A 922,746-nucleotide genomic window follows, 5' to 3' on the forward strand; every position below is an offset into this window, starting at 1 on the left:
GCCGCTTGGAGAGCGCCTCCTGCTCCGCCTGGTCGGGGTCGTACGCCTCCGGGTCCGCCGGGCGTCGCCTGGAGCGCGCGGGCAGGGACTCGCGCCACTGGTCGTCGTAGCGCTCGTCGTCGTCCGCCGCACCGTCGGCGCCGAGAGGGTAGTCCTCGGGGTCCGGATGGACGACGCCGAGCTTCACGCCGAGCAGCCGCAGCCGCTGCGGGATCGCGTTCACGGGCGTCGCGGTGACCACGAGCAGTCCGAAGACGGTGAGCAGGACGAGGAGCGGTACCGCGAGCACCTGTCCCATGGTGAAGCTCAGCGGGGTGGAGGCGCCCCAGCCGATGAGCCCTCCGGCGTCCCTTATGGCCTGCATGCCGTCGGTGCGGGCGGGCGAGCCGCAGGCGATGTGGACCTGGCCGAGCACGCCGATGACGAGCGCGGACAGGCCGATCACGATGCGCCCGTTGGCCTCGGGCTTCTCGGGGTGCCGGATGAGGCGTACGGCGATGCCGCCGAGCAGCAGCGGTACGAGCAGGTCGAGGCGGCCGAACGCGCCCGTGACGAGCATTTCGACGAGGTCGCCGACGGGTCCGCGCAGATTGGACCAGGTGCCTGCCGCGACGATCAGCGCCAGGCCGAGGAGCAGGAGTGCGAGGCCGTCCTTGCGGTGTGCCGGGTCGAGCCCCTTGGCGCCACGTCCTATGCCGCGGAACATCGCGCCCACGCTGTGCGCGACGCCGAGCCAGAGCGCGCGTGCGAGCCGGTACACGCCCCCGGTGGGGCTGGGCGCCGGCTTGGGCGCGGGCTTCTTCGCCGCGGCTTTCCTCGGGGGCGCCTTCTTGGCCGCGGGCTTCTTCGCGGCCGCCTTCTTGGCAGGGGCCTTCTTCGCCGGGGCCTTGGTCGGCGCGGCCGCCCTCTTTGCGGGCGACTTCTTGGCTGCGGGACGTGAGGCCATGGGTGTGAGGTTACCGGTGGAGACCACCACGGACACGTGTGCCTACTGCTTCACCCGTCCGTGTCGCGGATCGGTGTGCCCGGAGGTGACGCTTCCTCAAAAGGTGGGCTGCTGCTCAGTTCTGCGAGGGAAGTGACGGTGCGCCGCTTCCCGTGCCGGGCTCCAGGGCGTCAAGAGCGCGGCGCAGTCCGGTGAGTTTGCGCTCGAGATGCGCTGCCGTGGCGACCGCGGCGGCGTCCGCCGACTCGTCGTCGAGCTGCTTCGAGAGCGCCTCGGCCTGCTCCTCAACGGCCGCGAGCCGCGCGGAGAGTTCGGCCAGCAGCCCGGCCGGCTCCTTGGGGTCGCCGACGTCGGACTTCCCCCCGCCCTCGAGCTGGAGCCGCAGCAGGGCTGCCTGCTCCCGCAGTTGGCAGTTCTTCATGTACAGCTCGACGAAGACCGAGACCTTCGCGCGCAGGACCCACGGGTCGAACGGCTTCGAGATGTAGTCCACCGCACCGGCCGCGTACCCACGGAACGTGTGGTGCGGGCCGTGGTTGATGGCCGTGAGGAAGATGATCGGGATGTCGCGTGTCCGCTCACGGCGCTTGATGTGCGCCGCGGTTTCGAAACCGTCCATTCCCGGCATCTGAACATCCAGCAGAATGACCGCGAAATCGTCCGTGAGTAGCGCTTTGAGTGCTTCCTCCCCGGACGATGCCCGCACCAGTGTCTGATCGAGCGCGGAGAGGATGGCCTCCAGCGCCAGCAGATTCTCCGGCCGGTCATCGACCAGGAGGATCTTGGCCTTCTGCACCATGGCCCGCCCTCCTCGCCCCGGCATGGGGCCGCCCCTGTCCGCAGGACTTGGGACGGCTCCGGAAGCCGCCCCAGAGGGCGACTCCCTTGCGTCGCCCGTCCTTGTGCCGGTCATGGTAGCCGCACCCCGCCTGTCGCCACACCCTGTCACCGCGATGTCACTGTGCACGTAGCACAAACGCAGTGGGAGACCAGAAGGTTCCCCGAATACCGCACTTCTACACGGCTTCGGCCACACTCAGTCAACAACTGCTCAGTAACGCACACTTACCCGGTCACTCCCCGCGCATCCACTGCTCCATCACCGTAAGCAGATGATCCGGATCGACCGGCTTCGTGACGTAGTCGGAGGCCCCGGACTCGATGGCCTTCTCCCTGTCGCCCTTCATCGCCTTCGCCGTGAGCGCGATGATCGGCAGCCCGGCGAACTGCGGCATCCTGCGGATCGCCGTCGTCGTCGCGTAGCCGTCCATCTCCGGCATCATGATGTCCATCAGGACGACCGTCACGTCGTCGTGCTGTTCGAGGACCTCGATCCCCTCCCGGCCGTTCTCGGCGTACAACACGGACAGACCGTGCTGCTCCAGGACGCTGGTGAGCGCGAAGACGTTACGGATGTCGTCGTCGACGATGAGCACTTTCTCGCCACCGAAGAGGAACGTGCGTCGCTCCTGCGGCGCCCCTTCCTGTCCGGTCCCCGCCCACTGCTCCTGGGCACGGTCCTGCGCGGGCGCCACCGGCGCCTGCTGCCCGGGCTGTCCCGGCAGTGCCGGCCGCTGTTCGGGCGCGGCCACCTGCTTGCGGCGCCGCCTGAAGAGCGCGGCGGGACCGTGCTGGGTGTCCTGGTACGACCTGACCTCCGGCGGCATCGACGCCTCGGTCGGCATGGCACCCTCCATCGGCACGGCGTACATGCCCGGCTCGATGGACGGAGCGAGCTGCGGGTAGCCCTGCGGCGGCAGTTCGCTCGCGTGCAGCGGCATGTACAGGGTGAACGTGGAACCACGGCCCGGCTCGCTCTGCGCGTGGATCTCACCGCCGAGGAGCCGCGCGATCTCACGGCTGATGGACAGGCCGAGGCCCGTACCGCCGTACTTGCGGCTCGTCGTCCCGTCGGCCTGCTTGAACGCCTCGAAGATCACCCGCATCTTGCTGGCCGCGATGCCGATGCCGGTGTCGGTCACGGAGAAGGCGATCAGGTCGCCGTCCGCCTCCCGCAGGGAGCCCGCCTCGAGGAGCTGCTCACGGATGGCGTTGGGCACGTCCGCGCCCGCCGGCCTGATGACCAGTTCGACGGCTCCGGAGTCGGTGAACTTGACCGCGTTGGACAGCAGGTTGCGCAGCACCTGGAGCAGGCGCTGTTCGTCCGTGTGAAGAGTCGCGGGCAGTTCGGGAGAGACCCGTACGGAGAAGTCGAGGCCCTTCTCGGCGGTCAGCGGGCGGAAAGTGGCCTCCACGTAGTCGACGAGTTGCACCAGAGCGATGCGGGTCGGCGACACGTCCATCTTGCCCGCCTCGACCTTCGACAGGTCGAGGATGTCGTTGATCAGCTGGAGCAGGTCGGAACCGGCGCCATGGATCGTCTCGGCGAACTCGACCTGCTTCGGGGTCAGGTTCGAGTCCGCGTTGTCGGCGAGCAACTTGGCCAGAATCAGCAGGGAGTTGAGCGGCGTACGCAGCTCGTGCGACATGTTCGCCAGGAACTCGGACTTGTACCGCATGGAGACCGCGAGCTGCTCGGCGCGCTCCTCCAGGACCTGCCTGGCCTCTTCGATCTCGGTGTTCTTGACCTCGATGTCGCGGTTCTGCTGGGCGAGCAGCTCGGCCTTCTCCTCCAGCTCCGCGTTGGACGCCTGGAGCGCCTTCTGCCGGTTCTCCAGCTCGGCGGAACGCTCGCGCAGTTGCTCGGTGAGCTCCTGCGACTGCTTGAGCAGCACCTCCGTCTTCGTGTTAACGGAAATGGTGTTCACGCTCGTCGCGATCATCTCGGCGATCTGGTTCAGGAAGTCCTTCTGGATCTGCGTGAACGGCTGGAACGTCGCCAGTTCGATCACACCGAGGACCGTCCCCTCGAAGAGCACCGGCAGCACGATGACATGTGCGGGCGGCGCCTCCCCGAGCCCGGAAGCGATCTTCAGATAGCCCTGCGGCACGTTCTCCACGAGGATCGCGCGCCTCTCCTGGGCCGCGGTCCCGATCAGCGTCTCGCCGGGCCGGAAGGACGTCGGCATGGACCCCATCGAGTAGCCGTAACTGCCGAGCATGCGCAGCTCGTACGCGTCCTCGGGCGCGCCACCGGCCTCGGCCTCGTCCGTCGGCAGCGCCAGGAAGAACGCGCCGTGCTGGGCGGAGACGACCGGCGTCAGCTCGCTCATGATCAGCGAGGCCACGTCCTCGAGGTCGCGGCGGCCCTGCATGAGGCCGGAGATGCGCGCCAGGTTGCCCTTCAGCCAGTCCTGCTCCTCGTTGGCGATCGTGGTGTCGCGCAGGTTGGAGATCATCTTGTTGATGTTGTCCTGGAGGACCTGGATCTCGCCCGCCGCGTCGACGTCGATCTTGAGGTTCAGGTCGCCGCGGGTCACCGCCGTGGCGACGGCCGCGATGGCGCGCACCTGACGGGTCAGGTTCCCGGCCATCTCGTTCACGGACTCGGTCAGGTCGCGCCAGGTGCCGTCGACGTCGCGCACGCGCGCCTGGCCGCCGAGCTGGCCCTCCGTACCCACCTCACGGGCGACCCTGGTCACCTGCTCGGCGAACGACGACAGCTGGTCGACCATCGTGTTGATGGTCGTCTTGAGTTCGAGGATCTCGCCGCGGGCGTCGATGTCGATCTTCTTGGTCAGGTCGCCCTTGGCGATGGCGGTCGTGACCATCGCGATGTTGCGCACCTGTCCGGTCAGGTTCGACGCCATGCCGTTCACGGACTCGGTGAGGTCCTTCCACGTACCGGAGACTCCGGGTACGCGGGCCTGTCCGCCGAGGATGCCGTCGGTGCCCACCTCGCGGGCCACCCGGGTCACCTGGTCGGCGAACGAACTCAGCGTCGTCACCATGGTGTTGACCGTGTCGGCGAGCTGCGCGACCTCACCGCGCGCCTCGACCGTGACCTTCTTGGTGAGGTCGCCGTTGGCGACGGCCGTCGCGACCTGCGAGATGTTGCGCACCTGGCTGGTCAGGTTGTTGGCCATCAGGTTGACGTTGTCGCTGAGGTCCTTCCAGATGCCCGTGACGCCCCGCACGCGCGCCTGGCCGCCCAGCTGGCCCTCCGTACCCACCTCGCGGGCCACGCGGGTCACCTGCTCGGCGAACGACGACAGCTGGTCCACCATCGTGTTGACGGTCGTGACGAGTTCGAGGATCTCGCCCTTCGCGTCGACGGTGATCTTCTTGGACAGGTCGCCCCGCGCGACGGCCGTGGTGACCTCGGCGATGTTGCGCACCTGAAGGGTCAGGTTGTTGGCCATGCCGTTCACGGACTGCGTGAGGTCCTTCCAGGTGCCGGAGACACCCTGGACCTCGGCCTGCCCGCCGAGGATGCCCTCCGTACCCACCTCGCGGGAGACCCGCGTGACCTGCTCGGCGAAGTTCGAGAGCTGATCCACCATCGTGTTGAGGGTGTTCTTCAGCTCCAGGATCTCGCCGCGCGCGTCCACGTCGATCTTCTGCGACAGGTCACCGCGCGCCACCGCCGTGGCGACCTGCGCGATGTTGCGCACCTGCGCGGTGAGGTTGCCGGCCATGCCGTTCACGGAGTCGGTCAGGTCGCGCCACACACCGGCGACGCCGGGCACCTGCGCCTGACCGCCGAGCCGGCCCTCCGTACCCACCTCACGGGCCACCCGGGTCACCTGGTCGGCGAACGCGGAGAGCTGGTCGACCATCGTGTTGATGGTGTTCTTGAGTTCGAGGATCTCGCCGCGCGCGTCCACGTCGATCTTCTGCGACAGGTCACCCCGCGCCACCGCCGTGGTCACCTGCGCGATCTGGCGCACCTGCGAAGTCAGGTTCCCTGCCATGAAGTTGACGGAGTCGGTGAGTTCCTTCCAGGTACCGGACACGCCGTCCACGCGCGCCTGACCGCCAAGCCGGCCCTCGGTGCCCACGTCGCGCGCCATGCGCGTCACCTGGTCGGCGAACGAGGACAGCTGGTCCACCATCGTGTTCACGGTGTTCTTCAGCTGGAGCATCTCGCCGGACACGTCGACGGTGACCTTCTGCGACAGGTCGCCGTTGGCCACCGCCGTCGTCACCTGCGCGATGTTGCGGACCTGGCCCGTCAGGTTGCGGAAGGCGGTGTTGACGGAGTCCGTCAGGTCCTTCCACGTACCGGCCGCGCCCTGGACGTGCGCCTGGCCGCCGAGCTCACCCTCGACACCGATCTCCCGCGCCACGCGCGTGACTTCCGAGCCGAACGCGGAGAGCTGATCGACCATCGTGTTGACGGTGTTCTTCAGTTCGAGCATCTCGCCGGCGACATCGACGGTCACCTTCTGCGAGAGATCACCGTTCGCCACCGCCGTCGTGACGGTCGCGATGTCGCGCACCTGAGTGGTCAGATTCCGGAAGACCGTGTTCACCGAATCGGTGAGGTCCTTCCACGTACCCGCCGCACCCGGCACGTTCGCCTGGCCGCCGAGCTGCCCTTCCGCACCGACCTCGTTGGCCACGCGCGTGACCTCGTCGGCGAACGTGCGCAGCGTCTCGGTCATCTGGTTGATCGTCTCGGCGAGTTGGGCGACCTCGCCGCGCGCCGACACCGTCACCTTCTGCGACAGATCACCGTTGGCGACCGCCGTCGTGACCTGCGCGATCCCACGCACCTGGGCCGTCAGGTTGCCGGCCATAAGATTTACGGAATCGGTGAGGTCCTTCCACACACCCGCCACACCCGGCACCTGCGCCTGGCCGCCGAGCTCGCCCTCCGTGCCCACCTCGCGGGCCACCCGGGTCACTTCGGACGAGAAGGACGACAGCTGGTCCACCATCGTGTTGACGGTGTTCTTCAGCTCGAGCATCTCGCCCGCGACGTGAACCGTGACCTTCCGGGACAGATCACCCTTCGCCACCGCGGTCGTCACGAGAGCAATGTCACGCACCTGAGCCGTCAGCCGGTACGCCATGGTGTTGACCGAATCCGTGAGGTCCTTCCACGAACCGGACATACCGCGCACCCGGGCCTGACCGCCCAGCTTGCCCTCCGTGCCCACCTCACTGGCCACCCGCGTGACCTCGTCGGTGAACGTCGACAACTGGTCCACCAGGTTGTTGACGGTGCGCCCGACCTTGAGGAACTCGCCCCGCAGCGGATGGCCATTGCCGTCCGGCACCTGCGACCGCAGCTCCATGCGCGGCGACAGATCGCCCTCCGCGACCGCCGTGAGCACCCGTCCGACCTCGGAGACCGGGCGTACGAGGTCGTCGACCAGGGCGTTCGAGGCGTTGATCGCCGCGGCCCACGAGCCCTCACAGGCGCCCGTCTCGAGCCGCTCGGTGAGCTTTCCCTCACGCCCGACCATCCGCCGCACCCGCGACAGCTCGCCGGTGAGGTGCAGATTCCGGTCCGCCACCTCATTGAAGACCGCCGCGATCTCGGTCATGAGGCCGTCGCCCGACACCGTGAGCCGCTTGCGGAAGTTGCCGTCCCGCATCGCCACAAGCCCGGCGAGCAGTCTGTTCAGGGCAGCGGTGTCCACCGCTGTGGTCCCATTGCGCGGTTTACGCTGTTTCGCCAGGGACTGTCCGCCCTTTGCGCGCGTATTCGTGCCTCGCGACGCTGCGCCAGACTCCACTGTGTCCCTCCCGCAAGGGTCGGCCGTACTGCTCGGATTGCTCGGGTTCTCTTCGGAAGCCTGCCCAGTGTTTCACCATGGCAGAACCAGGCCATAACAGTTCGGCAGCTTCGCACACCGTCCGCACACCCTCCGGGCGGAAACACACGCGACCGGCATCCGCATGGACGGCGAAGGTAAGTAACCTTGCATGCGGCTGTCCACCCACCCCGGTCCGCCCGGCCAGGGCGGTGGCACGAGGACGACGGGCATCGGAGGGGGCGGCCGCGCCATGAGTTCGGGAGACATGGGCGTCGAGACTCGTACGACTGATACAGGGAGTTCTGTGATCACCGCGCGCGCGGCTGCCACCTTCGACCCCGTCGGGCGGTCCGTCGCGACCGCCCGCGCCTTTGTGCGCGACACCCTCCAGGGGTGGGGCTTCCCCGACATCATCGACGACGCGGTCGTCCTGACCAGCGAGCTCGTGACGAACGCCGTGGTGCACGCCGGCACCTCCGCGGAGGTCCTGTGCCTGCGCACCGACGAGGGCGTACGCATCGAGGTCGCCGACCGCTACCCGGAGCGCGAGATCCCGCTCCAGCAGTCCGCGATCAACATGGGCAGCCCCGACCGCGAGGGCGGCCGCGGCCTCCAGCTCTGCGCCGCCCTCGCCACCCGCTGGGGCGTCGACTACACGCCGACGCACAAACTCGTCTGGTTCCAACTCGCCCTTCCCCAGCGTTCGGTAGGCACCCGCACCGCGGGCCCCGCGCTCCCCACCGACCTCCTCCCGCTGGCCGACGGCAGAGTCCGGGTCGCAGTCGTCCAGGTCGACCGCACGGGAGCCGTCGCCGCCTGGAGCGAGGACGCGGAGCACCTGTTCGGATATGTCGCCGAACAGGTCGTCGGCAAACCCCTCACCGACTTCGCGGCCTGGCCGCACACCCCCGGCACGAGCACGGGAATCGCCGACGCGCTGCAGTTCTCGCGCTGGGAGGGCAGTTACGGCATCCGCGGCGCCAACGGCCGCGTGACGCCCGTCTACGCGTCCCACCTCCGCGTCCGCGACGCCGAAGGCGATCCCTCCACGGTCTGCCTCCTCGTACGCGACCACGAGCGCGCCGTCCTCCAGACCCCGCTGCGCGGCCAGACCACCTCGGAGAGCGGCACTCTGTCCGAGGGCAACGCGTCCGACCCGTTCCAGGTCTTCATCGGCTCACCCGCCCCCGACGACCTGGACGGCCTGCTCCAGCGCACGGTCGAACGCGCCCGCGACATGCTCGACGGCGACTCCGCCTTCCTACTGCTCGCGACGGACGACGAGACCGAACTGGAGGTCCGCGCCTCCACAGGCCTGCCCTCGGCCCGCCAGCGCTTCGCCCGCGTCCCCGTGGAGGTGGGCCCCGGCCGCTACGGCTCGGCCCGCATGCCGGCCGTCCACGAGGACCTCACGGTCGTCCCCGGCGCCGTCCCGCTCCTCAACGGCACGGGCATGCGCTCGGTCGTCACGGTCCCGCTCAAGGTCGAGGGCCGCCTCACCGGCTCCCTCGGCGTCGCAGCCGAGGCACCCGACCGGTACTCGAACGAGGAGGCCCTGCGCCTCCAGTTCGCTGCCGACCGCATCGCACTGGCCGTCGAGTCGGCCCGCCTCGGCGAGCTCGAAAAGCTCCGCCGCGGCTCCCTCAGCTTCCTCGTCGAGGCCTCCGACCTCCTCGCCGGCACCCTCGACCGCGACCAGACCCTGGCCCTGATGGCCCAGATGACGGTCCCGACGCTCGCCACCTGGTGCGCCGTCTACACGATCGCCGACCAGTCCTCGGAGCCGTACCTCTCGTACGTCCTGCACGAGGACGAGGAGCGCATCGACGGCCTCAAGGCACTCCTCTCCAAGATCGCCCCGCCCGACCCGGTCCCCACCCCCGGAGCCCGCGTCTGGGCGGCGCCCGCCGAGGCGGCCCACCAGGCGGCTCTACGGACGTCCAAGCGCAGCCTCGGCCTCGGCGCACCGACGAGCGTCAGCTCGGGCATCGGCACGACCCTCGCGACGGCCTCCGCGGTCGGCGGCGAGACGGTCGTTCTCCCCCTGGTCGCCCGCAACCGCGTCATCGGCATGCTCACGCTCGGCAAGCCGTCCGACGAACACTTCCGCCAGGAAATCCTGGAACTGGCCGAGGACTTGAGCCGCCGTGCCGCGCTCGCCCTGGACAACGCGCGCCTCTACTCGGAGCGCATGGCCATCAGCCAGTCCCTCCAGCGAAGCCTGCTCCCACCGGAGCTCCCGCACATCCCGGGCGTCGAGGTAGAGGTCATCTACCGCGCAGCCGGCGAGGGCAACGAGGTGGGCGGCGACTTCTACGACCTGTTCCCGATCCGCGACGGCGCCTACGGCTTCGCCATCGGCGACGTCTGCGGTACGGGACCCGAGGCCGCGGCAGTGACCGGCCTGGCCCGTCACGCCCTGCGCCTCCTGGCCCGCGAGGGCTTCGGCGGCCCCGCCGTCCTGGAGCGTCTGAACGCCGCGATCCTCGACGAGGGCGCCCGCAGCCGCTTCCTCACGCTCCTCTACGGCGAGTTGTGGCCGCAGGAGGACGGCTCGGCGGTCCTGAAGATGGTTTGCGCCGGCCACCCGCTCCCCCTGCGCCTGCGCCAGGACGGCACGGTCGAGCCGTACGCGGAGCCGCAGCCGCTCCTCGGAGTCATGGAGGACCTGGAGCTCTACGAGCAGACGATGACGCTCGACCCGGGCGACGTCCTCCTCTGCGTCACGGACGGCATCACCGAGCGCCGCGAAGGCACCCGCATGCTCGGCGACGACGGCCTGGCGGACGTCCTGACGACCTGTACGGGCCTGACGGCCGGCGCGGTGGCGGCCCGCATCATGCGCGCCGTCGAGCGCTTCGCGTCTGACGCCCCTTCGGACGACATGGCCATCCTGACGATGCGCGTCCCGGAACTCCAGAAGGACTGAGAGCCCCAACGCAAAAGGCCCCCGCCCGAAAGGGCGGAGGCCTTTGTGTCTGAGCCCCCAAGCGGAATCGAACCGCTGACCTTCTCCTTACCATGGAGACGCTCTACCGACTGAGCTATAGGGGCCTGTTGCTTTCCCGGGCTTTCCCCCGCAGCAACGGAATTAAGCATACCCGAACTTCAGCTCGGTTCGAACCGCCCCGCCAGCGCGTCAGAAAGCAGGCTGCAGCAGCCCGCCGAGCGCATTGCACGCGGAGACGACCTTCTGCAGCTCGCGCCGCGACAGCGTGGCACTGACGGGCAGCGCCAGAGTCTCGTCGGCGGCCCGCTCGGTCTCCGGCAGCGCGACGTCACGCCGGAACCGCGGCAACCGGTGCACGGGTGTCTTCACCGGCACGCGACACTCAATTCCCCTGGCGCGCACGGCATGCGCGAACGCGTCACGGTCGGGCCGCCCGTTGCCGGGCACCCGGACGACGTACTGCTGATAGGTGTGCCGCTCGCTCCCGGCGGGTGTCTGTACGCCGCTGAGCCGCGCGTTCAGATAGCCGGCGTGCGCCCGCCGCTCGGCGAGCCCGTCGTGCGGCTGCTCCGACTCGCCCTGCTCCAGGACGAGCAGCCCGCGCCGCCCACCGATCTCGCGAAGCCGCGCCACATCGGCCGGCTGCCCGAAGCGGTGTACGGCGATGATCGCAGCGGTGTGTGCGCTGACGCCGGCCTCGACCGAAGCGGGGGCGAGGCAGTAAGTGTCCGGGTCTATGTCCGCGAACACGGGCCTGGCTCCGGCCAGTTCGACCGCCTCCGCGACCTCGACGTTTCCGTAGGCGGGCACGATGACCTCGTCACCGGTTCCGATACCGGCGGCCCTCAGCATTGCAACTGTCCCCATGACACGGGATGTTGGCTGCGCAACGTGAACGCCAAGTGACGCAAAACAAAAAAGAGCTGGTCCCTGAACCGAAGTTCAGGGACCAGCTCTATAAAAGGAGTTCGGCGGCGTCCTACTCTCCCACAGGGTCCCCCCTGCAGTACCATCGGCGCTGTGAGGCTTAGCTTCCGGGTTCGGAATGTAACCGGGCGTTTCCCTCACGCTATGACCACCGAAACACTATGAAACTGTCAACCGCACCACGCTCTGTGACAAACGTGGGGTTGTTCGTGGTTTCAGAACCAACACAGTGGACGCGAGCAACTGAGGACAAGCCCTCGGCCTATTAGTACCAGTCACCTCCACCCGTTACCGGGCTTCCAGATCTGGCCTATCAACCCAGTCGTCTACTGGGAGCCTTAACCCCTCAAGGGGGTGGGAATACTCATCTCGAAGCAGGCTTCCCGCTTAGATGCTTTCAGCGGTTATCCTTTCCGAACGTAGCCAACCAGCCATGCCCTTGGCAGGACAACTGGCACACCAGAGGTTCGTCCGTCCCGGTCCTCTCGTACTAGGGACAGCCCTTCTCAATATTCCTACGCGCACAGCGGATAGGGACCGAACTGTCTCACGACGTTCTAAACCCAGCTCGCGTACCGCTTTAATGGGCGAACAGCCCAACCCTTGGGACCGACTCCAGCCCCAGGATGCGACGAGCCGACATCGAGGTGCCAAACCATCCCGTCGATATGGACTCTTGGGGAAGATCAGCCTGTTATCCCCGGGGTACCTTTTATCCGTTGAGCGACGGCGCTTCCACAAGCCACCGCCGGATCACTAGTCCCGACTTTCGTCCCTGCTCGACCCGTCGGTCTCACAGTCAAGCTCCCTTGTGCACTTACACTCAACACCTGATTACCAACCAGGCTGAGGGAACCTTTGGGCGCCTCCGTTACTCTTTAGGAGGCAACCGCCCCAGTTAAACTACCCATCAGACACTGTCCCTGATCCGGATCACGGACCCAGGTTAGACATCCAGCACGACCAGAGTGGTATTTCAACGACGACTCCACAACCACTGGCGTGGCCGCTTCAAAGTCTCCCACCTATCCTACACAAGCCGAACCGAACACCAATATCAAACTGTAGTAAAGGTCCCGGGGTCTTTCCGTCCTGCTGCGCGAAACGAGCATCTTTACTCGTAGTGCAATTTCACCGGGCCTATGGTTGAGACAGTCGAGAAGTCGTTACGCCATTCGTGCAGGTCGGAACTTACCCGACAAGGAATTTCGCTACCTTAGGATGGTTATAGTTACCACCGCCGTTTACTGGCGCTTAAGTTCTCAGCTTCGCACACCCGAAAGTGCACTAACCGGTCCCCTTAACGTTCCAGCACCGGGCAGGCGTCAGTCCGTATACATCGCCTTACGGCTTCGCACGGACCTGTGTTTTTAGTAAACAGTCGCTTCTCGCTGGTCTCTGCGGCCACCCCCAGCTCGGAGAGCAAGTCTCCTCACCAGTGATGGCCCCCCTTCTCCCGAAGTTACGGGGGCATTTTGCCGAGTTCCTTAACCATAGTTCACCCGAACGCCTCGGTATTCTCTACCTGACCACCTGAGTCGGTTTAGGGTACGGGCCGCCATGAAACTCGCTAGAGGCTTTTCTCGACAGCATAGGATCATCCACTTCACCACAATCGGCTCGGCATCAGGTCTCAGCCTTAATGTGTGACGGATTTACCTATCACACGGCCTACACCCTTACCCCGGGACAACCACCGCCCGGGCTGGACTACCTTCCTGCGTCACCCCATCACTCACCTACTACAAGTCTGGTCCGTCGGCTCCACCACTTTCCTTTCCCCGAAGGGTCCGGAACGGCTTCACGGACTTAGCATCGCCTGATTCAATGTTTGACGCTTCACAGCGGGTACCGGAATATCAACCGGTTATCCATCGACTACGCCTGTCGGCCTCGCCTTAGGTCCCGACTTACCCTGGGCAGATCAGCTTGACCCAGGAACCCTTAGTCAATCGGCGCACACGTTTCTCACGTGTGTATCGCTACTCATGCCTGCATTCTCACTCGTGAACCGTCCACAACTCGCTTCCGCGGCTGCTTCACCCGGCACACGACGCTCCCCTACCCATCACGATCCCCGTTGGGGGTATATATCGCAATGACACGACTTCGGCGGTACGCTTGAGCCCCGCTACATTGTCGGCGCGGAATCACTAGACCAGTGAGCTATTACGCACTCTTTCAAGGGTGGCTGCTTCTAAGCCAACCTCCTGGTTGTCTGTGCGACTCCACATCCTTTCCCACTTAGCGTACGCTTAGGGGCCTTAGTCGATGCTCTGGGCTGTTTCCCTCTCGACCATGGAGCTTATCCCCCACAGTCTCACTGCCGTGCTCTCACTTACCGGCATTCGGAGTTTGGCTAAGGTCAGTAACCCGGTAGGGCCCATCGCCTATCCAGTGCTCTACCTCCGGCAAGAAACACACGACGCTGCACCTAAATGCATTTCGGGGAGAACCAGCTATCACGGAGTTTGATTGGCCTTTCACCCCTAACCACAGGTCATCCCCCAGGTTTTCAACCCTGGTGGGTTCGGTCCTCCACGAAGTCTTACCTCCGCTTCAACCTGCCCATGGCTAGATCACTCCGCTTCGGGTCTTGAGCGCGCTACTGAATCGCCCTATTCGGACTCGCTTTCGCTACGGCTTCCCCACACGGGTTAACCTCGCAACGCACCGCAAACTCGCAGGCTCATTCTTCAAAAGGCACGCAGTCACGACTGCATGTGCAAGCACATACAGCGACGCTCCCACGGCTTGTAGGCACACGGTTTCAGGTACTATTTCACTCCGCTCCCGCGGTACTTTTCACCATTCCCTCACGGTACTATCCGCTATCGGTCACCAGGGAATATTTAGGCTTAGCGGGTGGTCCCGCCAGATTCACACGGGATTTCTCGGGCCCCGTGCTACTTGGGTGTCTCTCAAACGAGCCGCTGATGTTTCGACTACGGGGGTCTTACCCTCTACGCCGGACCTTTCGCATGTCCTTCGCCTACATCAACGGTTTCTGACTCGTCTCACAGCCGGCAGACTGTGAAGAGAGATCCCACAACCCCACATGCGCAACCCCTGCCGGGTATCACACGCATATGGTTTGGCCTCATCCAGTTTCGCTCGCCACTACTCCCGGAATCACGGTTGTTTTCTCTTCCTGCGGGTACTGAGATGTTTCACTTCCCCGCGTTCCCTCCACACTGCCTATGTGTTCAGCAGCGGGTGACAGCCCATGACGACTGCCGGGTTTCCCCATTCGGAAACCCCCGGATCAAAGCCTGGTTGACGGCTCCCCGGGGACTATCGTGGCCTCCCACGTCCTTCATCGGTTCCTGGTGCCAAGGCATCCACCGTGCGCCCTTAAAAACTTGGCCACAGATGCTCGCGTCCACTGTGCAGTTCTCAAACAACGACCAACCACCCGTCACAACCCACCGAAGCAGATTTTTACCGGGGTCGGCATCGAAGGACAGGCTTCACAGCCCGTACCTTCAGACACCCAACAGCGTGCCCGACCCGGTCCCGCCCGGAGATCATGCTTTCCACGCTCCGAAGAGCAGTACTCACAGCCTCCGACCCGTGAACCCGGTCGAATAGTCAACGTTCCACCCTTGAGCAACCACCGCCGGACGTTTGCCGGCGAAATGGCTCTTGGACCACCAGGCAGAACCCGGCAGCCAAAGTGCTCCTTAGAAAGGAGGTGATCCAGCCGCACCTTCCGGTACGGCTACCTTGTTACGACTTCGTCCCAATCGCCAGTCCCACCTTCGACAGCTCCCTCCCCACAAGGGGGTTGGGCCACCGGCTTCGGGTGTTACCGACTTTCGTGACGTGACGGGCGGTGTGTACAAGGCCCGGGAACGTATTCACCGCAGCAATGCTGATCTGCGATTACTAGCAACTCCGACTTCATGGGGTCGAGTTGCAGACCCCAATCCGAACTGAGACAGGCTTTTTGAGATTCGCTCCGCCTCGCGGCATCGCAGCTCATTGTACCTGCCATTGTAGCACGTGTGCAGCCCAAGACATAAGGGGCATGATGACTTGACGTCGTCCCCACCTTCCTCCGAGTTGACCCCGGCAGTCTCCTGTGAGTCCCCATCACCCCGAAGGGCATGCTGGCAACACAGAACAAGGGTTGCGCTCGTTGCGGGACTTAACCCAACATCTCACGACACGAGCTGACGACAGCCATGCACCACCTGTATACCGACCACAAGGGGGGCACCATCTCTGATGCTTTCCGGTATATGTCAAGCCTTGGTAAGGTTCTTCGCGTTGCGTCGAATTAAGCCACATGCTCCGCTGCTTGTGCGGGCCCCCGTCAATTCCTTTGAGTTTTAGCCTTGCGGCCGTACTCCCCAGGCGGGGAACTTAATGCGTTAGCTGCGGCACCGACGACGTGGAATGTCGCCAACACCTAGTTCCCACCGTTTACGGCGTGGACTACCAGGGTATCTAATCCTGTTCGCTCCCCACGCTTTCGCTCCTCAGCGTCAGTAATGGCCCAGAGATCCGCCTTCGCCACCGGTGTTCCTCCTGATATCTGCGCATTTCACCGCTACACCAGGAATTCCGATCTCCCCTACCACACTCTAGCCTGCCCGTATCGACTGCAGACCCGGGGTTAAGCCCCGGGCTTTCACAACCGACGTGACAAGCCGCCTACGAGCTCTTTACGCCCAATAATTCCGGACAACGCTTGCGCCCTACGTATTACCGCGGCTGCTGGCACGTAGTTAGCCGGCGCTTCTTCTGCAGGTACCGTCACTTTCGCTTCTTCCCTGCTGAAAGAGGTTTACAACCCGAAGGCCGTCATCCCTCACGCGGCGTCGCTGCATCAGGCTTTCGCCCATTGTGCAATATTCCCCACTGCTGCCTCCCGTAGGAGTCTGGGCCGTGTCTCAGTCCCAGTGTGGCCGGTCGCCCTCTCAGGCCGGCTACCCGTCGTCGCCTTGGTGAGCTTCTACCTCACCAACAAGCTGATAGGCCGCGGGCTCATCCTGCACCGCCGGAGCTTTCAACCCCCTCCCATGCGAGAGGGGGTGTTATCCGGTATTAGACCCCGTTTCCAGGGCTTGTCCCAGAGTGCAGGGCAGATTGCCCACGTGTTACTCACCCGTTCGCCACTAATCCACCCCGAAGGGCTTCATCGTTCGACTTGCATGTGTTAAGCACGCCGCCAGCGTTCGTCCTGAGCCAGGATCAAACTCTCCGTGAATGTTTTCCCGTAATCGGGACTACACCACGAGAGCGGAACCGTCGGGAGGAATAATCCCCACGATTCACTGCGTCCTCGCTAGTGCGCCTCACCCCGGTGTGGGAGTGAGGACTTTTTCAAAGGAACCTCCAACCCACCAAAGGTGGGCCGGGGTTGTCAATCTGGCGTTGACTTTTGGCACGCTGTTGAGTTCTCAAGGAACGGACGCTTCCTTTGTACTCACCCGAGAGACTCTCTCAGGCTTTCCTCCGGGCAGTTTCCCTTCGGTCTTGCGTTTCCGACTCTATCAGACTCTTTCGTGTCCGATTTCCTCGGTGCCTTTCAGGTTTCTGCTCCGGCCTTTCGGCTTTCGCGTTTCCCTTTCCGGCGGTTCCGACTTTATCAGAGATTCTGAGTCGGAATTTCCGGCCCACTCGGGGAGGTTTGATCGGGCACGTAAGTGCGCCGGGTTCCCCTTGGGCGGAGCCGTAAACCTAGTGGAGCGGGGCGCCTCGATGCAAATCGAGGCGCCCCGCTCCTCAGGTGCTTCAGACCTCCACGACGACCGGGAGGATCATCGGGCGCCGGCGGTAGGTGTCGGAGACCCACTTTCCCAGCGTGCGGCGGATGAGTTGCTGCAGCTGGTGGGGTTCGACGACACCGTCCTGGGCCGACTTGTCCAGGACTTCCTGGATCCGCGGCATGACGGCGCTGAACGCCGAGTCGTCGATGCCGGAACCACGTGCCTGGATGGTCGGACCGCTGGTGATCTTGCCGGTGCTGGAGTCCACCACCACGAAGACCGAGATGATGCCCTCGTCGCCAAGGATCTTGCGGTCCTTGAGCGCGGGTTCGCCGACGTCACCGACCGAGAGGCCGTCCACGTAGACGTAACCGGCCTGGACCTTGCCGACGATCCTTGCCTTGCCCTCGACGAGGTCGACGACGACGCCGTCCTCGGCGATCACGATGCGGTCGTGCGGAACGCCGGTGAGGGCGCCGAGCTCAGCGTTGGCGCGCAGGTGGCGCCATTCGCCGTGGACCGGCATCAGGTTCTTCGGCTTGCAGATGTTGTAGAAGTACAGCAGCTCGCCGGCCGAGGCGTGGCCCGAGACGTGGACCTTGGCATTGCCCTTGTGGACGACGTTCGCGCCCCAGCGGGTCAGGCCGTTGATGACGCGGTACACCGCGTTCTCGTTGCCCGGGATCAGGGACGACGCCAGGATCACCGTGTCCCCGGAGACGATCCGGATCTGGTGGTCGCGGTTGGCCATGCGGGACAGCGCGGCCATCGGTTCGCCCTGCGAGCCGGTGCAGACGAGGACGATCTCGTTGTCCGGGAGGTCGTCGAGCGTCTTGACGTCCACGACCAGGCCCGGCGGGACCTTCAGGTAGCCGAGGTCACGGGCGATGCCCATGTTGCGCACCATCGAGCGGCCGACGAAGGCGACCCGGCGGCCGTACTCGTGAGCGGCGTCCAGGATCTGCTGGATGCGGTGCACGTGGCTGGCGAAGGACGCGACGATGATGCGCTTCTGAGCGCCGGCGAAGACGCCGCGGATCACGTTCGAGATGTCGCGCTCGGGCGGGACGAAGCCCGGGACCTCCGCGTTCGTCGAGTCGGTGAGGAGAAGGTCGATGCCTTCCTCGCCGAGCTTGGCGAACGTGGGGAGGTCGGTGAGGCGGCGGTCCAGCGGGAGCTGGTCCATCTTGAAGTCGCCAGTGTGGACGACCATGCCGGCAGGCGTGCGGATGGCGACCGCGAGCGCGTCCGGGATGGAGTGGTTGACCGCCACGAACTGGCAGTCGAAGGGGCCCAGGCGTTCGCGGTCGCCCTCGGCGACCTCGAGCGTGTACGGGCGGATGCGGTGCTCCTGGAGCTTCGCCTCGATGAGGGCGAGCGTCAGCTTGGAGCCGATCAGCGGGATGTCCGGCTTCTCGCGCAGGAGGTACGGGACGCCGCCGATGTGGTCCTCGTGGCCGTGCGTGAGCACGATGCCGTCGATGTCGTCGAGGCGGTCCCTGATGGACGTGAAGTCCGGCAGGATCAGGTCGATGCCGGGCTGCTCCTCCTCGGGGAAGAGCACGCCGCAGTCGACGATGAGCAGGCGGCCGTCGTACTCGAAGACCGTCATGTTGCGGCCGATCTCACCGAGGCCGCCGAGCGGGGTGACGCGCAGGCCGCCCTTCGGGAGCTTCGGCGGGGCGCCGAGTTCAGGATGCGGATGACTCAAAAGACTCTCCTCACCACGCGCGCCACGTACCTGTTAGGCACGTGGCGCGCGTGACGTTCGTGCAGTAGCAGTTGTCTTGTGTGGGTGCAGGAGCTGTGCCCTGCGGTCGTGCGTATTCAGTTGTGAAGTCTGTGTTTAGAGCTGTACCCCGCCCGCGGCGAGATCGATCTTGAGCTGGGCGGTCTCGTCGGGCGTCAGCTCCACGAGGGGCAGGCGCAGCGGACCGGCGGGCTGGCCCTGGAGGGCGAGTGCCGCCTTGGTCGTGATGACGCCCTGCGTGCGGAACATGCCCGTGAAGACCGGGAGCAGCTTCTGGTGGATCTCGGTGGCCTTCTGCACGTCGCCGCTGACGAACGCGTCGAGCATGGCGCGCAGGTCGGGGGTGACGACATGGCCGACGACGGAGACGAAGCCGACCGCGCCCACGGAGAGCAGCGGCAGATTGAGCATGTCGTCGCCGGAGTACCAGGCGAGGCCGGAGCGGGCGATGGCCCAGCTGGCGCGGCCGAGGTCGCCCTTGGCGTCCTTGTTGGCGACGATGCGCGGGTGCTCCGCGAGGCGGACGATCGTCTCGGTGTTGATGGGTACGCCGCTGCGGCCCGGGATGTCGTACAGCATCACCGGCAGCTCGGTGGCGTCGGCGATCGCGGTGAAGTGTCGCAGGAGGCCTTCCTGCGGGGGCTTGTTGTAGTACGGCGTCACCGTGAGCAGGCCGTGCGCTCCGGCCTTTTCGGCGGCGCGCGCGAGCTCGATGCTGTGGCGGGTGTCGTTCGTACCGACGCCGGCGATGACATGGGCACGGTCGCCGACCGCCTGTCGCACGGCTCGTACGAGATCCGATTTCTCCGCGTCGCTGGTGGTCGGGGACTCGCCGGTGGTGCCGTTGACGACGAGTCCGTCGTTGCCTGCGTCCACCAGGTGGGCGGCGAGTCGCTGCGCGCCGTCGAGGTCAAGTGCGCCGTCCGCCGCGAACGGCGTGACCATAGCGGTGAGGACCCGCCCGAAGGGGGTCTGCGGAGTGGAGGTCGGAGCCATGGGTAATACGCTACTCGCTGCTCAGCGCGCGGTCCCCCCTCGGGGGATGCCAGGGGGCGTGGCGGGGGTGGATCCCGGCACTGCCTGCTCGGGGGTTCAAGCAGTGCCGGGTCCGTTTGATCAGGCTAGATGAACTTTCCGAAATGCCGCAATACGGACACTTCGCACGGCTGAACCGTACATCTGTACCGAATCAACGTTTCCCTGGCTACGGTGCGACCCGGCCGTTCCCGTTGAATGCGGCGTAGGTGAGCGGCATGAGCTTGGCCCACTCCGCCTCCATCTTCTCGCCGACCATCTCGATCTCCCGCTGCGGGAAGGACGGGACCTTGGCCAGCTCGTGCTGGGTGCGCAGGCCGAGGAAGTGCATCAGGGAGCGTGCGTTGCACGTCGCGTACATCGAGGAGAAAAGGCCGACCGGGAGGACCGAACGGGCCACCTCGCGGGCGACGCCCGCGGCGAGCATCTCTTGGTACGCCTCGTACGCCTGGCGGTACGAGTCCTCCATCACGCGGCCGGTGAGCTCCTGCTGGCCCTGCGTGCCCTCGACGAACTGGTACTTGCCGGGGCGGCCCTGCTGCACCAGCTTGCGGGAGGCCTCCGGGACGTAGAAGACCGGCTGGAGCTCCCTGTAGCGGCCCGACTCCTCGTTGTACGACCAGCCCGCGCGGTGTCGCATGAACTCGCGGAACACGAAGATCGGGGCGTTGATGAAGAACGTCATCGAGTTGTGCTCGAAGGGGCTGCCGTGACGGTCCCGCATCAGGAAGTTGATCAGGCCCTTGGAGCGCTCCGGGTCCTTGGTCAGCTCGTCGAGGGACTGCTCTCCCGCGGTGGAGACGCGGGCGGCGAACAGCACGTCGGTGTCGCTCGCGGTGTGCTTGACCAGCTCGACCGTCACGTCGCCGCGGAAGGTCGGCTTGAGGTCGTCAGCAGGGGTTTCGGTCACGGTTCGAGGGGTCCTTCCATCACTTCGCTCGGGCGGCGCCCACTCTACGGGCAGGCTCTGACAACGGGGCATTCGGTCGCGCCTCGCGACATTCCGATCCGAACATCGCCGAACTTCTGTTAATTCGGCGAAACAGGGCACCTTTTGGGGCATCCGTACGTCTGTATGGGTAACGGGGCGGTTCGTTCGCCGCTCTCGGCGCTCTGACCTCATTCGATGGCCGGAGCCGTTCCATGATCCGAACGTTTCGATCTTGACGAGGAGAAGCAGCACCCATGTTCCGTCGGCGCGAGCCCGTTCCGTTCGCCTTCATCGCCGAAGCCGACAAGTTCCGCAGTAACGTCACTCCGCCCCCGCGCGAACGCGCGTCGGCCGGCCAGATCGCCGGTCGCTCGCTCGTCGGCCTCACCGTCGTCGCCGGGCTCGTGGGCGCCCTGCTCCTGGGGATGCCCGCCCTGTCGTCCGGTCAGGCACCGGCGCACACGCAGCAGTCCGAAGCGTCCGACGGTCGCTGACCGGCCTGCCCCCGTCCGGCCCCCCAGGGGTGGAAGGCAGGCGCACGCCTAGGTAGCCTCACCGGGCACAGCCCGAATACAGCGTGGATTGAGTGAGGACCAGTCGTGCCCCTGCCCTTCCTGACGGCCGACCGCGCTTTTGACGAGGTGGCCGACGACGTCGCGCTGCCTTTCGACGATCGCGACCAATGGCGGCGTCCCTACCGGCCGGGGCCGTGGCGCGTGGGATTCGCCGCACTGCTCCTGCTGCTCGCCTCGTACGTCATGTTCGCCGCGGTGATCATCGCCTTCACGGGTGGTCTCGGCGGGGGCGCGGTGTGCGGTCTCATCGCACTGCTCATCATCGGGGCGGCACTGCGGCTGCTGCGGATGGGAACGTGGGTGAGCGCACACGGCCTGCGCCGGGTGGCCTTCTTCCAGACCCAGACGGTCCCGTGGGCCCAGGTCGTGACGGTCCGTACGGTCCAGCAGCCGGTCCGCTGGCTCGGACTCCCCCGCACGGTGCAGGGGCAGGCGCTGCTCCTCGTACGGCGGGACAAGGCCGATGAGAGTTCGGCCCTGGTCACCAGTCACGGCGCGGACTTCCTCGCGCGGACCGAGGCCTTCGACCGGGCGTCGGACACGATCGAGGTGTGGGCCGAGGAGTACCGGCCGCAGCACGCCTGAACGAGGCATACGTGAAGGGCCGCGCCGGAACACCGGCGCGGCCCTTCACATGTACTCGGGACGCACACGTCCTCAGACGCTGACCGTCCTGCCCTCCTGGAGGGCGATGGCGCGCTGCATCGCCTTGCGGGCGCGCGGGGTGTCCCGTGCGTCGCGATAGGCCACGGCGAGGCGGAACCAGCAGCGCCAGTCCCCCGGGGTGTCCTCGGTCTCCGCCTTGCGCCGGGCGAAGACCTCGTCGGCGGAGTCGCGGTCGATGCGGCCGTACTGGTCGCGGCGCAGCTCGTCCACGGGCAGGCCGCCCTCGGCCTCCAGGAGATCGGCGAGGCGGTTCGCCTTGCGGACGAACTGGGTGTTGGCCCAGAGGAACCACAGGCCGATCACCGGCAGGATCAGCACGGCCACGCCGAACGTGACGGTGAGCAGGGTGCCCTGCTCGATGAGGAGCAGGCCACGGCTGCCGACCAGGACGAAGTAGAAGACCAGGACGAGGGCGGTGACCAGGTAGGTGAGCTTTGCGCGCATGAGGTCCGTCAGACGTTCAGGTCGAGGAAGTGTTCCAGGCCGAAGGTGAGGCCGGGAGTGGTCACGACGCGGCGGGCGCCGAGCAGGATGCCCGGCATGAAGCTGCTGTGGTGCAGCGAGTCGTGGCGGATGGTCAGCGTCTCGCCCTCGCCGCCCAGGAGTACCTCCTGGTGGGCGAGGAGGCCTCGCATGCGCACGGAGTGGACCGGGACGCCGTCGACGTCCGCGCCGCGGGCGCCGTCGAGAGCGGTGGCCGTGGCGTCCGGCTGCGGGGCGCTGCCGGCCTTCTCACGGGCCGCCGCGATGAGCTGCGCCGTACGGGCGGCCGTGCCGCTGGGCGCGTCCACCTTCTTCGGGTGGTGCAGCTCGATGACCTCGACGGACTCGAAGTACGGCGCCGCGGCCTCGGCGAACTTCATAGTGAGGACGGCCCCGATGGAGAAGTTCGGGGCGATGAGCACGCCTGTCCGCGGGGAGTCCGCGAGCCAGGTGGTGAGCTTGGCGAGGCGGTCGTCGGTCCAGCCGGTGGTGCCGACGACGGCGTGGATGCCGTGGCGTACGCAGAAGTCGAGGTTGTCCATCACCGAGTCGGGCGTGGTCAGTTCGACCGCGACCTGGGCGCCGGACTCCGTGAGGGTCTCCAGCTTGTCGCCCCGGCCGAGGGCCGCGACCAGTTCCATGTCGTCGGCGGCCTCGACGGCCCGTACGGCCTCGGAGCCGATGCGGCCCCCGGCGCCGAGGACCGCCACGCGCAGCTTGCTCATCTTCTTCGTTCCTTACGCGAGTTGCGAACGGGTGGGCTACGCCACCGCTTCGTGCAGGCGCGCCGCCTGCTTGTCCTTGAGCGGGCCGATGACCGACAGCGAGGGGCGCTGCCCCAAGATGTCGCGGGCCACCGCGCGCACCTCGTCGGGGGTGACCGAGGCGATCTCCTCCAGCATGTCGCTGACGGACATCTGCTCGCCCCAGCAGAGCTCGCTCTTGCCGATGCGGTTCATGAGGGCGCCGGTGTCCTCGAGGCCGAGGACCGTGGAGCCGGAGAGCTGGCCGATGGCGCGGCCGATCTCGTCGTCGGACAGGCCGTGCTCCGCGACGTGGGTGAGCTCGTCGCGGCAGATCTTGAGCACGTCGTGGACCTGGCTGGGCCGGCAGCCCGCGTAGACCCCGAAGAGGCCGCAGTCCGCGAAGCCCGACGTGTACGAGTACACGCTGTAGGCGAGGCCGCGCTTCTCCCTGACCTCCTGGAAGAGGCGGGACGACATGCCGCCGCCCAGGGCGGTGTTGAGGACGCCCATGGCCCAGCGGCGCTCGTCGGTGCGGGCGAGGCCCGGCATGCCGAGGATGACGTGGGCCTGCTCGGTCTTGCGGCCGAGGAGCTCCATGCGGCCGGCCGCGCGCACGGGCTTGCGGCCGTCGCGCGGGGCCATGGGGACGGCGTCGGTGCGGGTGAGGGCTCCGGCCTTCTCGAAGGCGGCGCGCACCTGGCGTACGACCTTGTTGTGGTCGACGTTGCCCGCGGCGGCGACGACGAGGTGCGTCGGGTCGTAGTGCTTCTTGTAGAAGCGGGCGATCTGGCCGCGGTTCAGTGCGTTGATCGTGTCGACCGTGCCGAGGACCGGGCGGCCCAGCGGGGTGTCGCCGAGCATCGTGTGCGCGAACAGGTCGTGCACACAGTCGCCCGGGTCGTCCTCCGTCATCGCGATCTCTTCGAGGATCACACCGCGCTCGGCGTCGACGTCGGCTTCCTCGATGAGGGAGCCGGTCAGCATGTCGCAGACGACGTCGATCGCGAGGGGGAGGTCGGTGTCGAGCACGCGCGCGTAGTAGCACGTGTACTCCTTCGCCGTGAAGGCGTTCATCTCGCCGCCGACCGCGTCGATCGTGGAGGAGATGTCGAGGGCGCTCCGGCGGGAGGTGCCCTTGAAGAGGAGGTGCTCGAGGTAATGCGTCGCGCCGTTCAGCGTGGGCGTCTCGTCGCGGGAGCCGACGTTCGCCCAGATACCGAAGGTCGCGGAGCGTACGGAGGGCAGCGTCTCGGTGACGATGCGCAGGCCGCCGGGGAGGGTGGTCCTGCGGACCGTACCGATGCCGTTCTCGCCCTTGATCAGGGTTTGGGTACGGGCGACGGCCCGCGCCTCCGAGGAGGTGCGGGCCGTCGCCTTGGAGCTACGGGACGTCACTTGTCGGTGTCGTCCTTCGTCTCGTCGCCCTCTTCGCCCTCGACGACGGGGATGAGGGAGAGCTTGCCGCGGGAGTCGATCTCGGCGATCTCGACCTGGACCTTGGCGCCCACGCCGAGAACGTCCTCGACGTTCTCCACGCGCTTGCCGCCGGCCAGCTTGCGGATCTGCGAGATGTGCAGCAGGCCGTCCTTGCCCGGGAGCAGGGACACGAACGCACCGAAGGTCGTCGTCTTCACGACGGTGCCCAGGTAACGCTCGCCGACCTCCGGCATGGTCGGGTTGGCGATCGAGTTGATCGTGGCGCGCGCGGCCTCGGCCTGCGAGCCCTGCTGGGCACCGATGTAGATGGTGCCGTCGTCCTCGATCGTGATGTCGGCGCCGGTGTCCTCCTGGATCTGGTTGATCATCTTGCCCTTCGGGCCGATGACCTCACCGATCTTGTCCACGGGGATCTTGACCGTGATGATCCGCGGGGCGTTCGGGGACATCTCGTCCGGCGTGTCGATCGCTTCCATCATCACGTCGAGGATGTGGAGGCGGGCGTCGCGGGCCTGCTTGAGGGCCGCGGCCAGGACGGAGGCCGGGATGCCGTCCAGCTTGGTGTCGAGCTGGAGAGCGGTGACGAAGTCCTTGGTGCCGGCGACCTTGAAGTCCATGTCACCGAAGGCGTCCTCCGCACCGAGGATGTCGGTGAGGGCGACGTAGTGCGTCTCGCCCTTGATCTCCTGGGAGATCAGGCCCATGGCGATACCGGCGACGGGGGCCTTCAGCGGCACACCGGCGTTCAGCAGCGACATGGTGGAGGCGCAGACCGAGCCCATGGACGTCGAGCCGTTGGAACCGAGGGCCTCGGAGACCTGACGGATCGCGTACGGGAACTCCTCGCGCGTCGGCAGGACCGGCACGATGGCGCGCTCGGCGAGCGCACCGTGGCCGATCTCGCGGCGCTTCGGGGCGCCTACGCGGCCCGTCTCGCCGACCGAGTAGGGCGGGAAGTTGTAGTTGTGCATGTAGCGCTTGCGGGTCACCGGGGAAAGGGTGTCCAGCTGCTGCTCCATACGGAGCATGTTGAGGGTGGTGACGCCCAGGATCTGGGTCTCGCCACGCTCGAACAGCGCCGAGCCGTGCACGCGCGGGATGGCCTCGACCTCGGCGGCGAGCGTACGGATGTCCGTGACGCCACGGCCGTCGATGCGGACCTTGTCCTTGATGACGCGCTCGCGGACCAGGGACTTCGTCAGCGCGCGGTACGCCGCCGAGATCTCCTTCTCGCGGCCCTCGAACTTCGGGAGCAGCTTCTCGGCGGCCAGACCCTTGACGCGGTCGAGCTCGGCCTCGCGGTCCTGCTTGCCGGCGATGGTGAGCGCCTGGGCGAGCTCGGTCTTGACGGCGGCCGTGAGGGCCTCGAGCACGTCGTCCTCGAAGTCGAGGAAGATCGGGAACTCGCCGGTCGGCTTGGCGGCCTTGGCGGCCAGCTCCGACTGGGCCTTGCAGAGGACCTTGATGAACGGCTTCGCGGCCTCGAGACCGGCGGCGACGACCTCTTCGGTCGGCGCCTGGGCGCCGCCCTTGACGAGCTCGATGGTCTTCTCGGTGGCCTCGGCCTCGACCATCATGATCGCGACGTCGCCGTCCTCGAGGACGCGACCGGCGACGACCATGTCGAAGACGGCGTCCTCGAGCTCGGTGTGCGTCGGGAACGCGACCCACTGGCCCTTGATCAGCGCGACACGGGTGCCGCCGACCGGGCCGGAGAAGGGCAGGCCGGCCAGCTGCGTGGAGCAGGAGGCGGCGTTGATGGCGACCACGTCGTACAGGTGGTCGGGGTTGAGCGCCATGACCGTCTCGACGACCTGGATCTCGTTGCGAAGGCCCTTCTTGAAGGACGGACGCAGCGGGCGGTCGATGAGGCGGCAGGTCAGGACCGCGTCCTCGGAGGGACGGCCCTCACGGCGGAAGAAGGAGCCGGGGATCTTGCCGGCCGAGTACATCCGCTCCTCGACATCCACCGTGAGGGGGAAGAAGTCGAGCTGGTCCTTGGGCTTCTTCGAAGCGCTCGTGGCCGACAGCACCATGGTGTCGTCGTCCAGGTACGCCACGGCGGAGCCGGCGGCCTGACGGGCCAGACGGCCCGTCTCGAAGCGGATGGTGCGGGTGCCGAAGGTGCCGTTGTCAATGACGGCCTCGGCGTAGTGGGTCTCGTTCTCCACTAGCGTTTTCTCCGTTACTTTTCGTCTTTTGTCCCGTTCCGCCCGTGTGGCGGAGGGACGGGGCCGGAGAAGCGCGCCTTGTGTGCGGGCCGGTCTTCGATCGAAGCACCCGGGGTGGACGGGATCCGTCTCCCGGGGGCCACTACCGAGGACCGGCGGCGGCGAGGGTGCGCTTCTCCTCGTGCGGTGATGCGTGCGCAGCGATGCGGTGCCACTGGGGGCGGTGCATCGATGCGGTGCATGCATGCGGTGATGCGTGCGGTGGTGCTTTTGTTCGTGTGTCCCAGACTACAAAGCGTCTGTGACACTTCGCACGTACAGCAAAGGGAGCGGCCCCCTGTCGGTGGGAACCGCTCCCTTCACGGCGTCTTAGCGGGCGCCGGCCGCACCGCGGCGGATGCCGAGGCGCTCGACCAGGGCGCGGAAGCGCTGAATGTCCTTCTTGGCCAGGTACTGCAGAAGGCGGCGACGCTGGCCGACCAGGATCAGCAGACCACGACGGGAGTGGTGGTCGTGCTTGTGCGTCTTGAGGTGCTCGGTCAGGTCCGAGATCCGGCGGGACAGCATGGCGACCTGGACCTCGGGGGAGCCGGTGTCGCCCTCCTTCTGGCCGAACTCGGTGATGATCTGCTTCTTCGTAGCGGCGTCGAGCGACACGCGTACTCCTCGTAGTCTTTTCGTGGCCACCGAGTGCCCCTGGTCCACATCTCAGGGGAGCTTCCGATACTCGGGAGGCGAGGTCCGCTGGGCGCAGTCTTCAGATTCCGGAGAACCGGAGACCTGAGGGCGCGTACACAAACGGCCGTCACACAGCGTACCAGCCACTCCGTGTGCACCCGACCGTGGGCCCGATGCGGCCCACGGCGCCTTGATGCGGTCCGGTCAGCCGGTCATAGAGCGGGCCTTCGTGTACACGTCGAAGACAGCGAGCGTCAGCGGGACCAGCGTGAGCAGGACGAACGTCTCCGCGATCTCCATGAAGCGTCCCCAGAAGGGGCTGACTCCGCGGCGGGGCGTGATCAGGCCGATCGATGTGATCAGCGCCGTGGCCGCCGCGATCACCGCGACGAGCCAGACCGTGCGGATGTTGAGGGCCGTGGGGTCGTTCTTCATGAAGAAGTCGGTCAGGTAGTCCACCGGCGGGTGGAGGGAGAGGCCGAGGCCCAGCAGGACGAGGGCGGCGAGGCCTGCGGCGAGGAGGGAGGCGACCTGTGCGGTGTAGCGGAAGAGCTGGGCGCGCATCAGCATCGCGACGCCGGTGGCGAAGGCCAGGAGCTGACCCCAGACGCCGTTCGAGAAGCCGAGGACGGCCGCGGCGCCTACTGACACCAGGGCGCAGCCGCCGACCAGGCCGACGAGCAGCTCGTGGCCGCGGCGGGCCTGGGCCGCGATGCGGTCGGCCTCGACGGGCTCCTGGTTCGCGGGGTCGCTGCCGTACTCGCCGCGGGCCATGCTCGGCGGTTCGAAGCCGATGGGGAGGCGGGCGAAGCGCATGGAGAGGCCCGGCAGGAAGGCGAGGGCCCCTACGGAGACGGGCGCGCACAGGCCGGCGGTCTCCACGGCTGTCAGGTCCGTGAGGATGGCGATGAAGGTCGCGAGCAGACCGATGGCCGACGCGAAGACGAAGGCCACGAAGGGACCGTCGCCGCCCGGCGAGACCAGGGTGAGGACCACGGAGGCGATCAGTACGGCTGTGCAGGCCAGCAGGAACTGGAGGCGGCCGATTCCCTGGTGGTCGGCGAGGGGCAGCAGGCCCGAGCCTGCCACCGCCACGTTCGGCAGGGCGCCGAGTCCGAGAGCGATGGCCGAGCCGCGGTCGTCGTAGACCCGGGCCCGCACGCCCGCGAGGACGACGAGGAGGAGGCCGGCCACCGCGGCGAGGATGCCCTGGAGGCTGTGCATGTTGTGGTGCGGCTCGGCCGTCCACGTGACGAAGGCCAGGAGGGCGGGCAGGACGCCGCCGCCGATGAGTCCGGCGCCGCGGGTCAGGTCGCCGTTCCACAGGGTGCGGTCGCGGGTGACGGCCGAGGCGACCGCTTCGGAGACGTCGTCGAAGACGGCCGGCGGCAGTGACTCGGAGAACGGGCGCAGGGTGAGCAGCTCGCCGTCGAGGATGCGCTGCGCGGCGAAGGACCGGGCGCTGTCGAGGACGGTGCCGTCGCGGCGTACGAGGTGATAGCCGACCGGTGCGCCCTCGGCGGGGCTCTGCTGGGAGAGCCGCAGGATCTCCGGATTGAGGTCGGCGACCGGGACGTCGTCGGGCAGTGCCACGTCGATCCGGCTGTCGGGCGCGACGATGGTGACGCGGCAGAAGCCGAGGCCCGTGCCGGCCCCCGAAGGGGCTCCGGTGCCCGCTCCGCCGGTCGCGCCGGCCGTCGCGGAAGCGGAAGCCGTCATGCTCACCTGCTGTTCCCCCTCGGTTGGTGTGTCCGGTGATGCAGCCGGATGTGGAGGTGTTGTGTACGCCGCTCGCGCGCGTCCCCGCTGCCCGTCAACGGGGCTGCCAGGACCGGCGTTGGCGGTCCCGCTCGCTCCCGACGGCGTGAAATGCCCTGATTCTCCGGGCGATCCACGGTGCTCGACTGCACCTCCGGCACCCTACCGCCCACCGTTGTCAGTGACCGTCAGTAGGATCGCAAATCACGATCGACGTCCGCCTGACACGGGGCGGCGGACGGAACACCTCGGTCCGGCAAGGGAATTGGTGCGAAGTGAGTCACATCGTCGTGAAGCGCCCGCCTCGGGCGCTGCCGTCCGAAGTGCCCACGGAAGAGGTGGTCCTGCAGCCTCCGCCCGAGCTGCCGCGCGGGCAGCAGGAGGGCGCGATGATGCAGCTCCTGCCGATGCTCGGCATGGGCGGATCCGTTGTCTTCTTCTTCAACGGCCAGGGTGGGCCGTTCATGAAGATCATGGGCATGGTGATGATCGCGTCGACCCTGGCCATGGGCATCGCGATGCTGGTGCGCTACCGCCGCGGCTCGCAGGGCCAGATGGCGGACATGCGCCGCGACTATCTGCGTTATCTGTCGCAAACCCGGCGCGACGCCACGAAGACCGCGAGGAAGCAGCGCGACGCGCAGTACTACCTGCACCCCTCGCCCGAGCAGCTGTGGGCGCTCGTCGCCGAGGGCAGCCGCGTCTGGGAACGGCGCACGGGCGACGAGGACTTCGGGCAGGTACGCGTCGGCCTCGGCCCGCAGGGGCTCGCCACTCCGCTGGTGCCCCCGCAGACCGCGCCCGTGGACGAGTTGGAGCCGCTGACGGCGGGCGCCATGCAGCGCTTCCTCGCCGCGCACGGCACGCTCGAGGACCTGCCGATGGCGGTCTCGCTGCGGGCCTTCTACCACGTGACGGTCAGCGGTGAGCGGCAGACGGTGCGCGGCACGGCCCGCGCCGTGGTCGCCTCGCTCGCGTCGCTGCACTCCCCCGAGGACCTGGTGATCGCCGTGGCGACGGGCCGGGAGTCCGCGCCGCAGTGGGAGTGGGCCAAGTGGCTGCCCCACAGCCAGGCCCCGGGCCAGACGGACGGCGCCGGCAGCCGCCGTCTGATCACCACCGACCCGATGGAGCTGGAGGCGATGCTGACCACGCGCCTCCAGGGCCGTCCGCGCTTCCACCCCGGTGGGGCGCCCGTCCCCGAGCAGCCGCACCTCGTCGTCGTGCTCGACGGCGTGTCCCTGCCGCCGATGTCGATGCTGGCCAGCCCCGAAGGACTGCAGGGTGTGTCCGTCGTCGAGGTCGTGCCGGGCGACCTGACGACCGGCCGCGGCGACCTCTCGATCGTCGTGCAGCCCCGCACCCTGACGCTGGAGTCGGCGCACGGCGTGGTCTACGAGGGCACGCCCGACCTGCTCTCCTACGAGGCGGCGGACGCGCTGGCGCGCCAGTTGGCGCCGCTGCGCATGGCCTCGGGCGGCGACGACGACGAACCGCTGCTGGCGAACCTGGACTTCACGGATCTGCTGAGCCTCGGCGACGCCGCGTCCGTGGACACCAAGCGCACTTGGCGCCCGCGCTCGCAGGCGGAGCGGCTGCGCGTGCCGATCGGCGTCGGCGAGGACGGCCGGCCCGTCATGCTCGACCTCAAGGAAGCGGCCCAGGAGGGCATGGGCCCGCACGGCCTGTGTGTCGGTGCGACGGGTTCCGGAAAATCGGAGCTCCTGCGCACCCTCGTCCTCGGCCTCGCGGTCACGCACTCCTCCGAGACGCTGAACTTCGTACTCGCCGACTTCAAGGGCGGTGCGACGTTCGCGGGCATGGCCCAGATGCCGCACGTCGCGGCGGTCATCACCAACCTCGCGGACGACCTGACGCTCGTCGACCGCATGGGCGACTCCATCCGCGGTGAGCTCAACCGCCGCCAGGAGATGCTCCGCGACGCGGGCAACTACGCGAACATCCACGACTACGAGAAGGCGCGCGCGGCCGGCGCCCCGCTCCAGCCGATCCCGTCCCTCGTCCTCGTGATCGACGAGTTCAGCGAGCTGTTGACGGCCAAGCCCGACTTCATCGAGATGTTCGTGCAGATCGGCCGCATCGGCCGTTCGCTGGGCGTGCATCTGCTCCTCGCCTCGCAGCGCCTCGAAGAGGGCCGGCTGCGCGGCCTGGAGACCTACCTCTCGTACCGGATCGGTCTGCGGACCTTCTCCGCCGCCGAGTCCCGCGCGGCGCTCGGCGTGCCCGACGCGTACGAGCTGCCGAACGTGCCGGGTTCCGGCTTCCTGAAGTTCGGCACGGACGAGATGGTCCGCTTCAAGGCGGCGTACGTGTCCGGGACCTACCGCTCCGGTTCCGCTCAGACGGCGGTGGCGGGCGGGCCCCTTCCGATGGACCGGCGGCCGGTGCTGTTCACGGCGGCCGAGGTGCCGGTGCAGTACGTGGCCGTGCCCCAGCAGCGCCCCGAGACCACGACCACGACCGACGACGCGCTCTCGGACACCGTGCTCGACGTGATCGTGCGCCGGCTCGAGGCGCAGGGTCCGGCGGCCCACCAGGTGTGGCTGCCGCCCCTGGACAGCCCGCCGTCGCTCGACAGTCTCCTTCCCGGCCTCGCCGCCGTGCAGGGCCGCGGCCTCACACAGCCCGGCTACGAGGGCGCGGGACGGCTCATCGTCCCGGCAGGCCTCGTCGACAAGCCGTACGAGCAGCGGCGCGACCCGCTGTGGTGCGACTTCTCGGGTGCGGCCGGCCATATGCAGATCCTGGGCGGCCCGCAGTCCGGCAAGTCGACGCTGCTGCGTTCACTCATCGCCTCGTTCGCCCTGACGCACACCCCGTACGAAGTGCAGTTCTACGGGCTCGACTTCGGTGGTGGCGGTCTGTCGGCCGTCGCCGGGCTGCCGCACGTCGGCGGCGTGGCCTCCCGCCTCGACCCCGAGAAGGTACGGCGGACGGTCTCCGAGGTCTACGGCGTGATGATGCGCCGCGAGGAGTACTTCCGCTCCTCCGGCATCGCCTCGATCGGCGACTTCCGCGCACGCAGGGCGCGCGGCGACATCTCGGTCACCGACCAGCCGTGGGGGGACGTCTTCCTCGTCATCGACGGCTGGGGCAACTTCCGTACGGACTACGAGGGTCTGGAGCCGGCGGTGCTCGACATCGCGGCCCGCGGCCTGGGCTACGGCATCCACCTGGTGCTGACGGCCTCGCGGTCCATGGAGGTCAGGGCGAACATGAAGGACCACCTCATGAACCGCCTAGAGCTGCGGCTCGGCGACACGATGGACTCCGAGTTCGACCGTAAGGTCGCGGCGAACGTGCCGACGGGCGTGCCCGGCCGCGGCCAGTCTCCGCAGAAGCAGCACTTCATGGCGGCGGTCCCGCGGATCGACGGCCTCTCGTCGGACACGGACCTGGCCGAGGCCACGACGGCGCTGACCGCCGAGGTGACCCGGCACTGGACGGCGCCCGGCGCCCCCGAAGTGCGGCTGCTTCCACGCGAGTTCGCGGCGGACCGGCTGCCCCCGGGGAACCTGTTCCCGGACCGCGGTGTGTCCTTCGCGCTCGACGAGGACAACCTGGAGCCGGTGTTCCTCGACTTCGAACAGGACCCGTTCTTCCTCATCTTCGGAGAGAGCGAGTCCGGCAAGTCGAACCTGCTGCGCCTGCTCATCAAGCGCCTCACCGAGCGCTACGACGGCGACTCGTGCAAGCTCTTCGTGGTCGACAACCGCCGCGGCCTGCTGGACGTGACCCCGCCCTCGCACCTGGCGGAGTACATCCCCATGTCGAACTCGATGGGGCACCACATGGACGCGCTCGCCGACCTGATGCAGCGGCGTACGCCGACGGCGGAGGTGACGGCGCAGCAGCTGCGGGACCGCAGCTGGTGGCGCGGTCCGAACGTCTTCGTGATCATCGACGACTACGACCTGGTGTCCACGTCGAGCGGCAACCCGCTCTCGGGCCTGACCGAACTGCTCCCGTTCGCGCGGGACGTCGGCGTCCGCTTCATCATCGCCCGCTCCTCGGCGGGCGGCGGCCGGGCCGCGTACGAGCCGTTCATCCAGCGCATGAAGGAGCTCGGCGCCCAGGGCCTCGTCCTGGCCGGCGACCCGGGCGAGGGCGAGCTTGTCGGCGGCGTGCGGCCGCGGCCGATGCCGGCGGGCCGTGGCGTCTTCGTCTCGCGCAAGCGGGGGAAGCCGTTGGTCCAGACGGGGTGGATGGGCGAGGAGCACGTGTGAGCCAAGCTCCGGCGACCGTAGGGCCGTACCGGGTCATCGCCCCCTTTCAGGCGACCCTCGGTCAACTGCCCGTGGCGGAAAGCCGGTTCCTCGCACGGTCGGGCGACGGCGAGCGCACCGTCCTCGTCTGCGTGCCCCTTCCCGATTCGGATCGCGGGAGGTGGGCGGTGGAGGCGGCGACCGCCGCAAGTCTTTCGGTGCCGGGGTTCCTCCCCGTCATCGAGGCCGACACGACCGCGGAACTCCCTTGGTACGCAACGCCATACGTCCCTCTGCTCACCCTGCCCGAGGCGCTGGCCGCTCACGGAGGTCCTCTCCCGGAGCGCACCGTCCTGGCCTTGGGTTCGTCGTTGGCGGCAGGCCTGGCGGCAGCACACGCGAAGGGTGTGGTGCACGCCGGGCTGTCCCCGTCAGCGGTGTTCCTCTCGACCGAAGGGCCACGTGTCGGCAGTTTCGGCGCGGTCCGCGCCGCCGGACCCGACGGCGAGGCGCGCGGCGGCATCCCGTGGCTGACGGCCGGTTGCGTCGCGCCCGAGCAGGCCGCGGGCGGACGCCCCCGGCCGCTCGGTGACGTCCATGCGCTCGGCGCGGTGCTCGCCTTTGCGGCAACGGGACACACCGCCCCGGAGCGCGACGAGCTGCCCGCTTCCCTGCGTGCCGCCATCGCCGCCTGCCTCTCGCGTGACCCGGCACGACGTCCGCAGGCCGCCGAGTTGATGCACCGGTTGACGCCCACGGCTGTGGCATCGCAGGCCACCGTCCTCGACACCACCGCGACTCTCCCCCTCCCTGCCCGCATCATCGCCGCGCTGGCCCGCCAGTCGGCCTCGGTGCTCGCCGCGGATCCCCCACTCGCTCCGAGGTGACCGGCCCCCGATGCTCTCCCCTCTCACGCACGACGACCCCGCCGCGATCGGCGCGTACCGCCTCGTCGCGCGCCTCGGCAGCGGCGGCATGGGCACCGTCTATCTCGCCCGTACGGCGTCGGGCCGTACCGCCGCGCTCAAGACCATGCACGCCCGGATCGCTGCCGATCCGGAGTCCCGAACGCGCTTCCGGCTCGAGATCGATGCGGCGCGGGTGATCGGGGGACGGTACGGCGCCCAGGTCTTCGACGCGGACGCCATGGCCGCCACCCCGTGGCTCGCCACGGAGTACGTGCTCGGACCGCCGCTGGGCGAGGCCGTCGCCACGAGCGGTCCGCTGCCACAGGCAGCGGTACGCGCGCTGGGTGCAGCCTTGTGCGAGGCACTGGCCCAGCTGCACAGTTCAGATGTCGTGCACCGCGATCTCAAGCCGTCCAACATCATGGTCACCGCCGACGGTCCACGACTCATCGACTTCGGTATCGCTCGCGCCATCGGCGACGACCGGCTCACCAGAACCGGCACGGCAGCGGGCACACCGGCCTTCATGTCTCCCGAGCAGGCCACCGGTGTCGAACACACGGCCTCGGGCGATGTCTTCGCCCTCGCGGGCGTGCTGGTGTTCGCGGCCACAGGCCGTGCGCCCTTCGGTTCGGGTCAGGCGGCGGACCTGCTGTACCGGGTGCGATACGCGCAGGCGGATCTGGCGGGAGTGCCGCCGGCCTTGGCGTCGGTACTCGCCATGTGCTTGAGCAAGGAGCCGGACCGGCGTCCGTCCACCGCCGAACTGCGGGAACAACTTGCCAGGCCCCAGGGCGAGTTCGCCTCCCATCTCCCGGACCCGCTGCTCCTCGAGATCGGCCGCCGGGCGACGGAGGTCTGGCGAACCACTACCCACCGGCTGCCCGCTCCTGCTTCCTCAGGGCACGCGTACGACACCACAGTCCACTCCGCGCGTTCCGTCCACCCCTCGCGCCGGAAGCTGCTCATCGGCGGAGGTTCGCTGCTGGCCCTGTCCGCCGCCGGCGCGGGCGCCTGGGCATGGGCCCGTTCCGGCCCTGACAGAGCAGCCCCCGCCGCCCTCTGGCGTACGGCCTTCCAGGCACCCACCGCACCGCGGCACACCCCGCCCATGGTGGTGGGTGACACCATCGTGGTGGACAGCGCGGTGGGAGTGCGCGGCTTCCGCGCCGACACAGGCGACGACGCCTGGAACACCACCGACAGATCGGGCCCTTGGCGCACCGCCACGGACGGCGAGCGGCTGTACACCCTCGCACCTGTCGATTCACACCCGTACGGATTCGCCGCCTCGGCGGTCAACCCGCGCGACGGCTCCACCCAGGGCTCCGCCATCCTCCTCAGCCGCTGGGCAGGAGGGCTGAGGAACGAGCAACTCCTCGCCGTGGGCGACGGTCGGGCCTTCGCCGTCGCCGGAGTCAAGACAGACCCGGACAAGGGCAGTCAGGCAACCTCGAACCCCAAGTCGTGGAGCCTGATCGCCATCGATCTCGCGACCGGCAAGGCCCTCTGGGACGAGACGCTCGCGCACCCCCCTGTGTCGGAACAGCGCTTCAGCGGCGCCCGCGCCGTGGGCGACCATCTCGTCGTGAGCAGCTTCGCGGGGTCTGGTCCCGCTGTCACGGTGTACGACACCGTGACAGGCGCGACCGCGTGGACGCGCCGGGCCGACAAGTCCGAATTCCACGGCGGAAGCAGTGAGTTGGCCACGGACGACAAGCGAGTCTTCTGGGGTGGGGAGGTACTTCGTGCACAGCTCCTCACCAACGGCCGAACCCTGTGGACGTACCGCGGCGGCGCGGCGTTCGGCACCCCGGTCGTACAGGACGGTGTGGTGTACGCCGTCGAAGCCGACGCAACACGTTCGCTCGTCGCCGTCGACGCGGCCACCGGAAAGCTGCTGTGGCGGGAGAAGGACTCGAACGCCTCTGCGGGCAGCCTCGATGTCGCCCCGGTCGTGGGCAAGAAGTACGTCTACAAGCATTCCGGTTCGGGAATCTGCGCAGTGGATGCCAGCAGCCGCACCCCGGCGTGGACCGTGCGCGCGGAGGCAACCTCCCTCACCGCCCAGCGCGCGAAGGCACGGCTCTTCGCTGTTGCGGACCGCTCCCTCGTCGCCCTGCCGCTGGAATAGCAAAAGCTCAGCCCGCGACGGCCCACGGCGAAGACCACAGAAGAAGGATGGCGCAGTTCATGACCCCGCTCGGCTTCGGCGACCCGCTCCGGCTCGGTCCCTACCGTCTCCTCGGAGTGCTCGGCGAAGGCGGGATGGGCAAGGTGTACGTCGGCCAGGATTCCGTCGGTGCCGTGACCGCCGTCAAGGTCCTGCATCCTGAACTCGCCCATGACCCGAATCTGGCGCAGCGTTTCCTGCGCGAGGCCCAGACCGCGCGGTCCGTGGAGAGCGGGGGCGTCGCCAGGGTCCTGGCCGCGGAACTTGACGGCGGACGCCCTTGGATCGCTTCGGAGTTCCTGTCGGGCCCCACCCTGGAGCAGGCCGTCACCCAGCACGGCCCGCTCGAAGAGCCGGCCCTGCGCGCACTGGCTCATTCACTTGCCGGCACGCTGCGGGACATCCACGCGGCCGGGCTGATCCACCGCGACCTCAAGCCCGCCAACATCGTCCTCACCTCGACCGGCCCGCGTGTCATCGACTTCGGGATCGCCCGCCCCGAGCACGGGCTGACCCTGACCACGACCGGCCAGGTGCCTGCGACGCCCGGATACGGCGCCCCCGAGCAGGTCACCGGACAGCGCGTCAGCCCCGCGGCCGACGTCTTCTCGCTGGGGGCTGTGCTCGCTTACGCGGCCTCGGGCCGCAGGGCGTACGACGGCCCTCATGTCGCCTCCCTGCAGTACGCGGTGGTGCACGGCGAGCCGGATCTCACAGCGGTACCCGGCCTCCTCCAGCCCCTCATCCGTCCCTGTCTGTCCAAGGACCCGGTCCTGCGGCCGTCGCCCGAGCAGATCGCCGCGGCCTTCGCCCCACCCCGGGGTGCGCAGCGCGTATGGAGGCACGGGGCTCTCGGTGAGGAGATCAAGGAACACGAGGCACAGACGAAGCAGTACACAACCGTCGTCGGAGTCCCCGCACAGCGCGGCCCTTCCCGCCGCCGTTTCCTCGCGTCCCTCGCCACAGGCGGAGCCGTTCTGCTCGCGGGCGGCGGCGCGACTGCGTGGTGGCTACGCGGCGAGGAGGATCTTCCCGAGGCCGGTGCCACACCGCCGCCCGCCGAGCTCCTCGCCTCCCCGATCGAGGGCGGATCCTCCAGCGACAAGGCGCCGAAGCCCCTGTGGGGACCGCTGGCGGTCGCCGCAGAGGACTCGCCGCCACCGATCGTCCTGCGCGATGTCGTCATCTTCGCGGCCAAGGGCGGGGGCCTGACCGCACGGAAGGTGACGGACGGCAAGGAGAAGTGGGTCCTCCCCGACATCGATGCGACGGCCCGGTACGTGGCGATGGCCAACGGCCGGTTCGCGGCCGCCGACAGCAAGGGCAACGTACACATCCACGATGCATCCACGAGCGAACGGCTGTGGAGCACATCGGCGGGAGCGACCTGCGTACTCGCCGCCGACGCGGCCACGGTGTACGTCGGCACCGCCGATGACACGATCCGGGCCGTGGCCACGGCGGACGGACACAAGGCGCGCTGGACCAAGGCGCTTGCGTACGCGGCGCCGGTCGGCACCACAGCCCAAGCGGTTTCTGCAGAGGGGCACTTGGTGGTCGCGAGCCAGGACGGCAGCGTGACGGCCCTGCGGTCCGGCACGGGCAAGGAGGCCTGGCACCGGACCGACCAGACCAGCGACGGACAAGCGCTACGCCCCTTCGTCGACTCAGGGATCGTGTACCTGGGCGGGGCCTCCCTGCGTGCATGCGGCCTTGTGGACGGGGCGGAGATATGGCGGACGATCGGCACGTTCGGACCTCCGGTCCTGGACGGCGCAGACCTCCTGGCGATGACAGCACAGGACTGGGGCACACCGCAGCCGCGCCTCATGCGCTATGACACCGCCACCGGTGACTACGACGACTCCTGGCTGGCAGTGCCGGAGGGCGATGCCGCGCCTCTCGCCGCGCCCGTCTTCCAGGGCAGTTCACTGTGGCTGGCGGACGGCGGCGACGCCAAGGGCGTCACCGTCTTCGACAGGAGCACGGGGCACGCCGCTTGGACATACCGGCCCACTCGCGGCGGCACATGGCGCATGACGGCCACCGGGAATCGGGTCTTCCTGCTGAATGCGGGGGACGCCGTGGCCATGCCGGTCTTCTGACGGCCGCGTGCCGCAGCGGACTTCCAAGTACGCTGAGTGGACAGCTTGTTCGTACGTCGAGAAGGGGCCGCCCCACATGGCCGAGGCACAGGACGCGCAGGTCTCCCTGGAACAGGACGAGGACGTCAAGGCGCGCAAGGAGCGGGAGAAGAACGAGCTCTACGCGCTCGACATCTCCGGCGCCGAATGGCACAGCGCCCCCGGCACCGAGGACCACGAGGAGCGCGTAGAGATCGCGTACCTGCCGGCCGGCGCGGTGGCGATGCGGTCTTCGGTGGATCCGGAAACGGTGCTGCGGTACACGGAGGCGGAGTGGACGGCGTTCGTGCTGGGGGCTCGGGATGGGGAGTTTGATTTGGAGGATGTGGCGGGGTCGGACGCGGGGTAGAAGAGGCCTACGACTAAGGCTGGGCCGAGGACTCCGGGCTACGGGGTCCGCTTTGCCCGGTCCTCTGCTCGCCCTGCGCGCTTGATCTCCCGCATCTCCCTACACCCCAGCGTAGGGAGATGACAGCTAAGTACCCCGCTCCTAGCCAGCGCTTTCGTAACCGACAACGCCTGGAATGAGACCGTCGGCCTTCCCAGGCGCGTGAATCTCCTTGAATGCGAAGAAAACCCGCCCGTGGCTGACGGTCATGTCTAGCGACTCCGGCTCTCCGAGCGCCACCATCGCGGAAGGCATCTCGAACAGGAGAAAGGGACGTTCCGTGCCCGTCTTCGGGTCGATACTCACGACCGCCGACGGCGCTCGATTGTCGTCACTTGCTCTGAATGCCAGGAGCCTGTCACCGCTCATCTGGACGGGATACGTGGCACGGCGGGCCTTAGACTTAAACTTACGAACAGGCTTCCCCGAGTGCAGATCAAAAGCTGTAATCGAGTTCGCGGGACTGTCGGTGAAGAGAGCGTCGATGGATGCCTTTCTTCCCACGAATACTTGACGGCTCCCCACGATCACCGCGTCGCAGGACTCTACAGTCCCGAAAAGCGAGCCGCCACAGTCCGTGACGTAGCGGTCAACTCCCAGCGCCATCGTCGATCTGTGCTTGCCGTGCGCGTCAAGAACGATGAGGTCCGTCACTGCGTCCGCGCCTGCAGCGACAGCGATTACCGGTGGATTCGACGACACCAAGTAGGTTGCCCCGACACCCCGCGCCACCTGGTACGTCCACTCGGGCTTTCCTGTACGCCGGTCAATCTTCTGGACTCGATATGAGGTGTCGTCGCCAGCGCTTCCACAGGTCTGCAGCGCCAGCAAGTCACGTCCTCCCGCGAAACCGCTGTCGTTGCAGGCTTCCCTGCCTGGAGTCTCCCAGAGCTTCTTGCCCTGACGCAGGTCGTACGCTGCCGAACCCGATCCCCATGCCGTCACGGCGACGCCTCGCGTCAGCGTCACATTCATATTGGTCGCGTACGCATCGTCGGAGTGGGGCAGCGTCACTTCCCACATCTTCTTGCCGGTGTTCACGTTGAATACCACGAGCGTGTTACATGCGGACTTGGCGTTTACCTTGCCCCCGCGACCAGACTGAGCAACGACGGCAGTTCGGCCATCGACTGTCACATGCCTGGTCGTCGAGCAGATGGCACCGCTCAACCTGGTGCTCCAGACAGGGTCCCATTGCCTGAATCGGTACCCCGTGAGTGTGCTTCCCTGTGCCATGGCATAAGTCTTGGCCGTAGCCCAACTGCCCGGCAGGTAGGAGCTCTCGCCCGGCTTCAACTTCTTGTCGTTGTACTCGACTGCCATGCGGGCTTCTGGGTTGACCGGGGTCTTCCCATCAGCCTCGCTCACCTCATCCGGGGCTTGCCGGGCAGAACTGGGCGCGTTGCTCGACTTGCCGTCATTTTTCGCTGGGATTCCACCCCATATGAACCATGAGCCAACGCCGGTCACGACGATGAGAACGCCGCAGATGGACAGCCAACGCTTCACGCGCTGCTTCTTGCGATCCTTTGCCGCACGCAGAGACTGCGTGAACGGAGAGGGCGCCGGCCCGAATGACATGAACTGCTTTCCCTTCAACGACGAGCGCGAACCGATGCCTTATGTAGCCGTGGACCCACGCACCCTGTTCCACCCGTCGGACCACGATGACGGGGTGGGCGCCTCCCGCGCGCGCCCACCCCGCATCCGTACTTTTCGCTCTACAGGAAGAAGCTGGCAGCCTTCTTGTCGCCACCCATGTAGTCACCGCCGGCCAGGTGCACCACGTGACCGATGCCCTGGAGGGCCTGGTGGATGTCGTGGGCTTCCTTGTCCCACTTCTGCTGCTCTTCGCCGTACTTGCTCTGGGCTTCGCCCTCCCAGTACGCGACCGTGCCCGCCACCAGGGTCTTGATCTCCTGCAGGTCGGCCTCGAGCTGCTTGGCCATGTTTCCGATTTCGGTGGCCGCGGTGTCGAGAGCGCCGTACTTGACGACCATCTCGTCGTGGTTCAGACCCATGATCTACTTCTCCATCTCCCGTGGTTTCGTTAACTACTGACGCGCGACAACCCTGGCGTTTAGTAGCCGCTGAGCGTGGACTTCGGGGCGCCGTCGTAAACGTTGATCTTGTTGACTTCCTGGCGCACCTTGTCCTCGGAGTCGTCCTTGATCTTCCGAGTACCCGTCATCGCGTCGATGAACTTCACGAGGATGTTGCCGATGTTCTTCATCGACGTGTTGATCTCGTGCTGCTTCGTGTTGAAGGCGTTCGCGCCGATGCCCTTCCAGTTGCCTTCCAGGCTGTCGATCGTCCCCTGAAGGCGGTGCACCGTGGACTTGATGTTTTCGAACTTTTCGGCGATCTTGCGCTCGAGCCGCACCATCTCATCGTCTGAGAGCCGCTGTCCGTCTGCCATGTTCGGCCTTCCTCTCCTGATTACTGCTGGAACTTTTCCGGATGTTGCCTCGCAGGGAATGGATCTGCCCCACTCGACAAATGTCACGAAACCGCGCTCAGCCAGAGCGCTTGGCCCGCACCACCGCGAACACCCCGCCCCCGATCACCACCACCGCAGCCGCGACTCCGAGGACGATCCACAACTGGTCGTTGCCGTCCGAAGAAGACTTCGCAGTCGATCCTGCCGCCGAGGTCTCGCCGCCTGAAGTGGATTTCGGGGGCTGTGACGAGGCTGGTACGGAAGCGGAGGGGGTAGCGCCGGTAGCGGAACCGGCAACTGACGTCTTTTCGTTGGTGATCGGATCGACATCAGGGGCGCCCGGGTTCCCCTTGCCGGCGATCAAGTTCTGGGCGGGCCTGATCAGTCCATAGCCGAGATACTTGCTCGGCTGGTTCTTGGGCCAGTCACGACCGGCAGTATCGATCATTACCCGGAGGACCTGGCTGGCCGTCCACTTGGGGTGCGCCGACCAGATGAGGGCGGCCGAGGCCGAGGCGATGGCGGTGGCCTGACTTGTTCCCTTGCCTTGGCAGTACTGCTTGAAGGTCGCGTCGCACCAGGTGGGGACGTTCACACCCGGCGACGCCAGATCGATGTAGTCACCGGACTGGGAGAACTTGCCTACCGTTCCAGTCGCATCGGAGGCACCGACCCCAACCACTTCGGGGAGTGCGGCCGGGAAACCGATGAAGTTGTCCTTGTCGCCGGAGTTCCCAGCCGCGGCAAACATGAGCTTGCCCCTTTTGGCCGCGTACTTGATCGCGCTTGTCTCTTCGGCATCTGAGTACTCGGCGCCGAAGGACATGCTGATGATCTGTGCGTCTGAGTCTGCAGCAGCCCTGATCGCCCGGGGAATTGAGGCGGTCTTCTTGCGCTCGGCCTTGTCCGTCAACGTGGTGAGCACCGTCCGCACCGGAATGATCCGGGCTCCCGGGGCGAGCCCCTGGAGCCCGCCTCCGGCCCCGGACCCGGCGATCAGCTCCGCCATGGATGTGCCGTGACCGCCGTAGTCACGTGTCGCTCCATACGATGCGGCTGCGGGAACATCGTCCGTCAGAACCTTACCCTTCAGGGAAGGCGTCGCAGGATTGACTCCTGAGTCGATAACCGCGACCTTGATGCCCTTGCCCGTGCTCACCTTCCACAACCGCTCAGCCAGCATGTCGTCCAAGTACCACTGCTTGGCGTGCACGTCGTCGGCGACAGCGCTCGGGGCCAGCCCGGTGGACATGACGGCAAGAGCGCCAACCGCTGCGCCCACCACTGACGCGCGTCTGCCGACCCGCCCCAGGAAGGGCACAGTCCAGCTGCGTCGGCTGATCCCTGACTTCATGCTTCGTCTGTCCTCGCTCGTGCTTAGTCGATCACCGGCGGCACATCGCGCTGCGGCTTCTTGGGGAGATGGGTCTACTCGTCCTCGGCCCGGCAGTCAGGCCGTTGTGCGCCTTCGCCCTCTTCCCGGTCGGCACTCCCACGGCCCTCGGGACCTCGTACGAGGCCGGAGCCGCCGGCGGTGAAGCCGTTCCTGCCCGCGCGGGCGGCGGAGTTGCGACCTGCGGGAGCACCCGTCACGCCATCGGAGTTACCCATGGAACCGCGCGGCGTCTGGTTCCTGGCAGCGCCGTTGGTCGTACTCGGCGCCCCCATGACGCCTCGCTGGCTGATCCCGCCGCTCGAAGTCCGTGAACCGGCGGCTCCCTCGCCCCCGATGACGGTGCCCCTCGGCACCTTGGGGCCAGACTTTGCGGACGCACCAGTCGAGGTGGGCCTGCCCCCTATGACGCCGCCACTACTCCGGCCCGCGCCCCGTGGTCCCAGACCTTGGCGGCCAGCCGACGTGCCTGCCTGTCTGGGCGTGCCTCCAGTGACGCCGGAGGTCGGACGGCCGCCCGGCGTACCACCCTTGACACCCGGCTGGCCAGTCGCGTTCGGGCGCCCCATCGGGTTCGTGCCGCCTTGTCCCAGGCCCCGAGCCGTAGCCGGTCCTGTGGTTCCAGGACGTCCCTGTGCGGTCGCCGGATTCCTCGGCATGCCGGTCGTACCGAGCGCCCGTCCCACAGGGCCCTTACCCAGGGGGTTTGGCACCCCCTGGGCGTACGAAGGAAGCGGAACTCCTTGCGGGCCCGTTGTCGGCGTCGTCGGGCTGGTGGTGCTGGTCACGGGGGTCGGCGTCTGCTGAGGAAGTGTGTCGACGCTGTTGATCTCCGTGCCGACAGGTCGGTCGGGGAGGGTGACATCGCCGTGGACTTCCTTGACGGGCGTCGTGGTGACATCCGTGCGCGGGGCGATCGTGCGCTCGTGCGCGACCACACCTTCGGTCACTGCCTCCTGCCGCTGCGTCGTGCCGGCCGTCTCGTTTCCGGACCAGTCGGTCGGCGCGGAGCCGCGCCCTGACGGCTTCGGCACCCCCACATTAGGCATCGCCTCGAACGTGGGAGGTTCCAGGCCCTTGAGCGACTCCTCGGAGACGACGTAGTACGACGACAGCCGGTTCATCTGGTTGATGGCCTCTTGGCGATGGCCCTCAACCTTAGTAGCCGCGGTGTACTCGTGGTTGGTCTCTACCCGCGCAACCACCGGGATGTCGCCGACCGACTTCCGCACGAGACGGCTGTCACGGGGCGGCATGGCGCTGCGAACGGATGCCAGGCCCGTGCCGGCGGACGTGATCTGAACGCCTGCGGCCTTCGCGTACTCGGCGAGAGCGTCCGCGTGTCCGGCGAGTCCCTTGCCCCAGATCTGGAAGGCCTTGCCCGCCTCGCCCTTCCAGTCGTCCTCGGCCGCGGTCAAGTGACCGCGGAGTTCGGTCGCCGCGTCCGAGATGGCCTTCTGTGCCTTCCACAGGGCCTCACCGGCACCCTCGAGGTCCGACGGGTTCGTGTTCTCAACGATGTCGATCATGTCGTTGAGGTCGTGGTCCTCGAAGTTCGACTTCTGACCGGGTGCACGAACCCTGCTGAAACCGAACGCGTCGTGCATGACCTCGGAGATCCGATTGGTCATGTCGGTGACGCCGACCTGGACGTTGCTCTGTTCCTGGCCGGACAGCTTGTCCCAGTCGTCCTTCCCAGTCACAGCCCGAATCCCTTCTTCGACTGCTTCTTGTCGTTCCGCGGCTGCTCAGGCGCGCCCGCCTTCTCGCGCTCCGCAGTCTGCTGGTCATGCTCGATCTTCGACTGGATGGCCCAGAACCGGCGTCGCTGTTCGTCCTCGAGGTTGCCGTAGCCGACCTCCGCGCCGTGCGCGGCGATGCCCATCGCCTCGATCTGGAGACTGAGCGTCTTCGACAGCGAGGTGAGTCGTTCGTGAACGATGTTGTACTGCTCGTAGAGACCGTCGGCTTCCGGGAACTTCGTACCCGCGCCACGCAGGGAGGTCGGCGCGATCCGCTGGCCACCGACCTTGGACGGCGCTCCGTCCGAGCCCTCGAACTCGCTCAACAGCGTGTCGACGCGCTGCTTGAACGTCTTGAGCACTCCCGCGCCGACCTTCAGGTCCGCAGCGGCCGCAGCCGAGACCCCGCCCATCGCCATGTCCGCAGGAAGCATGACGTGCCCCCTTCCCCGTTCCCCGTCGGTCCTTCAGTCCGCGCCCGGAGCGCGGTGGCGCGAGCGTCCCTCATCGCGCCTTTACCACTGTAGTCACCCTGTACAACCGAACCAACTGACCTATGTGTTAAGTCAGTTACGAAGCGCTGTTCCGTATCGCGCTTTCGGGTGCAATCTTCTCATCTCGCCGACGCACGCTCGACGCCCGGCCGGAGGTCTGACGCTCGCGCGCAGGCCCTGCCCGCACGGAGGCGCGACGCACCCTCCGTCAGGCGAACATTCCTCCATGAAATCTTCACCGTCGTGACAGCGGGGAAGGCGGGGGATGCGGCGTTCAACAATTCAGCCTGATTTCGCTTCGCAAGGCGAAGACTTCTTCAACGCCGCCGTGCATTCCGTGATCAAGTCCTTCAGCGCCGATTCGTCCTTGTGTCCCGGTTCGAAGACCCTGATGACCGTGGAGATGTCCTCCTCGGCCACATCCTGGGCAGCGCACCGGGTGATGGATACGGCGGCCGAGTCCGTGTACGCGATCGTGCGGGCCGCCGCGGACTTGGGGGCGTGGGCGGAGAGTTGGTCCACGGCGATGTCGCGTGCTGCCGCGCCCGGTTCGCGTCGCTCGCGTTCGACAGACAGCACGACCTTCTTGTCCACCGCGACCTCGCAGGTCGTGATGGCGTCGGGGACGGGGTCGTCCCGTTTGACCGACACCTGCATACCGGGCGGCAGCAACGGCGTAAGCGCTGCCGCCTTGATGTGAGTGCCGCACAGCGAGGACGGCACGGCGTACTCACGCTCGGCCGAGTCGCCGCATCCCGCTGCTGCCGCCACCATCGCGGCAGTGACGGCGGCCAGAGGCAGGAGCCGCACGCCGCGGGCCGGCCTCAGTGATGGCTTTCCGAGTTCCACTGTTCTCCGTCCGAATGGCTGATGCCGGCTGCGGTGCGTGCGGCGCGCTGCAGGTCGTCCGCCGTCTGCATGTCAATGTTCGGGTTGTGGCGTACGGCGTTGTCGACGGCGTCCTGGGCCGAGCGGATCGCCTCCGAGCGGCCGTGCGCGTACTCGCCGCCGGCCTTGTGCTCCGCGTCCGTCGTCGTGTCCTGCTCGATGCTCTTCATGACGCTCTCCTGGATGTCCTCCGACGCCCATCCGATGGGCGCGCCCAGGATCGGAACGTGCTCGGCCGCCTTGTCGACGCCCATGCCCAGGATGCGGCTCACCTACTTCGCCTTGTCGGCCGCGGCCTCGTTGAAATCCGCGTCGGACGCCGCGTGGTACTGGTAAATGGCGTCCGCGCGCGAGTCGCTCATGATGCCCGCGATGGCCGCTCCCGGCGCCACCGCGTCGCGCACGCGGCCGCCCATCGACGTCGTCGACGTGGTGGGGTCGTTGACGACACCGTTCACCACGTCCGCCGTGTACGCCTGCTGCGCGGCGGTGATGGCCGCGTACGCATGCGGGTCCTGGCCCACTTCGCTGAGGAACTTCTGGGTGTGCCCGGGGTCGAGGCCCGCGGCCGAGCCGAACGTCGGGAACATGTCGCTGCCGGCGTTCTCCTCGTACATGGCCTGCTGGAAGTCGCCCATGTACTCGGAGGTGATGTCGCCGAGGCTGTCCTTCATGGCGTACAGCGGGCCGCTCTCGCCCGAGTCGCCGTTGTGCTTGAGCAGTTCGGGGTCGCTGCCGAACTTGTCGACGATGTCGTGCACGAGTCCGGCGCGCTCCGGTGTGTGCCGCACCGCGTCGCCCATGTCGTCACTGTCGTACGGCCGTCCCGTCGTGGCGGATTCTAGGGCGTGGCCGAGTGCTTCGGGGCCGACGTTGCGCGCGGCCCGCAGCGCGTCCTCGTTGCCGTAGAGGTGCGCGTCGTTCGAGTCCGCGTTCCACAGGAAGTCCTTGTCGGAGAAGACGTCCAGGTAGGACTTGAAGCCCAGCTTTCCGTCCTGCTTCACCGTCCCGTCCTCGTTGTACGCGGTGGGAGGGTCGGTGAAGAACTTCTCCGAGGCCTCCGGGCTGTGGCCGAGGGCTTCGAGGACGCTGTTCAGCGGGTCCTCGCCGGAGCCGAGCTTTCCCGACGAATTGAATCCGTAGCCGTCACCCTGCCCGTGGCCGACGTGGGTGAGTTTGTCCGGGTCTTCCTTGTGGAGTTGCGTGAGGTGTTCGGCGATGGGGTTGATGAAGGACGGGTCGTAGTTTCAGTACCGCATCAGGCCGCCGAGCACCTGATAACCGTGAGGCTTCGTCATCTGATGCGGCATCCAGGAGATCTGGTGCGTGCCCAGCCTGCGGAATTAGTCGCCCCAGCTGGCGGGGAGATGGTTGATGCGGTTGAATTCGCGGATTGACCTGGGTCGTCCAGACACTGACGGTCGTCTCGAGGCCGAGCCCATCTCGAAGTTGCTGACGTTGAAGGCCGTCGCGGCCTGCATCGTGGATCCCGAACCGCGCTTGTCGGCGCCGGCTCCCACGATGTCGGCCTGCGCGTGGAGGTGGTCGTGGAGGATGAAGGCCTCATGCTCCACGGCGCCGAGTTCGTCCTGGTTGACCACCAGGTCGGCGCCGCCCGTCGAGCCACCGCCGCCGGGTTCCGGGGCCAGCTGATTGAGCTGCATCTTCTCGCTCTGGCGGGCGGCAGCGTCGGACTTCAGCTGCTCCCATTCGTCCCAAGGCGTGCTGTGACCTCTTCCCCCGTTCCCCGGCACCCGCCGGCTCGGATGGCAACAGCTCCGTTCCAACGGATCAATGTGCGGGTCGGACTTCCTACAGGGGCGTTGCACAGCCGGAGATGGCGACGAGTAAAAATCCCCACAACTCTCGGTGGCGTGTACGTCGTCGAAATCGCGATCACGGAATTGTCCAAGATCCGGAAGCGAGCGAACTGAAGCGGATGGGGGCCGAACCCACAAGGCCCTCCATTACGGACACACGGCTACAACTCGCTTCGTCCACAAGACCTTCACTTGCGCAGCATCTCGAGCATCGGTCCGAGTGGCCACTCTTCGCATCCGAGTTGCTAACTTGACCGGAAGTCTGCCGTCCAGCGGCAGTATCCGGCGCGCGCACGCGGGGGAAGGAGCTCACTCATGGCGTGGGACGAGTGGGAGCAGCTGAAGACCGAGGCGGCGGGGCGTCAGTCGACGCAGATGCAGCTGAACCGCGTGCCGGACGACGAGGGCGGCGGGCCGCCGCCGTCCCAGTACGGCGACCTCGCGGTCGGGCACGGCGACCTCGAGAAGGTCGGTTCGGATGCCCACAAGCTGTACGGCCAGATGTGGGACAAGGCCCGGGTGGCCGTTCCCTCCAGCGACTCGGCTGCGTCGGACCTGTCCGCGCAGGGGTTCGCGCTGGGCGGGGGCCTGCAGGAGGTGTCGAACCGGTGGGAGGAGCAGCTCCGCTCACTCATGGACGCCACCGCGCAGATCGCCAACCACATGCACCGCACGAAGAAGCTGCACGGCGCCGACGAGGACTTCATCCAGCGTCAGATGAGCAGCATCGACATGCTCGACGCCGGCTTCGACGAGCGCGTCGGTGACCCCGGCAAGAAGAACCCGGTGTACGGCGAGCCGAAGAAGAAGGACGACTGATGCATTTCGAGGCGCTCCTCCACGCCAACTTCAAGCTCCTCGACGATGCCGTCGAGGACTGGTCGACGATGGTCAAGAATCTCGACGCGCTCGCGAAGGAAGCCCGTACGGGCATGAAGGCGTCCGCGGGCAAGGCCGTCTGGGCCGGCGCGAATGCCACGGTCTCCAAGGAATTCATCGGCAAGACGGTCGGTGAATTCGACGACGCGCACACCCAGGCGAAGTCGATCTACGACATTCTCCGGGACACCGCGGGTGAACTCAGGACGTACCACGGCAATCTCGCGACGGCGATACAGAACGCGGGCACGAAGGACATCAGCGTCACGGCGTCGGGCAACGGCGGCTTCACCGTCCGCGCCAAGGACGACGCCAAGGACCCCAAGCCGACCGACGGCGACGTCACCGGGGTCCGCAACGAGATCCAGAAGATCGTCGACGGGGCGAGCGAGAGCGACAACACGGCCACCAAGGTCCTGAAGCTGCTGGTCAACCAGACGTCCATGGGCTTCTCCGACGCGAGCTACTCGGACCGCGACTCCGCGGCCGCCGCCGTCAAGGAAGCCGACGAGCTGGCGAAGCTGGCGCAGAAGGATCCGAAGGACCTGTCGGTCGAGGAGTTCGACCGGCTCAACGCCGGGTTCAAGAAGTACGCGAACGACGAGCTGTTCTCCGAGCGGTTCGCCACGAAGGTCGGTCCGCAGAAGATCCTCGAGTTCTGGACGGGAATCAACGACCCGGCCCGCGGCAACTACGAGCTGGGGCACGAGCGGCTCGACCAGTTCGACGACCTCCAGCGCAACCTCGGCATGTCGCTGGCCCACGCGACGCAGAGCGACTCGACCGCGATGTACGAGTGGAAGTCCAAGATGATCGACTTGGGCGACAAGCCGCTCTACGGCGATCGTGGCGGGCCGATGGGTTTCCAGGTCATGAGCAACCTCATGCGGACCGGCGACTACGACGACCGGTTCATGGAGGACTACGGCACCAAACTCATGGCCACCGAGCGCAAGCTCACCGGCGACGGCGAGCACCGCAACCTGGCGTGGCAGCACATGGGCATGGACCCCTGGCTCAACCGGATCGGCGAGGACAGCGGTTCCGACCCGCTCACGGGCTACCTGAAGGGCCTGTCCAACAGCCCTGACGCGGCCACCTCGTTCTTCAACGAGGAGTACACGCCGAAGGACGGCGACAAGGCGGCGGCCAGCAATTTCAAGTACCTCTTCGAGGACCGGGAGTGGCCGCAGGAGTCCGACATGCACGGCGACGACCTCAACACCGGGCGCAACAACCTCGCCCTGGCGCTGGAGGCCGGAACGACCGGGCATCCGGCGGGCGAGCTGCCGACGGCGGACACTCCGGCGCACACCGCCGATCAGGCCGGGCTGATGCGAGACCTCGTCAACTCCATCTCCGAGGACCCGAACCGCCTCAAGGACCACGACTACATGTCGGACAGCATCGGGCAGATCGGGTCCGAGTACCTGCCCGACATCCACCGGGCGATGGCCGACGGCCCCACGGTCGGCAACGGCGACAAGTCCGGATGGAACCTGCTGTACCCGAACGACGGCGCGGACGCGAAACTCGATCACAGCGCCGTGTCCCGCTTCCTGGTCACGGCAAGCCAGAACCCGGAGGGGTACAGCGCGCTGAGCGTCGGCGAGAAGGCTTACACCGCCAACCTGATGGACTACCACCTGAACCCCGACCTCCCCGAGGACCAGCGCTACCCGCACGACGCGAAGGACACGATCACCAGCCTGTCGCGCAAGTCCGGGGAGTTCAGCGGTCTGCTCGCCCAGGGCCGGCAGGAAGCGGTGCTCGGCCCGGCGAACGAGAAGGACGGCGACTTCGACTACGCCGTCAGCCAGAAGAAGAACGTCATCTCGGGCATCGTCGGTACGGGTGTCGGCATCGGTACGAGCTTCATCGCCTCCCCCGTGGTCGGCGCGGCCGCGGGCGGCGCCGCGGGCACCGTGACATCGGTGGTGATGGAGGCGTTCTTCAAGGACGACTCGGGCCAGTACCGCTCGGAAGCCGGTCATGACATCGCGACGCGGTGGGAGACGATCAAGGACACCACCACGAACGTCAACTACGCGGCGGCCACCGAGGCCGCCAAGGCGCACCACGCGGGCTACTCGGACCAGATCGACACCTGGGTCAGCGAAGGCACCGCGACGGGCTTCAACGACGCCAACACCGACATCCACGCAATGGCCAAGGACCTCGACACCGAGATTCCGGACTGATGCTGCGTGACCTGATTCTGCGCGACCTGATTCTGCGTGACCCACCGGCACGATCACCGAAGGCGATGGAAGACGTCATGCAAGGACTCCCGCGGGAGAGAGCACGTTCGGTCTTGGCGGCGGCACTCGGTGCGGCGTCGCTCGTCGCTTCGGTGGCCGGCTGTTCGTCGTCCGCACCCGAGCGGGAGTACGCGACGCCGAAGGAACTGTGCGGCATCAAGGTGTCAGCCGGTTCCCTGGAGCCGCTGCTGCCGCCGGGGAAGAAGATCGCGGTCGAGCCCACGGCGGCGGTCGGCGTGAAGCGCTGTCGCCTTGAGGTCGACGGGAAGGTCGTGTTCTCCACCAGTGTGGAGAAGCGGGGCGCCGACACCTCGGCCCGTGATGTCGCCACGTCCGCGATCGGCGTCAATCCGAACGACCCCAGCGCGGACAACGGCCGGTTCATCTACTCGAAGACCGGGGCCGTCGGTCGCGTGGAGTGCTCGAAGTCAGCCGGTGCGGACAGCTCGTTCTGGGTGACGGCACGCGTCTCGGACGACGCGGATCCGGCGGACATGCACCGGTTCGTCAAGGAGTACGCGACGGCGGCGGCCGGTTCGGGGTCCTGCGCCGAGGGGTGAGTGCTCTCAGCAGGTCCTCTTGTGGCTCGTCGCCGCGAGCTCGTACCGGGCTTGCGGGGGCAACTTCCCATCTCTCCGCCCGTGAAAGGACGCAGCAGACGGGGGGCTCAGGTGTGACCGGACCTCGACGATTCGGCACCTCGGTGCGGGAGGGCGTCCATCTAAGAACCCGGCCAGACGTGAGGACGATCGGCCGCGCCAGGCCCTCCCGAGCACCTGGCAGCGGCTCTCACTCTCCTATTCCGCCTCGCGAGAGACGCGGTGAAGTCGAAAGGTCAGCTCGCAGCCGGGGAAGGAGTCTCGTCGGCCTTGATGTCGAAGTTGACGTTGTCGCCGTCGACCGAGGAAACCTTGACCGTCACGCCCAGCGTGGTGCCGTCACTCGCCGTGAGCGTGCAGCGGCCGGTGTTGCCGACCTTCCCGACGAGGTCCTCGGGGCAGGTGACGTCCGGCTTCGGCTGGCCCGTGGTGGCGGCGAGCTTTTCGGCGACCGTGTCGGCGAGCTTGCTCTTGGAAATCTTCGGGTCGGACTTCCCCACGCTCACCGACCCCGAGCAGCCGACGAGCAGCGCACCGGCGGCTACGGCCGACAGGGCCCACGTTGCGGCGGAGAGACGGGACTTAATCATGGGGAGATCCGTTCCGGTGGTCGGAGAGGCAGGTCACAGAAGGCCGGAAGGGCAGACCGCCCCTTCGGCGCGCCCAGCAAATGGCGCACAGGAGATACCTACTTGGCGCACATTTCTGAAATTGGGGCAAATCGGAAAGCTCCGCAGACTCTTCGCGTCACCAGCAAAGAATCTCCACTCGCGCAATCTCAGGCTGCCGTCACGAGGCCAACCTCGGTCCACAGGAGCACATGGCGTCGACGATAATCTCGCCCCGTGGAACAGCTGCTTCAGATCCTGGCGAAGATCGTCTTCTTCGCATTCATTGCGGGAATGTTCACACTCGTCATCAGGGCGTTCGTCCGCAACAGCCGAGAGCACGACCGGATCCGGAAAGGCTGGGCCGACCTCGAAGGGGTCGCCGCCGCGCGTGGCTGGACCTATGAGCGGCGCTCGCCCGGACGGGCCACCGAGTACTGCGGCGTGGGCCCGATGCCGGGCAAGGGCTCGGGCCTGACCGCGTGGCACTACATCACAGGGGAGTTCCGCGGCCACTCCTTCAAATGCTTCGAGTACCGCTACACGGATCCCATGTCGCCCACCACCCAGTCCGGGAGCAGGAAGCTCACGTACGAGTCGGTGTTCCTCGTCTCGGCGCCCGGCCCAGGGCCGTTCATGCAAATGGGGCGACCGAGCAAGCTGGACAGGGTGATGGGCCGAAGGCCCAGGACACTGCTCGGTGAACCGGAATTCGATAAGAAGTTCCGAGTTGCCGCGGATGACGAAGCTTTTATCCGGAACATCCTGACTGATGACGTGAGGGCCTTCTTCCTTTCGGATCAGCGTGCCGAGAAGAACCCGCTTCGAGTGCGCGACGACGAACTGTTCACGTGGTACACCGGCACCATGACTCCGCAAGACATCGAGGACCGGTTGAACTATCTGTGCGACGTTGTGGAACGAATTCCCGCTCAGGCGTGGACAGCCGCCTGAGAGAAAGCAAAGCACCCCTTGCCCGGATCAGGTATGCACCGGCGAAGGGGTGCTTTGCGTGTGGGGCAAGCTTTGACGCTCAGCACTCGCCGTTGTTCGTCGTCACCGTCAGGCGGTACGCCCGCTCGGTGACCGTTCCCTCGTCGCCGTTGATACCCGGCGGCGTGTAGTCGTCCTTCGCGCGCCGGGTGCGTTCGATGTGTGTGCAGAAGGCCGCGTCCGCGCCGTCCGCCTGCACCGTGAAGTACGCGTCGGTGTCCGTGTTCGTGCCGGCCGGGCCGGCGTCCACGCCTGCCTGGGGTGCTCCCCCGCCGCCGTACTGGATCACCTTGTCCTCGAGCAGGGACGCGTAGTCGTCGAAGTAGGCGGAGTCGGTGGTGAGTCCGTCGTCTCGGTACATCCAGCCGTCCAGGTCGTCCGTGGCCTGACGTACCGCGCTGGTCAGTTCGTCGTCGCTCCAGCCCGAGTCGGCGGAGACCCTCAGCAGGCTGAACCCTTCGAACACCATGACGCCGGCCAGGACGAGGAAGATCACGCGGCCCGTGACGAACGCGGCGTCGGGGAGGTCGGGCGCGGACGGGTTGAGGCTGTGGCGCCAGCCGCGTACGCGGTCCGCCTTGACGCAGGCGGCCGCCACCAGCACGGCGGCGATGCCGAAGCTGAGCGCGATCATCGCGCTCACGCCCCGCTCGCCGTCCTCCGGCCCCGTCGCCGCCGCGCGTCCCGTACCGCGACCGCCGCCCCGCCCAGGCCCGCCACCAGCACCGCCGTGCCGACGACCGTGTACGTGGCCAGGCGGGTGTCGCGCTGTTCCGCTGTTTCGCCGAAGTGGAGTTTCGCCGCCGTAGGAGCCTCCGCCCGGGTGACCCCCTCGTCGGGGGACGGGGACTCGATCGGGTGATCCGGATCCTCCGTGACCGCGCGGACGGGGTCGACGACACCCCAGCCGACGAGGCGGTCGTGACCCACGGTCGAGCGTTCCGCGGTCTGTTCGATCTGGGCGACGACCTCGGCCGCCGTCCAGTCGGGGTGCTTCGCCTTGACGAGGGCCGCCACTCCGGCCACGTACGGGGCGGAGAAGCTGGTTCCGTTGTCCGAGCAGTGGCCACCGCCGGGAACCGTGGAGACCATGTCCACGCCCGGCGCTGCCACGCCCACGAAATCGCCCTGCTGGGAGAACGCGGCGCGTTCGTTGTTGCGGTCCGAGGACGCGACCGCCAGGACGCCGGGGAACGAGGCCGGGTAGGTCTCCTTCACCTTCCCGTCCAGGCCGTCGTTGCCGGCCGAAGCGACGACCACGATCTTCGCGTCGAGGGCCGTGTTGACCGCATCCTGCAGCTCCGGAGCGGGCTTGACCGCGTTCGCCGTGTCCTGGGAGATGTTGATGACCTGGGCGCCCGCGGCCTTCGCGTGCAGGATCGCCAGCGCGAGGCTCTCGGCCGTGCCGTGGCCCTCCGCGTCGTTCTGCTGGATCGGGATGATCGTGGCCTCGGGGGCCAGGCCCACGAAGCCGGTGCCCTTCGCCGGACGCGCCGCGATTATGCCGGCGACGCGCGTGCCGTGACCGACGGTGTCGGTGGTGCCGTTCTCCTTGCCGCGTTCGATCTTGCCGCCGTTGTCGTCCTTGAGGTTCTTGGGCAGCAGGTTCTCGCCCTTGGACGTGTCCACGGCATGGGTGAGTTGCGGGTTCTTGACGTCGACGCCCGTGTCGATGACGGCGACCTTGACGCCCTTGCCCTTGGTCTCGCTCCACAGGTCGTCGAGCAGGACGCGCTGGAGCGACCAGGGACGGCCCTCGTACTTCGGGTTCTTCGGGCCGAAGGTGCACTGCTCACCGTCGGCGGCCGCGGGCCCCGCGGGCAGGAGTGCGGTGGTCGTCACCGTCACGGTCAGCGCGGCGGCCATCGCCGCCCGTCGCGTCCACGTGGCTGCGGATTCCCCGGATGCGTACGCCATCGTGTCCCCCGGCCCTAGGAGCCCTGCGGCTGGCGGGCCGCTGTCGTCGACAGGCGCGGGCCGGTCGGCAGGAACTGCGACCAGGCGTACGGGATCGGCGCCGGGTCGACCTTGTCGTATCCGAGCCTGGTCACCGCCTGCTTGGCCTGCTGTTGCTGGTCCTTGCGCTCCTTCGCAGTGGTGCCGATGCCCGCGTCGTCCGCACCACTGTCGCTGTTCGACTGCATCGCGTACCGCAGGCCCGTGTCGGTGACCAGGAAGACGGGGCCCGCGGCGGTTTCGGTGCCCTGGAACTGGCGGTAGAGCTGGCCCGATCCGGCGGTGACGTAGGCGCTGGAGGAGCCGGTGGGAAGGGGCGCGGGGAAGGTGGTGCCCGCCCATGTGCTCAGGGTGGTGCGGCCGGTGTCGGTGTCGACCTTGTTCAGCACGTTGCAGACGGTGTTGCGGCTGCCGGCCGTGGTGGTGGCGTCGTTGACCGTCTTCGGCTCGTACTTCGGCCAGTTGGCGGGTCCGAAGGGCCGGCCGGCGGTGACGGCACCAGGGCTCACCTTGAGTGCCTCGCCACGCTGCCCCATGGACACCAGGGAGGGGCTGCCGAGGAGCAGGTGGGCCGTGAAGTCGGTGATCGGGGCGACCCTGCCGGGCAGAACGACGTAGAACTGGTCCGGCGTCTTGAGGACCATGCCGACCTTGTTCGCCGAGTCGTCCAGCAGCGTGCTGTTCAGGTTGGCGGGGTCACCGGCCTTGCCCGGCAGCGTCGGGAAGGAGATCGCCGTGCCCTGGTGGAGCGTGTCCAGCCAGTTCCTGGAGACGCGCTCCGGTTCCTGGTTCGCCTGGTTGATGCCGAGGGCGCGCAGGAGTTGTTCGCTGTCGTCCCCCTGGGCGGCGATGCGGTAGGCGGTTCCGCTCGCGTCGACGACGTACTCGGTCTTGGCCTTGTCCGGGCCGACGACGTACATCAGGTCGCCGCCGTGCAGCTTCGACTCGCGGCCCTCGGTCTTCGGCTCGTCCCGCTTCGCGAGGACGAACGCCGCCTTCTGGATGGCGCGGCCGCCGTCGCCCGGGCGCTCGCAGACGGCCCAGCGCTTGGCGGACTCGGCCTCCGAGTCCGGCGGCAGGCGGTCGGGGGCGTACGGGATGCCGATCGTGGCGCCGTGCGGGATCTTGCCGCTGTCGAGCACCTTCTCCGACACCGTCACGATCGGGTTGTCGCTCGGGGCCACGAGGAGCTTGGCCGACGCCATGTTGAGGACGGGGTGCAACTGGACCTTGCCGTGCGTCTTCAGGACCACGTATCGCGTCGTCGACTTGTCCGCGACGATCACGTTCTTCGCCGTTTCATCCCACTCGGGCGGCGCTGTCGGCTTGAACATCCCCCACGCCCCGAAGACCGCGAGGACGACGACGCCGACGATGACGCCCGGCAGCACCGCACGCAGCGGCTTCGGTGCCCCTTCCTCCGAACCGGAGGGTGAGGGCTGGAGGAAGGACGCGAGCGTACGACGCTTCGCGAAGGTGTAGGCGTTGAGTTCGTCCCGCCGTGATGCCATCTGTGTCCGCTTCTCCCCGTGCAGCACTCGGGGGTACCTGCGTCCCCCGCCCTCCGTTGTCAGACCCGGCCCCTACTATGCCTGTTGCGTGGTTGTGCGTGTGGGACGGGTAGGGTGCTGGGGCCTTCAAAGGCCCTGTGCAGCAGGGATTTTCGGGAGAGTTCGGGGGATTTGGAGTGATGGCTTCCGCAACGCGGACCCGGTCGCGGTCGCAATCCCGGTCGCGGTCGGGTGGTCGACCGGGACCTGGGGACGGTGCGCCGGCGGCTCGGTCCGGCGGTGGGGCCGGCTCTCCGGCGGCGCCCGCCGGTCCGGTCTCGCTTCATCTGAAGTCGCGTTCCGGACGAGCCGGTTCGTTCCGGCTCCAGCAGATGGTGATGATCGAGGTCGCCGCCGCGCTGGTCGTCGGCGCCGCGGTCGTCGACAAGCTGGCGCTGGTACCCGCGGGCGTCGTCGCCGTGATCCTCGTCCTGTTCGCTCTCGTACGCCGCCGGGGGCGGTCGCTGCCCGAATGGCTCGGTACCGTCCTTGCCCTGCGCGGGCGCAGGCGCCGTGCGGCGAGCACGCCGGTCCCGCCCGGCACGGAGCCGGGCCTCGCCCCCGCCGTCGAGTGCGACCCCTCGCTGCGGACGTACAGCTACAGCCGCGGTGACGACCGCGACCAGCGGCCCATCGGCATGGTCGGCGACGGCGGCTTCCTGACCGCCGTGCTCCAGGTCGAGTCGGACGCCACCGCCCTGCGGGCGGAGCGCTCCCGGCGGCCGCTGCCGATAGGGATCGTGCGGGACGCCCTCGATGTCGACGGGATCCTGCTCGAATCGGCGCAGATCGTGCTGCACACGCAGCCCGCGCCCGCGCTGCACCTGCCGCAGCAGTCCGTGGCAGTGAGCAACTACGCGCCGCTGCAGGCCCAGACCGGCTCCCCCGCCGTCCGCATCACGTGGATCGCCGTGAAGCTCGACCCGGAGCTGTGCCCGGAGGCCGTGGCCGCGCGCGGCGGCGGCACCGTGGGAGCGCAGAAGTGCGTGGCCCGCGCGGCCCAGCATCTGGCGAGCCGGCTGACCGGCGCGGGCTTCCGCGCCAGCGTGCTGACGGAGGAGGAGCTCACGGCCGCCGTCGCCACGTCGGCGTGCGCCAACCCGATGGTGACGGCGCAGGCCGGGCGGAGCGAGCTGCCGCAGCGCAGGACCGAGGAGTCCAGCCGCAGCTGGCGCTGCGACAACCGCAGGCACACCACGTACTGGGTGCGGCGCTGGCCCCAGCTCGGCGGATCCGGGCCCGCTCTGCACCAGTTGGTCGCACTCTTGACCACGGTGCCCGCGCTGGCCACGACGTTCAGCCTGACGCTGTCCCGCGGTGACCAGCGGGACATCCAGCTCTGCGGCCACATGCGGATCACGGGACGCAGCGAGAGCGAGCTGACCACGGCCCGGCGGTCCCTGGAGACCGCGGCCCGGCAGGCCAAGACGGGTCTCGTCCGGCTCGACCGCGAACAACTGCCCGGAGTTCTCGCCACGTTGCCCCTCGGAGGTGCGCGCTGATGGCCATGACGTCATCTCCCCCGGCCGGGGCAGGATCCTGGGACGGAAATTCCTGGAACGGCAATGGGAACGCGAACGGGAACGCGAACGGCAGTCCGGGCGGAGCTCCCGCGCCGGCCGCCGGTGACCGCTCCCGTACCGGGTTCGGGCTCTTCGGGCCGCGCCACCAGCGCCACACGCTCCCCGTCGAACAGTTGGACACCCTCGCGCTGCCCATCGGGGACGACGGTGTCGTCGTCGGCGTCGATGCCGACGGCCAGCCCGCCGTGCTCGGGGTGAACCGGCCGACGCCGTACGACATGGTGCTCATCGGTGGCCTCTGGACGGCCCAGGTGCTCGCGCTGCGGGCCGCGGCGACCGGCGCGCGGGTCGCGGTGGAGACCGGGCGGGCGCAGGCCTGGGCGCAGTTGGTGCAGGCGGTCGGTGGCGGCCAGTCCGGGATGACGGTGCACGACGTCGGGCGGGTGCCGCCGCAGGGCGCGTCCGCCGGTGGCCCGGTGCTCGTGGTGCGGGACTGCGGTATGCGTCCGCCGCGCGGGCGCGTGGCGTCCGCGCCGTGGCAGTCCGTGCTGACGCTGCTGCCCTATCTGAGCCCGGTGGCGCCCCGGTTGATGCGTCAGGCGCGGCTCGTCGGGGTCCAGCGCGTTTCGCCGGACGAGGCTGCGGAGATCGGCCGTGTCATCGGACTGCCCCGCGGCGAGTGGGAGTCCCTGCCGACGCTCGCGGACGGGGTCACTCTGTGGTGCACCGACCGCGACCGGCAGTACGTGATGACCCGGGCGACGGACGCCGAGACCGGATTGTTGGGTAACGCACGCCGAATGGACTGAGGCCGGTCCGAAGCCTGCCGCGGAGCGTTCCGGCGATCGAACTCGTTCCCCTTTGCGGCTTATTCGGGCAGTTTGCGCGTGACGGATGGGGGGGTGTTCGTCACTTCCGTATCGCTTGGGCATCACTTGTTGGCCGGGTGTGACCCATCGGACGGCGCCGGGGGGACGGACGGGCCTGCCGTGCACGTGGTTTTGGTGATTAGGCTGGGACAAGGACGCGCGCGTGAACCCACGAACGGCTCGTACGCGTCCCAGGGGAAGAGCGCGGCGGATCGGACGACAGGAACGGTCGCCCCCCACCACGGCACGAGGGTGCTCGACCACACCAGGAGGCATTGTGAACAGCGATCGGGACGAGATCCGCGGGGGCTGGGACACACCCGTCGATGATCACTCCGACGCGGAGTCCGCCACTGAGACGACGGGCGAGTTCACCATCGACTACGCCCCACCGGCCTGGTACACGCAGAACGCGTCGTCGGGCACGGGCGAGACCCCCTCGGCCACCCCCGCCACGCCTCCGCCGCCGGTGCCTCCGGCCCCGGTGCCCACGCCCACGCCCACGCCCACGCCCGCACCGGTGGCACCCCAGGCGCCGCCCGCGCCCTACACGCCGTACACGCCCGCCGCTTCGGCCGCCGAGCCGGACGCGGGTTCCGGGAACGGGGATCTGGAGAGCGGCGCGACGATGCGGTTCTCCGCGGCCGCGCTGAAGCGGGAGTTCGCCGAGCTGGCCGCACAGGGCGAGCAGAAGGCCGAGCCGACATCCGGGCCGACGACCGAGGAGCAGGGCGGGGACGCCGCGTCCGCCGACGCGCAGGCGGGTGCTGACGGCGAGAACGCCGACTCCGGTGAGTCCGGTGACTTCGCCGTGGTCGCCGCTGCCGGGCCCTCCGGGGACGACGGGGACACCGACGCCAACGCCCACACCGACGCCGCTCAGGCCTCGACCGATGACACCGACTCCGAGGCGGCTTCTGACGACGCGTCCGAGGCGGAGGGACCGACCGGTTCGAACGACTCGGGCGACACCGGCTCCGAAACCGCCGGAGCCGCTCCTACGGCAGCACCGGCCGACGCGAGTGCGGACACCGGCACCAGCGCCGGCTCCGACGCACCTGCCGATGCGCAGAACGCCCCCGCCGCCTGGGCCCCGCCGCCCGTGCCGCAGGAGGGTATTCCGCCGCTCCCCCCGGCGTTCCAGCCCGCCGCCCCCACGTCGGCCCCGCAGTGGCCCGCGCAGCAGCAGCCGCAGCCCGGCGCCCCGGTTCCGGCCCAGGGCGCGCCCGCCCCGCCGGCCTGGCCCGCGCAGAACACCCCGCCCGCGCCGCAGGGTGGTTACGGCTTCCCGCAGCAAGCGGCCCCCGGCGACCCGCAGCAGCCCGCACCTCCGGCACCGCAGCAGCAGGGCTACGGGTTCCCGCAGCAGACGCCGCCCGCAGCAGGCGCACCGAACCAGCCTGCCCCTCAGGGCGGTTACGGGTTCCCGCAGCAGCCCCAGCCCGGCACGCCCAACCAGCCCGCCCCGCAAGGCGGTTACGGGTTCCCGCAGCAGCCCCAGCCCGGCGCGGGCTACGGGTTCCCGCAGCCGCAGCCCGGAGCCCCGGCTCAGGGACACCCGGCCGCGCCCAACACCCCGGCCCCGCCCGCCCCGCACCTCCCGGCGCAGCAGCACCCCCAGCAGCCACCGGCACCGCACACGCAGCAGCCCGGCCCCCAGCCCCCCGTCGGACAGCAGCCGCATCCGCAGCCGCCCGCGCCGCAGGCCCCGGCCCCGCACCCCGAGGGCCAGCCCGGCCACCCCGGCCACCCCGGCCAGCCGCAGCCCGATCAGCAGTTCCAGGGCCAGCCCGGCCAGCCGTTCCCGGGGCAGGTGCCCCCCGCCGACCCGCGTGCCGGTGGCGCCTGGCCGCAGCCCATTCAGCACGACCAGCGCACGCCCACGAACGTCGGCGGTGCGCCGCTCGGCTACACGGCGGCCGTGGAGCTGTCGGCCGACCGGCTGCTCAGCAACAAGAGGCAGAAGGCGAAGAGCACCCGCCCCGGCGGCGCCAACTCGCGCTTCAAGCTCGGCGGCAAGAAGGAGGAGGCCGAGCGGCAGCGGAAGCTGGACCTGATCCGCACGCCGGTCCTGTCCTGCTACCGGATCGCCGTCATCAGCCTCAAGGGCGGCGTGGGCAAGACGACCACGACGACCGCGCTCGGTTCGACGCTCGCCACGGAACGCCAGGACAAGATCCTCGCCATCGACGCCAACCCGGACGCCGGCACGCTCGGCCGCCGTGTGCGCCGTGAGACCGGTGCCACCATCCGCGACCTGGTGCAGGCGATCCCGCACCTCAACTCGTACATGGACATCCGCCGGTTCACCTCGCAGGCGCCGTCCGGCCTGGAGATCATCGCGAACGACGTGGACCCGGCTGTCTCGACGACGTTCAACGACACGGACTACCGCAGCGCGATCGACGTGCTCGGCAAGCAGTACCCGATCATCCTGACCGACTCCGGCACCGGTCTGCTGTACTCCGCGATGCGCGGCGTCCTCGACCTCGCCGACCAGTTGATCATCATCTCGACGCCGTCCGTCGACGGCGCGAGCAGCGCCAGTACGACGCTCGACTGGCTGTCGGCGCACGGGTACGCGGATCTGGTGTCGCGTTCCATCACGGTCATCTCCGGGGTCCGCGAGACCGGAAAGATGATCAAGGTGGACGACATCGTGTCGCACTTCGAGACGCGGTGCCGCGGCGTCGTCGTGGTGCCGTTCGACGAGCACCTGGCGGCCGGCGCCGAGGTCGACCTCGACATGATGCGACCCAAGGTGCGCGAGGCGTACTTCAACCTCTCGGCGATGGTCGCGGAAGACTTCCCGCGGGCCCAGCAGCAGCAGGGCCTGTGGACGTCGGACGGCAACCCGCCGCCCACCATGGCTCCTCCGGTGCCGGGTCACCAGCAGCAGCCGTACCCCGCGCAGCAGCCTTACCCGGGCCAGCCGTACCCGGGGCAACCGGGCACGCCCCAGCCGCCCGCGCCGGGGCAACAGCCCGCTCCGGGGCAGCAGTTCCCGGGCCAGCCGTACCCCGGCCAGTCGTATCCGCAGCAGCCTGGCCAGGCCCAGGCCGGCGCCCCCGGCCAGCCCCAGCAGCCGGGTCAGCCGAGCCAGCCCGGCCCCCCTCAGATGTGGCAGCAGCAGCCCCCCGCGCCGGGCCAGCCCGCACCCGGCCAGCCGCCCGGCCCCGGCCAGGCCGCCCCCGGTCAGCCCGGCCAGCCCCTCCCCCCGTACACCGCACAGCCCCAGCCGCCTCAGCAGTAACAACGCTGATATTCCGGCCCCCTGGGCACACGAATGGCCCGCACCGACACCACGGTGCGGGCCATTCCCTTGCCTGCCGAAACTCCCTCAAATACCCACCAGGCACCTATTGTTGAGCGCAACGGGCATCACGCCCTGGCCTGCAAAGCGTCAGAGGTCTCGACCAATGTGCGTGAAATGCGGGTCAACTCGTTATTTCCGCAGGCCACATGGGGTTCATGTGTCGTTGACGTGCGCAGACTGCCGCTGATAGACACACACATCAACCAGCTGGCGTCCCATGATCAACCTGCCACTCCTGCGTGAGCAACGACGCGAGGTCACCGACCCATGGACACAAAAGATCAGCCCAAGAGAGCACACGCTCCGCTCTTCTCCCGTTCCCCACGGCGCGCGCCCCGCCGGACCCTGCGGGTCCTCCTGGCCGCCGGCGCCGCGGCGTTCACCCTGACGGCCGGCCTCGCCACGCCGCTCAACCCCGCACCCCAAGAGGCCAAGGCGGCCGACGGCGGCAAGAAGGTCCTCACCGTCGCCCTCGCCCAGAGCGTCGACTCGCTGAGCCCGTTCCTCGCCCAGCGACTGGTCAGTACGAGCATCCACCGGATGATGTACGAGTACCTGGTCAACTACGACCCCAAGGACAACCACGCCGTCCCGGGCTTCGCCACCGACTGGAAGCCGTCTGCGGACAAGCTCACCTGGACCTACACCATCAGGTCCGACTCGAAGTGGTCCGACGGCAAGCAGGCCACCGCCGCCGACGCCGCCTTCACCTTCAACAAGATGATGACGGACGAGGGCGCCGCGACGGCGAACGGCAGCTTCGTCTCCAACTTCGAGAAGGTCACCGCTCCCAGCGCCACCCAGCTGGTCATCGAGCTGAAGAAGCCGCAGGCCACGATGGCCGCGCTCGACGTCCCGATCGTGCCGGAGCACATCTGGAAGAACGTCAAGGACTTCTCGAAGTTCAACAACGACAAGACCTTCCCGGTCGTCGGCAACGGCCCGTTCGTGCTGACCGACTACAAGGTCGACCAGTACGTGAAACTGAAGGCCAACAAGGACTTCTGGCGCGGCGCGCCCAAGTTCGACGAGGTCGTCTTCAAGACGTACAAGGACCAGGACGCCGCGGTCGCAGCCCTGCGCAAGGGCGAGGTCTCCTTCGTGGCCGGCTCCCCCGCCCTGACGCCCGCTCAGGCGGCATCGCTCAAGGGCGAGCAGAACATCAAGGTCAACGAGGGCCCAGGTCGCCGCTTCTTCGCGCTCGCCACGAACCCGGGCGCGCAGACCAAGGACCGCAAGAAGTTCGGCAACGGCAACAAGGCCCTTCTCGACCAGAAGGTGCGCCAGGCGCTGTTCCTGTCGATCGACCGCAAGACGATCGTCGACAGGGTCTTCCAGGGCCACGCCGTCGAGGGCGAGGGCTACATCCCGCCGCGCTTCGGCGACTACTTCTGGAAGCCGCCGGCCAGCCAGGCCCTCGGGTACGACCCCGACAAGGCGGGCAAGCTGCTCGACGAGGCCGGTTACAAGATGAAGGGCAGCGAGCGCGTCGGCAAGGACGGCAAGCCGCTCAACTTCCGCATCCTGTGCCACGCCACGGACCCGAACGACAAGGCGATCGGCAAGTACCTCAAGGAGTGGTGGGGCAAGCTCGGCATCGGCCTGAAGGTCGACTGCCTCGACGACGTCTCGGTGCCCTGGTACGCAGGTGAGTACGACCTCGCGTTCGACGGCTGGTCGGTCAACCCCGACCCGGACTTCGTCCTCGGCATCCACACCTGCGCCGCGCTGCCCGTCAAGGCCAAGGAGAGCGCCCAGACGGACAACTTCATCTGCGACAAGACGTACGACGACCTGTACAAGAAGCAGCTCGCCGAGTACGACCCGGCCAAGCGCGCAGACATCGTCAAGCAGATGGAGTCCTGGCTGTACGACTCCGGGTACATGAACGTCATCGCGTACCCCAACGCCGTCGAGGCGTACCGCACCGACCAGATCAAGTCGATCCAGACCATGCCCACCGCGGCCGGCAACATCTACGGCCAGGACGGGTACTGGAGCTGGTGGTCGGCCGTTCCCGCCGGCGCCACGATCGACTCGGGCAGTAAGAGCAGTTCCAGCGGAACCGGCGTGATCATCGGTATCGTCGCGGCCGTCGTCATCCTCGGCGGCGGCGGACTGTTCTTCGCGAAGCGCCGCCGCACCTCGGCGGACGACCGCGAGTAGCAGCACCCGGTCAGGAGAGAACGCGTCACGTCCGTCCGCAGGCGTCGCAAGTACCGCACGAGTAACGAGAGTTCCACATGACAGCAGAGAGCACTCCGGCGCTCGTGCAGAGTGCGGACACCGACGGCCCGGCGCAAGCCGGGCCGTCGGCGGCCCGCGGTCCACGGGCGCGCAACACCAAGGCCTATCTCCAGTACGTGGCGGGCAAGATCGCGGGGGCGATCGTGTCGCTCTTCGCGGTCCTGGTCACCAGCTTCTTCCTGTTCCGCCTGATCCCCAGCGATCCGGTGAAGCAGATGACCGGCGGCCGCCGCGTCTCGGCGCAGCAGCTCGAATCGCTCCGCCACCAGTTCGGCCTCGACCTGCCGATGTGGCAGCAGTTCACCAACTACATCGGTGACGCGCTGACCGGCGACTTCGGCACGTCGTACCAGTTCCACACCCCGGTCATCGACAAGATCACCGAGGCGCTCCCGGCGACGCTGCTCCTGACCGGCACGGCGTACGTCCTCTACACCGCGCTCGGCATCTGGCTGGGCACGCGCACCGCCTGGCGCAACGGATCGCGCAGCGACCGCTTCAACACCGCGTTCGCGCTCACGCTCTACTCGATCCCGTCGTTCTGGCTCGGTCTGCTGCTCATCATCATCTTCTCTGTGGGGCTGGGCCCGATCCCGGGTCTGTTCCCGACGGGCGGTCTGGAGTCGGGCGGCGAGAGCGGGTTCGCGTACGTCCTGGACGTCGCGCACCATCTGGTCCTGCCGGTGGTCACGCTGGTGGCGGTCGGCTACGCGCAGACGCTCCTCGTGATGCGCTCCTCGCTGCTCGACGAGATGGGCAGCGACTATCTGACGACAGCGCGCGCGAAGGGCCTGCGCGACGACGTCGTACGCCGCAAGCACGCCGTCCCGAACGCGATGCTGCCCACGTTCACGCTGATGTTCGTGAACCTCGGGCACGTCGTGGCCGGGCAGATCCTCGTCGAGACGGTCTTCTCCTGGCCCGGCCTCGGCGGCCTCTTCTACTCGGCACTCAGCGTGCCCGACCTGCCGCTCGTCCAAGGGCTGTTCTTCGTCTTCGCCACCGCGGTGATCCTGGCGAACACCCTCGCCGACGTGCTGTATCCGCTGCTCGATCCCCGGGTGGGCCGATGACTGCCGACACGAACGACCTCGACACCGCGCAGCTCCCGCCGCCGGCCGAGAAGAGCGCGCGGGCCCTCGCGCGGGCCCGCAAGCGCCGCTCCGCCGCCCGCTTCTGGCGCGAGTACCGCACCCACCGGAGCGGGCTGTGGGGCCTCGCAGGTCTGATCCTGATCGCCCTCATCGCGATCTGCGCGCCCCTGCTCGTCGGCGCGGACTCGCAGAGCGTCACCGACGCTCCCGGCGGCGCGCTCGAAGCTCCCAGCGGCGAATTCCCGCTCGGCACCGACCAGTTCGGCCGCAGCGTGCTCGCCCTGCTGGTGTGGGGTGCACGCGTGTCCCTCACCGTGGGCCTGCTGGCCGCGTTCCTGTGCGTGGCGATCGGCACGGTCGTCGGCATCGTCGCGGGCCACTTCCGTGGCTGGTACTCGACGGTCCTGATGCGGGTCACCGACTGGTTCCTGGTGATGCCGACGCTGGTCCTCGCGATCGCGCTCGCCACCGTGATGTCCCGCTCCATCTGGACGGTCATCCTGGCGATCGGCGTGACGACGTGGCCGACGACGGCCCGCCTGGTCCGCGCCCAGACGCTCGCCGTGGAGTCGCGGCCGTACATCGAACGGGCCCGCGCGCTCGGCGGCGGGCACGGGCACATCATGCTCCGCCACGTCCTGCCGAACGTGATGCCGCTCGTCCTCGCGCAGACCACGCTCGTGATCTCCAGCGCCATCCTCACCGAGGCCACGCTCGCCTTCCTCGGCCTCGGCGACCCGACGATCACATCGTGGGGCGGCATGCTCCAGGACGCGCGCGAGGCGGGCGCGGTCAGCGCGGGCGACTGGTGGTATCTCGCGCCGCCCGGACTCGCCATCGCGCTGGTCGCGCTCGCGTTCACGCTGTGCGGCCGTGCCATCGAAGCCGTCCTCAATCCGAAGCTGGGGGTGGCCAGGTGAGCCTTCTCGACGTCAGAAACCTCGAAGTGACGTACGCGGGCGGGGCGCGGGCCGTCCGTGGTGTGAACCTCAGTGTCGACGCGGGCCAGAAGCTCGGCATCGCCGGCGAGTCCGGCTGCGGCAAGTCGACGCTCGCGCTCGCGCTGCTGCGTCTCCTGCCGGCCGGCACGAAGGTCTCCGGCGAGATCCTGCTGAACGGCGAGGACGTCCTCACGATGAAGTGGGGCCAGGTCAGGGCCGTGCGCTGGGCCGGTGCCTCGATCGTGTTCCAGGGCGCGATGCACTCGCTCAACGCCGTGCACCGCATCGGCGACCAGATCGCCGAGCCGATCCTGCTGCACAAGAAGGCGACGCCGGCGGGCGCGAAGAAGAAGGTCGCGGAGCTCCTGGAGCACGTCGGTCTGCCCGCCGCCCGCGCGGACGCGTATCCGCACGAGCTGTCCGGCGGCCAGCGCCAGCGCGTGATGATCGCGATGGCGCTCGCCTGCGACCCGGGCCTGATCATCGCGGACGAGCCGACGACGGCCCTCGACGTGATGATCCAGGCGCAGATCCTCCGTCTGATCGAGCAGCTCGTCTCCGACCAGGACCTCGGCCTCATCATGATCAGCCACGACCTCGCCGTCCTCTCGGACACCTGCGACCGCCTCGCGGTGATGTACGCGGGCCGCGTCGTCGAGGAGGGCCCCGCCTCCGAGGTCTACGAGAACGCGCAACACCCCTACGGGAAGGCCCTGTCGGCGGCGTTCCCGCGGATCGGCGACATCGCGTCCCGGTTCGCGCCGCGCGGTCTGCCAGGCGACCCGCCCGACCCGTCGGCGCTGCCCACGGGCTGCACGTTCCACCCGCGCTGCCCGGTGGCGCTCGACAGCTGCATCAGTGAGGACCAGGAACTGCGGGACGCGGGCACGGCCCGGCTGGCGGCCTGTGTGCACGTGGGCGGCGCCACCGATCCGGACGACGCCGCCGGCGCCGAGGCAAGGAGCACCACAGCATGACCAGTACGTCCCCCCTGCTCACGGCCGGCGCGCTGCACGTCACCTTCCCCGGCCGCCGTGGCGCGGACCCCGCGCGGGCCGTGGACGGCGTCGACCTCGACATCGCGCCCGGCGAGATCGTGGCGCTGGTGGGCGAGTCGGGCTGCGGCAAGACGACGCTCGCCCGCTCCCTGCTCGGCCTGGTACCGCCGACGTCCGGCCGGGTCACGTTCGACGGGAAGCCCCTCGACTACTCCTCACGCGCCCTCAAGGCGTACCGCAAGCGCGTGCAGCTGGTCCTCCAGGACCCCAGCGGTTCGCTGAACCCGCGGCACACGGTGTACGACGCGGTGGCCGAGGGCCTGCGCATCCACGGGTACGCGGGCGACGAGCGCGAGGCGGTGGCGAACGCCCTGTCGCGAGCCGGACTCCGCCCCCCGGAGCGCTTCTTCCTGCGCTACCCGCACGAGCTGTCGGGCGGCCAGCGGCAGCGTGTCGTGATCGCGGGCGCGCTCGTCCTCGACCCCGAACTGATCGTCGCGGACGAGCCCGTGGCGTCCCTCGACGCGTCGGTGCGCGGCGAGATCCTCGCGCTGCTGCTCAGGCTGCGCGACGAACTGGGCCTGTCCGCCCTCGTGGTGACGCACGACCTGGGTCTCGCCTGGAACATCGCGGACCGGGTGGCGGTGATGTATCTGGGCCGGATCGTGGAGACGGGAACGGTGGAGGAGGTCCTGACGGCGCCTCAACACCCTTACACACAGGCCCTGTTGTCGGTTCTGCCGGAAGCGCCGGGTGATCCGGTCGTCCTGACGGGCGAGCCGCCGGACCCGTCGCGCATCCCGTCCGGCTGCCGCTTCCACGCCCGCTGCCAGATCCTGGCGTCGGGCGAGGCGGAACGGTCGGGCGTGGCGAACCGCTGCCGCGGGGAGGACCTGCCGGTGCTGTCGGGCGCGAGCACGACCCAGGTGGCCTGCCACTGGGCGTCGGCAAAGGCCGGCCGGCCCAAATCCAGCCCGTCCGGCGCTTGAGGACCAGGGTTCCGGGGGCAGCGCCCCCGGGCCTCTTCCGATCCCGCCTACTCCCCCTCGTACGCCTCGACCAATTCCCGCGACCGCTTCACGTCGTCCGCGATGGCGACAAGGAGCGACTCGATCGAGTCGAACTTCGCCATGCCGCGCACATAGGCGAGGAAGTCGACGGCGACGTGCAGCCCGTACAGGTCGAGGTCCACGCGGTCGATGGCGTAGGCCTCGACGGTGCGCTCGGTGCCGTCGAACTGCGGGTTGGTGCCCACGGAGATCGCGGCGGGCATCGCCTCGTCCCCCACGTGCAGCCAGCCCGCGTAGACGCCGTCCGCCGGGATCGCGGTGTGCGGGAGCGTCTCGACGTTGGCGGTCGGGAAGCCCAGCTCGCGGCCGCGCTGGGCGCCGCGCACGACCACGCCCTCGACGCGGTGCGGGCGGCCGAGGATCTCGCGCGCGCCCTCCATGTCACCCTCGGCGACGAGCCGCCGGGTCAGCGTGGACGAGAAGGGCTCGCCGCCGCCCGCCGAGCCGCTCACGTAGAGATCGACGACCTCGACCTCGAAGTCGTACGTCGTCCCCTGCTCGGCGAGGAACGCGACATTGCCCGCGGCGCGGTGGCCGAAGCGGAAGTTCGGCCCCTCGACGACGAGGCGCGCGTGCAGCTTGTCGACCAGGACCTTCGCGACGAACTCGGCCGGCGACAGCTTCGAGAACTCGGTGGTGAACGGAAGGATCAGCAGGGCGTCGACGCCGAGCTCGGCCATCAGCTCCGCCCGGCGGTGGTGCGGGGCGAGCAGCGGAGGGTGGCTGCCGGGGCGCACGACCTCGCTGGGGTGCGGGTCGAAGGTGACCACGACGGCGGGCACACCGAGCTCACGGGCCCGTTCGACGGCCCGGCCGATGATCAACTGATGGCCGCGGTGCACTCCGTCGTAGGAGCCGATGGTGACGACGCTGCGCCCCCAGTCCTGGGGGATGTCCTCCAAGCCACGCCAGCGCTGCACGGTGATTGCTCCTCGCGAACCTGTGTACGACTGTTACGTCTCTTTGCCGAATACGCAGGTCTAAGAGTGCCATGCCGAGCGCCCACGCCCCGCATCGGGAGGCGCCGGACCGGCATGGGCAGGTCAGGCGGGCACGCGCACCCCGGCCAGGGGCCTCTCGCCTGGATCACGCCGGGGTCGCGGGGTCCGGTGCCGCACCTCGTGGCGCCGCCGGCGGTCGCCTGCTCCCCCAAGCTCCGGGCTGCGCTCGAGCAAGGGGGACCGTCATCGCGTCGGCTCCCTCCTCCGCCTTGCGATGCACGGCACCGGACCCCGCTCCCTGATCGGGCGTGACCGAAACGAAGGGCCCCAGGCCCTCGATCACGCGGCGGGCGCTCGGCCCGACGAGGGCGGCCCACTCGCGCGGCGCCCCCTCCAGCCACCGGACGAGAAGGGCGGCGAACCCAGGCACCGAGTCGGCGGCCTCGACGAGCCCGCGGTCGAAGCGTGCGGCTCCCTCCGGGGTGCGGACGAGCCGCTGTCCGGTGCGCCGCACCAGGTCGCGGGTGCGGGTCGCCCCCGCTCCCCCGGCGCTGCGGACGGCGGTCCGCAGGACGGCGTCGAGCACGTCCGGGTCGTCCTCGTGGGCGAGCAGTACGTCGAGGAGCTCGCCGCGCAGGGCGCGTGAGGCGCCGGTGCCGGGTGCGGCGAGGACGGGCGCGAGCGCGGCCCGCCCGGGGCCCGGACAGGTGCGGAGCAGCCTCGTGACGAGGGGGAAGAGGACAGCTCGCCCGGCCGGCCCGTGCTCCAGGCACCGGTCGACGTACGCGGCGATGTCCGCAGCGGCGTCGGGCCGGTCCGCCGAGAGGTCCTCGACGAGGGCGGCCGCCCGCCGCGCGAGTGCGGGCGCGGTCACGGCGGCGAGGGTCTCCAGCACGTCGGCCGCGCCGCCCGGCTCCCGCGCGCGGTCCCGGAAGGCGCGGAGGACGGGCTCGGGGTGCGTGGCGAGGGCGGCGGCGAGCGCGCTCACGGGCAGCTGCGGTTCGCCGTCCGCAAACCGCTCCAGGGCGCGTGCCAGATAGGTGCCGCGGGTCTGCGGGTCGCGTACGAGGAGGGCGAGGGCGGTGCCGTGCGGGGCGCCGTCGGCGGTGCGGGCGAGCAGGGCGAGCGCGGCATAGCGCAGCAGGCTGCGGTCGGCGTCGGTGGCGACGTGCGGGGCGACCCGCAGGGCGTGGGCGACGGCGGACGCGTGGCGGGCGGGGCGCTCGTCGTGGGCCCAGCGGTCGACGGCGCGGCACAGCGCGGACGGCTCCTCGTGGGCGAGCACGGCGAGGAGTTCGTCGCCGTGCGGGTGCGCACAGTCGGCGAGGGCCTCGGTGAGGTCGTCGACGGCTCGGTGCCGGTGCGTGTGCAGGAGTGCCTGAGCTGCGGTGGCGACGGTCGCGTCGGGCAGGGCGGGCAGCGGCCGCGCGTCGTCGAACCAGCGGGTGAGGTGGACCTGGACACCGGCCGGGTCGGCGGCGAGCAGGTCGGCGACGGTGTCCAGGTGGCGGGCGTGGCTCCCGGGCGGCGGATCGTGCACGACGAGACGGCGCAGGAGGCCGAGGCGGTCGGCGTCCGTGACAGGGATCCGGCGCCAGAACGAGGGGTCGAGGCGACCGCGGTCGGCGAGCGGTTCGAGCACCCCGAGATAGGGAGTGGCGTCGGGCACGCGCAGGAGCGCCTCCTCGACGAGGTGGGCCGCCCACCAGGAGGCGTCGGCGTCGCCGGGCGTGAGGGCCCTGAGCACCAACTCGGCCAGATACCCGCCGAGTTGGGCCGGCCCCTGCTGCCGCTCGACGAGGAGGAGGGCCTGGACGACGGAGCCCGCGCGGTGCCGGGGAACGGGCACCGTGGGCGCGGCCCGGCCGGCGTCCCGGTCGCGATACACGAGCGCCCGCAGCGCCTCGTCCAGGTCCAGGTGCATGCCCTGGATCCAGTCGGCGACCTCCTCGTGCGCGAACCGGTAGCCGCGCCCCGCGGGGACGAGTACGCCTTCGGTGAGGACGGCCGGGGCCCACGCCGTGACGCCGCCGCCGCGCCGCCCCGGCAGCGCGCCCCAGGGGAACACCTCCTCGAACGCCTCGCGGTCCAACTCCCCCTGGCCCGGCCCAAGGCAGCGCCGCGCCGCCTCGTGGACCTGCCCGGACACCCGGGCGGCGAGCCTGCGCACGGCCGTGCCGCGCAGCCCGTTCACCGCGGCGAGGCGCACCGCCACGCGCAGGCACATGAGGTCGAGATACGCGGCGAAGACGGCGTCCCGGTCGGCGCTGCCCGGCACGGGCCCGGGCAGCGCAGCCCGTACTTCGGCGAGGAGCCGCAGCGCGAGCGGATGCCGTGCGTCGCGGCCGGCGAGCGCGTCCTCGGGCAGCCCGTACCGCTCCCACGCCACGCGGGCCTGATCCCCGGTCAGCTCCCCCAGCGGGACACAGGCGGGCAGCCGCCCCGTCCGCCCGTACAGCACACGGGCCGGGAACAGCTCGCCCGCGCGCTCCCAGTACTCCCCCCGGCACGCCACGACGAGCCGCACGCCGGTCTCCCGCAGCCAGCGCGCCGTGCCCCCGGTCCACTCCGCCAGCCGGTGCGCCAGTACGGGCGGCATCTCCTCGGGCCCGTCGAGCAGCAGCACGAGGGGCCGGCCGGCGGCGCGTGCGGGCGCCGCGATCCGCTCCGGCGACACGTCACCGACGCCGGCGTCGCCGGGCTCCGGGCCCCCGGGCTCCCGGGTCTGTCCGGGGACGGCCCCGGGCAGTGACGCCGCGACGATGCGCCCGGCCCTGACCAGCGCCCGCCGCGCGGCGTCCGCCACGCTCCGGTCGTCGCCGTGCAGATCCGCGCCGCGCAGCCAGAGGGTGGGGGCGGGGTGGGCGCCACGTCCGCGTCGCGCGGCATACGCGGCGAGCTCCGTGGTACGGCCGCTGCCCGGCGCTCCCACGAGGGCGAGAACGGTCGCGTCGGACACCTCGAACTCGGCGAACTCCCTTGCCACTTCGGGGCGTTCGACCGGACCCGGATCGAGGACCGCGGCCGGCCCGTCGGACCCGACCGAGGTGGCCGTCAGCTGGAGTGAGCCCGCCAGGTTGAGTTCGTCCCCGTACACGGGCACGGTGGCCGCGTTCCGCGCGAGGAGTGCGGCGAGCGGCCCGTCCGGGGCGGCGGCAGCGGCCTCCGGCAGCGGCACGGCGTACCCGGCGGCGCGGTGTCCGGCCTCGAGCGCCGTGCCGAGAACGGCGAGGACGGAGCCTGAAGCGGCGTCGACGACGGGTCCCCCGGCGGCCCCTCCCCCGAGCCGCAGCGCGTCGCGGCCATCCGTGCCGATGGCCAGCTCCATGGCCCCGGGGACGATATGGAAGCCGTCGGTCGCGGTGTACGTGACGTCGACATGGCCGAGGACGCGCGCCTCGCGCCAGCCCCCGGCGGCGATCCGCACATACGCCCCGGCCCCGGCCGGGCCCCGGACGGCCACCGGCAGCGGGCGCATACCGAGGCCCTCCGTCGCGTCGGTACGGATGAGCGCGAGGGCCGACTCGGGCAGTGGGACGACATCGGCGGCGCCCACGACACAGGTGATCCCGCCGGGCGCGCGCAGCACGACGCGGCCGAGTCCGTCCACGACTTCATGGCTCGTGACGACGGTCCCGTGGTCGTCGGCGACGAAGCCGACGCCGCGCGGGCGTCCGGCCAGGTCGAAGACATGGACGAGGGGCGGACCGGTCCCGGGACCCGTCGCGTCCCCGTCTCCGGCCCGGGGGCCCAGTCCCGCCATCGTCGAACCTCCCGCCACGCCCCGTAGGACCGACGGTAGGCGCGCGGTGATCAGCGGAACAGGCGCCGGAGCGAACGCGCCCCCTTCCACTCCCTCGGTTCACTCCGAGCGCCCGCCCGAAGGGGTGAACAGATCGGGGGTGATGGATAGACCCTTGGAGAGGGGGATCGTGGAGCGGCACGCGGCTGACTGCGCGCGCCGCTCCACGGCGGGGGCCGGCGAAGAGATCAGCCGAAGACGGCGAGGCTCTTCGCCTTGCCCTTCGACTCCTCCACGAGCGCGAGGAACACGCCCTCGGGGTCGAACACGGCGACGGGCCCGGCGCCCGCGTACTCGCCCGGCACCTCCAAACGGACCCCGTTGAGCAACAGCTTGGCGCGCTTGGCGTCCACGTCCCAGCGGGGGAACGCGGCGGTCGCGGCGTCCGCGACGGGCATCACGGTCAGCTCCTCCTGGAGCTGGTCGAGGGTGCGCGCGGAGTCCAGCTTGTAGGGGCCGACCCGCGTGCGCCGCAGCGCCGTGAGGTGACCGCCGACGCCGAGGTCGGCACCCAGGTCCCTGGCGAGGGCCCGGATGTACGTCCCTGACGAGCAGACCACCGAGACGACCAGGTCGAGGACCGGGGTGCCGTCCTCGGCGACCGCGTCCCTGATGTCGTAGACGGTGAAGGACGAGACGGTGACCGGCCGCGCCGGGATCTCGAACTCCTCGCCCTCGCGGGCCCGCTTGTAGGAACGCACGCCGTTGATCTTGATGGCGCTGACCTTGGACGGGACCTGCATGATGGCGCCGGTCAGCTTGGCGACCCCGGCGTCGATCGCGTCGCGGGCCACGCCGGACGCGTCGGTGGACGACGTGAGGTCGCCCTCGGCGTCGTCGGTCAGCGTGTTCTGGCCGAGCCGGATCGTGCCCAGGTACTCCTTCTCGGTCAGCGCGAGATGGCCGAGCAGCTTGGTCGCCCGCTCCACGCCGAGGACCAGGACACCGGTCGCCATGGGGTCGAGCGTGCCCGCGTGGCCGACGCGGCGGGTCTTCGCGATCCCGCGCATCTTGGCCACCACGTCGTGCGAAGTGAAGCCCGACGGCTTGTCGACAATGACAAGACCGTCGGGCGTCGGGGTGTTCTTCTGCGTCATTCCGAGGCTTCGCCGTCCTCGTCCGCGCCGTCCTCGTCCTCGTCCTCGGGCTTGCGGTACGGGTCCGCACCCCCGGCGAACTCGGCACCGGCGGACGCCTCCCGGACCTTCGCGTCCGAGATCCTGGCCTTGTCGAGGAGGTCATCGATGGCCTTGGCGTTGTCCGGCAGGGCGTCCGCCACGAAGGCCAGGGTCGGCGTGAACTTCACACCGGCCGCCTGGCCCACCGCCGAACGGAGTACGCCCTTGGCGCTCTCGAGGCCGGCCGCGGCAGCGGCACGCTCCTCGTCGTCGCCGTAGACCGTGTAGAAGACGGTCGCCTCCCGCAGGTCACCCGTCACCCGGGTGTCGGTGATGGTCACGTGCGTACCGAGCCGCGGGTCCTTGATCCCGCGCTGGAGCTTCTTGGCCACCACCTCTCGGATGAGGTCCGCCAGCCTTTTCGCCCGCGCGTTGTCGGCCACTGCGCCGTCTCCTTCTTCGCCTTGCTCTTAAAGTCAGTCTTCGTCGCCGTGGAGCCTGCGTCGAACGGAGAGCAGCTCCACCTCGGGACGGGCGGCGATCAGACGCTCGCACCGGTCCAGTACGTCCGTGAGGTGCCCCGTGTCCCCGGAGACCATCGCCAGGCCGATCTCGGCCCTGCGGTGAAGTTCCTGGTTCCCGGTCTCCGCCGCACTCACCGCGTACTTGCGCTGGAGTTCGGCAACTATCGGGCGGATCACGGAGCGTTTCTCCTTCAGCGAGTGAACGTCGCCGAGGAGCAGATCAAAGGACAGAGTCCCCACATACATGTGTGTCCGGATGTCCCGCCGGTTCGGGTTCGTGGCCCCGCCAACCACTTGGCAGGGACACCAGAACCGTACACGCAACGGCCGGGGCCGATCGACGGGATTTCGTCCCGCCGACCGGCCCCGACCTTCACCGTGCGCGGATCAGGCGCGCGGCTTCTCGCGCATCTCGTACGTCGCGATGACGTCGTCGATCTTGATGTCGTTGAAGTTTCCGAGGTTGATACCGCCCTCGAAGCCTTCGCGGATCTCAGTGACGTCGTCCTTGAAGCGACGCAGACCGGAGATGTTGAGGTTCTCCGCGATGACCTTGCCATCGCGCAGCAGGCGCGCCTTGGTGTTGCGCTTGACCTCGCCGGACCGGACGAGCACACCGGCGATGTTGCCCAGCTTGGACGAGCGGAAGATCTCGCGGATCTCCGCCGTGCCGAGCTCGACCTCTTCGTACTCCGGCTTGAGCATGCCCTTGAGGGCCGCCTCGATCTCCTCGATGGCCTGGTAGATCACCGAGTAGTAGCGGACGTCGACGCCCTCGCGGTCCGCCATCTGGGCCGCGCGGCCCGCAGCGCGGACGTTGAAGCCGATGACGATCGCGTCGGAGCCGGTCGCCAGGTCGATGTCCGACTCGGTGACGGCACCCACGCCGCGGTGCAGGACGCGGATGTCGACCTCTTCGCCGACGTCGAGCTGGAGCAGCGAGGACTCGAGAGCCTCCACCGAACCGGACGCGTCGCCCTTGATGATGAGGTTGAGTTCCTGCACCAGACCGGCCTTGAGGGCCTCGTCCAGGTTCTCCAGGGAGAACCGGACGCCACGCCGCGCGAAGTTGGCGTTGCGCTCGCGAGCGGCACGCTTCTCGGCGATCTGACGGGCCGTACGGTCCTCGTCGACCACCAGGAAGTTGTCGCCGGCACCCGGGACGTTGGTGAGACCGAGAACGAGGACGGGGGTCGAGGGACCCGCTTCCTCGACGTTGTTGCCGTTGTCGTCGAGCATCGCGCGGACACGGCCGTACGCGTCGCCGACGACCATCGTGTCACCGATGCGCAGCGTGCCGCGCTGGACGAGGACGGTCGAGACGGCACCGCGACCACGGTCGAGGTGGGACTCGATCGCAATACCCTGCGCGTCCTGCTCCGGGTTGGCCCGCAGGTCGAGCGAGGCGTCCGCGGTCAGGACCACGGCCTCGAGCAGGGAGTCGATGTTCAGACCCTGCTTGGCGGAGATGTCGACGAACATCGTGTCGCCGCCGTACTCCTCGGCCACCAGACCGAACTCGGTGAGCTGACCGCGCACCTTGGTCGGGTCGGCACCCTCGACGTCGATCTTGTTGACCGCGACGACGATCGGCACGCCGGCCGCCTTCGCGTGGTTGAGCGCCTCGATCGTCTGAGGCATGACGCCGTCGTTGGCCGCGACCACGAGGATCGCGATGTCGGTCGACTTCGCACCACGGGCACGCATGGCGGTGAACGCCTCGTGACCCGGGGTGTCGATGAAGGTGATCCGACGCTCTTCCTCGTTGACCTCGGTGGAGACCTGGTACGCACCGATGTGCTGCGTGATACCGCCGGCCTCGCCCGCGACGACGTTCGTCTTGCGGATGGTGTCGAGCAGTCGGGTCTTACCGTGGTCGACGTGACCCATGACGGTCACGACCGGCGGACGCGCGACGAGGAACTCCTCGCCACCCTCGTCCTCGCCGAACTCGATGTCGAAGGACTCGAGCAGCTCGCGGTCCTCCTCCTCGGGGCTGACGATCTCGAGGATGTAGTTCATCTCATCCGCGAGGAGCTTCAGCGTCTCGTCGGAGACGGACTGCGTGGCAGTGACCATCTCGCCGAGGTTCATCATCACGGCGACGAGCGACGCCGGGTTGGCGTTGATCTTCTCCGCGAAGTCGGTGAGGGAGGCACCGCGCGACAGACGGACGGACTGTCCGTTGCCGCGAGGCAGCATGACGCCGCCGACCGACGGGGCCTGCATGGCCTCGTACTCCTGGCGCCTCTGCCGCTTCGACTTACGGCCACGACGGGCGGGCCCGCCGGGACGGCCGAACGCACCCTGCGTGCCACCACGGGCACCGGGACCACCGGGACGACCGCCACCGGGACGACCGGCGAAGCCGCCACCGCCACCGGGACGACCGGCGAAACCGCCACCGCCGCCACCGGGACGACCGGCGAAACCGCCACCGCCGCCACCGGGACCGGCCGGACGACCGGCGAAGCCGCCGCCGCCACCGGGACGACCGCCGCCGCCACCCGGGCGACCGCCGCCGCCGGGACCACGGCCACCGCCGGGGCCACCACCGGGACGCGGGCTGCCGGCAGCGGGACGCTGCGGCATCATGCCCGGGTTCGGACGGTTACCACCGGGGGCACCACCGGGACGCGGAGCGCCGGCCTGCGGACGGGGCATGCCGCCCGGAGTCGGACGGGCGCCGCCCTGACCACCCTGCGGACGCGGGGCGCCACCGGGGCCACCCTGCGGACGCGGGCCGCCGGGGCCACCCTGGCCGCCGCCGGGACGCGGGGCACCGCCGGGACGGGGCGCCTGGGGGCGCGCCATGCCGGTGGAGCCACCAGAGGTGAACGGGTTGTTACCGGGACGCGGGCCGGCGGGACGACCGCCGGGACGCTGGCCCTGACCCTGACCCTGACCGCCGGGGCGCGGAGCACCCTGACGGTCGCCACGGTCGCCGCGCTCGCCACGGCCCTGACCCTGAGCACCCTGGCCGGGACCGGCCGGACGGGCGCCACCGGGCTTGGGGGCACCGGGACGGGCACCCGGACGCGGGCCGGCTGCCGGGGAGGCCGCGGGGGCCTGGGCAGCGGGAGCGGCCGGAGCCGCGGGCGGCGCCGTGAACTCGGGCGCGGCCGGGGCCGGAGCCGCGGGACGCGGAGCCGGCTTCGGGCCGGGCGTCGGACGCTGACCGGCGGCCGGGGTCACCGGGGCGGCGGCAGCGGGCTTCTCCGCGGCGGACGGCCGAGGAGAAGGCGCAGCCGGCGGGCGCGGAGCAGCAGGCTTTGCGGCCTGTGCCGGAGACGGGGTCGGACGGGCCGGCGAGGGCTTCGCGGGCGCGGCCTTGCGGGCGGCGGGCTTGCCGCCGCCACTGCCCTGCTGGAGGGCGTCAGTCAGCTTGCGTACTACAGGCGCCTCGATCGTCGAGGACGCCGAACGGACAAATTCACCGAGTTCTTGGAGCTTGGCCATGACGACCTTGCTCTCCACCCCGAACTCCTTGGCGAGTTCGTATACCCGGACCTTAGCCACTTCGCTCCTTTTAGGTCCGGGTTACGCCGGACCGTCGCTACTTCATGGGCGTACTCATCGCGTGCTCATCGAGTGCTCATCGCAATCTCGACCTACTTCCAACTCGCGGGGGTACCAGGACCGCACGGGGTCCCGTACGGCACGTTCTACGGTGTTACCTGCTCGACGCGGTGGCGCAGGGCCTCCGTATCGAACGGTCCAGGGGCTTTGAACGCCCGCTGGAACGCCCGGCGGCGGACCGCCAGGTCGAGACAGACCAGGGCGGGATGCACATACGCACCCCGGCCGGGCAGCGTACCGCGATGATCGGGGACACATTCACCCTCGATCACCACGATGCGCAGCAGATCGCTCTTGGCCGTTCGCTCCCGGCACCCCACACACGTGCGCTCTGGGCATGCACGGGCATGCGTCCGGCCAGACACGCTTAAGTCTACCTCCCCGTACCGACCTCACCCCTTTGGGGCAAAAATCGAACGGTTGTTGTCGTGATCTTTGTGGTGGCTACTCCGCCGGCTGCTGCTCGGTGTCCGGACGGATGTCGATCCGCCAGCCGGTGAGCCGTGCGGCGAGGCGGGCGTTCTGGCCCTCCTTGCCGATGGCGAGCGACAGCTGGTAGTCCGGCACGATCACCCGCGCGGAGCGGGCGGCCATGTCCACGACCTCGACCTTGGACACGCGCGCCGGGGACAGGGCGTTGGCCACCATGTCCGCAGGGTCGTCGGACCAGTCGACGATGTCGATCTTCTCGCCGTTGAGCTCGGCCATGACATTGCGCACACGGCCGCCCATCGGGCCGATGCAGGCGCCCTTGGCGTTCAGGCCGGAGCGGGTCGAGCGGACCGCGATCTTCGTGCGGTGCCCGGCCTCGCGCGCGATGGCGCAGATCTCGACGGAGCCGTCCGCGATCTCGGGGACCTCGAGTGCGAACAGCTTCTTCACCAGGTTCGGGTGCGTGCGCGACAGGGTCACGGAAGGACCGCGCACACCCTTCGCGACGCGCACCACGTACGAGCGAAGGCGCAGGCCGTGCTGGTAGTCCTCGCCCGGGACCTGCTCCTGCACCGGCAGGATGGCCTCGAGCTTGCCGATGTCGACGAGCACGTTCTTCGGGTCGCGGCCCTGCTGGACCACGCCCGTCACGATGTCGCCCTCGCGGCCGGCGTACTCGCCGAGCGTCGCGTCGTCCTCGGCGTCGCGCAGCCGCTGCAGGATGACCTGCTTCGCGGTCGTCGCGGCGATGCGGCCGAAGTCGGACGGGGTGTCGTCGAACTCCCGGGCCTCCTGGCCCTCTTCGAGGTCCGCCGGGTCCTCCTTCGCCCACACCGTCACATGTCCGCTCTCACGGTCGAGGCGCACGCGCGCGTGGCGACGGCTTCCCTCGGTGCGGTGGTAGGCGATGAGGAGGGCCGACTCGATCGCTTCGACCAGCAGGGAGAAGGAGATCTCCTTCTCTCGCACCAGACCCCGCAGGGCACTCATGTCGATGTCCACGGCTACGCCTCCTCTGCATTCTCTTCGTTCTTGTTCTTACGGTTGAACTCGACCTGGACGCGCGCCTTGGCGATGTCGTCGAAGGTGAGCCTGCGGGCGGTGGGCTTGCGCCCCTTCACGCCGGGCACCTCGAGATCCAGGCCCTCGTCGTCGACCTTCAGGATCCGCGCGACGAGCTCGGTGTCGGCGCCGTCGGCCAGCTGGAACTTCACCAGGCGGTCGACCGCGCGCACGTAGTGCCGGTGTTCGGTCAGCGACCGCTCGGCGCCGGGGGTGCCCACCTCGAGGTCGTACTCGCCCTCGCCCATGGCGTCCGTCTCGTCGAGCTTCGCCGAGAGCGCGCGGCTCACATCGGCGACCTGGTCCAGATCGGCTCCGGAATCGGAGTCGACGACGACTCGCAGCACTCGCTTACGTCCGACCGATGCCACTTCGATCTCTTCGAGATCGAGGCCCTGAGAGCTCACGAGCGGTTCCAGTAGTGACCGCAGCCTCTCGCTCTGGGTGGTGCTCATCCGGGTGACTCCTCGGCCGCGTGTGCTGTTGTGGTCTCGTCGTGTGTCAGGTCAAAGGGTATCCGGTCCAGGGGGGTGTTGCCGTCCACCCGACGTGGGCCGAAGGTACGGTGATCACCGGGCCTGCCGCCCGCCGCTCCTGCTGAATCCTTCCTGCCATCCTTCCTGCCGAGGACGTCTGCCGTGCCGTTGACCAATGGGGCCCCCGCGGGGCCGCGTAGAAGGAGCCTGCTGGCCTCGGTGGGCGGGGCCGCGCTCCTGACGGGCTGTTCCGACGGCGAGGACCCCGCTTCGGACAGTGCCAGGGGCGCGCGCAGCGTGTCCGCCGCGCAGCGGATCAAGGCGCGCGCGGCCCGCGACAGCGGCGACCTGATCGACCGTTACGAGGCCGCGCTCGCGGCCCATCCGGCCCTGGCCGCACGGCTCGGCCCGTTGCGCGACGAGGTGGCCCGGCACGCGAAGAGCTTCGGTGCGGCGGCGCGCCCGGCCGCACCGGCCTCGGCCTCCCCGTCGCCGTCGCCGTCCGCCTCTGCGGCCTCCGAGAAGGACACCGTGCGGGCGCTGGCGACGGCCGAGCGGGAACTCGCCGACCGCCGTGCGGCCGCCCTGGTCGACGCCCCCGCCGAACTGGCGCGCCTGCTCGCCTCGGTGGCCGCCGCGGGCGCCGGACACGCGTATCTGCTGACGAAGGACTGACATGGCCGACAAGGGCGACAAGCAGCTTCTCTCCGCGGTCCAGGCGGCACTGGCCGCCGAGCACGCGGCTGTTTACGGGTACGGCGTCGTCGGCGGCCGGATCAGCGAGAGCCGCAGGCCCGAGGCGCGCACCGCGTACGACTCCCACCGGGCGCGCCGTGACGACCTGCGGCGCACGGTCCGCGACCTGGGCGGCGAGCCCGAGCCCTCGGCAGGCGCCTACGCGCTGCCCTTCCCCGTGCCGGACTCGGCGGCGGCGGCGCGGCTCGCGGCGGACATCGAGGACCGCGTCGCCGGCGTCTACTCGGACCTGGTGCGGGCCTCCGAGGGCACGCGGCGCAGGGGCGCGGCGGACGCGCTGCGGGAGGCGGCGGTGCGCGCGGTGCGGTGGCGGGGCGGCAGCGTAGCCTTCCCTGGTCTCGCCGAGCGGGCCGCGGCGCCCCAGGCGTCCGCGACACCGCAGGCGTAGCCGCCACGGTCACACGTACCGTCCGCCGTCACGGGGACGGTCACGGGGAAGGGAGTTACTCGCACATGTCTTTCGAACCGCCGAAGCGGCTGGTCAACGCGCTCGGCGAGGTGCGGGACGACGGGGCGTCCGCGTGGCTGGCGAGGGTGCCGGAGATTCTTCAGGAGGCCGTGGAACGGCTCGAGCTGACGGTCGAGCGGGTGCATGTGCCGGGTGGGCGCAGCAGTCTCGTCGTCCTGGTGCGGCGGGCCGACGGAACGCCCGCCGTCCTCAAACTGGCGCCGGAGCGCTTCCGCCCGGAGGCCGAGCACGCGGCTCTCACGCACTGGAACGGGCTCGGGGCGGTGCAACTCCTCGGCGACGGCGGTGACCTGCTCCTGGAAAGGCTGCACCCCGAGGTGTCGGTGCGCTCGCTGCCCGAGGCGAAGGCGCTCCTCGAGGCGGCCGGCACGCTGCGCAGGCTGTGGGTGGAACCGCCGTCGTGGCGTTCCTGCGAGACGGTCGCCGACCGGACGGGCCGTCAGGCCGAGGCGATGCGCGCCACCGCCGCCGCGGAGCCGGATGTCGTGCCCCTGGTGGACGCGGCACTCACGGCGCGGGACGAACTGCTCGAGGCGCCGCCTGAACTACGGCTGCTGCACGGGACGTTCCGGCAGAGCAAGGTGCTGGCCGGGGAGCGGACGCCGTGGCTCGCGGTCGGTCCCGACCCGGTGGTCGGCGAGTGCGCCTTCGACCTCGCGCGGCTCGTCAGGGACCGGGTGGAGGACCTCATCGCGTCGCCGTCCGGTGCGGCGACGACGCGGCGGCGCGTGAAGCGGCTCGCGGAGTCCCTCGATGTGGACCAGGAGCGGCTGCGCGGGTGGACGCTGTTCCGGGCGGTGGAGTCCGGTGTACGGGCACTGCGCGTGGGGCGCGGGCGGGATGCGGAGTTGTTGCTGGAGTTCGCGGGCTGGCTCTGACGGTGGTCGCGTGCGGGCCGTCGGTAGCTGGTCGCACAGTTCCCCGCGCCCCTTCGGGGGACGACTGAGGGCCGGGACAGAACGTCCCGGCCCTCAGTGCTTGCGGATCAGGCCGTGAGGCGGGCGATGGCCTCCTCGACCGTTACTTCCTCGCGCTCGCCCGTCTTGCGGTCCTTCAGTTCCACGATGCCCTCGGCCGAGCGGCGGCCGGCGACGAGGATCTGCGGGACGCCGATGAGCTCGGCGTCGGTGAACTTCACGCCCGGCGAGACACCGGCGCGGTCGTCGACCAGGACGCGGACGCCGGCGGCGCCCAGCTTCTGGGAGACGTCGAGCGCCAGCTCCGTCTGGAGGGCCTTGCCGGCGGCGACCACGTGGACGTCGGCCGGCGCGATCTCCTTGGGCCAGCACAGGCCCTTGTCGTCCGCGGTCTGCTCGGCGAGGGCGGCCACGGCGCGGGAGACGCCGATGCCGTACGAGCCCATGGTCACGCGGACCGGCTTGCCCTGGTTGCCGAGGACGTCGAGCTGGAAGGCGTCGGCGTACTTGCGGCCGAGCTGGAAGATGTGGCCGATCTCGATGGCGCGGTCGAGGCGCAGGCCGGTGCCGCACTTGGGGCAGGGGTCGCCCGCCTCCACCACGACGACGTCGAGGTAGTCGTCGACCTCGAAGTCGCGGCCCGCGACGACGTTCTTCGCGTGCTTGCCCGGCTTGTTGGCGCCGGTGATCCAGGCCGTGCCGGCGGCGATGCGCGGGTCGGCGATGTAGCGGACCTTCTCCAGGCCCTGCGGGCCGACGTAACCGCGTACGAGGTCGTCGCGGCCCTCGAAGTCCTCGGCCGTGACGAGCTCGACGACGGCCGGGGAGAGGTGCTCTCCGAGCTTGCCGAGGTCCACCTCGCGGTCGCCGGGCACGCCCACGGCGACGATCTCGCCGTCGACCTTGACCAGGAGGTTCTTCAGGGTGGCCGAGGCCTGGACGCCGAGGTGGGCGGCGAGGGTCTCGATGGTCGGGGTGTCGGGGGTGTCGAGCTCCTCGACGGCCGGGTGCTCGGCGCTCGCGGGGGCCGGGGCGGCGAAGGTGACGGCCTCGGTGTTGGCGGCGTAGTCGCAGGCCGGGCAGTCGACGAAGGTGTCCTCGCCGGCCGGGGCCGGGGCGAGGAACTCCTCGGAGGCCGAACCGCCCATCGCGCCGGACACGGCGGAGACGATGCGGTGGTCCAGGCCGAGGCGCTCGAAGATCTTGATGTACGCCTCGCGGTGCAGGGCGTACGACTCGGCCAGGCCCTCGTCGGTGGTGTCGAAGGAGTACGAGTCCTTCATGAGGAACTCGCGGCCGCGCAGGATGCCGGCGCGCGGGCGGGCCTCGTCGCGGTACTTCGCCTGGATCTGGTAGAGGATCACGGGCAGGTCCTTGTAGGACGAGCACTGGTCCTTGACCAGCTGCGTGAAGATCTCCTCGTGGGTCGGGCCGAGGAGGTACTCCGCGCCCTTGCGGTCCTTGAGGCGGAACAGCTCGGGGCCGTACTCCTCCCAGCGGCCCGTCGCCTCGTAGGGCTCCTTGGGCAGCAGGGCCGGGAGCAGGACCTCCTGGCCGCCCATGTCGTCCATCTCCTCACGGACCACGCGGGCGACGTTCTCGAGGACCTTCTTGCCCAGCGGCAGCCAGGACCAGATGCCGGCGGCCGTGCGGCGCACGTACCCGGCCCGGACGAGCAGTTTGTGGTTGAGCGTCTCGGCGTCGGCCGGGTCGTCACGCAGTGTCTTGACCATCAACCGGGACATGCGCTGGACCTGGGCCATGATTTTGACTCCTGCTGCGAAAGATAGGGATGTGCAGGAGGTTAGCCGGGTCCGTCCCGCGCCCGGAAATCGGCTGCCTTCAGCGACGCAGCGGAAGCGGTGCACCCATGACCGCGTAGGGCCGGGGAGCGCTGGGGAAGAGCACCTGCCGGGCGAGGTCCTCGTAGCCGAGGGAGTGGTACAGGCCGCGGGCCGGGCTGTCGAAGTCGATGGCCGAGAGGATCGACTTGGGCTCGTCGGCGCTGTCCGTGATGGTCGTGATGAGGGACCGGCCGATCCCGCGGTTCTGGTAGCGGGGGTGGACGTGCAGCTCGGTGATCACGAAGGAGTCGTCGAGCCACCGGTCCAGCGCGCGCGTGCGCAGATAGGGCTCCACCACGGTGGACCACCAGTGGGCGCGGTCGTTCGGCATGCCGTAGACGAAGCCGACGAGTCGGCCGCCCTCGGTGTGGGCGCCGAGGGCGCGCGCTCCGGGGTAGACGAGGTGCCGCAGCACGATCTGGCGGCGCACGGCGATCTCGTCGTCGCTCAGGCCGAAGGCGTACGCCTGCACGGCCAGTGCCTCGTCCACGTGTTCCGCGAGGTCGAGAGGCCCGATGGTGACGACGTCGTCCTGGGTCATGACGGGGAGACTACAGGGCCGTCCGGCGGCGCTCAGCTGATCAAACAGGCAACCGGGGAACGCTGTCGAGCAGCCGCCGCGTGTAGGGGTGTTCGGGCGATCCGAGCACGTCACGGGTCTGGCCCTGCTCGACGACGCGTCCGCGTTCGAGTACGGCGGTCCGCTCGCACAGGGCGGCCACCACGGACAGGTCGTGGGAGACCATGACGATGGTCAGGCCCCGCTCCTGCTTCAGCTCGCCGAGCAGGTCGACGACCTTGACGCGGGTGGTGACGTCGAGCGCGCTGACGGGTTCGTCGGCGAGCAGGACGCGCGGGTCGCACACGGTGGCCCTGGCGATGGCGATGCGCTGGCGCTGCCCGCCGGAGAACTCGTGCGGGTAGCGCGACGCCGCGTCCGCCGGGAGCCCGACCTGTTCGAGGGCCTCGGCGACCTTCGCGTGCGCGGCGGCGCCGGTGGCCACGCCGAGCGAGCGCAGCGGCTCCGCGACGATGCGGCTGACGCGCTGGCGCGGGTCGAGGGAGGCGTACGGGTCCTGGAAGACGCACTGCACGGAGCGGCGGAAGCGCCGCATCTGCGCGCGGTCGCCGAGCCGCAGCGGGTCCCCGTCGAAGCGGACGGTTCCGGTGCTGGGGCGGGCGAGGCCGAGGAGCAGCCGGAGCAGGGTCGTCTTGCCGGCCCCGGACTCGCCGACGAGCGCGAGGCTGTGGCCCGCGTCGACGGTGAGGGAGACGTCCTCGACGACGGGCGCCGCGGCCCCCCGGTAGGTGTGTCCGACCGAGTCGAGTTCGAGTACGGCGGTCATCGGGGCTCTCCCAGGTCCAGGGCGGATTCGAGCTTCCGCGCGCTGTCGACGAGCGCCTTCGTGTACGCCTGCCGGGGCGCGCGCACCAGGTCGCGTACCGTCCCGTCCTCGACGGCGCGCCCGTCCTTCATCACGAGGACGCGGTCGGTGACGCGTGAGACGACGGCCAGGTCGTGGCTGACGAAGAGGACGGCCATCCCTCGCTCGCCGACGAGGGTGTCGAGGAGTACGAGCATCTCGGACTGCACGGTGACGTCGAGCGCGGTGGTCGGCTCGTCGGCGATGAGCAGGTCGGGCTCGCAGGCGAGCGCCATGGCGAGGGCCACGCGCTGGCGCTGGCCGCCGGAGATCTCGTGCGGGAACGCGCGGGCGATGCGCCCGGGTTCGGGCAGCCTGACCTGTTCGAGGGCTTCGGCGACGGCCTTGCGGAGCGCGTCGCCCTTGAGGCCGCGGCGGCGGCGCAGCGGTTCGGCGAGCTGTCCGCCCACGCGCATCAGCGGGTCGAGCGCGGTCAGCGGCTCCTGGAAGACGATCGCGGCGGAGCTGCCGCGGACGTCCACGAGCCGCTTCTCGCTCGCCCCGACGATCTGGGTGCCGTCGAGTTCGACGCTGCCCGTGGCGGTCATCCCGTCGGGGAGCAGGCCGAGCACGGCGAGGGTGGTGAGTGACTTGCCGGACCCGGACTCGCCGATGAGGCCGAGCCGTTCGCCCCGGTCGACGGAGAAGCCGAGGCCGGAGACGAGCTCGCGGCCGTCGCTCGTGCGGATGGTGAGGTCGCGTACGTCGAGCAGGCTCATGCCGCCGTCCTCCTGCGCCGGGCCGGGTCGAAGGTGTCGCGCAGGCCGTCGGCGACGAGGTTGACGCCGATGACGAGCAGGACGAGGAGGATGCCGGGCGCGAGCGCCCCCGCCGGCGCGGTCGTGAACGTCGCCTGGGCCTCCTGGAGCATGCGTCCCCACGAGGCGTTGGGCGGCGGGGCGCCGAGGCCGAGGTAGGACAGGCTCGCCTCGGCGAGGACGGCGAGGCCGAACTGGAGCGCCAGGTTGACCACGAGCGTCGGCCAGATGTTGGGCAGCACGTGCGCGCCGACGATCCGCGGCCAGGAGGTGCCGGAGGTGCGGGACGCGGTGATGTAGTCCTGTGCAAGGACGCGTTTGACGAGGATGCGGGTCAGCCGCGCCACGATCGCGCTCTGCGCGATTCCGATCGCGAGGACGGCCGAGGTGAGGGTCGCCGAGCGGGCGGAGACGATCAGCATGGCGAGCAGCAGCGTGGGGAACGCGATGAGGATGTCGAGCAGGGCCGAGACGGTGTCGTCGAACCAGCCCTGCGCGAACGCGGCCATGAGGCCGAGCGTGATGCCGACGACGGCGGCGATCACGACGGAGCCGAGCCCGGCCGCGATCGCGATCCTGGATCCGGCCATGAGCTGCGTCAGCAGGTCGCGGCCGAGTTTGTCGGTGCCTATCAGGTGTCCGTCGCCGGGTCCGGCGAGCCGTCCGCCGGAGGTGTCCGAGGGGTCGTACGGCAGCCAGAACAGGGAGACGAGCGCGACGAGGGCGATGAGTCCGGCGAGGACGCCCCCCGTCCACAGGGTCGCGGAACGCTTCATCGGGCGCCTCCCGAGAGCCGGTGGCGCAGCCGTGGGTCGACGATCCGCTGCACGAGGTCGGCGGCGAAGCCGATGAGCAGCACCGCGAGGGTGGAGACGAACAGGACGCCCTGGATGACGGGGTAGTCGTGCTGGGCGATGCCGGTGGCGAGCAGGGAGCCGAGCCCCGGCAGCGCGTACACGGACTCGACGACGACGGCGCCGAGCAGGGTCGACGCGAGTTCGATGCCGAGGATCGAGATGACCGGCACGGAGGCGTTGCGCAGTCCGTGCCGCCACATGGCCTGTCCGAAGGAGGAGCCGAGGGCGCGCGAGGTGCGCAGGTAGTCGCTGTCGAGGACGTCGAGCGTCGCCGATCTGACGTAGCGGATCAGGGACGCCGACATGACCAGGGCGATGGTGACGACGGGCAGTACGAGGGAGCGGATCGCCTGTGCGGGGTCGGACCAGCCGTCCTGCGGGAAGCCGCCGGACGGCAGCCAGCCCGCGTTCAGCGCGAACACGGCGATGAGGATCATCCCGAGCCAGAACACCGGGACGGCGATGCCCAGTTGGGACACTCCGCTGAGCAGGGCGCCGTACCAGGTCCGGCGCTTGTACGCGGCGACGAAGCCGGCCGGGACCGCGATCAGTACGGCGAGCACGAACGCGGACAGGGTCAGCGGCACGGTGACGCTCAGGCGCTGGGTGACCTCGGGTCCGACGGGCAGCGAGCTGACGAAGGACGTGCCGAGGTCGCCGGTCGCGAGCTGCCCTGCCCAGTGGGTGAACTGCTCGGGCAGCGGCTTGTCGGAGCCTATGGAGTGCCGCGCCGCCGCGATCTGCTCCGGCGAGGCGCCCACGGAGGTGAGCGCGTTCGCCGGGTCGCCGGGCAGCATCCTCAGAAGTACGAACAGCACGACGCTCGCGAGGACGAGGGAGACGACCAGGAAGGCGAGGCGGCGCAGGAGATAGCCGGTCATCAGCCCTTCTTTATGTCGTACGCGAAGAACTGCGAGTTCAGGCCGTTGACCGGGTAGCCGGACAGCTTGCTGCTCGCCACGACGATCTGCGGGTACAGGTACAGCCAGTCGCTGGCGGCGTCCTCGGCGGTCTTGCGGTTGACCTTCTTGAGGAGGTCGGTCTGCGCACCCGTCGACGATGCCTTCTCGGCGTCCTCGACCCACTTGGTGACCTGCTTGTTGTCGTAGCCCCAGTAGAAGTCGGGGTTGCCGTACCAGACGAGGTCGCGGTCGTTCACGTGCTCCTGGAGCGTGGCCGAGAAGTCGTGGTTCTTGTAGACCTTCGTGTACCACTCGTCGGGCGTGATCGTGTTGATCTTGACGGTGATGCCGACCTTGGCGAGCTGCGACTTGATGAAGGTGGCGGCCGTCGGGTGCGGGTCGTAGTTCGGGGTGTCCAGCGTGAAGCTGAAGCCCTTCGCGTAACCGGCTTCCTTCAGCAACTTCCTGGCCTCGGTCGGGTCGTACGCGTTGACCTTGGTCAGGTCCTCGTACCAGGGGTCGGTGGGCGGCACCATCGACCCGATCTCCTTGCCGTAGCCGCCCCAGACGGACTCGAGGAGCTTCTTGTCGTCGATCGCGGACGAGACGGCCTTGCGGACCCTGACGTCAGTGAAGGGCTTGGCCTTGTCGTTGAAGGCGAGGAGGAGCTTGGTCGTCGAGTTGCCGTCGTTGACCTTGTAGCTCTGGTTGGACTTGAACTGGTCGAGGGCGTCGGGCGACTGCTCGCTGGTGACGACGTCGACGGCGTTCGTCATGAGCGCGTTGTTCAGCGCGGTCGCGTCCTTGTAGTAGTGGAGGACGACCTGCTTGTTCGTGGCGGCGGTGCCCCAGTAGCCGGGGAACCGGTCGAGGCTGAGCGCCGAGCCGCGCGTCCACTTCCCCAGCTTGTACGGGCCCGTGCCGTCCTCGGTCGTCTTCAGGTTCTTCGCCTGGTCGTTGATGATCCAGACGTAGGACAGGTTGTAGACGAAGGAGATCGACTTCTGCTTCAGCGTGACCTTCACGCTCTTCGCGTCGGGGGTGTCGACCGACTTGATGACCTCGAGATTGCTCTTGCGCGCGGACTGCGAGTCCGGCGCGATCACCTTCTCCAGGCTGTACTTGACGTCCTTGCTGGTCAGCGCCTTGCCACTGTGGAACTTCACGCCGTCGCGCAGGGTGAAGGTGTAGGTGAGCCCGTCGCCGGAGACCTTGTAGTCCTTGGCGAGGAGGTTCTCGACCTTGCCGTCGTCGGTGAGCTTGAACAGGCCCTCGTAGACATTGCCGTTGAGCGCCTCGGTGACGCCCTGGCCGCCGCCCCCGGTGTTGTCCAGGTTCTGCGGCTCGTACAGGGAGCCGATGTTGACCGTGGCGTTCTTGTCGTACGCGCCACTGCCGCTGCTGCTGTTGTCGCCGGAGCCACCGCACGCGGCGAGGGTCACGGCGAGGGCGACGGTGAGCACACCGGCGGACAGGGGCTTCTTGGGGAGGTTCATGGGGCTGCCTTCGTGCGGGCGCGGGAGGGGGCGCGCGAGAGATCAGTGCTGGTCGGCGAAGCCGTCGCGGAAGACGGGGAGCTTCTCGCCCGCTTCCACGGGGAGATGGAAGCGGTTCTGCCGCGGCGGCATCGGACAGTTGTACTGATCGGAGAAGCCGCACGGCGGGACGAACGCGCGGTTGAAGTCGAGCCGCACCCGCCCCTCTCCCGTGTGCTCGACGAAGAGGAACCGGCCCGCGCCGTAGGTGGCCGTCCCGTTGGTCGGGTCGCCGAAGACGAGCAGCAGCGTGCCGTCGTCGTCGAAGGCGCTGAGCGTGTAGTCGGTGCCGTCGACGGTGAGCGCGATGTCGCCGGGGACGGCGAGATCACGGGTGCCGCCGTTGTCCCGGATGTGCTCGAAGGCGACGCGGCGGGCGTCCTCGACGGGGGTGTACGTGGCGTCCAGGACCCAGGCCGGGTCGAACGGGAAGGCGTCGGTGCGCTCGAAGTCCCGGATCGCGGGGGACTCGGCGTCCCAGAAGCGCAGCGCGTACTCGGGCTCGCCGGTCGCCAGGTCGGTGCGCTCGACGGTCGTGACGGTCACACCGTCGCGCTGTCCGGCGCGGGCCGCCGTGAGGTCGGGGCGCTCGCCCGCGGGCAGCCAGCGGGTCTCGACGAGAGCAAGGTTCCCGGTGGGGCCGGTGACGGAGCGGTGCCGCTCGGCGCGCCACTCCTCCCAGGCCTGAGAGGGGTCACTGGCACGGTCGGGCATGGCGGCACTCATTCGCGTAGAAACTCATCAGCGTCCACACCGGTGCGCACGGAAGCTGGTCACACTGGGTGAAGCTTGAACCAAAGGAGCTTCTTTATCTTCCATAAGGGGCGCTAATGTCAAACGCCGCCAAATATGTGAGACACGTGCCACGGGGAGCGCGCGAGCGCCTCAGAACAGGACGCTCATGAAGGCGCCGACTTCCTCGAATCCGACCCGGCGGTACGCGGCCCGCGCCGGGGTGTTGAAGTCGTTCACGTACAGGCTGACCAGCGGCGCGAAATCCGCGAGCGCATAGCGCAGGACCGCCGCCATGCCGGGGGCGGCGAGGCCGCGGCCGCGGTGTTCGGGGGCGATCCACACGCCCTGGATCTGGCAGGCCCGCGTCGTCGCGGCGCCGATCTCGGCCTTGAAGATCACCTTGCCCTGCTCGTCGAGCCGGGCGAACGAACGCCCGCTTCCGACCAGCTCGGCCACCCGCGCCTGGTACAGCAGGCCCCCGTCGCCGGCCAGCGGCGAGACACCGACCTCCTCCGTGAACATCGCCACGCACGCCGGCATGATCGTCTCCATCTCGTCCTTGCGGACGCGGCGGACGTACGGATCCGGGGCGATGTCGTCGGGGAGCCGGTCCGCGACCATGAGGGGCTGCTGGGCGCGTACGTCCCTGGCCGGGCCCCAGTTCGGTTCGAGCAGCCGCCACAGCTGGGCGGTGGGCTCGGCGGGGCCGACGATGGAGGAGCAGCGGCGCCCGGCCCGGCGGGCCCGGTCGGCGAACCCCCGCACGGCCCTCGGGGTGGCGCAGATCGGGACCAGGTTCGCGCCCGCGTAGCAGAGGGATTCGAGCATCCCGTCCTCGTACCAGCCCCACATCTCGCCGCCCAGACGCCACGGGTCGAGGCCCGCGACCTGGACGCGGGACGCGACGAAGGCATTGGCAACCGGCTCGCGGTCGAGCACGGCGAGCGCGGCGTCGAGGTCACTCGGTTCGAGGACCCGGGTGGTGGTCTGAGTCAACACGTGCGGGGGCCTCACCAAACGGTCTGCTGATCTCCGCACCTTACCTGCCGGAATTGTGCGGCGCCTCTGCCTCTGCGGCAGCGGCTGTTTGGGGGGCCTGCCTGCGGCGGCCCTGCGCCTTCTCGTCTGCCGGGTCGCCGTTGTCGTGCGGGTGCGGGCCGTGGTCCGTCCTCGCGCAGTTCCCCGCGCCCCTGAGATGCCTGGCTTCGCCAGGGCATCTCATCGATGAGGCAGCGGCACAGCCGTGTGCCGAAGGGGCGCGGGGCCGTGTCTGTCAGCGGCTCCGCCGCGGAGCGCGACCGGCCACGACGGCGCCGCACCCGCACAACGACGAGGCCCGTCGTCCCCGAAGGGGCGACGGGCCTCAACGTCATGACATGGGTCAGCCGGCGACAGCAACCGTGGGCTCGCCGGAGGCGACGCCGTCCTGTTCCATCTGCTCGGCGATCTTCAGCGCCTCTTCGATCAGAGTCTCGACGATCTTCGACTCGGGGACGGTCTTGATGACCTCGCCCTTCACGAAGATCTGGCCCTTGCCGTTGCCGGAGGCGACGCCGAGGTCGGCCTCGCGGGCCTCGCCCGGTCCGTTCACCACGCAGCCCATGACGGCGACGCGCAGCGGGACCTCCATGCCGTCGAGGCCCGCGGTGACCTCTTCGGCGAGCTTGTAGACGTCGACCTGGGCGCGGCCGCAGGACGGGCAGGAGACGATCTCCAGGCGGCGCGGCTTGAGGTTGAGCGACTCCAGGATCTGGTTGCCCACCTTGATCTCCTCGACCGGCGGGGCCGAGAGGGAGACGCGGATGGTGTCGCCGATGCCCTCGGAGAGCAGCGCGCCGAACGCGACGGCGGACTTGATGGTGCCCTGGAAGGCCGGGCCCGCCTCGGTGACGCCGAGGTGCAGCGGGTAGTCGCACTGGGCGGCGAGCTGGCGGTAGGCGTTCACCATCACGACCGGGTCGTTGTGCTTGACCGAGATCTTGATGTCGCGGAAGCCGTGCTCCTCGAAGAGGGACGCCTCCCACAGTGCGGACTCGACGAGCGCCTCGGGGGTGGCCTTGCCGTACTTCTTCAGGAGCCGGGCGTCGAGCGAGCCCGCGTTCACGCCGATGCGGATCGGGGTGCCGTGGTCCTTGGCCGCCTGCGCGATCTCCTTGACCTTGTCGTCGAACTGCTTGATGTTGCCCGGGTTCACCCGGACCGCGGCGCAGCCCGCCTCGATGGCGGCGAAGACGTACTTCGGCTGGAAGTGGATGTCCGCGATGACGGGGATCTGCGACTTCCTCGCGATCGTCGCGAGCGCGTCGGCGTCGTCCTGCGTGGGGCACGCCACCCGCACGATCTGGCAGCCGGACGCGGTGAGCTCGGCGATCTGCTGCAGCGTGGCGCCGATGTCGGACGTACGGGTCGTCGTCATGGACTGCACCGACACCGGTGCGTCTCCGCCGACCGCCACGGTGCCGACCTGGATCTGCCGGCTCCTGCGGCGCTCGGCGAGCTTGGTCGGAACGGACGGCATGCCGAGAGAAATCGCAGTCATCTGCTGTGCAACCCCAAGGTGTGGAATCGAGACCCGAGAAGAAGACACGGATCGGGGTCCCGTGGTGAGCGGGCTCCAGGCTTCGAGATTACGGCACCGGCCCGGCGCCGAGCACATCACGTCCGGAAGTCCACCCAAAGGTAGGCGGCCAGGCACAGAGCATGCCTGGCCGCCATGAACTATGGGTAACTACGAGATTTTGACCGGGTTGACGACGTCCGCGATCAGGACGAGGACGGTGAAGCAGACGAAGATTCCGGCCACGACGTAAGCGACCGGCATCAGCTTCGCCACATCGAACGGGCCGGGATCGGGCCGCTTGAAGACCTTCGCCACATTCCGTCGCAGCGACTCCCACAGGGCGCCGGCGATGTGCCCGCCGTCCAGGGGCAGCAGCGGCAGCATGTTGAAGAGGAACAGCGACAGGTTGAACCCCGCGACGAGCATCAGGGCCATACCGAGCTGCTGGGTCGCCGGGATGTCCAGGTTGAAGATCTCCCCGCCGACGCGGGCCGCGCCGACCACACCCATCGGCGAGTCCGGCTCACGCGGGCCGTCCCCGAAGGCGGCGTCCCACAGGGCCGGGATCTTGCCGGGCAGGGCGGCGAGCGAGTTCACGGCGTCGCCGACCCGGTCTCCCATCCAGGTCACGGAGTCGCCGAAGTCCTGGCGCACGACACCGGTCGAGGCGCTGAAGCCGAGGAATCCGGCGTTGATGTACTCGCCCTGGACGATCTGGCCGCTGCCGTCCTTCTTCGCCACCTGGTTGGTGGCGATCTTGGCATGCAGGACCTTCTCCTGGCCCTCGCGCTGGACGACGATGTCGACCGTCCTGCCGGGGTTGGCGCGGATCTCGTCGGAGAGGGTGTTCCACTTGTCGGTCTTCACGCCGTCGAACGAGACGATCTTGTCCTTGGCCCGCAGTCCGGCCGCGGCGGCCGGGGAGGCGGGGTCGGACTTCTTGCACGTGTCGCGGTTCTCACTCTGCTTGACCACGCACTGCTGGACCGAGCTGACCGTGGTGGTCTGCTGCGTGATGCCGAAGCCCATCAGGACGGTGAAGAACAGGCCGACCGCGAGGATCAGGTTCATGAAGGGCCCCGCGAACATCACGATGACCCTCTTCCACGGCTTGCGCGTGTAGAAGAGGCGCGTCTCGTCGCCGGGCTGGAGCTCCTCGAAGGCCGCCGCCCGGGCGTCCTCGACCATGCTGCGGAACGGGGAGGTGGAGCGGGACTGGATCTTCCCGTCCGGGCCGGGCGGGAACATGCCGATCATGCGGATGTAGCCGCCCAGCGGGATCGCCTTGACGCCGTACTCCGTGTCGCCCTTCTTGCGCGACCAGACGGTCGGGCCGAAGCCGACCATGTACTGCGGCACGCGGATCTTGAAGAGCTTCGCGGTCGAGAGATGCCCCAGCTCGTGCCAGGCGATCGAGACGAGCAGTCCGATCGCGAAGACGACTATGCCGAGGATCATCATCAGGGTCGTCATGCACGAGCCTCCGCGGTCGATGTCGCCTGTGCCGTCAGTTCACGGGTCCGGGCGCGTGCCCAGGTCTCCGCTTCGAGGACGTCCGCGACGGTCAGGGAAGTTCCCGCCGCCGCTGCCGAAGGCGCGCCGTGTTCCTCGACGACCTTCGTAACGGTGTCCATGATGCCGTTGAACGGCAGCGCGCCGTTCAGGAACGCGTCCACGCACTCCTCGTTTGCGGCATTGAACACTGCCGGGGCCGTCCCCGCGAGCTTGCCCACGTGCCGGGCGAGCCCGACCGAGGGGAAGGCCTCGGTGTCGAGGGGGAAGAACTCCCAGCTCGACGCCTTCGTCCAGTCGAACGCGGGCGCCGCGTCGGGGATCCGCTCGGGCCAGCCCAGGCCGATGGCGATGGGTCCGCGCATGTCGGGCGGCGTGGCCTGGGCGAGGGTGGAGCCGTCCGTGAACTCGACCATGGAGTGCACGTAGGACTGCGGGTGTACGACGACCTCGATCCGCTCGAACGGAATGTCGTAGAGGAGGTGCGCCTCGATCACCTCCAGGCCCTTGTTGACCAGAGTCGCGGAGTTGACGGTGATGACCGGGCCCATCGCCCAGGTCGGGTGCGCGAGTGCGTCCTCGGGTGTGACGTGTGCGAGGTCCGCCTTCGTCCGTCCCCGGAAGGGCCCGCCGGACGCGGTGACGACGAGCTTGCGGACGTCCGCGCGCTTGCCGGCCGCGAGGGCCTGGAAGAGCGCCGCGTGCTCGGAGTCGACCGGGATGATCTGGCCCGGCTTCGCGAGCGCCTTGACGAGGGGGCCGCCGACGATGAGCGACTCCTTGTTGGCGAGGGCGAGGGTGCGCCCGGCCTCCAAGGCAGCGAGCGTCGGGGCGAGGCCGATGGATCCGGTGATGCCGTTGAGCACCGTGTGGCAGGGGGAGGCGGCGAGCTGGGTGGCCGCGTCGGGTCCGGCAAGGATCTCGGGGAGCGGCTCGCCGTCGGCGTACTGCGCGCTCAGGGCCTCGCGCAGGGCGGGCACGACGTCCTCGCGCGCGACCGCGACGGTCCGTACGCGCAGCTGCCTGGCCTGTTCGGCGAGCAGGCCGACCCGGCCGCCCGCGGCGGACAGCGCCGTGACCGTGAAGCGGTCGGGGTTGCGCAGCACAAGGTCGATGGCCTGGGTGCCGATCGAGCCCGTGGAGCCGAGGATGACGACGTCCCGCGGGCCGTCCGTCCCGGCGGGGTCGTAGACGAGGTGCGGGTCCGCGAGGGGGGATGCGCTGTCGCTCATACCCCCCATTGTGGCGTGGCCTCCGGGCGCCTCGGACAGCGCGTCCCCCGGCGGTTCGTCATCACCTGCGCCGGCGGCGGCCCTTCGCTCAGGCGGACGGTCGCGGGGAGGACCCGGGCGGCTCCGCGTCGCGCGGTGCGTCCTCGTCGTGGGCGGTATCGAAGTCGCTTTCCTTTCTGCCCCCGGCGGTGTCCAGGGTGGGCGCGCTGAAGTGGAGACGGTCGGGGCGCCGGGCCGCGTCGAGGGCGTCGGAGGCCGGCGCGTCGGCAGTGGTGTCGAGGTTGAAGACGTAGCCGACCGACTCCTCCTTGATGGCGTCCATCATGGCCGTGAACAGGTCGAACCCCTCGCGTTCGTACTCGAAGATCGGCTCGCGGCCCAGGGTGTAACGCAGGCCGATGCCGTCGCGGAGGTAGTCCATCTCGTAGAGGTGTTCGCGCCATTTGCGGTCGAGGACGGCGAGGACGACGAGGCGTTCCAGGTCGCGCAGGGCATCGGCGCCGAGCTCGCTCTCGCGCTCCTCGTAGCGGGCGTGGATGTCCTCGGTGACGGCGTCGACGAGGAGGCCGGCGGTCAGCTCGGCGCGCCCGCCGGCCGCCTCGTCGAGCTCGTCGGCGGTGATGCCGCACGGGTAGAGCTCGTGGAAGGCGGCCCAGAGCACGTCGAGGTCCCACTCCTCCGGGTAGCCCTCGGCGGTTTCATTGGTGATGTACGCCCCGACGGTGTCGTCCATGAAGCGGAGGACCTGGGCGCGCATGTCCTCGCCCTCCAGGACACGGCGGCGTTCGCGGTAGATGAGGGTGCGCTGCCGGTTGAGTACCTCGTCGAACTTGAGGACTTCCTTGCGGGTCTCGAAGTGCTGCTGCTCGACCTGGGACTGGGCGGAGGCGATGGCGCGGGTGACCATCTTGTTCTCGATGGGCACGGACTCGGGGAGGTTCGCCATGGCCATGACCCGGTCGACGGCCTGGGCGCGGAACAGGCGCATCAGGTCGTCCTCCAGGGACAGGTAGAAGCGGGACGCCCCGGGGTCGCCCTGGCGTCCCGAGCGGCCGCGCAGCTGGTTGTCGATGCGCCGGGACTCGTGCCGTTCGGTGCCGAGGACGTAGAGCCCGCCGAGCTCCTTCACCTCGTCGTGCTCGGCGGCGGCGGACGCGGTGACGCGCTCCTCGACGGCGTGGCGCCGGTCGGGGTCGTCGTCCTCGGCGGGGCCGCGTTCTTCCAGTGCGGCGGCGGTCATCGCCTCGGGGTTGCCGCCGAGCATGATGTCGGTGCCGCGGCCCGCCATGTTCGTGGCGACGGTGACGGCGCCCTTGCGGCCCGCCTGGGCGACGATCTGAGCCTCGCGGCGGTGGTTCTTGGCGTTGAGGACCTCGTGCCGGATGCCGCGCCTGCGGAGCTGTTCGGACAGGAGCTCGGACTTCTCCACGGACGTGGTGCCTACGAGGACGGGCTGCCCGGCGGCGTGCTTCTCGGCGATGTCCTCGACGATCGCGTCGAACTTGGCGCTCGCGGTGCGGTAGATCAGGTCGGCGTCGTCACGGCGGATCATCGGCCGGTTGGTGGGGATGGGCACGACGTGCAGCTTGTAGATCTGGTGGAACTCGGCGGCCTCGGTCATGGCGGTGCCGGTCATGCCGCCGAGCTTGGTGTAGAGGCGGAAGAAGTTCTGCAGGGTGATCGTGGCGAGCGTCTGGTTCTCGTCCTTGATGTCCACCCCTTCCTTGGCCTCGATGGCCTGGTGCAGGCCCTCGTTGTAGCGGCGGCCCGCGAGGATGCGGCCGGTGTGCTCGTCGACGATGAGGACCTCGCCGTCGATGACGACGTAGTCCTTGTCGTTCCTGAAGTGCTCCTTGGCCTTGAGCGCGTTGTTCAGGTGCCCGATGAGCGGGGTGTGGGCCGCCTCGTAGAAGTTCTCGATGCCGAGCTGGTCCTCCAGGTAGGAGACCCCACGGTCCAGGATCGCCACGGTCTGCTTCTTCAGGTCGTACTCGTAGTCGTACGTGGCCCGCAGCTCGGCGAGCCGGTCCTTGTCGGCCTGGGTGGTGAAGTGCTCGTCCTGGACCGGGACGCCCTTCATGTTCCGGACCAGTCCCGCGAAGACGCCGTACCAGTGGGTGGGCTGGTCGGCCGGGCCGGAGATGATCAGCGGTGTGCGGGCCTCGTCGATGAGGATCGAGTCCGCCTCGTCGACGATCGCGAAGTGGTGGCCGCGCTGCACCAGTTCGTCCTTCGACCACGCCATGTTGTCGCGCAGGTAGTCGAAGCCGAACTCGGTGTTGGTGCCGTACGTGATGTCGCAGGCGTAGGCGACGCGCCGGTCGGCCGGGTCCATGTCGGTCCTGACGACGCCGACGGTGAGGCCCATGAACCGGTAGGCCCGGCCCATCCAGGCGGCGTCGCGCTCGGCGAGGTAGTCGTTGACGGTGACGAGGTGGACGCCTTTGCCGGCCAGCGCGTTGAGGTAGACGGGCAGGGTCGCGGCCAGGGTCTTGCCCTCGCCGGTCTGCATCTCGGCGATGTTGCCGAGGTGGAGCGCGGCGCCGCCCATCAGCTGTACGTCGAAGTGGCGCATGCCGAGCGTGCGGCGCGCGGCCTCGCGGATCGCGGCGAAGGCCTCGGGCATGAGGTCGTCCAGGCTCTCACCGTCGGTGAGGCGCTGCCGGAACTCGGCGGTGAGGGCCTGGAGCTCGGCGTCGGTGAGCGCCAGGAAGTCTTCCTCGACCGAGTTGACCTGGTCGGCGATGCGCTGGAGCTTGTGCAGGATCCTGCCTTCGCCTGCGCGCATGATCCTGGAAGTGATGTGGTCGAACCCGGTACCCGGCACAGGAGCCTCCCCCCTGTACCCAATGTCCGCCTCGTTGCCCTTTGAGGCAAGGAGGCGGGCCCGTTCACTGCCCGGTCATGGACCGGACGTAGTGACTGAGGTTGGCGCTGAGGACTCCGCGCACGTAGAGGATCGCGCCGGCCATCCCGATGGGGAGCGAGAGCGCGAGGACGGCGAAGATCATCGGCCAGGGCTCCAGGACGCAGGTGTTGGAGATGCCGTCGTCGTAGCTCCTGCGGATCTCCTCGAAGAGGAGCCCGTCGTCGCAGCCGGCGCCGTGTTCGTCGCCGGACGCGAGGAGGAAACCCGGCGGCAGCAGGAGCCGGGCCAGGACGTACAGCCACAGCAGCGCGGCGAGGACGAGCAGCCAGAAGCCGCGGGTGCGCATCTTCAGCGCGTTGTCGCGGAACCGTCGTTCCAGGTCGTTGCGGTACTTGCGCTCGTCGCGCATGACTGCCATCTCCCCCGGGGCCTGTGGGACTTGCGGTGAGCAAGATACCCGCGGGCCCCGGGGCGCGGTTCAGCGGATGGGGCGGCGGACGTTCTCCCGCTTCGAGGGGCCGGGGGTCGCGTCCGCGATCCACGCGCCGTCGCCGCTGGGGTCGATGACGCCCTCCTCCAGCCAGGTGTAGGAACCGCCGAGGACGCCCTTGGTGACCTTGCGGTCCAGTTCGTCGGTGTTGTGCCACAGGCGCCCGAAGAGTTCGTCGACGCGGACGCGGGACTGGCTGCAGAACACGTCGGCGAGCTGGTAGGCCTCGCGGCCGTGTTCGCCGGCGCCGCGCAGGTGCTCGGCCCGTACGCAGGCCGCGCTCATCGCGAAGAGTTCGGCGCCGATGTCGACGATCCGGCCGAGGAAGCCCTGCTTGGTCTCCATCTTTCCCTGCCAGCGGGACATGGCGTAGAAGGTGGAGCGGGCCAGCTTGCGCGCCGAGCGCTCCGCGAAGCGCAGATGGCCGGAGAGGTCGGCGTGGCCCGCGGGGTGGAACTCGCTGTAGGAGTTGGGGAGCTGGCCGGGTCCGGCGACGAGCTTCGGCAGCCAGCGCGCGTAGAAGCCGCCGGCCTTCGCGCCCGCCTTCGCCTTGTCGGACAGGGACTTGTCGGGGTCGATCAGGTCACCGGCGACGGACAGGTGCGCGTCCACGGCCTCGCGGGCGATGAGGAGGTGCATGATCTCCGTCGAGCCCTCGAAGATGCGGTTGATGCGCAGATCGCGCAGGAGCTGCTCGGCGGGGACGGCGCGTTCGCCGCGCGCGGCGAGGGACTCGGCGGTCTCGAAGCCGCGGCCGCCGCGGATCTGGACCAGCTCGTCCGCCATCAGACAGCCCATCTCGGAGCCGAAGAGCTTGGCGAGGGCGGCCTCGATGCGGATGTCGTTGCGGTCCTCGTCGGCCATCTGCGAGGACAGGTCGACGACGGCTTCGAGCGCGAAGGTCGTCGCCGCGATGAACGAGATCTTCTGGCCGACCGCCTCGTGGAACGCGACCGGCTTGCCCCACTGCTCGCGGGCGCCCGACCACTCGCGGGCGATCTTCAGGCACCACTTGCCCGCGCCCACGCACATCGCGGGCAGCGAGAGCCGGCCCGTGTTGAGGGTGGTGAGGGCGATCTTGAGGCCGGCGCCCTCGGGGCCGATGCGGTTCGCGGCCGGGACCCTGACCCGGTGGAAACGGGTCACGCCGTTCTCCAGGCCGCGCAGGCCCATGAAGGCGTTGCGGTTCTCGACCGTGATCCCTTCGGAGTCGGCCTCCACGACGAAGGCCGTGATGCCGCCCTTGCGCCCCTCCGCCTTCGGCACCCGCGCCATGACGACGAGCAGATCGGCGACGACGCCGTTCGTCGTCCACAACTTCACGCCGTCGAGGATGTACGAGTCCCCGTCGGGCACCGCGGTCGTGGCGAGGCGCGCCGGGTCCGAGCCGACGTCGGGTTCGGTCAGCAGGAACGCGGTGATGTCGGTGCTGGCGCAGCGCGGCAGGAAGGCGTCCTTCTGCTCCTGCGTCCCGAAGATCTTCAACGGCTGCGGCACACCGATGGACTGGTGGGCCGACAGGAGGGCTCCGATCGCGGGGCTCACGGTGCCGACCAGGGCCAGGGCCTTGTTGTAGTAGACCTGCGTGAGGCCGAGGCCGCCGTACTTGGTGTCGATCTTCATGCCGAGGGCGCCGAGCTCCTTGAGCCCGTTGATCACCTCGTCGGGGATCTGCGCCTCGCGCTCGATGCGGGCCGGGTCGATGCGTGTCTCGCAGAAGTCGCGCAACTTGGCGAGGAACTCCTCGCCGCGCCGGACGTCCTCGCCCGCCGGCTGGGGATGCGGGTGGATCAGGTCCAGCCTGAAGCGCCCGAGGAAGAGCTCCTTGGCGAAGCTCGGCTTGCGCCAGCCCTGTTCGCGCGCGGCCTCGGCGACCTGCCGGGCCTCGCGTTCCGATACGGATGGCTGCTGGGAAGTTGGGGCCGCCATGGGGGCTCACCTCGACGCGAGTAGGGGCCGTTCGGCATCGGCTACCGACGGGTGCTACTCGGTCGTATGTACCCGAAAACCGGCAACCCGACCACCCCTCGCGCACCGATCGGGTCACCCGTACCGGCATTCGGGGGACAAGGGTCCGCCGGGCCTGCCGTCAAATGGTGGGCCCGGGAACGCGGACGGCCGGAGCCCCCGCACAGTGGGCTCCGGCCGTCCATGGCCGGCGTACGGATCAGGCGTACGCCGGGGTCTTGCCGGTCCTAGAGGGCGAGGCCCGTCAGGACGAGGACGCGCTCGTACGTGTAATCGTCCATCGCGTAGCGCACGCCCTCGCGGCCCACGCCGGACTGCTTGGCGCCGCCGTACGGCATCTGGTCCGCGCGGTAGGACGGGACGTCGCCGACGACCACGCCGCCGACCTCGAGGGCGCGGTGGGCGCGGAAGGCGGTCTGCAGGTCGTGCGTGAACACGCCCGCCTGGAGGCCGTACTTGGAGTCGTTGACCGCGGCGAAGGCCTCGGCCTCGCCGTCGACCTTCTTGACCGTGAGGACCGGTCCGAAGACCTCCTCGCAGGAGATCGTCACGTCGGCCGGCACGTCGGCGAGGACGGTCGGGGCGTACGTGGCGCCCTCGCGCTTGCCGCCCGCGAGCAGCGAGGCGCCCGCGGCGACGGCCTCGTCGACCCAGGATTCCACGCGCTTGGCGGCGTCCTCGCTGACCAGCGGGCCGACGTCGGTGGCGTCGTCCGCGGGGTCACCGGTGACCTGCGCCTCGACGGCCGCGACGATCTTCGGCAGGAGCCGCTCGTACAGGGAGGCGTCGGCGATGACGCGCTGCACGGAGATGCAGGACTGGCCGCCCTGATAGTTGGAGAAGGTGGCGATACGGGTCGCCGCCCAGTCCAGGTCCTCGTCGGAGGCCCAGTCACCGAGGACGACGGCCGCGCCGTTGCCGCCGAGCTCCAGCGTGCAGTGCTTGCGCGGCACGCTGTCCATGATCGCGTAGCCGACGGGGCCCGAGCCGGTGAAGGAGATGACCGGCAGGCGCTCGTCCTGGACCAGGGCGGGCATGCGGTCGTTCGGGACCGTGAGGACGGACCATGAGCCGGCCGGGAGGTCGGTCTCGGCGAGCAGCTCGCCGAGGATCAGCGAGGAGATCGGCGTGGCCGGGGCCGGCTTCAGGATGATCGGGGCGCCGACGGCGATGGCCGGTGCGACCTTGTGGGCGCTGAGGTTCAGCGGGAAGTTGAACGGCGCGATGCCGAGGACCACGCCGTGCGGAATGCGGCGGGTCAGGGCGAGCCGGCCGGTGCCGCCCGCGTCGGTGTCGAGGCGCTGGGCCTCGCCGCCGTTGAAGCGGCGGGCCTCCTCGGCGGAGAAGCGGAAGACGGAGACGGCACGGCCGACCTCGCCGCGCGCCCACTTGATGGGCTTGCCGTTCTCGGCGGAGATCAGCTGGGCGATCTCCTCGGTGCGCTCGGTCAGCCGGTCGGCCACGTGGTTGAGGGCCTTGGCCCGTACGTGGGCGGGGGTGGCGGCGAACTCGTCGCGGACGGCGTACGCGGCGGCGACGGCCTCCTCGACCTGCGCGTCCGTGGGCACGCTGACCTTGCCGACCAGCCGACCGTCGTAGGAGTTGGTGACGTCGAAGGTGGCGTCACCGGTGGCCTCGCGGCCCGCGAGCCAGAAGGCGTGAGTGGCGGTCATAGTCGGTCCCGGCCCTTCCGCAGTGGGTGTGTACTGGGGTCTTTCCGGACCAACGGTAGGCGGGCGGGGGCGGAGCCGTGTTTGTCCGACGTGTCGGAGTCCGCGAGTGCGGCGCGCCGCTTTGGCAGAGGCGGGCGCGGGTTCTGTCCGGAAGAGCGGCCCGGTGGGCCTATTCGCCGCCCGCGCTCGTCGCCTTGAGGGCCAGCCACAGCTCCATGCGCACGTCCGGATCGTCGAGCGAGCGGCCGAGGATCTCCTCGACGCGCCGCATCCGGTAGCGCAGGGTGTGGCGGTGCACGCCGAGGTCGGCGGCGGCCGCGTCCCACTGGCCGTGCCGCGAGAGCCAGGCGCGCAGCGACGCCACGAGGTCTCCGCGGCCGGTCGCGTCGTGGTCCTTCAGGGCCCGCAGGAGACCGTCCGCGAAGGCGCGTACGGCGTCGTCGGCGAGCAGCGGCACGACGGAGCCCGCCGCGACCTCCTCGTGCTCGACGAGAGAGCGCCCGCGCCGCCGGGCGACGGAGAGGGCCTGTTCGGCCTGCTTGTAGGCGGTCGCGGCGGCGATCGGCCCGGCCGGTGCGGACAGACCCACCACGAGTTCGTCGTCCTCGCCCGCGCCGCCCTGCTCGCGCTGCGTCAGGCGGGCGGTCTCCAGGGCCTCGGCGTACTGGGTGCAGGCGCCCGTCGCCGCGCCGCCGTCGGCGGCGAGCAGCACGAGCCGGTCCCCGTCGGGCACCACGAGGACGGCCTCCCCGGAGCGGGCCGCGGCGGCCTCCACGACGTCGGCGAGCCCGGTGAGCGGGTCCCCGGAGGCGGCGACGGCCGCCGCACCCGTGCCCGGCGCGGGCCGCTCCGGCTTGTCGAGGGCCACGCGCGCGTGCCCGTCGGCGTGCGCGCGGCCCGCCGACGCGGACGCGACCTCGGCGACGATCATCCGGAAGGGCGCGTCGAGCAGCCCTCCGTACAGGTCACCGGCGACGGTCCTGGCGTGCTCGGGCTCCCCCGCGAGCAGCATCCGCAGGACCGCCGCGCCGATGCGCTGCTCGGCCGCGTGCAGCGAGCGGGAGCGCTCGGTGGTGAGGGTGAGCAGGGCGATGGCGGAGTGCAGCGCGTAACGCTCGGCGGTGCCGAGGGCCGCGGCGGTGCCCACGGCGAGGGCGGCGCGGGGCCTGCGTCCGGTGCCGAGCGAGTGCAGCTCGACGCGGTCCTCGTCCCCGCCGCCGTGCTGTTCGCTGCCGCCGACGACCGCGCTGGCCGGGGCGGGCCGCTCGCGCAGCCGCTCGACGTCGCCGACCAGCCGGGCCGCCCGGCGCCCGGCCCACTCCGGCGCGGCCGCGACCACGGCGCCCGAGGCGTCGTACAGCGCGGCCCAGCCGTCGACCTGACCGGCGAGCGCGCCGAGCAGCCCCTCGGGCCCACCGCTCAGCGCCTGCTTGGTCAGCTCGCGCTGGGCGGCGAACCCGGCGGTGACGGCGCGGTACTGGTCGGCGGCGATGGCGGCGGAGACGGCCTTGCTGATGGCGATGAAGGGGGTGCGGCGCGGCACTTCGAGGAGCGGGAACTCCTCCTCGCGCGCCGCGTCGACGAGGGCCTGCGGGACGGCGTCGTAGTTGACGCCGACGGCGAAGCCGAGCCCGACGACTCCGGCACCCGCGAGCCGCTTCACATAGCGGCGCATCGCCTCCGGGTCCTCCGCGTCCAGCTTCAGCGCGGTGAACAGGAGAAGCTCGCCGCCCTCCATGTACGGCACGGGGTCGGCGAGCTCACTGACGTGGGCCCAGCGCACGGCGGTGTCCAGCCGTTCCTCCCCGGCGCGCACGGTCAGCTTGAGCGCGGAGTGATGGACGAGGGAGGCGAGCGTGGGCGGCATGAGGCCTTCAGGTGTGCGACAGGTGGTGCTCGGGTGCGGGGTGGATCCTGTGGATCTTTTGGCCGGTACGTATGAACGACCGGTGTCGATTCTGCCTCACCGTACGTACGTCTGCGGCCTCCCCGCACACCGGGCCGCCTCAGTCGCGCAGGTCCACCAGGAGCGGGGGCGCGTGCTCGCCCCGCACCGTCGTCAGGGACAGGACGGCGTGGCCGGGCGGCACGGCGTGCGCCAGTTCGGAGGCGGACCAGCGCTCGCGCTCGACCTGGCGCACGGTGACGGCCCGTGCGGTGGGCGCGTTGCCGGTGATGACGCGGCGCAGCATGTGGACGGTCTTGCCGAGCGGGGTCTCCGCGATGATCTGCCGGTCGGTGACGTCCCGTGTCTCGGTCCACTCCTTGCCCCACACCTCGGCGAAGTCCTGGCCGTCCCACGGGGTGAGGCCGGACAGGGCCATGCGGCAGCCGACGGCCCCGAGGAGCGGTCCGCGCAGGGGCCGCGGCACGTCGTCGAGGGTGCGCAGGGTCAGGACGGCGCCCGCGTTCGCGGAGCGCAGCCGCTGGATGCCGCGCACGGCCTGCGGGGTCACGGCGCCGGTCGCGTCGTCCAGGATCAGGCAGGCGAAGAGCGAGCGGTCGTCGCGGACGGACGCGCCGGCGACGAACTGGGCGAGCACGAGACGCGCGAGGATCCGCGACGCGTCGGCGTGCCCGCGTTCGGGCAGGTCGATGCGGACGCGTACGGGGCGGTCGAGGGCGCGCAGCGAGAACGGCCTGCCCCGGCCCGTCGTGTCGAAGAACGAGGCGAAGGCGGGCCGGTCGAGGAGGGCCACCCGGTCGGCGAGCACCGCGCCCACGTCCCCAGGGTGCCCCAACTGCCGCTCGCGCGCGTCGAGTTCGCGGAGCATCGCCTCGTGGCCCGAGTCGGTGAGCGCCTGACGCAGCGCGGCGAGCGGCTCCGGGGCGCCGTCCAGGAGGCGGCGCAGCTCGGGCACGGAGGGGAAGCGGCCGTGGACGGCGTGGTACGGCCCGATGAGCTGGGCGATGACGGTGGTGGAGCGCCGGCTGTCGCCGCCGGGGTGCGGGTCGGCGAGGTCCCCGACGAGCGCCTCGGCGAGCATCGCCGCGGCCTCGTCGGGGTCGCTCGTGCCGCCGTACAGGTCCAGGTCGTGGACGGACTCCGGGTGACCGATGCGGATGACGACGTCATAGCTGTCGGCGGCGCCGAGGCCTGCCCCGGCGGGGCCGACGACCACGACGACGGCGCGGCCGGCCAACGCGCCCAGGCACAGGGACTCGGCGATCGGCCAGACGACGCTGCCGGTCTTGCCGGCGCCCGCGGGGCCGACGGCGAGCAGCGAGGTGCCGAGCAGATCGGGCCCGAAGGCGAGGCCCGCGCCGCGGTAGGCGTAGGGGTTGCGGACGTCGTCGGCGCTCGTGCCGATCCTGACCTGGGCGGTGGCGAGGTCATGGCGGGCGGCGCGGGCAGGGAGGTCGCGCGCGCCGGAGGGGTGCAGGCAGGCGCCGGCGCCGTCCTTCACGACGGCCGCGCTGAACGAGGCGAGGGGGTGGCTGCCTCGGCGCACGCCCTGCCAGGCGCGGGCGATCCGGGCCTGGTCGACGTCGCACATCAGCCCGGCGCGGGCGTCGGCGGCGAGCCGGTCGGCGGCGTCGGCGGCGCCCGCGGCCCGCAGCTGGGGCCAGCGCGCGGGGTCCTCCTCGGGCGCGGGCGGGCGCTCCTGGGCCACGGGTACGGCCTTGCGCCAAGCCGGCAGCCCGTAGCGGCGCCAGACCTCACCCCAACGGCCGAGCCGGCCGACGGCGATCATGATGCCGACGGCGAACACGGCGTAGTACAGGTAGACCACGACGACCGAGCCGACGGAGTGCGGCTGGGCCCAGGAGTCGGGGACCATCGCGTACAGCGGGAGCAGCCACCAGCCGCCGAGGTAGCCGTTCCAGAGCAGGGACCAGACGAGCCACCCCACCAGGAAGGCGATCACCGCTCCGCCGAGCAGCTGCCGGGCCGGGACGACCTCGGGCTCCTGCGCGGGCCTCGGCCGGTGCGCGAACCGCCAGATGCCCGGCTCGGCGGCGGGCCGCGGGGCCCGCAGCCACCCGAGGAAGGCGGCCCCGGCGGCCCCGGCGGACGCTCCGGCGGCGCCGGGGGCGTGCGTGGGGCGGGGCGGCGGGGTGCCGGGGCGCGCGGGCGAACCGCTGCGCGCTCCCCGGTCGGCCGACACCGCCGGAGGATTCGGTGGCCCCGCAGGGCGCGGCACCGGTGTGGCGTGTGTGCCGCGAGCGTCGTGCGTGCCGCCAGCGCCCTGCGTGCCGTCGGTGTCCATTGCCCCTGCCCCCTGACCTGCCGGTCTGCGTGTCCGCGGGTCAATCTAGTGCCCCCGCATGGGGAGTTCACCGGTTACGCGCCCGGACCTGCGGCGATCCCCGTGGAGCGGCCGTATGTCCACGACGGACAACGCAAACCGCGAACCGCGCCCGGATGGAGCATGCCCCACCCCGCCCCTCGCCCCTAACCTGCGAAGAAAGCACCCGAAACACCCCCAGGAGCCCCGCATGAGCGCAGTCCCGCAGGAGCGCCGCGTCGTCACCGCCATCCCCGGTCCGAAGTCGCAGGAGCTGCAGGCCCGACGTACCGCCGTGGTCGCGGCCGGCGTGGGCTCCACGCTGCCGGTCTTCACCGCCCGCGCGGGCGGCGGCATCATCGAGGACGTCGACGGCAACCGCCTGATCGACTTCGGTTCCGGCATCGCCGTGACCTCGGTCGGCGCCTCCGCCGAGGCCGTCGTGCGCCGCGCCTCCGCCCAGCTGCAGGACTTCACCCACACCTGTTTCATGGTCACGCCGTACGAGGGCTACGTCGCCGTCGCCGAGGCGCTGGCCGAGCTGACGCCGGGTGACCACGCCAAGAAGTCCGCGCTGTTCAACTCGGGCGCCGAGGCCGTCGAGAACGCCGTCAAGATCGCCCGTGCGTACACCAAGCGCCAGGCCGTCGTCGTCTTCGACCACGGCTACCACGGCCGTACGAACCTGACGATGGCGCTGACCAGCAAGAACATGCCGTACAAGAACGGCTTCGGCCCGTTCGCGCCCGAGGTCTACCGCGTGCCGGTGGCCTACGGCTACCGCTGGCTGACCGGCGCGGAGAACGCGGGCGCCGAGGCCTCCGCCCAGGCGATCGACCAGATCACCAAGCAGATCGGCGCCGACAACGTCGCCGCGATCATCATCGAGCCGGTCCTCGGCGAGGGCGGCTTCATCGAGCCGGCGAAGGGCTTCCTGCCCGCGATCCGCCAGTTCGCCGCGGACAACGGCATCGTCTTCGTCGCGGACGAGATCCAGTCCGGCTTCTGCCGCACCGGCCAGTGGTTCGCGTGCGAGGACGAGGGCATCGTCCCCGACCTGATCACGACCGCCAAGGGCATCGCGGGCGGTCTGCCGCTCGCCGCCGTGACGGGCCGCGCCGAGATCATGGACGCCGCGCACGCGGGCGGCCTCGGCGGCACCTACGGCGGCAACCCGGTGGCCTGCGCCGGTGCGCTCGGCGCCATCGAGACCATGAAGGAGCTCGACCTCAACGCCAAGGCGAAGAACATCGAGGCCATCATGAAGGCCCGCCTCGCCACCATGGCCGAGAAGTTCGACATCATCGGCGACATCCGTGGCCGCGGCGCGATGATCGCCATCGAGCTCGTCAAGGACAAGGCCACCAAGGAGCCGCACCCGGCCGCCGCCGCCGCGCTCGCCAAGGCCTGCCACGCCGAGGGTCTGCTGGTCCTCACCTGTGGCACCTACGGCAACGTGCTGCGCTTCCTTCCCCCGCTCGTCATCGGTGACGACCTGCTCAACGAGGGCCTGGACATCATCGAGACCGCGTTCGCGGGCGTCTGAGCCGCTCCGGCGACTTCAGGCAAGGGGCAGGGCGTGTGAAGAACGTGTGCGGGGCCGATGACGGGTTGCTGTTCCCGCTGTCGGACACCCACGCCCTGCCGTACGGTTTCTGCAGATGAGAGAAACACCCCGCCCACAGGGGACTGTGGGCGAAACCGGGACGGAGCCTCCCCAGCCCCGCCCTGGTCGTGCCCTCGCGCACACACCCGGAGCTTCCGGCTCCGGAACTCCTCACCGATCGGATGGCCGCCCGCCCCAAACCCCCCGGGGCGTGCGGCAAACCGATCAGATCGGCCGCCTCGGAACTACCCCCCCTGTTCCGGGGCGGCCGACCATTTTCCGCTGGGCCGCCGTTCTGAGCGCCCTGCTCTTCCTCTTCCTCACCTGGCAGATCGCCGTCGGCGGTGCGCTGCGCCGCGCGGACGAACGCCTCGGTGACGCGATCGGATCCAGCCGCCTGCCGAACCGGGCCGCCGAACTCCTCGCCGACCTCGGCAACATCGCCGTCGCGCTCCCGGTCCTCACCGCCGTCCTCGGCTACGCCGCCTGGCGCGCCCGTCGCGACGGCGTGCCCCGCTGGTGGAAGCCCCCCGTCATCGCCGCGCTGACGATGGCCGCCGTCCCGCTCCTGGTCGTCCCGGTCAAGGAGACCGTCGCCCGGACGGGCCCGGCCGTGATGGGCCCCGGCACCGGCTTCTACCCGTCGGGCCACGCGACGACGGCGGCGGTCGCGTACGGCGCCTGCCTGCTCCTCCTGCTGCCGTACGTGCGTGGCGCCTACGCGCGCCGCGAACTCGTCATCGGCTACACGGTCCTGAACGCGGCCGTCGGCCTCGGTCTGATGCGGCGCGGCTACCACTGGCCGCTGGACGTCGTCGGCGGCTGGTGCCTCTCGGTGGTCCTGCTGTACGTCATGTGCGCGGTGTGGGCGGGCCGGGCGCCCCGCGGCTGACCCGGCCGGCCCATCGGGCTACTCGTGGATGTCGTCCCGGGCGAGCTGCGCGGCTGCCTCGTGCATCGCCAGTTCCAGGACGGTCGGGTCGGTGAGGGTGCCCGAGCCGTCGGGCGGGATCAGCCAGCGGACTCCGCCGGCGGCACGGCCGGGAAGGGGATGCGGCACGACGATCCAGGTGCCACGGCCCGCGCCGCGCACCCCCGTGCCGAGCCAGCGGGTGGCCGTGCCGGAAGGTACGAAGAAGCCCATGCGGGCGTCACCGAAGTCGGCGAGCACGGGGCCCGGCCGGTCGATGACACGGGTGAGCACGTCGAGCGTCGGATACCCCAGCTCGCCGGGCAGTATCAGTACGTCCCAGAGCCTGCCCGCGGGAAGGAGCGCGACCCCGAGGGGGTTGCGCTCCCATTCCCAGCGGCAGGCGTCCGGATCAGGTGCCACGGACGCCAGCCACTCGACCGCCGACTTCGCCCCCGAGCCAGTCATGGCGGGACCTCCTCTTCCTGGTACGCAGTTGCCGAAAGCTGTGCGTGTCACCAGGGAGAGGAGGCCGGGCCGCGAGCATTACGCGGGTTCTGCCCACGAGTTGTTCCGGACTTGCCGATCCGGACCGGTGGTTCGGGACTTGTCAGCTGTCGAAGCCGAGGCCCGCCTTGTCCATGGCCTTCAGCCACAGGTTGCGCCGGCCGCCGTTGTCGTCGGCGCGCGCCAGGGACCACTTGGTGAGCGCGATCCCGGTGTAGGCGAACGGCTCGGGCGGGAAGGGCAGCGGCTTCGTGCGGACCATCTCCAGCTCCGTACGCTCCGTTCGCTCACCGGAGAGCAGGTCGAGCATCACGTCCGCGCCGAAGCGGGTCGCGCCCACGCCGAGGCCGGTGTACCCGGCGGCGTACGCGACGCGGCCCTTGTGGGCCGTGCCGAAGAACGCCGAGAAGCGTGAGCAGGTATCGATGGCGCCGCCCCACGCGTGGCTGAAGCGCACCCCCTCCAGCTGCGGGAAGCAGGCGAAGAACTGGCCGGCGAGCTTCGCGTACGTCTCGGGCCTGTGGTCGTACTCGGCGCGCACCCGGCCGCCGTAGGGATAGATCGCGTCGTAGCCGCCCCACAGGATCCGGTTGTCCGCGGAGAGCCGGAAGTAGTGGAACTGGTTGGCCGAGTCGCCGAGGCCCTGGCGGTTCTTCCAGCCGATGGAGGCCAGCTGGTCGTCGGTCAGGGGCTCGGTCATCAGCGCGTAGTCGTAGACCGGGACGGTGTACGAGCGCACGCGCTTGACCAGGGACGGGAAGACGTTCGTGCCGAGCGCGACGTGCTGGGCGAAGACGCGCCCGTAGGGGGTGCGGACCGCGGTCCCGGCGCCGGACGAGGAGAGTTCGAGCGCCGGGGTGTGCTCGTAGAAGCGCACGCCGAGGTCGAGGCAGGCCTGCTTGAGGCCCCAGGCGAGCTTGGCGGGGTGCAGCATCGCGACACCGCGCCGGTCGTACAGGGCGCCGAGGAAGGTCGGCGAGTCGACCTGTTCGCGGGTCGCGTCGGCGTCGAGCAGCTCGGTGCCGTCCGCGAGGCCCGTCTCGGTCAACTCCTGGTGGAATTCCTGGAGTTCGGTGACCTGATGCGGCTCGGTGGCCACGTCCAGTTCGCCGGTGCGCTCGAAGTCGCAGTCGATGGAGTAGCGGGCGACCGCCTCCTCGATCGCGTCGAGGTTGCGGTTGCCGAGCTCCTCCAGCTTCGCGATCTCGCCGGGCCAGCGGGCCAGCCCGTTCGCGACGCCGTGTGTCAGGGAGGCGGCGCAGAATCCTCCGTTGCGGCCGGAAGCCGCCCAGCCCACCTCCTGCCCTTCGAGCAGGACCACGTCGCGCCCGGGGTCGCGCTCCTTGGCGAGGAGCGCGGTCCACAGGCCGCTGTAGCCGCCGCCGACGACGAGCAGGTCGCAGCGTTCGTCGCCGGTCAGCGCCGGCTGGGCCTGCGGCTTGCCGGGGTCGTCCAGCCAGTAGGACAGCGGCTTGGCGTCCGCCAGTGACTTGATCCAGTCGGTACCACGGTTCATGGCACGTGCGGCCATGATTTCAACTCCCTCAAACTGCCTTGTTCTTTCGCTTGCCGATCAGCATTGCGGCAAGGACCAGCAGCACGGCGACGATGAACATCGCCGTACCGATGACATTGATCTGAACGGGCGTACCGCGCTGCGCCGATCCCCAGACGAACATGGGAAAGGTCACGGTCGAGCCCGCGTTGAAGTTGGTGATGATGAAGTCGTCGAAGGAGAGCGCGAAGGCGAGCAGCGCGCCCGCGGCGATGCCCGGCGCGGCGATCGGCAGGGTGACCCGTACGAAGGTCTGGACGGGACCGGCGTAGAGGTCCTGGGCGGCCTGTTCGAGGCGCGGGTCCATCGACATGACGCGCGCCTTGACGGCCGTCACGACGAAGCTGAGGCAGAACATGATGTGGGCGATGAGGATCGTCCAGAAGCCGAGCTGCGCGCCCATGTTGAGGAAGAGCGTGAGCAGCGAGGCGGCCATGACGACCTCGGGCATCGCCATCGGCAGGAAGATCAGCGAGTTCACGGCGCCGCGGGCCCGGAAGCGGTAGCGCACCAGGGCGAAGGCGATCATCGTGCCGAGGACGGTGGCGCCGATCGTCGCCCACAGGGCGATCTGGAGGCTCAGGGACAGCGAGCCGCACATGTCGGCGACGCCGCACGGGTTCGTCCACGCGTCGAGGGAGAACTGCTGCCACTCGTAATTGAAGCGCCCCTTCGGCTTGTTGAAGGAGAACACCGTCACGATGACGTTGGGCAGGAGCAGATAGCCGAGGGTGACCAGACCCGCGATGACGACGAGATTGCGGCGCAGCCAGCGTACGAAGGGCATCAGACCAAGTCCTCCGTTCCGGACCGGCGGATATAGACGGTGACCATGATCAGGATCGCGGCCATCAGGATGAAGGAGAGCGCCGCCGCCGTCGGGTAGTCCAGGATGCGCAGGAACTGCGTCTGGATGACGTTGCCGACCATGCGGGTGTCGGTGGAGCCGAGCAGGTCCGCGTTGACGTAGTCACCGGCGGCGGGGATGAAGGTGAGCAGCGTGCCGGAGACGACACCCGGCATGGAGAGCGGGAACGTCACCTTGCGGAAGGTGGTGGCGGGCGAGGCGTACAGGTCGCCCGCCGCCTCGTGCAGCCGGCCGTCGATGCGCTCCAGCGAGGTGTAGAGCGGCAGGATCATGAACGGCAGGAAGTTGTACGTGAGTCCGCAGATCACGGCGAGCGGGGTCGCGAGGACGCGGTCGCCGTCCGTCATGCCGATCCAGCTCGTGACGTCCAGGATGTGCAGGGCGTTCAGCGTGCTGACGACCGGGCCGCTGTCGGAAAGGATCGTCTTCCAGGCCAGCGTGCGGATCAGGAAGCTGGTGAAGAACGGCGCGATGACGAGGATGAGGACGACGTTGCGCCAGCGTCCCGCGCGGAAGGCGATGAGGTAGGCCAGCGGGTAGCCGAGCGCCAGGCACAGGATCGTGGCGGCGCCCGCGTAGAGCACCGAGCGCAGGAACTGCGGCCAGTAGTCGGCGAGCGCGTCCCAGTAGGTCGCGAAGTGCCAGGTGACCTTGAAGCCGTCCTCCAGGGAACCCGTCTGGATCGACGTGGACGCCTGGTAGACCATCGGCAGGGCGAAGAAGACGACCAGCCACAGCAAGCCGGGCAGCAGCAGCCAGTACGGGACGAGGCGGCCGCGCTTGCGCGGCGGGCGCGCGGTCTTGCCGGCCGGCGCCGCGGGAGTGTCGGTGACGGTCGTCATGCGGCGGCGTCCTCCTCGACCTTCGCGGCGCCCGCCTCGATGTCCTGGGCGGCGTCGAGGCCGAACGTGTGCGCGGGGTTCCAGTGCAGGACGACCTCGGCGCCGGGGGTGAGCCGGGTGTCGCGTTCGATGTTCTGGGCGTAGACCTCGAAGGCGTCGCAGAGCGGGCTGTCGACGACGTACTGCGTGGAGACGCCGATGAAGCTGCTGTCGGCGACGCGGCCGGTGATGCGGTTGCGGCCGTCGGGTATGGAGCCCGCGTCATCGGCGTGGGTGAGGGAGATCTTCTCGGGGCGCACACCGACGAGGACCTTCCCGCCGGTGGTGGTGGCGGCCGTACAGCGGGCGGCGGGCAGGACGAGCTTGCCGTCGCCGGCCTTCAGGGTGAGGTCCTCGCCGCTGCGGCCGGCGACCTCGGCCTCGATGAAGTTGGACGTGCCGAGGAAGTTGGCGACGAACGTGGACCCCGGGTTCTCGTACAGGTCCGCCGGAGCGCCCAGCTGTTCGACGCGGCCCGCGTTCATCACGGCGACCGTGTCGGCCATGGTCATGGCCTCCTCCTGGTCGTGCGTGACGTGGATGAACGTGATGCCCACCTCGGTCTGGATGCGCTTGAGTTCGAGCTGCATCTGGCGGCGCAGCTTGAGGTCGAGGGCGCCGAGCGGCTCGTCGAGGAGCAGCACCTTGGGGTGGTTGATCAGGGCGCGCGCCACGGCGACGCGCTGCTGCTGGCCGCCGGAGAGCTGGTGCGGCTTCTTGCGGGCCTGCTCGCCGAGCTGGACCAGGTCGAGCATCTCCCCGACCTGCTTCTTCACGGACTTGATGCCGCGGCGGCGCAGGCCGAAGGCGACGTTCTCGAAGATGTCGAGGTGCGGGAAGAGCGCGTACGACTGGAAGACGGTGTTCACCGGGCGCTTGTAGGGGGGCAGCGCGGTGACGTCCTGGTCGCCGAGCAGGACCGTGCCGGAGCTGGGCTCCTCGAGCCCGGCGATCATCCGCAGGGTCGTGGTCTTGCCGCAGCCCGAGGCGCCGAGGAGGGCGAAGAAGGAGCCCTGCGGCACGGTCAGGTCCAGCGGCTGGACGGCGGTGAAGGAGCCGTAGGTCTTGCTGATCCCGGCAAGGCGGACGTCGCCGCCGTTTTCTGTCGTCATGGTGCAGTCCAAGGAGTCGAGGGGCAGGGGGCTCGGTGCTGCGGGTCTCACGCGCCGGTGAGCTGGGCGAACTTCTCTTCGAACGCCTTCTCTTCCTTGGAGGTGAGAGAGCGGAAACCGTGCGCCTTGGCACCCATGGTCTTGTCGGGAACGATCAGCGGGTCGTTCGCGATGCTCTTGTCGATCTTGGCCAGTTCGGGCTTCACTCCGTCGACGGGCGTCACGTAGTTGATCCAGGCGGCGAGTTCGGCGGCGACCGGCAGCTCGTAGTAGTAGTCCATGAGCTTCTCGGCGTTCGTCTTGTGACGGGCCCTGTTGGGGATCAGCATGTTGTCCGTCGACGAGATGTAACCGGCGTCGGGGATATGGAACTTGACGTCCGGGTTGTCCGCCTGGAGCTGGACGATGTCGCCCGCCCAGGCGAGACAGGCCGCGAGGTCCCCCTTGCTCAGGTCGGCGATGTAGTCGTTGCCGGTGAAGCGGCGGACCTGCTTGCTGTCGACACCCTTCTGCATCCGGGCTATCGCCGCGTCGAAGTCGTCGGACGTGAAGGTGCCCGGGTCCTTGCCCATGTCGAGCAGGGTCATGCCGACGCTGTCGCGCATCTCGGAGAGCAGGCCGACCCTGCCCTTGAGCTTGGGGTCGTCGAGCAGCTGCGAGACGGAGGTGACCTCCCTGCCGTTCGTGGCCTTGGCGTTGTACGCGATGACCGTGGCGATGCCCTGCCACGGGTACGAGTAGGCACGGCCCGGGTCCCAGTCGGGGCTGCGGAACTGGGCGGACAGATTCGCGTACGCATGGGGCAGGTTGGCCGGGTCGAGCTTCTGCACCCAGCCGAAGCGGATCAGCCGCGAGGCCAGCCAGTCGGTGAGGACGATGATGTCCCGGCCGGTGTCCTGGCCCGCCGCGAGCTGCGGCTTGATCTTGCCGAAGAACTCGACGTTGTCGTTGATGTCCTCGGTGTACTTGACCCTGATCCCGGTGCGCTTGGTGAACGCGTCCAGGGAGGGCCGGTGCTTCTCGTCGTCGCTGAGGTCGATGTACTCCGTCCAGTTGGAGAAGTTGACGACCTGCTCCTTGGCCGAGTGGTCCTCCGACGAGACGCCGCCCTGGCCCTTGCTCGCCGCGGGAATGCCGCAGGCGCTCAGCGACCCGATCCCGCCGACGGCTAGCGCGCCGCCCGCGGAGGCGCGCAGCAGCGAGCGGCGGGTCATGGCTGCCCTGCCGTTGCGGAAACTGCGCCGCATTGCGGCGAGTTGTGCCGAGGACAGGCTTTCGGGCTCGTACTGCTCCATGCGCGTGGGTGCCCTTTCGGGAGAGATGGCCGCCCTCGCGGGCGGCCGGCCGGCTGACTATCAGTCCCCGAAGATCGTGCGGTGCCAGGCCTTGCGGGCGACCGCGGTGTTGTCGAACATGACGTGCTTGATCTGCGTGTACTCCTCGAAGGAGTAGGCAGACATGTCCTTGCCGAAGCCGGACGCCTTGTAACCGCCGTGCGGCATCTCGCTGAGGATCGGGATGTGGTCGTTGACCCAGACACAGCCCGCCTTGATGTCGCGGGTGGCGCGGTTGGCACGGAACACGTCCCTGGTCCAGGCCGACGCGGCCAGGCCGTAGGGGGTGTCGTTGGCGAGGCGGATGCCCTCGTCGTCGCTGTCGAAGGGCAGGACCACGAGCACCGGGCCGAAGATCTCGGCCTGGACGATCTCGCTGTCCTGGGCGGCGTCCGCGACGAGGGTCGGCCGGTAGTACGCGCCCTGCTCGAGGTCGCCCCGGGGGATGACGCCGCCGGCGACCACGCGCGCGTAGGAGCGGGCCCGGTCGACGAATCCTGCGACGCGGTCGCGCTGGGCGTGCGAGATCAGCGGGCCGAGATCGGTGTCCGGCGCGAACGGGTCGCCGACCCGGACGCTCTCCATGAGGTCCGCCACGCCCTGCACGAAGGCGTCGTAGAGGGGGCGCTGCACGTACGCGCGCGTGGCGGCGGTGCAGTCCTGGCCCGTGTTGATCAGGGCGCCCGCGACCGCGCCGTGCACGGCGGCCTCCAGGTCGGCGTCGTCGAAGACGACGAACGGCGCCTTGCCGCCGAGCTCCAGATGCAGCCGCTTCACGGTGGAGGTGGCGATCTCGGCGACGCGCTTGCCGACGCCCGTCGACCCGGTGAAGGAGGTCATGGCGACGTCGGGGTGCCCGACGAGGTGCTCGCCGGCGTCCCTGCCCGCGCCCGTGACGATGTTGACGACACCGTCGGGGATGCCCGCCTCGGTCGCGGCCTGCGCGAACAGGAGGGAGGTGAGCGGGGTCAGCTCGGCGGGCTTGAGCACGATGGTGTTGCCCGCGGCGATCGCCGGAAGGACCTTCCAGGCGGCCATCTGGAGCGGGTAGTTCCAGGGAGCGATGGACCCGACGACACCGATGGGCTCGCGCCGCACGTACGAGGTGTGGTCGCCGCTGTACTCGCCGGCGGACTGGCCCTGGAGGTGCCGGGCGGCGCCCGCGAAGAACGCGGTGTTGTCGACGGTCCCGGGGACGTCGAACTCGCGGCTCAGCTTGAGGGGCTTGCCGCACTGCAGGGACTCGGCCTGGGCGAGGTCCTCGGCGCGCTCGGCCAGGACGCCCGCGAAGCGGTGCATCGCGTCGGAACGCTCGCCCGGCGTGGCGCCGGCCCAGCCGGGGAAGGCCTCGCGGGCCGCGGTCACGGCGGCGTCGACGTCTTCGGTGCCGGCCAGCTCGTACGTGTAGACGTCCTGGCCCGTGGCCGGGTCGACGACTGCGTGGGTGCGACCGGATGTGCCCTTGGTGAGGCGGCCCGCGATGTACTGGGCGCCTTCGGCGAACCGGTCCTGGGCCTGGAAGCGGGTGCTGTTGCCAGGGTTGTGCATTATCGCTCTCCTCCGCCGGAGCCCCGTCCTGCGGGGCCGGCGTAGCTCCAGCTCGATTTGAGTGCCGATCCTGACAGAGGCGATGTACCGCAACAAGTGATTCCGTTGTTGCCTTTTGGTTACGCGACGGAATCTGTCGACCAGGTGTCGAGTCCCCCTGAAAAACCCAGGACGGAGTGTCCGTGGTGCGTGCCAGACTCGCGTGCATGGGGAAGATCGACAAGCTTGAGGGGAACGCGCCCATCCGCGATCGGGACTCGCTGGTCAGGGCGGTGGAAGCGGGTGTACGGGTCAAGTACCTGCACTTCTGGGGGCACACACCGCGGGCCGACGGCACGGTCGGGGCGAGCTGCCTCAGTCAGTGGTGGGTCGCGCCGTTCACGGTGGACGGGGTCGAGTACGCGACGGCCGAGCACTGGATGATGGCCGCGAAGGCCCGGCTGTTCGGTGATGCCGAGGCCGAGCGCAGAGCCGTCGGGGCGGCGCATCCCTCGCAGGCCAAGAAAGCGGGGCGCCTCGTGCGCGGCTTCGACGAGGACGTCTGGGCGCGCGAGCGGTTCGGGATCGTCGTCGAGGGCAGCGTGCACAAGTTCGCGGCGCACGCGGATCTGCGGGAGTTCCTGCTCGGAACGGGCGAGCGAAGCGAGATGGGGGTCCCCCCGGCCGAAGGCTGGGGGAGCGTCCTGGTCGAGGCCAGCCCGCTCGACCGCGTGTGGGGCATCGGCCTCGCGGCCGACGCGGAGGCGGCCGCCGATCCGAGACGGTGGCGTGGCCCCAATCTGCTGGGGTTCGCGCTGATGGCGGCGCGTGAGCGGCTGGCGGACCGGGCCTGACGGCCCGGCCCCCGTTGGCGGTGTCCTACAGGGCGGCGGAGTAGCCGCTGTCGTCGCTGCTGTCGCTGCCGCTCGACGAGTCGCTGGATGCGATGACGAAGAACATCATGACCAGCGCGAGCACCAGACCGCCGATGCCGCAGATCAGTCCGGCCAGGGCCTGGCCACGGTTGGTGGCCTCGCCCCGGCTCGCCTTCGCGCGGCCGATCGCGCCGAAGATGATGGCGAGGATGCCGACGATGATCGCGATCGGCCACAGGATGAAGGCGGCGGCCGAGATGATCCCGAGCGTCAGAGCGGCGACGCCCATGCCGTTGGCGGGTTGCGGCTGCATCCCGGGCCAGCCGTAGCCGGGAACGCCGTGGGCCATCGAGGCCGGGCCGGTCGCCGCGTGCCGGCCGTAGCCGTAGTTGTAGCCGTACGGGGCGGCCGGGTAGCCGTACTGCATCTGCCCCGGCCCGTCGGGCGAGACGGGCGGCGGGGGCACGGGCTCACCGGGCGGCGCGAACGGGTTGGCCCCCGGTGCCCAGGGGGCCCCGGCCTGCGCCGCCGGATAGCCGGGGGGCATGCCGTAGGGGGCACCCGGCGGCTGGGCGTGCGGGTGCGGATGCGGGTGTTGCGCTTGGTGTGGCTGTTGAGGCTGTTGTGACCAGCGGCCGGGGGCCGTCGCGGCGCCCGGGGAGGGCGGGGCGAACGGGTTGTACGGCTCGCTGGGCGAGGCGGGTGCGGAGGGCGCGGCGAAGGGGTCCACCTGGGTTTCGGCGTGGGACGGCGGCGCGAACGGGCGCACCGGCGCCGGAGCAACCGGCCCGGCCTCCCCCTGTGCCGCGTCCCGCGGCACGGCGTCCCGCGGGCCCGTCTCCGCCGGAGCCGCCCACGGGTCCGGTTCCCGCTTCCCCAGGGACACCCTGCCCCCAGGCTGATCCCCCGACCCCCGCTCCGGCGCAGCCGCCGAACCGTGGCCGCCCTCAATGCTCTCGGCGCTCTCGGCGCCCTCTCTGCCCTCTGTGTCCTCGGACATCGCTCGCTCGTCCCCCTTCTTCTCCCACCCGGACGTCCCGACATGCTACGGCCGCCGCCAGGTCGCGGCCGTGGCACGCCTACGATGACTGCGACCCACCCGATCAGCCGATCATCCAAGTTCCTGGGGAGGAATCCGTGACCGATCTGCATGCCTTTATCGCCGGACTGCCAAAGGCAGAGCTGCATGTGCACCATGTCGGCTCGGCGTCCCCCCGGATCGTCTCCACGCTCGCGGCCCGCCACGCGGACTCCAAGGTCCCGACGGACCCCGAGGCGCTGGCCGACTACTTCACGTTCACGGACTTCGCGCACTTCATCGACGTATACCTCTCGGTCGTCGACCTCGTGCGCACGCCGGAGGACGTCCGCCTCCTCACGTTCGAGGTCGCGCGGGACATGGCCCGGCAGAACGTGCGTTACGCCGAGCTGACCATCACCCCGTACTCCTCCGTCCGCCGCGGCATCGACGAGTACGGCTTCATGGAGGCGATCGAGGACGCCCGCAAGGCGGCCGAGGCCGAGTTCGGCACCATCCTGCGCTGGTGCTTCGACATCCCCGGCGAGGCGGGGCTCGAGTCCGCCGCGGAGACCGTGCGGCTCGCGACCACCGACACGATCCGTCCGGAGGGCCTCGTCTCCTTCGGGCTCGGCGGGCCCGAAATCGGCGTGCCGCGGCCCCAGTTCAAGCCGTACTTCGACCGGGCGATCGCCGCGGGCCTGCACTCCGTGCCGCACGCCGGCGAGACCACGGGCCCCGGAACGGTCTGGGACGCCCTGGTCCACCTCGGCGCCGAACGCATCGGGCACGGCACGACGTCCGTCCAGGACCCGAAGCTCCTCGCCCACCTCGCCGAGCACCGCATCCCGCTCGAGGTCTGCCCGACGTCGAACATCGCGACGCGCGCCGTGAAGACCCTCGAGGATCACCCCATCAAGCAGTTCGTCGACGCCGGGGTCGTCGTCACCGTCAACTCCGACGACCCGCCGATGTTCGGCACGGACCTCAACAACGAGTACGCCGTCGCCGCCCGCCTCCTCGACCTCGACGAGCGGGGCGTGGCCGCGCTCGCCAGGAACGCGGTGGACGCGTCGTTCCTCGACGAGCCGGGTAAGGCCCGTATCGCCGCGGAGATCGACACGTACACGGACACGTGGCTCGCCGGGGCCTGACCGGCTGACCACAATGGGGCCATGCGTACCGTGACTGCCGTGGCCCACCGGGGCGACCCCTACCGCGTCCGTGAGAACACCCTCGCCTCCCTGCGCTCCGCGCTGGAGCAAGGGGCGGACGCGGTCGAGATCGACGTCCGTCTGACGCGCGACGGCGTGCCCGTGCTGCTGCACGACTCCACTCTCAAGCGGCTGTGGGACCACGACCGCCCGCTCTCCGCGCTCTCGTACGACGAGGTGCGCGGCCTCACCGCGGGCGGCGTGCCCACCCTCGAACAGGCCATGGAGGTACTGGCCGAGCGGCGGGTGATGGTGGACCTGCCGGGCGCGGACGCGCGCGTGGTCCGTACGGTCATCGGGGTCGTCCGGGACTGCGGCGCCGACGAGCGTGCCTACTACTGCGCGGGCGCGGAGACGATGCTGGCGGTGCGGCGCGCGGACCCGGCCGCCGAGATCGCGCTGACGTGGACGACGCTGGCCCCGCCGCGGCCCGGGGTGCTCGAAGCGGTCAGGCCGGCCTGGCTCAACTATCGTTTCCCGCTGGTCAGTCGGGAGCTGGCGGCCCATGTGCACCGCCAGGGCCTGCTGGTCTCCGCGTGGACCCCGGACACGAAGTCGGCGATGCGCCGCCTCCTCGGCCTCGGCGTCGACTCGATCACGACGAACCGCATCGACGTGCTGTGCGGGCTGCGCGGCAACTGACCGCCCGACCCGCCGCCCCTTAGGGGTGAACCCCGACAACTTCCCCTGATCCGGGGCCAGTTGACCCTGGCCGGCTCCAGGGAAGGCGCCCTCCTCACCGACGATCCGGGGCTCTCCGGGCTCCCGCAGGATGGTCGTGTCCGCAGGACCGCCTCACCTCACCCGGAGCGCCGCATGCCCGCACGCACCCGCCGTACCGTCCTTGCCTCCGCCCTCGTCCTCGGCCTCGCCGCGGGCCCGCTCGCCGTACCGGCCCTGGCGGACGCACCCGCCCGGGCGTCGGCCACGGCGGACCGCCCGGACGGAGCCGCGCTGCGCGAGGCGATCTCCGGGCTGCCGGACGCGGACGCCACTGCCGCGCTCGTGCGCGTCGGCGGCACGGACGGCGCGTGGCGCGGCAGCTCCGGCGTGCGTGACCTGGCCTCGGGCCGTGCCGCGCTCGACGGCGGCCGGTTCCGCGCGGGCTCGACGACGAAGGTCGTCACGGCGGCGGTCGTGCTCCAGCTCGCCGCCGAGCGCCGCGTGAATCTGGACGCGCCGGTGCAGCACTATCTGCCGGACCTCTTCAAGGGGAAGGGCTTCCGGCCCATATCCGTACGCCAGTTGCTGAACCACACCAGCGGCATCCAGGCCGGTGACGGCTTCGGCGACGACTTCGAGGACGCCTACGCGCACCGCTTCGACACCCTCACCCCGCAGGCCGTCGTGGCGTCGGCACTCGCGAAGGGGCCGTCGTTCGACCCGGGCGGGCAACAGGAGTACCTCAACATCAACTACACGGTTCTCGGCATGCTGATCGAGAAGGTCACGGGCCACACGTACGCGGACGAGGCCACCCGGCGCGTCCTGCGTCCCGCCGGGATGCGCGCCACGTCGTTCCCCGGCGCCGACCCCGTGATCCACGGCCCGCACAACCGCGGCTACCAGCTGGACGGCGGCCGGTTCGTCGACGTGACCGAGTGGAACCAGTCCGACCGCTGGGCGGCCGGCGACATGATCTCCACGACGGCGGACCTGGAGCGGCTGCTGCGGGCGCTCTTCGGCGGCCGCCTCGTGCCCGGGCCCCAGCTCAAGGAGATGTTCACGGTGCCGTCGGACGTGCCGGGGGCGACCATGAGCGCGGGCCTCCAGCGCCTCGAGGCCGGCGGCTCGGTGTACTGGGGCAAGTCCGGATCCCGCTACGGGTACGTGACCGGGGTCGCAGCGACCCGCGATCTGTCACGGACCGTGGTCTACTCCGTCGGCGCGACGGACGCCAAGGGCGACGCGATGAACCCCGTCGCCGAGCGCATCATCATGGCGGCGGTCAAGGGCTGACGGGCCCGCCAGTACTCCGTCCGTGCGGTGCTAGCCCGTTCGAGTGGCGCATCTCACGGGACCCCTTTAGCGTCGGAACGAGCACTACGGGGCCCAGGGCCCCCCGACCGGCCGGGAGGGTACTTTGCGGAGCAAAACACTGAAGACGACGCTCACACTCTGTGCAGCCGCGTCCCTCGCAGCAGCCATGGTTCCGGCCTCCGCCTCCGCCGCGGCGCCGAAGCCGCAGCAGAAGCACGCCGACACCGTGCTCGTCGACTGCACCTGGAAGCCACAGGTGCGGCCCACCGACTTCATGCTCGCGTGCGGGGACGGCAACAGCCTCCTCACCTCGCTCAAGTGGTCGCATTGGGGCCCGTCCACGGCGGTGGCCACGGGCACGAGCCTGGTCAACGACTGCAAGCCGTACTGCGCGGCGGGCAAGTTCCGCTCGTACCGCGTCACGGTGCGCCTCGACCGGCCGCAGTCCTGGACCAAGCACCAGGACCGCCGGCACTACTCGCGCATCACGCTCACCTATCCGCAGGGCCACCCGGACGCGTTCCACCGGGTCGTGACCACGCCGCTGTGGAACTGACCGCGCCGGAACCGGCCGGCCCCCTCACAGCCCCGCGATCGCGTTCCACCGCTTGGCGAATTCCGGGCGTTCCTTCGACGTGATGTCGCGCGCGATGGCGAGCCGCGCGCGCATCGTGTCGTCGGGGAAGATCAGCGGGTCCTCGGCGAGGGCCGCGGTGTCCTTGTCCTTGGAGTCGGCGAGGATCTCGCGGGCGGCCGGCACGGGGCTCACGTAGTTGACCCAGGTGGCCAGCTCGGCGGCGACCTCCGGCCGGTAGTAGAAGTCGATGAGGCGCTCGGCGTTGCGCTTGTGGTCGGCGAGGTTGGGGATCATCAGCGACTCGGCCCACAGCTCGCCGCCCTCCTCCGGCACGACGAACTCGATGTCCGGGTCGTCGGCCTGGAGCTGGATGACGTCACCGCTGTAGGCCTGGCAGGCGAGGACGTCGCCGCTGGAGAGGTCCTTGATGTAGTCGTTGCCGGTGAAGCGGCGGATGTGGTGGCTCTTGACGAGCTTCTCGACCTGGTCGCACACGCGGTGGAAGTCGTCCGGGGTCCACCGGGTGATGTCGGCGCCGTTGCCCTGCATGAGCAGCGCGAACGACTCGTCGAGCCCGGACAACAGCGTGACCTTGCCCTTGAGGTCGGCCGCCCACAGATCGGACACGTGCTTGATCTCGCGCCCGACCCTGCGCTTGTTGTACGCGATGCCGGTGATGCCGGACTGCCACGGCACGGTGTACTTGCGGCCGGGGTCGAAGTGCGGTGAACGCAGCAGCGGGTCGAGGTACTTGGTGACGTGCGGCTGACGGGCGCGGTCCATCTCCTGGACCCAGCCGAGCGTCACGAACTTGGCGCACATCCAGTCGCTGATGACGATGAGGTCCCGGCCGGTCTTCTGGTGGTTCATCAGGGACGGGCTGATCTTGCCGAAGAACTCGTCGTTGTCGTTGATCTCTTCGGTGTACTTGACGTCGATCCCGGTCTGCTTCTGGAAGGCGTCGAGCGTGGGCCGCTTCGACGGATCGTCGTCGTCCACGTCGATGTAGAGCGGCCAGTTGGCGAAGACGAGCCGCTTGTCGCTGCCGGACCGGTCGGTCGCGGCGCGGTCCCCCGGCGCGACGTAGGCGGCGGGCACACCGCACCCCGAGGCGAGCGCGCCGACCGCGGCGGCCGCGGCGCCACCGCCCAGGGCGCGCATCAGGGACCGGCGGGACAGGGACGGCTTGGGGTTCCTCGGGGTCGCTCGCACCTGTGCAGGATGCACGCGCCCAGCGGGCCCGGACAATGGACGCTGCGTCAAGCCGACGGGGTGAGAGCCGACACACTGTCGATCACCCGGCGCCCGCCGTGCGGCAGCGCTCCCCGGACATGCCACCGCCCCCGCGCGGCCGGAGCCACGCGGGGGCGGACAGAGCGGATCGGTGCCGCTGATCAGCCCTCGATCGACGTCATGACGTGCTTGATGCGCGTGTAGTCGTCGAAGCCGTACGCCGACAGGTCCTTGCCGTAGCCGGACTTCTTGAAGCCGCCGTGGGGCATCTCGGCGACCAGCGGGATGTGGGTGTTGATCCACACACAGCCGAAGTCGAGGATCTTGGACATGCGCATCGCGCGCGCGTGGTCCTTCGTCCAGACGGAGGAGGCCAGCGCGTACTCCACGCCGTTCGCCCACTCGACGGCCTGCGCCTCGTCCGCGAAGGACTGGACGGTGATGACCGGTCCGAAGACCTCGTTCTGGATGATCTCGTCGTCCTGCTTGACGCCCGAGACGACGGTCGGGGCGTAGAAGTAGCCCTTGTCGCCGACGCGGTGGCCGCCGGCCTCGACCTTGGCGTGCGCCGGGAGGCGCTCGATGAAGCCGGTGACCTGGGCGAGCTGGTTCGGGTTGTTGAGGGGCCCGTAGAGCACGTCCTCGTCGTCCGGCTGGCCCGTCTTCGTGTCGGCCGCCGCCTTGGCGAGGGCCTGGACGAACTCGTCGTGGATGGACTCGTGGACGAGGACGCGGGTGGCCGCGGTGCAGTCCTGGCCCGCGTTGAAGAAGCCCGCCACCGAGATGTCCTCGACGGCCTTGGCGATGTCGGTGTCCTCGAAGACGACGACCGGCGCCTTGCCGCCGAGCTCCAGGTGGACGCGCTTGACGTCCTTGGCGGCGGACTCGGCGACCGAGATGCCGGCGCGCACGGAGCCGGTGATGGAGGCCATCGCCGGGGTCTTGTGCTCGACCATCGCGCGGCCGGTCTCGCGGTCACCGCAGATGACGTTGAAGACGCCCTTGGGGACGATGGAGCCGATGATCTCGGCGATCAGGACCGTGGACGCCGGGGTGGTGTCCGACGGCTTCAGGACGACCGTGTTGCCCGCGGCGAGCGCCGGGGCGAACTTCCAAACGGCCATCATCATCGGGTAGTTCCACGGCGCGACCTGGGCGCAGACGCCGATGGGCTCGCGGCGGATGATCGAGGTCAGGCCCTCCATGTACTCGCCGGCCGAGCGGCCCTCGAGCATGCGCGCCGCACCCGCGAAGAAGCGGATCTGGTCGACCATGGGCGGGATTTCCTCGGACCGGGTCAGGCCGGTCGGCTTGCCGGTGTTCTCGACCTCGGCGGCGATGAGCTCCTCGGCCCGCTCCTCGAACGCGTCCGCGATCTTGAGGAGGGCCTTCTGGCGCTCGCTGGGCGTGAGGTCGCGCCAGGCCGGGAACGCGGCCGCGGCGGCGGCCATGGCGGCGTCCACATCGGCGTCGCCGGACAGCGGGGCGGTCGCGTACGCCTCACCGTTGGCCGGGTTGACCACCTCGGTGGTCCGTCCGTCGGCGGCGTCCCGGAACTCACCGTCGATGTAATTGCGCAGACGACGCAGCTCGCTGGTCACTGAGGCGGCCCTCCTGGTCGGATGTCCATTGGATGAGATACCACCCTAATCCGTAGTCCGACGCTTTCAACACCCCCCTGGGCGCCAGATCTGCGAAATCCGTGAACTTCGAGCCCTCAAACAACGAATTTCATCGATCCGGGCTTGCGGAACTGTCGACTCCTCGTGCATGGTGGGGCACGTGGCCAGTCGCAGCGCAGACCCAAAAGGATCGAGGAACGGCACCGGCACCCCGCCGCTCGACGCCGTTTCCCTCGCCATCATCGAACAGCTCCAGGAAGACGGCCGTAGGCCGTACGCAGCTATCGGCAAGGCCGTCGGCCTCTCCGAAGCGGCCGTGCGACAGCGCGTCCAGAAGCTGCTCGACCAGGGCGTGATGCAGATCGTCGCCGTCACGGACCCACTCACCGTGGGCTTCCGACGCCAGGCGATGGTCGGCATCAACGCGGAGGGTGACCTCGATCCCGTCGCCGAAGCGCTGACGGCCATGCCGGAAGTCGAGTACGTGGTCATGACCGCGGGCTCGTTCGACCTCCTCGCGGAGGTCGTGTGTGAGGACGACGACCAGCTCCTGGACGTCATCAACAAACGCATCCGGACCCTTCCCGGCGTGCGCTCCACCGAGAGCTTCGTCTACCTCAAGCTCAAGAAGCAGACCTATATGTGGGGAACCCGATAGCCGTGAGCAAGGACCTCAGCCGAACCGCGTACGACCACCTGTGGATGCACTTCACCCGCATGTCGTCGTACGAGAACGCGCCCGTTCCCACCATCGTGCGTGGCGAGGGCACCTACATCTACGACGACCAGGGCAAGAAGTACCTCGACGGGCTCTCCGGCCTGTTCGTGGTGCAGGCCGGCCACGGACGCAGGGAGCTCGCCGAGGTCGCCGCCAAGCAGGCGACCGAGCTGGCCTTCTTCCCCGTGTGGTCGTACGCCCACCCGAAGGCTGTGGAGCTGGCCGAGCGCCTCGCCCACTACGCCCCGGGTGACCTCAACAAGGTCTTCTTCTCCACCGGTGGTGGCGAGGCCGTCGAGACCGCCTGGAAGCTTGCGAAGCAGTACCACAAGCTCAACGGCAACCACACCAAGTACAAGGTCATCTCCCGCGCGGTCGCCTACCACGGCACCCCGCAGGGCGCCCTGTCGATCACCGGCCTGCCGGCCCTGAAGGCCCCCTTCGAGCCGCTGGTCCCCGGCGCGCACAAGGTGCCGAACACCAACATCTACCGCGCCCCGATCCACGGCGACGACCCCGAGGCCTTCGGCCGCTGGGCCGCCGACCAGATCGAGCAGGAGATCCTCTTCGAGGGCCCCGAGACCGTCGCCGCGGTCTTCCTCGAGCCCGTGCAGAACGCCGGTGGCTGCTTCCCGCCGCCGCCCGGCTACTTCCAGCGCGTGCGCGAGATCTGCGACCAGTACGACGTGCTGCTCGTGTCGGACGAGGTCATCTGCGCCTTCGGCCGCCTCGGCACGATGTTCGCCTGTGACAAGTTCGGCTACATCCCGGACATCATCACCTGCGCCAAGGGCATGACCTCGGGCTACTCCCCGATCGGTGCGACCATCGTCTCCGACCGGATCGCGGCGCCGTTCTACAAGGGTGACAACACCTTCCTGCACGGCTACACCTTCGGCGGCCACCCGGTCTCCTCGGCCGTGGCGCTCGCCAACCTCGACCTGTTCGAGCGCGAGGGTCTCAACCAGCACGTGCTCGACAACGAGGCCAACTTCCTCAAGACGCTGCAGAAGCTGCACGACCTGCCGATCGTCGGCGACGTCCGCGGCAACGGCTTCTTCTACGGCATCGAGCTCGTCAAGGACAAGGACACCAAGGAGTCCTTCACGGACGAGGAGTCGGAGCGCGTGCTCTACGGCTTCGTGTCCAAGAAGCTCTACGAGTACGGCCTGTACTGCCGCGCCGACGACCGTGGTGACCCGGTCATCCAGCTGTCGCCGCCGCTGATCTCGGACCAGTCCACGTTCGACGAGATCGAGGGCATCATCCGCCAGGTCCTCACGGAGGCCTGGAGCAAGATCTGAGCCTGACGGCTCCCGGCCCGGCTGCGCCCATCCGAGTGAGATGGGGGCGGCCGGGCCGCGTCATTTCCCGACCCGCGCCGGCGAATACCTAGCGTGCCCAGTGACCGATCGGCCCTGCCTTCGTTCCCCCGTAAGGGGGACGGCTCGTCTTACGGCATTTCTGATCTGCAGTCTCTGAACGAGGTGTTCGCCATGGTGGCCCCGCCGGACAACGACGTGCTCTGGGCACGCGCCCTGCACTTCTCCCACAACGGCTCGCCCGCGCTCACCGGCGTTTCGCTCGGTGTCCGCGAGAGCGAGATCCTCGCCGTCACAGGACCGCGCGGCAGCGGCAAGACGACGCTCCTGCAGTGCCTCTCCGGCCAGCTCCTGCCCCAGCAGGGCGAGGTCTGGTTCAACAGCACCCCCGTGCACACCATGGGCCCGCTCGTCAGGGAACGGCTGCGCCGCGACCGCTTCGCCTGGATCGACCCCGAGCCGCACCTCGTGCCCGAGCTGAACGCCTGGGAGAACACGGCGCTCGCCCTGATGATGCGCGGCGGCAGCCGCCGCGCCGCCAAGGCCTCCGCCCTGGAGTGGCTGGAGCGACTCGACATCGGCATGTGCGCCCGCAAGCGCCCGCACGCCCTGCTCCAGTCGGAGCGCCAGCGCGTAGCCATCGCCCGCGCCCTGGTCACCGCGCCCTCCGTGCTCTTCGCCGACGAGCCCACGGCGCCGCTGCACCGCGCCGACCGCGCCCACGTCCTGCGCACCCTGATGGCCGCGTCCCGCTCGCACGGCATCACGGTCGTCCTCGCCACGCACGACACCGAGGTGGCCGCCCTGGCCGACCGTTCGATGTCGCTCCTCGACGGGCGCCGCGTGAACACGGTCCATCTGCCCGGGGTACCCGGCGGCACCGACGCGGAAGGCCGGGCCGCGTGCTCGCTCTCCGTCTAGCCCGCGGGGGCCGGCCCGTCGTCCAGCTCCGCAGGCTCCTGGTGGCGGCCGCCTCCGCCGGCACCGGTTTCCTCCTGCTGTGCACGCTCGGCTACGCGATGGGCCACCCCGACGCCTCCACCGGATCCGTACTGCGCCTCGCCTGGTGCCTGGTGCCGATCGCCGCGACCGTCCACCTCGCCGTCGCCGTCGCCCGCACCGACCCGGGTACCCGGCCGCGTCCCGGCCTGTCCGCGGTCGGTCTGGGGCCTGCGCGCCTCACCCTCATCTCGGCGATCTCCACCGCGGTCGCCTGCACGCTCGGCTCGATGCTGGCGCTGCTGTTCTTCCTGCACCTGCGCGGCGACCTCTCCGGGCTGCCCTTCGACGGCTCCGCCCGCGGCCTCCTCGCCGCCGACCGGCCCCTGCCCCTGGCCGCCACGCTGACCCTGCTCGCCCTGGTCCCGCTCGCCGCGTCCGCCGCCTCCGCCGTCGTGCTGCGGCCGCGCGCCGTCAAGGCCGGCGAGCCGCAGCCGGATCCGCGCGATCCCGCCGCCCCGGTGCCCGCGCCGACCGGTCTGCCCTGGGGCGTGGCCCTGCTGGCCGGGGGCCTCGCAGTGGAGACGTATGCCTCCCGCGCGCCCGGCACCGCGGGGTTCCCCATGCCGGGCGGTCTGGGCGGCAGCCCGGCGGGGGTGCTGGCCGGCTGGATGCTGACGGCCCTCGGCCTCGCGCTCGCGGGTCCCGGGCTCACGTACCAGTGCGGCCGGGCTCTCCAGGCGGTGCGGCCCGGAGCGGCGCGGCTCCTGGCGGGCCGGGTGCTCCAGGAGGAGGCCCGCCGTATCGGCCGCCCCCTGGGCGTGGTCTGCGCCGTGGCCTCCGGCGCGTACGCGGGACTCACTCTCTGGTCGGGACGTCAGCCCGACCTCGGTCCGCTGTCCGCGCTCGGCGCCGTCCTCGTCATGGGCTGTACGGTCGCCACGCTCCTCACGGCCGCGATCGAGGCCAAGCACGCCCGCTCCGACACCACGGCCGCCCTGCTCCGGCTCGGCGCCCCCGCGAGTCTCCTGCGGGGTGCGGCCGGGCTGCGCGCGGCGGCACTGCTCTCCGTGTTCGGGCCGCTGACATGGGTGGTCGCGGAACTGGCGGCGCTCCCGCTCGCCAGCTGAGCGGGGCCCGCACCACCTCTGGCGGGCCCCCGAAAGTGATCGAAGGAAAGTGGGCGGCGGGCGATGAGTTACGGGCGGGCTGCCCGTCTAACTCTGCGTACGGCACAGCGACGCCGCGCCGACACCAGCGAACGAAAGAGACGGACCCGCCATGTACCAGCAGATGATCTTCCCGAACCTCGCCGTGAACGACCTCGACGCGTCGAAGAAGTTCTTCACCGAACTCGGGTACTCGATCAACCCGCAGTTCTCCGACGAGACCTGCGCCTCCGTGGTGGTCAGCGAGCACATCGTGGTCATGCTGCTCACCAAGGAGAAGTACGCCGGCTTCACGAAGAAGACGATCGTCGACTCGACCAAGAGCACCGAGGTGCTGCTGTGTCTGAGCGCCGAGAGCCGCGAGAAGGTCGACGAGCTCGTCGACAAGGCGATCGCCGCGGGCGGCACCGAGACCGGCGAGAAGCAGGACCACGGCTTCATGTACGGCCGCGCCTTCGACGACCCGGACGGCCACACCTGGGAGATCATGTGGATGGACCCGGCGGCCGTCCAGGGCTGATGGTCGGAGGTACCGCGGCCTAGCATGGGCGGGTGCAGACCCCTGAACCCGCCCCGCGCAGGCCCGCGATCCCCCACACGGACGCCGGCCGTGAGATCGAGACGCTCGACGAGTTCGACGAGGTCGTGGCCGCGCACGGCTCGCTCGCCGGACGCCGCGTGCAGGCCGTCGACCTGACGGAGCGTACGGACGAGCTGCTCGCTCTGGACGCCGAGGGCGCCGTCTTCCTCGGCTGTCCGATGGGCCCCGACGCCGCGGCCCGGATCCGCGCCACCGGCGCCCTGGTCTTCCCGCCGGTCCCCGGCCTCCCCTTCGACCCGTACCGGGGCCATCTGTACTCCCCCGCCGAGCTGTTCGAGGGTCTCGCGGAGGGTGGCTACGAGTCGACGCCGGACGCCCGCGCGTACGAGTGGTTCCAGCAGACCAAGGCCGACCACGACATCTTCGCGTCGATGCTGCGGGCCGTGCACGACGACTCCGTGTCCGACGCCCTCGACGAACTCCTCGCCGGCGCGAGGGTGGTGGGGGTCATGGGCGGTCACGCGATGGCGCGCGGCACGGACGGGTACGCGGGCGCGGCGCGGCTCGGCAGGACGCTCGCCAGGTCCGGGGTCACCGTCGCCACGGGCGGCGGTCCGGGCGCGATGGAGGCGGCGAACCTGGGCGCGTACGCGGCACGGTTCGACGACGCAATGCTGACCGGGGCGCTCCAACTCCTGTCCGCCGCACCCTCGTTCACCCCGTCGGTCACGGCATGGGCGTCGGCCGCCTTCACGGTGCGCTCGCGCTGGCCCGACGGCGGCGACTCGGTCGGCATCCCGACCTGGTTCTACGGCCACGAGCCGCCGAACGCCTTCGCCGGGCACATCGCGAAGTACTTCGCGAACGCCACTCGCGAGGACGGCCTCCTGGCCCGCTCGAACGCGGGCGTGGTCTTCCTGCCGGGCGCGGCCGGCACCGTCCAGGAGATATTCGACAACGCGACGCCGAACTACTACGAGTCCCGGGGCGAGCCCACCCCCATGGTCCTCGTCGGCCGCGCCCACTGGACGGAGCGCCTGCCGGCCTGGCCGCTGCTCACGGCCCTGGCCCGGGAACGGTCGATGGACGCACGGATCGCGCTGGTGGACACGGTGGAGGAAGCGGCGGACGCGCTCGCGAAGCTGGGCTGAGCGCGGCTTTTGCCGGGCTGAACTCTTTGATGAGCTTGCCGGAGCCAGGCCTCGGCTACCCGAACGTCGCCCACTCCAGCCAGAAGTCCAGCAGCTCCCGCTCCCCGAGCACCTCCACGCGTCCGCCGTCGAGGGGCGCGCGCCGGTAGAACGCGAGCAGTACGTCGGTCAGCGGCCCCCGCAGAGCGACGGTCGCCTTCTCGTGGCCGCGGCGCCACGTGAAGCCGTCCTCGCCCAGCTCGACCAGCCATTCGGCGTTCAGCTCCGGCGGTGTGCCGGTGGCGTGGAGGTGCAGGCTGCGCCCGCCGCCGCGCAGCTGCGCCGCGCTGTCGGACAGGTCGGACCGCTGGGCGTAGGCGACGATCTGCAGCCACTCGTCGATCGCGTCGGCGGCGAGCTCGGGCGCCACCTCGTACGCGGCCTGCGCCGTGAGCGCCGCGTCCGCCCGGTGGATCACCGTCTCGTGCGTCATGCGGCGGGCCCAGAAAGCGGTGGTGCGATCCCAGGACCAGGTCCACAGGCGCGTGTCGGGGCCCGCGGCGCGCAACGCCCGCGCGGTCAGCTCGGCGCCTTCCATGAGCCAGGCCGCGAGCGCGGCCGGGTCGTCGCTCCCGGGCCCGTCGAAGCCCGGCACCTTCTCGTCGGGAACCTCCTCGGTGGCCCCGGTCCGCACGATCGTCCCGACCCAGCGGTGCGCGCCGCCGAGGTGCACGACGAGGTCGCGCAGGGTCCAGTCGGGGCAGGTCGGCACGGTGGCCGTGAGGTCGGCACCGGCGAGATGCCCCACCAACAGAGCGGTCTGCTCCACGACTTCGTCGCAGTAGCGGTCATGGGCGAGCTGTCCGGGTGCCGCGGTCTCCGTCATACGGCGGACCCTATGCGGCGGACGCGCCGTCCAGCACCACGATTTCGCCCGCGTCGAACGCCACCCCGACCTCGCCCCCCGGCTCCGGCGCGTCCCGCAGCGCGCAGGCCGCTTCGAGGCGGGGCGCTTCCCCGGCCTGAAGGTGTATGGCGACATGCGTGCCGCGGAAGGTGCGCGCGGTGACCGTGCACGTCAACTGGGCCTCGGCGGCGGGCACAAGGCGTACACCCGCGGGCCGGACCAGAATCCGGCCCGGGCCCTGCGGGGAGCCCGCGGGGACGGGGACCTTGCCCCACGGCGTGTCCGCGGCCTCGCCGGCGACCGTGGCCTCGACCACGTTGTCGAAGCCGAGGAAGCGCGCCACGAACTCGTCGGCAGGGTGCTGCCACACCTCAAGTGGCGTACCGGACTGGGCGATCCGTCCGTCGCGCATCACCACGACGCGGTCGGCGAGCGCGAAGGCCTCGCCCTGGTCGTGCGTCACGGCGAGCACGGTCGTGCCCAACTCGCCGAAGAGTTCCCTGAGTTCGACGACCAGGCGCTCCCGCAGCGAGCGGTCGAGCTGACCGAGCGGCTCGTCGAGCATGAGCAGACGAGGGCGGGGAGCGAGCGCTCGGGCGAGAGCGACGCGCTGCTGCTCGCCGCCGGACAGCGAGGCGACGGCGCGCCGCCAGGCTCCGGGCAGCCCGACAAGCTCCAGCAGCTCCCGTACACGGTCCTGCTGTTCGGAGCGGGAGGCACCGTGCATCCGCAGCCCGAAGGCGACGTTGCCGCCCACGTCGCGCTGCGGGAACAGCTGGTGGTCCTGGAACATGAGGCCGACGCCCCTCCGGTGCGCGGGCACACCCGCCTGGTCGCGGCCGTCGAGGAACACGCGGCCCCCGTCGAGCCCCTGGAGCCCGGCCACGACCCGCAGCAGCGTCGACTTGCCGCTGCCGCTGGGGCCGAGCACGCACACGATCTCGTGCTCCGCGACCTCCAGACCGACCCGGTCGAGCGCCGCATGCGCCGTTTTGAACGGGCCGAACCGCACGGTCGCGTCGTCCAGAGTGAGCAGGGCCATCAGAACTCCCCCGTCGTACGGTCCGTGCGGATGCGTTCGAGCAGCAGCAGCGACACCGCGCACACCACCATGAGAATCGTCGAAAGGGCCATCGCCTGGCCGTAGTTGAGGTCACCGGCGCGCCCGAGGAGCCGCGCCACGGCCACCGGCAGAGTGGGGTTGTCCGGGCGGGCGATGAACACGGTCGCCCCGAACTCGCCGAGCGACACGGCGAACGTGAACCCGGCCGCGATCAGCAGCGCCCTGCGCACCATCGGCAGATCGACCTCGCGCCAGGCCCGCAGCGGCGAGGCGCCGAGGACGGCGGCGGCCTCGCGCAGCCGCCCGTCGACCGCGCGCAGGACCGGCAGCATCGTGCGCACGACGAAGGGCACCCCGACGAGGGCCTGGGCCAGCGGCACCAGGATCCACGCGCCGCGCAGGTCGAGGGGCGGCTTGTCCAGGGTGATCAGGAATCCGAAGCCGACGGTGACGGCGGAGACGCCGAGCGGCAGCATGAGGAGCGCGTCGAAGCCCCGTACGAGACGGCCGGCCATGGGGGTCCCCCCGCTCGAGCGGAGCCGAGAGTGGGGGAGGGTCAGGGCCGCGGCGGCGAGTCCGCCGATCACGACGGCGATGGCGGTCGCGGCGAGCGCGTACGTGAGGGAGTTACCGACGGCCTCGATCGGAGGCACCAGGAACACGCCGCTGTCTGACGAGGTCAGTGCCTTGTAGTAGGCGAACCCGAAGCCGTCGGGACCGTCGAACGAGCGCTGGATGAGCACGCCGAGCGGCAGCAGGATCAGCACCGCGACCGTGGCGACCACTCCGGCGAGCAGCGCCCACTGGCCCGCGCCGCGCGGGCGCCGGGCGGTGTGCGCCGCGTCGACGAGGCGCAGCGCGCTCTCCCGGCGGCGCACGCTCCAGGCGTGCACGGCGAGGATGATCCCGACGGCGGCGAACTGCACGATCGTGAGGACGGCCGCCGTGGAGAGGTCGAAGATCTGCGCGGTCTGCCGGTAGATCTCCACTTCGAGGGTGGAGAAGGTCGGCCCGCCGAGGATCTGGACCACGCCGAACGACGTGAACGTGAAGAGGAAGACCATCAGTGCGGCGGCCGCGACGGCCGGTCCGAGCGCGGGCAGCGTCACCGTCCGCCAGGCCGTCCAGCGGGAGGCGCCCAGCATCCGGGCGGCCTCCTCCTGCCGCGGGTCGAGCTGTGACCACAGTCCGCCGACGGTGCGGACGACTACGGCGTAGTTGAAGAAGACATGGGCGAGCAGGATCGCCCACACGGTGGTGTCGAGGCGTACGCCCCACAGGCTGTCGAGCAGCCCGCCGCGGCCCACCAGCGCCAGGAACGCCGTGCCGACGACGACGGTCGGTAGCACGAACGGCACGGTGACGGCGGCCTTCAGGACCTGCTTGCCCCTGAACTCGAAGCGCGCGAAGACGTACGCGCCGGGGAGGGCGATCAGCAGCGTGAGCGCCGTCGACGCGAGCGCCTGCCAGGTCGTGAACCACAGGACATGCCGGATGTCGGGCTGCCCCAGCACATCGGCGATCCGCCCCAACTGCCAGTGCCCGCCCGCCTTCAGGCCGCGGGAGACGATCGCCGCGACCGGATAGGCGAAGAACAGCGCGAAGAACGCGACGGGCACGGCCATCAGGCCGAGCCGCGCCGCGCTCCCGCGCCCCTTAACGGTCTTCGCCGAGGGCTTCACCGGGGGCTTGACCGGTTGCTTGACCGGTTGCTTGACCGGTTGCTTGACCGGTTGCTTGACCGGAGGCCCTGCGGGCGGCGTCACTTCAGTACGAGCGAGGTCCACGACTTGACCCAGGCGTCACGGTTGTCGGCGATCTTCTTCGGCGCCATCGTCTTCGGTGCGTCGACCTTGATGTCGTACTTCGCGTAGTCGGCGGGCAGGGCCGCGTCCTTCGTCACCGGGTCCACGAACATGTTCAGCGGCATGTCCTGCTGGAACTCCTTCGCGATCAGGAAGTCGAGGAGCGCCTTGCCGCCCTTCTCGTTCTTCGCGTTGCTCAGCAGGCCCGCGAACTCGGTCTGGCGGAAGCAGGTGCCGGTCGCGACCCCGGTCGGGGCGGTCTTCGGCTGCGGGTCCGAGTAGATCGCCTCGGCCGGCGGCGACGACGCGTACGACACGACGAGCGGCCGGTCGCCGCCCGCCTTCCTGCCACCGGCCGAGCCCGAGAACTCCTCGTTGTACGCCTGCTCCCAGCCGTCGACGACCTTCACGCCATTGGCCTTGAGCTTCTTCCAGTAGCTCTGCCAGCCTTCGTCGCCGTACTGCGCGGCGCTGCCGAGCAGGAAGCCGAGACCGGGCGACGACGTCGACACGTTCTCCGTGACCAGCAGGTTCTTGTACGCGGGCTTGGCGAGGTCGTCGAACGAAGCGGGCGGCGTCAGCTTGTGATCGGCGAAGTACTTCTTGTCGTAGTTGACGCAGATGTCGCCGGTGTCGATCGGGGTGACGCGGTGCTTGTCCCCGTCGAGCTGGTACTCGGGGCGGACCTGGTCCAGGCCCTGGGCCTCGTACGGCTGGAAGAGACCGTTGTCGAGGGCTCGCGACAGGAGCGTGTTGTCGACGCCGAAGAGGACGTCGCCCTGCGGATTGTCCTTGGACAGGATGGCCTTGTTCACGGCCTCTCCCGCGTCACCGTCCTTCAGGACGGTGACCTTGTAGCCGGAGCGCTTCTCGAAGTCCTTGAGCACGCTCTTGGAGACGGCCCACGAGTCATGGCTGACGAGGGTGACGGTCTTGGACTCCGCAGAGTCCTGGCCGGACCCGGATCCCCCGCACGCGGAGAGCGCGACGAGTCCGAGACCGGCCGCCATGGCGACGGCCGTGGCCTTGATGGTGGTGCTCACTTAAGTTCCCTCCTGGGTGACCAGGAAGAGACGCGGCCCCGCCCGGGATCGCGGACGATTCCCGGGCAGGGCGCAACAGCTTGAGTGGCGACCGAACTTCCTACCCAGAATGACCTGGGCAAGGTTCAGAGGGTCTGCGGCCGATGCCGCACTCTCAGCGCTGTGGCGCTCCCCTGTCGGAATATGAAGATGTACGTACGCCAGTCAGGTTACCGCTCGGTGGCGGCGAGCTGGCCGCACGCCCCGTCGATCTCCTGGCCACGGGTGTCGCGGACGGTGACCGGCACGCCGTGGGCCGCGATGGCCTCGACGAAGGCCTTCTCGTCCTCGGGGCGCGAGGCCGTCCACTTCGAGCCCGGCGTCGGGTTCAGCGGGATCAGGTTGACGTGGACCCGCTTGCCCTTGAGCAGACGGCCGAGCCGGTCACCGCGCCAGGCCTGGTCGTTGATGTCGCGGATGAGCGCGTACTCGATGGAGATGCGGCGGCCCGACTTCTCGGAGTACTCCCACGCCGCGTCGAGGACCTCGCGGACCTTCCAGCGCGTGTTGACCGGGACGAGGGTGTCGCGCAGTTCGTCGTCGGGGGCGTGCAGCGAGACGGCGAGACGGCACTTGAGGCCCTCGTCGGCGAGCCGGTGCATGGCGGGGACCAGACCGACGGTCGAGACGGTGATCCCGCGCTGCGAGAGGCCGACGCCGTCGGGCTCGGGGTCGGTGAGCGCGCGGATGGCGCCGACGACCCGCTTGTAGTTGGCCAGGGGCTCGCCCATGCCCATAAAGACGATGTTGCTCAGGCGGGCCGGGCCGCCCGGGATCTCGCCGTCGCGCAGCGCGCGCATGCCGTCGACGATCTGGTGCACGATCTCGCCCGTCGACAGGTTCCGGTCGAGGCCGGCCTGTCCCGTGGCGCAGAACGGGCAGTTCATTCCGCAGCCCGCCTGCGAGCTGATGCACATGGTGACCCGGTCCGGGTAGCGCATCAGGACGGACTCGACGAGCGTGCCGTCGAAGAGCCGCCACAGGGTCTTGCGGGTGGTGTCCTGGTCCGTCGACAGATGCCGGACGACCGTCATCAGCTCCGGAAGCAGCGCCTCCTGCAGCTTGCCGCGCGAACCGGCGGGGATGTCGGTCCACTCCGCGGGGTCGTGCGCGAACCGCGAGAAGTAGTGCTGCGACAGCTGCTTGGCGCGGAACGGCTTCTCACCGATCGCGGCAACGGCCTCCTTCCGCTCGGCGGGCGAGAGGTCGGCGAGGTGCCGCGGCGGCTTCTTGGCTCCGCGCGGGGCGACGAAAGTGAGTTCTCCGGGCTTAGGCATAACCCTTCCAGTGTCGCAGATCCATTTGTGTGACCTGGGCTCACAGAGATGAGCGGTAGTCGTCACTGGCCGTCATGGGTCGTCGCGGGCCCTCCTCCGACGGCCCGCAGACGGCCCGGCCCGCCCCTCCTGCGGAAGGATCCATGCAGGTGGGCACGCTGATCGGCAACTGATGTCACGGGTCACCCGTCTGTCGTGGGCGACGGTTGAGCCCGCCGGCAGCCCGGGGCGATGCGAGTGATCGCCGGGAGCCTGTTCCGGCTCATCGCTCGGCCCACGTCCGCCGCGTCCGGGACAGATCGCCCCACTACCCGACTTCTTGTACTGAGCATTTGACACAAGATCCCGGGTGGGCCATCTTGCTACCTACGGTTTGTATCTATGACTTGACACAAGTGCACACATCGGGGGTCCCCTCATGCTCGACACCGTTCCGCCTCCGTCCCGCGCCCGCGCCGACCGCTACGCACGCTTCGGCGGCCTGACCGCCGGCGCCCTCCTCTCCCTCTATCTGATCGACAACTCCGGCGGGCTCGGGACTGGAGCCCTGATCGCCATACCCGTGTTCGGCCTCTGCGCCGCGGCCGGTGTCCTGCTCGGCGAATACATCACTGCCCGCCCTCAAGGCGCCGTCCGCACTGCCGGGCTCGCCCCACGCCGGATCCGCGACTACGTTCCGCCCCAGCTGACGGTGGTACTGCTCATCGAGGCGGCCCTGCTCATCGCGCTCCTCGTCACCGCGACCGCGATCGGCTCCCCCGACGACATGGGCCGGGCGGGACGTGTGCTCACGATGGCCTGCTCTGGCGTGACCGAATCCCATGGCCCCTGGCCCGGGTCCTTCTACGCCGGTCCGGCCCTCGCCTCCCTGGCCCTCGGCACCGGCGCCTGCGGTCATGCCCTGCGGCACATCACCCGCCGCCCCGGCGATGATCAGGAGCGCCGCGACCGGGCGTCGGCCATCACCGCAGCGTGGGGCCTTCTGGTCGCCGCTCCCCTGGCCGGCACCGCGTGGAGTGCCGCCGGGTCGCTGCGCGGGCTGAGCTGCGACGGCATGCTCGGCAGCGTGGCCGCCTGGACCCTCGTCCCCATCTGCCTGGTCTCCCTGAGCACCGCGATCTGGTGCCTGTTCACCGTCGTCTCGCCGAGGGCGGCCCAGCGGTGACCGGCCCGGCCGTGCGGGTGGACACCGCCAGTCCCGTCCCGCCTTACGAGCAGATCCGTGCCCAGCTCGCGACCCTGATCTCCTCAGGGCGACTGCCGGAGGGCGAACGGCTGCCGACCATCCGGCAGCTGGCGTCCGATCTGGGGCTGGCTGCCGGCACGGTCGCCCGGGCCTACCGAGAGCTGGAGGGCGCGGGCCTGATCCGCGCCCGGCGTGGTGCGGGGACCCGGGTGGCGCCCCTGCCCCCTTCGGCCAAGCACCCTTCTCCTGAGGAACTCGCGCCCCTGGCCCGGCGATTCCGGGATGAAGCCCGGACGCTGGGCGCGGATGACGCGGCGATCACGCAAGCACTGCGTTCCGTACTGGCGGACGCAGACTGAGCCGACTGGTCCGGAACCTCCGGGGCATGTCCCAGCCCGGCTCCGCCAGGACCGCCGCCCAGGATCGGCGGCAGTTCAGCCGGTCGCCCCAGGACACAGGTCCGGGCCGGGATCAGATCGTTCGAGATGGGACAAGGGGCGAGTCCGCTTGCAGACTAATTCGAACACGCGATCTAATTCACGGTATGGACCACACCATCCCCAACGACGCCGTGAATACACAGCGGGAGTGGACCGCGACCTACGAGCGACTGGCCAGGCAGCCCGGCCGCACCGCCCTGCGGCGTCGCTTGTACCGCCTCTCTGTGCGCTTGGCGGCGTATCCCCTCAGCCCCGCGGCGCGCGTGGAGCTCCGCCGCCGGGCCCGAGACGAGGAGGCCGGACGCGATTGACCAGCCGCGGTTCGATGGACACCGTCCTCCCCACCGCCCAGACCCTGGCCCGCTGGGCCGATGCCAACGGCTACCGGCCGAACGGATACCCCCGCGAGGTCAACCTGGAGCGTCCCGAGAACGCTGACGGCCGGGTGACGGAATTGCAGGCACCGGTGACCCGGGCCTGACCAATCGCAGCCGAGCCTGACCAGTGATCACGTTCGGGCGGCATCATGCCGCATCACCAAAGCGCCACGTGAGACACCGTCTTAGGCATAACCCTTCCAGCGTCGCAGGCATACGACAACGGGCCCGCCGCCCTGTGGACAACGAGCCCGTCACCTGAATCCGCGCAGGTCAGGCGGGATGATCGGGCCGGTCAGCCGGCTCCGACGAAGATCACCAGGAGCAGCCAGACCACCGGCGCCGTCGGGAGCAGCGAGTCGAGGCGGTCCATGATCCCGCCGTGCCCGGGGAGGAGCGTGCCCATGTCCTTGATCCCCAGGTCGCGCTTGATCATCGACTCGCCGAGGTCGCCGAGCGTGGCGCTGGCCGCGACCGCGAGCCCGAGCAGCAGACCCTGCCACCAGGCACCGCCGTCGATCAGGAACTGCATGCACAGCGCGCCGGCGGCCATCGCGAACGTCACCGCGCCGACCAGCCCCTCGCGGGTCTTGCCGGGGCTGATGCGCGGGGCGAGCTTGTGCTTGCCGAAGCGCCAGCCGATCGCGTACGCGCCGGTGTCGCTGACGACCGTCAGCAGCAGGAACGTCAGAACGCGCTGCGGCCCGTCGTCCGCGGTGAGCATGAGCGCCACGAAGGTCGCGAGGAACGGCACGTAGAACGCTGCGAAGACACCCGCCGTGACGTCCCTGAGGTAGCCCTCGGGGGGCTCCGTCATGCGCCAGACCAGGACCGCGAGCGCGGTGAGCGCCATCGCCACCCAGGCGCCCTCGGTGCCGCGGACGTATCCGGCGACGACCATCGCCGCGCCGCCGATCGCGAGCGGCACGAGCGGCGCCTTGATGCCCTTGCGCTCCTCGAGCCGCGAGGTGAGCTCCCAGAGGCCGACGACGACGGCCACCGCTACCACGCCGACGAACACGGCCTTGACGATGAAGAGCGACGCGACGATCACCGCGCCGAGCCCCACCCCGACTCCTATGGCGGCCCCGAGGTCACGGCCCGCGCTCTTCTTCGGCGGTGCGGGGGCGGGCTGTGCGGCGCTTGGCATGGGCTCCTGCCGGCTCTCGTGCTGCGCCTCGTGCGGCGTCACATACGGCGTCTGGTGCTGCGTCGGGCGGTGTGTCTGATCCTGTGTCTGCTGCGGTTCGTGCTGTGTCTGATGCTGCGGTTCGTGCTGCCCCTCGCGAGGGTCCTCGTGCCCGCTCCCACCCTGCGACTCGTCGCGGAACAGGGGACCGCTCGGCCGAGCAGCCCCCCGATCGTCGTCCTGGTCACGACCACCGGCGGGTACCTCGGGCATTTCGGGCACGATGGGCATGGGCCGAGTCTCCTCAACCGCATGCTGTTCGTACGCGGGACCTGCCGGGGAAGCCCCCTGGGAGGGCCCCTGGTCGGGCGGCCCCCAGTAGCCGGCTCCGGTCGGCGCTCCCCAGGAAGAGTCGTTCACGGAATTCCTCAGACCTCGAGCAGCTCGGCTTCCTTGTGCTTGAGCAGCTCGTCCACCTGGGCGACGTACTTCGCGGTGGTGTCGTCGAGCTCCTTCTCGGCGCGGCGGCCCTCGTCCTCGCCGACCTCGCCGTCCTTGACGAGCTTGTCGATCGTCTCCTTGGCCTTGCGGCGGATGGAGCGGATCGAGATCTTGGAGTCCTCGGCCTTGGTCTTGGCGACCTTGATGTACTCCTTGCGGCGGTCCTGGGTCAGCTCCGGGAACGTCACACGAATGATGTTGCCGTCGTTGCTCGGGTTGACGCCGAGGTCCGAGTCGCGGATCGCCTGCTCGATGTTGCGCAGCGCGCTCTTGTCGAACGGGGTCACCACGGCCATCCGCGGCTCGGGCACGGAGAACGAGGCCAGCTGGTTGATCGGGGTCAGCGCGCCGTAGTAGTCCGCCACGATCTTGTTGAACATCGCCGGGTGCGCACGGCCGGTGCGGATCGCGGCGAAGTCCTCCTTGGCGACCACGACGGCCTTCTCCATCTTCTCCTCGGCCTCGAGGAGGGTCTCTTCGATCACCACTTGCTCCTGCGTGTCTTGAGTGAGGCCCGGCATGCGCCCAGGGCGGCCGGCTGCGTCGTGTGTCTTTCCTGCACGGTGTCCGACCGGCAGGACATTGTCCATCCCCTGGCGGGGGGTCGTGTCAGGCCCGCGTTCCGTGGTCGCCCACGAGCGTGCCGATCTTCTCACCCTTGACCGCTCGCGCGATATTGCCCTCGGCGAGCAGTTCGAAGACGAGGATGGGCAGCTTGTTGTCGCGGCACAGGGTGATCGCGGTCATGTCGGCGACCTTGAGGTCGCGGGTGATGACCTCGCCGTAGCTGAGCGCGTCGAACTTCACGGCCTCGGGGTTGGTCTTCGGGTCGGAGTCGTAGACCCCGTCCACCCCGTTCTTGCCCATGAGCAGCGCCTCGGCGTCGATCTCCAGGGCGCGCTGGGCGGCGGTCGTGTCGGTGGAGAAGTACGGCATGCCCATACCGGCGCCGAAGATGACGACGCGGCCCTTCTCCAGGTGGCGCACGGCGCGCAGCGGGATGTACGGCTCGGCGACCTGCCCCATGGTGATGGCGGTCTGCACGCGGCTGTCGATGCCCTCCTTCTCCAGGAAGTCCTGGAGCGCGAGGCAGTTCATGACGGTGCCGAGCATGCCCATGTAGTCGGAGCGGGCCCGGTCCATGCCGCGCTGCTGGAGCTCGGCGCCGCGGAAGAAGTTGCCGCCGCCGATGACGACGGCGATCTGCGCGCCGTCGCGCACGACGGCCGCGATCTCACGGGCGATCTTGTGCACCACGTCGGGGTCGACGCCCAGACCCCCGCCACCGGCGAACGCCTCGCCGGACAGCTTCAGCAAAAAGCGCCCCGCGCCTTTGCCGTCGTCGCTCTTGTCGCCCTTGTCGGCCTTGGTGGTGGTCATGGTGATCTCGCCTCTTTACTTGGCACACATACAAAGAAGGCCACTGCCGGTGGGGTGTTGTTCGCATCCCATACTCGGCAATGGCCTCCTCGTCACATCTGCGGTCGCCCGGCGCGGACGCGCGCGTGGCGGCGTACGCGGGAGACTGCTGTCGACCCTACTGGGATCTCGTCGACCCTAGCGGTGTCTTCCGGCTGTCGCGGTACGGACTCAGATGCCGACCTTGATGCGCGAGAAGCGCTTCAGGGTGACACCGGCCTCGTCCAGGACCTTCTGCACGGACTTCTTGTTGTCCAGCGCGTACGGCTGGCCGAGGAGGGTGGCCTCCTTGAAGAAGCCGTTGACGCGACCCTCGACGATCTTCGGGAGAGCGGCCTCGGGCTTGCCCTCGGCGCGCGTGGTCTCCTCGGCGACGCGACGCTCGGACTCGACGACCTCGGCCGGGACGTCCTCACGGGAGAGGTACTTCGGCGCGAAGGCGGCGATGTGCTGCGCGATGCCCTTGGCGAGGTCGGCGTCGGCCTTGTCCAGCTCGACCAGAACACCGATCTGCGGGGGCAGGTCGGGCATGGTGCGGTGCATGTACGCGGTGACGTAGGCGCCGGAGAACTGCGCGAAGCGGTCGAGGACGATCTTCTCGCCGAGGTTGGCGTTGGCCTCGTCGACGTACGCCTGGACGGTCTTGCCGGGCTCGATCTCGGACGCGAGGAGCGCCGCGATGTCGGCCGGGTTCGTCTTGGCGGCGTGGGCGGCGAGGGAGTTCGCGACGGCCTGGAACTTCTCACCCTTGGCGACGAAGTCCGTCTCGCACTTCAGCTCGAGGATGACACCGGAGGTGTTGTCGTCGGCGATGAGGGAGACGACAGCGCCGTTCTCGGCGGAGCGGCCCTCGCGCTTGGCGACGCCCTTCTGGCCCTTGATGCGCAGGGCCTCGACGGCCTTGTCGACGCTGCCGTCGGCCTCGTCGAGCGCCTTCTTGCAGTCCATCATGCCGGCGCCCGTGAGCTCACGGAGCTTCTTGACGTCAGCGGCGGTGTAGTTCGCCATGATCTGAAATTCTCTCTCGAAGTCTGAAAGATCTACGGGTGAACGGCGGGGGCCGACTCGGCCCCCGCCGTCAACTACCGAACCGGTGAGGTTCAGGCCTGCTCGGCGTCCGCGGCCGGAGCCTCGGCGACAACCTCGGTGACGACCTCGGTGACGACCTCGGTGACGACCTCGGCCTCGGCGTCGGCGACCTTCTCCGTCTCGGCGGAGGTCTGGACCTCAGCCTCGGCGGCCGGCTTCTCGTCGGCCTTCTTCTCGCCCTCGAGCAGGTCGCGCTCCCACTCGGCGAGCGGCTCGCCCGCGGCCTTCTCGCCCGGCTTCTGGTCGCCAGTGGCGGCACCGGAGCGGGCGATGAGGCCCTCGGCGACGGCGTCGGCGATCACGCGGGTGAGCAGGGTGACGGAGCGGATCGCGTCGTCGTTGCCCGGGATCTTGTAGTCGACCTCGTCGGGGTCGCAGTTGGTGTCGAGGATGGCGACGACCGGGATGTTGAGCTTCCGGGCCTCACCGACCGCGATGTGCTCCTTCTTGGTGTCCACGATCCAGACGGCGCTGGGCACCTTGGACATCTCGCGGATACCGCCGAGGGTCTTCTCCAGCTTGGCCTTCTCGCGGGAGAGGACGAGCAGCTCCTTCTTGGTGAGGCCGGACGCGGCCACATCCTCGAAGTCGATCTGCTCGAGCTCCTTGAGGCGCTGCAGACGCTTGTAGACGGTCGAGAAGTTGGTGAGCATGCCGCCCAGCCAGCGCTGGTTGACGTAGGGCATGCCGACGCGGGTCGCCTGCTCGGCGATCGCCTCCTGCGCCTGCTTCTTCGTACCGACGAACATGACCGTGCCGCCGTGGGCGACGGTCTCCTTGACGAACTCGTAGGCGCGGTCGATGTACGACAGCGACTGGAGCAGGTCGATGATGTAGATGCCGTTGCGCTCGGTGAAGATGAAGCGCTTCATCTTCGGGTTCCAGCGACGGGTCTGGTGACCGAAGTGGACGCCGCTTTCCAGCAGCTCCCGCATCGTGACGACGGCCATGGCCGTACTCCTTGGGTTCTCGGTTGCCGCGACCGCAGGATTGCTGTCGCGCCTGACGCCCCGCGCGCTGTGCCACGAGGGACCGAGGAGCGCGGACACCGTCACGAATGACCTGGTGTTGGGGCGTGCGAAGTCGATCGGGTGACCCCGATCGCCATCAGAAGTGTACGGGACCCGCGAGGCGCCGGGTGACGCCGCTGTCCACAACCGGTCGGTAGTCCACAGTTCGGGTCCATGATCCCCGCGGATCGCGTCGGGACGGGACCGTTCAGTGCATGCGACTGATGCTGACGATGACCGCGGCGCTGGCGGGTCTCGTGCCGCCCCCGCCGGTACCGGCCGTGGGCGCCGCCTGGCCGGTGGGTACGCGGCCCCCGATCGTACGGGGCTGGGCCCCGCCGGCGACGGAGTACGGGGCGGGCCACCGCGGCGTGGACCTGGCCGCGCCGGTCGGCGCCTCGGTCAGAGCGGTGGCGCGGGGCCGGGTGTCGTTCGCGGGCCGCGTGGCGGGCAGAGGGGTGGTGGCGGTGGAACTGTCAGGCACGGGCGATCCACCCCTACGGACTACGTATGAACCGGTGACGCCATCGGTGAAGGAGGGCGCCCGGGTAGCACCGGGCGAGGTACTGGGCGTGCTGGAACCCGCGACCAACCACTGCGGCCCGACGTCCTGCCTGCACTGGGGCTTGCTACGGGGTGACACCTACCTCGACCCACTGTCCCGGCTGTTGCGCCAGGGTTCGTCGCGACTCCTGCCGGTGCCGGGGGCGGGTGGCGCGGGGGCGGGGATGGGCGGCGCGCCCTGGGCCGACCCGCCGTCGCCGGTCCCGCTTCTTCCGGTCCCGCTTCTGCCGGTCCGGTCGGCCGTTCGTGCAGGTGCCGTGCTGGCCGGCGCACCGAGGACCTTCTCGCCTCTGCTGCCGGGCGGGGCGATGGCCAACGCCGGTACGGCGATGGGTGCCGCGCCGGGGCCGGTCCCGTTTGCGCTTGATCCCGCCGACCCCTAGGGCCCTTCGTTTGGATCAGGCCGGATCAGGGAGCGGGGTCATGGGGGTCCCCTGCTCGAGCGAAGCCGAGAGCAGGTGGAGCATGCATCGCAAGGCGGAGGGAGGAGGGAGTCGACGCGATGGAGGTCCCCCCTCCTCGAACGCAGCCGAGAGCTTGGGGGAGTCGGCAACTGACGACAACGCCGCGAGGTGCGGCACCAGACCCCGCGAGCCCTGCATGATCCAAACGAAAGCCCCTAGGGCTCGCGCCCTGGATCAGCCGCTGACGCCCCGGAGGGCCATGCTCACGGCCGCTTCGGTGATGGCCGAGGGGTCTTCCGCCGCGCCCAGTTCGATGCGCCGGACCGCCGCGTCCACCACCCCCTGAAGGAGCATCGCCGCGAGGCGCGGTTCCGCGTGGCCCATGTCGGCGAGCGCCTCGACGATCATCGCGACCAGCCCGCCGTGGGCGGCGCGGATCTTCTCGCGCGCCCCTGAGTCGAGTTCGCTCGCCGAGATGGCCACGACGGCGCGGTGCCGGCGGTCGCCCACCAGCGAGAGCTGCTCCCGCACATACGCCTCGACCTTGCCCTCGGGGGTCCCGGCGCGCTCCATCGCCGTGGAGACCTCCGCCGCCCAGACGGGGAAGTCGACCTCGCAGAGCTCTTCGACGACCGCGGCCCGCGACCGGAAGTACTCGTACACGGAGGACCGGGCGAGCCCGGTGCGCTCGGCGAGCGCGGGGAAGGTCAGCGCCTCCGTCCCGCCCTCGGACAACAGGGAACGCGCCGCGTCCAGAAGGGCGCCGCGCTGCATCGACCGGTGCTCGGCCACTGAGGCCGCTCGAATCCTTGGCACGTCACCACTTTACGGACGGGAGGCGCGCAGCGGGAGTCGTCCTGCCCCACGCACGGCCCGGCAGGGACGATTCCGCATCGTCAGCGCCGGAAGCCGGCCAGCTTCGCGCGAAGCTGGAGGACGGACTTGGTGTGGATCTGACTGACGCGGCTCTCGGTCACGCCGAGCACATTGCCGATCTCCGCGAGGGTGAGGCCCTCGTAGTAGTAGAGCGTCACGACGGTCTTCTCGCGCTCCGGCAGCGTGTTGATCGCTCGCGCCAGATACCGCCGCAGCTCCCGGTCCTCGGCGACTTCGACCGGGTTGTCGGCGGCGTGGTCCTCGAGCGTGTCCATCAGGCTGAGCCGGTCGCCGCTCTCGCCACCGGCGTGCAGCAGCTCTTCCAGAGCCACCACGTTCGCGAGGGACAACTGGCTGAAGACCGCGTGCAGTTCCTCGACCCTGATGCCGAGCTCTGCGGCCACCTCGCTCTCCGACGGGGTCCGCCGCAGCTGCGCCTCGAGCGTGGCGTAGGCCCGCTCGACGTTGCGCGCCTTCTGCCGCACGGAGCGTGGAATCCAGTCGAGCGCCCGGAGTTCGTCGATCATGGCGCCGCGGATCCGGGTGATCGCGTACGTCTCGAACTTGATCTCGCGCTCGATGTCGAATTTCTCGATCGCGTCGATCAGTCCGAAGACCCCCGAGGACACGAAGTCGGCCTGTTCGACATTGGGCGGCAGCCCGACGCTGACGCGGCCCGCGACGTACTTGACCAGCGGCGAGTAGTGCAGGATGAGCTGCTCGCGCAATCGCCCGTCGCCCGTCGTCTTGTACGACCTCCACAGCTCCTCGAGCGACGAGGGAGCAGGAGGCCGCACGCTGCCACGGGCAGCGGGGGGAACCGCAGCCCGGTCAGGCCCGGAGGTGTGCTGGGGCATTCGTCGCCTTGTGCCGTTCTGCCGTGAACTGGGGATTTGTGCGCCTGGCGCCGGACTGAGGGTAAAGATCCGAAGTTGCCTGTCTGATGCTCGGTTGCCCATCTGATCGTGGTTGCTCTTCGTTGCCGGGCTGATTCGGGATTGAACCGAACGAGCCGGAATCCTGGTGAGCGTAGCGTGACTGGAGTGTCGCAGTGTGCGAAGGCTATTGGATCGCACGTGCGCAGATACGTTCCGTTGGGCGACTTGCGGGGTCACATCCGTCGCTGTACGTGACCGGGCCGAAACGCCAACGCCCCGTAACGCCAAGGGGTTCGGCCGTCATCCGGACGGCGCAACACCCTCCGTCACCGATCATCTCCTTCCGGCAAGACAGGCCGGATCGCCTGGCGTGTCAACTGCCAGCCATCGCTGTGTCGTTCGACGAACCCCAGTGAGCGCAGTTCGTACAACCTCCCGATCGCGTCGTCGACTCCGGTGCCCGCGGCCCGGGCGATGTCCCCCGCCCCGACGGTTCCGCCGGCGGGCAGCGCCGCCAGGACCGCCGCGGCACCCGGCGCGAGCAGGTCGTGCGGCAGTACGGGTCCGCGGCGCGCCGGGGCGAGGTCCCCCATGTCCCCGACCAGCTCCATGACTTCCGCCGCGTCGGTGACGAGAACCGCTTCCCCTCGCAGCAGTTCGTGCACCCCTTCGGAGCACGTACTCGTGACCGGCCCAGGAACCCCCATCGTGTGACGGCCGAGGCGCTGCGCCCACCGCGCCGTACCAAGAGCACCGCTGCGGTAGGCGGCCTCCACGACGACGGTCCCCCGGGTGAGCGCGGCGATCACGCGGTTACGGAGGATGAATCTGCTCCGCGTCGGATGATCACCCGGCGGCAACTCCGCGATGACGAGCCCCTGTTCCGCGATCCGCTCGATCAACTGGACATGGCCGCGCGGATAGGGCCGGTCGACCCCGCAGGCCAGGACCGCCACGGTGGCACCGCTCGCACCGAGGGTCCCGCGATGGGCGGCCGCGTCCACCCCGTACGCCCCGCCCGACACAACGACGCTGCCGCGCTCCGCGAGCCCCGCACCGAGGCTCGCCGCCACCCGTGCCCCGTAGTCCGTGCAGGCCCGCGCCCCCACTACGCCGACGGACCGCAGCGCCCATATCCGCAGGGACGGCCGCCCCCGCACCCATAGGGCGACGGGCCGCGCGTCGCCGAGATCGTCCAGCTGGGCCGGCCACTCCGCGTCCCCGGGACACACGATCCGCGCGCCCGCGCCCGCCGCCAGTTCCAGGTCACGCTCGGGCAGCACGTCGGCCGCTCTGGCCCTCAGCCCCGCCCAGCGGCCCTCGCTCACCCCGGGCAGCCGCTCCCCGTCCTCGACGATGCGCCGCGCGACCTCCACCGCCCCGAACTCCCTCAGCCACCGCCCCGCCGTCTCGTCGCCGGGCTCGACGATCCTGGTGAGGGCGGCCCTCGCGAGCCGGATCCCGTCGGAGACCGCCGCTCCGCTCATGCCGACCCCCCGAGGGCCATGGCCACGCCGCGCGAGATCCCGGTGCGCAGCTGAAGGGCGAGCGCCACGTCCTGTGCGCGTGGCCGGTCCCGGCCGCAGAGGTCCGCGACAGTCCACGCCACCCGCAGCACACGATCGACGCCCCGGGCGGTCAGGAAGCCGCGCTCCAGATCGGTCTCGACATCGTCCATGGCCCCCGGCGCGGCGGGCCACCGAGTGCGCAGCGCGTGCCCGGGCACCTCGCTGTTCGTCCGCCAGGGCGTGTCCGCGAGCCGTGCCGCGCCCCTCTCGCGGGCAGCCCGCACCCGCTCGCGGACGACGGCGGTGGTCTCGCCCTGTGCGCCGCTCCCGGTCAGCTCCGCACGCGTGACGGGCTCCACGTCCACTCTGAGGTCGACCCGGTCGAGCAGCGGCCCGGAAAGGCGCGCCTGATAGCGGCGGACCGCAGCCGGCGGGCACTCGCAGCCGCCACCCACGAGCGAGTGGTTGCCACACGGGCACGGATTGGCGGCCAGGGCCATCAGGAAGCGGGCGGGCAGGCGCACCACCCCGGCACTGCGGGCGATGACCACGTGGCCCGACTCCAGCGGCTGGCGCAGCGCGTCGAGTGCCTGGCCGCTGAATTCCGGCGCCTCGTCAAGAAAGAGCACCCCTCTGTGGGACAACGACGCGGCGCCCGGCCGCGGCATCCCCTGTCCGCCGCCGACGAGAGACTGCATCGTCGCCGAGTGGTGTGGCGCGCAGTAAGGGGCGGAGTCGACCATCGGTTTGCCCGGCGGCAGCATGCCCGCCACCGAGTGGATGGCCGTCACTTCGAGGGCTTCCTCGCGGGTGAGCGGCGGCATGACCAGCGGCAGCCGCTCGGCGAGCATGGTCTTTCCGGCACCTGGCGGTCCCTGGAGGAGGACGTGGTGGGCCCCGGCGGCGGCGACCTCGATCGCCGTGCGTGCGGCGCGCTGGCCGACGACATCGGCCAGATCGAGGATGTGGGCGTCGTGCGGCATCCCGGCGAGACCCACGCCGAGGCCCTGGCCCGGGATGCTCAGGCCCGCGAGCATCGGGTCGGGGCGTCCGGTCTCGTCAGGCGGCTCGTCCGGGACCGGCTCGTCCGTCAGGACCGCGATGAGCTGCCGCAGGCTCCGTACGCCGAGGACGGAGACGCCCGGGACTAGCGCGGCCTCGCCGGCCGAGCACTCCGGGACCACGACCTGTTCGTAGCCCGCGTCGGCCGCCGCGAGGACGGCCGGGAGCACCCCGCGAACGGGCCGTACGCGGCCGTCGAGTCCCAGCTCGCCGATCATCACGACCTCGGAGAGGACCCTCGGATCGATTCGCTCGGCCGCTCCCAGCACGGCGCTGGCGATGGCCAAGTCAAATCCGCTGCCGCTCTTCGGCACGGACGCCGGGCTGAGCCCCACCGTGAGTTTCTTCTGCGGCCACTCCCCGCCGGAGTTGACGACTGCCGCCCTGACCCGGTCGCGGCTCTCCGACAGGCTCTTGTCGGGCAGTCCGACCAGCGTGAACGCGGCGACCCCGGGCTCCAGGTCGGCCTGGACCTCGACGACCACCCCCTCGACCCCGACGAGAGCCACGGAGCATGTGCGCGCGAATCCCATCAGGCCACACCCCGCGCGTGCTCGACGACGGGGGCGCCGCGCTCCGGCAGGAGGACCCCGACCAGATCGATGCGTACGCCGCCGGGTGGCGCTCCCCCGTGTTCCTGAACCCAGCGCTCCGCCAGGTCGCGCAGCCGCTGGGCCTTGACGGGGGTGACCCCGGCCATCGGATGCTCGAAGGACCCGGCGGGGCCGCCCGCCCTGCGGGTTTTCACCTCGCAGACGACGAGCGCGTCGCCCTCCCGGGCGACGATGTCGATCTCACCGGTCCGCCCCGCGCGCCAGTTGCGCTCGATGACCGTCATTCCGGACTCCGCCAGCCGCCGTGCGGCCAGCTCCTCGCCGTACTTTCCGAGTGCGCTGCGTGCCTTGGACGCGTTCATGTCGGCACCACCTCCGACGCCCACGCTGAGGCATGGACGCCGAAGAAGTGGATCTTGGTGAACTACTCACGCGTTGTGGATAACCCGGCCGCCCAATCCAGCGAAGTCACCCACCCGAGAGCCTCGGATCGCCCGCCCGAGAGCCCCGGCTCACCCGCTCAGAAGCCCCGGCTCACCCGCCCGGCAGCTCCAGATCGGTCTTGTTCAGCTCCTCGATGTTCACGTCCTTGAACGTGAGCACCCGGACCTGCTTCACGAACCGTGCGGGCCTGTACATGTCCCACACCCAGGCATCCGCCATGGATACCTCGAAGAAAACCTCACCCTGGACCGAGTGCACCTGCATCTCGTAGTCGTTGGTGAGATAGAAGCGCCGTTCGGTCTCGATCACGTATTTGAACAGACCGACGACGTCGCGGTACTCCCGGTAGAGCTTCAGCTCCATCTCGGTCTCGTACTTCTCGAGGTCCTCGGCGCTCATGGCATGTTCCCCTTCAGCCGTGCGTCCCCCTATTGTGCGTCAGCCCCGTACGCCTCTAGACGATTTCCGTGTCGAGGACTTCGGGACGACTCGGGGGACCCTCGTCGAGCAGCCGTTCCAGCAGCCCGGCGAGCCTGGTCGGATACACCGTCTCATGTGCCTCGGTCAGTTCCCGGCACGTCCACCAACGTGCTCCGGCGACGCTGCGCCGTTCCAGCTCGGTCAGGCCCGCCCCGGCGATCTCCGCCCCGGCCACCGCGGCCGTCGTCCGGGCCAGGAAGTACCACTCGTCCTGGTCCCAGCGCCGCCCGTCGAACGGGAAGGAGCAGGTGCGGCGCCACAGGACCGGGCCGAGCTCGACGTCCGTGATGCCGGTCTCCTCCGCGAGCTCGCGCAGCGCGGCCTGCTCACGGGTCTCGTCGCCCTCCAGGCCGCCGCCCGGGGTGAACCACCAGTCGTCGGCGGTGTCCCCCGGCTCGTGCCCGTGCAGCAGCAGAATGCGGTCGTCGGGATCGAGCAGTACGACCCGTGCGACCTTCCGCAGCTCCCGGCCGGCCCCGGGAGGCTCAGCCCGCAAGGGCCCGCTCCCCCGCCGACGCGCGCGACCGGCCGCGGCCCTTGCTCGCGCGCTTGGCGATCGGCCCGTACGCGGCACCGCCGAGCACCAGCACGGCGCCCGCGACCACGGCGGCCAGGACCAGCTTCAGGGGACCCGGCTGGGAGAGTCCGCCCGGCAGCGTCTCGAAGCCGGTGGGTCGCGCGAGCATGCCGTCCATCGGCCAGGCCACGGCGTCGACCCGGGCGGCGACGGCGCTGCGCGGCACCGTTCCGTGGCTGGAGTCGCCGATGTGGACGCTGGAGTCGAGAGAGCCGCTGCGCTCGTCGCCGAGCAGGAAGAGGCGGCCCTCAGGGACCGTGGTGGTGGGGATGCCCGTGGCCGAGGGGCCCTGTCCCTTGGGGAGATACGGTTCAGCAATCTCCTTGCCGTTGACGGTCAGCTTGCCGGCCTCGCAGCAGGCGATCTTGTCGCCGCCGATGCCGACGACGCGCTTGACCATGGGCATGTCGCCCCACGCCGACTCCGTGAAGACGACGACGTCGCCGCGCTTGACCTCACTGCCGTCGATCCGCTGCGCGAGGACCCGGTCGCCCGCGCCGATCGTCGGCGTCATCGACTCGGTGGGCACGGTGTACGGCTGGTACACGATGGCGCCCCACACGAACCCGCCCAGGAACAGCACACAGCCGAGGGCCACGGCCAACCCCGACAGCGTGCTGCCGAGCCGGCCATGGCCCTCGTCCGTACGACGTGTCCTGCTCATCCCAGTTGCTCCCCGCCTCGGAGACTCGCCGTGGAAGATCGGCGATCTGGGACGGCACCCTACCCGGCGGTCTTCGCCTCAGAAACCCTGGTGTTCCCCTGGGTAAGCCGACGCCTGCGCCACAGCACGAGTGGTGCGGCGCCCGCGAGCCCGAGCGCGCCCGGAGCCGCTCCCATCGCCGCGCTGAGGCCCGGCTGGTCGAACGTGTCCGGCACCGGCAGGGTCGTCCAGCGGGTGGGCGGCCAGGCGACCACGATCGCGCGGCCCACGACGTTGTCCACGGGCACGAAGCCCTGGTTGCTGTCCTGCTGGTGGTACCGGGAGTCCATGGAGTCCTGGCGGTGGTCACCCATGACCCAAACTTTGCCAATGGGTACGGTGACCTTGAACTTGCCGCCCACATTGTCGTCGCTGCACGGGGTGTTCCCCGGATAGACGTACGGCTCGTTCAGCGCCTTGCCGTTGACCTCGAGCGGGCCCGTCCCGTTGCACTCGATCGTGTCACCGCCGACGCCGATGACGCGCTTGATGAGGTCCTTCTCGTTGGTGGACGGCATCAGGCCGATCCAGCCGAGGAGGCGCTGCACCGGATTCGGCTCGGCCGTCGGCTCGTCCCTCAGCCAGCCGTCCGGGTCGTGGAAGACGATGACCTCGCCGCGCCCGGGCTCGGAGCCGAACCACGGCGTCAGCTTGTCGACGAGCACGCGGTCGCCGATCTGCAGGGTGTTCTCCATCGACGCCGACGGAATCGAGAACGCCTGCACCAGGAACGTCTTGATCACCAGCGCCAGGACCAGCGCGATGACGATCAGGAGCGGAAGCTCCTTCCAGAAGGAGCGGGGCTTCTTCGCCCGGCCTCCCGCCCTGCCGCCGTCACCGTGGCCGTCACCAGGGCCGTCGCCCCGTCCACCACCGTGCCCGTCGCCGTTCGCGGCGCCATTGTCGAGGTTCACGGCGCCCGTAGCGGCCGATGCCGCTCCGTCGTCGGATCGCCCGGGCTGCTCGTCGGGCCCTTGCCCTGACCGTGCGCCGACCGCCAAGTCCCCCACATCCACTCCTCACTCCGTGCCGCTGCCTGTCGTCCCATACGCGATGCAGGCCCACCACTCCCATAACGAGCGGGAGTTCCGCAGGGCTCGGGAGAGGGATCATTCCGTTCAGATCCTCGGAGGCCACCCTATGCGACGGTTGCCGGGCCGCGGCCGATCTGCTCTGCGCGGCGGCCACCGTCGCGTAGGTGTCCGGCTCCGGGAGCGTGGTCCAGTGACCGACCGGCCAGGCGATGACGCGGGCGCGGCCGACGACCGACTTCTCCGAGACGGTGCCGCTGAACGGCTCGGTGCGGTGGAAGCGCGAGTCGGCCGAGTTGGAGCGGTGGTCACCCATCACGAACAGGCGCCCCTTGGGCACCTTGACCTCGAATTCGAACTTCGACGGCACGTCTCCGGGGTGGATGTACGGCTCGTTCAGGGGCGTCCCGTTGACCGTCACGCGGCCCTGCTTGTCGCAGCACTTGACGGTGTCACCGCCGACCGCGATGACCCTCTTGATGAGGTCGCGCTCGTCGTCGGAGGGCAGAAGGCCGATCCAGGTGAGGCCTTCTTTCACCTGTTTGACGCCGACGGGGGCGTCCTTCTTCGCGCCCTGTTCCTGTTCCAGCCACTTGCCGGGGTCCTTGAAGACGACGACGTCGCCGCGGTGCGGCTTCGCGCCGAACCACGGGGTGAGCTTGTCGACCAGGACCCGGTCGCCGATCCTGATCGTCTGCTCCATGGAGCCCGACGGGATCACGAAGGCCTGGACGAGGAACGTCTTCAGGACGAGCGCTATGAGCAGCGCCACGCCTATGAGGAGCGGGATCTCCTTGAGCGCGGAGCGCTGTCGGCGTCGCTTGACCTTGCGCGCCAGCCTGCGCCGCTCGGCACGGCCCGGCAGTGGCGGGGTGCCGGCGCGGCGCGTCCCGGTGGGCAGGCGGGTGTCGCCGCCGCCCCTGCGCGAGTGGGAGCGTCCGCGGTTACCCATGGGCACCGCCGGGTCCGGGCACGCGCGCGTAGACGTCGTTACGGGACAGGGAGCCCCAGTGGCCCGTCGGCCAGGCGATCCACTGGGCTCTGCCGATCACTTCGCCCACGGGGACCATGCCGCCGCCGGGCGCGCCCAGGTAGTCGCGTGAGTCCCGGGAGTCGGCCCGGTGATCACCGAGCAGGAAGAGGGTGCCGTCGGGCACGACGAGGTCGAAGGGGACCTTCGAGGGGGTGTTCCCGGGGTACAGGAACGAACTCTCGTCCACCGGTTCGCCGTTCACCCCGATCCTCCCCTTGCTGTCGCAGCAGACCACATGGTCTCCCCCCACGCCCACGACTCGCTTGATGTAGTCGGCGTCACCGAAGTACCCGGTCCCGTCGAAGACCACGACGTCGCCCCGCTGCGGCTCAGCACCGAAACGGTACGCCAACTTGTTTACGAGCACGCGGTCCCCGACTCTCAATGCGGGCTCCATGGAACCGCTGGGGATCTGGAAGGGCTGCATCACGAAGATGCTCAGCACGAGCAGCAGAACAAGGCAGAGCAGCGCCGACAGGGTCAGGCGGCCGCCGGGGAGCCAGGACGCGGCCCACGGCACAAACGCGAAACGCGACCGCTCCTCCTCGCCCTCGTGTACGGAGGGTTGGGAGGCGCGATCGCGTTCCGTTGTCTGTGCTTCGGTGTCCATCGAGGCCAGATGCTATCCGGCCCGGCTGTGACCCCGTGCGCGAGCTCAGTTGTCGCGCTTCTCCTTGATCTTCGCGGCCTTGCCGCGCAGGTCGCGCAGGTAGTAGAGCTTCGCGCGACGCACGTCACCGCGGGTGACGAGCTCGATCTTCTCGACGATCGGGGTGTGCACCGGGAACGTGCGCTCGACGCCGACGGAGAAGGAGACCTTGCGGACCGTGAAGGTCTCGCGGACACCGGCGCCCTGGCGGCGGATGACTACGCCCTTGAACTGCTGCACACGGGAGCGGTTGCCCTCGATGACGCGGACGTGGACGTTGACGGTGTCACCCGGGCGGAAGGCCGGGATGTCGCTGCGCAGCGACGCGCTGTCGACGGAGTCGAGCAGGTGAGACATGATCGTCTGCTTTCTTCACCGATGCCACAGGTCATCGGCGGGAGTGTTCGAAATGAGGATTCGGTAGCTGATCGCGTCGGGCGGGCGTCGTTCCCCCTGTGGCAGGGGCGCACGCTGGACGTACAGCAGCGGCCTATTCTTCCACGGCTTCGGGGTCTCGCCCAAATCGGCCGTCCGGGCCCGGCCGCCACCCCAGGATGGAGAGCATCTCGCGGTCCTTCTTGTCGAAGACCGAGGGGTCGCAACGCTCCACGAGATCGGGCCTGTTGCGGGTGGTGCGCCGCAGCGCCTCGTCCCTGCGCCAGCGCGCGATCTTGCCGTGGTGGCCGCTGAGCAGCACGTCAGGGATGCCCTGTCCGCGCCACTCGGGGGGCTTGGTGTAAACGGGCCCTTCGAGGAGGTTGGCCATGGCGCCGGGCGCGAAGGAGTCGTCCCGGTGGGACTCGGCGTTGCCGAGGACTCCGGGCAGCAGTCGCGCGACGGCCTCCGTGACGACGAGTACGGCGGCCTCTCCGCCGGCGAGCACGTAGTCGCCGATGGAGACCTCGTAGACCGGCATCCGGGTCGCGTACTCGTCGATGACGCGGCGGTCGATGCCCTCGTAGCGCGCGGGCGTGAAGACCAGCCACGGGCGCTCGGAGAGCTCGACGGCGAGCTCCTGGGTGAAGGGGCGTCCGCTGGGCGTGGGGACGACGAGGGCGGGGCCGTGAGACCCGGTCTCGTAGCCTTCGGCGAGCACGTCGTCGAGGGCGTCGCCCCAGGGGCCGGTCTTCATGACCATGCCGGGGCCGCCGCCGTAGGGGGTGTCGTCGACCGTGTTGTGCCGGTCGTACGTCCACTCCCTGAGGTCGTGCACTCGTACGTCGAGCTGCCCGCGCGCGCGGGCCTTGCCGACGAGGGAGACGTTCAGCGGGTCGAGGTACTCGGGGAAGATCGTGACGACGTCGAGCCGCATCAGGCGCCGCCCGCCTCGGAGCCCTTGCCGGAGTCCTCGTCAGAGCCCTCGTCGGCGTCGCGGCTGGAGGCGATCTCGGCACGGTCGTCGATGAGTCCGGGCGGCGGGTCGATGATCGCCCGCTGCTCCTCGAGGTCGATCTCGGTGACGATCTCCTCGACGAAGGGGATCATCACCTCGCTGCCGTCGGGGCGCTCCACGATGAACAGGTCCTGCGAGGGCAGGTGCGAGATCTCGGTGATCCGGCCGACCTCGACGCCGTCCGTGGTGACCACGTCCAGGTCCATCAGCTGGTGGTCGTAGAACTCGTCCTCGTCCTCCGGCAGCTCCTCCGGGTCGACCTCGGCGATCAGGAGCGTGTTGCGCAGGGCCTCGGCGGCCGTACGGTCGCGTACGCCCTCGAAGCGCAGCAGGAGGCGGCCGCTGTGCACGCGGCCGGTCTCGATCGTCAGCGGCCCCGCGGAGGCGGGGGCGGTGGCGAGCACGGCACCGGGGCCGAGCCGCAGCTCGGGCTCGTCGGTGCGTACCTCGACGGTGACCTCGCCCTTGATGCCGTGGGCGCGGCCGATGCGCGCGACTACCAGCTGCACGTGAACAACTCTCCTGTCATACGGCCACGGGCCGGGGACGGCCCTGAGGCCCTCCCCGGCCCGAGCCGGTGCTTCATTTGTCGCCGAACCGTTGGTCCGGCTCAGCGAACCTGGTCCACGTCGACGAGGTCGACGCGGACACCGCGGCCGCCGATGGCGCCCACGACGGTACGCAGGGCACGCGCGGTGCGGCCGTTACGGCCGATCACCTTGCCGAGGTCATCGGGGTGAACCCGGACCTCGAGTACGCGCCCACGGCGCAGGTTGCGCGAGGCGACCTGCACATCGTCGGGGTTGTCGACGATGCCCTTCACGAGGTGCTCAAGAGCCTCCTCGAGCATGCTCAGGCCTCGGTGGACTCGGTGGACTCGGCCGGGGCCTCGTCCGCCTTCTTGTCAGCCTTCTTGGCCTTCGGGGTGATGGCCTCACCCTTGGCGTCGTCGCCCTCGAGACCCTTGGTGAAGGCCTCGAACGCGGCGCGCTTGTCCTTGGGCTCCGCGACGAGCAGCGGCGCGGGGGCCGGGAGGCCCTTGTGCTTCTGCCAGTCACCGGTGAGCTTCAGGATGGCCATGACCGGCTCGGTCGGCTGGGCGCCGACGGACAGCCAGTACTGGGCACGCTCCGAGTTGACCTCGATGCGCGAGGGGTTCTGTACCGGGTGGTACAGGCCGATCTCCTCGATGGCCCGGCCGTCACGGCGGGTACGGGAGTCGGCGACGACGATGCGGTAGTGAGGCGAACGGATCTTGCCCAGACGCTTCAGCTTGATCTTGACTGCCACTGGAGTGGTGTCTCCTGGTCTTGACGTGGTTGGGCACAACGGGATGCCACGTGGGGTTGCGGTACTCGGAGTGCCCGATGGACGCGTCAGCCGGAGGCGAGAGGGTTCCTGTGCGGCTGTCGAGTACAGCTAGCCATTGTGCCATACGCCGGCGGGGCGGCCGAATCCGGTCTGGGCGCCCCGCAGCAGGTCGCACACCCTCACCGAAGATCAGCTGGAGATCACCCGACGCCCGCGCCGACGGCCTCCGGGATGCGGAACGGCTTGCCGCAGCCGCCGCAGACGATCGGGGCCTGGGCGAGGACCGAGGGCACCACGCGCACATTGCGCCCGCAGTCGCAGACCGCCTTGACGCGGACGCCGCCCCCGGAGGAGCCGTGCCGCGCGGCCGGGCCGCGGAAGCTGCGCTTGGTGTCCGCGGCCGTGGCCACGGTGTGCGCCTTGAGGGCGTTCTTGAGCCGCTCGATCGTCGGCCGGTAACGCTGCTTCGCCTCGGGGTTGAGCGTCACCAGCGAGAAGCCGCTGCTGGGGTGCGGCTCCTCGGGGTGGTCGAGGCCCAGCTCTTCGGCGATGGCGAGGAATCTGCGGTTGTGGTACCGGCCGGCGCGGGAGGTGTCGCGTACTCCTCGGGCGGCGGCGATGCCATGGACTGCCTCATGGAGGAGTCGCTCGAAGGAGAGCTCGTGTCCGCAGGCGGACGACGACTCCCCGATCAGGGATTCGGGCGCGGCTAGATCTGGCAGCTCGGGGTGGTGCCGCTGAATGTCGGCCCACGCCTGTGCCAGCTCTGCGGCGAGAACAGGTGGTGTCGTGCTCACGTCGTGACAACGAGCCGGGATGCCTCTGTGTTCCTATTCCGGGGCATCCCAAATAATTTGCACGTACCAGTCAGTTGCCGCTCATGCGTCCGGACGAGGGCGGGTGCGCTGATCTGCGGAGAAGCCTCACAGCTCACACCAAGGTGGTGCGTAGGCGTACGTACGCCCCGGCGCGTAGACGATGTCCGCACGCCGGGGCGACTGTGTCCCTCTGATGCGCAAGGGGCCTTTCGGCCTTCTCGCGCCGCTCGCTTCGCAGGTGCGGTGGCTCAGTACGCGCGCGCCACGACGGCGACGTTACCCGCCGCGTCGTCCGCGTCCGGCACCGCCCCGTCCTCGGTGACCAGACACCGTACGGAGACGGAGTGCTCGGCCAGTTCGGCCTCGCCCGCCTCGCCGAGGGTGGCCCACGGGATGCGGGCCCAGCCGCCCGATGTGGCGGCCTCGACGGCTTCGTCGACCGTCGTCACATCGGTCGTACGGGACTCACGGCGCTCGCGGGCCTGCTTGAGGAGCAGCGCCTGGTCCTCCTCGAGGACGGTGGGCAGCAGTGCGGCGAGCGCCTCGACGGCGACCGGCTCCTTGCCGCCGGGGATGCGCCTGGCCAGCATCGCCGTGCCGTTCTCGAGGTCGCGCGGGCCGATCTCGACGCGCACGGGCACTCCCTTGAGTTCCCAGTCGACGGCTCGGCGGCCGAACGGGGTGTCCGTGCGGTCGTCGACATGGACGCGGATGCCCGCCGCCTCGAGGGCGTCGCCGATCTCGTGGACCTTGGCCAGAACGGCTTCGTCCCCCTTGATGGCGAGCACCACGACCTGGGTGGGGGCGAGCCGGGGCGGGATCCGCAGACCGTTGTCGTCGCCGTGCATCATCACGAGGGCGCCGATCATGCGGGTGGTCGAGCCCCAGGAGGTCTGCCAGACCAGCTCCTGCTTGCCCTCCTTGGACAGGTACTGGGTGTGGAAGGCCCTGGCGAAGTTCTGGCCGAGTTCGTGGCTGGTGCCCAGCTGGAGGGCCTTGCCGTCGCCCATCATGCCTTCGAGCGTGAGGGTGTTGATGGCGCCGGCGAAGCGCTCCTTGGCGGTCTTGCGGCCGAGGACGACGTCCATCGCGAGGACGTCCTGCATGAAGTCCGCGTACACGTGCCGGTGGATGCGGGCCGCGAAGTCGCGGGCCTCCTCGTACGTGGCGTGCGCGGTGTGGCCCTCCTGCCAGAGGAACTCCGTGGTCCGCAGGAAGAGGCGGGGCCGCAGTTCCCAGCGGACGACGTTCGCCCACTGATTGATGAGGAGGGGCAGGTCGCGGTAGCTCTGCACCCACTTCGCGAAGTACTCGTTGATGATCATCTCGGAGGTGGGGCGGACGACGGCGGGCTCTTCCAGCTCCTTGCCGCCGCCGTGCGTGACCACGGCGAGTTCGGGCGCGAACCCCTCGACGTGCTCGGCCTCCTTGTGGAGGTACGACTGCGGGATCAGGAGCGGGAAGTACGCGTTCTGGGTGCCCGTCTCCTTGATGCGGGCGTCCATGTCCTGCTGCATCCGCTCCCACAGGCCGTAGCCGTACGGTCGGATGACCATCGTGCCGCGCACTGGACCGTTGTCGGCCAGTTCGGCCTTGTTGACGATGTCCTGGTACCAGCGCGGGAAGTCCTCGGCCTGAGGCGTGAGAACGGGTGTCTTGGCCATGGCGCGCATGCTACGGCGCGATGACGCCCGCATGGCAATGCAATTTCCCCCGTACGGCCGCGCACCGCGGGAACGCGCGCGGCGACCGAAGGCCCTTGGGAACACCCCCTAGACGTGACGACGGATGCGGAGTTCTCTGGCATACGGGGGAACTGCGAGCGCACATGTACGGGGCGGGATGAACCGCAGGAACACGCCACAGCAGTAACTCTCGGCGGATTGGGGCGCTTTCGATGACACCTACGCTCGTGCAGCGGCACCTCCCCCACGCGGGGCGCGTGCCCCGCGTGGACCTGTGCGCACGCGCGCGTGACTGGGCGGAGATACAGGAACGGATGCTGGTCCCGCTCTACGAAGCGGTCTACGAACGACTGGAGGTCGGCGATAGCGCCGGCACCCGGCTTCTCGGCCTCGGCTGCGGCTCGGGGCTCGCCCTTTTGATGGCGGCGTCGCGAGGCGCGGCGGTCACGGGCGTCGAGGCGGCCGCGCCGGAGCGGCTCGCACTGGCCAGAGAGCGTCTCCAGGGCGAGACGCGGGGCACGCGCGCGCGTGGCGACACGCGACTGACCGAAGGGGGCCCCGAGGACGCGGCACAGCCGGACGATCCGCCGTACAACCTGATCACCGCGTTCCAGCCGATCGGCTGCACGGCAGGTGACTCCGAGGGGCTCGGCGCGCTCCTGGAGTCGGCGTCGCCGTTCGCCGAGCGGGGCACTCCCGTGGTGCTGGCCGGCTGGGGTCCGCCGGAGCGGTGCGCGACGTCGTCGGTCCTGCGGGTCGCGACGAAGCTCGCCGATCCGCTGCGCAGTACGGGCAGTTGGCGGCCCGCGCTCCGCGACGACCTGGAGGAGGTCATACACCGGGCGGGGCTCAGGCCGGACGGCTCCGGCCGGGTCGCCTGTCCGTTCGGCTACGCGGACGTGGACAGCGCCGTGCGCGGGTTGCTGTCGACAGGGCTGTTCGACGCGGCGATCGGCGCGACGGACCGGTCCCAGGTCGAGAAGGAGATGACGGAGGCGCTGCATCCGCATCAGCGGCGGGACGGGACGGTGTGGATGCCGAACGTGTTCCGCTACGTGATCGCGCGCACCCCGTGACGGGCCTTACTGGTCCGTCGCCGTCTCCTGGCCGTCCGTGTCCTGGGTCCCCTGAATCCCCTGAGTCCCCTGCGCCTCCTCGTCCTTGGTGAGGCGGATGACGCCGGCGACGCGGTAGGCCTCCGCCTCGTCGAGGGTCTCGTTCGCGAGGAGCGCCGCGGCCAGGGCGTCCAACTGGCCGCGGTGGTCGCGGAGTTTGGTGCAGGCCTCCTCGTAGCACTCGTCGACGATGCGGCGCATCTCGTGGTCGATGGTGTCGAGGGTGTGCGGCGCGGCGGAGAGCCCGTACGCCTGCTGGGCGTCGCTCGGCAGGGCGGAGAGGCGGCCGATGCGGTCGCTCATGCCCCAGCGGGCGACCATGCCGCGCGCGATGTTCGTGACCTGTTCGAGGTCGTTCTCGGCGCCGGTGGTGACCACCCCGTATACGACGTGTTCGGCCGCCATGCCGCCGAGCGCGCCGATGATGCGGCCCCGCAGGTACTCCTCCGTGTAGGCGTACCTGTCGGCGTCGGGCGTGGAGAGGGTGACGCCGAGCGCGCGGCCGCGCGGCACGATGGTGATCTTGCGGACGGGGTCGGCGCCGGGCTGGAGCATGCCGAGCAGGGCGTGGCCGCTCTCGTGGTAGGCGGTGCGGCGGCGCTCCTCGGCCGGCATGACGAGGGGCCGTTCGGCGCCGAGCTGGACCTTTTCCAGCGCCTGGGAGAGGTCGGTCTGCGTGACGGCTTTCTGCTGGCGTTTGACGGCGAGGAGGGCAGCCTCGTTGGTGAGGTTGGCGAGGTCGGCGCCGGTCATGCCCGGGGTCGTGCGGGCGACCTGCAGCAGGTCCACGTCCGGGGCGAGCGGGATCTGCCGGGTGTGGATCTTGAGGATCGCCTCGCGGCCGCCGCGGTCGGGCGGGCTGACCGTCACGACGCGGTCGAAGCGGCCGGGGCGGGTGAGGGCCGGGTCGAGGACGTCCGCGCGGTTGGTGGCCGCGATGACGATGACGCCCTCGGATCCCGAGAAGCCGTCCATCTCGGTGAGGATCTGATTGAGAGTCTGCTCGCGTTCGTCGTGGCCACCCATGGCGGAGCCGCCGCCGCGGGCCCGGCCGATGGTGTCGATCTCGTCGATGAAGATGATCGAGGGCGCCACCTTGCGGGCCTCGGCGAAGAGTTCGCGTACGCGCGAGGCGCCGACTCCGACGATCATCTCGATGAACTCGGAGGCGGACGCGGAGAAGAACGGGACACCGGCCTCGCCCGCGACGGCCCGGGCCAGGAGCGTCTTGCCGGTTCCCGGCGGGCCCGACAGGAGGACGCCGCGGGGCATCTTCGCGCCCATCTCGCGGTAGGCGTCAGGGTTCTTGAGGAAGTCGACGACGTCACTGAGCTCACCCTGGACCTCGTCGATGCCGGCGACGTCCGCGAACGTGGTGCGCTCCGTGCCGGGCTCGAGCTCGACCGGCTTGGGCGGCTGCTTGCGCCCGAGCATGCCTCCTGCCATGCCGCCGCCCATGCCCTGCCGCATCCGCCGCGAGATGAAGATCCACAGCGCGACGAGCAGGAACATCGGGGCGAGCGAGATGAGGAGGTTGGCGAGGAAGCTGCGCTCCTGGACGACCGGTGAGGCCGTCACGGTGACGTCGTGCTTCTCCAGATTCGCCCAGAGGTCGTCGTCCGCGAAGGACGGCCGCTGAGTCTTGAACTTGGTGTAGTTCTTGCTCGAGCTGTCACTGCCGCCGGGCGTGGGCTGCTCCTTCTTGAGCTGGCCCTGGATCGCGTCGCCCTTGGAGTAGATCTTGGTGACGTTGTTGTCGGCGACCTGCTTGCTGAACTCGGTGTACGAGATCGTCGGCTCGTCGCCCTTGTTGAAGAACGACAGCACGAGGTTGGCGATGACGTAGACGATCAGGGCAGTGAGAATGAGGCCGCCCCAGCCGCCCGGCATCTTCTTCCTGGGCGGCTTCGCGGGCTGTGGAGGCGGGGCCCCCTCGGAGCGCCACGGCTGGTCGGTGCGGTCGCGCGGGGGTACGGGGTTGGCCACGCCTGCTCTCCTCCTGCCGTCACGCCTCCCGCCCATGACCGCACACATCCGGGACCCTTGCCAGTATCCAGAATCCTGGTTACTGTCCGATCTGTGAACGGTTTCGACGAGCGCTTCCTTACGCGCAACGGCCTCGCGGCCCGCCAGCTCGCGGTCCTGCTGCTCAACCACGAGCCCGACACACGGCTGCCCCGGATCCGCGACTTCGCCGAGGAACTGGGATGCGGAAACGGCACGGTCCAGGCCGCCCTGCGGCTCCTGGAGGAGTCCGGCGCCATCGAGACCGCCGCGCGCGGCCACCTCGGCACCTTCCTGGTCCGCTCCGAGCGCTCCATACTGTGGCGCCTCTCCGGCCTCGGCACCCTGCTGGCCGCGATGCCCCTCCCCTACTCGCGCCGCTACGAGGGCCTGGCCACCGGCCTGCGTGCGGCCTTCGAGGAGGCGGGCACCCCCTTCGCGATCACGTTCATGCGTGGCGCGGGCGCCCGGACCACCGCCCTGCTCGAAGGCAAGGTCGACCTCGTGATTCTCTCGCGGTTCGCCGCCGACCGGCTGATCGAGGAGCATCCGGTGGAGCTGGTCGCCGATCTGGGCCCGGCCACGTACGTCGGAGCGCACGGGCTGCTGCTGCGCGAGGGCGCCTCGCTCGACGCGCCCGGCCTGCGGGTCGCCGTGGACCACACCTCCGAGGACCAGCGGATGCTCGCCGAGCGCGCGTTCGCCAGGCGCACCGATATCGAGTGGGTCGAGTCCTCGTACATGCAGCTGCGGGATCTGTTCGCGCAGAACCTGGCCGACGCGACCGTCTGGAATCTCGACGAGGTGCAGGGCCGGATAGGGATGGGCGGGGAGGTGTTGCCGCTGGGCGACGAGGTCACCCGCGATCTGTCCCTGCGCAACTCCAGCGCGGCGATCATCGGCAGGACCGAGGGCGCGAAGGCACTCTCCGCCGTACGGAACGCGGTCGACCTGTCGACCGTGACGTCACTGCAGGCCGAGGTGTTGCGGGGCGAGCGCGTGCCGTCGTACTGAACCGGCGGGGGTGGCGCATAAGGGATTCGGCCACCCCCTCCCGACCTGAATATCCAGAATCCTGATTATTGTCGAATTGCCAATGGAGCCAGGAAGGAGACCCCATGGACGACCAACTCGCCCTCCGCATCCAGCTGTTCCGCGAAGGCGGCCAGGTCAGGCCCGAGGTCGCCGACTTCGTGACCGCCGAGCTCACCGCCCTCGCGGAACGCGGGAACGAGGTCACCGAGCAGACCGCCGGCATGCTCACCAGCCACCTGATGATGGCGCTGACCCGGCTCGTCGACGGGGAGCCGATCGAGCAGTTCCTCACCGACGAGCAGGTGGCCGCGGAACTGGCCGGCCACCCCCGGGCCGTGGCCGGCGCCCGCGAGGTCGCCGCCCGCGCCCGCGAACAGCTCGGCGCCACCCTGCCCGACTCCGAAGTCAACTTCCTGGCCATGCATCTTGCGGTGCTGGCGGGACATCCATCACCCGACTCCCAACCCCCAAGGACCACTCCATGACAAAGATCCTCACCGGCGGCGTAGGCAAGGTCGAGGTCGCCGGGACCGTCAAGGCGCTCGCCCTCGACGGCGTCGACATCGTCGTCTCCAGCGACATGGACGCCGCGATGAAGCTCCGCGTGGGCCAGGCCGACTTCTACCTCGGCACCTGTCACACCGGCGCCGGCGCCTCGCTCGGCGTCCTCGTCGGGCTCATGGGACAGCCCGCCTGCCACACCTTCGGGCGTTCCGTACCGACCGAGGACGAGGTCGACTCCCTGCTCGACCAGGGCAAGAAGGTCTTCGGCTTCTCCATGGACCAGATCGACGTCATCGCTCCGCTGATCGCCCGCGCCATCGCCGCGCGCGCCTGACCACACCAGGCACCTCCGCCCCGGGCACGAAGGAGATCCCGTGAGCCCCGTGAACACCACACTCGCCGCCGGCGCGAACCTCGACTTCTCTCTGGCGCAGCAGTTGACCGTGATCGCGCTCTGCGCGCTGACCGCGTTCATCTCGCACATGGCACTGGCCGTCTTCAACGACGGTGTACGCCCGTTCATGCTGGACTTCATCCAGGGCCGGTCGACCCGCAGCGCCACCACCGCGGTCTCCTTCGGGCTCTCCGCCGGGTTCATCTTCGGGCTCGGCGCGCCGATGGCCCTGTCCACCGGGGTGCTCAACCCGTGGCTGCTGTTCCTGCCCACGGACATCCTCGGGCTGCTCGCGCCGAAGAAGTGGATCGCGCCGATCCTGGGCGGCGCTTGGGGCGCCGTCGTCGTGTTCGGTCTGAACGGCGCGAACAACGTGGCCCACGACCTGCCGGTCGACTTCCTGACGGCGATGCAGCAGATGTCGACGCCGATCCTGTTCCTGTTCACGCTGTTCCCGGTGCTGGCGATCACCAAGCAGTTCGGGCGCAAGTGGGGCGGCGTCGCGGGCGTCCTCGAACTGGCCCTGGTCGTGATGACCATGAAGATCTGGCCGAACATGTTCGCGGGCGCGCTCGCCATGGCAGTCGGTGTCCTGATGCTCATCGGCCTCGCCATCGCCAAGGACGTCCGGGCGCGCAAGGCCGAGCGGGCCGAGGGCGGCGGCGTCGAGGAAGTGGTCCTCGCGGACGACCCGATGGCGTCGCTGTTCAGCTCCAGCGCGGCGAGACTGCGCAAGTTCCTGCCGCTGTTCATGGTGCTCGGCGCGGGTGTCTGCGTGCTCGCACAGATGCACATATTCGGCGGTGGTGAGGCCACCAGCTTCCTGATCGCGAAGGGGCACTACAGCGAGGCCGCCCAGGTGGACTTCTACCGGGTGTTCGGCTTCATCCCGCTGATCGCGACGACCGCGCTCGCCTCGGGGGCGTACGGCATCGCGGGTTTCACGCTCGTCTACCCCATCGGCTATCTGCTGCCGAACCCGTTCCTCGCGGCCATCGTCGGCGCGGCCGTCTTCGCCGTCGAGGTGCTCGCCCTCTCCTACATCGGCAAGTTCCTCGGCAAGCTGCCGAGCGTGCGCGACTCGTCGGAGCACCTGCGCAGCGCCATCACCGACACGCTCCAGCTGGCGATCCTCTTCGGTTCCCTGATGGCCGCCAACGCCATGGGCGCCGGTCTCGGCATCCTCGTCGTCGGCGGGCTCTATCTGCTGAACGAGGCGATGGGCCGGCCGGTCGTACGGATGGCGGCCGCTCCCGCCGCGGTGATCGTCGGCGGCATCCTGCTCAACCTCCTGTACTGGCTCGACCTGTTCACCCCGATCAAGAGCTGAGGCCGGGTACGTACGCCAGGAAGGAAACCCCCCACACCATGCACACCCCGCCCCTCATCCACACCGTCACCGACCCGCTCCCCGCGGCCGCCGTACGTGGCCCGGCCCTGGCCCACGAGCATCTGGTGCTCGACCTCGACCGGCGCGGCGACGGCAGCGCGGTCCTCGACGCCGAGGCACACGGGCCGGCCGTCACGGCCGAACTGGCCGCCCTGCGCGAGGAGTTCGGCCTCGCCCTGGTGATCGAGCTGACCTGCCGCGGCATGGGGCGCGACCCGCGCGCCCTGGCCCGGATCTCCCGGGACGCGCAGGTCGCCGTCGTCGCGGCCACCGGCTGGTACTACGAGCCGTTCCACACGCCCGAGCTGGCCGGCGCGGAGGTCGGGCATCTGGCCGACACGCTGGTCCGCGAGATCGACGGCGGTCTCGGCGCAAGCGGCATCCGGCCGGGCGTGCTCGGCGAGGTCGGCAGCCACGGTGACGTGCCCAGCGAGCCGGAGTCGCGTGCGCTGCGGGCGGCGGCGCGGGCCGCCGTCGCCACCGGCCTGTCGGTCGCCACGCACGCGCAGCTCGGCCGCGGCGGGCTCGCCCAGCTGGAGCTGCTCACCGGCGAGGGCCTCGCCCCGCACCGGATCTCGGTCGGCCACCAGGACCTCCTCGACGATCCGGCCGTGCACAAGGAGCTGGCCGCGAGCGGCGCGTACGTCGCGTTCGACACGGTCGGCAAGGAGAGCTACCAGAGCGACGACATCCGGCTGCGGCTGCTGCTCGCCCTCCTGGAGGCCGGCTACGCCGACCGTGTCCTGCTCAGCTGCGACATCTCGCGCCACGGCTATCTGGAGCGCGAGGGCGGTCAGGGTTACGGGCATCTGTTCCGGTCGTTCCTGCCCCGCGCCCGTGCCGCGGGCGTGGACGACGGCCTGATGGACCTGATGACGCGCCGCAATCCGCTGCGCTTCCTGACCGGCGCGAGCGTGGAGGAGATCTGACGATGACGCCCACACACTCGGCCGCACCCGCGCTCCCCGAGACCTTTCCGCTCGCCACGATCCCGGTCGACGAGGCGATGGCCCGGCAGTTCCGGCTGATCGAGTGCACCGCCGCGCACTTCGCCGGCGAGGAGCTGTTCAGCGCCGACGCGGGCGTCGTGCCGGGGCTCGGCCGGCCCCGCACGACCGCCAAGGCCGAGGCGGTGCTCGCCGGCTTCTTCGGGGCCGAGGACGCCGCGTTCGTCCAGGGCGCGGGCACCGGAGCGATCCGTGCCGCGCTGAACGCCGCGGTGAGCGCGGGTGACCCGCTGCTGATCCACCGGGCGCCGGTGTACCGGACCACCGAGGTCACGCTGCGCGGCATCGGCGTACGCACCGAAGAGGTCGACTTCAACGACCTGGGCGCGCTGCGCGAGGCCCTCGCGTCGGGGCGCTTCCGGTGGGCGTACGTCCAGCACACCCGGCAGCGGCTCGGCGACTCGTACGACCCGGGCGAGGTGCTCGCCGCCTGCCGGGCGGCCGGAGTGCGCACCATCGTCGACGACAACTACGCCGTGCTGCGTGTGCCCGCGTCGGGCGTCGAACTCGGCGCGGACGCCTCCTGTTTCTCGCTGTTCAAACTGCACGGGCCCGAGGGCGTGGGCATCGTCGTCGGGGCGCGTGACCTTGTCGAGCGGGTCCGCGCGGACAACTACTCGGGCGGCGGTCAGGTCCAGGGTCATCAGGCGCTGGACGTGCTGCGCGCCCTGACGCACGTGCCGGTGATGTGGGCGGTGCAGTCGCGGGTGGGCGCCCAGGTCGCGGAGCGGCTCGCCGCCGGTGAGGTGCCCGGGGTCGCCGAGGTGCGGCTCGCGAACGCGCAGGACCGGTGCCTGCTGGTACGCCTGGACCGGCCCGTGGCGCGCCAACTCCCCGCTGTCGCCGCCCGGTTCGGCGCCGCGCCCTATCCCGTCGGCTCCAACTCCCGTTATGAGATCGCGCCGCTCTTCTACCGCATGTCCAGCTCGTCCCTCGACGACTCCCCCGGACTCGCGGACTGGACGGTGCGGATCAATCCGATGCGGGCGGGCGCCGACCTCGTGATCGACATCCTGCGCCGCTCCCTGGACGCGGTGCACAGCCACGAACTCGACGCGGCACAGAGCCACGGACTCGACGCAGTACAGAACCACAACGCAGTGCAGAACCACGCAAAGGACGACTGACCGTGTTCCTCGACAGCCTGCTCACCCGCAACCCCGAGCTCGTCGACGCCGCGGCCGACCTCCACCGGCGGGGCGCGATCCCGCCCGACACGTACGTCATGGATCTCGACGCGATCGAGTCGAACGCCGCGCTGCTCGCCGCCGAGGCGGACCGGCTCGGGCTCACCCTCTGGTTCGTCGTGAAGCAGCTCGGCCGCAACCCCGAGCTGATCAGGGCGATCGCCCGGCACATCCCGAAGTACGCGGCCATCGACGCGCAGGAGGCCCGCACCCTGCACGCGGCGGGCGCGCAGGCCGGAAACCTCGGCCACCTCGTGCAGATCCCGCGCCGCTCGCTCCCCGAGATGCTGGCCTGGCGCCCGGAGACCGTGACCGTCCTCGACATCGACAACGCCCGCGCGGTCTCGGACGCGGCGCGCGCGCAGGGCTTCGTCCAGGACGTCCTCGTACGCCTCGAAGGAGCGGAGGGTGCGGTCTATCCCGGGCAGGAGGGCGGCGTTCCGCTCGGCACGCTCGACGACTTCGCGGCGGCCGCCGAGGAGTTGCCCGGGGTGCGGATCGCGGGCGTCACCGCGTTCCCGTGCGTGCTGTGCGACCCGGCGACGGGCACGCCACGCCTCACCGACAACTTCGAACTGGCCTTCAAGGCAAGGGAGTTGCTCACCTCACGCGGGCACGAAGGCCTCAAGCTGAGCGCCCCGAGCGCCACCTCCATGGCCACCCTCCCGCTCCTCGCCGAGCACGGCGCGACCCACGGCGAGCCGGGCCACTCACTCACCGGCACCACGCCCCTGCATGCCCGCGACGCCGGCCAGCCCGAGCGGCCGGCGTACGTCTACGTCACCGAGGTCGCCCACACCCTCGCCGACGGCCGGCCCGCCGTGTTCGGCGGCGGTTTCTACCCCCGCGCGCACATCGGGTCCGCGCTGCTGCCCCGCACGGGCCGACGCCTTGCGGTGCAGGACGCGCCCGCGGAGAACATCGACTACTACCGGCTGCTCGACGCGCCCGACCCCGGCCGCGCGCCCACGGCGGGCGACACGGCGCTGCTCGCGTTCCGTACGCAGATCTTCGTGACCCGGTCGACGGTCGCGGTGGTGGCGGGCCTGTCGTCCGGTTCGCCGCGCCTGACCGGCCTGTACGACGCGCAAGGAAGGGCCCTGTGATGAGCAAGACCGTCATCGTCGTCGTCGACGGATTCGGTGTCGGCGCCATGCCGGACGCGGGGGCCCTGCGCCCCGGCGACCTGGCGGCGGACACCTGCGGGCATGTGCTCGACCGGTGCCGCGAGGCGTTCGGTCGCCCGCTGCGGCTGCCCGCGCTCGGTGCGCTCGGGCTCGGCCTGGTCCATCCGCACCCGGACCTCGCGCGGCGCGCCCAGCTGCCGGTCGCGGCGGGCCGGGCCGGGCTCGGCTACCCCGGCGCGGACACGTACGCGGGTCACCAGACGATGATGGGCGCCGACTTCAGCCGGGTGACGGTGGCCCGGCTCGGCGACCACCTCGACGAGGTGACGGCGGCCCTGGAGGCCGCGGGACACCGGGTCGAACTCCTCGGCGACAGACCCCTGTTGGTGGTCGACGGGGTTGTTCTCGTGCACGACAACCTGGAGGCCGACCCGGGTATCAACTGGAACGCCTCGGCCCGCCTCGACGATCTGGGCTTCGACGGGATCCTCTCCGTCGCGCGTACGGTGCGCGCGGTGGCGCCCGTCGCGCGGGTGATCGCGGTGGGCGGCCACGCGAGCGGACCGCTGCCCGATTTCGTACGCGAAGGGGACGGCGGAACGGTCGGCCTGGACACCCCGGCGAGCGGCTTCTACCGCAACGGTGGCCTTGAGGTGCGGCATCTCGGCGCGGGCCTCGACCACACGCGGCAACTCCCGGACCTGGCGGCGCGGGCCGGGATTCCCGTCACGCTCGTCGGGAAGGCCGCGGACATCCTGGCCTGCGACGACGCGGTGCGGCGCCCGGCGGTGCCGACCGCGGACGTGCTCGCGCACACGCTGGAAGCCGTCCGTGCGGGGGGCGACGCACTGGTCGTGGCCAATGTGCAGGAGAGCGATCTGGCCGGGCACCAGCAGGACGTGGAGCGTTACGGGCACGTCCTGGAGCAGGTCGACGCGGGGCTCGCGGCGCTCGTCTCCCTGCTCGACGCGGACGGCGACCGGCTGATCGTGACCGGCGACCACGGCAACGACCCGACGATCGGCCACGCTTTCCACACCCGGGAGTTCGTGCCGGTGCTCGTCCACCGCCCGGGTGCGGCAGGTGTCGAGCTGCTGCCGGACGCGGGCAGCCTGGCGGACGTGGGCGCGACGGCCGCGGCGGCGCTCGGCCTCGATCCGGCGGGGCTCGCGAACGGCACGGAGGTCAGTCGGACGGCGGCGCGGGCGGCCTGACCCGCCCATGCGTAAGGGGCGCCCGCAATGGCGGGCGCCCCTTACGCATGTCTACGAAGTGGCCGGTCAGCCCATGAACTTCTTGAACTCGTCGGGCAGTTCGAAGTTCTTGTCCTGCTCCCCGGCGGGCAGGCCGAACGCGTTCCCGCTCTGGCCGGCGGCCTCGCGGCGCGCGGCCTCTTCCTCTTCCTGCTGCTTGCGCTTCATCGGGTTGCCGGAGCGCTGCTTGCCCTTGGCCTGCTTCTGCTTCTTCTTCTGCCGGCCGGGGCCGCCGCCCATGCCCGGCATCCCGGGCATCCCCGGCATGCCGCCGCCCTGGGCCATGCGGGACATCATCTTGCGGGCCTCGAAGAACCGCTCGACGAGGTTCTTCACCGCGCTGACCTCGACGCCCGAACCACGGGCGATACGGGCACGGCGCGAGCCGTTGATGATCGTGGCGTCCGCGCGCTCGGCCGGGGTCATCGACTTGATGATGGCGGCCGTGCGGTCGACGTCGCGCTCGTCGAGGTTGTTGATCTGGTCCTTCATCTGCGCCATGCCGGGCAGCATCCCGAGCAGCTTGGAGATGGAGCCCATCTTCCTGACCTGCTCCATCTGGGCCAGGAAGTCGTCGAGCGTGAAGTCCTGGCCCTTCTTGGAGGCCAGCTTGGAGGCCATCTTCTCGGCCTCCTGCTGCGAGAAGGTCTGCTCGGCCTTCTCGATCAGCGTGAGCATGTCGCCCATGCCGAGGATGCGGGACGCCATGCGGTCCGGGTGGAACGCGTCGAAGTCGTCCAGCTTCTCGCCGTTCGAGGCGAACATGACCTGGCGGCCGGTGACGTGCGCGATCGACAGGGCGGCACCACCACGGGCGTCACCGTCGAGCTTGGAGAGCACCACGCCGTCGAAGCCGACGCCGTCACGGAAGGCCTCGGCGGTGTTGACCGCGTCCTGACCGATCATGGCGTCGACGACGAAGAGGACCTCGTCGGGCGAGACGGCGTCGCGGATGTCCGCGGCCTGCTGCATCAGCTCCTGGTCGATACCCAGGCGGCCGGCGGTGTCGACGATGACGACGTCGTACTGCTTCTGCCGGGCGAACTCGACGGAGTCCTTGGCGACCTGAACCGGGTCGCCCACGCCGTTGCCCGGCTCGGGGGCGTAGATGCCGACGCCGGCGCGCTCGGCGACGACGGACAGCTGGTTCACGGCGTTGGGGCGCTGGAGGTCACAGGCGACGAGCAGCGGCGCGTGGCCCTGCCCCTTCAGCCAGTGGCCGAGCTTTCCGGCGAGGGTCGTCTTACCGGCACCCTGGAGACCCGCGAGCATGATCACCGTGGGCGGGTTCTTGGCGAACCGCAGGCGCCGGGTCTCGCCGCCGAGGATGCCGATGAGCTCCTCGTTGACGATCTTGATGACCTGCTGGGCGGGGTTCAGCGCCTGGGAGACCTCCGCGCCGGCCGCACGCTCCTTGACCTGCTTGATGAAGGCGCGGACGACGGGCAGGGCCACGTCCGCTTCGAGCAGGGCGATACGGATCTCGCGCGCCGTGGCGTCGATGTCCGCCTCGCTGAGGCGCCCCTTGCCGCGGAGGTTCTTGAATGTCGCTGCGAGGCGGTCGGAAAGAGTGTCGAACACGGCGGTCGCGAATCCTCGGGTTGAAGGGCGGGCGGACAGGTCGTCCTCCAGGGTATCCGGAGGTGTCCAGTGGGGTCTCCACCCCATTCGTACGAAGCGCTCCCGAGGCCGTACGAAGCGCCCCGGAGAGACCGGCGCCACAAAAAGCCGGTCTCCCCGCAGGCCCCGCTACCCCCGCAGCGCCCCTTCCAGCGCGCCCGCCACAGCGGCCGCGTCCGCCGCGGGGAGCGGCGTTCCCTCGGCGCCCGTGACATAGAACGCGTCGACCGCGTTCGCCCCGAGGGTCGACACATGCGCGGAACGCACCCGTACGTCCGCCGTCTCGAGCGCCCGGCCGATGCGGTGCAGCAGGCCCGGTGCGTCCTGTGCCCGCACCTCGATCACCGTCGCGTGCCGCGAGGCGGCGGGGGCGACCGTCACCCGGGGCGGCGGCGCGACGGTGCCGCGCCGTCGCGGATAGGCGGCGTCCCGCTCGGCGAGCCGGGCGGCGATGTCCAGGGAGCCGTCGAGGGCCCGTACGAGATCCGCGCGCAGCCGTGCGGCCTGGGGCAGGGACCCGTACTCGGCGGCGACCCGCCAGTCGAGGAGCAGGACCGAGCCCGGCATCTGGGCGGGCAGGTCGAGGGCGCGCAGCTCCGCCGTGCGGACCGCGAGCCGGTGCATGGCGAGCACCCCGGCGACGGCGGGCAGCACACCGGGCTGGTCGGGGACGGCGATCAGCAGTTCGACGCCGAGGGGCTCCGGATCGGCGGGCGCGGCCTCGGTGCCCTCCGCGTCCCGGTCGGCGGGGGCCTCGGTCTGCGCGCGCAGGGACAGCACCGGGCCGCCCGTGCGGAAGGCCTCGACGGCCAGCCGCTCCTGTTCGGCGGTCGGCTCGGCCGCGGCGGGGCCGTCGCCGTCGTCGGGGTCCTCCCCCGCGAGGACGGCGGCGACCCGCTTGACCAGGTCGGTGACGAGCGACCCGCGCCACGCGGACCAGGCCGCGGGCCCGGTGGCGAGCGCATCCGCCTCCGTCAGGGCATGCAGCAGTTCGAGCGTCCCCACGGACCCGACCGCGTCCGCGACGGCCCGCACCGTCGCCGGGTCGTCCAGATCGCGCCGCGTCGCCGACTCGATGAGCAGCAGATGGTGGCGTACGAGGGTGGCGACGACGGCGACGTCCGCGCGGTCGAAGCCGATGCGCGCGGCCACGTCCTTCGCGATGATCTCGCCGGCCACGGAGTGGTCGCCGGGCCAGCCCTTGCCGATGTCGTGCAGGAGCGCGGCGACGAGCAGCAGGTCGGGGCGGCCGACGCGGCGCGTGAGTTCGGCGGCGCGCACGGCGGTCTCGACGAGGTGCCGGTCGACCGTCCAGGTGTGCACGGCGTTGCGCTGGGGCCTGCACCGCACCCGCTCCCAGTCGGGCAGCAGCCGCGTGATCAGGCCCTCGGCCTCCAGCGCCTCCCAGACCTCGACGGTCGGCCGGCCCGCGCCGAGCAGCGTCACGAGCTGCTCGCGGGCCTCGGCGGGCCACGGCGTGGGCAGCGGGCGCGCGGCGGCGGCCATCCTGCGGACGGCGTGCAGGGACAGCGGCAGGCCGGCCTGGGCGGCGGCCGCGGCGGCGCGCAGCGGCAGCACGGGGTCCCGCTCGGGCCTGGCCGCGCGGGCGAGGACCGCCTCGCCCTCCTGCTCGACGACGCCCTCGGCGAGCGGCGACCGCTCGGTGGCGGGCTTGCTCCCGCCGCCCAGCATGGCGCGCAGCCGCGGCCGCACGGCCCGCGACCTGAGCACGCGCCCCACCTCGCGCCAGGTGACGTCACTGGCGTACGACACGGTGCGCGCGGCCTCGTAGACCTGGCGGAGCAAGGTGTCGGCGTCGAGGAGGCCGAGTCCGGCGGCGACCTGGTCCTGTTCCTGGAGGGCGAGGCGGTCGGTGGCGCGGCCGGTGGCCAGGTGCAGGGCGTCCCGTACGTCGAGGAGTCTGCGCCGCGCGTCGGCGAGGCCCTCCCTTGGGGCGTCGGCGAGCCATGACGCGGCGACGGCGCGCAGCGCGGTGGCGTCCCTGAGGCCGCCCCTGGCCTCCTTGAGGTCGGGTTCGAGCAGGTACTGCAACTCGCCCTGGCGTTCGGCCCGTTCGTCGCACAGGTCGCGCAGTTCGGGCAGGCGTTTGGGCGCCTGGTTGCGCCAGTCGGCGAGGACGGCGGTGCGCATGCCCGCCGTCAGGCCGAGGTCGCCGGCGATGTGCCGGGCGTCGAGGAGTCCGAGCTGCACCTTGAGGTCCTCGCCCGCCGTCTTACGCGCCTCCGCCGGAGTACGGACGGAGTGGTCGAGGGCGAGCCCCAGGTCCCATACGGGGTACCAGACGCGGTCCGCGAGGGAGGCGATGGCGCCGGGGCCGGCGCTGCCGTCGTGCAGGAGCAGCAGGTCGAGGTCGCTGCGCGGGGAGAGCTCCCCGCGCCCGTAGCCGCCGACGGCGACGAGTGACACCCCTGTCAGCTCGCGCGCCCCGGCGGTGAACAGCTCGGCGAGCCAGTCGTCGGTCAGCCCGGCGAGGGCCGAACGGCGCGGCGGCCCGGACTGCGCCTCGTCCTGGAGGAGGCGCAGCCGGGCCGCCGCATAGCCGCTGGGTGCTGAATCGTTGTCGTCCGCTTTTCCGGTCTGCGCATCCACACTCGTCACCCAGCGACTCCTCTGTTGCGTTTACAGCGCGTCCGGCCCGCGCTCACCGGTGCGGACCCTGACGGCGGTCTCCACCGGGACGGCCCAGACCTTGCCGTCCCCGATCTTGCCGGTCCTGGCGGCCTTCACCACGACATCGATGAGCTGTTCGGCGTCGTCGTCCTCCACGAGGACCTCTATGCGGATCTTCGGTACGAGGTCGACGGTGTACTCGGCGCCGCGGTAGACCTCGGTGTGGCCGCGCTGGCGGCCGTATCCGCTGGCCTCGGTGACGGTCAGGCCCTGGATGCCGAAGGCCTGGAGGGCTTCCTTGATCTCGTCGAGCCGGTGTGGCTTGACGACCGCCGTGATGAGCTTCATGCGTCCACCTTCTTGATCTTCGCTGCCGACTCGTCGACGGGTCCGGGGCCCGGGCTCGGCGCGGCCGAGCGGAGAACCGTGCCGCCGCCCGCGCCGCTGAAGTCGTACGCGGTCTCGGCGTGCTCGACCTGGTCGATGCCGGAGACCTCGTCGTCCTCGCTGACCCGCATGCCGATCGTCTTGTCGATCAGGAAGGCGAGGATCGCGGAGACGACGAGCGAGTACGCGAGGACCGCGCCGACGCCCGCGAGCTGCTTCCACAGCTGGGTCAGGCCGCCGCCGTAGAACAGGCCCTGCGCGTCGGACTGGCCGCCGCCGGTGGCGAAGAAGCCGATGAGGAGCGAACCGATGACTCCGCCGACGAGGTGGACGCCGACGACGTCGAGCGAGTCGTCGTAGCCGAACCTGTACTTGAGACCGACGGCCATGGCGCACAGGACACCCGCGATGACACCGATGGCGATCGCACCGAGCGGCGAGCAGGAGCCGCCGGACGGGGTGATCGCGACGAGGCCCGCGACGGCGCCGGAGGCGGCGCCGAGGGTGGTGCACGCGCCGTGCCGGATCTTCTCGTAGATCAGCCAGGCGAGCATGGCAGCGGCGGTGGCGACCTGCGTGTTGACGAACATCAGCGCGCCGACACCGTCGTCGTTGCCGAGCCACGAGCCCGCGTTGAACCCGAACCAGCCGAACCACAGCAGACCGGCGCCGAGCATCACCAGCGGCAGCGAGTGGGGCCGCATCGGGTCCTTCTTGAAGCCGACGCGCTTGCCGATCACGAGGATCACACCGAGAGCGGCCGCACCCGCGTTGATGTGGACCGCGGTGCCGCCGGCGAAGTCGATGACCCCGAGGTCGAACGCCCAGCCACCGGTGCCCCAGACCCAGTGCGCGACGGGGAAGTACACGAGCGTCGCCCACAGGGTGATGAACAGCGCCCAGGCGCTGAACTTCACGCGGTCGGCGAGCGCGCCACTTATCAGGGCGGGCGTGATGATCGCGAACATCAGCTGGAACACGGCGAAGACGTAGATCGGGATGGTGTAGCCGTCCCACAGCTGCGTCAGGCCGATGCCGCTGAGCCCGACGTAGTCCGAGGACCAGCCGATCAGGCTGCCGTGGTCGGTGCCGAAGGCGGCGGAGAAGCCGTAGAGGACCCACAGGATCGTGACGATCCCGAGGCTGATGAAGCTCATCATCAGCATGTTCAGGGTGGACTTGACGCGGACCATGCCTCCGTAGAAGAAGGCGAGTCCCGGCGTCATGATCATCACCAGGGCGGAACAGATCAGCATGAACCCTGTATTGGCGGCAGACAGCGTGGGCGTGTCTGCGGCAAGCGTGATGCCTGGGGGCATCGGCGTCTCCTCGTCGTTGGTACGGCCCCGTGCGGGCGAAGCCTGTGCGGTCAAGAGGGGCGGGCCGGTTATGCGCCAAGAGAATGGTGCAGCGCCGTTTCCGTGGACGCCCCTCGATGTTTCGCCGCAGTGACGAAGAGGTCGTGCGTGTTACGCGTCAATGAACTGCCTGATACGGGGTGAGGCGATCGTTATCGTGACGCAACCAACAAAGACCGGCCGCGGCGGCCATCCGGTTGACCTGGCAATGGGGGAGCCGAGTCGGGCAGTCCGGGAGGGCCGGCCGCGGCCGGGGACAAGGGTTCAGACCGCTTCGACGGTCTCCGGAAGATGGATCGCGAGCTGGTCGGTGAGGTGCGCGACCTCGGCGACGTCCCCGAACTCACGGACCGCGGTGTCCACGGTCTTGCGGATACGGGTGTTGACCCGCTCGGAGCGCACCTTCTTGGCGATGATCATGGCCTGCTCGGCGAGCACCGTGGACTGCTCGGGCTCGCGCTGGAGCAGATGCACCGTGGCCATCCCGATGAGGTTCAGCGCGTACGACCGCTGGTGCTCGGAGTCCTTCTCGAAGAGCTCGACGGCGCGCCGCATGACGGGCTCGGACATGGAGGCGTACGTGGGGCTGCGGCCCGCCACATAGGCGAGGTCGCGGTACGAGTGGGAGTTCTCCCCGTGCAGCTCGGCCTCGGAGAAGAAGCGGATCCAGTCGGGGTCCGGGTCGTCCCAGTCGTCGGCGTCGTGGAAGGTCTCCTCGGCCATCCGGACGGCCCGCTTGCACTTGCCGGGCTGCCCGATATTCGCGTACGCGCGGGCCTCCATCGCATACAGCATGGCCTGCGTGCGCGGACTGGCGCAGTCGCGGCTGCCGTACTGCGCGAGATGGACGAGTTCCAGCGCGTCGTCGGGCCGGCCGAGGTGGATCATCTGCCGGCTCATGCTGGACAGGACGTACGAGCCGAGCGGCTTGTCGCCGGCCTCCTTGGCCGCGTGCAGGGCGAGGACGAAGTACTTCTGGGCGGTGGGCTGGAGGCCCACGTCGTAGCTCATCCAGCCCGCCAGCTCGGCCAGCTCGGCCGCGACTTTGAAGAGACGCTTCGTCGTGGCCGCCGGCTGGGGCTCCTGGAGCAGGTCGGTCACCTCGTGCAGCTGGCCGACGACGGCCTTGCGGCGCAGCCCGCCGCCGCACTGCGCGTCCCACTGCCGGAACATGACCGTCGTCGACTCCAGGAGGTCCAGCTCCGGCTTCGAGAGCCGGTTCCCGCGGCGCAGGGCCGCCGGGTCGGGCTCCACCGCCGGCGTCCCGGGCGTGGGCACGAGCCAGCGCTGCATGGGCTCGATGAGCGCGGGGCCCGCGGAGAGCGCGAGGGCGCTGCCGAGGAATCCGCGGCGCGCCAGCATCAGGTCGCTGCGGGAGAACTCACCGATCAGCGCCACCGTCTGCGGACCCGTCCATGGCAGGTCGACGCCGGACACGGAGGGCGACTGGTGCGCGGCGCGCAGGCCGAGGTCCTCGACCGCGACGACGCAGCCGAAGCGCTCGGAGAACAGCTCGGACAGGATCCGCGGGATCGGCTCGCGCGGGTTCTCGCCGTCGAGCCAGCGACGCACGCGCGAGGTGTCCGTGGAGATGTGATTGGCGCCCAACTGCCGCGCCCGGCGGTTCACTTGGCGCGCCAGCTCGCCCTTCGACCAGCCGCTGCGCAGGAACCACGAGCTCAGCAGCTCATTGGGGCGCTTCTCAGCGTTCGTCACGCTTCCGTCGCTGCCGCCCACTGGAACGCCCCCATCCCTGAAGCCACCTCTTCGCCACCCCGCTGCTGCGGGGTGCGATGTGCGTCAAGCCCTACCAGCATGCCGTCAACTGCGGCCGCCCGTCCGGTGGTTGTCACTCCTCGAACAGGAAACCGACTTGCCTCCGGCATACCCAAGAGTGCTCGCATCCCAGGGGCTTGTGTACTGAAAGTAATCCTACGATCACCCCTCCGGCCATGGCGAACCCGGAAACGCCACCATTCGCCACCCCTTCGAATGAACTAGGGGAGCGCGGCACACGATTCACTTGACATAGGACGGCCGAAAGTGGGCGGAGCGGTGTACGCCAGGGCGTGCGACACCGGGCGCACCACCCCCGAAGCTACCGAACGCCGCCCCGAGCCGGCGGTTCACGGCCCCACGGAAGCAGAGGGTCACGATCCGATTCCGTCTCGTAACCACCGGTGCGCAGGACCCGTTGGAGGGGGCATGGGCTTCACGATCGGCGGCAGCCGCGGGATTCTCGACATCCGGTCCGGTGCCCGGCGCCGCGGCCGCACTTCAGGCCGCGCGTCGGACTGCACCTCGGTGGCCGAGTTCACCGGGCTCTGGGGCTGGGACGCGGTGCCGGGGGCACGCGCCTCGGGCGGCGCCTGCTCGTGCGGCAAGGCGAACTGCATCCAACCCGGCGCCCACCCCATCGACCACGCGCCGATCGTCCCGGCGGGGGCCACGCTCGACGAAGTGACCGAGACCTGGGAGCAGTTCCCCGGTGCCGCGGTGATGCTGCCCGTCGGCCGCGCGTTCGACATCATCGACGTACCCGAGGCGGCCGGCCGTCGCGCACTCGCCCGCCTGGAGCGGATGGGCCTGCCGCTCGGCCCCGTGACGGCGACGCCCGAGGGACGCGCCCACTTCTTCGTCGCACCGGGCTCCGCCGCCGAACTCGGCTCGCTGCTCTACCGGATGGGCTGGGACGACGCGGCCCTCGACCTGCACGCGCTCGGCCCCGGCACCCACATCACCGCCCCGCCCTCCGACCGCGGCGGCCTCGGCCCGGTCCGGTGGCTGCGCGCCCCCGGACTCGACTCGGCGACCCAGCCCCCGCAGGCCCGCCTCGTCCTCGGCACCCTGGCGTACGTGGCCCATCGCTCCCCGGCGTCCTAGGGCCGGCCGTCAGATTCCCGTCGCCCGCACTGAGGGCGAGCCCGGCGGCGTCTGGTGCGTGCGATCGCAAGGCGCCGGAGAGTCCTCGATCAGGGTCTGCCCTGCCCGAGCGAAGCCGAGAGCTTGGCGAAGGAGCTGCCAGGGCTTTTCGGCAACACCGCATGGGGATCCCCCTGCTCGAGTGAAGCCGAGACCATGGGGGAGCACCTGCCGGACGCCGCCGGGCAGGCGGGAATGTGACGACAGGCCCCAGCGGCGGCCCACACACATGGAAGCGCCCGCTCCTCAAGGAGCGGGCGCTTCCATGTGCGAAGAGACGTCGTACGGCTACTCGCCGATCAGCGCGTCCACGAACGCCTCCGGCTCGAAGGGAGCCAGGTCGTCGGGGCCCTCGCCCAGGCCGATCAGCTTCACCGGCACGCCCAGCTCGCGCTGCACGGCGATGACGATGCCGCCCTTGGCCGTGCCGTCGAGCTTGGTGAGCACGATGCCGGTGATGTCCACCACCTCGGCGAAGACGCGGGCCTGGACCAGGCCGTTCTGCCCGGTCGTCGCGTCGAGGACGAGCAGGATCTCGTCGAGCGGGGCGTGCTTCTCGACGACGCGCTTGACCTTGCCGAGCTCGTCCATGAGGCCGGTCTTGGTGTGCAGGCGGCCCGCGGTGTCGATGAGGACGACGTCGGCGCCCTCCTCGATGCCCTCCTTGACGGCGTCGAACGCGATGGACGCGGGGTCGCCGCCCTCGGGGCCGCGCACGGTGCGGGCACCGACCCGCTCGCCCCAGGTCTGGAGCTGGTCGGCGGCGGCGGCGCGGAAGGTGTCGGCAGCACCGAGCACCACGTTCCTGCCGTCGGCCACCAGGACGCGGGCGAGCTTGCCGGTGGTGGTGGTCTTGCCGGTGCCGTTGACCCCGACGACCATCACGATGCCCGGGGTGTCGAGGTTCGAGTCGGTCTTGACCGAGCGGTCGAACTCCGGGACGAGGAGCTGGACCAGCTCCTCGCGCAGCAGCGCGCGCAGCTCGTCGGGCGTGCGGGTGCCGAGCACCTTGACGCGCTCGCGCAGCCGGTCGACGAGCTCCTGCGTGGGCTGCACACCGACGTCGGCGGTGAGCAGGGTGTCCTCGATCTCCTCCCAGGTGTCCTCGTCCAGGTGCTCGCGCGAGAGGAGCGTGAGCAGCCCCTTGCCGAGCGCGTTCTGCGAGCGGGAGAGCCGGGAGCGCAGACGCACGAGACGCCCCGCGGTCGGCTCCGGAACCTCGATCTCGGGCGCGGCCGGAGCCGGGGGCTCCTCCACCGCGATGGGCGCGGACGGCTCCGGCTCGACGAGCGGGAGGTCGACCTCCTCGATCGTGCGGCGAGGTCCGTCGCGCGGCGTCTCGGCCTCTTCGCCGACGTGCGGCTCGGCCGGAGGGGCGGTGATGTCGGGCACGGAGGGGGGCGGCGGGGGCAGCTGCTTCCTCCTGCGGCTGCCGACCACGAGCCCGCCGAGTGCGCCGATCACGACCACGGCGATGACTACAGCAAGGATGACGATTTCCATAACCCGTCCAGTATCAGCCATGGGCACCGGGGGCACCCTCCTTGTGGCTTCCTCCAAAGAACATAAGCCACTTGAGTGGATTACTCGGACTAAAGTACGATGGAAGAGGATGATGCAACGCGCGTAGAGTCCACAGCGTCCCCTCCCCACACCCCCCACCGGCTCCCCCACCAACACCCACGGAGCCGAGCGAGAGGCACGGAACCCCACCGCATGAGCAAGACCGCCGAATCCGAAGGCGCACTCGAGACCCGCGGCATCGAGCCCGTCCCCGAGTCCGAGCGCACCGCCAGGACCCGTGAGCTGTTCCCCACCTGGGTCGCCGCCAACATCAGTGTGCTGCTGCTCACGATGGGCGCGAGTCTGGTCGTCTCGTACAAGCTCAACTTCTGGCAGGCACTCGTCGTCGCGATCGCCGCCCCCATTGTCTCGTACGGCCTCGTCGGCCTGATCGGCATCGCCGGCAAGCGCGGCGGCGCCCCGGGCATGGCCCTGTCGCGCGCGGTCTTCGGCCAGCGCGGCAACCTGCTGCCGGGCTCGCTCATCTGGGTCGCCCGCTGGGGCTGGGAGACGATCAACGCGGTGACCGGCGCCTACGCCGTGCTCACCGTCCTGGACATCCTCTTCGGCGTGAAGAGCAACAACGTCCTGGTGATCGTCACGCTGCTGCTCTTCGTCGTCACGACGTTCGTGATCTCCGGCCTCGGGATCAACGCCGTGCAGAAGTGCAACAAGTACGCGACGTACCTCTTCGGTCTCTTCTCGGTCCTCGTGCTGGCCTACCTGATCGCCAACACCGACTGGACCCGCGTCTTCGACCAGCCCGCGGGCAAGATGTCGCTGATGGTCGCCGGTATCGGCCTGATCGCCGCGGGCGGCGTCAGCTGGATCCCCTCGTCGCCTGACTTCACGCGCTACCTGCCGCGCACGGCCTCGTCGGTCGCGATCGTGCGCAACTCGGTCGGCGGCGCCGGCATCGTCGTCCTGCCGATGGTCCTGATGGGCGCCGTCATGGCGGTCTCCACGCCCGACCTGGCCTCGGCCGCCGACCCGGTCTCCTTCCTCGGCGAGATCCTGCCGCTGTGGATCGCTGTCCCGTACCTCCTGATCGCCCTGGTCGGCATGCTGCTGATCAACTCGATGTCGATGTACTCGGCGGGCTTCACCGCCCAGACCCTCGGCTTCAAGGTCCCGCGCCACTGGGCCGTCTCGATCAACGCGCTGATCTCGCTGATCTTCGGCGGCATCCTGATGCTCGTCGCAACCAGCTTCATGGGCTCGTTCATCGCCTTCCTCTCGCTGCTCGCGGTGGCGTTCTCGGCCTGGGTCGGCGTCTTCGGCGCCGACATGCTGCGGCGCAAGGAGTACGACGCCGAGGCCCTCGTCGACACCACGCGCACCAGCGCCTACTGGTACACGGGCGGCTTCAGCCCGGCAGCCGTCGCCTCCTGGGCGATCGGCCTGCTCGGGGGCCTGATGTTCACCACGTCCGACTGGTTCACCGGCCCCCTCGCCGCCAACAACCCGATCGGCGAGTACGGCCTCGGCTGGGTCGCCACGATCGTGATCTCCGGCCTGCTGTACGTGGTCCTGCCGAAGCCCGCCGTCGCCGCCACCTCCGAGATCTCCGCCGAAGAGGAGCGCGAGACTCTGGCTGTCTGACGCCCCGTCAGCTACCGTCCCCCTTCACCAGCGGCCCAACTCCGCCCTGTGAAGGGGGACTTCTCATGCCCGTCACGGTCGTGCGCTTCAACCTCGTGGACCCTGCGGCGACGCCCGAATCGCTGAGCGCCCGCTACCGGGCGGCCGTCGAGATGGCGGCGTACGCCGACGACCGCGGCATCTCCACCGTCCAGACCGAGGAGCACCACGGCGTCGCCAACAACTGGCTGCCGTCCCCCTTCACCTTCGCGGGCGCCGTCTTCGGCGCGACCCGGCGCATCGCCGTCACGGTCTCCGCGATCATCGGCCCGCTGCACGATCCGCTGCGCCTCGCGGAGGACATCGCCGTACTCGATCTGCTCAGCGGCGGCCGGCTCGTCACCGTCGCCGGAATCGGCTACCGGCCCGAGGAGTACGGCCAGTTCGACGTCGAGTGGAAGCGGCGGGGCAAGCTCCAGGACGAGCTTCTCGACACCCTGCTCAAGGCGTGGACGGGCGAGGAGTTCGACTTCCGCGGCCGCACGGTCCGCGTCACTCCGCGCCCGTTCACCCAGCCCCACCCGCTGCTCCTGGTCGGCGGTTCCTCGCGGGCGGCGGCGCGGCGGGCGGCCCGCCTCGGCCTGCCGTTCTTCCCGAGCGCGCATCTGCCCGAACTCGAGGCGTACTACAAGGAACAGCTCGTCGAGCACGGCACCGAGGGCTGGACCATGATGCCCGCGGCGGTCACCCCGCTGCTGCACGTCGCCGAGGACCCCGACCGCGTCTGGGCCGAGCACGGCGAGCACTTCCTGCACGAGGCACGGACGTACGCGTCCTGGCAGTCCGGCGACATCAAGTCGGCGGTGAAGTCCGGCGCTACGACAGTCGACGAGCTGCGCGCCGAGGGCGTCTACCGGATCCTCACGCCCGACGAGTGCGTGGAGCAGGCCCTCGACAGCTATGTGCTGCACCCGTTGTCGGGCGGTATGCCGGTCGACGAGGGCTGGCGCAGCCTGCATCTGTTCTGCGAAAACGTACTGCCCCGGCTCGAAGACCGTGCGGTCTGAGCCGGGGCAGTGACGAGGGTGAGGAGATGGCAGCGGGGACTTAACCCATCTCCTCCAACGCCTTGCCCTTGGTCTCCTTCACGAACTTGAGTACGAAGGGGATCGAGAGCGCGGCGAAGATTGTGTAAATGATGTACGTCCCGGAGAGGTTCCAGTCGGCCAGCGACGGGAAGCTCGCGGTGATGGCCCAGTTGGCGATCCACTGCGCGGACGCGGCCACGCCGAGCGCCGCGGCGCGGATCTTGTTCGGGAACATCTCGCCGAGGAAGACCCAGACGACGACACCCCAGGACAGGGCGAAGAACAGGACGAAGAAGTGGGCGGCGATCAGGGCGACCCAGCCCTGCGTGGCCGGCAGCTTGCCGTCCACCAGGTCGTACGAGAACGCCCAGGCCTCCAGTGCGAGACCGATGACCATGCCGACGGAACCGACCAGGGCCAGCGGCTTACGGCCGACGCGGTCCACCAGGAGCATCGCGATCACGGTGCCGATGATGTTGATGATCGACGTGGTGAACGAGTAGAAGAACGAGTCCGTCGGGTTCACGCCGACCGACTGCCACAGCGTCGAGGAGTAGTAGAACGCGACGTTGATGCCGACGAACTGCTGGAAGACCGAGAGGCCGATACCGATCCAGACGATCGGCTTGAAGTAGAGGCCGCCGTTGCCCTTGCCGGAGAGCAGGTCCTTGAACGTGGACTTGTGCTCGCTCTTCATCGCGTGCTCGATCTCGGCGACGCGGACGTCCAGGTCGATCTTCGTGCCCTCGACCTCGGCGAGGATCTCCTTGGCCTTGGCCTCGCGGCCGACCGAGATGAGGAAGCGCGGCGACTCGGGGATCGCGAAGGACAGCATGCCGTAGAGGACGGCGGGGATGACCATCACGCCGAGCATGACCTGCCAGGCCTCGAGGCCCAGGACTTCACCGCGCTGGTCGCCGCCGGCGGCCTGCAGGATGCCGTAGTTGACGAGCTGCGAGATGGCGATGCCGACGACGATCGCGGCCTGCTGGAAGGAGCCGAGGCGGCCGCGGTACGCGGGCGGCGAGACCTCGGCGATGTAGGCCGGGCCGATGACGGAGGCCATGCCGATGCCGAAGCCGCCGACGATCCGCCAGAAGGCCAGGTCCCAGAGGGCGAAGGGCAGTGCGGAGCCGACGGCGCTGATCGTGAAGAGGACGGCCGCGATCTGCATGCAGCGGATACGGCCGATGCGGTCCGCGATCCGGCCGGCGGTGGCCGCGCCGATCGCACAGCCGATCAGGGCGATGGCGATGACCTGGGCGAGCGTTCCGGAGCCGATGTCGTACCGGTCGCGGATGGCCTCGACGGCTCCGTTGATCACGGAACTGTCGTAGCCGAAGAGAAAGCCGCCCATCGCGGCCGCCGCCGTGATGAAGATGACGTGACCGAGATGGTCGGGGTGAGCCTCTCGGGCGCTTGGCGGCTTCGCTGTGCTGGTCACGGTTTACTCCTCGGGCCACCGGCAACGGTGCCGGGGGTGGGGGTGAGAGCCCTTCCAGTGGCGCACAACTTCACGCCGCCCACCACCTGAAGGTAAAAGCAACGTTGCAGAGACTATGCCTTCAAGTTTCGAAGTCAAGAGGGGGGTAACTGTAATTTTGAGACGCCCTGGTCACAGGCATCATTCAACTCTTGAACGATCGCTTGTGAGTGATCTTGTGGCTGATCTCGCGGCCGACGCCGCGGCTGATGCCGTACCGGTGAACGAGGTACGGGCGGGCCGGTGACCGATGTCCGGGCGGCCCGGCGTGCGGTCAGCGCAGCCGCTGACTGATCACCTTCGACACCCCGTCGCCCTGCATCGACACCCCGTAGAGCGCGTCGGCGACCTCCATCGTGCGCTTCTGGTGCGTGATCACGATGAGCTGGGAGGCCTCCTGGAGCTCCTGCATGATGCGGATGAGGCGCTGGAGGTTGGTGTCGTCGAGTGCGGCCTCGACCTCGTCCATCACATAGAAGGGGCTGGGCCGCGCCTTGAAGATCGAGACGAGCAGCGCCACGGCGGTCAGGGAGCGCTCGCCGCCGGAGAGCAGCGAGAGCCGCTTGACCTTCTTGCCCGGAGGGCGGGCCTCCACGTCGACGCCCGTGGTGAGCATGTTGTCGGGATCGGTCAGGATCAGCCGTCCGTCGCCGCCGGGGAAGAGCCGGCTGAAGACACCCTCGAACTCTCGGGCCGTGTCCCGGTACGCCTCGGTGAAGACCTGCTCGACGCGCTCGTCGACCTCCTTCACCACCTGAAGGAGATCGCTCCTCGTCTTCTTCAGGTCCTCGAGCTGCTCGCTGAGGAACTTGTGGCGCTCCTCCAGCGCGGCAAACTCTTCCAGAGCCAGCGGATTCACTTTTCCCAGCTGCTGATACGCCCGTTCGGCTGACTTGAGCCGCTTCTCCTGCTCCCCGCGCACGAACGGCCGCGGCTGATTGCGCGGGTGCTCGGGGTCGTCGGGCAGCTCCTCGCCCTCGGCCGGAAGCGAGGGCGGTACGGGCTGCTGCGGCCCGTACTCCGCTACGAGTCCCGCCGGTTCGACGCCGAGTTCCTCCAGTGCCTTGGCCTCCAGCTGCTCGATCCGCAGCCGCTTCTCGGCGCCGAGCACCTCGCCCCGGTGCACCGAGTCCGTCAGCTTGTCGAGCTCCGCCTTCAGGTCCCGGCCGCGGGCCCGCTCGGCGACGAGCTCCCGCTCCCGCTCGCCCTTGGCGCTCTCGGCGGACGCCCGCTCCTGCTCGGCCCGTCCCACGGATACCTCGACGTGGGCGAGCAACTGCCGGGCGCCGGAGGCCACCGCCTCGGCCACGGCCGCTTCGTGGCGCAGCCTGGAGCGCTGCCGCTCCGCACGCGCGCGTGCCTCGCGCTCCGCGCGGGCCGCCCGGTCCAGCGAATCGGCGCGTCCGGCAAGGCCCTTCACGCGCTCCTCGTGCGTACGCGCCTGGAGCCGGGCCTCCATCTCGGTCTGGCGGGCGTTGGCCCCGTCGGCGGCAAGCCGGTCGCGTACCGCGGTGTCCGGCTCCTCGTCGGCCGGCATCTCCTCGGCGACGGCGAGCCGTTCCGCCAGCTCCTCGGCGTCCATTACGGCCTTCTCCAGCGCGTCCTGCGCCTTGGCGGCCGCGGCGGCGCTGCGCTCGGCCTCCCCGGCCGCGCCTCGCGCCTGTCCGGACAGACGGCCGAGCTGCTGCGCCACGGACGACTTCTCGCGGTCGGCGGCCCGGCGCCGCTCCCCCAGCTCCTCCACCAGAGCGGCGGCGTCAGCGCGCCGGGCGACCGCGGCGCGCTGCGCCTCGGCCAGCTCCTCGCACCGCACCCCGAGCTCGGCCAGCTCGCCCGCGGCCTCGTCGACGGAGGCCTGCACCTCGAGAAGACTGGGCGCACCGGCGGAACCGCCCTGCGCGAAGTGCGCCCCGAGCAGGTCCCCTTCAGCGGTGACTGCGGTCAGCTCGGGCCGCGCGTAGACAAGATCCTCGGCATCCTCGAGCGTCCCGACGACCACGATCCCCCGCAGCAGCCGCCGCACGGCAGGCATCAACTCGGAGGGCCCGCGCACGAAATCGGCCACGGGCGGCGGCCCGTCCCCACCCCGCGCGGCCCGTCCCGGGTACGCACGTCCCAAGCCACCGAGCCCCTCGCCGACATCGCCCGCCCCGGTCGCCGACGCGGCACTCTCCGGATGGGAGCCACCACGGTGTACGTCACCAGTGCCGTCACCACCACCCGCGGCCCCGCCACCAGGGGAACCTCCGGCCGAGGCGGACATGCCGCCGGCCGCCGCCACGGAAACGCCACCGTCACCACCAGCCACAGGCCCACCGTCCGCAGACCCACCACCGGCCGACCCCCCGGCCGACGACGCGCCCCCACCCCCGGCCCAAGCGGAATCGTCCCCGGCCAGCAGCAGCGCCGCGCGCCCCGCGTCCTGTTTGCGCAGGAGGCGGATCGCTTCCGCGGCGGAGGCGGGGGTCGTCACGGCGATGGCGTCGGCCGCGGCGCCGAACGCCGCGGCGACCGGGACCTCGAAGCCTGGGGTGACGGAGAGCAGTTCGGCCGCGGGGCCGAGGACTCCGGCCAGTCGGTCGCGGGCCCCGAGCAACGCGCCGGTGCCGTCCTTGCGGCGCAGTCCGAGCGCGAGGGCGTCATGCCTGGCGGAGACAGCGGCCCGTTTGCGTTCCGCGGACGTCAGGGCTTCCCTGGCCGCCGTCAGCGCGGACTCCGCGTCGGCGAGGGCGGCCCTGGCCGCGTCGTGCCGGTCCCCGAGCTCCGCGTCCCCGGCGTCGAGGCCGTCCACCTCGGCCTTGAGCTGCTCGTACTCCTCCTGCGCCGCGACGGCCCGCTCCCGCGCCTCGTCCCGCGCGGCGGCCAGCCGGTCGATCTCGGCCTGCGCCGCGGCGGCCCGCGAACGGGCGGCGTTGACCTGCCCGTTCAGCCGCGCAAGCCCCTCGCGCCGGTCGGCGATGGCCCGGGCTGCGTCCTTGAGCCGACGCTCCTCGGCCGCCAACTCCCGTTCCAGGTCGGCCCGGTGGGCCACCGTGTCGTCGAGAGCGCGCTCGGCCGCTTCGAGCGCGGCCTCCAGTTCGGCCTCCTGCTCGCGGATCCGGGCGGCCTCGCGCTCCATGTCCTCGGGGTCACGCCCGCGCCGCTCCTCCGCGGGGGCTGACGTCGCGCTCTTGACCCGCGCGTCGGCCAGCGAGACGGTGCCGCGCACCCGCTCGGCCAGTTGCGACAGCTCGTACCAGGTCTGCTGGGCGCGCTGGAGCCGCGGCGTGAGCTGCCTGACCTCGGCCTCCAGGAGCGCCTCACGCTGGAGTGCCTTCTTCAGCTCGGCCTCGGCGGCGTCCTTGCGTTCCTTGAGCGCCGCCTCGTCCTCGACCTCGGCGCGCAGCGCACCCCGCATCCGTACGAGGTCGTCGGCGAGGAGGCGCAGCCGCGCGTCGCGGAGGTCGGCCTGGATGACGGCGGCGCGGCGCGCGACGGCGGCCTGGCGCCCGAGCGGCTTCAACTGTCGCCGCAACTCGTCGTTAAGGTCCTGCACGCGCGCGAGGTTGGCCTTCATCGCGTCCAGTTTCCGCAGCGCCTTCTCCTTGCGCTTGCGGTGCTTGAGGACACCGGCGGCCTCCTCGATGAACGCCCTGCGCCCCATCGGGTCGGCGTGGAGCACGGAGTCGAGCTGGCCCTGCCCGACGATGACATGCATCTCGCGCCCGATACCGGAGTCGGATAGCAACTCCTGGATATCGAGCAGCCTGCACGTGTCGCCGTTGATCTGGTATTCGCTGCCGCCGTTGCGGAACATGATCCGCGTAATGGTGACCTCGGCGTACTCGATGGGCAGCGCGCCGTCGGAGTTGTCGATGGTCAGCGACACCTCGGCGCGGCCGAGCGGCGGGCGCCCGGTCGTGCCGGCGAAGATGACGTCCTCCATCTTGCCGCCGCGCAGCGACTTCGCACCCTGCTCGCCCATGACCCAGCTGAGGGCGTCCACGACATTGGACTTGCCCGAGCCATTGGGGCCGACGACGCAGGTGATGCCCGGCTCGAACCGCAGTGTGGTGGCCGAGGCGAACGATTTGAACCCGCGCAGGGTCAGGGCCTTGAGGTGCACGCCGCCGGACTCTACCCGCCGCGCGTGTCTCACTCCATGAACCCGCGGTTTCGCCCAGGAAAGTGCAGGGCACATCAGACGTTAAAGAAAGACGTCGACGCGCGGAGCATCGGCGGGGCATTCGAGGGGGCGCGACACGGGGCGGCTCACGGGGAGCGGAAAGTCAGAAAGAAGGGACGCGAAAAGCGTCCCTTGTAGATCTGAGCAATCTGATCAAGCGGCTTGACGAAAGGGCTGCCTGACCACTGGTGTCGTGTGCGGGATGTGGTCAGGTGAGCGCAGGCTCCGCCTGGGGTACGTCGATGCTCTCGAGGAGCGAGTCGTGAGAAGCGGCAGCCGCGAGCGCGTCGTTCTCGGACTGGATCCGAACGAGTTCGGACTCAAGGTCCTGGACGCGCTGCTGGAGCCGTCGCATCTCGGCGAGGAGTCGCGGGTCGGAACCGCCGACGTAACCGAGAAGCGCCTTTGCCATGATGGATGGTCCTCCACAATGAGTGACCGACCGAAGCGGTGTGGGTCGTGAGGGAATCGCACCCGCGGTGCCTGGCACTCGTTGTCTTGCTGCCGTTCATACATGCCAAACAGCTAAGGTGCGCGGGGCTTCCAGAGTCTCACCAAAAAGTTTGACGGTCAACACGATCACACCCCGTATCGACGGGTGAGCCCGGGGGCGCGGCACCGTGAAAACTTCGGCGCGGCCTCACTTCGGGCCCCTGGGGGCGCGGAGATCATCCTTACTTCGCGAGCCTGCCACGACGAGCGCTTATTGGCAACCACCAGGTCATTCATGCCCCACGCAGTTGCCCTGAGCATGCCATCAACACCTGTTGAGGCCCTGGCCTGCGCGTCCTTCTCAGCGAATGGCGAAGTCGGCGTATCCGCCGCGCGGGGCGTCCCAGATCTCGGTGACTCCGTCGACCCTCCCGGGTGTGTCGCCGTCGCGGAGCCAGTCGAGAAGGCCCTGACAGCTCGCGCGTGAGCCCTCCGCGACGACCTGGACCCGGCCGTCGTCCAAATTGAGAGCAAAGCCACTCAGGCCGCCGATCTCAAGAGCCTTCGCCCGGGTGAACCAGCGAAAACCCACACGCTGGACGCGTCCGCGCACCCAGGCGGTGATGCGTACGTCTTCGTTCATAAGGGGCACGCTAACCGGCCAATTGCACTCGGAGCACTTCGCCCCCTTCCGCCTTGCGGTACCGTCCCGGACCAATGCGACTCACTCGAACGGGTGAGTCGCATTACCCACAGCGAGGACGAGGAAGGCCACAAGATGGGACGCCACCGACGCACCGACGCCGGCCGCGCCGCCACGGGTCGCGCCACGGACAGCACGGCCGGTTCGTATGCCGGGCACGGCGGTACGTACAAGGCCGGGTACAACGGCGCGTACGGCGCGCACGCGGAGACGTACACACCCGACGGATTCACCTCCCCGTACAACGCAAGCCCGCACGCCACGGCGAACGGCGACCTGGGCTGGGGGTTCGACGACGTCTACCCGGGCGAGCCCGAAGCCGCGTACGCGCCCTCCGGGAGCCCGGGCGGCTCGCACCGCCACAGGAAGCGCGTCGCCAGGCCGGTGCGGACGGGGCTCCTCGGAGTCTCCGCCGCCGTGGCGATGGGCGCCGTCGCGGTGGCCTCCGGGGTGGTCCCCGGCATGGACAACTACTCGCTGGGCGGCGGCAACGGCGCCGACAAGGTGCGCGCCGCCGACTCCCCTTCGGGGCTCGAGACGCAGGGCGGTACGGACGGCAGCGCCGACCGCGCCCCGTCCTCCGCGAGCCGCAGCGCCGAGCGCTCGGACTCTCCTTCCGCTTCACCTTCGCAGTCTTCGTCGAAGCCGTCTTCGAACCCGTCAAAGACGGCTTCGTCGAGCAAGTCCTCCAGTTCCGCTTCGCATTCCGGTTCCGGCGGTGCGGCGACCTCGCCGAAGACCGCGACCCCGTCCAAGACCGCCACCACGAAGCCGAAGCCCCCGGCTGCGGCGCCGAGCCTGAAGGCCCCGTCCGGCGAGGCGTCGGCCGAGGCCCAGGTGCTCGCGCTGGTCAACACGGAGCGGGCCAAGGCCGGCTGCAGGCCGGTGACCGCGGACGGCGGCCTCGCCGCCCTCGCCGGGAACTTCAGCGAGGACATGGCGGCGCGGGGCTTCTTCGACCACACGGATCCGGATGGCGCGACGCCCTGGGACCGCGCGAAGGAGGCCGGCATAACGGACCTGGGCGGCGAGAACATAGCCCGGGGCCAGGCCAACGCCCAGTCCGTGATGGACTCCTGGATGAACAGCCCCGGCCACCGCGCGAACATCCTCAACTGCGACTACAAGACGCTGGGTGTCGGCGTGCACTTCGGGTCGGGCGGCCCGTGGTGGACGCAGGACTTCGGCTTCTGACCGCACCGGCCGGCCCCAGGCCCCCGCGCTAACCGATGGTTAGCGCACCCCAGAGGCTCGCGCTGCGCCGGAGTACGCTTGCCGCATGGAATCGAGCGGCAGCGACCTCGCGTACGACGTGTTCTCCCGTCAGTGCCCGTCCCGCGGCACCCTCGAGCACGTGACGGGCCGCTGGGGAGCGCTCACGCTCGGGGCGCTGCACGAGGGCAGCTTCCGCTTCAACGAACTGCGGCGCCGCGTGGACGGCGTGAGCGAGAAAATGCTGTCGCAGACCCTGCACGCGCTGGAGCGCGACGGCCTGGTGCACCGCGAGGCGCAGCCGACCAACCCGCCGCGCGTGGACTACGAGCTGACACCGCTCGGGCGCGAGGTCTCCGAACGGCTCCTGGCCCTCATCCAGTTCGTCGAGGGCCGGATGGACGACGTGCTCGCGTCGCGCGCCCGTTACGACGCGGACGGGGCGCGCGGCGGCCGCTGACAGCGCGGGCAGAAGTAGCTGGAGCGGTTCATCCAGGGGCGTCGGCGAATGATCGTGCCGCAGCGCCGGCAGGGCTCACCCTCGCGCCCGTAGGCGTCGAGCGAGCGGTCGAAGTAGCCGGACTCGCCGTTCACATTCACGTAGAGGCTGTCGAAGCTGGTGCCGCCGACGGCGAGGGCCGCGTTCATCACGTCCCGTACGTGGCCGAGGAGTTCGGCGGTGCGCGGGCGCGTGAATCCGGTGGTCGGCCGCTCGTAGTGGAGCTTTGCGCGCCACAGCGCCTCGTCCGCGTAGATGTTGCCGACGCCGCTGATCAGCGACTGATCGAGCAGGGCCCGCTTGATGGTCGTACGGCGCCTGCGCAGCGCCTCGTGGAACGCGGCGTCGTCGAACTTCGGGTCCAGCGGGTCGCGCGCGATGTGCGCGATGACGTCCGGCAGCCCGTCGGGGCCGGTCTCGTGCAGCGAGAGGCCGCCGAAGGTGCGCTGGTCGATGAAGCGCAGCTCCGTACCCAGTTCGTCGGCGAAGCGGACGCGGATGCGCAGATGCTTCTCGTCCGGCGCCTCGGCCGGCTGCACCAGGAGCTGTCCGCTCATCCCGAGGTGCGCGAGGACGGCGCCGCCCGTCGGCTCCAGCGGCAGCCACAGATACTTACCGCGCCGCTCGGGTACCCCGATGCGCTGGTCCTTCAGCCGGTTCGCGAAGTCCTCGCCGCCCCCGATGTGGCGGCGCACGGCGCGCGGGTGCAGGACCTCGGCGTCGGCGACGGTGCGGTGGGCGACCCAGCGCTCGAGTCCGCGCCGTACGACCTCGACCTCGGGCAGCTCGGGCACGGTGTCTCCTTGTGAGGGCTCAGATACGAAACGAACGGTGCCGACCGCCCCTCAGGACGGTCGGCACCGGACAGTTCGGATGCGGGCGTCAGGCCGACGCCGAGGAGGAGTCGGCGTTCCCCTCGGCTGCCACGGTGGCCTCGACGGCGTCAGCCGTCTTCGCCGCCTCGGCGCGCTCGTCGGCAGCCGCGCGGATCGCGCGCCATGCCGATTCAGCGGCCTGCTGCTCCGCTTCCTTCTTGCTGCGGCCGGTGCCGGTGCCGTACGAGACGCCTCCGACGCGGGCGGCAGCAGTAAAGGTCTTCTCGTGGTCGGGGCCGGTCTCCGAGACCAGGTACTCGGGAACGCCGAGCCCCTCGGTCGCGGTGAGCTCCTGGAGACTGGTCTTCCAGTCCAGGCCCGCACCCAGATTCGAGGACTTCTCGATCAGGGGGTCGAAGAGACGGTGGACGAGTTCGCCCGCCGCGTCCAGCCCCTGGTCGAGATAGACGGCGCCGATCACCGCTTCGAGCGTGTCGGCGAGGATGGACGCCTTGTCCCGGCCGCCCGTGCCCTCTTCACCCCGGCCGAGCCGGATGAAGGAACCCAGGTCGAGCCCACGGCTGACCTCCGCAAGTGCACGCGAATTGACCACCGCGGCCCGCAACTTGGCCAGCTGGCCTTCGGGCAGGTCGGGGTGGGTGGTGTACAGCGTGTCCGTGACGACGAGGCCGAGCACGGAGTCCCCGAGGAACTCGAGCCGCTCGTTCGTCGGCAGACCGCCGTTCTCGTACGCGTACGAGCGGTGGGTCAGTGCACGCACCAGAAGGGCGGACTCGAGCTTGTACCCGAGCCGCCCTTCCAGAAGCGTGTGGGACGAGGCATTGTCCGTCTTGTTCGACTCAGACATTGCGCCTCTCACCAGCCGCTCAGACCTCGAGGACCTGGCGCTTGTTGTAAGTGCCGCAAGCGGGGCACGCGATGTGCTGCAGCTTGGGCTCCTGGCAACGCTCACACGAAACCAGGGTGGGGACCGCAGCCTTCCACTGCGACCGGCGGTGGCGCGTGTTGCTGCGCGACATCTTCCGCTTCGGAACAGCCACGGCTACTTCTCCTGCTTCTCGTCGACGCCAGGTTCGGCGCCGCTCATCTCGTCCTTCTCGCCGTCCTGGATGGTCCCGGCGAGTCCCTGCAGTGCCGCCCAACGGATGTCGACGGCGTCGTGGTGGTGGTCCGGATCGTCTGCGAGCCGAGCTCCACACTGGGAGCACAGACCCGGGCAGTCGTCCTGGCACACCGGCTGCATCGGCAGTGCGAGCACCACCGCATCACGCAGCACAGGCTCGAGGTCGAACATGCCGTCCTCGAGAAAGAGCCTGTCCTCGTCTTCCTCGGCGTCGTCGGCCGGTTCCGCGGTGCGGCCCCGGTCGTCGGCGTCAGGGTACGAGAACATCTCCTGGAAATCCGCGTCGACCTCAAGGCCGAGCGGCTCCAGACACCTTACGCACTCCCCCTGAGCCGATGCACGGGCGGTGCCTGTGACAAGCACCCCTTCCATGACCGACTCGAGACGGACCTCGAGCTCCATCGGCGCGCCTTCCGGCACTCCGACGACCCCTTCGATACCGAAGTCCTTGGGGGCGTCGACCGTGCGGGTCAGTCGCTGCTGCGCACCAGGACGCCGTCCCAGCTCGTGCGTATCGAACACGAGAGGGTTGCGGTGGTCGAGGTGCGTACTCAGGGCTGGTCCTGCCTTCGGTCTTCGATGCTCAAGTTGTTCAAGCTGCTCAAGGGGATCGCTGTCCCGAATGAACCCGGGCAGCTGTGATCGCGGACGTACGCGCGACCGAAGAACCAGGATACTGGACCTTTCGCTCTCGGCCCAATCCGTCAGTCAGCGCCCCTGTTCGTACTGCCTCAGCTGCTCCGTGCTGATCATGCTCGTGTCGAAGAGGCTGGTCTCGTCGAGCGCCGTCGGCTCGTGCGCCACCTGCGGCTGCGCGTAGCCGGCCTGACCCTGGTCGTAGCCCTGCTGCTGGTGCTGCTGATAGGCGTACGGATCCTGCTGCTGGTACGCGTACGGGTCCTGCTGGTACACCGCGTACGGATCCTGCTGGCCATACGGCTGCTGCTGGTGCTGCTGGTACCCGTACAGGTCCTGCTGCGGGTCATGCTGCTGCGTTGCGTACACCGGCTGCTGGGCCGGGATCTGCGGGGTCTGGATCTGCGGGGCCTGGGGGATCTCCCGGTCCGGCTCCGCGGGGGCGTTGCCGATCTCCGCGAGTCCGGCGAGGTAGTCGGCGTCGCTCGTATGCTGGCCGCCCGTGCCGTCCGCGCCGAGGGTGCCCAGCTCGTCGCTGGCGACCCGGCCCTGGAGCGTGTGCCGGCCACGGCCGACCGCCTCGAGGGTCTTGGCGAGCACCGCCTCGAAGGCACCGAGCTTCACGTCCACGTACGAGTCGGCGTCGCGGCGCAGGGTCTCGGGGTCGTGGCTGCGCTCGGGGGCGTCCTCGTCCTCGTAGCCCTGGGCGTCGACGCCGGGGCCGGTGCCGAGGAGCTTCTCGCGGCCGCGGCCCACGGAGCCGAGGGTCTTGGTGAGGACGACCTCGAAGTTGGCGAGCTTGGAGTCGACGTAGTCGTCGGCCTCCGCGCGGATCTCCTCGGCCTCCTTGCGGGCCTCGGTGAGGATCCGCTCCCCTTCGTCCTGGGAGCGGCGGGCGACCTCGGTGTCGGAGATCAGCGAACCGCGCTCGGCGTGCGCCGCCTCGATGATCCGGTCGGCCTCCTGACGGGCCTGCTCGACCATCTGCTCGCGCCCGCCGATCAGCTCCTCGGCCTGCGCGAGGGAGCCGGGCAGTGCCTGGCGCACCTCTTCGAGCATCGCGAGCAGGTCGGCGCGGTTGACCACGCACGAGGCCGACATGGGCATGGACCGGGCATTGCCGACCGCGGCGACGATCTCGTCGAGCTTCTTCTGCACGTCCACCGTGTGCTCGCCACTCTCTACAGGGGTGTTGGAGACGGACAAGGCGACTGTACGGCCAACTGGCGCCCCGATGTCACTTCTTGGGGAGGCGCTGGGTGAGGGCCTCGAAGACCACCGGCGGCACCAGGTGGGAAACGTCGCCGCCCCAGGCCGCGACCTCCTTGACCAGGGACGAGGACAGGAAGCTGTACGTCGGGTTGGTGGGGACGAAGAGGGTCTCCACGCCCGTGAGGCCGTTGTTCATCTGGGCCATCTGCAACTCGTAGTCGAAGTCGCTGACGGCGCGCAGGCCCTTCACGATGGCCGGGATGTCGCGCTGCTTGCAGAAGTCGACGAGCAGTCCGTGGAAGGACTCGACCTCGACGTTGCCGAACTCGGCGGTGACCTCGCGGATCAGCTCGATCCGCTCCTCGATCTCGAAGAGGCCCTTCTTCGACTGGTTGATCATCACCGCGACGTGCACGACGTCGTAGAGCTTGGAAGCTCGGCCGATGATGTCGAGGTGGCCATTGGTGATGGGGTCGAACGACCCCGGACAGACGGCGCGGCGCAACGTGAGTCCCTCGCTCTCCGGTCCGGTCACGGTGCGTCCTCGCACGTGACGGTGCTCTTCAGGGCGGCGCGACCGTACCAAAACGTTCCCTCGCCGTAGCGACGGGACCTCAGTGCCTCAAATCCGTCCGGCCACGGGAAAACACCGCCCCTGGTGCTTCGCTCCACGGTGACGAGCGCTTCGTCCGCGAGCCAGCCCCCCGAGGCGAGTGTGAGCAGAATCTCCCGAAGATCGTCGTCCGGGACGACATAGGGAGGGTCGAGAAAGACCAGGTCGTACGGGGTGGCGGGGGCCGGACCGTGAACGATCTGTTCCGCTTTGCCCGCTCTGACCTCGGCGCCGGGGAGGCCGAGGGACTTCACGTTCTCGCGGATCGTGCGGACCGCGCGGGCGTCGGCCTCCACCAGGAGCGCGTGTCCCGCGCCGCGTGACAACGCCTCCAGGCCCACGGCGCCCGAGCCGCCGTACAGGTCGAGCACGCGCTCGCCGTCCAGGGGGTCGCCGCCGAGCAGCGACTGCCAGGTGGAGAAGAGGGCTTCGCGCGCCCGGTCGGACGTGGGGCGGGTGCCGTTGCCCGGCGGGACGGACAGGCGACGTCCGCCGGCCCGGCCGGCGATCACGCGGGTCATCTGAGTCCTAGTGGAGAAGGGGTCGAGGGGACGTGCGGGGACCTCCAGTTTGTCAGCCCTTGTCGAGGTACTGCTCGCGCTCCTCGTCCAGGAGCGCGTCCAGGGCCGTGCGCAGGCCCGGCAGGTGTTCCAGATCCGGGTCGGCGGCGACGACTTCCGTGGCCTCCTGGCGGGCCTCGGCGATGATCTCCTCGTCCTCGATGACGGCGAGCATGCGCAGGGACGAGCGCACCCCGGACTGGGCCTGGCCGAGGACGTCGCCCTCGCGGCGCTGCTCCAGGTCGATACGGGAGAGCTCGAACCCGTCGAGCGTGGCGGCCACGGCGCCGAGGCGGGCGCGGGCCGGGCTGGCCTCCGGCATCTCGCTGACGAGGAGGCACAGGCCCGCCGCCGAGCCACGGCCGACGCGGCCGCGCAGCTGATGGAGCTGGGAGACGCCGAAGCGGTCGGCGTCCATGATCACCATGGCTGTGGCGTTCGGCACGTTCACCCCGACCTCGATGACGGTGGTCGCGACCAGGACATCCGTCTCGCCCGCGGCGAAGCGGCGCATCACTGCGTCCTTGTCGTCGGGCTGCATCCTGCCGTGCAGAACCTCCACCTTCAGCCCGCGCAGGGCGCCGTGGGCCAGCTCCTCGGCCACGTCCAGAACGGCGAGCGGAGGCCGCTTCTCGGCCGCGTCCTCGGCGGACTCCTTCTTGGCCCCCTTGCCCTTCTTCCCGCCCTGCTCCTCCTCGTCGCCGATGCGCGGGCAGACGACGTACGCCTGATGCCCGTTCTCCACCTCCTCGCGTACGCGCTCCCAGGCGCGCGCGAGGAAGTGCGGCTTGTCGGCGGCGGGCACGACATGGGTGGCGATCGGCGAGCGCCCCGCGGGCAGCTGGTCGAGGACGGACGTCTCCAGGTCACCGAAGACCGTCATCGCGACCGTACGGGGAATGGGGGTGGCCGTCATGACCAGCAGGTGCGGGGGCTGCTTGCCCTTGCCGCGCAGGGCGTCGCGCTGCTCGACGCCGAAGCGGTGCTGCTCGTCGACGACGACCAGACCCAGGTCGTGGAACTGGACCTTGTCCTCGATCAGGGCGTGCGTCCCGATGACGATGCCCGCGTCGCCCGTGACGAGGTCGAGAAGGGCCTGACGGCGGGCCGCGACGCCCATGGAACCGGTGAGCAGAACCACCTTGGTGGAGTGCTCGGCGCCCCCGAGCATCCCGCCCTCGGCGAGCTCGCCCATCATCTCGGTGATGGAGCGGTCGTGCTGCTGGGCGAGGACCTCGGTCGGCGCGAGCATCGCGGCCTGCCCGCCCGCGTCGACGACGGCGAGCATGGCGCGCAGGGCGACCATGGTCTTCCCGGAACCGACCTCTCCCTGGAGCAGGCGGTGCATCGGGTGTTCGGTGGCGAGGCCGTCGAAGATTTCCTTGGAGACCTTCTGCTGGCCGTCGGTGAGGGTGAAGGGGAGCTTCGCGTCGAACGCCGTGAGCAGGCCGTCCGGGCGGGGGACGCGGGCCACGGCTGGCAGCTGCGCGTCGGCGAACCGCCGCCTGGCGAGGGCGACTTGGAGGACGAACGCCTCGTCCCACTTGAGGCGGGCGCGGGCGTCGGCGATGTCCGCCTTCGTGTGGGGCCGGTGGACCTTCAGGAGGGCCTCGGGCAGCGGGACGAGACCGCGGCCCTCGCGCAGGGAGTCCGGCAGGGGGTCGAGGGCCTCCTGGGCGCTGGGCAGCACCATGTCGACGGCCTTGGCGATCTTCCAGGACTCCAGCTTGGCGGTGGCCGGGTAGATCGGGAGGAGGGCGCCGGCCCAGGAGCCGATCGCCTCGTCGGCCTCGCCCGCGTCCAGGGCGTCGGCCCGCAGCAGCTCGTACGCCGGGTGCGCGAGCTGCATCTTGCGGTTGAAGACGGAGGCCTTGCCCGCGAACATCGCGCGCGTGCCGGGCAGGAGGTCCTTGTGCGGCTTGTGGATGCCGCGGCCGAAGAAGACCAGCTGGAGCTGGCCGCTGCCGTCCGTGATGGTCACTTCGAGGCGCTGGCCCGCGCCACCGTTGAACCTCAGGATGCGGGCGCTCGCCACCTGGGCGACCACGGTGACGTGCTCGTCGAGGGGCAGGTCGGCGAGGCGGGTGAGCTCGCCGCGCTCCGCGTATCTGCGCGGATAGTGGTGGAGCAGGTCACCGACCGTGTGCAGGCCTAGGTGCTCGGCCATCACCTTGGCGGTGGCGGGACCGAGCGCTTTCTTCAGCGGTTCTTCGAGCGCGGGCACGGAATTCATTTCACACCATGGCTCTGACATCGGTGGCTCGCGAACCCATGAACCGCGGCTCCGAACGTCGGCAAAGCACGGGAGTCGCGGCGCGCCTTTCGGGCACCGGGCAGGGCTTGTCCGTCATGCATCCGCATCAGCGGACGAGTGGTGAGCCATCGCGTCTACGCAACGGCCGAGTCACTGCACGCCACGCCACTGATTCTCGGACTCATCGACAAGGAGACGCTCTCACTCGACACCGATGAGCATGAGCGCGGAGTTCCGCCCGCCCCGGTAGACCACGGTGTCGACGGCCAGGTACGTCTCGCGTACATGCCGTTCGAGCCGCTCGGCGACCTCGTCCGGCACGTCGTCGCCGAGGACGAGGGTGACCATCTCGCCGCCCGCGGCCAGCATCCGGTCGAGGGTCGTACGCGCCGTCCGCGTGACGTCTTCGCCGATCACGGCGACGTCCCCGTCGATGAGGCCGAGGAAGTCCCCGGCCTGGCAGATGCCGGCCATCGTCCACGACTGCCGCTCGGCGACGGCCAGTTCGGCGTAGCGGGTCGCGCCGGCCGCCGACGTCATCGCGACGACGTCCTCGTCGAAGCGCCGCTCCTTCTCGTGGACGGCGAGCGCGGCGATGCCCTGGATCGCGGACCGGGTGGGGATCAGGGCGACCCGCACGCCTTCGGTGCGGGCCTGCTCGGCCGCGGCGGCGGCGGTGTGGCGCAGCTCGGCGTCGTTCGGCAGGAGCACCACTTCGCGCGCGTGCGCCCGCCGGATCGCCTCGACCAGTTCCCCGCTGCCGGGCGCCTCGCCGGGCCGCTCGGGTACCACGGTGGCGCCCGCCTCGCAGTACAGGCCGGCGAGCCCGTCTCCCGGGACCACGGCGACGATCGCGCGCTGGGCGGGTTCCCCGGCGGGCGCGGAGCCGGTGGTGGGGTGCGTCATATGGGCGTCGCCCACGGCGAAGTGCGTGATGCGGATGCGGTACGGCCGGCCGGCCTCGACGCCCGCCTCGACGGCGGCGCCCGCGTCGTCGACGTGCACATGGACGTTCCACAGTCCGTCGCCGCCGACGACGACGAGGGAGTCGCCGAGGCCGTCGAGCCGGGTCCGCAGCCGCGCCACGGCCTGGTCGTCGGCCTCCAGGAGGTAGATGACCTCGAAGGCGGGCCCTTCGCCGTCCGCACACTCCAGCGGCTGGTCGGCGGCCACGCGCGCGTGGTGCACGCCACGGGCACGCGGAGGTGCCACCGGATCGCCCGACAGCGCCTCGGTCAGCGCACCGAGAACGGCCACGAGCCCGCGCCCGCCCGCGTCCACGACACCCGCGCGCCCCAGGACCGCCAGCTGCCCCGGCGTCGCGTCGAGCGCCGCGCGGGCACCGTCGTACGCGGCACGGGCCACGTCACGGCAGTCGCCGCCCGGCCCGCCGGAGATGTCGGCGGCGTCCGCAGCAGCGGCGGCCACCGTCAGGACCGTGCCCTCCACGGGGTGCGCGACCGCCTCCCGGGCGGACTCGGCGGCCCGGCGCAGTGCGCGGCGCAGGCCGTGCCCGTCGGCCCTTTCGCAGTGATCCGCCTCACCGTCGATGTCGCCCGCGAGCACCTGGGCCATGCCGCGGAGAAGCTGAGCGAGGATCGTTCCGGAGTTTCCGCGGGCCCCGATCAGGGCTCCGTGGGCCATCGCGTGGACGACTTCGGGAAGCGCGGGCGGTGCGGGTTCGAGACCCGTGAAGACGGCTTCCACGGCCTGTACGGCGGACTCGACGGTCAGGTACAGATTGGTGCCTGTGTCCCCGTCCGCGACGGGATAGACGTTGATCGCGTCGATCTCCTCGCGGTCCCGCCCGAGCGCCTCCAGGGCCAGTGCGCACCAGGCGCGCACCGCGTGGACGTCGAGCACCTGCGGCACCTGCGCCTCCTAGAGCAGCCGAACTGGCATCGCAGCGTAGACCCCGGAGGGGGTTCCTCCGGAAGAGGGCCCGGGACGGCAACCGGGTCAGCCATGGTAGTTTCGTTCTACCGAAGCAGCCGTTGTATGCTGCTCCGGTTGCCCGATATCCATCGGGCCTTCCCCTGGCACCGCCACTCAGATCCTCCGATCCGATCCCGGCATGCCGGGATCAACCGTAAGTGCATCTGAAGTCTTGGAGTGACCCGTGGCTGCCAACTGCGACGTCTGCGGCAAGGGGCCGAGCTTCGGCAACAACATTTCGCACTCGCACCGCCGTACGTCCCGTCGCTGGAACCCGAACATCCAGCGTGTGCGTGCAGTGGTCGGGCGGACGCCGAAGCGGCTCAACGTCTGCACCTCGTGCATCAAGGCCGGCAAGGTCTCGCGCTGACGTAACGCGTAGCGCGGCCACCTAGCTGGTTGCTTGAAGGACCGGTCCCCTCGGGGACCGGTCCTTTTTTATGCCGTGAAGAGTCCCGGCTCTTTATGCCGTGAAGAGTCCGGCTCTTCATGTCGGGAAGAGTCCCGGCTGCCACAATCTGCCCAATGCGCTTCGGCATCCTCGGCCCCCTCGACGTACGCGCCCCCGACGGCACCCCGCTGGACCCCGGCGGTCCGCGTCCGCGCGCACTGCTGACGCTGCTGCTCCTGGAGGCGGGCCGGACCGTTTCCGCCGAGCGCCTGATCGACGGTCTGTACGGGGACGAGCCCCCGGCCGGCGCCGCGAACGCGCTCCAGTCCCAGGTCTCACGGCTGCGCAAGCGGCTCTCCCTCGATATCGAGGCGACCCCGGCGGGCTACCGGCTGGCCGTCGGCCCGGACGACGTGGACGTGCACCGCTTCGAGCGGCTGGCCGCCGAGGGCGAGCGGTCGCTCTCGTCCGGGGACCCTTCCCTGGCGTCCGCACTCCTCGGGGAGGCGCTCGGGCTCTGGCGCGGACCCGCGCTCGCCGATCTCCCCGCCGCCTTCGGCAGCCGTCTCGACGAGATCAGGTTCACCGCCGCCCAGACCCGTATCGAGGCGGAACTCGCGCTCGGCTCGGGTGGCGGTCTCGTCCCTGAGCTGCGGGAACTGATCGCCGCACACCCCCTCAGCGAGCGCCTCTACGGTCAGTTGATGCGCTCCCTCCACGCGGACGGGCGGCCGGCAGAGGCGCTCGCCGTGTACGAGGAGGTGCGCCGCGTCCTCGCCGACGAGCTGGGCGCCGATCCGTCGGCGGAGCTCTCGGCGCTGCATCTGGAACTTCTTCGGGGGCGGGAACCCGCGCGCGGGCGGGGCGTTCCCGCGCAGCTGACCCGATTCGTCGGGCGGACGGAAGAACTCTCCCGGATCGACTCGCTGCTCGCGGGGTCCCGGCTCGTGACGCTGACGGGTCCGGGCGGGGCGGGCAAGACCAGGCTCGCGGCCGAGGCCGCGCGGGACAGAGCCGACGTGTGCTGGGCCGAGTTGGCGCCCCTCGCTGACGGGGAGCAGATGCCGTACGCGCTGCTCGCGGCGCTCGGGGTGCGTGAGGGGTTCCGGGGGCCTCAGGGGGATCCGGTCGCGCGGCTGATCGACGCGCTGGAGGGGCGCGACGTGCTGCTCGTGCTCGACAACTGCGAGCATCTCGTCGACGACGCGGCCCGCACGGCGGTCGTGCTGCTCGGCGCGTGCCCCGGGCTGCGGATCCTCGCCACGAGCCGGGAGGCGCTCGGCATCACCGGTGAGGCACTGTGCCCGGTGCCGCCGCTCGCGGCCGGTCCCGCCGCGCGCCTTTTCATGGACCGGGCGGCCGCTGTACGGCCCGATGCCGACCTGCACGCGCGCGTGGAGGCCGTTCACGGGATCTGCGAGGCCCTCGACGGACTGCCGCTGGCGATCGAACTCGCCGCGGCCAGGCTGCGGACGCTCACCGTCGACGAACTCGCGGCCCGCCTCGGTGACCGCTTCCGGCTGCTGTCCCGCGGCGACCGGACCAAGGCGCCCCGGCATCGCACGCTGCGCGCGGTCGTCGAGTGGAGCTGGGAGCTGCTCGACGGGGAGGAGCGGGATCTCGCACGGCGGATGGCCGTGTTCGCCGGAGGGTCGTCCGGGGGCGCCACGCTCGCCGCGGTCGAGGCCGTGTGCGGGGTGCCGTACCCGGAGGACCTGCTGGCCTCGCTCACGGAGAAGTCCTTCCTGGAGGCGGCCGGCGGGCGCTACCGGATGCTTCAGACCATCCGCGCGTTCTGCGCGGAGCACCTGGCCGACGAGGGGGAGTTGTCGCGGCTGCGGGACGCGCACGCAGCGTACTTCCAGGGACTGGCGGCGCAGGCGGAGCCGTATCTGCGCGGCGGCGGTCAGCTGCCGCGGCTGGCCGCGCTCGGGGCCGAGCAGGACAACCTGTCGGCGGCCCTGCGCCATCTCGTGCGCGCGGACCCGCATGCGGCGCTGCGGCTGATGGCGGACCTGTCCTGGTTCTGGCGGCTGCGCGGGCTGCACGGCGCGCATGTGCCGCTGGCGCGCGAACTGCTCGCGGCGCTCGGGGACGAGCCGCCGGAGGACCTTGCCGAGGAGTACGTCCTGTGCGTGATCAACACGGTCACGGGCGAGGGCAACGACCCGCGTGAAACGGAGCGCCTGGCGCGCGCGGAGGCCGTGCTCGCATCCCGGGACCACGCGCTGCGGCGGCCGTTCGTGGTGGTCCTGTGGTCGGTGACGTACGGGCCGCAGCACGCCGTGCAGGAGCGGGTGCGCCGGCAGGTCGGTGAGGCGCCCTGGGGGCTCGCGCTGCTCGATGTCGGCCTGGGCTTCCAGGAGTGGTTCGCGGGGCGCCCCGTCACGTCGGAGGAGCATTTCGAGCGGGCACTCGACGGCTTCCGGGCGACCGGGGACCGGTGGGGCATGGCCAACTGCCTTGATCCGTTGGGCATGTTCGCGGACTGGCGCGGCGACCGGGAGCGGGCCCTGGCGCTCCTCGACGAGGGTCTCGCGCACGTGGCCGCGCTCGAAGCCCCTGAGGAGACCGCCGATCTGCTCCACCGGCGCGCATACGTCCTGCTCCATCAGGGCCAACTCCGGGACGCCGCCGACCACTTCACGCGCTCCGCCGCGATGGCGCGTACGGCGGCCGTCCCCGACAAGGTGGCGAGCGCGCGGCGCGGGCTCGGCGATGTGGCGCGGATCAGCGGGGAGACGGAGCACGCGCGCGTGCACTACGAGGCGGCTCTCGAACTGTGCGCCGCGAACTGGTTCAGCGTCGGCGAGACCGTGCGGACCCTCATCGGTCTGGGCCGCGCCGCCCTCGCCGCGTCCCGGCCCGACGAGGCCCGCGACTGGTTCGAGCAGGGCCTCGCGCTCTGCGACGGTCCCACGCGTGCACTCGAACTCGCCGATGCGGCCGAGGCGTTGGCCTCCGTGGCGCAGGATCCGCGCGAGGCCGCGGTGCTGCTCGGGGCCGGTGCGGGCCTGCGCGGCCGCACGCTCGCCGGGGACCCGGACGTCACCCCCGTAGAGGCGCGGGTCCGTGCGGCCCTCACTACGGAGACGTACGAGAAGGCGTTCGAAGAGGGCCGGGCGATGCGGTCAGCGGCGGTCAGCCGACCGTAAGCGGGCGGTCAGGGGCGCCCGCGACGCTCGGGGACATGAAGACCACACACACCGCGTACGCATCGACCCGACTGTCCCACCTCGACGTCCTGGTCTCCGGCGCCAGCGTCGCCGGTCCCGCCGTCGCCCTCGCCCTGTCCCTGCACGGAGCCCGCGTCACCGTCGTCGAGAAGGCCCCCGCCCTGCGCGAGGGCGGATTCGCGGTCGACTTCCGCGGCTGGGTGCACCGCACCGTCCTGACCGCGCTCGGCATTCACGACGACATCCACGCGCACCAGACCCACATGGGCCGCCAGACGGTCGTCGACGCCGACGGCACCCCGCGCCTCGATCTGCCGGCGGAACTGATGAGCGGCGACGTGGAGATCTTCCGCGGCGACCTCTCCCGCATCTTGCACGAGCACAGCAAGGACTCTGTGGAGTACGTCTTCGGTGACTCGATCGCCACGCTGACCCAGGACGACAACGGGGTCGACGTCACCTTCGAGCGCGCGGCGCCCCGCCGCTTCGACCTCGTCGTGGCGGCCGACGGACTGCACTCCCCCACCCGCCGCCTCGTGTTCGGCGACGAGTCGCGGTACCTGCGCTTCCTCGACCACTACGTGGCCGGCTTCGGCATCCCCAACCACCTGGGCCTCGACCGTACCGGCCGGCTGTACAGCGACCCGGGCCGGGCGGTCTGTGTCAGCAACTACGACGGTGACCCGGACCGCGCGGGCGCGCTCCTGGTGTTCCGCTCCGAGCCCCTCGACCACGACCGCAGGGACGTGGACCAGCAGAAGCGGATCCTCGCGGAGCGGTTCGCGGGGATGGGCTGGGAGGCGCCGCGGGTCCTCAAGGCGCTGGAGGACGCGGACGACCTGTACTTCGACGCCATCGCGCAGATCCACGTCGACCGGCTCACCAAGGGCCGCGTGGTCCTGCTCGGCGACGCCGGGTACGGCGCCACGATGGGCGGCATGGGCACCGGCGTCGCGATCGTCGGCGCGTACGTCCTGGCCGGTGAACTGGCCCTGGCCGGCGGCGATCACCGCACCGCGTTCGCCGCCTACGAGGCGCAGATCGGGGACTTCGCGAAGGGCTGCCAGAAGATCTCGGGCAACGCGGGCCCCTTCTTCGCCCCGCCCACCGAGCGGAAGATCCGCAGCCGCGACCGTATGTACCGGCTGCTCGGCTCCCGCCTGATGGCCGGGTTCTTCAAGCGCCTGACGGAGAAGGCCGCGACCGCGCTCGACCTGAAGGACTACCCGGCCCTGCTGGACGCACCGGCCGCCGTCGTGCGCGGCCGGTGAGCCCGTCAGGACTCGATGTCCCCGAAGTGGTCCCAGCCGCCCTTGTTCGTCCAGGGCGCGCCGTCGACCGTCACCTGGGGCAGCGCCGACGGGTTGAGGACCTCGCCGATCACCTTCCAGCGGGCGGGCAGCTTCACGTCCGGCGGGAAGGTGGCCACGATCGCGTGGTCCTCTCCCCCGGTGAGCACCCACTGGATGGGGTCGACACCGACGGCCTGCCCGATGTCGTTCATCTGCGAAGGCACGTCGACCTTGCCGGACTTGATGTCGATACGGACCTTGCTGGCCTCCGCGATGTGCCCCAGGTCGGCGATGAGGCCGTCGCTGACGTCGCACATGGCGGTGGCGCCGAGCCCGGCGGCCGCGGGGCCCGCGTGGTACGGCGGTTCGGGCCTGCGGTGGGCCTCGACGAAGGCGCGGGGCGAGCGGAAGCCGCGCGAGAGGACCGCGTGCCCGGCCGCGGACCAGCCGAGCCAGCCGGTCACCGCGACGACGTCGCCGGGTTGTGCGCCGGCGCGCGTGACCGGCTCGTGGTTGCGCATGTCGCCGAGCGCGGTGATCGCGACGGTGATGGTGTCACCGCGAACGACATCGCCTCCGACGACGGCGGCGCCCGCGACCTGGCACTCGTCGCGCAGGCCGTCCATCAGCTCGTTCGGCCAGCTGGCGGGGAGTTCGGCGGGGACCACGAGGCCGAGCAGGAGCGCGGTCGGGACGGCGCCCATGGCGGCGATGTCCGCGAGGTTCTGCGCGGCGGCCTTGCGCCCGACGTCGTAGGCCGTGGACCAGTCGCGGCGGAAGTGCCGCCCTTCGAGGAGGATGTCCGTGCTCACGACGACCCTGCGGTCCGGCGCGGCCACCACGGCCGCGTCGTCGCCCGGGCCGAGTCGTACGGCCGGGGTGGTGGTGAGCCGGGAGGTGAGCTCTCGGATGAGCCCGAACTCGCCCAGCTCGCCGACGGTGCCCTTCATGCGCGTACTGCCCCTTCTGCCCCGGTCCGCTTGCGGTCGCGAGCCGTCTCTGTCATCGGTACGGTCATTGTCGTGGGCGGGACCGTCCCGTTGACCGGTGCCCGCCGTCCGTAAGTCGCAGTGTGTACGCCACAGCCACCGCGGGTCTCCCCGCGGCGAGCGGCGACGCGATACCGTGGCGTCCCTTCTCCCCACATGATCCTCGTGGCCGCCCTGGAGGTTCCGTGGTACAGGCGTACATCCTGATTCAGACCGAAGTCGGCAAGGCGTCGACCGTAGCCGAGCTGATCGGCAAGATCCCGGGGGTGATCCAGGCCGAGGACGTGACAGGTCCCTACGACGTCATCGTGCGCGCGCAGGCCGACACAGTCGATGAGCTGGGCCGCATGGTGGTCGCCAAGGTCCAGCAAGTGGACGGCATCACCCGCACCCTGACCTGCCCGGTCGTGCACTTGTAGCCCCCGTCTAACCTTGGCCGGTGAACTTCTTCCGTCACCGGCCCCGTCTTGCCACCGGGCTCCCCGCCCTGGCCCTGCTGCTCGCCGTCTCGGGCTGCTCCTCAGCAGACGACTCGGCGCACGCAGCGGTTCCCACCCCTGACGCCAAGGTCACCGGCCTGTGCCGCAACCTGCACAAAAGGCTTCCGGACACGGTGGACGGGCACGGAAGGAACGACCCCTCTCCGCGGTCCGAGCTGACCGCGGGGTGGGGAGATCCGGCGATCATACTGCGCTGCGGTGTCGAACGGCCCGCGCTGATGGACGACCCCCAGGCCCTGCCGGTGAAGGTGAACGGCGTGGGCTGGGCGTACGAGAAGCGCGACGACGGCACACAGGTGCTCACGACGACGCTGCGGGTCGCCTACGTGGAGGTCACCCTGCCCAAGGAGCTGGCCGCCGAGGGGGCCTCGCCCCTGGTCGACTTCGCCGATCCCGTCAAGAAGGCGATCCCCGAAGGGATCGCCGACTGACGCGCGTGCTTCGCTACGGGGCTAGCGCAGTCCCGTAGAGCGGTTCAGTGCCGCCTGGATGAGGCGGTCCACCAGCTCCGGGTAGCTCACGCCGCTCTCCTGCCACATGCGCGGGTACATGGAGATCGGGGTGAAGCCGGGCAGCGTGTTGATCTCGTTGATCACGAACTCGCCGTCCTCGGTGAGGAAGAAGTCGGCGCGCACGAGGCCCTCGCAGGACGCCGCGTCGAACGCCTCGACCGCGAGCCGCTGCACCTCGGCCGTCTGCTCGTCGGTGAGCGGCGCGGGCACGATGCCGGACGCCGAGTCGATGTACTTGGCCTCGAAGTCGTAGAAGTCGTGGGCCTGGACCGGCGGGATCTCGGCCGGCACGCTCGCGCGCGGCCCGTCCTCGAACTCCAGGACTCCGCACTCGATCTCGCGGCCGACGAGCGCCGCCTCCACGATGATCTTCGGGTCGTGGCTGCGGGCCTCCTCGATCGCCTCGTCGAGGCCCTCGAAGGAGTCGACCTTGGTGATGCCGATCGACGAACCCGCGCGCGCGGGCTTGATGAACAGCGGCCAGCCCTGCTCGCCGACGAAGTCCGCGACGCGGCGCCGCGCGCCTTCGCGGTCCTGCTCCCACTCGCGCGGCCGGATCACCAGGTAGGGGCCGACCTTCAGCCCGAACGAGGTGAACACGCGCTTCATGTAGTCCTTGTCCTGGCCGACGGCCGAGGACAGGACGCCACAGCCGACGTACGGCGTCCCGGACAGGTCGAGCAGGCCCTGGATGGTGCCGTCCTCGCCGTACGGGCCGTGCAGGACGGGGAACACGACGTCGACGTCGCCGAGGGCCTTGGGCACGGAGCCGGGCTCCGTGTAGACGACCTCACGGCTCGACGGGTCGACGGGCAGCACGACCCCGCCCTCGGCGGACTCGGCGAGCTCGGCGACGTCCGGCACCTTGCGGTCGGCGATGGCCATCCGCTCGGGATCGTCGGCGGTCAGCGCCCAACGCCCCTCTCGCGTGATGCCGATCGGCAGCACGTCGTACTTGGTGCGGTCGATGGCCCGCAGTACGGCGCCTGCGGTGACGACGGAAACGCCGTGCTCGGAGCTGCGACCGCCGAAGACGACGGCCACACGGGGCTTCTGGCCCGACGGGCGGCTGCTCTGGGGAAGGTTCTCGCTGCTCATATCGCGTTGAGCGTACCTGCTGGTAGCAGCGGAGTCAGCGTCCGGCGAGGCCCGCGTCAGCGCCGTTCGGGCTTGGCGCTGCGCGACATCATCTCCTTCAGGGCGACGACCGGGGACTTCCCCTCGTGCACGATGCCGACGACGGTTTCGGTGATCGGCATGTCGACGCCGTGCCGGCGCGCCAGGTCGAGCACCGACTCGCAGGACTTGACGCCCTCGGCGGTCTGCTTGGTGACCTCGATGGTCTCCTGGAGGGTCATTCCCTTGCCCAGGTTGGTGCCGAAGGTGTGGTTGCGCGACAGGGGCGACGAGCAGGTGGCGACGAGGTCGCCGAGGCCCGCGAGCCCGGAGAAGGTGAGCGGGTCGGCGCCCATGGCGAGGCCGAGCCGGGTGGTCTCGGCGAGGCCGCGCGTGATGAGCGAGCCCTTCGCGTTGTCGCCGAGGCCCATGCCGTCGGCGATGCCGACCGCGAGCCCGATGACGTTCTTCACCGCACCGCCGAGCTCGCAGCCGATCACGTCGGTGTTCGTGTACGGCCGGAAGTACGGCGTGTGGCAGGCGGTCTGGAGGCGTTGCGCAACCGATTCGTCGCTGCAGGCGACGACGGCGGCGGCGGGCATCCTGGCGGCGATCTCGCGGGCGAGGTTGGGGCCGGTGACGATGGCGATGCGGTCCTCGCCGACCTTGGTGACGTCCTCGATGACCTCGCTCATCCGCATGGCGGAGCCGAGTTCGACGCCCTTCATGAGGGAGACGAGGACCGTGCCGGGCGCGAGCAGCGGTGTCCACTCGGCGAGGTTGGCGCGCAGCGTCTGCGAGGGCACGGCGAGCACCGTGAACTCGGCGCCGTCCGCGGCCTCGGCGGCGTCGGTGGTCGCCCTGATGTTGCCGGGGAGTTCGATGCCGGGGAGGTAATCGGGGTTCGTACGCGTGGAGTTGACCGCTTCGGCCAGTTCGGGCCTGCGCGCCCACAGGGTGACGTCGCACCCCGCGTCGGCGAGCACCATGGCGAAGGCCGTACCCCAGGAGCCGGTTCCGAAGACGGCCGCCTTGACGGGTGGGGTCACTTGCTCTCCTCAGGACTTCCGTGCTCGATGGCGGGCGAACCGGCCTGTTCCGTAAGGGTGTTGGTCCCGGCGGCCTTGCGGCGCTGCGCGATGCGCGCCTCACGGGGGTCGTAACGCCGCTGCGGGGGCTGCTCGCCGCGCAGTTCACCGAGCAGTCCGGTGATCGCCGTCATGATGACCTCGGTGGCCTCCTTGAGGAGTTCCGGGGTCATCTCCTTGTCGTAGAAGCGCTCCAGGTCGACGGGCGGTCCGGCGAGGACGTGGTGCGTCTTGCGCGGCAGCAGGTCGGGCTTCTTCGCGTACGGCGCGAGCACGAGGTTGGCGCCCCACTGGGCGACGGGAATCACGGGGCACTTGGTCTGCAGTGCCACGCGCGCGACGCCCGTCTTCGCGGCCATGGGCCACAGGTCCGGATCACGGGTGAGGGTGCCCTCGGGGTAGAAGGCGACGCACTCCCCGCGCTCGACGGCGTCGATGGCGGCACGGAACGCGCTGAGCGCATTCGTGGTCTCGCGGTATACGGGGATCTGTCCGGTGCCGCGCATGATGGCGCCGATGAACCCCTTCTTGAAGAGGCCGTGCTTGGCCAGGAATCGCGGAACGCGTCCGGTGTTGTACTGGAAGTGCGCGTACGCGAACGGGTCCAGATGCGAATTGTGGTTCACCGCGGTGATAAAGCCGCCGTCGGCCGGAATGTTCTCCATTCCGCGCCAGTCCCGCTTGATCAGAACCACGAGCGGCGGTTTAGCGATGACCGCCGCCAGGCGGTACCAGAAGCCGATTCTGCGGCGGGACACTCGGACACCTTCCTCTATGGACCCTTGAAGGCCCTCTCGGACCTGGTCAGCCGCACAAGTGTCGCCCCAGGCCGCCGGTCTGTCGAGAACACCGTACGCCCGCGCGTTTATGCCCACCTCACGCGCCGGGCCACAATGAGCGCGACCCGAAGGGACGGACCTCACGTGCAGTGGACCCTGGTGATCCCGCTGAAACCCCTGGTGCGGGCCAAGAGCAGGCTGGCGCCCACGGCGGGGGACGGGGTGCGTCCCGGACTCGCGCTGGCGTTCGCGCAGGACACCGTGGCCGCCGCGACCGCCTCGGCCGGGGTGCGGGATGTGGTGGTAGTCACGGACGACGAGCTCGCCGGGAGGGAGCTGGCCGCCCTGGGTGCCCTGATCGTCCCCGATACCCCTGGAGCGGGCCTGAACGCCGCCCTGGCGCACGGTGCGGCGGCGGCGCGGGCCCGGCGCCCGGATGCGGCCGTCGCGGCGCTCAACGCCGATCTGCCGGCTCTGCGGTCGGCGGAATTGTCCCGGGTTCTTGCAGAGGCCGCGCTATTTCCCCGCGCATTTCTCCCCGATACGGCGGGAATCGGGACGACTCTTCTCAGTGCGGGTCCCGGCAATGAATTGCGCCCCGCATTCGGCACCGCGTCCCGAGCCCGTCATGCCGCGTCGGGAGCAATGGAACTCCCGCTGACGGGCGTCGACTCCGTTCGCCAGGACGTGGACACCGGCGAGGACCTGCGGGCGGCACTGTCGCTCGGCGTCGGCCCGCGCACGGCGGGGGCGGCCGCCGGGCTGCTGATCCCGGACTGAGTACGCTGCCTGCATGCAGGCCACCGCGTACACATACGACTCCGACACCCGCTCCGGCAGCGTGCTGCTCGACGACGGCACCCCCGTGTCCTTCGACGCCCCGGCGTTCGACGCGGGCGGCCTCCGGCTGCTGCGCCCCGGGCAGCGGGTCCGCATCGAGGTCGAGGGTGAGGGCGAGGCGCGGCGCATCACTCTGGTGACGCTGCAGACGCTCTGAGCCCCTTCTGAACTGGGCTTCCGCATGAACCGGGCTTTCGTGAAACACCGCGGGCCGGGCTCCCCGAGGGGAGCCCGGCCCGGCGCGTGAGGGGCCCTTGAGGCCGTCGCCCTTACTTCTTGCGGGCGGTGGTCTTCTTGGCGGTCGTCTTGCGCGCAGTGGACTTCTTGGCGGGCGCCTTCTTGGCCGTGGCCTTCTTGGCGGGCGCCGTCTTCTTCGCGGTGGCCTTCTTCGCGGCGGTCTTCGCCGGGGCGGCCTTCTTGGCGGTGGCCTTCTTCGCCGTGGCGGTGGCCTTCTTGGCGGTGGTCTTCTTCGCCGTCGCCGTGGTCTTCTTCGCCGTCGCCTTCTTGGCCGTGGCCTTCTTGGCGGTGGTCTTCTTGGCCGCCGCCTTCTTGGCGGTCGTGGCCTTCTTGGCCGCGGCCTTCTTGACCGTCGCCGAAGCACCGCCGGTCAGGCTGCCCTTGGGCGCCTTCTTCACGGCCACGTCGTTCTTCGGGAGCTTCTTCGAGCCCGCGACGAGGTCCTTGAAGCCCTGACCGGCACGGAAACGCGGAACGGAGGTCTTCTTGACCCGTACGCGCTCACCCGTCTGCGGGTTACGGGCGTAGCGAGCCGGGCGGTCGACCTTCTCGAACGAGCCGAAGCCGGTGACCGAGACCCGGTCCCCGCTGACGACGGCACGGACGATGGCGTCCAGGACCGCGTCGACGGCGTCCGCGGCCTGCTGACGGCCGCCGACCTTGTCGGCAATCGCTTCTACGAGCTGCGCCTTGTTCACGTCTTCCCCTTCGGAGACATTGCCGGAACGTATCCGGTCCGGCTTTTTCGCACGTTAGGCAGATATATACCGCAAATCAAACACGAAACGGGCTAATCACCCTTGTGCCGCAACGGACTCGGGCTGTCTCGAAGTTCTTCAGTGGCCCTCTTGTGGGAATCGACCCTCGTCGAGGTCCACCATGAATCGGTCCAGTCGCCTTGCCGCACCGGCGAGATCGTGCTTGGCCGCGGCCGTAATGACCAGCAGCTTCCGGGTCAGCGCCATCCGTACGCCCTCCGGGACTTGCAGTGCGCGCACCCTGGAGTGCGCTTCCTTGAGTTGGTCCGCGACCGCCGCATAGAGCTGGAGTTGGCCGTCGTGTTCCATGCACAGATTGTGCCATCTGGGGCGAGTTGTCGCCTCCGCAGGGGGTAACTGCCGTCCCTGGCGGGGCTCCTGGGCCCCTTCGCGGGGCGTGCGCGCACGAGCGTCGCGAGGCTCGCGTACCTCTCGAACACCCTTGAAAACGCGGGGAGTTGAGACCTCCGCAACGGCACTTGGCGAGCGGTCGGAGGCCGGACACAGCTGTACCCCCAACCGTCCACGATTGGGGGTACAGATGCTTGTTGCGATGGCCGGAATCAGCCTTGCAGAGTTCAGATCTGCACGGTCTGCGGCTTGAACGACGGACGCTTGGACTCGTAGTCCGCGATGTCGCCCTCGTTCTGGAGCGTGATGCTGATGTCGTCCAGGCCGTTCAGCAGCCGCCAGCGCGCGTTCTCGTCGAGTTCGAAGGCGGCGGTGACGCCCTCGGCCCGTACTTCACGCGCCTCCAGGTCGACCGTGATCTCGGCCTGGGGGTCGTTCTCCACGAGAACCTGCAGCGCGTCCACGACCTTCTGGTCGAGCACCACCGTGAGCAGGCCGTTCTTGAGCGAGTTGCCGCGGAAGATGTCGGCGAAGCGCGAGGAGATGACGGCCTTGAAGCCGTAGTTCTGCAGCGCCCACACCGCGTGCTCGCGGGAGGATCCGGTGCCGAAGTCGGGACCTGCCACCAGGACCGTGGCGCCCTCGCGTTCGGCCTTGTTCAGCACGAACTCGGGGTCCTTGCGCCAGGCCTCGAAGAGCCCGTCCTCAAAACCGTCCCTGGTGACCTTCTTGAGCCAGTGGGCGGGGATGATCTGGTCGGTGTCGACGTTGCTGCGGCGCAGCGGGACGGCCCGGCCGGTGTGCGTGGTGAATGCTTCCATGGCTGATCAGACTCCAGCGGGCGTACGGGCGTCAGTGTCGGACAGGTCGGCCGGAGAGGCCAGGTGGCCGAGCACGGCGGTGGCGGCGGCGACCTGGGGCGAGACCAGGTGGGTACGGCCGCCCTTGCCCTGCCGGCCCTCGAAGTTGCGGTTCGAGGTGGACGCGGAGCGCTCGCCGGGGGCGAGTTGGTCGGGGTTCATGCCCAGACACATCGAGCAGCCCGCGTGCCGCCATTCGGCGCCGGCCTCCTTGAAGACCTTGTCCAGGCCCTCGGAGACGGCCTGCAGACCCACCCGCGCGGAGCCGGGAACGACCAGCATCCGTACGCCGTCGGCGACCTGGCGACCCCCGACGATCTCGGCGACGGCGCGCAGGTCCTCGATGCGGCCGTTGGTGCACGAACCTACGAAGACGGTGTCGACCTTGATGTCGCGCAGCGGCTGCCCAGCGGTCAACCCCATGTATTCCAGGGCCTTTTCGGCGGCGTGGCGCTCCGAAGCGTCCTCGTACGAAGCAGGGTCGGGGACGTGCGCCGACAGGGGCGAGCCCTGGCCGGGGTTGGTGCCCCAGGTGACGAACGGCGACAGCGCGGCGGCGTCGATGACGACCTCGGCGTCGAATTCCGCGTCGTCGTCCGACTTCAGCGTCTTCCAGTACGCAACCGCTGCGTCCCAGTCCTCGCCCTTGGGGGCGTGCGCACGGCCCTCGAGGTAGGCGAAGGTGATCTCGTCGGGGGCGATCATGCCCGCGCGGGCACCGGCCTCGATCGACATGTTGCAGATGGTCATGCGGGCTTCCATCGAGAGCTTCTCGATGGCGGAGCCGCGGTACTCCAGGATGTAGCCCTGGCCGCCGCCCGTACCGATCTTCGCGATGATCGCGAGGATCAGGTCCTTGGCCGTGACGCCCTCGGGCAGTTCGCCGTCGACCGTGATGGCCATCGTGCGGGGACGGGCCAGCGGCAGCGTCTGGGTCGCCAGGACGTGCTCGACCTGGGAGGTGCCGATACCGAAGGCCAGCGCGCCGAACGCGCCGTGCGTGGACGTGTGGGAGTCGCCGCAGACGACCGTGGTGCCCGGCTGGGTCAGGCCCAGCTGGGGGCCGACGACGTGCACGACACCCTGCTCGACGTCACCCAGCGAGTGCAGGCGCACACCGAAGTCGGCACAGTTCTTGCGCAGCGTCTCCAGCTGGGCGCGCGAGACCGGGTCCGCGATCGGCTTGTCGATGTCGAGGGTCGGGGTGTTGTGATCCTCGGTGGCGATGGTGAGGTCGAGGCGCCGCACCTGGCGACCGGTCTGGCGCAGGCCGTCGAAGGCCTGCGGGCTGGTCACCTCGTGCAGCAGGTGCAGATCGATGAAGAGGAGGTCGGGCTCGCCCTCGGCGCGCCGGACGACGTGGTCGTCCCAGACCTTCTCCGCGAGTGTCCTACCCATCGCTTTCCCTCCGGCCGGCATCGTGAGCCGGCCCAACTAGAGATCGTGGTCGCCGACGTCCGTACCCCTCGTACCGGACGTGAACGTCCCGGCCCGTTGGTCTGCGGGCCGCTGTAAGTACAGGGTGTCAAGTTTCACGGGAAATTGAACTTGCGTTTCACAGAGTGAGACGCGAGTATCGACGCATGGACAACTCTAGCGGCGTCGGCGTTCTGGACAAGGCGGCCCTTGTTCTCAGCGCCCTGGAGTCCGGTCCGGCCACCCTCGCGGGGCTGGTCGCGGCGACCGGACTGGCAAGACCCACGGCTCACCGTCTCGCCGTGGCACTGGAACACCACCGCATGGTGGCGCGTGACATGCAGGGCCGTTTCATCCTCGGCCCGCGCATGGCCGAGCTGGCCGCGGCGGCGGGCGAGGACCGCCTGCTCGCGACGGCGGGCCCGGTGCTCACCCACCTACGCGACGTGACGGGCGAGAGCGCGCAGCTCTATCGCCGGCAGGGCGACATGCGTATCTGTGTCGCGGCCGCCGAGCGCCTGTCGGGCCTCAGGGACACCGTCCCCGTGGGCTCCACACTCACGATGAAGGCGGGCTCGTCTGCGCAGATCCTGATGGCTTGGGAGGAGCCCGAGCGCCTCCACCGCGGCCTCCAGGGCGCCCGCTTCACGGCGACGGCCCTGTCGGGCGTACGGCGCCGTGGCTGGGCCCAGTCGATCGGCGAGCGGGAGCCGGGCGTCGCGTCCGTCTCCGCGCCGGTGCGCGGTCCCTCGAACCGCGTCGTCGCGGCGGTCTCGGTCTCCGGACCGATCGAGCGCCTGACGCGCCACCCGGGCCGGATGCACGCACAGGCCGTCATCGACGCGGCGGGCCGCCTCTCCGAGGCCCTGCGCCGCACCGGCTGACCCTCCCCCACCACACCGCTCCCCCTCGGGCCGGCCGCTTCAACGCCGCAGCGACCGGCCCGAGTTGAGACTTGGTGAGACCCTTTGCGCTCACGCGCTCCGGACAACGCGAAGAGACCCTCCCCTGCTGGGGAGGGCCTCTTGCTGTCTTGTACCCCCGACCGGATTCGAACCGGCGCTACCGCCTTGAGAGGGCGGCGTGCTAGGCCGCTACACAACGGGGGCAAGGATCTTGCGCTGTCGCGCGATCCAGCTGGGCTACCAGGACTCGAACCTAGAACAACGGAACCAGAAACCGTCGTGTTGCCAATTACACCATAGCCCAATGCGATCCAGGCCTGGATGGCCCGATCAGTACCCCCGACCGGATTCGAACCGGCGCTACCGCCTTGAGAGGGCGGCGTGCTAGGCCGCTACACAACGGGGGCCCTAGCGATCCTGCATGAAAAACAGCGGGTGCGACCCGGACTGTCCCCCTGGGAAGGATCTGTACCCCCGACCGGATTCGAACCGGCGCTACCGCCTTGAGAGGGCGGCGTGCTAGGCCGCTACACAACGGGGGCTTTGCGGATCTGGAATCCGCGATGCAGATAAGCTCTGCGAGCTGGCCTACCAGGACTCGAACCTAGACTAACGGAACCAGAAACCGTCGTGCTGCCAATTACACCATAGGCCATCAAAAAGCAACCCCTTGCGAGGGTTCTGTTTGATTTACGCTTCCGGATCCGGCCTTTCGGCCCGTTTCCCTTGGCGCAGGAAGAACATTACCCGAAGGTGGACGGCGCTCCAAAACGGGTATCCGGGGCCAGCAGGGCGGGGAGCTGGTCGAGCGCCGTGATGCGCGTGAGTTCGGGACGGCCGCCGGTCCGCGCGCGGTCCAGCCAGATGCCGGTGAGCCCTGCCTCCTCGGCGCCGCGGGCGTCGGTGTCGGGCTGGTCGCCGACGTACGCGACCTCGTGCGGGGGCAGTTCCAGGGCCTCGCAGGCGGCGTGGAAGGCGGCGGCCTGCGGTTTGGCCACGCCGAGTTCGGCGGCGCAGACGACGGCCTCGAAGCGGTCCCTGACGCCGAGGACGCGCAGCTTGCGGTCCTGGTTGTGGAGCGAGGAGTTGGACAGGACCGCGTGCCGGTAGCGGTCCGCGAGGAGGTCGAGCACAGGGACCGTGTCGGGGAACAGCGCCCAGGCGGCCTCGTAGTGGACGATGTAGCGCCCGAACCAGGCGTCGGCCTCGGCATCGTCCATGGTGCCGTCGGCGTCGCCGCGCCCCACGAAGGCCCGTACACGATCGCGGCGCTGGCCCTCCCAGTCGGTCTCGCCCGACTCGAAGCGCGCCCAGTGCTCCTGGGTGAGGGTGCGCCAACGGGCGAGGGCCTGGCCGACGGAGGTGAATCCGTCGGCCAGGCCCTCGGCCCGAAGGTGTTCCCGCATTCCCGCGCGGTCCGCGTTCGCGTAGTCGAAGATCGTGTCGTCTACGTCCCACAGGACCGCGCGGATCGGCATGTGACCGAGCTTAGGCCGTGAGCTTGGCCAGGGCTGCGTCGATGCGGGTCAGGGTCTTGTCCTTGCCCAGGATCTCCAGGGACTCGAAGAGGGGCAGGCCGACCGTGCGGCCGGTGACGGCGACGCGGACCGGGGCCTGCGCCTTGCCGAGCTTGAGGCCGTGCTCCTCGCCGGCGGCCAGGACGGCCTCCTTGAGGGCGTCGGCCGACGTCCAGTCGGCGGCCTCGAGCTTCGCGCGGGCCGTGGTCAGGAGGCCGGCCGGGTCGCCCTTCATGGCCTTGGTCCAGGACGCCTCGTCCTCCACCGGCTCCTTGAGGAACAGGAAGTCGACGTTGGCCGTGATGTCGGACAGGACCGTCACGCGGGTCTGCGCGTGGGGGGCGATGGCCTCCCAGGCCGCCTGGTCGAAGTCCTCGGGCGCCCAGTTGGCGAACGGGGCGCGCAGCCACGGCTCGCAGGCCGCCGCGAACGCCTTCACGTCCAGCATGCGGATGTGGTCGCCGTTGATCGACTCGGCCTTCTTGAGGTCGAAGCGGGCCGGGTTCGAGTTGACGTCCGCGAGGTCGAACTTCGCGACCATGTCCTCGATGGAGAAGACGTCCTGGTCGGCCGAGAAGGACCAGCCGAGCAGGGACAGGTAGTTGAGCAGTCCCTCGGGCAGGAAGCCGCGCTCGCGGTAGAGGTTGAGCGAGGCCTGCGGGTCGCGCTTCGAGAGCTTCTTGTTGCCCTCGCCCATGACGTACGGGAGGTGGCCGAAGGCGGGGGTGAGCTTCGCGATACCGAGCTCGGTGAGCGCCTTGTAGAGGGCGATCTGGCGGGGCGTGGAGGAGAGCAGGTCCTCGCCGCGCAGGACGTGGGTGATCTCCATCAGGGCGTCGTCGACCGGGTTGACCAGCGTGTACAGCGGGGCGCCGTTCGCGCGGACGATGCCGAAGTCCGGGACGTTCTCCGGCTGGTAGGTGATCTCGCCGCGGACCAGGTCCTCGAACGTGATCGCCTCGTCGGGCATGCGGAAGCGGACGATGGGCCGGCGGTCCTCGGCCTCGTACGCGGCGATCTGCTCGGCGCTCAGGTCGCGGCAGTGGCCGTCGTAACCGGAGGGCTTGCCGGCGGCGCGGGCGGCGTCGCGGCGGGCGTCGAGCTCCTCGGTGGAGCAGTAGCAGCGGTAGGCGTGGCCGGCGGCCAGGAGTTTCTCGGCGACGTCCTGGTAGATGTCCATGCGCTGCGACTGGCGGTACGGCGCGTGGGGGCCGCCGACCTCGGGGCCCTCGTCCCAGTCGAAGCCCAGCCAGCGCATCGAGTCGAGGAGCTGCTCGTACGACTCCTCGGAGTCGCGGGCCGCGTCGGTGTCCTCGATGCGGAAGACCAGGACGCCCTGGTTGTGCCGGGCGTAGGCCCAGTTGAACAGGGCCGTGCGCACCAGGCCCACATGGGGGTTGCCGGTGGGAGAGGGACAGAAACGTACGCGGACGTTCGCGTTAGCCACGCTTGATCACCTTGTTGGTGAGAGTGCCGATGCCTTCGATGGTGACGGCGACCTCGTCGCCGACGTTGAGCGGGCCGACCCCTTCCGGGGTGCCCGTGAGGATCACGTCGCCGGGGAGCAGCGTCATGGCCTCGGAGATGTTGACGATCAGGTCCTCGATCGAGTGGATCATCTGGGACGTGCGGCCGAGCTGGCGCTGCTGTCCGTTGACCGTGCACTGGATCGTCAGGTCGCTGGGGTCGAGGTCCGTCTCCACCCAGGGGCCGAGCGGGCAGGAGGTGTCGAAGCCCTTGGCCCTGGCCCACTGCTTCTCGCGCTTCTGGACGTCACGCGCGGTGACGTCGTTCGCGCAGGTGTAGCCGAGGATGACGTCCTTGACGCGCTCGCGCGGGACCTCGCGGCACATGCGGCCGATGACGACGGCGAGCTCGGCCTCGTAGTGCAGTTCCTGCGAGAAGGAGGGGTACGCGATCTGGTCGCCGGGGCCGATCACCGAGGTGGACGGCTTGAAGAACGCGAAGGGGGCGTCCGGGACCTCGTTGCCCAGTTCCTTCGCGTGTTCCGCGTAGTTGCGGCCGAAGGCGACGACCTTGTTCGGGAGCACCGGCGGCAGAAGCCTGACCTTGCTCAGCGGGACCTTCGTGCCGGAGAGTTCGAAGTCCGCGAACGGGATGCCCTTGATGATGTCGAGGACAAGCTCGTCGGGCTTGTCGCCCTCGACCGCGCCGAAGGCGACATTGCCGTCGATGGAGAATCTGGCGATGCGCACGGGTGCCTTGCGCCCCTCTACTTCCGCTGGCTGGAGTCTGACGCCCCAGGCTAACGGCTCCTGCGGTCGAAGAGCCGCGATACCCCACCCTCCGCAGGAGGCCGCGGCCCGGACGCCGAGTCGCACGGGTGAGCCCCTGCGCCTCGGACCAGCCGAAGCCACCGGTGGCTCATGAGCCGGCAGTTATCCCCCTGGCGGCCTTTACCTTTTCCTCGTGCAGCCTGCCCAGCTTCTGCAGTTTCTTGAATTCCTCTTTTATCAACCCCTTCTGAATGCCCGACTCCACACCGAACCAAGACTCGAGGAGGTTGGTCTGCTGCTTGCACGCTACGTCGGCCTCGGCGGTCCTTTTCTCGACGCCCGTCACTTGTCCACTACTGAAAGACGGAGATCCCATGGCCTTTATGGGCGATGCATAGCTGAATCCCCTCTTCTTCATGCAGCCAGACCATTCCCGGAATGCAACCTTCACCCGCGCGGACTGCAGCGATTCCTGATAGCTCTGACTTGCTATCCGGCTGGCCGCATCGACTCCAGCCGGGTAGTCGTACTTCTCGCTCAGCTCATGAACAGATTTAGCCAGGCAGCCTTCTTCGGGTACTGTCTCGCCTCGATATTCGAGTTTACCTGTCTGCTTTTTCACGCCCCTCCCCCCGTAAAGGACAAGGCGTTCGTCCGCGGTCAGATGTGGATTGCTCTCCATTGACGACTGAGGCGGAAGCCGGTATCCGTAACGCATCGCTTCGCCCATGTCTGACAGTCCATACCGACGATCGGAAGAAATAGGGGTGGAATCTTCAGCGGGCCGATAGGAGAGACCGAAGGCACTCATGCATTTCTTGGTGAGAACTTGCTCTGCCGCCTCGATCTCAGCGTATTCAGAATCGCTGTAGCTGTACGCCGCAATGGGTAGCCTGTACGTATAAGAGGCCTTCTTTTTTTGCGCCGACGCACTTACTCCCGGCTCCGGACTGCGGTCGCCGCTATGACTCGAGGTGCCTTTCGCGTCTCGATCGGTTGAGCAGCCAAGCGGCAGCAACAGCGCAAGGACCGGGACCACCAGACGGCGTCTCATGTAGAAACCTTCTCCTCGTTGAGTACGGACAGGGCCGGGCCGTGAACCGGAAAGAGCCTCACGCCGACGACTGCGCGGCGTGAGGCTCTTAGGCCCGCATCACTAAAGGCCCATCAGCTGAACTTGTAGCAGTTGACCCCGCTCTTCCCGAAACCCAGGGAAGCGTTCTCGTTGTACGTGTAGTGGAGACGGTCGGTCGCGGCGAACTTCGCGAACGTGTCGCAAGCCCCACCATAGCCGCTGCTGTAGAAAACAGTGGCTATCTGGTCGCTCGCATTATAGAACGAGGCAGCGTTGTTCTTGACTGCCACTCCCTTACCCGCACCAGAAGTCAGGAAGGTGTACCCGGAGAGGTTGGACACGCTGCTACCTCTGAAGGCAGTGAATGACCCCTCCCGGCCACTGTTGTAGTAAAACACCCCACAGTTCGACTCCGAGTCCAGGCAGGACTGCCCTGCGTCGGCCTGCGCCTGGGGCGCCATCCCCAATACCGCAACCGCAACGGCGGGCACTGAAACCGCCAACGACACAATCTTCTGCGAAATGCGCATAAAAGACCCCTTCACCCTAGCGACCGTGCTTGCCAATTGGCGAAGATGATCATACTGGTACGGAGAGTTCACCACAAGAGCTTTCCATGCCGCGCACTTTTCAAAAGCAGACCATCCCCATTCAAGCCATTCAGACTCAAACTGAACACTCGAGGCATTGAACGGCGAGGTCACATCATGCGTATTACTCCGCGGCGAAGGCCGCGACCGGGGCTTCCATCAGGATGGCGCGGCGCGGGTTGGCCGTCTGCGCGGGGAGCTCGACGGAGTACTCCGGGAGTTCCGGTGCCGTCTGCAGCTCGTCGGCGTCGTTGAGGTGCATCAGCGTCGTACGCCGCGGGTTGGCGATGTTGCGGAACATCGCGGACTTCACAGTCTTCATGTGTCGCTCGTGACCTTGTCGGTGCGGGCGCCCCCAGGGCGCCGGTTGTCGGATTCGCCATCCCTGTAAAGCGTCAGGCTAAACATCTGATTCCCGTCGAAAGCGAGGGAGAGGCGATGTTCCTCATGTGAGTTTGCTCACCAGAGGGTGGACGAAAGCCTCAATTCGGACCCGAAGTGCGCCGTATCGAAACGGGCATTCCGCCACTGAAGCAACCATTCCGCTCCCGATCATGGCGACTGGGACACCCCCGGGGTGTAGGTGGAACGTCAGTAAAAGTCCGTTATCGACGAGATCACTTTCTACATCTCGTGACACACCCCTCACGCGGCGTCACAGTGTCCCCGCACTGGCGCTCGGCCCTTGTTGGAGATCCTGCACTGTGCTGGAATTCGCGGGACCGCCGCGAGATCGAGCCGGCGCGCACGGGGCGCAACGCAGCGCCGAGTCGCGGCGGGAAGGGGGAGCAGCGCCGGTCACCGACGACCGAAGGGGGCGTGTCCGCTCGCCCCCGAACTACGCCGACACCGTCCCGTCCGCGCACGCGGGGGACGCCTGGTCCAGAGGTTGCGACGCTAGTGCAGGGACGTAAGAACAGGGATGGCAGCGCTGCGGCGGAGCCGGAGCCGCGCGGCGGGACTGGCCCGATGACAGGCAGTTCCTCACCCCAGCACGCCCAGAACCCGGGCCGGACCGCCTCCGTCGAGGGCAGTACTGCCTCCTCGGCCGCGCCCAAGGCCGCCGCGAAGCCGAAGAGCCCGAGCGGCCCCGGCTCGCGAATAGCGCTGCGCAACTGGCGTATCTCCACCCGCCTGGTGTCGCTGCTCGCCCTCCCCGTGGTCGCCGCGACCTCCCTCGGCGCGCTGCGTATCGGCGAGTCGATGAGCGACATCCAGCAGCTCGACAACATGAAGCTGCTGACCGACATGACCAAGCAGGCCACCGAGCTCGCGTCCGCGCTCCAGGAGGAGCGCGACCAGTCGGCGGGCCCGCTGGCCAACGGCGGCAAGGCGACCGAGGACTACACCGTCAAGGGAGCGCGCGAGAAGACCGACCGCGCGCGCAAGGCCTTCATGGAAGGCACGTACGAGATCACCGACGGGGCCAGCAACAGCGGTCTCGACGGTGTGCAGGACCACGTCACGCAGATCGCCGGCCAGCTCAACAACCTCAAGGGCATCCGGCAGGACGCGTTCAAGGACCGCAGCACCTCGTCCCAGACGATCGACGCATACAGCCGCCTCGTCGAGCAGCTCCTGTCGCTGTCCACCGACATGGCGCAGGCGACCAGCAACCCCGAGATGATCAAGCGCACGCGCGCCCTGGCGTCGTTCTCCTCCGCCAAGGAGTACGCGTCCGTGCAGCGCGCCGTCATCGCGGCCGCCCTGCCCCCGAACGACCGTGACTTCGGCAAGCTCTCCGAGACCGACCGCCGCTACGGCGAGTCCGCGCTGGAGAACCAGGAGTCCGACCTCAAGGGCTTCAGCTCCGTCTACGGAAACGTCGCCGCCACCGAGCTGATGAAGCCCATCGACTCGGGCAACGCGACGATCAAGGCCGCCGACCAGTACGCCCGCCGCGCCCTCGACAGGGAGGGCGGCATCAAGAACCAGGACAAGCGGTCCTACAAGGACTGGGTCGACGCGGACAGCCAGCGTCTGCAGGAAATGTCCAAGATCGAGCTGACGCTGCTCAACCAGATGGAGCAGCAGGCCCGCGAGCTGCGCAACGAGTCCGAGCGCACGGCCATCATCAACGGTGCGCTGATCCTACTCGTCCTCGGCGTCTCGCTCGTCGGTGCGTTCGTCGTGGCCCGCTCCATGATCCGCTCGCTGCGCCAGCTCCAGGACACCGCGACCAAGGTCGCCCAGGACCGCCTGCCCGAGCTGGTCAAGCAGCTGTCCGAGTCGGACCCGCAGGACGTCGACACCTCCGTCGAGTCCGTCGGTGTGCACTCGCGCGACGAGATCGGCCAGGTGGCCTCGGCCTTCGACGACGTGCACCGCGAGGCGGTCCGTCTGGCCGCCGAGCAGGCCCTCCTGCGAGGCAACGTCAACGCGATGTTCACCAATCTCTCGCGCCGTTCGCAGGGTCTGATCCAGCGCCAGCTCTCGCTCATCTCCGAGCTGGAGTCGCGCGAGGCCGACCCCGACCAGCTGTCCTCGCTGTTCAAGCTCGACCACCTCGCGACCCGCATGCGCCGTAACGGTGAGAACCTCCTCGTTCTCGCCGGTGAGGAGCCCGGCCGCCGCTGGACCCGCCCGGTCCCGCTGGTCGACGTCCTGCGCGCCGCCGCCTCCGAGGTGGAGCAGTACGAGCGCATCGAGCTGGCCTCGGTCCCCACGACCGAGGTCGCCGGACGCGTCGTCAACGACCTCGTGCACCTGCTCGCCGAGCTGCTCGAGAACGCGACCTCGTTCTCCTCGCCGCAGACCAAGGTCAAGGTCACCGGTCACGCGCTGCCCGACGGCCGTGTGCTCATCGAGATCCACGACACCGGTATCGGCCTCTCCCCCGAGGACCTCGCCGCGATCAACGAGCGGCTCGCGTCGCCGCCCACCGTGGACGTGTCGGTCTCGCGCCGCATGGGTCTGTTCGTGGTCGGCCGTCTGTCGCAGCGTCACGGCATCCGTATCCAGCTCCGCCCGTCCGACTCCGGTGGTACGACGGCGCTCGTCATGCTGCCCGTCGACGTCGCCCAGGGCGGCAAGAAGGCTCCCGGCAAGCCCGGTCCCGGCGCCGCCTCCGGTGGCCCCGCCGCCGCGCAGGCCGCCGCCGGTGTGGCCGCCGCACGGCGTGGGGTCGGCGCGGGTGCGGGTCCGCAGGGCGGTCCCGGCGGTGCGGGCCGGCTCGGTGCCGGTCCCGGCGCGGCGCGTCCGCAGGTCGCGGGCTCCGGTCCGCGCGCGGCGCTGCCCAGCCGTGACGGCAACGGGCCGCAGGCCGGTGGCCCGCAGGCGCCTCAGTCTCCGCAGTCCCAGCAGCCCCCCCAGCAGGGTCGTCCGGCTCCGGCCGGCGTGTTCGGCGCGCAGGGCCTGCAGAGCGGTCCCGGCCAGGGTCAGGGCGGCCCGGGCCAGAACGGTCCCGTGCCGCCCCAGCAGCGTACGAACCAGGCGCCCGAGCAGGGCCGCAGGCCGGTCCTGCCGCCGCGTGGCGGTCCCCGTGCCGAGCTGCCCGGGGGCAACCCCCAGCCGCGCGTGCCGAGTTGGGGCAACGACGACGCGCAGCCGCCGGTGCCGCGCGCCTCGCTCGACGCGCCGCGCGGGCACGAGGAGCCGGACTCCACGTCGCAGTTCCCGCGGGTGGACGACCGTCAGGGCCCCGGCTCGACGGCCGAGTTCCCCCGGCCCGACTTCGACGGACCCCGTCCCGGCGCGCCCGCCCCGCACGACCACGGTCAGGGTCAGGACACGGGGGCGTTCGTCCGTAACGACGTCTTCGGCGGCCACCAGGGCCAGTCGCAGAACCCGAACCACCTCCAGCCGCAGGGTCAGCCGCAGAACCCGAACCACCAGACCGGCCAGTTCGCGGCGCCCGGCTTCGGTGACGGTCAGCGCCCCGGCGCTCAGGACCCGTCCACCACCGGCCAGTTCGCGGCCCCCGGTCAGAACAACGGCGGGCGTCCGCGCCAGGACGGCCAGTTCCCCGGCGGCGACGGCTTCGGGCAGCCGCAGCAGGGACAGGGCCAGGGTCAGCCGCAGGGCCGCCCCGGCGGTCCCGCGCGTGACCTGCCGCAGCTCGGCTCCCGGGACGCGGCGGACTTCTCGATGCCGCGCCCGCCCGTCCAGGGCGGTCAGGACCAGGGCTTCCCGGCGCAGCCGCAGGCCCCCGGCCGGCAGGACGACCTGCCGCCCGCCGGACCCGGCGACGGCCGCACGCCGCTCTTCGACACCCTTGAGACCAACTGGTTCCACGGCCAGCAGGCCCCGCAGCAGCAGGACCGGCCGCAGGCGCCCGCGCCTCAGCAGAACAACGGCCGGCCGGGCGGCCTGCCGCAGCGCTCGCCGCAGCAGCAGCCCCAGCCGCCCGCCGCCTCCCCCGCGCCCGCCCGCCCGGCGGCCGCCGCACCCGCGGCGCCCCAGCAGGCTCAGGCGCCCGCCAACTGGCGCCAGTCGCCCAACGACGAGCTCGGCCGCCAGGCCGAGCGGGTCCGCCAGCCCTCGGCCGGCGGAGTCACCGTCTCCGGGCTTCCGCGTCGCGTCCCGCGTGCGAACCTCGTCGCGGGTACGGCTCAGCAGCAACAGCACCAAACCGGTCCGCAGGTCTCGCGTTCGCCTGATGACGTTCGCGGCCGGCTGACCAATCTCCGTCGGGGCATCCAGCAGGGTCGCCAGGCCGGTACGGGCCAGACCGGCAGCTTCCCCAGCCCCACTCACCAGCAGGAGCGTTAGTTGACCCAGATGAGCCAGGCGGCACAGAACCTGAACTGGTTGATCACCAACTTCGTGGACAACACGCCGGGGGTCTCCCACACCGTCGTCGTGTCCGCGGACGGCCTGCTGCTCGCCATGTCGGAGGGGTTCCCGCGTGACCGTGCCGACCAGCTGGCGGCCGTCGCTTCGGGCCTCACCTCGCTGACCGCGGGCGCGTCCCGGATCTTCGAGGGCGGCACGGTGGCCCAGACCGTGGTGGAGATGGAGCGTGGCTTCCTCTTCCTCATGTCGGTCTCGGACGGCTCGTCGCTCGCGGTGCTCGCGCACCCCGAGTGCGACATCGGCCTCGTCGGCTACGAGATGGCGCTGCTCGTGGACCGTGCGGGTTCCGTGCTCACCCCCGATCTGCGCGCCGAACTGCAGGGCAGCCTGCTGCACTAGTCACGCCCTCCCCCACACGCACGTACGACCGCACCGTCAGGCCGTCACCGTCCCCCACCGGCCCCGTCAGACGGCACGCAGACCACCTGCTGTCCCGCCCGGAGGATCCATGACCCCGCCCACCGCCTCTCACGACCCGTACGGCGTATCTCCGCACGCCTCGTACGGTCCTGAGGGCGACCAGCCGCTGGTGCGTCCTTATGCGATGACCGGTGGCCGGACACGGCCGCGCTACCAGCTCGCCATCGAGGCGCTCGTCAGCACGACCGCCGACCCGGCCCAGCTGATAGGGCTGCTCCCCGAGCACCAGCGCATCTGCCACCTGTGCCGCGAGGTCAAGTCGGTGGCGGAGGTGTCGGCCCTGCTGTCGATGCCTCTCGGTGTGGCCCGGATCCTCGTCGCGGACCTGGCGGAAGCGGGAATGGTGGCCATCCACCAGCCCGGCGGCGACGAGAACGCCGGCGGCCAGCCCGACGTGACACTGCTCGAAAGGGTGCTCAGTGGACTTCGCAAGCTCTAACGGCGGAGGCGGCCGTTCCACCACGTCCGCGAAGATCGTGGTGGCAGGTGGCTTCGGCGTCGGCAAGACCACGTTCGTGGGCGCCGTCTCGGAGATCAACCCTCTGCGCACCGAGGCCGTCATGACGTCCGCGTCCGCGGGCATCGACGACCTCACCCACACCGGGGACAAGACCACCACCACGGTGGCAATGGACTTCGGCCGCATCACGCTCGACCAGGACCTGATCCTGTACCTCTTCGGTACACCCGGTCAGGACCGCTTCTGGTTCATGTGGGACGACCTCGTCCGCGGCGCGATCGGCGCGATCGTCCTCGTCGACACCCGCCGCCTCGCCGACTGCTTCCCGGCCGTCGACTACTTCGAGAACTCCGGGCTGCCCTTCGTCGTCGCCCTCAACGGCTTCGAGGGTCACCAGCCCTACACGCCCGACGAGGTGCGCGAGGCGCTGCAGATCGGACCGGACACCCCGATCATCACCACGGACGCCCGACACCGTGCGGATGCAAAGAGTGGCCTGATCACGCTGGTCGAGCACGCGCTGATGGCCCGCCTGAAGTAGTTCTGCCGCCGAAAATCCGGCCACCAAGTAGCTAGATCCATACGGCAGTTGTCGTAGTGCGCCCGGAGGCCGCTGTGTCCTTTGACACGGTCGGCCTCCGTGTTCATAACGTTTCGACAGAGAATTCAGGTGCCGCCGACACAGGTCGCGCACACCCGGTTCCACTGCGCGCACAAGAGCCCCGCCTTTTGGCGGGGCTCGCTCTTTATGACCGTTTTATCTGGGGCATGGGTCACTCGGAGGTTCCGGTTCCCAGTGTTTGGAAGAGAACCGCCTGACGTGCTGGAATGCGCTGAACTGCCCAGTAGGTAAGGGCCTGGAGACAGCGGCACAGCGTAGGTGCCGACGCCGAGAGGTTGTTGGTCGAGTGAGGCGAAGCAAGAACAGTCCCGAGCCGTCGTCGGCGCGGGGCAACTTCACCCCGCCGCCGCGTGCAGCGGCGCCGGCCGCGCATGTGCCACGGGCCGAGGAGCCCCCGGCGCCGTCCGGCGGCCGGATGTCGCCGCGCAACTGGCGCGTGCCCACCAAGCTGAACGCGATCCTGCTCATACCCGTACTCGTGGGTCTGATCATGGGTGGCTTCCAGGTCAAGGGCTCGATCGACACCTGGAACGAGGCCGAGGACGCGGAGAACACCGCGCGTCTGGTGCAGGCGTCCCTGACGTACGCCAACAGCCTGATCGAGGAGCGCGACATCTCCGCGGCTCCTCTCCTGCTGGGCAAGAAGAACGACCCGGCGGTCGTCAAGGCCCGCGAGACGACGAACGAGGCCGCCGACGCCTTCGACGCCGCCGCGAAGAACATGCCGGCCAAGGAAGGCCTGGAGCGCCGCCTCACGCAGTTCCGGCAGGTCGAGCCCGGCCTGGAGAAGCTGCGGGCCGACGCGTACACGAGCAAGCTCCCCGCCGTGCAGACCGAAGAGCACTACGTCGGGATCCAGCACCCGCTGATGGAGTTCGCCAACGAGCTCGGCCTCGGCACCGGAAACATCACGAGCTACGGCCGCACGGTCTACGCGATCTCGCTCTCCAAGGCCGCGCTCTCGCTGGAGCGGTCCATCGGCATGCACCTGCTGGTCAAGCCGGGCCCGACCGCCGAGACCTTCGGCAAGCAGAAGATCGCGCTCTCCTCCTACGCGTACCTCGAGGGCATCGCCGTCGAGGAGTACAAGGGCGGCGGCACGCAGGCCGACGTCGACAAGCTCGACGCCGCCAAGAAGCAGCTGGCGATCGACGGCGAGAAGCAGGCCAAGCAGGCCGCCGCCGAAGCGAAGGCGAAGGGCCAGCCGTTCGTCGCGCCGCCGAGCGACCCCACTGAGATGGTGGCCTACATCTCGACGCTGCCCACCACGCAGCCGAGCGCCCGCCTCGCCATCGCGCAGAAGGGCGTCACCAAGGAGAGCTGGTGGGCGGTCAACACCGCCAAGTTCAACGCGTACCGCACCATCGAGTCCGACCTCGCCGACAAGGCGGTGAACGAGGCCGCCGGCATCGCCGACGACGCCAAGCAGTCCACGTTCGTCACCGGTGCGGTCGTCCTGGTCGCCCTGCTCGCCGCGTTCGCGCTGGCCGGGATGATGGCGCGCCAGATGAGCCGCTCGATGCGCCGACTGCGCACCGCCGCCTTCGACGTCGCCGAGCAGCGCCTGCCGATGCTCGTCGACCAGCTCTCGCGCACCGACCCGGGCCGTGTCGACACCCGTGTGCAGCCCATCCCGATCAACTCCACGGACGAGATCGGCGAGGTCGCCCGCGCCTTCGACCAGGTGCACCGCGAGGCCGTCCGCCTCGCCGCGGAGCAGGCCCTGCTCCGCGGCAACATCAACGCGATCTTCACCAACCTGTCGCGCCGCAACCAGTCCCTGATCGAGGGCCAGCTGACCCTCATCACGGACCTGGAGAACAACGAGGCCGAGCCGGACCAGCTGGAGAACCTCTTCCGCCTGGACCACCTCGCGACCCGTATGCGCCGCAACGGCGAGAACCTCCTGGTCCTCGCCGGCGAGGAGCCGGGCCGCCGCTGGGACCAGCCGGTCCCGCTGGTCGACGTCCTGCGCGCCGCCTCCTCCGAGGTGGAGCAGTACGAGCGCATCGAGCTGTCGGGTGTGCCGGAGGCCGAGATCCACGGCCGTTCGGTGACCGACCTCGTGCACCTGCTCGCCGAGCTCCTGGAGAACGCCACCACGTTCTCCTCGCCACAGACCAAGGTCCGCGTCACCGCGACCCGTCTCCCCGACGGCCGCGTCATGGTCGAGATCCACGACAAGGGCATCGGCCTCACCGCCGAGGACTTCGCGGACATCAACCACAAGCTGGCCAACCCGCCGACGGTGGACGCCGCGATCTCGCAGCGCATGGGCCTGTTCGTGGTCGGCCGCCTGTCCGACCGGCACGGCATCCGCGTCCAGCTGCGCCCCTCGGGCGAGCAGGCCGGCACGACGTCGCTCGTCATGCTGCCCGACGTCATCACCCACGGTGGCAGCGGCGAGCACCTCCCCGAGTCCGAGTTCACCGTCTCGTCGATGATCCCGTCGCAGTCGGCGTACGAGCCGACCCCGCTGCGCACCGCCGCGGAGCTCGGCTTCGACGACAGCCGCTACGGCGAGGTCCCCGACGACCTGCACGACCTGGACCCGGTCGGCCGCTCGCTGATGCGCGAGGAGCGCCGCGCGGCCCTGGAGGCCCAGGCGCACACCGGTGACGACCGCCCCCTGTTCCGCGACGAGATCACAGCGGCGCAAGGGCAGGACCCGTACGAGCAGCAGCAGACCACTTATGCTCCCGCGCAGCCCGCGTACGACGAGCAGCCGCAGCAGACGTACGAGGACCCCTCGTCCGTCTACGCGCAGGGCCAGCAGACGTACGACGAGCAGCCGCAGAACGGCTCCTACAACGACTCGTTCTTCGCGCCGCAGGACGGCTACGCGTCCCAGGACGCTTATACGGAACCCGTCCGGGAGACGTACTCGGCCTTCGGTGAATCGCCGCTGCGCGGCTCGCAGCAGGGCGGCTGGCAGGCGCAGGACGGCTATCAGGAGTCCTACCGGTCCGAGCACAACGCTCAAGCGGAATCTGCGCAGCGCGCTGACGCCGGTCAGCAGGAGCGCGTAGGCTTCGACCCGCACAGTCCCGCGGCGCCGGCCGGGCCCACCCCGTCCGCCGCGCGTTCGCTCACCGACTCCGGTCTTCCGATGCGCGGTTCGGGCGGGCAGCAGCGCCAGGCCCCGGCGGCGACGCCGGCGCCCGACCGTGGCGACAACACCACCCAGGACAACGGCAGCGGCGACGGCAGCGGCCCCGACGACTGGCGTTCGTCCAACGACGAGCGCTGGGTCCGTGCGGAGCAGCTCCGGAAGCCCAAGGCGGGCGGAGTCACCTCCTCCGGTCTGCCGCGCCGGGTGCCCAAGGCCAACCTGGTCGAGGGCACGGCGGAATCGACCCCGCAGGGCGGCCCCCAGGTCTCCCGCGCGCCTGAGGACGTCAGGGGCAGGCTGAGCAACCTGCGCCGTGGCGTGCAGCGGGGACGCGAAGCAGGAAGTGACACGAACGGCCAGGCCACGAATCAGCACAGTGGTCCTGACAGCACCTACAACCAGGAGCGTTAGTGTGAGCCCGATGAGCCAGGCGGCACAGAACCTGAACTGGTTGATCACCAACTTCGTGGACAACACCCCTGGGGTGTCCCACACGGTGGTGGTCTCCGCCGACGGACTCCTTCTGGCGATGTCCGAAGGGTTCCCCCGTGACCGTGCCGACCAGCTGGCGGCCGTCGCGTCGGGACTTACCTCGCTGACCGCGGGCGCGTCCCGCATCTTCGAGGGCGGCAGCGTGAACCAGACAGTTGTGGAGATGGAGCGAGGATTCCTCTTCCTTATGTCCATCTCCGACGGTTCTTCCCTCGCCGTCCTCGCACACCCGGAGGCGGACATTGGCCTCGTCGGGTACGAGATGGCACTTCTTGTCGACCGCGCGGGGACGGTTCTCACTCCCGACCTGCGGGCCGAGCTTCAGGGGAGCCTTCTCAACTGACAGACAGACGGTGCGATTTCGCGTTCCGTAGCCGTAAGGTTTCGGGACGCGGCTCCACGGTGATGGTGCCCGGCACAGTTGGAGGAGGAAAGCGTGGCTGGTTCTGCAACACCCCCGAGCGGTTCATCGGCGAACTGGTCCTACGGGCCTGGCCAGGGTCAGGGGCAGGGTGACGCGCCGAACCGGTACAACTTCCCCTCCGCGCCGAGCCACCGGCGACAGCCGTACGCGCCCCCGCACCCGCCGCAGCCGCGGCAGCCGGGGCCGTACGACCAGCCGTCGGCACCGCGCATCCAGCCCGTGCAGCCGCAGCGGCGCCCCGACAGCCCCGCACCGGCCGCCAACAATCCCCTGGTGCGTCCCTACGCCATGACGGGTGGCCGCACCAGGCCGCGCTACCAGCTCGCCATCGAGGCGCTGGTGCACACCACCGCGCAGCCGCACCAGTTGCAGGGCCAGTTGCCCGAGCACCAGCGGATCTGCACCCTCTGCCGAGAGATCAAGTCAGTGGCCGAAGTCTCGGCCCTGCTCAGCATCCCTCTCGGCGTGGCCAGGATTCTCGTCGCCGACTTGGCGGAGGCGGGCCTGGTCGCCATTCATCAGCCCGGCGGCGAAGAGAACGCCGGCGGCCAGCCAGACGTGACTTTGCTCGAAAGGGTGCTCAGTGGACTTCGCAAGCTCTAGCGGAGGGCCTTCCCGCTCCACCACGTCCGCGAAGATCGTGGTGGCGGGCGGCTTCGGCGTCGGCAAGACGACCTTCGTGGGCGCCGTCTCGGAGATCAACCCTCTGCGCACCGAGGCCGTCATGACGTCCGCGTCCGCGGGCATCGACGACCTCACCCACACCGGGGACAAGACCACCACCACGGTGGCAATGGACTTCGGCCGCATCACGCTCGACCAGGACCTGATCCTGTACCTCTTCGGTACACCCGGTCAGGACCGCTTCTGGTTCATGTGGGACGACCTCGTCCGCGGCGCGATCGGCGCGATCGTCCTCGTCGACACCCGCCGCCTCGCCGACTGCTTCCCGGCCGTCGACTACTTCGAGAACTCCGGGCTGCCCTTCGTCGTCGCCCTCAACGGCTTCGACGGTAGCCAGCCGTACCAGCCGGACGAGGTCCGTGAGGCGCTGCAGATCGGACCGGACACCCCGATCATCACGACCGACGCCCGGCACCGTGCGGACGCGAAGTCGGCGCTCATCACGCTCGTGGAGCACGCGCTGATGGCCCGCCTCCGGTAGCCTCCGGCGCCTCCAGGCATGGAAATGCCCCCGGGACCCTTTGGGTCACCGGGGGCTTTTCGCGCTGTGGGCCCGTCCTGAGAGGCGGACGGGCCGTATGCCCGTCGGCCTAGCCCTGCCAGCTGTGCGGGGCGCGGAAGCCGTGCTGGCGCTCCAGGCGGCGCCAGCCGGCCTTGTCGCGGCCGCGCAGGGCGGGGCTGTCGGTCGATGCGGCGGCGGCGCGGGCCAGCAGGATCGCGGTCAGGGCCGCGACCTCCTCGGGCTCGGCGTGGCCCTTCTCAACGCGGATGTCGTGTGCAGACATGTGCAGTGATCTCCTTGTGGGGTTACTGCGGGGGGTTGCCGTGCTTGCGCGAAGGCAGGTCGGCGTGCTTCGTGCGGAGCATCGCGAGGGAGCGGATGAGCACCTCGCGGGTCTCGGCGGGGTCGATGACGTCGTCGACCAGGCCCCGCTCGGCCGCGTAGTACGGGTGCATGAGCTCGGCCTTGTACTCCTTGACCATGCGGGTGCGCATGGCCTCGGGGTCCTCGGCCTCGGCGATCTGACGGCGGAAGATGACGTTGGCGGCGCCCTCGGCGCCCATCACGGCGATCTCGTTGGTGGGCCAGGCGTAGGTGAGGTCGGCACCGATCGACTGCGAGTCCATGACGATGTAGGCACCTCCGTACGCCTTGCGCAGGATGAGGGAGATCCGGGGCACGGTGGCGTTGCAGTACGCGTACAGGAGCTTGGCGCCGTGCCGGATGATCCCGCCGTGCTCCTGGTCGACACCGGGCAGGAACCCGGGAACGTCGAGCAGAGTCACGATCGGGATGTTGAAAGCGTCGCACATCTGGACGAAGCGGGCAGCTTTTTCACTGGCCTCGATGTCCAGGACGCCCGCGAGGGACGAGGGCTGGTTGGCGACGATGCCGACGACCTGGCCGTCCAGGCGGGCCAGCGCGCAGATGATGTTGCGGGCCCAGCGCTCGTGGATCTCGAGGTAGTCGCCGTCGTCGACGAGCTCCTCGATGACCTTGGCCATGTCGTACGGGCGGTTGCCGTCCGCCGGGACCAGGTCCAGCAGGACTTCCGAGCGGCGCTCGGCGGGGTCCTCGGAGGCCACGGTCGGCGGGTTCTCGCGGTTGTTGGAGGGGAGCATCGAGACGAGGTAGCGGACCTCGGCGATGCAGGTCTCCTCGTCGTCGTACGCGAAGTGGCACACGCCCGAGGTCTCGGCGTGCACGTCCGCACCGCCCAGGCCGTTCTGGGTGATCTCCTCGCCGGTGACCGCCTTGACGACGTCCGGTCCGGTGATGAACATCTGCGAGGTCTCACGGACCATGAACACGAAGTCGGTCAGGGCCGGACTGTAGGCCGCGCCGCCCGCGCACGGGCCGAGCATCACGCTGATCTGCGGGATGACCCCGGACGCCTTGGTGTTGCGCTGGAAGATGCCGCCGTAACCGGCGAGAGCGGAGACACCCTCCTGGATACGGGCACCCGCGCCGTCGTTGAGGGAGACCAGCGGGGCACCGGCCGCGATGGCCATGTCCATGATCTTGTGGATCTTGGTGGCGTGGGCCTCGCCCAGTGCGCCGCCGAAGATACGGAAGTCGTGCGCGTAGACGAAGACCGTGCGGCCCTCGACCGTGCCCCAGCCGGTGATGACACCATCGGTGTAGGGCTTCTTGGCCTCCAGGCCAAAACCCGTCGCCCGGTGCCGGCGCAGCTGCTCGACCTCGTTGAACGATCCCGCGTCGAGCAGCAGCTCGATCCGCTCACGCGCGGTCAGCTTGCCCTTCGCGTGCTGGGCCTCGGTCGCCTTGTCACTGGGCCCGCGCAACGCCTGCTCACGAATCGCGTGCAACTCGGCCACGCGTCCACGCGCGTCGGTGGGCTCATCCCCGGGGGAACCGGCTGAGGCGGTGTCGTCCAAAACGGTCATGTAGCGACCTTACGAAGGCGACCAAGCAAAACGGGCCGTCGACTCCGTACAGTCTCCGGCCCGTTTTCCTGGTACCCCCGAACAGAACGCCATCGCCATGCAGGCGAAGTGACTGCTCAGGGCCCTGCTGTCTTGTAGGGGTCACACAAATGGCTCAGCTGAGAGCCACCTCACACCGATGGCTCACACATGCCGCCCCCGGAGTGACACGCAGCCGCAGCCTACGGCCCGTGGCGACCACTTCGACCGAGGGGTCGTGGCTGACGACGCGGCGTACGGGCCGGTCCCAGGTGATGTCCACGGGCTCCCCTGTGCGCGGCGGTTCGCTGATGGTCAGCGTCGCGGTGCGCCCCTTCCTGCGCAAGAGAACGCTCGCGGGGGCCGACACCGTGAGCTCGCCCGCGCTTCCCGCCGCCCAGAAGTTCGCCGCGCTCACGCCGAGGGAGGGCACGGTGATCGCCTGGGCCGCTGCCGTGTTGGCGAGGACCGACAGCCAGTGGCGGTCGCCCGCGCGCCGCGCAAGGTCGCCCTTCGAGGCGCCCGGCATCAGCAGATAGGCGTACGCGGCATCGGTGGGGTCCGTGCCGTGGTCGAGCCAGAGCGTCTGCCAGCGGCGGGTGCGGCGCTCGGTGGAGCTGGTGGTGTTGATGTCGGACCAGGCACCCGTGCGGTCCTCGCGCAGATGCCGCAGCGGGACGCCGCCGGGGAAGACCCAGCCGCCGTGACCCTCCAGGTGGGCCCAGCGGGCGCGGGCGCCGCCGTCGACGGTGAAGGCCTGGGTGCCGCCCTCGCCGAGGTTGCGGTTGTCGACGACGGTCTCCACGGGGACACCGTCGGCCGCCGTGATCCCGGCGCCCAGGCACACCACGGTGTCGGCGAGGCAGAACCACGACTTGCGGGCCTGGAGCGTCGAGCCGAGGCCCTTGACGTGCTGTCCGACGGCGGCGAACTCGCCGTCAGTGGCGCCGCCGACCCACTTCACGTCGGGCCGGGTCGCGCCCCACTCGCCGCCTGCCTTGTCGGCGAGGCGCTTGGTGGAGACGGTCGTGCCGGGCAGCCGGTAGAAGTCGACGGTCGGCCAGAACCAGTCCGTGTACTGATCGGACCGGCCGCTGCGCTTCCCGGAGGCCCACCAGGCGAGCATGCCGGCGCCCGTGTGCCAGCCGCGCGGGTTCTCGCCGTTGCCGCACTCGTAGTACGCGATCCGGTCCGAGGACATGGAGATGTTCGCGGCGAAGGCGGGGCGCTTGTGCACCGCGCGGTCCATGGCGGCGAACAACTGGTGACCGACGGGCTCGGGCGCGGCCGCGACGGCGGAGTCCGCGACGGCGTGCAGCCGGGACAGGTCGGCGACCCCGAACTGCCTGGCGGTCAGCAGGGGCGTGACCGTGTCCCGCTCGATCCAGCCCTTGATCCGCCCGTGCCAGCGCTCGCGTTCGGCCGCGCTCGCTCCGGCGGCGAGCTGCGCCATGGCGGCGATCAGGCCCTGGCCGTGGAAGTGGTCACTGCGCATGACCTTGAGGTCGTCGCTGTTGAGGTAACCGCGGCTGATGGCACGGCCGTTGACGCTGTCCATCATCAGGCCGTCGAACAGGAGCGGGGCGTAGGCGTGCTCGACGCTGTCGAGGATGATCTGCCGGTTCGGGTCGGTGACGGCCCACGTGGACCCGGCGAGCAGCGTGAAGAGCCGGCCGAGCCCGTCGAGCATGACCTGTCCGTAGGTGCCCGAGTAGGCGATGTACGTGTGCTGGATGAACGATCCGTCGGCGTAGAGGCCGTCCCCCTTGGTGACGTAGGGGAAGACGGGCGAGAGGGCGTCGCGGGCCAGGGCCGTCTTGTCGGCGTTCCTGCCCAGGACGCCGCGCAGGGCGACCGAGCGGCACAGGTCGACGCGGTTGGCACCGGTGGAGGTGCCCGAGTAGTCGCGCAGGACCGCGTCGGGGATGAAGTGGTCGACGGCGGCGAAGGCGGCGTCGCGCCGGTCCTGCGTGAGGTGGTCGTAGAGGACGGCGACGATGTCCATCAGGAGGCGGGGACTGCCGATCTGCCACTCCCACCAGTTCCCGTATCGCGTGGTGGTCGCGTTGTAGACGGTCGCGGCGAGGTGGTCGAGGCCCTTGACGATGTCGGCGAGCAGGCCCGCGTCGCCGGTCGACCCCGTGCCTTCCTGGGCGTACGCCTGGGTCATCGTCCACAGGCGGTTGTAGCCCTGGGTGATGCCGGCGGGCGGGTCGAAGGGGTAGCCCGGCCAGAGGGAGGTGGCGGTCGGGGCCATCGTCGCTCTGAAGCCGCGGGCGAGTTCTCCGAGTTCCTTCAGGCGCGAGGCGTAGGGCTCGGCGGTGGCGTCGTAGCCCGTGCCGAGGGAGATCTCCAGCCATCGCTTGCGCAGGGTGTCGAACTCGTCGTCGGCGGCGTCGGAAGCGCCGGCGGCATGGGCGGGCGGGGCAAGTGCCGCCCCCGCCAGGAGAGTTGACGCGATGAGGAACGTGCGGCGCGTGGGTGTCATGGGGTTGCACCTAATCAGTCGTAGAAAGCGCTGTCTACGGTGTGCGCGGAAGGGGCCCCGCCGCTGGGAGCGGGGCCCCGGAGCGCGGTGGGATCAACTACCGCAGTGGAAGCGGGCGTCGCCCCAGTCGGCGTGGTCGTTGCCCGGGCCGTCGCCGCCGTCGCCCGTGATCAGGTCGACGTACTTGGCGCCGGTCACGTCGGCGGTCAGGGACCAGGCGTCGTCGGCGGCCTTGAGGACCGGCGACTGGACCTTCTGGGCGCCGTCGGCCTCGACGGAGAACTGCACGCTGCCGCGTGTCCCCTGCGAGTCGTCCTGGCCCACCTCGGCGGTGAACGAGGTGCAGCGGCCGCCCAGGTAGTAGCGGATCTTCCCCGGGGACGCGGTGCCGAGGCCCTTGGCGTAGACGGTGCCGTTGACGGTCAGCGGCTTGCCGTCGCCGGCGCCGGTCTCGCCGTTCTCCAGGTCCTTCTCGGCGGGGCCCCAGCCGTTCTCCATGGCCGTCCAGTCCAGGTCACTGGCGTACGTGTCCGCGGTGGGCGGCGGCGGGAGCGTGCGCACGGTGGCGCCCGCGGTCAGCGTCCGCGCGCTGTCCCCGACGGTGTACGTCGCCTTCGAACTCAGCTGGTACGGCTGGTACTTGGCGTCGACGGGCGGAGTGACCTGCCAGGTGGCCGTCGCCTTGGCACCGGGCGCGACCGGGTCGAGGGAGACCGGGCCCGCGGGCTCGGACTGCCAGCCCTCGGGCAGGTCGAGCGAGAGGGACGCGCCCTTGACCTCGCTCGCCTCGTAGTTGGTGAAGGTGGCCTCGACCTTGTTCTTCTGGCCGGGCTCCAGCGTCTCGTCCGATTTCAGGGCGAGGGTGCCGCAGGCCGCCTTCTCCTCGGCCGGACCGAGGTCGGTGACGGTGAAGTCGTCGAGCACGAAGTCGGCGCCGTCCGGGGCCCCTTCGAGCTTGCGCAGACCGGTCCAGGCGTCGCCGCAGCCCGCCGTGACGGTGCCCTCGTAGTGGCCCGTGGTCCGCTGCTGCCCGATCGGGGTGCTCGCGGTCTCGACCTGGTCGGGGGTGCCGTCGGCGGCGATCCGGTCGTAGCCGCTCACCCACTGGTAGGCGCCCGCGTGGCTGGACTGGTAGTCGAAGGCGACCTTGTAGGCGTGCCCGTCCGCCATCGGCACGTCGGCCGGGGAGGTGCGGTAGACGACGCCGGTGTTCTCCTCGTGGGACTTCAGGGACTCGCCGCCGCCGATGACGTCGTCGACGAGCTTCCCGTTCCAGCCGGCCTGGGTGTACGGGGCGTTCTTCTGCGCGATGTGCGTGCGCGGGTCCGTGACGCCGCCGGCATCACCCTTGTCGAAGGGGCCCCAGCCCTGGTCGACGTCCTCGAAGTCCTCGTGCACGACCGTGCCGGGCTTCGTCGACGGTGCGTTGCTCACCAGGCGTACGTCGTCGATACGGACCTTCGCGGACGAGCCCTTGGCGGCCTCGATCCGCAGCGTGGTGCGGCCGTTCGCGGGCGCCGTGAAGTTGACCTTCACTCGCTGCATGTAGGTGCCGCCCCAGTCGTTCGACGAGACGCCGTTCTGCAGCGTGGAGCGCTCGACGGCGACGGACTTGCCGCCCGCGGCGAGTGTCGTTCGGCGGGACTTGCCGGGTTCGACCTCGACCCAGGCGGAGGCGGTGTAGCGCTTGCCCGCGTCGAGGCCGCTCACGCGCTGCTCGATCGCGGCGGTGCCGGCGCCGCCCAGCGCGGCGCTGTTGCGCCCGTGGTCGTCGGTGTCGCGCCCGACCGTGCCGTCCTTGTCCCAGGCGGCGAGGCGGGCGTCGTTGAAACCGGGGTCCTTGACGTGCGTGCCCTCACCCCAGGCCGGATCGACCGCGTGCGGCGCCTTGTCCGCCGGGTAGAGCACGTACGGCTGCTTCGCGTCGGCCTTCAGCGTGACCTTGCCGCCGGAGGCCCGCACGGTGCCGGTCTTCACACGGCCGTTGTCGGTGAGCTTGTAGACCACGTACGACGCTCCGGGCACGGCCCAGCTCGTCGTGCCGCCGTCCTTGCTGTAGTGGTACAGCTTCTTGCCGCCGTCCCACGGGAGCAGGTAGGCCCTCCCGTCGAGGACCTTCCTGCCGTGGTCGTAGAAGGTGCGCCGGCCGTCCTCGACCGTGCCGCGCAGCCCGCCGGCGAAGGTGATGTCGTTGCCGTTCCAGCGGGTGATCTGCTGATGCTGGAGGAACTTGGCGGGCAGGTCGCGCTGCCAGACGTTGTCGTAGAAGGCGTTCCAGTCGTTCTCGCCGGTCCAGCCCTCGAACTCGTCGATGGCGCTCTGACCGAGGACCGGGTCGCTGTTCCAGACGTCCTTCTCGCCGTTGCGGATGAAGCGGATGATCTTCGAGTTGAGGCCCTTGTCGGTCTTGGGCCCGTAGTCGAGGTCGTTGGCCCAGTGCGACCACAGCGACTGGCGCTCGAACTTGTCGGCCCACTCGGAGGCCAGGTTCCAGCCCTGGGCGCGGACGGCCTCGGCGGTCTTCTCGGCGATCCAGCCGTGCGTGTAGTACACGTCGAGGTAGATCGTCGTGAGGTTCGGGTCGGTCTCCTCGCGCAGTTGCTTGAACCGGGCGGCGAGGTCTCCGCTGTTGATGTCGCGGCGCTGGTCGATGTAGTAGCTCTGGTCGAGCCAGTTCCAGCCCGGGGCCTTGGGGTCGACGAGGTCGCCGGTGAAGTGCTTGGCGACGGGGTACGCCTCGGTGGCGTTCACGTGCACGCCGAAGCTGGTGCCGAACTTCTTGCCGCCCTTGAGCAGCTTGTTGAGGTCGTCGAGGCCGCCGGCGCGCTTGTTGATGTTGCCGCCGTAGTCGGGGTGCGCGGAGTCGTGGCCCTCGGAGGCGTAGCCCTTGAGCAGGGCGAACTGGCCGAGGTTGTCGGTCGCGAGCGAGATCCGCTTGACGTCGTCGAGCGTGCGCAGGAAGGGGTGCGTGGCCTGGCTGGCGAAGTTGAAGGGGATGTGCGTGATGACCCGGTCGGGGGTGCCGTCGCTGCCCTTCGCCTTCACGCCGATCGAGTGGAAGGCGACCGCGCCGTCCTGCCAGTCGACCTTGCCGTCCCCGTTCGCGTCGGGCGTGACGACGACCTTGGCCCACGGCAGGTCCTTGTCCGGCGCCGGGGCCCCTTCGCCGCGGTAGGTCCACTGGCCCGACCAGACGCCGACGCGCGTGGAGCCGTCGGCCGACTTGCGCGCCTGGTGCCAGAAGCGGGCGTGGTCCCCGCCGGTGTTGCCGCTCGGCTTGTCGTACGTGGAGTTGGACTCGACGGCGGCGGCGAGGGAGCCGGTGTTGACGATGGCGTACGAGGCGCCGACGGGCGAGGCGTCGGCAGCGGTGTCCGCCGCGACCTTGCCGAAGACGTCGGCGGTCCGCGTCGAGTCGTTGTCCAGCGTCGTGAACGCGGTCTCGGCGCCACCGTCCGAACTGCCCACGGAGACGAGGTCGTGCCCGGGGATGTCGATCGTGCCGACCCGGAACGCCGCGGTGTCCCGCACCGCGGTCACCTTGAAGGTCGTCGCGCGCCCGCTGACGCTCAGCGAGGCGTCGATCTCGACGCCGGCGAGGTCCGGGAAGGTCAGCGTGTACGAGGCCTTGGACCCGGTGAGGACCGGGGCGCCCTGCACGGCGACCGCGTACGCCTTGCCGTTCAGGGTGACCTTGTCCACCGGGCTCGTGCTGCCGAGGAGCTCGGCCCCGGAGGCGCGGTCGGTGTACGTCAGGACGCGCGGGAAGTCGTCTGCGACGGCGACGGACAGCTGCGCGGATCCGATGACCGCCTGCGCCACGGCGGGCGCGGGGTCGGCGGCGGCCGGCAGTACGGGGCCCGTGAGGGCGAACACGGCGGACGATGCGGCGGCGACGGCGACTGCGCAGGCGGCGCGAGATCTTCGTGACATAGGGGACTGGGTATCGGCGCGGGCGCGGCCGGTCAACGGACTCGGCACTTCCGGGCGGCGGCAGTCCAACAACCACCGCCCGGAAGTCCAAGTCAGCGCCTGAGGGCGCCGGTTGGATCAGCAGCCGCCGCAGTTGTAGTAGAGGACGTCCCAGTGGTTGCCCTCGTCGGCGTAGATGTTGCCGGAGCCCGACTGGTACTGCGGGGCTCCGTCGCCGCGCAGGCCGATGTACGTGAACGTGTTCTTGATGTAGTTCGTGACGCAGGTGTTCTTGCCGTAGTCGAGCTTGTAGCCGTTCCAGTGCGAGTAGGTGCCGCTCGCGTGGCCGGTCTCGGTGCCGCCGGTGATGTTCAGGGCGCAGCCGGTGGCGCGCTTGAGGGTCTGGGCGCCCTGGGCGGTGGCGAGGTTGAGCTGGTCGAAGGACGTACAGGTGGAGTTGTTCCGGTTGGAGCAGCCGCCGGAGGACGACCAGGTGATGCCGACCTGGCTGAACATCGAGGTCGCGGTGGCGTGGCTGATCTTGGTGGCGGCCTGGGCGTCGGTGGCGGAGCTGAACACACCGAAGCCGGGGGCGAAGAGGGCGCCGAGTACGAGCGCGAGGGCGCTCACGACCGAGCGGATTCTCATGGGGAGGAGGTCCTTCCTGCTGGTGACCGTGCTGGCTGTGAGACGGCTGTGCAGGTGGAGCAAGGAGATAGTGCCCGAGTTCTACGCGCGTCCGCCAGAGCGCGTCGAGTGATGACACGGTGTAATCGAGAAGACACGAGTCGATTGATGTTGAAAGTTGAACAGAACGGCGCTACAGTCAGTCTCGTTGAACATTAAACATTCAACGCACTCCCCCGCCACGCCCCGTCCCCAAGGAGCAGTCATGGGTCTCTTCGGCCGCAAGAACGACGACGCCACCCCCGCAGCCACCGGCACCGCCGGCCCCGACCTCGCCGCGCTGACCGGCGACTACGCCATCGACCCGGCGCACACCACGATCGGTTTCGTGGCCCGTCACGCCATGGTCACCAACGTCAAGGGCTCTTTCACCCAGTCGTCGGGCACCCTGCACCTGGACGGCGCGGACCCGGCGAAGTCGACCGCGTCGATCGACGTCACGATGAGCAGCATCGACACCGGCTCCGCCGACCGTGACACCCACCTGAAGAGCTCCGACTTCTTCAAGACGGACGAGTTCCCGACGATGACGTTCCGCTCCACCTCCGCCGAGTCCCTGGGCGGCGACGACTACCGGATGACGGGCGACCTGACGATCCTCGGCACCACCAAGCCGATCACGATCGACCTCGAGTTCAACGGCTCGGCGACGGACCCGTTCGGCAACGAGCGCGTCGGCTTCGAGGGCAAGGGCCAGATCCTGCGCTCCGAGTGGGGCCTGACCTGGAACGCGGCCCTGGAGACCGGTGGTGTCCTCGTCTCGGACAAGATCAAGCTGACCTTCGACATCTCGGCGATCAAGAACGCCGCCTGACGCTGCCGCCGCGAGCCGGACCCCTCACGGCTCCCCGCACCACGAGCACGCCCGTCCTTCCCGTCCCCCGCGGACGAAGGGCGGGCTCTCGTCGTACAGGGGCCCGACCGGGGCTCGACATGGCCCGAAGCGAAGGAAGTCCGCCCCGCCTGCGGCACCCGGCACGACGGGGGGCGGGATTCCGTGACTTCCTGTTTCTTCGCGCTGCGCCAGGACGTCGCGGACCTCAACACCTTTGCACACGCGTCCTGTTACACCGATCCGACCGGCGAGGCCACGCATCCCTTCCGGCTTCTCGACGGGCACGCGACCCGTGTCCCGTGGTCGTGCCACGGCGCCCCGGAGGAGATCTTCACGCGCCGGCAGACGAAGCTCCTGGGCTGACCGGGCCTACGCGAATGTGATGCGGGCCACAAAGCTCCTCTGTGATGTCACATTCCGGCCCGTCCTTTCCGTCCAAGTGGCGAGCACCCATGTGGTGAGCGCCCAGGGGAGGAGCGAGCCTGATGTCCGAGAGGACCGCGGAAGGCAGCACGGGGACGGCGCGGGAGAGAGGGCCGGCACCGGCCGGTGAGCGGCTCGCGGACTGGGCGGACGGCCGGCTCGGCCTGCACACCCTGTCCAGGAAGTACCTGCGCAAGGTCTTCCCGGACCACTGGTCGTTCCTGCTCGGCGAGGTCTGCCTCTACACGTTCGTGATCCTGGTCCTGACCGGGGTCTATCTCACCCTGTTCTTCCACCCGTCGATGAACGAGGTGGAGTACCACGGCAGTTACGTCCCCCTCAGCGGGATCCGGATGTCCGAGGCGTACGCCTCCACGCTCGACATCAGCTTCGACGTGCGGGGCGGACTGCTGATCCGGCAGATCCACCACTGGGCGGCGCTGATCTTCGTCGCCGCGATGCTCCTGCACATGATGCGGCACTTCTTCACGGGCTCGTTCCGCAAACCGCGCGAGCTGAACTGGGTGTTCGGCTGGACGCTGCTCCTGCTCGGCCTGTTCGAGGGCCTGCTGGGGTACTCGCTGCCGGACGACCTGCTCTCCGGTACGGGCATGCGCTTCCTCGACGGGGCGATCCTGTCGGTGCCCGTCGTGGGGACGTATCTGTCGATGTTCCTGTTCGGCGGTGAGTTCCCGGGACACGACATCGTGGGGCGGTTCTACTCGGTGCACGTGCTGCTGTTCCCCGGCATCATGGCGGCGCTCGTGGTGACCCATCTGATCCTGGTCGTCTACCACAAGCACACGCAGTTCCCGGGTCCGGGAAAGACCGAGCGGAACGTCGTGGGGGCACCGTTCTTCCCCGTGTACCTCGCCAAGGCCGGCGGCTTCTTCTTCCTGGTGTTCGGCGTCGTCGCGTTCCTCGCGGCCGTCGCGTCCATCAACCCCGTCTGGAACTACGGGCCTTACCGGGTCGACCAGGTGTCCACGGGGGCGCAGCCCGACTGGTATCTGGGGTTCGCGGAGGGGCTGCTGCGGGTGATGCCGGGGTGGGAGATCACGCTGTGGGGGCACACGCTGGCCCTGGGCGTGCTCGTCCCGCTGGTCGTCTTCCCCGCGGTGCTCGTCGTGATCGGTGTGTATCCGTATCTGGAGGCATGGGTCACGGGCGACCGGCGCGAGCACCATCTCCTGGACCGGCCGCGCAACCGGCCGGTGCGCACAGGGCTCGGGGTGGCCTGGCTGACGTTCTTCCTGGTGGCCCTGGTGGGCGGGGGCAACGATCTCTGGGCCACCCGCTTCCATGTGTCGCTGAACGCGGTCACCTGGTTCGTGCGCGTCGCCCTCCTCGTAGGCCCGGTGATCACCTTCGTGATCACCCGGCGGATCTGCCTGGGACTGCAGCGCCGCGACCGTGAACTGGTGCTGCACGGAAGGGAGTCGGGCCGCATCAAACGCCTCCCGCACGGCGAGTACGTGGAGATCCACGAGCCGCTCGCCCAGGACCGGCTGCACATACTGACCGCCCACGAACAGCCCCCGGCCCTGGAGAGCGGGCCGGAGACCGACGTGAACGGCGTGCGGCGGCGCATACCCCGGGCCGAGCGGCTCCGGGTGCGCCTCTCGCGCGGCCTCCACGGAGAGGGCGCGCAGGTGCCGAAGCCGACCGCGCGGGAGTACGAGGAGGCGCAGCGCGAGCACCGGTGAGGCAGGCAGGTGGCGTCAGAACACCACGTCGGCCAGGCGGTCGACCTGGTGGGGGTCGGTGCCCCAGCAGTAGAGCATCACCTCGTCCGCGCCGATGTCCGCGAAGCCGGAGACGGCCTCGCGGATCTGCGCGGGAGCGGCGAGCATGCGCTCGGCCGATCCCGCGGCGCGCGGGTCGAAGCCGTAGTACGCGGTGATGGCGTCGCGGGCACGGGCGATCAGGTCGTCCGGGCCGAGCGCCACATTGACCTGGGCGACCAGGCGCGGGCGGCCGGGGCGGCCGTGCTCGTCCCAGAGCCGCTCCACATCGCGGAACATCGGGTCCATCCACTGCGGGGGCAGCGCGGCGCCGAGGAAGCCGTCGCCGAAGCGGGCCACGCGGGCGAGGGCCGCCGGTGCGAAGCCCCCGAAGAGGACCTCGGGGCCGCCGGGGGTGACGGGGGCCGGGCCGATCGGGCCGACGCCCCCGGCGTCGTCGTAAGGGTGGCCCGCCCAGGTGCGCCGCAGGGTCTCCATCTGCTGGTCGAGGCGGCGGCCGCGGTGGCGGATGTCGATGCCCGCGGCACGGCAGTCGTCCTCGCGTCCGCCGACGCCGATGCCGAGCGTGAAGCGGCCGCCGGACATCCGGTCGAGGGTCGCGGTCTGCTTGGCGAGCAGGGCGGTGCCGTGGTGCGGGGCGAGCAGGACCTCGGTCTGGAGCCGGATGCGGGAGGTGGCTCCGGCGAGAGTGGCGAGGGTGATCAGGGGCTCGGGGTTGTCGTAGACGAGCCGGTCGAGGAGGCCGAGCGTGCAGAAGGGGGTCGCGTCGGCGCGGCGGGCCCAGTCGAGCAGGACGGCGGGGTCGTCGACGGGCAGGCCGAGGCCGATACGCGGGGTGGCTTCGGTACGCATGGGGTGGAACTCCTTCGGAAGGGGGCAGGCGGAATCTCGCTGCCGCCCCTCCGGGACCGCGCACGGTGTGTACGTGCCGGCTTGCTTCCCGTCCGCGGCGTAATTCTGGGGAAGCGGTTCGTAAGAGTGCGGTCAGGCTAGCCGGGGCACCGGCCTTCGCGCCTCCCCTTTTTGGACCGGCACAGCGCTCAGAAGCCGCCGCCGAAGTCCCCGCCTCCCCCGAAGTCGCCTCCGCCGCCGAAGTCCCCGCCGCCTCCGAAGTCCCCGAAGTCGTTCGAGTCGAAGTCCGCCCCCGAGTAGTCCCCGCCGTCATATCCGGCTCCCGCGCCGAAGTCGCCGTATCCGGAGCCGTAGTCGGCCGCGTACGCGGGGCTCGCCATCATCGAGCCGAGCACCGTGCCGAGGAGGAGCCCGGGCAGGATGCCGCCGCCGAAGTAGCCGCCCGCCCAGGGGCCGTAGGCCGGGCCCGCGTCGTAGTAGGGGCGGCGCTCGCCGTAACCCGTGTCGACCGTGCGGACCATGGGGTCGACGCCGTCCTTGAGCCGGGTCGCGTCGGCCGCGCAGACCGGGACCTCGCGCTCGGCGCCGGACGGGGGCGCCCACCGCGCGTCCGTCACGGACGGCCCGTGCCGCGGGTCGAAGAAGCAGGGCACCCGGCGCTCGGGCAGCGGCCTGCCCTCACGTCGCGCCGCCAGCATGGCCAGCGAGAACCGCCCGTCGTCCAGCGACTGGGTCACCCCGCGCACCTCCTCGGGGCGCTGGGCGGCGGCCATGAACTGTTTCGCCTTCTCGTACGAGTCGAGCGCCCGCTCGTAGTCGGCGCGCATCGCGTCGTCGGCGCCTGGCTCGGCGGGGTGGAAGTCGAGCCGGTCCAGCTCCTCGCCGAACGCCGTGATGTCCTCGTCGACGACCACGCGGAGCTGCTCCAGGGCAGCCCGCTGCTCGTCCTCGCGCTGCTTGCGCCGCCTGCGGGACACGGCGTACGCGGCGGCGCCGCCCGCGACGACGACCGCGCCGATGCCGATCAGGGCCCCGACCGGTGCGCCGCTGTCACCGCCGCCGCCCGCACCCCACGCGGAGGGCGCGGAGCCGCTCGCGTTGCGGACGGCCGTGTCGACGAAGTCGTTGAGCTGCGTGGTGACGTTCTCGCCCTGGACGCTGGTCGTCAGATTCTTGACCGCGTCCTGGGACATGACCCGGCTGTCGGCCCTGGCGTCGAACTTCTGGCCGAGGCGGACCGCGTAGACGCCGGTGATGCCGGTCTTGGTGCGCAGGTCGGTGAAGAGGTCCTGGGTGGGGAAGTTCGCGGGCAGCACCGCCACCATGACGGGCTTGTCCGCGTCCTTGATCTTCTTGGTGAGGGCGTCGGCGTCCCCGGCGGACAGCTGCGCGGAGGCGGCCGGGTCGACGTACACAGGGCTCTTCTTGAGGGCGTCGGCCACGGTCGAGACGTCGGAGGCAGCCGCCTGGGCCCCCGGTGTCACCGCCGTCATGGCACCCAGGGCGAGGAGTGAACCGGACAGGACGGATATCAGGCGCGATGCCCGACGGGTGGGCCTCATACCTCGACGCTAACCCAGGAGGGGCCCGGATGCCGTGTGTACCGCAAGGAGGGGCCCACCGCACTCGGTGGTGAGCCCCTCCTCGCGCCGTCTCACGCGGCGCGGTACGCCTCGGTCAGCTTCGCGACCGCGTCCGCGTAGCGCCCGGACAGGAGCAGGTGGTCGGCGTCGGCGAACGGCTTGGCCACCGCCGGCGTGATGTCCTGTCCCACCTTCTGCTGGACGAGCAGCCGCGCCCTGCCCACGACCGCCCGGCCCGCCTCGGCCGACCCGGCCTTCTGCGCCGCGGCGGCCGCCAGGGCGAGGGCCTTGAGGGTGAGCGTGCCGCCGCCCGGCGGGGTGCGCAGCGTCGTCAGGCCCCAGCCGAAGGGGAACTGCGGGTCGTACGCCGTGTCCCCGACGTTGATCGGCAGCTGGGCCTCCGACTTCGGCCAGGTCACAGGCAGCTGCCCGGTGAACGGCTTGGCCCCGTACAGGACGTCCGCGACGCCGTCGCCCTCCGTGCCGGGCAGCCAGGACGCGACGAGCGCGTCGATGTCGCCCAGCCGGTCGCCGATGAGCTGCGGGCGCCCGGAGACGATGAGCACGGCGCACTTCATGGCGCCGCACACCTTGTCCACGGCTGCCTGGTCGGCGGCCGTGAGCCCCAGGTCGTTGCCGTTGCCGACGTCGCCGATGCCTTCCGCGTACGGGGTCTCGCCGACCACGACGACGCCCACGTCATAGCCGGCCGTGGGCGCGGAGGCGTCCTTGGAGTAGCTGATGGTGGCGCCGGGTGCGGCCTTCTTCATGCCCTCCAGGACGGTCGTCCCGTCGGTGATCTTTCCGGACGAGCCCTGCCAGGTGACGGTCCAGCCGCCGGTCTGGTTGCCGATGTCGTCGGCGTTGGACCCGGCGACGTACACCTTCTGGCTCTTCTTGAGGGGGAGCACGCCGCCCGCGTTCTTCAGGAGGACCTGGGACTCGGCGGCGGCGGTGCGGGCGACGGCGCGGTGTCCGGCGGAGCCGATGGCGGCGGCCCCGCTCGTGTCGGCATACGGCTTCTCGAAGAGGCCCAGCTTGAACTTCTGGGTCAGGATGCGCGAGACGGCGTCGTCGATCCGCGGCTCGCTGATCCGGCCCGCCTTCACCTCGTCGATCAGGGTCGTGCGGAAGTCCTTGTACGCGGACGGGACCATGATCATGTCGAGGCCGGCGTTGACCGACGTACGGACGTCGGACGCGTAGTCGCCGGGGAGCTGGTCGATGGCCTGCCAGTCGCTGATGACGAAGCCGTCGAAGCCCATGCGGTCCTTCAGGACTCCGTTGATCATGGCGGCGTCGGCGTGCATCTTCACCGGGCCCTCGTCGTCGCCGATGATGTCGAGCGACGAGTACGAGGGCATGACCGTGCCGACCCCGCGGTCCACGGCCGCCTGGAACGGCGCGAGGTGCACCGCCTCCAGCTCCTGCCGCGTGACCTTCGTGACGCCCTGGTCGATGGTGTACGAGCCGGTGGTCGACGAGCCGTACTCCGTGCCGCCGTCGCCCACGAAGTGCTTGGCGGTGGCGAGGACCTTGTCGTCCCGGTCGAGATCCTTGCCGCTGCGTGCCCCTTGGAGCCCCTGGACGACGGTCTCCATCTGCTTCACGAGAGCGGGGTCCTCGCCGAAGGACTCGTACGACCTGCCCCAGCGTTCGTCACGGGAGACGCACAGGCAGGGCGCGAAGTCCCAGGGGATGCCGGTGGCGCGGACCTCGGCGGCCGTGACCGCGCCCGCCTTCTCGGCCGTCCCCGGGTCGCGGGTCGCGCCGATGCCGATGTTGTGCGGCAGGACCGTGGCGCCGACGAGGTTGTTGTGGCCGTGCACCGCGTCCACGCCGTAGATCAGCGGGATCTGGAACCGCGTCGCCTGCGCCCGGAGCTGGAATCCGTCGATCATCTTCGCCCAGGCCGCGGCGGTGTTCGGCGTCGGTGTCGAGCCGCCGCCGGAGAGCAGCGAGCCGAGGTCGTACGCGGCGATGTCGCCACCCGTGCCGACCGCGTTGCGCTCGGCCTGCGTCATCTGGCCGGCCTTCTCCTCCAGGGACATCCGGGAGAGCAGGTCGGCGACGCGCCGCTTCACCGGGAGCTTGGTGTCGAGGTAGGGCAGCCCGTGGGCGTCGATCACCACCTGCGGGGTCTCGGCGGGCGCCTTCGCGCCGGTGACCGTCAGCTTCAGGGGGATCGTCTCGGCGGACTCGGCCGCCTTGTCCTTGAGGGTCGGTACGGACACGGTGTGCGCGGCGCCCGAAGCGGTGCCTGCCGGAAAGGTGAACTCACCCTTGACCGGCGTGTAGTCCGTGCCCGCGCCGGCGCTGCCGCCCGCGCTCTCGTACGCGACGGTGACCGGCTCGGCGAGCGGGGCGGAGCCGGTGGTGGCGACCGAGATCGGCACGGCGGCCGTGCCGCCCTCCTTCACCGGGTAGACGGCGGCACCCGTCAGGACCTTCGTGGTCAGGGCGGGGTCGGCCTTGCCGTACAGCTCGACGCCGTCCATGGCGAAGGTGCCGGGCGTGCCGGTCGGCAGCGTGAGCGCGTAGCCCCACATCTCGGTGAGGCCGAGGTTCTGGTCGATGCCGCCGACGGGCTGGTAGTCGGTGCGGTACGTGAAGTCGGTGAAGGGGATCTCGACCTGGTGCCAGCCGGTCCACTCGTCGGTGAAGGAGGTCGTCCACAGCTCGGACGCCTCGCCGTTCGAACCGCCGTCCTTGATCTCGAAGTTGACCCGCTTGCCGCTGTTCTTCCCGTCCCACCAGAAGCGGATGCCCTTGTGCGCGGACCAGTCGTGGCCCGGCTCGTTCGCGGCGAAGTCGTGAGTGAAGCCGCCGTAGCCGCTGATGTCGTACGTCCCGGAGAGGACCTTGTCGCCTTCGGGGGCGTCGCCCCGCGCCGCGAGTTCCAGCTTGGGCGGGTCGTCGCTGTCGCCGCCCCACGTGAAGATGCCCTCCGCGGGCTGGGACGCGAAGGGGACCTCGCCCTCGAAGCGGTCGACGGGCACCGGCGGCGGTTCCTCGGCGCCGGTCGCCGCGCCCGCCGAGGCGACCGGGAGCAGCCCCGTGAGCAGGGCTGCGGAGACGAGCAGGGCGGTTCTTCGCATGGACTTCCCTTCGGCCGGTTCGGGTACGCGCCGCAACCTCTGGGGGTGACGGGAGTCCCTGGTGAAGCTCAAGACTTAGCTCACGCCGTGAGTTAACTGGCGCCCCGTGAACCCGTCAAGACTTCACGTCAGAACCGGTGCACAGCCAATTCCCGCCGCGTTACTGGGCAGTTGAGCATTCAGTTTCTGAACGCGCGCCCCCTTGACTCCCGTTCGCAGCCGTCATTTACTCACGCCTCGCACGCCCCATCTCCTCACCCCCACGAAGGGCGGCGCACCATGAGAACCCCCAGAAGAGTCCGTTCGGGTCCGCGCCGGGCGGCCCGTCTGCTCGCCGCAGGGCTGCTCACGACCGCGGGCCTGACCGGGCTCGTGGCCTCCCCCGCGCAGGCCGCGGGCGAGCCGGTCACGGCCTGGCTCACGACCACGGACGACGCCGGCGGACGCCATGTCGTCCGCGGCCTCGAACAGCAGGCTCCGTTCTCCTTCCAGGCGGGCACCGGCGGCGGTGGCGAGAACATCACCGTCGACGACAACACCCGCTACCAGACCTTCACCGGCGGCGGCGCCTCGTTCACGGACACCGCGGCCTGGCTGATGAACAGCAGCGGAGCCCTGTCACCGGCCACGCGCGACGCCACGATGCGCAAGCTCTTCTCCCCCACCGACGGCATCGGCCTGTCGTTCCTGCGCAACCCGATGGGCGGCTCCGACCTGGCCCGTTTCGGCTACACGTTCGACGACGTGCCCGCCGGACAGACCGATCCCGACCTCTCCGAGTTCTCCGTCGCCCACGACCTCGCGGACGTCCTGCCCCTCACGAAGCAGGCCCGTCAGCTCAACCCGAACGTCACCGTGATGGCCTCCCCGTGGACCGCGCCGGCCTGGATGAAGGACAGCGGACAGCTCAACGGCGGCTGGCTGAAAGCGGAGGACTACGGCACCTACGCCTCGTACTTCGTGAAGTACCTCCAGGCGTACCGGGACCAGGGCGTCCCGGTCGACTACGTCAGCGCACAGAACGAGCCGACGTGCTGCGGTGGTTACCCCTCGATGAGCTGGAACGCCTCGGGGCTCGCCTACTTCACCAAGAGCGAGCTGCTGCCGAAGCTTGCCGCGGCCGGCCTGAACACCAAGGTCCTCGCGCACGACTGGAACTGGGACACGTACGACGGGTACGCGGCGCAGACCGTGGACGACGCGGCGGTGCGCTCACACCCGAACTTCGGCGGCATCGCGTGGCACGGCTACGGCGGCGACGTCGCCAAGCAGAGCAGCATCCATGACCGCTACCCCCAGCTCGACGCCTTCGGGACCGAGCACTCAGGCGGCACGTGGATCGCCGACCAGCAGCGCGAGGACATGCTCAACATCGTCGACTACACCCGCAACTGGGCGAAGTCGGTGACCAAGTGGTCGCTCGCCGTGGACCAGAACATGGGCCCGCACAACGGCGGCTGCGGCACCTGCACGGGGCTCGTGACCGTGCACAACGGTGACGGGCGCAGCGGACAGGTCGACTACACCGTCGAGTACTACACGATGGGCCATCTGACGAAGTTCGTCCGGCCCGGCGCCCAGCGCATCGCGTCGACCGGCAGCTCGGCCGTGCCGAACGTCGCCTGGCGCAACCCGGACGGCTCGAAGGCGCTCATCGCGTACAACGGCGGCACGTCCGCGAAGACGGTGACCGTCAACTGGGGCGGGCAGCACGCCACTTACTCGCTGCCCGCGAAGACGTCGGCGACGTTCACCTGGTAGCAGACGTTCCGCCTGGCAGCAGAGCGACAGAAAGCCGGAGGGGCCGGTCCGCGGCCCCTCCGGCGTCTGCGCATGTGCCGCCTACTCGACCGGCTCGACCCCGGCCCGCAGAAGCCCGTACGTGTAGGCGTCCTCGAGAGCGCCCCACGACGCGGCGATGACGTTCTCGGCGACGCCGACGGTGGACCACTCGCCCGCGCCGTCGCTGGTGGAGATCAGCACGCGGGTCGTGGAGGACGTGCCGTGCTTGCCCTCCAGGATGCGGACCTTGTAGTCGACGAGCTCCAGCTTGGCGAGCTGCGGGTAGATCCGCTCCAGGCCGACGCGAAGGGCGCGGTCGAGGGCGTTGACCGGGCCGTTGCCCTCGGCCGTGGCGACGATGCGCTCGCCCTTGGCCCACAGTTTCACGGTCGCCTCGTTGGCGTGGCTGCCGTCGGGGCGGTCCTCGACGATGGCCCGCCACGACTCGACGCGGAAGTAGCGCCGGGCGCGGCCCTCGGCCTCCTCGCGCAGGAGGAGTTCGAAGGAGGCGTCGGCCGCCTCGTACGTGTAGCCCTTGAGCTCGCGCTCCTTGACGCGCTCGACGACGCGGCCGACGAGCTCGCGGTCGTCGGAGATGTCGACGCCGAGCTCCTTGCCCTTGAGCTCGATGGACGCGCGGCCCGCCATGTCGGAGACCAGCATGCGGATGCGGTTGCCGACGAGGTCCGGGTCGATGTGCTGGTAGAGGTCCGGGTCGACCTTGATCGCCGAGGCGTGCAGACCCGCCTTGTGGGCGAACGCCGAAACTCCCACGTACGGCTGATGCGTGGAGGGCGTGAGGTTGACGACCTCGGCGATGGCGTGGGAGATGCGGGTCATCTCGCGCAGGGCGCCCTCGGGGAGGACCTTCTTGCCGTACTTGAGCTCCAGGGCGGCGACGACCGGGAAGAGGTTGGAGTTTCCGACGCGCTCGCCGTAGCCGTTGGCCGTGCACTGCACGTGGGTCGCGCCCGCGTCGACGGCGGCGAGGGTGTTGGCGACGGCGCAGCCGGTGTCGTCCTGGGCGTGGATGCCGAGGCGGGCCCCCGTGTCGGCGAGGACCGTGGCGGTGATCGCCTGGACCTGCGCGGGCAGCATGCCGCCGTTGGTGTCGCACAGGACGACCACGTCGGCGCCCGCCTCGTGCGCGGCGGTGACGACGGCCTTGGCGTACGTGGGGTTGGCGCGGTAGCCGTCGAAGAAGTGCTCGCAGTCGACGAAGACGCGGCGGCCCTGCTCGCGCAGGTGGGAGACGGTGTCGCGGACCATCTCCAGGTTCTCCTCGAGCGTGGTGCGCAGGGCCAGTTCGACATGGCGGTCGTGCGACTTGGCGACCAGGGTCACGACCGGGGCGCCGGACTCGACGAGCGCCTTGACCTGCGGGTCCTCGGACGCCTTGGCGCCGGCGCGGCGGGTGGCGCCGAACGCGACGAGCTCCGCGTGCTTGAAGTCGATCTCCTGCCGGGCGCGGGCGAAGAACTCGGTGTCGCGGGGGTTGGCGCCGGGCCAGCCGCCCTCGATGAAACCCACGCCGAAGTCGTCCAGGTGCCGGGCGATGGTCAGCTTGTCCGCGACGGTCAGATTGATGCCCTCACGCTGCGCGCCGTCGCGCAGCGTGGTGTCGAAGACGTGGAAGTCGTCGTCGACGCGGGAAGCGGGGAAATGGTCGTCGGTTGCGTCCGTCATGCTGATCTGGCTCCTGTGTCGGATCTCGGTCTACCGGAATGACCGGCTCCACCGTCCCCCTATGATCCCTCGCGCTCCGGTCCTGGCGTGTGGTGGTCCAGGAAACGAAAAAACCCCTCGCGGGTGCGAGAGGTCTGCGCGCGGGTCGAGACGACGATGTCCGCCCGTACGTGGTCGTACGTGGCGGTCACTGCGGACCGGCGCGCCTGCTGCCAATAATCATGGCGAACGAGAGCACATCGGCAGTGTGCCACAGCCCGGGCGTGGCCCGGACCGTGGTCTCACGATGTGGGCTCAGACCGCTTCGGCCGCGCGCTTCTCGGCCTCGGGCACGGCGACCTCGACCCGGTTGAGGTCGATGTCCCTCGTCTCGCGCATCGTCAGGTAGACGATCAGCGACACGGCGGCGCACCCGGCGACGTACCAGTAGAAGCCCGACTCCAGGCCCGCGTCCTTGAACCACAGGGCCACGTACTCCGCGGTGCCGCCGAAGAGCGCGTTGGCGATGGCGTACGGGAGGGCGACGCCGAGGGCGCGGATGCCGGTCGGGAACAGCTCGGCCTTCACGCACGCGTTGATCGACGTGTAGCCGGTGACGACGACGAGGGCGAGCAGGGCGAGGCCGAGGGCCGGCCAGAAGGAGCCCGCGTGCTTGAGCATCGTCATGATCGGCACGGTCAGGAAGGTGGAGCCGACCGCGAAGGTGATCAGGAGCGGGCGGCGGCCGATCCGGTCGGACAGCTTGCCGGCGAGCGGCTGGATGCAGGCGAAGACGATCAGCGCGCAGAACGAGACGAGCGTCGCGGTCTGCTTGCTCAGCCCGGCGGAGTTGGAGAGGTACTTGGTGAGGTACGTCGTGTACGTGTAGTACGCGACGGTGCCGCCCATCGTCAGGGCCATCACGAGGAACGCCTCGCGCTTGTGCGCCCACAGCGCCGTGAGGGTGCCCTTGCTGTCGGCGCCCGCGTCGTCGGCGGACTCCTCGTAGACGTCGGTCTCCAGCATGTTGCGCCGCAGATAGAAGATGATCGCGGCGCCCAGCGCGCCGATGATGAACGGGATGCGCCAGCCCCAGCTGTGCAGGGCGCCGTCGGACAGGGTGCGCTGGAGGACGATCTGGAGGCCGAGGCCCACGATCTGACCCGCGGTCATGGAGACGTACTGGAAGCTGGACGCGAAGCCGCGCCGGCTCGGGTCGGACGCCTCGGTGAGGTAGGTGGCGCTGGCCGCGTACTCGCCGCCGACCGAGAGGCCCTGCAGGAGGCGGGCGATGAGCAGGACGACGGCGCCGCCGTACCCGGCGACCGCGTAGGTGGGCGCGATCGCGATGAGGACGGCGGACGCCGACATCAGCGTGACGGTCAGGGTGAGCGCCGCTTTACGGCCCTTGCGGTCACCCACCCTGCCCAGCAGCCAGCCGCCCACGGGCCGCATGAAGAAGCCGACGGCGAAGATGCCGGCCGTGTTCATCAGCTGTGCCGTGGGGTTCCCGTCGGGGAAGAAGGCTCCCGCGAAGTACGTGGCGAAGCTCGCGTACACGAACCAGTCGAACCACTCGACCATGTTCCCGGCCGACCCGACCAGGATCTTCTTCCATTGCTCTCGTCCCATGGGCGGCCACGGTGCCGGAATGCTTTGCTCCGTGACAAGGGTGTACCGCGCAACGATCACGCGTACTTGTGTTCATAGTGTTCATGGAACGTCAGCGGATGCGGCGCGCGCGAAGGGCTACGCGTGGTTCTTGACCAGTGCCTCGTCCAGGAACTCCCGTACATGGGACAGGATTTGGGCCCGGTCCGTGCCGCGCAGGCCGATCGCGACATGGATGGAGAAGCCGTCGAGCAGCGCCCGCAGCCGGGACGCGAAACGGTCGGGGTCGAGCGGCGGGAGCTCGCCGCGCGAGGTGCCCTCGGCGAGCAGCGCGACGAGGTCGCGGTGCCAGGCCAGCTCGATCGCGGCCTGCCGCTCGCGCGCGTCGCCGTCGGCCTCGGCGTTCTGCGAGCGGTTCCAGACCTCCAGCCAGAGCGTCCAGTGCGGGTCGCCCTGCGCGTCGGGGACATACAGGTCGACGTACGCGTCGAGACGCTCGCGGACCGTGCCGCCGCCGGACAGGAGCCGCGCCCGCTCCGCGCCCAGGCGGCCCTCGCTCCACTCCAGGGTCCGCAGGAGCAGCTCGTCCTTCGAACCGAAGTAGTAGAGGAGGTGGCCGCTGCTCATGCCGACCTCGCGGCCGAGCGCGGCCATGGTGAGCTTCTCCAGGCCGCGCTCGGCGATCATCTCCATGGCTGCGGCGAGGACCTCTTCGCGCGGAGGGGCGTTCTTCCGGCGGGCCTGGGCTGCCACGGGGACTCCTGCGGGTCTTTCAGTGTGCGGGCGTGATCTCGGGTTGCTGCTGGGTGATGCAGTGGATGCCACCGCCCCCGGCGAAGATCGTACGGGCGTCCACGAGCTGGACGGTCCTGCCCGGGAAAAGACGGCGGAAGATCCCGGCCGCGACCTCGTCGTTCGGGTCGTCGAAGGAGCACAGGACGACGCCGTCGTTGCACAGGTAGTGGTTGATGTACGAGTAGTCGACCCAGCCCTCGTCGTCCTTGAGGACGGTCGGCGCGGGGACCTCGACGACCTCCAGGGGCCGGCCCTTGGCGTCCGTCTCGCCCTTGAGCTGCGCGATGAGCTGCTTGCTCAGCTCGTGGTCGGGGTGGGCGGGGTCCTGCTGCGAGTGGACCAGGACGACGCCGGGCGCGGCGAACGCGGCGACGATGTCGACGTGACCGCGGGTGCCGTAGACGCCGTAGTCGCCGGTGAGGCCGCGCGGCAGCCAGATGGCCTTGGTGGTGCCGATCCGGGCGTGGATCTCCTGCTCGACCTCGGCCTTGGTGCGACCCGGGTTGCGGTCGGGGTCGAGCTGCACGGTCTCGGTGAGGAGCACGGTGCCCTCGCCGTCGACGTGGATGCCGCCGCCCTCGTTGACGAGGAAGGAGGAGTGGACAGGGACGCCCGCGAGGTCCGCGATGTGGCGGGCTATCTTCGCGTCGTGCTCCCAGACGGCCCAGTCCTGGGCGCCCCAGCCGTTGAACGTCCAGTCCACGGCGGCCAGTCGGCCGTCGCCGACCACGAACGTGGGGCCGATGTCGCGCATCCACGCGTCGTCGAGGTCGCGCTCGACGAGCTCGATGTCGTCGCCGAGGAGCGCGCGGGCCGAGTCGCTCTGGCCGGGGGCGGCGATCACGGTCACCGGCTCGAAGCGGCGTACGGCACGGGCCACGGACGCCCAGGCCTCGCGCGCCTCGGCCAGCTCCTCGTCGTTGGTGAACGTCGGGTTGGGGCTCGGCCAGGCCATCCAGGTGCGCTCGTGCGGGGCCCACTCGGGGGGCATGTGGAAGCTGCTCATGAGCGGGTCCTCACAGGAAGTAGAGACGGTTCAGGGAGACGGAGTCGGCCGGTTCGGAGCGGACCGGGTCGCCGTCTAGCGTGACGAGCCCGGTGGCCTGGTCGACGTCGATGGAGCCGGTGCGCGAGTTGAGCCGCAGGTCGGCGGGGCCGATGCCGCGGGTGCCGCGGACGGCGACGCGCCGGCGGCGGGTGGGCATCTTGTCGTTGCCCTGGTCGAGGGCGGCCTGGGCGACGAAGGCGACGGAGATGTCCGCCGCGGTCGCGCCGTGCGCCCCGAACTGCGGCCCCAGGACGAGGGGTTCGCAGGTGTCGGTGGCCGCGTTCGGGTCGCCGACGACGCCGTACGCGGGGAAGCCGGACTTGAGGACGAGCTGCGGCTTCGCGCCGAAGAACTCGGGGCGCCACAGCACGATGTCGGCGAGCTTGCCGGCCTCGATGGAGCCGACCTCGTGGGAGAGGCCGTGCGCGATGGCGGGGTTGATGGTCAGCTTCGCCATGTAGCGCAGGACGCGCGCGTTGTCGTCGTGCTCGCCGTCGCCGGTCTCCCCGTTCCGGGAAAGAAGGGGCCCGAGTTCGGCCTTCATCTTCCCGGCCATGGCGAAGGTCCTGCGCACGGTCTCACCGGCGCGGCCCATGCCCTGCGCGTCGGACGACGTGATGCCGATGGCGCCCAGGTCGTGCAGGACGTCCTCGGCGCCCATCGTCCCGGCGCGGATCCGGTCGCGGGCCATGGCGGCGTCGCCCGGCAGGTCGGTCTTCAGGTCGTGGACCGAGACGATCATGCCGTAGTGCTCGGCGACGGCGTCGCGGCCGAAGGGCAGCGTGGGGTTGGTGGACGACCCGATGACGTTCGGGACGCCCGCCATCTTCAGGACGTTCGGTACGTGTCCGCCACCGCAGCCCTCGATGTGGAAGGCGTGGATGGTGCGGCCTTCGAGGACCCTGAGGGTGTCCTCGACGGACAGGCACTCGTTCAGGCCGTCGCTGTGCAGGGCGACCTGGACGTCGTGCTCCTCGGCGACGCGCAGCGCGGTGTCGAGGGCGCGGGTGTGGGCGCCCATGTCCTCGTGCACCTTGAAGCCGGACGCGCCGCCCTCGGCCAGCGCCTCGATCAGCGGGGCGTCGTGCGAGGACGAACCCCGGCCGAGGAAGCCGATGTTGACGGGCCAGGCGTCGAACGCGTTGAACGCGTGCCGCAGCGCCCAGGGCGAGTTGACGCCGACGCCCCACACGGGCCCGAACTCCTGGCCGATGATCGTGGTCACACCGGAGGCGAGCGAGGCCTCCATGATGCGCGGCGACAGCAGGTGTACGTGGGTGTCGACGGCGCCCGCGGTGGCGATGAGGCCCTCGCCCGACACGATAGACGTGCCGGTGCCGACGACGACGTCGACCCCGTCGAGGGTGTCGGGGTTACCGGCGCGCCCGATGGCGTGGATCCGGCCCTCGCGGATGCCGATGGAGACCTTCCTGATCCCCTGCACGGCGTCGATCACGAGGACGTTGCTGATCACGACGTCGCAGGTCTCGCGGACGGCCGCGGCCTTGAGGTGGAGTCCGTCGCGGGCGGTCTTGCCGAAGCCGGCGAGGAACTCGTCGCCGTACACCTGCGCGTCGGACTCGACGCGGACGGTCAGGCCCGAGTCGCCGAGGCGGACGCGGTCACCGGCGCGTGGGCCGTGTGTGGCGGCGTACGCGTGGGGGTCGATGTGCCGGCTGCCCGGCGCGCAGTGGTCGCTGTGCTTGGTGGGCCTGCTCATGCGCCCGTTCCCTTCACTCCGAGATATCCGCAGGCGGCTGCCCTGCGCAGGGCCTCCTCCTTGGCGCCCGGCGCGTCCAGCGGGCCGTCGACGAGCCCGGCGAAGCCGATCGCGACGCGCGCGCCGCCGATGGGCACGAGGCCCACCTCGGCGCTCTCCCCCGGCCCGAACCGCACCGAGGAGCCGGCGGGGACGGCGAGCCGCATGCCGTACGCGGCCGCGCGGTCGAAGTCGAGCCGCGGGTTGGCCTCGAAGAAGTGGAAGTGGGAGGTGACGGAGACGGGGACGCTCGACGTGTTGGTCGCCGTGAGCGTCACCGTGGCCGGCGGGTCGCTGTGCTCGGGGCCCGGGAGCAGCGCGCCCGGCGCCTCGTCGCCCAGCGACGAGCCGATCGGGTCGCTGACCACGGCGAGCCGCGATCCGTCGTCGAAGACGGCCTCGACGTGCACCTCCGTCACGACGTCGGAGACGCCGGGGAGCACATCGTCGGGGCCGAGGACGCAGCGCGCCGCCTCGATGGCCTCGGCGAGCCGCCGGCCGTCCCTGGCCGCCTCGCACACCGTGTCCGCGATCAGGGCCGTCGCCTCGGGGACATTGAGCCGCAGGCCCCGGTTCTTCCGGGCCCTGGCCAGCTCGGCGGCCCCGAACAGCAGCAGCCGATCACGTTCCGTGGGGGTCAGACGCACGCCACCACACCTCCCGTACAGGTTTAGAACTTCACTCTAACCATACGATTCACAACTCGGAAACATTGACGTTTCAGCTTGCGATGGGTCACATTGAACGCTGCTCTAAAGCACCCGACGTGACCGATGCAACGACGCAAAGATCAGGGGTCCCCCCATGGCGATTGAACAGCGCGGTGTAGACACCATCCCCGACGAGGAACGCACGAGCGGTCCCCGGGACATCGTCTCGATCCTCCTCGGCTCGAACCTCTGCCTCGGGGTGATCGTCTTCGGCTGGCTGCCCGTGTCGTTCGGACTCGGCTGGTGGGCCTCGGTCACCTCAGTAGTCGCGGGCACGCTCCTCGGCACCGCACTCACCGCCCCGCTCGCCCTGGTCTCCCTGCGCACCGGCACGAACCTGTCGACGTCGTCGGGCGCCCAGTTCGGCGTCCGCGGGCGGCTCGTCGGCTCGGTCGTCGGCCTGCTCCTGTCGCTCGGTTACACCGCGCTGACCGTGTGGATCGGCGGCGACGCGATGACGGGCGTCCTGCACCGCCTGTTCGGCGTGCCCGAGTCGGGCCTCACCTACGGCATCGTCTACGCGCTCCTGGCCGCCGCCACCGTGATCGGCGCGGTCTACGGCTACCGCGTCCTGCTGCGCCTGTCCCGCGTCCTGGCCGTGGGCATGACCGCGCTCCTGGCGCTCGGCGTGGTCGCGTACGCCCCGCACTTCACCACGGCGCCGCTGCCGGACGCGGGCGGCTACCTCCTCGGCTCGTTCTGGCCGACCTGGCTGCTCGCCCTCGTCGCCGCCGGCCTGTCGGGCCCCATCGCCTTCATCACGCTCCTCGGCGACTACACGCGCTACGTGTCCCCGGCCCGCCACTCACAGCGCAGCGTCCTGCGCGCCACCTGGCTCGGCCTGATCGTCGGCTTGCTGACGCCCCAGCTGTTCGGCACGTTCACCGCGTACGCGGCACGCGCCGCCCTCGACTACGCGGGCTCGCTCGTCTCCGCCTCGCCCACCTGGTACCTGATCCCGCTGCTCCTCGCCGCCTCCGCGGGCTCGGTCGGCAACGCGGGCCTGATGCTCTACTCCATGGGCCTCGACCTGGACGCGATCCTGCCCCGCGCCTCCCGCACGGCGGCGACCTACACGGTCGCGGCCGTCGCCACGGTCTGCGTCTTCGTCGGCCACTTCGCGTGGGCGGCGCAGGACGCCATGACGTCGTTCGTCCTGCTCCTCACCGCGATCGGCACCCCCTGGGCCGTGATCACCCTGATCGGCTTCGTCCGCTGCCGAGGCGTCTACGACGCGGACGCGCTCCAGGTCTTCAACCGGCGCTCGCGCGGCGGCGTCTACTGGTACCGCAACGGCTGGAACCCGCGCGCCACCGTCTCCTGGGCCCTGGGCGCGTTCGTCGGCCTGCTCGCGGTGTCCCTGCCGTCGTACGAGGGCCCGCTGCTCTCCCTGACGGGCGGCGTGGACTGCAGCTTCCTGCTGTCGGGCCTGGTCGGCGGGGCGGCCTACCTGGCGCTGACGGCACGCGAGGTGCGGTCAGTACGCGTCAGGGCCGCCGCGGACAAGAAGTCCGAGGCGGCCCTGGTCACGAGCGGTGAAGGCTGAGCGCGAGCGGCTCTAGCCGAGCTGGTGCATCCAGCCGTGCTTGTCCACGCTCGTGCCGCGCTGGACGTCGAGCAGCGCCTCGCGCAGCTTCCGCGTGACCTCGCCGGGCTCGCCGCCCGACTGGGTCCACTGCGCGCCGGCGCGCTTGACGGTGCCGACAGGCGTGATGACCGCCGCGGTGCCGCAGGCGAAGACCTCGGTGAGCGTGCCGTTCTCGGAGTCGGCCTGCCACTGGTCGATGGAGACGCGGCCCTCGACGGACTCGTAACCCAGGTCGCGGGCGACCGACAGGAGCGAGTCACGGGTGACGCCCGCGAGGAGTGAGCCGGTCAGCTCGGGGGTGACGATCTTGTCTCCGTACACGAAGTACAGGTTCATGCCGCCCAGTTCCTCGACCCACTTGTGCTCGACGGCATCGAGGTAGGCGACCTGGTCGCAGCCCTCGGCTGCGGCCTCGGCCTGGGCGAGGAGGGACGCCGCGTAGTTGCCGCCGGTCTTGGCGTCGCCCATGCCGCCGGGGACGGCGCGCACGCGGTCCTCGGACAACCAGATCGACACCGGCTTGACGCCACCGGCGAAGTAGGCGCCCGCGGGCGAGGCGATCACGATGAAGAGATACTCGTTGGCGGGCTTCACGCCCAGGCCGACCTCGGTCGCGATCATGAAGGGGCGCAGGTAGAGGGACTCCTCGCCGCCGTGCGCCGGGACCCACGCGATGTCCTGCGTGACCAGCGCGTCGCACGCCTCGATGAACGTCTCGACCGGCAGCTCGGGCATGGCGAGGCGGCGCGCCGATGCCTGGAAGCGCTTGGCGTTCATCTCGGGGCGGAAGGTGGCGACGGTGCCGTCGGGCTGGCGGTAGGCCTTGAGGCCCTCGAAGATCTCCTGCGCGTAGTGCAGGACGTTCGTCGCCGGGTCGAGGGAGAGCGGTCCGTAGGGCACGAGCTGCCCGTCGTGCCAGCCGCGGCCCTCGGTCCACCGGATCGTCACCATGTGGTCGGTGAAGTGGCGGCCGAATCCCGGGTTGGCCAGGATCGCCTCGCGCTCCGCGCCGGACAGCGGGGTCGAGGAGGGCTTGAGCTCGATCGTGGGCGTCGTCATGGTTGCGTGTCCTTCACCGGTTGTGTGTGACGGACCGCTTCACGCTCGCAGCTGGAAGCACGAACTTCCCAACTACTCGGTCGTCCGAGCTTCTGCGTTCACCGCGGCCCCACGTCCGATTATCGCTCGTGGGGTCCGATGGACGAAAACAGCCCGTACGGGTCCTGCGTGAGGTGCGGTCCTGGGGTTGATGGTGGCACCCGGGGACCGCAAAGGTGAAGCCGCCGGGTGCGGATGCGACCCGGCGGCTGCTTAAGTGCATTAACAGCGGCGGGTCAGCCGGCTACTCGTCCGGCGAGCGCGTCGCCGATCTCGTCGGTCGACCGCACGCTGGTGCCGCGCTCGGCCAGGTCGGCGGAGACGGCGTCCTCGATGCGAGCGGCCTCCGCCTCGTAACCGAGGTGACGCAGCAGGAGCGCCACGGACAGGACCGTGGCCGTGGGGTCGGCCTTGGCCTGGCCGGCGATGTCGGGGGCCGAGCCGTGGACCGGCTCGAACATCGACGGGAACTCGCGGGACGGGTTGATGTTCCCGGAGGCCGCGACGCCGATACCGCCGGAGACGGCGGCGGCGAGGTCGGTGATGATGTCGCCGAAGAGGTTGTCGGTGACGATCACGTCGAAGCGCTCGGGGTCGGTGACGAGGAAGATCGTCGCCGCGTCCACGTGCAGGTAGTCGGTGGTGACCTCGGGGAACTCCGCGGCCACCTTGTTGAAGATGTTCGTCCAGAGGTGGCCCGCGAAGGACAGCACGTTGTTCTTGTGGACCAGCGTGAGCTTCTTGCGGGGGCGGGCCTGGGCGCGGGCGAACGCGTCACGGACCACGCGCTCGACACCGAACGCCGTGTTGACGGAGACCTCGGTGGCGACCTCGTGCGGGGTGCCGGTGCGGATCGAGCCACCGTTGCCCGTGTACGGGCCCTCGGTGCCCTCGCGGACCACGATGAAGTCGATCTCCGGCTGGCCCTTGAGGGGCGTCGCCACACCCGGGAGCAGCTTGCTCGGGCGGAGGTTGACGTGGTGGTCGAAGAGGAAGCGGAGCTTGAGCAGGAAGCCGCGCTCGAGGACGCCGGACGGGACCGAGGGGTCACCGATCGCGCCGAGCAGGATGGCGTCGTGCTGCTTGAGCGCCGCGACATCGGCGTCGGTGAGGGTCTCACCGGTCGCGTGGTAGCGCCTGGCGCCGAAGTCGTATTCCTTGGTCTCCAGCTTCACATCCTGCGGGAGGACTGCGCCGAGGACCTTGAGCCCCTGGGCCACGACCTCCTGGCCGATGCCGTCACCGGGGATCACTGCGAGATTGAGGATGCGAGAGCTAGCCGACATACGGGCACCCTACGTCGGCGTCCCATGGGATGACACTCGATGTCCGCCATTCGGACATGGGCCGTGCGGTCCGCCGGGCGCTCCGCCGTACGGGCTGCCGCGGGGTCGATTTCTGTTCACCCGCAGGTGTGGCCCTCGTTGGTTGTCACTGGGAAGTTTTCTTCCCATGGACACACCGAACGTGGGCATTCCCGAGCAGCTGGCCCGCCGTCTGAGCATGCCGGAGCAGCACGAGTACCTCCGGGCCCGGTTCAGCAGGCGGCGCGCGCTGACCGGGACCGCGGCGAGCCTGGGCGGCCTGACCCTCCTGGGCGGCTCGGCCTCCTCGGCGTGCGCGACGCCTTCCGCCGCCGCCTCGCCCGCCGCTCCCGTCCGCTCGGCGGCCGTGCAGGTCGACGGCTCCCTCGTCGCACCCTTCGCCCGCCATCTCGCCTTCGGCGCCGACCCGAAGACGCAGATGCGGATCTCCTGGCAGGTGCCGTTCGCGGTACGCAAGCCGTTCGTACGGGTGGGCCTCAAGCCATGGGACCTCAGCCGGAAGATCGAGGCGGAGGTGCGCGCGCTGCACACCCCGAGCCTGTCGAAGAAGCTCCCGGCGGTCGAGCAGCACTATCTGCACGCTGCCCTGGACGGCCTCACCCCCGGGACGACGTACTACTACGGAGTGGGCCACGACGGTTTCGATCCGGCGTCCGCGGAGCGCATCGCGACGATCGGTTCCTTCCGCACGGCTCCGGCGGAGGCGGAGAAGTTCGTCTTCACGGCCTTCGGCGACCAGGGCGTCAGCTATGACGCGCTCGCCAACGACCAGCTGATCCTGGGCCAGAACCCCTCGTTCCATCTGCACGCGGGCGACATCTGCTACGCCGACAGCACCGGGCACGGCAAGGAGTCGGACACGTACGACGCGCGCGTGTGGGACCAGTTCCTCGCGCAGACGGAGTCGGTCGCGAAGTCGGTGCCGTGGATGGTGACGACCGGCAACCACGACATGGAGGCCTGGTACTCCCCCAACGGGTACGGCGGCCAGTCGGCCCGCTGGACCCTGCCGGGCAACGGCCCGGACCCGCGGAACGCGCCGGGCGTCTACTCCTTCGTGTACGGGAACGTGGGCGTCGTCGCGCTCGACGCGAACGACGTCTCGTACGAGATCCCCGCGAACAAGGGCTACACGGACGGTAAGCAGACCGCGTGGCTGGCCAAGCGGCTCGGTGAGCTGCGCGGGCGCAAGGACATCGACTTCGTGGTGGTCTTCTTCCACCACTGCGCGTACTCGACGTCGACGCATGCCTCCGACGGCGGGGTGCGCGCCGCGTGGCTGCCGCTGTTCGCCGAGCACCAGGTGGACCTGGTGATCAACGGGCACAACCACGTGTACGAGCGCACGGACGCCATCAAGGACGGAGAGGTGGGCAAGCCGGTGCCGGTCGGCGCGTCGACCGATCCGACGCGCGACGGCATCGTGTACGTCACCGCGGGCGGCGCCGGCAAGGACCTCTACGGGTTCGGCCTCGGGGTCAAGGACAGCTACGAGGGCCATGTCCAGGACCGCGAGTCGATCGTGACGTTCCACTGGACGAAGTCACGCCTGCCGGACCCGGACACCGTGGAGTGGTCGCGGGTGCGGTACACCGGCTTCTCGTTCCTCGCGGTGGAGGCGGAGACCGGCGGGGCGGGCGTGACCCCGAGGCTGAAGGTCTCCGCGCTGGCCGAGAGCGGCAAGCGCATCGACTACTTCGAGATCAAGCGGGGCGCACAGCCTTAGGGGCGCTGGGCCCTAGCAGGACTCGTGCCCCGTCTCGCCGCCGTTGTCCCTGCGGTCGAGGGCTCGCTGCAGGGCGGCGGCGGCGTTCTTGCGGTCTGAATCGGACGGCGATGCGTGACGGACTCGGCGGCGGACGGGCGTCGCTGTGGCCATGAGAGATCGACTCCTTGAGATCACGGGGGATTTCGAGGCGCCGGAAGAGGCGGGGAGCCTGGAGCGGCAGGGGTTGCCTGCCTTCTGCTCAGCTCACGACCGCCATTCGCTGGATCGAGCGAGACGTTCGGCTCTTACAAAGCTAAGCGAGGAGCCTGCTTCTGTCTCCACAATTACTCGGACTTCCTACTATCTGAGACGGGAGTCACGGAGACGGGTCGCTGCGCGCGGGGCCGGCCGGCGCTCCCCCCTGGTCAGAGAATGTCGCCGCCCCGCCAGTCGAAGAGGAGCGCGTGGGCCGGGTCGAGGGCGGCGGTGGCGCGACGCAGGTACGGCGCGCTCTCGTCGTCCGGCAGCCGCACCGGCCCGTCGGGACCGTACGCGGCGAAATCGCCCTGCCACTGTTTCCAGCCCCGCGCCCGGTAGAGACCGGCCCCGTCGGGCGACGCCGACAGCGCGCCCAGGTCGTAGGCCGCGTCGATCACCCGCTCCAGGGCCGCCATGATCTGCCCGCCCAGGCCGCTCCTGCGCGCATCGGCGCGGACGGCGACGCCCTCGACGTAGCCGGTGCGCAGCGAGCGGCCCGCGTGCGCGACCCGGCGCTGCACCACGGAGCCGTGCGCGACGAGGTCGCCGGCGCTGTCGCGCACGAGGGCGTGCACGCCGCCGACGGTGTGGTCCCAGTCGTCGTCGCTGAAGCCGCCGTCGAAGGCGTCGTCCAACAGGGCGCGCACGGACCGGAGTTCGGCGCGGTTGAGGTCGGCGGTGTGTGCGGTGCTCAGCGTGGTCACCGTGACACCGTACTCACGCGCCATTTGAGTACGCGTGCCGATTTCACGCCGCGTCCGCGACGGCACAGTCGTCCTCATGAACGGCCTCTACGCTCTCAAGCCCTGGTACGCGGACCGGCTCTCCGGCCTGCGCCGCGCGCTGGCCGCCCGGCAGGTCTCGCCCGACACCCTGACGGCGGCCGGTGTGCTGTGCGCCGCGGGCGCGGCGGCGGCGCTCGCCTGGCTGCCGGCGCCGCTGGCCGCGCTGCCCGTGGCGGTGCTGCTCGCGGCGCGGCTCGCCTTCGCGAACCTGGACGGCGCGCTCGCCCGCGACACAGGCCGCACGACGCGTCGCGGCGCTCTCCTCAACGAGCTGGGGGACCGCGTGGCCGATCTGCTCGTCGTCGCGGGTTTCCTGCCGCTGGCCCCGCTGTGGCTGGTGGCCGCGGCGGCCTTCGCGGCGACGCTCCCTTCGTGGGTCTCCCTGGCGGGCGCGGCGGCGGGCGCTCCCCGGCGCAATGGCGGCCCGGTCGGCAAGACGGAGCGCTGCCTCCTCGCGGTCGTGGCCGCGGCCTCGGGCTGGGCGGTACCGGTGCTCGCGGTCGTCGCGGCGGGGTCCGCGGTGACGGCAGTGGTGCGGGCGGTGTGGGTGTGGCGGGCGCTCGGCCGGGCTGAGCAGGCTGCGGCTACGGAGACTGCCGCGGCGCCCGAGAAGGCTGAGCTCCCGGTGGCGGAGCCCACGGCCCCGGCCACCCGTCGCCGCCCGTCCCCCTCCCCCTCCCGCGCCCCCACGCTCAACTCCCGCCCTCCGAAGCCCGATCGAGGCCTCGATCCCGGCGAAGTGTCCGGTTCCATCACCCACACCCGCCCACAGTCCCCCGCGGACCGCGGTACGCAGCTTCGGGGCACCCGATGAGCGCCGTGTTCGTCGCCGGTGAGGTCGCCGGGCGGGCCGTGCCGGTCGTGGCCGGGGTCCTCGGGGCCGGTGGTGTCGCCGTCGCCTCGCTGCCGTCCCGGGTACGGATGCGGGCCGAGCTGCGCAGGCGCTGGCGGACCTGGGCGCTGTCCGCGCCACTGTTCATCGGTGCCTTCTTCGTGGGCCGCGCGGGCGCGTTCGTGCTCGCGGCCGGGCTCGGTGCGGTCGCGGTGGGCGAGTACGCGCGGATGGCGGGCCTGCCCCGCGCCGAGCGGGCCGTACTGGTGGCCGCCGCAATTGCCGTGCCTGGCGCGGCACTTGCGGGGCCCGATCCCCGTACGACCGGGGCACTTCTCGTACTCGCCGTGCTCGCGGCGGTCTGCGCGGGCGACGCCGAACAGGGCTTCACGCGCGCCTCCCGCACGCTCTTCGGTCTCCTGTGGATCCCGGTGTCGCTGAGCAGCCTGGTGCTGCTCGGCGACACGGCGCTCGCGGTCGGGGTCGCGGTGGCGTTCGGTGACGTGGGCGCGTGGTGCGGCGGTACCGCGCTCGGCCGGCGGGGGCCGCTCTCGCGCCGCCTCTCGCCGCTGTCCCCGAACAAGACATGGGCGGGCGTGGTGGGCGCCGCTGCCGCAACTGCCGCCGCACTCACGGCAGTCGGCGCCTTCACGCCGGTCCTGTGGGCCGCCGTCCTGGCCGGCTGCGTCCTCGGCGATCTCGTCGAGTCGATGGTGAAGCGCGAAGCGGGCGTGAAGGACGCGGGCAGCTGGCTTCCGGGCTTCGGCGGGCTCCTCGACCGTATCGACTCGCTCCTCGTGGCCCTGCTCCTCGTGATGGTGGTGACCCTGTGACGACGACCGTGACCGCTCCGGCCCGTGTGCCCCCGGCCCGTGCGGCCGCCCGGCTGCGCCACGCCCTGTGGTGGCTCGTCCTCACGCTCACCGGCGGTGTGGAGCGCAGGGGCCGGCTCCCGCGCGGCGGCTGTGTCGTGGTCGCCAACCACAGTTCGCACGCCGACACCGCCGCGCTGCTCGCCGCGCTCGACGCGTCGCACGCACCGGCGATCGGTGCGGCGGCCGACTACTGGTTCGCCTCGCCCTGGCGCAGCCGGATCTGCAGCCGCCTCGCCGCCGGGTTCCCGGTGCGGCGCTCGGGCGGGGGCATGGACGACCTGCTCGGTATGGCGGACACGCTGCGCGCGGGCCACGCCGTCGTCCTCTTCCCCGAGGGCACGCGCGCGCGTGCGGGTGAGCTGGGGTCGTTCCACCGAGGCGCGCTGGTCCTGGCGGAGCACGCGCGCGTGCCGGTGGTGCCGGTCGGTATCGCGGGCACGGACCGGCTCCTGCCCAAGCACGGCAGGCTGCGCCCGTCCCTGGTCCGGGTGCGGATCGGCGAACCGCTCCCGTACACGGCGACACCGGAGGAGGCCCGAAAGGCGGTCGCGGCGCTGCACGACCGTACGGTCGCGGAGCCGCTGCGGGACTCCCGCGTCCGCAAGGTCCTGGCCCGCGTGATCAGCGCGCGGCTCGGGCTGCTCCTGGCCTTCGCCTGGGCGTGCGCGGAGGCGCTGAGCTGGCCGCTGATGCCGGAGCTGTTCCTCGCGGTGGCGTGCGTGGCGGTGCCGCGCCGGGCCCTGAAGCTGTCCGTCACGGCGCTCGCGGGCAGCCTCGCCGGCGGCCTGCTCGCGCTCCAACTGGCGTCCGCGGGCGTCTCGTTGCCCGCCCCCCTGACGACGGACCGGATGCGGGCGGAGGTCCGTCACGAACTGTCCGCCGAGGGCGCGTCGGCGGTACGCCATCAGCCCTGGAACGGCATCCCGTTCAAGGTCTACGCGAAGGAGGCGGGCCGCGCGGACGTCCCCGTCACGCACTGGCTGACCGAGTCGGCACGCGCGCGCGGCGCCCGCACACTCACGGTGGGCCTTGCGTTCGGCGCCTTCGGTTTCCTGGTGCACCGGCTCCGCAGGCTCTACGGGCTCTACCTGGGCCTGCTGTGCGTCGGCTTCGCGGCCGGTCTCTCGCTCATCGTGGCGGGCTGGAGCTGACGAGGGCCGTCACAGAGGGGCGCGGGCCTTCGGACCGGGCGATCCTCGCCGCGTTCCCGACCCCGTTCACGTACCTTCGAGATCATGAATTTACCTCCCTCCCGCAGGACCCTCCTCGGCGCCGCCGCCCTGGCGCCCGTCCTTCTCTCCGTGCCCGGCACCGCGAGCGCGGCGCCCTCCCCCGACACCGGCGGTGACGCCCGGCGCCGGCTGCGCGAGCTGGAGGCGGGCTACCCCGGCCGCATCGGGGTGCACGCCCTGCACACCGGCACCGGCGCCGTCGTCGCCCACCGCGCGCACGAACGCTTCGCGATCGCCTCGACGTTCAAGGTGCTTGCCGCCTCGGCGATCCTGCACAGGGCGCGCGAGCAGGAGCCCGGACTGCTCGACGTACTGATCCGCTACGGACGCGACGACCTCGTGGCCGCCTCGCCCCGCACCGAAATGCACCTCGAAACCGGCATGACGGTACGGGAGTTGTGCGACGCCGCCATCACGTACAGCGACAACACCGCGGCCAATCTGCTGATGCGCCGGATCGGCGGCCCCGCCGGCGTCACCGCGTTCGCCCGCTCGCTCGGCGACTCCGTGACCCGGCTCGACCGGTGGGAGACCGACCTCAACACGAACATCCCCGGCGACCGGCGGGACACCACGACGCCCGCCGCCATGACCGCGGACCTGCGCGCGCTGGTCCTCGGTGACGCCCTCCACCCGCTCGACCGCGGCCAGTTGACACGGTGGCTGGTGGAGAACACCACCGGCGACAAGCGGATCCGCGCGGGGCTCCCCCCGGGCTGGCGGGTCGGGGACAAGACCGGGTCCCCTGCCTACGGCGGAGTCAACGACGTGGCCGTGGCCTGGCCGCCGGGCGGCGGGGCTCCCCTGGTCATCTCCGTGTACACGACCCGGCTCGACGCGGACACCCCGGGCGAGGACCGGATCGCCGCCGACATCACCCGCATCGCCGTGGACGCACTGATCTGACCCCGGACACGACACCGCCTCCGACCGGGGTGGGGCCCTGGTCGGAGGCGGGGTTCAGAGGGGCGTCGAAACGCCGGGTGGGGGTCAGCCCATGTGCGGGTAGCCGTACTCGGTCGGCGGTACCAGCGTCTCCTTGATGGCGCGGGTCAGGGTCCAGCGCTGCAGGTTCTGCGGGGCGCCGGCCTTGTCGTTGGTGCCGGAGGCGCGGCCGCCGCCGAAGGGCTGCTGGCCGACGACGGCGCCGGTCGACTTGTCGTTGATGTAGAAGTTGCCCGCGGCGTAGCGGAGCTTGTCCATCGTGTGCGCGGCGGCGGCGCGGTCGTTCGAGATGACCGCACCCGTCAGGGCGTAGTCCGAGGCGGACTCCATCTGGTCCAGCATCTCGTCGTACTTGGCGTCGTCGTAGACGTGCACCGCGAGGATCGGGCCGAAGTACTCGGTCGTGAAGACCTCGTTCGCCGGGTCGCTGCACACGATGACGGTCGGGCGGACGAAGTAGCCGACCGAGTCGTCGTACTCGCCGCCGGCGATGACCGTGCAGGTCGGGTCCGACTTGGCGCGGTCGATGGCCGCCTTGTTCTTGGCGAAGGAGCGCTCGTCGATGACGGCACCGATGAAGTTCGTCAGGTCGGTGACGTCACCCATCTTGATGCCGTCGACCTCGGCCGCGAACTCCTCCTTGAAGCCGTCGTTCCAGATGGAGGCCGGAACGTAGGCGCGCGAGGACGCGGAGCACTTCTGGCCCTGGTACTCGAAGGAACCGCGGGTCAGGGCCGTCTTGAGGACGGCGCGGTCGGCGCTCGGGTGGGCGACGACGAAGTCCTTGCCACCGGTCTCACCGACGAGCCGCGGGTAGGTGCGGTACTTGTCGATGTTCGTGCCGACCGTCTTCCACAGGTGCTGGAAGGTCTTGGTCGAGCCGGTGAAGTGGATGCCGGCCAGGTCGCGGTGGTTCAGGGCGACCTCGGAGACCGCGATGCCGTCACCGGTGACGAGGTTGATGACGCCCTTGGGCAGACCGGCCTCCTCCAGGAGCTGCATGAGCAGCACGGCGGCGTGGGTCTGCGTCGGGGACGGCTTCCAGACCACCACGTTGCCCATGAGGGCGGGAGCGGTGGGGAGGTTGCCGGCGATGGCGGTGAAGTTGAACGGCGTGATCGCGTAGACGAAGCCCTCGAGCGGGCGGTGGTCCATGCGGTTCCACACGCCGGTGGAGTTCGCCGGGGGCTGCTCGGCGAGGATGTTGCGGGCGTAGTGCACGTTGAAGCGCCAGAAGTCGACGAGCTCACAGGGCGTGTCGATCTCGGCCTGCTGCGCGGTCTTCGACTGGCCGAGCATCGTGGAGGCGGCGAGCGTCTCGCGCCACGTCGTGGAGAGCAGCTCGGCGGCGCGCAGGATGATCGCGGCGCGGTCGTCGAAGGACATCGCGCGCCAGGCCGGGGCGGCGGCGAGCGCGGCGTCGATCGCGTCCTGCGCGTCCGCCTGCGTGGCACCGCGGCCCGTACCGATGACGGCCTGGTGGTTGTGCGGCTGGACGACGGTGAACTCGTCGCCGCCACCGAGGCGCTTGACTCCGCCGATGGTCATCGACAGCTCGATCGGGTTCTCGGCCAGCTCCTTGAGCTTGACCTCGAGGCGCGCCCGCTCCGGGGAGCCGGGGGCGTAGCCGTGCACCGGCTCGTTGACGGGAGCGGGGACCTGGGTTACAGCGTCCATGAGTCTCTGAACTCCTTTGAGAGGGGTGGGGCTCAGCCCTTGGTGAGGATGGAGCGGGCGAAGAAGAGCAGGTTGGCGGGCTTCTCCGCGAGGCGGCGCATGAAGTAGCCGTACCAGTCGGTGCCGTACGCGGTGTAGACGCGCATCCGGTGGCCCTCGGCGGCGAGACGGACGTGCTCGTCGCTGCGGATCCCGTACAGCATCTGGAACTCGTACTCGTCCAGCTTGCGCCCGGCGCGGCGGGCGAGCTCCTGGCTGATGGAGATGAGGCGCGGGTCGTGGGACCCGATCATCGGGTACCCGTCGCCCTCCATCAGAATCTTCAGGATGCGGACGTACGCCTTGTCGATCTCGGCCTTGTCCTGGTACGCGACAGAGGCGGGCTCCTTGTAGGCGCCCTTCACGATGCGTACGCGGCTGCCGGCGGCAGCGAGGCGGGTGGCGTCGTCCTCGGTGCGGAAGAGGTAGGCCTGGATGACGCATCCGGTCTGCGGGAAGTCCTTCCGCAGCTCCTCGTGGATGGCGAACATCGAGTCGAGGGTGGTGTGGTCCTCGGCGTCCAGGGTGACCGTGGTGCCGATCGCGGCGGCGGCCTCGACCACCGGGCGGACGTTGGCGAGGGCCAGCTCGTGGCCGCCGTCCAGCGCCTGGCCGAACATCGACAGCTTGACGGACATCTCGGCCTTGGTGCCGAGGCCCAGGTCCTTGAGGTGCGCGATCAGCTCGAGGTAGGCGTCGCGCGCGGCGGCGGCCTGCTCGGGGGTCGTGATGTCCTCGCCGACCACGTCGAGGGTGACCTCGAGGCCCTTGCCACAGGCGTCCACGACGATCGGCACGACGTCGTCGACGCTCTCACCGGCGATGAACCGGTCGACGACCTGCTTCGTGCCGGGGGCTGCCGAGATGAAACGGCGCATCTTGTCGCTGCGTGACGCGGCGAGAATCACGGGACCCAGCACGGGCCACCTCCACGGGGAGAGTACGAACGAGTGGCCGTATCGGCGTAAACGAACTGAATCGCAACAGACCGGTACGGCACGGAGAACCACCGTGAAATCTAAGGATCCCTCCGAGCGTGTGCCATCGACAGCTGTCACGCATCTGTGGCCACCACCTCAGACATTTGTCTGAAGAGTGCGGTGGGGTGCGCGAGAATGGCGGGGTGAAGGGCGACTACCAGGAACTGGTCGACGAGATCTCCGCGCTGCTCAGCGCCCCCGCGACGCTGGAGAACCGGGATTTCGGGCTGATCGCGTTCGGCGCGCAAGACAGCGACAGCGAATTCGACGAATCGACGCTGGACCCCGTACGCACCCGCTCGATCCTGACCCGCCGCTCCACCGCGGCGGTGCGCACCTGGTTCGAGGGCTTCGGCATCGCCCGCGCCACCGGCCCCGTCCGCATCCCGCCGACCCCGGAGGCCGGGGTCTACCGGGGCCGCATCTGCCTTCCCGTACGCCATCGGGGTGTCGTCCTCGGCTACGTGTGGCTGATCGACGACGATCCGGGGCCGACCGAGCAGCAGCTGACCGCCGCGATGGAGGTGGCGGGCCGCATCGGCGCGCTGCTCGCGGACGAGGCGCAGGCGGGCGCCGACCTGACCCGCGAGTTCCGCGAGGTCCTCACAGCCGAGCGCGGCTGGCAGCGGGACATGGCGGTGGCGGCCCTGCGCACGGCGCTCGGGTCGCGCGCGGACGGGCTGCACGCGGTGGTGTGCGTCGCGCCGTGGCCGTCGGCGGACCCGGACGACGCGCCTTCTTTCCGTACGATCCCCGCGGCCGACGCCCTGTGCACGGTGCCCTGGGGTGCGGCCGGGCAGGCCCTGGCCCTCCTGGTGCGGCTGCGGTCGGCGGACGCGCTCGGGCCGGCCTTGGCGGCGGCGGCGAAGCTGCGGGAGCGCGCCGGTACGGCGGTCGTCGCGGCGGGGTTCGCGGGCGCGCGGCGTGAGCTGGGCGACCTGGGCGCCGCCTGGCAGGAGGCCACGGCCGCGGCGCGCGCGGCACTCGCCGAGCCGCGTCTCGGCCCGGACGCGCACTGGGCGGCGATCGGCCCCTACCGACTGCTCACCGCACTGCCCCCGGACACGGCGCACGACCCGGTCCTGGCCCCGCTCCTGCTGCCCGCGAACCGCCAACTGGCCCGCACTACCGAGGTGTTCCTCGACTGTGCGGGCCAGGCCGGCCGCACGGCGGCGGAGCTGGGCATCCACCGCCAGACCCTCTACTACCGCCTGTCCCGCGTGGAGCAGCTCACCGGCCTCGACCTGGACGACGGCGAGGACCGGCTGCTGTTGCACATGGGACTGAAGGCGTCACGCCTGTGACGCGCGCATCGCGTCCAGCAACAGCCGCAAGCCCTCGGTGAGTTCGTCGGCACTGGGCGAGTAGTCCGCGTCGAAGGTGTGCTGGGCGACGAGCCCGAGGACCAGTACCGAGAAGAGCTTCCCGAGTGTGTGCACGCTCGGATCGTCGACCGGCGGCTCCTCCCCCATGACCATGCCGATGAATCCGCGCCCAGCCTCGTGCTGAGCCTGCGCCAGCTGCTCGTGCACGACCGGCATCTTGTCGCCCATCGTCACGAGCTCGATGCTCAGGTGCCAGATCGCCCCGGGCTTTCCGAGGCTGTCGGTGATCCCGGCCATCACGGCCCGGAACCGCTCCAACGAGCCGGGCGCACCCGGCAGTTCGCCCACCGCGCTCCAGTCGTCCGAGGCCCCTTCGGCCAGCGCCACGTACGCCTGCGCGAGCAGCGCGTCCTTCGAGCCGTAGTGGTAGCCGATCGAGGCCAGGTTGGTCCCCGACTCCTTGACGATGTCGCGCGCCGTCGTGCGCACGAACCCCTTCTCCAGAAGGCAGCGCTTGGCGCCTTCGAGCAGATCCTCGCGATGTCCCATGGCGCCACCGTACCCCTGATTCATACAGCCGTCCCATACAGTCGTTCTATACATGCGTACTAGACAAGCGTTTAAGACGTCCGTACAGTCCTCCTCATGACGAACTCACCGAGCACCAACTCCCGTGCGGGGCGCCGTGAATGGACGGCACTCGCGGTCCTGATGCTTCCGCTGCTCCTCGTCTCGATGGACGTCTCTGTCCTCTACTTCGCGATCCCCTCCATCAGCGCGGACCTCGAGCCGACCGGCACCCAGCAGCTGTGGATCTTCGACATCTACGCGTTCGTGCTCGCCGGCCTGCTGATGACGATGGGTTCCCTCGGCGACCGCATCGGCCGCCGCAAGCTCCTGATGATCGGCGCCACCGCCTTCGGCGCCGCCTCCGTCTGCGCGGCCTACGCGAACAGCGCGGAGATGCTCATCGCGGCCCGCGCGCTCCTCGGCATCGGCGGCGCGACCCTGATGCCCACGACGATGGCGCTGGTCCGCAACATGTTCCGCGACGACAAGCAGCGCGCGACGGCCATCGGTATCTGGTCCGGCGTCATGACCGGCGGCATCGCGCTCGGCTCGGTGATGAGCGGCATCCTCGTCGAACACTTCTGGTGGGGCTCGGTCTTCCTCGTCAACCTGCCGGCGATGGCCCTGCTCCTGCTGCTCGCCCCGGTCCTGCTCCCCGAGTTCAAGGACCCGGAGCCGGGCCGCTTCGACTTCCTGAGCGTCCCGCTGTCGATGGCCGCGGTGCTCCCCCTCGTCTACGGCATCAAGGAGATCCCCTCCGAGGGCTTCGAGCCGCTCTACGTCGCCTCGATCGTGGTGGGCCTCGTCTTCGCCGCCCTGTTCGTACGCCGCCAGCGCACCGTCGAGTCACCGATGATCTCGCCGGCCCTCTTCCGGGGCCGCGGCTTCGGCCCCGCCGTCACCCTCAACCTCATCTCGGCCTTCGCGATGATGGGTTCGGCGTACTTCACCACGCAGTACCTCCAGGCGGTCCTCGGCAAGAGCGCGCTCGAAGCGGCGCTGTGGGCGCTCGCGCCGACCGTCTTCATCGGCTTCGCCGCCCCCCTCGCGACGGTCCTCGTGCAGCGGGGCGTGCACCGCGGGTCCGTCGTCACCGTCGGCTTCCTGACCAGCGCCTGCGGCTACGGCCTCCTGACGCTGACCGGCACGGACTCCCTGTGGACCGCCCTGGCCGGCGCGGGTGTACTCGCCTCCGGCGCGGTGATCGTGGGCTCCCAGCTCACGGACCTGGCGCTCGGCGCGGCCCCGGCGGAGAAGGCGGGCGCGGCGTCGTCCCTCCTCGAGACGGGCCAGGAGTTCGGCGGCGCCCTCGGCATGGCCGTCCTGGGCTCGATCGGTACGGCGGTCTACCGCCACGAGATCGGCGACGCGCCGGCCGAGGCGAAGGAGACACTGGGCGGAGCGCTCGCGGTGGCGCAGCACCTGCCGGACCGGGCGGGCGACGCGCTCCTCGCGTCGGCCCGGGAGGCGTTCACGAGCGGCATGCACATCGCCGCGGTGGCGGGCGGGGTGGTCCTGCTGGGGGCGGCGGTACTGGCCCTGCGCGGCCTTCGCGGGGTGGCTGCGCCGCAGCAGGAAGACCAGCGGGAGCCGGAGCCGGCGGAGGCAACGGCCTGACCCCGATGTCCTCGACGAAAGAAACGCCGGACGGGCTGAGATTCAGCCCGTCCGGCGTTCGAGGACATTCGGGAAGGCGCGGGTCGGGGGAGAAAAAAGAAGGGCCCGAGCCCCCACACGGGTGACTCGGGCCCCACCACGTACCAAGAACTAGTCGGTCAGGTTCACGGAGCGCGCGGACGTCGCGCCGATCTCGTCACCCAGCTCGCTGAGCACCCCGGCGGGAACCGTGTCGTCGACGGTCAGGACGGCCAGCGCCTCGCCGCCCAGGTCCGCACGGGCGACCTGCATACCGGCGATGTTGATGCCCGCCTCGCCTAGCACGCGGCCCACGGTGCCGACGACACCGGGACGGTCCTCGTAGCGCAGGACGACCATGTGGTCGGCCAGGGCGAGGTCCACGTCGTACTCGCCGACGGCGACGATCTTCTGGAGGTGCTTGGGACCGGCCAGCGTGCCGGAGACCGAGATCTCCTCGCCGCCGGTCAGCGTGCCGCGCACGGTGACGACGTTGCGGTGGTCCGGGGACTCGGAGCTCGTGGTGAGGCGGACCTCGACGCCGCGCTCCTGTGCGAACAGCGGAGCGTTCACGTACGACACCGTCTCGTCGACGACGTCCTCGAACACGCCCTTCAGAGCGGAGAGTTCGAGCACCTTCACGTCGTGCTGCGTGATCTCGCCGTAGACCTCGACGTCGAGGCGGGCCGCGACCTCGCCCGCGAGCGCGGTGAAGATCCGGCCGAGCTTCTCGGCGAGCGGCAGGCCCGGCTTGACGTCCTCGGCGATGACGCCGCCCTGGACGTTCACCGCGTCCGGGACGAGCTCACCGGCGAGCGCGAGCCGCACGGAGCGGGCGACGGCGATACCGGCCTTCTCCTGCGCCTCGTCCGTGGAGGCACCGAGGTGCGGGGTGGCCACGACCTGGTCGAACTCGAACAGCGGGGAGTCCGTGCAGGGCTCCTTCGCGTACACGTCGAGGCCGGCGCCGGCGACGCGGCCCTCCTTGAGCGCCGAGTACAGCGCCGCCTCGTCGACGATCCCGCCGCGCGCGGCGTTGACGATGCGGACGGTCGGCTTGACCTTGCGCAGCGCGTCGTCGCCGATGAGGCCGACCGTCTCGGGGGTCTTGGGGAGGTGCACGGTGATGAAGTCGGAGACCTCGAGCAGCTCGTCGAGGGTGAGGACCTTGACGCCCATCTGGGCGGCGCGCGCGGGCTGCACGTACGGGTCGTACGCGACGACCTTCATGCCGAAGGCCGACATGCGCTGCGCGACGAGCGCGCCGATGCGGCCGAGGCCGACGACGCCGAGGGTCTTCTCGGCCAGCTCGACGCCCGTGTACTTGGAGCGCTTCCACTCGCCGGCCTTGAGTGCCTGGCTGCCCTGCGGGATGTTGCGCGCGGTGGCGATGAGCAGGCCGCAGGCGAGCTCGGCGGCGGTCACGATGTTGGAGGTCGGGGCGTTGACGACCATCACGCCGGCCTTGGTGGCGGCGGAGACGTCGACGTTGTCGAGGCCGACGCCGGCTCGTGCGACGACCTTCAGCTTCTTCGCGGCGGCGATCGCCTCGGCGTCGACCTTGGTGGCCGAGCGGATCAGGATCGCGTCGACATCGGCGATGGCCGGGAGCAGCTCGGCCCGGTCTCCGCCGTTGCACTGGCGGATCTCGAAGTCAGGGCCAAGAGCGTCGACGGTCGCGGGAGACAGCTCTTCCGCGATGAGTACGACAGGTTTGCCGGTTGCAGCAGTGCTCACGTGAGTCCTCACAAGTCCCATTGCGGACGGCCGTCCCGACGGCCGCAGGCGGTGGAGGGGTGTCAGCGGCGCCGGGGAAGTGCGGGTGCGTTCCCGCGTCGTTCGCAGACGCCGGGGCATGAATGCACTTCTTCGATGTCGCTGTGCCGCGTGGTAGACGCACGACGCTGTGGGCCCGACGCGAATGTGTTCTGCAGTCTAGTGGCGCTTCGGAGGTGGTCTTGCGCCTCCACGGAAGGATCACCCGTCCGTGGCTGGACACGGTGGACAACCAAGTTGACACGGGCCGTCCACCTCGACGAGGGGGCCGGGGCGATTGCCCCGGCCCCCTCGTCGCAAGGCTTACGCCTCGTCGTTGTCCACCCAGCTCATGAGCTTGCGGAGCTCCTTGCCGGTGGTCTCCAGGAGGTGGTTCTCGTCCTGGGTCTTGTACTCGTTGTACTTCTTCAGGCCCGAGTGGTACTCGTCCATCCAGTTCTTGGCGAACGTGCCGTCCTGGATCTCGGCGAGGACCTTCTTCATCTCGGCCTTGGTGGCGTCCGTGATGATGCGCGGGCCGGTGACGTAGTCGCCCCACTCGGCGGTCTCGGAGATCGACCAGCGCATCTTCTCCAGGCCGCCCTCGTACATGAGGTCGACGATGAGCTTCAGCTCGTGGAGGCACTCGAAGTACGCGATCTCCGGCTGGTAGCCGGCCTCGGTCAGCGTCTCGAAGCCCGCCTTGACCAGCGCGGCGGTGCCACCGCAGAGAACGGCCTGCTCACCGAACAGGTCGGTCTCGGTCTCCTCGGTGAAGGTCGTCTTGATGACGCCGGCGCGGGTGCCGCCGATGCCCTTCGCGTAGGAGAGGGCCAGCTCGAAGCCGTTGCCCGTGGCGTCCTGCTCGACGGCCGCGATGCACGGAACGCCGCGGCCCTCTTCGTACTGACGGCGCACCAGGTGACCCGGGCCCTTGGGCGCGACCATCGCCACGTCCACGTTGGCCGGGGGCTTGATGAAGCCGTAGCGGATGTTGAGGCCGTGGCCGAAGAACAGCGCGTCGCCGTCCTTCAGGTTGTCCTTGATGGACTCCTCGTAGACCTGGGCCTGGATCGGGTCCGGGACCAGGATCATGATGACGTCGGCCTCGGCGGCGGCCTCGGACGGCGTCACGACGCGCAGGCCCTGCTCCTCGGCCTTGGCCTTGGACTTGGAGCCCTCGTGCAGACCGACGCGGACGTCGACACCGGAGTCACGGAGCGACAGCGCGTGGGCGTGGCCCTGGCTGCCGTAACCGATCACCGCGACCTTGCGGCCCTGGATGATGGACAGGTCGGCATCGTCGTCGTAGAACAGCTCGGCCACTGGATTTTCTCCTTGGTGTGCAGGTGTTGCGTCCCACCGTACGGCGGGATTGCGGAGGGAAGTTCTCGGGTCTCGGTATACGAGAGGGTGCTCGAAAGCGCCTGGGGGCTCAGGCCGTGCGGTCGAGCGCCCGCAGGCTCCGGTCGGTGATGGAGCGCGAGCCGCGGCCGACCGCGATGGTGCCCGACTGGACGAGCTCCTTGATGCCGAAGGGTTCCAGCATCTTGAGCATGGCTTCCAGCTTGTCGCTGGAGCCGGTGGCCTCGATGGTGACGGCCTCCGGGGAGACGTCCACGGTCTTGGCGCGGAACAGCTGGACGATCTCGACGATCTGCGAGCGCGTCTCGTTGTCGGCGCGGACCTTGGCGAGGACGAGCTCACGCTGGACGGCGTGGCCCTGCTCCAGTTCGACGATCTTCAGGACGTTGACCAGCTTGTTGAGCTGCTTCGTGACCTGTTCGAGCGGCAGGTCCTCGACATTCACCACGATGGTGATGCGGGAGATGTCGGGGTGCTCGGTGACGCCGACCGCCAGGGAGTCGATGTTGAACCCGCGGCGGGAGAACAGTGCGGTGATCCGGGCGAGGACACCTGGCTTGTTCTCGACCAGGACGGAGAGCGTGTGCTTGGACATGGCTCTTGGTCTCTCTTTCGCTCTCGGTCTCAGTCGTCTTCGTTGTCGCCGAAGTCGGGGCGGACCCCGCGGGCGGCCATGACTTCGTCGTTGGAGGTGCCTGCGGCGACCATCGGCCACACCATGGCGTCCTCGTGGACGATGAAGTCCACGACGACGGGGCGGTCGTTGATGGAGTTGGCCTCTGCGATGACCTTGTCCAGGTCCTCGGGGCGCTCACACCGGATGGCGTAACAGCCCATGGCCTCCGACAGCTTGACGAAGTCGGGGACGCGGGTGCCCTTGTTGTCCTTGACGTCGTCGGGGCCGCTGTGGAGCACGGTGTTGGAGTAGCGCTGGTTGTAGAACAGCGTCTGCCACTGGCGGACCATGCCGAGGGCGCCGTTGTTGATGATGGCGACCTTGATCGGGATGTTGTTGAGCGCGCAGGTGGTCAGTTCCTGATTGGTCATCTGGAAGCAGCCGTCGCCGTCGATCGCCCAGACGGCCCGGTCCGGCATGCCGGCCTTCGCGCCCATCGCGGCGGGCACCGAATAGCCCATCGTTCCGGCGCCGCCGGAGTTGAGCCAAGTGGCGGGCTTCTCGTACTGGATGAAGTGCGCGGCCCACATCTGGTGCTGGCCGACGCCCGCGGCGAAGATCGTGCCCTCGGGCGCGAGCTGGCCGATCCGCTCGATGACGTTCTGCGGTGAGAGCGAGCCGTCCTCGGGCTGGTCGTAGCCCAGCGGGTAGGTGTCGCGCCAGCGGCTGAGGTCCTTCCACCAGGCGCTGTAGTCACCCTTGTGGCCCTCGCTGTGCTCCTTCTGCACGGCCTGGACCAGGTCGGCGATGACCTCGCGGGCGTCACCGACGATCGGCACGTCGGCGACGCGGTTCTTGCCGATCTCGGCCGGGTCGATGTCGGCGTGGACGATCTTCGCGAACGGGGCGAAGCTGTCCAGTTTGCCGGTGACGCGGTCGTCGAAGCGGGCTCCGAGGGCGACGATCAGGTCGGCCTTCTGCAGCGCGGTGACGGCGGTGACCGCACCGTGCATGCCCGGCATTCCCACGTGCAGCGGGTGGCTGTCGGGGAATGCGCCGAGCGCCATCAGGGTGGTGGTGACGGGCGCTCCGGTGAGCTCGGCGAGGACCTTCAGCTCGGCCGTGGCGTGCGCCTTGAGCACACCGCCGCCGACGTAGAGGACCGGCCGCTTCGCGGCGGTGATCAGCTTCGCGGCCTCGCGGATCTGCTTGGCGTGCGGCTTGGTCACCGGGCGGTAGCCGGGCAGGTCCTGCTGCGGCGGCCAGGAGAACGTCGTCTGCGCCTGCAGCACGTCCTTCGGGATGTCCACGAGGACCGGGCCGGGACGGCCGGTCGAGGCGATGTGGAATGCCTCGGCGATCGCCTTCGGGATGTCCTCGGCCCTGGTGACCAGGAAGCTGTGCTTCGTGATCGGCATCGTGATGCCGACGATGTCCGCCTCCTGGAAGGCATCCGTGCCGATGGCCTTGGTCACGACCTGACCGGTGATCGCGACCAGCGGGACGGAGTCCATCATGGCGTCCGCGATCGGCGTCACCAGGTTCGTCGCACCCGGACCGCTCGTCGCCATGCAGACGCCGACCTTGCCGGTGGCCTGCGCGTAGCCGGTGGCCGCGTGCCCCGCGCCCTGCTCGTGCCTCACGAGAACGTGCCGCACCCGGGTCGAGTCCATCATCGGGTCGTACGCGGGAAGGATCGTGCCGCCGGGAATGCCGAATACGGTGTCGACCCCGACCTCCTCGAGCGAACGGATGAGGGACTTCGCACCCGTGACGTGCTCGACGGGGGCGGACTGCTGTCCTCGGGGCCGCGGCTGCGGATGGTGGGCCCCGGTGGCCTGCTCGGTCATCGGCATTCTCTTCTCGATGCTGAGGGTTTTTGCGAGGTTTGTGCGGTGTTCGGTTACTGGACTACACGCGCTTGTGCAACAAAAAACCCCTCGTGCCGTGAGGCAAGCGAGGGGAGCGCGCCGGTGCGGTTGCTGGGATCCGGTGTTCGGACCGGTGGGCCCCAGCTTCAGCCGACGCGCTTTCCAAGTACGAGAATTCGGGTGCGCATGGCATTGACCCTCTCTCCGGCGCACTATGCGTGTCAAGTAGGTGGGATGGGGGTCTCATTATGTGAGCGGAGCAGGGTCGTCCGGGCGGACGGCAACGGTGCGCCCGCGAACACCGGCTCGGCCGGACCGCTCGGCACCGGGTAGTTCCCCGAGGCCAGCGCGCGGCGCAGCCGGTACTCGTCGAGCGGCCCGGAGAAGGCCATCCCCTGTCCATGTGTGCATCCCATGGCGCGCAGTGCGACGACCTGCTCGGGCAGGTCGACGCCGTCGGCCACGGAACTCAGGCCGAGATCGCCTGCGATGCGCAGCAGACCACTGGTGATCTTGTGCAGACGGGCGGACTCCACCACCCCTTCCACGAGGCTGCGGTCGAGTTTCAGCACATCGACAGGGAGCCTGCGCAGCGCCGTGATGGCCGCGTATCCGCTGCCGAAGCCGTCGAGGGCGATCCGGATACCGAGTCGGCGCAGCGCGGTGAGACGGCGTTCCAGCTCGTCCAGGGGCACCCTGGGGTCGCTGTCGGCCAGCTCGATGACCAGCGCGCCCGAGGGCAGCCCGTGCCGGGTCAGGAGCGCCTCGATGGAGCCGAGAGGCAGCGACCGGTCGAGGAGCCTGCGGGCGCTGATCCGGACGGCCACGGGTACGGCATGGCCTCGGCGCCCGCGCTCGGCGGCCTGCTCGACGGCCTCCTCCAGCATCCAGCGGCCGAGCTCGGCGGTGCGCTCGCCCTCCTCGGCTGTGCGCAGGAACTCGGCGGGCGTGAACAGGATGCCCTGGGTCGAGCGCCAGCGGGCCTGCGCGGCGACCGACGCGATCCGGCCCGTGTCGAGGGAGACCACCGGCTGGTGCAGCAGGGCGAACTCGCCCTCGTGCAGGGCGGTGCGCAGCCGCGTGGCGAGCTCCGCCTTGCGCACGACATCGGCCTGCATCTGGGGCGCGTACAGCTCCACCCGGCCCTTTCCTGCGGCCTTCGCCCGGTACATCGCCAGGTCCGCGTTGCGGAGCAACTCGCCTGCGGAAACGTCGGGTTCGGCGAAGGCGACACCGATGGAGGCGGCCACCCGGACATCGTTGCCGTCGATGGTGTACGGCTGCGAGAGGGTGACCCTGAGACGGTCCGCGAGCTCGTAGATGTGCTGCTCACGTGCTGTGTCGTCGCGGCTTCCGTCGCCGACGATCAGCGCCGCGAACTCGTCGCCTCCCAGGCGGGCGGCGGTGTCTCCCGAGCGCACGGATTCGGCCAGCCGCCGGGCGGCCTGGACGAGGAGTTCGTCGCCCGCCTGGTGGCCGATCGTGTCGTTGACCTGTTTGAAGCCGTCGAGGTCGATGAAGAGGACGGCCGTGCCGCGGTCGGTGGCGCGGCGGCCTCCCAGCGCGCGGCCGACCCGCTTGGTGAACAGGGCGCGGTTGGGCAGGTCGGTGAGCGGGTCGTGCTCGGCGTTGTGCTGCAACTGCGCCTGCAGACGCACCCGTTCGGTGACGTCCCGGCTGTTGAGGATGAGGCCGCCGTGGTGGCGGTTCACCGTCGACTCCACGTTCAGCCAGGCTCCGGCGCCGGAGTGGAAGCGGCACTCGATACGGGTCGTGGGCTCCTCGATCTGGCTCGCCGCGAGGAAGCGGCGCAGTTCGTGGACCACGCGCCCGAGGTCCTCGGGATGGATGATCGAGGCGAGCTCGGACCCGACGAGTTCCTCGGCGTCGCGCCCGTAGACCCCGGCGGCGGCCGGGCTGACGTATCTGAGGATGCCGTTCGGAGCGGCGATCATGATGACGTCGCTGGAGCCCTGCACCAGGGAGCGGAAGTGGTTCTCCTTCTGCGCCAGCTCCTGGGTGAGGGTGATGTTGTCGAGGAGCATGATGCCCTGGCGCACGACGAGGGCCAGGACGACGGTGCATGCCGTGAAGAGGACCACGCGGTCCACACTGTGGCCGTTCAGGACGTTGTAGAGAATCCCCAACGTGCAGACGGCGGCGGCCAGATAGGGCGTGAGCGCCGCGAGCGATCCGGAGATGGGGCGGGTGACCGGGTACCGCGCGAACGCGGGCCCTCCGTCGTGCTCCCCGCGCCGCGGCCCCACCCAGGGCGCGTACGCGAGCAGCAGCGACCCGGCGAACCAGCCGGCGTCGAGGATCTCCCCCGAGTGGTAGCTCGCGTGCAGCAGGGGCGAGGTGAACAAGGCGTCGCACATCACGGTCAGGGCGAGTGCGCCGATCGCGGTGTTCACCGCCGAGCGGTTGCCGGGCGAACGGCGGAAGTGCAGCGCGAGCACCATGCTGACCAGCACGATGTCGAGGAGCGGGTACGCGAGGGAGAGCGCGGTACGGGTGACGCTCTGCCCCTCGAACCGCGCGGTGTGCGCGAGGGCGAGGCTCCAGGACAGCGTGATCAGCGAGCCGGCGATGAGCCAGGAGTCGAGCGCGAGACAGACCCAACCGGCCTTGGTGAAGGGCCGCTTGGCGAGGACGAGCAGTCCTACGACGGCGGGCGGTGCGAAGCACAGGAAGAAGAGGTCGGCGAGGCTCGGGGTCGGCACCGGGCGCTGGAGGACGACCTCGTACCAGCCCCACACCCCGTTTCCCAGGGACGCCATGGCGGAGGAGACCGCGAACAGGATCCAGGCCGGTCGAAAGCGGCTGCGCCGGCTGCGCGCGTACGCGAAGTTCGACACGGCGGCGACCGCGGCGGCGGCGCTGAGTCCGAAGTCACCCATGAACAGGGCGAGCCGCTCGGATCCCCAGCCGAGCACGGACCCCGTGGCGTACCCGGCGCACAGGAGCGCGAGCACGAGCTGTGAGCCGAGGCTGGCCCCTCCGCCCTGGAAAAGGCGGCGGCCTGCGATCACGGCTCCGGGGGCGCTCACGGGGACACTCCGGTCCGTGCCGCCCCCGTGTCCCGGTGTCCGTGCTCTGCTCGCTGAGGCCTCCGGCGTCCGCCGTTCCTGTGGCGTCCGCCCCTGCGGCTGCCGTGGCAGCTGGGCCGGCTTGTGCGGACCGGTGCGCGCGCGGGTCGTCGCCGGCGGCCCCGCCGCGTCGGATCGTTCGCCCATAGGCCGTGCATCGCCCGTCGCCCCCCTCGCAGTCCCGGTCGTCCGTGCCCGGCGCCGAACTCTCCACGGCGCTACCCCAGTCGGGACGATACACCAGACTCGTCACTCAGGGACAGGGCCCCTCTACTCTCCGTGACGACCAGCGGCGATGCGCGCACGGGGCGCATCCGACCGGGCGCGGAGCGTGTGCACGGGCGTGTGGAGTCGGGCCGGGAGGCGGCGGATGGGCCTCTCCGGAGCCCGCCCTCAGTCCGTCGTCAGGACGACGTTCTCGAGCGGTTCTCCCGCCGCGAACCGGGTCAGCTGTGCGGCGAGCAGGCGCTTGGCCCGCGGCCAGAAGGCGGATGTGGAGCCGCCGACGTGCGGGCTGACGAGTACTCCCGGAGCGTGCCACAACGGGTGCCCCTGGGGCAGGGGTTCGGGATCGGTGACGTCGAGGGCTGCGGTGATCCGGCCGCTCTCCAGTTCGGCCAGGAGCGCCTCGGTGTCGACGACGGCCCCGCGCGCGACGTTCACGAGCAGGGCACCGTCCTTGAGTCGTGCCAGGAAGCCGGCGTCGGCGAGACCCCGCGTCGCCTCGTTGAGCGGCGTCGAAAGGATCACCACGTCCGCGTCGGGGAGCAGGGCGGGCAGTTCGGTGAGCGGGTGCACGGGGCCGCGCGCGGTCGTGCGGGCAGAGCGTGCGACGCGCACGACCCGCGCGCACTCGAAGGGAGCGAGCCGGTCCTCGATGGCGGAGCCGATCGACCCGTACCCGATGATCAGTACGACCTTGTCGGCGAGCGCCGGATAGAAGCCGGACCGCCACTCCTCGCTCTCCTGTCCCCGCACGAAGCCGGGGATGCCCCTCAGGGACGCCAGGATCAGGGCGAGGGTGAGCTCGGCGGTGCTCGCCTCGTGCACACCGCGCGCGTTGCACAGCCGCACGCCCGACGGGAGCGACTTGAGGCCTCCCTGTACGTGGTCGATGCCGGCGGAGAGCGTCTGCACGGCCCGTACGGACGTCATCTCGGCCATGGGCCGTACGCCGACGTCCGCGCCCTTCATGTAAGGGACCACGTAGAAGGCGCAGTCGGCCGGGTCGGCGGGGAAGTCGGGGCCGCCGTCCCAGAAGCGATAGTCGAGCCCCTCGGGAAGCCCGGGGACCTCGTCCTCACGGAACGGGAGCCATACGTCGGCGGATACCTCAGCACTCATGGTCAGGAGGCTAATGGGAGGTGGGCTGTGCGCGGCGGGCCGGGTCCCAGAGGTTAGTTTGGGTGCCTCTCGAACACGCAGGGGGAGGCTACTTCCAGGTGGAGCGCAGGACGATCGGGGCGGCAGCGCTCGAGGTGGGCGCGATCGGGCTCGGGTGCATGCCGATGAGCTGGGCCTATACCGGCTCGCGGCAGCGGGGGGACGAGTCCGTACGCACCGTGCATGCCGCGCTGGACCGGGGGTCGACCCTGCTGGACACGGCGGACATGTACGGGCCGTTCACGAACGAGTTGCTGCTCGGACGGGTCCTGAAGGAGCGCCGCGGCGACGCCTTCGTGTCGACCAAGTGCGGGCTGCTCGTCGGTGAGCAGCACATCGTCGCCAACGGCCGGCCCGGGTATGTGAAGCGGGCCTGCGACGCGTCGCTGCGGCGGCTCCAGACGGACACGATCGATCTGTACCAGTTGCACCGCGCCGACCCCGAGGTGCCCGTCGAGGAGACGTGGGGCGCCATGGCGGAGCTCGTGGGCGCGGGAAAGGTGCGGGCGCTCGGGCTGTGCGCGGTGGGGGCGCGGGCGACGCGGCGGGGCAGGGCCGGGCTGCATGCGGGAACGATCCGGCAGCTGGAGCGGGTGCAGCAGGTGTTCCCGGTCAGCGCGGTGGAGGCCGAGCTCTCGGTGTGGTCGCCGGACGCCCTGGAGACACTGCTGCCGTGGTGCGAGACACGGGGCGTGGGGTTCCTCGCCGCGATGCCTCTGGGCAACGGCTTCCTCACGGGCACGCTGACGCCCGGGCAGGGCTTCGAGCCGGACGACCTGCGGGCCCGGCATCCCCGGTTCACCGCGGAGATGATGGCGGCCAACCAGCCGATCGTGGCGGGCCTGCGCCGGATCGCCGCGCGGCACGGGGAAGCGGTGACTCCGGCGCAGGTGGCGCTGGCGTGGGTGCTGGGGCGCGGGCGGCACGTGGTGCCGGTGCCGGGTGCCAAGCGGGAGCGCTGGGCGGCGCAGAACGCGGAGGCTGCGGAGCTGCGGCTCACTGACCGTGACTTGGCGGAGATCAGGGAGCTGCCGCGGGCTCGGGGGTCTTGGGACTGAGGCTCGGGGTGCTTTTTTTGGGGGCTGTGCGAGCGGCGGGCGGGAGCGGGTTGGTCCGAACGCGTCGGGGTTGATCGGGAACCTGCGGGGTGGCTGCGGTGTATGAACAGTAGAACCGCAGCGCAGAACAGCAGCCCAGTCCGCAGCGTCGAGGGGATCCGATCGTGCGACGTCCAGGTGTGCAGCCCGTGTTGGCCGTGTTGGCCTGCGCCTCGATCCTTTTCACGGCGGGGTGTTCCTCGGGCGACGACGGCTCGTCGGACACCCGGCACAGCGCCTCCCCCGGCTCGTCCGAACCGGGCACGTCCGCTTCCGGGGGCGCGGGGGGCGGCAACGCTCCGGCGGAGGGCTCGGTGAAGGTGGTGCGCACGGTCGCCGAGGGCCTGAATTCCCCCTGGGGTCTGGCCCCGCTGCCGGGCGGCGGTGGCCTGCTGGTGTCCTCTCGGGACGAGGCGACGATCACGCGGGTCGATACGCAGACCGGCAAGAAGACCGAGGTCGGCACCGTGCCCGGAGTGGTCCCCGGCGGCGAGGGCGGACTGCTCGGCCTGGCCCTCTCCCCGTCGTTCGCCTCCGACCACTGGCTCTACGCGTACTTCACCGCGAAGTCCGACAACCGCATCGTGCGGATGAGGTACGACGCGAAGAAGCCGCCCGGCGATCAACTGGGCGCGCCCGAGACGGTGTTCACGGGCATCCCGAAGGGCTCGAACCACAACGGCGGGCGCATTGCGTTCGGCCCGGACAAGCTGCTCTACGTGGGCACGGGCGAGACTTATGTGAAGAAGTACGCCCAGGACAAGAAGTCCCCGGGCGGCAAGATCCTCCGGATGACCCCGGACGGCAAACCGGCGCCAGGAAACCCCTTCGGTGACTCCGTGGTCTATACGTACGGTCACCGCAACGTGCAGGGGCTCGCCTGGGACAAGGACAAGCGGCTGTGGGCGTCGGAGTTCGGCCAGGACACGTGGGACGAGCTCAACCTGATCGTGCCGGGTGACAACTACGGCTGGCCCGATGTGGAGGGCAAGAGCGGCAAATCCGGGTTCCACGATCCGGTGGCCGTGTGGCACACGTCCGAGGCTTCTCCGAGCGGCATCGCCTACGCGGAGGGCTCGGTCTGGATGGCGGGCCTGAGAGGCGAGCGGCTGTGGCGGATCCCTCTGAAGGGGGCGCGGGTGGCGGCCGAGCCACAGTCCTTCCTCATCGACGACGCGACCGAGCAGGGCAAGTACGGGAGGCTGCGGACGGTGGTCGCCGCGGGCGGGAACAAGCTGTGGCTGATGACGAGCAACACGGACTCGAGAGGCACGCCACGCAAGGGCGACGACCGGATTCTGGAGCTGGAGGTGTCCTGAGGGGGCCGGTCCTTGGCAGGGCGGGAGCGGTAGCGCTCAGGTCTCGTCGTCGGAGGGGGCGGTGGGGTCGGGGTCGTGCGCGGAGTCGTGACCCGGGTCGCGGCCGGGGTCGGTCGTTGGGGTCGCGCTCGCCCCGGGGGCCGACTCGGGCGGCTCCGTCGCCGCTGTCTCCGGTCCCTCCGTCGGGTCCGGTGGGGTCTGGTTGGGGACGCGGACCAGCACCTTGCCGGAGGTGAGGTCTATGGGGCCGCGGCCCGGGTCGCCGTCGTTGAGGTCGACGCGGGTCAGCTCCAGCCGCTTGCGTTCCTCGTCGGTGTGCTTGCGGCCGGGCGAGAACAGCTCCTCGAACATGTTGAACACGGCGCCTCCGGGTGGCCGAAACCTCATTCCAGCGTACGACAGCGCGAATTTTCACCCTGCGTGATCAGCCCGTCGGCGCGAACAGCCTCAGGCGGTGGGCCACGGCGGCTGCCTCACCGCGGCCGGCCACGCCGAGCTTGGCCAGGATGTTGGAGACATGAACGCTCGCCGTCTTCGGGGAGATGAAGAGCTCCTCGGCGATCTGGCGGTTGCTGCGTCCGGCGGCGACGAGGCGCAGGACGTCGCGTTCGCGGCTGGTCAGGCCGAGTTCCTCGGCGGGATCGGCGGGCATCTGGGGGCGTGGTGCGGCGGGGTTCAGGGTGAGGCGGGCACGCTGCGCGAGCAGGGCGACCGATTCCGTGAGCGGGCGCGCCCCGAGGTGGTCGGCGACGGCTCCGGCGAGCCGCAGCAGTTCCGTGGCCCGCTCCCGCTCGTCGTCGAACGTGGCGGCGGCCGCGAGGAGGGACTCCGCGGCGCGGAAGCGGACGCGGGCGAGGTCGTAGGGGCGGTCGAGCGACTCGAAGGTGGTGAGGGGATGGGACCAGTCGTCAGGGGTGTCGCGGCCTTCGGCGCGCAGGAGTTCGGCGCGGAGCCACTGTTCGTGGGCGAGCCACACGGGCATGGGGGTGGCCAGGCGCTTGGCGGCCGTGCGGATGCGGTCGACGGCTGCGGCGCGTCCGGGCTCCGCGGCCGGCAGGCCCCGCGCGTCGGCCTCGGCGACGGCGGCCGAGACGAGGAGGGTCCAGGCGTAGCGCTGGTTGCTCGGCGGGACGCCCTCGGCGACGACGCGGGCGAGTTCGGCGCGGGCGTCGAGGAGCCCCTGGGTGCCGCCGGCGGCCGCCGCGATGCCCACGGCGAGGGCGGACAGGGGCAGGGTGTACTGGGGCATCGTGTCGTGAGTGCCGTAGTGGGCGCGGGCGGTGGCGAGCTGGGCGGCCGCCTCGGCGTGGTCGCCGCGGGCGAGAGCGACGGCCGCGAGGCGGGTGGCCGCCGTGCCGCGTGGCTTGGCGCTCAGAGCGGAGGACCGCAGTGCCGTGTCGACGGCGACTTCGGCCTCGGTCCAGCGGCCCAGGGAGGTGAGGGACTCGGCCATGTTGGTCAGGACCCAGCCCTCCGTGTCGAGGAGCCCGTACCGGCGGCACAGGTCCATGCCTGACTCGGCAACGGTCACGGACTCGAGGGAGCGGCCCGCGCCCTCCAGGACGGAGGCGAGATTGATGTGGACGCGGCCGACCTGCGGGACGAGGCCGATCTCGACGACCCGGTCGCGGACGGCGTACATCTCGGCGAAGCCGCGGTCGATCTCGCCCGCGTCGACGAGGAGGCCGCCGAGAGTGAGTCTGGCGTTCAGCTCGATGTCCTCGGCCTTGACCATGCGGGCGTATTCGACGGCCCGTTCGGCGGCGGCCAGGGTCTCCTCGCCGGGGTTGTGGAGCATGCCCCAGGAGGCGACGTTGGTGAGGACCTCGGCGTGCACCTCGGACGGCGGCAGTCCGCGTACGAGTTCCTGGGCGGTGGCGATCTCGGCCCAGCCGTCGCCGCGGCCGAGGGACGAGACGAGACGAGAGCGCTGGATCCAGAACCAGGCGGCGCGCAGGGGGTCCTTCTCGTCGTCGGCGTCGTCGATGAGGCGCAGGGCGCGTTTGATGATTTTCAGGGCGCGATCGCGTTCGCCGCACAGGCGGCCCGCGACGGCGGCCTCGGCCATCAGGTCGAGATAGCGCAGGGGCGTAGTGGCGGGGTCGCAGCCGCAGGGCGGATAGACCTCGGTGTAGTCGACGGGGCGCAGTGCGGCGCGGATGTCCTCGGGGGCCTCGTCCCAGAGGTTCATCGCCCGTTCCAGGAGCCGCAGTTGCTCGGAGTAGGCGTGCCGGCGGCGAGCCTCGACGGACGCGTCGAGGACGGCGGGCAGTGCCTTGGCCGGGTCGTGGGCGTGGTACCAGTAGCTCGCGAGGCGCGTGACGCGTTCGTCGGCGCGGACGAGCGAGGGGTCGGCCTCGAGCGCCTCGGCGTAGCGGCGGCTGAGGCGGGAGCGTTCGCCGGGCAGCAGGTCGTCGCCGACGGCCTCGCGGACCAGGGAGTGGCGGAAGCGGTAGCCGTCCCCGTCGGGGGTGGCGAGCAGGATGTTGGCGCCGACGGCGGCGCGCAGAGCCTCGATCAGTTCGTCCTCGCCGAGCCGGGCGACGGCGGCGAGCAGCGCGTACTCGACGGTGGAGCCGCCCTCGGCGACGATCCTGGCCACGCGCTGGGCGTCGTCGGGAAGGCTCTCGACGCGGACGAGGAGCACGTCGCGCAGCGTCTCGGACAGGCCGGTGCAGCTGCCCCCGCTGGTGGCGACGGCCAGTTCCTCGACGAAGAACGCGTTGCCGTCGGAGCGCTCGAAGATGTCGTCGACCTGGGCCTGTTCGGGCTCGGCCGCGAAGATCCCGGCGATCTGGCGGGACACCTCGTCGCGACTGAAGCGGTCGAGTTCGAGGCGGGTGACGGTGCGCAGGCGGTCGAGTTCGGCGAGGAGCGGGCGCAGGGGGTGACGGCGGTGGATGTCGTCGGCGCGGTAGGTGGCCACGATGACTAGGCGGCCGCTGCGCAGCGTACGGAAGAGATAGGAGAGGAGGTGGCGGGTGGAAGCGTCGGCCCAGTGGAGGTCCTCCAGGATGACGAGGACGGTGCGGTCGGCGGCGACGCGCTCCAGGAGACGGGCCGTCAGCTCGAAGAGCCGGGCCATGCTCTGCTCGTCGTGGCGTCCGTCGCGTCCGGTCGGCGCCGGGGAGAGTTCGGGCAGGAGCCGCGCGAGTTCGGTCTCCTGTCCGGCGGCCGCAGCGACGAACTCCTCGGGCAGCAGCCGGCGCAGGGCCCGCAGAGCGGTAGAGAAGGGGGCGAACGGAAGCCCATCCGCACCGATTTCGACGCAGCCGCCGAGCGCGACGACGGCGCCCTCGCGGCGTGCGGCGAGCGCGAACTCCTCGACGAGACGGGTCTTGCCGACCCCCGCCTCCCCGCCGAGCAGCATGGCCTGCGGCTCCCCCGTGGTGGCACGGGCGAACGCCTTGTTGAGTACGCCCAGTTCGCCGGCGCGGCCGACGAACACCGGGCTGACGCACCTGGTCTCCACAGGGGGGAGCATCGCACAGGGGTCCGACGCAGCGGCACCCGTTATCGCCGAGGGCAGAGTCGGGCGCGGGTCAACGACCTCGATATGCCTGTCGGCCGCGTTGAAGGTGGAGGTGAAGTGGAAAGGGAGGACCACACCCGTGTGGCCCTCCCCCTGCTCTGCCGTCATCGTCAGGCCGCGCGTGCGAAACGGGAGCGGCGTGAGCGCGGACTGTTCACCCGCCCCTCCGTGTCCTGGCCGGAAGAGGCGGCGCGGCGCTCCGCGCGCCGGTTGCGCCGGGCTTCGCGGGCCTCGCGGACCAGGCGGTTGTGCTCGGCCTGGCGGACCAGTTCGGCGGCGCGGATCTGGTGGATCTCGTACTCGTACATCTGGTGCTCCCTGGTGGCGAGTGGGTTTCGGCTTCGCTTTCTGCGATGCCTCAACACTCGTCTCCCAGGGGGGTCCGCCACATCGGGAGAGTGCCGCATGTTCCGGGTACGGGGTGCCTTAGACGTAACTCAGAGGTCCTCAGAGATCCTCAGACCGGCCTGAGTCGCCCTGAGGTACCCCCGAGGAACGACTCAGGAAGAGGCCGAGGGGAGCGCCATCAGGATGTCGGTGTACTTCGCCACGGCGAGAAGGAGGCCGAGGATGCCGAGGGAGACGCCCGCCCAGGCGACCGACTTGATCCACACGGCCTGCGGCTTGCCCGGGGCGCCGAACGCGGGCCTGGCCAGGACGACCGCGCCGACGATCAGCGCGAGAAGGGCGAAGATTCCGCCGACCAGGGCGGTGGCGTGCCACGAGTCGCCGTAGACCTCGGAGACCTGCTTGGCGACGCTCGCACCCTGCGAGGTCTGGAGCTGGCCGATCAGGGACTCGCGGGCCGAGGCGACGGTCGCGACCCAGCTGCCGCTGAGCGCGACGACGCCGAGTGCGGCGGAGACGACGGCGCCGGCGCCCTGTCCCGCACCGGAGGAGTCCTCCACGGGCGCGGCGGGCGCGAACGGCTCGTCGTCGAGATCCGCGTCTGCGTCCCCGTCCGTGCCCTCGGCCGCCTCGACGGCATCGGTGGCTTCAGTCTCCTTGGTGGCCTCAATGACCTCAGGGGTCTCGGAAGCAGCCTCAGTGGCCTCGGCGGTGGTGGCCTCAGCGGTCTCGGCCGTCTCGTCATCAGTCTTCGTAACCATGCCCCGCACCGTACGGACGGAGTCTGAGAGCTCTCTTAACGAGCTGAGTCCGGGCTGAGACCGGCCTGTGCCGGGCCTGTGTGCGGCGGGGGCACTCGTCCGATCAGGCGCATACCAGCGCATATCGATAGAATCCGAACATGTCAGAGCGGCCAGTCTCGCCGACCGCGCCCGAGCTTGTGTTCGAAACCGAAGCCGGACCCACGGTGATGAGCCCGAGCCGGGACTACCACGTCGGCCGCGACCCCCTGAGCGACATCGTCATCGACGACGTCCGCGTCTCGTGGCACCACGCGGTCCTGCGACCCGTCGCCGACCACTGGTCTCTGGAGGACGAGGACAGTACGAACGGGACGTACACCGGGGGCAGGCGCATCCACGAGTCGGGGGTGGGACCCGGCACGGTCATCCGGTTCGGTCACCCCGCGGACGGACCGCGCGCCGTGCTGGTCGGGCATGAGCCACCGCCGCCGCCCGAGCCCGTAGCGGAACACTTGGCGGATCGAGTACCGGACCGCATCCCGGACCACGTACTTGATTCGGTGGCAGCGGCGCCCCGCGCCGCCGAACGGCCCTCGTCCGTCTCCATGCCGGGCGCGACCGGCACGTTCCGGCAGCCGACGACCGTGCGGCCGCTGCCCACCCGCACCGTGCGCATCGGCCGCAACGCCGACAACGACCTCGTCGTGGACGACCTGATCGTCTCCCGACGCCACGCGGAGCTGCGGGCCCAGCCCGACGGCACGTACGAGATCGTGGACCTCGGCTCGCACAACGGCACCTACCTCAACGGCGCGCAGGTCTCCCGCGCCCGGGTCTCGCCCGGGGACATCGTGGGCATCGGCCACTCCGCGTTCTGCCTGGTCGGCGACACGCTGCAGGAGTTCGTCGACACCGGCGAGGTCTCGCTCGACGTCCAGGGCCTTGCGGTCACCGTGGACCGGGGCCGCAAGACGCTGCTGGATCACGTCTCGTTCCCGGTCGGCGAGAAGTGCCTGCTCGCCGTCGTGGGCCCGAGCGGCGCGGGCAAGTCCACACTGCTCAACGCGCTGACCGGGCTGCGCCCCGCCGACCAGGGCACGGTCCTCTACGACGGCCGCGACCTGTACCGCGACTACGCCGAGCTGCGCCAGCGCATCGGGCTCGTACCGCAGGACGACATCCTGCACTCCCAGCTGACCGTGCACCGGGCCCTCGGTTACGCGGCCGAACTCCGCTTCCCGCAGGACACCGAACGGTCCGAGCGGCGCGACCGCGTCGACGAGGTAGTCCGTGAACTGGGCCTCGAACAGCGGGCGGCGCAGCCCATCCACAGCCTCTCCGGCGGTCAGCGCAAGCGCGTGAGCGTCGCCCTCGAACTGCTCACGAAGCCGTCGCTGCTCTTCCTCGACGAGCCGACGTCCGGGCTGGACCCGGGCATGGACCGCTCGGTGATGAACATGCTGCGCGGCCTCGCCGACGACGGGCGGACCGTCATCGTCGTCACCCACAGCGTCCTCAGCCTGGAGGTGTGCGACCGGCTGCTGGTCCTCGCCCCCGGAGGGAAGATCGCGTTCTACGGGCCGCCGGGGGACGCGCTCGGGTTCTTCGGTTTCGAGGAGTGGCCGGAGGCGTTCGAGGCTTTCGAGAACGACCGCGACCGCGGCTGGGCGGAGGAGTACAGCACGTCCCTGTTCCACCGTCAGTACATCGTGAACTCAACGGCGCAGCCCCGGCTGCCGGACGCTCCGTCGGCGGAGGTGACCCCGCCGCCGAGGACGCGGAGCTGGGGCGCGCAGCTGCGGACGCTCGTACGCCGGTACGCGGCCGCGCTGAGCGCCGACCGGACCTTCCTCGCCATCATGATCGCGCTGCCGTTCGTCATGGGTGCGATGGTGCGTGCGCTGGCCGGCAGCCGCCTCACCCAGGAGTCTGCGATGAACGCGCTGCTCCTCCTGTGCGTGGGCGGTGTGCTCACGGGCGCCGCCAACGCCGTGCGCGAGCTGGTGAAGGAGCGGGTGATCTACCAGCGGGAACGTGCCGTCGGGCTGTCCAGATCCGCGTATCTGATGTCCAAGGTCGTCGTCCTCGGCACGATCACGGTGCTGCAGGCCATCGTGCTGACGCTCGTCGGGCTCGTCGGTGTCGACCTCAACGCGCCAGGCGGCAAGGGGGTGTTGATGCCTCCGCTGGTGGAGATCACGCTGACCGTGGCGCTCCTGTCGTTCACGGCGATGATGCTCGGGCTGCTCGTGTCCGCCCTGGTGCGCAAGGAGGAGGTCACCATGCCGCTCCTGGTGCTCATCGCGATCATCCAGGTCGTGTTCTGCGGTGCGCTGCTCAAGCTGCACGGGGTGCCCGGCATCGAGCAGTTGTCGTGGCTGGTCCCGTCGCGCTGGGCGATGGGCGCGATGGCGGGCACGGTCGGTCTGTCCCGGATCGTGCCGGGAAAGCTGACCAGCGACCCCCTGTTCGAGCACTCCACCGGGGTGTGGCTGCTCAACATGGGGATGCTGGTCGTGCTCTCGGTCGTCTTCGGAATCGCCGTCGCACGGCTGCTGCGCCGGCACGAGCCCGCGATCATGCGGAAGTAGCGGACAGACAGCGGAGAGGCGCCCATGGCGACACCGGAGTTCCGCCCCACCCATGTCGTGCCCCCGGACGGGATGCCCGCCTGGGAGGAGCCGGATGTCTCCCGGCCCACACAGCCGCTCGACCCGCTGCTCCCGGTCGAACTGGTCGACCGGCGCGCGGACTGGGGCCGGATCGTGTGTGCCAACGGCTGGTCGGCGTGGGTCGACGCGCGCCTGCTCGTCGCCGTGCCGCGCGACCCGCCGGAGGCCGGGAAGCCCATGACCCGCACGGCGGATCCGCGGCCGCTGATGGCGCGCGTCGAGGAGGCGGCGGGCCAGTACCGACGCGCCGCACAGGAACTGGCCGAGGAACGCATCGACGGGGAGACATTCCAGCGCCGGACGCAGGGGCTGCGGGTCGGAATGGTCGTCGACGGCGAGGCGGTGTGGCTGTACGACGCCGAGCACGAGCGCTGGGTGTACTGCGACGGTACGCAGTTGAGCACGTACGCGGCGGGGGCGGGACCGGGGCGGCCGAGCGGGGCGACACCGGCGCCCGCGCGGGCCGCGGACCCGGAACCCACGCGCGTCGTGGACCAGGCAGAGGTCGCCGGCTCGGGGCCGCCCGAGGACGTCGCCGGCACCGGCCCGGACGGCAGCACGACCGACTCCGGCCCGCACGAGAAGGCCGCCGAAGCACCCCCGGCCCCGAGCCGGACCCCCACCCGCACCACGCCCCCGAACGCCGCCGAACCGACCCGGATCGTGGACCCGGAAGAGAGGAACGGCCACGACCCCGCCGAACGCGAGCGCAGTGCCCGCGCGCCGGGTGAGCTGTGATGGCGGACGATCCGCAGCTGCCCGTCGGCCGGCCGTCCGATCTGCTCGGGCGGCAGATCGCCGGATACCGCGTGGAGAGCGAGATCGGCCGGGGCGGCATGGCGGTCGTCTATCGGGCCTTGGATCTACGCCTCGACCGCACGGTCGCGCTCAAGCTGCTCGCCCCCGAACTCGCCCGTAACGACACCTTCCGCCAACGGTTCACGCACGAGTCGCGCGTCGCCGCCGCGATCGACCATCCGCACATCGTGCCGGTCTTCGAGGCCGGCGAGACCGAGGGCATCCTCTATATCGCCATGCGCTTCGTGGCGGGCCAGGACCTGCGCGCGCTCATCGACCGCGAGGGGCCGCTGCCCGTGGGGACGGCGGTACGGATCGCCTCGCAGGTCGCGTCCGCGCTCGACGCCGCCCATGACCACGACCTGGTGCACCGGGACGTGAAGCCCGGCAACATCCTGGTCGCGGCGGGAACGGACAGCGACCACCCCGAGCACGTCTACCTCACCGACTTCGGCCTGACGAAGAAGTCGCTCTCGCTGACCGGGTTCACGTCCGTGGGCCAGTTCGTCGGCACGCTCGACTATGTGGCGCCCGAGCAGATCTCCGGCCGCCCGGTCGACGGCAGGTGCGACGTCTACAGCCTCGCCTGCGTCGTCCAGGAGACCCTGACCGGTCTGCCGCCGTTCCAGCGCGACGACGACATGGCGCTGCTGTGGGCCCACCAGTTCGACCCGCCCCCGCCCCTGACCGGGCTGCGCCCCGGACTCCCCGCGGCGATGGACGACGTACTGGCCAAGGCGCTGGCCAAGAGCCCGGACGACCGCTACGACTCGTGCCTCCAGTTCGTGGCGGCCCTGCGCGCGGCGGCGCGCGGCGGCGTCCGGGACAACCACCCTCCGACGCAGGTGGACCGCCGCGTCAGCGCGTGGTCCCCCACGGCCGAACCCCCGCCCGCCCCGCCGCGGTGGGCGTTGCCGGTCTTCACGGGCCTCGTGCGCTAGCCGCTCGGCTCAACTCCGGTCCGGCTGCGCCGTCTCCACCTCCCCGCGCCGGTGGAGCCGGGACGCGAGGAGGCCGCCGAGGAACCCGGTGACCAGACCCCACAGAACCGCGAGGCCGAGCGCGGTCCACAGGTTCGGGCGCAGCGCCACCTCGCCGCCGAGCCCGCCGCCGATGTCGCCGATGCCGAGAAGCGACAGGCCGTAGTGCGCGGAGATGCGGGCGAGGAGGCAGATGGCGAGCACGGTCAGGACGAGGGCCACCGCCATGTGGAGGGCGTGCTGCCAGGCCCGCATCCGGGCGGGTGACCGCAGCGCCATGGCGAACGCGGCCGCCAGCGTCAGGATCGCGGCCACCGCGACCGACCACCAGATCCGGCCGTCCTGTTCGGCGAGCGTGCTGACGTCGACGGTGGAGATGTCGGGCGTACGGAGTACGACGTCGAGGATGTGCGGCACGGGCAGGCCGAACGGGCCGTCGACCTTGCCGTCCCAGGACGCGCCGAGGCCGATGGTGTAGGCGAACCAGACGAGGTTGGGCAGACCGAGGAGGATGACGGCGAACGTCTCGGCCGCGTGGCCACGGGTCGCGGCGACCACCAGCCCGATGACGACGCCCAGGGCCACGTAAACGAGCAGCAGCGCGACCATCGCGTACGCGGCAGGGCGCACCGACTCCTGGAAGCGGACGAGGCGGGCGGGGAGCGGGGCGCCGCGCGACACGAGGACGGCGAGGATCATGACGCCCCCGAGCCACAGCAGGCCGAAGAGCAGGGTGAGCGCCATGTTCGTCCGGAATCCGACCGTGGGTGCGCCGTCCAGGGCGCCCTCGATGATGCCGCCGGTCGGGTCCGTGACGGGGATGGCGAAGTCCTGCCTGGCCAGGAGCGAGAGGACGATGAGCGCCACCACCCATGGCACGGCCACCCGCCCGGCCCAGCCGAGGAGTTCGCCACTGCTCGCGATGGCCCGGCGGCGCAGGGGCCGCAGGAAGCCCGCGGCGATCACCAGCGCTCCGGCGAGGGTCACGGAGAGGGGCAGGACCGAGATGTCGGCGTGCGTCTGGGCGAGTTCTCCGGCGTTTCCGGCCAGGTCGACGGAGCCGCCGGCCGCCATCACCACGACGGCGGCGACCACTCGCGGAAAGGCGCTGCCGGGAAGGCCGGTCGCGCCCGCCGCCCACAGGCCGAGGGCGGCCGTGACCACCATGGCCACGAGCCCGGCGACCACGGCCACGAGGGCCGCGGCCCAGCCGTGTTTCGCGCTGCGCCTGGTGCCGGACCGGCCGTCGGATGCCTGTTCACTCACGGGGCCACGCTAGGCAGGCGTCCGGCGGTCCGCCCCTCGGGAGGGCCGACCGCGTCGCCTCGCGGACCGTACGGGTTCGGCTTGCGAGCCGTACGAGTACGGAGCACACAATGTGGAGGTGACAGGACAAAGGGGACCGGGCCGCCGGACCGAGAGGCGGGCCCTCCCCCAGCCCGCCCCATGCCTCCTACGGTGAGAAGAAGCGCCAGTGAGTGACCGACCGACGGAGCCCGGCCGCCCCACCGGCCCCCCATCCGGCCCGCTCTCGGGCCCGACCCAGCCCGCGGCGCCCGTACCCCCGCCGCCCGAGCACCCCTCGGAACCGCCGTCCGGCGAAGGCACGGGCGCCGGCTCCGGCGCCGGTTCTGGCTCTGGCTCTGGCTCTGGCAGCACGGGCGGCGGCCCCGGCGGCCCGCCGCCCCCGGGCGACACCCCGCCGCCGCACGGCCCGCACCCCGGCCGTCCCTGGTGGCGGTTCACGCCCAAGAAGCTCGCGGGGCTCGGCGCCCTGATCGTCGCCGCTGTGGTCCTCACCGTCGTCCTCACCAGCTCAGGCGGCGACGGTGGCAGCGGCGGAACCGCGTCCGGTGACGAACTCTTCCTCCAGAGCGCCGACTCGTCCGGCCCCGACCCGTACACCGAGTCGAGCACCCACAAGGGCGCCACCGCGACGACGCCCACCGCGCTGCCGAGCGCGTCCGGGGAGAGCTCTTCGGAGAAGGCGAACGTGGTCCGGGGCGTCGAGGGCTCCGCTGCCGGCCTGTACGGCGGCACCCGCAACGTCTCCAGCTGCGACGTGGAGAAGCAGATCCGCGCGCTGGGCGCGGAGCCGGACAGGAACAAGGCGTTCGCCTCGGTACTCAGCATCGATCCGTCGAGTGTCCCCGCGTATCTGCGGTCGCTGACGCCGGTTCAGCTCCGCCTCGACACCCGGGTCACGAATCACGGCTTCCGCAGCGGCGCTCCGACGAAGTTCCAGTCCGTGCTCCAGTCCGGCACGGCCGTGCTCGTGAACGACCGCGGCGAGCCGCGCGTGCGGTGCTCGTGCGGGAATCCGCTGCTCGCGCCGGTGCCTCTGCGGGGCTCGGTGAAGCGTCAGGGCAAGGCCTGGTCCGGGTACAAGTCGTCGGACGTGGTGGTCGTTTCGCCGGCGCCGCAGCCGGTGAACGGTTTCGTGATGTACGACCCGGAGACCAAGGGCTGGTTCACCCGAACCGCGGGCAGCACGGGCGGCAGCGACCAGAAGACGACGGCGCACACCCCACCCGGAGTCTCCTCCTCGGGCACCTCGACCTCCTCGACAACCCCGTCGTCCGAGACCTCTCGGTCCTCCGAGTCGTCCCAGCCATCCGAGTCTTCGCAGCCACCGTCGTCCGAGGCCCCCGGAGCGTCGTCGGCCCCGCCGTCGAGCGCGGATTCCGCCGCCCCCGAGTCACCCGCCTCACAACCGGCGAGCCAGGGCCCACCTGGACAGACGGGCTAACGCGCGCGCCACTCCGGCGCGAGCGCCGACCACACCTCAAGATCCTGCTTGACGCCCTTGTGCGAGCCCGCCTCGCGCAGCACCCCGTCGCGCCGCATGCCGAGCCGCCGCGCCACGTTCAGGCTGGGCTCGTTCGCGGAGGAGGCGACCCACTCCACGCGGTGGATGCCGCGTTCGAGGACCGCCCAGTCGATGAGGACGCGCGCGCCGCGCGTGACGAGGCCACGTCCGGCGGCGGCGGGCTCGAGCCAGCAGCCGATCTCGCAGTTGCCGCCCTCCGCGTCGAAGATCCGGAAGAGCAGGCCGCCGACGAGCGTCCCGTCCAGCCAGAGCCCGTGCAGGCTCCCGCTGTCGGCGGCGCGCTTGTCGGCATAGGACTTGAGCAGGTCCCGGGCGGAGTCGACGTCCTTGACGTTCGAGCCGAACCCGATGTGCTGCCCTATGAACTCGCGCCCGCGCTCCAGATGGGCGAGGAACTGCTCGGCGTGCCACGTCTCAAGTGGCCGCAGCTCCGCGCCGTCGTCACCCAGGGAGATCGTGTACATCGCGTTTGCGCTCCTCGGCTTCGGCCTTCACCAGTACGTCCAGCAGCGCGCCGTCCTCGGTCGGGCGCTGTCCAGGCATACTCGCATGCGCCTCGCCGCACTCGGGCGGCTCGATGCTGATGCGGGGCAGCCGGCGGTCGAGCCACTGCGGCAGCCACCAGTTGGCGCCGCCGAGCATGTGCATGAGGGCGGGCACGAGGAGCGTGCGCAGGACGAACGCGTCGAGGGCGACGGCGGCGGCCAGTGCGATGCCGAACATCGCGATGACGCGGTCGCCGCTGAGGACGAAGGCCAGGAAGACCGAAATCATGATCACGGCCGCGGAGTTGATGACACGGCTGGTCTCGGCGAGCCCGACGCGGACGGCCCGCCGGTTGTCGCGGGTCTCCAGCCACTCCTCGTACATGCGGCTGACCAGGAACACCTGGTAGTCCATGGAGAGTCCGAACAGGACCGACACCATGATCACGGGGAGGAAGGGCTCGATCGGGCCCGCTCTGCCGAGGCCGAGCATCTCGCTGCCCCAGCCCCACTGGAAGATGGCGACGACGACGCCGAAGGCGGAGGCGACGGCCGCGACGTTCATCGCGGCGGCCTTGAGAGGGATGCCGATGGAACGGAAGGCCAGGAGCAGCAGGACGCAGCCGAGTCCGATGACGACGCCCACGAACAGCGGCAGTTTGCCGACGATGACGTCGGCGAAGTCGTCGTAGCTGGCGGTGACTCCGCCGAGCTGCACATCGAGGGACGTGCCCTTCTCGGCCGCGGGGATGACGTCACTGCGCAGTCGGTCGACGAGCTCGCTGGTCCTCTGGGACTGCGGTGCGGACTTCGGCACGACGGTCAGGAAGGCGGCGGTGCCGCTGCCGTTGTACGTCGCCGGGGTCACCGAGGAGACGCCCTCGGCCGAGTCGATCAGGGACTCCAGACGGCTCAGGGCGACCTGGTCGCCGGCGCCGTCTATGGGTGTGACAAGGGTCAGCGGCCCGTTCACGCCCGGCCCGAATCCGTCGGCCAGGAGGTCGTAGGCCTGCCTGGTCGTGGACGACGACGCGTTGTTGCCCTGGTCGGACGTGCCCAGGTGCAGGAAGAACGTAGGCACCGAGAGCACCGCGATCACGCCGAGTGCGAGGCCGCCGAGGAGCCGGGGGTGGCGCTCCACGAAGGCGGCCCAGCGGGCGGCGAACCCGGCCGGCCGCTCCGGCTCGGGCCCGTGTTCGGCGAGTCTGCGCCGCTGGCGCCTGCTGAGCGCGCGCATGCCGATGAACGACAGGAGCGCGGGCAGGAGCGTGACGGACGCGGCGACGGTGAGGAGCACGGTCAGGGACGCGGCGATCGCGACGCCGTTGAGGAAGCTGAGGCGCAGGATCAGCATGCCGAGGAGCGCGATGCAGACGGTGGCGCCGGCGAAGACGACCGCTCGCCCGGTGGTGGCGACGGCCCGCTCCGCGGCCTCGTTCACGGGCAGGCCCTGTTTCAGGCCGCGCCGGTGCCGGGTCACGATGAACAGGGCGTAGTCGATGCCGACGCCGAGGCCGACGAGCATGCCGAGCATCGGGGCGAAGTCGGCGACGGTCATCACATGGCCGAGGAGCACGATGCCGGAGGCGGCGGTGCCCACGCTGACCAGGGCCGTGGCGATGGGCAGGGCGCTGGCCGCGAGGGAGCCGAAGGCAAGCAGGAGGACGACGGCGGCGACCACGACGCCGACGATCTCGGCGGCATGTCCCTGGGCGGACTCGGTCAGGGCGACGGCGCTGCCGCCGAGTTCGACCCGCAGTCCGTCGGGGGCGTTCTTCTCGGCGGCCTTGGCCGTGTCGACGAGGCGCTGGGCGTCCGCCTTGGCGATGTCGCCGGACTGCCGGTCGAAGGTGACCATGGCGTAGGCGGTGCGTCCGTCGGCGCTTATCTGACTCGTGCCCTGCTGCTCGTACGGGCCGGTGACAGCGGCGATGCCGGGCAGGCGCTCGATCCTGTCGAGCGTGCGGGTCATGCGCTCTTTCACGTCGGCGGCGCGGACCATGCTGCCGTCCGTGTGCCAGACGACGGTGTCGCTGTCGCCGCCGAGGCCGGGGAAACCGTCGTCGAGGAGCTGGGTGGCGCGCCCCGACTCGGTGCCCGGTGCCTCGTAGTCGTTCGAGTACGAGGAGCCCGCGACGGCCGCCGCGGCGCTCGTGGCGCCGAGGGCGAGGAGCCACAGCAGGACGACTACGAGGCGGTGCCGTGCACACCATCGTGCGAGAGCTGCCACGGACGGGCTCCCAGGGTTTGTGGATCTTCACCGGGAACGGCCCGCAAAGAACACATGAGCAATGGCAAGCCACTCTTACAGCAAGAAGTGATCTTTTGTCGCTTTCGTGGCCTTACTCACAAGGGCGCGCTGCCGTTCAGCCCAGGAACTGAAGTCCCGCCCAGAGCGCGACCGTTGAGACGACCAGGGTCGCCGGGACCGTGAGCACGCCCAGCCGTGTGAAGTCACCGAGCCTGGGATGCACGTCGTGGGCGTGGACGATGCGGCGCCACAGGAGCGTGGCGAGCGAGCCCACATACGTGAGGTTGGGGCCGAGATTGACACCGATGAGGACGGCGAGGACCGGTCCCGGACCCGCGGGCCCCGCCACGGGGAGCAGCGCGAGAACGGCCGGAAGGTTGTTGATCAGGTTGGCGAGCAGGGCCGCGACGCCGGCGACGGCGAGCAGTGCGAGCAGCGACGAGCCCTCGGGCAGCAGCCGGTCGATGCCGTCCCCCAGCCCGTTGTCGACGACCGCCTTGACCACGATCCCGAGCGCGAGGACGAAGAGGCAGAAGTACGGGTGCGCCGACTTCACCAGCGCGAGCGGGGTCGTGCGCCGCTGCCCGAGCGCCCGCGCCGCGAGGACGGCCGTGCCGACGACCGCCGCCCACAGCGGGTCGATCCCGGCGAACGAGGTGACGACGAAACCCACGAGCGTCAGGGCGAGGACGGTGAGGGTGAACACCGGGACGCCCGGCGGCTCCTCCGCGTCCGGCTCATGGGCGGGCGCCGCCAGATCGTCGGCGAAGTACCGACGGAACACCGCGTACTCGACGGCGATCGCGCCCAGCCACGGCAGGGCCATGAGCCCTGCGAACCGGGCGAAGGTGAGTCCGCTCGCGGTGAAGGCGAGCAGGTTGGTGAGGTTCGAGACCGGAAGGAGCAGCGAGGCGGAGTTGGCGAGGTGGGCGCTCGCGTAGACGTGCGGGCGCGGCCTCGCGCCGATCCGGCGGGCCGTGGCGAGGACGACCGGTGTGAGCAGCACGACGGTGGCGTCGAGGCTCAGTACAGCCGTGATCACGGCGGCCGCGGCGAAGACCCCGCCGAGCATGCGGCGTGGACTGCCCTTGCAGGCCCGCGCGATCGCGTCGCCCGCGGCCTTGAAAAGGCCCTCGTCGGCGCACAGCTGTGCCAGGACCAGGACGGCGGCGAGGAATCCGACGACCGGCAGCAGCTCCCGTGTCTCGGCCCACGCGTGCGCGGGCGACACGGCGCCGACCGCCACGACGATCGCCGCCGCGGGCACGGCGACGACGGCCTCCGGCAGCTGCCGGGGACGCACCACGGCGAAGCCGAGGATGAGCAGGAGGAGGGTGACGGAGAGGAGTTCGGCGGGGACGGTGCTCAACGTGCGGCTCCAAGTATTCGTACCCCCCATGGCAAACGCCGGCCGGGCATCTCAGCCCGGCCGGCGTTTGAGGTCAGAGGGACGCGGGGGCGGACCCCCGCAAGAACCGCCTCAGCCCTCGGAGACGCCCAGCTTCTCCAGGATCAGTTCCTTGACGCGCGCCGCGTCGGCCTGACCCCGGGTCGCCTTCATGACGGCACCCACGAGCGCGCCGACGGCGGCGACCTTGCCACCACGGATCTTGTCGGCGATCCCGGCGTTGCCCGCGATGGCCTCGTCGACGGCCGCGCCGAGCGCACCCTCGTCCGAGACGACCTTCAGGCCGCGCTTCTCGACGACCGTGTCCGGGTCGCCCTCGCCCGCGAGGACACCCTCGATGACCTGGCGCGCCAGCTTGTCATTGAGGTCACCGGCGGAGACGAGCGCCGCCACCCGGGCCACCTGGGCCGGGGTGATGGGCAGCTCGTCGAGCGCCGTGCCCGACTCGTTGGCGTTACGGGCGAGTTCACCCATCCACCACTTGCGGGCCGAGACGGAGTCGGCGCCGGCCTCGATCGTGGCGACGATCGGGTCGACCGCGCCCGCGTTGAGGATCGACTGCATGTCGTGCTCGGAGACGCCCCACTCCTCGCGCAGCCGGTTGCGGCGCACGCGAGGCATCTCGGGCAGCTCCGAGCGCAGCTCCTCCACCCAGGCGCGGGCGGGCGCCACCGGCACCAGGTCCGGCTCGGGGAAGTAGCGGTAGTCCTCGGCGTTGTCCTTGATGCGGCCCGACGTGGTGGAGCCGTCCTCCTCGTGGAAGTGACGGGTCTCCTGCACGATCGTGCCGCCGGACGACAGGACAGCGGCGTGCCGCTGGATCTCGTAACGGGCGGCGCGCTCGACGGAACGCAGCGAGTTGACGTTCTTCGTCTCCGAGCGGGTGCCGAAGGTCGCCTCGGGGCTGGTGCGCAGCGACAGGTTCACGTCGCAGCGCATCTGGCCCTTGTCCATCCGGGCCTCGGAGACGTCGAGCGCCTTGATGACCTCGCGCAGCTCGGCGACGTACGCCTTCGCCACCTCCGGCGCCCGCTCCCCGGCGCCCTCGATCGGCTTGGTGACGATCTCGATGAGGGGGATGCCGGCGCGGTTGTAGTCGAGCAGGGAGTGCGAGGCGCCGTGGATACGGCCCGTCGCGCCACCGACGTGCAGCGACTTGCCGGTGTCCTCCTCCATGTGGGCGCGCTCGATCTCCACGCGGAAGATCTCGCCGTCCTCCAGCTGTACGTCGAGGTAGCCGTTGAAGGCGATGGGCTCGTCGTACTGGGAGGTCTGGAAGTTCTTCGGCATGTCCGGATAGAAGTAGTTCTTCCGGGCGAAGCGGCACCAGTCGGCGATCTCGCAGTTGAGCGCGAGGCCGATCTTGATGGCCGACTCGACGCCGATCGCGTTGACGACCGGGAGCGAGCCGGGCAGGCCGAGACAGGTGGGGCAGGTCTGCGAGTTGGGCTCGGCGCCCAGCTCGGTGGAGCACCCGCAGAACATCTTCGTCTTCGTACCCAGCTCGACATGGACCTCGAGGCCCATGACGGGGTCGTACGTCGCGAGTGCCGCGTCGTACGGCATCAGTTCAGTGACGGTCACGGTGAGACTTTCCCTCTCAGCCCAGCAGGACGTCGTCGTCGCCCAGGCGCTTCAGCTCCCGGTAGAGGATCGCCAGGCCGGTAACGATGGCGGCGGCGGACACCGCGGCGTCGATCAGCCGCAGGGTGTCGTGGTCGTTACGAGCCATCTTTGCCTGCTTCGCGACACTGATCGCGCCGAAAGCAGTGCTCGCAATCGACACGTATGCGCCGGTCTTGGACTTCTTGAAGTTCTTGGCCTTCTTTGCCATGGCACTCACAGCGACGGAGCCTCCTCGAGAAGCGGGTGGCCCCACTTTTCCACGAAGGCGGCCTCGACGGCGGCGCCGACCTTGTACAGCCGGTCGTCCTTCATGGCGGGGGCGATGATCTGCAGCCCGACCGGAAGGCCGTCCTCCGGCGCGAGGCCGCAGGGCAGCGACATGGCTGCGTTGCCCGCCATGTTGGTCGGGATCGTGCACACGTCGGCCAGGTACATCGCCATCGGGTCGTCGGCGCGCTCGCCGATCGGGAAGGCGGTGGTCGGCGTCGTCGGCGAGACGATCACGTCGACCTGCTCGAAGGCCCGCTCGAACTCCTGAGTGATCAGGGTGCGGACCTTCTGGGCGCTGCCGTAATACGCGTCGTAGTAGCCGGAGCTGAGCGCGTACGTGCCGAGGATGACGCGGCGCTTGACCTCGTCGCCGAAGCCGGCCTCACGGGTGAGGGCAGTGACGTCCTCGGCCGACTTCGTGCCGTCGTCGCCGACCCGCAGGCCGTAGCGCATGGCGTCGAAGCGGGCCAGGTTGGACGAGCACTCGGACGGCGCGATCAGGTAGTACGCCGACAGGGCCAGGTCGAAGGTCGGGCAGTCCAGCTCGACGATCTCGGCGCCGAGCGACGTGAGCAGCTCGACCGACTCGTTGAAGCGCTGGACGACGCCGGCCTGGTAGCCCTCGCCGGAGAACTGCTTGACGACGCCGACGCGCATGCCCCGGACCGAGCCGTTGCGAGCGGCCTCGACGACCGGCGGGACCGGCGCGTCGATGGACGTCGAGTCGAGCGGGTCGTGGCCGGCGATGACCTCGTGCAGGAGCGCCGCGTCCAGGACCGTACGGGCGCAGGGGCCGCCCTGGTCGAGGGAGCTGGAGAACGCCACCATGCCGTAGCGCGAGACGCCGCCGTAGGTCGGCTTGACGCCGACGGTGCCGGTGACGGCCGCGGGCTGGCGGATCGAACCGCCGGTGTCCGTGCCGATGGCGAGCGGGGCCTCGTAGGCGGCGAGGGCCGCGGAGGAGCCGCCGCCGGAGCCGCCGGGGATGCGGGTGAGGTCCCACGGGTTGCCGGTCGGGCCGTACGCGCTGTTCTCGGTGGAGGACCCCATGGCGAACTCGTCCATGTTGGTCTTGCCGAGGATGACGACGTCGGCCTCCTTGAGCTTGCGCGTCAGGGTGGCGTCGTACGGCGGGATCCAGCCTTCGAGGATCTTCGAACCGACCGTGGTCGGGATGCCCTCGGTGGTGAAGATGTCCTTCAGCGCGAGCGGTACGCCGGCCAGCGGGCCGAGCTTCTCGCCCGCGGCGCGCTTGGCGTCGACGGCGCGGGCCTGCGCGAGAGCGCCCTCACGGTCGACGTGCAGGAAGGCGTGCACCTTCTCGTCGACGGCCTCGATCCGGGCCAGGTGGGCCTCGGTGACCTCGACGGCCGTGAGCTCGCCGGCGGCGATCTTCGAGGCGATCTCGGCGGCGGTGAGCTTGATGATGTTGCTGTCCGTCATGGTGATTAGTCCTCCCCCAGGATCTGCGGCACCTTGAAACGCTGCTGCTCCTGGGCCGGGGCGCCGGAGAGCGCCTGCTCGGGGGTGAGCGACGGACGAACCTCGTCCGCCCGCATGACGTTCGTCAGCGGGAGCGGGTGGGAGGTCGGCGGTACGTCTTGGTCGGCGACCTCCGAGACGCGGGCGACCGCGCCGATGATGTCGTCGAGCTGTCCGGCGAAGTGGTCGAGCTCTTCGTCCTTCAGCTCCAGACGCGCCAGCCGTGCGAGGTGTGCGACCTCCTCGCGCGTGATGCCAGGCATGCAGCGATCCTCTGGGGTGAGTGAGTGTGGTGTGGGCCGGGGCCAGTCGTCCCATTCCCGTCGTCCGCCCGGAGGGCGGGTCGTGCGTCGTCTGGTGCGTGCGATCGCAAGGCGCCGGAGCGTCCTCGTGGCGGAGCCACGTGGACCCTTCGGCAACGCGGCGAGCGTGCGTGCCGGGCGTCGCACGACAGACGGGAATGGGACGACTGGCCCCAATCCTATGGGGCGCGGTGCTGTGCCTGTTAAACGGTTTCCCGTTCGGAGGTCCGCGACGGCCCCTGTCACCCCTGTACGGCTCAGTTGACCGTCTGTCCCGATGACTGGTCCTCGGCCTCGGCGGCGAGGACGGAGGGCCGCTGCCATCCGCGGGAGCCGCGCGCCCGCAGCCACGCCGTCGTCTCGTCCGGCGGCATCGCGGCGGCGACGAGCCAGCCCTGGACGGCGTCGCACCCGAGGTCGCGCAGGCGCTCCCAGGTCTCGTCGTCCTCGACGCCCTCGGCGACGACGAGCAGTCCGAGCGAGTGCGCCAGGTCGACGGTGCAGCGGACGATCTCCGCGTCCTCGTTGTCCACGGCGAGGCGGGCCACGAACGAGCGGTCGATCTTCAGCTCGCTGACCGGGAGGCGACGCAGGTGGACGAGGGAGGAGTAGCCGGTGCCGAAGTCGTCGAGGGACATCTTCACGCCGTGCCCGGTGAGCCCGGCGAGGGTGTCGGCGGCGCGCTGGGGGTCCTCCAGCAACACGTGCTCGGTTATCTCCAGCTGCAGGGCGCCCGGGGGGACGCCGTGCCGGGCGAGCCGCGCGGCGACCGCGCCGGCGAATCCCGGGGTGTGCACGTCCCTCGGCGACACGTTCACCGCGACCGGCACGCGCAGGCCCTGCGCCCGCCACCGGGCGACCTGCGCGAGCGCCGTCTCCAGGACGTACTCGGTCAGATGGGGCATGAGTCCGGACGACTCGGCGATGGCGATGAACTCGTCCGGCGGGACCTTGCCCCGCTCGGGGTGCACCCAGCGCACCAGCGCCTCGAGGCCGGCGACCTGTCCGTCGAAGCGGACCTTCGGCTGGTAGTGCACCTCCACGTCGCCGGCGTCGAGCGCGCGGCGCAGATCGCCGAGCAGGCCGAGGCGGTCGGGGGTGTTGGAATCCCGCTTCGACTCGTAGACCTCGACGCCCGTACGGTCACGCTTCGCCTGGTACATGGCGACGTCGGCGCGGCGCAGCAGCCCTTCGGCGTCGAGTGCGTGGTCGGGGAAGACGGCGAGTCCGGCGCTGGCCTCCAGGACCAGCGTGAGCCCGTCCAGGTCGAGCGGGGAGCCGAGGGCGGCGACCAGGGTGCGCGCCACTCGGGTGGCGGATGTCGTGGAGTCGACCACGGGCAGGAGTACGGCGAACTCGTCGCCGCCGAGGCGTGCGGCCTCCGCCCCTCGGGGCAGGGCCATCCGGAGCCGGTCGGCTATCTGGAGCAGGAGCCGGTCCCCCGCGAGGTGACCGAGGGTGTCGTTGACCGACCGGAAGCGGTCCAGGTCGATGAGCAGGAGGGCGCTGCGCGCGCCGATCCGCTCGGCGTCGTCGAGCGCGGTCCACGTCCGCTCCAGCAGCCACTGACGGTTGGGCAGCCCGGTGAGCGGGTCGCGCAGCTGCTCCTCGGCGCGGGCCCGGGCGATCCACAGCGTCGAGTCGAGCGCGATGAGCGGGACGGCGAACAGCGGCAGCAGCACGGGCAGCGCGATGGCGACCACGCAGATCAGCGGGGCGATGCCGAGCAGCGCGACGCCGACGAGACCCTGCCGGAGAAGGGCGGTGCGGGCGACGGTGGGCAGCCCGGAGGCACGCGGCGCGTGGACGTACCAGAGCAGGCTGCGGGTGACCGCGAGGTAGGCGGTCGCGACGAGCGCCACCTCGGGGGCGTTGAGAACCGTCCAGGTCTCCGGCTTCCAGGGGGACTCCACAGACGGTACCTGACCGAACACGGCGAGCACGAGGGCGCCCGCGCCGATGCCGATGATGTCGACCGCGCCGTGCAGGATGCCCTGGCGCCAGCGGTGCCGGCGGGCGATGCCGACGAGGACGACGACGGTGAGGCTGACCATGCCGGCGGGCACCCAGCCGTAGAGCAGCAGGACCGCGAGCGTTAAGGCCGCGCCCGAGCCGGTGCCGCCCCACCAGCGGTCGCGGCCCAGCGCGACGAGGTGGCCGACGATGATGCCGGTCAGTACGGCGAGGGACCAGCCGGCGGCGCCGGACGGGAAGAGCGCGTGGCTGCCGGTGAAAGCGCGGTAGAAGCCGGTGCCGAGCACGGCGGCGGCGAGGGCGACGATCGCGAGGGGCAGCATGGGCAGCGCGCCGAGCCAGGAGCGCTCCCGGCCGTCCCCTTCCTCACCGAAGGCTCCGCCGAACGCCCCGCCGAGGGTCCCGTACCCGCGGTTCGGCCAGCCGCCCGCGAAGCCCGCGTCGGCGCCCGTCCACCCGGAACCACCGTCAGCGGCGGCCCCGGTCCAGCCGGTCCCGCCGCTCACCGCCGCTCCGGAGCCGGTCCCGCCGATGGCACCGATGCCAGCCCCGCCGTTCGAACCCGGGGCGGGCCAACCGGACACCGCTGCACCGGATCCGAGGACGCCGTAGGCGCCGATCCCGGCTCCGCCGTTCGAACCGGACGCGGGCCAGCCGGGTGCAAGCGCCCCGGATCCGGCCGATGCGCCGGCGGATCCACTTCGTCCGCTCTCGCCCCGGGCACCGGAGCCCACGCGACGGCGCGTACGCCCCGCGCCGCGGTCCCCGAGGGCCGCGCGCCACCCACCGCGCCTGGGGCGCCCGTCGCCCTGGTCCGTCTCGCCGGTGTCGTTGTCCGTCTCACCGGACTGGTCCGTCTCGTCCGGTCGCGGCACGCTGCGCGCCGCCGGGCTGGCGGTGCCTCGCCACACGCGCCAGCGCGTGCGCAGCCGTGAGTCCGGAGCGGCGCTCTCGGTCGGTTCCATTCCCGTCCCTCTCACAGCCGGCGGTGCCCACGCCACGCGATCCGATGCGGACGACTTCCGTCAGCGGTACCGCGTCCTCGTTCTCTGCCCCGTGCCCGTCGTGGGCACGGGATGCCCCATCCGCAGCCGGGCACGGCAGGCGCACCCCTCAACAGTAGGCCGCAGAAGGCTTCCAGGGGCACCGGTCGACCACGGTTGCCCGAATGCGCCCCAGCCACCCGTATGCATCTGGTATGCGCTGAACGGGTGGCCTTCAACCGCTACTCCTCGGTCGGAAGCGCAGCACCCGCCGCCGCCTCCGGCCCCTGTTCGAGCAGGACAGCGAACCCGTCCTCGTTCAGAACCGGAACCTTCAGCTGCATCGCCTTGTCGTACTTGGAGCCCGGGTTGTCCCCCACTACGACGAAGGAGGTCTTCTTGGAAACGGAGCCCGTCACCTTGGCCCCTCTACTCTGCAGGGCCTCTTTCGCGCCATCTCGGGTGTGGTGCTCGAGTGTGCCGGTGACGACGACCGTGAGGCCTTCGAGCGGGCGGGGGCCCTGGTCCTCGCCGGCGCCCTCCTCCTCCATCCGGACCCCGGCGGCCCGCCACTTGCGCAGGATCTCGCGGTGCCAGTCCTCCGCGAACCACTGCTTGAGCGAGGCGGCGATGATCGGCCCGACGCCGTCGGTGGCGGCGAGCTCCTCCTCGGTGGCCTGCTCGATGCGGTCGATGGAGCGGAACTCGCGGGCCAGCGCCTCGGCGGCGACGGGGCCCACATGGCGCACCGACAGGCCGGTGATGATGCGGGCGAGGGGCCGCTCCTTGGCCGCCGCGATGTTCTCCAGCATGGACAGGGCGTTCTTGCGGGGCTCGCCCTGCTGGTTGGCGAAGACCGTGGCGATCTTCTCCTCGCCGGTCTTCGGGTCCCGCTTCGGCAGTCCGCTGTCCTGGTCGAGGACGTACGCCCTGATCGGCAGCAGCTGCTCGATGGTGAGGTCGAACAGGTCGCCCTCGTCGGAGAGCGCCGGCTCGGACGGCTCCAGGGGCTTGGTGAGGGCGGCGGCCGCCACGTAACCGAAGTTCTCGATGTCGAGGGACTTGCGGCCCGCGAGGTAGAAGAGGCGCTCGCGCAACTGGGCCGGGCAGGAACGGGCGTTCGGGCAGCGGAGGTCGATGTCGCCCTCCTTCATGGCCCGCAGAGGCGTGCCGCACTCAGGGCACTCGGCGGGCATCACGAACTCCCGCTCGCTGCCGTCGCGCAGGTCGGCGACCGGGCCGAGGATCTCGGGGATGACGTCGCCCGCCTTCCGCAGGACGACGGTGTCGCCGATGAGGACGCCCTTCTTCTTGACGACGTCCTGGTTGTGCAGGGTCGCGAACTCGACCTCCGAGCCGGCCACGGTGACCGGTTCGACCTGCGCGTACGGCGTGACGCGGCCGGTGCGGCCCACACCCACGCGGATGTTGACCAGCTTGGTGTTGACCTCCTCCGGCGGGTACTTCCAGGCGATGGCCCAGCGCGGCGCGCGCGAGGTGGAGCCGAGGCGCCCCTGGAGGGGGATCTCGTCGAGCTTGACGACGGCGCCGTCGATCTCGTGCTCGACGATGGAGTGGCGGTTCTCCCCGTAGTGGGCGATGAACTCCCGTACGTCCTCGATGCTGTCGACCACCCTGTTGTGCCGGGCGGTGGGCAGGCCCCATTCGTGCAGCAGCTCGTAGGCCTGGGAGAGGCGGTCGATGTCGAAGCCCTCGCGGGCGCCGATGCCGTGCACGACCATGTGGAGCGGGCGCGTCGCGGTGACGCGGGGGTCCTTCTGGCGGAGCGAACCCGCCGCCGCGTTGCGCGGGTTGGCGAAGGGCTTGTCCCCGGCCTCGACCAGGCGCGCGTTGAGCTCCTCGAACCCCTCCATGGGGAAGAAGACTTCGCCGCGGATCTCCACGAGCGCCGGGACGCGGTCGCCCTTGAGGCGGTGGGGGATCTCGGCGATCGTGCGCACGTTGGGCGTGATGTCCTCGCCGGTGCGGCCGTCGCCGCGGGTGGCGGCTCGGGTGAGCTTGCCGTCCTCGTACGTGAGGTTGACCGCGAGGCCGTCGATCTTGAGTTCGCACAGGAAGTGGTAGTCGGACGTGCCGACGTCCCGAGCGATGCGGTCCGCCCAGGCGGCCAACTCGGCGTCGTCGAAGGCGTTGTCGAGGGAGAGCATGCGTTCGCGGTGCTCGACGGCCGTGAACGACGTGGACACCGGCGCGTACGAGCCCGCGACCTTCTGGGTCGGCGAGTCGGGGGTGCGCAGCTCGGGGTACTGCTCCTCCAGCGCCTCCAGGGAGCGCAGGAGTTTGTCGAACTCGCCGTCGCTGACGACCGGCTGGTCCTTCACGTAGTACCTGAAGCGGTGCTCCTCGATCTGCTCGGCGAGCTGCGCGTGCTGCTCCCGTGCCGTCGTGGGCACCTCTGCGGGCTGTGCGTGCTGCTGATCGCCGGCCACCGTCTCGTCCTCCCGTTTGTTCCTGTGCGGATCCCGAGCCGTCACTCTGGGTTGTCCGCGAGTGATCTCGCCGCCCGGACGCAGTGGGCGAGCGCGGCGCGCGCGTACGCGGGAGAGGCCCCCGCGAGACCGCACGACGGTGTGACCGTGACCGACTCCGCGAGGGAGCCGGGATTCAGCCCCAGCCTGCGCCACAGCGTCCTGACTCCCATGACGCTACCGGCAGGGTCTGACAATGGGCTGTCCGTGCCCGGCACGACACCGGCGAAGAGCCGCGTACCGGCCTCGACGGCCTCACCGATCGCGTCGTCGTCACGTTCGGTGAGCAGCGAGAAGTCGAAGGAGATCGCGTCGGCGCCCGCACGCCGCAGCAGGGCGAACGGGACGTCGGGGGCGCAGGAGTGCACGACGACGGGTCCGTCGTGGACCGAGACGACCTCGCGGAGCGTGCTCTCCACGAGCTGGCGGTCGACGGCGCGGTGGGTGCGGTATCCGCTGGCGGTCCTGACCTGGCCGCGCAGTACGGCGATGAGGGACGGCTCGTCGAGCTGGAGGACGATCTCCGCCCCGGGGACGCGGCGGCGCACGTCGTCGAGGTGGAGGCGCAGGCCCTCGGCGAGCGAGCCGGCGAGGTCCCGGCAGGCGCCCTCGTCGGACAGGGCGACCTCGCCGTTACGCAGTTCCAGGGCGCCGGCGAGCGTCCAGGGGCCGACCGCCTGCACCTTCAACGGCCCCTGGTAGCCCTGCGTGAACTCCTCGAGGGCGTCCAGGTCCTCGCCCATCCAGGACCGGGCCCGCCGGGTGTCGCGGCCCGGCCGGTCCCCGAGCCGCCAGCCGCTGGGCTCCACGCGCGCGTACAGCTCGACGAGCAGTCCGGCGGTCCGGCCGATCATGTCGGCGCCGGGTCCGCGCGCCGGCAGTTCCGCCAGATACGGGAACTCCTCGACACTGCCGGTGACCGTCTTGGCCGCCTCGCGCGCGTCGCCACCGGGCATCGATCCGACACCGGTGGCCGGCCCCGGCCTGAACTTGCTGTTTTCGCTCACCCGCGAAGCGTACGTAACAGGGCCGGGGCCGGCTCAGGCGCAGGTGGACCAAGGCCCGGAAGGCGCTAGCGGCCCGGGCGCACCGTGAGGTCGTTGACCTCGGCGTCGCGCGGCAGGTCGAGCGCCATGACGATCGTCGTGGCGACCGACTCGGGGTCGATCCAGCGGGCGGCGTCGTACGGCTTGCCCTCCTGCTGATGCACCTTGACCTGCATCGCGCTGGCCGTGCGGCCCGGGTAGACCGACGTGACCCGCACGCCGTTGCCGTGCTCCTCCTGGCGCAGGGAGTCGGCGAGCGCCTTCAGGCCGTGCTTGGAGGCGGCGTACGCGGACCAGTCGGCGTGCGCGCTGAGGCCCGCGCCCGAGTTGACGAAGATCACGTGGCCGTGGGCGACGCGGAGCTGGGGCAGGAAATGGCGGGTCAGTTCGGCGGGGGCGACCAGGTTCACGTTCAGCTGGTGGCGCCACGACTTGGGGGTGAGCTCGCCGACCGGGCCGAGGTCGACGACACCCGCGATGTGCAGCAGCGAGTCCACCCGGTCCGGCAGCGACTGGTGCGAGAACGCCCAGGAGAGCTTGTCCGGGTCGGCGAGGTCGCCGACGAGGGTGGCCGCGCCGGGGAACTGGGCCGCGAGTTCCTTCGCGCGGGCCGCGTCGCGCGCGTGGAGGACGAGTTGGTCCCCGCGTGCGTGCAGACGGCGCGCCACGGCCGCGCCGATTCCTGATCCGGCCCCGGTGATCACATGTGTTGCCATACGGGCCATGCTCGCATTAGAGCGTGCCGAGTGATTCCTCCAGGTAGGCCAGCGCGCCGACGGGCTCCTCGGCGAAGAAGACGAGTTCGGTGAGCGGCAGCGGCAGGAACCCCTCGTCGTCCATGCGGCGGAACTGCTGCTTGAGGCCGTCGTAGAAGCCCGCCGAGTTCAGCAGGACGACCGGCTTGTTGTGCTTGCCGTGCTTCTTCAGCTCCAGGATCTCGGTGGCCTCGTCGAGCGTGCCCGCGCCGCCCACCATGATCACGACGGCGTCGGCCTTCTCCAGGAGCAGCGCCTTGCGTTCGGCGAGGTCGCGGGCGATGACCATCTCGTCGGCGTTCGCCCGCGCCAGGTCGGCGAGGAAGTCCACGGAGACGCCCACGAGGCGCCCTCCGGCCTCCTGCACACCGTCCGCGACGACCTTCATGAGACCGCTCTCCGAACCTCCCCACACGAGCGTGTGACCGCCCTTGCCGAGCAGTTCGGCGAACTCACGGGCGGGTCGGGTGTAGCGGTCGGCGAGGTCGGCGGCGGAGAGGAAGACGCAGATGTTCATGTCTCCTACCGTACGGGGGAAGAACGGCGGCCTCGCCGGTGCTGTCCCAGGTATGGCTGATGGACACACGATCACGATCGAGCAGGGCACCGGTTCCGTACGCGTGGTCCACGGCGGGGTGGTGCTCGCGCAGAGCGCCCGCCCGCTGCTGCTGCGCGAGACGGGCTGTCCCGTGCGTTACTACATCCCGCCGGCGGACGTCCGCACGGACCTGCTGACCCCGTCCGACACACAGACGTACTGCCCCTTCAAGGGAACGGCGTCCTACTGGTCCCTGCCGGACGCCCCCGACCTGGTGTGGGCATACCCCGACCCGAAGCCGGACGTGGCGGAGATCAAGGACCACCTGTGCTTCTACGAGGTGGAAACCGTCTGACCGCGTGATGAGTTCCGCCGGACGAGGGAGTCCTCACAGACATGGACAAGAAGACGAACTCTCCCGACGGCACGGCCATCGCGTACGAGCGCACCGGCGCGGGCCCGGCGGTCATCCTGGTGAGCGGCGCCCTGTCGGCGGGCTCGTCGATGGAGCCGCTGGCGGCCCGGCTGAGCGGCGGACTCGGCGCCGTCCCGTACGACCGCAGGGGCCGTGGCGCGAGCGGTGACACGGCCCCGTACGCCGTCGCCCGCGAGGTGGAGGACATCGCCGCGCTCATCGACGCGGTGGGCGGCAGCGCGGCGCTCTACGGCATGTCGTCGGGCGCGGCGCTGGCCCTGGAGGCGGCGGCGAGTGGGCTGCCGGTGACCCGGGTCGCCGTGTACGAACCCCCGTTCGCGGTCGACGAAGGGGGCGGCAAGGAGCGCGCGGAGTACACGCGGCAGCTGTCCGGGCTCCTCGCCGAGGGCCGCAACGGGGACGCGGTGGAGCTGTTCATGTCGCTCACCGGCGCGCCCGCCGAGATGATCGCGGGCGCCCGGCGCTCGCCCTGGTGGCCGGACATGGAGGCGGTCGCGCCGACCCTGGCCTATGACAATGCCGCGATGGGTGACGGTCTGGTGCCGCGGGAGCGGCTGGCCTCGATCACCGTGCCGGTGCTCGCCGTCGCGGGCGGCGCGAGCCCCTCGTGGATGCGCGAGGCGGCGCGGACGGTGGCAGGGGCGGTGCCCGACGGGACGTACCGCACGCTCGACGGCCAGACCCACGCGGTGGATCCGGACGCGCTCGGTCCGCTGCTCACCGACTTCTTCTCGGCGTAGGCCCGCGCGCCCCGTAAGCGGCTAGGCAGCCGTCTTCGCGCGCGTGGTCGTCGCGATCGTCGCCGAGCCGACCACGCGCGTGCCGTCGTAGAGCACGATGGCCTGGCCGGGGGCGACGCCGCGTACGGGCTCGTCGAAGGTGACGGTCAGAGTGCCGTCGACCAGCTCCGCCGTCACCGGCGTCTCGTCGCCGTGGGCGCGCAGCTGCGCGGTGTACGTGCCCGGTCCCGAGGGAGCCGTGCCGCACCAGCGGGGCTTGATGGCGGTGAGGGCGGTGACATCGAGGGAGCCGACGGGGCCGACCGTCACCGTGTTGTTCACCGGCGAGATGTCCAGGACGTAGCGCGGCTTGCCGTCGGGGGCCGGGGTGCCGATGCGCAGGCCCTTGCGCTGGCCGATCGTGAAGCCGTACGCGCCCTCGTGCGTGCCGACCTTGCTGCCCGCCTCGTCGACGATGTCGCCCTCGGCCTTGCCCAGGCGCGACGCGAGGAAGCCCTGGGTGTCGCCGTCCGCGATGAAACAGATGTCGTGCGAGTCGGGCTTCTTGGCGACCGCGAGGCCGCGCCGCTCGGCCTCCGCGCGGATCTCGCCCTTCGTCGTGACCGTGTCGCCGAGGGGGAACAGGGCGTGCGCGAGCTGGCGGTCGTCGAGGACTCCGAGGACGTACGACTGGTCCTTGGCCATGTCGGAGGCGCGGTGCAGCTCGCGGGTGCCGTCCGCGTGCTCGACCACCTTCGCGTAGTGGCCCGTGGCGACCGCGTCGAAGCCCAGGGCGAGCGCCTTGTCGAGGAGCGCGGCGAACTTGATCTTCTCGTTGCAGCGCAGGCACGGGTTCGGGGTGCGCCCGGCCTCGTACTCGGCGACGAAGTCGTCGACGACGTCCTCGCGGAAGCGCTCGGCGAGGTCCCAGACGTAGAAGGGGATGCCGATGACGTCGGCGGCCCTGCGGGCGTCACGGGAGTCCTCCACGGTGCAACAGCCGCGGGCTCCGGTGCGGAACGACTGCGGGTTCGCCGAGAGGGCGAGGTGGACGCCCGTCACGTCGTGGCCCGCTTCCGCCGCGCGGGCGGCGGCGACGGCGGAGTCCACGCCGCCCGACATGGCGGCGAGGACGCGAAGGGGGCGGGTGCTCTGCGGGGTCTGCGAAGTCATAGCTCTAACAGGGTACGGGGCCGCGGGAACCGAATCCCGCGAGTATCCGTTGTGGATCTCGTACGACGTGAACGGGGGCGGGTCGTGGGAGCACAGGGGAAGTCGCGGCAAAAGTCCGGGGGCCGCGCGAAGCGCGACGGTGACCGGGGGGTCAGCCGGCGGACGCTGCTGATCGGAGGCGCGGCGACAGCCGTCGGCGTGGGCCTGCTCGCCCGCAGCGACCTGGCGCACATGTGGTGGCAGATGCCCGGCGTCGACAAGCCGCGCAAGGCCGGCGAGGTCGACTTCAGGGGCGCGGAGTGGGTGGCCGCTGCGGCGGCGAACTGGCGGCGGGCGGACCGCCCCGCCGACTACACGATCGACCGCGTGATCATCCATGTCACACAGGGCAGCTACCAGGGGACGCTGAAGGTCTTCAAGGACCCGTGGCACGGGGCGGCCGCGCACTACGTGGTGCGCAAGGACGGCCACATAGCGCAGATGATCCGCGAGCTGGACGTGGCGTTCCACGCGGGGAACAAGGAATTCAACGAGCGCAGTGTGGGGATCGAGCACGAGGGGTTCGTGGACCGCCCGGCCGACTTCACGGACGCCATGTACGCGTCCTCCGCGCGGCTCACCGCCGGGATATGCAGGCGCTACGGGATACCCGTCGACCGGCGGCACATCATCGGGCACGTCGAGGTGCCGGGCACGGACCACACCGATCCGGGCCCGCACTGGGACTGGGACCGGTACATGGGCCTGGTGAAGCGCGCCCATGAAGAGGGGCGCACGGCCAAGGCGTAAGGCGTCCTGGCTCGGCCCGGCCGTCGGCCGAGCCCGGCCGTCAGCTCAGCCCGGCCGTCCTGGCCCGCTCCACCGCCGGTCCGATCGCGTCCGCCACCGCTGCCACGTCCGCCTCCGTCGACGTGTGGCCGAGGGAGAAGCGCAGGGTGCCGCGGGCCAGGTCCGGGTCCGTGCCGGTGGCCAGCAGTACGTGGCTTGGCTGCGCCACACCGGCCGTGCACGCGGAGCCGGTGGAGCACTCGATGCCCTGCGCGTCCAGGAGCAGCAGCAGGGAGTCGCCCTCGCACCCGGGGAAGGTGAAGTGGGCGTTGGCGGGCAGCCGGCCGCCGGGGGCCGGGTCGCCGCCGAGGATCGCCTCGGGGACGGCCGCGCGCACGGCGTCGACCAGGCCGTCGCGCAGTCCGCCGATCTCGCGGGCGAACCACTCACGCTGTTCGGCGGCGAGCCGTCCGGCGACGGCGAAGGCGGCGACGGCCGGCACGTCGAGCGTCCCGGAGCGCACATGCCGCTCCTGACCGCCGCCGTGGAGCACGGGTACGGGGGTGTACTCGCGGCCCAGGAGGAGCGCCCCGATGCCGTACGGGCCGCCGATCTTGTGGCCGGAGACGGTCATCGCGGCGAGGCCGGACGCGGCGAAGTCGACGGGGATCTGACCGAAGGCCTGGACGGCGTCGGCGTGCAGCGGGACGCCGAACTCGGCGGCCACGTCGGCGAGTTCACGTACGGGCTGGATCGTGCCGATCTCGTTGTTCGCCCACATGACGGTGGCGAGGGCCACGTCGTCGGGGTTGCGGGCGATCGCCTCGCGCAGGGCGTCCGGGTGCACGCGCCCGTACGCGTCGACGGGCAGGTATTCGACGGTGGCGCCCTCGTGTTCGCCGAGCCAGTGCACGGCGTCGAGGACGGCGTGGTGTTCGACGGGGCTGGCGAGGACGCGGGTGCGGGCGGGGTCCGCGTCGCGGCGGGACCAGTACAGGCCCTTCACCGCGAGGTTGTCGGCCTCGGTGCCGCCCGAGGTGAAGACGACCTCACTGGGGCGGGCGCCGAGGGATTCGGCGAGGGTCTCGCGGGACTCCTCGACGGTGCGTCGGGCGCGCCGGCCTGCTGCGTGCAGCGAGGACGCGTTGCCGGTGAGGGCGAGCTGGGCGGTCATCACCTCGACGGCCTCCGGGAGCATCGGAGTGGTCGCGGCGTGGTCGAGGTAAGCCATGGTGGGCTCGATTCTACGAGCCCCTGTCCCCGTGCTCCGCGCCGCGTGGGGTCCCGTCCCACGCAGGGCGTCAAAGGGGTCAGCCCGTGAGGCTCCAGGACAGCGTGTGGTCGGTCGCGACGAACGCCGCGAGGACCGCCAGGTCGGCGATTCCGAGCCCGAGTCCGAGCAGCGCACGGCCACGGCGGGCGGTGCCGCGCATGAGGGCGAGGCCGGCGAGCACGATGGCGATCGGGCCGAGGAAGAGGTTGAGGACGAGCAGTCCGAGCAGCCCGAGGACGAACGAGGCGACGGCCATTCCGTCGGCGTCGCGCGCACCGGTGCGGGGCTGCTCCGCAGGGGCCGTCCCGGCCACGGCGTCGGTGTGGGCGCTGGTGCCGGTAGTGGTGTCAGCGGTGATGTTCATGGTGGTACCCCCTCTTGGTTCAGGCGTGATCAGGCGTGATCAGGCTGATGGATCAGTGCTGGTGGCGTCGTCGGGCGGTCCGCTCGCGCACGGCGAAGACAACCAGCCAGATGCCGATGACGGCGGCGGCGACGAGGGTGACGGGAAGAGGCGCGTGGGCCACGGAGCCCAGCGCGACGCCCAGCAGAAGCAGGGCGGCTACGAGGAACAGCATGAGTGCCTCTCATGGTCGGGTCGGTGGCGGTTGGGATTACAACCGTTCACTGACTCCTGAGTCTAGCGCGCACACGGCTTCCGAATTACAGAGAACAAGTGTTAACTGCATGGCATGAGTCACACTCTCGGCATCCGGCAGGCCCAGAAGCAGAAGACCCGACAGGCGCTGCTCGACGCGGCGTTGGAGCTGCTCGAGGACCAGAGCCTGTCGAGCCTGGGGCTGCGCGAGGTCACCCGGGCCGTCGGGGTCGCGCCGACCGCGTTCTACCGGCACTTCGACTCGACGGCCGAGCTCGGCGTCGCGCTCGTCGAGGAGGCGCTCGGCAGCCTGCACGAGACGATCACCACGATGCTGACCACGACGGGCAGCAACGAGGAACGCCTGGGTCGGACCGTCGAGTTGATCGCCCGTCTGGTCCGCACGCACCCCTCCCACGTGCGCTTCATCGCGCGTGAGCGGCACGGCGGCGTCCAGCGCGTGCGGGACGCCATCGGCGGGCAGCTCGCGCGGTTCGCCGAGGAGGTGGCCGAGGGTCTTGCCGCGGACCCGGTGTCCGCCGGCTGGAGCCAGGACGACCTGCGGATGCTGGCGTGGCACTACGTCGAGCACATGGTGATGACCGCGTCCGTCTTCCTGGAGACCCCGCCGGAGCGCATGGACGCGGCGATCGACGTCGCCACACGGCAGTTGCGCCTCGTCAACCTCGGCAGGGCGCACTGGCTGGACTGAACGCCGCCGGCCACGGCCCACCACCCACCGGCGCCCAAGTCCCCCGCCCCGGCCGGGACACGCCCTAGCCTGAAGAGCATGACCGCCGACTGGAATCTCGACCGCTCCTGTGCCAGTTCGTCCGGCGACGTCGCCTGGGCCGCGCTCGGCCCGGCGGACGCGCCGCCGGTCGTCCTCGTCCACGGCACGCCCTTCTCCTCGTACGTCTGGCGCGGCCCGGCCCGCGCGCTCGCCACGCGGCATCGCGTCTACGTATGGGATCTGCCCGGGTACGGCGCCTCGGCGAAGCACGACGGGCAGGACGTCACCCTCGCCGCCCACGCCCGCGTCCTGACCGAGCTGCTCGGGCACTGGGGCCTGGACCGGCCCGGCGCCGAACCCGCCGTCGTCGCCCATGACTTCGGCGGCTGCGTCGCCCTGCGCGCCCGGCTGCTGCACGGCGCGCGCTACGAGCGGCTCGCACTGGTCGACCCGGTGGCGCTCGCTCCATGGGGCTCCCCCACGTACCGCCATCTCGGCGCGCACGCCGACGTGTTCGCCCAGCTCCCGCCGGCGCTGCACGAGGCGCTCGTGCGCGAGTACATCAGGTCGGCGAGCCACCAGGGCCTGCACCCGGCCACCCTCGACCGACTGGTCGCCCCCTGGTGCACTCCGGAGGGGCAGCCCGCGTTCTACCGTCAGATCGAGCAGAACGACCAGCGCTTCACCGACGAGATCCAGGGCCGGTACGGGGAGTTGGACCTTCCTGTGCTGATCTGCTGGGGCACGGAGGACACCTGGATCCCGGTCGCGCGCGGGCACGAGCTGGCGAAGCTGATCCCCGGTGCCGAACTGCGGCTGATCGAGGGCGCGGGGCATCTCGTACAGGAAGACGCGCCGGCCGAACTGACCGGCGCCGTCAAGGAGTTCCTGTGGGCGGACCGTACACGGCGGTGATCGCGGCGCCGCAGCGGGCGAGTTCCGCACGGATCTCGGGCGGCTCGACGACCTGCACGTGGTCGGCGAAGGAGTGGAGCGAGCGGGCCTCGCGCACCTCCCCGTAGCCGAGGTGCACGGTGATCCACTCGCTGCGGCCGTCGTCGTCGGGCGGCGCGGTCAGCGCGTTGCCGCACAGCCGCAGGAACAGGTCGAGGTGGGTGCGCCGCACACGCGCAGTGGCCTCGACGGCGCCGGGCCCGACCTCGACCGGACGCCGGCCTCGCTACGGCAACGGGCGCACCTCGACCCGGTCCACGCCGCTACGGCTCCGGGCTCGGCCACCCGGACCCGCCGCCCCGTTCAGCTCAGCTTCGCGCGCGCGAGCTGCCGGGACTGGGCCACCAGGCGGTCCTCGCTGTCCCAGACCTCGGCGTCCTCCTCCAGGAAACCGCCCGCGAGATTGCGGGTGGTGATGGAGACGCGCAGAGGGCCGGGGGCGGGGCGGCAGCGGACGTGGACGGTCAGTTCGACCGTCGGGACCCAGCCGGTCAGGCCCATCTCGAACGCGGTCGGCGGCAGCGCGTCCACCGCGAGGAGCAGGGAGAGCGGGTCCGCGTCACGCCCGTCCGCGAGGCCGAACCAGGCCCGCATCTCGCCCTTGCCGGAGGGCGAACCGATCGCCCAGCCGAGCGTGGCCGGGTCGAGCTTGAGGGCGAGCCGCTCGGTGATGGCGGAGCTGCCCTTGATCGGCGTGGGGCCGTCCTGCGCGCCGAAGCACTGCTCGACCGGCGGGAAGTGCGGGGGCTTCGCGGTGGTACGGACGTCGTCCGGGAGCGCGTCGAGGTCACCGTAGGAGGCGAGAACGCGGATCCGCTCGACCTCGGCGCCCTCGTCGTCGTACTGGAAGAGGGAGGCCTGGCCGGTGGAGAGGGTGCGGCCGGTGCGTACGACGTCGGTCCTGATCACGGCGGGGCCGGGCCTGGACGCGGTCAGGTAGTGCGCGGAGATGGTGAACGGGTCGCTGTGCGGCAGCGCGTCGCCGAGGGCGCGGCCGAGCACGGCGAGCAGGTAGCCGCCGTTGACGGCACTGATGATCGTCCAGCCGGCCGAGAGGTCGATGTCGTACACACCGGGCTCGCGCCGGGTGACCGCGGTGTCGCGGTCGAACTCGCTGTCGCCGATGACCGCCTGCGCGGCGGACGATACCTGTGCCATGCAGGTACGGTACAACAGGAAACTACTAAGCGGTAGCTTTTGCTTCGAAGTACATAACAGCCCAGGTCAGGGCGTCTCCTCCGGCACCTCCGTCGCCGACGACCTGCGGTGCCAGGCCCGCGGCGCCCGCCAGTGATAGCGCATCGCGAGCAGCCGCAGCACGAACGCCGTGATGACCGCGGCGCCGCTGCTGAACGCGGACAGCACGTCGAAGCGGATGCACAGGACGATGATCGTCGACCCGACGATCGCCGGTACCGCGTAGAGGTCACGGTCCCAGCGGACCAGGGACGGGACCTCGTTGGCGATGATGTCGCGCAGCACACCGCCGCCCACGGCGGTCGTGAGGCCGAGCGCCACGGAGGCCGTGAGCCCGAGCCCGTAGTCGTACGCCTTGACCGTGCCGGTGACGCAGAACAGGCCGAGGCCGGCCGCGTCGAAGATGTTCACCGCGACCTGGGTGCGCTCCACCTCGGGGTGCAGGAAGAACACGAGGCCCGCGGCGACCAGCGGGGTCAGGAAGTAACCGAGGTCGGTGAACGCGGCCGGCGGGACGGCGCCGATGATCACGTCGCGGAACAGCCCCCCGCCCAGCGCGGTGACCTCGGCGAGAACGGCGATGCCGAAGACATCGAAGTTCTTGCGGACCGCGAGGAGAGCGCCGGAGATCGCGAAGACGAAGATCCCGATGAGGTCCAGCCAATGCTGGACGGAGGGGGTGAAGAGTTCCAGAAGCACCCGACATTGTTACGCACTGCCGGGTGCCCCCGAGCCAGGTGTGACGCGTGGCCTACAGCGCGGGCTTGCCCTTCGTGTAGAGCCACGTCTGGAAGAGCCCGTCGAGGTCCTGCCCGGAGACCTTCTCGGCGAGGCGGATGAAGTCGGCGGTCTGCGCGTTGCCATAGCGGTGTGTGGAGGTCCAGGTGCGAAGGAGCTTGAAGAAGTCCTTGTCGCCGATGCGCTCGCGAAGGACCTGGAGTGTCATCGCGCCGCGGTTGTAGACGGCGCTGTTGAACATGGTGTCGCGCTGCGGGTCGGCGATGACGCTCTGCCAGAAGGACGAGGTGGCGGGGACGGAGTTGTAGGCGGCGAGGAAGGAGTCGTGGGCGGTGGTACGCCCCTTGTGCTCGTTCCACAGCCAGGGCCCGTAGCTCGCGAAGCCCTCGTTGAGCCAGATGTCCTTCCACTGGCGCACCGAGACGGAGTCTCCGAACCACTGGTGGGCCAGCTCGTGCACGATCGTGCCCTCGGAGCGGACTGCGGAGTAGCTCGGCTTGGACTGGGTCTCCAGTGAGAAGCCCGCCTCCGGCATGTCGTCGACGACGGCGCCGGTCTCCTCGAACGGGTAGGGGCCGAACACCTGCGACCAGTAGTCGGTGACCTCGGCCGTGACGCCGTACACATCGACGTTGTTGCTGTTCTTCAGGACCGGGTCGATGGCTACGTAGATCGGAATGCCCGAAGGGGTCCTGCCGGTCTTGACGTCGAACTTCCCTATGGAGGCGGTCGCGAGGTAGGTCGCCATCGGCCGGGACTCGCGCCAGTGGTGCACGGTCTGCCCGCCCCGGACGTCGTACGTGTCGACGAGCCGGCCGTTGGAGACACCCGTCAGGCCCTTGGGCGCCTTGATGCGGATGTCGTACGTCGCCTTGTCGGAGGGGTGGTCGCTGGAGGGGAACCAGGTGGAGGCGGCGTTGGGTTCGCAGGCGACGAAGACGCCGTCGTCGGTCTTCATCCAGCCGTAGTCGGAGCCGAAGACGATGGGGCCGTTGAGCGCCTCCGGGACGCCGCCGTAGGTGACCGTGACGGAGAAGGTGCGGTGGTCGCGGATCGCGTCGCGCGGGGTGACGCGTATCTCGTCGCCGGAGCGCGTGAAGTGGGCGCGTCTGCCGTTCACTTCGACCGAGGTGACGGTCAGCTTCTGGAGGTCCAGGTCGAAGGAGGAGAGGTTCTGGGTGGCGCGCGCGGTGACGGTGGTGACGCCGTCGAGGCGGTCGGTCGCGGGGTCGTAGGCCACGTTCAGGTCGTAGTGGGTGGCGTCGAAGCCGCCGTTGCCGAGCTGCGGGAAGTACGGGTCGCCGATGCCGTCCGAGCCGGGGGTGGGGGCCGGGGCCGCGGCGATCAGACAGAACGAGGCGGCCGCTGTCGCGACCGCCGCCAGACGTGCCGAACGGGAGAGTGCCATGAGTCGTCCCTTCGCGCGTGTTCCGATGTAACGGACACGCAGACTCTGCACTCTCCCGTCAGGGCGTGTACATGACCTGCTCGGTCAAATCCCCGCTAACTGCCGGACGACTCCTGGACGTCATCCGTCCCGTCCGCGTCACCCGCGTCGTCCGACGGCTGGACGTCACTGTCGTCACCGGCGTCGGAAGCCGCCTCGGGAGTATCGGCAGACTCCTCGGCCGGCTCCTCAACCGAATCCGCGGCCGGCTTCTCGGCCGGCTTCTCAGCCGCCGCCTTGGCCGACACCTCGGACACGTCGTCGGCGTCATCCGCCTCGGTCCGCGCCAGCGTCACCACCTCGATCGCCTCCCTGGCGACCGCGAGCAGCTTGGTGTCGTCCGGGGCCTGGTCCTCGGCGTTCTCCGGGTGGTGGCAGGCCACTTGGCGCCCGGGGGCGAGCTGGATCAGCGGCGGTTCGGCCGTCTTGCAGATCTCCGTCGCCTTCCAGCACCGCGTGTGGAAGCGGCAGCCGCTCGGCGGCGAGATCGGCGAGGGCACGTCGCCCTTGAGCAGGATCCGCTCGCTCTTGGCGCCCCGGCGCTTGGGGTCCGGGACGGGCACCGCCGACATCAGGGCCTTGGTGTACGGGTGCATCGGCGCCTCGTACAGCGAGGTGCGGTCGGCGAGTTCGACGATCTTGCCGAGGTACATCACCGCGATGCGGTCCGAGACATGGCGGACGACGGAGAGGTCGTGCGCGATGATCACGTACGTCAGGCCCAGCTCGGACTGCAGGTCGTCCATGAGGTTGACGACCTGCGCCTGGATCGACACGTCGAGCGCGGAGACCGGCTCGTCCGCCACGACCAGCTTCGGCTTGAGCGCGAGCGCGCGGGCGATGCCGATGCGCTGGCGCTGGCCGCCGGAGAACTCGTGCGGGTAGCGGTTGAAGTGCTCCGGGCTGAGGCCCACCAGCTCCAGGAGGCGCTGGACCTCCTTCTTCACCCCGCCCTCGGGCTCCACGCCCTGGAGCCGGAACGGCGCCGAGACGATCGAGCCGATGGTGTGCCGGGGGTTCAGGGAGCCGTACGGGTCCTGGAAGATCATCTGGATGTCGCGGCGCAGCGGGCGCATGCCCCGCGTGCCGAGGCGCGTGATGTCCTGGCCCTCGAACTCGATCTTGCCGCCGGTGGGTTCGATCAGCTTCGTGATGACCCGGCCCATGGTCGACTTGCCGCAGCCGGACTCGCCGACGACGCCCAGGGTCTCGCCCTTGCGGACCTCGAAGTCGATCCCGTCGACGGCCTTCACCGCGGCGACCTGCCGCTGGAGGAGCCCCTTCTTGATCGGGAAGTGCTTGACCAGGCTCTCGACCTTGAGCAGCACCTCGCGGTCCTCGGGGGACGCCGCCTGCGCGGGAACCGTGGCCGCCTTGGTGGCCGCCGCTGCGTCCCCTGCGTCTTCCTTCTTCGTCTCGCTCACGGGCTCACTCACAGCTTCGGCGCAATCTCTTCGGTCCAGATCCGCGTGCGGTCCTCCGTGCTGAGGTGGCAGGCGGAGAAGTGGTCGCTGCCGACCTCGTGCAGCTCGGGCCGCTGGGTGCGGGTGATGCCGCCCTTGGGCAGGTCCGCGTACGGGCAGCGCGGGTGGAAGGCGCAGCCCGAGGGGACATTGATCAGGGACGGCGGCTGGCCCTTGACGGGGATGAGCCGCTCGGTCTGCTCACGGTCGATGCGCGGCATCGATCCGAGCAGGCCCCAGGTGTACGGGTGCTGCGGCTCGGCGAAGATCTTGTCGACGGGACCGCGCTCGACGCAGCGACCGCCGTACATGACCAGGACCTGGTCGGCGATCTCGGCGACGACACCCAGGTCGTGGGTGATGAGGACGACCGCGGACTCGAACTCCTTCTGCAGATCCCTGATCAGGTCGAGGATCTGCGCCTGGACGGTGACGTCGAGGGCGGTGGTCGGCTCGTCCGCGATGAGCAGCTGCGGGTTGTTCGCCAGCGACATCGCGATCATCGCGCGCTGGCGCATACCGCCGGAGAACTCGTGCGGGTAGCTGTCGACGCGCTTGGCCGGCTCGGGGATGCCCACGCGGTCGAGCAGTTCGACGGCCCGCTTGCGCGCGGTCTTCTTGTTCACGTCGTTGTGGACGCGGTACGCCTCTACGATCTGGTTGCCGACCGTGTAGTACGGGTGCATCGCGGACAGCGGATCCTGGAAGATCATCGCCATCTCGCGGCCGCGGAGCCGGCGCACGTCGTCCGGGGCGGCCTCGATCAGCTCCTTGCCGTCGAGCCAGATCTCGCCGGACATCTTCACGTTCTTGCCGCGCGCGCCGAGCCGGTGCAGGCCCATGATCGCCAGCGAGGTCACGGACTTGCCGGACCCGGACTCGCCCACGATGGACAGGGTCTGGCCCTTCTCCAGCTTGAAGCTGAGCCCGTCGACGGACTTGACCAGGCCGTCGTCGGTCGGGAAGTGCACCTTGAGGTCGCGCACTTCGAGGAAGGCGGTCGGGGGCTTGGCCGGGCCCGCGGCCACCGGCTCGCCCACGGCGGCACCGGTTTTGGACAGTTCGGTCACGAGAGCCTCACCCGCGGGTCGGCGGCGGCGTAGAGAAGGTCCACCAGGAGATTGCAGAACACGACGAAGAACGCGGCGAGCAGCGTCACGCCGAGGACCTTGGGCAGGTCGTTGTCGGTGATGCCCTGGACGGCGTACTCACCGATGCCGTGCAGGGAGAACACGTTCTCGGTGATCACGGCGCCGCCGAGCAGCAGACCGACGTCCATACCGAACACGGTGATGATCGGGGTCAGTGCGGCACGCAGGCCGTGCCGGCCCACCACGGTGCGCTCGCGCAGACCCTTGGCACGCGCGGTGCGGATGTAGTCCTCGTTCATCGTCTCCAGCATGCCCGAGCGGGTCAGCCGGGCGTAGATCGCGGAGTACAGCAGAGCGAGTGAACACCAGGCAGGGAAGAGGGTGTTGGCCCACTGTGCCGGGTTCTCCGTGAGCGGTACGTAGGTACGCCCGAAGATCGGGATCTGGTAGGTGAAGACCAGGAGCGCCAGCTGGCCCGTGAAGAAGATCGGCAGCGAGACACCGGCGAGGGCGACACCCATGAACGCGCGGTCGAAGAACGATCCGGGCTTGAGCGCCGAGATCACACCCACCGTGACACCGGACAGCAGCCAGATGACCGCGGCACCGGCGGCCAGGGACAAGGTGATGGGCAGCCGGTCGGTCAGCTCGGGCCACACCGCGACGTGGTTCTTGAAGGAGTAGCCGAAGCACGGCGCGTTGCAGTGGACCGTGGTGGGGCCGAGGTCATAGGTGGACCCCGCGAAGATCCCCTTGATGAAGTGCCAGTACTGGAGGTAAACGGGCTCGTCCAGGCCGAGGTTGTGCTTGACCGCCGCGATGTCCGCGGCCGAGGGACTCTTGCCGATGTACTGCTGCGCGAGCTGGTCGGCGGTCTGGCCGGCCATTCTCGGCAGCAGGAAAAAGATGCCAAACGTGACCGCGGTGACGACCAGCAACAGGATCACTGCCGCGATCAGCCGGCGGATGATGTACGAGATCACGGGGACCGGCGCTGGTGCCCGCGGACCGTGCGGCCCGCGGGCACCAATGCCTTCACCTGCCTTCCGGGGCTGCTACTTCTTCGTGGTGCCGATGTTGAGGTAGTCGTACTGCCCGCTGAAGGCGGCCGTGGACACCAGGTTGGTGGCGTACGGGGAGCGGTACAGCAGGACCTTGAAGTAGGTCAGCGGGACGAGCGCCGCGTCCTCCATGGCCTGCTTGTCGATCTGCGCGTACAGCTTGTTGCGCGTGGCCTCGTCGGGTGCCCCGATGGCCTCGGCGAGCATCGAGTCGACCTTCTTGTCGTCGAGCTCCGACAGGGCGGTGTTGCCGGAGGCACCGACCGCCTTGCTGTTCAGGATCTGCTGCAGGAAGCCGTAGCCGGAAGGCCAGTCGGCACCCCACTGCATCATCATGATGCCGACGTTGTTCTTCTGGTTGAACTTCGGGACGCCCGCGTAGTCGGTGAAGTACTTGCCCGACGGGAACTGCTTCAGGCTGGCGTTGATGCCGACCTTCTTCAGCGACTCGATCAGCGCCTGGGCGCCGGAGACCTCTTCGTCACGGTCGCTGCGCGCGGTGATCGTGGTGTTGATCTTCTTCTCGCCGCAGGCCTTCAGCGCGTCCTTGGCCTTGGCCACGTCGCCCTTGTTGCCGCTGGTGGCGTAGACGTCTTCCTTGGCGTAGCCCGTGATGTCCGGGGGCAGCACCGTCGTGGCGACGTCACCGCGGATGGGACCGCCCTGTGCGGTCTGCACCGAGACCTTGTCGATGGCGTACTCGACGGCCTTGCGGCACTCGACGTTCGTGAACGGCTTCAGCTTGGTGTTGATCGCCGCGTAGACGAGACGGCCGCCGAAGGCGTTGTCCGTGTTCGCCATCTTCGACTTGTCGTTGACCAGCTGCGCCTGCGTCTGGGTGTCGACACCCTTGCCCTGCAGGTCGATCAGGGTGTCGCCGGACTGCAGGTCCTTGTCGATCGTCTGCTGGTTGACCTTCAGGTCGACGACGATCTTCTCCGGGTACTGCTTGCGCAGCGGGTCGGACTTCGGGTCGAAGTTCTTGTTGCGGACCAGGACGGCCTGCTTGCCCTCCTGGTAGCTCTGGAACTGGTACGAGCCCGAGGACACGATGTGCTTGACGTAGTCGATGCCGTCGTCCTTGGCCTTCGGCACCGGCGCGGTCTGCGGGGTGGCGACCAGGTAGTCGAACTCCTGGAAGGCCTGGTTGAGATGGAAGACGATCGTGGTGTCGTCCGGCGTCTCGATGGACTTCAGGCCCTTGTCGCTCTTGTCCTTGTAGGGGCCCTTGTACTTGTCACCGCCCGCGAGGAACTGCTGGAAGTAGTTCGGGCCGAGGGAGAGCACGTCACGCGCGAAGTTCGAGCGCTCGACGGCGTACTTGACGTCCTTCGACGTGATCGGCGAGCCGTCCTGGTACTTCAGACCCTTGCGGATCGTGTACGTCCAGGTCTTGCCGCCGTCCGACTGCTTGCCGGGCGCCGAGGCGAGGTCGGGGACGAGCGTGTTGCCCTTCTCCCCCGCGTCGGGCTTGAACGTCATCAGCGGGCGGGCGTACAGCCGGCTGAAGTTGTACATGTAGGCGTAGTACGTGTTACCCGGGTCGAACGAGTCGGGGACGTCCGACATCGCGTAGGTGACCGTGCCGCCCTTCTTCGTCGAGGCGTTGACGAAATCCTTCGTGGCGGCGTTCGCACCGGCCGACTTGTTGTTGTCGCCCGAGCCGTCGTCGGCCTTGCTGCAGCCGGCGAGCAGCAGGCTCACGCTGCCGATGGCCGCGACCGCGGCGATAGATGACCTTCGCATGATGGTCGGAATCCCCTCCATTGTCGGAAACTTGTGGAGCTCTCGGTGCGGCCTGAGTCAGCGGCTGCGCGGGTCGAGGGCGTCGCGGAGACCGTCACCGAGCAGGTTGAACGCGAGCACGGTGACGAAGATGGCGAGACCCGGAACGATCATGTATTGCGGATCGACCTGGAAGTAGTCGACGGCGTCCTTGAGCATGCCGCCCCAGGAAGCCTGCGGCGGCTGGATGCCCACGCCGAGGAAGCTGAGCGACGCCTCGAAGATGATGTTCGTCGGGATCAGCAGCGTCGAGTAGACGATGATCGGGCCGACCAGGTTGGGCATCAGTTCCCGGAACAGGATGTACGGGCCGCGTGCCCCCATCCCGCGGGACGCGTCCACGAATTCCCGCTCGCGCAGCGCCAGCGTCTGGCCGCGCACGATCCGGCCCAGATACGGCCAGTTGAAGAATCCGATCACGAAGATCAGTACGCAGATGTGCAGCGGAAGCCCGTTCAGGCCGAACGCGCCACCCTGCAGGGTCGCGGAGATCGAGATCGCGAAGAGCAGCAGCGGGAACGCCAGGAACGTGTCCATCAAGCGGCTGATGATCGAGTCGACCCGGCCGCCGTAGTACCCGGCGACGACACCGAGGACCGCCCCGATCACGTTCGACAGGACGGTCGCGCCGAAGGCGACGACGAGCGAGACCCACGAGCCTTCGAGGATGCGCGCGAGGATGTCACGGCCGAACTTCGGTTCCACACCGAGGGGATGGTCACCGCTCATACCGCCCAGTCCGCCCTTGGGGAGCGAGGAGGTGGGGTCGATGAGGTCCTGGTGGAACGTGTTCGGGTCGAGGCCGAAGAGGTGCTGCAGGGGGCGCGCGCAGGCGGCGATGAGGATGAGCAGGATGACGATGACGCCGCCGGCGACGGCGACCTTGTCCCTCTTGAAGCGGTTCCAGGCGATACGCCCGAGGGAACGCCCCTCGATCTGCTGCCCCTTGGTGCCGGCGAGCACAGCCTCGGGCTGCACCTCGGCCTGGGCCCCAGTGGTCTCGATCGGTGCGGTCACGGTGTGGTTGACCCCTCTCGGCCGACTGTGGCCGGCCCACGCCCGCCGCTGTAGCGGCTTGATCCTGTTTCACACGCTGGACAGTCCGGGGACATGGCCCCGTAGTTGACCGTTCAGCTCGTACACAGAGTCGAAACCCCGTGTCTGCAGGGAGTCTTCAATGCGCCTGTGATCAGCCGCCAGCCCTCACCGAGAAAGGTTGCGCAACCGTGATGAGGCGGAACTGGTGCAGTATGCGGACGTCGAAGTCACCTGAGCGGACAATTCACTCCCGCCCGGCAGGGCCCCACAGGGTCCGGAATGCGACACCGTGACCGATGTGGCGAGAATGCCCCGAGTGGTGCGTCAACCCCCCGCCAAACAGGGCGGAATGGGCCTTTGTCCTGTAAGTGCCAGTACGGGGTCGGTCGAAACCGGCGGCATGCGGCGCCAGTTGGAACGGGACGGGCGTCGAACGGTTCAGTACGCCCCGTGCGGCGGCGGGTACCCGTACCCCGCGACGGGGGCGGGGGCGGCCGGGGCCGCGTGCGCCTCACGGTCGTAGAACGGGCGGGCGTTGGCGCGCAGCCACAGGGCGACGGGGTCGTGCTCGTCGGACATCGCGACCGTGGAGACGGGCAGTCCGTCGGGCACGGCGACGACCGACTGCTGCATCATCGCGCGCACCGCGTCCACGGACACCGGCGACGTGTCGTACACATCGAGGCCGATCGCCAGATAGGGCGCGCCGAGCGTCGGCTGGACCCAGGCGCGGCGCAGCGAGCGGATCGCGGTGGTGCGGTGCGCGTTCTGCGTGAGCAGGGCGTAGAACTGCGGGATCTCGATGGCGGGGTCGCTCAGGCGCAGCGGCCCGGCGGGCTGGCGGTCGAGGCCGCCCGCGATGCGGCGCAGGTCGAGCCACGGGATGCCGACACCGCCGCCGGGCGCGTGCGGGTTGAGCCAGAGGCCGTAGTGGTCGGGGTAGAGCGTGCGGGCCGCGTCGACCCCGCCGACGACCTCGTACGCACGGCTCCAGCCGGAGGCGGACAGCTCCTGGGCGGAGGTGACACAGGGGGCGTACGAGAAGCCCTCGACCTCCATGTTCCCGTACTGCGCGTCGGGGGAACCGGCCTGGCCGTGCCAGAGCAGCATCCACACCTGACCGGCGCCCGGGTCCGCGAGCGCGTTGAGCAGCGCCTCGTAGGCGTCGTAACGCCCCGGCGTCACCTGGCGCAGCATGTGCTCGACCTGACCGGCCGCGGCCGTGCCCGACGCACTCACCCGTAACCGCCCCTTCGTGACGTACCCGACGATTTCGACCCGCTCCCCGCGGCGGGACCGCCCAGACAGGTCATGAAACCAGCTTAAGCGGCGATCCTGGCACCGACTTGACGTACGCGCGGTCGACCAGTTTCCCGTGTTTCCCGAACGGGGACCGGCGCCGGGCTTTCAGTGACCCTGCGTGTAGAACGGCCGCAGCGTGGCGCGCATCCAGTCACCGACCGGGTCCTGGGTGATGTCGAGCAGGACGAGGTTCACCGGCCAGGGCGCGGGAGCCCGGCCGAGGGCGCGGCCCAGGGCGTCCATGGGCAGGTTGCGCGCGGGGCCCTCCCACTGCGACAGCTCGACGCCGACGAAGAGGAGGGGGTCGCCGCCCTCGACGCTGGCGAGGCAGCGGCGGGCGGTCATGACGACGCCGGACGCCTCGAACTCCTCGCGCACGGCGGCCAGGAAGTCGACCGGGTCGTCCTGCCAGTCGGGCTCGTAGAGGCTGACCCGGCCGCCCGTGGCGGGCCCGTCCAGCGGCGTACGGTCGGACTTGCACAGTTCGGCGACGGCGGGCGGGGGCAGCGGGACGCCGACGGCGCCGTCCGGATTCACCGCAATGCCGACCTGCGGCGGCAGCCCGCGCGCGAACTCGACGGCCGGCGCGACCGTGCAGCCCATCCGGTCGCCGACGACCGCGAGGAACTGCTCCTCGGAGCTGAAGACGGGCACATAGGCCTGGCCCTCGATCTCCACCGTCGGCAGGTCGAGGTTCGGGCTGCCGGGGCCGCCGCCCTGGGGCAGCGGTATCCACACCTGGCTGCGCCCGAGGACCTCGACGATGCGGCCGCCCGCCGAGTCGACCCCGAGGGAGGCGGCGAGCACCTCCTCAAGCTCGTTGGCCGGCCACCCGCCGTACGGATGTGCGTGAGCCTGCGCCGGAATGTCCATGTGCCTACCACCCGCTCTGGAACCGCTCTGTCTGCGGCCGAACCCTAGCGCGTGCGGGCGACAGAACACCCTCCGCGTCCGCATGTGCACAGAGGGTCGCAGCCGGTCAACTCCCCTCGAACCTGATCCCGTTCAGCACATCCGTCGCGTCCCGGTCGAGCAGCACCGCGGACGCGCAGCCCCACGGCAGGTCACCGCGCTCGGCGGACTCCACCAGGCCCGCGACCGCGCGGCGGTGCCGGGCGAACGCGTAGCGCGAGACCCCGCGGCCGCGGTCCCGCTGGCCCGCGAGCGCCGTGCCCGCGTCGACGTCGAGCAGCATCAGATGCAGGTCCGCGCCGCGCCGCCCGGCCTCCTTGGCCAGCCAGCGCCGCACCCAGCGTTGCGTACCGCAGTCGTGCAGGACGACGCTGCCTCCCGAGCGCAGGGCGCGCCGCAGCCCGGCGAAGTGCGCGAGCCGCACGAGCGGGCGGTACACGGCGTACGGGAGCAGCCGCGGCAACCGGGCCGCCCAGCGGTCACGCGTGTCCTGCGAGTCGATGCGCACGGCTCCCCCGGCACCGACCACGCGGCGCATCAGCGTGGACTTGCCACTGCCCGGGAGCCCCGAGACCACGATCAGGTCACCCCGCGCGAAGCCGAGGCGCCTCGGTGTGCGGCCGCCTCTGCCGCGCAGATCCCTGACGACCGGACCGCGCCCTGTCACCGCCCCGGGGCGGGGCACAGCGCGCTGCCCGACCCCTGCCGCCGCGTACGCACCCGCCGCTGCCTTGTGCACCGTGATCGTCCTCCCCGTTCCGGTCACGCCACCCTTGCCCGCCAAGTGTAAAGAGACGGTAATGCCCTACAAGTGGTTTCCCCGTACGGTCGGCATGCAATGATGTGCGCGCCAAGAGCACGACCAACTGCATACCGGCCGCTTGAATCCGCGCGGGAGAGCTCCCCGGACGCCTACGCGTCCCCGGGGGCGCCGAAGGAGCAAGTTCCTCCCTTGAATCTCTCAGGCCCCGTACCGCGCGGGCGAGGCATATCTGAAAAGCGGGCGGCCCTCGGCCGCTCCACCCAAGGTGCAAGCCGCGACCACCTCTGTACGTGTGGCGCCGGCGAACCTCTCAGGTTCCGATGACAGATGGGGAGGAAGACCATCGCCCTCGTCTGTCATGCCTGGGATCCTGGAGCACCACTCATGAACAACGTCCCCCGTAAGACCGCCCTCGACGCCCTGCACCGCTCGCTGGGCGCGACGATGACCGACTTCGCGGGCTGGGACATGCCGCTGCGGTACGGCAGCGAGCGCGACGAGCACATCGCGGTCCGCACCAAGGCGGGCCTCTTCGACCTCTCGCACATGGGCGAGATCACCGTCACCGGGCCGCAGGCCGTCGATCTCCTCGACTACGCCCTCGTCGGCAACATGTCCACGATCGGCCCCGGCCGCGCCCGCTACACCATGATCTGCCAGGAGGACGGCGGGATCGTCGACGACCTGATCGTCTACCGCCTGGGCGAGCAGGAGGCCGGTCTTCCTCACTACATGGTCGTCGCCAACGCCGGCAACGCGCAGATCGTCCTCGACGCGATCACCGAGCGCGCCGCCGGCTTCGACGCCGAGGTCCGCGACGACCGCGACGCCTACGCGCTGATCGCCGTCCAGGGCCCCGAGTCCCCCGGCATCCTGAAGTCCCTCACGGACGCCGACCTGGACGGCCTCAAGTACTACGCGGGCCTGCCCGGCACCGTCGCCGGTGTGCCGGCCCTCATCGCCCGCACCGGCTACACCGGCGAGGACGGCTTCGAGCTGTTCGTCGCCCCGGAGCACGCCGAGAAGCTGTGGCAGGCGCTGACCGACGCGGGCGCGCCGGTCGGGCTCGTCCCCGCCGGCCTCTCCTGCCGCGACACGCTGCGCCTGGAGGCCGGCATGCCGCTGTACGGGCACGAGCTGACGACGGCGCTGACCCCCTTCGACGCCGGTCTCGGCCGCGTCGTGAAGTTCGAGAAGACGGGCAACGAGGGCCGCTTCGTGGGCCGCGAGGCGCTCGAGGCCGCCGCCGAGCGCGCCGAGACCGCGCCGCCGCGCAGGCTCGTCGGCCTGATCGCCGAGGGCCGCCGGGTGCCGCGCGCCGGGATGTCCGTGGTCGCCGACGGAAAGGTGATCGGCGAGGTCACCTCCGGCGCCCCCTCCCCCACGCTCGGCAAGCCGATCGCCATCGCCTACGTGGACGCGGCGCACGCCGCCCCCGGCACCGAGGGCGTGGGCGTGGACATCCGCGGCGCCCACGAGCCGTACGAGGTCGTGGCGCTGCCGTTCTACAAGCGCCAGAAGTAGCCCGACCAGTCCTCACGGGGGCCGCCGGAAGTAACCCAGCGCACACCCCTCTCGTTCCGCAGCACCCACCCGCGTACAGGAGAATTCAGATCATGAGCAACCCCCAGCAGCTGCGCTACAGCAAGGAGCACGAGTGGCTGTCGGGCGCCGAGGACGGCGTCTCGACGGTCGGCATCACCGAGTTCGCGGCCAACGCGCTCGGCGATGTCGTCTACGCCCAGCTCCCCGAGGTCGGTGACACGGTGACCGCGGGCGAGACCTGCGGCGAGCTCGAGTCGACCAAGTCCGTCAGCGACCTGTACTCCCCGGTCACCGGCGAGGTCGTCGAGGCGAACCAGGACGTCGTGGACGACCCGTCGCTGGTGAACTCCGCCCCGTTCGAGGGCGGCTGGCTGTTCAAGGTCCGCACATCGGAAGAGCCGAAGGACCTGCTCTCCGCGGACGAGTACGACGCGTTCTCCGGCTCCGGCAACTAGGGACACCACGACCATGTCGCTCATGAACACCCCGCTGCACGAGCTCGACCCGGACGTCGCCGCCGCGCTCGACGCCGAGCTGCTCCGCCAGCAGTCCACCCTCGAGATGATCGCGTCGGAGAACTTCGCTCCGGTCGCCGTCATGGAGGCCCAGGGCTCGGTCCTGACCAACAAGTACGCCGAGGGCTACCCCGGCCGGCGCTACTACGGCGGCTGCGAGCACGTCGACGTCACCGAGCAGATCGCCATCGACCGGGTCAAGGACCTCTTCGGTGCCGAGTACGCCAACGTCCAGCCGCACTCCGGCGCCTCCGCCAACCAGGCCGCCCTCTTCGCGCTCGCCAAGCCCGGCGACACGATCCTCGGCCTGGACCTCGCCCACGGCGGCCACCTCACCCACGGCATGCGCCTGAACTTCTCCGGCAAGCAGTTCGACGTGGTCGCCTACCACGTCGACGAGGCCGGTCTCGTGGACATGGCCGAGGTCGAGCGCCTCGCCAAGGAGCACCGCCCCAAGGTGATCATCGCGGGCTGGTCCGCCTACCCGCGCCAGCTCGACTTCGCCGCGTTCCGCCGCATCGCGGACGAGACCGGCGCCTACCTGTGGGTCGACATGGCCCACTTCGCCGGACTCGTTGCGGCCGGGCTGCACCCCAACCCGGTCGAGTACGCGGACGTGGTCACCTCCACCACGCACAAGACGCTCGGCGGGCCGCGCGGCGGGATCATCCTCGCGAAGAAGGACTTCGCGAAGAAGCTGAACTCGTCCGTCTTCCCCGGCTTCCAGGGCGGCCCCCTGGAGCACGTGATCGCCGCCAAGGCCGTCTCCTTCAAGGTCGCCGCGAGCGAGGACTTCAAGGAGCGCCAGCAGCGCACCATCGAGGGCGCCCAGATCCTTGCCGCCCGTCTGACCTCGGACGACGCCCGCGCCACCGGCGTGAACGTGCTGTCCGGCGGCACCGACGTGCACCTGGTCCTGGTCGACCTGCGCGAGTCCGAGCTGGACGGCCAGCAGGCCGAGGACCGGCTCCACGAGGTCGGCATCACGGTCAACCGGAACGCCGTCCCGAACGACCCGCGTCCCCCGATGGTCACCTCGGGCCTGCGGATCGGCACCCCGGCCCTGGCCACCCGTGGCTTCCAGGCCGAGGACTTCACCGAGGTCGCCGACATCATCGCCGAGGCCCTCAAGCCGGAGTACGACGCGGTTTCCCTCAAGGCCCGCGTCACCGCTCTCGCCGACAAGTTCCCCCTGTACCCCGGCCTGAAGTAGTTTCGTACGCATTTGTACGTCTGAAAGTTCGGGGCACCGCGCACACTGGACAGTGAGAGCGGTGCCCCGAACCGTGCACCGCCCTCCGTATCGCCTTGCGCACCACCCCGGCGGACAACGGCGTCCGCCGAAACCCACCTAGGAGTTCCCCGTGGCCATCTCGGTCTTCGACCTGTTCTCGATCGGCATCGGCCCGTCCAGCTCCCACACGGTCGGCCCGATGCGGGCGGCCCGCATGTTCGCGCGCCGCCTGAAGAACGAGGGTCTGCTCGCCCACACCGCCGCGATACGCGCCGAGCTCTACGGCTCCCTCGGCGCCACCGGACACGGCCACGGCACCCCCAAGGCGGTCCTGCTCGGCCTGGAGGGCGACTCCCCCCGCACCGTCGACGTGGAGAAGGCCGACGACCGCGTCGAGGCGATCAAGGCTTCCGGGAAGCTCAGCCTGCTCGGCGTCCACGAGATCCCGTTCAGCTTCGACGACGACCTGGTCCTGCACCGCCGCAAGGCACTCCCGTACCACGCCAACGGCATGACGATCTTCGCCTACGACCACGAGGGCGCCCTCGTCCTGGAGAAGACGTACTACTCGGTGGGCGGCGGCTTCGTCGTCGACGAAGATGCCGTGGCCGGCGAGAACCCGATCGTGCCCGACGACACGGTCCTCAAGTACCCCTTCCGCACCGGCGACGAGCTGCTCCGCCTCGCCGAGGAGACCGGCCTGTCCATCTCCGCGCTGATGCTGGAGAACGAGAAGGCCTGGCGCACCGAGGACGAGATCCGCTCCGGACTCCTCGACATCTGGCGCGTCATGCAGGCCTGCGTCTCGCGCGGCATGTCCCGCGAGGGCATCCTGCCCGGCGGCCTCAAGGTCCGCCGCCGCGCCGCGAACTCGGCCCGCCAACTGCGCGCCGAGGGCGACCCGATGGCCCGCGCCATGGAGTGGATCACCCTCTACGCGATGGCCGTCAACGAGGAGAACGCCGCGGGCGGCCGCGTCGTCACCGCGCCCACCAACGGCGCCGCGGGCATCATCCCCGCGGTCCTGCACTACTACATCAACTTCGTGCCCGGCGCGGACGAGGAGGGCGTCGTCCGCTTCATGCTCTCCGCGGGCGCCATCGGCATGCTCTTCAAGGAGAACGCCTCCATCTCCGGCGCCGAGGTCGGCTGCCAGGGCGAGGTCGGCTCCGCCTGCTCCATGGCCGCGGGCGCCCTCGCCGAGGTCCTCGGCGGCACCCCCGAGCAGGTCGAGAACGCCGCCGAGATCGGCATGGAGCACAACCTCGGCCTGACCTGCGACCCCGTCGGCGGCCTCGTCCAGATCCCCTGCATCGAGCGCAACGGCATGGCCGCCGTGAAGGCCGTCACCGCGGCCCGCATGGCCATGCGCGGCGACGGCAGCCACAAGGTCTCCCTCGACAAGGTCATCAAGACCATGAAGGAGACCGGCGCCGACATGTCCGTCAAGTACAAGGAGACGGCGCGGGGCGGCCTCGCCGTCAACATCATCGAGTGCTGACGATCAGCAGGGCTGAGGGCGGCGGCACTCACAGGGTCGCCGTCGTGCCCTCCCCCGCCCCGCTTCCCGCGAGCCACTGGTCCCAGCTCAGGTTGAACGCCGCGTAGCCGTTGTCGGCCGGAGCCTTGGCGCGCGGCGAGCCCGTGATCGTGACGGGGTCGCCCTGCTTGACCTGGCCGTAGAACCACTTGGCGTCGGACAGCGACAGGTGGACGCAGCCGTGCGAACCACGGGCCGAGCCGCTGCCCGGGTTCGGGTCACCGGTCGAGTAGTGGACGTACGTGCCGGACTGGGTGAGGTGGACGTCCCAGGGCAGCGTCAGGTCGTAGTAGTTGGCGCTGCCCTTGTCGCAGCTGATGCCGACGCTGCAGGAGGTCATGTGGACCTTCTCCTGCTTGTCGATGACGGCCATCGTGCCGTTCCAGGTGGGGTACTCGGCGCTGCCCGCGTTGATCGACAGCGTCCGCACGGCCTGGCCGTTCTTGGTGACCTTCATGGTGTGACCGGTGACGGAGACGTCGGCCCGGACGTCGTCGCCGACCGTGAAGGAGTGCGTGTAACCGTGCACGCCGTAGCGGCCGTTGCCGTTGCTGACGCCCTTCATGTCGGCGTCGACCTTCACCTTCGTACCGGAGGGCCAGTACGTCTTGGGGCGCCAGTCGGCGCGCTTGTCGCCGAACCAGTGCCAGGCGCCGGCCACCGGCTGCGACGTGCTGACCTTCATGTGCTTCTCGACGGAGGCGCGCGCCTTGGCGGCCACGGGGTTGGTGAAGACCACCGAAATCGGCATCGCCACACCGACCTTGGCGTCGCTCAGCGGGGTGATCGTCTCCAGGAGCATCGGCGGACCCTTGGGCTTCGCCGGTGAGGGCTTGGCGCTCTCGCTCGGCCTCGCCGCCGCCTTCCCGTCGTTCCCGCCCGACGCCTTGTCGCCACTGCCGCCGCCGCAGGCGCTCGCGCCCACCAGCACCGCGACCGTCACGAGCGCGATCCTTATTCCGTCCTTGCGCCGTCCCACGACCTGCTCCACTCTCCGATTCACCCCATGCCCCCCAACGGGCCCAACTCACTGTCAGACAGTGACATGGCTCCGGCAGTTGCAGGGACCCATGTAAAGCGTGTTCCAAGACTGCGGCCACCGAAACGTCCTGACAGCGCCACCTGCACAGGCGGATCAACGTGCGGAAAGAGGTACCCCCACGGGATCGGATCGGGGACGATGGATTCTCGACCTCGTCGCCCCACCGACCAGGAGGCCAGCATGCTGCGTGGCATCGACGTCAGCTCGTACCAGTCCACGTTCGACACGGAAGGCCTGTCCTTCGTCTTCATCAAAGCCACGGAGGGGCGCTCGTACGTGAATCCACGGCTCACCGCCCAGACGAAGCTGGCCCGCGACGGCGGCTGCGTCGTCGGCTTCTACCACTTCCTGTGGCCGGGCAACCTCACGGCGCAGGCCGAGTACTTCGTCAGCAAGGCCCCCGAAAAGGCGGGCGACGTGCTGGCCGTGGACTGGGAGACGACCGGGGACGGCACCCGCGCGAGCAACTCGGAGAAGGACCGCTTCATCCGCGAGGTGAAGCGCCTGCGCCCCCATCACCGGGTGGTGCTCTACACGAACCGCGACTTCTGGCTGAACGTGGATACGACCTCCTACGCCGGTGACGGGCTCTGGATCGCCGACTACACGACGGCCGGCAAGCCGCGTATCAAGGCGGCCTGGAAGTTTCATCAGTACACGGACCGGCCGCTCGACAAGGACGTCGCGAATTTCACCAGCAAGAGCGCGCTGCGGGACTGGGCCACCCCGTGACGCGCCCCCGCACCCGGTGACTCAGGCGCGCCACTCCGCCGTGCGTTCCGGGGACGCCTCGGCCAGGGCCTTGCGGACCGTGTTCGTGTCCGCCGCGAGGCCGTAGACGGGGGTGCCGGGCTGCTGGCGCCAGGACTCGTCGAGGCTGCCCGTGTCCACGGAGTCGAAGCCGATCCCGTCGAGCAGGCCGCGTACGACCGTCTTGGCCGCCTCGTCGTCGCCGGCGACGGGCAGGGCGATGCGCTCGGGGTCGCCCTTGGGGCGCGGCTTGTCGAGAAGTTCATGGGCGTAGGTGCCGTTGAAGACCTTGACGACGGGGTGGCCGATCTGGAGCTCGGTCCAGCGGCTCTCGGGCATGCCCTCCTCGATGGCGGCGATGCGGCCGTCACGCTGCTGCGGGTAGTAGTTGCCGGTGTCGATGACGGTGACGCCTTCCGGCGCGTCGTCGAGGAGGTCGTCGGGCAGGCCGGGGACGGCCTTCATGGGCACGGTCACCACGACGACGTCGGCACCGCGAGCGGCCTCGGCGACGGTCACCGGCGTGGCACCGGTCTCCTCGGCGAGGTCGCGCAGGGTCTCGGGGCCGCGCGAGTTGGCCACGGACACGTCGTGGCCGGCCGCGGTGAATCGGCGGGTGAGATTGCCGCCGATGTTGCCGGCGCCGATGATGCCGATCTTCATGTCGAGCCCTTCCGGAGGAGCGGGCGGTACGCGCGTGGTCACGTACCTCCTGGTCGGCTGCCAGGCTATGCGCGAGTGCCCTACGAACGGGTTCGCACACGCCCTGCTCGCACACCCCCTAGTCCGTGCGCGCCAGCTTCCCCCGCATCACGGCCAGTTCCTCCCGCGCCTCGCGTTCCGCGGCGTCCTCGTCGCCCGACGCGACGGCGTCCACGAGCGCGGTGTGCGCCGCGTCGCCGTGGCCGGCCTCGGCGGCACGGACGTCGACGAGGTCGAGCAGGTCGATGAGGCCCTGGCGCAGCGCGGGCGCGAACTCGGCGAAGAGGTCGGTGAGTACGGGGTTGTGGGCGGCGGCCACGACCGCCGCGTGGAGCGCGATGTCGGCGTCCACGAACGCGGCGCCGCCCTCCTCCGCCGTCGCTCTGCGCGCGTCGAGGGCGGCGCGCATCGCCGTGACGTCCTCGGGGGTGCGGCGGCGTGCGGCGAGGCGTGCGGCCTGGACCTCCATCAGGACGCGGACCTCGTAGACGTCGGCGACGGCCGCTGCGCGCAGCCGCGCGGGCCAGTCGTCGACGGGCCGGTCGGCGGTGACGAAGACACCGGCTCCCTGCCGGGCCCGGACGAGTCCGGCGCCGGCGAGGGCGCGCAGCGCCTCGCGGACGGTGGAGCGGCCGACGCCGAGTTCCTTGGCGAGGGTCGTCTCGCCGGGCAGCTTGGTGCCGACCGGCCAGTGCCCCGACGCGATCTGCTCGCGCAGCCGCTCGGCGGCCTGTTCGACCAGAGGGCTGGGACGGAGCGCGCCGAGCGCCACGGGAATCACCTTCTCTTCTTGAACACCACTGTTGAACACCGCTGTCGAACACCTCTGTTGAACACGGCTGCTCGTCTTGTCGTCCCGACCAGCGCGTGAACGCGGAGACTTTGTCCCCCGGCCGACGCGACCTTCCCTTCCGCACACCACTTGTCTGAGGACCTGAGCTGTGACTAGCCTACTGCTCGTGATCTTCTGCGGTCTCCTTCTTCTCGGCTGCCGCGGCGGGGCCTGACGCGACCGGCACCCCGCCGCGGGATGCCGTGCTGCCGGTCGTCGTCCGACCGAGCCGAAGGACACGTCACCCATGACCACCGCCTACGACTGGAACCCGCAGCAGCCGGGCCCCATGCCGTACCACCGCTACCGCCCGCACCACGACCGCGTCGACGTCCCCGTGCGGGAGCGGAGCTGGCCGGGGGCCCGGATCGAGCGGGCGCCCCTGTGGGTCCCCGTCGACCTGCGCGACGGCAACCAGGCGCTCGCCGAACCGATGGACACCGGCCGCAAGCGCCGCTTCTTCGACCTGCTCGTGCGCACCGGGTTCAAGGAGATCGAGGTCGGCTACCCGTCGGCGAGCCGCACCGACTTCGACTTCGTACGCCACCTGGTGTCGTCGGGGGCCGTCCCCGACGACGTCACGCCCGTCGTCTTCACGCCCGCGCGGCGCGATCTGATCGAGCGCACCTTCGCGTCGATCGAGGGCCTGCCGCGCGCGGTCGTCCATCTGTACATCCCGACCTCCCGCGTCTGGCGCGACGTCGTGCTCGGCCGCGACCGCGCGCAGGTGCGGGAGACCGTGCGGGACGCCGCGGCGCACATGGCGCGCCTCGCGGACGCCCGGCCCGGCGCGCACATCCGCTTCCAGTTCGCACCGGAGACCTTCAACGTCACCGAGCCGGACTTCGTCCTGGAGATCTGCGACGGCCTGACCGAGCTGTGGGACGCGAGCCCCGACCGGCCGGTCACGCACAATCTCCCGGCGACGGTCGAGATCGCGACACCGAACGTGTACGCCGACCAGATCGAGTACATGCACAAGAACCTGTCCCGCCGTGACTCGGTGATCCTGTCCGTGCATCCGCACAACGACCGCGGCACGGGCGTCGCCTGCGCGGAGCTCGCGGTCCTCGCGGGCGCCCAGCGCGTCGAGGGCTGCCTCTTCGGCAACGGCGAGCGCACGGGCAACGTCGACCTGGTCACCCTGGCCATGAACCTGTACGCACAGGGCGTCGACCCGATGGTCGACTTCTCCGACATCGACGCCGTACGGGAGGTGGTCGAGCACTGCAACCGGCTGCCCGTGCACCCCCGCCACCCCTACGGCGGCGACCTCGTCTACACGGCGTTCTCCGGGACGCACCAGGACGCGATCAGCAAGGGCCTCGCGCATCACGCGGCGTCGGCCGCCGCGGCCGGGGTCCCGGCTCACGAGGCCCGCTGGGACGTGCCGTACCTGCCCATCGACCCGGCCGACGTGGGCCGCAGCTACGAGGCCGTCATCCGCGTCAACTCGCAGTCGGGCAAGGGCGGGATGGCGTATCTGCTCGCCACGCACCACGACGTCGACCTGCCGGCGCGGATGCGGCCCGAGTACGCGCGTGTGGTCCAGGAGGCCACGGACGACAGCGGGCACGAGGCGACCCCGAAGGACCTGTACGAACTGTTCCGCTCGACGTACCTGGAGCCGGGGCGCGGCGCCGGGCACGTGTCCCTGACGGCATGGTCCACGGACGGCGACGGACAGGCGCACCGGTTCGTGTGCACCCTCCAAGTGGGCGACCGCACGGGCGACTTCGAGGGGCGGGGCGGCGGAACACTCTCCGCGTTCGTGGACGCGCTCGCCGCGGCCGGGGTCGGCGTCGACATCGTCGACTTCACCGAGGACGCGCACGGCGAGGAGGCGACGGCGTACGCGCAGTGCCGGGTCGACGGCGTGACGGCGTGGGGCGCGGGCCGTGACCCCTCGCCGCTGGTGGCGTCGGTCCAGGCGGTCCTGGCGGCGGTGAACCGGGCGGTGGCGGCCCGGTAGGAAAGGAGGGGGCGCCCACCGGGACTTCCGATGGGCGCCCCTCGAGGACGGTCGGGCCGGGCTACTCGCAGGTGCCCGCGAACGTCTTCCTGGTCACGACGTCGGTCGCCGCGGCGCTCGTGTCCAGCCACGCGATCCGCTGGCCGTCACCGAGGGACGGGGCCAGCTGGGCGCCGGAGGAGCACGAGACGCGGGTGTAGACACCGGTCCCCGCGACGATGTCCGCGGTCCTGGCGACCTGCGCCTTCATCGGTCCGGTCCAGGAACCGATCGCGCCCCAGGCGTCGTAGGACGCGTACGCGAAGTAGTCGTCGGTGACCGAGAACTGGGCGATGTACGCGCTCGACGGCTTGCTCAGCTTCGCCGCCTTCGACAGGTCGCCGAGCGGCGCCGACATGAACTTGGTGCCGGGGATCAGGAAGCCGCCCGTCTCACGCCAGAAGACACGGTCGGAGGTGATCTGGAGGTCCGAGACGTAGCTGAACAGAGGGCTGGCGATCCGCTTGCTCTGCGTGGTGCCCTCGGCGATGTCGTAGACGTACACCCAGGTGCCGTCACCTCCGGCCCAGGCGATCGTGCCGTGCTTCATGGCGAGGTGCGCGGCCTTGGTGCCGGCCTCGGGCGTCACGTTGACGGTGGCGCCGTCGGCCTTGCGCAGCATGACGTCCTGCTCGCCGTCGGCGGTGGTGCGGATGTAGGCGAGCGCTCCGTGGCCGGTGACCGGCTCGGTCTCGTCGGCGTCCGGGGTGTCGACGATCTTCCTGATCGGGCCCTGGCCCTTGTCGCCCGCGCCGTAGACGCCGATACCGTCGGCGGTGATCCGGGTGAAGACGATCCGGCCGCCGTCGAGGGACGGGTCGAGCAAGTAGGCGTCTCTCTGGGTGAGTTCGTGCTGGTGCTTCTTGTCGAAGCGGCCGACGGTGATGCCGAAGCCGGCCGACCCCGCGCCCCAGGCGACGGCGTCGCCGTGACCGATGGCGTAGACGTCGCCGTCGATCTGCGCGGCCTGCTCGTCGACTGCTCCGCCGTAGACCTCGTACGCGGGCAGCACGTTGCCGGCGAGCGTGGTGGCGTCGTGGGTGCCGCCCTTCTGCTCCCAGCCCCGCTCGATGCCGTGGGCGTCGAAGGCCTTGGCGATGGTGGCGAGGTCGGCCTTGGAGACCTTCAGGGACTTGGCGGCGAGGGTGACCGCGTTGCGCATGTCGGTGAAGCCGGACAGCGGCGTGAGGTAGTTCTGCGCGGAGCGGTAGACGATGCGGTCCGCGAGCTTCGGGTCGAGGTTCTTGCGGATGTCCCACAGGGCGCCGCCGACGATGGTGGAGTTGTAGTGCACTCCCCCGTTGTCGATGTCCAGCGTGATGGGCTCGTAGTCCTTCTGTGCGTTGCGGCCGTCGTTGAGGTCGCGCAGGGCGCACTCCTCGAGCGGCTTGGTGCCGTTGCAGAGGTACTCGCCGATGAGACCGGACGTCGGGTCGCTCATCGCGACGCCCTTGTCGGCGGTCTCCATGGCGTTGCCGAAGTAGTCGGATATCGCCTCGTTGAGGGCGCCCGACTGGTTGAGGTAGACGAGCCCCGCGGAGTGTTCGGTGACGCCGTGCGTCATCTCGTGGCCGACGACGTCGAGGCCCACGGACAGCGGCACGCCGTTCATGTGGCCGTAGACCATCTTGTCGCCGTCCCAGAACGCGTTGGCGTAGTCCTTGCCGTTGCTGGCGACGTTGACGACGGAGTAGATGCTGCCGCCCTTGCCGTCGATGCCGTCGCGCCCGATCTCGTCCTTGTAGAACTCGTAGACCTTGGCGGCGTTGAGGTGGGCGTCGACCGCGCCCGACGACGTGCTGGCACCGTCGAAGCGGTCGCTGCCGGACTTCACCAGCGGCACGTCGTCGGTGACGGGGCCGCCCGCGACGTCCGTGTAGCTCTTGCGCTGCGCGTCGTAGGTGCGGATCTGCCCGCCGGTCCGCGCGTACATGGCACGCGTCGAGTCGACCAGCGTGTACGAACCGTCGGCCTCCTTGTTGGTGTTCAGCTTCGCCTCGCTGCCGTCGACGCGTACGCCCGTCCCCTCCGCGGGCGACGCGTCGGCGGCGTCGATGTTGTTGTACGAGAGCGCGATGCCGCCCACGCGCGCGTCGACGTACACCTCCTGGCGCACGGGGCTGCCGTCGGACCGGGCACCCGTGACGGTGAAGTGCCAGGCCAGCTTGCCGCCGGCGGCGTCGGGCAGGACCGTCAGGCCGTGCTGGGCGGTCTTCGCGCCCTCGACGCGCGACAGGTCACGGTCGAGCGTGAACATCCGCCGCTCGGCGGCCGCCTGCGACACCGTCGGCGTGGTGGAGACCGTGAGGTGGGTGTAGAGGGTGCCGGTCGCGGAGCTGACGCGCCGGCCGCCGTCGGCCGCCTCGGTCTGCACCGCGTACTCGGCGCCGAACACCGGTACGCCGTCGTGCTGCTGGCGGAAGCGGACGGAGGACTGCTTGCCGGACGTGGTGGTCCCGAGCGTCTTCAGGTCGGAGACCGGAATCTTGTACGTGCCCTTGTGGGCCTTCAGATGGGCGCGGGCGGCCTCGGCGGGCGTGCCCCCGCGCACCTCGTCGTCCAGGCCCTGCGTCATCGCGGGGGCGACCGGCACCGGGTCCGCCGCCGTGGTGGCCGGGGGCGCGGTGGTGTCGTCGTCCGCCCACGCCGGCGCGGCCAGCAGCGCCGATCCCGTGGCGGCGACGACCACACCGGTCGCCAGCATCCGCCGGATTCTCGTTCGTCTCACAGAGCCCTCCCCATCACACACCTGCATGCGGGGCGCGTGCGCTCCACACGGTTGACGGGGTCGATGCTTCGGTACGGCGGGGGCCACGAACAGGGGATGGCGCTGGCGTGAACGTGCCGTGGCGCAAATACGCCTCAGAAGGCTTGCGGTGGACCGGAGTTGGCGTCTTCCTCGTCCAGCCAGCCCGCGCGGGCCGCGTGCCAGCCGAGCTGGAAGCGGGTCACGGCGCCGACCTCGCCCATGAGGGCGTGCAGCCGCCGCTGCACGGTGCGGTGGCCCATGCCGAGCTGACGGGCGATGGCCGCGTCGGTGAGGCCGGTGTGCAGCAGCCCGACGATCTGCCGGTCGATGGCGTCGAGTTCACGTCCGCCGCCGTCGCCCGGCCCCTCGGCGCCGTGCGCGCCCAGCCGCCTGCCCTTGGCGAAGTGCTGCTCGAAGAGCGACTGCAGGCCGGTGAGCAGGCCGCTGCGGTGCACGACGAGGGCGACGGGTTCGACCTCGTCGCGCTCGGGGTCGAGCGGCAACAGGGCGGCCCTGCGATCCACGAGGACCATCTTGATCGGCAGGTCCTCGACGACGGAGATCTGCTGGCCGTGTGCGACGACGTCGGCCAGGGTGCGCGCGGTGTCCGGCTGTTCGAGGCAGCCCCGCTCCACGACGGCGCGCAGGGTGACGCCGCGGTCCATCGCCTCCCGCTCGGCCTCTTCGAGGTTGTCCTGGAAGGTGAGCACCTGGGGTACCGGCATCGCCGGCACGAAGGAGCACACCTCGTGGCGCGCCTGGCGCTGCATGGCGAGGAGCCTGCGCCGGATCGCGACCGTACCGGAGAGCACCTCCACCGGCACGTACGACTGGGCGGAGCGGTGCCGTTCCGCCAGGTCGCCGACGAGCGACTCGACCCGGTGCAGCGCGGCACGGCGGGATTCGAGGAGCGGTCCGAGCGCGAGGACGGGTGGGGCGGCGCGGTAGCGGACGGTGCCGTCGCGGTGTTCGGCGCTGGCGAGGCCGCGTTCCACGAGGAGGCCGAGGGCGCGGACGATGTCGTCCGGCACGGCCCCCGGGCCGGTCAGGGCGGCCGGGTCGCTGTCGGGCCGGTCCACCAGAAGCCGGTAGACGGCGTCCTCCTCGGGGCCGAGCCCGAGGAGCGTGAGCAGCGAAGCGTCCGCGAGTCCCGGCACCTCGGGCACCGGGACTCGCGGACGTGACTGAGGTCTCAGCGCTCAGGCCTTGTTCAGGTTCGCCCAGAACTCGTCGAACGAGAGGACCTTGTCCCCGTTGGCGTCCTGCCGGGCGATGAGCGCCTCGGCGACCGACTCGGTGACGTTGAAGTCGCCCATCTGAGCCATCGCGCTCTTGTACTCGACCGCCGTGATGAAGCCGTCGCCGTCCGCGTCGAACCGCTGGAACGCCTTGCGTGCTTCCTCGATGTCCGCCACCGGGTCCACCCCTTCTTGCTGTAACACTGACGGGGGTCAGATTAACCGGCTGTACGAGCGCGCAGTGCGGCGACCACCCACGCGAACTCCTCGTTGTGCCGGGGCAGCGTCTCCAGGCCCCGCACCAGGGACACCAGGTCACGGAACCGTGCCACGTCGTCGTTGGCCGCGGCCTCCATGCGCTCCAGTACGGCGGCCGGGTCGGCGTTCCCGAGCAGCCCTCGCAGCACCTCCTCCGCCTCGGGCGACTCGGGAGCGACGCCGCGCTCGCGCGCCTCCCCGGCGAGCTGCACCAGGCGGCTCATGAACCACAGCGAGCTGCCGGGCGGCACATCGGGCCCGCGGTCGGCGGCGTTGAACTCGATCATGCGGCGCATGTGCGCCCGGAAGTCCGGGTCCTGCATCAGCTCGGCCAGCTCGACCCACGCATCGACCTGCTCGGTCGTCGGGTCGTCGGGCAGCTCGGGGACCATGACCCGCATCCGGGTGCGGATGTCCGGGTCGGCGGCGTCCAGGCCGCCGAAGGTCTGCTCCATGAAGTCGTCGATGATGTGCTTGCGCTCGGCGGCGCTCAGCCGTGCCAGCTTGTTCATCAGGGCCATCTCCTCTGCGCTCGAGTTCCTTTTCGCGACGGTCGACAGGACGGCCCGGTTCAGCCGCAGCGAGCGGATCTGCGCGTCCAGCGCCGCCACGTGCGCGGCGGCCACGGACGCGATGTCCGTCTCCCCGTCCACCACCCGTCGTACGTCGTCCAGGCCGAGGCCCAACTCCCTTAGAGTGCGGATGAGTTCGAGCCGGGCGAGGGACCGCGCGCCGTACAGGCGGTAGCCGCCCTGACTGCGTCCTACGGGCGGCAGGGCGCCCACGTCGGACCAGTAGCGGATGGTGCGCACCGACAGGCCGGTGCGCCGGGACAGCTGCCCGATGGTGAGCAGCCGCGGGCCGTCGTCGATCATGTGGAGAAGTCTGGGCCTTCCAGTGGGTGGAGACTCAAGAGAGCCGAGGGGGAACGTCATGCCGGGCACTGTGCGGGACATTCTGGATGCCGCGGCGCGAGGGGTCTTCCCCCCGCCGGACGGGGGCACGACGGTGGTGCCGCAGGCGGATCACCGGGACGCGGGGGTGCTGTCCTTCACCGCCCACTCGGTGGTGTTCACGGACGAGGACCCGCAGTGGGTGCACGAGACGCTGCGCGGGCTGGACTGCGATCCGCTGGCGGCGACGATGAATCCGCGGTTCCTCGGCGCGCTCATGGAGCGGACGGGGCGCCGTCATGACACGACGGACCTGCTCACCGTGGCCCCGGCGCTGCCGGGCGAGCCGCCGGTGGCCCTGAAGGAGATCGCGGACCCGGACCATCCGCGGGTGGTGCGGGCGCGGCTGCGCCGCGACGACGTGCGGATGTGGGCGGCGGACGGCGGGGTGCTCGTCCTGGGGCGCGGCGTCGCGGGCCGCTGGGAGACGGCGATCGAGGTCGACGAGGAGGCGCGCCACCGGGGCCTCGGCCGGCTTCTCGCGGTGGCCGCCCGGCATCTGGTCCCGGACGGTGGGCCGCTGTGGTCCCAGCAGTCACCCGGGAACGCCCGCAGTGTGCGGGCGTTCCAGGCGGCGGGTTACCGTCCCGTCGGCGCGGAGGCGCTGTTCATCGCGCCCTGCCGGCGCTAGCGGAAGATGCCGGTGTGGCCGAGGGAGTACCGGCCGGGCTGCGGGTACACGGCCAGGCCGTGCGGGCCGTCACCGACGGTGATGCGGGCGATCTGCTTCCCCGTACGCGTGTCGATGGTGTACACCTCGGAGTCGTAACGGCCGGAAAGCCACAGGATCTTGCCGTCGGAGGAGACGCCGCCCATGTCGGGGCTGCCGCCGTCGGGCAGCGTCCACTTCTTGGTCAGCTTGTTCTTCGCGAAGTCGAAGACGGAGATGGTGCCCTCGCCGCGGTTGGAGATGTACATCTCGCGGGAGTCGCGGCTGACGTAGAGCCCGTGGGCACCCTTGCCGGTGGGCAGGAGCTTGGGGGTGGTGAACTTCTTGCCGTCCAGGACCCACATGCCGTTGGCCACCATGTCGGCGATGTAGAACGTCTTGCCGTCCGGGGAGATCTTGACGTCCTGCGGCATCGCGCCCTTGAAGGGCAGCCGCTCCTGGCGGACGACCTTCATCTTCGCGGTGTCGACCTTGAGGAGTTCGCCGCTGAACTCGCAGGAGACGATGAAGTAGCGGCCGTCGGCGGAGAAGTCGGCGTGGTTGACGCCGTAGCAGCTGACGGGCACGGTCTTGAGCGCCTTCATGGTGTGCGCGTCACGGAAGACCAGCTCCCGGTCGAGCGAGGCCATCACGATGGAGTACTTGCCGTCGGGCGTGAAGTAGAGGTTGTACGGGTCGTGCACGTCCACCGTCTTGCCGACCCTGCCGGTCTTCGGGTCGATGGGCGTGAGCGTGTTGCCCTTGTCGTTGTTGACCCAGAGAGTCTTCATGTCCCAGGACGGCACGACGTGCTGCGGCTGCCTGCCGACGTTGATCGTCTCGATGACCTTGTACGTCCTGGGATCGATGACAGAGACGGTGTCGGACTCGGTGTTGGGCACGTAGATCCGGGACGGGAAGTCCTTGACGACCGGCGACAGCTTGTCGGGGCGGTCGGCGGCGTAGATGTCCTTGGGGTCGAGGACGGGCGGCATGCCGGGCAGGCCCTGCGCGACCGGCTTCGGCTTGACGGCCGTGACGCCGTGCGTACCGAGCGCCTCGGTGGCCCGGTGCTTCTTGGCTTCGATGCCGCAGCCCGCGAGGGCCGCGAGGACCGTGGCGGCGGCGATCAGTACGGCGGTGGTGCGGGTGCGGCGGGGTGTCATTTCAGCAGCTCCGTGGTGGTCACCGCGGCCAGGCCGCGGCGGTCGAGGTCTTCCAGGAGGGCGGGGAGCGCAACGACCGTGTCCCGGTAACCGAAGTGCAGGCTCACGACCGAGCCTTCGCGGATCTCCGAGGTGACCTTCCGGGTCACCTCGGCGGCGCCCGGCGAGGTGTAGTCGAGGGAGTCGACGTCGTACGACAGGACGTGCGGGTAGCCGGCCGTGCGGGCCAGGCTCTCGACGAGCGGGGTCGCCCGCTGGGTGCGCGAGGGCCGGAACCAGGTGCCGATGGAGCCGGTGAGGCGGCGGATGCGGTCGGCGCAGCCGGTGATCTCCGCGCGTGCCTCGGCCTCGGACATCGTGTTGATGTCGCGGTGGTTCAGCGTGTGGTTGCCCAGGTCGTGGCCGCCGTCGAGGATGCGCCGGGCCACGGCGGGGTGCTCGTCGAGCCAGCTGCCGACGGCCAGGACGGTCACCCTGGCGTGGGCCCGCTCGGCCTCCTTGAGGAGCGCGTACGCGATGGCCGGGTCGCCCTGGCCGTGGAAGGTGAGGGCGACGCGGGGGCGGTCGCGGGGGCCGTGGTCGATCTGGGCGGGCTGCCCCGGGAAGCGGCGGGGGGCCGGGGCCGCCGGCGCGGCGCGGGCGGGGTGGGACGGGCTGGCGGAGTGCCCGGCGGCCACCGCGTCGCGGGCGGTGGTGGAGCAGCCGGTGGTGAGGGCGGCGGCGGTGAGTCCGGCGCCGAAGCGGAGGGCTGCGCGGCGGTCGGTCGAGGTCACCGCCCCATTTAAGGTCAATAAGGGACAAGCGGGACTTATCGACCCGAGGGTCTTAATGAATACTGGATGGCGTCGTTAATAAATCTTCATTTGCCAGGCTCGTGGCCCAGGTCACCGAGGATTCATTTGGCCTCATGGGCCGAGGTCTGCCATAGTCGGGAACACGACCCCCATTGACCCGGGCTCGGTCGTCGACAGCGGCCGTGGATCACACCCCAACCATCCACGGCGCTCCACGAAAGCCCCCGCGGCGCCCCACAAGGCGAAAACGGGGGCTTTCGTGTACCCCCCGACGCCCCCGACATCCCCGCCGCCCCGGCACCGGCACTCAGCGGTCGGCGACCCGCATCTCGAACCAGGTGGTCTTGCCGCGCGGCAGCAGATCCACGCCCCAGCGGTCGGAGAGCTTGTCGACCAGACAGAGTCCGCGCCCGCTGATGTCGAGCTCGTGGACGGGCATGAGACAGGGGAGCCCGCGCGAGGGATCACGCACCTCGACCCTGATCCAGCCGCGCCTGCGGACCATCCGTAACCCGAAGATCCTGGCCCCCGTGTGCCGCACCGCGTTGCCGACGAGCTCGGAGACGAGCAGCACGACGTCCTCGGTCATCTTCGGGGAGAGTCCCCAGTGCCTCAGGACGACCACCTGGGCGAGCCTGCGCGCGGTCGCCGCCGACTCGGGCCGCGACGGCAGCGGCACCTCCGCCTCGGCCGGATTCCCGAACAACTCCAGTGCCTTCAGAGCCCGTTCGTCCTCGACCGCAGGCGACCAGCGCGCCGCGGTCGCACTCCCGTGCCTCCGCGGCTGTTCGATACCCTCCAGCCCCGCCATCCCCCCATCATGGCTGCCCAGAACGGGTTCCGGGGCCGTTCCTGCCGAATAAGCCCCCCGGAACCTTCCATTCCGGGGGGCTGGTTTGGCATATGACGCTGGCAGATAAACCCTTGCCGCATACCTGCTGAGCTGCGACGATCGCGCGATTCGGTCCGATCGACGACCTCGGCGGCCCGAACGCCCTTAAGGTTCTCTTAAGGCTGCGATAAACCGCCCCAACGAGGGACAGCGGTGAGACGTCCCGTCAACTACAAGTGGATCAGGGGAAGTTGACACGGGTGTCTGCGCGGGGTCCCGCGCGCCGGCGAACCGGCGAACCGGACCGCCTAGAGGAACTTGGCCTTGCCCGGGCCCTCTTCGACGAAGCTCCGCATCCCGCGCTCGCGGTCCTCGGTGGCGAACAGGCCCGCGAACCAGTTCCGCTCGACCGCGAGACCGGTGTCGATGTCCGTCTCCAGGCCCACGTCGATGGACTCCTTCGCGGCGCGCAGCGCGAGCGCCGGCCCCTGCGCCAGCTTCGCGGCCCAGGCGTGCGCCTGCTCGTAGACCTCGGCGGCGGGCACGACGCGGTCCACCAGGCCGATGGCGAGGGCCTCTTCGGCCTTCACATGGCGGCCGGTGAAGATGAGGTCCTTCGCCTTGGAGGGGCCGACCAGGCGCGCGAGGCGCTGCGTGCCGCCCGCGCCGGGGATCAGACCGAGCAGGATCTCGGGCTGGCCGAGCTTCGCGTTGTCCGCGGCGATGCGGAAGTCGGCGCACAGCGCGAGTTCGCAGCCGCCGCCGAGCGCGTAGCCGGTGACCGCGGCGACGACCGGCTTGGGGATGCGCGCGACGGCCGTGAACGAGTCCTGCAGGGCGCGGGAGCGCACGATCATGGCCGCGTGGTCCATGGCCTGCATCTCTTTGATGTCCGCACCGGCGGCGAACGCCTTGTCGCTGCCACGGACGACCACGGCGCGTACGTCGTCGCGGCGCGAGGCCTCCTCGGCGAGCTCCTTGATGCGGTCCTGGGTGGCGATGTCCAGAGCGTTCATCGGCGGCCGGTCGAGCCGGATCGTGCCGACGCCTTCGGCGACTTCGAGGTAGGCAGTCATGGACAGCAGGTTAGTGCGCGTTAACGGGAGAGGCCCGGTGCACTTGGTCACAGTGCGCCGGGCCTCTTCACGTAGAGACAAAAGCAGTCAGGGACGCAACGGCGTCAGGCCTTCCACTTGTCCCAGGACATGTTCCAGCCGTTGAAGCCGTTGTCCGGGGCCACCGTCCGGTCCTGCGAGTTCTTCACCTCGACGACGTCACCGATCATCGAGCTGTTGAAGAACCAGGCCGCCGGCACCTTGCTGTCGTAGCCGCCGCGCACGTCGCGCAGGCCCACACAGCCGTGGCTGGCGTTGTAGTTGCCGAAGGCGCCGCCGCCCCAGTAGTTGCCGTGGATGAACGTCCCGGACGTCGTCAGTCGCATGGCGTGCGGCACGTCCTTGATGTCGTACTCGCCGCCGTAGCCCACCGTTTCGCCGTTCATACGGGTCACCGTGAGCTTCTCGCTGATGACCATCTGGCCGTTCCACGTGGAGTAGCCCGGCTTGCCCGTGGTGACCGGGACCTTCTTGATGGTCTTGCCGTCGCGCTTCACGGTCATCATGTGCGTCTTGGCGTCGACCGTGGAGACCTGGCTGCGGCCGACCGTGAACTTCACGGTCTTGGCCTGCTTGCCGTAGACGCCCGGCCGACCCTCGACGCCGTCGAGGTTGAGCTTGACGGTCACTTCGGTGCCCGCGGCCCAGTACTTCTCGGGGCGGAAGTCGAGGCGGTCGTTGCCGAACCAGTGGCCCTCGACGGGCACGGACGGCTCCGTCTTGATCTCGATGGCCTTCTCCACGTCCTCCGGGTGCGTGATGCCCCGCGTGAAGTGGACCGAGAACGGCATGCCGACGCCGACCTTCGAGCCGTCCTCCGGCGTGAACTGGCCGACGAACGTGTTCTTCGGGACCAGCGTCGTGAACGACACGTCCTTCGCGGACGCGCGGCCCTCGGAGTCCTTGGCGACCGCGTGGACCTTGTACTTGGTGGAGGCGGCCAGGTGATGCGCGGGCGTCCAACTGGCGCCGCCGTCCACGATCTTGCCCTCGACCGGGTTGCCCTTGGTGTCGGCGACCTTCACCTCGGTCAACTTGCCCTTGTCGGCGGTGATCCGGAGGTCTCCGCTGGTGGCCACGCCGTCCGCGCCGTCCTTCGGGGCGATGGCGACGACGGCCTGGGACGGCTTGTTGGTGTCCGCCTTGCCCGAGTCGCCGCCCTTGCCGTCACTCCCCGAACCGGAGCCGCCGTTCCCTCCGCCGCAAGCCGTGGCCAGCAGCAGAGCGGCCCCCAGCAGAGCCCCCGATATCGGTCGTCGCCCGTTCACGATCTTGTCTCCCCTCGCGCAAGGCCGGTCAGGCCCCCACCCCAGCGCGTCCTAGCGCGCACTGCGACAGATAACCACACGACCTGCAGTTATGGATCCCCAGCTATGTCACCGTTCAGTCCCAACTGGTCCGGCTTTGACGGAGCGTGAGGCGGGGCGTGGGGTGAGGTGTGGGGCAGGGCGTGGGGCGGGGCAAGGGCCTGGCCGACCGGCCGCGCGCGGGGCTCAGTGTGCGGCCGTACCCGCCTTCCAGTTCTTCCAGGTCATGTTCCAGCCACTGAGGCCGTTGTCGGGGGCGACCACCTTGTCCTTGCTGTTGACCACCTCGATGACGTCGCCGACGAGGCTGTGGTCGAAGAACCACCCCGCGGGCGAATCCGAGCTGCCGCCCCTCTCATCGGCCAGCCCGATGCAGCCGTGGCTGATGTTGCGGTTACCGAAGGCGTCCGATGTCCAGTAGTTGCCGTGCAGGAACGTTCCGGACGACGTGAGCCGGATGGCGTGCGGCACGTCGGGGACGTTGTACTCACCGCCGAACCCGACAGTGCGGCTGTCCATCCGGGTCATCTCGAGCATCTCGCTGATGACCATCTTCCCGTTGTATGTGGGAGTTTTGGTCGCCCCGGCGGTGATGGGGATGGTCTCGGCGGGTTCGCCTTCGCGGCGCACCTCCATGGTGTCATCGTCCGCGTCCACCAGGCTGACCTGGCTGCGACCGATGGTGAAGGCCATCTTCTTGTGCTGCACGCCGTACACACCGGGGGCCGACTGCACGTCGCGCAGCCCCAGGTCGACGGTGACCTCCGTGCCCGGCTTCCAGTAGTCGCGCGGCCGGAAGTCGAGGCGGGACTTGCCGAACCAGTGCGGGGCGACCTCCACGGCGGGCTTCGTCGTGACGTGGATGGCGCGTTCGACGGCGGCCCGGTTCTGGATGGCCCTGTTGAACTCGAGCGAAACGATCATGCCGGTGCCGACGGTGGACCGGTCCTCCGGCGTGACGTAGCCGACGAACCGCTTGGCGGGGACGGACGTCGTGAAGGTGGTGTGGCGGGCGGTGCGGTGACCGTCCTTGTCGCGCGCGACCACGTCCACGGTGTACTTGGCGGCGAGGGAGAGCCGCCGTTCGCCCGTCGGCCGCCATCGCGCGCCGTGTTCGTCGATCCGGCCCTGGACCGGGACCTCCTCTCCGTCCTGGAGCTTCACGACCTTGACCGTTTGCAGGCGCCCGTCCGGCACCTTCACCTCGATCGTCCGGTCGGCCGGTACGTTCTTGGTCCCGTTGGCCGGGACGACCTCGATCGCATCTTCGGGGGAGCGCGACTTGCCGAGCAGATCTTCCGCGGCGGTGCATCCGGTGACTCCGGTCAGCACCACCGCCCAGGTCAGTACGGCGGCCAGCGTGGCCCCTGCGTTTCTCACAGTTGTTCTCACACCCGATCAACGACCGTCACCCCGCCGGGGAAACGTGAGTGCGACCCAAGCTCTGGGCAGAACACTGGGGAGGACGACGCGACGGGGAGCCGCGGCCGGGACGCCGCACGCCCTTCCCCTGCCGGTGGCGCCGGCCCGACCGAGCCGCGGGAGGCATGACAGGTGGCGAGCGCACCCGAGCAGGAGGCACCACAGGATGCCCTGGTGGAACGGCCCGCGGGGCTTCCGCAGGCGCGCTCCGCACCCGGAAGGAAGGGCCGCCGCACGAGAGAGCGACCGCCGCCCGTCGAACCGGTCTGGCCGGGCGCCCCCACCCCGCTGGGCGCGCGCTTCCGGGTCGGGCCCGACGGCACGGCGGGCACCAACTTCGCGCTCTGGGCGGGCGGTGCGGAGTCGGTCGACCTCTGTCTCTTCGACGAGGCGGGCCGCGAGCGGCGCGCCCCGCTGACCGAGCTGACGCACGAGATCTGGCACGGCTTCGTACCGGACGTGCTGCCGGGACAGCGGTACGGGTTCCGGGTGCACGGCCGCTGGGACCCGTGGACCGGCGCCCGCTGGAACCCGGCGAAGCTGCTCCTCGACCCGTACGCGCGCGCCGTGGACGGCGACTTCGGGCTGCCGCCGGAGGTCTACGGCCATGTGCGCGACTGGCCCGAGCAGCATGTGGCCGACACCGTGCGCGACGACCGGGACTCGGCGCCGTACGTCCCCAAGGGGGTGGTCGTCCACGACGACGCGCCCGACGACGAGTGGGCGGACGACCGCCGTCCGAAGACGCCGTGGGCGGACTCGGTGATCTACGAGCTGCATGTGAAGGGGTTCACCGAGCTGCATCCGGGGATCCCGGAGGAGCTGCGGGGGACGTACGCGGGGCTGGCGCATCCCGCGGCGGTGGAGCACCTGGTGAAGCTGGGGGTGACGGCGGTCGAGCTGCTTCCCGTGCACCAGTTCGCCCACGAGGACCACCTGCTGCGACGGGGGCTGCGCAACTACTGGGGCTACAACTCGATCGGCTACTTCGCCCCGCACGCGGCGTACGCGGCGTCCGGGACGGGCGGGCAGCAGGTCGGCGAGTTCAGGCGGATGGTGCGGGCGCTGCACGAGGCCGGTATCGAGGTCATCCTCGACGTGGTCTACAACCACACGGCGGAGGCCGGCGAGCTCGGCCCGACGCTGTCCCTGAAGGGCATCGACAACCGCGGCTACTACCGCCTCCAGGACGACGCGCGCCGGTACGCGGACTACACGGGCTGCGGCAACACCCTGCACGTCGTGCAGCCGCACGTGCTGCGCCTGCTCACCGACTCCCTGCGCTACTGGGTGACGGAGATGGGTGTGGACGGCTTCCGCTTCGACCTGGCGGCGGCGCTCGCCCGCTCGATGCACGACGTGGACATGCTGTCGCCGTTCCTCGCGGTGATCGCGCAGGACCCGGTCCTGCGGCGGGTGAAGCTGATCGCGGAGCCGTGGGACGTGGGCTCGGGCGGCTACCAGGTCGGCGCCTTCCCGCCCCTGTGGACGGAGTGGAACGACCGCTACCGCAATGCCGTACGGGACTTCTGGCGCGGCGCCCTGCCCGATGTGCGTGACCTGGGCTACCGGCTGTCCGGGTCGAGCGACCTGTACGCGTGGGGCGGGCGGCGCCCGTACGCGTCGGTCAACTTCGTCACCGCCCACGACGGGTTCACGTTGCGCGACCTGGTGTCGTACGGCCGCAAGCACAACGAGGCCAACGGCGAGGGCAATCGCGACGGCACCGATGACAACCGTGCCTGGAACTGCGGCGCGGAGGGTGAGACATCAAACGAGGACGTACTCGCCCTGCGCAGGCGGCAGTTGAGGAATCTGCTGACGACGCTGCTGCTGTCCACCGGGGTGCCGATGCTCGTCGCCGGTGACGAGCTGGGGCGCACGCAGCGCGGCAACAACAACGCTTACTGCCAGGACAACGAGATCAGCTGGGTGGACTGGTCGCTCCTCGAAGAGCCTGGCTGGCGGGCCCTGTTCGACCTCACCTCGCGGCTCATCGCGCTGCGGCACGCGCATCCGGTGCTGCGGCGGCGCGCGTTCTTCTCCGGGCGCGCGCACTCGGCGGACGGGCTGCGGGACCTCGCGTGGTTCACGGCCCGCGGCACGGAGATGACGGAGCGGGACTGGTACGCGCCGGCGGCGACGCTCGGGATGTACCTCTCCGGGCGCGACATCCCGGGTCGCGACGCGCTGGGCGCACCGGTGACGGACGACAGTTTCCTCGCGGTCCTGCACGCCGGGGACGGCCCGGAGAGCTATGTCCTGCCCGGCGAGCCGTGGGCACGTACGTACGAGGTCGTGGTGGACACGTCGCTGGAGGAGCAGGAGGACGCGCCGGCGGTGACGCACCCGGCGGGGGCGGTGATCACCGTGCCGGGGCGGACGGTGCTGCTGCTGCGGGTGCACCCCTCGGACAACGGGGAGGTGTAGAGCCGCCAGGGGGTGTCCGGCGGATCGGGGTCGGACAGGTCACGATCCGCCGGACACCCCTAGCCGAGGATCTTCCGGTCGTACGCCACGGCAACCGCCGCCGCGCGGTCCTTCACGCCCAACTTGCCGTAGACGTGGGTGAGGTGGGTCTTCACGGTCGCCTCGCTGATGAACAGGACGCGGGCGATCTCCTTGTTCGACGTCCCCTTGGCGACCAGGGCGAGGACCTCGCGCTCGCGGGCCGAGAGGGGTTCGTCGGCCGGGGCGGCCGGGGTGCGCACCGCGGTGACCAGGCGGGAGGCGACCGCCGGGGACAGCACGGTGCGGCCGTCGGCGGCGGCGCGTACGGCCGTGAACAGCTCCTCGCGCGGGGCGTCCTTGAGGAGGTAGCCGGTAGCGCCCGCCTCGATCGCTGGCAGCGTGTCCGAGTCCGTGTCGTACGTGGTGAGGACGAGGACGCGGGAGCGGGCGCCCCGGCGGGTGAGTTCCTTGATGGCGTCCACGCCGTTCCCGCCGGGCATGCGCAGGTCCATGAGGACGACATCCGGGTCGAGGCGGGCGGCGAGTCCCACGGCCTCGACGCCGTTCGACGCCTCGCCGAGGACCGTGAAGTCGTCGGCCGACTCGAACATGCCGCGCAGGCCGTCCCGTACGACGGGGTGGTCGTCGACGATCAGCAGAGAGATGACGGAGTCACTGGTCATGGCGCACCAACGGTACGCGAGCCGAGACGGCCGTGCCGCCGCCCGGCTCGGACTCCACCGTCAGTGCGCCCGCGATGCGTTCGGCGCGGGCCCGCATCCCGTCGAGGCCGAAGCCGCCGGTGCCGGTGCGGGCGGGCAGCTCCAGGGGGTCGAAGCCGCGGCCGTCGTCGCGTACGTCGAGGGTGACCTCGCCCGCCATGTAGGAGAGCGTGACGCCGAGCCGTCCGGCGTGGGCGTGCCGGGCCGCGTTCGACAGGGCCTCCTCGGCGATGCGCAGGAGCGTCGCCTCGATCTCGTCGTGCAGCTGCTCCGTGGTGCCGGTGACGGTGAACTCGGCGCGTACGCCGGTGCGCCGGGACCACTCGGTGACGGTCTTCTTCAGCGCCTCGGACAGGGAGGCGTTCTCCAGGGCCGCCGGGGAGAGGTTGTGCACGGAGCGGCGGGCCTCGCCGAGGCTGTGCCGGGCGAGGTCGGCGGCGCGGTCGAGGTGCTGGCGGGCCTGTTCCGGGTCGGCGGTGCCCGCGACGACCTGGAGCTGGGCGATGATCCCGGTCAGACCCTGCGCGATGGTGTCGTGGATCTCGGCGGCGAGCCGGCGGCGCTCGTCGGCGACGCCCGCTTCCCTTGCCTGGACGAGGAGTTGGGTGTGCAGGGCGGCGTTCTCGCCCATGGCGTCCTGGAGGGCCTTGTTCGTGCGCTCCAGTTCGGCGATGGTCTCGGCCTGGACGCGGTTGCGCTCCTCCTCCTTGACGTTGATGTGCATCATGACGGAGACCAGACCCATGTTCACGGCGAGCAGCGCACCGAAGACGGCCCAGGTGAGCGGGCCCTTCGGCGGGAACCCGCCGGCCTCGGAGCCGGCCATGACGACGGCCGTGGCGAACAGCCCGGTGCGCACGAACCGGCGCGGCAGCAGCCGGTCGGCGCTGAAGTAGCCGATGACGGCGTAGAACACGAAGAACGGGTTGAGCCAGGCCAGGACGAAGGCGATGGCCCAGCGCACCGTGTAGTAGCCGGCGCCCGTCGCGGAGGGGCCGGGGTGGCGCAGCGCCCGCCTGCCCCACACGCTCTCCAGGAGCAGGGCCGCCGCGACGAGGCCGCCGGCGAGATACCACTGGAACCGCTCCCGGCCCATGCCGGCGATGTCCGACGTCGCAAGGACCAGGGGGATGCTGAAGGCCAGCAGGGCGTAGGGGCCGTAGCGGTGGAAAGCAGCCCACCGCTGCCGGATGGTGGTGTCCATCGCACCTGTGCCTTGCATCTCCATGGCTCCAGTCTGCACGGGCCGGATTCCGCACACGCTCACTCCCAGCGGAACCAGCGCGCGGACGCAGCGGTCAGGACCACGGCCCACGCGGCGAGCACGGCCAGGTGGGACCAGGACGGCCAGTCACCGGCCGCGGCCTGGTTCATGGCCTGGGCCGCGGCGCCGAACGGCGTGAGCTCGACGACGTTCGCCAGAGCCGTCGGCATCGACTGCACCGGCAGCCACACCCCGGCGCAGAACATGCTCGGGAAGAACACGGTGGAGCCGATGGCGCTCGCGACCTTCGCGGTGCGGGCGCGGGCGGAGACCAGCGCGCCGAGCGACAGAGCGACGACGACGGACAGCAGCAGGGCGAGCAGATACCCGAAGGCCTGCTGCGGCAGCTTCACGTCGAACGCGAGCCGCCCGATGGCGAGCGAGAGCAGCGACGAGGTGAGCGCGGCGACGCCGTGGATGGTCATCTGCGCGCCGAGCAGCGCGGGCGGCTGCACCGGCGTGGTCGACATGCGGCGCAGGATGCCGCGCTCCCGGTAGCCGGCGATGACCGGCGCCATCGCCTGCAGACCCGCGACGATCATCGGGAGCAGCACGGTGATGGGGACGTAGGCATCGATGAGGCGCAGACCGGCCGGGCCCGAGTCGGCCTCCCGGAACGCGGGGATGGAGCCGAGGATCACGAGCAGGGCCGGCGGGAAGACCATGACCCCGAAGAGGCTGCCGGGTTCGCGCAGGAAGAGGCGGACCTCGCTCCTGAGGACGGCGGAGTTGGCGCCGCGGCCACGGACAAGGGTGGCGGTGGTGGTGCTCATGACTGGGTGGCTCCCGTCAGATCCAGGAACGCGTCGTCCAACGTGGCGTCGGACACGCGGAGTTGGTGGGCCGTGATGTGGTGGCGGGCGAGCAGCGTGATGACGGCGTTGACTGTCTCGTCGGTGCCGTTCAGGGTGACGCGGCCGTCCCGGTGCTCCACGGACACGAGCGCGGGCAGGCCCCGCAGCGCCTCGTCGTCGAGGGGCGCGGACGGGGTGAACGACATGACGGTGGACGCCGCGGCCCGGCTGATGAGGCCCGCCGGGGTGTCGAGCGCGGCGATCCGGCCCTTGTCGATCACGGCGATCCGGTCGCAGAGGCGCTGTGCCTCCTCCATGAAGTGCGTGACGAGCAGCACGGTGACGCCGCTGTCGCGGACGTCCTCGATGAGCTGCCAGGTGTCGCGGCGGGCGCGCGGGTCGAGGCCGGTGGTCAGCTCGTCGAGGACGACGACCCGGGGGTTCCCGATCAGCGCGAGCGCGATGAACAGGCGCTGTTTCTGGCCGCCGCTGAGCTTCGCGAACCGGGTGCCGAGCTTGTCCGTGAGGCGCAGGCGCTCGGCCAGGGGCCGCCAGTCGGCCGGGTTCGGGTAGAACGCCGCGTACAGTTCGAGCGCCTCGCGGACGGTGAGCTTCGCCTGGAGTTCGCTCTCCTGGAGCTGGGCGCCCAGGATTTCGGTGACGCGGTCGTGGTCGGCGACGGGGTCGAGGCCCGCGACGCGGACGCGGCCGGCGTCGGGGACGCGCAGCCCCTCGATGCACTCGACCGCGGTCGTCTTGCCTGCGCCGTTCGGGCCGAGGATGCCGAAGATCTCGCCCTCCCCGACGGTGAACGAGAGGTCGTCGACGACGGCCCGCCCGGCGTAGACCTTGCGGAGCCCGGCGACCTCGATCAGGGGCCTGTCGCCCCGTGCTGCGCTGTGTGTCGTCGTCATGCTCCGAGAATCCCGGAGCGGGGCGCTCGCGGGCATCGCCCATCGCGCTCGAAAGGGCATCAGCCGATCGGTTGATACGGCGCTACGACCTCTGCCGGGCGAGCCGTGGCGCGAGGGCGGGATCGCCGGAAACCCGGTGGGCGTTGTCAGTGCCGATCCGTAGTCTCACTCCTGATGCCCACTACACATGCACCGGCCACGGACCCCGACCAACTCGCCCCGGCGGCGGAGCAGTCCGCTGTGCGCACGCTGCTGCGCCTGTGGCCGTACGTACAGCCGGTGCGGGCGCGCTGGGGCGGGGCCGCGGTGGTCGCCGTGGTCGCCTCCTGTCTGTCACTCGTCTTCCCCATCGTCCTGAAGTGGATCGTGGACGGGCCGGTCACGGACCACGACCCGGGCGGGGTGTGGCTGGGCGCGGGCATGCTGCTGGCGCTCGGGGTCGCCGAGGCGCTGCTCTTCGGGCTGAGACGGTGGCTGGTGGCGCGGCCGCTGGCGAGCGTCGAGGCGGCCATGCGGGCGGATCTCTACCGGCATCTGCAGCGGCTGCCCGTCGCGTTCCACGACCGGTGGGCCTCGGGGCAGCTGCTGTCCCGGGGGACGACCGACCTCATGGTCGTACGGATGTTCCTGGCCTTTCCGCTGACGTTCCTGATCGTCAACGGCGTGACGATCTCCGCCGGGTTCGTGCTGCTCGTCGCTCAGGACTGGGGGCTCGGACTCGTCCTGCTCGCGCCCGCGCTGCCGCTGATGGTGCTCTGCTACCGCTTCGAGTCGAAGTACGCGTCGGCCGCGCGCCGCGCCCAGGACCAGGTCGGTGATCTGACCACCGTGGTCGAGGAGTCCGTGCTCGGGATCCGGATCATCAAGGGGTTCGGCCGGCATCGCAGCCAGGCGCGGGCCTTCCGTGATCTGTCGCGCACGCTGCGCGGGACCGAGCTGGCCAAGGCGCGGCTGCTCGCGGGGATCCTCGGGGTGATCACGCTGCTGCCGGAGGTGGCGCTCGGGGCGGCACTGGTGCTCGGCTCCGTGCAGGTCGCGGACGGGAAGCTGTCCGCGGGGACGCTCGTGGCCTTCCTGTCGACGGCGCTCGCCCTGCGCTGGCCGATCGACTCGATCGGGTTCCTGCTCGCCATGAGCCAGGAGGCGGCGACGGCGACCCGGCGGTTCTTCGAGGTGATGGACGAGCCGGAGGAGAGCGAAGACGTGCCGGCTGCGGGCGGCCCCGTCGAGGACGGGGCGGGCGGTGCGGGCGGGCTGCGGTTCGAGGGGGTCCGCTTCCGCTATCCGGACGCCCCCGACGGGTCCGAGCCCGTCCTGGAGCGCATCGATCTGCAGGTGCGGTCCGGGGAGACCATGGCGCTCGTCGGGGCGACCGGCAGCGGCAAGACGACCCTGACCGCGCTGGTGCCCCGCCTGCACGAGCTCACCGGCGGGCGGATCACGCTCGACGGGCGGGACATCGCGTCGATGGAGCGCGAGGAGCTGCGCACCCTCGTCTCGGTGGCCTTCGAGGAACCCACCCTGTTCTCGGCGTCCGTCGCGGAGAACGTGCTGATGGGCGCGGGCGAAGCGGACGTCTCGAAGCTCGACCGGGCGCTCGGCGTCGCGCAGGCCGGATTCGTGAAGTCGCTGCCGGACGGCGCCGGTACGCAGGTCGGCGAGCAGGGGCTCAGCCTCTCCGGCGGGCAGCGGCAGCGGCTCGCGCTCGCCCGCGCGGTCGTGGGGAGCCCGCGCTTCCTCGTGCTCGACGACCCGCTGTCCGCGCTCGACGTGCACACGGAGGCGCTGGTGGAGGCGGCCCTGCGGGAAGTGCTCGCCGCGAGCACGGCGCTCGTCGTCGCGCACCGGCCGTCGACGGTGCTGCTCGCCGACCGCGTCGCGCTCCTGTCGGACGGCCGGATCACCGCCGTGGGCACGCACCAGGAGCTGCTGCGCGCGAACGCCGAGTACCGGCACCTCATGTCGGGAGCGGACCCGGAGACCGAAGAGGACCGGGAGATCGACGACGACCCGGAGAGCGACGAGGACGGGCCAGAGGGGAAGGGCACGCGATGACCACGACGACCAAGCCGGACCGTACGCCGCAGGATCCGGCCGCCGAGGACGGCGAGGAACTGCGGCTCCCCTCCCCCGGGGACCCGTTCGACCAGGACGACCTGCCCACCCCCAAGGGCGCGACCGGCGCGCTCCTGCGCTCCCTGCTCGCGCCGAGCCGGCGCACGGTGTGGCTGGCCGTGCTGTGTCTGCTGGTCCAGCAGGCCGCCGTGCAGGCGGGGCCGCTCCTCGTCGCGTACGCCATCGACAGCGCGGTGCCCGCCTTCCGCGCGAGCGACCACGGCCCGCTGATCGCGGTGGCGGTCGGCTATCTCCTGGCGGCGTGCTGCTCCAGCCTCTTCCAGTTCGCGTTCGTGCAGGTGTCGGCGCGGGTGAACCAGAACGTGCTGCTCGACCTGCGCGGCCGCATCTTCCGGCACGCGCAGGCCCTCAGCGTCGACTTCCACGACCGCTACACATCCGGGCGGCTCATCTCCCGGGCGACGACGGATGTCGAGTCCCTGCGCGAGCTGCTCTCCGAAGGGCTCCAGGAACTCATCAACATCATCCTGGCGTCCGTGTACATCACGGCCATGCTGCTCTGGCTCGACGTCGGCATCGGCACCGTGGCCGCCCTGTCGTTCCTGCCGCTCGCCGTACTGATCCAGCAGTACCGGCGGCGCGCGGCCCGGGTGTACGCGGAGCGGTCCTCCGCGATCGCGCGCGTCATCGTGAAATTCGCCGAGACGATGAACGGGATCAGGCCGGTGCGCGCCTTCCGCCGGGAGCGCGCCAACGACGCGGACTTCGCCGGGCTGAACCACCGCCACGAGCGGGTCAACGGTGACGCGCTGCTCGAAATGGCGCGCTACGTGATCGGCTCCCGCCTCCTCGCGAACACCGCGGTGGCCGGAATGGTCCTGTGGGGCGCCTACCGCGTCGCCGACGGCACGCTCGAACTGGGCGTCCTGGCGGCCGCCGTGCTGTTCATCCGCCGCCTGTACGACCCCATCGACCGGCTCGCGATGTTCCTCAACTCCTATGAGTCCGCGGCCGCTTCACTCCGCAAGATCGCCGGTCTGCTGCACCAGACGCCGACCGTGCCGGAGCCGTCGTCGCCGCGCGGGCTGCCCGAGCTCGCCGGCGACCGCCCGGGCCGCGAGGTCGTCTTCGACCAGGTCTCGTTCGGCTACCGCACCGGCGGCGAGGTGCTCCCCCGCTTCGATCTCACGCTGCCCGCGGGACAGACGGTCGCCGTCGTCGGCTCGACGGGCGCCGGGAAGTCGACGCTCGCCAAGCTCCTGGCCCGCTTCTACGACCCCTCGGCGGGCCGGGTCCTGCTCGACGGCGTCGACCTGCGCGACCTCGGCACGGCCGAGCTGCGGCGGGGTGTCGTGATGGTGACGCAGGAGGCGTTCCTGTTCTCCGGCACGGTCGCCGAGAACATCGCGATCGGGCGGCCCGAGGCCGGCCGCGAGGAGATCGAGCGCGCGGCGAAGGCGATCGGCGCACACGACTTCATCACGGCGCTCCCGGACGGCTACGACACGGATGTGCGCAAACGCGGGGGTCGAATTTCGGCCGGGCAGCGGCAGTTGGTGGCATTCGCACGCGCGCTGCTCGCCGACCCGGCGGTCCTGATCCTCGACGAGGCGACGAGCTCCCTTGACATCCCCGGCGAGCGGGCGGTGCAGCGCGCGATGCACACGGTGCTGCGCGGCCGTACCGCGGTCGTCATCGCGCACCGGCTGTCGACGGTGGAGATCGCCGACCGCGTTCTGGTCATGGAACACGGGCGGATCGCCGAGGACGGCACACCGGACCAACTGATCTGCGGTACAGGAGCGTTCGCGGATCTGCATCGTGCCTGGCGGGAGAGCGTGGTCGGCTGAGCCTCGGACCGGACGCGACCCCTCCGCGCCCGGGCAACCGCTCCGTATATCGAACGTGAACATCCGGGCAACGAACCATTTCCGGCCAACCTAATGACGCGCTCCTGACAGACAACGCTCTCTGCTGCCACTCTTCCCTCGGCCTCGCACAGCTGTCCCACAGCCGAACTGGCGCGGCCCGTTCGTGAACTGCAGCACGACCTGTTGTGCCCAGATGTGCCCAGTTGTGCTGAGTTTCGCCCTGTTCTGCCTTGTTCTGCCTTGTTCTGCCCGGACGGTCATTCGCCGTCCGGTCTTCCCTGGCCGTGCGATCCGCGGCCCGCAGAAGGAGTCAGCCTTGAGAACGTCCGACACCTCCCACAGATCCGCCTCCCGCAAGCGAGCGACCGCCTACGGCGCGCTCGCGGCAGCCACCGCCCTGCTCGCCGGCGCCGTCCAGGCGGGCGCCGCGGCCTCGGCGGACGTCCAGCCGGCCGCGGCGGCCGCAAAGGCCGTCGCGAAGGGCGCCGACCCCGGCGCCCTCCCCGTGAAGCTCTCCCCCGCCAAGCGCGCGGAGCTGCTGCGCGAAGCCAACTCCACCAAGGCGGACACCGCCAAGGACCTCGGCCTCGGCGCCAAGGAGAAGCTCGTCGTACGCGACGTCCTCCAGGACCGTGACGGCACGACGCACACCCGCTACGAGCGCACCTACGACGGGCTGCCCGTCCTCGGCGGTGACCTGGTCGTCGACGCGGCCAAGTCGGGGAAGACCGAGGGCGTGACGCGCGCCGCGAAGTCGGCCCTCAAGGGCGTGGCCACCACCGCGGCGGTCAAGCCGGCCACGGCGGAGCGGCAGGCGGTCAAGGCCGCGGCGGCCGACGGATCGAAGAAGACCGAGGCGGACCGCGCGCCGCGCAAGGTCGTGTGGATGGCGCAGGGCAAGCCGACCCTCGCGTACGAGACCGTGGTCGGCGGTCTCCAGGACGACGGCACCCCGAACCAGCTGCACGTCGTCACGGACGCGGCGACCGGCAAGAAGCTGTACGAGTGGCAGGGCATCGAGAACGGCACGGGCAACACGCAGTACAGCGGCACCGTGACGCTCGGCACGGCCCAGTCCGGATCGACGTACACGCTCAACGACACCGGGCGCGGCGGGCACAAGACGTACAACCTGAACCACGGCTCGTCCGGGACCGGGACGCTCTACTCGGGCGCGGACGACGTGTGGGGCAACGGCAGCGCCTCGAACACCGAGACCGCGGCCGCGGACGCGCACTACGGCGCGGCGGAGACCTGGGACTACTACAAGAACGTGCAGGGCCGCACCGGCATCAACGGCGACGGCGTCGCCGCGTACTCGCGGGTGCACTACGGCAACGCGTACGTCAACGCGTTCTGGGACGACAGCTGCTTCTGCATGACGTACGGCGACGGCGAGGGCAACCTCAAGCCCCTCACCGCGATCGACGTGGCGGGCCACGAGATGACCCACGGCGTCACCGCCGCGACGGCCGGTCTCAACTACAGCGGTGAGTCCGGCGGTCTGAACGAGGCCACGTCCGACATCTTCGGCACCGCGGTCGAGTTCTACGCCAACAACACCAAGGACGTCGGTGACTACCTCATCGGCGAGAAGATCGACATCAACGGCGACGGCACCCCGCTGCGCTACCAGGACAAGCCCAGCAGGGACGGCACGTCCCCGGACAACTGGTACTCCGGGCTCGGCAACCTCGACGTGCACTACTCGTCGGGTCCCGCCAACCACTTCTTCTACCTGCTCAGCGAGGGCAGCGGCGCCAAGGTCATCAACGGCGTCAGCTACAACTCGCCGACAGCGGACGGTCTTCCGGTCACCGGCATAGGCCGCGCCAAGGCCGAGCTGATCTGGTTCAAGGCGCTCACCACGAAGTTCACCTCGACCACGAACTACGCGGCCGCGCGCACCGGCACGCTCGCGGTCGCCGGTGAGCTCTACGGCACCACCAGCACCGAGTACAAGGCCGTGCAGGACGCCTGGGCCGGCATAGCCGTCGGCTCGCGCTCCGGTGGCGGCGGCGGTGGTACGTCGTTCGAGAACACGGCCGACGTCGCGATACCGGACGCCGGCGCCGCGGTCACCTCGTCGATCGCCGTGACCGGCCGTACGGGCAACGCGCCGAGCAACCTCTCGGTCGCCGTGGACATCGTGCACACCTGGCGCGGTGACCTGGTCGTCGACCTGGTGGCCCCGGACGGATCCACGTACCGCCTGAAGAACTCCAGCGGCAGCGACTCGGCGGACAACGTCAACGCGACCTACACGGTCAACGCGTCCTCCGAGGTGGCCAACGGCACCTGGAAGCTGAAGGTCCAGGACGTGGCCGCGCAGGACACCGGCTACATCAACAGCTGGAAGCTCACCTTCCCGTAAACCGCACACAGAGGTAACCCAAGGCCGATCGCGAGCTGTTCGGCCCGCACGGTCTGGGCGCGTCGCCCCGGGTGAGTGAACTCCCCGGGACGGCGCGCCCGTTCATGTTCCGTTCGCAATACGTACAAGAGACATCGCTCAACGGACGATTTCCGGCCAACCTGCGATCACCTCCTGACATGTACAAGCCTCAACTGGCACGCTTCCCCCACGCACCACACGCAACACACAGCTAAGCACCACCCAGTTCAGCACCACACAGCTCTCTTACCCCACACACAAGGAGCTTGCGTGACCCCCCACATATCGCGCTTCACCAAGAAGCGTTCGACTCTGGCCATCGCCACCGCCGTTGCCGCCGGAGCCCTGCTGACCGCCGGTATGACCACCGGCGCGTCCGCGCAGCCCGTGGCCGACGCGACGCCGGGCGCCGCGCCGATGAAGCTCTCGGGCGCCGCCCGCGCCGGCCTCCTCCAGGACGCCAACGCGAAGAAGGCCGAGACGGCCAAGGAGTTGAACCTCGACTCCAAGGAGAAGCTCGTCGTCCGCGACGTGGTCAAGGACCGCGACGGCACGACGCACACCCGCTACGAGCGCACCTACGACGGACTCCCGGTCCTCGGCGGCGACCTGGTCGTCCACGAGTCCAAGGCCGGCAAGTCCGAGGGCGTCACCCGCGCGACCTCGAAGAGAATCGCCGTGTCGACGGCCTCCGCCTCCCTCAAGGCCGCCCCCGAGGGCGCCCGCAAGGTGGTCTGGGCGGCGTCGGGCACCCCGCGCCTCGCCTACGAGAAGGTCGTCACCGGCACGCAGAAGGACGGCACGCCGCGCAAGCTGCACGTCGTCACGGACGCCGCGACCGGCAAGAAGATCTTCGAGTGGGACGCGATCCACACCGGCGCCGGCGAGAGCCAGTACAGCGGCAGCGTGACGGTCGGCTCCACCAAGTCCGGCTCCTCGTACGCCCTCACGGACGCGGAGCGCGGCGGCCACAGCACGTACGACCTCAAGCACGGGTCGTCCGGCAAGGGCACGCTGTTCACCGACGCGGACGACAAGTGGGGCGACGGCACCACCAACGACGCGGCCACGGCCGCGGTCGACGCCGCCTACGGCGCCCAGGTGACGTGGGACTACTACAAGGACGTCCAGGGCCGCAGCGGCATCAACGGCGACGGCAAGGGCGCGTACTCGCGGGTCCACTACGGCAACGCGTACGTCAACGCGTTCTGGGACGACAGCTGCTTCTGCATGACGTACGGCGACGGCGAGGGCGACAAGAAGCCCCTGACGTCGATCGACGTGGCGGGCCACGAGATGTCGCACGGCGTCACGGCGGCGACCGCGGGCCTCATCTACAGCGGTGAGTCCGGCGGTCTGAACGAGGCCACGTCCGACATCTTCGGCACCGCGGTCGAGTTCCACGCGAACAACCCCAAGGACGTCGGCGACTACCTCATCGGCGAGAAGATCGACATCAACGGCGACGGCTCCCCGCTGCGCTACATGGACAAGCCGAGCAAGGACGGCGCGTCCCTCGACAACTGGAAGGCCGGCGCGGGCAACGTCGACGTCCACTACTCGTCGGGCATCGCCAACCACTTCTTCTACCTGCTGTCGGAGGGCAGCGGGAAGAAGGAGATCAACGGGGTCTCGTACGACTCCCCGACCGCGGACGGCCAGCCGGCCGCGGGCATCGGCCGCGACAAGGCCGAGAAGATCTGGTTCAAGGCCCTGACGTCGTACTTCACGACGAACACGGACTACGCCAACGCGCGCAAGGGCACGCTGAGCGCGGCGTCCGACCTGTACGGCGCCGACTCGGCGGAGTACAAGGCGGTCGACCGGGCGTGGGCCGCGGTCAACGTCAAGTGACGTAGGACGCAGGCGAGTCGGGGGGCGGCACTGCGGGGTGCCGCCCCTTCGCGCGTCAGGCCTCGTACTCCGTGAGGTCGATTTCGTGCACCTGGAGCGCGAAGCCGTGCTTCGGGTGCGCGAACTCGCGTCCCTCCGTCATGCCCAGCTTGCGGGCGACGTTCTCCGAGCCCGTGTCGCCGGGGCGGATCAGGGCGACGACCCGGTCGACGCCGCGGTCCTGGAGGGCGAACTCCAGGGTGGCCTGGGCGGCCTCGGAGGCGTAGCCCTGGCCCCAGAACTGGTGGCCGAGCCACCAGTTGATCTCGATGCCGGGCTGGAGCTCGGACACCGAGAGGCCGACGACACCGGCCAGCTCGCCGGAGGCGAGGAGCTCGACGGCGAACGGGCCGAAGCCCTCCTCGTCCCACTCCTCCTCCCAGCGCTCGATGTCCTCGGCCGTCCGCTCCAGGTCGCGCGGGCCGCCGTCACCGACCCGGCGCATGACGTCCGGGTCCGCCTGGATCTCGGAGAGGGGCACGAGGTCGTCGTCGGACCAGCGGCGGAGCAGGAGGCGGGGCGTCTGGATCTCGGTCATGGGTCCATCTTCGCCGAGACCCGCGACGCCGCCGACCATCCGGCCGTCCTCAGCACATCCTCGGCGCCCTCAGCGCCCTCAGCGCCCTCAGCGCAAGAGCACCCCCGCCGCCTCCGCGGCCGTCTCCGAGGGGACGCTCACCAGTCCCGTCTCCGCCGGCGAGGCGAGCAGCCGGTGGGCGGGCAGGATGCGGACCGTGTAGCCGTAGGGGCCCGTACGGTCGAGGGACAGCGGGCCCTCGTACGCCCAGCGGCCGTCCAGGTCCGGGCCGCCGGCCGGCTTGAGGGCCACCGTCGTCGCGTCGGTGATGCGGTCGTCGGAGCCGACGCGGCCGGCCACCGCCTGGACCTCGACGTCCTCGGGGCCGAGTTCGTCGAGCGCCACACGCACGCGCAGCACCAGCGTCGCGCCGAGCTCGGCCGTGGCCATGGACGCCTCCACATGGTCGACGGCAACCCGGGGCCAGGACGCGCGGACCCGGGACTTCCACCGGGCGAGCTCGCGCGCCGCGTCGGGGGTGAGGGCGCGGCCCGAGCGGGCCGCTGGGGCGTACAGCTTCTCGACGTACTCGCGGACCATGCGCCCGGCGAGGACCTTCGGGCCCAGGTGGGTGAGGGTGCGGCGGACCATCTCGATCCAGCGGTCGGGCAGCCCTTCGGGTCCGCGCTCGTAGAAGCGGGGGGCGACCCTGCGCTCGACGAGGTCGTAGAGGGCCGCGGCCTCCAGGTCGTCGCGCCGCTGCTCGTCGGTCGCCGTGCCGTCCGCGGTGGGGATCGCCCAGCCGAAGTCGGGCGAGAACCACTCGTCCCACCAGCCGTCAAGGACGGAGAGGTTGAGACAGCCGTTCAGGGCGGCCTTCATACCGGACGTCCCGCAGGCCTCCAGGGGGCGCAGCGGGTTGTTGAGCCAGATGTCGCAGCCCGGGTAGAGCTTCTGCGCCATGGCCATGCCGTAGTCCGGCAGGAACACGATGCGATGGCGCACGCGCGGGTCGTCGGTGAAGCGCACCAGCTCCTGCACTAGGCGCTTGCCGCCGTCGTCCGCCGGGTGTGCCTTGCCCGCCACGACGATCTGGACGGGTCGGTCCGGGTCGAGGAGGAGGCGCATCAGGCGGTCCGGGTCGCGCAGCATCAGGGTGAGCCGCTTGTAGGAGGGGACGCGGCGGGCGAAGCCGATGGTGAGGATGTCGGGGTCGAGCACCCCGTCGATCCAGCCCAGTTCCGCCGCGCCCGCGCCGCGCTGCCGCCAGGACGCGGCGAGGCGTTCGCGGACCTCGTCCACCAGGCGACCGCGCAGCTCGCGGCGCAGCTCCCAGATGTCCCGGTCGGCGATGTCGGCGACGGCGTCCCAGCGGTCGGATCCTCCGGCAGCGAGCGCGTCCAGGGTGCGCTGCTCGCCGATGTGGCGGGCGCCGAGCCGCAGGACCTCGGGAGCCACCCAGGTCGGGGCGTGCACGCCGTTCGTGACGGAGGTGATGGGGACCTCCTCCGGGTCGAAGCCAGGCCACAGGCCCGAGAACATCTCGCGGCTGACCCTGCCGTGCAGGGTGGAGACGCCGTTGGCACGCTGGGCGAGGCGCAGGCCCATCACGGCCATGTTGAAGACGTTCGGGTTGCCTCCCGCGTACGTCTCCATGCCGAGGCCGAGGATGCGTGCGGCGTCGATGCCGGGGAGTTCGGCGCCGGGGCCGAAGTGGCGGGCGACGAGTTCCCGGTCGAAGCGGTCGATGCCCGCGGGGACGGGGGTGTGCGTGGTGAAGACGGTCCCTGCGCGTACGGCTTCGATGGCGGCGTCGAAGTCCACCCCGAGTCCGGCGAGCTCGTGGATCCGCTCGACCCCGAGGAAGCCGGCGTGCCCCTCGTTCGTGTGGAACACCTCGGGCTCGGGATGGCCGGTGAGGCGGCAGTACGCGCGCACGGCCCGCACCCCGCCGATGCCGAGCAGCATCTCCTGGAGGAGCCGGTGCTCGCTGCCGCCGCCGTAGAGCCGGTCGGTGACGTTGCGTTCGCCGGGGCCGTTCTCCTCGACGTCCGAGTCGAGCAGCAGGAGCGGCACGCGGCCGACCTGCGCCTGCCAGACGCGGGCGAGCAGCCGACCGCCGCCGGGCAGGGCGAGCGCGACACGGCAGTCGGTGCCGTCGGGTTCGCGGAGCGGGGTCAGCGGCAGTTCGTGCGGGTCGAGGACGGGATAGTGCTCCTGCTGCCAGCCGTCCCTGGACAGGGACTGCCGGAAGTAGCCGTGCCGGTAGAGGAGTCCTACGCCGATCAGCGGCACCCCGAGGTCGCTGGCCGCCTTGAGGTGGTCGCCGGCGAGGATGCCGAGGCCGCCCGAGTACTGCGGCAGGGCGGCGGTGATGCCGAACTCGGGCGAGAAGTATCCGATGGCGGCGGGCAGACCGCCGCTCCGCATCTGCGTCTGGTACCAGCGGTCGCCCTCCACATAGGACCTGAGGTCGTCTGCGGCCTCGCCGAGCAGGCGCAGGAATCCCTCGTCGGCCGCGAGTTCGGCGAGCCGCGCGTGCGGCACGGCGCCGAGCAGTCTCACCGGGTCCCCGTCGGACGCGGCCCAGCGCCCGGGGTCCACGGCCTGGAAGAGGTCGCGCGTCCCGGCGTGCCAGGACCAGCGCAGGTTGCGGGCCAGCTCGTGGAGGGGGGCGAGGGGCTCGGGCAGGACGGGACGGACGGTGAATCGACGGATGGCCTTCACGTTCTCACCTCTGTAGGGGGACGCGGCGGGCATACGCGCACACGTGCGAGGAGGACGCGCTCCGTCGCGCGGCCCCCGGCTGTCACCTCCGACGGTACGGCCACCGGGCTCCGGCTACCACGGCGCACGGGGTCGCGTCGGCACCTGTTTGACGGGCATCTCGCCGCACCGCGGGGGTCCTTGCCGAGGAACCGGCCGGTGCGCCGGTCGTACGCCATGAGGATGACGCGGTACGTCGCGCCGCTCCGGGCCGCGCCGCGCCGCGCCGCCGCCCGCGTACCGGCCGGAGGAAGTCCGGTCTTCGCCGCACCCTTCGGCGTATCCGCCGCCGGTCGCCCACGGGCGATATGGCCGATTCCGCCCCCTCATGCGGTCTTGTAGGGCCTGACAGCGCACGAGAGGCTGCCAAGCGGTGTGCACGGATCCCGGCCGTCAGGACCGGCGGCCGTGCAACTCCGGTCCTCGCGCGCCGAGTCGAGGGAGGGGAACTCACGACATGACACTGACGCGCAGAACGCGTCTGCGCCGGGCGGGCGCGCTCACGGCCGTGACCACGGCGGCGGTGCTCTCGGCCGTCACGCTGCCCGCGCATGCCGCGCCCCCGCTGGGGCGCATACTCGGCGCCGGTGAGCCCGGCTCCGTCACGGGCAGCTACATCGTGACGCTCAAGGGGGGAACGAAGGCACCGTCCGACACGGGCAAGGGTCTCGCCGAGAAGTACGGGGCGAAAATACGCCACACCTACAGCACGGCGCTGAACGGGTATGCGGTGCGCGCGGGCGAGACGCAGGCCAGAAGGCTCGCGGCCGATCCGTCGGTCGCCGCGGTCGTCCAGGACTCACGGGTCTCGCTCGACCACACCCGGAAGAACCCGCCGTCCTGGGGGCTGGACCGCATCGACCAGGGCGATCTGCCGCTCGACAAGTCCTACACGTGGCCCGAGTCGGCGGGCTCGGGCGTGACGGCGTACGTCATCGACACCGGCATCCGGATCTCGCACCGGGACTTCGGCGGCCGGGCGCACTACGGCTGGGACTTCGTCGACGGCGACGCCACCGCCCAGGACGGCAACGGCCACGGCACGCATGTGGCCGCAACCGTCGCCGGCACGGGCTACGGCGTCGCGAAGAAGGCCGACGTGGTCGCGGTCCGCGTGCTCGACGACGCGGGCTCCGGGACGACCGCCCAGGTCATCGCGGGCATCGACTGGGTGACGAAGAACGCGCGCAAACCGGCCGTCGCCAACCTGAGCCTCGGCGGCGCCGCCAACGCCCAGCTGGACGCGGCGGTGCGGGGCTCCATCGCCTCCGGTGTCACGTACACGGTCGCGGCCGGCAACGACGGCCTCCCGGCGAGCCTGTACTCGCCGGCCCGCGTGAAGGAGGCCATCACGGTCGGCGCGACCGACCGCACGGACCGGCGCGCCGGCTTCTCGAACTGGGGCAGCCGGCTCGACCTGTTCGCCCCCGGCGTCGACATCACCTCCGCGGGGTACGCGAGCGACAAGGGGAAGGCGACCTTCTCCGGTACGTCGATGGCGTCGCCGCACGTGGCGGGCGCCGCCGCGCTGTACCTGGCCGACCACGCCTCGGCCACCCCGGCCGAGGTGAGCCGGGCGCTGACGGGGCGCGCGGCGACGGGCCGGATCACGGACCCGCTGCCCGGCTCGCCGAACAAGCTGCTCCAGGTCAACCACCCGTAGACGAAAGGTGAGTTCATGGTCCGGTCCCGTCGTTCGCGGCGGGACCGGACTTGTCTGTGTGCTTACGCGCGAGTAGTTAACAAAGCACCGGATTGCCCGCCCTGCGACCGTGGAAGGCTCCCCCGGTACACACTGCGCGACCCTCTTCATCACCCCCGTTTCCGCAAGCCGAACCCCCGCGGTCAGGAGCGGTCATGCCCGCACAGAGTCCCTCGCCGAAGCCGCACACGGACCCGGCGAAGCAGTCGGCCAGAAGCGCGAAATCGCAGAAACCACCGGGCCGGCGGCGCCCACCGGCTGCCTCCGCCACCACGCTCGGACGGATCCCCGTCCTGGACGTCCAGCCCCTCGTGGACCACGGCCGCAGGCCCGCCAAGGCGGTGGCGGGTGAGTCCTTCCAGGTCAGCGCGACGGTCTTCCGCGAGGGCCACGACGCGGTCGCCGCGAACGTGGTGCTGCGCTCGCCGCGCGGCCGCACGGGCCCGTGGACCCCGATGCGCGAGCTGGCCCCCGGCACCGACCGCTGGGGCGCGCAGGTCACGCCCACGTCGGAGGGCCGCTGGACCTACTTCGTCGAGGCGTGGGGCGACCCGGTCACCACCTGGCGCCGCCACGCGCAGATCAAGGTCCCGGCGGGCATCGACACCGAACTCGTCCTGGAGGAAGGGGCGTTGCTGTACGAGCGTGCCGCCGAGGGCGTGCCGCAGCGCAAGGGGCAGCGCGAGACGGTGCTGCGCGCCGCCGCCGCGCTCCGCGACACCGCACGCCCCGCCGCGGCCCGTCTGGCCGCCGCGCTCACCCCGCAGGTCGACGAGGTCCTGGCCCGCCACCCGCTGCGCGAGCTGGTGACCGTCTCCGACCCGCTGCCGCTCCGCGTGGAGCGCGAGCGGGCGCTGTACGGGGCGTGGTACGAGTTCTTCCCGCGCTCGGAGGGCGCGATCGTGCGCGAGGGGGAACCGCCGGTCTCCGGCACCTTCCACACGGCCGCGAAGCGCCTTCCGGCCATCGCGGCGATGGGCTTCGACGTCCTCTATCTGCCACCGATCCACCCCATCGGCACCACGTACCGCAAGGGCCCCGACAACTCGCTCTCCCCGGGGCCGCACGACGTGGGTGTCCCCTGGGCGATCGGCTCTCCGGAGGGCGGTCACGACGCGATCCACCCGGATCTCGGCACGCTCGACGACTTCGACGCGTTCGTGAGCCGGGCCGCGGACCTGGGCCTGGAGATCGCGCTGGACTTCGCGCTCCAGTGCTCGCCCGACCACCCATGGGTGGACAAGTACCCCGAGTGGTTCCACCACCGGCCGGACGGCACGATCGCGTACGCCGAGAACCCGCCGAAGAAGTACCAGGACATCTACCCGATCGCCTTCGACAAGGACCTGCCGGGACTGATCGCGGAGACGACCCGCGTCCTGCGCTTCTGGATGGACCACGGCGTGCGCATCTTCCGCGTCGACAACCCGCACACCAAGCCCGTCGTCTTCTGGGAGCGGGTCATCAAGGGGATCAACCGCACCGACCCAGACGTGATCTTCCTGGCCGAGGCGTTCACGCGCCCCGCGATGATGCGCACCCTCGCGCAGGCCGGCTTCCAGCAGTCGTACACCTACTTCACCTGGCGCAACACGAAGCAGGAACTCACCGAGTACGCCACGGAGTTGGCGAAGGACACGGCCGCGTACATGCGCCCCAACTTCTTCGTGAACACCCCGGACATCCTGCACGCCTACCTCCAGAACGGCGGGCGCCCCGCGTTCGAGGTGCGCGCGGTCCTGGCCGCCACGCTCTCCCCCACGTGGGGCGTCTACAGCGGCTACGAACTGTGCGAAAACGCCCCGCTACGCCCCGGTAGCGAGGAGTATCTGCATTCGGAGAAGTACGAACTGCGGCCACGCGACTGGGAGTCGGCCGAGCACGAGGGGCGTTCGATCGCGCCCCTCATCACCCGGCTCAACGACATCAGGCGCCGCAGCCCCGCCCTGCGCCGGCTGCGTGACGTGCACTTCCACCACACCGACAAGGACACGGTGATCGCGTACTCCAAGTCGGTCGCAGGCACGCACGGCTCGAACACGGTTCTGGTGGTCGCCAACCTCGACCCTCACCACACCCAGGAGGCGACGGTGTCGTTGGACATGCCGCAACTGGGACTCGGCTGGCACGAGTCCGCACCGATGCGCGACGAGCTCACCGGTGAGACCTACCACTGGGGCAGGGCCAACTATGTGCGCCTCGAGCCGGGCCGTACGCCCGCGCACATCCTCACCGTCCTGCGACCGTCCTCACCGTTGATCGGAGGGTCACCCACACCATGACCGTCAATGAACCCGTCCCGGACACCTTCGAGGACACCCCCGCCAAGGACCGGGATCCAGACTGGTTCAAACGTGCCGTCTTCTACGAGGTCCTCGTCCGCTCCTTCCAGGACAGCAACGGCGACGGAGTCGGCGACCTCAAGGGCATCACCGCGAAACTGGACTATCTCCAGTGGCTCGGCGTGGACTGCCTGTGGCTGCCACCGTTCTTCAAGTCACCACTGAGGGACGGCGGTTACGACGTCTCGGACTACACGGCGGTCCTGCCCGAGTTCGGTGACCTGGCCGACTTCGTGGAGTTCGTCGACGCCGCGCACCAGCGCGGGATGCGCGTGATCATCGACTTCGTCATGAACCACACGAGCGACCAGCACGAGTGGTTCCAGGAGTCCCGCAAGGACCCCGACGGGCCGTACGGCGACTACTACGTCTGGGCCGACGACGACAAGAGTTACGAGGACGCGCGGATCATCTTCGTCGACACCGAGGCGTCGAACTGGACCTTCGACCCGGTGCGCAAGCAGTACTACTGGCACCGCTTCTTCTCGCACCAGCCGGATCTCAACTACGAGAACCCGCGCGTGCAGGAGGAGATCGTCTCGGCCCTGCGCTTCTGGCTGGATCTCGGCATCGACGGTTTCCGGCTCGACGCGGTCCCCTACCTCTACGCGGAGGAGGGGACCAACTGCGAGAACCTGCCGGCCACGCACGAGCTCCTCAAGCGGGTCCGCAAGGAGATCGACGCGCACTACCCGGACACGGTCCTGCTCGCCGAGGCCAACCAGTGGCCCGAGGACGTGGTCGACTACTTCGGCGACTACGCCTCCGGCGGCGACGAGTGCCACATGGCGTTCCACTTCCCCGTCATGCCACGGATCTTCATGGCCGTGCGCAGGGAGTCGCGCTACCCGGTCTCGGAAATTCTCGCCAAAACCCCTGCCATTCCGTCGAGTTGCCAGTGGGGCATCTTCCTGCGCAACCACGACGAGCTCACGCTCGAAATGGTCACCGACGAAGAACGCGACTACATGTACGCGGAGTACGCCAAGGACCCGCGGATGCGCGCCAACATCGGCATCCGCCGCCGCCTCGCACCCCTCCTCGACAACGACCGCAACCAGATCGAACTCTTCACCGCCCTGCTGCTCTCCCTGCCGGGCTCGCCGATCCTCTACTACGGCGACGAGATCGGCATGGGCGACAACATCTGGCTCGGCGACCGCGACGCGGTGCGCACGCCGATGCAGTGGACCCCCGACCGCAACGCCGGCTTCTCGTCCTGCGACCCCGGCCGCCTCTCGCTCCCCACGATCATGGACCCGGTCTACGGCTACCAGGTCACCAACGTCGAGGCATCCATGTCGTCCCCGTCCTCGCTGCTGCACTGGACCCGGCGCATGATCGAGATCCGCAAGCAGAACGAGGCCTTCGGCCTCGGCTCGTACACCGAACTCCCCTCGTCCAACCCGGCCGTGATCGCGTTCCTGCGCGAATACAAGGACGACCTCGTCCTGTGCGTGCACAACTTCTCGCGCTTCGCCCAGCCCACCGAACTCGACCTCCAGGCCTTCAGCGGCCGGCACCCGGTCGAGCTCATCGGCGGGGTGCGCTTTCCGGCCATCGGTGAACTGCCCTATCTCCTCACCCTCGCAGGTCACGGCTTCTACTGGTTCCGGCTGCGCAAGGACGCCTGAATGCCGCCCGGGGAGGGCCGGTTTCCGCCGCCCCTCCCTGGGCACCCATCACCACACACCCCGACACGTCCCGCTCGTTCTGCCTCTGCCGCATTTCCGGGACGCCGCCCCGCTCCCAGTCGCGGCCCGCCCCGGGGAAAGGACGTGACGCCATGCCGGATGCCGTCACCCGAACCGGCTCGACCGCGCGACCCGAACTGCTCGCCTCGCTCGACCCGCTCCTGCGCGCGTGGCTGCCCCGGCAACGCTGGTTCGCGGGCAGAACAGCACCCGCCCTCACCCTGCTCGCCGCGACGGACCTGCTGCCGGTCACGGCACGCCAGCCGGGCCTGATCCACGCCCTTCTGCGCATCGAGCCCACTCAGGACACGTACCAACTCCTGCTGGGCGTAAGGGAGTCACTGCCCCCGTACCTGGCGCCGGCTCTCATCGGCCATGTCACACAGGGCCCCCTCGCGGGACGCACGGTCTACGAGGCCCTGCTCGATCCCCGCCTGACGGACCTCCTCCTGGAGCGGCTGCGCCACCCGGGCCGCCTGGGCGGACTCCGCTTCGCGCACGACGGCGCGACCCCGATCCCACCGGACCTCGCCCCACGCCCCCTCGACGCGGAGCAGTCCAACTCGTCGATCATTTACGGAGATACGTTCATCCTCAAGGTGTTCCGCCGTGTGACGCCGGGCCTCAATCCGGACCTGGAACTCCAGCGCGCGCTGGCCGACGAGGGCTGTGGTCGCGCGCTCGCCCCGGTGGCGTGGTTCGAGACGACGGACGACGATCCGCTCTCGCTGGGCCTGCTCCAGCCCTACCTCACGGGCGCGACGGACGGCTGGGACCTCGCGCTCGGCGAGCTGTCCAAGGGACAGGACTTCCGTCACGAGGCCCGCGAACTGGGCCGCGCGACAGCGGAGATCCACCTCGCCCTGGCGCACGCCCTGCCGACGGTCACCCTGGGCCGCGCCCACACGGTGCAGCTGGCCCAGTCGATGAAGGGCCGCCTGGACAAGGCGGTCCAGGCCGTGCCCGCTCTCCATCCCTACGCGCCCGCGCTGCACACCGCCTTCGACGCCCTCGCGGCCGACACGACCCCCCGCACCGCCCAGCGCGTGCACGGCGACCTGCACCTGGGCCAGTGCCTGCGCTCGCCCGCCGGGGCCTGGTCGGTCATCGACTTCGAGGGCGAGCCGTCCCGCCCCCTGCCCGAACGCCGGCTGCCGCACCCGCCCGCCCGCGACGTGGCCGGCATGCTGCGCTCCTTCGACTACGCGGCCCGCACCAGCCGGCCCTGGTCGCCGGACTGGGCGCGCGGGTGCCGGGACGCCTACTGCGCGGGCTACGCGCAGGCCGCAGGCGACGATCCGCGGACGGACCCGGTCCTGCTGCGCGCCTACGAGACGGACAAGGCGGTCTACGAAGCCGTCTACGAGGCTCATCACCGCCCGGACTGGCTGTCGATCCCGCTGTCGGCGATCGACCGCCTCGCCACGGAGGCCTCCGGCATGCCGCGCCCCCGCACCGGAGACGCGGACGCGGCACCGCAGCACCCCATGTCGACCCCGAGCCAGGAGGCCACCCCGTGACGCACGACCCCTCCCGCTCCACACCGCCCACACCCGTCACCGCCGCCCCTTCCCCCACCTCCGCCGCCGACCGTGACCGCCTCCTCGCCGGCACCCACCACGACCCGCACTCCACCCTTGGCGCGCACACCACGCCCTCCGGGACGGCTTTCCGGGCGCTACGCCCGTACGCCCGCGCGGTCACGGTCGTCGCGGACGGCCTCCGGGTCGTGCTGCACGACGACGGCGACGGCTTCTTCTCGGGCCTCGCCGACCTGCCCGCACCCCCGGCCGACTACCGCCTCCTGGTCACCTACGAGGGCGCAGTCGAGCACGAGACCCCGGACCCGTACGGGCTGCTGCCCGCGCTCTGCGAGTTCGACCTGCACCTGATCGGCGAGGGCCGGCACGAGCAGCTGTGGCAGGCGCTGGGCGCGCACCCCATGACGCACCAGGGCATCACCGGCACCCGCTTCACCGTCTGGGCGCCCAACGCCCAAGGGGTGCGCGTCGTGGGCGACTTCAACTACTGGAACGGCACGGGCTTCCCGATGCGCTCGCTCGGCTCCACGGGGATCTGGGAGCTCTTCATCCCGGCCCTCGGCGAGGGTGAGCTGTACAAGTTCGAGATCACCCGCCCGGACGGCTCGAAGACGATGCGCGCGGACCCGCTGGCCCGCCGCACGGAGGTCCCGCCCGCCAACTCCTCGATCATCGACGCGTCGCACCACACCTGGCACGACGACGAGTGGATGGCCCGCCGCGGCACTCCGCCCGTGCACGAGGCCCCGTTCTCGGTCTACGAGATCCACCTCGCGTCCTGGCGGCCCGGCCTCACGTACCGCCAGCTGGCCGATCAACTCCCTGCGTACGTTGCCGACCTGGGGTTCACGCACGTAGAGCTGATGCCCGTGGCCGAGCACCCCTTCGGCGGGTCGTGGGGCTACCAGGTCACCGGCTTCTACGCCCCGACGGCCCGCATGGGCACACCCGACGACTTCCGGCATCTGGTCGACGCGCTGCACCAGGCCGGCATCGGCGTCCTCATGGACTGGGTGCCGGCCCACTTCCCGCGCGACGACTGGGCGCTCGCCGAGTTCGACGGCCGCACCCTGTACGAGCACGAGGACCCGCTGCGCGCCGCCCACCCCGACTGGGGCACCCTCGAGTTCGACTACGGCCGCAAGGAGGTCCGCAACTTCCTGGTCGCCAACGCCGTGTACTGGTGCGAGGAGTTCCACATCGACGGCCTGCGCGTCGACGCCGTCGCCTCCATGCTCTACCTCGACTACTCGCGCGAGCACGGCCGGTGGACCCCGAACCAGTACGGCGGACGGGAGAACCTGGACGCGGTCGAGTTCCTCCAGGAGATGAACGCGACGCTGTACCGCAGGGTCCCCGGCGTCGTCACGATCGCCGAGGAGTCGACCGCGTGGGACGGCGTGACCCGGGCGACCCACCACATCGGACCGGGCGGCTTCGGGGGTCTCGGCTTCGGCCTGAAGTGGAACATGGGCTGGATGCACGACTCGCTCGGCTACGTGTCCCACGACCCGGTCCACCGCAGCTACCACCACGACGAGATGACGTTCTCGATGGTCTACGCGTACAGCGAGAACTACGTCCTGCCGATCTCGCACGACGAGGTGGTCCACGGCAAAAAGGCGCTGGTCTCCAAGATGCCCGGCGACTGGTGGCAGCAGCGGGCGACCCACCGCGCCTACCTGGGCTTCATGTGGTCCCACCCGGGCAAGCAACTCCTCTTCATGGGGCAGGAGTTCGCGCAGGGCGCGGAGTGGTCGGAGGCGCACGGCCCGGACTGGTGGCTGCTCGACCCGTCGTACCCGGCGGAGCCCGACCACCGCGGTGTCCGCGACCTCACCCGCGACCTGAACGCCGTCTACCGGCACGAACCGGCGCTCTGGCAGCGCGACATGGACCCGGCGGGCTTCGAGTGGATCGTCGGTGACGCGGCGCAGGACAACGTCTTCGCGTTCCTGCGCCGCGCCGCCGACGGCAGCCCGCTCATGTCGGTGTCCAACTTCTCGCCGGTGGTGCGCCACGAGTACCGGCTCGGCGCCCCCGACGACGTACCGGCCTGGCACGAGGTCCTCAACACCGACGGGGCCCGCTACGGCGGTGGTGACGTCGGCAACCCGGACCCGGTCAAGCCGGACGCCCAGGGTGCCCATGGGCGTCCGGCCAGTGTCCGGCTCACGCTCCCGCCGCTCGCGACGGTGTGGCTCAGGCCCGCGTGATCAGGGCCTGTCCGGGGACCCCGGGACATGCCTCAGCACGCCGCGCAGCGACTCGGGCAGCTCCCCGCCGTGCACGACGCCGAGCGTCTGGGTGGCCCGGGTCAGCGCGACGTAGAGATCACTGACCCCGTACTCGCCCGGCTCCACGACCAGCACCCGGTCGAACTCGAGCCCCTTGGCCTGGCGGGGGTCGAGCAGCACCAGGTGCTTGGTGAGGTCGGGCTCGCCGCCCGCCACCACGTCCGGCAGCACGGCGGCGAGCGCCGCGTGCAGCCGGCGGGGGGCGATCACCGCGAGCCGCCCCTCCTCGGGAGTGGCGGCGACGGCCTCCTCGGCCACGGCCTTCACGACGTCGCCGGCCGCGCGCGCCCAGGGGCGCACGCCCGTCGAGCGGACCGAGGACGGCGGCTCGAAGCCGGGGTGCTCGGCGCGCAGCACGGCCGCCGCCACGTCCATGATCTCGGACGGCGTGCGGTAGTTGACGCCGAGCCGGGTGTGCTCCCAGCGGTCCGCGACGTACGGCGCGAGGATCTTCTCCCACGATCCGACGCCGGCCTCCTCGGCGGTCTGCGCGGGGTCACCGACCAGCGTCATCGACCGCGTCGGCGAGCGGCGCATCAGCAGCCGCCACGCCATCGGCGACAGTTCCTGCGCCTCGTCGACGATGATGTGCCCGAACGCCCAGGTCCGGTCGGCGGCCGCGCGCTCGGCAGCGCTGCGGTGGTCCTCCTCCTCGTACCAGTCGGCGACCCGCTCGGCATCGACGATGTCGTGCGCGGCGAGGACCTCGGAGTCCTCCTCGTCCTCGAACTCGTATGTCTCGGAGCCACGCGAGAGTTCGAGGACGCCCTGCGCGTAGGCGATCCGCTCCTGGCGAGCCGCCTCGGCCAGGGCGCGTTCGGCGCTGTCGTCGACGCCGATCAGCTCGGCGGCCTCGTCGAGAAGCGGAACGTCGGCGGGGGTCCAGTCCGCCGGCCCCGTCACGTCCCGCCGGATCGCCTTCGCGTCCTCGCCGGCCAGGTGCACGGGCTCGGCCAGGAAGTCCGCGACCAGGTCCTGCGGGGTGAGCCGGGGCCACAACTCCTCGATGGCAGCGTGCACTTCGGCGCTGGCGGCGACCCCCTTGCCGATCTGGGCGAGGTCGTCGGGGCCGAGGAAGTTGGGGCCGCCGTACGGGTCGGCGCCGATGCGCTCCGCGAGCTGGGCGGTGAGCGCGTCGATGATCCGGAAGGCGAAGTGGGGGCGGGCGAGGTTGTGCGGCAGGAGCGTGTCGCGGGCGGCCTGCCGGGCTTCGTAGGCGATCTCCCAGTCGAGGATGAGGTCACCGTCGTCGTGCCGGACGATCAACGGGGCGCCGGGCTCGGGAAGCTGCTGCCGGTCGCGGACGGCGAGCGCGAGGGCGTCCACCATGGCCTCGGCGCCCTTGACGGCGGCGGCGTGCGGGGTGTCCTCGGCGGTGGCGTGCACGCCGGGGAACAGCTCGCCGAGCGAGGCGAGCAGCACGCCGGTCTCGCCGAGCGCGGGCAGGACCTCGCCGATGTAGCCGAGGAAGGCGGGGTTCGGGCCGACGATGAGGACGGCCCGCTTGGCGAGGAGCTCCCGCTGCTCGTACAGGAGGAACGCCGCGCGGTGCAGCGCCACCGCGGTCTTGCCCGTGCCGGGGCCGCCCTCCACCACGAGCACGCCGCGGTGCGAGTGGCGGATGATCCGGTCCTGCTCGGCCTGGATGGTCTGCACGATGTCGCCCATGCGGCCGGTGCGGGCCGAGTTCAGGGCGGCGAGCAGCACGGCGTCGCCGGTCGGGTCCTCGAACCCGGTGCGCTCCTCGTCACCGAGGTCGAGGATCTCGTCGTGCAGTTCGGTGACGGTGCGGCCCTCGGTGGTGAGGTGGCGCCGCCGCCTGATGCCCATGGGCGTGTGCCCGGTGGCGAGATAGAAGGGGCGGGCGACCGGCGCGCGCCAGTCGATCAGAATCGGGGTGTGCTCGCTGTCGTCCTCGCGAATTCCGATGCGCCCGATGTGATGCGCGGTGCCGCCCGCCTTTTCGGTGAGATCGATCCGGCCGAAGCACAGCGAACCGTCGACCGCGTTCAGCGCGGCGAGCAGGCCGGAACGCTCGACAACGAGGAGATCCCTTTCGAGCCGCGCCTGCTGCCCGGTGCCGACCGGTGTCAGGGCGTCCGAGACCGACTCTGCGGCGTCGCCGCGCAGCACATCGACACGCGCGTAAAGCCGGTCGATGAATTCCTGCTCTTTCTGCAATTCAGCGATTTCACGCGCTTCACGGGTTGACAAAGCGGCTCCCTGCCAGGTACGGTGTGTTTATTCGGCCCCTTGTGAGGGGCCTTTTCTGTGGGCACACAGAAACACCGAATATACCCCCTGGCAGGGTCCAATTGCACCCCGGGGATTTCACCGCCGCTATTCGGCCCGGTCAACGGCCTCCGTCGGACCGGCGTGGTCAGACGACCTCCGCCAGTTCCTCCAGCAGTCGCCGCTTCGGGCGTGCCCCGACCCGCGTCCACACCGGCTCGCCGTCCTTGAAGACCATGAGCGTCGGCATCGACAGCACCCCGTAACGCACCGCGGTCCCCGGGTTGTGATCCACGTCGATCACCACGACGTCGAGCCGCTCCCGCTCCTCGTCCGCGATGGAGCGCAGCACCGGCGCGAGCTGCCGGCACGGCCCGCACCACTCGGCGGTGAACTCCACCAGGACCGGCCGCCCGGCTCCCAGCACCTCCGTGTCGAAGTCCGCGTCCGTGACGTCCCTCAGATCCGTACTCACTTCACCCTCCCAGTTCGCAGCGCGGCGACGGGTGCTCGCCCGCCAGCGCGTCCATGGCGTCCTCGGCGCGCTCCAGCTGCGCGCCGACCTTCTCCCGAACGGCGGTCAACTCGCCGATCAGCGCATCGAGTTCGCCGAGCTTGCGGCGGTACACCGCGAGCGAGGCGGGGCACGAGTCGCCTTCCGGATGCCCGGCCCGCAAGCACTCCACGAACGGCCGGGTCTCCTCCAGCTCGAACCCGAAGTCCTGGAGCGTCCTGATCTGCCGCAGGGCCCGCAGGTCCGCCTCGTCGTACGTGCGGTAGCCGTTGCCGCCGCGCCGCGCGGGCAGCAGCCCGCGCGACTCGTAGTACCTCAGCGTCCGCGTGGTCGTCCCCGCCCGCTCAGCCAGCTCTCCGATGCGCATGTCTTCGACGGTAAACGTTGACCCCGACGGAAAGGCCAGCGATTACGCGTTGCCCCGCGCGGCCGGCTCCTTCTCGGCGGCGCCCGGCTCTACGGCGGACGTCTCGGCTGCCACGTCAGCCTTGACTGCCGCGTCAGTCTCAGCTGCAACGCCAGACTCACCAGCAACGTCGGGCTCACCGGCAACGTCAGGCTCACCGGCAACGTCAGCGGCAGCGTCCGCCCCCGCCGTCCGCTCCCCGTGCCGCGGCAGCAGTACCGCCACCAGCACCGTCCCGACGCCGAGGATCACCGCGCCGACGACGCTCGTGTGGGCCACCGCGTCCGAGAACGCGGAGCCCACCGCGTCGGCCATCTGCCGCGCGCCGCCCGCGAGCTGCTCGGCCTGCGCCTTGAGCTGGGCCGCCTGCTCGGGGCTGGTCGCGCCCGCCGCCTTCTCGGCGATCTTGTGGGCCTGGTCCCCGATGCCCTGCGCCACCGCGTAGCCCGCGCCGACCGAGTCCTGCGCGGTGCCCAGCGCGTCGGCGGGCAGCTTCGAACCGGCCGTGTTGTCCGCCAGCTGCGACGAGTACGAGCCGGCCAGGACCGAGCCCAGGATCGCGATGCCGAGCGAGCCGCCGAGTTCGAGCGACGTGTCGTTGACCGCGCCGCCTACGCCCAGCTCCGACTCGGGGAACGAGCCCATGATCGCGTCGGTGCACGGCGAGAGGGCGAGGCCGATCGCGAGGCCGAGGATGACCAGGGGCAGCACGAAGTCCCCGTACGCCGACGAGGCGTCGATGCGCGTGAGGAGCGCGAGAGCGGCGGTGCCGCCGACCATGCCGGCCGTCACCGTGATCTTCATGCCGATGCGCGGGGTGAGGTACCCCGTGAGCGCCGAGCCCACGAAGACCGCTCCGGCGAGCGGCAGCATGCGGACGCCGGTGGCCAGCGCGTCGTAGCCGAGGACGAACTGGAGGTGCTGGGTCAGGTAGTAGAAGGCACCGAAGACCGCGAGGAAGAAGAGGGCGACCGCGAGGTTCGAGCCGGAGAAGCGGCGGTCCGTGAAGCGGCGGACGTCCAGGACCGGGCGCGGGTGGCGCAGCTCCCACAGGACGAAGGCCACCAGGGCCAGGCCCGCGACGACCGCGGCGCCGATCGCCTTGGCTCCCCAGCCGAAGTGCGGCCCCTCGATGATCATGTAGACGAGGGCGCCGACCCAGACGACGGAGAGCAGTCCGCCGACGTAGTCGATGCGGTGCTGGTGCGCCGCCTTGGACGGCGGTACGAGGACGAGGGCGCCGACGAGGGCGACGGCGGCCACGGGCACGTTGATCAGGAACGTGGACGACCAGCCGTGGTTGCGCAGGAGCGCGCCGGCGACCAGGGGTCCGGCGGCGATGGCGAGTCCCGCGGTGGCCGTCCACAGCACGATGGCCTTGGCGCGCTCGGCGCGCGGGAAGGTGGCCGCGAGCAGCGACAGCGTGGCGGGCATGATCATGGCCGCGCCGACGCCCATCACCGCGCGGGCCGCGATGACCCCGGTGGAGCTGTCGACGAGCGAGCCCGCGACGGCGCCGCCGCCGAAGACGACGAGGCCGAGGATGAGCGCCCCGCGCCGGCTGTACTTGTCGCCGATCGCCCCGAGCAGCAGCATCAGGGCCGCGTACGGGACGGTGTAGCCGTCGATGACCCACTGGAGGTCGGCGCTGGTCAGGCCGAGGTCCTTGGTCATGTCGGGCGCCGCGACGGTGAGCGCGGTGTTCGCCATCACGATGATCAGCAAGCTCAGGCAGAGCACGAGCAGGGCCCACCAGCGGCGGGCGTACGGCCGGTCCATCCCCTCGACCGGTTCCTTCATGACGAGGCGCATTCCCCTGCCACCCTCCGGGGCCCTCGGCCCCCGCAGTCCACGAGTCCATGTGTCCACGGACATTGCACAGCACTGTGCAATTACACAACGCTGTGCAATTTACGTCATTGCACAGCACTGTGCAAAACCACACGTGAACGGGGTCGGGACCGGGGTGCAGAATGGGCGCGTGACTTCAGGACGAGCCGACACCAACCGCCGCCGCATCCTCGACGTCGCCCTCGCCGAGCTGCTGCGCGACCCGGATGCGTCCATGGACCAGATCGCCAGGGCCGCGGGCGTCGTCAGGCGCACGGTCTACGGGCACTTCCCCAGCCGCGAGGCGCTCGTCGCCGCGCTCGTCGACGACGCCGTCGTCGCGGTCGAGGCCGCGCAGTCCGAGGGGCGCGCCGGGGTGACCGACCCGGCCGAGGCCGTGGCCCGCTCACTGCTCGCCGTGTGGGAGGTCGCCGACCGCTACCGCCTGCTGGTCGCCCTCGCGCAGCGCGCCGTCACCGTCGAGGGCATCCGCGCCCGGCTGACCCCGGTCCGCGACAGCTGCGCCGAGCTGCTCCAACAGGGCCTGAAAACGGGCGAGTTCGCCTCTCCCCTGCCGGCGACGGCTCTCGCGTACGTCCATGAGCAGGTGCTGTTCGGACTGCTCGAAGCGGTCAACGACGGGCTGATCCCAGCAGAAGAGGCGGGCCGCTCCGCCGCGGTCACCGTACTGACCGCAGCGGGCGTACCCGCCTCACGCGCCACCGAACTGGTGGCAGGACTCACCTAGGGCGCCCCGTCAGGGGCGCGGGGAACTGCGCGACCAGCCCCCACCGACCCGCAGATTCCAAGCGAACCCGGCGGAGCGCTCAGGCCTTCGCCAGCTCCTTGTCGCCCTCACCTCGCTGACCAGGAACAGCGGCAGCGTCACCGCTCCCGTTGTCCACGAGCGTGCGCTCGTCGAAGGGCAGGTCACCGGCGAGCACGCGCGCGACGCGGTCCTTGTCGACCTCACCCGTCCACGTACCGATGAGGAGCGTCGCCACCGCGTTGCCCGCGAAGTTGGTCAGGGCGCGGGCCTCGCTCATGAAGCGGTCGATGCCGATGATCAGGCCGACGCCGTCGACGAGCGCGGGCTTGTGCGACTGGAGTCCGCTGGCGAGCACCGCGATACCGGAGCCCGAGACGCCCGCGGCGCCCTTCGACGCGACCATCATGAACAGCAGCAGGCCGATCTGCTGGCCGATGGCGAGGGGCTGGTCCATGGCGTCCGCGATGAACAGCGAGGCCATGGTCAGGTAGATCATCGTGCCGTCGAGGTTGAACGAGTACCCGGTCGGCACGGTGATGCCGACGACGGGACGGCTGACGCCCAGGTGCTCCATCTTCGCGATGAGCCGCGGCAGCGCGGACTCGGAGGACGAGGTGGACAGGATCAGCAGGAACTCACGGCCCAGGTACTTCAGGAGCGCGAACAGGTTGTAGCCGGTGGCCAGACGCAGCAGGGTCCCGAGGACCACGACGACGAACAGGATGCAGGTCACGTAGAAGCCGAGCATGATCGTGGCCAGCGCCTTCAGGGCGTCCACGCCGGTCTCGCCGATGACGGCCGCCATCGCGCCGAACGCGCCGACGGGCGCGGCCCACATGATCATGCCGAGGACGCGGAAGACCAGCTTCTGGATGTGCTCGACACCCTTGAGGACCGGCTCACCGGCGCGCCCCATGGCCTGGAGCCCGAAGCCGACGAGCAGCGCGACCAGCAGCGTCTGGAGCACCTCGCCCTCGGTGAACGCCGACACGAGGGTCGTCGGGATGATCCCGAGGACGAAGTCGACCGGGCCCTCGGCGGCGTCCTTGGCCGCGGTGTGGCCGACGTCCTTCACGGCCTGCGTGAGGTGCATGCCGTCGCCCGGGTGCAGGATGTTTCCGACGACCAGGCCGATGGCGAGCGCGACCACGGACATCACCAGGAAGTAGCCGAGGGCGAGGCCGCCGACCTTGCCGATCTTGGCGGCCTTGCGCACGGAACCGACGCCGAGCACGATCGTGCAGAAGATGATCGGCGAGATCATCATCTTGATCAGGTTCACGAAGCCGGTGCCGACCGGCTTGAGCTCCTTGGCGAAGTCCGGCCAGATGAAGCCGACCGCGATGCCGAGAAGGACGGCACCGATGACGGCGATGTACAGATAGTGGGTGCGGTCTCTCTTGGTGGCGGCTGCCACCTGGGTCTCGGCCACGGGTGCCTCCTGACGGCTGTGTCTGACGTACGGCGTACTGCGTACGGGGAACCTGCACGTACGCGCCATGCGTGCGGCTCACGTCTGGCGAATCACGGTGACTATCTCCCGCCTTGTGAGGGCCGTCACCCTTCCGTTCATTTAGTTCGCGCTTATACGTTCAAGTAGTTCACGCTTGAACGTATCCGCCTGTACCGAGAGGCAGACTGGGCCCATGCGCCTCCCCCTCCTGCCACGCGCCCGCAGCCTGGCCGGCCAGCTCTTCGCGATGCAGGTCGTCCTGGTCTTCGTCGTGGTCGCGGGGTGCGCGCTGTTCACGTACATCAGCGATGGCAACCAGGCCGAGCAGGCCGCCACACGCCAGGCGACGGCGGCGGCCCGCGCGGTCGCGGACGCGCCCTCCGTCCGCGGGGCGATCACGGGGGACGGCGACCCGACCCGCACGCTCCAGCCGTACGCGAGCGACGTCCAGCGCCACACCGGCGTGGACTTCGTCACGATCATGGATCCGCACGGCATCCGCTGGACGCACCCCGACGAGCGGCGCATCGGCGAGCGCTTCCTCGGCCACATCGGGCCCGCCCTGCGGGGCGGGACCTTCTCGGAGACGTACACGGGCACGCTCGGCCCGTCGGTGCGCGTGGTGACCCCGATCATGTCGGGGCAGCGGATCGTCGGCCTGGTCAGCGCCGGCATCACGGTCGAGGAGATCAGCGCGCAGGCGCGCGGCCAGGTGATGGCGGTGGCCGGCGTCGCGGCCGGCGCTCTCGTCCTCGGCGGCATCGGCACGTACGTCATCAACGCCCGGCTGCGGCGGCACACCCACGGCATGAACGCGACCGAGCTGAGCCGCATGCACGCCTATCACCAGGCGGCCCTGCACGCGGTGCGCGAGGGTCTGGTGATGCTCGACGGACAGCGCAGGATCGCGCTCATCAACGACGGGGCGCGCGAGCTGCTCGGCGTCGGCGACGAGACGGTCGGGCGCAATGTCGCGGAGCTGGGCCTGCCCACCCCGCTCACGGGCGCGCTCCTCGCGGCGGAGCCCCGCGTCGACGAGGTGCACCTGACCACCGACCGCGTGGTCGTCGTCAACACCTCCCCCGTCTCCAGCGGCGACCGGCGCGGCACCGTGGTGACCCTGCGCGACCACACCGAACTCCAGGCGGTCATGGGCGAGCTGGACTCCGAGCGGGGCTTCACACAGGCGCTGCGCTCGCAGGCCCACGAGGCCGCGAACCGGCTCCACACCGTCGTCTCGCTGATCGAGCTGGACCGGGCCGGCGAGGCGGTCGACTTCGCGACGGCGGAACTGGAGCTGGCGCAGACCCTCACCGACCAGGTCGTCGCCGCCGTGAGCGAGCCGGTGCTCGCCGCACTCCTGCTCGGCAAGACGGCGCAGGCCAACGAGCACGGCGTGGAGCTGGAGATCTCCGGGGACAGCCGCATCGACGACGGCCTGGTGCCGCCCAGCCTGCCGGCCCGCGACCTGGTGACGATTCTCGGCAACCTGCTGGACAACGCGGTCGACGCCGCCCAGGGCTCCCCGCACGCGAAGGTGACGGTCACGGCCCGCGCGCAGGACGACACCCTGCTGCTGCGGGTCACGGACACGGGCCCGGGTGTCGCCGACGGCCACGCGGACGCGGTCTTCGAGCGGGGCTGGACCACCAAGCCGGCCGGTCCCGGCGGGCGCGGCCTCGGTCTCGCGCTCGTCCAGCAGTCCGTCGCCCGTAACTCCGGCACCCTGACCCTGGCCGAGTCCCCCACGGGCGGCGCACAGTTCACTGTCGTCCTGCCCCTCCAGCGCACGAGCGCGACCACGCCCACGGGAGGCACCGCGTGACAGATCCCGACCCCACCAGCGGCACCATCCGAGTACTGATCGTCGAGGACGACCCGGTCGCCGCCGACGCTCACGTCCTGTACGTGAACCGGGTCCCCGGCTTCACCGCGATCGGCAAGGCGCACACGGCCGCCGAGGCCCACCGGGCGCTTGAGCGCACCCAGGTCGACCTGCTCCTTCTCGACCTGCACCTTCCCGACGGCCACGGTCTCCAGCTGGCGCGCTCGCTGCGGGCGGCCGGCCATCACACGGACGTGATCGCGGTGACCTCGGCCCGCGATCTCACGGTGGTCCGCGAAGGGGTCTCGCTCGGCGTGGTGCAGTACGTACTGAAGCCCTTCACGTTCCCGACGCTGCGCGACCGCCTCGTGCGCTACGCGGAGTTCCGGGCGGCGGCTGGCGAGGCGGGCGGCCAGGACGAGGTCGACCGCGCCCTGGCCACGCTGCGCGCACCGAGTCCGGCCGCCCTGCCCAAGGGGCTGAGCGCACCGACCCTGGAGCGCGTCACGCGAACGCTGCGCGCCGCTCCCGAGGGTCTGACCGCCGCGGCGGCCGCCGAGTCCGTGGGCATCTCACGCATCACGGCCCGCCGCTACCTGGAGCATCTCGTCGAGTCGGGCCGCGCCGCGCGCAGCCCCCAGTACGGCCAGGTGGGCCGACCTGAGCTGCACTACCGCTGGCTCACGACGGTCTAGACCATTGGTCAACCGCCCACTCCTGCACGGGGATTGACCTTGGTCCGATCCCGCCCGTACGTTCACCGGGCAGCCCCGCTCGGCAAGCCGGCCGGCGGCGGCCCGTAGGAGGTCGTGCCCGTGCGCCCCACCGCTCCAGTGCTCCTCAGCGCCACTCTGCTCATCGCCGCGACCGGCCTGACGGCCTGTAGCAGCGGCTCCGGGGACGACCCGGACACCGTCAGGATCTCCTTCAAGCAGTCGACCGACAATCAGATACGTGTCATGGACAAGTACCTGGCGTCGATGAAGACGCAGTTCGAGAAGGATCATCCGGGCAAGAAGGTGAAGCTGGTGCCGATCAAGGCGCCGGACTCCGAGTACTACACCAAGCTCCAGCAGATGCTGCGCTCCCCGAAGACGGCACCCGACCTGGTCTACGAGGACACGTTCCTCATCAACTCGGACATCACCAGCGGCTATCTCAAGCCCCTCGACTCCTATCTCGCCAAGTGGCCCGACTGGAACCAGTTCATCGACACGGCGAAGAACGCGGCCAAGGCCCAGGACGGCAAGACGTACGGCGTCCCGGACGGCACGGACACCCGCGGACTCTGGTACGACAAGGGCATCTTCGCGAAGGCCGGCATCAAGACGCCCTGGCAGCCGAAGAGTTGGGACGAGGTCCTCGACACGGCCCGCACGATCAAGAAGAAGGTCCCCTCCGTCACCCCGCTCAACGTCTACACGGGCAAGCCCGGCGGCGAGCAGTCGGCGATGCAGGGCTTCGAGATGCTCCTGTACGGGACGGGCACCGGGCCGGGCACCACGGACCCGCTGTACGACAGGTCGTCCAACAAGTGGATCACCGCGGGCAAGCCGTTCAAGGACGCGCTGAACTTCGTGAAGACGGTCTACGGCGAGAAACTCGGCCCCGACGTCTCCGACGCCCTCGACCCGAACATCGGCACCCGGGTCCGCGGCGAGCTGCTACCCAAGAGCAAGCTGGCGATCAACCTCGACGGCTCCTGGCTCCCGCAGGACTGGCTGAAGGGCAGCGGCCACGAGTGGCCCGAGTGGTCGCAGAAGCTGGGCCTCGCGCACATGCCGACGCAGAACGGCCAGGCGCCGGGCAAGGTCAGCATGTCGGGCGGCTGGACCTGGTCGATCCCGTCGAAGGCGTCCAACCCCGACCTGGCCTTCGAGTTCATCAAGACGATGCAGACCAAGGCCAACGCCCAGAAGTGGTACATCGCCAACTCGGGCATCGCGGTCCGCAAGGACGTCGCGGCCGACCCGGCGTACGTGAAGGCGCAGCCCGGCATCAAGTTCTTCACGGACCTGGTGGCCTCGACCCACTACCGGCCCGCATACCCCGCGTACCCGAAGGTCTCCACGGCGATCCAGGAGGCGATGGAGTCGGTCACGACGGGCGACAGCTCGGTCGAGAAGGCGGCGAGCACGTATGACGAGCAGCTGAAGACGGCGACGGACGGCAAGGTGATCACCAAGTGAAGGTGGGGCCGAGCGGTGTCCGCCGCCCCGTGACACAGCCCCTGCCCCTGCCCCCTTCACGGGGTGATCACCAGGTGAAGCCGGGGCGGGGCGGTGTACGGCGCCCCCTGACACGCGCCCTGCCCCTGGCCCCTTCCCTGGTCCTGCTGCTGCTCTTCCTGGCCGGCCCGATCGCGTACTGCGCGTACATCGCCTTCACGGACCTGCAGCTGACGGGCCAGGCCCACTCCTCCTTCGTGGGCTTCGACAACTTCACGGCCGCGTTCAGGGACGACGCGTTCCTGAACGCGGTCTGGCTCACGCTCGTCTTCACGGTCCTGTCCTCGCTCATCGGCCAGAACACGCTGGGGCTCGCCCTGGCCGCGCTCATGCAGCGCGCGTCGAAGACGGTCCGCACGGTGACGGGCGCGGTCGTGGTCTGCGCGTGGGTCCTGCCGGAGGTCGTCGCCGGCTTCCTCCTCTACGCGTTCTTCCGCCGCGAGGGCACGCTGAACGCAATCCTGGACTGGCTCCATCTCCCCACCCAGAACTGGCTGTTCACGCTGCCGATCCTGGCGGTGTCCTTCGCGAACGTGTGGCGCGGGACGGCGTTCTCCATGCTGGTCTACTCGGCGGCGCTCGGCGAGATACCCAAGGAGATCACCGAGGCCGCGGAGATGGACGGCGCGGGCGGCTGGCGCCGCATGTGGCACATCACGCTGCCGATGATCCGCCGCTCCATCGGCACGAACCTCATGCTGAACACCCTGCAGACGCTGTCCGTGTTCGGCCTGATCTGGGTGATGACGCGGGGCGGCCCCGGAAACCGCAGCCAGACCCTGCCCCTGTTCATGTACGAGCAGGCCTTCCAGAAGAGCATGATCGGCTACGGCACGGCGGTCGCCCTGCTCCTCCTGGTCGTCGGCTCGCTGTTCTCGCTGGTCTATATGCGCCTGCTGCGCTCGGAGGCCTGAGTGTCCTCACCCCGCACCGTCCGCCACCGCCTCGCGGCCGACGCCGGACTCCTGGTCGTCGCCGCGGCGTTCGTCCTGCCGCTGGCGTGGGTGGTCCTCTCCGCGCTCGACCCGCACGCGAACCTCCAGGTGAAGATCCCGGACGGGGTCACCCTGGACAACTTCGACGCGGTCCTCACCCCTGACATCACGTTCACGCCGCTCCTCAACAGCCTTCTGCTGTGCGGCGGCGCGACCCTGCTGACGGTGGCGAGCGCGGCGCTCGCGGCGTACCCGCTGTCCCGCTACCGCTCCCGCTTCAACAACCCGTTCCTGGCGACGGTCCTGTTCGCGACGTGCCTGCCCATCACGGCGATCATGGTCCCGGTCTACGCGCTCTTCGTGCAGGTCAACCTGATCGACACCATGCAGGGCACGATCTTCTTCTTCGCGGCGTCCCAACTCCCGTTCGCCATCTGGCTGATGAAGAACTTCATGGACGGCGTCCCGAAGGAACTGGAGGAAGCTGCCTGGACCGACGGAGCGTCCTCGTTCCAGTCCCTGATCCGCATAGTGCTGCCCCTGATGGGCCCGGGAGTAGCGGTGGTCACGGTCTTCTCGTTCGTCATGATGTGGGGCAACTTCTTCGTCCCCTTCATGCTCCTGCTCACCCCCGAACAAATGCCGGCCTCGGTCAGCATCAACGACTTCTTCGGCAACCGGGGCACAGTGGTCTACGGCCAGCTCGCAGCCTTCTCGATCATCTACTCGACGCCGGTGATCCTGCTGTACGTCCTGGTGGCCCGGCGCTTCGGCGGGGGGTTCGCGCTGGGGGGTGCGGTCAAGGGCTGAACGGCCGCACCCTCGCGCACAGCATTGATCAACCGGCGAACCGGCCGCCCGCTCAGCCGATCGGGACCGGCATCCTCACCACGTCGTACGCCAGGTCGATCGCATTGCCCGTGGCCGGGTCGGTCAGTTCCACGCGCCAGTGGGGGGCGAACTGGTCGACGCCCTCGGCCATCGGGATGGTGCCCGAGATCAGGACCGTGCCGGGCACCAGGTCGCCGCGCTCCCGGAGGACGTCCGCCCAGTAGGCGGGCGTGAGCAGCTCGGCCAGGGTGCCGTCCTGGATGAGGGTCTCCTGGCCGTCGTGGGTCACCCAGGCGCGCAGGGTCAGGTCGTCGAGGCGCTCCTGCACGTCGGCGAGGCGCCAGGCGCGGCGGGCGAGGACGTCGGGGCTCGCGTTCTTGCTCCATGCCACGCCGTGCACCTCCAGCTCGCGGTCGGTGTGGTCGCAGGCGGCCGTCAGGAGCAGGTCGCCGTCCCGGTCGACGACCAGCGCCCACTCGGCCTCGCCCGAGGTGCGGCCGTGCTGGACGCGGACCTGCTCGGTGTGCTGGGCGAGGTAGGGGGAGACGGGGTAGAGCGCGGGGGTCACGGAGGGTGCCGGCACCCCCAGCTCGGCGAGTTCCGCCACGTGGGCGGCCACGTCGTCCTGGCTGCGTCCGGCGTACCCGGCGTTGAGCACCTGCACGACATCGACCTCGCGGGTGGTGCCGTCGGGCAGTTCGAAGGTCAGCAGCGCCATGGGGTTTCTCCACATCGTTCGCGATATCAGGGAGGTTAACTTTGCGCGGAAGGCTTGCGCATACGACCTGTATACAAGAAGTATGCCGGAAGGTCGACAGCTAACCTCACCCAAGGAACCTCAGGGACGGACGTCGTGAACCACACCAGCACGAGCACGGAAAAGACCCCGATCGGCGGGTCCGCGGTCCGCCGCGCCTTCTTCGCCAGCCTGACCGGCACCGCACTGGAGTGGTACGACTTCGCCATCTACTCCGTGGCGGCGGCGCTGGTCTTCGGCGATGTCTTCTTCCCCTCGAAGGACCCCGCCACCGGCACCCTCCTCGCGTTCTCGACGTACGCCGTCGGCTACGTGTCGCGCCCGCTCGGCGGTTTCGTCTTCGGCCGCCTCGGCGACAAGCTCGGCCGCAAGAAGGTCCTGATCGCGACACTCGTCCTGATCGGGGCCGCGACCCTCGCGATCGGCCTGCTTCCGTCCTACGCCACGATCGGCGTGGCCGCGCCGATCACCCTCGTGATACTCCGCTTCGCCCAGGGCGTCGGCGTCGGCGGTGAGTGGGGCGGCGCGGTGCTGCTGTCCAGCGAGTTCGGCGATCCGCGCCGGCGCGGCTTCTACGCCTCGGCCGCACAGATCGGCCCGCCGGTCGGCAACCTCCTCGCCAACGGCGTACTCGCGGCCCTCGGCGGCCTCCTGACGGAGACTCAGTTCACGTCCTGGGGCTGGCGCGTGGCGTTCCTGCTCTCCGGTGTGCTCGTCCTCTTCGGCCTGTGGATCCGCGCGAAGCTCGAGGAAACCCCGGTCTTCAAGGCGATGGAGGCCGAGCAGAAGCGCCCCGAGGCCCCGATCCGCGAGGTCTTCACGACGCACCCGCGCGCCCTGGCGGCCGCGATCCTCAGCCGCGTGGCCCCGGACGTCCTGTACGCGCTGTTCACCGTCTTCGTCCTGACCTACGCGACCGGCGAACTCGGCATGTCCCGCGGCTCCGCCCTGGCCGCCGTCCTCATCGGCTCCTCCCTCCAGGTCTTCCTGATCCCGCTGGCCGGCGCCCTGTCCGACCGCGTCAACCGCCGCGTCCTGTACGGGGTCTCGGCCGCGGCCGCCGGCGTGTGGCCGTTCCTGTTCTTCCCGATGATCGGCGGCGGGAGCTGGCCGCTGCTCGCCCTCGGCGTCGTGGTGGCCCTGGTCTTCCACTCCGCGATGTACGGGCCGCAGGCGGCCTTCATCGCCGAACAGTTCTCCCCGCGGCTGCGCTACACCGGCTCCTCGCTCGCGTACACGCTGGCCGGTGTCATCGGCGGCGCCGTCGCGCCCCTGCTGTTCACGGCGCTGCTCGACGCGTACGACTCGTGGATCCCGCTGGCCCTCTACGTCGCGGGCACCGCGATCGTCACCATCGCCGGACTGTGCCTCGGCCGCGACGGCGACCGGAGCGACGAGGAGCTGCTGAGCGGCGAGCCGGCCCGCTCCCCCGCCGCGTCCACGGCGTCCTGAACCCCAGACCACGCATTCCCGAACCCCCACCCGAGGAGGAACGTCTCATGCGTATCGCGCTGAGCCAGATCACCACCGGCCCCCGCCCCGAGGAGAACCTCGCGCTCCTGCGCGAACAGGCCCGTCTCGCGGCGGACGCGGGCGCCCGCGTAGTCGTCTTCCCGGAAGCCGCGATGGCCTGCTTCGGGACCCCGCTGGCGCCGCTGGCCGAACCGCTCGACGGCCCCTGGGCCACGGCGGTCCGCCAGATCGCCAAGGAGGCCGGACTCGTCGTGGTCGCGGGCATGTTCACCCCCGCCCCGGACGGAAAGGTGGCCAACACCCTGCTCGCCACCGGCCCCGGCGTCGAGGCGGCCTACGACAAGATCCACCTCTACGACGCCTTCGGCTTCGCCGAGTCCGACACGGTGGCGCCCGGGTCCGAGGTCGTCACCTTCGAGGTCGACGGCACCCGCTTCGGGCTCGCGACCTGCTACGACGTCCGCTTCCCCGAGCTGTTCAGGGCCCAAGCCGACGCGGGCGCGGTCGTTTCCGTCCTGCCCGCCTCGTGGGGCGCGGGTCCCGGCAAGCGTGAGCAGTGGGAGCTGCTGATCCGCGCCCGCGCGCTCGACGCCACGCTCTGGCTCGCCGCCGTGGACCAGGCGGACCCGGCGGCGTCCGGCGTCCCCGCCGCGTCGAACGCCCCCACCGGCATCGGCCACAGCGCCGTCGTCGGCCCCGACGGAACCGTACGGAAGCACCTCGAAGAGGGCCCGGGGCTGCTCATCGCGGACCTGGACCTCGACGAGGTCACCTCGGTCCGCCGCTCCATCCCGGTACTGGCCAACCGCAGGAGCCTGTAACGGGCGGGCGGGCCACCGGCACGCCCTAACCCGCGAGCAGCACCTTGAGCGTCGACTCCAGGTGGCTGTCGATCGCGGTGCACGCGGCCTGCCGGTCGCCTGCGGCGATCGCGTCGAGGATCGCCCCGTGCTCGTGGAGGACGGACTCCTGCCGGCCGTGCTGGTTGAACAGCGCCACCACTCCGGCCCGGATCTGGCGGCTGCGGAGCCCGTCGTAGTGGCGGTCGAGCAGGGCGTTGCCCGCGGCCGCCACGATCGTCGCGTGGAAGAGGTGGTCCACCGCGATGAACTCCTTGGCGTGCTCGGCCCCGCTGAGCGTGCGCTGGCGTCCGAGCAGTGCGGTCAGCTCGGACACCGGGGCCTTGCCCTCGGCGATGACCCGCTCCGCCGAGTACCGCTCGACGATGCCGCGCAGCTCCATCAGCTCGGTGATCTCCCGCCCCGACAGCGGCACGACCTGCGCCCCGCGCTTGGGGACCAGCCGCACGAGGTCCTCGGCGGCGAGCAGCAGGAGCGCCTCGCGGATCGGGGTGCGGGAGACGCCGATACGGTCGGCGAGCTCCTGCTCGGAGAGGAACTCCCCTTGCCTGTCCGGGTCGGCGAGCACGTTCTCCTTGAGAAACGCGTAGGCCTTGTCCCGTCCCGACGTCACGACTGCCCCCAGGGTTGCATACAAGGAGTATACGGATCTGGTTACCGGGAGTCCCGTCCCCGTAGCTTCCTACGACAAGTAACGCAGTGCGAACAGACCGTAGCCCCCGGCCTCACCCGCCCCTACCGTGTGCCCGTGCACCCAAGCGACTCCGCCCCGCCGTTCAACGCTCCCGCCGCCCGACGCCTCCGCGAGGCCCTGGGCATGGCGCCCGGGCATGTCGCTTACGGCATGCGTGCCTCGTACGGCCAGCATCAGGTCACGCCCGACACGATCATCGCCTGGGAGCGCGGTCTCGCCTCGCCGACGGCGGTGGAAATCACCGCTCTCGCGGGCGCCCTGTGGTGTTCGCCGGGAGATCTCATCGGCGCGGCGCGGACGCTGCGCGAGCACCGGATGGCCCGCGGCATGGCGCCGGAGGACGTGGCGCGCACGGTGGGGGTGGAGATCCACTCGTATCTGCGGATGGAGGAGACCGGCGAGTGGCACGGCAACGAGCGCCAGTCGGCCACCCTCGCCGAGGTGCTCGGTCTGACGCCGCCCGACTTCGCGACCGTCACCGGCCGCAATGACCAGCTGGCGGATCTCCTGCGCAGCGCGGTGACCACGCGCTGGCAGGCCTACACACGCCCGATCGCCAAGCTGGTCCCCGTGCACAAGGGTCAACTGGAGGAAGTGCTCCAGGAGATGCAGCTCGAGTACCAGGCGCTGATGGCCGCGACGCTCAGCTGGGGCGGCGGTTCGGGACGCGAGTCGGGCGAGGCCGGGCGGGAGTTCCTCGACGGGATCCTCGACGAGTTCTGGTCGAGGATGCACACGTCGTAGGACAAGCCGTTCCCCCTAGAACACGGATTCCGCCTCGTCCATGCGGTCCTTCGGCACCGTCTTCAGTTCGGCGACGGCCTCGGCGAGCGGGACCATCTCGATCTCCGTGCCGCGCAGCGCCGTCATGCGGCCGGAGACGCCCCGGTGCGCGGCCTCGACCGCGTGCCAGCCGAAGCGCGTGGCGAGGACCCTGTCGTACGCGGTCGGGGTGCCGCCGCGCTGGACATGGCCGAGAATGACCGGCTTCGCCTCCTTGCCGAGGCGCCGCTCCAGCTCGAACGCGAGGGCCGTGCCGATGCCCTGGAAGCGCTCGTGGCCGAACCGGTCGATCGCGCCGGTCTGGTAGTCCATCGTGCCCTCGGCGGGGTGCGCGCCCTCGGCCACGCAGATGACGGCGAACTTCTTGCCGCGCGCGAAGCGTTCCTCGACCATCTTGACCAGGTCGGCCGGGTCGAAGGGCCGCTCGGGCAGGCAGATGCCGTGCGCGCCGCCCGCCATGCCGGACTCCAGGGCGATCCAGCCGGCGTGCCGGCCCATCACCTCGACGACCATGACGCGCTGGTGGGACTCGGCGGTGGTCTTCAGCCGGTCCATGGCCTCCGTGGCGACGCCGACGGCGGTGTCGAAGCCGAAGGTGCGGTCCGTGGCGGAGATGTCGTTGTCGATGGTCTTCGGGACGCCGACGACGGGCAGGCCCGCGTCGGCGAGCATGCGGGCCGCGGTCAGCGTGCCCTCGCCACCGATGGGGATGAGGACGTCGAAGCCGATCTCGGTGGCGAGTTCCTTGGCGTTCTCGCAGGCGGCGCGGAAGCGGTCGCGCTCGAGCCGGGAGGAGCCGAGGATGGTGCCGCCGCGGGCGAGGATGCCGCTCACGGCGTTCAGGTCGAGCGTGCGGTAGCGGCCGTCGAGCAGTCCCGCGTAACCGTCCTCGAAGCCGATCACCTCGTCGCCGTGGTGCGTCACGGCGCGGTGCACGACCGACCGGATCACTGCGTTCAGGCCAGGACAGTCGCCGCCGGCGGTGAGAACTCCGATACGCATCGTGCGTGTCTCCTGCTCGCTGTTGAGACTTGTGAGCCGTTCCGATTGTTTCACGGCCGTGAGGGCGATGGCGGTCAGCGCCGGGCGCGGAGGCCCGTGCGGCTTGCGTTCCAGGGCCTTTCGGCCCCCGGACCAGGGCCTTTGTCCGGCGGGCGACCTAGCTACCCCCGGAGGTATTGTCAAGGGGGCACGGCTACGACTTTCATCAGGGGCCGGTTCAGCGGCCGAATCACTGCGGCAGAGGCCCCTTCTCTGCTGCCCGTCCAGCGAGAGGGAGAGCACGCGTGACGCGCAGCGTGTACGTGACCGGGATCGACCGGGGTGACGGCCGGCAGGTCGTGGAGCTGGGAGTCATGGAGCTCCTGACCCGGCAGGTCGACCGGGTGGGCGTCTTCCGCCCGCTCGTCCACGACGGTCCCGACCGGCTCTTCGATCTGCTGCGGGCGCGCTACCGCCTCTCCCAGGACCCGGCGACGGTCTACGGCCTCGACTACCACGAGGCGTCGGCCGTGCAGGCCGAGCAGGGCACCGACGAACTGGTCTCGCGCCTCGTGGACCGCTTCCACCAGGTCGCCCGCGACTACGAGGTCGTCCTGGTCCTCGGCACGGACTTCGCCGACACACAGCTCCCCGACGAACTGGCCGTCAACGCCCGCCTCGCCAACGAGTTCGGGGCGTCCGTCATCCCGGTGGTGGGCGGCCGCAAGCAGACCCCGGAGTCCGTGCACGCCGAGACCCGCAACGCGTACCGCGCGTACGAGGTCCTCGGCTGCGACGTGCTCGCGATGATCGTGAACCGGGTGGCGGCGCAGGACCGCGAGGAGATACGCGACCGCCTCGAGGCCCATCTCCCGGTGCCCACCTACGTACTGCCGGACGAGCCCGCTCTGTCCGCGCCGACGGTCTCGCAGATCGCGCAGGCGCTCGGCGGCGAGGTGCTGCTCGGCGACGACGCGGGCCTCGCGCGCGACGCGCTCGACTTCGTGTTCGGCGGCGCGATGCTGCCGACGTTCATCAAGGCACTGACGCCGGGCTGTCTCGTCGTGACGCCCGGGGACCGCGCCGACCTCGTGGTGGGTTCGCTCGCCGCGCACAGCGCCGGCACCCCGCCGATAGCGGGCGTCCTGCTGACCCTCGACGAGCGGCCGGGCGAGGAGATCCTGACGCTCTCCGACCGCCTCGCGCCCGGCACGCCGGTGGTGGCGGTGCAGGGCGGCTCCTTCCCCACCGCGGGTGAACTGTTCTCCATGGAGGGCAAGTTGAACGCGGCGACGCCCCGCAAGGCGGAGACGGCGCTCGGCCTCTTCGAGCGGTGGGTCGACACCGCCGGCCTGCTGGAGCGCGTCTCGGCGCCGAGCAGCGACCGCGTCACGCCGATGATGTTCGAGCACAAGCTCCTGGAGCGGGCCCGCGCCGACAAGCGCCGCGTCGTGCTGCCCGAGGGCACCGAGGAGCGCGTCCTGCGCGCGGCGGACGTCCTGCTCCGCCGCAGGGTGTGCGACCTGACGCTGCTCGGCCCCGTGGAGCAGATCCGCAAGAAGGCCGCCGACCTGGGCGTCGACCTGGTCGACACACAGCTCATCGACCCGGACACGTCCGAACTGCGGGACCGGTTCGCCGCCGAGTACGCGCAGCTGCGCGCCCACAAGGGCGTCACCGTCGAGCTCGCGTACGACGTGGTGGCGGACGTCAACTACTTCGGGACGCTGATGGTGCAGGGCGGCCTGGCGGACGGCATGGTGTCGGGTTCCGTGCACTCGACGGCCGCGACGATCCGCCCCGCCTTCGAGATCATCAAGACGAAGCCGGACGCCGACATCGTGTCGTCCGTCTTCTTCATGTGCCTCGCCGACAAGGTCCTCGTGTACGGCGACTGCGCGGTGAACCCGGACCCGGACGCGCAGCAGCTCGCCGACATCGCCGTCCAGGCGGCCGCCACCGCCGAGCAGTTCGGCGTGGACCCGCGGATCGCGATGCTGTCGTACTCGACGGGCACGTCGGGTTCGGGCGCGGACGTCGACAAGGTGCGCCGGGCCACGGAGCTGGTGCGCGAGCGGCGCACCGATCTGAAGATCGAGGGCCCCATCCAGTACGACGCGGCCGTCGAGCCGTCGGTGGCGGCGACCAAGCTGCCCGGGTCGGAGGTCGCGGGCCAGGCCAGCGTGCTGATCTTCCCCGACCTGAACACCGGCAACAACACGTACAAGGCCGTGCAGCGTTCGGCAGGCGCCATCGCCGTCGGTCCGGTCCTGCAGGGCCTGCGCAAGCCGGTCAACGACCTGTCGCGCGGCGCGCTCGTGCAGGACATCGTCAACACGGTCGCCATCACGGCGATCCAGGCCCAGACGCCGGCCTCCTGACCCCAACGAAGAGGTAAGCACCTGTGACCTCCCACCCGTCGCCCACCACCGCCCTGCCTGACGAGCTTCGCTCGGCCCCTCTGGCCGGCCGAGTTCTCGTCCTCAACTCCGGTTCCTCGTCGCTGAAGTACCAGCTGCTCGACATGGAGAGCGGCGCCCGGCTCGCCGCGGGCCTTGTCGAGCGCATCGGCGAGGAGACGTCCCGCCTCAAGCACACGCCGCTGACCGGGGACGGCGGCGCGGCGCGCGAGGTGAACGGCCCGATCGCCGACCACGACGCGGCCCTGAAGGCGGTCGCCGCGGAGCTGGCCCGTGACGGGATGGGCCTGGACTCCCCCGAACTCGCCGCGATCGGCCACCGGGTGGTGCACGGCGGCATGTTCTTCACCGAGCCGACCGTCATCGACGACGCGGTCCTCGCGGAGATCGAGCGGCTGATCCCGGTCGCGCCGCTGCACAACCCGGCCAACCTCACGGGCATCCGCACCGCGATGGCGCTGCGCCCCGACCTGCCGCAGGTCGCCGTCTTCGACACGGCGTTCCACACGACCATGCCGGAGTCGGCGGCGCGCTACGCGATCGACGTGAAGACCGCCGACGAACACCGCATCCGCCGCTACGGCTTCCACGGCACCTCGCACGCGTACGTGTCCCGCAAGGCGGCCGAGCTCCTGGGCAAGGCCGCCGAGGAGGTCAACGTCATCGTCCTGCACCTGGGCAACGGCGCCTCGGCGTCGGCGGTGCGCGGCGGCCTGTGCGTGGACACCTCCATGGGCCTGACACCCTTGGAGGGCCTGGTGATGGGGACGCGTTCGGGCGATGTGGACCCGGCCGTCATCTTCCATTTGATGCGGGTGGGCAACATGTCCACCGACGAGATCGACGTACTGCTCAACAAGAAGAGCGGCCTGGTCGGTCTCTGCGGCGACAACGACATGCGGGAGATCCGCCGCCGTATCGACGAGGGCGACGAGGAGGCGCGGCTCGCCTTCGACATCTACGTCCACCGTCTGAAGAAGTACATAGGCGCGTACTACGCGGTGCTCGGCCGGGTGGATGCGGTGGTGTTCACGGCGGGGGTCGGCGAGAACGCGGCGCCGGTGCGCGAAGCTGCCGTGGCGGGCCTGGAGGAGCTGGGTCTCGCGGTCGACGGCGAGCTCAATTCCGTACGTTCCGACGAACCGCGGCTGATCTCGCCGGAGTACGCGCGGGTGGCTGTCGCAGTCGTCCCGACCGACGAGGAACTGGAGATCGCGCAGCAGACCTACGCCCTCGTGCGCGACTCCGCGTCCCGCAACGACTGAGCGCACCACCGCCCATTTGTAGATTCCACCAGACGGAATATTCCGTAGCGAAACAAACCGATAGGATCGCCCCCATGCGCCGTTCCAAAATCGTCTGCACGCTGGGCCCCGCCGTCGACTCCGAAGAGCAGCTCGTTGCGCTGATCGAAGCCGGCATGAATGTGGCCCGCTTCAACTTCAGCCATGGCACGCACGCCGAGCACCAGGGGCGGTACGACCGTGTCCGGGCCGCCGCGGAGAGCACCGGCCGCGCCGTCGGCGTCCTCGCGGACCTCCAGGGCCCCAAGATCCGTCTCGAGACCTTCGCCGAAGGCCCCGTCGAGCTGGTGCGCGGTGACGAGTTCACCATCACCACCGACGATGTCCCGGGCGACAAGTCGATCTGCGGCACGACCTACAAGGGTCTGCCCGGCGATGTCTCCAAGGGCGACCAGATCCTCATCAACGACGGCAACGTCGAGCTCCGCGTCATCGAGGTCGACGGGCCGCGCGTGAAGTCGATCGTCGTCGAGGGCGGTGTCATCTCCGACCACAAGGGCATCAACCTGCCGGGCGCGGCCGTGAACGTGCCCGCGCTGTCCGAGAAGGACGTCGACGACCTGCGCTTCGCCCTGCGGATGGGCTGCGACATGGTCGCCCTGTCCTTCGTGCGCGATGCCGACGACGTCCAGGACGTCCACAAGGTGATGGACGAGGAGGGCCGCCGGGTCCCCGTCATCGCCAAGGTGGAGAAGCCGCAGGCGGTCGACAACATGGAGGGCGTCGTCGCGGCGTTCGACGCCGTGATGGTGGCCCGCGGCGACCTCGCCGTCGAGTACCCGCTCGAGAAGGTCCCGATGGTGCAGAAGCGCCTCGTGGAGATGTGCCGCCGTAACGCCAAGCCGGTGATCGTCGCGACCCAGATGATGGAGTCGATGATCACCAACTCCCGCCCCACGCGCGCCGAGGCGTCCGATGTCGCCAACGCGATCCTGGACGGCGCGGACGCGGTCATGCTGTCCGCCGAGTCCTCCGTGGGCGCCTACCCGATCGAGACCGTGAAGACGATGTCGAAGATCGTCGTCGCGGCCGAGGGGGAGCTCCTGTCCAAGGGCCTGCAGCCGCTCGTGCCCGGCAAGAAGCCGCGCACGCAGGGCGGTTCGGTCGCCCGCGCCGCCTGCGAGATCGCCGACTTCCTGGGCGCCAAGGGCCTCGTGGCCTTCACCCAGTCCGGCGACACGGCCCGCCGCCTGTCCCGCTACCGTGCGGCCCAGCCGATCCTGGCCTTCACCACGGACGAGGGCACCCGCAACCAGCTGACGCTGAGCTGGGGCGTCGAGTCGCACATCGTGCCGTACGTCGACAACACCGACGCGATGGTCGACCTGGTCGACGCCGAGATGGTGAAGCTGAACCGCTTCAACGACGGCGACACCGTCATCATCACGGCCGGTTCGCCCCCCGGCGTCCCCGGCACCACCAACATGGTCCGGGTGCACCACCTGGGCGGCGGAGAGCGCGACTGACGCCTCGCCAGGCTCATCAGCCCCGTACGACACACTGAGGGCGCCACCTGAATCAGGTGGCGCCCTCAGTGGTGTGCGGCTCCCGGACTGGTCCGTGGGTGCGCGGGTCGGCAGGCTCGGCCGGCTCAGCCGGTGAGGTACTGGTGGAGACCCGGCACGTGCAGGTCGCCGCCGAACTGACCGGCCTGCTTGACCTTCACGTTCGTGAAGTAGATCAGGGGGATGTTCAGCGGCGGCGGGTGCTCGGCGTCGAACGTGATCGGGATGAGCCCCAGGAGGTTCCCCGAGATCGACTCCGTGTACATGGTGGTCGTCCCGCCACGGATGGTGGACGTGGTGCCCTTGCCGGCCTGGACGTGGTACGTCTTGCCGTCCGGGCCGTCGACCGTCTGGTGCAGGTCGCCGATGTCGGTGCCGTTCGAGATGACGTACTTCAGGACCTTCTTGACCGTGCCGTTGGGCGTGCGCACGTTCACGACACCCTGGTAGTCCGCGCCCTTGAGGGTCAGCGAACTCGCCTCAAGATGCCACGAGTCGTTCGGGACCTGAGCGGGGGTCTGCTCGTTGTCCCCCTCGGCGTCCGTGGCGACCGGGCAGTTGTCCGGCACGCCGGTCTCGCCCGACGACGGTGTGGGGACCACCTTGGTGGCCTTGTCCGCGGTGTCGTCGACGGCCTTTCCGGCCTTGTCCACCGTGTCCTTGACCGCGTCCCCGGCCTTGTCCGCCGTGTCCTTGACGGGCTCGGTGACCTTGTCGACGGTGTCCTTGACGGTGCCGCCCACATCCGTGGACTTGGACGCCGAGGCCGAGGGGGTCGGGGTCGCCGACTCCTTCTGATCCGGCGTCAGCAGGTCCTTGAGCGCGTCGCCGACACCCAGCGGGTCGAGCGGGTTCTTGGTCTCGGAGGGCGTCGGGGTCGGCGTGGCCGTCTTGCTGCCGGCCGTGCTGTCACCCGAGGGCGTGTCCGTGGACTTGGACGCGGAGGGCGACGGGGTGGGCTCGGCCTTGTCGCCCGAGTCCTCCTTGCCGTCCGAAGCGTCCTTGCTCGCGGACGCCGAGGGCGACGGCGTCGGGGTGGGCGAGGCGGACTCGTCCCCCTTGCCGTCGGTCGCGTCCTTGCCGTCCTCGGAGGCCTTGATCGCGTCGGCGCACGCCTTGTAGTCGTCCGCCGAGAACTTGGTGGGGTTGTCCTTGGCCTGCGCGAGCGTGGGGGTCAGCCCCATGCCCATGAGCACGGCCGTCGGCATCGCCGCAATGGCAATGGCTTTGCCCGCGGGCATGTGCAGCCTGGTGAACAGCGGCTTTCTGGGGGCTGCATGCCGCGGCCCGGTTCTCTCACGGAACTCTGCCGCAGAGTTCTCGTGGCGCACCTCGTCAGCCGGCACGGTGCCTCCCGTTCGTCCCGTCGTTACCGTTCGGGCTCGTTCCTGACAGATCGTCCGACGCACCGCCGAAGGCGTCGAAGGCCGCAGTCTCGCCCTTCAGGGCATCCGCGTCGTCCACGGACTTCCCGCCGCCCGCCTCCTGCTTCGCGGCCCGTGCGGGCCCCCAGGAGATGCCGAGAGCGCCGCCGAGCAGCGCCAGCAGGAAGCCGATGACAAAGCCACCGAAGTTGGAGACCACCAAGGAGACCAGGGCGAGCAGGATCGCAGCGACGCCCGCGAAGATGCGGGACATCGGCTGGAACCAGAGCGTCAGGCCGAGCACCACAAGCAGGACGCCGATGATCAGCGAACCGGCGCCGGCAGTTGTCGACATCCGGATGGTCATCGAGCCGAGCGTGAGGTTCGCGTACGGGAAGTACATGATCGGAATGCCGCCCAGCAGCGTCAGCAGACCACCCCAGAATGGGCGCTGACCGCGCCACCCTCGGAACGATCGGCGCGTCTGGCCGAGCCTGTCGCCCAGCCCTGCTTGCGCTTCGGCGCTCATGTCGTACAGCTCCTCGGGAATGGCGTTGTTCTGTGGTGATGGTGCGTGTCGGATACGGGCACGGGGACGTTCCGGAGCTTCCCGTTCGCCCCCGCGCCCGGCCGTTCAGCGCTGTGAGTGAACTAGACCCTGGGGCCTAGTAGCACTCGTGTGCGCCCTTCTGCACCTGCATGTGCAGGCCGGAGAGCTTGAAGGTGCCGGCCGTGGTCGCCCACGCGCGCTGCTTGACATCTTCGAAGTGCACCGAGTCGGCCTGCTGCGAGAACGAGTCCGGGACGTACTTGTCGCCCTTGGACGGACCCGGGCCCTTGGTGGTCGAGTCGATACCGACGCCGATGTCGATGTTCTTGAACGTGGCGTTGGTCGACAGGTCGTCGGCGTCGATGTAGAGCTTCTTCGCCTCGACGCGGGGGCCGCCCGCACCGCCCGCGCTGAGCTTCATCGACACGTCACCGAAGACCGGCACCGGCACGACGACCGACTGGCACAGGTTGGTGATCTTCGCCTCGTTGAGGCCGACGACGGCAACCGGGTGTGCACCCGACTTACCGGTGTCGAGCGCCCCGTACTGGACGAATCCCGTACCGTCGAGCGAGTCGGCCGTCACCTTGAACGACTGACCCGAAACACTGAACGATGCCGCAAGCGCACCCTGCGAGAGGGCGACGCCTATCGCGGCAGTAGCCGCGACGCTCGGCACCATGACTACGGCGAACCGCTTCCATCTGGTTCCGCCACGAGCCACGGACTCCATGACTTTCCTCCTTCTCGGACGTACATCTCCGGCCCTGACTGCACCCCTTGAGGTGCTCAGCCGGGCAGGGATGGGAGAAGTGCTACGTCCTCGGGAAGGAGAGCGCCCGTATCGGGGGCGCGCAATGGCACCCGAATCACCGGCGATCACCCCCGAGCGACAACCACTGGTCGCACCTGACAGTCACGCGCAACCTGCTGGACAGGCCCTGCCGGTAAGCAGAGACCCCCCTGCCCAAGGCCGGCGGCACTGCTACCGGCCTGCTCGGTGGGGACCCTGAAACCCCGCGACCCGATTGGCTGTCGGACTGCGGGATGAGGACCGAGCGTCGCCGATCGTGGTGCATTCTCGGCTGGCGCACAAGGGGGTTCGTTACTCGCTAGTAACGGACGGATAACCGAACGGCGACCCGATGGTGTCACCCGACAACGCAGGGTGGTGTCAAGCAAGTTACCAAAGCAGAGAAAGAAGGGGCGTAACCGGACAGAAGATTGCCCCTGACTTACTCCAAGTAACAGCGGCCGCCTTTACCAAGTTTTGGTAAAGCGCGACCGCTGTGTACCCGTGGCGACAGAACTTTCACCTGGGCACCACATCGCCCGGCGTTTAGGAACTGGTCAGAAACGGCTCAGAAGAGAACCCGGGCCAGAGCCGCACGGCCCGTAGTCACACGCGGATCGTCGGAGCCGACGACCTCGAAGAGTTCGAGCAGCCGCACGCGCGCGGCGTCCCGGTCCTCGCCCGCCGTGACCTTCACCGTGTCGACAAGTCGGCCGAACGCGTCCGCGACGTGGCCTCCGACCAGGTCGAGGTCGGCCGCCGCGATCTGCGCCGCCACGTCGGAGGGCCGGTCCGCGGCGTCCTGACGGACCGTCTGCGGATCGAGATCCTGCACCCGCAGGAGCAACTCGGCCTGCCCCAGGCCCAGCTTGGCCTCGGTGTTGCCGGGGTCGTCGCTCAGCACGTTCTTGTACGCCTGGACGGCTCCGGCGAGGTCGCCGGCGTCAAGAGCCTGGACGGCGGCTTCGAGCAGAGCGTCGTAGGGACCGGCCGGAGTCTCCACGACCGGTGCAGATCCCTCCGCATCGGCGTCGACCGTGATGCCGGTCAGGCCGAAGCGCTCCTCGGCGACCTGGATCAACTGGTCGAGCGTCCCGCGGATCTGCTCGACCGGCGCGGCTCCCTGGAAGAGCGGCAGGGCCTGTCCGGCCACCACCGCGAAGACCGCCGGGATCCCCTGGACCCCGAACTGCTGCATCAGCATCTGATTGGCGTCGACATCGATCTTGGCGAGCACGAACCGGCCGTTGTACTCGGCCGCGAGGCCTTCGAGCAGCGGGCTCAGCTGCTTGCACGGCTCGCACCACTCGGCCCAGAAGTCGATGACGACGGGCACCTCGGCCGAGCGCTGGAGGACGTCGCGCTCGAAGCCGGCCTCATCGACGTCGATGACGAGGCTCGACGGGGAGACGGCCCCGCCGCCGCCCTGCCGCGCGGACTCGGCACGCGCCTGCTCCGCCTTCGCCTTGGCCTCCTGGGCCGCCTTCACCGCGGCGAGGTCGACGACTCCGCTCATGGACATGTTCCGTGGCTGCATGAGTACATCCTCCCCCTTCCGCGGTGCGTTGTGGGCCGGGACCGCCCGTCGCGGCCTCCCGCCGGACTGCGGGCGCCGCCGAGGAGGCGGTCGCGGACCTGGTCCACGGCCCCAAGAGGGGCCGTTCTGCGGCCCGAAGGGGCCTGTTCGGCGCCGGGTCCCCACCCGGTGCCTCGTGGTTGTCGCAAGGCTCACTGAGCTTTCGCTACGGGTCGTAGCGTAACTCTCGCGGGGGCCGCGTGGGGAGGGGGTCCCGGTGATCTTCGCTGTGGTCTGCCTCACGGCGCTATCCCTACCGGCCGGTATGGTCCTTTTCATGCAGAGCCGCATTCCCCCGCCCCTCCCGAGAACGGGCCGCCCGCGAAGTGCCACCGCCGACGCGGCGATCCTCGAGGCGACCCGTGCGGCGCTGGTGGACCTCGGCTGGTCCAAACTCACGATGGGGGACGTGGCGACGCGAGCGGGCGTCGCCAAGACGACGCTCTACCGGCGTTGGGCGAGCAAGAACGAGCTCGTCGTGGACGCGGTCGCGGTCCTCTTCGACGAGCTCGAACTCCCGGACAACGGCAGTCTCGCCGCGGACATCGGGGGTGTGGTCCTCCAGTTCGCGGCGCTCCTGAACCGCCCGGAGACCAAGACGGCGCTGATGGCGGTGGTCGCCGAGTCGACGCGTGACGAACCGCTGCGCGAGCGCATCCGCACCTCGATCGTGGACCGGCAGAAGCGCCTGGTCCTGGAGGGCCGCGCCCGCGCCCACGCGCGCGGCGAACTCCCCCTCGAGGCCGACCCGGCCGCCGCCGCCCGCACCGCCGACCTCATCTTCGACGTGGTCGCGGGAGCCGTGGTGCACCGCACGCTGGTGAGCGCGGAGCCGGTGGACGAGGAGTGGGTCGACCGGTTCACGATGCTGCTCCTGGGCGGACTCGCCTCCGTACAGGCGTAGGCCGCCCGGGTTCCGTCACTTCTGCCAGGCGCAACTGCCCAGCGTGGCACGCTTCCTGGCGACCAGACGGGCCGCCTCGTCCGCGGGCAGGACGTGGGTGTGTGAGCCCCGGCAGACGACCGTGCGGTCCCCGTGTCCGGCGAGGTCCACGAGGATCTGGTCCCAGTGGCGGTACTGCACGTCGTGCGCGGAGTCGGCGTACGTGCGGACCGTGACGCGGTCCGGGGAGAACTGCCGGCGCCAGGTCGCGAGCGTGGCCGGCGGGACCGTGGTGTCCTTGTCGCCGCCGTACAGGTACACGGGCGCCGTCAGCTTCGACAGGTCGGGGCCCGGCCGCTCGCAGTACAGCCTCTGCTCGTGGACCTGCGGCGCCGGATCGGCCTGCTGGCCGCGCTGGTTGTAGGTGCGGGCGCCGTCCTCGTACGCCGTGTCCGCGAAGCCCGGGATGGACTTGACGGGGCTGTCGTCGGGGAACGCCCACCACTTGCGGGGGTCGGTGATGGAGTCCTTCAGGGCCGCGGCGAGCGCGTCGTCGGACATCGAGCAGTACGCGGGCTTCTCGCCGTACGGCGGCAGGACGGCGGCCAGGTGCAGGGCGGAGACGCGGCCGGGCGCGCGGGCGGCGAGTTCGGCGGCGTAGGGGCCGCCTCCGGAGATCCCGACGATCCTGAACTTCTCGACGCCGAGGCGGTCGAGGACGTCGAGGGCGTCCCGCGCGAAGTCGGCCTTGCCGAGGGCGGGGTCGTACGCGGTGTCGCCGAAGCCGTTGCGCTCGACGGAGATCAGCCGCAGGCCCAGGTCCGCTCGCGTGGTGCGGAAGAAGTCGGTCATGTGGACGGCCCGCGCGCTGGTCCCGGTGCCGCCTATGTAGAGGACCGGGACACCGTCGCGCGGGCCCGAGTCGGTGTAGTGGGCCGTACGTCCGGAGGGCAGCTTCGCGGCGCGCACGTCGGGGCCGAGCGGGTCGAAGGTGTTCTGCACCTTCGGCTCGGCCGGCGGGCTCGCGCTCACCGCCCCGGACCCGCCGAGGACCATCCCGCCGAGCAGCGCCAGGGCGGCGCATCCGACGGTGGTGGTGGTGCGGTTGAGTCCGGACAGACGCACGGGAACTCCAGGGGCAGGCGACGATCGACGTGCCCGCGCCTACCCCGGCCGCACCGGGTGACACCTGTCAGTCCCCAGGTGCCACCGGCGCGAACTCCCGTCAGAACCCGGCGGGTTCGGTGTACACGCCCCACTCGTCGCGCAGGACCCCGCAGATCTCGCCCAGGGTGGCCTCGGCGCGTACGGCGTCGAGCATCGGCGGGATCATGTTGCCGCCGTTGCGGGCGGCCTTCAGCATGTCGTCGAGGGCGGAGCGCACGCGGGCGTCGTCCCTGGCCGCCTTGCGGACCCCGAGCTCGCGCACCTGCTCGCGCTCGACCTCGTGGCTGACGCGCAGGATCTCCAGGTCGCCGGTGACGGACCCGTGGTGCGCGTTGACGCCGACGACCCGCTTGTCGCCCTTCTCCAGCGCCTTCTGGTACTGGAACGCGGACTCGGCGATCTCGCCGGTGAACCAGCCGTCCTCGATGCCGCGCAGGATGCCCGAGGTCATGGGCCCGATGGGGTGCTGCCCGTCCGGGTGGGCGCGCAGGCCGCGCTCCTTGATCTGCTCGAAGATCTTCTCCGCGTCGGCCTCGATGCGGTCCGTGAGCTGCTCCACGAACCACGAACCACCCAGCGGGTCAGCGACGTTGGCGACGCCGGTCTCCTCCATGAGGACCTGCTGCGTGCGCAGCGCGATCTCGGCGGCCTGCTCGGAGGGGAGCGCCAGGGTCTCGTCGAGGGCGTTCGTGTGCAGCGAGTTGGTGCCGCCGAGCACGGCCGCGAGCGCCTCGACGGCGGTCCGCACGACGTTGTTGTACGGCTGCTGCGCGGTCAGGGAGACCCCGGCGGTCTGCGTGTGGAAGCGCAGCCACTGCGCCTTGTCGGTCTTCGCCCCGTACACGTCCCGCAGCCAGCGGGCCCAGATGCGGCGCGCGGCGCGGAACTTGGCGATCTCCTCGAAGAAGTCGAGGTGCGCGTCGAAGAAGAAGGAGAGGCCGGGCGCGAAGACGTCCACGTCGAGCCCGCGCGACAGGCCGAGCTCCACATAGCCGAAGCCGTCGGCGAGCGTGTAGGCCAGCTCCTGCGCGGCCGTGGAGCCGGCCTCGCGGATGTGGTACCCGGAGACCGAGAGCGGCTTGTACGCGGGGATGCCCGCCGCGCAGTGCTCCATGAGGTCGCCGATCAGGCGCAGATGCGGCTCGGGCTGGAAGAGCCACTCCTTCTGCGCGATGTACTCCTTGAAGATGTCGGTCTGGAGCGTGCCGTTGAGGACGGCAGGGTCGACGCCCTGCCGCTCGGCGGCCACGAGGTACATGCAGAAGACGGGCACGGCGGGGCCCGAGATCGTCATGGACGTCGTGACGTCCCCGAGCGGGATGTCCTGGAACAGGACCTCCATGTCGGCGGCGGAGTCGATGGCGACGCCGCAGTGCCCGACCTCACCGAGCGAGCGCGGGTCGTCGGAGTCGCGCCCCATGAGCGTCGGCATGTCGAAGGCGACGCTCAGCCCTCCCCCGCCGGCGGCGAGGATCATCTTGTAGCGCTCATTGGTCTGCTCGGCGTTCCCGAACCCGGCGAACTGGCGGATCGTCCACGTACGGCCCCGGTACCCGGTCGGGTACAGGCCGCGCGTGAACGGGTACTCGCCGGGCCATCCGATCCGCTCGAAGCCGTCATAGGTGTCCCCGGGACGTGGCCCGTAGACCGGGTCGACCGGATCTCCCGAGAGCGTCGAGAAGTCGGCGTCCCGCTTGCGGGCGGAGTCGTACCGGGCCTGCCAGCGGCGGCGGCCCTCTTCGATGGCGTCAGCGTCCATGCTTCCCATGCTTTCAAATTTACTAGGACGTCCTAGTAAATGTCGATGGCAAACCGCCCGCACATCGTGCGGGCGGTTCAGTGGCGCGGTTCGTCAGGCCTTGGCGACGGCGGGGGCGCCGTCGGCGACCTTGGAGTCCAGCTCGCGGGAGATCTTCCGCTCGACGAAGAACGCGGCGGTGGGGATCGTGCCGGCGATCAGGACCCACAGCTGCTTGCCGACCGGCCACTTCGCCTTGGAGCCCAGGTCGAAGGCGAAGACCAGGTAGACCACGTACAGCCAGCCGTGCGCGATGGCGACGACGCGCGTGACGTCCGCCGCGCCGTCGATGCCGAGCACGTACTTGGCGATCATGCCGAGGCACAGCAGGACCAGCAGGACGCCCGTGACAAAGGCCATCACCCGGTACCGGGTCAGCACGCTTCGTTTCATGGATACGAGCGTAACGGCCCGTTTTGCGCGATCTTCGCGCGGGTCAGCCCTCGTCGAAGTCGTGCGCGGCGACCCGCAGCGGCCGCAGCATCGCGAAGATCTCGCCGCACTCCTCGGCGTCGTACGCCCCGAGCCCGAAGTCCATCGCCATCAGGTCGCGGGTGGCGGCGTCGCAGACCTCGCGGCCCTTGGCCGTGATGGAGGCGAGCGTTCCGCGGCCGTCGTTCGGGTTGGGCCGCTTGTCGACGAGCCCGGACCGCACGAGGCGGTCGACGGTGTTCGTCACCGAGGTCGGGTGCACCATGAGCCGCTCACCGATCTTCGACATCGGCAGCTCGCCGGCCTTGGAGAAGGTGAGCAGCACCAGCGCCTCATAGCGCGCGAAGGTCAGTCCGTACGGCTTCACGACCGCGTCGACCTCGGCCAGGAGGATCTGGTGCGCGCGCATGATCGAGGTGATCGCACCCATGGACGGCACTGATCCCCAGCGCTGCTTCCAGAGTTCGTCTGCGCGGGCGATGGGATCGAAGGCAAGGCTGAGCGGCTTCGGCACGCCCAAGACCTTACCGGCCGGTCATATGCTGGTCAGCCCCGTCTCGCCCTTCGGTCCCGGCCCACGCGAAAGCCCCGGCCCGCCCGGGCCGGGGCTCTCCACGGAAGACGGTTCGCGGGGGTGTCACTCCCGGGGTGTCACTCCCCCGCGAGGTGCCGCTCCACCGTCGCGACCTTCGACGTCATGCCGTCCGTCACACCGGGGCGGATGTCCGCCTTGAGGACGAGCGATACGCGCGGGGCCCGCGCCTCGACGGCGGCGACGGCGCGCTTCACGACGTCCATCACCTCGTCCCACTCGCCCTCGATGGAGGTGAACATGGCGTCGGTGCGGTTCGGGAGCCCGGATTCGCGCACGACGCGGACGGCGTCGGCCACGTACTCGCCGACGTCCTCGCCGACGCCGAGCGGGGAGACCGAGAAGGCGACGATCATGCGTTCACGGCCTTCTCCTGGCGGGCGCGGGACGCGATGACCGCGGCCTCCGCCTCACGCTTCAGCTTGCGCTCGGCGAAGAAGCCGCCGGTCGGCAGGACGGAGAGGACGAAGTAGAGGGCGCCGGTCTTGAAGCCCCACTTCGTACGGTTCCACGCGTCGAGCCAGAAGAGCACGTAGAGGATGAACAGGACGCCGTGCACCATGCCCATCACCGGGACGGCGTCGAACTCCGTGGTCCGCTTCAGCACCGAGCAGACGAGGAGCAGCAGGAAGGAGACCGCCTCGGGGGCGGAGACCAGGCGGAGTCGGCGGAGTGCGGAGGCGGTCTTGATGTCCACGGGGCACCTTCGGCAGAAGCGGTGAGGGGGCGGGGCGTTCGATCTTGTGAACGCAAGCACAAGCGCTGTCCATTGTGGCATCGGGGATGTCCCGGGGTTCGCTCAGGGTTCGTTCAGGGCCGGGACCCCTGTCCCGGGGGGCATCTCGCCCATTACCGTCACATCGTGGCTACGTTCCGACTTCAAGGCAGCAGAGTGCTCGCCGTCGACATGACGGGCGACAGCGTCAAGGCGAAGACCGGCTCGATGGTCGCGTACGACGGCCGGATGGCGTTCAAGAAGATGACGGGCGGCGGCGAGGGCATCCGCGGGATGGTGACCCGCCGCCTGACCGGCGAGGAGATGACCGTGATGGAGGTGAAGGGGCAGGGCACGTGCTGGTTCGCAGACCGGGCCAGCGAGATCAGCGTCGTGAACCTGCGGGGCGACACGCTCTTCGTCGAGTCGAGCAATCTGCTCTGCACGGACGCGGGACTGCGCACCGGCACGTCCTTCACCGGCGTGCGCGGCGCCTCCCAGGGCAACGGCCTGTTCACGACGACCGTCGAGGGCCACGGCCAGGCGGCGATCATGAGCGAGGGCCCCGCCGTCGTGCTCCGCGTCAGCCGGGACCACCCCCTCACCGTCGACCCGGGCGCATATGTCGCACATCAGGGGAATGTGCGGCAGTCCTTCCAGTCGGGCGTCACGTTCCGCACGTTCATGGGAGAGGGCGGCGGCGAGGCCTTCCAGATCCGCTTCGAGGGCGACGGCCTGGTCTACGTACAGCCCAGTGAGCGCAACACGATCGCGGGGGATGTGTGAGATGCCCTTCCGTGAGATCAACTCGAAGATGGTCGAGGCGACGGTCGTCCCCGGCCGGCGGATCTACAGCCAGCGCGGCGCGATGCTCGCCTACAAGGGGGACGTGACCTTCACGCCCAGCATCCAGGGCGGCCAGGGCGGGGTGATGTCGATGCTCGGGCGCCGCGTGGCGAACGAGGCGACGCCGCTGATGACCGTCGACGGCAGCGGCACCGTCCTCTTCGGGCACGGCGGCCATCACGTCCAGGTGATAGCCCTCTCCGGAGACACCCTCTATGTGGAGGCGGACCGGCTGCTCGCCTTCGACGGGAGTCTTCGGCAGGGCACGATGTTCATGGGCTCGCAGGGCGGCGTCATGGGGATGGTGCGCGGCCAGGTCACCGGACAGGGCCTGTTCACCACGACCCTCAAGGGACACGGCGCGGTCGCCGTCATGGCGCACGGCGGCGTCATCGAGCTGCCGATCACCCCGGGCCGCCCCGTCCATGTCGACCCGCAGGCGTACGTCGCGCACCACGGCGACGTACGGAACAAGCTGTCCACGGCCCTCGGCTGGCGCGACATGGTGGGGCGCGGCTCCGGCGAGGCGTTCCAGCTGGAGCTCAGCGGCAGCGGCGCGGTGTACGTCCAGGCCTCGGAGGAGAAGCTGTGAGCAGCCCGGTGATCTTCGACCCGGCCACCCTGCCGGCCGACGACAACGTGAACGCGTACACGTTCTGTGTGGAGCTCAAGGGCAGCAGCTGGTTCCTGCAGAAGGGCAAGATGATCGCCTACTACGGGCGCATCGACTTCAACGGGATCGGGCACGGCCGCCTGGACCGCCTCGTGCGGACGTCCTTCCATTCCCCGCTGCACGCGAGCGACTGGGTCGTGGCGGAGGGTTCGGGCAAGATGCTGCTCGCCGACCGGGCCTTCGACGTGAACTCGTACGACCTGGAGAACGGGAACCTGACGATCCGCTCGGGCAACCTGCTCGCTTTTCAGCCAACTCTCGCGCTGAAGCAGTCGATCGTTCCCGGCTTTCTGACACTCATTGGCACGGGCAAATTCGTGGCGGCCTCGAGCGGCCCGGTGGTCTTCATGGAGCCGCCCATCCGCGTTGATCCACAGGCGCTGGTCGGCTGGGCTGACTGCCCGTCACCTTGCCACCACTACGACCACTCCTATCTGACGGGCGTGATCGGCGGTCTACGTGCGATGACGGGCGTCGGAGGCGTCTCCGGGGAGGAGCACCAGTTCGAGTTCGTGGGCGCCGGAACGGTATTGCTGCAGTCCACAGAGACGTTGATGGCCGAACAGGCGACGGGCGCGGTGCCGCAGCAGGCGGGCGTGCCGGGCGGTCACGGAGCACCCGGACAGCAGCCGGGGGTACCGCGTCTTCCCGGACAGCTCGGCGACCTCCAGCGTCGCTTCGGACTGTGAGCGGTAATCTGCGGAGTGTGACGTCGAACGCGTGACCCCTTTGTGTCACGAGGGGGTGGGAGGCGTCACACTCCCCACTTTCGTTCGCATTTCAACTTCTTAGGTAGAATCAATACATGGAGACCGAGACTGCCACACGCTGGCTGACCGACGAGGAACAGTGCGCCTGGCGCACGCACGTAGAGGTCAACAGAATGCTGACTTACCAGCTCGAGAAGGACCTCCAGCCGTTCGGCCTGACGATGAACGACTACGACATCCTCGTGCATCTCTCCGAGACGGACGACCACCGGATGCGCATGAGCGATCTCGCGACCGCCACCCTGCAGTCCAAGAGCCGGCTCTCCCACCAGATCACCCGCATGGAGAACGCCGGACTCGTCCGCCGCGAGAACTGCGAGTCCGACCGCCGCGGCCTCTACACCGTCCTGACCGAGGACGGCATGGCGACCATGAAGAAGGTCGCCCCTCACCATGTGGCGTCCGTGCGACGGCACTTCGTGGACCTGATCCCCTCCGAGGAGCTCGACGCCCTCCACAAGGCCCTGACCCCGATCGCCGAACACCTGCGTTCGCAGCGCGGCAAACCGTGACCATTGCGAACGGGGAACGCCGACCTTCCCCGTTCGCCGGCTTCAGACCCCCGGCGCCACCGGCAGTCTGAGTTCGAAGAGCGCTCCGCCCGCGGGCGACGAGCTGACCGTCAGGGCGCCGCCGTGCCGCACGGCGACGTCCCTGGCGATGGCGAGTCCCAGACCCGCCCCGCCGTCGTCCCGGGCCCGCGCGTCGTCCAGGCGCACAAACCTCTCGAAGATGCGCTCCCGCTCCGCCTCCGGCACGCCCCCGCCGTCGTCGCCGACCTCGACGACCGCCCACGGCCCCTCGGCCCGTACGGCGATGTCCACGCGGGACCGCGCGTGACGCTGCGCGTTGTCAAGGAGGTTCCCGACCACCCGCGCCAGCTGGCTGCGCGAGCCCGCGACTTCGACGGGTTCGAGGCGCGTGCGAACCGCGACGCGGCCCGCCGGGCGCTGCGACAGCTCCTCGCCGGCCAGCGCGGCCAGATCGACCCGCGCCTCCCCCGGCCGCTCCCCCGCGTCGAGCCGGGCGAGCAGCAGAAGCCCCGCGGCGAGTTCCTGGAGCCGCACCGTGTCGGCCACCGCCCCGTCCACGTCGAGCAGTTCGGGGTGGGCGGCACCCACTTCGAGCTGGGTGCGCAGCGACGCGACGGGGCTGCGCAGCTCGTGCGAGGCATCGGCGACGAACCGGCGCTGGCGCTCCACGGACGTCTCCAGCGCGGCGAGCGTCTCATTCGTCGTCCGCGCGAGGCGCGCCACCTCGTCGTGCGTGCCCGGCTCCGGCACCCGGCGCGCCAGGTCCTGCGACGCCGTGATCGCGGACATCTCCCTCCGGATGCCCTCGACGGGGCGCAGCGCCCTGCGGGTCACCAGCCAGGTGACCGCGGCGACGACACCGAGCAGCACCGGAAAGCCGATCAGCATGACGGTCAGCGCGGTGCCGACGGCGCTCTGTTCGGCGGACAGCGAGGCACCCGCGTACACGGTGAGGTCGCCCTGCCGGGTCTTCTTCACCTCCAGGGAGGCGAACCGGTAGTCCCGGGTCTCCCCGTCGACGGTGGCCGAGCCCTCGCTCCGCTCGGCGTCGTCGGCGATCTCCCCGTACGCGTACGAGTCGTCCTCCCCGCCCTTGCCCCCATGGCGGTCGGAGCCGCCGTCGTCGTCATCGCCACCGTCGTCGTCGACCGGCGGGGTCACCGGCTTGACGGCGGGCGAGCCGGTCCCGCTGATCCGCTCCAGGTCCTCACTGGCCGCCAGGAGCCGGCCCTCGCTGTCGACGACCTGGACCGGGGTGTCGTCGCCGTCCGGGAGGTCGAGGCCGTTGGGCGCGGTGCCCGTCGCGATCGACACGGCGACCTTGCGGGCGGAGGACTCCGCCTCGCTCGACGCCTGGTCGGTGAGGTTGGACCGCAGTGCGAGCAGCACGGAGGCACCGGCGGCGAGGAGCGCCACGGCGACGACGAGGGTCGCGCCGAGCGTGGCTCTGGCCCGTACGGAACCGAACAGCCGCCGCCTCATCGCGGCGCCTCCAGGCGGTAGCCCGCGCCGCGCACCGTCCTGATCAGCCCCGCGCCCAGCTTCTTGCGCAGGGTGCTGACGTACACCTCGACGATGTTCGGGTCGCCCTCGTACGCGAAGTCCCAGACGTGCTCCAGGATCTCCGCCTTCGAAACGACCTCGCCGGGCCGCACCACCAGCTGCTCCAGGACCGCGAACTCCTTTGTCGTGAGCGGCACTTCGGTCTCGCCGTGCAGGACGCGACGCGCACCGGTGTCGACCCGCAAGGGGCCGAGGGTGTGGACGGACGAGCCGCCGCCGGAGCCGCGCCGCCGCAGGAGCGCCTTCACGCGCGCGACGAGCACGACGTACGAGAACGGCTTGGTGAGGTAGTCGTCGGCGCCGGTGTCGAGCCCCTCCGCCTCGTCGTACTCGCCGTCCTTGGCGGTGAGCATGAGGATCGGCACGTCGTGGCCTGCGGCGCGCAGGGCGGCGCAGACTCGGTAGCCGTTCATGCCCGGCAGCATGATGTCGAGAACGACCAGGTCGTACGCGCCCTCGCCCGCCCGGTGGAGCCCTTCGAGGCCGTCGTGGACGACGTCGACGGCGAACCCCTCGGCGGTCAGGCCCCGGGCGAGGGAGAGGGCCAGACGCTTTTCGTCTTCCACGATGAGCAGGCGCATGGGGGCAAGGGTCGCAAACGGAACCTGAAGAAGTCTTCAGGGTCCTTCAGCGGGGCTTCAGCCTCGGTCGGCCACTGTGGTCCTCGTCGAAGCGCACCGGATGTCCGGTGGGCCGGGAATCGTCTCGGGGAGGATCCCTCATGAAGCGCAACATCGTGATCGCCACCATCGCCGCCGTGGCCCTGATCGGCGGCGGCACCGCGACCGCCGTCGCGGTCTCGGGCGGCGACGACAGCACGGCGGCGGGCACGTCGACCGCGTCGCGGGGTACGGGGTCGACGGGGTCGGCCGGGCACGACGACGACCGCGCGGAGCACGTGACCGAGCTGAAGACCGCGAAGGTGACGGCTTCGGACGCCATCGCCGCCGCCCTCAAGTCGGTGCCCGGCACGGCGGTCTCCGCCGAGCTGGACGACGAGAACGACCGGGTGGTCTGGGAGGTCGAGGTCCTGAACGGCACGACGTGGCACGAGGTCCTCGTCGACCCCGCCTCGGGCAAGGTCGCCGGCTCGCACACCTCACGCCACGACGACACGGCCCGCGTCACCGCCGTCCTGAAGGACGCGAAGACCACGGCGCAGGACGCGGCACGGGCCGCCGCCGTGAAGGGTACGGTCACCGAGATCGACCTCGACGACGACGGCACGGCCCACGCCTGGGAGGCCGAGACCACGGCGGCGAACGGCACCGACGCCGACTGGCGCGTCGACCTCCGGTCCGGCGCGGTGACCCCGGACCGCTCGTCCCACGACGACGGGGACCACGACGGCCGCGACGACGCGACGCACGACGCGGGCGACGACCACGGCCGCGACAACACCGCCACGCACGACGCCGGTGACGACCACGGCCACGACAACACCGCCACCCACGACGCCGGTGACGACCACGGCAACCACGGCCGGGGTCACGACTCCGACGACGACCACGGCCACCACGGCGACGACGACTGAGGTCCGCGCCGACAAACACGGCTCGGCGTACGCCGGTTCAGCGCAAGGCCGAGCCCGTCTCCTGAGCCGCGTCCGGGACACCGTCCCCGGGCGCGGCTTCCGAGACTGAGGTCCGTCGCCGACAAACCCGGCTCGGCGCACGTCAGTTCAGCGCGCCGCCGAGCCCGTCTCCTGAGCCGCGTCCGGGACACCGTCCCCGGGCGCGGCTTCCGGCGTTGTACGGGCGGCGCGCCTCACACCCCGTACGCCCCACACCGCCGCCGCGACCGGCGCCGCCGCGGCCACTGCGAAGCAGGCCGCGAGCGGGAGGCGGGCCACCAGGAGGCCCGCGCCCGCCGTGCCGGCCGAGATACCGGCGTTCACCGCCGTGTTGACCCAGGCCCCGGCCTGCGTGCGGAACGCCGGGCCGGCCGTCTCGTCCGCCACGAGGTACGCGGTCGTCAGGGCGGGCGCGACGAAGAGGCCCGCAACGACGGCCGCCGCGCCGAGCGTCACCAGGCCCGGAGCGAGCGCCGCCGCCCCCAGCGCGGCGGCCAGCCCCGCGGCCAGGAACGGCAGCCGGACGCGGGCGGGAGCGGACCAGGAGATGGCGCCGTTCGCGAGGCCGCCGACCGCGCTGCCCGCCGAGAGCGCGGCCATCACCCAGGCCACGGCGTCGGCGTGCTGCCGGGCGTCGGCGAAGGCGAGGACGAGCAGGTCGAGGGCGCCGAGGGCAAGACCGACCCCCACCGCGACGACCACCGGCTGCGCGAGGCCGCGCACCGGCGAGATCCCGCCGGACCGCCCGCGCCGGACCGCGTCCCGGCCGGCGATGCCCCGTACGGCCGGGGACGCCACGAACGCGGCGGTCCCCACGGCCACCAGAACCGCGCTGATGGCGACGCCGAACGCCGCGGGGGCGAACTGCACGACCACGCCCACGATGAGCGGACCGGACACGAGCAGCAGCTCCTCGGCCACCCCGTCGAGGCTGTACGCGCGCTGCAGCAACCCCTCGCGCCTGCCGACGAGTTCGCTCCACACCGTCCGCATGGTCGGGCCGAGGGGCGGGGTGCACGCGCCCGCGGCGAGGGCGGCCGCTCCGAGCAGCAGGCCGGAGGCCCCCGGCCGCCAGGTCAGTGCGGCGAGCACGCCCAGCAGGACCGCGTACGCCCCCGTCATCGGCGGGAGCGCGCGCCGCGGCCCGTACCGGTCGATGAGGAGCGCTCTCAGGGGTGAGAGGAAGACGCTCGCGGCGCCGAAGAGCGCCATGGCCGTGCCCGCGACGGCGTACGAGCCGGTGGCGGACTTCACCGCGAGCATCAGGGACAGGGACACGGTCCCGTAGGAGAGCCGCCCGAGCAGGGCGGCGCCGAAGGTGCGGCGGGCATGGGGAACGCGCAGAAGCGCTGCGTACGACGACATGGGTGGGAGTTCCTCAGAACGAAGGGCACACGGACGCCGAGGACCGCGACATCACCGTTCGACGGTGGCCGCGGCCGGGTCGTGCCCTACGCACAGAGAAGGAACATGCGTCCAACGTAGCAGCGGGGAGGGGGAGTTGGCCACGGATGACACCGCGGCGCAGCCCCGCCCCCACCGTCCGCTCAGGCCTCCGTCAGGCCCTCCACCAGGGAGTCCGCCGCCCGGTACGGGTCGAGCTCACCCGCCACGATGCGCTCGGCCAGCGAGCTGAGGCGCCGGTCGCCGTGGAGGTCCGCGATGCGCTCGCGCAGGGCCGTGACGGCGATCGTCTCGACCTCGCGGGAGGCGCGGGCGAGGCGGCGCTCCTGGAGGACACCGCGCTCCTCCATCCACGCCCGGTGCTTCTCGAGCGCCTCGACGACCTCGTCGATGCCCTCGCCGCGGGCGGCGACGGTCTTGACGATGGGCGGGCGCCAGTCACCGGCGCCCCGGGACTCGCCGAGGCCCAGCATGTGGTTGAGCTCGCGGGCCGTCGCGTCCGCGCCATCGCGGTCGGCCTTGTTGACGACGTAGACGTCGCCGATCTCCAGGATTCCGGCCTTGGCCGCCTGGATCCCGTCGCCCATGCCGGGGGCGAGCAGGACCACGGACGTGTCGGCCTGCGAGGCGATCTCGACCTCGGACTGGCCGACGCCGACCGTCTCCACGAGGACGACGTCGCAACCGGCCGCGTCGAGCACCCGGATCGCCTGGGGCGCGGCCCACGCGAGGCCACCCAGGTGCCCGCGCGTGGCCATGGAACGGATGTACACGCCGGGGTCGGACGCGTGCTCCGACATGCGGACGCGGTCACCGAGCAGGGCGCCGCCGCTGAACGGCGACGACGGGTCGACGGCGAGCACACCGACCCGCTTCCCGGCCCGCCGGTACGCGCTGACCAGGGCGGACGTGGACGTGGACTTGCCGACGCCCGGCGACCCGGTGAGCCCGACGACGTACGCGTGCCCCGCGAGCGGGGCCAGCGCCGCCATCACCTCGCGCAGCTGCGGGGACGCCCCCTCCACCAGGGAGATCAGCCGGGCCACGGCCCTGGGCCGGCCTTCCCTGGCCTGGGCCACCAGGGTGGAGACGTCCTGCATCACAGCTCCGTTCACTCGGTTTCGTCCGACATACGTACCGACGTACGTCCCGGCACACGTACAGATACCCGCACCGGCATCCGTACCGGCGGAAGGGTTACGCCTTGGGTACCCGCACGATCAGTGCGTCGCCCTGGCCGCCGCCGCCGCACAGCGCGGCCGCGCCGATGCCGCCGCCGCGCCGCTTCAGCTCGAGCGCGAGGTGCAGGACGACACGGGCGCCGGACATCCCGATCGGGTGACCCAGCGCAATCGCCCCGCCGTTGACGTTCACCTTTTCCGAGGACACGCCGAGGTCCTTCATTGACTGCACCGCGACGGCCGCGAAGGCCTCGTTGATCTCGATGAGGTCGACGTCCTCGACGCCCAGGCCCTCCTTCTTGAGGGCGTGCCGGATGGCGTTCGACGGCTGCGACTGGAGCGAGTTGTCGGGCCCCGCCACGTTCCCGTGGGCGCCGATCTCGGCGATCCACTCCAGGCCGAGCTCCTGTGCCTTCGTCTTGCTCATGACGACGACCGCGGCGGCGCCGTCGGAGATCTGCGAGGACGTGCCGGCCGTGATCGTGCCGTCCTTGGTGAACGCGGGCCGCAGCTTGCCGAGCGACTCGGCGGTCGTCTCGGCGCGGATGCCCTCGTCCTTGCTGAACAGGACCGGGTCACCCTTGCGCTGCGGGATCTCGACGGGGGTGATCTCCGCCTCGAAGAGGCCGTTCTTCTGGGCGGCGGCGGCGCGCTGGTGCGACTGGGCGGCGATCTCGTCCTGCTCGGGGCGCAGGATCCCGAGGCGGGTGTTGTGCTTCTCCGTCGACTCACCCATCGGGATGTTCTCGAAGGAGTCGGTCAGGCCGTCGTACGCCATCGCGTCGAGCATCTCGACGGCGCCGTACTTGTAGCCCTCGCGGGACTTGGGGAGCAGGTGCGGCGCGTTCGTCATGGACTCCTGGCCGCCCGCGACGACGATGTCGAACTCGCCGGCGCGGATCAGCTGGTCGGCGAGCGCGATGGCGTCGAGGCCCGAGAGACACACCTTGTTGATGGTCAGCGCCGGCACGTTCATGGGGATGCCGGCCTTGACGGCCGCCTGGCGCGCGGGGATCTGCCCTGCCCCCGCCTGGAGCACCTGGCCCATGATCACGTACTGCACCTGATCTCCGCCGATCCCGGCCCGGTCGAGCGCCGCCTTGATGGCGACCCCTCCGAGGTCGGCTCCGGAGAAGGACTTCAGCGAGCCGAGCAGCCGGCCCATGGGCGTACGGGCGCCCGCGACGATCACTGAGGTGGTACCGGTCGTTCCAGACATGAGGCACGGCCCCTTGGAGATGAGGAGTGAACGAGGGTTTACTCGAATGTACTGAGCAGTACCTCCCACGTCACCGGCCGAACGGTGTGATCGCGCGCACGTTGCGTAACCACCTCCGACCGCGCTGCACTTACAGCATGCTGACGCGAATCGACCACATCGGAATCGCCTGTTTCGACCTCGACAAGACCGTTGAGTTCTACCGCGCTACCTATGGCTTCGAAGTGTTCCACTCCGAGGTGAACGAGGAGCAGGGTGTGCGCGAGGCCATGCTCAAGATCAATGAGACGAGCGACGGCGGGGCCTCCTACCTGCAGCTCCTCGAGCCCACCCGGGAGGACTCCGCGGTCGGGAAGTGGCTGGCCAAGAACGGCGAGGGCGTCCACCACATCGCCTTCGGCACGGCGGACGTCGACGCCGACTCCGCGGACATCAGGGGCAAGGGCGTACGCGTCCTGTACGACGAGCCGCGCATCGGTTCGATGGGGTCGCGCATCACCTTCCTGCACCCCAAGGACTGCCACGGTGTCCTGACCGAACTCGTCACTTCCGCACCGGTTGAGTCACCTGAGCACTGACCTCCGTATATCTGGGCCGGTAGGGTTGGGGGCGGCCGTCCGTCACACGGACGGCCGCGGGCCGGGGTCCGGGTTTCGGGGGGCGAGCGACGGGGCAGCAGCCCATGCTCCGCCGTTGATCTGACACCATTCCCCGGGGGCCCCGTTCGGCGTATGGACGGTGCTCGTTCGGAGAGACTTGCGACCAGGAGTGGGGTCTCCCCTGCTTGAACGCAGTTGAGAGCTTGGGGAAGGATGGGACCGCGCAGTGCGGGGCTACGAGAGCCAGGACAGCCGGCGGCCGGCTGAGACCGACCATCTCTCGCGGTTCGAAGCCGAGATGGACCGGCTGAAGACCGAGCGGGAGAAGGCGGTCCAGCACGCCGAGGACCTGGGCTACCAGGTCGAGGTGTTGCGCGCCAAGCTGCACGAGGCGCGCCGCAACCTCGCGTCCCGTCCTGCCTACGACGGCGGGGACATCGGGTACCAGGCCGAGCAGCTGCTGCGTAACGCGCAGATCCAGGCCGACCAGCTGCGCGCCGACGCCGAGCGCGAGCTGCGCGACGCCCGCGCCCAGACGCAGCGCATCCTCCAGGAGCACGCCGAGCAGCAGTCCCGGCTCCAGTCCGAGCTGCACGCCGAGGCCGTCTCGCGCCGCCAGCAGCTCGACCAGGAGCTGGCCGAGCGCCGCCAGACCGTCGAGGCACACGTCAACGAGAACGTGGCGTGGGCCGAGCAGCTGCGCGCCCGCAGCGAGCAGCAGGCCCGCCGGCTCGTCGACGAGTCCCGCGCCGAGGCCGACCAGGCGCTCGCCGCCGCCCGCGCCGAGGCCGAGCGGGTCGCCACCGAGGCCCGCCAGCGCCTGACGTCGGACGCCGAGACGGCCCGCGCCGAGGCCGAGGCACTGCTGCGCCGCGCCCGTACCGACGCCGAGCGCCTCCTGAACGCCGCGTCGACTCAGGCGCAGGAAGCCACCGACCACGCCGAGCAGCTGCGCTCGTCCACGGCCACCGAGTCGGACACGGCCCGCCGCCAGTCCGCCGAGCTGAGCCGTGCCGCCGAGCAGCGCCTGTCCGAGGCCGACACGGCGCTGCGCGAGGCGCGGGCGTCGGCGGAGAAGGTCCTCACCGAGGCGAAGGACTCCGCGGCCAAGCAGCTCGCGAACGCCGAGTCGGCGAACGAGCAGCGCACGCGCACCGCCAAGGAGCAGGTCGCCCGGCTCGTCTCGGAGGCCACCAAGGAGGCCGAGTCCACCAAGTCGGAGGCCGAGCAGGTCGTCACCGACGCCAAGGAGCAGGCCGAGAAGATCCTCGCCGAGGCCGGCGAGAAGGCACGCAACGTCACGGCCGAGGAGACCGCCTCCCAGCTCGCCAAGGCCGCCCGTACGGCCGAAGAGGTGCTCAACAAGGCGTCCGAGGACGCCAAGGCCACCACGAAGGCCGCCTCCGAGGAGGCCGAGCGGCTGCGCAGCGAGGCCGAGGCCGAGGCGGACCGGCTGCGTGGCGAGGCGCACGACATCGCGGAGCAGCTCAAGGGCGCCGCGAAGGACGACACCAAGGACTACCGCGCCAAGACCGTCGAGCTCCAGGAGGAGGCGCGACGGCTGCGCGGCGAGGCCGAGCAGCTGCGGGCCGAGGCGGTCGACGAGGGCGAGCGCATCCGCAGCGAGGCGCGGCGCGAGGCCGTCCAGCAGATCGAGGAGGCGGCCAGGACCGCCGAGGAGCTGCTCGCCAAGGCGAAGGCGGACGCGGACGAGCTGCGGGCCGGTGCGCAGACCGAGAGTGAGCGGGTCCGCACCGAGGCCATCGAGCGCGCCACGAACCTGCGCAAGCAGGCCGAGGAGACCCTGGAGCGCACCCGCGCCGAGGCCGAGCGGCACCGCGAGGAGGCCGCCGAGCAGGCCGAGGCCACCAAGACGGAGGCCGAGCGGGCCGCGCAGGAGCTGCGCGAGGACACCGAGCGCGCCGTCGCTGCCCGTCAGTCGGAGGCCGCCGACGAGCTGACCCGGCTGCACACCGAGGCCGAGCAGCGCCTGACGGCGTCCGAGACCGCGCTCACCGACGCGCGGGCCGAGTCGGAGCGCATCCGCCGCGAGACCGCGGACGAGACGGAGCGGCTGCGCGCCGAGGCCGCAGAGCGGATCCGTACGCTCCAGGCGCAGGCCGAGACGGAGGCCGACCGGCTGCGCACGGAGGCCGCGGCGGACGCGTCCGGGACCCGCGCGGAGGCGGAGAACGTCGCCGTACGGCTGCGGTCCGAGGCCGCGGCCGAGGCCGAGCGGCTCAAGTCGGAGGCTCAGGAGAGCGCGGACCGGGTGCGCGCGGAGGCCGCGGCAGCGGCCGAGCGGGTCGCCACGGAGGCCGCCGAGGCGCTCACCGCCGCCCAGGAGGAGGCCGCCAGGCGGCGCCGCGAGGCCGAGGAGACCCTCGGTTCCGCCCGCCAGGAGGCCGACCAGGAGCGCGAGCGGGCCCGCGAGCAGAGCGAGGAACTCCTCGCGGTCGCCCGCGCCCGTGTCGAGGAGGCGCAGGCAGAGGCCGTACGTCTCGTGGAGGAGGCCGACCGGCGCTCCACCGAGATGGTCGGCGCCGCCGAGCAGACCGCGCAGCAGGTGCGCGACTCCGTGTCCGGGCTCCAGGAGCAGGCGCAGGAGGAGATCGCGGGCCTGCGCAGCGCCGCGGAGCACGCGTCCGAGCGCACCAAGCGCGAGGCGCAGGAGGAGGCCGACCGGGTCCGCGCCGACGCGTACGCGGAGCGTGAGCGCGCCACCGACGACGCCAACCGCATGCGCGGCGAGGCCGCCGCCGAGTCGGAGGCCGCAAAGTCCCTTGCGGAGCGCACGGTTTCGGAGGCGATCGCCGAGTCGGAGCGGATGCGGTCCGAGGCGTCGGAGCACGCCCAGCAGGTCCGTACGGAGGTCTCCGAGCGGCTCACGTCGGCCGAGCAGGACGCCTCGCGCACCCGGGCCGATGCCCGCGAGGACGCCAACCGGATCCGTTCGGACGCCGCGACGCAGGCGGACACCCTCATCACGGAGGCCACGAGCGAGGCCGAGCGCCTCACGAACGAGACGAACACCGAGGCGGAGCGCGTCCGCGCCGAGTCGACGGCCGCGGCCGAGCGCCTCACGAACGAGACCAACACCGAGGCGGAGCGCGTCCGTTCGGAGTCCGTCGCGCGTGCCGAGCAGCTCGTCGGCGGCGCCACGACCGAGGCCGAGCGGGTGCGCGCCGAGTCGGTCGCCAAGGCCGAGAAGCTCATCGCGGACGCGGCCGGGGACGCCGAGCGGCTGCGCGCCGAGGCGGCCGAGACCGTCGGGTCCGCGCAGCAGCACGCCGAGCGGATCCGCAGCGAGGCGGAGCGCGTCAAGGCGGAGGCGGCGGAGGAGGCCGAGCGGCTCACCTCCGCGGCCCGCGCCGAGGCCGAGCGGACCCTCGACGAGACCCGCAAGGACGCCAACAAGCGCCGCTCGGAGGCCGCCGAGCAGGTCGACAAGCTCATCACGGAGGCGAGCGCGGAGGCCGAGAAGCTGACGTCCGAGGCGCAGCAGTCCGCGCTGAAGGCGACCACGGACGCCGAGTCGCAGGCCGACATGATGGTCGGCGCGGCACGCAAGGAGGCCGACCGGCTGGTCTCCGAGGCGACCGTCGAGGGCAACTCCCTGGTGGAGAAGTCCCGTACGGACGCGGACGAGTTGCTCGTCGGCGCGCGCCGCGACGCGACGGCGATCAGGGAGCGCGCCGAGGAGCTGCGCGAGCGCATCACCGGCGAGATCGACGAACTGCACGACCGGGCGCGGCGCGAGTCCGCCGAGGCCATGAAGACGGCCGGCGAGCGGTGCGACGCGCTGGTGAAGGCCGCCGAGGAGCAGCTCGCCGAGGCGCAGGCGAAGGCCAAGGAGATGGTTGCGGAGGCGGGTTCGGAGGCGAGCAAGGTCCGGATCGCCGCCGTGAAGAAGGCCGAGGGTCTGCTCAAGGAGGCCGGGGCGAAGAAGACCGAGCTGACCCGCGAGGCCGAGCGTGTCCTGTCCGAGGCGCAGGCGGAGGCGGAGCGCACGGTCGACGAGGGCAAGCGCGAGCTGGAGGTCCTGGTCCGCCGCCGCGAGGACATCAACGCCGAGATCTCCCGCGTCCAGGACGTCCTGGAGGCGTTGGAGTCCTTCGAGGCCCCGTCCGCCGGCGGCGGGACCAAGGAGGGCGCTGTCAAGGCGGGAGCCGCAGCGGGCGCTACCCGATCGGGTGGCAAGGGGTCGGAAGGGTAGCCAGGACGGCAACGGGCGTGCTTGGTAAGGACCTTCGGCGCTGCCGCTGGCAAGCCATCCTGCGGTTAGCCACTCAAAAGGGGTGTCATTCTCCAGATCAAACGGGCATCTGCTCGATGACACGCCGCTTTGACCCCTAGGATTCCCCCTATCACCTCACCGGTCTCATTCGACAGGAACCCCATGAGCGACACTTCCCCCTACGGCTTCGAGCTTGTGCGGCGTGGGTACGACCGCGCTCAGGTGGACGAACGCATTTCCAAGCTCGTCTCCGACCGTGACAGCGCTCTCGCTCGTATCACTGCTCTGGAAAAGCGCATCGAGGAGCTCCACCTCGAGACGCAGAACGCCCAGGCGCAGGTGAACGACGCCGAGCCGTCGTACGCCGGCCTCGGCGCGCGCGTCGAGAAGATCCTCCGCCTCGCCGAGGAGGAGGCGAAGGACCTGCGCGAGGAGGCCCGGCGCGCCGCCGAGCAGCACCGCGAGCTCGCCGAGTCGGCGGCCCAGCAGGTGCGCAACGACGCAGAATCGTTCGCTGCGGAGCGCAAGTCCAAGGCCGAGGACGAAGGCGTCCGGATTGTCGAGAAGGCCAAGAGCGAAGCGGGCACGCTGCGCGCCGAGGCCCAGAAGGACGCTCAGTCGAAGCGTGAGGAGGCGGACGCCCTCTTCGAGGAGACCCGCGCCAAGGCCGCCCAGGCCGCCGCGGACTTCGAGACGAACCTGGCGAAGCGCCGCGAGCAGTCCGAGCGCGACCTGGCCTCGCGTCAGGCGAAGGCCGAGAAGCGTCTCGCGGAGATCGAGCACCGCGCGGAGCAGCTCCGCCTGGAGGCCGAGAAGCTGCGCACCGACGCCGAGCGCCGCGCCCGCCAGACGGTGGAGACCGCGCAGCGCCAGGCCGAGGACATCGTGGCCGACGCCAACGCCAAGGCCGACCGGATCCGCTCGGAATCGGAGCGCGAGCTCGCCGCGCTGACGAACCGCCGCGACTCCATCAACGCGCAGCTCACCAACGTGCGCGAGATGCTGGCGACGCTCACCGGTGCGGCCGTCGCCGCCGCGGGCGCGCCCGCGGAGGACGAGCCGATCTCGCGTGGGGTTCCCGCCCAGCAGACCCGCTGAACCACCGAAGTCGGACACCGAAGCCCCTTGCCGCTCCAGTGGCAGGGGGCTTTGTCCCGTTCTAGCGTTGCCGCATGATCGAGCTCGAGGGGCTGACCAAGCATTACGGCGAGAAGCTGGCCGTCAACAACCTCACGTTCACCGTCAGACCGGGCATCGTCACGGGCTTCCTCGGCCCCAACGGTGCCGGCAAGTCCACGACGATGCGGATGATGCTCGGTCTCGACAACCCCTCAGCAGGCGACGTACGCATCGACGGGAAGCACTACGCGCAGTTGAAGGACCCGCTGCGGTACATCGGCGCGCTCCTCGACGCCAAGGCCATGCACGGCGGCCGCAGCGCCTACAACCACCTGCTGTGCCTGGCGCAGAGCAACGGCATCCCGCGCACCCGTGTCGTCGAGGTCCTCGACACGGTGGGTCTGACGCCCGTCGCCAGGAAGAAGGCGAAGGGCTTCTCGCTGGGTATGGGCCAGCGCCTCGGCATCGCGGGCGCGCTCCTCGGCGACCCGCGGATCCTGATGTTCGACGAGCCCGTCAACGGGCTCGACCCCGAGGGCATCCACTGGATCCGCAATCTGATGAAGTCGCTCGCCGGCCAGGGCCGTACGGTCTTCGTCTCCTCGCACCTGATGAGCGAGATGGCGCTGACCGCGGATCACCTCGTCGTCATCGGCCAGGGCCACCTCCTCGCCGACACCTCGATGTCCGACTTCATCCAGCAGAACTCCCGCTCGTACGTGCGGCTGCGCTCGCCGCAGCAGGAGCGGCTCCTCGATGTGCTGCACGAGGCAGGGATCACCGTCGTGGAGGCAGGCAACGGCACGCTCGAGGTGGACGGCGTCAGCCCCGAGCAGCTGGGCGACCTCGCGGCCGCCCACCATCTCGCCCTGCATGAGCTGAGCCCTCAGCAGGCCTCGCTCGAGGAGGCGTTCATGCAGCTCACCGCGGAGTCGGTGGAGTACCACGCGCACACGGACGAGCTCGGGGTGCCGCCGCCCGCCCAGCTGCCACCGCCGACACAGCAGCAGGGCTGGGGCGAGGGCTGGGACCGTACGAAGAACAAGGGAGCCTGACCGATGGCCACGACTCAGGTTCTCCGGTCCGAGTGGACCAAGATCAGGTCCGTCGCTTCGACGGTGTGGACGCTCGGCCTCGCGGCCGTCCTGACGATCGCGCTCGGCGTGCTGATCTCGATCCTGTCGAGGAACGAGTTCAAGAACATGGGCCTGAAGGAGCGGCTGTCCTTCGACCCCACGTTCATCAGCTTCGCCGGGATGAGTCTCGGACAGCTCGCGATGATCGTCTTCGGCGTCCTCGTCGTCTCGAACGAGTACAGCACCGGGATGATCCGCACCTCGCTCGCCGCGGTCCCCCAGCGCGGCACGTTCCTGTTCAGCAAGGTCGCCGTGGCCACCGTCCTGGCGTTCGTCGTGGGCCTCGCCACGAGCTTCATCGCGTTCTTCCTCGGGCAGGCCGTCCTCGGCGAGTACCGGGCGCAGATCGGCGACCCGGGCGTCCTGCGCGCGGTCATCGGCGGCGGCCTCTACATGACCCTCATCGCCATGTTCTCGATGGGTGTCGCGTCGATGCTGCGCAGCCCGATGCTGTCGCTCGGCATCCTGATGCCGTTCTTCTTCCTGATCTCCAACATCCTGGGCAACGTCTCGGCGACGAAGAAGATCGGCCGGTACCTGCCCGACCAGGCCGGCAGCAAGATCATGCAGGTGGTGACGCCGATCGACGACGACACCCCGTACGGGCCGTGGGGCGGCCTCGGCATCATGGTGATCTGGGTGGTCCTGGCCCTGATCTTCGGATATGTGCTCCTCAAGAAGCGGGACGCGTAGGGGCCGCGGGCAGGCCCAGGGGCTTTGCCTTGTCTTGGCCGGAACCGTCAGCGCCCCGATATCCTCCTAACCCTTACGGGGGCGCGTGCCCCGATGTCCTGAACCTTTCGATGGGTGCGGAGAATGATCGAGGCAGTCGGCCTGACGAAGCGCTACGGCGCCAAGACAGCCGTGTACAACCTTTCCTTCCAGGTCCGGCCGGGCACCGTGACCGGCTTCCTGGGTCCGAACGGGTCCGGCAAGTCGACGACCATGCGCATGATCCTGGGTCTCGACCAGCCGACGACGGGCCAGGTGACGATCGGCGGCTACCCGTACCGCAAGCTCCCCAACGCCCCGCGCCAGGTCGGCGCACTGCTCGACGCCAAGGCGGTGCACGGCGGCCGGCACGCCCGTAATCACCTGCTCTGCCTCGCGCAGCTGTCCGGCATCCCGGCCCGCCGCGTGGACGAGGTGCTCGGCGTCGTCGGCCTCCAGGACGTGGCGAAGAAGCGCTCCAAGGGCTTCTCGCTCGGCATGGGCCAGCGCCTCGGCATCGCGGCCGCGCTGCTCGGCGACCCGCAGGTGCTCCTCTTCGACGAGCCGGTCAACGGCCTCGACCCGGAGGGCATCCTCTGGGTCAGGAACCTGATGAAGTCGCTCGCCGCCGAGGGCCGTACGGTCTTCGTCTCCTCGCACCTGATGAGCGAGATGGCACTGACCGCCGAGCACCTGATCGTCATCGGCCGCGGCCAGCTCCTCGCCGACATGAGCGTGCGGGACTTCATCTCGCACAACTCGGCCGACTTCGCGCGGGTGCGCACGCCCGAGACGGAGCCGCAGCAGCGCGAGAAGCTGACGGCGGCGCTGACCGAGGCCGGCGGCCAGGTGCTGCCCGAGCAGGACGGCGCGCTGCGCGTCATGGGCCTGCCGCTTCCCCGCATCAGCGACCTGGCGCACGGCGCCGACGTACGCCTGTGGGAGCTCTCGCCGCACCAGGCCTCGCTGGAGGAGGCGTACATGCGGATGACGCAGGGCGCCGTCGACTACCGCTCGACCGTCGACCAGCGTGCCGGTCTTCAGCAGCAGCTCCCGCCGGGCGCGATGCCGCAGCAGCAGTTCCCCGCGCCCGGCCAGGGCCAGCCGGACTGGTACGCGCCGCCGCCGCCCCAGCAGGGCGGTCAGCCGTTCGCCCCGCCGCAGGCCGCGCCCGGCGGGCCGAACCCGTACGCCGCGCCGCCGCAGCAGCCGCCTGCCGCGCCCGCGGCCCCGGCCCCCGCAGCCCCTGTCCCCGCCGACCTGAACAAGCCCGAGGACCCCCGATGACGACGCCGCCCCCGCAGCCGGCTCCGCAGGCCTACGCCCAGCAGAGCACGCCCAACTGGCAGGGCGCGCCCGGCACTTCGTACACCTCGCCCATCCCGGTCACCCGCACGCACCTGGGGCACGCGCTCGCCTCGGAGTGGACGAAGATCAAGTCCGTGCGCTCCACGATCTGGACGCTCGGCATCTTCCTGTTCCTGGTCCTCGGCGGCGGCCTGTTCGTCTCCGCGCAGACCGAGGACCTCAACTACCAGGACCTGCCGTTCACGTTCCCGGCCTTCATCGGGCTGCTGCTCGGCCAGATCTGCCTGATCACGCTGGGCGTTCTCGTGACCTCGTCGGAGTACGGCACCGGCATGATCCGCACGACGTTCACCGCGTCGCCGCAGCGCTACCGCGTCTTCGCCGCCAAGATCCTGGTGTTCTTCGCGGTCTCGTTCGTGGTCTCCGCGGGCTCCATCCTCCTGGTGGGCCTGCTCACGTCGTCGATGCACAGCGGCCCCGAGGCGGGCGACCTGAGCTGGGGCGGCACGGTCCTCAAGGGCGGGCTCTACGTGTCCCTGCTCGGGGTCCTCGGCCTCGCCGTCGGCTCCATGCTGCGGCACTCGGCGGGCGCGATCACCGCGATGCTCGGCATCGTGCTGCTGCCGTCGATCCTGCCGGTCTTCCTGATGATCTCGCGCAGCACGCGGACGCTCGGCGAGAAGATGCAGGAGTACAACGCCATCAACGCCCTCGCCAAGATCTTCGGTGCGGACGGCGGGAGCACGGGCGGGTCCCAGGTGTGGCTGCTCGTCGGCGTCACGGCCGCGGCCGTGGTCGGCGCGTTCGTACTGCTGGAGCGGCGCGACGTGTAGGGCGCCGTCAGTGCCTAGTAACGAGGCGCGTTCCTGGACCGCTGCACCCGTGTGGTGCGGCGGTCCTTCGCGTTCCAGCAGGCCTTGTGCCAGTGCCGGCGCTCGTCCACGCCCGAGTACGCGGGCCAGGCCACCACGTGCGCGACCCCGGAGGGGATCTCCTGGTCGCAGCCGGGGCACCGGTACGTCTTGCCTGCGGCGCTCGCGCCCGCGACCTGGCGTACGCTCCACTCCTCGCCCTGCCAGCTCTCCGTACGCTCGAATCCGCCGTAGCGGCTGCCCTGCTCCTCGTCCGGTGCCTGGCTGGACGGTCGGCCGCCGCGACGGGGCGACGACTGGTTTCGGCGCGGGGACACCGGCTCTCCTCTAGGACTTGTACAGGTGCCTGCACAGGGACTGGGGACACGTCCAGCGTACGCGGACGCCTCTCGGGTACCCGCACAACGTCAACCTCATGAGTTCTCCGGAAAATCTGCCAATCTCCCTGGCAAGCCGTGCCCTTGGCACTTGTCAGCCGTTAATGCCCTTGGGGGAGTGCCGCGTCGGCGCCAAGAAAGGCAGGAGTGCGATGCGCGTAGGAACTTTTGTACTGGCGGCCCAGTTCCCCGGCCAGGGGCAGGGGGAGGCGCTGCACCGGGCGGTGCGGTCCGCCGAGACGGCCGAGGAGGCCGGGCTCGACTCGGTCTGGCTGGCGGAGCACCACTTCGTGCCGTACGGCACCTGTCCGTCCGCGGTGACGCTCGCGGCGTTACTGCTCGGCCGCACCCGGCGCATCCGCGTCGGCACTGCGGTCAGCGTGCTGCCGACCGCCCACCCGGTCGCCCTCGGAGAGCAGGCGGCCCTGCTGCACCTGACGTCCGGCGGCCGCTTCTCGCTCGGCGTCGGCCGCGGCGGCCCCTGGGTGGACCTGGAGGTCTTCGGCTCGGGCATCGAGGCGTACGAGGAAGGGTTCCCGGAGTCCCTGGACCTGCTGCTGCGCTGGCTGCGCGAGCCCCGCGTCGAGGCCCAGGGGGAACGGTTCGCCTTCCGCGAGGTCGCCGTGGTCCCGCGCCCCGACGAGGCGCTCGACTCCCCCGACGGCCCCGAGGTGGTGGTCGCCTGCACCTCGCCGAACAGCGTGCGGCTCGCGGCCGAGCGCGGCCTTCCGATGCTGCTCGGCATGCACTCCGGGGACGAGGAGAAGGCCGAGATGGTCTCCCTGTGGCGCTCGCACGCGCGGGCCTTCGGCCGCAGCCCGGAGGAGATCCACGCCGCGGCGCACGTCTCGGCCGGAGTGGCCCAGATCGGCGACCGGACGGCGCAGGCTCGGGAGACGCTCCTCAAGGCGATGCCCGGCTGGCTGAAGCAGGGGCTCGACGCCCATGTGACGGTGGACGGCCGCACGCGGTCCATGCGGGACCCGGCCGCGTACACGGAACTGCTGTGCGGGCTGCACCCGGTGGGGACTCCCGGGCAGTGCGCCGACCGGCTCGCGGCGACCTCGGAGCGCACGGGCATCACGCGCTTCGCGCTGCTCGTCGAGGGCTCCGGAGATCTCGCGGCCACCGAGGAGAACGTGCGCAGGCTGGGCGCCGAGGTACTCCCCCGGCTCCGCTGAGTCGCGTAACGGCCGTGCGGCCCGTAGTCCACCGCTCCGTACTTGTGCACCTCCCGCGTACGGAGCGGCAGACCATCCGATTCCGCCGTCAACCGGCCGTCAGCAGTCCCTGAATTCCGGGGACTGGTTCAACAGCTGGTTGCGGGCCGAGGTGAAGCGGGCCAGCGTGCCGTCCACCGACGGGTCCTGTGGGAACACCGCCACGCGGTGACAGTTCTGGAAGGCCAGCCGTACACCGAAGTGCCGCTGCAGCGCGCCACGAATCGCGTCACTCGCGAGCGCACGCAGCAGCTGCCCACGTGCCTGCTCGTCCGGCGGAGGCGTCTGGTTGTCGGCGAAATCTCCGCCGTCGACCTTCAGCTGGGCCACCAGGGAGCTGATCATCTCCCATGCGTAAGGCAGGGAGGTCCGGACGCAGTCGACGAAGTCAGCTTCGTCGACCTCGCCTCGCTCGGCCTGTTCCAACAGTGCCGGTGAGACGTCGAGCGACATGGGTTCTCCTCTCGCACCCCCGCGGGGAGCGGGGGCTGACGGGCAGGTAAGGAGCGCGCGACGACGTACGACCACGAACACGCTGCGTACAGGCGTCGCGACCTCCCGCTTATACGTTAAGCAACGTCCGGGGCCCGCAACAGGGGATCGCAGGCACAGTCGGTTCACAACCGGCCAATAACGAACCCGGTAGTTCCAGGGCGAATCGCGTGGACCACCGGTCGTCGAGTAGCGTTGCCGACCATGCGTCTCGTCATCGCCCGTTGCTCCGTGGACTACGCGGGCAGGCTCACAGCCCATCTCCCGTCGGCTCCCCGCCTGATCCTCGTGAAGGCGGACGGCAGCGTCTCGATCCACGCGGACGACAGGGCCTACAAACCTCTCAACTGGATGTCCCCGCCCTGCACCCTGAAGGAGGGCACGGGCGACGACAGCGGCATCTGGACCGTCATCAACAAAGCGGGCGAGAAACTCATCATCACGATGGAGGAAGTCCTCCACGACTCCTCGCACGAACTGGGTGTGGACCCGGGTCTCATCAAGGACGGCGTGGAAGCGCACCTCCAGGAGCTCCTCGCCGACAGGATCGACACGCTCGGCGAGGGCTACACGCTCATCCGCCGCGAGTACCCGACGGCGATCGGGCCCGTCGACATCCTGTGCCGGGACGGTGACGGCGCGACCGTGGCCATCGAGATCAAGCGGCGCGGCGAGATCGACGGCGTGGAGCAACTCACGCGCTATCTCGAGCTGTTGAACCGCGACCCGCACCTCGCCCCGGTGCGCGGCGTCTTCGCCGCCCAGGAGATCAAGCCGCAGGCCCGCGTCCTGGCCACGGACCGCGGCATCGGCTGCACGGTCCTGGACTACGACGCGCTGCGCGGCATCGAGGACGACAAGCTCCGCCTGTTCTGACCTGTCGGGCATGACCGAGGGCCGGGTTCACAGGAACCCGGCCCTCAGTCGTGTGCTGCCTACGTACGGCCGTCAGATCGTCGACGAGGCGTCCGGCCCGCCGGGCGTACCCGGCGCGCTGTCCGCCGGGCTGCTCATCGCGGAACTGCCGCTCGGCGCCGGACCGCTCGCCGAGTCCGACGTGTCAGGGGACGACGGCGGGGTGGTCGGCGGGGTGGACGACGGGGGCGGAGAGCTCGTCGGGGGCTTGGACGTCGGAGGCTTCGACGTCGGGGGCTTCGACGTGGGCGGCTTGGAGGACGGCGGCTTCGACGTGGTCGGCTTGTCCGACGGCTTGTCGGAGGGCTTGTCGCTCGGCTTGTCCGACGGCTTGCCGCTCTCGCCGGTCGACGGCCCGGTGCTGGGCGTCGGGTCGTCCGACGTGTTCGGGATGCCGTCCTTGCCCGGGTCGGCGGGCCGCTGCGTGGAGCCCGCGTCGTCGCCGCCCTGGTCCGCCTGGTCGGCGCCGATGCCGCCGCCGTCCTCGCCCTGCGAGGCCGACGGGTTCACATTGACGCTGTCGGACGGGGTCTCGTTGTTCGACGTGGCGCCGAGCGTCACGACGGTGCCGAGGACGGCCGCGAGGAGCGCTCCGGCGCCCGCGGCCACGAGGTTGCGCCGCGTGCCGGTGATGACGGCAAGACGGGCCCCGCCGGGCTTGCCGCCGGGGCCGGGCCCGGCCTGCCGGGAGACCAGCGTGTCGGGTTCCGGGGGCGGCGCGGGCAGCGCGAACGCGGCCGGCACCCCGCCGGGGGGCGACGCCGACTCCTCGTAGCGCGCGGCGGGGACCTCTTCGCCCGCCGCCGTACGCCCGCCGGGGAGCGCGCCGCCGGAGCGGTCCGCGACCAGGGCGAGGGCGCGGCGGCCCGCGATGGTGCCCCGCTTGTCGGCCAGCGCGCCGCGCAGGGCGATGGAGGCCTCCAGCTCGGCGCGGGCTCGGTCGAGCTGCCCGCCGAGCAGCGCGAGGATGCCCAACTCGTGGTGGAAATAGGCCTCTTCCGCCACGTCGCCGGAGAGCCGCGCGGCCTCCTGTCCGGACCGCAGGCACCGCTCCCAGACCGTCCAGCTGAGCCCGGCGGCGAACGCGGGCGCGGCGGTACGGGCGAGCAGCACCGCGACGCTGCCCTCCTCGTCCGGCCCGGCCGGCGTCGTGCCGGGGACCAGTACGGTCAGTGCGGCGAGCAGGGCGTCGGCCTCGGCCGCGACCCGCTCGGGCCCGACCGAGGGATGCCCGGCCCACCACGCGTAGTGCTGCGCGGCGGTGTGCGCGTGGCCACCGGTGTCGTCGGCGTATCCCGCGGTCGCCAGCTGGTCGTACACGCCGGAGGCCAGGCGGTAGCGGCCGCCGACCGGTGTCACGAGGGCGCAGCCGACGAGTTCGGCGAGGGCCGCGTCGGCGTGGGTGTCGCCCACGAGGGCGGGCAGGTGGGCCTGGTGCGGTATCTCGCCGCCGAGCGCGACCGCGAACCGCAGGGTGGCGCGGGCCGATTCGCTGAGCCGGGACGCAAGCAGGGCCGCGGGCGCGGCGCCGTCGGCGAGCGAGGGCAGCGGCACGTCGTGGCCGTCCTCGGCGTCGAAGGGCGCGTCTACGGGCGGGGCGCCGGGGCCTCCGAAGTAGCCGAACTCGTCGAAGACGTTCGGGTCGGCGCGCAGCTGGTCGCGCTGGCGCAGGAGCGCGCCGGCCTGCACGAAGCGCAGCGGGAGCCCCTCCGACTCGAACCAGAGGTCGCCGGCCCAGTTCGCCTCCTCGTCCGTGAGGACGCGGCCCACGGACCGCTCCAGGAGTTCGAGCCCGCCACCGCGGCCGAGGCCGCCGAGGAAGACCTCTTCGAGGTGCGAGTCGGCGGACGGCGCCGCGACCTCGGGCGTGGCCGCGACCAGGAAGGCGCACTCGGGCGTCGCTTCGAGGAGCTCGTCGAGCGCGGCGCCGCCGAACTCGAGGTCGTCGAGGACGACGACGGCGCCGATGTCGTGGACGAGTTCGAGGAGCAGGGCCCGGTCGGGCCGGTGCAGCGGCGCGTTGTACACGACCGCGAAGAGGTCGTACAGCAGGTCGTTCGACGAGCGGCGGTGTCCGGAGAGCCGGACGACGCCGTCGGGCGCAACGTCCGCGCAGTCCTCGGCGACGGTGTCGAGGAGCGCGGTGCGCCCGGAGCCCGAGGGTCCGGTGAGCCGCACGGAGCGCCCGCGCGCGAGGAGCCGGACGAGGCGCTCACGCTCCTCCTGACGCTCGAGGAGCGGCAGTCGGGGCAGCGGGGGTCCGGCCGGCAGCGGCGGACGTGCGGCGCGGGCCATGTCGGCGCGTTCCGCCGGTGCGTACTTGACGGGCCGTCCCGGCCGCTCCCCCGGCGGGCACGGCTCGATCTCGCTGCCGTCGACGGGATTGACGGTGAGCAGGAAGTCGCCGGACACGAGCTGCACGGTGCGGGCGAGCCCTTGTGAGGGCTGGCCGAAGTCAGGAGTGAGGGGATCCCTGGGCGGGCGCGGGCGGCTCGCCTGGGTGTCGCTCTCGTCGTCGTGGTGGCCACGGTTCGCGCGGTCGTAGGGATCCCCGCCGTACGGATCGTGCCCGAAGTCTTCCGGTCCCCGGTTCATCGGGTCCATGGTCAAAGCCCCCCAAAAGCGTGGTGTGCCGGTGCCCCTCCCGGCCTGTGCACACTGCGCTGTCGCTTCTGGTCCGGTGCCCGCGAGAGGGTCCGTCAATCCGCGGGCGACCGAACCCTAGACCTGGGTCAGTATCTCCGAACAGCCGGGGTACCGTGCCGTCCGAGACGTCACAGTCTCGTGAGGATTGTGGGTGCTGCATACCGGAACGCCCGATTCACACCCTGGGCAGCGATTCGACCCCGATGCCGCCCTCGATGGCGAGGATCCGGTGCAGCCGCGTCGCCACCAGGAGGCGCTGCATCTGGGGCGGCACGCCCCGCAACACCAGTCTGCGGCCACAGCGTCCGGCCCGCCGGTGGGCGCCCATGATGACGCCGAGACCCGTCGCGTCCCACGAGTCCAGCTCTGACAGATCGAGCAGCAGGTCGCCGACGCCGTCGTCGAGGGCCGTGTGCAGGACCGTACGGGCGTCCGCCGCGCTGCGGACGTCGAGGCGGCCCCCGACGACCAGCCCGGCGTGGTCGCCCCTGATGTACATATGCGCTCCCCGAGAGTGCTTGTGTGCCGTGATTCCAGTGGTCTCTGTGTCGTACGGCGATCTGGGTATGTCACTGCAACTGACTGGCACGGGGGCGCAGAAGTTGCCGTCTGTAAGCGAACCGATACCGAATTCACCCCGTGGGGTTACCCAAGGGGTGACGAGAGATCAGTGCTTATAGAACCCCTGCCCGCTCTTGCGCCCGATGTCACCGGCGTCAACCATCCGGCGCATCAGCTCGGGCGGGGCGAACTTCTCGTCCTGGGACTCGGTGTAGATGTTGCTGGTGGCGTGCAGCAGGATGTCGACGCCCGTGAGGTCGGCGGTGGCGAGCGGCCCCATCGCGTGGCCGAAGCCGAGCTTGCAGGCGATGTCGATGTCCTCGGCGGTGGCGACGCCCGACTCGTACAGCTTGGCGGCCTCGACGACGAGGGCCGAGATGAGCCGCGTGGTCACGAAGCCGGCGACGTCGCGGTTGACGACGATGCAGGTCTTGCCGACCGACTCGGCGAACTCCCGCGTGGTGGCGAGCGTTTCGTCGCTCGTCTTGTAGCCGCGGACCAGCTCGCACAGCTGCATCATCGGGACCGGCGAGAAGAAGTGGGCGCCGACGACGCGCTCCGGGTGCTCCGTGACCGCCGCGATCTTGGTGATCGGGATGGCGGAGGTGTTCGAGGCGAGCACGGCGTCCTCGCGGACGATCTTGTCGAGCGCGCGGAAGATCTCGTGCTTGACCTCGAGCTTCTCGAAGACGGCCTCGACGACGATGTCGGCGTCGGCGACCGCGTCCAGATCGGTGGTCGTGGTGATGCGGGCGAGCGCGGCCTCGGCGTCCTGCGCGGACAGCTTGCCCTTGCTCACGAACTTGTCGTACGAGGCCTTGATGCCGTCGGTGCCACGGGCCAGGGCGGCGTCGGTGACGTCGCGCAGGACGACGTCCCAGCCCGCCTGCGCCGAGACCTGGGCGATTCCGGACCCCATGAGTCCGGCTCCGATGACGGCGAGCTTCCCTGCCACTGTGCGACTCCCCTTACCCGCTGACCGCGTACCACTTGCAACTGACCGCTAACCGCTGTTCACGTATCTCTCCGGCGGACATTAGCGTTCGTGAGGGGTCGTGGGGCCGCGAAGTAATGCGCGTCACGTCTCGAATGACGGACATCACACCGGACGGGCCATCAGGCGTCGCGTGCGGCGTAGTTGAGCACCGGCTCGCCCAGGAGACCCTCCATCTCGTCGAGCAGGCCGAGCGCTTCGCGGGACACCTCCCCTGCCGGTCTTGCCTTGATCATCTCGGCGGCGATGCGGGAGAGCAGCGTCGTGTGGATCCAGTTGATCTGTCCGGCCATGAGGGCGGGCAGCGGGTCGTCGTCGTCCGCCCCGGTCTCCTCGCGCAGGGTCGCCTCCAGCAGCGTGAGCGACTCCTGCTGCATGTACCAGAGCCGGGCCCGCAGGCCGGCCGCCCCCTCGATGACCTTCATGAAGCGGTCGTAGCCCTCGATCAGGCCGACCTCGGGCGACACGGCGACGACTTCGCGGCGCAGCTCGCGCAGGACAGCCTCGGCCGCGGACTCGCCCCGGTCGCGGGCGCGCACGAAGCGGGAGAGCCGGGCCACGCCGCCCTTGGCGCGGTCGAGGAACAGGTCTTCCTTGGCCTGGAAGTAGTTGTAGACGGTGTTGACGGAGACGTCGGCCGCTTCGGCGACCTCGGCGATCGTCACCTCGTCGAAGCCGCGCTCCAGGAAGAGGCCCGTAGCCACATCGGAGATGTGCTGCCTGGCCAGCCGTTTCTTGCGCTCACGCAGTCCCTCTGCCATGGGGTCAGTCTAGCTTTCGTTGCGCTCACTTGAATTTTGGGGACATTGCAAAATTTCAGTGACTCTGTTTTTCTGGACGCATGGCAGTCATCAGCACGTCCGGCCTGGCCCGGACCTTCACCACCCCACGCGGCCCCGTCGAGGCGGTGCGCGGCATCGACCTGACCGTGCGGCCCGGCGAGATCCTCGGCCTCCTCGGCCCGAACGGCGCGGGCAAGACGACGACCCTGCGCATGCTCACGACGCTCCTGCCGCCCACCGGGGGCGCCGCCACCGTCGCGGGCTGCGATCTCGCGACCGATCCGGCAGGCGTGCGCCGCGCGGTCGGTTACGTCGCCCAGTCCGGCGGCGTCGACCCGAACATCTCCGTACGGGAGGAACTGGTCACCCAGGGGCGGCTGTACCGGCTGCCCAAGGCGCGGGCGGTGGCGCGCGCCGGCGAGCTGGCCGAGGACCTCGGTCTCACGGAGCTCCTCGACCGCAGGACCGCCGCGCTCTCCGGCGGACAGCGGCGCCGCCTCGACATCGCGATGGGGATCGTGCATCGCCCGAAGGTGCTCTTCCTCGACGAGCCGACGACCGGACTCGACCCGGCCGGCCGCGCCGACCTGTGGGACGTCGTACGGAGACTGCGCGACGAGCACGGCACGACCGTCTTCCTCACCACGCACTACCTCGACGAGGCCGACGCGCTCGCGGACCGGATCGCCGTCGTGGACAAGGGAGTTGTGGCCGCGGAGGGCACTCCGGGCGCACTCAAGCTGGCGTACGGCGGCTCGCTCGACGCGACGCTCCAGGACACCTTCCTCGCGATCACCGGGCGCGGCCCGGCGACCGCACCGACGACCCCCGTGGCGGTGTGACCGGCATGAAGCCCCTACTCTCCGACACCGCGCTGATCTTCGGGCGCTATGCCCGCCAGACCCTCAACTCCAAGTTCCAGATGCTCTTCGGCGCCCTGATGCCGCTGCTGTACCTGCTGTTCTTCGGGCCGCTGCTCACCGATGTGCCGCTGGGCTCGGCCGGCAGCTCCTGGCAGGTGCTCGTGCCCGGGCTGCTGCTCCAACTCGCGCTTTTCGGCGGCCTGTTCTCCGGTTTCGCGATCATCATCGAGAAGAACCACGGCGTGGTGGAGCGCATGCGCGTCACCCCGGTCAGCCGTCTCGCGCTGCTGCTCGGAAGGGTGCTGCGCGACGCCGCGCTGTTCGTCCTCCAGGCGGTCCTCCTCGTCCTCGCCGCACTGGTGATGGGGCTGCGGGCGCCGCTGGCCGGCGTGCTCATCGGGTTCGCGTTCGTCGCGCTCCTGACCGTGGCCCTCGGCTCCATGTCGTACACGGTGGCCATGAAGGTCGACCGGCCGCAGGAGTTCGGCCCGATCGTCAACGCCGTGTCGATGCCGGCGATGCTCCTGTCCGGGCTGATGCTGCCGATGGCGCTCGCGCCCGGCTGGCTCGACGTCCTGTCGCACTTCATGCCGATCCGCTATCCGGTCGACGCGATGCGCGACGCGTACGTCGGCCACTACGCGACGGCGCACATGCTGTACGGGGTCCTGGTCGCCCTCGCCCTGGCGGCGCTCGCCGTGACGGTCGGCACACGTGGCTTCCGCAGGGCTGCCGCGTAACTACGCTGACCCCATGGTCAATCTGACGCGTATCTACACCAGGACCGGCGACCAGGGCACGACCGCCCTCGGCGACATGAGCCGGACCGCCAAGACCGATCTGCGGATCTCCGCCTACGCCGACGCCAACGAGGCCAATGCCGTCATCGGCACGGCGGTCGCGCTCGGCGGGCTCGACGAGGAGGTCGTGAAGGTCCTCGTACGGGTCCAGAACGACCTGTTCGACGTGGGCGCCGACCTGTCGACGCCGGTGGTCGAGGACCCGAAGTACCCGCCGTTGCGCGTCGAGCAGTTCTACGTCGACAAGCTGGAGGCGGACTGCGACCGCTTCAACGAGCAGCTGGAGAAGCTCCGGTCCTTCATCCTGCCCGGGGGCACGCCGGGTGCGGCGCTGCTGCACCAGGCGTGCACCGTGGTCCGCAGGGCCGAGCGCTCCACGTGGGCGGCGCTCGACGTGCACGGCGAGTCGATGAACCCGCTGACGGCGACGTATCTGAACCGCCTCTCCGACCTCCTGTTCATCCTGGCGCGCACGGCGAACAAGGCGGTCGGGGACGTGCTGTGGGTCCCGGGCGGCGAGCGCTGAGGCCCTAACGCTCCACGGCGGGCGCCTTCTTCGGGAACAGCGTGTAGCTCAGCGCGATCACGAGATTGATACCGATCACGAAGAGCATCTTCTGCTGCCACATCCGCAGCGAACCGATGTTCCCGTCGGCGCCCACGTACCAGATCGCGCCCTGGAGCAGTGCGAGCGCGACGGCGCAGGCGAGGATCCAGCGCGCGGCCGTCCGCCACTCGTGGGCGGCGCGCGCGACCCCGTACCTCGGCGGCTTCACCGGGGGCGGTCCCCCGGCGAACCGGTGGGCGACCCGGGCGTCCACCCACTTGACGGTGGAGTGGCCGAGCCCCACGGAGAAACCGATGTAGACGGCGGCGAGACCGTGTTTCCAGTCCGGTTCGGCACCGTTCTTGAGGTCCATCGCGGTGACGATGAACAGGACGACCTCCAGGAGCGGCTCGCACAGCAGGACGCCGACACTCGTGCGCGGCATCTTCGCCACGTAGCGCAGGGCGAGTCCCGCGGCGAGCAGCACCCAGAAGCCGATCTCGCAGGCGACGATCAGCGTGACGATCACGGCGGGCTCCTCGGGAGGGGTTCGTGGACTCCTTCCAGCCTCGGGCCGCCACACCCGGCGATCGTCGTCACCGGTGACGAAACGGGGCTGCATCCTTCGATGTACGTCGGCCGCCCGGGCCCGCCCGTCAGGTGCAGGCGCCGCCCCGTCCGGCCGTATTGAATGGGGGGCATGCCCCTGCCCCTGGCCCGCCCGCACCGCGACGACGTCCGTATCGCGGTGGTCGGACTGCTCGGCGGTCTCCTGCTGTGGGCGCTCGGCCTGACCAACAGTCAGGGCTGGCGGGTCCTCGGCGGCGGCTGGCTCCTTGTGCCGCTCTGCGCGATGGCGGGCCTGGAACTGCTGCGCAGGACCGCGCCCCAGACCGCCCTCGTCCTCGGCACGTTCGTCCTGATCGCGGACCAGTTCACGCCGGGCAGCCTCGCGACGACGCTGATGTTCACGGACCTCGTCTACGCGGCCGTCCTGTACGGCACCCCGGCTGCCGCTCGCCGGATCCCGGTGACGACGGCGCTGATCACCATCGCGGTGACCCTGGGGTTCCTGGCCTGGTTCCGCAAACCGGAGGCGCTCCTGATCGGGGTCGTCAGCGGCCTCGTGTCGTTCGCGCCCGCGGCCACCGGTGTCCTCGTACGCAGCCACCGGGAGGCCGCCGAGTCCGCGCGGCTGCGCGCCGAACAGACGGCGCTGCTCGCCGAGATGGACCGCACCCAGGCGGTCGTCGCCGAGCGGGCCCGGATGGCCCGCGAGCTGCACGACATGGTCGCCAACCATCTGTCCGCGATCGCCATCCACTCCACGGCCGCGCTCTCGCTCGACGAGCCGAGGACCACACAGCAAGCGCTCACCGTCATCCGCGAGAACAGCGTGGAGGGCCTCGCCGAGATGCGCCGCCTCATCGGCATCCTGCGGGACGACAGCGGTGACTCCCAGGGCGAGCCCGTCGCCGCGCCCACGCTGGACGGCCTCGGAGCTCTCATCGAGCAGTCCCGCACCAACGGGCTCGACGTCACGCTCGCCGTCGGCGACGGCGTCGGCGGCCTGCCCGCGCCGATCGAGCTCGCCGCGTACCGCATCGTGCAGGAATCCCTCACGAACGCGCTGAAGCACGCGTCGCACGGCCCGGTCACCGTGGCCGTCCACCGCACCGACGGAGCGCTGACGGTGCGGGTGACCAGCCCGTACGGGGAGGTGGACGGCCCGCGCGCTCCCGGTTCGGGCGCCGGGCTCATCGGGATGCGCGAGCGCACCGCGCTGCTGCGCGGCACGTTCGAGGCCGGTCCCGAGAGCGGGCCCGGCAGCAAGATCTGGCAGGTCAGGGCCGAGCTGCCCGTCGACCCGGCTGACGAAGGAGTGTCCCAGTGACCCGAGTGATCCGGGTACTTGTCGCCGAGGACCAGTCCGCCGTGCGGGCGGGGCTCGTCCTGATCCTGGGCAGCGCCCCCGGCATCGAGGTCGTCGGGGAGGCGGCGGACGGCGAGCAGGCGGTGGCGATGGCGCGCGCACTTCGGCCGGATCTCGTCCTCATGGACATCCAGATGCCGCGCCTCGACGGTGTCTCGGCGACTCGTCAGGTGGTCTCCGAGGGACTCGCGGACGTGCTCGTCCTGACGACGTTCGACCTCGACGAGTACGTCTTCGGGGCGCTGCGCGCGGGCGCCGGAGGGTTCCTGCTGAAGAACACCGAGGCGAAGGACCTGATCGAGGGTGTCCGCACGGTCGCGCGCGGTGAGGGTCTGATCGCTCCGGCGGTGACCCGCAAGCTCATCGCGGAGTTCGCGGCGAAGCCCGTACGGCCGGAGCCGGGGCCCGCGCCCGCGGGGCTCGACACCCTCACGCGCCGGGAGCGGGAGGTGCTTTCCTGCCTCGGTGACGGCTTGTCGAACGCGGAGATCGCGGTACGTCTGGAGATGGCGGAAGCGACGGTGAAGACGCACGTCAGCAGGCTGCTCGGGAAGCTGGAGCTGCGCAGCAGGGTACAAGCGGCCGTCCTGGCGCAGGAGTTGGGGCTGTGAGGGGCCGATTCCTGTAATTGGTTTAGACCTTGACCGTTGGTCCAGACCTTTCTATTCTCACGGCACTGCGGTGAGCGCAGCCATGCACATGACCAGCACGGCGATGCTCACGGGCGGCGCAGGGTTCCACCCCCGTCATGTCCCCCGGATACCACCCGAGGAGCACCCCTTGCGCTTGAGACTCAGACAGAGAGCCGTGGCAGGACTCACCACCCTGCTGCTCCCGGCCGCCGCCCTCGTCGGCCTCGCCACTCCCTCCCACGCGGCCGCCGCCGCGAGCACCGCCACCGCGACCTACGCCAAGACCCAGGACTGGGGCACCGGCTTCGAAGGCAAGTGGACCGTCAAGAACACCGGCACGACGGCCCTCAGTTCATGGACCGTCGAGTGGGACTTCCCCGCCGGCACCAAGGTGACCTCCGCCTGGGACGCCACCGTCACCAACTCCGCCGACCACTGGACCGCCAAGAACCTCTCCTGGAACGGGTCGCTCGCCCCCGGCGCCTCGGTCTCCTTCGGGTTCAACGGCTCGGGCCCCGGCGCCCCCTCCGGCTGCAAACTCAACGGCGCCTCCTGCGACGGCGGTGACGTCCCCGGCGACGCGGCCCCCTCCGCGCCCGGCACCCCAACCGCCTCCTCCGTCACGAACACCTCGGTCAAGCTCGACTGGACCGCGGCCACCGACGACAAGGGCATCAAGAACTACGACGTCCTGCGCGACGGCACCAAGGTCGCGACGGTGACCGGGACTTCGTACTCCGACAGCGGGCTCACCGCGGGCACCGACTACTCGTACACCGTCCAGGCCCGCGACACCGCCGACCAGAGCGGACCCGCCTCCGGCTCGGTCAGGGTGCACACGACCGGCGGTGGCACCGACCCGGGCCCCGGCGGCAAGGTCAAGCTGGGGTACTTCACCGACTGGGGCGTCTACGGGCGCGCCTACTACCCCAAGAACCTGGAGACCTCCGGCTCCGCCGCGAAGATCACCCACATCAACTACGCCTTCGGCAACGTGCAGAACGGCCAGTGCACGATGGGTGACTCCTACGCCGACACAGACATGGCGTACACCGCGGCCAACTCCGTCTCCGGCGTCGCCGACACCTGGGACCAGCCACTGCGCGGCGCCATCAACCAGCTGCGCCAGCTCAAGGCCAAGCACCCGAACCTGAAGATCCTCTGGTCGTTCGGCGGCTGGACCTGGTCCGGCGGCTTCCCGCAGGCGGCGCAGAACCCGGCAGCGTTCGCCGACTCCTGCTACAAGCTGGTCGAGGACCCGCGCTGGGCCGACGTCTTCGACGGCATCGACATCGACTGGGAGTACCCCAACGCCTGCGGCCTGTCCTGCGACACCTCGGGCCAGGACGCCCTGAAGAAGCTGGCGTCCGCGCTGCGCACCAAGTTCGGAGCCGGCAACCTGGTCACCGCCGCCATCACGGCCGACGCCTCCACCGGCGGCAAGATCGAGAAGAACGACTACGCGGGCGCGTCCCAGTCCTTCGACTGGTACAACGTCATGACCTACGACTTCTTCGGCGCGTTCAACGCCCAGGGCCCGACGGCCCCGCACTCCCCGCTCACCTCGTACCCCGGCATCCCGCAGCAGGGCTTCAACTCCGCTGACGCCATTGCCAAGCTGAAGGCCCAGGGCGTCCCGTCGAGCAAGCTCCTGCTCGGCATCGGCTTTTACGGCCGCGGCTGGACCGGCGTCACACAGAAGGAACCGGGCGGCACCGCGACGGGCCCCGCCGCCGGCACGTACGAACAGGGCATCGAGGACTACAAGGTCCTCAAGACGAAGTGCCCCGCGAACGGAACGGTGGCCGGTACGGCGTACGCGTACTGCGGCTCCGACTGGTGGTCCTACGACACCCCCGCCACCATCAACTCCAAGATGGCCTGGGCCAAGAGCCAGAACCTGGGCGGCGCCTTCTTCTGGGAGTTCAGTGGTGACACCGCAGGCGGCGAGCTGGTGACCGCGATCGACAGCGGCCTGAAGTAGCACCGGCCGCACAAGACGGAAGCCGGGTGAACGGGGCCGCCCCCTGTTCACCCGGCTTCTCCATGCAAAGCGAAAGCTCAGGCCATATGAACGCCGTAAGCCCTGAACGCCGCTAAGCGACGTTCACCCTCTGGCCTGGCGGCGCCGCCTCCAGCCATGCCAGGAAGCCGGTCAGTGCGTCCTCGCTCATCGCCAGCTCGAGACGCGAGCCGCGGTGCGAGCACGCGAGGACGATCGCGTCCGAGAGCAGGGCCAGCTCCTCCTCGCCCTCCGGCGCGCGCCGGCCCGTCACCTCGATCGCCGAGCGCTCCAGGGTGCGGCGCGGCCTGACCGCGTAGGAGAAGACCCGGAACCACTCGATCCGGTCGCCGTTGTAGCGGGCCACGCCGTAGCCCCAGCCCTTGCCGGAGGCGTCGCCCCCTTCGGGCACGTCCCACCGCAGGGAGCAGTCGAAGGTGCCCCCGGAGCGCTGGATCAGCCGGCGCCTCAGGCCGAAGACGAACAACCCCAGCAATACGAATACGACGACCGCGACCACGCACAGCACGAGAACGAGGACCATTCGTACCGACCTCCTCGCCTCATCTGATAACGGGCCCGACAGCGGATCCGATAACGGAACTGCAAAATTGACCAAGGATCGCCTCAGCCGCGACCCGGTCCGGAGAGGTTCTCCGGTCCTGGCCGCGGCTGAGTCATGTCACTCCGCGCGCTGGGTTCAGCGCGTCGCCACCGCACGCAGTCGGACGTCCGCGCGACGCTCGGCGGATGCGTCCGCATCCGCCTGAGCACGCTCGAGCGCCCGCTCCGCACGCTGGACATCGATCTCGTCCGACAGCTCGGCGATCTCGGCGAGCAGGGACAGCTTGTTGTCGGCGAACGAGACGAAACCGCCGTGCACAGCGGCGACAACCGTCCCGCCGTCGCTCGTGCGGATCATCACCGGGCCCGACTCCAGCACACCGAGAAGCGGCTGGTGACCGGGCATGACGCCGATGTCGCCGGACGCGGTGCGCGCGACGACCAGGGTGGCCTCGCCGGACCAGACACTGCGGTCCGCGGCGACGAGCTCGACATGCAGCTCAGCAGCCAAGGTGGGCTCCTCGGGTCACCACCCGGCCGTTGCTGCCGGGTGTTGGGTCAAAGTCTAGTCGGCGTACGGAGAAGGGCGGGACACACCCTGCGGGTATCCCCCGCCCCTCTCCCACGAGTCTGTGCTTCCGAAGAAGCCAGAATCAGGAGACGCCGAGCTCCTTGGCGTTGGCCTTCAGGTCCTCGATGCCACCGCACATGAAGAACGCCTGCTCGGGGAAGTGGTCGTACTCGCCGTCGCAGATCGCGTTGAACGCGGTGATCGACTCCTCGAGCGACACGTCCGAACCGTCCACGCCGGTGAACTGCTTGGCGGCGTGGGTGTTCTGCGACAGGAAGCGCTCGACGCGACGGGCACGGTGGACAACGAGCTTGTCCTCCTCGCCCAGCTCGTCGATACCGAGGATCGCGATGATGTCCTGGAGATCCTTGTACTTCTGCAGGATCGTCTTGACGCGCATCGCGGCGTCGTAGTGGTCCTGCGCGATGTAGCGCGGGTCCAGGATGCGGGACGTGGAGTCCAGCGGGTCCACGGCCGGGTAGATGCCCTTCTCGGAGATCGGACGGGAGAGAACCGTCGTCGCGTCGAGGTGGGCGAACGTGGTGGCCGGGGCCGGGTCGGTCAGGTCGTCCGCGGGGACGTAGATCGCCTGCATCGAGGTGATCGAGTGACCACGGGTCGACGTGATGCGCTCCTGGAGGAGACCCATCTCGTCGGCGAGGGTCGGCTGGTAACCCACCGCGGAGGGCATGCGGCCGAGCAGGGTCGAGACCTCGGAACCGGCCTGCGTGAAGCGGAAGATGTTGTCGATGAAGAACAGCACGTCCTGCTTCTGCACATCGCGGAAGTACTCCGCCATGGTCAGACCGGCCAGGGCGACGCGAAGACGCGTGCCCGGCGGCTCGTCCATCTGGCCGAAGACCAGCGCGGTCTTGTCCAGAACGCCGGCTTCCTCCATCTCGACCATGAGGTCGTTGCCCTCACGGGTGCGCTCGCCGACACCGGCGAAGACGGAGACACCGTCGTGCAGCTTGGCCACACGGACGATCATTTCCTGGATCAGAACGGTCTTGCCGACACCGGCACCACCGAACAGACCGATCTTTCCACCCTTGACGTACGGGGTGAGAAGGTCGACGACCTTCAGGCCGGTCTCGAACATCTCGGTCTTGGACTCGAGCTGGTCGAACGCCGGGGCCTTGCGGTGGATCGTCCAGCGCGGGGCGTCGGCGACCGAGGACGCGTCGTCGTTCAGCACGTCACCGAGGGTGTTGAACACCCGGCCCTTGGTCAGATCACCGACGGGCACCGAGATGCCGGCGCCGGTGTCCGTCACGGAGGCCTGGCGGACCAGGCCGTCGGTGGGCTGCATCGAGACCGTACGGACCACGCCGTCACCCAGGTGCTGGGCGACCTCGAGGGTCAGCGTCTTCCTCGCACCCTCGGTGGCCGGGTCGTCGACCTCGACGTGCAGGGCGTTGTAGATCTCCGGCATCGCGTCGACGGGGAACTCCACGTCGACGACCGGGCCGATGACCCGGGCGACGCGGCCCGTGGCAACGGCCGTCTCAACAGTGGTCGTCATTACTTGTCACTCCCCGCGGTCGCGTCGGACAGGGCTGCAGTGCCGCCGACGATCTCGCTGATTTCCTGGGTGATTTCGGCCTGGCGGGCCGCGTTGGCAAGTCGGGAGAGCGAGTTGATCAAGTCTCCCGCGTTGTCGGTCGCCGACTTCATCGCGCGGCGCGTGGCGGCGTGCTTGGAAGCAGCCGACTGGAGCAGCGCGTTGTAGATACGGCTCTCGACGTAGCGCGGCAGCAGGGCGTCGAGGACGTCCTCCGCCGACGGTTCGAAGTCGTACAGCGGAAGGATCTCGCCCTTGGACTTCGACTCCTCCGCCACCTCTTCGAGGCTGAGCGGAAGCAGACGGCCGTCAATGGCCGACTGCGTCATCATCGAGATGAACTCCGTGTAGACGATGTGGAGTTCATCCACGCCGCCCTCCGCCGAGTCCTTCTCGATCGCCTCGATCAGCGGGCCCGCGACCTTCTTGGCGTCCGCGTACGTGGGCTCGTCGGTGAAGCCCGTCCACTGCTCCGCGATCTTGCGCTCACGGAAGTTGTAGTGGGCGACACCACGGCGGCCGACGATGTAGATCTCGACCTCCTTGCCCTCGGCCTCGAGACGCGCGGTCAGCTTCTCCGCGGCCTTGATGGCGTTCGAGTTGAAGGCGCCGGCCAGTCCGCGGTCGCTCGTGAGGAGCAGCACCGCGGAGCGCGTCGCCGTCTCCGGCTCCGTCGTCAGCGGGTGGTTCGTGTTCGAACCGGTGCCGACAGCCGTGACCGCGCGGGTGAGCTCGGTCGCGTACGGCGTGGAGGCCGTCACCTTGCGCTGCGCCTTGACGACGCGCGAGGCAGCGATCATCTCCATCGCCTTGGTGATCTTCTTGGTCGCGGTGACGGATTTGATGCGACGCTTGTAGACCCGGAGCTGGGCTCCCATGAGTCAGGTCCCTTCCGTCGTCACTTACCGGCGGCGGCCGGAGCGTCCTCGCCGAGAAGCTTCCCGTCCGAGGTCTCGAACTGCTTCTTGAAGTCCGCGATGGCGTCGGCGGCGGCGGTCAGGGTGTCGTCCGACATCTTTCCGCCCTCCTTGATGGAGGTCATCAGGCCCTGCTCCTTGCGGTGCAGGTAGTCGAGCAGCTCGCGCTCGAAGCGCCGGATGTCCACGACCGGGACGTCGTCCATCTTGCCGGTGGTGCCGGCCCAGACGGAGACAACCTGGTCCTCGGTCGCCATCGGCTGGTACTGGGGCTGCTTGAGCAGCTCGACCATGCGCTGACCGCGCTCCAGCTGGGCCTTCGACGCGGCGTCCAGGTCGGAACCGAAGGCGGCGAACGCCTCCAGCTCACGGAACTGGGCGAGGTCCACGCGGAGGCGGCCGGAGACCTGCTTCATCGCCTTGTGCTGCGCGGAACCACCGACTCGGGAGACGGAGATACCGACGTTCAGCGCGGGGCGCTGACCGGCGTTGAACAGGTCCGACTCCAGGAAGCACTGGCCGTCGGTGATGGAGATGACGTTGGTCGGGATGAACGCCGACACGTCGTTCGCCTTGGTCTCGACGATCGGCAGACCGGTCATCGAGCCGGAACCCATCTCGTCCGAGAGCTTCGCGCAGCGCTCGAGGAGGCGGGAGTGCAGGTAGAAGACGTCACCCGGGTAGGCCTCGCGCCCCGGCGGGCGGCGGAGCAGCAGGGACACGGCGCGGTAGGCGTCGGCCTGCTTCGAGAGGTCGTCGAAGATGATGAGGACGTGCTTGCCCTCGTACATCCACTGCTGGCCGATGGCCGAACCGGTGTACGGCGCCAGGTACTTGAAGCCGGCCGGGTCGGACGCCGGGGCGGCGACGATGGTCGTGTACTCCAGCGCGCCGGCCTCTTCCAGGGCGCCACGCACGGAGGCGATGGTCGAGCCCTTCTGGCCGATGGCGACGTAGATGCAGCGGACCTGCTTCTTCGGGTCGCCGGTGCGCCAGTTGTCGCGCTGGTTGATGATCGTGTCGACAGCCAGGGCGGTCTTGCCCGTCTGGCGGTCGCCGATGATCAGCTGACGCTGACCGCGGCCGATCGGGGTCATCGCGTCGACGGCCTTGTAGCCGGTCTCCATCGGCTCGTGCACCGACTTGCGCTGCATGACCGTGGGGGCCTGCAGCTCAAGGGCACGACGCGCGCTGGTCTCGATCTCGCCGAGGCCGTCGATCGGGTTGCCGAGCGGGTCGACGACGCGACCCAGGTAGCCCTCGCCGACGGCGACGGAGAGCACCTCACCGGTGCGCTGCACCGGCTGGCCCTCCTCGATACCGGTGAACTCACCGAGCACGATGGCACCGATCTCGCGCTCCTCGAGGTTGAGGGCGAGGCCGAGGGTGCCGTCCTCGAACTTCAGCAGTTCGTTGGCCATGGCCGAGGGCAGGCCCTCGACCTTCGCGATGCCGTCGCCGGCAAGGGTGACCGTACCGACCTCCTCGCGCGAGGCCGCGTCCGGCTTGTACGCCTGGACAAAGTTCTCCAGCGCGTCCCGGATCTCCTCCGGCCGGATCGTGAGCTCCGCCATCTGGGTTCCCTGCTCTCCTTGTTGGGCCCGAAAGTTTTCTTGGGGGGTCTGGGGTCAGCCCCCAGGAATCCTCTGCACGGCCCAACTAGGGCCGTAGGTACTACTACGTTGTGCGAGTCCGCTAGCCGGCCATACGGCGGCTGGCGTCCTCAATGCGGTCCGCGATGCTTCCGTTGATGAGCTCGTCGCCCACCTGCACGGTGATCCCGCCGAGGACCTCGGGGTCCACGTCGAGGTTCAGGTGCATCTGACGCCCGTAAAGCTTCGCCAGGGCGGCGCCCAGGCGCTGCTTATGCGCGTCACTCAGCGGCACCGCCGTGGTGACGACGGCGACCATGCGGTCCCGGCGCTCCGCGGCGAGCTTGGACAGGGACTCGAGTCCCGTCTCCAGGCTACGTCCACGCGGCTGGGTCACAAGGCGCTCGACGAGACGCTCGGTGGAGGCCTTGGCGCGACCGCCGAGCAGGCTGCGCAGCAGCTCGCTCTTGGCCGTGCCCGTGGCGTTACGGTCGGTGAGCGCGGCGCGCAGCTCGGTGTTCGAGGCGACGATCCGGCCGAACCGGAACAGCTCGTCCTCCACGTCGTCCAGCTCGCCGGCCTGCTGCGCCGCGGTCAGCTCGGCGATGCCGGCCAGCTCCTCGACGGAGTCGACCAGGTCGCGCGACGCGGACCAGCGGGAGCGGACCAGCCCGGCCACCAGGTCGGCGGTCGTGCCGCTGACCTGGCCGCTGAGCAGACGCTCCGCGAGCTCGGCCTTGGCCTCGCCGGACTGCGCCGGGTCGGTCAGGACCCGACGCAGCGACACCTCGCGGTCGAGCAGCGCGGTGACCGCGGCCAGCTCTCCGGCAAGCTGTCGGGCGTCGACCGAGGTGCTGTCGGTCAGCGCGTCGAGACGCTCACGTGCGGAGGCGAGTGCCTCGCGGCTCGCTCCGTGGGCAGTCATCGAACAGCCTCGGCCTTCTCCTCGAGGTCGTCGAGGAAGCGGTCGATCGTGCGCGACTGCCGGGCGTGGTCCTCGAGGGACTCGCCGACCAGCTTGCCGGCCAGCGTGGTGGCCAGCTGGCCCACGTCCTGGCGCAGCGCCTGAGCAGCGGCCTTGCGGTCGGCCTCGATCTGCGAGTGGCCGGCGGCGATGATTTCCTCACGCTGCCGCTGGCCTTCCGCGCGCATCTCGGCGATGAGCGTGGCGCCCTGCTCCTGCGCCTCCTGGCGCAGACGCGCGGCCTCGTGACGAGCCTCGGCCAGCTGAGCCTTGTACTGCTCGAGCACGCTCTGGGCCTCGGTCTGGGCCGACTCAGCCTTCTCGATACCGCCTTCGATCAGCTCGCGGCGCTCCTCCAGCACCTTGTTGATACGCGGGAGGAGCTTCTTGGCGAAGAAGAAGAAGACGATGGCGAAGGCAAGCGTGCCAATGAGCAGCTCGGGACCCGGCGGGATGAGCGGGTTCTGCTCCTCCTCGGCCGCGAGTGCAACCAGGTTGGCGATCACATCAGTGCCTTTCGTCGAAAGTGTCAGTAAGAAGTGATTACTTACCGAACACGAACGGCATAACGATGCCGATGAGGGCGAGCGCCTCACAGAAGGCGAAGCCGAGGATCTGGTTGGCGCGGATCAGACCGGCGGCCTCGGGCTGGCGGGCCAGGGCCTGGGTGCCGTTACCGAAGACGATGCCGACGCCGATGCCGGGGCCGATGGCAGCGAGACCGTAGCCGATGGAACCGAGGGAGCCGGTGACGCCAGCGGCGAGTTCGATGGTCGCGGACATGCCGTTACTTCCTTCTCTTTAACGAACCGGTGGGGGTTGGCCACCGGACGACTGAAATATGACGGGTCGGGACTGGCTCAGTGGTGCTCGGCGAGCGCGCCCTGGATGTACGTGCAGGCGAGGAGCACGAAGACGTACGCCTGGACGGCCTGCACGAAAAGCTCGAAGAGGATCATGACGACGGTCATGACGAACGAGACGCCCGCGGCCGGGATCATGTAGCTGTTCAGCAGGTACCAGGAGGCGACGGTGAACATCACCAGCATCAGGTGACCGGCGAACATGTTCGCGAACAGTCGCACCGCGTGCGTGAACGGCCGGACGAGCAGGTTCGAGAAGAACTCGATGAACGAGACGAGCCACTTGATCGGGCCGAGCGAGTTGTCGTAGCCCGTGATGTTCTTCCAGCCGCCCACGAAGCCGTGGCGCTTGAAGGTCAGCGGCACCCAGATCAGGTAGACGATGACGGCGAGCACGATCGGGTACGCGATGACCGACGACACCGGGAACTGGGCCAGCGGAATCACGGACCACACGTTCATGATCCAGATGAAGAAGAACATCGAGACCATGACGGGGACGTACTTCTCGCCCTCCTTCTTGCCGAGGGTCTCGTAGACGATGTTGCGGCGTACGAAGTCGTACCCCGCCTCACCGATCATCTGGAGCTTCCCCGGAACCACCTTGGCGCGGCCGAAGGCGGCGTAGAAGAGGCTCATGATGACCAGCGTCGTCAACAGGGCAAGCAGCATCACCTTGTTGAACTCGAACCCGCCGACGGTGAAGATCGGCTGGAACAGGAACGAGTGCAGACCGGGAGCCGGAAAGCCGCAGCCGTTGTCGGACAGGATCCGACAGCTCCAGTCAAAGGCGAGCTCAGTCTGGTCAGCACTCACCACGGGCTCCTTCGGCGTGACGCATAGGTACGGCAACCTCGTTGTGTCGTTGCGGCGCGCAGCCGCGGATCGGCACCGGTCTGGTGTTTCGGATGTGGGGGCGGCAGGCAGGCAGTGAGCCTCGCAGTCGAGCAGGCGTCAGCTCAGATGCCCGCGCCCGCAGTGCCGCAGTTGGCACCGGACGATAGCAGTAACGCGAACCCGCACTTATCCCGCCCCTACCCCTCATGAGGACGACCCTGAATTCTCGGGCTTGTCGCTCTTCTCGGAGTCTTTGGCCGAGTCGGGATCGATATAGAAAATCTTGGCCTTCATGTGCGCACGCGCCTGCGCGGCCATCCATACGACGGTGGCGGCGACGAGTGAAGCGGCGAAGGCCTTGGGGTTGAACAGCGTCGTGTCCTTGAAGACGGCGACGAAGATCAGAAGCAGCAGCAACTGGGCGACGTAGAGCATCAGCCCCATCGCCTGGAAGAGCTGCGGAAGCGATTTTGCCGTCCGCTGGAGGACGACCTGCCCGAGGCCCATGAAGACGATCACGACCACCGTGCCGATGACTGCACCGAGAGCCCCCTTGCCGCCGGCGACCACACCACTGATCACGGCGGCAAGCGCGCCGGCAATGGCTGTGGGCACAACGGCCTGAAGGAGGATCCGTGCGTCGTTGGAGGGCATGGCGGCAGCTCCCTTTACTGGGTGGGGGCAGGGTGTCGTCATGGACGAGCGTAGACCGGGGCCGAGAGGGAACTTCGGGCCAATGGGCCGTCGCACTACGGTCCTTCGGCTCTATCCCCGGGTCTCGTGAACGGTATCACAAACTATTTGATGAGGTCTTTACCTCTGCGGTGTGCTCACTGTCACACGTGAGAGGTAATCCGCGCGTCTGTGCAAAAACACGGCCAACTTGTCTGGTAATGAGGCGTTTTCGCGTCTCGCGTCAGCGCGACGAGTGCGCCTTGCGACGATCCAGGAAGCGCGAACGGGGGCCAATGGCCGTTGCCCCGTTGACTCCTGCGGGCATCGGCGTGCGCGAGCCCTCGCCCTCGGGTGCCTCGCCGGCCGCCCGTGCCTCTTCCTGAGCCGCGTACGACGGCGACGTCTCAGGCACCTCGGCCGACGCCCGCGCGGCCCGCCTGCGCCGGTAGCGCGGCGGCACGAAGGCCTCCGCCCAGCGCGGGGCGCGCGGCGTGAAGCGCGGCAGCAGAAGCAGTACGAGACCGACGAAGCTGAGCGCGACGATCGCCAGGACGATCCACATGGACGTCGAGTGGACGGAGTAGGCGACCGCTCCGAAGGCGAACAGCGCCGACCAGAAGTACATGATCAGGACCGCGCGGCTGTGGGAGTGGCCGATCTCCAGGAGCCGGTGGTGCAGGTGACCGCGGTCGGCCGCGAACGGCGACTGGCCCTTCCAGGTGCGGCGCACGATCGCGAGGACGAGGTCCGCGAACGGGATCGCGATGATCGTCAGCGGCATCAGCAGCGGGATGAAGACCGGGATCATCGCGTGGGTGGCGTCACGGGTGCCGCCGAAGTTCAGCTTCATCAGGCTCGGGTCGACCTGGCCGGTGATGGAGATGGCGCCGGCGGACAGGACGAGACCGATCAGCATCGATCCGGAGTCGCCCATGAAGATCCTGGCGGGGTGCATGTTGTGCGGCAGGAAGCCCAAACACATGCCGATCAGGATCGCCGCGAACAGTGTCGCGGGGGCGGCCGCCTCGATGCCGTAGCCGTACCAGAGGCGGTACGAGTACAGGAAGAACGCCGACGCGGCGATGCACACCATGCCGGACGCGAGGCCGTCGAGGCCGTCCACGAAGTTGACCGCGTTGATGCTGATCACGACCAGGGCGACCGTGAGGAGCGTGCCCTGCCACTGCGTCAGCGAGACCGTGCCCACACCCGGGATCGGCAGCCACAGGATCGTAAGACCCTGCATGACCATGACGCCGGCGGCGATCATCTGGCCGCCCAGCTTGATCAGGGCGTCGATCTCGAACTTGTCGTCCAGGACGCCGATCAGCCAGATCAGGGCGGCTCCGGAGAGCAGCGCCCGTGGCTCGTTCGACATCTCGAAGACGGGACTGAGGTTCGTCAGGTGGTCCGCGACGAGGAGACCCGCGCACAGACCGAAGAACATGGCGATCCCGCCGAGCCGGGGCGTGGGCTCCCGGTGTACGTCGCGGGCGCGGATCTCCGGCATGGCGCCGGCCACGATCGCGAACTTCCGCACCGGGCCGGTCAGCAGGTATGTCACCGCGGCCGTGATGCAGAGCGTCAGCAGGTATTCACGCACGGGCTTCCCCACAGATATCGCTGGCCATCTCAGCCCCACACCCTAGCTTCGCGCGCATGTGGTGAAGGACTGCCGGGTAGCGATGATGGTTGCACGAGTGACGGACCACCCCGGCCCGCCTACCCCTGTCTAGGCCGGATACGGCGGAAATCTTCCGGTGAGATCGCGCACTTCCGCGCGCGCTGTACGCGGATCGACCTCATCTCGCAGCACCCCCGAGAAGAGCACCGCGATGCGCGCCATCTCCGGTTCGCCCATGCCCTGGGTGGTGACGGCGGCGGTGCCGAGGCGCAGGCCGCGCCCGTCCCCGAAGGGCAGCGCGCAGGTGTCGAGGACCATGCCGGCCGAGGCGAGCCGGCCCCGGGCGGTCGGGCCGTCGACGCCCAGCGAGGTGGGGTCGGCGGTCAGCAGATGGGTGTCCGTGCCGCCGGTGGTGATCGCGAGGCCCTCGGCGTCCAGCGCGGCCGCGAGAACCCTCGCGTTGGCGACGACCTGACGGGCGTACGCGGCGAAGGCCGGGGTCTCCGCCTCGCCGAACGCGACGGCCTTGGCGGCGATCGTGTGCATCTGGGCGCCGCCCTGCGTGAAGGGGAAGACGGCCCGGTCGATCCGCGCGGCGAGCTCGGCCCCGCACAGGACCATGCCGCCGCGGGGGCCGCGCAGGACCTTGTGCGTGGTGGCGCAGACGACATCGGCGTACGGCACCGGGTTCGGCGCCGCTCCCCCGGCGACCAGGCCGATGGGGTGCGCGGCGTCGGCGATGAGGTAGGCGCCCACGTCGTCGGCGATGTCGCGGAAGGCCGCGTAGTCGATGTGCCGCGGATAGGCGATGGAGCCGCAGACGATCGCCTTGGGACGGTGGGCGCGGGCCAGCGCGCGGACCTGGTCGTGGTCGATGAGGCCGGACTCGGGGTCGACGCCGTAGGGCACGAAGTCGAACCAGCGGCCCGAGAAGTTCGCGGGCGACCCGTGGGTGAGGTGGCCGCCGTACGAGAGCCCCATCGCGAGGACGGTGTCGCCGGGGCGCAGCAGGGCGGCGTACGCGGCGAGGACCGCGGAGGAGCCGGAGTGGGGCTGCACATTGGCGTGCTCGGCCCCGAAGAGCGCTCTGGCCCGGTCGACGGCGATGCGCTCCGCCATGTCGACGAGCTCGCAGCCGCCGTGGTGACGGGCGCCGGGGTAGCCCTCGGCGTACTTGTTGGCGAGCGGGGAGCCGAGGGCCGCGAGAACGGCCGGCGACGTGAAGTTCTCGGCGGCGATCAGCTGGAGCGACGTGGCCTGCCGGGCCGCCTCGCCGAGCATGATCTCGGCGATCTCCGGGTCCTGCAGACGCAGCACGTCGAAGCCGGCGTGCGCGTACGTCGCACCGGCGGGGGCTTGTTCAGTGGTGACCGGCATCTTGGGCTCCGGGCCTCGCGGGGGTGACCTCAAATCCAATGTAGGCCCGCAATGCCCGCGCCGCCCGGAACTCAGGTACGAGCGGGTACTCCGGCAGTCGCTGTCACCGAGTTCATTTGCACGCCGGAACACCCGTCAGCGCCGTCACCACGGGCTCCAGCGCTTCGCTGATCTCCTCGCCGACCGAGCGGAAGAAGGGCAGGGGTGCGCCGTACGGGTCGTAGACCTCGTCGGCCTCGGCGTTCGGGGCGAGAAGCCACCCGCGTAGAGCCGCCGCGGCGCGCACCAGGGCGCGTGCGCGCTCCACCACGCCGCCGTCCAGCGGATCGGGCAGCGTGGCCGGATCGATCGCCTGGACGAGGCGGGTGAACTCCTTCAGCGTGAAGGTGCGCAGGCCCGCGCTGTGGCCCATGGAGATGACCTGGGCGCGGTGGTCGCGGGTGGCCGTGAGGACCAGGTCCGCGCGGATCACGTGGTCGTCGAGGAGCTCGCGGCCCACGAAGCCGGAGGCGTCCGCCCCGAAGTCCGCGAGGACCGTCTCGGCGTTGGCCTCCATGGGCGCGCCCTCGTGGCCCCAGGTGCCCGCGCTCTCGACGATCAGACCGCGTACGAGGGGGTCGCCGAGCCGGTCCACCAGGGCATGCCGGGTCAGCCGCTCGGTGATCGGCGAGCGGCACACGTTGCCGGTGCTGACATGGAGGATGCGGAAGGAGTCCCCGTTGCCTATGCCACGCCCCGTCTCAGGGGCTGTCAATTCGCCACCTCGAGGTCGGGTACGACCTTGCGCAGCTCGTCCGCGGTCAGGGCACCCGCGCGCAGGAGCACCGGAACCTTCCCGGTCACGTCGACGATCGAGGACGGGACGATGCCGGGCGTGGGGCCGCCGTCGAGGTAGACGGAGACGGAGTCGCCGAGCATGTCCTGCGCGGCGTCGCAGTCCTCGGGGGCGGGGTGCCCGGTGAGGTTCGCGGAGGACACGGCCATGGGGCCGACCTCGGTGAGCAGCTCGATCGCGACCGGGTGCAGGGGCATGCGCACGGCGACGGTGCCACGGGTGTCGCCGAGGTCCCACGCCAGGGACGGCTGGTGCTTGGCGACGAGCGTGAGGGCGCCCGGCCAGAACGCGTCGACGAGTTCCCAGGCCATCTCGGAGAAGTCCGTGACGAGGCCGTGCAGCGTGTTCGGGGAGCCGATGAGGACCGGGGTCGGCATGTTGCGGCCGCGCCCCTTGGCGTCCAGGAGGTCGGCGACCGCCTCGGAGGTGAAGGCGTCGGCGCCGATGCCGTACACGGTGTCGGTGGGCAGCACGACCAGCTCACCGCGGCGGACGGCGGACGCGGCTTCACGCAGACCGGTCGTACGGTCCGACGCGTCGTTGGTGTCGTATCGCCGAGCCATTTAGCGGGCCTCCTCGTACACGAAGTACACGTAGTCCATGCGAGAGATGCGGGAGATGCGGGAAGTGCTGGTGCTGCCGGTACTGCTGATGCTGCCGGGACTGCTGGTGCTGCGCTGATTCTGTCGCGTCACGGCATCGCCTTGCGGGCGGTCGCGAAGCGCGGGCGGTTGTTCAGGTCGGGATGGTCGGCGGCGTCGGCCCAGCCCCGTTCCTCGGTGAAGATCCACGGGACCTGGCCGCCCTGGGTGTCGGCGTGCTCGACGACGACGACGCCTCCGGGCCGCAGCAGACGGTGCGCGGTGCGCTCGATGCCGCGGATCAGGTGGAGCCCGTCCTCGCCTGAGAACAGAGCGAGTTCGGGGTCGTGGTCGCGGGCCTCGGGGGCGACGTACTCCCACTCGGTGAGCGGGATGTACGGCGGGTTGGAGACCACCAGGTCGACCTGGCCGTCGAGCTCCGGGAAGGCCTCCAGGGCGTCTCCCTGGCGCAGGTCGACCCTGGATCCCTCGACGTTCTTGCGCGTCCAGCGCAGGGCGTCCTCGGACAGCTCCACGGCGTGCACACGGGAGCGCGGGACCTCCTGCGCGAGGGCGAGCGCGATGGCGCCCGAGCCCGTGCACAGGTCGACGATGAGCGGCTCGACGACATCCATGGCCCGTACGGCGTCTATGGCCCAGCCGACCACGGACTCCGTCTCGGGCCGCGGCACGAACACGCCCGGCCCCACCTGGAGTTCGAGGTAGCGGAAGTAGGCGCGCCCGGTGATGTGCTGGAGCGGCTCGCGGGCCTCGCGGCGCGCGGTGACCTCCCAGTAACGGGCGTCGAAGTCCGCGTCCTTGACGAGATGCAGCTCGCCCCGCTTCACGCCGTGCACGAAGGCGGCGAGCTCCTCCGCGTCGTTGCGCGGCGAGGGCACGCCCGCGTCGGCGAGGCGCTGGGTGGCCTGGGCGACTTCCGCGAGCAGCACGCTGCGGGGGTTTGGGGGTCGCCCCCCAAGATGTTGCTGCACGCTGGTCCTCCGGGGCTGAGCTGGTCTTTTGGGCGTGGCTTAGGCGGCGGCGAGCTTGGCGGCCGAGTCGGCGTCGACGCAGGCCTGGATCACCGGGTCGAGCTCACCGTCGAGCACCTGGTCCAAGTTGTACGCCTTGAAACCGACGCGGTGGTCCGAGATGCGGTTCTCCGGGAAGTTGTATGTACGGATCTTCTCGGAGCGGTCGACGGTACGGACCTGGCTGCGGCGCGCGTCCGCGGCCTCGGCCTCGGCCTTCTCCACTGCTGCCGCGAGAAGCCTGGAGCGCAGGATACGCATCGCCTGCTCCTTGTTCTGGAGCTGGCTCTTCTCGTTCTGGCAGGAGGCGACCACTCCGGTGGGCAGGTGCGTGATGCGCACCGCGGAGTCCGTCGTGTTGACGGACTGGCCGCCGGGGCCCGACGAGCGGTAGACGTCGATGCGGAGGTCGTTCGCGTGGATCTCGACGTCGACGTCCTCGGCCTCGGGCGTCACGAGGACGCCGGCCGCGGAGGTGTGGATGCGGCCCTGCGACTCGGTCGACGGCACACGCTGCACGCGGTGCACGCCGCCCTCGTACTTCAGGCGGGCCCAGACGCCCTGGCCGGGCTCGGTCGCGCCGTTGCCGCCCTTGGTCTTCACGGCGACCTGGACGTCCTTGTAGCCGCCCAGTTCGGACTCGGTGGCGTCGATGATCTCGGTCTTCCAGCCGACGCGCTCCGCGTACCGCAGGTACATGCGCAGCAGGTCGCCGGCGAAGAGGGCCGACTCGTCGCCGCCCGCGCCCGCCTTGACCTCGAGGATGACGTCCTTGTCGTCGTTGGGGTCCCGGGGGACCAGCAGGAGCCGCAGCTTCTCGGTGATCTCCGCGCGCTGCTTCTCGAGGTCCTTGACCTCGGCGGCGAAGTCCGGGTCGTCCGCGGCGAGTTCGCGCGCGGTCTCGATGTCGTCACCGGTCTGCTTCCAGGAGCGGTAGGTGGCGACGATCGGGGTCAGCTCGGCGTAGCGCTTGTTGAGCTTGCGCGCGTTCGCCTGGTCGGCGTGGACCGAGGGGTCCGCGAGCTTCTTCTCGAGATCGGCGTGCTCACCGATGAGGTCCTCGACGGCCTCGAACATCTCCGGCTCCTGAAGTGAGGTACAGCGAAAGGGAACGGCCACCGGCCGGCCAGGGAAGACCCCCGGGTCCCCGGCCAACCAAAAACAAGCACGCCGGTCCCGGCCCGCCCCGAAGGGCGGCCGTGGACCGGCGCAAGTGGCTCGCTACTTGTTGGCGGCAGCAGCCTTGCCGAAGCGGGCCTCGAAGCGGGCCACGCGGCCACCGGTGTCGAGGATCTTCTGCTTGCCCGTGTAGAACGGGTGGCACTCGGAGCAGACCTCGGCACGGACAGTGCCGGACGAGATGGTGCTACGGGTGGTGAACGACGCGCCACAGGTGCAGCTGACCTGCGTCTCGACGTACTCGGGGTGGATGTCGCGCTTCAAGGTGTCTCCTATGATCTCGGAGGGCTCCGGGTCGCTTCCGCGGATTGCGGGGGCGTGAACCGGGGCCGACGTACCAGTCTGCCAGGACTGGCCGTATCCCCCAAAACCGGGGTCGGGGCGGAACTATTCCCGAAGGGTCACCGGCACGTGGTGACCGGCGGCCGATGACGGCCGGTGACCGGCTAGTGGCTGGTGACGACGGAGCCCGCGGAGCCCTTGTCACCGGCGGAGTTCTTGATCGCGGAGGCCGGAACGGGCTGGTCCGCCTTGAGCGCCGCCCATACCCTCGCGCCCGCCTTCTCCAGCGGGAGTACGCGGTTCGGATCGGCGGGGTCGTACTGGACGGGGAGCGTCACCATCTTCATGTCGCCGGCGCCGATGCCCTTGAGGCCGCCCGCGAAGCCCGCCAGTTCCTTGACCGAGTTGAGCTCGGAGTCGGTGGTGACGGCGCTGGTGGCGGTGTCCGCGAGGTCGTAGAGCTTCTTGGGGCTGGTGAAGACGCCGACGTCCTTGATCTGGTTGATCAGCGCCTTCATGAAGGCCTGCTGGAGCTGTATTCGGCCCAGGTCGCTGCCGTCGCCGACGGCGTGCCGGGTACGGACGAGGCCGAGCGCCTGCTCGCCGGTGAGGGTGTGCGTGCCGGCCGCCAGGTGCAGATGGCTCTTGTCGTCGTTGATGGCCTGCTGGGTGGTGATGTCGACGCCGCCGAGGGTGTTGATGAGCTTCTTGAAGCCCGAGAAGTCGACCTCGACGTAGTGGTCCATGCGGATCCCGGACATCTTCTCGACCGTCTTGACGGCGCAGGCCGGGCCGCCGACCTCGTACGCCGTGTTGAACATCTGCTGGCTGCCGCCCGCGACCGTGTTCCCGGCGCTGTCGGTGCAGGTCGGCCGTGTCACGAGGGTGTCGCGCGGTATGGAGACCACGCTGGCCTTCTTGTGGCCCTTGTACACGTGGACGACCATCGCGGTGTCGGAGCGGGCGCCGCCGCCGTCCTCGCCGTACTTGGCGTTCGCGCCGGAGCGCGAGTCCGAGCCGAGGACGAGGATGTCCATCGAGCCGTTGTCGACGTTCGTGGGACGGTCGGTGCCGAGCGCGGCGTTGATGTCGACGCCCTTGATGTTCCCGTTGAGCTTGAAGTACAGGAAGCCGGCGCCCGCGCCCGCCACGACGACGAGTCCCGCCGCGGTGCAGGCCGCGATGACGAGGGCCTTGCTGCGCTTGGCGCGCGGCTTGCGCCGTCGGCCGCCACCTCCGCCGCCACGGGTGGGGCGGCTCGGATCGGTGGTCGCGGGGCTGCTCTCGTCAGGCATGTGCTCCTCAGTCCTCAACTGCTCGTTTGTTCGGTTACCCCCTGTTTGCAGGGTCAGGCTCGATCGGACGTCTCTTCGTCCGTGCCCTCACCGGACGTGGAAACCGGGAAGAAGGGTTGCACAACGCGCTGTGCCCGCCGCGACGGTCGCGACGGGCACAGCGCGTGCTGACGAAAGCCGATCGTCCGGCTCTCACCTGCGGGTTTATCCGAAGACGTTGTACTGCGTGTAGCCGGTCCCGATCTTGATGCGTGTGGCAAAGATCTCCGAGGAGGCGGTCCCCGTGCCCGGGTACAGATAGAGCGTGCCGCCGGGCGTGCGGGCCACGTAGTCGGCCTTGCCGTCGCCGGTCACGTCACCCGGCGCCGCGAACGCGTTGTACCCGTCCCAGGTGCGCACCTGCACACCGGTCTCGAAGGGCGCGGACGCCTTGCCGGTGCCCTTGAGGAGGTACAGCTTGCCGCCGCTGCCGCGGGCGATCAGGTCGCTCCTGCCGTCACCCGTGAAGTCGCCCTTGCCGCGCAGGGAGTTGAAGACCTGGTAGCCGCTGCCGACGGTGGTGCGGGTGCCGTACGTCCCGTCGCCCTTGCCGGGGTACAGGTAGAGCGTGCCGCCGGAGGTCGCCGAAAGCAGGTCGGGGAACCGGTCGCCGGTGACGTCACCGGGCGCCACGATGAACTTCCGCGTCGCCCAGTCGCTCGCGATCTTCGTGTCCGTGTACGTCGAGCTGGACGCGGACCGGTGGCGCCAGTAGACGGCCCCGTCGGACCGGCGGCGGATGATGAAGTCCTGGTACCCGTCGCGGTTCATGTCGGCCTGGAGGACCAGGTTGTACGCGCTCCAGGACCCGGTCAGCGTCTTGCGCGTGGCGAACCCGCTGCCCGTGGACTCCTTGACGTACCCCTTGCCGCCGGACGCGGCGCGGACGAAGAGGTCGGCCTTGCCGTTGCGGCTGATGTCGGTGTCGTCGATGCGCGGACGGACCTTGGACTGGTACGTGGAGACCTTGGTGAACGCCTCGTACGTGCCGGAGACGTTGCAGACCTGCTTGCCCTGGCTGATGCCCCAGGACACGATGCCGACCACCTTGTCGCCCACGACGAGCGGGCCGCCGGAGTCACCCGGGCACGTGGTCTTGCCGGTGCTGTCGTCGCCGGTGCCGAGCTGTCCGGCGCAGATCATCTTCCCGGCCTGGAAGTACGGGTCGAGGTTCTGGGTGCAGGCGTCGTCGGAGTTCAGCGGCAGGGTGACCTTCTGCAGCTGGGACGCGATGTCGGCGGTGTCCTCGTTCGAGCTGGTGAGGCCCCAGCCGTACACGGTGGCGTTCGTGCCGGCGGCGTACAGCGCGCTGTCACCCTCTCCGGCCAGCTCCAGCGTGGTCTGGGCGACCGGCTTGGCGAGGGTGAGCAGGGCGACGTCGTTCGTGATGGCGTCGGGGTCGTAGCCGTCGCGCACCCAGCTGCGGGTGACGTCGATGTACGTGGCGCCGTTGCCGGCGACGGTGACGCTCTTGCTGGTGCCCACGGCGACTTCGCCGTACTTGCCCCAGTCCTGCCGGTTGCCGTTCTCGTCGTGCAGGCAGTGCGCGGCGGTGAGCACCTTGTTGGGCGCGACCAGGGTGCCGCCGCAGACGAAGTACGAGCCGCCGGCGGGGTCGTTGTAGACGAGCTGCACCATCCAGGAGGCGGCGCTCGTGGTGCCGCCGATGATGCGGGGCGTGACCTTCTTGTCTCCGCTCGGCGACGGGGAGGACGCCGCAGGCTCCGCGGTCTTCGCGCCGGGCGGCGGCTGCACGACCCGGCCGGTGTCGGACTCCCCCGCATAAGAGGTGACGGCGAACGCGCCTCCGCCGATCAGCGCGAGCCCGGCCGCGGCGGCCGGCAGCACCTTGCCGAGTCTTCGACGGTGCCGGCCGGAGCCGGATACAGATATGTCCACGCAAGTCCCCCCAGGGAGCGATGAGTTGAACGTTGGATGAAGAGCGTGATCGTACAACCCTCCCCGAACAGCACAAAGGGCCGCCCCCGTCACGGATGTGACGGGGGCGGCCCTTGAGCGGTGCTACCGCAGAGCGAAGCCTTAGTCGTTGCCGTTGCCCGGCGTCGGCGTCGTCTTCGCGATCTGCATCAGGAACTCGGCGTTCGACTTCGTCTGCTTCATCTTGTCGAGAAGCAGCTCGATGGCCTGCTGCGAGTCGAGCGCGTGCAGCACCCGGCGCAGCTTCCAGACGATCGCCAGCTCTTCCGCGTTGAGCAGGATCTCTTCCTTACGGGTGGAGGACGCGTCGACGTCCACCGCCGGGAAGATGCGCTTGTCGGAGAGCTTGCGGTCGAGCTTGAGCTCCATGTTGCCGGTGCCCTTGAACTCCTCGAAGATCACCTCGTCCATGCGCGAGCCGGTGTCGACCAGCGCGGTGGCGAGAATGGTCAGCGAGCCGCCGTCCTCGATGTTGCGCGCCGCACCGAAGAAGCGCTTCGGCGGGTAGAGCGCGGTCGAGTCGACACCACCGGACAGGATGCGGCCGGAGGCCGGCGCCGCCAGGTTGTAGGCACGGCCCAGACGCGTGATGGAGTCGAGCAGGACGACCACGTCGTGACCGAGCTCCACGAGACGCTTGGCGCGCTCGATGGCGAGCTCGGCGACCGTGGTGTGGTCCTCGGCCGGGCGGTCGAAGGTCGAGGAGATGACCTCGCCCTTCACCGACCGCTGCATGTCGGTGACCTCTTCCGGACGCTCGTCGACCAGGACGACCATCAGGTGGCACTCGGGGCTGTTGACGGTGATCGCGTTGGCGACCGCCTGCAGGATCATGGTCTTGCCGGTCTTCGGCGGGGCCACGATCAGGCCTCGCTGGCCCTTACCGATCGGCGACACGAGGTCGATGATGCGGGTGGTCAGGATGCCCGGGTCGGTCTCCAGACGGAGCCGGTCCTGCGGGTAGAGCGGCGTCAGCTTGTTGAACTCCGGCCGCCCGCGCCCGGATTCGGCCGCCATGCCGTTGGCCGAGTCGAGACGGACCAGCGCGTTGAACTTCTCGCGGCGCTCGCCGTCCTTGGGCTGGCGGACCGCGCCGGTGACGTGGTCACCCTTGCGCAGGCCGTTCTTGCGGACCTGGGCGAGGGACACGTACACGTCGTTCGGGCCGGGCAGGTAGCCCGAGGTCCGGATGAACGCGTAGTTGTCGAGGATGTCCAGGATGCCCGCGACGGGGATCAGGACGTCGTCCTCGGAGACCTGCACCTCGTTGCCGAAGCCGGCCTCGTCGCGGCCACGACGACCACGTCGGTCGCGGTAGCGGCCACGGCGGCCGCGGCGGCCACCCTCGTCGTCGAAGTCGTCCTGCGGACCGTTGTCCCGCTGACGGTCCTGGCGTCCGCCGCCCTGCGGCTGACGGTTTCCGCCCTGCTCCTTGCCCTGCTCGTCGCCCTTGCCACGGCGGTCGCCGCGGTCACGGCCGCCGCGCTCACCGCGGTCGCCGCCACGGTCACCGCGGTCACCGCGGTCACGACGGTCACGACGCTCGCGCCGGCCCTCGGCGCCACCGTCACCGGCGTCGCCCTTGGCCTCGCCCTGGGTGTCGGTGCGGGTCTCGGTCTTCGCCTCGGCGGTGACGGTCTCGGGGCTGCCGGCCTCCGAGGTGGCACGGCGGCGACGACGCTCGCCGCCCTTGTCGTCGCTCGCAGGCTGACCGGGGATGTCGATCTGCTGCTGAGCGGCGGCCTTCGCGGCCTTGGCGTCCTCGGCCTTGGTGGCCTTCGCCGGGGCCTCGGTGCCGTTCGCCACGGCCTCGTCACCGGTGCGCGCCTTGGAGGTGGCGCGGCGCTTCGGCTTGGTCTCGTTGGTGTCGGCGCTCTTCGCGGGAGCGCCTCCCCCGGCCTGCGCCTCCTTGATGACCTCGATCAACTGGCTCTTGCGCATACGCGCGGTGCCCCTGATGCCGAGGCCCGATGCGACCTGCTGGAGCTCGGCCAGCACCATGCCGTCGAGGCCGGTACCGCGGCGCCGACGGGAGCCCGAAGCACCGGCGGCAGGCGCAGCAGAGGCATCCGCAGCGGCGGAGGGCGCGGCAGCGGAGCTGTCGGCGTTCACGCCCATCAGATCGGTGGTGTCGCTCACGAAGGGTCCTTCCCTGGAGCGGACGTCGGCCTGTCTGGCTCGGCGACCGGTTGTGCTGTCCGGCGGTGGTCCTGTCCGTATGGACCGTGCCGGGGCGGTGGTCCGCCAACGCGGCGGAAGAATTCATTGGTGACGGCGAGTCCCGAAGCCGCGGGTTTCACTGGAATGTCTGTGTCACCCGGCTCGATCACACCGGTTCCGGAGCATGCTCGAAACAGCTCAGTGCACGGCACAGAGCAATTTGCGGGGCTCCTGGAAGAATGGTTGTCCCGGAGGGGGACACACAGCACCTCGCCATGGTGGGGTCGGGTGCAGACTTGAGGTTAACACTACCGGATCCAACAAATATTCCCCCTCTCGAATTCCGGCAACCGTGTGTCAGTGGGCAAGCGGCAGCACGCTCGCTCCGTCGACATCGAGGTCGAGGCGGTTCGCCGCCCATCCCTCACCGGCCAGCCGGGCGACCTTGTCGGCCGCTTCCTTCTCCACAAGGGCGAGGACCGTGGGGCCCGCCCCTGAGATCACCGCGGGTACGCCGTCGGCCCGCAGCCGCTCCACAAGTGCGAGGCTCTCCGGCATCGCGGGAGCCCGGTACTCCTGGTGGAGCCGGTCCTCGGTGGCGGGCAGCAGCAGCTCGGGGCGCCTCGTGAGGGCCTCTACGAGCAGGGCCGCTCGGCCCGCGTTCACCGCGGCGTCCACATGGGGGACGCTGCGCGGCAGGAGACCGCGTGCGGTCTCGGTGAGTACCGGCTTTCCCGGTACGAAAACCACCGGAACGATGGAACCAGCGGGGTCCATCCTGATCGCCCGGGCCGCACCGCCGTCCATCCAGGAGAGCGTGAAGCCGCCGAGCAGGCAGGCCGCGACGTTGTCCGGGTGCCCCTCGATCTCGGTCGCGAGCTCAAGAAGGGCCGCGTCGTCGAGCCGGGCGTCGCCGCCTATCGTCACGGCGCGCGCGGCGACGATGCCGGCGCAGATGGCGGCCGACGAGGAGCCGAGGCCGCGGCCGTGCGGGATCCGGTTGGCGCAGACGACCTCGAGGCCGCGCGGCTGTCCGCCGAGCAGGTCGAAGGCGGTGCGCAGGGAACGTACGAGCAGATGGGACTCGTCGCGCGGGAGGGTGTCGGAGCCCTCACCTGCGATGTCGATGTTCAGGCCGGAGTCGGCGACCCGGACGACCACGTCGTCGTAGAGACCCAGCGACAGGCCGAAGGCATCGAAGCCCGGGCCGAGGTTGGCGCTGGAGGCGGGGACGCGCACCCTGACGGCGGCGGCGCGGAAGGCGGGACCGGCCATCGCTCGATGACACTCCTTGAGCTGCGGTTCTTGCGTGATGAACAAGGTGACTGCGGTAGAGATCCGATGATTGCTGCCCGTGTGAGAACCCGAAGGCCGCGAGGGCTACGACAACGCCTGCGGCACCGCGGCATATGCCTGTGCGGCGGGGTGGGTTCGGTACAGCCTATCGAAGGAAGGTTCTGTGGCGACATAGGGCGCACAGGAGGCGCACGATGCGTGTCGCAAGCCTCCTGTGCACCCCCTGTGCGGAGTTGACCGGCCCTGTCCGGTTACGCCAGGCCGAGGCGCTCGGCCGCGGTGGCCGCGTCGACCGGGACGGTGACGGGCTGCGGGGCGCCCGCGACGGCCCAGTCGGGGTCCTTGAGTCCGTTGCCCGTGACGGTGCAGACGATCTTCTGCCCCTTGTCGACCTTGCCCTGCTCGGCGGCCTTGAGCAGACCGGCGACGGAGGCGGCCGACGCGGGCTCCACGAAGACACCCTCCTGGGACGCCAACAGCTTGTAGGCGCGCAGGATTTCACGGTCCGTCACTTCGTCGATGAAGCCGCCGGACTCGTCACGGGCGGCCAGCGCGAAGTCCCAGGACGCGGGGTTGCCGATGCGAATCGCGGTGGCGATCGTCGACGGGTCCTTGACGATCTCGCCGCGCACGATGGGCGCGGAACCGGACGCCTGGAAGCCCCACATGCGCGGGGTGTGCGTGGCGATGCCGTCCGCCGCGTACTCCTTGTAGCCCTTCCAGTAGGCCGTGATGTTGCCGGCGTTGCCGACGGGAAGGACGTGGATGTCGGGCGCGTCGCCGAGGGCGTCGACGATCTCGAACGAGGCGGTCTTCTGGCCCTCGATACGGAACGGGTTGACCGAATTGACCAGCGCCACCGGGTAGTTCTCGGAGAGGGCGCGGGCCAGGTTCAGGCAGTCGTCGAAGTTGCCGTCGACCTGGAGGATCTTCGAGCCGTAGACCAGCGCCTGGCCCATCTTGCCGAGCGCGATCTTGCCCTGCGGGACGAGCACGGCGCAGACCATGCCGGCGCGCACGGCGTAGGCCGCGGCCGAGGCGGACGTGTTGCCGGTGGAGGCGCAGATGACGGCCTGCGCGCCCTCCTCCTTGGCCTTCGTGATCGCCATCGTCATGCCGCGGTCCTTGAAGGACCCGGTCGGGTTGGCGCCCTCGACCTTGAGGTGGACCTCGCAGCCCGTGCGCTCGGAGAGCACCTGGGCGGGCACGAGCGGCGTGCCGCCCTCGCGCAGCGTGACGACCGGCGTGGTGTCGGACACCGGAAGCCGGTCGCGGTACTCCTCGATGATTCCGCGCCACTGGTGGGTCATTGCTCGTTACTCCCCTTCAACACGCATGATGCTGGCGACACCACGCACGGTGTCGAGCTTGCGCAGCGCGTCGACGGTCCCGGTGAGGGCCGCGTCCGCCGCACGGTGGGTGACCACGACGAGGGAGGCCTCGCCGTCCTTGCCCGATTGGCGCACCGTGTCAATGGATACGCCGTGCTCGGCGAAGACCGTCGCGACCTGGGCGAGAACGCCCGGCTTGTCGGCCACGTCGAGGCTGATGTGGTAGCGCGTCACGACCTCGCCCATGGGCGAGACGGGCAGCTGGGTGTAGGCGGAGTCACCGGGTCCGGTGGCCTCGCCGAGCTTGTTGCGGCACACGGCCACGAGGTCGCCGAGCACGGCCGACGCGGTGGGCGCGCCGCCGGCTCCGGGCCCGTAGAACATGAGCTGGCCGGCGGCCTCGGCCTCGACGAACACGGCGTTGTACGCGCCGCGCACGGAGGCGAGGGGGTGGTCGAGCGGGATCATCGCGGGGTGCACGCGCGCGGTGACGGACCCGCCGTGCGCCGCCCGCTCACAGATCGCGAGCAGCTTGATGGTGCAGCCCATCTCCTTCGCGGAAGCGAAGTCGGCTGCGGTCACCTCGGTCATGCCCTCGCGGTACACGTCGTCGAGACGGACGCGGGTGTGGAAGGAGATCCCCGCGAGGATGGCGGCCTTGGCGGCGGCGTCGAAGCCCTCGACGTCGGCGGTCGGGTCGGCCTCCGCATAACCGAGCGCGGTGGCCTCGTCGAGGGCCTCCTGGTAGCCGGCGCCCGTCGAGTCCATCTTGTCGAGGATGAAGTTCGTGGTGCCGTTGACGATGCCCATCACGCGGTTGATCTTGTCGCCGGCGAGGGACTCGCGCAGCGGCCTGATCAGCGGGATCGCACCGGCGACGGCGGCCTCGTAGTAGAGGTCCTTGCCCTGCTCCTCGGCGGCGGCGTGCAGCGCGGCGCCGTCCTGGGCGATGAGCGCCTTGTTGGCGGAGACGACGGAGGCGCCGTGCTCGAACGCCGTCATGATGAGGCCGCGGGCAGGCTCGATGCCTCCGATGACCTCGACGACGACGTCGATGTCGCCCCGTTTGACCAGCGCGGTCGCGTCCGTCGTCACGAGCGAGGGGTCGATGCCCTCGCGCACCTTCGACGGGCGCCGGACGGCGACCCCGGCCAGTTCCACGGGGGCGCCGATCCGGGCCGCGAGGTCGTCGGCGTGCGTCGTCATGATGCGCGCCACCTCTGAGCCGACTACCCCACAGCCAAGGAGCGCCACCTTCAGCGGACGCGTACGCATCATCGACCTACGCCTTTCATTGAACCCAGCTCAGAGAGCTCAGCCTGCTTGATACTGCTTCAGTGGACCAGTCTCACCCACCGGACCGGGGTTTCTGCCCCCGGTCCGAATCCTGAGACGTGTATTTCATTTATCCGACGTCGAGACGCAGGAGATCTTCCTCCGTCTCACGCCGGACGATCACCCGCGCCTCACCGTCGCGCACGGCGACGACGGGCGGGCGAAGTGCGTGGTTGTAGTTGCTGGCCATGGACCGGCAGTACGCGCCGGTGGCCGGCACCGCGAGCAGGTCACCGGGCGCGAGGTCGGCGGGCAGGAAGGCGTCCTTGACCACGATGTCGCCACTCTCACAGTGCTTGCCCACCACGCGGACGAGCATCGGCTCGGCGTCGGAGCGCCGCGAGACGAGGGCGACCGTGTACTCGGCGTCGTAGAGGGCGGTGCGGATGTTGTCCGACATGCCGCCGTCCACGGACACGTACGTACGGAGGGTTTCGAGCGGCTTGATGGTGCCGACCTCGTAGAGCGTGAAGGCGGTCGGGCCGACGATGGCGCGGCCCGGCTCGACGGAGATGCGCGGCGTGCGCAGACCGGCCGCTTCGCACTCGCGCGTCACGATCTCGCCGAGCGCCTTGGCGATCTCGTGCGGCTCGCTCGGGTCGTCATCGGAGGTGTACGCGATGCCGAGACCGCCGCCGAGGTCGATCTCGGGCAGCTCGACACCGTGCTCGTCGCGCACCTCGGCCAGCAGCGACACGACGCGCCGCGCGGCGACCTCGAAGCCCGCCATGTCGAAGATCTGCGAACCGATGTGGCTGTGGATGCCGATGAGCTCGAGACCGTCGAGCTTGAGCGCACGCCGTACGGCCTCGGCGGCCTGCCCACCGGCGAGCGCGATCCCGAACTTCTGGTCCTCGTGCGCGGTGGCGATGAACTCGTGCGTGTGGGCCTCGACACCGACCGTCACGCGGATCTGCACGGGCTGGCGCTTGCCGAGCCGCTCGGCGATGTGCGACACCCGCACGATCTCCTGGAACGAGTCGAGCACGATCCGCCCGACGCCGACCTCGACGGCCCGCTCGATCTCTGCCTCGGACTTGTTGTTGCCGTGGAAGGCGATACGGGCCGGGGGCATCCCGGCGGACAGGGCGGTGGCGAGCTCGCCACCGGAACAGACGTCCAGATTGAGCCCTTCCTCGTCCAGCCAGCGCACCACGGCGCGGGAGAGGAAGGCCTTGCCGGCGTAGAAGACGTCGGCGTCGGGGCCGAAGGCATCGCGCCAGGCGCGGCAGCGGGCCCGGAAGTCGTCCTCGTCGAGGAAGTAGGCGGGGGTGCCGAACTCCTCGGCGAGCCGGGCCACTTCGATACCGCCGACGCGGACCGCGCCGTCGCCCTCACGGGTGACGGTCCGCGACCACACCTTCGGGTCGAGGACGTTGAGATCGGCGGGCGGAGCGGCGTAGTGCCCCTCGGTCAGGACATCTGCGTGGCGGGGCCCGGCGGGGTGTGCGGAACGGCTCATGACTGTCTTCTGCGCTCTCTCAGAGATGTTCGGGTGCGTCGATACCGAGCAGGGACAGGCCGCCGGCCAGCACCGCCCCGGCGGCTTCGGCAAGCGCGAGCCGGGCACGGTGGGCGGCCGAGGGTTTCTCCTCCCCCTGCGGGAGCACGGTGTGCTGAAACCCGAGAAACGCGTCGGCCACCACGACGAGGTGCCGGGCAAGCCGGTCGGGGGCGTGGTGGCTGGCGGCGAGGGTGAGGGTTTGGGGGTGGGCGGACAGGGCGGTGTGGAGGGGGGCCGCGGCGTTCGCCCGGGCGGGGATGGCGTCCCCCGAGCCGGTCGCCTTGTCGTTGTCGCGTACGTCGCCGGGTTCGGCGGTGAAGCCGAGGGCGGCGGCGTTGCGGGTGAGGGCGCGGGTGCGGGCGTGGGCGTACCGGACGCGGAAGAGGGGGTTGCTCTCGCGCTGGGCGAGATGCTCGTCGCCGATACGGGGCTGGTCGTGCGCGGCGGGCAGGAGCAGGGCCCAGCGGGACGCGTCACGGCCGAGGACGGCGGGGTCGCAGGGAGCGGGAACGGGCCGCAGATTCACGACGTGCGCGCCCCCCTCCTCAGGATCGGGCGTCTCACCCTGGACGACACGAGCCTCGGCACCCTGCGTGGCGAGAATCCGCCGAAGCGAATCGGCGACGACCTCGGCCCTGACCTCGTAAGGAACACGAATCTCGAACCGCTGACCTGCGAGAACATCACCGCACCCATATCCGTCACCCCGGGCGAGAATCTGGCGGGCGAGGGCGCCGGGGTCGTCGCCGGCGAGGGTGAGATTGAGGAATCCAGGGCCGGTGACCTCGACGCCGGCGATGCCGGGGCTCTGGGCGAGACGCCGCGAAAGGAGCTCGGCGACGTGCCGGGGCGGGCGCCCGGCGGGCCCGGCGAGCTGCAGAGCGACGTTCGTGGAGTAGTCCCCGCATCCACCGGGCCGCGGCCGCTCGACAACGACACGTGCCGGCACGGCCACGCTCAGCTCACCGTCGTCGACCGCGCGGCGCACGGCGCGCTGGACGGTACGGGAGAGCTCGACGGGGGTCACGGGACAAGCGTATGGGAGGAAGGGGGTGGGTAAGCGACCCGGTTTACGGGATGGTCCGACATGCGGACACGCTCGGCTCCCCCGTACCGGCTATCCCCCTGTACGCCCCGCGCGCTCGGTCTCCTCCGCACCACAACCGCCCTCGCGCGCCCGCTCGCTCAACTTCCTTACGACCCGGACGAGTTCAGTGGGCTCGAAGGGCTTGGCGAGGAACGCGTCGACCCCGACGTCGAGTCCGGTGTCGACCTCGTGGTGGGTACAGGCGCTGACGATCACGATGGGGACGCCGCGCGTATGGGCGTCGGAGCGCAGCCGCGCGGCGGTCCGCAGTCCGTCGAGTCGGGGCATCACGACGTCCAGAGTGATCACATCAGGCCGAACCTGATGCACCACATCCAGACATTCGGCACCATCGGCCGCGGTCACGACCTCGAAGCCCTCCAGCTCGAGATTGACCCTGATCAGCTGCCGAATCACCTTGTTGTCGTCCACAACAAGCACTCGGCCGGACGCGCCTGGCACAACTCGAGAGTAGGTCCGCAAGCGCCACCGCGTCCGGGTTTTCCCCACTTCCGCCCCGTACAGGGGACTACCACCCTCCCGTGGCCCCGTACACAGCCCTCCCGGGACGCCATCTCAACAGCGAAATAACTGTTCATGGGGACCCCGACGGAGCTGGTAGGGTTCTACCCGTCGCCACGCCAGCCGCGGCGAACACGCCCCCGTAGCTCAGGGGATAGAGCAACGGCCTCCGGAGCCGTGTGCGCAGGTTCGAATCCTGCCGGGGGCACCTTGTATGAGGTGCCCAAAGACCCCGCCATCAGCGCTTTCGCTGAGGACGGGGTCTTCGTGTGTCTACGGACGTGTGCAGCCGCATGCCGCGCTGAGCGGCCCTATGTCGGCGTCTGTGGACTATTCGTGGACAGGATCTTGGTGGCATCGCCCCAGGTCAGCCCCGAAAATTCGAGGAACTCCCAGGAACGACGAAGGCCCCCGGACGGATCCAGGGGCCACGCTCGCGTTGGGGCTCAGGCTCGTACGTCTCGTACCAAGGCGCCTGTGTCGTCACACAGTTCCAGGGTGAACCGCAGGCCGAAGCGGCTGAGGAGGCCGGCGAGGTCGTCGAGGCGCTGAGGGTCGATGACTCCGTTGAGCAGGACCTCTCCCTCCTCGATGGGGTCCAGCTCGACTTGCCCCCAGCTGGTCTCCACCTCGTAGCCGTGCCAGGACGACGAGCGCGACGACCAACCGGCGCGGACGAAGGCGGCAGCAACGGGCGCGGCGTCTCGGCAGCCTTGTACAACGCCACAGACGTTGTTGCTCACGTCGAGCCACTGAGGATCCAGGCTCTGGCCGTCATCGGACATGTCCACGGTTGGAGTATGAGACACCACAGCTATCGGCCTCACTCGTACTCCCGAAGCAGATCTTCAATGCGCCGATTGGCGACTTCCTGCCTGCCGTCCAAGCACTTGGCATACCGGCTGAGGAGGACCTCAACACTGTTGCCCGCCCGCTCAGCGACCTCAGTCGGATCGACCCCGGCGTTCAGCCAGGTCGAGAGAGCCGAGTGCCGCAGGTCGTAGGGACGACGAGCGAGAGGCGAGGCCACGACAGCCGGCGGCAACGCCATGGTTCTGGCTTCCTGCCAGGCACGCCGGTACGTCGAGGAGGCGACCACTCCCCCGCCCTCGCTGTAGAACAGGCGCCCGTCCGCGGCCGTGCCGAAGGCGTCGATGTGCTCGTGCAGCGCCGTCACCAACTGGGGCGGGATCGGGACCCGCCGGACGTCCTCCGCGGGACGATTCTTGAGTCCTCGGTCGTCGTGGCTCTCGCCGGAGTCGGTCCACTGTTTGCCGACTCTCGGCCGGGTGCGGTGCAGGACGACGGTGCCCCAACCTTGCTCAGGCAGGGTGAGATCAGGTTCCGCGAGCCCGACGGCTTCGGCCGGGCGCAGGCCGGCGAAGTACATACAGGCGAAGAGTCCGACCAGGCGCCGCCCGCGAGCCCGGCTGTAGCCGCCCACATAACACTGCGTGGAGCAGAGCGCGCGCCTGTTGCGGATTGGCGACCACACGGGGATCCACCTCACTGGACACCTTGGGTTTCTGCCAGCGCACCGCCGACAAGGGGTTTTCCCTGAACTCCCCCAAGTCCACTGCGTAATGCATCGCGTTGACGAACGTGCGCCTCTCTCGACGCACCGTCTCTGGGGCGGCAGCCTTGCCGTCGAGGCGGACCTTGAACGAATCCAGAACTGCACGGGCATTCACCGGATCGGCGAGGTAGGCCAGAGTTCGGGATGATTTGGCAACCCAGTGCAGGGTGTTCGCGACTTCGGTCGGAACTTCACGATCTTGTGGGCCAGGAAGGACAAATGCCCAGTTGCGCAGGCCTTCCTCAGCGCATCATCAGCCGGCCGCCCCGGACGGTCATCCAGCATCGCCAGCGTCACCGATGTCAGAGATTCATTGATCCCGTCCCGAGTGTTCGGGGCAGCGTGCGGCCACTTCATCGCCGGGTACCTCAGCGCGAAGGCGTACCAAGTCAGCGCAGTCGGCTTCTCGGCCACCGCCCCAGGAAGACCGTCTCGCTGTCGAACTCTTCGCCCTCGCGCGCAGCACGCAGAAGCTTGGCCCGATAGTGATCAGCCAGCGCTTTTGTACGGAACGACTCCGAAAGACGTTGCCAGCGACGGACCAACGCACGTCATAAGAAGGCCGCTTCGTAGCCCTCTTACGGACGCCCCAGATCTCGACATCGAGGGACTTCACGCGGCCTCCTCCAGATCACGAAGCCACGCCTTGAGGTCACTCCGCCAGACTCGAAGTTCACCGTTCGGGAGCTTGAAGGCCTTGGGCGCCTGCCCCAGTTCACGCCAGCGGTAGACGGTGCGCCGGGACACTTTCCGAAGCTCGACCAGGATCTCGGCTACGGTCATGAGCTCGTCCTTCACTGGTGTGCTCCTTCCGAGGCGAGCTGGTCTTGTACGGCTTCGCGGGCGGTTTCGCGGTTGAGTTGGATCTCTCGGGCGATGTTGGCGGCGAGCCAGGATTCGCCGGGTGTGTGGCCGTGGCCGGCGTAGGTCCAGTGGGCGAGGGTGAGCGTGGTCGCCTCCGGGCCGTCGTCCGGGTCCGGCAGCCCGAGGGCGGCTCGTTGCTGGGCGGCGCGGTAGTCGGCGCGGACCTGGCGTAATGCGCCGAGGGTGGTGGAGTAGCGGCGGGACTTCTGATCAGTTGAGCTTCGCCACCACCGCCTTGGCACGCCGCCGCCGCATCTCGGCCACCCTGGCCACGAGTTCGGGCCGCTGGTCCCGCCCGGAAAACGACGCGCTCGGGACCGTACCGCTCCAGCACTTCGGAAAGTTGCTCGACAGGGTCCGCCAGATCCCCGGCCGGACTACTGGTCAGGTCGCAAGAGGGGATCGCGCGATCGTGTCCGCCAACTCGGGTTCGGCGGGCCCGAACTCGTTGAGCGCATGGTCCAACCCGAGTTCGGATGCCTCCCATCAGGAGGACGTGTGGAAGGCCACGAGGCTGCACAGCCGCGGGTCAGCCCCAACGACGGCGCTCAAGTACCGCCCCCCTCGATCATGTGCTGTCCGGTGTCCACGGCGGCGCGGGCATACCCGATGTCGTGCCCAATGGCTGCGGCCGCCAACAGTTCGGCGTCCTCGCCCAACGTCGGCGCCAGGTTCAGCGCCTGGGAGCAGACCCACTGAGAGTGGGCCCACCCCACCGCCGCGGCAGGCTGTCAGCCAACACTGACTCAGCAAGGCCATGTGCCTACTTGGCCAGCTGCATTGTCCAATGCCTCCGAGGCAATCGGGAGTTCAGGAAGGAGAGCTGACGAACCGGCCCACCCCGCGTGGTTGCGTCCAGGGAAGTGGTGTACGGGTTCGACCTGATCCGGGGGTTTGCTCCGGCATCGGGATGGTGCCCGCATAGATGAACGGCCACCGGCTGATCTTCGAAGTGTCGAAGCCTCGAAGGAGATCAGCACGATGACCGCACCTGACAGTCTGCCCCTGCACGCCCTCGCGGAAGACAACCTCGCCACGGCGAGTCCGGATCTGCTGCGCGCGATGGTCAAGACGTTCGCCGACGCCCTCATGTCCGCGGAGGCTGATGCCCTGTGCAACGCCGAATACGGGCAGGTCAGCGACGACCGCGTCAACCACCGCAACGGCTACCGCCCACGCGAGTGGGACACGAGGGCCGGCACCGTCGAACTGGCCGTTCCCAAGCTGCGCCAGGGCAGTTACTTCCCGCACTGGCTCCTCGAGCGACGCCGCCGGGCCGAACAGGCTCTCATCTCGGTGGTCGCTACCGCCTACCTGCTCGGCGTGAGTACGCGCCGGGTCGAGAAGCTCGCCGCCTCCCTCGGCGTCACCCAACTGTCGAAGTCCCAGGTCAGCGCGATGGCCAAACACCTGGACGAGCAGGTCGCAGCCTTCCGCAACCGGCCCCTGGACCAAGGCCCCTACACGTTCGTCTGGGTCGACGCACTGACCCAGAAGGTCCGCGAGGGAGGCCGCATCATCAACATCCACGCACTGATCGCGGTCGGCGTGAACGCCGACGGACACCGCGAGATCCTCGGCATCGACGTCGCCTCCAGCGAGGACGGCGCCGGCTGGCTCGCCTTCCTGCGCTCACTGATCGCCCGCGGCCTGTCCGGCGTCCAACTGGTCATCTCCGACGCCCATGCCGGCCTCGTCGACGCGATCGGTGCAGTTCTGCCCGGAGCTTCGTGGCAAAGGTGCCGCACCCACTACGCCCGCAACCTGCTCAGCCAGGTTCCGAAATCGGCCCAGCCCTGGGTGGCCACCTTGCTGCGGACCGTCTTCGAACAGCCCGACAGCGACGCGGTCCAGGCCCAGATGCGGCACGTTCTGGACGCGCTGGAGGCCAAGTTCCCCGAGGCAGCAGCCCACTTGGACACCGCCCAGCACGATCTGCTGGCGTTCACCGCGTTCCCGCGGGAGATCTGGCGGCAGGTCTGGTCGAACAATCCGCAGGAGAGGTTGAACAAAGAGATCCGCCGTCGCACCGACGTGGTCGGGATCTTCCCCGACCGCACCGCAGTGATCCGGCTCGTCGGCGCGGTGCTCGCCGAGCAGAACGACGAGTGGACCGAGGCCCGCCGCTACATGGGACTCGACCTCCTCGCCAAAACCCGCCTCCACCCGATCGAGTCAGAAACCGACGACACCGCCTTGCCCACCGAACTCACCGCATAGCCTCAAATCGAGATCACCGAGTGGCCGTCAATACACCACTCCAGCGGACGTGACCCCCCGCGTCGCGCCTCGACGTGGCCGGCGGTCTCCAGCTCACGCACGGCACGGCGAACCCGTGCCACGCGATACCCCGTACTTCTCGACAAGGGCCGCTTCGCTCTGCGGACCACCAGCTCGCGGCAAGGGAAGTCATTCAGTGACGGCACGGTCGTGTCGCGCAGCCTTCACCGGTTCCACCTCGTGGTTCCACCTCGTCAGAATCAGTCCGTGCATGCTTGCGGTGCCCGTAAGGGGTCAGCGGCCCGCACCCAGAGGGATCTCCATAGGCCACTTTGGACGATTAGACAATCCTCGGCGGCCGGAGCAGCATGGATTTGTTGGGAGGTGTGGAGATCGCGGATCCTTGGGGAATGACGGCGCCGCCAGTCTGCGGGCGCCCGGGGCGACGGATCCCGAGCGATCACACAGCAATGAGCCCTGATGATGTCGCTGCCTTTTCCATGTCCGTAAACAGCCAGCCATCCGTACACATAGCTCTCCTTGGCGGTTTCGACCTAGTGGTCAACGATGTCTCGGTAGCAGTCCCGGTAGGCTCGAAGCGACTCTTGGCATTCGTCGCGCTCAATTACCATTACCGCGTCTCTGTCCCCCGGTCCTTGATCGCCGGAAGCCTTTGGCCCGAGGTGTCCGAGCAGAAGGCGCACACGAACCTTCGGGCGGCGCTGACACGACTGCACGGCTTGGGCCGGAAAGCGCTGGACATCTCTCCCACCGAGGTGCGCCTCGAGCGAGAGGTCACCGTCGACCTGCACCACGCCCGGTCGCTCGCCCAACGCATACTCGATCCCTGCGTTCCGGCCGAGGACCTCGGCCTCAATGCGGCGACCGTCGACCAGCTCTCCGCCGATCTGCTGCCCGGGTGGTACGACGAGTGGGTCTTGCTGGAGGCGGAGAAATGGCGCCAGCTCCGACTCCATGCCCTCGAGAAACTGGCCGGAGAATTCATTGATGCCGAGCAGTTCGCCGGAGCGGTGACGGCCGCTCACACAGCCGTGCAGGCAGATCCACTGCGGGAGAGCAGCCAGGTCTCGTTGATCCGCGCCCACCTGGCGGAGGGCAACCTGGCTGAGGCGCTGGACCACTTCGAACGCTACGCGTGGCGCCTCCGCAACGAGTTGGGGCTCCGCCCCACACAGCGGCTGCGCCGGCTCGTCGCCGGACTTCGGCAACCCCCTGGAGGGGGACAGTAGGGGCCGCGAGGATATCCGCGAACTCGCCACTCTCCTGGGTGGCGAGTTCGCTTTGCCGAAGCGGTTCGGTGCAGAGACCACTACTACGAGGCCTGGTTGTTCTGGTTGACGCCCGCGTTACCGGTGGCCTGGTTGTTCTGGTTCCCGCCCGCGTTACCGGTGGCCTGGTTGTTCTGGTTCCCACCCGCGTTACCGGTGGCCTGGTTGTTCTGGTTCCCACCCGCGTTACCGGTGGCCTGGTTGTTCTGGTTCCCACCCGCATTGCCGGTGGCCTGGTTGTTCTGGTTCCCACCCGCGTTACCGGTGGCCTGGTTGTTCTGGTTCCCACCCGCGTTACCGGTGGCCTGGTTGTTCTGGTTGAAGCCACCGCGGAGACCGGTCGCCTGGTTGTTCTGGTTGAAGCCACCGCGGAGACCCGTGGCCTGGTTGTTCTGGTTGAAGCCACCGCGGAGACCGGTCGCCTGGTTGTTCTGGTTGAAGCCACCGCGGAGACCGGTCGCCTGGTTGTTCTGGTTGAAGCCGCGACGGTTTCCGGTGGCCTGGTTGTTCTGGTTGAAGCCACCGCGGAGACCGGTCGCCTGGTTGTTCTGGTTGAAGCCGCGACGGTTTCCGGTGGCCTGGTTGTTCTGGTTGAAGCCACCGCGGATACCGGTCGCCTGGTTGTTCTGGTTCCCACCCGCGTTACCGGTGGCCTGGTTGTTCTGGTTCCCACCCGCGTTACCGGTGGCCTGGTTGTTCTGGTTCCCACCCGCGTTACCGGTGGCCTGGTTGTTCTGGTTCCCACCCGCGTTACCGGTGGCCTGGTTGTTCTGGTTCCCACCCGCGTTACCGGTGGCCTGGTTGTTCTGGTTCCCACCCGCGTTACCGGTGGCCTGGTTGTTCTGGTTCCCACCCGCGTTACCGGTGGCCTGGTTGTTCTGGTTCCCACCCGCGTTACCGGTGGCCTGGTTGTTCTGGTTCCCACCCGCGTTACCGGTGGCCTGGTTGTTCTGGTTCCCACCCGCGTTACCGGTGGCCTGGTTGTTCTGGTTCCCGCCCGCGTTACCGGTGGCCTGGTTGTTCTGGTTCCCACCCGCGTTACCGGTGGCCTGGTTGTTCTGGTTCCCACCCGCATTGCCGGACGCCTGGTTGTTCTGATTACCGCCCGCATTGCCGGTGGCCTGGTTGTTCTGATTACCGCCGGTGCAGGGGGTTTGCTCGGTGCACGCTGTCGGCGCGGCCTTTGCCTTTGGTGCCTCCTGATGTGCCGCTGTGGCGGTCGCCGCGCCTGCCCCGAGAGCAAGCGTCGCGGCCAGGCCGGACGCGCTTATCAGGCGAGGGATGCGACGCCGGATGCTTGTCACCATGGTGGCTTCCTTACATGTGAAAGCGGGGTTGCGCTTACCTGTCCCAGTCATCGTGGGGCGCCAGGCATCACCGTCGCGTGACGCTGGCGTGACCGGGCTGGTGGCCTTCGCCGACGAGCATCTGCTGCAGCCGGCTCTCATGGTTCAGCCTCACCGCGTCGCCTCACGTCAGCGCCATACTTACGCTCGATGCCACGTGCCCCCCGGGGGACAGGGCCGAGGCCCATTCGCCAGATCCCACCCCGAAACCGACGGAACCCGCCACGAGACCGTGACGGGTTCGCATTGTCAAAGCCGATCGGCAGGGTCGGCGTCTTCAGTTGCCCGACACAGTCTGCGCCTGCTTCAGCTTCAACTGCGCGATGAACGCGATCGTGGGCCCGTTTACCTGGTTGTTCTGGTTGACGCCACCAGAGGTGCGATTCGCCTGGTTGTTCTGGTTGACGCCACCAGAGGTGCGATTCGCCTGGTTGTTCTGGTTCACGCCACCAGAAGTGCCGTTTGCCTGGTTGTTCTGGTTCACGCCACCGGAAGTGCCGTTTGCCTGGTTGTTCTGGTTCACGCCACCGGAAGTGCCGTTTGCCTGGTTGTTCTGGTTCACGCCACCAGAGGTCCCGTTTACCTGGTTGTTCTGATTCACGCCACCAGAGGAGCCATTTGCCTGGTTGTTCTGATTCACGCCACCAGAAGTGCCATTCGCCTGGTTGTTCTGGTTCACGCCACCGGAGGGGCTAATTGCCTGGTTGTTCTGATTCACTCCACCAGAGGCGCTAATTGCCTGGTTGTTCTGGTTGATGCCACCGGAGGTGCTGTTCACCTGGTTGTTCTGGTTCTTCCCGCCGGTGGTCCCGGCCGGCTGGCGCGGTACTTCAAAGAGACCGTCCAGCAGGCCGACACTGCGGAGGATGCCCCTCGTCTGCGCGTTCGCCTGCCACGCGACCGTCCGGTTCACACCCTTCGACGCCTTCTTCTCCTGCGCCTCTCGCTTCTTTTCTGCCCGTTGCTGCGCTTGCGGGGTGACGTCGCCCGACAGACCGACGGCGACGAATGGCCGAGTTCCTCCGTGGCCGGAGTCGCTGTAGTCGGCGGCATAGGCGCTTCCCGAGCCGAGAGCGACCAGACCGCCGACCGTTGCAGCGGCGATCACGACCTTCTGGAGCATGAGCATGGAATCTTGCCCTCCGTGCGTCTGCAGTGCAGAGCTGCATTACCCATTGCAATGCAATGGCTACTTAACGTACATGCGCATTGGATGAGCCTTCCGCCGGGGACCCGTGTCGCACCTCCCGATCACTCATTCATCCTCTCCAGCAGCGCTTCGCACGCGTACGCCGTGAGCCCTCGGTATCTAAAGGCTGAGGGCTTCGCCGTAGGCCGTATGCGGTGGCTTGGTCTTGGCGAACACTTCGAGGTCCTCTCCGCTGACGGGCCACAGACCTGACACCCGGCCGCTCCGGCGACCGTCGCTGGAAGCGGTTGATCGTCCCTGATGGAGCCGTCCAGCTCCGGCCCGCGGCAAGGGAGAGCGCACCCGGTTCGGCGCCCGTCGAAGAGGTCGCTTTCGCCGAACCCTGTTCGGCGGAGGTTGGCCGTTGTGACGCGCCGGCATCTACGTCCGACATCAACGACAGCGGAGTCGCACAGCGTGACGGTTCGGATCGACGGATACGGGACTGCCGGCGCATGGGTCGCTGACGGGGAGTGCTTCGTCTACGACGAGGCCCAGGACCCCGTCCCGGTACGCCCCGAACACGGAGCGAGTCGACGAGATCCTGCGGCGCCATGAGCCGAGCATTCCCGGAAAGGGATTCCCTGCTTCATCACTTCACCGAGCCTCGCCCCGTACCTGGATCACAGCATGCGTTCCCTTTGTTCGCCAGGATTCGGGTTCCGAGTCGTTCAGCGCGTCCTCCGTTTGTTTGTCCAGGCCCACGATTACGTCTGATTTGAGGGTGCGCAGGGCTGCTACGGGGGTCGGGAAGTAGGAGGTGCACGTGGGGAACGGGGTTGTGGCGGGTCGGAGTCGGTCGCCTACCAGGCGGCGGTAGTTCAGGTCGCCCTTCAGGATCGTCAGTGTGGCTTTCTCGAAGCACTTCCTCAGGTCGCCCGGCATTGCGGCGTACGGCAGTGGGGCGCAGGAGAACGGGTGGGCGAGGAGCTGGAGTCGGCCCGTTGATGTCGCTTGCCATAGGCGTTCGCCCGTTTCACCTGCCTCGCCCGCGGCTCGTTTCAGGTGGCGCAGGGCGTCGATTACGTCCGTGGGGGTCGCGTCGGAGACGTAGTACGGGTGTGGCTTTACGTGGAGGACCGCTTGCTCCGCGTGTCCGTGACGGAGGAAGTGGTCGATGAGGAGGAGGTCCGGGACCAGTTCGCGGCCCGCGTTGTCCGCCACCACGTGGACCGTGTTCCCGGCCCCGGGCGGCAGGAGCGACCAGAGGCGCTCCGAGTCGTCCACCAAGAGGGGAGTGGTGGGGGTGGTTACGTCGGGGGCGGTCGCTGTCAGTCGGAAGCCGAGGTCTGCCCTGTTGCCCCACAGGGAGCCGTGGAGCAGCGCCCGGCCTTGGGTTTCCGGCGGTTCCTGCGCCAGGCGGTCCAGAGCCGTCAGTTCCGCCTGCGCCTCCGGGCTCCGTAGCTCCGCCTGTTTGAAGGGGCGGAAGGGGTCGATGCCCTGCCACGGTCCGGCGGAATCGAAGTAGCCGACCGCGTCCAGGAGCCTGCGGTAGAAGTAGCTCTCCGCCCACAGGAACGGCGCGTCGAACCACGACCCGCCCCCGTGCTCGCCGCTCCCCCACTCCTCCCACTGGTCGCGGTCCCGGGCGTCGGCCGGCAGCGGTTCCATCACGCCGGCCGGATCCGTGCTCTCGCTCAGGAGCGCGTCCAGCGCCCGCTGCCGCTCCGGGTCGTACGGGAACGCGTCCCGCACCCGCTGGATGAGCGCCGGGTGCCGTTCGCGCAGCACGCTGTACGGAAATGATCCGGGGGCGTTGCTCCGGATGACGTCGTCAACGTTCTCCATGGCTGATTGATCCTCCGGTCGTCGGGCCGAGCAGCATCGTCACCAGTCTCTCCGTCTGCTCCCCCGGGTCCCGTGCCGCGTCTCCCCATGTCGTCATCAACAGGTGGTGGACCGTCCCGACCAGCGCCAGCGCCGTCGCCGTCGTGTCCGTGGCCGGGGAGAGACGGCCCCGGTCCACTTCCGCGTCCAAGTACGCAGCGATCGACTGCTGGATCGCGTCGAAGCCCGGGGCGCCCGCCTCCAGGGCCTCGCGGATACGGAGCGACGCCGCCGGGTTCGAGACCGCCAGGCCCGCCGTCGTGGGGTTCAGGGACGTCAGGAGCGCGTATCCGATCGTCTTCAGGTTGGCCGCGACCGTGGACTCGCCCGCGCGGGCAGGAAGGTCCTCCGCCAGGCGCGCTGTGTGGGCGAAGCGGGCCAGGACCAGTTCCGCGACGAGTTCGTCCAGGCCCGCGAAGTGCTTGTGCAGCAGGCCCTTCGCGCAGTCGGCCTCGGTCGTGATCGCCCTGCTCGTCAGGCCCGACGGGCCCTCCCGCGCCAGGATCCGCTCCGCCGCGTCGAAAAGCCGCTCTCTTACGTCGGGGATCGCCACTCCGCGCGGGGACATGCTGCCTGCCTCTTCTCGTCGGGTGCGCCATCGGGTCCGGTCGTCACGTCCGGCCATCGGGGTCGGCTGCCAGAGCCATGCCCGCCCAATGCCCTTGCCATCAGTATGGGCGCATGCCCATACTGGGTTTGGGCGGACGCCCATTCTACGCCGCCCATCAGCCGGCGCGCCGCCACGAGGGGATTCCGTCATGCCGCACATCGCGAACGTCGATCAGTCCCAGGCCTGGAACGGGTACGAGGGTGAGCACTGGGCCCGTAATCAGGACCGCTGGGACGCCGTGAACGAAGGGTTCAACGAGCCCCTCCTCGACGCCGCCGCAGTCCGCCCCGGCGAGCGCGTCCTCGACATCGGCTGCGGCGCCGGATCCACCACCCGCCTCGCCGCCCGGCACGCGGGCCCGGACGGGCGGGCGCTGGGGGTCGATCTGTCCGGGCCCATGCTCGCCCGGGCCGAGGAGACCGCTCGGCAAGAAGGAGCGGCCGGGGCCGGGTTCGAGCGGGGGGACGCCCAGATCCACCCCTTCCCCGCCGGGGCCTTCGACGTCGCCATCAGCCGGTTCGGGGTCATGTTCTTCGCCGACCCCGTCGCCGCCTTCGCCAACATCCGGCGCGCCCTCCGGCCGGGCGGGAGGCTGGCGTTCGTCTGCGCCGCCGAGCCCGAGCGCAACGACTGGCTCCGGGCAGTCGCCGAGCTGCGCGGCATCCTGCCCGTCGGCGACTTCGGGGCGCCGGGCGGGCAGGAGGCTTCGCGCGGCCCGGGGATGTTCTCCCTGGCCGACCCCGACGCCGCGCGCGGTGTGCTGTCCGACGCCGGGTTCGCGGGCATCGAGGTGGGGTCCGTGGAGGCGTACGGGCTGTGGGGACGGGACGCCGGTGACGCCGCCGCGTTCCTGCTCGGCTCCGGCCCCGGGCGGCATCTGACCGAACAAGTCGGCAGCGACATACGGGAGTTGGCGCATCACACCCTCACGAGAACCCTGAACGCGTACGAGCACGTCGGCGACGGGGGCGCGGGCAGGGACGGTGGGGTACGAATGAAGAGCGTCGGATTCCTCGTCACCGCGCACAACCCAGAAGAGGTCGCCCACCCCCTGGCCAAGCCCTCGCCTACAGTGTGAAGATCCTGTGTCTACGCAGGAGTTCATCATCTGGGGGGGCCTCATGGCACTGTTCGGAAACGCTCACACCGTCGACCCCGTCGGCGCGCAGCAGGAGTACGCCAAGCTGTTCGGCCAGGGCGAGCAGGTGCAGGCCGCGTACCTGCTCATCCGCGACACCATCCTCTTCACCGACCGGCGTCTGATCTTCGTCGACAAGCAGGGGATCACCGGCAAGAAGGTGGAGTACCACTCCATCCCCTACCGGAGCATCACGCACTTCGCCGTCGAGACCGCCGGTCACTTCGACCTCGACGGCGAGCTCAAGATCTGGATCTCCGGCACCGCGGCACCTGTCCAGAAGACGTTCAGCAAGGGCGTCGACATCTACGAGGTGCAGGCGATCCTGACGCAGTTCGTGGCCCGGTAAGCAACACGCGCAGCGGTGGCCCGGCGCCGGCGTCCTCGAACGTACGGCCGCCGCCGGGCCGCCACCACGCGAACCCGCCCACCCCACCTGTTCGGCTCCCCTGGCTCGCCTAAGACGCCCGCCTGCGTGACGCCGCCTTCTTCGCAGGTGCCTTCTTTGCGGTCGCCTTCTTCGCCGTGGCCTTCGAGGCGCTCGCCTTCGAACCACTCGCCTTGGACGTGCCGGCCTTGGCCGTACTCGCCTTGGACGTGCTCGCCCGCGAAGTGCTCGCCTTCTCCCCGGCCGTCGTCCTCGACGAGGCGGCCGACTTCTTGGCCGTGGTCTTCCTCGCCGTACCGCTCCCGGACGCCGCAGGCTTCGGCTTGGTCGAAGTCGACTTCTTCCCGCCGACCTCCTTCGGTGCCGTACGGGACTTCAGCGGGGTCACCGGGCTCACCTTCGCCTCCCGCTCCGGTGCCGCCGCGTCACCGCGGGCCTCCTTGGCCGCCTTGACGCTGCTCTTCAGGGCCGCCATCAGGTCGATGACCTTGCCGCCGCCCTCGGGGGCCGCGGGCGCCTGCACCACGCCCTCGCCGGACGCCTTCGCCTCGATCATCTCCTCGACCGCGGAACGGTAGTCGTCGTGCAGCGACTCCATGTCGACCTCGCCGAGGGTGTCCATCAACGCGTCCGCCAGGTCGAGTTCGGCCTCGCGCACGGTCACCTCGGTCTCGGGCGCCGCCTCCTCCGGGGCGCGCACCTCGTCGGGCCACAGCAGACCGTGCATCGCGATCACGTCGTCGACGACGCGCAGCATGCCGAGCCGCTCCCGCCCGCGCAGGGCGAACTTGGCGATGGCGACCTTCTTGTTCCGCTTGAGCGCCTCGCGCAGCAGGGTGTACGGCTTCGCCGCGGGGACGCCGTTCGCGGAGAGGTAGTAGGCGGCGTCCATCTGGAGGGGGTCGATCCGGTCGCCGGGAACGAAGGCCACGATCTCGATGGTCCGCGCGGTCGGGATCGGCAGGGAGGCCAGGTCCTCCTCCGTGATGGGGATGATCGCGCCGTCCGCGGCCTCGTACCCCTTGCCGATCTCCGCCGACGCGACCTCCTTCTCCTCCAGCTCGCAGAACTTGCGGTAGCGGATGCGGCCGCCGTCCTCCAGATGGATCTGCCGGAAGGAGATCGAGTGGCTCTCGGTGGCGTTGACCAGCTTGATCGGGATGCTGACCAGGCCGAAGGAGATGGCGCCGTTCCAAATGGATCGCACGGTGTCCCTCTCTGCGTAGTGCTCTGCCGTGTGCCCTGCGTAATGCCCTGCCGCGTGGCCCTGCTCTGCGCGCTGCCGAAGCCGGGCCCGTCGGCCACCCCGCCGTCGCCGCAGCCGAAACCGAAGCCACCACCGCAGCCCTTTGGGATAGCTCGTCACGATTTCCGTGGGATTCTCATCGTATGACGCCCATCACAGAGGTGGAGGGGCGGCGGCTCGCGCTCAGCAACCTCGACAAGGTGCTGTACCCGGCGACCGGGTTCACCAAGGGCGAGCTGCTGCACTACTACGCGACGGTCGCCGGGGCCCTGCTCGCGCATCTGTACGACCGGCCCGTGTCCTTTCTGCGTTACCCGGACGGGCCCGAGGGCCAGCGGTTCTTCACCAAGAACGTGCCGCCGGGCACGCCGGCGTGGGTGCGGACGGCGGACGTGCCGCATTCCAGGAGCGCCCCGTCCCGCCAGGTCCTCGTACAGGATCTGGCGTCACTCATGTGGGCGGCCAATCTGGTGACGGAGTTCCATACGCCGCAGTGGCAGGCGGACGCGCCCGGACAGGCCGACCGGCTGATCCTGGACCTGGATCCCGGGGAGCCGGCGGACGTGGTGGAGTGCTGCGCGGTCGCGCTCTGGCTTCAGGAGCGGCTGCGCGCGGACGGGCTTCACTCGTACGTGAAGACCTCCGGTTCCAAGGGGCTGCACATGCTCGTGCCGCTGGAACCGACGCCGTCCGATCGGGTGAGCGCCTACGCGAAAACCCTCGCGGTGGAGGCGGAGGCCGAGCATCCGGAGCTGGTCGTCCACCGCATGACCCGCAGCCTGCGCCCCGGCAAGGTCTTCGTCGACTTCAGCCAGAACGCTGCCGCGAAGACGACGGCGACCCCGTACACGCTGCGCGCCCGCCCGGAGCCGACCGTGTCGGCGCCGGTGACGTGGGAGGAGGTCGAGGCCTGCACGGACGCGCGGGAACTGACGTTCCTGGCCGACGACATCGCGCCGCGCCTCGAGACGTACGGGGACCTGCTCGGCCCCTTGATCAACCTGAACCGCGCGGGGCGTGTGCCGTGAGCGGCGCGCCGGGGCTGTCCCGGTGCCAGTCCGACGCGAGGGGCGAGCCTCACCTCACCCGCGGGGCCGGCCGGGCAGACCCTGACGGAATGGATGAAAACGAGCCGACCGTAGCCCTGCGCCCGCCGGTCGACGTCATGCGTCCCCAGGCTGTGGACGAAATCCCGGAACAAACAGGCACGCCGGAGAGCCTCCAGTACTCGCTCAAACTCGACGGATTCCGCGCCCTGGCCTTCATCCTCGAGGGCGGCCGGGTCTTCCTGCAGTCACGCTCACAAAGGGACCTGGCCCCGGAGTTTCCCGAAATTGCCGCATATCTCGGAGAGCATCTGCCCGCCGGCACCGTACTGGACGGCGAATTGTGCGCCTACCGCGACGGGCGCCTGAGCTTCACCGATCTCCTCCGGTCCCACGCCGACCGCGCGCGATCGGGCATCCCGGTGTCCTACGTGGCGTTCGACATCCTCGCCGTCCCGGGCCGCGATGTCAGGGCCCTGCCCCTGAGGGAGCGCTGGGAACTGCTCGGCGCAGCGCTCCAAGACGTCGGCCCGCCCCTGCAACGAGTACTGGCAACGCTCGACGAGGAAACCGCGCACATCTGGTTTCGCGACATAAGAGCTGCCGGAGTCGAAGGAATTGTGGCGAAAGGACTGCGCTCGACCTATCGGGCAGGAGGAACCCAGGCATGGAGAAAGATCAGGCATGCGGATACGACGGACGGGGAACTCCTCGGAGTTTTCGGCCCGTTGGACAGACCGCAGGCACTTCTCGTACAACTCCCCGATGATCGAACCGTGAAGACGTCGCCCCGCCTGACCCCGACGCAGTCACGGCAGATCGGCACATTGGTGCAAGGTCGCCTGGAGCACCCGACGGACCACCCGGAACACGGTCCGGTGCGGATGCTCACAGCCCCCCTCCTCATCGAGCTGCGCCGAGCGGCCGGACGCCACGAGACCGTCCGCTTCGTGCGCGTGCGGTCCGACGGATGAGATGTCAGTCCTTCGCCGTACGGTGAAATCTCACGTACGGACGGGAGGGCTGAGGTGGCCGAGAAGACGCTGACCGGGACGACGGTCGCCGAGGTGATGGCCGAGCTGGCCGAACTCGAGGACCCGAAGGCACGCGCCGTGAACGAGAAGCACGGCGACGATCACGGCGTGAACCTCAGCAAGCTGCGCGCACTCGCAAAGCGGCTGAAAACGCAGCAGGAACTCGCGAGCGGGCTCTGGGAAACCGACGACACCGCGGCAAGACTCCTCGCCCTCCTCATCTGCCGCCCGAAGGCGTTCCGGCGGGACGAGCTGGACGCCATGGTGCGCGGGGCGCGCACGCCCAAGGTGCACGACTGGCTCGTGAACTACGTGGTGAAGAAGAACCCGCACGCCGAAGAGCTGCGTCTGGCCTGGTCGGCCGACCCGGATCCAGTGGTCGCGAGCGCCGGCTGGGCGCTGACCACGGAACGCGTGGCGAAAAAGCCGGAGGGGCTCGACCTCTCAGGGCTCCTCGACGTCATCGAGGCGGAGATGAAGGACGCCCCGGACCGCCTGCAGTGGGCGATGAACCACTGCCTGGCCCAGATCGGGATCGAACACGCCGACCTCCGCACCCGGGCAATCGACATCGGCGAGCGCCTGCAGGTACTCAAGGACTACCCGACGTCACCGGGCTGCACGTCCCCGTTCGCCCCGGTCTGGATCACCGAGATGGTGCGCCGCCGACAAGCCCAGTAGAGAGACACCCTGCCCTCTGGCGGCCCCGACCTCAGCACCCCCAGCCCTTCGAGGGCCTCAGACCCGCAGCCACGTATGGCGGTCGCGGGCCATGGCGTGCAGGGCCTCGACGTCGGCCGGTTTCAGGACGCCGCCCGTGCGCGCCAGTGACTGGAGTTCGGTGTCGAGGACGATGCGTACGTCCCGTGGGGGTGCCGCCACCTCTACCGTCGCGGCGCCCGCGACGGCCAGGACCGGGCGGACCTCGGCGGTCAGGGCGAAGGACGCGCGCGAGGCGTCCGCACGGACGCGGCGCAGCAGCGGGTGCGGCTCCGAGCGGCCGGTCATGACCATCGGGTCGGCGACCCGGACGCGCTGTTTGCGGGCCGGAAGCGTGTGCAGCGCGTAGAGGCCGCCGGGCCCGATGAGGAGGTGGTGGATGCGGGCGCCGCCGGGCAGCGGCACGGAGTGCAGCGCGCGCCAGCCCGCCCGCTCGAACGCGTCGAGCGCTCCGCCGACGCACTGCTCGGCCTCCAGGGCCCGGCGCCGCGGGTCACCGCGCAGCCGCCGTGGCGGCCCCGGATCCCGGTCGACGGCGATCTGGAGGGCCTCGCCGGGCCGGTTCGGCGCGAGGTCGTCGTCCGGGTGGAGGGCGAGCCTGGCAAGTTCGACGGGGGTGGGCACGGGGGGCGGACCCACGGTGACCTGGCCGGTCAGGAAGGGCCCGAGGGCGTCGAGCACGGCGTCCCGGCGGGCCTCGCTGATCAGATTGACACGGCCGGCCTCACGGTCGTACCAGGCGACATTCCTGCCGTCGTCGCCACAGACATAGAGCCGCTCCCGACCGTGCCGCCAGGTCGGTATGACGCGCAGACCGCTCATGCACCATCACCCCACGACCATGGGAACAGCCTCGGAGCCGCAGGGCAATATGCCGTCCCGCCCCTCGGTGACACCACCGCCCGCAGAGTTTCGGCCCGCTGTTACACAGCTGCCGAATTGCCGTGATGAGGGGTCTTTACGGTGATGAGGTCAGCGTTTACGCCACCTGGTGGAGCGCACCGCACCGGGAGTAGAGCAGAGGAGACGTTCCGTGAGCACCACCCGTCGAGCATGCCTGCTGGCCCGCGGCACCTTCGTCGCCGCCGTTCTCGGCGGCGCGCTCCTGGTCCCGACGGCCGCGTTCGCGCACGCCCAGCCCGACCGCGCGGCGGCTCCCGCCCCGGCGAGCGAACCGGGGCACGGCACACCCGACTCGAACCCGCTGTTCCTGGCGGCGGGCGGCGGCATGGCGGCGGCGGGCGCGGGGGGACTCGCCTTCTCGATGTACCGGCGCGGGCGCACCGACGGCTGAGGGTTCGAGGTGCGCACGGTCCCGCGGGTCAATAAAAAGGACTTCCTCACCAATAAGGTGTCAGTGGAGTGACCGACCGGCACGCGGACAGGCAGGAGTGCAGTGAATTCAAGGCGCACCTGTACCGCAGCGACCGCCGTAACGGCGTCGGTACTGCTGCTCGCGGGGTGCGGCGACGCGGGCGAGCTGCGCAGCGCGGGTCCGACGTCCACGGCGATGGGACCCGCCCGGCTCTGGCCCACACTGCCGCCGGCGTCCGCCGCGGCCGACGACTACGGCTCGGGCAAGACCGAAGTGGTGAACGGCATCACCGCCAAGGGTGACGACATCCACCGTGTGAACCCGGTCGACGTGGTCCGCGCACAGGAGGCGGCCGCCTCGGCATCACCGAGCCCGTCCCCGTCCCCGTCACCGGACAAGGTCGTAGGGCTGGACGACTGCGGCACGAAAGACAGCGCCAAGTGCCCGGTCCTGAAGGCGTACTACCGGGACCTGACGGGTGACGGCAAGGACGAACTGGTCCTCGGGATCCGCCTGCCGAAACGCCAACTCGCCGTGCGCTGCTACAAGTTCGAGGACCACAAGCTGACGCAGGTCATGGGAACGTCAGACGCGGTCGTGAGCGTGGAGATCGCGGGCCGCGACGTGATCCTGCGGGCGGTGGCGGACCTGCCGGGCTACGAGTACCGCACGGCGTGGTCCTGGGACCCGCACCAGCACGCGATGCTCCCCACCCGAGACGAAATCCTCCGCACGGGCCCCCCGACGGCCCCGACCACAACCCCGACCCCCACCCCCAAGCCCGAACCCGCCTCCCCCACCACCGCCCCGCCGAAGACCCCGACGACAACCCCATCGGCCGCCGCCCGATGACCGGACACACGAGCCGAAGCCGCCCCACGCACACACGCCGGGGCACGGCCGGCGCCACAACCCACCCGCACCCACGAGCGAACGGGAGCGGCCGGGCCGGTATGTCCGCGCAGAGCCGGCACACACCACTGACGCGTACGAAATCCAACGCCGAACCGTCCGAGCGAGGACGGACACACCCGACCGGCCCCGCACCCACCCACACACGCAAGGCGCGAGAACACCGGCCAAAAGCAACCCCGCCCCCGGCGACACCCGCCACGAGCCGCCCATGACCCCCGCACCACAGGCCGACCCGAGCCGCCCCGGGCCCAGACCCCGGCTCCCCGCCTGGACAGCCACCCTCACCTGGAAGGCCGCGGTCTTCATCACGGTGATGTGCTGCGCACTCGCCGCGCTCCTGGGCGCCCTGGTCCACGTATCGGTCAGCAACCAGACCGTCGGCCAGGCCCGCGACCACGCGCTGGACCGGCTGGACGAGGCCACCAAGGCGTACGAGGCCGGCGCGAGGCTGGGCCCGCTCGCAGGGGTCGACCCCCCGGACCTGCCCGACTCGCTGCGCCGGCTCGCCACGGACGGTGAGCGCGGCACCATGGTGAGCAGTCACGCGAAGCAGCCCACGATGTGGGCGGCAGGACCCCTCGACAGGAACCGCGTCCTGGCCGTGGAGGTCGACTACGCGCAGGGCGCCCGCACGATCGACGGCCTGGACAAGGCGATCGTCGGCTCGTCCGTGCTGGCGATCGGCGCGACGCTGCTGGTGGGGGCGTTCGCGGTGACGCGCGTGACGCGGCGCCTGCACGCGACGGCGAGAGTGGCCCGGAGGATCAGCGGCGGGGACCTGGACGCGCGGGTGGGCGATCCGAGGACGGGAAATCCGGCCAGGCACCAGGACGAGGTGGCAGCCGTGGCCGGTGCGCTGGACAGCATGGCGTCGTCGTTGCAGCGCAAGCTGCTCAGCGAGCAACGGTTCACGGCGGACGTGGCACACGAACTGCGGACACCACTGACGGGCCTGCACGCGGCGGCCGAACTCCTCCCGCCGGGCCGCCCGACCGAGCTCGTACGGGACCGGGTCGCCGCGCTGCGGACCCTCACCGAGGACCTGCTGGAGATCTCGCGCCTGGACGCGCGCAGCGAGCGCGTGGACCTGGACGACAACTGGCTCGGCCCGCTCGCCGAGCGGGTGGTGCGGGGGTCCGGCACGGAGACGGAGGTGGTCGTGGTGCGGGACGTCTGCGTACTGACGGACCGCCGGCGCCTGGAGCGGGTGCTCGGCAACCTCGTGGCGAACGCGCACAGGCACGGGCGCCCGCCGGTGGTCGTCACGGTGGACGGCCCGGTGATCACGGTGCGGGATCACGGGGAGGGCTACCCGGACTACCTGGTGGAGGGCGGTCCGCAGCGGTTCAGGACGGAGGGCGGCGCGAAGGGCCACGGCCTCGGCCTGACGATCGCGCTGGGCCAGGCGGAAGTGCTGGACGCTTCGCTCAGATTCGCGAACGCGGAGGACGGCGGAGCGATGGCAACGCTGACGTTGGACGACCAGCAGCCCTGACGTGTCACCCCCACACAGAACCCCGTACCAATCCCTCCCGAAGCCCTCACCCCGAACCCCAGCCGGACACACACCCAGTCAGATTAAAGAGACATAGCGGGATTTCCCGGCTATAGCTTGTTACGTTCCCGCCATGACCGGACCGACGGGATCAACGGGACCCATGGGCCCGGCAGGCACGAGAGGCGGCGTCAGCCCTCCCGCGGTCCCCGCTGTCCGCCTCCCCCGGCGCCGTGGCACCGAACTCGTCCTGATCGTTCTGGCCGTCCTGCTCAGCGTCTACGGCTACTGCGACGTAGGACTCGCCAAGAACGGCTCCGTACCGCCCGGCGCCGCCGGTTACGGCGCCGGGCTCGGCGTGCTCGCGCTCGTGGCGCACGGCGCGATCCGCCTGCGCGCCCCGTACGCGGACCCGCTCCTGCTCCCTATCGGCGTGCTGCTCAACGGCCTCGGCCTGGTCCTGATCTACCGGCTCGACCTGGAGACACCCGACGACCAGGCGGCGCCGATCCAGCTCATCTGGTCCACGCTGGGCGTGGCCCTGTTCATCGCGGTCGTGGTCCTCGTGCGCGACCACCGGGTGCTCCAGCGGTACGCCTATCTGTCGGCCGTCGCCGCGCTGTTCCTGATGGTCCTGCCGATCCTCTTCCCGGCGGTGAACGGCGCCCGTATCTGGCTCAGGATCAGCGGATTCTCCATCCAGCCGGGCGAGTTCGCCAAGGTGCTGCTCGCGATCTTCTTCGCCAGCTATCTCGCGGCGAACCGCAACGCGCTCTCGTACACGGGCAAGAAGATCTGGCGCTTCCAGTTCCCCACCATGCGGGTCTTCGCGCCGATCCTGGTCTTCTGGCTGATCAGCGTGGGCGTCCTGGTCCTGGAGCGTGACCTCGGAACCTCGCTGCTGTTCTTCGGCCTCTTCATCGTGATGCTGTACGTGGCGACGGGCCGCGGCAGCTGGATCGCGATCGGGCTGCTCCTCGCGGCGGGCGGCGCGGTCTTCGTCGGCGCGCTCGAACCGCATGTGAACAGCCGCGTCCAGGACTGGCTGCACCCGTTCGCCTCGATCGACGCGGGCCAGGGGCCCGGCCAGCTCGCCCAGTCCCTGTTCGCGTTCGCGGCGGGCGGCATGCTCGGCGAGGGGCTCGGGGCGGGGCACTCGATCCTCATCGGGTTCGCCGCGAAGTCGGACTTCATCCTGGCGACCGCGGGCGAGGAGCTGGGGCTTGTCGGCCTGACGGCGATCTTCCTGCTGTACGCGCTGCTCGTGGAGCGCGGCTACCGGGCGGGGCTCGCGCTGCGCGACCCGTTCGGCCGGCTCCTGGCGATCGGTATCGCGTCGATCGTCGCGCTCCAGGTGTTCGTGATCGCGGGCGGGGTGATGGGCCTGATCCCGCTGACCGGCATGGCGATGCCGTTCCTCGCGCAGGGCGGTTCGTCCGTCGTCACCAACTGGATCATCGTGGCGCTGCTCGTACGGATCAGTGACTCCGCGCGGGGCCAACTCCTGTCCGACGAGGCGCTGGAGGCGCAGCGGTGACCCGTTACATCCGCCGGGCCGCGGTCTTCTGCCTGGTGCTGCTCGTCGCTCTGCTGGTCAACGCGGCCCGCGTGCAGATCTTCGAGGCGGACTCCCTCGACGACAACCCGGCCAACCGCCGCAACACGATCACGCGCTACAACCAGGCGCGCGGCAACATCCTCGTCGACGGCAAGGCGGTCACCGGGTCCAAGGATTCCGGCCAGCAGCTCCGCTACGAACGGACGTACAAGCACGGCCCGTTGTTCGCGCCGGTGACCGGGTACGCGTCCCAGATGTACGGCACCTCGCTGCTGGAGAACGCCGAGGACGACATCCTCTCCGGCACGGACCCGATGCTCGCCCCGCTCCCCCTGTGGAACGATATGACGCGCTCGCAGCAGCCGGGCGGCAAGGTGGCGACCACGATCGACGGGGCGGCCCAGCGAGCGGCGTACTCCGGACTGGCCGGGCGCCGGGGCGCGGTCGCGGCGCTCAATCCGGCGACCGGGGCGATCCTCGCCCTGGTGAGCAGCCCCTCGTACGATCCGGGGAAGATCGCCGGGACGGATTCGGCGACGATGTCGGCGTGGACGCGCCTGAACCGCGCGCCGAGTCAGCCGATGCTCAACCGGGCGATCCGGCAGACGTATCCGCCGGGCTCGACCTTCAAGATCGTCACCGCGGCGGCGGCCCTCGACGCGGGCGTCGTGACGGATCTGGACGAGCCGACGGAGACGCCGAGCCCCTGGGTCCTGCCGGACACGTCGACCGTGCTGCGGAACGAGGCACGCGGCTGCGAGGACGCGTCGCTCGCGGACGCGATCCGGGTCTCCTGCAACACGGTGATGGCGAAGCTCGGTGTGCAGGTCGGGCTGAAGGGGATGGTGTCGGCGGCAAGGCGGTTCGGCTTCGACGACGCGGGGGTGAGGATCCCGTCGAGCGTCTCGCGGAGCAACTTCGACACGGACATGGACCGTTCGCAGCTGGCGCTCTCGTCCATCGGCCAGTTCAACACGACGGCGACACCGCTGCAGATGGCCATGGTGTCGGCCGCCGTCGTCAACGGCGGGGTCCTGATGGCGCCTCATCTGGTGGACAGGACGACGGACAAGAAGGGGAACACCCTCGCGCAGACCGGTGCGAAGACGTACCGGCAGGCGATGAACCCGGCCACGGCGACGCAGCTCCAGGAAATGATGCTGGACGCCGTGGAGGACGGCACGGGCACGAACGCGCAGATCCCCGATGTGATGGTGGGCGGCAAGACCGGCACGGCGCAGCACGGCGTGGGCAACAAGGGCACCCCGTACGCGTGGTTCATCTCCTGGGCGCGGTCCCCGGAGCCGGGCGGCCCGGAGGTCGCCGTCGCGGTGGTCGTCGAGGACGCGTCGGCGAACCGTACGGACATCAGCGGCGGCGGCAGTGCGGCGCCGATCGCGCGGAACGTGATGGAGGCCGTACTCAAGTCGTCCGACCGGTAAGGGCAATTGAGCGATTGGCCCCGGATACCAACAGGTGAAATGGCCCTCTGCGGCGACGCGTCCGCTGCCTATCGTGCAGTCCATGACTGACTACGGGACTGCGCACACGACGGAGAACGGGACTCGCCACGAACTCGCCCAGGTGAACATCGGCCGCCTCACCGCCCCGCTCGACTCGGAGCAGCTGAGGGACTTCGCGGAGGGACTCGATCCGGTGAACGCCGTCGCCGACGCGTCGGACGGGTTCGTGTGGCGCCTGAAGGACGACACCGGGGACGCGACGAGCTTCCGGATCTTCGACGACGCGTGGCTGCTGGTGAACATGTCGGTGTGGCGGGACACGAATGCGCTGACCGCGATGGGGGTCCCCCCTGGTCCTTAAGACCTTGGGGGAGTACCAGGGGCAGCACCGTGAACTCCTCGCCCGCCGCCGGGAGTTCTTCGAGCGTCTCGACGAGGCGGTGACCGCCCTGTGGTGGGTGCCGGCCGGGCACCGGCCCACCGTCGAGGAAGCGGAGGAACGCCTGGTCCATCTGCGGACGCACGGCCCGACGCCGTACGCGTTCAATCTGCGTACGTCGTTCCCGGCGGGCGACGCCGGCCCCGAGCCGGAGCCGACGTCGGAGCCGAGTCCGTCAGCCGATCGGCTTCCTGATCTCCGAGCGGATCTTCGCCGCGGTCGCGGCCGCCGCGTCGAGGTCCACCTCGGAGGGGGTCTGAAGGGCGATCTCGGGGGTGATCTCGGCGACGGTGGCGCCGGTGTTCCCGTCGGCCCAGGCGCACATCGGGATGGTCGCCTGCGCCTTGGTGAGCACCTGGCAGGTGATGGTGACGTCGGAGCCGGCCGGCTTGAAGTCCTTGGCGGGCACGGCGACTTCGGCGCCGTCGCTCTTGGCGGCGCCCTGCATCATGTTCTTGCGGGCCAGGTCGGTGTTCTTGAACCGGCCGTACATGCCGGAGATCACCACACCCGCGTTCTTCTTGGCGGGGTCGGTCGCGGCGTACTGGCCGACGGCCGCCTTGGTGTCGCGTGCGTCCCAGGCGCCGTCCGCCTCGTCCTCGATCTCCTTGCCCTGGGTGCCGGACAGGTCCTCGGTGAGGGTGTACCTCCCGTCGAGGACGGTCTTCGGGATGGTCAGCTTGTACTCGGCCGCCGGGAAGCTCTTGTCGACCTCCGAGCCGAGCATGGCGACCGCGACGATGCCGATGACGACGACGCCGACCGCGCCGCCGACGATGCCGAGAATCATCCCGACCCGCCGCTTCTTGGGCGGCGGGCCCATCGGGGCACCGCCCCATCCGGGGTAGGGGGCACCGCCCGGGTAGGGCTGCTGGGCGTACGGACCGGGCTGGCCCGGCTGGGCGTACGGACCGGGCTGGCCCGGCTGGGCGTACGGACCGGGCTGGCCCGGCTGGGCGTACGGACCGGGCTGGCCCGGCTGGCCGTGCGGGCCGGGCTGCTGCGGCGGACCGTAGGGGCCGGGCTGGCCGTAGGGCGCGGCCGGGGGCTGCTGGCCGTACGGGCCGGGCTGGGGTGGCTGAGGCGTGGACACGTCAGCAAAATACTCCATGCGGGTGACACACCCCCACGCCCCGGACACCCCGGATGGGCCGGACTCGCCGGGTCCCGCTCAGGCGAGCCCTAGGGCTGCTGCGCGCCTTCCCCGATCGTCGACTCGACCTCCGCGACGCGCTCCAGTTCCTCCGCCGCGAAGCGTTCTGCGTCGAGCTTCTCGGCGATCTCCTCGTCCTGGGCCATCAGCTGGTCGAGGTTCGAGTTGCCCATCTCGAAGACGCCCATGTCGACGTACGCCTGCTGGAGGCGCTTGCCCCACAGGCCGATGTCCTTGACGCAGGGCACGATCCGGGAGAAGAGCAGCTGGCGGAAGAGGGCCAGGAACTCGGACTGCTCGCTGTACTCGTCGGCCTCCGCCTTGGAGATGCCGAAGTTCTCCAGGACCTCGACGCCGCGCAGCCGGTCGCGCATCAGGTAGCAGCCCTCGATGACGAACTCCTCGCGCTCGCGCAGTTCGGCATCGCTGAGCTGCTTGTAGTAGTCGCGCAGGGCCATCCGCCCGAAGGCCACATGGCGGGCCTCGTCCTGCATGACGTACGCGAGGATCTGCTGGGGCAGCGGCTTGTCCGTGGTGTCGCGGATCATGCCGAACGCGGCGAGCGCCAGACCCTCGATGAGGACCTGCATGCCGAGGTAGGGCATGTCCCAGCGGGAGTCGCGCAGGGTGTCGCCGAGGAGCGACTGGAGGTTGTCGTTGATCGGGTAGAGCATCCCGACCTTCTCGTGCAGGAAGCGGCCGAAGATCTCCGCGTGCCGGGCCTCGTCCATGGTCTGGGTCGCCGAGTAGAACTTGGCGTCCATGTCGGGGACGGACTCGACGATGCGGGCGGCGCACACCATCGCGCCCTGCTCACCGTGCAGGAACTGGCTGAACTGCCAGGACGCGTAGTGCTTGCGCAGCTCGCCCTTGTCCCGGTCCGTCATCTTCGCCCAGTGCCGGGTGCCGTAGAGGGTCAGCGCCTCGTCGGGGGTGCCGAGCGGGTTGTGGGGATCGACCTCGAGGCCCCAGTCGATGCGCTTGGCACCGTCCCACTGCTTGTCCTTGCCCTTCTGGTAGAGCGCGAGGAGGCGGTCCCTGCCCTCGTCGTACTCCCAGCTGAATCTTGCCGAACCGGCCGCAGGTACTTGCCAGTTGAGCTCCTCGGGCGCCCTGGTGTACAGCTCATGCGTCGACATACAGGCAGGCTCACACGCTTGTGGACACGGGGTCAACAAGTGACGCGCAAGGGATTGACGGCCTTGCTGACAGGCAGTCTCATAAGACGTGACCGCTGGTAACTCCTGTGCCGCGGCACCCGTTTCCCGTACGACGAGGTGGAGACAGCCATGACGACCGTGACGGAAGCCGACGCGTTCGAGGGTCTGCGCGACGCGCTCGGGCTGCTCAAGGACCGCGAGCAGGTGGCCGAGCGCCTGCTCGACTCCTCCGCCAAGCACTCCTTCGACCCGGACAAGGAGCTGGACTGGGATTCCCCCGACGTCGAGGGCATGTGGTACTGGCCCCCGGAGCTCTGCTCGCTCTACGACACCCCCATGTGGAAGCGGATGCCGCAGGAGCAGCGCATCGAGCTCTCCAAGTACGAGGCGGCCTCCATGGCGTCCATGGGCGTGTGGTTCGAGATCATCCTGATGCAGCTCCTCGTACGGCACATCTACGACAAGTCGCTGACCAGCAGCCATGTGCGCTACGCCCTCACGGAGATCGCCGACGAGTGCCGGCACTCCATGATGTTCGCCCGCATGATCAAGCGGAGCGTCGGCGAGAGCTTCCCCATGCCGCGTATCCATCACAACCTGGGGCGCGTGCTCAAGACGATCTCCACGACTCCGGGATCCTTCGCGGCGACGCTGCTCGGCGAGGAGATCATCGACTGGATGCAGCGGATGACGTTCCCGGACGAGCGCGTCCAGCCGCTGGTGCGCGGCATCACCCGCATCCACGTCATCGAGGAGGCGCGGCACGTGCGCTACGCCCGTGAGGAGCTGCGCCGCCAGATGGTGAAGTGCGGCCCGGCGGAGGGGGCGTACACCCGGATCGTGTGCGGCGAGGCCGCCCGCGTGATCTACACGGCGTTCCACAACCCGGCCGCCTACGAGCGGGCGGGGCTCGACCCGAAGGAGGCGCTGGCGCAGGTCAAGGCCAGCGGCCACCGGCGCGAGATCATGCAGACCGGCGCCAAGCGCCTGACGGACTTCCTGGACGACATCGGGGTCATGCGGGGCGTCGGACGCAGGCTGTGGAAGTCGTCCGGACTGCTCGCCTGACCGCCACGCGGCAGAGCCGCACATCGACACAGCCTGGACGACACCGGCGTCATGCGGGGCACCGGACGCAGGCTGTGGAAGTCGTCCGGGCTGCTCGCCCAGGACTGCGCCCGGGACCCGGCGGAGCGCCTCCGTACAGGACCCTCGCACGAAAAGCCGGTTACGCTGCGGGACATGACCTCGGCACCCGGCACCCGCGCGTACCGACGGCTCAGCGTCGAGGAGCGTCGCAGCCAGCTCCTCGTCGCCGCGCTGTCCCTCTTCGCGCACCGGGCACCCGAGGAGGTGTCCCTCGACGACGTGGCGGAGGCGGCCGGTGTCTCGCGGCCGCTCGTCTACCGGTACTTCCCCGGCGGCAAGCAGCAGTTGTACGAGGCCGCGCTGCGCTCCGCGGCCGACGAGCTGGAGAAGTGCTTCGCGGAGCCGCAGGAAGGACCGCTGAGCGGCCGGCTCACGCGGGCCCTCGACCGCTACCTCGGGTTCGTGGACCAGCACGACATGGGGTTCGCCGCGCTGCTCCAGGGCGGCAGCGTGGTGGAGACGTCGCGGACGACGTCGATCGTGGACGGCGTGCGCAGGGCGGCGGCCGAGCACATTCTGAGCCATCTCGCCGTGGCGGACCCGGGTCCCCGGTTGCGGATGACCGTACGCATGTGGATCACGGCCGTGGAGGCGGCCTCGCTGATCTGGCTCGACGAGGACAAGAAGCCGCCGCTGGACGAGCTGCGCGACGGGCTCGTCGACCAGTTCATGGCCGTCCTCACGGCGACGGCGGGCCGCGACCCGCAGACCGCCGAGGCGGTACGGCACGCGCTGGCCCTGGAGACGGCGGACGGGCCCGTGGGCCGGCTGGCCCGCCTGGTGCTGCCCGTGGTGAGTGACGCGGCACACCTGCTGTGACACTGGTGCCGTGAAGAGCGAAGAGACGCCGTTCGTCGGCGGGCCGATGGACGGGCGGGTGCTGCCCGTGCTGCTGGGACCGACGGGGCATCCGCCGAAGGTGTACCGCATCCCGGTGCCGGGCCCCGACGGTTCCCCGGGCACGGTGCTCATCTACCGCCGGGTGCCGATGACCCCCGGCAAGATCCGGTTCACTCACCGCTGGAAGTACGAGTACGACCCTTCGGGGCGCGACGACAGCGGGCTCCGGTGGCCCTGGTCCAAGCCGCGTCCGTAGCAGCCGACATCGTAGATCACCTTCGTGGAGTCCCCCGGCCGGGTGAGGTCCTTGGGCCGAACCGCCCAGCAGGAGGCGCGCGGGCGGGCGGACGTGTTGATGCTCACGGTGCGGGACGGACGGACCGCCCCGCACCGGAGGTGATGACGTGTCAGGAAGCCTTCTGCGGTGGGCCTGTGCGGCGGCGGTGGCCTCGACGCTCGCGGCGCCGGGGCCCGCGTCCGCCGCACCCACACCGGACCCCCAGCCCCTCCCCGCGGCCAACCGCAACGCCGTCGCCACGCTTCTGACGGATCTTCAGCGCCTGTACCAGGAAGCCGAGAAGGCCACCGAGAAGTACAACGCGACCGCCGAGAAGCTCAAGAAGCGCCGGAAGACGGCCGGCGACCTGGCCCGCAAGCTGGCCACGGCCCGCACTTCGCTCCACGAAAGCCGTGGCGCGGCAGGACGCCTCGCCCGCGAGCAGTACCAGGGCAGCAGCAACCTCTCCCCCTACCTGCGCCTGCTCCTCGCCCGCGACCCGCAGCACGCCCTCGACCAGGGCCATGTGATCCGGCGCGTGGCCCAGGAGCGCATGGCGACCGTGGACCGGCTCGTCGGCGGCGAGAAGCGCGCCGACAGCCTGGCGACGCAGGCACGCAAGGCGCTCGCCGAGCAGACTCGGCTGTCGGAGCGGCAAAAGAAGGACCGGGACGCTGTCCAGGCCCGCCTCAAGGACGTCGAGAGGCTGCTCGCCTCACTCGGCCCGGGCCGGCTCGCCGAGCTGACCCGCCTGGAGGACGCGGGGATGGCGAAGGCCCAGAAGACGTTCATGGCGTCGGGCGCGCTCAGTTCACAGCAGGCGCCGTCACGGGCCGGGGACGCGGCAGTCGCGTACGCGGTGAAGCAGATCGGGAAGCCGTACGTGTGGGGCGCGGAAGGGCCCGCGTCGTTCGACTGCTCGGGGCTCACGTCGCAGGCGTGGGAGCACGCGGGCGAGGTCATTCCCCGCACATCGCAGGAGCAGTGGGCGAAACTGCCGCGCGTCCCGCTGAACAAGCTGCGGCCCGGTGATCTCGTCGTGTACTTCCGCGAGGCCACGCACGTGGCGATGTACCTGGGCGACGGGATGGTGGTGCAGGCGCCGCGGCCGGGCGCGAAGGTCAAGGTGTCGCCGATCGCGGCCAACCCGCTGCTCGGCGCCGTCCGCCCCGATCAGGGAGACGCGTCGATGAAGGGCTACACCCCGCCGAAGCTGCCCGGGGGCGCGACGGGCGGCGACGACACCGGGTACGGCGCCGCGGGGGCGCCCACCGGCTGACCGGTGCGCGCCCCGCCGCGGGATCAGCCGGAGACGGAGGCCAGGTAGGCGTTCGTCTTCTCGGGCTCAGAGAAACCACACCGTGGCCCCAAGTGCGTTCTACCAGCAGTTTCTCCCCAACAGGCGGACCCATGACGGGCCGTGGGCCGCCTGTGGGCCGTCACAGCGATCGTTGGCCCCTGTCGTAGACGGTCGCGATGGCAGTCCGCGTCCGCGCCTGGCTGCTTGGCATGAGGTGGGCGTAGATCCTCAGCGTGAGGGCCGCATTGCTGTGCCCAAGGTACTCACTCACGGCCTTGATGTTCTCTCCGCTGTCGAGGAGCGCGGATGCGTAGAAGTGCCTCAGCGCGTGCATGCCGTGCTCGCGCGCCGCCGAATACGCATCGTCCTTCGTCTCCGGGGCGGGAAGGAGTCCGGCCGCGACGAGAGCGGGTTTCCAGGCGTAGTCATTCAGGGAGGTGCGCCACACGTGATTTCCCCCGGGCGCTGTGAAGATGATCCTGTGCGTCACCTTCGGCCCGTCAACCGTCTTCCAAGGCAGGGTGATCTCAACTGGCGGGAAACGCTTCAAGTGGGCCTTGAGCGCTTCCGCGACGGGTTCGGGCAGAGGGATATCCCGCGTCTTGCCACCCTTGGGAAGGGCGAATACGGGCTTGCTCCGGCTGAGCTTCAGCTGTTGGACCACGTGAAGCGTGTCTGACTCGAAGTCGACAGCATCCACGGCAATACCGAGGATCTCCCCCTGCCGCATGCCACACCCCGCGCCCAGGTCGACCATCGCCCGGTACCGATCGGGCAACGCGTCCTGCACCGCGAACACGCGCTCCGCCGACCACGGCACGACGCGTTTCGGGTCAAGCTTCGGCGGCTTCACCGAGCGAGCCGAGACGGGGTTACGGCTGAGGTAGCCGTCATCGACGGCCGCGCTCAAGGCGGCGCGTACGTTCGCGTAGATGATGCGGCCGTACGAGCCCGGCACCTTCGCTTCGAGCACCGCCACCCACTCACGGATGTGCTCCGGCTTGAATGACCCAAGCGGTCGAGACCCGATGTACGGGAAAGCGTGCAGGCCAAGTTGAGACTTCATCGACTCGATGGTGTTCGGGTCCGCCCCGAGCGTGCTGAGCCACTTCTCTGTGTACTGCTGGAAGGTCTTTTTGGCCGTGCTCGGGTCGACGTACTGACCGCTACCCATGTCGGTCTCAATTTTGTTCAGCCACTTCTCGGCAAGGCGCTTTTGTCCATCGCGGAAGCTCTTGGACTTCTCGGTACCGTCGGGTCCGACGAACCGTGCGCGGTAGCGGAGCCCAGTGCCATAACGCTCGGTCTTGACGCGAACAGCCTTTCCTTCGGGCGAGGTCTCTGTTTTGTACCAGCGGTCTTGGATGTGGCCGGCCATGTGGCAGCGGTCCCTTCTCGGAAAGGAGAAGGGAGGGCCACCGGGTGGCCCTCCCTGCGGAGTCGTGTGCTGTGGGGCTTGGTGTCAGGCTGCGGAGGCGTCCTGGTTTTTGCGTGCGGCGATATAGGCGTAGACGTCGGCAGGGTCATATCGGACGTGCTTGCCAATGCGGAAGCCGGGCGGCCCGGTGCGCTTCTTGCGCCACTGGTAGACGGTTTCCTTAGGCACCTCGAAGATCTCCGCGATGTCTTCTGGGGTGAGGTACCGGTCGGGCAGACCGCTGCGGAGGGTCGCGCGGGGGTCGGGTCGAGCGGAACGGGTTCGGCTCATGGGGTCCTCGGATGTCGAGTCACACTGATGTTGGGTTCGGGCGTCCGCGTCTGTCCGAGGTGCGGACTTCTGCGTCATCGCGTCATCAGCGACATTCGGGCTTCTGACCTGTGGTTTTGCTTGACGCGGTGGTGTGGGGTTGCGTCATGGGTGCGGCATGGTTCGCGTCATGGCGTGACGCAGATGACGCACGATGACGCAGAGCCGGGTGTCTGCGTCATGGTCTTCGTCGCAGGTCAGGGGCCGTCTTTCGTGCGGCGTGACGTACATGACGCAGCGTCTTCCCTCTTAGGACAAAGAAGAGGGAGTGTCTGTAGTGGTCCGGTGGCGCCTTCGAACGTGAAGAAGGAGCCGCTGCGCGGCGCGTCATTGGGGCGGCGCGGTGCGCCGAACAGCAAGAGGAGCACGCCTGGCCGGTGGTGCTCCTCTTGCTTGTCCAGGCACGCGGGTCGCGAGTCAGAACATGCGCTTGTGCTCCTGCGGGGTCGGTGCGGTCGGGCGGGTCATTTCGAGGTAGCGGCCCGTGCTCGTGCGGCCCGAGTCGATGAGGACGCCTCGGGCGGCCAGGGTCGGCTGGAGGCGCTTGAGGCGGTCGGAGAGCACCTTGCCCGTGGTCGGCCACCCCTTCGGGAGGGGACGCAGCCCGTCGTCGTTGTAGAGGCCGCTGAGGAGGTGCAGCCACTCCGTGGACGTCATCCGCTGGGCCGCGCCCGGGGAAATTGTGTCGGCGTGCCGCAGGACGGTTTGCGCGAGCAGGTCGCCCTCGATCACGTCGTCGTTCAGGTCGTCCAGGCTCGCCCGGTACGCGGGCAGCGCCCCGAGGCCGGTCGCGGCGTCGAACTGTGCGCACAGGTGCGCGAAGTCCGCCATCCGCAGATCCGTCGGCGTCTCCACTTTCACCGCGCGGACCTTGACCGTGAGGTCCAGGAGCGAGCCGAGTACGAGGGGCAGCACCTCCTCGTAGTCCACCCACAGCTCCGCTTCAGTGCGCCGGACCTTGGGCCGCTCCAGACGCAGCGGCAGGAGCCGCTCCGCGAGGTCGGGCCGGATGACGCCGACGTCGATGCCGGTGAGGAGCAGGGGACGGCGGTAGCCGACGCGGAACACGTCTCCGTCGGTGAACAGCGCGCGCTTGACGCTCTCGGCGCCGGTCACGATGCAGCACATCGCGTCGGACAGATCCGGCGACATGTGGGACAGGTTGTCCAGGGCGGTTACCCACCCGGCCGCCACGGCCGCGATCAGGTTCTCTTCATCCTTCGGGGCCCGGCGCAGGTCCCCGGTCATGCCCTCCACGATCCGGATCAGCATCCGCCCGCCGGTGGACTTGCCCGCGCCCTGCGGCCCGGTCAGGAACGGTGCCGGGACTGGGACGGACGGACCGAGACAGCCGATCAGCCAGGTGAGAGCGAGGGATTCGGTGTCTGCGGTGGCGAAGTTGCACAGCCGCATCAGCAGGTCGATGCCCTTGCCGTCGGTGTCCTTGGCCGGCAGGGGCAGTTCCCCGGTGAGCTGCGTGCGACGCCAGCACACCTCACGCGGGTCGGGAACGGTGATCTCCCATCCGGTGGGGTGGATGCGCACGGACTGCCCGTCGTCGCGTCCCAGGTCCAGCCACGTCGCACCGTCAAAGCCCGGGGCGACCCGGATGTACACGGGCTGGACGTCCTCGCTCAGTGCGAGTGCTTCGATCAGGTCCAGCGCCTCTTTGATGGCGCTGCCGTTGAAGACGCCGCGTCCGTCGCGGAACAGACCGACCATGAGTTCCTGGCGGTGGCTGCCCGTGGTGCCCTGGGAGCGGATCGGGCGGGCCACGGGGTGGCCGTTCTTCTGCGCGTAGACGGTGCCGTCGGGGGTGCGGAAGTACCGGAAGTGCTCTTGTGCGTAGTCGGTGATGACCTCGCGGGCCGGGGTCTTGTCGTCGTCTGCCACGGTCACACTCCCAACGTGGTGCGGGCATTGGCCCATGCTTCGGTGCAGTGCCGGGCGCTCTCTCCCTTGGCCTGCGCGGCGGCGAACAGTCGGCCAACGTGGGTGTCGGTGAGGCAGCCGCACCCGCCGTGGGTGGAGAGCACGGCCAGGAACGTGCGGTACACGGCGTTGTGCACGCCGCTGGTGACCTCGGTGATGCGCTGCTCAGCCATCGCGATGCCGCGCTCCAGGAACGCGGGCGTGCGGTGACGGCACTCCCCGCCCCCGGCTGGCGCGGGCACGGTGACGGCCGGCAGCGCGGGCCGGGGCGGGGCGGGCTTACTCGAGGCGAGCGCGCGCACGGTATCCGGCAGGTCAGTCATCGTGCCGGTGCCGAACCCGAGCCAGCGGGCGTAGGCCATCGTGGACTTGATGTCCACGCCCGGCCGCACGCCGTTGGCTGACTGCATCCGACCGAGGTAGAGCCAGTGTTCGCCCCGGGTGGTGGGCACGGTCTGCGTGGTGGGCAGGTTGTCGCGGGCCCACGCCATGGCGTCGGCCCGGTCCAGGTCCACGACCGTCAGCCCCGCCCCGCCCGGGTGGTAGGCGACCGCGCTTGCGCGCAGCCATGCGCGGTGCCAGGAGCCGGAATTGATGACTTCGGGGTCGGTGGTCGCGGCGGCCCATGCGTGGCAGGGTCCGGGGCAGGCGCAGGACCCGGGGTTCTTCATGTTCGGCCGGCCGCCGCACGCGGCGTCCGCGCAGCGGCGGCAGTTACCGAACGGGACCTTCCCCGCTCGCAGCGGCAGCACGGGGACCCCGGAGGCGGCCAGATTGAGCGCGGTGCGCAGGTGCTCGCTCATGCCGCCACCTCCAACGCGGCCTGCGCCCTGGCCGCAGAGGCGCCCAAGAGCCGGCCGTAGGCGTGACGACGCTGCTGGGGCACGACGCCGTTTCCGATGATGCGGAGCTGTTCCCTGCGAGGGATGTCCAGCACGGCCGTGACCCACCCGGCGGGCAGGCCCATCATCCATTCCGCGAACCCCGGCGACAGCCGCCGGTTCCCGCGGGCTCCGGGCTCGGTCGGACACGGCGCCGGGCGGCCGGTGACGTGCTCCCATCGCCCTGTGGCGGGCCCATAGTCGGTGCCGTCAGTGGACACCCACCGCGCGTCCAGACGAACCGCCTGGCCGGGCAGGTAGTAGCGGCCCTGAGTATCCCGCTGGTTTGGGCCTCCATGAGGCCCGTCGGACGCCTTCGGGGTGGGCAGCAGCCTCAACCGGCGGGCGGCAGCTTCGTCACCGCCGTACGCAGGTTCATCCCACCGCGGCGCTTCGGCGAGGTCCCCGGACCGCCGGTGCCATCCGCCGTGGTCGGGGTGGGCATCAGCGGGATAGGCGAGAGCGAACCAGCGGTCGCGCTCGTGCGGGACGCCGACTTCGGGGTCACCAGCTCGTAGACATGTCCACCGCGCGTCATACCCGATCGCGGCCAGGTCTTGGGCGACGACGTCCAGCCCCCGCGAGCGGAGCGCCGCCACGTTTTCCAGGAACACGAGGCGCGGTCGAATGACGCCCACAGCCTCAGCGACGTTTTTCCAGACTCGCGACCACTGGCCATTGATCCCGTCCCTTCGTCCAGCGTTCGAGGTGTTGCGGCAGGGGAAACCGGCACTGATCACCTCGGGCCGGTACAGGTCTCGGACCTGCTCCCAGTCGGCGGTCGTGATGTCCCCGATGTTCGGAACGCCCGGGTGCCGGGCGGTGTAGACGGTGGCGGCGTAGGGGTCGTTCTCCGCGAACGCGACCACCTGGCCGCCGATGTGGGCGCGCACCGCGGCCTCCAGGCCGCCGTAGCCGGCGCACAGGCCGATGATGCGAGGAGGCGAGCCGGCGGCTCGCCTCCTGTCGGTGGGTTGGGTCATGCTGGGGTCTCCAGTTCCTTCGTGGGTGCTGGCCGGCAAGGGCGGCCCCGTTCTTTGGCGAGATGCGGGGGCCGCCCTTGGCGTAGCTACTGCTTGCAGGCGGGGTAGCGCTCGCCGATGGAGCACTGGTCGTAGTCGCCGATGTAGACCTGGAAGTCCTTGCGGTCGCCGTTGGCGGTGCGCACGGTGAGGAAGTACGGGCGGTTCTTGCTCGCCGGTGGTGTCCGCTCGGCCCTGGCGACGACGACGCCGGACGGGCCATCGGGCAGGGAGCATCCGGCGAGCAGCGCCACGGCGCCCACGGCCATCGCGACCATGACGGCGTGAGCGCGGCGGGTCATGCTGCGTCCCGGTCGGTGGCGGGGAGTTGGGGCAGGCCCGCATCGGTGAGGGCCTGCGGGTTGAAGCCGGGCAGCGCGGCGCGGGTGATGAGGGCTGTGGCGAGCTGTTCGGCGTAGGCGGCGCCGGCGCGGGCGGACTCGATCTGAGCCCCTGCCTTGAGTGCTTCCACGCGCTCGATGTGGGCGTGGTCCTCGCGCCGCACCGTCGTGTGCCGCTCGTGAGCGACCGTGTCGCGACGCTCGGTGCGCCAGTTGCGGGCGGCGAGCCCGTAGGCAGCCACGGTGGCCAGCACTCACAGCAGGATGGGGAGGGAGAGGCCGTCGGAGTATCCGGCGACCCCGGTGAGAGCGAGGGCGCCGGAGGCGGCGAACGCGGTCCCGGTGATGACGCGGTCCCCGCCGGGGCCCATGGCAGCGAACGCGCCCGCTGCACCGGCGGCTAGGGACAGGGCGGCCATCAACACGGCGTTGCCGGTGGAGTGTTCGGCTCCGTTGGCGTTCCAGATCCTCGCCAGGATCAGGACGGTAGAAGTGGCGAGCGCGGGGACGGCTTTGGGGGCCGCGGCGGCGAGCCAGTGGCGGGCGATGATCTGTTCGTTCACCTCAAGCTCCTTCAGTTTCCGTCGCTGGGGATGGCGTTGACGACGGCGGTGGTCAGGTCGTTGATGGTGGTGCGGGCGCCGGTGTCGGCGAGGTAGAGGCCGAACAGGACGGCGATGGTGGCCGCGCCCCAGCCCACCGCGCGGAAACGCAGCAGGGCGGCGAGGGCGAGGCCGAGCAGGAACACGATGGGGATGGTGAGGGTCACCGCTTCCCCCTCGCCTTGCGGCGGGCGGCGGCCCTGGCGTCCTCGCGGGCCTGCGCCTCTTCGCGGATGCGGGCGGCCTGCTTCTCGATGCCGCGGATGGACTTGCCGCGGGCCTCGCGCCGTACCGCGCGGACCCCGAGCAGGATGATGCGGGCGGTCTCGCGGGCGTTGTAGGGGTCCTTATCGCTGATAGCCATCAGGCTTCTCCCGAAGTCGAGTTGAGGTCGTGCGGGGCGGTGTCAGCGGGTGCCGGCGCGGTGGATGGCGCGGGCCCGGTTGTGCAGGCGGCGGCCTATGCGGATGCGCTTGCCGTAGCCGTCGCAGCGGCGGCAGTCGCGGGCGCGCTTGGGCTTGCCGCGGCGGTTGAACTTGACCTGGTAGCCGAGCCCGTCGCACTTGCGGCAGGTGGCCAGCGGGGACGCCGCACACACCGCGACGTAACCGAGTGTGACAGCGAGTAGGCAGGCGATAGCGATCACGGACAGGGGCATGAGGGGGCTCCCGGGGCCGGTTTCAGGGGTTTGCGCAGGTGGGCCGCTATGTACTAGTGGCCTGATCAGATGCAGTGTGGGGCGCTATCGGGGCCGCTATCGATAGCGGGTTCAGGTGCTATCGATAGCGGCCCCGGATGCTCAGCTCGCGTCCCGCTTTCGGTTACGCTCCGCGATCGCGGTGGAGATGTCGGCGCGCTCGATGCCGCGCTTGTTGGTGAACTTGCCCTCGACCCGCTTGCCGACCTGCCCGGTGGCGATGCCGTAGGGCTTGAGGGCGGCGGTCAGGTGCGAGGTCTTGTCCTCGCTGCTCATGTGGGCCCAGTCGCCGTAGCGTTCGGGCCGCAGCTCGGCGAGGCGGTCGATGACCGTCTCGTTCCACACCTTCGCCTCACTGGCGGGGATGACCGCGAGGACGTCCGTGAGCAGGGTGTCCGGCGTCTTCTCGGTCGTGGGGGCGGTGAGGTCGGGCAGGGTGCCGGCGGCGGCGCGGGCGGCGTGGGCGCGCTCGCACAGCCGGTCGGCGGTGGCGTTGTCGACGTAGTAGGAGCGCACGATCTGCGGGTTGGGCCCGGCGCCGACCAGGTAGCCGATGCCCAGGTCATCCGCGGTGAACGTGGTCGCGCGGATGCCGTTCTTGTACATCGACGTCCCCAGCACCATGTCGTTCTCGGGCTGGCCCATGACCTGAAGGCAGAACCGGATGCCGACGTTGGCGCTGATGGCCTTGGGCAGGCTGTCGGCATCCGGGCGCTGCGTGCCGAGCAGCAGGATGACGCCCAGGGCGCGGCCCCGCTTGATGATGGCCGTGGCCAGCTCAGCTGCCCGCTTGCCGTGCTGGTCGTGGGTGAACACTTCCTGGCACTCGTCGATCGTCATCACCAGCGGATGCAGACCGAGCGACTTCTTCGCCGCGAGCTGCGGGGTGACCTTGTTCTCCGGGCACAGGTCCTTGGGCAGGCCGTTGATGACCCGCGCCCGGCGGTCCAGCTCCTCGTAGACGTACTCGAGCGAGTCGACGCAGGCTTCGACGGTGGCGTCGTCGCCGGGGCCGGAGCCGTAGGAGTGGGAGATGGTCCGGAAGGCGGAGAAGTCGCCGGTGCCCTTGAACTCGAAGGTGTGCAGCTCACAGGTCGGGTCCATGGCCGCAGCCAGTAGCAGGATCCGCAGGGCGAACGTCTTGCCACGGCCCGGCATGGCGCCGACCAGGAAGTTCGCGTACATCAGGTCGAAGCCGACCGCCCGCCCTCGCGGATCGGTGCCGTACGGGACGGGCTTGAACAGCGACGCCGTACCGGACTTGGCCAGCGGCCACACCGGCTTGGGGGCCTTGGCCATGTCCATATCGCCGACCCACAGCATCAGGCGCCCGGGGTGCTCGCCCGGCACCGGCTCCGGCCACACACAGCCCAGCGGCTTGCGCAGGCCGGACGCCAGACGCTCGCGCCGGTCGAGGATGTCGGAGACGGTCACGCCGTAGGGCAGGTCCATGTCGGCGCGCCAGCCCTTGCCGTCGCGCTGGATGGGGTTCTTGAACTCGATCCCGTCCTTGCCCTTGCTGGCGGCCTTGTTGATTTCGGCGATGCCCAGGGTGGTGAACGCGCGCACCACGATCTGCGAGGTCAGCCGCTCCACCTGCGGAGCAACCACCGCCCGCGTCACGACCGGACGGTCCTTGGGGGCGCCCGCGGCCCCGAGGGCGAGCACGATGCCGGCGCCGAACGCCCACAGCCAGTCCGGGGCCATGACCAGCAGGAACAGGGCGAAACCGAGCCCCAGGAAGGCGGCCACGGCGGCGGTGATGAGCCGCAGCCGCACCCGTCCGGCCCTCTGGCGCGACAGGGCCAGGTACTCGCCGACGTCCTCCCGCTCGATGGCCGCAGACCGCACCGGGGCGCCCTCGGCATCGGTGAGCCAGCGCAATGTGCCACCGACGAACTTCGCGGCTCCGATCGGCGAGCGCACCGCGAGCTTGCCCGCGTACAGCGGGGTGCGGATCGCATGGAAGGCGCAGGCGTGGGCGTAGTGGCCGGCCACCCAACCCGCAGCCGAGCGGAAGTCGGCCGCCGACCGGAGCCAACCCGGAATCACCGGGTGCCGCTTGGTCGCCTTGATCCGATCCATCAGACCCGGCCCGGACGGCGCCGGACCATCGGCCATCACCCGATCCGACCCGGTGCCCGGGGAATCGGCCGACGGGTCTAGGGCGGGAGAAGTCGACTGGGCTGTCGAGTCGGTGCGGGCGGCGCGGGCCTTGTCGAGGTCGACGACCTCACCGCCGGCACCGGTCGCCATCTCTGCTTCGAGTCGGTTGAACAGTTCGCGGTCGTCGTCAGGGTGCTTCACTGAGGTGTCCTTCTCTCGGAGGAATGAGGGCCCGGCCGTCGCTGTAGGAGGTGGGCGGCCGGGCCCCATGCGAGGTTCAGGCGGCGCGCTGTTCGTTGGGGTAGGCGCAGGTCACGCACATGCCGAGCGAGGTCGGGATCACGTATCCGGCGTCGAGTCGGCAGGCGGGGCAGGTGCGGCGCGCGAGCATCGCCAGAGCGAGCGCACCCCACTTGCGCGAGGTCATCGGCCGCACCGGTTGGGCGAGGTCGAGCCGGTACAGGAACGCCACGCTCACGCCTGCCTTGCGGTGGCGGGAGCGGCGCATGAGCTGGGCCGCTATCGGCTGACCGCCCGGCCGCAGGCCCTGCGCCCTCAACTGCCGGCGCGTGGCCATCCCCTCCGGGGCGAAGCGCCACGGGTAAGTGGGGATGCCGTAGCGAGCGCCGTTCGGGTCGTAGCACTTGCCGAACGCCGCCGACATCACGCGGCCTTGAGACCGCGTTCAGCGCGCAGCGTGTCGCGCAAGGTCCGGGCGTTCTTCGGAGAGGTGTGCACCGCGAGGCGGATTCCCTCGGCGGTCAGCTTCGCGTCTGGCCAATCGGCCGTCACGGCGCGGGCCTCATCGAGCAGCTGATCGGCGGTCCGCTTGGGGCGGGCCGATCGGGCCGCCTCCGGAACGCGACCGGTGGCCCGGCGAGGTCGGGTCGATTCCGCGGGCACCGTGCGCTTCTCGATCGGCCGGACCGGGGCCGACTCGATCGCCCGAACTGGCTTGGTCGAAAGGGTCGACTTCAGGAAGCCAACTGCGACCGGAGACGGCAGAACGATCGGGTTCGCCGTGATCGGCGCAGGAGTCGATTCCGGCAGGTCAGCCGTAGACCGAATCCTCACGGTCTCGGTAGATTCCTCCTGGTTTACGGCCAGGGGCGGGGTGGTGTCCTGGGTGAGGCGGAACATGGCCCCGAGCGCGGCATCCGCACCGATCGTGACGCGCTGCCGCTGCACATCGAGCAGCCTCGATCCCAGGACCGCATCGCACGATCCCACCTTGCGGGCCAGGCGCCACGACGCCCGATCCGACCACTTGCGGATCCACTCGCTGGGGTGGTTCGCGGCGCGGGCCCGGTGATAGGCCAGCCGCTGAACGACCTCGACCGCCCGGCGCTCGCCCTCCGCGTCCCGGCCGTCGGTGTGCACCGCGATGCGGCGGGCCAGGAACGCCATGCCCTCGGCCGAGACGCACATGCCCATCGGGGTGATGGCGTAGATGACGGTGGTGCCCGGGTCGTCGGCGGCCATCGCGGCCATCGCGGACGCGGCGGCCGGCAGGGCCCACAGGCCGAGCCGGATGACGCGCGGGGAGGACTGGCCCAGCATGGTCAGCCCGAGCAGTACGAGCGCGAGGACGGCCGTGGCGCCCTCACCCGCGGCGACGGCACCGAGTGCGGTGCCCTTGCCGTAGGCGCGGCTGATGTTGCTGTAGGTGCCGATGCCGCCGAACGCGCCGGTGGCGAGCATCGGCACGAACGCCGCGCTCAGCACGACGATCTGAACCTTGGTCAGCGGCTTACGGGACTGGGTGGTCATGCCGCCACCTCCTCGCGCAGGCGCCGAAGCTCGATGTCCTTCAGCAGAAGCTCCTGCTGGGCAGCGCTCAGCTCCTTCATGGCGCGGGAGAGAATCGCCCCGACCTCGGACGTGGTCGCCTCAGCCCGCTCCGCACGGTCGGTTGCGGCGTACAGCTCGCGGACATGCCGGCCGAACGCCTCATTCGCGTCGGCGGTGGTCTGCCGTGCGCACGCGCGGGCCGTCCTGGCGGCGGACTCAAGGTGTGCGAGGCGGAGTGTGCTGACGATGCGGATCACGCGGCACCGCCCGTCACGGCCTGGTTGGCCAGCTCACGGCGCGCGGCCAGGACCCGACGACGGGACCGGCGGATGCGCCGCTCGTACAGCTCGGTCGGGGTGCGGTCCAGGGTGACGATCTGCGCGTCCAGCAGCTCGACGCGAGCCAGGATGACGGGCATCTCAGTCTCGATAGCGTCCAGCTCCGCGACTGTCGGCTCGCGGTCGAACCCGTCGGCCGTAACGACGGCCTGAAGTGCAGCGATGTTCTTCATGAGTCGTGTTCTCCCTAGCAGGTGGTACGGCTCGAAAGCGGCCCCGGTGTTCCTGCACCGGGGCCGCGCGCCGTTGGAATGGTTAGGACAGTCCGGCGATGGCACGTCCTTTGCTCGAAGCGCTGAAGCTGGGCGGTAGTTGATGCGCGGCCCTGAGCCGCGCTGGCCACCTTTTGCGGGAGGTGACGGCCCGTCGTACGCGATATGGATCTGTGCCTCAGTCCCGCTCTCCCGAGGAATCGCATCTCGGTCTCTTCGCGCGGCGTGGTTGCCCTTGGGCAGATCCGGTCTTTTGAGTCGGCACGTGTCCCTGACGGGAGGTGGCCGACTGGTCTCCACTCACCTCAGCCGGAGTCGTCACGGCTGTCGTATCTGTGGTGGATCACGCTCTGAAGTTGGCGCGCGCCGTCCGGAGGTGACTCCGGCACGACGCGTTGTTGCAGGTCAGGCATGTAGAGCACGACCCATTCGCTCCCCTTGCGGGGTTTGTTGGTCGCAGATTCAGATTGACCCATGTCAATCTGGACGCCAAGCGGTCCCGCCGAAGAATCCGAGATTGACCTAGGTCCGGTTACGCTCGGGGGTATGGATTCGAGCCCTGACGCACCGAAGCCGACCGCCAAAGACATCGCAGCGACGTACCGCAGTGAGATCGCAGGCGGCGAGCGCGAAGCAGGCTCCCGCCTGCCGGCGGCTCGCCAGCTCGCCAAGCAGCTTGGCGTGCAGCTCATGACCGTGCAGAGCGCGTACAGCCAGCTCCGGGACGAGGGACTGGTTCTCACTCAGCAAGGGCGCGGGACTTTCGTCCGCGACCCTTCGGTGCCCCTGGGTACGGAACCCGGGAGCAGCCCTGCGTTCACCGCGCTCTCCACTGAGCTCAGTTCGATCCATGACGCCCTCCGCCTTCTAGGGGAACGCCTGGACCGTCTTGAGGAGATCGTCGGCAGCGAGACTCCGCACGGACAATGAGGCTGTCCGTGCGCCTCAGCAGCGCTTCGGCTGTTGCGTGCGCCTCGGTCAAACTCGCCCTGATTAAGGCAAGTTCAGCGGAAGTGAGTCCTCCCGCGATGCCGCTTCGCTCATTGATCCCTGACATGCCTATGAGCATGTGGTCGCGAACCGCAGAGGACCCGGACAGAGTGTCCGGGTCCTCTTTCTTTGCAGGTCAGGGCGCTTGACGCCCCATCATCCCGTTGCAGCGTGTACCGCTTCCAAGACGGCAGCCCAGGGAAGCGCACGCCCAGATGGGGCGTCACGCGGCTCGTACAAGGGCCACACCTCGGGCCCGCCGACCAAATGCACTCCGCCAGCCCGCAGGGCCTCGACGTACCCGCCCCACGCGGGATGACGGGCGTGGGCCGCGTTGACGCGAGGGAAGACAACCACGGGCAGGTCCAACGTCCCGATGGCCTCGCCCACCTGCGTGAGCGCCTGGTTGTCCATCAAGCCTGTCGCCAACTTCGCCACCGTGTTCGCAGACGCCGGTGCGACCACGTAGCAATCGACTTGAGGATGGGGCCGCGCTTCGCCGGGAAACCGCGGTTCGTCGCGCACCGGTAGGCCAGTCGCCTGCTCCAGCCGCTCGGCTTCGCCATTCGCTCGAAGCCAACGGCCAGCAGTCGGCGTAAGCGTTACCGCAACCTGCCATCCCAGCCTCATCGCAGGTTCCACCAGACCCACGCGGAGCGACTCCACTCCCCCGGCCCCGGAACCCACGACCCCGAGCACTCCACGATTCTGTGAACTCACTGCACCGCCCTGCATCGTTGAGCCATGACGAACACCTCGGACGAACGCGAGCCGCCCGTCACGGGAGACTGCTTGACCAGGTCGCGCAGCGTCTCGCGGACCCTGGGATTGTTCCGTACGAGTTGCGGCGAAGTGCGCTCAGCGGTGCGCAGCTCACCGAACGCCTCATCCCCCTGGCCGGCCATCGAGAGGGCTCGGGCGTAGTCGATCCGATGCGAGACGCTGCGCTCCTGCGGCATGTGATCGACGTTGATTCGCCCGTGCTCCACCACGTACGACACGTTGTCGAGGTCGAGCTCAATGGAGAGGCGGTGAAGCAGCACGTTCGTCGGGCCGAAGCCCGTCTGCCAGTAGTTCTCATCCGAACCGAGGTCGTCCGCCAGCCGCTCGGCTCGGTTCAAGAGGTCTGACGAGGTGGGGCGATCTTGGTGTCGTGCCGCAGCAACCGCGGCGCGCAGGTAGATCATGCCCAGCAGGCTCAGTGCCTCGGGGTCACTCTCGTCTACCCGCGCCGACAGCCAGCGAGCTGTGGTGTTGCCCAACTCCAGAGCATCGTCGTAGCGTCCACTGGCCAGTAGAGCGTGCGTTCCGGAACGAGCAGCCGAGGCGAGGACGAGAGGATTCTCCGACTCGTCAGCGGCCCTCATGGCACGCTCGGCGGCGAGCCATGAGATGTCCGACTCCCCGATCTTCGCGAGCGTCGTTGCCGCGAGGTGGTGGGTTCGGGCGGAGACTGCCCAGCAATCAGCGCGGTCGTCGCCTCGCCGCGCTGCTCGGTCCTCAAGCTCCTGAGCAGTCTGGAGGAGCCCGGGGAGAGCCGCGATAACGCTGCCTAGACGCCCGCCCTGATAGTCGTTCCAGGCGTGTTCGACTCGCACCGCTACCGGCGCGGGAGTTGGGAGCTGAGTCTCTGCCTCCGATCCGAAAAGCAGTCGCGAGAGTCGCCGTGGGCTCATGAGTGCATCACGCACCGCTGGCACGTCGTCCTGCTGCTTGTCGTCTTCAACGAGCACGGTCTGACCGAGCAGGTCACCGAGAGACACGCGCAGGATGCCCGACAGCTCGGTGAGCATGTCGATACGCGGCGGCTTCCGTCGGCCCGTCTCGATCTTCGCGAGCCAGTCGGTGCTCCTGCCGACCAGGCCAGCCAACACCTCTTGCGTGTAGCCGCGACGCTTCCGATAGAACGCGATCCGTTCGCCGATGCTGAGGTGATCTCCGAGACCACGCATTGCGTTATGCCTCTCGGTCGTAGGGGCCCATCTCACGGTACAGAGCCGGTCATAGGGCGGGTAGCTGGCCTTGGCCGCTACCGGGTCAGAACCAGCATGAGCGCCAAAACGCGGTTAGACCCGGACACTGTGTCCGGGTCTGATTCGCTCTTGGGGTGAACGCAGATCGGGCGCCGCTAGTGCCTGGCGCGGTAGAACTTTCCCTACGTCATCAAGGCCCGCGCACGGCGCGGGCGCGCGCCGCCTCAGCGGCGCGCTGTCCCGAATGGCAGTCCATGCGACGGCTCAGCCACTGGCTTGGTCAGCACAATCCATAGACCCGCCAACAAGGCAATCCGCTAACGCAGCCGACAGGTGAACGTGGCGCTGCGCCCGGTTCGGAGAGCACGGACGCAGCACCGCATCAAGGTCTGATCAAGAAGCAAAGACTCACAACCGCGGGCCTATGAGCAGCGGACACCCCGCGCTGTGGCGACGTGCGGATGCGGGATGCCGGCCATTGCCAGGCTCCAGCGGACCGCCTACTCGGACGCGCCAGAGCGGGCGTTCGGGTGAGCAGCACGACGCCCCACCCGCGGAGGGTGGGGCGAAGGCAAACCGGAACCTCTCTGGGCCACAACCACCTCCAGGGTGAACACCGGCAAGCTCACCGGTGTCCATCCATTGCCGGTTACTCGGCCGGTGCCTCGGCGGCCGGTGCCTCGGCGGCCGGTGCCTCGGCGGCCGGTGCCTCGGCGGCCGGTGCCTCGGCAACCGGTGCCTCGGCGGCCGGTGCCTCGGCGGCCGGTGCCTCGGCGGCCGGTGCCTCGGCGGCCGGTGCCTCGGCAACCGGTGCCTCGGCAACCGGTGCCTCGGCCTGCGGCTGCACAGGCGCAGGCGCCGGGGCAGGCGCCGGGGCAGGCGCCGGGGCAGGCGCCGGGGCAGGCACCGGGGCAGGCACCGGGGCAGGCACCGGGGCAGGCACCGGGGCAGGCACCGGGGCAGGCACCGGGGCAGGCACCGGGGCAGGCACCGGGGCAGGCACCGGGGCAGGCACCGGGGCAGGCGCCGGCTGCTGCGGCTGCTGCGGCTGCTGCGGCTGCTGCGGCTGCTGCGGCTGCTGCGGCTGCTGCGGCTGCTGCGGCTGCTGCGGCTGCTGCGGCTGCTGCGGGAGCTGCGGGAGCTGCGACAGCTGCGGGAGCTGCGACCGTTGCGACTGCTGCACTACCCGCTGGACTACGACGACCCTTTGCGCTGTCGCCGCCTTGCACACACGGCGGGGACCTTGCGCAGTGCTAACAATGACAGAACCTCGTGTGCAAACCAGGTCTGGTGCCGCGCTCGACGATTCCGCCGTAGCCTTCGTTGTCTGAGGCGCCGCCTCGGCGCTCGTCACGCCCACCGCCCCAGTGAGCAGCGCAGCAGCGCAAGACCCGCCGACGATGTGCAGGATTCGTTTCCGGATGCTCTTCGCCATGACATCTCCTCTTCAGACGCTGGGGGCAGGGTTACCTCCAGCAGTGTGGGAGGTCCGCCGCAACCGTGGCGTTGATCCAGCGTGACCGTTGCGCGACGCTCGATTTGACAATGACGGCGACACATTGATGTCACGCTTCACGACGGACGTTGAGGCACGCAAACTCCTTCCAGTCTGCGCGCTGTCTCCGTCCTGTGCACGCTGTCCCCGGCGTGTGCGTGCTGTCGCCGATCAGGCGCGCGGATGCCGGTGGCGGAGCATCCTGGGCGTGCCTGATCGCGAATCGGCGTAGTGGGCCAGTACGCAGGCGCGCCTGTCGTGCCAACGGGCTGCCGAGCTGTTCGAGGAGCTCACGATGGCGGCAATCGGGAAGAAGGTGACGCTCCATCAGCTGCGGCACTCGAACTGATCCATGTAGCGGAGGACGGCGCGAGCACGCCGATGCTCGTGACATTCTCCGGCCACACGTCGGTCCGGTCGCTCGCGAAGTACGCGCGGCCGTCCGCTGAGGCGCTCGCCCGATGGTAGGCGTCCCGGGACGCCGGCCGCTGCTGCCCCTCGGCAAGTGCGGATTATGGAGGGTCAGGGCTCTCCGTCACCCGATGCTGTCCGCGCCAGAGGCCGGCGACGGCGGACACTGCCTCCCCCCGAAGCGGTCTATCCTGTCCCGCCTACTCATCTCTAGGGGGACATATCCGCGTTCGCTCGCGCGGCCCCAGAGCCGGATATCAAAGACGGCTATCTGAAGGTCCGTAACCGCGCGATCCGCAGCAGCAAGCTGCTGGTGGTGCCAGCTCCTCCCGGCCCTTCCTCAATGCGTCCGCGCTTGTCCTGTACCTGAGCGCGAGCGGCTCCCACTGCCTTAAGAGCACCAGGTCGCCCACCGCGCAGCCCGGCGACGGCACCAGATAAGGCCCCAACGGTCTCCGCAAGTCCAGCCATCACCGCTGCCACACCCTGATCCATGGGCTCATGGTCCCGGATGATGGCTTCGTGTGACGGGCCGTTGGATGGATCGGCTTGCGGCGGGCTTGCAACTTGAGCAGCCTCTCCAGATCGCCGTAACAGGCTCGACTCCAACTAACTGACGCCTGGGCCGTCCGTGGGCCGTGAAGCAACGGCCCACGACGGCCAGTAATGACCAATAACGATGACATCGTTACTGGTCACAGACCTATCAGGCCCCCGTCACCGAAGTCAGATAGGCGTTCGTCTTCTCGGGCTCATAGAAGAAGTTCTCGAAGTCGGCCGGGTTGTTGAAGCCGTTCGCGAAGCGGTCGGCGACCGGCTGGAGCTGGCCGGCGGCGCCGATCAGGTTGAGGACGTGCTCCGGCGGGACGCCCAGCATCGCGTTGGTCCACTTCACGACGTGCTGCGCGGTGTCCCAGTAGCGGTCGAAGGTGGACTGCATCCACTCCTCGTCGAACGGCTTGTCGCCCTGCTCGGTGATCGAGTCGAGGTACGAGGCGGCGCACTTGGACGCCGAGTTCGAACCCTGGCCCGTGATCGGGTCGTTGGCGACGACGACATCGGCGACACCGAGGACCGCGCCGCCGCCGGGCAGCCGCCCGATCGGGTTGCGGACGGTCGGCGCGTAACGGCCGGCGAGGGTCGCGTTGGCGTCGGTCAGCTCGACCTTCGTGGCGCGCGCGTACTCCCAGGGCGTGAACTTCTCCATCAGCTCCAGGGTGAGGGCCAGGTGCTCCGAGGGGTCCTTGACGCCCTTGAAGGCGTCCAGCGGACCGCCGGGGATGCCCTCCCAGAACAGGATGTCCGCGCGGCCCGAGGTGGTGAGGGTCGGCATGACGAACAGCTCGCCGACGCCGGGCACCAGGTTGCAGCGCACCGCGTCGAATTCCGGGTGCTCGGGGCGGGGGCCCATGCCGTGCACGTACGCGACGGCAAGCGCGCGCTGCGGCTCGGTGTACGGGGAGCGCGAGGCGTCGCGGCCGAACATCGAGACCAGCTCGCCCTTGCCGGCGGAGACGAGCACCAGGTCGTAGGTGCGGGCGAAGTAGTCGAGGTCGGAGACCGCGGCGCCGTGGATGACGAGCTGGCCGCCGCGCTGCGCGAACGTCTCCATCCAGCCGGCCATCTTCACGCGCTGGTCGACGGACTGCGCGTAGCCGTCGAGCTTGCCCACCCAGTCGATGGCGCGCTGCGAGGGACCCGGGTCGAAGGAGCCGGGGGCGGCGACGGAGACGCCGAGGCCCTCGATCTTCGGGGCCTGGGACTCCCAGAAGTTCACCTGGAGGTCGCGCTCGTGCTGGAGCGCCGTGTCGAACATGCACTGCGTGGACATGACCCGGCCGGACCGGATCTCGTCCGCGGTGCGGTTGGACATCAGGGTGACCTCGTACCCGTTCGACTGGAGGCCGAGGGCGAGCTGGAGACCGGACTGTCCGGCTCCGACGACGAGTATCTTCCGCATGCGGGTGCCTCTTCTACTGCTGAGGGGTGGTGGCTATTCGGGGGTGGCGTCGAGCGCGTGGCCGACGAGGGCCAGGAGGGTCTCGACGACCGAGATGCGCTGCCGCGCGTCCATGATGAGGACAGGGATGTGCGGCGGCACCGTCAAAGCCTCGCGCACGTCGGCGGCGGCGAACTCGTCGGAGCCGTCGAAGTGGTTGACGGCGACGATGTACGGGAGCCCGCAGCTCTCGAAGTAGTCGAGGGCCGGGAAGCAGTCGGACAGCCGCCGGGTGTCGGCGAGCACGACCGCGCCGATCGCGCCGCGCACCAGGTCGTCCCACATGAACCAGAAGCGCTGCTGCCCCGGTGTGCCGAAGAGGTAGAGCACCAGGTCGTCGTCGAGCGTGATCCGCCCGAAGTCCATGGCGACCGTGGTCGTGGTCTTGTCCGGGGTGGCGGTGAGGTCGTCGGTCTCCTCGCTCGCCTGGGTCATCAGCGCCTCGGTCTGGAGGGGCTGGATCTCCGAGACGGCGGTGACGAGGGTGGTCTTGCCGACGCCGAAGCCGCCGGCCACCACTATCTTCGTGGCGATCGGGGCGCGGGTGCGGTCCGTCTGCCAGGCCTGGAGCTCTTCCTGGGGCTCGAAGGCGATGCCTTCACGGCCGGACGACGGCTGGGCAGGTACGAAGGCGGGCGTGACGCCCTCGGTGACGCCTTCAGAGACGACGGAGTCCACTCAGCACCCTTTCAAGCAGTGCGCGGTCCGGCTGGCCCGGGCCGTGGCCGGTTCCGTAAACGCGGATCTTTCCCTGGTCGGCGAGGTCGCTGAGCAGTACGCGGACCACGCCGAGGGGCATCGTCAGGAGCGCGGCGATCTCGGCGACCGTGCGCATGCGGCGGCACAGCTCCACGATCGCCCGCATCTCCGGCATGATCCGCGTCGAGAGCGTGCCCTGGCCTATCTCGAGGCGTTCCTCGGGCGCTTCGAGCGCGGCGACGAACGTCTCGACGAGCAGCACATGGCCGAAGCGGGTGCGGCCGCCGGTGAGCGAGTAGGGGCGCACCCGGGCCGGCTTGCGGTCGCCGCCCCGGGTGGGAAGTTTCGGGCCGCCGGTACTGAGATTGGTGACGCTACTGCTGCTGCTCACTTGGCGTTCTCCATCGACTGGCGCAGTTCACTGCGGAGTTCGGGCGTGAGGACGTGCCCGGCACGGCCGACGAAGAGCGCCATGTGGTAGGCGACGACGCTCATGTCGCAGTCCGGGGTGGCGTGCACGCCGAGCAGTGAGCCGTCGCTGATGGACATGACGAAGAGGCTGCCTTCCTCCATCGCGACCATGGTCTGCTTGACGCTGCCGCCGTCCATCAGCTTGGCGGCGCCGATGGTGAGGCTGCCGACGCCGGACACGATCGTGGCCAGGTCGGCGCTTGATCCCTTGGGTCCGCCGCTGTGGTCGGCAGGGCGCTCATTGTTCCTGCCGGGGTCGGAGGAGAGCAGGAGCAGCCCGTCGGAGGAGACGACCGCGACCGAGAGGAGCCCTGGCACCTCCTCCACCAGATTGGTCAGCAGCCAGTGCAGGTTGCGGGCTTCGGTGCTGAGTCCGAATCCGGGGGTGGACGCACTCGGCGTGCGACTGGGCGCAGTCAACTGCTTGCCTCCTCGACTGTGTCCCCCTTGGGTTCTGCGGTCTGTTCCGTCCCGCCGATCTCGGCCTCGACGTCCCGCCGTCCCTTGTTGGCCCCCTGGTGGAATCCGCCGAGCCTGCGGCGCAGGGCGTCCGCGTCGACGGATCCGGTGCGCGGCGCCGCGGCGGGCGCGGGGGCCGAGATCTTGGGGGTCCTCTTGGGCAGGCCCTTGTCCGTGACGCGCTCCCACTGGGGGGTGCGGGCCGCGGGGATCACGGGCTCGTCCGCCGCCTCGGGAGCGGGAGGCGTGTCGGCCTTGGGCCGGGTGGGCAGGCCCGGGGTGCCGCTGGTCTGCCCGGCGCCGGTCTCGTCGGCGACCCGCTCGTGCGCGGGCTCGTCGTCGAGGTGCAGGGTCTGCGGCGCGGGCTCGGGGGCTGCCGCCGGTACGGGTTCCGGGTCGACGGCCGGTACGGGTTCCGGGTCGACGGCCGAGATCGGCGCCGTCAGCGTCATGGTCGTCTCGGCGGGTGACTCGGCCGGGACCGCGGGCTTCGTGAGCTCCGGTTCGGGTTCCGCCACCGGTGCGGGCGCTTCGGCGGCTGTCCCCGCTTCCCGTACGGCGTGCTCCGCCGCGGCGATCAGCGGGTCGTGGCCGTCCTTGGAACGGCCGCTCAGGACATTGGAGTTGGCCTCGGCCTCGGATCCGGGCAGGTGCACGGCGGGCGCGGCGCCCGCCACCGGGACCCGCGGCGGCACGGCTGCCGCGGGGGCCGCCGCGAGGAGCGTCCTGGGCAGCACGACGACGACGGCGATCCCGCCCTGCTTCTGCTCGCGCAGCTGCACCCGCACGCCGTGGCGCGCGGCGAGCCGGGCCACGACGTACAGGCCGAGGCCGAGTCCGTCGCCGTCCTCGGGGTCGAACATCTCGTCGTCCGCGAAGGCGGCGAGGCGGGCGTTGAGCTCCTTCATCCGCTCGTCGGTCATGCCGATGCCCTCGTCCTGGACGGAGAGCATGACCTCGCCGCTCTCCAGGAGCCAGCCGGACACCTCGACGGAGGCGTCGGGCGGCGAGAACGACGTGGCGTTCTCCAGGACTTCGGCGACAAGGTGGCTGAGGTCGTCGGCGGCGAAGCCGGCGAGGTGCGCGTGCGGCGGGAGCGCGGAGATCCGGACCCGCTCGTAGCGCTCGATCTCGCTGACCGCGGCGCGCACGACGTCGACCAGCGGGACGGCCCCCGGGTTTCCGTGGCCGTGCTCGGCGCCGGCGAGTACGAGGAGGTTCTCGCTGTGCCGCCGCATGACCGTGGCGAAGTGGTCGAGCTTGAAGAGGGTCGCGAGGCGCTCGGGGTCCTGCTCGCGCTCCTCCAGGTTCTCGATGACGCCGAGCTGGCGCTCCACGAGGCCGAGGGTGCGCAGGGCGAGGTTCACGAACGTGCCGTGGATGCTGTGCCGGACCCGGTCCAGGTGGGCCGCGGCCGCGGCGAGTTCGGCGCGCAGCTTCTCGCGCTCGTCGGCCATGGTCGCGCGCTGGCCGATCAGGTGCTTGCGGTCGGCCTCCAGCGTGGTGAGGCGCTCGTGGAGGCCGAGTGTGTGCGCGTGCAGGGCGTTGACGGACCGTACGACCTGGGCGAACTCGTCGTTGCGGCCGGTGAACTTGACCGGCTCCTCGCTCGCCGGGTCCCCCGCGAGGCGGGCCGAGCCGAGGCGGAGCACCGCGAGCGGCCTGGTCAGTGTGCGGGCCATGGCCATCGAGACGCCGACGGCGACGAGCAGGCACAGACCGGCCAGCGCGATGCGGACCTCGAGCGCGTCGACATCGTCGTCGCGCAGCAGGGCGAGGTCCTTGGTGCGCCGGTCGTAGAGGGACGACTCGGCGCCGCGCATCAGGTCGATACGGGCGGACAGCGCGGCGTCGATGTTCTTGGGGTTGCCGGCGAGGTCGTCGGCGGACAGCGTGGGCTCGTCCGTGAGGGCGGCCAGGTACTTGTCGGCCTTGGTGACGTCGGGCCCCGTGACCGTCGCGCCGTAGGAGGCGACGGACGCGGCCGGGGCGGCGTCCTCGAAGTCGGCGAGCGCGGCCTGTTCGCGTACCTGGGCCTGCTGGGCGGCGGCGCTCAGGGCGTCGCGCTGCTTGCCGTCGGCCGAGTCCTGGGAGACGACGGTCTTCGGCAGTCCGGTGACCGGGTCGATGACCGTGGACGTCTGGCTGGAGCGCGGCACGGCGAGCGCGGCGAGCAGGAGTCCGCGGGCGGCGGAGGCCTGTTCGACGGCCCGGTCGAGGTCGGCGAAGGCGTGTGCTCCGGAACCCGCGCGGGGCGGGGTGCTCTCTGCGAGCTGCTCGGCGGTGCGGTGCAGCTCGTTGATCGCGTCGGAGTACGCCTTGTGCGCCTCAAGAGCGCTGCCCTTGCCGGTGAGCGCGGCCCGGCGGACGGCCGCGATGCCGGCGAGGTCGCGTTGCAGCGGGGCCGGTGCGTCGGTGCGGAGCTCTTCGAGCTGCCGGTCGACGCGGGCGCTGCGGCTCTCGGAGAGCCCCTCCCCCTTGGGCCGCCCGGCGGCGATGAAGGCGGTGACCTCGTCGCGCTCGTCGGCCAGGGAGTGGGAGAGCGTGACGGTCTGCTGGGTCCGCGCCGCGAGGTCGACCAGCTCCTGGGAGTCGCCGATCTGCCCGGACGCGGTCATGAGAGCGGGTGCGGCGGCACCGGCGATCGCCGCGGCGACTACCGCCACGGCGATGATGAGCCGGTTGCGCACCCGCGCGGTACGTCGTCCTCCGGGGTCCGCGGGGGTGCCCGCCGGGGCCTGCGCGGCGGGTCCTGCGGGAACCGTCGTGCGCCCCTCGTCCGCTTCGGAGGCCGCTTGCTTGCCCTTGCGTCGAGGCCGCATCTTCCGCACCGGTGCTCGCATTCCTGACTCGTCTACCCATGGGCCCGGGTGACGATCTGTCAACGCGCGCGCCCCCTGGAATGGCTCCAGACCATTCCAGTGCCGGTGAGCAGTGGTCGCGCATCACCTAGCCAGCCACCCGAAGGAGTGAACATCGAGCGGGAGTTGGCGAGCAAGTCCCGGTGGCATGGGCACGGAGCCCGAACGGGGCGCCGGTTGGACGTCTCTCACAGGCTTTGGCAAGATGCCCCGCCACTCTCCGGCGGAGTCGATCATTCCGGGCGAAACCAGGCGCCTGACCTGCCGATGCGGCTCAACTCGCGACTCAACGGGCCTCTTGTGAAGGGCTCGTGCAGACTGGCCGGATGCGCATCGAACTCGCGACGGAGCCCAGAAGCCCCGACCGACCCAACGAGGACTACGCCTCTGCGGCCGTTCCCGCCTCCGGACAGGGTGGAGTACTGGTGGTCCTGGACGGGGTCACGCCGCCCAGGGGCGAGACCGGCTGCCTGCATTCCGTCCCCTGGTTCACGGCCCGGCTCGGCGGCGCATTGGGTGAACTGTCCGTTTCACTCAGGGATATGACGTTGACCGCCGTCCTCGCCGAGGCAATCCGCCGCACCGCCGACACCCATCGGCGTACCTGTGACCTTTCTCACCCGCGTACGCCTCAGGCAACCGTGGTCCTGGCGCGGTGGGACGCGGAGCGGGTCGAGTATCTGGTGCTGTCCGACTCGGTGTTGCTGGTCGAGGACGCGTCCGGCTCGGTCACGGCGCTCGTGGACGACCGGCTCGACCGCGTGCCGCGCTCCTCCCTCGTCTCGGACGAGGTGGCCGACGCGACGGTGCGCAACAAGGAGGGCGGCTTCTTCACGGCCGCCGCCGACCCCTCGGCCGCCACCCGCGCGGTCACCGGCGAACTCCCCCGCGCGCAGGCGCGCACGCTCGTGGCACTGACCGACGGAGTCACGCGCTGGGTGGAGAAGTTCCACGAGGGCGACTGGGCAGACCTGTTCGCGCTCGTACGCAAGGAGGGCGCTCACGCGGCGGTCGCGCGCGTACGGGCCCTGGAGGACGCGGACGAGCAGGACCGGGTCTTCCTGCGGCGCAGCAAGACCCATGACGACGCGACGGCGGTGTACGTGGAGCTGTAGGGCCCTAGCTCTCGGCCCCGGCGTTCAACTGGTGCAGCAGCCGGGCCAGTTCCGCCACCTCGGTGCGGTCCCAGCCCGCGAGCTGGCGTACGTACGTGGCCCGGCGGGCGTCGCGCACCTGGCGGAAGTTGGCGCGGCCCTCGTCGGTGAGGTGGATGAGCCAGGCGCGGCCGTCGGCGGGGTCGGGCTCGCGCGCGACGAGCCCGAGGTCCTCCAGGGCGCGCAGCTGCCGGCTCATGGTGGCCTTGCCGACGCCGATGTACGCGGCGAGTTCGGTGGCCCGCTGCCGGCCGCACTCCTCCAGGCGTGCGAGGAGGCCGTAGGCGGCGGGTTCGAGGTCCGGGTGGACGGCGCGCGCCATCTCGCCGGAGGAGGCGCGGGCCCGCCTGAGGAAGACCGTCAACTCCCGCTCCAGGGACAAGAATTCGTGGTCCACACCACTCTCCGTCGCGTCGAATTCGGCGCCCGGCCGCGCGCCGTTCCCGTCCTCGTGCACGTCAGCACCCATGCCAGGGTTTCCCGTTCCTGAAAGTTTCCGCCATTCGCGGCCATTGCCGCAGCTCCGCCAGTATTTCGCAGGAGTAGACCAACGGCAGCATCCGGGCCCCCTTCCCTCCCGGCGGTCTACGTGCGTAGCTTCATTAGTGACATGTCCACACCAGTGACATGTCGAAAGGTCCCCCCCACCGAGCTCACAGAAGCTCAACGAGGCCTTCGGAGGCACGCAATGCCCGTGCACAGATCCGGAACCGTCCGCCGCCCGCGCCTGAGGCGCATCCCGGCGGCCGGAGTCATCCTCGCGGCGCTCTCGCTGCTGTTCACCCTGCCCACCGCGGCGCAGGCAGCCGACGTCCCCGCCCGTGGCTCCGCCACGATGGGCATGGGCGTCGCCGAGCACGACGGCCGAGGCGGTCTGCCCGCCGACAACAAGGCGGCCCAGACCGAGGGCGTGGACACCAGCAGCCACAACGGCAACGTGGCCTGGGCGACCCTCTGGAACAGCGGCGTGAAGTGGGCCTACGTCAAGGCCACGGAGGGCACGTACTACACGAACCCCTACTTCGCCCAGCAGTACAACGGCTCCTACGACGTCGGCATGATCCGCGGCGCGTACCACTTCGCGACCCCGGACACGACGACCGGCGCCGCCCAGGCCAACTACTTCGTGGACCACGGGGGCGGCTGGTCCCGGGACGGCAGGACCCTGCCGGGCGCGCTCGACATCGAGTGGAACCCGTACGGCGCGGCCTGCTACGGCAAGACCGCGGCCGGGATGGTCAGCTGGATCCGTGACTTCGTGAACCAGTACAAGGCCCGCACCGGCCGCGACGCCGTGATCTACACGGCGACGAGCTGGTGGACCGAGTGCACCGGCAACTCCAGCGCCTTCGGGGCGACCAACCCGCTCTGGATCGCCCGCTACAACACCGACCCGGGCGCGCTCCCGGCCGGCTGGGGCTTCTACACGATGTGGCAGTACACGTCGTCCGGCCCGACGGTCGGCGACCACAGCAAGTTCAACGGCGCCTACGACCGACTGCAGGCGCTGGCCAACGGCTAGCGGCTGCCGCACAGGGAAGGCCCGGGCCCCCAAGGGGACCCGGGCCTTCGTCATCCGGCCCCAGTGGGCGGAGCCCACTGAAGGACACAGGCGTCACGCCGCGACCGGAACCTCCACGGCGGCCGGGGCCAGCGCCAGTTCGAGCACCTGGCGCACGTCCGTCACCGGGTGCACGTCCAGCTTCTCCAGGACCTCGGCGGGGACGTCGTCCAGGTCCGCCTCGTTCCGCTTCGGGATGACGACCGTCGTGATCCCGGCCCGGTGCGCGGCGAGCAGCTTCTGCTTGACGCCACCGATCGGCAGCACACGGCCGGTCAGCGACACCTCACCGGTCATCGCCACATCCGTACGGACCTGGCGCCCGCTGAGCAGCGACGCGAGAGCGGTCGTCATGGTGACTCCCGCGCTCGGGCCGTCCTTCGGCACCGCGCCCGCCGGGAAGTGGATGTGCACGCCCCGGTCCTTCAGGTCGGCGACGGGCAGCTCCAGTTCGGCGCCGTGCGAGCGCAGGAAGGAGAGCGCGATCTGCGCGGACTCCTTCATCACGTCACCGAGCTGACCGGTCAGGGTCAGGCCGGCCGCGCCCGTCTCCGGGTCGGCGAGGGACGCCTCCACGTAGAGGACGTCGCCGCCCGCTCCGGTGACCGCGAGTCCGGTGGCCACGCCCGGCACCGCCGTACGGCGCTCGGCCGGGTCCTGCGCCGCCTCGGGCACGTGGTGCGGACGCCCGATGAGGCTCCGCAGGTCGGTGTCCTCGACGGTGAACGGCAGCTCGCGCTCGCCCAGTTCGTGCTGGGCCGCGACCTTGCGCAGCAGGCGTGCGACGGACCGCTCCAGGTTGCGTACGCCGGCTTCCCGCGTGTACTCCCCGGCGAGCTTGCGCAGCGCGCTCTCGTCGAGGGTGACCTCGCCCTTGTCCAGACCGGCCCGCTCCAGCTGGCGCGGGAGCAGGTGATCGCGGGCGATGACGACCTTCTCGTCCTCGGTGTACCCGTCGAGCCTGACCAGCTCCATACGGTCGAGCAGGGCCTCCGGGATGGCCTCCAGGACGTTCGCCGTCGCGAGGAACACGACGTCGCTGAGGTCGAGTTCGACCTCCAGGTAGTGGTCGCGGAACGTGTGGTTCTGCGCCGGGTCGAGGACTTCGAGCAGGGCGGCCGCCGGGTCGCCCCGGAAGTCGGACCCCACCTTGTCGATCTCGTCGAGCAGCACGACCGGGTTCATCGACCCGGCCTCCTTGATCGCCCGCACGATACGGCCCGGCAGGGCGCCCACGTACGTACGCCGGTGTCCGCGGATCTCCGCCTCGTCCCGTACGCCGCCGAGGGCGACGCGGACGAACTTGCGGCCCATGGCGTGCGCCACGGACTCGCCGAGCGAGGTCTTGCCGACGCCGGGCGGGCCGACGAGCGCGAGCACCGCGCCGCCCCTGCGCCCGCCGACGACGCCGAGCCCGCGCTCGGAACGCCGCTTGCGCACGGCCAGGTACTCGGTGATGCGCTCCTTCACGTCCTCCAGGCCCGAGTGCTCGGCGTCGAGGACGCTCTGGGCGCCCTGGATGTCGTACTCGTCCTCGGTGCGCTCGTTCCACGGCAGTTCGAGGACCGTGTCGAGCCAGGTGCGGATCCACGAGCCCTCGGGGGACTGATCGCTGGACCGCTCCAGCTTCTCGACCTCCTTGAGCGCGGCCTCGCGGACCTTCTCCGGAAGGTCGGCGGCCTCGACCCGCGTGCGGTAGTCGTCGGACTCCTCGCCCTCCGACTCACCGTTCAGCTCGCGCAGCTCCTTGCGCACGGCGTCCAGCTGGCGCCGCAGCAGGAACTCTCGCTGCTGCTTGTCGACGCCTTCCTGGACGTCCTTGGCGATGGACTCGGCCACGTCCTGCTCGGCGAGGTGCTCGCGCAGCTGCTCGGTGGCCAGCTTGAGCCGGGCGACCGGGTCGGCCGTCTCCAGGAGCTCCACCTTCTGCGGGGTGCTCAGGAAGGGCGAGTAGCCGGAGTTGTCGGCGAGCGCGGAGACGTCGTCGATCTGCTGGACGCGGTCCACGACCTGCCAGGCGCCGCGCTTCTTCAGCCAGTTCGTGGCGAGCGCCTTGTATTCGGTGACCAGCTCGGTCACGGAGCCGGGCAGCGGCTCCGGCACGGTCTCCTCGACCGCGAGGCCCTCCACCCACAGGGCGGCGCCGGGGCCGGTCGTGCCCGCGCCGATCCGCACACGGCTGCGACCGCGGATCAGGGCGCCGGGGTCGCCGTCGGCGAGCCGGCCCACCTGCTCGACGGTCCCGAGCACGCCGGTGTTCGCGTATGTGCCGTCGATCCGGGGAACAAGAAGCACCTTCGGCTTGCTGCCGCCCACAGATCCGCTGGAACGGGCCGCTGCCTGGGCGGCCTCCACCGCGGCGCGTACGTCGTTGTCGTTGAGGTCCAGGGGCACCACCATTCCGGGCAGCACGACCTCGTCGTCGAGCGGCAGCACGGGCAGGGTGAGCGGTGTGGACGTCGATGCCATGATCTCCCCTTAAGCAGTCAAGTTGAGCTATGGAGACTCAATGCACGTGAGCCCGTGAATGTTCCCCTGGCGCTGTTCGCTCTCGGCGATCAGCCGATGGGCAGGGGAAATCCGCAGCTCAGAGGGGGTGTGTGACGTGTACGACCATGGGCCGGCCGGGGGGACTGCGTCAGGTCGCGGAGGATTCCGGCGCGCGCCGCCACCGGCGCACCAGCGGCCAGGTCCCGATGCCAATGGCGAGGGCCATGAGATGGCCCCAGTTCGCCATCGGGTCGGTGAAGGCGATGAGGTCCTCGACCAGCATTCCGCCGGAGACGGCGAGCACGGTCCAGCGCAGCCAGGGCGTGAGGAGACCGGCGAGCGCGCCGATGCTCGCGGCCACGCCGAAGCTGATGCCGTAGTCGAGGCGGTGCAGGGAGCTCTCGGGCAGATGCCCGGCCATCACGGAGAGCCCGACCGGCACCTCGGTGGCGAGCGTCGCCACGGTGTGGCCGAGGACGAAGACACCGGCGGTGCGCAGGCCGCCGATCCTGCGCTCCAGCGCCGTGAGGACGATGAGGAAGCAGACCGCGAACGGGGATGTGATCCCGCCGGCGATCCACAGGGCGCTCGCGACCAGCACGAACACGGGCGTGTGCGCGAGGTGCGCCACGTCGGTACTGGAACCCCGCAGCGCGGACGCGACGACGCCGGGGTCGGCGAACAGCGCGAAGAGGGACGTGCCGATGAGGACGGCGGCGTAGACGAAGGTGAACGGGGTCCCCGTGGGCGTGGGCAACAGCCGCCAGGGGCGCAGCCGGCGACGAGGGGCGGCGCTCTCGGGCGCCGTGCGCCCGACGGTCGCGTCAAGCGCTGTGCCATTGCCCGGCGCCTGAGCCGGGATGGCGTCGAGCAGGTGCCGCGGCAGGGGTGGCGAAGCCTCAGGCAGCGTCTCCGAAGAAACATCCGCCCCGCCAGCCTCGACCGTCACGCCACGCTCCACCTGCGGCATCCTTTCCCGTCCGGCCCGCCCCAACCCTTCGCCCCTCGCACCCGCGCTGTCTATGACCGGCGCCACGTGCGGCACGATCCACAGGACCCGCACAGGAGAGCCGTCAACTCCCTTTCCAGGGACAGCCGGGCGTCGCACCGGTTACGGCAGGATGGACGCCATGTCCACCTCGTACCCCGCCCCGTACGACACCGACCACACCGCCCCCGTCGTCCTCGACCGGCGCGAAGGGCCCTTCGGAGAGGTCGTACTGCGGCGCCACGGCGCGCTGCTCCAGATCATCGCCAACGGATGCTTCCTGATGGACACATCCGACGGGCGCTCCGAGCGCCTCCTGGTCGACGCGGCGCTCGACGCTCTCGACGACCGCCCGGCGCCAAGAATTCTTATCGGCGGGCTCGGCGTCGGATTCTCCCTCACACACGCGGCTGCGAATTCCCGCTGGGGCCGCATCGCGGTCGTGGAGCGCGAGCCGGCGATCGTCGACTGGCATCGCGAGGGCCCGCTGTCCGAACTGTCACGGTCCGCGCTCGCCGATCCGCGCACGGAGATTGTGGAGGCGGACCTTGTCTCGTACGTCCAGGAATCGACCGAGACGTACGACGCGCTGTGCCTCGATATCGACAACGGACCCGACTGGACGGTGACGGAGGGTAATGACAACCTCTACTCACCGGTAGGTCTCGCGGCCTGCCGGGAGCGGCTCGCCCCTGGTGGCGTGCTCGCCGTGTGGTCCGCACAGCCCTCCGCAAATTTTGAAGGAACCTTGCGGAATGCCGGATTCCGGTCGGTCCGCACCGAAGAGATCCCGGTTGTCCGGGGCGTTCCGGACGTCGTACATCTCGGGGTCAGGCCTGCGTAGCCGACTCGCGGTAACTCCCCGTACGCTGACTGCCGAAACCCAGATCATTCAAGCGTCAAGCGCACACGGATGTGCGCATTCAGGGGCGGGGCGATGGAGCAGACACACACCTCCCACAACGGCACCACGGCTACGCCGGGTGCCCAGCGACGGGTCCTGGTCGTCGAGGACGACCCCACGATCGTCGACGCCATCGCCGCACGGCTGCGCGCCGAGGGATTCCTGGTGCAAACGGCACAGGACGGTCCGGCGGCGGTCGACACGGCCGAGGCGTGGCAGCCGGACCTGCTGATCCTCGACATCATGCTGCCCGGCTTCGACGGGCTCGAGGTCTGCCGCCGTGTGCAGGCGCAGCGGCCGGTGCCGGTGATGATGCTCACGGCGCGCGACGACGAGACGGACATGCTCGTCGGGCTCGGCGTGGGTGCCGACGACTACATGACGAAGCCCTTCTCGATGCGGGAGCTCGCGGCGCGCGTGCACGTCCTGCTGCGGAGGGTCGAGCGCGCGGCGCTCGCGGCGGCCACGCCCAGGAGCGGCATCCTGCGGCTCGGCGAGCTGGAGATCGACCACGCACAGCGCCGTGTGCGGGTGCGCTCCGAGGACGTCCACCTGACGCCCACGGAGTTCGACCTCCTGGTCTGCCTGGCCAACACGCCCCGCGCCGTCCTCTCGCGCGAGCAGCTGCTCGCCGAGGTGTGGGACTGGGCGGACGCGTCGGGCACCCGGACCGTCGACAGCCACATCAAGGCGCTGCGCCGGAAGATCGGCGCCGAGCGGATCCGCACCGTGCACGGTGTGGGCTACGCGCTGGAGACGCCGACGCCATGACCGGCAGCGGCGGCGCATCCGACGTACGGGACGCGGACGGGTACGAGCCGGGGTCGCCGGGCCTGGCGCCCGGCACTCCCCCGGCCGCCCGGCCCCTGGCGGGCCACTGGGTGCAGGCCGGCCTGCGGCCGTTCTCCATCAAGACCAAGCTCGGCACGCTGGTCGTGGTCTCGGTGTTCATCACGACCGGACTGCTGATGGTCGCCGTCCGCACCCAGACCGAGCTCCGTTTCATCACGGTCTTCTCGGTCATCGCGACGCTCCTCATCACCCAGTTCGTGGCGCACTCGCTGACCGCGCCGCTCGACGAGATGAACACGGTCGCCCGCGCCATCTCGCACGGCGACTACACGCGCCGGGTCCGTGGCGCGGACCGGCGCGACGAGCTCGGCGACCTGGCCGCGACGATCAACCGCATGGCGGATGACCTGGAGGCCCAGGACCAACAGCGCAAGGAGCTCGTGGCGAACGTCTCGCACGAGCTACGCACCCCGATCGCGGGCCTGCGCGCCGTCCTGGAGAACGTCGTGGACGGGGTCTCGGCCGCCGACCCCGAGACCATGCGCACGGCGCTGAAGCAGACGGAGCGTCTGGGCCGGCTGGTCGAGACGCTGCTCGACCTCTCCCGGCTCGACAACGGCGTGGTCCCGCTCAAGGCCCGCCGCTTCGAGGTGTGGCCGTATCTGTCGGGCGTCCTGAAGGAGGCCAACATGGTCGCCTCGCAGCGCGCCGGCATCGCCTCGGGCTCCGGCACCCATACGCGTACGGACGTGCATCTGCACCTGGACGTGTCCCCGCCCGAGCTGACCGCGCACGCGGACCCCGAGCGGATCCACCAGGTCGTGGCCAACCTCATCGACAACGCCGTGAAACACAGCCCTCCGCACGGCCGCGTGACCGTGCTCGCGCGGCGCGGTCTCTACCCGGAGTCGCTCGATCTGGAGGTCCTCGACGAGGGCCCCGGCATCCCCCGCTCCGAGTGGCACCGCGTCTTCGAGCGCTTCAACCGGGGCGGCCATGTGAAGGGCGCCGCGCACGGCCCCGGCAGCGACGGCGGCACCGGTCTCGGCCTCGCCATCGCCCGGTGGGCCGTGGACCTGCACGGCGGCCGGATCGGCGTGGCCGAATCGGCTCGCGGCTGCCGGATCCAGGTCACTCTTCCGGGCCTGCCCCGCGTTCAAAGTTGACGTAGGGTTCGAACCGGAAGCACAAGATCGCCGTGCCATTCGCCACGGGGTGCGGGCCGATGGGCCGCACTCGTACAACGACGTACCCAAGGTGAACCGGAACCCCGCTTGTTTCCCGCCATTTCCAGCGCCGAAACACGGCTTCCGGTGTGACTTACGCGACGGATGACCGGCCCGGTCTGCAAGTCCCGGTGTTGGAGGCGTAGCCTTTATTCCCGCTGTCCATCACCTTGTGAGAAGCGGAAGAGGGCGGTTACCGCCGTGTCGCCACAGTCCCCCAGTAACTCGAGCACCTCGACCGACCAAGAGGGGCAGGGCAAGAGCCCTGCCGCCGCTTTCGGTCCCAATGAGTGGCTCGTCGACGAGATCTATCAGCAGTACCTCCAGGACCCGAATTCGGTTGACCGAGCCTGGTGGGACTTCTTCGCCGACTACAAGCCGGGTGCCCCGGCCCAGCCGACGACCGGAGCCCCCGCACAGGGTTCCGGTCCCGCCGGCACCGCCGGTACCGCAGCCGCGGGGGCTGCGGGCACTGCCGCGGCGCCCGCCGCACCGGCAGCCCCGGCTCCGGCCGCAGCTCCGGCTCCGGCTCCGGCCGCCCCGGTGGCCAAGCCCGCCGCCGCGGCGCCCGCGAAGCCGGCCGCCGCCGCAGTGAAGGCTCCGGCTCCCGCCAAGGCGCCGCCCGCGACCGAGGCCGCCGGCGGCCCCGAGTTCGTGACGCTGCGCGGCCCGAGCGCCGCCGTCGCGAAGAACATGAACGCCTCCATCGAGGTCCCCACGGCGACGTCCGTGCGCGCGGTCCCGGTGAAGCTGCTGTTCGACAACCGCATCGTCATCAACAACCACCTGAAGCGCGCCCGGGGCGGGAAGATCTCCTTCACCCACCTCATCGGCTACGCGATGGTGCAGGCCATCAAGGCCATGCCGTCGATGAACTACTCCTTCGCGGAGAAGGACGGCAAGCCGACGCTGGTCAAGCCGGAGCACATCAACTTCGGCCTCGCCATCGACCTGGTGAAGCCCAACGGCGACCGTCAGCTGGTCGTCGCGGGCATCAAGAAGGCCGAGACGCTGAACTTCTTCGAGTTCTGGCAGGCCTACGAGGACATCGTCCGCCGCGCCCGCGACGGCAAGCTCGGCATGGACGACTTCACCGGTGTCACGGTCTCGCTGACCAACCCCGGCGGCCTCGGCACCGTCCACTCCGTGCCGCGCCTGATGCCCGGACAGTCGGTCATCATGGGCGTCGGCTCGATGGACTACCCGGCGGAGTTCCAGGGCACGTCCCAGGACACCCTGAACAAGCTCGGCATCTCGAAGGTCATGACGCTCACGTCGACCTACGACCACCGGGTCATCCAGGGCGCCGCCTCCGGCGAGTTCCTGCGCGTCGTGGCGAACTTCCTCCTCGGTGAGGGCGAGTTCTACGACGAGATCTTCAAGGCGCTGCGCATCCCCTACGAGCCGGTCCGCTGGTTCAAGGACATCGACGCCTCGCACGACGACGACGTCACGAAGGCCGCCCGCGTCTTCGAGCTGATCCACTCCTTCCGGGTCCGCGGCCACGTCATGGCCGACACCGACCCGCTGGAGTACCGCCAGCGCAAGCACCCCGACCTGGACATCGCCGAGCACGGCCTCACCCTGTGGGACCTGGAGCGCGAGTTCGCGGTCGGCGGCTTCGCCGGCAAGACGATGATGAAGCTGCGCGACATCCTCGGCGTCCTGCGTGACTCGTACTGCCGCACCACCGGCATCGAGTACATGCACATCCAGGACCCGAAGCAGCGCAAGTGGCTCCAGGACCGCGTCGAGCGCCCGCACACCAAGCCGGAGCGCGAGGAGCAGCTGCGCATCCTGCGCCGGCTGAACGCGGCCGAGGCGTTCGAGACGTTCCTGCAGACGAAGTACGTCGGCCAGAAGCGCTTCTCCCTGGAGGGCGGCGAGTCCGTCATCCCGCTGCTCGACGCGGTCATCGACTCCGCCGCCGAGTCGCGCCTGGACGAGGTCGTCATCGGCATGGCCCACCGAGGCCGCCTGAACGTCCTGGCGAACATCGTCGGCAAGTCGTACGCGCAGATCTTCCGCGAGTTCGAGGGCAACCTCGACCCGAAGTCGATGCACGGCTCCGGCGACGTGAAGTACCACCTGGGCGCCGAGGGCACCTTCACCGGCCTGGACGGCGAGCAGATCAAGGTCTCGCTCGCGGCCAACCCGTCCCACCTGGAGACGGTCGACCCGGTCATCGAGGGCATCGTCCGCGCCAAGCAGGACATCATCAACAAGGGCGGCACGGACTTCACGGTCCTGCCGGTCGCCCTGCACGGTGACGCGGCCTTCGCGGGCCAGGGTGTGGTCGCCGAGACGCTCAACATGTCGCAGCTGCGCGGCTACCGCACGGGCGGCACGGTCCACATCGTCATCAACAACCAGGTCGGCTTCACCGCCGCCCCGGAGTCGTCGCGCTCCTCCATGTACGCCACGGACGTGGCCCGCATGATCGAGGCGCCGATCTTCCACGTGAACGGCGACGACCCCGAGGCCGTCGTCCGCGTTGCCCGACTGGCCTTCGAGTTCCGCCAGGCGTTCAACAAGGACGTCGTCATCGACCTGATCTGCTACCGCCGCCGCGGTCACAACGAGTCGGACAACCCGGCGTTCACGCAGCCGCTGATGTACGACCTGATCGACAAGAAGCGCTCGGTGCGCAAGCTCTACACCGAGTCCCTCATCGGCCGTGGCGACATCACGCTGGAAGAGGCCGAGCAGGCGCTGCAGGACTTCCAGGGCCAGCTGGAGAAGGTCTTCGCCGAGGTCCGCGAGGCCACGGCGCACCCGGTGGCGGCCCCCTCGGCCGACCCGCAGGCCGAGTTCCCGGTCGCCGTCAGCACCGCGATCTCCCAGGAGACCGTGAAGCGGATCGCCGAGTCGCAGGTCAACATCCCCGACCGCGTCACCGTCCACCCGCGTCTGCTGCCGCAGCTGCAGCGCCGCGCGGCGATGATCGAGGACGGCACGATCGACTGGGGCATGGGCGAGACGCTCGCCATCGGCTCCCTGCTCCTCGAGGGCACCCCGGTGCGCCTCTCGGGCCAGGACTCGCGCCGCGGCACGTTCGGCCAGCGGCACGCGGTCCTGATCGACCGTGAGACGGGCGAGGACTTCACCCCGCTCCTGTACCTCTCGGACGACCAGGCGCGTTACAACGTCTACGACTCCCTGCTCTCCGAGTACGCGGTCATGGGCTTCGAGTACGGCTACTCGCTGGCCCGTCCCGAGTCGCTCGTGATGTGGGAGGCGCAGTTCGGCGACTTCGTCAACGGCGCGCAGACGGTGGTGGACGAGTACATCTCGGCCGCCGAGCAGAAGTGGGGCCAGACCTCCGGCGTCACGCTGCTCCTGCCGCACGGCTACGAGGGCCAGGGCCCGGACCACTCGTCCGCCCGCCCGGAGCGCTTCCTCCAGCTGTGCGCGCAGAACAACATGACGGTCGCCATGCCGACGCTCCCGTCGAACTACTTCCACCTCCTGCGGTGGCAGGTGCACAACCCGCACCACAAGCCGCTGGTGGTCTTCACCCCGAAGTCGATGCTGCGCCTCAAGGCCGCCGCGTCGAAGGCGGAGGAGTTCACGGAGGGCGGCTTCCGTCCCGTCATCGGCGACAGCTCGGTGGACCCGGCCGCGGTCCGCAAGGTCGTCTTCTGCGCGGGCAAGGTCTACTACGACCTCGAGGCCGAGCGTCAGAAGCGCGGCGTGACGGACACGGCGATCATCCGCATCGAGCGCCTGTACCCGCTGCCGGGTGCCGAGCTCCAGGCGGAGATCTCCAAGTACCCGAACGCGGAGAAGTACCTCTGGGCGCAGGAGGAGCCGGCGAACCAGGGCGCGTGGCCCTTCATCGCCCTCAACCTGATCGACCACCTGGACCTGGCGGTCGGCGCCGACGTCCCGCACGGTGAGCGCCTGCGCCGCATCTCGCGGCCGCACGGCTCGTCCCCGGCGGTCGGCTCGGCGAAGCGCCACCAGGCGGAGCAGGAGCAGCTGGTGCGCGAGGTCTTCGAGGCCTGAGCAGCCTGACCTCGTACGTACGATTGTGGGGCCCGGGACATCGTCCCGGGCCCCACGTCCGTATCACCACAGGAGCGACTGGCCCATGTACTTCACCGACCGCGGCATCGAGGAACTGGAGAAGCGGCGCGGCGAGGAGGAGGTCACCTTCGAGTGGCTTGCCGAGCAGCTGCGCACGTTCGTCGATCTGAACCCGGACTTCGAGGTGCCGGTCGAGCGGCTGGCTACGTGGCTGGCGCGTCTCGACGACGAGGACGACGAGGAGTAGTCGGTCCCGGGCAGGTCTCAGTCCCAGGCGCGCAGCCGGTCGTAGGCGAGGCCGAGCGCGCCGTGCACGACGAGGAGGGCGCCCGCGACCGCCCAGCCGATGCCTCGTCGGCGCAGGCCCCAGACGGTGAGCGGGATGCCCACGGCGAGCTGGCCCGCCGCCGCTGTGCGCGCCTTGGGGCCGCGCAGCCAGGGCCCCATGGCGCTGCGCTCGACGACGTCGAGTTCCGCGCGTACGGCGTCCCGCCAGCCCGACCACACGATGTACTCGGCGCCGGGCTGCACGCGCGCGACCGCGCGCAGCCGGTCGGCGGGTTCGCCGGGGTTCATGCCCGGCGGGAGCGTCAGCCCCGCGCGCGTGAGGACCGCCAGCAGGCCGAGCAGGCGGGCGCGGGCGTCCGCCGCGCTGTCGGGCCGGGTGAGGGCCTGAAGTGACTGCATGTCCAGGACGGGGTCGAGGCCGAGGCGCGCGGCGAACGTACGCATGGCCTCGTCCTCGCCGACGGGCGTGCCGTTCGCCAGCCATACATAGCCGACGGGGCGGCGGAACCCGGAGGCGAGGGTGCAGCCGCCGTGTTCGGCGTCCCACCACAGGGCGAGCACCGGCCAGGGGGCGCTGACGGCGAGGGCCGCGGCCCAGCCCGCGAGGACGCTGTCGACCGGTTCGCCGCCGTGCAGCCAGGGCTTGCCCTCGGGGATCAGGACGCTCCACTCGGGTCCTGCCTGGGCGAGGAGCATGCGTTCGCGCAGGAGCTGGGCGGCGGGGCCGACGGTGGCGGGGTCGGCGCGGCAGAGCAGCAGCGCTCCCGCGGCCCTGGCCTGCGGGGCGGGGGTGCCGGCGGAGTCGGCGGTGGCGTCGGACGGCATGGACCCAACGCTAGGTCAGTTTGCGAGGTTCAGCCCCTGAATGCCCCTGTGCGGGATGATCGGCACGACGGAATCCAGTCGCGACTGTCTTGACTTTCCGTATCCGCGATATATCGTGTCTCACGAGGGTGCGATACAACGCGTTCGCTCCCGAACCGTCCCGCTGAGGAGGTCGCACCATGCCCGAGTGGTCCGTGGCAGAGCCCCACAAGCTCGCCTTCGACGAGCCCGTGACGACGCTCCACGTACGCATCGTCAACGGAACAGTGAACGTCGTGGGCACCGACGAAGGTTCCGCCCGCCTCGAGGTGTCCGGGATCGAGGGCCCGCCGCTCCAGGTGACCCTGGTGGACGGCGTGCTGACCGTCGCGTACGACGACCTCCCCTGGAAGGGCTTCCTCAAGTGGCTCGACCGCAAGGGCTGGCGCCGCAGCGCGGTCGTATCCCTGGCGGTACCGGCGGGCACCGAAGTCGAGGTCGGCGTCGTCGGCGCCAGCGCGGTCGTCTCCGGGATACAGGGGCGCACGGAGGTCAGGGGCGTCACCGGTGACACGACACTGGTCGGCGTCGCGGGCGACGTGCGCACGGACACCGTCTCCGGGAATCTCGAGGCCCAGGCGGTCACGGGCGACCTGCGCTTCAACTCCGTGTCCGGTGACCTGACCGTCGTCGAGGGCGCGGGCCCCTCCGTGCGGGCCGAATCGGTGAGCGGTTCGATGATCGTGGACCTCGACCCGGCCGACCGGGCGACGGATGTGAACCTGACGAGCGTCTCGGGCGAGATCGCGATCCGCCTCCCGCACCCCGCGGACGCGGAGGTCGAGGCGAACACGGCGAGCGGAGCCGTGTCCAACGCCTTCGAGGATCTGCGGGTCGGCGGCCACTGGGGCGCCAAGAGCATCACGGGCAGGCTCGGCACGGGCCGCGGAAAGCTCAAGGCGACGACGGTCTCCGGATCGATCGCGCTCCTGCGGCGGCCTCCGGCGGAGGACTACACACAGCCCCCCGCCGAGGACTCCCCCGCCACTGACGCCGCCGCCGGCGGCCCGGCCGACAAGAAGGTGCTCTGACATGCCCCCCGTCTTCGCCCACGGCCGCCTGCGCCTGTACCTCCTGAAGCTGCTCGACGAGGCCCCGCGCCACGGGTACGAGGTGATCAGGCTCCTGGAGGAACGCTTCCAGGGCCTGTACGCGCCCTCGGCCGGCACGGTGTACCCGCGCCTGGCGAAGCTGGAGGCCGAAGGCCTGGTCACGCACACCACGGAGGGCGGCAGAAAGGTCTACTCGATCACCGACGCGGGCCGCGCCGAGCTGGCCGACCGCAGCGGTGAGCTGGCCGACCTGGAGCTGGAGATCCGCGAGTCCGTGGCGGAGCTCGCCGCCGAGATCCGGGACGACGTGCGGGGGGCGGCGGGCGATCTGCGCCGCGAGATGCGGGCGGCCGCCTCAAAGGCGAGGAACGGGTCGGGTACGACCACGGGCAAGAGCGAGCGGCAGAACCCGTTCGGCGACTTCCAGGACTTCGGGGACAAGGAGGCGTGGCGCGCGGCCAAGGAGGAGCTGCGCCGCGCCCGGCAGGAGTGGAAGGAGCAGGCAAGGCGCGCGAAGGACGAGAGCCGCCGGGCCCGCGAGGAGGCCCAGCGGGCGCGCCGGCAGGCCAAGGAGGCGCAGGAGCAGGCGCGCGAGCAGGCGCAGGAGCAGGTCCAGCGTCTGGCGCAGCGGGTGCAGGACCAGGTCCAGGACCACTTCGCGCAGGGCGACTGGCCCACGGGGGTCCGGGAGGGCCTGACCGAACTGGCCAAGGAGTTCGGCGACTTCGGCAAGTACTTCGGCAAGGAGACGGGCGGCGCGGCCCGTTCGGAGAGCGCCGGGCCCGAGGTGCGGGTCACTCATGGGGACATCCCCGCGGAGTATCTGCCGTCGTGGACCCACGAGGACTCGACCGGTGACCCGGCCCGCGATCTGGACCGCCTCCTCGACCGCTTCCGCGACGACATCCGCGACGCGGCCAGGGACCACGGGGTGACGGAGGATCAACTCCGCGAGGCCAGGAACCGGTTGTCGGAGGCGGCGGCGCACATCGGGGCTTCCCTGCAGGCACCCAAGGGCTGACCCGCGGTGAGGCCCACCGCGGGGAGGGTCAAGGGGCGCCGCCCCTCGACCCTCACAGGCCCGCCGAGGTCAGGCGAGGTCAGACCGTCAGCACGATCTTGCCGAACTGGCCGCCGGCCTCCAGCCGCTCGAAGCCCTCGCGGGCGCGGTCCAGCGGGAGGGTCTCGTCGATCACGGGACGCACACCGGTGGCCGCGCAGAACGACAGCAGGTCCTCCAGCTCGTCCTTCGAGCCCATCGTGGAGCCGACGATCTTCAGCTCCAGGAAGAAGACGCGGGTCAGCTCGGCGTGCGAGGGGCGGTCCCCGCTCGTGGCGCCCGAGATGACGACCGTGCCACCGGGCTTGAGCGACTTGATCGAGTGCGACCAGGTGGCCGCGCCGACCGTCTCGATGACGGCGTCCACCCGCTGCGGCAGCCGCGCACCCGACTCCACGGCCTCGACGGCGCCGAGCTCCAGGGCGCGCTTGCGCTTGGCCTCGTCGCGGCTGGTCGCGAAGACCTTGAGACCGGCGGCCTTGCCGAGGACGATCGCGGCCGTGGCGACCCCGCCGCCGGCGCCCTGCACGAGCACGGAGTCACCGGGCCGCACACCGGCGTTGGTGAACAGCATCCGGTACGCCGTCAGCCACGCGGTCGGCAGGCAGGCCGCCTCCTCGAAGCTGAGCTCCTTCGGCTTGGGCAGTACGTTCCACTCGGGCACGGTCACCTGCTCGGCGAAGGTGCCCTGGTACTTCTCGGTGAGGATGGACCGGCCCTCCCGGGGCCCGACCCCGTAACCGGCCTGGCCGATGACGGAGTGCAGGACGACCTCGTTGCCGTCCTGGTCGATCCCGGCGGCGTCGCAGCCGAGGATCATCGGGAGCTTGTCCTCACCGAGTCCGACCCCGCGCAGGGACCACAGGTCGTGGTGGTTGAGGGAGGCGGCCTTGACGTTCACGGTCGTCCAGCCGGGGCGGGCCTCGGGGGCCGGGCGATCCCCCAACTCAAGGCCGTTCAGCGGCTGGTCACGGTCGATTCGGGCGGCGTAGGCAGCGAACATGACCTTGACCCTAGGTCCGCGCGGAGCCGCGCGGAACACCGTAGGGCTGTGACACGCGCCGCGCCCCGTGCCCCACGGAGTCGATCCGTGGCGTACGGGGCGCGGTCGGGGCCTGCGGCGTGCTCAGCGTCGGGCGACGCCCTCGGCGCGCGCGGCGGCGGCGACGGCCGCGGTCACGGCGGGAGCGACCCGCTCGTCGAACGGCGAGGGGATGACGTACCCGGCGTCCAGGTCGTCACCGACCACGTCGGCGAGCGCGTCGGCCGCCGCGATCTTCATGCCCTCGGTGATCCGCGACGCCCGCACCTGAAGGGCGCCGGCGAAGATGCCGGGGAAGGCGAGGACGTTGTTGATCTGGTTCGGGTAGTCGGAGCGCCCCGTCGCGACGACCGCCGCGTACTTGTGCGCCACGTCCGGGTGAACCTCGGGGTTCGGGTTGGCCATCGCGAAGACGAAGGCGCCGGGCGCCATCGAGGCGACCGCGGGCTCCGGGACCGTACCGCCGGAGACGCCGATGAAGACGTCCGCGCCGGCGAGCGCCGTCTCGAGCGAACCCGTGATGTTGGCCTTGTTGGTGAGCTCGGCCAGCTCGCGCTTGACGTCCGTGAGGTCCTCGCGGTCCCGGCTGACGATGCCCTTGCGGTCCGCGACCGCCACGTCGCCGAGCCCCGCCTCGAGGAGGAACTTGGCGATGGCGACACCGGCCGCGCCGGCGCCCGAGATCACGGCGCGCAGCTCGCCGAGCGTGCGCCCGCTGAGCTTGGCCGCGTTCTTCAGCGCCGCCAGCGTGACCACGGCGGTGCCGTGCTGGTCGTCGTGGAAGACCGGGATGTCGAGCCGCTCCTGCAGCCTGCGCTCGATCTCGAAGCAGCGCGGCGCCGAGATGTCCTCGAGGTTCACACCGCCGAACGAGGGAGCGAGCCGGACGACGGTCTCGATGATCTCGTCCGTGTCGGTCGTGCCGAGCGCGATCGGCACCGCGTCGACGCCGCCGAACTGCTTGAACAGGATCGCTTTGCCCTCCATCACCGGGAGGGACGCCTCGGGACCGATGTCCCCGAGGCCGAGCACCGCGGTGCCGTCGGTGACGACGGCCACGACGGACGACTTCCACGTGTAGTCGTGGACGAGCTCGGGATTCTCCGCGATCGCGGAGCACACCTTCGCGACACCCGGCGTGTACGCCAGGGACAGGTCGTCCTTGTTGCGCACCGGCACGGTGGCCTGCACGGCCATTTTGCCGCCGCGGTGCAGCGCGAAGGCCGGATCGAAGGGCTCTTCGGTGCTTTCGTTGCCGGTATGCGCCGGGCCTGCACTGGCCTGGCCGGAACCGGCGTCGCTGCGAGGATTGACGATCTCCGCTGCCACTTGTATGACCCCTTAAGTCTTAATCATCAGTTGAGGGTGGGTCCGCTCCTGGTTGAGGAACGGGCGGGCACCACGTATGACCCACATGTCGGGTGTCTTGCACTCGTACGGGTCAGTACGCGATGGGCGCGCCGCACGCGCGCCCTGAGCCCCGGATGAGGGGTGTAAAGAACCTTCTTACCTGACGGACGCCGCCCCGGACGAGTCCATTTGTGATCGATCACAGCGCGGTGACATGACTCATAGCCGTGGATCCGGATATTAGGTGCCGGACCTCAAGCCGGCCTCAAAGCCGACGGAGCGTCGCTCACATGGTGAGACGCGACCCGCGTGGCCGCAGATCTTCCGGCCGGACAGCGGTGTCGCCGCAGATGTTCGCTCACCCGTTGGCGCGATGTACCGGCCTGTCGGGTTCCGGGAGCGGTGCGGGGGTAACCCGTTATCCGATTTTGACATAACAAGGGCCCTGAATGGCCCGGTCCGAATGGCAAGATGCCGTAATCACACGAGGTCGCGACACTCGAAGGTGTGTGCCGGATCTCAGCATCGGCTACTCCCTCACCCTGCCGGAGGAACCAGAAATGACCGCAAGCACCACCCGTCGTTCGACCGCAGCGAAGTCCGCGAAGTCCCGGATTGCCGTGGTCGGCGCGATCGCGGTCGCAGGCACTCTGCTGCTGTCCGGCTGCGGTGACCAGACCAAGGACAAGAGCGGGCCCGCCGACTCCACCAAGAGCGCCCCGCTCGCGGACAAGCTCCCCAAGGAGATCCGCGACAAGGGCGTCATCGCGGTCGGTTCGGACATCGCGTACGCGCCGGTCGAGTTCAAGGACAAGTCCGGCAACACGGCGGGCATCGACCCCGACCTCGCGGCCGCCATGGGCAAGCAGCTCGGCGTGAAGTTCGAGTTCCAGAACGGCACGTTCGACACCCTGATCACCGGTCTGCGCTCCAAGCGCTACGACATCGCGATGTCGGCGATGACGGACACCAAGGACCGGCAGAACGGTGTCGACTCCGACACCGGCAAGAAGGTCGGCGAGGGCGTCGACTTCGTGGACTACTTCGACGCGGGCGTCTCGATCTACACGCCGAAGGGCAAGACCCAGGGCATCAAGACCTGGGACGACCTGTGCGGCAAGAAGATCGTCGTCCAGCGCGGCACGGTCTCGCACGACCTGGCCAAGGCGCAGGCGAAGAAGTGCCCGGCCGGCAAGAAGCTCGCCATCGAGTCCTTCGACGACGACCAGCAGGCCCAGACCCGGCTGCGCTCGGGCGGCGCGGACGCCGGCTCCTCCGACTTCCCGGTCGCCGCGTACGCGGTGAAGACCGCGGGCGGCGGCAAGGACTTCGAGCTCGTCGGCGAGCAGGTCGAGGCCGCCCCGTACGGCATCGCGGTCGCCAAGGGCAACACCCAGCTGCGGGACGCCCTTAAGGCGGCGCTCGACGCCGTCATCAAGAACGGCGAGTACGAGAAGATCATCGCGAAGTGGGGCGTCGAGGCGGGCTCCGTCAAGGAAGCCACCGTCAACGGCGGCAAGTGACCGCGTCCCTCTCGTCACCCAGCCGTTCGAAAGGCAACACCCGTGTCTGTTGACATAGACAAGACGGACGGGCCCGAGGACGTCCCGACGCCCAAGGCGGGACCCGAGGCCATCAAGGCCATCCCGGTCCGTCACTACGGCCGCTATGTGGCCGCGGTCATCGCGATCGCCGTCCTCGTCGCGATCGTCTACGCGTTCGCCCAGGGCAAGATCAACTGGGGCGCGATCCCCGACTACTTCTTCGACAACCGCATCCTCAAGGGTGTCGGCCAGACCCTGCTGCTGACCGCGATCTCCATGATCATCGGCGTGGCGGGCGGCGTCCTGCTCGCCGTGATGCGCCTGTCGCGCAACCCGGTGACGTCGTCGATCGCCTGGTTCTACATCTGGTTCTTCCGCGGTACGCCGGTCCTGGTCCAGCTGTTCGTCTGGTTCAACCTGGGCCTGGTCTTCGAGTACATCAACCTCGGCCCGATCTACAAGGACTACTGGTCCTCGTTCATGACGCCGTTCCTGACGGCGCTGCTCGGACTCGGCCTGAACGAGGCCGCGTACATGGCCGAGATCTGCCGCGCCGGTCTGCTCTCGGTCGACGAGGGCCAGACGGAGGCCTCGCACGCCCTCGGCATGAGCCACTCGAAGACCCTGCGCCGGATCGTGATCCCGCAGGCGATGCGGGTGATCGTGCCGCCCACGGGCAACGAGGTCATCAACATGCTGAAGACGACCTCACTGGTGTCGGCGGTGCAGTTCTACGAACTCTTCCGCTACGCCCAGGACATCGGCCAGAACTCCGGCGCACCCGTGGAGATGTTCTTCCTGGCGGCGGCCTGGTACCTGGTGATGACGTCGGTCCTGAGCGTCGGCCAGTACTACCTGGAGCGTTACTACGCGCGCGGCTCCAGCCGCTCGCTTCCTCCGACGCCGTTCCAGAAGATCCGGGCCAACCTGCTGTCGCTCGGCCGGCCGAAGGGAGCCGCGTGATGACCACCAACGCCATGGTGAAGTCCGAGGGCGTCCACAAGTCCTTCGGCAACGTCGAGGTCCTCAAGGGCATCGACCTGGAGGTCAAGGAGGGCGAGGTCTTCTGCCTCATCGGCCCCTCCGGCTCCGGCAAGTCGACGTTCCTGCGGTGCATCAACCACCTGGAGAAGATCAACGCCGGCCGGCTCTACGTCGACGGCGAGCTGGTCGGCTACCGGCAGAAGGGCGACAAGCTCTACGAGCTGAAGGACAGCGAGGTCGCGCTCAAGCGCCGGGACATCGGCATGGTGTTCCAGCGCTTCAACCTCTTCCCGCACCTGACGGCTCTCGAGAACGTCATGGAGGCGCCGGTCCAGGTCAAGCGCCAGTCCCGGTCCCAGGCGCGGCAGCGGGCCGGCGAGCTCCTGGAGCGCGTGGGCCTCGCCGACAAGGCGGGGAACTACCCCTCGCAGCTGTCCGGCGGCCAGCAGCAGCGCGTCGCCATCGCCCGGGCCCTCGCCATGGACCCGAAGCTGATGCTCTTCGACGAGCCGACCTCGGCCCTCGACCCCGAGCTCGTCGGCGACGTCCTCGACGTGATGCGTGACCTCGCCGAGTCCGGCATGACGATGATCGTCGTGACGCACGAGATGGGCTTCGCGCGCGAGGTCGGCGACAGCCTCGTCTTCATGGACGGCGGCGTGGTCGTCGAGTCGGGCCACCCGCGCGACGTCCTGACGAACCCGCAGCACGAGCGCACGCAGTCCTTCCTGTCGAAGGTGCTTTAGCTCCGCGTACGCAGCAGGAGGGGGCGGTACGGACACCATGTCCGCACCGCCCCCTCCTGTATGCGCATATGCGCGTATGCGCGTATGCGCAGGGCTACTTGACCGCGAGCACCAGCGCGTCGGAGGGCGAGCGCCAGACGGGGCGGGCCTCGCCGAACCCGGCGGCGCGCAGGGTGCGGGCGTGCCAGTCGGCCGACGGGGTCTCGCCGTCGGCGTGCTCCCCGTAGATCTCGAAGCGCTCGGCGGTGGGTCCGGCGAGTACCGGGTCCTTGGCGGCGAGGGCCCACCACTCGGCCCAGTCGAGGGCGCCGGAGGCCTTGGCGCGGTCCATCTGCGCGTGGCGGTGGGCGCGTTCGGCGGCGTTGATCCGGGGCGTGGTGTCGTCGATCATGTGGTCGGCGTTCATGAAGACGCCGCCGTCGCGGACGAGGCCGGCGATCTGTCCGTAGAGGGTGGCGAGCGGTTCGTTGTGCAGCCAGTGCAGGGCGGTGGCGGTCAGGACGGCGTCGTACGAGGTGTGCGGCAGCCGCGTGGCCCAGTGCGGGTCCTTGAGGTCGGCGGTCACGAAGGTGACGCGGTCGTCGTCCGCGAAGGTGCCCTCGGCGATGGCGAGCAGCGCGGGGTCGAGGTCGACGCCGACACTGGTGGCTCCGGGGAACCTCTTCAGGAGCCGGTCCGTAATACTTCCCGTACCGCACGCGAGGTCGAGCACGCGCGGCGTGGGCCCGGCGAAGGCCTCCACCATGTCGAGCATGACCCTCAGCCGCTCCTCGCGGTCGGGCATGTACCACTCCTGCTGCCGGTCCCAGCTGTCCTGCCAGGCGCGCCAGTCGGCGGTGACTCCGGCGGTTTCCGTAGATCCCGTCATCGAGAACCCTCCCGTACGTAATACCCTCGAAGCAAGAGCAACCATTACTCCTGTCATCGACGAAGATAGACCGCCCCGGTAAGGACTACAAGTGGAACTGGCCTATTACTCGGACTACGCCGTACGTCTGGTCAACAGCGAGGAGCCGGGTCGTGGCAAGGACTCCCTGACCACGGTCGAGGCGGTGCGCGACCTGTTCGGCGCCAACCAGTCGGCGGCCCGGCGCGCCACGGACGCCGACCTGACCCGCTTCCGCGGCGTACGGGCGCGCCTGCGCTCGGTCTTCGAGGCTGCGGACGGCGGCGACGAGACACTCGCGGTGGACCTGCTGAACTCGCTCCTCCTGGAGTTCCCGGTGAGCCCGCAGATCTCCGGACACGACCACCGGGACGACGACGACCGCCCGTTGTGGCACATGCACCTCGCGGACCACCCGTCGAACGCGACAGCGGGATACGCGGCGATCGCCGCGATGGGCCTCGCCTTCCACCTCACGGAGTACGGCGTGGACCGTCTCGGCCTGTGCGAGGCGTCGCCGTGCCGCAACGCCTACCTGGACACGTCGACGAACCGCTCCCGGCGCTACTGCTCGGACCGATGTGCGACCCGCGCGAACGTTGCCGCCTACCGCGCCCGCAAGCGCGCCGAGGCGGACCGGTCGGACAGCACGGGCCGCAGCGCCGAGAACGCCCAAGCGGCCACGGCCGCGACGGACCGCTGACGCTCGCCCTCCGCCCACGGCTTGCGGCGGCGCAGGCGCCCGCGCACCTTGGCGAGCACGAGGTCGTCGGGCACCGCCCCGTACACCTCGCTGTCGCCGCCGGCGTCGGGGTTGTCGCCGAGCACCCACCAACCCCCTTCCCGCCGCTCGGAGATCCGCTTCACCACGAGCAGATCCTGCTGGAAGGGGTGCCGCAGGATGACCACGTCCCCCGGCCGTACCCGCGCGCCGTGGTGCACGAGCATCCAGTCGCCGGGATACAGCGTGGGCACCATGGACGGCCCGTCCACCTCGATGATTTGGAACGGCACCCTGGCCTCCCGCGTCTCCTCCGCCGTCTCAGGCATCAGACATCCTCCCCGGTTCCGCCCGCCGGTCGTCCGGTCCCATCCTCCACCAGTCCCAGTCTCGCCCTGGACTTTTGTCCTAAGCCCATGGGGGCACCCGAGAAAACCCCTCTGCCACGGAGTAATGTCCCACCTGAGAAGACGATCACGAGGAAGGACAGCTACATGCTTTCCCGCCTGTTTGCCCCCAAGGTGAAGGCCAGCGCGCACTGCGACCTGCCCTGCGGCGTGTACGACCCGGCCCAGGCCCGCATCGAGGCGGAGTCGGTCAAGGCCGTCCAGGACAAGATGGCCGCCAACGACGACCCCCAGTTCCAGACGCGCGCCATCATCATCAAGGAGCAGCGCGCCGAGCTCGCCAAGCACCACGTGTCGGTGCTGTGGAGCGACTACTTCAAGCCCCCGCACTTCGAGAAGTACCCGGAGCTGAGCCAGCTGGTCAACGACACCCTGAAGGCCCTCTCGGCCGCCAAGGCGTCGAGTGACCCGGCGACGGGCCAGAAGGCTCTGGACTACATCGCCCAGATCGACAAGATCTTCTGGGAGACGAAGAAGGCCTGACGCCTTCCCGTCACCTGTCCGACAGCACCCGGCGTCCGCGCGGAGCCGGGTGCTGTCGGCGTTTTCGGGGCGCTCGGGTAGCGTCGCCCGGATGGACCACTCGCGCGCCCGCATCCTCTACGTCACCGATCTCGCGTACCCGGCCCGTGGCCGCCGGTACTGCGACGAGGACATCGCCCTCTCGGCTCGGCTGCGCGAGGAGTTCGACGTGGCGCTGTGCCATCCGCTGGACGCCGCCGCGCTGATGGACGGCTTCGACGCGGTCGTCGTGCGCAACAGCGGGCCCGTGCTGCACTACCAGGAGGCGTACGACGCGTTCCGCGAGCGGGCCCTCGCGCGCGGGGTTCGGGTCTACAACGCGCTGTCCGGGAAGGCCGACATGGCGGGCAAGGGGTATCTGCTCGATCTGACCGCCGCCGGGTATCCCGTCATCCCGACCGTCGCCCGCGCCGCCGATCTGCATCTCTTGCCCGAGGCGGACGAGTACGTGGTCAAGCCGCTGCTCGGCGCCGACTCCATCGGCCTCGAGTTCGTCGGCCGCGAGGCGCTGCCCGGCCTGGAGTTCGACGGCATCCTCGTCCAGCCGCGGATCCGCTTCCGGTACGAGGTGTCGTTCTACTTCGTCGACCGCGCCCTCCAGTACGCCCTGTACGCGCCCCGGCCGGACGAGCGGTGGGTCCTCGAACGGTACGAACCCACGGACGCGGACCGGGAGTTCGCGCAGAAGTTTGTCGACTGGAACACCGTCGGCCACGGCATCCAGCGCGTGGACGCCTGCCGAACCCCGGAGGGCGAGCTGCTCCTGGTCGAGCTGGAGGACCTCAATCCGTATCTGTCCCTGGACCTGGTCGACGCGAGGACGCGCGACGCGTTCGTGGCGGCGATGGCGGACTCACTGCGGGGGCTACTGGCCGACGAGGTCTGACGAGGACGGCCGGCTGAAGCGGAGCTTGTCCTTCTCTCGGGCGCCCAGGCGCCGGTAGAAGCGGATCGCGCCGTCGTTCCAGACGGGTGTCTGCCACTGGATCTCGGCGATCCCCAGGGCGCGGGCCTCGGCGGCCACGGCGTCCATCAGGAGCGGTCCGAGACCGAGTCCGCGGTGGCCGGGGCGCAGGTACAGGCAGTCCATGTGGAGGTACTCGCACCCGTCCCAGGTGGAGATCGCGGGCTCGCAGGTCGCGTAGCCGACGAGTGTGCCGTCGGCGAGTTCGGCGACCAGGCAGCGCAGGCGGGGCGTGGCGGTGGAGAACAGGAGTGTGTGCAGGCGGTCGGCGAGGCCGGGCGCCGGCGGGTCCGCCTTCTCGAACGCGGCGTGCTCCGCGGCGAGTCGGGCCACTTCGGGCAGGTCGCCGGGGCGGGCGGGCCGCACGCTCACACGTGCGTCGGTCACCGGGCGTCCTCCTTCGTGACGTCCGCGGACCAGGCGGCGAGGCGGTCCATGAGAGGCCCTTCGCCGTCGAGGACGTGGCGGGTGAACGCGGTGCGCTCGTGGGCGAGCACGGCCGCCTCCCAGACGCAGGGGGCGAGGCCGGTGCGCCCGGGCCGCAGCAGTTCCGGGTGGCCCACGGGTCCGGTGAAGACCGCGAGGTCGGACATGTGGCCCTCGATCCAGGTGTGGACGAGGACGTAGTCCCCGTCTCCCCCGGCGTGCAGCAGGACGACGGCGAGGCCGAGCGAGCCCCGGACGGCGCCGAGCGCCAGATGGGCGTCGACGAGCGGCATGACCGCGGCGACGTCCCGCTCCGTCACCGCGCGCCCCGGCGCCTCGATGGCGTACGTCTTGACGAGGTGACCGCCGTGCTCGCCGCTGCCCAACGGGCGTACCACGCGCGCATGGTGGCCGTCGGCGAGGGCGAGGAGCGCGCCCTGGTCGACGGCCACCGGGAGGGCCGATGCTGCGGTTGTGTTCTCGGTGCGATCGGACATGGCCCCATCATGCAGGGCCAAGGGGTCAGGCGTCCGCCCTGTTCTGTCCGCGCCGGGGCGAGAGGAACAGCGCGGCCAGTGCCGAACCCGCCGCCACCAGCAGGGAGTTGACGAGTACGGCCGTGGAGACTCCGGACAGGACCGCGTGCGGGCCGGTCGCCCCGCCCACGCGGGCCGTGGCGATCGCGCTCATCACCGGGATGCCCAGGGTGATGCCGACCTGCTGGGTCATGGTCGCGAGGCCGGTGGCGAGGCCCTGCTCCTCGTCGGGCAGTCCGGACGTGGCCGTCACCATGAAGCCGACGATCACCAGCATGTTGCCGACGCCCCCGACGAACGTGGCCGCGAGGAGCAGCCAGATCCAGGCCCCCGACGTGCCGAGCGCCACCAGGGCGAGCGTGGCGGCGGCCTGGACGGCGCCGCCGACGACGATCGTGGTCCGGTTGCCGAGGCGTCCGACGGCTCGGCCGCCGAGCGTGCCGCCGATCACGGTGCCGAGCCCGAGGACCCCGAAGGCGAGGCCCGTGGCGAGCGGCGAGTAGCCGAGGACTTCCTGGAGGTAGAGCGTGAGCAGGAAGACGAGGGACGTCTCGGTGACGAAGGCGATGAGCCCTGCCGCGTTGCCCCAGATCACGGTGCGCCGCCTGAGGATGTGGAGCGGGACGAGGGGCGCGGCGGCCCCCTTCTCGACGAACACGAAGGCGACGAGGAGCGCGGCGCCCGCGAGCAGCGCGGCCAGGGTCGCGGGGGCGCCCCAGCCGGTCTCGCCGGCCTGCGTGAGCCCGTAGACGAGGAGCAGGAGCCCGCCGGTGACGGCCGCGGCGCCGGGTACGTCGAGGCGCGGGCGCCGGTCCGGGCGCGAGTCGGTGATGACGGACGGGGCGAGGACGAGGACGAGCGCCGCGACGGGGACGTTGACGAAGAACGCCCAGCGCCAGGAGAGCAGGTCGGTGAGAAGGCCGCCGAGGATGGCGCCCGCGGTGAAACCGGCGGACATCAGGGCTCCGTTGAGGCCGAGGGCGCGTTCACGCAGCGGCCCCTCCTTGAAGGCGGTGGTCAGGAGGGCGAGACCGGCCGGGGTGACGGCAGCGGTCGCAAGCCCCTGCAACACCCTTGCCGTGAGCAGGACTTCGGGTGAGGTGGCGAGGCCGCCCAGGAGGGAGGAGGCGCCGAGGACCGCCATACCGGCGAGGAACAGCCGCTTGCGGCCCACCAGGTCGGCGACGCGGCCGAAGAGGAGCGTGAACCCGGCGGCGGCGAGCGCGAACGCCGTGGCGATCCACTGGAGATGGGAGAGCGAGAAGCCGAGCCCCTCGCCGACGACGGGCAGCGCGACGTTCAGGATCGAGAAGTCCACGGCGATCATGAACTGGGCGCCGAGGAGGAGGGTGAGGACGAGCTTCTGGCGGGCCGTCATGCGCGGGGGTGGTGCGACGGCAGGTGCGGGGGCGGTCTGCGTGGGCGCCGACATGAGGCACTCCTTAAATGGCTCTGCGTTCCCGTTAAGGCGCGCCAAACGTAGCAGAGTGGAGGACCTTAAGGGAACTGCAGTTCCGTTATCTGTCGGCGAGCACCGCTCGCACGTTGTCCCGCACCGTCTCCTGGTCCCGGCGCGCCGCCTCGTACGCGGACCTGTGACGCCCAAGGTCCGCCCGCTGCCGCTCGGACAGCACGGACCACCACACCCCGGCGGTGTTGTGCCCGCGCTTGCACTCGACATCGGCGACGGCCGTGCCCCGCTCACGCCGCGTACGCGCCGTGTTGCCGCCGCTGTCGCGCTTCCACGCCTTGTCGCGGAAGGCGTCATCGGGGGTGCCGTACCGCTTGAACCCCTTGTCCACGACGCACTGCGACCAGACCTTGAGCACGCGCCGCATCCGCCGGTCCTTCACGGCCGCCTTCTCCAGGACGATCTCCCGCTGCGGGACGTACCCCCACGTGCGGCGCAGGTCCCGCACACCGCGGTAGAGGCGCTTGTCCGCGCGGCCGAGGCAGCCCTCCTCGGGGACGCGCTTGCCGAGGACCGTCGGCTTCCCGCCCGTGCGGTGCCCCCAGTAGACGTGGGACTCCTCGACCGTCATACGGCGGCCCTCGGGCTCGATCCGTACGTCCCGTTGCGGGTCCCAGCCGTACCCCCAGCGCCGCGCCTTCTCCAGGTCGAGCTGCCCATCGAGATCCTGGGACACGGCCACCATGGCCAATCCGCCGGGATTCGGGTTCTTCGGGTCGCGCGGGAAGTCGGCGAAGCCGAAGTCGCGCATGCACCGCTGAGCGAGGAGCTTCTGGGCGCGCTTGAGCGTGCCGAAGGCCCCGTCGTCCTCGGCGGTGAATTCGTAGCGGTGCAGGGGCAGTTCGGGCCGGTCCTTCGCCTCGCGGACGATCGGAACGCCGTCCGCGGTCCGCCGGACACCGGACGGTGAACCGTCACACCCCGCCAGCAGGACCACCGTCATCGCCGCCGCGACCCCTACGGGACCGCCCCCTCGCCGTGCGCGCACCGAACCCCCTCGGCCGGCTCACGCCGGCCCGTCCCCGCCCGGGGGCGAGCCACCCCCAGATCCGAACACCCGTCCGGCTGACGGGCAGACCGAGGGGACTTTAGCGGACCCGCCCGCCGTCCCAGTCGCGCACCTCGGTGACGGCGTCGACCGGCAACGGCCCGTAGATGTGCGGGAATTCGTCCGCGCCGGGCTCCGGCGCCTCGAACCTGACGGGCGCGGGCACCCGCGCGCTGTCGATGACCAGCACCACCAGCTCGTCGGCCCCGTCGTACGCGCCGTACAGGAAGTCGGCGACCTTCTGGAGCTGGTGCGCCAGCGAGCAGTGGATGAAGCCCTCCTCGGCGAGGGTCCTGCCGCGCGTGGACATCTCGTAGGCGCCGGACGCGCGGGCCGCGTCCCACAGGGAGCGCTCGGTGATGTGCAGGAGTTCGGTCATGCACACCAACCTACGAGCCGACGGCTGCGGCGGGTATCGCGTATCGGCCGGGGCCTCACCCGAGCCGGGCCGCCCGCAGCCGGAGGTAGCGCTGCTCCGGGCGGCTGAGCGTGCCGCTCGCCGCCTCCTGGTAGGCCGCCCGCGCCGCGTCGCGGTCCCCGGCCAGCTCCAGGAGGTGACCCCGCACGGCGGCGAGCCGGTGGTGCCCGCCGAGGGCGTCCGCCAGCTTGTCCGTCTCCGTCAGGCCCGCCTCGGGGCCGTGCACCATGGCGACGGCGACCGCCCGGCCGAGCGCGGCCATCGCCTCCCCCTCGGGCACGATCCGCACGAGCAGGTCGTACAGGGCGAGGATCTGCGGCCAGTCGGTGTCCTCGGCGCGCGCCGCCTCGTCGTGCAACGCGGCGATGGCGGCCTGGAGTTGATAGGGGCCGACCGGTCCGTGCAGGAGGGCGAGGGAGACCAGGGCGACGCCTTCGTCGATCTCCGCGCGGTCCCACAGAGTGCGGTCCTGTTCGTCGAGGCGGACCAGTTCGCCCGCCGCGTCGGTACGGGCCGCGCGGCGCGCGTCGGTAAGCAGCATGAGGGCGAGCAGCCCGGTGACCTCGCTGTCGTCGGGCAGCAGCGCCCGCACGGCCCGGGTCAGCCGGATCGCCTCGCGGGCCAGGTCGGCGCGCTGCAACTGGGGCCCCGACGTGGCCGTATACCCCTCGTTGAAGATCAGGTAGAGGATCTGGAGCACGGCGGGCAGCCGCTCGCGCCAGTCCTCGGGCAGGCGGAAGCGCACGCCCCGTACGCGCTGCTTGGCGCGGCTGATGCGCTGCGCCATCGTCGGCTCGGGGACGAGATGGGCGCGGGCGATCTCGGCCGTCGTCAGGCCGCCCACGGCGCGCAGGGTGAGGGCGACCTGGGCGGCCGGGGTCAGCTCCGGGTGGCAGCACAGGTAGAGCAGGGTGAGGGTGTCGTCCTCGGAGGGGGCGCGGCTCTCGCCGGGCGGCGGGGCCGTGAACGCGTCACGCGGGGTGAGCGCGGCATCCGCCTCCTCGCGTCTGCGCCGCGCGTCGTCGCTGCGCAGGGTGTCGACGAGACGGCGTGACGCGACCCTGATGAGCCAGCCGCGCGGGTTGTCGGGCACGCCGGATTCGGGCCACTGCCGTGCGGCGGCGAGCAACGCCTCCTGCACGGCGTCCTCCGCGGCGTCGAAGTGTCCGTAGCGGCGGACCAGCGCGCCGAGGACCTGCGGCGCGTGGCGGCGCAGCAGGTCCTCGGTCGCCGCGGTCGTCAAAGGTCGCCGCCGCTGCCCATGATGGCGCGGATCACGACGGGGCGGACGGGTGCACCCGCGGGTGCGGGGCACTCGGCCACGCGCTTGGCGATCTCGGTGACGCGGTCGAGGTTCTCGCACTCGAGGATCCAGAAACCGGCGAGCAGCTCCTTCGTCTCCCCATAGGGGCCGTCGGTGATGACGGGCCGCCCCTGCGCGTCCGGCGTGACGAACCGGGCCTTCGCGGGCTCCGCCAGACCTTCACCGGCGAGCATCTCGCCGGTCTCGGCGAGGTCGTCGTTGATCTTCTGCATGTGGGCGAACATCGTCTGGATGTCCTTCTCGCCCCAGGCCGGATTGCCCTCGGACGCCTTGCCCGCCATGGCCTCGTAGTCGAGCTGGGTGCCTGTCACCATCATCAGGTACTTCATGGCTGTGCGCTCCTTCGGCCAAGCCGTCCGCCGGGCGCGGGCGGCTTCACTGGAGACGTCGGAGCGGCAGCAGCGTTCTCGACACCGCCCGGAAAAAAATTCTAGCCGGGGATCCCCGGCCTCTTCCTGCTGTACGTCCGCACGATCACGCCGTTGCCGAACGTCCGGTTCTCTTCCAGCGCGAACTCGCCGATCGCGAAGCCGGAGCCGAACATCGGCATGCCCGAGCCGAACACCAGCGGGTACGTCTTGATCACCAGCTCGTCCACCTCGTCGGCGAGGACGCCGGCGAGCGTCGCGCCGCCGCACAGCCAGATGCCGAACTCGCTGTCCTCCGCCTTCAGTTCGCGGACCTTGCCGACGACGTCCTCGGCGACGATCTCCACGTTCGGGTCGGGGGACTTCTCGATCGAGCGCGCCGCGACGTACTCGCGCAGGTGCCCGTACGGGCTGGTCAGGCCGGCGTCGAGGCCGATCTGGTAGCTGGCCCGGCCCTGGATGACGGTGTCGAACCGCTTGTTGGCCAGGTGCTCCAGGCCGAGCATCCGCCGGCCCTGCGCCGAGATGGTCTCGGGGTACTCGGTCGTGAGGAACTCGAGGAACTCCTCGTTCACGAAGGGCATGAAGGCGTTCGCGTCTCCGTCGGGATCGCCGATGAAACCGTCGATCGACACGGCGACGAAGTACGTGAGCTTTCGCAAGTGGGTCTCTTTCCGCAGATGACAGGGGTGTCCGGGCGAGCCGTTGCGCCGTTTCGACCTCCTGGCCCGCTCGAACAACTGCAGTTATAGTGCTTCATCTGTAGTGGTTGCAAGAGGTTTCCGGATCTACGGTCAAGAGGAGCGCGCAGATGGCACGGAACGCGGAGCGCAGGGTGGCCCTGGTGAACGCCGCGGTGGAGGTACTCGCGGCCGAGGGCGCGCGCGGCCTGACCTTCCGCGCGGTGGACGCGGCGGCGGGCGTCCCCACGGGCACCTCGTCGAACTACTTCACCAGTCGGGACGACCTGCTGCACCAGATCGACTCATGGCTGCACGAGCGGCTGGCCCCGGATCCGGCGGTGGTCGCGGAACTCCTCGAGCGGCCGCGGGACCGCGAGCTGGTCGCGGCGTTCATGCACGATCTGCTCGGCCGCGCCCAGCGTGACCGCACCGCCTATCTGGCCATGATGGAGATGCGCCTGGAGGCGGGACGCCGGCCCGAACTGCGCGCGTCCCTGATGAAATCGCTCCGCGGCGACCTCGACTTCGGCATCTCGTTCCACACCGAGTCCGGACTCCCCGGCGGCGCGGAGACGGTGACCGTGCTCTATCTCGCCGCGCTTGGGCTCATCCTGGAACACCTGACGATGCCGGGGATGCTGGACGGCGCCGTGCCCGGCGTGAGCGTCCCCGAAGGCCTCATGGACCGGATCGTCCGCACGATCGTGCCGCAGGAGTAGCCGCCCGCACCCTTGATGGCCAGCCCTTGAGCCAGGCGCTCAAATCCCCTGCGGATCACGCCACATGGGCCACATCGTCGGCCCGTCCGGCAGCGCGATCCCGCTGCCGGTGCACGTGAAGCCGAGCCGCTCGTACAGCACACGGCTGCGGTCGCTGCTCGCCTCCAGATACGCCGCCGTGCCCTCGCGGTCGCAGCGGTCGAGGACGGGCTGCGTCAGCGCGGTGCCGAGGCCCTGGCCCTGCCGCGCCGGGTCGACGGCGATCATCCACAGGTACTCGTGCGCGCGGTCGCTCGGGTGGGCCCCTGCGGTCAACCGGCCGATGTCCTCGACCCGTTCGTTGTCCGGGTCCACGGCGGCGCGCAGTTGCGCGGGACCGTCGTCGTCCTCGTCCTCGGCCGAGCCGTCCGGCCGGGCCGGTACCGAGAGCCAGAGCGCGGCCGCGGCACCGTCCTCGGTGATGTCGACATATCCCTCGCTCAGCGAGATGTCGATGAAGGCCGCCATGAGTCCGGCGTGCCTGCGGCGCCGGTGCGCAAGGCCGGGAAAGACCCAGCCGCTCACCGGATCGTCCATGAACGCCTCGTCGAGCAGCCGCACAAGGTCCGCCCGATCGCCCTCCGTGGCCCTCCGGATCGCCACGCCCATGGCCCCGCCCCCTCACATCGCGGCCCGCCTCAACGGGCCGTGTCCCTGCGCCGGTCGGCCGCCACGCGCCGGCCCGCTGCAGCCTAGGCGATCCGTTCCGTACACGCGTGCGGGCCCCGCGCTCCTGCCGGAGCGCGGGGCCCGCAACGCATGGCAACTCCCCTCCCCTGTTGCCGGCTTCCCCTAGTGGCTGCGCCGCGTCACGAACTCGGCCAGCGACAGCAGTCCGTCCGCGGCCTCCGGCGCCGGGACGGCCCGGGACAGCTGGTGCACCGCCCGGGACATCCGGTCCGCCGCGTGCAGCTGCGCCCAGTCGCGCCCCCCGGCGCGCTCGACGACCAGCGCCATGGCCTCCAGTTCCCCCTCCTTCGGCGGACCGTCGTCCGGCCCCACCACCCCGTAGAGCGCGGCCAGTTCACCGGCTTCCGGCGTTCCCGAGGCCAGCGCCGCCACCACCGGCAGCGACTTCTTGCGCACCGCGAGATCGGCGCCCGCCGCCTTGCCCGTACGGGCCGGATCCCCCCAGATCCCTATGACGTCGTCGATCAGCTGGAACGCGAGCCCGGCCTGTCTGCCGAACCCGTCGAGGGCCGCGACCTCCTCCTCTCCGGCCCCCGCGTACAGCCCCCCGACCGCGCAGGCGCAACCGAGCAGAGCGCCCGTCTTCGCCTCCGCCATGACGAGGCACTCGTCCAGCGTGACCTCGTCCGGTTCGCGCCTCTCCAGGGCGACATCGGCGACCTGGCCCTCGCACAGCTCCATCACACAGGCCGCGATGCGGGCCGCCGCCGGCCGGGCCGCCGGGTGCGGGTCCTCGGCGAGCAGCCGCTGCGCGAGCGCCTGGAGCGCGTCGCCCGCCAGGATCGCGTCGGCGTCCCCGAAGACGGTCCACGCCGTCGGGCGGTGCCTGCGCGTGGTGTCCCGGTCCATGACGTCGTCGTGCAGGAGCGTGAAGTTGTGGACGAGTTCCACGGCCGCGGCCGCCCGCACGGCGACCTCCGGGGCGCCCCCGAGCGCCCGTACCGCGGCGAGGACGAGCGCCGGCCTGATGGCCTTGCCCGCGTGCTCCGTGGCCGCGGTGCCGTCCGCGTGCTCCCACCCGAAGTGGTAGCGCGCGATGCGGCGCAGCGACGTGGGCAGGGTCTCCACGGCCCCGCGCAGCTCCGGGTCGACCTGCGCCCTGGCCTGCGCCAGGATCACCGCCGCCTCCTGGCCGTCAGCAGCCACCTCTTCGCCCGGTCCCCCTTGCTGCTGCCGCACTATGGGCTGCTTCGTCTGCGCCATGAGCTTCAACGCCACCTGCCGATCTCGACGTTCTCCAGGACGCCGAGCGCGTCCGGCACGAGCACCGCCGCCGAGTAGTACGTCGTCACCAGGTACGAGATGATCGCCTGCTCGCTGATGCCCATGAACCGCACCGACAGGCTCGGCTCGATCTCGTCCGGGATGCCCGCCTGCTGGAGGCCGATGACTCCCTGCTCCTCCTCGCCGGTACGCATGCAGATGATCGACGTCGTGCGCGCGTCGGACACGGGGATCTTGTTGCTCGGGAAGATCGGCACCCCACGCCAGGTCGGAATGCGGTTGCCGCCCACGTCGATGGACTCCGGGACGAGCCCCCGCCTGTTGCACTCGCGCCCGAACGCGGCGATGGCGCGCGGGTGGGCGAGGAACAGCTTCGATCCCCGGCGGCGGCTGAGCAGCTCGTCCATGTCGTCCGGGCTGGGCACGCCGTCGTGCGGCTGGAGCCGCTGCTCGTACTCGCAGTTGTTGAGCAGACCGAACTCCCGGTTGTTGATGAGTTCGTGCTCCTGGCGCTCCTTCAACGCCTCGACGGTGAGCCGGAGCTGATGCTCCGTCTGGTTCATCGGCTGGTTGTAGAGGTCCGCCACGCGCGAGTGGATGCGCAGGACGGTCTGGGCGACGCTCAGCTCGTACTCGCGCGGCGCCGCGTCGTAGTCGACGTACGTGCCCGGGAGCACCGCCTCGCCGACGTGGCCGGCGGAGAGGTCGATCTGCTTCTCGCCGAACTTGTTCGCGCGCTGCGCCGGGATGGTCCGCAGCGCTCCCAGGTGGTCGGCGAGGCTCTCGGAGCGCTCCGCGACCTGCTCCAGGTCCTGGCGCGGCAGCGTGAGCACGGTGCACGCGGTCACGGCGCGCGCCGTGTACTCCCAGATGGCGTCCGGGTCGAGCAGCGCCTGCTCGCCGAAGTACGCACCGTCGGCCAGCACCCCCAGGACCGCGTCGTCCCCGTAGGGACCCGTGCCGACCTTCTCGACCTTGCCGTGCGCGAGCAGGAACACCTCGTCGGCGGAGCTGCCGAACGAGGCGAGCAGCTCGCCCGGCACGTACTCCCGCTGGCGGCACCGCACCGCGAGCTCCTCGAGCACTTCCTGGTCGCCGTAGTCCCTCAGCACCGGCAGTTCGCCGAGCTCCGCGGGGATGACCCGCACCTGGTCTCCGGTCTTCACGAACGTCACGCGTCCGTCGCCGACCGAGTAGCTGAGCCGCCGGTTCACCCGGTACGTGCCGCCCTGCACATTCACCCAGGGCAGCATCCGCAGCAGCCACCGGGAGCTGATCTCCTGCATCTGTGGAGCGGACTTGGTGGTGGTGGCCAGATTCCGCGCGGCGGATGTGCCGAGACTCTGCTGGGGCCCGGCCTGCTCCGTGCGGACTTCTTCGCCTACCGACATGGGCTTTGCCTCCCGATCAAGAACTGACCTGCGGCGACAAGACTTCCAGCACCCACTGTGGCCGCGCCATTACACAAACGAGCGGGGTTGGGCGAGAGTGGACAGGGCACCATGCCCGTTTTTCCGGGTAGGGAACTTCCCGACGGAGGAACTTCAAGATCCCGGAGGACGTTCAACCGGTACACCGAGGCACCGATGACGGGAGACAGCAATGACAGGCTTCCTGGACCGCGCCAAGGAGCAGGCGCAGCGCGGGCTCACGCAGGGCAAGCAGAAGCTGGACGAGGTGCAGGCGCAGCGGGCGGGCGGCGACCTCCTGAAGAAGCTGGGCGCCGCGTACTACGCGGAGCGGAAGGGCACGGGCACCCCCGAGGCGACCCAGTCCGCGCTCGGAGCCCTGGAGAACCACATCGCGGAGCACGGGGACGGCTTCCTGCGGGCCTGAGGCCGCTCCGCCTCACACCCGGTCGGCCCGTAGGCCTGGCTGTCCGGAACGCCTCACGATGTCCGGAACGGCTCGCACGCGATGCGAACAAGTAGTCCGGGTGGGCCTGTTCGGGTACAAGCGGCGTACGAGACGGACGCGCCCCGCTTCCGTCGCACCCCGCGAAGGAGGCGGCCGTGGCCACACCCATGTCCGCGAGCAGTTTCCTGGACGCCCTCAAGCGTGAAGGCCTGACGGTCGTCGAGGTCGGCGACTGGAGACACCACAACCGCAACCACAAGGGACCCTGGGGCCCGGTGAACGGCGTGATGATCCACCACACCGTGACGAAGGGCAGCAAGCAGACCGTCGACCTCTGCCAAAAGGGGCACGCGGACCTGCCGGGGCCGCTGTGCCACGGCGTCATCACGAAGGACGGCCGCGTCCACCTCGTCGGCTACGGACGGGCCAACCACGCAGGTCTCGGCGACGACGACGTGCTGCGGGCGGTCATCGCCGAGAAGGCCCTGCCCCACGACAACGAGGCGAACACGGACGGCAACCGCCACTTCTACGGTTTCGAGTGCGAGAACCTCGGCGACGGCGAGGACCCGTGGCCCGCCGCGCAGCTGGAGGCCATCGAGAGGGCGGCGGCCGCGGTGTGCCGCCATCACGGCTGGACGGAGAGGTCGGTGATCGGCCACCTGGAGTGGCAGCCGGGCAAGGTCGACCCGCGCGGTTTCACGATGGCCTCGATGCGGGGGCGCATCCGCGACCGGCTCAAGTAGCCGCCCTCCGGCACGCGGCCCGCGGCGACCCGCTTGCACAATGAGCAGGTGACCTCGCACTCCCGCCCGCGCCCGCCTCTGCACCCCCGGCTGCCCTCGCCGGTGGAGCCGGTCGCCGACGACCGGTTCCACCGTCACGGGGTGCGGCTCCTGCTCAAACGCGACGACCTCATCCACCCCGACCTGCCCGGCAACAAGTGGCGCAAGCTGGCCCCGAACCTCGAAGCGGCGGCCGCAGCGGGCCACGGCACGCTGCTCACGTTCGGCGGCGCGTACTCCAACCACCTGCGCGCCACGGCCGCCGCGGGCCGTCTCCTGGGCCTGCGGACCATCGGCGTCGTCCGGGGTCAGGAGCTCGCCGGACAGCCCCTGAACGCCTCTCTCGCGCGCTGCGCGGACGACGGCATGCGTCTGCACTTCGTCGACCGGACGACGTACCGGGAGAAGCGGGATCCGGCCACGCTCGCGCGCATCTTGCGCGAGGTGGCACCGCCCGACGGTGACGGGAAGGCGCCCTACGTCGTCCCCGAGGGCGGCAGCAACACCGAGGCCGTGCGCGGCTGCGCGGAGCTCGGGCAGGAGTTGCGCGGGGCCGCCGACGCGGTGGGCGTCGCCTGCGGCACCGGCGGCACGCTCGCCGGACTGGCCGCCGGGCTCGGCGAGGGGCAGCGCGCACTCGGCATACCCGTCCTGAAGGGCGGCTTCCTCGGTGACGAGATACGCACCCTCCAGGAGGCGGCGTTCGGCGGCCCGCGGGGCGCCTGGTCCCTGGACGAGCGCTTCCACTGCGGCGGCTACGGCCGCACCACCCCCGCCCTCCTCGCCTTCGCCGAGGACTTCGAGCAGCGCCACGGCGTGCCCATAGAGCGCCTCTATGTGGCCAAGCTGCTGCATGGGCTGCTCGCCCTCACCGAGGAGGGCGCGTTCGCGCCGGGCACGCGGCTCATGGCCGTCGTGACGGGAACGCCCTCCCCGTAGCGGCCGGTCAGTCGTCGACCTCCCGGTAGGCAGCCGCCTCCTCCAGGTCGAGCTTGCGCAGCAGCGTGCGCATCATCTCGTCGTCGATCCGCCGCTCGTCCCGCATCCGTACGAAGACCTCGCGCTCGGCCGCGATGGCCTCCCGCGTGAGCCGGCGATACGTGTCGTCGGCGGACTCCCCCGTCACCGGGTTGGCGTGGCCGAGGCGTTCCCACACGGAGTTGCGGCGGCGCTCCAGGACGGTCCGCAGCCGGTCCTCGAGCGGCTCGGGCAGACAGTTGCGCTCGTCCTCCATCAGCTCGTTCACACGCTCCTCGGCGGCCTGTGAGGCGGCGTTCTGCGCCTGCGCCTCGGCGAGCGTCTCGGCCTGCGTATCGCGACCCGGCAGCTTGAGGATCTTGATCAGCCAGGGCAGCGAGAGCCCCTGCACGACGAGGGTGCCGATGACGGTCGTGAACGTGAGGAACAGGACCAGGTTGCGAGCGGGGAAACGGCTCCCGTCGTCGACGAACAGGGGGATCGAGAAGGCGATCGCGAGCGACACGACGCCGCGCATCCCGGCCCAGCTCACCACGAGCGGCCGCCGCCAGTCGGTGTCCCGTTCCCGCTCCCTGATCCGCGCCGACAGCCACCAGGGCAGATAGGTGGCCGGATACGACCACACGAACCGCATCACCACGACGAGGACGAAGACCGCGACGGCGTACCCGAGGGCCTCCCCGACGCTGTACTCGCCGAGGTCCTTGAGGACGAAGGGCAGCTGGAGTCCGATGAGCGCGAAGACCGCCGACTCCAGGATGAAGGCGACCACCTTCCACACGGCGGCCTCCTGGAGGCGCGTCTCGAAGTCGACCTGCCAGGCGTGGTGCCCCAGGTAGAGGGCGACCGTGACCACGGCGAGCACTCCGGAGGCGCCGACCTGCTCGGCGGCCGCGTAGGCGACGAACGGGATGAGGAGGGAGAGCGTGTTCTGGAGGATCGCCTCCTTCAGGTGCGTCCGCAGCCAGTGCAGCGGCACCATCAGGACGAGCCCGACGCCGACGCCGCCGACCGATGCCACCAGGAACTCCCTGATCCCGCCCGCCCAGCTCGCGCCCTCCCCGACCGCGGCGGCCAGCGCGACCTTGTAGGCGGTGATCGCGGTCGCGTCGTTCACCAGGGACTCGCCCTGGAGGATCGTCGTGATCCGCGCGGGCAGCCCCACCTTGCGCGCGATGGCCGTCGCGGCGACCGCGTCCGGCGGGGCGATCACCGCGCCGAGTACGAGCGCGGCCGTCAGCGGCAGATCGGGGATCAGCTCGTACGCGAGCCAGCCGACGGCGACGGTCGCGAACAGCACGTACCCGACGGAGAGCAGCGCGACCGGCCTGACGTTGGCCCGCAGGTCGAGGTACGAGCTCTCCAGGGCCGCGGTGTGCAGCAGTGGCGGCAGGATCAGCGGCAGCACGATGTGCGGGTCGAGGGTGTAGTGCGGCACCCCGGGCAGGTACGACGCCACGAGTCCGACCGCGACGAGCAGCAGCGGCGCGGGTACCGGGGTCCTGCGCGCGGCCCCCGCGACCGCCGCGCTCGCCGCGATCAGTGCCACCAGGGGCAATACATCCATCAGCCCGTCCCTCCGCCGTCCGCCATGCCGCCGCCCGCCGTAACCTGGCCATCATGAACGAGTGCCCGCATGTCGACGCGCTGCCCCACCCCGAGCCCGCGGCCCTGAGTGACACCTGCCTGGAGTGCCACGCGGCCGGCACCCACCCGGTGCAGCTGCGGCTCTGCCTGGAATGCGGACATGTGGGCTGCTGCGACTCCTCGCCCCTGAAGCACGCGACGCAGCACTTCGGGGAGTCGGGACACGCGGTGATGCGGACGTTCGAGCCCGGCGAGAGCTGGCGCTGGTGCTTCGTGGACAGCCTGCTCGTCTGAGGACCGCACCGGTTTGCGGTTCGACCGTGCGAGGCCTGGGTACGTCAACCCGGCGCCCGCTCTTTCCAATTGAGTCCGCACACCCTCTAGCCACTGTCCGTACTCATAGGCTTACTATGAGTGACACCAACGGGCCGGGGGTCCCCGGGACAGGAGACTTGGGCGCGCGGTAGCGTCACCGCTGAACACATAGCGCGTCACCCGGGGGACGTACCCTCCGGAGCCCGAAAGTGCTTGTACCACCATGGAGGTGAGGGTGTCCCAGATCGCAGGCGAGCCCGGGAATCAGGACTTCGTAGAAGTCCGGCTGCCGGCTGCGGGTGCCTACCTGTCGGTGCTGCGGACGGCCACGGCCGGCCTCGCGGCGCGTTTGGACTTCACCCTCGACGAGATCGAGGACCTCCGCATCGCGGTAGACGAGGCGTGCGCGATCCTGCTCCAGCAGGCCGTGCCCGGCTCGGTGCTCAGCTGCGTCTTCCGCCTCGTCGACGACTCGCTGGAGGTGACGGTCTCGGCGCCCACCACCGACGGCCGAGCCCCGGAGCGCGACACCTTCGCCTGGACTGTGCTGTCGGCCCTCGCGGGCAAGGTGGACTCCACGGTCGCCGACGACAACACCGTCTCGATCAGTCTCTACAAACAGCGCGGCGCGGGTCCCGGGCCGGCGTGACGAACGGGGACGGGCCGGTGCGGGACGAGAAGCACGGCACACAGGACCTCCCGGCCGACGGCGGGGAGGGGATGCGGCGGCTTGCCGACGGCATCCCCGAACAGCAGGCCCGGCCGCACCCGGAGGACCCCGCGGACCTCGAACGGCCGGGTCCGCCGGCGGTGGCCGATGCGTCGGAGCAGGCAGAGCCGGCCGGCGGAGAGAAGATCTCCGCAGGACCGGACGCGCGACGGGCGGGATGGATGAGCGAGCACGAGCGACACGGTGACCAGCAGCGCACGCACGATCCACGGGACCGCAGCGGCGCACGGCTGATGTTCATCGAGCTGCGCACCCTGAAGGACGGCAGCCCGGAGTACGCGGACCTGCGCAATCAGCTGGTCCGCATGCATCTGCCGCTCGTCGAGCACTTGGCCCGCCGCTTCCGCAATCGCGGCGAGCCGCTCGACGACCTGACCCAGGTCGCCACGATCGGTCTGATCAAGTCGGTGGACCGCTTCGACCCGGAGCGCGGCGTGGAGTTCTCCACGTACGCGACGCCGACGGTCGTCGGTGAGATCAAGCGGCACTTCCGCGACAAGGGCTGGGCGGTGCGCGTCCCGCGGCGTCTTCAGGAGCTGCGTCTCGCGCTGACGACGGCGACGGCCGAGCTGTCCCAGCTGCACGGCCGCTCCCCCACGGTCCACGAGCTCGCCGAGAAGCTGGCGATCTCGGAGGAGGAGGTCCTGGAGGGCCTGGAGTCGGCCAACGCGTACTCCACGCTGTCCCTGGACGTCCCCGACACGGACGACGAGTCGCCCGCCGTGGCGGACACGCTGGGATCCGAGGACGAGGCGCTCGAGGGCGTCGAGTACCGCGAGTCCCTCAAGCCGCTGCTGGAGGACCTGCCGCCGCGCGAGAAGCGGATCCTGCTCCTTCGCTTCTTCGGGAACATGACGCAGTCGCAGATCGCGCAGGAGGTCGGCATCTCCCAGATGCACGTCTCCCGCCTGCTGGCCCGCACCCTGGCCCAGCTTCGGGAGAAGCTCCTCGTCGAGGAGTGAGACCCAGGGCGTGCGGGCCGGCTACTTCCGGTTCTGCTTCTGTACGGCGCCCGGGGCGCCCGGCGTCGTGATGCCGAGCGCCCGGGTGGTGGCCGGGTTCACCAGGAGCACCAGGGCCGTCACCGCGACGACGGCGAGCGCGATCCCGCCGGGGATCATCACGCTGTCGGCCTGGAGCAGCGTGTAGGCGACCGGCAGCGCCATGATCTGCGTGATGATCGCGGGCCCCCGGCTCCAGCTGCGCCGCTTCAGGAGACCGCGCGCCGCGATCAGCGGCAGCAGCGCGAGGACGACGAGCGTGACACCGCCGGTCACGGCCTGCTCGGGGTCGTCGGGGTGACCCGCGAGGCCCATGACGAGCATGTAGACGCCGCCGACGAGCAGGGCGGCACCCTCGAGCCCGGCCAGCGCGGCGGCCGCGGTCAGCCGCCCGGGGCGCGGGCCGTCGTCGGTGGTCGCGGCGTCGTCGGGGCTGGGGTTCTGCTCTGAGGTCACCCAAGCAGGGTAGCCCTCGGCCGACACCTCCCGGCCGCCCCGGGTGGGGCCCGCGACGGCCCCGTTCTCTTACCCGACTCCTACCTCGGTCTGGGCCGAGTACCACCCGGTAGGTACGCTGCTTCGCATGCGTGCACTTCTTGTGGTCAATCCGGCGGCAACCACCACCAGTGCGCGCACGCGTGACGTACTGATCCACGCGCTGGCGAGCGAGATGAAGCTCGAGGCGATCACCACGGAGTACCGCGGGCACGCCAGGGACCTCGGCCGGCAGGCCGCGGAGAGCAAGGACGTCGAGCTCGTCGTGGCCCTCGGCGGCGACGGCACGGTCAACGAGGTCGTGAACGGCCTGCTGCACCACGGCCCGAATCCGGACCGTCTTCCCCGCCTCGCCGTCGTCCCCGGCGGCTCCACCAATGTCTTCGCCCGCGCCCTCGGTCTGCCGAACGACGCGGTGGAGGCGACGGGCGCCCTGCTCGACGCTCTGCGCGAGGGCCGGGAGCGAACGGTGGGCCTGGGTCTCGCGGGCGGCACGCCGGGCACGGAGGACGAGGCCGCCCCGTCCCGGTGGTTCACGTTCTGTGCCGGTCTCGGGTTCGACGGAGGCGTCATCGGCCGGGTCGAACAGCAGCGCGAGCGCGGCAAGCGATCGACACACGCGCTCTATTTGCGTCAGGTCGTACGCCAGTTCCTCGGGGAACACGACCGCCGGCACGGCGCTATCACACTGGACCGGCCGGGTGAGAACCCCGTCACCGATCTGGTCCTGTCCATAGTCTGCAATACCTCCCCATGGTCATATCTGGGGAACAAGCCGCTCTACGCGTCCCCTCGGGCATCCTTCGACACCGGCCTTGACGTGCTCGGACTCAAGAAATTGTCCACCCCTTCGGTGGCCCGTTACGGCACCCAGCTGCTCACCTCGACACCCGACCGGGGACCCCGCGGGAAGAACGCCGTCACCCTGCACGACCTGACCGACTTCACCTTGCAATCGAAGGTCCCCCTGCCCCTCCAGATGGACGGTGACCACCTGGGGCTGCGAACGAGCGTGACGTTCACAGGCGTACGCCGTGCACTGCGTGTGATTGTGTGAGTGGAAGAGCCCAAAGTCCTTTATCTCGAACGTTTGGGCCAGGATCCACCCCATGGAAGTACGGCTGTGACCTAGCCGACACCGAGGAATCAAAAAAAACTTTCCTGAAGGGGTTGTATCCGCCGCCGAGGTTTGCGAATCTCTACATGGCGCTCGGGACGGCCCGCAACATCGGCCCCCACAGAGAGCCCGAACCCCCTCCTCAACACCACAGGACATCGTCGCAGATGTGACGAAAGTCCCTTCCGTTGTCGGGGGATTCGTGAAAGCGTTCACATTCACAAGCAACCTGCACGTAATACCAAGGAGAGGTAGCAGCCATGGACTGGCGTCACAACGCCGTTTGCCGCGAGGAAGACCCCGAGCTCTTCTTCCCCATCGGCAACACCGGTCCTGCGCTGCTGCAGATCGAGGAAGCCAAGGCCGTCTGCCGCCGTTGCCCCGTCATGGAGCAGTGCCTGCAGTGGGCGCTCGAGTCCGGCCAGGACTCCGGCGTCTGGGGTGGCCTCAGCGAGGACGAGCGCCGCGCAATGAAGCGTCGCGCCGCCCGCAACCGTGCTCGCCAGGCCAGCGCCTGACGCCCACGCCCCCCACGAGCCTGAGGCCGGCGGCGCGTACAGCGAGTACGCAACTCCCGCCCCCGAGCCGCAGCGCGCAGTACCCCCGATGCTCCACCCAGGCTCAGCCCGGGATGTAGACCCGGGCAACACGAACAGTGAGCCCCGGACCCAACGGTCCGGGGCTCACTGGCGTTTGCGGTCGTGTCGATCTGGGGTTTGCGTCTGTGCCGACGTGTCGGCGCGGCGCCCGTCGGCGCCGGGCCGGCTACTTGTCGGCGGCCACCGGGATGTCGAGGACGACCCGGGTGCCGCGGCCGGGCGCCGGGACCATGTCGAACGATCCGCTCAACTCGCCCTCGACCAGGGTGCGTACGATCTGCAGGCCCAGGTTGCCGGCGCGCTTCGGGTCGAAGCCCTCGGGCAGGCCGACGCCGTCGTCGGTGACGGTGATCAGCAGGCGGGCGTCCTTGGTGGTGCCGCCGCGCACCGCGGAGACCTCGACGGTGCCGGTGTCGCCCTGCCGGAAGCCGTGTTCCAGGGCGTTCTGCAGAACTTCGGTGAGGACCATCGACAGCGGGGTGGCGACCTCGGCGTCCAGGATGCCGAAGCGGCCGGTGCGCCGGCCCGTGACCACGCCCGGCGAGATCTCCGCGACCATGGCGAGCACCCGGTCGGCGATCTCGTCGAACTCCACGCGCTCGTCCAGGTTCTGGGAGAGCGTCTCGTGGACGATGGCGATGGAGCCGACGCGGCGCACCGCCTCCTCGAGGGCCTCGCGGCCACTGTCGGAGTCGATGCGGCGGGCCTGCAGACGCAGCAGCGCCGCGACGGTCTGGAGGTTGTTCTTCACCCGGTGGTGGATCTCCCGGATGGTCGCGTCCTTGGTGATCAACTCCCGCTCGCGGCGGCGCAGTTCGGTGACGTCGCGCAGCAGGACGAGCGAACCGATGCGGGTGCCCTTGGGCTTGAGGGGGATCGCCCGGAGCTGGATCGACCCCTCCTCCCCCTCGATCTCGAACTCGCGTGGCGCCCAGCCGCTGGCCACCTTGGCGAGCGCCTCGTCCACGGGGCCGCGCGACGGGGCGAGCTCGGCCGTCGTGCGGCCGAGGTGGTGCCCGACCAGGTCGGCGGAGAACCCGAGCCGGTGGTACGCGGAGAGCGCGTTCGGCGACGCGTACTGGACGACGCCGTCCGCGTCGAGGCGGATGAGGCCGTCGCCGACGCGGGGGGATGCGTCCATGTCGACCTGCTGGTCCGGGAACGGGAAGGACCCGGCCGCGATCATCTGGGCGAGGTCGGAGGCCGACTGGAGGTAGGTCAGTTCGAGACGCGACGGGGTGCGGACCGTGAGCAGGTTCGTGTTGCGGGCGATCACGCCCAGGACGCGACCTTCCCTGCGTACGGGGATGGACTCGACCCGTACCGGGACCTCCTCGCGCCACTCGGGGTCGCCCTCGCGGACGATGCGGCCCTCGTCGAGGGCGGCGTCCAGGAGCGGGCGGCGGCCGCGCGGGACGAGATGGCCGACCATGTCGTCCTGGTACGAGGTGGGACCGGTGTTGGGCCGCATCTGCGCCACGGAGACGTAGCGGGTGCCGTCGAGCGTGGGGACCCACAGCACGAGATCGGCGAAGGAGAGGTCGGAGAGCAGCTGCCACTCGGAGACCAGCAGGTGCAGCCACTCGAGGTCGGTGTCGCCGAGGGCTGTGTGCTGGCGTACGAGGTCGTTCATGGAGGGCACGGAGCCGAGGGTACCTGGCGCGTCCGGCCCCAGCGTCTTTCGTTTGGATCAGGCCTGATCCAAACGAGAGGCCCCGAAGACACCCGCGGGCCGCGGCGCCTGGGAGGGACCCTCAGCCCTCCCGGCACCGCAGCCCGGAGTTGCAACAGCCGTCGGGTGTGCGGTCCCGTCCGGCCATGTGAGGACCCGCCGCAGTCAGGGCAGAGAGCGCCGGCTCCTCGGTCCGTCCTCCTGTGCGGGGAGGGCGGAGGCTTTTACCATCGCATTGTGGACTAGACCATTCTGTCATGTCTATGCGTTGGACGATGTTTGTTGTTGTCGCTTCCACCCAGCCTGCCAGAGCCGCCGCGTCCGTGTCGGGTGGAGGCTCCCGTTCCGCGATACCGGCCCGGATTCGGGCGTCGAAAGCGGCGATGCTCGCCTGCCGCCGGTCGCGAATTCTATAGCGGGCTCCGGAGAAAGCGGCGGGGTCAGTGCGTCTCCGTCACCTTCGCCAGGGCGCGGGGAGCGTCCGGGTCCTGGCCGCGGGCGATGGTGACCTCGTACGCGAGGAACTGGAGCGGGATGATCTCCAGGACCGGCTGTACCTCCTCCGCGACACCCTGGGTCGGCAGGACGAAGCCGGCCGACGCCTGGTCCACCTGGGCCTCGGGGCCGATGACGACAAGGTCGGCGCCTCGGCCGCGCAGCCGGTCGAGGACGGGCTGGAGCATGAGGCCGCCCTTGCCGTCCGTGACGACGGCGATGACCGGCGAGATGTTGTCGACCATGGCGAGCGGGCCGTGCAGCAGGTCGGCGCCCGAGTAGGACAGGGCCGGGATGTAGCTGGTCTCCATGAGTTTCAGGGCGGCCTCCTTGGCCGTCGGGTAGCCGTAGCCGCGCGAGGTGATCACCATGCGGTCCGCGAAGCGGTAGCGGGAGGCGAGGGCGCGTACCTCGTCCTGGCGAGCCAGGAGCTGCTGGGCGAGGCCGGGCAGCACCTCGGCGGGCGAGCCGTCGCCGCCGCGCAGGCCCTCGACGAAGAGGTAGAGCGCGAGCAGGGACGCGGTGTACGTCTTCGTGGCCGGGAGCGCCTTCTCGGGTCCCGCCATGATGTCGATGTGGTGCTCGGAGACGGCGGCGAGCGGCGAGTCCGGGTTGTTCGTCACCGCGAGGGTGATCGCGCCGGCCGCGCGGGCCGCCTTCGTGGAGGCCACCAGATCGGGCGAACCGCCCGACTGACTGACGGTGACGGCGAGCACGTCGCGCAGGTCGGGCCGGGCGCCGTATGCCGTCGTGGTGGACATGGAGGCCAGGCCGCAGGGCATCCCGAGCCGGATCTCCAGGAGGTACTTCGCGTACAGGGCGGCGTTGTCGGAGGTGCCGCGGGCGGTGAGCAGGACGAAGCGGGGCGACTGTGCCGCGACGCGCCGGGCGACCTCGTGGATGCGGGGCGCGCCGGTGTCCAGGAGGCGGCGCAGCACCTCGGGCTGCTCGGCCATCTCGCGGGCCATGATCCGGCCCGGCTGCTCGCTCTTCGGGGCCGACGGGGTGGCGGTCATGCGGACTCCTCCGGAGGGGCGGTCGCGAGTGCGGCGGGCTGGGCACGGCCGGCGGCCGGGCTCCTCCTTGCGCGCTTCCTTCCACTCTGGCGGCTGAGGCGGGCGCGCGCCCGGCCGAAGGGGCAGCTTCGAGGTGCCGTCGGAGCGGGGAGCGCCGAGCATGGTCGGACGGCGTAGTACGCCCCGTGACCGGCCGGACCGCCTCTGCTAGATTGGTCTATACCACATGCGCGACATCGCACCCTCGACCAGATCGGCAGGCCCAGCGTGGAAGTTGTGATCGTCCCGGACACCAAGGCAGGCGGCGAGCTCATCGCCGAGGCGATGGCCCAGCTGCTGCGGCGCAAGCCCGACGCCCTGCTCGGCGTGGCCACCGGCTCGACCCCGCTGCCCATCTACGAGGCGCTGGCGGCCAAGGTCCGCGGCGGCGAGGTCGACGCCTCCAAGGCCCGTATCGCCCAGCTCGACGAGTACGTGGGTCTGCCGACCGGACACCCCGAGTCCTACCGGGCGACCGTGCTGCGCGAGGTCGTCGCGCCGCTCGGTCTGAGCGAGGGCTCCTTCATGGGCCCGGACGGCAGCGCCGATGACGTGCAGGCGGCCTGCGAGGCGTACGACAAGGCGCTCGCGGCGGCCGGCGGTGTGGATCTCCAGCTGCTCGGCATCGGCACCGACGGACACATCGGCTTCAACGAGCCGTGCTCGTCGATCGCCTCCCGCACGCGGATCAAGACGCTGACGCAGCAGACCATCGCGGACAACGCGCGCTTCTTCGACGGCGACCTCAGCCAGGTGCCGCGCCATGTCATCACGCAGGGCATCGGCACGATCCTGGAGGCGCGGCATCTGGTGCTGCTCGCCACGGGTGAGGGCAAGGCGGATGCCGTGGCGGCGACCGTCGAAGGGCCGGTGGCCTCTGTGGTGCCGGCGTCGGCGCTTCAGCTGCACCCGCACGCGACGGTTGTCGTCGACGAGGGTGCGGCGTCGAAGTTGAAGCTTGCCGACTACTTCCGGCACACGTACGTGAACAAGCCCGATTGGCAGGGGCTGTAAGCGAGTTCGGGACGACATGAAGGTGCCGGTCACCCCTGGTGAGGGATGACCGGCACCTTCCTGTTCGTCGGCGCGCCCCCGCGCCCCCTGAAGGGCGCTCGGCTCACCCGGCGACGATCACCTCGGCGGCAGCCAGACCGCACACCCGGGCCGCGCCGTGGGTCGCCACATGCAGGGCGCCCTGCGGCGGCGCCTGCGGTACGCCCATCTCGACCACGACCGTGTCGGGGCGGGCCGCGAGGAGCGTGTCCAGCGACTGGGCCATCCACGCGTGGCGGTGGGCGTCGCGGACCACGGCGACGATGCGCCGGTCCCCCGCCGCGGCCAGGGCGGCGGCGCCCGCGTCGGTGCCGGAGAAGCTGCCGGTCTCCGTGCCGGGCAGCAGCCGCTCCAGTTCGGCGGCCACGCCCCACGGCGTCTCGTCGCCTACGGCGATATTGGCGACGGGCGTGAAGGCGGCGACGTACGGCGCCTCGGTGACCGGGGCCGCGTGCTCACCGCGCGTCACGGTCACCGCCCGCCGCGCCGCGACCAGTCCGATCCCGGTGTCGGGCGCGCCCCCCGAGTGCTCGGCCGCGCCCGGCACCGAGGCCCACCGGGCGAGCGAGCGCACCCGCGCCGCGGCGTCGGCGAGCCGCTCCTCGGGCAGATCGCCCGCGTGCACCGCGGCGACCAGCGCGTCCCGCAGCCGCAGCACCGTGTCGTCGTCGGCGAGCCCGCCGCCGACGCAGATGGCGTCGGCGCCGGCCGCGATGGCGAGGACGCTGCCGCGCTCGATGCCGTACGTGGCGGAGATGGCCTGCATCTCCATGCCGTCGGTGACGATCAGCCCCTCGTAACCCAGCTCCTCGCGGAGCAGGCCGGTCAGGATGCGGCGCGAGAGGGTGGCGGGGCGGTCCGGGTCCAGGGCGGGGACCAGGATGTGGGCGCTCATCACCGCGCGCGTGCCGGCCGCGATCGCCGCGCGGAACGGGGCGAGTTCACGCTCGTACAGCACGTCGAGGCCCACGTCGATGCGGGGCATGTCGTGGTGCGAGTCGACGGCGGTGTCGCCGTGGCCCGGGAAGTGCTTGGTGCAGGCGGCGACGCCCGCGGACTGGAGCCCGGTGACGTAGGCGGCGGTGTGGCGGGAGACGAGGCCGGTGTCGGCGCCGAAGGACCGTACGCCGATGACCGGGTTGGCCGGGTTGGAGTTGACGTCCGCGGACGGGGCCCAGTTGAGGTTGACGCCGCAGGCGGCGAGGCGGCGGCCGAGCTCGGCGGCGACGGACCGGGTGAGCTCCACGTCGTCGACGGCGCCGAGAGCGTGGTTTCCGGGGAACGAGGAGCCGGAGCGCACCTCCAGGCGGGTCACGTCCCCGCCCTCCTCGTCGATGGCGACCAGGACGTCGTCACGCTCGGCACGCAACTGGTCCGTCAAGGCGGCGAGTTGCTCGGGCGAGGCGATGTTGCGGCCGAACAGGCCGACGGAGGCGAGGCCTTCGCCGAGCCGGCGCAGCAGCCAGTCGGGGGCGCTGGTGCCGGTGAAGCCGGGCTGGAGGACGGTGAGCGCGTCACGGGTGAGGGTGTCGGTGCCGCGTGCGGTGAGTGTCGTCATCTGGCGGTGTTATCCCTTCACGGCGCCGTCGGTGAGGCCGCTGACGGCCCTGCGCTGCAGGAAGACGAAGAGGATCAGGATCGGGATCGCGAACAGCGAGGACGCGGCCATGGTCGCACCCCAGTCGTCGCCGAACGCGGTCTGGAAACTGGAGAGCCACAGCGGCAGCGTCTGCGCCTCGGGCGACTTGTTGAGGACGAGGACCATCGGGAACTCGTTCCAGGCGGTGATGAAGCCGAACATCGACGTCGACATCAGGCCGGGCGCGAGCAGCGGCAGGATCACCCTGCGGAAGGCCTGCATGCGGGTGCAGCCGTCGACCATCGCGGACTCCTCCAGCTCCCTGGGCACGGCGGCGACGAAGCCGCGCAGCGTGAGCAGGGTGAAGGGCAGGATCATCACCATGTAGAAGAGGGTCAGCGGGACGAGGCTGTTCAGCATCGACGCGTCGCGCACGATCATGTAGATCGCGATGACCATGACTTCCCAGGGCGCCATCTGGGCCAGCATGAACCCGATGATGAAGCCACGGCGGCCCTTGAACCGCATCCGCGCGAGGGCGAACGACGCGGCCAGGCCGATGACCAGCGAGAAGACGACGGCGAGCACGGTCACGGTGACCGAGTTGCGCACCAGCGTCCAGAAGTTGTCGGCGCCGAACGCCGTCCTGAAGTGCTCGAACGTGACGTCGGTCGGGAACCAGACGGGGTTCTCGCTGATGATGTCGCCGGTCGGCTTGAGCGACGTGGCGAACATCCAGTAGACCGGGAAGACGAAGCCGATGAACAGGATCACGGCCGTCACATTGGGCCAGGCGCGGCGGAACGTCGACGAAGCGGAGCGCTTCACTGCTCGTCCTCCTCTTGCTTGAGCACGATCCGGAGGTAGTAGGCGGTCAGCATGAGCAGGATCAGGATCGTCAGGACGGCGATCGCCGCGCCCATGCCGAAGTGCTGGTTGCCGACGCCCTCGATGTACGCGTACACGGGCAGGATCTCGGTGAGCCGGTCGGGGCCGCCGCCGTTGATCGTGAAGACCTGGACGAACGCCTTGAAGACCCAGATGATCTCGAGGAACGTCGTCGCGTAGAGGAAGGGCCGCAGATAGGGCAGCGTGACCGAGAGGAAGCTCTTCCAGGGGCCGGCGCCGTCGAGGGACGCGGCTTCGTAGAGCTCCTTGGGGATGGTGGTCGTCGCGGCGTAGAGGTTGATCGCGACGAACGGGATCGACATCCAGACGATCAGCACGGTGACGACGAAGAACGTCGACATCTGGCTGCCGGTCCAGCTGTAGTCGGCCATGGAGTGCCAGCCGAGCTTGTCGAGGACCCAGTTGACGACGCCGAAGCGCTCAGCGAACAGCCACTGGTAGACGGTGGTCGCGGCGACGACGGGCATCGCCCAGGCGAGCACGAGCCCGACGAGGAGCAGGACGCGCATGCGCCTGCCGAGCCGGGCGAGGAGCAGGCCGACGAGAGTGCCGATCACCATGATCAGGACGGCGTTGACGAGGGTGAAGACGATGGAGCGTCCGGTCACCCGCCAGAAGTCCGAACTGGTCAGGACCTCTTGGTAGTTGTCGAAGCCGTTCCACTCGGTGACATGCTGGATCAGCTGCCCCATGTTGAGGTTCTGGAACGACAGGAGCCCGTCCTTGAGCAGCGGCCAGCCGAGGAGCAGCACAGTGGCCGCGACCGCGGGGAGCAGCAGCAGATAGGGCACGAACGCCCCGGCCCGTGCGCGGGCCTGCTTTCTCGGTCCGCCGGATTCCCCGCCGTCCGCTTTCAGGACCTCCGCCGGACCGGAGGGCGGCCGTTCGGTCTGCACGGTCATGCTCGCCATCTCTTTTCTGGGCCTGCCGGGACGCATAGGTGCTGTCGTCGGATTCCCGCCGTCCGCCCGAAGGGCAGGCGGGAATCCGACGACAGGGCCTAGACCCCGCCGGGGGCGGAGAGCGTGTGTGACTCTCCGCCCCCGGCGGGGCCTGTTGCTGTCTTACTGCTTCTGCGAGAGGCGCTTGTTGAACTCGGCCTCGACCTGCTTGGCGGCGGCGGCCGGGGACTTACCCTTCAGCACCGCGGTCATGTAGGTCTTGACCGGGTTGGGCGCGTTCTCGACCGGGGCCCACTCCGGGATCAGCGGGGTGGTGCCGCCGCCAGCGGCGGCGGGAGCGGCGGCCTCGGCGGCCGCGTTGCCCTTGAGGTTGGACTGCAGCGCCTCCTTGTTGGGGATCACGCCGCCTTCCTTGGCGAGCTGGCCCTCGAACTGGTCGGAGAGCGCGATCTTCAGGAACTCCTTGGCGAGGTCCTGCTTCTTGCTGCCCGCGGCAACGGCGAGGTTGGAGCCACCGAGGAAGACGCCCTCGGGCTTGTCGGCCGTGGCACCCGGAACGGTGAAGTAGCCGATCTCCTTCTCGATCTTCGGGTTGGCCTTGATGGCGAGGGCGGACTCCCAGCCCATGCCGATGAAGGAGCCGGTCTTGCCCTTGGCGAAGACCTCGGCCTGCTGCGGGGTGGCCTCGTCCTTGTCCTTGGGGGCCTTGGACAGCGCCTGGAACTTCTTGTACGTCTCCATGGCGGCGCCCACCTTGGGGTCGGCCAGGTTGGAGACGTACTTGTCGCCGTCCTTCTTGACGAGCTCGGCGCCCTCACCGATGGTCAGGCCGACGAAGTGGTACCAGTTCTGGCCGGGCAGGTAGATCGGCTCGGCGTCCGTCTTCTTGCCGATGGTCTCGAGGTCCTTGTAGAACTCGTCGCGCGTCTTGGGGAGGTCCTTGATGCCGGCGTCGGCCCAGATCTTCTTGTTGTAGATGACGACGCGGTTCACGACGAACCACGGGGCGGCGTACTGCTTGCCGTCCGAGACCGCGGACTTGTTCATCGACTCGGCCCAGTCGGCGCCGAGGGACGACTTGAGGTCGGAGAGGTCGGCGAGGCCGCCGGTCTTGGCGTAGGCGGGGGTCTGCGTGTTGCCGACCTCGAAGACGTCCGGCGGGTTCTCCTCGGACAGGGCGGTGGTCAGCTTCTGCTGGATGCCGTTCCACTGCTGGATCTCGATCTTCAGCTTCGCGCCGGTCTTCTTCTCGAAGGCCGCCGTGACGTCCTTCTGCCAGGTGTCCGGCGTGGAGCCGTCCATGGCCCACACGGTCAGCGTCTGGCCCTTGTAGCCGTCGGCGCCGGCCTTCTTGTCCGTGCTGCCGTCATCACCACTGCCACAAGCCGCGATCGAAACCAACATGCCCGCGACACCGATAGCCGCAATGAGCCTGCGCTTCACGTCACCCTCCTCAGGGATGCCAGCAACCCCCCGCCCACAACGACGGATACGACGAACACAACAAACTCGACGTGGTACTGCACGTGGGACTGGGACCTGGTCTTTAATGGTGTAGACCAGTACCCGGAGCTTGGCCTAGACCTTTAGGGGTGTCAAGGGTGTATAAGAAGGGCTGTCACGTCCGTTATCGGACCGACACCTGAGGGAGCGAGACTCCCCCAGGGAGGGCCGTGCCACGATGTGAGCCGCGACAGACGGAGGAGCCGGTGACGGCAGCACCACAGGAGCCGGGAAGGCGGACCATGGGCACCCATGCGGGCAGCAGCGGAACCGATGCGGGCGGCGCCACGACGGCGGAGGCACCCGCAGCGGGCCGCACCGCGCGTGTGCCCAAGTACTACCGCCTGAAGCGGCACTTGCTGGACATGACCGAGACGCTGCCCCCGGGCACGCCGGTCCCGCCCGAGCGCACCCTCGCCGCCGAGTTCGACACCTCCCGCACGACCGTGCGCCAGGCCCTTCAGGAACTGGTCGTCGAGGGCCGGCTCGAGCGCATCCAGGGCAAGGGCACGTTCGTCGCCAAGCCCAAGGTCTCGCAGGCGCTGCAACTGACCTCGTACACCGAGGACATGCGCGCCCAGGGCCTGGAACCCACCTCGCAGCTCCTGGACATCGGCTATGTGACCGCCGACGACACCCTCGCCGGGCTCCTCGACATCACGGCGGGCGGGCGTGTCCTGCGCATCGAGCGGCTCCGCCTCGCGAGCGGCGAGCCGATGGCCATCGAGACGACGCATCTGTCGGCCAAGCGCTTCCCCGCGCTGCGCCGCTCCCTGGTCAAGTACACGTCCCTGTACACGGCGCTCGCCGAGGTCTACGGCGTACGCCTGGCCGAGGCCGAGGAGACCATCGAGACGTCCCTGGCGACCCCGCGCGAGGCGGGCCTGCTCGGCACGGACGTGGGCCTGCCCATGCTGATGCTGTCGCGGCACTCCGTGGACGGCACGGGGCAGCCCGTCGAGTGGGTGCGCTCGGTGTACCGGGGCGACCGCTACAAGTTCGTGGCCCGCCTCAAGCGCCCGACGGACTGACGGGCGTCGCACGCGAATCCGCTTGTGCCGACCGAGAAGTCGGCACATGAACGGCATGTCGGCCACTGTTTGTCCGTTATCCGGACGGGGGTTCCATACGACGAGATCGTCGCCTAGATTTCCGCCACGTTAAGCATGGGATAAGCGGGATCAGCGAGGGGACGGACCGCCGTATGTCGGATGTGCCTGAAGTGAAACGGCCGGTGGTCACGCCGGTGCGAGTGGTCATTGCCCTGTGCCTCGTCGCACCGTTCGTGGCGATGCTCTGGGTCAGCTCCTACGCGAAGGTCGACCCGGCCTTCATCGGTATTCCGTTCTTCTACTGGTACCAGATGCTGTGGGTCCTCATCTCCACGGCGCTGACGATGATCGCGTACAAGCTGTGGCAGCGTGACCAGCGCGCCCGGAAGACGGGTGGGCAGGCATGAACGGCGGAGTCAACGGCGTCGCGCTCGGCGTCTTCATCTTCTTCTTCATCGCCGTCACGGTCATGGGCTTCCTGGCCGCGCGCTGGCGCAGGTCCGACAACGAGCAGAGCCTCGACGAATGGGGCCTGGGCGGACGGTCGTTCGGCACCTGGGTCACCTGGTTCCTGCTCGGCGGCGACCTCTACACGGCGTACACCTTCGTGGCCGTCCCGGCGGCGATCTACGCGGCCGGCGCCTCCGGCTTCTTCGCCGTGCCCTACACGATCCTCGTCTACCCGCTGATCTTCACCTTCCTGCCGCGCCTGTGGTCGGTGTCGCACAAGCACGGCTATGTGACGACCTCCGACTTCGTGCGCGGCCGCTTCGGCTCCAAGGGCCTGTCCCTGGCCGTCGCCATCACAGGCATCCTCGCCACGATGCCGTACATCGCGCTCCAACTGGTCGGCATCCAGGCCGTCCTGGACGTGATGGGCGTCGGCGGCGACGAGTCGACCAACTGGTTCATCAAGGACCTGCCGCTGCTCATCGCGTTCGCGGTGCTCGCCGCGTACACGTACTCGTCGGGTCTGCGGGCGCCCGCGCTGATCGCGTTCGTCAAGGACGGCCTGATCTACCTCGTCATCGCCGTCGCGATCATCTACATCCCGATCAAGCTGGGCGGCTTCGACGCCATCTTCCACGCGGCGAACGAGAAGTTCGCGACGCCCAACCCGGCGACGGGCAAGCCGGTCGGATCGCTCGCCCCGGCGCCGGCCGGGCAGTGGACGTACGCGACGCTGGCCCTCGGCTCGGCGCTGGCGCTCTTCATGTACCCGCACTCGATCACGGCGACGCTGTCCTCGCGCAGCCGCAACGTGATCCGCCGCAACACCACCATCCTGCCGCTGTACTCCCTGATGCTGGGTCTGCTCGCGCTGCTCGGCTTCATGGCGATCGCGGCCGGGATCAAGGTGCAGAACGGGCAGCTGGCGATCCCGCAGCTGTTCGAGAACATGTTCCCCGACTGGTTCACGGGCGTCGCGTTCGCGGCCATCGGCATCGGCGCGCTGGTGCCAGCCGCGATCATGTCCATCGCCGCGGCGAACCTGTTCACGCGCAACATCTACAAGGACTTCATCAAGCCCGACGCCACCCCCGAGCAGGAGACCAAGGTCTCCAAGCTGGTCTCGCTCCTGGTGAAGGTGGGCGCGCTCGCCTTTGTCCTGACCATGGACAAGACCGTCGCGATCAACTTCCAGCTCCTGGGCGGCATCTGGATCCTCCAGACCATGCCGGCCCTCGTCGGCGGCCTGTTCACCCGCTGGTTCCACCGCTGGGCGCTGCTCGCCGGCTGGGCGGTCGGCATGGTCTACGGCACGCTCGCCGCGTACGGGGTCGCGTCGCCGACGCAGAAGCACTTCGGCGGCAGCGCCAAGGAGATCCCGGGCATCGGCGAGATCGGCTACATCGGCCTCACGGCGTTCGTCATGAACGTGGTGGTCACGGTGGTCCTCACCTTCGTCCTGAAGGCGCTGAAGGCCCCTGAGGGCGTCGACGAGACGTCCGCGGCGGACTACACGGCGGACGCCGGCGACCCGGGCGTCCTGAAGAAGCTGCCTGAGGCGACGGCGGGAACGGGCGGGCACTGACCCGACTTCCCCCCGAGTACGGCAACGGGCCGCCGGATCCCACCGGTGGCCCGTTGCCGTACTCGGGGTTCACGAGGCTCCGTAGAGGTCCGTCCCCACCCGCTGCGCCGCCTCGGCGGCCGAGGACAGCGTCAGGGCCCTGTCCGTGCCCGCCCCCACGATCACGAGGACGCCGCCGACCCGCAGTTCGACCTCGTAGTGCGCACTCCCGTCGTACTCGTCGCCGCCCGTGGTCCGCGTCGTCTCCAGGACCGCCTCGTCGCCCAGGTCCGGCAGCGGCCGGACCTCGTGGTGCTCCTCGACGGGCGCGGCGTCGGTGTCGACCGTGACGCGGCCACACGCCTCGTGGAGCTCGCGGCGCAGTTCGAGATAGCGCCCGGCCCGCCCGGCCGGCATCGAGACCAGGCGCTCGTAGACGAAGGGGTCGTCCTCGCCCACCGCCGCGGGGTCCGGGCGGAACGTCCGCTCGGCGCTGGCGCCCCGCATGCGCCACAGTTCCCCGCGCGCGTCCCGGCCGGCCGCGCAGGTGCTCCAGTCGCCTCCCCCGGAACCCTGATCGAAGAGTCCCAGGGAGACCTCGAACGCCTTCGCGCCCTTGCCGACGGCCTCGACCGGAAGGAGGGCGGCGCCCAACTCGGCGTCCGTGAAGACCTTCGCGGGGTCCGCCGTGCCGTCGACACCGGACGCCGAAGGCCGCTTGCTCCCACCGTCGCCGCGCGCCCCGGACCCGCCGTCCCCGCCGTCGCCGCATCCGGCGAGCAGCACCAGCAGTACGGCGGCACAGGCCGTTCCCCGCCCTCGCACCGCGCCTCCCCCTGCTAGGCCACCAGTTCGGACGCAACGCTAGCCGACACAAGATGTGGGGCTGCCATCCGAGCCCGACACAAGATGTATGCTCGTGCTCGCTGTCCCCGCAGGGGAATCCGGTGCAAGTCCGGAACTGTCCCGCAACGGTGTACGTATGCACGCATACGTGAAGTCCGAGGACCTGTCGACAGCCTGCCCGAGCCGTCCGGCCCGGGATGACAACGTCCGGGTCTCGTGGAGTGGGCCGGTGACGCGGGCTCCGCCATGCCCCCGTGCCCTCCTCCCCGTCAGGCCCAGAGCCGAGCGAGGGAGAGCTCCACGTGACCATCGCGCCCGCCGAACCGGCCTCAGAGCTGGCAGGGAACCCCGAACAGCACGACGCCCCGGGAACCGCGCTGCTGCGCACCCTGACCGAACTGACCGCCGACCTGACGGACACCGACCCGGGCAAGGTCGCCGCCGCCGCGCTGCGCGGCAGGTCCGCCGTGGCGGACTCCGGCATCACCGCCGAGCTGCGCTCTCTCGCCACCGAGGCCGCCGCGGGCCTCATCTCCGAGGACCCGGAGTACTCGCGGCTCGCCGCCAGGCTCCTGACGATCAGCATCGCCGAGGAGGCCGCGTCGCAGGGCGTCACCTCGTTCTCCGAATCCGTCGCGGTGGGCCACCGCGAGGGCCTGATCGCCGACCGCACGGCCGATTTCGTGCAGCTGCACGCCGAACGCCTCGACGCGCTCGTCACCGCCTCCGCCGCCGAGGGCGCCGACGACCGCTTCGGCTACTTCGGACTGCGCACCCTGCACAGCCGTTACCTGCTGCGCCACCCGATCACCCGGCAGGTCGTCGAGACCCCGCAGCACTTCATGCTGCGCGTCGCGTGCGGCCTCGCCGAGGACGACTCGGTCCGCGCCCTCGACGAAGTCGCCTCCCTGTACCGCCTGATGAGCCGCCTCGACTACCTGCCGTCGTCGCCGACGCTCTTCAACTCCGGCACCCGCCACCCGCAGATGTCGTCCTGCTACCTCCTCGACTCGCCCCTCGACGAGCTGGACTCCATCTACGACCGCTACCACCAGGTGGCGCGCCTGTCGAAGCACGCGGGCGGCATCGGCCTCTCGTACTCGCGCATCCGCTCGCGCGGTTCGCTGATCCGCGGCACGAACGGGCACTCCAACGGCATCGTGCCGTTCCTGAAGACTCTCGACGCCTCCGTCGCGGCCGTGAACCAGGGCGGCCGGCGCAAGGGCGCCGCGGCCGTCTACCTGGAGACCTGGCACTCCGACATCGAGGAGTTCCTGGAGCTGCGGGACAACACGGGCGAGGACGCCCGGCGCACCCACAACCTCAACCTCGCGCACTGGATCCCGGACGAGTTCATGCGCCGCGTCGCCGACGACGGCACGTGGTCGCTCTTCTCGCCGTCCGACGTGCCCGACCTCGTCGACCTGTGGGGCGAGGAGTTCGACACCGCGTACCGCGCGGCGGAGGCCGCCGGGCTCGCGCAGAAGACGATGCCGGCCCGCGAGCTGTACGGCCGCATGATGCGCACCCTGGCGCAGACCGGAAACGGCTGGCTGACCTTCAAGGACGCCGCCAACCGCACCGCCAACCAGACGGCGGAGCGCGGCAACGTCGTTCACTCCTCGAACCTGTGCACCGAGATCCTCGAGGTCACGGACGACGGCGAGACCGCGGTCTGCAACCTGGGATCGGTCAACCTCGGCGCCTTCGTGCGCGACGGCGCTATCGACTGGGAGCGCCTGGACGCGACCGTGCGCACGGCCGTCACGTTCCTCGACCGCGTCGTCGACATCAACTTCTACCCGAGCGAGCAGGCCGGCCGCTCCAACGCCAAGTGGCGACCGGTGGGCCTCGGCGCGATGGGCCTCCAGGACGTCTTCTTCCAGCTGAAGCTGCCCTTCGACTCCCCCGAGGCGAAGGCCCTGTCCACGCGGATCGCCGAGCGCATCATGCTCGCCGCGTACGAGGCGTCCGCCGACCTCGCCGAACGCAACGGTCCGCTCCCCGCGTGGGAGAAGACCCGCACCGCGCGCGGCGTGCTGCACCCGGACCACTACGGCGTCGAGCTGACCTGGCCGGAGCGCTGGGCCGCGCTGCGCGAGCGCATCGCCGCCACCGGGATGCGCAACTCCCTGCTCCTCGCCATCGCGCCCACCGCCACGATCGCGTCCATCGCGGGTGTCTACGAGTGCATCGAGCCGCAGGTCTCCAACCTGTTCAAGCGCGAGACGCTCTCCGGCGAGTTCCTCCAGGTCAACTCCTACCTGGTCCAGGAGCTCAAGCGGCTCGGCGTGTGGGACGCGCAGACCCGCGAGGCGCTGCGCGAGTCCAGCGGCTCCGTGCAGGGCTTCGGCTGGATCCCGGCCGAGGTGCGCGAGCTGTACCGCACGGCGTGGGAGATCCCGCAGCGCGGTCTGATCGACATGGCGGCGGCCCGTACGCCGTTCCTCGACCAGGCGCAGTCCCTGAACCTGTTCCTGGAGACGCCCACCATCGGCAAGCTCTCGTCGATGTACGCGTACGCCTGGAAGTCGGGTCTCAAGACGACGTACTACCTGCGCTCGCGCCCGGCGACGCGGATCGCCCGCGCGGCGTCCGCCGCCCCCATCCCCGCCCAGCAGGCCGCCGACCCCGAGGCCGTCGCCTGCTCCCTCGAAAACCCCGAGTCCTGCGAGGCCTGCCAGTAATGACCACCGCCAACTCCGAGAAGAACCTGCTCGACCCGGGCTTCGAACTGACCCTGCGTCCCATGCGCTACCCGGACTTCTACGAGCGCTACCGGGACGCGATCAAGAACACCTGGACCGTCGAGGAGGTCGACCTCCACTCGGACGTCGCCGACCTCGCGAAGCTCTCGCCGGGCGAGCAGCACATGATCGGCCGCCTGGTCGCGTTCTTCGCGACGGGTGACTCGATCGTCTCGAACAACCTGGTCCTGACGCTGTACAAGCACATCAACTCCCCCGAGGCGCGCCTGTATCTGTCGCGCCAGCTGTTCGAGGAGGCCGTGCACGTCCAGTTCTACCTGACCCTCCTGGACACGTACCTCCCCGACCCGGAGGACCGCGCGGCCGCGTTCGACGCGGTCGAGGAGATCCCCTCCATCCGTGAGAAGGCAGAGTTCTGCTTCAAGTGGATGGACTCGGTCGAGAAGCTGGACCGCCTGGAGACGAAGGCGGACCGCCGCCGCTTCCTCCTCAACCTGATCTGCTTCGCGGCGTGCATCGAGGGCCTGTTCTTCTACGGGGCGTTCGCCTACGTGTACTGGTTCCGCAGCCGCGGCCTGCTGCACGGCCTCGCGACCGGCACGAACTGGGTGTTCCGCGACGAGACGATGCACATGTCGTTCGCGTTCGAGGTCGTCGACACCGTCCGCAAGGAGGAGCCGGACCTGTTCGACGACCGGCTCCAGGAGCAGGTCACCGCGATGCTGCGCGAGGCGGTCGAGGCCGAGCTCCAGTTCGCCCGCGACCTGTGCGGTGAGGGCCTGCCCGGGATGAACACCGACTCGATGCGCCAGTACCTGGAGTGCGTCGCCGACCAGCGTCTCCAGCGCCTCGGCTTCGCGCCGGTCTACGGCTCGGAGAACCCCTTCTCCTTCATGGAGCTCCAGGGCGTCCAGGAACTGACGAACTTCTTCGAGCGCCGGCCGTCGGCCTACCAGGTCGCCGTCGAGGGCTCGGTCGGGTTCGACGAGGACTTCTAGGCCGGAGGGCCTCCGGGCCGGGATCTCTCGGCCGCGATCTCTAGGCGACGGTCGTGAACTCGGCCCGGCGGGACGGGCGTTCGGCGTCCCGCCGGGCTGCCTGCCGGGCCTCCCGGATCTGCCGGTCGATCCGGCGGTCGTGGGCGGCCCCGTACAGGGACGGGGCGGCCAGGAGGAGGAAGACGAAGAGGACGGTGAGGAAGTTCATCGCTGTGTTCATGTCCTCCACTCTCGTCCGTCGCGGACTCATCCGGCAGTGGCAGGACTGTCACTGACCCTCGAATTACTGCCAACCGTGCGGCACACTGGACGGCATGCTGAAGAACGTTGCCGCAGTGCTGCTCGACGGTGTGCACCCCTTCGAACTCGGCGTCATCTGCGAGGTGTTCGGCCTCGACCGCAGCGAGGCCGGGCTCCCCGTGTACGACTTCGCGGCGGTGTCCGTCGAAGGGCCGGAGCTGGCCACCCATGTGCCGGGCATGACGATCTCCACCCCGTTCGGCCTGGAGCGGCTGGAGGAGGCCGACCTCATCGCCGTCCCCGCGGCGGGCACCCTGCGCGACGGCTACCCGCCCGAGCTGCTCGACGCACTGCGCCGCGCGGTCGACCGGGGCGCGCGCGTCCTCAGCGTCTGCTCGGGCGTCTTCGTGCTCGGCGCGGCCGGGCTCCTCGACGGACGGCGGTCCGCGGTGCACTGGCGGTACGCGGACGAACTGGCGGTGCGCCACCCGCGCACCCGCGTCGACCCCGACGTCCTGTACGTCGACGAGGGGCCGGTCATCACCTCGGCGGGCACCGCCGCCGGCATCGACGCCTGTCTGCACATCGTCCGCACGGAGCACGGCTCCGAGGTCGCCAACGCCATCGCCCGCCGCATGGTGGTCCCGCCCCACCGCGACGGCGGGCAGGCCCAGTACGTGAAGCGGCCGCTGCCCGTCACTCCCTGCGACACCGTGGGGGGCGTACTGGCGTGGATGGAGGCCCATCTGGACGAGACGCTGACGGTCGAGGAGCTCGCGGCGCGCGCCCTCATGTCGCCGCGCACCTTCGCGCGCCGCTTCCAGCAGGAGACGGGGACGACGCCGTACCGGTGGCTGCTTCGCCAACGGGTGCTGCTGGCACAGGAGTTGCTGGAGCAGACGGACGAGACGGTGGAGTCGATCGCCGGGCGGGCCGGGTTCGGCAATGCGGCGGCGATGCGGCATCAGTTCATGAAGGCGCTGGGCACGACGCCCAACGCCTTCCGGCGTACGTTCCGCGTGCGGTCCGCGGCCTGAGTGCGCGGGAAGCCGGCCGACCGGCCCCCGCGCACCCGGCGCTGGACCGCTACCCGCGCTCCTCCACCCGCAGCAGCGCCCGCTTGGGCTGGAGCGTGATCCCGATGCGGGCCGTGCTGTCCGTCTCCGCGGCCGGAACCAGTCGCCAGCGGGGCGTCACCGTGGCCAGGATGATGGCCAGTTCGGCCATGCTGAAGTGATCGCCGGGGCACTTCCGGTTGCCGACGCTGAACGGCATCATCGCGCTCTGCCGGCTTTCCGCGGCGCGTTCCGGCAGCCAGCGGTCGGGGTCGAACTCCAGATGGTCCGGGAAGGACCGCGGATCGCGCTGCATCGCATACGGGCTGTAGACGATGTCCGCACCGGCCGGAATGTGATAGCCGCCGAGCTCGGTATCGACGGCGGCCTGCCGCGTCAATATCCATACGGCCGGCCGTATGCGCATCGCCTCCGTGATGACATTGCGCGTATGGATTAGGCCCTTGAGGTCGGCGAATGCGACGGGGCGGCCGGCCGTCACGGATTCAACCTCCTCGTGCAACCGGCTTTCCTGCTCGGGGTGTTCCGCAAGGAGCTGGAACGTCCACGTGAGGGTCGACGCGACATTCTCCGCGCCGGCCACGACGAGGGAGACGACTTGGTCGTGCACCTCCTGCTCGCCGACCGTTTCGCCATTCTCGTCCTCGGCGCCGAGCAATGCCGCGAGCAGGTCACCCGGATTGACGCCGGACGCGCGCCGCTCGGCAATGATCTCGTCCACCAGCCGATGCAAATCGGCCAAGGCCCGCTCGAATCGGCGATTGGCCGGAAGTGGCAGCCGGTAGAAGGGTCCGACGGACAGGACCATGCGCCGGTACAGGCCGCTGAAGACCGTGTGCAGCGAGGAGCTGAGCCGGTCGGCGCGCTCGTCGACCGAGTCGACGTGCAGGACGGAGCGGGCGACGATGCGCACCGCCGTGCGGAACACCTCGGCGCCGATGTCGACCGTCTCGCCGGGCTTCCAGCGCGCCGCCATGGCGCGCGCCTCCTCCTCCATCACGGTCGCGTAGTCGGCGATGCGGTCGGTGCGGAACGCGGGCTGGATGGTGCGCCGCTGGCGCCGGTGCATGGGCCCGTTGCTGGTCGCCACGCCCTTGCCGAGGAGCACTCCGAGGGTGTCCCAGAGGGGCCCGCCGACCATGTAGTCGGGGCTCTTGAGGAGCGCGGCCACGAGGTCGGGATCGCAGACCGCGTACGCCGTCTTCGGGCCGAGCCGGAGGCGGACCAGGTCGCCGTGGCCGCGCAGTGAGGCCACGAAGGCGAGGGGGTCGCGCACGAGGTTCCAGGCGTGCCCGAGGAGGGGCGCGCCGCCGCCGGCGTACGGCGGTGTGCGTCGCTCACCGGGCTCCGCCACGGCCGGAACGGAGGATTCTGCCGATTCGACGGTCATTCGTCACCTGCCTGGTCGCTGATGTACGGAGGAGTGGCGCGGTCGTCCCAGCTGTCCACCTGATAGCGGCCCGACTCGTGGTGGAACCAGTACACGGAACTGAACCAGTTCCGCATATTGGAGACGCACGACCTGAGTGCTTGGGCGAGGCTCTCGCCCGCTAAAGTCCCGTCGGCCGATTCGTTCGCCATACGCAGAACTTCGGGCTCCGCGACCAGGAATTCAAAAATGCATCCGCGAACCCTTCGGCGGACTTCTTCCACGGCCTCTTCGAGGGAAATCCCCTCATGCTGGATGAGGCTTATCCCGAGGTTGTGGAGTTCATCGCCCGCGAGTTCCTTGGGCAGTGAGCACAGGTCGTTGTACCACGCGGCAAAATCCTGGCACGCGAGCGCGGCACGCCGGTATGCGGGGCTTTCGAGTACCCATTCCGGGAGCTCGTACTGCGCGGTCGGCTCGAGGAGATCGAGCCATATCCAGTGTGCGAAGGTATTCCTTCGGAGTTCGATGTACTCCTCGACCGAAGGCACCGTTCCCGAGGTCCGGTTCTGGAATTCCTGGTCGTAGGCGTCGATCACCACGTGGAAGTGGCGGGCGAACCGGGCGTTCCATGAACGGGTGAGGGAGCCGTTCAGCCGGAGCACACTGTCGGCGAACGCCGCAACCAGAGGGTCCTTGTGGTGCAGATGGAGCTGAGGTGCCTCAAGTGCCGCGTGGAGCTGGACCGCGAGGCGTCGCCAGGCGCCGGCCCTGCCGTGGATCACGTCGCGGTCGTGGCGGTCGTCCCAGACGAAGAACCACGCGCTGTAGTCGCAAATCGCGGAGAGGAGGTCGTCGGGGGCTCCTATGTAGTAGCCCGCCATGAGGTCGGTGTAGCAAAGGCCATCGGCATATTTCTCCACCTTGTCCGGCGACATGAGCCGCTTTTGGAGCAGCCAGGACCGCGTCTTCTCCTGAAGCTTTGGCCAATACGGATGCAGATTGCGAGGAAACGCCTCCTCGATCACCGGTAGCGCCAGCGCCGGTGGGACCGCTGTCTGCGTCTGTGTCTGCACCCGAGTCCGTGAAGTGCTGTGTGAGAAAGCAGGCACGAACAACCCCTCTCAGCCGCCCGATGGCGTGCGCCCCTCCGCTGTGCCGGGCGCGCGCCGTTGCGTATCCCCGCACTTTCTATTCAGCACTACAACTGACCGTTCTGGGAACGGATTTGCTCCCCTCACTCCCCCCATGCGCCGGAAAAGTCCCCATAGGTGACTGATTCTGGATCATCTGGGGCCGATCCGGTTCGCACACCTGACCGCAAGGGTGGTCCGGGCCCCGAACACGCGAGCGGCGCCCGGCCAGTTGGGAACCTGGCCGGACGCCGCTCGGATGTCACTCGGGTGCGCTCAGGGCCCAACAGGCCCTTCCCACTCAGTCGTTGGAGACGACCTCGTAGCGCGGGGTGCCCTCGGCCATCTGCTTCATGGCGTCCTTGCGCTCGCGCTTGGAGAGGCGGTCGATGTACAGGTACCCGTACAGGTGGTCCGTCTCGTGCTGGAGGCAGCGCGCGAAGTAGCCCGTGCCGCGGACCTTGATCGGGTTGCCCTTCTCGTCCTGCCCGGTCACCACCGCGTAGTCGGGACGCGCGAGCGGCGCGTACGCCGTCGGCACGGACAGGCAGCCCTCGTTCGAGTCGTCGAGGCGGCGCTGGTCCGCGGGCAGCTCCTGGAGCACCGGGTTGCAGACCACGCCGGTGTGACGCGCCCCGTCGTCGTCCGGGCAGTCGTAGACGAAGACCTTCAGGTCGACGCCGATCTGGTTGGCGGCGAGGCCCACGCCCTCCGCGGTGCGCTGGCTGGCGAACATGTCGTCGACCAGCTGCGCGAGCTCGTCGCCGAACTCGGTGACGTCCTTGCACTCCTTGTGCAGGACGGGGTTCCCGACGACGGTGATCGGCCGCGACGTGCCGCGCGCGACGGCGGCCTCCTCGCGGGCGGCGTTGTCCTCGGTGTCGAGGACGAAGCCCTCGTCGTCCACGGGGAGCACTCCGGCGTGCTCGTGCTCGGTGTCCTGCTGCGCCATGTCCGACGTACGCCTTCCGGTACCTGCTACGACAAATTTTCCGGGGTACAGCCTACGGGGACCGGTCAGCAGACCTCTTCAAGGTCCCGCCAGTCCCTGGAGTCCGGGCTGTCCGCGACCCAGCCGTCGAGCAGCCCCCGCACCAGCGCCGCGGGCGCCGCGACACCGCACTCGCGCTCGGGCACCCACAGCTGGCCGTCCGTGCGGTGGCCGAGCGGCCCCGGATGTCCGGGCTCGCTGTGGTCGTGCGGGTCCAGGTGCTCGCCGTCGCCCTCGTCGGACGGCATCCGCGACTCGGAGCACATCCGGCACAGCAGCCGCACGGAGGACGACCAGTCCTCGGCGGCGAAACCGGCGTCGGAGGCGAGCTGCTCCAGGGCGTCCCGGTCGGCCTCGGTCGCCGCCTCCAGGAGAACGACCCAGGTGGGGACGGGCGAGGGAGCCCACAGCTCGATCTCGTCGAAGACGGGGTACGAGTGCCCGGCGGCCGTCGTCCGCTCCCCGTGGGGCACACCGTCGTGCAGCACGACCTCGCCCCAGCGCCGCCCGGAGGACGGCAGCGGGATGGACAGGACCTCCATGCGGGCGGGGTCGAGCCTGCGCCCCCACACCACCTCGGCCTCGCCCTCCGGCGACAGCCGCACGGCGGCGCTGCCCAGGTCCATGCCGGTCGGCTCACCGGCGGCGGTCGCGCCGCCCGGCACCTTCAGTCCGTACGCCTGCCAGGCCCGCCGTGCGAGCGGCCAGTCCTGCAGGGCGGTGGCCGCGATGCCCACGTTCCACCAGTCGGGGGCGCCGCTCTCGCGGTCCAGGAGGGCGACCGCGCGCAGGCCCGCGGCCCGCGCCTGCTCCCAGTCGTGCCGGAACTTGTGCAGCAGCGCGAGGTTGAACCAGGACTCGGACAGCCACGGCTCGAGGTCGGCGGCCCGGGTGAGCAGGGCCCCGGCGTCCTCGTACCGGCCGTCGCCGATGAGCGTGAACGCCCGATCGGTGGCCTGCCGCCATGAGGCGGAGGGCCGGTGCCGTCCCTTGCCGAAGATCCTCACGATTCCCGCCTGCATTCCCGCCTGTCGGTCCGGGGGACGGTGCCCTCGGGAGGCCTTCCCCCAAGGAGCACGGCCGGGGCCTGAGCCCCCGGACATCCTCTTCTTCGCATCCAACCACGTGCGGCCGGACAGCCGCTCATTACCCATGGGTTACCCAGCCGGGGGCAGGGTCACCCCGCCCCTCGACACGACCCTGGCCAGGGATTCCACCACATCGGGCTGGTAGTCGCGCCCCGTGGCCAGACGCAGTCGCTCCAGGGCGGTGAGGGGGCCCTGGGGACCTTCTCCCCGGGCCATCTCGTCGTATGCGTTGGCGGTGCGGACGATGCGCGCGGTGAGGGGCTGCTCACGGTAGGGGTCGGCCTGGCGCTCGACGACGACGGCGACCTCGGCGTCCACGCCCGTCTGGCGCACGACGGCCCCGCCCAGCAGCGCGATCCGGCGCTGCTCCTGGGCGGGCAGGGCGGCGGTGGCGCCGTCGGCCACGGGGTCGACGAGGGACAGCTGCCCGATGTCGTGCATGAGGGCCGCGTACTCCAGGACTGTGAGGTCGGGCTCGGAGAGACCCAGCTCACGGCCCACGGCGCGGCTGAGCGCCGCGACGCGCAGGGCGTGGCCCTGGGGCGTGTAGCCGGCGATCTCGGTGGCGCGGGCCAGCGAGGCGATCGTCTGCCGGTACGTGGTCCGCACGGCGGCGTACCGACGGAAGGCGAGCTGGGTCAGGAGGAGGGGCAGGCAGAAGACGGGCAGTGCCCACAGTCCGGCGACGGCCACGGCGAGGGCGATGACGGCACCGGTGGCGCACACCGCGGAGCCGATGCCGCTCATGGCCCGCAGCTCGTCCCTGAGCAGCGGCCCGAACGGCCAGCCGGTACGGGCGTGCGCCATGGCCGCAGCGAGGACGGCGTCGCACAGCGCGGTCAGGACGAGCAGCCCGACGAGCAGCAGCGCGTAGGGCGCGCCGTCGCCGAGCCAGGCGCCGAACCTGCCCTCGTTGTACAGGGGTTGGAAGCAGACGGCGGCGAAGGCGACGGTGAGGACGCGCCGCGCCATGTGGTCGGCGGACGGCCCGCGCCCGACCGCGAGATGCGGCACGGAGCCGACGAGCGCGGCAGCGACGCAGACGGCGACGACCTGGAGCGCTCCGTGATGCGTCGCCTGCCCCGCCGTCTCCCCGAGGAGTGCGTACGCGAGCGCGCCGGCGACCCCAAGTGGGGCCGGCTCCCGGTCCCTTCCGGGTGCCCCCCAGCGCGCGAGTTCACCGACGGCGATGAGCACGCCGAAGGCGAGCGCCGTCCCGGGCTCCTCCAGCCCCTTCCAGAGGGTGGCGCCCAGGGAGACGGCACTGAGCACGACGGCGAGGCCCTGGACGGCCGCGATCGTGGTGCGCGCCCGGCCGCTCCCCGGACCCGGGGACCGCGTCCACGTCACCGCGGGGCCGCCCGCCGCGTGACGCGGGGCCCGGGCATCTGCCCGGCGGCCTCGTCCGCGGTCACGGCGGGGTTCCATCCGTGCCGCCCGAGCGCCCGCACCAGCGCCCCGACCATCAGCGGGTCGAACTGCGCGCCCGCGCACCGGGACAGCTCGGCGAGGGCGACGTCGACGGGCCGCGCCCTCGAGTAGGACCGGGTGGACGTCATCGCGTCGAACGCGTCCGCCACCGCCACCACCCGCGCGAACTCCGGGATCTGCGCCCCCGTGAGCCCGTAGGGGTACCCGCTGCCGTCCATCCGCTCGTGGTGATGCAGGATCGCCGCCCGCGCCTCCCCCAGGAACCCGATGCCGCGCACCATCTCGTGCCCGTACTCGGGGTGCAGTTCGATGATGCGCCGCTCCTCGGGGGTCAGCGGGCCGTCCTTGCGCAACAGGCGGGTGGGGACGCCGAGTTTGCCGACGTCGTGCAGGATCCCGGCGAACCGCAGGACCTCGGCGCGCTCGTCCGCCATGCCGAGTTCGCGGGCGATCATCATGGACGCCTGGCCGACCCGCTCGCTGTGGCCCCGCGTGTATCCGTCCTTGATGTCGACGGCCTGTACGAGGGCCCGGATCGTCTCCTGGTGGGCGGCGCGCTCGCGGTGGTACTGGGCGAACACCCAGCAGGAGATGTACATCGGCAGCAGCACGAGCAGCGCGGCGAACGGGCCGTACGGGCTGCGCCACAGGACGGCCATCATGAGGCCCGCGAGGCCGTGCACGGCGACGGGTCCGAGGGCGCTCGGGAAGAGGCCGCGCCAGGCGGCGCGCAGCGGGACGCGTTCGGCGGTGGCGAGGATGCCGCCGTCGAGCAGGGCGAGGACGGCGCAGAAGACGAGGACCGCCGCTCCGGCGGGCACGAGCGCGTACGGGAAGTGGGGCGCGGACACCGCCGCGGTGCCGCCGAGCGCTCCGTGGACGCGGGCGGCGGCCCAGGTGGCGAGGGCGAGCTGGGCGGCGCGCCAGACGCGGCGCAGGCCGGCCGGGCGCCGGTCGGTCCTGGCGACGAGCGCTCCGGGCACGGCGACGAGTGCGGCAGCCGCGGGCGGCAGGAGGAACGCTCCGGCGAGCAGGACCGGGAAGAAGGTGCCCATGCCCTTGGGTACGCGCCGCCCGATCACACGGCACTGGCCCGCGTGTTCGCATCCCGTGTAGAGGACGGCGAGGAGTCCGACGGCGGGCCAGGGTGTGGCCGGGCCCGCGGCGGGGGCCAGGCACGCGAGGGCGCCGCCGGCCGCGCACAGGACATAGCCGAGGGCCACTGGCGGAACCGTGCGCATACCGACCCCCCTCCCCGTGATCCCGCTTCAGGTTCCGGAGAATAGAGCGGTGGAGAGGGCGCGCGGGCGGCATCGCGAGGATTCCCCGGGCCACCCGACGGCGGATTAGCACATTCGGGTGACGGGGGTGGAGAACGAGGGGCGGGGAACCCGGCCGGGAATGGCGGGGAACGGCGGCGGGACGTGACATATCGCCGTCACGTCCCGCTCATCACCGCTCGGCCCCGGGGCCGCAGTCTCAGGCTTCCCGCAGCTTGGGAGCCGACGCCGTCACGTCCTGGTCGGGCACGGCCTGCCCCGACCGGATCAGGTCGATGCGGCCCATGACCTTCGACCGCAGGTCGCTCGGTACGTCGTCCTGGCCGCAGCACCGCTTGACCAGCTTCTTCACGGCCTGCTCGAGGCCGTACTTCTCGAGGCACGGAGAGCACTCCTCGAAGTGCGTCTCGAACTTCGTGCAGTCGCTGTCCGGCATCTCGTGATCGAGGAACTCGTAGAGATGGTCGAGGACTTCACTGCAGTCCGTCTCGTGGTGCTCGCCGCAGCTCATGAGCCCGAGCCTTTCGCTTCGTTCGACTCCCCGGCACCGGCCGGGACCAGTCCGCGGTCGCGGGCGTAGTCCTCGAGCATGCCGCGCAGCTGGCGACGGCCCCGGTGGAGCCGGGACATCACCGTCCCGATGGGTGTCCCCATGATGTCCGCGATCTCCTTGTACGCAAAGCCCTCTACGTCGGCGAGATAGACCGCGATGCGGAACTCCTCGGGGATCGCCTGGAGCGCCGACTTCACGTCCGAGTCGGGCAGGTGGTCGAGCGCCTGCGACTCGGCGGAACGCAGGCCGGTCGACATGTGCGACTCGGCACGCGCCAGCTGCCAGTCCTCGATCTCCTCGGCGGCACTGCGCTGGGGCTCGCGCTGCTTCTTGCGGTACGAGTTGATGAAGGTGTTCGTGAGGATGCGGTACAGCCACGCCTTGAGGTTCGTGCCCTCGCGGAACTGGTGGAACGACGCGTACGCCTTCGCGTAGGTCTCCTGCACCAGGTCCTCGGCATCGGCCGGGTTGCGCGTCATGCGCAGCGCAGCCGAGTACATCTGGTCGAGGAACGTGAGCGCGTCGCGCTCGAAGCGCAGGCTGCGCTCCGCGGCGGTCTCCTCGGGCTCTTCCGCCTGGCCGTGTTCGGTCCCTGCGTCGGTGCCAGTGACCGGACCCACCTCCTCCAACGACGTGGCGGGGCCGAAGGAGACCCCACTCGAATCGGAGAATAGACGACCCTCGGTCGAAGCGGCCTGGTGATCGGGTCCGCCCGCCGTCCGAATGGGGGCGGTCTTCGCCGCGTGCAGCACGCTCCACTCCAGGTCAGCGGCGCTGCTGCGGCTCGGGCAGATGATCGAACCCATGCGGCGGACTTCCTCTCGTAAGCACTCGTGACAACGCGTGACTTCTCGCACGTCTTCGACAGCACTCTCGCACCGTCTGTTCCGGACAACAGACGCCCGGGCCGCAACATTCCCGGGCGTCACGCGAGTGATCCGGCCCACTTCACGACGGCGTCCACTATGAGTGCCACGGCCTCGTCCTGGCCGATGTCCGCCCGCTTCGGCACCGCGAACCCGTGGTCCCCGTAAGGGATTTCGACGAGCTCGTACGCGGTGGATCCGGGGAATTCCGCGGGCTTCCCGAAGGGGTCGTTGCCGCCCTGGACGACGAGGGTGGGGACCCCGGCGCCGAGGAGTTCGTCGGCGCGGGACTTCTCGGGGCGGCCCGGCGGGTGGAGCGGGAAGCTCAGGGCGAGGACGGCGGCCGCGCCGAGTTCTCGCGCCGTCCGGCACGCCACGCGCGCGCCCGCGCTGCGCCCGCCCGAGACGACCGGGAGCCCCGGCTTCTCCAGGGCGGGCCACACCCCGCGCCAGCCGACGTCCAGAGTCTTCGGCGCGGGCGCCACCTTCTTGCCGGCCACCCGCCACGGCTGCTCGACGAGGGCGACGGTCACTCCGTGTGCGGGCAGCTCGGCGGCGACGGCCTTCAGGTCACGCGCCTCGATGCCGCCGCCGGCGCCATGGCTGAGGGCCAGGACGAGGCGGGCCTTCTTCCCGGGGGCCGGGTGCCAGGTGATGCGGGCCTCACCTGCGCCGGTCTCGACGTTCTCGGTCTTCGCGGCGGGCCCGGCGGCTCTCGTGGTCGTGTTCTTGGTCACGTTCTTGGTCACGTCAGAAGAGTGTGCCCTCCTCGGGCCCTTCCAGCTCCTTGAGCAGCTCCGGCCCGTTGTTGCGCACGTTGCTGACCGAGGTCGAGACGGGGTAGGCCCGCATCAGGCCCTCCGGCGGCGGCGCGAGCAACGACTTCAGGTCGTCGACGTCGGTGTGCGCCGGGTCGAGCCAGGCGTCCCAGCGGTCCGGCGTGAGCATGAGCGGCATGCGGGGGTGGATGTCGGAGAGCGAGCGGGGCCCCTCGTCGGGGGCGACGGCGAGCGGCGCGGTCTCCGCCTCGGTGGTGATGACCGTGCAGGTCACCCACCAGGCGAGCGGGTGCTCGTCGGGCAGGGTGCCGTCGCGCCAGAACTCGTACAGGCCCGCCATCGCGAAGACGGAGCCGTCGGCGGGCGTGACGAAGTAGGGCTGCTTGCGCGGCCGCTTCTTCTTGCCCTCGACCTCCAGGTCGCGCTCGCCGACGCCGGTGACCCACTCGTAGTAGCCGTCGGCGGGCAGGATGCAGCGGCGGCTCGAGAAGGCGCGGCGGTACGAGGGCTTCTCGTACACCGTCTCGGCGCGGGCGTTGATCATCCGGGCGCCGCCCTCGGGGGTCTTCGACCACGACGGCACGAGGCCCCACTTGAGAGTGCGCAGCTGGCGAACCGGATTCCGGTCGGCAGCGTCCTTCACAGGGCGGTCGAGGACCGCGTAGACCTCCTTGGTCGGGGCCACGTTGAAGTCGGGCGCGAGGGTCTCCTCGGGCTCCCACTTCTCGACCTCAAAGATTCCTGCGAGATCCTCGGGCCTACGACTCGATGCATACCGTCCGCACATACGTGCCACAGTGCCAGATACTGGCCCGCCAGAGGGAGCCGCTCCAGCCATGTACGTCACCGCGAGTAGTGGCGCCGCCGACCTGTGGGACCGGGTCTTCGGCAGCCAGTCCGACCCCGATCAGTGGGTGGTGTTCGCCACAGCGGCGGTCGCGCTCGCCGTGATCGTCCCGCACAACATATGGCGGCTCTCCCGCAACGCGATCACCATCGCCCACGAGGGCGGGCACGGCATCGTGGCCCTGTTCAGCGGGCGCCGTCTCGACGGCATCAGGCTGCACTCGGACACCAGCGGCCTCACGGTCAGCCGTGGCAAGCCGTCGGGCCTGGGCATGATCCTGACCGCGGCCGCCGGCTACACCGCTCCCCCGCTCCTCGGACTCGGCGGCGCGGCGCTGCTCGCCGCCGGGCACATCACGGCCCTCCTGTGGCTGGCCACGGCCCTGCTCCTGGCGCTGCTCGTGATGATCAGGAACGCGTACGGCGCGCTGACCGTGATCCTGACCGGCGGCCTCTTCGTGCTCGTGTCCTGGCTGGCGGGACCGCAGGTGCAGGCCGCGTTCGCATACGTCGTCGTGTGGTTCCTGCTCCTGGGCGGCGTGCGGCCCGCGTTCGAGCTGCAGAGCAAGCGCAGGCGGGGCGGGGCCGGGGACTCCGACGCGGACCAGCTGTCGCGGCTCACGCACGTGCCGGCGGGAATGTGGCTGTTCTTCTTCCACGCCGTCTCGCTGTGCTCGCTGCTCGGCGGGGGCCGCTGGCTGCTGGGACTCTGACCCCGGTGGGGGCTCGTGATCCGGCCCGATCGCCTGAGCCCACTAAAGTAAAGGCATGACCGAAATCCCCGTGCACACCTCTCTCTGGCCCGCCCCCCACGCGAGCGGCCCCGTCTTCGCGACGGTCCATGTGCCGGGGTCGAAGTCGGTCACCAACCGCGCGCTCGTCCTGGCCGCGCTCGCCGCCGAGCCCGGCTGGCTGCGCCGCCCGCTGCGCTCGCGCGACACGCTCCTGATGGCGGCCGCCCTGCGCGCCATGGGCGTCGGCATCGAGGAGGGCGTGGGCCCGGACGGTTCCGGCGAGGCCTGGCGCGTCATCCCTTCGGGGCTGCGCGGCCCGGCCACGGTCGACGTGGGCAACGCCGGTACGGTGATGCGCTTCCTGCCCCCGGTCGCGGCGCTCGCCGACGGATCGGTGCGCTTCGACGGCGACCCCCGTTCGTACGAGCGGCCGCTGAACGGCGTGATCGACGCGCTGCGCGTGCTCGGCGCCCGGATCGACGACGACAGCCGCGGCTCGCTCCCGATGACCGTGCACGGCACCGGTGCCCTCGACGGCGGCCGGGTCGAGATCGACGCGTCCTCCTCGTCACAGTTCGTCAGCGCCCTCCTGCTGTCCGCGCCGCGCTTCAACCAGGGGGTCGAGGTGCGTCACGTCGGCGGCCCGCTGCCCTCGATGCCGCACATCCGGATGACCGTCGACATGCTGCGCACGGTCGGCGCCCAGGTCGACACCCCGGAGTCCGGCGGCGAGCCGAACGTCTGGCGCGTCACCTCGGGCGCCCTGCTCGGCCGCGACCTGACGGTGGAGCCCGACCTGTCGAACGCCCAGCCGTTCCTGGCCGCGGCCCTCGTCACCGGCGGCAAGGTCACCGTCCCCGACTGGCCGGAGCGCACGACGCAGCCCGGCGACCGGCTGCGCGAGATCTTCACCCTGATGGGCGGCTCCTGCGAACTGACCGGGCAGGGCCTCGAGTTCACCGGATCCGGCGCGATCCACGGCATCGACGTGGACCTGAGCGAGGTCGGCGAGCTGACGCCCGGCATCGCGGCCGTCGCGGCCCTCGCCGACTCCCCCTCCACGCTCCGGGGCGTGGCGCACCTGCGCCTGCACGAGACGGACCGCCTGGCCGCGCTCACCAAGGAGATCAACGAGCTCGGCGGCGACGTCACCGAGACCGCCGACGGCCTGCACATCCGGCCGCGCCGCCTGCACGGCGGGATCTTCCACACGTACGACGACCACCGCATGGCCACCGCGGGCGCGATCATCGGCCTCGCCGTGCCGGGCGTGGAGATCGAGAACGTGGGGACGACCGCCAAGACCCTGCCCGACTTCCCCGACCTGTGGGCCGGGATGCTGGGGAACTGACGGGCGGATCGAGATCATGCGCCGCTACGGCAAGAACCCCGACGAGGACGACATCCGCGTCCGCCCCAACCGCAAGGGCAACCGCCCGCGCACGAACATCCGCCCGAAGCACGAGGACGCCGCTGACGGCATGGTCCTGACCGTGGACCGGGGCCGCCTCACCGTCCTCATCGACGACATCCCCGTCACCGCGATGAAGGCCCGCGAGCTGGGCCGCAAGGCGGCCGTGGTCGGCGACCAGGTCTCCGTCGTCGGGGATCTGTCCGGCAAGAAGGACACCCTCGCCCGCATCGTCCGCATCGGGGAGCGCACCTCCGTCCTGCGCCGCACGGCCGACGACGACGACCCGTACGAGCGCGTGGTCGTCGCCAACGCGGACCAGCTCGCCATAGTCACCGCTCTCGCGGACCCCGAGCCGCGCCCCCGCATGATCGACCGCTGCCTCGTCGCCGCGTACGACAGCGGCCTCGACCCGCTCCTCGTGCTTACCAAGTCGGACCTCGACCCGCCGGACAAGCTCCTGGAGATGTACGGGGCGTTGGGCGTCCCCTACGTCGTCACCAGCCGGGACGAGCTGGAGAGCGGGGCGGCGGTCGCCCGGGTGCGCGAGCAGCTCGACGGCAAGATCACCGTGTTCGTCGGCCACTCCGGCGTCGGCAAGACGACGCTGGTGAACGCGTTGGTGCCGAAGGGCAGCCGGCGTACGACGGGCCATGTCAACGCGGTCACGGGCCGCGGCCGGCACACCACGACGTCCGCGCTCGCGCTGCCGCTGCCCGACGACAGCGGCTGGGTGATCGACACCCCGGGCGTGCGCTCCTTCGGTCTGCACTATGTCGACCCGTCCCGCGTCATCCACGCCTTCCCCGACCTGGAGCCGGGCACGGAGAACTGTCCGCGCGCGTGCAGCCACGACGAGCCGGACTGCGCGCTCGACGAGTGGGTCGCTCAGGGACATGCCGATCCCGCGCGTCTGTACTCACTGCGGCGGCTGCTCGCCACGAGGGAGCGACGCGAGGGCGACTGACCTCAGCGTTGTTTGCGACCGCCCCGCGACGGTAAGTGCATACTCGCACCAAGCCGGACGCAAGATCGAAAGCGTACGAAGCGGTCACGGAAGTCGAAGATGCTGGAGGCAAGCACATGGCGTGGCTGCTGGTCATCGTGGCGGGGATTCTCGAGACCGGCTTCGCGGTCTGCCTGAAGCTCTCGCACGGCTTCACCCGGCTCTGGCCGACGATCGCGTTCTCGTGCTTCGCCCTCGGCAGCTTCGGCCTCCTCACGCTCGCGCTGCGCAAGCTCGACGTGGGTCCCGCGTACGCGGTGTGGACGGGCATCGGCGCGGCGGGCACCGCGATCTACGGCATGGTCTTCCTCGACGACCTGGTCTCCACCCTCAAGCTCGTCTCGATCTCGTTCGTGATCGTCGGTGTGATCGGGCTTCAGCTGTCGGGCTCGGCGCACTGAGCCGCCACGCTCACACGACGTCCCGTACGCGCGGGAAGTGGCAGGCAGCGCTCTGCTTCCCGGCCACCGGGCTCGCGGGCACCTCGCGCTCGCAGCGTTCCCTGTCGGCCCCGGGCAGGTCCGCGTAGACGGGGCAGCGCGCCCGGAAACGGCATCCTTCGTAGCGCCGCGTCGGGCTCGGCGGATCCCCGGCGAGCAGGATCCGGTCCCGCTGCCGTACCCGCTCCCGCTCGGGGTCGGGCAGCGGCACCGCGGACAACAGTGCCTGGGTGTAGGGGTGCAGAGGCCCCTCGAAGACGTCGGCCACGGGCCCGGACTCGACGGTCCGCCCCAGGTACACGACGCTCACACGGTCCGCGATGTGCCGCACGACGGACAGGTCGTGCGAGACGAAGAGATAGGCGAGGCCGAGTTCCGCCTTGAGCCGCTGGAGCAGGTTGAGGACGCCCGCCTGTACGGAGACGTCGAGAGCGGAGACGGGTTCGTCCAGGACGAGCAGCTCCGGCTCGACGGACAGAGCCCGCGCGATCCCGACGCGCTGCCGCTGGCCGCCGGAGAACTCGTGCGGAAAGCGCTCAGCGTCGGCGGGGTCGAGGCCGACCTGTTCCAGGAGTACGGGGATCCGGCGCGCGATCGCCGCCCGGTCCGCGCCCTGGGCGCGCAGCGGCTCGGTGATGATGTCGCCGACCGGCATCCGGGGATCCAGGGAGGCCATCGGGTCCTGGAACACGATCTGCACGCGCCGCCGCAACGCCGCCCGCCCCGCCTTCCCGAGCCCGCCCACGGACTGCCCGAACAGCTCGACGTCCCCGGCCTCGGGCCGTGCCAGTTCGAGGAGTTCGAAGAGGGTGGTGGACTTCCCCGACCCGGACTCGCCGACGAGCGCGAGGGTCTCTCCGCCGCGGATGTCGAGGTCCACCCCGTCGACGGCGTAGACGCTCCCGACCCGCCGCCTGAAGGCGCTCCCCTTGAACACGGGAAACGTCCTGGCAAGCCCACGCACCTTCAACACGGGCTCCGCCGGGGGGCGTTCACCGCGTTCGGGGATCCCGGGCACGGGGAAGACGTCCTGCGGGGCGAGTCCACGAACCTCATCGGCGCGCACACAGGCGGCAAGGTGAGGCGCCGCCGCACCCGCAACGGCCCGCAACGGAGGCACCTCGCTCAGACACGCCTCCACCGCCAAGGGGCACCTGGGCGCGAACGCGCACCTCCCGCCCAACTCTCCGCCCCCCGGCGGAGCCCCCGGCACGGGTACCAGCACGTCCGCCGCCCCGTCGAGCCGCGGCACCGCCCCCATCAGCCCCAGCGTGTAGGGCATCCGGGCCTCCCGGAACACGTCGTCCACGGGCCCGCTCTCGACCACACGGCCGGCGTACATCACCGTCACCCGGTCGGCCATCCCCGCGATGACCCCCAGGTCATGGCTGACCAGCACGACGGCCGCACCCGTCTCCCGCTGAGCCGTCCGCAGTACGTCGAGCACCTGGGCCTGGATCGTCACGTCGAGCGCCGTCGTCGGCTCGTCGGCCACGATGACGTCGGGGTCGTTGGCCATGGCCATCGCGATCATGGCCCGCTGGCGCATGCCCCCGGAGAACTCGTGCGGGAAGGCGTCGGCGCGCGCGGCCGGTTCCGGGATCCCTACGAGGTCGAGCAGCTCAACGGCGCGTGCCCGCGCCGCTCGTCCGGACACTTTCTGGTGGGCCCGCACGGCCTCGGCTATCTGGTCCCCGATCCGGTACACGGGCGTGAAGGCCGACAGGGGGTCCTGGAACACCATCCCGATCCGGCTGCCGCGCACCCGTGAGAGATCCCGGTCGGACGCGCCGACCAGCTCCTGCCCGTCGAGCCGCACCGATCCGCGGACGGCGGCGCCGGCGGGCAGCAGGCCGAGGAGGGCCAGCGCGGTCGCGGACTTGCCCGACCCCGACTCGCCCACCAGGCCGAGGACCTCTCCCCGCTCCAGCGCCAGGTCCACGCCGCGTACTGCGGGCTTCCCGTCGAAGTCGACCTGGAGCCCGGACACCTCAAGCAGCACGGCGCACACCCTTCCTCGTGGCGGCCGCGCTCGTCGGATCGAACGCGTCGCGCAGCCCGTCCCCCACCAGGTTCACCGCGAGCACGAAGACGATGAGGAGCCCGGCGGGGAAGAAGAACATCCAGGGGTAGGTGATGGCCGCGCCCGTCGACGAGGCGATCAGGGTCCCCAACGAGACGTCGGGCGCCTGCACGCCGAACCCGAAGTACGACAGCGCCGTCTCGCTCATCACCGCGCCGCCGACCGCGATCGTGGCGTCGATGATCAGGAAGGACGCCACGTTGGGCAGGACGTGCCGCCAGATGATCCGGAAGGGTCCGACGCCCATGTAGCGGGCGGCGCGCACGAATTCGCGTTCCTTGAGGGACACGGTCATCGAGCGCACCACCCGCGCGGTGATCATCCAGCCGAAGACGGCCAGCAGTCCCACGAACGCGAACCAGCCGCCACCCCGCAGCCGCGGCGAGACGATCGCGATGATGAGGAACGAGGGGAAGACGAGGAGCAGGTCGACGACGAACATGAGCGCCCGGTCCGCCCAGCCGCCGAAGTACCCGGCGCACGCGCCGACCAGCGCCGCGAGCCCGGTCGAGAACAGGGCCACCAGAACCCCGATCACCAGGGACTTCTGGAGCCCGCGCACGGTCTGCGCGAAGACGTCCTGACCGATGCGGTTGGTGCCCCACCAGTGGTCGGCCGACGGGCCCTCGCGCAGCGCCGTGTAGTCGACCTTGCTGTACGTCCACTCGGCGAGGTACGGGCCGAGCACGGCGAGGGCGACGAGCAGCAGCAGGACCGTCGCCCCGGCGAGGGCGCCGCGGTGGCTCAGGAAGCGGCGTGCGACGACGCCGGCCCGGCCCCGGGGGGGTACGGCCGGGAGCACCGGGTCGAGCACGGCGCTGGCGGTGGTGGTCATGGCAGGGGACGTCCTCGGGCGTCAGGCGCGCCGGACGCGCGGGTCGAGTGCGGCGTGCAGGGCGTCGGCGAGGAAGCCGGACAGCAGCACGACCACGGCAGCGAACACATTGACGGCGACGACGGAGTTGACGTCGTTCTTGCCGATGGAGGAGACGAACCACTCGCCCATGCCGTGCCAGCCGAAGATCGTCTCGGTGAAGGTGGCGCCCGTGAACAGAGCGAGGAAGCCGTAGCTGAAGAACGTGGACATGGGGATGAGGGCCGTACGCAGTCCGTGCCGCAGCAGCACCGTGCGCCGGGTCAGCCCCTTCGCCTGGGCCGTGCGCAGATAGTCGGCGCCGAGCACGTCGAGCATGGCGGAGCGCTGGTAGCGGCTGTACCCGGCGACGGCGCCGAGGGCGATGGAGATCGTCGGCAGCAGCAGGTGCACCGAGCGGTCCTTCAGGACGGCCCAGAAGCCGTTGTCGACACCCGGGCTCTTCTCGCCCGTGAACTGGATGAGCTCGGTCCCGGTTTGCTGGTTGAACCAGATGGCGCCGATCTTGAGCAGTACGGCCAGCAGGAAGACCGGGGTCGAGAGCAGCGCGAACGACGCGAGGGTCAGCGCCCGGTCGGACAGCCGGTACTGGCGCACCGCCGTCCACGCCCCGGCGATCACCCCGACCACCGTGCCGGCGATCGTGCCGAGCAGCAGCAGGCGCAGGCTCACCCCGATCCGCCGGCCGAACTCGGCGGCGACGGACGACCCGTCGATGGTCTGCCCGAGATCGCCGCGCACGGCGTGCCCGGCCCAGGCCAGGAATCGTTCGGCGAGCGGCTTGTGGTCGTTGACGCCCATCGCGGTGAGGTGGTGGTCGACCGCCGAGGGCGACAGGGGCGGCTGGCGGCCCTCGTAGTAGGCGCGCGGGTCGAGCGCGAGCGAGGCGATCAGGTAGGAGAGGCAGACGGCGACGAGCAGCAGGACCACGTAGTAGCCGAGCCGCTTGGCCAGATATGCCGACACCGTTCCTGCCCTCACTGCGGATTGCGCCGAACTCTCGCTGAAACACACCTGATGACGACCGGGGACCGTGCCCGGATCCCCTCATCGGCTGTCATCGATGAGGGGTCATCAGTTTTCAACTCCAGCATGATCGCGGGTTGTTGCTGCTTTGTGAAGAGCGCATGTCAAGGTCGCCGCACTCTTCCGCCGTCAACTCCCGCGGGTCTACGGTCTCGGCTGACATGCGGCCGCTCCGCCGCCGCAGCCCGGACCGGAGGAAGACCCATGCGCAGATCCACCCTCACCGCCGTCGCCGCAGCCCTGTCGGCCACTCTGGTGCTGGCGGGCTGCGGGTCGTCCGACGACGACAAGCCGGTACGGAAAGAGGCCGCGCCGGCGGTGGACGGTCAGGACATCAACGCGCATCCGGTGAGCGATCTCCGGCAGGGCGGGGCGCTGAAGATGGGCCTGTCGACGTGGCCCGCGAACTTCAACTGGAACACCCCCGACGGCTTCCAAGGGGACGCCACGGAGGTGGACGCGGCGCTGCTGCCCGACCTGTTCGACAACGACGCCAAGGGCGCCCAGCACGTCAACCCGAACTTCCTGGTCTCGGCGAAGGTCGTCTCCACCGACCCGCAGGTCGTGGAGTACGAGCTGAACCCGAAGGCCAAGTGGTCCGACGGAAAGCCGCTGAGCTGGAAGGACTTCGCCGCTCAGTGGAAGGCCCTCAACAACACGGACAAGGACTACGAGGCGGCCGTCACCGACGGCTACGAGCAGATATCCAAGGTCGAGCAGGGCAAGGACGCGCACGGCGTCCGGATCACCTTCGACAAGCCGTACGCCGAGTGGCAGAACCTCTTCGACCCTGTGTACCCGGCGGCGTACATCGACACCCCGGAGAAGTTCAACAAGGGCTGGACGCAGAAGCTCCCGGTCACCGCGAACGCCTTCAAGATCAAGAACATCGACAGGACAGCCCAGACGATCACCATCGTGCCGGACCCGGCCTGGTGGGGTCCCAAGCCCAAGCTGGACTCCGTCGTCTATCGGATCGTCGACTTCACCGCGACCACCGAGGCGTATCTCAACAAGGAGATCGACGCCGCCACCGCGCTGCTGCCCGAGGACTACAAGCGCCTGGTGAAGTCGGCCGGCACGGACATCCGGCGCGGCGCGCGCTGGGACGAGGTGCACATCGCGCTCAACGGCGCGCACGGCCCGCTGAAGGACGTCCGCGTGCGCCAGGCGCTCGGCAACGCGATCGACCGCAAGGGCATCAACGCAGCCTTCAGCAAGGACCTCTCCTTCGAGCTGAAGCCGCTCGACAACCACTTGTTCATGCCCAACCAGGAGGGCTACCAGAACAACTCGGGCGAGTACGGCACGTACGACCCCGAGAGGGCGAACAAGCTGCTCGACGAGGCCGGCTGGAAGTCGGCCGGTGAGGGCAAGACGCGCACCAAGGGCGGCAAGGACCTCACGCTCGAGTACACGCTGAGCGCGGGCAGTTCGTCGGCCCAGGTCGACCAGGCGGAGCTGGTGCAGCAGCAGCTGGCGGCCGTCGGCATCAAGGTCACGCTGAAGAAGGTCCCGGCCAACGACTACTTCACGAAGTTCGTGAACACCGGCAACTTCGACCTGACGAGCTTCCGCAACGTCGACGCCGTCTTCAAGAGCGTCGTCGTCCCGACCTTCGTCCAGCCGCAGGGCAAGAACCTCTTCCAGAACTACGGCTCCATCGGCTCCCCGAAGATCGACGGTCTGCTGAAGGAGGCCCAGCGGACCACGGACACCACCGAGGCGAACAAGCTCTACAACGAGGCCGACAAGGAGCTGTGGAAGCTCGGCCACTCCATCGAGCTGTACCAGCGGCCGCAGATCGTCGCGGTCCGCTCCGGCCTCGCGAACTACGGCGCCGAAGGCCTCGCCAGCAGCGACTACACGAAGATCGGCTGGCTCAAGTAGCTCACCGGGTACGTCACTTCAGGCGGTGGCGTCCCGGCGCCGGTGCGGCAGCGCCTCCCTCAGGAGGCGCCCCACCCCACCGTCGCCCGGCGGGGCGAGCAGACAGGACAGGGCGAGCCGGACGGCCAGTTCGCAGTCGCGGGCCAGCTGGTCCGCCTCCACCCGCGGCCGCCCCGTCGAACGGAGCGCGGCCGCGGCCCGCTCGCGGACCAGCTTCACCAGGTCGCCGGGACCGGGGAGCGGCCCGTCGGCCCGGCGCTGCGCGGGCACGGTGGACGACGAGGGCACCCCGGCGAGCGCCGGGGCCGGCAGTCGCTCGCCCCAGCAGCCGGTGAGCACGGCCCGTACGAGCGCGCTGGAGCCCGCCGCGGTGACGGTCCACTCGGCGACGGCCTCGATCCCGGCCTCCTTCAGGGCCCGGTCGACGCCCGCCAGATAGGCGTCGGCCTCGCGTCGGACCAGGGCGCGCGCGAGCCCGTCCTTGCTGCCGAACTCGTTGTAGAGGGTCTGCCGGGACACCCCGGCGACGGCCGCCACGTCGATCATCCGCACCAGAGGCCAGGGGCGCCCGGCCAGCGCCGTACCGGCCGCGTCCAGCAAGGACTCCCGCGCTGTGGGCATCGTCGCCTCCCCCACGCCGTAGCGGCTCAATCGCCAGGGTTGACGCGCCCGCGTGCCCTGTCAATAGCCCTCGCGGACCGCCGGGCCCGGCGCCCTGTGGCCCCGGACCGACCTCGATCGATACTGTTCATCCATGCCCGACTATCACGATGATCTGCGTCTCGCCCACGTCCTCGCGGACGCCGCCGACGCCGCGACCATGGACCGGTTCAAGGCCCTCGACCTGAAGGTCGAGACCAAGCCGGACATGACGCCGGTGAGCGAGGCCGACAAGGCCGCGGAGGAACTCATCCGCGGCCAGCTGAAGCGGGCACGGCCGCGGGACGCGATCCTCGGCGAGGAGTACGGGATCGAGGGGACGGGCCCGCGCCGCTGGGTCATCGACCCGATCGACGGCACGAAGAACTACGTACGCGGCGTGCCGGTCTGGGCGACGCTCATCTCGCTGATGGAGGCGGGCGAGGGCGGCTACCAGCCGGTGGTCGGCGTCGTCTCCGCACCGGCTCTCGGCCGCCGCTGGTGGGCGGCGAAGGGCGCGGGCGCCTACACGGGCCGCAGCCTGACGTCGGCCTCGCGCCTGCATGTCTCCAAGGTCGGGCGCCTCGCGGACGCCTCCTTCGCGTACTCCTCGCTGAGCGGCTGGGAGGAGCAGGGCCGGCTCGACGGCTTCCTCGACCTCACGCGCGCGGTGTGGCGCACGCGCGGATACGGCGACTTCTGGCCGTACATGATGGTCGCCGAGGGCGCTGTCGACATGGCGGCGGAGCCCGAGCTCTCCCTGTGGGACATGGCGGCGAACGCGATCATCGTGACGGAGGCGGGCGGCGTCTTCACCGGCCTCGACGGGCGCCACGGCCCGCACAGCGGCAACGCGGCGGCGTCGAACGGCCTGCTCCACGGCGAGCTGCTGAGCTACCTGCAGACGTGAGCGTCGCGCCGCTACGGCGCGCGGAAGCTCCGTAGCGGCGCAACGAACCTTCCGCGCCCCCTTGTTGACGGCCCGAACGGCTGCGACTCTGAGAGTCCCCCCACTTGTGAACTTGTGAATCCGTTCTCCAGGTCGGGACCGGAGGCAATCCTTCGGCATCCCGGAGGTCGCGGATTCACCAAGGAGGTGGCTCACGCCCATGCTCGTCCGCGACGCCATGAGCACGATGGTCCTCACCATCGGCCCCGCCCACACGCTGCGCAGGTCGGCCCGCCTGATGTCCGATCGCCGCGTCGGCGCGGCGGTCGTCCTCGACCCCGACACCTGCGGGATCGGCATTCTGACCGAGCGCGACATCCTCAACTCACTCGGCCTCGGCCAGAACCCGGACCACGAGATCGCCGGTACCCACACCACGACCGACGTCGTCTTCGCCGCCCCGGCATGGACGCTCCAGGAGGCCGCCGAGGCCATGTCGCACGGCGGCTTCCGGCATCTCATCGTGCTCGACGACCAGGAGCCGGTCGGCATCGTGTCGGTCCGCGACATCATCCGCTGCTGGGCCCCGGCCCGCCGCGCGTCGACGACGCTGGTGAGCTGATCCGCGTACGGCACCGCTGTACGCGAACAAGAGGGCCGGCCCCCGATGGGAGCCGGCCCTCTGCCTGCGTCAAGCGTCCCGGTCAGCCGCGAAGGGCCTGGACCGCGGCCTCGAGGCGCTTGCCGAAGTCACCGTCCGCCTGGCGGAAGTTGCCGATCGCGCGCTCGGCGATGTCGTCGCGGGAGACGCCCGCGATGTTGCCCGCGAGGTTCTCGACCAGACGGGCCTTCTCGTCCTCGGACATCAGGCGGTAGAGGTTGCCCGCCTGCACGAAGTCGTTGTCCTCGGCGTGCGAAGGGGCCTCGTGGTTGCCGGTGCCGCCGGTGACGGGTGTCGACACCCACAGCGGCCGGTCCGTCTGGAACGGGCCGCCGAAGGAGTTCGGCTCGTAGTTCTTCGCGCCCTGGTGGCGGCCGTCGTACAGGAAGCCGTCACGGGAGTTGGTGCGCGCCTCGGTGGCGTGCGGGCGGTTCACCGGCAGGTGGTCGGCGTTGATACCGACGCGGTAGCGGTGCGCGTCCCCGTACGCGAAGAGGCGGCCCTGGAGCATCTTGTCGGGCGACGGGCCGATGCCCGGCACGAAGTGCGCCGGCGAGAAGATGCTCTGCTCGACCTCGGCGAAGATGTTCTCCGGGTTGCGGTTGAGCTCCAGCTTGCCGATCTCGATCGCCGGGTAGTCCTCGTGCGGCCACACCTTGGTGAGGTCGAACGGGTTGAAGCGGTAGGTCGCCGCGTCGGCCGCCGGCATGATCTGCACCTGCACGGTCCAGGACGGGAACTCGCCGCGCTCGATGGCCTCGCGCAGGTCGCGCTGGTGCGAGTCCGGGTCCTCACCGGCGAGCTTCGCGGCCTCGTCGGCCGTGAGGTTCTTGATCCCCTGGTCGGTCTTGAAGTGGTACTTGACCCAGAAGACCTCGCCGGCCTCGTTGTTCCACTGGTACGTGTGCGAGCCGTACCCGTTCATGTGGCGCAGCGTCGCCGGGATGCCGCGGTCGCCGAAGAGCCAGGTGACCTGGTGCGTCGACTCGGGGCTCAGGCCCCAGAAGTCCCACACGTTGTCGGCCTCCTGCGAGCCCGTGTACGGGTCGCGCTTCTGCGTGTGGATGAAGTCGGGGAACTTGATGGCGTCCTTGATGAAGAACACCGGGGTGTTGTTGCCGACGAGGTCGTAGTTCCCCTCCTCGGTGTAGAACTTCAGCGCGAAGCCGCGGGGGTCACGCACGGCGTCCGCGGAGCCGAGGCTGCCCGCGACGGTGGAGAACCGCAGGAACGTCTCGGTCTGCTTGCCGACCTCGGAGAGGAACTTCGCGCGCGTCCACTGCGAGACGTCCCGGGTCAGCGTGAACGTGCCGTACGCACCGGCGCCGCGGGCGTGCACGATGCGCTCCGGGATGCGCTCGCGGTTGAAGTGCGCGAGCTTCTCGAGCAGCGCCTGGTCCTGGACCAGCACAGGCCCGCCGACGCCCGCGGTCTCACTGTTCTGGTTGTCGGCGACCGGCGCGCCGGCCTCCGTGGTGAGCGGTCCCTGCGACGTCACGTGCGCCTCCTGCCCCGGTGCAAGCACCGGCTCCACTGGAGCGGCTGTTGCCGCGCCCTCATCTGCTGCAAGTCCTGTCCCTTGGCCAAAGCCAGTTTCGATCCTACAATGGACATTGTCTAAGTCAAGTGGGCTTCCAAAGTCACACCCGTTCGGGACCTGGTCCCTCCGCCTGTTAGGCTGGCCCTCATGAGTGACCTGTTGGAACGACTGCGCGGACGCGGCTGGCGTATGACCGCGCAGCGGCGCGTCGTGGCCGAGGTCCTCGACGGCGACCATGTCCACCTGACCGCCGACGAGGTGCATTCGCTCGCCGTCGCCAAACTCCCCGAGATCTCCCGGGCGACCGTCTACAACACGCTCGGCGAGATGGTCTCCCTCGGTGAGGTCATCGAGGTCGCCACGGACAAACGCGCCAAGCGCTACGACCCGAACGCGCACCGCCCGCACCAGCACCTGGTCTGCGCCCGGTGCGGCGCGATCCGGGACGTCCACCCGAGCGGCAACCCGCTCACCGACCTCCCCGACTCCGAGCGCTTCGGCTTCACGGTCTCGGACGTCGAGGTGACGTACCGGGGCGTCTGTCCGAACTGCGCGGCGGCGTAGCGCACACCACCCTTCCCGAAGAGGGCCCGCACCGGACGGTGCGGGCCCTCTTCGCGTACGCCTCTTCACCGAGCCCCTGGCGCGCCCCTTTGGTCCGTATCTCAACAACCCGCCCCCTTCCACAATCTGACGACCCGTCATATCGTCGGCGACGCCCACCTCCACCGCACCCGGGAGGAAAACCGTGGGAGAGCCGCACCCCAAACTCCAGGCCCGCACACTCACCCGGTCCTTCGGCCGAGGCCACCGCACGGTGGCGGCCCTCGGCCCCCTCGACCTCACCATCGCCCCCGGCGAGTTCACCTGCGTGGTCGGTCCCTCCGGCTGCGGGAAGTCCACTCTCCTGCGCATCGCCGCCGGCCTGCTGCGCCCCACCGCGGGCGAGGTGGCCATCCGCACGGACAGCGACCGCCCGGCCGCGATGATCTTCCAGGACTACGGGATCTACGACTGGAAGACGGTCCTGGCCAACGTCCGCTTCGGCCTCGACATCCAGAAGGTCCCCCGCCGCGAGGCCGACGCCCGCGCCACCGACTGGCTCACCCGGATGGGCCTCGCCGACTTCGCCGACGCCTATCCGGCCGCGCTGTCCGGCGGCATGCGCCAGCGCGTCGCCATCGCCCGCGCGCTCGCCGTGGAGCCCGAGATCCTCCTCATGGACGAGCCGTTCGCGGCCCTCGATGCCCAGCTGCGCACGATCCTCCAGGACGAGCTCCTCGACCTCACCCAGACCACCCGCACCACCACCCTCTTCATCACCCACAGCCTGGAAGAGGCGATCGTGCTCGGCGACCGCGTCCTCGTGATGTCGGCGCGGCCGGGCCGCATCATCGCCGAGCGCCGCCCGCCGTTCGCCCGGCCGCGCACCGGCGACATCCGCTCGACGCCCGAATTCACCGCGCTGAAGGGCGAGTTGTGGGATCTGCTGCGGGGCGAGGTACGCCGCGACGAGGTGGTCCCGGCATGACGACGACCGCCCCGAAGGAAGACACGACGCTCCTGGTCAGACGGCCCGGCCCGCAGGAGCTGCACCCCGCCCGCACCCACCGCAGGCGCCGCACCCTCGAACTCTCGCTCGCCGTCGCCGTCCCCCTCGTCCTGGTCCTGCTGTGGCAGCTCGCCGCCACCCAGGCGTGGATCGACGACCGCGTCTACCCGGCGCCGTCCACGATCCTCGTCGACGGCTGGCACCGTGCCGCGGACGGCGACCTGTGGCCGGACGTGTGGGCCACCCTCAAGCGCGTACTCGCCGGATACGCGATCGGCACCGTCACCGGATACGCCCTCGGCCTCCTCATGGGCTCTCTCTCCGTCGTCCGCGCCGCCCTCGAACCGATGCTGGACGCGCTCTACGTCGTCCCGAAGCTGGCCCTGCTGCCGATCTTCCTGAACATGTTCGGCCTCGGCGAGGGCCCGCAGATCGCGCTGGTCGCCACGACCGTCTTCTTCTTCGTCTGGATCTCCACGATGGCGGCGGTGCTCGCCGTCCCCTCCGGCCACCGGGACGCCGGGCAGGTCTTCGGCGCCTCTCCGTGGCAGATGTTCCGGCACGTCCTGCTTCCGGCGTCGTTGCCCGCGGTCCTGGTCGGCGCCCGCATCGCCGCGGGCGTCGCGGTCCTCGTGATCGTCGCCTCCGAGCAGATCGCGGCCACGAACGGCCTCGGCCACCTGATCTTCGACGCCCGCGCCCTCTTCCAGAACGACGTGATGTTCGTCGGCATCGTCTGCGTCGCCGTGCTCGGCGTCGTCTTCTCCGAACTGGTGCGCATCGCGGGCCGGCTGCTCACTCCGTGGGCGCCGCGCGACCGCGGCCGCGGCCAGTCCTGACCTCCACCGTCCCTTCCCGTACGGAGAATCCATGCGCACCAGACTCGTCTGTACGACCCTGCTCGCGACCGGCGTCCTGTTCACCTCGGCCGGCTGCGGCGGCAGCACCTCCCCGTCGGACACGGCCGCGAAGCCCCGCACGGTCAAGGCGGTGGCGGGCTGCGAGAAGAACGGCTGGACCGATCCGTCGGACCTGGCCTCCGACCGCGCACCCGCCCGCTGCGACAAGGGCGCCCCGGCCCCGGTGAAGCTCGCCAAGACCCGCAAGCTCACCATCGCGACCGGCACCCTGAGCGCCGAGTACGTGGCCCCGCTCGAACTGGCCGTGCAGAAGGGCGAGTTCAAGAAGGAGGGCCTCGACGTCACCCTGAAGGTCCTGCCGACCCCGGACGCGCTCCCACTGCTGGCCAAGGGGGACATCGACGCGCAGTGGGCGGCGCCCGAGGCCGCGGTGATGAACGGCATCAGCGGCGGCTTCGACATCAAGTGGGTCGCCGGGAACTTCTCCCCCGACCCGAAGTCCAAGAGCGGTATGTGGGTGCGCCTGAAGAAGGGGCAGAGCCCGGACCACGTCCCGATGGCGGGGCGCAGGCTCGGCACGATGATCGGCAAGGGCTCGGTCATCTCGTACCCCATGGACAAGGCGCTGAAGAAGCACGGCGGCGGGCTCGACAAGATCCAGTTCCAGCAGCTCGGCTCGGCCGACGTGCTGACCGCGCTCCAGAACGGCGGGGTCGACTCGGCCTGGCTGCTCGACCCGGTGTGGCGCAAGGTCGACGGCGACAAGCGGTTCGCGTTCCTGGGCGGCCAGCCGCTCGGCGAACCCCTGGGCGGTCTCCTGTTCGGCCCGAAGCTCCTCAAGGAGGACCCGGACGCCGGGGTCGCGTTCCTGCGCGCGTACATCCGCACGGTGAACACGTACTTCTCGGGCGACTACAAGAAGGACCCGGCGTTCGTCACCGGCCTCGCCGGCCTCCTGAAGACCGACAAGGCGGTGCTGGAGTCGACGCCGTCACTGCGGATGGACTGGGAGATCAGGGCGGGCACGACGGACCGGCTCCAGGCCTCGTACCGCGCGGCGGGCGTCTCCAAGGGGGATCCGCTGCCGGAGGACAAGGTCGTGGACCGGGCGCTGTACGGGGAGGCGGTGGGCCACAAGCCGTGACACCGGGCCGATCCGGCCGGGAAACAGAGCCGAGGCCCGGAACCAATGGTTCCGGGCCTCAGGCCTTCAGTAGCGGGGACAGGATTTGAACCTGCGACCTCTGGGTTATGAGCCCAGCGAGCTACCGAGCTGCTCCACCCCGCGTCGGTAAACACGACTGTACGCGAACGCCCCCGACCAGCGCAAATCCCTTCCGGCGCCTGGCCTGCGGGGCGAAATGGGGGTCTGGCGGGAGGTGTGGCGGGGACCGGTCCAGGCCCCGCCACACCCCCCTATGGCTCCGTTACGCGGACAGCTCCGACCGCAGCGCGTCCCGCAGCCGCCCGGCCCGCTCGGACACCTCGGCCGGACCGAGCTCCACGGCCCGGTGCGCCCACCGCTGCCCCTCGACGAGGTCGCCGCGGCGCGCGCACAGCAGCGCGAGCCGCAGCGCCGCGCGCCCGTGCCCGGCGTCGGCGGCGCGCGTCCACCACAGCGCGGCCTCCGGCTCGCTCCCCTCGCGGGCGAGCAGCAGCCCGAGGTTGAACGCGCCGTTGCGCGAGCCCGCCTCCGCGGCCTCGCGGTACCAGCGCGCCGCGCAGACGATGTCGCCCCGCGCCGCGGCCAGCATGCCGACCCGCACCTGCGCGCGCCGGTGCCCCTGCTCGGCGGCCCGCTCGTACCACTCCTCGCACTCGGCGCGCTCACTGACGCACTCGCCGAGCGCGGGCGGCCCGACCGGGGGCTGACGCGCGTCGAGGACCGTGGCCAGGCGGTACGCGCCCTCGGCGCTGCCCCCGCCGGCGGCGCACCGCAGATGCCGCTCGGCGTCCCGCTCGTCGCCGTCCCGCAGCCGGGCGATCCCGGCCTGGAGCGCGGCCTCGGTGTGGCCGCCCGCCGCGGCCCGCTCGTACCACTGGAGGGCGGCGACCTCGTCGTCCCGGCCGGCGTACAGGATGCCGAGGTTGAACGCGGCGTCCACGCTGCCCGCCTCGGCGGCCTTGGAGAACCACGGCTCGGCGCCCGCCGCGTCGCCGCCCTGGAGGAGCAGCACGGCCAGCGCGTTCGCCGCCTCGCGGTGGCCCGCGTACGCGGCACGCCGGTACCACTGGTCGGCCTGCACGGTGCGGCCCTGCTCGGCGCAGAGCAGGCCGAGGTTGTACGCGCCGTTGATGTCGCCCGCGTCCATGGCCGCGCGGTACCAGCGCTCGGCGGTCTGGGTCTCGCCACGCTGGGCATGCAGGGCGCCGAGCGCGTTGGCAGCGTTGCCATCGCCCTCCTGGGCGGCGCGCAGCCACCAGACCCCTGCGCTCTCCTCGTCACCGGCGTCGCGGAGCAGGAAGCCGAGCGCGCAAGCGGCCCGGGGCTCGCCGTCCTTCGCGGAGTTCAGGTACCAGCGGCCGGCCTCCTTGAGCTCGCCCCGCTTCTCCAGGATCGCGCCGAGGTGCAGGGCGGCCCGGCGGTGTCCGCGCGCGGCGGCCTGCCGGTACCACTGCTCGGCCTCCGCGGCCGCGGGCAGCTTCCTGCGGGCGCCGGTCGCGGTCGCGCCGCCGGGGGCGCCGCTCTCGTCGCCGGCGGGCGCGGGCGCACCACGGAGCGCTCCCTCGGGGCGCTCGTGCGCGGCGCGCCGGTCGAGGGTGCGGGCCAGCCGATAGGCGGCCTCGCGGTGGCCGTGCTCGGCGGCGGCGCGCATCCAGCGCTCGGCACCGACGTCGCTGCGGTGTTCGAGGAGGTCGGCGAGCGCGTACGCGCCGAGGGCGTGGCCCTGTTCGGCGGACTGCCGCAGCCAGTACTCGGCGGCGGGCTCGTCGCCGCGCTCGCGGTGGTGGCGGCCGAGGGCGTGCGCGGCGGGGGCGGATCCGGCGACGGCGGCGATGCGCCACCAGCCGGCGGCCTCGTCCGCATATCCGCGCTGGTGCAGCAGGACACCGAGGTTGTTGGCGGCGGCGCGGTCGCCCGCGGCGGTGGCAGCGCGCAGCTGGGGCTCGGCTCCGTCGAGGTCACCGCGGCGCAGCAGCATGGCTCCGAGGACGCTCATCGCCTCGACGTCGCCGGACTCGGCGGCCGGCCGATGACGTGCTTCCTCGGCGGCCGCCCCGGGTTCCTCCCGGTCGGCCGGCTGCACAAACCGCCCTGTCTCCAACAGAGTTGCCTTGTCCCCCATAACGTCCATCGTCGCACCACCTGCAACCTGGGTACACCTGGTATACCGCAGCCAGTGAGGTCACTTCAGCGTTTTGTCGACATGCCCACAGAGAGATAAGTGAAACACAAAAACCTCAACTACCCCCGGGAGAGGCACGCTTCGCACGGACGGACGGTTCCCGCGCACACGACGAAGGCCCGGATCCTGAAAGATCAGGATCCGGGCCTTCGTCTTCAGTAGCGGGGACAGGATTTGAACCTGCGACCTCTGGGTTATGAGCCCAGCGAGCTACCGAGCTGCTCCACCCCGCGCCGTTGTGTTCAAACCGTACCACGGCGCGAGGGGGGTCTTCGCTCAGCTGCTCGAGCCCCCACCGTTCTTGCTGGTGTCCTTGTCGGCGCTCTGATCAGCGCTCTTGTCGCTGGACTTGTCGGCACCCTTGCCGTCGCCGGCTGCCTTGTCGGCCGCGGACTGCGCCTTGTCGGCGCGCTTGAGGGCATCCTCCAGCTTGTCCTGCGCGTCGGCGTAGGCGTGCAGGTCACCCTTCTTCATGGCGGCCTGGCCCTCCTCGAAGGCCTTCTCCGCGTCCGCAAGGGCTTCCTTGACCGTGGAGTTCTCCGGTGGCTTCGTCGTGTCGCCACCGGGCTTCTCCGGCTCGGCCGGCTGCGCGCCGTCCACGCCGAACGCCTGGTTCAGCGCGTCCCCGAGGTTGTCGGCGAATCCGGTTCTGTCGCCGTAGGAGACCGCGACCTTGCGCAGCAGCGGGTACTCCGCGTTGCGGCCCTGTGCGTAGATCGGTTCGACGTAGAGGAAGCCCTTGTCGAGTGGCACCGTCAGCAGATTGCCGTACAGGACCGTCGAGTCGGCGCCCTTCATGTCGCGGACGAAGTTCGCCACGGACGACAGGGAGTTGAGCTTGTTCTGCACCTGTTCCGGGCCGTACACCTTGTCCTCGGTGACCCGCAGCAGTCTTATCGTGCCGTAGTCCTTGCTGGTGGCATCGGCGTCGACCGCCATGAACGCGCGCAGGTTGGGGCGCCCGCTCGGGGTGAACGTCGTCGTCAGCGAGAACTGCTGGTCGTTCTGGCCCGGCATCTTCATGGACAGGTAGTACGGCGGGACCGCGCTGTTGTCCTTCTTCGTCGGGTCGTTCGGGACCTGCCACGCGTCGGACGCGTTGTAGAACTGGTCGGAGTCCGTGACGTGGTACAGGGACAGCAGCTCGCGCTGCACCTTGAACATGTCCTGCGGATACCGCAGATGGTCCTTGAGCTCCTGCGGGATCGCGCTCTTGGGCTCGACCGTGCCGGGGAACGCCTTCTTCCAGGTCTTGAGGACCGGGTCCTTGTCGTCCCACGTGTACAGCTTCACCGTGCCGTCATAGGCGTCGACGGTGGCCTTCACCGAGTTGCGGATGTAGTTGACCTGGTTCTGCTGGGCCACCACCGCGCGCTGGTTGTCGCCCTCGTTGAGGGAGTCGGCCGTCGTGTCACCGAGCGTCGTACGGGACGCGTACGGGTATCCGTTCGACGTCGTGTACGCGTCGACGACCCACTGGATCTTGCCCTTGACGACCGCCGGGTACGCGTCGCCGTCGATGGTCAGCCAGGGGGCGACCGCCTCGACGCGCTCCTTGGGCGTGCGGTTGTACAGGATCTTCGAGCCGTCGCCGATGGCTCCCGAGTACAGGATCTGCGGCTCGCTGAAGGAGACCGCGTACGCGGCGCGGTTGATCGGGTTGGAGAGGCTGACGCCGCCCTCGCCGCTGTAGCTCGTGGTCTTCTGGGTGCCGTCGTCCTGCTCGTAGTCGAGCTCCTTCTGGGGCCCGCCGACGATCGAGTACTGGCGGGTCTTCTCGCCGTAGTAGATCCGCTGCTGGTACGAGCCCAGGGTCCCGCCGGCGGGCAGACCCGACTCGGTGAACAGGGGTGCGCCCGGGGAGTCCGGGTCGGTCTGCGTACCCTTGGCCGCGACCGCTCCGAAGCCGTGCGTGTAGGTGAAGTGGTCGTTGATCCAGTTCCGCTTCTCGACGCCCGCGAGGTTGAGCTCGCGCAGACCGATGACGGTGTCCTGGCCCTTGTAGCGGTCGACGTCGAGGGTCTTCGGGAACTGGTAGTACTTCCGCTCCTGCTCCAGCTGCTGGAACGTCGGCGAGACCACGTTCGGATCGTTGACCCGGTAGCTGGCCGCCGAGTCGGCGTCCGTGCGCTGCTGCTTGGAGTCCTTGACCGTGCCCTTGCCGGTGTAGTCCACCGGGGACACCCCGGCGATCCCGTACGCCTTGCGGGTCGCCTCGATGTTCTTCTCGATGTACGGGGCTTCCTTGGACTGCTCGTTCGGCTGGACCTGGAACTTCTGGACGATGGCCGGGTACAGGCCGCCGATCAGGATCGCGGAGAGCACCATCAGGCCGAAGCCGATGACTGGCAGCTGCCAGGTACGCCGCCACAGCGTCGCGAAGAACAGCACGGCACAGATCGCGGCGATGCAGAACAGGATGGTCTTGGCCGGCAGATACGCGTTCGCGTCGACGTACCTCAGGCCCGTCCAGTTGTCCGTCGCCTTGAAGTCGCTGGACTTCACCGCGAGCCCGTACCGGTCGAGCCAGTACGCGACCGCCTTGAGGGTCACGAACACGCCGAGCAGCACGGAGAGATGACCGGTGGCCGCGGCGGTGGCGCGCGCGCCCGGGCTGGTGATCCGCAGCCCGCCGTACAGGTAGTGGGTCAGCGCGGCCGCGATCAGGGAGAGGATCGTCGCCGCGAAGCCGAAGCCGAGCAGGAACCGGTACCACGGCAGGTCGAACGCGTAGAACGCCACGTCGAGGTGGAACTGGGGGTCCTTCTGGTGGAAGGGCACGCCGTTCACCCACATCAGCCACGTGCGCCACTGAGTGGCGGCCGAGGCGCCCGCGATGAGGCCGACCAGGGCCGTGATGCCGAGCAGCAGCCACTTCTTGTAGGGCGCGATGCTCATGCGGTACCGGTCGAGGCTCTGCTGCTCCATCGACATGGCGCTCAGCGGGGGCCGCAGTCGGTGCGCGAGCCAGACGTTCAGTCCGACGGCGATCGCCATCAGCAGTCCGAAGACGAAGAACAGCCCGATCTTCGTCCACAGGGTGGTCGTGAAAACGGACGAGTAGTTGACCGATCGGTACCAGAGCCAGTCGGTCCAGAACCCTGCGAACATGACGAACGCCATGCCCAGTGCGGCAAGGACGCCGAGCGTCATGAGCAGGGAACGGACGCGCCGGGACGGTCGGCCCACTCTCATCCGTGGCCCCGTCGGGCCTCCGCCGCGGTCCGGCATCTGGAAAGCCAAGGTGCGCACCTCGAAAAGTTCGAAATCGATCGGTCAGGCCCAGGTGATCGAGGACCCATCACCTATGCAACTTACTCACGCTTTACTCAGTTCCCGGTTCCGGGTACTAACGAGGCAGGATTGTGACCATGTCCAACACTCCCATGGCAGCCAGCCCCCTCACCCGGGCCGTACTCGAGATCGACGAGTACGCCTCCGGCCTCGGCTGGGACCAGCCCGCCCGCCTCTTCGCCCTCGTCGACACCGCCCGCCTGCGGGCCCAGGAACCCGGCCTCGCGGCCCAGCTCGGCCTGGACGGCGAGGAGGAGGCCGCGGCCTTCACCCCGATCGAGCAGGACGAGGTGCCCGCCGACAAGGCGCTCGACGAGTTCCTCGGCACCATCGCCTGGCCCGACGCGGTCGTCGGCTGCGCCCTGACGGTGGAGCGGCTGATGCTGCCGCCGTCCGCGGAGGCGTCCGTTCCGGAGGGGCTCGGTGAGGCGCAGCTCGCCGACTGGGTGGCGAAGCACCCGGGCCGTCAGGAGGTCCGGATGACAGTCGCCGTACTGCGTGACGGTGCGCGCGAGTCGGCGCTGCGCCTGCGCGAGAAGGACTCCCCCAACGAGGTCCTCACCGGCTCGGACCTGGTCCCGGGCCTGGCCGAGGCACTCGCGGCGACGTTCGCCGAGTAGCACCCGCACCGCAACGAGAGGGGGCGCCGCACAGTGTGCGGCGCCCCCTTCATGAACTTCGTGTCACCCCTTGACCGTGCACTTCGGCAGGTCGGCGGTGTTGCCCGAGCGGATGTCCTTGAGGGCGTTCATCGCGTCGTCGATGGTGTTGACCTTGACGAGGGTGAGTCCGCCCGGAACGTCCTTGGCCGCCTCGGCGCAGTTGTCCTTGGGGGTCAGGAAGTAGCGCGCGCCCTTGCCGCGGGCGCCGACGGTCTTCATCTGGATGCCGCCGATCGGGCCGACCTTGCCGTCGTCGTCGATGGTGCCCGTGCCGGCCACGAACCTGCCGCCGGTGAGGTCCTCGGGCGTCAGCTTGTCGACGATGCCGAGCGCGAACATCAGTCCGGCGCTGGGGCCGCCGACGTCGGCCAGCTTGATGTCGATGGCGAACGGGAACGTGTGATCGGTTCCGGCCTGGATGCCGACGATCGCGCGGCCGTCCTTGGCCTTCTCCGTGGTGACCGTGACGTTCTGCGTGCGGGTGGGCTGCTTGCCCTCCTTCTCGGCGGCGGCCGCGTCCTTGACGGGCACGATCGTGAAGGAGACGTCCTCGCCCGGCTTGTGCTTGGTGACGAGCTTCGCGACGTCGGCCGGCTTCGCGACCTTGGTGCCGTCGACGGCCTTGATCACGTCACCGGCGTGCAGCCGTCCCTCGGAGGGGCTGCCCTTGATGACCGACTGGACGATCACCCAGGACTTCACGGGGATCTTCAGCTCGTCCAGGGCGGCGACCTTGGCGCTCTCCTGGGACTGGCTGAACTCCTCGGCGTTCTCCTGCGAGGACTGCTGCTCGGTCTTGCCGTCGGGGTAGAGCGTGGCGTGCGGCACGACGATGCTGTCGTGCGCGAGCCAGCCGTAGACCGCCGAGACGAGGTTCATGTTGTAGTCGGCGCTCGTGACCCGGACCGTCGTCATGTTGAGGTGACCGGTCGTCGGGTACGTCTTCCGGCCGGAGATCTGGAGCACCGGCTCGCCGTCGTGGTCCCCGAGTGTGTTGACCGTCGGTCCCGGGGTCATCTCCGCGTACGGAACTTTGATGAGCACTCCCGCGCAGAGCAGCGCGATCAGCATCAGGGTCGAGGCGAGCATCGTCGCGGTGCGGCGTGGCATGGAACGACAGTACGGGACCGGTCTGTCAGTGCACCGCTGGGGCGTCCGTCCGGGACTCGACCGGAGGCAGCGCGTCCGCCTCGGGGTCGAGGGGGTCCGCCTCCGTGCCGGTGTGCGACCGCTCCATGGCCTCGCGGAAGCGGACGTACCCGTTGAGCTCCGACACGTCACCGGTCCTGCGGTTCCGTGCGGCCCAGCTGCCCCACAGACCGGCGCCGACCGCTGCGAAAAGCGGAATGAGCAGCCACAAGAGCGCCGCCATGCCGGACCTCCGACCCCGTGAGCCACTACAACTGACTGATCAGCAGATTAACCACCTGCTGGGTCAACGCTCGCCGCAGGGGTGCGGTTACGCAACCGGAACCGCCCGTGTGGCCGAAGGCGATGATGGTGGCCTGGCTCCGGGAGGGTCAGCAGGCGCCGACCCACTCCTCGGTGCCGTCCGAGAACTTCTGGTGCTTCCAGATGGGCACCTCGTGCTTGAGGTCGTCGATCAGCTTGCGGCAGGCCTCGAAGGCCTCTCCGCGGTGCGGGCAGGACACGGCGACGACGACCGCGATGTCGCCGACCGCCAGATCGCCCACTCGGTGGACGGCCGCGAGGGCGCGCACCGGGAACTGGGCGACCACCTTCTCGGCGACGGTCCGCATCTCGACCTCGGCGGAGGGGTGGCACGAGTACCCGAGCGCGTCGACGTCGGCGCCACCGTCGTGATTGCGCACCGTCCCCACGAACAGCGCCGTGCCGCCCGCCGCGTCCTCCCCGACGGCCCGGAACACCTCGTCCACGGACAAGGGCGTGTCTCGGATCGCGATGAGCCGGATGGGGTCGTGCGCCGACTGCTCTCCGGGGTGGTCGTTCGTGGTGCGTGCCATGAGGTCATCGTGCCGTACGCGGCCACCGGCACGGAATAGCGCTTTCCACCGGCACGCGCGCGTAGTGGGTTGGAGCCTCCTACAGGGCGAGCCGGTCCGGGCGCCGGCCGGGGCGGGCTGTCAGATCCTGCGCCTGGCCTTGCGGGCCCGGCGCACGACGGCGGCCGCGCCGAGCAGGGCGACGGTGGCTCCGGCCGCTCCGGCCGCGGTCGCGTCCTTGCGTCCGAGGCGGCGGCCCGCGACGGTGTGCCGTCCCGAGACCTCCTCGAGGAGTTCGGCGAGGACCTCCTCATTGGTCCACTGCGGGCGCCATCCGGCGTCGTGCAGCCGGCTCACGCTGACCACCCAGGGGTACATCGTGTACGCGAGGTCGCCGGCGGGGGACGGCGTGAGCCCGATCCGGTGAAGCCGGGCCGCGGCGCCCAGGGCGACCGCGGAGGGCAGCTCCATGCGGCGGATCCCGCTGAGCTCCTCGACCTCCTCCTGCTCCAGCCAGCCGTCGCAGCCGACGGCGAGTTCCCCTTCGACCTTCTCCAGGACGGCGTATTCCAGGGCGCTGCACAGGTCCTCGACGTGGCAGAACTGCCAGGCGGGCCGGGATCCCGCCACGACGAGGAGCCGCGGCGACTCGAAGTACCTGGTCAGGGCGGTGTCGGTGCCGCCGACGAGGGTGGCGGGGCGGACCACGGTCACGTTGAGTCCGGGGTGGGCGCGCGGCGCGCGGCGGGCGAGCCGCTCGACCTCCAGGAGGTCGCCGACGCCGGTGGCCTCCGCGGTCGCGCGCAGTTCGGCGTCCTCGGACAGGGGCAGCTCGTTGTCCTCCAGCGCTCCGTAGACCATCGCCGAGGTGCACAGGACGACACGGTGGACTCCGGCGGCGGCCGCGGCGGTGAGCACCGTCTGGGTGCCGCGCACGTTGTACGCCGTACGGGCGGCGGGGTCGGTCTCCAGGTCGAGGTCGAGCGCGAGGTGCACGACGACGTCCGCGCCGCGCAGCTTCTCGGCGATCGCCGGGTCGCGCACGTCCAGGATGTGCCAGGTCGCGGACGCGCACTCACCGCGCCGCTCGTCGATGGCCAGGACCTGCTTGATCTCGTCGGATGCGGCGAGTCGCTCGGTAAGGAGCGCGCCGACGCCGGAGGCGGCACCAGTGACCGCGACGACAGGGCCGCGCGCTCCGGAACTGGTCGAAGGGTTTCGCGCTGCGCGAACCTGTGGATCTGGGGAACTCACCGGGCGTCTCCAGCGGTTGTATTCAGTACGTACGTGTACGACGCGTACGTACCAGGAGGCATCCATCCTGCCGCAGGCCGTGAGTCGGCGGAGCACCGAGGCCCGATCGCGTCACGGTGTCTACGCTGGGTGTGTAGTCGGGCAAACGCCGCCGGGACAGAACCGGTGGCCTTACCAGCCGAGGAACCCCGTGAGTGACACCCCATTCGGATTCAGCCTTCCGCCGGAGGAGCCGGACGACGGCGACGAGGGCAAGAAGAAGGATCAGCAGGGCGGTGGCGGTCAGGGACCTGCCAACCCCTTCGGTTTCGGAGGAATGCCCGGCATGGGCGGCGGGGACAACCCCTTCGCCGCGATGTTCGGTTCCCTGAACCCCAATGACCTGGGGGCCGCCTTCCAGCAGCTCGGCCAGATGCTCTCGTACGAGGGCGGCCCGGTGAACTGGGAGATGGCCAAGGACATCGCCCGTCAGACGGTCTCCCAGGGCACCGCCGACGGCACCAAGGACGCGAGTGTCGGCCCCGCCGAGCGCTCGCAGGTCGAGGAGGCCGTGCGCCTGGCCGACCTGTGGCTCGACGACGCGACGTCGCTGCCGTCGGGCGCCGGGTCCGCGGTGGCGTGGAGCCGCGCCGAGTGGGTCGAGGCGACCCTCCCGGTATGGAAGGAACTCGTCGACCCGGTCGCCGAGCGTGTCGGCCTGGCCATGGGCGATGTCCTTCCCGAGGAGATGCAGGCCATGGCGGGCCCGCTCATCGGGATGATGCGCTCCATGGGCGGCGCCATGTTCGGCTCGCAGATCGGGCAGGCCGTGGGCGTCCTCGCGGGCGAGGTCGTCGGTTCGACCGACATCGGTCTGCCGCTCGGCCCCGCCGGCAAGGCGGCGCTCCTGCCGGTGAACATCGAGGCGTTCGGCAAGGACCTCGGCATCCCCAAGGAGGAGGTGCGGCTCTATCTGGCGCTGCGCGAGGCCGCCCACCAGCGGCTCTTCTCGCATGTGCCGTGGCTGCGCTCGCACCTGTTCGGCGCGGTCGAGGGGTACGCGCGCGGCATCAAGGTCGACACGGCGAAGCTGGAGGACGCGGTCGGCCAGCTCGACCCGCAGAACCCGGAGCAGCTGCAGGAGGCGCTTCAGCAGGGCATGTTCCAGCCGGAGGACACTCCGGAGCAGAAGGCCGCCCTGGCCCGCCTGGAGACCGCTCTCGCGCTCGTCGAGGGCTGGGTCGACGCCGTGGTCCACGCGGCCGCGAAGCCGCGCCTGTCGTCGGCCGACGCGCTCCGTGAGACGCTGCGCCGCCGCCGGGCGACCGGTGGCCCCGCCGAGCAGACGTTCGCCACGCTGATCGGTCTGGAGCTGCGCCCGCGCCGCCTGCGCGACGCCTCGCGACTGTGGGCCTCGCTGACGGACGCGCGCGGTGTGGACGGGCGCGACGGCCTGTGGGCGCACCCGGACATGCTGCCGACGGCCTCGGACCTGGACGACCCGGACGGCTTCGTGCACCGCGAGCAGCTGGACTTCTCCGAGATCGACAAGATGCTCGGCGAGGCGGCGAGCGGCGGCCTGGACAAGCCGAACCTCTCCAAGGAGGGCGACTCCAAGGACGACGGTCCCGCGGACAGCTCCAAGAACGACTCCGACGACTCCGACGGCTCCAAGGACGACGAGGGCAAGTGACGCTGCACGACGACGCGGTCCTCGTACTGAAGGCCTACGAGGGCCAGCCCGAGCTGCGCCAGGCGTACCTGGACCACCTGTCCGCCCATCCCGAGGACGGCATGTGGAAGGCCTGCACGGACGGTCATCTGACGGCGAGCGCGCTGGTCATCGACCCGTCCCGCGGGCGGGTGCTGCTCACGCTGCACAAGAAGCTCCAGATGTGGCTGCAGATGGGCGGCCACTGCGAGCCGGGTGACCTGACGCTCGCGGACGCCGCGCTGCGGGAGGCGACCGAGGAGTCCGGCATCCCCGGCTTGACGCTCCTGCCGGGCGGCCCCGTGCGGCTCGACCGGCATCCGATCCCGGGGCCGTGCACGCGGCATCTCGACACGCAGTACGCGGCTGTCGCTCCCGCCGACGCGGTGGCCGCCATCAGCGACGAGTCGCTCGACCTGCGCTGGTTCCCGTACGACGAGGTCGCGGGCGTGGCGGACGACTCCGTCGTGCGCCTGGTGGAAGCGACGCGCGCCCGACTGTGAGCGGGCATGTGTAAGGGGCGGCCACCACGGTGGCCGCCCCTTACACATGTCACATGGCACATGGTCACTCAGGACACATGGTCGCCCTTGGGGTCAGCTCCAGACGTTGCCCTGGTTCTGGCCGCGGGCACCCTGCTGGCCCATGCCGTACTGGGCGCCGAGGCCCTGGCCGATCACCGCGTTCTGCGGGGGCAGCAGCTCGCTGGGCTGCACGAGGGCGTAGCCCTGGCCCATGAAGCTGAGCTCCCAGCCCTCCCCCGTGTTGCCGCGGCGCCGCCACACACCGGAGGAGTGCGTCTGGGCCTGCATCTGCACGCGCAGGCCGTTGGACCAGGCGACGATCGCGTCCGCGTCGGCGTTGACGTACCGGTCCGGGGTGACCTGGAGCATCAGCGGCTGCCCCGACGTCATCAGGGCGACCTTGCCGCGCCCGGTGATGTTGAGCTGGTACTTGCCGGAGCCGGAGATGCCGTACTGGCTGTCGACGGCGACGACCTGGTAGCTGAGCGAGGAGTCGAGCGCGAGGACGTAGCTGCTGTCCACGGTCAGACCGTCCTGCTCGACCTCCACCACGTGGATGAACTGGGCGAGGTTGGCGAGGTAGACGGTGCCCTGCCCGTGGCAGCGCATCAGGTCGAGGCCCTCACCTGTGTTGGCGCGGGCGCGCCGCTGACCGGAGGTCTGGATCTCGCCGTCGAACTCGACAAGGCCCTGGTAGGCGACCATGGCGCCCTTGCGGGCGAGGATGTCGTCGTGGCCTTCCAGGGTGACCCGCAGCAGCTGCGGGTTCTGGACGGTGTAGCGCTCCTGGGTCTGCTGCTCGGAGTGCGCGAAAAGCGGGCTCTGCATGGTGTTCCGTTCCCCCTCAGCCCCGGACTCGGAGGCGGTCGGTGCTGTCCTCACTGGGCTGTACGACGACAATGCCTTCCCCGGAGAAGCCCATCTGGTAGGCCTCGCCGCTTCCGCGCCCGATGAGCGAGCCGGCCTTGAAGCTGCGCTTGCCCTTCACCTTGAGGTTCGGGGACCAGGCGATCAACGCGTCCGGGTCGACGTACGTCTCGTCCTCGCCACGGCCGCAGTCGACGACGATGGGGGTGCCCCGGGACGTGAGGGCGACATAGCCCTGCCCGGAGATCTTGATGTTCCACAGGCCCTGTCCGGCGAACTTGGCGAGGCCCTTGACGCGCTCGACGCCCCACTGGAGGTGCGCGTCGAAGGCGAGCAGGTTCGTGCCGTTCACCGAGATCGAGTCGCCACCGAGGTTGATGACGACGATCTCGGCGCCGTAGTCGGCGAGGTAGAGGATGCCGTCTCCGGTGGCCTTCATCAGGGGCGCGCCCTCGCCGGTCATCCAGTCGCGGGCGATCTGGCGGACGGCGGGCGGGTTGGGCTCGTACTGGACGAACCCTTCGTAGGCGACCATCGAGCCCACGCGCGCGAGGAGGTCGTTGCCGGTCTGCATGGCGACCTTGAGCATGTTGGCGCCGTGGTTCTCCATGCGGGCGGCTACCGGGGTCGGGGCGTAACCCGCGAGCGGCTGGTTCATGACGGGCTCCCTCAGACCTCGAACGGCTGGACGACGATGAAGTTCCCTGGCGCACCCCGGAACTGGAGGTTCACGCTCTCCCCGCTGTGTCCCGGGTAGGCGTTGTAGCGCATGCGCACCTGGCTGGACACGATCGCCTGCGCGGCGGCCGACCAGGCGACGACCGCGTTGCAGTCGGCGAACGTCGTCGGCGTCACGGGCAGCACGACGGGCGTGCCGTGCGTCTTGACGACGACCGTGCCCGTGCCCTGGAACTGCATGACGAACAGGGCGCCGCCGGGAATGCCGTGCCCCTCGATCCTGCGCACCTCGTGCTGGAGGCTCTCGTCGAACGCCAGAACGTTCTCCGCGGATACGCAGATCGCGTCGCCCTGGAGCTCGATGGGGTGCAGATGCGTGGCCTCCTCCGCGAGGAAGACCTGGCCGCGGCCGGTGCAGCGCATCAGCTGCATCTCCTGGCCGGTCGCGTTGCCCACGATCCGGCCGGCGAAGCCCGCGCCCTTGTAGCCGAACTCGACCTTGCCCTGGTAGAGCACCATGCTGCCCTGACGGGCGAGCACCGGCTGGTCGCCGCCGGTGCCGAGGTCGACGCGGATCAGCTTCTTGTTCTGCAGAGTCCACCGCTGACCGGTGGGCGCCTCGCGGAACGCCGAAAGCGCGGCGGCCACACCGGCAGCGCCTCCGCCCTGCGGCACACCCTGAGGTGCCCCGTACGGCGACGGGGCACCCTGCGGACCGGGGAACTGACCGGGCGGCTGCTGCCCGTAACCGGGAGGCGGAGTCGGCTGCCCGTAGCCCGGAGGCGGGGTCGGCGCCTGGGGCTGCTGTCCGTAGCCGGGAGGCGCGGTCGGCTGCCCGTAGCCCGGGGGCGGGGGCGCGGTCTGACCGGGCACATGTCCGATGGGCGGCGCGTGCGGGGTGGGCGCGGCCGGCGGCTGCATGGCGCCGGGCGGCGTGGCCAGCGGTGCGACGATCGTCGGCGCCGCGTGCACCGACGGCGGGGCCGGGGCGGGCGCGGGCGGCGGCGTGGCTGCCTGCGGCGGCGCGTAGCCCTGCTGGGCGGGCTGCGGGGCCGGGGCGGGCGCGGGCGCGCCGAAGGCGGGTGGCGCCGTGGCCTGCCCGGGCGGCGCGAACGACGGTGCACCGGCCTGCTGCTGGGGCGGCGCGGCGGCGGGCTCCTCGTCGGCGACCTCACCGCCGAAGTTCTTCAGCAGCGCGTCGAGTCCGCCGTCGAACCCCTGCCCGACGGCCGCGAACCGCCAGACGTCCTTCAGGTAGAAGTCGCCCAGCATCACGGCACGTTCGGTCGAGAACTCCGTGCCGTTGAACGAATAGCGGGCGACCTCCTCGCCACCCGCGACGATCCGTACGTATCCGGGGGCGATCTGCGACATCTGCCCGGCGCCGTCGATCGTCGCGGTGAACGACAACTTCTGGATGTTCGCCGGGATCCGGTCGAGGGTGACGCGGAAGGACTCGCTGTCGCCGGCCTGCGCACCGAGAAGCTGAATCGACTCCTCGGGCGATTTCGGCTGATTGAAGAAGACGAAATACCGGTCGTCCGAGAGCCGTTCGTCGGCGTCAAGACCGAAGCAGCTGATGTCGAAGGTCAGCCCGGGACCCGTGATCTGCACGCCTACGTACAGATCGGTGCCCGCGGTGAGGTCACTGATCTTGGCCTTGTGGCCGCGTTGGAATTCCCTGGCCATGCGTAACGACCGTCCCCCATCCCGAAGGTGAATACGTCGCGTCAGGCTAACCGCAATCACTGACAGCGGCGGCAGCCGGTACAGCCCTGGTACACAACGGGAACGCGGCGGGCGGAATCAGCGAAGGGACGACGGACAGTCAGACCTGGTCGCCGGAAGACCATAAGAGGGTGACTGCTCCGTCAGTCACTCCAAGGCGTTCGCTCATGGGAGGCCACTCGTGGGCGGTCACTCCCGGGTGCTCACTCCTCGCGAGCGGCCGGCAGATGCGGCAGCCGGTCGGCCGCGACAACACCCTCGAGATAGCCCCGCGCCCGCTCCGTGCGCGGATACGCCTCAAGGAGACGCCAGAACCGCGGCCCGTGCCCCGGCACCAGCAGATGCGCCAACTCGTGTACGAGTACGTAGTCGACCACGTACTCCGGCATCCCCTGCAGCCGGTGCGACAGCCGGATGCTGCCCTCGGACGGCGTGCACGACCCCCAGCGCGTGTTCTGATTCGTCACCCAGCGCACGGACGTGGGGCGGGCCCGGCCATCGAAGCACTGCTCGGACAGCCGCTCCGCCCGCTCGGCGAGCTCCGCGTCCCCCAGGACCCGTTTGCTCTCCTGCGCGGCCAGCTTGTCGAGCATGACGTTGACCCAGCGCTTCTCCTCGGCCTCCGACATACGGGCCGGAATGAGGACGACGGTCCGGTCACCCTCGCGATACGCGGAGACCGTTCGGCGTCGCCGGGCGCTTCTGCGGACCTCTACCGCGCTCGCCCTCGGGCCGCTCGGCGGCGGGCTGGTCGTGCTGCGCTGCGTGTTCGTGGCACGGTGCAGTGGGTCGGCGGGCACGCCCCGACGTTACCCGCTGCACATGGGGGAAGTCCCGCCTCCGGGACTCTTCGGTGCGGCCCCGCACCCCTCCCGCTCGATTTATACGACTAACACCCACCCCCTGTGGATAACTTTTCACACGGATTCCCCCCGCCATGCATCCTGGCAATCGACCGACGAGCCACCCGAATTCCGGCCCGCGGTCACGTCACCAACGCCACCGACTTCGCCAAGGTCATCAACTTGATCGCCAACTGGCCAACTTGATCACCAGAGCGAGAACACAAGCATCACGGGGGAACAGATGGGCACTTCACCGCCGACAGCCATGCATCCGATCCTGAAACCGGCGCTGCGACGCGGCTGGCGCGACCTCAATACCGTCCAGTTCGGCGTGGCAGCCGCCCACGCCGTCGTACTCGGCCCGGTCGACACCGCGACCGGCACCTTCCTCACCCTCCTCGACGGAACCCGCGGCGTGGCCCTGCTGCGCGACGAAGGCCGCCGGATGGGGCTGCCCGACGGCCATGTCGACGCCCTGCTCCACCGGCTGACGAGGGCCGGACTGCTCGACGACGCCACCGGCGGAGGCCCGGCCTTCGACGCGCTCCGCAGGCGCCAAGGAGTCCTCGACCGACTCCGCCCCGACCTGGCAGCCCTCACGATCCTCTCCCCTGAACCAGCCGCAGGGGCAAGAAAATTGGCGGCCCGCCGCAGCATGCGCGTCCAGGTCCGGGGAACCGGCCGCGTCGGCACGGTCATCGCGTCCGTCCTGTCCGCCGCAGGCGTCGGCCACGTCGATGTGCGCGACGGAGGCATCGTCGAACCGTGGGACGTGGCCCCGGGCGGACTCCCCGTCGAATCCGTCGGAGAACGCCGAGACACGGCCGCGTATCGAGCCGCACGCAAGGCCGCACCCGACCGCCCACCCCGCCCCGACCGCCGCTCCGGCCCACCTCGATCCCAAGCCCAGCCCCAATCCCCGTCAGAGATCCAAGCCCCGCCCTCAGCCGAGGAACCTGCCCTCTCCCTCGTGATCATCGCCCCACGGGACGGCCTGTCCCCCCACACCCCCGACCCCCTGGCCGCCGAAGAACTCATCGCCTCGGGCACGCCCCACCTCTACGCCGGAGTGGTCGAGGCCACCGGAGTCGTCGGCCCCCTGGTACTGCCCGGCGGCACCGCCTGCGCCGGCTGCCTGTCGCTGGACCGCACCGACCGCGACCCCACCTGGCCCCGCCTGCTCGCTCAATGGCGTTCCGGGCGTCAACTCCAGGTACCCGCATGCGACCTGGCTCTCGCCACGGCCGTCGCCGGACTCACGGCAGCACACGCGCTGGCCTTCCTCGACGGCGAACTGCCGTCCAGCACCGGCGCCCGCTGGGAGGCATCGGCTCCGGGACTCGACTGGCACGCCCGCCCGGTATGGGCACATCCGGACTGCTCATGCGGAGCAGGTGAGAGAAGTAAGGGGGAGCAGGCCTCCGAGGGCGGAGAGCAGCACGACACAATGGCCGGGTAACCGCCACTGGCGGCACGGCAGGCTGGGACTTGGAGGGGCGTATGTCTGATCTTCCCCGGAAGGCGGTAACCCGTACTGCCAAACTGGCCGCGCTGCCACTCGGCTTCGCCGGGCGCGCGACCTGGGGCCTCGGCAAACGCATCGGCGGGAAGTCGGCCGAGATCGTCGGGCGGGAACTGCAACAGCGCACGGCGGACCAGCTCTTCAAGGTTCTCGGTGAGCTCAAAGGCGGAGCCATGAAGTTCGGGCAGGCCATGTCCGTCTTCGAATCCGCCCTCCCCGAGGAGGTCGCAGGCCCGTACCGCGCCGCGCTGACCAAACTCCAGGAAGCGGCGCCCCCAATGCCCACCAGGACGGTCCACGCCGTCCTCGCGGAACGGCTCGGCGACGAATGGCGGGAGAATTTCCTGGAGTTCGAGGACAAGCCCGCGGCAGCAGCATCGATAGGGCAGGTCCACCGCGCCATCTGGCACGACGGCCGCGAGGTCGCCGTCAAGGTGCAGTACCCGGGAGCCGGCGAGGCCCTGCTTTCCGACCTGAACCAACTCGGCCGCTTCGCCCGCCTCCTCGGCCCCCTGATCCCCGGCATGGACATCAAACCGCTCATCACAGAACTGCGCGACCGGGTGTCCGAGGAACTCGACTACGGGCTGGAGGCACAGGCCCAGCGGGCTTGCGCCGAAGAGTTCGCCGACGATCCGGATGTGCACGTACCCGACGTGGTGCACCAGAGCGACCAGGTCCTCATCACCGAATGGATAGACGGAACACCGCTCTCCGAGGTGATCACCGACGGCACCGACGAACAACGGAACCGGGCAGGACAGCTTCTCGCCCGCTTCCTGTTCTCGGGCCCGTCCCGCACCAGCCTCCTCCACGCCGATCCGCACCCTGGAAACTTCAGGCTGCTGCCCGACGAGAAGAACGGCTGGCGACTCGGAGTCCTCGACTTCGGCACCGTGGACCGGCTCCCCGGCGGCCTCCCCGAAACCATCGGCACCTCACTGCGCATGACCCTGGCGGGCAACGCGGAAGCGGTCTACGAACTGCTGCGCACAGAGGGCTTCGTCAAGGAGACGATCGACCTCGAACCCGACGCGGTGCTCGAGTACCTGTTGCCGATCATCGAGCCGGCCCTGGTCGACGAGTTCACCTTCACGCGCGGCTGGATGCGCAGCCAGGCCGCACGCATCGCCGATCTGCGCTCCCCCGCCCACCAGCTCGGCAAGCAACTGAACCTGCCGCCCTCCTACCTCCTGATACATCGCGTGACCCTCAGCACCATCGGAGTCCTGTGCCAACTCGGCGCGACGGTACGGCTACGGGACGAACTCGAGAGGTGGCTACCGGGATTCCTGGCGGGGGACGAGGAGCCCGTTGACGACGCGGCAGGCGGAGCGGTCGTGGGCTCGGCCGGCGTCACGGTCGATGGCTCGGCCGTCGGCGCGGTCGAAGACATAGCTGCGGAAGGAGCGGCGAGCGCGGGGACAAGCGAGGGCGTCTCGGCTGCTGAGGCGTGATCAAAAACCGGGGGCGGGGTGGGGAGGGGGCGGGGGCGGGGGAGGCCCCCAAGGAATGTTCCGCCGAAACTCACCACCACTCCGAATCCAGCCGCCCCTCAATAGCCCTCAGGTTCTCCCGGGCGCAGCGGTCGCAGTAATGCCGGCCGGTCCCGTTCTCCACTGAGTAGGTCCAGGTCGGCGGGGCGCCCTGGGCGGTGGTGCCGCAGAGGGCGCACACGATGGTGCCGGGTTCGGGCTCGGGTCGCTGCGCTGAGTCGCCGTCGGGAAGAGACGTCACGTGGTGACGATAGCTCCGTCTTCCGAGGCTGTGGGGCAACGCACCGCGGGGGCCGGTCCGTTGTGGATCGGCCCCCGCGGGGTGGGTCACTGCATGACCGCCATGGCGAGCGCGCGGCGGGCGCGCAGTGATGCGCGCTCGGCGCGGCGCTGCATCCGGCGGGCCGTTGCCAGGCGCAGTGCGCGGCGTTCGGCCTCGGCGGAGCGCAGCCGCTCGTGCATATGCGCACGAGCCAGCGCTTCTGGGATGAGTTGCATCTCTCGGGTCCTGTTCTGGCGCGAGTCGTTCGCGTCGGTGGTGGTGAAGTCTGGGGTCGCAGAGCCGGTGGGCTCGCTGGTGGACGGCTTCATCGGGGCCTGCTTCTGGGGGTCGTGCGTCAGGGGGCGGTCGATCGTTCCTCGTGCGTTCATGCCGCGACCGGGTTCTTGCGCGGGCGGCCACGCGGCCGCTTCCGGGCTACGACGACGCCCTGGATGAACAGCTCGCCGCCCCAGACGCCCCAGGGCTCGCGCCGCTCCTTGGCGCCGGCGAGGCAGGCCTCGACGAGCGGGCAGGTGCGGCAGAGGGACTTGGCGTACTCGACGTCCGCCGGCGACTCCGCGAAGAAGACCTCGGGGTCGTAGGCACGGCAGGGGACGGGTACGCCGAGGTTCTCGATGGCGTCGTCGAGCGCGGTGAGCGCAGTCAGGGGGTTCAAGGTGGGGTCCTCCGTGAGACCGGGCGGGGGGAGAGTGTCTGAAGGCGGTACTGACGGGGCGTGCGCTTCGAGTTGCACGGTGTTGTCTTCCTCGTCTGGTCGTTCCGGCCTGTGGGCCGGGTGGCGGTGGTACCGGGTCTTTTCTTGTTCCCGAGGCCCCTTCGTTCTGTTGTCCCGTGCGGGCAAAACAGAAGGGCCGCGGATCCCGGGTGGGGTTCCGCGGCCCTGAAGGCGCCGGCCTGATCGAGGATCAGGCTGGATCACTCCAGGGTTCGAGCCCACGGAAGGCCCACATCGTGTGGTGGTGCGTCGTCTGCTTCCGGGATCCGGCACCGGCCGCCGCAAAGGCATAGGCCTGGGCCTGTGCCGTTGCTACTGCTTCCGGTGCCTTGGTCGGTCGCTCATTGCTCTCGCGGACGGGAAGGTCGGCGAGAGACAGGAAGGACTCCGGACGGGCGGCGGGAATGCCGGACGCACCGGTGCCCAGGTTCGAGAAACCGAGCAGGCAGGAAGCGACGACCGAGCGATCGGTCATTTTGGCGGTGCTGATGAAGCTGGCGTTGATGCTGATCACTGGAATTCGCCTCCTCTCGGCGTCTCTGGGACCGGGGTGAACCGGTCCGACGGCTTTAGTACAGCACGGAACCAGGGCCTCGGAGAAGAGGCGCTGTTCCCGTGCTTAAGAACCTATGGGGATTGCTGGGGCATGCGCAAACTATTTTTTCGACGAGTTTGCATCAGTCGTCCTCGTCGACTCCTCCTACGCCCTCATCCGGGGCCCCACCTGCGCAGATGGTGAGCACGTCGGTGCCGAACCGGTTGAGCTTGCGCATGCCGACGCCGGGGATGCGGGCGAGTTGGGCCGCGTCTTCGGGCATGGCTTCGGCGATGGCGATGAGGGTCTTGTCGGTGAAGACGCAGAAGGCGGGCTGTCCGAGCTGTTGTGCCTGGTCGGCGCGCCAGTCGCGGAGTCGCTCGTAGAGGCCCTCGTCCATGTCGGAGGGGCAGTCCTCGCAGCGCATGAGTTTCATCTCGCCGGCGTCGGTGAGGGTGCGTCCGCAGACGTGGCAGCGGGCGACGGTTCGGGCGGTGCGGCGTCGGACGGGTCCGGTGGTGGTGCGGGGCGTCGAGGGTGTGCCGTGTTCGATGCCGCCTTGTCCGGTGCTGGTGTTGCGGGCCGCGGCTCCTGAGGTGCCTGGCCGGATGCCGTCGAGGAAGCGGCTGGGGCGGCGGTTGGGGCGGCCGCCGGGTGAGCGGGAGAGGGCCCAGGACAGGCTGAGGTGGTGGCGGGCCCGGGTGACGCCGACGTAGAGGAGGCGGCGTTCTTCCTCGATTTGTTCGTCGGTCTTGGCGTAGGTGATCGGCATCATGCCTTCGGCGAGGCCGACGAGGAAGACGGCGTCCCATTCGAGGCCCTTGGCGGCGTGCAGGGAGGCGAGGGTGATGCCTTCGACGGTGGGTGCGTGTTGGGCGGCGGCGCGTTCGTCGAGTTCGGTGACGAGGTCGGTGAGGGTGGCGGTGGGTTTGGCGCGGGCGAAGTCTTCGGCGAGGCGTACGAGGGCGGCGAGGGATTCCCAGCGTTCGCGGACGGCTCCGGAGCCGTCCGGGGGTTGGCTGGTCCAGCCTTCGCCGGAGAGGACGGCTCGGACCTGGGAGGGCAGGTCGACGGCGTCGTCGAGGAGGGAGTCGTTGTTTCCGAAGCGGGCGGCGCTTCGGAGGGCGTGGCCTGCTTTGCGTACTTCCGCGCGCTCGAAGAAGCGTTCTGCGCCGCGTAGCTGGTAGGGGATGCCTGCGTCGGCGAGGGCTTGCTCGTAGATCTCGGACTGTCCGTTGGTGCGGAACAGGATGGCGATTTCGCCGGCGGAGACGCCGTTGTCGATGAGGGTGCGGATGCGGCGGGCGGTGCCTTCGGCTTCGGTGGGTTCGTCGGCGTAGTCGGTGTAGGCGGGTTCTGGTCCTCGGTCCCGTTGGGAGATGAGTTCGAGGCGGTGTTCGGCGGCTCGGCCTTTGGCGTGGGAGAGGAGGGTGTTGGCGAGGTGGACGACCTGGGGGGTGGAGCGGTAGTCGCGCACGAGTTTGACGACGGTGGCGCCGGGGTGACGGGTGCGGAAGTTGAGCAGGTGGTCGGGGGTGGCGCCGGTGAAGGAGTAGATGGTCTGGCTGGCGTCGCCGACGACGCAGAGGTTGTCGCGGTCGCCGAGCCAGAGGTCGAGGAGTCGCTGCTGGAGGGGGCTGACGTCTTGGTATTCGTCGACTACGAAGTGCTGGTACTGGGAGCGGACCTGTTCTGCGATGTCGTGGCGGTCCTGGAGGATGCCGACGGTGAGCAGGAGGACGTCCTCGAAGTCGATGAGGGTGCGGTCGCGCTTGAGCGTTTCGTAGGTGGCGTAGATCTGGGCGGTCTCTGCGTTGTTGCGGGGGGTGAGACGTCCGGCTTTGGCGGCTGCTGCGGCGTAGTCGGCGGGGACGGTCTGGGTGACTTTCGACCATTCGATTTCGGCCGTGACGTCGCGGAGTTCGCCGCGCTCGAGGCGGATGCGGCAGGCGGCGGCCGCGTCGGCGACGAGCTGGATCTTGCGGTCGACGATGCGGGGGAGTTCGCCGCCGACTGCTTTGGGCCAGAAGAACTGGAGCTGGCGCAGGGCGGCGGCGTGGAAGGTGCGGGCTTGGACTCCGCCGGCGCCGAGGTGGCGGAGTCGGCCGCGCATTTCGCCTGCTGCGCGGTTGGTGAAGGTGACGGCGAGGATGCTGTTGGGCTGGAGGATGCCCGAGCGGACTCCGTAGGCGATGCGGTGGGTGATGGCGCGGGTCTTGCCTGTGCCCGCGCCGGCGAGGACGCACACCGGTCCGTGCAGGGCGGTGGCGACGGCGCGCTGTTCGGGGTCGAGCCCGTCGAGCACCGCGTCGGCCGTGTCCGGAACCTGCGGGAAGAGGGTGGAGTGCGTTGCTGCTGTCACCCCGCCATGCTGCCAGGTCGGTGGGGGCGGGTGCGTCGCGTTGTCCACAGGGGGCGGGTGCAGTCGTATTAATGCGGCGCGTGTCACGTCTGCGGGTGTGGTGGACGTCATGCGTGGGCGGTGGTGGGTGCTCGGGCGGGGGCGGGAATGGTGGCCGGGTCACGTACGTTCGACTCATTGCGAAGAAGCATTCCGAGCCGTGAAGGAGCATGAGGACATGCCGGGGACTGTGACGATGTACAGCACGACGTGGTGCGGCTACTGCCGTCGGCTGAAGGGCCAGATGGACCGCGAGGGCATCGAGTACAACGAGGTCAACATCGAGCAGGACCCGGATTCTGCGGCGTTCGTCGAGAAGGCGAACGGCGGAAACCAGACGGTTCCGACCGTTCAGGTCGTTCCCGCCAATGGTGGGGTCGAGGTCATCATGACGAACCCGAGCCTTGCCCAGGTCAAGCAGGCGCTGGGCGACGCCGCCTGATCGCTCCGTCCGTACAGACTGGCCCCTGCTTCGGCGGGGGTCTTCTGTATTTCGTGGTCACTTTCCCTTTGGCCTGTTCCGGTCGGCGTCCGTCTCCAGGGGGTAGCCGATCTTGGTCGCCTCTTTGGTGACGGTGGTCATGGATGCCTCGGGGTTCAAGCGGAGGGTCAAGGCCCGGTTCAAGGGTCGGTGGGCGTACACGTGGCGTACTACGTCGATGTCGACCGCGGTCTCGTAGTAGTCCTCGGCGAATGCTTGGAATGCGGCCGGGGTTGCGTCGGTGAGCAGGCGGAACATCCATCCGGAGCCGTCGGGGTCCGGGTGGTTGTCGGGGTATTCGATGTCGCCCGTGCGCCACTGTTCATCGTCGGTCTCGCGCCATAGGCATGCCGTCACCCTGGGCATGTCTTCGTCGGTGAAGGCCGGTTCGTCGACGTAGGCGCGGAACGGGGCGGGGACCGAGTCCACCACGCCTGGCCAGGGCAGATCGTCGACGTAGGGGCTCATTGGCGACTCGTGGTCGAAGGCCCGGATGTACGCGCCCGCGGGGGCGAAGACGATGTCGAGCTCGTCTCCGGAGCCGTTTCTCATCGAAGCGATCTGGTCCGTGTCCGACCAGGTGCGGCTGTACGAGTAGTACCGCTCGCCGTCCGGGTTCAGTACCGCTTCCAGCATCGCCATCGAGCGGCACAGGTCCCGCAGGGTTGGGATGTCGGGAAGGCCGCGAGCTACGTCGTGAACGGTCATGCGGCCCATCCAAGCGGATGCCCTGCCTGGTGCGGCCTGATCCGACCTGACCGGTTGGGTCCCGGGTCAGGTCGGATCGGATCAGATCTGATCCAGGCTGGGCTTATACGGCGTCGCCGGGCTTGGGGAGGGGCTTGCCGTACCAGAGTTCGATGAGGCGGGCCGCGATCGAGATCCCGTAGGGGGGCATGACCTCTCCGGACTCGAACGCGGCGCGCAGGTCTTCGCGGGAGAACCAGCGGGCCTCGTGGATCTCTTCGCCGTCGACGTTGATCTCGGACGAGGTGGCGCGGGCCATGAAGCCGAGCATGAGGCTGGAGGGGAACGGCCAGGGCTGGCTGGCGACGTACTCGACGTCTGGTCCGACGACGACTCCGGCTTCTTCGAAGACCTCGCGGCGCACGGACTGCTCGATGGACTCTCCGGGCTCGACGAAGCCGGCGAGGGTGGAGAAGCGGCCTTCGGGCCAGTGGACCTGGCGGCCGAGGAGTGCGCGGTCCTCGTCGTCCGTGACGAGCATGATCACTGCGGGGTCGGTGCGGGGGTAGTGCTCGGCCCCGCAGGCCTGGCAGCGGCGGATGTGGCCCGCGGCGGCGATGACGGTGCGTTCGCCGCAGCGGGAGCAGAAGCGGTGCAGTCGCTGCCAGTTCTCGAGGGCGACGGCGTGCACCATGAGGCCGGCGTCCCGGGGGGACAGGAGGAGTCCGGCTTCGCGCAGGCCGGCGGCGCGCGCGGACTGGTCGATGCGGCCGGGGAGGGTGTCCTTCTGGAGGGCGAAGTAGCTGACGCCGTCGTCGTCGGTGCCCAGGAAGTAGCGGTGGGCTTCGGTGAGGGGCGCTTCGAAGGACGGGGTCATGACCAGTTCGGTGGCGCCGTCCGGCGTCTCGTCGATCAGCACCTGTCCACCGGAGACCACGAAGACGCGGGTGGTGGGGTGGCTCCAGGCTGCGGCGAGCCAGGCCTCGTCGAGGCGGTGGTGGGCGGCGCGGTCGATGCCGCTGGGCGCGGAGAGTGAGAGCGGACGGTCGGCTGTGCGGTCGGTCCAGGTGGTCACGGGTGCTTCCAACTCCCCCGGTGGAATGGGTGTTTCGGCGGGACGGTTCGGCTGGGCGGGTGCGGGGTGCGGCGGGCGGGGTGGCTCAGTGTGCATCGCGCCAGTTCTCCGCGAGGTCGCCCCACAGGTGGGCGGCTGTTTCGACGCCCTTTTTGAGGAGGTCGAGTTCGACTTTCTCGTTGGGGGCGTGCCAGCCGTCGGAGGGGACGGAGATGCCGAGGAAGAGGACGGGTGCGTCGAGGACGTCCTGGAGGTCGGCGGCGGGGCCGGAGCCTCCTTCGCGCGTGAAGCGGATCTTCTGGTCGAAGGCGAGGTTCATGGCGCGGACGACGGACTGGAGTGCGGGGTGGTCGAGGGGGGTGAGGCAGGGGCGGGTGGCGGCGCCGAAGGTGACGGTGTGGCGGATTCCGGCGGGGAGCTGCCCGGCGACCCAGTCGGTGATGGCCTTTTCGACGTGGTCGGGGTCCTGTCCGGCGACGAGGCGGAAGGACAGCTTCAGCATGGCTGAGGAGGGGACGATGGTTTTGCCGCCGGGGCCTTGGTAGCCGCCGCCGATGCCGTTGACCTCGGCGGTGGGGCGGGCCCAGATCCGTTCGAGGGTGGTGTGGCCGGCTTCGCCGTGGGTGGCGTGCGACTTGGCGGTGCTCAGCCATTGGGCTTCGTCGAAGGGGAGCTCGGCGAAGAGTTCCCGTTCGCGGTCGGTGAGGGGGGTGATGCCGTCGTAGAAGCCGGGGACGGCCACGCGCGCGTGGCCGTCGTGGAGGGCCGCGACGAGGCGGGCGGCGGCGGTGGCGGGGTTGGGTACGGCGCCGCCGAAGGATCCGGAGTGGATGTCCTGGTCGGGGCCGTGGAGTTCGATCTCGCAGTCGGCGAGGCCGCGCATTCCGGTGCAGACGGTGGGGGTGTCCTCGGACCACATGCCGGTGTCGGAGACGATCACGGCGTCTGCGGTGAGGCGGTCCCTGTGCTGCTCGACGAGGGCGCGGAAGTGGGGGGACCCGGATTCCTCTTCGCCCTCCACGAGGAGCTTGAGGTGGACGGCGGGGGTGGTGCGGCCGGTGGCGGCGAGGTGGGCGCGGACGCCGAGTGTGTGAAAGAACACCTGTCCCTTGTCGTCGGCTGCTCCGCGCGCGTGGAGGCGGTTTCCGATGACGACGGGTTCGAAGGGGTCTGTGTTCCAGCCGTCCTCGCGGGCCGCGGGCTGGACGTCGTGGTGCCCGTAGACGAGGACGGTGGGGGCGTGCGGGTCGTCGCAGGGCCAGTCGGCGAAGACGGCGGGCGCGCCGGGTGTCTCCCAGACCTCGGTGGTCGGGAATCCGGTCTCCCGGAGTTTCGCGGCGAGCCAGTCGGCGCTGCGGCGTACGTCGGGTGCGTGGTCGGGCTGGGCCGACACGGACGGGATACGGAGCCACTCGGCGAGGTCCTGGAGGAACGCGTCGTGGTGGGTATCGATGTACGCACGGACGGCGCTGACGGCGTTGTCAACGGGCTTGCTCATGGTCCCGAGCCTATCCGTCTGCCGGAGTGTGCTCGTGCGGTGGTTCGGGTGCTGTCCGGTCGTGGGGGCCGGGGGTGGGGTCTTCGAGGAGGAGGCGTTCCATTTCGGCGCGTCCGGGGAGGTCGCGGGGGGTGACGGTCTCGCCGTCGCGTACGTAGACGAACGTCGCCTTGACGGCCTCGGGCGGGAGGCCGTGCTGCTCGGCCCAGGCGAGCCGGTAGACGGCGAGCTGGAGGGGGTCGGCGGTGCGGCCGCGGGTGGTCTTCCAGTCGACGATCTCGTACGTGGTGTCGTCGCCGTCGCCTTCTTTGTAGACGGCGTCGATGCGGCCGCGGATGACGCGGCCGGCGATGGCGAGCTGGAAGGGCGTCTCGACGCGGTGGGGGGTGCGGTGGGCGTAGGGCGTGCGGTTGAAGGCTTCCTTGAGGGTTTCGAGGTCGTGTTCGTCGGCGATGTCGGCCTCGCTGCCGGGGAGCTCTTCGGGGTCGAGCATGGGCAGGCGGAGCTCTTCGAAGCGGGATTCGACCCAGGCGTGGAAGCGGGTGCCGCGGCGGGCGGCGGGCTGGGGCGGGCGGGGCATGGGGCGGGCCAGATCCTGGGCGAAGCCGTCGGGATCGGCGGCCAGGCGCAGGAGCTGGGAGGCGGTGAGGGTGGTGGGGAGGGGGACGTCGCGGACGGCCTGGCGGGAGCGCAGGAGTTCGCCGGTGAGGGCGTCGAGGTCGCGGTCCCAGGAGGCGAGTGTGCGGGTCTCCTCCGCAGTGAGCGGGGGGCGCTCCGGGGGCGCGGTCTTTGTGGGCGCCGGGTCGGGGTGGGGGCGGGGGTGGGCGTCCTGGGGTTGGGTGGGGTGCGGGATGGCACCCAGGGGGTGCGCGTCGGCGGGCGCGCGCGGGGCGCCGTGCACGGGCGCGTGCGGGGCGCCGGGCGCGGGGCGGGCGTCGTCCGGGTGAGGGTGCGCGTCGTGGTGCGGGGCGTCGGCCGCGGGCTGCTCGTGCGCGAGGGCGCCGGTCGGGTGCGGAAGCGTGGGGCGCTCGTGCGGCAACGCGTCCCACTCGTCCCACTCGTCCCAGTCGGGTCCGGGGCCGTCCTCCGGCGAGCTGAAGAAATCGCCCTCTTCATTAAGAGGCTCGTCTTCGTAGAAGGGCTCGTCTTCGTAGAGCGCCTCTTCGTCCGGCGGGGCCGGCCAGTCCGGGTCGGTGTACGTGGCCGGGTGGGCCATCGCGTGGGAGTCGTCGTCGGCCGGGGTTTCGAGGTGGGCAAGGACCGTGGCCGCGGCCGCGCGGCGGCGCGCCATGGCCTCGTCGTCGAGCGGGAGCGGCCACGCGTGTTCGGCAGCTGACTCCTGGAGCGCGGGGTTCTCCTCGTCCTCTGCCGGTTCGTCGGCCCAGGCCTCGATCTCCCCGTGTCCGGCGGCGCAGTGGTCGTACAGCGCCTGGAGGAAGTCGGAGGGGCCGCGGGGGCGCTTCTGGGCGGGGCCCCACCAGTGGCCGGAGCCGAGGAGGAGGGTGCGGGGGCGGGTGTAGGTGACGTAGCCGAGGCGGAGTTCCTCGGTGCGCTGGTGTTCCTTCATCTCTTCGTGGAAGGCCTTCATGCCCTTGGAGTCCCACGCTTCGATGTCGGGCAGTGTGGCGGCGTCGCCGCGCAGTTCGTGCGGAAGGACCTTGCTCTGGGCGGTCCATTTCTCGCGGCCCTGGGCGCTGGGGAACGTCCCGGTGACGAGGCCGGGGACGGCGACGACGTCCCATTCCAGGCCCTTGGACTTGTGGGCGGTGAGCACCTTCACGGTGTTCTCGCCGCCGGGCAGCGCGTTGTCGAGGCCCTTTTCGTACTGGGCGGCGGTGCGCAGGAAGCCGAGGAAGGCGAGGAGGGTCGCGGAGCTGTCGTTCGCGGCGAACGAGGCGGCGATGTCGAGGAAGTTGGACAGGGTCTCGCGGCGGCGGGCGGCCAGGGCGTGCGGTGAGGCGGCGAGTTCGACTTCGAGGCCGGTGACGGCGAGGACGCGGTGGAGTACGTCCATCAGCGGGTCGGCGAGTGAGCGGCGCAGGTCGCGCAGCTCGGTGGCGAGGCGCGCGAAGCGTACGCGGGCCTGCGGTGAGAAGGGCAGTTTGTCGTCGCCCGGTTCGTCGAGGGGCGTCTCGAGGAATGTGTCGAGGGCGTCGGCGAGCGATATCACTTCGGAGGGGTCGACCCCCTCGACGGCTTCGGCGAGACGGCGGTCGGGGTCGTCGTCGGGGCCCCCGCGCGCGTGGGCGACGAGGAGGCGGGCGCGGCGGCCGAGGAGGGCGAGGTCTCGGGGGCCGATGCGCCAGCGCGGGCCGGTCAGGAGGCGGACCAGCGAGGCGTTGGCGCCGGGGTCCTGGAGGACTTCGCAGACGGCGACGAGGTCGGCGACCTCGGGGAGGTGGAGGAGGCCGGAGAGGCCGACGACCTCCACGGGGATGTCGCGTGCGACGAGGGCGCCCTGGATGGCGGCGAAGTCGGTCGCGGTGCGGCACAGGACGGCGATCTCGCCGGGGGCGGTGCCGGTGCGTACGAGGTGGGCGAGGGAGTCGCCGAGCCAGTCGATCTCCTCGGCGTGGGTGCGCAGGAGGGCGCAGCGGACGATGCCGTCGCGTTCGGCGCCTGGGGCCGGGCGCAGGGCTTCCACGCCCGCGTGGAGTGCGCGCAAGGGCTGGGCGAGGCCGTTGGCGAGGTCGAGGAGGCGGCCGCCGCTGCGGCGGTTCTCGCTGAGGGAGAGGCGGGTGGCGGGGCGGCCGTCGGCGTGGGCGAAGTGTTCGGGGAAGTCGTCGAGGTTGGCGACGGAGGCGCCGCGCCAGCCGTAGATCGCCTGGCAGGGGTCGCCGACGGCGGTCACGGGGTGGCCGGTGCCCGCTCCGAAGAGGCCGGCCAGGAGGATCCGCTGGGCGACGGAGGTGTCCTGGTACTCGTCGAGGAGGACGACGCGGAACTCGTCGCGGAGGATGGCGCCGACCTCGGGGCGGGTGCGGGCGAGGGTGGCGGAGAGGGCGATCTGGTCGCCGAAGTCGAGGAGGTCGCGGGCGCGCTTGGCTTCGCGGTACCGGGTGACGAGGCCGGTGAGGTCGAGGCGGGCGGCGGCGGCCTCGGGGACCTTGCGCAGGTCGGCGTTGGTGAGTTTGCGGCCTTCGAGTGCGTGCAGCAGGCGGGTGTCGTAGGCGCGGAGTTCGTCGGGGTGGACGAGGTGTTCGGCGAGCTCGCCGTCGAGGGTGAGGAGGTCGCTGACGAGGTCGGCGAAGGAGCGGGTGAGGGCCGGGTAGGGGCCGGGGGCCTCGCGCAGGACGCGGGCGGCGAGCTGGAAGCGGGTGGCGTCGGCGAGGAGGCGCGCGGTGGGTTCGAGGCCGATGCGCAGGCCGTGGTCGGTGAGGAGACGGCCGGCGAAGGCGTGGTACGTGGAGATCACGGGCTCGCCCGGGGGGTTGTCCGGGTCGATGGCGTCGGGGTCGGTGACGCCCGCCTTGATCAGTGCCTTGCGGACGCGCTCCGCGAGTTCGCCGGCGGCCTTGTTGGTGAAGGTGAGGCCGAGGACCTGCTCCGGGGCGACCTGTCCGGTGCCGACGAGCCATACGACGCGGGCGGCCATGACCGTCGTCTTGCCGGATCCGGCTCCGGCCACGATCACCTGCGGGGCGGGCGGCGCGGTGATGCAGGCCGTCTGCTCCGGGGTGAACGGGATCCCGAGGAGCTCCTTGAGCTGCTCGGGATCGGTGAGGCGTGTGGTCACCTCATCGAGGCTAACCGGGCCCACTGACAGCGCCGGACCGTTCCGGCGGAGGCGCACGTCACTCGACGACGTGTTTGCCCTCGGGGCGGGCGCTGCACGCGGCGCGGAACGCGCAGTGGGTGCAGTGCTGTCCGGTGGTGGGGGTGAAGCGTTCGTCGAGGACCTTGCCGGCGGCGGTCGCGAGGAGGTCGCCGACCCACTCCCCCTCGCCTCCGTCCGCGACGTCCCCCAAGGGTTGCTGCGACTGCACCTTGGGGAGGGCGTCACCGCCGTCCTTCTTGGCGGCGCCCTGGCGCAGCTGGACGAGTTCGGCGCCGCCGGGTTCGGGGCGTTCGCCGTCGAAGGGTTCGTCGACGGCGCCCTCGCGGACGGCGAGCTGGTAGACGGCGAGCTGGGGGTGGCGGGCGACGTCGGCGGCTGAGGGCGCCTGCTTGCCGGTCTTGAAGTCGACTACGTAGGCGCGGCCTTCGGTGTCGCGTTCGACGCGGTCCATGGAACCGCGGATGCGTACTTCGTAGGAGCCCGCTTCGAGGGTGACGTCGAAGGCGTGTTCGCTGGCGACGGGGGTGCGCACGGTGCTGGAGTCGACGTGCCAGCGGAGGAAGCGTTCGAGCGCCACGCGCGCGTGCTCCTTCTCCTGGACGGACTTCCAGGGGGCGTCGAAGGCGAGGGCGTCCCAGACGGAGTCGAGGCGTTCCATGAGGACGGCGAGGTCGGCGGGGGTGCGTCCGGAGGCGACCTCGTCGGCGAGGACGTGGACGACGTTGCCGAAGCCCTGGGCGGCGGTGGCGGGGGCGTCTGCCTTGACCTCTCGGCCGAGGAACCACTGCAGGGAGCAGGTGTTCGCGAGCTGGTCGAGGGCGCTTCCGGAGAGCACGACGGGCTGGTCGCGGTCGCGCAGGGGGATCCTGCTCTCGGTGGGGTCGTCCATGCCCCACCAGCGGTAGGGGTGCGCGGAGGGTACGAGGGGGCGGCCGTCGTCGTCGGTGAGGGCGGCGAGGCGGGCGAGGCGGCGGGCGGCGGCGTCGCGCAGCGTGGCGGAGGCGCGGGGGTCGACGGTGGTGGCGCGCAGTTCGGCGACGAGCGCGGCGACGGACAGGGGGCGGCGGGGGCGGCCGGTGACGTCCTGGGGGTCGACGCCGAGTTCGGTGAGGAAGCGGGACGGCTGGTCGCCGTCGTCGGCGGGCGCCTTGACCGCGGTGACGACGAGGCGTTCACGCGCGCGCGTGGTGGCTACGTAGAACAGGCGGCGTTCTTCGGAGAGGAGCGCTCCGGGGGTGAGGGGCTCGGCGAGGCCGTCGCGTCCGATGCGGTCGGCTTCGAGGAGGGAGCCGCGGCGGCGCAGGTCGGGCCACAGGCCTTCCTGTACGCCGGCGACGACGACGAGGCGCCATTCGAGGCCCTTGGAGCGGTGGGCGGTCATGAGGCGTACGGCGTCGGGGCGTACGGCGCGTCCGGCGAGGGTGTCGGCGGCGATGTCCTGGGCCTCGACCTCTTCAAGGAAGTTGAGGGCGCCGCGGCCTCCGGTGCGTTCCTCGGCGCGGGACGCGGTCGCGAAGAGGGCGCATACGGCGTCGAGGTCGCGGTCCGCGTTGCGTCCTGCGGCGCCGCCACGGCGGGCCGCGCGTTCCAGGCGCTGGGGCCATGAGGTGCCGTTCCACAGCTGCCAGAGGGCTTCTTCGGCGGTGCCTCCGGAGGTGAGGGTGTCGCGGGCCGCGCGCAGCAGGGCGCCGAGGCGCTGGGCGCCGCGGGCGTGGGCGGGGTCGTGGGCGGCGAGGCGTTCGGGCTGGGCGAGGGCGCGGGCGAGGAGTTCGTCGGAGGGGGGCGGTACGTGGTTGCCGGCGGTGCGTTCCTCCTCGCGCAGGGCGCGGCCGAGGCGGCGCAGGTCGGCGGCGTCCATGCCGGCGAGGGGTGAGGCGAGGAGGGTGAGAGCGGTCTCGGTGTCGAGCCAGACGGGCGGTTCCTGGTCCTGGTCGCCGTCGGGTTCGGGGTTGTCCTGCGCGACGCCGAGGGCGACGGCCCTGAGCGCGGTCAGCAGGGGCGTGACGGCCGGTTCGTGGCGCAGCGGCAGGTCGTCGCCGTCGATGTCGAGGGGGACGCCCGCTGCGGTGAGGGTGCGGCGGATCGCGGGGATGGAGCGGGTGCCGGCGCGGACGAGGACGGCCATGTCGCTCCAGGGGATGCCGTCTTCGAGGTGGCCGCGGCGCAGGATGTCCGCGATGTTGTCGAGTTCGGTGCCGGAGGTCGGGTACGTGTAGACCTCGGCTCGGCCGCCGTCCCGCGCGGGGGTCAGCTCTCGGTGGGCGCGGACCTTGTCGGCGGGCAGGCGGGTCAGGGGCATGCGCCGGGTGATGCGGCGGGTGGCGTCCAGGAGGTGTGCTCCGGAGCGGCGGGACGTCGTGAGGACCTCTACGGGGGCGGGGCTTTTGTCGGCGCGGGGGAACTGGTCGGGGAATTCGAGGATGCCGTTCACGTCGGCGCCGCGGAACGTGTAGATCGACTGGTCGGGGTCTCCGAAGGCGAGCAGGGTGCGGCCGTGGCCGGCGAGGGCGTGCAGCAGCCGGACCTGGGCCGGGTCGGTGTCCTGGTACTCGTCGACGAACACGGCGTCGTAGCGGGTGGCGAGTTCGTCGGCGACGGGGGTGCGGTGGGCGAGGAGGACCGCGCGGTGGACGAGTTCGGCGTAGTCGAGGACGCCGTGCAGGTCGAGGACGTCGAGGTATTCGGCGAGGAAAGTGGCGGCGGCTTTCCAGTCGGGGCGGCCGATGCGGCGGGCGAAGGCGTCGAGTGCGGCCGGTCCGAGGCCCAGTTCGCGGCTGCGCGCGAGGACGGCGCGGACCTCGTCGGCGAAGCCGCGGGTGGTCAGGCAGGCCCGCAGTTCGTCGGGCCAGCGGACGTGGGCGAGGCCGGCCTGCTCCAGGTCGATCTGGCCGGCGAGCAGTTCGCGTACGGCGACGTCCTGTTCGGGTCCCGACAGCAGGCGCAGGGGTTCCTCGAACAGTCCGGCGTCCTGGTGGGCGCGGACCAGGGCGTAGCAGAACGAGTGGAACGTGGTGGCCTGTGGTGCGTGGGCGGCGCCTATGCGCAGGGCCATGCGGTCGCGCAGTTCGACGGCTGCCTTGCGGCTGAAGGTGAGGACCAGGATGTGCTCGGGGTCGGTGCCTTTGGCGATGCGTGCGGCGACGGCCTCGACGAGCGTGGTCGTCTTGCCCGTGCCCGGTCCCGCGAGGACGAGCAGCGGGCCGTGCGGGTGGTCAACCACCGCGCGCTGGCGTGCGTCCAGACGAGGGGGGTCCACCTGGGCCGGCGGGGTACGCACCAGTCGGTACGCGCCGGGGATCCCCTGTCGTACCTGGCGGTGCGACAGGTTCCGGGTGGAGGAAGAGGAGCTCACGTGGATCGCTGGTCCTGGTGGGTGTGCTGGGGGAACTGGGAGGCGGCCGGCCGTCCGAGCGGGGCGGTGGCTGCGGGGTGAGGGAGGTGTGCGCCGTCGACGCTACGCCGTCGAGTGTGGCGGAAGCCTGGCTTCCGCCGGGTCCCCCGGGTCCCGTGCGGCACAGGTGTGCCGCGATTCACGAACGTACGCGGTGGTGGCGAAGTGCCCCTCTCGCCCCGTTTCCCCCGTACGGGCCACAGGCCGTTCGAACGGGGGCGCGATGGCGGAAGCTGTCAGTTGTGAGATTCCGCGCGTTCTTCGCCGTCCCATCGCGCGCGCCTCATGTCAAGGCGCGGGACGTGCCCCTCGGACGTACGGGAGGCTTCGCGCAGGGGAGTGCTCTCCGCGCGGTAGTGCGCCATGGCGTCCAGTTCGTGGCCGGGCAGCAGCACGCCGTCGGAGCGCACCACGCGCCACCACGGAACGGCTCCTCCGTAGAGGGCCATCACGCGGCCGACCTGGCGGGGGCCGCCCTCACCGAGCCATTCGGCGACGTCCCCGTAGGTCATGACCCGCCCTGGCGGGATCAGCTCCGCGACCTCGAGCACCCGCTCCGCGTACTCCGGCAGCTCTCCCGCCGCACCGCTCTCCTCGCTCATCCGACCCATCCTGCCGCACCCCACCGACACTGTGACGGCCCGGTCACGGGGCGTGGAGAGGCGTATGAAGAAGCACGAATCCGCGGTTGCGGGATACTTTGCTCCCCCGCATTGCACCCTGATGCCCCCCTGTGTCAGTGGGACGTGCCACCATCGTGCGGGCGGTGACCGGTGATACGAGATCAAGAAGAAACGACGGAGCAGCAGGGCGTGCATCCCGATAAGGCGGAGGGCACCTCTGGGGCTTCGGCGCGCCCGGACGGCGAAGAGGCCGACCACTCCCCCGTGACCGAGCGCCGTGGCCACCGGGCCGCGGCGCCACAGGCGGACGTGCCCGCGAAGGCCGCGGAGGCCGGGCCCGAGCGGACCGAGGCCCCTCTGGTCGACCCGGAGTGCATCGACGCCGACGCGCACGCCGAGCGGGTCGACGGCGACGAACCCCTCCTCCCCGCGCGCGTGCACCGCCCCTCCGACCTGATGCGGCTCCTGGTGGGCGTGCTCGCGATCGCCGTACTGCTGTCGATCGCCGCGTTCGCTCACGGCACGACGTCGGGTCTCCAGCAGGACATCAGCAAGGGCACGGGCGCCGCTCCCGACCTCATGATCAAGTTCGCGGGGCTCGCGTCGAGCATCGCGATCCTTCTCGTACCGGTCGCCTTCGCGATCGAGCGGCTGATCAAACGCGACGGGCTGCGGATCGCCGACGGTGTACTCGCGGCCGTCCTCGCGCACGGGGTGACGCTGGCGACGGACCTGTGGGTCGCCCAGGGCGCCCCGTCGTCGATCCAGGACGCGCTCACCCGCCCGTCGCCGGGCGACATCCACGCGCTGACAGATCCGGTGCACGGCTATCTCGCGCCCGTCATCGCCTATATGACGGCGGTGGGGATGTCCCGCAGACCACGCTGGCGCGTGGTGCTGTGGGTGGTGCTGCTGCTCGACGCGTTCGCGATGCTGGTCACCGGCTACACGACACCGTTCTCGATCATCCTGACGGTCCTGATCGGCTGGACGGTCGCCTACGGCACGCTCTACGCGGTCGGTTCGCCGAACGTGCGTCCCACCGGTCAGACGCTCCTCGCGGGCCTGCGGCACGTCGGCTTCCACCCTGTCAGCGCGGCCCGCGAAGAGGCCCACGAGAGCACCACGGAGAACGGCGACAGAGGGCGGCGCTACTTCGTCACCCTGGAGGACGGCCCTCCGCTCGACGTCACCATCGTCGACCGTGAGCAGCAGGCCCAGGGCTTCTTCTACCGCGTGTGGCGCCAGCTGACGCTGCGGGGCATCACCACGGGACGCAGTCTCCAGTCGCTGCGCCAGGCGCTGGAGCAGGAGGCACTTCTCGCGTACGCGGCGATCGCGGCCGGGGCCAACGCCCCGAAGCTGATCGCGACGTCCGAGCTCGGCCCCGACGCGGTGATGCTCGTGTACGAGCACACGGGCGGCCGTTCGCTGGACTCGGTGCCGGACGAGGAGATCACCGACGAGCTGCTGCGCGACACCTGGCACCAGGTGCAGGCGCTCCAGTCGCGGCGTATCGCCCATCGGCGGCTCACCGGCGACGCGATTCTGGTGGATCGTTCCGGCACGGTCATCCTCACGGATCTGCGCGGCGGCGAGATCGCGTCCGGCGACCTGATTCTGCGCATGGACATCGCACAGCTCCTGGCCACGCTGGGCCTGCGCGTGGGCGCCGAGCGGGCCGTGGCGTCCGCCGTGGGCGTGCTCGGCCCCGACGCGATCGCCGACTGTCTGCCGCTGCTCCAGCCCATCGCCCTGAGCCGTAATACGCGCTCGACGCTGCGCAGGCTCGGCAGGGAGCGTTCCGAACGCGAGCGCGAGGCCGTGCTCGAGGCTTCGCGCAGGGCGAAGCAGGCCCGCCTGGACGAGGCCACCCAGGCTGCGGCCTCCCTTGCCGGGGCCTCTCCGGCCGCGAAATCAACGCCTACGGAGACGGTCGCCGAGCACGCGGCACCCCCGTCGGCCAAGACCTCCGCGAAGGCAGAACGGCAGACAGAGAAAGCCGAGCGGCAGGCCGAGAAGAAGGCCATCGACGAAGCCCTGGACGAGGCGCGCGAGGAGGATCTGCTCACCCAGATCCGCCACCAGGTGCTCCGCATCCGGCCGCAGGCACCCGTCGAACCGGCCCGCCTGGAGCGCGTCAAACCGCGCACCCTCGTGAGCTTCATCGCGGGCGCCATCGGCGCGTACTTCCTCCTGTCGCAGCTGACGCACATCGAGTTCGGCACGCTGTTCCGAGAGGCCCAGTGGGGCTGGGTCGCCGCCGCCGTCCTGTTCTCGGCGCTGAGCTACTTCGCCGCCGCGATGAGCCTGCTCGGGTTCGTCCCGGAGCGCGTCCCCTTCATGCGGACCGTCGCGGCGCAGGTCGCCGGCTCGTTCGTGAAGATCGTGGCGCCGGCCGCCGTCGGCGGTGTCGCGCTCAACACCCGCTTCCTGCAACGCTCGGGCGTGCGCCCCGGGCTCGCGGTGGCCAGCGTCGGCGCCTCCCAGCTCTTCGGTCTGGGCGCCCACATCATGATGCTGCTGACCTTCGGCTATCTGACCGGCACGGAGAAGACCCCGTCCCTGTCGCCGTCCCGGACGGTCATCGCGGGTCTGCTGACCGTCGCGGTCCTCGTGCTCGTGGTGACGTCGATCCCCTTCCTGCGGAAGTTCGTCGTCACGCGCGTACGGTCCCTGTTCGCCGGCGTCGTACCGCGCATGCTGGACGTGCTCCAGCGGCCGCAGAAGCTGCTCACCGGCATCGGCGGCATGCTCCTCCTGACGGCCTGCTTCGTGATGTGCCTGGACGCGTCGATCCGCGCCTTCGGGGACGAGACGACGACGCTCAGCCTGGCCAGCGTCGCGGTCGTGTTCCTCGCCGGCAACGCGCTCGGCTCCGCCGCGCCGACACCGGGCGGTGTGGGCGCCGTCGAGGCGACCCTGACGGTCGGACTCATCGCGGTCGGCCTGCCCAAGGAGGTCGCGGCCCCGGCCGTGCTGCTCTACCGCCTCATGACGCTGTGGCTGCCGGTCCTGCCGGGCTGGCTCTTCTTCAACCACCTCTCCCGGAAGGGCTCCCTGTAGGGACGCGTTTGCGGGGAGGGATCCCCGTAGGGGCGTTTCCCGAGCAGGCTCCCCGTAGAGCCCCGCCCCCGCCCCGTCGCCGTCGTCGACGCTCACCCGCACGGCCCCCGCCCCGAGCGCCCCGTGGGCCGTCGCCGCAGGATGGGTTCATGCCCAATCCGTTCCGGCCGCGTGCCGCAGCCATGGCCGCCACCGCCGTCCTCTTGGCCTCCGCCCTCGCGGCGTGCGGCAGCGACACGAATGACGTGGACCTGAGGTCCCAGTCCCTCAGCTGGAAGGACTGCCCCGCGCCCTCGGAGTCGGAGGGCGGCGGCCCCGCGCCCTCCCCGCTGCCCGGCGGCGCCACCTGGCAGTGCGCCACCATGAAGACGCCCCTCGACTGGGACAAGCCCGAGGGCGACACGATCGGCCTCGCGCTCATCCGCGCCAAGTCCTCCGGCGCCAAGGACAAGCGCATCGGATCACTCATCTTCAACTTCGGCGGCCCCGGCGGCTCCGGGGTCACCACGCTGCCCGCGTTCGGCAGCGAGTACACGAAGCTGCGCACCCGCTACGACCTGGTGAGTTTCGACCCACGCGGCGTCGGCCGCAGCGACGGTGTGAAGTGCGAGAACGACGAGCAGCTCGACAAGTACTTCCAGCAGGACGCCATCCCCGACAACACCGCCCAGACGAAGAAGCTCGTCAGCAACGTCACCCAGTTCAACGACGCCTGCGAGAAGAACTCCGGGCAGGTCATCCCGCACGTCGCCACGACCGACGCTGCCCGCGACATGGACCTGATGCGGCAGGTGCTCGGCGACGACAAACTGCACTACTTCGGGATCTCCTACGGCACCGAACTGGGCGGCGTGTACGCCCACTTGTTCCCGGAGAACGTGGGCCGTGCCGTCTTCGACGGTGTCGTCGACCCCACCCAGAACTCCCAGGAGAGCGCGCTCGGCCAGGCCAAGGGCTTCCAGCTCGCCCTCGACAACTACGCGAAGGACTGCACCTCCAAGGTCGAGGACTGCCCGGTCGGCGACACCCCCGCGGAGGTCAAGGCCAAGATCGCGAAGCTGCTCAAGGACCTGGACTCCAAGCCGATCCCGGGAGTCTTCCCGCGCGAGCTGACGCAGACCGCCGCGACGAACGGCATCGCGCAGTCGCTGTACTCCAAGGACTTCTGGGAGTACCTCACCGAGGGCCTCGCCCAGGCCTACGAAGGTGACGGCAAGATCCTCATGCTGCTTTCGGACTCCATGAACGGCCGCAACGAGGACGGCAAGTACAGCAACCTCCAGGCCGCCAATGTCGCCGTCAACTGCGCCGACGACAAGCCCCGTTACACACCGGCTTACGTCCGGTCGAAGCTCCCCGAGTTCCAGGCCGCCTCGCCCCTGTTCGGCGACTTTCTCGCATGGGGCATGCTCAGCTGTACGGACTGGGCGGTCGCCGGGGCCGCGGACCACCCCGACGTGAGCGCGGCCGGCTCGGCGCCGATCGTCGTCGTCGGCAACACGGGCGACCCCGCCACCCCGTACGAGGGTGCGAAGAAGATGGTCGGCGCGCTCGGCGATGGTGTCGGGGTGCAGGTCACGTACGAAGGCCAGGGGCACGGCGCGTACGACAGCGGGAACAAGTGTGTGCGGGGTGCCGTGGACGGCTATCTGCTGAACGGGACGGTGCCGAAGGCGGGCACGGTCTGCAAGTAGTCGCGGGGGTACGGGTGTTCGGCTTGCGCGCCCGGTTGCCGGCGGTGCTCTGCCGCAGGTGATTGTCAGTGGCGCTGCCTAGGATGGTCTGGCTGTCTTCGGACCGGGGGCAGGCGAGGGGGATCGCCAGGGGGAGGTGCCTGTGTCGCGTCATGTTCGTTCGTTCGCGCTGCTGGCCGCGGGGCTGCTGGTGGCGGGGGCCGCCGCGGGCTGCGGCGGGCCGGGAGACAAGGCCGGGCACGGCGAGGGGAAGGGGCAAACACAGCCACCGCGTTCGTCGCCGCCCTCACCATCGTCACCGCCACGCTCGGGCAAGGCCGTCCCCGGCACGCTGCCCCGGCTGCCCGCCGCGCTCACCTCGCAGCGGCTCGACTGGGGCCGCTGCAAGGCCACCGACGCCGGCCCCGCACCCGGCTCCGACTGGCAGTGCGCGACGCTGAAGGCACCTCTCGACTACGCGAAGCCGGACGGGGAGACCATCGGCGTCGCGCTCATCCGCGCCAGGTCCACGAGCGGGAGCGGGCGTTCCGGTTCGCTCCTGTTCAACTTCGGCGGGCCGGGCGGCTCGGGGGTCTCGATGCTGCCCGCCTTCGCACCCGACTACGCGAAGCTGCGCGAGCGCTACGACCTGGTGAGCTTCGACCCGCGCGGCGTCGGCGCGAGTGAGGGGGTGCGCTGCCGCGACGACAAGGCGATCCAGGCCGCCGAGTCCGTCGACCTCACGCCGGACACCCCCGCCGAGGAGCAGGCGTACTTCAAGGACGCCGCCGACTTCGGCGCGGGCTGCGCGCGACGGGCCGGCAAGCTGCTCGGGCATGTGTCGACGGACGAGACGGCCCGCGACATGGACCTGGCGCGCCAGGCGCTCGGCGACGACAAGCTGCACTACATGGGCGTCTCGTACGGGACCCAACTGGGCGGCGTGTACGCGCACTTGTTCCCCGGCAAGGTGGGCCGGCTCGTCCTGGACGCCGTGGTCGACCCGGCCGCGGACACCGTGGGCCACGCCGAGAACCAGACGAGGGGCTTCCAGCGGGCCCTCGACAACTACCTCAAGTCCACCGGCCAGGACCCGGATCAGGGCTCCCGGAAGATCGCCGCGCTGCTGAAGCGGATCGACGCGAAGCCGCTGCCGGCCTCGGGCAGCCGCGTGCTCAACCAGTCGCTCGCCACGATCGGCATCACCGTCACCCTGTACAGCAAGAACAGTTGGCCCGCGCTGACGCGCGGCCTGGAGGCGGCCGAGCGGGGGGACGGGACGGCGCTGCTCGCGCTGGCCGACGCGTACAACGAGCGGAGTCCCTCCGGGCATTACAGCTCGCAGAGCCATTCGCAGCGGGCGATCTCCTGCCTCGACGACAAGGAACGGCCGACGCCGAAGCAGGCGCGCAAGCGCCTCGCGTCGTTCCGCGGGATCTCGCCCGTCTTCGGGGAGTTCATGGCCTGGGACACGGCGGGCTGGTGCCACGACTGGCCGGTGCCGGGCCAGTACGAGACGCCCGAGGTGAGCGCGCCGGGCGCCGCCCCGATCCTCGTCGTGGGGAACACGGGCGACCCGGCGACCCCGTACGAGGGCGCCCGCAGGATGGCGGACGAGCTCGGCAAGGGCGTCGGCGTCGAGCTCACCTGGAAGGGCGAGGGGCACGGCGCGTACGGCAGCGGGTCGGGCTGTGTCGACTCGACGGTGAACGGCTATCTCCTGGAGGGCCGAATACCGCGCGACGGGAAGGTCTGCTCCTGAGGCGGACGAGGCGGACGTCCACGCGGCGCCCTATGCCGAACGGGCCCCGCACGCGAGGTGCGGGACCCGTTCGGAAAAGCTGCCCCCTGACCGGCGGCGTCGACCGCGCGGGCCGACGGGCGGTCTAGTAGACCGGCTTCTCGGGCTCGATCTGGTTGACCCAGCCGATCACGCCGCCGCCGACGTGCACGGCGTCCGCGAAGCCCGCGGACTTCAGAACGGCGAGGACTTCCGCACTGCGGACACCCGTCTTGCAATGCAAGACGATCTTCTTGTCCTGCGGGAGGCTCTCCAGGGCAGTGCCCATGAGGAACTCGTTCTTCGGGATCAGCCGGGCGCCGGGGATCGAGACGATCTCGTACTCGTTCGGCTCGCGGACGTCGATGATCTCGATGTTCTCGCCGTCGTCGATCCACTCCTTGAGCTGCTTGGGAGTGATCGTCGAGCCGGCCGCCGCCTCCTGGGCCTCCTCGGACACGACGCCGCAGAAGGCCTCGTAGTCGATGAGCTCGGTGACGGTGGCGTTCGGGCCGCAGACCGCGCAGTCGGGGTCCTTGCGGACCTTGACCTGGCGGTACTGCATCTCCAGGGCGTCGTAGATCATCAGGCGACCGACGAGCGGCTCGCCGACGCCCGCGAGGACCTTGATCGCCTCGGTGACCTGGATGGAACCGATGGACGCGCACAGCACACCCAGGACGCCGCCCTCGGCGCAGGAGGGGACCATGCCGGGGGGCGGGGGCTCCGGGTAGAGGCAGCGGTAGCACGGGCCGTGCTCGGACCAGAAGACCGAGGCCTGGCCGTCGAAGCGGTAGATCGAGCCCCACACGTACGGCTTGTTCAGCAGCACGCACGCGTCGTTGACCAGGTAGCGGGTCGCGAAGTTGTCCGTGCCGTCGACGATCAGGTCGTACTGGCTGAAGATGTCCATCACGTTCTCGGCCTCGAGCCGCTCTTCGTGGAGGATCACGTTCACGTACGGGTTGATGCCGAGGACGGAGTCCTTGGCGGACTCGGCCTTGGAGCGGCCGATGTCGGCCTGGCTGTGGATGATCTGGCGCTGCAGGTTCGACTCGTCGACCTCGTCGAACTCGACGATGCCGAGCGTGCCCACACCGGCCGCGGCCAGGTACATGAGCGCCGGCGAACCGAGGCCGCCGGCGCCCACGGCGAGCACCTTGGCGTTCTTCAGCCGCTTCTGCCCGTCCATCCCGACATCGGGGATGATCAGGTGGCGGGAGTACCTGCGGACCTCGTCTACGGTGAGCTCAGCAGCTGGCTCTACCAGGGGTGGCAGCGACACGGGGGCTCCGTTGATCGTCATTTCCGAACAGTGGTGATTCCGTCAACACTGCCACGCCCCTCTTCATTCCGAGACACCCGTTCCGACCCGCGAGACGATGTCGTCCCAGTACCCGGGCATGGCCTCCCAGGGGTCGGCGGTGCCGCCGCGGTCCGTGCGGTCGGTGAAGTAGATCGTCCCGGCGCCCTGCCAGCGGGCGATGCGCAGCGCCTCGTCGAGGTGCCCGCGGGGCACGCCGTGCACGAAGTGACAGAAGCGCTCGGGCGGGTAGTCGGCCGTCCACTCGGCGACCTGGGACCAGCGGTAGTCGCTCCACGGCCCGGAGAAGGTCACCAACTGATCAGCGGTCTCGGCGTAGCCCGGATACGGGTGCGTGCCGTGCCCGAGGACGATGTGGGCGTCCTCACACAGGGCGCGCAGCGTGGTGACGATGCGGCGGACCTCGGGGACGGCGGCCCGCTCGGTCGGGCAGCGGTCGAGGGAGAACCCGTCGACGCGGTACCAGTCGAGATAGCGGTGGGCGTCGGAGACGACCTCGCCGAACGAGCGGGCGCCGTAGGTGAGATCGAGGTGCCCGAGGACCCGTACGTCGCGGTTGCGCAGCCTGCCCGCGGCTTCGAGGCAGTGCGGATCGGGGCGGGCCCCGGGGCCGTCCGCGACGTTCAGGACGACCCAGTGCAAGGGAGCGCCGGGACGGGTGAGTTCGGCCCATTCGACGGGCGCCATGAGGGGGTGTGCGTAGCCGGGGATGCCGAAGCCGAGCCGTATGTCGGTGCTCGCGGTCCCGGCGGCGGTAGGGGTCAGATACGGCATGCCGCTTCCATCCAGATGTCGGCGAGTGATTCCTCGAGGTTGATGCGGGGGCGCCAGCCGAGCCGGTCGCGTGCAGTGCGCACGTCGGCCTGCTGCCAGCTGCCGCAGCCGTCCGGGTACGGGTGCGCGGCGGGTGCCACGTGGTCGGGGTCGGAGCGGGGGTGGCCGAGCGTCGGGCGGACGGGGCCGCCGGGTGAGTCGAGCTCGTGGAGCGCGCCGCCGAAGCCGGCGACGCGGGCGAGTACGGACGCCGCGTCCCGCAGCCGGACGGCGCGGCCCGAGCCGATGTTGATGACGCCCTGCGCGGCGGAGAGCGAGGCCGCGTGGACGGCGCGGGCCACGTCGCGCACGTCGATGAAGTCGCGCTGCGCGCCGAGTCCGCCGAGCTTGAGTTCGCCGTCGCCGGACTGCATGGCGCGGCGCATGGCCTCGGCGAGACGGCCGAGGGGCGAGCCGGCGGGGGTGCCGGGCCCGGCCGGGGAGAACACGCGCAGGACGACGGCGTCGAGACCGGAGCCGAGGACGAGTTCCGTCGCGGCGAGCTTGCTCACGCCGTACGGTCCGCCGGGCCGCGGCACGGCGTCCTCGGCGGTGGAGGAGCCGGGCTGCGAGGGCCCGTACTCGGCTCCGCAGCCGATCTGGACGAGGCGGGCGCCGCAGCCGCTGCGCCGCAGGGCCTCGCAGACGGTGGCGACGGCGACGGTGTTGTGGCGGGTGAGGTCGCGGGCGCCCCCGCGGGTGGCTCCCGCGCAGTTGATGACGACTCCGGGGTGGACCGCGTCGAGGAAGCGGGTCAGTGCGCCCGGGCTTCCGGTGGCGAGGTCGAACCGTACGTCCGCGTCGTCCCCCCGGCCGAGCGCGGTGAGCTGCACGGCGGGGTCGGCGAGCAGGCGGTCGGCGACGAAGCGGCCGAGGTATCCGTTGGCTCCGAGCAGCAGCACCCTCATCGGGCGGCTCCCCGGGCGAGCTCTCCGAGTTCTCCGGGAAGTCCTGGACGCCCGGGATATCCGGATGGTTCGGGGCCTCCGGGGGGAGGGGTGGTCATCTCGCGTTCTCCTTAGGGGTGTTGCCGTGGGTCTTCGGAAGGCCCGCGGTGTCGGCCCCGCGGGAGGGGAGCGGCCGGCCGGCCGCTTCGTGTGGTCGTACGGCGTCGGGCGCGGTCACGGGGTGGCGTCCGTGGGCGCGTGGGCGGAGGCCCGGGTGAGGGTGCGGGCCGCGTGGACGAGGAGGGTGAGCGCGGCGGCGCCACAGGCCAGGGCGGGTACGGTGCCGGGCCCCCAGGCGTCGACGGCCGTCTCTACGGGCACGGCGAGGAAGCCGCAGCCGGGAAGGCGTCCTGCGAACACGGTGGAGACGGCGAGCGCCTCGGCCGCGGCGGCCGTGCCGAGGACGACGGCGGGGGCGTGGGTGCGGCCGTACGCCGTGAGCAGGCGGGCGAGCAGCAGGAGCGCGCCGAGCGTTCCGGCACCGGCGTATGCGGCGTCCTGGCCGAGTACGGCGGCGGCCACCCCGATGAGGGCGCACAGCGCGCACAGGAAGAGCGCAAAGACGGCGAGGAGGAGGGGGCGCACGGAGGCGGCGAACTCTTCGAGGCCCCGGCTGGAGGCGAGCCTGCGCCGGGCGACCGCGCCGAAGAGCTGGGCGCACCAGGCGCCGGGCGCGACGGCGAAGGCCAGGGCGAGGAGGGGGGCTGTGGCAGGGGCCCAGGCCTCGTCGGGGCCGCCCGCGACAGCAGCGGTCAGGAGTCCGTCGCCGAGGAGGGCATAGGCGAGGAGCCAACAGGTCCAGGCGCGGGTGGCGGGCACGGTGTGGGCGGTGGCGCGCAGCGGGCCCCGGCACAGGGCGGCGCGGAGTGCGGCGGAGACGGCGAGCACGCCGCCGGCCCCGACCGCGAGCCGCATCCGTCCGTCGGTGAAGTCGAGTCCTACGAGGGTGAGGGCGCTCAGCGCGCCGGGCAGCAGCGCGAGGGCGGCCCAGACGGGGCGCCGGCCGCGAGGTGTGTCGGATGCGGCGTGCTGGGTTTCCGGTTCGATGTCGCTGTCGCGGGGCATGCGCGCGTACATCTCTTCGGCGAGCGAGAAGACGTCGCGGTGCCGGAAGCGGGCAGCGGTCCGGTCGGTGACGCCGTGGGCTTCGAGACCGGCCGCGATCTCCAGGGGGTCGACGGCACGTTCGCAGAGCTCGCGGTGCCGGTGCATCAGGGCTTTCACGGGGTCCACGCCGGTACGGCGTCGGCTGCCGCCGGTGGCCTCGTCGGCCTTGGGGAGGCTGCCGGAGTGCGCGGTGCCGGCCGTGGCCTCATCGGCCTCGGGGAGGCTGCCGGGATGGACAGTGCCAGCCGTGGCCCCATCGACCTCGGGGAGGCTGCCGGGATGGACAGTGCCGGCAGGAGGGGAGGCCGGCGCCGGGGGTGTATCGGGGAGCGGGCTGCCCGTTGGCGCGGATGCGGATGCGGCGTCGGCGCGCCAAGCCGCGGGTTCGTTCAGCAAGGCTTCGTCGGCAGGCGCGGAGTCGAGCCCCCGGGTCAGAAACCCCGGCCCAGCCTCCGGGGCCGGATCCGGCTCCGGCCCCGCACGCCGCTCCGATTCCGGCTCACCATCCGGCCCCGCAACCGGCTCAGCACCCGACCCCGCCCCAACGCCCGACCCCGCCTCAGGCCCCCGAGCCAGCCCCGACTCAGCGCCGGCCCCAGGCCCAGCCTCCCCCAACGCCTCCTGCGCCCCCGTCCCCCACGCGTCCGCGCCACCTGGCACCTGCGGCGCGTCCAAGCCCGCGCCCACGACCGTCTCGCCCAACTCCCGCCCGCTCACGCGTCCCCCTCCCCACCGGGAATCGCCCCGGCCAACTGCCCGTGCTCACCGGTCGGCCGCTCCCCGCCACCGCCCGAACCAACGGCTCCGCCCGAGCCGGTGCCCTCACCCGAACCAACGCCCCCGCCCGAGCCGACGGCCTCCCCCTCCGCCCAGCTAGGCGCACCCCCAGAGGCGGCCCGCCCCGCCAGCCACGTCCCGAAGCCCCCGCCCGACTCGCTCGTCGGTGCGGTCCAGCGGCCCGGTACATGGGCCTCCGGAGGGTTGGCGAAGGGCAGGGGTTCGCCCGCGTCGTCCACGGCTTCGCGGCGCACGGGGCAGTGGGAAACGATCTCCAGGTAAATGCCGTGAAATGCCGTGATGTTCTGCTCGACGGTGAAGAGTTCGAGCGCCCGTGCCCGCGCGGCCGCGCCGAGGCGCTCGCGGCGCCCCGGGTCCCGCAGCAGCGATACACACGCCTCGGCGAGCGCCCGCGGGTTGCGCGGCGGAACCACCAGGCCGGTGCCGCCGATGACCTCGACTACGGCGCCCGCGTCGGTCGAGACCGTGGCGCGTCCGCAGAACATCGCCTCGACGAGGCTGATCGGGAACCCCTCGACGATGCTCGACAGGACGACGACGCTCCCGGCGGCGTACGCGTCCGCGAGGTCGGGTGTCTCGGGCCCCCCGATCTCCTCGAAGGAGACGGGGTTGTCGCCCATCGCGTGGGCGCCCTCCGCCTCGTCGGGGAAGAGCTGGGCGGCGAGGGCCTTGCAGTGGGCGAGGTAGGCGGCGGCCTCGGGCCCTTCGGCGGGCGCTCCGACGAGGCGCAGGCGGGCCTTCGGCTCGTCCTTGCGGATCTCCGCGAAGGCGTGGAGGAGGGAGATCAGGTCCTTGGAGGGTTCGATGCGGCCGACCCAGACGAGGGTGCCGGGCTCCCCCGGCTCCTCGCGCTCGCCGATCTCGGCGAAGCGGGAGGCCTCCATGCCGGGGTGGACGGTGCGCAGTTTCGCGCGGTCGGCGCCGCACCGCTCCTGCCAGCGCCGGGCGTGCGTGTTGCCGGGGGTGATGATCGCGGCCTGCCGGTAGGTCTCGGCTGCGAGGCGACCGTGGAAGGCGGCGAGCATCGCCCGTACGGGGGCGCTCAGTTCGGCGTCGCCGGCCGCGATGTAGTGGGCCCGCAGCTGTACGCCGTACTCCGTGACGAGGAGGGGGACGCCGGAGAAGTGGTGGGCGACGAGTCCGGGCAGGGCGGCGGGGCCGCCGGAGGTGGCGTGGCACAGGTCGACCGAGGCGAGGCCGTCGTCGCCGTACCAGTCGAGGGAGAGCGGGCGCAGGGCGCGTTCGATGTGTCCGGCGACGGCGAGGAGGTCGGGGACGCGGGTGGCGCGGACCGCGCGCAGGGCGCCCGGTGCGCGGCAGGCGCGCTCCAGCGTGCGCACGGCGGTTTCGGAGCGCAGGGCGCCGACGAGTCCGCCTTCGTCGCGGGCGAGTTCGGCGAGCTTGTACAGCGCGTTGCCGAAACGGTCCGCCTCGGCGCTGGAGGAGTCGGCGGGCACGCCCGCGAGGCCGGCGGTCTCGGGGGAAGCACCCGCGCAGACGGACGCCGCCAGTTCCGCGTACGCGTCGGCGAAGCGCCGCCTGGTGCGGCGCCCGTAGCCGATGCCGTCGTCGTCGGCGGTCCACACCGGAGCGGTGCGCACCCGGCTGACCTGCGGCGGCAGTTCGATCCAGCCGCGGTCCTCCTGGTCCTGGCTGCGGCTGAGCGCGTAGAGATCGAACTCGTGCTGCTCGAGCCCGCGCACGAGGCGGTCGCACCAGAGTCTGGCGTCACCGCTCACATACGGATAGCCACCCTCCGTAAGCAGTCCGATGCGCACGAGTACACCCCCGATCTCCCGTCTGGGGAGCCGCCGTTGGTCCGGCGGCTCAGCGGGACGAACGTATGCGGACATGCCGGTGGCGTGATGGACGGTTGTCCATCACGCCACCAAAAGGGGTGAACGGCCGTAACTTTCCCGTGCGGGTAGCGTTCTGTCGCGCTACACGCCCATTCGGTCACGGAGTGTCATGCTGCGGCCAGCTCCCTGCGAGCGGTGCGCCGCCGCGCGGCGGCGGCCGGATCGAGCGCCGGCACGGCGGCGAGCAGCTGCCGGGTGTACGGGTCCTGCGGTGCGCCGTAGACCTCGTCCACGGCGCCGTACTCGACGACGCGCCCCTTGCGCATGACCGCGACCCGGTCGCTGACCTGGCGGACGACGGCGAGGTCATGGGCGATGAAGACGAGGGCGAGTCCCAGCTCGTCCTGGAGTTCCCGCAGCAGGCCGGTGACCTGGGCCTGGGTCGTGACGTCGAGGGCGGAGACGGCTTCGTCGCACACGATGATGCGCGGTTCGGCGGCGAGCGCGCGGGCGATCCCGACGCGCTGGCGCTGGCCGCCACTGAACTCGTGCGGATAGCGCCCGTAGTGTGCCGGGTCGAGCCCGACACGTTCCAGGAGCTCCTCGACCCGGTCGCGCACCTCCTTGTCGCCGCGCGCCCGCAGCGGGTCGGCGACGGACTCCCCCACGCTGCGGCGGGGGTTGAGGGAGGAGACGGGGTCCTGGAACACCATCTGCACGCCCGTGTCGGCGCGCGCCCCTGAAAGGAGCACCTGCCCGGACGTCGGTTCGAGGAGTCCGACGAGCATTCGCCCGAGCGTGGTCTTGCCGCTGCCGCTCTCGCCCACGATTCCGACGGTCTCGCCCCGGCGCACGGTCAGGGAGACCCCGTCGACGGCGGCGAAGGCGCGCTTGCCGCGCCCGAACTCCCGTCGCAGGTCGACCGCTTCGAGCAGGACGTCGCCCGTCGTGTCCGGGCGCTGCGGGCGTGCCGCGTCGACGCGGGGCACGGCCCCGAGCAGTTCCTTCGTGTACGCGGCGGAGGGCGCGCCGAGTACGTCGGCGACGGCTCCGCGTTCGACCGCGCGGCCGTGCCGCATCACGAGGACGTCGTCGACGCTCTCGGCGGCGACGCCCACGTCGTGGGTGACGAGGATGAGGCCCATGCCGGTCTCCTGGCGCAGTCCGTGCAGCAGGTCGAGGATCTGCGCCTGGACGGTGACGTCGAGGGCGGTCGTCGGTTCGTCGGCGACGAGGAGGGCGGGTTCGCAGGCCAGGGCCATGGCGATCAGGGCGCGCTGGCGCATGCCGCCGCTGAACTCGTGGGGGCGTGAGCGCGCGCGGCGGGCGGCGTCGGGGATGCCGACCCGGTCGAGCACTTCCACGGCACGCGCGCGTGCGGCGCGCCGGGACGCCCTGGAGTGCACGCGGTGCACCTCGGCGATCTGGTCGCCGACGGCGTAGTACGGGTCGAGGGAGGACAGCGGGTCCTGGAAGACCATCGCGGCCGTCCCGCCCCGCAGCCGCCGCAGCGTCTCGTCGTCAGCTTCCTGTACGTCGGTGCCGGCGACGCGCACGGACCCGGTGACGCGCGCGCCGGTCCCCCGGTGGAGGCCGAGGAGCGCGGAGGCGACGGTGCTCTTGCCGGATCCGGACTCGCCGACGACGCCGAGCGCCGCGCCCTCCTCCAGGCGGAAGGAAAGCGTGTCGACGGCCCGCAGGTCCCCGAACTCGACGGTGAGGGCGTCCACTTCGACGAGGCTCATGACAGGACCACCCGTCGGTCGGCCACCGCGTACAGGACGTCCGCGACGGCATTGGCGAGTACGACGAAGAAGCCGGTGACGAGGACCATGCCGACGACGACCGGCAGGTCGACGACGTTGACGGCGTGCACGAGTTCGCGGCCGAGTCCGGGGATGCCGAACAGGGTCTCGCTGAGCACGGCGCCACCGAACATGGAGCCGAAGTCGTTGGCGTTCAGGGCGATGACAGGGGCGACGGCGCCGCGCAGGGCGTGCCGTCCGATGATGGAGCGTTCGCCGACCCCGTAGGCGCGGAAGGTGCGCACGTGGTCCTCGGCGAGGGTCTCCAGCATGGAGGCGCGGGTGAGGCGCGCGTATTTGGCGGCCTCGATGAGGGCGAGCGACAGCCAGGGCAGGAGCAGGTTCCACGCCCACTGCTCGGGGTCGTCGGTGAAGGGCACGTACTGCGGGAAGGGCAGCCACTGGAGCTGTCCGCAGACAACGATCATCAGCAGCAGGCCGATGACGAAGACGGGCGTGGCCGTGCCGGCGAGGGTGATGCCGGTGAGGATCCGCTCCGTGGGGCGCCCGCGCCGCCAGGCGGACAGCACGCCGGTGCCGACGCCGAGGATCAGCCACAGCACCATGGCGCCGAGCGCGAGCGAGGCGGTGGCGGGCAGCTTGGTGAGGATCAGCTGCGTGACCTGCTGGTCGGTCTGGTACGAGAAGCCGAGGCAGGGGGCGTCGCAGTGCTGGACGGCGGTGCCGGTGGAGAAGTCCTGTCCTACGAAGATGCCCTGGAGGAAGTGCCAGTAGCGCAGGTACAGAGGGTCGTCGAGCCTCAACTGGTCGGCGACCTGCTGCACTTGGGCGGGTGAGCAGCGGGGGCCGCAGCTGATCTGGGCGACGTTGCCGGGGGCCGCGTAGAAGACGACGTAGATGATCACGGAGATGGCGAGCAGGGTGACGGCGGCGCCGATCACTCTGCGCAGCAGGAAGCCGGTCATGCGCCGGCCTCCCGCTTGCGGCCCGTGCCGATGCGCAGGCGGGACGCGGCGCGCGGGTCGAGCGCGGTGCGCACGCCGTCGCCGAGGACGGTGAGCGCGAGCACGGTCACGAAGAGCGCGCCTGCGGGCAGCAGTAGGTACTGCGGTGCGGCCTGGTACCAGACGTCGGCGGCGGTGAGCATCTGTCCCCAGGAGGGTGTGGGCGGTTTGACGCCGACGCCGAGGAACGAGAGGGCCGCCTCGACGGTGACGTTCGTCGGGACGAGCAGGGACGCGTATGTGATGACGGGGGCGGCGAGCGACGGGAGGAGTTCGCGACGGGCGATCTGCCATGTCGGCCAGCCGCTGAGCCGGGCCGCGGCCACGAAGTCGCGTTCCTTGAGGGTGATGGTCTGGGCGCGCACGATCTTGGCGGTGCCGCCCCAGGCCACGAGCCCGATCACCAGGGCGACGAGGACGGGCCGGGGGAAGCCGCTCGGCACGATCGCCATGAGGGCGAGCGCGAGGATCATCAGGGGCAGCGCGACGATGACGTCGGTGGCGCGGCTGAGGATCTGGTCGACCCAGCGATTGCCGAGTCCGGCCGCGATGCCGACGGTGACGCCGATGAACACCTGCACGACGGTGGCGGCGAGTGCGACGCCGAGGGAGACCCGGGCCCCGTAGACGAGGCGCGTGAACAGGTCGCGTCCGGTCTGCGGTTCGACGCCGAGCCAGTGCTCGCCGCCGGCCCCGCCGAACGCGCCGACGGGCACGCCGCCGCGCGCGGAATCGATGAGGTGGGGGTGGTACGTGTTCGGGTCCTGGCCCTCGATGAGCGCGAGGAGCGGGGCCCCGAGCGCGATCAGGACGAGCAGGGCGACGACGGCCGCCGCGACGAGGGCGGCGCGCTGCGTGCGCAGACGCCGCCAGAACTGACGGGCTCCGGAGACGGGGGCGGACGCCGTCAAGACGCCCGCCCCTGCGGTCTCCGAGGCCACAAGTGCCTCGGTCATCGCGTCACTTCACCGAGACCTGCGAGATGTCGAGCACGCCGGTCCAGTCGCTGATGACGATGTTCTTGACGTCCGGTCCGTACAGGCGCTTGTACACGGGGTGGAACAGCGGCACGGTCAGTGCCTGCTCCCCGATCTTCTTGTCCAGTGCACCCCAGCGCTTGGCGGCAGCGTCAAGATCGGTCAACTTGTTGATCGAGTCGATCTCGTCATTGACCGACTTGTCATCGAGGAAGCCGGTGTTGAAGTTCGCGCCGTCCTTGACGATCTGCCGGCCGTCGAAGATCGGGGCGAGGAAGGGGCCGCCGGAGGGCCAGTCGGCACCCCAGTGCGCGAGGAAGAAACCGGGCTCCTTCTTGGCGCTGTGGATCGTGTCGGAGTAGTCGTTCGCCTCCAGGCCCTGGAGCTTGACGGTGATGCCGGCCTTCTTCAGGGCGTCCTGGAGGGCGGTGGCGATCTCCGGGCTGGTCTCGAAGTCCTTGTCGTTGGAGTGCGTGAGGGTGACGGTCAGGCCGTTCTTGTAACCGGCGTCCTTGAGCAGCTCCTTGGCCTTCTGCGCGTTGCCCGAGGCACCGGCCGGGAAGTGGTCGTACGCCGTGTAACCGAAGGACTTCTGGTTCGGCAGGTACGTCGTCGCGGGCTCGGCGAGCGAGGAGCCGCCGGCCGCGTTGATCACCGAGGAGCGGTCGACGGCGGTGGCGATGGCCTGGCGCACCTTCGGGTTGTCGAACGGCTTCACCTTGGGATTGAAGGCGATGTAGTTCGTGTAGCCGAAGTGGCCGGTGCCGACGCGGGCGGCGAGCTTCTTGTCGCCGCTGACCTTGGCGAGCTCGGCGGGGCCGAGGTTGGTGTCGGTGGTGACGGCGGCGGCGTCGGCGCCCTGACCTGCGGAGAGTCGCTGGTTGATGACGGAGGAGTCGAGACCGGAGCGGACGTCGATCCGGTCCGGGTAGGCCTTGCGCTCCTCGTCGGTTGTCGCGGACCAGTGCGTGTTGCGCTCCAGGACGATCCGCTCGCCGTCGTTCTCGTTCTTGACGACCTTGTACGGGCCGGACGAGACGGGGTGCTCCTCATACTTCGTGCCGGTGTCCTTGGCCTGGGGCACGGGCGTGAACTGCGTCTGCGTGGCCAGGTAGGGGAACTCGCCCTCGGGCTTGTTCAGGTGGAAGACGATGGTCCGCGCGTCCGGGGTCTCGATCGAGTCGAGGCCCTTCTTGTCCTTGTACGGGCCCTGGTAGCCGGCGCCGCCGATCAGCCAGTCCCTCAAGTACGGTGCGCCGCCGGAGAGTTCGGCGGCGAACGACCGCTCGATGCCGTACTTGATGTCGGCGGACGTGATGGGCGAGCCGTCCTCGTAGGCGACGCCCTTCTTCAGGGTGTACGTCCACACGGTCGCGTTCTTGCTGGGCTTGCCCAGGTCGGTGGCGAGGTCGGGTACGACCTTCGCGCCCGCTGCGCCGTCCTCGCGGTTGCGGGTGGTCAGCGTGCGGAAGACGAGCGAGGGGACGTTGCCGCCGCCGGAGGTGTAGAGCCGCGCCGGGTCGAAGTCGGACTGCGGGTTGGAGTTGAGGACGGTGAGGGTGCCGCCCTTGTGCGGCTTGGCGTCGGGGCTCCCCCCTGCGTCGCTGTCCTTGGGCCCCGCGCAGGCGGCGGCGCCCGCGGCGAGGACCACGCTGACGGATGCGGCGGCCACGCGGCGCGCTATGACGGACGGTTGACGCATCGGAAATCGACCCCTTGGGGAATGTGCGCTGCGCTGGGCAGCAGAGAGCAGGCAGGGAAATGCGCAGAACTCGCCCGAGGCACGTCGACAGCCGGAAACCGCGAAACCGGAAACCCTGAGAAGAACTAGGGGTGGATACCGGAAAGGGGATATTAAATGCGACGCAGCACGCCAGGGGCGGGCGTCAGCAACAGTGCACGTCGGCGACGCACAGCCCGGTCACGCCGATGAGCGTGAGCTCAATGGCGGTGCGCGAGGGTGCGTGGCGGTGCGACATGCGGAGAAATATGAACGAACTTTCGCCTGATGTCAACGCGACCCTGCCCCTGCGGCTCAACTCTTGGGAAAGGCCCAGGGGTTGGGCTTGCAGGTGATTCCGTCGAAGGTCAGGAACTTGGTCTGCTGCTGCATGACGGGCGCGAGCGCGCCGTTCTTCGCGCAGGTCACGTGGTTGAACCCGAGCCGGTGCCCGACCTCGTGGTTGATGAGCATCTGCCGGTACAGATGGATCTTGTTCCCATACGTCGTCGATCCCTGCGCCCACCGATAGGCGTTGATCATGACGCGGTCGGTGGCGGCGGAATCGCAGGACACATTGTCCTCGGTCGTGTCGAGCCCGGATTTCTCGCACCAGACGCCGGTGGTCCCCGGGCTGGCGAGCGTGATCACGAAGTCGGGCTTTCCGGAGGAGATCCGCTCGAAGGTCCTGCCGCCGTCATGGGCCCAACTGCGGTCGTCGTTCAGGGTCTTCTGCACGGCCTGCGCGAAAAGCCCGCCGTCGAGCCCGAGCCCGTTCTCGACGTCGATCCGGTACCGGAACTTCTGCCCCTTGCCCGGCGCCTTGTCGAATCCGGGCACCGCCGTGAACTTCCCGGAACCCTTGAGCTTGGCGGACAGGGGATACGTCTTGCCCATCTTCTGGTCGTACGTCAGCGGGATGACGGGCCGCGCCTTGCCCCCAGGGGTGGCCCGGTTGTCCGAACGCGACGCCGACCCCTTCGTCGACCGCTTGTCGGGCCCGCCCGCGGGCTGCGCCTGGGCATCGGCCTTGCCGTCGCGCCCCTGGGCGACATGTCCGGCGACGACGACGGCGAGCACCGTGGTCACGGCGGCGGCCGCGATGCCGGTGTACGTACGGCCCTTGCGCCGTTTGTCACCCGGCTCCTCGTCCTCGGCAGACCCGGCGGCGGCCTCGTCGGGTTCGCCGCCCTTCGCGTCCCAGTCGGTGACGTCGGCGTACGGGTCGGAGGGGTGCCGGGGCTGCGGGGGCCGCGGCGGCTGGGCGAACGCGTCTACGTAGTCCTGCCGCGGCCTGCTGCGCGGCGCCGGCACGACCGGCGCGGCCGCGTACCCGACGCCCATCCGGGTCTCGCCCCGGGCACCTCCCTCGAACTGCTCAGGATGCCCACCCCGCACGTGCGGAACGCCGTGCGCGGGCGTGCCCTGCGGAAATCCATGGGACGGCGTCACACGGGGCGACCCTTGAGCCGGAGTCCCCTGCGCCGGGAAACCGTGCGGCGGGGTCGCCTGCGGAAAGCCATGTGCGGGGGTCGCCTCTGAGAATCCACGCGACGTGGGCCCCTGCGGTGGAGCCGCCTGCTGGAAGCCGCGCGGCGGGGTCGCCTGCGGGAAACCGCGCGGCGGAGTCGCCTGGGGAAAACCGTGCGCGGGCGTCGCCTCGGAGAACCCGCGCGGCGGCCCGGCGTTCGGCGGTGCGCCGCGGTACGGGGCCGGCCCCGGCTGGGCCTGCCCGCGCGGGGCGCCCTGCTGCGCCTGGGGTCCCGTCGTGGTGGGGCGTGGGACATCGGGGGCGCCGCGTCGGCGACGGCCGCGGCCTGCCGCGACCGCCTCCGCGTCGTCCAAGGGTGCGGGCGCCGGTGCCGGTGCCGGCCCCCGGCGGCTATGCCGTCCCACTCGCCGCCTCAGCTCCCCGCCCGCTCATCCTGTCGCCTTCGGTCAGTTCCCCCGCATCCGCGAGGAGTTCACGCATCGCCGTGGCGACCGTCTCCGGATACTCCATCATCGCCACGTGCCCCGCGTCCGGCAGAGTCAGGAGCCGCGAGGAACGGAACGTCCGCGCGGCCCGCCCCGCCATCCGGTAGGACACGAGCTGGTCGCGTCCACCGTAGACGAGGAGCGTGGGCGCGAGGACACGTTCGGCCTGACGCCAGAGCCCATGCTGCCCGCCCAAGGTGTACGCGTTCACAACGCCACGCGCCGAACGGGCCATCGCGTCCCAGAAATAAGGCAGTTGAAGCCGTCGCTCCATCTCCTCGACGGCGGCCCGGTACCCCTCGGGATTGACCCGGCCGGGATCCCCGTAACAGAGCGCTGTGACGCCGCTCACCCGCTGTTCGGCGGTCCAGTCCCTGGTGAGACGGGTGAAGAGCGAGGCCACGCCCGGTACGGCGAGCAGTGCGGTCGGTACCGCCGTGCGCTGCACGCGGATCTCGGGCAGTGCGGGCGAAACGAGCGTGAGGGTGCGCACCAGGTCGGGCCGTACGGCCGCGACCCGGGTCGTGATCGCCCCGCCGAGGGAGTTGCCGACGAGGTGGACGGGTCCGCGGCCCGCCGCGTCGAGGTGGCGGATGACGGCGCGGGCGTGCCCGGTCACCGAGTAGTCGCCGTCGTCCGGCGGCGGTGAGTCTCCGAAGCCGGGCAGGTCGAGCGCCTCGCCGTCGACGAGGTCCTCCAGGAGCGGCATGAGGGCCGACCAGTTCTGGGAGGAGCCGCCGAGGCCGTGCACGTACAGCGCGGGCGGCAGCCCTGCGCGGGTGCCGGGGCGGGAGCGGATGGTGAGCGTGAGCCCCGGAAGGCCGACCGAGCCGAGCCGCTCGCCCTCCGCGACCCTGACGGTGGCCGGCTTGGGCCCCACGGCCGCGACAGCGGCGGGCACGCGCGGCGACTCGGTCGAAGACATGCGGGATATGTTACGAGACGATCACGCACTGGATCGTGTGTTCGCCGTCACAGATCGCATCGCGCCCCGTTCTGGTGTCTCCTACGCTCGGATCTGGGCACCCGCCCACATGAGGACGCACAAGGACACATGAGGGAAGGGAGCCGCCATGACGGTCGACCCATCCGATCCCGACACATTCGAGGCTCAGGAGGATGACGCGGAGTTCGGCGTCGAGGCCCCCGAGGCGGACGCGGCCGAGCAGCTCACGGAGCTCGCTCCGCACCGGGACGACCCTCCGGCGGACGCGGACCCGGACGCCGCGAACGAGGCGGACCGTGCCGAACAGGCCCGCGTGGTGGAGCTGGACGAGGACGACTATCGGTGACCTGCCCGTATTTGCCCGCATGCAGACGGTTTTCATAGCTGTCCGGTCCGTGAAATTGTGCGTTCGCACCGCGCACACCACGGTTACCGAAAAGTACGATGGCGAAGCGGCGCACACCGCACACGGACAATCTTGGGAGGCGGCGTGACAGCCATCGAGCAGACAGAGGCAGCGCGCCCTCGGGGCACGCGCCTGCCGCGCCGTGCCCGACGCAACCAGCTCCTGGGCGCGGCCCAGGAGGTATTCGTCGCACAGGGCTACCACGCCGCGGCCATGGACGACATCGCGGAGCGCGCGGGCGTCAGCAAGCCGGTGCTCTACCAGCACTTCCCCGGCAAGCTCGACCTCTACCTGGCCCTGCTCGACCAGCACTGCGAGGCGCTCCTGCTGGCCGTGCGCACGGCACTGGCCTCCACGTCCGACAACAAGCAGCGGGTCGCGGCCACGATGGACGCGTACTTCGCCTACGTGGAGGACGAGGGCGGCGCGTTCCGCCTGGTCTTCGAGTCGGACCTGACGAACGAGCCCGCGGTGCGCGAGCGCGTGGACCGCGTCAGCCTGCAGTGCGCGGAGGCGATCTGCGACGTCATCGCCGAGGACACCGGCCTGTCCAAGGACGAGTCGATGCTGCTCGCCGTCGGCCTGGGCGGCGTATCGCAGGTCGTGGCGCGCTACTGGCTCTCCAGCAAGTCGACGATGCCGCGCGACAAGGCCGTGCAGCTCCTGACGTCCCTGGCCTGGCGGGGCATCGCCGGCTTCCCGCTGCACGGCACCGACCACCACTGACGAGGCGCGGCGGACGGCGCACGGCGTCGACGGTCTTGTTCGCTCCTGGCGTGCAGCGTGGACGTCGGGTACGTCCCCTCACCGGGCTAATGTGTGGTGGGTACGGCGCGGTCGTCCGCGCACATCACGGATCGTCGGAGGGACAAGGCCGTGGAGGTCAAGATCGGCGTGCAGCACACGCCCCGCGAGATCGTTCTGGAGAGCGGCCAGACCGCCGAGGAAGTCGAGAGCGCGGTGTCCGAGGCACTGTCCGGCAAGGCGCAGCTGCTGACTCTGGTGGACGAGCACGGCCGCAAGGTCCTGGTGCCGGCCGAGCGCCTGGCGTACGTGGAGATCGGTGAGCCGGCGGTGCGCAAGGTGGGCTTCGGCCCGGTGTAACCACACGTACGGCGGCACGAAAGACATACGGGAAAGGCCCGGTGGCAACAGCCACCGGGCCTTTCCCGTGCCTGTCCGCGACGCGCCGGCCTTCACAACGCGAGCACAGCGGACCCATACGGGGAGGATTGCATTCCGCGGCCTGGGGGTACACCGGTCAAGACCGATTTGCACCACGGCCAATGCGGGAGGGACCCCACACAATGCTTCTGGAAGCGCTCGGCTCCGCCCTGCTCGGCTTCGGCCTCGGCTGGGCCGCGACTGTCCGCCTGCCCCGCCGGCTCCCGCCCAGGGCGCTCGTACTGCCGACGGGAATCGCGGGTGCGCTCTTCGGGGCATTTCTGACCCACACGGCGCTCGGCTCCGGTCACGCCCTTGCCACCCTCGTCGGAGCGGTCGTCGTGGGCGTGGCGCTCCTGTCGCTGCTGCTCCGCCCCTCTGCCCCAGTCCGCCGGTCGGCGCCGGCCTAGGCCGTGACCGACCGGCGGTGAGGCGGCCTCAGGCCGCGAGCCCCAGCGCGGCCATCCGCTTGGTGTGCGCCTCGGTGATCCGCGAGAACATCCGGCCGACCTCCGCGAGGTCGAAACCGTCGGCCACGCCGCCGACGAGCATCGTCGACAGGGCGTCCCGGTCGGCGACGACCCGCTGCGACTGCGAGAGCGCCTCACCCATCAGGCGTCGCGCCCACAGCGCGAGCCGCCCGCCCACGCGCGGCTCGGCCTCGATCGCGGCCCGCACCTTCTCCACGGCGAAGCTGGCGTGCCCCGTGTCGTCGAGGACGGCGAGGACGAGGGAGCGGGTGTCCGAGTCGAGGCGCGCGGCGACCTCGCGGTAGAAGTCACTGGCGATCGAGTCGCCGACGTACGCCTTGACCAGGCCTTCCAGCCAGTCCGACGGCGCGGTCTGCTTGTGGAAGCCGTCGAGCGCGGCGACGAAGGGCTCCATCGCCTCGGTCGGCGCGACGCCGATCGCCGAGAGCCGGTCGTGCAGCTGCTCGAAGTGGTGGAATTCTGCGGACGCCATTTTCGCGAGTTCGGCCTTGTCGCCGAGCGTCGGCGCCAGCTTCGCGTCCTCGGCGAGCCGCTCGAAGGCGGCCAGCTCTCCGTACGCGAGTGCGCCGAGCAGATCCACGACCGCTGCGCGGTAATGGGGGTCGACGGATGCCTTCGCCCAGTCCTGGGCGGCGATTCCGGTGGGTTCGTCGGCTGCGGCGGCGGTGTCGGGCGTCTCCATGAAGCGCACAATAGCCCGCCGGCCGCCGCACGGAAGTCCCTGGTCAATGACTGTGACGACGACTACGTGACCAATTCGGCCATCGCACATGCGCGATTCCGGGGTATGGTGGTAAAGAGCCCGCCGGGTACGAGCAACACTTTTACGTGTCTGTTTGTACGCATTTTCGACGGGCTTCATGAATGAGGATGCCCGGTCGGTGGCCCGATCGGCTCCGACCCGACAGCCCTCCGGGCGGTACGTCACACGACGTACGGCATGAGGAGGGGCCCTCAGCGGCACGAGCGCTCGAGCGTCGGCAGTGGTCCCGCGTCACCCGGCCCGCCCGCCTCTCGCTGGCGACCGGCGATCAATCGGCACGGTCACGACCCCCGCGTTCGCCTCGCACCGCGTCTCACAGAAGAGGCAACACCCTGACTACGCAGCAGCTTTCCACGTTCCGAGAGCTCGGGATCCTTCCCGAGACCGCCGAAGCCCTCGAGGCCGTCGGCATCATCAACCCCTTCCCCATCCAGGAGATGACGCTCCCCGTAGCGCTCTCCGGCACCGACGTCATCGGCCAGGCCAAGACCGGCACCGGCAAGACGCTCGGCTTCGGGCTTCCGCTCCTCGAGCGCGTCACCGTGCCCGCGGATGTCGAGGCGGGCCGGGCGCAGCCCGAGCAGCTGACCGACGCCCCGCAGGCGCTCGTCGTCGTCCCCACCCGTGAGCTGTGCCAGCAGGTCACGAACGACCTGCTGACCGCGGGCAAGGTGCGCAATGTGCGCGTCCTCGCCATATACGGCGGCCGTGCCTACGAGCCGCAGGTCGAGGCCCTCAAGAAGGGCATCGACGTCGTCGTCGGCACCCCGGGCCGTCTCCTCGACCTCGCGGGCCAGAAGAAGCTCAACCTGAAGCACATCAAGTCCCTCGTCCTCGACGAGGCCGACGAGATGCTCGACCTGGGCTTCCTGCCCGACGTCGAGAAGATCATCAACATGCTTCCGGCGAAGCGCCAGACGATGCTGTTCTCCGCGACGATGCCCGGCGCCGTCATCGGCCTGGCCCGTCGCTACATGTCGCAGCCGACGCACATCCGCGCCACGTCGCCCGACGGCGAGGGCGCGACGGTCGCGAACACCTCGCAGCACGTCTACCGCGCGCACAACATGGACAAGCCGGAGATGGTCGCGCGCATCCTGCAGGCCGACGGCCGCGGGCTCGCGATGATCTTCTGCCGTACGAAGCGGACCGCCGCGGACATCGCCGACCAGCTGCAGAAGCGCGGCTTCGCGTCCGGCGCCGTCCACGGTGACCTCGGCCAGGGCGCGCGTGAGCAGGCCCTGCGGGCGTTCCGCAACGGCAAGGTGGACGTGCTCGTCTGCACCGACGTCGCCGCTCGCGGCATCGACGTCGAGGGTGTGACGCACGTCATCAACTACCAGTCCCCCGAGGACGAGAAGACGTACCTGCACCGCATCGGCCGTACGGGCCGCGCGGGCGCCAAGGGCATCGCGATCACGCTGGTCGACTGGGACGACATCCCGCGCTGGCAGCTGATCAACAAGGCGCTGGACCTGAAGTTCCCCGACCCGGTCGAGACGTACTCGTCGTCTCCGCACCTGTACGAGGAGCTGAACATCCCGGCCGGCACGAAGGGCGTGCTGCCGCGCGCCGAGCGCACCCGGGCCGGCCTTGCCGCCGAAGAGGTCGAGGACCTCGGCGAGACCGGTGGCCGTGGCGGGCGCGGTGGCCGTGGTGGCCGCACGGCCGCTCCGGCTCCCGTCGAGGAGCGCGAGCGCGAGCCGCGTCCGGCGCGTACGACGCCGCGTCGACGTCGCCGTATCCGTAACGGCGAGCCGGTGGCCGCCCCGACGGCGAACGAGCCGAGGACGGCTCCGGCCGAGGCGGTCGCGGCCTCCGAGGCCGGTGACGCCACGGTGGTGGAGCCGCGTACGCCGCGTCGTCGCCGTCGCACCCGTTCGGGCGCCGCGCCGGAGGCCGTCGTCGAGACCGCCGCCGTCGTGACGGCCGAGGCTGTCGCCGACACGGTCGAGGCGCCCGAGGCCGTGGAGACCAAGCCGAAGCGCACCCGTAAGGCCGCCGTCCCCAAGGCGACCGCCTCCGAGGAGGCCGCCGAGACCGTCGAGGCGACGGTCCCGAGGCCGCGCCGCCGCACCCGCAAGGCCGCGGAGGCCGTCGTCGACACGGTCGAGGCCGTCGAGTCGGTCGAGGCTCCTGCGGAGACCAAGCCCAAGCGCACCCGCAAGGCGGCGCCCAAGGCCGAGGCCGTGGCGGACACCGTCGAGGCGACGGAGGTCGCCGAGGCCAAGCCGAAGCGCACCCGCAAGGCCGCCGCCCCGAAGGCCACCGCCGACGCGGTCGTCGCCGAGGAGGCCGAGACCAAGCCGCGCCGCCGCACCCGCAAGACCGCGGAGGCTGTCGCCGACACGGTCGAGTCGGTCGAGGCTCCTGCGGAGACCAAGCCGAAGCGCACCCGCAAGGCCGCTGCCCCCAAGGCGACCGCCGACGCGGCTGCCGAGGTCACGGAGACGAAGCCGAAGCGCACGCGCAAGGCCGCGGCCCCCAAGGCCACCGCCGAAGCGTCCGCCGAGGAGGCGCCCGCCAAGCCCCGCCGCCGCACCCGCAAGGCCGCGGAGCCGACGGAGAGCTGAGCAGGACCACGTAGCAAGCCAATGGCCCGGCACCCGCGAAAGCGGGGCCGGGCCATTGGCGTTCACGGTCACGGAGGTCGCGGAGAGCCCTGCCCGTCCCCGAATGACCCGCGGCGGCGCTGCGGTTAGCCTCGTCGCATGAGTCGGCCTCCCGTTTTCGTCCCGCCGCCCGGCGCCGTCGCCCACGTTCTTCGGACCGAGCGCGGCGACTTCGCCGCCATCAGTGCCGGTCCGCAGGACGCCGGGCACACCGGCACCGCCCTCCTGCTGCCCGGGTTCACCGGCAGCAAGGAGGACTTCATCGCCCTGCACGTGCCACTCGCCGCCGCCGGGTACCGCACGATCGCCGTGGACGGGCGCGGGCAGTACGAGTCGACGGGGCCCCTCGACGACGAATCTCCTTACGTACAACGGGAGTTGGCCCGCGACGTGCTCGCGCAGGCGGCCGTCGTGGACGACGGGACGCCGCTGCATCTGGTGGGGCACTCGCTCGGCGGGCAGATCGCCCGGGCCGCCGTGCTGATCGACGCGACGCCGTTCGCCTCGCTCACCCTCATGTCCTCGGGCCCGGCCCAGATCTCGCCGTCGCAGCAGGAGCGGGTCAAGCTGCTGCGGGACGCACTCGCGGTGCTCGACATGGCGCAGGTCTGGGACGCGATACAGGCGCTCGACGCGCCGGAGGAGACGGATGCCCCCGGAGCGGGCGCGGACGACGCCGCCGCCCTGCGGCACCGCTGGCTGCTCAACAGTCCGGCGCAGCTCATCGCGACCGGCCGCCAGCTGTGCACGGAACCCGACCTGGTCGACGAGCTGGCGGCCGTCCGGCTGCCCAAGCACGTGCTGTCGGGCGAGCGCGACGACACCTGGCCGGTGCAGCTCCTCGACTCCATGGCCGCGCGCCTCTCGGCCCGCAGGACCGTCATCGCGGGCGCGGAGCACTCCCCGAACACGGACCGCCCCCAGGAGACCGCGACGGCCCTGGCGGAGTTCTGGGATCTGCACCCGCCCGTGGTCTAGCCGGAGGGCGCCGTACTAGTACTGCGCCTGGAGATGGCTCCAGAAGCCGTCCCGCAGGGCGCGCCGCAGATCGGACTGCCCCCGCAGCGAGTACTGCAGCAGCGCCTCCGCCTCGACCAGCAGCTCCTGGTCGACGGGCCCGGGCAGATACGGGTGCCCCGGCAGCAGCTCCACCAGTGACTCCCTGCCGCGCGCGGCGAGCCACTTCGCGGCGATCTGCGCGCCGACGAAGCGCACGTCCTCCCGCGAGGGGCGGGGCGTGCCCGCGTTCTCGTACGTCGCCGTGGCGGTGCGCCGGGACACGTACGGCTTGAAGAACGCCAGGTCGAACGTGCGCTGACTGTCGACCTCCCACCGGAGCGGGTCCGCCTGGTTGGCGCCCTCGGGCGCCTCGATGCCCCACAGGTGGACGCGTGCGCCGTAGCCCTGTGCGGCCTCGACCGCGGAGACGAGGTCCTCGTCCCCGCCGATGAGCGCGGCGTCGCTGATGGCGCGGTGCCGGGCGAGCGACTCGAGGTCCGTGCGGATCAGGGAGTCGACGCCCTTCTGCTGGTTGTGGGCGTTGAGGTTGCCGAGCCTGACCTTGACGTCGGGCAGCTCGGCGATCGACTGCTGTTCGTTCGTGTGGATGCGGCGCCGGGCGCCGTCGTACCAGTAGACGCGCAGCAGCCGGCTGTCCGCGAAGATCGTGCGGGCCTTGTCGATGAGGGCGTCGACGATGCCTTCGGCGTCGAGGTCGAAGGCCCTGCGGTCCTCGGTCCCGGTGACGAGGCGGCCGGCGGCGGCGTAGAGGTATCCGGCGTCCACGAAGATCGCGTGGGTGGACGGGGTCTTGGCCACTTCGGCGAGCATGCGCTTGAGCAGCTCGTTCGTACGGTCGAGCTCCGCGCGGATGGCCGTCAGGTCGTCGTTCATATGCGGCCCATTGTCCCGGCCGTCACGCTGCGAACACAACCGGTCCCACTACCCGCGGGTAATTAGCCTCGCGAAAAATTTCCTTAGCGTAGGGAATGTTTGCTGGGGGCAACTCGTTGATCTCTTCAGAAGGCGCGGCACTGAAGCCGCGCAATCCACTCTTAACGGTCAGGCAACCGCCTGGCCGTTCGACGGGGCAAGACTGTTGCCCCGTACCAGTAGTTCTCCTCCAGGAGGATGACCAGACGAAGGGAGAAGCGGGTATGCGCTTCGAAATCATGCGACTCGACGATGTCGACGGAACCGCCGTGGACAGCACCGTCGTGGACGCCGCCTCCGTCAACCGGATCGTTCAGCAGGCGGCCGCCATAGGGCAGCGCCTCTACATCCGCCCGGCCGAGTCGCCGGCCTCGTAACGCGACGACGACTCCTGATACACCGTACGTAATCGAATAAGACGCTTCAGAGCCCCCGTACGAGATCCGTACGGGGGCTCTTTTGCGTGCGCGGGGCGGGGGCTCGGCGCCAGAGGGCTCGGTGTCAGGAGCCCTGGATCACCTGGGTCACGCCGTTGATGATCTGCTGCACGGCGATCGCGGAGAGCATCATGCCCGCGAGGCGCGTCACCAGGACCACGCCGCCGTCCTTGATGACGCGGATGATCAGCAGCGAGTAGCGCATCACGAACCACAGGACGACGTGGATGGCGACGATCGCGGCCCACACCGACACCTGCGTCGCGGCGCTGTCCGCCTTCTGCACGGCGAGGATGACGGACACGATCGCGCCGGGGCCCGCGAGCAGCGGCATGCCGAGCGGCACGAGCGCGACGTTCACGTCCTTGGTCTGCTTCGGTTCGTCGGTCTTGCCGGTGAGCAGGTCGAGCGCGATGAGGAGCAGCAGCAGGCCGCCCGCGATCATGAGCGCGGGGACGGAGACATGCAGGTAGTCGAGGATCTGGTGACCCAGGAGCCCGAACACCGCGATGACGCCGAAGGCGACACAGACGGCCTGGAAGGCCATCCGCTTCTGCACCTTGGCGGGCCGGCCCGCGGTGAGCGCGAGGAAGATCGGGGTGATCCCAGGGGGGTCCATAATCACGAACAGCGTGAGAAAAAGGGATCCGAAAACAGCGACATCGAACACGGGTGTGGCCTTGCGAGTGGGGTCCGCGGGATCAGCCGGGACGCGTTGTGCGTGGGGGTGCGGTGCGTGAGCCCGCACCGGGGCATGGAGGGGAGCGGCCCGCCGGATCGCGGCAGGGCGCGGGTTACGCGGTGGTTCCGCCCGCCCCCGGCACGGGAAACGCCCCGGTCGCCCGGCGCGTGATCTCCCCGTACACCTCGGGGTCGGTGGTGAACTCGCCGAGTACGCACGTCTTCCGGCTGCCGTGGTAGTCGGAGGAGCCCGTGGCCAGGAGGCCGAGATCGGCGGCGAGGCCGCGCAGGCGGGCCCGCGTGGCCGGTTCGTGGTCCATGTGGTCGGTCTCGATGCCGTCGAGTCCGGCCGCGGCCAGGTCCGCTATCGCCGACTCGGGCACGACCTGCCCGCGCTTGACGGCCGCCGGGTGCGCGAAGACGGTGACCCCGCCCGCGGCCTTGACCAGGCGGATCGCATCGAAGGGGTTGAGCTCGTGCTTGCCCACGTACGCGCGACCGCCGTCGGCGAGCCAGTCGGGCGTGAAGGCGTCGGAGACGGATCCGACGACGCCGAGTTCGACGAGGGCCTCCGCGACGTGCGGGCGGCCGACGGACCCTTCGCCGGCGATGCGGGCGACCTGTTCCCAGGTCACGGGCACGCCGAGGTCCTGGAGCTTGGTGACCATGCCCTGCGCGCGCGGCACCCGGTCGTCCCGTACCAGCTCGCGCTCGCGCAGCAGCTCGGGCTCGTCGGGGTCGAAGAGGTAGGCCAGCATGTGCAGGCCTACGCCGTCGAGGCGGCAGGAGAGTTCGGCGCCGGTGACGAGCGTGAGTCCGGCCGGCAGCGCGGCGACGGCCTCCGCGTGACCGCGGCTCGTGTCGTGGTCGGTGAGCGCGACGACGTCCAGACCGGCGGCGGCCGCGTTGCGGACCAGCTCGGCCGGGGTGTCCGTGCCGTCGGAGGCGGTGGAGTGGGTGTGCAGATCGATGCGCACGCGCGTACTCCAGGCTCTGAACGGACGGAAGGGGACGCTCAAGGATAACGGGGATCCGGAGCGCTCCCGTCACCGTCGCCTCCCGGTATGACCCCTTACGTGAGGATGCGTGGCGACAGCGCGCCGCAGGGCACCAGGTCGACCTCGGCGCCCACGTCGCGCAGGTCGGTCAGGACCAGCTCGTCGTACATCAGGAGCCCGGTCTGCTCGGGCCACACGATCGCCCACACCCACAGCCCGCACGCCTCGCCCGCGAAGACCGCACGGTCGTCGGGCGCGCCCGAGACGTGCCACATCGGGGTCGGGCGTCCGGCGGCGAGGACCTTGGCCTGGGGCGGCTTCTCGACCGTCATGTACGGGCCGGGGTCGGGGCCGTCGATGCCCGCGTACCGGGCGCCGAGGCCGACGCCGAGTTCCTCCGCGACGAGCAGCATCTCCCCCACGCCGCCGAGCGGTCCGGGGCCCGAGCACGCCACCGCGGTCGCCCTGCCGCCCGTGCGGTCGTCGCCCGCGCTGACCACTCCGGTGAAGAGCCACCCGACGGGCAGCGGCCACGGCATCCACACCGGCACCTGGGCGCGGTGCGCCACGACGGTGAGCGCCTCGACGCTGGGCGGGATCACGGGCTGCAGCGGATGCACCGCCCCGTGCACGTCGCACTGCCAGGAGTCGGAGAAGAGGCCGGGAGCCCTGACCCGGCCACCACACTTCGGGCAACTGGGTTCGCCCCTCATAAGGCCCAACGGTCCTCCCCGACTCCCACTGCGTCAAGGACGATCACCCTTCCGGGGGCGGGACGTCACAGCACTTCCCCGGAAAAATTAGATGCAGTCTGCAGTAGTTAGCTGGGCCAATTCATTGCGTGTGTACGCCCACGCTCTCCGTGCGAACTTCGCGCGCTGGTCACTGGTCGAGCGGCACGGACTTGCGCAGCGGATCCCGCAGGTCCGTTCCACTGTTCAGCCACTTCTCCTCCAGGGCGGCAGCGCCATGCACCCGCTTCCACGCCGCCTCGTTCTGCGTCATCGGCAGCAGCGGCAGGAACCGTACGGGATCCAGCGGATCGTCCAGTTCCAGGTCCTCCACGAGGCCCCCGGACTCCGCGACGAGCACCGACGTGAACGGGGCGCCGGGCCACAGGGGTTCACCCACGTCGAGCGAGGCGCCCGCGGCCACGACGACACCCTCGACCTGCGGCGACGCGGCGAGTACGGCGAGCGGGCGCAGCACCTTGTCGGTGTCGGCGCGGCCGGTGCGCACCGACAGCACGAGCTCCGCGCGCGGGCCCTTGAGCGGGTCGGCGAGCGCGGACGTCGGGTCGGCCATGGGGGCGGCCGACATACCGAGCGTGGCGTAGCGCACGAGGCCGGTGTCCGCCGCGTCCGTGAAGCGCAGCACCTCGATGCGGTCGGTGCCGAGGAACGTGACCGCGGCGCGCGCGTCCGGTTCACCGAGAGCCGTACGGAGTCGGGCCTCGACCAGAGCAAGAACATCTCCCATGTCGCGAGCATAGAACTCGTATCCAATGGGTAGAGGGTGGGCTCGCTTCTTCAGTCGGCTGATAGTCTTGGCCGCTGGTAGGGGCAGCACGCCAAGCGTTGCTTTCAAGCCCCTGACCTATATGCGTCCCCTGCGAGGGATGAGACGTCGTCCCTCACGGGGGACCGGCTGGAGGAGGTGGGGCTGCAATGGACCGAAGTCGACCGTGCAGTACCACCCGCTCTTCCGGCCACTGAGCCGCATTTTCCCGGCTTTCCGCGCACGCTCCAGTCTGTCTGCGCACCACGGAAGAGCACTTCGTTTCCGCCTGATCTGAATCAGTAGCGAAGCCGCCACCGCGCCGGTCGCGGTGCTCCCCGCTTTGTGGACGTGCACACAGGATCCGCAGTCAGGACGTCCTCATTCCGGTTAGCGCCGACCCGTATGGCCACCGGCGGCTCCCGCCCGCGAAGGAGCCTGCCCATGTCGATGATCCGTGACCTGCGTGCCGCTGTCCGCCCCGCGCCGCGCGAGACCGGCAGCACGTCAGCCCCGTACGACACCACCCGCGACCCGTCGACGCCCACGGCCGTCGTCGACTGCGCCGTCTACCGCGACGGCGCCCGCCTCCACGACAACGACTGCCTGACGCCCGCCGGCGCGATCCGCAAGGCGCGCCGCGAGGGCGGCTTCGCCTGGATCGGGCTGCACGAGCCGACCGAGTCCGAATTCGCCGGTATCGCGGCCGAGTTCGGGCTCCACCCGCTCGCCGTCGAGGACGCCGTCCACGCCCACCAGCGTCCCAAGCTGGAGCGCTACGACGACACCCTGTTCACCGTCTTCAAGACCATCCACTACGTCGAGCACGCCGAACTCACCGCGACCAGCGAGGTCGTGGAGACCGGCGAGGTGATGTGCTTCACCGGGCGGGACTTCTTCATCACCGTCCGGCACGGCGGCCAGGGCTCGCTGCGGGCGCTGCGGCACCGGCTCCAGGACGACCCCGAGCTGCTCGCCAAGGGCCCCTCCGCCGTCCTGCACGCCATCGCGGACCACGTCGTCGACGGCTATCTCGCCGTCGCCGACGCGATGCAGGACGACATCGACGAGGTCGAGACGGACGTCTTCTCGCAGACGGGCAAGGGCGCTCCGCGCGGCACCGACGCCGGGCGGATCTACCAGCTCAAGCGCGAAGTCCTGGAGTTCAAGCGGGCGGTGGCGCCGCTCCAGCGGCCCATGCAACTGCTGAGTGAGCGGCCGATGCGGCTCGTCGACCCGGACATCCAGAAGTACTTCCGTGACGTCGCCGACCACCTCGCGCGCGTGCAGGAGCAGGTCGTCGGCTTCGACGAACTGCTCAACTCCATCCTCCAGGCCAACCTCGCGCAGGCGTCCGTCGCGCAGAACGAGGACATGCGCAAGATCACGTCCTGGGCAGCGATCATCGCCGTACCGACGATGGTCTGTGGCGTCTACGGGATGAACTTCGAGCACATGCCGGAGCTCCACTGGCGGTTCGGCTACCCGCTCGTCCTCGGTGTCACGGTCGGCGCCTGTTTCGCGATCCACCGCATCCTGAAGCGGAACGGGTGGCTCTGAGTCGCGCGGATAGGCTGACGCCCATGACGGATCAGGCCAGCCCCTCTCCCGACCACCACCCCTCGACGGGCCGCTCCGCGGCGGACCTGTTGATGGACCAGGCCCTCGTCGAGGAGGCCACCAAGAAGTCCGGCCTCATCTGGGTACGAGGTGCCTCCGGCCCCGAGCGCGCCCTGTGGCACGTATGGCACGAGGGCGCGGCGAACCTGGTCGGCGACGGGCCCGGCGAGCAGCCTCTGCCCGGCCTCACCGACGGCGGGGCGGCGACCGTCACCGTGCGCAGCAAGGACAAGGGCGGGCGCCTCGTGAGCTGGACGGCCGGCGTCGTCGAGCTCGCCCCGCACTCCGAGGGCTGGGAGGCGGCTGTCGCCGAGCTGAAGGGCAAGCGCCTGAACGCGCCGGACGGCGAGGCGATGCCGGAGCGCTGGGCACGCGAGTGCCGGGTGCTCCGCCTGGAGCCGACGGGGTCCACGGTCCCGCCGTCGTCCGACGCGCTGGCCGCCGCACCGCTCGCCACCACGGCAACCACCCGCCGCGAGGCCCCCGCGGCACTCCCCCACCTCCTGCTGCGCCGCAAGCGGCGCGGGAAGTAAGGGCCGTTTCAAGAGGGCCTCAGGACGTCGGGAGCTGGGCCCCGTAGTCCACCATCTCGCCCTTGCCCGGCTCGCGGAGCGTGAAGTCCTTGCCCCAGTCGGCGAGTTGGAGCGTGCCGGCGCCGCCCGCCCGCTCCAGGCGCAGCGGGTACGGGGTGCCCTCAAGGGAGACGTCGAGCGTGCCGCCTGCGCCCTTGTCGCCGGTGAGTTCGACCGTGCGTACGCCGCCCGCCGAACCCCGGTCGCCCTTCTCCACCTTGCCGTGCAGGGTGAGCAGTCCGTCCAGGAGCGCGCCCTTGACGGTGAAGCCGCTCAGGCGTTTGTAGGCCGGGTCGCCCTGCGGGACCTTGACGTACTTGCCGTCGAGCTTGTCCGCGGCGGCCGTGTCCCCCTGCGCCGTGCCGCCCGAACCCTTGCTGCCCTGGTGCGTCCAGAAGTCCGCGTCGGCCTTGAGGAACAGGTGCTCCTTGACCCGCAGCAGCTGGAAGGTCCGGCCGGCCGTCGTGACGGATCCCGTGCCACCCTCGTCCTTGAGCCGCATGTCGATCTTGTACGAGTGTCCGCTGCTGACGACCGTGCCGGACAGATGCACGGCCCCGGCACCCTGCGCGGCCTTGACGGTGCGGCTCTGGATCTTCGGGGCGGTCAGTTTGGCGACGCCGTTCGTGCCCGCGTCCGGATCCTCGCTGCTGCACGCCGCGAGCCCGAGGCACATCACTCCCACCAGAAAAATCCCATGGGAACGGCGGGCCAGGGGAAGTACGGTCACGGCTCGCGCTACCTCTCGTACGACGTCTTGCTCGGCGGCAGAACGGCAGCGTACCCGTGTCACCTGCGGTGAACGGAGCCAGTCCGTCCGGACGCAGCGCAAAGGCGCACGGGACCGGGACGGGCTAGCCTGAAACACACCTTCAGGACAAATGCGGATGCAAAGGAGGCGCGGCGCATGGCGGCAGGCGCCCCCCGGATCTTCGTCTCGCATCTCTCCGGCATCGCCGTCTTCGACCCCAACGGCGACATGGTGGGGCGCGTCCGCGATCTCGTCGCCATGCTGCGCGTCGGCCGCCGCCCGCCCCGGCTGCTCGGGCTCGTCGTGGAGCTCTCCACGCGGCGCCGCATCTTCCTGCCGATGACCCGCGTGACCGGCATCGAGTCCGGCCAGGTCATCACCACCGGCGTACTGAACGTGCGGCGCTTCGAGCAGCGGCCCACCGAGCGGCTCGTCCTCGGCGAGATGCTCGACCGGCGGGTGCGGCTCGTCGAGTCCGGTGAGGAGGTGACGGTCCTCGACGTCTCCATCCAGCAGTTGCCGGCGCGCAGGGACTGGGAGATCGACCGGGTCTTCGTACGGAAGGGCAAGGGCGGCGGCGCGTTCCGCCGCGCCAAGGGCGAGACGCTCACCGTCGAGTGGTCGGCCGTCGACGGGTTCTCGCTGGAGGAGCACGGGCAGGGCGCCGAGAACCTCCTCGCCACGTTCGAGCAGCTTCGCCCAGCCGACCTCGCCAACGTCCTGCACCACCTCTCACCCAAGCGCCGTGCCGAGGTCGCGTCGGCCCTCACGAACGAGCGCCTCGCGGACGTCCTCGAGGAGCTGCCCGAGGACGACCAGATCGAGATCCTCGGCAAGCTCAAGGAGGAGCGCGCAGCCGACGTCCTGGAGGAGATGGACCCGGACGACGCGGCCGACCTGCTCCGCGAGCTGCCCGAGGACGACAAGGAGCGGCTGCTCGCGCTGATGCAGCCCTCTGACGCGGCCGACGTGCGGCGCCTGATGGCGTACGAGGAAAGGACGGCGGGCGGTCTGATGACGACCGAGCCGATCGTGCTGCGGCCCGACGCGACCGTCGCCGACGCGCTGGCCCGGGTCCGCAACCCCGACCTCTCCCCCGCGCTCGCCGCGCAGGTGTACGTCTGCCGGCCGCCGGACGAGACGCCCACCGGCAAGTACCTCGGCACGGTGCACTTCCAGCGGCTGCTGCGCGATCCCCCGTACACGCTGGTCTCGTCGATGCTCGACGAGGCCCTCCAGGCCCTCGCGCCGTCCGCCGCGCTCCCGGTCGTCGCCGGGTTCTTCGCGACCTACGACATGGTGGCGGCGCCCGTCGTCGACGAGAGCGGTTCGCTGCTCGGCGCGGTCACTGTGGACGACGTCCTCGACCACATGCTGCCGGAGGACTGGCGTGAGCAGGAGTTCCACCTGGCCGACGGGGAGGTGAGCCATGGCGCCGGCTGAGCGCGAGCGGGACGGCCGTCCCGAGGCCGCGCGGGCGCCGCGCTTCCGGCTCGACCTGCCGCGCCCCCCGCGCCGCAAGCTGCTGCCCGACTACGACCCGGAGGCCTTCGGACGCCTCTCGGAGCGGATCGCGCGCTTCCTGGGGACGGGCCGGTTCATCGTCTGGATGACGGTGATCATCATCGCGTGGGTCGTGTGGAACGTCTCGGCGCCGGGCAATCTGCGCTTCGACCAGTACCCGTTCATCTTCCTGACCCTGATGCTCTCGCTCCAGGCCTCGTACGCCGCTCCGCTCATCCTGCTCGCGCAGAACCGGCAGGACGACCGCGACAAGGTCAACCTCGAACAGGACCGCAAGCAGAACGAGCGGTCCATCGCCGACACCGAGTACCTCAGCCGCGAGGTCGCCGCCCTGCGCATGGGCCTCGGCGAGGTCGCCACCCGCGACTGGATCCGCTCCGAACTCCAGGACCTGCTCAAGGAGCTGGAGGACCATCGCGTCACCTTCCCGGCGGGCTCTTCTTCCGACGCGGGTCACCGACGTGACGTAGACGACCACTGACAGGGCTTTCCGGACAAGGGTTACCGCGCCGTACTATCGGCGTATGGCTACGGAAGACGCGGTGCGCGAAGCACTGGCGACGGTGAACGACCCCGAGATCCAGCGACCCATCACCGAGCTGGGGATGGTCAAATCTGTGGAGATCGGCGCGGATGGCGCGGTCGCGGTCACCGTGTACCTCACCGTCTCCGGCTGTCCCATGCGCGAGACCATCACGAAGAACGTGACCGACGCGGTCGCGGCCGTCGAGGGCGTCACGCGCGTCGACGTCACGCTGGACGTGATGGGCGACGAGCAGCGCAAGGAGCTCGCCGCCGCGCTGCGCGGCGGCACGGCCGAGCGTGAGGTGCCCTTCGCCAAGCCCGGCTCGCTGACCCGTGTGTACGCGGTGGCGTCCGGCAAGGGCGGCGTCGGCAAGTCCTCGGTGACGGTGAACCTCGCGGCGGCGATGGCCGCCGACGGCCTGAAGGTCGGCGTCGTGGACGCCGACATCTACGGCCACAGCGTGCCGCGCATGCTGGGCGCCGAGGGCCGTCCCACCCAGGTCGAGAACATGATCATGCCGCCGTCGGCGAACGGCGTGAAGGTCATCTCGATCGGCATGTTCACGCCGGGCAACGCGCCGGTCGTGTGGCGCGGCCCGATGCTGCACCGCGCGCTCCAGCAGTTCCTCGCCGACGTCTTCTGGGGCGACCTGGACGTCCTGCTCCTCGACCTGCCGCCGGGCACGGGCGACATCGCGATCTCCGTCGCGCAGCTCGTCCCGAACGCGGAGATCCTCGTCGTCACGACGCCCCAGCAGGCGGCGGCCGAGGTCGCCGAGCGCGCCGGCTCCATCGCGGTCCAGACCCACCAGAAGATCGTCGGCGTCGTCGAGAACATGGCGGGGCTGCCGTGCCCGCACTGCGGCGAGATGGTCGACGTGTTCGGCACGGGCGGCGGCGAGCGCGTCGCCGAGGGCCTCACGCGGACGACCGGGGCGAACGTCCCGGTGCTCGGCTCCATCCCGATCGACGTCCGGCTGCGCGAGGGCGGCGACGAGGGCAAGCCGGTGGTCCTCACCGACCCCGACTCCCCCGCGGGCTCGGCCCTGCGTGCCATCGCCGGCAAGCTGGGCGGCCGCGCGCGCGGCCTGTCGGGCATGTCGCTGGGAATCACCCCGCGCAACAAGTTCTGACCCGCTGGGCTTGAGCCGATGGGGCACGGTCATCGCGACCGTGCCCCATCGGCGTACTCGGAGCCCTTACGCCTCGTAGGCGCCGATGTCCTTGATCATCGAGAATCCGAGGCCGTACGCGCTCATGCCGCGCCCGTACGCCCCCAGGTGCACGCCCTCCTGCGTCGACCCCGCGAGGACCCAGCCGAACTCCGACTCCCGGTAGTGGAACGGCATCGGGACGCCGTCCACCGGCAGGGACAGCGTCGTCCAGTCCGCGCTCTCGAGGTCGTCCGCGAGGGTCCACGCCGTCTCGGTCTGCTGGTCCAGCCAGTCGTCGCGCAGGGTGTGGTCCATCTGCCCCGGCCACGTGACGTTGAGCAGGCCGACTCCCGCGAGCCAGGCCGCCGAGGAGACCGAGGTCGCCTCAAGGACACCCGTACCGTCGGCGCTGTGCCGCACGGGGCTGGCCGCCACGGTCACCACGACCGCGAACCGCTCCTTGGCGTCTCTTCCTGCCGGTCCTTCGCTCCGCACAGTGGGCTCGTCGCCGTGCCCGATGGCACCGTGCTCAACGGCGCCCTCCGCGGAGGTGCCGACCTGCATCAGCCACCGCGATCCCGTGAACGCCTCGTCGAGGCCGTACCACGGGAAGGGCGCCAGCAGGTAGCCGTCGACCGTGCGCCGGGCCGTCAGGACCTCGGGGGCCCCTTCCGCCGCGGGCGCCTGCGCGCCTACCCGACTCGTCGTCTCCATGTACCCGGCCGCCTCCTCGCTCAGTCGGACCGCGGCGGCCCACCCCCCTCGGGCGTCCTCGCCACCGATCCGCGCAACAACAAGGCAGGATGCCACACCCGGGCAGGGCACCCCGGGTTCCGGCAGGTACGCGGGGCGGGTCGCCGGAGCGCTGGGCGGCGAGTCGCGACGCCGTCAGGTTGCGCAGGCGTCAGGTCGCGTCGGCGTCGTACGGCGGGTGGTCGTCCGCCGCCGGCTTCTCCGGCTTCTTCTGCATGTCGATCTTGGCCGGAGCCGAACCGGACGACGCGGCGGCGGCGGAGCCGGACGAGGACTCGTCCGCGCTCTGCACGGCCTCCGTGACCTCGGCCATCTCCTTCTTCAGGTCGAAGCCGTTACGGATCTCTTTCAGCCCGAGCTCGTCGTTGTCCAGCTGCTTGCGGAGGAACGTCTTCGGGTTGAGGTCCTCGAACTCGAAGTCCTTGAACTCCGGGCCCAGTTCCTCACGGATGTCCCGCTTGGCGCTGTCCGAGAACTCGCGGATCTTACGGATCGTGCGCGTCACGTCCTGAATGACCTTCGGCAGCTTGTCCGGGCCGAAGACGAGCACAGCAAGAACGACGAGCGTCAGCAGCTCGAGTGGGCCTATGTCGTTGAACACCTTGCGCTCCTAGCGTGTCCTCAGGCCCGCAGCAGGTCTCCGTGGCAGGTCTTCCGGGTTCCGGACCGGGTCCACGGTACCCGGCGTTGCTGTCCGTCCGGTAGCCACTGGGCTACGTCTGGGCTCAGCCGTCGCACAAGCGCTTGCGGCCGACGCTCCGGCAGGGACGCGACATGGCCCCGACGAGGCCCGGGATCGACCTCGGCCTCGCCCCGGCTCGGCCCCGCCGGAGGTCGGGGCGGGGCCATGGCGGAGGTCGGGGCGGGGCCATGGCGGAGCGCCTGCCGAGCGCCGTCAGTCGCCCGTCAGCTGCCGTCCGCGGAGCCGAGGACGAGGGTCACCTCGCGCCCCTTGCCGTCCCGTTCCACCGTCAGGGCCAGGCGGTCCTCGGGCCGGTGGGAACGGATCTTGACGATGAGTTCCTGGGCGGAGTGCACAGGCGCCCCGTCCACCGCGGTGACGACGTCGCCGCCCTTGATCCCGGCCTTGGCGCCGGCGCCGCCCGGATTCACCGGCGAGCCGCCGTTGTTGCCCTTCGTGGCGACACGGGCTCCGTCACCCGAGTAGTCCATGTCGAGCGTGACGCCGATCACAGGGTGGGTCGCGCGGCCCGTGTTGATCAGCTCTTCGGCGACGCGCTTGCCCTGGTTGATGGGGATGGCGAAGCCGAGGCCGATCGAGCCGGACTGGCCGCCCTCCAGGTCCGAGCCGCTGTCGGCGGAGCGGATGGCGCTGTTGATGCCGATGACACGGCCCTGCGAATCGACCAGCGGGCCGCCCGAGTTGCCCGGGTTTATGGGTGCGTCGGTCTGCAGCGCGTCGACGTAGCTGATGTCGCTGCCGTCGCCCTTCTCGCCGCCGGCCGTGATGGGCCGCTCCTTGGCGCTGATGATCCCGGAGGTCACCGTGTTGGCCAGGTCGAAGGGGGCACCTATGGCCACGACGGGGTCGCCGACCTGGACGTTCTCCGAGTTGCCGAGGGCGAGGGGCTTGAGCCCGCGCACGCCGGTGACCTTGACGACGGCGAGGTCGTAGCCGGAGTCGTGGCCGATCACCTCGGCCTTGGCGGTCTCGCCTCCGCTGAAGGTGACCGATATGTCACCGCTGCTGCCGGCCGGCTCGACGACGTGGTTGTTGGTGAGGATGTGGCCCTGGGCGTCGAGGACGAAACCGGTGCCGGTGCCCTGGGTGTCGGAACCGCTGACGTGGATCGTGACGACGCCCGGCAGGGCGCGGGCCGCGATTCCGGCGATGCTGTCGGGGTCGCGCTTTGCGGACTCGGCGTCGGTCTGCGGCAGTTCCACGTCGGCGGACGAGCCGTCGCGCTCCAGATACGTGCCGACGAGGCCACCGATCCCGCCCGCGACGAGCGCGACCACGGCGGTCCAGACGACCAGCAGCCGCCGCCCCTGCTTGGTCCCCCGCCGCCGCCCGTCCACGGGCGCGGGCGTTCTCCAGGGGTCGTACCGCTGCCAGGGCCCTCCGGGCGGGGGCGGGTTGGTCCCGGGTCCGCCGGGGACCGTACCAGGCCCCTCCGGGCCACCCGCGAGCGGCGGTGCCCCGTGGTGCGCCTGCTGTTCGACAGGTACCGGTGCGCGATCCGCCGGGTGCGGGCCGGGCTGAGCGGCTGCGGCAGGGTGCGGGGCGTACGGGGCGGCGTGGGGTATCGGTCCGCCCGCGTACGGCGGCGGTGTGCCGTGCTCCGGCGGCACGGGCGTGCTGTGGGCAGGGGACGGCATGGCCGTGCCCTGCGCGGGCGTGGCGGCGGCCGGGTGCTGCACCGGCGGCGCGGGCGCCCAGGGACCGGGCTCACCGTAAGGCGGCGTGCCGTAGGGATCCGGTGCATGCAGAGGACGCGGCCGCGCCTGCGGCACGGCACCCTGATCAGCCGTTACGGGTTCACCGGGCACCCCAGCAGGTCCCTCGGCCACAACCGCATCAGCACCCGGAATGGGATCACTGGGATCTTCGGCAGCCGGGACATCGGCAACGGCACCACGGTGACCGGAACCCTCTTCAGTACCGGCACGAGTGCCCGCAACCGACGCCCCGCCACCCGAAGCTTCACCGCTCCCGACGAGCGCGTCTGCGGTACCGGCTCCCGACGGGGACTCGGCCTCGGCCCCAGCATCCCCCGAGCCCGCCGCAGGCATCGCCGCCGGCTGGGCCAGCTCGAAGTCCCCGTCATCGCGCGGAGCGCCCCCGTTGGGCCGGGGGCGGCTCCACCACTTCGCCTTTGTGGGCTTCCCCTCGTCCATCTTCCGCCGCTCTCCCCACACCTGGCCCGCGGCAACGACCCGCGGGCAGCCACACGGCGATCGCCCCAGTCGGACCGCCTGTCGGCGCCGCGCTCCGGGATCGCCCGGCGGGCGCGGCCGCTCACCATGGATTCAACCAGGTTCGCGGACCGGCGCGCAGAGGGCAGGGTCAGCAGAGGGCAGGGTCAGCGGGCGGAGGCTGTGGGCGTGCCGGAGGTCGACGCCGCGGGGGCCGCCGCGAGGCCGGCCCCGGGGCCGGTCTCCGGGCTCGACCCGGGGCTTTCGAATGCGGGGACGGATGTGGAGGGACGTATCAGGGGAGACAGCGTCGTGGTCCCGCTGAGGAGCGGGGCCGCGAGCGGGTAGACGGCGCTCTGCGCGCCCGGCTGCGTGGCCATGCCGGACAGCAGGGGTGCGCCCGACTCCGTGGCGGCGACCGGTGCGTTCAGCGCGCCGCCCGCCCGCTGTCCGAGCATCGGCGACATGTTCCGGCGGCGCTGTGATTCGGCCGCCGTGGCGACGCCGGCGCTCTGGGAGCGCAATGGCGTCGCGTTGCTGCCCGAACCGCCGCCCCGGACGTCACCGCCCGTGTCGGCGGGAACGCCGGTGGAGACGCCGCCGAGCGCGATCGCGGCGAGCGACACGGCACCGGCAGCGGCGAACGCGAAGCGGCGCCCGCGGGTGGCCGCGCGGTCGGCGTCACCGCGTCCGACCTCATGGATGCGGAAGCCGCGCTCCACGGCGGGGGCGCTGGCGAGCAGTGCGTTGTGGCGGCCGGTCGGGGCGTAGCCGAAGGGGTCGGGGTCTACTCCGAAGACTCCGTTCCCGAAGCCTCTGCCGCCGAGTCCTTCCCCGCCGAACGGGGTGCCGCCGCCGTGTGAGTCGTCACCTCCCCCGGGGAGCCCCTGGAGACGGGCCAGGAAGCTCTCTGTGGGAGGCGGCGGTGCCGCCTCGGCGAAGACACTCTTCAGTCGCCGCTGTGCGTCGGCCTCGGCCTTGCACTTCGGACAGGTGGCCAGATGGGCGAGTCCCCGCTCGCGGGCGTCATGGCCCAGCTCGCCATCGACAAGGGCGGCGAGCCGGTCTCCGAGATGCTGCTCGGAGAGCTGCCGCTCGGCGGGGTCCGGACGTGATCCACTCACGCGGTCGTGCCCCCTCCTCCAAGCGCGGGAACGCCCGTGGCCGCGAGCGAGCGACGCTCGGCGCGTGCCTCGGGCGACCGGTGCTGCAGGGCCTTGCGCAGCTGCGAGCGGCCGCGGTGGATCCGGCTGCGGACCGTGCCGAGCTTGACGCCCAGGGTCGCGGCGATCTCCTCGTACGAGAGGCCCTCGATGTCGCACAGGACGACGGCCGCACGGAATTCGGGCGCGAGGGTGTCCAGCGCCTGCTGGACGTCCGCGTCGAAGTGCGTGTCGTGGAAGACCTGCTGCGGCGACGGCTCGCGGCTCGGCAGGCGCTCGGCCGCGTCGTCCCCGAGGGCGTCGAAGCGGATGCGCTGCTTGCGGCGCACCATGTCGAGGAAGAGGTTCGTGGTGATGCGGTGCAGCCAGCCCTCGAAGGTGCCGGGCGTGTACGTCGACAGCGAGCGGAAGACGCGGACGAAGACTTCCTGTGTGAGGTCCTCGGCGTCGTGCTGGTTACCCGTCAGACGGTAGGCGAGGCGGTAGACCCGGCCGCTGTGCGTGCTGACGATCTCCTCCCAGGTCGGGGGAGTCCACGCCTGCGATTCCGCATCAGCTGCGAAGGTCGCGGTCTGCGCGGGACGGGCGGCGTTGGAACGGTCAGCGGTGTTGGTCACGGATTTCGGCTCACCCGCCGACCTGAGAAAGCGCCGCAGCACTCCTCCCCGATCCACAGGCGCAGCCGCACCTCCCCTGTCAGCTCTGGTGGTGTCCAGTGGAGCCCCTACCATAGCCACCTCGCCCGTTAGCTCCGGATAAGCGTTTTTACTGAGATTTGCCTGAGGGCGCCGGGCGCTTCGCCTGCGCTGTTTGGTCTGTCGGTCCACCGGCCACCCCCGCGCTCTTTCCCACGCCGTTCTCTCCTGTCCTCTTAAACGCCCGGTCCCATCTGCGAGTTCCCGCCACCAACGGATACAGTCACGCGCAGGCAACCACGGGGACAGGAGAGGGCCATTACCGGCAACCGGCAGACGAGCTGGGCGTTCGCCGACGCCTTTGTCGCCGAGGACGACGCGCTGCGCTGGGCCCGGGACCGGGCCCGTGAGGCCGGCACCCGCCCGGTGTCCCCCGGCGCGGGCGCCGCGCTGCGGATGCTCGCTGCCACCGTGGGCGCCAAGGCGGTGGCCGAGATCGGCACGGGGACCGGGGTGTCCGGAATCCATCTGCTGCACGGCATGCGGCCCGACGGCGTCCTGACCACGGTGGATCCGGAGCCGGAGCGACAGCAGTTCGCCCGGGAGGCGTTCCGCGCCGCCGGATTCGCGAGCAATCGGGCGCGTTTCATCCCCGGACGGGCCCTCGACGTGCTGCCGCGGCTCGCTGACAGCGGCTACGACCTCGTCTTCTGCGACGGTGACCGCACCGAGTGCCTCGACTACCTCGCTGAATCGTTGCGCCTGTTGCGTCCCGGCGGGCTCGTCTGTTTCGAGGGCGTCTTCGCCGACGGCCGGACGGTCGATTCCGGTCCCCAGCCGGTGGAGGTCCTGCGGATGCGGGAGCTGCTGCGGGCGGTGCGTGAGGCGCAGGATCTGGTGCCTTCGCTGCTCCCGGTCGGCGACGGGCTGCTCTGCGCCGTCAAGCGCTGACGCCGCGTCCCCAGCCCCGTAAATGATCTTCTATACATGCTCTGACCTGTGGATACACGACTGCCCCGGCACCGCTTGCGGTACCGGGGCAGTCGACAGGTATGGTCGCTTCCGCGTTAGCCGACGACCTTCTTGAGGGCATCGCCGAGTGCATCGGCCTCGTCCGGAGTCAGCTCGACGACAAGCCGACCGCCGCCTTCGAGCGGAACGCGCATGACGATGCCCCGCCCCTCCTTGGTCACCTCGAGCGGGCCGTCGCCCGTCCGCGGCTTCATGGCCGCCATGCTCGTTCCCCTTCCTGAAACCAGCTCATCGCAGCCGACAACCCAGGTGTCACCGGCATCGAACACATTGCTTCTTGGCCATTATCCCGCATCGCGGGACCCGATGACCAACTTCGGTCTGCATCGCTTGCACAACGCGCTTGAGCAAAACCACTCAATTCGGCGCTGTGACTGCGATACTGCGCGTCCTTCACGACTCCGCCGAGACTTTTTTCTTTGACACAGGTCACATGCGCGGGCTCCGCCGCACACCGTGATCTCCGTCATGCTGAGCACTGACGACGACCGAGCGGCACCAGTTGGAGGGTTCCATGGCCGACAGCGTTCTCTACGAGGTGAGCGACGGGCTCGCGACCATCACGCTCAACCGCCCCGAGGCGATGAACGCGATGAACACCGAGTCCAAGGTCGCCTTCCGGGACGCGGCGCAGGCGGCCGCGGCGGACGGTGCGGTACGGGCCGTGCTGCTCACCGCCGCGGGCGACCGGGCGTTCTGTGTGGGCCAGGACCTGAAGGAGCACGTGGGCTCCCTGATGGCCGACCGCGAGGCGGGCACGGGCCGCACCATGAACACCGTGCGCGAGCACTACAACCCGATCCTGCGGGCCCTGACGCAGATGCCGAAGCCCGTCGTGGCCGCGGTCAACGGTGTTGCCGCGGGGGCCGGTTTCGGCTTCGCGCTCGCCGCCGACTACCGGATCGTCTCGGACACGGCTGCCTTCAACACGTCCTTCGCGGGCGTCGCCCTGACCGCGGACTCGGGGGTGTCCTGGACGCTGCCGCGCGTCGTGGGCCCCGGGCGCGCCGCCGACCTGCTGCTGTTCCCGCGCTCGGTGAAGGCGCAGGAGGCGTACGAGCTCGGGATCGCGAACCGGGTCGTGCCCGCGGCCGAACTGGCCGAGGAGGCGCGGAAGCTGGCGCGTTCGCTGGCAGAGGGTCCGACGCTGGCGTACGCGGCGCTGAAGGAGTCCCTCGCCTTCGCGGCGGGTCACACCCTGGACGAGTCCCTCGACAAGGAGGACGAACTCCAGTCGAGGGCGGGCGCGTCGGAGGACCACACCATCGCGGTCCAGGCGTTCATCGCCAAGGAGAAGCCCAAGTACCTGGGCCGGTAGGACGCGTGCGTGGCCCGTGGCGTGTGTGAGGTCCGTCCTCAGCGCTTGCGGGCCATGCAGTCCACCAGATGGTCGTCGACCAGGCCGCAGGCCTGCATGAGCGCGTACGCCGTCGTCGGGCCGACGAAGCGCAGGCCGCGCTTCTTGAGCGCCTTGGACAGGGCTGTCGACTCGTCCGTGATCGCGGGTACGTCTCCGATGACGCGCGGCGCCGGGCGGGCGGCCGGGTCCGGGGCGTGCGACCAGATGAGGGTGTCGAGCTCGCCCTCGGGCCAGTCTGCGAGCACGCGCGCGTTGGCCAGCGTCGCGTCGATCTTGGCGCGGTTGCGGATGATGCCCTCGTCGGCGAGGAGCCGCTCGCGGTCGGTGTCCGTGAACGCGGCCACGTCGGAGATCTTGAATCCGGCGAACGCGGCGCGGAAACCCTCGCGGCGGCGCAGGATCGTGATCCAGGACAGGCCGGACTGGAACGCCTCCAGGGAGACCCGCTCGAACAGCGCGTCGTCGCCGTGGACGGGGCGGCCCCACTCCTCGTCGTGATACTTCACGTAGTCCTCGGTGGACAGGCCCCACGGGCAGCGCAGCGCCCCGTCCGGGCCCGGTACGGCGCCGCCGGCGCTCTCGTCGCTCACTGGTGGCCCTCTCCGGGGTGTCGGCCGAAACCGGGTCCCTGGGGTCGCATCTGGGCCCGCGCGCCCGACAGCGCGATCTCGAGGTCGGAGATCCGCTGGTCCCGCTCGGCCAGCTCGGCGCCGAGCCGCCCGAGGGCGTCGTCCACCTCTGCCATGCGGTAGCCGCGCAGCGCGACGGGCAGGCGCAGGGCCTCCACGTCGGCGCGGCCGACGGGCCGGTCGTGGGGCAGCGGGTCGGTGAACTGCTCGGGCGGCGCCTCCGGGAGCGCCCCGCTCTCGCCGCCGCCGAGCACGGCGAGTGTCACCGCGCCGACGACCACGACGAGCGCGACGACCAGAAACAAGAACATGACCATCTTCGCTGTCCCCTGGCTCGAAGCCCGGATCCGGTCCCGATCCCGGTCCGGAAACTGTCAGGGTCCGATCGTGCCATGAGGGTGTGACAGTTAAGGTCGCAGGCGACCGGTCGACAGGTTTCACAGCAGCCACAAGGAGAGTCACAGGGGATGCTCAGGCTTGGCCCGCGCGAGTTCGGCGCACACGAGCCGGTGATCATGGCGATCGTGAACCGGACCCCTGACTCGTTCTACGACCAGGGTTCGACGTTCCACGACGAGCCCGCTCTCACCCGGGTCGAACAGGCCGTGGCGGAGGGCGCCGCGATCATCGACATCGGCGGGGTCAAGGCGGGCCCCGGCGACGAGGTGAGCGCGCAGGAGGAGGCCCGCCGCACGGTCGGCTTCGTGGCCGAGGTGCGCCGCCGCTTCCCGGACGTCGTCATCAGCGTCGACACCTGGCGGCACGACGTGGGCGAGGCAGTCTGCGAGGCCGGCGCCGATGTCCTGAACGACGCGTGGGGCGGCGTCGACCCCAAGCTGGCGGAGGTCGCGGCGCGTTACGGGAAGGGCCTGGTCTGCACGCACGCGGGCGGCGCCGAACCGCGTACGCGCCCGCACCGTGTCGCGTACGACGACGTGATGGCGGACATCCTGGACGTGACCGTGGGGCTCGCCGAGCGGGCCGTCGCGCTGGGGGTGCCGCGCGAGTCCGTGCTCATCGACCCGGGGCACGACTTCGGCAAGAACACCCGGCACAGCCTGGAGGCGACGCGCAGGCTGGGCGAGATGGTGGAGACGGGCTGGCCGGTCCTGGTGTCCCTGTCGAACAAGGACTTCGTCGGCGAGACGCTCGACAGGCCGGTCAAGGAGCGGGTGATCGGGACGCTGGCCACGACGGCGGTGTCGGCGTGGCTGGGCGCGCAGGTGTACCGGGTCCACGAGGTGGCCGAGACCAGGCAGGTGCTCGACATGGTCGCCACCATCGCCGGCCACCGGCCCCCGGCGGTCGCCCGCCGAGGGCTCGCCTAGGCGCCCGCTCTCAGGCGCCTACTTGCCGACTTCCTTGGTCACGAGGGCGATCGCCTCGTCCACGTCGTCCGTGACGTGGAACAGCAGCAGGTCGGCCTCGGAGGCCTTGCCCTGGGCGATGACGGTGTTCTTCAGCCAGTCGACGAGGCCGCTCCAGTACTGCGTCCCGAAGAGGACGATCGGGAAGCGCGTGACCTTCGTGGTCTGGACGAGGGTGAGCGCCTCGAACAGCTCGTCCAGGGTGCCGAGGCCGCCCGGCAGGACCACGAAGCCCTGCGCGTACTTCACGAACATCGTCTTGCGGACGAAGAAGTAGCGGAAGTTCAGGCCGAGGTCGACGTACTGGTTGAGGCCCTGTTCGAAGGGCAGCTCGATGCCGAGGCCCACGGAGATGCCCTTGGCCTCGACGGCGCCCTGGTTCGCGGCCTGCATCGCGCCGGGCCCGCCGCCCGTGATGACCGCGAACCCTGCCTCGACGAGCGCTCTGCCGATGGCGACTCCGGCCGCGTACTCCGGCGAGTCCTGCTGTGTGCGGGCCGAGCCGAACACGCTGATGGCGGGCGGGAGTTCGGCGAGCGTGCCGAAGCCTTCGATGAACTCCGACTGGATGCGCAGGACCCGCCAGGGATCGGTGTGCACCCACTCGGAGGGTCCTTCGGAGTCGAGGAGGCGCTGATCGGTGGTGCTCGACTGGACCTGGTCGTGGCGACGGATCACCGGGCCGAGCCGCTGCTCCTTGGGACGCTTCCTGCCCTCGGGGTTGCTCATTCGCTGCTCCCTCCACTGCGTACGTGCAGCAAGGGTAGGTCTACGCGGGTTACGTGCGGGGGACCCCGGAGTGTCAGGCCGTGAGCCAGGAGCGCAGCCGCTCCTCGGCGGCGAGGATCCTGCGGGTGTCCACGCGCTCGTCCCTCTTGTGGGCGAAGATCGGGTCGCCGGGGCCGTAGTTCACGGCGGGGACGCCGAGCGCGCTGAACCGGGAGACGTCCGTCCAGCCGAACTTGGGGCGGGCCTTGCCGCCGACGGCCGCCATGAACGCGGCGGCGGCAGGGTGGTCGAGGCCGGGGCGCGCGCCGCCGGTGTGGTCGTCGACCACGTAGTCGTCGATGTCGCAGCCGGCGAAGAAGTCCCGGACGAAGGCCTCGGCCTCCTCGGCGCTGCGGTCGGGTGCGTAACGGAAGTTGACGGTGACCGAGCAGGCGTCGGGGATGACGTTCGTGGCGACGCCGCCCTCGATGCGCACGGCGTTGAGACCCTCGTGGAACTGGAGGCCGTCGACCACGGGCTTACGGGGCTCGTACGCGGCGAGGCGTTCCAGGATGGGGGCGGCCTTGTGGACGGCGTTGGACCCCATCCAAGCGCGCGCGGAGTGCGCCCGCTCCCCCTTGGTCGTCAGGATGACGCGCAGGGTGCCCTGGCAGCCGCCCTCGACCTCGCCGTCGGTGCCCTCCAGGAGGATCGCGAAGTCACCCTCCAGCCAGTCGGGGTGGGCCTCGGCCACATGTCCCAGACCGTTGAGGTGGGCGGCGACCTCTTCGTTGTCGTAGAAGACGAACGTGAGGTCGCGGTTGGGCTCGGTGACGGTCTGCGCGATGCGCAGCTGGACCGCGACGCCCGACTTCATGTCGCTGGTGCCGCAGCCCCACAGGATGCCGTCCTCGTCGAGGCGCGAGGGGACGTTGTCCGCGATCGGGACCGTGTCGATGTGCCCGGCGAGGATGACCCGCTCGCCGCGCCCCAGGTTCGTCCGCGCGACGATGTTGTTGCCGTACCGGTCGACCGTGAGGTGCGGCAGGGCGCGCAGGGCCGTCTCGATGGCGTCGGCGAGGGGCTTCTCCTGCCCGCTCGGCGACGCGAAGTCGACCAGCTGGGCGGTGAGCAGCGCGGCGTCCCGCGTGAGGTCAAGGGCGGTGAGGTCCATGGTGTCGACCCTAATGCCCGGCGGCCGAGGGCCCTGTCGGTGGCCTCCAGTACCTTTGACGCGTGCCTGAGCCCCCCACCCTCGTCCGGCGCGGCCGTCTCCTCCGTATCGGGGCGGCCGTCGTGGTGCTGCTCGCTGTCGCCGCGTATCTGATCGTCCAGTACGTCTCGGGTGGCAGACCGGCCCCGCGCTGCACGGTCGTCTCGGGGAACGGCGACGGCGCGTCCTACGAGTTCACCTCCGAGCAGGCGGTGAACGCGGCGACGATCTCGGCCGTCGGCACCTCGCGCGGCATGCCCGAGCGCGCGGTCACGATCGCGCTCGCGACCGCGCTCCAGGAGTCGGGCCTGCGGAACATCCACCACGGCGACCGCGATTCGCTGGGCCTGTTCCAGCAGCGCCCGTCGGAGGGCTGGGGCACGCAGGCGCAGATCATGGACCCGGTGTACGCGGCGGGGCGGTTCTACGAGCACCTGGACAAGATTCCGGGCTATTCGCGGCTGCCTCTGACGGTCGCGGCGCAGCGGGTGCAGCGCAGCGGCTATCCGCAGGCCTACGCGAAGCACGAGCCGGACGCCACGCTGCTCGCCGCGGCGCTGACGGGCCGGGCGGGTGCGTCGCTGACCTGCGAAGGGCGGCCGAGCGGCACGGAGGTCAGGAAGCCGGGCGATCCCGCGAAGGTGCGGGAGGCGCTGGTGCGTGACTTCGGGCGCGAGGTATCGCCGGCGGCCGGCGCGGGCGGACACGACGTGACCGTCCCGGTGCCCGCCACGGTGGACTCGGCCGAGGGCGGGGAGCGGCAGCGCGGCTGGGAGCTGGCGCACTGGGCGGTGGCCAACTCCTCGGCGCTGCGCATCGAGCGGGTGTCCTACGCGGGCCGCGACTGGATCGCGGGCGACGCCGGCGGCAAGTGGAGCGGGGCGGCGGCGCAGGCCGCGGCGGGGGCCGGGAAGGGCCTCGGAGAGGTCCGGATCGTCACCGCGCAGTAGTGCGGTTGATAGCTCGATCGGGCGATGTACGTCAGCTGCGGACGACGCCCCTCGCGGTTCTTCGCAGGACCCGTGGGCATATGCGGAATTCCCTTGCGGGCAAAGGGGCGTAGGCGTTTTACGCCCTCGCGGAGCGCGTGGCGTTTGCCCGTTTTTCGCCGCAGATGATAATGCGACACATTGCCAACTCTTTACGTTGCGCGAGCGAAACCTTCGCGACCTTCGAGCGGTAGTCACTGCGTCCGAGCGCCGGGCACCCGACGCCGGACACCACCGTTCTCTCCCGTCTAAGGAGCATCAATGTCCCTCCCCCTGACCCGCCGGATCGCCCGTGCCGCGCTGCTGATCGCAGCGGGAGCGGCTCCCGTGGTCGGAGCGGCCGGATCCGCGAGCGCCGTAGACCTCCCGGCCACCCCGAACGTGGGCAGCCTCACCGCGCTCGACGGCGCGAACGTCGGCAACACCGTCGACGGCGCCGCCCAGAACGTCAGCGGCCTCGCGGGCGACACGGCCGGCAAGGCCGTGAAGAAGGCCGTGCCGACCGCCGGCAAGGCCGTGGGCCGGAGCGCCAAGACGGCCACCCCCGCCGCCCAGAAGGCGGCCGGTGACGTCGCGGGCAGCGCCGGTGACGTGGTCGGCCAGACCGCGGGCACGGCCACCGACGGCGGCCTCCCGACCGATGCGCTCGGCAGCGGCCTGCCCACCGGCGCGCTCCCCGCCACGGGCAAGCTGCCGACGCAGGGCCTGCCGCTCGGCTGAGCATCCGGCACCCGGTGAAAGGGGGCGGGGAGCCTGTGACGACAGGCTCCCCGCCCCCTCCGCTGTGCCGTGAGCTCTGGCTCAGGCGCCCGGCTCAGGCGCCCTGGCTCAGGCGCTCGACCGCCGCGGCCACGCGCTCGTCACTCGCCGTCAGCGCCACGCGGACGAAGCGGTCGCCCGCGGGCCCGTAGAAGTCGCCGGGCGCGACCAGGATCCCGAGCTCCGCCAGGTGCGCCACGGTGTCCCAGCAGGACTCGTCGCGCGTCGCCCACAGGTAGAGGCTCGCCTCGCTGTGCTCGATGCGGAAGCCGTGCTTGACCAGGGCCTCGCGCAGGGCCGTGCGGCGGGCGGCGTAGCGCCCGCGCTGCTCCTGCACGTGCTCGTCGTCGCCGAGGGCCGCGACGACGGCCGCCTGCGTCGGGGCGGACGTCATCATGCCGCCGTGCTTGCGGATCTCGAGCAGGTCGCCGAGAACAGCGGCGTCACCGGCCAGGAAGGCGGCCCGGTAGCCCGCGAGGTTCGACCGCTTCGAGAGCGAGTGGACCGACACGATCCCCTCGTACGAGCCGCCGCAGACGTCCGGGTGCAGGACCGAGACCGGGTCCGCCTCCCAGCCGAGCTCGATGTAGCACTCGTCGGAGAAGACGAGGATGCCGTGCTCGCGCGCCCAGGCGACGATCCGGGTCAGCTCGTCCTTGGACAGGACGCGGCCGGTCGGGTTCGAGGGCGAGTTGAGCCACAGGAGCTTGATCCCCGTCGGGTCGAGCTCTGTCGGGTCGTCGTACGAGACGTGGTCCGCGCGGGCCAGGCGGGCGCCGACCTCGTACGTCGGGTAGGCCAGGCGCGGGTAGGCGACCTTGTCTCCGGGGCCGAGGCCCAGCTGCGTCGGGAGCCAGGCCACGAGCTCCTTGGAGCCGACGATCAGCAGGACGTTGCGGTGGGTGAACCCGCGCGCGCCGAGGCGCCGCTCGCTCCAGCCCACGAGCGCGTCCCGCAGCTGGGGCGTGCCCCACACCGTGGGATAGCCGGGCGAGTCCGCGGCCGCGATCAGCGCTTTCTGGATCAGCTCGGGCACCGGGTCGACCGGCGTGCCGACGGAGAGGTCGACGATCCCGCCCTCATGGGCGGCGGCCGTCTTCTTGTACGGCTCGAGCTTGTCCCAGGGGAACGTGGGAAGGCGGTCGGAGACTGCGGACACCTGACTCACTTCTTTCGTACGTGTCTCTCGTACGTGCATGCGTACTTGGGTAAACGCCTCGGTCCCGTACGGCGGGTGTGCCGTACGGGACCGGGGCGGTGCGATATGCGGCCGCTTACTGGTTCTGCGGCGGAAGCGCGGCGATGAAGGCGTGGTCGCGCTCGATCAGGCCGAGCTTGCTGGCGCCGCCGGGCGAACCGAGCTCGTCGAAGAACTCGACGTTCGCCTTGTAGTAGTCCTTCCACTCTTCGGGAGTGTCGTCCTCGTAGAAGATCGCCTCGACCGGGCAGACCGGCTCACAGGCTCCACAGTCGACGCATTCGTCCGGGTGGATGTACAAGGACCGGGAGCCCTCGTAGATGCAGTCGACCGGGCACTCCTCGATGCACGCCTTGTCCTTCACGTCGACACAAGGCTGCGCGATGACGTAGGTCACGCTGTCGTTCCTCCTCGGTAGGGCGCGGCGGGCCGATCTGCGGCTCGTCCGCGTGGCGCGCGGGAGCGCGGCGTCGTCGATGCCCGCACCTAGTATCTCCGTTCCTGGGCATGATCCGAACAGGAGGGGTGGAACGAGCTGTGGAATTCACTGCGGGCGGACGGCTCGAGCTTCGCTTGACGGCCTCTGACGTGGGAAAACGTGTCTCCGTGCGACGGCTGACCGAGGTCGGCTCGCCGGGTGCGAAGTTCACCGACACGGTCGGAGTTCTCACATCGTGGAACGACGGTGTGCTGCTCATCACAAAACGGGGCGGAGAGCAGGTCCGTATTGCGGAATCGTCCCTGGTCGCGGGCAAGGTCGTGCCGTCCGCGCCCGCCCGGCGCCGCGGGCCCGCCGCGTCGTACGAGGAGCTGGCGCGGGCTGCCGCGCGCGCGTGGCAGCCCGTGGAGAGCGAGCGGCTCGGCGGCTGGGAGCTGCGGGCCGCCGGCGGGTTCACGCGGCGGGCCAATTCGGTGCTGCCGCTGGGCGATCCGGGGCTCCCTCTCGACGAGGCGCTCACGCGCGTCCGTGCCTGGTACGAGCGGCGCGGGCTGCCCGCGTACATCCAGACCGCGACCGGCGCCGAGGGCACGCAGGAGCTGCTGTGCGCGGAGCTGGAGGCGCGGGGGTGGGTGCGTGAGGTGAGCGCGGAGATGTGGGTCGGCGGGCTCGCGCCGGTCGCGGACGGCGTGGACCTCGGCGACCGGGTCGGGCTGACGCGGGAGCCGGGCGAGTCGTGGCTCGGCCGGTATCAGCGCAAGGGCGCGAGCGAGGTGGCCCTGAAAGTGCTGACCACCGGGCCTTCGGTGTGGTTCGCGACCGTGCCGGGAGACGGCGGGGAGCCCGACGCGATCGGGCGGTGCGTCGTGGACGGGCGGTGGGCCGGTTTCGCGGCGGTCGAGGTGGCTCCGTCGCGGCGGCGGGAGGGCCTGGCGTCGGCCGTGATGACGGCGCTCGCGCGCCGCGCGCTGGAGGAGGGCGCATCGGCGGCCTGGCTCCAGGTGGAGACGGACAATGAGGGGGCCCGGGCGCTGTACGGGCGGCTCGGCTTCGCCGCGCACCACGCGTACCACCACTACCGTGCCCCGGAACCGGACCGGGACCCGGATTCGGCCGGACACTGAGCGAGGCAGGTATGTCCCCCCACATCTCCCCCCGCTCCGAGGAGCTGCGCCGGCGGTTCGCCGAGGAGGCGCGGGCGGAGCGGCCCGATCTGTCTCAGCTGTGCCTGCTGGTGGCTGCCGAGGCGGACAGCTCGCTCGACGAGGCCGGGATGGACGCCGTCCAGATGGACCTCGACCGCCTCGCCGGGCAGGTGCCGTTCCGTCCCGGCGGACCGCGGGCGTGGGCGACGGCGCTGGCCGAGCTGCTGGGGGCCCGCTGCGGTTTCCGTGGCACGCCGGGCGACTACGAGCGGCTGGAGTCCTCGCTCCTGCACGAGGTCGTGCGCCGCAGGCGGGGGCTGCCGATCCTGTTGTCGGTGGTGTGGATGGAGGTCGCGCGGCGGGCCGGGGCGCCGGTGTACGGGGTGGCGCTGCCGGGGCACTTCGTGGTCGGGTTCGGACCCGCGCAGGATCAGGTGCTCGCCGATCCGTTCGACGGGGGCCAGGTGCTGACCGGGGCGGACGCGGAGCTGCTCGTGGCCGGCGCGACGGGGGCTCCGCTGAGCGCGTCGATGCTGCAACCGGCCGATCCGCTGGACGTCGTGCTGCGGATCCTGAGCAACATCCGCGCGTGGGCGGCGACGCGGCCGGAGCGTTCGGACGTGGCGATGTGGGCGGTCGAGCTGTCGCTGCTGCTGCCCACGCACCCCGCCCGGCTGCGCTACGAACGGGCCCAGCTCCTCGTCCGCAGCGGGGACTTCCTCGCGGGGGCGGCGGAGCTGGACGCGTACGCGGAGGTGGTGGGAGCCGTGGACGCCCCGGCCGCCGAGACCGTACGCGCGCAGGCGCGGGCGGCCCGGGCGATGCTGAACTGACCGGCTACAGCCACCCCTTCTCGCGGGCGATCCGTACCGCCTCCGCCCTGTTGCGCACGGCGAGCTTCTGGATGGCCGTCGAGAGGTAGTTGCGGACCGTGCCCTGGGACAGGTGCAGCGCCGCCGCCAGCTCGGCGTTGGTCGAGCCGTCGGCCGCCGCGCGCAGGATCTCGCGTTCGCGGTCGGTCAGCGGGTTGGCGCCCTCGGCGAGCGCGGCGGCCGCGAGGGTGGGGTCGATGACGCGCTCACCGGCGAGCACTTTGCGTACGGCGTCGGCGAGCTGGGCCGCGGGGGCATCCTTGACGAGGAACGCGTGGGCGCCGGACTCCATCGCCGTACGGAGATAGCCGGGGCGGCCGAACGTGGTGAGGACGACGACCTTGAGGGCGGGCAGGTGCTCGCTGAGCTGGGCGGCGGCCTCGATGCCGGTCATGCCGGGCATCTCGATGTCCAGGAGCGCCACGTCGGGGCCGTGGGCGCGGGCCGCCTCAAGGACCTCGTCGCCGCGCGCCACCTGGGCGACGACCTCGATGTCGGGTTCGAGGCCGAGGAGCGCCGCGAGGGCCTCCCGCACCATCGACTGGTCCTCCGCGAGCAGGACCTTGATCTGAGCGCTCATGCGCCGGATCCTACGGAGCCCACCGGCACCCGGGCCACCAGCAGGAACCCGCGGTCCCGCCCGGGCCCGGCATCCAGAGTGCCGCCGACGCCCTCGACGCGTTCGCGCAGGCCCGTCAGGCCGTTGCCCGGAACAAGGCTGCCGCCCGCCGCGGCGCCGGCCCCGTCGTCCTCCACGGTCAGCTCCATGACGGGACCGCCGAGGGTCTGGCGGAGGGCGATGCCGACCGTGCAGCGGTGGGCGCCGCTGTGCCGTACGGCGTTGGTGACGGCCTCGCGCAGAGTCCAGGCGAGGGCGGCCTCCTGTTCGGCGGGCAGGTCGTCGGGCGAGTCCACGGGGACGTCGGCCTCGATGCCGGCGGCGGCCAACGCGGCGCGCGCTCCGGCCAGTTCGGTGCCGAGGCGGGCGCGGCGGTAGCCGGTGACGGCCTCCCGTACGTCGACGAGTGCCTGGCGGCTGACCTGCTCGATGTCGGCGACCTCCTTGCCCGCCTTCTCGGGGTGGTCGGGGAGCATACGGCCGGCGAGCTCGCTCTTGAGCGTGATCAGGGAGAGCGAGTGGCCGAGGAGGTCGTGCAGGTCGCGGGCGAGGCGCAGGCGCTCCTCGTTGGCCGCGAGCTGGGCGACGGTGGCGCGCGCCCGGCGCAGTTCGACGGTCGTGCGCACGAGTTGCCGTACGCCCGTCATCGCGAAGCCGCCGAGGAGGGCGGGCACGACGAGGCCGAGGTCCCAGCCCCGGCCGAGCGGGATCCCGAGGAGGACCATCGCGGCCGTGACCGCGACGATCGACCAGCGGGCGTACCGCATGGGCAGCACCGCCCCGCACGACACGGAGACGTACACGAACAGGACGAGCCAGGGGGCGCCGAGCGTGAGGGACATGACGACGGCGACCGCGGCGAGCGCCCCGAGGATCGCGACCAGCCGCCCCCGGCCCATGGCGCGGGCGGTGTGGCGGAAGACGAGGGCCAGGTAGACGCCGACGAAGGCGACCAGGCCGAGCCAGCCGAGCGCGGTGGCCCAGGCCGTGTGGCCGCCGTTGACGAGGTCGTCGATCGGATCCGCCATGAAGACCAGCCAGATGCCGATCCACAGCAGCTTGCGCAGGGCCTCACGGCGGTTGCGGGGCGACTGCCCCATGCCGGTGAGCCTGATCTCGTCCGGCGTCTTGGCGTTCACGCCTTCAGGGTGTCCTTCCGGTACAGCCAGGCCGCGCCGCCCGCGAAGACCAGGAAGTACGCGACGATCAGCGTGACGTCCTTGGCGTGCGGGGCGTTGCCCAGCTCGATGGCCTGGCCGAGGGCAGCGTACGCGTGTGTGGGCAGCCAGGACGCGATGTCGCTGAGCCACTGCGGGAAGCCGGTCGAGGGGAACCAGAGGCCGCCCAGGATCGACAGGCCGAAGTACACGATCATCGTGATGGGGCGGACGGCGTCACCGGTCGCGAGGTAACCGATGGCGACGCCGAGCGCGGCGAAGCAGAGACTGCCGGCCCAGATCGCGACGACGAGGGCGAGCCACTGCCAGGCGTCGAGACGTACGCCCTTGGTGACCGCGGCGACGACGAAGACGACGACGATGGACGGCAGGCTGACCACGGCGGCGCTGGCGGTCTTGGCGAGGACGTAGCCGCGCCCGGGGAGCGTCGTCAGGCGCAGCTGGCGCACCCAGCCGCTCTCGCGCTCCTTGGCGATGCGCTCGCTGTTGCCCATGAGGACGGCGGTCAGGGCGCCGAAGGACGCCATCGACACCATCATGAACGCGGCGAGGTTCAGGCCGGTGCCGTCGACCATGGTCGAGCTGTCGGAGCTGCCCGCGATGAGCAGGAACAGGACCGACGGGTAGACGACGGAGAAGAACAGGAACTTCTTGTTGCGCAGCGCCCGGGTGATCTCGAGCTTGATCAGGCTGTTCATGACGTCCTGGCCTCCTCGGCCGTGGTGATGGCTACGAAGGCCTGCTCCAGGCCGAGGCCCGCGACCTCCAGGTTGCGCGGGTAGACGCCGAGTCCGTACAGGGCGTGCACGGTGGCGTCGGCGTCGCTCGACTGGAGGCGGACGGTGCGGCCCGACACGTCGAGGGTGGTGAGGAACGGCAGGGCGCGCAGGGCCGGTTCGTCGATGTCGCCCTCCAGGTCGAAGGCGACCTTGCGGGCGCCGGCCTTGGCCTTGATCTCGGCGGCTGTGCCGTCGGCGAGGAGGCGGCCGCGGTGCAGGACGAGGACGCGGTCGGCGATCGCGTCGGCCTCCTCCAGGTAGTGCGTGGCGAAGAGGACCGTGCGGCCCTGGTCGGCCTGTTCGCGCATCGTGGCCCAGAACGCCTGGCGGGCGGAGACGTCCATGCCGGTGGTCGGCTCGTCGAGCACGATGAGGTCGTTGGCCCCGGCGGTGGCGAGGGCGAAGCGGACACGCTGCTCCTGACCTCCGGAGAGCTTGTTGACCTTGCGGTCGGCGATCTGCGTGATGCCCGCCCGGGACAGCACCTCGCCCGGCTTGTACGGCTTGGGGTGCAGGGCGCAGGCGAGCTTCACGAGCTCGGCCACGGTGACCTCGTCCATCAGGCCGCCGCTCTGCAGCATGGCGCCGACGCGGCCCTGGACTATCGCGTCCCGGGGGCTGGTGCCGAAGACGCGGACGGAACCGGTGTCCGCCGGGCGCAGCCCGAGGAGGAGGTCGAGGGTGGTGGACTTGCCCGCGCCGTTCGGGCCGAGGAGGGCGACGGTCTCGCCCGGGTGCAGTTCGAGGGTGAGCCCGTCCACGGCCCTGACGTCCCCGTAGCTCTTGCTCACCTGCTCGAAGCCGACCACCGCGGTGGCCTGTGCTGTCGTTGTCATGGCATCCATGCTGGCGGGTGGGGGCGGGTGCCCGGCAGTGTCGGCAGGCCGGTGTCCGGGATGACAGATGTCATGTCCGCGGGCGGCAGCACAGCGGGCGGGCCCCCACGAAGGGGACCCGCCCGGTATGTGACGTACGTGCCGGCTAGCCCGGGTTGGTCTCGATGGTCCCGGTGCGCTCGGCGGGCGTCTTGCCCTTGAGGGCCTGTCGCATTGCAGCAGCCACGTCGTTCGGGTTCACCGGCGTCTTCTTGCCGGTGCCGCGCGTGATGAGGATGCCGTCGAACGTGTTGCCGTACAGCTTCTTCAGGGCCGGCAGGTTGTAGACGTCGACGAGCTTGCCGTTGACCGCCTTGACGCCGAGGATCTGCGGCAGCGACTTGGCGGGGCCGAACGGGATCTGCGCGTTGCCCGCCTTGATGACGACGTTCGCGGACATGGCGGGCTGCGCGAACTCCTTCATCATCCGGTCGACCTCGGCGTTCGAGACGGTGGGCTTGCGGGTCGTCGTCGCCATCGGCACGGCCCGCGCGGCGCCCGTCTCCACGTGCGCGCGGTACGCCTCCTCGACGGACGAGGAGGAACGGGCGACGTCGATGCCCTTGCCCGTCTTTCCGTACACGGCGATGGCCTTGCCCGGGACGAACCTGATCGTGCCGTCGCCCGTGGAGGCGTCGCCTGCGGCCCGTTCGAGGGCGGCCCGGAGCTTCTCCTCGTCCACGGGCATGACCGGCTCGACGACGCGTTCGTTGCCGAACAGCGAGCCGATCACGGAGACCGGGTTGTAGTCGCTGCCCGCGGCCGCCGCCACCGTCGCCGTGCTGTCCAGGCTCAGGCCCGCCTGGTCCGGCCTGAGCGGCACGGACTTGCCGTCGACCGACAGCTGGAGCGGGTCGGTGGTGCGCTTGCCGAAGGCGGTGTCGAGCTTGGCCGCGGCCTCGTCACGCGTGCCGCCGCCGATGTCGACGCCGAGCACGGTGGTGCCCTTGGGCACGTCCGAGTGGCTCATCAGCAGTCCGGCGCCGTACGCGACACCGACCAGGCCCACGGCACCCGCGCCCACGAGGACGAGCTTGTTGCGGCCCTTCTTCTTGCGGGGCGCGGCCGGGGCGCTCTGGCCGACGGGGTCGGGGAGCTTCGGCGGGGTGTGCGGCAGCGGGCCTTCGGGACGCGGGCCGGGCGCGAACGGCGCGTTCGGTCCGCCGAGGCCCGGCCGGACGACCGGGATGCCACTGGTCAGCGTCTCACCGGAGACATGGCCGCCCGGGCCCGGCTCGGGCGCGGGCTTCTGCGGCGTCAGGATCGCGGTGTCGTCGCTCATCTGCGGCGGCCGCTGACCGCCGGGAGGGCCGCCGAGGGGGCCGCCCATAGGACCGCCCATAGGACCTCCGGGAGGGCCGCCGGGGCGCGCCATCGGGTTGTCGCCGCCGGGGCGCGCCATGGGGCTGTTGCCGCCGACGGGTCCCGTGGTCGGTCCCGCGGGGCCGCGCGGGGGGACGCCGGGGCCGGTGCCGTCGGCGTTCCCGGCGAAGTAGGGCAGGTCGCCGCGGTGCGGGTCGCCGGAGCTCCCGGACTGCGGCGGGCGGCCGTGCGGCGCGGCGGCGCCGCCCGCCTGGCCCGGCACCGTACCGGAGTTGCCCGGAGCGGGAGCATCGGCGGAGCCGCCCCGCTGAGGCGGGCCCGACTTGCGCGGCGCGAACCAGTCGCTCGTCTTCTCCTCCGCGGCCGGTGCGCCCTGGCCGTCACCCGAAGGAGCCGTCCGCGGAGCAGGAGGGGCCGGGGTCTCGGGTGCCGGGACCGGCGCGGCGGCCGGGTCCGGGGTGGCGGGTCCCGCGTCCACGTCGCTCATGGGCGTGCGCATCACTACGGGGGGGATGGGGCGCGATCCGGGGATGTTGATCCGGATCCGCGTCGTCAGCGTGGTCTCCGTCTTGCGTTCCTCGGGGACCGGCCGGCCCTCGGCGGGCTGCCCGGCATCGCCGGGCGCACCGTCGCCGGACCCGGCGCCCTGGGCGGGGGTGCCGTACGGAGGCGTCCCCGAGGGGTACGCGGCACCGCCGCGCCCCTGGGGCCCGGAGGACGAACTGTCAGTTTCACGACTCAAAGCAGGTTCTCCCGGTTGGCTCCGCCGCCCGTCTCGACCTCACGCGGGCTGCTCGGCGGCGCGCACCACCATACTGGCCGCGGCCGGAACACATCCGGTGACCGCCGACGAAATCCGTACGGGGCACGGGCCGAAGTGGTACGTCACTTCCCAAGTCGGGCGTCGGGTCGGGGTGGTTGCTGCGGCAAACCCAGGGTGGCGCACATCACAGCGACGGCCATCCCGCCGAGAAGGAACAGATAGGAGCCGGTTCCCGCGCCGAAGAGGAAGTCGCCCTCGGGCCTGGTCGACGTGAGCAGGATGACCGTGACGGCCCAGCCCACGGCGGGCGCGACGGCCCCGCCCCGGGTGCCCGTCGCCCGCGCCCCGCCGAGGAACGCGCCGGCCGCGCCGAGCAGCGCGAGGAGCAACCCGCCCGGAAACAGGCCGCCTTGGACCAGGGACCCCGCCACCCCGACAAGTGCGCCGAGCACGAGGAGTCCCGCCAGCACGGCGATGCGCCCGGCGTCGGGGCCGGTCCCCACCGGCTGGACCGCCGGGCCGGCCGGGGGCTTCGCGGCGCCGCTCGACGCCGCCGACCGCCCGGACTTGGCCGGGTTGCCCGACTTTCCTGCGCCACTCATCACGCCACCACTCCCGCGAACAGGTCCGTCTCGTAGGGCGCCCCCGCCTCGCCCCGCGCCAGCTCGTAATACTCCACGTCGAAGACCGGCTGGGCGAGCCCGTTCGACAGGGCGAAGACCGGTTCGCCGCCGGGTGCGATCTCGACCTGGGTGGCGTGGGCGCGCATCGCGGCGGTCTTGGCCGCGGCGAAGGCCCTGCCGTCGATCTCGGCGGTGACCCGCTCGTCGTCGACGACGCCCGGTACGTCGCCGATCTCGGCCGCGGTCCCGTACGGGGTCGAGCCGAGGACACCGGCCAGCCGGCGGAAGCGCTCCTCGACCACGGAACGGGGCACGCGGTTCCAGTAGATCTTCGCGACGGTGTGGGTGTCGCCGAGGTCGCGGCGGAACGCGGGCTCGGCCGCGAGCTCGGCGGCGCGCATGGCGACGCGATGGGCCTTGATGTGGTCGGGGTGGCCGTAGCCGCCGTCCGGGTCGTAGGTGACCAGGACCTGGGGGCGGACCTCGCGGATCACCTCGACGAGATGGGCTGCGGCCTCGTCCAGGTCGGCGGCCCAGAAGGCGCCGGGCCGGTCGTTCTGCTCGGCGCCCATCATCCCGGAGTCGCGGAAGCGTCCGGGGCCGCCGAGGAAGCGGTGGTCGGTGACCCCGAGCTCCTTCATGGCGGCGGTGAGCTCGCCGATGCGGTGCGGGCCGAGGATGTCCTCGCGGTCCGGGGCGAGGTGCGCGAGAACGTCCGGGATGACCTCGCCCTCCTCGCCGAGGGTGCAGGTCACCAGGGTGACGTGGGCACCGTCGGCCGCGTACTTGGCCATGGTGGCGCCATTGTTGATCGACTCGTCGTCGGGGTGCGCGTGCACGAGGAGCAGACGCCGGTCGGGCAGTTCCGTCATGCGCCCCAGCCTAGGACGTCATGACTGGCCCTAGAACTTGATCCCGCCGATCATGCCCGCGACGTTCGTCGTGAGCTCGCTGATGGTGGGGGCGATGGAGGAGCTGGCGAGGTAGAACCCGAGCAGGACGCAGACGATCGCGTGTCCGGCCTTCAGACCCGACTTCCTGATCAGAATGAAGACGATGATCGCGAACAGCACCACTGCCGAGATCGAGAGTGCCACAGCGGTCCACCTCCCTTGATCCGAGTCCAACTGCCGTACGCCACGCGGGAACCGGGCGGTCCCTTAGCCACGCAGCGCTATGGATCATAACTATCCGTCCCGCCGCATGAGTCGGTGCATGGCAGCAAGGGGGGCGCACGGCGGCACGGCCCCATAGGGTCGGGGGATGACCACCGAGCCTCTCTCCTTTCCGCGCCAGCACGCCCGCACCCAGCGCTTCACGCTCGGCGCACCACGGGCGTTCACGGTGGCGCCCGACGGCGAGCGCGTCGCCTTCCTGCGGTCCGGATCCGGTACCGATCGGGCGAACGCCCTGTGGGTCCTCGATGTGACGTCCGGCGAGGAGCGGATCGCCGCCGATCCCCGGGCCCTTCTGGGCGGTGCCGAGGAGGCTCTGTCGGACGAGGAGCGCGCACGGCGCGAGCGCAGCCGCGAGGGCGCCGCGGGCATCGTCGCCTATGCGACGGACGCGGCCGTGGAGCTGGCCGCGTTCGCGCTGTCCGGCCGGCTGTTCACGGCGGAACTGCGTGCGGGCACGACCCGCGAACTCCGCGTCCCCGGACCGCTGATCGACCCCCGCCCGTCTCCGGACGGCCGCCATGTCGCGTACGTGTCCGGGGGCGCCCTGCGCGTCGTCGGCGCCGACGGCGAGGGCGACCGGGCCCTCGCCGCTCCGGGCGAGGACGAGGCGTCGACCGTCACGTACGGGCTCGCGGAGTTCATCGCGGCCGAGGAGATGGGGCGCTCGCGGGGCTTTTGGTGGTCGCCCGAATCGGACCGGCTGCTGGTGGCCCGGGCGGACGACGCGGCGGTGCGGCGCTGGTGGATCGCGGATCCGGCGCACCCGGACCGCAAGCCTGCCCGCAACGCGTACCCGGCGGCGGGCACGCCCAACGCGGAGGTGCGGCTCTTCGTCATCGGTCTGGACGGGGCGCGCACGGAGGTGTCGTGGGACCGGGCGAGGTACCCGTATCTGGCGCGGGTGCACTGGTCGGCCGACGGGGCGCCGCTGATCCTCGTACAGGCCCGTGACCAGCTCAGTGAGCTGTATCTCGCGGTGAACGTCGGCGACGGTTCGACGCGGATGGTGCACGCGGACGAGGACGGGCAGTGGCTGGAGCTGTTCCCCGGCGTGCCGTCGTGGTCGCCGAGCGGGCAGCTCGTGCGGATCGCGGACGAGGGCGGGGCGCGAGTCCTCGCGGTCGGTGAACGGCCGCTGACCGGGCCGCAGTTGCATGTGCGGGCGGTCCTGGACGTGGGCGAGAGCGACGTGCTGATCTCGGCGTCCGCCGGCTCGGCGGCGGCGGTCCGGGAGACCGGCGAGGTGCATGTGTACCGGGTCAACGAGCTGGGCGTGGAGCGCGTCTCGGACGAGCCGGGCGTGCACTCCGCGGTGCGCGCGGGCGGCGTGACCGTCCTGGCGTCGGCGCGCACCGACGAGCCGGGCACGCGGGTGCGGGTGATGCGGGACGGCAAGCAGATCGCGACGGTCGCCTCGCACGCCGAGCGCCCCTCGCTGAGCCCCCGCCTGACGCTCACGGAGGCGGCCGGCATCCCGTGCGCCGTCCTGCTCCCGTCCTCGTACGAGCAGGGCGACGGGCCGCTGCCGGTGCTGCTCGACCCGTACGGCGGCCCGCACGGGCAGCGGGTGCTCGCCGCGCACAATCCGCATCTGACGTCGCAGTGGTTCGCCGACCAGGGCTTCGCGGTGGTCGTCGCGGACGGCCGCGGCACCCCCGGCCACTCCCCCGCCCGGGAGAAGGCGGTCCGCGACGACCTCACGCTCACGCTCGACGACCAGATCACGGCGCTGCACGCGCTGGCCGACGCCTTCCCGCTCGACCTGAACCGGGTGGCGATCCGCGGCTGGTCGTACGGCGGCTATCTGGCGGGGCTCGCGGTCCTGCGCCGCCCCGACGTCTTCCACGCGGGCATCGCGGGCGCCCCGGTCACGGACTGGCGGCTCTACGACACCCACTACACGGAGCGCTACCTGGGCGACCCGAAGGCCGCGCCGCAGGTGTACGCGAAGAACTCGCTGGTCACCGACGACGGTCTGGCCGAGGCGGCGGAGCAGCACCGGCCGCTGATGATCGTGCACGGCCTGGCCGACGACAACGTCGTGGTGGCGCACAGTCTGCGCCTTTCGTCGGCGCTCCTCGCCGCGGGCCGGCCGCACGAGGTGCTGCCGCTGTCGGGCGTGACGCACATGACGCCGCAGGAGCAGGTCGCGGAGAATCTGCTGCTGCTCCAGGTGGACTTCCTGAAGCGCTCGCTGGGACTGGTCTAGAAAGGCGACCGGCCGGAGCGACATGGCGCGCTCCGGCCGGTCCACGGCACCCGCACGGCCGTACGCTGTTCAGCCTGACGCGTTCGTATATCGGTGCCGCGACGGTCAAGTTGCCTGTGTGTTAACGAAGTTGATGTGCATTTGTCACGACACGTACGCCTACTCGCTGGGGACGACGCGCTTCTCCTCGGCGAAGTGGCAGGCCGAGTCGTGCTTCGCCGGTGACTCCCCGATGCGGAACACGGCGGGCACCGCGAGCGCCGGAACCTCCAGTTCGCACCGCTCCTGCGCCTTCCAGCAGCGGGTGCGGAAGCGGCAGCCCGAGGGCACGTTGGCCGGGGACGGCACGTCGCCGGTGAGGATGATCCGCTCGCGGTGCTCGCGCGCCTCCGGGTCGGGGACGGGCACGGCGGACAGGAGCGCCTGGGTGTAGGGGTGCGTGGGGTGTTCGTAGATCTGCTCGTCGGTGCCGGTCTCGACGATCCGCCCGAGGTACATGACGCCCACCCGGTCGGAGATGTGGCGGACGATCGACAGGTCGTGGGCGATGAAGACGTAGGAGAGGTCGAACTCGTTCTGGAGGCTGTCGAGCAGGTTGATGACCTGCGCCTGCACGGAGACATCGAGTGCGGAGACCGGCTCGTCGGCGACGATGATCTCGGGGCGCAGGGCGAGGCCGCGCGCGATGCCGATGCGCTGGCGCTGGCCGCCGGAGAACTGGTGCGGGTACCGGTTGATGTACTCCGGGTTGAGCCCGACCACGTCCAGGAGGTCCTGCACCTTGCGGCGCCGGTCGCCCTTGGGAGCGACCTCGGGATGGATCTCGTACGGCTCCCCGATGATGTCGCCGACCGTCATGCGCGGGTTGAGGGACGTGTACGGGTCCTGGAACACCATCTGGATGTTGCGGCGTACGGCCTTCAGGGCGCGCCCGGACAGCTTGGTGATGTCCTCGCCCCTGTACTTGATCTGCCCGGCGGTCGGCCGCTCCAGGTTGACCAGCATCCTGGCGACGGTCGACTTGCCGCAGCCGGACTCGCCGACGATGCCGAGGGTCTCGCCCTCGCCGAGCACGAAGTCGACGCCGTCGACGGCCTTGACCGCGCCGACCTGCTTCTTGAACAGGATCCCCTGGGTGAGCGGATAGTGCTTGACCAGGCCGCTGACCTCCAGGATCGGCTCACGGGCCGGCACGGGGGCGGCGGCGTGCGCCTCTTTCGCCAGGTCAGCCATCGAGCGTCTCCTTCCAGAAGTAGCAGGCGCTCCGGCGCGTCGGGCTCACCTCGAAGAGCGGGGGAACGTCCGCGCGGCACACGTCCTGGGCCATCGGGCAGCGCGGGTTGAAGGCGCAGCCGGGCGGGATGTGCATCAGGTTGGGCGGCAGGCCCTTGATCGCGTACAGCTCCTGGCCCTTCTGGTCCAGGCGCGGGATCGATTCGAGCAGGCCCTTGGTGTACGGGTGGGCGGGCGCCTTGTAGATCTCGTGCACGGGCGCCGTCTCGACGATGCGGCCCGCGTACATGACGGCGATCTTGTCGGCTACGTCGGCGACCACGCCCAGGTCGTGGGTGATGAGGATGAGCCCCATGCTGAGTTCGCGCTGGAGCTCGGCGAGCAGCTCCATGACCTGGGCCTGCACGGTGACGTCGAGGGCGGTGGTGGGCTCGTCGGCGATGATCAGGTCCGGTTCCAGCGCGAGCGCCATCGCGATCATGATGCGCTGGCGCATGCCGCCGCTGAACTGGTGCGGGTACTGGCCGACCCGCTCCTTGGCCGCCGGGATCCTGACCCGGTCCATCAGCTCGACGGCCTTGATCTTGGCGTCCTTGCGGGACATGCCCCGGTGGACGGTGAACAGCTCGCCGATCTGCGCGCCCACGGACAGGACGGGGTTGAGGGAGCTGAGCGCGTCCTGGAAGATCATCGCCATCTTCGCGCCACGGACCTTGCGCCGCTCGTCCTCCTTGAGCTTGAGGAGGTCGGAGCCCTGGAAGAGGATCTCACCGCCGGTGATCTTCCCGGGCGGCATGTCGAGGATGCCCATGATCGCCTGCGCGGTCACGGACTTGCCGGACCCGGACTCGCCGAGCACGGCGAGGGTCTCACCGGCCTCGACGGTGTAGTTGACCCCGTTGACGGCCTTGGCGACGCCTTCACGCGTACGGAACTCCACCTGCAGATCGCGCACTTCGAGCAGCATGGGCGCCTACCTCAGCTTGGGGTCGAGGGCGTCGCGCACCGCGTCGCCGAGCATGATGAACGCGAGCACGGTGATCGCGAGCGCGCCGGCGGGCCAGAGCAGCATGTGCGGGGCGTTGCGGATGTACTGCGACGCCGACGAGATGTCGATGCCCCAGCTCACGGTGGGCGGCTTCAGGCCGACGCCGAGGTACGAGAGCGTGGCCTCGAGGGAGATGTACGTGCCGAGCGCGATGGTCGCGACGACGATGACCGGCGCGATCGCGTTGGGCAGGATGTGCCGCAGCATCATCCGGGAGTTGGAGGCGCCGAGCGCCCGCGCCGCCTGCACGTAGTCGTTCTGCTTCGCCGTGATGACGGAGCCGCGGGCGATGCGGGAGAGCTGCGGCCAGCCGAGCAGCACCATGAACCCGATGACCGGCCAGACGGTGGAGCTGGTGACCACGGACAGGAGCACCAGGCCGCCGAGGACGACCGGGATCGCGAAGAAGACGTCGGTGATGCGGGACAGGATCGCGTCCCACCCCCCGCCGAAGAACCCGGCGAGCCCGCCGAGAACGCTGCCCAGCAGGGCGACGCCGACGGTGGCGCAGACACCGACGGTGACCGAGGTGCGGGCGCCGTACACGGTGCGCGTGTAGACGTCGCAGCCCTGGCCGTTGAAGCCGAAGGGGTGGCCGGGCTGGGAGCCCTCCTGGGCCTTGGCGAGGTCGCAGGAGAGCGGGTTGCCGGAGGCGATCAGCGAGGGCCAGATCGAAATGATCACGAGGAAGACGATGATCAGGCCCGAGATGATGAAGATCGGGTTGCGGCGCAGATCGCGCCAGGCGTCCGACCAGAGGCTTCTCGGCTTGCCTTCGGGGCCGCCCGGAGCCCGTCCGCCGGAGGCGGCTGATGGCTGCTGCTCCAAGGTCGTCCCCTCGCTCGTGGCGAGGTCCATGGCGCCGCCCGCGCCCGTGGCGGCGATGGCCCCTCCGTCCTCCGGGACGCGGCCCCCGCCTGACAAGTAGGGCTCCGGCGGCTCGGGTTCAGGCATAGCGGATCCTCGGGTCGAGTACGGCGTACAGAAGGTCGACGATCAGGTTGGCCGCCAGGAAGACGAGGACGAGTACGGTCACGAAGCCGACGACGGTCTGGGTGTTCTGCCGGAGGATGCCCTGGTAGAGCTGGTAGCCGACGCCGTGGATGTTGAAGATCCGCTCCGTGACGATGGCGCCGCCCATCAGGGCGCCGATGTCGGTGCCGATGAAGGTGACGACCGGGATCAGCGAGTTGCGCAGCAGGTGCCGGACGATGACGCGGCGGCGTGGGAGGCCCTTGGCGATGGCCGTACGGACGTAGTCGGCGCGGCGGTTCTCGGCGATCGAGGTCCTGGTGAGCCGGGTGACGTACGCGAGGGAGACCGAGGCGAGCACGAGGCCGGGGACGATGAGTTCGGAGAACGTCGCCTCGGTGGACACCGCGGGTTTGATGATCCCCCACTCGACGCCGAGCAGAAGCTGGAGGAGCAGGCCGGTGACGAAGGTCGGGACGGAGATGACGACCAGGGTGAGCAGCAGCACGGTGGTGTCGATGGGACGGCCGCGGCGCAGGCCTGTGATGACGCCGAGCGTGATGCCGATGACGATCTCGAAGAGGATCGCCACGACGGTCAGGCGGATCGTCACGGGGAAGGCGGCCGCCATCAGTTCGGTGACCTTCTGGCCGTTGAACGCGGTGCCGAAGTCGCCGGTGAAGACGTTCCCCATGTACGTCAGGTATTGCTGCCAGACGGGCTTGTCGAGGCCGAACTCCTTCTCGAGCTGAGCGGCCGTGGCGGGATCGCACTGCTTGTCGCCGCACAGTCCCGCGATGGGGTCGCCCATCACGTTGACCATCAGGAAGATGAGCAGCGTCGCGCCGAAGAAGACCGGGATCATCTGCAGCAGACGCCTGATCACATAACGTCCCATACGGGGCTCCGGAATCGGGGGGAGCGGCCGCCCGTCAGTCCCCGGGCTGCCGCTCCCCGGGCGTCATTTGACCTTGATCTCGTTGTAGACCGGAACGCTGAACGGGTTGAGGGCGACGTTGGAGACCTTGTCGGAGTAGCCGGCACTGCCGTTCTGGTACCAGAGCGGGATGGCCGCCATGTTGTCCCTGACAACGCCTTCGGCCTGCTGGAAGATCTTGACGGCCTTGGCGCGGTCGGACTCGGCGTTGGCCTGGTCGACGAGCTTGTCGAACTCCTTGTTGGACCATTTGCCGTCGTTGGACGAGGCGTTGGTGTAGTACAGCGGCTGCAGGAAGTTCTGGATGAGCGGGTAGTCCATCTGCCAGCCGGCGCGGAACGGGCCCGTCATCTTCTTCTGCGTGATCTTGTTGCGGAAGTCGGCGAAAGTGCCGGTGGGCAGGCCGACGCAGGCCTTGTCGTTCCCCAGGGCGTTGTTGATGCTGTTGCAGACGGCGTCGACCCACTCCTTGTGGCTGCCGGTGTCCGCGTTGTAGCCGATCTTCACCTGGCCGCCGGGGATGCCGCCGCCCTCCTGGACCAGCTTCTTGGCCTCGGTGGGGTTGTAGTCGCACCCGTCGCCGCACAGCCCGTCCTGGAAGCCGCCGTCCTTGCCGAGGACCGGCGAGGTCCAGTCCGTGGCCGGGGTCCGGGTCTTCTGGAAGATCGTCTCGGTGATCTGCTTGCGGTTGATCGCCATCGACAGGCCCTTGCGCACCTTGTCGCTGTCCGCCTTGTTCCACGCGGGGTCGTAGAACGGGAAGGCGAGCGTCTGGATGATGCCGGCGGGGGAGTTGATGTACCGGCCGCTGAGGTCGGCCTCGACGTTCTTGAGCTGCGAGGCCGGGACGTCGTCGACGAGGTCGAGGTTGCCGGCCGTCAGGTCGGTGTACGCCGTGTTGTTGTCGGTGTAGACCTTCAGATCCACGCCGCCGTTCTGCGCCTTGTCGGTGCCCGGGTAGTCGTCCCACTTGCGCAGGGACATCTGGGAGCCCTTGGTGTAGCTGTCGATCATGTACGGGCCGTTGCCGACCGGCTTGCTCACCCACGCGTCGTGGTCGTCGAAGAAGGCCTTGGGGAGCGGGGCGAAGGCCGCGTAGCCGAGGGTGTCGGGCCACAGCGAGAACTTCTGGCTGAGCTTGACCGAGAAGGTGAGGGGACCGGTGACCTTGAGCCCGGACAGACTGGTGGCGCTCGGGGTTCCGGAGTCGGGGTGGACCTTGTCGTAGCCGTCGATCTGGCCGAAGAAATAGGCGTTCTTCTGGTTGTTCTTCAGGTCCGCGCCGTAGTTCCAGGCGTCCACGAAGGACTTCGCGGTGACCTTCTCGCCGTTGGAGAACGTCCAGCCGTCCTTGACCGTGATCTTGAAGTTGACCGAGTCCGTCGTCTCGATCTTGTCCGCGAGCATGTCCTCGGCGGCGCCGGTCTTCGGGTTGTACCGCTTCAGGCCACGGAAGACCATGTCCAGGACCTTGCCGCCCTGCACCTCGTTCGTGTTCGCGGGTTCCAGCGGGTTCTGCGGGTCACCCCAGGACGAACGGACGATCCCTGAGCCATCGCCACCGCTGCCGCCGCTGCCGCCCCCACCACCACAGGCCGTCGCCGCGAGAGCGACGGCCACCGCGCATACGGCCCACTTGGCGTGCGTGGCTCCACGCATGGAGTGCCTCCTCGGAGTGCTTCTGGGTCCGCGCCTGACGGCACTTAGGCCCAAATATCACCCTCGGAGAGACATAACGCACTTTCAGTCCGCCCGTACGAGCCCCAGTTCGCACGGGTGGGTCAGCAGGTTGCCGATCAGCCCCTCCCGGTCGCCCTCCTTGTAAACACGGGCCACCCCGGTCAGCCGCCCCTCTTCCAGCCGCAGGTCCAGACCGAGCACCGGACCGCTGACCCTCGCGTCGGCGGTGGGGAGTTGTACGGGGAAGGAGCCGCGCAGGGCGAGGGTGGCCGTGGCGTCGACGGAGGCGGCGGCGCTCTCGTCGCCGGTGGCGAGTTCGGCCCGGGCGCCCGGCAGGATCCGCAGCCGCAGCGGGACCTCGCCCTCCGGCGTCGAGGCGTGGCCCGCCCACTCCCCCTCCTGCAGGGTCAGCGGGCGCGCGGGCACGGAGAACACCGGTGAGATCAGTTCGGGCCTGAACCCGGGCACCAGCTCGCCCAGGACGTAGGCGACGACCGCGTCACGGGCCGCCTTCGCCGTCGTGTTCGTCAGGACCGCCACCGACAGGCCCGGTTCCGGCGCCGACACCGCCATCACGGCCACGCCGCCCATGCCTCCGCCGTGGCTCACCAGGAGCGGCCCCCCGCCGCGCGAGACGCACCAGCCGAGGCCGTACCCGAGGTGCTCACCGATCGGGACGGCGTCGAGGACCGCGGCGGCCGTCTCCGGCTTCAGGAGCCGCGGCCACGACTGGGCGAAGAGGGCGAGCTGAGGTGCCGTCGCCCAGCCGAGCGTGGCGCCGGGATGGCTGGTGCGCAGGCCCTGGGGATAGGGGCGCCCGTCGGGGGTGTAGCGGGTCGCGGCGCCCGGGCAGTGCGTGGCGATGCGGAAGCCGTCGAGCCCGAGCGGCCCGAGGACCCGCTCCCGGGCGTACGTGGCGAGGTCCTGTCCGGTGGCGTCCTCCAGGAGCCGGCCGAGGAGCCGGTAGCCGAGGTTCGCGTACTCGAAGCCGGAGCCGGGCGCGCGCTGGAGCCGTATGTACGGCTCCGCGTCGATGGCCGGCTCGCCCTCCTCGCCGTAGTGGAAGTCGTAGTGCGCGCCGAGCCCGCCCCGGTGCCGCAGGAGCTGACGCGGGGTCGCGCCGAGGGGTCCCGGCGCGTCCAGGTCGAGCAGCCCCTCGTCGGCCGCGACGCAGACCGCCGCGGCCGTGACCGGCTTGGTGACGGAGGCGAGGGCGTACGGGGTGCGGACGGTGGCGGGGATCCCCGCGCCGGTGTCGGCGAGCCCGTACGACTCGGCGCGGATCACCTCGCCCCGCACGGCGACCGCGACCGAGACGGACGGGCACCCGTACCCCGCCATCGCCTCCGCGCACCGCGCCTCAAGGTCGTCCAGCATGTGTGGCCCCTCTCCCTCGCCCGCTCGTTCCTGGATCATCGCCCACACCGGGACCGTCATGACCACCCGCCCGGATACGCCGACGGCCCGTCACCGGCGTGTCACCGGTGGCGGGCCGTGGTCGGCCGGAGCGCGGACGGTCAGGCGTCCTGGCCGGACGCGTCCTCGAGGGCCGCAAGGGCCGGGTCAAGAACGATGTCCTCGCCGCGGTCCTCGGTGGTCGGCTCCTCCGGGAAGTGGCAGGCCGTCAGGTGACCCTCGCGGTTGCCGGAGATCTGGACGAGCGGGGGCTCCTCCGTGGCGCACTTGTCCTGCGCCTTCCAGCAGCGGGTGCGGAAGCGGCAGCCCGACGGCGGGAAGATCGGCGAGGGGACGTCGCCCTGCAGACGGATGCGCTCGCGGTCCTCGGAACCCTCGATCTCCACCTCCGGCACGGCCGAGAGCAGCGCGTGCGTGTAGGGGTGGCGCGGCCCGTTGTAGATCGAGTCGCGGTCGCCGATCTCGACGATCTTGCCGAGGTACATGACCGCGACGCGCTGCGAGAAGTGCCGCACGATCGCCAGGTCATGGGCGATGAACAGGAACGCGATCCCGAGCTCGTCCTGGACCTTCTTGAGCAGGTTGACGACCTGCGCCTGGATCGACACGTCGAGCGCGGAGACCGGCTCGTCCGCGATGATCAGCTTCGGGTTCAGGGCGAGGGCGCGGGCGACGCCGATGCGCTGGCGCTGACCGCCGGAGAACTCGTGCGGGAAGCGGTTGTAGTGCTCCGGGTTGAGGCCCACGGTCTCCAGGAGTTCACGGGCGCGCTTCTCACGGCCGCCGGGCGGCTCGATCCCGTTGACCTCCATCGGCGACTTGATGATCGTGCCGACCGTCTGCCGCGGGTTCAGCGACGAGTACGGGTCCTGGAAGATCATCTGGATCTCGGAGCGCACCGGCGCGAGCTGCTTACGGCTCGCCTTGGTGATGTCCTGACCCTGGTACGTGATCCTGCCGCCGGTGGGCTCCATCAGCCGCGTGATCAGCCGGCCGGTGGTCGACTTGCCACAGCCGGACTCGCCCACGAGGCCGACGCTCTCGCCCGCGTGCACGCTGAGGTCCACGCCGTCGACGGCCTGGACGGCGCCGACCCTGCGCTTGATGGGAAAGCCGCCGTAGATCGGGAAGTGCTTGGTCAGGCCCTCGACGTGGAGCAGCGCCTCGCCGGTCCCTGCGGGCGTTTCGCCAGGTCCCTGCTGCTTGGGAAGGGTGACGTTGTCAGTCATGTCGTGTACTTCCTAGCCGAGCCGGGGCTTGATCCGGTCGATGAAGATGGTCTGCCGCTGCTCCGAGGTGAGGTGGCAGGCGGCGGCACGGCCGTCCGCGAGCAGCGGACGCTCGGTGGTGCAACGGCCGCCGGACACCTGGTCGGGGAAGCCGCACCGCGGATGGAAACGGCAGCCCGTCGGCGGGTTGAGCAGGGAGGGCGGGGCGCCCGGGATCGGTGTGAGCGCCTCGTTGATGTCGCCGCCGAGGCGGGGCATCGACGAGAGCAGACCCCAGGTGTACGGGTGCTGCGGCGTGCGCAGAACTTCTCTCACCGAACCGCGCTCCACGGCCCGGCCCGCGTACATCACGAGCAGGTCGTCGGCCATCTTGGAGATGACGCCGAGGTCGTGCGTGATGAAGACGATGGCGGAGCCGAACTCCTGCTGGAGGTCCTTGAGCAGGTCCAGGATCTGCGCCTGCACCGTCACGTCGAGCGCGGTGGTCGGCTCGTCGGCGATCAGCAGGTCGGGGTCGCAGACCAGGGCCATGGCGATCATCGCGCGCTGGCGCATGCCGCCGGAGAACTGGTGCGGGTAGTCGTCGACGCGCTGCTTCGGCTGCGGGATGCCGACCTTCTCGAGCATGTCGATGGCGCGGATCCTGGCGTCCTTCTTGGAAGCACCGGTGTGCTTCATGAAGGGCTCCATGATCTGGCGGCCCACCGTGTAGTACGGCGACATCGCGGTGAGCGGGTCCTGGAAGATCATCGCGGCCTTGTTGCCGCGGACCTTCTCCAGTTCTCTCTCGGTCGCGGTGACGAGCTCCTGGCCGTCCAGGATGATCTCGCCGTCCACGGTGGTGGACTTCTTGTTGTGCAGCCCGAGGACCGTCAGGTTGGTGACGGACTTGCCCGAGCCGGACTCGCCGACGATGCCGAGCGTCTTGCCCCGCTCCAGGTCGAAGGAGAGCCCGTCGACCGCCTTGACGATGCCGTCCTCGGTGGAGAACTGCACCCTGAGGTCACGGACCGAGAGGAAAGCCTCCGAACCGGTCGGGGCCGGGCTGTCCTCGGTCTTGGTCACAGTGGTCACGGTCGTTCTCCTAGGCGAGGCGCACGCGCGGGTCGATGTATGCGTATGCGATGTCCACGATGATGTTCAGGATCAGGATGAAGAAGGCCCCTACCAGCATCGCGCCCATGGTCAGCGGGAGGTCCTTGTCGGTGGACGATTCCACCGCAAGCCGGCCGAGGCCGGGAAGGTCGAAGGTGTACTCGGTGACCACCGCGCCGGCGAGCAGGCCGGAGAGGTCGATGCCGAGGATGGTGACGATGGGGATGAGCGATCCGCGCCAGGCGTAGCGGAAGAAGACGTACTTGCCGCCCATGCCCTTGGCCTTGGCCGTGCGGACGTGCTCTTCCTGGAGCTGCTCGATCATCGTGGAGCGCGCCATACGCGTGTACTGCGCGGTGAAGATCGTCGCCATCACGACCCAGGGGATGAGCAGGCCCAGGAACCATTCGGTGGGACTGTCGAAGAACGGGACGTACTTCGGGTTGTCCATCCAGCCGGTGCTGTACACGAACAGGCCGAGGACGATCGGGCCCAGCAGGTAGATCTGGAAGGAGCTGAGCACGATCGAGGCGCCGGAGACGAACCGGTCGAGCACGGTGCCGCGCTTCCACGCGGCCAGCAGACCGGTGCCGAGGCCCACCACGAGGAAGACGACCAGACCGCCAATGGTCAGCGAGAGGGTCAGCGGGAAGCGGTCGACGATCGAGTCCCACACGAAGTCGTTGGACTTGAAGGACACGCCCAGGCACGGAGCCGGGCAGTGGCCGACCGGGAAGTCGCGCCCCATCACGATGCCCCGCATGAACTCCCAGAACTGCGCGGCGATGGACTTGTCGAGGCCCAGGTTCTCGCGGATGACCGCGATGTTCTGCGGCGAGCAGTTCTTGCCGCAGGCGAGCTCGGCGAAGTCCTGAGGAACCGTATAGAACAGGAAGAACGTGAACGCCGCGATCAGAATCATGATCACGACCGCACCGGTCAACCGGCGGAAAAGAAACTGAAGCATGGCGGTCGGCTGCTCTCTTCGGAGGCGGTGGCAATGAGGGAGTCTGCAGGCCGTGGGGGTGCGCTCCGCCTGGCGCGCACCCCCACGGGTCAGCCGTGGTCGGCTACTACTTCACGAACAGGTCGTTGATGTCGACGTAGCTCGACTCGGTGCTGTACTTCGCACCGCCGATGCCGGAACCGAAGAGCTGGATCGACTTGGAGTAGTACACCGGAGCAGCCGGGTCGACCTCCTCGACGATGCGCTTGTGCAGCTCGGCCCACTTGCTCTTGGCCGCTGCCGGGTCCAGCTTCAGGGCCTCCTTGATGCCGGCGTCGACCTGCGGGTCCTTGATGTGGGAGTAGTTCGACCCACCGTCCTGGACCTGGTCACCGTCGTAGACCGGGGTGACGACCGTGCCCTCGGACGGCCAGTCCTGGCCCCAGCCGGTCATGTAGAGGTCGAACGGGTTCTTCAGCTTGCCGATCTGCTCGTAGAAGCTGGCCCGGTCGATCTCCTTGGCCTGGACGTCGAAGCCGAGCTTGGACAGGGTGTCCTTGATGATGACCATCTGGGCCTGGCCGCGCGGGGTGTTCGAGTAGGCGTAGGTGAGCTTGGTGCCCTTCTTGACACCGGCTTCCTTGATCAGCTTCTGAGCCATCGCCAGGTCACCGTTGGGCTTCTTGAGCTTGCCGAACGGGTCGAACTTCGGGTCGAAGTTCGGCAGGGTCGGGGCGAACAGGCCACCCGCGATCTCGCCGCCGTACTTGCCGCCGTCCGCCTGGACCATCCGCTGGCTCGGGATGGCGTAGGTGATGGCGTCGCGGACCTTCTTGTCCTTCATCCGGTCCAGGTTGTAGCTCATCTGCCACACGTAGGGCTGGTAGCCCTTGATCGTGCGCTTGTTGACCTTCGGGTCGGTGACGACGTCCTGGAGCTGGGCCGGGTCGACGGTGTCGGTGAACTGGATCGCCGTCTTGGCCTCGCCCTGGTCGGCGATCAGACGCTTGGTCTGGCTGTCCTGGGCGACCGTCAGCTCGAAGTTGTAGCCGTCGACGTACTGGTGGCGCACCGAGTCCGTCTTCGGGTCCCAGTTGGTGTTCTTCACCAGCGTGAGGGACTTGCCCGCCTTGTAGTCGGCGAGCTTGTACGGGCCGAGCGAGGCGGGCGCCTTGTCGTACTTCTCCTTGGTGTCCCGCTTCTCGGGGACGATGCCGTAACCGGCCATGGCGAGGGCCTGCGGCAGGTCGGGGCGGGCCGTGTCGAAGTGGAAGACCACGGTCTTGTCGTCCGGGGTCGACAGGACGGAGTCCGGCAGGTGCTTGCCCTTGTACGGACCGTCCGGCAGCTTCTTGCGGTAGTCGGCGCCGGAGAGCCAGGTCTGGACGTACGTCGGGCCGTCGAAGATGACCTTCGAGTACTGACGCTCGATGGTGTGGCGGACGTCCTTGGACGTGATGACGTTGCCCTGGTCGTCCTTGATGCCGTCCTTGAGCGTGTACGTCCAGGTCTTACCGCCGTCGGACGACTTGCCGGAGTCGGTGGCGACGTCACCGACGACGGTCAGGTTGCCCTTGGCGTCCTCCTGGAAGTTCGTCAGACCACGGGTGATCAGGTTGCCGAACTGACCGGCGTCCGAGACGTAGGTCTGTCCCGGGTCCATGTGCGTCAGGTCGGACTGCGCGTAAACGGTGATCTTGCCACCGTTCTTCGCGCCGGGGATGGCCTCCGCCGGGCCGTTGGAGGCGGCGGCGTCACCGTACGCGACGGGCTTGGACTGACTCGACGCGTCTTTCTGGTTCTTCGATTCGTCCTTGGCCTTGTCTTTGCTGCCGCCGGAGCATCCCGTCAGGGCGAGGGAGCCAGCCGCGATGGCGACGACTATGGCGCGTGTGGTGCGCGCGTTGAGAGACTTCATGATGCTTTATGCACCTACCTGTCTTGTTATCCACGTGTGCTGCCGGAAGGCTCCGGTTGCCCGGATCTGGGGTAGCAGCCACCCCCCACCAATGGACGTCAGCGTCCGGACTTGGGGTCGAAAGCATCCCGGACGGAGTCACCAAGAAGGTTGAACGCCAGGACGAAAATCACGAGCGCAGCACCCGGGAACAGGAGGTAGTACGGGTCCTGTTCGTAGAATCCAGCGCCCGCCCGGAACATGCGGCCCCAGTCAGGAGTGGGCTCGACGAAGCCGACGCCCACGAAGGACAGGAACGCGATGTTCAGGATGTTGCTGGGCAGCATGTACGTGGTCTGCACCAGGATCGGGGTGACGATGTTCGGCAGGACTTCCTTGCGGATGATCCGTGCCGGGGAGGCGCCGGAGACCTTGGCCGCCTCGACGAACTCCCGCTCGCGCAGGGAGAGTACGGAGCTTCGGACCAGTCGGGCCAGACCCATCCAGCCGAGGAACCAGGTCACGAGAATGATCGCGGTAACGCGCAGGTAGGTCGGCGTCTCATCGCGCGGCGACACGAACAGGGCCGTGACGACCGGCATGAAGGCGATGAAGAACAGCTGCGACGGGAACCCGAGGAAGAAGTCGGTGACCCGGCCGAGCCAGTAGTCGACCTTGCCGCCGAAGTAGCCGCCGATCATGCCGATGATGACGCCGGTCACGACGCTCAGGATGGTGATGACCACCGCCACGTACAGCGAGGTCCGCATGCCGTACAGGAGCTGAGTGAAGACGTCCCGGCCGATTTTGGGCTCGACACCGAACCAGAAGTCCCCCGACATGCCGCCGAACGGAGCGGAGGGCATCGCGAAGTCGTTGAGGATGTACGGGAAGTCCGGCTCGGCCGGGTACAGCGTGTACGGGTCCTTGCCGTAGATCTTCGAGATCACTGGCGCGAGTGCCGCGACCAGGAAGAAGAAGATCACTACGGCTGCGGAGACCATGCCCGTGCGGTCGCGCTTGAAGCGCATCCACATGAGCTGACCGGGCGAGCGCCCCTCGAGCTTCTTGGGTTCCTCCGCGCCGTTCGGTTTCGTGGCGCCGGGATCGTCGTCCAAGACGACGGCGACCTTGGCGTCGCCGGCCTCAACTGGACTCGTCATGATTCGTCCGTTTCACAGGTTTCAGCAGCCAGTCGGCAACGCCGGCCGGCAGGTGTCGGATCAGTGTCTGGATCTGGCTCGGAGAGGGAGTACCGCCGCACATCCCTGGCAGAGTTAACGCACCGCCCGGACTCGTCCGAATGCACCAACACACCACGCCTGAGGCGGAGTTGGGGCGACGGCAAGTACCGGCGGCACGCCGGAGTGCAGCGGGACCTAACGGCCCGTGCGGCTCCCTGCGGGGTCAACCGCACACAGGGAACCGGATCCGACCACGCTCACCCTCGGGGACTTCGTGACCCAATAGGCGCTTGTGGCACCAAACATGGGCTACCTCCTCTTGAGACCGCTCGTTAATTACGAGGAGAGATGCCCTTCACCAGGTCGACACCCCTGACGACACGCGAACGACATCTCACACTGCTCGAAGAGTCCGCACTCCCCACAGTGCGTGACCCATTGACCCGAGCTCTACGCGCTCAACTATCTGGCATCAGAATCGGACCGACCACAGTGTTTTGGTCTCGGTTCGATCACACCTGAAGCGTACTTAGCCCAAAATCCGGACAAACTGATCCTAGATAGATCCCTGCGAAACGGACTCGTTACACATCTATCGGTCAATGGAGTCCGGATTCCGGACAGTCGCCTCTGGAAAACGAGTTGCACATCACGAGCCGTTGCGCAGGGCTGTGGGAAGACTCTCGGCGGGCGAATCAACGCGCGTGGATCGCGCGGGACGGCGTCCAGGATGCCACGAGGGTAGTGAAGTACCACCTGGTGCGGGCGATGATCCTGTAAAAACTCCTGCGCGGACCTCGCGGCGCAGGACAGACGACAAAGGCCCGGGCCCCCCGAAGGGGACCCGGGCCCGACTGTCCCGGGATCAGGCGTTCTTGGCCTTCGAGGCCGCGCGGCCGCGCAGCTTCTGGTCCAGGACGACCTTACGGATACGGACCGTCTCCGGGGTCACCTCGATGCACTCGTCGTCGCGGCAGAACTCCAGGGACTGCTCGAGCGAGAGCTTGCGGGCGGGCACCACGTTCTCCGTGGTGTCCGCGGAAGCCGCACGCATGTTGGTGAGCTTCTTCTCCTTGGTGATGTTCACGTCCATGTCGTCGGCGCGCGAGTTCTCGCCGATGATCATGCCCTCGTAGACCTCGGTGCCGGCCTCGGTGAAGATGACACCGCGCTCCTGGAGGTTGACCATCGCGAACGGCGTCACCGTGCCCGAGCGGTCCGCGACGAGCGAGCCGTTGTGACGGGTGCGCAGATCGCCGAACCACGGCTCGTGGCCCTCGAAGATGGAGTGCGCGATGCCGGTGCCGCGGGTCTGCGTGAGGAACTCCGTGCGGAAGCCGATGAGGCCGCGGGACGGGACGATCCACTCCATGCGGACCCAGCCCGAACCGTGGTTCGTCATGGTCTCCATACGGCCCTTGCGGGTCGCCATGAGCTGCGTGATGGCGCCGAGGTGCTCCTCGGGGGAGTCGATCGTCATGCGCTCGATCGGCTCGTGCGTCTTGCCGTTGACCTGCTTGGTGACGACCTCGGGCTTGCCGACGGTCAGCTCGAAGCCCTCGCGACGCATCTGCTCGACCAGGATGGCGAGCGCGAGCTCACCACGGCCCTGGACCTCCCAGGCGTCGGGGCGCTCGGTGTCGAGGACACGGAGCGAGACGTTACCGACCAGCTCGCGGTCGAGGCGGTCCTTGATCTGGCGGGCCGTGACCTTGTGGCCCTTGCCGCCCTTGCCGACCAGCGGCGAGGTGTTCGCACCGATGGTCATCGAGATGGCCGGCTCGTCGACCGTGATGAGCGGCAGCGCGATCGGGTTCTCGGTGTCGGCCAGGGTCTCGCCGATCATGATGTCCGGGATACCGGCGATGGCGCAGATGTCGCCCGGGCCCGCCATCTCGGCCGGCTTGCGGGTGAGCGCCTCGGTCATCAGGAGCTCGGTGATGCGGACGTTGGACATCGTGCCGTCGCGCTTGATCCACGTGACGGTCTGGCCCTTGCGCAGCTCGCCCTGCTCGACGCGGCAGAGCGCGATACGGCCGAGGAAGTTGTCCGCGTCGAGGTTCGTGACGTGCGCCTGAAGGGGGGCGTCCTCGTCGAACTCGGGGGCCGGGACGTGCGCCAGGATCGTGTTGAAGAACGGCTCGAGGTTCTCGCTGTCCTGCGGGACGGTGCCGTCCTCGGGCTTGGTCAGCGAGGCCACACCGTCACGGGCGCAGGCGTAGACGATCGGGAACTCGATCTGGTCCTCGTCCGCGTCCAGGTCCAGGAACAGGTCGTACGTCTCGTCGACGACCTCGGCGATCCGGGAGTCGGGGCGGTCCGTCTTGTTGATGCACAGGATGACCGGCATCTTGGCCGAGAGCGCCTTGCGCAGCACGAAGCGGGTCTGCGGCAGCGGGCCCTCGGAGGCGTCGACGAGCAGCACGACCGCGTCGACCATCGACAGGCCGCGCTCGACCTCACCACCGAAGTCGGCGTGGCCGGGGGTGTCGATGATGTTGATCGTGATGGCGTCGCCGCCATCCTTCGGGTGGTACTTGACCGCCGTGTTCTTGGCCAGGATCGTGATGCCCTTCTCACGCTCCAGGTCGTTCGAGTCCATCATGCGGTCGTCGAGCGACTCGGCGGCGTGCGCCGCGAAGGCGCCTGCCTGCTTGAGCATGGCGTCGACCAGCGTGGTCTTGCCGTGGTCGACGTGGGCGACGATGGCGACGTTACGGATGTCGTGGCGCGTGGCCATATTGCGGCGTACTCCCGGAGTGAGTGGACGGCTGCGCGTACGTCTCTTCGTACGCGCGCCCTGCCGGGCTGGACACGCCACGGCCTCACCCCATCGTACGTGGCTTCGGCCGGGTAGGCCTTCTGGGGCTCTGGGGTCAGGGATGCACAGTGAGTGAACGTCGCGGAGAGGCGTGGGGGACGCCCCGGAGAAAGCGCAGGTCAGCGGTGATACGAACCTTGCCCGCCGGAGGGACCGGCGGGCAAGGGACTTGAGCGAGATCTGAGCTGAGCGATCTTCGGGACTCTCCCCCAGGGGCGCTCAGGGTCGCTTCGGCGCACTCAGGGTGCGATGTGCGTCACTTCTTCTCGGACGGACTCGCGGACGGCTCCTCGGACGACTTCTCGGAAGATTTCCCGGCCGGGTTCGCCGAGCCGGAGACGTTCGGCCGGGCACCCGGCCGCGCGCCCGGCTTCAGGAAGCCGATGTCCTCGTAATTCGGCTCCTGGAAGCCGAAGGCCCCCGCGTTGACGACGGTGCGACGGGCGGCCACCAGCTCCGGGCGCTGATAGAGAGGAATCGATCCTGCAGCGGCCCAGATACGGGCGTCGGCCTGCTTGACCAGGGAGCGCTCCTCCCCCTCGTCGAGCTCACCGATCGCCTGGTCGAAGAGCTGGTCGATGTGGTCCGTGCCGACCCGGGTGTAGTTCTGCTCGACGGTCAGCGAGCCGTCCGCGGCGGGTACCGGCTTGGCGTAGATCGGGCGGGCGTCGGTGGCCGGGAAGGCCGAGGCGGGCCACGAGTAGAGCGCCAGGTCGTACTGCCCGGACGCGATGTGGTCCTTGAAGTAGCTGGCGTCGGCGACCTTCGACGTCTCGGTGCGGATGCCGATCTTCTGCAGCATCTGCGAGATCCGGTCGGCGACCGCGCGCAGCGAGTCCGAGCCGGGGCCCGACGGGAGCACGAAGCGCAGGATCAGCGGCTTGCCGTCCTTGGCGAGCGGTCCGGCGGGGGCACCGGCGGGTGCGGCCGTCCCCTTCGGGGCGTACGCGCCCGGGGCGCCGCCCTGGGCGGCCTCCTTCGCGTACTGATCGGCGTGCTTCTTCTCCTTGTCGGCCTCGCGCAGCTTCTGCGCGTCGGCCTGGTGCAGGAGCGCGGCGTGCTGGTAGGCGGCGGTGCGCTCGGGGGCGAAGAAGGGGGTCTGCCGGTCGCCCGGCTTCTGGTCGCTCTCGCCGCCGATGTACGTGCCGTCGTCGGAGTCCTCGGAGGCGGCCCCCTTCTTGACCTCCGTGCCCTTCTTGTCCTTGGCGCCCTCCTTCTCGCTGTCGGACTCACTGCCCGCCGTCTTCGGCTTGGTCTTCCCGGCCTCGTCCTTCAGGGGACCGCCCGGCACCCAGCCCGCGTCCGTGAGCAGCGCCCGGGCCTCGTTGGTGTCCTGGCTGCCGAGGGCACCACTGCTGTCGGCGTACGCCTGCTGCCCGGCGAGGGCGAGATGGCTGCCGACCGTGTGCACGGGCAGACCGAGCGGCTTGAGGACGACCTCGGCGAGCTTCTTGCGGTCGATGGCGCGGGCCACGGCGCGGCGCACGCGCTCGTCGGCCAGCGGACCCTCGGCGCCGTTCAGCGCGAGCTGCGTGAAGGCGGGTTCGAGGGACTTGCGCAGGACGTAACCGTCCAGGCGCGACTGTTCCCTCTCGTACTTCGCGACGGCCGCACGGGTCTTCTCGCGGGCGTCGAGTTCCTTGTCTGCCGCCTTCTCGTCGCCGCCGTGCGCGACGGCCCAGGACCGCATCGACTCGCCGGGCGTGAGCGCGGCGCCGGGGCCGTGGGCGAGCGGGCCCGAGCTGCCCTTGTCACGGCCGGCGAGGGAGATGCGGGACGCGTCCTCCGGGTCGACGGCGGCGAGGTCGACCTTCCCCGCGACGAGTGCGTCGGCGCGCTCCGCGCGGGGCACGGTCCGCAGGACGATCTGGTCGAGCTTGGCCTGGCGGCCCCACCAGTGCGGGTTGCGCACCAGCGTGACGTCCTTGGCGTCGCGGTCGACCTCCTTGAGCGCGAAGGGGCCCGCGGTGACCTTGAGCTCGCGCCGGGATCCCTCGTTGAAGGCGTCCGGGGTCCCCATGACGTCCTTGGGGTACAGCGGCGAGAACAGTGAGCGCCAGTCCGCGTACGGCTTCGCGAAGGTGACCCGCACCTCCAGGTTGTTCTTGCCGCGCTCGATCTTCTCGATGCGGTCGTAGCCCGCGTTGTGGGCCGTCCAGTACGCGGAGTTCTTGCCGGACAGGGCGCGCCACTGGGCGGCGAAGTCGGCGGCTCCGATCTCGCGGCCGTCGCTCCACACCGCCTGCTGGTTGATCTTGTACAGGACGACCTGCTTGGGCTCGCGCTCGATGACCTCGGCCTTCTCCAGGAAGTCCGGGTCGCGCACCGCCCTGCCCTGGTGGTCGAGCCGGAACATGGAGGGCAGCACGGCGCCGACGACACGGGTCGTCCCCGCGTCGGCGTCCGCCTGGTAGGAGTTGAGGGTCCCCGGCAGAGCATCGACCGCCCAGCGCAGGGTGCCGCCGTCGGCGACGTCGCCGCGGGACGCGGGCGCGATGTCCTGGGCGGCGGCCTGACTGCTGGTCTCTTCTTCGTCATCGCCCGAGCTGCAGCCGGCCAGGGCCGACACCGCGAGCGCCCCCGACACGAGGAACGCGGCCGAGCGCAGGACGGGACGCCGCGCGGGACGCCTGGCGAGGCGCGATGTGGCGCCGTCATGGGACATCACGGGAACCTCCGGGGCTAGCCCGGCCGCCCGCTTACCAGGACCGGGCCGGGTTTGATCACGTTTGGCCGTATATGGAGTTGATCACATCTATGGCCCCACTGAAGAGGACGGGTCCAGCAGGCCGCAGGCGACACGACCATGTGGGCCCGGAACCCCACTCGTGCGGCCCAATTTGGCGCCTGGGGCGCGCTGGGGCTGTCTCGTGGGCGGTGCAGGTGGCCGTCGGCCGGTCGCGCAGTTCCCCGCGCGCCTCAGGGAGCGCGGCTGCCGACATACCAGGACCCCGCCACCCCAGAGAGCGCAAAACAGGGGCGCACGCCCATGCGCGCTTCAGGAATCCGCGCAGATCCCTTCACAAGGCGTGATGTGACGCGCGACACTCGCAGGCGCATGAGCATCTCCGCCGCACCAGCGGAAGCGAGGGCAAGTCATGTCCCTGAACGACGACTTGGCGGCAGCCGAGCGCTGCCTCGACGAGCTGTGCCGGACCGTGGGGCGCCTTGAACGGCAGCTCGACGGCGGCCTCGACGTACGGCGCGTACGCACCGACGCCGACCATCTGCGCGAGAGCGTCGCCCTGCTGCGGGCGGCCGCGGCCGGCGCCCCGCCACCGCGCCGGCCCGAGCTCGTGCCCATCCCCGACACCCCGTACGACAGCACGCTCTGGACCGACTCGGACGACGAAGGACTCGGCGCCCGGGACCGGCACGCCCCCTGACCCTCTGAGCGGAGGCTTCGTTGGCCACCGGCACGGAACCCCATCCCCAAGCGGACGCGCACGGCGTCCGGGACAGGACGCGCGCCGCGATCGCGTCCGGGCACCTGCGCACCGACCGCTGGTGGCTGGCGCCCGCAGGTACCGCCGCGGGACTGCTCGCCTTCATCGTCTACTCGACGTGGCGGGCCTTCGCGAACACGGACTACTACCACGCGCCGTACGTCTCGCCGTTCTACTCCCCCTGCATCGCGGAGAACTGCAAGCCGATGCACGCGGGCCCCAACTGGGAGATTTTCGGCGGCTGGTGGGGCCTGTCCCCCGCGCTGCTCATCCTGATCTTCCCGCTCGGCTTCCGGCTGACCTGCTACTACTACCGGAAGGCCTACTACCGCGGGTTCTGGGCGTCACCGCCCGCCTGCGCGGTCGCCGAGCCGCACAAGAAGTACACGGGCGAGACCCGCTTCCCGCTGATCCTGCAGAACATCCACCGCTACTTCTTCTACGCGGCGATCCTCGTGGCGGGAATCCTGACGTACGACACCGTGCTCTCGTTCCGCAACGAGAAGTACGAGTGGGGCCACATGGGTCTCGGCACGCTCGTCTTCCTGCTGAACATCACGCTGATCTGGGCGTACACCCTGTCCTGCCACTCGTGCCGGCACATCGTCGGCGGCAAGCTCAAGCACTTCTCCAAGCACCCGGTGCGTTACCGGATGTGGCAGTGGGTCGGAAAGCTGAATGACCGTCACATGCTGCTCGCCTGGGCGTCGTTGATCAGCGTCGCGCTCGCCGACTTCTACGTGTTCCTGCTGTCGTCCGGCGCCTTCGACGATCCGCGCTTCTTCTAGATGGGGTGGCACTTCTGATGTCTCAAGTGGAGCGGCAGCAGTGGGACGTTGTCGTGGTGGGGGCGGGCGGTGCGGGCCTGCGCGCGGCGATCGAGGCGCGCGAGCGCGGCGCGCGTACGGCCGTGATCTGCAAGTCCCTCTTCGGCAAGGCGCACACCGTGATGGCCGAGGGCGGCATCGCCGCGGCCATGGGAAATGTGAACTCCGGCGACAGCTGGCAGGTCCACTTCCGGGACACGCTGCGCGGCGGCAAGTTCCTCAACCAGTGGCGGATGGCCGAGCTGCACGCGCGCGAAGCACCCGACCGGGTCTGGGAGTTGGAGACCTGGGGCGCCCTGTTCGACCGGACGGCGGACGGCCGGATCTCGCAGCGCAACTTCGGCGGGCACGAGTACCCGCGCCTCGCGCACGTCGGTGACCGCACGGGCCTGGAGCTGATCCGCACGCTCCAGCAGAAGATCGTGGCGCTGCAGCAGGAGGACTTCAAGGAGTTCGGCGACTACGAGGCACGCCTCAAGGTCTTCCAGGAGTGCACGGTCACCCGCGTACTCAAGGATGTGTCCGACAGCGGCTCCACCGCGGGCGAGCGCGTTTCCGGCGCGTTCTGCTACGAGCGCGAGAGCGGCCGCTTCTTCGTCCTGGAGGCGCCGAGCGTGGTGCTGGCGACGGGCGGCATCGGCAAGTCCTTCAAGGTGACGTCGAACTCGTGGGAGTACACGGGCGACGGCCACGCACTCGCGCTGCTCGCCGGGGCGCCGCTGCTGAACATGGAGTTCGTGCAGTTCCATCCGACGGGCATGGTCTGGCCGCCGTCGGTGAAGGGCATCCTCGTCACGGAGTCGGTGCGCGGCGACGGCGGGGTCCTGCGCAACTCCGAGGGCAAGCGGTTCATGTTCGACTACGTCCCCGACGTCTTCAAGGAGAAGTACGCCGAGTCGGAGGACGAGGGCGACCGCTGGTACGACGACCCGGATCACAACCGGCGCCCGCCCGAGCTGCTCCCCCGCGACGAGGTGGCGCGCGCCATCAACTCCGAGGTGAAGGCGGGCCGGGGCTCCCCGCACGGCGGCGTCTTCCTCGACGTCTCCACGCGCATGCCGGCCGAGCGCATCCGGCGTCGGCTGCCGTCGATGTACCACCAGTTCAAGGAGCTGGCGGACGTCGACATCACGGCCGAGCCGATGGAGGTCGGCCCGACCTGCCACTACGTGATGGGCGGCATCGCCGTCGACTCGGACACGGCAGCGGCACGGGGCGTGCCCGGCCTGTTCGCGGCCGGCGAGGTGGCCGGCGGCATGCACGGCTCGAACCGCCTGGGCGGCAACTCGCTCTCCGACCTCCTCGTCTTCGGCCGCCGCGCCGGACTGCACGCGGCCGAGTACGCGGCCGGGCTCGACGAGCGGCCCGCCATCGACGCGGTCCAGGTCGACACGGCGGCGGCGGAGGCGCTGCGCCCGTTCTCCGCGGAGGGTCCCGCGGACGGGGGCGTCGCCGAGAACCCGTACACACTCCACCAGGAGCTCCAGCAGGCGATGAACGATCTGGTCGGCATCATCCGCCGCGAGGAGGAGATGGCCGAGGCGCTCGACCGGCTCGCCGGGCTGCGGCTGCGGGCGCGACGGGCCGGGGTGGAGGGGCACCGTCAGTTCAACCCCGGCTGGCACCTCGCGCTCGACCTGCGCAACATGCTGCTCGTCAGCGAGTGCATCGCGCGCGCCGCCCTGGAGCGCACGGAGTCGCGCGGCGGCCACACCCGTGAGGACCACCCGACGATGGACCGCGACTGGCGGCGCACCAACCTGCTGTGCCGGCTCGTCGATCCGACCGGCGGCCTCGCTGCCACGGATCCGGTCCGCGGCCAGATCGACCTCGTGCGCGACACCACCGAGCCCATCCGCCCGGACCTGCTCGCCCTCTTCGAGAAGGAAGAGCTGGTCAAGTACCTCGCCGAAGAGGAGCTGTACGAGTGAGTTCGTACGATGCGCGTTTCAGGGTCTGGCGCGGGGACGCCGAGGGCGGTGGCCTGACGGACTTCTCCGTCGAGGTGAACGACGGCGAGGTCGTCCTCGACATCATCCACAGGATCCAGGCGACCCAGGCGTCCGACCTCGCGGTCCGCTGGAACTGCAAGGCGGGCAAGTGCGGTTCGTGCTCGGCGGAGATCAACGGCCGGCCCCGCCTGATGTGCATGACCCGCATGTCGGTCTTCGACCGCGAGGACGTCATCACGGTGACGCCACTGCGCGCCTTCCCTGTGGTCCGCGACCTCGTCACGGACGTCGGCTTCAACTACGCGAAGGCCCGTGAGATCCCGGCCTTCGTCCCGCCGGCCGGGGTCGGCCCGGGCGAGTACCGCATGCAGCAGGAGGACGTGGACCGCTCGCAGGAGTTCCGCAAGTGCATCGAGTGCTTCCTGTGCCAGGACACGTGCCACGCGGTGCGCGACCACGAGGAGAACAAGGCGGCGTTCGCGGGCCCGCGCTTCCTGATGCGGGTCGCGGAGCTGGACATGCACCCTCTCGACGCGGCGTCGGACTCCGGCCTCGACCGCAAGCGCACGGCCCAGGAGGACCACGGCCTCGGCTACTGCAACATCACGAAGTGCTGCACGGAGGTCTGCCCGGAGGGCATCCACATCACGGACAACGCCCTGATCCCCTTGAAGGAGCGTGCGGTCGACCGCAAATACGACCCGGTGGTCTGGCTGGGGAACAAGATCCGACGCAGGTCGTCCTCCTGAGGCGCTAGGGCGAGCCGACCCGGCGCATCAGCGCGGCGGCGTCCCCCGCCACGAGCGGCCGCAGCCGCTCCGGCGTGACGCGTCCTGCGGACGGTCCGGCGCTCACGCTCAGGGTGAACTCCGCGTCGCCGTCCAGGACGTGGACCGTCGCCGTCCGGCCATGGACGACCGTGTACGCCCGGTCGCCCAGGCCCTTCGCCGTACGCACCTCGGCGCGGCCCGGGATCCGCTCGGCGGCCGTCGTGCGCGCCGCGTCGAACTCCGCGCCGGGGTCGGTCCGCTTGTGCAGGACCACGGACGCCGAGAGCGTGGCGGCTCGCGCCGTGCCCTCCTTGCGCTCGAGGTCCCCCGAGCAGTCCGCCGTGTCCACCGCCTCGCTGCTGCTCCGCGTGGACTCCCAGCGGGATCCTCGGTCGAAGACCGTGGCGAGGTGGGGCATCGCGAGGAGGGAACAGAGGCGGTCACTCACGCGGTAGCCCCTGAGGTCGGGGCCCTGCGCGCCGAACGCGTACAGGCCGGCGCCCCAGACGGCGGACGCGGCGAGCGCGCCGACGAGCAGTGCGCCGAGAGGGCGCCGTCCCCTGCGCCGCTGGGGACGGTCGAGGGGATCGGGACGGACCGGGGAGCCGGCGGGTCCGGACACCACAAGCTCCGGCTCGCTGATCGCGCCGCCCGCGGCCCAGGGTCCGTTCTCCATGCCGGAAACCTACGTTGAGCAGCGGTTTTGCCGGAAGGGCCGGCGATAACAATGCGGATTCGCCACAACCGGAGCGGGCCGATCCCGGTCGCGGTACCCCAGATCCGGTCATACGCTCCCAACTGTGACGCCGCCTCCGAGTCGCCCCCGTCCGGTACGGATAGCCGCGCGGTCGGCCGTGGCCGCCGTGCTCGCGCTCTGCTGGGCGCTGCTGCCCGCCACGGCCTCCCGCGCCGACGACCCCATCACCCTGTCGAGAGCCGGCCAGATCACCGACAAGGTGGACGCCCTCCGAGACCGCAAGTCCGATGTCGCCTCGGCCCTCGACTCGCTCGACAGCAAGCGCAACACCCAGCTCTTCGTGGTCTACGTACGCGACTTCTCCGGCCGCTCCGCCCAGGACTGGGCCGACGACACGGCCTCCAAGAACGGCCTCGGCCTCAACGACGTACTCCTCGCCGTGGCCACGCACGACCGGCAGTACGCCTACTCCGTCGACCAGGACTCCCAGCTCACCGACGCGCAGCTCAAGGACGTCGCGCAGACCGCGATCGAACCGGCGCTGCGCAGGAACGACTGGGCGGGCGCCGCGATCGGCGCGGCGGGCGGCATCTCCGCCACCCTCGGGGGCAGCCCCGTCCCCACCCCGGCGATCACCCCGGGCCCGGCCGACCCCGGCGGCTCGGACACGGATCCCAGCGCGGCCGATCTCGCCCTGCCCCTCATCGTGGTCGGCGGCGCGGGCGCCGTCGCGGCGTTCGCGTACACCCGACGCAAGAGGCGTACGAGTACCCGCACCACCCCCGGCGGCGGCTGGGGCGGCAGGGGCACGGGACCGCAGGTCACGCCGCTGCCCGAGCTGGACAAGCAGGCCAGGCGGATGCTGGTGGAGAGCGACGACTCGATCCGCACCAGTACGGAGGAACTCGGCTTCGCCACCGCGCAGTTCGGCGAGGAGGCCGTCAAGCCGTTCACCGAGGCGGTGGCGTATGCGCAGTCGGAGCTGACGGCGGCCTTCCGGCTGCGCCAGCAGCTCGACGACGCGTACCCCGAGGACGACGCGACGAAGCGGCAGATGCTGGACGAGATCATCAACCGCTGCACCGAGGCGGGGCGCAGGCTCGACGCCGAGGCCGCGGACTTCGACCGGCTGCGGGCCCTGGAGCGCACCGCCCCCGAGGCCCTCGCGCACGCGGAGCTCGCCTCCCGCGACCTGGCCACCCGCACCACGACGGCCGAGGAGACGCTGACTGCGCTCGGCGCCCGCTACGCGCCGTCCGCGCTGCTTCCCGTGGCGGGCCACATCGAGCAGGCCAAGGACCGGCTGCTGTTCGCCACGACGAACCTCGAACAGGCGCGCAGTGGCGTCGACGCGGGCGACAACGGCAGGGCCGCGGTGTTCCTGCGGGCCGCCGAGTCGGCCGTCGACCAGGCGGGCACCTTTGTGGACGCGATCGACCGGCTCGGCCATGAGCTGGCCGAGGCCGCCGAGAAGCTGCCGGCCGCGCTCACCGAGTCCGACTCCGACCTCGCGGACGCCCACGGACTGCTCGAAGGGACGACCGAGGGCGCGTCCACGGCCGATCTGCGCGGGCGCATCGCGCGCGTGCAGACCGTCACCGCGGGCGTGCGCAAGGAGATGGCCGCCGGCCCCTACGACCCGATCGACGCGTTGCGCCGCGTGGAGGAGGCCGACTCGGCGCTCGACGCGTCCCTCGACGAGGCGCGCGAACGCGAGTCGGGCACGGCCCGCGCGCGCTCCCTGCTCGACCAGGCGGAACTCACGGCCCGCAGCAGCGTCGGCGCCGCGTCGGACTTCATCACCACGCACCGCGGGGCGGTCGGCAGCGAGGCCCGTACGCGCCTGGCGGAGGCGCAGCGGCACCTGGAGTACGTACGGACGACGGCGGAGGCGGATCCCGCGGCCGCCCTGGCCGGTGCCCAGCGGGCCGACGCGCTCGCCCGGCAGGCGCAGCAGCTCGCCGAGCACGATGTGCGGTCCTTCGGGAATCCGTACGGCGGCGGGGGCGGCGGGCGCGGCGGCGGGGGCATGGGAGGCGCGGTGCTCGGCGGGATCATCCTCGGCGAACTCCTGGGCGGCGGGCGCGGCGGCGGGGGGTTCGGCGGGGGCAGCGGCTTCGGGGGCGGGTTCGGTGGCGGCGGTCCGGGGAGTTTCGGCGGGGGCGGGACCCGTGGCCGGAGGGGCGGCGGCGGACGGTTCTGACCCGGCGGCATTCACCCAGTTCCCACGTAACTCCCTTGTACAAGGAGCACTCTCATGACCAAGCAGACCGTTCTCGGCCGCGTCACCCAGCTCGCGAAGGCGAACATCAACGCCCTTCTGGACGGCGCCGAGGACCCGGAGAAGATGCTCGACCAGCTGATCCGCGACTACTCGAACAACATCGCCGAGGCCGAGCAGGCCGTGGCGGCGACCATCGGCAATCTGCGGATGATGGAGCAGGACCACAGGGAGGACGTCGAGGCGGCCGACGAGTGGGGCGGCAAGGCGCTCGCCGCGAGCAAGAAGGCCGACGAGCTGCGGACCGCGGGCAGCACGGCGGAGGCCGACAAGTTCGACAACCTCGCCAAGGTGGCGCTCGGGCGGCAGCTGAGCTCCGAGAAGGAGGCCAAGGACTCCGAGCCGACGATCGCCGCACAGAGCGAGGTCGTCGGAAAGCTGAAATCCGGCCTCGACCAGATGAAGACGAAGCTGGTCGAACTCCAGTCGAAGCGCGATCAGTTGGTGGCGCGCTCGAAGACTGCGCAGGCCCAGAACCAGATGATGGACGCCGCCAGGAACATCGACGTCCTCGACCCGACGAGCGAGCTGAGCCGCTTCGAGGAGAAGGTGCGCCGCGAGGAGGCCAAGGCGCTGGGCAAGCAGGAGCTCGCCGACTCGTCGCTCGACGCGCAGTTCGAGCAGCTGGACGGCCTGGGCGACACGGCCGAGATCGAGGCGCGCCTGGCGGCGCTCAAGACGTCCGTGTAGCGGCGGGAAGGCGGCGCCCCGGTCAGTACAGGCTGAGCAGCGCCTCCGTCGGGTCCACGGCCGCCGAGTCGCCGTCCGGTAGTGGGAGTTCGAACCAGACGGTCTTGCCGCGCGGCGTCCTGCGCGAGCCCCAGGACGCGCTGAGCAGGCCGACGAGCTGAAGCCCGCGGCCGCCCTCGTCCGTGTCCCGTGCGCGGCGGCGGCGCGGCTGGACGAGGCCCGCGTCCCACACCTCGCACACGAGGGTGCGGTCGAGCAGGAGGCGCAGCCTGATGTCGCCCTCGCCGTACCGCAGAGCATTGGTGACCAGCTCGCTGACCAGGAGTTCCGTCGTGTCGACGAGCGGCTCCAGGTCCCACTCGGTGAGCTTGGCGCGGGTGAACTCGCGGGCGCGGCCCACCGAGCGCGGCTCGCGCGGCAGCGTCCAGTCGCCGACGGCGTCGGCCGGCAGGCCCTGCACGCGGGCCATGAGCAGCGCGATGTCGTCCTCGCCGTGGCGCGTGTCGAGCGTGGCCAGCACGTGGTCGCAGACGTCTTCGAGCGCGGGCGAGGGATCGTCCAGGGCGCTGCGGAACGCGGAGAGGCCCTCGTCGAGGGGATGGTCGCGGGACTCCACGAGCCCGTCGGTGTAGAGGGCGAGGAGTGAGCCCTCGGGCAGCTCGACCTCGACCTCCTCGAAGGGTTCCCCGCCGACGCCGAGCGGCATCCCCGGGGGTACGTCGAGCATGAGCGCGCCATCGCCGGGCTCGACCAGGACGGGCGGCAGATGGCCCGCGTTGGCGAAGGTGCAGCGCCGCGTCACGGCGTCGTAGACCGCGTACACGCAGGTGGCGAGGTAGACCTCGGAGAGGTCGGCGTCACCGGTTCTGCGGGCGGCGCGAGTGGCTTGCTGGACGCCGCCGCGGGGGCCGAGGGGGGACGTCGGGCCCCCGGGCGCGCCGAGGCCACGGGCGATCTCGTCGAGCGCGGAGAGCACCTCGGCGGGTTCGAGGTCGAGGAGGGCCAGGGTCCGTACGGCGGTGCGCAGTTCGCCCATGGCGACGGCGGCGCGCAGGCCGCGGCCCATGACGTCGCCGACGACGAGCGCGGTTCTGTGCCCCGGCAGCTCGATGACGTCGAACCAGTCGCCGCCGACCTCGGTGGCCGCGTTGCCCGGCAGGTAGCGGCAGGCGATGTCGAGGCCGGACGCCTCGGGGTCGTCCGGCGGGAGCAGCGACCGCTGGAGTATCAGGGCGCGCTCGTGCTCACGCCGGTAGAGGCGGGCGTTGTCGATACAGACGGCGGCGCGGGCGGCGAGTTCGACGGCGAGGGCGCGGTCGCGGTCGTTGAAGGGCTCGCTGCCCTTCGTACGGGCGAAGCGCGCGAGGCCGACGACGGTGTCGTGGGCAACCATCGGCACGGCCAGCGTGGACTGGACGAGGTCGCCGGACGCGGCGGGGACGAACTGGGGGCGGGCGGTGCGCAGGGCGTCCGCGCAGGGCGAGTTGAAGGAGTAGCGGTGGACGGCCCCGACCTCGACGACCCCGTCACCGCCGGACGCTTCGAGGTACGGCACGTCGGCGACGGCGCTCGCGGCGGCGACCCTGCGCAGCTCGGCGCTGCCGTCGGCGAGGCTGCGGCTGTTGAGCGCCGACTCGTCGCCCGCGAGAAGGCCCTGGTAGAGGTCGACGGACGCGAGGTCGCAGAAGCCGGGGACGACGACGTCGAGGAGCTCGCGGGCGGTGGTCTCCAGGTCGAGCGAGTTGCCTATGCGGGCGCCCGCCTCGTTGAGGAGGGCGAGGTTGCGGCGGGCGTGGGCCGCCTCGCGGGCGGCGGCGTGGCGCCGGGTGACGTCGGTGGCGAGCCCGGCGACGCCGATGGGCCGGCCGCTGCCGCTGTGCACGCGGTAGAGGTTGATCGACCAGTGGCGGCGCTCGGCGGAGTCGGGCGCGGGCCCGACGAGCTGCATGTCGGTGACGGAATCCCCGGTCTCCAGGACGCGGCGCAGCGCGGCCTGCACGCGGTCGGCCTCGCCGCGGGGCAGATAGTCGTGGACGGTGCGGCCGCGGTGGTCGTCGGCCCGGCCGCCGAAGACCGCGGCGAAGGGCCGGTTGGTCCGCTGCACCTTCAGGTCGGTGCCGAACAGCAGGAAGCCGAAGGGAGATTGGCCGAAAATGGCCTGCGACGCGGCGAGGTCCGTCTCGATACGGCGCAGGGCGCGGACATCGACGACGATGCAGACGGCCGCGCGCTCGCCGGACTCCGTCTCGGTCGGCATCACATAGACCTCGGCGATCCCCTCCGTATACGGCTCGGGGGGCCGGCCGGGGCCGTGCTGATCAGGGACGTGCGGATCGCGCTCTTCGGACTCGGTGCCGCCCGGGTCCGACGCCCGGCCCCTCGGCATCCGGAAGGGAACGACGCCGGTCCACTCGCGGCCGTCGAGGATCTCCGCCATCTTGCGGTGGCCGCGCTCGCGCAGTTCCGTGGAGACGAAGGCCTCGATGGGGTCCTTGCCCACGGCCTCCTGTGCACAGACACCGAAGAGCTGCGCCGCGCGCCGGCTCCACTGGTCGATCAGGCCGTCGGGGCCGATGGAGAAGGAGGCGACCTTGATGTAGTCGTACATCGAGCCGGGCGGACTGATCTGCCATGTCTCGGCCCGGGGCGGGCCTGCCGCATCGCGCGCGGCCGTCCCGCCCGAGGTGTCCTCGGACGACGTGGCCTTCGCTGGTATCTCGCTCACGCGAACCGTCCCCTCCAGCTCACCGCGTCCGGCACCGGTCACCGGGGCGGCTGCCCGCAGTATCCAGCACTACGGAGCCGCGCAACACGGTGTTCACGATCACACCACGGTCCCGACGCTTTTTGGCCCGTCCCCGCATAACAGGACGGCAACCAGATCCACGACTGTTCCGTGCCTTTTCCCGGCCGGCCTCTTCGCCGGTCGGCATGCTCCCTGTCTCCTAACCAGGGAGGGTTCCTCTTAACCGGCGCGACGCCATCGGTTCCGGCCGTCGGGTCCAGCCGCTGTTTCCGGCCGCCCGTCAGTGCCGGCCGGGCAGCGACAGTTCGAACCACACCGTCTTGCCCGTGTCACCGGGCCGCGTCCCCCACCGCCGCGCGGACCCCGCGACCAGCTGGAGCCCCCGTCCGCTCTCCTCGTCCGGTCCCGCGACCCGCTCCAGCGGCGGATCCGGAAGACGATCGGAGACCTCCACCCGCAGGGTGTCGGCGGGCTCCGCCGACCGCAGGAGACGTACGCCGATGGGGCCGGAAGCGTGCCGGAGAGCGTTGGTCACCAGCTCACTGACGAGCAGTTCGGTGACATCGCCGAGCGAATCGAGATCCCAGACGCCGAGCTGGCCGCGGACCGCGGCACGAGCGGAACGGACTGCGCCCGGCTCCTCGGGGAAGACCCACTCGGCGCACTCCCCGTCGGTGTCGATCACGCCGATCACTTCCCAGGCAGCAGTAGAACCCCGTCCACTCCTTCGGACCACGTCCGATTTCATAGGGTTAATCGGCATATACCCGGTCGGGCGTAGGGGCTACCGTCCCACGCGAACACTCCGCGAACGGAGCACGCGGAACGCCCGACCAGCGGCACGACGGGTGACACGACCCGCAGCGCGGCGGGCCCCGCGGACAGGTCCCCCGGCGTACGGATCACGGCTGCCGCGCCGCGAGCACCGCCTTCACCGCCGGCACGTCCTGGTCGAGCCAGTCCACGGACCAGATCTCGTCCGGCCCGAGCCAGCGCAGTTCGTCGTGGTCCTCCAGGGGGCGCGGCCGGCCGGACAGCGGGCGCGCGGTCCATACCCGCAGCACGTATCCGGGCTTCAGGGGCCACTCCCCCGGGACGCGTGCCACGAGCTCGGCGCCGATCCCGAGCTCCTCGCGCAGTTCCCGTACGAGCGCCTGCTCCGGATCCTCGCCGGGTTCGACCTTGCCGCCGGGGAGTTCCCAGCGGCCCGCCAGTTCGGGGGGCGCACTGCGTCGTGCGGCGAGCAGGCGGCCGCTGTCGTGGAGGGCCGCCGCGACGACGACGGTCGGTTCAGTCATGTGCCGGAGCCTACGGCCGCGGACGGGAACGTCAGCGCGCGGTGCCGTTCTGCGCCTGGCCGAGGCGCTCGACCCAGTAGAGCTGCTTGTGGCCGCGGTCATCGAGACTGTCGGCGATCTGCTGGGCTTCCGCCCTGGTCGCGTACCTGCCGACGCGATAGCGGTTGCCGTTGTCGTCCTGGCGTATGACGAGCCACACAAGCGTGGTCGTGCCCTCGTTCATCTCGCCCCTCCACTCCCCGACCCCGGCTCGCACAGCGCCCCGCTTTCTGAGGAAACCCCACTCCGCATATGCCCGAGCGTACGCCTGACCTTCACGCAGCGGATACGCATTGGCACAAAGAGATACGCAACCAGCCAATCCGCAGGGGGCGCACTCCGAAGAGTGCGCCCCCTGGACGTTCCGTGGCCTCCCCGCTCCGGGCGTCAGCCCGTACGCACCGCCGGCATCGGCATGAGCACCGGCCCCGCTTGCGGCTCCTTGCGGCAGACGTCGCCGCACTCCGCGTCGAGCGAGCAGCACAGCGAGCAGATCGGGCCCGACCGGACGGGGCAGTCCGCGATGTCGGGGAGTTCGTACGCCGTCTCGCAGACACTGCACGTGTGGGTCGCGGTGATGTCGGCGATCTCGACGTCGGGGCCGTTCACGGGGTTGGGCCTGGCCAGGTAGTACTTGCCCTTGGTGGCCCAGGCGATCAACGGGCAGAGCGTCAGGGCGAGTCCGGCCGCGATGAACGTCGAGAAGGCCTCCGCGTACGCACCGAACACCCCGAAGAACGCGACGATCGAGACGGTCGACGCGATCACCATGGCGCCGAAGCCGGCCGGGTTCACGGCGTACAGATAGGCCCGTTTGAACTCGATGTACTTGGGGCTCCAGCCGACCCGCTTGTTGATGACGAGGTCGGCGGCGACGGCCGCGATCCAGGCGATGCCCACGTTCGAGTAGAAGCCGAGCAGCTTGTTCAGGGCCGCGAACATGTTCATCTCCATCAGCGTCAGCGCGATGGCGAGGTTGAGGAAGATGTACCAGACGCGGCCCGGGTGCCGGTGCGTGATGCGGGAGAAGAAGTTCGACCAGGACAGCGAGCCGCTGTAGGCGTTGGTCACGTTGATCTTGATCTGGGAGACGACCACGAAGAGCGCGGCGGCGGGCAGGGCGACCGAGCCGAGCCACGGCTTGAGTGCCTCGACCTGCGGCGCGATGGGTTCCAGGGCGTGGGTCTTGCCGACTGCTTCGAGGGCTACGAAGGCGAGGAGCGCGCCGCCGAGTTGTTTCGCGGCGCCGATGATCACCCAGCCGGGTCCGGCCGCGAGAACGGCCAGATTCCATCGCTTCCGGTTCTGCTCGGTCTTCGCCGGCATGAATCGCAGATAGTCGGCCTGCTCACCGATCTGCGCGATGAGGGAGAGCGCGACGCCGGTGCCGAGGCCGAAGCCGAGCCAGGAGAACCCGCTGCCCGCGCCCTCCGTGCCGCCGAAGCGGGTGAAGTCGCCGAAGGAGCCCGGCGAGTGGAAGGCCAGGATCACGAAGGGCAGGACGAGGCCGATGAGCCAGACCGGCTGCGTCCACGCCTGCACCTTGGCGAGCGCACCCATGCCGCGGAAGACGATCGGGATGACGATGAGCGTGGTCAGCAAGTAGCCGACGGGCAGCGGCAGTCCGACGACCTCGTGCATGGCCTGCGCCATGATCGAGCCTTCGAGCGCGAAGAAGATGAAGGTGAACGAGGCGTAGATGAGGGACGTGAGCGTCGAGCCGAAGTAGCCGAAGCCCGCGCCCCGGGTGATGAGGTCCATGTCCAGGCCGTACTTGGCGCAGGCGCGGGCGATGGGGATGCCGGTCAGGAAGATGATCGTCGCCGCGCACAGGATCGAGGCGAGCCCGCTCGTGAAGCCGTACGTGAAGACGATGGAGGCGCCGATCGCGAAGTCGGCGAGATAGGCGATGCCGCCGAGCGCGGTGGACGCGACCATGGTCGGTGACCAGCGCCGGTAGGAGTGGGGCGCGTAGCGCAGCGAGAAGTCCTCGCGGCTCTCGTCCGCGGCGAGCTTGGCGTAGCTGCGCCGCGGCGCGGCTGCCTCCGTGTCACGGGTGACCGTGTCCGTCATGAGGGTTCCTGTCGTCCGGCCGATTGCGGGTACGGACGGAAGTTAGGAGCCGTGCATGACAATGCGGGGCGGCCGGTGATTGCCCCGGCGTTACGGGAGGCGGCCGCGCGTTAAGTCGTGGTCACGCCCTGCGGACAGGGCGTTCGCGTATCGGTCACTTCACGGGCAGGTGGTATGCGATCCGGTACCGGTCGGCGGGGACGACGACGTCCGCCGTCTCGACCGGCCTGCCCGACGCGAAGTACGTGCGCTGGATGACGAGGACGACATGGCCGGGCACTCCACCGAGCGCCATGAGCTCCTCGGCGAGGCCGGGGCGGGCGCCGACCTCCTCCGTCACGTTGTCCACGATCACGTCGATGGCGGACATGCGCTCGACGACGCCGCAGCCGCCGAGGGGGCCTTCCTCGGGGAGCATCACGGGGGTGCGTCCAGTGACCGCCAGGGGCTCCCAGGAGGTGGAGAGCATCATGACCTCTCCCGCGTCCCGGTAGACGTACTTCGTGCACATCACGCGGTCTCCGGCGCGGACGCCGAGGCGCTCGGCGATGACGCTGCTCGCCTCGGCCTGCTCGCTGCGGGACTCCCAGGTGCCGCGCGCCGTCTCGTCGGCCTGCTCCTGCTTGAAGGGGGTGGAGCCGCTGATCGGCCGGTATCCGGAGCGGGCGACGCGGCGCGGGACCGGCGTCTCGCGCACATACGTGCCCGACCCCGAGCGTCCCTCGACGAGTCCTTCGGCCATCAGCACCTTGCGGGCTTCGAGGGCGACGGTGTCCGAGACGCCGTACTCCTCGCGGATCCTGGCCTGTGAGGGGAGGCGGGTGTGCGGTGGCAGCGATCCATTGACGATCTTCTTGCGAAGATCACCCGCGACGCGCAGATACGCCGGCTGCTCACCGAATGTCACTGGCTGCACTCCCTAAGACCCGTGGCGACCCATCGGATTGACAGACAGCAACAGCGTCGCAACCCTGGGTTGTGTGCCGCAAGCGAAGGCCAAAGAATCACTCGAAGTGATGACATGCGCGGCCGCAGGCCTTTACGCAGGGAGTTTCTCCGGGTAAGGGAATCCTTACGCCCTGGCGTCGAGCAACCATCGACCGGCCGTCGACCGGCCGTCGAGGCAGGGCGCGGCATGCGACACCCCCGCCATCCGTGGGACCTCCATCGCGGGTTGCCCGACTCCCGTCCGCAACCGCCCGCATCGTCGGATGCGTGACCCGATCCCGCCGATCCCCCGCCCGCCTCACCGTCCTCCTCGCGCTCGCGGTGCTCGGCGCCTCACCGGGCGCGGCCCTGGCGACGCCCGGCCCCGGCCCGGCACCCGCCGCACCTGCCCCCGTGCCTACGGGCTCCCCCTCCGAGGCCTCCGAAGCCTGCACCGGCGACCCCGCCTGGGCCCCGGCCACCACCCGCATCGACCCCGCGAACACGTATCACGCGTACACCGGCAACGGATATCTCGGCGTGCGTGTCCCGCCGTCCGGCGCGGACTACGCCGAGCCCGGCGACAAGACCGGCTGGCCGCTCTACACGCCGCGCTACGACGGGGCGTTCGCGAGCGGGCTCTACGCGCGCGGCCCCGAGAACACGGCGCACCGCGAGGCCGTCGCCGCCCTGCCGAACTGGACGGCGCTCGACCTGACGGTGGGCGACGAGACGTACGGCCCGACGAGCCGGATCTCGCACTACCGGCAGACCCTCAGCCTGCGCTGCGGATTCGTCCGTACGTCGCTGACCTGGACGCACAAGGACGGCCGGCGCACCGATCTGACGTACGACGTGCTGACCGACCGCTCCCACGCGCACATCGGAGCGGTACGGCTGCGCGTCACGCCGCACTGGAGCGGCGAGGCGACCGTCACCGACCGGATCGACGGGCGGGGCGCGCGCCGGATCGCGCCCACCGGCGGCGGCCCCGCGGGCAAGCGCACGATGGCGGTGGGCTTCCGCACGGACGGCACCCGCCAGGACGGCGTCGTCGCCTCCACCCTGCGCGCCCCCGGCCGCACGCACACGGCGGGCCACACCGACACGTTGACGAACCATCAGTCCGCCACGTTCTCCGTCGACACCGGCCGCACGTACACGGTCACCAAGTACGTCGGCGTGGACACGGCGCTCACCTCTCGCACCCCGCACGGCTCGGCCGTCGGGGCCTCCCAGCAGGCTGCCGCGGCCGGATGGGACGAGCTGTTCCGCGAACACACCGCGGCCTGGCGGAAGTTGTGGACGTCGGACATCGAGGTGCCGGACCGGCCCGAGATCCAGCAGCAGGTGCGGGCCGCGCGGTACGGGCTCCTCACGGCGGTGCGCGCCGGCGGCCGCGACAGCATCGCGCCCTCCGGGCTCACCAGCGACGCCTACGCGGGCATGATCTTCTGGGACGCCGAGACGTGGATGTTCCCCGCGCTGCTCTCGGACCGGCCCGACCTGGCGCGCCCCGTCCTCGAATACCGCTACCGCACGCGCGAGGCGGCCGCCGACAACGCCCGCAAGACGTCTGTCAAGGGCCTCATGTACCCGTGGACCAGCGCGAGCCGCGGCGCCCTGTGGACGGAGTGCCAGAGCTGGTACCCGCCGCACTGCGTCACCCAGAACCACCTCCAGGGCGACATCGCGCTCGCCGCCTGGCAGTACTACCTGGCGACGGGCGACCGCGCCTGGCTGCGCTCGCACGGCTGGCCGCTCCTCAAGGGCCTTGCGGAGTACTGGACTTCACGTGTCACGAAGAACGCCGACGGCTCGTACTCCATCAAGGACGTCGCGGGCCCCGACGAGTACAGCAACGGCGTCGACGACGGGGTCTACACGAACGCCGTCGCGGCCACGGCCCTGCGCTCGGCCGCCCGCGCCGCCCGGCTCGTGGGTGCCGCGCCCCCGGCCGCGTGGGCGACCATCGCCGACGGGCTCCGCATCCCGTACGACCCGAAGCGCAAGATCTTCCTCCAGTACGAGGGCTACAACAGCTCGACGATCAAGCAGGCCGACGCGGTCCTGCTGCTGTACCCGCTGGACTGGAAGCCGATGCCGAAGGGCGCGGCGGCGGCGACCCTCGACTACTACGTCGCGCACACCGACCCGGACGGGCCCGCGATGACGGACTCCGTGCACGCGGTGGCCGCCGCGTCGATCGGGGAGCCGGGCTGTGCCACGTACACGTTCCTGCGGCGCGCCTCGAAGCCGTTCTTCCGAGAGCCGTTCGGGCTGTTCTCGGAGGCGCGCGGCACGAAGGCGGGGTCCAGTGACCCGCTTGCGGGCACGCCCGCACAGGACTTCCTGACCGGGAAGGGCGGCTTCCTCCAGGTGTTCACGCACGGCCTGACCGGCCTGCGCCTCGAGGAGGACGCCCTGCGCCTCGACCCGTCGCTGCCCCCGCAGCTCGGCAGGGGCGTGACGCTGCGCGGGCTGGCCTGGCGCGGACGGACGTACGACATCGCGATCGGGCCGGAGCGTACGACGGTCAGGCTGACCGCGGGCCAGCCGTTCCCCGTCGTCACACCCACCGGACGCGCCACGGTCGACCGCGGCGGGCTCGTCCTGCGCACCCGGCGCCCCGACCTCGAACCCACCTCCGACCTGGCCCGCTGCCGCACCGCGACGGCGACGTCCGAGGAGCCGGGCCTGTACGCGGAGGCGGCGGTGGACGGCAACCCGGTCACCGCCTGGCAGCCGGTGACCGCTCACGACGCCCTCACGGTCGACCTCGGCCGGACGGGGAAGGTCTCCGGCGTCGACGTGACGGGCACGCGCGCGTACGCGGTGACGACGTCGGTCGACGGAGCGGCGTGGCGGGCCTTCGCGCCGGGGCGGACGGCGCGGTTCGTACGGGTCACCGAGGAGGGCGAAAAGCCCGAACCCGTGAAGGAGTTGCGGGTGAGGTAGGGCCCTGCCGCCGACCGGCAGGGCCCCAGGCCGCCGGGCGCCGTGCGCGGCCCCACACCGCGCAACGACACCCGGCGGCCGGTCAGTTGGCCTCGGCCGGTACGGCGGCCAGGGAGCGGGACCGCACCACGAGTTGGGCGACCGCCGTCACCACCAGGTTCGGGGCGAGCGCGATGAGCCCGGTGTCGACCGTGCCGACGTCCACGCTCCCGAAGGTGAGCCAGATCAGGACGCCGACGCCGGTCAGGATGCCGAGCAGTGCGGGCACGGCATCCAGACGCACCTTCTTCGCCAGCCCCATGACGATCGCCGGGGCGAGCTGGGTGAGGCCTCCGTAGGTGAGCAGCAGCAGGTCGGACAGGAGTCCGGGCCTGGTCAGGCCGAGCACCAGGGCGAGCGCGGCGGCCGCGACCACGCAGAGGTGGTTGGTGCGCAGCTGCGTACGTTCGTTGCGCGCGCTCAGCAGATTGCGGGACAGCAGGCTGGAGATGCCCACGACGATGGCCGCCGAGGGGACCATGGCGGCCGAGGCCGCGGCGACCGCGACGACGCCGACGAGCCAGCCGGGCAGGGTCTGGCCGGCGAGGGTGAGGGCGACGGAGTTCGCGGGCGATCCCGGCTTCACCAGCAGGATTCCGGCGAAGCCGACGATCACCGGGATACCGAGGGCTATCTGGTAGAGCGGCAGCCAGACCGCGTTCTTGCGCAGGGCACGCCCGCTGCCGGCGGCCAGGACCGGCGGCCACAGATGGGCCATGGTGCCGAGTCCGCCGCCGATGCCGGAGATGATGACGGCCGTGACGAAGAAGGTGGCGTCATAGCCTTCCTGATTGAGCGTCAGGAGCTGTGGGTGGCTGTCCCGTACGGTCTCGAAGAGGCCGCCGATGCCCCCCTTCACGGAGACCGTGACGCCGATGAACAGGACCACGAGCCCGATGATCATCAGCGCGTCCTTGAGGTAGGCGACGCGGGCGATGCCGCGGATGCCGGACCACAGGACGAAGCCGACGGTGAGGACGGTCGCCAGAACCATGCTGAGGTTGCCGCCGGTGCGGCTGCCGGTGGCGAGCTGGACGATCATGCCGAGCCCGGTGATCTGGAGCTGGAGGTACGGCAGCAGGAAGACCGCTCCGACGACGGCGACGACCTTGCCGAGCAGGGGGCTGCGGTAGCGGTCGGTGAAGAAGTCCGCCTGCGTCAAGTAGCCGCCCCTGCGCCCGAGTTCACGCATGCGGGGCGCGGTGAAGTACTGGAGGACGAAGTTGATCGCGAGGTAGCACAGGGCGAAGGCCGCGGCGACACCCCCGCCGAAGGCGATGCCCGCGAGGCCGAGGAAGCTGAAGGTGGTGAAGGCCTCGCCCGCCTGGAGGAACCAGGTGGTGAAGGTGGAGAACTTGCGTTTCCCCACGGTCCATTCGCCGAGTTCCCCGCCGCGCGGTCTGCGCCCGCTCACGCCGACGACGGCGATGGAGACCATGCCGATGAGAGTGATGGCCATGGTGGTGTTCATGCGGCGGCCTCCTCGGCCTCGTCGCGGTCGGCGCGTTCGTCGTCGGTGTGCGCGAAGTGCTCGACGAGGGCGAGCGAGGCCGTCGTACCGGCCGTCCACAGCAGACACCAGGCGAGGACGGACGGGATGCCGAACCAGAGGTACGGGCCATTGACGAAGGGCAGGAACGGCGTGCTGAGGAAAGCCAGTACGGGCACGAAGGCCCAGATCACGTGCGGTTTTCTCATCAGGGCTCCATACGGCTGCGGAGGGTACGGCTACGGGAGGGAGGGCCGGCGGCGTCCGTGTCCGGTGGCGGCCTCGTAGGCGGCGCCGACCTCGAGCACGGTCCGCTCGGCGCGGGGCGGGCCGACGATCTGAAGGCCGACGGGGAGCCCGGCAGCCGAGAAGCCGGCCGGTACGGAGAGGGCGGGTGCGCCCAGGACCGAGATGAAGTACGCCGAGCGCATCCAGTCGAGATAGGTGTGCTGCGACTGCCCGTCGATGACGGTCGGGTACTCCGCCTCGACGTCGAAGGGGGTGACCTGGCTGACGGGCGCGACCAGGACGTCGTAGCGCTCGAAGAAGCCGACGGCCGCGAGGTGGATGCGGGCGTGCTCGGCGGTGGCGCGGGCGAGGTCGGCGCCGGTCAGGCGCCGCCCCTCCTCGATGTTCCAGACGAGGCTGTCCTTGAGGGAGGCTCGGTCGCTGTCGAGGAGCGCGCCGAGGCCCTGGTTGAACTCCTGGGCCCGCAGCGTGCGGAAGACGTCCTCGGCGCCGTCCAGGTCGGGGCAGTCCTCGGTGACGACGCAGCCGAGGTCCTCGAAGACCTTGGCCTGCCGCTCGAAGACGTCGCGCACGTCGCGGTCGACGGCGACCCGCCCGCCGAGGTCGGGCGCGAACGCCACGCGCAGCCCGGCCGCGTCCCGCCCGAGCGGCGCGCGGAAGACGGCGCCCGGCCCCTCCAGGGAGATCGGGACGCGCGGGTCGGGCCCCGCCATGACGGACAGCAGCAGCGCGGTGTCGGCGACGGTGCGCCCCATGGGCCCGGCGACGGCGAGGGTCTCCCACAGGTTGCCGGCCGGGTGCGAGGGGACGCGGCCGGGGGTGGGGCGCAGGCCGACGACGTTGCAGAACGACGCCGGGTTGCGCAGGGAGCCGCCCATGTCGCTGCCGTCGGCCAGCGGCTGGAACCCGGCGGCCAGCGCGGCCGCGGCCCCGCCGCTGCTGCCGCCCGCCGACCGCTTCGTGTCGTACGGGTTCCTGGTCGCACCGAACACGGGGTTGAACGTGTGCGAACCGGCCGCGAACTCAGGGACGTTGGTCTTCCCGATGCGGATGGCGCCCGCGTCCTGGACGCGCCGCACGAGCAGCTCGTCCTCGTCGGGGACGTGGTCGGCGAAGAGGGGCGAGCCGTGCGTGGTGCGCATGCCGCGGGTGAGGTGGGTGTCCTTGAACGCGATGGGCAGGCCGTGCAGCGGCCCGAGCTCCTCGCCGCGCGCCTGACGCTCGTCGGCGGCGGCGGCCGCGGCGAGAGCGCCCTCGGGGTCGAGGGTGACGATCGCGTTGACGGCGGGGTTGAGGCGTTCGATGCGGTCGAGGTGGGCCCGGACGACCTCACGGGCCGACAGCTCACCACGACGGACACGCGCCGCGAGGTCGACGGCGTCGAGGGCGCAGAGTTCGTCCGGGACGGGAGCGGAGTCGGCGGGGCCGGTGGAAGCGGGCATGGCAGTCCTAGGGCAGCGGGCGCGGGGGACGTCGCCGTGCTGGGCCGGACAGGTCCGGGGCAGCGGCGCGCGTGGTGCACCACACTGAAGCCACTGACCGTTTCAGTCAATACCTAAGACTCAATGCACTTTTAAGACGCCACTCCTTCACCCGTGAATATTTTGGTCGCGCTATGGACGTCAACTGGACGTCGGAAACTCCACGCCACTGCGCTTGAACGCGTCGACCACCAGATGCGACTGCACGGCCTCCACATGCCGCACCCAGGGCGAGGCGGTCAGGAACTCGTACAGCGCGGCCTTCGACGGCTGCGTCACGTCGACCAGGAGCTGATGCTCACCCATGACCACGGCCGCGTACCGCACGAGCGGCGACTCCACGAGCAGCCGCCCCACCTTCTCGACCTCGTCGGGGCGGGTCCTGATCCACAGGAGCGCCTCGACCGGGAGACCGAGCAGCGCGGGCTCGACGGCGGCCCGGATGCTCACGTGCCCGTCGCGGGTGAGCGTCTCGACGCGGCGGCGGGCGGTCGCCACGGAGACCCCGGCGACGGCGGCCAGGTCCTCGTGCGTACGCCGCCCGTCCTCGGCGAGCGCCCCCAGGATCGCGTGCTCCTCGGGCCCGACCTCGACCTCCGGGAGCCCGATCTCGTCGACGATGCCCGACGGCCCGCCGAGGGCCTCGATCTCCCCGGCGCCGAGGATCCCCGGCGACCACTCGTGCACGGTCCTGAAGTACCGCAGCACCGGCGACACGCTCTGCGAGACGAGACCCGGCAGCGCGGGCACCTCGTCGAGCATCAGCGGCCCCAACTGCCCCTGAGGAAACTGAAGTTCGGCCACACAGTCGACGGGTCCGGCAAGTGCGTACGAGAAGATGCAGTCAGCGCGCCGGGCCGCCGCCACGGCCGCGTCCCGCACCGATCCCGGCCGGCACGTCATCCGCAGAATCACGGTCTCGCCCCGCACGACGAGCCCCCGCACGGCCACGTCCCCGCTCTCCAGCAACCGCAGCCCCCGCCGCGCCACCTTCCGCTCGGGCTCCCCGATCGCGGCCGCGATCCGCCGCCACGACGCCCGCCCATCGATCTGAAGGGCGGCAACGATGCGCCGGTCGAGGGGGTCAAGGGGGGCGGGGGCGTTCGCGGCTGCGGTCGGAGTGGCCGGTACTGGGTGCGTCACAGGACTGACCATAACGAGCGGGGGTGGTGGGGTGGGCCGGGGCCGTGTGGCGAACCGGAACCGTGCCTCGCCCTTACGCGCCCATGGCGAGCCGAGCCTGCTCGTCCTCCACGATCCGGCGGGCCAGCGACGTATCGGAGACGTCCACGGCGTCGGGGGTCGCCTCGGCCGTCGCGCTACGGCGCGCGTAGGCGTCGAAGAGCCGGGACTTGTTCTCAAGGAGCTTCACCATGCGCTCGTCCACGCCCCCTGTGGCGAGCAGCCGGTGGACCTGGACCGAGCGCACCTGCCCCATGCGATGGGCGCGCGCCACGGCCTGGTGCTCGACGGTCGGCTTGACCTGGGGCTCGCAGATGATCACGACGGTCGCGGCCTGCATGTTGAGCCCCACGCCCCCGGCCTCGATCTGCGCCAGGAGCACCGCGTGACCGGACACGGCGGCGAACTCGTCGACGAGCTGCTGCCTGCGCGCGGGCGGCACGCTCCCCGAGATCGGGCCGAACAGGGCAGCGCCGTCGAGCGCGTCCTTCACCACGGTGAGAACGTCACGGAAGGTGGAGAACACCACGACCTTCAGCCCGTTCTCCGCCGCGTCCTCGACGATCTCGCGCAGCCGGTTCAGCTTCGCCGACGACTCGGGCCGCGCGTAGGCCGCACGGCGCATCGCCATGAAGTTCCCGGCCCGGACCGCCTCCCGATAGGCCTCCTCGTCCGACGCGCTCAACTCCTCCCATTCGTCGGTGTGTTGGAGCGCCGGGAGTTCGGTCAGTACGTCCTGCTGGTTGCGGCGGAGATAGACGGGGGCGACGGCCTTGCGGAAGGCCTTCGAGCCGGCCACTGCGTCGCGGTCGCCGACGACGTCGGCCAGATCGGGCCGGAGGATCTGCACGAGGTTGCGGAACTCGGCGACGCGGTTCTCCATCGGCGTACCGCTCATGAAGAGCACGCGTTCGCAGCGCTCGGCCCACTCGGCGACGGTGCGGGAGCGGCGGGTCTGCGGATTCTTCACGTAGTGCGCCTCGTCCACGACCAGCATGCCGAGCTCGCCGCCGCCTGGGACGGGGAAGCGGCGCAGCGCGTCGAAGGTGGTCACACCGACACCGCCGCGGCCCTTCCAGTCGGCGTACGCGTCCTGCCGGTCGGGGCCGTGCAGGGGCAGGACGCGCAGCTTGCTGCGGGACTCGATCTCGCGCGTCCAGTTGATCAGCACGCTCGCCGGGCAGACGACCATGAAGTGGCTCCTGCCCTCGGCGGCGAGATGCGCCAGGGCGGCGATGGCCTGGATGGTCTTGCCGAGCCCCATCTCGTCGCCGAGGAGCACCTTGCGCTGGGCGAGGGCGAACCGGGCGCCGAAGGCCTGGTAGCCGCGCAGCGACACCCGGCGCCGCGTGTCGTCGAGCGCCTGGCCGCGGACCCGTTCGGCGACCTCGTCGGGCAGGAACCCTTCGGAGGCGGCCGTGTCGGGGGCGTGCCCCGAGATCTCGGCAAGCAGGCTGTAGTACTCGGCGGACCGCAGCTCGAAGTCGACCCAGGCGGCCACGTCGTCCGAGGAACCGCGCAACAGGTCCACCGACGCCTGGGCGAGCAGCTCCGGGTGCCCGGCGCGCACCGCCTCCTCGGTCAGCTCGCGGATCTCCGCAACAGCCTCAAGTGCCCGCGCCCGCTTGGCCTTCCCGACCAGCAGCATCCGAAGCCGCCCGGCGGCCGGCCGAGCGTCGGCCAGCAACGGACCGAGCCGCTCGGCAAGAGCCGCTGCGGTCTCGACGGCACGCCGTGCCTCGGGCCCCGCCTCCACCAGAACATGCAGGGCGGTGACGAGTGCGGTGGTACGCGGCTCGGGCCGGTCCACATCGATGTGGACGGCGACGGTCTCCCGGACGGCATCGGAAATCTGCCGAGCGGCAGCGACCAACTGATTGGCGGTCTGTTCCCCCACGCCGGGAATCTGCCGCAACCGATAGGTCCCGGCCTCAAGAACCTGAAGAACGGAGGACAGCCCGCTCCTCTCCACCTCCCCGAGCCTCAACCGCCCCTCGGTGACGTCCTTGAGCCGAGCAACAGAAATAGCCCCCAAGGCCTGTGCGGCCTCGGCCTCATGAATCGGCTGCAAAGCGCCCCTGACGGCCTCAACGGCCCGGGCATGATCCCCGACAACTCCCCGCGCGGCCCCCTCCAGCCACACGCCCCCACCAACAACCCCCCGCTCCCGCCGCCCCATCCCAGCCCTTTCTCGCTCCCGTCCCGGCATCCTGCCACCGCCGGCCCCACGGACAACGCCCGCCCGAACAACGAACCAGGGCCCACCCCCGAAGAGGCGGACCCTGGATGACCTGCGAGTGAGGCGGATCAGACGTTGAAGCGGAACTCCACCACGTCGCCGTCCTGCATCACATAGTCCTTGCCCTCCATGCGGGCCTTGCCCTTGGCGCGGGCCTCCGCGACCGAGCCCGTTTCCATCAGGTCGTCGAAGGAGATGACCTCCGCCTTGATGAAGCCCTTCTGGAAGTCGGTGTGGATCACGCCGGCTGCCTCGGGGGCCGTGGCGCCCTTCTTGATGGTCCAGGCGCGCGTTTCCTTCGGGCCTGCCGTCAGGTACGTCTGGAGGCCGAGGGTGTCGAAGCCGACGCGGCCGAGCGTGGCCAGGCCGGGCTCTTCCTGGCCCATCGACTGGAGGAGTTCGAGCGCCTCGTCGTCGTCGAGCTCGATCAGCTCGGACTCGATCTTGGCGTTGAGGAAGATCGCCTCGGCGGGGGCGACCAGGGCGCGCTGCTCGTTCTTGAAGTCCTCGTCGACCAGCTCGTCCTCGTCCACGTTGAACACGTAGAGGAAGGGCTTGGTGGTGAGGAGGTGCAGCTCGTGGAGCAGGCGGCCCTTCTCCGTGCCGGCGGTGATGCCCGCGGCGAAGAGCGTCGTGCCGGACTCGAGGATCTTCTGCGCCTCCTCGACCGCGGCGAGCACCGCGACCTTCTCCTTCTGGAGGCGGGACTCCTTCTGGAGGCGCGGGACCTGCTTCTCGACGGACTGGAGGTCCGCGAGGATCAGCTCGGTGTTGATCGTCTCGATGTCGTCCTTGGGCGAGACCTTGCCGTCGACGTGCACGACGTTCTCGTCCTTGAAGGCGCGGATGACCTGGCAGATCGCGTCCGACTCGCGGATGTTCGCGAGGAACTTGTTGCCCAGGCCCTCACCCTCGGAGGCGCCGCGCACGATGCCCGCGATGTCGACGAAGTCGACCGTCGCCGGGAGGATCTTCTGGGAGCTGAAGACCTCGGCGAGCTTGGCGAGGCGGGGGTCGGGGACACCGACCACGCCCACGTTCGGCTCGATCGTGGCGAACGGGTAGTTGGCCGCCAGCACGTCGTTCTTGGTCAGGGCGTTGAAAAGGGTCGACTTGCCGACATTCGGCAGGCCGACGATTCCGATCGTGAGCGACACGTTGCGACTTCCCGTACGTGAGGATGGAGGACCCCCAGTCTACGGCGTGCCGCGCCACCCCCCGGCGCCCTGTCGAACGCTTGGCCAAGGTCGGCGAAACCGCGTGTCCCGGAGCGGATTCCACACATAACCCGACCTAAGTTGGTGTGGTGGATCAACCCAGTCGCACTCCGCCGCGCGCCCCGCAGAACCGGACCCGCCGCACGCCCCCGCTCCCCCCGCAGGCGCAGGGCGGCAGCGACGGACGCAACGGGCCCTCCGGGTCCCGTTCCGGAACCGTGTACCGGGCTTCGGGCAAGGGCGGCAGCAAGGCGCCGCGCCCCGTGCCGCCGCTCGTCCTCGCGCTGCGCCGCTTCCCCGATCCGCGCCTCACCGGCCTGGGCAGCGGGCTGTTCTGCACGGCCGCGATGTTCGCACTCGCCTGCCTGGACGCACTGCTGTTCGGCGGCTCGATCGTCGTGTACGGGGTGCTGTTCCTGCTGGTGAGCGCGCTCACCGCGATGTGGGTGCGGCGCGCCGACCTGGTGGCCGCGCCCGTCGCCGTGCCGATCGGCTTCGCCGTCGGGATCCTGCCGGTGGCCGACGGCTCGGGCGGGTTCGGCGGACAGGTGATGGGGCTGGTGACGGCCCTGGCGATGCACGCGGGCTGGCTCTACGGCGGCACGCTCGTCGCCGGGCTCGTCGTGACCGTGCGCGGCATCCGCCACATGGCCCGTCGCGCGGCCCGCCGCCGAGCCCTCGCCCAGGCCCGCGCCGGCTCCCCCGGCACGCCGGCACAACAGGTGACCTCGGCCCCGCGCCCCCGGCGGCGAACGGCCTGAGGCCAGAGGTCCCGCGCCCATCACCTCTGCCCCTGCCCCTGCCCCCGGCACCTCTACTTCTGCTGCGCCGCCGCCATGGCCGCTCCCACGATCCCCGCATTGTTCTGCAGCTGCGCCGGGACGATCTCCGCCTTGATGCCCTTGATCAGGGGCAGGAATTTGTCGGCCTTGCGGCTGACGCCGCCGCCGATGATGAAGAGTTCGGGCGAGAACAGCATCTCGACGTGCGCCAGGTACTTCTGGACGCGGTGCGCCCAGTGCTCCCAGCTCAGGTCGTGGTCTTCCTTCGCCTTCGTCGAGGCGTGCTTCTCGGCGTCGTGGCCGTGCAGCTCCAGATGGCCGAGCTCGGTGTTCGGGACGAGCTGACCGTCGAGGAACAGGGCGCTGCCGATGCCGGTGCCGAAGGTGAGGAGCAGGACCACGCCCTTGCGACCGCGGCCCGCGCCGAAGTGCATCTCGGCGACGCCCGCCGCGTCCGCGTCGTTCAGGACCGTCACGGGGAGCCCGCCGAGCCGCTCGCCGAGGAGGGCGCGGGCGTCGACGTCGATCCACGACTTGTCGACATTGGCGGCCGTACGGATCGTGGCGCCGCCCGTGACGACGCCGGGGAAGGTGATGCCGACCCGGTCGGGCCGGGTGCCGAAGTGCTCCACGACCTGTTTCACCCCGTCGGCCACGCCGTCGGGCGTGGCCGGGTGCGGGGTGAGGACCTTGAACCGCTCCTGTGCCAGGTCTCCGCGGTCCAGGTCAACGGGTGCGCCCTTGATCCCTGATCCGCCGATGTCCACGCCGAAGATCTGCATGGACACCACGTTACGACGAGTGGCTGAACGTCACTTCTCGGAAGAGCCGTCTCCCGTGAGGGCGGCGGCCTCCGCGCGCAGGTCACGGCGGAGTTCCTTCGGCAGCGAGAAGGTGATGGACTCCTCGGCGGTCTTCACGGTCTCCACGTCGGCGTAACCTCGCTCGGCCAGCCACTCCAGTACGCCGTCCACCAGCACGTCGGGGACCGAGGCGCCGGAGGTGAGGCCGACCGTGGTGACGCCCTCGAGCCAGGACTCGTCGATCTCGGCGGCGAAGTCCACCAGGTGGGCGGCGGGCGCGCCGGCGTCCAGGGCGACCTCGACCATGCGGATCGAGTTCGAGGAGTTCTTGGAGCCGACGACGATGACGAGCTCGGCGTCCTCCGCCAGCTTCTTCACCGCGATCTGGCGGTTCTGCGTGGCGTAACAGATGTCGTCGCTGGGCGGCGAGAGCAGGTTCGGGAACTTGGCCTTGAGGGCGTCGACCGTCTCCATGGTCTCGTCCACGGAGAGCGTGGTCTGGGAGAGCCAGACGACCTTCGACTCGTCCCGCACCTCCACGTTCGCCACGTCCTCGGGGCCGTCGACCAGCGTGATGTGGTCGGGGGCCTCGCCCGAGGTGCCGATGACCTCTTCGTGTCCCTCGTGGCCGATCAGGAGGATGTCGTAGTCCTCCTTCGCGAAGCGGACGGCTTCCTTGTGGACCTTGGTGACGAGCGGGCAGGTCGCGTCGATGGTGGCGAGCTTGCCGGCCGCGGCCTCGTCGTGGACGACGGGCGCGACGCCGTGCGCCGAGAACATCACGATGGAGCCCTCGGGGACCTCCTGGGTCTGCTCGACGAAGATGGCGCCCTTCCGCTCCAGGGTCTGCACGACGTACTTGTTGTGGACGATCTCGTGGCGGACATAGATCGGGGCCCCGTACTGCTCAAGGGCCTTCTCGACGGCGATCACGGCACGGTCCACACCGGCGCAGTAGCCCCGGGGGGCGGCGAGCAGGACGCGGCGGGGGCCAGTCGTAGCAGTCATGCCCACCATCGTAAGGCCGCGTCCAACAGGTCAAAGATCCACCGTTTGGCGAGACTGGAAGCCCGTGCGCGACAACGTGCGCGACAAAACGGAGGCCCGATGTCCGCCCACACCGCTCCACCAGCCGGAGAAGAGGGACAGCCGCCCGCGGGAGAGGACACGCTGCGGCGCAGCCTCGGCTTCCGGGACCTCGTCGTCTACGGGCTCCTGTTCATCGCCCCGATGGCCCCCGTAGGCGTCTTCGGCACCCTCGACGCCAAGTCGCACGGTGCTGTCGCACTGGTCTATGTCGTCGCGACCGTCGCGATGGCGTTCACCGCGTTCAGCTACGCGCAGATGGTGCGGGTCGCCCCGCAGGCCGGCTCGGTCTTCACCTACGCGCGCGTGGGGCTCGGTGAGGCGCCGGGGTTCATCGCCGGGTGGATGGCGATGCTCGACTACCTGCTCATCCCGGCGGTCGCCTATCTCTTCTCCGGGATCGCGATGAACGCGCTGGTGCCGTCGGTGTCGCGCTGGGTGTGGACGGCGCTGGCCGTGATCATCACGACGCTCCTGAACCTGTGGGGCGTGCGGGCGGCGGCCCGGGCCGGCTTCGCGGTCCTGGCGATGGAGATCGCCGTGCTGCTCGTGTTCCTCGCGTCGGCGATCGTCGTACTCGTACGCGACGGGGCGGAGCGCGGCTGGCTGTCGCCGCTGACAGGGGACGGCTCGCAGGGCGCGTTCGCACTGTCGGCGGTCGTCGGCGCGGTGTCCGTGGCCGTGCTGTCGTATCTGGGCTTCGACGCGATCGTGTCGTTCGCGGAGGAGGTCACGGGCGGCTCGGCGAAGGTGGCGCGGGCGGTGCTGTTCTGTCTGGCGCTCGCGGGTGTCCTGTTCATCGCGCAGACGTATCTCGTAGCGCTGCTCGAACCGGTGTCGTCGGCGGAGCTCGCCGCGGACCCGGCCAAGCAGGGGGCCGCGTTCTACGACGCGATCGACGTGTCGGTCGGCAGGTGGCTGCACGACCTGGTGGCGGTCAGCAAGGCGATCGGCGCGGCGTTCGCGGCACTGGCCGGGCAGGCGGCGGCCGGGCGGCTGCTGTTCGCGATGGCCCGCGACCGGCGGCTGCCGAAGGCGCTGTCGCGGACGGACTCCGGGGTGCCGCGGGTCGCGCTGCTGTGCGCGGCGGTGGTGACGCTGGTGGCGGCGGTCTGGGCGGCCCGCAGGGACGACGGCCTCGACCATCTGGTCTCGGTGGTCGACATCGGCGCTCTCACGGCGTTCGTGCTGCTGCACGCGAGCGTGGTGGGCTGGTTCGTGGTGCGGCGCGGCGCGGGGACGTTCAGCTGGTGGCGGCATCTGATCGTGCCGGTGCTCGGCGCGGCCGTCACGGTCGCTGTGATCGTGGAGGCGTCGGGCACGGCCCAGGTGGTGGGCGCGATCTGGCTGGCGGTGGGGCTCGTGGTGCTGGTGGCGCAGAGGGGGCGGCGGGGCGAGCGGGTGGTCTGACGGGACGTCCGGCTGCGGTGGGTGTACGGGCGCCGGCCCCATGCCCGTACAGCCGGGCTCCGCCCCATCCCCGTACGCCCTCCGTACGTCCTCACCACGTCCTCAGTACGTCCTTCGCGTCACGGAGCGTTGTCGGTGGGTGCGGCTACGCTCACCGGCATGGCTGTGAATACGTCCGCGGACGCCCCGCTGCCCGTCGGGGAGGTGTCGCGGCTCATCGGGCGGTGGATCGACCGGCTCGGTGCCGTGTGGGTCGAGGGACAGATCACCCAGCTGTCCCGGCGCCCCGGCGCCGGCGTCGTGTTCCTGACGCTGCGCGATCCGTCGCACGACATCTCGGTCGGCGTCACCTGCTACCGGCAGGTGTTCGACGCGGTCGCGGACGTCGTGACGGAGGGCGCGCGCGTCGTCGTCCAGGCGAAGCCGGAGTGGTACGCGCCGCGCGGCCAGCTGTCGCTGCGGGCCTCCGAGATCAGACCGGTGGGGGTCGGTGAACTGCTCGCCAGGCTGGAGCAGTTGAAGAAGTCCCTGGCCGGCGAGGGGCTCTTCGCCCCGGAGCGCAAGAAGCCGCTGCCGTTCCTGCCGCAGCTCATCGGGCTCGTGTGCGGGCGCGCGTCGGCCGCCGAGCGGGACGTCCTGGAGAACGCGCGGCACCGCTGGCCCGCCGTCCGCTTCGAGGTGCGCAATGTGCCGGTCCAGGGCGTGCACGCCGTGCCGCAGGTCGTGCAGGCGGTCAAGGAGCTGGACTCGCTCGACGACGTCGACGTGATCATCGTGGCGCGCGGCGGCGGCAGCGTGGAGGACCTCCTGCCGTTCTCGGACGAGCAGCTGGTCCGGGCGGTCGCCGCCTGCCGTACGCCGGTCGTCTCGGCGATCGGCCACGAGCCGGACAACCCGCTCCTCGACCACGTCGCTGACCTGCGCGCCTCCACACCGACCGACGCGGCGAAGAAGGTCGTGCCGGACGTCGGCGAGGAGTACGAGCGGGTGCAGTGGCTGCGGGACCGGGCGCGGCGCAGCGTCGAGTCGTTCGTGGACCGGGAGGAGCGCGGGCTCGGACAGGCCCTCGCCCGGCCGGTCATGGAGGACCCTCACCGCATGATCGAGGTGCGCGAGGAGCAGGTGACGGCGCTGGCCGAGCGTGGCCGGCGCACCCTCGGGCACCTCCTCGACCGCGCCGAGTCGGAGCTGTCGCACACGCACGCGCGCGTGGTGGCCCTGTCCCCCGCCGCGACCCTCAAGCGGGGTTACGCGGTGCTGCAGAAGGCGGACGGGGACGTCGTGCGCGCCGCGGACGACGTGGCGGCGGACGAGGTGCTGCGGGCGCGGGTCGCCGAGGGCGAATTCACCGTACGGGTCGAGACCGGGAACCAGGAGAGCGCATGACCACGAAGACCGACGAGGCCGGGCTCGGCTACGAGCAGGCGCGGGACGAGCTGATCGAGGTCGTCCGGCGGCTGGAGGCGGGCGGCACGTCGCTGGAGGAGTCGCTCGCGCTGTGGGAGCGGGGCGAGGAGCTGGCGAAGGTGTGCCGGCGCTGGCTGGACGGTGCGCGGGCGCGCCTGGACGCGGCGCTGGCGGAGACCGGGCCGGACGGGGGCGCGGACGAGGAGGAGTGAGGGGCGGGGACCTGTGGACGGTGAGCGGGACGAGACGCGGCGTCAGGGGTTTGTGAAGCGGGTCACGAGGTTCCAGTTTTGGTTGAATGTTAAACGGTGCTGACGTACTGTCGTGTGCATCGGCTGGTCCGTTCGCAGCGTCGCGACGGACCGGCCGCACCCCCAGCACGTACGTATCGAGAAGGTTGATCCATGTCTCTCGTTCTTGACCCCGCCGCCCAGGACCTGCTGTTCCGCGAGGCCCGCACCGCGAACACCTTCACCGACGAGCCGGTGACCGACGAGCAGGTCCAGGCGATCTACGACCTGGTCAAGTTCGGTCCGACGGCGTTCAACCAGTCGCCGCTGCGCATCACCCTGGTCCGCTCCCCCGAGGCCCGCGAGCGCCTCGTGCAGCACATGGCCGAGGGCAACCGTCCGAAGACGGCCTCCGCCCCGCTGGTCGCGATCCTCTCCGCGGACAACGAGTTCCACGAGGAGCTCCCGGCGCTCTTCCCCCACTTCCCGCAGGCCAAGGACGTCTTCTTCGCGGAGCGCCCCGCCCGTGAGGGTGCCGCCGCCCTGAACGCCACCCTGCAGGCCGCGTACTTCATCATCGGCGTCCGCGCCGCCGGCCTGGCCGCGGGCCCGATGACCGGTCTCGACTTCGCCGGTGTCCAGAAGGAGTTCCTGGACGACGACCACACCCCGCTGATGGTCATCAACATCGGCAAGCCGGGCGACGACGCCTGGTTCCCGCGCTCCCCGCGCCTGGAGCACGACCAGGTCATCACCACGATCTGAGTGCTCCCGCCGAGCGCTCCCTCCGAGTGCTCCCGCACGCTTGACGAGAAAGGCCCCCCGGCAACAGCCGGGGGGCCTTTCCCATGCGCCGAAGCGCCTGAAATCCCTGAAGTCCCCGAAATCCCGCGCGCCGGGATCCCTGAAATACCTACTTCGTCCGCAGCGCCTCGGCCATCTTCGTCAGCTGTGCGAACGACGCCGTGCCGGTCACGACGGTCGTCGACTTGTCGCCCTTGAGCACCAGGGCGTCGTACTGGCCGCCCTTGTAGCGCCGCCAGGTCTCGCCGCCGATGCGCTGCGTCGCGCTGGTCTCGGTGGCGCCCTGGCTGGCCCGGTCGATGAAGGCCGACGCCTTCTCCGTGGACTGCTCGACGCCCACGTACTGGCCGTCGGCGTCGTGGAAGCCGAGGTGCCAGGCGTCGAAGTTCGAGCCCTGGAACCGCACCGACGTCGGCTTCCAGGACTTCGCCAGCCCCTCGGGCGCCGCCACCGGGTACGCCGCGGCACGCCGCGCCGTCAGCAGCTCCACGCGGTAGTCCACGCGCTTCACCGGCGGGGTGCCGGAGTCGTCGTGCGGGACGAACACGTAGATGCCTGCCGCCGCGAGCACAGTCGCGCCCATCGAGAGGACCAGACTTCCCACGGTCTTCTTGCCTTTGGTACCTGCCACGCCCCCATCGTCGCAGGTACGTGAGCGATCACCGCACGTGGGCCCGGTCTGCTCAAACGTGGGGCCCTCTGCTCATTTTGTCGGCCTGACGATAGAGTCGGGACATCACCCTCATCCGGCCGTCGTCGTATCAGAAAGGTGCGTCTCGATGACCGAGCATCACCAGTTGCCGTCCGAACTCGAAGTCCCCGCGGAGGCTCCCGACCGGAACCTCGCCCTGGAACTCGTCCGGGTCACCGAGGCCGCGGCCATGGCCGCCGGCCGCTGGGTCGGCCGCGGCGACAAGAACGGGGCGGACGGCGCGGCCGTGCGCGCCATGCGGACCCTCGTCTCCACCGTCTCGATGAACGGCGTCGTCGTCATCGGTGAGGGTGAGAAGGACGAAGCCCCGATGCTCTACAACGGGGAGCGCGTCGGCGACGGGACGAGCGCCGAGGTCGACATCGCCGTTGACCCGATCGACGGCACCACGCTCTGCGCCAAGGGCATGCCGAACGCCATCGCGGTCCTGGCCGCCGCCGACCGCGGCACCATGTTCGACCCGTCCGCCGTCTTCTACATGGACAAGCTGGTCGCGGGCCCCGAGGCCGCCGACTACGTGGACATCAACGCCCCGGTGGCGGTGAACATCCGCCGTATCGCCAAGGCCAAGCGCGCCGCTCCCGAGGACGTCACGGTCGTCATCCTGGACCGGCCGCGCCACGAGGGCATCATCACGGAGGTCCGCGAGGCCGGCGCCCGGATCAAGCTGATCTCCGACGGCGATGTCGCGGGCTCCGTGCTCGCGGTGCGCGAGGACAGCGGCATCGACCTGCTTCTGGGCATCGGCGGCACCCCCGAGGGCATCATCTCGGCGTGCGCCATCAAGTGCCTCGGCGGTGTCATCCAGGGCAAGCTGTGGCCCAAGGACGACGCGGAGCGCCAGCGGGCGATCGACGCGGGCCACGACCTGGACCGGGTCCTGTCGACGAACGACCTGGTCTCCGGCGAGAACGTGTTCTTCGTCGCCACCGGCATCACGGACGGCGAGCTGCTGCGCGGTGTGCGCTACCGCGCCGAGAGCGCCACGACGTCCTCGCTGGTGATGCGCTCCAAGTCGGGCACGATCCGTCAGATCGACTCGCAGCACCGGCTGTCGAAGCTGCGCGCGTACAGCGCGATCGACTTCGACCGCGCCAAGTAGGTCACGCGAAGCAGGTTCTTTCCGCTACGCGTTCGGGGCGCCCCTTTGTGCGGAGGGGCGCCCCATTCGCGTATCGGGAGGGTGGTCAGCCGGCCGCGCGGATCTGGTCGACCGAGCTCGCCGCCTTCTGGAGCTCGACCTCTCGCCGGCGCCTGCGGGCGAGGACCACGCGGCGCTCGGCGGCGGTGAGGCCGCCCCACACCCCATAGGGCTCGGGCTGAAGGAGCGCGTGCTCGCGGCACTCGACCATCACGGGGCAGCGGGCGCAGACGCGCTTGGCCGCCTCCTCGCGGGACAGGCGGGCCGCGGTCGGCTCCTTGGACGGGGCGAAGAAAAGGCCGGCTTCGTCGCGCCTGCACACGGCCTCCGTGTGCCACGGGGCGTCCTGGTCCCGATCTCGCACTGGCCCCCGCTGCGGGGGGACGGCGGCGACCTGCAGGGACTGATGCGGCGGATGCAGCACGGTCTACTCCTGACGACGGCTTCGCGAGCGAGCGACGATGCAGCAACCTCTACCCGCTGTGTGTGCGCCTATGCACTGAGTTCCGAAGGACGGGAGTTCCCCGGCCACCGGCCGCCGTGCTTCCGCCGTACGCCCATCGCGCGTCCGCCGTCCCAAAGGCGGGTCAGCTGTCGAGGTGTTTGCGCATGCGGTCGTGCAGATCGCGCAGGCGCTTGCCGCGCTTGGGCTTGGCCTCGATGTTGCCGAGGACCGCGATGCCGTCGACGTACACGACGGGCGCGTCCGGGTCGGCCGAGTCGAGGGTGTGCACCTCGAAGTTGCCGAGGACGCCGCCGCCGCTGCCGCGCAGCGAGATGTTCTCCGGGACGCGGACCTCCACGTTCCCGAAGACGGAGACGGCCTTGATCACGACCTGCTGGTACTCGAAGATCGCCTCGCTGAGGTCGATCTCGATGTTGCCGAAGATGGCGTACGCGTGCGTCCTGCGGCCCACGCGCCAGCGGCCCTTGCGGGCCGAGGTGCTGAAGACGGCGACCAGGTTCTCGTCGGCGACCGCGGGGACCGCGCCCATGGCGGGGCGGTTCGGGGCCGGCGACGAGGCCGTGGGCCGGTGCTGCGTGTGGGGGCCGGGCAGGTCCCTGACGAGCGGCTCCAGCTCGGCGTGGGTCTTGGCGCGGTACACCCCGTCGATCCGCTCGGAGTGCTCCTCCGCGGTGAGCCGGCCCTCCGCGAGGGCCTCGCGCAGGATCTCCGCGGTGCGGTCGCGGTCGGCATCGGAGGCACGCAGATCGGTCTGCGGGGCGGGCTGCTCGGAGCGCTTCTCAAGGTCCACCCGCCCAGCGTACCCAAACGCGATAGATCGCGACTAGGGGGCGGCAGCGCGAACTGAGCCTTACCTCACAGGCTCGGCCGTGCCGTCAGGTTCTACGCTGGTTGGCGCTGCCAATGGATGCCAGCTGCCACCGGCCGAAAGAGGAATGGGCGAGATGCCTGAGTTCGCGTACACCGATCTGCTCCCCCAGGGCGAGGACACCACCCCGTACCGACTGGTGACCACGGAGGGCGTCTCCACCGCCGAGGGGCCGGACGGCCGTACGTTCCTGAAGGTCGAGCCGGAGGCGCTGCGCAAGCTCGCCGAAGAGGCGATCCACGACATCCAGCACTACCTGCGCCCGGCCCACCTCGCGCAGCTGCGCCGCATCATCGACGACCCGGAGGCGTCGGGCAACGACAAGTTCGTCGCGCTCGACCTGCTGAAGAACGCGAACATCGCAGCGGCCGGCGTGCTCCCGATGTGCCAGGACACCGGCACCGCGATCGTCATGGGCAAGCGCGGACAGAACGTCCTCACGGAGGGCGGCGACGAGGCGGCCCTCTCCCGCGGCATCTACGACGCGTACAAGAACCTCAACCTGCGCTACTCGCAGATGGCCCCGCTGAACATGTGGGACGAGAAGAACACCGGCTCGAACCTGCCGGCGCAGATCGAGCTGTACGCGACCGACGGCGGCGCCTACAAGTTCCTGATCATGGCCAAGGGCGGCGGCTCGGCCAACAAGTCCTTCCTCTACCAGGAGACGAAGGCGGTCCTCAACGAGGGCTCGATGATGAAGTTCCTGGAGGAGAAGATCCGTTCGCTCGGCACGGCGGCCTGCCCGCCGTACCACCTGGCGATCGTCGTCGGCGGCACGTCCGCCGAGTACGCGCTGAAGACCGCGAAGTACGCGTCCGCGCACTACCTGGACGAGATCCCCGCCGAGGGCTCCGAGCTCGGCCACGGCTTCCGTGACAAGGAGCTGGAGGAGAAGGTCTTCGAGCTGACGCAGAAGATCGGCATCGGCGCGCAGTTCGGCGGCAAGTACTTCTGCCACGACGTGCGCGTGGTGCGCCTGCCGCGGCACGGCGCGTCCTGCCCGGTCGCGATCGCCGTCTCCTGCTCGGCCGACCGCCAGGCCGTCGCGAAGATCACCGCCGAGGGCGTCTTCCTGGAGCAGCTGGAGACGGACCCGGCGCGCTTCCTGCCGGAGACCACGGACGAGCATCTCGACGAGTCGGGCGACGTCGTGAAGATCGACCTGAACCAGCCGATGGACGACATCCTCGCCGCCCTGACGAAGCACCCGGTCAAGACCCGCCTCTCCCTGACCGGCCCCCTGGTCGTGGCCCGCGACATCGCGCACGCCAAGATCAAGGAGCGCCTGGACGCGGGCGAGGAGATGCCGCAGTACCTGAAGGACCACCCGGTGTACTACGCGGGCCCGGCGAAGACCCCGGAGGGCTACGCGTCCGGTTCCTTCGGCCCGACGACGGCCGGCCGCATGGACTCCTACGTGGAGCAGTTCCAGGCGGCGGGCGGCTCCAAGGTCATGCTGGCCAAGGGCAACCGCTCGCAGCAGGTCACCGACGCGTGTGACACGCACGGCGGCTTCTACCTCGGCTCGATCGGTGGCCCTGCCGCCCGTCTCGCGCAGGACTGCATCAAGAAGGTCGAGGTCGTCGAGTACGAGGAGCTCGGCATGGAGGCGGTCTGGAAGATCGAGGTCGAGGACTTCCCGGCGTTCGTCGTCGTGGACGACAAGGGCAACGACTTCTTCAAGGACCCGGCCCCGGCCCCGACGTTCACCAGCATCCCGGTGCGCGGCCCCGGCCTCGCGTAACACCTGACGCACGACAGAAGGGCCGCCCCGCAGGCTTCACGGCGACGGGCGGCCCTTGTGCTGTCTCCCGGAAGGTCAGGCGAACCGCTGGCCCGCCGAGCCGTCGCAGTTCTGGAGCCGTACGTTGTCCTTCGCCGAGGCGAGGGTCAGGCACAGGCCCGTCGAGGCGGCCGGGCGCAGGGTGTCGCCCTGGCGGACGAACTGCTGGTTGGTGCCGCCGTGGCAGTTCCACAGGACGAGGGCCGTGCCCGCCCTGTAGGCGCTGTCGGGGACGTCCACGCAGCGGTCCTGGGTGAGTTCGGAGTGCAGGGACTTGCCGGCCGTGTCGTACCACCAGCCCTGGTTACGGGTTCCCGAGCAGTCCCAGCCGATGACGGCCGTGTTGTTCGCGCTGCTCGCTCCCTTGGCGTCGGCGCACGTGCCGGTGCCCGCGTTCTTCAGTGGCCGGTAGGCGTCGTCCCAGCCGCCCTTGTAGAGCTTGGGGGTGCCGGTGCTGGCCGGATCGGCGCAACCTGCTTCCTGGTAGCCGGAGTTGTAGAGCTGGGTGAGGCAGGAGGCGAAGGCGCCGTGGCCGCGCACGTTCGGGTGGAAGGACTGGCGCACGGAGTTGGAGTCGGGCGGGAACGGGTTGGAGATGTCCACGTAGAGGCCGCGGGCCCAGGCGTCCTCCATGCAGACCTCGTGGCCCTGGAAGAGGCGGGAGTTGTCGAGGTAGACGGCGCCGGACTCCTGGGCGGCCTTGCGCATGCCGCGTTCGAAGGCGGGCACGGCGGCGTTTCGGCCCCAGGCGGCGTCGGAGTCGTAGCCGAGGCAGCCGCCGGGGAGCTTGCCGGGGAAGGCGGGGTTGTCGTGGATGTCGGGGCCGATGGGGCTGGGGTAGCCCATGACGACGAGCTTGTAGTCGCTGTCGGCGTAGCCCGCGCCGCGCATCACGGTCTTCAGGTCGGCGACGGTCGACTCGACCTTGGGCACGAGCCCGTCGACCCTGGCCTGCCAGCCCGGCGCGTACTTGGGCTCGCACGCGCCCTGGAGCGTGAGGTAGCGGGTCACGCAGTCGGTCATGACGGGACCGAACTGGAGGTCGTCGTTGGCGCCCGCGACGAGCACGATCATCTTGATCTTCGTATTGCGCGCCTTGACGGCGAGAGAGTCGCTCTGCACCAGCTCGTCGGCGTACTGCTTGCTGCCGCCGATGCGGATGTTTCCGGTGTACGCGCCCGAGCAGGAGACGTTGTACGTCTCGTCGGCCGGGATCCCGGTGCGGTGGATGGCGGAGTCGGGCGAGCGGTGGCACCAGTTGTCCGGCCCGTTCGTGCCGGCCTCGTAGGTGCCGACGCCCTCCCCCGAGATCTCGCTGTCCCCGAGCGAGATGAGGGCGGTCCTGCGGTCGGCGAGGGGCCGTTCGGCCGGGTCCCCGTAGAGCTTGACGGCCTCGGCCGCACGGATCTTCTCCAGGTCCGGCGGGAGCGGGCTGGTGGCCGCGGCGGCGGGTGCCGCGGACGCGGTCGGCGCGGTCAGGCCGACGAGTGCGGCGGCCGTCGCCGCGACAACGGCGACGGCGCATCTGATGCTGGGTCTGGTGCGGTGCAGGACGTTCATGACGCCTCCCCGATTTGGGTGTTACCCGAGGTATTTACTGGCGGGTAAGAGGCTTGGGAATAGCCAGAACAAGACAAGTGCTCACGTTTTACGGAGGGATGACGATGACGACGGCGATGAATGACGGCGGCGGCGACAGCGGCCGGTACCGGATCGAGCACGACTCCATGGGCGAGGTACGGGTCCCCGTGGACGCCAAATGGCGGGCCCAGACGCAGCGGGCCGTGGAGAACTTCCCCATCTCGGGCCAGCGCCTGGAGCGTGCCCACATCGAGGCGCTCGCCCGCATCAAGGCAGCCGCGGCCCATGTGAACGCCGAGCTCGGCGTCGTGGACAAGGACATCGCGCAGGCGATCGCGGAGTCGGCCGGCGAGGTCGCCGACGGGCGCTGGGACGACCAGTTCCCCGTGGACGTCTTCCAGACCGGCTCCGGCACATCGTCCAACATGAACACCAACGAGGTCCTCGCGACCCTCGCGACGGAGCGCCTCGGCCGCGACGTCCACCCGAACGACCATGTGAACGCGTCCCAGTCCTCGAACGACGTCTTTCCGTCGTCGATCCACATCGCGGCCACCGCCGCCGTCACCCATGACCTGATCCCGGCGCTCGGCCATCTGCGGGCGGCCCTGGAGCGCAAGGCGGACGAGTTCGCCGACGTCGTGAAGTCGGGGCGTACGCACCTCATGGACGCGACGCCGGTGACCCTCGGGCAGGAGTTCGGCGGGTACGCGGCGCAGGTCGCGTACGGCGTCGAACGCCTTCAGGCCTCGCTGCCACGCCTGGCCGAACTGCCGCTCGGGGGAACGGCGGTGGGCACGGGGATCAACACGCCGCCCGGGTTCTCGGCCGCCGTCATCGCGGAGGTGGCGCGGACCACGGGCCTGCCGCTGACCGAGGCGCGCAACCACTTCGAGGCGCAGGGCGCGCGTGACGGCGTCGTGGAGACGAGCGGGCAGCTGCGGACCATCGCCGTCGGCCTGACGAAGATCGCCAACGATCTGCGCTGGATGGCGTCGGGACCCCGCACCGGACTGGCCGAGATCAGCCTGCCGGACCTCCAGCCGGGCTCGTCGATCATGCCGGGCAAGGTGAATCCGGTCATTCCCGAGGCGGTGCTCATGGTCGCCGCTCAGGTCACGGGGAACGACGCGACGGTCGCCGCCGCGGGCGCCGCGGGGAACTTCGAGCTCAACGTCATGCTGCCGGTCATCGCCAAGAACGTCCTGGAGTCGATCAGGCTGCTCGCCAACGTCGCGCGCCTGCTCGCCGACCGGACCGTGGACGGCATCACCGCGCACCGCGAGCGCGCCCGCGAGTACGCCGAGTCGTCACCGTCCGTGGTGACCCCGCTGAACAAGTACATCGGCTACGAGGAGGCCGCGAAGGTGGCCAAGAAGTCGCTGGCCGAGCGGAGGACGATCCGCGAGGTCGTCCTGGAGGGCGGCTACGTGGAGCGCGGCGACCTCACGGTCGAGCAGCTCGACGAGGCGCTGGATGTCCTGCGGATGACGCGTCCGTAACAGCGTTCGGCGACTGACCGAATTCGTGACGCGCACCGCGGCGTCATGTGTCGGGGGCACCTAATATCTGTCCATGACGGACCGGACGAGCATTCTGGCAGGTGAGACCGACGGCAGCGTTGGGCGCTGGGCGCCCGGCAGCCGGATTCTGTGGCGGTACCGGACGAACGGCGGGGACGGCTTCCACATCTGCCGCCCTGTCACGGTCGTCGAGGACAGCGCCGAGCTGCTCGCCGTGTGGCTGGCACCCGGCACCGAGTGTGTGAGACCGGTCCTGGCCGACGGCACACCGGTGCACGAGGAGCCCCTGGCCACCCGGTACACGAAGCCGCGCACCGTCCTGCGCGACCGGTGGTTCGGCACCGGTGTCCTGAAGCTGGCACGGCCCGGCGAGCCCTGGTCGGTGTGGCTGTTCTGGGAGCCGGGCTGGCGGTTCAGGAACTGGTACGTGAACCTGGAGCAGCCGCGGGTGCGGTGGGCCGGCGGCGTGGACTCCGAGGACCACTTCCTCGACCTGTCGGTCTACGCGGACCGCACCTGGCGCTGGCACGACGAGGACGAGTTCGCGCAGGCGCAGATCGCGGGCCTGATGAGCGCGGCGCAGGCCGAATCCGTACAAAGAGCGGGGCGCGCCGCGGTCGAGGTGATCGAGGGCTGGGGGCACCCGTTCCCCGACGGCTGGCAGCACTGGCGGCCCGATCCTGCGTGGCCGGTTCCCGCGCTTCCGGGTGACTGGAACCGTACGCCCGCGCATGTGTCCTCATGAGACCCTTGATGCGCCCCCGTGGTTCAAACGTAGGATCGTCCTCCGGAAGTGCGCACAGGTACAACTCTTCGCGCTTGCAGCAGGTCTGACACGATGTCAACGAGGTCATCGAGGGGCGGCGGGACCGTGAGTCACGGCAGCGAGGGTTACGAGACGTACGGGAGCGGCCGCCGGACCCCGGCGCCGGACCGTACGGGCCAGGCCGAGGCCTTCGACGCGATCGGCGCCCGCTACGACGACGCCTTCCCGCACAAGGAAGGCCAGTTGGCCGCGGTGGACGCGCTGCTCGCAGGACTCGCACCCGGCTCGCGCGTGCTCGAGGTCGGCTGCGGCACGGGAGTTCCGACGAGCCGTCAACTGGCCGACGCGGGGCACTCCGTGGTCGGCGTGGACCTGTCGGCCGGCATGCTGGAACTCGCCCGCAAGAACGTCCCCGAGGCCGAGTTCCACCAGCTGGACCTCGCGTCACTGAGACCGGAACCCGGCGAGGAACAGGGCGAGTTGGGCGAGTTCGACGCCGTCACCTGCTTCTTCACGCTGCTGATGCTGCCGCGCACCGAGATCCCTGCGGCGCTGCGGCTGCTGCGCTCGATGCTCCGGCCGGGCGGGCTGCTCGCCCTGTCGATGGTCGAGGCCGATCTGGACGACACCGAGATTCCGTTCCTGGGGCACACAATCCGGGTATCGGGATTTCTGCGGGACGAGCTGCGCCAGGTCGTACGCGCCGCGGGACTGGAGATCACCGGCGAGCACACGTACGCGTACGCTCCGGCGAGCACCGATGTACCACCCGAACACCAGCTGTTCTTCAACTGCCGGCGTGCCGGGAAGTGAAGCGGCACGTCATTAGGCGCGCAGCCCAGGACGGACGGATTCGAAACGCGTGACGGAGCACCCCACCTCCCACGAGGGCCGCCGGCCGGCCGCCCGCCCCGCCGCCCCCGCGGACCCCCGCGGGGCCCTGAGGCGCGCCTCCGACGCGCTCCCCGCACAACAGGGGCGCCCCGGAGCGACCGCATCCGCCGACGACGCCGATCCCGCGCGCCGAGGGCCCGCGTCGGGCGCCTCCGTACCGCGCGGCGCCGCGCCCGAGCACTCCGGAGCCTCACCCGTACCCGAGCAGCCGCCACGTCGTGAGAGCGGTGGCGGTGGCGTGCCCGGGAGGCGCAAGCCCGGTTCCGCTTCCGGGGACGCCGACAGCGCGCCCGAACACGCCCTGTCGGACGCCGGACCGGACGATCCCCACCGGCCGAGGCCCGTGCCCGACCGGCGGAGCGGACAGCCGCGCCCGCCGGGGACACCCGTCCCGATGCGGCGGGACGGGGACCGGCTGCGCTTCGTGGGTGCCGCGACCCGGCGGATCGCCCGCGGGATAGACCTCGACGAGATCGTCATGGGCCTGTGCCGCGCGTCCGTACCCACGTTCTCCGACGTGATCCTGGTCTATCTGCGGGACCCGCTGCCGGTCGGCGACGAGCGGCCCTCCGGGCCCGTCGTGCTGCGGCTGCGCAGGACGGACCGGCTGCGCCTCATCGAGGAGGGCGCCGAGGATCCGGACACCGACGGCGGCGGACTCCTGACGATGGCCGCCGGCACCGCACAGGGCGACCCCGTCACCGCCGAGCTGTGCGAGGTGCGGACCGGCGGCGCGCTGGCCGAGGTACTGCGGGGCGTACGGCCCGTGTTCGCGGACTCGCCCGCCGCCCTGGCCGCGCTGCCGGAGCTGCTCGGCGACGACCCGGACCTCGCCCTGCCCACCGGGCAGCGGGCGATCCTCGCTCCGCTGCGCGGGCGCCGCCGGGTCATCGGTGCGGCCGTCTTCCTGCGCCGCCCCGAGCGCCACGCTTTCGAGAACGACGACCTGCTGGTCGCGGGGCAGCTCGCCACGCACAGCGCGCTCGGCATCGACAAGGCCGTCCTGTACGGCCGCGAGGCGTACATCGCCGACGAGCTCCAGCGCACGATGCTGCCCGAGACGCTGCCGCGGCCGACAGGCGTGCGCCTCGCGTCCCGGTATCTGCCGGCCGCGGAGACCGCGCGCGTGGGCGGCGACTGGTACGACGCGATTCCGCTGCCCGGCAGCCGCGTCGCCCTGGTCGTGGGTGACGTCATGGGCCACTCCATGACGTCCGCCGCGATCATGGGCCAGCTCCGTACGACCGCGCAGACCCTCGCCGGTCTCGACCTGCCGCCGCAGGAGGTCCTGCACCACTTGGACGAGCAGGCCCAGCGCCTCGGCAGCGACCGCATGGCGACCTGCCTGTACGCCGTCTACGACCCGGTCTCGCACCGCATCACCATCGCCAACGCGGGCCACCCGCCGCCGGTCCTGCTGCATCTGGGCGGCCGCGCCGAGGTGCTGCGCGTCCCGCCGGGCGCGCCGATCGGTGTCGGCGGGGTCGACTTCGAGGCGGTCGAGCTGGACGCCCCGGCGGGCGCGACGCTCCTCCTCTACACGGACGGTCTGGTCGAGTCGCGGCTGCGGGACGTGTGGACCGGGATAGAGCAGCTGCGGGAGCGGCTCGCCGCGACGGCCCAGCTGACCGGACCCGACCATCCGCCGCCCCTTGAGGCGCTGTGCGACGAGGTCCTCGACATGCTCGGCCCGGGCGACCGGGACGACGACATCGCGCTGCTCGCGGCCCGGTTCGACGGGATCGCGCCGAGCGACGTCGCCTACTGGCTCCTCGACCCCGAGGACGCGGCGCCGGGCCGGGCCCGCCGCCTGGCGCGCAGCGCGCTCGCCCGGTGGGGCCTGGAGGAGCTGACGGACTCGGTGGAGCTCCTCGTCAGCGAGGTCGTGACGAACGCCGTGCGGTACGCGTCCCGGCCCGTCACGCTGCGCCTGCTGCGGACCGACGTGCTGCGCTGCGAGGTCGGCGACGACGTGCCACAGCTGCCGCGGCTGCGCCAGGCCCGCGCCACCGACGAGGGCGGGCGCGGCCTGTACCTGGTCAACAGGCTCGCGCGGCGCTGGGGCGCGACGCGGCTGAGCACCGGCAAGGTCGTGTGGTTCGAGCTGGCGCACGGGAACGGCACTGCCTGAACCTGGATACGCGAGTGGGCCCGGAACCGTACGGTTCCGGGCCCACTCGCGTGCGTCACTGTCAGCCGGTGAGGCCGCGTGGTCTGTTGCTGCCCGAGTCGTCCGGGTTCTCCGGGACTCCGATCGTCGGCGACGAGGGGTCCGTCGGGGGCGTGACGCCGCCTGACGGCTCGTCGGTCGGCGGGGTGGTCTCCGGGCTCGACTCCGGGGTGCTCGGCGTCGTCGGCGGAGTGGACTCCGGGGTGCTCGGGGTGTTCTCCGGGGTGGACTCGGGGGCACTCGGGGTGTCCTGCGGGGTGGACGGCACCTCGACGGCCGCGCCCATGTCCGTGTCGAGGTCGAACTCGGCCGTGGGGCTGGTCGAGTTGAAGGTGTACTGGGCCCAGATGCGCGCCGGGAAGCTGCCGCCGTCGACGCGGGGCAGACCGCCGGCGCCCTTCATCGAGACGTGCGCGCCCGCCTCCGAGGTCTTCAGCGCGCCCTCGCCGAACAGGCCCACCGAGGTGACCAGATCCGGCGTGTAGCCGGTGAACCAGGCCGACTTGTTGTCGTCGGAGGTACCGGTCTTGCCCGCCACCTTCTGGCCGTCGCGGGCCGGGTTGTCACGCACCGAGGTCTTCGCCGTACCGTCGTCGACCACGCCGGTCAGGACGGAGGTGACCGAGTCCGCGGCGCCGCGGCTGATCACCTGGTTGCCGATCGCGTCCGGCAGCGGGACGTCCTGGCCCTGCTTGGAAACGGACTTCACGATCTGCGGAGTGACCTGCTTGCCGTGGTTGTCGAGCGTCGCGTAGACACCGGCCATCTCCATCGGGCTCGCGCCCATGGTGCCCAGGGTCTGCGCCGGGTACGGCTTGAGGTCGGCGTCGTCCATGCCGAGCTTCTTGGCCGTCGCCATGACCTGGTCCATACCGACGTCGACGCCCATCTGCGCGAAGACGGAGTTGATGGACTTGTTCATGGCGGTCTGCACGGTGACCGGGCCGTAGCTGTGGTCGTCCTCGTTCGGCGGGGCGAAGCCGACCTTCTGTCCGTCGCTGACGACCGGCCGCCTGTTGGTGCCGTCGTAGATCGTGCTCGCCTTGATCGACTGCCCGGTCTGCGTCGTGGCGTTGTTCTCCAGGGCGGCCGCGAGGATCAGCGGCTTGAAGGTGGAGGCCGGCTGGTAGTCGGGGCGGGTCGCGTTGTTGACGTAGTGCTTGCTGAGCCCTTCACCGCCGTACAGCGCGAGGACCTTGCCGGTCTTCGGGTCGACCGAGGCGGCACCGGCCTGCACCCGGGAGTCGGCCTTCTTGCTCTTCGGGTTCAGGTTGTCGGTCAACTGCTGCCTGACCGACTTCTCCAGCTGCTTCTGCTTCTTGCGGTCGATGTTGAGGGTGACCGTGTAGCCGCCCGCGTCGAACTGCGCCTCGGTGAGGTTCAGGTCCTTCATCACCTCGGCCTTGGCGGCGGTGTAGAGGTAGCCCTCCTGGCCCTCGAGCCCGGCGGCGGCCTTCGGCGCCTTCGGCTTGGGGAACGTCATGCCCTCGCGCTCGCTCGCGCTGAGCCAGTGCATGTCGACCATGTTGTCCAGGACGTAGTTCCAGCGCTCCACGGCCAGCTTCTTGCCGGTGTCCGAGGCGATGCCCCAGTCGTACTGGTTCGGAGCCTGGAGGAGCGCGGCGAGATACGCGCCCTGCGCGACGGTCAGCTTCTTGGCGTCGACGTTGTAGTAGGCCTGGGCGGCGGCCTGGATGCCCCACGAACTGCGGCCGTAGAAGCTGGTGTTGATGTAGCCCGCGAGGATGTCTTCCTTGGACTTCTTGCGGTCCACCTTCAGCGAGATGACCAGTTCCTTCAGCTTGCGCGTGACGGTCTGGTCCTGCGTGAGGTAGTAGTTCTTCACGTACTGCTGGGTGATCGTCGAACCACCCTGCTTGCCCTTGCCGGTGACCGTGTTGATCACGCCGCGGGCGGTGCCCTTCAGGTCGATGCCCTTGTCCTTGTAGAACGTCTTGTTCTCAGCGGCGACGAAGGTGTGCTGCACACCCGTGGGCACCTCGGAGAGATCGACGATCTCGCGGTTGACCTGGCCGACACGGGCCATGGTCTTGCCGTCGCTGTACTTGTAGACGTTGCTCTGCCGCATCGCGTCCGGGTTGCCCTCGGGGACGTCGATCACCATGTACAGCACGATGAACGCGCCCATGCAGAGGAGGCACAGGCCGAAGAGTGTGCCGAGGATCTTCTTCCAGGTGAAGAAGCGGCGTATACCCGTCCGCCGGGTGGACGAGCCCCCGCGCGCCGCCCGGCGCGCGCCGCCGCGCTGCCGTGCTCGTCTCTCGTCCGCTCGACCCATGGCTCCCGTTACTCCGCTTCTAGTCGCTGACACGTCCGCGCGCCCACTGCGCACTTCACACTCATCGGTGCTGAATCAGCTCATGAAGCTAACACCGCACCTAAGGGCAAAAGGATGCCGATCCGGGCATTTCCGGACGTGACAATCAGCACCTGTCCCATGGGAACCGACGACCGAGAGATGCAGATGGTTGCCGCACACGGTAAAGTGATATCACTTTGCTAGACCTGGTTCGCGAGAACCGCCAGCTCACAGGAACGGGGACCCTTATGTCCGAGACGGACACCACAGCCACGGACACCACAGCCGACGCACCCGAGATGCCCAAGCCCCGCGTCAAGGAGGTCGTCGCTCACAGCATCGGCGGCGGGCTCGCCCTGCTGCTCGGCCTGCTCGGCCTCTTCGCGGGCGTCGCCCTCATCGCGACCGGCGCTTCGCTGTCGTCGGCGGGCGCGAAGGCGGGGCTGATCGTCCTCGGCGTCGTGGTCGCGATAGCCGCGTTCTTCGCGATGTGCGGGCTGAACATGGTGGCGCCGGGCGAGGCCCGCGTCGTCCAGCTCTTCGGCCGCTACCGGGGCACGATCCGCGAGGACGGCCTGCGCTGGGTGAACCCGCTGACGTCCCGGACCAAGATCTCGACCCGCGTACGCAACCACGAGACGGCCGTCCTCAAGGTCAACGACGCCTACGGCAACCCGATCGAGCTGGCCGCCGTCGTCGTGTGGCGCGTCGAGGACACCGCGCAGGCCACCTTCGAGGTCGACAACTTCCTGGAGTTCGTCGCCACGCAGACCGAGGCCGCCGTGCGGCACATCGCCATCGAGTACCCCTACGACGCGCACGACGAGGCCGGCCTCTCGCTGCGCGGCAACGCCGAGGAGATCACCGAGAAGCTCGCCGTCGAGCTCCACGCGCGCGTGGAGACCGCGGGCGTGCAGATCATCGAGTCCCGGTTCACGCACCTCGCGTACGCCCCCGAGATCGCCTCGGCCATGCTCCAGCGCCAGCAGGCGGGCGCCGTGGTCGCGGCGCGGCGGCTCATCGTGGACGGCGCGGTCGGCATGGTCGAGGACGCGCTCGCCCGGATCACGGAGCAGGACTTCGTGGCGCTCGACGAGGAGCGCAAGGCGGCCATGGTCAGCAATCTGCTCGTGGTCCTGTGCGGCGACCGCGCGGCCCAGCCGGTCCTGAACACGGGAACGCTCTACCAGTGAGCCCCTCGGAAGAGGAGCGCGAGGGTCCCCCCGAGGGGCCCGCACGCCGGTCGCGGCCACAGCGCAAGCAGGTACTGCTGCGGCTCGACCCGCTCGTGTACGACGCGCTCGCGCGGTGGGCCGGGGACGACCTGCGCTCGGCGAACGCGCAGATCGAGTTCCTGCTGCGGCGCGCTCTCGCGGAGGCCGGGCGGCTGCCCGGCTCGGCGGGACCGCTGCCGCGGCGGGGGCGGCCGCCCAAGGGATCGCAGGGCGACGAGGCGGAGTGAACGGTCCGGAGCATGCGCCCCGGGCCGTTCACGCTTTACCCCGAAGTCCTCCTGGAACCCCACCCCCGACCGGCTATACACACTACGTATACCCGCTGTGTATAGTGACGGCCATGTCCATCGGTCACACCCTTCTGGGACTTCTCGAGTCCGGGCCACGACACGGCTACGACCTCAAGCGCACTTTCGACGCCACCTTCGGGCACGACAAGCCGCTGCACTACGGACAGGTCTACTCGACCATGTCCCGGCTCCTGAAGAACGGCCTGGTCGAGGTCGACGGGATCGAGGCCGGCGGCGGCCCGGAACGCAAGCGCTACGCCATCACCGACGCCGGCATCACCGATGTCCAGCGCTGGCTCGCCACCCCCGAGGCGCCCGAGCCCTACCTCCAGTCCGTCCTCTACACCAAGGTCGTCCTGGCGCTGCTCACCGAGCGCGACGCCGTCACGGTCCTGGACGCCCAGCGCGCGGAGCACCTGCGCATGATGCGCATCCTCACCGACCGCAAGCGCAAGGGCGACCTCGCCGACCAGCTGATCTGCGACCACGCCCTCTTCCACCTCGAAGCGGACCTGCGGTGGCTCGAACTCACCGCCGCACGCCTGGACAAGCTCGCCGCGGAGGTGCGCAAGCCATGACCCCCGCCGGCTCCCTCCTGACCGCCGACGGTCTCCACAAGACCTACGGCGCCACCAAGGCGCTCGACGGCGCCGAGTTCTCCGTCCACCCCGGCGAGGTCGTCGCCGTCATGGGCCCTTCCGGCTCCGGCAAGTCGACTCTCCTGCACTGCCTCGCCGGCATCGTCCCGCCCGACGAAGGCACCATCACCTACGCGGGACAGAACCTCGCCACCATGTCCGACGCCGCACGCAGCGCCCTGCGCCGCAGCGACTTCGGCTTCGTCTTCCAGTTCGGCCAGCTCGTCCCCGAACTCACCTGCCTGGAAAACGTCGCCCTGCCCCTGCGCCTCAACGGCGCCAGGCGCAAGGCCGCCGAGGCCACCGCCCGTACGTGGATGGAGCGCCTGGAGGTCGACGACCTCACCGCCAAGCGCCCCGGCGAGGTCTCCGGCGGCCAGGGCCAGCGCGTCGCCGTCGCCCGCGCCCTGGCCACCAGCCCCCGCGTCCTGTTCGCCGACGAGCCCACCGGCGCCCTCGACTCCCTCAACGGCGAGCGCGTCATGGAGCTGCTCACCGATGCCGCCCGGTCCACCAACGCCGCCGTCGTCCTCGTCACCCACGAAGCCCGCGTCGCCGCCTACTCGGACCGCGAGATCATCGTCCGTGACGGCAGGTCCCGCGACATGGAGCGCATCGCATGAGCGCGACGCGCACCAAGCCGCAGCCCGCGCCTGCGGCCACGGCGTCGGACTCCGCCCCCACCGGCGTGCGCGCCTGGGTCCGCGACCTGGGCATGGGCATGCGGTTCGCGGCCGCCGGCGGGCGCGAGGGCTGGATCCGCACGATCCTCACCGCTGTCGGCGTGGGCCTCGGAGTCGCGCTGCTGCTCGGCGCCGCGTCGGTGCCGTATCTGACCGACCACCGCAGCGAGCGCTCCTCCGCGCGCGAGGCCGCGGACCGGATGACCCTCGCGGGCAAGATCAAGCGGTCCGACACGACCCTGCTCATGCGGGACACGTTCACGACGTTCCGCGACCGCTCGCTGGAGGGCAGGTTCGTACGCGCCGAGGGCAGCAGGCCCGTCCTGCCGCCCGGCCTCGGCAAGCTGCCCGGCGACCACGAGATGGTGGTCTCGCCCGCGCTGCGCGACCTCCTCGACGACCCCGGCGCGAAGCTCCTCAAGGAGCGCTTCCACGACTACCGCGTCACCGGAACGATCGCCGACGCCGGCCTGGTCTCCCCGCAGGAGCTCTTCTACTACGCGGGATCCGACACCCTCACGACCCGCGACGGCGGCTACCGGGCGGCGAAGTTCGGCTCCGACCTGTCGGAGCCGCTGAATGCGCTCCTGATGGTGCTCGTCGTGCTGATCTGCGTCGTGCTGCTCACGCCCGTGGCCGTCTTCATCGGTACGGCGGTGCGGTTCGGCGGCGACCGACGCGACCGGCGCCTGGCCGCGCTGCGCCTGGTCGGCGCGGACGCCAGGGCGGTGCGGCGGATCGCGGCGGGCGAGTCGCTGTTCGGGGCCCTGCTCGGCCTGGCCGTCGGCGCCGTGTTCTTCCTCGCCATACGGCAACTGATCGGCGTGGTCGACCTCGACAGGGTCAGTGCGTTCCCGTCCGACCTGCAGCCGGTGCCGGTGCTCGCCGCGCTGATCGTCGTGGCCGTGCCGCTCTCGGCGGTCCTCGTCACCGTCTTCTCGCTGCGCTCGGTGGCCATCGAGCCGCTCGGTGTCGTGCGCGGCGGCGTGCCGCGCAGGCGTCGCCTGTGGTGGCGGCTGCTCCTGCCCGTCGCGGGCATCGGGATCCTCCTGGCCATGGGCCGGGTCAGCAGTACCGACCAGGACATCAACGCGTATGCCATCGCGACCGGCGCGACCCTGGCCCTGGTCGGGCTGAGCACGCTGCTTCCCTGGCTGCTCGAATCGGTCGTGGCCCGGCTGCGCGGCGGCCCGGTGCCGTGGCAACTGGCCACACGGCGGCTCCAGTTGAGCAGCGGCACCGCGGCCCGCGCGGTCAGCGGCATCACCATCGCGGTGGCCGGCGCGGTCGCCCTGCAGATGATGTTCGCGTCGATGCACGACGACTTCAACCGGGTCACGGGCCAGGACCCGCACCGCGCCCAGCTGACCGTCATCTCCCAGGCCGGCGACGGCAGGCTCGCGCAGCGGATGATCGACGACTTCCGTGACACGAAGGGCGTCAAGAGCGTCATCGGCACCGTGTCGACATATGCCACGCGCCCCGGCCCGGTCCCGGAGGGCGAGATCCAGCCCACGACGACGATCAGCATCGGCACCTGCGCGACCCTGCGCGAACTGGCCCGCGTCGGCGACTGCCGCGACGGCGACACGTTCGTCTCGCACACCGGCGACCGGAAGATGAACGACTGGGTCGACCAGTCGGCGCGCCCCGGCAAGCCCGTCGACGTGGGGCCCGGCGACGGCAAGAAGTCGAGCCAGGTCCTGTGGACGCTGCCCGCGGACGCCCGCACGGTCCAGGCGCGGCCCAGCCCGACCGGCGACAAGGTCGACGGCGTCCTCGCCACCCCCGGCGCGATCGACATCGCGCAGCTGACCGGGGCCACGACCACCGCCATGGTGCAGATCGACCCGAAGGTGCCGGACGCCGAGGAGTACGTGCGCAACACCGCGGCCCATATCGATCCGATGCTCGACGTGATGTCGATCAAGGCGGTCAACCGCGACAAGCAGTACGCGAGCATCGCGAGGGGGCTGCAGATCGGCGCGGCCGCGACCATGGCCCTGATCGCGGCGTCCATGCTGGTCTCCACCCTGGAGCAACTGCGGGAGCGCAAGCGGCTGTTGGCGGCCCTGACCGCGTTCGGCACGCGGCGCCGGTCGATGGCCTGGTCGGTCCTGTGGCAGACGGCGATCCCGGTCGCCCTCGGCCTCGGCCTGGCGATCGGGGGCGGGCTCGGCCTGGGCTACGTGATGACCCGCATGATCGACAAGCAGGTGACCGACTGGTGGGCGTTCGCACCCCTGACGGCGGGCGGCGCCGGACTCGTCGCGGTGGTGACACTGCTCAGCCTGCCGCCACTGTGGCGCATGATGCGGCCGGACGGCCTGCGCACCGAGTGACACACCCTGCCGGTACGGGGCTTGCCCCCAAGAGCTGGGGTCACAGCACCCGTACCGGCAGCGGCCGCACCGCCTCGCGCAGGGCCGCGGCCAGCTCCTCGTACTCCGCACCGCGCGCGGCGCCCGTCCGCATGGCGAGGGCGATGCGGCGGGTAGGCGCCGGGTCCTCGAAGAACCCGGTGAGCAACTGGCTGCTGCGGCTGGCCTCCACGGCGAGCGCGGTGCGCGGCAGCAGCGTCACGCCGAGCCCGCCCGCGACCAGCTGGACCAGCGTGGACAGGCCGGCCGCCGTCGTGGTCACCGGGGCGTCCGCGCGGCCGGCCTCGCGGCAGATGTCGAGCGCCTGGTCACGCAGGCAGTGCCCCTCGTCGAGCAGCAGCAGCCGCAGCTCGCGCAGGGCCTCGCGCGGGATGCCCTCGCGGCCCCCGAGCCAGTGGTCGAGCGGCGTGACGAGCACGAAGTCCTCGTCGAACAGGGGCAGTTCGGTGACGCCGGGCATCCCGAGCGGCACGGCGAGAAGCAGCAGATCGAGCCTCCCCGCCGCGAGCCCTTCGAGCAGGGACGACGTCTGCTCCTCGTGGACCTGGAGGTCCAGGTCCGGGTACTTCTCGTGGACGAGGCGCAGGACGGCCGGCAGGAGGTAGGGCGCGACGGTGGGGATGACGCCGAGGCGGAGCGCTCCCGTGAACGGCGCCCGTACCGCCTCGGCCTCCTCCATCAGCGCGCCCACCTCGTCGAGCACGGCCTTCGCGCGCACCGCGAGCCGCTCACCCTCGGGCGAGAGCAGTACCTTGCGGGTAGTGCGTTCGAGCAGGGTCACGCCGAGGGACTCCTCCAAGGCGGACACGGCGCCGGAGAGCGCGGGCTGGCTCATGCCGATCGCGGCGGCGGCGTCCCGGAAGTGCAGATGCTCGGCGACGGCGGCGAAGGCCCGCAGCTGCGCGAGGCTCGGCTGTCGCCGCTTGGTGCTGGCCACGGTCACTCCCCTTACTTACGGCTACTGATAGCTCGGTCCGATCAACACGACCGAGTCTAGCTATTTCCATAATCAATGCACCCTGTGCCACGATCGAGCCCAGTCCAACCCCTTTGGAAAGCCCTCAAAAAGGGCCCCTCCATGCTGCAAGGAGTAGTGCGTGCTCACTGTCGGTGACAAGTTCCCCCAGTTCGACCTGACTGCCTGTGTCTCCCTGGAGAAGGGCAAGGAGTTCGAGCAGATCGACCACAAGACCTACGAGGGCAAGTGGAAGATCGTCTTCGCGTGGCCCAAGGACTTCACCTTCGTGTGCCCGACCGAGATCGCCGCGTTCGGCAAGCTGAACGACGAGTTCGCCGACCGTGACGCCCAGATCCTCGGCTTCTCCGGCGACTCCGAGTTCGTGCACCACGCCTGGCGCAAGGACCACCCGGACCTGACCGACCTGCCCTTCCCGATGCTCGCCGACTCGAAGCACGAGCTCATGCGCGACCTCGGCATCGAGGGCGAGGACGGCTTCGCGCAGCGCGCCGTCTTCATCGTCGACCAGAACAACGAGATCCAGTTCACGATGGTGACCGCCGGTTCCGTGGGCCGTAACCCCAAGGAGGTCCTGCGGGTCCTCGACGCCCTGCAGACCGACGAGCTGTGCCCGTGCAACTGGACCAAGGGCGAGAACACCCTCGACCCGGTCGCGCTCCTGTCGGGCGAGTGATCTGACATGGCTCTCGACGAACTGAAGTCCGCCGTCCCGGACTACGCCAAGGACCTGCGCCTGAACCTCGGCTCGGTCATCGGCAACTCGGACCTGCCGCAGCAGCAGCTGTGGGGCACCGTGCTCGCCTGCGCGATCGCGTCCCGCTCCCCGCGCGTCCTGCGCGAGCTGGAGCCCGAGGCGAAGGCGAACCTGTCGCCGGAGGCGTACACGGCCGCCAAGTCGGCCGCCGCCGTCATGGCGATGAACAACGTCTTCTACCGCACGCGCCACCTGCTCTCCGACCCGGAGTACGGGACGCTGCGCGCCGGCCTGCGGATGAACGTCATCGGCAACCCGGGCGTCGAGAAGGTCGACTTCGAGCTGTGGTCCCTCGCGGTCTCCGCGATCAACGGCTGCGGCCAGTGCCTCGACTCGCACGAGCAGGTGCTGCGCAAGGCCGGCGTCGACCGCGAGACGATCCAGGAAGCGTTCAAGATCGCCGCGGTCATCCAGGCCGTGGGCGTCACGCTGGACTCCGAGGACGTCCTGTCCTGACGGACGGATCACCTCGGTAAGCGCATACGAGAACGCCGGGCGGGCTGAAGGAAATTCAGCCCGCCCGGCGTTCCCGCGTATCCGGCGTTCCCGCGTATCCGGCGTTCCCGTGTGTCCGGCGTTCTCGCGTATCCCGGCTTCTAGGTCTTCCCGGCCGTCGGATCGACCGGTGCCACGTCGACGGCGGTCGCCCCGTGCGGCGGCGGCGACTGCCGCAGCGCCGCCTCACGCGAGTACGAGCGCAGATAGCCGACGACCGTGTTCGTCACGGCCACGAGCGGCACCGCCACCACGGCACCGCCGATCCCGTTCACCAGGCCCCCGGCCGCGACAGACAGCACCACCGCGAGCGGATGCACCCGCACGGCCCGGCCCAGGATGAACGGCTGGAGGATGTGGCCCTCGATCTGCTGCACGGCCAGTACCACCGCGAGCGTCATGACGGCCGTGAAGACGCCCTGGGTCACCAGGGCCACCACCACCGCGAGCGCTCCCGAAATCACCGCGCCCACCAGCGGGATGAACGCGAACAGGAAGATGAAGACGGCGAGCGGCACCGCCATCGGGACCCCGAGGAAGAAGATGCCGAGCCCGATGAAGATCGCGTCGATGAGCGCGACTATCACCGTGCCGCGCACATACGCGGTGAGCGTGCGCCAGGCCCGTGGCCCCGCACCGGCGATACCGGGACGGGCCTGCGCCGGGACGAGCCTGGTGGTCCACTCCCAGATGCGCCGGCCGTCGTAGAGCAGGAACAGCGTCGAGAACATCGTGAGCAGGATGCCGGTGAGCGCCTCGACGATGACGGTGACGCCTTCGAGGCCCGCGGACGTGATCTGGTCGGTGTTGGCGCCGACCGCGTCGCGCAGGGACTTGGCGATCTCGTTGATCTGGCTCTCGGTCACATGGAACGGGCTGTTGAGGAGCCAGTTGCGCAGCTCGTCGATGCCGTCCTGGATCTGGTCCGAGAGGTTGTCGATGTTCTCCTGGACCTGCCAGACGACGAACCAGCCGACAAGTCCCATGATGACGAAGCCGAGGATCGCGGTGAGTGCGGTGGCCAGGCCCCGCGGCACACCGTGCCTCCTCAGGCGGGCCACGGTCGGCTGGAGGAGCGCGGTGATGAGCATCGCGGCGACGAACGCGTACACCACCAGTTGCACCGCGCTGATGACCCTCATCAGGACCCAGAGGGTGCCCGCCAGGACGAGCAGCCGCCAGCCGGCCTCGGCCGCGACGCGCATCCCCCACGGCACGGCCGCGACGGGGTCGGGCCTGGCCGCTATCGCGGGCGCGTACGCGGGAGGCGGGGGTACGTGGTCGCCGCCGCCGTTCTCCGGCCGGGTGAAGGGCACTTGGGGCACTTCGGCGGCCGCATGCGCGGCATCACGGGCGGGTTGAGGGGCGGACCCGGTGGCGGCATCCGGAACGGAGTCGTCCCCGCGGTCGTCGCGCTCGGCCTCGGCGCGGCGCTCGTCCAACCGCTCCCCCATCCGGCTGAGCTCACTGCCGAGCCGGCCGAGCCATCCTGGAACTCGCGACATGATCCGTCCTCTTCCCCCGTGCTCTCTCACCACTCCCCCGGGAGTCGTCGGCTCCGACCGTACATGCCCTGAGCCCCTCACCGTAGGACGGCAAGGGGCTCAGGAAGGTTGACGGGCCACGGGCCCGTCATGAAGCTGTACCGGCTTCTAGTACCAGTGGTTGGCCTGCCAGAAGCTCCAGGCCTCACACGGGCTGCCGTAGCGGCTGTCCATGTAGTTGAGGCCCCACTTGATCTGGGTGGCCGGGTTGGTCTGCCAGTCGGCGCCCGCGGTGGAGTACTTGGACGCGGGAAGCGCCTGGAAGAGACCGTAGGCGCCGGAGGAGGCGTTGGTCGCCCGGTAGTTCCAGCTGGACTCGTGGTCCACGATGTTGCTGAAGCACTGGAACTGCCCGGAGGGGACCATCTGACGCGCCATCGCCTGGATCTGCGACGTCGAGTACGAGGCCTGCGTGGCGAAGCTGGAGGCGTCGCGGGTGGCCGAGCGGCTGGCGACCTTCTTGGCCTCCTCACGCTCCTTGGCTTCCTTCTCCGCCTTCTCCTTGGCGTCGGCGGCCGCCTGCTGCTTGGCGACGGCGTCCTCGGCGGCCTTCTTACGGGCTGCTTCCTCCGCCGACTTCTGAGCGGCGTTGTCCGCGGCGATGGCCTGCGTCTCCGCCTGCTGCGTCAGCGTGGCGGTCTGCACCTGGGCCTGCTGGCCCGCGGGTATGTCGGCGAGGAGGGTCGCGTCGCTCGCCGTGGCCTCAGCCTCGTTGTTGGAGGGCTGAGCGGTGCTGCCCGAGGCAACACCCACGACTGCGCCGACTGTGGTGACCGCGGTGGCCGAAGCCACTGCGAATCCCCGGACCGAAATCCGGCTCACACGGTTTCCTTCCAGCATCGCCCGCTGTAGGTGACCCTCGCGGACGCAATCGTGCCCCTGGCGCTGGCCTCCCAACTGCGGGGTCACGGGAGACACGGGCCCGGTGGGCAACTCCCGCTAAGGGAGAGCCGCGTGGTGCACGGGCGGCATACGACGGCCTCTGTGAAGTTCTGGTGTCCGTGGTGCTCGTAATGCTGTGGATGCACAAGTGTCGTATGCGGGGCCTGACAGGACTGAGACTCTGCCGGACGCGGTTGCCTCAAGGCAATTCTCATCCAAGTGGGAAAGCTCACACCTCGTTTGCCCCAGCGGTTTCGCGGAAACAAGCGCACGGCACAACGCCGCCCGGCTAAGCTCCTGCGCTTCGCCGGGCGGCGCCAACTACCGCGTAACCCCTACAAGATGGGGCGCTTCGCTCGCTCTCTCCTCACAGGGGACCGTCCTCCAGCATCTCGGTGACCAGGGCCGCGATCTGCGAACGCTCCGACCGCGTAAGCGTGACGTGCGCGAACAGCGGGTGTCCCTTCAGCTTTTCGACGACGGCGACCACTCCGTCGTACCGGCCGACCCGGAGGTTGTCGCGCTGTGCCACGTCATGCGTGAGCACAACCCGCGAATTCGCCCCGATCCTCGACAGAACGGTCAAAAGGACGTTCCGTTCGAGGGATTGGGCCTCGTCCACGATCACGAACGCGTCGTGCAGGGAGCGGCCGCGGATGTGGGTGAGCGGCAGGACCTCCAGCATGCCGCGCGCGGTGACCTCCTCGATGACGGCCTTGCCGGCGACCGACCCGAGCGTGTCGAAGACCGCCTGCGCCCACGGGCCCATCTTCTCGGCCTCGGTGCCGGGCAGATAGCCGAGCTCCTGGCCGCCCACCGCGTACAGCGGACGGAAGACCATCACCTTCTGGTGCTGGCGTCGTTCGAGCACCGCTTCCAGGCCCGCGCACAGCGCGAGCGCCGACTTGCCGGTGCCGGCCCGGCCTCCCATCGACAGGATCCCGATGTCCGGGTCGAGGAGCAGATCGAGCGCGATGCGCTGCTCGGCGCTGCGTCCCTTGATACCGAACGCCTCACGGTCGCCGCGCACCAGACGGACGTTGCCCTCGGCCGTGATCCTGCCGAGCGCCTTGCCGCGCTCGGACTGGATGGTGAGGCCGGTGTGGACGGGCAGCTCCGCCGCCTCCGGTACGTACAGGCTCTCCTCCTCGAAGAGGAGGTCCACCTGTTCGCCGGAGAGCCGCAGCTCGGACATCCCGGTCCAGCCGGAGTCCGTGATGGCGAGCTCGGCGCGGTACTCCTCGGCGAGCAGGCCGACCGACGACGCCTTGATGCGCAGCGGCAGGTCCTTGGAGACGACGGTGACGTCGTACCCCTCGGCCTGGAGGTTGCGGGCGACGGCGAGGATGCGGGAGTCGTTGTCCCCCAGGCGGTAGCCCGCCGGGAGAACGCCCGGATCCGAGTGGTTGAGCTCGACGCGCAGGGTCCCGCCCAGATCGCCGATGGGGATCGGGGCGTCCAGGCGTCCGTGGCGGATACGGAAGTCGTCGAGCAGGCGCAGGGCCTGCCGGGCGAAGTATCCGAGCTCCGGATGGTGCCGCTTGGCCTCCAGTTCCGTGACCACGACGATCGGGAGCACCACTTCGTGCTCGTCGAACCTGGTCAGGGCGTTCGGGTCGGCCAGCAGGACGCTGGTGTCGAGAACATAAGTGCGCCGGTCAGGCTGGCGCTTGTTGCTGGTCACCACGGAAGGACGTACCCCCTCGGATGAGGTCGGGGAGCGACAGAGGGATCCAGGGCCGGGCGGGGCGGGTCGTACCCGCCGGTCGACGGCCGCGATGCACGGGCCGTGGACCGGCCCCCAGCTTCTCCAGCGGAGCATGTGCTCCCCGCGTGGTCGTCCTGGCGCAAAGGGCCTCCCGGGCGGACAGCCCCGTGCCGTCCGCTGAGACTCGACGTCCGTGAATCGGACATCGACCTGGAAGGCTTATTCCCTCGAACACGCGCGGCCATGCCACGGCATATGACGGCGCGCGCGTTAACTCCTGGTGACGTACGTCCCCGGGGTCAGCCGCCGTAACGCCGGTGGCGGGCGGCGTAGTCGCGCAGGGCGCGCAGGAAGTCCACCTTGCGGAAGGCGGGCCAGAAAACTTCGCAGAAGTAGTACTCGGAGTGGGCCGACTGCCACAGCATGAATCCGGACAGGCGCTGCTCGCCGCTCGTGCGGATGACGAGGTCCGGGTCGGGCTGCCCGCTGGTGTAGAGGTGCTTCGAGATCTGGTCGATGTCGACGCTCTCGGCGATCTCCTCGAGGCTGGTGCCCTTGTCCGCGTGGTCGAGCAGCAGGGAGCGCACCGCGTCGGCGATCTCCTGGCGGCCGCCGTAGCCGACCGCGACGTTCACGAGTATCCCCGCGTTGTCCGCGGTGGCCTGCTCGGCCTCCTTGAGGACGGTCTGGGTGCGGGCCGGGAGAAGGTCGAGGGTGCCGACGTGGTGGACGCGCCAGCGGCCGTCGACGGCGAGGCTGCGGACGGTCTCCTCGATGATGCCGAGGAGCGGCCTCAGCTCCTCCTCGGGACGGTCGAAGTTGTCCGTCGACAGCATCCAGAGGGTGACGACCTCGACGTCCGTCTCGGCACACCAGCCGAGGAACTCCTCGATCTTGTACGCACCGGCCTGGTGGCCCTGCGCCGCAGTGCCACCGGAGGCCTTCGCCCAGCGCCTGTTCCCGTCGAGGATGACCCCGATGTGTTTGGGCACCTGATCGTGGTCGAGACGGCCTTCCACCCGGCGTGCGTAAAGTCCGTACACCAGGTCGCGCAGGTTCACTGTCTTTCAGCCCCTCCGTGCAGACGGCAGTCCCCGAGGGCGAAGCCTACCGCTGCTGGGCGCCATCCTCACTGTGGGGCTGTCTGTGCTCCGGTGCTGTGGGCTGTCGGTGCTCTGACGTAGCTTCGTACCCATGAACGACATGTCTTCGTACCGCGCCGCCGCGGACCGCTACGACTCGATGGAGTACCGGCGCACCGGCCGCAGCGGTCTCAAGCTGCCCGCGATCTCGCTCGGCCTGTGGCACAACTTCGGTGACGACCGCACACTGGACTCGCAGCGGGAGATCCTCCGCCGCGCTTTTGACATCGGTGTCACCCACTTCGACCTGGCGAACAACTACGGGCCGCCCCCCGGCTCCGCCGAGCTGAACTTCGGCAAGATGTTCGCCCAGGACTTCGCCCCGTACCGGGACGAGCTGGTCATTTCGACCAAGGCGGGCTATCTCATGCACCCGGGTCCGTACGGGGAGTGGGGCAGCCGCAAGTACCTGCTGTCGTCCCTCGACGCGTCCCTGTCCCGGATGGGCCTCGACTACGTCGACATCTTCTACTCGCACCGCTTCGACCCGGACACCCCGCTCGAGGAGACGATGGGCGCGCTCGCGTCCGCCGTGCAGCAGGGCAAGGCGCTGTACGTGGGTGTGTCCTCGTACAACAGCGAGCAGACCGCCGAGGCGGCGCGCCTGCTGAAGGAGATGGGCGTCCCGGCGCTCATCCACCAGCCCTCGTACTCGATGATCAACCGCTGGACCGAGGACGACGGCCTGCTGGACACGCTGGAGACGGCCGGTATGGGCTGCATCTCCTTCGTGCCGCTCGCGCAGGGCCTGCTCACGGACAAGTACCTGAAGGGCATCCCGGAGGGGTCGCGCGCCACGCAGGGCAAGTCCCTCGACCCGGGCCTCGCGGGCGACTCCGAGGTGATCCGCCGGCTGAACGGGCTCAACGACATCGCCCAGCGCCGCGGCCAGTCCCTCGCGCAGCTCGCGCTCAACTGGGTGCTGCGGGACGAGCGGATGACGTCGGCCCTGATCGGCGCCTCCAGCGTCCGGCAGCTGGAGGAGAACGTGGCGGCTCTGGCGGGCCCGAAGCTCACCGAAGAAGAGCTGTCCGAAATCGACTCGTTCGCGGTGTCGACCCCGGGCACGAACATCTGGGCCGGGCGGAGCTGACCCCTCCCGCTCCGTCCGTTCCGCGCGAGGGCCGCGGCCCTCGCACCAGGACACTCCCTAGGGTCTTTCGTTTGGATCCGGCTGCCTGATCCGAACGAGAGGCCCTAGGCGCCGGGGGTACGCGGCCTGCGGAACCATGCGCCCGTGCTCGCCCGGCTGAGCAGGACGACCATGACGACCGCCCCGATCAGCGCGATGGGCCCACCGATGTTGCCGCGCAGCGTTGCGCTCAGGCCGAGCAGGATCTGCACGCTCGCGATGACGATCGACGTGACGCGCAGCCCACGTCCCGCCCGCCCGTAGAAGCAGGCGAGGACCAGCAGCGCGACGCCGAAGATGTTCCCGCCGAACGCGGCGCCGGCGCCCCGCGCCCCCTCCGTCACGCCTACGGCGACGGAGGCGAGGAGGGCGAGGCCGACCATCACAAACGTGGTCGTCCGGGCGGCACGGAGCGAGGGCGGCATGCTCAGGGGCGGCGCGGGGGCGAACTGCGGGTTCTCCCCGTACGACCCGGGCGCGTTGTAGGGGCCGGGGATGTAGGGGACGGGAGCGCCGTGCTGACCCGGGCCGCCGTACGGACCGGGAGCGGTGGGCGGCGCCTGGTGCGGATGGTCGTTCGGCATGCCGCGGACTCTAATCCCGGCGCCGTGACCCGGGGGGCGCACGCGCGCGGCCGGCCGGAGACAAAAAACGGGCCGGTCCGTGGGGGGGAGACGGACCGGCCCGAGGGGGGGTTTCCACCATAACCCTTCGTAAGTGATGGTGGGTGCATCGGCGTGCCACAACTACTCTCCGAAGTCGCCCGACGACGGCTGGAGGTATGTTTCCGGCCGCTTCGGGCGGGGTTTCGCAACGGTTTTCCCGGCTTGCGGCCCGCGCGCGGCGTCCCCCTGAAGGGTTAGTCGTGCGACGAACGCGCGCTTGACGCCCGAGCCGACCGGAGGTTGGCTGCGCACCCATGGCGACCTTCACCGTGCCGGGACTCGAGGCCGAACTGCCGCTGGAAATCGCGGAGTCGGGGCGGGCGCGGCGACGCGGGCTGCTCGGCCGGGACGGGGTGAACGGCGCGCTCCTGCTGACGTCGTCGTCGAGCGTGCACACCCTGGGGATGCGCTTCGTCATAGATGTGGCGTATTTGGACCGGCGTGGCACGGTGCTCGCCGTGCGGACGATGCGGCCGGGCCGGATCGGACTCCCCCGGTTGCGCGCCCGGCGCGTCCTGGAGTCGGAGGCGGGGGCTATGGCCCGGTGGGGGGTGCGGCGGGGGGTGCGGGTGACGGTGCTGGGGCGGTGACGACCCTGGGGCGGTGACGACCCGTCGCGTACCGCTTGTCACGTACTGCTTGTCACGTACCGCGTGTCGCGCGAGGGCCCGGTGGCCGTGGACGAGGAGGGGGAGGCACGCGGCACCGCGCAGCCCCCTCCACTGCACGGTGCCGCCGCGCAGCTTTGCTCACGCGAATTGCCTTGGTCTGAACCTACGTGACGGTGACACGTGTAGCGAGCCCTTGTCGGTAACGATGCAGAATCGGTTGGAGGGTGGGCCTCCGGAAAAGGCCCCGCGAACTCCTCCCGCTTGGGGGCCAATTGCCGTGAATCACCCGGCGATCGGCTTGCGGGCCTCGATGAGGTGGCGGGTGCTGTGGGCGACGAACGGCCCTTCTTTCTCGAGCCGTTCATGCAGCTCAAGGAGGAGCGGCCGGTACGCCTCGACGGTGAAGCCCGGAACCATCCAGATCACCTTGCGCAGGAAGTGCACGACGGCACCGATGTCGAAGAACTCGATGCGCAGGCGCTCGGCGCGCAGGTCGACGACTTCGAGTCCGGCCGCTTCGGCCTCGGCGCGCTCGCCCTCCGGGTCGCGGCCGTTCCTGACCTCCTCCGGCTGCGGGCCGAGGAAGTACTCGACGACCTCGAAGACGCTGCTCGGGCCGACGTGCTGCGCGAAGTACGTACCGCCGGGCATCAGCACCCGGGCGATCTCGGCGAACGGGGCCTTCACGGGGTGGCGGCTGGTCACCAGATCGAACGTGCCGTCGGCGAACGGCAGCGGCGCCTCTTCCGGCGAGGCGACGACCACGACGCCGCGCGGGGCGAGCAGCGCCGAGGCCTTGGCGACGTTGGGCGGCCAGCCCTCGGTGGCGGCGATCAGCGGGGGCAGCTTCGGGGCGGAGGCGAGGACCTCGCCGCCGCCGGTCTGGAGGTCGAGCCCGGCCGACGCGCGGCCCATGCGCTCACCCATGGCACGCGCGTAACCCCAGGAGGGCCGCTCCTCGGTGGCCCGGCCCTCGAACCAGGAGAAGTCCCAGCCCTCCACGGGGGCGGCGGCCGCCTCCGCGACGAGCTCGTCGAAGGGGCGGCCGGCGGGGGTGGGGGGTGTGCTCATGGGGCCATGTTCGCAGCGGCGTTGCCGCGACGGCACATGGTTTTGTGCCGCCCGGGCCGTCCATCCTTCACGGGAGGGGGCGTTGTCGGCGGGCGCTGCTACGTTCCCCGGCATGGGAATCCACGTGCCCTACACCGGGGGCGAGAAGGAAAGTCTGCTGGCAGCGCTCGACCGGCACCGCGACGTCGTGCTCTGGAAGCTGCAGGGCCTCGACGAGGAGCAGGTACGGCGGCCGATGGCGCCTTCGGGGAACAGCCTCCTCGGCCTGGTCAAGCATCTGGCGTCGGTCGAGTACGGCTGGTTCTGCGAGACGTTCGGGCGGCCGGTGGAGCCGCTGTGGTTCGACCCGGAGACGGACGAGGACCTGCGGGTGGGCCCCGAGGAGTCCACGGAGCGCATCGCCGCGTTCTACGGCCGGGCGCGGGCCGCGTCCGACGCCGTGATCGCCGAGGTCGGGCTCGAGGAGACCGGCACGTCGTGGGACGGCAAGAAGGTGTCGATGCGGTGGGTGCTCATCCACATGCTGGAGGAGACGGCCCGGCACGCGGGCCACATCGACATCCTGCGGGAACTGATCGACGGCGCGGCCGGTGACCACCAAGGGACGTCGCGGGCGTGATCGCTCCGGTCTCCCCTTCCTCACCTGTCTCTCACCGAACTCCCGCACGGTTCCCAGACCGATCCGCTGTAGTGGGGCGGGGGACGGTAACCGCCCGCCCCTGCCTCGGCCTACGGGGGTTCTCCACGTACCCTGGGCGGATCCGCTCCGGGCACCGCTGCCCGACACAGGTAACGGCACCGTCCGTCCCGCGCCGAAATGCGAGCACATGTCCGATCGTTCCATTCGCTCCGTTCGTTCCGCCCGTTCAGCGATAGCGGCTCGTTCCGCACGCCCAGCGGAAGCGGCTCGTTCCGCACGCTCGGCGATAGCGGCCCGTTCCGCACGATCCTCAACAGCGGCCCGTTCCGCACGATCCTCGATAGCGGCCTGGCTCACCCGCCTCTACTTCGCCCGGCTCCGGAAGAAGGGCGGCCTCGACCTGTCCGTCCTCTCGAAGCTGCCCGACGCCGCGCTCCTTCCGCTGCGCCGTGACGGCCTCGACCCGGTGGCCGAGATCGGCGAGCTGCGTGACCGGGAGCCGGTCAGCAGGCTGCCCATCCCCGGCATGACGGTCTGGCTGGTCACCGGCTACGACGAGGCGAAGGCCGTACTGGGCCACGGGTCCGCGTTCAGCAACGACTTCCGGAACCTGGTCGGCAACACCGGCGTCACCGACGACCAGAACCCGGGCGGGCTCGGCTTCACCGACCCGCCGGACCACACCCGGCTGCGGAAGATGCTGACGCCGGAGTTCACGATGCGCCGGCTCTCCCGGCTCACGCCCCGTATCCACGCCATCGTCGAGGAGCGCCTCGCCGACCTCGCGAAGGCGGCGGGCGGCGACGGCGCCGTGGACCTCGTCGAGCACTTCGCGATGCCGGTGCCCGCGCTGGTGATCTGCGAACTGCTCGGCGTCCCCTATGAGGACCGGGACGACTTCCAGCAGTTCTCCGTGGCCCGCTTCGACGTGTTCGGCGGCGCGGGCGCGTCGTTCAGTGCCGTGTCGCAGTCCCTCGACTACCTGCGCGGGATCGTCGCCGAGCAGCGCCGCAACCCCGGCGACGGCCTCCTCGGCATGCTCGTACGCGAATACGGCGACTCCATCACGGACGAGGAGCTCACGGGCCTCGCCGACGGCGTCCTCACCGGCGGCCTGGAGACCACCGCGAGCATGCTGGCGCTCGGCACGCTCATCCTGCTCCAGAACCCCGAGCACTTCGCCGCGCTGCGCGACGCGGAGGACCCGGAGGCCGTCGCCGCGCCCTTCGTCGACGAGCTGCTGCGCCATCTGACCGTCGTCCAGACCGCGTTCCCGCGCTTCGCGCGCGAGGACGTCGAGATCGGCGGAGTCCCGATATCCGACGGCGACATAGTCCTCGTCTCCCTCAGCGCGGCGGACCGCGACGGGCGCCTCGGCGAGGACATGGACCGCTTCGACCCGTCCCGCCAGGTCACCGGCTCCCACCTCGCGTTCGGCTACGGCATCCACCGCTGCATCGGCGCCGAACTCGGCAAGATGGAACTCCGCGCGGCCTTCCCCCAACTGGTCCGCCGCTTCCCGGAGTTGAAGCTCGCCGTCGAGCCCCGCGACCTGGAGTTCCGCAAGCTGTCGATCGTGTACGGGGTGGACACACTGCCGGTCCGGCTCGGCTAGCGGAGCGCGCGGCGCCGGGGGATCACTGTTCCGTGCCGGTCGAGTCGGCCGAGTCCGTGGCCGCCCCCTTCGGGAACGTCACCTCCACGCGGCGGTTCTTCTTGCGGCCCTCTTCGCTGTTGTTGTCGGCGATCGGGTAGTCCTCGCTGTAGCCCCGCACCGCGAACGTGACGTCCTGATCCTGTGAACCGAGGGCTGCCGCCAGCTCGTCGTGCACGGCCTCCGCGCGCTTCTTCGAGAGCGTCAGCCCGTGCGCGTACGACCCGAGGTCGTCCGTGAAACCGAAGACGCGGACGTTCGTGGCGTGCTGCGCCTTGATCTCGTCTGCGATGGCCTGGATCCGGGACTTGGCGTCCGGATTCAGCTTGGAACTGTCCTTCTGGAACAGCACCTCCGCCTGAAGCGCGAACTTCACGTCCTGGTTGGTGTCCTCGCGCCGCTCGTCGCCGGACAGGTCCTCGACGACGGACTTGATGTCGAGCACCTTGGCCGGCGCGAGCGTGGCGCCGTCGGCGAGCTTCAGCCCGGGGCTGTTGGCGTCGACGTCCGGGGGCGGGGAGGTGGTGGTACTCCCCGGCGGAGCGCCTGACGGCTCCGGATCATCGGCGTAGGCGCTGCCGCTGAGGCTTCCGCTGAAGGTGATCAGGGCGACGGTGGTGAGGGCGGCGAGGCGACGGGTGAGGGGCATGGGGTTACTCGCCCTCGGAGATTTCTACGGGGGCGGGGGGCATGGCGCCGACTTGGAAGCTCACCTTTGTAGTGCCTTCCGGAGGCGCGGGGAACTGGGCGAACCACGTGGCGCTCTCCCCGGACCTGAGCCGGCTGAATTTCGTGCAGAGGCAGCGGCCGTTGGTGTCCCGCAGGACGAGGTACTTCTTCTTGCCCTGCTCGTCCACGAGGCTCGCGCCGGACAACGAACCTCCATTGGCCGCGAGTTCGCGTTCGTCGCTCTGCCAATCGGCTCCGAGCCATGACCTGGATCCGTCGTTGCGCACGGTTCCCGAGACAGTCACAAACCCGCCTTGGTCGCGTGTCGCGGAATTGATCGCGACAGAGACGTCGCCGTCCTTGCTCTCCGCCAGGACTTTGTCCGTGGACGGGGTCGGCGACGCGTCCTGCTTGTCGTCACTCCCCTTCCCCGCGGGGGCGGACGACGAGGATTCGGCCTTGGGACCACCGTTGTCGTCACTGCCGCCGCAGCCGGCCACCGTAAGGACCAGCCCTGAAGTGATCGCCACCGCAGCCAGTGCCCGGCGGGTCGTCATGGTGCGCCGAAGATTCATTGCCGCGACTTCCCTCTCGTGATGTGTCAGTCGGCCAGGTGTACGGAGAAGAGAACGGAGGGATCGGGCAGATCGCCTGCCTCGAAGTCATCCGGGTCAAAATCGAAGGAATCGCCACCGTCGCAGTCGAATTCCACGACCTTTGCCGGATCGGCGGACGGAGCCACGTCGCAGCGCGGTTCGATGACAGCAGTGGCCTCGGCCGTCGCGTGCTTCGACTCCGTGCCGGGAATGACGGAATCGCCGACCGTGCCATTGGACTGCACTTTCGCCCAATAGCCCGGATAGCCGTTCACCTCGGACGGTCCGAATCCGACGACGCGGGCATCGTTGCCGGCAGCCAGGTTGTCCGCCGCGCCCCTGGCCCCGTCCCCGGTGAACTTGTCACCCGCGAGCCAGTCCAGCCAGTCGTCCCCCGCGCCGATGGCCTTCCCCAATCCGGTCATCAATTCGTCCCTCGAGTCCTGGGCAGCCGCCAAAGCAGCGGCATCCGCGGCCGATTGGGCGCCATTGCGCGCGGAGGCTGCCTGGGCGAATGCGAAGAACGCGAAGGCGGCGAAGAGCAGGATCGCCGTGAGCCAGATATAGATGGGAAGGGTCTGACCGCGATCACCGGAGAGCCGCGCGATGGTCAGCCGCCGCCGATTACCCGGTCGACCGCGTCTCCGATCGCACCGGAGATCAACCCGTCCAGTCCCAACTGGTCGATCAACGTAAAGATCCCGGCAATCAAAATCATCAGCCCCGCATACTCCACGAACCCCGCCCCGGAATCCCGTTCTCTCCCGCGGACGCGGTCCCCCACCGTCACGGTCCACTTCACCCACACCCCGAGTACGCGTTCCTTCAGCACGGTTTCCCCTTCGTTCCCGCACGACTTCGCCGCCCCGAACCTCCCGGGCACCATACGCAACGTACGGGAACTGCAACCCTCTGTGCCGTGTTTCGCACATTAACGGCGCACGCTTGACCGGAAGTTGGTCGCTTCCTGTCATGCCCCTCACCGCCCGTCGTACGCCACCACGACCCCACCCAGATCGCGGGCGACCTTCGCGCCGAGGGTGGTGTCGCAGAGGTTGACGGTCCAGTTGCCCGCGGTGACCAGCTCGGCGGGGACACCGCGGTACTTGATCGCCTCGCGCAGGGCGGCATCGCGGCGGGCGTGGGTGGGGTGCAGGGTCAGGACGGCGCAGTTGGTGGAGTCCGAACCCGGCTTCCCGGTCTCACACTTGATGCTTCCGGTGCTCGTCGTCTCCCGTTGGAAGCAGCCCACGGAGGCGGCCACGTCGTCCGCCAGGGCGTCCACCTTCTTGTAGGTGGGAGTGGAAGGGATCCGTTGGAGTGGGTACTTGGGGGTCTTCGCCCCCTTAGCCTTCGCGTCCAGGACCACCGCGTGCAGCGCATTCGCGACCGCCGGGGCGGACGGCGGGTCCATGACGCGGATGTACCAGTTCCCGGCCGCGACCAGTGTCTGCGCGTACGCGCCCGTGCGCCGGGACTCGATCGACGTACCGATCTCCGTCTCGGACACGACGTCGGGGTCGAAGACCGAGATCTCGTTCTCGACCTTCACCCCGTCGACTGTCGCGACGCAGTCCGCCGTGGAGCTGCCGTCGTAGTCCCGGCTGCGTACGGTCTCGCAGTCGAGGCCGGCCTTTTCCATCGCGGTTACGAGATCGCCCGCCGTCGCGAACCGCGGCCCCTTGGGCACATTGCCCGGGATGGGCATGCTCTCCGCCTGGTGTTGCTGCGGCGCCATCGGACCGGCGCAGGCGCTGAGTGCGAGAAGCCCGATCCCGGCAGTGAGCGATACGCGGACTCCCCGCATCGTGCTCTTCGTCCACCCGATCGGCAGGCCGTCCATCGACGTCGTCACCTCCCCCCGGAGACCGGTGCACCATTCGCAAGTGCCAACTAAACGCTCCGGTCACTGTAGCCAGTCGATGCGCCACACAGCAGCCGTTCACCATCGCTGCTTCAAACAAGCGAGGCCTCGGCGCTCGGCTCTCAACGTCCCAGAATCGAACCGAAGTTGGACCCGGAGCCGAGGAACATGCCCGTCGCGATGAGGATCATCGTGGCCGGGAGCATGAAGACGAGGGTGACCATCGTGGCCTTCGGGATCGTCTTCGCGGCCCGGCGGCGGGAGTTCTGGGCGTCGGTGCGCCGCATGTCCGTGGCGATCTGGATGAGTGTCTCGGCGATGGGCGAGCCGAGTTCCTCGCCCTGCTGGAGCGCGGAGACGAACTGGGCGACCTGTTCGGACGCGTTGCGCCGGCGCAGCTCGTCGAACGCCTGGCGCCGGCTGACGCCCATGTCCATTTGCCGGAGCGTAATGCGCAACTCGTCGGCCCACGGCCCCTCGTACTTCTCGGCGACCCGGTCGAGCGCCTGCCGGAAGCCGAGGCCCGCGCTGACGACGACGGCGAGTACGTCGAGGAAGTCGGGGAGCGTGCGGTCGATGACCTCTTTGCGCTCGCGTGTGGCCTGCCAGATCAGGCCGTCCGCGGCGAGGAGGCCGAACGCGAGGGTGAGGGCGGCGAACAGGGTCTGGCCGTTGGTGAGGAAGACCAGGCCGAGGACGACGCCGAAGATGCCGTAGACCGCGCGGCGCGCGGCGTAGCGGTCGATGGTGAGGCCGCCCGGGTTCCCCGCCATGTCGATCTTGCGGCGCTTCGAGGTGACGCGCCGGGGGCCCATGGCCCGCAGGACGAGGGGGGCGAAGCGCATGCCCAGGCGGTCGACCGCGGACCCGGAGGCGGACACGCGCGTGGCGCCGACTTCGAGGGCGATGGCCAGATCGCCGGGGAGCTTGGCCTCGGCGCGGTACATGCGGATGCCCAGGAAGATCCCGAGGACGCCGAGGCCCATCGCGAGGGCCAGCAGCAGCCCGATCAGACCCGTACTCATGACCTACCTACCTCGCTCGCTGTGCGCCGGATGACGGACGCCCATGTCAGACCTCGATCTTCCCGAGCCGGCGGATCACGAAGAACCCGATCCCGTACAGGCCGAGCGAGACGAGGATCAGCGCCTGGCCGACCGGCGATCCGGTAACCCTGGCCAGCGCGCCCTCGTTCGACGAGTTGATCAGGAGCAGCGAGCCGAGGCCGAGGAGCGGCACGGTGAACGCGGTCGCGTTGACCTCGGAGAGCATCGTGCGGATCTCGCGCCGGGTCTCCTTGCGGTCCTCCAGGGTCTGGGTGAGGTTCCGCAGGGACGACACGACCGAGCCACCCGCCTTGTTGGCGAGGACGAGGGTCGTTACCAGGACGACGAGTTCGCGGGACGGGAGGCGCCGCGCGAGCTCGCCGAGGGTGTCGTCGATGGTGCGGCCGAGCGCGAGCTGGTCGGCGACCATGGACAGCTCCTCGCCCGCGGGCGCCTCCAGCTCCTCCGCGGCCATCGCGAGGGACGTGCGCAGGGCGAGTCCGGCGGCGGTGGCGTTGGCCAGGAGGCGGGCCACGTCCGGGAGTTGGTTGATGAACGCCTCGATGCGTTTCTGCCGCTGCCAGTTGAGGAAGATCACCGCGCTCCACACGCCGACGAGCCCGGCGATCGGCCCGAAGAAGGGCGCGAGTGCGGCCGACGCGATCAGCCAGAGGGCGACGACCACGGCGAGTACGTACGTGAAGAACTCCCCCGCGGTCAGGTCGAGCCCCGTCGCGGACAGGCGCAGATGGATGGCGCGGCCGAGCCGGGTGCGGCGCAGCCTGCGGTCGACGGTGGCGAAGCGGCGTACGCGACCGGCACCGCCGTGCGGGCCGGCGCCCGACAAGCCGTCGAGCCGGTCGACGAGGGCCTGGCGCTGGGCGCGCCCCGACGCGTACGCGTGGAGGCCGGCGACGGCGAGTGCGCAGGTCAGGATGGTGGCGCCGAGGGCGATGAGGGCGGGGTCGCTCATGATCCGCCACCCTCGACGGCGGGTCGCACGGTCCTCATCCGATGGCCTCCCTCGTGTTGCGTCCGTCGATGCCGTCCAGCACGCCGAACGCCGGTGGGATCGGCTCGTTCGCGACGTACAGGCGCTCGGCCACGCGGCGCGGCAGCGGCAGATGCTCGAAGGTGCCGCGCACGCGGTGGTCGTGGCCGAGCGGGTGCGGCACGAAGCGGGAGACCGTCGAGATCCTGAACTGTTCGCGGCCGTGCGAGACCAGCAGGGCGATCTCGGTGACCTTGCGCGAGCCGTCGGCGTGCCGGGTGAGCTGGACGAGGACGTCGACGGCGGAGTTGATCTGGTCCTTGAGCGCCTCGAACGGGATCTGCACCTCGGACATGGACCCGAGGGTCTGCAGGCGCATGAGGGCGTCCTCGGCGGCGTTCGCGTGGACGGTGGCGAGCGAGCCGTCGTGGCCGGTCGACATGGCCTGGAGCATGTCGAGGGTCTCGCCGCCTCGGACCTCGCCGACGATGATGCGGTCGGGGCGCATGCGCAGGGAGTTGCGGACGAGGTCGCGGATGGTGATCTGGCCCTTGCCCTCGACGTTCGGGGGCCGCGATTCGAGGCGGATCACATGGTCCTGCTGGAGCTGGAGTTCCGCCGAGTCCTCGATGGTGATGATGCGCTCGTGGGGCGGGATGAGGCCGGAGAGCGCGTTGAGGAGGGTGGTCTTCCCGGAGCCCGTACCACCGCTCACGATGACGTTGAAGCGGGCGCGGACGAACGCGGACAGCAGCATCAGCATCTGCTCGTCGAGCGAGCCCAGGCCGATCAGCTCGGGCAGGGTGTAGGCGCGGGGGAAGCGGCGGATCGTGAGGGTGGCGCCGGTGAGGGACAGCGGCGGGATGATCACGTTGACACGCTCGCCGGTGGGCAGGCGGGCGTCGACCATCGGGTTCGACTCGTCGACGCGCCGGTTCACCGTGGAGACGATGCGCTCGATGGTCTGCATGAGCTGTTCCTGCGAGGCGAAGCGCAGAGGGAGCTGCTCCACGCGTCCGGCGCGCTCCACGAAGATCGCGTCCGGGCCGTTGACCATGATCTCGGTGATGGACGCGTCGGCGAGGAGAGGTTCCAGTACGCCGAGGCCGAGCGCCTCGTCGACGACGCGGCGGACCAGCTGGCTGCGTTCGGAGGAGGAGAGGACCGGGCCCTCGCGGCTGATGATGTGGCCGAGGACGCGTTCGAGACGGATCCGCCGGTCGGCCGCCGCGAGCGACGACATCTCGGCGAGGTCGATCTCCTCCAGGAGCTTCGCGCGGTAGACGGCGACGAGGCCGTCGTCGCGGGAAGGGCCGGGCTCCTCTCGGACCGTCACCCTTGATCGCAGGCTCATGTTCCGGCTCAACCCCCTTCCGGGTCACGGTCGTTCGGCATGGTGGCGGTGCGCCGTACGTCCCACCGGTCGTCCAGGAACGGGACGAGGACCGGGACGTGCACGGTGACGGTGGCGGTGGTCGTGTCGCCGCCTCCCCCTCCGGCGTCGATGTCCGCGTCGAGCCAGCCGCTCATCGCGGCCTGCCCGGCGCCGGTGCCGTCGCCGCCCTGCGACTGCACGCGGGCGGCGGCCCTGGCACCGGAACCGGCCTGGTTCGCGCTGTAGCCGACGAGGCCGAGCTGGATGGCGGCCATGCCGATGAGGAGGAGGAAGGGCAGGAACCCGGCGAACTCGAGGATGGAGACGCCTCGGTCGTCGGTGCGCAGGTTGCGGCGGGGGCCGTTTTCCGTCCGCGGGCGCCGGGCGCCGTCGATGCCCGTCCGCGGGTGCCGGGCGACGTCGGTTCCCGCCCGAGCCCGCCGCCCGTGCCCGCGCCGGAGACGGCCCTTTGCGCCCGGGAGCCGGCGCCTCACGGCATGACCCCCTGGTCGTCCTCCCTCGCGGCGCCCGCCTCGCCCTTGACGGTCCACCCGGCGTCGATCCCGGGGAAGAACACCGGCACCTCGAGCCGCACGGTCGCCTTCATCACCGACCCGTCGGGTCCGCAGGTGATGGCGGCGCCCTGCCACGCTCCGGGCAGATTCCTCTCGCCCGCGGTCTGGCACGCGCCCGCCGTGTCGCCACTCCCGGCCTCCGCGGAGGTCGCGGCCCTGGCCGCCTCGTCCGCCGCGTTCCCGGCGAGCGAGTACGTGTACCCGTACAGGACGCACTGCCACAGCAGCCCCATCACCACGAGCAGCAGCGGGAACATGCCCGCGAACTCCAGGGTGACCGCGCCCTTGTCGCCGCCGCGGCGGCGGGCGCGGCGGCCCGGTTCCTGTGCGGCGGCGTCGACCAGGCCGAGCTCGCCCGCGAGCCCCCACAGCGCCTGCTTCACCGTCGAACGGCTGTCGAGATCCTGCATACGGCCCGCGTCGACCGCGCCCTGGAGCTCCTTGAACCCGGCGGGCACGCTGGCACGCGCGACCCGGGTTCCCGTCACGCGCTCCACGAGCGACGCGGTGATCTCGGATCCGCGCGCGTGACGGTTGATGACGGTGACGGTCTCCTCGGCCTTGCGGATCTGGAGGCGGTCCCACATACGGATCATGCGCTTCGCGGCGCGTACGGCGACGACGTCGGGGGTGACCAACAGGACTGCCTGGTCGGCGAGTTCGACGGCCGCCGCGTTCGCGGACCCCATCTGCGTACCGCAGTCGATGACCACGAGGTCGTAGCGGCTGCGCAGCGCCTGGACGACCTGGCGTGCCACGCGGTCGGTGACCTCCTCGCCGCGTTCGCCGTCGGACGGCGCGAGCAGCAGGCCGAGGCCGGTCTCGTGGGTGAAGACGGCGTCCTGGAGGACGCGCGGGGTGATGTCGCGGATGGCGGCGAGGTCGGCGACGGAGCGGCGGAACTGGACGTCGAGGTACGAGGCGACGTCACCGGACTGGAGGTCGAGGTCGAGGAGCGCGACCGAGCGGCCCGACGCCTGTGCGGCCAGGGCGAGTTGGACGGCGGTGACGGTGGTGCCGACGCCGCCCTTCGCGCCGGTGACGGTGATGACGCGGCCGCCGGACGCACCGGCCGTGATCGCCAGCTCGCCGCCGGTGCCGAGGTGCCTGCGCATGCCGCTGGACCAGGACGCGGCGGCCTGTACGCGCTCGGCGAGCGCGTCGTACCCGAGAGGGAACCCGACGATGCCGCGCGCGCCCGAGTCCATCGCGGCGGTGAGCAGGGCGGGGCTGGTGTCGGCGGTGGCGAGGACGACGCCGACGGCCGGGAAGCGCAGGACGAGGTCCCGGATCAGTTCGAGAGCGGGCACGGGGCCGATCCGCTCGTGGACGAGGACGACCTCGGGCAGTTCGTCGAGCGACTCGGCGGCGAGCCGGGCGAGGGTGTCGAGGAGGGCGGTGGAGTCGGCGACGGGCGGCGCGGGCTCGGCGTCGGGCAGCTGCCCGAGCAGCGTGACCAGGGACCGGGCGGCGTCCAGGTCTCCCACCGCGGGGAGGATACGGATGCTCACGGTGCGGCTCGCCTCCTCTCTCAGTGATCTCGGTGATCTCGGTGGTCTCGATGGTCTCGATGGTCTCGATGGCTCTGTCGGTCTATTGGCCGGCTTGGCTGGGCTACTTGTCCTCGTCGAGGGTGTACGAGCGGTCGCCCGGCGGGACGGCCGCGTCGCTGCCGGCGGCGACGAGGGCGAGCCGGACGTGGGTCGCGAACGACTCCGCGTACGCGACACGCTGCGCGTCGGCGGGGTCGAGGGCGAAGGTGATCGGCACGGCCTCGCCCTGCCGGCGCCGGCCGTTGTCGCCGCCCTGTTCGTCGATGGGCGTGAGCTTGCCGACGTCCATGACCTCCGCGTTCTCGACGATGACCTTGGACTGGTCCTTGGCCTTCTCGTTGGCGGCCTTGAAGGTGGCGTAGATGTTGACCTTCGACCCGGGCGTGATCTTCCCGGCGACCCCGGTCTCGGCGTCGATCATGATGGCGATCTCCTGCTTTCCGTCCCTGAGTTGGGGCCGGGCGACGATCATGTCGGTCTGGAGCAGGGACCCCTTCTTCAGCGTCGTGACGGCGATCTTGCCGCGGATCTGACTGAGACTGGTCACGGCGGTCTTCGACAGCCACCGCTCCGGCATCTCGACCTTCTCGAACCGGTCAGCGGTCAGCTCCTTGTACGGCGCGACATCGTCCTTCAGCCGGTACGCCGCGACTTCCGGGCCCACCTTCGAGTTCACGTCACGGATCACCGAGAGCACCCCGGCGAAGGCGCCGACGGCGCACAGGGCCGAGATGACCAGCAGGATGACGCCGCGACGCTGACGTGAGTTCATGGACCGGACTACCTCGTGGGGATCTCGTCGGGGATCTCGATGGGGAGCGCGTTGTGGATCTCGTTGGCGATCAAGGGCGGGCGGCGGGTGGCAGGGCGGCGCGGGCCCGACCGGTGACGGGGGCCAGGGCGGTTGTGGCGGCGAGGCCGGTGGCGGGTGCGAGGGCACTGCCGCGGCCGCGTCCGCCCGGTGGCTTCGCGGCCGGGGCGGGCGGATCGGCGAGCGGCGCGGCGCAGAAGCCGCAGCGGTCGCCGATGAGTTCGAGGCCGCACCAGTGGCACGCCTCGCGCCGGACGGACGAGACGAGCTGGTAGAGCACGGAGATGTCGGGGATGGCGGCCGCGAACTCGGCGAGCTTTCCCGGGTTTCCGGGCTTCCCGGTGGCCCACCAGCGCCCCGACTCGGCGGGCAGCCGCGTCTCGACGGCGCCCTGCACCTGCCAGGCGGGCGCGAGGGTGCCGGTGATCCAGTCGGTGGGCTGCTGCCCGGCGGCGTAATACATACGGGTGCCGAAGGCGGGTCCGCTCAGCCGGGGCGGCTCGGGTCCGGTGAGCCGTACGAGTTCGGGCTGCGGGGTGGCGAGTACGGCGAACTGGGCGCCCGGCACCCACGACTTGGCGTGCGAGGTGAGGCTGACGGGGACGCGGTCGAGGCGGGCGACCGAGCCGAGCACGGCACCGGCGTAGATGTAGTGGGCGAGGAGCCGCGCGGCGGAGGCGAGCACCCCCGGGCTGAAGTCGCACATGGTCAGCTGCCGCAGCTGGAGCGCGAGTACGGCGAGCCCGAGCGGCGGGAGCTCCGGCCGCAGGATGGCGATCCGGTCACTTTCCAGCACGGAACGCACAGCGTGCAGCCGGTGAACGACCAGGTCCGGCACGGAAGCCGGACACAGGGCGATCACATAGCCGTGATGCTCGATCAGGGTGTGCATCTCGACGATCGCGCGATCGAGGTCGTACGGCTCCGCCCTGCCGCCCCCGTCCTCGGCGGAGTGGAGCACGGCGGCGGACGGCGTATGCCGGTCGGCCGCGGCGAGGACCAGGTCAGGGCTGGTCACGGCTATCGCGGTCGGCACGCTCGTACACCCCCCGGTCTCTGTGCACTCCTGTCTCAGCACCATATCCGCGCATTGCCCGCTCAACACCCAACTTCCCGGTGTTCACCGGGAGGTTGCCCAGGCGGCCGACTCGGCTCGGCCAGGAACCAGTAATTCCAGAGGTCTTGACAACCCAAATGGTCTGGACCAGTTTGTAGAACCGGCAACTGCCCCTCCCCCCACATCTGAACCGGAGGCAGCAATGGCACGCGCGACGACAAAACCAGCATGGAAGCGTTCATTCCTGGCGGCGGCACTGACCACTCTGGCCCTGGCCCTCACCGGCACGGCGACGGCCACCGCGGACCCCGCCGGGGCGGACGCGGCACCCCCGGCCCACGCCGTCACCGGCTACTGGCAGAACTTCAACAACGGCGCGGCGGTCCAGAAGATCAGTGACGTACCGGGCGACTACGACATCATCGCGGTGGCGTTCGCCGACGCGACGACGACGCCCGGCGCAGTCGACTTCACGCTCGACTCGGCGGGCCTCGGCGGCTACACGGAGGACGCGTTCAAGGCGGACATCAAGGCGAAGCAGGCCGCCGGCAAGTCGGTCGTCATCTCGATCGGCGGCCAGAACGGCACCGTCTCCATCAACGACTCGAATTCCGCGACGAACTTCGCGAACTCGGTCTACTCACTGATGCAGGAATACGGCTTCGACGGCGTCGACATCGACCTCGAGAACGGCCTGAATTCGACGTACATGTCGCAGGCTCTGAAGTCCCTTGCGTCAAAGGCGGGTTCTGACTTTGTCCTGGCGATGGCCCCGCAGACGATAGACATGCAGTCGACGTCGGCCGAGTACTTCAAGACCGCACTCGCCGTGAAAGACATCCTGACGGTCGTCAACATGCAGTACTACAACAGCGGTTCGATGCTCGGCTGCGACGGCAAGGTCTACAGCCAGGGCTCGGTCGACTTCCTGACCGCGCTCGCCTGCATCCAGCTGGAGGGTGGCCTGGCCCCGTCCCAGGTAGGCCTGGGAGTCCCGGCCTCCACCAGCGCGGCGGGCAGCGGCTACGTGTCCCCGTCCGTGGTCAACGCGGCCCTGGACTGCCTGACGAAGGGCACGAACTGCGGCTCGTTCAAGCCCTCGAAGACGTACCCCGGCCTGCGGGGCGCGATGACGTGGTCGACGAACTGGGACGCGTCGACGGGCAACGCCTGGTCTTCGTCGGTGGGGCCGCACGTACACGGCCTCTGACGACCCCCACCCCGGCCCGAGCGCCCACAATCCCCCCTCCGATCCGCAGCGCCGCCGCTCCCCCGGCGGCGCTGCTGCGTGTCGGGGATGCGGCGGGGGTGTGCTGCCGGATGGGTGCCCAGCACGACCCTGCGCCTTTCGGAACATTGACCCGACATTGCATGCGTCAACACACGGATGTGATGATGCCCGTCATGACTGAAGGTGGGGGCGGCGGGCCGACCGGGGGTATACCCAGATCACGGCTTCAGGATTACGCAGAATTGGTTGAACCGCCGACGAATTCCGCCACCGCTACGCAGGCCACGACCGCCGCCGCCATTCGGCGCGAATTCACCGCACTCCTGGGCGAGTTCCGGCGCACAGCCGTCCTGCTGCCACTCAGCGACGACGGATTGCCTCTCGCCGGAGACTTCGGCGGCGTCCGTTGGCTCTACACCTTCTCGGACGAGGCGGCCTTGGCGCGGTTCGCGGCTGCGAGGGGTGCCGCCGACCAGGAGTGGGCGTACGAGCGGGTCCTGGGCGCGCGGCTGCTGGACGCTGTGGCGCCGGCGCTCCGCGTGCCCTGCGGAATGGCCGTGGACGTCGCGAGCCCCGGCGATGAGCTGCTGCTGCCGCCCATCTGCGGGGTCGTACCGGACACGGTGGCGGTGGACGCGGGAGCGTACGGGGAGGGCAACGGGCAATGAGTGAGGACGCGAAAGATCTCCAGGCCGGCGGTCTTGGCAAGATCGCCGAGGGCATAACGCTCGTGCTGGCCGAGCTGAAGGAGACCGGCGCGATCGGCACCGCGGGTGCCGGGCGCGGATTCGACGGGATCTCGCTGTCCGGCATGAAGCTGGGACACAGCGATCTCACCTCGGCCTTCGAGTCGTTCTGCGAACGCTGGGAGTGGGGTGTGCGCACCCTCGTCAACGAGGGCAACAACTTCGCCGAGGGCGTCGGCCTCGCGGCCGGAACGCTCCACGAGACGGACCAATACGTCGACGGTGCGCTGAAGGTCGGCGTGAACTCCGTGATCGGCAACCCGTACGCCGGCGAGGAAGACGTCTCGAAGATGAGCTACGGCGACCTGGTCAAGCACAACGCGCTTGCCGACCCCGACTACAGCAAGAAGTCCTCCGACGAGGCCGACGCGATCATCAGGCAGGGCTGGAAGGACGCCGCCCGCGACGCGGCCACCTCGAACGTGACCGGGTGGAGCCCTCAGCAGGCCAGCGGGATGAGTCCTGAGGAGTACGAGGCCTGGCTCGACAGCAAGTTCGGGCCCTCCGCGGAGGAACGCGCCGAAGCGGCGGCCAAGCAGGGCGGGAGCACCGGCTGATGGGAATCGGTGACTGGGCCGACAAGGGCCTGGGCGCCCTGGAAGACGGCTGGGACAACGGCAAGAAGGCCCTCGGTGAAGGTGTCGAGTGGGGTGCCCACAAGCTCGGGGACGGACTCGAGTACGTGGGCGCCGACTGGGCCGCCGACAAGGTCGAGGATCTCGGCGACTCCGTCGCCTCCGATCTGGGCGCCGCGGTCGACGAACAGCAGCTCGGCGAGACCGAGCAGGCCAACGAGCTCATCCACGGCGACCCCGGAGACATCCGCGCGAGTGCGAGCCATCTGAAGGACTTCCACAAGGCCTTCGACAAGGTCAGTGGGGGGATGCGCACCCTGGACTCCTCTCATTGGAAGGGCAGGGCGGCCGACGCCTTCCGCAAGAAGTTCGCCATGCACCCCTCCAAGTGGCTGCACGCGGCGGACGCCTGCGACAAGGCAGGCAAGGCCCTGGACAGCTACGCGGACACGGTCAAGTGGGCCCAGGGCCAGGCGCAGGATGCCATCGACCTGTACAAGAAGGGTAAGGGCGCCTCCGACAAAGCGGTGGAGGCGTACAACAAGCGGGTCGACACCTACAACAGTGCGCTGAAGGCCGACAAGGATCCCGGCCCGCGCCCTGAGCCGTTCAAGGACCCCGGCGCGGCCGACGTCAAGCACGCGCGGGAGAAGCTCGGGGAGGCGCGTCGCCAGCGCAACGAGGCGGGTGCGACCGCGACGCACGCGATCAAGGCCGCCCTGGCCCACGCACCGGCCGAGCCTCCGCCGCTCGATCGCCTCAAGTCCGAAGTCACGGACGGTGTCCAATCCACCGGTACGGAGCTCACCCACGTCGTGGGCGGCGTGCTCAAGGGGACCGCGGGCCTGCTCAATTTCGCCCGCGGCCTCAACCCGGAGGACCCGTACAACATCACGCACCCGGCCGCGTACAAGCAGAACATCAACCTGACCCTGGCCGGTCTGGCGTCCACCGCCACACATCCCGACCGTGCGGCGAAGGACGCGTATCAGAGCCTCAAGAAAGACCCTTCCGAGTTCTTTGGCCGCATGTTGCCGGAAATGTTCGGCAGCAAGGGGCTCGGGCTCGCCAAGAGCGGGCTCCGGGCCGGGGTCGAGCACGGGATGAAGGAGGCCGCTGAGGCGGGGGCGCGGCGTTCGGCACGGCGTACGCTGGGTGAGGACCCCGCGGAGCATTCCCGCGAACCGAAGTCGGTGGAGCACAAGGGCACCGACCCCGTCGATCTCGCGACCGGGAAGATGTTCCTGCCCCAGACCGATGTCGCGCTGCCGGGCACCCTGCCGCTCGTCTTCACCCGGCGCGTGGAGTCCGGCTACCACCTGGGCCGCTGGTTCGGCCCCTCCTGGTCATCGACGGTCGACCAGCGCCTGGAGATCGACGCGGAGGGCGTCGTCCTCGTCACCGCCGAGGGTCTGCTCCTCCCCTACCCACACCCGGCACCGGGCCTGCCCACGTTGCCCACTCACGGCCCGCGCCATCCGCTGGACCGCGTGGACGACGGCTACACGATCACTGATCCGGTGACGGGACGTGTCTGGCACTTCGCCGACCGCGGCACCGATCTGGCCGTCCTGGAACAGATCGACGACCGCAACGGCAACTGGCTGACCTTCGAGTACGACGCCGAAGGAACGCCCCTCGGGATCGTCCACAGCGGCGGATACCACCTGAAGGTGACGGCCGAGGGCGGCCGGGTCAGGTCCCTGCACCTCGCGGGGGCCGGGACGGACGGCTCGGACGAGGAACTGACCCGCTACGGCTACTCCGCCGACGGCCACCTGACCGAGGTCACCAACTCCTCCGGCCTGCCCATGCGTTTCACGTACGACGACGAAGGCCGGGTCACTTCCTGGACGGACACGAACGACCGGTCGTACACGTACGAGTACGACGACCAGGACCGATGCGTGGCCGAGGGCGGATCCGAGGGCCATATGAGCCTGCGGCTCGCGTACGCCGGGCCGGACCCGGAAACGGGCCTGCGGCTGACCACCACGACGACCGGCGAGGGCCACACACGCCGGTTCCTGATCAACGACGCCTGGCAGGTGATCGCCGAGACGGATCCGCTCGGCGCGACCACCCGCTATGAGCGCGACCGGTACAACCGCCTGCTGTCGCAGACGGACCCGCTCGGCCACATGACGTCCTTCCGCTACGACGAGGCGGGGAACCTGATCCTGGCCGTCAGGCCGGACGGCCGCGAGACCAAGGCCGAGTACGACGATCACGGGCTGCCGGTCAAGGTGACCGGTCCCGACGGTACGGTTCACCGCCAGACGTACGACGAGTGCGGCAACCGCACGTCGGTGACCGGCTCTTCCGGGCAGACGACCCGTTTCAGCTACGACGAAGCGGGCCGCCTCACGGCGGTCACCGACCCGCTCGGGCACCTCACGACGGTCCGCTGCGACGGAGCCGGACTCCCCGTCTCGATCGCGGACCCACTGGGTGCGGTGACACGGTACGAACGGGACGCCTTCGGCAGACCCGTCTCCATCACCGACCCGCTCGGCGCGACGACCCACCTGGAGTGGACGGCAGAGGGCAGGCTCTCCCGCCGGACGGCTCCTGACGGCACGAGCGAATCGTGGACCTACGACGGCGAGGGCAACTGCACGACGCACACGGACGCCATGGGCGGGCTCTCGTCGTACGAGTACACACACTTCGACCTGCTCACGGCGCGGACGGGTCCCGACGGCGTGCGGTACGAATTCGCCCACGACCACGAACTCCGCCTCACTCAGGTCACCAACCCACAGGGCCTGACGTGGAGTTACGCGTACGACCCGGCCGGACGTCTCATATCGGAGACGGACTTCGACGACCGCGTCCTCACGTACACCCATGACACGGCGGGCCGCCTCACCTCCCGCACAAATGCCCTCGGCCAGCGAATCACCTTCGAGCGAAACGAACTGGGCCAGACAACGCGCAAGGATGCGGACGGCCGGGTCACGACATACGCGTACGACCTGACGGACCAGCTCGCACAGGCCACCGACCCGGACGCGACGCTCACGCTCCTCCGGGACCGTCACGGCAGGCTCAGATCGGAGACGGTCAACGGCCGCGTACTCACGTACGCGTACGACGAGCTGGGTCGCCGCACCGGCCGCACGACGCCCACGGGCGCAACGAGCTCATGGACGTACGACGCGGTCGGCAACCGCAGCCAGATGACGATGTCGGGCCGCACCATCGACTTCGCGTACGACCAGGCGGGACGCGAACTCGCGCGCCACATAGGCGATTCCCTCACCGTCGCAAACGCCTTCGACGATCTGGGCCACCTCACCACCCAGTCGGTCACAGCCTCCGACACCAACGGCCACCGCCGCATCCAGTCCCGCACCTACACCTACCGGGCCGACGGAAATCTGATCGGCATCGACGACCAGCTCGCCGGCTCCCGCCACTTCGACGTGAACGATGCGGGTCGCGTCACGGCCGTGCACGCGGCGAACTGGACCGAGTCGTACGCCTACGACGAGGCGGGCAACCAGACGGCGGCTTCGTGGCCGGCCGATCACCCCGGTCACGAAGCGACAGGCCCACGCACCTACACGGGCACGCGCATCACCCGCGCCGGCGGGGTCCGCTACGAACACGACGCGCTCGGCCGCGTCACGCTCCGCCAGAAGACCCGCTTGTCCCGCAAGCCGGACACGTGGCGCTACGAGTGGGACGCGGAGGACCGCCTCACCTCGACCGTCACTCCCGACGGCACGCGCTGGCGCTACACATACGACCCGCTGGGCCGCCGCACGGCGAAACTCCGCCTGGCTGCCGACGGCGAGACGGTCGTCGAACGGGTGGACTTCACCTGGGACGGCACAACGCTCTGCGAACAGACGACGACGTCACCGGAACTGCCACACCCGGTCACGCTCACGTGGGACCACCAGGGCCTACGCCCCATCGCCCAGACCGAACGCATCAGCGCGGCGGGCGCGGACACCCCCCAGTCGGAAATCGACTCCCGCTTCTTCGCGATCGTCACCGACTTGGTCGGCACGCCGAGCGAACTCGTGGACGAACAGGGCGAGATCGCATGGCACACGCGAAGCACGTTGTGGGGCACGACGGCCTGGTCATCTGACAGCACGACGTACACGCCCCTGCGCTTCCCGGGCCAGTACTTCGACCCGGAGACGGGGCTGCATTACAACTACTTCCGGCATTACGACCCGGAGACGGCGCGATACCTCAGCGCCGATCCTCTCGGCCTCACACCGGCACCAAACCCTGCCGCCTATATCGACAATCCGCACACCTGGACCGACCCTCTAGGGCTGGCTCCGGACTATCACGAATTCCACACCGTCCAGGACCCTCAGAACGCTGCGCGCCTCAAGAGAGACGGTACGCCTTGGCCTGATGCAGAAAATCGAGGCCACTACGGAGAGGGAGTCTACTCGTGGGAAACAAGAGCAGAAGCAGAAAGATACGCAGAACGCCTCAGGTCACGGGGGGCAGAAGTGGAGGTAATGACATTCAAGATCAGCGATCACGACTTCTCGGGCCTGAAGAAGATTGACCTCTTCAAGCTCAACGAACAAGCTGCGGAGAATTTCGCGAATGCCCATAGTAGGCTGTGGGGAGACGGACTGCCTCACGACTTCGACTACATTCGCGCCCCAACAGGAATGGGTCCGGAGAATGTATTCAACAAGAGGATTTTCCATCTATTGAACTTTGGGGACTGACGACATGAAACATACGTACAAGTACCGCCTGCGCAGTCCGATGGGAGGGCTTGCAGCAGATCTTACGGCCGAAAATTTGAGCGATCCCCTCCCCGACACATATCGGCTGCAGATTGACCGAAATCTATGGCTGACCCCGCCGGTAGATATTAACTGGCGTGACTCCGCATGGCTTTCATTCGGACTGTCCGCGCACGCTGACGCTTTGAACCGAATCCATCCGGGAGACTTGGTCATCAGGGTTACGGCTCTCACATTTCCGATGGCAAGCTTCCGGTCCGAGGTTTCAGCTCTGGCCATGGACGGATGGCTTCGAACGCAGTTCCCGCTGCAAGATGTCGGCCTGCGTGCCGAATTCAACCCCTCCAGCCATTCATATAACTTCCATTGGGGGAACATCTCGAACCCCTTCGATGATTCGCAGTACTTTTGATCAACGAGAGTTCATTTGAGAACATCGGAACGAAACCGGCGCTGAGCCCCGCTCCCGAATCTGAGCCCGTTGACCGGTGGCTCCGCAGTCGCTGAACTTCGGCCGTCGCGTTGATCGACTGCCTGGAGGCCAGGGAAAGATGGAGGTCATGACAGGGAAGCATCGGATCGATCAGAACGGCAAGATCGATCGGGAGTCGACGATTGCGAGTTGCGGTCTCATTACCACAGGGGCTCCCAGAGGAGGCCCTCGACCCGAACACCGCCATCCTCGCAGCGACGAGCGGAAACGTCCGCCCCACCGCTACGGTCGGCATCAAAGATGCGAACTCGATGAACACGCTGGATACGCTCTGGGACACCATCGCCAAGCCGCTAATCACGCCGCTTCCTGGAGAGTTCCTAATTATTCTATGGGGAAAGGGAAGCATGAGGGATGGATGGTTCCGTGCCCAATACTCCCTCACCTCAAAACTACCATCGCGCATTTGCGAAGCAATCGGCAGACCTGAATTCTTTGCCCTGTCGTTGAACGGCAGAGATTTTAGCGCAGTCACTGTTGAGGAAGACGACTATTGGGTCGTCACTCACACATATGAAGTAAACGACAATCGAGCTAATTGTCCGGATGTCGACGGCCTGCAGTTCGACGATCCGTTGCACCACCTGTCGCATGACGAACGAAGAGAGCTGGTCACGGACTTCCCCGCGTTCCTGCGCCGTCTCGATTCGTTGTGGGAATCCGGGAGTCTGCCGCAGCAGTTCACTCGCTGACGTGACCTCGTAGCGCCTGGTGGGGCGGCGGGCGGGGGATTCGGGTGTTCCGGCAGAATCGCGTTACGCCTGCGCGCCGTGCAGGCGCGCGAGGGTGGGGGTTGATTGTGAAAAAGGTTGTCGGCGGGGTCGTGTTGGGTGCCGTTGCTGTCGGGGCCGGGCTGTGGGGTGTTCTTGGGCCGAGCGGCGCTCGGGAGGCTCGGGCCGCGTCGCCGGCCGCCTTCAAACTGTGGGCCGCCGCCGCCCATGCCGCCGTCGCGCGTGAGGGCGGGACCGCCACCTTCAACCAGCGCAACGGCAACGGAGTCTCCGGCGCTCACCAGCTCGGCCTGCGCAAGGGCGGCCACGCCACCATCCGTATCCGCGATCTCGACCAGTCCCCCGAGAAGGCCGCGATGCTCGAGAGCCGGACGTATTCACTGACCTTCGCCTGCGCCGGTTCGGGCAAATTCACCGTCCACGCCGTCGGTGCGAAGGCTCTGCGCCGGGACATGTACTGCACGCCCACCAAGAAGATCGAGACCGTCAGCCTGAACCATCTTGAGGGAAGCCGCATAGGCGAGCGCCGGTGGGACGGGCGCATGGACCTGACCATCACCACCCACGGCGTGCAGGGCGTCCTCTCCTGGCACGCCGCCCAGATGTTCACCGCGGACTGACCACACCCGGCCCGCCGTACGCCGACGCCGTACCAGTACGCGGGAGCGTCGCCCACATGCGCGTACCGCCGCCCGGTTCACGTGCCGGGCCGAATCCCCAGTCACCCCCACAAGTGCGGGTGACGCAGGCCAGCAGGCGCAACGCCGCCCGGCGCCGGGCCTCGCAGGCCGCGGCGACCCGGGCGTTCGCGTGGCGCGGGTGGCTGTCGTACGTGATCAGGCGCAGCGCGTCCTCGCGATAGCGCAGCGATACGTAGATCTCGGGCGAGGCGGTGAATTGGCAGGCCGTGGCTGTCAGTTCGGCGATCGCCTGAAGCGCCGCGTCCAGGATGTCGCGCAGTCCGTGCGCCGCGAGCAGCGTGCGGGTCGCTGCGCGGGCCATCGCGGGTGACGTGAGCGTGGAGGGGAGGGTGAGGCTGTACGTGAGGTTCTCGGGCGTGGGGGCCGTACGGTCCGCGTGCGCGGGGCAGGCGGAGAGGGTGACCGGCATGGCGAACTCCCTTGTGGGGTGGAGTGGGCAACAGTCGGTGGCTCGTCTCCCTGACGCGAACCCGACCCTTCCAGGGAGGAAGCGTGCGGGCAGGCTCGCGCGATGCACTGCCAACTGCTCTGTGTAGCTTGTGCGTTACTGACTGTAGAGCGCTGCATGGTTACATTGCCACCTTGCGTGAGAAATTGACCCGACCAGGGCCACTTGGCGGCTTGGAGCGGCAGACTGCTGGCGACCATCGCGGAAGGAGTGGCATGCCACCGAGGACCACGCCCACGGAGCGTCAGAAGCGCCTGGGCAGCGAGCTGCGCAAGATGCGGTTGGCCGCCGGGGTCACTGCAGAGCAGGCCGCCGGGCTGCTCGGCCTGGACCGGGCGAAGATCTCCAACATCGAGACCGGCATCCGCACGATCAATCCCGACCGGCTGCGCACTCTCGCCTGCAACTGCGACTGCTCGGACACGGCCTACGTCGATGCGCTGGCCGAAATGGCCCGACCCAACGGTCGTGGTTGGTGGGAGCGATATCGCGGTGCCCTGTCCGCCGACCTCCTCAACATCGCCGAGCTGGAGTCGTACGCCGCCCGGATGCGTACCACCCACACGTCGCACATCCCAGGTCTGCTTCAGACCAGCACCCACGCCATAGAGCTCTTCCGGGCAGTGCTGCCTCCGTTGCCCGAGCAAGAGGTGGCCTTACGACTCGCCTATCGCGTCGAGAGGCAGGGAGTTCTCGACGGCGACGACGCCTCTGAGTATGTGGGCATCGTCCATGAGGCCGCCTTGCGCATGCAGTTCGGCGGCGCCAAGGTCGCCCGCGAACAGCTCGACCATCTCCTGATGGTCTCCGAGCGACCCAATGTGCAACTGCTGATCATTCCGTTCACCGCGGGCACGTTCCCCGGGGCCGGGCAGACGGTGAACTACCTCGAAGGTCCCGTACCGCAACTGGACACTGTCCAGGTGGACAGCTCGCATGGTCCGGAATTCCTAGGGGATGAGGCGCAGTTGGCCAAGTACCGTGCCCACTTGGACTGGATGGAGCGCATCGCCCTGGCGCCTGCGCTCTCACGCGACTTCATCCACGCCATCGCCCGCAACCTGTGAGGAGCAGTCCGATGCCCGACATCACATGGGAAGACCCCTTCTGCGGCGAGGGAGCGAGCTGCTTCCGCCTAGGCACCGACCCCGACGGCAACGCCTACATCACCGTCGCCGGGGGCGAAGAAACGTATCTCACCGACTCCCGCGAAGCGCTCCGCGCGATGATCCTGGACATCAAGGCCGGCAAGGCGGATCACCTGCTCTGATCCGGCTCCGTCACTCGCGCAGTGGCGCCTGCGCCCGCATCCGCGGAGCGGCCCGCCCGTACCGCCCCCGCCGCACACACGACCGTCGCCGCCAGCAGCGTCCATTCCAGGGTCCCCATCCAGCCCGGGACCAGGTCGTACGTCTTGCCGTCCGCGTAGACGCACGTCGTCTGCGCGGGGAAGGGCGTGCGGTGGACCGACTGTGCCCGTTCGTAGATGCCCGTGGTGAAGGCCGAGCAGGTCTGGAGGGGGTCGCTCTTCGGGGAGCCCGTGGTGAAGAACGCGAGGGCGTAGACGGCGGCCAGTGCGGCGGCCCCGGTGATCGCCAGCCTGCTCAGGCGGGACGCCGCCTTCGCTCCGCGGACGCCGGTGAGTTCCAGGGCGAGCGCGCCCAGGCCCGACACGGTCAGGACCACGACCGCCGCCCAGAAGATCCAGACGAGTGTGCCCGCGCTGGAGAGGGTCGTGCCGTCCTCGTACACGCAGCTCACGTTGGGCGGGAAGCTGCTCTCCTCCAGGCGGAAGCGGCCACCCGGACCGACCATTCCCTGGGCGCACCGCTCGTCCTGCTCGGAGATCCCGGTGACGAGCCAGGACACCATCCACACGACGAACGTGGCCCCGAGGGCAACCCCGAAGACCCCCCACAACCGGTCGGCGTCACGCCGCGATGCACGTATGTTCGGCATGACGCGGGAGCCTAGCGAACGCTCGTCAGAAGAACTCCGACCACGGCTGGTCCCAGATCTGTTGCGCGCACAGGACGATGAACAGCAGGCCCGCCACCGCCAGCATGCCGTTGCTCAGCCAGCTGTTGCGCCATTCCCTGGGTGTCCGGGATGAGTTGAGGAGCCAGATCAAGGTCAGGGACAGGAAGGGCATGAAGGCCGCGCCCAGGACCCCGTACAAGATGATCAGGCGGAACGGCTGGCCCTGGAAGAGGAGGACGATCGGGGGGAACGTGAGCCAGAGGAGGTAGGCACGGAACGGCCAGCCCTTCTCTCGTCGGCCCGTTGCCACGTCCTCGCCCGTCACCGACACCCGGTCCGCGCGGACGCGCGTCCGGCGGTAGCGCTCCACGAAGTCCGCGAACATCAGGCTCACCCCGTGCCACACCCCGATCAAAGACGTGAAGGACGTCGCGAAGAAGCCGATCAGGAAGAGCTTGGCCGTTGCCGTGCCGTACTGCGCCTGGAGGATCGCCGTCAGGTCGATCAGGCCCTTGTCGCCCGACGCGATCGACGTGTGCGAGGCGTGGAGAAGTTCAGCGCCCACGAAGAGCATCGCCACGACGAAGATGCCCGTCGTGATGTACGCGACCCGGTTGTCCAGGCGCATGACCTTCATCCAGCGCGCGTTCGTCCAGCCCTTCGCGTTGACCCAATAGCCGTACGCGGCCAGAGTGATGGTGCCGCCGACGCCGCCGATCAGGCCGAGTGTGTTGAGGATCGAGTCCTTCTCGTCGGGGAGTACGGGGAGCAGGCCCGCGAACGCGTCGCCGAGGTGCGGGGTCACCCGGATCGCCAGGTAGACCGTGACGACGAACATGACGCCCACGAGGACCGTCATGACCTTCTCGAAGACCGCGTACTTGTTGAACCAGACGAAGACGAGGCCGATCAGGCCGCAGATGATCGCCCACGGCTTGATCGACCAGTCGGCCGGGAACACGTCCGGGAACAGGGCCTGGAGCGGCAGCGCGCTCGACGACATCGCCGCCGCGCCGTACACGAAGCCCCAGACGACGACGTAGACGACGAAGAAGTACGTCGTCCAGCGGCCCAGGCTCGCCCAGCCGTCGAACAGGGTGCGGCCCGTCGACAGGTGCCAGCGGCCCGCCGCCTCCGCCAGGCTGATCTTGACCAGACAGCCGATCACCGCCGCCCACAGCAGGGTGTAGCCGAAGTTGCTGCCCGCGATCAGCGTGGCGACCAGGTCGCCGGCGCCGACGCCCGTCGCGGCGACGACGATGCCGGGGCCGATGTACTTCCAACTCGACTTGCGGGGGCGTGAGTTGAGGTGAGCGGTGCCGGTTCCCGTTCCTGTGGTGCCTGTGGTGTCCGCCATACCGTCAAGGAAGCGTAAAGCGGGGCGGCGGACAAGGGGGCTTGCGGGAACTGGCGCCGATCAGTCCTCGAAGTACGCGTCCAGGACCTTGTCGAGCTCGTCCGCCCACTCCTGGGCGCGCGCCTTGTTCGGGGCCTCCACGTCGTTCGGGTACCAGCGGCTGTCCGGGGTGTGGACCGTGACGGTGAGGCGGCGCCGGGACGTGCCCACCTCGACCGCGCCGACCTCGTCCCAGCGGAACTCGGCCTCCTGGTCATCGAGTTGGAGGCGTACGCCCGTCGCGTCCGCGGTGATCGAGCCGCGGCGGTCGGAGGCCGTGAAGTCCGGGCCGGCCGTGTCAGCGGAGGGGGAATCGGTCGGGGCGTCGGTCAGGTCCGCGGCGGGCTCGTCCTCGGTCCCGGAGACAGACTCCGACTCCGACTCCGTGTCCGGCTCATCCGACGGTTCCGCCGGTTCCGTCGGCTCCGCCTTGCCCAGCGAGAGACCGTTCTCCTCCGAGGCCTGGCGCGGGGGCATGAGGCCGGGGACGGAGGCCGGGTCGGCACCGGCGGCGTCTACGGGCGTGACCTTCTGAGTGTCTATGCTCTGCTCCACGGAGCGAAGTATGGCGGACGAGCCTGTGGGGCGGGAGCCTCAGCCCTGCGGAACGTCGTCGTCACTGCGCGCCGTCACCCGTGTGCCGGTGAGTTCGGCGCCAAAAGTGCCGAGCGAAGCGCGTGGAACACATAGATAGTTGGCTGGTGGTGATGGAAACGATGAGCCTCACCACAACGTCCCGCCGTCGCCATGGCCTTCTTGCCGGCGCTGTCCTGCTGACCGTCCTGTCGGCCGCGCTGTTGGCCGCCCATGTGTCCTTCGACGGGGACACGTTCCAGCACTGCCGGTATCTGGGGCCTTCGACGCGGATGTACGTCACGGCTTGGGCTGGGCCCCTCTGCAGTGCGGCCGTGCTGGTGGCGCACGGGTTTCGGCGTGCGCGTGCCTGGCCCGTCACCGTGTGCGCGGTTCTTGCCCTGTTGCTGCTGTGCGTGCAGTTCGTGGCGCTCTACTGGGTGTACGCGCCTGAACCCTCGGGGGGTTACGACTGTTCCGGGATCGCAAGCCTCACGCAGTGAGGCGTCGGGCCCGCGGAGCGTTGCTCCGTGGGCCCGACGCCTCAGCCGTCAGCGCACAGCCCCTGTTCTAGACGAACAGGCTGATCACCGCCGCCACCGCGAATCCCGCGACGGACAGGACCGATTCGAGGACCGTCCACGTCTTGAGCGTGTCGCGTTCCGAGATGCCGAAGTACTTCGAGACCATCCAGAAGCCGCCGTCGTTGACGTGCGAGGCGAAGATGGAGCCCGCCGAGATGGCCATGATGACCAGGGCGGTGAAGGGCTGGGAGTAGTGGCCCGCCTCGATGAGGGGCAGGACGATGCCGGCCGTCGTGACGATCGCGACCGTGGCCGAGCCCTGGGCGACGCGCAGGACCAGGGAGATCAGGTAGGCGAGGACGATGACGGGCAGGCCCACGTCGTTGAACGTGTCGGAGAGTGCCTGGGCGACGCCGCTGCCCTTGAGGACCGCGCCGAAGATGCCGCCCGCGCCGACCACCAGGAGGATGTTGGCGACCGGCTTCAGGGAAGCCGTGGACACCGTCTCCAGGGACTTGCGGGACCAGCCGCGGCGGATGCCCAGCAGGTAGTAGGCCAGGAGCAGGGCGATCGTCAGGGCGACGAAGGGGTGGCCGAAGAACTCGATGACCGAGCGGACCGTGGAGGGGTCGAGGGCGATCGAGGAGAACGTGGCCAGGAGGATCAGGACGAGCGGGGTGCCGATGATCGCCAGGACGGTGCCGAGCGGGACCGGCTTCTCGGTCGGCTTCACGCCGGCCTTGCGCTGCTCCTCGACGAGCGCGGCCTTCGCCTCGTCGGCGGCCTCGACCATGTCCTGCGGGACGGGCACGAAGATGCGCTTGCCGATCCACGCGGACCAGGCCCAGGCGGCGAGCACGGCGGGGATGCCGCAGATGATGCCCATGAGGATGACCCAGCCGAGCTGCACGTGGAGCAGTCCGGCGGCGGCGACGGGGCCGGGGTGCGGGGGCAGGAACGCGTGGGTCATCGACAGGCCGGCGAGCAGCGGCATGGCGTAGAGGACGATCGACTTGCCGCCGCGCTTGGCGGCCGCGTAGACGATCGGCGCGAGGACGAAGATGCCGACGTCGAAGAAGACCGGGATACCGAAGATGAGGCCGGTGAGGCCCATGGCGAGGGGGGCGCGCTTCTCGCCGAAGAGGTTCAGGAGGCGGGACGCCAACACCTCGGCGCCGCCGGAGACTTCGAGCACCGCGCCGAGCATGGTGCCGAGTCCGATGATGATCGCCACATGACCGAGGGTGCCGCCCATGCCGGACTCGATGAGGGAGACGGCGTCGGACTTCTGGACGGTGCCGAACAGCTCGGTGACGGAGAGGCCGGCCGCGAGGCCGACGGCTATGGAGACCGTCAGGAGGGCCAGGAAGGGCTGGAGCCTGACCTTGATGATCAGGAAGAGCAGAAGGATGATGCCGAGCGCTGCGCAGGTGAGCAGGCCCGCGGTGCCACCGATGATCGTCAGGAGACCACCGGTGTGGGGTGGCGCGGGGGCGGGGGCGGTCGCGGCGAGCGGTATGAGGGGCATGAGGGGGGACCTCGTAATTCCATGAAACTTTCAGGATCAGGGCAGGGTTGATCGCGGTGCGGCGCCCCGGGGGGGTGGACGCCGCACCGTGACGACGTACGGGTTACGGGTGTTGCGGAGGCGTCAGCTCAGGACGGCGAGCGCGTCGATCTCGATGAGGAGACCCTTGGGGAGACCGACGTAGACGGTGGTGCGGGCGGAGGCCGGGGCCTTGAGGCCCTGCTCCTCGAAGTACGCGTTGTAGATCGCGTTCATCTCGGCGAAGTGGTCGACGTCGGTGAGGTAGACGCGCATCATCATGACGTCGTCCCAGGTGGCGCCGCCCTCTTCGAGGATCGCCTTGACGTTGGCGAAGGTCTGGAGGGTCTGCTCGCGCAGGGTCGGGCCCGCGGGGGTGGGGGCCTGGCCCTCCACGGCCGGCAGGAAGCCGACCTGGCCCGCGACCTGAAGGATGTTGCCCTTCTTGACACCGTGCGAGAACTTCGCGGGCGGGGTCGTGTGCGTGGCGGGGGTGAGCGCGGTCTTCTCGGTCATCGTGAAGTGACTTCCTTTGTGGGGGCTTCTTTGCCGGCGGCCTTGGTGGGGGCCTCTTTGGAGACGGGTACGGCTCCGGAGTACTCCCGGCTGATCGCGTCGGCCGTGCGGCGGACCAGCGGGAGCAGGGTGAGGAGTTCCTCGGCCGTGACGACCACGTTCGGTGCGGAGACCGACATGGCGGCGACGACTCGGCCGTCCGCACCCCGGATGGGTGCTCCGACGCAGTTGATGGACTCCTCGTGGCCGCCGAGGTCGGTGGCCCAGCCCTGTTCGCGGACGACGGCGAGTTCCTTGAGGAAGGCGCCGGCGTTCGGGGTCGAACGGGCCGTGTACGTGGGGTAGTCGAGCTTCTCGGCGATGGCGCGGCGCTCGGCTTCGGGGAGGTCGGCGAGGAGGAGCTTGGCGACGGCGGCGACCGTGATGGCCACCGGCTTCCCGATGCGCGAGTACATGCGGACGGGGTAGCGGCTCTCCACCTTGTCGATGTAGAGGACCTCGTTCTCCTCGTACACGGCGAGGTGGACCGTGTGGCCGCACTTCTCGTTGAGCGCGGTCAGGTGGGGGTGGGCGATCTCGCGGACGTCGAGGTTCTCGACAGCTTCCTGGGCGAGGGCGAACAGGCGCGCGCCGAGGCGGTAGCGCTGGTCGGACTGGCGGTAGACCAGGCCGTGTTCGTGGAGGGTGCGCAGCAGGCGCAGGGCCGTGGACTTGTGGACGCCGAGGCGGTCGGCGACCTGGCCCAGGTCGGCGGGGCCCTCGGCGAGCAGCGGCAGGATGCTCAGCGCTCGGTCGACTGTCTGGCTCATGGCGTACGTACCTCCTCCACGGCCCCGTCGGCGGTCCAGCCGGGGCCGAGGTGCAGTGTGCCCCAGGAGGCGTCGTCGAGGTCGGCGAGACGGTCGGCGTGGGCGCGGCTCGGGGGCGCGGCGAGGTCGCCGGGGGTGGTGAGGGCGGCGGCGGCCATGAGGTGGCCGTGGCGCAGACGGGCCGGTACGGGCAGGCCACGCAGGGCGCCGGAGAGGTAGCCGGCGGCGAAGGCGTCGCCGGCGCCGACTGCGGCGACGACGTCCACGCGGGGGGCGGGCTCGGTGTGGCGTACGCCGTGTTCGTCGTAGGCGACCGCGCCGTCGCCGCCGCGCTTGACTACGAGCGTCGCGGGTTCGGGGAGGGCGGCGCGGATGGCATCGGGGCCGCCGGTGATGCCCCAGGCGTCCTCGGCCTCGTCCTCGCCGACGAAGACGAGGTCGGCGCCGCGGGCCAGGTCGAGCAGGACGCGGGCGTCGTCGGGGCGGGGCCACAGGCCGGGGCGGTGGTTGACGTCGAAGGAGACGAGGGGCCGGCCGGCGGGGATGCGGGCGGTGAGGTCCGCGGTGAGGTCGAGGCAGCCCGGCGAGAGCGCGGGCGTGATCCCGGACAGGTGCAGGACGCGGCCGGAGCGGATCGCGGCCAGGTCCATGTTCTGGCTGCTCATCGCGGAGGCGGCGGATCCGGCGCGGTAGTAGGCGACCTCGTGGGCGTCGGTGGCGCGGTCGCCCGCGGTGCGGAAGTAGATGCCGGTGGGGCGGGCGGTGTCGCGGCGTACGGCGGAGGTGTCGACGCCGTACGCGCCGATCGTGTCGACCAGGTGGTCGCCGAAGCCGTCGGCGCCGACGCGGCTCACCCAGCGGACGGTGTGTCCGGCGGCGGCGAGCACGCACGCCACGTTGGACTCGGCTCCGCCGATGCCGCGGTCGAAGGACGGTACGTCGGCGAGGCGCCCGGGTACGGACGGCACGAAGGTGACCATGGACTCGCCGAGCGTGACGACATCCACGGGTGCGTGGTGCGCGGGGGCGGCAGGTCCGGTGGCGGTCACGGTGGTTCGGGCTCCTCGTGGGATCTGGGCTCGCGCCCGGAGGGGATCAACAGCTCCGTTGACCCGGCGTTGGCTCGGATGTTAGACAGCAGTAAGCGACATACGCAATGACCGTTGCATTATTTGCAACGGCCTTCTTACGAGGAGGCTCCATGGCCGCCGACAGCGCCGTCAACGCCGTAGCCCGGCTCAGGGATCTGGATCTCGAGCGGGTCGACCACCGCTTCAAGGGGCTGCCCCCGGACGCGGAAGGCCTGACCGTCGGCGAGCTCGCGGCCGAGCGCCGCAACCTCTTCACCGGCGGCTTCACGACCCCGGTCCTCGCCCTCTCCGCCGAGCGCCTGGAGCACAACCTCGCGCTCATGGAGACATACGCCACTCGCCACGGCCTGGCCTTCGCACCGCACGGCAAGACGTCGATGGCGCCGCAGCTCTTCCAGCGCCAGATCGAGCACGGCGCGTGGGGCATCACCCTCGCCGTCCCGCACCAGGTGCGGATCGCGCGCGCCTTCGGCATCCAGCGGATCTTCCTCGCGAACGAGCTCGTCGACGCGGCGGCCCTGCGCTGGCTCGCGGGCGAACTCGACCGCGACCCCGGCTTCCGCTTCATCTGTTACGTCGACTCGGTGCGCGCCGTCGAGCTGATGGACGCCGCCCTCGCCGAGGCCGGGGCCACGCGGCCGGTCGACCTGGTCGTGGAGCTGGGCGCGGGCGAGGGCGCGCGCACGGGCGTGCGGACCGAGGCCGAGTGCTTCGACATCGCGAACGCCGTCGCCGCGGCGGACACGCTGCGCCTGGTCGGGATCGCCGGTTACGAGGGCGAGGTGCCGGACGCGTCGCCCGAGACCGTGGGCGCCTGGCTGCGCCGCCTGACCGCGCTGCTCGTCGAGTTCGACAAGGCGAACCGCTTCGCGGACCTGGACGAGATCGTGGTCAGCGCGGGCGGCAGCGCCTGGTTCGACGCGGTGGCCGAGGCGTTCGCCGAACTGCCCGAACTCTCCGCTCCTGTCCTGAAGTTGCTGCGCTCGGGCGCGTACGTGTCGCACGACGACGGCCACTACAAGCACCTCACGCCGTTCAACCGGGTCCCCGAGGAGGGCGCCCTTCACCCGGCGTTCCGGCTGTGGGCGCAGGTCGTCTCGCGCCCGACGGCGGAGCAGGCGTTCACGAACGCGGGCAAGCGCGACGCGGCGTACGACCTTGACCTGCCCGAGGCGCAGGTCGTGCGGGACGCCCGTACGGGCGAGGTGCGCGAGGCCACCGGTGTGACGGTGACGGGGCTGTCCGACCAGCACGGCTGGGTGCGCACGGAGGGGGGCGAGGACCTGGCGGTGGGCGACTGGGTCGGCATGGGCCTGTCGCACCCGTGCACGTCCTTCGACAAGTGGCAGCTGATTCCTCTCGTCGAGGCGGACGGCACGGTCGTGGACTACGTCCGGACGTTCTTCTAGGCGCCGGCCATCGGGGTCGCGGGTGTTCGGGTGCGGCTCTGGTGGGGGCTGGTCGCGCAGTTCCCCGCGCCCCTGAGATGCGCACTTCGTGCGGCATCTCATCGGGGAAGGCTGCGCGCAGCGCATGCCTTCAAGGGGCGCGGGGAACTGCGCGACCAGCCACAACGCACCCGCACCCGAACACCCGCACCCAAGAGAGGCACACCCACATGGACCTGGTCATCCGCGACGCGCGCGTCATCGACGGCACCGGAGGTGCCTCCTACCTGGCCGACGTCGGTATCCAGGACGGCCGCGTCACCACGATCCACCGGGAGGGCGACGGCGGCCCCCGCCCCTCGGCCCAGAAGACGCTGGAAGCGCACGGCCTCGCCCTGTCCCCCGGCTTCATCGACATGCACGCCCACAGCGACCTGGCGCTGCTGCGCGACCCCGACCACAGCGCGAAGGCCGCGCAGGGCGTCACGCTCGAAGTCCTCGGCCAGGACGGCCTCTCGTACGCGCCTGTGGACGACCGCACGCTCGCGGAGGTCCGCCGCGCGATCACCGGCTGGAACGGTGACGGTTCCGACATCGACTTCGACTGGCGCACGGTCGGCGAGTACCTGGACCGCCTCGACCGCGGCATCGCGGTCAACGCCGCATACCTGATCCCCCAGGGCACCGTACGGATGTACGCGGTCGGCTGGGACGACCGGGACGCGACGCCCGAGGAGCTCGACCGCATGCGGCAGCTCGTCGCCGAGGGCATGGAGCAGGGCGCCGTCGGCATGTCGTCCGGCCTCACCTACACGCCCGGCATGTACGCGAAGGACGCCGAACTCACCGAGCTGTGCCGGGTCGTGGCCACGTACGACGGCTACTACTGCCCGCACCACCGCTCGTACGGCGCCGGGGCGCTCGACGCGTACCGGGAGATGGTGGAGCTCACTCGGGAGGCGGGCTGCCCGCTCCATCTCGCGCACGCCACCATGAACTTCGGCGTGAACAAGGGCAAGGCACCCGAGCTGATCACCCTGCTCGACGCGGCGCTCGCCGACGGCGCGGACATCTCGCTCGACACGTACCCGTACACGCCGGGCAGCACGACGCTCGTCGCGATGCTGCCGAGCTGGGCCAGCGAGGGCGGCCCCGACGAGATCATGAAGCGGCTCCAGGACGACGCGACCGCGGAGAAGATCCGGCACCACATGGAGGTCATCGGGGCGGACGGCTGCCACGGTGTACCCATCGAGTGGGACGCGATCGAGATCTCCGGTGTGTCCGACCCGGGGCTCGCGTCCTGCGTCGGCAGGACGGTCCAGGAGTCGGCCGACATGCGCGGCGAGGCACCGTGGGTGACCGCGCGCCGGCTGCTCATCGACGACAAGCTGGGCTCGACGATCCTCCAGCACGTCGGCCACGAGGAGAACGTGCGGGCGATCATGCAGCACCCGGTGCACACGGGCGGCAGCGACGGCATCCTCCAGGGCTTCAAGCCGCACCCGCGCGCGTACGGCACGTTCCCGCACTACCTCGGACGGTACGCGCGCGAGCTCGGCATCATGTCGCTGGAGGAGACGGTCGCCCACCTCACGTCCCGCCCCGCGGCCCGCCTGCGCCTGGCCGACCGCGGCCTGGTCCGCGAGGGCTACCGCGCCGACCTGGTCCTCTTCGACCCGGAGACGGTCGCGGCGGGCTCCACCTTCGAGGCCCCGCGCACGCTCCCCGTGGGCATCCCGCACGTCCTGATCGACGGGAAGTTCGTGATGGAGGACGGGCGCCGCACGGATGTCCTCGCGGGGCGGTCGGTCCGCAGAACGGCGTAACCGCCCCGGACGGTCTGGGTGGGCGCGGGCCCCCGCGCCCACCCGCGACGACGCCCGCCCGCGCCGCCCCACGTGTCCGAAAACACGGAGCGCCCCGCGATGGCCGCCCGTAAGCTCACGGGCATGCAGGTGATCCAGTCGACGAAGCTCGCCAATGTCTGTTACGAGATCCGGGGCCCGGTACTCGAGGAGGCGATGCGTCTGGAGACAGCAGGCCACCGCATCCTCAAGCTCAACACCGGCAACCCGGCCGCCTTCGGCTTCGAGTGCCCGCCCGAGATCCTCGAGGACATGCTCCGCAACCTCGGCGACGCGCACGGCTACGGGGACGCGAAGGGCCTGCTCGCGGCCCGCCGCGCGGTGATGATGCACTACCAGACCCTGGGCGTGGAGACGGACGTCGAGAACGTCTTCATCGGCAACGGCGTCTCCGAGCTGATCGTGATGGCGATGCAGGGGCTCCTCGACGACGGGGACGAGGTCCTCGTCCCGGCGCCGGACTACCCCCTGTGGACGGCCGCGGTCTCCCTCTCCGGCGGCACCGCCGTGCACTACCGCTGCGACGAGCAGTCCGACTGGATGCCCGATCTCGCCGACGTGGAGCGGAAGATCACCGACCGCACCAAGGCGATCGTGATCATCAACCCGAACAACCCGACGGGCGCCGTCTACAGCGACGACATGCTGCGCGGCCTCACCGACATCGCCCGCCGCCACAACCTCCTGGTCTGCTCGGACGAGATCTACGACAAGATCCTCTACGACGGCGCGACGCACACGCCGACCGCCGCCATCGCCCCGGACCTGCTGACCCTCACCTTCAACGGCATGTCGAAGGCGTACCGGGTGGCCGGCTACCGCGTGGGCTGGATGGCGATCTCCGGGCCGCGCGCGCACGCCGACTCGTACATCGAGGGCCTCACGATCCTGGCGAACATGCGCCTGTGCGCGAACATGCCGGGCCAGCACGGCGTCGTCGCGGCGCTCAGCGGACGCCAGACGATCAACGACCTGGTGCTCCCCGGCGGCCGTCTGAAGGAGCAGCGGGACACCGCGTACGAGCTGCTGACGCAGATCCCGGGCGTGACGTGCGTGAAGCCGAAGGGCGCGCTGTACCTCTTCCCGCGGCTCGACCCGAAGGTGTTCAAGGTCAAGGACGACCGGCAGATGGTCCTCGACCTGCTGCGCGCCGAGAAGATCATGGTCGTGCACGGTACGGGGTTCAACTGGCCGGAGCCGGATCACTTCCGGGTGGTCACGCTGCCGACGGTCGGCCAGCTCACGGAGGCCGTGACCCGCATCGGCCGCTTCCTGGACGGCTACAGCCAGCCCTGAGGGCCGCTTGCCCCACTCGGGGGACAAGACTCAACTTTAGACTGAATCTAAGCTAGGATGGTCTTCAAGCTACCCGCCTGGAGGCCATCCCATGTACGAGCCGATCCGCACCAAGTCGGTCCATGCCATGGCCGACGCCGGCGACTTCCCGCACCGCTCCCGCGAGGAGGAGCTCGACATCCAGCTCGCGGGGCACCTGGCCGCCCTGCTCGCGGTCACCGACGAGCTCGGCCTGGGCGAGGTGGGTGACCGCATCGCCGACCAGGTCGCCCGACTGCGCGGCACACCGCCCGCCCGGCACACCGGCCGAACCGACGCACCCGCACTCGCGCTCCACCGCCGCGCCCATGCCCTCGCGGGCCGCGCACTGGTGGTGGCCGCGTCCCGCGCCGACACGGCGGCCGCGATCCTCGCGGCCGAACAGATGGACGTGCACACGGCGGCGATCACCGCTGCCACCACCCCCGCCGCACCCGCTCGACTGGTCGGCGCCCTCTGACGGCCCCGGTCCGCGGGCCGGGGAGGCGCGCGGACCGGGTGCCATTCATGTACCGCACCTGACGACCTGGCGGCCGCCGGATCGGGTCAGGCGTCGACGAGTTCCCTCGAACCCAGCTTCTCTCGTGACGATTCGAGGTTGCGGGTCACCCGGTCGAGGTGATCGGCGGGCACCTTGCCACTCTCTAGGAGGCGTTGGCTGCATTTCGCCGACTCCTCGTATTCCCCGATCCAGTAGGAGGCTACGGCGAGTTCGTCGAGTGAGTGCCACTCGTACCACTCGAACTCGACGAACAAAGTGTCTTTCGGGTACGGAATCTGCGCTGCTTGCCGGGCGAACATGTACGCAAGTGGCCAGCGCTCGCCGTTCATGCGGCAATAGCGTGCGAGTCCACCGAGGGCTTCGGCGCCGCGCGAGGGACGGCTCTCGTACGCGCGGAGGTAGCGGTCGATCACCTCAGCCGGCGGCCGGCCGATCTCTGCCGCGAGCCGTGCGGCGTAGAGGTGAGCACAGAAGACTTCCTCGGCGTAGCCGCCCATGCGTGCCCGGCGGTCGTAGGCGGCGAGTGACTTCTTCGGCTCTCCGGCATCGCGCCAGCTCTGGGCGAGGTAGAAGACGTAGCGGGAGTTGTCGGGTTCCTTGATCAGGCCTTTCTGAAGGATCTTGGCGTCCCGCAGGTACTTCTTCCGCTGGCCCTCCTCCTTCAGGCGTGCGCCGCCCCCCACCGAGAGGATGTTGGCGCCCTTGAACGTCCCGAGGCTGTACGACGTTCCGCACTCGATGTACTCGTGCAGGACGCCGACATAGCGCCAGGGCAGCCGAGTCGAGACCAGAGCCTGGCGCCAGTGGATGAGTGTCCCGCTGTGCAGTGCGACATGGTAGGCGTCATGAGTCAGCTCCGGCATGCGAAAGCCGGGCTCCACCTCCATCAGGTCGTCGGCGTCGATGAACAGCAGATAGTCGGCTTCGGAGCGTGCCAGGTCGATCGCCTCGCTGCGGCTCCCGTCGTATCCCTTCCAGGGACTCTCGTGCAGGGTGCCGGGCAGATCGCTGAAGACGTCACGGATGACGTCCTGGGTGCCGTCGGTCGAGCCCGTGTCCAGGATGACCCAGGTGTCGATCAAAGGGCGCACGGATTCGAGGCAGCGGCGGATGACATGGGCCTCGTTCTTGACGATCATGTTCAAGCAGATCGTTGATTTCACAGGCTTCATCCTGCTCTTTGAGGTAAATCACCAAAACGGATATGCATCTGACTGCACAACACTGGCCAGGCAGGCGCGCCGAGTTGACGCAGGGAGGGCGCGCGAAACTTTTCCCGCGGCGGCACAGCGCGGGGTCGGGCTCTATCGCTTACGCTCCAGCAGTGCGACGGTCAGACCACTGAGGGGGACCGTCCCGGAGGTGGTGTACTGCGCACGCAGCGCCCTGGCCTGATCCGCGGGGACCGCATTCAAGGGATCCGGATCATTTCCCGGTACCACCACCCAGATTCGACGCTCGCCGCTCAAGCACGCGACCGGCGCCGGACAATAAACCGGAAACAGTTCATTGTTCTCGGCCGCCGGTTTGGCGACGAACACTTCCCGCGGCTTCAGGCCGGGTCGAAGATAGTAACGAACTCCCTGGTCGAGCATCCACGGAGCTCCCTTGACATAGACCGCCGCATCCCCGGAGCGGTAATACTTTTCGATGGTCCGCGCGGCTGCCTTATAGTCCGCATTGTGCGGGACATCGTGTTCGAATTCCCCTCTCATCCTGCGCTGGTCGGGCAGCACGAGCAGACCGACCGCGGTCAGAACCACGGCAACCGTCAGCCAGGACCGCGCCACCCGGGCAAGGCCGGCCCCCGCCAGCACCGTCCAGGCCGGCACCGTGAACAGGGCGTACTGAAAACGGAAGTAGGAGACATCCCCGTGGGACGCCGCCCACAACACGAAAGGAGGCAGCAGGGCCACGGTGAAGCACAGCAGAAGGGCATCGCGGCGCTCATTACGTGCCATGGCCGCCAGCGTCATCACCACTCCGGCACACAGGCCGGAGGCGAACACCTGGGGCCAGATATCGGCCAGGCCCCACAGGTCCGGCTCAGGAACCCAGAAGAGCTGGCGGGACGCCTGCGACGTGCCCAGCACGACCACCGGGATCACACCGGCCACACCGGCCAGAGCCGCGAGGCAGAAGCGCCACAGGACGCCACCCTCCTGCCGGGATCGGTGGACGACCGCGGCGAAGTGCCCCGCCAGAACGGTCAGCGCGATCAGGTGCAGCAGTCCGACGACCGCCACACACAGGGCGTACCCCGCCCAACGCCACCAGCGCCTGGGCGCATCGAGGGCACGGAGCAGCAGGAACGTCGCCAAGGTCGCGGCCAGGACCACCAGGGCGTAACTGCGAGCCTCCTGACCGAACCGGCTCACGACGGGAATCAGGGCGAAGAGCAACCCGCCGCACATCCCGGCACGCGGGTCGAAGAGCCTGCGCCCGATCAATGCCACCAGAGCCGCTGTTCCGCTCATGGCCAGCGCCGAGGGCATGCGCATGGCTGTCTCCGAGTAGCCGAAGACGGCCATCCACCCGTGCATCAGAACGTAGTACGTGGCATGCACCGCGTCGACGTTCTGCAGCATCGCCAGAGTCTGGCCCATGCTGCGACGGCCCACATCCGAGGTGACGAGCTCATCGGTGCCCAGCTGAGGGCCGTCGATCCGGAGGAACGCGATCGCCAGCGTGGTCAGCGCCGGCCACATCCATAGACCGACAGATGCCCCAAGGGGTCTTTTCCGCCTCGTGGTCTCCGGCTGAGTCTCTGCGTTCTGAACAGGGCTGGTAAGGGTTGTCACGGAAACAGTTTTAAAGCCGCCGCATGGCCGCACGGCACAGCCACGGACAAAGAAACCCGTCATTCGCCTGATCGGCCCTCAGGCACGGCGTCGGCCCAAACCGATAATCCAAGTCTTTCACCGACCGGCGTAGGCACTGCACACCAATGGATCTCTTACGGGTTACTCATGCTGAGCCATTGTATTGATCGCTTTGCGTACCGCTTAACCGCATTGCGCTCACTGTCGAAGATCCCGACGGGGCTCAAAAGAGCTTCCGGAAAAAAACACACAGGTTCCCCAAGGAGTAAAACAGATGAGTCCTGAAAACGGGACCCAATCCAAGCTGGGCCCGCTTCCCCGGCGCGGCAGGTGGATCGCCGGCGGTGCGGTGGCATCGCTGGCCGTCGTGGTGCTCGGCTTCACCAGCCCGGCGCTCGCCGCGACGTCGCAGAAGGCCGGAGTGGCCCAGGCAGGAGCGCAGGGCGGCGACAAGTGTAAGGACAAGAAGGATCGCTACGGCGCTCCCGGTGTTCTTGGCTACGGCGACAAGGACAAGGACAAGTGCAAGGGCCCCAAGGGAGACACCGGTAACACAGGGAACACAGGGAACACGGGCAACACCGGAGACACCGGCAACACCGGCAACACCGGCAACACCGGCGACACGGGTAACACCGGGAACACCGGCGACACCGGGAACACAGGGAACACCGGGAACACGGGCAACACGGGGAACACCGGGAACACCGGGAACACCGGGAACACCGGCAACACCGGCAACACCGGCAACACCGGCAACACCGGCAACACCGGCAACACCGGGAACACGGGCAACACCGGCGACACCGGGCCGTGCACCGACATCGACTCCTACGCCCCCTCGAACACCGAGGGCTTCTCCGCCGTCCTTCTCCCCAACGGCAATGCTTACGCCTTGAAGCAGGACCCGCGGGGTGCCACGGAGGACGACACCGACGACGAGGTCAACTGGGAGCTCATCTCCGACAACGCCGACTACCCCGACGGTGCCTGCGCCATCGCCATTGAGGATCAAGGCAACGACGCCTACATCAAGGTCGTCACCCAGAGCGGCGAGGTGTGGCAGACCCACGGGGACACCAACGGTCAGAACTGGATCTGGAACGAAGGCTGGGTCCAGATCGAGCCGCCGGCGGCGACACTAGCGACCCGAGCCTCCAAGTTCATGCGCCCACTGCCCGAGGGCACCCCGCTGAACTGACCTGTTCCGAAGAGCCAGATGCGATCCTGAACTCGTCGGGATCCCTCTGAAGCGTGTCGTGCCCGGACCATCCGGGCACGACACACCTGCGTGAGACGGCCGCTTCCCGTAACGGGAAAGGGTTCGGCCCCCGAAGCCGATGAGTCGGCTTCGGGGGCCGGGGTGCGACGGGCCCGTGATGACGCCACAGGTCAGGTCGGAAGTCGGTCGGGCCCGCCGCGTTGTCCTACGGGAGCGGGTCAGCCGAGCCGGGCGACCAGCGCGCGGTACTCGTCCCACAGCTCCTTGGGCGTGTGGTCACCGAAGGTGTTGAGGTGCTCGGGGACCAGGGAGGCCTCGTCGCGCCACACCTCCTTGTCGACCGTCAGCAGGAAGTCGAGGTCGGAGTCGGCCAGTTCGAGGCCGTCCGTGTCGAGGGAGTCACGCGTCGGCAGGATGCCGATCGGCGACTCGACGCCCTCGGCCTTGCCCTCCAGACGCTCGACGATCCACTTCAGGACGCGGCTGTTCTCGCCGAAGCCGGGCCACACGAACTTGCCCGCGTCGTTCTTGCGGAACCAGTTCACGTAGTAGATCTTCGGCAGCTTCGCCTGGTCCTTGTCCTTGGCCACGTCGACCCAGTGGGCCATGTAGTCGCCCATGTTGTAGCCGCAGAACGGGAGCATCGCGAAGGGGTCGCGGCGCAGCTCGCCGACCTTGCCCTCGGCGGCGGCGGTCTTCTCGGAGGCGACGTTCGCTCCGAGGAACACGCCGTGGTTCCAGTCGAAGGACTCGGTCACCAGCGGCACCGCGGAGGCGCGGCGGCCGCCGAAGAGGATCGCCGAGATCGGCACGCCCTTCGGGTCCTCCCACTCGGGCGCGATGATCGGGCACTGCGAGGCGGGGGTGGTGAAGCGCGCGTTCGGGTGGGCGGCCGGGACGCCGGACTCGGGGGTCCAGTCGTTGCCCTTCCAGTCGGTGAGGTGCGCCGGAGTCTCCTCCGTCATGCCCTCCCACCAGATGTCGTTGTCATCCGTGAGCGCGACGTTCGTGAAGACGGAGTTGCCCCACAGCGTCTTCATGGCGTTGGCGTTGGTGTGCTCGCCGGTGCCGGGCGCGACGCCGAAGAAGCCGGCCTCGGGGTTGATCGCGTAGAGGCGGCCGTCCTCGCCGAACCGCATCCAGGCGATGTCGTCGCCGATGGTCTCGACGGTCCAGCCGGAGATCGTGGGCTCCAGCATGGCGAGGTTGGTCTTGCCGCACGCGCTCGGGAAGGCGGCGGCGACGTACTTCGACTCACCGTGCGGCGGGGTCAGCTTGAGGATGAGCATGTGCTCGGCGAGCCAGCCCTCGTCGCGGGCCATCACGGACGCGATGCGCAGGGCGTAGCACTTCTTGCCGAGCAGGGCGTTGCCGCCGTAGCCGGAGCCGTACGACCAGATTTCGCGGCTCTCCGGGAAGTGCGAGATGTACTTGGTGGAGTTGCAGGGCCACGGCACGTCCTGCTGGCCCTCCTCCAGCGGCGCGCCCAGCGTGTGGACGGCCTTCACGAAGAAGCCGTCGGTGCCGAGCTCCTCGAGGACGGGCCGGCCCATGCGCGTCATGGTGCGCATCGAAACGGCGACGTACGCGGAGTCGGTGATCTCGACGCCGATCGCGGAGAGCTCCGAGCCGAGCGGGCCCATGCAGAACGGGACGACGTACATCGTCCGGCCCTTCATCGAGCCGCGGAAGATGCCGCCGTTGCCCCCGCTGCCCTGGAAGATCTCACGCATCTCCGTGGGGGCTTTCCAGTGGTTGGTGGGGCCCGCGTCCTGCTCCTTCTCGGAGCAGATGAACGTCCGGTCCTCGACGCGCGCGACGTCGGTCGGGTCGGAGGCGGCGTAGTACGAGTTCGGGCGCTTGATCGGGTCGAGCTTCTTGAACGTTCCCTTGTCGACCAGTTCCTCTGCGAGGCGCTCGTACTCGGCCTCCGACCCGTCGCACCAGACCACACGGTCCGGCTGCGTCAGTTCAGCGATCTCGTTGACCCACGAGATCAGTTCCTGGTGCTTGGTGGGGACATTGCCCAAAGAAACGGGAGCCGCGATGTCGCGCGCCACGATTGCTCCTAAATGAGGGGTTTTTGTGTTGTTGCCCCTTGGGGGCTGCGACCCGGATGCTTCACGTGTTGATCCCTCTGGCGCTCATCCGGTGCCGACCGCACTCATATGATCATCCGACGCGGGCGCCCATATGTCCAGAGGGCCCCACAGCTGAGCGAAGTGAGGATCGCCACTCGTATGCGTCACTGATCGTCACTCGTATTCGTTACTTACGGCCCCGTAGGTACGATGCGGCACATGACTGCCGCCACGCCATCCGAAGTGACCGCGACAGAGCCCGTTCCGGTGAAACCCCGGCTGCGCGGCTGGCTGCACGCAGGGATGTTCCCCGCGGTCGTCATCTCCGGCCTGGTGCTGACCGCGCTCGCGGACTCCACCCGCGGCCGGATCGCCTGCGGTATCTACGTCCTCACAGCCTGCCTGCTCTTCGGCGTGAGCGCGCTCTACCACCGGGGCAACTGGGGCCCGCGCGCGGACGGCGTACTGCGCCGCCTCGACCACGCGAACATCTTCCTGATCATCGCGGGCACCTACACGCCGCTCACGATGCTGCTGCTCCCCGAGGCCAAGGGCCAGTGGCTGCTGTGGGGCATCTGGGCCGCCGCCGCGGCCGGCATCGTCTTCCGCGTCTTCTGGGTCGGCGCCCCGCGCTGGCTCTACACCCCCTGCTACATCGCGATGGGCTGGGCGGCCGTCTTCTTCCTGCCCGACTTCCTGCACGCGGGCGGTACGGCCGTGCTCGTCTGCGTGATCGTCGGCGGGCTTCTCTACAGCGCGGGCGGCGTGATCTACGGGATCAAGCGCCCGAACCCGTCACCGCGCTGGTTCGGCTTCCACGAGGTCTTCCACTCGCTCACGCTCGCGGCGTTCGTCGTGCACTACGTCGGCATCTCGCTGGTGGCGTACCAGCACGCCTGACCTCGCCCTTCACCCTCCTGGCCGCGGCTTCCCAGCCGCGGCCATTTTTTGTGCCCCGATCCCTCGCACCCGGACAGAGATTGACAGTAGCCATCTTTTGAGGGTTACTCTCATTTCATGGTTACTGTCACCAAGCAGGACTCACCGCAGGACAGCGTGCAGCGCGACCTGCGCCGGTGGTGGGCGCTCGGCGCCCTGGTCGCGAGCATGCTCGTGCTCGGCTTCGACATGACGATCCTCAACGTGGCGCTGCCGACGATCGCTGCCGACCTCGGCGCGGACACCGGTCAGCAGCAGTGGATGGCGGACTCGTACGTCGTCGTCTTCGCCGCCCTGATGCTTCCGGCCGGGCTGCTCGGCGACCGGTTCGGGCGGCGCCGGATGCTCATCGCCGGGCTCGGCGTCTTCCTCGCGGGCTCGCTCGTGGGGGCGCTCGCGAGTGACGTCGGCTGGGTGATCGGCGCCCGCGCGCTGATGGGCGTCGGCGCCGCGCTCGTCATGCCGCTGGCCCTGTCCGTGCTGCCCTCGCTCTTCGCCCCCGACGAGCGCACCAAGGCCGTCGGGATCATCTCCGCGGCCTCGGCGGTCGGCATGCCGCTCGGCCCGATCCTCGGCGGCTGGCTCCTCGACCACTTCTGGTGGGGCTCGGTCTTCCTGATCAACATCCCGATGGTCGCCATAGGCATCACGGCCTGCCTGTTCCTGCTGCCGGAAACCCGCGACCCCGCCTCACCTCGGGTCGACGCCGTCTCCACGGCGCTCACCGCGGCCGGTCTCGGTGCCCTGATCTACGCGATCATCGAGGCGCCGCACCACGGCTGGACCGACCCGGTGGTGCTGGTCCTGTGCGCGGCCTCCGTCGCCCTGGTCACCGCTCTCGTCCTGCGTGAGCGGCGCAGCGAGCGGCCGCTGCTCGACCTCGCCCTGCTGGCCCGCCGCGGCTTCCTGCTCAACACGCTCGCGGCCACCCTCGGCATGTTCGTCCTGTCGGGCCTGATGTTCGTGCTGCCGCAGTACCTCCAGGCCGTCCTCGGCAACGACGCGCTCGGCACCGGCGTACGACTGCTGCCGATGATGGCCGGGATGCTGGTGGCCGCGAAGTGCGCGCAGCCGCTGGTCGCCAGGTTCGGGCCGCCCGCGGTGATCAGCGGGGCGCTCACCGTCCTGGCCTTCGCCGCGTTCCTCGGCAGCCGCACCACGGCCGACTCCGGTTACGGGTTCACCGCGCTGTGGCTGAGCATCGCCGGGGTCGGCTTCTCCTTCGCGCTCGTCCCCGCGATGGGCGCCGCACTGTCGGCGCTGCCCGCGGACCGGGCGGGCAGCGGCTCGGGCCTCCTGATGACGGTGCGGCAGGTGGGCGGCGCGCTCGGCATCGCCCTGCTCGGCGCGCTCCTCGCCGGGGCGTACGGCAGCCGCCTCGACACCGGCGGCCTGACCGGCCCGGCGGCGGACACGGCCAAGGACTCCGTGGTGGCCGCCCACGCCGTGGCCACGAAGCTCGGGGACCACGCCCTCGCCTCGTCTGCGAACACCGCGTACGTCCACGGGATGAGCGTGGTGCTGCTCGTCGTGGGCGTCGCGTCGCTGGTCACCGCCCTGCTGGCGGCCGCCCTGCTCCCCCGTACCGCGCCGGCCACGGGCGTGGCCCCGGTCCCCGGTGATGCCCGAGAATGAGCCCATGGCCCCCTCCGCACGCTCCACCTCCGCCGCCGACCGCCCCGGGATGGGCCTTCGCGAACGCAAGAAGCTCAAGACCCGCGTGGCGATCAGGGACGCGACGTACCGCCTGATCACCGAGCAGGGGTACGACGCGACGACGGTCGAGCAGATCGCAGAGGCCGCCGAGGTGTCGCCGTCCACGGTGTTCCGGTACTTCCCCACCAAGGAAGACATCGTCATCACGGACGAGTACGACGCGACGCTGGAGGCCGAGCTGCGGGCGCGGCCCGCGGACGAGTCGATCGTCGACTCGCTGAAGCATGTGATCGCGCAGGCCGTGTACCTCGGGTTCGACGACGATCCCGAGGTGTCACGGCTGCGGACCAGGCTCCAGGTCGAGGTGCCCGCGGTGCGCTCCCGGATGATGGAGTCCATGTCCGTCACCGGGCAGCTGCTGTGCCGGGTGATCGGCGAGCGCACCGGCCGCGACGCGGACGGGCTTGAGGTCCGCGTCTACGCGATGGCGCTGGTCGGCGCGCTCATGGAGACCACGCTGTACTGGGCCGAGCACGGCCACCAGGAAGACCTGCGCGACCTGATGGACCGCACGCTGGAGACGTTCAGGAACGGTCTCTAGCGCCCGGCGGCGTCCGGCGGCGTCCGGCTCGCTTCAGTCCTGCAGCTTCACCGCGAGCTCCTGGGCGTCGGTGACGGGGGCGTCGCAGGTGAAGTTGCGGCACACGTACGCGGCCGGGCGGCCGTCGACGAGTGGCCGGTCCGCCAGCAACGGCAGTTCGCCGGAGCCCACTTCGCCCACCGCGACAACCGCGCCCGGCGCCGTGCCGAGCAGCGCCGTGCGGTGAAGTTCGCCGCCGACCTCGCCTACGACGGCGACCTCCTTCGGGCCGTCGAGCAGCGCCTCAGCGACTGCGAGCCCGTGCCCGATGAAACGCGGGGCACGCGGCCCGAGCGCCCGCACCACACCCAACGCCCGCTCGGCGGCGGTGCGATGGGGCTCCGAACCGGTCTGAGCCGCGTACGAGAGCAGCGCGCCCGCCGCCGCGCTCCAGCCCGAGGGCGTGGCGTTGTCGGTCGGGTCCTGCGGCCTGCGGATCAGCTGCTCCGCGTCCGCCGCCGTGTCGTACAGGGCGCCGGACTCCGCGTCCGTGAACTGGTCGAGGACGTGGTCGAGGAGGAACCCGGCGAACTCCAGCCAGACCCCTTCGCCCGTCACGGACGCCAGCGTGAGGAAGCCCTCGGCCACATCCGCGTAGTCCTCGAGGACCCCGGCGTTCGCGCCGGCCCGGCCGTCCTTGCTGGTACGGGCGATGCGCGCCCGCGCGTCCATGTGGAGCCGTACGAGCAGGTCGGCGGCGGCGAGTGCGGCCTGCACCAGGTCCGGCCGGTCGAAGTACGCGCCGGTCTCCGCGAGCGCGGCGATCGCCAGGCCGTTCCACGCGGCGACGACCTTGTCGTCCCGCCCGGGGGCCGGCCGCTCGGCGCGCGCGGCGAACAGCCTGCGCCGGACGTCCTCGACCCGCGCGGCATCGAACTCGGTGTCCTGTTGCGGGAGTTGGAGGACGGAGGCGCCCTCCTCGAAGGTGCCCTGCTGCGTCACGCCGAAGTACTCGGCGGCCAGCTCGGCGTCCGCGTCGCCGAGCACCTCGCGCAGCTGCCCGGGCGTCCACACATAGAACGCGCCCTCGACGTGGCGGCCCTCGGCGTCCTCGCTGTCCGCGTCCAGCGCGGACGCGAACCCGCCCTCGTTCGTCCGCAGCTCCCGCACCATGAAGTCCGCGGTCTCCAGCGCGACGCGCCTGGCCGTCTCCGAACCGGTGGCCCGCCACAGATGCGCGTAGGCGCGGCACAGCAGCGCGTTGTCGTAGAGCATCTTCTCGAAGTGGGGCACAACCCATTCGCGGTCGACGGAGTAACGCGCGAAGCCGCCGCCCAGCTGGTCGTAGATCCCGCCGCGCGCCATCCGCTCGCAGGTGTCGCCGGCCATCTGGAGCGCGCCCTCGGCGCCGGTGCGGGCGTAGTGGCGCAGCAGGAACTCGATCACCATCGACGGCGGGAACTTGGGGGCGCCGCCGAATCCGCCGTTCGCCTCGTCGTACTCGCGGGTCAGGCCGAGCAGCGCCTGCGCGAGCTCGCCCTCGCCGGGGATCTGCGTGTCCCCGTACGACAGCTCGCGCCCGGCCAGATCGCCCACGATCTTCGCGGCGACCTCGGCGACCTCGTCCTTGCGCTCGGCCCACGCCTGCGCCACGCCCCCCAGGATCTGCGGGAAGGACGCCATCCCGTGCCGCGGCTCGGGCGGGAAGTAGGTGCCGAAGTAGAACGGCTCGGCCTCGGGCGTGAGGAACACGGTCATGGGCCAGCCGCCCTGGCCGGTGGCGGCCTGCACGGCCTCCATGTAGACGGCGTCGACGTCGGGGCGCTCCTCGCGGTCGACCTTGATGTTGACGAAGCGGTCGTTCATGAGGGCGGCGGTCGTCTCGTCCTCGAAGGACTCGTGCGCCATGACGTGGCACCAGTGGCAGCTGGAGTATCCGACGCTGAGCAGCACCGGGACCCCGCGCCGCCGCGCCTCCTCGAAGGCGTCGGCCGACCAGGGCCACCAGTCGACGGGGTTGTCGGCATGCTGGAGAAGGTAGGGGGACGTCTCATGGGCCAGTCGGTTCGGCATGCGCCCCATCCTCGCGCACGCCGGTCGCCGATCGGCCCTTTGATCCCCGGCCTCTCGCGCCGTGACCCCATACGCAGCACACTTGACGCGGAACCGTTGCCGCCGGAGGGGGACCTGAAATGCGAGACAGCCATCGGGCGGAAGCCGAGGGGCTGTTGGCCCGGGCCGTGGAGGAGGAAGTACGGCGTTCGGGCGGGCGCACGGACGGCGGGGTACTGCTGTCCCGTGCGCGCGGTGCGCTCGACGCCATGGCGGAGACCGCCGCCGAGGAGTACACGCAGTTCACACACGCCCTGGACGAGGCCGAGGCCGGGCAGATTTCGTTCGGGCAGCGCTTCACCCAGGAGCGGGGATCGACTCCCCTGCTGGTCACGGCCGTTGCGGCGGTGGGCGCCTGCCTGGCCGACCTGCTGCTCGGTACGGACGCGGGGACCGCGGTCGGTGCGGGCGCGGCCGTCGCTGTGCTGGGCGCCGCCACGACCGTCGCGAAGGTGACGGCCTCTCATGTGCCCGCCGCGAGCCGCCGCGCCGGGGCGAGGAGCCAGCCGGGCGGGCCCGAACAGCTGAGACTGCAGTGGCTGACGGCGCTCGACGTGCGGGGGATCCGGCCGTTCCTCGATCAGCAGCGCGTCCTCGCCGCGACCGCGGGGACCGGCGCGAAGAAGCCGACGCCGCAGTTGCGCCGTACCGACAAGAGCGCGGCGGCCAGGCGGCGCAACGTACTGGAACAGTCGTTCGGCCAACTCCCGGAGCCGGAGGGCTCGTTCGCGGGCCGTAGGGCGCAGATGCAGCGCATCGCCCAGTGGGTGCACGCGGCGCGTGCGAGCACCGAGACCCGGCCCACCGTCGTCGTGCTGCACGGCGCGCCCGGCTCGGGCCGTACGACGCTCGCGGTGCGGGCGGCGCACGGGCTGCGCGACCAGTTCCGCGGCGCGTGCGTCGTGGACCTGCGGGGTGACGCGCCCGAGGCCCCGCTGTCGACCCGGGACGCGCTGCTCCATCTGCTGAACCGGCTCGGCGCGCCGCGCGAGCAGCTGCTCTTCCGGGAGCGTTCCTCGCAGGAGCAGCAGGTGCGGCGCCTCAGCGAGCTGTACCACCAGCATCTGACGGGGCTTCCGGTCACGATCGTCCTGGACGACGCGAACGACGCGGAGCAGGTGCGCACGCTGATCCCCGAGCGGTCCGACAGCCTCGTCCTGGTGACGGCGCGCAAGCCGCTCGACCTGCCGGCGGACGTCCCGGCGTGGGTGCACCAGGTGCCGGTGGACGCGCTGGACGCGGCGGGCTCGGAGGAACTGCTGCGCGAGTCCGCGGAGGACGACTCAGGGCCCTACGACTCCGAATCGTCGGACACCGTAAGGGAGTTGTGCGGTGGCCTGCCGCTGGCGCTGCGCATCGCGGGCTCCGCGATCGGGCCGCGTACGACGCGCGCACTGGCGTCCGACCTGGGTGCGTACGGGCCCGTGGAGCCGGTCGAGCGGGTGCTGTGGCTGCGCTACACCGACCAGCCGGAGGCGGCCCGGCGGCTGCTGCGTCGGCTCGCGCTGGCCGGACGGGCCTCGCTCGGTGCGGCCGCGGCGGCCGCGCTCCTCGCGACGGACGAGTCGGAGGCCACCCGCCATCTGACGGCGCTGTCACGCGCCGGGCTGATCGACCATGTGCGGGGAAGCCGGTACCGGCTGCACGACCTCGTCCGCTCCTTCGCGCAGGCCCGCCTCCTCGACGAGGAGGAACCGGCCGAGCGGACGGCCGCGCAGGAACGCCTCATCCAGAACTACGCGGAGCTCGCGGACTCGGTGATCCGGCTCGTCGACGGCAAGATGTCGACGCGCGCCGGCCAGGTCGGCCCGCACGGCTTCACCTCGCTGGACGCCGCGCTGCGCTGGCTCGACGACGAGTCCAGCTTCATCACGGCGACGCTGCGTGGCGCGGAGGGCGTCGACCAGGCGGCCGTACTCAATCTGCTCGGCGCGCTGTGCGACTACTGCCTGCTGCGCGGCGACCTCTACCGACTCGGCGAGATCAGCGAGCTCACCCAGGCCGTCGACCAGGGGCTTCTCGTGCGCTCGGTCCAGTGGCGCACGGGTATCGCGGCGCGCCAGCTCGGCGAGCTCGACAAGGCGCGTACGACGCTGGCGTCCGTGGTGGACCTCTACTTCGAGGCGCACCACAACGCGGGCGCGGCCCGTGCCCTGTGTTCGCTGGGCATCACGCTGCACCACCAGGGCCAGCTCAAGGAGGCGGCGGCGAAGCTCCGCGAGGCCCTCGACCTCCAGATCACGGAGGAGACGGCGGGCGACCGGGGCTGGACGCTGCACGCGCTCGCCGCGGTGGAGCGAGACCGGGCCCACGTAAAGGAGGCGCTCGATCTGCTGACCTCGGCGCTGACCCTGCACCGCGAGAACGAGTCCGTGCACGGCGAGGCATGGGCGCACTTCCAGCTGGGGCAGCTGTGCCTGCGGATGGGCGACGTGCCGGGCGCGGAGCGTGAGCTGCGCGCCGCCCTCGACCTGTACAGCCGTACGCGCGACAGCCGCGGCGAGGCATGGGCGCTCACGCAGCTGGCGCGGGTGCGCCTGGTGGACGGCGATGCGTCGGCGGCCGTCGACGGACTGCGCCAGGCCGCCTCGCGCCACCGCGACAACGAGGACGCGCGCGGCGAGGCCTGGACGCTCTACTACCTGGGCCAGGCCCTGGAGGAGAGCGGCAACCTCGACCAGGCGGTACGCGAGCTGGAGCGCTCCCGCACGATGTTCTCTCGGATGCGCGACGTGTACGGGCTCGCCTGCGCCCGCCACCACTCGGCCCGGGTCACGCGTGACCAGCGGGCCGCGCAGACGGGCTCGCTGCGCAACTCCGGCTTCGCGCGCCAGCTCCTGGTCGACGCCCGCGCCGATTTCCAGCGCATCGGCGTCGCGCACGGCGAGGGGTGGACGTGCCTGGAGCTGGCGGTGGTGGACGCGGGCAACGGGCGCGCGGCCCAGGCTCTGGCCCTGTGCGAGGAGGCGGCGGCGCTGTTCGCGTCCTACGGCGACCGCCGCGGCGAGGACTGGGCGCACTTCCTGCGCTGCACGCTGCTGCCGTACGCGTCCCCGGGCGGCTCGGAGATCGGCACGGCCGTGGCGCAGGAAGAGCTGTCCCAGCTCGCCCGCGCCACCCACGCCGGCCGGGACGCCAAGCTCGACGACTACGTGGAGGCCTACCAGCTCCTCCTGGAACGCGGCGCGGACCTGGAGGCAGGCTGGCAGGCCTGGCGCCTCGGCATGGTCCCCAAGCGCCACGCCCGCGACGTGATGGGCGTGGAGGTGGGGGCGGGGCGGTGAGGGGGCGAGGCCCTGCGGGGCGGTGCGAGGGGGGTGCCTGACGCGGGGCGCTCAGCGCGAGGCGCTGCGAGCGCGTGAGCGCGTGAGCGCGTGAGCGCGTGAGCGCGTGAGCGCCGCGTGTCCGGGGCGCCGCGTGACGCGGGGGCGCAAGGTGCTGCGGGCGCCGCGTGGCGCGAGGCGCTCAGGCGCGAGGTGCCGGGTGCACGACGGCGCTGCGGCCGGGGCGCCGCATGGCCGGGCGCTCAGGGCGCGAGGCATTGCGCGGCACAAGGGCGCTCAGGCCGCGGCGCGGGGTCGCTCACGGCGCGGCGCTTCGGGCCCGTGAGCACGAGCCCGCTGCGTGGCGGGAGGTGCCGGGGACGAGGCGCCGGATACGAGGGTGCTGCGGGCGCGTGAGCGTACCGGCGCAGCGCGAAACCGCTCGGCGCGGCTCACTGCCGTGCCGAGCGCGTTCCGTTCAGCTGGGCGTCAGCCCTTGGCGGGCGAGGCCGGGGAGCCGGGCGCGGGGTCCGCGGCGGCGTCCGTCTTCTCCTTGAAGTCGACCTTGCCCATGTGGCGGTTCATCGACTTCATCAGGCCCCAGACGGCGAGGGCCATCACCGCGAAGACGATGAAACCGAGGACACCCGGGGTCACCTTGTTCTCGTCGACCTCCTTGGCGAGGGGGACGAGATGCGTCATTGCCAGGCTTGCGCTTGCGCTCATGTCAGGCATTGTCGCGGATGCCCGCAAAGAGGTCGTCCTCGGGGAGGGAGGTATCGACGAGAGACTTCGCGAGCTCGTACTCCTCGGTCGGCCACACCGCCCGCTGGAGTTCCATCGGGACCCGGAACCAGCCGCCGTCGGGGTCGATCTGCGTGGCGTGCGCGATCAGCGCCTTGTCGCGGATCTCATAGAAGTCGGCGCACGGGATGTGCGTGGTCAGCGTCCGCTCGACCCGCTCGAACTCGTCCCACCGCTTGAGCCACTCCGCGTAGGGCGACTCCAGGCCGCGGTCGAGCATCGCCTGGTGCAGCGCCTCGGTGCGCGGCCGGTTGAAGCCCTGGTTGTAGTAGAGCTTCTGCGGCTGGTAGGCCGGGCCGTACTCGGACTCCGGGTACTTCTCGGTGTCCGCCGCGCCCTCGAAAGCCACCATCGAGATCTTGTGGGTCATGATGTGGTCGGGGTGCGGGTAGCCCCCGTTCTCGTCGTACGTCGTGACGACCTGCGGACGGAACGAGCGGATCTGCCTGACCAGCTCCCCCGCCGCCTTGTCGACGTCCTCGAGCGCGAAGCAGCCCTCGGGCAGCGGCGGCAGCGGGTCACCCTCGGGCAGGCCCGAGTCGACGAAGCCCAGCCACTCCTGGTCGACGCCCAGGATCGCGCGCGCCTCGTCCATCTCCTTCTTGCGTACCTCGTGGATGTTCTCCTCGATGTACGTGTCCCCCTGAAGCTTCGGGTTGAGGATGGAGCCGCGTTCCCCGCCCGTGCAGGTCACGACAAGGACGGCCACCCCCTCGGACACGTACTTGGCCATGGTGGCCGCGCCCTTCGACGACTCGTCGTCGGGGTGGGCGTGAACGGCCATCAGTCGCAGCTGCTCAGTCAAGGCAAGATCCTCAGTGAATGACTCGGTGAATAAGGCGCCCTCGGTCATACAGCGCATTGGGCGGCTTCTATAGTGACGGAACCGGGGGGCGGAAAATTCCGGCAGTCTGTCCGGGGCCGGTCCTCGACCCGCCCCGCGCGAGAGGAACGATCATGAGTGCGGTGAGTGAGCAGCTCCCGGACGGCCGCTACGGCCGCTCCCGCTCCGCCGACGAACGAGCGGACCGCACCCTGAAGACCGTCGGCGCCGCGCTCGGCGCCCTGCTCGTCGTCCTGATCGGCTGGTTCGGCTACCACTACGTCTTCGGTACGAAGATCAGCGCCGAGGTCATCACCTTCAAGACCTCCGACGCGGCGGTCAAGGTGCACCTCGAGGTCCGCAAGGACAGCGACGCCAAGGGTTACTGCACCATCCGGTCGCAGTCCGCCGACGGCGCCGAGGTGGGCCGCGCGGACTTCCGCTTCGACCAGCGCGACAGCCGGATTGACAAGGTCGTGACGCTGCGCACCACGGCCCGCGGCACCAGCGCGGAGCTGCTCGGCTGCCACACGGGGTGACCGCACGGCGGCCGTACGTTCGGCCGTACTGCAGCCGTACGGGTTTCGACGCCTGACCTGCGGTGACGAATTCTTGATGGCATATGTCCTCCCCCTTCGGCGCCTGAATTGTTAGGCTCGTGGTTTCGCCCACCCGTGAAGGCACATGCTTCTGGGTAGGGCGATGCTTTGTATTCCCAGTACCTACGAGGAGCACCTGTGACCCAGACCAGCGAAGACGTCACCTGGCTCACGCAGGAGGCGTACACCAAGCTCAAGGACGAGCTGGAGTACCTGTCTGGTCCCGCGCGCGCCGAGATCACCGTGAAGATCGCGGCGGCACGCGAGGAGGGCGACCTGCGCGAGAACGGCGGGTACCACGCGGCCAAGGAGGAGCAGGGCAAGCAAGAGCTCCGCATCCGCCAGCTGACCCAGCTCCTGGAGAAGGCCAAGGTCGGCGAGGCGCCTTCCGCGGCCGGCGTCGCCGCCCCCGGCATGGTCGTCACGATCGCCTTCGACGGCGACGAGGACGACACCATGACGTTCCTGCTCGCCTCGCGTGAGTACGCGAGCGCCGACATCGAGACGTACTCGCCGCAGTCCCCGCTGGGCTCCGGTGTGAACGGCAAGAAGATCGGCGAGGACGCCCAGTACGAGCTGCCGAACGGCAAGCTCGCCTCGGTGAAGATCCTCGCGGCGAAGCCCTACAACGGCTGAGAAGCCGTACAACGGCTGAACCGACCGTATGGCGAAGGCCCCCGGCGCGTGCTGCGCCGGGGGCCTTCGCGTGTTCGCGCTCGGGGCCGTGGCCGTCAGGCCGTCGCGTTGCGGTACTTGCGGACCGAGAGCGTCCGGAAGGCGACGATGATCACGACGGACCAGAGCAGCGAGGCCCACACGGGGTGCTGCATGGGCCAGGCGGGGGAGTCGGAGACGCCCGGGTTGCCGAACAGCTCGCGGCAGGCCTGCACCGTGGCGCTGAACGGGTTCCAGTCGGCGATGTGGCGCAGCCAGGGCGTCATCTGGCTGGAGTCCACGAACGCGTTCGAGATGAACGTCACCGGGAAGAGCCAGACCAGCCCGCCCGACGTGGCCGCCTCGGGGGTGCGTACGGACAGGCCGATGAGGGCGCCGATCCACGTGAACGCGTATCCGAGGAGGAGCAGCAGGCCGAAGGCGCCGAGGGCCTTCGGGAGACCCTCGTGGATGCGCCAGCCCACCAGGAGCGCGACGATCGCGAGGACGAGCAGGGTCAGGGCCGTCTGCACGAGGTCCGCGAGGGTGCGTCCGGTGAGGACGGCGCCACGGGACATCGGCAGCGACCTGAAGCGGTCGATGAGGCCCTTGTGCATGTCGTCGGCGATGCCCGCGCCGGCGCCCGCCGTGGCGAACGTGACGGTCTGGGCGAAGATGCCGGCCATCAGGAACTCGCGGTAGACCGCGGGGTCGGTGGTGCCCCCGATGTTCATCGAGCCGCCGAACACGTAGCTGAACAGCACCACGAACATGATCGGCTGGATCAGCCCGAAGATGACGACCTCGGGGATCCGCGTCATCCGGATCAGATTGCGCTTGGCGACGACGAGGGAGTCCCTGGCGGACTGCACGGGGCCGCCCGCGGGGCGGGGGGCGAGGGTCTGGGTGACGGCGCTCACTTGACGGCCTCCTTCTTCCGCTTGGGCTGCACGGCGGCGCCCGCCCCCGAGCCGTTCTCGTCCTCCTTCTCCTCGGCCACGTGGCCGGTCAGGGAGATGAACACGTCGTCGAGCGTGGGCCGGCGCAGACCGATGTCGTCGATCTCGATGCCGCGGGTGTCCAACTCCCTGATGACCTCGGCGAGGAGCTTGGCGCCGCCGGAGACGGGGACGGTGAGCTTGCGGGTGTGCTGCTCGACGGTGGTCTCGCCCTTGCCGAACCCGGCGAGGACCTCGGCGGCGGGCGTCATGTGCTCCCGCTCGTGGACCACGAGCTCGACCCGCTCGCCGCCGGTCTGGGCCTTGAGCTGGTCGGACGTGCCGCGCGCGATGACCCGGCCGTGGTCGATCACGCAGATGTCGTGCGCCAGGTGGTCGGCCTCTTCGAGGTACTGGGTGGTGAGCAGCAGTGTCGTGCCGCCGGCGACCAGCTCCTGGATGACCTCCCACAGCTGCAGCCTGTTGCGCGGGTCGAGTCCCGTCGTCGGCTCGTCCATGAACATCACGGGCGGCGAGACGACGAGTGCGGCGGCCAGGTCGAGTCGGCGGCGCATGCCTCCGGAGTACGTCTTCGAGGTCCGGTCGGCGGCGTCAGCGAGGTTGAACCGCTCGAGCAGCTCGGACGCGCGCGCCTTCGCCTCCTTGGCCTTCATCTGATACAACTGGCCGACCATTTGCAGGTTTTCACGACCCGTCAGATACTCGTCGACCGCGGCGAACTGGCCGGAGAGTCCGATCGAGCGCCGCACCTCGTTCGGATGCTTGAGAACGTCGATGCCCGCGACCACGGCCTTGCCGCTGTCCGGCGTGAGCAGCGTCGTCAGACAGCGCACGGCAGTGGTCTTCCCCGCCCCGTTCGGACCGAGCAGGCCGAGGACCGTGCCCTCCGGGACATCGAGATCGACGCCGTCCAGAGCCCTGACGTCACCGAAGGTCTTCACCAGACCTTCGGCGTAGATGGCGCCTGGCATGTGGCTTCCCCCATGGGTTGTGGGTGACCTGTTTGGTTGCCTTGCTCAGGAAAAGCTTAGGTATGTCCGTCAGGGCGCGCCCGACGGATTGGTGACGTGCACCACAAAGTATCGCGATACATCGCGTCTCATCAACTGGTTTTCCGTAATCTCCCGGCTCCGCCGGTCAGTCGATGACGAGGTAACCCGCGTCCCGCAGCGCCGCGCCCACCTCGGCGCAGTGCACCGGCCCCTTCGTCTCCAGGTGCAGCTCGACCTCGGCCTCCGTGAGCCCGAGCCGGGGATCGGTCCGTACATGGCTCACGTCGAGGACGTTGGCGTCGACCACCGACAGCACGCCGAGCAGCGTGGCCAGGGCGCCGGGACGGTCCGTCAGACGCAGCCGCAGCGACAGATAACGGCCGGCGGCGGCCATGCCGTGGCGCAGGATCCGCTGCATCAGGAGCGGGTCGACGTTGCCGCCCGACAGCAGCGCCACGACCGGACCCTCGAAGGAGTGCGGGTCGCTCAGGAGCGCCGCGACCGGACTCGCCCCGGCCGGTTCGACGACCAGCTTGGCCCGCTCCAGGCAGAGCAGCAGCGCGCTCGACAGCTCGTCCTCGGAGACCGTACGGACCTCGTCGACCAGCTCCTGGACCAGCTGGAACGGCACGTCACCGGGCCGCCCCACCCTGATGCCGTCGGCCATCGTCGCCGGATGGGGGATCGACACCGGCCACCCGGCCTCCAGTGAGGGCGGGTACGCCGCCGCGCCCGCCGCCTGCACGCCGATCACCTTCACATCGGGGCGCACCGCCTTGACCGCCACCGCGATGCCCGCGGCGAGCCCGCCGCCGCCGATGCCCACGACGATCGTGCGGACCTCGGGGCACTGCTCCAGGATTTCGAGGCCGACCGTGCCCTGTCCGGCGATGATGTCCGGGTGGTCGAAGGGGTGGATGAACACGGCGCCCGTCTCGCGCGCGTACTCCTGCGCCGCCGCCAGCGTCTCGTCGACGACCTGCCCGTGCAGCCGCACCTCCGCGCCGTAGTCACGGGTCGCCGCGACCTTCGGCAGGGGCGCGCCGACCGGCATGAAGACCGTGGAGCGTACGCCGAGGAGAGAAGACGCGTGCGCTACACCCTGCGCATGGTTTCCGGCACTCGCGGCGACCACGCCCGCGGCGCGCTCCTCGGGAAGCAGGCCCGCGATCCTGACGTACGCGCCGCGCAGCTTGAAGGAGCCGGTCCGCTGGAGGTTCTCGCACTTGAGGTGCACCGGCGCCCCGACCAGCCCGGAGAGGTACCGGCTGCCCTCCATCGCCGTCATCCGCGCGACCCCCGAGAGCATCTTCTGTGCGCCGCGCACATCGTCCAGGGTCACCGTCGGCAAGGAGTCAGCCGTGCTGTAGCTCATGACGGCAAGTCTCGCAGCTCACGCCGTACGGCTCCTGGTGTGACCACGGTCCGAGACTGGTTTGCGCAGCGTCGGTACGACCCGCCTTCCGGCCGCGTACCCTGTCCCCCAACCCACCACCCCCGCATGAAGTGAGCCCCCGGCCATGCCCACACCACCGGAAACGATGGACATGACGACCGCCGGCGACACCGGCCTCCTCGAAACGCTCCAGCACGAGGTGGCGGTCTTCGCCCGCCGTGCCGAACAGACCCGGCTCGGCGGGGTCGGGCAGGTGCGCAACTCGATGGACCGAGCCGCGTATCTGCTGCTCAACCGCCTGGACAAGGAAGGCCCGATGGGCGTCAAGGCGCTCGCCGCGAGCATGGGCATCGACTCGTCGACGGTGACGCGTCAGGTCGCGCCGCTCGTCGACACGGGCCTCGTCAAGCGGACGTCCCACCCGGAGGACGGACGCGCGGTCGTCCTCCAGCTGTCGCCGCGCGGCCTCGCCCGGCTCGACGAGGTACGCACGTCCAGGCAGTCCCTGATGGCCGAGTTGACGCAGGAGTGGACCCCGCAGGAGCGCGAACAGTTCTGCGCGCTCCTCACACGCTTCAACGCCGCGCTGTCCGCGCGGCAGGCGGGCGGGCCCGCCCCGTCCGGGGAAGCCGCTCCCGGCTCTTGACCCCGGGCCCGCACCTGCCCTCATATGAGACCGGGCCCCTGTCGTACGCGGCCGGGGCCCGTCCCGTCCCAGCGACCGGCCGCCGAGCGGCCCGGCTGGAGGTGCGGTGCGAGAACGGCGCGCGTTCCAGGACGCCCGCCGGGCCCGGGAGTTCGAGGCGTTCGTCGCGGGCGCGGCAGGGCGGCTGCTCCATGCCGCGACCCTGCTCACCACGGAGCCGGCCGACGGCAACCCGCGCGCGCGGAAGCTGCTCGTCGCGGCGCTCGCGCAGACGTACGCCTCCTGGGACCGGCTGCGCGGCGAGGACCCCTACGACCGCGCCCGCAAGGAGCTCGCCCTGCGCTTCGCCCGCGCGGCCTGGCACCAGCACCGCGGGTACGGCGGCGTACTGCGCCACCTCGGCCCGCAGGCTCGGCTGATCCTGGTGCTGCGCCTCTACGAGGGGGTCGGCGAGGAGCAGGTGGCCGCGCTGCTCGGGCTCCCCATGGAGCGCGTACACGTGATCCACGCGCGCGCCATGGCACTCGTCCTGCACCCGCCGCGCGGGCCCGCCCCGGCCCTTGAGAACGCGCCGTCCCTGGAGGAGGTGCCGTCATGAACGCACAGGCCCGCACGGAGCGCGAGGTCCGCGCGATCCTGGAGGCCGCTCAGGGAGCGCTGCCGCCCGGGATCCACACCGAGGCGGTACGCCGGGGCGGACGGATCCTGCGCCGCAGGAGGGTGCTGCGCCGCCTGATGTGGCTGGCGCTGTGCCTGGCGATGACCGCGTTCTTCGTATGGGCCCTGCTCACCAGGCCCTGGGTGGAGCCGCCGTCCGGGACGACTCCACCACTCACGGGCTGGTGACCGCGCGCCTCCTCGCGGAGGCCGTCCGCGGTATCAGCCGAGCGCCTGCTGGAGGTCGGCGAGCAGGTCGTCGGCCGACTCGATGCCCACGGAGAGACGTACGAGATCGCTGGGCACTTCGAGCGCCGAGCCCGCGACCGAGGCGTGCGTCATGCGTCCCGGGTGCTCGATCAGGGACTCCACACCGCCCAGGGACTCGCCCAGGGTGAACAGCTTCGCCCGGTCGCAGACCGCGACGGCGGCCTCCTCGCCGCCCTCGACCTGGAACGACACCATGCCGCCGAACGCCTTCATCTGCTTGGCGGCGACCTCGTGACCGGGGTGCTCCGGAAGGCCCGGGTACAGAACACGCGTCACGCGCGCGTGCCGGGACAGCATGTCGGCGACCCTCGTCGCGTTCTCACTGTGCCGGTCCATGCGCACGGGCAGCGTCTTGATGCCGCGCAGCACCAGCCACGCGTCCATCGGCCCGGCGACGGCGCCCATCGCGTTCTGGTGGTACGCCAGCTCCTCGCCGAGCGCCGGGTCGGCGACGATCAGCGCACCGCCGACGACGTCCGAGTGACCGCCCATGTACTTCGTCAGGGAGTGCACGACGACGTCCGCGCCGAGCGCCAGCGGCTGCTGGAGGTACGGGCTCGCGAAGGTGTTGTCGACGACGAGCCGCGCCCCCGCCTCCCGCGCGACCTGCGCGACGACGGCGATGTCAGTGATCCCGAGCAGCGGGTTGGACGGCGTCTCGACCCAGATGACCTTGGTCTTCGGCGTGAGTGCCGCGCGCACGGAGGCCGGGTCGCTGGTGTCGGCGACCGACCACTCCACGCCCCACCGCGAGACGACCTTCGCGAACAGACGGAACGTGCCGCCGTACGCGTCGTTCGGGATGACCACGTGATCGCCGGGGCTGAGCAGCGTACGGAGAAGGCAGTCCTCGGCGGCGAGCCCGGAGGCGAACGCGAGGCCGCGGCGGCCGCCTTCGAGGGCGGCGAGATTCTCCTCCAGGGCGGTCCTGGTCGGGTTGGCGCTGCGGCTGTACTCGTAGCCACCGCGCAGCCCGCCCACGCCGTCCTGCTTGTACGTGGAGACCTGGTAGATCGGGGGGACAACGGCGCCCGTCAGGGGGTCGGCCGTGTTGCCCGCGTGAATGGCCACGGTCTCGAACCCGTGACCGCCGTGGGTGTTCTGGCTGTTGTGCGTGTCGCTCATGCGGCCAGAGCGTAGTGCGCGCACGGGCCGCGCGGCGGCCCTACCGGGCCTCATTCGCCAATTGTCCGACCCTTCTGGTTCGCTTGTACGCATGGGAATTCTCTGGGTCCTGATGGCAGTGGTCATGTTGGGGGCGGTGCTTGGCCCGTACCTGCTGCGCAGGCGCGGCGGGATACGCCAGGTCGCACCCGGTTCGCCGGACGCGGCGGACCCCGCGGAGTACGGCTTCATGCGCCAGGAAGACCTGGACGTGCGGCTCCCGGGCCCCGACCAGGACCTGTTGAACGTGATGTCGGTGGTCCAGCGCAACCAGGACTTCACCGCCGCCAAGCAGCTCCTCGCCGGCACGGGCAAGGAGACCGAGCAGCGCTGGGAGCGCGTGCAGGCGATCGCCGGCGCCGCCGCCCTGGAGCTCGCGCAGACTCCGCGGCTCGGCGCCGGGTGGCTCCACGCGTGGCGTGCCCAGGACCTTAAGGACCCGGGCGGGGCACAGGTGTTCGCGGAGTTCCTCGTCCAGCAGGCCTGGCGGAACGCGGGCGGTGAAGCGCAGGCCGACGAGCGGCGGATCATCCTGGAAGAGGCAAGGTCGGCCTGCGAGGACGCGGCGCTCCTGGCCCCCGGCGACCCGGTCCCCCACATCACACATCTCGCCGTGGCCCGCGGCCTCGGGTACTCCCAGCACGACTTCGAGCAGCTCTGGCTCAAGATCCTCGACACGGCGCCCGGCCACATGGGCGCCCACCTGGCGGGCCTGCGGTACTGGTGCGAGAAGTGGCACGGCTCGCGCGAGCTCGCCTTCTCCTTCGCCGAGGCCGCCGCCGCGCGCGCCCCGCGCGGCTCGCTCCTCGCCGCGCTCCCCCTCTTCGCTCTCTACGAGCACCTGCCCGACGTCAATCTGGTGCGCAGCTTCTACCAGAGCGAGGTCGTCACCAAGTCGATCCACGGCGCGCTCTTCGCCGTCCAGGCCGCCCGGCCGGACGACCCGATGCTCGCCCACGTCCGCCACCTCCTGGTGTTCTTCCTGGTCCGCTGCGAGCGCTGGGCCGAGGCGATGGAGCAGCTGCTCCACGTCGACGGCCACGTGGGCGCGCTCCCCTGGACGACGGGCTCGGACCCGGCGGCGGACTACGCGGTGTACCGGGCGCTCGCGGTCGCGGGCTACGAGGCGAACGGCGGGAGCCCGGCGACGCTGCGCCACTGACCGCCCCGCGCGGCCCGACGCTCAACTGCGGCGTCTCGACCAGAGGTTCTGCTCTCGGCCCAGCATCCCCCCGACTGTGTCCCGCCGTCGGCACTCTTCATCCACAGCGGGGCACCCCCAAACCCCGCAAGCGCACGCACGGCCCGGCTGCGGAGCCTCGGCCGGCCGGCCTCCGCCTTCCGCCGGGCCGCCTCGCGGTCAGCCCTCCGCGCGGGCGGGCAGCCGCCATCCCGGGCGCGGGAAGTGGCACGTGTAGCCGTCCGGGTAACGCTGCAGATAGTCCTGATGCTCGGGCTCGGCCTCCCAGAAGGGGCCGCCCGGCTCTACCTCGGTGACGACTTTGCCCGGCCACAGTCCGGAGGCGTCCACATCCGCGATCGTGTCCTCGGCGATCCGCTTCTGCTCGTCATCCACGTAGTAGATCGCCGAGCGGTAGCTGAGACCGATGTCGTTGCCCTGGCGGTTCTTGGTGCTCGGGTCATGGATCTGGAAGAAGAGCTCCAGGATCGCGCGGAAGTCGGTCCTCTCGGGGTCGAAAAGGATCTCAATGGCCTCCGCGTGAGTGCCATGGTTACGGTACGTCGCGTTCGGCACGTCACCGCCTGTGTATCCGACCCGGGTCGCCGTCACGCCCGGGAGTCGGCGGATCAGGTCCTCCATCCCCCAGAAGCATCCGCCCGCCAGCACGGCCCTCTGTGTCTGCGCAGCCATTTCGGCCCCTCCAATATCTGTCAGCTCGGTCACTCGGGGTACTCGGCTCGCACACCGCCGCCATCCCACGCCCACCTCCTCAACGCGCGAGGGCTCCAAGCGATTCCGCGCCACTCCAACCGTCGCTGCCCGGATGGGCCACAGGGCAGCACAGGCTCGCCGGCACTGGCGTCTCTTGCCCGATCGGCGTGGCGAGGGCTGAGGGCTGAGGGCTGACAACACCTGTCAGCCGATAGGTGATCACTTTCGGTCAAGGTTCTCCTGGGCCGCATGACAGCGCCGCTCCGTTGCCACGATTTCCCTCATGGCGACTTCGGGGCCAAAGAGCGGGCGTCTCGGCGGACTGGACCAGTGGTGGGGCGTCCTGGCAGGCGCTCTTCTGATCGCAGCATGGATCAACTCCGCCGCTGGTCCGGCGGTCATCATCACGCTGTCCGCGGCCGTACTCGTATGGTGCTTCTTCCAAGCCCCCGTGACGTGTGGCGCACCTGTGCGAGGACGAGCGGACGGCTGCCGCAACAACGCCTCGGGACTACTGCTGGGCTGCCACATTCACCAGCACCGGTGGCAGAAACTCAAGATGCTGATCTTGCGACGACAGGTGCGCGCGTTCTGCTCCGGTCTGTTCTCGGACGGCAAGGCGGCGATCGTCACGCTGGCCGGCGTGGGCAGTTTCATCTCGGGCCTGGCCACTCTGGTCCCTGGCGTCATCGTCAAATGACGGGACCCGCTCCCGAACTCCCTCCTCCGTCACCGTCCCGGTCATCGGGTGGTCAAAGGGTGGCCAGGTCGTGGCCAAGCCGCCGTATGCGTTCGGCATGTGGTCCCGACGGCGGGCGACATAGCTCGATTTGCCCTTTCCCTTGCTGGCTAGTGTGACGGAACGAAAGCGTCCGCAGCGAAGGGGAGACAGCGGTGGAGGTGCCGATACGTTCGCGGCTTCTCGACTACGCCGACTACACCGAGTACGCCCAGGCGGAACCTCCCGCAGGGGCCGACACCGGTCCGGCGCACGGGCGTTCACCGCTCCTCGACTACGTGGGCCGCGTCGACGCGGGGACGCTCGCACGCGATGACGCGGCGGGCCCGAAACCCGATGTTCCCGCCTATCACACGGCCGTGTACGTACCGGCCCATCCCCGCTACGCCGACATCGCCGACGCGGACGGCCGCCCCGCCCGCGTGCCCTTCATCGCCTACGAGCTGTTCGCGCACCCCTCCGACGGAAACGTGGCCCTCGCGTTCACCACGCTGGAGAAGCTGGTGTCCGCGCTCGGCCCGGCCCAGCCGTGGATCGCCGCCTCGATCGGCCCCCTGGCCGAGGGCATGCGCGAACACGGCGCCCGCGTCCGCCTCGACCCCGAGGTGGCCCCGGGGCACCACAACTGGCAGCAGGCCGACCTGGCCGCCTACGCCCGGGAGATGTCCTGATGGCCGATCTCAAGGTGGTCATGAGCGACCTCACCTCCATGGCCGGCACCTTCCACCGCGAGGCCGGCCACTACCGGGAGCTGCACCCCCAGGTCGCCCCGCCTCTGGTGGACGGGGGCGACGCCGGGCTCGATCACGCCGTCAAGGAGGTCGCCGACCTCATCGTCGCCCTGCACACCGGCTTCGCCGACCGGCTCGACGACCACGGCGACAAGGTCACCGCCGCCCGCGACTCGCTACGGAGGCACGACATCGACGTACACGGCCTGTTCGAGGACCTGATGGCGGGCGAGGGCTGATGACCGACAGCTGGGTCGGCGGCGACATCGGCGGGCTGCGCACGATGGCCGAGACGTACCGGAACGCCAAGAAGGCGCTCGAAGGCGTCGTCCATCCGCTCGGCGGCGCCGTGGACACGCTGGTGGACGACGCGGGCTGGAAAGGCGAGGCGGCGGAGAGCTTCCGTGCCGCCTGGAGCGAGGACGCCCTGACCGCGGGCGCCTTCGCGGGCCTCGTGCACGACGCCGGGGACATCCTCGGCACGCTCGTCGACGCGCTCTCCGCCTGTGACACCGCGCTGAAGAACGCCGAGCACGTCGCCACGGGCAAGGGCGTTCCCATGGGCGACAAGGGCGTTCCGCAGGCGTTCGTCACCGCCGATCCGCCGAGCCCCGACGACCAGAAGACGATCTCCGCGGCCACGGAGTACGACACCGTGCGCAAAGAGGTCCTGCACACCGCCCAGCACGCGCGCCTCGTCGCCGCCGACCGACTGCGCGGCCTGTACGCCCAGGCCACCGCCAAGGTCTCCCCCGGCGACAAGGTCACCCTCGCCGACTATCTGCGCGGCCTGTACGCCTACGACGCCGAGGACGCGCGGGCCGGCGGCAAGGAGGCACGGGCCAGGATCGACGACGCCAAGTCCGAGGAGCAGGCCGCCAAGAAGGCTCTCCGCAAGGAACGGAAGACGTTCCAGCAGCAGGGCCGCAGGCTGCCCGACGACCTCCCCGCCAAGGGCACCTATCGCGACGCCGTCGCGGACGTCGAGTCGCTGGAGCAGGACATCGCCCGCGCCGATCACGGCAGCACCGCGCTGCCCTACGACCGCGCCCTGAACGTGAAGCTGGCCGACGCCGCGGATGCGCTGCGCGTCGGCGAGGGAGTGGAGAAGCTCCCGGACTTCCTCAAGGAGATCCCGGTCCTGGACGTCGCCGCCGCGGGCACGTGTGGTCTGCTGGAGGCGTCGGACGACCACGACAAGGGCTGGTCCTGGCAGCACTCGGTGGCCGTGGACGGCGGTGCCAACGTCGGCGGTCTCGTCGCCGGTACGGCCATCACCGCCGGCCTGGTGGCCGCCGCGCCCTTCGACGTCCCCGTGGCCGTGGTGGCCGGGGTCGGCGGCGCAGTCGTGATCGGCGCGACCGGCGTCATCGACCACGCCTTCCACGAGCACTGGAGCGAGGACATCCACAAGGACGGCGTGGTGGGCGGTGTGCTGCACGGTAGCGGCCATGTCCTCTCCCAGACCGGGGACGACTTCAAGCGACTTGGGAAGGATGTCTGGGGTGGCATCAAGAGCATCTTCTGAGGTTCCCGCCGCGGGGGCCTCGCCCGTGCCGGGCGATGGACGGATTCCGGTGCTGCCCGGCCTCGGGACCAGCTGGTACGAGCGTGGGGTGCGGTACTGGATGCGGCGTACCGGGACCGGTGTGCTGTGGCTGGTCGTGCTGGCGTTCTTCTGTTTCGTCTCCCTGAGCCTTTACTCGGGGTTCCGTGAGGTGCTGCCGTCCGGCGTGCGCACCGTGTGGGACGTGGCGCAGGCCGTCGCGGCCTGCGTGGCTGTCGTGTGGGGCTGGGTCGTGCAGCGGCGGGCGCATCACAGGGACCTGCTGGACCCGCCCGGTCCCGGCCGGACCCGTGCCGCGCGGCGGGCCTCCGCCGGGCGCTCCACCGGTCTGGCCGTCCTCGGCCGTGGCCTCGTGGTGATCGCCGCTCCCGTCATGCCGGCGTTCGCCGCGTTCTGTGTGGGCTGGAGCGTCGCCGCGCTCACCGTCCGCGAGTATCCGAGCGAGGTCGGCGCGCGGCGGGCGCTGCAGGAGTAGGGCGCCACCCTCGGACTACTCGCACCGAGGCGGCGTCCTCAGGCCGCGAGGCGTACCTCGCCCTGGCGCGGGGCGGCCCGGCGGACGGTGTGGCCGGCGGGCGGCGTCGCGAGGCGGAGCAGTTCGGACTGACCGAGGGCCAGGACGTCGGCGAGACCGAGGCCCAGGGCGTGGGCCGCGGCCGCCAGGACCTCGGACGACGCCTCCTTGAGGCCGCGCTCGATCTCGGAGAGGTACGGGAGGGAGATCCGGGCCGCGTCGGCGACGTCCTTCAGCGTGCGTTCCTGGGCGAGGCGCTCGCGGCGCAGGACATCACCCACGATGTCGCGCCAGAGCGGCTCCTTGGGCGGCACCCCGGCGGGCTCCGCCGGGACCGGGCGCAGGGCCGGGCGCAGAGGGATGACGCGGGCCTGGTTCGACGCGTGGCTGCTCACGGGTTCAGCGTAGGAGCGGCGCACGCCGTGCGGCACATCGTTCTGCCCGTGGCAGAAAACGACGCGGCCACGTCATAGGCCCCGTCCCGCCTCCGCCCGCATCCGCGCCGCCGTGGTCGACGGGTCGTAGTCCTCCGGAACCCCCTCCACGAAGATCACCTCGCCTTCCAGGTTCCGCGTCCGCAGCGGTATGAGCTCCTGGTAGGCGTCGGAGTCGTACCAGCCGTGGGCCGCGGCCTTGTCCGGGAACGAGATGACGACGATGCCCCCCGGCCACGAGCCCTCGATGTCCTCCAGCCGGGCGCCGTGCACGAGGAAGCGGCCGCCGAACGGGTCGAGGGTCGACTGGATGCGCTCCATGTAGTCGAAGACCTCTTCGTTCGGCACGGTGGTGTTGCGCAGGGCGGCGATGGCGTAGGCGGTCATGGGGTCCTCCCCGGCAGGATCGGTTCGATGACTCGATCCTGCCGGGGGACGGACGGACCGTCGATTACGCCTGAGGTAATGCCCTGGGTAATGCCCCGGACAAAGCCCCGGGCAACGCCCGAGGGATCAGATCGTCGCCGTGTCGATCACGAACCGGTACCGCACGTCGCTCGCGAGCACGCGCTCGTACGCCTCGTTGATCCGGCTCGCCTCGATCAGCTCGATCTCGGCGCCCAGGCCGTGCTCGGCGCAGAAGTCGAGCATCTCCTGGGTCTCCTGGATACCGCCGATGCCGGAGCCCGCGAGGGACTTGCGGCCCGCGATCACGGAGAACAGGTTGATGGAGATGGGCTCCTCGGGGGCGCCCACGTTCACCAGGGCGCCGTCCGTCTTCAGGAGCGAGAGGAACGCGCCGAAGTCGAGCGGGGCCGAGACCGTCGACAGGATGATGTCGAAGGTGCCGGCCAGCTCCTCGAAGGTCTTCGGGTCGCTGGTCGCGTAGTAGTGGTCGGCGCCCAGCTTGAGGCCGTCCTCCTGCTTGCGCAGGGACTGCGACAGGACGGTCACCTCGGCACCGAGCGCGTGCGCGATCTTGACGCCCATGTGACCGAGGCCGCCCATGCCGAGGACGGCGACCTTCTTGCCGGGGCCCGCGTTCCAGTGCTTGAGCGGGGAGTACGTGGTGATGCCCGCGCACAGCAGCGGCGCGGCCTCGTCGAGGGCGAGGCCCTCGGGGATGCCGACGGTGTAGTTCTCGTCGACGACGATGTGGGTGGAGTAGCCGCCGTAGGTGGGCTCGCCGTTCTTGTCGAGGGCGTTGTACGTGCCGACGTTGCCCTTGGCGCAGTACTGCTCGAGGCCCGCCTTGCAGTTGTCGCACTCGCGGCAGGAGTCGACCATGCAGCCGACGCCGACGCGGTCGCCGACGGCGAACTTGGTGACGCCGGGTCCCACCTCGGTGACGATGCCGGCGATCTCGTGGCCGGGGACCATCGGGAAGATGCCCTCACCCCAGCCGTCGCGGGCCTGGTGGATGTCGGAGTGGCAGATGCCTGCGAACTTGATGTCGATCAGGACGTCGAACTCGCCCACCGGGCGGCGCGGAATGGTGGTGCGCTCCAGCGGGGCCTTTGCGGAGGGTGCGGCGTAGGCGCTGACGGTGGTGATCTCTGAGGTCATGCGTCAAGCCTGCCTCAGCCGGAGGCATCCTCCGAGCTCAGGGCCTCGCCCCGCTTTGCGTACGCCCACTGGTCCTACTACTGGCGGGGTCAGGATCACCTTCGTACGACTGTGACTGCCCGGCGATACTTGAGGCATGGACGATGACGGGACCCGCGCCACCCCGGCCGCCGGCGAGCCGCTGGACCGGCGTGCCGAGCTGAGCGAGTTCCTGCGCACCCGGCGGGCCCGGCTGAAGCCGCAGGACGTGGGGCTGCCGGACTTCGGGCGGCACCGGCGCGTGCCGGGCCTGCGCCGCGAGGAGCTGGCGCAGCTGGCCGGTGTGTCGGTGGCGTACTACACGCGCCTGGAGCAGGGGAACGGGCGGAACGTGTCGGCAGAGGTGCTCGACGCGATCGCGCGCGCCCTGCGCCTCACGGACGCCGAGCACGCGCATCTGACGCATCTCGCCAAGCCGAAGCAGCACAAGAAGAAGCGCGCCTCGCGCGGACAGCAGCAGGTGCGGGTCGCGCTGAGTCAGCTCCTGGACACGCTGGACGGCGTCCCGGCGTACATCGGCGGGCCGCGCTCGGAGATCCTCGCGTGGAACCGGATGGCGGCGGCGCTCTTCGGTGACTGGAGCGAGCTGCCGCCGCGTGAGCGGAACTGGGCGCGGCTCGTCTTCCTCAACCCCGCCTACCGCGACCTGTTCCTGGAGTGGGACTCCAAGGCGTCCGACATGGTCAGCTATCTGCGCCTGTACGCGGGCTGCCACCCGGACGACCCGGAGCTGTCGGCACTGGTCGGTGAACTCTCCGTCAAGAGCGAGGAGTTCAGGCGGCTGTGGGCGACGCACGACGTCAGGGAGAAGAGCCACGGCGTGAAGCAGATGCGGCATCCGCTCGTCGGTGACCTGGCGCTGATGTACGAGACACTGCACCTTCCGGACGACGAGGAGCAGTTCCTGGTCATGTACCACGCGGAACCGGGCTCCCCGTCGGCCGAGGCGCTGCGCCTCCTCGCGAGCTGGGGCACGGACGCGGTACGGGCGGGCCAGGGTCAGGGTCAGGCCAAGGACTGAGCGGCTCTACGGCTGGTAGGGCGGCGCCGCCCCCCAGTTCCACAGCGGTACGGGCTGCTCGGCGGGCCGGGCCGCGTCGGGGCCCGAGAAGTACACGGCGAGCCGGGTGCCCCACTCGATGTAGGCGCTGAACGCGGAGCGGAACTCGGCGTCGGCCGGCAGGCCCGCCTCGTCCGCCGCGTCGTGCATCAGATCGACCCAGCGGCGGCGCTGCGGCTCCGTGATGTGTTTGCCGACGTGCTTGGCGACCATGTGGCTGTGGCCGCCCTGCTGTTCGGAGTAGGCGGCGGGGCCGCCGAAGACCTCGCCGATCCACAGGGCGACGTGCCCGGCGTGCTCGGGCGGGAGGTCCGCGAACAGGGGGCCCAGGAGGTCGTCCTCGAGGACCTTGGCGTAGAAGACGTCGGTGAGCCGCGCGAAGGCGTCGGCGCCGCCGGCCCAGTCGTACAGGCTCGGGACGGACGCGCCGGTGCCGCGCACCGACGTGGGCTTGTAGTGGCGCATCTCGTCGATGTTCCCGACGTACGGCCTGATCTCTGCGAGGAAGTCCTGGAAGAGCTCGGACTTGCGGAAGCCCTCGATGTGGTCCTCGGTCGAGGTCCAGGTGATGCGCAGGATGAAGTGCTCGAAGTCCTCTTCGCAGCGCGCCAGTTCGTAGTCGACACACTGGGGCGCGGCGGCGAGCCGGACGGCGGCGCGCGTGTAGGCCGCGAGGAACTCTGCGGACCGGTCCTCGGGGATCCGGTAGCGGATGTACTCGACTGTCTGCGTCGTCATGGCAGTCATCACAACACGGGTGGCCCGCCCCGGCCATGAGGTCGGGACGGGCCACCCGGGCTGTCAGCGCTGGGCGTAACGGGCCATGCCCGTCACTACGCCGGCCGGCGTAGTGCGCCTACGCCCACGCGTCGCGGCTACTTGCCGTAGTACGCGTTGTAGACCGAGATCGTCGACTTGTTGCCCTTCTTGTCGGCGATCTTGGCGTGGAAGGAGACGGCCTTGCCCTTGGCCGGGTTCTTCACGGTGACCTTGCCGTTCTTGACGTCCAGCTTCTTCCACGTCTGGCCGTAGTCGTAGGAGACGTACACGGACAGCGACTTGAGGTTGCTGCCCGCGGCCGCGCCCTGGACGGTGACGGGGACCGACTGGGTCTTGTCGGCGGGGGCGGTGCTGTCGAGGCCGACGGCCGCGTTGAAGCGGGCCGTGGACAGCGGCAGCCTGGCCGCCTCGTCGGAGGAGGCCGGCTTCTTCGAGCGGAACGTCCAGCTGGCGTCGACGCGGGTGGAGGCCGCGGCGATCTTGACGCTGCGCTTGATGGACGTCGACAGCTTGTACTCGGCGTCGCCGGAGGTGACCTTGAAGGGCTTCTCGCCGACCAGCGGGTCGTCGTTCTCGCCGACCTTGGTGCTGCCCTTGTAGAGCGTGGTCTTCACCGAGAGGTACTGCGAGTAGCCGGCGTGGGTCTTGCCGTCGGCGTACATCGGCAGGTTGCCGTAGATCTCGTTGCCGTCGCGGTAGACGCCGTAGTCACCGCCGATGCGGGGGCCGAAGACGCCGGTGTTGAACGTCTTCTCGTACGCCTTGCCACCCTGGAACGACTGGGGCGTGCCCAGCGTGTAGGAGGCCTCCTGGGTCGGGAAGCCGTCGCTGTCCTCGGGGCCGTTCTGCGAGAACTCCAGGCCCCACTTCACCTTGTCGCCGGTGGACAGGTGCAGGGTGCGGGTGCCGGGGAGCTTCTGGTCGACGGCGGCGGACCAGCCGCCGGAGCTGACGGGCAGCATGCCGATCGCGCCGATGGAGCCGGTCTTGTCCTTGGCCGCTCCGCCGAGGCCGACCTTCACCGTGGCCAGGTCACTCGCCGTGTAGTGCTTGGTGTAGCCGGTGGCGAGCTTCTTGACGGTGCCGCCGGAGACGGTGTCGTACTCGGTGTCGGCGCCCTTCGTCCACACGCCGGTCCACTGCTGCTGGAGCTTGATGCCGGTCGGCTCCGGGCCGATGCCGGCGGTGCGGAAGTTGGTGGTGTACGAGTCCAGGAGCCAGCCGTAGCTGGACGAGGAGTCGGCGGTGTCGACCGTGAACTCCGGCGCGGCGAGGACGCCCTTGGCGGCGGCGTCGGGGACGGTCACGGACACGGGCTTGGTGGTACGGGCGTCGAGCGTGACCGTCGTGTTCCGGGTGACGTCCAGCTTCGGCTGCACCAGCCAGTCGGCGCCCTTGGAGAAGTCCTCGGGGTCGGCCACCAGGTACTCGTTGAGGATGTAACTGCCCTTGGGGACACGGACCTTGACGGTGCCCGAGGCCGGGTCGTAGGCGCTGAAGAACGCGTCCGTGCCGATGCCGGCCAGGGACGTCTCGTAGCCCTGGGCGTCCTTGCCGTCGCGCCCGATGTGCTTGAGCGTCACGTCGTACGACTCGACCTCGCGCTGCACGGCGGCCGCGGTGCGCACGGACTGGCCGCCGCCCGTCGCCACGACGTACGCGGAGTACGCGCCGTCGACCGTGCCGCCGAGCTTCGTGTTCGCGGTCAGGTCCACGGAGGCGGTGCCGCCCGCGGGGACGGTCACCTTGGCGGCACCGAGCTTGAAGAAGCCGGCCGGGGCGGCCTGGCCCTTCGGGTTGGTGCCGGTGGCCGTCAGGTCGAGGGTGACGTCCTTGTCACCGGTGTTCCTGTACGTCACCTTCTTGGTGATCGCGGCATCGTCGGTGTGCGGCCACTGAGCGACACCGAAGCTCACCGAGACGGGCTCGGCGAACACGGTCTGCCCGATGGCCTTGTCGACCTGGATGCGGCCCGAACCCTGCTCGAAGGGCGTGTACTTGCCACCCTTGGTGGAGCCGGTCAGGACGCCCTTGAGCTGGGCGGACTTCCAGTCCGGGTGCTCCTGCTTGAGGATCGCGGCGGCGCCCGCGACGTGCGGGGTCGCCATCGACGTACCGGAGATCGTGAGGTAGCCCGCGGGGTTCTCGCCGACTTCCCTGTCGATGACGCTGCCCGGGGCGGCGGCGGCCGTGATGTCGACGCCGGGGGCGGTGACGTCCGGCTTGACGGCGCCGTCGCCGATGCGCGGGCCGCGGCTGGAGAACTCGGCCAGCTTGTCGTTGCCGTCGACCGCGCCGACGGTCAGGGCCGCGTCCGCGCTGCCCGGGGAGCCGACGGTCGAGTCGCCGAACTCGCCCTCGTTGCCCGCGGCGATGGCGAACAGGATGCCCTTCTCGGCGGACAGCTTGTTGACCTCGGCCTCGAGCGGGTCCACCTCGGGGGTGTCACCGCCGCCGAGGCTGAGGTTGACGACGTCGGCACCCTGGTCGGCGGCCCACTCCATGCCGGCGAGGATGCCGGAGTCGTCGCCGAAGCCGTCGTCGCTGAGGACCTTGCCGTTGAGCAGCTTGGCGCCAGGGGCTACGCCCTTGAACTTGCCGCCCGACTTGGCGCCCGTACCGGCGGCGATGGACGCGACGTGCGTGCCGTGGCCGTAGCGGTCCACGGCGTCGGCGGAGGTGGAGAAGTTCTTCTCGCCGACGACCTGGCCCTTGAGGTCGGGGTGGGTCGCGTCGACGCCCGTGTCCAGGACGGCGATCTTGACGCCCTTGCCGTCGTAGCCGGCGGCCCACGCCTTGGGGGCGCCGATCTGCGGGACCGACTTGTCCAGGCTGGCCTTGCGCACGCCGTCGAGCCAGATGCGGCTGATGCCGGAGGCGGCGGAGCCCTGGGAGGTCGTGACGGCGTCCCAGAGGCGGGTGGCGTCCTGCTTGGGTGTGGTGACGGCGTCCGCGTTCAGCGACTTGAGGGTCCTGCGGACTGTCGTGTCACCGGCGTCGCGCACGTCGGCTCGGGCTGCGGTCGCGGTGCCCTTGTAGCCGACGATCACCTTGAGGCCGTGCTTCTGCGCCTTGCGGTTGGCCGACTTGGAGAGCTCGGTGACGTCGAAGAGCCGCTGGTCGAGCTTGCCGCTCGCGACCAGCCGCTGTGCGTCGGCCGGCACCACGAGGGTGTGGCCGCCGACGGTGCGCGTCTGCGCGGGGATGTGCTCACGGCCCTTGGCGTGCTGGTAGCCGACCGGCTTCCCCTTCGCGTCGAGGGTGACGCGGTCGCCGGTGATGAGCGTGATGTGCTGGTCGGGCGAGGCCTTCGCCGTCTCGCCGGACTGCGCCGCGGGGGCGGCGGCCACGGCCGGGGCGGTCAGACCCGCGGTGAGGACGACGGCCGCTGCGGCGGCCACAGTCGTGGCGCTCAGTCTCTTCGAGGTTATTCGTGCCTGTCTGTGCAACTTTCCCCCTGGTGACGGTAGTTCACCGGTGGGAGGCCCGAGCGGACCCCCCTGCAAAGAGATGATGCAGGGGGGTCACCGGTTGTGCACCGAAGCAATCGAAATCAGCCAGCTTTTGAGTTTTCCGTGATGGTGATCCGGCCCTTGCGGATGGTCGCGAGCCGGGGCGCCCTGCGGGCGATCGACGAGTCGTGGGTGACCATGATGAAGGTCAGCCCGTGCTCCTTCCACATGGTCTCGAGCACGTCCATGATCTCGTCGCGCATGGACTCGTCGAGGTTGCCGGTGGGCTCGTCGGCGAGCAGCACCTTGGGGTTCTTGACGAGGGCGCGGGCGATGGCGACGCGCTGCTGCTGGCCGCCGGACATCTCCCCGGGCAGATGGCCGAGCCGTTCGCCGAGGCCGACCGAGTTCAGGGCCTGCGCGGCGCGTTCGCGGCGGTCGGCGGCCTTGAGGCCGAGCGGCACGAGGGCCGTCTCGACGTTCTCCTGGGCGTTGAGCGTCGGGATCAGGTTGAAGCTCTGGAAGACGAACCCGATGGACTCGGCGCGGAACTTGGTGAGCCGCGCCTCCGGGAGCTTCGCCAGGTCGACGCCGTCGAGTTCGATGCTGCCCGCGGTCGGCCGGTCGAGCCCGCCGAGCATCTGGAGGAGGGTGGACTTGCCGCCGCCGGTGGGGCCCTGGATGACGAGCCGGTCGCCGTCGCCGATGGTCAGGTCCACCCCGGCGAGCGCGTCGACGGTGTCCTTGCCGCGCCGGTACTGCTTGGTGACGCCTCTCAGCTGATACATGGTGCAACTCCTGCGGTACGTAGAGGTGTTCGGGAGGCCGCGCGGTGCGGCTACTCGACGCGGCGCAGGGCGTCGGCCGGGCGAAGGCGGGAGGCGCGCCAGCCGCCGAAGGCGCCGGCGATCAGGCCTCCGGCGACGGCGAGGCCGACGGCGAGCGTGATGGTGGTGGCGCTGACGGGCGCGCTGAGGGCGATGTCGAGGGTCTTGCCAGCCGCCTGGCGCATGCCGGGGCCGCCCATGGCCAGGCCGCCGCCCCTGGCGCCGCCGCCCGCGCCTGAGCCGAGTTCGGCGGTGAGGGTGGGGCTGATGGCGGTGACGGCGTAGGCGCCCGCGAGGCCGACGGCTATGCCGAGCACGCCACCGACGAGCCCGTTGACGACGGCCTCGCCGACGACCTGGCGGGTGACCCGTCCGGACTTCCAGCCGAGCGCCTTGAGCGTGCCGAACTCCCGTACGCGGCGGGAGACCGCCGACGAGGTGAGCAGCCCCGCGACCAGGAACGCGGCGACGAGCACGGCGATGGAGAGCCACTTGCCGACGTTCGCCGCGAGGTCGGAGGCAGTGGAGAGGGAGCCGGAGACGGTGTCGGCGAGATCGGCCGAAGTGGTCACCGTCGTACCGGAGATGTTCTTCTGGATGGTGGCCTTGACCGCGGAGATCTGCTGCGAGTCGGTCGCCTTCACATAGACCGTGGTGATCTTGTCCTTGGCGCCGGCGAGGGTCTGCGCCTGCTTCAGCGGCACGTACAGATTGGCGGCCGCGTCACCGCTGTCGGGCGTCGCGATGCCGATGAGCTTGTACTTGACGCCCTTGATCTTGACGGTGCCGCCGAGGGCGAGCTTCTTCTCCTTGGCGTACGAGGTGTCGGCCACGGCGACCTTGGCGTCGGTCTCGGACGTCTTGAACGTACGGCCCTTGGTGACCTTGGAGGAGGTGAGGGGGCCGAGGCCCTGCTTGGCCACGTCGGTGCCGTACACGCTGTAGGAGTTGACGTCGAAGGAGGCGCCGCCGCCCTCGACCCGGCCCTGCGGCTCGCCGCCGGAGCCGCCCGGACCGCCCTGGCGGGTGGCGCCGCCGCTCTGGTCCTGCTTGAACTGGCCGCGCTTGAACTCGCCGCTGACCTTCATCACCTGGAGGCTGAGGCCGCCCACCGAGTCGGCGACGCCCTTCTGCCCGGCGACCTTGGTGACCGTCGACGAGGCCAGGGTCTGGAAGCCCTGCACCATGACGCGGTCGCTGCTCTGCTCCTCGCCGTCGTCCTTGGCGCCGAACTCGAATCGCGGCCGCCCGGTCTCCCCGCTCTTGGGCGCCTCGGCGGCCTTGGTGACGGTCATGTCGGTGCCGAGGCCGTACAGGGACTGGAGGACCTTGTCCTGGGCCTGGTTCATGCCGGAGGACACGGAGTTGACCACGATGACCAGCGCGATGCCGAGCGCGAGCCCGGAGGCGACGACGAGGGCCGCCTTTCTGCGGCGGCGCAGTTCGCGCCTCAGGTAGGTGAAGAACATGCCGTGAAGCTAGGGACACACCGTGATGTTCGGATAAGCCCGGGATAAGAGACCGATGAGAACTCGCGGAAAGCCCGAAGGCCCGCACCCCGTCGCCGGGGTGCGGGCCTTCTGCGAGGACTGTCGGACGGAGGACCGTCAGGCGGCCGAACCGGCCGTCCACTGCGCCCAGTCCAGGTTCCAGCCGTTGAGGCCGTTGTCGGGCTGGATGGTCTTGTCGCCCGTGTTCTTCACGACGACGACGTCACCGACCATGGAGTTGTCGTAGAACCAGGCACCCGGAGTGTTCGGGTCCTTGGCGCCCTTGGCGTCGGACAGGCCGACGCAGCCGTGGCTCGTGTTGGCACCGCCGAAGATCGACTTGGCGCCCCAGTAGTTGCCGTGGATGAACGTGCCGGAGTTCGACAGACGCATCGCGTGCGGCACGTCCTTGATGTCGTACTCGCCCTTGCCGTCGTCGTCCTTGAAGCCGACCGTCGAGCCGTCCATGCGGGTCTCCTTGAACTTCTCGGAGATCACCATCTGGCCCTGGTACGTCTTGTTCTCCGGCGAACCGGCCGAGATCGGGATGGTCTTGACGACCTTGCCGTCCCGCGTGACCGTCATGGTCTTGGTCGCCGCGTCGACGGTCGAGACCTGGTTGCGGCCGATCTTGAAGGTGACCGTCTTCTGCTGCACGCCGTAGACGCCGTTCGCGCCTTCGACGCCGTCGAGGTTCAGCTTCAGCGTGACCGTGGAGCCGCCGGTCCAGTAGTCCTGGGGGCGCAGGTCGAGGCGCTGGTTGCCGAACCAGTGGCCGACGACCTCCTGGCCGCTGCTGGAGGAGACGGTGATGCCCTTCTGGACATCGGCCTTGTTCGTGATCGCCTTGTCGAAGTTGATCGAGACCGGCATGCCGACGCCGACGGTGGAGCCGTCCTCGGGCGTGAAGTTGCCGATGAAGCTGTTGGCCTGCGAGACCGTCGTGAACGTGGAGTTCTCGTGGGCCGCGCGGCCGCTGGAGTCCTTGGCCTCGGCGGCGATCTTGTAGACAGTGGCGCGCTGGAGCTGGCCCGCGGGCTTCCAGCTCTTCTTGTCAGCGGATATCTGCCCCTGGACCGCCGCGCCCTCGGCCGTCGTCATCTTCACGTTCGTGAGCGAACCCTTGCTCACGGTGACGGCGGCGGCGTTGTTGATGCTGGCGTTGTCGGAGCCGTTCTTCGGCGCGATCTTGATCAGCGCCTCCGACGTCTTCTTGGCAGCGGCTTCGTCGACGGCGGCCTGTGACTTCGTGCCGCCGCCATCGGCACCGCGGGCCTCGCTGCCACCGCCGCTGCACGCGGAGAGCACCAGCACTCCTCCGACCAGGGCGGACGCGGCCATCAGACCCTTGCGCCGCTTACTGTCCGTCATCACACGCATCTCCATCGTCGCCGATTTCCCAACAACCCCGAAGGCCCTGCGGGCCCCCGATCCCCGCCGAGCGGGAATCCCCATGAGCCCATGTAACGCCATGACCGGTTCGTCCCGTTCCAATTCCGTCCCCGATGTGGGGGATGACACGTCCGAACTGCCGTGACCAGGCATGCACCAGTGGTAACAGAACCCTGCTGGTACCCCCTGTGGGACGGGGAAACCCCGGCCGGCGGTTGCCACCCGGGGTTCCCGGGTCCGTGTACTCCTGCCCGGCCCCGCATCCCGTCCTAGTCGTCCGCGTCGAGAGCGTCGCCGGAGTCGTCATCATCCACGTCGAGGTCCCAGTCGGGCGAATCGGGATCGTAGTCGACCTGCTCGCTGGACCAGGAGGCCTGCACGAGCTCCGCCCCGGGCACCTCGCCGACCAGGTCGAACGGGTCGACCAGATAGGCGAGTGCCTCCGCCTCGTCCTCGTTGACGGCGGTCTCCGCGTGGGTCCGCTCGTCGGCCGCCATGTCGTCGTCCTCGGCGATGCGCTGCAACGCGGCCCCGGTGATGGCGGCGGAGTCCTCGATCTCCAGGACCAATTCCACGCGGAGCCGAACAAATCGTGATGTCTCAGGGGTGCTCATACGACGGAGCGTATGCCTCACCCCACCCGTGACTTTCGTGTGACCCGCACCTTTCACTAACATCGCCTCACACGGCCAATTCGCCAGCTCCACAAGGGGGATCGATTCCGTGTCCGTCGCACGACGATCGCTGCTCACCGCCACTGCCGCCGGGACACTTCTGGCTGCTCTGTGGTTCGTTCCGTCCGCCACCGCGACGCCCGAGAAGACAGCGGAGGCAGATCAGCAGCAGACCGCGACAGCGGTACACACACAGGCCGAGGGCCAACTGCGCCTGGCCGACACGGGAACGGTCGATACGACGCCGTACGTGATCGGCGGCTCGACGTTCCTCGGGATCGGCGCCGGCTTCCTGACGTACTCGGCCAGGAAGAGCCGCGCCGCCGCCTTCTGAGCACAACGGAGCCGGGCCGCACCCCGAGGGTGCGGCCCGGCTCGTGATTCCGTAACTCCTAGGCCAGCGGCCCCGTGACGGGCTCCACAGCGGCAACGAGGTGCCCGCCGCGCACGAAGGCGTCGGCGGCCGCGAGGTCGGGCGCGAGGAACCGGTCGGGGCCGGGGCCCTGAACTCCCGCGGCCCGTACGGCATCGATCACGGCGCGCGAGGCGGGGGCGGGAGTGAGGCCCTCCCGCAGCTCGATGCCGCGCGTGGCCGCGTACAGCTCGACGGCGACGATCCGCGTCAGGTTGTCGATCGCGGTACGCAGCTTGCGGGCGGCGGACCAGCCCATGGACACGTGGTCCTCCTGCATGGCGGAGGACGGGATGGAGTCCGCGGAGGCGGGCACGGCGAGCCGCTTCATCTCGCTGACCAGGGCGGCCTGCGTGTACTGGGCGATCATCAGGCCGGAGTCGACGCCCGCGTCGTCGGCGAGGAACGGCGGCAGCCCGTGGGACCGGTTCTTGTCGAGCAGGCGGTCGGTGCGCCGCTCGGCGATGGACCCGAGGTCGGCGGCTGCGATGGCGAGGAAGTCGAGCACGTAAGCGACGGGCGCGCCATGGAAGTTGCCGTTGGACTCCACACGCCCGTCCGGCAGCACGACAGGGTTGTCCACGGCGGACGCCAGCTCGCGCTCGGCGACGAGCCGCGCGTGGGCCATGGTGTCCCGCCCGGCGCCGGCGACCTGCGGGGCGCAGCGCACGGAGTACGCGTCCTGCACGCGCGGCGCGTCGTCCTGGTGGTGCCCGGTGAGCTCCGAACCCTTCAGCACGGCCAGCATGTTGGCGGCGCTGGCGCCCTGCCCGGGGTGCGGCCGGATGGCGTGCAGCTCGGGGGCGAGGACCTTCTCGGTGCCGAGGAGCGCTTCGAGCGACAAGGCGGCAGTGATGTCAGCGGACTTGTACAGGTTCTCGAGATCGGCGAGCGCCATGACGAGCATGCCGAGCATGCCGTCGGTGCCGTTCAGAAGGGCGAGGCCCTCCTTCTCGCGCAGCTCGACGGGCGCGATGCCGTGGGCGGCGAGCAGCTCGCCGGCAGGGGCAAGAACACCGTCGGGCCCTTCGGCGTCGCCCTCCCCCATCAACGTGAGAGCGCAGTGGCTGAGCGGCGCGAGGTCGCCGGAGCACCCGAGGGACCCGTACTCGTGCACGACGGGCGTGATCCCGGCGTTGAGCACGTCGGCCATGGTCTGCGCGACCTCGGGCCGCACACCGGTGTGTCCGGAGCAGACGGTCTTCAGGCGCAGGAACATCAGTGCCCGTACGACTTCCCGCTCGACGCGCGGGCCCATTCCCGCGGCGTGCGAGCGGACGATGTTCCGCTGCAACTGAGCCCGCAGGTCCTGGCTGATGTGCCGGGTGGCGAGCGCGCCGAACCCGGTGGAAACCCCGTAAACGGGTTCGGGCTTCGCGGCCAGCGCGTCCACGATCGCGCGGGCCGAGGCGAGGGCGGCCACCGCCTCTTCGGAGAGCTCGATCCGGGCATCCGCCCGCGCCACGGCGACTACATCGGCCGCGCTGACGCCGGACGTCCCCACCACCACAGTGTGCATATCCATATTCAGGAGCGTACGAGGTGAAGAGCTCAATGTCACGACCGAGTTCGGGATGGACCCCTTACGCCCCCGCGTCCCGCCCCCGGAGCCGGCGCCGCTCACTGTCACCGACGGGGGGCGGAGGAGAGTCGGCAAGGCGCACGACGGGATCGTCGGGACCGTCCCGCCCGGCCACCACAGGCTTCACGGCCCGCAGCGCCTTGGCCCGGTACTGGGCGGCATCGGCAAGCCGGAAGAGCCGCCGCGCACTGAGCACCTCACCGATCGGATCGCCGGTGGAAGCAATCCCACAGGCAACCCCTTCACCCAACTCCAACTCGGAGGCGCGCAAGCACAGTTCCTCGCCCGCCCGCACCACGTCATCGGCGTCGGGCCCCACGGCCACCAGACAGAACTCGTCACCCCCGAGCCGCGCGGCCAGGGTCCCCGGCAACATCGCGCCGCACAACGAGAGAACGGACCCGAACCGCTCCAGCAACCGATCCCCGACCGCATGCCCCAACGAGTCATTGACGCGCTTGAGCCCGTTCAGATCACACACGACAAGAGAAACGACATCCCCCCCGACCCGGTGCCGCTCAATGGCCTCGTCGAGCCGCATATCAACGGCACGCCGATTCGCGAGCCCGGTCAGGGCATCCGTGAAGGCGAGCCGCCGTGCCTCCTCGAGCCGCTCGGTCTGGGCGATACCCGCAGCGGCAACAGCTGCGAGCACGGTGGCGAAGGCGGCATCGTGGGCGCCGAAGACCTCGGCGCCCACGGGCCGGGCGACGTACAACTCGCCCCAGGCGCGTCCGTGGAGCACGATCGGCGCGACGACGCAGCACCCGCGCCCGCGCCGGCGCAGGGCGGCGACACGCTGATGGCAGTAGCCGCCGCCCTCCACGGTCCCGGCGGCGGTCTCGACCCAGGCGCGCGGAGCACCCCCGCCCACCCACTGTTCGTGCAGGAACTCGGTGATCTCGGGGAACTGGTGCACGGGATAGGCCTCGTCCTCGGGGAACTCGACCTCGCCCTCGGCGCGCTCCCCCACGTTCACGAGGACGCGCAGCCGCCCGCGCTCCCGCTCCCACACGGACAGAGCCGCGAAGGTGCCGGACAGAGCGCGGCAGGCCCCGAGGGCGGCGGCCCGCCAGGACTCACGCGGAGACTGCGCCGCGGCCATCCCCTGCGCCATCGCGACCACGGCCCGCAACCGGACTTCCTCTCCCATAGGCCAAGATTAGGAAAGAAAAGCCCAAGTCGATACATTCAGGACCCATACGAGGCCAGGAATAGTCATTCACCGGGCCACTGGGGCGCCCGCTTCTCGTTGAAGGCGGCAACACCTTCAGCCCGGTCGCCGGAGAAGGCCACGGACCGCCAGGCGGCATCCTCGACCTCGAGGCCGGCCCGCAGATCGAGCCCGTACCCCACCCTCAGGGCGCGCTTGGCGGCGCGAAGCCCCACAGGCGAATTGGCGGCAATGCGCCCCGCCAGCTCAAGGGCGGCCTCACGATCGTCACCCACCCCCACGACCTGATCGACAAGCCCGATCTCCAGGGCCTCCCGGGCCTCGACGCGCCGCGCGGAAAAGATCAGCTCAGCAGCTCTCGCAGCCCCCACCCGCCGGGGCAGCAGCTGCGTACCGCCCCCACCGGGAATCACCCCCACAGACACCTCGGGCAGCCCCACGACGGCGGTCTCGTCGGCCACGATGAGATCGCAGGCAAGAGCAAGCTCGAACCCGCCACCGAGGGCGAATCCGTGCACAGCGGCGATGACGGGCATAGGAAGCTCAAGAACGCCCCCGTAGGCGCCCCGGGTCAAAGGCCGCTGGCGAAGCAGCTCAGCATCGGAAAAGGAGTTCCGCTCCTTCAGGTCGGCCCCCACGCAAAAGGCGCGGGCGGCAGACGACGAAAGAACAACAACCCGAGCACCACCATCACCCGCCAGAGAGGCACAGGCCTCCCCCACGCTCACCGCCATGGCACTGGACACGGCGTTCATGGCCTTGGGCCGATCGAGGACGAGCTCGGCGACAAAACCGTGCCGCCGCACCTCGACGAACTCTCCGAACCGCTCGCTCACAGACCCTCCCGGTTAACGACAGTTAACAACGGCAGAATCCTAGAGCGACCGCCGCGTCAGAAGCCAGGGCTCGATGACACCGAGCCCACGCACGGGCCGCTGCCACATGGGCTGCAGAGCAAAGCGGTACGACGGCGCGTCCTCGCCCTCCTTCTCCGCAAGAGCGGCGGCCTCCGCCTCGGAGACGGGCGCCTCACCGGCACGCTGCAATTCCTCCGCAAACGCACCGTCGACCAGCACGGCATCCCGAGGAGCTATCGAGGTGAGCCGACTCGCCAGATTCACGGTCGTCCCGAAGACATCGCCCATCCGGGTCGTAACGGTCCCGAAGGCCATCCCCACCCGCACCTCGGGCATGGTCTCGTCATTGGCCATGGTCTCGATGAGCCGCAGGGCGATCTCGGCCGCGATCCCCGAGTCATCGGCGGCGTACAGCACCTCATCGCCCAGGGTCTTGATCAACCGCCCGCCATTGGCGGCAACAAGATCGGCGGCCGTGGTCTCGAAGGCCTCGACGAGCTCCCCGAGCTCCTCTTCCTCCATGCGCCGAGTGAGCCGCGTAAAGCCGACAAGGTCGGCAAACCCGACGGCAAGCCGCCGGTCCACCATCTCCTCGTCGTCGGCGGCCTGCACCACACGCCCCGTGGCCGCGGCCAACTGCCGCCGCCATACATAGACGAGAAACTCCTCCAGCTCGGGCAGGAGCAGTTCCATCAGGGGATACGTGACTTCGGTACGGGTCATCCCAGGCTCGGGAGGCTCGGTGAGCCCCTCCAAAAAGGAATCGATCTGCCACTCGGCAAGCCGGGCGGTGGTCTGTCCCGTGGACCGGGCGACCTGCACGGCCATGGCCTCGCTGAGCAGCCCGGCCTCGACAAGACCGGCAAGCCGCCGCAGGGCGAGCACATCGGCCTCGGTCAGCGCCTTGGCCTGCCCGATGTCGGCAAAACCCATGGCCCGCCAGAACCGGGAGGCGAGCTCCATGGAAACACCGGCGCTGCGGGCGGCCTGAAACGGCGTATACCGCCGCTCCGCGCCAAGAATGAGCCCCTCGAGCCGGAGGGCAAGCGGATCCTCACCGCCGGCACCGTCCTCGACAGACTCGATGTCGGATGGGGTGCCCGCGCCGGAGCCCGAGTCGTCGACGGTCACGCCTGCTGCCCTTCCGATCTGCCACGGTCATGTATCGACCGGCCTCAACTTTACGGCAGGTGTGCCGCAGCTCACTCCCCCAGCACACACGAGTCCCGCCCCCCACCCAAGTACAAACCGAAAGGACACGCCCCGCCGGGCGGACGGCCGCGTACGAGACAGGGCCGGAGACAGCGAAGTCCCACCGGGCGGACAGTCGCGTACGAAACGGGAGGGGACGTGGGGGCATGTGCGCGCGCAGCCACCAGCACCACGCACAGGCAATCAGCTGGCTGACGAAAGCCCATAGAACAGCGAGCACGTACATGCCCCCGCGGCCCCGCACCCAAAAACGCACCTGGCGAGCCCGCACCCGACAAAGAAGCCGAGCAGCCCCCACCGAGCCGGCACCCGAAACGCAGCAGCCCGCACCGGAAGGGCCCCGTCAGCCCCCCGCCCGCAGATGAACGATGTCCCCCGCCCCCACAGGCTGCTGCACCCCGTCCTCAGAGGCGATGACAAGCCGCCCGTCCCCGTCAACGGCAACCGCCTCCCCCACAAGCTCCTGCCCCCCAGGAAGCTCGGCCCGCACATTCCGCCCGAGCGTCGCGCACCCCGCCGCATAGGTCTCCTGAAGCCGCGACACGGCAGGATCCCCACCCGCGGCCCGCCACTCGACGAACCGCTCCTCCAGCGACCGGAGAACGGCCCGCAGCAGCGGGTCCCGGTCAGTGGAAACGGCCCCGGCCAGGGCAAGCGACCCGGCCCCCGGAACAGGCAGCTCGTCGGCGCGCAGCGAGACGTTGAGCCCGATCCCGACGACCACACCGTCCCCGGCCCGCTCGGCGAGGATGCCCCCGGCCTTGCGCTCCTCTTCGCCGACATTCACCAGCAGGTCGTTGGGCCACTTGAGGGCGGTGTCGACCCCGGCGGCCCGCGCGAGCCCCGTCGCGACGGCCACCCCGGTGAGCAGCGGCAGCCACCCCCACCGCTCCACGGGCACATCGGCGCCGGGCTTCAGGAAGACGGAGAAGAAGAGCCCGGACCGCGCAGGAGCGGTCCACTGCCGGTCGAGCCGCCCGCGCCCGGCGCTCTGCGACTCGGCGACGAGGACAGCCCCTTCCTCGGCCTTGCCTGCCAGGGCGAGGGCAACGAGATCGGAGTTGGTGGACCCGGTGGCGGGAACAACGTCGACGGAGGACCAGAGCCCGCCACGCACGAGGGCGCGCCGCAGGGCGGCGGCGTTCAACGGCGGCCGGTCCAGGTCCGACCACTGCTGACCGTCGTTCGCGTCGGAGGGATCGTCTGAAGCATTTCGGGGCGTCATGCAACCCACCCTAGGTGTGGTAAACGCCGCACTGCCGAACGGTATCCACGCCACTACGCTACGAGCCAGTAGCTACAGGGCCAGGCCCCAACCCCCGCCTCACCGCCGCGCCACATCGCCCCGCCCCATCCTCACGTCCCCATTGAGCAGCCAGGGAGCCGCATCCCGATGTCCGTTCCGGAAGAGCCCAACGTGTCCAGCGCCATCGACATCCACACGACCGCGGGAAAGCTCGCGGACCTGCAGCGCCGGATCGAAGAGGCCACGCACGCCGGCTCCGCGCGCGCGGTGGAGAAGCAGCACGCGAAGGGCAAACTGACGGCCCGTGAACGCATCGAACTGCTCCTGGACGAAGGCTCGTTCGTAGAACTCGACGAATTCGCCCGCCACCGCTCCACCGCCTTCGGCCTGGACGACAACAAGCCCTACGGCGACGGCGTCGTCACCGGCTACGGCACCGTCGAAAACCGCCCGGTAGCCGTCTTCTCCCAGGACTTCACCGTCTTCGGCGGAGCCCTCGGCGAGGTCTACGGCCAGAAAATCATCAAGGTGATGGACTTCGCCCTCAAAACGGGCTGCCCCGTCATCGGCATCAACGACTCCGGCGGCGCCCGCATCCAGGAAGGCGTCATGGCACTCGGCATGTACGGCGAGATCTTCCGCCGCAACACCCACGCCTCCGGCGTCATCCCCCAGATCAGCCTCGTCGTCGGCCCCTGCGCGGGCGGCGCCGTCTACTCCCCCGCCATCACCGACTTCACCGTCATGGTCGACCAGACCTCCCACATGTTCATCACCGGCCCCGACGTCATCAAGACCGTCACCGGCGAAGACGTCGGCTTCGAAGAACTCGGCGGAGCCCGCACCCACAACACCAACTCCGGCGTCGCGCACCACATGGCCGGCGACGAAAAAGACGCCATCGAATACGTCAAAACCCTCCTGTCCTACCTCCCCTCGAACAACCTGTCCGAGCCCCCCGCCTTCCCCGAGGAAGCGGACCTGGCCCGCACCCTGGAGGACGACGAACTCGACACCCTCGTCCCCGACAGCGCGAACCAGCCCTACGACATGCACACCGTGATCGAGCACGTCCTGGACGACGCGGAGTTCTTCGAGACACAGCCGCTGTTCGCACCGAACATCCTCACCGGATTCGGCCGCGTCGAGGGCCGCCCCGTCGGCATCGTCGCCAACCAGCCCATGCAGTTCGCCGGCTGCCTCGACATCGACGCCTCCGAAAAAGCCGCCCGCTTCGTGCGCACCTGCGACGCGTTCAACGTCCCCGTCCTGACCTTCGTCGACGTCCCCGGCTTCCTGCCGGGCGTGGACCAGGAACACACCGGCATCATCCGCCGCGGCGCCAAACTCATCTACGCCTACGCCGAAGCCACCGTCCCCCTGATCACGGTCATCACCCGCAAGGCGTTCGGCGGCGCCTACGACGTCATGGGCTCCAAGCACCTGGGCGCCGACCTCAACCTGGCCTGGCCCACCTCCCAGATCGCGGTCATGGGCGCCCAGGGAGCGGTCAACATCCTGCACCGCCGCACCATCGCGGCCGCCCCCGAGACCGAGCAGGAAGCAACCCGCAGCCGCCTGATCCAGGAATACGAGGACACCCTCCTCAACCCCTACACCGCGGCCGAACGCGGCTACATCGACGCCGTCATCATGCCCTCGGACACCCGCGCCCACATCGTCCGCGGCCTGCGCCAGCTCCGCACCAAGCGCGAATCCCTCCCGCCCAAGAAGCACGGCAACATCCCGCTCTAGCCCCAGGACCGAGCCGCCGCAAAGAGCCGCCCGAAAGGACCCGACCAATGATGATCAAGGTCGTCAGGGGCAACCCCACCCCCGAGGAGCTGGCCGCCGCACTGGCGGTGGTCCAGGCCCGCGCCGCGGCAGCGACCACCGCCCCGCCCGGCGCGACAGGCACCCGCGACGCATGGGCGGACCCGGCAAGGGTGGCGCAGGCGCGCCGTCCGTCCCCGGGCCCCACGAGCTGGGCGCGCACGTACTGGCCTGCCTAGTCCGTAGGTGGGGGTGCGCCTGAGTACGCGTACTCAGGCGCACCCCGCAGCGGGGCAGCAGTATCGAATCCATGCTGTGGTCAGACCCCGAGAACGAGCCCCCCGAGGAGCTGCGCGAAACCCAGGCGATGCTCCGCCGGGCGGGCTTCGTGCTCGCGGTGGCGATGGTGATTGCGATGCTGGTTCTGGGAATCGTGTAGTCGCCCCGGACCGAGCACGCCCACCTGCCCACATGTGGAACCCTGACCGCATGAGTGATCCCCACGTGAGCACCCCCGTGAGCACCCGCCGTCTCGTCCTCGCCTCCCAGTCCCCGGCCAGGCTGGCCCTGTTGCGCCAGGCGGGCCTGGCCCCCGAGGTCCTGGTCAGCGGGGTCGACGAGGACGCCGTGTCCGCCCCCACCCCGGCCGAACTGGCCCTGGCGCTCGCGGAGGCGAAGGCGTCCGTGGTCGCGGCGAAGCCTGAGGTGCACGGCGCCCTGGTGATCGGCTGCGACTCGGTCCTGGACATCGACGGCCAGGCGCTCGGCAAGCCCGCGGACGCCGAGGAGGCCACGGCGCGCTGGAAGTCGATGCGGGGCCGCGCGGGCACCCTGCAGACGGGCCACTGCGTGTACGACACGGCGACGGGCCGCTACGTGTCGGCGGTGGCCTCGACGGTGGTCCGGTTCGGCGAGCCGAGCGACGCGGAGATCGCCGCGTACGTGGCCTCGGGCGAGCCGCTCCACGTGGCGGGCGCGTTCACGCTGGACGGCCGCTCGGCCCCGTTCATCGACGGCATCGACGGCGACCACGGGAACGTGATCGGCCTGTCGATGCCGCTGCTGCGCCGCCTGCTGGCCCAACTGGGCGTGAACATCACGGACTTGTGGGCGGACTGACCGCCCACGCCCGCCCGGTTCAGACGGGCTGAGGCGCCCCGCCCCCCTCGGCCGGACCCGCAGGGGCGTCGCCCGCACCCGCTCCCGCGCCCTCCCCCTGCTCCTTGCGGTCATAAGCGACCAGCGTGAGCACGATGAGCCCGAGCACGACCATCATGAAGACGAACGCGAGCCAGCCGACCAGGCCGATGCTGAACGCCCCGAGCAGCCCGTGCACGACAGCCGCGCTGATCAGCAGGATGCGGCCGAAGCCGGCCGGCCCGCGGTCGCGCACGGCGATGCGTACGAGGACGACCGCGCACAGCGCGAGATAGAGCCCGAAGAGCGCGCCCGCTATCCAGGCGGAGACGGACATGGCGCGGGGGTCGAGCCCGGCCAGGGACATGTCCTGGCGGTCGACGACCAGCCCCAGGAACCAGTTGAGCAGGGCGATGCCGATCGCCTCCGCGAAGAGCACGATCGCGGCCACCCATGCCACCGGTCTGCGTGCCACCGGAACCCCACCCACTTTCGACTGCTGTTACCCCTAGTACGTCCGAGACAACGCGAACGCTACTAACGGGTAAACCGCGGGACAAGGGGTCTGCCCAAGGCAAAGAATCATTGGGCCATTCGTAGGGACTCCACAAAGAATCCTGGAGTGCCGCAGCGCCGTCTCACAGAGACCTAGCCCACTCTGGCGGGCTAGGGTTCGAAGAGGGAAGGCTGCGTACCCGGGCGCAACAAGGGGTTTCACCACTTGAGCGCGCCTCGAATAGCACTCCGTGTGGGCAAGCTCACTCATGGGGACGGGTCGAAAGCCCGTGTCGGCAGTCCCTAAACTCGGCTTGTTTCAAGGAGGGAGCCATCGTGCGCAAGGTGCTCATCGCCAACCGTGGCGAAATCGCTGTCCGCGTGGCCCGGGCGTGCCGGGATGCCGGTATCGCGAGCGTTGCCGTTTACGCGGAACCGGACCGGGACGCTTCGCATGTCCGGGCCGCGGACGAGGCGTTCGCGTTGGGCGGTGACACCCCGGCCACCAGCTATCTCGACATGGCGAAGGTGCTGCAGGCCGCCAAGGACTCCGGCGCGGACGCCATCCACCCCGGCTACGGATTCCTGTCGGAGAACGCGGAGTTCGCCCAGGCCGTCCTGGACGCCGGACTGATCTGGATCGGCCCGCCCCCGCAGGCCATCCGCGACCTCGGCGACAAGGTCGCCGCCCGGCACATCGCCCAGCGCGCCGGCGCCCCCCTGGTCGCCGGCACCCCGGACCCCGTATCCGGCTCCGACGAAGTCGTCGCGTTCGCCCGGGAACACGGCCTGCCCATCGCCATCAAGGCAGCCTTCGGCGGCGGCGGCCGCGGCCTCAAGGTCGCCCGCACCCTCGAAGAGGTCCCCGAGCTCTACGACTCCGCCGTACGCGAAGCCGTCGCAGCCTTCGGCCGCGGCGAATGCTTCGTCGAGCGCTACCTCGACAAGCCCCGCCACGTCGAAACCCAGTGCCTCGCCGACCAGCACGGCAACGTGGTCGTCGTGTCCACCCGTGACTGCTCGCTGCAGCGCCGCCACCAAAAACTCGTCGAAGAAGCCCCCGCCCCCTTCCTCAGCCAGGCGCAGAACGAACAGCTCTACACCGCCTCCAAGGCCATCCTCAAGGAAGCCGGCTACGTCGGCGCCGGCACCGTCGAATTCCTCGTCGGCATGGACGGCACCATCTCCTTCCTCGAGGTCAACACCCGCCTCCAGGTCGAACACCCCGTCACCGAAGAAGTCGCCGGCATCGACCTCGTACGCGAGATGTTCCGCATCGCCGACGGCGAAGAACTCGGCTACACCGACCCCGCCCTGCGCGGCCACTCCTTCGAGTTCCGCATCAACGGCGAAGACCCCGGCCGCGGCTTCCTCCCCGCCCCCGGCACCGTCACCCGCTTCGCACCCCCCACCGGCCCCGGCATCCGCCTCGACGCCGGCGTCGAGACCGGCAGCGTCATCGGCCCCGCCTGGGACTCCCTCCTCGCCAAACTCATCGTCACCGGCGCCACCCGCGAACAAGCCCTGCAGCGCGCCGCCCGCGCCCTGGCCGAGTTCGAGGTCGAAGGCATGGCCACCGCCATCCCCTTCCACCGCGCCGTCGTCACCGACCCGGCCTTCACCAGCGACCCCTTCACCATCCACACCCGCTGGATCGAGACCGAGTTCGTCAACGAGATCAAGCCCTTCGCCGCCACCCCCGACACGGACAGCGACGAGGAAACCGGCCGCGAGACCGTCGTCGTCGAGGTCGGCGGCAAACGCCTCGAGGTCTCCCTGCCCTCCTCCCTCGGCATGTCACTGGCCCGCACCGGCCTCGCCGCCGGCGCCAAACCCAAACGACGCGCCGCGAAGAAGTCCGGCCCCGCCGCCTCCGGCGACACCCTCGCCTCCCCCATGCAGGGCACCATCGTCAAGGTCGCCGTCGAAGAAGGCCAGGAAGTCAAGGAAGGCGACCTCGTCGTCGTCCTGGAAGCCATGAAAATGGAACAACCCCTCAACGCCCACCGCACCGGCACCATCAAGGGCCTCAGCGCCGAGATCGGCGCCTCCATCACCTCCGGCGCCACCATCTGCGAGATCAAGGACTGACCCTGATCTGCTGTCAGGGCACCTGACGCGAACGCCCGGCGGACCGGAGGACGGTCCACCGGGCGTTCGCGTCATTTCGGCCCGTGGTCCGGCCGTCGCGGGATCAGGCATCCTGGAGAGCGCGCGCACGACCAGGGAGGACCGATGACGACCGGCACGGACCAGACGGACCGGCCCCGCCCGGCCCCTTCCGTACGCCCCATGCGGGCCGACGCACGCCGGAACTACGAGCGACTGCTCGCGGAGGCGCGTACGGCGTTCGCGGAGCACGGCACGGGCGCGTCCCTGGAGGACGTGGCGCGGCGCGCGGGCGTCGGCATCGGGACGCTCTACCGGCACTTCCCGAACCGGCACGCGCTGATGAGCGCGGTCTTCGAGGACGCGGTGAATGATCTGCTGGCGCGCTCGCGGGCGCTGCTCGCGGACCCGCAGCCATGCTCGGCGCTCGTGGCATGGCTGCGCGACATCATCACTCATGCGGGTGAGTACCGCGGGCTCTCACGTGCCCTCATGTCGGCGTCGCACGACGCCAGTTCGGCCCTGTCGCGGTGCAGTACGCCGATGCGCGAGGCGGGCCAGGCCCTGCTGTCCAGGGCGCAGCGGGCAGGTGCCGTACGCGCAGACGTGTCGATCGGCGATCTGCTTCAGCTGACCAACGCGATCGCGCTGGCGGCGGAGGAGACCCCGGACGACCCGGAGCTGGCGGACCGGCTGCTCCGGCTGACGCTGCGAGGCATCACAGCAGGCTAGGACTGCGGCCCACGACCGTCGACCGGCCCCGACGACCCGCAGCCGTACCGGCTCAGCCCCGCACGGAGCGCTGCTCAGCGCCGCCGGAGGTCGGCCACCCTTGCCGCGCGCTCAGGGGGTGCCTGGTCGAGGGCGGAAGCGCTGCGCAGCTGGGGACCGCCCGGGAGCTGGGTGCGGCGCTGGCCCGGCAGAGGTACGTCCCGGCGCGCCTGCCGCGTCGGGGCGGGGTCTCCCCCCGCCGGCCCGGTTCCGGTCGCCGAGGTTCCGGCGATCGCGATCTGCACCCCCTGGTCGGCGAGTGCCTGGAGTTCGGTGAGGGCGCGGTCGTCGTGGCCGGGCGGTTCGTCCGTCACGAGGCGCGTGATCACATCGGTCGGTACCGTCTGGAACATCGTGTCGGTGCCGAGCTTGGAGTGGTCGGCGAGGACGACGACCTCGGCCGCGGCCTGCACCAGCGCGCGGTCGACCGAGGCCGACAGCATGTTGGACGTGGAGAGGCCTCGTTCGGCGGTCAGACCACTGCCGGAGAGGAAGGCGCGGGTGACTCTGAGTCCCTGGAGGGACTGCTCGGCCCCGCTGCCCACGAGTGCGTAGTTGGAACCGCGCAGAGTGCCGCCCGTCATGACGACCTCGACCCTGTTGGCATGGGCCAACGCCTGTGCCACCAGAAGGGAGTTGGTGACGACGGTCAGCCCGGGGACGCGCGCGAGCCGGCGGGCCAGCTCCTGCGTGGTCGTACCCGCTCCCACCACAATGGCTTCGCCTTCTTCGACGAGGCCCGCGGCGAGGTCGGCGATGGCCGTCTTCTCTGCGGTCGCGAGATGTGATTTCTGCGGAAAGCCGGACTCCCGCGTGAATCCGCCCGGCAATACCGCACCGCCATGCCGGCGGTCGAGGAGTCCTTCTGCCTCCAGTGCGCGCACGTCCCGCCGTACGGTCACTTCGGAGGTCTGGACGACACGGGCGAGCTCCCGGAGCGATACCGCTCCATTGGCCCGCACCATTTCGAGGATCAATTGACGACGTTCTGCAGCGAACACGAAACTGACAGTAACCCCAACGACCGTCTGCTTTCAGCAGTTTGCGCCGAATAACAGAAGTTGTTCGCACGGAACGGCAGGAAGTGGTATAGACGCCTATCTCCCGCGCCTATGCCCTCCGCTTGGGTGGCAACAGGCTGTGACCTGCGGGAAGTTGATCGTGTCCGGTGAAAGCGCGGTCGTCAGGCTTCGTCGGCCGTCTTCCGCGTATGCAGCTGACGCGCCACTTCGGCGATCGAGCCCGAAAGTGACGGGTACACGGTGAACGCCTTCGCGATCTGCTCGACCGTCAGGTTGTTGTCGACCGCGATCGAGATGGGATGGATCAGCTCGCTCGCCCGCGGGGCGACGACCACACCGCCCACCACGATGCCCGTGCCGGGCCGGCAGAAGATCTTGACGAAGCCGTCGCGGATGCCCTGCATCTTGGCGCGCGGGTTGCGCAGCAGCGGCAGCTTCACCCCGCGGGCGTCGATCTTCCCGGCGTCGACGTCGGCCTGCGTGTAGCCGACCGTGGCGATCTCGGGGTCGGTGAAGACGTTCGAGGAGACCGTCTTGAGGTTCAGCGGGGCCACCGCGTCGCCGAGGAAGTGGTAGACGGCGATGCGGCCCTGCATGGCGGCCACGGAGGCGAGCGCGAAGACGCCGGTCACGTCACCGGCGGCGTACACGCCGGGAGCGGTGGTCCTGGAGACCTTGTCGGTCCAGATGTGCCCGGAGTCCTTGAGCTTGACCCCGGCCTCCTCCAGGCCCATCCCGCTGCTGTTCGGGATGGCACCGACGGCCATCAGGCAGTGGGTGCCGGAGATGACGCGGCCGTCGGAGAGGGTGACCTCGACGCGGTCGCCGACGCGCTTGGCGGACTGGGCGCGCGAGCGGGCCATGACGTTCATGCCGCGGCGGCGGAAGACGTCCTCGAGGACGGCGGCGGCGTCCGGGTCCTCGCCGGGCAGGACGCGGTCGCGGCTGGACACGAGGGTGACGCGCGAGCCGAGGGCCTGGTAGGCGCCGGCGAACTCGGCGCCGGTGACACCGGAACCGACCACGATGAGCTCCTCGGGGAGCTCGTCGAGGTCGTAGACCTGGGTCCAGTTGAGGATGCGCTCGCCGTCGGGCTGGGCGTCGGGCACCTCGCGCGGGTGGCCGCCGGTGGCGATCAGGACGGCGTCGGCGGTGAGGGTCTCCTCGGTGCCGTCGGCGGTGCGCACGACGACCTTGCGGGAGCCGTCGGAGGCCTGCTGGCCTTCCAGGCGGCCGCGGCCGCGCATCACGCGGGCACCGGCCCGGGTGACGGACGCGGTGATGTCGTGGGACTGGGCGAGCGCGAGGCGCTTCACACGCCGGTTGACCTTGCCGAGGTCCACGCCGACGACCCGCGCGGGGCTGTCGATGTGCGGGGTGTCGTCGGCGACGATGATCCCCAGCTCCTCGTACGACGAGTCGAAGGTGGTCATCACCTCGGCCGTCGCGATCAGGGTCTTGGACGGGACGCAGTCGGTGAGCACCGACGCCCCGCCCAGGCCGTCGCAGTCGACGACGGTCACCTCCGCGCCGAGCTGGGCAGCCACGAGGGCCGCCTCATATCCGCCAGGTCCGCCACCGATGATCACGATCCGAGTCACGTACTCCATTGTCCCGCACGCTTCAAGTGCTTTCGCCCCGGGGGCCTCCGTCCGTGCGCGTCCCACGTCGGAGGGGTCTTGTGTTACGGGAGGGACCCCGGCCGCACCTGCCGTACCCTCGACCACATGTCGCTCTACGCCGCATACGCAAGCAATCTCGACGCGCGGCTGATGACGCGCCGCGCACCGCACTCGCCGATGCGCGCGACGGGCTGGCTCAGCGGCTGGCGGCTGACGTTCGGGGGCGAGCACATGGGCTGGGAAGGCGCGCTCGCGACCCTCGTCGAGGCGCCCCGCTCGCAGGTCTTCGTCGCGCTGTACGACATCGCGCCGATGGACGAGGACTCCATGGACCGCTGGGAGGGCGTGGGGCTCGACATCTACCGGCGCATGCGCGTACGCGTGGACACCCTGGAGGGTGAGGAACCCGCCTGGGTGTACGTGCTCAACGGGTACGAGGGCGGCTTCCCCTCGGCCCGCTATCTCGGCGAGCTGGCGGACGCGGCGGAGTCGGCCGGAGCCCCGCACGACTATGTGATGGAACTGCGCAAGCACCCCTGCTGAGCGGGCTTCGTCGGAAACGACAAGACAACGATCCCAATCCCGTGAGGTCTGTCATCTACGCGCGTAGGACCGAACCGGCTACCCTCGATCGCGTGAACGCATCTGTTACTCCGGACAACATCCAGGGCGCCACCCGATTCGATCCCCGGGTCGCCGCCGACGCCGCCGCCTCGCGCCTGCGCGAGCTCACGGGCGCCGACACCCACGACGTCGCCCTCGTGATGGGCTCCGGCTGGGCACCGGCCGTGGACGCCCTCGGCACCCCCGAGGCCGAGTTCCCCGTCACCGAGCTGCCCGGCTTCCCGCCGCCGGCCGTCGAGGGCCACGGCGGAAAGATCCGCTCGTACAAGATCGGTGACAAGCGCGCCCTCGTCTTCCTCGGCCGCACGCACTACTACGAGGGCCGCGGTGTCGCGTCCGTCGCGCACGGCGTCCGTACCGCCGTCGCCGCGGGCTGCAAGACCATCGTGCTGACCAACGGCTGCGGCGGGCTGCGCGAGGGCATGCGTCCCGGTCAGCCGGTCCTGATCAGCGACCACCTGAACCTCACGGCGACGTCGCCGATCGTCGGCGCGAACTTCGTCGACCTCACGGACCTGTACTCCCCGCGGCTGCGCACCCTGTGCAAGGAGATCGACCCTTCCCTCGAAGAGGGCGTCTACGCGCAGTTCCCCGGCCCGCACTACGAGACGCCGGCCGAGATCCGCATGGCCCGCACGATCGGCGCGGACCTCGTCGGCATGTCGACGGTCCTCGAGGCCATCGCGGCCCGCGAGGCGGGCGCCGAGGTGCTCGGCATCTCCCTCGTCACGAACCTGGCGGCAGGCATGACGGGCGAGCCCCTCAACCACGAAGAGGTGCTCCAGGCCGGCCGCGACTCCGCCACCCGCATGGGCGAGCTCCTGGGCAAGGTCCTGGACCGCATCTGATCCCGTAGTGACACGCGAGAGGCTGGACGAACCGTGACCTTGCAGGACACCGAACTGCTCGCCAGGGCCGAGGCCTGGCTGGCCGAGGACCCCGACCCGGAGACCCGCGAGGAGCTGGCGAAGCTCATCGAGAGCGCCGACACCCCGGCGCTCGCCGAGCGCTTCGCCGGCACGCTCCAGTTCGGCACCGCGGGCCTGCGCGGCGAGCTCGGCGCGGGCCCCATGCGGATGAACCGTTCCGTGGTCATCCGCGCGGCGGCGGGCCTCGCGGCGTACCTCAAGAGCAAGGGCGAGGCGGGCGGCCTGGTCGTCGTCGGGTACGACGCGCGCCACAAGTCGGCGGACTTCGCGCGGGACACGGCGGCCGTCATGACGGGCGCCGGCCTGCGCGCCGCGGTACTGCCGCGCCCGCTGCCCACCCCGGTCCTGGCCTTCGCCATACGGCACCTGGGCGCGGTCGCGGGCGTGGAGGTCACGGCCAGCCACAACCCGCCCCGCGACAACGGCTACAAGGTCTACCTGGGCGACGGCTCCCAGATCGTGCCGCCCGCGGACGCCGAGATCGCGGCCGAGATCGCGGCGATTCGCACCCTCCACGACGTACCCCGCCCGGACTCCGGCTGGGAAACGCTCGGCGAAGACGTCCTGGAGGCCTACCTGGCCCGCACGGACACGGTCCTGTCCCCGGATTCCCCGCGCACGGCGCGCACGGTCTACACGGCGATGCACGGCGTCGGCAAGGACACCCTGCTCGCCGCGTTCGCACGAGCGGGCTTCCCCGAGCCGACCCTCGTGGCCGAGCAGGCGGACCCGGACCCGGACTTCCCGACGGTGGCGTTCCCGAACCCGGAAGAACCGGGCGCAATGGACCTGGCTTTCGCGACAGCCGGCGAAGCCGCCCCCGACCTGATCATCGCGAACGACCCGGACGCGGACCGCTGCGCAGTAGCCGTAAAGGACAACGGAGACTGGCGAATGCTGCGAGGCGACGAGGTAGGGGCGCTGCTGGCGGCCCACCTGGTGGCACGAGGAGCAAGGGGCGTATTCGCGGAGTCGATCGTCTCGTCCTCCCTGCTCGGCCGTATCGCCGAAGCGGCCGGCCTCCCCTACGAGGAAACCCTGACGGGCTTCAAGTGGATCGCCCGGGTGGACGGCCTGCGCTACGGCTACGAGGAGGCGCTCGGCTACTGCGTGGACCCCGAGGGCGTACGGGACAAGGACGGCATCACGGCGGCGCTGCTGGTCACTGAACTGGCCTCGACGCTCAAGGAAGACGGCCGCACCCTCCTGGACGCACTCGACGACCTGGCGGTGGCCCACGGCCTGCACGCGACGGACCAGCTCTCCGTACGGGTCGAGGACCTCACGATCATCGCGGAGGCGATGACCGCGCTCCGCGAAACACCGCCGACAGAACTGGCGGGCCTCCCGGTGGTGAAGGCGGAGGACCTCACCCACGGCACAGCAACGCTCCCGCCCACAGACGGCCTCCGCTACACGCTGGACGGCGAGTACCGAGCCCGGGTGATCGTCCGCCCGAGCGGCACAGAGCCCAAGCTGAAGTGCTACTTGGAAGCAGTGATCCCAGTGGCGAACCGCTCAGACCTCCCCTCCGCCCGAGCAGAGGGCACGCGGGTACTGAACGCAATCAAGCAAGACCTGTCAGCGGCGGCAGGAATCTGAAAAAGGGCAAGCGAAAGGCCGGGGTCGAAAAACGACCCCGGCCTTTCCCGTACCTGAGCGGCCTACGCCCAAAGCTCAGCCAATAGCGACCAGCACGGCCATGAGAACCGCACCCACGACCACAGGGGCAACAATCTCGTAGGCCCAGCGGATCGAGGGCTCGCCCTGGGCGGACGGCTTGTCGGCGCCGTCCCGGGCCAGCTCGCGGATCTCGTCCAAGGACTGATCGCCGGCGGCCCTGCGAGGCACGGAATCGGCCTCCGCCTTCAGGCCGCTGCCCTTGCGCCCACCCGCCGCCCGGTTGGCCTTCTTACGGGCGCGCATGGAGACCGGGATGGCCCAGAGCTGGTACTTGTCCCCGCTCTCGGTGAAGACCTCGCTGGAGTAGCCGGCCCGCACATCGGCGACGGACGCCCAGGGCAGGGTGATCACACGGAACGGATTACGAACGCGCAGCCGGTCCTCATTCGCGTACACCGCGGGCCGGACCGTGAACGCGACGACGAGCGGCGCGACGAAAAGCAGCCCCGCGACGGCCAGCCAGGCGGTGCGTGCGTCGCCATTGACCAGGGCGTCGAAACCGAGCCAGGCCCCCATCACGAGCAGCAGGACGCCACCTGCGATACCGGCGGGAGAACGGTAGGTCCGCTCCGCTGCCACGGGTCGCGTGACGGAGGGCTGGGATTCCGGGGTCTTCATACTCCGATGATGCCTGAAGCCGACAAGGACGTTCATCACAGCCTGAGAACAACCACAGAAGCCCCTGCGTACCCGTGAGCCCCACCGGCGCTCACCCGCGTACGAGACAGGGCCGGAGACAGCGAAGTCCCACCGGGCGGCCAGGCGCCGACGAAACGGGAGGGGACGTGGGGGCATGTGCGCGCGCAGCCACCAGCACCACGTACAGGCAATCAGCTAGCTGACGTGCACCCGTAGAACAGCGAGCACGTACATGCCCCCGCGGCCCCGCACCCAAAAACGCACCTGACGAGCCCACACCGAGCCCGCACCCGAAAACGCACCTGACGAGCCCACACCGACCCCGCACCCGACAACGAAGCCGAGCACCCCACACCCGGGCCCACACCCGCACCCGCGCCCGCACCCGCACCCGCACCCGCACCCGCACCCGACAACGAAGCAGCCCGCACCCGACGAAACAGCACCCCCACGCAGCGGCACCGGAACCCGCCGGAGAGACCCACCACTCCCCCCTCCCCCTGTACAGCAGCTACGCGCGTAGATATGCTCCCCTCGTGACCATGCCCACTGCACCCGCACCCGCATTCGCCGACGCGGTCGCTTCGGACCGTTCGCTGCGTCGCTTCCTTCACGGGCTGCCCGGGGTCGACACGGTCGGCCTGGAGGCTCGTGCCGCGTCTCTAGGCACGCGGTCGATCAAGACCACGGCCAAGGCGTACGCCATCGACCTGGCGATCTCGATGATCGATCTGACGACCCTCGAAGGCGCCGACACAGCCGGCAAGGTCCGCGCGCTCGGCGCGAAGGCCGTGCATCCGGACCCCACCGACCGTACGACTCCCCGCACAGCCGCCGTCTGTGTCTATCCGGACATGGTGGCGACGGCCAAGGAGGCCGTGGCCGGGAGTGACGTGAAGGTCGCCTCCGTGGCCACCGCGTTCCCGGCGGGCCGCGCCGCCCTGGAGGTGAAGCTCGGGGACGTCCGCGAGGCGGTCGCCGCCGGCGCGGACGAGATCGACATGGTCATCGACCGCGGAGCGTACCTCGCGGGCCACTACCTGAAGGTGTACGAGGAGATCGTCGCCGTTAAGGAGGCCTCGGGCGCCGCACGCCTGAAGGTCATCTTCGAGACGGGCGAGCTGTCGACGTACGACAACATCCGGCGAGCGAGCTGGCTGGGCATGATGGCCGGGGCGGACTTCATCAAGACGTCGACCGGCAAGGTCGGGGTGAACGCCACCCCGGCCAACACACTGCTCATGCTGGAGGCGGTACGTGACTTCCGCGCCCAGACGGGCGTACAGGTAGGCGTGAAGCCCGCCGGAGGCATCCGGACGACCAAGGACGCGCTCAAGTTCCTCGTGCTGGTCAACGAGACCGCCGGCAGCGACTGGCTGGACAACCACTGGTTCCGCTTCGGCGCTTCGAGCCTGCTCAACGACCTGTTGATGCAGCGTCAGAAGCTGAGCACCGGCCGCTACTCCGGCCCCGACTACGTGACGGTGGACTGACCCATGACGTTCGAGTACGCACCCGCACCGGAGTCCCGCTCCGTCGTCGACATCGCCCCCAGCTACGGCCTTTTCATCGACGGCGAGTTCGCCGAGGCGGCCGACGGCAAGGTCTTCAAGACGGTGAGCCCGTCGACGGAGGAGGTCCTCTCCGAGATCGCCCAGGCGGGCGAGGCGGACGTGGACCGCGCGGTGAAGGCCGCCCGCAAGGCGTTCGAGAAGTGGTCGGCGCTGCCGGGCGCGGAGCGCGCGAAGTACCTGTTCCGGATCGCGCGGATCATCCAGGAGCGCAGCCGCGAGCTCGCGGTCCTGGAGACGCTGGACAACGGCAAGCCGATCAAGGAGACGCGCGACGCGGACCTCCCCCTGGTGGCGGCGCACTTCTTCTACTACGCGGGCTGGGCGGACAAGCTCGGCCACGCGGGCTTCGGCCCGAACCCGGCGCCGCTGGGCGTCGCGGGCCAGGTCATCCCGTGGAACTTCCCGCTGCTGATGCTGGCGTGGAAGATCGCCCCGGCGCTGGCGACGGGCAACACGGTCGTCCTGAAGCCTGCCGAGACGACCCCCCTGTCCGCCCTGTTCTTCGCGGACATCTGCCGCCAGGCGGGCCTGCCCAAGGGCGTGGTGAACATCCTCCCGGGCTACGGAGACGCGGGCGCGGCCCTCACGGCACACCCCGATGTGAACAAGGTCGCCTTCACCGGCTCGACGGCAGTCGGCAAGGCGATCGCCCGGCAGGTGGCCGGCACGGACAAGAAGGTCACGCTCGAACTGGGTGGCAAGGGCGCGAACATCGTCTTCGACGACGCGCCCATCGACCAGGCGGTCGAGGGCATCGTCACGGGCATCTTCTTCAACCAGGGCCAGGTGTGCTGCGCGGGCTCGCGCCTCCTGGTCCAGGAGTCGGTGGCCGACGAGGTGCTGGACGCGCTGAAGCGCCGCCTCACCACCCTCCGCCTGGGCGACCCCCTGGACAAGAACACCGACATCGGCGCGATCAACTCCGCGGAGCAGCTCGCGAGGATCAAGACGCTCGCGGACACGGGCGAGGCCGAGGGCGCGGAGCGCTGGTCGGCGCCGTGCGAACTCCCGGACAGCGGCTACTGGTTCGCGCCCACGCTGTTCACGAACGTCACGCAGGCGCACACGATCGCGCGGGACGAGATCTTCGGCCCGGTGCTGTCCGTCCTCACGTTCCGCACTCCGGAGGAGGCGGTGGCGAAGGCGAACAACACGCAGTACGGGCTCTCGGCCGGCATCTGGACGGAGAAGGGCTCGCGCATCCTCTCGGTCGCGAACAAGCTCCGGGCGGGCGTCGTCTGGGCCAACACGTTCAACAAGTTCGACCCGACCTCGCCGTTCGGCGGCTACAAGGAGTCGGGGCACGGCCGCGAGGGCGGCCGCCACGGCCTGGAGGCATACCTCGCCCCGTCGAGCCCGGAGGGCACGCGATAAATGAGCACTGTTGAGCGACTCACAGTCCTGAAGACCTACAAGCTGTACGTGGGCGGGAAGTTCCCGCGTTCCGAGAGCGGCCGGGTGTACGAGGTGTCGGACTCGAAGGACAAATGGCTGGCCAACGCCCCGCTGTCGTCCCGCAAGGACGCGCGTGACGCGGTAGTGGCGGCGCGCAAGGCGTTCGGCGGCTGGGCGGGCGCGACGGCGTACAACCGCGGACAGGTGCTCTACCGCGTGGCGGAGATGCTGGAGGGCCGCCGCGACCAGTTCGTGCGGGAGGTGGCGGATGCCGAGGGCCTTTCGAAGTCGAAGGCGGCGGCGGTCGTGGACGCGGCGGTCGACAGGTGGGTCTGGTACGCGGGCTGGACGGACAAGATCGGCCAGGTCGTGGGCGGGGCGAACCCGGTCGCGGGCCCGTTCTTCAACCTGTCCACGCCCGAGCCGACCGGAGTGGTGGCCGTGCTGGCCCCGCAGAAGTCGTCGTTCCTGGGCCTGGTCTCGGTGATCGCCCCGGTGATCGCGACGGGCAACACGGCCGTGGTGATCGCGAGCGAGACGTCCCCGCTGCCGGCTCTGTCGCTCGGCGAGGTGCTCGCCACGTCCGACGTGCCGGGCGGTGTGGTGAACGTGCTGTCCGGCAGGACGTCGGAGATCGCTCCGACGCTGGCCGCGCACCAGGACGTGAACGCGATCGACCTTACGGGCGCGGACGCCGACCTGGCCCGTGACCTGGAGATCGCGGCGGCGGACAACCTGAAGCGCGTGCGCCGTCCCCAGGCTGTGGACACGGACTGGACGACGGACCCGGGCACGGACAGGCTCACGTCGTTCCTGGAAACGAAGACGGTGTGGCACCCGACGGGTTCGCTCGGCGCATCGGGCTCTTCGTACTAGGCCCGAGCCAGAACCCGAGGCCCGACCCGAACCCGAAGCCCCGTCCCTCCTCCGTCCAGGAGGGGCGGGGTTTCGTCATGCCCCACCGCCCCCCCCAGCGCACGGATCCGCACACGGATCAGACCCCGAGCCGCGCGGCGATCCCGTCGAGGATGCAGTCGAGGCCGAGGTCGAACTCCCAGGTGGGGTCGTCCTTGTGGGCGGCGCCGAGCCCGTAACGCTGATAGTTCGGGTAACGGCCCGTATCCATCAGGTAGTTCATCTGCGGGGCGAGCGCCTGCCGGGTCTCGGCGCCGCTGGACCACCCGTGCCGCTCCTTGTACTCGCGCAGGGCGAGTTCGGACTGGGTCGCGCCATGGACGTAGGAGCTGACGGTGCGGAACGCGGCCATCATCGAGTCGGCGTCAAGACCGGTCGTCGCGAGCACCTCCAGCTGCCGCTCGGCCACGGCCATCCGGGCCGGGGTGAGGGAGATGAGCGGCGCGGGCACCTGCCCCATCCAGGGGTGGCGCAGCATCAGTTCCCGTGTCTGCACGGCGAAGGACCGCAGCACCTCGCGCCAGCCGGTCACCTCCGGGGTCACGGAGAGTTCGGCCGAGACGCGGTCGATCATGAGCGCCCAGAGGTCGTCCTTGCCGGACACGTGCCGGTACGCGGCCATGGGCGCGACGCCGAGCTCCGCGGCGAGGCGGCGCATGGTGACGGCCGCGGCACCCTCAGTGTCGGCGATCTCGACCGCGGCGGCGGCGATCCGCTCCAGGGTCAGAGTGGCGCGGGCGGGCGCGGGCCGTTCGAGCCGCTCCCACAGCGAGGGCTCCACCAGGCCCTCGTCACCCTTCTTCTGCGCGGCCACGGTGCAACCCCTCTCTACTCTCCCACGATGACGTGTACAGCGTATCCCCAGTAGACGCCGTACACATCGATGTGTACGTTGTACTCACATCGATACGCCGTACACATCCAGGGGGTTCACCGTGTCCACTCCGCTCCACGTCGCCGTACTGGTCGGCAGCACTCGAGAGGGCCGCTTCGCGCCGGTCGTCACCAAGTGGCTGGCCGGCCGGCTCGCCGAGCACGGTGGCATGACCGCCGATGTCGTCGACCTCGCCGAGACGCCGCTGCCCACCGTCCTCCCGGCCTTCGGCCAGGAGCTGCCACAGGACAGCAAGGAGCTGCTCGCCGCCGTCTCGCCGCGCCTGGCCGCGGCCGACGCGTTCGTCTTCGTCACGCCGGAGTACAACCACAGCTTCCCGGCGTCCCTGAAGAACGCCGTCGACTGGCACAACGAGCAGTGGCACGCGAAGCCGATCGCGTTCGTCTCGTACGGCGGCCTGTCGGGCGGCCTGCGCGCGGTGGAGCAACTGCGCGTCGTGATGCCCGAGTTGAACGCCATGACGATCCGGAACACGGTCAGTTTCCACAACGCGTGGGCCGAGTTCGACGCCTCGGGCGAGCACGCGGACCCGGCGGTCGAGGCCGCGGCGAAGGCGATGCTCGACCAGCTGGCGTGGTGGGCGCACGCCCTGCGGGACGCCAGGTCGGTACGCCCGTACGCGGCTTGAGACACCTACATCCGGACGGAACCAGGGGGAGCCGATGAACCAGCGCACGAAGGAAACCGCACAAGCCGCGCAACAGAGCCCACCGAAGACCCCGACGACGCCGCCGGATACGACCCCGCCGAATGAGCCACCCTCCCGCCTGGTCATCCTCGGCCTGCTGCTGGGCATCGTGCTCGCCACCCTCGACGGCACCATCGTCGGCACCGCCCTGCCGACGATCGTCGGAGACCTGGGCGGCCTCGACCACCTCTCATGGGTCCTCACGGCCTATCTGCTGACCACCGCGGTCTCGACCCCGATCTGGGGAAAGTTCGGGGACCTGTACGGACGCAAGGGCAGCTACCTCGCCTCCATCGGCGTCTTCCTGACCGGCTCCGTCCTGTGCGGACTCGCCCAGGACATGGGCCAGTTGATCGCCTTCAGGGCAGTGCAGGGGGTCGGCGCGGGCGGCCTCTTCGTGGGCGCCCTCTCCCTCATCGGCACGCTCCTGACCCCGGCGGAGGCCGGCCGCTCCCAGTCCATGATCGGCGTGCTGATGCCCGCGGCCCTGATCGGCGGCCCGCTCCTCGGCGGCTTCCTCACCGACCAGCTCGACTGGCGCTGGGTGTTCTACGTCAACGTGCCGGTCGGCGCTTCGGCGCTCGCGATCGTCGGACTCGGCGTGCGCGTGCACGCCCCGCGCGTCAAGGCGCGGATCGACGTCGCGGGAGCGGCCCTGCTGACCGCGGCGATCCTGTCCCTGACGCTGCTCGCGAGCTGGGGCGGTACGACGTACGACTGGACGTCACCGCAGATCATCGGCCTCGCGCTGGCCTCGGCGGGCGCGCTCGCCGCGTTCGTACGCGTGGAGCGGCGGGCCGCCGAGCCGGTGATCCCGCCCCGCCTCTTCGCCGACCGCAACTTCACGCTCGCGCAGATCCTGAGTTTCGTGACCGGCGCCGCGATGATGGCGACGGTCGGCTACCTGCCGCAGTACATGCAGTTCGTGCAGAACATGTCGTCGACGGCGAGCGGGCTGCTGCTGCTCCCGCTGATGCTGGGCATGATGGGGGCGCAGCTGGCGATCGGTCGGCAGGTCGGCAACGGGGGCCGCTACCGCGCGTATCCGATCATCGGCGGCGCGCTCGCCACGGCGGGCGCCCTGGCCCTGTTGACGCTCGGCGTCGGCACTCCGGCCGGCCTGGCCTCGGGCGTGACGTTCGTCCTCGGCCTCGGCGTCGGCTGCCTGATGCAGCCGTCGATGCTGATCACGATGAACAGCGCCGAGCCCCGCGACATGGGCGCCGCCAGCGGCACCACGACCCTGCTGCGCACGGTCGGCGGCTCACTGGGCGTCGCGGTGCTCGGCTCCGTCTACGCGAGCCGCATGTCCGCCGAGCTCACCGACCGCCTCGGCTCCGACGGAGCGCACCTCACCGGCGGCTCCGTCACCCCCGCCCTCCTGCGGGACCTCCCGGCCTCCGCGCAGGACGCCGTCCGCACGGCAGTGACCGGCGGCCTGCACGGTGTGGCCCTGGGCACGGCCGCCCTGTGCGCGGTCACGTTCGCCGCGGCCTGGCTGATCCGCGAGGTCCCCCTGCGGACGAAGGCGTCCTAGCCGGGCAGCAGAGAGGCGGCCGGTCCCACCAGCGGGAGGTCGGCGAGGGCGCCGCCCTCGGCCAGAGGGCCGGTCGCGACGGCCGTGGTCACGGGCTTGAAGTCGGCGACCTGGGTGCCGACCGCGTTGTCGAGCGGATCGACCCCGGTACCGGAGAGCGGGTTGAGCTTCAGGTGCTTGACCGGGGCGAGACCCCCGTTCGCAGCGCTCCCGAGCGCCCCCGTCACCGCTCCCCCGGCCGCCGCGGCGTCGAGGTCGCCGACCGGCGAGGCGAGAGGCGCGGCGGCGGGCTCCGCCGCACCGGCGCTCACCGCACCCCCGCCGAGCGCCGCCCCCGCGGCGGTGAGGGTGAGCCCCGCGCGCAGCAGCGCCCGCTGGGCCGCCGAGGACTTCTTCGCTGAGTGTCGTGCCATGAAGTGCCGCCCGTTTCCGGTACCGGCGGCCGGTTGGCCCGCCGCCGCAGATCGAGTAATCGTGAGCGTACGCAGAGTAGTTGAGACGCGGCTGTGCCACAAAGGCCGACCCGCGGGGTCCACCGGGGGCGGAGGATGCAGCACACTGGTGTCTCGTGAGTTCTCATCCCCCGATACCGGCCCGGGTCGTCCTGTTGGCAGGTCCTTCCGGCTCCGGCAAGTCGTCGTTCGCGTCCCGCTCCGGGCTTCCCGTGCTGTGCCTGGACGACTTCTACAAGGAGGCCGACGACCCGACGCTGCCGCAGGTGCCGGGCAGCTCGGACATCGACTGGGACTCGCCCCGCTCCTGGGACACGGAGACGGCCGTTGCCGCGATCGCGGAGCTGTGCCGCACGGGCCGCACCCGCATTCCCGTCTACGACATCGCGACCAGCTCACGGGTGGGCGAGGAGACGCTCGACATCGAGCGCACGCCCCTGTTCATCGCGGAGGGCATTTTCGCCGCGGACATCGTGGAGCGCTGCCGGGACCTCGGGCTGCTGGCCGACGCGCTGTGCCTGCGCGGCCGCCCGTCCACGACGTTCCGCCGCCGGCTGCTGCGGGACCTCAGGGAGGGCCGCAAGTCCGTGCCGTTCCTGCTGCGCCGCGGCTGGCGCCTGATGCGCGCGGAGCGCGGCATCGTGGCCCGCCAGACGGCGCTCGGCGCGCACGCGTGCGGCAAGGAAGAAGCCCTCGGCCGCCTGGCCGCGGCCGCCGCGGGCCGGTGCGTGAAGGCCCGCGCCCAGGCGTGAGCGCCCCGCAGAGCCCGTACACATGAAAGCGGGACCGGAGAGACCCCCCGGCCCTCCGGTCCCGCTTCATTCCCCCGTGAAGATCCCCCGTGATCCCCCCGGTACCGCTCCCCCGTACAACCGTCGCGTCCCCCCGGAGCGACGGCCCGCCCCCAGCCTTCAGGCCACCAGCTCGCCGAAGGACTCCTCCAGGTCACGGCCGAAGCTGAGGGCCTCGTCCTCGCGCAGCCGGCGCAGGGAGCGCCAGATGCTCGACTTCACCGTGCCGACACTGATGTCGAGGATGTCCGCGATCTCGGGGTCCGTACGACCCTCGTAGTAGCGCAGGACGAGCATCGTGCGCTGCAGTTCGGGGAGGCGGGCCAGGGCCTGCCAGAGAACCGCGCGCAGCTCCGTGCCACGCATCGCGTCCGTGTCGCCCGCCGTCTCCGGCAGTTCCTCGGTCGGGTACTCGTTCAGCTTGCGGCGGCGCCACGCGCTGATGTGCAGATTGGTCATGGTGCGGCGGAGGTAGCCCCCGACCGCCGCCTTGTCGCTGATCCTGTCCCAGGCGCGGTACGTCGAGAAGAGGGCGCTCTGGAGCAGGTCCTCGGCCTCGAACCGGTCACCGGTCAGGTGGTAGGCGGTTGCGTACAGGGAGGCGCGGCGTTCCTGGACGTAGGCCGTGAACTCGGCTTCCGACAGGGACTTCTTCCGCTCCCCCGATTCCTCCCCGTACGCGGCTCCCCCGTCGGATACCGCCTGGTTCGCGTCAACCACCGTCATGTACGCGGTGTGCTGACGCCCGGTGCCGCGAGCGCACCCCCGCCCGCTCACGGCACCGGACAGCTCGTGCTTCCCGGAACCGGGACTCCGCACGAGAGCGTCATGAAGACGTGTGACAACTGCGCCAGTGGTGGTGCTGTGCAGCGTGTTCATCTCGCGCCCCCCGTCGTGGAGTCTCGGTTTCCCGTGGCTCGTAAGGACTTGCGTCCTTGCGATGTCCAAAAGCTTGCCCGGGCCACTTCATGACGGTGTCCGTCGACTGTCACAGACCTGTCACAGGGCCCGGGCGTGTGCGAGTCGTGTGTGGATGGGGCCCGAAGCCCCCTCATTACGAGCTTGGGAGCGCTCCAACGGTCGAACTTGAGCCGTGCCATGGGACAGAATGACGTCTGTGCCTTCCCTGTTGCTGATCGAGGACGACGACGCCATCCGTACGGCCCTGGAGCTGTCCCTTACGCGCCAGGGTCATCGGGTTGCCACCGCTGCCACCGGCGAGGACGGTCTGAAGCTGTTGCGCGAGCAGCGGCCGGACCTGATCGTGCTGGATGTGATGCTGCCCGGCATCGACGGGTTCGAGGTGTGCCGGCGCATCCGGCGCACGGACCAGCTGCCGATCATCCTGCTCACGGCGCGCAGTGACGACATCGACGTGGTGGTCGGGCTGGAGTCCGGCGCCGACGACTATGTCGTGAAGCCGGTGCAGGGGCGGGTGCTCGACGCCCGGATCCGGGCGGTGCTCCGGCGGGGCGAGCGGGAGGCCAACGACGCTGCGTCGTTCGGCAGTCTCGTCATCGACCGGGCCGCGATGACGGTCACGAAGAACGGCGAGGACCTCCAACTGACGCCCACGGAGCTGCGGTTGCTCCTCGAACTGAGCCGCAGGCCGGGACAGGCGCTGTCGCGGCAGCAGTTGCTGCGTCTGGTGTGGGAGCACGACTACCTCGGTGACTCGCGGCTCGTCGACGCGTGTGTGCAGCGGCTGCGCGCGAAGGTCGAGGACGTGCCGTCGTCACCGACGCTGATCCGTACGGTGCGCGGGGTCGGCTACCGGCTGGACACTCCTCAGTGAGTGATGCGCACGACCGGCTGCGGGGCTGGGCCGCGGCGAAGAAGGCGATACTCGCGGGCCTGCGCTTCACGAGCCTGCGGCTGCGGCTCGTCGTCGTCTTCGCCCTGGTGGCGCTGACCGCGGCGGTGTCGGCGTCCGGGATCGCGTACTGGCTCAACCGCGAGGCGGTGCTGACCCGGGCGCAGGACGCGGCGCTCAGCGACTTCCAGCAGGAGATGCAGAATCGGGCCGCGGCGCTGCCCGAGCATCCGACGCAGGGCGAGTTGCAGCATGCGGCGAACCTGATGGCGAGCAGCAGCCAGCACTTCAGTGTGCTGCTGATCAGCGACGACAAGGACGGCCGGCGGATCGCCGGGAACTCCGACCTGGACGCGATCACGCTGGCCGAGGTGCCGCGTTCGCTGCGGGACGCGGTGAACAGGGAGCAGCCCCTCACGGACGGCAACAAGCATCCGTACCACCTGTACTGGCAGCGGATCGTCAGCAATGACACGCCGTATCTGGTCGGTGGGGCGCGGGTGATCGACGGGGGGCCGACGGGCTACATGCTCAAGTCCCTGGAGCCGGAGGCGAAGGATCTCAACTCCCTTGCCTGGTCGCTCGGGATCGCGACGGCGCTTGCGCTGATCGGTTCGGCGCTGCTCGCACAGGCCGCGGCGACGACGGTGCTCAAGCCGGTGCACCGGCTCGGGAGGGCGGCACGGCGGCTCGGCGAAGGAAAGCTGGACACGCGTCTGCGGGTGTCCGGTACGGACGAACTGGCCGATCTTTCCAGGACGTTCAACAGGACCGCGGAGAATCTGGAGAAGAAGGTCGCCGACATGAGTGCGCGCGAGGAGGCGTCGCGGCGCTTCGTCGCCGACATGTCGCACGAGCTGCGTACGCCACTGACGGCGATCACCGCCGTGACGGAGGTACTCGAGGAGGAGCTCGACGCGGAGACCGGTTCGGTCGACCCGATGATCGAGCCCGCCGTACGCCTCGTGGTGAGCGAGACGCGCCGGCTGAACGACCTGGTGGAGAACCTCATGGAGGTCACCCGCTTCGACGCGGGCACCGCCCGGCTCGTCCTCGACCAGGTCGACATCGCCGACCAGATCACGGCCTGCATCGACGCCCGTGCCTGGCTCGACGCGGTGGACCTGGACGCGGAGCGCGGCATCATGGCCCGCATCGACCCGCGCCGCCTCGACGTCATCATGGCGAACCTGATCGGGAACGCGCTCAAGCACGGCGGCTCGCCGGTGCGGGTGTCCGTGCGGCTTGCGGACTCGGAGCTGGTGATCGAGGTCCGTGACCACGGGCCCGGTATCCCGCAGGACGTGCTCCCGCACGTCTTCGACCGGTTCTACAAGGCGAGCGCGTCGCGGCCGCGTTCGGAGGGCAGCGGGCTCGGGCTGTCGATCGCCCTGGAGAACGCGCACATCCACGGCGGCGAGATCACGGCCGCCAACTCCCCCGAGGGCGGCGCCGTGTTCACGTTCCGGCTGCCGCTCGACGCGTCACCGCTGACGCTGCCGCCCGATGACGAGGGCGCCGACGGTGGCGGTTCCGGTGAGGAGGGCGGCGCGCGATGACCGCACGCAGGACAAGACGGCGTTACGCGGTGCTGGGCGCGGCGGTGCTCGCCGCGCTGCTCGCCGGGTGCGGGATCAGGCCGACGGAGGTGCCGACGGACTTCGGGGCCGCGCCGTCGCGGGTGCCGTGCACGCTGTCGGACCCGGATCTGGAGTCGCGCACGGGCGGCGAGTTCGCCGTGCAGGTGTATCTGGTCTGTACGTCACAGCTGGTGAGCGTCGACCGGACGGTGACCCTGCCGAAGGGGCGGGGCGCCTCGGACCGGGTGCGGCTCGCGCAGGCGCTGCTCGACGAGCTGGAGCAGTCGCCGGCCGGCGCCGAGCGGCAGGCGGGGTACACCACGGACGTCAGGCCCGGGATGACCGTCTCGGGGCCGGGCAAGGGTGACCCGGACAACGCGCTGCGGCTGAGCGTCCCGCCGGACGACCTCTCGCCGTACGCGCTGGCCCAGATCGTGTGTACGTATGCGAACGGCGGGGCCGCGGCAAAGGACGACAAGGTCGTGCTCGGCGGTCCTGGTGACGACGCTCTGCGCGCGTACGCCTGCTCGCCGGAGATGCGGACGCGGCCGGGGCTCGTACCGGCGCCCGCCGAGACGGTCGGCTGACGGGGGCGGGCACGCTTGTCGCGGGCGGACGCCGGCGACGCGGAACCGATCGTCCCGCCGTCCGCGTCTTGGGGGACGTGCAGCGCCATCGCCCGGGCGGCTCCAAGGCCGCCATCCGCTTCCGTACGGCAGGGATAGTCCTCCTTGCCGCGCATCTGCTTCTCGTCTGCTGGATCACGCTGCGACCACTGGACGTGCCGTGGGTCAGCGCCGCGAACCTGCATCCGTTCGCCGGGATCAGGGCGGATCTCGCGCTCGGTCCGGCGGAGGCGGTGCGGCGCATCGGCAAGGAGCTGGTGCTGCTCGCGCCTCTGGGGGTGCTGCTGCCGATCGCCGGAGGGCGGCTCGTCGTCTCGCCGCTGGGTTCGCTGGTGCGTACGGTCGCCGCCGGAGCGCTGCTCTCGCTCGGCATCGAGCTGCTGCAGACCGGGGTACCGGGGCAGGTCGTGGACATCGACTCACTGTTCCTGAACACGCTGGGCGTGGCCCTCGCGCACGCGGCCGTGGTGCCGACTCTCAGGGGCAGGCTCCGCCGCAGGACCGAGGTCCCCGCCCTCCCCCGGGAGGAGCCCTCTCAGGGGCGGACCCCGACGATTTCCAGGGTCGGCATCGCCCCGTGAGCTGACGCTTCGCCCGGTTCGTCACCGTAGCTTTGAAGCCATCGGAGACGTCCCGGCCAGTCCCGGCCAAGGGGGCGCCTCACCGCTACGGTTCGCGAAGGAGCCCACCATGACCGCCCTTGCCCGCCCCACGAACGGACGGATGATCGGCGGAGTGTGCGCAGCGCTGGCAAGGCGCTTCGGCACCTCCGCGACCACGATGCGCGTGATCTTCGTGCTCTCGTGTCTGCTTCCCGGTCCCCAGTTCCTGCTGTACATCGCGCTGTGGATCCTGCTGCCGAGCGAGGGCAAGGTCCGCCAGGCGTGGTGACGACGGGGCCCGCAGGCTGATGTACGACAAGGCAGGCTGACGTACGACAAGGAGGGGCGCACCCGCTCGCGCGGGTGCGCCCCTCCTGTGTGTCCGTGTGTGCGCCGTGTCGGGTGGGTCAGCCGACGGGCAGGGCGCCGCCGGCGGGCAGCGACTTGACGGGCAGGCCGCCGAGGAGACCGGAGACCGGGTCGCTGCCGTTGGTGGGGAGGGCCTTCGTGACGGCGGGCGTGGCGGCCTTCAGGCCACCGGCGACGGCGTTCTTGCCGGCAGTGAGGGACTCGGTGCCACCGGCGGGCAGTACCTGCGCGACCTGCTCGGCGGGGAGCGTGCTGGTCACGGTGTCCAGGGCGGAGCCCGCATCCGGGAGGGCGGGGGCGGCGGACGCGGCACCGGCGCCCGCGGCAGCGAAGGCGGCACCGAGGGCGGCGACACCGAGGGTCTTGACAGCAGACTGCTTCATTGTGAAATGAGTCCTCGTGAACGGGGGCTTGAGCGGTCCACGACCGTAAACATGCGTCAGGGCGCGTCGCAACCGGCGAAATACACGGAGAAGCGGCCGGGAGCTAATGCTCCCGGCCGCTTCAGATTCGCACAAAGAGGCGCTACTGCGCGACAGAACCCCTGGTCGAGGCGGTCTGACGGAACAGCCATTCGGATTTCAACTCGGCATATCCGGGCTTGATGACGTCATTGATCATGGCCAGTCGTTCATCGAAAGGAATGAATGCTGATTTCATCGCATTGACAGTGAACCACTGCATGTCGTCGAGCGTGTAGCCGAATGCGTCGACCAGGTGCTCGAATTCGCGGCTCATGCTGGTGCCGGACATGAGGCGGTTGTCGGTGTTCACCGTGGTGCGGAAGTGCAGCTTGCGGAGCAGGCCGATGGGGTGGGCCTCGTAGGAGTCGGCAGCGCCCGTCTGGAGGTTGGAGCTGGGACACATCTCCAGGGGGATGCGCTTGTCGCGTACATAGGAGGCGAGGCGGCCGAGCTTGACCGTGCCGTCGTCCTCGACCTTGATGTCGTCGATGATCCGCACGCCGTGGCCGAGGCGGTCGGCGCCGCACCACTGGAGGGCCTGCCAGATGGAAGGCAGGCCGAAGGCCTCGCCCGCGTGGATCGTGAAGTGGTTGTTCTCGCGCTTGAGGTACTCGAAGGCGTCGAGGTGGCGGGTGGGAGGGAAGCCGGCCTCCGCGCCCGCGATGTCGAAGCCGACGACGCCCGTGTCGCGGTAGCCGTTTGCGAGTTCGGCGATCTCCAGGGCGCGGGCCGCGTGCCGCATGGCGGTGAGCAGGGCGCCCACGCGGATGCGGTGGCCGTTGGCCCTGGCGCGGCGCTCGCCTTCCCGGAAGCCTTCGTTGACCGCCTCGACTACCTCTTCGAGGGTGAGGCCCTGTTCGAGGTGCTGCTCGGGGGCGTAGCGGATCTCGGCGTAGACGACGCCGTCCTCGGCGAGGTCCTCGGCGCACTCGGCGGCGACCCGGAACAGCGCCTCGCGGGTCTGCATGACGGCGCAGGTGTGGGCGAAGGTCTCCAGATAGCGCTCGAGGGAGCCGGAGTCGGCGGCCTCGCGGAACCAGATACCGAGCTTGTCGGGATCGGTCTCCGGGAGGTTCTCGTAGCCCTGTTCCAGGGCGAGTTCGACGATGGTGCCGGGGCGAAGGCCGCCGTCGAGGTGGTCGTGCAGCAGCACCTTGGGGGCGCGAACGATCTGCTCGGGGGTCGGAATCTGCGAGTTTCCGCTGGTCTGGCTCGTCATTTCCGCACTCTAACGCCTACGCGCGTAGATACTCGGTGACGTCCGCCTGTCGATACGTAACGGTGACCCTGCGGACGGGTGGCGTACACCGGACCTTCTGACACTGTTCTGTCATGGGACAGCAAGCGACGACGGTCCGTGAGGCCCGGCTCGGGAAGGCGATGGGGCCCGTTTCCGCGACGGTGAGCGGTGTGGTTCTGCTGCTGCCCGCAGGTGAGGAGACCTCCGCGCGCAGGCCGTCACCGCTGGCCTCGGCGGCCGTACGGACCCTGGGGCGCGCCCTCGTGCGCGAGGGACGGCGGGACGGCCTTGCGGCGCATGTCGTGCACTACCGCGGCCGCGGCTGGAACGGCGCGCAGGCACAGCTCGCGCGCGACGCCGACTGGGCCGCGGACGAAGCCGTACGGCGCTACGGCGACATCCCCATCTGCCTCGTCGGGGTCGACATGGGTGCCCGCGCGGCGCTGCACGCGGGCGGGCACAGCGCCGTCAACTCGGTGCTCGCGCTTGCCCCTTGGCTGCCCGAGGAGGACGTCGCCGCGCCACCTGAACCGGTGAAACAGCTCGCGGGCCGCCGCGTTCTGATCGTGCACGGCACGAACGACGAGCGCACGGATCCCGAGCTGTCGTTCCGCCTGGCCGCCCGCGCGAAGAAGTCCAACCGCGACATCTGCCGCTTCGAGGTGCACTCCGACGGCCACGCGCTCCACCAGCACCGCACCGAAGTCCACGCCCTGGCCCGCGACTTCGTGCTCGGCTCGCTCTTCGGCCGGGCGTTCTCGCGGCCGCTGCAGGACGCGCTGGCCGCGCCGCCGCCGCTGGGGCTGCGGATGCCGCTGGCCTCGGGCTTCGGCAGGTCGCTCGCGCGGTGACTACTCCTGCGCGCGCGTCCACTCGGAGAGCAGCTTGCCGCGCCGGGAGAGCAGGAACTTCTTGAACGCCGCGACGGGCGGGGTGTCCGGATGGCCGTCGAGCCAGGCCACGCCGATCTCGCGCACCGCCCGCTGCCCGGTCACGGTCAGCTCCACAACCCCCGGGCGCGGTACTGCGGGTGGCGGCAGGAGCGCCACACCGAGGCCCGCCGCGACCAGGCCGCGCAGGGTCTCCGTCTCCTCCCCCTCGAAGGCGACACGCGGCTTGAACCCCGACTCCGCGCACAGGCCGTCGGCGATGCGCCGCAGCCCGTAGCCGGGTTCGAGGGTCACGAACGGCTCGTCGGCCGCCTCCGCGAGGCGGACGCGCTTGCGGCCCGCGAGGCGGTGGTCGTCGGGGACGACCAGGCGCAGGCGCTGCTCGTCGAGGCGGCGCGCGACGAGGCCCGGCTCGTCGGGGACGGGCGAGGTGAGACAGAGGTCGAGCTCGCCGGCGCGCAGGCGCTCCAGCATCGCCTCGCCGTAGTTCTGGACGAGGCTGAAGCGGATACGGGGGTGGTCGGCGCGGAAGGCCCGGATCAGGCCGGGGACGGTCTCGGAGCCCATGGTGTGCAGGAAGCCGAAGGCGACCTTGCCCGACGCGGGGTCGGCGTCGGCCCGTACGGACTCGGCGGCGCGGCCGACCTCGGCGAGCGCCCTGTCGACGGACGTGAGGAACGTACGGCCCGCCGGGGTGAGCGAGACGGTGCGGCCGTGCCGCGCGAACAGCTCCACGCCGAGGTCCTGTTCGAGGCGGACCAGGGCGCGCGACAGCGTCGACTGGGGGATCTCCAGCTCGTGCGCGGCCCGCGTGACGTGCTCGGTGCGGGCGACCGCGGCGAAGTACGACAGGCGGGGCGCGAGCGTCGTCACGATGTCTTCTGTGTCACTGGACGGTGACAGACGAGTCTCTGAACTCTGCTTATGCGCCATGGGATTGATTATGGCGTTTTCATGCATTGGACGCATGAAACACGGAGGCCTACCTTCGAGATATGCCTCCTGCCAGTAGCGGGGCGGCCGCCACCCACGCGGTCGCCGCCCGTAAGCCGTCGTCCCCCGAAGCCCCCGACACCCGTCTGAACCCGGGCGGACCCGGTTACCGCCGGATGAGCTTCGCCCTTTTCCTGGCCGGGGTCGCGACCTTCGCCCTCCTCTACTCCACGCAGGCCCTGCTCCCCCTCGTCTCCGCCGACTTCGGCGTCAGCGCGAGCGCCGCGAGCTGGACGGTCTCCGGCGCGACGGGCGCGCTCGCTCTGTGTGTACTGCCGCTGAGCGCCCTGTCGGAGCGGTTCGGACGGCGCACCGTGATGACGGCGTCCCTGTCGGTGGCGGTCGCGGTCGGCCTGCTCGTCCCCTTCGCTCCCTCGCTCAGCGCGCTGATCGCGCTGCGGGCCCTCCAGGGCGCCGCGCTCGCCGGTCTGCCGGCCTCCGCGATGGCGTATCTCGCGGAGGAGGTGCGGCCCAAGGCGCTGGTCGCCGCGATCGGCCTGTTCGTGGCGGGCAACTCCATCGGCGGGATGAGCGGCCGGGTCATCACCGGGTGGGTCGCGCAGGAGTGGGGCTGGCGCGCGGCGGTCGCCACGATCGGCGTGATCGCCGTGGCGTGCGCGGTCGCGTTCCGGCTGCTGCTGCCGCAGCCCCGGCACTTCACCCCGGGCTCGCTGCGGCCGCGGGTCCTGGCCCGCACGGTGCGCGGCCACCTCGCGAACCCGCTCCTGTGCCGTCTGTACGTGATCGGCGCCCTGTTCATGACGGTCTTCGGCGCCGTCTACACGGTGATCGGCTACCGGCTCACGGCCGCGCCGTTCTCGCTCCCGCAGGGCATCATCGGCTCGATCTTCCTGGTGTACCTGGTGGGTACGGTCTCCTCGGCCGCGGCCGGCAAGCTCGTCGCGCGGCTCGGGCGGCGCGGGGCGCTGTACCTGGCGGTGGGCACGACGGCGTCCGGGCTGCTGCTCTCGCTCGGCGACGCGATCGTCATGGTGCTGCTCGGCCTCGTCCTGATCACGGCCGGTTTCTTCGCGGGGCACGCGGTGGCCTCGTCCTCGGTCAGCCACACGGCGACGCACGGGCGGGCGCAGGCGTCCGCGCTGTACCAGTCCGTGTACTACATCGGCTCCAGCGTGGGCGGCACACTCGGCGCGGTGGCCTTCCACGCGGGTGGCTGGGCCGGGACCGTGGCCCTCGGCCTGGTGGCGGTGCTCGGCGTCGTGTCGGTGACCCTGTGGGGCTCGCACGCGGCGCGGGTGCAGCAGCGGCAGACGCTCGTGGCGGCGCACTGACCGCGTTCGGATCATGCTGAGAACGGCCCCCGGACAGGCGTATTTCGCCGGTCCGGGGGCCGTTGTCAGTGCCCTGCGGTAGCTTCCGAAGTGCTGGGACTTGCATGGACTTTCGGGACTTGCCAGAAGCCGCAGGGCGGGGTGTGTACATGAGTGACATCGCAGGGACGACCACCGAGGTGGACGTCCGTCTCGAGAAGTACCGGGTCGAGCTGACCGGGTACTGCTACCGGATGCTGGGCTCGGCCTTCGAGGCCGAGGACGCGGTGCAGGACACGATGGTCCGCGCCTGGCGCAGCTTCGACAAATTCGAGGGCCGCTCCAGCCTGCGGTCCTGGCTGTACCGC

The 922,746-nt window shown here is 70.3% G+C and carries 809 protein-coding genes, 9 tRNA genes, 3 rRNA genes, 6 pseudogenes and 3 riboswitches (2 of these 830 only partly in view); of the genes and pseudogenes, 318 read left to right on the plus strand and 509 right to left on the minus strand.

Annotated features, from left to right (window positions below):
- The 3 genes from OG574_RS16130 to OG574_RS16140 all read right to left on the minus strand — a co-directional run.
- Positions 1-946, minus strand: partial view of a DNA translocase FtsK gene (locus tag OG574_RS16130; RefSeq protein WP_326773822.1) — the beginning only. Its footprint begins 1,826 nt before the window's first position; the window shows 946 of its 2,772 coding nt (coding positions 1-946); the start codon lies at positions 944-946; its stop codon lies beyond the left edge, outside the window.
- A gap of 115 nt (positions 947-1,061) precedes the next feature.
- Positions 1,062-1,745 (minus strand): response regulator, encoded by a 684-nt coding sequence (locus OG574_RS16135; protein WP_326773823.1) that lies wholly within the window; start codon positions 1,743-1,745, stop codon positions 1,062-1,064.
- Positions 1,746-2,019: 274 nt separating this feature from the next.
- On the minus strand, positions 2,020-7,533 hold the full coding sequence (locus OG574_RS16140) for a HAMP domain-containing protein (protein WP_326773824.1): 5,514 nt from the start codon (positions 7,531-7,533) through the stop codon (positions 2,020-2,022).
- Between the two features lie 271 nt (positions 7,534-7,804).
- Between OG574_RS16140 and OG574_RS16145 the strand changes: the two genes are divergently transcribed.
- On the plus strand, positions 7,805-10,483 hold the full coding sequence (locus OG574_RS16145) for a SpoIIE family protein phosphatase (RefSeq protein ID WP_326773825.1): 2,679 nt from the start codon (positions 7,805-7,807) through the stop codon (positions 10,481-10,483).
- A 52-nt stretch (positions 10,484-10,535) separates the two neighbouring features.
- On the opposite strand, the gene OG574_RS16150 is transcribed toward OG574_RS16145, so the two are convergent.
- From OG574_RS16150 to thyX, 8 genes are all read right to left on the minus strand, one after another.
- Positions 10,536-10,608: transfer RNA gene (locus OG574_RS16150), tRNA-Thr, on the minus strand.
- A gap of 85 nt (positions 10,609-10,693) precedes the next feature.
- Positions 10,694-11,356, minus strand: a complete 663-nt coding sequence (locus tag OG574_RS16155; RefSeq protein WP_326778508.1) for a DegT/DnrJ/EryC1/StrS family aminotransferase — start codon at positions 11,354-11,356, stop codon at positions 10,694-10,696.
- A gap of 114 nt (positions 11,357-11,470) precedes the next feature.
- Positions 11,471-11,587: ribosomal RNA gene (gene rrf, locus OG574_RS16160) — 5S ribosomal RNA — on the minus strand.
- An 89-nt stretch (positions 11,588-11,676) separates the two neighbouring features.
- Positions 11,677-14,799: ribosomal RNA gene (locus tag OG574_RS16165) — 23S ribosomal RNA — on the minus strand.
- A 319-nt stretch (positions 14,800-15,118) separates the two neighbouring features.
- Positions 15,119-16,646 (minus strand): 16S ribosomal RNA (locus OG574_RS16170).
- The 16S, 23S and 5S rRNA genes sit together here, the layout of an rRNA operon.
- Before the next feature lie 527 nt (positions 16,647-17,173).
- Positions 17,174-18,859: a ribonuclease J gene (locus OG574_RS16175; RefSeq protein WP_326773826.1), complete on the minus strand. Its 1,686-nt coding sequence runs from the start codon at positions 18,857-18,859 to the stop codon at positions 17,174-17,176.
- A gap of 135 nt (positions 18,860-18,994) precedes the next feature.
- Positions 18,995-19,894, minus strand: a complete 900-nt coding sequence (gene dapA, locus OG574_RS16180) for a 4-hydroxy-tetrahydrodipicolinate synthase (RefSeq protein ID WP_326773827.1) — start codon at positions 19,892-19,894, stop codon at positions 18,995-18,997.
- A 208-nt stretch (positions 19,895-20,102) separates the two neighbouring features.
- Positions 20,103-20,843, minus strand: a complete 741-nt coding sequence (thyX, locus tag OG574_RS16185) for an FAD-dependent thymidylate synthase (RefSeq protein ID WP_100595173.1) — start codon at positions 20,841-20,843, stop codon at positions 20,103-20,105.
- Between the two features lie 275 nt (positions 20,844-21,118).
- On the opposite strand from thyX, the gene OG574_RS16190 reads away from it, so the two are divergent.
- Both OG574_RS16190 and OG574_RS16195 read left to right on the plus strand, forming a co-directional pair.
- Positions 21,119-21,358, plus strand: a complete 240-nt coding sequence (locus OG574_RS16190; protein ID WP_227297627.1) for a hypothetical protein — start codon at positions 21,119-21,121, stop codon at positions 21,356-21,358.
- Positions 21,359-21,463: 105 nt separating this feature from the next.
- Positions 21,464-22,024, plus strand: a complete 561-nt coding sequence (locus OG574_RS16195) for a PH domain-containing protein (protein WP_326773828.1) — start codon at positions 21,464-21,466, stop codon at positions 22,022-22,024.
- Between the two features lie 72 nt (positions 22,025-22,096).
- On the opposite strand, the gene OG574_RS16200 is transcribed toward OG574_RS16195, so the two are convergent.
- From OG574_RS16200 to eccD, 6 genes are all read right to left on the minus strand, one after another.
- Positions 22,097-22,549: a tetratricopeptide repeat protein gene (locus tag OG574_RS16200; RefSeq protein WP_100595170.1), complete on the minus strand. Its 453-nt coding sequence runs from the start codon at positions 22,547-22,549 to the stop codon at positions 22,097-22,099.
- Positions 22,550-22,557: 8 nt separating this feature from the next.
- Complete coding sequence (gene dapB, locus OG574_RS16205; RefSeq protein WP_116509158.1) at positions 22,558-23,313, minus strand: 4-hydroxy-tetrahydrodipicolinate reductase; 756 nt, start codon at positions 23,311-23,313, stop codon at positions 22,558-22,560.
- A gap of 36 nt (positions 23,314-23,349) precedes the next feature.
- A complete protein-coding gene (locus OG574_RS16210) occupies positions 23,350-24,729 on the minus strand; it encodes a M16 family metallopeptidase (protein WP_326773829.1) in 1,380 nt (459 codons plus the stop codon).
- Positions 24,726-26,942 carry a polyribonucleotide nucleotidyltransferase gene (locus OG574_RS16215; RefSeq protein ID WP_100595167.1) on the minus strand — a complete coding sequence of 739 codons (2,217 nt, stop codon included), beginning with the start codon at positions 26,940-26,942 and terminating at the stop codon, positions 24,726-24,728. The genes OG574_RS16210 and OG574_RS16215 overlap by 4 nt, the downstream gene beginning before the upstream one ends.
- Positions 26,943-27,311: 369 nt before the next feature.
- Positions 27,312-27,599, minus strand: coding sequence for a 30S ribosomal protein S15 (gene rpsO, locus OG574_RS16220; protein WP_100595166.1), 288 nt, complete (start codon positions 27,597-27,599; stop codon positions 27,312-27,314).
- A 225-nt stretch (positions 27,600-27,824) separates the two neighbouring features.
- A complete protein-coding gene (eccD, locus tag OG574_RS16225) occupies positions 27,825-29,339 on the minus strand; it encodes a type VII secretion integral membrane protein EccD (RefSeq protein ID WP_326773830.1) in 1,515 nt (504 codons plus the stop codon).
- Between the two features lie 314 nt (positions 29,340-29,653).
- Here eccD and eccCa point away from each other — a divergent pair, with 314 nt between their 5' ends.
- From eccCa to OG574_RS16250, 5 genes are all read left to right on the plus strand, one after another.
- Positions 29,654-33,625: a type VII secretion protein EccCa gene (gene eccCa, locus OG574_RS16230; protein WP_326773831.1), complete on the plus strand. Its 3,972-nt coding sequence runs from the start codon at positions 29,654-29,656 to the stop codon at positions 33,623-33,625.
- Complete coding sequence (locus tag OG574_RS16235) at positions 33,622-34,491, plus strand: serine/threonine protein kinase (protein WP_326773832.1); 870 nt, start codon at positions 33,622-33,624, stop codon at positions 34,489-34,491. Before eccCa ends, OG574_RS16235 begins: the two co-directional genes overlap by 4 nt.
- A gap of 10 nt (positions 34,492-34,501) precedes the next feature.
- On the plus strand, positions 34,502-36,646 hold the full coding sequence (locus OG574_RS16240; protein ID WP_326773833.1) for a serine/threonine-protein kinase: 2,145 nt from the start codon (positions 34,502-34,504) through the stop codon (positions 36,644-36,646).
- 47 nt (positions 36,647-36,693) lie between these two features.
- Entirely contained in the window at positions 36,694-38,790 is a 2,097-nt protein-coding gene (locus tag OG574_RS16245) for a serine/threonine-protein kinase (RefSeq protein WP_326773834.1), read from the plus strand.
- Between the two features lie 76 nt (positions 38,791-38,866).
- On the plus strand, positions 38,867-39,178 hold the full coding sequence (locus OG574_RS16250; protein ID WP_326773835.1) for a DUF397 domain-containing protein: 312 nt from the start codon (positions 38,867-38,869) through the stop codon (positions 39,176-39,178).
- A gap of 141 nt (positions 39,179-39,319) precedes the next feature.
- Here the strand turns inward: OG574_RS16250 and OG574_RS16255 are convergent, their stop codons facing one another.
- The 10 genes from OG574_RS16255 to OG574_RS16300 all read right to left on the minus strand — a co-directional run bounded on the left by OG574_RS16255 (position 39,320) and on the right by OG574_RS16300 (position 47,838).
- Entirely contained in the window at positions 39,320-40,726 is a 1,407-nt protein-coding gene (locus tag OG574_RS16255; protein ID WP_326773836.1) for an outer membrane protein assembly factor BamB family protein, read from the minus strand.
- Positions 40,727-40,938: 212 nt separating this feature from the next.
- Entirely contained in the window at positions 40,939-41,238 is a 300-nt protein-coding gene (locus OG574_RS16260; protein WP_326773837.1) for a WXG100 family type VII secretion target, read from the minus strand.
- A gap of 59 nt (positions 41,239-41,297) precedes the next feature.
- Positions 41,298-41,636 carry a WXG100 family type VII secretion target gene (locus OG574_RS16265; RefSeq protein ID WP_326773838.1) on the minus strand — a complete coding sequence of 113 codons (339 nt, stop codon included), beginning with the start codon at positions 41,634-41,636 and terminating at the stop codon, positions 41,298-41,300.
- Between the two features lie 97 nt (positions 41,637-41,733).
- The gene (locus OG574_RS16270) at positions 41,734-42,909 is read right to left on the minus strand and encodes a S8 family serine peptidase (RefSeq protein ID WP_326773839.1); all 1,176 of its coding nucleotides are present in this window, start codon (positions 42,907-42,909) and stop codon (positions 41,734-41,736) included.
- A gap of 176 nt (positions 42,910-43,085) precedes the next feature.
- Positions 43,086-44,753, minus strand: coding sequence for a hypothetical protein (locus OG574_RS16275; protein ID WP_326773840.1), 1,668 nt, complete (start codon positions 44,751-44,753; stop codon positions 43,086-43,088).
- Positions 44,750-45,226, minus strand: a complete 477-nt coding sequence (locus OG574_RS16280; protein ID WP_326773841.1) for a hypothetical protein — start codon at positions 45,224-45,226, stop codon at positions 44,750-44,752. The genes OG574_RS16275 and OG574_RS16280 overlap by 4 nt, the downstream gene beginning before the upstream one ends.
- 342 nt (positions 45,227-45,568) lie before the next feature.
- Complete coding sequence (locus tag OG574_RS16285; RefSeq protein ID WP_326773842.1) at positions 45,569-46,096, minus strand: hypothetical protein; 528 nt, start codon at positions 46,094-46,096, stop codon at positions 45,569-45,571.
- Between the two features lie 14 nt (positions 46,097-46,110).
- Positions 46,111-46,446, minus strand: a complete 336-nt coding sequence (locus OG574_RS16290; RefSeq protein ID WP_326773843.1) for a hypothetical protein — start codon at positions 46,444-46,446, stop codon at positions 46,111-46,113.
- Positions 46,447-47,178, minus strand: a complete 732-nt coding sequence (locus tag OG574_RS16295; protein WP_442816825.1) for a hypothetical protein — start codon at positions 47,176-47,178, stop codon at positions 46,447-46,449.
- Between the two features lie 339 nt (positions 47,179-47,517).
- A complete protein-coding gene (locus OG574_RS16300) occupies positions 47,518-47,838 on the minus strand; it encodes a hypothetical protein (protein ID WP_326773844.1) in 321 nt (106 codons plus the stop codon).
- A 471-nt stretch (positions 47,839-48,309) separates the two neighbouring features.
- Here OG574_RS16300 and OG574_RS16305 point away from each other — a divergent pair, with 471 nt between their 5' ends.
- The 3 genes from OG574_RS16305 (at position 48,310) to OG574_RS16315 (ending at position 51,694) form a co-directional block, all read left to right on the plus strand.
- Positions 48,310-48,813: a hypothetical protein gene (locus tag OG574_RS16305; RefSeq protein ID WP_326773845.1), complete on the plus strand. Its 504-nt coding sequence runs from the start codon at positions 48,310-48,312 to the stop codon at positions 48,811-48,813.
- Positions 48,813-51,074, plus strand: coding sequence for a hypothetical protein (locus OG574_RS16310; protein ID WP_326773846.1), 2,262 nt, complete (start codon positions 48,813-48,815; stop codon positions 51,072-51,074). Before OG574_RS16305 ends, OG574_RS16310 begins: the two co-directional genes overlap by 1 nt.
- Positions 51,075-51,187: 113 nt before the next feature.
- Positions 51,188-51,694: a hypothetical protein gene (locus OG574_RS16315; RefSeq protein ID WP_326773847.1), complete on the plus strand. Its 507-nt coding sequence runs from the start codon at positions 51,188-51,190 to the stop codon at positions 51,692-51,694.
- Positions 51,695-51,969: 275 nt separating this feature from the next.
- On the opposite strand, the gene OG574_RS16320 is transcribed toward OG574_RS16315, so the two are convergent.
- Complete coding sequence (locus OG574_RS16320; protein WP_326773848.1) at positions 51,970-52,323, minus strand: DUF4333 domain-containing protein; 354 nt, start codon at positions 52,321-52,323, stop codon at positions 51,970-51,972.
- A gap of 255 nt (positions 52,324-52,578) precedes the next feature.
- Between OG574_RS16320 and OG574_RS16325 the strand changes: the two genes are divergently transcribed.
- A complete protein-coding gene (locus OG574_RS16325) occupies positions 52,579-53,295 on the plus strand; it encodes a hypothetical protein (protein WP_326773849.1) in 717 nt (238 codons plus the stop codon).
- A gap of 79 nt (positions 53,296-53,374) precedes the next feature.
- Here OG574_RS16325 and OG574_RS16330 read toward each other — a convergent pair whose 3' ends face one another.
- Genes OG574_RS16330 through eccB form a run of 3 tightly spaced genes read right to left on the minus strand, consistent with a single transcriptional unit; the run spans position 53,375 to position 56,801 of the window.
- A complete protein-coding gene (locus tag OG574_RS16330; RefSeq protein ID WP_326773850.1) occupies positions 53,375-53,977 on the minus strand; it encodes a hypothetical protein in 603 nt (200 codons plus the stop codon).
- Positions 53,974-55,251 (minus strand): type VII secretion-associated serine protease mycosin, encoded by a 1,278-nt coding sequence (mycP, locus tag OG574_RS16335; protein WP_398374982.1) that lies wholly within the window; start codon positions 55,249-55,251, stop codon positions 53,974-53,976. The genes OG574_RS16330 and mycP overlap by 4 nt, the downstream gene beginning before the upstream one ends.
- 14 nt (positions 55,252-55,265) lie before the next feature.
- Positions 55,266-56,801 carry a type VII secretion protein EccB gene (gene eccB / locus OG574_RS16340; protein WP_326773851.1) on the minus strand — a complete coding sequence of 512 codons (1,536 nt, stop codon included), beginning with the start codon at positions 56,799-56,801 and terminating at the stop codon, positions 55,266-55,268.
- A 179-nt stretch (positions 56,802-56,980) separates the two neighbouring features.
- Here eccB and eccE point away from each other — a divergent pair, with 179 nt between their 5' ends.
- The 8 genes from eccE to OG574_RS16380 all read left to right on the plus strand — a co-directional run bounded on the left by eccE (position 56,981) and on the right by OG574_RS16380 (position 68,817).
- Positions 56,981-58,342 carry a type VII secretion protein EccE gene (gene eccE, locus OG574_RS16345; protein ID WP_326773852.1) on the plus strand — a complete coding sequence of 454 codons (1,362 nt, stop codon included), beginning with the start codon at positions 56,981-56,983 and terminating at the stop codon, positions 58,340-58,342.
- Complete coding sequence (locus OG574_RS16350; RefSeq protein ID WP_326773853.1) at positions 58,342-59,172, plus strand: hypothetical protein; 831 nt, start codon at positions 58,342-58,344, stop codon at positions 59,170-59,172. The genes eccE and OG574_RS16350 overlap by 1 nt, the downstream gene beginning before the upstream one ends.
- 337 nt (positions 59,173-59,509) lie before the next feature.
- Positions 59,510-62,485, plus strand: a complete 2,976-nt coding sequence (locus OG574_RS16355) for an SCO5717 family growth-regulating ATPase (protein ID WP_326773854.1) — start codon at positions 59,510-59,512, stop codon at positions 62,483-62,485.
- A gap of 330 nt (positions 62,486-62,815) precedes the next feature.
- Positions 62,816-64,714 carry an ABC transporter substrate-binding protein gene (locus OG574_RS16360; RefSeq protein ID WP_326773855.1) on the plus strand — a complete coding sequence of 633 codons (1,899 nt, stop codon included), beginning with the start codon at positions 62,816-62,818 and terminating at the stop codon, positions 64,712-64,714.
- Positions 64,715-64,791: 77 nt separating this feature from the next.
- Positions 64,792-65,868: an ABC transporter permease gene (locus OG574_RS16365; RefSeq protein WP_326773856.1), complete on the plus strand. Its 1,077-nt coding sequence runs from the start codon at positions 64,792-64,794 to the stop codon at positions 65,866-65,868.
- Entirely contained in the window at positions 65,865-66,809 is a 945-nt protein-coding gene (locus OG574_RS16370; protein ID WP_100595139.1) for an ABC transporter permease, read from the plus strand. Before OG574_RS16365 ends, OG574_RS16370 begins: the two co-directional genes overlap by 4 nt.
- Entirely contained in the window at positions 66,806-67,807 is a 1,002-nt protein-coding gene (locus OG574_RS16375; RefSeq protein ID WP_326773857.1) for an ABC transporter ATP-binding protein, read from the plus strand. The genes OG574_RS16370 and OG574_RS16375 overlap by 4 nt, the downstream gene beginning before the upstream one ends.
- The gene (locus tag OG574_RS16380; RefSeq protein WP_326773858.1) at positions 67,804-68,817 is read left to right on the plus strand and encodes an ABC transporter ATP-binding protein; all 1,014 of its coding nucleotides are present in this window, start codon (positions 67,804-67,806) and stop codon (positions 68,815-68,817) included. Before OG574_RS16375 ends, OG574_RS16380 begins: the two co-directional genes overlap by 4 nt.
- A gap of 47 nt (positions 68,818-68,864) precedes the next feature.
- On the opposite strand, the gene OG574_RS16385 is transcribed toward OG574_RS16380, so the two are convergent.
- The 9 genes from OG574_RS16385 to rimP form a co-directional block, all read right to left on the minus strand.
- Positions 68,865-69,818 (minus strand): bifunctional riboflavin kinase/FAD synthetase, encoded by a 954-nt coding sequence (locus OG574_RS16385; RefSeq protein WP_266674739.1) that lies wholly within the window; start codon positions 69,816-69,818, stop codon positions 68,865-68,867.
- A gap of 166 nt (positions 69,819-69,984) precedes the next feature.
- On the minus strand, positions 69,985-73,602 hold the full coding sequence (locus tag OG574_RS16390; RefSeq protein WP_326773859.1) for a serine protease: 3,618 nt from the start codon (positions 73,600-73,602) through the stop codon (positions 69,985-69,987).
- A gap of 227 nt (positions 73,603-73,829) precedes the next feature.
- Positions 73,830-74,738 (minus strand): tRNA pseudouridine(55) synthase TruB, encoded by a 909-nt coding sequence (gene truB, locus OG574_RS16395; protein WP_326773860.1) that lies wholly within the window; start codon positions 74,736-74,738, stop codon positions 73,830-73,832.
- The gene (gene rbfA / locus OG574_RS16400; protein WP_266674733.1) at positions 74,735-75,202 is read right to left on the minus strand and encodes a 30S ribosome-binding factor RbfA; all 468 of its coding nucleotides are present in this window, start codon (positions 75,200-75,202) and stop codon (positions 74,735-74,737) included. The genes truB and rbfA overlap by 4 nt, the downstream gene beginning before the upstream one ends.
- Before the next feature lie 33 nt (positions 75,203-75,235).
- Positions 75,236-75,529 (minus strand): DUF503 domain-containing protein, encoded by a 294-nt coding sequence (locus OG574_RS16405; protein WP_116509238.1) that lies wholly within the window; start codon positions 75,527-75,529, stop codon positions 75,236-75,238.
- Between the two features lie 141 nt (positions 75,530-75,670).
- On the minus strand, positions 75,671-78,802 hold the full coding sequence (infB, locus tag OG574_RS16410; protein WP_326773861.1) for a translation initiation factor IF-2: 3,132 nt from the start codon (positions 78,800-78,802) through the stop codon (positions 75,671-75,673).
- 146 nt (positions 78,803-78,948) lie between these two features.
- A complete protein-coding gene (locus OG574_RS16415; protein ID WP_116509242.1) occupies positions 78,949-79,227 on the minus strand; it encodes a YlxR family protein in 279 nt (92 codons plus the stop codon).
- Positions 79,228-79,306: 79 nt separating this feature from the next.
- Entirely contained in the window at positions 79,307-80,296 is a 990-nt protein-coding gene (nusA, locus tag OG574_RS16420; protein WP_100595130.1) for a transcription termination factor NusA, read from the minus strand.
- A 2-nt stretch (positions 80,297-80,298) separates the two neighbouring features.
- Positions 80,299-80,811: a ribosome maturation factor RimP gene (gene rimP, locus OG574_RS16425; RefSeq protein WP_326773862.1), complete on the minus strand. Its 513-nt coding sequence runs from the start codon at positions 80,809-80,811 to the stop codon at positions 80,299-80,301.
- Between the two features lie 183 nt (positions 80,812-80,994).
- On the opposite strand from rimP, the gene OG574_RS16430 reads away from it, so the two are divergent.
- The 3 genes from OG574_RS16430 to OG574_RS16440 all read left to right on the plus strand — a co-directional run bounded on the left by OG574_RS16430 (position 80,995) and on the right by OG574_RS16440 (position 82,935).
- The gene (locus tag OG574_RS16430) at positions 80,995-81,507 is read left to right on the plus strand and encodes a hypothetical protein (RefSeq protein ID WP_326773863.1); all 513 of its coding nucleotides are present in this window, start codon (positions 80,995-80,997) and stop codon (positions 81,505-81,507) included.
- A gap of 1 nt (position 81,508) precedes the next feature.
- A complete protein-coding gene (locus tag OG574_RS16435; protein WP_326773864.1) occupies positions 81,509-81,976 on the plus strand; it encodes a ferritin-like domain-containing protein in 468 nt (155 codons plus the stop codon).
- Positions 81,977-82,041: 65 nt separating this feature from the next.
- Positions 82,042-82,935 (plus strand): aminoglycoside phosphotransferase family protein, encoded by an 894-nt coding sequence (locus OG574_RS16440; RefSeq protein WP_326773865.1) that lies wholly within the window; start codon positions 82,042-82,044, stop codon positions 82,933-82,935.
- Positions 82,936-83,042: 107 nt separating this feature from the next.
- On the opposite strand, the gene OG574_RS16445 is transcribed toward OG574_RS16440, so the two are convergent.
- The 18 genes from OG574_RS16445 to OG574_RS16530 form a co-directional block, all read right to left on the minus strand.
- Positions 83,043-84,737 carry a proline--tRNA ligase gene (locus OG574_RS16445; RefSeq protein WP_326773866.1) on the minus strand — a complete coding sequence of 565 codons (1,695 nt, stop codon included), beginning with the start codon at positions 84,735-84,737 and terminating at the stop codon, positions 83,043-83,045.
- Positions 84,738-84,816: 79 nt separating this feature from the next.
- Positions 84,817-85,359 (minus strand): GNAT family N-acetyltransferase, encoded by a 543-nt coding sequence (locus OG574_RS16450; RefSeq protein ID WP_326773867.1) that lies wholly within the window; start codon positions 85,357-85,359, stop codon positions 84,817-84,819.
- Between the two features lie 40 nt (positions 85,360-85,399).
- Entirely contained in the window at positions 85,400-86,164 is a 765-nt protein-coding gene (locus tag OG574_RS16455; protein ID WP_326773868.1) for an ABC transporter ATP-binding protein, read from the minus strand.
- Positions 86,161-86,961, minus strand: coding sequence for an ABC transporter ATP-binding protein (locus tag OG574_RS16460; RefSeq protein ID WP_326773869.1), 801 nt, complete (start codon positions 86,959-86,961; stop codon positions 86,161-86,163). The genes OG574_RS16455 and OG574_RS16460 overlap by 4 nt, the downstream gene beginning before the upstream one ends.
- Positions 86,958-87,776, minus strand: coding sequence for an ABC transporter permease (locus OG574_RS16465; RefSeq protein WP_326773870.1), 819 nt, complete (start codon positions 87,774-87,776; stop codon positions 86,958-86,960). The genes OG574_RS16460 and OG574_RS16465 overlap by 4 nt, the downstream gene beginning before the upstream one ends.
- Positions 87,773-88,738, minus strand: a complete 966-nt coding sequence (locus tag OG574_RS16470) for an ABC transporter permease (protein WP_326773871.1) — start codon at positions 88,736-88,738, stop codon at positions 87,773-87,775. Before OG574_RS16470 ends, OG574_RS16465 begins: the two co-directional genes overlap by 4 nt.
- Positions 88,738-90,255, minus strand: a complete 1,518-nt coding sequence (locus OG574_RS16475) for an ABC transporter substrate-binding protein (RefSeq protein WP_326773872.1) — start codon at positions 90,253-90,255, stop codon at positions 88,738-88,740. The genes OG574_RS16470 and OG574_RS16475 overlap by 1 nt, the downstream gene beginning before the upstream one ends.
- Positions 90,256-90,297: 42 nt before the next feature.
- Positions 90,298-91,020, minus strand: a complete 723-nt coding sequence (locus OG574_RS16480; RefSeq protein WP_326773873.1) for a DUF1684 domain-containing protein — start codon at positions 91,018-91,020, stop codon at positions 90,298-90,300.
- 159 nt (positions 91,021-91,179) lie between these two features.
- Complete coding sequence (locus OG574_RS16485; protein ID WP_326773874.1) at positions 91,180-92,028, minus strand: GNAT family N-acetyltransferase; 849 nt, start codon at positions 92,026-92,028, stop codon at positions 91,180-91,182.
- A gap of 382 nt (positions 92,029-92,410) precedes the next feature.
- Positions 92,411-93,568 (minus strand): flavodoxin-dependent (E)-4-hydroxy-3-methylbut-2-enyl-diphosphate synthase, encoded by a 1,158-nt coding sequence (gene ispG, locus OG574_RS16490; protein ID WP_326773875.1) that lies wholly within the window; start codon positions 93,566-93,568, stop codon positions 92,411-92,413.
- 189 nt (positions 93,569-93,757) lie between these two features.
- Positions 93,758-95,050 (minus strand): M50 family metallopeptidase, encoded by a 1,293-nt coding sequence (locus OG574_RS16495; protein WP_326778510.1) that lies wholly within the window; start codon positions 95,048-95,050, stop codon positions 93,758-93,760.
- Between the two features lie 8 nt (positions 95,051-95,058).
- The gene (dxr, locus tag OG574_RS16500; protein ID WP_100595115.1) at positions 95,059-96,333 is read right to left on the minus strand and encodes a 1-deoxy-D-xylulose-5-phosphate reductoisomerase; all 1,275 of its coding nucleotides are present in this window, start codon (positions 96,331-96,333) and stop codon (positions 95,059-95,061) included.
- Between the two features lie 88 nt (positions 96,334-96,421).
- Positions 96,422-99,121: a preprotein translocase subunit SecA gene (gene secA / locus OG574_RS16505; protein WP_326773876.1), complete on the minus strand. Its 2,700-nt coding sequence runs from the start codon at positions 99,119-99,121 to the stop codon at positions 96,422-96,424.
- A 103-nt stretch (positions 99,122-99,224) separates the two neighbouring features.
- Complete coding sequence (locus OG574_RS16510) at positions 99,225-99,611, minus strand: hypothetical protein (protein WP_326773877.1); 387 nt, start codon at positions 99,609-99,611, stop codon at positions 99,225-99,227.
- Positions 99,612-99,680: 69 nt separating this feature from the next.
- Entirely contained in the window at positions 99,681-101,621 is a 1,941-nt protein-coding gene (locus OG574_RS16515) for an acyl-CoA dehydrogenase family protein (RefSeq protein WP_326773878.1), read from the minus strand.
- 266 nt (positions 101,622-101,887) lie between these two features.
- Positions 101,888-103,333, minus strand: a complete 1,446-nt coding sequence (locus OG574_RS16520) for an aldehyde dehydrogenase family protein (protein WP_326773879.1) — start codon at positions 103,331-103,333, stop codon at positions 101,888-101,890.
- Between the two features lie 169 nt (positions 103,334-103,502).
- On the minus strand, positions 103,503-105,200 hold the full coding sequence (locus OG574_RS16525; protein WP_100595111.1) for a PucR family transcriptional regulator: 1,698 nt from the start codon (positions 105,198-105,200) through the stop codon (positions 103,503-103,505).
- Between the two features lie 139 nt (positions 105,201-105,339).
- Positions 105,340-107,544, minus strand: a complete 2,205-nt coding sequence (locus tag OG574_RS16530; RefSeq protein ID WP_326773880.1) for an ATP-binding protein — start codon at positions 107,542-107,544, stop codon at positions 105,340-105,342.
- Positions 107,545-107,773: 229 nt separating this feature from the next.
- Between OG574_RS16530 and gabT the strand changes: the two genes are divergently transcribed.
- Both gabT and OG574_RS16540 read left to right on the plus strand, forming a co-directional pair.
- Positions 107,774-109,108 carry a 4-aminobutyrate--2-oxoglutarate transaminase gene (gene gabT / locus OG574_RS16535; RefSeq protein ID WP_326773881.1) on the plus strand — a complete coding sequence of 445 codons (1,335 nt, stop codon included), beginning with the start codon at positions 107,774-107,776 and terminating at the stop codon, positions 109,106-109,108.
- Positions 109,109-109,379: 271 nt separating this feature from the next.
- Positions 109,380-110,060: a phosphatase PAP2 family protein gene (locus OG574_RS16540; protein WP_326773882.1), complete on the plus strand. Its 681-nt coding sequence runs from the start codon at positions 109,380-109,382 to the stop codon at positions 110,058-110,060.
- Between the two features lie 18 nt (positions 110,061-110,078).
- On the opposite strand, the gene OG574_RS16545 is transcribed toward OG574_RS16540, so the two are convergent.
- The 7 genes from OG574_RS16545 to OG574_RS16575 form a co-directional block, all read right to left on the minus strand.
- Positions 110,079-110,546 (minus strand): hypothetical protein, encoded by a 468-nt coding sequence (locus tag OG574_RS16545; protein WP_100595107.1) that lies wholly within the window; start codon positions 110,544-110,546, stop codon positions 110,079-110,081.
- Positions 110,547-110,688: 142 nt separating this feature from the next.
- A complete protein-coding gene (locus tag OG574_RS16550) occupies positions 110,689-112,116 on the minus strand; it encodes an NAD(P)/FAD-dependent oxidoreductase (RefSeq protein WP_326773883.1) in 1,428 nt (475 codons plus the stop codon).
- 13 nt (positions 112,117-112,129) lie between these two features.
- The gene (locus tag OG574_RS16555; protein WP_100595105.1) at positions 112,130-112,927 is read right to left on the minus strand and encodes an ABC transporter permease; all 798 of its coding nucleotides are present in this window, start codon (positions 112,925-112,927) and stop codon (positions 112,130-112,132) included.
- Positions 112,927-113,850 carry an ABC transporter permease gene (locus OG574_RS16560; RefSeq protein WP_326773884.1) on the minus strand — a complete coding sequence of 308 codons (924 nt, stop codon included), beginning with the start codon at positions 113,848-113,850 and terminating at the stop codon, positions 112,927-112,929. The genes OG574_RS16555 and OG574_RS16560 overlap by 1 nt, the downstream gene beginning before the upstream one ends.
- Positions 113,847-115,001: an ABC transporter ATP-binding protein gene (locus OG574_RS16565; RefSeq protein ID WP_326773885.1), complete on the minus strand. Its 1,155-nt coding sequence runs from the start codon at positions 114,999-115,001 to the stop codon at positions 113,847-113,849. The genes OG574_RS16560 and OG574_RS16565 overlap by 4 nt, the downstream gene beginning before the upstream one ends.
- A 47-nt stretch (positions 115,002-115,048) precedes the next feature.
- Positions 115,049-116,296, minus strand: a complete 1,248-nt coding sequence (locus OG574_RS16570) for a polyamine ABC transporter substrate-binding protein (protein WP_326773886.1) — start codon at positions 116,294-116,296, stop codon at positions 115,049-115,051.
- 60 nt (positions 116,297-116,356) lie between these two features.
- On the minus strand, positions 116,357-117,883 hold the full coding sequence (locus tag OG574_RS16575; protein WP_326773887.1) for a gamma-aminobutyraldehyde dehydrogenase: 1,527 nt from the start codon (positions 117,881-117,883) through the stop codon (positions 116,357-116,359).
- Between the two features lie 206 nt (positions 117,884-118,089).
- Here OG574_RS16575 and OG574_RS16580 point away from each other — a divergent pair, with 206 nt between their 5' ends.
- On the plus strand, positions 118,090-118,716 hold the full coding sequence (locus OG574_RS16580) for an NADAR family protein (protein WP_326773888.1): 627 nt from the start codon (positions 118,090-118,092) through the stop codon (positions 118,714-118,716).
- A 25-nt stretch (positions 118,717-118,741) separates the two neighbouring features.
- Here OG574_RS16580 and OG574_RS16585 read toward each other — a convergent pair whose 3' ends face one another.
- Positions 118,742-119,737 carry a DUF4190 domain-containing protein gene (locus OG574_RS16585; protein WP_326778850.1) on the minus strand — a complete coding sequence of 332 codons (996 nt, stop codon included), beginning with the start codon at positions 119,735-119,737 and terminating at the stop codon, positions 118,742-118,744.
- 137 nt (positions 119,738-119,874) lie between these two features.
- Here OG574_RS16585 and OG574_RS16590 point away from each other — a divergent pair, with 137 nt between their 5' ends.
- The 4 genes from OG574_RS16590 (at position 119,875) to OG574_RS16605 (ending at position 123,505) form a co-directional block, all read left to right on the plus strand.
- Positions 119,875-120,909 (plus strand): adenosine deaminase, encoded by a 1,035-nt coding sequence (locus OG574_RS16590; RefSeq protein ID WP_442816826.1) that lies wholly within the window; start codon positions 119,875-119,877, stop codon positions 120,907-120,909.
- A gap of 21 nt (positions 120,910-120,930) precedes the next feature.
- On the plus strand, positions 120,931-121,611 hold the full coding sequence (locus tag OG574_RS16595) for a glycerophosphodiester phosphodiesterase (protein ID WP_326773889.1): 681 nt from the start codon (positions 120,931-120,933) through the stop codon (positions 121,609-121,611).
- A 174-nt stretch (positions 121,612-121,785) separates the two neighbouring features.
- The gene (locus OG574_RS16600; protein WP_326773890.1) at positions 121,786-122,928 is read left to right on the plus strand and encodes a serine hydrolase domain-containing protein; all 1,143 of its coding nucleotides are present in this window, start codon (positions 121,786-121,788) and stop codon (positions 122,926-122,928) included.
- Positions 122,929-123,115: 187 nt separating this feature from the next.
- Positions 123,116-123,505, plus strand: a complete 390-nt coding sequence (locus OG574_RS16605) for a hypothetical protein (RefSeq protein ID WP_326773891.1) — start codon at positions 123,116-123,118, stop codon at positions 123,503-123,505.
- Between the two features lie 24 nt (positions 123,506-123,529).
- On the opposite strand, the gene OG574_RS16610 is transcribed toward OG574_RS16605, so the two are convergent.
- Positions 123,530-124,687: a polyamine ABC transporter substrate-binding protein gene (locus OG574_RS16610; RefSeq protein WP_326778512.1), complete on the minus strand. Its 1,158-nt coding sequence runs from the start codon at positions 124,685-124,687 to the stop codon at positions 123,530-123,532.
- A 233-nt stretch (positions 124,688-124,920) separates the two neighbouring features.
- The gene (locus OG574_RS16615; protein ID WP_100595095.1) at positions 124,921-126,360 is read right to left on the minus strand and encodes a gamma-aminobutyraldehyde dehydrogenase; all 1,440 of its coding nucleotides are present in this window, start codon (positions 126,358-126,360) and stop codon (positions 124,921-124,923) included.
- 181 nt (positions 126,361-126,541) lie between these two features.
- On the opposite strand from OG574_RS16615, the gene OG574_RS16620 reads away from it, so the two are divergent.
- The 6 genes from OG574_RS16620 to OG574_RS16645 all read left to right on the plus strand — a co-directional run bounded on the left by OG574_RS16620 (position 126,542) and on the right by OG574_RS16645 (position 132,221).
- The gene (locus tag OG574_RS16620; RefSeq protein ID WP_100595184.1) at positions 126,542-127,039 is read left to right on the plus strand and encodes an Lrp/AsnC family transcriptional regulator; all 498 of its coding nucleotides are present in this window, start codon (positions 126,542-126,544) and stop codon (positions 127,037-127,039) included.
- Entirely contained in the window at positions 127,024-128,403 is a 1,380-nt protein-coding gene (locus OG574_RS16625) for an aspartate aminotransferase family protein (RefSeq protein WP_326773892.1), read from the plus strand. Before OG574_RS16620 ends, OG574_RS16625 begins: the two co-directional genes overlap by 16 nt.
- Before the next feature lie 192 nt (positions 128,404-128,595).
- On the plus strand, positions 128,596-129,342 hold the full coding sequence (locus OG574_RS16630) for an ABC transporter ATP-binding protein (RefSeq protein ID WP_100595093.1): 747 nt from the start codon (positions 128,596-128,598) through the stop codon (positions 129,340-129,342).
- Positions 129,324-130,490 (plus strand): hypothetical protein, encoded by a 1,167-nt coding sequence (locus OG574_RS16635; RefSeq protein ID WP_326773893.1) that lies wholly within the window; start codon positions 129,324-129,326, stop codon positions 130,488-130,490. Before OG574_RS16630 ends, OG574_RS16635 begins: the two co-directional genes overlap by 19 nt.
- Before the next feature lie 151 nt (positions 130,491-130,641).
- Positions 130,642-131,049 carry a VOC family protein gene (locus OG574_RS16640; protein WP_100595091.1) on the plus strand — a complete coding sequence of 136 codons (408 nt, stop codon included), beginning with the start codon at positions 130,642-130,644 and terminating at the stop codon, positions 131,047-131,049.
- A gap of 32 nt (positions 131,050-131,081) precedes the next feature.
- Positions 131,082-132,221: an LOG family protein gene (locus tag OG574_RS16645; protein ID WP_326773894.1), complete on the plus strand. Its 1,140-nt coding sequence runs from the start codon at positions 131,082-131,084 to the stop codon at positions 132,219-132,221.
- A gap of 55 nt (positions 132,222-132,276) precedes the next feature.
- Here the strand turns inward: OG574_RS16645 and OG574_RS16650 are convergent, their stop codons facing one another.
- The 5 genes from OG574_RS16650 to rlmN all read right to left on the minus strand — a co-directional run bounded on the left by OG574_RS16650 (position 132,277) and on the right by rlmN (position 138,334).
- Positions 132,277-133,086, minus strand: a complete 810-nt coding sequence (locus tag OG574_RS16650) for a maleylpyruvate isomerase family mycothiol-dependent enzyme (RefSeq protein WP_326773895.1) — start codon at positions 133,084-133,086, stop codon at positions 132,277-132,279.
- Positions 133,087-133,096: 10 nt separating this feature from the next.
- Entirely contained in the window at positions 133,097-134,149 is a 1,053-nt protein-coding gene (locus OG574_RS16655; protein ID WP_326773896.1) for an ABC transporter ATP-binding protein, read from the minus strand.
- Positions 134,149-135,795 (minus strand): ABC transporter permease, encoded by a 1,647-nt coding sequence (locus OG574_RS16660; RefSeq protein ID WP_326778513.1) that lies wholly within the window; start codon positions 135,793-135,795, stop codon positions 134,149-134,151. The genes OG574_RS16655 and OG574_RS16660 overlap by 1 nt, the downstream gene beginning before the upstream one ends.
- A gap of 137 nt (positions 135,796-135,932) precedes the next feature.
- Entirely contained in the window at positions 135,933-136,985 is a 1,053-nt protein-coding gene (locus OG574_RS16665) for a thiamine ABC transporter substrate-binding protein (protein ID WP_326778514.1), read from the minus strand.
- A 242-nt stretch (positions 136,986-137,227) separates the two neighbouring features.
- Positions 137,228-138,334 (minus strand): 23S rRNA (adenine(2503)-C(2))-methyltransferase RlmN, encoded by a 1,107-nt coding sequence (gene rlmN, locus OG574_RS16670; protein WP_326773897.1) that lies wholly within the window; start codon positions 138,332-138,334, stop codon positions 137,228-137,230.
- Between the two features lie 418 nt (positions 138,335-138,752).
- On the opposite strand from rlmN, the gene OG574_RS16675 reads away from it, so the two are divergent.
- The 4 genes and pseudogenes from OG574_RS16675 to OG574_RS16690 all read left to right on the plus strand — a co-directional run.
- The gene (locus OG574_RS16675; RefSeq protein ID WP_326773898.1) at positions 138,753-139,499 is read left to right on the plus strand and encodes a hypothetical protein; all 747 of its coding nucleotides are present in this window, start codon (positions 138,753-138,755) and stop codon (positions 139,497-139,499) included.
- Complete coding sequence (locus OG574_RS16680) at positions 139,496-139,879, plus strand: GntR family transcriptional regulator (protein WP_326773899.1); 384 nt, start codon at positions 139,496-139,498, stop codon at positions 139,877-139,879. Before OG574_RS16675 ends, OG574_RS16680 begins: the two co-directional genes overlap by 4 nt.
- Before the next feature lie 185 nt (positions 139,880-140,064).
- Positions 140,065-140,271 carry a hypothetical protein gene (locus tag OG574_RS16685; protein ID WP_326773900.1) on the plus strand — a complete coding sequence of 69 codons (207 nt, stop codon included), beginning with the start codon at positions 140,065-140,067 and terminating at the stop codon, positions 140,269-140,271.
- A pseudogene (locus OG574_RS16690) lies at positions 140,268-140,441 on the plus strand (MerR family transcriptional regulator); the annotation flags it as partial. The gene OG574_RS16685 and the pseudogene OG574_RS16690, both read left to right, overlap by 4 nt.
- A 191-nt stretch (positions 140,442-140,632) precedes the next feature.
- Here the strand turns inward: OG574_RS16690 and OG574_RS16695 are convergent.
- The 5 genes from OG574_RS16695 to rpsB all read right to left on the minus strand — a co-directional run bounded on the left by OG574_RS16695 (position 140,633) and on the right by rpsB (position 145,425).
- Positions 140,633-141,886 (minus strand): phosphatidate cytidylyltransferase, encoded by a 1,254-nt coding sequence (locus OG574_RS16695; RefSeq protein WP_326773901.1) that lies wholly within the window; start codon positions 141,884-141,886, stop codon positions 140,633-140,635.
- An 8-nt stretch (positions 141,887-141,894) separates the two neighbouring features.
- Entirely contained in the window at positions 141,895-142,452 is a 558-nt protein-coding gene (gene frr, locus OG574_RS16700) for a ribosome recycling factor (RefSeq protein ID WP_093780078.1), read from the minus strand.
- A 124-nt stretch (positions 142,453-142,576) separates the two neighbouring features.
- A complete protein-coding gene (gene pyrH / locus OG574_RS16705; protein ID WP_100595086.1) occupies positions 142,577-143,347 on the minus strand; it encodes a UMP kinase in 771 nt (256 codons plus the stop codon).
- Between the two features lie 210 nt (positions 143,348-143,557).
- Positions 143,558-144,394 carry a translation elongation factor Ts gene (tsf, locus tag OG574_RS16710; RefSeq protein WP_100595085.1) on the minus strand — a complete coding sequence of 279 codons (837 nt, stop codon included), beginning with the start codon at positions 144,392-144,394 and terminating at the stop codon, positions 143,558-143,560.
- Between the two features lie 92 nt (positions 144,395-144,486).
- Positions 144,487-145,425, minus strand: a complete 939-nt coding sequence (gene rpsB, locus OG574_RS16715; protein ID WP_326773902.1) for a 30S ribosomal protein S2 — start codon at positions 145,423-145,425, stop codon at positions 144,487-144,489.
- A gap of 275 nt (positions 145,426-145,700) precedes the next feature.
- Between rpsB and OG574_RS52760 the strand changes: the two genes are divergently transcribed.
- The gene (locus OG574_RS52760) at positions 145,701-146,432 is read left to right on the plus strand and encodes a murein hydrolase activator EnvC family protein (protein WP_442816827.1); all 732 of its coding nucleotides are present in this window, start codon (positions 145,701-145,703) and stop codon (positions 146,430-146,432) included.
- A 255-nt stretch (positions 146,433-146,687) separates the two neighbouring features.
- Here the strand turns inward: OG574_RS52760 and OG574_RS16725 are convergent, their stop codons facing one another.
- From OG574_RS16725 to proS, 18 genes are all read right to left on the minus strand, one after another.
- Entirely contained in the window at positions 146,688-147,245 is a 558-nt protein-coding gene (locus OG574_RS16725) for a TetR/AcrR family transcriptional regulator (protein WP_100595083.1), read from the minus strand.
- 104 nt (positions 147,246-147,349) lie between these two features.
- The gene (gene whiG / locus OG574_RS16730) at positions 147,350-148,186 is read right to left on the minus strand and encodes an RNA polymerase sigma factor WhiG (RefSeq protein ID WP_326773903.1); all 837 of its coding nucleotides are present in this window, start codon (positions 148,184-148,186) and stop codon (positions 147,350-147,352) included.
- A gap of 347 nt (positions 148,187-148,533) precedes the next feature.
- Positions 148,534-149,694, minus strand: a complete 1,161-nt coding sequence (gene dprA / locus OG574_RS16735; protein ID WP_326773904.1) for a DNA-processing protein DprA — start codon at positions 149,692-149,694, stop codon at positions 148,534-148,536.
- Positions 149,691-151,310 carry a YifB family Mg chelatase-like AAA ATPase gene (locus OG574_RS16740; protein ID WP_326773905.1) on the minus strand — a complete coding sequence of 540 codons (1,620 nt, stop codon included), beginning with the start codon at positions 151,308-151,310 and terminating at the stop codon, positions 149,691-149,693. Before OG574_RS16740 ends, dprA begins: the two co-directional genes overlap by 4 nt.
- Positions 151,310-151,693 (minus strand): YraN family protein, encoded by a 384-nt coding sequence (locus tag OG574_RS16745; RefSeq protein ID WP_100595079.1) that lies wholly within the window; start codon positions 151,691-151,693, stop codon positions 151,310-151,312. Before OG574_RS16745 ends, OG574_RS16740 begins: the two co-directional genes overlap by 1 nt.
- Before the next feature lie 172 nt (positions 151,694-151,865).
- Positions 151,866-152,174 (minus strand): DUF2469 domain-containing protein, encoded by a 309-nt coding sequence (locus tag OG574_RS16750; RefSeq protein WP_008745401.1) that lies wholly within the window; start codon positions 152,172-152,174, stop codon positions 151,866-151,868.
- A gap of 55 nt (positions 152,175-152,229) precedes the next feature.
- Positions 152,230-152,751, minus strand: a complete 522-nt coding sequence (locus OG574_RS16755; RefSeq protein WP_100595078.1) for an NUDIX hydrolase — start codon at positions 152,749-152,751, stop codon at positions 152,230-152,232.
- Entirely contained in the window at positions 152,741-153,496 is a 756-nt protein-coding gene (lepB, locus tag OG574_RS16760; RefSeq protein ID WP_326773906.1) for a signal peptidase I, read from the minus strand. The genes OG574_RS16755 and lepB (OG574_RS16760) overlap by 11 nt, the downstream gene beginning before the upstream one ends.
- Positions 153,497-153,555: 59 nt before the next feature.
- Entirely contained in the window at positions 153,556-154,449 is an 894-nt protein-coding gene (gene lepB, locus OG574_RS16765; RefSeq protein ID WP_100595076.1) for a signal peptidase I, read from the minus strand.
- Complete coding sequence (lepB, locus tag OG574_RS16770; RefSeq protein WP_326773907.1) at positions 154,382-155,518, minus strand: signal peptidase I; 1,137 nt, start codon at positions 155,516-155,518, stop codon at positions 154,382-154,384. Before lepB (OG574_RS16770) ends, lepB (OG574_RS16765) begins: the two co-directional genes overlap by 68 nt.
- The gene (gene lepB / locus OG574_RS16775; protein WP_326773908.1) at positions 155,511-156,209 is read right to left on the minus strand and encodes a signal peptidase I; all 699 of its coding nucleotides are present in this window, start codon (positions 156,207-156,209) and stop codon (positions 155,511-155,513) included. Before lepB (OG574_RS16775) ends, lepB (OG574_RS16770) begins: the two co-directional genes overlap by 8 nt.
- A 45-nt stretch (positions 156,210-156,254) precedes the next feature.
- The gene (gene rplS / locus OG574_RS16780) at positions 156,255-156,605 is read right to left on the minus strand and encodes a 50S ribosomal protein L19 (RefSeq protein WP_054235359.1); all 351 of its coding nucleotides are present in this window, start codon (positions 156,603-156,605) and stop codon (positions 156,255-156,257) included.
- A 133-nt stretch (positions 156,606-156,738) separates the two neighbouring features.
- On the minus strand, positions 156,739-157,560 hold the full coding sequence (gene trmD, locus OG574_RS16785) for a tRNA (guanosine(37)-N1)-methyltransferase TrmD (RefSeq protein ID WP_100595073.1): 822 nt from the start codon (positions 157,558-157,560) through the stop codon (positions 156,739-156,741).
- Positions 157,560-158,150 (minus strand): ribosome maturation factor RimM, encoded by a 591-nt coding sequence (gene rimM, locus OG574_RS16790; RefSeq protein WP_326773909.1) that lies wholly within the window; start codon positions 158,148-158,150, stop codon positions 157,560-157,562. Before rimM ends, trmD begins: the two co-directional genes overlap by 1 nt.
- Before the next feature lie 101 nt (positions 158,151-158,251).
- Entirely contained in the window at positions 158,252-158,491 is a 240-nt protein-coding gene (locus OG574_RS16795; protein ID WP_014176063.1) for an RNA-binding protein, read from the minus strand.
- A 2-nt stretch (positions 158,492-158,493) separates the two neighbouring features.
- Complete coding sequence (rpsP, locus tag OG574_RS16800) at positions 158,494-158,931, minus strand: 30S ribosomal protein S16 (protein WP_116509370.1); 438 nt, start codon at positions 158,929-158,931, stop codon at positions 158,494-158,496.
- A 221-nt stretch (positions 158,932-159,152) separates the two neighbouring features.
- Complete coding sequence (locus OG574_RS16805; RefSeq protein WP_100595070.1) at positions 159,153-159,749, minus strand: hypothetical protein; 597 nt, start codon at positions 159,747-159,749, stop codon at positions 159,153-159,155.
- 269 nt (positions 159,750-160,018) lie between these two features.
- Positions 160,019-161,434 (minus strand): proline--tRNA ligase, encoded by a 1,416-nt coding sequence (gene proS, locus OG574_RS16810; protein WP_326773910.1) that lies wholly within the window; start codon positions 161,432-161,434, stop codon positions 160,019-160,021.
- A gap of 233 nt (positions 161,435-161,667) precedes the next feature.
- Between proS and OG574_RS16815 the strand changes: the two genes are divergently transcribed.
- Positions 161,668-162,531 carry an SAM-dependent methyltransferase gene (locus OG574_RS16815; RefSeq protein ID WP_326773911.1) on the plus strand — a complete coding sequence of 288 codons (864 nt, stop codon included), beginning with the start codon at positions 161,668-161,670 and terminating at the stop codon, positions 162,529-162,531.
- A gap of 6 nt (positions 162,532-162,537) precedes the next feature.
- Here the strand turns inward: OG574_RS16815 and ftsH are convergent, their stop codons facing one another.
- The gene (gene ftsH, locus OG574_RS16820; RefSeq protein ID WP_326773912.1) at positions 162,538-164,556 is read right to left on the minus strand and encodes an ATP-dependent zinc metalloprotease FtsH; all 2,019 of its coding nucleotides are present in this window, start codon (positions 164,554-164,556) and stop codon (positions 162,538-162,540) included.
- 93 nt (positions 164,557-164,649) lie between these two features.
- On the opposite strand from ftsH, the gene yhfZ reads away from it, so the two are divergent.
- The 8 genes from yhfZ to OG574_RS16860 all read left to right on the plus strand — a co-directional run bounded on the left by yhfZ (position 164,650) and on the right by OG574_RS16860 (position 172,432).
- Entirely contained in the window at positions 164,650-165,588 is a 939-nt protein-coding gene (yhfZ, locus tag OG574_RS16825; RefSeq protein WP_326773913.1) for a GntR family transcriptional regulator YhfZ, read from the plus strand.
- Between the two features lie 104 nt (positions 165,589-165,692).
- On the plus strand, positions 165,693-166,094 hold the full coding sequence (locus tag OG574_RS16830) for a PRD domain-containing protein (RefSeq protein ID WP_326773914.1): 402 nt from the start codon (positions 165,693-165,695) through the stop codon (positions 166,092-166,094).
- Positions 166,091-166,447 carry a DUF2620 domain-containing protein gene (locus OG574_RS16835; RefSeq protein ID WP_326773915.1) on the plus strand — a complete coding sequence of 119 codons (357 nt, stop codon included), beginning with the start codon at positions 166,091-166,093 and terminating at the stop codon, positions 166,445-166,447. The genes OG574_RS16830 and OG574_RS16835 overlap by 4 nt, the downstream gene beginning before the upstream one ends.
- Positions 166,448-166,496: 49 nt before the next feature.
- Positions 166,497-167,837, plus strand: a complete 1,341-nt coding sequence (locus OG574_RS16840; RefSeq protein WP_326778515.1) for a YhfT family protein — start codon at positions 166,497-166,499, stop codon at positions 167,835-167,837.
- Positions 167,838-167,875: 38 nt separating this feature from the next.
- On the plus strand, positions 167,876-168,826 hold the full coding sequence (locus tag OG574_RS16845) for a phosphotriesterase family protein (protein WP_326773916.1): 951 nt from the start codon (positions 167,876-167,878) through the stop codon (positions 168,824-168,826).
- Between the two features lie 2 nt (positions 168,827-168,828).
- Positions 168,829-170,031 carry an aminotransferase class V-fold PLP-dependent enzyme gene (locus OG574_RS16850; RefSeq protein WP_326773917.1) on the plus strand — a complete coding sequence of 401 codons (1,203 nt, stop codon included), beginning with the start codon at positions 168,829-168,831 and terminating at the stop codon, positions 170,029-170,031.
- Between the two features lie 2 nt (positions 170,032-170,033).
- Positions 170,034-171,197, plus strand: a complete 1,164-nt coding sequence (locus OG574_RS16855) for a YhfX family PLP-dependent enzyme (RefSeq protein ID WP_326773918.1) — start codon at positions 170,034-170,036, stop codon at positions 171,195-171,197.
- Entirely contained in the window at positions 171,197-172,432 is a 1,236-nt protein-coding gene (locus OG574_RS16860; protein WP_326773919.1) for a phosphopentomutase, read from the plus strand. Before OG574_RS16855 ends, OG574_RS16860 begins: the two co-directional genes overlap by 1 nt.
- Positions 172,433-172,498: 66 nt before the next feature.
- Here OG574_RS16860 and ffh read toward each other — a convergent pair whose 3' ends face one another.
- From ffh to nsdA, 5 genes are all read right to left on the minus strand, one after another.
- On the minus strand, positions 172,499-174,052 hold the full coding sequence (ffh, locus tag OG574_RS16865) for a signal recognition particle protein (protein WP_100595059.1): 1,554 nt from the start codon (positions 174,050-174,052) through the stop codon (positions 172,499-172,501).
- 168 nt (positions 174,053-174,220) lie between these two features.
- Positions 174,221-176,701: a [protein-PII] uridylyltransferase gene (locus OG574_RS16870; RefSeq protein ID WP_384259407.1), complete on the minus strand. Its 2,481-nt coding sequence runs from the start codon at positions 176,699-176,701 to the stop codon at positions 174,221-174,223.
- A 30-nt stretch (positions 176,702-176,731) separates the two neighbouring features.
- Entirely contained in the window at positions 176,732-177,070 is a 339-nt protein-coding gene (locus OG574_RS16875) for a P-II family nitrogen regulator (RefSeq protein WP_100595057.1), read from the minus strand.
- Positions 177,067-178,428 carry an ammonium transporter gene (locus OG574_RS16880; RefSeq protein ID WP_326773921.1) on the minus strand — a complete coding sequence of 454 codons (1,362 nt, stop codon included), beginning with the start codon at positions 178,426-178,428 and terminating at the stop codon, positions 177,067-177,069. Before OG574_RS16880 ends, OG574_RS16875 begins: the two co-directional genes overlap by 4 nt.
- A 303-nt stretch (positions 178,429-178,731) precedes the next feature.
- Positions 178,732-180,204: a transcriptional repressor NsdA gene (gene nsdA, locus OG574_RS16885; protein ID WP_326773922.1), complete on the minus strand. Its 1,473-nt coding sequence runs from the start codon at positions 180,202-180,204 to the stop codon at positions 178,732-178,734.
- 468 nt (positions 180,205-180,672) lie between these two features.
- On the opposite strand from nsdA, the gene OG574_RS16890 reads away from it, so the two are divergent.
- Complete coding sequence (locus OG574_RS16890) at positions 180,673-181,350, plus strand: bifunctional DNA primase/polymerase (RefSeq protein WP_326773923.1); 678 nt, start codon at positions 180,673-180,675, stop codon at positions 181,348-181,350.
- A 327-nt stretch (positions 181,351-181,677) separates the two neighbouring features.
- Here the strand turns inward: OG574_RS16890 and ftsY are convergent, their stop codons facing one another.
- Positions 181,678-182,892 (minus strand): signal recognition particle-docking protein FtsY, encoded by a 1,215-nt coding sequence (ftsY, locus tag OG574_RS16895; RefSeq protein ID WP_326773924.1) that lies wholly within the window; start codon positions 182,890-182,892, stop codon positions 181,678-181,680.
- A gap of 213 nt (positions 182,893-183,105) precedes the next feature.
- Between ftsY and OG574_RS16900 the strand changes: the two genes are divergently transcribed.
- Entirely contained in the window at positions 183,106-184,554 is a 1,449-nt protein-coding gene (locus OG574_RS16900; protein ID WP_100595052.1) for a cytosine permease, read from the plus strand.
- A 65-nt stretch (positions 184,555-184,619) separates the two neighbouring features.
- Complete coding sequence (locus OG574_RS16905; RefSeq protein WP_326773925.1) at positions 184,620-185,600, plus strand: LLM class flavin-dependent oxidoreductase; 981 nt, start codon at positions 184,620-184,622, stop codon at positions 185,598-185,600.
- A gap of 40 nt (positions 185,601-185,640) precedes the next feature.
- On the opposite strand, the gene OG574_RS16910 is transcribed toward OG574_RS16905, so the two are convergent.
- The 4 genes from OG574_RS16910 to OG574_RS16925 form a co-directional block, all read right to left on the minus strand.
- On the minus strand, positions 185,641-187,065 hold the full coding sequence (locus OG574_RS16910; RefSeq protein ID WP_326773926.1) for a sugar porter family MFS transporter: 1,425 nt from the start codon (positions 187,063-187,065) through the stop codon (positions 185,641-185,643).
- A 313-nt stretch (positions 187,066-187,378) separates the two neighbouring features.
- Complete coding sequence (locus OG574_RS16915; RefSeq protein WP_326773927.1) at positions 187,379-191,209, minus strand: AAA family ATPase; 3,831 nt, start codon at positions 191,207-191,209, stop codon at positions 187,379-187,381.
- Between the two features lie 268 nt (positions 191,210-191,477).
- Positions 191,478-191,681: a hypothetical protein gene (locus tag OG574_RS16920; RefSeq protein ID WP_100595048.1), complete on the minus strand. Its 204-nt coding sequence runs from the start codon at positions 191,679-191,681 to the stop codon at positions 191,478-191,480.
- A gap of 381 nt (positions 191,682-192,062) precedes the next feature.
- Positions 192,063-192,344: an acylphosphatase gene (locus tag OG574_RS16925; protein WP_100595047.1), complete on the minus strand. Its 282-nt coding sequence runs from the start codon at positions 192,342-192,344 to the stop codon at positions 192,063-192,065.
- Positions 192,345-192,479: 135 nt separating this feature from the next.
- On the opposite strand from OG574_RS16925, the gene OG574_RS16930 reads away from it, so the two are divergent.
- Positions 192,480-193,598 (plus strand): CAP domain-containing protein, encoded by a 1,119-nt coding sequence (locus OG574_RS16930; RefSeq protein ID WP_442816927.1) that lies wholly within the window; start codon positions 192,480-192,482, stop codon positions 193,596-193,598.
- 85 nt (positions 193,599-193,683) lie between these two features.
- Entirely contained in the window at positions 193,684-194,076 is a 393-nt protein-coding gene (locus OG574_RS16935) for a winged helix-turn-helix transcriptional regulator (RefSeq protein WP_326773929.1), read from the plus strand.
- On the opposite strand, the gene mutM is transcribed toward OG574_RS16935, so the two are convergent.
- The 9 genes from mutM to OG574_RS16980 all read right to left on the minus strand — a co-directional run bounded on the left by mutM (position 194,043) and on the right by OG574_RS16980 (position 203,221).
- Positions 194,043-194,909, minus strand: coding sequence for a bifunctional DNA-formamidopyrimidine glycosylase/DNA-(apurinic or apyrimidinic site) lyase (mutM, locus tag OG574_RS16940; protein WP_326773930.1), 867 nt, complete (start codon positions 194,907-194,909; stop codon positions 194,043-194,045). The genes OG574_RS16935 and mutM overlap by 34 nt on opposite strands.
- A gap of 88 nt (positions 194,910-194,997) precedes the next feature.
- Positions 194,998-195,798, minus strand: coding sequence for a ribonuclease III (rnc, locus tag OG574_RS16945; protein WP_100595043.1), 801 nt, complete (start codon positions 195,796-195,798; stop codon positions 194,998-195,000).
- A gap of 19 nt (positions 195,799-195,817) precedes the next feature.
- Positions 195,818-195,991, minus strand: a complete 174-nt coding sequence (rpmF, locus tag OG574_RS16950) for a 50S ribosomal protein L32 (protein ID WP_030361955.1) — start codon at positions 195,989-195,991, stop codon at positions 195,818-195,820.
- A gap of 2 nt (positions 195,992-195,993) precedes the next feature.
- Positions 195,994-196,629, minus strand: coding sequence for a YceD family protein (locus OG574_RS16955; protein ID WP_326778516.1), 636 nt, complete (start codon positions 196,627-196,629; stop codon positions 195,994-195,996).
- A gap of 153 nt (positions 196,630-196,782) precedes the next feature.
- Positions 196,783-197,874, minus strand: coding sequence for an ATP synthase F0 subunit B (locus OG574_RS16960; protein ID WP_326778517.1), 1,092 nt, complete (start codon positions 197,872-197,874; stop codon positions 196,783-196,785).
- A gap of 73 nt (positions 197,875-197,947) precedes the next feature.
- Complete coding sequence (gene coaD, locus OG574_RS16965) at positions 197,948-198,427, minus strand: pantetheine-phosphate adenylyltransferase (RefSeq protein WP_199841845.1); 480 nt, start codon at positions 198,425-198,427, stop codon at positions 197,948-197,950.
- Between the two features lie 26 nt (positions 198,428-198,453).
- Positions 198,454-199,056, minus strand: coding sequence for a 16S rRNA (guanine(966)-N(2))-methyltransferase RsmD (rsmD, locus tag OG574_RS16970; protein WP_326773931.1), 603 nt, complete (start codon positions 199,054-199,056; stop codon positions 198,454-198,456).
- A gap of 52 nt (positions 199,057-199,108) precedes the next feature.
- On the minus strand, positions 199,109-201,328 hold the full coding sequence (recG, locus tag OG574_RS16975; RefSeq protein WP_326773932.1) for an ATP-dependent DNA helicase RecG: 2,220 nt from the start codon (positions 201,326-201,328) through the stop codon (positions 199,109-199,111).
- 222 nt (positions 201,329-201,550) lie between these two features.
- On the minus strand, positions 201,551-203,221 hold the full coding sequence (locus OG574_RS16980) for a DAK2 domain-containing protein (RefSeq protein WP_326773933.1): 1,671 nt from the start codon (positions 203,219-203,221) through the stop codon (positions 201,551-201,553).
- A gap of 247 nt (positions 203,222-203,468) precedes the next feature.
- Here OG574_RS16980 and rpmB point away from each other — a divergent pair, with 247 nt between their 5' ends.
- The 3 genes from rpmB to OG574_RS16995 all read left to right on the plus strand — a co-directional run bounded on the left by rpmB (position 203,469) and on the right by OG574_RS16995 (position 208,122).
- Positions 203,469-203,654, plus strand: a complete 186-nt coding sequence (gene rpmB, locus OG574_RS16985) for a 50S ribosomal protein L28 (RefSeq protein WP_003951095.1) — start codon at positions 203,469-203,471, stop codon at positions 203,652-203,654.
- Between the two features lie 155 nt (positions 203,655-203,809).
- Positions 203,810-206,830, plus strand: a complete 3,021-nt coding sequence (locus tag OG574_RS16990) for a BTAD domain-containing putative transcriptional regulator (protein ID WP_326773934.1) — start codon at positions 203,810-203,812, stop codon at positions 206,828-206,830.
- Between the two features lie 35 nt (positions 206,831-206,865).
- Positions 206,866-208,122 (plus strand): FAD-dependent monooxygenase, encoded by a 1,257-nt coding sequence (locus OG574_RS16995; protein WP_326773935.1) that lies wholly within the window; start codon positions 206,866-206,868, stop codon positions 208,120-208,122.
- Between the two features lie 5 nt (positions 208,123-208,127).
- Here the strand turns inward: OG574_RS16995 and OG574_RS17000 are convergent, their stop codons facing one another.
- Complete coding sequence (locus tag OG574_RS17000; RefSeq protein ID WP_326773936.1) at positions 208,128-209,093, minus strand: thiamine-phosphate kinase; 966 nt, start codon at positions 209,091-209,093, stop codon at positions 208,128-208,130.
- Positions 209,094-209,317: 224 nt separating this feature from the next.
- Between OG574_RS17000 and OG574_RS17005 the strand changes: the two genes are divergently transcribed.
- Both OG574_RS17005 and OG574_RS17010 read left to right on the plus strand, forming a co-directional pair.
- A complete protein-coding gene (locus OG574_RS17005) occupies positions 209,318-209,551 on the plus strand; it encodes an Lrp/AsnC family transcriptional regulator (protein ID WP_016642988.1) in 234 nt (77 codons plus the stop codon).
- A gap of 20 nt (positions 209,552-209,571) precedes the next feature.
- On the plus strand, positions 209,572-210,063 hold the full coding sequence (locus OG574_RS17010) for a DUF3515 domain-containing protein (protein WP_326773937.1): 492 nt from the start codon (positions 209,572-209,574) through the stop codon (positions 210,061-210,063).
- 21 nt (positions 210,064-210,084) lie between these two features.
- On the opposite strand, the gene OG574_RS17015 is transcribed toward OG574_RS17010, so the two are convergent.
- Genes OG574_RS17015 through OG574_RS17025 form a run of 3 tightly spaced genes read right to left on the minus strand, consistent with a single transcriptional unit; the run spans position 210,085 to position 213,106 of the window.
- Positions 210,085-211,242 (minus strand): D-alanine--D-alanine ligase family protein, encoded by a 1,158-nt coding sequence (locus OG574_RS17015; RefSeq protein WP_326773938.1) that lies wholly within the window; start codon positions 211,240-211,242, stop codon positions 210,085-210,087.
- 56 nt (positions 211,243-211,298) lie between these two features.
- Positions 211,299-212,309, minus strand: coding sequence for an NAD(P)H-dependent glycerol-3-phosphate dehydrogenase (locus OG574_RS17020; RefSeq protein WP_326773939.1), 1,011 nt, complete (start codon positions 212,307-212,309; stop codon positions 211,299-211,301).
- Positions 212,306-213,106: a lysophospholipid acyltransferase family protein gene (locus OG574_RS17025; RefSeq protein WP_234374432.1), complete on the minus strand. Its 801-nt coding sequence runs from the start codon at positions 213,104-213,106 to the stop codon at positions 212,306-212,308. The genes OG574_RS17020 and OG574_RS17025 overlap by 4 nt, the downstream gene beginning before the upstream one ends.
- A 165-nt stretch (positions 213,107-213,271) precedes the next feature.
- On the opposite strand from OG574_RS17025, the gene cofC reads away from it, so the two are divergent.
- Both cofC and OG574_RS17035 read left to right on the plus strand, forming a co-directional pair.
- Entirely contained in the window at positions 213,272-213,907 is a 636-nt protein-coding gene (gene cofC / locus OG574_RS17030; RefSeq protein WP_326773940.1) for a 2-phospho-L-lactate guanylyltransferase, read from the plus strand.
- Between the two features lie 13 nt (positions 213,908-213,920).
- Positions 213,921-214,124, plus strand: coding sequence for a hypothetical protein (locus tag OG574_RS17035; protein WP_326773941.1), 204 nt, complete (start codon positions 213,921-213,923; stop codon positions 214,122-214,124).
- A gap of 112 nt (positions 214,125-214,236) precedes the next feature.
- Here OG574_RS17035 and OG574_RS17040 read toward each other — a convergent pair whose 3' ends face one another.
- The 4 genes from OG574_RS17040 to leuC form a co-directional block, all read right to left on the minus strand.
- Positions 214,237-214,902 carry an HU family DNA-binding protein gene (locus OG574_RS17040; protein ID WP_326773942.1) on the minus strand — a complete coding sequence of 222 codons (666 nt, stop codon included), beginning with the start codon at positions 214,900-214,902 and terminating at the stop codon, positions 214,237-214,239.
- Between the two features lie 138 nt (positions 214,903-215,040).
- A complete protein-coding gene (locus OG574_RS17045; RefSeq protein ID WP_100595029.1) occupies positions 215,041-215,271 on the minus strand; it encodes a hypothetical protein in 231 nt (76 codons plus the stop codon).
- 269 nt (positions 215,272-215,540) lie between these two features.
- Positions 215,541-216,134: a 3-isopropylmalate dehydratase small subunit gene (gene leuD, locus OG574_RS17050; RefSeq protein ID WP_100595028.1), complete on the minus strand. Its 594-nt coding sequence runs from the start codon at positions 216,132-216,134 to the stop codon at positions 215,541-215,543.
- A 6-nt stretch (positions 216,135-216,140) separates the two neighbouring features.
- On the minus strand, positions 216,141-217,571 hold the full coding sequence (gene leuC / locus OG574_RS17055; protein ID WP_326773943.1) for a 3-isopropylmalate dehydratase large subunit: 1,431 nt from the start codon (positions 217,569-217,571) through the stop codon (positions 216,141-216,143).
- 185 nt (positions 217,572-217,756) lie between these two features.
- Between leuC and ndgR the strand changes: the two genes are divergently transcribed.
- The gene (gene ndgR / locus OG574_RS17060) at positions 217,757-218,473 is read left to right on the plus strand and encodes an IclR family transcriptional regulator NdgR (RefSeq protein ID WP_100595026.1); all 717 of its coding nucleotides are present in this window, start codon (positions 217,757-217,759) and stop codon (positions 218,471-218,473) included.
- 152 nt (positions 218,474-218,625) lie between these two features.
- Here ndgR and OG574_RS17065 read toward each other — a convergent pair.
- From OG574_RS17065 to OG574_RS17115, 11 genes are all read right to left on the minus strand, one after another.
- Positions 218,626-218,698 (minus strand) — tRNA-Glu (locus OG574_RS17065).
- A 28-nt stretch (positions 218,699-218,726) separates the two neighbouring features.
- A tRNA-Gln gene (locus OG574_RS17070) sits at positions 218,727-218,798 on the minus strand.
- Between the two features lie 30 nt (positions 218,799-218,828).
- Positions 218,829-218,901 (minus strand) — tRNA-Glu (locus OG574_RS17075).
- 62 nt (positions 218,902-218,963) lie between these two features.
- Positions 218,964-219,036: transfer RNA gene (locus OG574_RS17080), tRNA-Glu, on the minus strand.
- Between the two features lie 41 nt (positions 219,037-219,077).
- Positions 219,078-219,149, minus strand: a tRNA-Gln gene (locus tag OG574_RS17085).
- Between the two features lie 88 nt (positions 219,150-219,237).
- Positions 219,238-219,972, minus strand: a complete 735-nt coding sequence (locus tag OG574_RS17090) for an HAD family hydrolase (RefSeq protein ID WP_326773944.1) — start codon at positions 219,970-219,972, stop codon at positions 219,238-219,240.
- A 10-nt stretch (positions 219,973-219,982) separates the two neighbouring features.
- Positions 219,983-221,458, minus strand: a complete 1,476-nt coding sequence (gene gltX / locus OG574_RS17095; RefSeq protein WP_326773945.1) for a glutamate--tRNA ligase — start codon at positions 221,456-221,458, stop codon at positions 219,983-219,985.
- Positions 221,451-222,227, minus strand: a complete 777-nt coding sequence (locus OG574_RS17100; RefSeq protein ID WP_100595023.1) for a fumarylacetoacetate hydrolase family protein — start codon at positions 222,225-222,227, stop codon at positions 221,451-221,453. The genes gltX and OG574_RS17100 overlap by 8 nt, the downstream gene beginning before the upstream one ends.
- A gap of 169 nt (positions 222,228-222,396) precedes the next feature.
- On the minus strand, positions 222,397-223,302 hold the full coding sequence (locus OG574_RS17105; RefSeq protein ID WP_326773946.1) for a hypothetical protein: 906 nt from the start codon (positions 223,300-223,302) through the stop codon (positions 222,397-222,399).
- Between the two features lie 113 nt (positions 223,303-223,415).
- Positions 223,416-223,853 carry a peptidase inhibitor family I36 protein gene (locus OG574_RS17110; protein WP_326773947.1) on the minus strand — a complete coding sequence of 146 codons (438 nt, stop codon included), beginning with the start codon at positions 223,851-223,853 and terminating at the stop codon, positions 223,416-223,418.
- A 184-nt stretch (positions 223,854-224,037) separates the two neighbouring features.
- On the minus strand, positions 224,038-224,235 hold the full coding sequence (locus OG574_RS17115; protein WP_326773948.1) for a hypothetical protein: 198 nt from the start codon (positions 224,233-224,235) through the stop codon (positions 224,038-224,040).
- 578 nt (positions 224,236-224,813) lie between these two features.
- On the opposite strand from OG574_RS17115, the gene OG574_RS17120 reads away from it, so the two are divergent.
- From OG574_RS17120 to OG574_RS17155, 8 genes are all read left to right on the plus strand, one after another.
- Positions 224,814-228,623: a nitrate- and nitrite sensing domain-containing protein gene (locus OG574_RS17120; protein WP_326773949.1), complete on the plus strand. Its 3,810-nt coding sequence runs from the start codon at positions 224,814-224,816 to the stop codon at positions 228,621-228,623.
- 9 nt (positions 228,624-228,632) lie between these two features.
- Positions 228,633-229,046, plus strand: coding sequence for a roadblock/LC7 domain-containing protein (locus tag OG574_RS17125; RefSeq protein WP_067164664.1), 414 nt, complete (start codon positions 228,633-228,635; stop codon positions 229,044-229,046).
- Positions 229,047-229,155: 109 nt separating this feature from the next.
- The gene (locus OG574_RS17130; RefSeq protein WP_100595020.1) at positions 229,156-229,566 is read left to right on the plus strand and encodes a DUF742 domain-containing protein; all 411 of its coding nucleotides are present in this window, start codon (positions 229,156-229,158) and stop codon (positions 229,564-229,566) included.
- Complete coding sequence (locus OG574_RS17135; RefSeq protein WP_100595019.1) at positions 229,547-230,128, plus strand: GTP-binding protein; 582 nt, start codon at positions 229,547-229,549, stop codon at positions 230,126-230,128. Before OG574_RS17130 ends, OG574_RS17135 begins: the two co-directional genes overlap by 20 nt.
- A 367-nt stretch (positions 230,129-230,495) precedes the next feature.
- Positions 230,496-233,732, plus strand: a complete 3,237-nt coding sequence (locus OG574_RS17140) for a sensor histidine kinase (RefSeq protein WP_326773950.1) — start codon at positions 230,496-230,498, stop codon at positions 233,730-233,732.
- 10 nt (positions 233,733-233,742) lie between these two features.
- Positions 233,743-234,156: a roadblock/LC7 domain-containing protein gene (locus OG574_RS17145; RefSeq protein ID WP_100595178.1), complete on the plus strand. Its 414-nt coding sequence runs from the start codon at positions 233,743-233,745 to the stop codon at positions 234,154-234,156.
- A 93-nt stretch (positions 234,157-234,249) separates the two neighbouring features.
- Positions 234,250-234,840, plus strand: a complete 591-nt coding sequence (locus OG574_RS17150; RefSeq protein WP_100595017.1) for a DUF742 domain-containing protein — start codon at positions 234,250-234,252, stop codon at positions 234,838-234,840.
- Entirely contained in the window at positions 234,821-235,402 is a 582-nt protein-coding gene (locus tag OG574_RS17155) for a GTP-binding protein (protein WP_054239772.1), read from the plus strand. Before OG574_RS17150 ends, OG574_RS17155 begins: the two co-directional genes overlap by 20 nt.
- A gap of 109 nt (positions 235,403-235,511) precedes the next feature.
- On the opposite strand, the gene OG574_RS17160 is transcribed toward OG574_RS17155, so the two are convergent.
- The 5 genes from OG574_RS17160 to OG574_RS17180 form a co-directional block, all read right to left on the minus strand.
- Positions 235,512-235,706: an acyl-CoA carboxylase epsilon subunit gene (locus tag OG574_RS17160; RefSeq protein WP_326773951.1), complete on the minus strand. Its 195-nt coding sequence runs from the start codon at positions 235,704-235,706 to the stop codon at positions 235,512-235,514.
- A 22-nt stretch (positions 235,707-235,728) separates the two neighbouring features.
- The gene (locus tag OG574_RS17165; protein ID WP_100595015.1) at positions 235,729-237,330 is read right to left on the minus strand and encodes an acyl-CoA carboxylase subunit beta; all 1,602 of its coding nucleotides are present in this window, start codon (positions 237,328-237,330) and stop codon (positions 235,729-235,731) included.
- 154 nt (positions 237,331-237,484) lie between these two features.
- On the minus strand, positions 237,485-239,836 hold the full coding sequence (locus tag OG574_RS17170) for a polysaccharide lyase 8 family protein (RefSeq protein WP_326773952.1): 2,352 nt from the start codon (positions 239,834-239,836) through the stop codon (positions 237,485-237,487).
- Positions 239,837-239,929: 93 nt separating this feature from the next.
- Complete coding sequence (locus tag OG574_RS17175; RefSeq protein ID WP_326773953.1) at positions 239,930-243,769, minus strand: endo-alpha-N-acetylgalactosaminidase family protein; 3,840 nt, start codon at positions 243,767-243,769, stop codon at positions 239,930-239,932.
- 117 nt (positions 243,770-243,886) lie between these two features.
- The gene (locus tag OG574_RS17180; protein ID WP_100595012.1) at positions 243,887-244,396 is read right to left on the minus strand and encodes a hypothetical protein; all 510 of its coding nucleotides are present in this window, start codon (positions 244,394-244,396) and stop codon (positions 243,887-243,889) included.
- 244 nt (positions 244,397-244,640) lie between these two features.
- Between OG574_RS17180 and OG574_RS17185 the strand changes: the two genes are divergently transcribed.
- From OG574_RS17185 to qcrB, 3 genes are all read left to right on the plus strand, one after another.
- Positions 244,641-245,249 carry a YceI family protein gene (locus OG574_RS17185; protein WP_100595011.1) on the plus strand — a complete coding sequence of 203 codons (609 nt, stop codon included), beginning with the start codon at positions 244,641-244,643 and terminating at the stop codon, positions 245,247-245,249.
- Positions 245,250-245,432: 183 nt separating this feature from the next.
- Complete coding sequence (locus OG574_RS17190; protein ID WP_326773954.1) at positions 245,433-245,633, plus strand: hypothetical protein; 201 nt, start codon at positions 245,433-245,435, stop codon at positions 245,631-245,633.
- A gap of 122 nt (positions 245,634-245,755) precedes the next feature.
- A complete protein-coding gene (qcrB, locus tag OG574_RS17195; protein ID WP_326773955.1) occupies positions 245,756-247,399 on the plus strand; it encodes a cytochrome bc1 complex cytochrome b subunit in 1,644 nt (547 codons plus the stop codon).
- Between the two features lie 15 nt (positions 247,400-247,414).
- Here the strand turns inward: qcrB and OG574_RS17200 are convergent, their stop codons facing one another.
- The 3 genes from OG574_RS17200 to OG574_RS17210 form a co-directional block, all read right to left on the minus strand.
- Positions 247,415-248,290 carry an LLM class flavin-dependent oxidoreductase gene (locus tag OG574_RS17200; RefSeq protein ID WP_326773956.1) on the minus strand — a complete coding sequence of 292 codons (876 nt, stop codon included), beginning with the start codon at positions 248,288-248,290 and terminating at the stop codon, positions 247,415-247,417.
- Between the two features lie 188 nt (positions 248,291-248,478).
- Positions 248,479-249,852, minus strand: a complete 1,374-nt coding sequence (locus OG574_RS17205) for a hypothetical protein (protein WP_326773957.1) — start codon at positions 249,850-249,852, stop codon at positions 248,479-248,481.
- Positions 249,853-249,944: 92 nt separating this feature from the next.
- On the minus strand, positions 249,945-252,971 hold the full coding sequence (locus OG574_RS17210; protein ID WP_326773958.1) for a glycoside hydrolase family 3 protein: 3,027 nt from the start codon (positions 252,969-252,971) through the stop codon (positions 249,945-249,947).
- Between the two features lie 279 nt (positions 252,972-253,250).
- Between OG574_RS17210 and OG574_RS17215 the strand changes: the two are divergent.
- Positions 253,251-254,729 (plus strand): annotated as a pseudogene (locus tag OG574_RS17215) (glycoside hydrolase family 30 protein); the annotation flags it as partial.
- Between the two features lie 84 nt (positions 254,730-254,813).
- Here the strand turns inward: OG574_RS17215 and cimA are convergent.
- From cimA to ureA, 6 genes are all read right to left on the minus strand, one after another.
- Positions 254,814-256,439, minus strand: coding sequence for a citramalate synthase (gene cimA / locus OG574_RS17220; protein WP_100595006.1), 1,626 nt, complete (start codon positions 256,437-256,439; stop codon positions 254,814-254,816).
- 294 nt (positions 256,440-256,733) lie between these two features.
- On the minus strand, positions 256,734-258,050 hold the full coding sequence (locus OG574_RS17225; RefSeq protein ID WP_326773959.1) for an MFS transporter: 1,317 nt from the start codon (positions 258,048-258,050) through the stop codon (positions 256,734-256,736).
- A gap of 117 nt (positions 258,051-258,167) precedes the next feature.
- Positions 258,168-258,722, minus strand: coding sequence for a TetR/AcrR family transcriptional regulator (locus OG574_RS17230; protein WP_326778518.1), 555 nt, complete (start codon positions 258,720-258,722; stop codon positions 258,168-258,170).
- 79 nt (positions 258,723-258,801) lie between these two features.
- Positions 258,802-259,830: an agmatine deiminase family protein gene (locus tag OG574_RS17235; RefSeq protein ID WP_326773960.1), complete on the minus strand. Its 1,029-nt coding sequence runs from the start codon at positions 259,828-259,830 to the stop codon at positions 258,802-258,804.
- A gap of 10 nt (positions 259,831-259,840) precedes the next feature.
- Positions 259,841-261,592 carry an urease subunit alpha gene (locus OG574_RS17240; RefSeq protein WP_326773961.1) on the minus strand — a complete coding sequence of 584 codons (1,752 nt, stop codon included), beginning with the start codon at positions 261,590-261,592 and terminating at the stop codon, positions 259,841-259,843.
- On the minus strand, positions 261,589-262,278 hold the full coding sequence (gene ureA / locus OG574_RS17245; RefSeq protein WP_326773962.1) for an urease subunit gamma: 690 nt from the start codon (positions 262,276-262,278) through the stop codon (positions 261,589-261,591). The genes OG574_RS17240 and ureA overlap by 4 nt, the downstream gene beginning before the upstream one ends.
- A 157-nt stretch (positions 262,279-262,435) precedes the next feature.
- On the opposite strand from ureA, the gene OG574_RS17250 reads away from it, so the two are divergent.
- Entirely contained in the window at positions 262,436-263,887 is a 1,452-nt protein-coding gene (locus tag OG574_RS17250; protein ID WP_100595001.1) for a cytosine permease, read from the plus strand.
- 12 nt (positions 263,888-263,899) lie between these two features.
- Here OG574_RS17250 and OG574_RS17255 read toward each other — a convergent pair whose 3' ends face one another.
- Complete coding sequence (locus tag OG574_RS17255) at positions 263,900-264,988, minus strand: branched-chain amino acid aminotransferase (protein WP_326773963.1); 1,089 nt, start codon at positions 264,986-264,988, stop codon at positions 263,900-263,902.
- 275 nt (positions 264,989-265,263) lie between these two features.
- Positions 265,264-266,313, minus strand: a complete 1,050-nt coding sequence (locus tag OG574_RS17260; protein WP_100594999.1) for a 3-isopropylmalate dehydrogenase — start codon at positions 266,311-266,313, stop codon at positions 265,264-265,266.
- 166 nt (positions 266,314-266,479) lie between these two features.
- Between OG574_RS17260 and OG574_RS17265 the strand changes: the two genes are divergently transcribed.
- Positions 266,480-268,078, plus strand: a complete 1,599-nt coding sequence (locus OG574_RS17265) for a purple acid phosphatase family protein (protein ID WP_326773964.1) — start codon at positions 266,480-266,482, stop codon at positions 268,076-268,078.
- 12 nt (positions 268,079-268,090) lie between these two features.
- On the opposite strand, the gene OG574_RS17270 is transcribed toward OG574_RS17265, so the two are convergent.
- Positions 268,091-268,231 carry a hypothetical protein gene (locus tag OG574_RS17270; protein ID WP_100594997.1) on the minus strand — a complete coding sequence of 47 codons (141 nt, stop codon included), beginning with the start codon at positions 268,229-268,231 and terminating at the stop codon, positions 268,091-268,093.
- Between the two features lie 254 nt (positions 268,232-268,485).
- A complete protein-coding gene (locus OG574_RS17275) occupies positions 268,486-269,046 on the minus strand; it encodes a GNAT family N-acetyltransferase (protein ID WP_326773965.1) in 561 nt (186 codons plus the stop codon).
- A 52-nt stretch (positions 269,047-269,098) separates the two neighbouring features.
- On the opposite strand from OG574_RS17275, the gene OG574_RS17280 reads away from it, so the two are divergent.
- The 4 genes from OG574_RS17280 (at position 269,099) to bla (ending at position 272,948) form a co-directional block, all read left to right on the plus strand.
- Positions 269,099-269,917 (plus strand): CDP-alcohol phosphatidyltransferase family protein, encoded by an 819-nt coding sequence (locus OG574_RS17280; protein WP_326773966.1) that lies wholly within the window; start codon positions 269,099-269,101, stop codon positions 269,915-269,917.
- Complete coding sequence (locus OG574_RS17285) at positions 269,914-270,768, plus strand: phosphatidate cytidylyltransferase (RefSeq protein ID WP_326773967.1); 855 nt, start codon at positions 269,914-269,916, stop codon at positions 270,766-270,768. Before OG574_RS17280 ends, OG574_RS17285 begins: the two co-directional genes overlap by 4 nt.
- Positions 270,765-271,961, plus strand: a complete 1,197-nt coding sequence (locus tag OG574_RS17290) for a lysophospholipid acyltransferase family protein (protein ID WP_326773968.1) — start codon at positions 270,765-270,767, stop codon at positions 271,959-271,961. Before OG574_RS17285 ends, OG574_RS17290 begins: the two co-directional genes overlap by 4 nt.
- 84 nt (positions 271,962-272,045) lie before the next feature.
- On the plus strand, positions 272,046-272,948 hold the full coding sequence (gene bla, locus OG574_RS17295; protein ID WP_326773969.1) for a class A beta-lactamase: 903 nt from the start codon (positions 272,046-272,048) through the stop codon (positions 272,946-272,948).
- Between the two features lie 84 nt (positions 272,949-273,032).
- On the opposite strand, the gene pruA is transcribed toward bla, so the two are convergent.
- Together pruA and OG574_RS17305 are read right to left on the minus strand one after the other, a co-directional pair.
- On the minus strand, positions 273,033-274,664 hold the full coding sequence (pruA, locus tag OG574_RS17300) for an L-glutamate gamma-semialdehyde dehydrogenase (protein ID WP_100594993.1): 1,632 nt from the start codon (positions 274,662-274,664) through the stop codon (positions 273,033-273,035).
- 32 nt (positions 274,665-274,696) lie between these two features.
- Positions 274,697-275,623 carry a proline dehydrogenase family protein gene (locus OG574_RS17305; protein WP_326773970.1) on the minus strand — a complete coding sequence of 309 codons (927 nt, stop codon included), beginning with the start codon at positions 275,621-275,623 and terminating at the stop codon, positions 274,697-274,699.
- Positions 275,624-275,808: 185 nt separating this feature from the next.
- Here OG574_RS17305 and OG574_RS17310 point away from each other — a divergent pair, with 185 nt between their 5' ends.
- Positions 275,809-276,987 carry a PucR family transcriptional regulator gene (locus OG574_RS17310; RefSeq protein ID WP_326773971.1) on the plus strand — a complete coding sequence of 393 codons (1,179 nt, stop codon included), beginning with the start codon at positions 275,809-275,811 and terminating at the stop codon, positions 276,985-276,987.
- On the opposite strand, the gene OG574_RS17315 is transcribed toward OG574_RS17310, so the two are convergent.
- On the minus strand, positions 276,976-277,557 hold the full coding sequence (locus OG574_RS17315; protein WP_326773972.1) for a TetR/AcrR family transcriptional regulator: 582 nt from the start codon (positions 277,555-277,557) through the stop codon (positions 276,976-276,978). The genes OG574_RS17310 and OG574_RS17315 overlap by 12 nt on opposite strands.
- Positions 277,558-277,653: 96 nt before the next feature.
- Here OG574_RS17315 and OG574_RS17320 point away from each other — a divergent pair, with 96 nt between their 5' ends.
- A complete protein-coding gene (locus OG574_RS17320) occupies positions 277,654-279,195 on the plus strand; it encodes an MFS transporter (RefSeq protein WP_326773973.1) in 1,542 nt (513 codons plus the stop codon).
- A gap of 150 nt (positions 279,196-279,345) precedes the next feature.
- Here the strand turns inward: OG574_RS17320 and serA are convergent, their stop codons facing one another.
- The 6 genes from serA to OG574_RS17350 form a co-directional block, all read right to left on the minus strand.
- The gene (gene serA, locus OG574_RS17325) at positions 279,346-280,971 is read right to left on the minus strand and encodes a phosphoglycerate dehydrogenase (protein ID WP_100594988.1); all 1,626 of its coding nucleotides are present in this window, start codon (positions 280,969-280,971) and stop codon (positions 279,346-279,348) included.
- 321 nt (positions 280,972-281,292) lie between these two features.
- Complete coding sequence (gene ilvC / locus OG574_RS17330; RefSeq protein ID WP_326773974.1) at positions 281,293-282,294, minus strand: ketol-acid reductoisomerase; 1,002 nt, start codon at positions 282,292-282,294, stop codon at positions 281,293-281,295.
- Between the two features lie 109 nt (positions 282,295-282,403).
- Complete coding sequence (gene ilvN / locus OG574_RS17335; protein WP_100594986.1) at positions 282,404-282,928, minus strand: acetolactate synthase small subunit; 525 nt, start codon at positions 282,926-282,928, stop codon at positions 282,404-282,406.
- A gap of 29 nt (positions 282,929-282,957) precedes the next feature.
- A complete protein-coding gene (locus OG574_RS17340; RefSeq protein WP_326773975.1) occupies positions 282,958-284,799 on the minus strand; it encodes an acetolactate synthase large subunit in 1,842 nt (613 codons plus the stop codon).
- Between the two features lie 242 nt (positions 284,800-285,041).
- On the minus strand, positions 285,042-288,056 hold the full coding sequence (locus tag OG574_RS17345) for a putative bifunctional diguanylate cyclase/phosphodiesterase (RefSeq protein ID WP_326773976.1): 3,015 nt from the start codon (positions 288,054-288,056) through the stop codon (positions 285,042-285,044).
- A gap of 246 nt (positions 288,057-288,302) precedes the next feature.
- Positions 288,303-289,253, minus strand: a complete 951-nt coding sequence (locus tag OG574_RS17350; protein ID WP_326773977.1) for a 2-hydroxyacid dehydrogenase — start codon at positions 289,251-289,253, stop codon at positions 288,303-288,305.
- Positions 289,254-289,351: 98 nt separating this feature from the next.
- On the opposite strand from OG574_RS17350, the gene OG574_RS17355 reads away from it, so the two are divergent.
- Positions 289,352-290,350, plus strand: coding sequence for an aldo/keto reductase (locus tag OG574_RS17355; protein ID WP_326778519.1), 999 nt, complete (start codon positions 289,352-289,354; stop codon positions 290,348-290,350).
- Between the two features lie 179 nt (positions 290,351-290,529).
- Positions 290,530-291,708: a PQQ-dependent sugar dehydrogenase gene (locus OG574_RS17360; protein ID WP_326778520.1), complete on the plus strand. Its 1,179-nt coding sequence runs from the start codon at positions 290,530-290,532 to the stop codon at positions 291,706-291,708.
- Between the two features lie 36 nt (positions 291,709-291,744).
- Here the strand turns inward: OG574_RS17360 and OG574_RS17365 are convergent, their stop codons facing one another.
- The 4 genes from OG574_RS17365 to OG574_RS17380 all read right to left on the minus strand — a co-directional run bounded on the left by OG574_RS17365 (position 291,745) and on the right by OG574_RS17380 (position 296,349).
- Positions 291,745-292,059 (minus strand): DUF6191 domain-containing protein, encoded by a 315-nt coding sequence (locus OG574_RS17365; protein WP_326778521.1) that lies wholly within the window; start codon positions 292,057-292,059, stop codon positions 291,745-291,747.
- A 73-nt stretch (positions 292,060-292,132) separates the two neighbouring features.
- Complete coding sequence (locus tag OG574_RS17370; protein WP_326773978.1) at positions 292,133-295,192, minus strand: helix-turn-helix transcriptional regulator; 3,060 nt, start codon at positions 295,190-295,192, stop codon at positions 292,133-292,135.
- A gap of 158 nt (positions 295,193-295,350) precedes the next feature.
- Positions 295,351-295,548: a hypothetical protein gene (locus OG574_RS17375; protein WP_326773979.1), complete on the minus strand. Its 198-nt coding sequence runs from the start codon at positions 295,546-295,548 to the stop codon at positions 295,351-295,353.
- A 192-nt stretch (positions 295,549-295,740) separates the two neighbouring features.
- Positions 295,741-296,349 (minus strand): hypothetical protein, encoded by a 609-nt coding sequence (locus OG574_RS17380; protein WP_326773980.1) that lies wholly within the window; start codon positions 296,347-296,349, stop codon positions 295,741-295,743.
- A 140-nt stretch (positions 296,350-296,489) separates the two neighbouring features.
- Between OG574_RS17380 and OG574_RS17385 the strand changes: the two genes are divergently transcribed.
- Genes OG574_RS17385 through OG574_RS17395 form a run of 3 tightly spaced genes read left to right on the plus strand, consistent with a single transcriptional unit; the run spans position 296,490 to position 300,742 of the window.
- On the plus strand, positions 296,490-298,922 hold the full coding sequence (locus OG574_RS17385) for an FHA domain-containing protein (RefSeq protein WP_326773981.1): 2,433 nt from the start codon (positions 296,490-296,492) through the stop codon (positions 298,920-298,922).
- A 24-nt stretch (positions 298,923-298,946) separates the two neighbouring features.
- Positions 298,947-299,741, plus strand: coding sequence for a hypothetical protein (locus tag OG574_RS17390; protein WP_326773982.1), 795 nt, complete (start codon positions 298,947-298,949; stop codon positions 299,739-299,741).
- A complete protein-coding gene (locus OG574_RS17395; protein WP_326773983.1) occupies positions 299,741-300,742 on the plus strand; it encodes a serine/threonine-protein kinase in 1,002 nt (333 codons plus the stop codon). Before OG574_RS17390 ends, OG574_RS17395 begins: the two co-directional genes overlap by 1 nt.
- Positions 300,743-300,751: 9 nt before the next feature.
- Here OG574_RS17395 and OG574_RS17400 read toward each other — a convergent pair whose 3' ends face one another.
- Positions 300,752-302,047, minus strand: a complete 1,296-nt coding sequence (locus OG574_RS17400) for a streptophobe family protein (protein ID WP_326773984.1) — start codon at positions 302,045-302,047, stop codon at positions 300,752-300,754.
- 208 nt (positions 302,048-302,255) lie between these two features.
- On the opposite strand from OG574_RS17400, the gene OG574_RS17405 reads away from it, so the two are divergent.
- Positions 302,256-303,530, plus strand: coding sequence for a DUF6777 domain-containing protein (locus OG574_RS17405; protein WP_326773985.1), 1,275 nt, complete (start codon positions 302,256-302,258; stop codon positions 303,528-303,530).
- Here OG574_RS17405 and OG574_RS17410 read toward each other — a convergent pair.
- From OG574_RS17410 to OG574_RS17465, 12 genes are all read right to left on the minus strand, one after another.
- Positions 303,527-304,075 (minus strand): GNAT family N-acetyltransferase, encoded by a 549-nt coding sequence (locus OG574_RS17410; protein ID WP_100598267.1) that lies wholly within the window; start codon positions 304,073-304,075, stop codon positions 303,527-303,529. The genes OG574_RS17405 and OG574_RS17410 overlap by 4 nt on opposite strands.
- Entirely contained in the window at positions 304,053-306,326 is a 2,274-nt protein-coding gene (locus tag OG574_RS17415) for an MMPL family transporter (RefSeq protein ID WP_326773986.1), read from the minus strand. The genes OG574_RS17410 and OG574_RS17415 overlap by 23 nt, the downstream gene beginning before the upstream one ends.
- A gap of 136 nt (positions 306,327-306,462) precedes the next feature.
- On the minus strand, positions 306,463-307,716 hold the full coding sequence (locus OG574_RS17420; protein WP_326773987.1) for an SLC13 family permease: 1,254 nt from the start codon (positions 307,714-307,716) through the stop codon (positions 306,463-306,465).
- A gap of 111 nt (positions 307,717-307,827) precedes the next feature.
- Positions 307,828-309,339, minus strand: coding sequence for an Asp-tRNA(Asn)/Glu-tRNA(Gln) amidotransferase subunit GatB (gatB, locus tag OG574_RS17425; RefSeq protein WP_326773988.1), 1,512 nt, complete (start codon positions 309,337-309,339; stop codon positions 307,828-307,830).
- A gap of 16 nt (positions 309,340-309,355) precedes the next feature.
- On the minus strand, positions 309,356-309,589 hold the full coding sequence (locus OG574_RS17430) for a hypothetical protein (protein WP_326778522.1): 234 nt from the start codon (positions 309,587-309,589) through the stop codon (positions 309,356-309,358).
- A gap of 5 nt (positions 309,590-309,594) precedes the next feature.
- Entirely contained in the window at positions 309,595-311,100 is a 1,506-nt protein-coding gene (gene gatA / locus OG574_RS17435) for an Asp-tRNA(Asn)/Glu-tRNA(Gln) amidotransferase subunit GatA (protein ID WP_199842072.1), read from the minus strand.
- Entirely contained in the window at positions 311,100-311,396 is a 297-nt protein-coding gene (gene gatC / locus OG574_RS17440; RefSeq protein WP_016642027.1) for an Asp-tRNA(Asn)/Glu-tRNA(Gln) amidotransferase subunit GatC, read from the minus strand. The genes gatA and gatC overlap by 1 nt, the downstream gene beginning before the upstream one ends.
- A 296-nt stretch (positions 311,397-311,692) precedes the next feature.
- On the minus strand, positions 311,693-313,951 hold the full coding sequence (locus tag OG574_RS17445; protein ID WP_442816928.1) for a putative bifunctional diguanylate cyclase/phosphodiesterase: 2,259 nt from the start codon (positions 313,949-313,951) through the stop codon (positions 311,693-311,695).
- Between the two features lie 683 nt (positions 313,952-314,634).
- Positions 314,635-316,842 (minus strand): NAD-dependent DNA ligase LigA, encoded by a 2,208-nt coding sequence (gene ligA, locus OG574_RS17450; protein ID WP_326773989.1) that lies wholly within the window; start codon positions 316,840-316,842, stop codon positions 314,635-314,637.
- A 41-nt stretch (positions 316,843-316,883) separates the two neighbouring features.
- Positions 316,884-317,837, minus strand: a complete 954-nt coding sequence (locus OG574_RS17455) for a methionine synthase (RefSeq protein WP_398375280.1) — start codon at positions 317,835-317,837, stop codon at positions 316,884-316,886.
- A 116-nt stretch (positions 317,838-317,953) separates the two neighbouring features.
- Complete coding sequence (locus OG574_RS17460; RefSeq protein ID WP_326773991.1) at positions 317,954-318,652, minus strand: SDR family oxidoreductase; 699 nt, start codon at positions 318,650-318,652, stop codon at positions 317,954-317,956.
- A gap of 7 nt (positions 318,653-318,659) precedes the next feature.
- Positions 318,660-319,199 carry a TIGR00730 family Rossman fold protein gene (locus OG574_RS17465; RefSeq protein ID WP_100598278.1) on the minus strand — a complete coding sequence of 180 codons (540 nt, stop codon included), beginning with the start codon at positions 319,197-319,199 and terminating at the stop codon, positions 318,660-318,662.
- Positions 319,200-319,251: 52 nt separating this feature from the next.
- Here OG574_RS17465 and OG574_RS17470 point away from each other — a divergent pair, with 52 nt between their 5' ends.
- Both OG574_RS17470 and OG574_RS17475 read left to right on the plus strand, forming a co-directional pair.
- Entirely contained in the window at positions 319,252-319,575 is a 324-nt protein-coding gene (locus OG574_RS17470) for a DUF427 domain-containing protein (protein WP_100598279.1), read from the plus strand.
- 41 nt (positions 319,576-319,616) lie between these two features.
- Complete coding sequence (locus tag OG574_RS17475; protein ID WP_326773992.1) at positions 319,617-320,396, plus strand: alpha/beta fold hydrolase; 780 nt, start codon at positions 319,617-319,619, stop codon at positions 320,394-320,396.
- 21 nt (positions 320,397-320,417) lie between these two features.
- On the opposite strand, the gene mnmA is transcribed toward OG574_RS17475, so the two are convergent.
- Complete coding sequence (mnmA, locus tag OG574_RS17480; RefSeq protein WP_326773993.1) at positions 320,418-321,548, minus strand: tRNA 2-thiouridine(34) synthase MnmA; 1,131 nt, start codon at positions 321,546-321,548, stop codon at positions 320,418-320,420.
- Between the two features lie 84 nt (positions 321,549-321,632).
- Here mnmA and OG574_RS17485 point away from each other — a divergent pair, with 84 nt between their 5' ends.
- Positions 321,633-322,337 (plus strand): N-acetylmuramoyl-L-alanine amidase, encoded by a 705-nt coding sequence (locus tag OG574_RS17485; protein ID WP_326773994.1) that lies wholly within the window; start codon positions 321,633-321,635, stop codon positions 322,335-322,337.
- A gap of 40 nt (positions 322,338-322,377) precedes the next feature.
- Here the strand turns inward: OG574_RS17485 and OG574_RS17490 are convergent, their stop codons facing one another.
- From OG574_RS17490 to OG574_RS17500, 3 genes are all read right to left on the minus strand, one after another.
- Positions 322,378-323,547, minus strand: coding sequence for a cysteine desulfurase family protein (locus OG574_RS17490; RefSeq protein ID WP_100598282.1), 1,170 nt, complete (start codon positions 323,545-323,547; stop codon positions 322,378-322,380).
- A gap of 79 nt (positions 323,548-323,626) precedes the next feature.
- Positions 323,627-323,953 carry a hypothetical protein gene (locus tag OG574_RS17495; RefSeq protein WP_326773995.1) on the minus strand — a complete coding sequence of 109 codons (327 nt, stop codon included), beginning with the start codon at positions 323,951-323,953 and terminating at the stop codon, positions 323,627-323,629.
- A 52-nt stretch (positions 323,954-324,005) separates the two neighbouring features.
- Positions 324,006-324,167: a hypothetical protein gene (locus OG574_RS17500; protein ID WP_165914619.1), complete on the minus strand. Its 162-nt coding sequence runs from the start codon at positions 324,165-324,167 to the stop codon at positions 324,006-324,008.
- Positions 324,168-324,281: 114 nt separating this feature from the next.
- Between OG574_RS17500 and OG574_RS17505 the strand changes: the two genes are divergently transcribed.
- Together OG574_RS17505 and OG574_RS17510 are read left to right on the plus strand one after the other, a co-directional pair.
- Positions 324,282-324,899: a TetR family transcriptional regulator gene (locus OG574_RS17505; RefSeq protein WP_326773996.1), complete on the plus strand. Its 618-nt coding sequence runs from the start codon at positions 324,282-324,284 to the stop codon at positions 324,897-324,899.
- A gap of 78 nt (positions 324,900-324,977) precedes the next feature.
- Positions 324,978-325,835: an alpha/beta fold hydrolase gene (locus tag OG574_RS17510; RefSeq protein ID WP_326773997.1), complete on the plus strand. Its 858-nt coding sequence runs from the start codon at positions 324,978-324,980 to the stop codon at positions 325,833-325,835.
- Here OG574_RS17510 and OG574_RS17515 read toward each other — a convergent pair.
- The 12 genes and pseudogenes from OG574_RS17515 to OG574_RS17570 form a co-directional block, all read right to left on the minus strand.
- Positions 325,798-326,052: pseudogene (locus OG574_RS17515) on the minus strand (DNA-binding transcriptional regulator); the annotation flags it as partial. The gene OG574_RS17510 and the pseudogene OG574_RS17515 sit on opposite strands and share 38 nt — an antisense overlap.
- A 125-nt stretch (positions 326,053-326,177) precedes the next feature.
- Positions 326,178-327,032: a thioesterase family protein gene (locus OG574_RS17520; protein ID WP_326773998.1), complete on the minus strand. Its 855-nt coding sequence runs from the start codon at positions 327,030-327,032 to the stop codon at positions 326,178-326,180.
- Between the two features lie 66 nt (positions 327,033-327,098).
- Positions 327,099-327,770, minus strand: coding sequence for a trimeric intracellular cation channel family protein (locus OG574_RS17525; protein WP_326773999.1), 672 nt, complete (start codon positions 327,768-327,770; stop codon positions 327,099-327,101).
- Positions 327,771-327,822: 52 nt separating this feature from the next.
- Positions 327,823-329,217, minus strand: coding sequence for a M1 family metallopeptidase (locus OG574_RS17530; RefSeq protein WP_326774000.1), 1,395 nt, complete (start codon positions 329,215-329,217; stop codon positions 327,823-327,825).
- 95 nt (positions 329,218-329,312) lie between these two features.
- Complete coding sequence (locus tag OG574_RS17535) at positions 329,313-330,680, minus strand: ABC transporter ATP-binding protein (RefSeq protein WP_398375151.1); 1,368 nt, start codon at positions 330,678-330,680, stop codon at positions 329,313-329,315.
- A gap of 8 nt (positions 330,681-330,688) precedes the next feature.
- Entirely contained in the window at positions 330,689-331,789 is a 1,101-nt protein-coding gene (locus OG574_RS17540; protein ID WP_326774001.1) for an ABC transporter ATP-binding protein, read from the minus strand.
- The gene (locus OG574_RS17545) at positions 331,786-332,793 is read right to left on the minus strand and encodes an ABC transporter permease (protein ID WP_100598291.1); all 1,008 of its coding nucleotides are present in this window, start codon (positions 332,791-332,793) and stop codon (positions 331,786-331,788) included. The genes OG574_RS17540 and OG574_RS17545 overlap by 4 nt, the downstream gene beginning before the upstream one ends.
- 72 nt (positions 332,794-332,865) lie before the next feature.
- Entirely contained in the window at positions 332,866-334,617 is a 1,752-nt protein-coding gene (locus tag OG574_RS17550; RefSeq protein ID WP_326774002.1) for an ABC transporter substrate-binding protein, read from the minus strand.
- A gap of 57 nt (positions 334,618-334,674) precedes the next feature.
- Positions 334,675-335,673, minus strand: coding sequence for an ABC transporter permease (locus tag OG574_RS17555; RefSeq protein WP_326774003.1), 999 nt, complete (start codon positions 335,671-335,673; stop codon positions 334,675-334,677).
- Positions 335,674-336,132: 459 nt separating this feature from the next.
- Positions 336,133-336,933: an enhanced serine sensitivity protein SseB C-terminal domain-containing protein gene (locus OG574_RS17560; protein ID WP_326774004.1), complete on the minus strand. Its 801-nt coding sequence runs from the start codon at positions 336,931-336,933 to the stop codon at positions 336,133-336,135.
- 168 nt (positions 336,934-337,101) lie between these two features.
- A complete protein-coding gene (locus OG574_RS17565) occupies positions 337,102-337,869 on the minus strand; it encodes an enhanced serine sensitivity protein SseB (protein ID WP_326774005.1) in 768 nt (255 codons plus the stop codon).
- A gap of 106 nt (positions 337,870-337,975) precedes the next feature.
- The gene (locus OG574_RS17570) at positions 337,976-338,653 is read right to left on the minus strand and encodes an AAA family ATPase (RefSeq protein ID WP_398375282.1); all 678 of its coding nucleotides are present in this window, start codon (positions 338,651-338,653) and stop codon (positions 337,976-337,978) included.
- Between the two features lie 137 nt (positions 338,654-338,790).
- A riboswitch (glycine riboswitch) is annotated at positions 338,791-338,894 on the plus strand.
- Positions 338,895-339,008, plus strand: a riboswitch (glycine riboswitch).
- 47 nt (positions 339,009-339,055) lie between these two features.
- On the opposite strand from OG574_RS17570, the gene gcvT reads away from it, so the two are divergent.
- The 4 genes from gcvT (at position 339,056) to OG574_RS17590 (ending at position 343,466) form a co-directional block, all read left to right on the plus strand.
- A complete protein-coding gene (gene gcvT, locus OG574_RS17575) occupies positions 339,056-340,195 on the plus strand; it encodes a glycine cleavage system aminomethyltransferase GcvT (protein ID WP_326774006.1) in 1,140 nt (379 codons plus the stop codon).
- Positions 340,196-340,287: 92 nt separating this feature from the next.
- Positions 340,288-340,671 (plus strand): glycine cleavage system protein GcvH, encoded by a 384-nt coding sequence (gene gcvH / locus OG574_RS17580; RefSeq protein ID WP_100598297.1) that lies wholly within the window; start codon positions 340,288-340,290, stop codon positions 340,669-340,671.
- 13 nt (positions 340,672-340,684) lie between these two features.
- Positions 340,685-341,944, plus strand: a complete 1,260-nt coding sequence (glyA, locus tag OG574_RS17585; protein ID WP_326774007.1) for a serine hydroxymethyltransferase — start codon at positions 340,685-340,687, stop codon at positions 341,942-341,944.
- A gap of 151 nt (positions 341,945-342,095) precedes the next feature.
- Complete coding sequence (locus tag OG574_RS17590) at positions 342,096-343,466, plus strand: L-serine ammonia-lyase (RefSeq protein ID WP_326774008.1); 1,371 nt, start codon at positions 342,096-342,098, stop codon at positions 343,464-343,466.
- Positions 343,467-343,494: 28 nt separating this feature from the next.
- On the opposite strand, the gene OG574_RS17595 is transcribed toward OG574_RS17590, so the two are convergent.
- Complete coding sequence (locus OG574_RS17595; RefSeq protein WP_326774009.1) at positions 343,495-344,484, minus strand: L,D-transpeptidase; 990 nt, start codon at positions 344,482-344,484, stop codon at positions 343,495-343,497.
- A 243-nt stretch (positions 344,485-344,727) separates the two neighbouring features.
- Here OG574_RS17595 and OG574_RS17600 point away from each other — a divergent pair, with 243 nt between their 5' ends.
- Positions 344,728-345,279 carry a glycoside hydrolase family 25 protein gene (locus OG574_RS17600; protein WP_100598300.1) on the plus strand — a complete coding sequence of 184 codons (552 nt, stop codon included), beginning with the start codon at positions 344,728-344,730 and terminating at the stop codon, positions 345,277-345,279.
- 21 nt (positions 345,280-345,300) lie between these two features.
- On the opposite strand, the gene OG574_RS17605 is transcribed toward OG574_RS17600, so the two are convergent.
- Together OG574_RS17605 and OG574_RS17610 are read right to left on the minus strand one after the other, a co-directional pair.
- Positions 345,301-345,960, minus strand: coding sequence for an NADPH-dependent F420 reductase (locus tag OG574_RS17605; protein WP_326778526.1), 660 nt, complete (start codon positions 345,958-345,960; stop codon positions 345,301-345,303).
- 118 nt (positions 345,961-346,078) lie between these two features.
- A complete protein-coding gene (locus OG574_RS17610; RefSeq protein ID WP_326778527.1) occupies positions 346,079-346,771 on the minus strand; it encodes a FadR/GntR family transcriptional regulator in 693 nt (230 codons plus the stop codon).
- Positions 346,772-347,078: 307 nt separating this feature from the next.
- On the opposite strand from OG574_RS17610, the gene leuA reads away from it, so the two are divergent.
- Positions 347,079-348,803: a 2-isopropylmalate synthase gene (gene leuA / locus OG574_RS17615; protein WP_326774010.1), complete on the plus strand. Its 1,725-nt coding sequence runs from the start codon at positions 347,079-347,081 to the stop codon at positions 348,801-348,803.
- Positions 348,804-348,864: 61 nt separating this feature from the next.
- Here leuA and OG574_RS17620 read toward each other — a convergent pair whose 3' ends face one another.
- The 4 genes from OG574_RS17620 to OG574_RS17635 form a co-directional block, all read right to left on the minus strand.
- A complete protein-coding gene (locus OG574_RS17620; protein ID WP_326774011.1) occupies positions 348,865-351,570 on the minus strand; it encodes a M4 family metallopeptidase in 2,706 nt (901 codons plus the stop codon).
- 134 nt (positions 351,571-351,704) lie between these two features.
- A complete protein-coding gene (locus OG574_RS17625; RefSeq protein ID WP_326774012.1) occupies positions 351,705-352,757 on the minus strand; it encodes a hypothetical protein in 1,053 nt (350 codons plus the stop codon).
- 33 nt (positions 352,758-352,790) lie between these two features.
- Positions 352,791-353,006 carry an EF-hand domain-containing protein gene (locus OG574_RS17630; protein ID WP_100598329.1) on the minus strand — a complete coding sequence of 72 codons (216 nt, stop codon included), beginning with the start codon at positions 353,004-353,006 and terminating at the stop codon, positions 352,791-352,793.
- 41 nt (positions 353,007-353,047) lie between these two features.
- A complete protein-coding gene (locus OG574_RS17635; RefSeq protein WP_326774013.1) occupies positions 353,048-353,962 on the minus strand; it encodes a helix-turn-helix domain-containing protein in 915 nt (304 codons plus the stop codon).
- Positions 353,963-354,020: 58 nt separating this feature from the next.
- On the opposite strand from OG574_RS17635, the gene OG574_RS17640 reads away from it, so the two are divergent.
- A complete protein-coding gene (locus OG574_RS17640; protein WP_100598306.1) occupies positions 354,021-354,671 on the plus strand; it encodes a GNAT family N-acetyltransferase in 651 nt (216 codons plus the stop codon).
- On the opposite strand, the gene OG574_RS17645 is transcribed toward OG574_RS17640, so the two are convergent.
- The 6 genes from OG574_RS17645 to OG574_RS17670 all read right to left on the minus strand — a co-directional run bounded on the left by OG574_RS17645 (position 354,668) and on the right by OG574_RS17670 (position 361,283).
- Positions 354,668-355,855: a YVTN family beta-propeller repeat protein gene (locus tag OG574_RS17645; protein ID WP_326774014.1), complete on the minus strand. Its 1,188-nt coding sequence runs from the start codon at positions 355,853-355,855 to the stop codon at positions 354,668-354,670. The genes OG574_RS17640 and OG574_RS17645 overlap by 4 nt on opposite strands.
- Positions 355,852-356,628 (minus strand): polysaccharide deacetylase family protein, encoded by a 777-nt coding sequence (locus tag OG574_RS17650; protein WP_326774015.1) that lies wholly within the window; start codon positions 356,626-356,628, stop codon positions 355,852-355,854. Before OG574_RS17650 ends, OG574_RS17645 begins: the two co-directional genes overlap by 4 nt.
- Before the next feature lie 328 nt (positions 356,629-356,956).
- Complete coding sequence (locus tag OG574_RS17655; protein ID WP_165914622.1) at positions 356,957-357,460, minus strand: ATP-binding protein; 504 nt, start codon at positions 357,458-357,460, stop codon at positions 356,957-356,959.
- A 329-nt stretch (positions 357,461-357,789) separates the two neighbouring features.
- Positions 357,790-358,557 (minus strand): enoyl-CoA hydratase/isomerase family protein, encoded by a 768-nt coding sequence (locus tag OG574_RS17660; RefSeq protein WP_326774016.1) that lies wholly within the window; start codon positions 358,555-358,557, stop codon positions 357,790-357,792.
- A 104-nt stretch (positions 358,558-358,661) separates the two neighbouring features.
- Positions 358,662-359,864 carry a L,D-transpeptidase gene (locus OG574_RS17665; RefSeq protein WP_326774017.1) on the minus strand — a complete coding sequence of 401 codons (1,203 nt, stop codon included), beginning with the start codon at positions 359,862-359,864 and terminating at the stop codon, positions 358,662-358,664.
- A 225-nt stretch (positions 359,865-360,089) separates the two neighbouring features.
- Positions 360,090-361,283 (minus strand): L,D-transpeptidase, encoded by a 1,194-nt coding sequence (locus OG574_RS17670; protein WP_326774018.1) that lies wholly within the window; start codon positions 361,281-361,283, stop codon positions 360,090-360,092.
- Positions 361,284-361,457: 174 nt separating this feature from the next.
- Here OG574_RS17670 and glgX point away from each other — a divergent pair, with 174 nt between their 5' ends.
- Complete coding sequence (glgX, locus tag OG574_RS17675) at positions 361,458-363,755, plus strand: glycogen debranching protein GlgX (RefSeq protein ID WP_326774019.1); 2,298 nt, start codon at positions 361,458-361,460, stop codon at positions 363,753-363,755.
- Between the two features lie 59 nt (positions 363,756-363,814).
- Here the strand turns inward: glgX and OG574_RS17680 are convergent, their stop codons facing one another.
- Genes OG574_RS17680 through OG574_RS17695 form a run of 4 tightly spaced genes read right to left on the minus strand, consistent with a single transcriptional unit; the run spans position 363,815 to position 367,470 of the window.
- The gene (locus tag OG574_RS17680; RefSeq protein ID WP_326774020.1) at positions 363,815-364,459 is read right to left on the minus strand and encodes a response regulator transcription factor; all 645 of its coding nucleotides are present in this window, start codon (positions 364,457-364,459) and stop codon (positions 363,815-363,817) included.
- Positions 364,449-365,702, minus strand: a complete 1,254-nt coding sequence (locus tag OG574_RS17685; protein ID WP_326774021.1) for a sensor histidine kinase — start codon at positions 365,700-365,702, stop codon at positions 364,449-364,451. The genes OG574_RS17680 and OG574_RS17685 overlap by 11 nt, the downstream gene beginning before the upstream one ends.
- Positions 365,703-365,761: 59 nt before the next feature.
- Positions 365,762-366,535 carry an ABC transporter permease gene (locus OG574_RS17690; protein WP_326774022.1) on the minus strand — a complete coding sequence of 258 codons (774 nt, stop codon included), beginning with the start codon at positions 366,533-366,535 and terminating at the stop codon, positions 365,762-365,764.
- Complete coding sequence (locus tag OG574_RS17695) at positions 366,532-367,470, minus strand: ABC transporter ATP-binding protein (RefSeq protein ID WP_326774023.1); 939 nt, start codon at positions 367,468-367,470, stop codon at positions 366,532-366,534. Before OG574_RS17695 ends, OG574_RS17690 begins: the two co-directional genes overlap by 4 nt.
- Positions 367,471-367,644: 174 nt before the next feature.
- Between OG574_RS17695 and OG574_RS17700 the strand changes: the two genes are divergently transcribed.
- From OG574_RS17700 to OG574_RS17715, 4 genes are all read left to right on the plus strand, one after another.
- Positions 367,645-369,525: an ABC transporter ATP-binding protein gene (locus OG574_RS17700; RefSeq protein WP_326774024.1), complete on the plus strand. Its 1,881-nt coding sequence runs from the start codon at positions 367,645-367,647 to the stop codon at positions 369,523-369,525.
- Complete coding sequence (locus OG574_RS17705) at positions 369,522-371,396, plus strand: ABC transporter ATP-binding protein (protein WP_326774025.1); 1,875 nt, start codon at positions 369,522-369,524, stop codon at positions 371,394-371,396. The genes OG574_RS17700 and OG574_RS17705 overlap by 4 nt, the downstream gene beginning before the upstream one ends.
- A gap of 337 nt (positions 371,397-371,733) precedes the next feature.
- On the plus strand, positions 371,734-373,791 hold the full coding sequence (locus OG574_RS17710) for a M4 family metallopeptidase (RefSeq protein ID WP_326774026.1): 2,058 nt from the start codon (positions 371,734-371,736) through the stop codon (positions 373,789-373,791).
- A 291-nt stretch (positions 373,792-374,082) separates the two neighbouring features.
- Entirely contained in the window at positions 374,083-375,666 is a 1,584-nt protein-coding gene (locus tag OG574_RS17715; protein WP_326774027.1) for a M4 family metallopeptidase, read from the plus strand.
- 55 nt (positions 375,667-375,721) lie between these two features.
- On the opposite strand, the gene OG574_RS17720 is transcribed toward OG574_RS17715, so the two are convergent.
- Positions 375,722-376,243, minus strand: a complete 522-nt coding sequence (locus OG574_RS17720) for a GNAT family N-acetyltransferase (RefSeq protein WP_100598330.1) — start codon at positions 376,241-376,243, stop codon at positions 375,722-375,724.
- A gap of 87 nt (positions 376,244-376,330) precedes the next feature.
- Complete coding sequence (gene glgP, locus OG574_RS17725; protein ID WP_326774028.1) at positions 376,331-378,949, minus strand: alpha-glucan family phosphorylase; 2,619 nt, start codon at positions 378,947-378,949, stop codon at positions 376,331-376,333.
- A 496-nt stretch (positions 378,950-379,445) separates the two neighbouring features.
- Between glgP and OG574_RS17730 the strand changes: the two genes are divergently transcribed.
- The 5 genes from OG574_RS17730 to glgB all read left to right on the plus strand — a co-directional run bounded on the left by OG574_RS17730 (position 379,446) and on the right by glgB (position 388,483).
- The gene (locus OG574_RS17730; RefSeq protein ID WP_326774029.1) at positions 379,446-380,651 is read left to right on the plus strand and encodes a S8 family peptidase; all 1,206 of its coding nucleotides are present in this window, start codon (positions 379,446-379,448) and stop codon (positions 380,649-380,651) included.
- Positions 380,652-380,845: 194 nt separating this feature from the next.
- Complete coding sequence (locus tag OG574_RS17735) at positions 380,846-382,972, plus strand: alpha-1,4-glucan--maltose-1-phosphate maltosyltransferase (RefSeq protein WP_326774030.1); 2,127 nt, start codon at positions 380,846-380,848, stop codon at positions 382,970-382,972.
- Complete coding sequence (gene treS, locus OG574_RS17740) at positions 382,969-384,666, plus strand: maltose alpha-D-glucosyltransferase (protein WP_326774031.1); 1,698 nt, start codon at positions 382,969-382,971, stop codon at positions 384,664-384,666. The genes OG574_RS17735 and treS overlap by 4 nt, the downstream gene beginning before the upstream one ends.
- A 152-nt stretch (positions 384,667-384,818) precedes the next feature.
- Positions 384,819-386,246 (plus strand): maltokinase N-terminal cap-like domain-containing protein, encoded by a 1,428-nt coding sequence (locus tag OG574_RS17745; protein ID WP_326774032.1) that lies wholly within the window; start codon positions 384,819-384,821, stop codon positions 386,244-386,246.
- Positions 386,243-388,483 carry a 1,4-alpha-glucan branching enzyme gene (glgB, locus tag OG574_RS17750; RefSeq protein WP_326774033.1) on the plus strand — a complete coding sequence of 747 codons (2,241 nt, stop codon included), beginning with the start codon at positions 386,243-386,245 and terminating at the stop codon, positions 388,481-388,483. The genes OG574_RS17745 and glgB overlap by 4 nt, the downstream gene beginning before the upstream one ends.
- Here the strand turns inward: glgB and OG574_RS17755 are convergent, their stop codons facing one another.
- From OG574_RS17755 to OG574_RS17770, 4 genes are all read right to left on the minus strand, one after another.
- Positions 388,484-390,745, minus strand: a complete 2,262-nt coding sequence (locus tag OG574_RS17755; RefSeq protein ID WP_326774034.1) for a HelD family protein — start codon at positions 390,743-390,745, stop codon at positions 388,484-388,486. It lies immediately after the preceding gene.
- A gap of 199 nt (positions 390,746-390,944) precedes the next feature.
- Positions 390,945-391,271, minus strand: coding sequence for a thioredoxin (gene trxA, locus OG574_RS17760; protein WP_100595798.1), 327 nt, complete (start codon positions 391,269-391,271; stop codon positions 390,945-390,947).
- A gap of 1 nt (position 391,272) precedes the next feature.
- Positions 391,273-391,677 (minus strand): MerR family transcriptional regulator, encoded by a 405-nt coding sequence (locus OG574_RS17765; RefSeq protein WP_326774035.1) that lies wholly within the window; start codon positions 391,675-391,677, stop codon positions 391,273-391,275.
- A gap of 42 nt (positions 391,678-391,719) precedes the next feature.
- Positions 391,720-393,528: an MFS transporter gene (locus tag OG574_RS17770; RefSeq protein ID WP_326774036.1), complete on the minus strand. Its 1,809-nt coding sequence runs from the start codon at positions 393,526-393,528 to the stop codon at positions 391,720-391,722.
- 169 nt (positions 393,529-393,697) lie between these two features.
- Between OG574_RS17770 and OG574_RS17775 the strand changes: the two genes are divergently transcribed.
- Positions 393,698-394,294: a TetR/AcrR family transcriptional regulator gene (locus tag OG574_RS17775; protein WP_326774037.1), complete on the plus strand. Its 597-nt coding sequence runs from the start codon at positions 393,698-393,700 to the stop codon at positions 394,292-394,294.
- Positions 394,295-394,373: 79 nt separating this feature from the next.
- Here the strand turns inward: OG574_RS17775 and OG574_RS17780 are convergent, their stop codons facing one another.
- A complete protein-coding gene (locus OG574_RS17780) occupies positions 394,374-395,747 on the minus strand; it encodes a cation:dicarboxylate symporter family transporter (protein ID WP_326774038.1) in 1,374 nt (457 codons plus the stop codon).
- 214 nt (positions 395,748-395,961) lie between these two features.
- Here OG574_RS17780 and OG574_RS17785 point away from each other — a divergent pair, with 214 nt between their 5' ends.
- The 5 genes from OG574_RS17785 (at position 395,962) to OG574_RS17805 (ending at position 401,566) form a co-directional block, all read left to right on the plus strand.
- On the plus strand, positions 395,962-397,593 hold the full coding sequence (locus tag OG574_RS17785; protein ID WP_326774039.1) for a sensor histidine kinase: 1,632 nt from the start codon (positions 395,962-395,964) through the stop codon (positions 397,591-397,593).
- Entirely contained in the window at positions 397,590-398,288 is a 699-nt protein-coding gene (locus OG574_RS17790) for a response regulator (RefSeq protein ID WP_326774040.1), read from the plus strand. The genes OG574_RS17785 and OG574_RS17790 overlap by 4 nt, the downstream gene beginning before the upstream one ends.
- A 120-nt stretch (positions 398,289-398,408) precedes the next feature.
- Positions 398,409-399,782 carry an extracellular solute-binding protein gene (locus tag OG574_RS17795; protein ID WP_326774041.1) on the plus strand — a complete coding sequence of 458 codons (1,374 nt, stop codon included), beginning with the start codon at positions 398,409-398,411 and terminating at the stop codon, positions 399,780-399,782.
- Between the two features lie 47 nt (positions 399,783-399,829).
- Positions 399,830-400,735, plus strand: a complete 906-nt coding sequence (locus OG574_RS17800) for a carbohydrate ABC transporter permease (protein WP_398375286.1) — start codon at positions 399,830-399,832, stop codon at positions 400,733-400,735.
- Complete coding sequence (locus OG574_RS17805; protein ID WP_100595805.1) at positions 400,736-401,566, plus strand: carbohydrate ABC transporter permease; 831 nt, start codon at positions 400,736-400,738, stop codon at positions 401,564-401,566.
- Between the two features lie 52 nt (positions 401,567-401,618).
- On the opposite strand, the gene OG574_RS17810 is transcribed toward OG574_RS17805, so the two are convergent.
- Positions 401,619-402,305 (minus strand): DUF2848 domain-containing protein, encoded by a 687-nt coding sequence (locus OG574_RS17810; protein ID WP_326774042.1) that lies wholly within the window; start codon positions 402,303-402,305, stop codon positions 401,619-401,621.
- A gap of 135 nt (positions 402,306-402,440) precedes the next feature.
- Here OG574_RS17810 and OG574_RS17815 point away from each other — a divergent pair, with 135 nt between their 5' ends.
- The gene (locus tag OG574_RS17815) at positions 402,441-403,796 is read left to right on the plus strand and encodes an MFS transporter (RefSeq protein WP_326774043.1); all 1,356 of its coding nucleotides are present in this window, start codon (positions 402,441-402,443) and stop codon (positions 403,794-403,796) included.
- A 47-nt stretch (positions 403,797-403,843) separates the two neighbouring features.
- Positions 403,844-404,638: a carbon-nitrogen hydrolase family protein gene (locus tag OG574_RS17820; RefSeq protein WP_326774044.1), complete on the plus strand. Its 795-nt coding sequence runs from the start codon at positions 403,844-403,846 to the stop codon at positions 404,636-404,638.
- Positions 404,639-404,663: 25 nt separating this feature from the next.
- On the opposite strand, the gene OG574_RS17825 is transcribed toward OG574_RS17820, so the two are convergent.
- The gene (locus tag OG574_RS17825) at positions 404,664-405,290 is read right to left on the minus strand and encodes a GntR family transcriptional regulator (protein ID WP_326774045.1); all 627 of its coding nucleotides are present in this window, start codon (positions 405,288-405,290) and stop codon (positions 404,664-404,666) included.
- Positions 405,291-405,419: 129 nt separating this feature from the next.
- Between OG574_RS17825 and OG574_RS17830 the strand changes: the two genes are divergently transcribed.
- Positions 405,420-406,115 (plus strand): helix-turn-helix domain-containing protein, encoded by a 696-nt coding sequence (locus OG574_RS17830; protein ID WP_442816828.1) that lies wholly within the window; start codon positions 405,420-405,422, stop codon positions 406,113-406,115.
- 15 nt (positions 406,116-406,130) lie between these two features.
- Here the strand turns inward: OG574_RS17830 and OG574_RS17835 are convergent, their stop codons facing one another.
- Positions 406,131-407,156, minus strand: coding sequence for an ATP-dependent 6-phosphofructokinase (locus OG574_RS17835; protein ID WP_100595810.1), 1,026 nt, complete (start codon positions 407,154-407,156; stop codon positions 406,131-406,133).
- A gap of 284 nt (positions 407,157-407,440) precedes the next feature.
- On the opposite strand from OG574_RS17835, the gene pta reads away from it, so the two are divergent.
- The 3 genes from pta to pyk all read left to right on the plus strand — a co-directional run bounded on the left by pta (position 407,441) and on the right by pyk (position 412,325).
- Positions 407,441-409,516 (plus strand): phosphate acetyltransferase, encoded by a 2,076-nt coding sequence (gene pta / locus OG574_RS17840; RefSeq protein WP_326774047.1) that lies wholly within the window; start codon positions 407,441-407,443, stop codon positions 409,514-409,516.
- 23 nt (positions 409,517-409,539) lie between these two features.
- Positions 409,540-410,820 (plus strand): acetate kinase, encoded by a 1,281-nt coding sequence (locus OG574_RS17845; RefSeq protein ID WP_442816829.1) that lies wholly within the window; start codon positions 409,540-409,542, stop codon positions 410,818-410,820.
- Between the two features lie 74 nt (positions 410,821-410,894).
- Positions 410,895-412,325: a pyruvate kinase gene (pyk, locus tag OG574_RS17850; protein WP_326774048.1), complete on the plus strand. Its 1,431-nt coding sequence runs from the start codon at positions 410,895-410,897 to the stop codon at positions 412,323-412,325.
- A 125-nt stretch (positions 412,326-412,450) separates the two neighbouring features.
- Here pyk and OG574_RS17855 read toward each other — a convergent pair whose 3' ends face one another.
- The 4 genes from OG574_RS17855 to OG574_RS17870 form a co-directional block, all read right to left on the minus strand.
- Positions 412,451-413,710: a hypothetical protein gene (locus OG574_RS17855; protein WP_326774049.1), complete on the minus strand. Its 1,260-nt coding sequence runs from the start codon at positions 413,708-413,710 to the stop codon at positions 412,451-412,453.
- Complete coding sequence (locus OG574_RS17860) at positions 413,700-414,257, minus strand: DUF6114 domain-containing protein (protein WP_326774050.1); 558 nt, start codon at positions 414,255-414,257, stop codon at positions 413,700-413,702. Before OG574_RS17860 ends, OG574_RS17855 begins: the two co-directional genes overlap by 11 nt.
- A 136-nt stretch (positions 414,258-414,393) precedes the next feature.
- Positions 414,394-415,011: a DUF6230 family protein gene (locus OG574_RS17865; RefSeq protein ID WP_326774051.1), complete on the minus strand. Its 618-nt coding sequence runs from the start codon at positions 415,009-415,011 to the stop codon at positions 414,394-414,396.
- A gap of 628 nt (positions 415,012-415,639) precedes the next feature.
- Positions 415,640-416,608, minus strand: a complete 969-nt coding sequence (locus OG574_RS17870; protein WP_326774052.1) for a tetratricopeptide repeat protein — start codon at positions 416,606-416,608, stop codon at positions 415,640-415,642.
- A 316-nt stretch (positions 416,609-416,924) separates the two neighbouring features.
- Between OG574_RS17870 and OG574_RS17875 the strand changes: the two genes are divergently transcribed.
- Positions 416,925-417,551, plus strand: coding sequence for a TetR/AcrR family transcriptional regulator (locus OG574_RS17875; protein ID WP_326774053.1), 627 nt, complete (start codon positions 416,925-416,927; stop codon positions 417,549-417,551).
- Between the two features lie 15 nt (positions 417,552-417,566).
- Here OG574_RS17875 and OG574_RS17880 read toward each other — a convergent pair whose 3' ends face one another.
- From OG574_RS17880 to OG574_RS17905, 6 genes are all read right to left on the minus strand, one after another.
- Positions 417,567-418,655 (minus strand): alpha/beta fold hydrolase, encoded by a 1,089-nt coding sequence (locus OG574_RS17880; RefSeq protein ID WP_326774054.1) that lies wholly within the window; start codon positions 418,653-418,655, stop codon positions 417,567-417,569.
- 100 nt (positions 418,656-418,755) lie between these two features.
- On the minus strand, positions 418,756-420,456 hold the full coding sequence (locus tag OG574_RS17885) for an acyl-CoA mutase large subunit family protein (RefSeq protein WP_100595818.1): 1,701 nt from the start codon (positions 420,454-420,456) through the stop codon (positions 418,756-418,758).
- A 93-nt stretch (positions 420,457-420,549) separates the two neighbouring features.
- Complete coding sequence (locus OG574_RS17890) at positions 420,550-420,888, minus strand: DUF3817 domain-containing protein (RefSeq protein ID WP_100595819.1); 339 nt, start codon at positions 420,886-420,888, stop codon at positions 420,550-420,552.
- 43 nt (positions 420,889-420,931) lie between these two features.
- Positions 420,932-421,441 (minus strand): MarR family winged helix-turn-helix transcriptional regulator, encoded by a 510-nt coding sequence (locus OG574_RS17895; protein ID WP_100595820.1) that lies wholly within the window; start codon positions 421,439-421,441, stop codon positions 420,932-420,934.
- A 137-nt stretch (positions 421,442-421,578) separates the two neighbouring features.
- Positions 421,579-421,875, minus strand: a complete 297-nt coding sequence (locus OG574_RS17900) for an MTH1187 family thiamine-binding protein (protein WP_100595821.1) — start codon at positions 421,873-421,875, stop codon at positions 421,579-421,581.
- The gene (locus OG574_RS17905) at positions 421,872-422,216 is read right to left on the minus strand and encodes a DUF3817 domain-containing protein (protein ID WP_100595822.1); all 345 of its coding nucleotides are present in this window, start codon (positions 422,214-422,216) and stop codon (positions 421,872-421,874) included. Before OG574_RS17905 ends, OG574_RS17900 begins: the two co-directional genes overlap by 4 nt.
- A 165-nt stretch (positions 422,217-422,381) precedes the next feature.
- Here OG574_RS17905 and OG574_RS17910 point away from each other — a divergent pair, with 165 nt between their 5' ends.
- From OG574_RS17910 to OG574_RS17925, 4 genes are all read left to right on the plus strand, one after another.
- Positions 422,382-423,020, plus strand: a complete 639-nt coding sequence (locus OG574_RS17910; RefSeq protein ID WP_326774055.1) for an AIM24 family protein — start codon at positions 422,382-422,384, stop codon at positions 423,018-423,020.
- 1 nt (position 423,021) lies between these two features.
- Positions 423,022-423,672: an AIM24 family protein gene (locus OG574_RS17915; RefSeq protein WP_326774056.1), complete on the plus strand. Its 651-nt coding sequence runs from the start codon at positions 423,022-423,024 to the stop codon at positions 423,670-423,672.
- Positions 423,669-424,442 (plus strand): AIM24 family protein, encoded by a 774-nt coding sequence (locus OG574_RS17920; protein ID WP_326774057.1) that lies wholly within the window; start codon positions 423,669-423,671, stop codon positions 424,440-424,442. The genes OG574_RS17915 and OG574_RS17920 overlap by 4 nt, the downstream gene beginning before the upstream one ends.
- 116 nt (positions 424,443-424,558) lie before the next feature.
- Positions 424,559-425,035 (plus strand): MarR family winged helix-turn-helix transcriptional regulator, encoded by a 477-nt coding sequence (locus tag OG574_RS17925; RefSeq protein ID WP_100595825.1) that lies wholly within the window; start codon positions 424,559-424,561, stop codon positions 425,033-425,035.
- 42 nt (positions 425,036-425,077) lie between these two features.
- On the opposite strand, the gene OG574_RS17930 is transcribed toward OG574_RS17925, so the two are convergent.
- Together OG574_RS17930 and OG574_RS17935 are read right to left on the minus strand one after the other, a co-directional pair.
- Positions 425,078-426,538: a sensor histidine kinase gene (locus OG574_RS17930; RefSeq protein ID WP_326774058.1), complete on the minus strand. Its 1,461-nt coding sequence runs from the start codon at positions 426,536-426,538 to the stop codon at positions 425,078-425,080.
- Positions 426,535-427,200, minus strand: coding sequence for a response regulator transcription factor (locus OG574_RS17935; protein WP_100595827.1), 666 nt, complete (start codon positions 427,198-427,200; stop codon positions 426,535-426,537). The genes OG574_RS17930 and OG574_RS17935 overlap by 4 nt, the downstream gene beginning before the upstream one ends.
- A gap of 140 nt (positions 427,201-427,340) precedes the next feature.
- On the opposite strand from OG574_RS17935, the gene OG574_RS17940 reads away from it, so the two are divergent.
- Positions 427,341-428,153, plus strand: coding sequence for a PepSY domain-containing protein (locus OG574_RS17940; RefSeq protein ID WP_326774059.1), 813 nt, complete (start codon positions 427,341-427,343; stop codon positions 428,151-428,153).
- Positions 428,154-428,300: 147 nt separating this feature from the next.
- On the opposite strand, the gene OG574_RS17945 is transcribed toward OG574_RS17940, so the two are convergent.
- From OG574_RS17945 to OG574_RS17955, 3 genes are all read right to left on the minus strand, one after another.
- Complete coding sequence (locus OG574_RS17945) at positions 428,301-429,557, minus strand: MFS transporter (protein WP_326774060.1); 1,257 nt, start codon at positions 429,555-429,557, stop codon at positions 428,301-428,303.
- Positions 429,558-429,739: 182 nt separating this feature from the next.
- Complete coding sequence (meaB, locus tag OG574_RS17950) at positions 429,740-430,696, minus strand: methylmalonyl Co-A mutase-associated GTPase MeaB (RefSeq protein WP_100595830.1); 957 nt, start codon at positions 430,694-430,696, stop codon at positions 429,740-429,742.
- Between the two features lie 97 nt (positions 430,697-430,793).
- Complete coding sequence (locus OG574_RS17955; protein WP_326774061.1) at positions 430,794-431,996, minus strand: acetyl-CoA C-acetyltransferase; 1,203 nt, start codon at positions 431,994-431,996, stop codon at positions 430,794-430,796.
- 137 nt (positions 431,997-432,133) lie between these two features.
- Here OG574_RS17955 and mce point away from each other — a divergent pair, with 137 nt between their 5' ends.
- The 7 genes from mce to OG574_RS17990 all read left to right on the plus strand — a co-directional run bounded on the left by mce (position 432,134) and on the right by OG574_RS17990 (position 441,939).
- The gene (gene mce, locus OG574_RS17960; RefSeq protein WP_100595983.1) at positions 432,134-432,574 is read left to right on the plus strand and encodes a methylmalonyl-CoA epimerase; all 441 of its coding nucleotides are present in this window, start codon (positions 432,134-432,136) and stop codon (positions 432,572-432,574) included.
- A 247-nt stretch (positions 432,575-432,821) separates the two neighbouring features.
- Positions 432,822-436,811 carry a polarized growth protein Scy gene (gene scy, locus OG574_RS17965; RefSeq protein ID WP_326774062.1) on the plus strand — a complete coding sequence of 1,330 codons (3,990 nt, stop codon included), beginning with the start codon at positions 432,822-432,824 and terminating at the stop codon, positions 436,809-436,811.
- A gap of 183 nt (positions 436,812-436,994) precedes the next feature.
- Entirely contained in the window at positions 436,995-437,930 is a 936-nt protein-coding gene (locus tag OG574_RS17970) for a cellulose-binding protein (RefSeq protein WP_100595833.1), read from the plus strand.
- A gap of 74 nt (positions 437,931-438,004) precedes the next feature.
- Positions 438,005-439,006, plus strand: coding sequence for an ABC transporter ATP-binding protein (locus OG574_RS17975; protein ID WP_100595834.1), 1,002 nt, complete (start codon positions 438,005-438,007; stop codon positions 439,004-439,006).
- Positions 439,007-439,009: 3 nt separating this feature from the next.
- Complete coding sequence (locus OG574_RS17980) at positions 439,010-439,780, plus strand: ABC transporter permease subunit (RefSeq protein WP_326774063.1); 771 nt, start codon at positions 439,010-439,012, stop codon at positions 439,778-439,780.
- 123 nt (positions 439,781-439,903) lie between these two features.
- Entirely contained in the window at positions 439,904-441,085 is a 1,182-nt protein-coding gene (locus OG574_RS17985) for an ABC transporter ATP-binding protein (RefSeq protein ID WP_326774064.1), read from the plus strand.
- Entirely contained in the window at positions 441,082-441,939 is an 858-nt protein-coding gene (locus tag OG574_RS17990; protein WP_326774065.1) for an ABC transporter permease, read from the plus strand. The genes OG574_RS17985 and OG574_RS17990 overlap by 4 nt, the downstream gene beginning before the upstream one ends.
- Before the next feature lie 14 nt (positions 441,940-441,953).
- Here OG574_RS17990 and OG574_RS17995 read toward each other — a convergent pair whose 3' ends face one another.
- Positions 441,954-442,295 carry an ATP/GTP-binding protein gene (locus OG574_RS17995; protein WP_326774066.1) on the minus strand — a complete coding sequence of 114 codons (342 nt, stop codon included), beginning with the start codon at positions 442,293-442,295 and terminating at the stop codon, positions 441,954-441,956.
- 212 nt (positions 442,296-442,507) lie between these two features.
- Between OG574_RS17995 and OG574_RS18000 the strand changes: the two genes are divergently transcribed.
- On the plus strand, positions 442,508-443,536 hold the full coding sequence (locus OG574_RS18000; protein ID WP_326774067.1) for an LLM class flavin-dependent oxidoreductase: 1,029 nt from the start codon (positions 442,508-442,510) through the stop codon (positions 443,534-443,536).
- Between the two features lie 99 nt (positions 443,537-443,635).
- Here the strand turns inward: OG574_RS18000 and OG574_RS18005 are convergent, their stop codons facing one another.
- Positions 443,636-444,028 carry an SCO5389 family protein gene (locus OG574_RS18005; RefSeq protein ID WP_326774068.1) on the minus strand — a complete coding sequence of 131 codons (393 nt, stop codon included), beginning with the start codon at positions 444,026-444,028 and terminating at the stop codon, positions 443,636-443,638.
- Positions 444,029-444,271: 243 nt separating this feature from the next.
- Here OG574_RS18005 and nucS point away from each other — a divergent pair, with 243 nt between their 5' ends.
- Entirely contained in the window at positions 444,272-444,943 is a 672-nt protein-coding gene (gene nucS, locus OG574_RS18010; RefSeq protein WP_199841896.1) for an endonuclease NucS, read from the plus strand.
- Positions 444,944-445,015: 72 nt separating this feature from the next.
- Here the strand turns inward: nucS and OG574_RS18015 are convergent, their stop codons facing one another.
- The 4 genes from OG574_RS18015 to OG574_RS18030 all read right to left on the minus strand — a co-directional run bounded on the left by OG574_RS18015 (position 445,016) and on the right by OG574_RS18030 (position 449,944).
- Positions 445,016-447,586, minus strand: a complete 2,571-nt coding sequence (locus tag OG574_RS18015; protein WP_326774069.1) for an ATP-binding protein — start codon at positions 447,584-447,586, stop codon at positions 445,016-445,018.
- Positions 447,587-447,803: 217 nt separating this feature from the next.
- Positions 447,804-448,127, minus strand: a complete 324-nt coding sequence (locus OG574_RS18020; protein WP_100595842.1) for an STAS domain-containing protein — start codon at positions 448,125-448,127, stop codon at positions 447,804-447,806.
- A gap of 168 nt (positions 448,128-448,295) precedes the next feature.
- Positions 448,296-449,144 carry a 3-hydroxyacyl-CoA dehydrogenase family protein gene (locus OG574_RS18025; RefSeq protein WP_100595843.1) on the minus strand — a complete coding sequence of 283 codons (849 nt, stop codon included), beginning with the start codon at positions 449,142-449,144 and terminating at the stop codon, positions 448,296-448,298.
- 161 nt (positions 449,145-449,305) lie between these two features.
- Positions 449,306-449,944: a TetR/AcrR family transcriptional regulator gene (locus OG574_RS18030; RefSeq protein ID WP_326774070.1), complete on the minus strand. Its 639-nt coding sequence runs from the start codon at positions 449,942-449,944 to the stop codon at positions 449,306-449,308.
- 80 nt (positions 449,945-450,024) lie between these two features.
- On the opposite strand from OG574_RS18030, the gene OG574_RS18035 reads away from it, so the two are divergent.
- The 3 genes from OG574_RS18035 to OG574_RS18045 are packed head-to-tail and all read left to right on the plus strand — an operon-like array spanning position 450,025 to position 452,154.
- On the plus strand, positions 450,025-450,807 hold the full coding sequence (locus OG574_RS18035; RefSeq protein WP_326774071.1) for an ABC transporter ATP-binding protein: 783 nt from the start codon (positions 450,025-450,027) through the stop codon (positions 450,805-450,807).
- Positions 450,808-450,812: 5 nt separating this feature from the next.
- Positions 450,813-451,568 carry an ABC transporter permease gene (locus OG574_RS18040; RefSeq protein ID WP_326774072.1) on the plus strand — a complete coding sequence of 252 codons (756 nt, stop codon included), beginning with the start codon at positions 450,813-450,815 and terminating at the stop codon, positions 451,566-451,568.
- Between the two features lie 13 nt (positions 451,569-451,581).
- On the plus strand, positions 451,582-452,154 hold the full coding sequence (locus OG574_RS18045) for a cob(I)yrinic acid a,c-diamide adenosyltransferase (RefSeq protein WP_100595846.1): 573 nt from the start codon (positions 451,582-451,584) through the stop codon (positions 452,152-452,154).
- A 4-nt stretch (positions 452,155-452,158) separates the two neighbouring features.
- Here the strand turns inward: OG574_RS18045 and OG574_RS18050 are convergent, their stop codons facing one another.
- The gene (locus tag OG574_RS18050; protein WP_326774073.1) at positions 452,159-452,704 is read right to left on the minus strand and encodes a hypothetical protein; all 546 of its coding nucleotides are present in this window, start codon (positions 452,702-452,704) and stop codon (positions 452,159-452,161) included.
- Positions 452,705-452,875: 171 nt separating this feature from the next.
- Here OG574_RS18050 and OG574_RS18055 point away from each other — a divergent pair, with 171 nt between their 5' ends.
- From OG574_RS18055 to OG574_RS18065, 3 genes are all read left to right on the plus strand, one after another.
- Positions 452,876-454,069 carry a sensor histidine kinase gene (locus OG574_RS18055; protein ID WP_326774074.1) on the plus strand — a complete coding sequence of 398 codons (1,194 nt, stop codon included), beginning with the start codon at positions 452,876-452,878 and terminating at the stop codon, positions 454,067-454,069.
- A 5-nt stretch (positions 454,070-454,074) separates the two neighbouring features.
- Complete coding sequence (locus OG574_RS18060) at positions 454,075-454,719, plus strand: response regulator transcription factor (protein ID WP_326778530.1); 645 nt, start codon at positions 454,075-454,077, stop codon at positions 454,717-454,719.
- A gap of 88 nt (positions 454,720-454,807) precedes the next feature.
- The gene (locus OG574_RS18065) at positions 454,808-456,724 is read left to right on the plus strand and encodes a glycoside hydrolase family 18 chitinase (RefSeq protein WP_326778531.1); all 1,917 of its coding nucleotides are present in this window, start codon (positions 454,808-454,810) and stop codon (positions 456,722-456,724) included.
- A gap of 112 nt (positions 456,725-456,836) precedes the next feature.
- Here OG574_RS18065 and OG574_RS18070 read toward each other — a convergent pair whose 3' ends face one another.
- From OG574_RS18070 to OG574_RS18200, 27 genes are all read right to left on the minus strand, one after another.
- Complete coding sequence (locus OG574_RS18070; RefSeq protein WP_100595849.1) at positions 456,837-457,286, minus strand: DUF2550 domain-containing protein; 450 nt, start codon at positions 457,284-457,286, stop codon at positions 456,837-456,839.
- Between the two features lie 156 nt (positions 457,287-457,442).
- Positions 457,443-457,817 (minus strand): F0F1 ATP synthase subunit epsilon, encoded by a 375-nt coding sequence (locus tag OG574_RS18075; protein ID WP_100595850.1) that lies wholly within the window; start codon positions 457,815-457,817, stop codon positions 457,443-457,445.
- Positions 457,818-457,959: 142 nt separating this feature from the next.
- The gene (gene atpD / locus OG574_RS18080; protein ID WP_326774075.1) at positions 457,960-459,402 is read right to left on the minus strand and encodes a F0F1 ATP synthase subunit beta; all 1,443 of its coding nucleotides are present in this window, start codon (positions 459,400-459,402) and stop codon (positions 457,960-457,962) included.
- On the minus strand, positions 459,402-460,319 hold the full coding sequence (locus OG574_RS18085; protein WP_326774076.1) for a F0F1 ATP synthase subunit gamma: 918 nt from the start codon (positions 460,317-460,319) through the stop codon (positions 459,402-459,404). The genes atpD and OG574_RS18085 overlap by 1 nt, the downstream gene beginning before the upstream one ends.
- Positions 460,320-460,339: 20 nt before the next feature.
- Complete coding sequence (gene atpA, locus OG574_RS18090; RefSeq protein WP_326774077.1) at positions 460,340-461,932, minus strand: F0F1 ATP synthase subunit alpha; 1,593 nt, start codon at positions 461,930-461,932, stop codon at positions 460,340-460,342.
- 121 nt (positions 461,933-462,053) lie between these two features.
- Positions 462,054-462,875 (minus strand): F0F1 ATP synthase subunit delta, encoded by an 822-nt coding sequence (locus OG574_RS18095; RefSeq protein ID WP_326774078.1) that lies wholly within the window; start codon positions 462,873-462,875, stop codon positions 462,054-462,056.
- The gene (locus OG574_RS18100) at positions 462,872-463,420 is read right to left on the minus strand and encodes a F0F1 ATP synthase subunit B (RefSeq protein ID WP_326774079.1); all 549 of its coding nucleotides are present in this window, start codon (positions 463,418-463,420) and stop codon (positions 462,872-462,874) included. The genes OG574_RS18095 and OG574_RS18100 overlap by 4 nt, the downstream gene beginning before the upstream one ends.
- A gap of 37 nt (positions 463,421-463,457) precedes the next feature.
- A complete protein-coding gene (gene atpE / locus OG574_RS18105; protein WP_326774080.1) occupies positions 463,458-463,697 on the minus strand; it encodes an ATP synthase F0 subunit C in 240 nt (79 codons plus the stop codon).
- Between the two features lie 77 nt (positions 463,698-463,774).
- Positions 463,775-464,545 carry a F0F1 ATP synthase subunit A gene (atpB, locus tag OG574_RS18110; protein WP_266676634.1) on the minus strand — a complete coding sequence of 257 codons (771 nt, stop codon included), beginning with the start codon at positions 464,543-464,545 and terminating at the stop codon, positions 463,775-463,777.
- 273 nt (positions 464,546-464,818) lie between these two features.
- A complete protein-coding gene (locus OG574_RS18115; RefSeq protein ID WP_100595857.1) occupies positions 464,819-465,268 on the minus strand; it encodes a hypothetical protein in 450 nt (149 codons plus the stop codon).
- Between the two features lie 262 nt (positions 465,269-465,530).
- A complete protein-coding gene (locus OG574_RS18120; protein ID WP_326774081.1) occupies positions 465,531-466,892 on the minus strand; it encodes an MraY family glycosyltransferase in 1,362 nt (453 codons plus the stop codon).
- Positions 466,893-467,021: 129 nt separating this feature from the next.
- Positions 467,022-468,290: a serine hydroxymethyltransferase gene (glyA, locus tag OG574_RS18125; protein WP_326774082.1), complete on the minus strand. Its 1,269-nt coding sequence runs from the start codon at positions 468,288-468,290 to the stop codon at positions 467,022-467,024.
- Positions 468,291-468,402: 112 nt separating this feature from the next.
- Positions 468,403-469,044 (minus strand): arsenate reductase/protein-tyrosine-phosphatase family protein, encoded by a 642-nt coding sequence (locus OG574_RS18130; protein ID WP_100595860.1) that lies wholly within the window; start codon positions 469,042-469,044, stop codon positions 468,403-468,405.
- Positions 469,041-469,688, minus strand: a complete 648-nt coding sequence (locus tag OG574_RS18135; RefSeq protein WP_100595861.1) for an L-threonylcarbamoyladenylate synthase — start codon at positions 469,686-469,688, stop codon at positions 469,041-469,043. The genes OG574_RS18130 and OG574_RS18135 overlap by 4 nt, the downstream gene beginning before the upstream one ends.
- Positions 469,689-469,820, minus strand: a complete 132-nt coding sequence (locus OG574_RS18140; protein WP_326774083.1) for a hypothetical protein — start codon at positions 469,818-469,820, stop codon at positions 469,689-469,691.
- Complete coding sequence (gene prmC / locus OG574_RS18145; RefSeq protein ID WP_100595862.1) at positions 469,817-470,656, minus strand: peptide chain release factor N(5)-glutamine methyltransferase; 840 nt, start codon at positions 470,654-470,656, stop codon at positions 469,817-469,819. The genes OG574_RS18140 and prmC overlap by 4 nt, the downstream gene beginning before the upstream one ends.
- A gap of 81 nt (positions 470,657-470,737) precedes the next feature.
- Positions 470,738-471,814, minus strand: coding sequence for a peptide chain release factor 1 (gene prfA, locus OG574_RS18150; RefSeq protein ID WP_100595863.1), 1,077 nt, complete (start codon positions 471,812-471,814; stop codon positions 470,738-470,740).
- A 144-nt stretch (positions 471,815-471,958) separates the two neighbouring features.
- Positions 471,959-472,180, minus strand: coding sequence for a 50S ribosomal protein L31 (gene rpmE / locus OG574_RS18155; RefSeq protein ID WP_100595864.1), 222 nt, complete (start codon positions 472,178-472,180; stop codon positions 471,959-471,961).
- 182 nt (positions 472,181-472,362) lie between these two features.
- Entirely contained in the window at positions 472,363-473,493 is a 1,131-nt protein-coding gene (locus OG574_RS18160; RefSeq protein WP_326774084.1) for an LCP family protein, read from the minus strand.
- Positions 473,494-473,697: 204 nt separating this feature from the next.
- A complete protein-coding gene (locus OG574_RS18165; RefSeq protein ID WP_326774085.1) occupies positions 473,698-475,431 on the minus strand; it encodes a trypsin-like serine protease in 1,734 nt (577 codons plus the stop codon).
- Positions 475,432-475,572: 141 nt separating this feature from the next.
- Complete coding sequence (gene rho, locus OG574_RS18170; protein WP_326774086.1) at positions 475,573-477,609, minus strand: transcription termination factor Rho; 2,037 nt, start codon at positions 477,607-477,609, stop codon at positions 475,573-475,575.
- Positions 477,610-477,987: 378 nt separating this feature from the next.
- Positions 477,988-478,905 (minus strand): homoserine kinase, encoded by a 918-nt coding sequence (thrB, locus tag OG574_RS18175; protein WP_100595868.1) that lies wholly within the window; start codon positions 478,903-478,905, stop codon positions 477,988-477,990.
- A 272-nt stretch (positions 478,906-479,177) separates the two neighbouring features.
- Positions 479,178-480,236 (minus strand): threonine synthase, encoded by a 1,059-nt coding sequence (gene thrC, locus OG574_RS18180; protein ID WP_100595869.1) that lies wholly within the window; start codon positions 480,234-480,236, stop codon positions 479,178-479,180.
- Positions 480,237-480,242: 6 nt separating this feature from the next.
- Positions 480,243-481,532 (minus strand): homoserine dehydrogenase, encoded by a 1,290-nt coding sequence (locus tag OG574_RS18185; protein ID WP_326778532.1) that lies wholly within the window; start codon positions 481,530-481,532, stop codon positions 480,243-480,245.
- 130 nt (positions 481,533-481,662) lie between these two features.
- Positions 481,663-483,054, minus strand: coding sequence for a diaminopimelate decarboxylase (gene lysA / locus OG574_RS18190; protein ID WP_326774087.1), 1,392 nt, complete (start codon positions 483,052-483,054; stop codon positions 481,663-481,665).
- Positions 483,055-483,073: 19 nt separating this feature from the next.
- A complete protein-coding gene (gene nrtL / locus OG574_RS18195) occupies positions 483,074-484,123 on the minus strand; it encodes an ArgS-related anticodon-binding protein NrtL (protein ID WP_326774088.1) in 1,050 nt (349 codons plus the stop codon).
- A gap of 90 nt (positions 484,124-484,213) precedes the next feature.
- A complete protein-coding gene (locus OG574_RS18200) occupies positions 484,214-484,693 on the minus strand; it encodes a response regulator (RefSeq protein WP_326774089.1) in 480 nt (159 codons plus the stop codon).
- Between the two features lie 148 nt (positions 484,694-484,841).
- Between OG574_RS18200 and OG574_RS18205 the strand changes: the two genes are divergently transcribed.
- A tRNA-Arg gene (locus OG574_RS18205) sits at positions 484,842-484,913 on the plus strand.
- A 238-nt stretch (positions 484,914-485,151) separates the two neighbouring features.
- Here OG574_RS18205 and OG574_RS18210 read toward each other — a convergent pair.
- The 5 genes and pseudogenes from OG574_RS18210 to OG574_RS52765 form a co-directional block, all read right to left on the minus strand.
- Positions 485,152-485,496 carry a hypothetical protein gene (locus OG574_RS18210; protein WP_326774090.1) on the minus strand — a complete coding sequence of 115 codons (345 nt, stop codon included), beginning with the start codon at positions 485,494-485,496 and terminating at the stop codon, positions 485,152-485,154.
- Between the two features lie 32 nt (positions 485,497-485,528).
- Positions 485,529-486,897 (minus strand): annotated as a pseudogene (locus OG574_RS18215) (tyrosine-type recombinase/integrase).
- Positions 486,894-487,064, minus strand: coding sequence for a helix-turn-helix transcriptional regulator (locus tag OG574_RS18220; RefSeq protein ID WP_326778533.1), 171 nt, complete (start codon positions 487,062-487,064; stop codon positions 486,894-486,896). Before OG574_RS18220 ends, OG574_RS18215 begins: the two are co-directional and overlap by 4 nt.
- 11 nt (positions 487,065-487,075) lie before the next feature.
- Positions 487,076-487,354 (minus strand): annotated as a pseudogene (locus OG574_RS18225) (replication initiator); the annotation flags it as partial.
- Between the two features lie 339 nt (positions 487,355-487,693).
- Positions 487,694-487,861: an HD domain-containing protein gene (locus OG574_RS52765; protein ID WP_398375599.1), complete on the minus strand. Its 168-nt coding sequence runs from the start codon at positions 487,859-487,861 to the stop codon at positions 487,694-487,696.
- A 265-nt stretch (positions 487,862-488,126) separates the two neighbouring features.
- On the opposite strand from OG574_RS52765, the gene OG574_RS18230 reads away from it, so the two are divergent.
- Positions 488,127-489,365, plus strand: coding sequence for an IS256 family transposase (locus OG574_RS18230; RefSeq protein WP_326774091.1), 1,239 nt, complete (start codon positions 488,127-488,129; stop codon positions 489,363-489,365).
- Positions 489,366-489,835: 470 nt separating this feature from the next.
- Positions 489,836-490,615, plus strand: a complete 780-nt coding sequence (locus OG574_RS18235; protein ID WP_326774092.1) for an AfsR/SARP family transcriptional regulator — start codon at positions 489,836-489,838, stop codon at positions 490,613-490,615.
- An 83-nt stretch (positions 490,616-490,698) separates the two neighbouring features.
- Here the strand turns inward: OG574_RS18235 and OG574_RS18240 are convergent, their stop codons facing one another.
- The 4 genes from OG574_RS18240 to OG574_RS18255 all read right to left on the minus strand — a co-directional run bounded on the left by OG574_RS18240 (position 490,699) and on the right by OG574_RS18255 (position 495,584).
- Positions 490,699-491,961, minus strand: coding sequence for a beta strand repeat-containing protein (locus OG574_RS18240; RefSeq protein ID WP_326774093.1), 1,263 nt, complete (start codon positions 491,959-491,961; stop codon positions 490,699-490,701).
- 316 nt (positions 491,962-492,277) lie between these two features.
- Complete coding sequence (locus OG574_RS18245; protein ID WP_326774094.1) at positions 492,278-493,129, minus strand: hypothetical protein; 852 nt, start codon at positions 493,127-493,129, stop codon at positions 492,278-492,280.
- A 657-nt stretch (positions 493,130-493,786) separates the two neighbouring features.
- Positions 493,787-494,977: a damage-control phosphatase ARMT1 family protein gene (locus tag OG574_RS18250; protein ID WP_326774095.1), complete on the minus strand. Its 1,191-nt coding sequence runs from the start codon at positions 494,975-494,977 to the stop codon at positions 493,787-493,789.
- Entirely contained in the window at positions 494,964-495,584 is a 621-nt protein-coding gene (locus tag OG574_RS18255; protein WP_326774096.1) for a TetR/AcrR family transcriptional regulator, read from the minus strand. Before OG574_RS18255 ends, OG574_RS18250 begins: the two co-directional genes overlap by 14 nt.
- Positions 495,585-495,774: 190 nt before the next feature.
- Between OG574_RS18255 and OG574_RS18260 the strand changes: the two genes are divergently transcribed.
- Together OG574_RS18260 and OG574_RS18265 are read left to right on the plus strand one after the other, a co-directional pair.
- Entirely contained in the window at positions 495,775-496,704 is a 930-nt protein-coding gene (locus tag OG574_RS18260; protein WP_326774097.1) for a class I SAM-dependent methyltransferase, read from the plus strand.
- Between the two features lie 43 nt (positions 496,705-496,747).
- Positions 496,748-497,113, plus strand: coding sequence for a PH domain-containing protein (locus OG574_RS18265; RefSeq protein WP_326774098.1), 366 nt, complete (start codon positions 496,748-496,750; stop codon positions 497,111-497,113).
- Between the two features lie 109 nt (positions 497,114-497,222).
- Here the strand turns inward: OG574_RS18265 and ku are convergent, their stop codons facing one another.
- On the minus strand, positions 497,223-498,359 hold the full coding sequence (gene ku, locus OG574_RS18270; RefSeq protein ID WP_326774099.1) for a non-homologous end joining protein Ku: 1,137 nt from the start codon (positions 498,357-498,359) through the stop codon (positions 497,223-497,225).
- Positions 498,360-498,541: 182 nt separating this feature from the next.
- Here ku and ligD point away from each other — a divergent pair, with 182 nt between their 5' ends.
- The 3 genes from ligD to OG574_RS18285 all read left to right on the plus strand — a co-directional run bounded on the left by ligD (position 498,542) and on the right by OG574_RS18285 (position 501,159).
- Positions 498,542-499,426, plus strand: coding sequence for a non-homologous end-joining DNA ligase (gene ligD, locus OG574_RS18275; protein WP_326774100.1), 885 nt, complete (start codon positions 498,542-498,544; stop codon positions 499,424-499,426).
- Positions 499,423-500,418, plus strand: coding sequence for an ATP-dependent DNA ligase (locus tag OG574_RS18280; protein WP_326774101.1), 996 nt, complete (start codon positions 499,423-499,425; stop codon positions 500,416-500,418). Before ligD ends, OG574_RS18280 begins: the two co-directional genes overlap by 4 nt.
- Positions 500,419-500,514: 96 nt before the next feature.
- Complete coding sequence (locus OG574_RS18285; protein WP_398375832.1) at positions 500,515-501,159, plus strand: DNA alkylation repair protein; 645 nt, start codon at positions 500,515-500,517, stop codon at positions 501,157-501,159.
- 57 nt (positions 501,160-501,216) lie between these two features.
- On the opposite strand, the gene OG574_RS18290 is transcribed toward OG574_RS18285, so the two are convergent.
- The gene (locus OG574_RS18290; protein ID WP_100595884.1) at positions 501,217-502,020 is read right to left on the minus strand and encodes an NERD domain-containing protein; all 804 of its coding nucleotides are present in this window, start codon (positions 502,018-502,020) and stop codon (positions 501,217-501,219) included.
- A gap of 211 nt (positions 502,021-502,231) precedes the next feature.
- On the opposite strand from OG574_RS18290, the gene OG574_RS18295 reads away from it, so the two are divergent.
- The 6 genes and pseudogenes from OG574_RS18295 to OG574_RS18320 form a co-directional block, all read left to right on the plus strand.
- The gene (locus OG574_RS18295; RefSeq protein ID WP_100595885.1) at positions 502,232-502,492 is read left to right on the plus strand and encodes a hypothetical protein; all 261 of its coding nucleotides are present in this window, start codon (positions 502,232-502,234) and stop codon (positions 502,490-502,492) included.
- A gap of 102 nt (positions 502,493-502,594) precedes the next feature.
- A complete protein-coding gene (locus OG574_RS18300; RefSeq protein WP_326774103.1) occupies positions 502,595-503,365 on the plus strand; it encodes a hypothetical protein in 771 nt (256 codons plus the stop codon).
- A 271-nt stretch (positions 503,366-503,636) separates the two neighbouring features.
- Positions 503,637-504,923: a HAMP domain-containing sensor histidine kinase gene (locus OG574_RS18305; RefSeq protein WP_326774104.1), complete on the plus strand. Its 1,287-nt coding sequence runs from the start codon at positions 503,637-503,639 to the stop codon at positions 504,921-504,923.
- A gap of 163 nt (positions 504,924-505,086) precedes the next feature.
- Entirely contained in the window at positions 505,087-506,460 is a 1,374-nt protein-coding gene (locus OG574_RS18310; protein ID WP_326778534.1) for an FtsW/RodA/SpoVE family cell cycle protein, read from the plus strand.
- On the plus strand, positions 506,457-507,923 hold the full coding sequence (locus OG574_RS18315; protein ID WP_326774105.1) for a peptidoglycan D,D-transpeptidase FtsI family protein: 1,467 nt from the start codon (positions 506,457-506,459) through the stop codon (positions 507,921-507,923). The genes OG574_RS18310 and OG574_RS18315 overlap by 4 nt, the downstream gene beginning before the upstream one ends.
- Before the next feature lie 82 nt (positions 507,924-508,005).
- Positions 508,006-508,528, plus strand: a pseudogene (locus OG574_RS18320) (DUF3291 domain-containing protein); the annotation flags it as partial.
- Positions 508,529-508,558: 30 nt separating this feature from the next.
- On the opposite strand, the gene OG574_RS18325 reads toward OG574_RS18320, so the two are convergent.
- Together OG574_RS18325 and OG574_RS18330 are read right to left on the minus strand one after the other, a co-directional pair.
- A complete protein-coding gene (locus OG574_RS18325) occupies positions 508,559-509,476 on the minus strand; it encodes a hypothetical protein (RefSeq protein WP_326774106.1) in 918 nt (305 codons plus the stop codon).
- Between the two features lie 89 nt (positions 509,477-509,565).
- A complete protein-coding gene (locus OG574_RS18330; RefSeq protein ID WP_326774107.1) occupies positions 509,566-510,675 on the minus strand; it encodes a ferritin-like domain-containing protein in 1,110 nt (369 codons plus the stop codon).
- Positions 510,676-510,825: 150 nt separating this feature from the next.
- Here OG574_RS18330 and OG574_RS18335 point away from each other — a divergent pair, with 150 nt between their 5' ends.
- The 4 genes from OG574_RS18335 to OG574_RS18350 all read left to right on the plus strand — a co-directional run bounded on the left by OG574_RS18335 (position 510,826) and on the right by OG574_RS18350 (position 514,241).
- Positions 510,826-511,764, plus strand: a complete 939-nt coding sequence (locus OG574_RS18335; protein WP_326774108.1) for an AurF N-oxygenase family protein — start codon at positions 510,826-510,828, stop codon at positions 511,762-511,764.
- Between the two features lie 174 nt (positions 511,765-511,938).
- Positions 511,939-512,664 (plus strand): TetR/AcrR family transcriptional regulator, encoded by a 726-nt coding sequence (locus OG574_RS18340; RefSeq protein WP_100595995.1) that lies wholly within the window; start codon positions 511,939-511,941, stop codon positions 512,662-512,664.
- 10 nt (positions 512,665-512,674) lie between these two features.
- Entirely contained in the window at positions 512,675-512,941 is a 267-nt protein-coding gene (locus tag OG574_RS18345) for a hypothetical protein (RefSeq protein WP_100595893.1), read from the plus strand.
- Positions 512,942-513,089: 148 nt separating this feature from the next.
- The gene (locus tag OG574_RS18350; protein WP_326774109.1) at positions 513,090-514,241 is read left to right on the plus strand and encodes a C40 family peptidase; all 1,152 of its coding nucleotides are present in this window, start codon (positions 513,090-513,092) and stop codon (positions 514,239-514,241) included.
- 160 nt (positions 514,242-514,401) lie between these two features.
- Here OG574_RS18350 and OG574_RS18355 read toward each other — a convergent pair whose 3' ends face one another.
- From OG574_RS18355 to OG574_RS18430, 16 genes are all read right to left on the minus strand, one after another.
- On the minus strand, positions 514,402-515,640 hold the full coding sequence (locus tag OG574_RS18355) for a tyrosine-type recombinase/integrase (RefSeq protein ID WP_326774110.1): 1,239 nt from the start codon (positions 515,638-515,640) through the stop codon (positions 514,402-514,404).
- Positions 515,641-515,724: 84 nt separating this feature from the next.
- On the minus strand, positions 515,725-515,970 hold the full coding sequence (locus OG574_RS18360) for a helix-turn-helix transcriptional regulator (protein WP_326774111.1): 246 nt from the start codon (positions 515,968-515,970) through the stop codon (positions 515,725-515,727).
- Positions 515,971-516,426: 456 nt separating this feature from the next.
- Positions 516,427-517,902, minus strand: coding sequence for an ATP-binding protein (locus OG574_RS18365; RefSeq protein ID WP_326778535.1), 1,476 nt, complete (start codon positions 517,900-517,902; stop codon positions 516,427-516,429).
- A 2-nt stretch (positions 517,903-517,904) separates the two neighbouring features.
- A complete protein-coding gene (locus OG574_RS18370; RefSeq protein ID WP_326774112.1) occupies positions 517,905-518,744 on the minus strand; it encodes a bifunctional DNA primase/polymerase in 840 nt (279 codons plus the stop codon).
- Positions 518,741-519,805, minus strand: coding sequence for a DNA cytosine methyltransferase (locus OG574_RS18375; protein ID WP_326774113.1), 1,065 nt, complete (start codon positions 519,803-519,805; stop codon positions 518,741-518,743). The genes OG574_RS18370 and OG574_RS18375 overlap by 4 nt, the downstream gene beginning before the upstream one ends.
- Before the next feature lie 86 nt (positions 519,806-519,891).
- Positions 519,892-520,146, minus strand: coding sequence for a hypothetical protein (locus OG574_RS18380; RefSeq protein ID WP_326774114.1), 255 nt, complete (start codon positions 520,144-520,146; stop codon positions 519,892-519,894).
- Entirely contained in the window at positions 520,143-520,439 is a 297-nt protein-coding gene (locus tag OG574_RS18385) for a hypothetical protein (RefSeq protein ID WP_326774115.1), read from the minus strand. Before OG574_RS18385 ends, OG574_RS18380 begins: the two co-directional genes overlap by 4 nt.
- Complete coding sequence (locus OG574_RS18390; protein ID WP_326774116.1) at positions 520,440-520,748, minus strand: hypothetical protein; 309 nt, start codon at positions 520,746-520,748, stop codon at positions 520,440-520,442.
- Between the two features lie 11 nt (positions 520,749-520,759).
- The gene (locus OG574_RS18395; RefSeq protein WP_326774117.1) at positions 520,760-520,954 is read right to left on the minus strand and encodes a hypothetical protein; all 195 of its coding nucleotides are present in this window, start codon (positions 520,952-520,954) and stop codon (positions 520,760-520,762) included.
- A complete protein-coding gene (locus OG574_RS18400; protein WP_116509924.1) occupies positions 520,951-521,151 on the minus strand; it encodes a hypothetical protein in 201 nt (66 codons plus the stop codon). Before OG574_RS18400 ends, OG574_RS18395 begins: the two co-directional genes overlap by 4 nt.
- A 42-nt stretch (positions 521,152-521,193) precedes the next feature.
- A complete protein-coding gene (locus OG574_RS18405) occupies positions 521,194-521,445 on the minus strand; it encodes a hypothetical protein (protein WP_326774118.1) in 252 nt (83 codons plus the stop codon).
- A 141-nt stretch (positions 521,446-521,586) separates the two neighbouring features.
- Complete coding sequence (locus OG574_RS18410; protein WP_326774119.1) at positions 521,587-523,791, minus strand: cell division protein FtsK; 2,205 nt, start codon at positions 523,789-523,791, stop codon at positions 521,587-521,589.
- Positions 523,792-523,867: 76 nt separating this feature from the next.
- The gene (locus OG574_RS18415; RefSeq protein WP_326774120.1) at positions 523,868-524,254 is read right to left on the minus strand and encodes an RRQRL motif-containing zinc-binding protein; all 387 of its coding nucleotides are present in this window, start codon (positions 524,252-524,254) and stop codon (positions 523,868-523,870) included.
- The gene (locus OG574_RS18420; RefSeq protein ID WP_326774121.1) at positions 524,254-525,360 is read right to left on the minus strand and encodes a conjugal transfer protein; all 1,107 of its coding nucleotides are present in this window, start codon (positions 525,358-525,360) and stop codon (positions 524,254-524,256) included. Before OG574_RS18420 ends, OG574_RS18415 begins: the two co-directional genes overlap by 1 nt.
- Positions 525,357-525,638, minus strand: a complete 282-nt coding sequence (locus OG574_RS18425) for a hypothetical protein (RefSeq protein ID WP_326774122.1) — start codon at positions 525,636-525,638, stop codon at positions 525,357-525,359. The genes OG574_RS18420 and OG574_RS18425 overlap by 4 nt, the downstream gene beginning before the upstream one ends.
- A complete protein-coding gene (locus OG574_RS18430; protein WP_326774123.1) occupies positions 525,635-525,892 on the minus strand; it encodes a DUF6284 family protein in 258 nt (85 codons plus the stop codon). Before OG574_RS18430 ends, OG574_RS18425 begins: the two co-directional genes overlap by 4 nt.
- A 585-nt stretch (positions 525,893-526,477) precedes the next feature.
- Here OG574_RS18430 and OG574_RS18435 point away from each other — a divergent pair.
- Entirely contained in the window at positions 526,478-526,861 is a 384-nt protein-coding gene (locus OG574_RS18435; protein ID WP_326774124.1) for a GntR family transcriptional regulator, read from the plus strand.
- Positions 526,862-527,077: 216 nt separating this feature from the next.
- Here OG574_RS18435 and OG574_RS18440 read toward each other — a convergent pair whose 3' ends face one another.
- The 8 genes from OG574_RS18440 to OG574_RS18475 all read right to left on the minus strand — a co-directional run bounded on the left by OG574_RS18440 (position 527,078) and on the right by OG574_RS18475 (position 537,271).
- Positions 527,078-527,656: a flavoprotein gene (locus OG574_RS18440; RefSeq protein WP_326774125.1), complete on the minus strand. Its 579-nt coding sequence runs from the start codon at positions 527,654-527,656 to the stop codon at positions 527,078-527,080.
- Positions 527,638-528,873 carry a helix-turn-helix domain-containing protein gene (locus OG574_RS18445; protein WP_326774126.1) on the minus strand — a complete coding sequence of 412 codons (1,236 nt, stop codon included), beginning with the start codon at positions 528,871-528,873 and terminating at the stop codon, positions 527,638-527,640. The genes OG574_RS18440 and OG574_RS18445 overlap by 19 nt, the downstream gene beginning before the upstream one ends.
- 670 nt (positions 528,874-529,543) lie before the next feature.
- Positions 529,544-529,741 carry a hypothetical protein gene (locus tag OG574_RS18450; RefSeq protein WP_326774127.1) on the minus strand — a complete coding sequence of 66 codons (198 nt, stop codon included), beginning with the start codon at positions 529,739-529,741 and terminating at the stop codon, positions 529,544-529,546.
- Positions 529,742-531,506: 1,765 nt separating this feature from the next.
- The gene (locus tag OG574_RS18455; protein ID WP_326774128.1) at positions 531,507-532,760 is read right to left on the minus strand and encodes a styrene monooxygenase/indole monooxygenase family protein; all 1,254 of its coding nucleotides are present in this window, start codon (positions 532,758-532,760) and stop codon (positions 531,507-531,509) included.
- Between the two features lie 33 nt (positions 532,761-532,793).
- Positions 532,794-533,393, minus strand: a complete 600-nt coding sequence (locus OG574_RS18460) for a GTP-binding protein (RefSeq protein WP_398375834.1) — start codon at positions 533,391-533,393, stop codon at positions 532,794-532,796.
- A gap of 64 nt (positions 533,394-533,457) precedes the next feature.
- Positions 533,458-533,889, minus strand: coding sequence for a DUF742 domain-containing protein (locus OG574_RS18465; RefSeq protein WP_326774130.1), 432 nt, complete (start codon positions 533,887-533,889; stop codon positions 533,458-533,460).
- On the minus strand, positions 533,886-534,389 hold the full coding sequence (locus tag OG574_RS18470) for a roadblock/LC7 domain-containing protein (protein WP_266674084.1): 504 nt from the start codon (positions 534,387-534,389) through the stop codon (positions 533,886-533,888). Before OG574_RS18470 ends, OG574_RS18465 begins: the two co-directional genes overlap by 4 nt.
- Positions 534,386-537,271, minus strand: coding sequence for a sensor histidine kinase (locus OG574_RS18475; RefSeq protein ID WP_398375615.1), 2,886 nt, complete (start codon positions 537,269-537,271; stop codon positions 534,386-534,388). The genes OG574_RS18470 and OG574_RS18475 overlap by 4 nt, the downstream gene beginning before the upstream one ends.
- Before the next feature lie 344 nt (positions 537,272-537,615).
- Here OG574_RS18475 and OG574_RS18480 point away from each other — a divergent pair, with 344 nt between their 5' ends.
- Positions 537,616-538,404 (plus strand): protein phosphatase 2C domain-containing protein, encoded by a 789-nt coding sequence (locus OG574_RS18480; RefSeq protein ID WP_326774132.1) that lies wholly within the window; start codon positions 537,616-537,618, stop codon positions 538,402-538,404.
- Positions 538,405-538,408: 4 nt separating this feature from the next.
- Here the strand turns inward: OG574_RS18480 and OG574_RS18485 are convergent, their stop codons facing one another.
- Positions 538,409-538,912 carry a MarR family winged helix-turn-helix transcriptional regulator gene (locus OG574_RS18485; protein WP_326774133.1) on the minus strand — a complete coding sequence of 168 codons (504 nt, stop codon included), beginning with the start codon at positions 538,910-538,912 and terminating at the stop codon, positions 538,409-538,411.
- Positions 538,913-539,131: 219 nt separating this feature from the next.
- Between OG574_RS18485 and OG574_RS18490 the strand changes: the two genes are divergently transcribed.
- On the plus strand, positions 539,132-539,965 hold the full coding sequence (locus OG574_RS18490) for a lysozyme (protein ID WP_326774134.1): 834 nt from the start codon (positions 539,132-539,134) through the stop codon (positions 539,963-539,965).
- 93 nt (positions 539,966-540,058) lie between these two features.
- Here the strand turns inward: OG574_RS18490 and lon are convergent, their stop codons facing one another.
- Together lon and OG574_RS18500 are read right to left on the minus strand one after the other, a co-directional pair.
- Positions 540,059-542,473, minus strand: a complete 2,415-nt coding sequence (gene lon / locus OG574_RS18495; protein ID WP_326774135.1) for an endopeptidase La — start codon at positions 542,471-542,473, stop codon at positions 540,059-540,061.
- A 169-nt stretch (positions 542,474-542,642) separates the two neighbouring features.
- Entirely contained in the window at positions 542,643-543,443 is an 801-nt protein-coding gene (locus OG574_RS18500) for a rhomboid-like protein (protein WP_326774136.1), read from the minus strand.
- Between the two features lie 181 nt (positions 543,444-543,624).
- Between OG574_RS18500 and OG574_RS18505 the strand changes: the two genes are divergently transcribed.
- The 5 genes from OG574_RS18505 to OG574_RS18525 all read left to right on the plus strand — a co-directional run bounded on the left by OG574_RS18505 (position 543,625) and on the right by OG574_RS18525 (position 550,680).
- A complete protein-coding gene (locus OG574_RS18505; RefSeq protein ID WP_384258132.1) occupies positions 543,625-544,326 on the plus strand; it encodes a spermidine synthase in 702 nt (233 codons plus the stop codon).
- A 93-nt stretch (positions 544,327-544,419) separates the two neighbouring features.
- Positions 544,420-545,157, plus strand: coding sequence for a response regulator transcription factor (locus OG574_RS18510; RefSeq protein WP_100595905.1), 738 nt, complete (start codon positions 544,420-544,422; stop codon positions 545,155-545,157).
- Positions 545,154-546,344: a HAMP domain-containing sensor histidine kinase gene (locus tag OG574_RS18515; RefSeq protein WP_326774138.1), complete on the plus strand. Its 1,191-nt coding sequence runs from the start codon at positions 545,154-545,156 to the stop codon at positions 546,342-546,344. Before OG574_RS18510 ends, OG574_RS18515 begins: the two co-directional genes overlap by 4 nt.
- A gap of 261 nt (positions 546,345-546,605) precedes the next feature.
- Positions 546,606-550,412 carry a multifunctional oxoglutarate decarboxylase/oxoglutarate dehydrogenase thiamine pyrophosphate-binding subunit/dihydrolipoyllysine-residue succinyltransferase subunit gene (locus OG574_RS18520; RefSeq protein ID WP_326774139.1) on the plus strand — a complete coding sequence of 1,269 codons (3,807 nt, stop codon included), beginning with the start codon at positions 546,606-546,608 and terminating at the stop codon, positions 550,410-550,412.
- Between the two features lie 85 nt (positions 550,413-550,497).
- Positions 550,498-550,680: a DUF6104 family protein gene (locus OG574_RS18525; protein WP_005312030.1), complete on the plus strand. Its 183-nt coding sequence runs from the start codon at positions 550,498-550,500 to the stop codon at positions 550,678-550,680.
- A 17-nt stretch (positions 550,681-550,697) separates the two neighbouring features.
- Here the strand turns inward: OG574_RS18525 and OG574_RS18530 are convergent, their stop codons facing one another.
- Entirely contained in the window at positions 550,698-551,546 is an 849-nt protein-coding gene (locus OG574_RS18530) for a hypothetical protein (protein ID WP_326774140.1), read from the minus strand.
- A gap of 179 nt (positions 551,547-551,725) precedes the next feature.
- On the opposite strand from OG574_RS18530, the gene OG574_RS18535 reads away from it, so the two are divergent.
- Both OG574_RS18535 and OG574_RS18540 read left to right on the plus strand, forming a co-directional pair.
- Positions 551,726-552,616: a DUF4097 family beta strand repeat-containing protein gene (locus OG574_RS18535; RefSeq protein ID WP_326774141.1), complete on the plus strand. Its 891-nt coding sequence runs from the start codon at positions 551,726-551,728 to the stop codon at positions 552,614-552,616.
- Between the two features lies 1 nt (position 552,617).
- The gene (locus OG574_RS18540) at positions 552,618-553,658 is read left to right on the plus strand and encodes a helix-turn-helix transcriptional regulator (protein WP_326774142.1); all 1,041 of its coding nucleotides are present in this window, start codon (positions 552,618-552,620) and stop codon (positions 553,656-553,658) included.
- 79 nt (positions 553,659-553,737) lie between these two features.
- On the opposite strand, the gene OG574_RS18545 is transcribed toward OG574_RS18540, so the two are convergent.
- Complete coding sequence (locus OG574_RS18545; RefSeq protein WP_326774143.1) at positions 553,738-554,700, minus strand: zinc-binding dehydrogenase; 963 nt, start codon at positions 554,698-554,700, stop codon at positions 553,738-553,740.
- 123 nt (positions 554,701-554,823) lie between these two features.
- Entirely contained in the window at positions 554,824-556,068 is a 1,245-nt protein-coding gene (locus tag OG574_RS18550) for an NAD(P)-dependent malic enzyme (protein WP_100595911.1), read from the minus strand.
- A gap of 581 nt (positions 556,069-556,649) precedes the next feature.
- Here OG574_RS18550 and OG574_RS18555 point away from each other — a divergent pair.
- The 3 genes from OG574_RS18555 to OG574_RS18565 are packed head-to-tail and all read left to right on the plus strand — an operon-like array spanning position 556,650 to position 559,363.
- Entirely contained in the window at positions 556,650-557,612 is a 963-nt protein-coding gene (locus OG574_RS18555) for an ABC transporter substrate-binding protein (RefSeq protein WP_326774144.1), read from the plus strand.
- 42 nt (positions 557,613-557,654) lie between these two features.
- A complete protein-coding gene (locus tag OG574_RS18560; RefSeq protein WP_100595913.1) occupies positions 557,655-558,596 on the plus strand; it encodes an amino acid ABC transporter permease in 942 nt (313 codons plus the stop codon).
- Between the two features lie 14 nt (positions 558,597-558,610).
- On the plus strand, positions 558,611-559,363 hold the full coding sequence (locus OG574_RS18565) for an amino acid ABC transporter ATP-binding protein (protein ID WP_199841901.1): 753 nt from the start codon (positions 558,611-558,613) through the stop codon (positions 559,361-559,363).
- A gap of 94 nt (positions 559,364-559,457) precedes the next feature.
- Here the strand turns inward: OG574_RS18565 and OG574_RS18570 are convergent, their stop codons facing one another.
- Entirely contained in the window at positions 559,458-560,231 is a 774-nt protein-coding gene (locus tag OG574_RS18570; RefSeq protein ID WP_326774145.1) for a class I SAM-dependent methyltransferase, read from the minus strand.
- A 91-nt stretch (positions 560,232-560,322) separates the two neighbouring features.
- Here OG574_RS18570 and OG574_RS18575 point away from each other — a divergent pair, with 91 nt between their 5' ends.
- Positions 560,323-560,952, plus strand: a complete 630-nt coding sequence (locus tag OG574_RS18575; protein WP_100595916.1) for a CGNR zinc finger domain-containing protein — start codon at positions 560,323-560,325, stop codon at positions 560,950-560,952.
- On the opposite strand, the gene sodX is transcribed toward OG574_RS18575, so the two are convergent.
- Positions 560,856-561,299, minus strand: a complete 444-nt coding sequence (sodX, locus tag OG574_RS18580; protein WP_100595917.1) for a nickel-type superoxide dismutase maturation protease — start codon at positions 561,297-561,299, stop codon at positions 560,856-560,858. The genes OG574_RS18575 and sodX overlap by 97 nt on opposite strands.
- 165 nt (positions 561,300-561,464) lie before the next feature.
- On the opposite strand from sodX, the gene sodN reads away from it, so the two are divergent.
- A complete protein-coding gene (sodN, locus tag OG574_RS18585) occupies positions 561,465-561,860 on the plus strand; it encodes a superoxide dismutase, Ni (RefSeq protein WP_116510060.1) in 396 nt (131 codons plus the stop codon).
- 91 nt (positions 561,861-561,951) lie between these two features.
- Positions 561,952-562,785 carry a hypothetical protein gene (locus OG574_RS18590; protein ID WP_326774146.1) on the plus strand — a complete coding sequence of 278 codons (834 nt, stop codon included), beginning with the start codon at positions 561,952-561,954 and terminating at the stop codon, positions 562,783-562,785.
- Here the strand turns inward: OG574_RS18590 and OG574_RS18595 are convergent.
- The 8 genes from OG574_RS18595 to OG574_RS18630 all read right to left on the minus strand — a co-directional run bounded on the left by OG574_RS18595 (position 562,765) and on the right by OG574_RS18630 (position 569,116).
- Positions 562,765-563,250: a GNAT family N-acetyltransferase gene (locus tag OG574_RS18595; protein WP_326774147.1), complete on the minus strand. Its 486-nt coding sequence runs from the start codon at positions 563,248-563,250 to the stop codon at positions 562,765-562,767. The genes OG574_RS18590 and OG574_RS18595 overlap by 21 nt on opposite strands.
- Positions 563,247-563,786, minus strand: coding sequence for a hypothetical protein (locus OG574_RS18600; protein WP_326774148.1), 540 nt, complete (start codon positions 563,784-563,786; stop codon positions 563,247-563,249). Before OG574_RS18600 ends, OG574_RS18595 begins: the two co-directional genes overlap by 4 nt.
- Before the next feature lie 25 nt (positions 563,787-563,811).
- Entirely contained in the window at positions 563,812-565,257 is a 1,446-nt protein-coding gene (locus tag OG574_RS18605) for an MFS transporter (protein ID WP_326774149.1), read from the minus strand.
- Positions 565,258-565,342: 85 nt separating this feature from the next.
- Complete coding sequence (locus OG574_RS18610) at positions 565,343-566,284, minus strand: hypothetical protein (RefSeq protein WP_326774150.1); 942 nt, start codon at positions 566,282-566,284, stop codon at positions 565,343-565,345.
- A gap of 100 nt (positions 566,285-566,384) precedes the next feature.
- Positions 566,385-566,723, minus strand: a complete 339-nt coding sequence (locus tag OG574_RS18615; RefSeq protein WP_326774151.1) for a DUF952 domain-containing protein — start codon at positions 566,721-566,723, stop codon at positions 566,385-566,387.
- A 55-nt stretch (positions 566,724-566,778) separates the two neighbouring features.
- On the minus strand, positions 566,779-568,005 hold the full coding sequence (locus OG574_RS18620; RefSeq protein WP_326774152.1) for an RNA polymerase sigma factor: 1,227 nt from the start codon (positions 568,003-568,005) through the stop codon (positions 566,779-566,781).
- Positions 568,002-568,415 carry a YciI family protein gene (locus OG574_RS18625; RefSeq protein ID WP_326774153.1) on the minus strand — a complete coding sequence of 138 codons (414 nt, stop codon included), beginning with the start codon at positions 568,413-568,415 and terminating at the stop codon, positions 568,002-568,004. The genes OG574_RS18620 and OG574_RS18625 overlap by 4 nt, the downstream gene beginning before the upstream one ends.
- A gap of 101 nt (positions 568,416-568,516) precedes the next feature.
- Entirely contained in the window at positions 568,517-569,116 is a 600-nt protein-coding gene (locus OG574_RS18630; RefSeq protein WP_326774154.1) for a dihydrofolate reductase family protein, read from the minus strand.
- A 149-nt stretch (positions 569,117-569,265) separates the two neighbouring features.
- On the opposite strand from OG574_RS18630, the gene OG574_RS18635 reads away from it, so the two are divergent.
- Positions 569,266-569,856: a TetR/AcrR family transcriptional regulator gene (locus tag OG574_RS18635; RefSeq protein ID WP_326774155.1), complete on the plus strand. Its 591-nt coding sequence runs from the start codon at positions 569,266-569,268 to the stop codon at positions 569,854-569,856.
- 39 nt (positions 569,857-569,895) lie between these two features.
- Here the strand turns inward: OG574_RS18635 and OG574_RS18640 are convergent, their stop codons facing one another.
- The 3 genes from OG574_RS18640 to OG574_RS18650 form a co-directional block, all read right to left on the minus strand.
- Complete coding sequence (locus OG574_RS18640) at positions 569,896-570,504, minus strand: GNAT family N-acetyltransferase (RefSeq protein ID WP_326774156.1); 609 nt, start codon at positions 570,502-570,504, stop codon at positions 569,896-569,898.
- 183 nt (positions 570,505-570,687) lie between these two features.
- Positions 570,688-571,788 (minus strand): family 2 encapsulin nanocompartment cargo protein polyprenyl transferase, encoded by a 1,101-nt coding sequence (locus tag OG574_RS18645; protein WP_326774157.1) that lies wholly within the window; start codon positions 571,786-571,788, stop codon positions 570,688-570,690.
- 5 nt (positions 571,789-571,793) lie between these two features.
- Positions 571,794-573,200: a family 2B encapsulin nanocompartment shell protein gene (locus OG574_RS18650; RefSeq protein WP_326774158.1), complete on the minus strand. Its 1,407-nt coding sequence runs from the start codon at positions 573,198-573,200 to the stop codon at positions 571,794-571,796.
- A gap of 211 nt (positions 573,201-573,411) precedes the next feature.
- Between OG574_RS18650 and OG574_RS18655 the strand changes: the two genes are divergently transcribed.
- The 3 genes from OG574_RS18655 (at position 573,412) to OG574_RS18665 (ending at position 575,390) form a co-directional block, all read left to right on the plus strand.
- A complete protein-coding gene (locus OG574_RS18655) occupies positions 573,412-573,645 on the plus strand; it encodes a hypothetical protein (RefSeq protein WP_100595931.1) in 234 nt (77 codons plus the stop codon).
- A 188-nt stretch (positions 573,646-573,833) separates the two neighbouring features.
- The gene (locus OG574_RS18660) at positions 573,834-574,412 is read left to right on the plus strand and encodes an N-acetylmuramoyl-L-alanine amidase (protein WP_100595932.1); all 579 of its coding nucleotides are present in this window, start codon (positions 573,834-573,836) and stop codon (positions 574,410-574,412) included.
- 48 nt (positions 574,413-574,460) lie between these two features.
- Positions 574,461-575,390, plus strand: coding sequence for a 1-aminocyclopropane-1-carboxylate deaminase/D-cysteine desulfhydrase (locus OG574_RS18665; RefSeq protein WP_326774159.1), 930 nt, complete (start codon positions 574,461-574,463; stop codon positions 575,388-575,390).
- Positions 575,391-575,397: 7 nt separating this feature from the next.
- On the opposite strand, the gene OG574_RS18670 is transcribed toward OG574_RS18665, so the two are convergent.
- The gene (locus OG574_RS18670) at positions 575,398-576,996 is read right to left on the minus strand and encodes a Na+/H+ antiporter (protein ID WP_326774160.1); all 1,599 of its coding nucleotides are present in this window, start codon (positions 576,994-576,996) and stop codon (positions 575,398-575,400) included.
- Positions 576,997-577,049: 53 nt separating this feature from the next.
- Between OG574_RS18670 and OG574_RS18675 the strand changes: the two genes are divergently transcribed.
- From OG574_RS18675 to OG574_RS18685, 3 genes are all read left to right on the plus strand, one after another.
- Positions 577,050-577,310: a UBP-type zinc finger domain-containing protein gene (locus tag OG574_RS18675; protein ID WP_326774161.1), complete on the plus strand. Its 261-nt coding sequence runs from the start codon at positions 577,050-577,052 to the stop codon at positions 577,308-577,310.
- Between the two features lie 256 nt (positions 577,311-577,566).
- Positions 577,567-577,980 (plus strand): anti-sigma regulatory factor, encoded by a 414-nt coding sequence (locus OG574_RS18680; protein WP_100595936.1) that lies wholly within the window; start codon positions 577,567-577,569, stop codon positions 577,978-577,980.
- Positions 577,977-579,023 carry an RNA polymerase sigma factor SigF gene (locus OG574_RS18685; protein WP_326774162.1) on the plus strand — a complete coding sequence of 349 codons (1,047 nt, stop codon included), beginning with the start codon at positions 577,977-577,979 and terminating at the stop codon, positions 579,021-579,023. Before OG574_RS18680 ends, OG574_RS18685 begins: the two co-directional genes overlap by 4 nt.
- A gap of 21 nt (positions 579,024-579,044) precedes the next feature.
- Here the strand turns inward: OG574_RS18685 and OG574_RS18690 are convergent, their stop codons facing one another.
- Positions 579,045-579,518, minus strand: a complete 474-nt coding sequence (locus OG574_RS18690; RefSeq protein WP_326774163.1) for a hypothetical protein — start codon at positions 579,516-579,518, stop codon at positions 579,045-579,047.
- 127 nt (positions 579,519-579,645) lie between these two features.
- On the opposite strand from OG574_RS18690, the gene OG574_RS18695 reads away from it, so the two are divergent.
- The gene (locus tag OG574_RS18695; RefSeq protein WP_326774164.1) at positions 579,646-580,614 is read left to right on the plus strand and encodes a diacylglycerol/lipid kinase family protein; all 969 of its coding nucleotides are present in this window, start codon (positions 579,646-579,648) and stop codon (positions 580,612-580,614) included.
- 320 nt (positions 580,615-580,934) lie between these two features.
- Positions 580,935-581,192, plus strand: coding sequence for a WhiB family transcriptional regulator (locus tag OG574_RS18700; protein ID WP_016639615.1), 258 nt, complete (start codon positions 580,935-580,937; stop codon positions 581,190-581,192).
- Positions 581,193-581,439: 247 nt separating this feature from the next.
- Here OG574_RS18700 and OG574_RS18705 read toward each other — a convergent pair whose 3' ends face one another.
- Positions 581,440-582,906 carry a sensor histidine kinase gene (locus tag OG574_RS18705; protein WP_326778536.1) on the minus strand — a complete coding sequence of 489 codons (1,467 nt, stop codon included), beginning with the start codon at positions 582,904-582,906 and terminating at the stop codon, positions 581,440-581,442.
- A gap of 479 nt (positions 582,907-583,385) precedes the next feature.
- A complete protein-coding gene (locus OG574_RS18710; protein WP_326774165.1) occupies positions 583,386-584,456 on the minus strand; it encodes an SIS domain-containing protein in 1,071 nt (356 codons plus the stop codon).
- Between the two features lie 267 nt (positions 584,457-584,723).
- Between OG574_RS18710 and nagB the strand changes: the two genes are divergently transcribed.
- A complete protein-coding gene (gene nagB, locus OG574_RS18715) occupies positions 584,724-585,509 on the plus strand; it encodes a glucosamine-6-phosphate deaminase (RefSeq protein ID WP_326774166.1) in 786 nt (261 codons plus the stop codon).
- A gap of 103 nt (positions 585,510-585,612) precedes the next feature.
- Here nagB and OG574_RS18720 read toward each other — a convergent pair whose 3' ends face one another.
- The 4 genes from OG574_RS18720 to OG574_RS18735 form a co-directional block, all read right to left on the minus strand.
- Positions 585,613-587,106, minus strand: coding sequence for a glycoside hydrolase family 3 protein (locus OG574_RS18720; protein WP_326774167.1), 1,494 nt, complete (start codon positions 587,104-587,106; stop codon positions 585,613-585,615).
- Between the two features lie 9 nt (positions 587,107-587,115).
- Positions 587,116-587,955, minus strand: coding sequence for a carbohydrate ABC transporter permease (locus OG574_RS18725; protein WP_326774168.1), 840 nt, complete (start codon positions 587,953-587,955; stop codon positions 587,116-587,118).
- Positions 587,952-588,938: a carbohydrate ABC transporter permease gene (locus OG574_RS18730; RefSeq protein ID WP_326774169.1), complete on the minus strand. Its 987-nt coding sequence runs from the start codon at positions 588,936-588,938 to the stop codon at positions 587,952-587,954. The genes OG574_RS18725 and OG574_RS18730 overlap by 4 nt, the downstream gene beginning before the upstream one ends.
- A gap of 162 nt (positions 588,939-589,100) precedes the next feature.
- The gene (locus tag OG574_RS18735) at positions 589,101-590,381 is read right to left on the minus strand and encodes an extracellular solute-binding protein (RefSeq protein ID WP_326774170.1); all 1,281 of its coding nucleotides are present in this window, start codon (positions 590,379-590,381) and stop codon (positions 589,101-589,103) included.
- 302 nt (positions 590,382-590,683) lie between these two features.
- On the opposite strand from OG574_RS18735, the gene OG574_RS18740 reads away from it, so the two are divergent.
- The 3 genes from OG574_RS18740 to mctP all read left to right on the plus strand — a co-directional run bounded on the left by OG574_RS18740 (position 590,684) and on the right by mctP (position 593,528).
- Complete coding sequence (locus OG574_RS18740; RefSeq protein ID WP_100595947.1) at positions 590,684-591,472, plus strand: GntR family transcriptional regulator; 789 nt, start codon at positions 590,684-590,686, stop codon at positions 591,470-591,472.
- 173 nt (positions 591,473-591,645) lie between these two features.
- The gene (locus OG574_RS18745) at positions 591,646-591,900 is read left to right on the plus strand and encodes a DUF3311 domain-containing protein (protein ID WP_100595948.1); all 255 of its coding nucleotides are present in this window, start codon (positions 591,646-591,648) and stop codon (positions 591,898-591,900) included.
- On the plus strand, positions 591,897-593,528 hold the full coding sequence (gene mctP, locus OG574_RS18750; RefSeq protein WP_326774171.1) for a monocarboxylate uptake permease MctP: 1,632 nt from the start codon (positions 591,897-591,899) through the stop codon (positions 593,526-593,528). Before OG574_RS18745 ends, mctP begins: the two co-directional genes overlap by 4 nt.
- A gap of 69 nt (positions 593,529-593,597) precedes the next feature.
- Here mctP and OG574_RS18755 read toward each other — a convergent pair whose 3' ends face one another.
- Positions 593,598-594,332, minus strand: a complete 735-nt coding sequence (locus OG574_RS18755; protein WP_326774172.1) for a hypothetical protein — start codon at positions 594,330-594,332, stop codon at positions 593,598-593,600.
- 113 nt (positions 594,333-594,445) lie between these two features.
- Positions 594,446-594,517: riboswitch (cobalamin riboswitch) on the plus strand.
- Positions 594,518-594,655: 138 nt separating this feature from the next.
- Here OG574_RS18755 and OG574_RS18760 point away from each other — a divergent pair.
- Positions 594,656-597,040, plus strand: a complete 2,385-nt coding sequence (locus OG574_RS18760) for a ribonucleoside-diphosphate reductase subunit alpha (protein ID WP_326774173.1) — start codon at positions 594,656-594,658, stop codon at positions 597,038-597,040.
- Complete coding sequence (locus OG574_RS18765; protein ID WP_326774174.1) at positions 597,040-598,059, plus strand: ribonucleotide-diphosphate reductase subunit beta; 1,020 nt, start codon at positions 597,040-597,042, stop codon at positions 598,057-598,059. The genes OG574_RS18760 and OG574_RS18765 overlap by 1 nt, the downstream gene beginning before the upstream one ends.
- Positions 598,060-598,099: 40 nt before the next feature.
- On the opposite strand, the gene OG574_RS18770 is transcribed toward OG574_RS18765, so the two are convergent.
- Positions 598,100-598,279 (minus strand): hypothetical protein, encoded by a 180-nt coding sequence (locus OG574_RS18770; RefSeq protein WP_326774175.1) that lies wholly within the window; start codon positions 598,277-598,279, stop codon positions 598,100-598,102.
- Between the two features lie 94 nt (positions 598,280-598,373).
- Here OG574_RS18770 and OG574_RS18775 point away from each other — a divergent pair, with 94 nt between their 5' ends.
- On the plus strand, positions 598,374-599,336 hold the full coding sequence (locus OG574_RS18775) for a helix-turn-helix domain-containing protein (RefSeq protein WP_326774176.1): 963 nt from the start codon (positions 598,374-598,376) through the stop codon (positions 599,334-599,336).
- A gap of 49 nt (positions 599,337-599,385) precedes the next feature.
- Here the strand turns inward: OG574_RS18775 and OG574_RS18780 are convergent, their stop codons facing one another.
- The 10 genes from OG574_RS18780 to OG574_RS18825 all read right to left on the minus strand — a co-directional run bounded on the left by OG574_RS18780 (position 599,386) and on the right by OG574_RS18825 (position 609,652).
- Positions 599,386-600,765, minus strand: a complete 1,380-nt coding sequence (locus OG574_RS18780) for a bifunctional albaflavenone monooxygenase/terpene synthase (protein WP_326774177.1) — start codon at positions 600,763-600,765, stop codon at positions 599,386-599,388.
- Positions 600,762-601,856, minus strand: a complete 1,095-nt coding sequence (gene cyc1 / locus OG574_RS18785) for an epi-isozizaene synthase (RefSeq protein ID WP_326774178.1) — start codon at positions 601,854-601,856, stop codon at positions 600,762-600,764. Before cyc1 ends, OG574_RS18780 begins: the two co-directional genes overlap by 4 nt.
- Before the next feature lie 322 nt (positions 601,857-602,178).
- Entirely contained in the window at positions 602,179-602,829 is a 651-nt protein-coding gene (def, locus tag OG574_RS18790) for a peptide deformylase (protein WP_326774179.1), read from the minus strand.
- A gap of 65 nt (positions 602,830-602,894) precedes the next feature.
- A complete protein-coding gene (locus OG574_RS18795) occupies positions 602,895-603,875 on the minus strand; it encodes a tetratricopeptide repeat protein (protein WP_100596001.1) in 981 nt (326 codons plus the stop codon).
- A 150-nt stretch (positions 603,876-604,025) separates the two neighbouring features.
- On the minus strand, positions 604,026-605,384 hold the full coding sequence (locus OG574_RS18800) for an HD-GYP domain-containing protein (RefSeq protein ID WP_326774180.1): 1,359 nt from the start codon (positions 605,382-605,384) through the stop codon (positions 604,026-604,028).
- Positions 605,303-606,628, minus strand: a complete 1,326-nt coding sequence (locus OG574_RS18805; RefSeq protein ID WP_326774181.1) for an HD-GYP domain-containing protein — start codon at positions 606,626-606,628, stop codon at positions 605,303-605,305. The genes OG574_RS18800 and OG574_RS18805 overlap by 82 nt, the downstream gene beginning before the upstream one ends.
- Before the next feature lie 238 nt (positions 606,629-606,866).
- Positions 606,867-607,178 (minus strand): mycothiol system anti-sigma-R factor, encoded by a 312-nt coding sequence (rsrA, locus tag OG574_RS18810; RefSeq protein WP_326774182.1) that lies wholly within the window; start codon positions 607,176-607,178, stop codon positions 606,867-606,869.
- Entirely contained in the window at positions 607,175-607,840 is a 666-nt protein-coding gene (gene sigR, locus OG574_RS18815; protein ID WP_199841903.1) for an RNA polymerase sigma factor SigR, read from the minus strand. Before sigR ends, rsrA begins: the two co-directional genes overlap by 4 nt.
- A 305-nt stretch (positions 607,841-608,145) precedes the next feature.
- Positions 608,146-608,835: an alpha/beta hydrolase family protein gene (locus tag OG574_RS18820; RefSeq protein WP_326774183.1), complete on the minus strand. Its 690-nt coding sequence runs from the start codon at positions 608,833-608,835 to the stop codon at positions 608,146-608,148.
- 1 nt (position 608,836) lies between these two features.
- Positions 608,837-609,652, minus strand: coding sequence for an SOS response-associated peptidase (locus OG574_RS18825; RefSeq protein ID WP_326774184.1), 816 nt, complete (start codon positions 609,650-609,652; stop codon positions 608,837-608,839).
- Between the two features lie 49 nt (positions 609,653-609,701).
- Here OG574_RS18825 and OG574_RS18830 point away from each other — a divergent pair, with 49 nt between their 5' ends.
- The 4 genes from OG574_RS18830 to OG574_RS18845 all read left to right on the plus strand — a co-directional run bounded on the left by OG574_RS18830 (position 609,702) and on the right by OG574_RS18845 (position 613,263).
- Positions 609,702-610,424 (plus strand): M50 family metallopeptidase, encoded by a 723-nt coding sequence (locus tag OG574_RS18830; RefSeq protein ID WP_326774185.1) that lies wholly within the window; start codon positions 609,702-609,704, stop codon positions 610,422-610,424.
- 55 nt (positions 610,425-610,479) lie between these two features.
- On the plus strand, positions 610,480-611,796 hold the full coding sequence (gene aroA, locus OG574_RS18835) for a 3-phosphoshikimate 1-carboxyvinyltransferase (protein WP_326774186.1): 1,317 nt from the start codon (positions 610,480-610,482) through the stop codon (positions 611,794-611,796).
- A gap of 16 nt (positions 611,797-611,812) precedes the next feature.
- The gene (gene rsgA / locus OG574_RS18840; protein WP_326774187.1) at positions 611,813-612,823 is read left to right on the plus strand and encodes a ribosome small subunit-dependent GTPase A; all 1,011 of its coding nucleotides are present in this window, start codon (positions 611,813-611,815) and stop codon (positions 612,821-612,823) included.
- Positions 612,824-612,939: 116 nt separating this feature from the next.
- Positions 612,940-613,263, plus strand: a complete 324-nt coding sequence (locus OG574_RS18845) for a DMT family transporter (protein ID WP_100595965.1) — start codon at positions 612,940-612,942, stop codon at positions 613,261-613,263.
- 10 nt (positions 613,264-613,273) lie between these two features.
- Here the strand turns inward: OG574_RS18845 and OG574_RS18850 are convergent, their stop codons facing one another.
- Genes OG574_RS18850 through OG574_RS18860 form a run of 3 tightly spaced genes read right to left on the minus strand, consistent with a single transcriptional unit; the run spans position 613,274 to position 617,225 of the window.
- Positions 613,274-615,313, minus strand: a complete 2,040-nt coding sequence (locus OG574_RS18850) for a dipeptide ABC transporter ATP-binding protein (protein WP_442816830.1) — start codon at positions 615,311-615,313, stop codon at positions 613,274-613,276.
- Entirely contained in the window at positions 615,294-616,220 is a 927-nt protein-coding gene (locus OG574_RS18855) for an ABC transporter permease (protein WP_326774188.1), read from the minus strand. Before OG574_RS18855 ends, OG574_RS18850 begins: the two co-directional genes overlap by 20 nt.
- A 21-nt stretch (positions 616,221-616,241) precedes the next feature.
- Entirely contained in the window at positions 616,242-617,225 is a 984-nt protein-coding gene (locus OG574_RS18860) for an ABC transporter permease (RefSeq protein ID WP_326774189.1), read from the minus strand.
- A 264-nt stretch (positions 617,226-617,489) separates the two neighbouring features.
- Between OG574_RS18860 and OG574_RS18865 the strand changes: the two genes are divergently transcribed.
- Complete coding sequence (locus OG574_RS18865) at positions 617,490-619,175, plus strand: ABC transporter family substrate-binding protein (protein WP_326774190.1); 1,686 nt, start codon at positions 617,490-617,492, stop codon at positions 619,173-619,175.
- 18 nt (positions 619,176-619,193) lie between these two features.
- Here the strand turns inward: OG574_RS18865 and OG574_RS18870 are convergent, their stop codons facing one another.
- Entirely contained in the window at positions 619,194-619,796 is a 603-nt protein-coding gene (locus tag OG574_RS18870; protein ID WP_326774191.1) for a TetR/AcrR family transcriptional regulator, read from the minus strand.
- A 133-nt stretch (positions 619,797-619,929) separates the two neighbouring features.
- On the opposite strand from OG574_RS18870, the gene hisN reads away from it, so the two are divergent.
- Together hisN and OG574_RS18880 are read left to right on the plus strand one after the other, a co-directional pair.
- On the plus strand, positions 619,930-620,724 hold the full coding sequence (gene hisN / locus OG574_RS18875) for a histidinol-phosphatase (protein WP_100595971.1): 795 nt from the start codon (positions 619,930-619,932) through the stop codon (positions 620,722-620,724).
- Positions 620,725-620,923: 199 nt separating this feature from the next.
- Positions 620,924-621,325: a CBS domain-containing protein gene (locus OG574_RS18880; protein ID WP_326774192.1), complete on the plus strand. Its 402-nt coding sequence runs from the start codon at positions 620,924-620,926 to the stop codon at positions 621,323-621,325.
- Between the two features lie 82 nt (positions 621,326-621,407).
- Here the strand turns inward: OG574_RS18880 and OG574_RS18885 are convergent, their stop codons facing one another.
- Positions 621,408-622,889 carry a catalase gene (locus OG574_RS18885; RefSeq protein WP_326774193.1) on the minus strand — a complete coding sequence of 494 codons (1,482 nt, stop codon included), beginning with the start codon at positions 622,887-622,889 and terminating at the stop codon, positions 621,408-621,410.
- 162 nt (positions 622,890-623,051) lie between these two features.
- Between OG574_RS18885 and OG574_RS18890 the strand changes: the two genes are divergently transcribed.
- The 4 genes from OG574_RS18890 to OG574_RS18905 all read left to right on the plus strand — a co-directional run bounded on the left by OG574_RS18890 (position 623,052) and on the right by OG574_RS18905 (position 626,460).
- Positions 623,052-623,468 (plus strand): Fur family transcriptional regulator, encoded by a 417-nt coding sequence (locus tag OG574_RS18890; protein WP_100595973.1) that lies wholly within the window; start codon positions 623,052-623,054, stop codon positions 623,466-623,468.
- A gap of 184 nt (positions 623,469-623,652) precedes the next feature.
- Positions 623,653-624,435 (plus strand): ABC transporter ATP-binding protein, encoded by a 783-nt coding sequence (locus tag OG574_RS18895; RefSeq protein ID WP_326774194.1) that lies wholly within the window; start codon positions 623,653-623,655, stop codon positions 624,433-624,435.
- The gene (locus tag OG574_RS18900; protein ID WP_326774195.1) at positions 624,432-625,295 is read left to right on the plus strand and encodes an ABC transporter permease; all 864 of its coding nucleotides are present in this window, start codon (positions 624,432-624,434) and stop codon (positions 625,293-625,295) included. The genes OG574_RS18895 and OG574_RS18900 overlap by 4 nt, the downstream gene beginning before the upstream one ends.
- A gap of 31 nt (positions 625,296-625,326) precedes the next feature.
- The gene (locus OG574_RS18905) at positions 625,327-626,460 is read left to right on the plus strand and encodes an ABC transporter substrate-binding protein (RefSeq protein WP_326774196.1); all 1,134 of its coding nucleotides are present in this window, start codon (positions 625,327-625,329) and stop codon (positions 626,458-626,460) included.
- Positions 626,461-626,530: 70 nt separating this feature from the next.
- Here OG574_RS18905 and OG574_RS18910 read toward each other — a convergent pair.
- The 4 genes from OG574_RS18910 to OG574_RS18925 form a co-directional block, all read right to left on the minus strand.
- Positions 626,531-626,604: transfer RNA gene (locus OG574_RS18910), tRNA-Met, on the minus strand.
- A gap of 139 nt (positions 626,605-626,743) precedes the next feature.
- Positions 626,744-628,612 carry a tetratricopeptide repeat protein gene (locus tag OG574_RS18915; protein ID WP_326774197.1) on the minus strand — a complete coding sequence of 623 codons (1,869 nt, stop codon included), beginning with the start codon at positions 628,610-628,612 and terminating at the stop codon, positions 626,744-626,746.
- A 210-nt stretch (positions 628,613-628,822) separates the two neighbouring features.
- Positions 628,823-628,896: transfer RNA gene (locus OG574_RS18920), tRNA-Met, on the minus strand.
- A 43-nt stretch (positions 628,897-628,939) separates the two neighbouring features.
- A complete protein-coding gene (locus tag OG574_RS18925; RefSeq protein ID WP_326778538.1) occupies positions 628,940-631,894 on the minus strand; it encodes a UPF0182 family membrane protein in 2,955 nt (984 codons plus the stop codon).
- A 140-nt stretch (positions 631,895-632,034) separates the two neighbouring features.
- Between OG574_RS18925 and OG574_RS18930 the strand changes: the two genes are divergently transcribed.
- Positions 632,035-632,577 (plus strand): PPA1309 family protein, encoded by a 543-nt coding sequence (locus tag OG574_RS18930; protein WP_199841940.1) that lies wholly within the window; start codon positions 632,035-632,037, stop codon positions 632,575-632,577.
- 63 nt (positions 632,578-632,640) lie between these two features.
- Here the strand turns inward: OG574_RS18930 and OG574_RS18935 are convergent, their stop codons facing one another.
- The 4 genes from OG574_RS18935 to OG574_RS18950 form a co-directional block, all read right to left on the minus strand.
- Entirely contained in the window at positions 632,641-633,729 is a 1,089-nt protein-coding gene (locus OG574_RS18935; protein WP_326774198.1) for a YlbL family protein, read from the minus strand.
- A gap of 25 nt (positions 633,730-633,754) precedes the next feature.
- Positions 633,755-633,991: a hypothetical protein gene (locus OG574_RS18940; RefSeq protein WP_100596683.1), complete on the minus strand. Its 237-nt coding sequence runs from the start codon at positions 633,989-633,991 to the stop codon at positions 633,755-633,757.
- Positions 633,992-634,139: 148 nt separating this feature from the next.
- Positions 634,140-634,604 (minus strand): molybdenum cofactor biosynthesis protein MoaE, encoded by a 465-nt coding sequence (locus OG574_RS18945; RefSeq protein ID WP_326774199.1) that lies wholly within the window; start codon positions 634,602-634,604, stop codon positions 634,140-634,142.
- Positions 634,605-634,724: 120 nt separating this feature from the next.
- Positions 634,725-635,837: an SDR family oxidoreductase gene (locus OG574_RS18950; RefSeq protein WP_100596681.1), complete on the minus strand. Its 1,113-nt coding sequence runs from the start codon at positions 635,835-635,837 to the stop codon at positions 634,725-634,727.
- Positions 635,838-636,027: 190 nt separating this feature from the next.
- Here OG574_RS18950 and OG574_RS18955 point away from each other — a divergent pair, with 190 nt between their 5' ends.
- The gene (locus OG574_RS18955) at positions 636,028-637,509 is read left to right on the plus strand and encodes a zinc-dependent metalloprotease (protein ID WP_326774200.1); all 1,482 of its coding nucleotides are present in this window, start codon (positions 636,028-636,030) and stop codon (positions 637,507-637,509) included.
- Positions 637,506-638,030, plus strand: a complete 525-nt coding sequence (locus OG574_RS18960) for an NUDIX hydrolase (RefSeq protein WP_326774201.1) — start codon at positions 637,506-637,508, stop codon at positions 638,028-638,030. Before OG574_RS18955 ends, OG574_RS18960 begins: the two co-directional genes overlap by 4 nt.
- 93 nt (positions 638,031-638,123) lie before the next feature.
- Here OG574_RS18960 and OG574_RS18965 read toward each other — a convergent pair whose 3' ends face one another.
- The 4 genes from OG574_RS18965 to OG574_RS18980 form a co-directional block, all read right to left on the minus strand.
- Positions 638,124-638,879 (minus strand): AIM24 family protein, encoded by a 756-nt coding sequence (locus tag OG574_RS18965; protein ID WP_100596678.1) that lies wholly within the window; start codon positions 638,877-638,879, stop codon positions 638,124-638,126.
- Positions 638,880-638,895: 16 nt separating this feature from the next.
- A complete protein-coding gene (locus OG574_RS18970) occupies positions 638,896-639,576 on the minus strand; it encodes an AIM24 family protein (protein WP_100596677.1) in 681 nt (226 codons plus the stop codon).
- 11 nt (positions 639,577-639,587) lie between these two features.
- Positions 639,588-641,285 carry a TerD family protein gene (locus tag OG574_RS18975; RefSeq protein WP_326774202.1) on the minus strand — a complete coding sequence of 566 codons (1,698 nt, stop codon included), beginning with the start codon at positions 641,283-641,285 and terminating at the stop codon, positions 639,588-639,590.
- A 242-nt stretch (positions 641,286-641,527) separates the two neighbouring features.
- Complete coding sequence (locus OG574_RS18980) at positions 641,528-642,124, minus strand: M48 metallopeptidase family protein (protein WP_100596675.1); 597 nt, start codon at positions 642,122-642,124, stop codon at positions 641,528-641,530.
- 310 nt (positions 642,125-642,434) lie between these two features.
- Here OG574_RS18980 and OG574_RS18985 point away from each other — a divergent pair, with 310 nt between their 5' ends.
- Together OG574_RS18985 and OG574_RS18990 are read left to right on the plus strand one after the other, a co-directional pair.
- The gene (locus OG574_RS18985) at positions 642,435-643,628 is read left to right on the plus strand and encodes a ThiF family adenylyltransferase (protein WP_326774203.1); all 1,194 of its coding nucleotides are present in this window, start codon (positions 642,435-642,437) and stop codon (positions 643,626-643,628) included.
- 41 nt (positions 643,629-643,669) lie between these two features.
- On the plus strand, positions 643,670-645,148 hold the full coding sequence (locus tag OG574_RS18990) for an ABC1 kinase family protein (RefSeq protein WP_326774204.1): 1,479 nt from the start codon (positions 643,670-643,672) through the stop codon (positions 645,146-645,148).
- 70 nt (positions 645,149-645,218) lie between these two features.
- Here OG574_RS18990 and OG574_RS18995 read toward each other — a convergent pair whose 3' ends face one another.
- The 5 genes from OG574_RS18995 to OG574_RS19015 all read right to left on the minus strand — a co-directional run bounded on the left by OG574_RS18995 (position 645,219) and on the right by OG574_RS19015 (position 649,193).
- On the minus strand, positions 645,219-645,428 hold the full coding sequence (locus OG574_RS18995) for a hypothetical protein (protein ID WP_100596672.1): 210 nt from the start codon (positions 645,426-645,428) through the stop codon (positions 645,219-645,221).
- Positions 645,429-645,514: 86 nt separating this feature from the next.
- A complete protein-coding gene (locus OG574_RS19000; RefSeq protein WP_326774205.1) occupies positions 645,515-645,838 on the minus strand; it encodes a hypothetical protein in 324 nt (107 codons plus the stop codon).
- On the minus strand, positions 645,835-646,203 hold the full coding sequence (locus OG574_RS19005) for a WhiB family transcriptional regulator (protein ID WP_326774206.1): 369 nt from the start codon (positions 646,201-646,203) through the stop codon (positions 645,835-645,837). The genes OG574_RS19000 and OG574_RS19005 overlap by 4 nt, the downstream gene beginning before the upstream one ends.
- A gap of 172 nt (positions 646,204-646,375) precedes the next feature.
- A complete protein-coding gene (locus tag OG574_RS19010) occupies positions 646,376-646,699 on the minus strand; it encodes a hypothetical protein (protein WP_100596669.1) in 324 nt (107 codons plus the stop codon).
- A 163-nt stretch (positions 646,700-646,862) separates the two neighbouring features.
- Entirely contained in the window at positions 646,863-649,193 is a 2,331-nt protein-coding gene (locus tag OG574_RS19015) for an ATP-dependent DNA helicase UvrD2 (protein ID WP_442816831.1), read from the minus strand.
- Positions 649,194-649,299: 106 nt separating this feature from the next.
- Here OG574_RS19015 and OG574_RS19020 point away from each other — a divergent pair, with 106 nt between their 5' ends.
- Positions 649,300-649,563 (plus strand): mycoredoxin, encoded by a 264-nt coding sequence (locus tag OG574_RS19020; protein ID WP_326774208.1) that lies wholly within the window; start codon positions 649,300-649,302, stop codon positions 649,561-649,563.
- 57 nt (positions 649,564-649,620) lie between these two features.
- Here the strand turns inward: OG574_RS19020 and OG574_RS19025 are convergent, their stop codons facing one another.
- The 6 genes from OG574_RS19025 to OG574_RS19050 all read right to left on the minus strand — a co-directional run bounded on the left by OG574_RS19025 (position 649,621) and on the right by OG574_RS19050 (position 660,642).
- On the minus strand, positions 649,621-650,310 hold the full coding sequence (locus OG574_RS19025) for a hypothetical protein (protein ID WP_326774209.1): 690 nt from the start codon (positions 650,308-650,310) through the stop codon (positions 649,621-649,623).
- A gap of 103 nt (positions 650,311-650,413) precedes the next feature.
- Positions 650,414-651,364, minus strand: a complete 951-nt coding sequence (gene nudC / locus OG574_RS19030) for an NAD(+) diphosphatase (protein WP_100596665.1) — start codon at positions 651,362-651,364, stop codon at positions 650,414-650,416.
- A gap of 85 nt (positions 651,365-651,449) precedes the next feature.
- The gene (locus OG574_RS19035; protein WP_326774210.1) at positions 651,450-652,862 is read right to left on the minus strand and encodes a dipeptidase; all 1,413 of its coding nucleotides are present in this window, start codon (positions 652,860-652,862) and stop codon (positions 651,450-651,452) included.
- A gap of 10 nt (positions 652,863-652,872) precedes the next feature.
- Positions 652,873-656,598 (minus strand): UvrD-helicase domain-containing protein, encoded by a 3,726-nt coding sequence (locus OG574_RS19040; protein ID WP_326774211.1) that lies wholly within the window; start codon positions 656,596-656,598, stop codon positions 652,873-652,875.
- A 58-nt stretch (positions 656,599-656,656) separates the two neighbouring features.
- Positions 656,657-659,992 carry an ATP-dependent helicase gene (locus tag OG574_RS19045; protein ID WP_326774212.1) on the minus strand — a complete coding sequence of 1,112 codons (3,336 nt, stop codon included), beginning with the start codon at positions 659,990-659,992 and terminating at the stop codon, positions 656,657-656,659.
- Between the two features lie 275 nt (positions 659,993-660,267).
- Entirely contained in the window at positions 660,268-660,642 is a 375-nt protein-coding gene (locus OG574_RS19050; RefSeq protein WP_326774213.1) for an MGMT family protein, read from the minus strand.
- A gap of 162 nt (positions 660,643-660,804) precedes the next feature.
- On the opposite strand from OG574_RS19050, the gene OG574_RS19055 reads away from it, so the two are divergent.
- The 3 genes from OG574_RS19055 to OG574_RS19065 all read left to right on the plus strand — a co-directional run bounded on the left by OG574_RS19055 (position 660,805) and on the right by OG574_RS19065 (position 667,155).
- Entirely contained in the window at positions 660,805-663,720 is a 2,916-nt protein-coding gene (locus OG574_RS19055; protein ID WP_326774214.1) for a lysylphosphatidylglycerol synthase transmembrane domain-containing protein, read from the plus strand.
- Positions 663,721-663,869: 149 nt separating this feature from the next.
- Positions 663,870-665,414: an alpha/beta hydrolase gene (locus OG574_RS19060; protein WP_326774215.1), complete on the plus strand. Its 1,545-nt coding sequence runs from the start codon at positions 663,870-663,872 to the stop codon at positions 665,412-665,414.
- A gap of 142 nt (positions 665,415-665,556) precedes the next feature.
- Positions 665,557-667,155 carry an alpha/beta hydrolase gene (locus tag OG574_RS19065; protein ID WP_326774216.1) on the plus strand — a complete coding sequence of 533 codons (1,599 nt, stop codon included), beginning with the start codon at positions 665,557-665,559 and terminating at the stop codon, positions 667,153-667,155.
- Between the two features lie 124 nt (positions 667,156-667,279).
- Here the strand turns inward: OG574_RS19065 and moeZ are convergent, their stop codons facing one another.
- The 12 genes from moeZ to OG574_RS19125 form a co-directional block, all read right to left on the minus strand.
- On the minus strand, positions 667,280-668,458 hold the full coding sequence (gene moeZ, locus OG574_RS19070) for an adenylyltransferase/sulfurtransferase MoeZ (RefSeq protein ID WP_100596698.1): 1,179 nt from the start codon (positions 668,456-668,458) through the stop codon (positions 667,280-667,282).
- Positions 668,459-668,521: 63 nt separating this feature from the next.
- Positions 668,522-669,271: a spherulation-specific family 4 protein gene (locus OG574_RS19075; protein WP_326774217.1), complete on the minus strand. Its 750-nt coding sequence runs from the start codon at positions 669,269-669,271 to the stop codon at positions 668,522-668,524.
- The gene (locus OG574_RS19080; RefSeq protein WP_100596656.1) at positions 669,259-670,218 is read right to left on the minus strand and encodes an NAD-dependent epimerase/dehydratase family protein; all 960 of its coding nucleotides are present in this window, start codon (positions 670,216-670,218) and stop codon (positions 669,259-669,261) included. The genes OG574_RS19075 and OG574_RS19080 overlap by 13 nt, the downstream gene beginning before the upstream one ends.
- A gap of 213 nt (positions 670,219-670,431) precedes the next feature.
- On the minus strand, positions 670,432-671,490 hold the full coding sequence (locus tag OG574_RS19085) for a hypothetical protein (RefSeq protein WP_398375676.1): 1,059 nt from the start codon (positions 671,488-671,490) through the stop codon (positions 670,432-670,434).
- Between the two features lie 587 nt (positions 671,491-672,077).
- A complete protein-coding gene (locus OG574_RS19090; protein WP_326774219.1) occupies positions 672,078-673,940 on the minus strand; it encodes a DUF3492 domain-containing protein in 1,863 nt (620 codons plus the stop codon).
- Between the two features lie 188 nt (positions 673,941-674,128).
- Positions 674,129-675,706, minus strand: a complete 1,578-nt coding sequence (locus OG574_RS19095) for an ABC transporter ATP-binding protein (protein ID WP_326774220.1) — start codon at positions 675,704-675,706, stop codon at positions 674,129-674,131.
- Positions 675,703-676,692, minus strand: a complete 990-nt coding sequence (locus OG574_RS19100; protein ID WP_326774221.1) for an ABC transporter permease — start codon at positions 676,690-676,692, stop codon at positions 675,703-675,705. Before OG574_RS19100 ends, OG574_RS19095 begins: the two co-directional genes overlap by 4 nt.
- Positions 676,689-677,687, minus strand: coding sequence for an ABC transporter permease (locus tag OG574_RS19105; protein ID WP_100596652.1), 999 nt, complete (start codon positions 677,685-677,687; stop codon positions 676,689-676,691). Before OG574_RS19105 ends, OG574_RS19100 begins: the two co-directional genes overlap by 4 nt.
- Before the next feature lie 4 nt (positions 677,688-677,691).
- Positions 677,692-679,410 (minus strand): ABC transporter substrate-binding protein, encoded by a 1,719-nt coding sequence (locus OG574_RS19110; protein WP_326774222.1) that lies wholly within the window; start codon positions 679,408-679,410, stop codon positions 677,692-677,694.
- A gap of 184 nt (positions 679,411-679,594) precedes the next feature.
- Positions 679,595-679,687, minus strand: coding sequence for an Ms4533A family Cys-rich leader peptide (locus OG574_RS19115; protein ID WP_324905233.1), 93 nt, complete (start codon positions 679,685-679,687; stop codon positions 679,595-679,597).
- A gap of 56 nt (positions 679,688-679,743) precedes the next feature.
- Positions 679,744-681,324 (minus strand): DUF3152 domain-containing protein, encoded by a 1,581-nt coding sequence (locus OG574_RS19120; protein WP_442816832.1) that lies wholly within the window; start codon positions 681,322-681,324, stop codon positions 679,744-679,746.
- Entirely contained in the window at positions 681,311-682,330 is a 1,020-nt protein-coding gene (locus tag OG574_RS19125) for an alpha/beta hydrolase (RefSeq protein WP_326774224.1), read from the minus strand. The genes OG574_RS19120 and OG574_RS19125 overlap by 14 nt, the downstream gene beginning before the upstream one ends.
- Before the next feature lie 148 nt (positions 682,331-682,478).
- Here OG574_RS19125 and OG574_RS19130 point away from each other — a divergent pair, with 148 nt between their 5' ends.
- The 4 genes from OG574_RS19130 to OG574_RS19145 all read left to right on the plus strand — a co-directional run bounded on the left by OG574_RS19130 (position 682,479) and on the right by OG574_RS19145 (position 684,331).
- Positions 682,479-682,697 (plus strand): hypothetical protein, encoded by a 219-nt coding sequence (locus tag OG574_RS19130; protein WP_100596648.1) that lies wholly within the window; start codon positions 682,479-682,481, stop codon positions 682,695-682,697.
- Between the two features lie 144 nt (positions 682,698-682,841).
- Positions 682,842-683,483: a TetR/AcrR family transcriptional regulator gene (locus OG574_RS19135; protein ID WP_326774225.1), complete on the plus strand. Its 642-nt coding sequence runs from the start codon at positions 682,842-682,844 to the stop codon at positions 683,481-683,483.
- 150 nt (positions 683,484-683,633) lie between these two features.
- Positions 683,634-683,861, plus strand: coding sequence for a DUF3107 domain-containing protein (locus OG574_RS19140; protein WP_199841939.1), 228 nt, complete (start codon positions 683,634-683,636; stop codon positions 683,859-683,861).
- A gap of 203 nt (positions 683,862-684,064) precedes the next feature.
- Positions 684,065-684,331: a hypothetical protein gene (locus OG574_RS19145; protein ID WP_100596645.1), complete on the plus strand. Its 267-nt coding sequence runs from the start codon at positions 684,065-684,067 to the stop codon at positions 684,329-684,331.
- A 28-nt stretch (positions 684,332-684,359) separates the two neighbouring features.
- Here OG574_RS19145 and OG574_RS19150 read toward each other — a convergent pair whose 3' ends face one another.
- A complete protein-coding gene (locus OG574_RS19150) occupies positions 684,360-685,094 on the minus strand; it encodes a ferritin-like fold-containing protein (RefSeq protein ID WP_100596696.1) in 735 nt (244 codons plus the stop codon).
- 518 nt (positions 685,095-685,612) lie between these two features.
- On the opposite strand from OG574_RS19150, the gene OG574_RS19155 reads away from it, so the two are divergent.
- Positions 685,613-687,748: a DEAD/DEAH box helicase gene (locus tag OG574_RS19155; RefSeq protein ID WP_326774226.1), complete on the plus strand. Its 2,136-nt coding sequence runs from the start codon at positions 685,613-685,615 to the stop codon at positions 687,746-687,748.
- A 138-nt stretch (positions 687,749-687,886) separates the two neighbouring features.
- On the plus strand, positions 687,887-688,765 hold the full coding sequence (locus tag OG574_RS19160; protein ID WP_326774227.1) for an alpha/beta fold hydrolase: 879 nt from the start codon (positions 687,887-687,889) through the stop codon (positions 688,763-688,765).
- A gap of 15 nt (positions 688,766-688,780) precedes the next feature.
- Here the strand turns inward: OG574_RS19160 and OG574_RS19165 are convergent, their stop codons facing one another.
- Entirely contained in the window at positions 688,781-689,680 is a 900-nt protein-coding gene (locus OG574_RS19165; protein ID WP_326774228.1) for an NYN domain-containing protein, read from the minus strand.
- A 263-nt stretch (positions 689,681-689,943) separates the two neighbouring features.
- On the opposite strand from OG574_RS19165, the gene OG574_RS19170 reads away from it, so the two are divergent.
- Complete coding sequence (locus OG574_RS19170) at positions 689,944-690,096, plus strand: hypothetical protein (protein ID WP_165914635.1); 153 nt, start codon at positions 689,944-689,946, stop codon at positions 690,094-690,096.
- Between the two features lie 124 nt (positions 690,097-690,220).
- Here OG574_RS19170 and OG574_RS19175 read toward each other — a convergent pair whose 3' ends face one another.
- The 4 genes from OG574_RS19175 to OG574_RS19190 all read right to left on the minus strand — a co-directional run bounded on the left by OG574_RS19175 (position 690,221) and on the right by OG574_RS19190 (position 693,314).
- Positions 690,221-690,826 carry a MarC family protein gene (locus OG574_RS19175; protein WP_100596641.1) on the minus strand — a complete coding sequence of 202 codons (606 nt, stop codon included), beginning with the start codon at positions 690,824-690,826 and terminating at the stop codon, positions 690,221-690,223.
- 124 nt (positions 690,827-690,950) lie between these two features.
- Positions 690,951-691,814 (minus strand): PHP domain-containing protein, encoded by an 864-nt coding sequence (locus tag OG574_RS19180; protein ID WP_326774229.1) that lies wholly within the window; start codon positions 691,812-691,814, stop codon positions 690,951-690,953.
- Between the two features lie 95 nt (positions 691,815-691,909).
- Positions 691,910-692,548 (minus strand): DUF6758 family protein, encoded by a 639-nt coding sequence (locus tag OG574_RS19185; protein WP_326774230.1) that lies wholly within the window; start codon positions 692,546-692,548, stop codon positions 691,910-691,912.
- 169 nt (positions 692,549-692,717) lie between these two features.
- Complete coding sequence (locus OG574_RS19190; RefSeq protein WP_326774231.1) at positions 692,718-693,314, minus strand: suppressor of fused domain protein; 597 nt, start codon at positions 693,312-693,314, stop codon at positions 692,718-692,720.
- 462 nt (positions 693,315-693,776) lie between these two features.
- On the opposite strand from OG574_RS19190, the gene OG574_RS19195 reads away from it, so the two are divergent.
- Positions 693,777-694,892 (plus strand): magnesium and cobalt transport protein CorA, encoded by a 1,116-nt coding sequence (locus tag OG574_RS19195; protein WP_326774232.1) that lies wholly within the window; start codon positions 693,777-693,779, stop codon positions 694,890-694,892.
- A 92-nt stretch (positions 694,893-694,984) separates the two neighbouring features.
- Positions 694,985-695,485 (plus strand): hypothetical protein, encoded by a 501-nt coding sequence (locus tag OG574_RS19200; protein ID WP_326778539.1) that lies wholly within the window; start codon positions 694,985-694,987, stop codon positions 695,483-695,485.
- Between the two features lie 19 nt (positions 695,486-695,504).
- On the opposite strand, the gene OG574_RS19205 is transcribed toward OG574_RS19200, so the two are convergent.
- Positions 695,505-696,254 carry a hypothetical protein gene (locus tag OG574_RS19205; protein WP_442816833.1) on the minus strand — a complete coding sequence of 250 codons (750 nt, stop codon included), beginning with the start codon at positions 696,252-696,254 and terminating at the stop codon, positions 695,505-695,507.
- Positions 696,255-696,431: 177 nt separating this feature from the next.
- Here OG574_RS19205 and OG574_RS19210 point away from each other — a divergent pair, with 177 nt between their 5' ends.
- From OG574_RS19210 to OG574_RS19220, 3 genes are read left to right on the plus strand one after another with little or no spacing between them, the layout of a single operon-like run.
- Positions 696,432-697,718 carry a magnesium transporter MgtE N-terminal domain-containing protein gene (locus tag OG574_RS19210; RefSeq protein WP_326774233.1) on the plus strand — a complete coding sequence of 429 codons (1,287 nt, stop codon included), beginning with the start codon at positions 696,432-696,434 and terminating at the stop codon, positions 697,716-697,718.
- On the plus strand, positions 697,705-698,280 hold the full coding sequence (locus tag OG574_RS19215; RefSeq protein WP_326774234.1) for a DUF1003 domain-containing protein: 576 nt from the start codon (positions 697,705-697,707) through the stop codon (positions 698,278-698,280). Before OG574_RS19210 ends, OG574_RS19215 begins: the two co-directional genes overlap by 14 nt.
- Before the next feature lie 43 nt (positions 698,281-698,323).
- Positions 698,324-699,457 (plus strand): Mrp/NBP35 family ATP-binding protein, encoded by a 1,134-nt coding sequence (locus OG574_RS19220; RefSeq protein ID WP_326774235.1) that lies wholly within the window; start codon positions 698,324-698,326, stop codon positions 699,455-699,457.
- Between the two features lie 66 nt (positions 699,458-699,523).
- Here OG574_RS19220 and OG574_RS19225 read toward each other — a convergent pair whose 3' ends face one another.
- From OG574_RS19225 to sigE, 5 genes are all read right to left on the minus strand, one after another.
- The gene (locus OG574_RS19225) at positions 699,524-700,192 is read right to left on the minus strand and encodes a hypothetical protein (protein WP_326774236.1); all 669 of its coding nucleotides are present in this window, start codon (positions 700,190-700,192) and stop codon (positions 699,524-699,526) included.
- Positions 700,193-700,382: 190 nt separating this feature from the next.
- Positions 700,383-700,832 (minus strand): sec-independent translocase, encoded by a 450-nt coding sequence (locus OG574_RS19230; protein ID WP_326774237.1) that lies wholly within the window; start codon positions 700,830-700,832, stop codon positions 700,383-700,385.
- A gap of 305 nt (positions 700,833-701,137) precedes the next feature.
- Positions 701,138-703,090, minus strand: coding sequence for a trypsin-like peptidase domain-containing protein (locus tag OG574_RS19235; RefSeq protein ID WP_326774238.1), 1,953 nt, complete (start codon positions 703,088-703,090; stop codon positions 701,138-701,140).
- 185 nt (positions 703,091-703,275) lie between these two features.
- Positions 703,276-704,232: a zf-HC2 domain-containing protein gene (locus OG574_RS19240; protein ID WP_326774239.1), complete on the minus strand. Its 957-nt coding sequence runs from the start codon at positions 704,230-704,232 to the stop codon at positions 703,276-703,278.
- Positions 704,229-705,002: an RNA polymerase sigma factor SigE gene (gene sigE / locus OG574_RS19245; protein ID WP_100596629.1), complete on the minus strand. Its 774-nt coding sequence runs from the start codon at positions 705,000-705,002 to the stop codon at positions 704,229-704,231. Before sigE ends, OG574_RS19240 begins: the two co-directional genes overlap by 4 nt.
- A 156-nt stretch (positions 705,003-705,158) precedes the next feature.
- Between sigE and OG574_RS19250 the strand changes: the two genes are divergently transcribed.
- Positions 705,159-705,857, plus strand: a complete 699-nt coding sequence (locus OG574_RS19250) for an O-methyltransferase (RefSeq protein WP_100596628.1) — start codon at positions 705,159-705,161, stop codon at positions 705,855-705,857.
- Between the two features lie 116 nt (positions 705,858-705,973).
- On the opposite strand, the gene OG574_RS19255 is transcribed toward OG574_RS19250, so the two are convergent.
- Positions 705,974-706,141, minus strand: a complete 168-nt coding sequence (locus tag OG574_RS19255; protein ID WP_003966491.1) for a DUF3117 domain-containing protein — start codon at positions 706,139-706,141, stop codon at positions 705,974-705,976.
- A gap of 311 nt (positions 706,142-706,452) precedes the next feature.
- Here OG574_RS19255 and OG574_RS19260 point away from each other — a divergent pair, with 311 nt between their 5' ends.
- On the plus strand, positions 706,453-707,256 hold the full coding sequence (locus OG574_RS19260) for an enoyl-CoA hydratase/isomerase family protein (RefSeq protein WP_326774240.1): 804 nt from the start codon (positions 706,453-706,455) through the stop codon (positions 707,254-707,256).
- Positions 707,257-707,294: 38 nt separating this feature from the next.
- On the opposite strand, the gene OG574_RS19265 is transcribed toward OG574_RS19260, so the two are convergent.
- Both OG574_RS19265 and OG574_RS19270 read right to left on the minus strand, forming a co-directional pair.
- Positions 707,295-707,888: a DNA-3-methyladenine glycosylase I gene (locus tag OG574_RS19265; RefSeq protein WP_100596626.1), complete on the minus strand. Its 594-nt coding sequence runs from the start codon at positions 707,886-707,888 to the stop codon at positions 707,295-707,297.
- Positions 707,885-708,244: a DivIVA domain-containing protein gene (locus OG574_RS19270; RefSeq protein WP_100596625.1), complete on the minus strand. Its 360-nt coding sequence runs from the start codon at positions 708,242-708,244 to the stop codon at positions 707,885-707,887. The genes OG574_RS19265 and OG574_RS19270 overlap by 4 nt, the downstream gene beginning before the upstream one ends.
- A 150-nt stretch (positions 708,245-708,394) precedes the next feature.
- On the opposite strand from OG574_RS19270, the gene folP reads away from it, so the two are divergent.
- Positions 708,395-709,255: a dihydropteroate synthase gene (folP, locus tag OG574_RS19275; protein ID WP_100596624.1), complete on the plus strand. Its 861-nt coding sequence runs from the start codon at positions 708,395-708,397 to the stop codon at positions 709,253-709,255.
- A gap of 18 nt (positions 709,256-709,273) precedes the next feature.
- Here the strand turns inward: folP and OG574_RS19280 are convergent, their stop codons facing one another.
- The gene (locus OG574_RS19280) at positions 709,274-710,023 is read right to left on the minus strand and encodes a TIGR00730 family Rossman fold protein (protein WP_100596623.1); all 750 of its coding nucleotides are present in this window, start codon (positions 710,021-710,023) and stop codon (positions 709,274-709,276) included.
- 73 nt (positions 710,024-710,096) lie between these two features.
- The gene (dapE, locus tag OG574_RS19285) at positions 710,097-711,176 is read right to left on the minus strand and encodes a succinyl-diaminopimelate desuccinylase (RefSeq protein WP_326774241.1); all 1,080 of its coding nucleotides are present in this window, start codon (positions 711,174-711,176) and stop codon (positions 710,097-710,099) included.
- Positions 711,177-711,238: 62 nt separating this feature from the next.
- Between dapE and OG574_RS19290 the strand changes: the two genes are divergently transcribed.
- Complete coding sequence (locus tag OG574_RS19290) at positions 711,239-712,165, plus strand: heavy metal transporter (RefSeq protein ID WP_326774242.1); 927 nt, start codon at positions 711,239-711,241, stop codon at positions 712,163-712,165.
- A 300-nt stretch (positions 712,166-712,465) separates the two neighbouring features.
- The gene (locus tag OG574_RS19295; RefSeq protein ID WP_100596620.1) at positions 712,466-712,924 is read left to right on the plus strand and encodes an ATP-binding protein; all 459 of its coding nucleotides are present in this window, start codon (positions 712,466-712,468) and stop codon (positions 712,922-712,924) included.
- Between the two features lie 94 nt (positions 712,925-713,018).
- Here OG574_RS19295 and OG574_RS19300 read toward each other — a convergent pair whose 3' ends face one another.
- Both OG574_RS19300 and fdxA read right to left on the minus strand, forming a co-directional pair.
- Positions 713,019-714,122 (minus strand): bifunctional succinyldiaminopimelate transaminase/glutamate-prephenate aminotransferase, encoded by a 1,104-nt coding sequence (locus tag OG574_RS19300; RefSeq protein WP_326774243.1) that lies wholly within the window; start codon positions 714,120-714,122, stop codon positions 713,019-713,021.
- 115 nt (positions 714,123-714,237) lie between these two features.
- Complete coding sequence (fdxA, locus tag OG574_RS19305; protein ID WP_030573070.1) at positions 714,238-714,558, minus strand: ferredoxin; 321 nt, start codon at positions 714,556-714,558, stop codon at positions 714,238-714,240.
- Between the two features lie 140 nt (positions 714,559-714,698).
- On the opposite strand from fdxA, the gene OG574_RS19310 reads away from it, so the two are divergent.
- Together OG574_RS19310 and OG574_RS19315 are read left to right on the plus strand one after the other, a co-directional pair.
- Positions 714,699-715,724: a GNAT family N-acetyltransferase gene (locus OG574_RS19310; protein ID WP_326774244.1), complete on the plus strand. Its 1,026-nt coding sequence runs from the start codon at positions 714,699-714,701 to the stop codon at positions 715,722-715,724.
- Positions 715,725-715,735: 11 nt separating this feature from the next.
- Entirely contained in the window at positions 715,736-716,578 is an 843-nt protein-coding gene (locus tag OG574_RS19315) for a transglutaminase-like domain-containing protein (protein ID WP_326774245.1), read from the plus strand.
- A gap of 4 nt (positions 716,579-716,582) precedes the next feature.
- Here OG574_RS19315 and OG574_RS19320 read toward each other — a convergent pair whose 3' ends face one another.
- The 8 genes from OG574_RS19320 to OG574_RS19355 all read right to left on the minus strand — a co-directional run bounded on the left by OG574_RS19320 (position 716,583) and on the right by OG574_RS19355 (position 723,874).
- Positions 716,583-717,197 (minus strand): response regulator transcription factor, encoded by a 615-nt coding sequence (locus OG574_RS19320; RefSeq protein WP_100596616.1) that lies wholly within the window; start codon positions 717,195-717,197, stop codon positions 716,583-716,585.
- Positions 717,194-718,336: a sensor histidine kinase gene (locus OG574_RS19325; protein ID WP_326778541.1), complete on the minus strand. Its 1,143-nt coding sequence runs from the start codon at positions 718,334-718,336 to the stop codon at positions 717,194-717,196. Before OG574_RS19325 ends, OG574_RS19320 begins: the two co-directional genes overlap by 4 nt.
- Positions 718,337-718,371: 35 nt before the next feature.
- Complete coding sequence (locus OG574_RS19330) at positions 718,372-719,112, minus strand: ABC transporter permease (protein ID WP_100596615.1); 741 nt, start codon at positions 719,110-719,112, stop codon at positions 718,372-718,374.
- Positions 719,109-720,029 carry an ABC transporter ATP-binding protein gene (locus OG574_RS19335; protein ID WP_326774246.1) on the minus strand — a complete coding sequence of 307 codons (921 nt, stop codon included), beginning with the start codon at positions 720,027-720,029 and terminating at the stop codon, positions 719,109-719,111. The genes OG574_RS19330 and OG574_RS19335 overlap by 4 nt, the downstream gene beginning before the upstream one ends.
- Positions 720,030-720,174: 145 nt before the next feature.
- On the minus strand, positions 720,175-722,133 hold the full coding sequence (locus OG574_RS19340) for a hypothetical protein (RefSeq protein WP_326774247.1): 1,959 nt from the start codon (positions 722,131-722,133) through the stop codon (positions 720,175-720,177).
- Between the two features lie 143 nt (positions 722,134-722,276).
- Positions 722,277-722,756, minus strand: coding sequence for a DUF6113 family protein (locus tag OG574_RS19345; RefSeq protein ID WP_326774248.1), 480 nt, complete (start codon positions 722,754-722,756; stop codon positions 722,277-722,279).
- On the minus strand, positions 722,756-723,649 hold the full coding sequence (gene mshB, locus OG574_RS19350) for an N-acetyl-1-D-myo-inositol-2-amino-2-deoxy-alpha-D-glucopyranoside deacetylase (RefSeq protein WP_326774249.1): 894 nt from the start codon (positions 723,647-723,649) through the stop codon (positions 722,756-722,758). Before mshB ends, OG574_RS19345 begins: the two co-directional genes overlap by 1 nt.
- A 30-nt stretch (positions 723,650-723,679) precedes the next feature.
- Positions 723,680-723,874 (minus strand): hypothetical protein, encoded by a 195-nt coding sequence (locus OG574_RS19355; RefSeq protein WP_100596611.1) that lies wholly within the window; start codon positions 723,872-723,874, stop codon positions 723,680-723,682.
- A 166-nt stretch (positions 723,875-724,040) separates the two neighbouring features.
- Here OG574_RS19355 and OG574_RS19360 point away from each other — a divergent pair, with 166 nt between their 5' ends.
- Positions 724,041-726,164 (plus strand): S9 family peptidase, encoded by a 2,124-nt coding sequence (locus OG574_RS19360; protein ID WP_326774250.1) that lies wholly within the window; start codon positions 724,041-724,043, stop codon positions 726,162-726,164.
- A 159-nt stretch (positions 726,165-726,323) separates the two neighbouring features.
- Here OG574_RS19360 and OG574_RS19365 read toward each other — a convergent pair whose 3' ends face one another.
- From OG574_RS19365 to OG574_RS19425, 13 genes are all read right to left on the minus strand, one after another.
- The gene (locus tag OG574_RS19365; protein WP_100596609.1) at positions 726,324-727,397 is read right to left on the minus strand and encodes an ABC transporter ATP-binding protein; all 1,074 of its coding nucleotides are present in this window, start codon (positions 727,395-727,397) and stop codon (positions 726,324-726,326) included.
- Positions 727,390-728,364 (minus strand): ABC transporter ATP-binding protein, encoded by a 975-nt coding sequence (locus tag OG574_RS19370; protein WP_326774251.1) that lies wholly within the window; start codon positions 728,362-728,364, stop codon positions 727,390-727,392. Before OG574_RS19370 ends, OG574_RS19365 begins: the two co-directional genes overlap by 8 nt.
- A 6-nt stretch (positions 728,365-728,370) precedes the next feature.
- Complete coding sequence (locus OG574_RS19375) at positions 728,371-729,399, minus strand: ABC transporter permease (RefSeq protein ID WP_100596607.1); 1,029 nt, start codon at positions 729,397-729,399, stop codon at positions 728,371-728,373.
- Positions 729,392-730,315 (minus strand): ABC transporter permease, encoded by a 924-nt coding sequence (locus OG574_RS19380; protein WP_326774252.1) that lies wholly within the window; start codon positions 730,313-730,315, stop codon positions 729,392-729,394. Before OG574_RS19380 ends, OG574_RS19375 begins: the two co-directional genes overlap by 8 nt.
- 63 nt (positions 730,316-730,378) lie before the next feature.
- Positions 730,379-732,013 carry a peptide ABC transporter substrate-binding protein gene (locus tag OG574_RS19385; RefSeq protein WP_326774253.1) on the minus strand — a complete coding sequence of 545 codons (1,635 nt, stop codon included), beginning with the start codon at positions 732,011-732,013 and terminating at the stop codon, positions 730,379-730,381.
- Positions 732,014-732,097: 84 nt separating this feature from the next.
- Positions 732,098-733,411: a serine hydrolase domain-containing protein gene (locus OG574_RS19390; protein ID WP_326774254.1), complete on the minus strand. Its 1,314-nt coding sequence runs from the start codon at positions 733,409-733,411 to the stop codon at positions 732,098-732,100.
- Between the two features lie 140 nt (positions 733,412-733,551).
- Positions 733,552-734,679 (minus strand): ABC transporter ATP-binding protein, encoded by a 1,128-nt coding sequence (locus OG574_RS19395; RefSeq protein ID WP_326774255.1) that lies wholly within the window; start codon positions 734,677-734,679, stop codon positions 733,552-733,554.
- A gap of 12 nt (positions 734,680-734,691) precedes the next feature.
- Positions 734,692-735,753, minus strand: a complete 1,062-nt coding sequence (locus OG574_RS19400) for an ABC transporter ATP-binding protein (RefSeq protein WP_326774256.1) — start codon at positions 735,751-735,753, stop codon at positions 734,692-734,694.
- Between the two features lie 10 nt (positions 735,754-735,763).
- The gene (locus tag OG574_RS19405; RefSeq protein ID WP_326774257.1) at positions 735,764-736,741 is read right to left on the minus strand and encodes an ABC transporter permease; all 978 of its coding nucleotides are present in this window, start codon (positions 736,739-736,741) and stop codon (positions 735,764-735,766) included.
- 106 nt (positions 736,742-736,847) lie between these two features.
- Positions 736,848-738,638, minus strand: a complete 1,791-nt coding sequence (locus tag OG574_RS19410; RefSeq protein WP_326774258.1) for an ABC transporter substrate-binding protein — start codon at positions 738,636-738,638, stop codon at positions 736,848-736,850.
- Between the two features lie 98 nt (positions 738,639-738,736).
- Entirely contained in the window at positions 738,737-739,780 is a 1,044-nt protein-coding gene (locus OG574_RS19415) for an ABC transporter permease (protein WP_326774259.1), read from the minus strand.
- Positions 739,781-740,666: 886 nt separating this feature from the next.
- The gene (gene typA, locus OG574_RS19420) at positions 740,667-742,541 is read right to left on the minus strand and encodes a translational GTPase TypA (RefSeq protein WP_326774260.1); all 1,875 of its coding nucleotides are present in this window, start codon (positions 742,539-742,541) and stop codon (positions 740,667-740,669) included.
- A 337-nt stretch (positions 742,542-742,878) separates the two neighbouring features.
- The gene (locus OG574_RS19425; RefSeq protein ID WP_326774261.1) at positions 742,879-745,287 is read right to left on the minus strand and encodes an ABC transporter family substrate-binding protein; all 2,409 of its coding nucleotides are present in this window, start codon (positions 745,285-745,287) and stop codon (positions 742,879-742,881) included.
- Positions 745,288-745,720: 433 nt separating this feature from the next.
- On the opposite strand from OG574_RS19425, the gene OG574_RS19430 reads away from it, so the two are divergent.
- From OG574_RS19430 to OG574_RS19445, 4 genes are read left to right on the plus strand one after another with little or no spacing between them, the layout of a single operon-like run.
- A complete protein-coding gene (locus OG574_RS19430; RefSeq protein ID WP_326774262.1) occupies positions 745,721-746,008 on the plus strand; it encodes a hypothetical protein in 288 nt (95 codons plus the stop codon).
- A 20-nt stretch (positions 746,009-746,028) separates the two neighbouring features.
- Complete coding sequence (locus tag OG574_RS19435; RefSeq protein ID WP_326774263.1) at positions 746,029-746,856, plus strand: hypothetical protein; 828 nt, start codon at positions 746,029-746,031, stop codon at positions 746,854-746,856.
- Between the two features lie 17 nt (positions 746,857-746,873).
- Entirely contained in the window at positions 746,874-748,826 is a 1,953-nt protein-coding gene (locus tag OG574_RS19440; RefSeq protein ID WP_326774264.1) for a fumarate reductase/succinate dehydrogenase flavoprotein subunit, read from the plus strand.
- On the plus strand, positions 748,823-749,596 hold the full coding sequence (locus OG574_RS19445) for a succinate dehydrogenase/fumarate reductase iron-sulfur subunit (protein ID WP_326774265.1): 774 nt from the start codon (positions 748,823-748,825) through the stop codon (positions 749,594-749,596). Before OG574_RS19440 ends, OG574_RS19445 begins: the two co-directional genes overlap by 4 nt.
- A gap of 4 nt (positions 749,597-749,600) precedes the next feature.
- Here the strand turns inward: OG574_RS19445 and OG574_RS19450 are convergent, their stop codons facing one another.
- A complete protein-coding gene (locus OG574_RS19450) occupies positions 749,601-750,293 on the minus strand; it encodes a hypothetical protein (protein WP_326774266.1) in 693 nt (230 codons plus the stop codon).
- Positions 750,294-750,417: 124 nt separating this feature from the next.
- Here OG574_RS19450 and OG574_RS19455 point away from each other — a divergent pair, with 124 nt between their 5' ends.
- Entirely contained in the window at positions 750,418-752,517 is a 2,100-nt protein-coding gene (locus OG574_RS19455) for a TPM domain-containing protein (RefSeq protein ID WP_326774267.1), read from the plus strand.
- 54 nt (positions 752,518-752,571) lie between these two features.
- Entirely contained in the window at positions 752,572-753,285 is a 714-nt protein-coding gene (locus OG574_RS19460) for a PspA/IM30 family protein (protein ID WP_326774268.1), read from the plus strand.
- A gap of 22 nt (positions 753,286-753,307) precedes the next feature.
- On the opposite strand, the gene OG574_RS19465 is transcribed toward OG574_RS19460, so the two are convergent.
- The 6 genes from OG574_RS19465 to OG574_RS19490 all read right to left on the minus strand — a co-directional run bounded on the left by OG574_RS19465 (position 753,308) and on the right by OG574_RS19490 (position 760,348).
- Complete coding sequence (locus tag OG574_RS19465; protein WP_326774269.1) at positions 753,308-756,010, minus strand: SpoIIE family protein phosphatase; 2,703 nt, start codon at positions 756,008-756,010, stop codon at positions 753,308-753,310.
- A 301-nt stretch (positions 756,011-756,311) separates the two neighbouring features.
- Entirely contained in the window at positions 756,312-756,794 is a 483-nt protein-coding gene (locus tag OG574_RS19470; RefSeq protein ID WP_398375730.1) for an ATP-binding protein, read from the minus strand.
- A 139-nt stretch (positions 756,795-756,933) separates the two neighbouring features.
- Complete coding sequence (locus OG574_RS19475) at positions 756,934-757,329, minus strand: (deoxy)nucleoside triphosphate pyrophosphohydrolase (protein ID WP_326774271.1); 396 nt, start codon at positions 757,327-757,329, stop codon at positions 756,934-756,936.
- Between the two features lie 31 nt (positions 757,330-757,360).
- Positions 757,361-757,552, minus strand: coding sequence for an SPOR domain-containing protein (locus tag OG574_RS19480; RefSeq protein ID WP_100596587.1), 192 nt, complete (start codon positions 757,550-757,552; stop codon positions 757,361-757,363).
- A gap of 203 nt (positions 757,553-757,755) precedes the next feature.
- Positions 757,756-759,441, minus strand: a complete 1,686-nt coding sequence (locus OG574_RS19485) for a purine-cytosine permease family protein (RefSeq protein WP_326774272.1) — start codon at positions 759,439-759,441, stop codon at positions 757,756-757,758.
- Positions 759,442-759,595: 154 nt separating this feature from the next.
- Entirely contained in the window at positions 759,596-760,348 is a 753-nt protein-coding gene (locus OG574_RS19490; RefSeq protein ID WP_326774273.1) for a GntR family transcriptional regulator, read from the minus strand.
- Positions 760,349-760,656: 308 nt separating this feature from the next.
- Here OG574_RS19490 and OG574_RS19495 point away from each other — a divergent pair, with 308 nt between their 5' ends.
- Positions 760,657-763,326 carry a glycosyl hydrolase family 65 protein gene (locus OG574_RS19495; protein ID WP_326774274.1) on the plus strand — a complete coding sequence of 890 codons (2,670 nt, stop codon included), beginning with the start codon at positions 760,657-760,659 and terminating at the stop codon, positions 763,324-763,326.
- A gap of 82 nt (positions 763,327-763,408) precedes the next feature.
- Here the strand turns inward: OG574_RS19495 and OG574_RS19500 are convergent, their stop codons facing one another.
- From OG574_RS19500 to ychF, 6 genes are all read right to left on the minus strand, one after another.
- Positions 763,409-764,836, minus strand: coding sequence for a sodium:solute symporter family protein (locus tag OG574_RS19500; protein ID WP_326774275.1), 1,428 nt, complete (start codon positions 764,834-764,836; stop codon positions 763,409-763,411).
- Positions 764,833-765,063, minus strand: a complete 231-nt coding sequence (locus tag OG574_RS19505; RefSeq protein ID WP_326774276.1) for a hypothetical protein — start codon at positions 765,061-765,063, stop codon at positions 764,833-764,835. Before OG574_RS19505 ends, OG574_RS19500 begins: the two co-directional genes overlap by 4 nt.
- A gap of 30 nt (positions 765,064-765,093) precedes the next feature.
- On the minus strand, positions 765,094-766,545 hold the full coding sequence (locus OG574_RS19510) for an amidase (protein ID WP_326774277.1): 1,452 nt from the start codon (positions 766,543-766,545) through the stop codon (positions 765,094-765,096).
- A 180-nt stretch (positions 766,546-766,725) separates the two neighbouring features.
- Positions 766,726-767,727 (minus strand): Lrp/AsnC family transcriptional regulator, encoded by a 1,002-nt coding sequence (locus tag OG574_RS19515; protein WP_234374587.1) that lies wholly within the window; start codon positions 767,725-767,727, stop codon positions 766,726-766,728.
- A gap of 73 nt (positions 767,728-767,800) precedes the next feature.
- A complete protein-coding gene (locus OG574_RS19520) occupies positions 767,801-769,945 on the minus strand; it encodes a DEAD/DEAH box helicase (RefSeq protein ID WP_326774278.1) in 2,145 nt (714 codons plus the stop codon).
- Between the two features lie 128 nt (positions 769,946-770,073).
- The gene (ychF, locus tag OG574_RS19525) at positions 770,074-771,162 is read right to left on the minus strand and encodes a redox-regulated ATPase YchF (RefSeq protein WP_116510423.1); all 1,089 of its coding nucleotides are present in this window, start codon (positions 771,160-771,162) and stop codon (positions 770,074-770,076) included.
- 149 nt (positions 771,163-771,311) lie between these two features.
- On the opposite strand from ychF, the gene OG574_RS19530 reads away from it, so the two are divergent.
- The gene (locus OG574_RS19530; RefSeq protein WP_398375736.1) at positions 771,312-771,983 is read left to right on the plus strand and encodes a DUF6542 domain-containing protein; all 672 of its coding nucleotides are present in this window, start codon (positions 771,312-771,314) and stop codon (positions 771,981-771,983) included.
- A gap of 53 nt (positions 771,984-772,036) precedes the next feature.
- Here the strand turns inward: OG574_RS19530 and ppgK are convergent, their stop codons facing one another.
- Entirely contained in the window at positions 772,037-772,786 is a 750-nt protein-coding gene (gene ppgK / locus OG574_RS19535) for a polyphosphate--glucose phosphotransferase (protein WP_326774279.1), read from the minus strand.
- Between the two features lie 30 nt (positions 772,787-772,816).
- Positions 772,817-773,815, minus strand: a complete 999-nt coding sequence (locus OG574_RS19540) for a 4-hydroxy-3-methylbut-2-enyl diphosphate reductase (protein ID WP_326774280.1) — start codon at positions 773,813-773,815, stop codon at positions 772,817-772,819.
- 99 nt (positions 773,816-773,914) lie between these two features.
- On the opposite strand from OG574_RS19540, the gene OG574_RS19545 reads away from it, so the two are divergent.
- The 4 genes from OG574_RS19545 to OG574_RS19560 all read left to right on the plus strand — a co-directional run bounded on the left by OG574_RS19545 (position 773,915) and on the right by OG574_RS19560 (position 777,705).
- Complete coding sequence (locus tag OG574_RS19545; protein ID WP_326774281.1) at positions 773,915-775,303, plus strand: APC family permease; 1,389 nt, start codon at positions 773,915-773,917, stop codon at positions 775,301-775,303.
- Positions 775,304-775,462: 159 nt separating this feature from the next.
- Positions 775,463-776,689, plus strand: a complete 1,227-nt coding sequence (xseA, locus tag OG574_RS19550) for an exodeoxyribonuclease VII large subunit (protein WP_326774282.1) — start codon at positions 775,463-775,465, stop codon at positions 776,687-776,689.
- On the plus strand, positions 776,686-776,922 hold the full coding sequence (locus OG574_RS19555; RefSeq protein ID WP_326774283.1) for an exodeoxyribonuclease VII small subunit: 237 nt from the start codon (positions 776,686-776,688) through the stop codon (positions 776,920-776,922). The genes xseA and OG574_RS19555 overlap by 4 nt, the downstream gene beginning before the upstream one ends.
- A gap of 192 nt (positions 776,923-777,114) precedes the next feature.
- Complete coding sequence (locus OG574_RS19560; protein ID WP_100596556.1) at positions 777,115-777,705, plus strand: malonic semialdehyde reductase; 591 nt, start codon at positions 777,115-777,117, stop codon at positions 777,703-777,705.
- 148 nt (positions 777,706-777,853) lie between these two features.
- Here OG574_RS19560 and OG574_RS19565 read toward each other — a convergent pair whose 3' ends face one another.
- Positions 777,854-778,375, minus strand: coding sequence for a DUF4245 domain-containing protein (locus OG574_RS19565; protein WP_326774284.1), 522 nt, complete (start codon positions 778,373-778,375; stop codon positions 777,854-777,856).
- Positions 778,376-778,523: 148 nt separating this feature from the next.
- Between OG574_RS19565 and glpX the strand changes: the two genes are divergently transcribed.
- Positions 778,524-779,558: a class II fructose-bisphosphatase gene (gene glpX / locus OG574_RS19570; protein WP_326774285.1), complete on the plus strand. Its 1,035-nt coding sequence runs from the start codon at positions 778,524-778,526 to the stop codon at positions 779,556-779,558.
- A gap of 85 nt (positions 779,559-779,643) precedes the next feature.
- Here the strand turns inward: glpX and OG574_RS19575 are convergent, their stop codons facing one another.
- On the minus strand, positions 779,644-780,021 hold the full coding sequence (locus tag OG574_RS19575) for a WhiB family transcriptional regulator (RefSeq protein ID WP_100596553.1): 378 nt from the start codon (positions 780,019-780,021) through the stop codon (positions 779,644-779,646).
- A gap of 163 nt (positions 780,022-780,184) precedes the next feature.
- Positions 780,185-780,853 carry a DUF1707 SHOCT-like domain-containing protein gene (locus OG574_RS19580; RefSeq protein ID WP_326774286.1) on the minus strand — a complete coding sequence of 223 codons (669 nt, stop codon included), beginning with the start codon at positions 780,851-780,853 and terminating at the stop codon, positions 780,185-780,187.
- Positions 780,854-781,007: 154 nt separating this feature from the next.
- Between OG574_RS19580 and OG574_RS19585 the strand changes: the two genes are divergently transcribed.
- Positions 781,008-782,678, plus strand: a complete 1,671-nt coding sequence (locus tag OG574_RS19585; RefSeq protein ID WP_326774287.1) for a fumarate hydratase — start codon at positions 781,008-781,010, stop codon at positions 782,676-782,678.
- 75 nt (positions 782,679-782,753) lie between these two features.
- On the opposite strand, the gene OG574_RS19590 is transcribed toward OG574_RS19585, so the two are convergent.
- Positions 782,754-784,277, minus strand: coding sequence for a ricin-type beta-trefoil lectin domain protein (locus tag OG574_RS19590; protein WP_398375742.1), 1,524 nt, complete (start codon positions 784,275-784,277; stop codon positions 782,754-782,756).
- A gap of 116 nt (positions 784,278-784,393) precedes the next feature.
- On the opposite strand from OG574_RS19590, the gene OG574_RS19595 reads away from it, so the two are divergent.
- The 4 genes from OG574_RS19595 to OG574_RS19610 all read left to right on the plus strand — a co-directional run bounded on the left by OG574_RS19595 (position 784,394) and on the right by OG574_RS19610 (position 789,612).
- Positions 784,394-785,800 carry a class II fumarate hydratase gene (locus OG574_RS19595; protein ID WP_100596687.1) on the plus strand — a complete coding sequence of 469 codons (1,407 nt, stop codon included), beginning with the start codon at positions 784,394-784,396 and terminating at the stop codon, positions 785,798-785,800.
- 73 nt (positions 785,801-785,873) lie between these two features.
- Positions 785,874-786,566, plus strand: coding sequence for a cytidylyl-2-hydroxypropylphosphonate hydrolase (gene fomD / locus OG574_RS19600; protein ID WP_326774288.1), 693 nt, complete (start codon positions 785,874-785,876; stop codon positions 786,564-786,566).
- 93 nt (positions 786,567-786,659) lie between these two features.
- The gene (locus OG574_RS19605) at positions 786,660-787,400 is read left to right on the plus strand and encodes a class I SAM-dependent DNA methyltransferase (RefSeq protein WP_326774289.1); all 741 of its coding nucleotides are present in this window, start codon (positions 786,660-786,662) and stop codon (positions 787,398-787,400) included.
- 49 nt (positions 787,401-787,449) lie between these two features.
- On the plus strand, positions 787,450-789,612 hold the full coding sequence (locus OG574_RS19610) for a SpoIIE family protein phosphatase (RefSeq protein WP_326774290.1): 2,163 nt from the start codon (positions 787,450-787,452) through the stop codon (positions 789,610-789,612).
- A 61-nt stretch (positions 789,613-789,673) separates the two neighbouring features.
- Here OG574_RS19610 and OG574_RS19615 read toward each other — a convergent pair whose 3' ends face one another.
- A complete protein-coding gene (locus OG574_RS19615) occupies positions 789,674-791,950 on the minus strand; it encodes a transglycosylase domain-containing protein (RefSeq protein ID WP_326774291.1) in 2,277 nt (758 codons plus the stop codon).
- A 269-nt stretch (positions 791,951-792,219) separates the two neighbouring features.
- Between OG574_RS19615 and OG574_RS19620 the strand changes: the two genes are divergently transcribed.
- From OG574_RS19620 to OG574_RS19640, 5 genes are all read left to right on the plus strand, one after another.
- Positions 792,220-793,164, plus strand: a complete 945-nt coding sequence (locus OG574_RS19620) for an SPFH domain-containing protein (RefSeq protein ID WP_326774292.1) — start codon at positions 792,220-792,222, stop codon at positions 793,162-793,164.
- The gene (locus tag OG574_RS19625) at positions 793,161-793,433 is read left to right on the plus strand and encodes a hypothetical protein (RefSeq protein ID WP_326774293.1); all 273 of its coding nucleotides are present in this window, start codon (positions 793,161-793,163) and stop codon (positions 793,431-793,433) included. The genes OG574_RS19620 and OG574_RS19625 overlap by 4 nt, the downstream gene beginning before the upstream one ends.
- 113 nt (positions 793,434-793,546) lie before the next feature.
- A complete protein-coding gene (locus tag OG574_RS19630) occupies positions 793,547-794,074 on the plus strand; it encodes a PadR family transcriptional regulator (RefSeq protein WP_100598178.1) in 528 nt (175 codons plus the stop codon).
- Complete coding sequence (locus tag OG574_RS19635) at positions 794,071-794,757, plus strand: ABC transporter ATP-binding protein (protein ID WP_326774294.1); 687 nt, start codon at positions 794,071-794,073, stop codon at positions 794,755-794,757. Before OG574_RS19630 ends, OG574_RS19635 begins: the two co-directional genes overlap by 4 nt.
- Positions 794,754-797,159 carry an FtsX-like permease family protein gene (locus OG574_RS19640; protein ID WP_326774295.1) on the plus strand — a complete coding sequence of 802 codons (2,406 nt, stop codon included), beginning with the start codon at positions 794,754-794,756 and terminating at the stop codon, positions 797,157-797,159. Before OG574_RS19635 ends, OG574_RS19640 begins: the two co-directional genes overlap by 4 nt.
- 40 nt (positions 797,160-797,199) lie before the next feature.
- Here OG574_RS19640 and OG574_RS19645 read toward each other — a convergent pair whose 3' ends face one another.
- Positions 797,200-798,135 (minus strand): LysR substrate-binding domain-containing protein, encoded by a 936-nt coding sequence (locus OG574_RS19645; RefSeq protein WP_383096343.1) that lies wholly within the window; start codon positions 798,133-798,135, stop codon positions 797,200-797,202.
- Between the two features lie 160 nt (positions 798,136-798,295).
- Between OG574_RS19645 and OG574_RS19650 the strand changes: the two genes are divergently transcribed.
- Together OG574_RS19650 and OG574_RS19655 are read left to right on the plus strand one after the other, a co-directional pair.
- Positions 798,296-798,850 carry a peroxiredoxin gene (locus OG574_RS19650; RefSeq protein ID WP_100598182.1) on the plus strand — a complete coding sequence of 185 codons (555 nt, stop codon included), beginning with the start codon at positions 798,296-798,298 and terminating at the stop codon, positions 798,848-798,850.
- Between the two features lie 6 nt (positions 798,851-798,856).
- Positions 798,857-799,387: an alkyl hydroperoxide reductase gene (locus tag OG574_RS19655; RefSeq protein ID WP_100598183.1), complete on the plus strand. Its 531-nt coding sequence runs from the start codon at positions 798,857-798,859 to the stop codon at positions 799,385-799,387.
- A 140-nt stretch (positions 799,388-799,527) separates the two neighbouring features.
- Here OG574_RS19655 and OG574_RS19660 read toward each other — a convergent pair whose 3' ends face one another.
- From OG574_RS19660 to OG574_RS19675, 4 genes are all read right to left on the minus strand, one after another.
- Positions 799,528-800,931 carry an AI-2E family transporter gene (locus OG574_RS19660; protein WP_326774296.1) on the minus strand — a complete coding sequence of 468 codons (1,404 nt, stop codon included), beginning with the start codon at positions 800,929-800,931 and terminating at the stop codon, positions 799,528-799,530.
- Positions 800,932-801,078: 147 nt separating this feature from the next.
- Positions 801,079-801,810 carry a lytic transglycosylase domain-containing protein gene (locus tag OG574_RS19665; protein WP_326774297.1) on the minus strand — a complete coding sequence of 244 codons (732 nt, stop codon included), beginning with the start codon at positions 801,808-801,810 and terminating at the stop codon, positions 801,079-801,081.
- Between the two features lie 409 nt (positions 801,811-802,219).
- Positions 802,220-803,539, minus strand: coding sequence for a PhoH family protein (locus OG574_RS19670; RefSeq protein ID WP_100598186.1), 1,320 nt, complete (start codon positions 803,537-803,539; stop codon positions 802,220-802,222).
- Between the two features lie 320 nt (positions 803,540-803,859).
- Entirely contained in the window at positions 803,860-804,621 is a 762-nt protein-coding gene (locus OG574_RS19675; RefSeq protein ID WP_100598187.1) for an isoprenyl transferase, read from the minus strand.
- Between the two features lie 133 nt (positions 804,622-804,754).
- On the opposite strand from OG574_RS19675, the gene mgrA reads away from it, so the two are divergent.
- The gene (gene mgrA, locus OG574_RS19680) at positions 804,755-805,795 is read left to right on the plus strand and encodes an L-glyceraldehyde 3-phosphate reductase (protein WP_100598188.1); all 1,041 of its coding nucleotides are present in this window, start codon (positions 804,755-804,757) and stop codon (positions 805,793-805,795) included.
- A 104-nt stretch (positions 805,796-805,899) separates the two neighbouring features.
- Here the strand turns inward: mgrA and OG574_RS19685 are convergent, their stop codons facing one another.
- Complete coding sequence (locus OG574_RS19685; protein WP_326774298.1) at positions 805,900-806,418, minus strand: hypothetical protein; 519 nt, start codon at positions 806,416-806,418, stop codon at positions 805,900-805,902.
- Between the two features lie 335 nt (positions 806,419-806,753).
- On the opposite strand from OG574_RS19685, the gene OG574_RS19690 reads away from it, so the two are divergent.
- A complete protein-coding gene (locus OG574_RS19690; RefSeq protein WP_100598190.1) occupies positions 806,754-807,089 on the plus strand; it encodes a DUF192 domain-containing protein in 336 nt (111 codons plus the stop codon).
- Positions 807,090-807,392: 303 nt separating this feature from the next.
- On the opposite strand, the gene OG574_RS19695 is transcribed toward OG574_RS19690, so the two are convergent.
- The gene (locus tag OG574_RS19695) at positions 807,393-808,181 is read right to left on the minus strand and encodes a class I SAM-dependent methyltransferase (RefSeq protein ID WP_326774299.1); all 789 of its coding nucleotides are present in this window, start codon (positions 808,179-808,181) and stop codon (positions 807,393-807,395) included.
- 112 nt (positions 808,182-808,293) lie between these two features.
- Between OG574_RS19695 and OG574_RS19700 the strand changes: the two genes are divergently transcribed.
- A complete protein-coding gene (locus OG574_RS19700) occupies positions 808,294-808,800 on the plus strand; it encodes a DinB family protein (protein ID WP_326774300.1) in 507 nt (168 codons plus the stop codon).
- Positions 808,801-809,008: 208 nt separating this feature from the next.
- Complete coding sequence (locus tag OG574_RS19705) at positions 809,009-810,436, plus strand: cytochrome P450 (protein WP_326774301.1); 1,428 nt, start codon at positions 809,009-809,011, stop codon at positions 810,434-810,436.
- A 22-nt stretch (positions 810,437-810,458) separates the two neighbouring features.
- Here OG574_RS19705 and OG574_RS19710 read toward each other — a convergent pair whose 3' ends face one another.
- The 12 genes from OG574_RS19710 to OG574_RS19765 all read right to left on the minus strand — a co-directional run bounded on the left by OG574_RS19710 (position 810,459) and on the right by OG574_RS19765 (position 821,036).
- Positions 810,459-811,124, minus strand: coding sequence for an OmpA family protein (locus tag OG574_RS19710; RefSeq protein ID WP_326774302.1), 666 nt, complete (start codon positions 811,122-811,124; stop codon positions 810,459-810,461).
- A gap of 4 nt (positions 811,125-811,128) precedes the next feature.
- Positions 811,129-811,719, minus strand: coding sequence for a hypothetical protein (locus OG574_RS19715; protein ID WP_326774303.1), 591 nt, complete (start codon positions 811,717-811,719; stop codon positions 811,129-811,131).
- Positions 811,720-811,745: 26 nt separating this feature from the next.
- Complete coding sequence (locus tag OG574_RS19720; protein ID WP_326778544.1) at positions 811,746-812,354, minus strand: pilus assembly protein TadG-related protein; 609 nt, start codon at positions 812,352-812,354, stop codon at positions 811,746-811,748.
- Positions 812,351-812,548 carry a hypothetical protein gene (locus OG574_RS19725; protein ID WP_227300544.1) on the minus strand — a complete coding sequence of 66 codons (198 nt, stop codon included), beginning with the start codon at positions 812,546-812,548 and terminating at the stop codon, positions 812,351-812,353. Before OG574_RS19725 ends, OG574_RS19720 begins: the two co-directional genes overlap by 4 nt.
- Positions 812,549-812,719: 171 nt before the next feature.
- On the minus strand, positions 812,720-813,583 hold the full coding sequence (locus tag OG574_RS19730) for a hypothetical protein (RefSeq protein WP_326774304.1): 864 nt from the start codon (positions 813,581-813,583) through the stop codon (positions 812,720-812,722).
- Positions 813,584-813,726: 143 nt separating this feature from the next.
- The gene (locus tag OG574_RS19735; protein ID WP_326774305.1) at positions 813,727-814,629 is read right to left on the minus strand and encodes a DUF5936 domain-containing protein; all 903 of its coding nucleotides are present in this window, start codon (positions 814,627-814,629) and stop codon (positions 813,727-813,729) included.
- 46 nt (positions 814,630-814,675) lie between these two features.
- Entirely contained in the window at positions 814,676-815,623 is a 948-nt protein-coding gene (locus OG574_RS19740; RefSeq protein WP_326774306.1) for a type II secretion system F family protein, read from the minus strand.
- A gap of 34 nt (positions 815,624-815,657) precedes the next feature.
- Positions 815,658-816,995: a CpaF family protein gene (locus OG574_RS19745; RefSeq protein ID WP_100598199.1), complete on the minus strand. Its 1,338-nt coding sequence runs from the start codon at positions 816,993-816,995 to the stop codon at positions 815,658-815,660.
- 8 nt (positions 816,996-817,003) lie between these two features.
- Complete coding sequence (locus OG574_RS19750; protein ID WP_326778545.1) at positions 817,004-817,411, minus strand: TadE family protein; 408 nt, start codon at positions 817,409-817,411, stop codon at positions 817,004-817,006.
- Between the two features lie 95 nt (positions 817,412-817,506).
- Positions 817,507-819,102: an AAA family ATPase gene (locus OG574_RS19755; protein WP_326774307.1), complete on the minus strand. Its 1,596-nt coding sequence runs from the start codon at positions 819,100-819,102 to the stop codon at positions 817,507-817,509.
- 103 nt (positions 819,103-819,205) lie between these two features.
- Entirely contained in the window at positions 819,206-819,916 is a 711-nt protein-coding gene (cpaB, locus tag OG574_RS19760; RefSeq protein WP_326774308.1) for a Flp pilus assembly protein CpaB, read from the minus strand.
- Between the two features lie 70 nt (positions 819,917-819,986).
- A complete protein-coding gene (locus OG574_RS19765; RefSeq protein WP_326774309.1) occupies positions 819,987-821,036 on the minus strand; it encodes a hypothetical protein in 1,050 nt (349 codons plus the stop codon).
- Between the two features lie 178 nt (positions 821,037-821,214).
- Between OG574_RS19765 and OG574_RS19770 the strand changes: the two genes are divergently transcribed.
- From OG574_RS19770 to OG574_RS19800, 7 genes are all read left to right on the plus strand, one after another.
- On the plus strand, positions 821,215-822,222 hold the full coding sequence (locus tag OG574_RS19770; protein ID WP_326774310.1) for a chitinase: 1,008 nt from the start codon (positions 821,215-821,217) through the stop codon (positions 822,220-822,222).
- A gap of 263 nt (positions 822,223-822,485) precedes the next feature.
- Complete coding sequence (locus tag OG574_RS19775; protein WP_326774311.1) at positions 822,486-822,911, plus strand: hypothetical protein; 426 nt, start codon at positions 822,486-822,488, stop codon at positions 822,909-822,911.
- Positions 822,908-823,546 carry a hypothetical protein gene (locus OG574_RS19780; protein WP_326774312.1) on the plus strand — a complete coding sequence of 213 codons (639 nt, stop codon included), beginning with the start codon at positions 822,908-822,910 and terminating at the stop codon, positions 823,544-823,546. The genes OG574_RS19775 and OG574_RS19780 overlap by 4 nt, the downstream gene beginning before the upstream one ends.
- Positions 823,546-828,276 (plus strand): putative T7SS-secreted protein, encoded by a 4,731-nt coding sequence (locus tag OG574_RS19785; RefSeq protein ID WP_326774313.1) that lies wholly within the window; start codon positions 823,546-823,548, stop codon positions 828,274-828,276. Before OG574_RS19780 ends, OG574_RS19785 begins: the two co-directional genes overlap by 1 nt.
- Before the next feature lie 4 nt (positions 828,277-828,280).
- Positions 828,281-828,709 (plus strand): hypothetical protein, encoded by a 429-nt coding sequence (locus OG574_RS19790; protein WP_326774314.1) that lies wholly within the window; start codon positions 828,281-828,283, stop codon positions 828,707-828,709.
- 332 nt (positions 828,710-829,041) lie between these two features.
- Entirely contained in the window at positions 829,042-829,482 is a 441-nt protein-coding gene (locus OG574_RS19795; RefSeq protein ID WP_326774315.1) for a hypothetical protein, read from the plus strand.
- A 107-nt stretch (positions 829,483-829,589) separates the two neighbouring features.
- Entirely contained in the window at positions 829,590-830,141 is a 552-nt protein-coding gene (locus OG574_RS19800) for a hypothetical protein (RefSeq protein ID WP_326774316.1), read from the plus strand.
- On the opposite strand, the gene OG574_RS19805 is transcribed toward OG574_RS19800, so the two are convergent.
- The gene (locus OG574_RS19805) at positions 830,128-830,631 is read right to left on the minus strand and encodes an ATP-binding protein (RefSeq protein WP_326774317.1); all 504 of its coding nucleotides are present in this window, start codon (positions 830,629-830,631) and stop codon (positions 830,128-830,130) included. The genes OG574_RS19800 and OG574_RS19805 overlap by 14 nt on opposite strands.
- 254 nt (positions 830,632-830,885) lie before the next feature.
- Here OG574_RS19805 and OG574_RS19810 point away from each other — a divergent pair, with 254 nt between their 5' ends.
- Positions 830,886-831,737, plus strand: coding sequence for a helix-turn-helix domain-containing protein (locus OG574_RS19810; RefSeq protein WP_326774318.1), 852 nt, complete (start codon positions 830,886-830,888; stop codon positions 831,735-831,737).
- A gap of 11 nt (positions 831,738-831,748) precedes the next feature.
- Positions 831,749-831,940 carry a hypothetical protein gene (locus OG574_RS19815; protein WP_326774319.1) on the plus strand — a complete coding sequence of 64 codons (192 nt, stop codon included), beginning with the start codon at positions 831,749-831,751 and terminating at the stop codon, positions 831,938-831,940.
- On the opposite strand, the gene OG574_RS19820 is transcribed toward OG574_RS19815, so the two are convergent.
- The 3 genes from OG574_RS19820 to OG574_RS19830 are packed head-to-tail and all read right to left on the minus strand — an operon-like array spanning position 831,928 to position 834,601.
- Complete coding sequence (locus tag OG574_RS19820) at positions 831,928-832,629, minus strand: hypothetical protein (RefSeq protein ID WP_326774320.1); 702 nt, start codon at positions 832,627-832,629, stop codon at positions 831,928-831,930. The genes OG574_RS19815 and OG574_RS19820 overlap by 13 nt on opposite strands.
- A gap of 25 nt (positions 832,630-832,654) precedes the next feature.
- Positions 832,655-834,007, minus strand: a complete 1,353-nt coding sequence (locus OG574_RS19825; protein ID WP_326774321.1) for an Nramp family divalent metal transporter — start codon at positions 834,005-834,007, stop codon at positions 832,655-832,657.
- Positions 834,008-834,067: 60 nt separating this feature from the next.
- Complete coding sequence (locus OG574_RS19830; protein WP_326774322.1) at positions 834,068-834,601, minus strand: hypothetical protein; 534 nt, start codon at positions 834,599-834,601, stop codon at positions 834,068-834,070.
- Positions 834,602-834,762: 161 nt separating this feature from the next.
- Between OG574_RS19830 and OG574_RS19835 the strand changes: the two genes are divergently transcribed.
- Positions 834,763-835,122: a hypothetical protein gene (locus OG574_RS19835; RefSeq protein ID WP_326774323.1), complete on the plus strand. Its 360-nt coding sequence runs from the start codon at positions 834,763-834,765 to the stop codon at positions 835,120-835,122.
- 67 nt (positions 835,123-835,189) lie between these two features.
- Here OG574_RS19835 and OG574_RS19840 read toward each other — a convergent pair whose 3' ends face one another.
- The 4 genes from OG574_RS19840 to OG574_RS19855 form a co-directional block, all read right to left on the minus strand.
- Positions 835,190-836,671, minus strand: coding sequence for a GntP family permease (locus tag OG574_RS19840; RefSeq protein ID WP_326774324.1), 1,482 nt, complete (start codon positions 836,669-836,671; stop codon positions 835,190-835,192).
- Positions 836,672-836,794: 123 nt separating this feature from the next.
- Positions 836,795-837,205 (minus strand): RidA family protein, encoded by a 411-nt coding sequence (locus OG574_RS19845; protein WP_100598214.1) that lies wholly within the window; start codon positions 837,203-837,205, stop codon positions 836,795-836,797.
- Positions 837,202-838,014, minus strand: a complete 813-nt coding sequence (locus OG574_RS19850) for an IclR family transcriptional regulator (protein ID WP_326774325.1) — start codon at positions 838,012-838,014, stop codon at positions 837,202-837,204. Before OG574_RS19850 ends, OG574_RS19845 begins: the two co-directional genes overlap by 4 nt.
- Positions 838,011-839,063, minus strand: coding sequence for a sugar kinase (locus tag OG574_RS19855; protein ID WP_326774326.1), 1,053 nt, complete (start codon positions 839,061-839,063; stop codon positions 838,011-838,013). Before OG574_RS19855 ends, OG574_RS19850 begins: the two co-directional genes overlap by 4 nt.
- Positions 839,064-839,215: 152 nt before the next feature.
- On the opposite strand from OG574_RS19855, the gene OG574_RS19860 reads away from it, so the two are divergent.
- The 4 genes from OG574_RS19860 to OG574_RS19875 all read left to right on the plus strand — a co-directional run bounded on the left by OG574_RS19860 (position 839,216) and on the right by OG574_RS19875 (position 844,156).
- On the plus strand, positions 839,216-840,514 hold the full coding sequence (locus tag OG574_RS19860; RefSeq protein ID WP_326774327.1) for an amino acid deaminase: 1,299 nt from the start codon (positions 839,216-839,218) through the stop codon (positions 840,512-840,514).
- 209 nt (positions 840,515-840,723) lie between these two features.
- A complete protein-coding gene (locus tag OG574_RS19865; RefSeq protein WP_326774328.1) occupies positions 840,724-842,322 on the plus strand; it encodes an N-acyl-D-amino-acid deacylase family protein in 1,599 nt (532 codons plus the stop codon).
- A 123-nt stretch (positions 842,323-842,445) separates the two neighbouring features.
- The gene (locus OG574_RS19870) at positions 842,446-843,657 is read left to right on the plus strand and encodes a pyridoxal phosphate-dependent aminotransferase (RefSeq protein WP_100598258.1); all 1,212 of its coding nucleotides are present in this window, start codon (positions 842,446-842,448) and stop codon (positions 843,655-843,657) included.
- 91 nt (positions 843,658-843,748) lie between these two features.
- Positions 843,749-844,156 (plus strand): SCO4983 family protein, encoded by a 408-nt coding sequence (locus OG574_RS19875; RefSeq protein WP_326774329.1) that lies wholly within the window; start codon positions 843,749-843,751, stop codon positions 844,154-844,156.
- Positions 844,157-844,242: 86 nt separating this feature from the next.
- Here the strand turns inward: OG574_RS19875 and OG574_RS19880 are convergent, their stop codons facing one another.
- Entirely contained in the window at positions 844,243-845,361 is a 1,119-nt protein-coding gene (locus tag OG574_RS19880) for a glycosyltransferase (RefSeq protein WP_326774330.1), read from the minus strand.
- Positions 845,362-845,502: 141 nt separating this feature from the next.
- Entirely contained in the window at positions 845,503-846,906 is a 1,404-nt protein-coding gene (locus tag OG574_RS19885; protein ID WP_326774331.1) for a glycosyltransferase family 39 protein, read from the minus strand.
- A 388-nt stretch (positions 846,907-847,294) separates the two neighbouring features.
- Between OG574_RS19885 and OG574_RS19890 the strand changes: the two genes are divergently transcribed.
- The gene (locus OG574_RS19890) at positions 847,295-848,221 is read left to right on the plus strand and encodes a hypothetical protein (protein ID WP_326774332.1); all 927 of its coding nucleotides are present in this window, start codon (positions 847,295-847,297) and stop codon (positions 848,219-848,221) included.
- 239 nt (positions 848,222-848,460) lie between these two features.
- On the opposite strand, the gene OG574_RS19895 is transcribed toward OG574_RS19890, so the two are convergent.
- On the minus strand, positions 848,461-850,302 hold the full coding sequence (locus OG574_RS19895) for a phosphoenolpyruvate carboxykinase (GTP) (RefSeq protein WP_326774333.1): 1,842 nt from the start codon (positions 850,300-850,302) through the stop codon (positions 848,461-848,463).
- A gap of 231 nt (positions 850,303-850,533) precedes the next feature.
- Between OG574_RS19895 and trhA the strand changes: the two genes are divergently transcribed.
- From trhA to OG574_RS19910, 3 genes are all read left to right on the plus strand, one after another.
- Positions 850,534-851,223: a PAQR family membrane homeostasis protein TrhA gene (gene trhA, locus OG574_RS19900; RefSeq protein ID WP_326774334.1), complete on the plus strand. Its 690-nt coding sequence runs from the start codon at positions 850,534-850,536 to the stop codon at positions 851,221-851,223.
- 117 nt (positions 851,224-851,340) lie between these two features.
- Positions 851,341-852,897, plus strand: a complete 1,557-nt coding sequence (locus OG574_RS19905) for a DHA2 family efflux MFS transporter permease subunit (RefSeq protein ID WP_326774335.1) — start codon at positions 851,341-851,343, stop codon at positions 852,895-852,897.
- 4 nt (positions 852,898-852,901) lie between these two features.
- Positions 852,902-853,519, plus strand: coding sequence for a TetR/AcrR family transcriptional regulator (locus OG574_RS19910; protein ID WP_326774336.1), 618 nt, complete (start codon positions 852,902-852,904; stop codon positions 853,517-853,519).
- Positions 853,520-853,552: 33 nt separating this feature from the next.
- Here OG574_RS19910 and OG574_RS19915 read toward each other — a convergent pair whose 3' ends face one another.
- On the minus strand, positions 853,553-855,571 hold the full coding sequence (locus tag OG574_RS19915; RefSeq protein WP_326774337.1) for a thioredoxin domain-containing protein: 2,019 nt from the start codon (positions 855,569-855,571) through the stop codon (positions 853,553-853,555).
- 119 nt (positions 855,572-855,690) lie between these two features.
- Between OG574_RS19915 and OG574_RS19920 the strand changes: the two genes are divergently transcribed.
- Positions 855,691-858,894: a tetratricopeptide repeat protein gene (locus tag OG574_RS19920; RefSeq protein ID WP_326774338.1), complete on the plus strand. Its 3,204-nt coding sequence runs from the start codon at positions 855,691-855,693 to the stop codon at positions 858,892-858,894.
- Between the two features lie 468 nt (positions 858,895-859,362).
- On the opposite strand, the gene OG574_RS19925 is transcribed toward OG574_RS19920, so the two are convergent.
- Together OG574_RS19925 and mca are read right to left on the minus strand one after the other, a co-directional pair.
- On the minus strand, positions 859,363-859,608 hold the full coding sequence (locus OG574_RS19925; RefSeq protein WP_326774339.1) for a hypothetical protein: 246 nt from the start codon (positions 859,606-859,608) through the stop codon (positions 859,363-859,365).
- Positions 859,601-860,461, minus strand: a complete 861-nt coding sequence (mca, locus tag OG574_RS19930) for a mycothiol conjugate amidase Mca (protein WP_199842069.1) — start codon at positions 860,459-860,461, stop codon at positions 859,601-859,603. The genes OG574_RS19925 and mca overlap by 8 nt, the downstream gene beginning before the upstream one ends.
- Before the next feature lie 173 nt (positions 860,462-860,634).
- Between mca and OG574_RS19935 the strand changes: the two genes are divergently transcribed.
- Positions 860,635-861,039, plus strand: a complete 405-nt coding sequence (locus OG574_RS19935; protein ID WP_326774340.1) for a DUF4307 domain-containing protein — start codon at positions 860,635-860,637, stop codon at positions 861,037-861,039.
- A gap of 198 nt (positions 861,040-861,237) precedes the next feature.
- Entirely contained in the window at positions 861,238-861,735 is a 498-nt protein-coding gene (gene greA, locus OG574_RS19940) for a transcription elongation factor GreA (protein WP_100598228.1), read from the plus strand.
- 95 nt (positions 861,736-861,830) lie between these two features.
- Here the strand turns inward: greA and OG574_RS19945 are convergent, their stop codons facing one another.
- The 3 genes from OG574_RS19945 to ilvA form a co-directional block, all read right to left on the minus strand.
- Positions 861,831-862,673: an ABC transporter permease gene (locus OG574_RS19945; RefSeq protein WP_100598229.1), complete on the minus strand. Its 843-nt coding sequence runs from the start codon at positions 862,671-862,673 to the stop codon at positions 861,831-861,833.
- Positions 862,670-863,683: an ATP-binding cassette domain-containing protein gene (locus OG574_RS19950; protein ID WP_326774341.1), complete on the minus strand. Its 1,014-nt coding sequence runs from the start codon at positions 863,681-863,683 to the stop codon at positions 862,670-862,672. The genes OG574_RS19945 and OG574_RS19950 overlap by 4 nt, the downstream gene beginning before the upstream one ends.
- Positions 863,684-863,849: 166 nt before the next feature.
- Positions 863,850-865,079, minus strand: a complete 1,230-nt coding sequence (gene ilvA / locus OG574_RS19955; protein WP_326774342.1) for a threonine ammonia-lyase — start codon at positions 865,077-865,079, stop codon at positions 863,850-863,852.
- Positions 865,080-865,245: 166 nt separating this feature from the next.
- On the opposite strand from ilvA, the gene OG574_RS19960 reads away from it, so the two are divergent.
- The 3 genes from OG574_RS19960 (at position 865,246) to OG574_RS19970 (ending at position 866,592) form a co-directional block, all read left to right on the plus strand.
- Positions 865,246-865,746, plus strand: a complete 501-nt coding sequence (locus tag OG574_RS19960; protein ID WP_326778546.1) for a MarR family winged helix-turn-helix transcriptional regulator — start codon at positions 865,246-865,248, stop codon at positions 865,744-865,746.
- 106 nt (positions 865,747-865,852) lie between these two features.
- Positions 865,853-866,344: a sigma factor-like helix-turn-helix DNA-binding protein gene (locus OG574_RS19965; RefSeq protein ID WP_100598233.1), complete on the plus strand. Its 492-nt coding sequence runs from the start codon at positions 865,853-865,855 to the stop codon at positions 866,342-866,344.
- Positions 866,341-866,592, plus strand: coding sequence for a hypothetical protein (locus tag OG574_RS19970; protein ID WP_326774343.1), 252 nt, complete (start codon positions 866,341-866,343; stop codon positions 866,590-866,592). The genes OG574_RS19965 and OG574_RS19970 overlap by 4 nt, the downstream gene beginning before the upstream one ends.
- A gap of 33 nt (positions 866,593-866,625) precedes the next feature.
- Here OG574_RS19970 and OG574_RS19975 read toward each other — a convergent pair whose 3' ends face one another.
- Positions 866,626-867,798: a cystathionine gamma-synthase gene (locus OG574_RS19975; protein ID WP_326774344.1), complete on the minus strand. Its 1,173-nt coding sequence runs from the start codon at positions 867,796-867,798 to the stop codon at positions 866,626-866,628.
- Positions 867,799-867,889: 91 nt separating this feature from the next.
- On the opposite strand from OG574_RS19975, the gene OG574_RS19980 reads away from it, so the two are divergent.
- Positions 867,890-868,999 (plus strand): hypothetical protein, encoded by a 1,110-nt coding sequence (locus tag OG574_RS19980; RefSeq protein ID WP_326774345.1) that lies wholly within the window; start codon positions 867,890-867,892, stop codon positions 868,997-868,999.
- Positions 869,000-869,197: 198 nt separating this feature from the next.
- Here OG574_RS19980 and msrA read toward each other — a convergent pair whose 3' ends face one another.
- Positions 869,198-869,710 carry a peptide-methionine (S)-S-oxide reductase MsrA gene (gene msrA / locus OG574_RS19985; RefSeq protein WP_326774346.1) on the minus strand — a complete coding sequence of 171 codons (513 nt, stop codon included), beginning with the start codon at positions 869,708-869,710 and terminating at the stop codon, positions 869,198-869,200.
- Positions 869,711-870,014: 304 nt separating this feature from the next.
- Here msrA and OG574_RS19990 point away from each other — a divergent pair, with 304 nt between their 5' ends.
- From OG574_RS19990 to OG574_RS20010, 5 genes are all read left to right on the plus strand, one after another.
- On the plus strand, positions 870,015-870,431 hold the full coding sequence (locus tag OG574_RS19990; protein WP_326774347.1) for a hypothetical protein: 417 nt from the start codon (positions 870,015-870,017) through the stop codon (positions 870,429-870,431).
- A 194-nt stretch (positions 870,432-870,625) separates the two neighbouring features.
- Positions 870,626-871,141 carry an SAV_915 family protein gene (locus OG574_RS19995; RefSeq protein ID WP_326774348.1) on the plus strand — a complete coding sequence of 172 codons (516 nt, stop codon included), beginning with the start codon at positions 870,626-870,628 and terminating at the stop codon, positions 871,139-871,141.
- Positions 871,141-871,440, plus strand: a complete 300-nt coding sequence (locus OG574_RS20000; protein ID WP_326774349.1) for a DUF6317 family protein — start codon at positions 871,141-871,143, stop codon at positions 871,438-871,440. The genes OG574_RS19995 and OG574_RS20000 overlap by 1 nt, the downstream gene beginning before the upstream one ends.
- A complete protein-coding gene (locus OG574_RS20005) occupies positions 871,440-872,729 on the plus strand; it encodes a WXG100 family type VII secretion target (RefSeq protein ID WP_326774350.1) in 1,290 nt (429 codons plus the stop codon). The genes OG574_RS20000 and OG574_RS20005 overlap by 1 nt, the downstream gene beginning before the upstream one ends.
- 25 nt (positions 872,730-872,754) lie before the next feature.
- Entirely contained in the window at positions 872,755-873,243 is a 489-nt protein-coding gene (locus OG574_RS20010) for a hypothetical protein (protein ID WP_326774351.1), read from the plus strand.
- A gap of 38 nt (positions 873,244-873,281) precedes the next feature.
- On the opposite strand, the gene OG574_RS20015 is transcribed toward OG574_RS20010, so the two are convergent.
- The 3 genes from OG574_RS20015 to OG574_RS20025 form a co-directional block, all read right to left on the minus strand.
- A complete protein-coding gene (locus tag OG574_RS20015) occupies positions 873,282-873,677 on the minus strand; it encodes a helix-turn-helix domain-containing protein (RefSeq protein ID WP_326774352.1) in 396 nt (131 codons plus the stop codon).
- A 72-nt stretch (positions 873,678-873,749) separates the two neighbouring features.
- Positions 873,750-874,103, minus strand: a complete 354-nt coding sequence (locus OG574_RS20020) for a DUF1330 domain-containing protein (RefSeq protein ID WP_326774353.1) — start codon at positions 874,101-874,103, stop codon at positions 873,750-873,752.
- 126 nt (positions 874,104-874,229) lie between these two features.
- Entirely contained in the window at positions 874,230-875,270 is a 1,041-nt protein-coding gene (locus OG574_RS20025; protein ID WP_326778547.1) for an NAD(P)-dependent alcohol dehydrogenase, read from the minus strand.
- Between the two features lie 148 nt (positions 875,271-875,418).
- Here OG574_RS20025 and OG574_RS20030 point away from each other — a divergent pair, with 148 nt between their 5' ends.
- On the plus strand, positions 875,419-876,342 hold the full coding sequence (locus OG574_RS20030; protein ID WP_326774354.1) for a helix-turn-helix domain-containing protein: 924 nt from the start codon (positions 875,419-875,421) through the stop codon (positions 876,340-876,342).
- Positions 876,343-876,348: 6 nt separating this feature from the next.
- Here the strand turns inward: OG574_RS20030 and OG574_RS20035 are convergent, their stop codons facing one another.
- From OG574_RS20035 to OG574_RS20060, 6 genes are all read right to left on the minus strand, one after another.
- Positions 876,349-877,119 (minus strand): group II truncated hemoglobin, encoded by a 771-nt coding sequence (locus tag OG574_RS20035; protein ID WP_326774355.1) that lies wholly within the window; start codon positions 877,117-877,119, stop codon positions 876,349-876,351.
- A gap of 137 nt (positions 877,120-877,256) precedes the next feature.
- Positions 877,257-880,562, minus strand: coding sequence for a S8 family peptidase (locus OG574_RS20040; RefSeq protein ID WP_326774356.1), 3,306 nt, complete (start codon positions 880,560-880,562; stop codon positions 877,257-877,259).
- A 152-nt stretch (positions 880,563-880,714) separates the two neighbouring features.
- Positions 880,715-881,401: an ABC transporter ATP-binding protein gene (locus OG574_RS20045; RefSeq protein WP_100598244.1), complete on the minus strand. Its 687-nt coding sequence runs from the start codon at positions 881,399-881,401 to the stop codon at positions 880,715-880,717.
- A gap of 50 nt (positions 881,402-881,451) precedes the next feature.
- Entirely contained in the window at positions 881,452-882,909 is a 1,458-nt protein-coding gene (locus tag OG574_RS20050) for an ABC transporter permease (protein WP_326774357.1), read from the minus strand.
- Positions 882,910-883,047: 138 nt separating this feature from the next.
- Positions 883,048-884,316, minus strand: coding sequence for a L,D-transpeptidase (locus OG574_RS20055; RefSeq protein WP_326774358.1), 1,269 nt, complete (start codon positions 884,314-884,316; stop codon positions 883,048-883,050).
- A 275-nt stretch (positions 884,317-884,591) separates the two neighbouring features.
- Positions 884,592-884,936, minus strand: coding sequence for a hypothetical protein (locus OG574_RS20060; RefSeq protein ID WP_326774359.1), 345 nt, complete (start codon positions 884,934-884,936; stop codon positions 884,592-884,594).
- A gap of 109 nt (positions 884,937-885,045) precedes the next feature.
- Here OG574_RS20060 and OG574_RS20065 point away from each other — a divergent pair, with 109 nt between their 5' ends.
- Positions 885,046-885,330: a hypothetical protein gene (locus tag OG574_RS20065; protein WP_100598261.1), complete on the plus strand. Its 285-nt coding sequence runs from the start codon at positions 885,046-885,048 to the stop codon at positions 885,328-885,330.
- A gap of 58 nt (positions 885,331-885,388) precedes the next feature.
- On the opposite strand, the gene hutH is transcribed toward OG574_RS20065, so the two are convergent.
- The 5 genes from hutH to OG574_RS20090 form a co-directional block, all read right to left on the minus strand.
- Positions 885,389-886,927 (minus strand): histidine ammonia-lyase, encoded by a 1,539-nt coding sequence (gene hutH / locus OG574_RS20070; RefSeq protein WP_326778548.1) that lies wholly within the window; start codon positions 886,925-886,927, stop codon positions 885,389-885,391.
- A gap of 64 nt (positions 886,928-886,991) precedes the next feature.
- Positions 886,992-888,143: a GGDEF domain-containing protein gene (locus tag OG574_RS20075; RefSeq protein ID WP_326774360.1), complete on the minus strand. Its 1,152-nt coding sequence runs from the start codon at positions 888,141-888,143 to the stop codon at positions 886,992-886,994.
- 65 nt (positions 888,144-888,208) lie between these two features.
- Positions 888,209-889,000 (minus strand): enoyl-CoA hydratase/isomerase family protein, encoded by a 792-nt coding sequence (locus tag OG574_RS20080; protein WP_326774361.1) that lies wholly within the window; start codon positions 888,998-889,000, stop codon positions 888,209-888,211.
- A gap of 39 nt (positions 889,001-889,039) precedes the next feature.
- Positions 889,040-890,152, minus strand: coding sequence for an adenylate/guanylate cyclase domain-containing protein (locus OG574_RS20085; RefSeq protein ID WP_326774362.1), 1,113 nt, complete (start codon positions 890,150-890,152; stop codon positions 889,040-889,042).
- 424 nt (positions 890,153-890,576) lie between these two features.
- The gene (locus tag OG574_RS20090; RefSeq protein WP_326774363.1) at positions 890,577-891,458 is read right to left on the minus strand and encodes a biotin--[acetyl-CoA-carboxylase] ligase; all 882 of its coding nucleotides are present in this window, start codon (positions 891,456-891,458) and stop codon (positions 890,577-890,579) included.
- A gap of 168 nt (positions 891,459-891,626) precedes the next feature.
- Between OG574_RS20090 and OG574_RS20095 the strand changes: the two genes are divergently transcribed.
- The 4 genes from OG574_RS20095 (at position 891,627) to OG574_RS20110 (ending at position 894,371) form a co-directional block, all read left to right on the plus strand.
- Complete coding sequence (locus tag OG574_RS20095) at positions 891,627-893,234, plus strand: acyl-CoA carboxylase subunit beta (RefSeq protein ID WP_326774364.1); 1,608 nt, start codon at positions 891,627-891,629, stop codon at positions 893,232-893,234.
- Positions 893,235-893,281: 47 nt separating this feature from the next.
- Positions 893,282-893,491 (plus strand): acyl-CoA carboxylase epsilon subunit, encoded by a 210-nt coding sequence (locus OG574_RS20100; protein ID WP_326774365.1) that lies wholly within the window; start codon positions 893,282-893,284, stop codon positions 893,489-893,491.
- Between the two features lie 71 nt (positions 893,492-893,562).
- Entirely contained in the window at positions 893,563-893,691 is a 129-nt protein-coding gene (gene mmpB, locus OG574_RS20105) for a morphogenic membrane protein MmpB (protein WP_264484688.1), read from the plus strand.
- Between the two features lie 50 nt (positions 893,692-893,741).
- Positions 893,742-894,371, plus strand: coding sequence for a Maf family protein (locus tag OG574_RS20110; protein ID WP_100594344.1), 630 nt, complete (start codon positions 893,742-893,744; stop codon positions 894,369-894,371).
- A 19-nt stretch (positions 894,372-894,390) separates the two neighbouring features.
- On the opposite strand, the gene OG574_RS20115 is transcribed toward OG574_RS20110, so the two are convergent.
- Positions 894,391-894,864: a hypothetical protein gene (locus tag OG574_RS20115; protein ID WP_326774366.1), complete on the minus strand. Its 474-nt coding sequence runs from the start codon at positions 894,862-894,864 to the stop codon at positions 894,391-894,393.
- Positions 894,865-895,220: 356 nt separating this feature from the next.
- Between OG574_RS20115 and OG574_RS20120 the strand changes: the two genes are divergently transcribed.
- A complete protein-coding gene (locus tag OG574_RS20120; RefSeq protein WP_326774367.1) occupies positions 895,221-896,975 on the plus strand; it encodes an acetyl/propionyl/methylcrotonyl-CoA carboxylase subunit alpha in 1,755 nt (584 codons plus the stop codon).
- Positions 896,976-897,176: 201 nt separating this feature from the next.
- Positions 897,177-897,725, plus strand: coding sequence for a TetR/AcrR family transcriptional regulator (locus OG574_RS20125; RefSeq protein ID WP_199841831.1), 549 nt, complete (start codon positions 897,177-897,179; stop codon positions 897,723-897,725).
- Between the two features lie 74 nt (positions 897,726-897,799).
- Here the strand turns inward: OG574_RS20125 and OG574_RS20130 are convergent, their stop codons facing one another.
- Positions 897,800-898,765, minus strand: a complete 966-nt coding sequence (locus OG574_RS20130; RefSeq protein WP_326774368.1) for a DeoR/GlpR family DNA-binding transcription regulator — start codon at positions 898,763-898,765, stop codon at positions 897,800-897,802.
- 182 nt (positions 898,766-898,947) lie between these two features.
- On the minus strand, positions 898,948-900,396 hold the full coding sequence (locus OG574_RS20135) for an NAD(P)H-quinone dehydrogenase (protein ID WP_326774369.1): 1,449 nt from the start codon (positions 900,394-900,396) through the stop codon (positions 898,948-898,950).
- Positions 900,397-900,513: 117 nt separating this feature from the next.
- On the opposite strand from OG574_RS20135, the gene OG574_RS20140 reads away from it, so the two are divergent.
- The 3 genes from OG574_RS20140 (at position 900,514) to OG574_RS20150 (ending at position 903,563) form a co-directional block, all read left to right on the plus strand.
- A complete protein-coding gene (locus OG574_RS20140) occupies positions 900,514-900,951 on the plus strand; it encodes a gamma-glutamylcyclotransferase (protein WP_100594702.1) in 438 nt (145 codons plus the stop codon).
- Positions 900,952-901,043: 92 nt separating this feature from the next.
- Positions 901,044-901,880: a purine-nucleoside phosphorylase gene (locus tag OG574_RS20145; RefSeq protein ID WP_100594703.1), complete on the plus strand. Its 837-nt coding sequence runs from the start codon at positions 901,044-901,046 to the stop codon at positions 901,878-901,880.
- A gap of 39 nt (positions 901,881-901,919) precedes the next feature.
- Positions 901,920-903,563 (plus strand): phospho-sugar mutase, encoded by a 1,644-nt coding sequence (locus tag OG574_RS20150; protein ID WP_326778549.1) that lies wholly within the window; start codon positions 901,920-901,922, stop codon positions 903,561-903,563.
- Between the two features lie 75 nt (positions 903,564-903,638).
- Here OG574_RS20150 and OG574_RS20155 read toward each other — a convergent pair whose 3' ends face one another.
- Positions 903,639-904,262: a PH domain-containing protein gene (locus tag OG574_RS20155; protein ID WP_326774370.1), complete on the minus strand. Its 624-nt coding sequence runs from the start codon at positions 904,260-904,262 to the stop codon at positions 903,639-903,641.
- 563 nt (positions 904,263-904,825) lie between these two features.
- Between OG574_RS20155 and deoC the strand changes: the two genes are divergently transcribed.
- From deoC to OG574_RS20170, 3 genes are read left to right on the plus strand one after another with little or no spacing between them, the layout of a single operon-like run.
- Positions 904,826-905,776, plus strand: a complete 951-nt coding sequence (gene deoC / locus OG574_RS20160; RefSeq protein WP_326778550.1) for a deoxyribose-phosphate aldolase — start codon at positions 904,826-904,828, stop codon at positions 905,774-905,776.
- 3 nt (positions 905,777-905,779) lie between these two features.
- Positions 905,780-907,231, plus strand: coding sequence for an aldehyde dehydrogenase family protein (locus tag OG574_RS20165; RefSeq protein ID WP_100594705.1), 1,452 nt, complete (start codon positions 905,780-905,782; stop codon positions 907,229-907,231).
- On the plus strand, positions 907,232-908,128 hold the full coding sequence (locus tag OG574_RS20170; RefSeq protein WP_326774371.1) for an aldehyde dehydrogenase family protein: 897 nt from the start codon (positions 907,232-907,234) through the stop codon (positions 908,126-908,128).
- Between the two features lie 118 nt (positions 908,129-908,246).
- On the opposite strand, the gene OG574_RS20175 is transcribed toward OG574_RS20170, so the two are convergent.
- On the minus strand, positions 908,247-908,981 hold the full coding sequence (locus tag OG574_RS20175) for a TetR/AcrR family transcriptional regulator (RefSeq protein WP_326774372.1): 735 nt from the start codon (positions 908,979-908,981) through the stop codon (positions 908,247-908,249).
- A gap of 121 nt (positions 908,982-909,102) precedes the next feature.
- Between OG574_RS20175 and OG574_RS20180 the strand changes: the two genes are divergently transcribed.
- Complete coding sequence (locus OG574_RS20180; protein ID WP_326774373.1) at positions 909,103-909,690, plus strand: NADPH-dependent FMN reductase; 588 nt, start codon at positions 909,103-909,105, stop codon at positions 909,688-909,690.
- A 34-nt stretch (positions 909,691-909,724) separates the two neighbouring features.
- Positions 909,725-911,287 (plus strand): MDR family MFS transporter, encoded by a 1,563-nt coding sequence (locus OG574_RS20185; protein ID WP_326774374.1) that lies wholly within the window; start codon positions 909,725-909,727, stop codon positions 911,285-911,287.
- Here OG574_RS20185 and OG574_RS20190 read toward each other — a convergent pair.
- On the minus strand, positions 911,284-911,700 hold the full coding sequence (locus tag OG574_RS20190; RefSeq protein WP_326774375.1) for a hypothetical protein: 417 nt from the start codon (positions 911,698-911,700) through the stop codon (positions 911,284-911,286). The genes OG574_RS20185 and OG574_RS20190 overlap by 4 nt on opposite strands.
- A gap of 155 nt (positions 911,701-911,855) precedes the next feature.
- Between OG574_RS20190 and OG574_RS20195 the strand changes: the two genes are divergently transcribed.
- Entirely contained in the window at positions 911,856-912,491 is a 636-nt protein-coding gene (locus OG574_RS20195) for a uridine kinase family protein (RefSeq protein WP_326774376.1), read from the plus strand.
- A gap of 159 nt (positions 912,492-912,650) precedes the next feature.
- Here the strand turns inward: OG574_RS20195 and OG574_RS20200 are convergent, their stop codons facing one another.
- Positions 912,651-913,409, minus strand: a complete 759-nt coding sequence (locus OG574_RS20200) for a SigE family RNA polymerase sigma factor (protein WP_326774377.1) — start codon at positions 913,407-913,409, stop codon at positions 912,651-912,653.
- 238 nt (positions 913,410-913,647) lie between these two features.
- On the opposite strand from OG574_RS20200, the gene afsQ1 reads away from it, so the two are divergent.
- The 5 genes from afsQ1 (at position 913,648) to OG574_RS20225 (ending at position 917,440) form a co-directional block, all read left to right on the plus strand.
- Positions 913,648-914,325: a two-component system response regulator AfsQ1 gene (gene afsQ1, locus OG574_RS20205; RefSeq protein WP_030682803.1), complete on the plus strand. Its 678-nt coding sequence runs from the start codon at positions 913,648-913,650 to the stop codon at positions 914,323-914,325.
- Positions 914,322-915,902, plus strand: coding sequence for a HAMP domain-containing sensor histidine kinase (locus OG574_RS20210; RefSeq protein ID WP_326774378.1), 1,581 nt, complete (start codon positions 914,322-914,324; stop codon positions 915,900-915,902). The genes afsQ1 and OG574_RS20210 overlap by 4 nt, the downstream gene beginning before the upstream one ends.
- Entirely contained in the window at positions 915,899-916,510 is a 612-nt protein-coding gene (locus OG574_RS20215) for a hypothetical protein (RefSeq protein ID WP_326774379.1), read from the plus strand. Before OG574_RS20210 ends, OG574_RS20215 begins: the two co-directional genes overlap by 4 nt.
- Positions 916,511-916,587: 77 nt before the next feature.
- A complete protein-coding gene (locus OG574_RS20220) occupies positions 916,588-917,130 on the plus strand; it encodes a VanZ family protein (RefSeq protein ID WP_326774380.1) in 543 nt (180 codons plus the stop codon).
- Between the two features lie 109 nt (positions 917,131-917,239).
- Positions 917,240-917,440, plus strand: coding sequence for a PspC domain-containing protein (locus OG574_RS20225; protein ID WP_100594716.1), 201 nt, complete (start codon positions 917,240-917,242; stop codon positions 917,438-917,440).
- A gap of 118 nt (positions 917,441-917,558) precedes the next feature.
- Here OG574_RS20225 and OG574_RS20230 read toward each other — a convergent pair whose 3' ends face one another.
- Entirely contained in the window at positions 917,559-917,903 is a 345-nt protein-coding gene (locus OG574_RS20230) for an ATP-binding protein (protein ID WP_100594717.1), read from the minus strand.
- Positions 917,904-918,045: 142 nt separating this feature from the next.
- Positions 918,046-919,203 carry an adenosine deaminase gene (locus OG574_RS20235; RefSeq protein ID WP_326774381.1) on the minus strand — a complete coding sequence of 386 codons (1,158 nt, stop codon included), beginning with the start codon at positions 919,201-919,203 and terminating at the stop codon, positions 918,046-918,048.
- Positions 919,204-919,316: 113 nt separating this feature from the next.
- Here OG574_RS20235 and OG574_RS20240 point away from each other — a divergent pair, with 113 nt between their 5' ends.
- On the plus strand, positions 919,317-920,075 hold the full coding sequence (locus OG574_RS20240) for an alpha/beta hydrolase (protein WP_326774382.1): 759 nt from the start codon (positions 919,317-919,319) through the stop codon (positions 920,073-920,075).
- Here OG574_RS20240 and OG574_RS20245 read toward each other — a convergent pair whose 3' ends face one another.
- On the minus strand, positions 920,076-921,047 hold the full coding sequence (locus OG574_RS20245) for a LysR family transcriptional regulator (protein WP_326774383.1): 972 nt from the start codon (positions 921,045-921,047) through the stop codon (positions 920,076-920,078). It lies immediately after the preceding gene.
- A 62-nt stretch (positions 921,048-921,109) separates the two neighbouring features.
- On the opposite strand from OG574_RS20245, the gene OG574_RS20250 reads away from it, so the two are divergent.
- Together OG574_RS20250 and OG574_RS20255 are read left to right on the plus strand one after the other, a co-directional pair.
- Complete coding sequence (locus OG574_RS20250; protein ID WP_326774384.1) at positions 921,110-922,399, plus strand: MFS transporter; 1,290 nt, start codon at positions 921,110-921,112, stop codon at positions 922,397-922,399.
- Between the two features lie 149 nt (positions 922,400-922,548).
- Positions 922,549-922,746: the 5' portion of a sigma-70 family RNA polymerase sigma factor gene (locus OG574_RS20255; RefSeq protein ID WP_326774385.1), read on the plus strand. The gene runs 795 nt beyond the window's last position; the window shows 198 of its 993 coding nt (coding positions 1-198); it begins with the start codon at positions 922,549-922,551; its stop codon lies beyond the right edge, outside the window.

Source organism: Streptomyces sp. NBC_01445, assembly GCF_035918235.1.
Taxonomy (GTDB): Bacteria; Actinomycetota; Actinomycetes; order Streptomycetales; family Streptomycetaceae; genus Streptomyces.

Coding starts and splice junctions, on each gene's coding strand:
- OG574_RS16135 (WP_326773823.1), bottom strand. CDS start 1,745: ATGGTGCAGAAGGCCAAGATCCTCCTGGTCGATGACCGGCCGGAGAAT.
- OG574_RS16145 (WP_326773825.1), top strand. CDS start 7,805: ATGAGTTCGGGAGACATGGGCGTCGAGACTCGTACGACTGATACAGGG.
- OG574_RS16155 (WP_326778508.1), bottom strand. CDS start 11,356: ATGCTGAGGGCCGCCGGTATCGGAACCGGTGACGAGGTCATCGTGCCC.
- dapA (WP_326773827.1), bottom strand. CDS start 19,894: ATGGCTCCGACCTCCACTCCGCAGACCCCCTTCGGGCGGGTCCTCACC.
- OG574_RS16190 (WP_227297627.1), top strand. CDS start 21,119: ATGTTCCGTCGGCGCGAGCCCGTTCCGTTCGCCTTCATCGCCGAAGCC.
- OG574_RS16200 (WP_100595170.1), bottom strand. CDS start 22,549: ATGCGCGCAAAGCTCACCTACCTGGTCACCGCCCTCGTCCTGGTCTTC.
- dapB (WP_116509158.1), bottom strand. CDS start 23,313: ATGAGCAAGCTGCGCGTGGCGGTCCTCGGCGCCGGGGGCCGCATCGGC.
- eccD (WP_326773830.1), bottom strand. CDS start 29,339: ATGACGGCTTCCGCTTCCGCGACGGCCGGCGCGACCGGCGGAGCGGGC.
- OG574_RS16240 (WP_326773833.1), top strand. CDS start 34,502: ATGCTCTCCCCTCTCACGCACGACGACCCCGCCGCGATCGGCGCGTAC.
- OG574_RS16245 (WP_326773834.1), top strand. CDS start 36,694: ATGGCGCAGTTCATGACCCCGCTCGGCTTCGGCGACCCGCTCCGGCTC.
- OG574_RS16250 (WP_326773835.1), top strand. CDS start 38,867: ATGGCCGAGGCACAGGACGCGCAGGTCTCCCTGGAACAGGACGAGGAC.
- OG574_RS16260 (WP_326773837.1), bottom strand. CDS start 41,238: ATGGGTCTGAACCACGACGAGATGGTCGTCAAGTACGGCGCTCTCGAC.
- OG574_RS16265 (WP_326773838.1), bottom strand. CDS start 41,636: ATGGCAGACGGACAGCGGCTCTCAGACGATGAGATGGTGCGGCTCGAG.
- OG574_RS16270 (WP_326773839.1), bottom strand. CDS start 42,909: ATGTCCACCGGGCTGGCCCCGAGCGCTGTCGCCGACGACGTGCACGCC.
- OG574_RS16280 (WP_326773841.1), bottom strand. CDS start 45,226: ATGCTTCCTGCGGACATGGCGATGGGCGGGGTCTCGGCTGCGGCCGCT.
- OG574_RS16300 (WP_326773844.1), bottom strand. CDS start 47,838: ATGCAGCTCAATCAGCTGGCCCCGGAACCCGGCGGCGGTGGCTCGACG.
- OG574_RS16305 (WP_326773845.1), top strand. CDS start 48,310: ATGGCGTGGGACGAGTGGGAGCAGCTGAAGACCGAGGCGGCGGGGCGT.
- OG574_RS16310 (WP_326773846.1), top strand. CDS start 48,813: ATGCATTTCGAGGCGCTCCTCCACGCCAACTTCAAGCTCCTCGACGAT.
- OG574_RS16320 (WP_326773848.1), bottom strand. CDS start 52,323: ATGATTAAGTCCCGTCTCTCCGCCGCAACGTGGGCCCTGTCGGCCGTA.
- mycP (WP_398374982.1), bottom strand. CDS start 55,251: ATGGCGTACGCATCCGGGGAATCCGCAGCCACGTGGACGCGACGGGCG.
- eccB (WP_326773851.1), bottom strand. CDS start 56,801: ATGGCATCACGGCGGGACGAACTCAACGCCTACACCTTCGCGAAGCGT.
- eccE (WP_326773852.1), top strand. CDS start 56,981: ATGGCTTCCGCAACGCGGACCCGGTCGCGGTCGCAATCCCGGTCGCGG.
- OG574_RS16350 (WP_326773853.1), top strand. CDS start 58,342: ATGGCCATGACGTCATCTCCCCCGGCCGGGGCAGGATCCTGGGACGGA.
- OG574_RS16360 (WP_326773855.1), top strand. CDS start 62,816: ATGGACACAAAAGATCAGCCCAAGAGAGCACACGCTCCGCTCTTCTCC.
- OG574_RS16365 (WP_326773856.1), top strand. CDS start 64,792: ATGACAGCAGAGAGCACTCCGGCGCTCGTGCAGAGTGCGGACACCGAC.
- OG574_RS16370 (WP_100595139.1), top strand. CDS start 65,865: ATGACTGCCGACACGAACGACCTCGACACCGCGCAGCTCCCGCCGCCG.
- OG574_RS16380 (WP_326773858.1), top strand. CDS start 67,804: ATGACCAGTACGTCCCCCCTGCTCACGGCCGGCGCGCTGCACGTCACC.
- OG574_RS16390 (WP_326773859.1), bottom strand. CDS start 73,602: ATGGCGGGACTGGGCCCCCGGGCCGGAGACGGGGACGCGACGGGTCCC.
- truB (WP_326773860.1), bottom strand. CDS start 74,738: ATGACGCAGAAGAACACCCCGACGCCCGACGGTCTTGTCATTGTCGAC.
- OG574_RS16405 (WP_116509238.1), bottom strand. CDS start 75,529: ATGTATGTGGGGACTCTGTCCTTTGATCTGCTCCTCGGCGACGTTCAC.
- rimP (WP_326773862.1), bottom strand. CDS start 80,811: ATGAGCACCACCCAGAGCGAGAGGCTGCGGTCACTACTGGAACCGCTC.
- OG574_RS16435 (WP_326773864.1), top strand. CDS start 81,509: ATGGCCGACAAGGGCGACAAGCAGCTTCTCTCCGCGGTCCAGGCGGCA.
- OG574_RS16440 (WP_326773865.1), top strand. CDS start 82,042: ATGTCTTTCGAACCGCCGAAGCGGCTGGTCAACGCGCTCGGCGAGGTG.
- OG574_RS16445 (WP_326773866.1), bottom strand. CDS start 84,737: ATGGCCCAGGTCCAGCGCATGTCCCGGTTGATGGTCAAGACACTGCGT.
- OG574_RS16450 (WP_326773867.1), bottom strand. CDS start 85,359: ATGACCCAGGACGACGTCGTCACCATCGGGCCTCTCGACCTCGCGGAA.
- OG574_RS16455 (WP_326773868.1), bottom strand. CDS start 86,164: ATGACCGCCGTACTCGAACTCGACTCGGTCGGACACACCTACCGGGGG.
- OG574_RS16460 (WP_326773869.1), bottom strand. CDS start 86,961: ATGAGCCTGCTCGACGTACGCGACCTCACCATCCGCACGAGCGACGGC.
- OG574_RS16465 (WP_326773870.1), bottom strand. CDS start 87,776: ATGAAGCGTTCCGCGACCCTGTGGACGGGGGGCGTCCTCGCCGGACTC.
- OG574_RS16470 (WP_326773871.1), bottom strand. CDS start 88,738: ATGACCGGCTATCTCCTGCGCCGCCTCGCCTTCCTGGTCGTCTCCCTC.
- OG574_RS16475 (WP_326773872.1), bottom strand. CDS start 90,255: ATGAACCTCCCCAAGAAGCCCCTGTCCGCCGGTGTGCTCACCGTCGCC.
- OG574_RS16480 (WP_326773873.1), bottom strand. CDS start 91,020: ATGAGTGCCGCCATGCCCGACCGTGCCAGTGACCCCTCTCAGGCCTGG.
- ispG (WP_326773875.1), bottom strand. CDS start 93,568: ATGACTGCGATTTCTCTCGGCATGCCGTCCGTTCCGACCAAGCTCGCC.
- OG574_RS16495 (WP_326778510.1), bottom strand. CDS start 95,050: ATGATGATCCTCGGCATAGTCGTCTTCGCGATCGGACTGCTCGTCTCG.
- dxr (WP_100595115.1), bottom strand. CDS start 96,333: ATGAGCGACAGCGCATCCCCCCTCGCGGACCCGCACCTCGTCTACGAC.
- secA (WP_326773876.1), bottom strand. CDS start 99,121: ATGCGCGCAGGCGAAGGCAGGATCCTGCACAAGCTCCAGCGCATCGCC.
- OG574_RS16510 (WP_326773877.1), bottom strand. CDS start 99,611: ATGCGCGACGAGCGCAAGTACCGCAACGACCTGGAACGACGGTTCCGC.
- OG574_RS16515 (WP_326773878.1), bottom strand. CDS start 101,621: ATGGCGGCCCCAACTTCCCAGCAGCCATCCGTATCGGAACGCGAGGCC.
- OG574_RS16520 (WP_326773879.1), bottom strand. CDS start 103,333: ATGACCGCCACTCACGCCTTCTGGCTCGCGGGCCGCGAGGCCACCGGT.
- OG574_RS16525 (WP_100595111.1), bottom strand. CDS start 105,200: ATGCCGCCCACGCTCGCCTCCCTCGTCCATCACTCCGCGCTCAAGCTG.
- OG574_RS16530 (WP_326773880.1), bottom strand. CDS start 107,544: ATGGACACCGACGGCACGCAGGGCGCTGGCGGCACGCACGACGCTCGC.
- gabT (WP_326773881.1), top strand. CDS start 107,774: ATGAGCGCAGTCCCGCAGGAGCGCCGCGTCGTCACCGCCATCCCCGGT.
- OG574_RS16545 (WP_100595107.1), bottom strand. CDS start 110,546: ATGACTGGCTCGGGGGCGAAGTCGGCGGTCGAGTGGCTGGCGTCCGTG.
- OG574_RS16550 (WP_326773883.1), bottom strand. CDS start 112,116: ATGGCCGCACGTGCCATGAACCGTGGTACCGACTGGATCAAGTCACTG.
- OG574_RS16555 (WP_100595105.1), bottom strand. CDS start 112,927: ATGCCCTTCGTACGCTGGCTGCGCCGCAATCTCGTCGTCATCGCGGGT.
- OG574_RS16560 (WP_326773884.1), bottom strand. CDS start 113,850: ATGACGACCGTCACCGACACTCCCGCGGCGCCGGCCGGCAAGACCGCG.
- OG574_RS16565 (WP_326773885.1), bottom strand. CDS start 115,001: ATGACGACAGAAAACGGCGGCGACGTCCGCCTTGCCGGGATCAGCAAG.
- OG574_RS16570 (WP_326773886.1), bottom strand. CDS start 116,296: ATGGAGCAGTACGAGCCCGAAAGCCTGTCCTCGGCACAACTCGCCGCA.
- OG574_RS16575 (WP_326773887.1), bottom strand. CDS start 117,883: ATGCACAACCCTGGCAACAGCACCCGCTTCCAGGCCCAGGACCGGTTC.
- OG574_RS16580 (WP_326773888.1), top strand. CDS start 118,090: ATGGGGAAGATCGACAAGCTTGAGGGGAACGCGCCCATCCGCGATCGG.
- OG574_RS16585 (WP_326778850.1), bottom strand. CDS start 119,737: ATGTCCGAGGACACAGAGGGCAGAGAGGGCGCCGAGAGCGCCGAGAGC.
- OG574_RS16595 (WP_326773889.1), top strand. CDS start 120,931: ATGCGTACCGTGACTGCCGTGGCCCACCGGGGCGACCCCTACCGCGTC.
- OG574_RS16600 (WP_326773890.1), top strand. CDS start 121,786: ATGCCCGCACGCACCCGCCGTACCGTCCTTGCCTCCGCCCTCGTCCTC.
- OG574_RS16605 (WP_326773891.1), top strand. CDS start 123,116: ATGGTTCCGGCCTCCGCCTCCGCCGCGGCGCCGAAGCCGCAGCAGAAG.
- OG574_RS16610 (WP_326778512.1), bottom strand. CDS start 124,687: ATGCGCGCCCTGGGCGGTGGCGCCGCGGCCGCCGCGGTCGGCGCGCTC.
- OG574_RS16630 (WP_100595093.1), top strand. CDS start 128,596: ATGGTGGCCCCGCCGGACAACGACGTGCTCTGGGCACGCGCCCTGCAC.
- OG574_RS16640 (WP_100595091.1), top strand. CDS start 130,642: ATGTACCAGCAGATGATCTTCCCGAACCTCGCCGTGAACGACCTCGAC.
- OG574_RS16650 (WP_326773895.1), bottom strand. CDS start 133,086: ATGACGGAGACCGCGGCACCCGGACAGCTCGCCCATGACCGCTACTGC.
- OG574_RS16655 (WP_326773896.1), bottom strand. CDS start 134,149: ATGGCCCTGCTCACTCTGGACGACGCGACCGTGCGGTTCGGCCCGTTC.
- OG574_RS16660 (WP_326778513.1), bottom strand. CDS start 135,795: ATGGCCGTGCCCGTCGCGTTCTTCGCGCTGTTCTTCGCCTATCCGGTC.
- OG574_RS16665 (WP_326778514.1), bottom strand. CDS start 136,985: ATGGCGGCCGGTCTCGGACTCGTCGCGCTCTCCGCGTGCGGGGGATCC.
- rlmN (WP_326773897.1), bottom strand. CDS start 138,334: ATGCCTAAGCCCGGAGAACTCACTTTCGTCGCCCCGCGCGGAGCCAAG.
- OG574_RS16675 (WP_326773898.1), top strand. CDS start 138,753: ATGCTCGACACCGTTCCGCCTCCGTCCCGCGCCCGCGCCGACCGCTAC.
- OG574_RS16685 (WP_326773900.1), top strand. CDS start 140,065: ATGGACCACACCATCCCCAACGACGCCGTGAATACACAGCGGGAGTGG.
- pyrH (WP_100595086.1), bottom strand. CDS start 143,347: ATGACCACCACCAAGGCCGACAAGGGCGACAAGAGCGACGACGGCAAA.
- tsf (WP_100595085.1), bottom strand. CDS start 144,394: ATGGCGAACTACACCGCCGCTGACGTCAAGAAGCTCCGTGAGCTCACG.
- rpsB (WP_326773902.1), bottom strand. CDS start 145,425: ATGGCCGTCGTCACGATGCGGGAGCTGCTGGAAAGCGGCGTCCACTTC.
- OG574_RS52760 (WP_442816827.1), top strand. CDS start 145,701: ATGCGACTGATGCTGACGATGACCGCGGCGCTGGCGGGTCTCGTGCCG.
- whiG (WP_326773903.1), bottom strand. CDS start 148,186: ATGCCCCAGCACACCTCCGGGCCTGACCGGGCTGCGGTTCCCCCCGCT.
- dprA (WP_326773904.1), bottom strand. CDS start 149,694: ATGAGCGGAGCGGCGGTCTCCGACGGGATCCGGCTCGCGAGGGCCGCC.
- OG574_RS16740 (WP_326773905.1), bottom strand. CDS start 151,310: ATGGGATTCGCGCGCACATGCTCCGTGGCTCTCGTCGGGGTCGAGGGG.
- OG574_RS16745 (WP_100595079.1), bottom strand. CDS start 151,693: ATGAACGCGTCCAAGGCACGCAGCGCACTCGGAAAGTACGGCGAGGAG.
- OG574_RS16750 (WP_008745401.1), bottom strand. CDS start 152,174: ATGAGCGCCGAGGACCTCGAGAAGTACGAGACCGAGATGGAGCTGAAG.
- lepB (WP_326773906.1), bottom strand. CDS start 153,496: ATGAGCAGGACACGTCGTACGGACGAGGGCCATGGCCGGCTCGGCAGC.
- lepB (WP_326773907.1), bottom strand. CDS start 155,518: ATGGGTAACCGCGGACGCTCCCACTCGCGCAGGGGCGGCGGCGACACC.
- lepB (WP_326773908.1), bottom strand. CDS start 156,209: ATGGACACCGAAGCACAGACAACGGAACGCGATCGCGCCTCCCAACCC.
- rplS (WP_054235359.1), bottom strand. CDS start 156,605: ATGTCTCACCTGCTCGACTCCGTCGACAGCGCGTCGCTGCGCAGCGAC.
- trmD (WP_100595073.1), bottom strand. CDS start 157,560: ATGCGGCTCGACGTCGTCACGATCTTCCCCGAGTACCTCGACCCGCTG.
- OG574_RS16795 (WP_014176063.1), bottom strand. CDS start 158,491: ATGCTCGAGGAGGCTCTTGAGCACCTCGTGAAGGGCATCGTCGACAAC.
- proS (WP_326773910.1), bottom strand. CDS start 161,434: ATGGCCAAGACACCCGTTCTCACGCCTCAGGCCGAGGACTTCCCGCGC.
- OG574_RS16815 (WP_326773911.1), top strand. CDS start 161,668: ATGACACCTACGCTCGTGCAGCGGCACCTCCCCCACGCGGGGCGCGTG.
- OG574_RS16830 (WP_326773914.1), top strand. CDS start 165,693: ATGGACGACCAACTCGCCCTCCGCATCCAGCTGTTCCGCGAAGGCGGC.
- OG574_RS16835 (WP_326773915.1), top strand. CDS start 166,091: ATGACAAAGATCCTCACCGGCGGCGTAGGCAAGGTCGAGGTCGCCGGG.
- OG574_RS16845 (WP_326773916.1), top strand. CDS start 167,876: ATGCACACCCCGCCCCTCATCCACACCGTCACCGACCCGCTCCCCGCG.
- OG574_RS16850 (WP_326773917.1), top strand. CDS start 168,829: ATGACGCCCACACACTCGGCCGCACCCGCGCTCCCCGAGACCTTTCCG.
- OG574_RS16860 (WP_326773919.1), top strand. CDS start 171,197: ATGAGCAAGACCGTCATCGTCGTCGTCGACGGATTCGGTGTCGGCGCC.
- OG574_RS16875 (WP_100595057.1), bottom strand. CDS start 177,070: ATGAAGCTCATCACGGCGGTCGTCAAGCCACACCGGCTCGACGAGATC.
- OG574_RS16880 (WP_326773921.1), bottom strand. CDS start 178,428: ATGCCCCCAGGCATCACGCTTGCCGCAGACACGCCCACGCTGTCTGCC.
- OG574_RS16890 (WP_326773923.1), top strand. CDS start 180,673: ATGGGCTTCACGATCGGCGGCAGCCGCGGGATTCTCGACATCCGGTCC.
- ftsY (WP_326773924.1), bottom strand. CDS start 182,892: ATGGAAATCGTCATCCTTGCTGTAGTCATCGCCGTGGTCGTGATCGGC.
- OG574_RS16900 (WP_100595052.1), top strand. CDS start 183,106: ATGAGCAAGACCGCCGAATCCGAAGGCGCACTCGAGACCCGCGGCATC.
- OG574_RS16905 (WP_326773925.1), top strand. CDS start 184,620: ATGCCCGTCACGGTCGTGCGCTTCAACCTCGTGGACCCTGCGGCGACG.
- OG574_RS16920 (WP_100595048.1), bottom strand. CDS start 191,681: ATGGCAAAGGCGCTTCTCGGTTACGTCGGCGGTTCCGACCCGCGACTC.
- OG574_RS16925 (WP_100595047.1), bottom strand. CDS start 192,344: ATGAACGAAGACGTACGCATCACCGCCTGGGTGCGCGGACGCGTCCAG.
- OG574_RS16930 (WP_442816927.1), top strand. CDS start 192,480: ATGGGACGCCACCGACGCACCGACGCCGGCCGCGCCGCCACGGGTCGC.
- OG574_RS16935 (WP_326773929.1), top strand. CDS start 193,684: ATGGAATCGAGCGGCAGCGACCTCGCGTACGACGTGTTCTCCCGTCAG.
- rnc (WP_100595043.1), bottom strand. CDS start 195,798: ATGTCTGAGTCGAACAAGACGGACAATGCCTCGTCCCACACGCTTCTG.
- rsmD (WP_326773931.1), bottom strand. CDS start 199,056: ATGACCCGCGTGATCGCCGGCCGGGCCGGCGGACGTCGCCTGTCCGTC.
- recG (WP_326773932.1), bottom strand. CDS start 201,328: ATGAATTCCGTGCCCGCGCTCGAAGAACCGCTGAAGAAAGCGCTCGGT.
- OG574_RS16990 (WP_326773934.1), top strand. CDS start 203,810: ATGCGCTTCGGCATCCTCGGCCCCCTCGACGTACGCGCCCCCGACGGC.
- OG574_RS16995 (WP_326773935.1), top strand. CDS start 206,866: ATGAAGACCACACACACCGCGTACGCATCGACCCGACTGTCCCACCTC.
- OG574_RS17000 (WP_326773936.1), bottom strand. CDS start 209,093: ATGAAGGGCACCGTCGGCGAGCTGGGCGAGTTCGGGCTCATCCGAGAG.
- OG574_RS17015 (WP_326773938.1), bottom strand. CDS start 211,242: ATGAGCAGCGAGAACCTTCCCCAGAGCAGCCGCCCGTCGGGCCAGAAG.
- OG574_RS17035 (WP_326773941.1), top strand. CDS start 213,921: ATGCAGGCCACCGCGTACACATACGACTCCGACACCCGCTCCGGCAGC.
- OG574_RS17045 (WP_100595029.1), bottom strand. CDS start 215,271: ATGGAACACGACGGCCAACTCCAGCTCTATGCGGCGGTCGCGGACCAA.
- leuD (WP_100595028.1), bottom strand. CDS start 216,134: ATGGAAGCATTCACCACGCACACCGGCCGGGCCGTCCCGCTGCGCCGC.
- leuC (WP_326773943.1), bottom strand. CDS start 217,571: ATGGGTAGGACACTCGCGGAGAAGGTCTGGGACGACCACGTCGTCCGG.
- ndgR (WP_100595026.1), top strand. CDS start 217,757: ATGGACAACTCTAGCGGCGTCGGCGTTCTGGACAAGGCGGCCCTTGTT.
- OG574_RS17090 (WP_326773944.1), bottom strand. CDS start 219,972: ATGCCGATCCGCGCGGTCCTGTGGGACGTAGACGACACGATCTTCGAC.
- OG574_RS17105 (WP_326773946.1), bottom strand. CDS start 223,302: ATGAGACGCCGTCTGGTGGTCCCGGTCCTTGCGCTGTTGCTGCCGCTT.
- OG574_RS17110 (WP_326773947.1), bottom strand. CDS start 223,853: ATGCGCATTTCGCAGAAGATTGTGTCGTTGGCGGTTTCAGTGCCCGCC.
- OG574_RS17115 (WP_326773948.1), bottom strand. CDS start 224,235: ATGAAGACTGTGAAGTCCGCGATGTTCCGCAACATCGCCAACCCGCGG.
- OG574_RS17125 (WP_067164664.1), top strand. CDS start 228,633: ATGAGCCAGGCGGCACAGAACCTGAACTGGTTGATCACCAACTTCGTG.
- OG574_RS17130 (WP_100595020.1), top strand. CDS start 229,156: ATGACCCCGCCCACCGCCTCTCACGACCCGTACGGCGTATCTCCGCAC.
- OG574_RS17145 (WP_100595178.1), top strand. CDS start 233,743: ATGAGCCAGGCGGCACAGAACCTGAACTGGTTGATCACCAACTTCGTG.
- OG574_RS17160 (WP_326773951.1), bottom strand. CDS start 235,706: ATGTCTGCACACGACATCCGCGTTGAGAAGGGCCACGCCGAGCCCGAG.
- OG574_RS17165 (WP_100595015.1), bottom strand. CDS start 237,330: ATGACCGTTTTGGACGACACCGCCTCAGCCGGTTCCCCCGGGGATGAG.
- OG574_RS17170 (WP_326773952.1), bottom strand. CDS start 239,836: ATGACACCCACGCGCCGCACGTTCCTCATCGCGTCAACTCTCCTGGCG.
- OG574_RS17175 (WP_326773953.1), bottom strand. CDS start 243,769: ATGTCACGAAGATCTCGCGCCGCCTGCGCAGTCGCCGTCGCCGCCGCA.
- OG574_RS17180 (WP_100595012.1), bottom strand. CDS start 244,396: ATGAGAATCCGCTCGGTCGTGAGCGCCCTCGCGCTCGTACTCGGCGCC.
- OG574_RS17185 (WP_100595011.1), top strand. CDS start 244,641: ATGGGTCTCTTCGGCCGCAAGAACGACGACGCCACCCCCGCAGCCACC.
- qcrB (WP_326773955.1), top strand. CDS start 245,756: ATGTCCGAGAGGACCGCGGAAGGCAGCACGGGGACGGCGCGGGAGAGA.
- OG574_RS17200 (WP_326773956.1), bottom strand. CDS start 248,290: ATGCGTACCGAAGCCACCCCGCGTATCGGCCTCGGCCTGCCCGTCGAC.
- OG574_RS17205 (WP_326773957.1), bottom strand. CDS start 249,852: ATGAGGCCCACCCGTCGGGCATCGCGCCTGATATCCGTCCTGTCCGGT.
- OG574_RS17210 (WP_326773958.1), bottom strand. CDS start 252,971: ATGCGAAGAACCGCCCTGCTCGTCTCCGCAGCCCTGCTCACGGGGCTG.
- cimA (WP_100595006.1), bottom strand. CDS start 256,439: ATGACGGACGCAACCGACGACCATTTCCCCGCTTCCCGCGTCGACGAC.
- OG574_RS17225 (WP_326773959.1), bottom strand. CDS start 258,050: ATGGGACGAGAGCAATGGAAGAAGATCCTGGTCGGGTCGGCCGGGAAC.
- OG574_RS17230 (WP_326778518.1), bottom strand. CDS start 258,722: ATGGAGATGATCGCCGAGCGCGGCCTGGAGAAGCTCACCATGGCCGCG.
- OG574_RS17235 (WP_326773960.1), bottom strand. CDS start 259,830: ATGAGCAGCTTCCACATGCCCCCCGAGTGGGCCCCGCACGAGCGCACC.
- OG574_RS17240 (WP_326773961.1), bottom strand. CDS start 261,592: ATGAGCAGGCCCACCAAGCACAGCGACCACTGCGCGCCGGGCAGCCGG.
- OG574_RS17250 (WP_100595001.1), top strand. CDS start 262,436: ATGGCGATTGAACAGCGCGGTGTAGACACCATCCCCGACGAGGAACGC.
- OG574_RS17255 (WP_326773963.1), bottom strand. CDS start 264,988: ATGACGACGCCCACGATCGAGCTCAAGCCCTCCTCGACCCCGCTGTCC.
- OG574_RS17260 (WP_100594999.1), bottom strand. CDS start 266,313: ATGTCGGCTAGCTCTCGCATCCTCAATCTCGCAGTGATCCCCGGTGAC.
- OG574_RS17265 (WP_326773964.1), top strand. CDS start 266,480: ATGGACACACCGAACGTGGGCATTCCCGAGCAGCTGGCCCGCCGTCTG.
- OG574_RS17270 (WP_100594997.1), bottom strand. CDS start 268,231: ATGGCCACAGCGACGCCCGTCCGCCGCCGAGTCCGTCACGCATCGCCG.
- OG574_RS17275 (WP_326773965.1), bottom strand. CDS start 269,046: ATGGCGCGTGAGTACGGTGTCACGGTGACCACGCTGAGCACCGCACAC.
- OG574_RS17280 (WP_326773966.1), top strand. CDS start 269,099: ATGAACGGCCTCTACGCTCTCAAGCCCTGGTACGCGGACCGGCTCTCC.
- OG574_RS17285 (WP_326773967.1), top strand. CDS start 269,914: ATGAGCGCCGTGTTCGTCGCCGGTGAGGTCGCCGGGCGGGCCGTGCCG.
- bla (WP_326773969.1), top strand. CDS start 272,046: ATGAATTTACCTCCCTCCCGCAGGACCCTCCTCGGCGCCGCCGCCCTG.
- pruA (WP_100594993.1), bottom strand. CDS start 274,664: ATGGACGCTGTAACCCAGGTCCCCGCTCCCGTCAACGAGCCGGTGCAC.
- OG574_RS17315 (WP_326773972.1), bottom strand. CDS start 277,557: ATGGGACATCGCGAGGATCTGCTCGAAGGCGCCAAGCGCTGCCTTCTG.
- OG574_RS17320 (WP_326773973.1), top strand. CDS start 277,654: ATGACGAACTCACCGAGCACCAACTCCCGTGCGGGGCGCCGTGAATGG.
- serA (WP_100594988.1), bottom strand. CDS start 280,971: ATGGGACTTGTGAGGACTCACGTGAGCACTGCTGCAACCGGCAAACCT.
- ilvN (WP_100594986.1), bottom strand. CDS start 282,928: ATGTCCAAGCACACGCTCTCCGTCCTGGTCGAGAACAAGCCAGGTGTC.
- OG574_RS17340 (WP_326773975.1), bottom strand. CDS start 284,799: ATGACCGAGCAGGCCACCGGGGCCCACCATCCGCAGCCGCGGCCCCGA.
- OG574_RS17345 (WP_326773976.1), bottom strand. CDS start 288,056: ATGGGCGAACGATCCGACGCGGCGGGGCCGCCGGCGACGACCCGCGCG.
- OG574_RS17350 (WP_326773977.1), bottom strand. CDS start 289,253: ATGAGTGCTGAGGTATCCGCCGACGTATGGCTCCCGTTCCGTGAGGAC.
- OG574_RS17365 (WP_326778521.1), bottom strand. CDS start 292,059: ATGTTCGAGGAGCTGTTCTCGCCCGGCCGCAAGCACACCGACGAGGAA.
- OG574_RS17370 (WP_326773978.1), bottom strand. CDS start 295,192: ATGCTCCCCCCTGTGGAGACCAGGTGCGTCAGCCCGGTGTTCGTCGGC.
- OG574_RS17375 (WP_326773979.1), bottom strand. CDS start 295,548: ATGTACGAGTACGAGATCCACCAGATCCGCGCCGCCGAACTGGTCCGC.
- OG574_RS17380 (WP_326773980.1), bottom strand. CDS start 296,349: ATGGTTACGAAGACTGATGACGAGACGGCCGAGACCGCTGAGGCCACC.
- OG574_RS17385 (WP_326773981.1), top strand. CDS start 296,490: ATGTCAGAGCGGCCAGTCTCGCCGACCGCGCCCGAGCTTGTGTTCGAA.
- OG574_RS17390 (WP_326773982.1), top strand. CDS start 298,947: ATGGCGACACCGGAGTTCCGCCCCACCCATGTCGTGCCCCCGGACGGG.
- OG574_RS17395 (WP_326773983.1), top strand. CDS start 299,741: ATGGCGGACGATCCGCAGCTGCCCGTCGGCCGGCCGTCCGATCTGCTC.
- OG574_RS17410 (WP_100598267.1), bottom strand. CDS start 304,075: ATGTACACGATCTCCCTGGGTGACGACGGCGCGGAGCTGCGGCCACTT.
- OG574_RS17430 (WP_326778522.1), bottom strand. CDS start 309,589: ATGGCAAAGAAGGCCAAGAACTTCAAGAAGTCCAAGACCGGCGCATAC.
- gatC (WP_016642027.1), bottom strand. CDS start 311,396: ATGCCTGGCATCACGCGCGAGGAGGTCGCACACCTCGCACGGCTGGCG.
- OG574_RS17455 (WP_398375280.1), bottom strand. CDS start 317,837: ATGCCCGGTGGCGACGCGCGCGAGGCGGCCAAGACGGTCACCGGCAGT.
- OG574_RS17460 (WP_326773991.1), bottom strand. CDS start 318,652: ATGGCCCGTATGGCAACACATGTGATCACCGGGGCCGGATCAGGAATC.
- OG574_RS17465 (WP_100598278.1), bottom strand. CDS start 319,199: ATGAACATCTGCGTCTTCCTCTCCGCCGCCGACCTCGCCGACCGCTAC.
- OG574_RS17470 (WP_100598279.1), top strand. CDS start 319,252: ATGGCTGATGGACACACGATCACGATCGAGCAGGGCACCGGTTCCGTA.
- OG574_RS17475 (WP_326773992.1), top strand. CDS start 319,617: ATGGACAAGAAGACGAACTCTCCCGACGGCACGGCCATCGCGTACGAG.
- mnmA (WP_326773993.1), bottom strand. CDS start 321,548: ATGACTTCGCAGACCCCGCAGAGCACCCGCCCCCTTCGCGTCCTCGCC.
- OG574_RS17490 (WP_100598282.1), bottom strand. CDS start 323,547: ATGGCTTACCTCGACCACGCCGCGACCACTCCGATGCTCCCGGAGGCC.
- OG574_RS17495 (WP_326773995.1), bottom strand. CDS start 323,953: ATGAACATCACCGCTGACACCACTACCGGCACCAGCGCCCACACCGAC.
- OG574_RS17500 (WP_165914619.1), bottom strand. CDS start 324,167: ATGCTGTTCCTCGTAGCCGCCCTGCTTCTGCTGGGCGTCGCGCTGGGC.
- OG574_RS17505 (WP_326773996.1), top strand. CDS start 324,282: ATGAGTCACACTCTCGGCATCCGGCAGGCCCAGAAGCAGAAGACCCGA.
- OG574_RS17510 (WP_326773997.1), top strand. CDS start 324,978: ATGACCGCCGACTGGAATCTCGACCGCTCCTGTGCCAGTTCGTCCGGC.
- OG574_RS17520 (WP_326773998.1), bottom strand. CDS start 327,032: ATGGCACAGGTATCGTCCGCCGCGCAGGCGGTCATCGGCGACAGCGAG.
- OG574_RS17530 (WP_326774000.1), bottom strand. CDS start 329,217: ATGGCACTCTCCCGTTCGGCACGTCTGGCGGCGGTCGCGACAGCGGCC.
- OG574_RS17550 (WP_326774002.1), bottom strand. CDS start 334,617: ATGCGAAGGTCATCTATCGCCGCGGTCGCGGCCATCGGCAGCGTGAGC.
- OG574_RS17565 (WP_326774005.1), bottom strand. CDS start 337,869: ATGGACATTCCGGCGCAGGCTCACGCACATCCGTACGGCGGGTGGCCG.
- gcvT (WP_326774006.1), top strand. CDS start 339,056: ATGAACAACGTCCCCCGTAAGACCGCCCTCGACGCCCTGCACCGCTCG.
- gcvH (WP_100598297.1), top strand. CDS start 340,288: ATGAGCAACCCCCAGCAGCTGCGCTACAGCAAGGAGCACGAGTGGCTG.
- glyA (WP_326774007.1), top strand. CDS start 340,685: ATGTCGCTCATGAACACCCCGCTGCACGAGCTCGACCCGGACGTCGCC.
- OG574_RS17600 (WP_100598300.1), top strand. CDS start 344,728: ATGCTGCGTGGCATCGACGTCAGCTCGTACCAGTCCACGTTCGACACG.
- OG574_RS17605 (WP_326778526.1), bottom strand. CDS start 345,960: ATGAAGATCGGCATCATCGGCGCCGGCAACATCGGCGGCAATCTCACC.
- leuA (WP_326774010.1), top strand. CDS start 347,079: ATGACCACCGCCTACGACTGGAACCCGCAGCAGCCGGGCCCCATGCCG.
- OG574_RS17635 (WP_326774013.1), bottom strand. CDS start 353,962: ATGATCGACGACGGCCCGCGGCTGCTCACCATCGGGCAGCTGTCCCGG.
- OG574_RS17640 (WP_100598306.1), top strand. CDS start 354,021: ATGCCGGGCACTGTGCGGGACATTCTGGATGCCGCGGCGCGAGGGGTC.
- OG574_RS17645 (WP_326774014.1), bottom strand. CDS start 355,855: ATGACACCCCGCCGCACCCGCACCACCGCCGTACTGATCGCCGCCGCC.
- OG574_RS17655 (WP_165914622.1), bottom strand. CDS start 357,460: ATGGCGGGGCTGGAGGGTATCGAACAGCCGCGGAGGCACGGGAGTGCG.
- OG574_RS17660 (WP_326774016.1), bottom strand. CDS start 358,557: ATGACTGCCTACCTCGAAGTCGCCGAAGGCGTCGGCACGATCCGGCTC.
- OG574_RS17680 (WP_326774020.1), bottom strand. CDS start 364,459: ATGACCAGTGACTCCGTCATCTCTCTGCTGATCGTCGACGACCACCCC.
- OG574_RS17685 (WP_326774021.1), bottom strand. CDS start 365,702: ATGGACACCACCATCCGGCAGCGGTGGGCTGCTTTCCACCGCTACGGC.
- OG574_RS17690 (WP_326774022.1), bottom strand. CDS start 366,535: ATGAGCACCACCACCGCCACCCTTGTCCGTGGCCGCGGCGCCAACTCC.
- OG574_RS17695 (WP_326774023.1), bottom strand. CDS start 367,470: ATGACGACGACACACAGCGCAGCACGGGGCGACAGGCCCCTGATCGAG.
- OG574_RS17700 (WP_326774024.1), top strand. CDS start 367,645: ATGCCCACTACACATGCACCGGCCACGGACCCCGACCAACTCGCCCCG.
- OG574_RS17705 (WP_326774025.1), top strand. CDS start 369,522: ATGACCACGACGACCAAGCCGGACCGTACGCCGCAGGATCCGGCCGCC.
- OG574_RS17720 (WP_100598330.1), bottom strand. CDS start 376,243: ATGACCGAGATCCAGACGCCCCGCCTCCTGCTCCGCCGCTGGTCCGAC.
- OG574_RS17730 (WP_326774029.1), top strand. CDS start 379,446: ATGACACTGACGCGCAGAACGCGTCTGCGCCGGGCGGGCGCGCTCACG.
- OG574_RS17735 (WP_326774030.1), top strand. CDS start 380,846: ATGCCCGCACAGAGTCCCTCGCCGAAGCCGCACACGGACCCGGCGAAG.
- treS (WP_326774031.1), top strand. CDS start 382,969: ATGACCGTCAATGAACCCGTCCCGGACACCTTCGAGGACACCCCCGCC.
- OG574_RS17745 (WP_326774032.1), top strand. CDS start 384,819: ATGCCGGATGCCGTCACCCGAACCGGCTCGACCGCGCGACCCGAACTG.
- OG574_RS17765 (WP_326774035.1), bottom strand. CDS start 391,677: ATGCGCATCGGAGAGCTGGCTGAGCGGGCGGGGACGACCACGCGGACG.
- OG574_RS17770 (WP_326774036.1), bottom strand. CDS start 393,528: ATGCGCCTCGTCATGAAGGAACCGGTCGAGGGGATGGACCGGCCGTAC.
- OG574_RS17785 (WP_326774039.1), top strand. CDS start 395,962: ATGCGCCTCCCCCTCCTGCCACGCGCCCGCAGCCTGGCCGGCCAGCTC.
- OG574_RS17810 (WP_326774042.1), bottom strand. CDS start 402,305: ATGGCGCTGCTGACCTTCGAACTGCCCGACGGCACCACCCGCGAGGTC.
- OG574_RS17820 (WP_326774044.1), top strand. CDS start 403,844: ATGCGTATCGCGCTGAGCCAGATCACCACCGGCCCCCGCCCCGAGGAG.
- OG574_RS17835 (WP_100595810.1), bottom strand. CDS start 407,156: ATGCGTATCGGAGTTCTCACCGCCGGCGGCGACTGTCCTGGCCTGAAC.
- pyk (WP_326774048.1), top strand. CDS start 410,895: ATGCGCCGTTCCAAAATCGTCTGCACGCTGGGCCCCGCCGTCGACTCC.
- OG574_RS17860 (WP_326774050.1), bottom strand. CDS start 414,257: ATGAGCGCCGAAGCGCAAGCAGGGCTGGGCGACAGGCTCGGCCAGACG.
- OG574_RS17865 (WP_326774051.1), bottom strand. CDS start 415,011: ATGGAGTCCGTGGCTCGTGGCGGAACCAGATGGAAGCGGTTCGCCGTA.
- OG574_RS17870 (WP_326774052.1), bottom strand. CDS start 416,608: ATGCAGCCACGGAACATGTCCATGAGCGGAGTCGTCGACCTCGCCGCG.
- OG574_RS17875 (WP_326774053.1), top strand. CDS start 416,925: ATGCAGAGCCGCATTCCCCCGCCCCTCCCGAGAACGGGCCGCCCGCGA.
- OG574_RS17885 (WP_100595818.1), bottom strand. CDS start 420,456: ATGGACGCTGACGCCATCGAAGAGGGCCGCCGCCGCTGGCAGGCCCGG.
- OG574_RS17890 (WP_100595819.1), bottom strand. CDS start 420,888: ATGAAACGAAGCGTGCTGACCCGGTACCGGGTGATGGCCTTTGTCACG.
- OG574_RS17900 (WP_100595821.1), bottom strand. CDS start 421,875: ATGATCGTCGCCTTCTCGGTCTCCCCGCTCGGCGTCGGCGAGGACGTC.
- OG574_RS17915 (WP_326774056.1), top strand. CDS start 423,022: ATGCCCTTCCGTGAGATCAACTCGAAGATGGTCGAGGCGACGGTCGTC.
- OG574_RS17925 (WP_100595825.1), top strand. CDS start 424,559: ATGGAGACCGAGACTGCCACACGCTGGCTGACCGACGAGGAACAGTGC.
- OG574_RS17930 (WP_326774058.1), bottom strand. CDS start 426,538: ATGAGGCGGCGGCTGTTCGGTTCCGTACGGGCCAGAGCCACGCTCGGC.
- OG574_RS17935 (WP_100595827.1), bottom strand. CDS start 427,200: ATGCGCCTGCTCATCGTGGAAGACGAAAAGCGTCTGGCCCTCTCCCTC.
- OG574_RS17940 (WP_326774059.1), top strand. CDS start 427,341: ATGAAGCGCAACATCGTGATCGCCACCATCGCCGCCGTGGCCCTGATC.
- OG574_RS17945 (WP_326774060.1), bottom strand. CDS start 429,557: ATGTCGTCGTACGCAGCGCTTCTGCGCGTTCCCCATGCCCGCCGCACC.
- meaB (WP_100595830.1), bottom strand. CDS start 430,696: ATGCAGGACGTCTCCACCCTGGTGGCCCAGGCCAGGGAAGGCCGGCCC.
- OG574_RS17955 (WP_326774061.1), bottom strand. CDS start 431,996: ATGTCTGGAACGACCGGTACCACCTCAGTGATCGTCGCGGGCGCCCGT.
- mce (WP_100595983.1), top strand. CDS start 432,134: ATGCTGACGCGAATCGACCACATCGGAATCGCCTGTTTCGACCTCGAC.
- OG574_RS17970 (WP_100595833.1), top strand. CDS start 436,995: ATGAGCGACACTTCCCCCTACGGCTTCGAGCTTGTGCGGCGTGGGTAC.
- OG574_RS17975 (WP_100595834.1), top strand. CDS start 438,005: ATGATCGAGCTCGAGGGGCTGACCAAGCATTACGGCGAGAAGCTGGCC.
- OG574_RS17980 (WP_326774063.1), top strand. CDS start 439,010: ATGGCCACGACTCAGGTTCTCCGGTCCGAGTGGACCAAGATCAGGTCC.
- OG574_RS17985 (WP_326774064.1), top strand. CDS start 439,904: ATGATCGAGGCAGTCGGCCTGACGAAGCGCTACGGCGCCAAGACAGCC.
- OG574_RS17990 (WP_326774065.1), top strand. CDS start 441,082: ATGACGACGCCGCCCCCGCAGCCGGCTCCGCAGGCCTACGCCCAGCAG.
- OG574_RS18000 (WP_326774067.1), top strand. CDS start 442,508: ATGCGCGTAGGAACTTTTGTACTGGCGGCCCAGTTCCCCGGCCAGGGG.
- OG574_RS18005 (WP_326774068.1), bottom strand. CDS start 444,028: ATGTCGCTCGACGTCTCACCGGCACTGTTGGAACAGGCCGAGCGAGGC.
- nucS (WP_199841896.1), top strand. CDS start 444,272: ATGCGTCTCGTCATCGCCCGTTGCTCCGTGGACTACGCGGGCAGGCTC.
- OG574_RS18015 (WP_326774069.1), bottom strand. CDS start 447,586: ATGGACCCGATGAACCGGGGACCGGAAGACTTCGGGCACGATCCGTAC.
- OG574_RS18020 (WP_100595842.1), bottom strand. CDS start 448,127: ATGTACATCAGGGGCGACCACGCCGGGCTGGTCGTCGGGGGCCGCCTC.
- OG574_RS18030 (WP_326774070.1), bottom strand. CDS start 449,944: ATGGCAGAGGGACTGCGTGAGCGCAAGAAACGGCTGGCCAGGCAGCAC.
- OG574_RS18035 (WP_326774071.1), top strand. CDS start 450,025: ATGGCAGTCATCAGCACGTCCGGCCTGGCCCGGACCTTCACCACCCCA.
- OG574_RS18040 (WP_326774072.1), top strand. CDS start 450,813: ATGAAGCCCCTACTCTCCGACACCGCGCTGATCTTCGGGCGCTATGCC.
- OG574_RS18045 (WP_100595846.1), top strand. CDS start 451,582: ATGGTCAATCTGACGCGTATCTACACCAGGACCGGCGACCAGGGCACG.
- OG574_RS18055 (WP_326774074.1), top strand. CDS start 452,876: ATGCCCCTGCCCCTGGCCCGCCCGCACCGCGACGACGTCCGTATCGCG.
- OG574_RS18065 (WP_326778531.1), top strand. CDS start 454,808: ATGACCAGCACGGCGATGCTCACGGGCGGCGCAGGGTTCCACCCCCGT.
- OG574_RS18070 (WP_100595849.1), bottom strand. CDS start 457,286: ATGGTCCTCGTTCTCGTGCTGTGCGTGGTCGCGGTCGTCGTATTCGTA.
- atpD (WP_326774075.1), bottom strand. CDS start 459,402: ATGACGACCACTGTTGAGACGGCCGTTGCCACGGGCCGCGTCGCCCGG.
- OG574_RS18085 (WP_326774076.1), bottom strand. CDS start 460,319: ATGGGAGCCCAGCTCCGGGTCTACAAGCGTCGCATCAAATCCGTCACC.
- atpA (WP_326774077.1), bottom strand. CDS start 461,932: ATGGCGGAGCTCACGATCCGGCCGGAGGAGATCCGGGACGCGCTGGAG.
- OG574_RS18095 (WP_326774078.1), bottom strand. CDS start 462,875: ATGACTGCCCACGGAGCGAGCCGCGAGGCACTCGCCTCCGCACGTGAG.
- atpE (WP_326774080.1), bottom strand. CDS start 463,697: ATGTCCGCGACCATCGAACTCGCCGCTGGCGTCACCGGCTCCCTCGGT.
- OG574_RS18115 (WP_100595857.1), bottom strand. CDS start 465,268: ATGCCCTCCAACGACGCACGGATCCTCCTTCAGGCCGTTGTGCCCACA.
- glyA (WP_326774082.1), bottom strand. CDS start 468,290: ATGCCGGTCACCACTGAACAAGCCCCCGCCGGTGCGACGTACGCGCAC.
- OG574_RS18135 (WP_100595861.1), bottom strand. CDS start 469,688: ATGGCTCGGCGATACGACACCAACGACGCGTCGGACCGTACGACCGGT.
- prfA (WP_100595863.1), bottom strand. CDS start 471,814: ATGTTCGAGGCCGTCGAGGACCTCATCGGTGAGCACGCCGATCTCGAG.
- OG574_RS18160 (WP_326774084.1), bottom strand. CDS start 473,493: ATGCCTGACGAGAGCAGCCCCGCGACCACCGATCCGAGCCGCCCCACC.
- thrB (WP_100595868.1), bottom strand. CDS start 478,905: ATGGCCGGTCCCGCCTTCCGCGCCGCCGCCGTCAGGGTGCGCGTCCCC.
- thrC (WP_100595869.1), bottom strand. CDS start 480,236: ATGACCCACCAGTGGCGCGGAATCATCGAGGAGTACCGCGACCGGCTT.
- OG574_RS18185 (WP_326778532.1), bottom strand. CDS start 481,532: ATGCGTACGCGTCCGCTGAAGGTGGCGCTCCTTGGCTGTGGGGTAGTC.
- lysA (WP_326774087.1), bottom strand. CDS start 483,054: ATGAGCCGTTCCGCACACCCCGCCGGGCCCCGCCACGCAGATGTCCTG.
- OG574_RS18220 (WP_326778533.1), bottom strand. CDS start 487,064: ATGACCGTAGCCGAGATCCTGGTCGAGCTTCGGAAAGTGTCCCGGCGC.
- OG574_RS18230 (WP_326774091.1), top strand. CDS start 488,127: ATGACCGCACCTGACAGTCTGCCCCTGCACGCCCTCGCGGAAGACAAC.
- OG574_RS18235 (WP_326774092.1), top strand. CDS start 489,836: ATGAGCCCTGATGATGTCGCTGCCTTTTCCATGTCCGTAAACAGCCAG.
- OG574_RS18240 (WP_326774093.1), bottom strand. CDS start 491,961: ATGGTGACAAGCATCCGGCGTCGCATCCCTCGCCTGATAAGCGCGTCC.
- OG574_RS18245 (WP_326774094.1), bottom strand. CDS start 493,129: ATGCTCATGCTCCAGAAGGTCGTGATCGCCGCTGCAACGGTCGGCGGT.
- OG574_RS18250 (WP_326774095.1), bottom strand. CDS start 494,977: ATGGAGAACGTTGACGACGTCATCCGGAGCAACGCCCCCGGATCATTT.
- OG574_RS18255 (WP_326774096.1), bottom strand. CDS start 495,584: ATGTCCCCGCGCGGAGTGGCGATCCCCGACGTAAGAGAGCGGCTTTTC.
- OG574_RS18260 (WP_326774097.1), top strand. CDS start 495,775: ATGCCGCACATCGCGAACGTCGATCAGTCCCAGGCCTGGAACGGGTAC.
- OG574_RS18265 (WP_326774098.1), top strand. CDS start 496,748: ATGGCACTGTTCGGAAACGCTCACACCGTCGACCCCGTCGGCGCGCAG.
- ligD (WP_326774100.1), top strand. CDS start 498,542: ATGACGCCCATCACAGAGGTGGAGGGGCGGCGGCTCGCGCTCAGCAAC.
- OG574_RS18285 (WP_398375832.1), top strand. CDS start 500,515: ATGGCCGAGCTGGCCGAACTCGAGGACCCGAAGGCACGCGCCGTGAAC.
- OG574_RS18290 (WP_100595884.1), bottom strand. CDS start 502,020: ATGAGCGGTCTGCGCGTCATACCGACCTGGCGGCACGGTCGGGAGCGG.
- OG574_RS18305 (WP_326774104.1), top strand. CDS start 503,637: ATGACCCCCGCACCACAGGCCGACCCGAGCCGCCCCGGGCCCAGACCC.
- OG574_RS18310 (WP_326778534.1), top strand. CDS start 505,087: ATGGGCCCGGCAGGCACGAGAGGCGGCGTCAGCCCTCCCGCGGTCCCC.
- OG574_RS18330 (WP_326774107.1), bottom strand. CDS start 510,675: ATGTCGACGCATGAGCTGTACACCAGGGCGCCCGAGGAGCTCAACTGG.
- OG574_RS18335 (WP_326774108.1), top strand. CDS start 510,826: ATGACGACCGTGACGGAAGCCGACGCGTTCGAGGGTCTGCGCGACGCG.
- OG574_RS18340 (WP_100595995.1), top strand. CDS start 511,939: ATGACCTCGGCACCCGGCACCCGCGCGTACCGACGGCTCAGCGTCGAG.
- OG574_RS18355 (WP_326774110.1), bottom strand. CDS start 515,640: ATGGCCGGCCACATCCAAGACCGCTGGTACAAAACAGAGACCTCGCCC.
- OG574_RS18360 (WP_326774111.1), bottom strand. CDS start 515,970: ATGAGCCGAACCCGTTCCGCTCGACCCGACCCCCGCGCGACCCTCCGC.
- OG574_RS18370 (WP_326774112.1), bottom strand. CDS start 518,744: ATGAGCGAGCACCTGCGCACCGCGCTCAATCTGGCCGCCTCCGGGGTC.
- OG574_RS18375 (WP_326774113.1), bottom strand. CDS start 519,805: ATGACCCAACCCACCGACAGGAGGCGAGCCGCCGGCTCGCCTCCTCGC.
- OG574_RS18380 (WP_326774114.1), bottom strand. CDS start 520,146: ATGACCCGCCGCGCTCACGCCGTCATGGTCGCGATGGCCGTGGGCGCC.
- OG574_RS18400 (WP_116509924.1), bottom strand. CDS start 521,151: ATGGCTATCAGCGATAAGGACCCCTACAACGCCCGCGAGACCGCCCGC.
- OG574_RS18405 (WP_326774118.1), bottom strand. CDS start 521,445: ATGCCCCTGTCCGTGATCGCTATCGCCTGCCTACTCGCTGTCACACTC.
- OG574_RS18415 (WP_326774120.1), bottom strand. CDS start 524,254: ATGTCGGCGGCGTTCGGCAAGTGCTACGACCCGAACGGCGCTCGCTAC.
- OG574_RS18420 (WP_326774121.1), bottom strand. CDS start 525,360: ATGACCACCCAGTCCCGTAAGCCGCTGACCAAGGTTCAGATCGTCGTG.
- OG574_RS18430 (WP_326774123.1), bottom strand. CDS start 525,892: ATGAAGAACATCGCTGCACTTCAGGCCGTCGTTACGGCCGACGGGTTC.
- OG574_RS18435 (WP_326774124.1), top strand. CDS start 526,478: ATGGATTCGAGCCCTGACGCACCGAAGCCGACCGCCAAAGACATCGCA.
- OG574_RS18440 (WP_326774125.1), bottom strand. CDS start 527,656: ATGCAGGGCGGTGCAGTGAGTTCACAGAATCGTGGAGTGCTCGGGGTC.
- OG574_RS18445 (WP_326774126.1), bottom strand. CDS start 528,873: ATGCGTGGTCTCGGAGATCACCTCAGCATCGGCGAACGGATCGCGTTC.
- OG574_RS18455 (WP_326774128.1), bottom strand. CDS start 532,760: ATGCGGAAGATACTCGTCGTCGGAGCCGGACAGTCCGGTCTCCAGCTC.
- OG574_RS18475 (WP_398375615.1), bottom strand. CDS start 537,271: ATGCGAGCACCGGTGCGGAAGATGCGGCCTCGACGCAAGGGCAAGCAA.
- OG574_RS18480 (WP_326774132.1), top strand. CDS start 537,616: ATGCGCATCGAACTCGCGACGGAGCCCAGAAGCCCCGACCGACCCAAC.
- OG574_RS18485 (WP_326774133.1), bottom strand. CDS start 538,912: ATGGGTGCTGACGTGCACGAGGACGGGAACGGCGCGCGGCCGGGCGCC.
- OG574_RS18490 (WP_326774134.1), top strand. CDS start 539,132: ATGCCCGTGCACAGATCCGGAACCGTCCGCCGCCCGCGCCTGAGGCGC.
- lon (WP_326774135.1), bottom strand. CDS start 542,473: ATGGCATCGACGTCCACACCGCTCACCCTGCCCGTGCTGCCGCTCGAC.
- OG574_RS18505 (WP_384258132.1), top strand. CDS start 543,625: ATGTCCACCTCGTACCCCGCCCCGTACGACACCGACCACACCGCCCCC.
- OG574_RS18510 (WP_100595905.1), top strand. CDS start 544,420: ATGGAGCAGACACACACCTCCCACAACGGCACCACGGCTACGCCGGGT.
- OG574_RS18515 (WP_326774138.1), top strand. CDS start 545,154: ATGACCGGCAGCGGCGGCGCATCCGACGTACGGGACGCGGACGGGTAC.
- OG574_RS18525 (WP_005312030.1), top strand. CDS start 550,498: ATGTACTTCACCGACCGCGGCATCGAGGAACTGGAGAAGCGGCGCGGC.
- OG574_RS18530 (WP_326774140.1), bottom strand. CDS start 551,546: ATGCCGTCCGACGCCACCGCCGACTCCGCCGGCACCCCCGCCCCGCAG.
- OG574_RS18535 (WP_326774141.1), top strand. CDS start 551,726: ATGCCCGAGTGGTCCGTGGCAGAGCCCCACAAGCTCGCCTTCGACGAG.
- OG574_RS18540 (WP_326774142.1), top strand. CDS start 552,618: ATGCCCCCCGTCTTCGCCCACGGCCGCCTGCGCCTGTACCTCCTGAAG.
- OG574_RS18545 (WP_326774143.1), bottom strand. CDS start 554,700: ATGTTCGCTGCCTACGCCGCCCGAATCGACCGTGACCAGCCGCTGAAC.
- OG574_RS18555 (WP_326774144.1), top strand. CDS start 556,650: ATGACCGCAAGCACCACCCGTCGTTCGACCGCAGCGAAGTCCGCGAAG.
- OG574_RS18565 (WP_199841901.1), top strand. CDS start 558,611: ATGGTGAAGTCCGAGGGCGTCCACAAGTCCTTCGGCAACGTCGAGGTC.
- OG574_RS18570 (WP_326774145.1), bottom strand. CDS start 560,231: ATGACGGGATCTACGGAAACCGCCGGAGTCACCGCCGACTGGCGCGCC.
- sodX (WP_100595917.1), bottom strand. CDS start 561,299: ATGCCTGAGACGGCGGAGGAGACGCGGGAGGCCAGGGTGCCGTTCCAA.
- sodN (WP_116510060.1), top strand. CDS start 561,465: ATGCTTTCCCGCCTGTTTGCCCCCAAGGTGAAGGCCAGCGCGCACTGC.
- OG574_RS18590 (WP_326774146.1), top strand. CDS start 561,952: ATGGACCACTCGCGCGCCCGCATCCTCTACGTCACCGATCTCGCGTAC.
- OG574_RS18600 (WP_326774148.1), bottom strand. CDS start 563,786: ATGTCCGATCGCACCGAGAACACAACCGCAGCATCGGCCCTCCCGGTG.
- OG574_RS18605 (WP_326774149.1), bottom strand. CDS start 565,257: ATGTCGGCGCCCACGCAGACCGCCCCCGCACCTGCCGTCGCACCACCC.
- OG574_RS18615 (WP_326774151.1), bottom strand. CDS start 566,723: ATGACCGAACTCCTGCACATCACCGAGCGCTCCCTGTGGGACGCGGCC.
- OG574_RS18625 (WP_326774153.1), bottom strand. CDS start 568,415: ATGAAGTACCTGATGATGGTGACAGGCACCCAGCTCGACTACGAGGCC.
- OG574_RS18635 (WP_326774155.1), top strand. CDS start 569,266: ATGGCACGGAACGCGGAGCGCAGGGTGGCCCTGGTGAACGCCGCGGTG.
- OG574_RS18640 (WP_326774156.1), bottom strand. CDS start 570,504: ATGGGCGTGGCGATCCGGAGGGCCACGGAGGGCGATCGGGCGGACCTT.
- OG574_RS18645 (WP_326774157.1), bottom strand. CDS start 571,788: ATGGCGCAGACGAAGCAGCCCATAGTGCGGCAGCAGCAAGGGGGACCG.
- OG574_RS18650 (WP_326774158.1), bottom strand. CDS start 573,200: ATGTCGGTAGGCGAAGAAGTCCGCACGGAGCAGGCCGGGCCCCAGCAG.
- OG574_RS18655 (WP_100595931.1), top strand. CDS start 573,412: ATGACAGGCTTCCTGGACCGCGCCAAGGAGCAGGCGCAGCGCGGGCTC.
- OG574_RS18660 (WP_100595932.1), top strand. CDS start 573,834: ATGTCCGCGAGCAGTTTCCTGGACGCCCTCAAGCGTGAAGGCCTGACG.
- OG574_RS18670 (WP_326774160.1), bottom strand. CDS start 576,996: ATGGATGTATTGCCCCTGGTGGCACTGATCGCGGCGAGCGCGGCGGTC.
- OG574_RS18675 (WP_326774161.1), top strand. CDS start 577,050: ATGAACGAGTGCCCGCATGTCGACGCGCTGCCCCACCCCGAGCCCGCG.
- OG574_RS18695 (WP_326774164.1), top strand. CDS start 579,646: ATGCGTGCACTTCTTGTGGTCAATCCGGCGGCAACCACCACCAGTGCG.
- OG574_RS18700 (WP_016639615.1), top strand. CDS start 580,935: ATGGACTGGCGTCACAACGCCGTTTGCCGCGAGGAAGACCCCGAGCTC.
- OG574_RS18705 (WP_326778536.1), bottom strand. CDS start 582,906: ATGAACGACCTCGTACGCCAGCACACAGCCCTCGGCGACACCGACCTC.
- OG574_RS18710 (WP_326774165.1), bottom strand. CDS start 584,456: ATGACCGCCACCCCGTCGGCCCCGAAGAGCGAGCAGCCGGGCCGGATC.
- OG574_RS18720 (WP_326774167.1), bottom strand. CDS start 587,106: ATGACGACACTCACCGCACGCGGCACCGACACCCTCACCCGTGACGCG.
- OG574_RS18730 (WP_326774169.1), bottom strand. CDS start 588,938: ATGACCGTGCAGACCGAACGGCCGCCCTCCGGTCCGGCGGAGGTCCTG.
- OG574_RS18740 (WP_100595947.1), top strand. CDS start 590,684: ATGGGCACCCATGCGGGCAGCAGCGGAACCGATGCGGGCGGCGCCACG.
- OG574_RS18745 (WP_100595948.1), top strand. CDS start 591,646: ATGTCGGATGTGCCTGAAGTGAAACGGCCGGTGGTCACGCCGGTGCGA.
- mctP (WP_326774171.1), top strand. CDS start 591,897: ATGAACGGCGGAGTCAACGGCGTCGCGCTCGGCGTCTTCATCTTCTTC.
- OG574_RS18765 (WP_326774174.1), top strand. CDS start 597,040: ATGACCACCGCCAACTCCGAGAAGAACCTGCTCGACCCGGGCTTCGAA.
- OG574_RS18770 (WP_326774175.1), bottom strand. CDS start 598,279: ATGAACACAGCGATGAACTTCCTCACCGTCCTCTTCGTCTTCCTCCTC.
- OG574_RS18775 (WP_326774176.1), top strand. CDS start 598,374: ATGCTGAAGAACGTTGCCGCAGTGCTGCTCGACGGTGTGCACCCCTTC.
- OG574_RS18780 (WP_326774177.1), bottom strand. CDS start 600,765: ATGACCGTCGAATCGGCAGAATCCTCCGTTCCGGCCGTGGCGGAGCCC.
- def (WP_326774179.1), bottom strand. CDS start 602,829: ATGGCGCAGCAGGACACCGAGCACGAGCACGCCGGAGTGCTCCCCGTG.
- OG574_RS18800 (WP_326774180.1), bottom strand. CDS start 605,384: ATGGAACCCCGCCGTGACCGCGGACGAGGCCGCCGGGCAGATGCCCGG.
- OG574_RS18805 (WP_326774181.1), bottom strand. CDS start 606,628: ATGCGCACGGTTCCGCCAGTGGCCCTCGGCTATGTCCTGTGCGCGGCC.
- rsrA (WP_326774182.1), bottom strand. CDS start 607,178: ATGAGCTGCGGCGAGCACCACGAGACGGACTGCAGTGAAGTCCTCGAC.
- OG574_RS18825 (WP_326774184.1), bottom strand. CDS start 609,652: ATGTGCGGACGGTATGCATCGAGTCGTAGGCCCGAGGATCTCGCAGGA.
- OG574_RS18830 (WP_326774185.1), top strand. CDS start 609,702: ATGTACGTCACCGCGAGTAGTGGCGCCGCCGACCTGTGGGACCGGGTC.
- aroA (WP_326774186.1), top strand. CDS start 610,480: ATGACCGAAATCCCCGTGCACACCTCTCTCTGGCCCGCCCCCCACGCG.
- rsgA (WP_326774187.1), top strand. CDS start 611,813: ATGCGCCGCTACGGCAAGAACCCCGACGAGGACGACATCCGCGTCCGC.
- OG574_RS18845 (WP_100595965.1), top strand. CDS start 612,940: ATGGCGTGGCTGCTGGTCATCGTGGCGGGGATTCTCGAGACCGGCTTC.
- OG574_RS18855 (WP_326774188.1), bottom strand. CDS start 616,220: ATGACCACCACCGCCAGCGCCGTGCTCGACCCGGTGCTCCCGGCCGTA.
- OG574_RS18865 (WP_326774190.1), top strand. CDS start 617,490: ATGCGCAGATCCACCCTCACCGCCGTCGCCGCAGCCCTGTCGGCCACT.
- OG574_RS18870 (WP_326774191.1), bottom strand. CDS start 619,796: ATGCCCACAGCGCGGGAGTCCTTGCTGGACGCGGCCGGTACGGCGCTG.
- hisN (WP_100595971.1), top strand. CDS start 619,930: ATGCCCGACTATCACGATGATCTGCGTCTCGCCCACGTCCTCGCGGAC.
- OG574_RS18880 (WP_326774192.1), top strand. CDS start 620,924: ATGCTCGTCCGCGACGCCATGAGCACGATGGTCCTCACCATCGGCCCC.
- OG574_RS18890 (WP_100595973.1), top strand. CDS start 623,052: ATGAGTGACCTGTTGGAACGACTGCGCGGACGCGGCTGGCGTATGACC.
- OG574_RS18900 (WP_326774195.1), top strand. CDS start 624,432: ATGACGACGACCGCCCCGAAGGAAGACACGACGCTCCTGGTCAGACGG.
- OG574_RS18905 (WP_326774196.1), top strand. CDS start 625,327: ATGCGCACCAGACTCGTCTGTACGACCCTGCTCGCGACCGGCGTCCTG.
- OG574_RS18915 (WP_326774197.1), bottom strand. CDS start 628,612: ATGGACGTTATGGGGGACAAGGCAACTCTGTTGGAGACAGGGCGGTTT.
- OG574_RS18925 (WP_326778538.1), bottom strand. CDS start 631,894: ATGCCGGACCGCGGCGGAGGCCCGACGGGGCCACGGATGAGAGTGGGC.
- OG574_RS18930 (WP_199841940.1), top strand. CDS start 632,035: ATGTCCAACACTCCCATGGCAGCCAGCCCCCTCACCCGGGCCGTACTC.
- OG574_RS18935 (WP_326774198.1), bottom strand. CDS start 633,729: ATGCCACGCCGCACCGCGACGATGCTCGCCTCGACCCTGATGCTGATC.
- OG574_RS18940 (WP_100596683.1), bottom strand. CDS start 633,991: ATGGCGGCGCTCTTGTGGCTGCTCATTCCGCTTTTCGCAGCGGTCGGC.
- OG574_RS18945 (WP_326774199.1), bottom strand. CDS start 634,604: ATGGCACGCACCACGAACGACCACCCCGGAGAGCAGTCGGCGCACGAC.
- OG574_RS18965 (WP_100596678.1), bottom strand. CDS start 638,879: ATGCAGAGCCCGCTTTTCGCGCACTCCGAGCAGCAGACCCAGGAGCGC.
- OG574_RS18970 (WP_100596677.1), bottom strand. CDS start 639,576: ATGAACCAGCCGCTCGCGGGTTACGCCCCGACCCCGGTAGCCGCCCGC.
- OG574_RS18975 (WP_326774202.1), bottom strand. CDS start 641,285: ATGGCCAGGGAATTCCAACGCGGCCACAAGGCCAAGATCAGTGACCTC.
- OG574_RS18985 (WP_326774203.1), top strand. CDS start 642,435: ATGCATCCGATCCTGAAACCGGCGCTGCGACGCGGCTGGCGCGACCTC.
- OG574_RS18990 (WP_326774204.1), top strand. CDS start 643,670: ATGTCTGATCTTCCCCGGAAGGCGGTAACCCGTACTGCCAAACTGGCC.
- OG574_RS19000 (WP_326774205.1), bottom strand. CDS start 645,838: ATGAACGCACGAGGAACGATCGACCGCCCCCTGACGCACGACCCCCAG.
- OG574_RS19015 (WP_442816831.1), bottom strand. CDS start 649,193: ATGACGTCCACCACACCCGCAGACGTGACACGCGCCGCATTAATACGA.
- OG574_RS19020 (WP_326774208.1), top strand. CDS start 649,300: ATGCCGGGGACTGTGACGATGTACAGCACGACGTGGTGCGGCTACTGC.
- OG574_RS19025 (WP_326774209.1), bottom strand. CDS start 650,310: ATGACCGTTCACGACGTAGCTCGCGGCCTTCCCGACATCCCAACCCTG.
- OG574_RS19035 (WP_326774210.1), bottom strand. CDS start 652,862: ATGAGCAAGCCCGTTGACAACGCCGTCAGCGCCGTCCGTGCGTACATC.
- OG574_RS19050 (WP_326774213.1), bottom strand. CDS start 660,642: ATGGGTCGGATGAGCGAGGAGAGCGGTGCGGCGGGAGAGCTGCCGGAG.
- OG574_RS19060 (WP_326774215.1), top strand. CDS start 663,870: ATGCCCAATCCGTTCCGGCCGCGTGCCGCAGCCATGGCCGCCACCGCC.
- OG574_RS19075 (WP_326774217.1), bottom strand. CDS start 669,271: ATGCCGTATCTGACCCCTACCGCCGCCGGGACCGCGAGCACCGACATA.
- OG574_RS19080 (WP_100596656.1), bottom strand. CDS start 670,218: ATGAGGGTGCTGCTGCTCGGAGCCAACGGATACCTCGGCCGCTTCGTC.
- OG574_RS19095 (WP_326774220.1), bottom strand. CDS start 675,706: ATGAGCCTCGTCGAAGTGGACGCCCTCACCGTCGAGTTCGGGGACCTG.
- OG574_RS19100 (WP_326774221.1), bottom strand. CDS start 676,692: ATGACCGGCTTCCTGCTGCGCAGAGTGATCGGCGCCGCCGTCACCCTG.
- OG574_RS19105 (WP_100596652.1), bottom strand. CDS start 677,687: ATGACCGAGGCACTTGTGGCCTCGGAGACCGCAGGGGCGGGCGTCTTG.
- OG574_RS19110 (WP_326774222.1), bottom strand. CDS start 679,410: ATGCGTCAACCGTCCGTCATAGCGCGCCGCGTGGCCGCCGCATCCGTC.
- OG574_RS19115 (WP_324905233.1), bottom strand. CDS start 679,687: ATGTCGCACCGCCACGCACCCTCGCGCACCGCCATTGAGCTCACGCTC.
- OG574_RS19125 (WP_326774224.1), bottom strand. CDS start 682,330: ATGTCTTCGACCGAGTCGCCGCGCGTGCCCGCCGCTGTCGCGGCCGTG.
- OG574_RS19130 (WP_100596648.1), top strand. CDS start 682,479: ATGACGGTCGACCCATCCGATCCCGACACATTCGAGGCTCAGGAGGAT.
- OG574_RS19145 (WP_100596645.1), top strand. CDS start 684,065: ATGCTTCTGGAAGCGCTCGGCTCCGCCCTGCTCGGCTTCGGCCTCGGC.
- OG574_RS19150 (WP_100596696.1), bottom strand. CDS start 685,094: ATGGAGACGCCCGACACCGCCGCCGCAGCCGACGAACCCACCGGAATC.
- OG574_RS19155 (WP_326774226.1), top strand. CDS start 685,613: ATGACGCTCCCCGTAGCGCTCTCCGGCACCGACGTCATCGGCCAGGCC.
- OG574_RS19160 (WP_326774227.1), top strand. CDS start 687,887: ATGAGTCGGCCTCCCGTTTTCGTCCCGCCGCCCGGCGCCGTCGCCCAC.
- OG574_RS19165 (WP_326774228.1), bottom strand. CDS start 689,680: ATGAACGACGACCTGACGGCCATCCGCGCGGAGCTCGACCGTACGAAC.
- OG574_RS19170 (WP_165914635.1), top strand. CDS start 689,944: ATGCGCTTCGAAATCATGCGACTCGACGATGTCGACGGAACCGCCGTG.
- OG574_RS19185 (WP_326774230.1), bottom strand. CDS start 692,548: ATGAGGGGCGAACCCAGTTGCCCGAAGTGTGGTGGCCGGGTCAGGGCT.
- OG574_RS19190 (WP_326774231.1), bottom strand. CDS start 693,314: ATGGGAGATGTTCTTGCTCTGGTCGAGGCCCGACTCCGTACGGCTCTC.
- OG574_RS19195 (WP_326774232.1), top strand. CDS start 693,777: ATGTCGATGATCCGTGACCTGCGTGCCGCTGTCCGCCCCGCGCCGCGC.
- OG574_RS19200 (WP_326778539.1), top strand. CDS start 694,985: ATGGACCAGGCCCTCGTCGAGGAGGCCACCAAGAAGTCCGGCCTCATC.
- OG574_RS19210 (WP_326774233.1), top strand. CDS start 696,432: ATGGCGGCAGGCGCCCCCCGGATCTTCGTCTCGCATCTCTCCGGCATC.
- OG574_RS19215 (WP_326774234.1), top strand. CDS start 697,705: ATGGCGCCGGCTGAGCGCGAGCGGGACGGCCGTCCCGAGGCCGCGCGG.
- OG574_RS19220 (WP_326774235.1), top strand. CDS start 698,324: ATGGCTACGGAAGACGCGGTGCGCGAAGCACTGGCGACGGTGAACGAC.
- OG574_RS19225 (WP_326774236.1), bottom strand. CDS start 700,192: ATGGAGACGACGAGTCGGGTAGGCGCGCAGGCGCCCGCGGCGGAAGGG.
- OG574_RS19235 (WP_326774238.1), bottom strand. CDS start 703,090: ATGGACGAGGGGAAGCCCACAAAGGCGAAGTGGTGGAGCCGCCCCCGG.
- sigE (WP_100596629.1), bottom strand. CDS start 705,002: ATGGTAGGGGCTCCACTGGACACCACCAGAGCTGACAGGGGAGGTGCG.
- OG574_RS19255 (WP_003966491.1), bottom strand. CDS start 706,141: ATGGCGGCCATGAAGCCGCGGACGGGCGACGGCCCGCTCGAGGTGACC.
- OG574_RS19260 (WP_326774240.1), top strand. CDS start 706,453: ATGGCCGACAGCGTTCTCTACGAGGTGAGCGACGGGCTCGCGACCATC.
- OG574_RS19270 (WP_100596625.1), bottom strand. CDS start 708,244: ATGGTCATGTTCTTGTTTCTGGTCGTCGCGCTCGTCGTGGTCGTCGGC.
- folP (WP_100596624.1), top strand. CDS start 708,395: ATGCTCAGGCTTGGCCCGCGCGAGTTCGGCGCACACGAGCCGGTGATC.
- OG574_RS19280 (WP_100596623.1), bottom strand. CDS start 710,023: ATGAGCAACCCCGAGGGCAGGAAGCGTCCCAAGGAGCAGCGGCTCGGC.
- dapE (WP_326774241.1), bottom strand. CDS start 711,176: ATGGACCTCACCGCCCTTGACCTCACGCGGGACGCCGCGCTGCTCACC.
- OG574_RS19295 (WP_100596620.1), top strand. CDS start 712,466: ATGTCCCTCCCCCTGACCCGCCGGATCGCCCGTGCCGCGCTGCTGATC.
- OG574_RS19315 (WP_326774245.1), top strand. CDS start 715,736: ATGTCCCCCCACATCTCCCCCCGCTCCGAGGAGCTGCGCCGGCGGTTC.
- OG574_RS19320 (WP_100596616.1), bottom strand. CDS start 717,197: ATGAGCGCTCAGATCAAGGTCCTGCTCGCGGAGGACCAGTCGATGGTG.
- OG574_RS19325 (WP_326778541.1), bottom strand. CDS start 718,336: ATGGGGCAGTCGCCCCGCAACCGCCGTGAGGCCCTGCGCAAGCTGCTG.
- OG574_RS19330 (WP_100596615.1), bottom strand. CDS start 719,112: ATGAACAGCCTGATCAAGCTCGAGATCACCCGGGCGCTGCGCAACAAG.
- OG574_RS19335 (WP_326774246.1), bottom strand. CDS start 720,029: ATGACAACGACAGCACAGGCCACCGCGGTGGTCGGCTTCGAGCAGGTG.
- OG574_RS19345 (WP_326774248.1), bottom strand. CDS start 722,756: ATGAGTGGCGCAGGAAAGTCGGGCAACCCGGCCAAGTCCGGGCGGTCG.
- mshB (WP_326774249.1), bottom strand. CDS start 723,649: ATGACGGAACTGCCCGACCGGCGTCTGCTCCTCGTGCACGCGCACCCC.
- OG574_RS19360 (WP_326774250.1), top strand. CDS start 724,041: ATGACCACCGAGCCTCTCTCCTTTCCGCGCCAGCACGCCCGCACCCAG.
- OG574_RS19365 (WP_100596609.1), bottom strand. CDS start 727,397: ATGGCTGACCTGGCGAAAGAGGCGCACGCCGCCGCCCCCGTGCCGGCC.
- OG574_RS19370 (WP_326774251.1), bottom strand. CDS start 728,364: ATGCTGCTCGAAGTGCGCGATCTGCAGGTGGAGTTCCGTACGCGTGAA.
- OG574_RS19375 (WP_100596607.1), bottom strand. CDS start 729,399: ATGCCTGAACCCGAGCCGCCGGAGCCCTACTTGTCAGGCGGGGGCCGC.
- OG574_RS19380 (WP_326774252.1), bottom strand. CDS start 730,315: ATGGGACGTTATGTGATCAGGCGTCTGCTGCAGATGATCCCGGTCTTC.
- OG574_RS19385 (WP_326774253.1), bottom strand. CDS start 732,013: ATGCGTGGAGCCACGCACGCCAAGTGGGCCGTATGCGCGGTGGCCGTC.
- OG574_RS19390 (WP_326774254.1), bottom strand. CDS start 733,411: ATGCTGGACGACCTTGAGGCGCGGTGCGCGGAGGCGATGGCGGGGTAC.
- OG574_RS19395 (WP_326774255.1), bottom strand. CDS start 734,679: ATGACTGACAACGTCACCCTTCCCAAGCAGCAGGGACCTGGCGAAACG.
- OG574_RS19405 (WP_326774257.1), bottom strand. CDS start 736,741: ATGCTTCAGTTTCTTTTCCGCCGGTTGACCGGTGCGGTCGTGATCATG.
- OG574_RS19410 (WP_326774258.1), bottom strand. CDS start 738,638: ATGAAGTCTCTCAACGCGCGCACCACACGCGCCATAGTCGTCGCCATC.
- OG574_RS19415 (WP_326774259.1), bottom strand. CDS start 739,780: ATGACGAGTCCAGTTGAGGCCGGCGACGCCAAGGTCGCCGTCGTCTTG.
- typA (WP_326774260.1), bottom strand. CDS start 742,541: ATGGCCACGCGCCACGACATCCGTAACGTCGCCATCGTCGCCCACGTC.
- OG574_RS19425 (WP_326774261.1), bottom strand. CDS start 745,287: ATGTCCCATGACGGCGCCACATCGCGCCTCGCCAGGCGTCCCGCGCGG.
- OG574_RS19430 (WP_326774262.1), top strand. CDS start 745,721: ATGTCCCTGAACGACGACTTGGCGGCAGCCGAGCGCTGCCTCGACGAG.
- OG574_RS19440 (WP_326774264.1), top strand. CDS start 746,874: ATGTCTCAAGTGGAGCGGCAGCAGTGGGACGTTGTCGTGGTGGGGGCG.
- OG574_RS19450 (WP_326774266.1), bottom strand. CDS start 750,293: ATGGAGAACGGACCCTGGGCCGCGGGCGGCGCGATCAGCGAGCCGGAG.
- OG574_RS19460 (WP_326774268.1), top strand. CDS start 752,572: ATGACCAAGCAGACCGTTCTCGGCCGCGTCACCCAGCTCGCGAAGGCG.
- OG574_RS19470 (WP_398375730.1), bottom strand. CDS start 756,794: ATGCCGATTAACCCTATGAAATCGGACGTGGTCCGAAGGAGTGGACGG.
- OG574_RS19475 (WP_326774271.1), bottom strand. CDS start 757,329: ATGACTGAACCGACCGTCGTCGTCGCGGCGGCCCTCCACGACAGCGGC.
- OG574_RS19480 (WP_100596587.1), bottom strand. CDS start 757,552: ATGAACGAGGGCACGACCACGCTTGTGTGGCTCGTCATACGCCAGGAC.
- OG574_RS19485 (WP_326774272.1), bottom strand. CDS start 759,441: ATGACGGACACGGTCACCCGTGACACGGAGGCAGCCGCGCCGCGGCGC.
- OG574_RS19500 (WP_326774275.1), bottom strand. CDS start 764,836: ATGAACACCACCATGGCCATCACTCTCATCGGCATGGTCTCCATCGCC.
- OG574_RS19505 (WP_326774276.1), bottom strand. CDS start 765,063: ATGAGAAAACCGCACGTGATCTGGGCCTTCGTGCCCGTACTGGCTTTC.
- OG574_RS19510 (WP_326774277.1), bottom strand. CDS start 766,545: ATGCCCGCTTCCACCGGCCCCGCCGACTCCGCTCCCGTCCCGGACGAA.
- OG574_RS19520 (WP_326774278.1), bottom strand. CDS start 769,945: ATGGGGCGGCGGGAGCGGGGGGTTGTTGGTGGGGGCGTGTGGCTGGAG.
- ppgK (WP_326774279.1), bottom strand. CDS start 772,786: ATGCAGATCTTCGGCGTGGACATCGGCGGATCAGGGATCAAGGGCGCA.
- OG574_RS19540 (WP_326774280.1), bottom strand. CDS start 773,815: ATGACTGCTACGACTGGCCCCCGCCGCGTCCTGCTCGCCGCCCCCCGG.
- OG574_RS19545 (WP_326774281.1), top strand. CDS start 773,915: ATGTCCGCCCACACCGCTCCACCAGCCGGAGAAGAGGGACAGCCGCCC.
- xseA (WP_326774282.1), top strand. CDS start 775,463: ATGGCTGTGAATACGTCCGCGGACGCCCCGCTGCCCGTCGGGGAGGTG.
- OG574_RS19555 (WP_326774283.1), top strand. CDS start 776,686: ATGACCACGAAGACCGACGAGGCCGGGCTCGGCTACGAGCAGGCGCGG.
- OG574_RS19560 (WP_100596556.1), top strand. CDS start 777,115: ATGTCTCTCGTTCTTGACCCCGCCGCCCAGGACCTGCTGTTCCGCGAG.
- glpX (WP_326774285.1), top strand. CDS start 778,524: ATGACCGAGCATCACCAGTTGCCGTCCGAACTCGAAGTCCCCGCGGAG.
- OG574_RS19585 (WP_326774287.1), top strand. CDS start 781,008: ATGCCTGAGTTCGCGTACACCGATCTGCTCCCCCAGGGCGAGGACACC.
- OG574_RS19590 (WP_398375742.1), bottom strand. CDS start 784,277: ATGAACGTCCTGCACCGCACCAGACCCAGCATCAGATGCGCCGTCGCC.
- OG574_RS19595 (WP_100596687.1), top strand. CDS start 784,394: ATGAATGACGGCGGCGGCGACAGCGGCCGGTACCGGATCGAGCACGAC.
- fomD (WP_326774288.1), top strand. CDS start 785,874: ATGACGGACCGGACGAGCATTCTGGCAGGTGAGACCGACGGCAGCGTT.
- OG574_RS19605 (WP_326774289.1), top strand. CDS start 786,660: ATGTCAACGAGGTCATCGAGGGGCGGCGGGACCGTGAGTCACGGCAGC.
- OG574_RS19615 (WP_326774291.1), bottom strand. CDS start 791,950: ATGGGTCGAGCGGACGAGAGACGAGCACGGCAGCGCGGCGGCGCGCGC.
- OG574_RS19620 (WP_326774292.1), top strand. CDS start 792,220: ATGTCCGAGACGGACACCACAGCCACGGACACCACAGCCGACGCACCC.
- OG574_RS19630 (WP_100598178.1), top strand. CDS start 793,547: ATGTCCATCGGTCACACCCTTCTGGGACTTCTCGAGTCCGGGCCACGA.
- OG574_RS19635 (WP_326774294.1), top strand. CDS start 794,071: ATGACCCCCGCCGGCTCCCTCCTGACCGCCGACGGTCTCCACAAGACC.
- OG574_RS19640 (WP_326774295.1), top strand. CDS start 794,754: ATGAGCGCGACGCGCACCAAGCCGCAGCCCGCGCCTGCGGCCACGGCG.
- OG574_RS19655 (WP_100598183.1), top strand. CDS start 798,857: ATGGCTCTCGACGAACTGAAGTCCGCCGTCCCGGACTACGCCAAGGAC.
- OG574_RS19660 (WP_326774296.1), bottom strand. CDS start 800,931: ATGTCGCGAGTTCCAGGATGGCTCGGCCGGCTCGGCAGTGAGCTCAGC.
- OG574_RS19665 (WP_326774297.1), bottom strand. CDS start 801,810: ATGCTGGAAGGAAACCGTGTGAGCCGGATTTCGGTCCGGGGATTCGCA.
- mgrA (WP_100598188.1), top strand. CDS start 804,755: ATGAACGACATGTCTTCGTACCGCGCCGCCGCGGACCGCTACGACTCG.
- OG574_RS19685 (WP_326774298.1), bottom strand. CDS start 806,418: ATGCCGAACGACCATCCGCACCAGGCGCCGCCCACCGCTCCCGGTCCG.
- OG574_RS19690 (WP_100598190.1), top strand. CDS start 806,754: ATGGCGACCTTCACCGTGCCGGGACTCGAGGCCGAACTGCCGCTGGAA.
- OG574_RS19695 (WP_326774299.1), bottom strand. CDS start 808,181: ATGAGCACACCCCCCACCCCCGCCGGCCGCCCCTTCGACGAGCTCGTC.
- OG574_RS19700 (WP_326774300.1), top strand. CDS start 808,294: ATGGGAATCCACGTGCCCTACACCGGGGGCGAGAAGGAAAGTCTGCTG.
- OG574_RS19705 (WP_326774301.1), top strand. CDS start 809,009: ATGTCCGATCGTTCCATTCGCTCCGTTCGTTCCGCCCGTTCAGCGATA.
- OG574_RS19710 (WP_326774302.1), bottom strand. CDS start 811,124: ATGCCCCTCACCCGTCGCCTCGCCGCCCTCACCACCGTCGCCCTGATC.
- OG574_RS19715 (WP_326774303.1), bottom strand. CDS start 811,719: ATGAATCTTCGGCGCACCATGACGACCCGCCGGGCACTGGCTGCGGTG.
- OG574_RS19730 (WP_326774304.1), bottom strand. CDS start 813,583: ATGGACGGCCTGCCGATCGGGTGGACGAAGAGCACGATGCGGGGAGTC.
- OG574_RS19735 (WP_326774305.1), bottom strand. CDS start 814,629: ATGAGTACGGGTCTGATCGGGCTGCTGCTGGCCCTCGCGATGGGCCTC.
- OG574_RS19740 (WP_326774306.1), bottom strand. CDS start 815,623: ATGAGCGACCCCGCCCTCATCGCCCTCGGCGCCACCATCCTGACCTGC.
- OG574_RS19745 (WP_100598199.1), bottom strand. CDS start 816,995: ATGAGCCTGCGATCAAGGGTGACGGTCCGAGAGGAGCCCGGCCCTTCC.
- cpaB (WP_326774308.1), bottom strand. CDS start 819,916: ATGAACTCACGTCAGCGTCGCGGCGTCATCCTGCTGGTCATCTCGGCC.
- OG574_RS19765 (WP_326774309.1), bottom strand. CDS start 821,036: ATGGTGCTGAGACAGGAGTGCACAGAGACCGGGGGGTGTACGAGCGTG.
- OG574_RS19770 (WP_326774310.1), top strand. CDS start 821,215: ATGGCACGCGCGACGACAAAACCAGCATGGAAGCGTTCATTCCTGGCG.
- OG574_RS19780 (WP_326774312.1), top strand. CDS start 822,908: ATGAGTGAGGACGCGAAAGATCTCCAGGCCGGCGGTCTTGGCAAGATC.
- OG574_RS19785 (WP_326774313.1), top strand. CDS start 823,546: ATGGGAATCGGTGACTGGGCCGACAAGGGCCTGGGCGCCCTGGAAGAC.
- OG574_RS19790 (WP_326774314.1), top strand. CDS start 828,281: ATGAAACATACGTACAAGTACCGCCTGCGCAGTCCGATGGGAGGGCTT.
- OG574_RS19795 (WP_326774315.1), top strand. CDS start 829,042: ATGAACACGCTGGATACGCTCTGGGACACCATCGCCAAGCCGCTAATC.
- OG574_RS19805 (WP_326774317.1), bottom strand. CDS start 830,631: ATGCCGGTCACCCTCTCCGCCTGCCCCGCGCACGCGGACCGTACGGCC.
- OG574_RS19810 (WP_326774318.1), top strand. CDS start 830,886: ATGCCACCGAGGACCACGCCCACGGAGCGTCAGAAGCGCCTGGGCAGC.
- OG574_RS19815 (WP_326774319.1), top strand. CDS start 831,749: ATGCCCGACATCACATGGGAAGACCCCTTCTGCGGCGAGGGAGCGAGC.
- OG574_RS19820 (WP_326774320.1), bottom strand. CDS start 832,629: ATGCCGAACATACGTGCATCGCGGCGTGACGCCGACCGGTTGTGGGGG.
- OG574_RS19825 (WP_326774321.1), bottom strand. CDS start 834,007: ATGGCGGACACCACAGGCACCACAGGAACGGGAACCGGCACCGCTCAC.
- OG574_RS19835 (WP_326774323.1), top strand. CDS start 834,763: ATGAGCCTCACCACAACGTCCCGCCGTCGCCATGGCCTTCTTGCCGGC.
- OG574_RS19840 (WP_326774324.1), bottom strand. CDS start 836,671: ATGCCCCTCATACCGCTCGCCGCGACCGCCCCCGCCCCCGCGCCACCC.
- OG574_RS19845 (WP_100598214.1), bottom strand. CDS start 837,205: ATGACCGAGAAGACCGCGCTCACCCCCGCCACGCACACGACCCCGCCC.
- OG574_RS19850 (WP_326774325.1), bottom strand. CDS start 838,014: ATGAGCCAGACAGTCGACCGAGCGCTGAGCATCCTGCCGCTGCTCGCC.
- OG574_RS19860 (WP_326774327.1), top strand. CDS start 839,216: ATGGCCGCCGACAGCGCCGTCAACGCCGTAGCCCGGCTCAGGGATCTG.
- OG574_RS19865 (WP_326774328.1), top strand. CDS start 840,724: ATGGACCTGGTCATCCGCGACGCGCGCGTCATCGACGGCACCGGAGGT.
- OG574_RS19870 (WP_100598258.1), top strand. CDS start 842,446: ATGCAGGTGATCCAGTCGACGAAGCTCGCCAATGTCTGTTACGAGATC.
- OG574_RS19875 (WP_326774329.1), top strand. CDS start 843,749: ATGTACGAGCCGATCCGCACCAAGTCGGTCCATGCCATGGCCGACGCC.
- OG574_RS19885 (WP_326774331.1), bottom strand. CDS start 846,906: ATGTGGCCGGCGCTGACCACGCTGGCGATCGCGTTCCTCCGGATCGAC.
- OG574_RS19890 (WP_326774332.1), top strand. CDS start 847,295: ATGAGTCCTGAAAACGGGACCCAATCCAAGCTGGGCCCGCTTCCCCGG.
- trhA (WP_326774334.1), top strand. CDS start 850,534: ATGCGGCACATGACTGCCGCCACGCCATCCGAAGTGACCGCGACAGAG.
- OG574_RS19905 (WP_326774335.1), top strand. CDS start 851,341: ATGGTTACTGTCACCAAGCAGGACTCACCGCAGGACAGCGTGCAGCGC.
- OG574_RS19910 (WP_326774336.1), top strand. CDS start 852,902: ATGGCCCCCTCCGCACGCTCCACCTCCGCCGCCGACCGCCCCGGGATG.
- OG574_RS19915 (WP_326774337.1), bottom strand. CDS start 855,571: ATGCCGAACCGACTGGCCCATGAGACGTCCCCCTACCTTCTCCAGCAT.
- OG574_RS19920 (WP_326774338.1), top strand. CDS start 855,691: ATGCGAGACAGCCATCGGGCGGAAGCCGAGGGGCTGTTGGCCCGGGCC.
- OG574_RS19925 (WP_326774339.1), bottom strand. CDS start 859,608: ATGCCTGACATGAGCGCAAGCGCAAGCCTGGCAATGACGCATCTCGTC.
- mca (WP_199842069.1), bottom strand. CDS start 860,461: ATGGCCGTTCACGCCCACCCCGACGACGAGTCGTCGAAGGGCGCGGCC.
- OG574_RS19935 (WP_326774340.1), top strand. CDS start 860,635: ATGAGTGCGGTGAGTGAGCAGCTCCCGGACGGCCGCTACGGCCGCTCC.
- OG574_RS19950 (WP_326774341.1), bottom strand. CDS start 863,683: ATGCCAGGCGCCATCTACGCCGAAGGTCTGGTGAAGACCTTCGGTGAC.
- ilvA (WP_326774342.1), bottom strand. CDS start 865,079: ATGAGCTACAGCACGGCTGACTCCTTGCCGACGGTGACCCTGGACGAT.
- OG574_RS19960 (WP_326778546.1), top strand. CDS start 865,246: ATGGACATGACGACCGCCGGCGACACCGGCCTCCTCGAAACGCTCCAG.
- OG574_RS19970 (WP_326774343.1), top strand. CDS start 866,341: ATGAACGCACAGGCCCGCACGGAGCGCGAGGTCCGCGCGATCCTGGAG.
- OG574_RS19975 (WP_326774344.1), bottom strand. CDS start 867,798: ATGAGCGACACGCACAACAGCCAGAACACCCACGGCGGTCACGGGTTC.
- OG574_RS19980 (WP_326774345.1), top strand. CDS start 867,890: ATGGGAATTCTCTGGGTCCTGATGGCAGTGGTCATGTTGGGGGCGGTG.
- msrA (WP_326774346.1), bottom strand. CDS start 869,710: ATGGCTGCGCAGACACAGAGGGCCGTGCTGGCGGGCGGATGCTTCTGG.
- OG574_RS19990 (WP_326774347.1), top strand. CDS start 870,015: ATGGCGACTTCGGGGCCAAAGAGCGGGCGTCTCGGCGGACTGGACCAG.
- OG574_RS20000 (WP_326774349.1), top strand. CDS start 871,141: ATGGCCGATCTCAAGGTGGTCATGAGCGACCTCACCTCCATGGCCGGC.
- OG574_RS20005 (WP_326774350.1), top strand. CDS start 871,440: ATGACCGACAGCTGGGTCGGCGGCGACATCGGCGGGCTGCGCACGATG.
- OG574_RS20020 (WP_326774353.1), bottom strand. CDS start 874,103: ATGACCGCCTACGCCATCGCCGCCCTGCGCAACACCACCGTGCCGAAC.
- OG574_RS20030 (WP_326774354.1), top strand. CDS start 875,419: ATGGACGATGACGGGACCCGCGCCACCCCGGCCGCCGGCGAGCCGCTG.
- OG574_RS20035 (WP_326774355.1), bottom strand. CDS start 877,119: ATGACGACGCAGACAGTCGAGTACATCCGCTACCGGATCCCCGAGGAC.
- OG574_RS20045 (WP_100598244.1), bottom strand. CDS start 881,401: ATGTATCAGCTGAGAGGCGTCACCAAGCAGTACCGGCGCGGCAAGGAC.
- OG574_RS20050 (WP_326774357.1), bottom strand. CDS start 882,909: ATGTTCTTCACCTACCTGAGGCGCGAACTGCGCCGCCGCAGAAAGGCG.
- OG574_RS20055 (WP_326774358.1), bottom strand. CDS start 884,316: ATGGAGATGCGTGTGATGACGGACAGTAAGCGGCGCAAGGGTCTGATG.
- OG574_RS20060 (WP_326774359.1), bottom strand. CDS start 884,936: ATGAGCACCCCTGAGACATCACGATTTGTTCGGCTCCGCGTGGAATTG.
- hutH (WP_326778548.1), bottom strand. CDS start 886,927: ATGCACACTGTGGTGGTGGGGACGTCCGGCGTCAGCGCGGCCGATGTA.
- OG574_RS20075 (WP_326774360.1), bottom strand. CDS start 888,143: ATGGGAGAGGAAGTCCGGTTGCGGGCCGTGGTCGCGATGGCGCAGGGG.
- OG574_RS20090 (WP_326774363.1), bottom strand. CDS start 891,458: ATGACGCCCCGAAATGCTTCAGACGATCCCTCCGACGCGAACGACGGT.
- OG574_RS20095 (WP_326774364.1), top strand. CDS start 891,627: ATGTCCGTTCCGGAAGAGCCCAACGTGTCCAGCGCCATCGACATCCAC.
- OG574_RS20100 (WP_326774365.1), top strand. CDS start 893,282: ATGATGATCAAGGTCGTCAGGGGCAACCCCACCCCCGAGGAGCTGGCC.
- mmpB (WP_264484688.1), top strand. CDS start 893,563: ATGCTGTGGTCAGACCCCGAGAACGAGCCCCCCGAGGAGCTGCGCGAA.
- OG574_RS20110 (WP_100594344.1), top strand. CDS start 893,742: ATGAGTGATCCCCACGTGAGCACCCCCGTGAGCACCCGCCGTCTCGTC.
- OG574_RS20125 (WP_199841831.1), top strand. CDS start 897,177: ATGCGGGCCGACGCACGCCGGAACTACGAGCGACTGCTCGCGGAGGCG.
- OG574_RS20135 (WP_326774369.1), bottom strand. CDS start 900,396: ATGGAGTACGTGACTCGGATCGTGATCATCGGTGGCGGACCTGGCGGA.
- OG574_RS20140 (WP_100594702.1), top strand. CDS start 900,514: ATGTCGCTCTACGCCGCATACGCAAGCAATCTCGACGCGCGGCTGATG.
- OG574_RS20155 (WP_326774370.1), bottom strand. CDS start 904,262: ATGAAGACCCCGGAATCCCAGCCCTCCGTCACGCGACCCGTGGCAGCG.
- deoC (WP_326778550.1), top strand. CDS start 904,826: ATGCCCACTGCACCCGCACCCGCATTCGCCGACGCGGTCGCTTCGGAC.
- OG574_RS20165 (WP_100594705.1), top strand. CDS start 905,780: ATGACGTTCGAGTACGCACCCGCACCGGAGTCCCGCTCCGTCGTCGAC.
- OG574_RS20170 (WP_326774371.1), top strand. CDS start 907,232: ATGAGCACTGTTGAGCGACTCACAGTCCTGAAGACCTACAAGCTGTAC.
- OG574_RS20185 (WP_326774374.1), top strand. CDS start 909,725: ATGAACCAGCGCACGAAGGAAACCGCACAAGCCGCGCAACAGAGCCCA.
- OG574_RS20190 (WP_326774375.1), bottom strand. CDS start 911,700: ATGGCACGACACTCAGCGAAGAAGTCCTCGGCGGCCCAGCGGGCGCTG.
- OG574_RS20200 (WP_326774377.1), bottom strand. CDS start 913,409: ATGAACACGCTGCACAGCACCACCACTGGCGCAGTTGTCACACGTCTT.
- OG574_RS20215 (WP_326774379.1), top strand. CDS start 915,899: ATGACCGCACGCAGGACAAGACGGCGTTACGCGGTGCTGGGCGCGGCG.
- OG574_RS20225 (WP_100594716.1), top strand. CDS start 917,240: ATGACCGCCCTTGCCCGCCCCACGAACGGACGGATGATCGGCGGAGTG.
- OG574_RS20230 (WP_100594717.1), bottom strand. CDS start 917,903: ATGAAGCAGTCTGCTGTCAAGACCCTCGGTGTCGCCGCCCTCGGTGCC.
- OG574_RS20235 (WP_326774381.1), bottom strand. CDS start 919,203: ATGACGAGCCAGACCAGCGGAAACTCGCAGATTCCGACCCCCGAGCAG.
- OG574_RS20240 (WP_326774382.1), top strand. CDS start 919,317: ATGGGACAGCAAGCGACGACGGTCCGTGAGGCCCGGCTCGGGAAGGCG.
- OG574_RS20245 (WP_326774383.1), bottom strand. CDS start 921,047: ATGGCGCATAAGCAGAGTTCAGAGACTCGTCTGTCACCGTCCAGTGAC.
- OG574_RS20250 (WP_326774384.1), top strand. CDS start 921,110: ATGCCTCCTGCCAGTAGCGGGGCGGCCGCCACCCACGCGGTCGCCGCC.